Origin of the sequence: Legionella fallonii LLAP-10, assembly GCF_000953135.1 — a bacterium.
Taxonomy (GTDB): Bacteria; Pseudomonadota; Gammaproteobacteria; order Legionellales; family Legionellaceae; genus Legionella; species Legionella fallonii.
Genome location: NZ_LN614827.1, coordinates 1,044,044 through 1,966,789, shown reverse-complemented (window position 1 = coordinate 1,966,789; position 922,746 = coordinate 1,044,044). Strand labels below are relative to the sequence as shown.

The window sequence follows — 922,746 nt, the reverse complement described above, 5'->3', positions numbered from 1 at the left end:
ATAAAGATTGTGCTAAAGGATTCTCAAGCTTTTGTTGGATGGTACGTTTTAGTGGTCTTGCCCCATAAACAGGGTCAAATCCAGCTTCAGCCAAATAGTCCAATGCTTCTTTAGTTACATTAAGGTGAATGTCCTGTTGTTTTAACCGGTGATGTAGATAACCAATTTGTATCGCAGCAATTTTGGCAATTTGCTCTTTTGCTAATGGGTGGAATACCACTGTTTCATCGATTCGGTTGATGAATTCTGGCCTAAAATGTTGACTGACTAACTCCATTACCGCTTCTTTGATCTGATCATAGTTAAATTTACTACCGATCTCCTGAATTAGTTGAGAACCTAGATTAGATGTCATGACTATAACTGTATTGCGGAAATCTACAGTACGTCCTTGGCCATCGGTCAAACGCCCATCGTCCATTACTTGGAGGAGAATATTAAAGACATCGGTGTGAGCCTTCTCTACTTCGTCCAACAGAATGACTGAATAGGGTCTTCGTCTGACTGCTTCAGTGAGATAGCCACCTTCTTCATAACCAACATAACCTGGTGGGGCACCAATTAATCGAGCAACAGAATGTTTTTCCATAAATTCAGACATATCGATACGTATCATTGCCTCTTCAGTGTCAAAGAGGAAGGCAGCTAAAGCTTTACATAATTCAGTTTTACCCACCCCTGTAGGTCCAAGGAACAGAAAGGAGCCAATCGGACGATTAGGATCTGATAAACCGGCTCGCGAACGTCTTATGGCATTAGAAACAGCATCTACGGCTTCGTTTTGGCCAATGAGACGATTATGTAGTGCTTCTTCCATTTTGAGTAATTTTTCTTTTTCTCCTTCCATCATTTTAGATACTGGGATTCCAGTCCATTTGGAGACTATTTCGGCAACTTCATCCTCTGTTACCTTATTACGAACTAGTTTATTTTCTACAGCATCTGTTGATGAAACTTGAGCCAATCTTTTTTCAAGCTCAGGAATTCGTCCATATTGCAACTCAGACATACGACTTAAATCACCAGCTCTTCGTGCTGTCTCCATTTCTTGTTTTGCTTGCTCCAACGCCTCTTTAATTTGTGTTGAGCCTTGCATGGTCGCTTTTTCAGCTTTCCATACTTCTTCCAGATCAGAATAATTTTGCTCTAACTCATCAATCGTATGTTGCAAATCAATCAGTCGTTTTTTAGACGCTTCATCACTCTCTTTTTTTAGTGCTTCTCGTTCAATTTTTAATTGAATTAAGCGTCGCTCCAACTTATCCATGCTCTCAGGCTTAGAGTCAATTTCCATACGGATTAAACTGCCTGCTTCATCAATTAAATCAATAGCCTTATCTGGCAGCTGTCTATCACTAATGTAGCGGTGAGATAACGTGGCCGCGGCAACAATAGCTGGATCAGTGATTTCTACCCCGTGGTGTACTTCGTAGCGCTCCTTTAAGCCACGCAAGATAGCGATGGTATCCTCAACGCTCGGTTCATCAACCAGTACTTTTTGGAAGCGTCGTTCAAGAGCGGCATCTTTCTCAATATATTGTCTGTATTCATCTAAGGTTGTTGCTCCAATACAATGTAATTCGCCGCGTGCCAGAGCTGGTTTAAGCATATTGCCAGCATCCATTGCACCTTCAGCTTTACCTGCACCAACCATGGTATGAATTTCATCAATAAATAAAATAATTTGTCCTTCTTGTTTTGCTAAATCATTGAGGACAGCTTTTAAGCGTTCTTCAAACTCACCACGAAATTTTGCGCCGGCAATAAGAGCACCCATGTCTAAGGAAAGCAAGCGTTTATTTTTTAATCCTTCGGGCACTTCGCCATTGATAATTCTTTGAGCCAATCCTTCAACAATGGCTGTTTTACCGACTCCTGGTTCACCAATTAAAACGGGATTATTTTTAGTTCGCCTTTGTAATACCTGAATAGTGCGGCGAATTTCATCATCACGTCCAATCACCGGATCTAATTTGCCTTGTTCCGCACGTTCAGTTAAATCCAGAGTATATTTTTCTAATGCTTGTCTTTGTTCCTCTGCATTGGGATCGTTAACCGTTTCACCACCTCGTAATTCATCAATTGCTTTTTCAATGGCTTTAGCGTCTCCGCCTGCCTGCTTTAACATCCTAGCCAAAGAGCTATCTTCGCTAATGGCTGCCAGGATAAATAATTCACTGGAAATAAAATTATCTTTTCTTTGTTGAGAGAGTTTATCGGTAAGATTTAGTAGTCGATTGAGCGCATTAGAAATGTGAATATCACCACCGGTGCCAGAGACTTTGGGGAGTTTTTCTAGGGATTGATCGATAAGAGTTCTGAGCTGGGGAATATTTACTCCAGCCTTGCTGAGCAGAGGCCTACAGCTACCTCCTTGTTGATCTAATAACGCCTTCATTAAGTGCTCAGGCTCTATAAATCCATTATCTCTACCTAGGGCTAATGATTGGGCATCTGCGATTGCCATTTGAAATTTTGATGTCAGTTTATCCATTCTCATAGCTTGGCCTTATTAATAATTTAATTAGGGTATTAATTTTTGTCCTACTGCCGTAAAATGAGGGTTAATTTTTATATTTCAAGTGATCATTATGAATAACGGAACACCTGCTAATGATAATATGGACTCACAAGCCTTACTGAATCAGATCATTATTGATTACATCAAAGAACAAAAAAGAAAGCGTCGATGGCGCTGGATAATGCGAATTATTTTTTTGCTCCTCATTGCCTATGGTGTATTCCACTTATTAGTCTTAGGGGGTGAGGAGAATGGTGCAGGCTTGAAACCTCATGTAGGTTTAGTCGACCTTAATGGTGAAATTTTTGATACAAAGGGTGCCAATGCTGATGATTTCGCTCAAGGAATAGATGGCGCTTATAAAAATAAAGGGTTAAAGGCATTAATCATTCGTATTAATAGTCCTGGAGGTAGTCCTGTTCAAGCAGAATACATGTACAATACTCTTAAACATTATAAAGAGAAGCACCCTGATATAAAAACGTATGCGGTTTGTGTGGATTTGTGTGCTTCAGCTGCTTATTATGTAGCGGTAGCTGCTGATGAAATTTATGCTAGTCCCGCGAGTATGGTTGGCTCTATAGGGGTAGTTTATAGTGGATTTGGCTTTGTTGACGCGATGAATAAAATTGGCGTATCCCGAAGATTACAAACTGCAGGCACTAATAAAGCATTTTTAGATCCTTTTTCTCCTACAAATGATGCGCAAAAACAAAAACTGCAGGTCATGCTTGATCTAGTGCATCAACAGTTTATTAATAGAGTGAAAGACGGGCGGGGAAGTCGTTTGCATATAGATAATGATACTTTTTCAGGATTAATTTGGACTGGGGAGCAGGCTTTAACTCTTGGTTTAATTGATGGTTTTGCTAGTAGCGGACAATTAGCACGTGATCATATCAAAATTGACAGTGTAGTGGATTACACCCACAAACAAAATCTTTTTGATAGAGTGACTAAAAATCTAGGAACCGCTATGGCTGATGAATTGTCTTTTAAATTAGATGCCAGGTCCGGATTAAAATAATGGCTCAAAATTATTGCTGTATTTTTTATTCTATATGCCGCGCTTTCTGCGCGGTATTCACGACTGTACTTTTAGCATCAATAGGGTAGATAAGCCCGCCTATATTTTATATACCTGTCAGGCCCGTTTTCGATGCTTAAACACGGGCTATCTTAATGTTTTCTTAATAATTACGCTCTATACTTCCCATATTAATTTCATTTGAGTAACGCTATGCCTAATTATACCTTTGTATGTAGTGATGAAACGCTGAAAAAACTCCATCAATATCGCCTTGATCTGCTTTCCCACAAAGCGACCGCAGGTAAATATCTTGCGGATATACTGGCCAAAAAAGGCTTAAATACTTTAAATGATGAGCAATTTATTGAGTGTTTAATTCAAACAAAGCCAGATTGTATTTTTGCTGAGAGTACTTTATACCGCCAAGACCTAAATTGGAATGCTTTGGAAATTAGCTTATTAGGCGATTTAAGTTGTGTTATTCCTACTCAAGCCTATGATAATGGTACTTGGATTGCACCAACTGTTTATAAAGATCCCTTAGATGTCACTTTAATTTATGTACCTGGTCCTTTATTACGTTCTGATCATAAAAATAATGAAAAACCAGATCTAGACGAGGTTTGTCCTGAAGGCATTTTCAATTCTGAAGCATATTATCATATGTTGGAGCGACGTTTACTCCCTGGTTTATTGCACGCTAATGCGGCAGCTGTTCAGCAAGGGGAAGAGTTGTTTGTGACGCTTCCAGGCATTGGATGCGGCCAATTTTCTGGTAATTATAGTGGCATTATTCATGATGAATTTGCAAAGGCCTTACATCGCTTATTAACTGAACATGGTAGCCAATTAACACAAGTGAAGGCTGTTTGGTATGATAATTTCAATAAAGAGCCTGCTACCGATAATATTCATGGTATTGACTTTTTAACTCGCCCTTTAACCAAGGGCGGATTGCCACAATTGTGCTCTCCTAAACAATATGGCACTAAATATGCTCAATGCAAGCTAGTGAGTCTTGTTGCTTGGGATCATGTTTCTAAACCTGGTAATGACTATTGGGGAGGTGCTCGTAGAACTGATGATGGGGTGAAAGGGGCTGCAACAGGCACCATGCCTGCATTAACTGGAATGGAAGGTGTATATCAAGGCGATAGGATGGTTCCTAAAGAGGCACCTCATATGAACTGGTCTGATTATATCCAATCAAAAGGCGGAGTATTATTGACAGCAGTTGGGAATTTTAATCATTATCCTATCTCCGCACCTACCCAGAAAAAAGAACAGCTTTTGGATCTGCTGAAACAAAAGGACTTTGATCAGGCAATAGGAATGATTAAGGCTTATCCCTCTTTACTTAATGTAACATTTGAACAACATTATGGAGCTTCGCCACTCAGTATGGCTGCAATCGCTGGTGACTATAAAGCAGTTCATGAGTTAATCAAATTAAATGTTAATGTTAACCTTAAAGATGCTAAAAGCAACATTCCCTTATGCTGGGCAATACTTCAAGCCGGAAAAGCGAAAAAGGAAAATACAAATCATCCATTATTAGCTGAATACAAAAAAATAGCTTTAATGCTAATCCAAAACGGCTCCAACATGAGCAATAGAGATGGCTTTAATGCAACCCCCTTAGATTTGATCGACCAGATTATGCCCGAATGGAAACAAGAGCTATTACAAAAGCCACAAGAAGAGCCACTTGAGAAACCAGAAGATGAGGCTCTTAAAGAGCAACAGTACCAAAAACTGGCAAAAGAAAGAATATCCAGGATTGATCTGGCAATTGCGACTCTTGGAAGTAAAATTGGTCAAGCTGAGCAACATCATTTTTCAGAGGCCATTAACACGGCAACAAAATTGTTAGATGATTTACACGCTTTTCGCGATGAATATCACGATGCGCTTTTAAATGAACCTCGCGTTGATATGAAAATCGCAGGCAATCGATTTAATGACTCGTGTACACTCGCAATCACTAATGCAAAACAAGTGCTGGAAAGAGATTTAGGCTGGGGAGATTATCTCGGAAATCTGTTGAAAGCCTTGGTAAATGCAGTTGTTTGGGTATTTACTGTTGGGAATTCTAATGCATTCTTCCCTTATAAAAAGGCAGAGTCTCTTGAGGCTATTGAACAAGAAGAGCAAAATCTGAAGCAGAAACCATAAAATAACGAAGGTTGGACTCTTTGGTCCAACCTTCAGCACCGAAATTACAAGAAATCATCGATGGTGACGCGAAACGTACCACAAATATTTATTTTAATGCCGGTGAAATGGTTTGTAGTAATGATTTAAATACCTTAGGATTTCCCGCGACTATGTTGCCATGATTTAGAAAATCATCGCCTCCTTGAAAATCACTAATTAATCCACCTGCTTCTCTTATTAACAATGAGCCTGCTGCAATATCCCATGGACGAAGACCAAATTCCCATAGACCATCCAAACGACCGCTAGCGACATAGGCCAAATCAAGAGCTGCTGAGCCGGTTTTTCTCACTCCGGCACATTTACCAATTAATGCTTCGAAGGTAGGTAAATAGCGTTGAGTTAGGGCCGCATCTCTAAAAGAGAATCCTGTTCCTAAAAGAGCTGCATTTAACTGTGTCTGTTGGGAGACGCGAATTCTTCGGTCATTTAAACGAGCTCCTCGACCTCTGCTAGCCGCAAAGCATTCATGACGTAGAGGATCATACACAACTCCATGCTCAATTCTATTTTTAACTTTTAGAGCTATAGATACTGAGAAAAAAGGGAAGCCATGTAAATAATTAGAAGTACCATCTATAGGATCAATAATCCATACTGATTCTCCATCACCATCTTGAGAACCACTTTCTTCAGCAAGAATTCCATGCTCTGGGTATGCTTTACGAATACAGGCGATGATTGCTTGCTCCGCTTTAATATCTACTTCGCTGAAAAAGTCATTACCATTTTTAGCGGTGATTTGTAGCCTATCCACTTGCTCCATGTGACGTATAATTATCTCGCCTGCTTGCCGTGCGGCGTTTATTGCAATATTTAAAAGTGGTTCCATGGATATACTCTTTATTTACAAAACCAACGATTCTACCACATTCAAGACTTAGGAAAAACTCCGATCGCTAAAGCTTTGTCTAAAACATGACATTTTTTTATTCAGAGTGAAATCTAAGCAATAAATGCTATGATATAGTGACACATTGTATTCGATATAAGTTTTTTTATGAAATTAAGTTCCATTCGTATTGTTTTAATTGCTACCTCACACCCTGGTAATATTGGTTCAACCGCACGAGCGATGAAAACCATGGGATTAAACTCCCTCTATCTGGTGACTCCAAAGTCTTTTCCGGATTATAAAGCGAGGGAAATGGCTGCAGGGGCTGATGATGTTTTAGAACAGGCTGTAGTGACTGAGACATTAGATGAAGCCTTGGCTGGATGTCAGTTAATATTTGCAACGAGCGCAAGACCTCGCGGTCTATCTTTGCCGGGTTTAACCCCACCATCCTGTGCTGAATTCATCAACGAACAATCTGATACAACGCAAATAGCCATTGTATTTGGTCGAGAGCATGCTGGCCTTACCAATGAAGAACTACTAAAATGTCATTATCATATTCATATACCTAGTAACCCTGAATACAGCTCTCTGAACTTAGCTCAAGCAGTGCAAATTGTGGCGTACGAGCTGCGAATGAAATTATTATCACCTACGGCGGAAGTGGCTTTACGTAGTGATGAATATGCCACTGCAGATGAAATAGAGCAGTTTTATGAGCACTTAAAAGAAGTCTTTATTGACATTCAATTTTTAAAGGAATCCAATCCTCGTAGGTTAATGCAACGGGTCAGAAGATTATTTAATCGAGTCAATTTGGAAAAAATGGAAGTCAGTATTTTACGAGGGATGTTAAGCCAAGTACAAAAGTCCTTAGAGTGGGCAAGAAAAAGGGAAGGGAGTGATTAGGATGGACAAAAGGCCAATTTATTTTGATTACATGGCAACAACTCCGGTCGATCCGCGTGTTGTGGAGCAGATGATCAAATATTTAGGACCTGATGGTTGTTTTGGAAATCCTGCATCGACGACACATATTTATGGTAAAGAAGCGGCTATGGCGGTTGAACAGGCTCGAGGAGAAATTGCTGATTCAGTTAATGCGTCTATGCAAAATATAGTGTTTACTTCCGGAGCTACTGAAGCCGATAATTTGGCTATTTTAGGTGCTGCCCGTTTTTATAAAAATAAAGGGAAACATTTAATCACTATGAGTACCGAGCACAAAGCGGTGCTTGATAGTTTTCATCAGCTTGAAAAGGAAGGATTTGACGTTACTTATCTTGAGCCAGAATCAGATGGTTTATTAGATCTTCATCAATTGGAGCAGGCACTGCGTCAAGAGACTATTTTAGTTTCTATTATGCATGTTAATAATGAAATTGGTGTCATCCAGGATATAGTAGCCATAAGTGAGTTATTACGTAATAGAGGAATTATTTTTCATGTTGATGCCGCCCAAAGTGCGGGAAAACTCCCCATCGATTTGCATCAACTTTCTGTCGATCTCATGTCCTTTTCTGCCCATAAAAATTACGGACCTAAAGGTGTAGGCGCATTGTATGTTCGCCATAGACCACGAGTTCGCTTGCAAGCGCAAACTTTTGGAGGCGGGCATGAAGGCGGTTTGCGTTCAGGAACTTTAGCTACTCATCAAATTGTAGGGATGGGGACAGCATTTGTCCTTGCAGAAACAGCGCGTAAAGAAGAGCAGACGCGAATTTTAAACTATAGAAAACAATTATGGGATGGTATTAAACATTTGCCAGGTATACGTTTAAATGGGCATGAGCAGAATAGGCTTCCCGGTAATCTCAATTTAAGTTTTTCTGGTTTGGATGGCGATTCTTTACTTTTAGCCTTAAACGATTTAGCAATTTCAACAACTTCAGCCTGTTCCTCTGCCAGTGTTCAGCCTTCGTATGTATTAAAAGCTTTAGGATTGTCTGATGAATTAGCGCATAGCTCCATACGTTTATCCATAGGCCGCTTTACAACAGAAGAGCAAATTCAGCACGCTATTGCTATAATTGATACCCAAGTAAAACGATTGCATGAAATGTCACCACTATGATGTATAATGAAAGAGTAGAAGATTGTTTTTTTCTGCCTAGGCACGTTGGTATTCTTGATCTCAATGTACCACTGACGGTTCATTTTTCTAGTATCCAGAAAAATCAAAGTGTTACAAGAATAGACTTATATTTACAATGCACGGGAGATACACTGATTACTAAGGCCTGTTTTAAAGCGACAGGAAATCCTTACGTAATAGCAGCTCTAGAGTGGCTATGTCGGCAAATTGAAGGTAGAAAATTAGACTGTTTGAAAGAGATGAATTATCAGATATTAGTCAAAGAATTAGAAATACCACAGAACCAATATCCCATTGCTTTACAAGTCGAAGATGTTTATAAAGAAGTGTTTACCTTAATGAAAAAGAAACTTGAGGATTATAAATCATGAGTGTTGTAATGCACCATACTACTGAAAAACCGGGGATTAGCTTTAGCGAATCTGCAAAAAAACATATGGTTTCTTATCTCGCAAAAGATCCAGAACATACTGGCGTGCGTTTGTCTGTTAAGAAAACAGGATGTTCAGGGTTTTCCTATGTTGTTGATTATGTGAAAACTCCTTCAGAAGGGGATATGGTTCTGCCTCTCACCGATGAGTATGTGGTATGCATTGATAGAGCGAGTTATCCATTTCTTAAAGAGATGAATGTGGATTATGTAAAACAAGGATTTAATTCTAAGTTTGTCTTTAATAATCCCAATCAAACTGGTCAATGTGGATGCGGTGAAAGTTTTACGGTTGATTAATATTCTTGGTATTTAAGGCAAACAATATTGCTCATGTCGAGTGAAGGATTTATCGATTGGGTAGGGCGGAATACCTTTCTAAAGCGCTCTCCCTAACTTTAGTATCTATTTTTAATCAAATCCCTTTCGCGGGCGAGGGCTGGTATCCCCACAAAATTATAACTTTTCTCGAATTACCGTGGCTTGACCACGGTATCTCCACGTTGCATTATTAAATCACCTCTATTTCTTCAATGAAGTGGTTAAAAAGGAAATTTAATCGAGTGTATTTCTTGGGCTTAAACTAACAATTACCCCTCTTGTAGATACCGTGGTCAAGCCACAGTAATTCGATCTTTAATCAAAGTTTGTGGGGATACCTCAGAGGCGAGGGGATTTTTACTACCACTGACTTCTTATCTCCTTTCCATAGAATAAGAGAAAATTTTTTTACTTAATAAGTGCCTGATTTAAGGCTGGCTTAATATTCACTCGAATATAATATAGCCACAGAATATTGCTTTAAATTGTTATGATAGAACAGACTGCATTACACCAGATTGGTAATCATTTAAAAGGTCTTACGATTTTAATTGGTACTTATCTTATGTCTCTTACAATGAAAATAGGCACCTCTTTAGGTTTTTCTTTCTTGGGTGAAGAAAAACTAAGGGCGTTTGTCAGCAACATATCTCCTAGAGTTATCCTTAAAAAAATACAAAATACTTTTTACCATGGAATAAGCAAGTATTTTGTCAAAACCGGTGATGAGCAAGTCAATAGTACCAAAACCACCAAACATCATACTGCACTTAGAAAAAATCAGTTTATTGCAAAATTAGACTTCTTCAGAAGCTCCACTGATGAGGCGAGTTGCTTCGTTGTGCCGGTGCTCGGTGCCGCCTCTCTTTGCGCTTCATTCCCCTTTACAGGCTTTCGAAGAGGTTCATTTCTTTTGGCCAATAAAAACACAGTTCCGCTAGACATCAAGAACATTGTTACTCAATGTAATGACTTGATTAATTTACTACCATTTACTCCTAGTCTCAAAAAACAATACGTTCATTTTGTTGCAATAACTCAATATCCTAACAAACATCATTTATTACACTCAAATAATAAAGCCCACCAAAAGGAACAAAAGCAACTTATATGAATTAGTGAAACAAGTCGTGCTATGCTAAGGATGTGATGTATGACTCCCTGCAAAATATAGTTTTCTCTTTTCTTTCTTGTTTTATTTGTCCTATAATTTCTCATTTGGGTTATAATTAATCGTAAATGAGGTTTTTCCTTGCAAAGATGTTCTATTTAACAAGCTATTGATGCATTTTTTAATCTATTTAATAGTTCTGTTTTTGTTCGTCTCGTCTTTTTTTAAATAAAAATAAAATTTTAGATAAAAAATTTTAACTATTTGTTCAATTAATGCAATACAACAAAATATTTAAAAAAATCATACATTTATTTTTACAATCTCTACGATAATGATACAATAAATTTTCTTAATCTTCCCTTAATAAATGAATATCATTGAAACAATGTTTACACTCTTTGGAATATTTGATATTATATCGGACATGATGTTTGGTATGGATAATTGCTGAACCCAAAATATTTTTGTTAATTTTGTACTAGGAGATTAAAATGAGTGCAGTAATGCAAGAAGTGGCGCAAGGAAATGAAGCTCTTTCGCATCAAGTGATTAGTGCAGTTAAGGGGTATTTAACTACTGTTGGTAATAAAGACGCTAATTTGAACTTATATCAATTAATCGTTGAAGAAGTTGAAGCTCCTTTATTTCGTACAGTGATGGAATTAACTCGTTACAATCAGTCAAAAGCTGCTCGAGTTCTTGGTGTGAGCCGTGGTACATTGCGTACTAAATTAAAGCGTTATTTTGATGATGAATTTATCGGTACACGTGATTTCTAAGATAAAAAGTAATACTTTTCTAGAATTTTTCATCATTAATTCGACGTTATTTGTGATCTTTAGCTAGTGTTTTATCGTTATGAAATTTTAAGATGGCACATTTATAATGCATTGATCCAAAAACGTTTTGCTCTCTCAATCATATCGAATTAGTTTAGCTAGTCCTATGCTTTTGAGAGGGCAAAGCGCGCCAATCGCAATACAATTCCTACTATTTTAAAATTTAATGTTGATGAAGTACTCGTCACTCTGTTACTATTGATCACAGAGTCGGTTAGGCAATCGCTCTTTGTTCTTGAAGCAAAGAGAGGAAAGTCCGGGCTCCATAGGGCAAGGTGCCAGGTAACGCCTGGGGGGTGTGAGCCCACGGAAAGTGCCACAGAAAATATACCGCCTGTCTGCTCTTGTAGCAGTGGGTAAGGGTGAAATGGTGCGGTAAGAGCGCACCGCGCGATTGGTAACAGTCGTGGCAGGGAAAACCCCACCTGGAGCAAGACCAAATAGGAATCCATTTGATCGAAAGGTCATAATGTGCGGCCCGCACGGGATTCGGGTAGGTTGCTTGAGGCATGCGGTGACGCATGTCCCAGATGAATGATTGCTCACGACAGAACCCGGCTTATCGACCGACTCTTTTTTCTTTGTAAGCCTTAACACAGTAGGCCATGGCCGTCAGGTTAAGATGCCTTTATTTTTGATGTGCTGCTTCGATCCGTTCGGGCTGAGGAAGCGCGCTAACTCCGTTTCGAATCCTCCCTGCTCGTGTGTACTATTGTAGACTAATTTGATAAGTAGAGTGTTGGGTTAATCAGTAAGTAATACTGCAGAGTCCGGCTGTGTAAAAATCGACTATAATCTCTTCAGAGAACTGTATTTTTTAAGTACAGAAAGAGTATGGGGAGACATTATGTTGAAAATAGTACTGGTGATTGCTATTGCCGCTAGCTGCTTCCCTGCATTTGCTGTCGATAGCGGCCGCTATCGAATGGAGCAATGCATGAGAGATTGCCAGGATAACTCGCATTTATCAAATGTAAAAGACAAATACAATTATTGCTATGATCGTTGTTGGCGATAAGCTAACACCAAAGTCGGGCAACAAATTGCCCGACTTTATAAAAAAGGGTGATAGAGGAATATGCTTGTGGTAATGCTGGATATATGTGGGAGATTTGGGGAATGCCCTTAACTCAATGCACTGAAATCTCGGATTACGCTGTGCTAATCCAGGCTACAAAAGATTAAGGTAGTGTCATTAATTTGTAGCCCAGCCTAGTCAATTTACTCTTATTAAGAACAGAGATGTTTTCTTAGCAGCATAGTAATTTGCTCCGGATTTGCTTGTCCCTTGGTTTGTTTCATAATTTGTCCTACAAAAAATGCCAAAAGCTTTTCTTTTCCAGCTTTATACTCAGCTGCTTGTCCAGGATATTGTTGAATGACACTGACTACCATCTCCTCCAAGTCGACACTATTATCCATTTGCTGATAGCCTTCACGTTGAATAATGGCATCTACATCCTCTTCTCCACTCCACAGGAACGTGAAAATATTTTTAGCAATATTCGAAGAAATCACATTATCATGTAGCTTATCTAAAAGATTCGCCATGGTTTTTGCAGAAATGGGCAATACCGTATCAAAAGTTAATTGTTGTTCATTTAACGCCGCAGCATATTGTCCTTTCAACCAGTTAATAATCACTTTATCGGAAGCTTGGCTGCATTCCTTTATTTCTTTATAAAAATGATAAGCTGCTGGCGAAGATAAGATAAAATTAAAATCCTCGTCATTTAATGAGGGTATCTCTTTTAGTTTACGATGAATCTCTTCAGGCAAAGCTGGTAAATTATTCTTAATTTCTGCAATCTGCGCAGGTGTTACTTGAATGGGAAGCAAATCCGGATCAGGAAAATAACGATAGTCATTTTCATTTTCTTTGTCACGCATGGTATGTGTGGAGTCAGTATCAGGATTATAGAGCCGTGTTTCCTGAATAACGAGCTCACCGCGCTCTAATAAATCTTGATGCCGTGCTTGTTCAAAAGCTATTGCTTTTTCAATATAACGAAACGAGTTCAAATTCTTTAGTTCAGTTCGCGTACCCAAAACAGTTGAACCCTTGGGTTTTAATGATAAATTGACATCGCAGCGAAACGATCCCTCTTGCATATTACCGTCACAAATTCCTAAGAATCGTACTACTTGATGCAATGTTTTTAAGTATTTAATTGCTTCTTCAGTAGAATACAAACAGGGAGCTGTAACAATTTCAAGTAAAGGAGTACCTGCTCTATTTAAATCTATTCCTGTATATTCAAAATGCATTTCATGTAAGGACTTTCCTGCATCCTCCTCTAAGTGGGCACGTACTATTTCAACTTTTTTCTCACTGCCATCGTCTAGTGTTATTTTTAGTTGCCCATTACTGACTATAGGTCTTTGAAATTGGCTGATTTGATAACCTTTAGGTAAATCAGGATAAAAATAATTTTTTCGTTCAAACACCGAGAGATCATTGATATCTGCATGAATTGCGATACCCAATTGAATCGCCATAACAACTGCTTGCTGATTTAAGACGGGTAATACCCCAGGTAAGCCCGCATCGATAAAGCAGGTCTGTGAGTTTGGTGAAGCACCGTAGGCGGTTGATGCACCAGAAAAAAGTTTAGATTTTGTTTTTAATTGAGCATGAACCTCAAGACCAATGACAGTATCCCATTCCATAAATCACCTGTATTCGTTTGGACTGGCCAAATGCCAGCTGGTGTGTAATTGATAATGATGCGCTAGGTTAAGTAAATGACTTTCACTAAAATGTTTTCCCATTAATTGCAAACCTATAGGTAAATTATCATCAAACCCTGTGGGGATGGATAGTGCTGGCAAACCAGCCAGATTGGCAGCAACCGTAAATACATCAGCTAAATAATTTTGAATAGGATCTGCTATTTTTTCACCTAGTTTAAAGGCCGTAGTTGGTGTTGTAGGGCCTAGAATAACATCTACTGAATTGAGATGAGTAATTAACTCTGTTTGAATCAAACGTCTTATTTTTTGTGCTTGTATGTAGTACGCATCAAAATAGCCTGCTGATAAAACATGGGTTCCAGTAAGGATTCTGCGTTTGACTTCGATACCAAAACCTTCACTACGTGAATTGGTAATGAGCTCGATTAAATTTGATGTCTTAGAACTACGATGACCAAAACGTAATCCATCATAACGAGAAAGATTCGAAGAGGCTTCCGCACAGGCAACCACGTAATAACAAGGAACCCACAGTGGTTGGAGTTTTAATTCTATTTCAATAATCTCGGCGCCTAGATTCTTAAACACATTAACTGCAGCAAGTATAGCTTTTTGTATTGCATCATCTACTTGAGGTTGAAAGAAACAGGTAGGCAGGCCAATACGAAGTTTATTTAATGGCTTATTTAGTTCTGCATAATAATCAGGGATAGGGCGCTCCACTGACGTTGAATCTTGAGGATCAAAACCAGCTAATGCCTGAAGGATAACGGCAAGATCTTCGGCACTTCTTGCCATGGGGCCCGCCTGATCAAGACTCGAAGCAAACGCGACCATGCCGTAACGAGAAACGAGACCATAAGTTGGTTTAATACCACTGATACCACAAAATGCAGCGGGTTGGCGTATAGAGCCCCCAGTATCTGAACCTATGGAGAAGGGAATTAGTCGCGCTGCAACGGCTGCTGCGGAGCCACCTGAAGACCCGCCAGGGACGCGTTCTTTATCCCACGGGTTCTTTACCGCACCAAAATAACTATTTTCATTAGCAGAGCCCATGGCAAATTCATCCATATTGGTCTTGCCTAAAAGAATGGCTCCTTGCTCTTTCAATTTTTTGGTTAGGGTGGCTTCATAGGGGGACTGAAAATTGGCTAGCATTTTGGAAGCGCAAGTCGTTTTCATTTCCTTGGTACAAAATAAATCTTTAAGTGCCATAGGAATCCCTGTTAATACCTTACCTAATCCCTTTTTTAAATCCACGTCTGCTTGTTGGGCACGTACTAATGCACTTTCCTCATCAAGGCTGATAAAGGCATTAAGATCCTTATTGTCATGGATTTTACTAATATAATGCTTGGTTAATTCAACACTGGAGAGTTCGCCTTGTTGCAGGGCCTGAGATAATTGTTTCAGTGTAAGTTGTTCCATAATTATTTATCCGATTCTATGACTTTAGGCACTAAATATAAATCGTCATCAAACAACGGAGCCATTTCTTCAAGCTCACGAATGCATTCTTCTTCAGTGACGGCATCTATTCTTAATCGTTGATGTAAAGCAAAGGGATGGAAAAGAGGTGCTACATCGTGTGTATCGGCAGAACGTAATTGCTCTACAAAATCCATTATGGCACTGACATCTTGTGTTAATTGCGATGTAGTAGACGATTCGGTATCCAAATAAGCTAAACGGGCTATTTTTTCTAAGTCTTTTTGAGAAATAGTCATGGTGGCATCCCAACAGAAAGTGTTCCATTATATAGCGATCATGTTAAAAATGAAGTGCTTCTATGGTGGTCTTTGCATTATTTTATTAGAGAGCGTGAGGCGGGTCTCAAGAAAATTAGAGTCCTTCTTGCGCTAGAACTGTTTTACAGTAGAATGATGAACAATTATTAATAATTAAATAGAGTGTGTTATCTATGCTACAACAGTATAAAACGCAGGGCGGAGTTCATGTTGAATCGTCTCAAGAGTCTTTAGATTATCATCAAGGTATCAAGTTTCTTATCGAGAGTATTGATTCTCAAAGGGGCGCTATTTTTGCTTCTAGTTTTGAATATCCAGGCCGTTATACCTGTTGGGACTTAGGATTTTATAATCCGCCATTAGCTATTATTTGCAAACAAGATCTCATTAGCTTAGAGGCTTTAAATCAGCGCGGAGAAGTATTGTTAGCGTTTATTTATCCATTGTTAGCTAGCCAAAATAATCTAGAGCTATTGCTCCATACTAATGTGTTATGCCAGGTTAAAATGAAGCCCTCTCAACAGGTCTTTAGCGAGGAGGAGAGGAGTCAGCAGCCTTCAGTATTTAGTATTATTCGATTATTGCTTGCCTTTTTTAAATCAGAGGAAGACTCTCACTTAGGTTTGTATGGAGCCTTTGGCTTCGATCTAATTTATCAATTTGAACAGTTAGAACAGTGCAAAGAACGAGATCCGAAACAACGAGATATGGTTCTTTACCTACCTGATGAAATTTTTATTGTCAATCACCGTAAGGAAGAAGCTTACGTTAGACGCTATGATTTTCAGTACCAAGGAAAGTCGACTCAATCATTGGCAAGAGAAGGAGTTTATTTACCTTATCAAGCAATAAATCAGCCAGATAAAAGTGGCGATCATGAGTTAGGTGAATATGCCAATGTGGTTAATAAGGCCAAAGAACGTTTTGCTTGTGGTGATTTATTTGAAGTAGTGCCCAGCCAAACATTTTATAGTCATTATACAGAGCAGCCTTCTGCATTATTTAGCAAAATGCGCCGCATTAATCCTTCACCCTATGGCTTTTTTATTAATTTAGGTAATGAAGAGTATTTAATTGGTGCGTCGCCTGAAATGTATGTGCGAGTTCAAGGAAAAAGGGTAGAAACTTGCCCTATTTCAGGCACAATTAAGCGTGGTGACGATGCCATTGAAGATGCTTTAAATATTCAGGCCTTACTTGACTCTCCTAAAGAAGAGTCTGAATTGACTATGTGTACTGATGTTGATCGCAACGATAAGTCGAGAATTTGTGAGGCAGGCAGTGTTAAGGTAATAGGTCGACGTCAAATTGAGATGTATTCTCGATTGATTCATACTGTCGACCATGTGGAAGGTATTTTGCGAGATGGTTTTGACTCTGTAGATGCTTTTTTAACTCATATGTGGGTGGTTACTGTGACTGGGGCTCCTAAGCTCTGGGCCATGAATTTTATAGAGCAACATGAAAAGTCACCACGCAAATGGTATGCAGGAGCAGTGGGATGGTTTGGTTTCGATGGCAATTTGAATACGGGATTGGTGCTTAGAACCGTACGTATTGAAAAGGGCGTGGCTGAACTTCGTGTCGGAGCCACTTTGCTTTATGATTCCATTCCTGAGGCAGAAGAGCAAGAGACACGTCTCAAAGCATCTGCTTTTTTAGATATGTTGCAGAATGTGGAAATAAAAAACAAAAAAGAAACCGAAAGCTTGCCTTTAACGGGCAAAGGAAAACGTGTTTTGCTTATCGATCACCAAGATTCCTTTGTGCATACTTTGGCAAATTATATTCGTCAGACAGGAGCGGAAGTTAGCACTATACGTTTTGATAAGGCATTAAGTTATTTAAAAGAAAGCCATTATGATTTAGTCGTATTATCTCCCGGCCCAGGAAAACCCAGTGATTTTAAATTATCAGAAGCTATAGATGAAATTATCAATCGAGGTATCCCTTTATTTGGCGTATGTTTAGGACTCCAAGGTATTGTTGAGTATTTTGGTGGGGTGCTTGATGTGCTTAATTATCCAATGCATGGAAAAGCTTCAATAATGAAGATATCCGATTCAGATGGTCTTTTTTCCGGTTTGGGTGAAACATTTAGAGCGGGTCGATATCATTCGCTTTATGCCAGGTTAAAAACGGTTCCTAAAGAATTAACCGTTACGGCGATGAGTGAGGATGGTATTGTTATGGCAGTCTCTCATCAAAATTTACCAATACATGCTGTTCAGTTTCATCCCGAAACTATTTTGTCTTTACCGAATCAAGCCGGAATGAAAATCATCACCAATTTGATGGGAATGATAAAATGAGAAGTAAAACTCTGAAGTTGTACATTATTTCTGTATTTCTCGGGGTACTCACAGGTTTAATTGCTTCATTATTTCAGATAGCAATATTAAAGCTTAATGGAGGATTGTCTTTCTTATATGCCTTTGTCGATCAGCATAATTGGCCGACTGGTTTGTTGTCAGCTGTTATTTCTATGCTTATGGTTTTTATTGCCTGGTTTTCGGTGCAGTATATAGCACCTGAAGCGTCGGGAAGTGGCGTGCCTGAAATTGAAGGAACTTTATTACACGTGCGGCCTATCTTTTGGCGGCGGTTAATCCCAGTTAAATTTTTTTCAGGAATTTTATCTATATCTGCCAAAATGGTCGTGGGTAGGGAAGGACCTACTATACAAATGGGCGGTAATTTAGGCGCAATGTTGGGGGAGTTATTTAAACTGACCAGACATCGATGTGATACACTAATAGCGGCAGGTTCGGCAGCTGGTTTGGCCGCAGCATTTAATGCTCCATTAGCAGGGGTATTATTCGTTATGGAAGAAATGCGCAATCAGTTTAATTACTCATTTACCAATTTTAAAATGGTAGTGATTACTTGTGTGATGGCTACTATAACGCTCAATATTTGTATCGGTGCTCAGCCAGCTATTCAAATGCAACTGTTTGATTTACCCAGCTTAAGTTCACTTTGGTTGTTTCTTGTTTTTGGTATCATTGTAGGTTTTGTTGGGCTTGCATTTAATATAGGGTTAATGTGGACGTTGAGGCAATTAGATAAATTTAGCTCAAAGTTTAAATTATTCTACGTATTGCTAGTAGGATTATTGGTAGGGTATCTGGCACGATTATATCCGCCGACCGTTGGCGGCGGTTATGAAATTATTAATCAGGCGCTCAGCTTATCACCCAGTATTAGCATTTTATTTCTCTTACTCGTTATTCGCTTTTTTACTACATTGATGTGTTATTCAACAAGTGTTCCTGGGGGAATATTTGCTCCTATGTTGGCTTTAGGTACACTACTGGGCCTTGCCGCATTTCATCTATTTCATTGGATGACTCTGGATATGTCCATTCAACCAGGAATGTTTGCTATTGCAGGAATGGGGGCTTTATTTGCCGCTACAGTTCGCTCACCGATTACAGGGGTAATTTTAGTTGTTGAAATGACTCAAAATTATTCATTGATTTTACCTCTGATGATTACCTGTATTACGTCTACTACCGTGGTGCAATTAGCGAATAATAAACCTATATACACTCAATTATTGGAGCGGACTTTGAGATTAGAAAAGAAATCTTTGGTACAAGATTGATTGCTTATAATGCGAATGTTGATCCAATGTCAGTTAGTAAACGCAAGATTGGTCAAAATGACTCGAGCTATAATTATGCTATAGAAGATTGAAGAAGTATTAACAGCTTAGTTATTTCCTCAACAATTTCTTGACATGCTTTCTTGAATTGCTCAGGACTCCATAGAGTTTGCTCATTCAATGTTCCATTATTGATACATTCTATTTGGCAGGCTAAAGCAATTAATAAATGACAAAATTTAATTGTTCTAAATCGTGTTATTGCTTGTAACAAGGTGAGGTGTTTTGTTGTTGAACCAGTAATATCATCTCCGAATTGTCCCTCCAAGCCATTGAATTTATTTTTAAACCAATCCTCTAACGGTTGGCCGGTCATAATAAAACTATGGGACATTTGAAAACCGCCTAAAACTCGGGTATCTAGGTATTGCTGAATGTCGACACACTTGGTATTTCTTTTAATGTATTCCAGTGCTTCAGCAAATAGAGAGGTACATTTAAAAGTTCTGACCTGAATCGTAGCACGTAGTTCAATGAGTGTTTTGAGATGATTTTGATTGCTTATCGCGTCTTTTTTCGCCGCTCGTATTTCTCTATCAATTCGAGTGATGATTGTTTTTAATCGTGTGGAATTATTAGTTTCATCGATGCTGAGTATCTTCAATTGGGGGATGAGTTGTTTGCAGAAAGAGGGGGCTGTTCTATTGGTTAATAGATCTAAAAGAATTTTATTAAATAACTCTTGATCTATCGCATCGTAAAGCGCGGTTGCTTTTATATACAGATTCGCATGTTCTTCCTCTAGATGTTCTTCAAGCATTTTAAGCAACAGGGCATCAGTTTGTTTTTTATTAGATGGCTCTACCATGCCACCACCGGGCAGTAAGTAAAAACCAAAACGCTTTACAAAGCGGTATCTGCCTTGAGAATCAACGGATATTCTATCAACTGCTTCATTATGAAGCTTAGCACCCATTTGAATTTGGATAGGGTATAACTGATTTTTGGGAGGGGTATTAATGTTTAGTTCTCTTAAATGAAATAAATGAGTCTTACCATTGGCTTGCAGATATGCTTCTTGAGCTTCGCGAAATAATTGCCAAATACGAAGAGGTATTTCCTTTATTGAGCATTTTAGCCGCATTTGTGGTGTTATTGGGTGAAATTCAAAGTAATTGTTTAGTTCGGTAAATTCACCAGACATAGGCATTCGAGCAAAATCAATTAAAATATCAAAATATTCCTGGTGCTCCATTCTGCGTAAGGCATCAGCATAATTAATCAGGGTCGCTGCTTCGCATAATGTCTTATATTTTTTAATTAGTTCTTTATTTGGTGCTCCATCCGGAGATAGATTACGTATAGCAGAGATAATATTTAATAGTATCTTATTACGCTCTGTTATTGCTCCATTTTTGTAAGTAAGAAGTTGTTCTCCTAATAGAGAAAAGCTAAGAGGTTGGTCGGTTCCTTGGCTCGACAAATGTTCTCTTTTGGACATGATTACTCTCTCCTTCCCCCCTTAACCTGACGACTATGAGCTTTAGGCTCGACCTATTCTATCGTCACTTAAATATGAACCACAATTTTGCCAAAGAGCTCTCCTGACAGCATATACTCCTGAGCTTGTTCCATTTCTTCGAATTGATACTCTCTATCAATAATAGGAGTTATTTTTTTATCCGCGAGAATATTAAACCAATACTCATGAGCCAATTTCCAGAGCCTGCTTTTTTCTTCTAAGTTTTGCGGCCTAAGAACAAATCCTATAACCTGCAATCTTTTATGCATAAGTAAGGCTAGATCACACTCACCTGTACGTCCTTTAAGACAAGCAATTTGGATTAATTTACCTTGATGTTTAAGGAGACCAATGTGTCTATTAAAATAATCGCCACCAACAAAATCAAGGATCAAATCAACACTGTCTTTCTCTATTAAATCCTCGAAATTATTGGTTCTGTATTCTATGACTTGATCTGCACCTAGGGCATATGCTTTGTCTATTTTGTTTTCATTACCAACTGTGGTAATAACGGTTGCTTTAATATGTTTTGCCATTTGTATCGCTAAAGAAGCAATACCACTTCCTGCTCCATGGATTAGTAGGGTTTGTCCGGCTTGAAGATGGCCGAGATCGAAAATAGTGGCATACACTGTAGTTAGCGATTCTGGTAATGCTGCAGCAAGAGAATAATTCCAATTATCAGGAATGAGATGAGCGAGGGAGGCCTCAACAGAACAAAACTCTGCATAAGCACCGCTACCGACTAGGCCGTATACTTTATCTCCTGGTTTAAATTGTTTTACGTGGTTGCCAACAGCTACAACCTCTCCAGCGATTTCAAGACCCGGCACATTGGACTCCCCTTTAGGTGGTGGATATTTTCCTTGACGTTGCATTAAATCAGCGCGGTTTAGTGCCGTTGCTTTGACGCGTACTAGGATTTGCGTTTCAGTGTAATTGGGTGGGGGGCCTTCAACGATCTCTAAATGGCTTTGTACGCCTGGATTATTTATGTGTATATAACGCAAAATGTATCTCTCCTAATTATTATAATTACTCTTCTACGTTGTGGGATGCTTCCTTTCTCCAGCGCTTCCAATTAGCCTTAAGTTTTAGTTGATATGACATAACCCCACGTGTCACGGCTTTTCCTCGGCATTCAGGAGGAGATGGGGCCTCACCTTGAACTTACTTGATACCGCGGACAAGTCACGGCACGTAGGCTCTTGGTTGTCAACTAAAACTTAATAAAGGTTCATTGGAAGTTCCTGCCTCTGGATGACAATAATGCTTAAGAGGATAAAGAACACCCAACACAACCTGAAATTATACTTATTTATACTACATTAACGTTTATAGCGCTCGCATAATTATGATAAATCGCTATATAATCATCGTTTGAAGATAGTCTCGGTTGGCTAATGGCTAAATTTAATCATCAAAACCTTTATGCTTGGCTCTTTATAGCTCCACAACTCCTTATCACTATAGTTTTTTTTATTTGGCCTGCTTGCAGCGCGCTAAGACAGTCGTTTTTTTATGCAGATTCATTTGGATTGCATCAATATTTTGCCGGGCTGACTAATTTTTTTGATTTGTTTGCTGATCCTGCTTATGCAAAGGCAGTTTGGGTGACCTTTGTTATTGCCATTAGTGTTACTTTTCTTACTATGAGCATGGGACTCATGATGGCGTCTTTGGTAAGCAATAGAACCAAAAGCCAAACTATTTATAAATCATTATTAATTTGGCCTTATGCTATAGCTCCAGCTGTAGCAGCTATTTTGTGGCGTTTTTTGTGCCATCCAACTCTAGGTTGGTTAACTCAATTATTACATTCTTTAGGTATTCATTTTGATTATGTGAATAATGCAAAGCAAGCGATGTTGGTAATTATTTTAACAGCAAGTTGGCAACAGTTTAGTTATAATTTTTTATTTTATTTTGCTGCACTTAAAGCAGTACCTCAAAGTCTAGTTGATGCTGCGATTATGGATGGTGCTTCGTCCTGGAAACGATTTTGGCAAATTATTATGCCTTTATTATCACCTACGTCGTTTTTTCTCTTAATTATGAATTTAATTTATGGTTTTTTTGATACCTTCGGTATTATTCAAGTGATGACTCATGGTGGGCCAGGCAATAGCACTACTAATTTAATTTATAAAGTTTATGAAGATGGTTTTGTCGGAATGGATATAGGTAGTTCATCGGCACAATCAGTTTTATTAATGATAATAGTAGGAGTGATCTCCTTGTTACAATTTCGATATCTTGAAAAAAAGGTTCATTACGAATGAAACTATTAAATCGTTTGATATCTCATATTTTTTTAGTGTTATTTATTTTATTCATGATATTGCCCCTATATCTAGCTGTCGTGGCCGCAAGTAATGAAGGTGCAGCCATGATGCAATCGCAACTTCCTTTGTTCCCTGGACCTTCATTTTTTAAAAATATACACACCGTGTTAACCAAAGGATTATCGGTTACTGGTGGAGAGCCACTTACTTCTATGTTATTAAATAGTTTTGTGATGGCTGTTGCTATTGCTTTAGGTAAAATTATTCTTGCTTTAGGCTCTGCTTTTGCTATTGTCTATTTTGATTTTCCCTTTAAAAAAACATGTTTTGCATTAATATTTGCTACTATGATGTTGCCTGTTGAAGTAAGAATCGTTCCTACCTTTCAAGTCGTCGCTTCATTCGGCTTATTGAATTCATTTTCCGGATTAACCTTACCCTTATTAGCTTCAGCCACTGGGACTTTTTTATTTCGTCAATTTTTTAAGACTATTCCTACAGAATTAGTTGATGCAGCAAAATTAGATGGTGCAGGGCCAATCCGCTTTTTTTTCGATATAGTGTTACCTTTATCTAAAACTCAGATTTCTGCTTTATTTGTTATTCTGTTTGTTTATGGGTGGAATCAGTACTTATGGCCTTTAGTGATTACTACGGAAACTAAAATGGCAACTGTGGTCATGGGGATTCGTTATTTAGCTGGCGTAGCAGATCAAGTTCCTGAGTGGCATTATATTATGACTGTTGCATTAATCGCATTAATCCCTCCATGCATGGTGGTGATGCTGATGCAACGATGGTTTGAGAAAGGGTTAAAATAAACATGGCGACTGTTGATTTAATAGACGTTTCAAAACATATTGGTTCGACTACCGTTCTGAACAAAGTCAATGTCAGTATTAAAAAGGGTGAGTTCATGGTCGTTGTTGGCCCCTCCGGTTGCGGTAAATCTAGTTTGCTACGTCTTATTGCGGGGTTAGATGAAATAAGCTCAGGAACAATTCAGATTAATAATCAGTCGGTTAACAAAGTGCCCGCAGCAAAGAGAGATATGGCCATGGTCTTTCAGAGCTATGCTCTTTATCCTCATATGACCGTCTTTGATAATATGGCTTATGCATTGAAAATGAGACGTTTTAATAAAAAGGATATTCATCAGAGAGTAACTAATGCCGCTAAATTATTGCAATTAACTCCTTATTTAGACAGAAAACCGCAAGCACTTTCAGGGGGACAGAAACAAAGAGTAGCTATGGGTAGGGCAATAGTGCGCTCACCGTCAGTTTTTTTATTTGATGAGCCTTTGTCTAATTTGGATGCGAAATTACGAACAGAAATGCGTCATGAAATTAAAAGATTACATCAGCAATTGAATACAACCAGCGTCTATGTAACACATGATCAAACAGAGGCCATGACCATGGCTGAGCGTGTTTTAGTATTGAATCAAGGCGTTGTAGAGCAAATTGGGACGCCTCAGGATTTATATCAAAATCCAGAAACACTCTTTGTTGCGGGATTCACTGGACATTATCCAATTAATTTTATTTCAGCTACATTTGATAAGAGGACGAATAGCGTTCACTCTAATTTAGGCATTGAATATGTTGCTCCATATTGGACTGAAACTGTAGAGGATAATGCTCATTTAATTTTGGCTATTAGACCAGAGCATATTCAATTGTGTCCATCAAAACAAACTCAAAGTATTGCGCTTCATGTTGAGTTTGTTGATGATATGGGGGCTGATAAACTGATTCAGGCTAAATGCATTAAGAGTGATATACCTCTTAGTTTACGTATTTCAGCAGATCATTCTTTTGCAAATGAGACAATACATGTTGTACTGCCTAAATTAAAATTACATGTATTTCATCCCACAACAGGGAAACGTATTGGAGAATGGAGTGAGTAATAAAACAAAAAGTAAGTTAAAACCGATTGATGCGCCTGTCTATAGTTATTGGAAGGCACTGTATATGTCTTTTTACTCAACACGCTTGTATGTAGACGTAGGCAAGCGTTGGCGAGGCATAGGGTTGCTTTATTTGCTCTTATGTGTGGCTATTTTTTCAATTCCATTTTCTATAAGGGTGGCTATTAATTTAAATCAATCGTTTAATGAGCAAATTATTGAGCCATTGCTATTATTGCCCACTATTTATGTACAAAATGGGGAAATATCATTTGATAGGCCGATGCCTTATTTTGTAAAAAATAAAAAAAACCAAGTGGTTTTAGCGGTTGATAATACAGGAAAAGTAGCTAAATTTAGCCCAGAATATCCTTATATGAATATTCTTATCACTAAAAACACGGTTTACTTTAGAATTCCAACTCCTGAGTTATTTGCCTCGGCTACGCCGGATATAAATTCTGGAGTACCGTTGTCTCAAACTTTTGATAAAGGATCGAACTTTGCTTTTAATGGCAAAAAGATAGTCGAAGAAAACAGTATATATGGTTTGAAATATGCCTCGTTAGCGCTAATTTATCCTGTAATAGTGGCTATGTTTTATTCCATATTTATAGTGATGTTTTTAGTTCTGGCCTTTTTAGGACAAGTTTTTTCACGTATCTTTTTTTCTTTTCAAGTTTCGTTTAAGCAATCCTGCAGATTATTTATGGTGGCCACCACTCCTATGTTATTGGCCTTAATTCTAATACTTACAGCAGATGCCATATTCCCTGGCTTTGGCTTTATTCTTGTAATCATTATCGCTATCTACTTTAGTTTGGGTGTTTCATCCCTTAAAGCTGAAAGCAAACGAATGGTGCGACAATGAGAGAGCTAATCCATTTTGCTCATGGCAATGGATTCCCTGCTTTGTGTTATAAGCAGATGTTTAATTATTTAGAGAAACAATTTGATTATTGTTATATAGATAGGATCGGTCACGATCCTAAATATCCTGTAGGTGAAAATTGGCATAATCTGATTAGAGAAGTTATTGATAGTGTTAAAAAACAAGCACATCAACCGGTTATTGCTGTTGGACATTCTTTAGGTGGTGTTTTAAGCTTATTGGCTGCAATAGAAGAACCTACGCTATTTAAAAAAGTAATTATGCTCGATTCACCACTGATTGGACCTTTTAAATCCAATATGGTGAAATTGGCCAAATCTCTTGGAATTATAGATAGGGTTACTCCAGCCCATAGAACTAAAGAAAGACGAGAGTATTGGCAGAACCGCGAGCAATTGATTAGTTATTTAAGAACTAGAGATTTATTTAAGACATTCACTGATGGATGTTTGAATGATTACATTAAGTATGGTTTAGAGTATAAAGAGGATGGTTTTTATTTGCGCTTTGATAGACATATTGAATACCAAATCTATCGTACCATTCCTCATGTTATCCCCCAATATCAAGGGAAATTGGCAATACCTGCTGCATTGATATATGGTGATAAAAGTACTGTAGTGGACAGGATGGATGTGCGTTATATGAAAAACCATTTTAATATAAAATGTTTTAAAACTAAGGGAACGCATTTATTTCCAATGGAGTACCCGGAAACTGTTGCAAAACAGATAATAGCAGTCGTAGATACACTATAATAAAATAAATATTGGATTTTAATTTAGGCTAGTAAAAATAAGGAGAAAGCAGAGTGTTACACGCTATTTTAATACTTGCGACAGTATTGGCCGCAGGGATTTTGTTAACCAGACAAGCCTCTATTTCAGTATGGGCAATTAGTTTTTCGCTTTTTACTGCCTTAGTCATGAGATACGGTACCCCGGGATTTTTTACGGAACTACTGATATGGTCTGTAGAATTTATTTTGATTTTGAGTGCTATAAAACCACTTAGAAGAAAATTGCTATCCCAATATCTATTCAAAACAGTCAGCAAAGCGATGCCTGCAATGTCGTCAACGGAGCGTGAAGCATTGGAAGCTGGTACTGTTAGTTGGGAGGGGGATTTATTTAGCGGCGCTCCCAATTTTTCGTTGCTTAGAAGCGCACCAGTAGTTCATTTAACACCAGAGGAAACAGCATTTATAGAGGGGCCCGTCAATCAACTTTGTACCATGCTTGATGATTGGGATATTACTCATAACCGAACGGATTTACCGCCAGAAGTGTGGCAGTTTATTAAAGATAACCGTTTTTTAGGTATGATTATTCCTAAACGTTATGGTGGTCTGGAGTTTTCTGCTACAGCACAGATGTCTATTTTAGTCAGAATTTATGGCCGCTGTATTACTGCCGCAACGACTATATCAGTACCTAATTCTCTAGGCCCAGGGGAGTTATTGTTAAAATACGGTACTGAAGAACAAAAAAATTATTATTTACCTCGTTTGGCCGATGGTCGCGAAATTCCATGCTTTGCTTTAACAGGGCCTAATGCGGGATCTGATGCTGCTTCAATTCCAGATGAGGGGATCGTATGTAAACAAGAATTTAATGGACAACAGGTGCTTGGCATACGCTTAAATTGGAATAAACGTTATATTACCTTATGCCCTGTAGCTACAGTAATTGGTCTTGCTTTTAGAATGTTTGACCCTGACAATTTATTAGGTAAGGGCGAGGATATTGGTATTACCTGTGCGCTTATTCCTGCGACAACCCCTGGGGTGGTCAAAGGACGTCGACATTTCCCTTTAAATAGTGGCTTTTTAAATGGTCCAACTCAGGGTAAAGATGTATTCATCCCTATGGATTATTTGATTGGTGGCGTAGAGAAGGCCGGACATGGCTGGCGTATGTTAATGGAGTGCCTCAGTGCAGGTAGAGCTATTTCTTTACCTTCAAGCGCTAATGGTGGTGCTCAAGCGGTGGCGCTAGCATCAGGCGCTTATGCTCGTATTCGCAAGCAATTTAATCAATCTATAGGTAAATTTGAAGGAATAGAAGAGCCTTTAGCGCGAATTGCGGCAAATACATACATTATTGATGCGGCTTTAACCATGGCCGCAGCAGCGATAGATCATGGCGCTAAACCTTCAGTTGCTGGTGCAATATTAAAATATCATACCACTGAACGCGCTCGTCAGATTGGATGCGATGGCATGGATATTCATGGTGGTAAAGGGATTTGTCTTGGCCCTAATAATTACATTGGTAGGGGGTATCAAGGTGCGCCGATTGGTATTACTGTAGAGGGTGCTAACATCCTGACACGTAATCTAATTATTTTTGGTCAGGGCGCCATACGTTGTCATCCTTATGTATTCAAAGAGTTAGAAAGTGTACGCAACAATGATCTAAATGAATTTGATACAGTATTCTTTGGTCATGCAGGTTTTATTATCGCAAACTTCACTAAATCTTTGATCTTTGCATGGACTGATGCATTGATGACTAAAGCGCCTGTAAGTAGTGTTAAGCGATACTACCAGCTAGTTCATAAATACAGTACTAACCTAGCTTTTCTGGCTGATTTTTCTATGGCTATACTCGGTGGTGAGCTAAAGCGTCGAGAGAAATTATCAGCTCGCTTAGGTGATATGTTAAGTTGCTTGTATTTGACTTCAGCCGTACTGAAACGATTTTATGAAGACGGTGAACCAAAAGAAGACTTACCTCTAGTTCAATGGAGTTGCCAACAGTTGTTGCATGAATGTGAAACTGCCATGCAGGGTGTTATTATTAATTTTCCTGCACGCTGGGCACGAATCGCATTACGCCTCATTCTAAAACCTTTTGGTAATAGAAGAAATAAACCAAACGATAAGCTAGGTCATAAATTAGCAAGAATTCTAATTGAGCCTAATGACGCTCGAACCCGTTTAACTCGATTGGTGTATAAGGAAGCTCTTGATAATTGTCCTTTAGGTCGATTAGAAGAAGCATTTCACAAAATTTGCGCAGTGGAAGAGTTAGAGAAAAAAGTAATGAAAGCGGTAAAAGATCATGTATTAAAATCGCTTACTTTTCTTGATCAAATTACTGAAGCATTGCATTGTGGTCTTTTAACTGAGGCGGAAGCGAAACAATTAGAAGACGCTGAACTAGCAAGACAAGCAATCATTAAGGTAGACGATTTCGCTGATGAGGAATTACGTCGTCCTTCTATGGTTGGTGATCATAAAGTTAAAGCTAAAAAGCCTGCTAAAGATGATGTAGAAACAGAGATTGTTTAATTAAATAGGGCTGAATAGGTTGGGCCACGGCTCAACCTATGTTACTACCGCCTCTCGGACATATTGCATTTCCTTTAAAATTAAAACGCTATTGACAGCACTATCCTAATCTGTTAGCTTGAAAGAATAAACATAGGTGCCATTATGCTGTCTATCCGTCAACAAAGCGTTTTTTCCTTACAGACTTATTCTGTAAGTGCTGCTTTTCGACGATGTAACTATGTTTTATCTCCCTTATTTCAATTATTCAATACTCTTAATCTATTACTTAGTCTTAGTCGCCTGGCTTAGCGGCCATATCGTTTTGTAACGCTAAGTTAGGTCTTTAAAAAATACAAAACACATTTGTTTTTTTGTAATAGCTTCAGCTATATGCTGTTTTTTACCCAATTAGTGGAATTTAATCACATATTAGGCGAATTACCGGCGAAAGCCGGTATCCATTTAATGTTAACGATTGATGGATGCCGACTTTCGTCGGCAATTCGAAAATGGTCAAACTCGATGCATCAGTATGTGACCACTGGTTAGGAGCGTTTTGTTTAATATGAACAAAACACAGGCGCCCGCTGATAGGGGGCTGAGCACATCCGTTTTCTTAATTAAGATTATGATGGAGTAATAGTGAATATGAACAATAAAATCCATTTCAAAAATATTCAGAATAGTAATTTTTCACCCGTGGCAAATAAGAGTTATTCTAACTTTTTTAATGCCGCTAGACATTCACTTTCTTTATCAACTGTGCAACTAGTTCTTCTTAGTTTACTTCTTCTTTGCCTTAATTTGGGGCTACTTAGGGGATGACTAGGAACACACTGGTCTACTAAGGGCGCCCAAATCAGGCGCCCTTTTTTTTACATGAGATCTCCTGCTAGTAATGCAAGAGGTCGAGCAAAAAATAGGTGAATGAAATGAAACAAAATACGACAGATCAAATTATTATTTTGGACACTACCTTGAGAGATGGAGAACAAGCTCCTGGTGCGACCATGATGATTAACGAAAAAATAGAGATCGCCCAATCCCTTGATTATATGGGGATTGATGTTATAGAGGCAGGTTTTGCCGCAGCATCTCAAGGTGATTTTCAGTGCATTAAATCCATTAGTAAAGAGGTAAAAAATGCAGTCGTCAGTAGTTTGGCAAGAGCTAAACCAGTTGATATTGAGGCAGCCGGGGCAGCAATTAACTTGGCAGCTAGACCTAGAATTCATACCTTTATTTCAACTTCTGATATGCATTTGAAGCACCAATTTCGCATGACACAAGAAGACGCTTTACAAGCAATACGAGCATCAGTGGCCTTGGCGCGCAATTATTGTGATGACATCGAATGGTCAGCTATGGATGCTACACGCACTCCTTTAGATTTTTTGGCGCGTGCCATAGAAATAGCAATTAATGCTGGTGCAACAACCATTAATATTCCTGATACCGTAGGTTACACCACTCCCTATGAATATGCTTTTTTGATAAAAGCTGTGAAACAAAAAGTGCCTAATATAGATAAAGCTATTATTTCGGTGCATTGCCATAATGACTTGGGATTGGCCGTAGCCAACTCTTTGTCAGCCATTAATGCTGGGGCAAGACAAGTCGAGTGTACTATCAATGGCATAGGGGAACGTGCAGGTAATGCAGCATTGGAAGAAATTGTAATGGCTATTAAGACTAGGCCTGAACAATTTCCTTATACCGTCAATGTAAATCCCCAATATATCGCTGAAATTTCTAGTAAGGTCTCAATTGCAAGTGGCTTTATAGTGCAAAAAAATAAAGCTATAGTCGGAGCTAACGCATTTGCTCATGAGTCAGGTATTCATCAAGATGGAATGCTGAAATGTCGCGATACTTATGAAATTATTACTCCTGAATCCGTTGGTTTTCATTCCACCAAATTAAGCATGGGAAAACATTCGGGTCGTGCCGCATTTCGCAATAAATTAATCTCATTAAAGATTGATATTACAGAAGAGTCATTTGATGAATTATTTACTAATTTCAAACAATTAGGAGATATCCAAAAAGAGATAACGGATAAAGATATCATTGCTCTGGTTCAAGGAAAAACATCTCCCATTCAAATAAATAGTATTAAAGAAAATAGCGTCATTTGGATGGATGGACAATTTATTTCCTGGAGCAAAGCACAAGTTCCGGTATTAACTCATGCATTACACTATGCCAGTGCTGTCTTTGAAGGGGAGCGAGCCTATCAAGGAAAGGTGTTCAAATTGGATGAACATAATCAACGTTTGCACCATTCAGCACAACAATTGGGATTTACCATTCCTTATTCAGTAGATGAATTGAACGCGATTACCGCAGAGTTAGTTTTTAGAAATAATTTACAAGATGCCTACATTAGACCTATTGCTTGGTGTGGTGAAGAAACGATGAGTGTTGCTTCCCACTCCTGTAAAGTACATGTCGCTATAGTGGCTTGGCAATGGAGGTCTTATTTCTCTGATGATCAGATTATGAAAAAAGGATTAAAGCTGATGTGGGCCGATTGGATACGTCCTTCTCCTGCAACAGCGCCAGTCAGTGCTAAAGCCGCTGGATTATATATGATAGGTTCATTAAGCAAGAATAAAGCAGAACAATCAGGCTTTCATGATGCATTAATGTTGGACTATCGTGGTTATATCGCTGAATGCACGGGGGCTAATTTTTTCATGGTGAAAGATGGAGTGATTCATACTCCCATAGCCGATTGTTTCTTAAAGGGAATTACTCGGCAAACCATTATTGCATTGGCTCGAGAGCATCATATCCCTGTAATTGAACGCCATATTCAGCCTAATGAAGTCAATAATGCTGATGAGGTATTTATTACAGGAAGCGCCGTTGAGGTAGCACCTGTGTCACAGATCGGTACGCATTTTTTCAAAGTCGGTGCGATAACTCAAATCATTATAGAAGCTTATAACCGCCTGGTAAGAGAACCTGAGGAGGTATCTTGCTAGTTGTTTTTGAGGTGGTTTTCTAACGATAGAATTTAAAGAGGAAGTGATTATGCATACTTTATATGACAAAATTTGGGATACACATCAGGTTTATGAGCAAGAAGATGGGACTGCAATTATTTATATTGATAGACATCTAATTCATGAGGTCACCAGTCCTCAAGCCTTTGCAGGAATACAATATGCCAACAGAACTATTCGTCGTCCCAGCACTATTTTAGCCGTTAGTGATCATAATGTGCCCACTGTCAATCGACATATGGGAATAGTAGATCCCGAATCACAAATGCAAGTGTTAACGCTTGAGAAAAATTGTAATGAGCATCAAATTTCCTATGTTAATCTTAATGATAAACGACAAGGCATTGTTCATATTATTGGTCCCGAGCAAGGATTTACTTTACCAGGAACAACCATTGTTTGTGGAGATAGTCATACTTCAACTCATGGTGCCTTTGGTGCTTTGGCTTTTGGCATTGGAACTAGCGAAGTTGAGCATGTCTTTGCAACACAAACATTGATTCTAAAAAAATCTAAAAATTTACGAGTTCGTGTAGAAGGCGACCTTCCTTTTGGGGTAAGTGCTAAAGATATTATTTTAGCTCTTATTAAACAAATAGGGACTGCAGGTGGAACGGGCTATGTGATGGAATTTACTGGGTCGGCTATTAAAACTCTTTCAATGGAAGCAAGAATGACTTTGTGTAACATGTCCATTGAAGCGGGGGCTCGTTCCGGTTTAATTGCGCCTGATCAAGTAACCTTTGCTTATCTTTATGGCAAACCTTATGCCCCGAGAGGGGAGTCATGGCAGAAAGCAGTTTCCTATTGGTCTTCACTGTATAGTGATTCAGATGCTGTATTTGATAAAGAAATAACCATTGATGTCAATGATTTAAAACCTTATGTCACTTGGGGAACAAGTCCTGAAACCGCATTGCCCATTGATGAGTTTGTTCCTGATCCAAAGAGTGAGCCTGATCCTGTAAAGCGCAATAATTTAATGCGCGCCCTGGAGTATATGGGACTTACGCCAGGAATGTCTCTCCAGGAGATTAAAATAGACAAAGTATTTATCGGTTCTTGTACCAATGCTCGTATAGAGGATCTGCGCTATGTTGCTGAAGTAGTTCGTGGGCGTACAGTAGCACATGACGTCCATGCCATGATTGTTCCAGGTTCTGGGGTTGTTAAAGAGCAAGCGGAGCGAGAAGGTTTAGATAAATTGTTTATAGCCAGTGGTTTTGATTGGAGAGCGCCGGGATGTTCTATGTGTTTGGCCATGAATGCCGATAGATTAAAACCTGGGGAACGTTGTGCGTCAACTTCTAATCGAAATTTTGAAGGAAGGCAGGGGAGAGGAGGGCGTACTCATTTAATGAGCCCTGCAATGGCGGCTGCAGCAGCCATTACTGGAAAACTAACCGATGTAAGAATTTTGCTGCAATAAATTATGAGGGCAACTTAAGAAATAAATCAAACGGAGGTTGGATCCCTGGTCCATAGTCGCCTGGTTAAGGAAGACCTGACGGCCAAGGAACCTTGGCCCAACCTATATGATACTAGGAGAAGAGTATGAAAGCATTTAAAACAGTGACCGGTGTTATGGCTTATTTACCCATAGCCAATATAGATACCGATATGATCATACCCAAGCAATATCTTAAAACAATTACGCGCACTGGATTAGGAAACTATCTATTTGCAGAAATGCGCTACGATGAAGTCAATAATCCTAAAGCTGATTTCATTCTCAATCAGAATGACTATCAAAATACCAGAATTTTAGTAGCTGAAGAAAATTTTGGTTGTGGTTCAAGCCGAGAACATGCAGTTTGGTCTTTAGTTGACTTTGGAATTAACGTCGTCATTGCCCCGAGTTTTGCCGATATTTTTTATAATAATAGTTTTAAAAATGGATTGCTTCCTATTGTTTTAACCATGGAAGAAATTAGCCTACTTAAGGTACATACTGCAAAACTAGTTACAGTAAATTTAGAGTCGCAATTCATTAGTATGGACTCATTGGTATTTTCATTTTCCATTGACGCTTATAGAAAAGAGAGTCTGCTCCATGGATGGGATGAAATAGCTCAAACATTACTTTACGAAGATAAAATATCAACTTTTGAGGCAACACAAAAAATATATCAACCTTGGCTTTTCGAGTAAGGAGCTCATAATGCATAAAACAATTTTAATTTTACCTGGTGATGGTATCGGTCCGGAAGTGACTACTGAGGCGGAAAAAATAATTCAATGGTTCAACAAGAATACAGTACATCATTTTGAACTAGTTTATGGGCGTATAGGTGGCGCATCTATTGAGCACAAGGGGATTCCTTTAGATGATGAATGTCTTGCTCTAGCAAAAAAAGTAGACAGCATTTTACTAGGTGCTGTTGGTGGCCCACAGTGGGATAACATTGACAATCAATACAAACCGGAAAAAGGCTTACTGAAAATCCGTCAGGAATTAGGTCTTTTTGCTAATTTAAGACCTGTAACCTATTGTTCCGCTCTCGCTGAATCATCTCCTTTAAAAAGAGATTATATAGAGGAGCTGGATTTAATGATCATTAGGGAGCTAACAGGCGATCTTTATTTTGGTGAGCCACGTGGCATTACATCGACAGGTGATGACGAAATTGGCATTAATACGATGCGTTATACAAAAACAGAAATTGAGCGTATAGCGATAGTCGCTTTTGAGTTAGCAAAACAACGTAACAACCGAGTGTGTTCTGTTGATAAAGCGAATGTATTGGAAACTTCTTTATTATGGCGTAATACAGTACAACAGATTCGAGATCGTTTATATCCTGAAGTGAGTTTGTCTCATATGTACGTGGATAATGCGGCCATGCAATTGATTCGTCAACCCAAACAGTTTGATGTGATGTTAACGTCGAATTTATTCGGAGACATTTTGTCTGATGAAGCATCAATGCTAACCGGGTCATTGGGTATGTTGCCTTCGGCTTCTCTAGGTGTTCATCATTCATTGTATGAGCCTATACATGGTTCTGCACCAGATATTGCGGGTCAAAATAAAGCAAATCCCTTAGCAACTATATTAAGTGTTGCTATGATGTTTCAGTATTCCTTTAAGTTGAAGCAAGAGGCATGTCTGTTACAGGAGGCTGTAAATAACGTGTTACAGTGCGGATTTTATACCAAAGATATTATGATATCAGGCGGAACTTTAGTGTCTACAACAGAAATGGGCGATAAAGTTATCGAGCAACTGAATGCAATAAAAAAATCATAGCTTAATGAATGTAGTTGTTATGATTGAAGGGCCGAGGGTCGCAACCTGGGCTTCATTTATTAAATATTTTATGGGTAATAGGTTTTCCTCTATAGTACTTTATACTTGACCATGTCATACCATATTTTTTAATTATGGTTGTCTATTTTCAACCCTAACTTAGGTTAATTTATGTCTATCCTATCGCTGTATTATGATAAAAAAATTGATGCTAATTGTGCATTAGCAGTGGGCGATGAGCAATCGCTTTTTGAAGAAAACCTCCAACGTATCCTGATTGAAAGAATCAAATACCAGCAAAACAAGGACAAGCCAGGCATCCATATAAAGAGTAGTATGCGGTTTTTTGATATTAAAATTAGAACTTTTGAAGTGGAAGGGAGGGAGCCTGTGTCCAAACTTCCAGAACTCTTAGTCCTTCCACACTTATAAAGTCATGCGGTTAGAATCACTTTGAATAATGAAAGGATAGAATAGGTGACAAGAAAAAGTTGAGTTTAAGTTTTTTCTTAAGCTTCTTCTATCGCTTCATCAGGCATAGTAATGTTTAGTTCTAAAACAGCGCTATCTCCAGAACGCTCAAGGTTAACACTGACCTGATCACGAGTAATATTCACATACTTAGCAATAACGGCCAGAATTTCTTCTTGTAGCTTGGGTAAATAATCTGGAGTATTCCGTTGTGAGCGTTCATGAGAAATAATTATCTGCAAACGCTCTTTGGCAACAGATGCGGTAGAGTTTCTTCTACGCAAATAGTTAAATATACTCATATAGCCACTTCCTCCTTGTTTTTACCGAATAAGCGACGCAATATTCCTTTACGCTCGGTATTTATAAAACGCATAGGTCTTTCTTCGCCGAGAAAACGCGCGATAGCGTCTTGATAAGCAAGACCGGCATCACTGTTCTCATCAAGGATTACAGGTGTACCTGTGTTCGATGCTCTAAGAACTGATTTTGATTCTGGAATTACGCCAATTAAAGGAATGGCTAAAATTTCTTTAACATCATTTACTGAGAGCATTTCACCCCGTTCTACTCGCTCAGGATCATAACGCGTTAGCAATAAGTGCTCTTGGACTGGAGGGGCATTATCAATTGCCCTTTTGGTTTTGCTGGCCAAAATTCCTAAAATTCTGTCTGAATCACGCACTGATGATACTTCTGGGTTAGTAACAACTATTGCATGATCGGCGAAGTACATGGACATTAAAGCACCCATTTCAATACCTGCTGGAGAATCACAAATGATGAACGCAAAGTCTTTTGATAACTCATTGAGGACTTTTTCTACACCCTCTATAGTAAGCGCATCTTTATCGCGTGTTTGGGAGGCGGGTAGTATATAAAGGTTAGGAACACGCTTATCCTTAATCAACGCTTGATTGAGAGTCGCTTCACCGTTGATGACGTTGATAAAGTCATATACAACACGTCTTTCGCACCCCATAATGATATCTAGATTTCTTAATCCTATATCGAAATCTATCACAACGGTCTTATGTCCTAGTAGGGCAAGACCAGAAGAGATAGCCGCAGAAGAAGTAGTTTTTCCTACTCCACCTTTACCTGAAGTGATTACAATTATTTTAGCCAATGTTGCACCCTTCCCAACACAATATTTAACCAAGAGTTTACACGCTATTGCATCATTAATTCAAGCTGTCAAGTTCTTCAATTGAAATTAAACTTATATTAGCAAGTAAAATGTAATATTTATGAATTATATGTTTAACTTTTTCTATATTTATAGTATACTATTCGGTTAATTTAACCACTGGAGTCAGATGATAATGCCTCTTAATATTGTACAGCAATCATTGACCTTTGATGATGTATTGCTCGTGCCCGCCCACTCGCTTGTTCTTCCAAAAGATGTTTCATTACAAACCAAATTAACGCGAACAATCTCTCTGAATATGCCTTTACTTTCTGCTGCCATGGATACAGTAACTGAGGCGCGATTGGCTATTTCTTTAGCGCAAGAAGGCGGTATTGGTATTATTCATAAAAATATGAGTATTGAAGCTCAGGCTGAAGAGGTGAGACGAGTTAAAAAATTTGAAAGTGGTATGGTCAAAGATCCCATCGCTGTAACACCTGATGTTACTGTGGAAAAGCTGCTTGATGTCATGACACGTTATAATTTCTCAGGGGTTCCTGTTGTCGATGGCGAACATTTAGTGGGTATAGTAACAAGCCGTGATATTCGCTTTGAAACTAACATGAGTTTAACTGTTGCTGACGTAATGACGCCAAAAGAACGATTGGTTACAGTAAAAGAAGGGGCGAGTAGAGAGGAAGTACGAAGTCTATTGCATAAACATCGTATTGAAAAACTATTGGTTGTTAATAATTCGTTTGAATTACGTGGATTAATTACCGTTAAGGACATCCAAAAAGCAAAAGATAATCCTTATGCCTGTAAAGATGAGTCAGAGCAATTACGCGTAGGGGCTGCTGTTGGTGTTGGTGAGGGAACTGACGAACGAGTTGCCGCTCTAGTAGAGGCAGGTGTTGATGTGATTGTTGTTGATACTGCGCACGGTCACTCACAAGGCGTTTTAAATCGAGTGAAATGGATTAAGAAACAGTTCCCTGATGTTCAGGTAATTGGCGGCAATATTGCTACAGCAGCTGCTGCTCATGATTTATATGCGGCTGGGGCCGATGCGGTGAAAGTGGGCATAGGACCTGGTTCAATATGTACTACTCGCATTGTAACCGGTGTTGGTGTTCCTCAAATTAGCGCTATTGCAAATGTAGCAGCGGAATTAAAAGGAAAAATCCCAATCATTGCTGATGGCGGTATTCGTTTTTCAGGGGATGTGTGCAAAGCTTTAGCTGCTGGTGCAGATACAGTAATGCTAGGCGGCATGTTCGCAGGAACAGAGGAATCTCCTGGTGAAATTGAATTATATCAAGGACGTACTTATAAGAGTTATAGAGGAATGGGATCTATTGGTGCCATGTCTTTAGCTCAAGGTTCAAGTGATAGGTATTTTCAGGATGCATCTCAAGGATCTGAAAAATTAGTTCCTGAAGGAATAGAAGGCCGAGTTCCTTATAAGGGTCCAGTACAAACCATAGTCCATCAATTATTAGGTGGTTTGCGTTCTTGTATGGGATACACGGGCTGTTCTACAATCGATGAGTTGCATACAAAAACACAATTTGTGCAAGTGACTAATGCGGGTATGAGAGAATCACATGTTCATGATGTGAGTATTACCAAACAAGCACCTAATTATCAGGTGGACAATTAATAATGAATGATTTAAAACAACGCCCCATACTTATTCTCGATTTTGGTTCACAATACACCCAGCTCATCGCGCGTCGTATTCGCGGGTTAGGGGTTTATTGTGAGATTCATCCCTATAATGTGGAACATTCACAATTTGAGGCGCTTCATCCTTGTGGAGTGATTCTGTCTGGCGGACCCTCTACTGTAACTCATGACGCTAATCCTCGTGCTCCAGAATGGGTTTTTAATGCAGGAATACCTGTATTAGGTATCTGTTATGGTATGCAAACTATGGCAGTGCAATTAGGAGGAGAAGTGCAATCGTCCTCAGTAAAAGAATTTGGCTATGCTGAATTAAAATTGCAGGGTAAAAATAAGCTTTTTTCAGAAATTGAAGACAGACGCTCATCTGAAGGATTCTCTTTATTGGATGTATGGATGAGCCATGGTGACAAAGTGACACAAGTGCCTGCGGGTTTTAGTGTTATCAGTGAAACCCGCAATGCTCCTATTGCAGGAATGGCTGATGAAACTCGCCAGATGTATGGTCTGCAATTTCATCCTGAAGTGACTCATACTGCTCAGGGGATTAGTATTTTCCGTCGTTTTGTTGTTGATATTTGTAATGCTTCCACCGATTGGACTCCTGAACATATTATTGATGAGGCAATCAGCAAAATAAGACAACAAGTAGGAAGTGATAAAGTCTTGCTCGGTTTATCTGGGGGAGTGGATTCCTCTGTAGTCGCAGCTTTGCTACATAAAGCGATAGGAAAACAATTAATTTGTGTTTTTGTTGATACTGGCTTGTTGCGTTTAAACGAGGCCGATCAGGTAATGAATATGTTTGGCCAGCATATGGGAATTCATATTATTGCCGTAAATGCGGAACAACAATTTATGAAGGCTCTTAAGGGAGTTACATGCCCTGAAGAGAAGCGAAAAATTATTGGACGAACTTTTGTTGATGTCTTTGATAAGGAAGCCCATAAAATTTCTGGAGTAAGCTGGTTGGCCCAAGGGACCATTTATCCTGATGTGATAGAGTCTGCTGCCACAAGCACTAATGGGGTTTCTGCAGTTATTAAATCGCATCATAACGTAGGTGGTTTGCCAGAGGAGATGAAATTAAAATTATTGGAACCCATTCGCGAATTATTTAAAGATGAGGTAAGACAAGTTGGGCGGGAATTAGGACTACCTCATTCTATGGTTTATCGACATCCTTTCCCGGGGCCCGGTTTAGGTGTACGTATTCTGGGTGAAGTTAAAAAGGAATATGCCGATATTTTGAGGAAAGCTGATGCAATTTTTATTGAAGAATTGCACAATGCTGATTTGTATCAGAAGGTAAGCCAAGCATTTGCTGTATTTTTGCCGGTTAAAAGTGTTGGGGTCATGGGCGATGGACGTCGTTATGACTATGTTATTTGTCTTCGTGCAGTCGAGACGGTGGATTTTATGACCGCACATTGGTCTCAATTACCTTGGGATTTTCTTGCTAACGTCTCTAACCGAATTATCAATGAAGTGCATGGTGTATCTCGTGTTACTTATGATATTTCCGGTAAGCCACCTGCAACCATTGAATGGGAATGAGTGATCGTTATTGGATGCAACAAGCATATCAGCAGGCTGTCCTTGCGCAATCAGTAGGGGAAGTGCCTGTTGGTGCCGTATTAGTTAATCAAAACAATGAGCTTCTTGGTGTGGGTAGAAATACTCTACAAAATAGCCATGATCCTTCGGGGCATGCCGAAATTAATGCGATAAGGCAGGCCTCTCAAGCGATTAAAAATCATCGATTATTAGATACGACTCTGTATGTTACGCTTGAACCTTGCGCTATGTGTGCAGGGCTTATTGTTCATGCGCGTATCAAACGTTTAGTGTTTGCAACTCGGGATCTGAAAGCAGGTGCTGCCGGTTCAGTATTTAACTTACTACAAGGCCATCCTTTAAATCATAAAGTTGTTATCGATGAAGGGATTATGCAGCAGGAATGTTCTTTATTATTAACTGATTTTTTTAAAATGTGTCGATAGTAGTTAGGCGCGCTGGATTGACTTATTAAGTTGTTGATCCAAACTGCTCCAGTAACTGTAGGTCGGATCCGTTGCTTGACAAAGGTTGTTGAGTTAAGCAAGGGCTCATCGCTTGTCAGGTTAAGAGCGAAATATCGTTCAAAGTGCCTCTCCCTAGCCCTTACTGTCATTTAGTTAACGTCAGTTTTGTCAATTATCCCGTTGAGATTAAAAATGTCATGAGACGTGTTTGCCAAGATGTTGCAGCCCTGGATGCTCTATCAGTATTAAACCGTAGAGTTCGACAGTGCTTCGCTTAGTTTTTGACGTAAAATCTCTTTTTCCGTTGAATCTAGCGGTTTGTTTTCATGGTTGGTTACATAGAATGTATCCTCAGCACGTTCTCCTGCAGTTGCAATTTTGGCATTATGCAAATGGATACTTAGGTCGAGAAATACTCGACTTACTGTTGCTAAAAGGCCAGGCCTGTCACTAGCGATTAAAAACATACGGGTATGTTGGTGGAGTTCGTCCTCATTATAAGTAATCAGTGTTTTAACATTAAAATGAGCAAGGGCTCTAGATAGTCTTTTACGTGATACAGGGGGTAGATTGTTGTGGTTACCCAAATGAAAGCATAAGTCTTTTTGAATTTCGGCTGTGCGATGTTCGTCAAAAAAAGCCTGATTTTGTTCATCTAAAATAACATAGGCATCCAAGTCAAATTGATTATCACAGGTAATAATTGCTGCTTCTTGAATGGTAACATGATGATTGCTTAATACAGAGGTAGTAATAGTAAAACGCTCATCTCTGTGAGGCATATAAATAAAGACTTCTGTTCCACCTTGACTATGATGAGGCATGATCATAACTAAAGGAAATTGCTTGGTTGTTAAGATCGCTTTAGTGTGTCTTGCTATCACCTCAGGGGACTCATGAAGAAAATATTTCCCTTTGAATTGATCCCATAGTGTATTAATGGCATCGGGTGATGTACCTTCTGAAACTAAAATATTTAAAGCATGCTGTTTGCGAGAAGAAATAAGGGCTGTTTCATCCATTAATTTTTGCTCTTTTTGGAGCACGTGTTTTGCTGCATTGTATAATTCCTTCAGTAGGGAGTCTTTCCATGCATTCCATAAAGAAGGATTAGTACCACAGATGTCTGCCACAGTGAGCAAATAAAGATAATCCAAATATCGAGATTGTGGTAATAATTGGCAAAAGCGCTCTATGGTCTTGGGATCATAGATGTCTTGTCGCTGAGCTGTTTGAGACATTAATAGGTGATAGCGGACAAGCCATACTAATAACTCGGTATCTGCTTGTTCTATATGATGGCGTTGGGCGAATTGCTGAGCCTCAACAGCACCAAGTTCAGAATGGTCACCTCCGCGACCTTTAGCAATATCATGAAATAGGGCGCTTAAATATAAAATTTCTGGTTTATCCAGTGAATTTATTACTTTGGCGCATAAGGGAAATTGTTTCTCATAGTGTTTTTGTTTGAAACGAGCGATGTTGCGAATAACAAAAAGAGTATGCTGATCTACGGTATAGACATGAAATAAATCATATTGCATTTGTCCTGTAACTGCAGCAAAACAATCAAGATAATGCGCTAAAACTCCATAGCGATTCATTCTTTGTAGCGCTTCATAAGGGTCATAACCAGTTTTTAGAATATTCAGAAACGTTTCTGTTGCCTCTGGAGACGCTCTAAACCGTCTATTCATTAAATAGAGTGATTCTCTAATTAAACGAATGGTACTCGCTCTAACTCCATCAATATCGGGTCTTTGTGCTATCCATAGAAACAATTTAAGTAATGCTTGAGGATTGTGATTAAATATCCGTGCATTACGAATTTCGATATAGTTGTTGGATAGCTGAAATTCGTTATCCAAGGGAGTTAATTTTTGTTTTTGATGATGGACAATAGTTTCATCAAACCATTGTAAGAGCATTTCATTAAGCTCTCTATTGCGTTTGATGACTTTAAAATAGTCTTTCATAAATTGTTCAATGGCCAGAGAGTGTGACTCATCTTGATAACCAAAAACTTGTGCTAGTTTGACTTGATAATCAAAAGATAAGCGCTCTTCTGGTTTTTCAGCGAGCATATGCAAGGCAAAGCGCACCTTCCATAAAAAATGTTGGCAGTAAATTAACTCCTCATATTCTTTATCGGTGATAAATCCATAATTAATCCCATCCGCTAACTTTTTTACGTTAAAATGACGCTTGCTAATACTGAGCAATATATGTAAATCGCGTAGTCCCCCAGGCCCATATTTTACATTGGGCTCTAGGTTATAAGCGGTTTCTCCATATTTTGCATAACGATTTTTTTGCTCTTGTTGCTTGGCAAAAAAATATTCATGACTGGGCCACATATGTAACGGATGAGTTTGGTAGATTAACTCTTCCATTAGCGCGCCCCGGCCACATAATAAAAACATATCCATGATACTGGATATAACGCTTAGATCTTGAGAGGCTAGTGAGGCACAGGAGTGAACGGTTGTTATTTGGTGGCTTACTTCCAAACCTATATCCCAACAATCCTGAATAAAGTTTTGCGCTCGATTGAGGAGTGTTTTGGATGTTTTACCTGTATAGAGCAATAATAAATCGATGTCCGAATGGAGTTGTAATTCTCTACGCCCGTAACTCCCCAGGGCAAGAAGACAGAAATGTTCGCCCTGGCCGAGCCTATTTTTTTCAAATAAAGTAATTAAAACGTTATCAATAAAAACTGCTAATTTACGGGTAACAGCGCTAATATTTCCTTTTTGGCTAAATTCAGCGCATAAGGTTTCTTTAAATTGTTTGATGGTGCTTTTAAGAATATGGTTATCGTTCTTCATTGCGCAGAGTTAAAATTTCTACACCATCATCAGTAACCAAAAGGGTGTGTTCCCATTGGGCCGAAAGGCTATGGTCTTTAGTGACCACGGTCCAATTATCAGGTAGTAGCCGGGTATGGTGCTTACCAATATTCACCATCGGCTCTATGGTAAAGGTCATTCCTGGTTCCAGTTTCATTCCTGTGCCTGGTATACCATAATGCAGCACTTGTGGATCTTCGTGGAAAACTCGACCAATACCATGACCACAATAATCTCGCACTACGGAGCAGCGATTTTTTTCTGCATGTTGTTGAATGGCATGGCCAATATCACCTAATAAAGCACCAGGTTTGACCATATCAATACCAATGAATAAGCATTCATGGGCAACTTGGACTACATGTTTTGCTTTGATAGAAGGAGCACCAATAAAAAACATTTTACTAGTGTCTCCATGATATCCATCTTTAATGACCGTAATGTCAATATTAATGATATCGCCTTTTTTTAAGATCTTTTTTCCAGGAATTCCATGACATACTACATGATTTATTGAGGTACAAATGGATTTGGGGAAACCGTTGTAATTCAATGGGGCAGGAATCGCATTTTGATCATTGACAATATAATCATGGCAAAGGGTATTTAGTTCTTCGGTACTAATCCCTTCTTGTACATGTGGTCCTATCATTTCAAGGACTTCGGCGGCCAACCGGCCAGCTATACGCATTTTTTCAATTTCATCGGGTGTTTTAATTGTAACAGCCATAGGGTATCCCAAATATAATTAAAATTTATGAAAATCCTCAAGACTCTAGCTAAAAAATGAGGCTTAATTGTAACTTTTCAATAAGCTTAGCTGATATTAAGTTGAACCTACATCCTGAGAGCAAATCGCAGAAAATAGGCAACATTTTTACTATTGCTTAGTGAGATGCCACAATTAGTTGATCTAATTCATTGATAAAATATGCTTTTAGAACAGCTTTTAATTTTTTCATTAATTCTATTAATGTTAGCACATGCAATAGTAGAGCAACAGTGCTCTCAATATCAACTTTTTGTTAATCAATATATTTTGTTTTAATGAGTAATCATAATAGGCAAGACGATATTAAAAAAGAGCTTACTGTATTTATTATGATCAATGCCTTATAATAAGCACTTTTACCTTGGAATAAGTAACATGCCGAAGCAAACAAAACGAACTATTAAAATACCATCCAAATATGATGATTATGTAACAGAGTCTCTTAAAGAAAAAAGGAAAATAATGAGGGAGGAAAGATTGAGTAAGCATGGAGTAAATAAAGGGGGACTCGTATTTTTTTCGACACCTAGAAAGGAAAAAAATGGGGAGGATATTGAATCTCCTAACATTGAAAAGCAACTTTTAGCGGATCTTGGTATTGATAATATGAAGCCGGAAGAATACATCCCTAGTTTATTAGATCAACCTCAACTGGTTGCTGTGAAGCGTGTTAATTTACTGAAAAAACATAATGGCAGGGGATTATTTGCAAAAACCTTTATTCCTGCCGGAACTTGTCTAGGGCTTTATACCGGAACTGTCTTTGCTAATCAAAAAGAATTTGATGAATATTTTGAAAGTAATCCGCTAGCTGACGATAGTTATACAATGAAAGTTGGTAGTAAATTTGTTGATGCGGTAACACAAGGTAATTTTACCCGCTATGCTAATTTTTCTGATACTCAAGATAATGCTGAATTTAAGCGGGGGACTCTTCACGGTAGTGTAGTTACAAAAGTGGTTACAACCAAGGACATACAAGCAGGTAGTGCCATTCTAATTAATTATCGAGAATATCGTGAGGAAATTTCGCAAAAGTATTTCTTTTTGAATCCTGAAGATAGTGATATTTCAGCTGGTGAATTACACCAAAACTACTCCGACCATTACACGTTAATGACCATACTTATAGACATAAATGTGTTCAATCTTAGTGAAAAAGATAAATTATATGCTACTGAAGTTGGGCGGATTGTCCTTGAAAATGAATCTTTATCACAATTAGATGAAGAGAGGCTTGATATTTCTACGTTTGATCTTCCTTATCTTAAAAGAGGTGCGCTTGAGGAAATTTTAGACTTTGATGATGATAAGGCCGATGCTTTTACTCCATTAATGTACGCCTGTTACAATGGGCAATTTGATAACGTACAATGGTTGGTGAACCACAATGTTAACGTCAATAGACAGCAAAATCATTCGGGTAATTGCCCTTTATTTTTAGCCCTGGAGGGATATGCCCAAGCTAAAACAAACGAAAAAACCACCTACCTAAGAATATTGCAGTTCTTAATACGAAGTGGGGCAAATATATTGACGCATGATAGAGCAGACATGACTTTTGTGCATAAAGCGATTTCAGTTCTTTCGGATAAAGATTTCAAAGTTATTATGATGGTGATCATTAAAGGAGAGCCTAATATTTTAGCTGATTTATTTAGTTATCTTGATCAAGATAATTTTGATGTTATTTTGCGGTGTATAAAAAACGAAGAGATAGCTAAAGTTCGAATTTTACTAGATCTTTATCCTAATTATTTCCAGACTAATTTTAATAAAGTAAATCGACAGGCCAAAGAGACTGCATTCAATGAGTTTAAATTGGCAATTAGTGAGTTGCAGGATGACGTTAACGAAAGCCTTATTGAGGTGCTTAGCTGTAAAGAATACAAGGCACCGAAAAAACTTTTAGAAGAGTTGGTTTCTACTAATACGACAATGCAAGGTATGGATATTTAGCCAATTCTGTTGGGCTGCACTTTGCGTGTTTAGCCCAACTAATGTGTACTAAAAGAGCGGGAAAATGAAGGAGAATGATGAATAAAGATAAATGTAAATTTATTTGATATTTTTAGTGTGGTGAGATACAAATTGGGGGTAATTTATATTATTTAAGTATTAAGGACGAAACTTATTATGAGATGGTACCATTTTTTTAAAACCTTCCTATCCATGTTTTCAGTCTTATCGTTATTGACTACTTCTGCTCAGGCATCCGATAACAATACCACGGTCAATCAATTGGTTAATAAAACAGTTAAACCTTTTCTCGCCAATAATCAGATTCCTGGGGCAGCTATAGCTATTTATTATAATGGCCAGGACTATTATTTTAATTATGGAATTGCTGACAAAAGTAAAAATACTCCAGTTACCAAAGACACTATTTTCGAATTAGCTTCCATCACTAAAATTTTTGTTACTACTTTATTAGGAGTTGAGGTTCAAGCTGGAAAATTGAGTTTAACCGATCCCGTTGTGAAATATATCCCGCAACTGTCAAATACTAGAGGATTACCTATTGACCAAGTCCAGGTGGTGCATTTGGCAACTCACACAGCAAGTTTTTACAGACAATTGGAACAGTTTGGGATAAAAGCAGGAAATGTTAAAGGATTTTTTAATAAATTGAAAACTTGGCAGCCGAAAACACCGATAGGTAGCCATTATTTATACTCTAATGTTAGCTTTGGGTTGTTAGGATATGTTTTAGTAAATGCAACCAGCGAACCGTTAGCTAATCTCCTTAGAGAAAATATCACCCAGCCTTTGGCAATGAATAACACTTATTTTACTTTATCTCCGGATAAACTGTCACTTCAGGCCCAAGGCTATCGTCCGAACAATAATCCTGCTCCACATTATGTGCCTGCTAATTTTTTAGGAGGAGGGGCTTTACGTTCCTCTGCAGCAGATTTGTTGAAATTTATGAAAGCCAACTTAGGCATTAAAGTAGAGAATTCATCAACACAATTATTATCAGCAATGCAATTTGCTCAGCAACCCCATTTTATTGTGAAGCCTCAATTTGTTTTGGGATTAGGGTGGCAACGTATTAAACGTGGTCAACAATTATTGATCACTAAGAATGGGGCAAATATTGGATTTAGTACTTTTATTGGTTTTTCCCCATCGAAACAGCTTGGCGTAGTTGTTTTAACTAATAAAGCAAAAGGCAAAGCAGCAAAAGTGGGTAATCAGCTTTTAAATAAATTATCAAATCTTGATTAGTTACTTTTTCGCTCACAATCTATCAGTTGATTGTGAGCCAATAATCTTGATTTTACTGAGGGTAGTGCATCAATTCTGCTCAGAGCAAAAACTAGACCTCTTTCGAAACACTACTGTATCGAGTAAAGTGTGATGCGAAACGGAGCACAGAAGCGTTTCGAAAGAAGTCTGCTGAAAGTGCCATCATCGCGAGCCCTACGAAGCAATCTAACCTGATGCAAAGGTTTTAATCAAATTTATTTATTTTGCTCATAATTAAGGTGGAAAAATTTTTTTCTGTGCGAAAAAGTATCAATTTTAGGCTAGGCCTCTTAATATTTTGTTAATGATTATTTGATAAAGTATTGGCTGCTTTGGATTTTGAATAGGATACAATTAAAGATTTTATGCGTTACTTAATAATTAGTTTATGTCTATTTCATTCTGTATGTTATGCAACCATCGGGGATAGGATCTTAAAAAATTATCAATCCAAGTTTTTCACTTTACCCGTTGTGAAACAAGAGCATTTTGCTATAAGAATGTATGCCATTACAGGTAATGCAGAATACCTTAATCCTATTATTAATTATTTGTATTTAATGAGTGAACGCTATAAATACCTGAATGAGAATCTAAAAAACAATGCAGTTATAGAGAATGAAAATAAACGATTACTAACAGTTAATGAGCTTGATACAGATAAAACAAAAGAAAGAATAAGAAAGAGCTTAAAATATCCAAGAATTGCTTATTATCTGAATTTACTGATTTTAATTAATAAAATACATTCATATCATTTAGAAGATAGTCCTTTATTTCCTAATACTTCTAGAGTTATTAATTTCTTGAAAACTAAAGAGAATGATTTTAAAAACTATATTCTTGACGAGGAAAATATAAAGATTTACGGCGCACAACTCATCAATTATGTTTATTATCTCTACAATTTGGGGATAGTTGATTTAAGAGAGCCTTATACCAATCAATTTAAAAATGTTTTCCCAGACTCAGAAGATGAACGGTTAACTGACTTAGAATACTCCGCAAAAATTTATGGGATGACTCATTTTATTATCAGTGCCAGTCGTTTTTATCAAGGCAGACTGCGTTCTGATACTTTTGAGTGGATTACTACCTATTTGAAAAATCATATCAGCGAGATAATTGCGCGTACTGAGAATGATGTGATTGCAGAAGTTGGTGTGAGCCTTCTTTTAGTTAAAGATAGTGATCCAGCGACTATTAATACAATTAAAGCTTACCTAAATACTGTCTACAGCAGAACATATCGTATGATTCCTGATAAGAAAAATTCATTTGATTTGGATAAAGGGGAGCATCGCAATATTTTGACTATTATGCTTTTTAATTGGCCTGAAAAATTAACTAAGAATCCTGATGCCTTATTGCAGACAATGATTGATAAGAGTTTTCTTTTAAATGAAGAAGGCACCAAACTAACTTATGGTTTGCGTGTTCCGTATTAACAGTTCAAAAGGAGTTGTTTATTTTTTATTAGAGGTTATTTATGCACCAATTCTTCCTTGCTAGCGATTTACCTTCGCCATCTTCTAACGATAAATCAAAAACTTATCAAGTATTAACCAGTCACGGCGTACTAATTAAAGCGTCTGATTCTTATCATTATGCACGTACGGATGGACTCAGAACTTGTGTTGCTTTTGCTTTAATTAATCCACAGGACTCTACTGCTTTACTGGTTCATTTTATTACTCTTAAACAAGTGAAAAATGTTAAGTCATTAGTGAGCGGATTTATGGAGAATACATCATTGTGTGACAATGGACTGATTATGGTGATCGCCGGCGGACGTGAATTTTTTCAAGAATCTGTTGATATGTGTGATTTTTTAGTGAAGTACTCCCATGAGTTAAGTCAGCAAACCTCTATAAAATTACGTTTGATGGCACCTGTTGTTGCTGAAGAAAATGAAACTTTATCAGTAAATATTAATTTGAGTACCGGTGAAAGTATCATCACAATGACTCCTTCAGATATAGATACCGGTGAGTATAGGATTGATCCAATGGCGTCGGTCGTTTTAACAAATCTTATTCATCCAGAAAGAAAAGCAGAATGTAAACAATCTGCTTTTATGTGTGCTTAAATGTAATAAATTTAGGTATAATCATTGATACATTAACCACTGGAAAGACACATGCAAACTAAAAAAGAAAAATATTTTCCTGGTCCATTTTTTAATCCAAAAGGAAAAAAATTTGAGCCGATCTTACCAATTATTCAAGAAGAAGTTGAACCTGAACCAGAAGAGGAAGTACTGCCCAACGTACCATTGGGTGCTCCGATTTCTCCTTGTCGATAACTCATCTAACTGGTGATAAAAGTAAGTTTATCACCAACATCATTAGACCTCTTTCCAAACTTGCTGTTGCGGGAAATTGCTTCGTCAATACAGTGTTCTAATCGCGAGAACACTCCGGTTCCTCGCACTTCCCACGTCACAGCGATTTGGAGAGCCCTCGGCACTTCGTTCGCTTAGCGACCTCTCGAAGGGTTTTGGTACAGTACCTAGCCTAAAGCCTTCCTCATGCCGAACGGGGCAAGGTAAAGCTGAGTTCTTCATCCGAAACTGACGTTAAAATAAGAGGGGAAATCCGTTAGCTGCCAGGTTCTTACGTCACTCAATGGTTAATAAATGAACTATACTTATATTATGTCAAAGAGAAAATTAATAGTGAGGACGTTATGAATACTACAGGGAAAAAAAGTATAATACGGACTCTCGTATTTGCTTTATGTATCATGTTCAGCGCAGTAGCTGCAGCTCATGGCGGTTGGCATGGTGGTGGCGGCGGTTGGCATGGTGGCGGCGGTGGCTGGCATGGCGGTGGCTGGCATGGCGGTGGTTGGCACGGCGGTGGTTGGCATGGTGGCGGCTGGTATGGTGGCGCAGTCATTGTAGGAGCTCCATTGTATTACGGATATTATGGTGGATACGGTTGCCAAACAATAAGAGTATGTAATGCATACGGAAACTGCTGGTTGCAACAAAGTTGTTACTAATTACGAGCATCCATTGAGGTAATTAGTTGTAAGCTAAAATCAACTCTTTGTATCTTACAAAGAGTTGATGAGGTAGTGTTTCTTTTATTTAATTTAAAATCTGTTTCAATTCCTCTAAGATAATATTAATGCTATGTTGGTGTTTTTTGTAGCAATTCTTTATTGAGTTTTCATAACTTAGGGAGGGTAATTTGAGTCAAAAGAATACAAAGCCTTTTCAATGGGCAATTATTGGCGCTGGGCCCGCGGGAATTGCTGTTGTCGGGAAGTTATTAGATTATGGTATCTCTCCTAAAGATATTTTATGGATAGATCCTCATTTTAAGGTAGGCGATTTAGGCTTATATTGGCGTAATGTATCTAGTAATACCAGTGTAAAATACTTTAATGATTTTTTAAATACGGTATCTTCCTTCTCTTATAAAGAGGTTGCGGCGCAATTTACCTTAAATACTTTATCTGTAGATAAGACCTGTACTTTAAAATATATTGTTGAGCCATTGCAGTGGATTTCTGATCACTTGTCCCAAAAAGTTGAAATACAAAAAACAACCATTAATACAATGAGTTTATCTAATAGGGTATGGTCTTTACACTCTGACTCTCAATCGTTTGAAGCACAAAATGTAGTCCTAGCAACGGGCGCATCGCCTTCAAGCCTTAATTACCCGGGGGTTGATGTTATTCCTTTTGATATAGCTATAGATAAAGAAAAGTTAACTCACTTGGCTAATAAAAACGAGACTTATGCTGTGTTTGGTTCCTCTCATTCTGCGATTATCATTGTGCGTTATCTCGTGGAACTAGGCGTGAAAAAAGTAATTAATTTTTATCGTTCTCCCTGCCGTTATGCTATAGATATGGGGGATTGGATACTTTTTGATAACACAGGTCTTAAAGGGCAAACTGCCGAATGGGCGAGAGAAAATATAGACGGTGTTTTGCCTGCCAATCTAGTGCGCTACAATACAAGTCAGCCTAATATTTCACGTTATTTGCCCGAATGCGATAAGGTTATTTACGCAGTAGGGTTTGAGAAACGGCAAAATATGGTAATTGGCGATTATGAAACTGCAAAATATAATCCCCATGTTGGGATCATAGGGCCGGGTCTTTTTGGGCTTGGTATTGCCTATCCAGAAGAGAAAGCTGATCCCTTGGGGAGTGTTGAAATGCAAGTTGGCTTATGGAAGTTCATGGTTTACTTGAACAAAATAATGCCCGTTTGGTTTAAATATCATACTTGATTTATGCTGTGACTGTTTCATCATCCAGAGCGTAACTCCGTCTCGAAGCCTCGCATCAAAATTAGCAAGGTTTTTCGAGACTTCGGACAGATTTCGAGACAGTGCTAAAACACTTCCTCAGTCCGAGCGGTTTCGATGTAGGTGACATTCTTATCCGAAACGGACATTAAAGTTAGTACCCCAATGATGTAGGTTGAGTCGTAGCCCAACCTATCACTGGGCTTAGATGATGTACAAAACAAGAATATCTGTCGGATTTATTTTACTGCATTTCAAGTGTAACTATACCGCTCCTAAAAAATCCATTTTACCTATCTCTAAACCATTGTGACGCAAAATATCATAGGCCGTAGTCACATGAAAATAAAAATTGGGTAGAGCAAAATTAATAACATATTGCTGACCGCTCAAACGAATCTCACTACCGCGCATTTTTAGTGTAATCTCTCGTTCCTCACTACCATTAAGTTTTTCCTCTGGAATACTTTTTAAGAATTGCACTGTTTTAGCAATTCGTTCATGCAATTCAGCGAAAGAGGTTTCTGTATCTGCGTAAGAGGGTATCTCCACATCAGCCAAACGTGCGCCACATCCTTTAGCAGTATCTGTAGCAATTTGTACTTGACGAGCAAGTGCAAACATATCAGGAGCTAGACGTGCATTAATAAATACAGCCGGATCAATTTTTTTTGCTTCAGCATGATGTGATGCTTTAATGAGAATAGCAGACAAGTTATTTAACATACGGATAAACGCAGGAATAGTAGCTTGGTACATTGATAATGCCATGATTTATTTCCTTATTCTAAATTAAAACTCAAATTAAAAACCATTATGCGGCGGATATCACTTTACAATTAATAATCCCAAAAAGCAGTATTAATTTTAATTCTTAGGCTATTAACTGTTGCTTGTTATCTAAACTATATACTTCGTCAAAAAAATCTAATTTGTGCTGCACCGCAGAGGTAAAAATTTGCCTCATTTTTACCTGTATTACTGGCGTTGATTTATTTCCAAGTGTGTTTATTGTATTGGATAAGTGTTGCGTTACCCTAATAAAATCGGTGCTGGAGTAGGTTTTTATCCATTTTTGGTAGAGATTTGTGTGCAAATGAAGCTGATGTAGGTGCATTTTCCCCGACTCGTTATAAACTGCAAGTTAGCAACGAAGTCGAATGTGTTGCGATTCTAGAAGGGGATTATTTCCCTGCCAATAACTCCAGCACTACAATTTGAACCAATAGTTTCTAGGTTAAGACTATTTCGCTTTATTTCTTCGTCCCGCGGCTGGTTCATGGGGTGTGGGAAAACGTTTAATGATAATGCTCTCAATTCTTGTATGCTTCTGATTTATTTGCTAATAATGAGCAAAATAAAAATTAATTATTGTTTAACAAGGATAGTTGATGAAAAAAAATCTATTATGTGGTGCATTGGCCTTGACTACGGGTCTTGCTTATTCTAACCAGCTAATCACTACTAGTTCTCAAAGCGCGCATTTAACCTCAATTTTCTCTGTGCTAAAACAGGGGCATGTACTTGCTCAAGCAGGTGGTTATTGGAGCAACCAAGGAAAGACCCAGCACATCAATATTGAAGGATTAATCGGAGATGACTTTACCGTAACGCAACATAATGGTTCTAATGGTGTTGTGGGTCTAGGCTATTACATCGACAGCCAACGTTTCGAGCGTTTTCATTTAAGTTATGGCCTCAATGGTTTTTATCTTCCTAAGGCCTATGTTGCAGGCGATGTGGTTCAAGAGAGTTTATTTACGAATTTGTCTTATAGATATGATACAACAAATTATCCAGTCTATCTCGTTGCGAAATCTATCATTCCTTTACCCGAAAAACAGTCTGCGCTAACAGTGGATGTAGGTATTGGTCCTAATTGGATGCATACTGAAGGATTTGCTGAAAGTTCTTTAGATGGCGGTATCACTATTCCTGACAATGCGTTTGCAGGACGTACTACAACAACGTTTAGTGTCACTGTGGGGGCCGGCATTCAATTAGCTAATGTTTTTGGTAAAGCGCCTTTAGAATGTGGTTATCGCTTTTTTTATTTAGGTCAGGGGCGTTTCGATAGAAAGACGGAGCAACTTATTGATACCTTGCATACAGGCGATGCTTATGCCAATGCGGTATTATGTGCGGTACGCATTTGAGAGGTCAATAGTTTGGATTGCTGCTGATTATTCTACAGTACGTCGGTGTACCTTAAATGCTAATAGTACATTTTATGTATGCAATCCTACGCCATCATCTAGACTACGTATGGAATGGCTTTTGCAATAGGCAACAAAAAAGTAGAGGCTTTTGCTTATTCTCTTTGGCTTAATTTGATTGCTGTATTTCCTCTAATATGTTATAAATATCGCGCTTTTAAAATACACACACGTTCCGTCACATACGATAGGGTCCCTTGGGGTTTCGTATGGGGGATGTGGAGGCTTAACCCTGGAGATTAAAAATGAATGTAAGTATGCGTGAACTGCTTGAAGCAGGTGCTCATTTTGGCCATAGAACCCGATTCTGGAACCCAAAGATGGGTGAGTATATATTCGGTGCAAGAAACAAAATCCACATTATAAATCTTGAAAAAACGATGCCTATGTTGAATGACGTAGTAAACTACGTAGGTAGACTGGCTTCCAATAAAGCTAAAATATTATTTGTTGGTACTAAAAGAGCAGCTCAAGAAAGTATTCGTGAACATGCGAAACGTTGCGGTATGCCTTATGTTGATCATCGTTGGTTAGGTGGTATGTTGACCAACTATAAAACAGTCCGTCAATCTATATTCCGCTTAAAGGAATTAAAAGAAATGAAAGAAAAAGGGCTGTTTAACGACATGATCAAAAAAGAAGCGTTAATGCTGACCCGTGAACTTGAAAAATTAGAGCGCGGCTTAGGTGGGATTGAGCACATGGGTGGTTTGCCTGATGCTTTATTTGTTGTTGACGTTGGCTTTGAACATATTGCTGTTGAAGAAGCTCGTCGATTAAAAATCCCCGTTATTGGTGTTGTTGATACAAACAATAGCCCAGATAACATTGATTATGTTATTCCTGGTAACGACGACTCTATGAGAGCAGTAGATATTTATGTCCGCTGTGTCGCTGATGCAATTTTAGATGGCAAGAACAGTAATACTGTAGGTGGTATGTCGTCTGCTTCAGAATTCGTAGAAGTTAAAGATGCAGAAAAAACTGGGGAATAATTGATATTTGAATTAAGGGGGCGTTAATTTTAATTAGCCCCCTTTTTGCTATGTGGAGAACTGAAAAATGGCAACAATTAGTGCTGGATTAGTAATGCAACTTCGTGAGCGCACAGGCGCAGGCATGATGGAGTGTAAAAAATTTCTTATAGCAACTGACGGAGACATCGAAGCAGCGATTACTGAAATGCGTAAGGCTGGTCAGGCAAAAGCCGATAAAAAAGCCGATCGAGTTGCTGCCGAAGGAATTATCGTGATTGCTCGTTCTACCGACGGACATACTGCTGTTATGATTGAAATCAACAGTGAAACTGATTTCGTTGCTCGTGATGAGAACTTTACTGATTTTGCTAATAAAGTAGCTCAAGTTGCATTGAATACTTCTGTAACCGACATTACTGCTTTATCAAATCAAATATTGTCTGCTGGTACTTCTGTTGAGCAAGCAAGACAACAGCTAGTTGCTAAGATTGGTGAAAATATTAAACTACGCCGCATAGAGAGAATGCATACTGAGGGTGGAGTAATAGGTTATTACTTACATGGTTCTCGTATCGGTGTAATGGTTGGCTTAAAAAATGGCGATGAAGATCTGGCTAAAGATATAGCAATGCACATCGCTGCAAGCAAACCAGTGGTTGTTAGTCGTGATCAAGTACCGGCTGATGCAATTGAAAATGAGCGTGATATTTTCACTGCTCAAGCTAAAGAAAGTGGCAAGCCACAAGAAATTATCGACAAGATGATTGAAGGCCGAATCAATAAATTTATTGATGAAGTGAGCTTATTAGGACAACCTTATGTTAAAGATCCTAACATCAAAGTTGGTCAACTTTTAAAAGAGAAAAATGCTGAAGTTACTTCATTTGTTCGTTATGAAGTAGGTGAAGGCATTGAGAAAAAAGAAGACAACTTTGTTGAAGAAGTGATGGCTCAGGTTCGTAAATGATGAATGACAGTCATCCCCAATTAAAATATAAACGGATACTTCTTAAATTTAGTGGCGAAGCCCTAATGGGTAATTCACAATTTGGTATTGATCCCGCAGTGCTAGATACTCTGGCCTGCGAGATTGCTGAATTAATTAGCATGGGAGTGGAAGTTGGTCTAGTTCTCGGTGGTGGTAATTTATTTCGTGGCAAGGCTTTGTCAAAGGCTGGGTTAGGCCGAGTTACAGGTGATCACATGGGTATGTTGGCAACAGTGATGAATGCTCTTGCGATGAGAGATGCTTTAGAGCGTATTGATCTTCCAGCCCGTATTATGTCAGCTATTCCTATGTTAGGGGTTGTTGATTCTTATCATAGAAGAAAAGCAATTACTCATTTACGTACTGGCCATGTGGTACTTTTTGCTGCAGGGACTGGCAATCCTTTTTTTACTACGGATACTGCTGCTTGCCTGAGAGCTATAGAAATAGGCGCTGATGTTGTTTTAAAAGCAACAAAAGTTGATGGCGTGTATTCTGATGATCCCATGAAGAATCCTGACGCAATTCGTTATGATTATTTAACTTATAAAGAAGTGCTCACCAAGGGATTAGAGGTAATGGACTCTACTGCAATTTGTTTGTGCCAAGATCAAGGCATGCCACTACAAGTTTTTGATATGGCTGCCCCCAAGGCTTTAAAACGGATTGTACTTGGAGAACGAGTAGGAACTATTGTCGGAGCAAATCATGATCAATGAGATTAAGCAAGATTCTGAAAAGCGCATGAAAAAAACCATTGAAGCATTGCATACTGATATGACTAAAATTCGTACCGGTAGAGCCAATGTTGGTCTATTAGATCATGTACAGGTTGATTATTATGGAAATTCAACTCCATTGAACCAAGTTGCCAATATCACTGCCAGTGATTCACGGACTATTTTAGTAACTCCATGGGAAAAAGCAATGGTGGCTGCAGTAGAGAAAGCAATTTTGAACTCTGGTTTAGGTCTAAATCCAGCAACTGCAGGTAGTGCAATTAGAGTACCTATGCCTCCTTTAACTGAAGAACGAAGAAAGGAGCTAATCAAAGTAGTTCGTAATGAAGGAGAGCAAGGACGTGTATCCATTCGTAACATTCGAAGAGATGCAAATAGTCAGCTAAAAGATCTTGTTAAAGAAAAAGCAATTTCTGAAGATGATGAGCGCCGTGCGGTAGAAGTTATTCAAAAACTAACAGACAAGTACATTGCAGAAATAGATGCAATACTTGTAGAAAAAGAAAAAGATTTAATGGAAATATAAGTTTTTTTCTGTAGATCTTATTGCCATAAATAATTGTAAGTTGGGTCACGCGCCCAACCTACTATCTTTTAATATTTCCCAACGAACCCCCAGGAATCCATCCAGACAATCTTTTTAAATCGATGACAGGACTTTATTTCATTCATAAAGAACTCATGACTTCCATGGGTGGAAGCAATAATCACTACATTTGCACTTTTTTTAACGGGAATAACAATAGTATTTTTAAAATGCTTTTTAATGAGCTGATAAATAGGCCATTGCTCCTTATAGTTTGCTAAATTAATCGCTAGAAAGCCATCAGGAGTCAGTCTATTTTGGGCATGAATAAAAAATTCTTCGTGATTGCATTCAGCGGGAAAATTATTGGCGTCATACAAATCAATAATTAAATGTTTATATTGGGCTGTGCATTCCCGTACGTAATCGTTTGCATTTTGCTGAACTAAAGTAATGTCAGGGATGCTATCTAGCATAAAAAACTGTTTGGCAATATCGATAACCTCTTCACTATTATCAACCACGACAATGTGGTGCCCCGGATTTTCTGAGTTAAGCAATCGGGGAACACTGGCGCCTCCTAAGCCTAGTAAACAACCAGTACCAGGAAATTTACGTGCCATTAATGTCAGAACAGGGATATAGTATAGAACAGGTTTTTTCGGATTAGGCCTCCAAATTACCGTTTGTAGAGCGGTACTACCTAAAGTTAACCATCGATAAAAAAAATTTTGGTAGACTTTGTATCCTGATGGGGAGACATAAATACATCTACCAAATTTAGTTCTCCATCTCATCTATTGAGTCAACTCATTTTGAAATGGATAAATAGAACCTAATTTAAGTATCTGGGTTAATTCGTCAAGAGCTTGTAAACTTTCATTTATTAACGACGGATCAGCCAGATCACTAACATGTAATTTGCTGCGGTAGTGTTTTAAAATCCATTGGTCTATGCGATCTAAAAGGTGATCATCCACTAAAACACCTTGATGCATGGCTGACAGCTCTTTTTCATTTAAAGGAACACGCGATCTCAGACATGCTGGACCACCGCCATTACGCATGCTTTGTTTTAAATCAAGGTAATGTACTTCATTAATAGGATTACTGTGATCTGCTACAAGTATTTCTATACAGGTTTTTACCTTAAGATTATTTTGACATTCAGATGGAGCGATCAAAATCATGCCTTTGTGATTGGGCAAAGTAATGAGCTGAGAGTTAAATAAGTAAGTATCAACTGCATCTTTAATAGTCAAGTGCTCTTTAGACAGTTCGATTATAGTTAAAGGAAATTGCGCTTTTTCTCTTAGGGTATTTAGAATTTCTTTTTGATTAAGAAATGCTTCGGCATGTACGAGGAATACTGATTCATTAGCGACGGAAATAACATCATTATGAAACACTCCTTGATCAATTGCATCAGGATTTTGACAGGCAAAAATTACTTGCTCTGGATTGAGTCGATGATTTCGAGCTATTGCCTCAGAAGCCTCTTTAGTTTGTCTTGCTGGGTATATTTGGGGTTCGGGATAGGGATGAGCCGTTCTTAATGCTTTTTTTCCATAAACAAATAAATTGATTCCTTGATGAGCATGACTTTGACATAAACGATTGTGATTGGCGGCTCCTTCATCACTAGTGATCATTGATTTAGGTAAAGCAGCGTGGTGCGTAAAATAATCTTCATTAGAAAAAATAGAGCGTAGTAGTTGTTCAGAAAAAACAGATTCTTGATAGCGATGTAGATTACTCACCAAATTCGCTGCAGTAAAATGGACTTTCTTATCAACAGTATCTGCGCTGGCAGAGATGGTTGCTGCATTCGCAGTCCACATGCTTGAAGCAGAATAGCAGGCGCTAAGTAGTTCTGGAGCAGTTTTATAGGCTTTATTTATCTGTTCTGTTGGAGTCCCTTTAAAACCCAGTTGGTAGAGTAAATGGAGATTAGGTCGCTGGTGTGGAGGTAATATGCCTTGCTTCAGCCCCATAGAATGCAAATGGCGCATCTTTTCTACACCTTGTCTTGCTGCTGCTTGAGGATTTGAGAAACTTAATGCATTAGTTGTGGAAGCAACATTTCCAGAAGAAAGGCCGGCATAATGATGGGTTGAGCCTACTAAACCATCCATATTTAGTTCAAAAACATTCATTATATTATCCTCAAAGACAATAGACTCTCTATAATTATTCTAACGTTACGCCAGGTAGCAGTTGTGCTGGTGTGGATAAAAGAGGTTGCTCCATACTTGCAACAGGATAAGCACAATAATCTGCTGCGAAAAAAGCACTCGGCCTGTGATTGCCACTTAGACCAACTCCGCCGAAAGGAAGATTGCTTGCGGCGCCAGTAGTGGGTCTATTCCAATTAATTAATCCTGCACGTATCGATCGATAAAATTGATGATAGTGTTGCTCTTTATCGCTTAATAAGCCAGCAGATAATCCGTAGCGTGTTTGATTTGCCAGCCGAATGGCATCGTCAAAATGATCGTAGCGATAAACCTGAACAAAGGGCGCAAAAATTTCTTCATCAGGAGGATTTGTAACGGAAGTCATATCAATAATTCCTGGAGATAAAAGCCCTGTGTATTCAGTGAGCAGTTTCATGGAAAGAAGTGACTCTCCACCTAATGAAATTAGTTTTTTTTGAGCATGCAAATGCCTTAATGCTTGCACATGACTGATTACAGGTCCCATAAAAGGCTGGGGCTCAACATCAAAAGGACTTACTTTTATTTGAGTACATGCTTTTATAAAGCGTTGTAGAAACTCATCACCAAGATGCGTATTAGGAATAATGACTCGTCGGGCACAGGTACAACGTTGGCCCGATGTGATAAGCGTTGAAAGGATTGTGTGATATACTGCCGCATTAATGTCACTTATCTCATCAATAACTAGCGGATTATTTCCTCCCATTTCCAACGCAAGAATGACTTCTGGTCTTTGACTAAATTGTTGATGGATTCGCAATCCCGTTGGATAGCTTCCTGTAAAATAAACTCCTTGAATGTCCTGAGATAATAGAGCAGTTCCACAGGACGCATCGCCTTGTATGCAGTTGATAACTCCCTCAGGGATACCACTATCATGCCAGCATTGCATAATAAACTCAGCTACAGCAGGGGTTTGTTCACTAGGTTTATATAAAATGGTGTTACCAGCAAGCAGTGCAGGGACTATATGTCCATTACTTAAATGGGCTGGGAAATTAAACGCACCTAATACTGCAACAACACCTTGAGGTTTAAAGCGAAGACATGCATTTGCTTCTGGGGTAGTAGATTCTTTAGGCAAAGTCCTTTCGGCATAAGCTTGTATGGATAAACCAATTTTCCCAATAACAGCTGTTACTTCAGTTTGCGATTCCCATAAAGGCTTTCCCGTTTCCATAGAAATTAATCGAGCTAATTGATCACGATTTTTTTCTACTTGTTGGGCAAAAGACTTGGTGTATTGAGCTCTCTGCTCAAAATCTAATATTGACCATACTGTTAGCGCTTGGTGTGCTGATATACAAGCCATAGCAACTTCATTATCAGTAGCAATATTTCCTTGCCAAAGAAGTGTTCCATTGGCTGGATTAATGGATTCAAGGGTATTTCCTGTTCCCTTTATCCATAAGCCATTAATATATTGGCCTTTACTGTGCATGATTTGAAATTTAGACATCTCTTTTCCTCATTGGAATGAAGGTGTTTCGCTTATTTGTATTGGTGCAACACGAATACTGTTGCCAACTGTTACATTTAAAAGTGCGGCCGTTGACTTACTGATAATACAGCTATTGTCTTTAGGGCTAAATAAGGCGTAATCAATAGTTGCTCTAAAATCTAATTCAATATTAGCCAGTAAATATTTATGACTACTTACTTCATCGCTGAGACTTTTTACCACCATAAGACGGCTTAAATTAAGTGTTTTAATTTCTGAGAGAGGAGCTTCAATAGTAGGGCCGGCATCAAAAATATCGATATAGTTGTTATAGCGAAATCCTTCTCTTAGTAAAATAGTCATCGCCGGTACCGTTGAGTGATGAGGTTTGCCAATGACTGCCTGAGCCTCAGGGGAGAGCAGTTTGACATAGATAGGATTTCGCGGCATTAAGTCTGCGATAAATTGCTTATTAGTTGCTAAGGTAAGTCGGTCAGCCTCGGCAAATGGCATATGAAAAAAATGAAATCCAACATTATCCCAGAAAGGTGATTGCCCATACTCATCGGAAATGCCACGCATTTCAGCAATAATCGTAGATGCAAAACGCGCAGGATATTGTGCCATGAATAGAAAACGTGCTTTTGAAAGTAATAAACCATTATTGTTTTTTCTGTATTTGGGTTCAAGAAAAAGAGTACATATTTCAGAGCGTCCTTGATTGTCATTCACCAGACTTAATACTTCGTATTCGCTGCGTATATTCAAGGAATGACATATACGAGTACGTCTTGAAACTTTATAAGAGTAAAATGGGGCTTCATAACCTGTTTTAGCTTCTATGGCAGAAGTGCCCACTATTTTTTTGTTGCTTTGATCTTCTAAAACAAAAAGATAATATTCGTTAATCGGTTTAGTTACTGTTTTGTTATATGAATCGCAGGACCAGTGAAGACGTTTTTTGAGTAGTTCTTTATTTTTAGGAAGAGTGGTCATTCCAATCCCACTTTTCTCAGCAAGGTAGTATACCTCATCTAAATCAGATTCCCTGGCACTGCGAAAAAGCATCATTTCTTGAGATCCTCCAGGCCACCTTGGGCTAAGTCGACTAACAATAAGGCACTAAGAGCGGCGCGTTCAGATAAACTATCAAGCAATATATACTCTTCGGGACTATGTATATTTCCTCCTCTAACTCCCAGGGTATCCAGTACCGCTAGACCATGTTGCGCCAGATTATTGCCATCACAGCAGCCGCCACTGTCTTTCCAGTCGATATTTAAACCTAATTCTTTGCCTAAATGATGAATACGGTTGAAAAGACGCTCGGTTCCTGAGCAAACGCGCTTCACTGGCCTTCCAAAACCGCCATGTATACTTAAAGTATAATCTGCTCTCTTCAATTTATTGATAATTTTATCGAGTTGCTCTCTAACCCAAAATTCGTGTTCTGGTAGAGCGATTCTTACATCAAGTTGGGCAACTGCTCGATCAGGAACAACATTCAACGCTTCGCCACCAGAAATTTTTCCGACATTGATGGTGATGCCTTCACATTGTCCATTTAGAGCATGAATCTCTGTGATTGCTTCTGCTAAATAGCAGATAGCATTTCGGCCCTCATCAAATGCTCTACCTACATGTGCAGACTTGCCGGTTGCTATAAGCGTTAATTTACCGCTGCCTCGACGATTTTTGGCTAAAGTGCCTGCAGGAGTCATGGCTGGTTCATAAACTAACGCGACCTGGTAATTGGGGGCTAATTCGTTGAATAGTGCGCTAGAAGCTGGTGAACCAATTTCTTCTTCAGAATTAATTAAGACATCCCAACCTAGCTCCTCACTATAATTGCTTTGCTCAAAAGCTGACAGTGCGTGTAGCATAACAATTAATCCACCTTTCATGTCTGCGACACCAGGTCCATTGATGTGATTATCATTGATATAGGTTAGCTTTTGGAATGGATTGTTTGCAGCATAGACGGTATCCATATGACCACTTAATAAAATTCTTCGTTTTAAATGAGGGCGTTTTCTAATAAATAGTGCGTCACCAAAGTTTTGCACAGCGGGATTACCGCTGATACTCATTAAGGACAACGGTGTTAATTTTTTATTTTCTATAGTATCGGCTATTGGCTCGTAGGCGGAATGTAATGTTTTAGCCATTAAAGCCAATCCAGTTAAATTGGTAGTTCCTGAGTTAATATTACAAAACTGATGGAGTTGATCTACCATAACACTTTGATTCATCTTTATTGCAGCGATTAGTTCTTGATATGACTTCATCATGACTTTTAGCCTTAAAATTAAATTTTAACAATAGCTTAAATGAGGTAGTGCCGTCAAATTTGGAGTGGCTGGGCAATCTGTTGCTTGACCTACAATACTGTCATCCAGAGGCGCTTGCAACGAAGGATCTCCTAAATGGATCACAATGCGTTTTGCTGGAGATCCTTCGCTGCACTCTGGATGACCATAATCGTAATGTAACAAATGTGTTGAATGCTTAATTCAAGATGGTTGCTGCGCAGACTTCTTCAAGCACGTCTTCATCATCTAGTGAGAGTGAGTTTGTTTTTTCAGATAGAGGAGTTTTGTTATCTTTATCCAAAAATGAAGATCTTAACTGTCGTGGTTTAATTCCTTGGGCTTGCTCAAAGGTTTGTCTTAAAAGAAGCTCCGATTTTTGTAATTCCTCACTTAAACGCCCCCTAATGAGCTCATCATTTTTGATTTGTATCTCCAGATCCGGAATGGTGCTGGTTTGTAATGTAAGCAGATCCTGAGTGTTTTTGCTCATTTGGTTCTTATTATTTTCTATAGAGAGGTTATTGCTGTCCATTTCTGCCTGATCTGAATGAGCCTTATAAGCATAGACCGCAGTTAAAATGCCAATTATAAGAGTAGTCAAAAGTGAAAGTGCTGGCGGACTAGCAAACAGGGTAAATAATAAAATAGGTGTAGTAAACGCAGGAATAACTCCATTGATAACTAGAATAAGCGGAATGGTTAATAGAAGTGTCACTGCGAATAATGGTAGAGTAGGTGTTAAGAAGCGCTGGTATTCTTTTGTATTTTGCTCTAAGGATAGGGTAAGCTCCTCATTACGTTTAGCCAGTTGTTGATTAAAAGATGTTAAATTGGGATTATCTTGGCGTAAAGAGGTAATTCGCGCTTTGAGTTTATCTAATGTATTGCATTGGTCCTCAATCATATTGTTTTTCTTGTTTAGACTGCCTCTAATATTTGCTACTTCTTGTTCCTGTTGTAAATGTTGCTTGATTAATTTTAAGAGTCCTTTGAGTGCTTCAACCTCTGCAAGAGGACGAAGAAGGTGATCTACATGATGAGTTAACCGCTCAAAAAAAGAGAGATAATTAATTTTTTCTGTTTCTTTGATTAATTCTGCACATTTTATTTCCAGTGCTTTGTGTTGTCTTTGAATATTGTTTAATAATTGTTCCCAACGTTCATGTGATAAAGTATCTCGTAGTCCTTGCTTTGTAATGTTATATCCAATTCTTGCTTGTTCACGGTTATTTCTCTCGACTTGTGCTATTAATCGCTCTTTAGCTCGAATCTCTATTTCATTCATCATTTTGTGAGTATCATTTCTTTCGATTACAAGGGCTTGGATTTTAAACTGATGCTGTTCTATCTCTTTGTTGGCTTGTTCAATTAATGTTTTAGACTCGTCGCGTGAGACGAGAGTAGATTTTATGTTGTGCCTATGCTCATGTTGATGTTCGTGTTTGACTTCATGTTCATGATGATGCGTCTTATCTTGCCGAGATTCAACTTCAAGTAACCTGGCTAGCTGAATTTTAAGTAAAGATAACTCGTTTGCGTAGGTGTTCAATTGTGTCGTATTATCTTTCAATTTAGCGCTTAAATTTTCTTTTAATTCTTCATCCTTTAGTGCGACTGATTGATCTTGTCTTATTTGTTTTCTATCTTCATCAAGTTGTTTTTTATACGCTTCCTTTTCCAGGTTTTCTTTTACCTTCATTTGTTCTGAGCTTTTCGCCTGAGTCAAAATGCTAACTATTTGAGAATGAAGTTTAGGAATAGGGGACTTACTAAGGATTAATGTTTTTAATTCAGAAAAAGTTAATTCATTGCTTTGTATGTAGCTATTGACTTGTTCTGTTACAAATTCCTGCACGTTGTAGTCGGCTAAAGGCATAATCACTCCAGATTATTGTTTTAGATTGACTTCTTTAAAAGAACTCTAATGATGGTAGAGTAATTTAAGGAGTCAAGCAACGGGGGTACAAATATAGGTTGAAGAGAACTCAATAATATCCTCATTTAATTGAGCTCTTTGTGAGGCAAAAAATCCAGTTTTATATGTGGAAATACCACTGTTAATGAGCGATTTTGAGTAACCAAAAGAAGGAAGAAATAAAAGTATGCCTAAAAAAACTTTCGCTATACCAGCGATAATATGTAACATAGGATGATTGAGTTGTAGCTCTTCAGCCAGATTTTCATAGGCTTGAATTGTTGCTTGAGAAGGGGAATGAATGGTTAGCAATTGCGAGGTACGAGCGACTAACTCAAGTAATAACCTTTGTCCATTGATTTGAGCTTCGTGTTGCTCTTTTATCGCTTTTAAGAGTTTATTTCCTGTTTTTTGTAGCGCTAGGTTTTGTGGGGACAATGAATCAAGCTGCATTTGCAGTTGGTTAATTCGAATTTCAAGTAATTGGGGAACACGCGAGTGAGGGCAATTCATATCTCGCCAAAAAATTAACCATGATTTTTTATCATCAGTGATTAACGTTTCATAATTCGCATTAACATAGCTGTCTAGAGCATTCCAAATAATATTTCGATGAAAATTCATCCCTCGCCCTTTGACATGGGCAGCAGCCGCATCCAATGCTCTTTCAAATTCTTCTCTTTGTATTGGTTGCTGCAATTTAAAAGAATTCATTAAATTATAATAAGCGGAAGATAGCGCGCCTCGGTCTATGGCATCCTTACAAGAAAAATTGTAACCTCTAGGATTTAGGGTATTTATTATGTAATTAGTTAATTCAAATTTAGTAAAGTGTAGCCAAATAGCCTGTTTTTGTGCAGTTGATAAAGTATCAGATGGATTTACTCCATATTCTTTAAAGCTATTAGTTAGTAATTTTGAAAATATTATAAATTGCTCTTTATCGTTACCAAATAGTTGCTTTCTAATTTCTTTACTTATCCAAAAGTCAGCAATATCACTTTCATGTCCTTTGCCTTCCGCTACCTCAATGAGCTCTTTGAATACTGCAGTATAAGAAAGATGATCTTCAGTTTTATTATAATGAGATTCGTCCATCAGTGATTGATAGGCGGGAAGGGTAATGACTGCTATTTTTAGAGATGAATCATGCTCCAATTCATGTAGGGTTAACGATAAATTTCTTTCCTTTGAGCCAGCAATATCAAAATGACTTCTATCAAGACCTAAGTTATTAAAATAGATATAAGCTATAGATTGACTAGGAGAGCATTGGCGAGCGTTGATCAATAGCCAGCGTTTGAATAACGGACTGATACGTACGGCACCTTCATGTCGTTGAGCTTGTGTTCCAAACCGGTATTCAGTTGGATTTACATTTTCTCTGTAAGAGTAGTTTTTAAGAGAGGGGAGATTAGTCGCTAGCTGGGGTTTAAAATTGGCAGAAAATACAGAACCTATTCTGTTAAATACCTGACTTGTGGTATTGGGAGAGATTTTATTAATTAGTTGATCATTGTCTTCTAATTCATGCTCAATTCGTTTGCTGGTATCCACTTGTATTGGTCGAGTTTGTGAGCCAATTTGATTAATCCATTCAGTCTGTTCCAATATTCGACTATTATTGTGATAAATAATAAAAACTAAGTCGTCTAGCGCTTCGGTTTGCTCTGCGTTGGCACATGCGTACAGAAGATCCAGTTGGTCTTCTAAAGCACTAATAGCATTTGAATATAAATTACCATAGGGAAAACCTTCATTATATTCTTCGTCTAGTTGTGTTATTTGATCTAAAAAAGATTGGTTTAAATCGAGAATGTGCTGATTAATAAATGGTTTTAATTGAAGAAGATAGGCATGACAATTATGATTGTGCACCATGTCACTGGTCATTGTTAATTTTGGAGCTGTCCCATTACTCATAAGCACCAGCCTGGTTCAAATATTGATTACATTGTAGCAAAAAAACACGTTATTGAATAGTTTTTTATAACGATAAATTATTGTTATCGTACAATAAATACACTCATTCAACTCAAAGTAGCCTTGATGCAGCACAGAGTAATCACTGGTTAAAATATTTTTCGATAGGATCTCCTTGGCAAATGAGCCTGACATTCGGTTCATTTGATGTTTTAATCTATTGACAGATTGAGAGGGAAACCTTGATTACGCTGTGCTGCATCAAGGCTATTTTGAATTTTTTATTTTGTGTACTCTGTGCCAGACCGGACCCGATTAACCTGACGGTCATGGAATTCCGGTCAGACTTAAGGCTGATTAGATACTCATACTAGTGCTATTTTCTACTTCATCCAGCTTTTGCTCCGTATCATTAAGTAGATTTACTGTAGCTGTATTGCATTTTATTGGAGTCAGACTTTGAGTAAAGAGTGCTGCAATAGCATAACCCACTCCAAGTGTTCCAATGGCTAGTAAAAGATTAACTAATATTTCTTTAACTCCTCTATGTTCACCGAGTATGCCATGACGTTTATTTTGGATAACTCTGGATGAGTTTTCCTTAAATTGTTTCAGATTAATATCCTGATTTTTATATTGCTCAGCATATCCATTGAGAATATTAACTAATTGACATGCCGCTCCATAGGCATTACTTGCATCATCGCTAGAATCTTGTGGATATCGTGTGTGTAATTCATCACGCTTTCCCTCTAACTTTTTCAGCCACTTTGCATATTCATTCAGCTGCTGTTCTCGCTTTGCTTTTTCTTGAATAGCAGCTTCAATAGCTTTTTGATTTTGAGGCTCTTCTTCAGAGGATGGTCCACGTATTAAGATCTCTGTTTCAGAATCAATTTCTTCTGAAGAAGAAACAATGGTATCCACAGGAGTTTCTGCCACTACAGGCGTTTCTTTGGGTTCAGTCGATGAGACTACCTGCTCCACAGGAGTTTCTGCCATTATTGGTGTTTCTTTGGGTTCAGTCGATGAGACTACCTGCTCCACAGGAGTTTCTGCCACTACTGGTGTTTCTTTGGGTTCAGTCGATGAGACTACCTGATCCACAGGAGTTTCTGCCACTACTGGTGTTTCTTTGGGTTCAGTCGATGAGACTACCTGCTCCACAGGAGTTTCTGCCACTACTGGTGTTTCTTTGGGTTCAGTCGATGAGACTACCTGTTCCACAGGAGTTTCTGCCACTACTGGTGTTTCTTTGGATTCAGTCGATGTGGCTGTTTGTACCACAGGGGTTTCTGTCACTACTGGGGCTTCTTTTGGTTCAGTCGATGTGGCTGTTTGTACCACAGGGGTTTCTGTCACTACTGGAGCTTCTTTTGGTTCAGTCGATGTGGCTGTTTGTACCACAGGGGTTTCTGTCACTACTGGAGCTTCTTTTGGTTCAGTCGATGTGGCTGTTTGTAGCACAGGGGTTTCTGTCACTACTGGAGCTTCTTTTGGTTCAGTCGATGTGGCTGTTTGCTCCACAGGGGTTTCTGTCACTACAGGAGTTTCTTTTGGTTCAGTCGATGTGGCTGTTTGTAGCACAGGGGTTTCTGTCACTACTGGAGTTTCTTTTGGTTCAGTCGATGTGGCTGTTTGTAGCACAGGGGTTTCTGTCACTACTGGAGCTTCTTTTGGTTCAGTCGATGTGGCTGTTTGCTCCACAGGGGTTTCTGTCACTACTGGAGTTTCTTTTGGTTCAGTCGATGTGGCTGTTTGTAGCACAGGGGTTTCTGCCACTACTGGAGCTTCTTTTGGTTCAGTCGATGTGGCTGTTTGCTCCACAGGAGTTTCTACAACTTTTGGAGTCTCTTTGGGGGCTGTAGAAGTAACTCCATTTTCTTCAATTGGTTCTACAATTATTGCTGCTTTATCTTTTTCCGTAGAGTTGTGATGGTGATGATGTACTGTTATTGTTTTCTTAGATTCAGAGTCGTGGGATTTAGAGCGGTGATGATGCTTAGTAGATGTTGTTGGTTCTATATGAGAATCATCTATGCTAGTAGTTTTATGAGAGTGATGCTTTTTATGTTGTGCGCTTTCTTCATCGGTCTGGGATTTCTCTTCCTGGACTGATTGTTCCTGTTCATCGACTAACTCGTGAGTTGATTCCTGGTCTTCTTCTGGTTTTATTCCAAATTTCTGATTCAGGGTCATCATTAAATGTGCAATTTTACCTTGTAACGTAGCTAGTTTTGCTCGCGCATGTTCATGTTCTTGGGTGTATTGTAAAACAGAATCTGTTTTTGTATTGATTTTCTTATAGTCTGTAACTATTGGGATATAATCATCCGATTTTTTGCAGGATTTTAATTTTTTCCTAATGTGCTCAAGGGCGTCATAAGTCGCGTTAAAAGCGTCTTTATGAGTGTCATGTTCTTTATGCCTAAATATGTTTAACATAGTACTGCTCCTTGTAAATAAGATTCCTTATTAATGCGGTATTGAAGAAAAGCATTTGATAAGCCTCACTGCATTTATCTGTTCCTTAATTGATTCTGCAAATGAAATAATACTAGACTCAATAGCCGAAATCTTGTCCTAAATTAATTTGTATTTCAAGTCTTATTTCGTATTAAAAATTTAGGTAGACTAATTGTTTTGTAATTTCTTTCAGTTGGGGAATAATACGGGAGTGGATTGCTTCACTTTGTTCACAACGACAGCGGTTTTTTAGTAACCGCTAAAAAAACCAGAAAAAAATGTCATCTCAAACGAAGTGAGGGAGCTCCAAATTCATGACTGGAGAGCTCTCACTTCGTTCGAGATGACGTATTCTGCAAACGATTATAATAAGCTTTAATTACGCTGCCGCATCAATGCTTTTAAAGACAGTATCTACATCGGTGAACAGGGTAGGTTCATTGCCTTACCTACCTCTGAACTTGATGCCATTAAACGAAGGGAATCATTTTTTTAAAATCGGTGCCCTGCGATAAGGAGCATAAACGGGTTCCCATATATGGCTATGAATACAACGCTCTAATTGCTCATCGGACATGGGATCTGCCAGATTGCTTTTTACTGCTTCTTTGGCTACAGCAAGAGCGACTTGATAGGAAACTTCTCGCACAGTTTCCAGCGGTGGGAGTAGATTTGCTTGGGGATCTTTTTTAGCTGGTGAGCAGTTAGCAAGAGCTTGGGCTGCGGCCATAAACATTTTGTCGGTGACCATTTTGGCTTTGGTTGCAATCAAACCTAGGCCCATACCAGGAAAAATATATACATTATTAGTTTGATCGACCCTAAATGGTTTCCCATGTTTCATAATATTGCCAAAGGGGCTTCCTGTTCCTATTACTGCTCTATCATTAGTCCACTTCATTAAGCTCTCGGGAATTGCTTCACTGCGAGAAATAGGGTTGGATAAAGGCATAATGATTGGCTTATCGACATGCGATGCCATTTCTCTAATAAGCTCCTCAGTGAAAAGACCTGGTTGAGCAGATACTCCAAGTAATGCATTAGGATGTAAGTTTTTGATAACATCTTTTAAGCTGATCATCGAGCCATTTTCACATTTCCAGTTAGCAATAGCCGCTTTGTCTTTTAGTAGTTTCTCCTGGAAGGGGAGCAAGCCAGTCATGCCTTCAATTAATAAGCCGTTACGATCAATCATATAGATTTGTGACCGAGCTTTTTCTTCGGATGCTCCGTCTTCCATCATGGCATGAACGATGAGTTCTGCAATACCGCAACCTGCAGTACCTGCACCAACAATTACAATTTTTTGATCGCGTAATTCAATTCCTGTGACTTGTACCGCCGATAATAATGTACCTGTTGCAATTGCAGCAGTTCCTTGGACATCGTCATTAAAGGTGCACAACTGTCCTCTATATTTGTCTAAGAGTCGAGTGGCATTTTGCAATGCGAAATCTTCCCATTGTAATAGTATGTTAGGAAATCTTTTTTTAAGCGCTTGAACAAAGTTATCAACAAATTCATCATATTGCGCGTCACGTATGCGTTCATGTTTCCAGCCCATATAGAGCGGATCTTTGAGCAGTTCCGCATTGTTAGTTCCTGTATCAAGCAATACAGGTAACGTGGATGCTGGATGAATTCCGGCGCAAGCGCAATACAAAGCTAATTTTCCAATAGGAATGCCCATGCCTCCGGCTCCCTGATCTCCTAAGCCAAGAATGCGCTCACCATCAGAAACTACTATCACTTTAACTTGTTCAAATCGTGGGTTGGATAAAATAGTATCTATTTTATCGCGATTAGGATAAGCAATAAAAATACCTCGAGGACGTCTGTATATATGGCTGAAGTTTTGACATGCGGCTCCAACAACAGGAGTATAAACTATGGGCATTATCTCAACGATATGTTGTCTTATTAAGTTGTAAAACAAGGTTTCATTGGAGTCTTGTAAATCACGCATGTAGATGTATTTTTCCAGATCTGACGCTTTACCCTTAAATACTTCATAAGAGCGGTGACGTTGTTCATCAATGCTGCTTTCATAGGGAGGGAGTAATCCATGGAGATGAAAGTCTAGTCGCTCTTGTTCAGTAAAACCTGAACCTTTATTTAAAATAGGATTAGATAGGAGTGCAAAATCAGTTGTTTTAACCTCAAAATAAGGTTTTCCTTGCTCATCTATGCGCTGAATATAGTCCATGGTTATTATTCCCTATAAATTGATGCATTCAGATAGTAGTTATTATGGCTGATTTTTTTTGTTTTTGCAGGAACTTTCTAATGGTAATTCTGTGATTAGTAATACTATTCGATATAGTAGGTGGTGGCGTAGGTTCTATAGTCGTCATGTTAAGGAATAATTACAGGCTGGATTTCTGCTCCAACGAAGTAGAGAGTAAAACACGAGTGTTATGCTGGGCCAAGAGGCCTGCGGGCGCGTCAGCTTTTTTAATTGAGCGAATTTCTCATTATAAAAGGTGACGGTACCTCACAAACCTACATTACAAAAGCTAAAGATATTTCAATTTTTTATACCGATATGCCAACGTCAGAATTATGTTAGTTAGGCGCAACAAAAGTACTCGCTTTCGCTTTTTCAGCCAGGTCACTCACTGCTTCTGCAGTCGGAGATGGTTTGAAAAAATGATATGCGGAATAAGATAAAGTTGCTAAACCAAGTACAGAACTACTTCCAGCTACTGCTATAGCACTGGTGCAGCCTGCTAATAACCCAGTAAAAAATGCTCCAGGACCAGACCAAGATCCTAAGGCAAAACCAATACCAAAACCTATTAATGCCGCAATGACGGTTACTGCGGCACTAGTGGCAATTACAAGAATAGTGTTTAAAATCCCACTATGTCGACCATGCAGCAATTCGTCACTTTGTTGAACAAAGGAGTTAATAGCTCCCATTTTATCTGCTACTTGAATATCTAATAAACTAAACATCAGGTGAGTTGTTAGATCTCCTAGTGCCTTGCTTTTTGGGGCGTCCAAGTCTTTCGATTGATGATATAAATTATCTAAAGCTTGATACAATTCTGAGTTTGGATTAGAGAGATTTCTGGCATGCAGAATCCCGTTGATTTGGTTTTTTTCTTTATAAAATTTAATTTGTTCCTGAATGTATTTATTGTGACTCCAACTAATAAGGTAATCATACAGGTCGTCTAAACCTTCATTCACATGGCTTGATGTGGATATGATTTTCTTAAAAGGCACCTCTGCCAATTTTTGGCTTACAGTTTCTAATGCATTGGGTAGGGTTATATCATTTTTGGTTCCTACTAAAATAAGTTGGGCATTAGGGCTTCTTGTTTGTAGTTCATTAATATCAGATTTAATGCTAATAAGGGTTTCTTTAGTTATTTCCTGGGAGAGATCAATGCAATAAATACCCAAATCAACATTAGATAAAGCGACTGTGTTCATCGATTTATATCGATGGTCGCTAGGTGTATCCCATAAAGCAACGTGGATATTATCTATTCCGTTGTGATTAGGAACCTTTATTGTATTAAAATCCACACCTATTGTAGTTCGATATTCTTTACTGATTGGCAATCCACGCAATTTTTGACTCATTGTTGTTTTGCCTGTTTGCTCAACCCCCAATAAAACTACTTTAAATCGACTCATACTAATTCCATATTTCAAAAAGCGTCATTATACATCAACATGGCAATTATTCATTCATTTTATGATTTGTTAATGATAAGTAATTTTGAGTTTTTCGTTCAAAAGAGTATAAGATATGGTTTTTTATCAAAAATTAAGGCTCAGGTTGTGACTCTTGAAGACAGTATTAATGCTTGCCATCCTGAATGGACTGCATTAATCAAGATTGCTTTACAGCATATGCAACCTAATTATCTTAAAAAATTGTCAGAAGATAAGGATTGGTTACCTGGATTACATTATTTATTGGCGGCCTTTAGTTTGCCTCTTTCCCAGACGCACTATATTCTTTTAGGTGAGTCACCTTACCCGCGCAATGCATCTGCTAACGGTTATGCTTTTTGGGATAATGCAGTAGGTGAGCTCTGGAGTCCGAAAGGATTGAGTACGGCGGTTAATAAAGCGACTTCTTTGCGAAACTTTATTAAAATGTTGTTAGTCGCGCGAGGAGATTTACAAGCTGATGTAACACAACCTGCTATTGCGCGGCTCGATAAATCAACTTTAATCCATAGTGCAAAGCAACTTTTTGTAAAAATGATGGGGCAGGGTATTTTATTACTTAATGCTTCATTAGTTTATAGTAAAGGCAATGTTCCATATCATGCCCGATGTTGGAAACCTTTTATGAGTAGTCTTTTTGATCAACTGATGCTAATCAAGCCGTCGATACAGTTAATCTTGTTAGGTAACGTTGCGAAACAGGTTCCTTTGAATAAATTGAAGGTTGGGCTAGTCGCTGAGCATCCTTATAATGTAAGCTTCATTACTAACAAGCGCGTTATCGCATTCTTTAAACCCATGGATCTACTTGCATATGAAAAATATTGAATCAACTATTGATGCTCAGGAAGTATCTAAGTTTGCCCAGCATGCTCAAGAGTGGTGGGATACTGAAGGCCCCTTAAAGACCTTGCACGATATAAATAATACCCGTCTTGAATTTATTTCTAGTCAGATTAATTTAAAGGGTGCCACTGTGTTGGACGTAGGTTGTGGTGGAGGCATTTTATGTGAAGCCATGGCCAGGGCTGGGGCAATTGTTACTGGCATTGATGCGGAGCATGATGCAATTCAAGTTGCTCAAGAACACGCGAGAGAAAATCAACTGACTATTGATTATCAATGTTCTCCTATAGAAGAACTTGAAAGTAAAAAATTTAATGTTATTACATGCATGGAAATGCTGGAACATGTGCAAAATCCAGCGTTGGTTATAGAGCACTGCAAGCGATTACTCAAACCCAAAGGCATATTATTTTTATCAACCATTAATAGGACAATGAAGGCTTATGCGAGTGTGGTTATTGCCGCAGAATATATTTTAAATCTTTTACCAAGACAAACACACGATTATCAGAAGTTTATTAAACCCAGTGAATTAATTGCTATAGCCCGTTCGTTTAATTTGCATCTAATTGATATGAAAGGTATGAATTATAATCCTATCCTGAGAGCGGCATCATTAAGTTCTGATGTATCGGTTAATTATTTGCTAGCATTGAAGTAAAGGGAGCCAATGCAGTTTAAAAAATGGATACCGGCTTTTGCTGGTAATTCGTCTAATAGTCACTATGGCGAGCTCGACATGCACGGCATGGAAATGCTTTCTTTGCTGCTAAACGAATTTTGCAACGAAGGATCTTCTGATTATGGCACAATGCGTTTTGCAGGCGATCTTTCTCTACTCTCTCGATGACAGATACAGGCTGGAGTTGTGGCTCAGCCTCTCTTATCATCTGTCAGAATTACACTGGATTTTTCTTTTTAGCATAACGATCTTGGAAACGTTGATGGGCATACTTTGCTTGTTCAGGAGTAACCACATCTACCTCATTGCCATAGATGTCTACGCGTGCAACATCTGGTTTTTGGCAGCTCAGATAAGCAGGGGAGGCACTGTAGTAGCTTAACGCTTCTCTAAGAGATTTTTTACTAAACGGAGGTGAGTCTAAGCGTTCATAAAAATCGATGATATCATCAAATATTCCAATTTTAAGTGGCTTTATTTGATTACTTTTTTTAAAAAATGCACCAGGGAAATGTTCAATAAGCCAATCTATAATCTGAAGCTTATCTTTCTTAACGGCATTAATTTGTTGGTTCATAGTTATACTCTGAAACATTTTCTCGTAAATAAACTACCACATCTTATGGCATAATCAAGAGGCAAATTGTCTTAACTTTACTTAGACACAATGAAAAATGATTTTTGCAGATTTTACACTATCTATCCAAAGGATTATAGCAAATAGGTAAAGATAATTTTTAAATTTTTCTATTCTAGTGTTTTGTTGCTCTAAGAGTAGAGATATTCCTTTCTATGATAAGTAAATTAGAAAACAAAAAACCGTTTCGTCAAGACTGTTTTTTTATTATTTTTTTGTTATGATGACGAGCTACATGATTTTATTCACTGCTATTCCTTCTGTGGATATCCTTCTTTTTTTAGCACAGACCTTATTCTATATTCATAGTTCTTTTTTGTAACAAACCTTGCTCTATATGGCCTTGTAGTGTTTTACCTATTGTTATGCAGCTCATAACTTATCCCCACTTTCTGTGGATAACTCTGTGAATAGACACTGGTTATTCGCTAAAACCCTAGAGTTAGGGGGATGAATTCTCTTTTGACCGAGTGATATAAAAATTGAACTGGTTAACAGAGGTTTGGTTGAAGTATTACTGTTGTGATAAAGCGGCGGCTCATCCTTTCCCTTGGGTCCAGATGAGTCTTTAGTCCATTGCCTTGAGTAAACATCCACATCCTTGTGGCGGGTATCATCCTTGATACCAAGACAAAAGTCCTTTTAAGACATCCATTGTCCTTACTCTAAAATCAGTATAGCAAAGCTTAAAAAAGAACCTCTAGCGATTTTACTCTAAACTCAAGTAAGAAATTTCTTATAGTGACAACAGAGATAGCAGGATAATGATGATCGAGCGATAAACTCTACCGCAGCGGAAAATTGCTTTGTCGATACGGTGCTCGAATCCTCGCGTGACTTTCGTGTTCACTGTGGTTTCACTCCCCGAGTTTCCTTGCGCGAGTTTGGAACGAAGTCTAATAATTAAGATGCGGCCAAATGTTACAATAAGAGTGTGCTTTTTATAATAATGAGCTAGCATGAAAAGAGATTTTTGACTTTCAGAACCTTGCTTCAGTTACTTATTAGATCGCCTTGAATAAAGTATGATTAAGTGGCCAATTAAAGGTAAGGTGATCTTCTTAGAAGAGTTCTATCTCTATTTTTCTGTATTGTACTGTTCGGTTTATATTGGATTAGATTAAAGGACTAAAAATGAGAATAGCTATTATTGAACCAATAGGTATTAGCAGTGAAGAAATTAAGGCTGAATTATCAAATAATACCATTATTGAGTGTGATAGTCGTGGTTGGTCTGATGAGCAATTAATTAAACAGGTAAAAAATGTTGATATTATTGCTCTTACTAATAGGCCCTTATCTGCTGCAGTGATTAATGCTGCAACCGAATTGAAGTTCATTGCTGTTGCCTTTGCTGGAATTGATCATGTTGATAGAGAGGCTGTAAATCAGCGACACATTTTAGTGAAAAATGCCGCTGGCTATGCCAATACAGCAGTAGCAGAGCTAGTATTTGGGTTTATGATTTCTTTGGCACGTGATATTCCTGGTAATAATCAGAACATTAGACACCGAGCCGTGACTAATACGGGCCTTGAATTGAAGAATAAAACATTAGGTATTGTCGGCTTTGGCGCAATAGGAGCTGAGGTTAAACGACTTGCTAGTGCATTCCAAATGAATACTCTAATTTATGATCGTAGTGGTCAAGTGACATTGGATGATGTGTTTTCTCAATCAGATTTTGTAACGTTACATGTTCCTCTTGCTGATCAAACCAGAGGAATGGTTAATTTAAAACGTTTATCTCAAATGAAAAAATCTGCTTATCTAATTAATTGTGCCAGAGGACCTATAGTAGTTACTGAGGATTTACAATGTGCATTGGAACAAGGCCTGATTGCGGGTGCAGCCTTAGATGTGTTTGATGTAGAACCACCATTGCCAACTGATTATAGTCTTTGGGATGCCCCTAATCTTATTGCAACACCTCATATTGGGTTTAATACTCAGGAGGCACTTAGAACTAAAGGGCTATTAGCAGTTAAAAATATCAAAGAATTTCTTAAGATGAATGCCTAGAAGCGACATTACTATTTGGTGAAGCGCATCATGCATAGTGCGGTGCTGCCGACAACAAACTGCTCTACAAATAAATTCTTATCTGAAAAATCACCAGAGACGGAGTCGGGATGAATGAGAGTACCTGTAGCCTTATGATTACGCTGGTGCTACACCAAGGCTACTCCCTCACTAGTAAGCTTTAACTGGTGATACATAGCCTTGTGGTTTCAATGCTACAAGAGAACAATTAATTTTTTGTAGAATATTCTCAGCTGTATTTCCAATGATAAAGCCTGATATTCCTGTACGCGCAACGGTTCCCATCACAAGAATATCTATTTTTTGTTCATTAATAATGAAAGGAATCAGCTCAGTAGCTTCTCCTTTTTGATGATATATTTGAGGTTCTGCTTTTATATTTGCTTCATGAATTAATCCATGGAGTAATGCATAATGAGCATTACTTTCCTGCATCACCAAATCATCTAATTCATTTTTAGGAATATCAACAAAGACACTTTGACGCAGGAACTTTTCTAGAGGGAAATCCCAACAAGAAATAATGCTTAAATCCCCATGATAATGTAAAGCGAGCTCATGTGATAATTGCAAAAGTCTAAGAGCAAGATCATGCCTACCGTCTTCATTATCTTTAGGATCTATGGCTACTGCTATATGAATAGGTTTAGTGGAAACAAATGGGCGATGGAGATATAAAGCGCAAGGGCATTTACGCAATAGAGACATATCTAATGCTTTAAAGCCCTTTGTTTCTTCAGTATTCTCTGCTGCTTTGATGACCAGATCATAGGAATGACGAAGTACTTGTTGAATAATGCGAATATCTGGTGTACTTCCCCATTCAACATCTATTTGAACTACGACCTCATGTTTTTGTTTTAAAATTGTCTTAGCTGTCTCAATTGATTGATGCATTTTTTCTGTAAGAAAAGTTTCATAAGAACTTTGATATCCTTCAAGTCCATGGTTAAAAGGAGGGCATGTTATCAGTATATCTAACGTGGTTTTATTATTCGAAGCCAATCTTAGAGCGTGTTGTAGTGCCTCAATTTCATCGCTTATTCCATTGCTTACAAATAGAATTTTATCAAATTGTTTCATTTATTCCTCCATGAGTCGCTTCGATTGTCACTAAGTCACATCATTGATACTGAATTATGACTCATTTTAAAATAAGTGTAGCTTAATTTGCTTTACTTTTTTAATCCCATGGGAACAGCGTATTCATCCTGGTAGGGATAATAATCTTCTGATTTCTATCTAATGTGGTTCACTGATGACTAAAATAGTAATTTGTTGCTCTATTCCTTGTAAGAAATTTCTCAATTCATAGCAAGACTATGGTGTTTTTTTAACTTTTTTTGCCTATAAATAATTTTATCTAATTGTTTTATAATAACTTTTTATTTTTTCGTTATTTCTAAGGGGGCATCTAAGCTAGATATATTGCCTTGCACTTCTCGTTTTGAATTGCTAGATTTTAAGTACGGCTTGTATGGATATAAGTCAAGCAAAGGGATTTGTAATCAGAAGGATCTGATTTGTCAAGGATGATAAGTAAGAACGGGATGTTCTTATACGGATGACTGCGAAGAAGCCAGGGTACGCCCTGGCTTTTTATTTTATGCTACTAGATAGCCTGAATGAGATAAAAGCTTTTTATCTGGGAAATAAGCAAAAATTACAGAACCATTTTTAATGGTATTAATAATAGGCTTAGCCAGAGTTTGAGCTATAGCAGGACAGCCCCAAGACAAGCCAGCACGGCCAGCTCTTTTGATAAAATTAGGCTCTACATACCAAGCACCATGTATCACAACCCGTCTGTTGTAAGCATTAGTATTAAATCCTTTATCCAAACCTTTTAGATTTAAAGAATAACCTTTATGGCCTATATAGGTATCTTTAGTAACATAAGTTCCTAAACTAGATTGCTTACTGGACTCTATATTAGAAAAATGACTTGCCTTATTAACTCCAGAGTTTCTACCATGAGCAACATAAGTATTAAATAATAAGCGCTCATTACGAAGATCAAATACCCACATACGTTGTTTGTTAGAGGGTAAAGAATAATCAATTACAGTTAAAACTGGTTTTTTAACATCGTCTCTTTTGCTTGCATTCTTATAAGCGGTCAACGCTAATTTCAGTACATTTTTATTTAACTGAGGGGCTTTGCGACTCAAATGTTGTACTTGAGTGTTGATATCTGGCCCGGTCGATTTAGCAAAACTAGGAGTACTTGATGTAATGTTACTAGTCAATATGACGGTTGAGATTAGAGTAAATAGGGTATTCATACTGCTCCTTTCTTCTTGTTTAATTCACCGTTATTGGTCATCGAAACGTTGGTGATTATATTGACAAAAAATTTAATTGTAAAATAATAAGGACTATCCTTGCCCATCAGGAAAAAATATTAATCAATTCATAATGTTACTTTTTGTACCAAAAATGCTATTGTACATAAATTTACCCAATAGAATAATTATCTGTCTGTTTGCATGGAAAAAACATGACCATTTAGTATAAAATTAGATCTAATGGGGTTAAATTAGTTCGTATTTTTTGTCTTATAAAGCCGGATATTGCATTAATTCGCAGACAATATCAGTCATATAATGCACCAAAAATTCAGCTGATGCATTTCTTTTAACATGGTTCTACATTATGATCTTTTGCTGTTATTTTTTAGACTTCGGAGAATACTATGCTGGAAAAGCAGTCCATCAATTTACCAGAAGGTTTACGATCTGCTATTAACCAAGCTTATCGTGGAGATGAGCTTTCGTTGATTACTGACTTGTGTGAAAAAGCAGAACTTGGACAGCAGCAGATGGCTAATGTTAGAAGTAGTGCTACGAAGTTAGTTGAGGCTGTACGCACTGGGCGCAAAAAAAGCACTGGCATTGATTCGTTTTTAACTGAATACGCTTTATCAAGTGATGAAGGGATTGCCTTAATGTGTTTGGCTGAGGCTTTATTACGAGTTCCTGATAATGCCACTATAGATAACCTGATTAAAGATAAATTGGCCGGAGGGGATTGGAAATCTCATAAAGGACAAAGTGAATCTTTTTTTGTTAATGCTACCACTTGGGCATTGATGTTAACTGGTAAAGTACTAACTCCAGAGAAGGCGGAGAATACCTTGACCAAGTCTTTGATGAAGTTAGTGAGCAGGAGTAGTGAGGCTGTAGTGCGAACTGCTGTAGACAAAGCCATGCGTATCATGAGCAAACAGTTTGTTATGGGGCGTACCATCCACGAAGCTATCGCTCGGGCTAAAAAGAAAGAAGCCACAGGATATAGATATTCTTATGATATGTTAGGTGAGGCTGCTTTAACTGCAAAAGATGCAGATCGATATTTTGACGCTTATAAAGCAGCTATTGAATCTATTGGTCAAAAAGCAGATAAAAACTCTGATGTATATAAGCGTGCAGGAATTTCTATAAAATTATCCGCGTTACATCCACGTTACAATGAAAGCCAATACGACCGTGTCATGGTTGAATTACCTCCTAGACTATTAGCTTTAGCTCGTTTAGCTAAAGATTATGGTATTGCTTTAACTATCGATGCTGAAGAGTCCGAACGCCTTGATTTATCACTAGATCTTATTGAGAAAGTATTTAGCGATGACAGTTTAGAAGGGTGGAATGGTTTTGGTTTAGCCGTGCAGTCTTATCAAAAAAGAGCATTTTATGTTTTGGATTGGGTCGCTGCTTTAGCTAGGAAAAAACGACGAAGAATGATGGTTCGGTTGATTAAAGGAGCCTATTGGGATAGCGAAATCAAAAAAACACAAATGCAAGGTTTGGCAGAATATCCGGTATTTACACGCAAAGTGTTTACTGATGTTTCCTTTCAGGCTTGTGCAAAAAAAATCTTGACAATGACTGATGCGATATATCCGCAATTTGCAACCCATAATGCGTATTCAGTCGCAATGATTCTTAATATAGTTGGCGAGTATAAAGATTTTGAATTCCAATGTTTGCATGGCATGGGGAATGAGTTGTATGAACAAATTGTACCTAAAGAATGTCATGGCATTCCATGTCGAATTTATGCTCCTGTTGGTAGTCATGAAGATTTGTTACCTTATTTGGTAAGACGTTTGTTGGAAAACGGGGCAAATTCATCATTTGTTAATCGTATAGTCGATGACAATGCACCTATTAGTGATTTGGTTGAAGATCCGGTAACAAAAGCGCGATCTTTATTTAATAGTATGAATAAAAATATTCCCTTGCCTGATGCATTATTTTTACCCGCAAGAAAAAACTCTAAAGGATTTGATTTTAGTAATCGATATGACAGGGCGTTATTGCAACAAGAATTAGAAAAAATTAATTTAAATCAATGGAAATCAGGGCCCATAGTTGCAGGTAATTCTGTTTTTAATTCGACACATTCTGTCACATCACCACAGCAACCCAGCATGGTTGTGGGCTCATTACAAAATGCCACTTTAGATGATGTTGAAAAAGCGTTAGCGCAAGCAGAGTCAGCTTTCGCTCAATGGAGTCAAACTGCAGTAGAAGAGCGTGCTGCATGCCTTAACCGTTTTGCCGATTTGTTACAGGCTAATATGGCAGAGTTGATGGCTTTGGCTTGTCTAGAAGCAGGTAAAACTTGGAATGATGGTATTGCAGAAGTGCGAGAAGCCATCGACTTTTGCCGCTATTATGCCACCATGGCGCAACAATTGATGGGCAATCCTACTCGATTCACTGGGTATACAGGGGAATTAAACGAACTAAGTTTGCATCCTCGAGGTACTATATTATGTATTAGCCCATGGAATTTTCCTTTAGCTATTTTTACGGGACAAGTAGCTGCTGGCTTAGTTACTGGTAACTGCGTGATAGCAAAACCAGCAGAACAAACCCCACTTATAGCGGCTTATGCGGTGAAATTAATGCACCAAGCAGGTATCCCCGTTGGCGCGATTCAATTGCTTCCTGGCGCAGGTGAGGTCATCGGTGCAGCCCTAGTTGCTGATAAAAGAATCAAAGCGGTATTGTTTACTGGGTCTACTGATACAGCAAATCATATCAACAGTACTTTGGCTTCTCGTGGTGGAGAGATTATTCCCTTAATTGCCGAGACAGGTGGTCAAAATGCGATGATTGTGGATTCTTCCGCATTATTGGAGCAAGTAGTAGTCGATGCGGTTAACTCTGCTTTTGGTAGTGCAGGACAACGATGCTCGGCTCTTAGAGTGTTATTTGTACAAGAAGAGGTTTATCCAAGAACAGTAGAACTGCTCAAAGGTGCTATGGCTGAGCTGGTTATTGGTGACCCGCGTTGGTTGACCACCGATATTGGTCCGGTGATCGATCAAGAAGCATTATCTGTATTGGAAGCACATGTAGATAACATGAAAAAGCGCCATGAAATACTTTATCAGTGTCAGGTTGGTGAAGAAGTTGCTTCAGGTTATTTCATGCCACCAACAGCAATAGCTATAGACAGTATTGCTTCTTTGGAGAAAGAAGTATTTGGTCCGGTACTCCACGTAATTCAATTTAAAAGAAAAGGTCTTGATAAGGTTATAGAACAAATTAATCAGACTGGGTATGGATTAACTTTAGGAATTCATAGCCGGATTAACGAGACCGTAGAGTATATTAGAACACGGGTCCATGCTGGAAATTGCTATGTTAATCGCAATATGATTGGCGCGGTAGTTGGTTTACAGCCTTTTGGTGGAGAAGGGCTATCTGGCACAGGACCTAAAGCCGGCGGCCCTAATTATTTGGTTCGCTTATGCCATGAGCGTACTTATACCGTAGATACGACCGCAGCGGGTGGTAATGCCAGTTTAATGTCTTTGCCTGAAGAAATTTAGTTGGAGCAATAAATTATTTCTTGGTGGCTTTCTTTAGGTTGGGCCTACAAGGCCCACAGCCGCCAAGCTAAGAGCGTAATATCTTTCTAAGGCTATCTCTCCTTTGATTATTTGGTTTTAATCAAAATATCTCACGCGGGCGAGGGAGCGTTTCTTTCGTGCTATCTAAATATTGTCCTCTCCATCAAGATCTGAGGTATCCCCACCGAATTATAACTTCTCTCGAATTACCGTGGCTTGACCACGGTATCCACAGGTTGCATTATTAAATCACCTTTATTTCTTCAATTACCCCTCTTGTAGATACCGTGGTCAAGCCACGGTAATTCGATCTTTAATCAAAATTTGTGGGGATACGTCAGATCAATGGGGATACTTCAGATCAATACAGTTGCTGCAGTCATCCAGAGGAGCTTGCGACGAAAGATCTTCTGAATGTAGCACAATGCATTTTCGCTTCGCTCTGGATAACACAAGGGTTGGGGAGAGAGAACTTACCTGGCTTGACGGCTCTAGTACCGGACCTGATTCGGGGAGGGGTGCAAGACTAGCGGATTGATCTCAATAATCTATGTAGACGCTGTCTTTAAATACAGCGTCTACATTTATTTTATCATTCACATTCAATGCGATTGCAAAAGAAACAAACTTAATGCTTCTTTGCAAAGAGCCAAGGAATGAGCACAAAAAGAATTAAGCCGCCTATCAAAAATGCCTCAAAGAAAAAAACATTGCCTACAGGAATTTGTGATGGAGGCACAAAGCCAATAATCATTGCTATTAGACAACAAACAATACCTGTTCCTGAAACGATCCACATTACTATGTTGCCTCCTGGGATAATATATCCGCGAGGATGATCAGGTTTGCTGTATCTTAATTTTATTGCTGCGGCAAACATGATGACATAAACCAGTAAAGCCATTTGTGCGCTCAAATCGCTGAGTAACCAATAAGCGGCATTGATTGAGTCTTGCAAAATAAAAATAGAGCTTAAAATAGAAAAGATAATGGCTTGAGTAATAAGAATTGTTACTGGAGCCCCATATTGATTCACACGAGCAAATCGGGCTGGTAAAGAGCCATCTCGGGCGGATACTAACAAACCCTTAGTGGGGCCTATAATCCAAGCAGAAACCCCACTTAGGCCGCCAAGTATAATTAATACAGCAATGACTTGAGTCATCCACGGCAAATGATAAGAATTAAAAAATATGGCATAGGCATCAATAAGCCCAGACACTACACTCAAACTTTCATTAGGAACAACAAAAACGATAGCTAAAGAACCTAAAGAAAGAGTAGAAATAATGACCAGTGTCGAATAGAGCAGAGCCTTAGGATAATCCCTCTGGGGATTTTTCACTTCTTCAGCATGTACTGCCGACATTTCAACGCCAATTAAGCCAAATAATACCACTGCAAATAGTGATAAATTGCCAACAGAACTAAAATCCGGTAACCAGGAACTAGGGTAATCGACAGCCATTGGTTTACCTTGAAAACACCAAATGGCTCCTAAGAAAATAATAATGAGCATAGGCAAGACAGTACCAATTGAGGCTCCAATGATACTGACTATGCTTGAGACCTTCATTCCAAAGCAATTCAATAAAGTGAACAGCCAGAATAAGCTAAGAGTAGTCCCTAATAGATAAAATTTGTTATTAGATAACTTGGATGCGACGTCAGGGGCAATTAAATAGGCAAGCGTCGCTGCTATAAAAGCTAATATAGTCGGATACCATACGACGTTATATATCCATTGTAACCATATGGTAATAAATCCAGCGCGTTTGCCGAATGCTTCTCTAACCCAAACATAGATACCACCTGTATTAGGATAAGCAGTGGCTAACTCTGCTGCAACGAGCGCTACCGGGATAAAAAAAGTAATGGCCGCAACAATATAATAAGTTATTAATGGTAGGCCTAGTTTGGCGCTAATAGGTAATGTACGTAGGCTATCTACCGCAATTATGTTAATCATTACCAAAGAAAAAACGCTCAGAACTTTTTTTGAATGATTCATAATTGTTCCTTAATGGGAAAAATGAAGGAAGTTGAAAGAAATACGGAACGCATTATTAGTATCAATACTGAATATATAAGATATTAAAATTGATATAGATAACAAGGTGTATTTACTTGGGTTCGTTATAATTGAGTAACGGAAGACTGTATCATCCTAGTTTAAAAAAAACAATAATTTGGTTGTTGTTTCCTTCGGAGACTAGACAAAATAATGTTTACGTTTAGCGCTCCATCTTGCTGCGTACCTCAATCATAAAAGATAACACTGCGGTTCTGCGCCGCAGTGTTTAAGGAGAAGAAGGGAACATCGTAGCCCGTATTAGCGCAGTGTAATACGGGAATGTTCTAGCTCAGTGCATTGAAATCCCAGATTATGCTGCGCTAATCCAAGCTACAGAAGCTTAAAGCGGCGCTATTAAGCCAAAGACCCAACGAATTAGAGCATTATCTATGTTATGCACACAAATTACGTAAGACGTATTGCAAAATACCGCCATTTTTATAGTATTCCAATTCATCAGCAGTATCGATGCGGCATAGAACCTTAATTTCCTCTTTCTTTCCATTAGCTCTTTCTATGGTAACTGCAATCATTGCGCCAGGAGTTAGAGCGTCTGAAAGATCAATGCTAATTCGCTCATTACCTTCCAATGATAAAGTCTTACGAGTCATGCCATTACAGAATTGTAAAGGTAAAACTCCCATTCCAATTAGGTTGGAACGGTGAATGCGTTCAAAGCTTTCAGTAATAACTGCCTTGACTCCTAGTAAGTTAGTACCTTTTGCCGCCCAATCCCTTGATGAGCCAGTGCCATACTCTTTACCCGCAATGACTACTAATTCTTGCTTTTTCTCTTGATAAAGCATGGAGGCATCATAAATTGGCATAATTTCGCCAGTAGGGATATAGCGAGTGATACCACCCTCTTGTCCAGGAGTCATTTCATTGCGGATACGAATATTAGCAAAAGTACCGCGCATCATGATTTCATGATTACCGCGACGTGAACCGTAAGAGTTAAAATCTTTCTCACTGACTCCTTTGGATTTTAAATATAAGCCCGCAGGGGAGCTTGCCTTAATTGATCCAGCAGGAGAAATATGATCAGTGGTAATTGAGTCACCAAACAGGGCTAATATATAAGCATCCTTTATGGATTTAATTGGAGCAGGCTCTGCTTTTAGATTATCAAAGAATGGGGGATGCTGAATGTAAGTTGAATCCGCATTCCATTCGTAAGTTTTTCCAGTACTAGTTTTAATTGCTTGCCAATGAGCATCGCCTTTGAATACGTCAGCGTATTCTTTGCGGAACATGCCGCCGGTTACCTTAGCGACTTCTGCTGCAACTTCGGCATTAGAAGGCCAAATATCTTTTAGATAAACGTCATTTCCTTTATTGTCTTTACCTAATGGATCTTTGCTTAGATCCATACATGTTGTTCCGCTTAATGCATAAGCAACTACTAAAGGTGGAGAAGCAAGCCAGTTCGCTCTAACTTGCGGATGTACGCGTCCTTCAAAATTACGGTTACCAGAAAGAACCGCAGAGACAACTAAATCATTATCTGCAATGCTATGAGCAATGGCATCAGGCAGAGGGCCTGAGTTACCGATACAAGTAGTACAACCATAACCTACGAGGTTGAATCCCAATTGATCCAAATAAGTTTGTAAACCAGCATGTTTTAAATAATCAGTTACTACTTTTGAACCAGGAGCTAAAGAAGATTTAACCCAAGGTTTGCGTTGTAACCCTTTTTCAATCGCTTTTTTAGCAATTAACCCTGCAGCCATTAAAACACTTGGGTTCGAAGTGTTGGTGCAACTGGTAATTGCGGCGATAACGACATTGCCGTGTTTCATTTTAAAGTTTTGATTTTTTACTTCAAATTCATTGTTTTTTTCTGAATCTTTCCCTGTTTCTGTTAGAAAAGCATTAAATTCAACAGGCAAGGAACTTAAATTAACTTTATCTTGTGGTCTTTTAGGGCCTGCAAGAGAGGGTTCTACAGTACTTAAATCCAGTTGTAAGGTGTCAGTAAAAATAGGATCTTCATTTTCTTTGTCATACCACATACCTTGTTCTTTTGCATAAGTTTCAACTAATGCTATGGTATGTTGGTCACGACCTGTTAATTCAAGATAGCGAATAGTTTCTTTATCTATAGGGAAAAATCCACAGGTAGCACCATATTCTGGGGCCATATTGGAAATAGTTGCTCTATCAGCAAGAGGTAAGTCACTTAATCCTGGGCCATAAAACTCAACAAACTTACCAACAACGCCTTTTTTTCTAAGCATTTGAGTGACTGTTAGTACCAAGTCGGTTGCTGTAATGCCTTCTTTTAATTTTCCTGTTAATTTAAAGCCTATGACTTCTGGAATTAACATGGAAACAGGCTGCCCTAACATGGCAGCTTCGGCCTCGATCCCACCAACCCCCCAGCCTAGCACACCTAGGCCATTAACCATCGTGGTGTGAGAGTCTGTACCTACTAAGGTATCAGGATAAGCATATAAATGGCCTTCATCCTCACTGCTCCAGATTGTTTTAGCTAAGTATTCCAAGTTAACTTGGTGACATATTCCTGTACCCGGAGGAACTACCTGAAAGTTAGAGAATGCTTTTTGTCCCCAACGTAAGAATTCATAACGCTCATTATTACGCTCCATTTCAATTTCAGTGTTTATTTCAAGAGCGTCTTTAGTTCCAAACTTATCAACCATTACTGAGTGGTCTATTACTAAATCAACTGGAGATAAGGGAGAAATTTTATCGGGCTTACCTCCCATCTTTACTATAGCGGTACGCATAGCGGCTAGATCGACAACAGCGGGAACGCCAGTAAAGTCTTGCATCAACACTCGAGCGGGTCTAAACGCAATTTCATGTTGAGAGGTTTTAGCTTGTAACCAATCAGCAATCGCTTTGATATCTGTTGTTGTAACCGTGGTACCGTCTTCAAAACGAAGTAAATTTTCAAAAAGCACCTTTAACGAATAGGGAAGCCGGCTGATTCCTTTAAAATTTTTCTGTTCAGCTTCTTTCAAGCTGTAATAGTTATAGGTTTTACCATCAACATTTAATTGACGTTTGGTTGATAAACTGTCATGACCTACTTTCATAAAAGTACTCCAAAATCCAAAAACATAATCATAGCTTATATTTAGCAAATTATCATGAGTTCTTAGTGAATTAAGGAGGGGAAAATTAAGGACAACATACTAAACTAGGTTCTACAAAAATATCATCTATATCTGCTTCTTCAACGACTAGGTCAGGTTTTATTATTTGTGCGCCTATTTGAAACAATACTTTTTCTTCCTCTATCTTTTTTATAGTGTCGGGTGAGTTAGGAGTCAGTAGTGAATAGCAACTGGGAAATAATAAGATAACACCTACTGCAAGCATTATTGCTCCGATGGCGGGAGTGCAAATAAACACCATAATAGAACTTATTAGTAAACTAATACCCAGACTCATTGACGCTATTGCTAAATCATAGTCTAGTTCACTAGGTTTATTGGCGTCTGTGACTCCTACAGGATAATAAAAATTTTTATGATACTGACTGATAAAGTACATGGCGATTGATGGATATTGTAAACAGCGGAGTATGGTCTGAGCAAATCGATCATATTGTTCTAGTATTGATTCTTTTTCAGAGGAGCTAATTTCATTACTCAATAATTCGCCTTCAAAATCATTGATACGTTGCTGTAACAATAAAAGAAAATGTTTTGTCCTTGTTGGCTCAATGCTTTTCAATAAGTCTTTAGCTTGTTTTATTCTTTGCTCTATCGATGGCTTCGTTACTGTAGAAGAAAATAACAAACTCGGCATAATTTTATTCCCATATTAATTTTGTGGGCGCAAAGGCTAGCATTAGTTTTAAAAGCGCCATAGACTTTAAGTTCAGCTTTACGCTGAAGAAATATTTTTTAACAATCTTAAAGATTGGTATGGTTATTGCTTAAGGGAAATCAACTTACAAGGAGTATTGATATGCTTGATTTGACCCATTTTATTTTTAATTCTAATTCGTTTTTAGAATCATCCGTAACGACCCAAGAGCTTTCTGACTCAGAGCCCTCTGTAGAATTTAACAATGATCAAGATAACTCGGTTGATCCCTCTTCTTTTGTTTTGCTTTTTGCAGACATATTGGCAAATAATCCAGAAAAAAATGAGACTAAACCTAACGAATGTATTTCAGAATCAAATGCTCTTAACTTAAATACCCAAACTCAAGAAAATAAAGTAATCGGAACAGACGATGTTAAAGAAGAAGCCCGAAGAGCTGAACAAGACAAGCCGATAATTAATGTGGATATCACGACAACTCATGAGGATAAACAGTCTACTGGTTTTAAATTTCATTCAGATGAGATGCCGCTTTTACCCGATAATTCAAATGCAATCAAATTGAATACAGAACTCGAACAATTACCTTTAGGTGCCTTAGAAAATAACGTGGCTATAGCCTGGATCAATTCTGAAAACTTTCAACCACCATCACCTATTTCTTTTATTTCTTTAACGGAATCAATGGAGGCATTAGACACTTTAGCTCAGGATTTTTCGCCTGAGGTAGAGGAGTTTATCGAGGGAAGTGAGGAGTTAACTGAGCTAGTATTAAAAAAAGAAATGCCCCTTAATCATGAGCCGGTTAGCAACGAGCAAGCTGCTGATTCTTCCAGAGATAAATTATTTATTAATTCAACGGATGATTCATCTAACCTGTTACAGGCAGAGCTTCGTTCCAATCCCTTTTCGATTAAGCCAGAGATTAAACAAGAGCAAAAAATAGAAAACTTAACTCTGACAAATGCGCAAAATATTGCGCAGCCAGAGATAGATTTTGCTAATGAAAATCAGCCTTTAATTGACAATGCAGAAACTAAATCTCTTGACATTCCAATTGACATTAGTGATTCTCAATGGGTAGAAAAATTTTCTGAAAACATCGTTTGGTTAGGGCATCAAGGAATCAAAAGCGCTTTAATCAAAATACATCCGGAAGATTTAGGCCCTCTAGAAATTAGCATCAAAGTCGTAAAAGATTCAGCTTCAGTTAGTATACACAGTCATAATAGTCATGTATGTGATATTGTAGATCAGGCTTTACCTAGATTAAGAGAGATGATGGCTGAACAAGGATTAAATTTATCAGATGTTTATGTCGGTTCTGATGATGGTTCCCGCCAATTTTCTGAAAATAATCATGGTTCTGAGGAAGTAACAGCCGTGAACATTGAGGATGAAGTTCAAGCAGCTCCTTTAGCTAAAAAAACACGGGATGGATTAATAGATTACTTTGCATAGCAATATTACTTTTAATTTAATTGTTGAAAAGGGAGTTTACAACAATGTCTCGTTTTGCTTTTCGCAATTGGTTGTCTCAAGAAGGCAATCAATTATTTTGGCAACAGCCACTCGCTTCAGAAAAGATGGATAGCATCATTATCGACCATAAAATGCAGAAATCTATTGCGGGTAGTAATAAAAACCAAGCACTGTATTCGTATATAGAGAATTATATAGTCACTAGTTATGCTCAACTTATTGATTACAAATTAAGGGAGGTTTATCAAGGTTTGAGCTTAGATGAGTTTAAGGAACCCAGTGGTTTTGAGCGGAGAGAAAAAGCAAGTGCCATGCAACTTAATTATTTTCAATTAAGAGAACAACTCGAATTCTTTCTTAAAAACGACATTCAGCGGCACAGAGATAATCCAGATGCAGAACTAAATGCTTTTCGTCGCTGGATAGAAATCGCAAATATTCTCCTCAAACGCCATTGTTACGAAGGATTTATGCTGATTTCTGTTAATATGCAATTAATTGCCAGACCTGATTTAATTAATGGTCTACCACACTGTATTCGTGAAAACTATAATCAATTCTGTGAAATGAATAAACCAGATGGAAATCATAGAGCTTTAAGGCGATATATAAAATTACATCAGAATGAGGCCGATTTCTCCCCAATGATATTTAATTATCATGCCATTGCTATGTTAAATGAGTCCATAGAAGGTTTAAGAGGACAGGAGTTGCTTTTGAAGCATCAAAATAAGCAACTCGCTACTCAAATAAATAAAATAAAAAAAACTATTAAAGAGTCTTATGGAAAAGAGACGATAATACAAGAGCTACAAGAGCAACGAGTCGAAATTGCTAAGAACTTAAAAAAAATTAAGCTTGCTCTTGCTAGCCGGTTTCAACAGCGCGACGATTTATTAGTTGGAGTAGCAAAAGAGCAAAAACAACCATTGAAATCTTTGCCATCTCATGTCGACCAAACTTATCAACGGGTTAAGGATCGATTTGATAAACAAAAGGAGAATGACGACATGTTAGACTCTAATTCATCTTTGAAACGAAATGGTAGCTCTTCAAAGTTGTACAGCCATAAGTTATTACCTTCTTTATGGAAAAGAAAAGGCGTGACTGAAGATAATTATTGGGGGCTTATATTTACACCCAGCTGCCTAAAAAATAAATAAGGCTGGATTCAATCCAACCTTATTTATGGGTTAACAGTCTAGTCATAACAACGGCGAACGCAACGGACAACCCTACCATTCCAACGATTTATAAGACATTTTTGACGGCAGGCGTACCCAATGCGTATCCAGTGAGTCCAGTAGGCGCGGTGATAGTTTCTTGTCCTGTAATAAACATAGCCAGGGTAGTATTCTCCATAGCCTGGGTAATACGCACCATAGTAACTATGGTATCCCACGAAATACGCTAATTGTGTGCCAGGGGGAGATGATGCATTGTTTGCATGGACATAATTGCTGTAGAAGATACTAGTAAATAATAGAGCGCAAGCGAGAAATACGGGCATCAATTTATTATCTCTAACGGATATTCCTTCCATGATGCATTCCTTTTTTTCTTGTTGTATCACCCTCAGTATAGATGAGTTTTAACAAACCAGGGTTGAATTTGCCCTTACTGGTCTTTTTTGGTTCACTTTATCTTCATAGCCAATTGCTGCAAAATGAATGATTCTAGAGTAGGATGACTACCCTGATCCCATAAGCTCATAAGGCTTAAGAAATGAGTAATAAAATTATTTTAATCACTGGCTGCTCTAGTGGCATAGGTTTTGACACTGCTTTTGCTTTGCAGAAAAGAGGGCATAGGGTTATTGCTTCTTGCCGGAAAATGGCCGATGTGGAAAAGCTATCGTCTATGGGGGTTGAAACGCTTCTTTTAGATGTAAATGACTCTGCATCAATTCGAGAGGGATTTACTCAGTTTTTAAGCAGAACATCAGGACAACTGGATGTTTTGATTAATAATGCTGGTTATGGGCAAGCAGGGGCTTTAGAGGATATTTCGAGGAATACTCTACGCCAACAATTTGAAACTAATGTGTTTGGCTTGATGGAGTTGACTAATCTGGCCATCCCTGTAATGCGCCAACAAGGGCAGGGACGCATAATTAATATTAGTTCAGTATTAGGTTTAATTAGCATGCCTTTTCGTGGGGCATACAATGCGTCGAAATATGCTGTTGAAGGATTAAGCGATACATTAAGATTAGAATTGCATGCTGCTAATATTCCTGTGATTACAGTAGAACCTGGGCCTATAGAAAGTCGATTTAGAGATAATGTAGTTGATGGAACATTACAGAATATAGACATGGACAATAGTTTTTTTAAAAAACAATATCAAACCATGCTTTCTAGCTATAAGCAGGTAAAATCGGATTCAATATTCACTAAAAAACCAGAGGCAGTAATAAAGAAATTAATCCATGCGATAGAGGCTAAAAAACCCAAAGCCAAATATCCAGTCACATTTCCAACCTACTTATTTATTTTTTTAAAGAGAATTTTAACTACAAGACTGCTTGATAAGCTGTTGTTGCTAGCGTCTAAAAAAGAGTTATCTTAAATCATTCTCCTTGTTTTATCTCTTTTCTATATGATCCCCTTAAGTAGGGTAACTAATTGCCTTACCTAAGAGTCATCCAGAGGAGCTTGCGACGAAGGATCTCCCGCAAAGCGCGTTGTGCCATAATTAGTATAAGCCCCTCATGATGACCGGGCGCTCTTAGCTTAACGTCAGTTTCAGATAAGAGCTGTAGCCTGGGTGCAGCGTTAGCGTAACCCAGGTTCAGGAGCACCTTATTAGGTATGTAAAGAAGTTCTAATGTCATGTTTATCCTGCCACACTATTCCTGAGTTACGCTAAGGAGGTACCCAGGATTATGGGATTACTTTGAACCTGGTAGGTAACTCCCGATCTCAAAAACGCTGTACATTTTGCTTTCAGGTAGATACTATAATATTTATGAAAGAGCTATTTAAATACATCAACTACTTACTTCTATTAAGTATGGCTTTATTTATTATAAAGCCGGTACTAACATGCCCATTAGAACAAAAAATACAACATAAAACCCAGTACAGTGCAACTTCCAGCCCCTGTTCCACCAGAACAACTGTAGTGTCTGCTTGTTCTTCTTGGTTGTGTGCATTGACTGAAGAAGAATTGAATATAAGTGCTTTTTTATTTGTTTTTACAGGAATTCTTTTCTATCGCCTCATAACATCTAAATATAGTGATCCAATTTCATCCCTATTTAAACCGCCTATCCTCAATTAAATAATGTCTGCTTCATTTATCTGTCGTGCAGTAGCGAGCTAGAAGGTACTAAATGACTGCAGCTCTTAATAAAAACAGCATTAATGCTTCTCTATTTACGGCATTATTTTTTGTTATTTTCAAAAATTAGGATAAAAAAATGAAACAATCAATTTATTGGTTCAGCATTATATTACTATCATTAATTACTACGGTGGTTTGGTCATCAACCCCTGGTTTTGACAGCTCTAACCCAGATACGGTGATGAATTTTATTCAAGGGAATAGCGCTCTAGTGTATTTGAGTGCTTTTTTTGGTTTAGGATTATTATTGGCTTTTACTCCCTGTGTCTTACCCATGGTACCTATTTTATCGGGTATTATTGTGGGACAAGACTCTTTATCTACACTAAAGGCCTTTAAGTTATCCTTGAGTTACGTTATAGGCATGGCTATCACTTATGCAGGAGCAGGAATGCTTGCCGGATTAATGGGTAGCACTGTTCAAACTATGATGCAACGGCCGGTGGTAATTATACTATTTAGTATCATTTTTATTATTATGGCTTTGTCTATGTTTGGATTCTTTGAGTTAAGACTTCCTAATGGTATTGCAAATCGGTTTAATCGATTAGGTCAAGCCAATAGCAAACGGACTTATATTTCAATTGGCTTACTGGGAGTTGCATCAACTTTAGTCGTATCTCCCTGTGTCACCGCGCCCTTGATTGGCGTTTTAAGTTATATTGGACAAAATGGTCAGGTTTTAATGGGGGGGTTAATTTTATTTGTAATGGCCTTAGGAATGGGAGTTCCTTTACTTATTGTTGGATCTGGCTATGGCTCTATATTGCCTAAAACAGGTTTATGGATGATGAAAATCAAACACTTTTTTGGTTTGATGATGCTAGGAATAGCCATCTGGATGCTTTCAAGGGTCATTAATGAGACAGTAGTTAAAATTCTCTGGGCTGCATTATTAGTTATTGGGAGCATCAGTTTGGGAAGTTTAAAATCACCTAAAAACAAAAAAGGTCTAATCTTTCAAACCTTTGGGGTTTTCTCTATAGTTTATGGGGGTATTATTCTTTATAACTTAGCTATAGCTGTTACTCATCCGGTCCAACAAGGTAGTTTGGCAGAGAGTCAGTTTATAAAAGTAAATAAGCTCGGTGAGATTTATTACCAGTTGGAACAAGCTAAAAAAGAGCATAAAGTGGTTTTTATTGATTTTTCCGCAAACTGGTGTGGTGATTGTAGGGATATGGATACAAAAGTATTTAATCAATCTCCAATTGTACAAGCCATGTCTGGATTGGTTAATATTAAAGTGGATATTAGTGATAAAAATGATGAAGTGGATGCCATAAAAAAAGCGTTTGCAATTTATGGTACTCCAACGATGTTATTTTTTGATACTCAAGGAGCCCATGTTACTGAATTAGATGCCGTGGGATTTGTCCCTGAAGCATCTATGCTTCATTTATTTAATAAGGCACAGCAATTATCTTAAAATGTTTTCAAATAGCTAAACTGCTATTCCCGCTCCGGTGGGAATGGCAAACTAAACGAGTCGGCCACTAAAGGTCTAGGAGCCTATGTTTCTCGGTTAAGTTTTATGATCTATTAAGTAACTTTTGAAACAAAAAATAGACAATTAATTTTTTTTAAAAAAGAAGATATATTGCTATTTGTTTGCTAATATCTTAGTGGGTCAAGAAAAAAACATTTAACTATCAAGGAAGTATTACTATGAAAAAATCAACTTTAGCTGTAGCTGCGTTATTAACTGCTTTATCAACAGCTCCTGTAATGTCTGTAGCCTATGCTGCTGATGCTACTACTCCAGCTGCTGCAGGTTGCAAAGGTTGTTCTGGTTGCAAGGGCTGTTCTGGTTGCAAGGGATGTAAAGGTTGCAAAGGTTGCAAAGGTTGTTCTGGTTGCAGCGGCGAATAATAGTTCGTTTTGTATCCAACTCTAAGAGGTAGTGAAAACTACCTCTTTCTTTAATATAGTAAAATTATGACGACTAATTCGGAATTTACTCTCCCAAAATTGACCAGATGGCGTCAAAAAGTTTTTCTTGGGTATGCTAGTCAGGTTTTAGAAGCACAACAAAAAATGACTACCAGTAATGGTAAGAATATCCTTCATTATACTCTTAAAAGAAAGCATAGACATGAGAGAATGAGTCATTACCCTAAAGGTGATCGTATTGATCACAGTACGGGCTCACAGTATTTCTATCATTGTCATAGGGAGAATTATGACAATCATGAGCACGGTCATTTCCATTGCTTTATGAGATACAAGCATATACCCAAGCGTATTAAACCAACGGCCTTAGCTGATTGGGATAAATACATAGATAATCCCATGACTCATCTAGTGGCCATTGGAATGAACCAATTTGGGCAACCAATACGTTTATTTACTGTTAATCGTTGGGTTACGTCAGAAATTTTGTATGATGCAACTCATATGGATTATTTTCTTAAACGTTACAAAATGACTTTAATGGACGATCCTTATTGGCAAGTATTAGATAAGTGGGTTGAAGGAATGCTTCATTTATTTGCTCCTCAAATTTCATGGATCCATCAAGTACGTGAAAAACGCATACAAGAGCTTCAATCTTTAAATCCTAATTTTAATCCTTACGCTGATTATGATTTGGAAGAACTTTCAGAAATACCTATAGATATAAAAAAACAGGTTGAATGGATAATTAGTTAAGTGAGTGTTGGCAATTCATTAATTTGAACTTCTACGACAGAAAATCAGGATATTTCGGATAAGAAAGTAGCGTTGTCAACAAACCTGAGAAATAAGAGATTAATTCTCTTGCTTACTCAGTAGATTAGCTTATACAATAGCGCCATATTTTAGATCCTGTTAATGAAGTCGACTAAAAATGAACACTAGTTGTTATTTTTTACGAATCAATGGGCTCTTAGACTATAAATTGCGATAAAACGAACAGTAAACATGGCAGGAGGGCGTTATTTAGTCCTTCAAAGATTAATACCTTTATTTTAAGGGATCCATGCAAAAACCTACTGAAATTTTTGATTTTTCGTCTTTGTCTCGGGAAGAAATTGCCCAATTACTTCGCGACCATCATTTAAGCCTTTCTATCGATGAGGCATTAACCATACAGAATGAATTTCTAAAAAGACCACCCACTCTTGCTGAGTGTGTTTTATGGTCTATTCAGGGTTCTGAACATTGCTCTTATAAAAGCAGCCGCATTCATCTAAAACAATTTAATACTACCGGTCCGCACGTTATTCTTGGTGCCAAAGAGGATGCAGGTGTAGTCTCCGTGGCTCAAGACAACCAAGGCTATCGCTACGGAGTCATTGTGAGCCATGAGTCGCATAATCATCCTTCGCAAATTGTTCCCTATGAGGGAGCGGCAACAGGCGTTGGTGGTAACGTTAGGGATGTATGCTGTATGGGGGGAGAGGTTATTGCTTTAGCAGATAGTTTGCGCTTTGGTGATATTAATCGCTCCCACACTCATTGGATTCAGGAAGGGGTTGTTGCTGGCATAGCGGGCTATGGTAATCCTTTAGGGATACCTAATATAGCGGGTGATGTTTATTATGATAGTGCTTACAATGAAAATTGTTTGGTTACAGTAGTTACCTTAGGCATAGTCAGAGAAGATCATATTATTCACTCCTATGCTCCAGAAAATGCAAATGATTATGTTTTTATTCTTGTTGGAAAACCGACGGATAATAGTGGGTTTGGCGGAGCAAGTTTTGCCTCTACAACTTTAGAAGAGGATTCCAAAGAGAAAAATAAGGGGGCAGTACAAGAGCCTAACGCTTTTCTCCAAAGACACATTCTGAAAGCCAATTACGCTTTATTTAATTTACTGAAAGAAAGGAATTTGCTTGATCGAGTTGGGTTTAAGGATTTAGGTGCCGGTGGTGTTGCTTGCGCGAGCATTGAATTAGCTGAAGCAGGTGGAACTTATGGGGCTGAAATTGATTTAGAAAAAGTTCCTACAGGAATGGATGGGCTTTTGCCATCAGTCATACTGTGCTCTGAAACTCAAGAGCGATTTATGTGGGTGGTGCCACCTGATCTTGTAGATACTATTTTGGATCATTATAATCAAGTTTTTGCATTACCCCAGGTCTCACAAGGAGCCTGTGCCGCAGTAGTTGGTAAAATTCGTAATGATGGTTTGTATGTGGTGAATTATCAAGGAAAGGAACTAGTACGAGCTAAAGTGCCTGATGTAACGAAAGGAATAGTATATAGCCGGCCTTTTACTGCCAAGCAACAAAAAACTGAGGAACCCAAACTAACCGCTGTAACCGATTTCAATGATATTTTATTGCAGCTCTTAGCGCATGAAAATATAGCGTCCAGAGCCCCTATTTTTGAAACCTATGACAAGCAGGTTCAGGGGCGAACTCATCTAGAAGCCGGTTGGGCTGATGCGGGAGTGATGCAGCCTTTTAATGAAGATAAATATCCTGAAGAAATTCGCAAAACAGGTATTGCCTTATCCTTAGATCAGAATCCACGATACAACAAAATTGATGCCTATTGGGGCGCGGTAAATGCTGTTGTTGAGTCTGTTCGTAATGTCACAGCGGTGGGAGCTAATCCTATTGCGTTAACCGATTGCTTATGTTTCGGTAATCCAGAGCAGCCAGAGCAAATGGGAGAATTTGTTGATTCGGTGCGAGGAATAGTTGATGCTTGCGCTGCTATTCAGTTAAAAGAATATCCCGATGCAACATTGCCAGTCATTGCCGGTAATGTTTCTTTATATAATGAATCGGCCAAGGGTGCTATACCTCCCAGCCCCATGATTAGTTGCTTAGGTACCTTACCTAATGTTGATTATTCCGTTACTTTTGATATTAAAAAAGAGGGTAGTCTGCTCATTCTCATTGGCGAGCGCAAAGATGAATGTGGAGGCAGTGTTTTCTATCAACTATTTGGTGAATTGGGTTCTCATCTTCCCCAACCCGATCTAAAGGCTTTGAATAACGAAATTCAAGGTATAGCAGAAGCCATTCAGCGAGGTCTCATTTTAGCTGCGCATGATATCTCAGAAGGTGGGGTAGCTATCAGCTTAGCGGAAATGAGTTTTAAAAACTTCGTAGGAATGAATGTCGAGATCCCGGGTGATTTAACTACAGAGAAGCTTTTATTTGGTGAGAGTGGTGGTTTTATTCTTGAAGTGGATAGGGAGCATAGTTCTGCTTTGGATGCTTTATTAGCCCGGTATCAAATCTCCTATTGGACTATTGGATATACTACGAAACAGCCTATTTTGCAGATCAATTCAGTTATCAACCTGCCTATAAGCGAAGCCAAATATGCCTGGGAACATGGTCTAAGAGAGAGATTATTATAAAATGAGCACTATCAATTACAAAAACGCTGGTGTTGATATTGAGGCAGGTAATGAGGCCGTACGGCGTATTAAACGAACTGTGGAAAAAACTTTTTCCCCTCAAGTCTTAACCGGAATTGGTAGTTTTGGCGCAATGTATGATTTAAAGCCCTTAATGCAACAATACACTCATCCAGTGATGGTGCAAAGCATTGATGGCGTTGGCACTAAGATGATAGTCGCTAGAATGATGCAGAAATTTGATACTATAGGGATAGATTTAGTTAGTGCTACAACAAATGATATTATTGTTCTGGGAGCTAAACCGCTAACTCTTTTGGATTACATTGCTACGGATCGTTTGCAGCCGCAAAATATTGAAGAAATTATTATAGGCATGACTAAGGCCTGTCTTGAAAACAATATTTCCCTGGTAGGCGGTGAAACAGCCGAGATGCCTGATACCTATTTAGAAGGGGAACATGATTTAGTTGGCATTATTACTGGCGTCGTTGAAAAAGAGAATGCTGTTTTAGGTAGCGATATAGTACCTGGTGATGTGGTACTTGCCTTTCCTTCCAGTGGTTTGCATACTAATGGTTATTCGTTAGCAAGAAAATTATTTTTTAATATCGGTGGTTATACCGTTGATTCAAAAATTTCCGAACTAGAGCAGACTGTAGGGGAGGCCTTACTCGCGCCACATATTAATTATACTAATCCCGTCTTACATCTGCTTAATAGTAAAATGGTCATTAAAGGTATGGCTCATATTAGTGGCGGTGGAGTGTTAGAGAATATTCCTCGGATACTACCTTCGCATTGCTCTGTTGAAATACATAAAAATAAATGCCCGGTTTTACCTGTTTTTAATGTCCTGCGCGCCTTGGGGCATTTAGATGATCAGGAGATGTACCGTACTTTTAATATGGGAATAGGATTAGTTCTTATTGTATCGCCTGAGATTGTTCCTGAAATGCGTTTATTGCTGAAGCATTATTCTGATTTTCCTCTTTATGAAATTGGACGAATAATATCGGGTAAGCCTGAAGTGAGACTACTCTAATGAATATTGCTATTGTGCAATTCCCTGGCTCCAATTGTGAACGAGAAACCATTTTAGCCGTAAAACGTGCAGGAATGATTCCCGTTGAGTTTCTCTGGAATGAATCTCCCAGCAAATTACGAGAAATGGATGGATATATTATTGTTGGTGGATTTTCTTATGAAGATCGTTCTCGCGCGGGAATAATAGCAGCACTAGATCCTGTAATGCAGGAAATAAAAGCGCAAAGCGAATTGGGAAAACCAGTTTTGGGCATTTGTAATGGGGCGCAAATTTTAGTGGAAACGGGATTAGTGCCAGGCTTAAAGAATCACCAACTGGGAATGGCTCTTACTGAAAATAAACGTATCGTTGATGGAAAAATATTAGGTACTGGTTTTTACAACAGCTGGATTCACATGCGTTCTTGTAGCACTAATAAAAGTAATGCATTCACTCGACGCTTAAACCACGACTCAATACTATCAGTTCCTGCTGCTCATGCAGAAGGACGTTTTGTCATGCCAGTAACGTTATTAAAGGAAATTGAGCAAGAAGACTTGCATGTGTTCCAGTACTGCGATGAGCAGGGTACTATTATTGATAATTTTCCTATTAATCCCAATGGTTCGATGTTAAATATTGCAGCAGTAATGAATAAGTCTGGCAATGTGATGGCGATGATGCCTCACCCAGAACGAACCGGATCGGGGGATGCCATATTCCTTTCTATGAGAGACTATATAGAGGAAGCAAAGCCATTTACCCCGTCTGTATTATCCTATACACCGGAAATACTACCTAGAAAATTATACAAAAAAGAAGTGAACAAACATGAGTGTGTGGTTCAACTCATTATCACTGATAATTACGCATTAACCGTACAAAATACGTTACGACAATTAGGTATCCCGGTGCAGGTTGGTCGTATGGTTCATTGGCAAATAGATTGCCCATCGCCAAAGATTATTCAGCAGATCAAACAAACTGGGGTTTTATATAACGAGCGAAAAGAATACCTGGTCGATCCTCAAAGCATTGCTAATGCTTCATCTAAGGCTTATTTAGTAAGGCCAATGGACGATTTATTAGGACAACAAAAGAAACAAATGCTTGAGGATCATTTTGCAGTTAAAGGTGTGGAACAAATTCATCATGGTATTTTATGGATTTTCAAAAGTGAAAAAGCGACTCCGCTTGATGACTTAACTAAGGCCATATTAAATACTCATATTATTTTTAACCCTAACTCACATGTCTGCTATGAATATGAAAACTCCTAACTCAAAAGAAATAACAGCAGCGCTTCCTTATTGTTTAACAGAAACTGATTTTACCTTGGGTAAAAAATATAAAGGGAAGGTAAGAGATACCTATGATCTAGGTGATAAATTAATTTTGGTCACTACGGATAGACAAAGTGCTTTTGACCGCTTGCTTGCAGCGGTTCCTTATAAAGGGCAAGTATTGAATTTAACCTCCGTTTGGTGGTTTAATAATACACAGTCCATAGTACCTAATCACTTAATTGCTGTGCCTGATCCGAATGTAGTCATAGCGAAAAAATGTACTGTTTTCCCTATTGAGTTTGTTGTGCGAGGTTATATTTCAGGAACAACTAGTACCTCCTTATGGACTCAATATCAAAAAGGAGTACGCGAATATTGTGGTATGGCTTTTCCCGAAGGTTTGAGGAAAAATCAAAAATTAACAATACCGGTATTAACACCTACCACTAAAGAAGCTGAACATGATCGCCCCATTAGTCCCGAAGAAATTGTCGCAGAAGGATGGATGACTCAAGAAGATTGGGATGAGGCAAGCTCTTATGCGTTGCAATTATTTCAGCATGGAATGAAGGTTGCGGAACAACATGGTCTTATTTTAGTAGATACTAAGTACGAGTTTGGACGCGACGCAGAAGGGCGCATCGTTTTAGTCGATGAGATACATACTCCTGACTCAAGCCGCTACTGGATATCGAAAAGTTATCAAGAGCGTTTTGCTGAGGGTAAAGAGCCTGAAAATATAGATAAAGAGTTTTTGCGTTTGTGGTTTGTTGAGCACTGTGATCCATACAACGATAAGGTTTTGCCTCAGGCCCCTGACGAGTTAATTGTGACCTTATCATCGCGCTATATTCAGCTTTATGAAATGATTACTGGTCAACAGTTCCATTTTGAAGAAAATCCTGGCCCCACAAGTCAGAGAATTCTACGCAATATTCAACATTGGTTAGAATGCTATTGAGAGCCGTCTTGTTGAAATGAAGGTAGAGCCCTTGCTCCATAGTCAGGTTAAGAAAATGTTTCTTTAAAATGTAGGTTGGGCCGCGACCCAATCTACAACTGAATGAAAGCGAGTTAAGGACAATGGGACTTGTGATAGAGTATTAGCTAAATCCTCGATTGGATCTGGACTCATAGGTGTCAGGCTAAGGAGTAAAAGAGGTAGATTTCCCCCTCTCCCTAACCCTCTCCCTCGAGGGAGAGGGAATAAAAGGTGGAATAATATTCCAATGGCACGAAAAGTTCCCTCGCCCGCGCGAGGAGTTTAGTTTGGAAATAGATACTAAATCGCGGGAGAGGGTTAGGGAGAGGGTATTAAAACGGTCTTTATTTCTAAACTTGACGGACATGACTTTTGATTCAAAGACGAAAAATATTCGATGAGATCGTAATAAAGGAAGCTCTCAGAAAAAAGATTGAAGTATCTTGCGTAGAGAAAAAGCACTGACTTATTTATCTGAAAAAATTTTCCAGGGGTAGGATGTATGTGTGGTATTGTTGGAATTTACAGTCATGGTCCTGTTGCAACTGAACTTTATGACAGTTTGATTCATTTGCAGCATAGAGGTCAGGATGCCTGTGGTATTTTGACTGGGAACGACCGATTTTATCTGAAACATGGTTTAGGTTTGGTTCGTGAGTCGATTACCTCTGATGATATTGTTAAACTTCATGGTAATGTGGGAATAGCCCATGCTCGATATCCTACGGCGGGCGGATATAGTGAAACAGACATTCAGCCCCTATGGGTAGGTAGCCCTATAGGCATTGCTTTAGCTCATAATGGTAATTTAGTTAATTATACGGAATTAGCTAATGAACTTCGTGACAAACAACATAGACATTTAAATTCAACGCTGGATTCAGAGGCTTTGCTATTGCTTTTGGCCGATAATCTGGCAAAAGGCGCTTATCTTGATGAGGATGAAGAACAGTTTTTCGCATCATTGTGTCAGGGTGTTACTACTATATTTGAGCGAGTGCAGGGTTCTTATTCAGTTGTCAGTCTTGCGATTGGAAAAGGCTTAGTTGCCTTTAGGGATCCTCATGGTATTCGCCCTTTAGTTTGGGGGGAACGAGTTCGAGAGGATGGCACTAAAGACTATATATTTGCTTCTGAAACTACCCCTTTTTATGCTTTAGGATTTGAACCCAAAGGAGATTTACAAGCAGGAGAGGTTGCTTATGTAAGTCAAAATGGCCAATTACATAGGAAAGTGCTTAGTGCTAAAGAATTCACTCCGTGTATTTTTGAATATGTTTATTTTGCTAGACCAGATGCAACTCTTGATGACGTCAGTGTGTATAGGGCACGATTGCGTATGGGGCAAAATTTGGCCTTAAATTGGAAAGAAAAATATCCAGACATAATTCCAGATGTAGTTATTCCTGCACCGTCAACTGCCAACACAGCGGCCTTGGCTTTTGCCAATGAATTAGGCATAAGATATTCAGAAGGCCTATACAAAAATCCTTTTATTGGTCGTACCTTTATTATGCCCAATCAAGAATTGCGTTCCCGTCAGGTACGTTACAAGCTAACACCGCAAAAAACTGAAATTAATAAAAAGAAGGTATTAATTGTTGATGACAGCATCGTTCGTGGAACAACATCACGTGAAATTGTAAAAATGGTACGTGAATTTGGTGCAAAAGAGATTTATTTTGTTTCCACTTGCCCTCCAATTAAAAATCCGTGCTTCTATGGTATTGATATTCCTTCGCGTAAGAAATTAATTGCTGCTTATAAAACTGAAGAGGAGATTCGGCAATTTTTAGGCGTTGATAAACTATTGTATCAAACTGCAGAGGCTTTGGTTGAAGCAGTAACTCGTCGCGGAAAACACCATATGCAACAACCCTGCATGGCATGCATGGATGGTCGTTATATTTGCGGGAACATTAATGAGGAAAAAATAAAGTCCTTAGAGAAAAAAAGATTGAGTGAGAGTGCGTTGCAAACAGAATTGGGGGAGCTGTCTTAATGAATATTCTTATAGTGGGTTCTGGGGCACGAGAGCATGCCATAACTAAATCCTTGAGTCTTTCTAAACATACCCCCGATCTTTATTGTTGTGGTACTTCGCGTAATCCTGGTATAGAAGAGTTGAGCCAAGGCTATTGGGTTGGTGACATTACCGACATTGATCAAGTCGTTTTGCAGGCTAAACAATGGCACGTTGTGATGGCGATAATTGGCCCAGAAGCTCCATTGGAGCATGGCTTGGCAGATGCTCTAGATGCCTGTGGCATTGCCGTTATCGGCCCCAAAAAACAGCTAGCTCAAATAGAAGCAAGCAAGGGATTTGCTAGAAACTTAATGCAAAAATACCGTATTCCCGGCTTACCCAAATATAAAACATTTTCCAATATGGAGGGTATTGCTGAGTTTCTGCATGAGTTAGGTTCAGAATCTTATGTGGTTAAAGCTAATGGTTTAATGGCAGGAAAGGGGGTTAAAGTTGCTGGTGATCATTTGCATTCCTATAAGGACGCTCTAGATTATTGCAAAGAGATCTTTGCTCAAGGCCAATCTTTAGTTATTGAGGAAAAATTAATTGGCCAGGAATTTTCTTTTATGTGCTTCTCTGACGGGATCACTTTAGTCCCTATGCCCGTTATTCAAGATCATAAACGTGCTTATGTTGATGATAAGGGACCTAATACAGGGGGAATGGGTAGTTATTCTGCAGCAAATCATAGACTACCTTTCTTAGATGTATCCGATATAGAGCAAGCGTGGAATATCAATCAGTCGGTAATCAATGCATTAATGGCTGAAACCCGTGAAAAATATAAAGGCATACTTTATGGTGGATTTATTGCTACGGCTACAGGAGTCTATGTCATTGAATTTAATGCGCGCTTTGGTGATCCTGAGTCGCTTAATGTATTAAGTATCTTGGAGTCTGATTTTGTAGATTTATGTGTTTCTATAACCAATGGAACGTTGCTGGCTGATCAAGCAAAGTTTTCGCAAAAAGCAACGGTATGTAAATATGCAGTACCAGAGGGCTATCCTGATCATCCTTTGCGCCATGTCGAAATAGACATTCACCAAGTGCAGAATAAATCTTATCTTTATCTTGCTGCAGTGGATAATGATGAAGGTAAATTATATGCAACGGGTTCACGCACCGCCGCTTATGTTGGCGTGGCAGATACTATCAGTTTGGCCGAAGAAATAGCTGAGTGTGAAATGAATCATATCCAAGGCCCAGTGTTTCATAGGGAAGATATTGGTACCTCTGAGTTAATTAATAAGCGTATTGAATTCATGAAAAGGTTACGTGCATTATGATCCGTTTAGGAATATTAGGTTCAACACGTGGAACTAATATGCTCACTCTTATTGATAGAATTAATAAGAGGCATTTGTCAGCTAGCATTGAGGTTGTTATCAGTAATAAATCTCAGGCAATGATCTTGGAACGAGCAGTAGACTATGGCTTAAATGCTGAGTTTTTAAGTCCAGTTGGCTTAAGTCGCAGTGAGTATGATCAACAAATTAGCGAACGCTTGTTGCATTATCATGTCGATTTAGTCGTTTTAATTGGATATATGCGCATTCTATCACCTGAGTTTGTTACGGCATGGCACGATAAAGTTATTAACATACATCCTTCTTTATTGCCCGCCTTTGCCGGAAAAATGGATGTTGAGGTTCATCAAGCAGTCCTTGATTCCGGAGTTAAAGAAACAGGTTGTACCGTTCATTATGTAACCGAGCAGGTTGATGATGGACCTATATTATTACAAAAAAAGTGCCCCGTATTTTCTGGGGATACGGTTGAGTCTTTAAAGCAACGTGTACAAGAGTTAGAAGGGCTTGCTTTGGTTGAAGCCATTCAATCTCTAACATAGCAACTGCCCTTGCCATAGATAAAGATGAGCTTGGTTCTCTAGATAGAGTATCGTGGTGGTTTCGGCTAACCTGCAAAGAGCATCCGAAGAGAGCTGACCGGGGCTTTAAACTATTCATTTCAGTTTTCGGAAAGGAGAAGTCTTCGACTAATTGTTCTGATAGGTGTCTAACTACTTTAAGTTAGTAGATTATTTAATGTCAAATCCCCGCGGCATCGACAGCGGGGATTCGAAATAGGCAGCGGCCCAACAACACCTAGGAGCATGTTTTGCCCGCACAGCGAGCATTGAATTAAGCAAGAGACTCTATGTTGTCCTAAGGCCCAACCTACGCGAAAGAAGCTCTAGTTTTTTAATACAGAATTATCAATGACAGTTTTTGCTTGTTCCTCAAGATACTGAATTACTGCTTTTTTATATTCAGGATACTTATTACCTAAAAATCGAGCAGCGAGCAACGCGGCATTAATTGCTCCTGCCTTACCTACTGCAAGTGTTCCAACAGGAATTCCTGCTGGCATTTGCACGATGGAAAGTAGGGCATCAAGTCCATTCGTAAATGTTGATGAGGGCATAGGAACACCAAGCACCGGTAAACTGGTTTTTGCTGCCACGACACCTGGTAAGTGCGCTGCGCCACCTGCTGCAGCTATAAATACTTCAGCACCACGTTCTTCTGCTGATTTAATGTATTCAAATAATGCATCTGGAGTCCGGTGGGCGGATAACGCACGTGCTTCATTAGGAATATTTAATTTATCGAGCATGCGAGCTGTTTCCTCCATTATTACCCAATCCGATTTGGAACCCATGAGAATACTTACCTTAATATGAGACATGCTTAATATCCTTTAAAGTTTTTTAGGTATTCTACATGATGATGTTAATAAATCGAAGCAGTGTATTGGTTCTTTTATTAAGCAAGATGATTTATACTTTTTCTTTCGTGGATTACGGTCTCAACAGCAAAGTGGCATTCCTAAACGATAAGGAAAAATAATGAAGAAATTGGTCTTTAATTTAATATTAATTGGTTTGTTCGCGTTCTGTAGTACCTCTTATTCCGTTATTTCTCAAAAGAGATTTCCGAACGAAACATTCCAACAAGCTTTAAATCGTATTAAGGAACATAATGAAAAAAATAAAAAACGTACGTTTTATTTAAAAGATACTCCGGAAAGAACAAAAGTGCCTATCAGTCAAATAGATTTTTCCTCGGCACCAGAAGTTTCAACTCACGAGGAATTATTGCGTATGTTCTATTTAATTCGTGACAGTCGTTTTCTGTATTTGGAGGATAATCCAGATTTTTCTCGCCGTATTAGTTGGCTTTTTCCGGATGATGGATGTTTTGCTCGAGCTGCACTTGCCGGAATGAAATTAAATGAGAATCAATTAATTCGTCCTGCAAAAATTTTTACTTTTGGCAACTTAGCTGTACAAACACCATACTCCTCTGAGGGGGCAGTCTACTGGTGGTATCACGTTGCGGAAATTGTGCGCTATATGGATTCCTATTATGTTCTTGATCCTGCATTAGATAGCCATGAGCCTCTTCTGGTTGATGATTGGTTTCATATGATGGGGAAAGATCCTGATTTAGAGGGGGTGGTATGTAATGTTTATACTTATGGACCTTTTGATGACTGTTTAAAGGCGACCACAGACAGTGATAAGTCGGCTCAGTCCGATCAGCTTGTTTATTTGCAATATGAATGGGAGAGAATGGGGGAGTTAGGCTTTGATCCGGTTCTTGTCTTAGGAGAAAATCCTCCTTGGCTTTAAAGGTAAACTCCTCCTCCCCTAACTATCTCCATCAATGGAGAGGAGATAAGAGACCGAATGATATTCAGATAGCACGAAAAATCCTCTCGCCCGTGCGAGGAATTTTGATTGGAAATAGATAGCAAATCGCGGGAGAGGGTTAGGGAGGGGGACTAGAACGATATTTTGTTTTTAACATGACGACTAGGGTTACAACGGTCCAACTATATTGCTGACAAGAATCAACGCAATAACGGAGTTAATCGGAGTACTGCATATTCCCTCCCGATATAACTCCGTTAGCAGGCCTACTAAGGCGCGTTTGTTACAATTATTTCTGCAGCAGCACCTATCGCTTTAGTTGTAGGATCATACATTGCCTCAGCATAAGCAGGAGGAACTATATATTTTCCTGTATTTGTTGCTTTGATTTTATAAACAATTTCTTTAGTGGTGGAATCAATACTGCCAAAATAATTGACTCTATCTTCCCGAGCATCAGCGAAATCCATAGTATCTGCTTTCACTGAGTCAAGAACCACCTCGAAACCTCCGGGTAATAAATCCTCAATTGCGATATTAGTGAGATAACTATTATCTAAGGCACGTATTTGAATATGCACTTCGATTTCACTGCCTAAATTAGTTGCATGAATTGCATTACCTTTGGCATCTCTATATTCTCTATAAATCTCCATGCCTTGTTTTAATGGTGTTGTGGGAACTGTTTTATTGAAACCAGCTTGAATCAACTGATAAAAGAAGCTTTGTTTCTCCGGATTATTCAAGCTGATCTGTTTGACATCGGGAGTTACACTAATCTTTTGATAATTTACATTATCAGAAGGAATATTTTTCTCCTGATTATTATTCAGTAATTCAGTAATCGATAGAGGAGAGTGAGTTCCTGTCGTATCATTTTGCTGATAAGAACTTAATGCCAAACTCGTATAGCCGGACAAGATGGTATTAATCTCATTATTATTAATGGCGTGCACTAATTGCATCAATACCTTATCACCAACCTGAGCTAATAAATTAGGGAAATGTTTGGCGACAATATAAAGATATTGAGCATTAGCAATATTACTGTCGTAAAAATCAGTATCATAGGCTTGTTTATTTTGTGGCTGATAATAGCCAATTAATTGATTGGCATCATCAGAACTTTTTAGCAATTGATAGGAACCCGCGATATAGACCGAGGTAATATCTTTTTGCCAAGCTTTAGAGGTATCTTTTTGTAGATACAGTTGTAAATTAGCAAGATAGTTCGTTGTTACTATTTCATTTCGAGTCAAAATATAAATTGCATAAGCCTGAATCCTTGCCTCATCCAAATCAGACGCATTTTGGCTAGCAAGATTTTTCAAATAAGTAAGGCCATTAGAGAATAAGTCACTAGGAACATTAAATCCTTGCGCTCTTGCTTCTGTTAAAAAGTGCATTGCATAAACTGAGGCAAAGGAATTGCCATCATTTTGCCCCGCGCCTGGCCAATAACTAAAGCCGCCATTAGACATTTGCCTTTGGCTAAGCATTTGAATTGTGGCATTTACTTTCTCATTGATTTGACCGCTGTCTTTGGTAAACCAAGGTTGGCTATTCATTGCCAATAAAGGCAATGCCTTACTGGTTAATTGTTCTGTACATCCATAGGGATAATTATCCAAATAACGTTGTAAACCAAAGACCAAAATTAAAGGACTAGTAGATAGGGTTGCATCTACATTCCTATATTGAGGATAAAAGGTTTGTATAATATCCAATGATTTTTTAGCCTCTTGAGTTTGGCCACTGGTCACATTAGTGATAAATGGCATTGCAGGTCGAACGCTCAGAGTGGCATCCATTTTACTGGATTTATCACCTGCTTTGGCTGTAAATGTTACCTTGGCAGCACCTAATAACGATTTTGCTCGTAATTTAAAATGTACTGTTTGTTCGCGCCCTTCTTTAATTTCTAAAGTTTGAGTTTCGCTACCTATAAGTTCAATTTCTGGGGATGTGGTCAGATCGACCGTAACAGAGGTATGTTCTCCAGAGTCTTTAATGTTATTGGCCACGCTTGCTGATATTTCAAACTCATCCCCTGGGGCAACAAAAGTAGGAACGTTAGGATTGATAATAAAATTGCCACGAATTTCTGCAGCAGTATCTTTAGATCCCACTGAGTCAGTAGCTACGGCTACAGCCATCACCTTAATACTTCCATTAAAATAATCAGGAACTTGATAAACTAATTGTCGGCTTGTGTTATCTGTATCAATGATTCCAGACCAATAGACTACAGGTAAATCCGTTTTTCTTTTGAATGGGTTCAGACGACTGGCCATATCTTCTTCACCACCATCACCGCCAGCAGCCGATAACTCTCTATCTTGGATAAATTTAGGTAAAATTTGATCCACAGTTTGTTGAGTTAAAACTTCCAGAGCATGTTTTTGAAAAAAGAATGCGAGAGGATCGGGTGTGGTATAACGTGCTACTTGTAATATGCCTTCATCAACAGCGAAGACAATAATCTTCCCTGGTTTATCTGTTTTATAATCAATGGTAAACGGCTCTCCAGGACGAGCCACCTTTGGGGTTTTTAATTCTATTTTAATATCATGACTATCATGATTCACCGTGAAAGGCATTACACTGTAACTTAGAGGACTAATAAATAACTCAGGTGACTCCCAGTCTCGTATAAATGCTACGTTAACATATCCATTGCCTTGGAAATCGGCTGGTATAAGGATGGTTTGTACTGAGTTAGTCGTTGCGGTTTTAAACCATTGAGTTGCATAGACTTTATCTCTCTCAATGGTAATTAAGCCAGAACCAGTATAAGGAGCGGTGATTTGGATCTCTATGCTCTCATTTGCTTTATATTCAGCTTTATTAAGCTTAATAGCCAGCTCAGCATTTTTAGCTAAAGGTTGCTGACTTGCTCCAACAATACTAAATTTTAATTGACTCAGAACCGTATTATCTTTATCCAGAACTTTTAATGAGTAATCGCCAATTTGTTGTGTAGGCAGCTGATAGTTTGTTCCTGTCTCGGTAATCTCAAAGGGATTAGTGCTAACTACTGAGGATTGGATAATGGATTGGTATTGATAAGTACCATCAGCTTTTTTAACTAAAGTAGTGACTGGATGCAAGGATACAAGTTCAATCTTTAAGCCTTTAACCTCTTCTTTACTTAATTGAGGATTAATAGCGAGGTAATTAATTGTCCTTGCACTATGTTGCTTGATAAATGATAAATCACCATCAGGCTTATATCCTATAAAATAGGGGAGAGGGCTGATTAACGCTTTAGATTGAGTGGTAACACTGCGACCACCATCGGCCTCAAAACCTTCTGCAAAAAACGTTAACTGATAAGTTGCTTTTTCAAATCGCTCCAAATGCAGGTCAAACTCTGCTTCACCTTTATCATTCGTTCTGATATCTGTTAATGGTTCGGTAAATACTTTGGGCGGTTTTTTCGGATCCAAAAGAGGATCAACAAAAATATAATCTGGGTAGTTGGCAAATTTGATTTGCTGTGGTGTTAACATAATTTTGGCACTAATCTTCCGATTAGCTGCTGGCGCACCATATAAATTCCAAAGATTAACTTGCGCTTTTAAACCAGAGGGGGAAGTCCAGCCCTCTGATGGTTTAGGAAACAGATTAGAGGTGACTCGCATTCTATCTGGTTGAAACTCCGAAACACGAATACTAGTAGTACCTAAAAGATTCTGTGGATGATTGTCTTTTACTAAGAACAAATTCACCATATATTGACCCGTTGGAGAAGTACCATTGGTAGTAAAATCAAGCTCCATATAACCGGTGTCATTAAGGGTGATTTTTTGATCTTTTACCGTGGTTCCCCGAGGATCTATTATTGTTGCTTGTAATGGAAGTCCTGCTGGTTGAGGTTGGGCATAAGCTTGTTTTACTATCATTCCTATGTGCATGGTATCGCCAGGTCTATAGATACCTCGGTCAGAGAAAAGATAAGCGCTTAAACTTTGTAGTTCCTGATTGTTGGTGTAAATACCGCCAATATCGAACTTGGTGAAATTTAATTGTCGATTGTAGTTATTAAATGGAATAAAGGATACGTCATTATTGAGGCCTGCTAAATAAACAGAAGGTTCTCTATCTTCAACAAAATCTTTAAGGGTAGGGAAATTAGCGCGACCTTGGGCATCGGTGACACGAGATAAAATTGGCAAACCATTTTTACCAAGGACAGTCACTGTAGCATTTGCTACTGGGGTTCCTTGTGTGATTGACTCAACGAACACATCATGAGTGCCATCATTGTTATCTTTTACTAGCATACCTAAATCAGTAATCAGAATCAGGCGACTGGCCTTGACATCTAATGTCACTTTATTAGCCACATCCCACCCAGTGGCTTGTAATAAAAATAATCCTTGAGGACCCGCTGTATTGGCATCAACACTGAGATATCGACTGAGATCAAGAGCTGTATACTGTTGTTTGGTTAAATCTGAATTATCAAATTGTTGGATATCGGAAAATATTTGGCTGATATTTTGTTGGTTAAATGTAGGATTAATAAAGTAAGGGTTATTAAAATCGCCTTGAGTTTGAGTCACTAATTGATTGACATTGGTCGGTAATACCCGGGCAAAATCAAATTTAACTGCAGGTACTCCACGAACTAATACTGAAAGTTTTTTCTCACCACTTAGGGCCAGTAAGGAGCCTTTATGGAGAAAACTGATTTCCTTGGGAAATTCAGGTACAGCAATAATTGCAGCATAGTCATTATTTAAATTAAAACCACCAAAGCCTTGCATCCCTTTATCTACTTTAATGTATATATATCGAGGTGTTTGTGCAGCAAATTTAAAACTATGTAAGGTTGCGTAGTTTTGTTCAGTAGGAATCGCTTCTTTATTTAGAGGCGTTGCTAAGGAGAGCACTTTACTGGTCACTTCACCAGGATTTTGCCATTGATAATTAGATTTTGCTGCTTCAGCTGCCGTTGCTGGATAATCTTGCGGTAGCAAATAAGCATGAACTGACTTATTAAAATCTTTTTCATTTACACCTAGACTTGTTTCTACAGTAAGAACTTGTTCCGGCCTGTCTTTATCATTTCTGACAATTGATGCTGAAGACGAAAGCACTTTCATAAAATTACTAGCGTCAGGAATAAGCAAATTAACTTGCGCTTCTTTTTTAAGTTTCGCTGAATCTGTCGATGAAGAGATATTCTTATTAAGGTTTAAGACCAAATAGCGGGCTACGTCTTTAATTTTAATATTTTCAGAGTGTAAATAGGCAATACGATTATGGTGGTCATAAGTATAGGAAAACTTGACCGGTTCGGCATTAAGATCCATTTTTCCATTTTTAATGGCTTGGAACATTAAAGAAGTATTTTTTTCAAGAGAATCAGTATTGACTGGATAGTCGAACTGAATTGTCGCTACAGCTTGACGTACTTCGGAGTTAATCGGGTCTTGATAAAATTTAAACTCAGTGACTTTGGCTTTAAACGGATTAGTAAAAAATGAAAAGTCATAGTTTTTCAGATTTGCATTAGGAGTAAAAAAGTTTGGTGCAAAGTGAATCGTGTATTTTTGTCCTGCTTGCCAGTCTTCAGAAGGAACAAAAACGAGCTCACTATCATTATTCCAACTCCATTGACCCGCAATATTGGGGCTTATTTCTACTCCTTCTGTAACAGGCTTTCCTATTAAATTGATAGGAGCAACCGCCTGATTAATAAAACCATTTTTTTTAATCCCGAAATCAATCACAAGATTATTGGGTACTATGGGTTGATCATTGATGGTTAAGGGAGATAGTTCAGGAACAATAATGGATGCAGTAATATACTCTGGTTGAGGACGATGTTTATACCAGTAAACGCCATATACTGTTGCAAGAAAAAAAACAAAAATTAAGGAAGTCGTTCCCCAGAATAGTTTGGGACTATTCTTTGCTTTATGGTGTAAGTGAGTCATCCACGGAGGGCTATTCCAGTTCAGTTTTCCAAAGACAGCAGAAAATGCAGAGCAAAGCACATTCAAAACTGAAGCGAGTGGATTTTTATTCATGATTTATCCCATTTGAGATGATTGGTTATATCGGCGGTCAATTTTTTTTCAAATATGCAACATTTTAATGTAAATGATGTTAAATTTGAATATAATTTAACCCATTTTAATGCATCATGTCGATTATGAAAAAAATAATCAGGATAAGTAGCATAATCCTTGTTTTGTTCTTTGTCAGTGGATATTTGACATTATTTTTTTTACCCAAGCCTTTATTATTGGATAACGTTAATTTTTCTAAGGCTGTATATGATGAGCATCATCAATTATTAAGATTGACTTTAAGTAAAGACGAAAAATTCAGATTATTTACTCCTCTTTCTCATATCTCAAAACAATTAATAGATGCGACTTTATTACAAGAAGATCAGTATTTTCGCTGGCATTTTGGGGTTAATCCCTTCGCTATGTTTAAAGCTGGTTGGCAAACTTATGCCGTTAAATCACGTCGAGTGGGTGCCTCAACAATTACTATGCAATTAGCGCGTATTCGTTATGGCATCAACTCTAAAAAAGCATTGGGTAAATTATGGCAAATTATTAGAGCAGTACAAATTGAAATGCATTACAGCAAGGAGCAAATATTAGAAGCTTATTTAAATTTGGCGCCTTATGGCGGAAATATCGAGGGGGCAGGGGCTGCAAGTTTAATTTATTTTAATAAATCTAGTAATAAGTTGAGTTTACCAGAGGCGTTAACCTTAAGCATTATTCCGCAAAATCCCGGAAAAAGAACACCAAATAACACTAATCTAAAAACAATAAGAGACAAACTATTTGTGCGATGGCTTGACAAGCATCCCAATGATCAGAGCAAGAAGATGATGTTTGGCTTACCGTTAGTAATGCAAAATAGCCACAGTTTACCTTTTTATGCCCCACATTTTGTTAATGCGGTATTGAATGACGCTGCTGTATCGGTGCAGAGTGTTGATACAACCATAGATTATAGGACTCAGATGGTTGTCGAACGAATCACGCGCCATTATTTAGCGCGAAAAAAAGGGTTGGGTGTTTATAACGCTGCAGTTTTATTAGTTGATACCCGTGATATGGGGGTCAAAGCGTTAATGGGATCGGCTGATTTTTTCAATAAGAGTATAGGCGGACAAATTAATGGAGTGGATACAAAGCGCTCTCCGGGTTCGACTCTGAAACCGTTTATTTACGGATTGGCTCTCGATCAGGGATTAATGCATCCCAATACTGTTTTAAAAGACGTGCCTCATAGTTTTAACGGTTATAATCCAGAAAATTTTGATTATGATTTTATGGGGCCAGTTAAAGCAAAGGATGCTTTAGTGTTAAGTAGAAACATTCCCGCTATTGAGTTAGCAAGTCAATTGTCCAACCCAACGTTACATCAACTATTAGAAAAAGCGCAAGTCAGTCATTTACGCTCAGAATCCTATTATGGCTTATCTCTAAATTTAGGAGGGGGCGAGCTAACTATGCGCGAGTTAGCTAGCTTGTATGCGATGCTAGTTAATGATGGGGTTTGGTATTCTATTCAGTCAGTTAAAGGTAAAGCAAAAGAGAATGGGCGCCGCCTACTAAGTCCAGAAGCAAGTTTTTTAGTATTAGACATGCTGCAAAATACTCCAAGGACGGATTTAGCTTACAAATCCTTTTCCCAGTTGCCTGTTTCTTGGAAAACAGGAACTTCTTCCGGTTATCGCGATGCATGGACTATTGGTTCTTTTGGTCCCTATGTTTTGGCTGTATGGATAGGTAATTTTGATAATAAAGCCAATCCTTCGTTTATTGGTAAGGATATCGCTGCACCTTTATTTTTTGAATTAATCGATGCAATTAAACAAGAGAGAGGGCCCATCCCTCAGGTTAAAAAACAAATGGGGTTATTGAATCTTCGTAAAATAGAGGTATGCAAAGCATCGGGAATGCTGCCTACGCGTTATTGTCTCGACACCGAGTGGACTTGGTTTATTCCTGGAAAGTCTCCAATAAAAACAGATACCATTTTTAGAGAAGTAGCTATAAATAATAGGACGGGTTTACGTACTTGCCACATTGATGAAAATACTCGTTTTGAAATTTTTGAATTTTGGCCCTCTGATTTGTTAAAGGTTTTCAAACGGGCAGGTATTCAAAGGCATACACCACCATTTTTTGAGTCCGATTGTGCTTTAACAGGGAATACCGGTATTAATCCACAAATCACTTCACCGCAAGCGGGTATAAGTTACGTAGTGCGCGCTAACTCTCAACTTAATGACAAAATTCCATTAAGTGCTGTAACTGATGCAGGTATTGCGCATTTATATTGGTTTATTAATGAAGTCTTTATTGCAGAAACAAAGCCCGACAAGCCTTTTTTATGGAAGGCTAAACCAGGCAAATTTGTAGTGCGGGTCGTCGATGATCACGGCTTATCGGATGCACGCGACATTACTGTATTAATGGATAGTTAAACTTTGATATTTTATACCTCTGCCTGAGCTACTGGTGCTGTGTAAGGCTCTTTGGAGTACTCACTGGGTAACCATCCTGTAAGCATTACTCCATTATAGAGCAGCTGGGTCAATAAAACGCCCTGGCAGAGACCTGTATCATCGGTGGCACATGACTGAGCAGTAAAAAGCATAGTAATTGCTAATCCCAGTTGCGCTGCTGCAATACTACCTTGTAATACCTGTACCGCTTTCTCACCAATTTTTAAATCGCTGCGGAATAAAGAATAAATTGATAGACAGGTCTGAGCCACTTTAGTAGGAATAACAGCGACCGGGGTGAAGGTTGAAAGGGTCGTTCCGGCAATTTCTGTTGCGGCCATTGCTCGTTGTGTATTTCTTTGCCCTGTAGTGGAGGCAAAGGTTGAAGGAAAGGAAATTTTGGACCAGCATTGGGTGAAAAAGTTAGGCATTGCATTATCCTTAATATAATGGTAGTTAATGGGCTGAAGTACATCCAATGTCTTCAAGCCGGTTGTCATTTCTAGAGTCAGTGCATTCAGTTGTAAGCTAAGGAATATACCAACGCGTTTTATAATAATGTATGTAATTAATAAAAACAAAGGGTTAGTTTGTCAGGCTTTTCTATTCTATCATCCAGATCGAAGCACAGAAGCTCTCGACGAAGGCAGGGCAGTACTGGGAGATCGTCCACTGTAAGATTTCCTAATTGATTGGTCTGTGAGCAGTTAATGGTTGCAACTTAAGAAGGCGAATATTTTTTCGATAATTTACTTAATTTGCTGCGTCGTAAAATTTGCGGTTTTTCAAAAGAAGCCAATCTACTGACATAAATGGTGGCAATGAGTTGCACAATTCCCATAAGTGTAAATAAAACCTCAAAGGAACTGTAGGCTATAATGAAACCACCGCACAATAAGGCCACCCCTGTATAAATACTGGCCAACCCATTAGCTAACCCCCAAGTGAGCCCCTCATGCGTTTTATCTTCGCATCGTGCATAGAGCGCATACCAGGTCGTGGTCGATAAACCGCCGGAAATACCTAAACCAATTTGTAATAATGCTAATTGTTTTTTAGTGCTGACAAAAATATAGCAGAAGGTAAAAACCGTTTGGAGAGCGTAGCCAACAATCAAAAGTTTTTCTTTATAGATAAAATCAGAAATGTAACCTAAACCAATAACAACGATACCAACAGAGATTAAATAAAGAGCCCAAACCCAGGAAATATCTAAGGGAGATGATTGAAATTTTGCACAAAAAACGCCAAACAATGGTCCAAGCATTCCTTCAGAAAGATACCAAAGGTTGTTTGCAAATAATAAAGTCCGTTCTTTTTTATTAAACATTCTGTATAGGTTTTTAAATTAATTGAAACTTTGAACTAACATACAAGGTTAGTTATCATTTTTATATAGGTTAGGAATAATTAATTCAAGATATTTTTAACGCTAACTTTTTATCTTTGCAGTAAAATGCTAATCTAAATTTTTTATACTGCCGCCGTAAACAATGAATAGTATTCCTCCCAAGAGCAAGCGTATTTTATCTTTGGATGTATTCCGGGGATTAACTATTGTTTTAATGATTATAGTTAATAGCCAGGCGACACGTGCTCCTTATGCACTATTAGCGCATGCTGACTGGGACGGATGTACTTTAGCTGATGTGGTTTTTCCCTTTTTTTTATTTATTGTTGGGATCAGTAGCGTTATCAGTCTAAAAAATCAAGTACAGGTGAAATCCAAATCATCTTTGTATTCCGGCATAGTTCAACGCAGTCTAGTATTGTTTTGTGTAGGACTATTGTTGAACGCGATTCCTTATCACTTTGATATAGCAACTATTCGTATCTTTGGAATTTTACAACGCATCGCAATCTGTTATTTGATCTGCGCCATTATTTATTTGAACACTACTGTTAGAACACAAATTCTAATATTTTTAGTAATTATAATTGGTTATTGGTTTTTAATGACTCAGGTACCTGTTCCTGGACATGGGATTAATCAACTCACCATTGACGGAAGTTGGGCCACTTATCTCGACCGAATGCTATTGTCTCCTGCGCATTTATATACAAAGACATATGATCCTGAAGGTGGCTTTAGTACTATTCCCGCAATTGCCACCACTTTGGCAGGGGTATTGACCGGCCAACTGTTATTAACTTCTTTAAGTAATAAAAGTAAATGTTACATCATGGGACTTACAGGAGGTGTATTTTTATTTTTGGGATGGATTTGGGGATATAGTTTTCCCATTAATAAAAGTCTATGGACTAGCTCCTTTGTATTATGGACTGGGGGATATGCCTTAGTTGCTTTTGCTTTGTGTTTTTGGATCATTGATATTTTAGGGTATACCCGATGGGCTTTACCATTAAAAATCTTTGGTATGAACGCATTATTTGCTTTTATCTTTCACGTTCTTTTATTAAAAATTCAATCCATGTTTTCTTTTCCATTAAGAAATGGCACTTTGGATAACTCCCGATCTGCGATTGCTGATCATTTATTTGGTAGTTTCGGGCCTCAAAATGCGGCTTTGTTTTATTCACTCGCGTTTTTATTCTTAAACTTTCTAGTGGTAGCATTTTTATATAGGCGTAAATTATTTATTCGTATTTAGTGGCCGTTTATAGGATAATAGTCAACAGAGTGGTCATGTCTACATTTTATTTTTACCTAATAAAATATCTTTAAATAAAACAAAATCACCTAATAAACTATAAAACGGATGTTTAAATGTGGCGGGTTTATTTTTTTCAAAAATAAAATGACCAGCCCAAGCAAAACCATAACCAATGAAGGGCAAAAGTATTAACCAATAGAAATTGCCTGTCATCAGTGCTGTTAATAAGCATAAGCAAACGAGTAATGTTCCAACAAAATGTAAACGTTTGCACATTGGATTTTGATGTTGTGAGAGATAGAAGGGATAAAACTCCTTAAAATTTTTAAACTCTTTCATTATGATCTCGAATACTTAAAACTTGTCCCTTGCCTCTAATAGGTCTTTTAGTGGTTTAGGAAGTATAGAACGCATTTTTACAGTCATTCCTAGCTCATGCTTTTGCCATAATATCCCTAGATAAATTATAGCAAATCCTATTGCCGTCAATGTTACTGGGAATAAGTAGCTGTATTGAAATACATCAAATGCTAAATGACCTAAATAACAACAGGTTCCTAGTGCACCAAATAGTACAAAGACTTTTCTACTTAAAACGACTCCGATGAAAATCAAAATGAGGTTAATACACAGATAAATAAATTTAGAGACTTCACTATTGGAATGCTGCGCGGTAAGACCACCCCAAAATGCCATTACACCAAAAATATAAAGCCAAAAAGCGTAATCAGCCGAATTACTGGAGCGGATATCGACCCAAAATGCAATTAGCATAGTAATGATACCAAAATACATGGATACTAGAGAACCTAATTCAAAGCTGTATGAGCCGCCGGCAATCATGGAGGTGAGATCCATAGACATGTACCAAAGTGTTACAGCTATGGGCATGATCATAAAGGGGTAGCGATAGATCCATGCCATGATAACCCCTACAATCAAGGTACCAAACTCCATAAAAATCCAATGCCATTTTATATAAGTATGGTAATCGTGATATACAGTATCGTCTGGCCACCAGCCCATTCCCTTTTGTAATCCATAGATAGCTAATGGCGTCAGGACTATAACAAAGGTTGCACAAATACCTGCTGGAATTTTATAGCCTTTGTTGGCTAGTTGATGCGTTAAAGCAATGCCAAGAAGACCATAGGATATAGAAAGAAAAAAAATACCCCATCCCCCATATAGTTCCCATCCTAAATTCATAAATAAAGACATCGCACCTATGGCAATGAGACCGCCAAAATAATAAAGGACATTAGTTACACTAAAGCTAGGGCTTTGCTCTGGGAGATTGGATAGAAAATCAATCAAGTTATTCGCTTGTTCTTTAGTGATTATTTTGGCATCTACTGCTTTGCGTATCATATTGCCTGAAATGTGCATTATAGCTCCGCGTGAGATGAATGAGCGCTTAATATAAATTATAGCTAAGCTGTAATGCTCTAGAGGTAAATATGAACTATTTAGTTGGTTTAATTGGTTTCTTGTACTTTATTAGCGACACGCCGTTGATTCCAAACGGGAATTAAAGTGGTCATGATTAAGAAAAGAATACCAAAGAAAGAATAAGATAATTGCGACTCCAGCTGAAGAGAGGGAGGAGGAGTTAGACTGACGAGCAGTGAAATGCCAATCCCCATAAGTCCCAAGCTGGCAGGGATTAGAATTTTAACTTTATTATTTATTTGCTCGGAGAAAGTTACTTTGATGGCACTAATAAATAGCAACAAATACATAAGTAAATTAATTTGAGTTGCAGCATTTAGCATGATCCAATAGGAGGCATTAATCGATGGAATAATCAAAAATAAAGTGCTGATAACCGACACGCAAATTGCTTGGAGAATTAGCAGTTTTGCTGGGGCCTTATTTTCATTAAGTTCAGTCAACCCAGTATTTAAAAACCCTTCTCCTGCGGCAAAGCCCAAACCTTTAATAGGAGCAATCAACCAATTGTTGGCAGCGCCAATGCACCCTATAGCAATTAATCCATTAATAATAAAAGCCAAATGACCACAATGCATCTTAGTGAAAAACAGTTGAATCAGCTGAGGGATACTGCTGATAAAGCTTAATTGCTGAGGAGGGATGATCATGGCAATGATGATTGAACCAAATAACATGGATAAAAAAATTAAAACTACTGAAACAGCCATAGCTTTAGGGAATGCACCCTTTTTGCTTTCTTCCGCATGTACGGCCGCAAGTTCCATACCACAGAATGAAAGAATGATGGCGGTTAATGAAGTCCAAGAGTAGGGCGCAGCTTTAGGCAGTATATTATTTGTTCCTTGGGTCTGTGTAAGCCACCAATAAAGTCCCATGATCATAATGATGGCAAAAGGAACGAGCAATCCAGTAATAGAGCAAAAAGAATTAAAGCGGCTGGAAAGGTGAATCCCCTTCAAATTAATCCAGGTTAATCCCCAAATAAGACAAATAATAATAATAAAGAGTAGACTTTTATTTTCAACTAAAGCTGGCGAAATACTGTACAACAATGTTCCTGCAATGAAACTGAGCATGGTTGGATAAAGTAGTACATTTTGTATGCATTGGTACCAAATGGCCATAAAGGCTGATTGTTTACCAAGACCTTTTTTCACCCATCCATACACCCCTTGTTGAGACTGATTGGAAAACCAAGCCGAAATAATGGCGCATGGGAGTAAGAAAAAAAACAAAGCTAAAGTAAAGTAGTTAAATAATTGATTACCTGCTATCGCTGCTGCAGGTAAATTTCTAATACTATCTACTGAACAGACGGTGATTAAAGTAAGACTTAAAATGGATAATTGTTTTTTCATTAAAACCTCAGAGACAAACAACTTAAACCACCGTCAATTTTTCTGAACTCACTGACGTCTAATTCAATTATGGGGAAGCCATAACCAGCAATTGCTTTTTTTACTTTAGGATATCCTTGAGGTAGTAAAACAGTCCCATTAATCATAATGCAATTCGCAGCATAAGATTCTTCGGGTGTAACAATAATTTGTGTTAGGTGAGCAAGTGCTTGATGATTTACTAATTCACCGTTAACCAATAAATAGTCCTGCCCTAGATAACTTACCCCAGTTTTAAGATGCAGGAATTCTTTTAATTCGATAGTTGACGCGGTATAACCATATTGGCTTATAGCCTGAGTCATTTGTTGTGCTCCAACACGATTTGTCCTTGCTGATAAACCAATAAAGAAGTGGTTTTCTACTTGCAGTACATCACCAGCCTCCAATGTTCCTGGAGTGTCAATTTTAGCAATTTGCTCTTTGAAAAACAGTTGAATAGTGGGCTTGATTTGCTCTACCTCTCCTTGTCGAGAAGGCACCCCTGGTTTGGTTAAAAGCGCTAGTTGTTTAGTAAGCAAAGCAACATCCTCAACAAAACAAGAATCAGGATAAGCTTCAAGAGGAGGCAATACAGTAACTTCCAAGCCACATTGTGATAAAGCACTGATGTAGTTTTGATGTTGAATTAATGCTAACTCGTAATCTGGTTTACCCAAGGTTGTTGATGTAGTTAAACCATTGACTAAAGATGCAGAGGGAGTACGAACAATTGCATTTTGAAACATTAGCGTTCTCCAGGAACTTTTGAAAATCATCTTAGCATATTTTTTATTGGCGTAAACAGAGGGCTATGCTCACTTAAGTGGCTAGAGAGATGTTGTTTTCTGTAATTATTTATGACTAAGATTCTGTACATTTAATCTCATTATCATCTGTTTATTAATCATAGAGGGTGATAACATCAACGGCGATTGAGTAAATATTCATTAACTAAGGAAAGTGATTTATATGAATAAGGGAGTCAATTCATTCGTTTTTTTTGTCGCTCTAATAGCCGGATTTGGTGGTTTTTTATTTGGTTTTGATTCCAGTATTATCGCCGATGTAAAAGATCAGGTGATGACTCAATTATCTCTCTCCGAATGGCAATGGTCTCAAGTCGTTAGTATTAGTCTATTGGGTTGTATTCTTGGTATTCCTTTAAGTGGTTTTTTTGCTGATAAATTAAGTCGTCGTCATTTATTAAAAATGGTCGCTCTAGGCTTTATTTTGGGAACTGTGCTGTGTACTCTAAGTAACAATCTGGCTTTATTATTAGTTGGTCGATTCGTTATAGGTATTTGTATCGGAATTGCCTCTTATGTGGCGCCATTATTTATCGCAGAAATTGCTCCTCCTAACAAAAGAGGGGCCCTAGTTTTGATTAATGGTTTAACCATTACTTTTGGTCAAGCCATCGCTTATTTAATTGGTTATTTTATCCATGATTATTCTGCGCACAGTTGGCGTTTTTTATTCGCAATGGGTTGCGTACCGGCACTAATTTTATTTATGGGGATGTATTTTGTTCCTCATTCACCACGTTGGATAATGAAAAAATATGGTGCAGACGAGACTGTACGAACTTTAAAGCGTATTCGTCCTTATGGCTATAACATTCATAACGAAATGGATGAAATTCGCAGTAACTTAAATCAAACACAGCTAAATTATAAAGTATTATTCAAATCACCTATTATTTTTGTTTTGGGGGTCGGTGTTGCTTTGGGAGTGTTTCAGCAATTCTCAGGGATTAATGCAATCATGTACTATGGGCCAGTTATTTTCCAATCAGCAGGTTTTTATCCAGTTAAAAATGCGATTCTGGCAACTTTTTGGATGGGGACGATCAATTTTTTATTCACGGTGCTGACCTTATTTTATATTGACAAATTAGGACGGCGATTTTTACTGTTGAGTGGTTCTTTGCTTGCCGCTCTGAGTCTCTTTATGGCTGGTTTATTCTTTAATACGGCGTTACCCGGTCAAAAATTCTGGATATTGGGGACTTTATCGACCTATGTAATGGGTTATTGTATTAGTGTTGGATCTTTGTTCTGGGTTTTAATTTCTGAAATTTATCCTTTATCCGTGCGCGGGTTGGCTATGAGTATTGCTACCGTAGTACAGTGGGGCGCTAATTTTGTCGTTTCGCTCTCTTTCTTAGCTATTTACCAGAATTTGGGGCAAATGCTGACCTTCACTTTATTTGCTTCATTATGCTTGTTGGCATTTTTCTTCATTTATCATTTTGTACCAGAGACTACGGGCGTTTCTTTAGAACAAATAGAAAAAAATTTGATGATGGGAAAAAAGATGAAAGATATTGGTCAGCAGTTGTCCACTGCAACTACTATGTCAGACAACCCGTTTTTGGATCAACAACAAATAAAAACTAACAAATTGGAATTAGCGAGGGATTAAATAATATGAACAGCGCAAATCAACAGCGACGATGTCGTATAGGTATCATTGGAGCAGGGCGTATTGGTAAATTGCACGCGGAAAATATTAAATATCATTTACCACAATATGATTTATTGGCTATAGCCGATCCTTATCTAAATGAAGAATGGGCAGATAAATTATCTATTAACCACCAATACCATAATGCAGAAGAAGTGATTTTTAATCAGGATTTGGATGCTGTTCTTATTGCATCGCCGTCAACCTTACATTTAGAACAAATCAAAGCAATTAGTGACGCGGGTAAAGCCATATTTTGTGAGAAACCTATTGGTTTAGATGAGGAAGACATTTTAGCTGCATTAAAGACAGTTCAGGCAAATAACACTTTATTACAACTTGGTTTTAATCGTCGCTTTGATCCTAGTTTCGCTCATCTACAAAGACAAGTTCAAACCGGCGAAATAGGTGCTGTTCATATAGTGAAGATTACTTCACGTGATCCTGCCTGCCCCTCTAAGGAGTATTGTGCGACTTCAGGGGGGTTATTCATGGACATGACCATTCATGATTTCGACATGGCGCGTTTTTTAACTCAATCAGAAGTTGTTGAGGTGTTTGCTACAGGCTCCGTTCTAATTAATCCCGACTTTGAAGCATTACATGATATTGATACTGCAATAATACAACTGCGCTTTGCTAATGGAGCCTTAGGTGTTATAGATAACAGTCGTCAGGCTGTGTATGGCTATGATCAACGCATTGAGGTGTTTGGTAATGAAGGAATGTTAGTGGCAGCTAATCACTTAAAGCATTCGGTAACACGTTATTCTAATACGACTACAGAACAGGCTAACCCCGAATATTTTTTCCTTGAGCGTTATCAACAAGCTTTTGTAGCGGAGTTAGGTTCATTTTATGATGCATGGTTACACAATAAGCCTAGCCCTGTTTCTGGAAAAGATGGGTTACAAGCGCTACGAATAGCTCATGCAGCAAAACAATCTCTTACTACTAAATTACCTGTTTTTTTGAGTTGAGGAAGGCATGACTAATCCACTATTTTACTTTAATGCGAATCGACCTGTAGATCTGATATGCATGGGACGTGTTGCCGTAGATCTCTATTCAGAACAAGTTGGGTCCACATTAAGAGACACTAGGAGCTTTAAAAAATATTTAGGTGGATGTGCTGGTAATATTGCGGTGGGTGCCGCACGCCTTGGCTTGCAATGCATGATGTTTTCTTGTGTTGGACAGGATGAGATGGGGGCTTTTTTAAGAAATGAATTGGAAATTGAGGGAGTAAATACTAACTTACTGTACGAAAGCAAAAATCATTTAACTGGCTTAGTGTTATTGGGTATTAAGCCACCCAAAGAGTTTCCTTTAATGTTCTACCGTACTGATTGTGCGGACATGCAAATTAAGTCCCATCAAATTAATGGGGCAATATTGCAGCAAGCAAAAGCTATTTTAATTACAGGTACCGGTTTATCTACCGCAGACATGCTACAAACGACAGAGGAAGTAATTCCATTAGCAAGACAAGCTGAAACAACTGTCATTCTTGATTTGGATTATAGACCTGTTCTGTGGGGATTAACCGGACTTGGTGATGGAGAAACGCGTTATTGTCATAATCAGGAGGTGAGTAAAACCTATCAACGTATTTTACCACATTGCGATTTGATAGTGGGAACGGAAGAAGAGATTTGCATTGCGGGTGGCTATGATGAGCTGAATCAATCCTTAGCAAACATCAGGCGATTTACTCCGGCTCCTATAGTGATCAAACGAGGAGAAAAAGGAGCTGAGGTTAGTTTCATAAATAGAAAGAACCACATAAAAACCAAGGCTTTTCCTGTCGAAGTGCTCAATGTGCTAGGGGCGGGTGATGGATTTATGGCGGGTCTTTTATCAGCTCTTTTACGAGGGGAATCTTGGGAAGTCGCTACTACCTATGCAAATGCTAGTGGTGCTTTAGTGGTTACTCGTCATGGTTGCGCTCCAGCCATTCCCTATAAAGATGAATTAGACTATTTTATTAAGCACTTTGATGAACAGCCACAGCTATGGAAAAGTGCTTATTTAGAGCAATTACATCAAAAAAGAAGAGGAGATAGCTGCCAGCAATTGCTTATTAAAAACCTGCACGGTTTTGATAGCGGAGTTACTTCTATTGTAAGCATGGATAAGCTCTCATCTTGTAGTGGCATGAGTTTTAGTTCTGTAAAATTAGATGCAGGGCAAAGATACTCGTTTAATGAGGATTATGAGTTTGCTGCCTTACTAATGACGGGAAAAGTTGTATTTCATTATGCAAATCAAAGTCGGCAAGTACAACGATATGATTACTTTTCTCAAGCTCCTATAGTCCTGCATTGTCCTGTTGGGCAAAAAGCTTCGGTTGAGGCTACAACGGATTGTGAGATTCTGGTGATTGAAACAGTAAATGATACCCCATTTGCCCCTTTGCTATTTGATGAGTCTAATCTTTTAGAATTAGATAATCGTGGGAAAGATATTCTGGATGATACATCTTATCGTGTAGTGAGAACGGTGTTTGATAAACGTAACAGACCTGAGTCTAATTTAGTGGTTGGGGAGATCATTACTTTTCAGGGGGGATGGTCCAGTTATCCTTCTCATTACCACGAGCAACCAGAGATTTATCATTACAGGTTTTCGGAACCTCAAGGCTATGCCTTTGGTGAACAAGGCAAGGACGTTTTACGGATAGAGAATTATGACACGTATCAAATTGCTAGTGGGCAGAGCCATGCTCATTGTGCCGCTCCCGGATACGCGCTTTACACCCTCTGGTTCATACGTCATTTAAAAGATAATCCTTATATTACCCCTACGTTTATAAAGGAACATGAATGGACTAGAACGAAAAAAGCAAATAATCGAGTATGGAAGGAAAAACGATAATCATTTTGATCCATAGCCGTTAGGCTAAAGAATATGTGAGGTATATTTTCCCCTCTTCTTCGCAGGAGATGGTTAGGACATAGCCATTAAGTTCAGGGATTATTTAATACCGAATTACCGCGCGGTATCCATAACTGGAGCCACATCATGGATCCCGCGGTCGAGGCCGCGGGAATTCGAAATATCTTAGCTTAATGGCAGTGAGGGCGAGGGGATAAGAGGTGAAATAATACTCCGATGGCCCGGAAAGTCCCCCTCGCTCGAGTTAGGAGTTTTATTTGGACATCGATAATAGGGCGAGGGGATAATAAGTGGAATAATACTCCGATGGCACGGAAAGTCCCCTCGCCCGCGCAAGGAGTTTTGTTTGGAAATCGATACTAAATCGCGGGGGAGGGTTAGGGAGAGGGTATTAGAACAATATTTCATTTCATTCTGAACCTGATACCCCAGGAGCTCTGCACCAATATAAATCAATCATATTTAAGGATGATTTTAATGAAAATTAGACTAACTATGGCCCAAGCCCTACTGCGATTTTTAGCGAATCAATACGTAGTAATGGATGGTCAAGAGCATCAATTTATCAAGGGCGTATTTGGCATTTTTGGACATGGTAATGTAACAGGTTTAGGTGAAGCCCTTGAATACGATAACTACGGGCTAACTTATTACCAAGGGCATAATGAACAAGGAATGGCTCATGCAGCTACCGCTTATGCAAAACAAAAAAACAGATTAAGCATTTTCGCGTGCACTTCTTCTATAGGTCCAGGGGCGACCAACATGATTACTGCCGCCGCGACAGCAACAACGAATCGCATTCCTCTGCTTTTGTTACCCGGAGATATATTCAGTTGTCGCCAACCCGATCCTGTTTTACAGCAGCTAGAAACACCACATGATTATACTTTATCTGTTAATGACTGTTTTAAACCTGTTTGTAAATATTGGGATAGAATTAACAGACCAGAACAGTTAATGAGTGCCTGTATGAATGCAATGAGAGTTTTAACTGATCCTGTCGAAACGGGGGCTGTAACCTTATGTTTGCCGCAAGATGTCCAATCAGAAGCTTATGACTATGAGGATTCTTTTTTTGCAAAACGCTTGTGGCATATTGATAGAGAATCCGTCAGTGAGAGAGCCATTGATGAAGCAGCAGATCTCCTTCTTAGAGCACAAAAACCCTTAATTATCGCTGGTGGAGGGATTCATTATTCATTGGCTACCGATGTTTTATCACAATTTGTTGAACAGCATAAAATTCCCGTTGCAGAAACCCAGGCTGGAAAAAGTGCTTTACCGGCAAGTCATCCTATGAATGTAGGAGGGATAGGTGTTACAGGTTCTGAAGTGGCCAACTCCTTAGCGGCCCAAGCAGATGTCATTTTAGTGATTGGCTCACGTTTACAAGATTTTACTACAGCATCCAAATGGGGATTTAAAAATGAGTCCTGTCAAATAATTCATCTTAATGTCTCGCGTTTTGATGCACTGAAAATGAATGGTTTGATGCTGAAAGGGGATGCAAAATTAGGCTTAGAGCAATTGGGGAAAAAATTAGGAAATTATTCCTCTTCTAAAACCTACGAGCAATTAATGCAGCAGTATCAGGATGAATGGAAACTAGAGTTAAAACGTCTGGGATCTGTTATGCAGCATACAGAGAAAGGCTTATCTCAAATCAAAACTCTAGGTTTGCTCAATGATTTGGTGACAGAAAATGATGTAATTATCTGTGCAGCGGGTAGTTTACCTGGTGATTTGCATCGTATTTGGCAATCTAAAAAACCAAAAGATTACCATTTAGAATATGCCTACTCTTGTATGGGATACGAAGTAGCTGCTGGACTAGGGGTCCGGTTAGCTAAAGAAAACCATTCTGGCGAAGTCTATGTTTTAGTCGGTGATGGCAGTTTTATCATGATGCACTCTGAACTACTGACGAGTATTCAAGAACATAAAAAAATAACCATTATCATTTTTAATAATCATGGCTTTCAATGCATTAGAAACTTGCAGGAAAGTAACGGAAGTCAAGGTTTTGGCAATGAATTTCGTTATCGACAAGATAAAACTAACAGACTAACTGGCGATTATTTGCCCATAGACTTTTGTAAATATGCTGAAGGATTAGGCGCTAAAACTTTCTTTGTAGATTCTTATGATCAATTAGAAGGAACATTAGAGGTTGCTAGAAATGAAAAACAATCTTCAGTCATTGTGCTACCAGTATTGCCTAAGACTATGAGTAATGGTTACCAAACTTGGTGGCGTGTGGCAGTAGCAGAGGTATCTAACTCTGAAGAGGTTAACAATGCGCATCAGGCAATGAAACATCAATTAAAACAGGTTAGAGAATATTAGATTTTATTGTATTAAGGATTTATTTATGGATATCAAATTAGGTATAGCTCCCATCAACTGGTGTAATGACGATGATCCAGAGTTAGGTAAGGATATTAGCTTTGAACAATGTATTCGTGAAATGTCTATGGTGGGGTATCTAGGTACCGAATTGGGTAATAAATACCCTCGTGATGTCTCTGTTTTAAAAAAAGCATTAAATGATAGAGGTTTGCAGTTATCAAGCGCGTGGTTTAGTACATTTTTTACTGAGGCCGATCAGTATGAAAATACATTATCGCGATTTATGGAGCATTTAAGCTTTATGCGTGCCATGGGGGCATCGTTTATTAATATTTGTGAATGCGGACATGCTATTCAAGGAACTGAATTACCTATTTTAAGTCCACATAAGCCTGAGTTTAGTGAAGAGCAATGGCAGAAGCTTATTCAGGGATTACATATTATTGGTCGCATTGCATATGATTTTAACATGCGTCTTGTTTATCATTACCATGCTGGAACAGGGGTTTTTTATGAGCATGAAATCGATTTTTTAATGGAAAATACAAGTCCTCAGTTGCTTTCTTTATTGCTTGATACAGGACATGCTGCATTTGCGGGTATTGATTCACTCGCTTTAATTAATAAATACAGTAACCGTATTTTATACGTTCACTTAAAAGATATTCGTACAGAAATTTTAGATAGAGTTGCAAAAGAGCAAATGAATTTTATGGATGCTGTGCGAGCAGGGGTATTTACAGTGCCTAGTGATGGCGCTATTGATTTTGTTTCTATCATCAACACATTGCAAAAATATCAATACTCCGGTTGGATGATAGTTGAGGCAGAACAAGATCCGGCTAAGGCCCCACCTTTGGAATATGCCAAAAAGGCTTATGAGGCATTGTCGCAGTATTTGGGAGTATAGAATATTGGGCTAGTGCATGTAGCCCAATAATTTATAATTTACTGTACCCTCTTGGTTTCCGTGGTGTTGGTAACTCAATGATATCTGAATCATCTATCAGCAACTCATGATGCTCCTCTTCATAAGACAACAAGTGATCATCTATTTGTGCTAAGATATGTGTCATTGTTGTCGGGAGCCGTATATTTAACCTCTTGATCAATTCCTCTAAAAAAGCACCATGTTCTTCTGAAAATACAGGTTGTGCAAAATCATAGATATTTTTCCAGGTGCCCTTATCTGATATTTTTTGTTTTGGCAATCGTCCGCAGGCTAGCTCATAGAGAGTAGTTGCTAAAGTTTGGCATTGGAGTAATTCCAAATGGATGTTATTGTCATTGTACACTGTAGATTGATAATAAAATTGGCTGGTGTTTGTTTTATTACTTGCAACAATTGTCTGATGAGATTGAATTAATCCCTTGATATCACTAATAATAATATCATGTTCGTTGAGTAAAATATTGCTTGGTTTCAGATCGGTATACCAAATATGTTGCTCATTAATAAGAGTAAAAAAAGTAGCTAATTTTTTTGCATAGAGCAGAAGGGTTTTATTAAATTCTTCATCTGTAATTATTTCTTTTTCCTTTTGATCTCGTAGTTGTTCAAAGAGTGTTTGTAAATTACCCTCAGGGTAAAATTCGCTGTATTCCATATAAGTTATTTCATGCCCATCATCCTCTACTTTTTCCAGAAAATAGGGGTGGGGGATTTGTGGGATCATATCACTATAAAGCTCACGAATAACTCGCGGAGACTTATTGCTTGACTCTTCATTTTTATTCATTCTCAGAAATCGAATAATGAAACATTGCTCACCACTAACTACTTTTACGATAGGATTATTGCCACTTTCCAAGGCATGTACTGTGAGTTGTTCATCTGCTTCAAGTAGTTTTTCTTCTATTAACGCTCTAAAACTGTCTTTTCCATTATATTGCTCATAAATGCTGCCTAATTTTGTCGTTGCTGATAATTCACGCACACGAATACTCAATTCAATTCTTTTTTTTACGTGATCAACATCATTCTCGATAAACCACTGTTGAACTGTTGTAGAAAGATGTTTTTCACCTTGCAGTTTTTGGCGATAAGCGATTAATTTATTGACATGCACTAAAGCCTTTTCAGGATCTAATTGATTGTATTTATTTATTTTTTCAGCGTAATAATTTATTTTGTTGATCTGATTTCGTTTAGCACTTAAAAAGCCGCCACTTGATTTCATTATTGTAAGTATCATTCCTTAATTCCTCAATAAGTCCCTTGTGATTTAAATATAGACTAAATGATCAAAATTGGCTCGTTTTGGTTGTAAATAGATTTCCAAGAAGGGCTCTATAAAAATTAGGTACTCTGTAAATTTTGTTCTAATATAGAGAGGTAAATATTTTAATAAATCGGAGAATAGGGATGTCACAAAAGGATAAGATAGTTCAATCAGCTGTAGCAGCTTTTATTGCTCTAGCTGCTTCAAACGTAGCCTTGGCTGAAATAGCTCCAGATACTGCGGCCACTGAAAAGTGTTATGGGATAGTTAAAATGGGTATGAATGATTGTGCTACAGCTACAGCTTCATGCGCCGGCTCGTCTACCAAAGACAAGCAAAAAGACGCATTTCTTATTATGCCTAAGGGATTATGTGAAAAAATTGTTGGCGGTTCTTTAGAAGCAGGAAAATAAAGCAAAAATTCACTACGTATATTGATAATAAATCATGGTTGCAGGGGCAAAATACGTAAAAACACATCGTAATTTATGATGAATGTCGTGTGTTTTGTCTTTTTTTCATAAAATAAAGGGAATGAATATGAAACGCGTTCTATCAAGTTTAGTTACCGTACTCACAGCAATTTTTTCTTTTTCTGCTGTAAGCTATGCTGCTCCAGAAACTTTTACTTTAGATAACAAACATACTTATGTTCTATGGACTATTAAACATCTAGGATTTTCTACTCAAGCGGGTAAGTGGTATGCCAGTGGTCAATTAGTACTGGATAAAGATCACCCTGATCAAAGTAAAGTAAATGCGACTATCAAAATTGCTGATATCTCTACTGGCCTACCCGATCTGGATAAACACCTAAAAGGTAAATTATTTTTTGATAGTGATAAATTCCCTAGTGCTACTTTTGTCAGTAATAAAGTAGATGTTTTAGGCAAACACTCAGCAAAAGTACAAGGCATGCTAACTGTTCATGGTGTTACTCAACCTATAACTCTTGATGTGACCTTGAATAAGGTAGGAATTAGTCCGATTACCAATAAAAATACCGTTGGTTTTTCTGCATCAACAGTGATTAAGCGCTCTGATTTTGGAATTAAAACATTGTTACCTGAATTGGGCGATGATGTAATCATTCAAATCGGTGCTGAAGCATATCAAGATAAAAAATAGGATAAAGAATGCAAATAACAAATACTACCACGCATTTTGGTTTAGTAACTATTGTGCTGCATTGGTTGATTGCTTTTCTAATTATTGGCTTATTAGCACTGGGTTTATATATGGTGAATTTGCCTATTAATTTAGAAAAATTGAAGCTTTATGGATGGCATAAAGAGTACGGCCTTTTAGTACTTTTTTTGGCGATTTTTCGGCTTACTTGGCGTTTATGCAATCAAATGCCCGAGTTAGATTTACCATGGATTGAAAAAATTGCAGCACGGAGCATGCATTGGGCCTTTTATGGGTTTATGTTTGCTATGCCAATTAGTGGGTGGTTAATTACATCAGCAGCAGGTCTTCCTGCTTCATTTTTCGGGTTATTTACTTTACCCAATTTAGTAGCTGCTAATGAACAGCATCGTGTCTTTTTTGAATGGGTTCATGAGTGGCTAGGTTATGCACTAATTGCAGCTATAGCAATGCATACTGCAGCAGCATTAAAACACCATTTCATTAATAAGGATAATATATTACGGAGAATGATATCATGGAATTAATTAGATGTTATTTCCTTTTTCTATTGATGTTTCTAGGGTGTTCGATTACGAGCGCCAATACTCTTCCTGAATGGCAAATAAATCCTGAGCAAAGCGAGCTTTCATTTACTGCAACTCAAAATGAAGCTCCTTTTACAGGAATGTTTAAAAATTTTTCTGGAGAAATTTTTGTAGATCCTGCCAATTATAAAGCAAGTTCAATTCATATTGTGGTGGATATGACATCCCTGTCTGCATCTTATGCTGATTTAGTTACTACGCTACAAACTCCTGATTGGTTTGATAGTAAAATGTTTCCTAAAGCAGAGTTTAAAGCAACTAAATTTAATAAAACAGGTGATAAAACCTATGAAGCCATTGGCTCATTGACCATAAGAGATAAAACAGTGCCAGTGACTTTAACCTTTACTGCCGAAGAATCTCCTAAAGGCCATGCACTGGTTGATGGCCATACAACGATTAAGCGTACTATGTTTGGAGTAGGGCAAGGTGATTGGGCAAGTACTAATGAAATTAAAGATGACGTTGCTGTGCATTTTAAAATAGTTGCGATACGCAAAAACTAATCTATCTTTTGCTGACGCTCTTTAAATATGGCTGTGACGTTCACAACCTTATGTCATCCGTACTCTACCATAGATATTTCTTGATTATCATCAATTTCGACGTACCGCGGCTTGCCCGCGGTATTCACAAGCAATTCTACCTGTGGTTTTTACTCTTGATTCTTTAATTGATAATTTGGCATGTTAGCAGCCAATACTCTTTGGAGCCAAGTAAATAAAATAACAAAGGAATTTCTAGATAAGTAATGAAACATTGCCAATATCCCATAAATTGATTTGTCGCATTTAAAAAATAAAATAAATCCTGCCCCTAAAAGTATATAAATAATCGAATGGATTCTACCCGTTTTTATTGGGGAACCTAAAATTTTAGGCAATGCACGAATAACGCAATAGTAATAAGTCATTTGCAAATAGACTGCTGATGTGAAAAAGGCAAAATTTAGAGGCGATAATTGAGGAAAGGGCCTGTAATGTGAAAGAAAAATCATGCTTTGATCTAGTGTGATATACTTCGGGGCTAGTGCAAAAAATAAGCTAAGGCAAATACGTCAATAGGATTTACTCAAAAAATAATCTAGTTCTTTTTTCCTGCATTTTTCAGGGTAAGAAATCACCAAGGAGTTAGGTTATGGAGGAATACTAGGCAAACCAGCAATAGAAACGGATTTAAAATTAAGCTTATACAAAATAAAAATACGAGTAAGGCTAAAAATTAAATTAACGCTCCAATACAGTATACTTAAGAATATTAAAATTAATGTAAAGACTTCAATGAGGTACAGTTGGGAATCGGAGTAATTAAATTAATTGATTTAGAAATAGTCAAAATAAATAATAAAATCATAACGGTAGCAAATAAATTCGCCGGTATTTTTTTACTGGATTTTTACGAATATATCTGAACTCACAAACTATGTGTGGCAATCCAAAGAAACTAATAGAGAATAAATAGGAGGTCAGTGGGAAAATGGATGCTGTAACCATCAGAACAGTAATGGCTCTCTTGCTCACTATTTCTTTGGAGTTATTAGCCTATTGTTTTTTTATCAAAAGAAAAATACCTAAAAAAGAACGTTGGGTTTGGGTTGTATTTATTATAGGATTAAATTTATTTACTAATCCAATGGCTCACTTTTTTTATTATTTTTTATCCTCATATATCCTTTCTGGTTTTAGTTGGATTATTACCGAGTTTTTAGTGCTATTAATTGAAGCCTTGTTGATTCATCTTGTAATGAGAGTGACCATAAAGAACTCTATAATTTATTCGTTAATTTTAAATGGTACATCTATTGTGTTAGGAGAGTATGTATGGTGGGGTGTATATTTATTGTATTAAGTCTATTAAGTATCTTTTATTCATTGAGCAGTTACGCTGATCTGATCGTTGACCCCTGGAGTTCCCCTGGCTCTAGCAGTTTTCTAAGTGGGCCTGCCATTGTATTAGGGATTGTTATTATCGCTGGTATAATTATTCTATTATTAATTACCTATTACATGCGTAGAAAGTAGCTGTTTATCAGGGTATACAGCCTCCTGGCAAATAAATAGGAAATAATTATAGATGAGATATTTTACAAAGATTAATATTTTAAGGCAATTTAGTACTTGCAAAATGTCCACAAAATGAGCATAATGTACTTCAAAGAGCTATACTTTTCAAAGTATGGGAGTATAACATGCCAGCAAACGATAAATCAGAAACCCCTACATCTCAGTTATTTACTGAGACCCGTCTCTATTTACTTGAAGTATTAAAAAAACAACTTGATGAGCTATTGGCAGAGAAACTAAATTCGCAAAAAACTGGCGTACCCTTTGTTGATTTTCAAAATGATCCTCCCCAAGTCGGCGCAATTAAAAAAGTAATAAACGGTATCTATTATATTGAAGAGGCTTTGAAAAACTGGGAAAATCTAGGCGCTACTAATTTTGCGTATACAGGACCTAAAGCACTCTACCAAGTTTATAAAGCCCTATCCTTGTTTGATGATGCAAACCCTAATGTAAGAGAAGTTGTAATCCAAAATTATCATATCATTCAACCCTTGTATTCTATGGCCTATGATGAAATAAAAAAATCAGGGTGGATGGATAAATTTATTGAAATGGATAATACGGAGAAAGTCTCCGATGTTGTAGGAAAGGGCATTTCTTTACTCGGTTCAGATCTAAACAAATGGAATAATACCAATCCGCTTATTTCAACTTTTGATAAAATATCACAATTAATGCACGGCATGGCAACAGTTCAGGATAAGGCCACGACGGAACAAGATAAAACAAAACAAATGGAGTTAATTCGCTCATTATTAGATGATTTGGATAATAATGCATTTATTAATCAGTTATCAATTGCCGATTTTGAAGATGCTAAGGCTGTCAAGGATTTATTGAATTGGTTTAAAAATATTCAAGAAGATGGTTTTGATTTTACTAAAAAGTCTATTGAACAATATATTTCTTGGACTAATACCTATTTACCTAAATTAGTAGTATTGGCCGATCAATTAGAGCGACAAAATTATTTAAAACCTGGTTTATTGTCTAAAGATCTTTGTTCTAATGCCAATAGTTTGATGAAAGAAATGAATCAATTGCTTGATTCTGATAGTACTTATCAAATTACGCAGCGAAACGCTACAACGGATTCTTTGCTGCCCCTTAGAATGCAACAAATTGATGCCGCTCAGACAAAAAGTGTGAAAGTAATTATGGCTGCTGAGCAGCAGAAAATGGCTGTGGCCCATTTCTTTAAAATCATGCGTGCTTATCAAGGAAAATCATTTTCTGAAATTCTTGAGTCTGATCGGGTATTGTTAAGACAAGTTTATCCTAAAGTACAAATGATAATCGCTAATGCGGATTTGAGTCTTGAAAATGCATTTACTGAAGTTTTAAATACCAAGGGTCCAGAAACTCCAAATGAAAAGAGAGGATGGTGGGCGGCTGCGACCGGTTATGCGGCTAATTTTGCAAGTTATTATGGACTCATTGTCGCCAATTATGGTGTAAGCAGGTTATTAGCAGTGGAGAAAGTTGCTGATAACACTATTGCCTCTCAGATTAATTCTGAAAAATTCAAAATAATGATTGCAGAGAAATCTCGGGAAAAAATTCAATTAGCTCAAGAGACGGTTGTTTCTGAGGAACAAACTGCTAAAGAAAAACGACCTTCACTAGAGGCGCGCGTTGTAACACGGATTAATGAAATAACTCAAGGTTTAGCAGGACAAGTTCCAGAGAGAGAAATTATTCCCGATAAATTTACTCCTGTGCAAGCCGTTGATTTAACTAATTTGCGAGGAACTCTTACTTATATTCAAAGTCTGAAACTATCAACCAAAGTTCGTGAATCAAGAGAAGCTTTAGCTATATTAGTGACGCGTCATATAACTAAGGAAGAAAGTGGTTCTGTAAGTACACTCCAAGTTGTTATTAATAAAAGCTCTGAAGTCCATGGACAAATAAAAAAAGTTGAAGATGATTTAAAACAGTTAGAATGGTGGTTAGAGTATTTCGAGAATAGCAATTTTTGGTGGGGGCTAACGACTAATGTATATACTTACACCCAGTTAGGTTCGGCCGCTAGCGATTTAAAACAAAGCATAATGGCGCTTACTCCGGATGCACAAAAGATATTGGCACCTGTTTTGCAACAAATTACCGCTTTAAGTTCTGGTTTATCAAATAAAGATCAAACACCGCTTGATGTATCAGCTCTTGAGCGCTTAAAAGATGAAGTGATAGTTTTACCCAAGGAAAGTGCAAAAAAACAACAAGTTCAACAAAGCGCTAGTGTAGTAGAAGGGGCGAAAATAGGGGAAGTAGCAGAAACCCGTAAGACAACACCTGTAACAAGTCCGCTAATTCAAGAAAGTCAGCCCAAGTCTCCTCCAATAGATTATATTAAGAAAATTTCTGAGGCTAGAGAGGTATTATTAGCGAAATATAAATCAACTTTATCTGAACCTTTATCTCTCAGTTTACTGGAGAAACAAGAAAAAGGTGTCCCCTTTATTAATATAGATAATGATGCACCTCAGATTGCTGCAATAAAAAAAGTAATAAATAGCATGTATTATGCTGAGGCGGCAATAAAAATATGGCAACAGATTGATACAAGTACTACCTTTGGTAAAGCTGCTGCGGCCCATCAAGGTGTTGCTGCGTTATCACAACTTTACAAATCGATGCAATTGTTTACTGAGGTAACTCCCGAAGTACAAAATTTGATTCGTGAGAATTATGATTTAATTAAACCAGTAATAGACAGTGCGGAGACTATAATTGGTGATGGGCAATGGGCTGGCCAATTTAAAGGCATGGAATGGACTAAAACGATAGGGAGTGTTATTGGCCAAGTAGTGGCCTCAGTACAATCTTCTCCTGATGACAGAACGCAAACTGCTTCGTTAGTTAGTTTATTATCAGAATTACCTACTGTAATGAACAATATGGCTAATTTAGCGGGAGCTGATGCAGAGGTATCTGCAAGCAGCTTAAGAATCAGCCAAGAAAGAATAGATGCCATTAGTAATGTATTGGAGCTGCTTTTTGAAGAAAATAGCTCTTTATGGAACATATTCAAAGGTCCGCAAGCAATTCTAGGTCTTATAGAATTAAATAAAAAGTTTCAAAGTGAAGCTACGAATTTGCAAGAGGCAACTATAATAGCTTATCAACAATGGATTAAAGATCGTTATCCAGACTTGTTGGTCATGCTAGATGAAATAGAGACACGTTATTATCTGAAAGCTGGTACTTTATCTGGTCCTATAATTCTTGAAGTAGATAAGCTCAATGATAAATTAAATGAGACTATTGAATCCAAACCACCTACAAGTAAATTGGAACTAATTGCTCTTTCTTCTGATTTAGCTTCTATTAGGAAAATGAATCTTGATATCAAAAAGATAGATCATTGGAATGAGTCTTTTCAATATGAAAATCAAGAGACATCGGCACGAGAGTTTTTTGCAACACTACGAAAGTATGAAGATAAATTATTTTCAGACATTACTCTTGAAGATATAGTTATATTGCGGCAAAATTTCGCTCGCATTCAATTGGCAATGGCTAATAATAATTTAGATATAGCGAATGAATGTGTTACCTGGCTGGAGCAATTTGCAACGAGACCTCCTAAACAGCAAGCGGGAGTAAAGGTATCCATTGCACAAATATTAAAACAAGAGAGTACTGTACAGAGTTACATAGCTCAGAGATACAAAGCAGCAATGTTAAAAATTCAGGTGATTGATCATGCGGTGAATCACATAGAGTTCGCTGCAGGAGAATCGTTTAAATTTTCGTCAGAAGAGCCAGACGTTGATGCATTACGCCAAAATTATTTATTGGCTCAAGCAAATAAGCCTCAGATCAATCCTGGGGAGTTAGAGCGGATTACCCCGTCTTCTCTATATAACGTTAGGGGAAATTTAGCGTTTCTTCAAGAGTTAAAAATGTCCTCTACTGTGGCAGAGGTACGGGAAAAATTTAGTCAAACAACAAAAGATAAGTTTTCTAGATTGATTCAAGATTATTTGAAAAAAACAGAAGGACAAAAAGAACATATTATTCGAGAGGATGAGCCTACTGTTGTTCGTCAGATAAAGAGGGTAGAAAATGGATTGTATCATCTAGAAGAGGCACTCAAGCATTTCGAAAGCATCAATAAAAGCAACAGGCTTGTAGTGCAAGCAAGGGCTTTAGTTGAAATCCAACATCAAGCAGCCCAACTCAAGGACGTACTTGAAAAATTGACCCCGGAATTAAAAGAGCATTACGGTCCAATTGCAGTAAAAATGCTGGAATTTAGTAAAAAAGTTAGAAGCATTGATTACAATAAAAAAGATTTAGAAGATTTGGGTGTAGTTCTTCAAAGTACTAAGCAAGAACTATTAAAAAGAAAAACGCCTAGAAAAGTTGAAGCTGAACGTGTGTTTTTTGACTCTACCCCCCCTCAAGATGACCTTGCTAATCCTAATGAATCAGCAGCTGCAAAAGCGAGAAGACTTGGTGTTAAATATTTGCACTTAGCTTCACCAACACTAGAAGACTCAAGGAAATATCTGCGTGCTCGTTATCCTGGTGAGTTTGGAACACAGCCTGCCATTATTCGTAACTATACAAGAAGACAATTGAGTGATGAACAATTAATGAGTGAGGAAATCAATAAATTAACCGATGCCTTACGAGATCATTATGGTTTCAATTTAACAACTATTGGCGTTATTGTAGATGTCATTAATCAAATACAACGTGTGGGCTCTCAAACGTCAGAAGTAGTAGGGATGGTCAACCAATTAGTTACCAATGATTATGTCAAAATAAAAGAAAATGCCTATAAAGATATAATTACTAAATTATCACAGGAAGAAGATTATTTATGTTTAAAACCAGGAACATTAATTAATCCTGTAATGGGTGTAGTTAACCAACTATTCTTATCTGCTGCATTGGAATTAGATATGTCTTTTGATAAAAAACTATCTGTTCTAGACGAGAAAACATTTCTAAACATAGTCATTGCTGAAACAGAAAGAGAAATAAATGCCTTAAAAACGGAACAAGATCGAGAACCTGATAACAAGGAACGAGCATTTAAAATAAAAGTAAAAGAAGACAAGTTAGAATTTTTGGTAGGACAATTGGGATTATTTGCAGATAAAGATATTGATGCGACTAAAAGTGCTTTATTAGATATTCAGTTTGACGTCTATCTACGTGACCAGCTTAAAGCAACATCAATTAAAAAGCCCATACTTGATGAATATGAAAAAATTGTTAGAGAACATTACCGTGTTAATAAAAACAATTTCCTTGCCGTTAGTGAGTGCGCGAATGCTTTATATGATTCGATGCAGAATTTTGAAAAAGAATGTATCAGTGATTATTTAATTGTTTATGAAGCTTATCGTATGCTGCAAAAATTTGGTAATAAACTCCCTGCTCGGAATCAGGATTTAAAGGATTATATTACTGTAGTTAATAAAGAGCTTACCGATCATAGCCTGTCCATTGGTGAACGTGTATCTAAGGTACAATCATTGCCTAATGATAAAGAGTTTCTTGATAAATTAAGTGCAGCTGATGATGGAACTCGCTTCTATATATCGTTCATACAATTCTTAGTCAGGATTGCTTCAAGCATTATTGATAGTATCGTAACTGGAAAGAATATTGTTTATGTCTACAACCAAAAGAAAATCGAAGATTTAATGCAAAATATAGAAGATACTCTAAAGTCGCAAGAGGTAGTGACTGTAGAAAATAATGTTGCTGAGGTGATTGTGACTGATAAGGATGAGCGAGTTTCAGAGACCCTTGTTGCTAAAAAGCAAATTGATTCCAATGAAATAGATGTAGAACTTGATGATGAGAAGGAACCGCGTTCATTAGGGTTAAATAATTAATATCTTATTATCATAAAGAACCTACCCTCAATGAGAGTAGAAAGTATTGATACTGATTCCGTGCTCGTAGTTTAGTCTTTTCTTAATACTGCATTGTTATAATGTAGTTATATGGCGCTCGAAGAGACGCTTTTGCTATGCCTAAAGTCAAAAAAGTTATCGGTAATTATGTTGATGTGGTGGATGCCTAGGGGCATTCAAAATGCTTATTATGCACCGCAAACACTTCTAGCCTACAATGAGCAGATTGAAAAAGATCTTCCTCGAACGTCGTATGTCAGTTGTTTCTCAAATGAAAGATCATTATAGGGACACCTTTCATCTTACATAGGGTGGACTTTCATTATCATAAAAATTATTGTTTATCCTGGATATAGGTCGGCTAACCAGAATACAGTATTACATTGTCATTTAGACTCAGTTTCATTATTAATAGATAACTGATATGGTAGTTTGAAACAGAGAGGTATATTTATTGATTTTATAACTGAACAGAGGATTATAATGAAACTTACAAAGGGTGCATTGGCGTTCTTTCTATTTCTTAATTACCTAAGTCCTGCATCTGCTGAAACACAATATGAATTAAATAAAGCCGCTTGTGATCAGTTACAAAAGTCTGATAATTCATTGAATAAGGTGTATCAGCAAGTTATTGCTCGTTATAAAGATGATCAAACATTTATCAGTCAATTTACTACGGCACAAAAAAAATGGATTGCATTTCGTGATGCCTATGTGGCTTCAATGTATATTCCACAATATAAGGAATCCTATGGTTCTGTCTTGCCTATGTGTCAGTGTTATATGCTTGAACATATTACCCTTGATCGTATCAAGCAATTACAGGTATGGTTAGATGGAGTAGCTGAAGGCGATGTATGTGTTGGGAGTGTTAAGAGTTAAACCTTTTGCGTGATAGATTCTTTCTCATATCATCATAAAATAAGATTTATGATACATGAACACTCATTAAGACTTTATAGGAAATATAACATATAATTCATAACTATTAAGTCACAATTTTTAACAGTTTGTATTCTTGGTCTTTACTATGAGCCAGTTATTGGATTTATCACTAATTAAAAAAAATCGCGATTTTAGGCTTCTTTTTTTAGGGCAGTTCGTCTCTTTTATTGGCACTATGATAACTAGTGTTGCGCTTCCTTATCAAATATACCACTTAACTCAATCCACCTTAATGGTTGGTCTGCTAAGTCTTTTTCAGCTATTACCCTTGTTGATTACAGCACTCGTCGGAGGAGTATTTGCTGATCGCTATAATAAGCGTGCTTTATTAGTTATTAGCGAATTATTACTTGCTTTAAGTTGTTGTTTTTTAGTATTAAACTCATATTATCCTCATCCTAGTATACCGATTATTTTTATTGTTGCTGCTTTAATGTCAGCTATCACAGGTCTCCACAGACCTGCTTTTGACAGTGTTATTCAACAGATTGTCCAGCCTCAAGATTATAAAAGTGTTGGAGCATTAGCTAGTTTCAAATTTAGTTTTTGTATGATTATTGCCCCTGCAATAGCAGGAATTATCATTGCTCAATATGGAATCGTTATTACTTATCTTATTGATTTATTCACATTTCTTATTTCTTTGATTAATTTAATTTTGATGCATAGTATTCCTAAACCGGAGGTAAAAGAACACCCTTCTATTTTATCATCATTGAAACAAGGAGTTATGTTTGCTTTTAGTCGCCAGGAGTTAATCGGTAGTTATGTTGTAGACTTTACCGCTATGGTTTTTTCTATGCCTAATGCTCTGCTTCCCGCGATAGCTCAACATTTCGGTGGAGTGAAAACTCTGGGCTTACTCTATTCCGCACCAGCAGTGGGTATTCTTTGTATTTCATTAGTGAGTGGTTGGACTGCTAAAGTAAGTCATGATGGTAAAGCAATTGCTATTTCAGCCGGGTTATGGGGGGGCTCCATTATTGGATTTGGTTTATCTCACTCTCTTTGGATGGCACTATTTTTTCTCGCATTGTCAGGAGCCTTTGACGGCATTAGCGGTATTTTCCGCAGTACCTTATGGAACAACACGATACCTACCGATTATCGTGGCCGTTTAGCGGGCATAGAAATGATCAGCTATTTAAGTGGACCCAAATTGGGTGACACTAGGGCAGGGCTTATTGCGACAAGTTTTGGTCTTACTACTGCTCTGGTATCAGGAGGCGTTTTATGTATTATTGGCGTCACTCTTTCCTGTCTTATGCTCCCTAAATTTTGGCGTTATCAATCTAAACATTAGTAAACACTACAGTGGTTTAATGGTCGGGCAGCCAATTGCTCGACAAAACACTCTCTCTAAAAATTACCGAAATACGCTCCATCGAATGACACGTTATGCAAAGAATGTTTTACGAGTACTTGAAAAATGGCCATTTATCGTCCCATGATTTGTTTACTGTCCATCAATGATTAAGCACCTATTTTATTTATTGATTTTAAAAGGTTGAATTTGCTCTTCTTGTTTTTGAATTTGTTCTTCCTTTTTAGGGTCCTTCATTTTTTTTAATTCAGTTTTAACCTCATCTATATAGTTCTTCTTATTAAAAATATCTCTTTTATTTAAAGTAGGTTTTAGAGTCTCGCGTGATTGAGAATCAAATTCTGGATAATAGATATGTCTAAAAAAGGTTCTTGCAGTGGCTAATTTGTTTTTATCCTGAGCATAAGTATTATTAATAAAATTTTGGGATGTAGCACCAATAGATCTTAATTGAATATTTAGCATTTTATCCTGAAAATTATAAAAAGATTTTAAATTATGATAGTTATCTTTCTTAAGTTCGACGCGTAATAAATTCATCGTCTTCGTTATTTCTGGATCAAAAAAACCAGGTTTAGTCTCATGCTGGCATGCTCTATCGCACAATTCAGGGAAGTTTTTTGCCGACGCAATAAGAGTACACTCCTCTTTATTTATTTTATTAGCCGTCATGGCTTGTAACAGGGCTCTCCTTAATGCAAAAAAATCAGCCTCTTCACCGTTATAATGAGGTTGCTTAGGTTCATCAAATATACGCACTCCGCCAGAAATAGCTTTCAGTTTTTGATATTCTTCTGTATCTAAATCCTGGCGCGCCTCTTCAAGTATTGTTGGAGTCACTTCTAAACTATTCTTCCGACCTAATAAATCGACATCACGGATAAGAAAATAACTTTTTGCAGTTTTTGAATCGGTTACTCGAACGATATTTCCATCCATACGATAATCAGTAATAAACAAGCCATGAGCGTCAAAAAATTTATATAAATCTTGTTGTTCATTCTTTTGCGTGATATCAAATCCTTCATCAATCTTTACATCGTCACCATTAATAAAGGGCATATCTATTATATTTGAAGCCTCATAAAATTGTTCTGCTGTAGCCAGTGTCGAAAATTCTCCTTCATATATAGATTGATACATTTCATTAAATGTTTTTATTTTACGTGCAGCACCACCATATAAGTCTTTATTTTTTTCGGCTAATACTTTAAGAACGCGATATTCCCCATTTTCTCGTTGATAAAGATAGATTCCAGTGTTAAATCCACCGCCTTGCTTTTTATCTTGGTGATCTGTAATGGAGATTGCTTTAATTGAGTGTCCTGCAATATCTAAGGAGTCTGCTTTATTTAGCTTTTCTATTAATTTGGGGCTTGGGGTGCCAATGGCATGGAGTAACTCTGGGTTCATTTTCGTCCTTGGTTAATAAATATCCATTAGAGTAAGTATAGAACAGGGTGGGTGTATATCAATTTCGGTGACAGTTAATTTGAAGCCATTAGAATTTTAGCACTTTAATAAAAACATAATTATCATCTGCTATAATTTTAGTCAAATAAATAAGCTAATTGAGCTTAAAAATGAAACTAAGTGAATTAAATGAACTCTATATAACAGAAAAATATTTGTTTAAACAATCGAAAGATTATGTATTTGGAGGAAACAAAGACATTGAACTCCCTGAGGATATCACTGATTTTATAAGAAAGCTTAATAATAATGAGATAATTAGAAAAGAAGAGTTTCAGAGTTTCTCAGAAAGCTTATTACAACTTAATAAAGATGTCCAAGACTGTATCATTTTTCTACTTTATTACATGACCGACCCAGTGTTTGATATTCATTATAAAGATGACATTACAGAGGCAGTAAATAGTATTGAAAGTAGTCTGAATGCCAGACGTGAAATACCCCAAAGCTCGGGTGATGATGCTGAAAAATATATTAGATTAGTAAATTACTACTATCTCTTTTCTCATTATCGACCGAAAAGTAACGACTATTATGGTTATGCCTATCCAGGAACTAATTCTTGGGACACTAATGTACGGTACAATCTCCCTTTTGCTATTAATGCACTCCGATTAGTAGGAAAATTGCCTACAACTCCTGATTTCAATGGTATCGACTTAAGCAAACCTTATTTTCCTTTACACCTGCAAGTAGTAAAAAAGGAGAAAGTAACTATAAGAAAGGGCATTCCAGACAGCGAGAAATTTTATCCATACAAAATGGTAGCTAAACTCTTCAAAGGAAATACAGGAGATAATACTTTTTTGGCAACTAATGGTAAAAAGAAGATATTTATTCGTGGTGTCGAGGATTATGCCCCACATGCTGTTTTAGCTTCGAAAATTGCAAGCATCATTAGCCCAACCCATTTTTCTATAGAAAGGTTATTGAACAATCGCCTGGTAGGAGCAAGAGGGATTCCAGGTTACGCCCGCTCTGCAGCCGATGATGAAACTAGAGATGCTAGAAAGAAATACATAGATAAAAATAAACGAATATTTCCTGGAACAGGGATTATAGATGAAGTGACTAATTTTGTTGGTGAAAGCGATCCCAATATTGAAAACTATGGGTTCTCTTCTGAAGATATAGATAATAGTCATTTGTCCAAAATTGATTTTGATAGATGTGATGTTGATTCAGAAATCCCCAAAGAACTATATGAACGAAATATTTTAACTAAACCACGAAGAGGACTTTATCATGGGGCCACTCATGTACAAACTAATCCTGAATATATCAAGGAAAAATTATATGCTCGATTAAAGCTATCTATGCTCACCGAGCCTCTATTCAGTAAACTGGCTAATAAAGCCTTTGCCGCTGAAGATCATGAGCTCCAAAAGAAAGCCATCAAAGAACTCACCAATAGAAGTAATATTGCCTTGGAACTATTTTTTGAACATCCAGATGTAAAATCTTTTCTTACTCAAAATCCCTCAACTCTTAGCCAATGTTACAGTGAAATAACAAACTATATATCAACCCATTTTGTGGAACAGGATCGAGAGTTAATACAACACTCATTAGCTAAGCGTGTAGGTAATATTCACGAAGAAATAAAGAAAACGTTAGATATTAACTTACCTCTATCAATGGACAAAAAGAATAGCTTTGCTGAGCTTAATCCAAAAGATAAGGCAAGTGAGGAGCCACACCAAGAAGAAGCGCATAAAGAACAACAGCGTCTGCAAGAACAACAAGAAAAACAACGCCAAGAAGAAGCACGTAAAGAACAACAGCGTCTGCAAGAACAACAAGAAAAACAACGCCAAGAAGAGGCGCGTAAAGAACAACAGCGTCTGCAAGAACAACAAGAAAAACAACGCCAAGAAGAAGCACGTAAAGAACAACAGCGTCTGCAAGAACAACAAGAAAAGCAACGCCAAGAAGAGGCGCGTAAAGAACAACAGCGTCTGCAAGAACAACAAGAAAAACAACGCCAAGAAGAAGCGCGTAAAGAACAACAGCGTCTGCAAGAACAACAAGAAAAACAACGCCAAGAAGAAGCACGTAAAGAACAACAGCGTCTGCAAGAACAACAAGAAAAACAACGCCAAGAAGAAGCGCGTAAAGAACAACAGCGTCTGCAAGAACAACAAGAAAAACAACGCCAAGAAGAAGCACGTAAAGAACAACAGCGTCTGCAAGAACAACAAGAAAAACAACGCCAAGAAGAAGCACGTAAAGAACAACAGCGTCTGCAAGAACAACAAGAAAAACAACGCCAAGAAGAAGCGCGTAAAGAACAACAGCGTCTGCAAGAACAACAAGAAAAACAACGCCAAGAAGAAGCACGTAAAGAACAACAGCGTCTGCAAGAACAACAAGAAAAACAACGCCAAGAAGAAGCGCGTAAAGAACAACAGAGTCTGCAAGAACAACAAGAAAAACAACGCCAAGAAGAAGCACGTAAAGAACAACAGCGTCTGCAAGAACAACAAGAAAAACAACGCCAAGAAGAAGCACGTAAAGAACAACAGCGTCTGCAAGAACAACAAGAAAAACAACGCCAAGAAGAAGCACGTAAAGAACAACAGCGTCTGCAAGAACAACAAGAAAAGCAACGCCAAGAAGAGGCGCGTAAAGAACAACAGCGTCTGCAAGAACAACAAGAAAAACAACGCCAAGAAGAGGCGCGTAAAGAACAACAGCGTCTGCAAGAACAACAAGAAAAGCAACGCCAAGAAGAGGCGCGTAAAGAACAACAGCGTCTGCAAGAACAACAAGAAAAACAACGCCAAGAAGAAGCGCGTAAAGAACAACAGCGTCTGCAAGAACAACAAGAAAAACAACGCCAAGAAGAAGCACGTAAAGAACAACAGCGTCTGCAAGAACAACAAGAAAAACAACGCCAAGAAGAAGCACGTAAAGAACAACAGCGTCTGCAAGAACAACAAGAAAAGCAACGCCAAGAAGAGGCGCGTAAAGAACAACAGCGTCTGCAAGAACAACAAGAAAAGCAACGCCAAGAAGAGGCGCGTAAAGAACAACAGCGTCTGCAAGAACAACAAGAAAAACAACGCCAAGAAGAGGCGCGTAAAGAACAACAGCGTCTGCAAGAACAACAAGAAAAACAACGCCAAGAAGAAGCACGTAAAGAACAACAGCGTCTGCAAGAACAACAAGAAAAACAACGCCAAGAAGAGGCGCGTAAAGAACAACAGCGTCTGCAAGAACAACAAGAAAAGCAACGCCAAGAAGAAGCACGTAAAGAACAACAGCGTCTGCAAGAACAACAAGAAAAACAACGCCAAGAAGAAGCACGTATAGAGCAACGAAGCATGAAAGATCAGCTAAAAAAACAACGCCAAGTAGAAGCGTGCAAAGAACAACCTGATCCTGAGCAAACTATCTGTAATGAATATCATCGAGACTTTAATAAAGCAATTGACGTTCTAAAACAAAAAATGGAGGAGTTCAAAAGAGATCCTGATTTCGAAAAAAATCCGAAATTACAAGAAGCACACAAAGCCGCAAATAAACTTTATAATAAGCTTGAGCGAACAGGAAATAGCTATTTTACGAAAGAGCCAAGCCAAGAAGAATACGATAATTTCAAGCTATGCTGTAAAACTCACATAGATGAAGCCAGAAGTGTGCTGAATGAACATCGGGGTTGGAAAAAAATACTTATAAATGTCGTTGCTATAATAGTGACAGCCGGAATAGGATATGCCATTGCTGCTGGCATTAACATAGCTATGAATAAGGGGAAATTTACCTTTTTCGCAACCGATAGTTCTGAAAAACTTGATGTAATAGAGGAACATATAAAAAATAAAGTCGGAAAATAATCCCCGGCTCTACCCCAATTAAGGGGGCACTTTAATCGAATTAGTCTAAACTAAGTCCTTGATTTAGCGATCAAAAGGAGATTAAAGTGCCCGGATATAATCTTATCCTAAATTTACCTGGATTTTCTATAGTAAAAGTGAGTGGTTATCACCCATTAATATTAGATGTGGTGTATCAACGAAAAGCCCGTTGTTCCCATTGTAAAAGCAAAGAAGTAAGGAAGAAATCGAGCAAAATAAGAGAAGTTCACCACGAGTTAATCGGTCATAGAAGAACGTTAGTGCGATTTAAAGCCTATAAGTTGTATTGCAAAGTCTGTAAACGCTACGGGAATCAGCAATTTCCCGGAATAGCCAAACACCAAAGGTCCACTGAACGGTTACAAGGAGAGGTATTCCATAGCCATACTAAGGGCGTGTCTCAAAAAGACTTGGCGAGCTATTATAAAAAAGGGAAAGCGACCATAGAGCGTTGGTACCAACGTCGTTATCGTCTCGAACATCAAGAATTACTCAATAGACCTTGTCCACAAGTCTTAGGTATTGATGAGCATTTCTTTAGTAAAAAAGAGGGGTTTGCTACTACTTTATGTGACCTAAGGAAACATAAAATCTTTGATGTGGTTCTTGGGCGTAGTGAGCAGGACTTATCAACCTACTTAAATCAATTGCCCGGCAAAGAAAAAGTGAAGGTGATTTGTATGGATTTAAGCAGTACTTATCGGTCACTGGTAAAAAAGTACTTTCCTAATGCGCTTATAGTAGCTGATAGGTTTCATGTCATACGGCTCATGCAACACCAGTGCATGATGACTTATCGAGAGCTGTCTCATCAGGTCAAAAATAATCGAGGCATCCTCGCACTATTAAGAACAAGAGCAGACCGCCTCACTCCTGAGAAACAAAAGAAACGAGATGCCTTCTTGGCCCAAAATCCAGCCATAGAGGCTATTTATCAATTTCAACAACAACTTCATCAACTGTTAATGAACAAGTCTTTAAATCAAAAGAAGTGTCGCGAGGTAATACCTGTTTTTCTGGAGATGCTCAACGAGTTAAAGCAAAGTCCTTTCAAAGCCTTGTCTGCTCTAGGTAAAACGTTGATTACTTGGAAAGATGAAGTCGCTCGAATGTGGCGATTTACTAAATCGAATGGAATAACAGAAGGCTTTCATCGAAAGATGAAACTAATACAACGTAGAGCTTATGGCTTTAGGAATTTTGAAAATTATAGAGTGCGTGTTAAGGTGCTCTGCGGTTGATTGAAGCTGCCCCCTTAAATGGGAAAGAGCCATTGAAGCTGCCCCCTTAAATGGGAAAGAGCCTAATCCCCTTCCGCCTAGAGAATGGCGCGCCCGGAAGGATTCGAACCTCCGACCCTTTGGTTCGTAGCCAAATACTCTATCCAACTGAGCTACGGGCGCGTTGATTGGCGGAGAGAGAGGGATTCGAACCCTCGATGGGATTTCTCCCATACTCCCTTAGCAGGGGAGCGCCTTCGACCACTCGGCCATCTCTCCAATCAATGGTTGCGGAGTATAATCAGGTATTTCAGTGGCGTCAATAATCATTGGAAATTAAAGTGAAAAAAAAAATATAAATTGGCATTATTTGTTTTTTATGTTCTATATTAATGCATTTTATGGTTAAAATTTGATATAAACAGCTATGGTATCTCTAAAGAACCTTCCTCTTGTTATTCATAACTCAGCATCTTCCCCTTATCCTTGACATACCACCGCATAATTAATTGGATACCGTGGACAAACTTCGGTGCGCTGAGATGAATGACTAACAAAAAATTATGGTTAATTGGATGGTGATGCAAAGGCTCTTCCAAAGATAATTCAGTGTTACAGCAACGAAGATCCGCTTAAATATATCAAAAAAAATTAGGATGACAGTCGGGAAGATATTTTTAGATACAAATAAAATTTTCTCTATAAAACAGCCTTTTAAATTTCCAAATTTTGAATATTACTGCTAATCTTTGTCTTTATAAATTGACGCTAATATCTATAAAGCAGCTCAGTATAAGGAGGACTAATGAAACAGCAGTCAAATTTAAATGGTCGAGAGGTTTATGTAGTGGATGGAAATCGTACCCCATTCCTAAAAGCAAAAGGAATAGGGCCATTCACCGGCTCTGATTTGGCAGTGGCTGCTGGGTCGGCTTTGTTAAATCGACAACCGTTTTCTCCTACTGAATTGGATGAAGTAATTATTGGTTGCGCAATGCCCAGCCCTGATGAAGCAAATATAGCTCGTGTTGTTGCATTGAGATTAGGCTGCGGTGATAAAGTACCTGCCTTTACTGTAATGAGAAATTGTGCATCAGGAATGCAAGCTCTGGATAATGCTGCTATGCAAATTGCTAGTGGACGCAGCAATCTAGTTCTTGCAGGGGGAGCAGATGCCATGAGTCATGCTCCCTTGTTATTCAACCAAAAAATGGCTGGATGGCTTGCTAGTTGGTTTGCAGCCAAGAGCTTTGGACAAAAATTTGGACTAGTTACCCAATTTAGACCTTCATATTTGGCCCCTGTAATTGCTTTATTAAGAGGACTTACTGATCCTATCGTTGGTTTGAATATGGGGCAAACGGCTGAAAAAGTCGCTTATAAATTTAATATTACTCGCGCACAAATGGACGAGTTTGCTGTGCAAAGCCATTTGAAATTAGACGCTGCTTATAATGAACATAGGATGTCAGAGGTAACCCCCATTATTGATAGCAAAGGGCGAATTCATCCTCAAGATGATGGAATTCGTGTAGATTCAACAGTAGAAAAACTAGCGAAATTAAAACCTATTTTTGATAAAAAATATGGCATGGTGACTGCGGGAAATAGTTCTCAAGTTACTGATGGTGCCTGTTTATTGTTGCTTGCTAGTGCAGAAGCAGTTAAAAAACATGGCTTGCAAGTAATAGGGCGGATAGTCGATTCTCAATGGGCAGCTTTAGATCCTTCTCAAATGGGACTTGGGCCTGTTCATGCTGCTACACCTATTTTACAAAGACATAAGTTAAGACCCGAAGATATGGATTGTTGGGAAATCAATGAGGCTTTTGCCGCTCAAGTATTAGGCTGTGTTGCCGCATGGAGTGATGAGCATTATTGTAAAGAACAGTTGGGTCTAAAAGAAGCAATGGGGGCTCCATCATTAGACAAATTAAATCGTGATGGTGGTGCTGTAGCGGCAGGTCATCCAATTGGCGCTAGTGGAGCTCGTATTGTATTACATGTACTAAAATCATTAGAGCAAAGAAATGAATCACGAGGTATGGCTGCCATTTGTATTGGTGGAGGACAAGGTGGGGCTATGTATCTTGAACGAGTTACTGAGGTGAACGGACATGAATAATTATAAACATTGGGAATTACATCGTGATGAAGAAGGAATTCTATGGCTCGGAGTGAATAGAAAAGAGGCTAGTGTCAACACGATCAATGAAGAAGTACTCGATGAATTAAACAGTTTGCTTCATGAGATTTCTTCAGATAAAAATGCTATAGGTTTAATAATTTATTCACTGAAGGAAAAAGGATTTATTGCTGGTGCGGATGTTAATGCATTTTCCAAATTCGAAAATGCTGCTCAAGCAGTAGAGTTTTTGCAGAAAGGTCAAGCCGTGTTTGCTCGATTGCAGGGCTTATCCATTCCTAGTGTTGCAATGATCAATGGTTTTTGCATGGGGGGAGGTTGCGAGTTAGCCTTAGCTTGTACTTATAGAGTCGCTTCCGATGAAAAAGATACGCGTATCGGATTGCCGGAGATTATGCTTGGTATCCATCCAGGATGGGGTGGAACAGTCCGACTACCACAACTAATCGGTGGTTTTAAAGCATTATCTGAGGTTATTTTAACTGGTAGTGCACTTGCTGCAGGGAAAGCTAAAGCTTTGGGCATGGTGGATGAGGTAGTGCCTATTCGCCAGTTAAAAAGAGCTGCAATTTATTTCATCAAAAATAAACCACCAAAGCATGCCTCTTCATTTATTGAACGCTTAAGTAATAGTGCTTGGTTGCGAAAACCAATAGCTTATTTATTACGTTACAATGTCGCCAAGCGAGTTCGCAAAGAACATTATCCCGCTCCTTATGCAGTAATAGATCTATGGGAAAAAGAAGGTGCTGTAGGCGATAGAGCCTATCTAAAAGAAGCTGATTCTGTAGAGCAATTAGTATCAAATGGAGACACCTCTAAGAATCTTATCCGTGCTTTCTTTTTACGTGAGCGCCTCAAAGGTTTTGCCAAAGACAGCCAATTTAAATCGCAGCATGTACATGTTATTGGTGCGGGAGTTATGGGCGGAGATATTGCTGCCTGGTGTGCTTTGCGCGGTATTCATGTGACATTACAAGATCAATCATACGAGAAAATAGCGCCTGCTATTGGGCGAGCATATACTCTCTATAAGAAAAAATTGCGCAAACCTCGCTTAATACAGGCTGCAATGGATAATCTTGTTCCTGATCCAGAAGGTCAGGGAATCGCTCGTGCTGATGTGATTATTGAGGCGGTATTTGAAAATCTTGCTGTGAAGCAAGAGATTATGAAGACAGTAGAACGTCTTGCGAAGAAAAATGCAATAATTGCAACTAATACTTCAAGTATTCCTTTAGATGAAATCAGCGGTGTTATGACCAATCCTGAACGTCTTGTTGGAATTCACTTTTTTAATCCCGTTGCCAAGATGGATTTGGTTGAGATAGTAAGTAGCTCTTCAACTACTAAGAAAGTGCAGCAAAATGCTAGTGCTTTTGTCAATCAAATTGGCAAATTGCCATTACCAGTTAAATCCAGTCCCGGTTTCTTAGTTAATAGAGTGCTAATGCCTTACCTGATGGAGTGTGTTCAATTATTAGATGAGGGATATAGTGCGGAAACTATTGATGAAGCTGCATTACGATTTGGTATGTTCATGGGGCCTGTTGAATTGGCTGACACAGTTGGAATGGATGTTTGTCTTGCGGTTGCTGAGAATCTTACAGGGCACTTTGGTGGCACTGTTCCACAAAAATTACGTGATATGGTTCAAGCTGGCAAATTGGGGCGTAAAACCGGAGAGGGTTTTTACAAGTATAAAAATGGTAAGCCTATTAAAAAGCATCCGGATGCATCAATAGATCAAACAATAGCTGATCGATTAATTTTGCGTATGGTTAATGAGTCTGCAGCCTGCTTACGTGAAAAAGTAGTTGCGGATTCTGATTTACTTGATGCAGGTATGATTTTTGCCACTGGGTTTGCTCCTTTTAGAGGAGGCCCGATGAATTATGCAAATGATTTTGGCAAAGATAAATTAGAAACGCTTTTTAAAACTTTTGAATCTAAATATGGTGAGCGATTCAAAGTAGATGAAAGCTTATAATTTTAGCTATTAAAAATTTTTCTTCTCAACTGCTGTAGCCTGAGCGAAGGTCCGAAGGACGGACAAAATTTCATTTAGGCTACTACGTGTTACCGAATTCGAACGTGACTTTATCTTTGTAGTTATCAGCAACAACTCATTCTTTCAGAGAAAACTATGCTACTAAATCAAGTAAAAATTTGTTCAGTGATTTTGTATGTATTCCTGTTTCTAATTAATAATTATTCTCATGCTACCGTTTTAGTGCTGCCTGTAGCGGGCAATATAGTAGGAAAAGTAAAATATGCTCAGTCGGAAGTCGGCGAGAGCATTGATGAGGTAGGAAGACGTTTTGATATAGGCTACTATGAAATGGTGAGAGCAAATCTACAGGTAGATCCTATTCATCTTCTTGCTGCTGGTACTCGATTGATTATTCCGTCACAATTTATTCTGCCGGATGTTCCCAGAAAGGGTATCATAATTAATTTAGCGGAATATAGATTGTATTATTTTCCTGAAGATGAAAATGTAGTTATTACTTTTCCTGTTGGTATAGGGCGTGAAGGATGGAATACACCTTTAGGAAGAACCAAAATTACCTCAAAGGTAATTAACCCTGCATGGCGCCCTACTAAAAAGCTACTTGCTGCTGCAGAGGAAATAGGGGCTCCAATTCCAGACTTTTTCCCACCAGGCCCTAATAATCCTCTTGGAAAACACGTTTTACGGCTAGGATGGCCAACGTTTCTTATTCATGGGACTAATAGATCGGATGGCATAGGAGCTCGGGCTAGTGCTGGTTGCATTCGTATGCTCCCAGACGACATAGAATATTTATATAGTCTTGTTACAGTTGGAACACCTGTTAGGATCATTAATGAACCAGTAAAAATTGGCAGGGAGAATGAAGACATTTATATTCAAATGTATCCTCTATTGAAAGAACAAAAAAATGATAAGTTACAAACAATTATGACTAGGAAACTAGGGGCCGCAAATGTAAAAAATTGGGTAACTAGTAAGATAATTCAAAATGAATTGAAATATCCTTCTGGACTTGTTAAACAGATCAATAACTAGACGTATTTATTTCTGTTCAATCGTGGATCTTTTTATAAAATGGTAAAAGAGCATAGCTAATAGCGGTTACTATCAGAGCAGCGATAACATCTGTAACATAATGCCAGCCTAATAAAACGCAGGAGGCAATGAGTAAGAGATTGATAAATAATAGTAAGATACAAGGAATAGTCCACTCCTTTAACAAATATACGCACAACAATGCCCATATTGTGTGATATGACGGCAGCGCAATTAATCCACCTTCATTAGTCGTTGGGATTATATGGTGATGAATTTGATTAAACTTAAAACCAGTAGCAATTTGTTCTGGCATAAATAAAGAACTATCAATAACACTTGCCGGGGCGGTTGTGGGGAAAAAGTAGTAAAAGCTAAAGCCTATCAAAGTCGTAATCAGCATAAGGAAATAATACTCTTTAACGAGATAAAATCTTCCTGTAACAATAATAATTAATGGTAATAGGCTCATTTGATAGGGCAATGTATCATAAATCAACCCAAGTAGATTGCCAAAATTTGGATGCTTGTTGGTCCAGCTTAAAATAGGCAGTATCTCTATACCAAAATAACGCTCTATGGCCAGAATTTCTTTATCTATAGTAGGAAAAGGCGTTAGTTGTATTGCATTTGTTGCCAATGCAATTACTGACATAATGGTGAAAAAATAAATAAATTCAATACCGCAGCGACTAATTTTGCTTTTTTTTCCAAATAGTAATATCAGACCCAAGTTTACTAATACCAGGATACTTGTCAGCAACAACATGTGTTCAGGAAAAAAGTTGTTTCCAGGAAACTGATAAACAAAATAGTTTATTAGTAATACTATGAGTGATAAAAGTACTATTATGCCTGATAGAGAAGGCAAGCTACATAAATTAGACATTCGCATTTAGGTAAAGAGTTATTCTTCTGTGGTTAAAAGCTCTTTTTTCTTTATAGCATGAAAGATTTCTTCTCTATGCACATTAATAGATCTCGGCGCGTCGACTCCAAATTTAATATTCCCATGCTCTTGGGTTTTAAATGCTAGTATTTTCACTACAGTATCTGCAACATGAATTATTAAGGGTTCTTCAAAGCGAAGAGAAATTATATCCATTAAAAACCTCATTATTTTATAATAAGTTATATCAAAATCATGCAATATATCTAATGTTGACGGTAACCTAATTTAGCGACTTTTGCCACTAGTATAATGAATTAAATTTTTAAAAAGTAATTTATATATTAAATATTAATTAATATGAAAAATTTCCGTGGTTATTTTACATATAGGCCTTCCGATTAACTGAAGCAATTCATAGGGGTAAAGTAGAGAATTCTTAAATAAGTTAACGTTATTTTCAGATCGGAATACCACCTACGTCGGAACCGTTGTGCTAATTAGAATGAGCATTTATATCATAATAAGTCGAATTATGATTGAATGAATATAACAAATAAGTTACCATTGGCAGTTTTTTAAACCTTGCCTTACCACTTTTACGGTTGGAAGGCTTTATCCACAAGGAGAAATTGTGAGACATTATGAAATTATGTTTCTTGTTCACCCCGATCAAAGCGAACAAGTACCAGCAATGGTTGATCGCTATGAGGGGATTATCACCAAGCATCAAGGCTTGATACACCGTAGAGAAGATCTAGGGCGTCGTCAGCTGGCATATCCTATTAATGACGTACATAAAGCTCACTATATATTAATGAATGTTGAGTGCAACTTAGAAGCTCTGGAAGAAATTAAAAATGCATTCAAATTTAATGATGCAATTTTAAGATATTTAATTACTGTTCAGAAGCAGGCGATTACAGCAGAGTCTGTTTTACTGAAAAAAGAAAAAGAAACCAGAACCGCTTAAGGGAGCATTTATGTCAGCTTATTTCCGTAGAAAAAAAATGTGCCGCTTCAATGCAGAAGGTGGTAATGAGATTGATTACAAAGATATCAATTTATTAAAAAATTATATCTCTGAAACAGGTAAAATTGTACCTAGCCGTATTACAGGTACTCCAACACGTTTCCAACGAGAATTAGCAAAAGCAATTAAGCAAGCTCGATTTGTAGGCTTACTTCCTTATTGTGATAGCCATAGATAATAAATGATGCGTGCAGGCGATTTTATAATTAAACAAAGTAAAGCATTACTTGAAAATAAACAGCATGCCATTTTGTGTGCTGTTATTCTTTCAATGATCCCATTTGCGTCTTGGCTATCTGTTGCTTTAGTGATGTTGGTTACCTTAAGAAAGGGCGCTAAGCCTGGCTTTGAGGTGATGTTGCCTGCAGTAATCATGCATGCTGTTCCTTTGATCATGATGGTGCCATTAGAAATTGCCATAATGAACACTCTTTTCGCTTATTTACCTTCTTACCTAGCTGCGTTATCTTTACGTAAAACAGCAAGTTGGCAAATGGTATTTGGGGTGTTCTTCATCCAGGCTTTCATTGGGTTTACCATGATACAACTATTGGCTCCAGATTTTATTATGGAGCAGTTTAATCAATTCAAGAATCTATTGACTGAATATAAAGAGTACCAACGTCTCTTGGATAATAATTCCGATGGACTAAGTTCTTTTATTATGGCTCAATTATTTTTAGGGATCCAAATATTAAGTGTAATTGTTTCGGCGGTGATTTCGTTATTATTTGCCCGTTCAATACAATCTAAACTATTCATACCTGGTGGTTTTAGGGATGAGGTTTTAGCATTTCGTAGTGGTAGATTATCTTTTTTAGTTTTAATGGCGATTTCTATTGCATCTTATTATGAAATTGCATTAGCTATTAATTTATTACCATTAGTTTTGTGTTACTTCCTAATTTCAGGATTTAGTTTGGCTTATTATATTTTGGCTCGAAAAAATCAGATCAGAGTGGCTGTATTATTATTATTGTTAGTATTGTTTAAACCATCTTTTGTATTACTAGCCTACATTGTATTTGGCTCATTAGATAGTTTGTTTAATTTTAGATTATATCTCCCAGAAAGGGTGAGAGAATCAACTTAAGGGGTTATTAAGATGGAAGTAATCTTATTAGAAAAAGTACGTAATTTAGGTAACTTAGGTGATAAAGTAAATGTTAAATCTGGTTATGGTCGTAATTTTTTAATACCACAAAATAAAGCGGTTTTTGCTACACCTGAGAATGTAAAATTATTTGAACAACGACGTTCAGAACTTGAGAAAAAAGCACAACAGGGTCTGGCCTTAGCAGAACAACGTGCATCAAAGCTGAATGACACTACAGTCGTTATTAGTGCTATGGCTAGTGACGAAGGTAAACTATACGGTTCTGTTGGCATTAATGAAATTAAAGAAGCCTTAATTGCTAAAGAAATTGAAATCAGCAAACGAGAAATCGTTATGCCAGAGGGCCCATTACATTCAATTGGTAACTACGTAGTTGAAATACATGTTCACAGTGATGTAATAGCTAATCTGCAAATTGAAATTGTGGCAGCTAAGTAATTTTGAAGTGCCCGCAAAAATAGTCTTTTGCGGGTTTTTTTATTTATAGAGAACTTATTTCTTGCTCTAACCTTGATTCATACGTTTATTCAAAATAAATAAAATCAAATAAATCAATAGTAAACGAATCGCTTACCGTCATCGCCCCATTCAAAATATAAAAGCAGTCCTCATGCAAACAAAGGATGAGACTTTTTAATAAATGATATGTATAATATGAGCACAAATAATCATATGGGTGGACACTATGAGACGCAAAAACGATAAATCAGCTAATAATAAGCCTAAGAACAAAGGTACCACTAGACGTGAAGAAAACGTTTATGATAAATCATTAACGGATTTTGATAACCTTGGTAGAGATATTTCTAGGCATATTCAACCTACTCATAAAGATGCAGCTACTGTGCAAGACATGATTGCTCGTTATCGCAAACTCTCAAAGGCACTAGAAGATCATAAAAGCGAATTAGATTCTACTCAAGTCCAAAAACTCGTCGCAATACGAGCAAAGTATGAGAATACTATTGAAGGGATAAGAATACAGCTGCCTAGACTTGTCAAGGAGCAGATAGCACTTGACGAAAAAAATGCGAAAGGCCTTAAAGAACAGCGTGAAAGAGAAGCGAACGTAAAAGCTCAATGTGACGCATTAGTTCTGCAGCTAGCTAATATTGCCACGGAATATGTAAAGGCTCCTGTAGAAAACATGGAAGAGCTGCTAACACAGTATAATCAAGTAAAAAGTCAACTCCAGCACTCAGCATCTGACATCCCTGTGGGGGATAATGATAATGAGGGTAAAAGACTTTATACCGTTACAAGCTTAAAAGGTCCTGATAAAAAAGTTGAGTTTGGAACGGCATTTAAAGAACTTAGAGTTTTAGCTGAGGATCATCATACTGCAAGCGATAGAACGCGAAAGCAGCTACTAAGTGAGTTTCGCAAAAAGAAAACTGAAATTTATAAAGGGCTCAAACGAAATTTCGCTAAAGGTAGTGAGGAGTTTACTGATTTTCTAAGCAAAGTAACGACCTTAGATCAGGAAGTTAAAATAGATGATAAGAAAGCTGATGAGCTTAAATGGAAAAAAGAGATAGCGCTTCAGAAAATGCTCGAAAAAAATAGACGCAAAATGGAGGAAATAACTCAGTCCGCCGGCTTAGTAGGGGCTTTGTTGAGTATTGCGCCTAAAAATATTCAAGATGGACTGAACTATCTTGCTTCTAATCTAGACATCATCAATGCTCTTGAACATGATAAAGGCGTAAAACTTGCTTTAGGTGATGTCAGTCTGCAAGAAGGTTTTAAGCAAATTACTGATGGTGTAGTTGATGGAACAATTGCTACTGTAGGGAGTGGGGGATTAACTCAAGTCAATTCTTTATCAGCGGAAAAGCAACTTGCAGTTATTGATGCTGCAATTAAAGCATTGACTGCACAAGGAGCTTCTACTCCTGAAGCGAAAAAAGCAGTAGAAGCACTGCAGTTTATGCGTAGGACAGTTGTAGATATGCAGCGCCTAGCTAATAAGGAAGTGTCTCATATATCATTTGCTCTTCTATCACAGGATGGGAAAAGTGTTCTTGTAACACATCTAGGTGTATCGGATGCTCTAAATAATCCTGCAAGCTTGCTTCAAGTAGTAAATAGCCTTGGAGGAGTTGATTCAGGGAATATACATATAGTATTTTCTAATCCGCAGCAGGCGGCTCTTTTATCTATGTTAGCACAGCAAAACTTACCTAATGTTGTAGGAAATATGCGCGCTGCTTTAGAGCGAGCTAATACGACTGGTGCTTTAACACAAGGCTCTGCCGCCAATGCTTTAGTTCAAGTATTTAATGGTGCCTTGACCGAGATCAATGGAGGAGTTCTGCCTCAAGTTAATACTTTGGGGGGGATTATTGATTTGGTGCTGTTAGCTTCAGGAAATAATAATGCTATGGCTCAATTATTTGGAACTAATGTTCTAGTAATTCAAAAGCGCTTGGAGCTTATAAACGAACAATTTAAAAATCAAACTAATGTAGCGGTAACCTCTGAGCTAATGTTAACTCTTGTAGACGGTTTGGGGGCTATTCTGATGACTCTGAATCAGATCCCACAATTAAAGACTGGCCCAATCGCTGACTATTATAATAGTCATCTCAACCCTAATCGTTTCATAGGAGGAGGAACTGCTATTACTGTAGTTGATCAGTCTTTAACTAATAATCCAGAGGCATTAAGCTTGCTAGCTGGTGGTGATGTACAACAATTAGAAAACGGAGAGTCACTTGCTATTACACCTCCATTGGTTAGCGAGGACGAGCAACGCCTACAGAAACAAAAAGAAGAAGAGCAACGTCAAAAGCAGAAAGAAGAACAGCAACGCCAGCGTATTCAAAACTTGGCGAATAGCTTGGCAGTGCAAAAAGCAGAGTACATCAGCTTGTTACACGAACTTGGCATGGTCATTACTAAGTTGTACGATAAAGAAGAAGATGATGCAAGCTATAGTACAGTTACTAAAGTTGCTTTAGAATTGCATGATAAATTAGAAGATGCTTCAGTATTTTTTAGTAGACCAACGCCAGAAGGTTTCAGGGTGTTTGTAGAAGCCAATACTGCCAGTATTAAGGAAGCTATGGCTGAGTTTGAAAATCACCGTGGTTTATGGCATACAATTCCTCTTATCATCAGAGGCTTGTTAGGTGTTATTGCGGCGTTGATTGTAGTTCCTGCTCTAGCAGTAACTTTCGGTACAAAAGACGGCTATACCGGCACATTCTTTAGTACACCTACAACGCAATCAGCTAAAGAGTTGGCTGATATTCAGGCTACTCTTGCTAATATAGAAAAAGAAATAGAGGCTGAATTAGCCGCTCATCCTGGTTTTTTAATTGAGTCAGCAGTGGCCCCCAGATAGTTCAATCTTATCTAAAAAAGGCCTCTTAATGAGGCCTTTTTTATTATTATTTAATGTTATTTATAGTAATCGTTCATATGACCGACGACGCCCAGCATTGATGTCATTACGAGAACAGATAATGGTGTCATCTTAAGCATTTGTAGCTCCTTGGCTCATTACTGCATCATTGTCCATTCAACGGATCTCCAGCAACGTGTATTGTGCCGTAATCGAGAAAGCCTTTTCTGGATGATAACTCAAACACGTGAGCCGGATGCTTGTAGCAGGGAAGGGGACTCAAAGTTTCATCCTGGTGCAAGCAACCAGGATGAACAATTGTGATTAAGAGGGCCGGTTCGGAAGCTTGAGGAGCTCTCTAGCAAAGATTCATTCCTTCCATTTTATATTACAACCAAGACTTGGTTTCTGTTCTGGATCTACTGGTCTATTATTTAAAATACAATCTAGCGCATCGCGAATGAAGCGTCCGGAAACAGGTATATTATTCCCAGGCCTAGAGTCATCTAATTGGCCACGATATACTAAAGCGAGCTCCTTACTGAATATATAGAAATCAGGAGTACAAGCAGCATTATACGCTTTAGCAACTTCTTGAGTTTCATCATATAAGTAAGGAAATGGGTAATGCTCTTGTTTTGCCACAATACGCATGTTTTCTGGTGAGTCATCAGGATAGTTTTTTACATCATTAGAACTAATTGCTAAAAAACGAATTTTTTTAGGCATGTAATCATTCGCTAATTTAGTGATTTCACTGTTTACATGTTTAACGTATGGACAATGGTTGCAGATGAACATCAAAACAGTAGCAACATAATCAGCTGAGTCTTTTAACTTCACTCGACTACTCGTAACCACATCGGTTAATTCAAAATGAGGTGCTGTTGTACCTAAAGGAAGCATGTTTGATGCCGTTTTGCTCATATTTACTCCAATAAGGTTTAAAAAAATATTTTATATAAAGCCAACACAGCAAATATAGTATTTAAAATAGCCCAAATATAAGAAGGGTAACTTCCTTCATAGGCATTATGATAAGCATATATTGCAATCAATGAACTACCGGAAAAGAAAATCCATTGGTTCTCATAAGTAAATCCAATAGAATGAAGAGCAATTCCGATAATACCGGTTAACAGAAAGATACTGTTTTCTTTACCAATCATCAGATAAAAAATAAGCAACTGAAGACAAAGAAAAACAGGCAAAGCCATTTGCGTATAGCGGCCTACACCCAGGAGTATGGCTGAGTGCCCGGCTACAAGGATAATCTCTAATGCAATGAAATACAGTAACCTATAATGAATAGCAGTTATAAGTAATGCAAAAGAACCAAAAATATAGTACGTTTGTGGATAATCCTGTCCATACCCGTATAAAATAATCAGGGCACCTATAATTCCTAATGCTATATATTTATTAATTGAATCAATAATATTAGACACTGATCACCATTTTAAATAAATACCTTTGGCTACTGAATCTTGTATTATGTCGTACTGCGATTTATCAGTGGAAATCCAATAATTACCCATATTACTCAAAGCAAATTTCACTCGAGGATATTGGCATATCTCAAGTACATCACGGCAATCGACAAGGGACGTATTTTCATCAATATGCTTATAACATTTGAAATGTAAATTTTTTACATCTGAAGCAAACGCAGCCCAATTTAGTGGTGAAAGAGAGGCTTGGAGTGGTGGACTCATAAATGTGTCACCTATCTCATGACGCTCAAGCTCAACTTTACTATCAGATCTGTTTTGAATTAGATAGTAAGACTGTTGACCTGTTTCATTCAAAACCAGGTAATTCTGGTTATAACCAAAACCAGTCACCTCACAACCTCGAGGAAATGACGAGGGAGCTGCATTAACCGCATTGATTAATACAACAGATAAGAGTACTGATTTATTAATCTGATTAAATAAAGACATAATAACCTCAAGAAACGAAATTCGGGCACTATTTTAATCATAAAATATCTAAAGTCTATCCTAGAATGAAAAAATAGGGCGTCTTATTCTCTATTTGCAGTAATTTTGGCTTTAATTAAAGGAGAATATGTTCTATAAAAACTTAAAAATAAATACATTCCAATATAACCTAACGACAAACTAAGCCATAATTTATCGGTTTCGGGATAAAAAATTAATAAACAAGCAGAACTAACACCATAAATCAAAGAACAGCAATGCATGAGTATTTTTAATAATTTGGAGTCGGTGAGGTAGTCTAATCTAGAAGGATAAACGTACTTTACTGGAACAAAAATTAAAATACAAAATAAGGTTAACAGAAGAGCATTAAAATTCATCGATGTATGGAGTATGTACATATAAAATACAGCAATATTCCAATAGCAAGGAAAGCCTTTGAAAAAATGATCGGGAGTTTTTGCATCAGACTGACAAAATTGATAAGACGAAGTAATCGTGATTGCAGTAATAATAAATACCGAGTATTCAGAAGGTAGCATATCGGGTTTTACTAATAAGAAAAAACAAGGTGTAATTACATAGTTTACAAAATCAACAATGTTGTCTAATAAAGCGCCATCAATTTTTGGCAAAATATTTTTTATATGCACTAAACGAGCAAGGCTGCCATCAACAGCATCAATAAATACAGTGATAGCCATAAGCCATAGAGCAAAAGTATATTCGTGTTGGTATATTTTGTATAAAGTAAAAACACCAATACATGCTGCGCTAGCAGTAAACAGATGAACACCCCAAGCAGCAAGGTAATGAAGTGGATGAAAGTGTTGCTTAATTTGGCTCATTAATTATCCTAACGTTACTTAATCTTAACTCACGTTAATTACATTAACTATTAACTCATTGATTTATACCGCATGATGCGGCATAGAATATTAAAAATAGTATCAACAATCAAAAGTAAAGTGCAAGGAGAGTTCGTAACTTTAGTCAAAATACTGTGTTCTGTTTTATTTATCCTGGAAAAAATCCATTAAACAAGGTGCTAAATTATTGCGTGATGGTATAATTCCTGAAAATAAGGGGTTTTACTACCCTCACAATTTTATTAACTTATGAAACAATGTAATAAAATAATTTTTATTTCTACAACCACACAGGAAATGACTTGTTTCGAGAGCGATAATATAGTATCGACTTATCTCGTTTCCACGGCAAAAAATGGCGTAGGCGAAAAAAAGAATAGTGGGTGTACTCCCAGGGGCTGGCATAAAGTTCACGCTATAATTGGTCTACAGTTGCCTATGAATAGTGTATTGGTTAGTAGAGAATGGACTCGTGAAATATATACCGAGGAGCTGGCGGCTCAATATCCTGATAGAGATTGGATATTGACACGAATAGTTCAACTGGATGGTTTAGAACCTGGAAGAAACAAAGGCGGTGATGTGGATACTCTAGAACGATATATTTACATTCATGGCACCCCCGATACGATGAAGCTAGGAAAACCAGGCTCTCATGGTTGTATTCGCATGAATAATAAAGAAGTTATTGACTTGGGGGACTGGGTAACGCCAGAAACTTTAGTATACATTCAATAATCCTGGAAAAAATAATTCAAAGTACAGTGAGCATGATGCATGTGTTTAAGATAAATGCAGTATCTGGCCTAGTAGCTTTGAGCTGTTTTTTCCAGGATAATTATTAATAATAATTAATGCTGCAGAGCACAAACAAAACTGACGGGGTAAACTAATGTCCTATAAATTTGAAGAAGGTAAAGACGTTATAGTCAACAGCGTCGTAGATAAAATTAAACGTTCTATGGCTGGAGATCAATCCGAATTTTGCGCTGAATTTGCTAAGCAATTATATAGCACAGTCGCATTGGAAGATCTGGAGAGCTGGGATGTCGACGATCTTTATGGTGCAGTAGTTAATTTCTGGTCTTTGATGAACGAAAGAAAACCTCATGAAACAAAAATAAGAATTTATAATCCTGATTTTGAACGACATGGTTGGCAAACGACTCATACTGTTGTTGAACTGATATGTGATGACATGCCTTTTATTGTGGACTCCATGCGTATGGTAATCAATAGAATGGGATTGGCTTCGCATCTTATTATTCATATGGGTGGTATTAACGTAAGAAGAGATAAAAATGACCACATATGCGAGGTTTTGCCCAGAAGTAAAACTATTGATACTAATGGGGTAATGCAAGAAGCACCTATATTTATGGAAATAGACAGGCAAACTGATCCTAAAATTTTAGATAAATTGCATAGGAATTTTGAACGTGTTCTTGAGGATAATAGAGTCGTTTATGAAGATTGGGAAAAAATGCGGGCTGAAGTTAGGGAAGCAATTGTTCAGCTTGATAATGTGCCAAAGATAATCGAGCCCAATGAAGTAGATGAAACGAAAGCTTTTTTAAATTGGATTGAAGACCATCATTTTACTTTTTTAGGTATGCGCGATTATGAATTAGTTGCAAAAGGTAAAGAAACTATTTTACAAGCCATTCCTCACACTGGACTTGGAGTATTACGTGATGATTTAAGTAAATCGAGTGCGCGTAGTATTTCTGCTATGACTCCTGAAGCGCAAGAGCTAACTCTTTCTCCACGTATTCTGGTCATGTCCAAAACGAATACTTTAGCGAGTGTTCATAGAGATGCATACACCGATTATATTGGTATAAAACGTTTTAATGCCAAAGGCGAAGTTATAGGTGAAAGACGGCTTATTGGTTTATATACTTCAGCTGCTTATCACACTAATCCACGACATATTCCCTTTTTGCGACATAAAGTGGCATTAATAATGGAAAACTCTGGATTAAATCCCCGTAGTCATTCTGGTAAAGTTCTTCTTAATATTCTTGAAACTTTACCAAGAGATGACCTCATTCAAGGTTCAGAAGATGAGTTATTAGAAATATGCATGGGTATTTTCTACATGCAAGAAAGAAAACGCATTCGCCTATTTGCTCGTATGGATGTCTACAGACGTTTTATTTCTTGTCTTGTTTATGTGCCTAAGGACCGGTACAACACAGAATTAAGATACGCCATGCAGAAAATTCTGGCAGACAGTTTCAATGCCGAGGAAATTACTTTCTCAACGTTGTTCCCTGAGTCTGTATTGGCACGTATTCATTTTATTGTAAAAGTCGATCCGAAAAGTTGTCCTGATTATGACATTAAAGAAATTGAGAAAAAACTGATTGAGATAGGGCGCTCTTGGACCGATGATCTACAACATCATTTATATGATGCTTATGGTGAAGAACAAGCTAATGCACTTTTTGCACATTATCGTGATGCGTTCCCTGTATCCTACTGCGATAACTTTACCCCAAGAACAGCGGTTTACGATATCAAGCATATAGAAATGCTTACACCCGAACAATCATTGGGCATTAATTTTTACCGGCCTTTAGATGAATCCGTTAATAGCTTTAGATTGAAAGTATATCAACATGGAACAACCATCCCTTTATCTGATGTATTACCAATATTAGAAAATCTTGGACTAAGAGCCATCAGTGAGCGTCCTTATGTATTGAAATTTGAAGACGGTTCGGTAACTTGGATTAATGATTTTGCGATGCAATATACCAAAGACTTCGAGTTTCAACTGGATGAAATAAAAGAGCTCTTTCAAAATGCTTTTGCTGAGGTTTGGTTCGGAAAAGCTGAGAATGATGGCTTTAATCAGTTAGTATTAGCTGCCGGACTCGATTGGCGTCAAGTCGCTATATTACGTACGTATGCTAAGTATTTTAAACAAATTGGTTCTATTTTTAGCCAAGAATATATGGAAATGGCTTTAAATAATAATGTTGCTATCGCTAAAAAATTAGTAAAATTATTTGAAATACGCTGCAATCCTCAATATGTAGGTCATAACCGAGAACAGGCTTTTGATGTACTTTCTGTTGAAATACTAGCCGATCTTGATAATGTTTCAAATCTTGATGAAGATAAAATAATTAGACAATATGTACATGCTATTAGCGCTACATTGCGTACTAACTTTTATCAAGTAGATAAAGAAGGAAATCCTAAAGACTATATATCTATCAAATTAAGCAGTAAAAATATTCCTGGTGTTCCTAAACCTCACCCGATGTTTGAAATTTTTGTTTATTCACCACGTTTTGAAGGTGTTCATTTACGTTGTGGTAAAGTGGCGCGAGGAGGATTACGCTGGTCAGATAGACGAGAAGATTTTCGTACTGAAATTCTTGGCTTAATGAAAGCGCAGCAAGTGAAGAATTCTGTTATTGTGCCCAGTGGTGCTAAAGGTGGTTTTGTTCCTAAACATTTGCCTGTAAATGGTACTCGCGAAGAAATATTGGCGGAAGGAATTGCCTGCTACAAATTATTTATTCGCGCATTATTGGATATTACAGACAATTACAAAGAGGGAAGGATAGTCAAACCAGAGAATGTTATACCCTATGATGAAGATGATCCATACCTCGTTGTTGCTGCAGATAAAGGAACAGCTACGTTTTCAGATATTGCCAATTCAATCTCATTAGAATATGGATTCTGGCTGGGTGATGCATTTGCTTCTGGTGGTTCAGTAGGATATGACCATAAGAAAATGGGCATTACTGCTAAAGGAGCATGGGAGTCCGTAAAACGTCATTTCTATGAACTAAATATAGACATACAAAATGATGATTTTACTGTAGTAGGCATAGGTGATATGTCAGGGGATGTATTTGGTAATGGTATGCTGTTATCCAAGCACATCAAGCTAATTGGTGCTTTTAACCACGTTCATATCTTTGTCGATCCAAATCCAGATGCGGAGAAAAGCTTTAAAGAGAGAGAAAGGCTTTTTAATTTACCCAGATCCTCTTGGACTGATTATGATAAAAAACTGATCTCTAAAGGTGGCGGTGTGTTTAATCGCAGCGCAAAATCCATTCCTGTTAGCGCTGAGATGAAAAAAGTTTTTGGCTTGAAACAGGATAATATTGAGCCTAATGAGTTAATCAAAACCATCTTAAAAGCAAAAGTAGATTTATTGTGGAGTGGTGGAATTGGTACTTATGTAAAATCCAGCACAGAAAGTAATGCAAATGTTGGTGATAGAACCAATGACTCAACTCGTGTTAATGCGAAGCTGCTACGGTGTAAGGTGGTTGGAGAGGGCGGTAATTTAGGTTTAACTCAATTGGCACGTGTTGAATACACATTGCAAGGTGGCATGGTCTATACCGACTTCATTGATAATTCTGGCGGTGTTAACTGTTCTGACAAAGAAGTTAATATCAAGATTTTATTGGATACTATAGTTACTGCTGGCGATTTGACTCCAAAACAACGAAATGAGCTTTTGAGTGAAATGACTGATGAAGTAGCAAAATTGGTGCTCAGAGATAACTTTTTACAAACAAGAGCTATCAGTCTATCTGATTCACAAGCATTACGTTCGCTCGAGTTGCAAAGTCGTTATATTAATGAACTGGAGCGTTCAGGTAAGTTAGATAGAAATCTTGAGTTTTTACCTGATGATAAAGCTTTATTGGAACGTAAATTAAAAGGATACGGCTTAGGTCGTCCGGCAATTGCTGTATTGATGTGTTACAGCAAGACTATTTTGAAAGAGCAAATACTTGCATCAGACGTACCTGAAGAAAACTATATGAATCAGATACTGACTAGTGCTTTCCCAAAACCATTGCAAGAGCGTTTCAGTAAACAGATGCAGGATCATCCTTTAAGACGCGAAATCATTGCGACACGGTTAAGTAATATTATTGTCAATGAGATGGGCTTTACCTTTGTCTATAGGTTGCAGGATGAAACTGGAGCACCTGTTTCTGCTATTGTTAAAGCGTACATGATCGCACGAACAGTTCTTGATTTAGAATCAATCTGGAGGCAGATAGAAGAATTAGGAACAAAAATCAATGCACAATTGCAAGTTGATATGATGATGCTTTATGTTCGACTTTCAAGAAGGGTAACACGCTGGTTTTTACGTTCGCAACGAAGATCCTTGGATATAGGTCGTACGATACAGCTTTATTCCCAAGGGGTTGTGGAACTTAAAAAATGCATGCCGACTGTTTTTGGTGAAGAGGTTCGTGTTCACTTTGATGAACATTATCAAGAGCGTGTTGCGGCCGGAGTAACACCTACTTTAGCGCACGAATTAACGGTGACGCGTGCTTTATTTGCAGCACCTGATATCATTGAAATCGCTCATACATATGGACTAAAAGTTGCCAAGGTAGCTGAAGTTTATTATGGTATTGGTGAGTTCCTGGATCTGCCATGGATCAGAACACAGATCATTATTCATCCTACTGAAAATCATTGGGAATCCTTATCTAGAGAAGCATTACGTGATGATCTAGATTGGCAGCAACGTCAATTGACCGCGGGTATTTTAAGTGATAACGGTAAAAATAAAGATCTCATAACACGTTTAGAATCTTGGGGGACATATCATATAGCGTTAATTGAACGTTGGAGATACATATTAACTGATTTAAAAGCCAGCACTGTCTTAACCTATACAATGTTTTTTGTGGCAATTAGGGAGCTTCTGGATTTGACACAAACTACATTGCAGTCCCATTCAAAGCTAGAGGCAGTTGATTAAGCTTTGTCAAAAAGCCATGCCATTTTATAACTAAAATGGCATGGTCAGTCCTTAAAAATTAAAAAACTTATAAGTAAGCTCCAGAATCAGAGCATACTAAGATCCCTGGACCGTACAGTGTTATTTTCATTATGGAGTGTGAGCATGTCCAAGAAATCGGTAACAACCTATACATCATTAAGCAAGTTATTTCATTGGATTATCGCTTTAGCTGTACTCACTATGTTAATAGTAGGATTTTTCCTTGACAGCATCCCTGATGAATCTAAGGGAACTGCTTATATGCTGCATAAATCTACAGGTATCACCATTTTTTTTCTAATGATACTCCGTTTTATTTGGATGCGCGTTACAACAAAACCTGATTTACCTGACAGCATGAAGTTATGGGAAAAAATATTATCTCGCTTTGTGCAATATGGATTTTATCTTCTTCTTTTCATTATGCCTTTAAGTGGATGGATTATGTCTATCGCTGGAGGCAGGATGCCAGTATATTTCGATCTATTTAAAGCCCCATTACCTTGGGTTGGTGAGAATCAATCGTTATCCGGAATGATGGCTGAATATCATGAAGCAATTGCCTGGATCTTAATTGTATTTATAACATTGCATGTATTAGGTGCTTTAAAGCATCATTTTATTGATAAAGATAATATCTTAAAGCGTATGTTACCTAGTAAGGGTGATTAAATTTATGAGGATACTGAGCAATGGCTCTGTGTCGTGTTAGGCTAAGAAGCGAAGACCTATCTAATACTTTCTGCCTTCTCCCGAAAGATAGGAGGGGTAAGCTACCTTCCTTTGCTTCTTAACCTGAGGGCTTTAAAGCCCCAAAAGCCCAACCTAAAGCTTTTCTAAAGATATGGGCTGGCTTTGTCCCTCAAAACGCACCATTTGAGGTGCTTGTTTAAGAGTGCTGGCAGTAATCAAATAATTCTTATCCCCAAGTAAGGAATAATCTATCAATTCACCTAACTCTACATCTTCGTCAACTTTTAGCAGTTTTTGACCCGAATAAATAGCCTGTTCTGATTGAATTACATAGATATTAAGTTCATGCTTAATGGTTGCCTTATAATGAGTTCTGGCGATGATTTCCTGGCCTTTATAACAGCCTTTATCAAAACTAATATATTGTGTTTGATGTAAGCCTAAGCGGTGCGGTAAAAATAGACCTCGAGATTCAGGGTAGATCTCAAATTGTTGTGCATATAATCTTAATGTATGCCAAGTTAAGGAACCTAATAATTGATCTTGTTCCTTAAATGGCTTACAGAATTCCTCTTCAATTTCTGTTTTAATTATAAAAATATAAAAACCATTGCCTAAATGATAATAACAGTAGTTTGCTCTTTGCGCTTGAGCATATAAATTATTAGGCAAAAATGTTTTATCGGGGATCAAATCGTTATGATTTTGTAGATACAGTCCAAAAATCTTTAGCTTGTTGTTTCTTTGGATGGATACTCTTGATAATTGGGCTGTTTTATTTAAAGAGGTCTGGGTTGACTCCACCAAATCCATAGGCAAAATAAGTTTATAATTTCCCCATAAAATAATATCTAATAATGCTAAAATGCGACCTTTAAGATTACATTGTACTCCTTGGAGCATTTGTATATCTGATACTAAACGGACATCGCAAGTTAATTGCCCTTGGAGAAAATCTAAAGACTTATCACCAGTAACTTCAAGGACACTCAAATAAGATAAATCAAATAAGTAGTTCTTTTGTTTGTTAAATTTTAATTCATGCTCAACAGAACTAAACGTAGTTAGAACCCGTGAATTAATCGTATGCTCAAACATTTCTTTCATAATAAATATATGGTTTTCGTTTGGAGATGAGTAGTGTATCATTTGGGCATCTAAATTTTACTACTATTTTGTAATGTTTTCTTTAAAAGGTTCTTTCATTATTAAGAATCTTAAATATAAAAGTTATCTCATCGGTCGACTTAGCCCATTTTCGAATTACCGGCGAAAGCCGAGCTCATAGAAGATGTTGTATTTATGTGCGATCCGGAAGCATCATAATCCGATTTGACATTGAAAATTAAATTAAATAAAGAGAGAGTATTAATGTTAGATGCAAAAGAAAAAGCTAGGTTGTCCTGGCATTGCAGACGCGGAATGTTAGAGCTTGATCTTATTTTACAACGTTTCATGGAGCATGGTGGTATAGATAAGCTGACGGAACAAGAGCTCAAAAGTTTTAATCTACTATTAAGTTATACTGATCCTGAATTATTTTCCTGGCTAATGGGGCACGACGAGCCACAAGATGAAGAGTTAAGTACAATTGTTGCTATCATCCGAAATAACAATTAAACCTGGAAAATCAAAGGTTTATTTTCGTTTTGTTTTAGTGCTTTATTTATTTACAATTTTATTGCTATATCTTAGTTCTATTTATTTGCTCATTAAGATCGTACTATGCTGTTTGATACTCCTGCAATTTAGAATGGATTACACTAATCAGAGTCCATGTTCATCGATTCAAGAAATTAGATGGAATCAAACAGAATGGGTTTTAGTAAAAAAAAATGGTGCAATAGAACACTATGATGAAGTTTCAGTGTTGATTCATAATGCACTATTTCAACTGATTGAATTATCCCGTGGAAAAACAAAAAAAATAATTATTTTATTTAATGATCAAGTACCTAAGTCTCAATTACAACTCATTCATCTCAAAACAAGAGCTAAATAGTGTATAATAATACAATAAGATTAATTATAAATCTATATGTTCTTTTATTTGCCTATAAAATCTGAGCACTAAAGTCATAGACAATAACGGATGAAAGAGGATGTTATGGACATTCAAGCGTCTTACAGCGACGACCAATTGGTCAGGCTAGCACAAAATGGGAATAGCAAGGCATATAATATTCTGCTTGGTCGCTATCATCATAAAATTCAGCAAATCATATATTTTTATATTCATGAGCAGGCTAGTGTTAATGATTTGTCTCAGGAGGTTTTACTCAAGGTCTATCGCTATTTAGATTACTTCAAAGAAGAAAGCTCATTTTCAACGTGGTTATATAAAATTACTCAAAATACTATTAAAAATTATTTTAGAGCAGTTAATCTGAGATCAGATTCTGAAAAGCAATATGTTCATCAGCAGTATAACTCTATAGGGAATTCTCCAGAACATGCATTAATTAACATAGAGTTTGGCGAGCAAATAGAGTCGGCAATATCAAGACTTTCAGAAGAGTTGCGCATTTGTTATGGCATGTATCTATTTGAAGGATACAGTTATGAGGATATTGCTAAGAAAATGCATTGTCCTATAGGTACTGTACGGTCAAGAATATTTCGTGCCAGAAAACTATTAATTGGTTATATTGAACATTCTAAATAATTTTCATCGATATTGGTTGCCTGATATTATTCTATAATCGTCTAATTAAGAAAGAGTTGTAGGTTGAACCTTTTGATCTAACATACTTTATCCCCGTACTTATTGAGAAGTTACCCTAATAAGGAATAAATAATTGATTAAAAAGAATATTTTATTTTTGATGGTATTTCAAACTGTAGTTTTATTTTGTCCTGTTTTCGCGAGCTCTAGTACACAACAATCAGTAATTATTCAGGAACGAATGGATAATTTATCAAATTTTTTGAAAATTAATAAGTTAGTCGGCATGGAGGTGAATAAGGAATCATTACCAAAGCCCTATAATTTTTTACTTGTTCAGCCGTTAATGACCATAGGTATTGAGCAATACTATCAACGCACTCCTGAAATTAAGACTATTTATGCTGAACAAGATCATAAAAGTAATTGTTATTCCCGAGTTATTTATATGTTTATGAATAAGGAGAAAGTTAAATATCGGAAGGGGGGAATACAGAGTAAGTCGAATAATATCAACGTTGAGTTAGCTTTTATAACGATCAATTTTAATGAGTTATCAGAACAAGTAATTCGTAGTATTTTAGAGAATAAAACCCCATTTGGTAAAATACTAGTCAATAACAAAATAAAAACTTTTACTAAGGACAGAGCCTATTTTTCAGTAAAGTGTACTTCTGATTTGGCAAAAATACTTCATTGCAAAATTAATAAAAATATCTATGGTCGTATTAATACTTTGGTTAGAGAAGACAACAAAAACTGGGTGGCCCAAGTAATAGAAATTTTATCTGGTGTTACTTGTAGCGATACGCAATGTACGGTTTTACTATTGCCGTAGCGTGGTTGCATGAAGCTAAAGCTCATAACCATCAAGTTGAGGAAGAAAAAAGCTCAATCTAATCTCTCGCGCCAGTGATTTTCGGATAATGAAGTTAGTATCCTAGCCATCACCCCAATCCATTCCTGTTGGGGTGGCGCTTCGAGCTGAGGTATTTCCACAAATATTGATTAAAGATCGAATTACCGTGGCTTGACCACGGTATCTACAAGAGGGGTAATGGTTAGTTTAAGCCCAAGAAATACACTCGATTAAATTTCCTTTTTAACCACTTCATTGAAGAAATAGAGGTGATTTAATAATGCACCGTGTGGATGCCGTGGTCAAGCCACGGTAATTCGAGAGAAGATATAATTCTGTGGGGATACCTCGGGTCTCGAAGCATATACACAAGATTTTTGTCTTGGTGGATGCTTTGAGGCGGGTTCTCTCTTTCTTCAGCACGAACGGTTCCGATGTAAGAGACTTTCTTATCCGAAAATGACATTAAATTAATTGTTATCCAAAGGAGCTTGCGACGAAGGATCTCCTGAAGACGGCGTCGTTGCTTTAATCTATGACCGTCGATTCCTCTCAACAGCAGATATATTCGATAAATCACCAAAGAAAAAGCTGCGATTAAAAAAACATATGTTAAAATGCTTTCATTCGGGTAAACCTATAAAAACTATTATGCTGGAAAGTGATCGCTTAATCAGTAATCAAACTATTGTCTCTGAAGAAGCTATTGATCGGGCTATCAGACCTCTAAGTCTTGCGGAATATATAGGGCAAGAGACGGTTAGTTCACAAATGCAAATCTTCATTAATGCTGCTAAAAAAAGAAAGGATCCACTAGACCATGTTCTTGTTTTTGGCCCTCCAGGTTTAGGAAAAACTACTTTAGCTAATATCATTGCCCACGAAATGGGGGTAAACATTCGACAGACCTCTGGGCCTGTGATTGAGAGGGCCGGTGATATTGCTGCGATTTTAACTAATTTACAGCAAAATGATGTTTTATTTATTGATGAAATACATAGATTAAGTCCAGTAATAGAAGAAATTCTTTATCCTGCAATGGAAGACTATAAGCTCGATATTATGATAGGAGAGGGGCCTGCTGCTCGATCTATTAAATTGGAGCTTCCTCCATTTACCTTAATTGGAGCGACAACAAGGGCTGGCTTATTAACTTCTCCGCTAAGAGATCGATTTGGCATAGTACAGCGCTTGGAATATTATTCTGAAGATTCACTGACACAAATAGTCTCTCGATCTGCTCAACTACTTCATGTTCCTACAGAGCCAGAAGGTGCTAGAGAAATTGCCCGACGCTCTAGAGGTACACCACGAATTGCCAATCGCTTATTAAGACGAGTGAGAGATTATGCAGAAGTAAAAGGTCGTGGCATAATTACTATGGATATTGCGCAGAAAGCTTTAGTAATGCTGGATATAGATCAATTAGGTTTCGATTTAATGGATAGAAAGTTATTACTGGCAGTTATAGAACATTTTGGTGGCGGTCCTGTCGGTGTTGACAGTATTGCAGCCGCTATCGGAGAAGAAAAAGGTACAATAGAAGATGTTTTAGAGCCTTTTTTAATACAACAAGGATTCCTTATGCGCACACCTAGAGGTAGAATGGCGACTTCACGAGCTTATGAGCATTTTGGTTTAAACGTGATTGAATTGGAATAACTCATGAATTTTATGACCGCGCAGCAACATATAATTAGAGTTTATACAGAAGATGTCGATTTTATGGGAATTGTTTATCATGCTAATTATTTGCGTTATTTAGAAAGAGCGCGAGCAGAATTACTGAGAAATAATAATTGGACGTTAAGTGAACTAATAAAACGCGATGTTTTATTTGCGATTAGAGAGTTAACCATTAAATATCTTTATCCAGCAAAATTGGATGATGTGTTAACAATAGTAACGCAGATAAAAAATGTAAAAGCATGTAGTTTTATGTTTGAACAGATAGTGACCAATCAATTGGGGCTGACAGTGTGTGAGGCTCAAATTCAAGCAGTATGTGTTAATAGTGAGCTAAAGCCACAACAATTGCCTAATTTTGGCGGCTAATGAATGAACTATTATATATTTTGATAGTGGAGACAACGGTGAGTAATCAAGCAAATGTGTTGATGTATTTTATGCAAGCAGGTTTAGTAGTTAAATCAGTAATGATGCTACTGCTGATTGCGTCAATAGTGTCTTGGACTTTAATTTTTCAAAGAGCATGGTTTTTTAAGCGTAAGAAACAGTTAACGGACGCTTTTAATAGACGATTCTGGGACAGCGGGGACTTGAGCAAACTTTATGCCGATATTGATAGCAATGCAGAAGAGAAGCAGGGCATGGCTGCAATTTTCCATGCTGGCTTTAAGGAGTTTGTACGTGCAAGAAAACAAGGGAGCGTAAGTATTGAGCCTATTCAGCGTGTAATGCAAATTAGCCATGCTAAAGAGGCGGAGAAATTAGAACAACATTTACCTTTTTTTGCTTCAGTTGGCTCTATTTCACCTTATGTGGGTCTATTTGGTACAGTATGGGGTATAATGACCTCTTTTCAGGCATTAGGCCATGCTCAACAGGCAACTATAGCAATGGTGGCTCCTGGTATTTCTGAGGCATTAGTTGCAACTGCTTTAGGGTTATTTACAGCAATTCCTGCTGTTATCGCGTATAACCGGTATACCGCTCGTGCTAATGCATTATTAAATAGATTTGATTTGTTTCAAGAAGAGTTAATCTCTCTAATCGAGCAACAAACTTCTAGCGCTGCAAGAGGATGAAATCTAAATGATTAGACCAAAGGTTAAACGAGAAGCTCCCATTTCAGAAATTAATGTGGTGCCTTATATTGATGTTATGCTAGTTTTACTCGTTATTTTTATGATCACTGCACCGATGTTAACGCAAGGGGTAACTGTTGATTTGCCTAAGGCCGCAAGTCAAAATCTTCAACCTACAGATAGAGAGCCTATTATTGTTTCCGTGAATCAGCAGGGCACCTATTTTCTTAATATAAGTAGTACGCCTGCAGATCCCATAGAAGCTCAAGCTTTAGTGGTCCGGGTTGCTGCGGAACTTGAGTTAGCCAAGCAATCTGGCCAGAAATTAAATGTATTAGTAAAAGGAGATCAAGGCGTTGCTTACGGTAAGGTGGTGCAAGCTATGGCTTTACTGAAACAAGCAGGTGCTGAACAAGTTGGATTGTTAACTGATTCAGAACACGAAGCTGCAGAGGGGCAGGCATGATTAGTACACCCAGTTACCGAAAGGCCTTTTATTTTGCTTTAGGACTTCATTTATTTTTAGTAGTCATGCTTTTGACGGATAATTCAGCGAGCAAGCCTGTGCTTACTATGGAAGCCAAGAATAAGCCTGGTATGCAACAACCTATTGCGGCTACTCCGCAACAAGAAGTGGTTAAAGCCGTTAGTGTAGATAATAAAGAAGTCATGGAGACCGTTAATCGCTTAAAACAAGAAAGAGCACAAAAGCAAAGGGCAGAAATAAATAGACAACGGGAACTTGATCGCCAACTTCAATTGGCAAAGCAACAAAGAATTAAAGAGCAACAAAATATTGCTAAATTAAAGGAAGAAGCGAATAAAATTGCTATTGCCCGAAAAAAACAAGCTGAAGAAGAGAAAAAGCGTTTAAAACAGCTTGCAGAGCAAAAAGCACTAGAAGCCAAGCATATAGAGGAATTAAAAAAGCAAAAAGAAAAATTAGTAAAACAACAGGAGTTGGAAGCTAAAAAACTTGCGGAACTTAATAAGAAAAAGGCGGAAGAAAAAGTTAAAACCGAGAAACTTAGAGCAGAGCGAGAGCATGCCGAAAAAGTGAAGGCTGAAAAAGAAGCTGTCGAGCAAGCAAAAGCAGATAGAGAAAGAAAAAAACAACAAGAAGCAGCGGCTGCGCAGCAGGCGAGAGAAAATGCTGAAAATCAGGCACGAATGGCTGGTGAAGTTGATAAATATAAAGCACTTATTGTTAATGCAATAGGACAAAATTGGATTTTGCCTGAAAATGTGGACAGCAGTTTGTCGAGTCAATTCAGAATACGTTTGGCCCCAAATGGAGTAGTTTTAGAGGTCACTTTAACTCGTAGCAGTGGCGACCCGTTACTTGATAGATCAGCTCAAACCGCTATCAAAAAAGCATCACCACTTCCAGTGCCTACAGACGCGGAGACATTTAATTTGTTCCGTGATATTAGTTTAACCGTTCGTCCAGAACAAGTTAGGGGGTAACTCTCGTGATGAACCGATTTATTACATTATTTCTATTATTTTTTGTGAATCAGGTGTTTGCTCTTGATTTAGAGTTAACACAAGGTATTAACTCAGCCTTACCTATCGCAATTAATTCATTTGGTTCCGATGCAGGGGCTCAAGAGATTGCACATGTTATTGAAAATGATTTAACCCTGTCTGGCCAATTTAAAATTATTTCTGGTCCTGATAGTGCGAACGCTCAATCTCCTGTAAGCACTCTACGACAATTGGGGGCAGACAGCGTAGTCACCGGTAAGGTCAATAGAATAGGAAACCGCTATGAAGTGAGTTACAAATTGGCGGATGCGGTGGCGAATGGAAACACGCTCCTGACTAAAACTTACCAAATTAACTCTAATGAAATAAGAGCATTAGCTCATCATATTAGCGATGAAGTGTATCAAAAACTGACAGGAGAACGAGGTATATTTTCTACTCGTATCGCTTATATCTCAGTACAAAGAACCCCTCAAAGAACTCGTTATTCTTTAGAGGTGGCTGATGCAGATGGACACAATCCTCAAAGTTTACTTGTTTCTCCTGAACCCATTATGTCACCCTCATGGTCACCTAATGGTAAAGAAATTTCTTATGTTTCCTTTGAGAAGAAACGTGCTCAGATATTTACCGTTTCAGTTGAAAGTGGACAACGTCGTTTGATCACGAGTTTCCCTGGAATTAATGGTGCTCCTGCTTGGTCTCCTGATGGACGTCATTTAGCCGTTGTTCTCTCTAAGAGCGGTACTCCTAAAATTTATAATGTGGACATCACCAACGGTAGCATGAAGCAATTAACTTTTGGTGATGCAATTGATACAGAGCCTCGTTTTTCGCCTGATGGACAGAGTTTACTATTTACCTCTGGCAGAGGTGGTTCGCCACAAATTTATCGTTTGTCATTAGCTGACGGACAAATAACACGGTTAACTTTTGAGGGGAATTATAACGCTCGTGCTTCTTATACTCCCGATATGAAAAACATAATAATGCTGCATAGAGAGGACAGACAATTTAATATTGGTTTACAAAGTGTGAGTGGAGGGCCTGTTTCCAACTTAACGTTTTCTGGACGTGATGAATCGCCTTCTGTAGCACCTAATAGTCGTTTAGTGTTGTATGCTACTCATTATCAAGATAGAGGAGTATTGGGTATAGTATCTATCGATGGACGAATAAGAATTAGACTTCCTGCTCGAGAGGGTGATGTACAAGAGCCGGCATGGTCTCCATACCTAGGCTAATAATGATCCGTATCATTTATACTCTCATATTATTTTTCTTAGCATATAACAGCTATGCTTGGAACGCCCTGGGGCATCAATTGGTCGCTCAAATTGCTTACGATCATTTGACGCCTCAGGCTAAAAAAATGTGTGAGGACTATAACCATTATTTAGATTCATTTTCTCCTAGTCCCAATTTTGTTACTGCATCAGCATGGCTAGATCAAATACGTAGAAATGATGTTCATTGGTTTGATAATTTACACTACATTGATATCCCTTTTTCTAATGATCAAAGCAAACTTCCGCCATTGCAGGAAGTGAATGCTTTATGGGGAATTAAACAAGCCATTTTAGTTTTATCGTCAAACAAATCTAGCGCTTTTGATAAAGGAATAAGTTTGCGTATTCTTACGCATTTGATCGGGGATATTCATCAGCCGCTACATACAGTAACTAAAGTGTCGAAACGGTTACCTAAAGGAGATTTAGGTGGTAACTTATATTATCTTACCTCTAACTCTATAGGCGATAATTTGCATCAATATTGGGATAATGGAGCAGGAGTTCTTCTGGGGCAAAGCAAGAAATTTCAAGTGAGAAATAAAGCGCTACAGTTAGAACAGAAATGGTCGTGTGAGTTGGCAAATGCTCAAAAAAAACCACAACAGTGGATTAAAGAGTCTCATCAATTGGCTATAACTCAAGTTTATACCATCCCTTCTCATAAAGTTCCGAGTAAAAGATATCAGCTTAAAGCTCAAAATATCACTCAAAAACAAATTCTATTTGCTGGTTGTAGGTTGGCCAGAGTACTTAATAATATCGCAAGACAACAACATTATTCCTAATAAAATTAGAGCAAGGGCCTAATCTACAATCTTCCTTAAGACCATATTACATAAAAACAAATGAGCCTCTATGCAGCGTCAACGGTTAACTCATAAGTAGATTTAAGGTCTATGAAAGTTATTAGTAATGAAAGCATAAATTTGTATGAAAATAACTTTAAGTGTATAATAAATAGCTCTTATGCTTTAAGAGGTTTTCCAGTGAGTAATGATATAATTGAGCCAATACCAGGTTTTTTAGAAAAAGCTCAAAAATGGGTCATAGAGTATCCTGGATTTTTTAAACCTTATCAAAATGCTGAAGACGTTTTATTTACGCTTGCTAGTCCTGTTATTGCCCCAGTTGTATTTACTGTCACATCTTGTGAGTGTTTAGTTCTATCATTACTAGTTGAGCTACTCGCTATTCCTGTAGCGGTAATGGCTTCTTTGTTCGGCGCTATATTTAACAGCCCTGAATGGGGAACGGATGCTTTTGACACAATGACTTCTCTAGCTAAAGATATCTTTGTAGCAAGTGTGACTTATTTAGGTCTAGCTCTGATAAGCATAGTAGGCGCTCCTATAGGATTAGTAACTCGCACAGCTGCCTCGATCATTGACGGGGTAATTAAGCTTTTCAGCTGTGATGCTGAAGATATGCAAAGTCCCTCTATATCGCTTGAATTTTTTGGATAAAACCAATGTAAGCATAATAAATAGTGTAACGAAAAATCAATTCAGCTCTGATTTAAAGGAATACTTAACGCCACAATTTGAGACGAGTGTACCTAATGGCGGTCCAAAAGCAAAGTTGCTTTTGACTTCGGAATGCCCCCCAAGGCGATACAGAACGAAATCATCCACTCGCTGTTAGTACATACGAGTCCTTATTGAAAGGAAGAAATGAAGTTGAAAAAACAGATACTTCAACTTTGGAAGAGGAGAGTTTAATTAATCCTTTGACTTTGTAGCCTTGATACATCAAGGCTACTTTGGTTGTGCATTTCAGGGGATAAATTTTTATTCATTTAAAAATCCCGGTAGGGGATAGCCGGGATGAGTATAAAATTTTTTCCGTCAGGCTTTTTGTAATGCTTCCATTACTGCGCCTAAAAAGCGAGTTGCCTCACCGCCGGTTACTGCCCTATGATCAAAGCTAAGTGATAAAGGAAGCATGTTATGAACTTCAATTTTACCTTCGGGTGTTGCGACGGCTGCTTGATATAGTCTACCAACAGCTAAAATAGAGACCATTGGAGGGACAATAATTGGACTAGCAAAACGACCTGCAAACTTTCCAAAATTGGAGAGGGTAATGGTAGATCCTTTCAATTTATCGGCTGTAATTTCTCTATTGCTTACCGATGTTTTTAATTCGTTGATAATGTTACGAAGCTCAGTATCTGAATGTTTAGCCACATCATGAATAACAGGGACAAACAAACCCTCATCGTTATCCATTGCCAAACCAAGATGCACCTCTTTAAAACATTGGCGCGCACTATGCTTAGTATCAAACCAGGCGTTTAATGCAGGTTCCTTTTCCGTTGCGTGGATAATCGCTTTAATTAAGCGAACCGTAATATCAGTACCCGGTTTCCAGTTATTAATATCGGCTTCGTCAAAAATACTAACGGGCACTATTTCGGCATGAGAGTGAACCATACTGCTTAGCATTGCACGTCTAACACCGCGCAAAGGTTCATAACCCTCCGGGATTTGCGCATTTTTATCAGCATAGGTTTGAACATCATGGCGAGTAATTACCCCATGCTCTCCAGTGCCTTTTATGGCATTTAGATCAACGGTTAATTTTTTCGCTAATATTTTAACGGCAGGAGTTGTTCTGATTCGTTGTTTTTCTGAGCTTGCACTACCTATTATGAAATTATCTTCTGTAATATCAGTGCTTTCTTCTAGGTTACCAACTACTGTTCCTTTATCCGCCGGTTTTGCGTCGGTTGAAGCAAAGGCAACTAAAGGCTCACCTGTTTTTATTACATCGCCTGGTTTGCCAAATAATTTAGAGATGGTACCTGCTTGAGGGCAAGGAACATCAACAACTGCTTTAGCTGTTTCCATCGATACAAGAGGTTGATCCACTGCGACAGTGTCTCCCTCTTTTACAAACCACTCATGAATTTCAGCATCAGGTAATCCTTCACCTAGGTCAGGTAAGTTAAAAATATTCATTATTACTCCATTATGCTCATAACACTGTTTTTAATTCGTGCAACACTAGGAATGTATTGCTTTTCCAGCTGAAAATAGGGCATTACTGTGTCATAACCAGTAACTCGTTGTACTGGAGCCATTAGATCTGCCATAGCATGTTCCATGATTAAAGCGGATATTTCTGCCCCCACGCCACCTGTTTTTGCTCCTTCATGAATGATCACACACCGTCCAGTTTTTTCAACAGAACTGAGAATAGTTTCTATATCCAAGGGTTTTATAGTGGCGACATCAATTACTTCGCAAGAAACACCTTCATCACCTAGTTGTTTTGCTGCTTGCAGTGTTTCATGCATGCTGGCACCCCAACTAATTAGGGTTATGTCATCACCCTGCTGCAAAGTAAAGCATTTACCTAAGGGAAGGGCTTGCCCATCATCTGCTACCGGTTGTTTGACGAGACGATAAATTCGTTTGGGCTCAAGAAAAATCACTGGGTCAGGATTACGTATCGCCGCGAGAAGCAAGCCATAGGCTCTCTTCGGTGATGAAGGAATCACAACTTGTAATCCTGGTATATGGGCAAATAATGCTTCTGTACTTTCGGAATGATGTTCCGGCGCTCTAATACCACCGCCAAAAGGGGCACGAAAAACAATAGGGCAATGAAGTCGTCCACGAGTTCTATTTCTCATACGAGCTGCGTGGCAGATGATCTGATTCATGGCCGGATAGATAAACCCCATGAACTGAAACTCAGCTACGGGTTTTAAACCTTGAATTGACATGCCAATTGCTAAACCAGCAATCATAGATTCAGCTAATGGAGTATCGAATACTCTGTTTTCACCAAATCTATCTTGCAATCCAAGTGTTGCTCTAAAAACACCGCCATTTTTACCTACATCTTCACCAAAAACGACGACATTTTCATCTTGATTTAACTCATAAGCTAAAGCCTGAGTTACTGCTTCGATTAAAGTAATATCAGGCATTTCCAGCTTCCTCCATAGCTATTGCTCGTTGCTCCACTAAATACTCAGGTAACTCTGCATAGTGGTAATCAAAAATACTACTCACCGGTTGCGGTTTCTTGTTCAGATACTCTTCAACTGCCTCTTCAACTTTTTGTGAACACTCTATGACCAATTGTTCTTCATCGTGAGCGGTCCAGATTTTATTTTCAGTGAGGTAGTGTTTAAATCGCGCAATTGGTTCCTTTGGTCTCGCTGTGTCCACTTCTGCAGAGGGTTGATAGCGAGTTGCGTCATCAGCTGTAGTGTGATCGCATAAGCGATAAGTTATTGCCTCTATTAACGTAGGACCTTTTCCGTTGCGTGCTTTTTCAATAGCCTCACCGATGGTTTGTCTTGTTGCCAATATGTCATTACCATCGACTTGTATTCCAGAAAATCCAGCTGCTATTGCCTTTTGAGCAACGGTTTCAGTACCAGTTTGTTTGTCCCTTGGCACGGAAATAGCCCATTGATTATTATTGACAATAAAAACCACAGGTAATTTCCACGTACCAGCAACATTTATTGCTTCATAAAAATCACCTTCGGATGTGCCTCCCTCTCCAACACAAACTACAGCAACGCGTGGCTCATTTCTGTATTGAAATGCAAAAGCTACTCCTGTAGCGTGTAAACATTGGGATGCTATAGGTACGCAAATAGGTAGGTCTTCGGAGTTACAAGCAAACTGACTACCGCGCTCATCGCCTCCCCAGTAAGACAATATTTCAGACATTTTTACCCCACGCTGTATTTGGGCTGCGTAATCTCGATAATAGGGTACAAAAACATCTTCTGGGCGCATGGCATGGCCTATTGCTGTAGATATTGCTTCCTGACCATTGATGGGAGCATAAGTTCCCATTTTTCCCGTTCTTTGCAAAGCAATCGCTTTTTTATCAAAAGTACGGGTAAGTACCATTACTTTATATAATTCTTTTAATGCTAAATGATTTTCAGCAATTGCGGGTACTGCATTAACTAACTTACCTTCTTCATTTAGAAACTGGGTGTATGTAACATCAAATTGAGCAACTGTTGTCATTACATGGCTCCTTGTCAACAACATGTAGCCATAGAATACTCACAAATTCATTTAAAAACCAGCCTCAATGGACTGAAATTACAAGCAGATAAATGATGAGTGAAGTATTAGTAATTTTATAAGTTAGTGCATATAGGTTTCAGAGAAGCATTACGGTATGATTAATTCAAATTTAACTAAATCAATATTCTATAAAATAAGCTATTAACTGATGTCATTAAGTAATAAAGAATCAATTTCGTTGAGTTATCATCCATTTTTATATGAGTCTTATCAACAGCTGTCTCATTTGCCTGGTTTTGTTCTTCTTGAAAGTACAGATCGCGTTCGAGGGCGCTATGATATTTTAAGTGCATACCCTTACGACAGAATAACGATTAAAGAAAATGACTTTTCTCAATCTGAGCTATTAACTTATTTAAAAAAAAGAATTCCACTGAGTAAGTCAGAACTAGCTCTGCCTTTTCAAGGCGGAGCTATTGGCTATATTTCTTATGACTTAGGGGCGAGCCTATTAGGTATACGTGCAAATGCACAACCCACTTTGCGCGATTTGCCATTGCTTGATCTAGGTTTATATGATTGGGCTATTATCGTTGATCATTACTCTAAAAAAATCACCTTGTTTGCTGCGAACAATCATCCAGCCACAACCGATATTAAACAGGAGATAATAAGGCTTTGGTACGAAAGAACGTCAAAGAATCTTCGATTTACTGCTAAATCGACTTTTACGCCACTTATTTCTAAGGACTCTTATCAAGAGTCCTTTAGAGCAATACATCAAGCTTTAAAAGAGGGAAGAAGTTATCAAGTGAATTTCACTCAGCCCTTTCATGCTGAATATGAAGGAGATGCGTGGGAAATGTATAAAAAAGTGAGTGCTAAAAATCCGGTACCATTTGCAGCATTTTTGCGGACTGAGCAGGCTAATATTCTTAGTTTTTCCCCCGAACGCTTTATTGCTTATGATAAAGGTAGACTATTAACCTCTCCGATTAAAGGAACTATTGGTCGCTCCGGAAATCCCGTAGAGGATGAACAATTAAAGGATCAATTAGCTTCCTGTGCTAAAAATCGTGCTGAAAATGTGATGATAGTTGATTTGTTAAGAAATGATTTTGGTAAGATTTCTTATCCTGGTACAGTGACGGTTTCTAGTTTGTGTGAGATTCAAAGTTATAATTCTTTACATCATCTAGTCAGTGATATTGAGGCGCAATGCCTTGATTCTATTCATCCATTGGAAGCTTTTATTTCTTGCTTTCCTGGTGGCTCTATTACTGGAGCACCAAAGCTTGAATCCATGAGAGTCATCAATGAACTAGAAGATTATGCTCGTGGTATTTATTGTGGGAGTATAGGGTATTTTTCTCAGCATGGATGTTTTGATAGTAATATCGCGATACGAACAGTCACCGCTAAAGAGAATATTTTGCATTTAGCTGCTGGAGGTGGGATAGTTATTGACTCCGTCTGTGAAGATGAATATCGTGAATGTTATACTAAAATAACAGCGATTATTAATGGGATTAAATAAACCATCTGTAAGTGAAGCAATTAATTCGGCAGTTATGGTGTTGCACGAATTAGCTACTGACTCTTTAGTTTTAACAAAACGTAATAGCCAATTACGTCACCATCCTGGGGAAATATGTTTTCCAGGAGGCAAAAAGGACGTAAATGATAAAGATTTATATACTACTGCGTTGAGAGAGCTTTATGAGGAGTTAGGTATCACTGCTGATAGAGTTACATTAGTCAAAAAACTTCAGGTTGAACGTACTTTGCTTGGCGCAGTGATTCAGCCATGGCTAGCAAGTATTCAGTCAGTTAGGCCATATCATCAAAATTGCCAAGAAGTGACTTCTTTAATCTATATTCCGATGTCTTTAGTTATTGATCCTAACAACTATAGGGATTTAATGGTCAAACGCGATGGAATAGAGTTTACAAGTTGTGAATTTATTCCCCATGACGAACTGGTCTGGGGTGCTACGGCACGAATAATGAAGCAATTAATTGTTTAAATTGTACAAACGATTATTTATGTACCATGCTTTTATTATCGTGGGAGGTACTTTTTTCAGGAATAAGACACATGAAATTACTAGCATTTTTTGTTTCCTTAATTAGTTTCTCAATTTCTTACTCATATACTTTAACCATCGGGGCTTCAAAATATAATCCTCCGTTTGAGACGTGGGCAAATAAAGATGGCCATTATTATGCCTATGGGTATGATATAGACCTCATGAAAGAAATATGTAAAAGATTAAATGCAGAATGTAAATTTAAACCTTTTGATTTTGATGAGCTTTTTCCTGTATTGGAAGAGAAAAAAGTTGATTTGATTATTGCTTCTATAATTGTTACTAGTGAGAGAAAAGAGCGGTTTGCTTTTACTCTTCCCTACTTAGAAAGTAACGCACAATATATTACAAATTCCAATTCTTCTATTGATAAATTGACAGATATCCATGGTAAAAGAGTCGGTGCAAGAAAAGGAACCCCGTACGGTCAGCTTGCTAAAATTGTAAGCAAAGACAATGACATAATTTTTTTTAATAGTAGTGAAGACATGTTTATTGATTTACAAAATAATAAGCTAGATATGGCTGTTATGGATTATGAGGCTGCAAAACATTGGTGGGCTTCGAACCCAGGAGTATACAAACTAGTTGGGGGAAAGATACCTATAGGACAAGGTTATGCCATTATGTTTAATCGGGACGAAATAGAGTTAAAAAATAAAATAGATCGTATCATTCTACAGATGGAAGCCGATGGTACATTTGTAAAGATTTATTCTCAGTATTTTTAAAATATTACTTCAGCATGTCATTAAGGAAATTATCGATATTTATCTACGTAACGTGATTTGTTCGCGATACGTAGATAAATAAGAAAGGGTATTAACCTTAGCCAAAAACTCTTATGCTGTTGCTGTTGCTGTTGCTACGGAGCTTTCTTTTGTAGCATTATCCTTCAATGAACGGCGTAGGATTTTTCCAACATTAGTTTTGGGTAATTCATCAAAAAACTCTACGATTTTTGGAACCTTATACGCTGTTAAATGTTCCCTGCAATGAGCAATAATTTGTTCTGCAGTTAAATTAGGGTCTTTTTTAACAATACAGGCTTTAACGCGCTCACCGGATTCTTCGTCGGTAACGCCTACCACTCCGACCTCTAAAACACCAGGATGCATTCCTATAACTTGTTCTACTTCGTTGGGGTAAACGTTAAACCCTGATACCACTATCATATCTTTCTTTCTATCAACTAAATAGATAAAGCCTTCTTCATCCATTCTGGCTATGTCTCCAGTTCTTAAAAAGCCATCTTTAGTGAAAACTAAAGCAGTCTCGTCAGGACGTTTCCAATATCCTGCCATGACTTGCGGGCCTTTAATACATAGCTCGCCGCTAGTACCAATAGCTACTTCATTGCCGTCATCATCCCGTATGGAAGCATCGGTAGAGGATAAGGGTAAACCAATGCTGCCGTTATATGCCTCGAGATACATTGGATTGATAGTTGCAGCAGGACTAGTTTCTGTTAATCCATAGGCCTCTAAGACACGGCTTTTCGTCATTTCTCTCCAACGCAGAGAGACACTTTTTTGAAGGGCCATACCCCCAGACAAGGATAACTTTAATTTACTAAAATCAATTTCTTTAAATTTAGGGTGATTCAGTAAGGCATTATATAAAGTATTCACCCCAGTGAATGCAGTAAAACCAGTATTTTTTATTTCATCTATAAAATGCCCTATATCACGAGGATTCGTAATTAATATATTTTGGGCCCCAGCCTTTAAGAAAGTAAGACAATTCGCTGTTAGAGAAAAAATATGATACAAGGGAAGAGCAGTGACAATGATATCATGCTCATCTATACCAAGAGGCTCAATCCAAGAATAGGCTTGCAATACGTTTGCAACTAAATTGCCATGAGTTAGCATGGCGCCTTTCGCAACGCCTGTGGTACCTCCTGTATATTGTAAGAAGGCAATATCTTGATGAGACAGTTCTACTTGGTGTAATGGAGCCTGTTTTCCTTCAATAAGTGTATAGTTATAGGATACTGCATGGGGAATAGTGAAAGAGGGAATCATTTTTTTTATATGCTTCACTACGAAATTAACAATCATGCGTTTAAATCTTGGGAATAGATCGCCAATCTCAGTAACAATAACGTGTTTTATGGTGGGCATAGAAGGTAATGCTTTTTCAACAGTTTTTGCAAAATTTGCAAGGACAATGATCACCTCGGCACCAGCGTCATTTATTTGGTGGATTAATTCGTCAGTGGTATATAAAGGATTAGTATTAACGACAACATATCCTCCACGTAAAATACCAAAGATGCTTACAGGATATTGGAGCAAATTAGGCATCATTACTGCTACTCGAGCCCCTTTTTCCAATCCTAACTGTTGTAAATACGCAGCAAAGTTCCTAGTTAACTCGTCGAGTTTACTGTAAGTAATATTAGTGCCTAAATTTGTATAGGCAATTTTTTGAGCATAACGACTGCATGATTCTTTAAATAAGGAGATGAGGGATAAGTACTGACTAGGGTCGATTTCATGCGGTACACCATCTTGATATTGTTCAAACCATCTCTTATCCACTTTGTAATCCTTCTGTTATTGTTTCCCACATGTTAGTATAAACAAAAAAGTCGGTTATGGATATCATACAAATGAGTGAAAATATAACAAAAACTCAAGCATTTAAATTAAAAGGCAGGCTTTACACATTTACTGTTTTACAAGTATTGAGTGTTGATAAAGATATTTTTGCTCAACAATTTGCTGAAACAGTAGTTAAAGCACCTAAATTATTTGAAAGAACACCTGTGGTTTTTGATCTGTCATTCGTTAACCATCTGGAGTTTGATCTGCAAAATTTATGTCAAATCGCTCGTGATTATGGAATGATTCCTGTTGCTATTCAAGGTGGAAATGCATTACAAGCTACATTAGCTCAATGCCAAGGTTTAGCTGTATTACATGCCTCAACCTCACAGGACAAGCCTATAATTGAGCGTAGTGAAAATACTGCTGTTGAATCAACAAAAACCAAATTAATAACCGCTCACATTCGTTCGGGGCAGCAAGTAGTTGCTAAAGGTTCCGATTTGATTATAACCGCCTCCGTGAGTCATGGTGCAGAGTTATTATCGGATGGAAATATTCATGTTTATGGTGCATTAAGAGGTAGAGCCTTGGCGGGATTATCCGGCGATAAAGAGGCACGCATTTTTTGTCAATCACTTGAGGCAGAATTGGTTTCCATAGCAGGCATTTATAGCCTGAGTGATACAATTGAGCCAGTAAACGGTCCCTGTCAAATTTATTTAGCTGACGAGCATATTGTTATTGAGTCGTTATGATTGATGTTGTTTTTATTTCTGATTTGCATTTACATCCTAATGATGAGGGGATTAAGTTACGTTTTGATAACTTTATTGATTGGGCAAAAAACTCAGTAAAGACTGTCTATATTTTAGGTGATTTTTTTCATGTTTGGGCAGGAGACGACTCTATCAACGAATGGAGCATGGGGATAGCCAGGCAGCTGTATTCTTTAGTAACAGCGGGTATTTCTTTATTCTATATGGCGGGTAACAGAGACTTCTTGTTAGGCGATGTTTTTGCCAAACATGCAGGATGGACTGTTTTACCCGAGCCAACTATTATTACCTTAGGTAACGAAAAGGTAATGCTGGTTCATGGAGATAGGTATTGTATTAAAGATAAAGCTCACCAGCGATTTAGATTATTAACGCGCAATAGATTATTTACTTTTTTATTTCTAAGCTTACCTTTAAGCTATCGTGAGCGATTGGTTAATAAAGTTCGGACAATAAGTCAGAATGACCAAAGCAAAACTCTGGAAGAGATGGATGTGGTGGTAGATTCTGTTATCCATCATATGTCTAAACATCAGATAGTTACATTGATTCATGGGCATACCCATAAACCAGGCTTAACTAGCTATAACGTCTATCATCAAAAATTTAAGAGATATGTACTCAGTGATTGGGATGACAATCCAATGCTATTGTGTTATGATAATACAAAAGGGGTTTATTTTACCCAGAATTAATTGGAGTCTTATATGACTAGAGCTAAAGATACAGAAATGCAGAATAAGCTAAAGGAAATTCGCGAAAAAGAAGAATTGAATGCGGTTGAAGTATATAAACAAAAATTAGCTCAAGATCGAGCATCAGCCCGTGCTGCTGAGCTTGATGAATTGAGACGAAGTCTTGTTATCAGGCATGATGATAAAGGAAACCCTATTACTGCTTGGGATGATTGGATTGGGCATGTGGAGAAAGCTACGTCAGAAGCAGCTGCGGCCTATAATAGTGAATGGAAAATATCCATGTTGAATTTACTGAATACGCTTGGCATGATGGTTCAAGCGGTCGATGGTAAATTGGAAGAAAACCTTAGAATGCCATTAAAGCAGGCTGTAATCGATGGTCTAATTCTTGGCAAGATTAAAGATAGTTTTATTAAACCGCCTTCTGAAATTTCGTTACCGTCTTTAGAACATAATGTTACTTTCACTGATGATAATAAGCTAAAAATAGCTCCATTGATGCGTTCTGATCTCGTAGATAATAAAGATCTTTTAACTAAAGAGAGACAACAGCTCGAGGACGCTTTTGAGAAGGGAGTTGTAAAATGGTTAAAAGACAACGGTTATAAACCACATCCTACAGAAGAAAAACAATTTGTTCATGAGACAACAGGAAAACTTTTAGATAAAGCAGCATTTGTTGCATTGAAAAATGATCCCGATAACGGATTGCAAAATTTTCTTTCAGAAACAACAGACTTAAGCTTTACTCCCAGTCGCTAATTAACGATATCAGATTTGTCGGGCAACAAATTGTCCGACAAATATCTTTTACCATTCTTATGTTATAAACACCAGAGTGCTATTTCTAACTCTAATAGTTCTCAATATGTGTTACTTCATCAGGATGCGGCTCAGCATTGAGTACAGACATTGGCGGAACCCCACTATGGAAACGGAATACTGTATCAGTAGAGAGAATAAATTTATTTTCTATCGCTAATAAGTCCTTTATACGCTCTTCAATATCACCACCATAAAGATTGGCCAGATGTAGATAATTCTCAAAATGTCGTGCTTCAGAGCGAAGTAAAGTTCCATAGAATTTTGCTAATTCTGCATCCTCAAGATAGGGTATAATGGCATGAAAACGCTCACAAGATCGGGCTTCTATGATTGCTCCTATGATGAGCTGATCGCGCAAGCGCTCTTTGCCTGCTTTACTCGTTACTTTTTTATGCAGAGTTGTTGCGTAATCTGACGGTTGTAATGGTCCAAAAGAAATTCCTCTTTGTTGCATCAGATTGATTACTTTCTCAAAATGCAACAATTCTTCGCGCGCTAAAGGGGACATCACATCAATCAATTCGTTCCGTTCGGGATACTTACTCATAAAATTGATTGCAGTTGCTGCTGCTTTACGTTCACAATGAGCGTGATCCACTAATAGTAGAGGAATATGGGCTGCTGCATAATTTAGCCAGGATTCTGGAGTTTTAATTTGGAGAAATTTATATAATCTCTGTAAATCTTCGTCTAATCGTTTTACCATCAATAAAATACACTATAATTTCAAGTAAATTGTCTTATATCACAGACTTTAAAAAAATTAAATTGGATGCATAATGAACGAGAAAAAAACAGCGGATGAAATAAATCAATGGTTTTCAACTTATGGTGTGATTACATCTGAAAGAATATTAGGCACTTACCAAATTGTTTTACCTCAATCTGAACTTTTAGCTGCTGTTAAAAGTCCTTTTAGTTTTTATCATCAGCTAATACAAGTACCTTTAAAAAATGTTCTTAATGGGATAATACTGCAACAAGCAAATGACTATCATGTATATGCCCAAAAAATATTTATTGATTATTTACTGTCAGGTGAAAGTGGAAAACCACCCGAGGCTCAAGGGGCTCATACAAGAGAATCAATTGAGGAGGAACGAAAGCAGCTAGTTATTATAGGAGAGGAGTTTCATCAAAAACAGACAGCACATGATTCATTGATTGCAAATAGTCAGTCTGTTCTAATTAAAATAGCTAAAGAATGGAAAGTCATTATGGAGTCAGCGATTAGGCTTACCAGTACCACATTGAAAAATAATAATTTGGACATTAAGAGAAGCGTCATTAGACGGGCAGTGACTCATGCATTGGTTTTTTGCGATTTAACATCCCCACAGATTGAAAATGATAAATATGCTTTTGTAAACAAAATGAATCAAGTACTTCGCTTGAATTTATCGGAACAGCTAAAAGAGCAAATTGCCCATAATTTATCTGATTTAATTAATTTCACAATTAATTTTAATAGTAAGATCAGTAGTTTTTTTGAAAGAGCTGATGAGCTTACTCAAAATGCCTTGTCTTATCGTACTCTGTTTTATGAAGCAATTCTGCGCGTAACGGAGTTAATTAAGTTGCTACCGGAGTATAAGATTGATCCAATTCAGGATGAAGCCAATAGAGAATCTTTACATTTTGATAAAACTATAGGTGAAAAGCGTACTAAATAAACGGTTTAATGACTCTCTTTGTGAATTTATATTAGCCAGAAGCACATAATTTAATGTATAATAATGCGTTTTACACTAACCCCCATGGAGTAATAATGGCTAAAGAATTAACCTTATCAATTATTAAACCCGATGCAGTAGCTAAATCTGTTATCGGACAAATCTATGCTCGCTTTGAAAATGCTGGCTTGGATATAGTTGCTGCAAAAATGGCACATTTATCACGTGAACAAGCGGAAGACTTCTACGATATTCACAGAGCGCGTCCTTTCTTCAAAGATTTAGTTGAATTTATGATATCTGGTCCAGTAATGATTCAGGTATTAAAAGGTGAAAATGCTGTAGCTAAGAATAGAGAAATTATGGGGGCTACTAATCCTAAGGAAGCTGCTGCTGGAACAATACGCGCTGATTTTGCTGACAGTATCGATGCTAATGCAGTACATGGTTCTGATAGTCTTGAAAATGCTGCTCGTGAAATTGCATTTTTCTTTGAGCCACACGAAGTTTGCGATAGATAAATGAGTTTGGAGTGAGCATGTTAGAACAAAAAGTTAATCTATTGAATTATAATTATCAACAGTTGCGAGAGTTGTTGTCGTCTTGGGGGGAAAAGCCCTTTAGAGCACAGCAGTTAATTCAATGGATTCACCAAACCGGCTTACATGATTTCACTCAAATGACTAATCTCGGGAAGGCTTTAAGAGAAAAGCTTTCTCGATTGTCTTTTATTGGCGTACCTGAAATTGTAACTTGTCAAAAGTCAGCTGATGGTACCCATAAATGGCTATTGAAGTTAGAGTGCGGTAATTGCATAGAAACTGTTTTTATACCAGAGAAAAATCGCGGAACACTCTGTGTTTCATCGCAAGTAGGATGTGCCTTAAACTGTTCTTTTTGTTCTACAGCCAAACAAGGTTTTAATCGTAATTTGTCTACTGCGGAAATTATTGGTCAAGTATGGCTTGCGGTCAGAGAGCTATCCACTAATCAAGGGGCACATGATAAACGAGTAACTAATGTTGTCATGATGGGAATGGGAGAGCCTCTGCTTAATTTCGATAACGTGGTTTCTGCGATGAATATTATGATGGATGATTTTGCTTACGGATTATCCAAGCGTCGCGTTACTTTAAGTACTTCAGGCGTGTTGCCAGATTTGGAGCGCTTAAGAGAAGTGAGTCCTGTGGCTTTGGCGGTGTCACTGCATGCTCCTAATGACGAATTGCGCAATGAACTTGTTCCTATAAATAAAAAATATCCATTGAAACAATTAATGGCTCTTTGCAAGATTTATTTTAAAGATGAACCACGTAGAAAGGTTACTTTTGAATACGTCATGTTAAAGGATGTTAATGATCAACCTGAGCATGCATATCAGTTGATTAAATTACTTAAAAATGTACCAGCAAAAGTCAATTTAATTCCTTTTAATCCATTTCCTATGGCACAGTATGAGCGTTCGCCTCAAACAGCGATAGATGCTTTTAGAGATTTATTAATGAGTAATGGAATTAATACCATTACACGTAAAACGCGTGGCGATGATATTGATGCTGCTTGTGGCCAATTAGCTGGAGAGGTTAAAGACAGAACGAGCCGTTCGCAGCGATGGCAAAAGCTTCATTTCATGCCTAAAACACAGCAAGCAGATGATGTTGTTGCACTGTAACTGTTAACATAGGCGTGTCAGCTTAATGGAAAGGGATTTTGATTCTTTGTCTTAACACAGATAAGCTTTAATTAGTTAAGAAATGAGATGATAAATTATTTTTAATTTCTCAGTAAGCGGTTATAATGCGAAATCTTTTCTATCCTCAAGTGGTTATTGTGCATAAAGCTTTACGGTTCTTGATTATAATGACATGTTTATTCTTATTGGCTTGTCATCAAACTAAATCTACTCAAGTAGATACTGTGAAAAAGCCCGATCTCAAAAAAGCTGCTTTATTCAATGTGCAATTAGGCCTGGGGTATTTAAAGCAAGGGGATAGACCTCGGGCAAAAAAGAAATTACTTCTTGCGCTGGAACAAGAACCTAACTCCCCTGATGTGAATGCAGCAATGGCTTATTATAATGAGCAAACTAACGAGTTGGAAAAAGCTAAAAACTATTATTTAAAAGCAATTTCCTTATCTGGAAATGACGGAGCACAGCTTAATAATTACGGAACCTTTTTGTGCCGTCAGGGAGAGTATAAGAAAGCCGAGGGATATTTTTTAAAGGCAGTGAAAGATGAGCATTACATTCATACTGCAGGTGCTTATGAAAATGCCGGTCTTTGTGCGCAAGCCATTCCTGATCTTAATAAAGCGAAGCACTATTTTACAACGGCTCTGAATCAGGATCCGACTAGGAAGGTGTCACTTTATGAGCTGGCCAAGATTGAAAGTAAAGAAGGACATGATACTGAGGCACTTAATTTGATCCAAAAAAATCCGGAATTAGTGTTAAATGATAAGATTTTTTTAGCATTGGCCAAAGAGATTGCAGAAAAAGCAGGTAAATTTGACCTCGCTGCAGAGTATGAAAACAATTTTAACAAAATAGATCCGCATACTAATAATAGTGGAGTAAACAATGAATACAGCGCCAGTAATGGATGAAGTAAATAATATTGAGATTGATAATCCAGGAACACAACTTGCAAGTCTACGTCAACAAAAAGGTTATTCTATCGATTATGTTGCAAGCAAATTGCACTTGAGAGCTCGTATTATAGAATTAATCGAAAGTGGCGAATTCCACCTTTTACCAGAGCCTGTTTTTGTAAAAGGTTATCTCCGTGCATACTCCAAACTGTTGGGAGTATCTCCTGAGCCTTTCCTTGATGTGTTTAATACCCAATATTCATTTGAGAAAAAACCAGAAAGGGCTTTATGGCAGAGTAAACGCGAGTCCCATAAAGCAGAACATATTATCCGTTGGTTTACTTTATTGTTTGCAATAGGTGTGCTTGTAGCTGTTGGTATTTGGTGGCAAAAAAATAGAGACAGCCAGCCTGTTTATTCAGCTAAAAAAACCTTGACCGATTTATCTTTAAATCAACCAGCAACGACTGATCAGACAGGGACAGAGTTAAAATTAACAGATTTATCTAAAATGCAATCCTTATTAACTCCGACCGCCCAAATGTCCCCATTGGAGAAGCAAGGTGTCTGAACGAATTCAAGCAGTCCGTGGAATGAATGATGTGTTGCCTGATACGACTGCTATTTGGCGTTATGTGGAGCAAAAATTTGCTGATTGTCTTTCACGATATGGCTATCAGGAAATACGCTTTCCTCTAGTTGAAAGTACGCAATTATTCAAACGAACTATCGGTGAAGTGACCGACATAGTTGAAAAAGAAATGTATACTTTTAATGACCTAAATGGTGATAGTTTAACCTTGAGGCCTGAGGGAACTGCTGGCTGCGTTCGTGCTTGCTTGGAGCATGGTTTGCTGCATAATCAACAGCAAAAACTATGGTACATGGGGCCTATGTTCCGTCACGAGAGACCACAAAAGGGTCGATATAGGCAATTTACCCAATTTGGTGTCGAGGCTTTTGGTATAGCTGATTTCACTATAGAGCTTGAGTTAATATCAATTTGTCGTAGGTTGTGGATACAGTTGGGGTTTGCTAACCATGTTGAGTTGCAAATTAATACCCTTGGAGAATTAGTAGAGCGCCAACAATATAAACAAATCTTAGTTGAGTATTTACGCGATCATTACGAGCAACTTGATGAGGATAGCAAACGGCGATTAGAACGCAATCCTTTACGTATTCTTGACAGTAAAAATCCTGATTTAAAAGAATTAATTGCAAAAGCACCTAAGCTAATTGATATTTTAGAAGGAAGAAGCCGAGAGCATTTTCAGGCATTTTGCGATGGTTTGACCGCACTGCGGATACCTTATACTATTAATCCTTCGTTAGTCAGAGGACTAGATTATTACGGCCATACTGTATTTGAATGGGTAACCGATAAATTAGGCAGTCAAGCAACTGTATGTGCTGGAGGTAGGTACGATATATTGGTTGAGCAACTAGGTGGTGCGGCCACGTCTGCTGCAGGTTTTGCTCTTGGTATAGAGCGCATACTGCTTTTAATGGAAACATTAAACTCAGTTACATTACCTGAAAAGAACGAGTCTTTATTTATTATTGCTACTAATACTGATGCCATAGTCCAAGGATTAGCCTTAGCAGAATTAATTCGTGATGCATATCCAGCTATAGAAATAATAACCAATACGACAGGCGGTAGTTTTAAAAGTCAATTTAAAAAAGCAGACAAAAGTGGAGCTCGGTTAGCTTTAATTTTGGGTGAAAATGAAATTGCAAACCAAAGTGTGAGTATTAAAGATTTACGAAAGGATATGGAACAAATTACCATTGAGCAAAATAACATCAATCGGTTTTTGCAGGATTACTTAGAGTCAGTGTGAGGGCGTATTATGTCTGTATATATGACAGAAGAAGAGCAACTAGAAGTTATAAAAAAATGGTGGAAGCGTTATGGGAATATAGTCACAATCTTATTGTCACTGATACTCCTTTGTATCGCTGGGTATCGATACATGCATTGGCATCAGAACAAATTGACTCAACAAGCCTCTGTTACTTATGAAAATATGATGGTTGCTTTATCGAATCAAAATACTAAATCAGTGAGGGCTTATGCTAATGAATTGATTAAGGATTACGATAACTCTGTTTATGCGGATGTTGCTCATATGACTCTTGCAAAAATTTATGTATCTAAAAATAAATTAGATCAAGCAAGGGATGAGTTAACGCTTGTAGCAAATAAAAGTAGTATGGCTAGTTTAAAACAAATAGCCAAAATTCGTATAGCGCGCATATTAGTGGCGGGTAAATCTTATACAAATGCTTTAAATGAGTTGAGTGCCATCGATGATGAAACCTATTTACCAGTAGTTAATGAATTAAAAGGCGACATATATGGTGCAACAGGACAATATGAGCAAGCTATTGCAGCATATCGCTTAGCTATTGATGAGGTTAAAACTAATGGAATGGGTAATTTATTTTTAGAAATGAAAACAAATGAATTGGCAATGAGAACTCAATCTATGATTTCTGATAACAAAAAAAATGAATCGGCATAAATTGATGATAATAAGGTTTTAGGTTTATGAAAATTAGATTTTTGGTTTTAGCTCTGTCTGTCCTAACTCAAGGATGCTCCAAAGTTGATGATTATATGTTAGGTAAGGATAATACTCCTCAACCTAAAGAATTAAAGTCAATAGAATCGCAACTTAAAGTAGCGCAGAATTGGAGTGCTCCAGTAGGTAAGTCTCATAAAAGCAATGAGTATTTAAAATTAAAGCCTGCTGTGCGGGGTAGTATAATTTATACTGCGGATCCTAGCGGGCTAGTACAAGCTGTTAATAAAAGCGATGGTAAAATTCAATGGTCCACACAGTTGAAACATGGGGTTGTAAGTGGTCCCACTGTTGCTGAGGGATATATTGCCGTTGGTACTAATGCATCTACCGTGGTCTTGCTTAATCAAGCGAATGGTAATGTGCTGTGGCAAAATAAAGTTTCCAGTGAGGTTTTAGCACCTCCAGCATTATCGCATAAGAAAATAATTGCAAAAACTATAGATGGTAAAGTATTTGCGTTTGATACCGCTAGTGGTAAACAATTGTGGGTGGCTGAGCATGGCTCACCAAGTCTGGTTCTTAAAGCAAGCTCCTCACCAATTATTGTAGGTAATTTGGCACTTGTCGGATTCCCTGATGGAAAATTGGATGCGTTAGAATTAGATACTGGCCGCGTCGTTTGGCAGAGAAGTATTGCTTATGGTGCTGGGGCTAGCGATGTGGAGCGTTTGGTTGATATAGATTCTGATCCTATCGTAAAAGATAATGTAGCTTATTTAGCGAGCTATCAAGGATATATTGGTGCTTTATCGTTGAGTGATGGCCAATTCATTTGGAGAAAGCCAGGATCGGTATACAAAAACATGGTTCTCAGCGGTAATACCTTATATTTAACGGATAGTAATGATGTGGTTTGGTCTTTAGATAAACTTACTGGCAATGTTAATTGGAAGCAAACTGCATTAAAGGCAAGGGGGCTTACTGAACCAGTTCTTATTGGTAATGATTTGGTTGTCGGTGATAAGACAGGATATTTACACTTTATTGGATCGCAAACAGGGGAGTTGTTAGCTCGATCTCAATTATCAGGAGCAATCACGATTTCTCCTAGTGTAATAGGAAAGAAAGTATATGTATTAACTGATAATGGAATACTTAATCAATTGTCGGTGAGCTAATAATGATTCCTGTAATTGCCCTAGTTGGTCGTCCTAATGTAGGCAAATCAACTTTATTTAATCGACTTACTAAAACACAAGATGCCCTGGTTGCTGATTTTCCAGGGCTTACTCGTGATCGACAGTATGGTCAAGCTCAATATAATGATAAAGCATTTATCGTAGTAGATACTGGAGGTATTGGTGTAGATGACATCGCTGTTGATAGCTTAATGTCCAAGCAATCGACTATTGCTTTAAATGAAGCAGATGCAGTGCTTTTTATTGTTGATGGTCGCTCCGGTCTTACTGGAATTGATGAAAATATTGCAGATAATTTAAGAAAGCTAAATAAAAAAGTTCATCTGGTTGTGAATAAGACAGAAGGGCTGGATGATGATGTAGCTTGTTCTGATTTTCAGTCTTTAGGCATTTCTAATATTCATTCTATATCTTCTGCTCATGGGGATGGTATCAGCTCTTTATTAGAGCAGGTCTTAACGCCTTTTAGCGGTGAAGTTGAAAGTGTAAGCGATAATAATGTTATTAAAATTGCTTTCGCAGGACGCCCTAATGTTGGGAAATCAACACTAATTAATAGAATCTTAGGTGAAGAACGGGTTGTAGTATATGACATGCCCGGAACAACTCGAGATAGTATTGCCATACCCTTTGAGCGCGATAATCAATCTTATATTCTCATAGATACTGCTGGGGTACGAAGAAAGTCGCGTATTGATGAAAAAATTGAAAAATTTTCTGTAATTAAAACATTACAAGCAATTAAAGAATCTAATGTTTGTTTACAGCTACTTGATGCTAATGAAGGGATAACTGATCAAGACATGAACTTGCTTGGTTTTATTATTGAATCAGGTAAAGCTCTTGTTATTGCGGTTAATAAGTGGGATGGTTTGGATGAAGAGCATAAAGAGCAGATAAAAAGCGAATTATCAAGAAGATTACATTTTGCGAGTTTTGCAAAAATACGTTTTATATCTGCTTTACATGGTAGTGGTGTTGGTGGATTATTTAAAGATATTACTGAGGCGTATACTTCTGCAACACAATCTTTTTCTACTCCTCGACTAACACGATTATTGCAAGATATCAGTACAAAACATACTCCTCCTTGTGTGAATGGACGTCGTATCAAACTAAGATATGCTCATCTAGGTGGACATAATCCTCCTGTTCTTGTAATTCATGGCAATCAATTAAGTTCATTACCAGATAGTTATAAACGCTATCTAACTAATGAATTTATTAAACATCTGGGATTGGTTGGAACTCCTTTGAAAATTGAGTTTAGAGGAGGGGATAACCCATTTGCAGGGAAGAAAAATAAATTGTCACAAAGACAAGTCAATAAAAAAAGAAGATTGATGAAACGAGTTAAAAGCAAAAAGTGATTTTATCGATTTTGCCATTAAGTTAACATGAGTTTCGGATAAAATCGCAGGAAAATGTAGTCTGGGTGCGGCGCCGGCGCTGCGCCCAGACTACAAACTCTGTCTTATCCAAAACTCATGTTAACTTAATGTCAGAAGGATATTTCCTACTTAACTTGACGATTTTATGAATCGTGGCCTGACATTAAGTTGACCCAGTATAACTCAAACGCTTACCTGAACAAATGTAGACATAGAGCAATCAAGGTATTCATTCTCACGGCTTTTATATACTTTAAACTCTTAGTGTCAATACGTCGCAGGGTGCATGATTGATAACAGCATTCGCTGTACTGCCTAAAAAAGAATGTAATCCTGTTGATGCATGACTACCAACGATAATGAGCTGACAGCCTAACTCTTTAGCTTTATTAAAAATATGTTCTTTAACTGAGCCTATTTCTACGAATTGTCGTTCCGTTGGGACATTAAAATTTTCACTTATAAGAGATAAAACAGTTTGTGCATCATCTTTAGCTGGATTGGCTAACTCAGTAAAACCTAATCCTTGTGCGAGTTGAATGCTCGTTGGCAATTCAATGACATGTAAAAGGAAGAGCTTTGCATTCAATTGCTGTGCAATGGTGGATGCTTTTTGAGTGAGATGACTATGTTCATTGAGCAGATCGGTAGCATATAAAATGTTAGTGTACATAAAAAAATCCTTCTTAAATAAAATCATTAGGTTATAGTGTAGTAGATTCTTGGAGGGGAGTTAACTGAATATTGGGATTTATTTCTAAAAGAGGGGTCAAGACAAAATCTCTTGATAACATATGAGGGTGAGGGATACAGAGGTTGTGTGTGTTAATTTTTCTGCTTCCATAGAGAATAATATCAATATCTAACGTTCTTGGCCCCCAACGTCTTTTCCTGACGCGCCCTTGTTTTTTTTCGATTCTTTTACAACAGGTTAATAATAACTCAGGGGATAATGCAGTCACAATTTCAACTATAACATTACAAAAGTCTTGTTGGACTTGTAGGCCCCAAGCTTTGTTCCAATATAAACTTGAAACTTTAAGTACAGCGGTAGATCGTATATTTTTAATGGACTCGATTGCCTGCCGAATTTGACGCTCAGGAAACTTTTGATTAGAGCCTAGACTCAAATAACATAAATTCATTTTGCTACTTTAGGTTTTCTTCTGCGTCTAGCACGTGGCGGTGCTGGTGGTGTCACTTGAGCAATCATTTGAGCTTGGGTTATCTCATCTGCCTCTTGGAACGAAGTCCACCATTGAGCAATTTCCATTGACTCGTCACCTGATAATGCTCTTAGTGCCATAAAATCAAAGGCGGCTCTGAATCGAGGATGTTGTAGCAGATTGTATGCTCTTCCCCCTTGTCGCTTAACAAAACGATATTGTAATAGCCAGATTTCCCTAATCACTTGGGTATAGCGTTTAGGAATTGATATAATTTTGTTTTGCTCAGAGAGAATCAAGGACATTGCTTTTTCAATAGCAGGCAGAGGATCCAATCCTGAGCTTTGTAGTTTTTTAGAGAGTTCTAACATAGGGAACCATAATAACACCGCGAATAAAAATGCGGGCGTTACCGGTTTATTATCGCGAATTCTCGTGTCAGTATTTTCAAGCGCGATTCCTATTAGGGCATTTACAGGATATTCACTTTCTAATAATGCAGCTGTTTGTGGGCATAAATACTGGAATAAACCATATTGTATCAGAAGCCTGTGAACTGTTTCTGCTTCACCGCATTGATATAGTTTTGTTATTTCATCAAATAAACGTGAATTAGAAACATGGGTAATTAGGGAGCTAATTTGTGGAAACGGAGCTTCGGTTTCTGGTGCAAGTTTAAAATGCAGTTTAGCGCTAAATCGTACCGCGCGTAGCATACGGACGGGATCTTCTGTGTAGCGAGTTACTGGATCACCTATAATACGGATTAATTTTTGCTGAACATCCTTTACGCCACCGGTGAAATCAATTATTGAAGAATCATCGATATTGTAATAGAGAGAATTGATAGTAAAGTCACGTCGCCAAGCATCCTCATCCAGAGAGCCATATACATTATCTCTAACGAGCATACCGCGTTCATTCGTTTGTTGGCTTGAATCGACCGCATCATGACCACGAAAAGTAGCCACTTCAATAATTTCTCGATGAAATATAATATGAACCAGTTTAAAACGACGGCCTATAATTCTACCGTTACGAAATAAGCTTTTAATTTCTGTAGGCGTAGCATTTGTAGCAACATCAAAATCTTTAGGTGCTTTATGAAGCAATAAGTCACGAACACTCCCTCCAACAAGATAAGCCTGAAAGCCACCACTAATTAAACGATTTAGAACCTTGATGGCATTACTGCTAATGTCTGTTTTGGATATAGAATGTTTATTTCTAGGAATTATATAAGCTGAATCGACAGGACCTTTAGCCCCTCGGTTTTTTTTTAACAGCTTTTTGATGAATTTGATGATTATTGTATCTCTCATAAATATTGGAACAAATGTAATTATAACGAAGCAAATGATTAAAGTGAATCATTTACCTTTACAAATATTTTAGAGAGAATGCTCGTTTGAGATTTATGCCAGGATAATGCATGGATATTATTAATATAGTTTTAAGTTTAATTGCATTAATTATTCTTGAAATTGTTTTGGGGATAGATAATCTGGTTATTCTATCTATTCTGACTGAAAAACTACCTCAAGAGAAAAGAAAAAAAGCACGAAGATTAGGACTTACTTTTGCTTGGGTGACTCGATTGCTCTTATTAGGATCTGCTGTTTATATGGTTAAATTAATCAAGCCAATAGTAACCATTGGTAGTCTGAGTTTTTCGTTTCGCGATATATTCTTACTTTTAGGTGGTACGTTTTTAATATGGAAATCTACTGATGAGATTCATCAGGATATAATGAATGAACCATCAGTAACACCAATAGGACACAAAAAAGGCTCTTCAATTACTTTCAGCAAAGTTGTGACGCAGATTGCTTTGCTTGATATCATATTTTCTTTAGATAGTGTTCTAACTGCTGTTGGTTTAACTTCTGAGTTTTGGATAATGGCTGCTGCTATTACTTGTGCGATTCTTATTATGATCTATGCCAGTGAACCTGTTAGTGAGTTTATAAGTAAGCATCCGACTGTAAAAATGCTTGCCCTTAGCTATTTAATTCTGATTGGTACAATGCTAGTAGCTGATGGCTTTTCATTCCATGTACCAAGAGGTTATTTGTATTTTTCCATGGGGTTTTCGTTGGGGGTTGAGTCTTTGAATTTATACAGAAGTTCACGAAAGAAACGCAAGAATATATCAAGGAATTAATATGCTGTTTGTTAAATCGTTTCACATTATTGCGCTTGTCGCGTGGTTTGCAGGTTTATTCTATTTACCACGATTATTTGTATATCATGCAGATGCTAAAGATCATATTAGTCTTGAGCGATTCAAAGTAATGGAGCGTAGGCTTTATTACGGAATTACCTGGCCTGCAGCTGTAGTAACAACCTTATTAGGAGCTTGGCTCATTTGTTATAATCCTAGCTATTATTTAAAGGCTGCGTGGATGCATGCAAAATTAAGTTTAGTGTTTTTTGTATGCATTTATCATTTATTATGTGGTCATTATCTTAAATCTTTCGCTATTGATAAAAATGTTAAAAGTGCATTGTTTTTCCGCGTTTTTAATGAAGTAACTATATTTCTACTTATTGGGATAGTTATATTAGTTGTTGCGAAACCTTTTTAATGTTCCGTAACTTCTTCATATAGTTCGTAGCAACTATTAGTGGAGCTTGCGACGAAGGATCTCTGGATTATAGCGCAATGTGTTTTACAGGAGATCTTTCGTCGCGATCTAAAGATGATTATTCCATTTCAATCATATCGAAATCTTCTTTACTTGCGCCGCAGTCTGGGCAAAACCAATTTTCAGGCACATCAGCCCATAAGGTGCCTGGCTCAATTCCATCTTCAGGCCATCCTTCTGCTTCATCATATATAAAGCCGCAAATAACACAAATGTACTTTTTATATTCTTGCATAACTAAGACTCTGTTTTAAAAAAAGGGTAATTTATAGTTTGTGAGGCCTTATGTAAAGTTAAACTGTAATTAATGCACATTTTATATGAAAAAATAGTATTATTTTTTGCTAAATAAATTAAAGAATTGTACTATTGTCCCAACTGTTCTAGCTCTGTGTCGCCTTGAATGTAGCAAAGAATTTTCTAAAACAGGTTTCGTTACGTCGACGATGAGAACAATAATAATGATGGCTGTAATGTAAGGGATAAATTCAGTTGTAATTGTTCGATAATTGAATTTATTGATTAGTTATTATCTTAAAACTAGTGGATTTTTATGACTCGCTCTTCTGATTTATTTCATCAAGCTCAAGAATTAATACCCGGTGGTGTTAACTCTCCAGTACGTGCCTTTAAAGGTGTAGGTGGGAACCCTATCTTTTTTAAGAAAGGTAAAGGCGCCTATATCACTGATGTGGATGATAAAGAATACATCGATTACGTTGGTTCATGGGGTCCTTTAATTCTTGGACATTGCGATCCTGCGGTGATTTCTGCTGTTGACAAGGTTCTTCGTAGTGGTATGAGCTTTGGTGCACCAACAGAACTTGAAGTTCAATTAGCCAAAAAAATTAGCTCTTTAGTACCTTCTATTGAAAAAGTACGAATGGTGAATTCAGGCACAGAAGCAACCATGACAGCAATTAGACTTGCTCGTGGATTTACTAAGAGAAATAAATTTATTAAGTTCAATGGTTGTTATCATGGCCATAGTGATGGCTTATTGGTAAAAGCAGGTTCAGGTCTTCTGACCTTAGGAATACCATCGACTCCAGGAATACCTTCGAGTATCACGGAGCATACATTAACAGCAGATTTTAATGATTTAGATCAAGTAGTACAATTATTCAAAAAATATCCTGATGATATCGCTACCATTATTGTGGAACCTGTGGCTGGAAATATGGGATTTGTATTGCCTAAACCGGATTTCTTAAAGGGGCTGCGTGAATTATGTAATCAATATGGTGCATTATTAATTTTTGATGAGGTAATGACCGGATTTAGAGTTGCTCTTAGAGGAGCTCAAGGTCTCTATGACATTACTCCTGACATTACTACTTTAGGTAAGGTAATTGGTGGGGGAATGCCTGTCGGCGCTCTAGGTGGTAACGCTGAAATTATGTCTTTTTTAGCGCCTGAAGGGCCTGTCTACCAGGCGGGGACTCTTTCTGGAAATCCATTGGCTATGGCTGCGGGTTTGGCTACTTTAGAAGAAATAGAAAAGCCTGAATTTTTTACTGAATTAAGTAAAACAACTAACGCATTAACTCAGGCTTTATCCGCCGTGGCTGAAGCATTAAACATTCCACTTTTTACTGCTTCTTTAGGCGGAATGTTCGGTTTTTGTTTTACAGACAAAGAGTCTGTTACTAATTATGCAGATATTGCCTCTTCTGACGAGAGTTTATTTAAAAAATTCTATCATGGTATGTTGGGTGCAGGTGTCTATTTTGCTCCATCCATGTACGAAGCCGGATTTGTATCAAGTGCTCATAGCCAGACAGAAATTAATAAAACTGAAGAGGCTGCGGAAAAAGTTCTTTCTCAATTAAAATGAGGGGAAAGGGGGGGTAAAAATATCCTGTGGCGTCTTAAGTTTTCTCCATGTCACTTCTAGTGTAAGGGAGTAGGGCTCTCTGGATGATAAGAGGTGTTAGGGACCATGATATAAATAGCTATTTTTAGAATGAATAAATTAATCATAAAATGCTAGACAGTAATTTTTTCACATGTCATATTCAAATGAGAAATGTTCTGGCAAAGGAAGGCATGACATGTCGAAATTGAGTAGCAAAAAAATGTTTTGGTATTCAATGCCACAAGGGACTGTGGCGCTTTTTTTCATACAAGTAGTTGCTACATTAAGTTTTAGTGTTCTTTATTCAACTCTAGTGTTGTATATGAAGGGCAAATTAGGCTTACCTGTCAGTACGGCAAATAGCATTATGGGTGTATTTATAGCATTCAATTTTGCTTTGCATTTACTCGGAGGGTATTGGGGCGGTCGAATATTATCAAATCGAGCTTTGTTTTGTATTGGTATGATTGCCCAAGTCATAGGTTGCGTGCTGCTATCTGTGGGTCGTCTTACTTTTCTATACTATGGTCTAGCTGCTTTTTTAACTGGTTCTGGTCTAAATGTTACTTGTTTGAACTGCATGTTAACACAACGATTTGCGCCAGACGATCTACGACGAGAAACAGCATTCCTCTGGAATTACGCAGGGATGAATGTAGGTTTTTTTATAGGATTTACTTTGAGTGGGGTGTTCCAACTCACACAAAATTATCAGCGACTTTTTCTTATTAGTAGCTTAGGGAACTTGATCGCTTTAATTATTTGTCTTTATTGCTGGCATCAGCTGTCTGATAAAGATACTTCGTATTCTAGAAAAGAAAAGTTGTTACAAAAAAAAGCCACTTTTTGGGGAGTAGGATTCATTTTGCTACTCCCTTTTTTATTGAGTCAACTTTTACAATATGCTGATTGGGCTAATAAGTTAGTGGTACTCACTTCACTATTGATGCTTTCATTCATTTTGTTTATAGCGCGACAGCAACCTACACATGATGCAAAAAATAAAATTAATGCCTTCGCTGTATTGATGATTTTCGGTACTGTTTTTTGGATGTTATATCAAATAGGCCCAATGGGTTTAACTATTTTTATTGATCATAACATTAAAAGAGAATATGGAAATTGGATCATACCGCCCCAATGGTTTCAAAATATTAATACTCTGTCTATTGTAATTGGGGGGCCTTTACTAGGATTTTTATTAAATAGAATGCGAAAGAATGGCGTGGAAATTAATATTCCTTCACAGTTTGCCACAGCATTACTCTGTATTGGGGTGGCTTTCGTTATATTACCCATCGGTATAGCCTATGCCGATTCAGCGGGGATGGTCAATCCTGGCTGGATAGTATGTAGTTATGTTTTACAAAGCATAGGAGAGCTTTTAATATCCCCTATAGGTTATGCTATGATAGGCTTTCTTGCTCCCGCATCAATGCAGGGGGTAATGATGGGCATGTGGATGCTTAACACGGGTGTTGGTGCTACACTATCAAGTTATAGTTCTAATTTAATGATAACAGGACATGAGAATAGTTCTCCTTTGATAACTAATGCAGGCTATAGCCATGTTTTTTTAATACTAGGTTTATCAGCAATAGTAGCCTCTATGATTCTTTTTGTTTTGGTATCTAAGTTGAGAGCATTAATACAAGAAAAAAAAACGAGCCTGGTTAAAGAGTATAATTTAACCGCTCCAGAACGAGTCGCTTTATGTGAGTAACCCTTTTGTACCTATTAGAACGGCAGATCTTGAATGGCGTGGAGATCTGCCTTTTTCTGTTTTATATGATGATATCTATTTTTCTGCTGAAAGTGGAATTAAACAAGGCCGTCATGTTTTTATTGACGGTAATAATTTAATTCAGCGTTGGCAAGAACTGTCTACTACTGTACCTACCCAGTTTAACATCGGGGAAACAGGCTTTGGTACAGGCTTAAATTTTCTTCTGACCTGGCATTTATGGGAGCAATATGCTCCGTCGATGGCGACATTGCATTTTATTTCTTGTGAAAAGCATCCATTAACGATTGATGATTTAAAGAAGAGTCTTAGTTTTTGGCCAGAGCTTGCTGAGCATGCAAGGCAATTAATAGACAGCTATCCGGTATTAACTCCAGGCTATCATCATTTGTCCTTTTCTGACGGACGAGTTAATCTAACTTTAATGCTTGGTGAGGCCTTGGAGAGTTATGAGCAGCTACTTATTTGTGGCGAATCAATTTTAGAGTCTGAATTAAGAACAGCGTTTGTTGATGCCTGGTATTTAGATGGCTTTGCCCCTAAAAAAAATGAAAGTATGTGGTCTGAATCGTTGTTAAAAGTGATTGCTTTGCTCTCAAAAGAAGGAACAACTTTAGCTACCTATACTGCTGCAGCTTCAGTTAAAGCAATACTACGAAAGGTTGGTTTTACAGTAGGAAAAAAGAAAGGTTTTGCCCAAAAGCGACATATGGTCTGCGCCCGTTTTGAAAAAAATTCTTCATTAAAAATAAAAACACGCCATACTCCTTGGCATGTGTGCACCCCAATGAAACAGCAAAAAAAATCAGCAATTATTGTTGGTGCAGGTTTGGCTGGGGCATTTACTGCCCATTCCCTCGCTAAAAGAGGTTGGCAGGTAACTATTGTTGATGAATTAGATGCTGCAGGAAAAGGAGGCTCAGCAAATGTACAAGCCGTTTTATTTCCTAAATTATCTGCTTATAAATCTCCATTGACCCAATTAATGTTATTAGCTTTTGTTTATGCCAAGCAATTTTATAAAAATATATTAAATCAATTTAAGTTAGGTGAATTAAATGGAATATTATTACTTGCTTATAATGAGCAAGAAAAAAAAATACAGCAAAGTTTAGACAATTGGCTACTCAACTATCCTGAATTAGGCGAGTTAATTGATAAAGAAAGAGCCTCTGATTTAACGGGATTGTTATTGGATCACCCAGGACTGTTTATACCTCAGTCTGGATGGATTAATTCCCCTCTCTTGTGTCAGACTTTAATTGAGCAGCACAATATTTCTTTATTAACTGGCTGTACAGTAGACTCTCTTGCTTATGACACAAATCAATGGATAGTTCATGATAGGGCTGCTCCTGTACTTATTTTAGCTAACGGTCCTAGAGTAAATTCATTTAAAGAGACAGAACATCTACCTGTGAAAGCAATTCGAGGGCAAATGACAGCCATTTCCTCGACAATGAGCAGTAGTAAGTTGCAAATACCTATTTGTGCCGAAGGACATATACTCCCTAAATTCGATGGCGTTCATCATTTAGGGGCAACTTATGATCTTGGTATTTCGAGTTCTACAATAGATCCCCATGATGATGGAAAAAATCTTGTCAAGTTAAATCAAATTGCTGATGCAAGTATCTGGTCTAATCATATCGTAGGGCACTGGGCGGGTGTGCGCGCATCGACTCCTGATTATTTACCTTTAGTGGGACAGGTGCCGATAGAGGATGAGTTCACCGCCTTATTTGCTGGATTAGAAACTAATTCCAAACGATGGATAGCTAAAGCTGGATCTTATTACCCAGGACTTTATATTTGCGCAGGGTTTGGATCTCGCGGTTTAACCACTGTTCCTTTATGTGCTGAATGGTTAGCTACTGTCATCAATAATGAAATGAGTTGTTTACCACGAAATTTAGTACAAGCTTTATCTCCTGCTCGTTTTTTACGTCGTAATATAATGCGTGGATTTAAAGCGTAAACCTTTACGGTTGTAAAGTTGAAAAATAATTTGAGATGCGTTTCTCATTGAAGCATAATAATAATCCTTTTAGGATCAAGGAGTAGATGAAAATGGCACGTAGCATGGGCAAAATTTTTAGGGACACAATAAAGGAAAGTAAACCGCTACAAGTTTTGGGCACCATCAATGCCTATACTGCAATGCTTGCTGAATCTGCTGGTTGTAAAGCAATCTATTTATCTGGGGCAGGGGTTGCTAATGCTTCTTATGGTATCCCTGATCTTGGTATGACAAGTTTGCCAGAAGTATTGGAAGATGCTCGTAGAATCACTGAAGCCTGCTCTTTGCCTCTTTTAGTTGATGTGGATACTGGGTGGGGACATGCTTTTAATATTGCTAGAACCGTAAAACTTATGGAAAAAACAGGCGTTGCCGCTATCCATATTGAGGATCAGGTATTAGCAAAACGATGTGGGCATAGACCTAATAAGGCAGTTGTCTCAATGCATGAAATGGGGGACCGCATTAAAGCCGCTGTTGATGCTCGCCAAGATCCTGATTTTGTCATTATGGCAAGAACAGACGTTTATGCGATTGAAGGCATGGAGGCAGCGATAGAGAGAGCTTTATTATGTGTTGAACTTGGCGCTGATATGATTTTCCCTGAGGCCATGACTACGCTAGATGAATATCGATTATTTACCAAAAATGTTAATGTCCCTGTTTTAGCTAATATTACAGAGTTTGGTAAAACTCCCTTATTTACGCGTGAAGAACTCGCACAAGTAGATATTTCTTTAATTTTATATCCTTTAAGCGCTTTCAGAGCAATGTCTCAAGCCGCTTTAAATACCTATCAAACTATTATTCAAGAAGGTACGCAACGCTCTATGTTGGATAAGATGCAAACGCGTAACGAATTATATGAAGTGCTTGAATATCATCAATACGAAGAAAAACTAGACCAACTAATGGAGGAAGAGAATGAGTAGTAAAAGTGGAGGTTTAGCTGGTGTTATTGCGGGGCAATCTGCCATTGCTACTGTTGGACTAGCGGGTAAAGGGCTAAATTATAGAGGTTATTCCATACAGGATTTAGCTGAAAAAGCAAGCTTTGAAGAGGTGGCTTATTTGTTACATTATGACAAACTGCCAACACAAACAGAGCTTAATGAATACACCAAAAAATTAGTTAGTCTCAGAGAAATACCTGAAGATTTAAAAAAAGTTCTGAAGCTAACTCCCAAAAACACTCATCCTATGGATGTATTGAGGACGGGATGTTCTTTTTTAGGAACTCTTGAGCCAGAAACTAATTTTTCGCAGCAATATCAAATTGCTGATCGCTTGCTGGCATTATTCCCTGGAATGATGTGTTATTGGTATGCCTATCATTTTCACAATAAAGAAATAACAGGTTTGAGCGACGAACAAACGGTTGGCGGACATTTTCTTTCCTTATTACATGGAAAGAAACCAAGCCAATTAGAAGCTGACATGATGAACGTTTCGCTTATTCTTTATGCTGAACATGAATTTAATGCATCTACTTTCGCAGCTAGGGTTACTGCTGCAACACTGTCTGACTTTTATTCAGCTATAACAACTGCCATTGGTACATTACGCGGCCCTTTACATGGTGGTGCCAATGAAGCTGCTATGGAATTAATAGAGCGTTTTAAAACTCCAGATGACGCTGAAGCTGGATTAAAAAAAATGTTGGCTAATAAAGAAAAAATAATGGGATTTGGCCACCGAGTTTATACAACTAGTGATCCTCGCTCGCCTATTATTAAAGAGTGGTCTCATCGCCTGGGTGATGAGAAGGGAGATCTCCTTTTATATAATATTTCAGAACGCATAGAAAAAGTCATGTGGGATGAGAAAAAACTATTTCCAAATCTCGATTTTTATAGCGCTTCTGCTTATCATTATTGCGATATTCCTACTCATTTATTCACGCCAATTTTTGTAATGTCGCGCATCACGGGATGGTCTGCTCATGTGTTCGAGCAAAGAGCGAATAATAAATTAATAAGACCTATGGCTGAATATACAGGCCCTGATACCAGAGCATTTCCTGCAATTAAGACAAGAGGTTAATATGCACAGTTTTGTAGAAGATAATGTGAAACCTGATTACGATCAGGTTATTACAGATATTGCGGATTACGTACTTAATAAGAAAATAGATAGCGTTTTAGCTTATGAAACAGCTCGTTTATGTTTAATGGATACTTTGGGCTGCGGCATGTTAGCGCTTAATTTTCCTGAGTGTACGAAACTAATGGGACCCGTTGTTCCGGGCGCTACTTTGCCTGGAGGAGCACGCGTACCAGGAACTAATTATGAGTTGGATCCAGTTCAATCCGCATTTAATATCGGCGCCATGATTCGTTGGTTAGATTTTAATGATACTTGGTTGGCAGCAGAATGGGGACATCCTTCTGATAATTTAGGAGCTATATTAGCCGTTGCTGATTATCTGTGTAGGGATAATTGTGCTAAAGGACGTCCGCCCATTTTAATGCAAGATGTGTTGACGGCGATGATTAAAGCGCATGAAATTCAAGGGTGCTTAGCGCTTGAAAACAGTTTTAATCGTGTGGGTTTGGATCATGTTTTTTTAGTTAAAGTAGCAAGTGCTGCCGTTGCTGCATTGTTGTTTGGCGCTGACCGAGACATGATGTTACGCACCTTATCTCAGGTATTTGTAGATGGACAAAGCCTTAGAACTTATAGACACGCTCCCAATGCAGGCTCTAGAAAATCATGGGCAGCAGGAGATGCTACAGCCAGAGCGGTTCGCCTCGCTTTAATTGCTAAAACAGGTGAAATGGGATATCCCAGTGCATTAAGTGCGCCTGTTTGGGGATTCTATGATGTATTGTTTGGAAAAAAACCATTTAAATTTCAACGACCCTATGGTAGTTATGTAATGGAAAATGTTTTGTTCAAACTATCTTACCCTGCAGAGTTTCATGCACAAACTGCTGTTGAGTGCGCTGTAATTTTGCATCCTCAAGTTAACAAGCGATTTGATGATATTGCCAGAATCGAATTGATAACGCATGAGTCGGCTATACGTATCATTAGTAAGCAAGGTGCTTTACATAATCCTGCAGATAGGGATCATTGTTTACAGTATATGGTAGCCATAGGCTTATTATTTGGGGATTTGACAGCAGAGCATTATGAGAATGATATTGCTGCTGATCCCAGGATAGATATATTACGTAGTAAAATGCATGTTACTGAAAATGAGCGTTTTTCTCGCGAATATCATGATCCTGATAAGCGCTCTATAGCAAATAGCGTTAAGCTAGTATTCAAAGATGGTACTGAGAGTGAATTAGTCACTATTGAGTATCCAATAGGACATAAGCGCAGACGTGAAGAAGGCATTCCTGTTTTAATGTCTAAGTTTAAGAAAAATCTACAAACTAGATTCTCTAATGAGCGAGTGGAAAAAATCATAAAAACAATGAGTGATACCAATGCTCTTGCAGCGATGAAAGTTGATGATTTTATGGCTTTATGGGTAGTTTAGATTAATGCAGTTCAGGTTTCGTAGCCCGACAAAAGATATAGTTCCTCATTCTATAAAGTCGGGCAATTTGCTGCCCGATCTACGTGGCTACGGTGCTCGAATCCTCAAGTGACTTTCGTATACACCCCTCGTGCTTCTCCCTTGTTCCTCTCCACAGCGAGTTTGGAATGTTTAGACGAATTACCGGCGAAATCCGGTATCCATAGGATGTTGAACGATTGATTGATGCTGACTTTCGTCGGCAATTCGTAAATGACCAAAGTCGACACATCAGTAGGCGAGCAGTGTTAGTGTGTTTTCATTCAATGTGAGACCAAATTCGACTTTCCACCAGAATTCGAATATATCTCGTGATTGATTACGAATTTGATGAGCCATTATTCATCTATGAAATGAAAATTGCTACAATAGCGCTCCATATTATTTAAGATGATTATTATGTCAAAAGCACGGACCTCCACTATTTTGATTGGGCTATTATCAGCCTATTCATTATTGACCTTCGATCTTTATCAACCCTCATTACCTTACATAACGAGTTATTTTGATACAACACACAATTTAAGCCAATTGACTCTCAGTATTTATTTATTTGTATTTGGGGTAACGCAATTAATTTGGGGACCTTTGATTGATCATTTTGGGCGTCGTCGTTTACTTCCTGGCAGCCTCATATTAGCCGTGGTTTCCAGCATAATATGTATTTATGCCCCTAATATTACTGTATTAGTAATAGGGCGTGCGCTTCAAGGCTTTGCATTATGTTGTTCCAACTTAATCGCTTATTCTACTGCGCGTGATAGTGAAGATCCCATAGAACGAGCCAAGGTGCTGTCTTATATTTCAATGATTATTGCTGTTTCACCTATTCTTGCCCCTGTGCTTGGTTCTCTTATTTTTACTTATTGGGATTGGCAAGCTAATTTTGTCTTGATGGCGGGGATTGCTATTGTCCTTTGGCTTCAATCTCGAACCATGTTATTCGAGTCCCCTTTTTGGGTAGCACCAGAACGTTCTTTTAAGATAAAAGACGCATGGATCGCCTATAAAGAGATTTTACCTTCGCCTATTTTATGGTGTGCTTCCATGATTATGATGTTTAGCTTTGCTGCAGTAATGCTAAGTGTTATTAATTCTTCTTATTTGATAATAGATAGGCTTGGATTTTCTCCTTTAGGGTTCGGAATAATATTTACATTTAATGGACTAAATATTATTTTGGGTAACTATTTAGGTATTTGGCTTCGCGATCGATTAAGCATGACCCTCACTATTTATTTAGGTAATTGGTTTATAATAATTGGTGGCATTGCCATGCTTGCTACTATGACTCTTTATGGTTTTAGTCTTGCGGCTCTATCTTTTTCATTAGTTGCGAATTTAGGGATAAGCATTAGTGCACCACCAACTATGTCCTTAGTTTTAACTGATTTTAAAGAAAATACTGGAACGGCACTTGCCTTTATCAACACGGTCAGAATGTTTGGTTCATCTCTCTTGTCAATGCTTGCGGGCTATTGGTTGATGAGCAATCTCAATGCATTACCATTAGGTCTAATAGGTACTGGTCTTGGGGCATTATATTTTTCATGGCATTTTAAACGATTAACATCAGAACCTACTGACTCAGAATTTGATGGGGCAGAAGCTACTATATAGTTTGATCCCGGTTGCAAGCAACCGGGGTACATCTGTTATCCAGAGCGCAGCTAAGGATTGGATTTTCCTCTTTTCTTCCTTATATCTTTCTTTGTAATCCAGCTGCAGCGAGCACTTTTGTCGCTATTTCTTCAATGGAATACTTGGTTGAGTTGATATAGGGAATTTTTTCTCTTTGATACATCGTTTCAACTTCAGTTACTTCTAAACGACATTGTTCCGCGGAAGCATATTTACTGTTAGGCCTACGTTCAGAACGAATCTGTTGTAAACGCTGAGTATCTATAGTGAGTCCGAACAGTTTCTGTTTATAGGAACGAAGTACTTCCGGCAGCTTAAAACCCATGAGATCTTCTTCTGTGAAAGGATAATTTGCCGCTAAAATTCCATATTGCAATGCCATGTAAAGACAACTAGGTGTTTTACCGCAACGAGAAACTCCAATTAAAATAATATCTGCCTTCTCATAACCGCGTGTTTTTATCCCATCATCATGGGCTAAGGCAAAATCAACAGCTTCTATACGATGTGAATACGATTTGTCGTCCGCAACTCCGTGGGTTCGACCTACAGTGTAAGAGGATTTTTCAAGCAGCTCTGTTTCTAGAGGACCAATAAAGGTACTGAATAAATCAAAGACACATGCATTAGCTTTCTTGATATGCTGCCTGATTTCAGGATTGACCAATGTCATAAATACGAGAGGTCTGATTCCTTGCTCTTCAAAAGTTTGATTAATACGTAGAACGACAGTTTCTGCTTTTTGCACTGAATCAATGTAGGGGATGGTTTGTTTTTCAAATTCAATATTTTCAAATTGTGTGATTAGGCTATGGCCTAGTGTTTCAGCAGTAATACCAGTACCATCTGAAAGCATAAAAACATATCGTTTCATGGTTTACTTTTATTCAAATTAGTGAGCAATAGATTCATTGTAAACCAATTAATGTAAGTTCAACATAAAATAAGATTATTTTTAATAGTAGAGCTTGGAAAGAGGTCTATTGATGAGTATGAAACGTTTTTATTCTTGTAATAATGAAGATAATGATCGTAGAGTAACATAAGAGTATTTCTGGTTCTTATTTGTTGCTTATGAAACGACATCTGCGAGTGTACTTATTGGCCTTCATCTGCTATCTTTTATTTATCTCCTTGTTTTTTAAGATGAACTTATTTATGGAATGAATATTATGGAGCCTGATCGATATGAAAGTAATAACAAGTTGTATATTTTAGGAATTATTTGTCTAATCTCAGCTTTGTCGCTTTTTTTCTTTAGCTTGTATATTGCCCCTTTTTTAATTTGGCATTTAAATTATGAGGTTCCTGGCATTGTTACTATATTAGCTGCGAATTTTGAACAGCAATATAATATGAGTGAAGGCCAAGCGAATACCTTAGTATGGTTTATATTTTTTATACCTAGTTTAATTACAGGGTATATTGCCTATTATGTTTCGAATCGTATTGATAATCAGATTTATAAGGTAGGTGATGCGGGGAAAGAACAAGAAAGAAAAAACATCCCGCCACCAGTTACTAGAGACATTAGCGAGTCTGCAGGTTTAGCATTTAAAATTATATTTTTAATGGTTGCTATTGTAGCTATTATTCTTCTTTTACAACTACTCGTGCAGATATAGATACGATGGGAGTTTTCATGTTTAATATGACTAGATGGAAAATTAATAGGCTTATAAAAAAAATTAAAGCAATGCAAGCTAATCGTGTCCATAATCAGCCTGGAGATGAGGTTCTTAAAAGAGAAGTTTTGCACTATTTTGAATTAGCTGGCATCTATAAGAAGTTAATTCACAATAAAAAATACCCCTATGCAGAAGTTATGTTTATAGAGTGTTATAGAGCAGCGGCTAGTCTTGATGATTCTTCTGCGCATTTTCAGCTAGGGCAAATCTTTCTTGACGAGGCAAAATATCGGTTGAACTTGAATAAGGAAGGCATTTTTAATAGCGCGGAGAATCTCAACAGGTCGCAGAAGCTTTTTGAGGAAGCTTTAGTCCATTTATTAGCTGCTGAAAACTTAGGGCACATTGTTGCTAAAAGATTAAGAGGTCTTTGTTATATTAACGGATGGGGCGTTGTTGAGGATAAAAATGCAGGCTTTGAATTGGTAGTCTCCAGCATAGAGCAAGAAGGGAGTTGGGATAGGGTTCCTCAAATATTTGCAGCTATAGGTCTAAATAAGCCAGAGTTTTTTGCAGCCATTATGCAACGAAGAAAGGTCTAGATTATATAAAATGTGAGTGTTTTATATGAACCATCCTAAAGTAGGTATTGGGGTATTAATTTTTCAGGATACTAAAATATTGCTTGGGCAGCGAATAAAAAGCCATGGCCTTTCTACTTGGGGCCCCCCTGGTGGGCATTTGGAATATGGTGAGACTTTTGAAGAATGTGCCATACGCGAAACAAAGGAAGAAACGGGGTTAGTTATATCTAACCCAACAGTAATCGCGGTGACAAATGATGTATTTAAGGAAGAGCAGAAGCATTATGTTTCTATATTTTTACGGGCTAAATATCCTCAAGGCCAAATGGTAGAAAATTTAGAGCAAGATAAAGTCGCTTCATGGGAGTGGATTGATATTGATCTGCTTCCTGAAAATTTATTTTTACCTCTTAAAAATTTGTTGCAAGCAAAAGGAAGGGCTTTTTTTACTATGTCTTTCGATTCAGAGATGAACAGCATTACTGCTTCTTAAGAGTTACCTGCGAACCCTCTGTCATCCACCAGAGCGAAGAATTTCCTAAAGAAGGCATATATCATTTTTAAACTTACAAATGCCAAACCCTATGTAGCCTTGATGTAGTGCTGCAACAAGGCTACATAGATTATTTGGGGTAATTTCATCTAGGTGACTGATATCGATTATAATTACTCATTTAGCACCTTGCGCAATGCATTGAGATTAGCCTCCATTCTAAAAAATCGTTGCGGTTTGTCCAATAATCTCTGTAGCTGGGGTGCTATGGGTACTTTAACATGAATGATGGGTTCAATTATTTGATCAAATTTGCAAGGATCAGCCGTTGCAACGACAATCCATGGTTGTTTATCTAATTGATTTCTAGAGTAAAAAGCGGTTGCTGTATGGGGGCAGCTGATATAGCCGTATTGCTTATAAACATCACTTATAGTTTGGTTAATAATGCAATCATTAGCAGAAATGGATTGTACATTTTCTTTAAAAGAAGTAAATGAACTAAATAGGTGGTGTAATCGTTCTAAATTACTTGGATTACCTACATCCATGGCATTGGCTATAGTTTTTATGCTGGGGCGAGCTTGGTAAATACCACTATTTAAATAATCGGAAATCACTCGATTTGTATTAGTTGCTAAGACAATTGCTCTGATGGGAAATCCCATTGCTTTTGCCCAATAGGCTGCCGTTGCATTACCTAAGTTACCAGAAGGAATGATAAAGCCGGGTTTCTGCTGGTTATTTTTGTAAAACTGTAAGCTTGTATAAGCATAATAGGAAATTTGAGGTAATAATCTGCCTATATTAATGCTATTTGCGCTACTGAGTTCAGTGGATGATGAGCACAACGGATCTTGAAAAGCAGATTTAACCAGTTGTTGGCATTGATCAAAGTTTCCATTGACCGCAAAAGCAAAAATATTTTCTCTCCAACAGGTCATTTGCTGCTCCTGCTTCACTGAAACTTGACCTTCAGGGTAGAGAATAACCACTTTATAATTAGGTTTGCGATAAAATGCGCTTGCAACAGCGGAGCCCGTATCTCCTGATGTTGCTACCAGAATAGTTTTCTTTTTATTATTTGTGCCACTTAGGCATTCCGCTAAAAAAAGAGCACCGAAATCTTTAAAAGAACTGGTCGGGCCGTGAAAAAGCTCTAGTACAAAAGTGTTTTTATTGAGTTGTTTTAATGGAATAGGACTCTGAAAAGCTCGCTCGCAAATAGCCATTAAGGAATGCGCCAGCTCATCTGTTTTGAAGAAATCTTTTAATAAAACGTACGAAAATTCTGCGTAGGTCTTATTAGATAAAGCGAGAGGCTCGTCAATAATTGGCATCTGCTCGGGAAGAAACAAGCCCCCGTCGGAGGCTAATCCTTGCTGCATCGCTTCTGATAATGAAAGTGAATGTAAGTGATTGCGAGTACTTATATAGTTCATAAAATCTCCTCTACTACTCGAGCTCCATTTTTATTAATTGCTGATATCCAACAATCGGAATGGATGTTATTTTTTTGTAAACACAATTGCATGGCTTGGCTAATTTCTTTGGCCTTTACTGTTGTTCGAGCAAAAGCAAATAAGGATGGCCCAGATCCAGAAAAAGACATGCCTAGTGCTCCAGCTCGCATAGCAGATTCTTTAATTTCATAAAATTTAGGGACAAATTGCGCACGTTGAGCCTCAATAATTACATCATTCATCGCCTGTTTTAAGAGAGAATAATCTTGCTCATATAGTGCAGCTATGAATGAGGCAAGATAAGCGGATTGTTGCACATGACTTGCTAAGGATAGTTCTTTGTGCAGGGTTTTTCTTGCTTCACGGGTAGACACCTGCAGATGAGGATGGATTAACACACAATAGAGATCTGGAATAGGGAGATTAAGGATCTTCATTGGTTGCTGAGATTGAATTAATGTCAAACCACCAAAAAGGCAAGGAATGATATTATCAGCATGTGCTTCCCCACTGGCAACTTCCTCACCTAACAAGGCAAAGCGGGCTAAGTCGGAAAGAGGCAAAGGCAAGTATAAAAAGGCATTGCAGGCAACCAGGGCTGCGACTGCTGACGCCGCTGAGCCCCCCATGCCAGAGCACAATGGAATTCCTTTTTTGATATGGACAGAAAAACCATGTTCCAAATCTAAATCATGACAAAATTTCTGAAGAACCACCGATGCTGTATTTTTATCGCTAGTAAAAGGGAGTGACTGTTGTGAATCTATTGACTCTATAATTATTTTTTGATCATCACGTTTAGTCAATGTGACATAATCACCTATAGAATCAACTGCAAAACCCAAAATATCAAAGCCAACAGCAACGTTAGCACAGGTGGCTGGGGCAAATGCCTTAATGGATTGAATGGAATCTTTAATTTTTTTCATCAAAATGTCCTCTCTTTATAAGGCTGCCACTAGACGTAATAAATCAGAAAAAATGCCCGCAGCTGTAACTTCGGCGCCGGCTCCAGGTCCTTGAATAATCAGAGGGCGTGTACAATACCTTTTAGTGCGGAAAATAATCATATTATCGGTGCCTTCAAGTCTAGAAAAAGGATGTTCAGCAGGCAGATGTTCAATAGCAACTTTAAGAGTGCCATTTGTGTTGATAGTTCCTACGTAATGTAAACTCCGATTTTGTGAGCGTGCCTCTACTAACCAATGATTTATGGGGTGATCATAGGCTGGTAAACTAGCAATAAACTCCTCTACGGAACAGGTTTTTAATTCAGGAGGAACTAGGTCGTAGACGGCAACATCATCTAGAATCACTTCATGCCCCATTTCTCGCGCCAAGCAAACTAATTTGCGAGCTACATCCATACCGGAAAGATCTTCGCGCGGATCGGGTTCGGTAAAGCCAAGCTCTTTGGCCTCTTTTACTGCAACGGAAAAACTTTTACCTTTACCCATTTCATTAAAAATATAACTAAGAGTACCTGAGAAAATACCTGCTATTTCCTCAATGCGGTCTCCCGTTTTAATCAAATCTTGTAGTGTGCTAATTACTGGTAAACCAGCGCATACAGTCGCTTCGTAAAAATAATAATGATGATTTTTAGCCAGTGTTTGTAGCTTCTTATAATAGGTCAATTCACCGGCATTTGCGTGCTTATTAGGCGTAATAACATGTATTCCTTTTTCCATAAATCGCGGATAAAGCTGGGCAACCTGTTTGTTTGCAGTGCAGTCAATAATGACCGCATTAGGTATATTATTTGCAGTAATGTGTTGAACAAACTGTTCTAGATCAGATGGCACTGCTTGTTGAGCAAAGTGTTGTTGCCAATGGCTAAGATCAATTGCTTCATTGGAAAGCAACATTCTCTGACTATTCATAATGCCACGTACATCAAGGTTTATTTGATAAGTGCTGCATAATTGGGCTACGGCCTCATTCAATTGTTTTAATAAACTTTTGCCAACAGTACCAGGGCCAATTAGTCCTATGGATAGTGTTTTTCGTGATAGATAAAAGCTTGAGTGCACGGCTTGCATTGCTTTATCGGCATCGGTGTTTTTTATAATCAATGAGATATTGCGTTCGGATGAACCTTGTGAAATAGCTCGAATATTAATGTTTGCTTTCGCCAGAGCTGTGCTTAATTTACTTGTGATGCCAGGTGTTCCTACCATGTTATCTCCAACAATGGATAAAATAGAACACTCAGTATCTGCATAAATACTTTTAATATGTTTACGCTCAATATCTGAGAGCAAACGTTCTAATAATATTTCTTTTGATATAGTGACCAAGTGAGTTGGTACTGCAAAACAAAGAGAATGTTCTGAATTAGCTTGTGAGATAAAGAGAACGTGGATTTCATGGCGATATAGGATATCGAAGACACGAGATGCAATTCCAGAGGCGCTGATTAGTCCACTACCTTCTATATTAATTAAACCAATTGAGGTAATGCAACTTATTCCCTTAATCAATGCAACAGGAGATTTTGAATATTCTGAGATATAAGTCCCTTTTTGTTGAGGAGCAAAGCTGTTCTTTATGTAAAGCGGAATTTTTTGTTCTACAAGTGGAGCAATAGTCATAGGATGAAGCACCTTTGCACCAAAATAGGCTAATTCTAATGCTTCTTGATAAGTCAATGATTCAATAACAGTTGCTGAACGAACAAGATTCGGATCTGCTGTATAAATACCATCGACATCAGTCCATATAGTTAATGATTGGGCTTGGAATAAATTGGCAAAGATCGCTGCTGAAAAATCGCTACCATTACGCCCTAAAGTAGTTCTTTGTCCTTCTAATGTTGAGGCAATAAAGCCTGTAATAATTAATTGTTCAAAATCGACGTTTTTTAGATAGTTGTTTAAAGATGTTTTGCTTTTATGCCAATCAATAGCAATATTTCCTTCTTTTTCATAGACAAATAGAACTTTTGAAGCGTCTAAAAGCGCAACGTTCCTTTGTTGGCTAAGAAATTCTTTGAGAATCATTGCGGACCATAATTCACCATAGCCTAATAGAAGGTTTTGTGTTTGTTTGGAGTATTGGCCAGTTAGGTAGACGGCATATAAGATGTCCTGGATTTTAAAGAAATCATCCTGAATTATCCTGCTAATGCCGTTATTCTGATCATTTAAGGATAATTCATTGAGCAAGTCTAAATGTTTTTCTTTTAATTCATCCAGTATTTGCAGGTAGTTTAAACTGCTTTTCGCTTCATCCATTGTTGATTGTAATGCGGAAGTAACTCCTTGTATTGCCGAAGCCACGACGATCTCGTTTCCACTTAATAATGACTTAACTGCCATAAAACGTTCTGCATTGGCAAGACTGCTTCCTCCAAATTTATGAATGGAGTAGAAATGATTGTTGATCATGTTGAATCACCTAAATTTAGATAAAAATAGTGAGTACCAAGTGTTAAAAACACTAAGTAGTAAAATTTTTAGTTAATAGATAACTTAAAAATGAATTGCTTGAATTAAGCAGTGGTGGTCGAGGTCGAGGTAGCAGAAGAGAAGTTATTGTGGAACATAGCTAGTTTAAAATGAGACACCAAGGGTTGCAGTCGCTGCGGTTTATATAGAATACTCATATCTCTTCCTCCGAATTGATAATAAAACTCAATTTAACCTACCATTTTATGGTTTTTATGTCAATCATTATGTTTTAAAGAAAAGCATAATGATTTAGATATTTTGCATGCCGTGAGCAAGTCACGGCACGTAGGTGCTGGAGAATAATTGTATCACCATTTAGTTTTTATTTTGCGTTGAATTAAGTGAGGTGTCTTCTAGTGACTCATCAATTTTATCACCTAATTCTTGCGACTGAGTTTTTGCAAAGAAAAATGCTTGATTAAAAGATAGTTGTTTTTTATTAAGTGACGCATCAATAACATGTGCAGTTGCTTTAATAATTATGGCGATTAATCCTATCCCACTAAGAGCGAGTAATATATTGGCAACTATTGGTTTCCACTGTTCTCTATGTTGATGCATTACATCATCTTTATCATGTAGCGCCCCTTTAAAGTCAGCTTTAAATTGCTCAAATTGCTCTTGTGTTGGTGGGGTAGTGGATGATTTTAGCAGAAAATCCACTAATTTTTTATCGAGTTCTTTAGCAAGACTAATAGCCGTAGTTCCTTTGTCAGCGCCTATGCCTAAAAGTTTTTCTCCGTAATTCTCCATATTTTTTATGGCATTAAATAGCTTGGCAATTTCTGGTTTAGCTTTATATTGATCGATCGTATTCTGTTGTTCTTTGCACTGTTTTTCTTGCTCTAAACGTTGTTGCTTCTCTTTCTCTAATAAGCGCTGTTGTTCCAGCAGTTGTTTTTCTTTCTCTAGGCGTTGTTGTTTCTCTACTAATTCCGGTTGTTGTGTTATTTTCGATAAGGGTGTTGGAGTAATAATAATATTTTGAGGTGCATCATCCTTTGATGTACTTGATTGAGCTATTGGTTTATACGGATTGATAAATTTAAAACCTTCTCTTGAGAGTTGAATTATTTCATTGGGCTTATAAATATCGATAACGGGATTAGCATTAGGTGTGTCCACTTGTGTAGAAAAAACACGTATATCCGTTGGTGCCATACCAACTTCATTGGTAAATGTTAACTTCCCTTGCTCTATAGCACCTGTACCGAATCGATGCACTGGTTTAACACTGGCAATAATAGTAGTGCTGATCCCATGTTTAGCAAATTCTTTAGCCAACTTATGAGCAAAGCTGTTACCATTTTTTTGAGTATCCGCAGCCCCATAACAGATACTAAGTAGAATATTGATTTGATCGCCACTCTTTAATCCGGCTTCTAGTGCTGAGCTAACTATATCAATAGAGCCTCGCTCTCTTTGCTGCACAAATAGCATTTGATCTTTATTAAGATAATTTCCGGCTATCATATTGCCGTCAGGATTACCGTGTCCGGTGAGTACAAGCAATCCGTTATTTACTAAATGTCCTTCTAATACTTTATTCGCTTCAGCACGATTTCCTTCAGTCCTAACTACGACAAAAGGGGCGTGTAATGTTTGAGCTATTGCAAGTCCTGTATGGCCATCCCCACTTTTTTTTACAGAGGGATTGTCTCGAGCATATTCATCGACTTGTGTTGCATTTAATGCAATTACTTGTTGGTCTAAGCTTTGTATACTCATAACCGCGTTTTTTTGGGGCGGGTGTTGCTCTAATCGTGTTTTGAGTTGCTGCCACTTTAAAGTGGGTATATTGGCTACGTTGAGGTAGGCGCTCAATGTGCTAATTTCAGTCATAACCCCGTTCTCATAGTGACAAAATTTAAACTCTTCGTTCTCCGTTTTGGGGGGCACAATTAATAGATGAGAGTAAGTATCTCGATGTGGATCATATCTATCTAATGCAAAACATCCATCCACACTCGATTTACGAATAAGACAGGGGATTGATGGGGCTTTTTCTAAGTACTTTTGGCCATCAGTGCGATTGAAATCAAAATGAAAAACATCAGAAGGGATATCCAAACCTAAATTATTTATTGCATCAATTAATAACTCTTGATTTTTTTTTGTCATTTATTTCTCTCTCAATACTCTTTGATATATTTTATAGTAATATGAGTTGTATTGGTTCATTTTGTATGTAAAAAAATATAATAAATCTGAAAAGATATTCGTTAATATGGGTTTTTCCATCAATAAGTTGACTTTAGCCTAATTCGAATTGCCGACGAAAGTCAGCGTCCATCAATTGTTCAACATCAAATGGATACCGGCTTTCGCAGGCAATTCGAAAATGGTCAAAGTCGACTCAATAAGCAATCGGAGCTATCAGGAAAGTCAATTTATATTGATGGTGTTGAAAGTTCCAAAGAAATACATAATCCATCTGTAATAATAGAAATAAAATTTGCTATTTTTTTATTGTCACAATGAGTTAGCTTTTCTCTCATTTTTTTATTTTGTGCAGAATAAAATTCAGTGTGATTATTGTGTTCATAGCAATTAAGTAACCACTGAATATCTTTAGATGTTACAGGCGAGGAAAAAAGGGCGCTCAAGCGAGAAGGGGCTTTTAAAGTTTCGCCTTCCTCGGCTAACTGTGTGGCGACTTTTTTCCTTAATTGATTAAGGAGGCCCGGATTTGCTCTATTTTCTTGCAGAATTTTATACAAGGATATGGATTGATGGGGGTTCATTACTGCAATTAACCTGCTTTGTAAGTTTTTATCTAGAGTAATGAATAGAGTTAGGAATTTTTTGTCTCTTAACCAACACTCATCTTGAGCAACAATACATAGACGTAATAGATAAGCTCCAGTATCTTGCTTTAATTCATGTAAAAGGCTGAATTGTCTTAGCGCAGTAAAAAACTCAAGTAACGCATCTGGAGAGGGTCTATTGCTCTTGAGTTTTGCTCCCATTTGAAAAATAAATTGCTCGACTAGTCTACAAATTATAGGGGCTGGTTTAGGTGTAAAATGCTCAAATAAGCCTGTGGAACAAAAATCGATAGTACGTAATTGTTTGACTAATTCAGCACAAGTCATATCCTGGTGATTATTTCTGTACTCAAGGATTTTGGAGAGAGGGTTATGTGCCCCAAATAAACTGAATAACAATGGACTTAAGGCAAAAAAATCACTTTCTTCTGAATACCATCCATCTAATACTTCTAGGGCAAGATGTTCGGGTGTGCCTTGAGAGTCCTGTGCTCTTCCTACTATTGGTTTAGCATAATCAGGATCAAGGTAAAATGTATCAATTTTATATTTCTTTAGACCATCTACTTCTGTTTCCTTCACTCGAATTTTGACGTTTGTCCCTTTGACGTCACCATGCACAATAGAGTGACCACTGGTATTTCTATAATGATAATGATTGAGTCCAAGAATAAGTTGCCATGCAATGTCGGCCGCTTGAGCAAAGGTCAATAATTTTATTTTTGGGTTATCTTCGATATCAGGGAAGATATGGAATCCATCGATAAAGTCCATGATAAGGGCATCATGGCCATTAATCTCCAGAACTGCAATTTGAGAGGTATAAAATTGATAGGGGGATGGATGTTGATTCTTTTGATAAATTTTTATCGCTACAGGCTTGGATTCATCTATGTTGATTTCTTCTTTTTTGATACGTCTAGGCTTTAATTCTTCTTTATCTGTCTTTAATGTGCAAAGGTAACCCTTATAAACTGAGTTGCCTAATTCTTCTGAGTAATCGCTTGTGTAATAACAGATCGTTTCATCTTTTTGTTTTACTGGAAAAAGAATGTATGTCGTAGCTGGTGTGCTACCGTTCTCTTTATCTCCCATAGAGTCTAGCGCCTTATTTGAACGAAATGAGTCAGATTAACAAAACTGGATTTTATTATAACATTTTTTATCTAAAGGATATCTTTATGGGTTAAAAAAGCCCATTTTGTTTTATTTTGTCAAATACTATAATGAATATTGTCTCGTATTTAATACTTATATTAGCGTGATTATTTTACTCATCACAACATTGCTTTGCACTATTTTTACAAACTGCTTAATAGTTCCTTAATCTTAAAGGAATAAGGTTAAATTATAGAGATGTAGATCTGGTTGGATGCTAGCCTACTTTCTTTAACAAGCATCCGTATCATTAATCTATGTAAGGAAAATGATATGAAAACTATAAGCGATGTTAGTAAAACATTAAATGAAGACAAAAAACGTTTAGTAATTGAACGCTATCTTAGAGAAAAGTATAAAGAGCAATTTAATCCACTCTGGCTAAACACTACGGAAAATTATGCCAATCTTGCGGCAGCCATTGATTTTTTCCATCAACTCAACCTTGACCAAATCAACCTTGGAGCTATAGGTAGCGACAATATAGAAACTCAAAAAGATTATGCAGAGCAATTTAAAAGTCTAGTTACTTTGCTCGATAAGCTAGTTGTTTTTACTGGAGATAATCCACCGATAGCGACATCTTTTAAAGGTAAAGAAGCTATTTTAGAAAGCTTGAAGCTAAATCAAGCTATGGGCTCTCGTTCTTTGCGCGATATACATGCTCAAGTAAATAACCTTGGGGTAGCAGAGAAATTGTTAAATGAAGAATTAGGTCAAACAGAATGGTTAGGTGAAGTAGATTTAGAGCGTATGCTCATCAAGCTTGGTGTTAAAGACCGAACTCATATTACGCGATTAAACTCTGAAGATATCGGTATGATATTACATTTTGAGCGTATTAAGCATCATGGAGAGACTGAGCCGTATACTATTCCTCTATTACTTAATTGTGGCAGTAGCGGTTCTTTACGAAGCCAAGGCGCTCATTGGACTTATGCTACAGTCACTGTAAATCCTACTGCGAATTCAATTAGCATTGATTACCACGATTCAAGGCCTCTTAGTGAGGATGAAGAAGATATTTTAAGGGGTGCTATAGATTATACTGATGGGCAATATACGGCCTTTCCTGGATGTATAACAAAAGAGGTTAATGTTGAAACGGATGGGTTGCAAGATGATGGTTGGAGCTGTGGCTATAGAGCATTACGAGGTTTACTGGCTTCACCGCTGTTTCCAGTGGATGGTGGGGTAAACGCGGGACATGATTGGCTGAGATTAGTTAATACAAACATTGACTCTTATGAGCTGCGGAATTCTGTCTATCAAATTCTGCTTAGTGATTTGCACGTTGACGAAGACTACTTTATTGCAATGAATCTTGATAGAGAAATGTTAAAGGAGTCTTCTAAAGGATATGAGTTAGATAGCGAGTTTACACAACATTATCTAGAACTTTTAACGCAAGCTAAGAAAAAAAATGAGCTGATAACAACCGAGCTTTTTACAACAGAATATAATGAAATAATAAAACAATTATCAGGTAAAAAAATAGATACAGAACGACTAGATAGTTTAAAGCGATTGAATGAGGGAATGAAAGACGTACAAGGCAATAAGTCTTTGTCATCTGATGCAAAAATTATTGCACTCTTAGATGTTTTTGCTAATGAGTACGCGTTAATTCAAAATACTAGTGGCGGTTCAAATAGTGGGTTAGGTAAATTTATAAAAAGTTTCTGTGAAGAGCAATTTGGGGTAGAGTTAAGTAAGGACAAAAAATATCGTTTAAAATCAGATGGATTAATGATGCGTATTTTCAATGCTCAAAACAGTACCCTATCTAAAACAGTTGAAGAGGAAAGCTTGCTTCCACCCACTGTAAAAAAAGTTACACTAGAGCCCAAAAGAGTATCACAAAGTGCTCCCCTCGTAGAAAGGACAGTAACTGTAAAACCTAACGTATCTCCTTCTGTGGATAGCATTAGATCGGATGGAGTCGAATTGGGTACAAAAATGCTACGTAAGAAAAGCGCATTATCCCGAGTAGGAACTATGTTTGGGAATCAGCAATTTTGTTATGCTGAAAAACCTGGTGGAGTAGAACCAGGATTTAGAGCTGTAGACCTGAATGAAGAGTTTTTTATAGAGCTCGATAAAATTTTATCCGATGAAAATTTATTATTAGAAAGCACCCAATTTTCCACAGAAGATAAATCACCCTATGCTCGATTAAAAGTGGCTCTTGCCAAAGAAGATTTGCCTGGTAAGCAAAGAATATTTGCCAGATTTATCAACTTTCGTGCAGGAAGTCCACATGAAATAGGTAATTTAAATAACGGGATTACCTGGCTTTGCCAAGAGGTTAAAGGAGCTGTTGATAAAAATAAAAAATTAAGTGCTTGGATGTATAAGCTTGATTATGCTGAAGGAGAAAAAGATAGGCTCAAAGGTAATAAAGAGGCTCTTAGAGAGTTTGTTGGTACTCGCTTTGCAGGGATATTTAGCTCAAAAAATCAAAATCAAGAAGTAGCTTGGGTTCGTGGTCCAAAGGGTTTTCATGCTGTATTAGCTTGTGGCTGGAAACAAGGATTGGTGCCATTGAAAAATTTTCTTTACGGCGGTAATGAGCCTGATTACAGCGGTGTTTTGGTTGATGATAAAAGTGCTCCCAATAAATACTCTAAATACATTCCTGGATTAGGTAGAAACTTAATTCTTGGCGTTGCTATTGGTGACCGAGATGGTATGGGAAAAGAAGCCCAGAATAAAGGTATTGCTGATGGTGCATTTTATGGTTTTGATTATGGAAAAACTTATGATGGTGAAGGGGTATGCGCAACAGTTCAAGATGATTTTTCTTTTGAAGATAAGTATGCAAAATATCCCGCTGTGTTCAGAGGTTCTCAATTCTATGGATTAGCTCGTCATTATATGTACAGAAATTATAGCGTTTTCTATGATACTGATTTGTCTGAACGAATGTTTGGTCTTCATTTAATGAGGAAAATGATTACTGGAGAAAATCCGAGTGAAGATATAATCAAAAGTTATCCTGGTTTAAGGCATGAATTAAATCGTATTCAGGAGTCAACTCCATCACCTAAGGAACTATTGAATCAGTTGACTCAGATCAGAACCAATTGTAAAGATGGAAGCGCCGAACAACGATTGGTTGATACTTATATGATGCAGATTAGTTCGGGTAAATTGTCTCATTTTGATCGTTATTTTGCCCAGATCAAAATAGAGATCATAGAAGAGGCCATAAAAAATAATATGCCTTATTCTGACATCGACGAGTACATGACTTTTATTGATGGAATGTCTGTAACCGCAGCTAAAAATAATCAGGCAATTTTAAATGTTTTTGAGCAACGTGCATTATTGACAAGACAAGAAATCGATTTAATTGATAGATTGGAAAAAATTTACTCTCCTACTTCTGCGATGTCACCCGATGGAACCGTTTTTCTTAATACATTGCGCTTCGATCCTCTCAGCTCTCGAATACCATTTCAATTAAAAAGAGAACTTGACGGGACTTATACTTTAAGTACTAGTAAGTCTATGAATGCCCAACAATTAGGAGATGATTTTGAAATTGACTGGGTTCGAAAAGACGAAGGACTCAGTTGCAATGTCACTCCCAAACAGTTGATAAAAATAATGGATCTTGCTGAAACGAAATATCACGAAAAACGTAATGATTTGTTGGTAAAACCTACTTATTATTATGAAACCTTGCCCCGTATTATTTCATTAATGAATGAATATAATCCTTCTGAAGCATTCAATGTAGGTCTTGGCTTTGCATGGCTTAGTAATGGTAGTTTATCACTTAGAATCGTGCCTAAAACAGAGCAACAAGTAATCCTGATGCAGGAACTCTTTGGGAAGGTATCTACTATCAATGAAGCTGAAATAGTTGAAGTGCCTCCAGAAAGCCTTAACGAATTTAGATGTATGATAGAAGAAGCTTATGATGAAATGCTACAAATTCAATTGAAGGGTAAAACTAAAGAGGTTTCAACAGATCATCGTCATTCTGGGGTTGAACTTGAAATGACGTCAGTTCAAGGTAGCAAATGGGATGAGTTGCATAGAGAATGCAATGAGACAACCGCCATATCGATGTCGCAAATAATTGGAAAAGAGGCAAATAAACTAATTAAGCGATATGAAGGTTTAGTATCTGGAACAACTTTTACGCAAATAAAAGATGCTATTGGAGAAATATCTGATATTAACCTTATTCAAAAACTTCTTACCTATAATGATAAAACGTTAACTGATGTAGAAAACATTAACGCAATAGTTGAAGAGAGAATCGGGGATGTTAACGTTGTTGAAGAAGAATTAGTGGTTACTCATGATAATTCATCAACACAAACTGAGAAAGTTAATTCAAATCTAAGTTTATTGTAGATTTGATGTATGTAAATTAAGTTTAAATTAGTTGACACTAGATTCTTAAGTGGTCTACGTATATAGTCATCAAATTCGAAAATGACCAAAGTCGACAAACTAATATAACTTTAAATAGGGCAAAGCGTTATGGTTGATTTTAAAATAGGCGAGCAAGTATGGATCATCAATTTTGAAGTTGAGGATGATTTTTATTTGTTGTCCAAACAAACAATTACCGATCTTTTAGAAGAGCAGGTGGAGTGCGAAGATGAATTTAATACCTTCCATGTATCCTATGAAGATGTCTATAGATCAAAATCAGAAGCTTTAAATGTGATGATTAGTAAACTCCAAGAGCTAAGCGCCGAGTGTGAGGCAATTGGATAGTTACACTGGTGGGACTATCATTTAGCGACATAAAAAGCATTTCCATCCCTTTTATGTAGAACTCACTTTTAGACAAATTACCGGCGAAAGCCGGTATCTTGATGCTATTAAATATTTTATGGATGCCGACCTTCGTCGGCAATTTGAATGTGGCGGAAAATTGTTTCGTCGACAATGTTAATACCTTGATTATGCTGCGCTGCGGCAATGCCACACAAACAATCCAATATGGTGGCTCGTTGCCAACCTATAGTTGCGTTAGTCCTCCATCAACAAATAGTTCACAACCTGTAACATAAGACGATTCTGGGGCTAGAAGAAAAGCAACTACAGCAGCTACTTCATCGGGTGTACCAAAACGTTTCATCGGATTGGCTTGGGTGATATTCTCAATAAGTTGGGGAAGCATATCTGTTGGCATATCCTTTTCTTTATACCATAAAGGAGTTTCTATAGGCCCAGGGCTTACGGCGTTAACACGGATTTTTTTATCTACAAGAGTTGCTGCAAAAGTACGAGCCATAGATCTCACTGCAGCCTTTGTTGCGCTGTACACAGAGGAAATAGGGGAGCCACGGCTTCCAGCAACAGAGGCATTAAGCACAATAGATGCGCCGTCAGCCAAAAGGGGGATCGCTTTTTGCAATGTAAAAAAGACGCCTTTAACATTGATGTTCATTAATCTATCAAAGTCTTCTTCGGTAACGGCGTCAATTGGTTTCATAATGGCAATTCCTGCGTTAGCAAAAAGCCCATCAAGCGTACCAATTTCCCTTTTTATATATGAGTAGAGTGTATCAAGAGCGCTAAGATTGCTAGCATCAGAAACAACATAGCTCGATTTTTTACCGAGACTTTTGACAGCAGAGTGCAAATTGTTTTCATTACGTCCAGTAATAACAACATTACCTCCCTCATCAGTGATGCGTTTGGCTACAGAAAAACCGATTCCACTACTTCCACCGGTGATCAAAACAGTTTTATCAGTAAATCTCATCTCAGCTCTCCTAATAACAGTAGTTTAATTTTAATAACTTATCTTAAGTTATTGTTGGTTGCACTTAATTGCTCATCAGATAAAATTATAGAGTGAGTTGTCGATGTCGCTATTAGTTTCCCATCTTTTGTTTTAGCTTCGGCTCTCATGACAAGTAACGATTTTGATTTAGACACTAATTCCGCACGTACGTCTATGTATTCGTCCTTAGCGGTAAAGGGACGAATAAAGGTTGTACTTAATTCTATAGTAACGACTGGCCTAGAGGCCGCCATGTAAGACAGTGGTCCATAGGTATCATCAAAGACAGCACTTAAAAAACCACCATGAAAAGTACCTATAGGATTAATAAAGCGAGTATCAAACTTAAATCTGGCGGTAAGCATTTTTCCAAAATCAATATCGACGTAAGTTGTTCCCAGAGTTAGATTGGACTGAGGAGGCATTTCTAAAGAAATATTAGAAGAAGAGAATAATGCCGCCATTTCTCGCATATTTTTCATTACTTGTTCATGTACTGTCATTATGCCCCCATTCGTTTTAATAACATTGACGTATTAATGCCGCCAAATCCAAAACTATTATTCATTATAATGTTAGAGCGGAAATTAGCTTCTGCTTTACTCGGGGATCTGAAGAGAAACTCAGGGGATATATTATCGAGATTAAACGCCGGTGGTAAAAACTCTTTAACTAACATTAAAGAACAAAAAGCTGTTTCTATAGCGCCAGCAGCACCACAAGCATGGCCTGTAAGACTTTTAGTGCTTGATACTCGGGTTTCAGGCATTTGTTCCTCAAAGATACGCTCCATGGCTAAGGCTTCTACTTTATCTCCTAGCATAGTACTTGTTGCATGTGCATTAACATAATCAATTTGCGATACGTTAATTGCTGCATCACCAATTGCTTCTTTCATCGCAAGGTATGCTCCTTCACCATGAGGTTCTGGTTCTGTGATGTGGTAACCATCAGAAGCCAAGCCGAAACCAATAATTTCAGCATAGATTTTGGCATTACGCTTCATAGCAGAATCTAGTGATTCAAGAATAAATGTTGCGGCTCCTTCACCAAGAACAAAACCATCACGTTCTTGATCAAAGGGTCGGGAGGCTAAAGCAGGTTCTTCATTACGACGAGAAAGAGCGCGAGCTGCCGAGAAACCGCTAATGCTCAGTGGAGTAATAGGGGCTTCGGCACCACCTGCTATCCATATTTCACGACGGCCTGATTGAATTTCTCTGAACGCTTGCCCTATAGCTTGGGAGCCACTAGCACAAGCAGATGAAATGGCGTAATTGGCTCCTTTTGTACCATAACGAATGCTCACTTGACCACTGGCAAGATTTGCTAAGATAGAGGGGATTAAAAAAGGACTAACTCGTTTTGCTCCCGAACTCTCCATTGCTAATGTCGCCTCTTCGATGGTATAGAGGCCACCAAGACCAACGCCAATTGCCACACCAGCATCACGAAGCAGTTCTAAGGAAATACCTGAATCATTAACTGCTAGATCCGTAGCTGCTAAACACATATGGATAAATCTATCATTGCGACGAATTTCTTTGGGATCTAAAAAAAGTTCGGGTTTGAACTGAGTCGCTTCACCCGCGAATTTTACAGGAAGTTTCTCTGTATCAAAATGAGTAATTAATTTAACACCACTTGTTGATTCTCTAAGAGATTTTTCTATCTCATCAAGAGTTACCCCAATAGGGGTAATGGCACCAATACCGGTGATGACAACGCGTTTTTTAGAAAAATTCATTTTTGTTTCCTTTGTGAGGCTTCTGTTGTTGCAGTCATTAAAAAATCTAAAGTTTGTTGTTTTATTGCCCTTATTTGCTCTGGGACTCCTGAAATACGAGCACTTAATTGGGCTCCCAGTACAGCGGCAAGGACAAACTGTGTCAGTTCCGTACTGGATTTATCTATTCTAAAAACATCAGCTTTTTGTCCTTTTTCAATAATATTTATTAGCCACAAAAAACGTGACGTGTATAAACGAGTTAACGCCGACTGCATTCCTGGAGGCAAAGAATTTAAATCAGCACCAACTGCTGATAAGGGACATATTTTTCTTGAGTCTATCGAAAACTCATAGCACACTTCAAAAATCGCACCAATTTGTGCGTCTGGAGCAAAAATGTCGATTGTTTTCGCCCATTCCGCAAAAGATAAACGATGCTCTTCAATGAGACATACTCCTAGGTCTTCTTTTGATTTAAAATGAACGTAAAGACTTTGCTTTTTGATATGCAGAGTATCGGCCAGATGCTGAAAACTAAAGCCATTGTAGCCTACTTCTTGGAGCAGTTTTCTTGCTTCCTCTAAAGCACGCGTTTTTGTATTACCTAATCTCATCGCTGAGTTTCCTCTATGTTCCAATCCTGACATGGGGTAATTTTTTCCTGCCATATGGTAGGAATTATAGTGTTATAGTTTTTGTTTTGCAATAAAATGGATACCGGCTTTCGCCGGTAATTCGTCTAAAATGAGTTCGACATAAAGGGCTTGGAACTGTGTTTTATATGGCTAAAGGAACGTTATCACGTAAAGCGAGCCGCATTTATATGGGATCTACTTCTAAATAAAAGAGGCTCGGTATAAAGAATACGTTATTTTTTAAGAGCATTATTAACGGATTCCTCAAGATTACTCACTTTTTCTGCTGAATCCGTTTTCGCTGTAAATAGCATAAATTTCCCTGTCGCAAGATAGGAAATACCAACAGAACAAATCACGGCCAACAAATTAATAAGAACTTCTCCCACTTTCTTTAATTTCCAACCGCGGAATTTTTCTAATTCATCAAGATTGTTGTTTATTGCTATTTGGGAGTCATCTTTTAACTTTTGTTCGTTGATGGTTCCTTTTTCATATTGTTTCACAAGCTTATCAACCGCATTATAGATATTTTGTGCTGCTTGTTCTGCTTCAATATAACCGTCTTGTCTGAGTTCAGTGGTTTTAGATGCTAAAATTGCTAATTGCGCATTAATTTTCGCCACTTTTTCTTTATCAGCAACATTCTCTTTTTTACGAGTTTGCTCATTGTCTTGCTTATGACATTTTTCTTCGCCTCTAAGTTGTTTTTCTATACGCTCGTCTAAGGTTACTGTCGGTGAAAATGTGTAGACTGTGGCACTCTTCGCATGATTTGTATGTAATTTGTCACTAATGTGATTTGCCATTTCATCAGCACTGTCGGTATCGGATAATATGCCTGTAGCAGAATCATAGCTATAGTAAACATTTCCTCTTTTTGCTACAGAAATAGTATGTCCTTCCGTTCTAATAGTGATACCCTGTGAGTTTAATGCATTAATAACCGCGAGGAATTGCTCTCTTAACGGAGGTTTTTTTTCATTGGGTACTAGTTTTCTCAGTTGCTCTTCTGTGATTGTTTCCCAATCAATAGGTTTTGCATTTGGATGTCTAGATCTAATTGCTTGCTCAATAGCATCTACCGCCTCACCATTAAACATCATAAAAAGATCCACTGAGCCAACAGTTGCTCTATTTTGGAGCAAGTCTTTTATATCTATATTCTGAGCAGGGGCCGATAGCTCTCTACTAGTGGGTTGGGCAAATTGTTCTGAAAAGTATCGTTCATAGGCATCATCTTCCAAGACCCCCGCACCATCAACAGAATTAGAAAAATCCTTTCTGTAGTGGTTTTGAAAATCAATGTGTGCTTTCCTTATTCTTTCTTTCATATCGGTGTCATTTGTGGCACTAAAAACAGCACCAACGACTGCAATACTAATCAAAGTACATGCATTTACAGTTTGTGGATTAGATAGCTTGGTGTGTTGCATAGTTATAAGCCAAAGTGGTTTTAATTAAGTTTATTTTAAGTGAATATTATTAAGATAGTATTAAGAAACGTCATTATTTATTTTTAAATATGTTTATTTTTAATCACTTAATTAATTAGTTTTTATAACAGAAATCTTTAGACACGACAAAAAATTTTCATTAAGATAGGGCATCATTATGGACGAAAATTTTCTTTGGAGAGGCTAGGGTGCCTAAAAAATGATTATCCTTCCATACGCTCTAACAATTCCCACATTAACTATTGCTCAGTTAACTCACTTAATTTGATAAGAGTCCGTAGTCATTAATTAAGGATAAGATGTTCTAGTACACCTAGATAAGGAGAGCTAGATAGATGAAACATAATAAAGGATTTTTTTTTCCAATTATCAGTATTATTGTTGCATTGTTCGTTTTAAATCCATTATATGCGGCCTCTAACTTTAAGATCACACCATTAGCGGGGACGACTCTACCCACTGAGGTGCTTAAGGGTGGTTCGATTATGGCTTATTTCACTGTTACTAATTTAACTAATAGCACTCGTAATGGGTATGCTGTGGTTGGTTTACCTCAAACGGTATCACAGTCAACAAATGATGCAGTAGTGGCTAATTTATGCAGCAATCCTATTAATTTGTCAGCTAAGGCCAATTGCATTTTGAAGTTAGTTATCAATGGCCCAGTGAGTAGCAACTTTGCTATTTGTAATGGCATGAATTGTACCATTGCACCGACACTCAACGTTATAGTAAATAGTAAATCTTGTGATCCTATCTACGGTCCAATGACTTTGTTAAATGGGATTGAAGAAACAGTATTTAATTATCTAACAGATAGTTGTCCTGTTGTAACCGGTGGAGATTATGCTGATGTTCCAGTACGCCCATTTATTGGTGCCAATAATGGTGTATTATGGTTTGCTAGTAACTCTCAGGGATATTTCAAAACAGACGGGGTATCGGTGAGCCAGGGTGCGGCAGATATTCTTGCTCTAATGACTCGTGCGCGTGACAGCAATGGCCAGTGTATTACTTGGGTGGTTAGTCCGGGGCAAGGCAATGTTAATCCAATAGACGCGTACAATAATGAATTGTGGATGACCGTCCCTTATACCCCAGATGGACAAAATGTTTATTCACTAATTCATAATGAATATCACCCTCTTCCTGTTAATGTTAATAATGAATACGGAAATATCGTTGCTGCTAAATCATCAGATGGAGGGAATACCTTTCAGCTCATTCAGAGCTCGGCTAATTATAATATGCCTGTCATTGTTTCTCCTTATCCTTATCAAAATACTGCAGACAATAATAATATGACGGGTGTTGCTGGCATGTTTGCACAAAGCAATATAATAAAATGGGGTAATTATTATTATATTCTGGTCAATCAAGACCTGAGCATTTTAAATGCCAATGCGCCACCTGGAGGTGTTTGTATTTATCGTACTAATAATATAGCAGATCCTCGTTCATGGTTAGGATTTGATGGACTACAGTACAGTGTTCCATTAGTTCCTCGCTATCCTTCTCCTCCATTTGCTAATCCAGAGCAATATTTATGTCATGAAATTTTGCCAGTTTTTTATCGTTTTTCTTGGAGCTATAACGTAAAGCTCAATAAGTTTATTATTATAGGCATTGATACAAACTATCTTCAGGCTGATGGAAGCAGGGTAGAGGCTTTTATTTATACTTTAGCAGATCTTGATCCAATTACTGGTATTCTTACTCCCGCCACTAATACTGGCAATACGTATAAGGAGTACTTTATTAGACAAATTACTTGGTTGGATCAGTGGAGTACTCTACGTACTGTGTTGGGACAATCCTATCCCAGCTTATTGGATCCTACCAGTCAGCAAATTAGCAACAATTATGGCCCTCGTTTAGTAACTGATGATCATAGTTTCCAATACAGCAATTCTTCACCCTATATCTATTACACTTTATTGTTTCCTCAGAACGAGAATTTGGGTCGTAATCGAAATGTAGTACGACAAGCTCTAAAAGTAGAAAATTGCGTTCCTTAATCTGTTATATAATATAACCCTCAAATGCATTAAGTTTTTGAGGGGTTATTTTCTCCAATAATTGCAATCATAGGTTACAATTTAATATAAACGTATATTAAAAAATATAAGCCGAGTCCATTGAGTTAAGATTATAGAGTTTACGATAAAGAATAAATTGTCTGATTGATGAAAAGGGGATGGTTATGATGCAAACTACAGAAGTAATTTGGCACAATGGTGAGTTTATTCCCTGGGCAGACGCAAAAATTCACGTATTATCCCACACGTTACATTATGGTGGTGGAGCGTTTGAAGGGATTAGGTTTTACAAAGCACCAAAAGGTCCTGCAATTTTTCGTTTAAATGATCATGTTGAGCGTTTTTTCTATTCAATGGCGGTTTTAAAAATGAATCTTCCTTATTCTAAGGAAGAAGTAACGACAGCAATTACAGCAGTGGTTTCTAAAAATAAACTAGACTCAGGTTATATTCGTCCGCTTGCATTCTATGGTTACGGTAAAATGGGAGTTAATCCCGTAGGAAATCCTGTTGATTTGATTATTGCTTGTTGGCCATGGGGGGCTTATCATCCTCATGAAAGTATTGATGTCAAAACGAGCAGTTATATTCGTATACATCCCGAGTCAACAGTGGTTGATGCTAAGATTTGCGGCCATTATGTTAATAGTATATTAGCCTCCTTAGAACTACAGGGAACACATTACCATGAAGCGTTATTGCTAGATAGTAGTGGATATATTGCTGAAGGAGTTGGTGAAAATTTTTTTATGGTAAAAGACGGGGTAATTTATACTCCGACTTTAGGAAAGATTCTTTCAGGCATTACTCGTGATACAGTAATAAAATTAGCGCGTACCTTGAGTTTTAGTGTCATTGAAACGGATATTTCCCTTTATGATGCGTATCAAGCTGACGAAGCCTTTTTTACTGGTACCGCTGCAGAGATAACACCTATCCGCTCAATTAATGATAAGCGACTGGGTAAAAATGATGTCGGAACAGTCACTGCTGTGATAAAAAAAGGCTACATGGATTTAGTACAAGGACTGAGCGATGATGTAATGCATTATTTGACTTATGTATAGTAATACGAGCGTTCAGAATAGGTGGCCTTGATGCAGCGTTAGCGTAATCAAGGAATCTACTCTACACATCCAGAATGCCCGACAGTTACTGCTTAAAATGCTTCATAAAAATATTAATAATTTGTTTTTCCAAATAAGCTTTGGCCGTTAAAGAGCTTATTTCTACTAGTTTCTTTCCTATATTGCTAATCCTTCTTTCTTTAGCAATCATCCATCCGCATAGAAATGCAGGTATGAGTAACATAAGCCATATCATTTGATTATTAATTCTAGTTTTATGCCTTATCACTCGTTTTTGTTGATGTTGTAACACTTGCTCCAATTTCGCTATCTCTATTCGCAATTGGCGTCTTGAGTTTGTCATCTTTACTACTCTCTTTTGGGGATAGGTAGGCTCTTGTTTTTTCAAAACTCATATTGCTCAAATTGAAGGTAAGGTATTTGAGCAGGATAAAAAATAAAATGAGATTAACTAAAATAATAAATAAAGTAGCTTGAAGAAGGGTTTGTAAAAATAACATAGCTAAATAGCCGATTACCAGCATAGTAGATAGCCATAGCGTAATGAGTATAACAAATAGCATACATACATTAAGCAGCAAGGGATAAACACTTAGTCCAGCAAGCCTTGCTTCTAATTTAAAAATAGAAAATAGAGTTTTTAAAACTGATATTTTACTATTAACAAGCCCTTCAATGTGCTCAAAAAACTTTGTCATTTTTTCATTAGTTTAGCTAATAAAAAGCCTATACCGCCAGCTATTAATACAGAGGTTAATGGATTTTCTTCCACTTTTTTCAGTAGTTGGTCGGAGTGCTTTTTAACATTATTTTCTGCTTCATTAACTTTATTTAATCCTTCTTCATAGAGCTCATGAGCATATTGTTTACTTTCATGTAACAGATTGGCTGCGGCTTCAGCAACATGGGCTTTTTGTTTTTTATTTAAACTATCCATTTTAAAACTCCTTTAAAGTATTTGAACGAAGAGAAAGTATAAAATTTCTAATTTTTACATCTAGTTAAGCCACATTATCATGAAGCTAAACTAATTTTCTATATTTTTCTTATTCAACTTCTCGGTTATGTCCCTATTTTTATAAGTAGAACTCATATAATAGAGTTCTTTATAAAATATAGTTCCTAGGATAAAAAAATCAATTTTAATAGAGAGACTAACATTTGAGGCTTAGAACCATAATCGTAAATACCAATTAATAATAGCTTGTCCCCAAAACATAGAAGCTAGTCCTGCTATACAAAGAAATGGGCCAAATGGGATGGTCGTTTCCTTCGATTTATTATTTACACTTAGGTAGATTGAGCCAATAATAGCGCCGGTAATTGAAGAAAATAAAAGGATTAGAGGTAAATACTGCCAGCCAAACCAGGCACCAAATGCAGCGAATAATTTAAAATCGCCGTGCCCCATGCCTATTTTTCCGGTGATCAAGTAAAATAATTTAATAAAAAGCCAAAGGCTAATATAAGCAGCAACGGCGCTTAATACCGCGATAGGGAGCGTGGTAAATAGATTTTGAGTATTAGCAATAAGGCCTACCCAAAGCAAACTTAAAGTAAGATTATCTGGTAATAATTGATGATCTAAGTCAATAAAAATTAAACAGATTAATAACCAAATTCCTAGTAATGCAAAAGGAAGCTGTAAGGTCAATCCAAAGTGCCAACTGGCATACAATGACAATAATAAAGTTAATAGCTCAATTAAAGGATATCTAATAGAAATAGGGTGATGGCATTGATGACATCGTCCTCTCAAAAGTAAATAACTTACTAGCGGAATGTTCTGCCAGGCTCTAACTAAGCTTTTACAGTGAGGGCAAAATGATCTGGGGAAAAAAAGATTAATATTCGATTTGAGTTCTTCTTCTTTAATGGCGAATAATTCACAGCACTGCTGCTTCCATTCATTTTGTAACATAATAGGTAAACGATAGATAACTACGTTTAACAAGCTACCTACAGTCAATGACAATAGGGCAATGACTAAATAAATAAACCATGGGCTGGTTGCGATGAGCTCTTGTATCATTTGATGAGTATGCCTTTATAGGTTTGAGTTTCTTAGTCCATTAAATGGCTTGGCCAAGTTTGAATATAGGTAAATACATCGCAATAACCAATCCACCTACCAAAACACCTAATATTGACATAATTATTGGTTCTAATAAACTGCTTAGTGCATCTACAGCATTATCGACTTCTTCTTCATAAAAATCAGCCACTTTACCTAGCATCTTTTCTAGAGCGCCTGATTCTTCACCAATTGCGACCATTTGAACTACCATATTAGGAAATAAATGCGTATTTTCCATTGAAGTGTAGAGCTGTTGTCCTGTGGAGACCTCTTCTCTAATTCTTTCTGTAGCTTTGGCATAAATAATGTTTCCTGTAGCTCCTGATACTGATTTTAACGCCTCAACTAAAGGTAAGCCTGCAGCAAATGTAATGGATAACGTTCTACTAAAACGAGCAATAGCTGCTTTTTGTAATATGGTTCCGATGACAGGAAATTTTAATAATGACCTATCGAGGTTTTGAGCAAAATTCAATGAATGTTTTTTGGCATAAATAAAGGCATAAAGTGCCGCTCCTAATGAGCCAAATATGAGGTACCAATAAGCTTGGAAGAATTTTGACATATCGACTACGGCTTGGGTTAAGGCAGGTAAATCAGCCCCAAATCCTTTAAATAAAGACTCAAATTGCGGCACAACAAAGATAAGTAGGCCTGCTGTTACTATAAGAGCGACTACAAGCACCGCAATGGGGTAGGTCAGTGCTTTCTTGATTTTCTTTTTTATTGTTTCAATTTTTTCCTTATAGGTGGCAACTTTGTTCAACATGGTGTCAAGTGAGCCAGATTTTTCACCGGCATCAACAAGATTACAAAATAATTGATTAAAATAAGCGGGATGTTTTATTAACGACTCTGATAGCGTTAATCCAGTTTCAATATCTCGTTTAACTGTTTCTAGCAGATTTTTTAATTTATTGTTAGTTTGTCCTTTAGCTACAATATCAAAAGATTGTACCAATGGAATGCCAGATTCGATCATTGTGGCCAGTTGACGACTAAAAACAGTGATATCTCCGGACGTAATTTTCTTGTTTTTTCTGTCAAAAAAGGACTTTCTTTTTTTGATAACTTTATTAGCAATAATTCCTTGCTTACGTAAGTCAGCTTTTGCTATAGCAAGACTTCTAGCCTGAATATCTCCAGCTATTTTTTGGCCAGTTTTATTGACTCCCTCATAGTGAAAAGTTAAAACTAAATCTCTACTTTTGGCCATGAAATTATTCAACGGTTACCCGATTGACCTCCTCGATGGTTGTAATACCTATTTTCACTTTTTCTAATCCTGACTGGAATATTGTAAGCATCCCTTCAGATTGGGCAACTTTCAATATATCAAGAGAGTTCGCTCCTGACATGATTAACTGGCCAAGAGCTTTTGTCATGGGAAGTACTTCAAATAATCCTACGCGACCTCGGTAACCCCCCGTGCATTGGCTGCAGCCCACAGCTTTATATAATTTAATATCGGTTAAGTCTTTTTCATTAAATCCCAGCTCTATTAAGCCTGCATTGGTATAATCATCTCGTAGTTCTTTACAGTTATCACATAACTTTCTAGCGAGTCGTTGAGCGATGATTATAGTAACGGAACTGGCAATATTAAAAGTAGGTATTCCCATATTGACCAGCCGGTTTAATGTTTCTGCTGCACTATTGGTGTGTAGGGTCGATAGAACTAAGTGTCCTGTTTGAGCTGCTTTTACCGCAATTTCTGCCGTTTCAAAATCTCGTATTTCTCCAACCATGATGATATCGGGGTCTTGACGTAAAAAAGAACGCAATGCACCTGAGAAGGTTAATCCAGCTTTGGGGTTGATATTAACTTGATTTATTCCAGGTACTTTAATTTCCACTGGATCTTCTGCAGTGGAAATATTAACTTCTTTTGTATTGAGTATGTTTAATGCGGTATACAAGCTTACTGTTTTACCGCTACCAGTTGGGCCCGTGACTAGAATCATGCCTTGTGGCCGTTCAATTGCTTTAATAAAGTGTGCCTTTTGAATGAGGCTAAATCCTAGAGCTTCAATTCCTAATTTTGCAGAGCCTGGATCTAGAACCCTCATGACAACCTTTTCACCACCAGAAGTAGGACAGGTACTTACTCTAAAATCTATAGATCGTGTTTTAGAGATTTTCATTTTAAAACCACCGTCTTGGGGAATTCTTCGTTCCGAAATATCCAATTTTGACATTACCTTGATACGGGCAGTAATACGTGCGGATAGGCTGTGGGGAGGTGTTGCTACCTCACGCAAGATTCCGTCTTGTCTATACCGAATACGATAATCTTTTTCATAAGGCTCAAAATGAATATCCGATGCTCCTTGTTTTATCGCATCTAGCAAAATTTTATTAACGAATTTAACAATAGGGGCGTCGTCTGTAACTGATGTTTGAGTTTCAGTATCATGTTCCTCATCGTCAGGACTGATTTCGAAACCCTCTAACTCATTAGCCCCGTCACCTAATCCTGCAAGACTTTCGTTTTCTTTCTCAGATAATAATTGCTCTATAAATGCATGCAGCTTATCTGTTTCAACTACTATTGCATTGGTATTTAATCCAGTATGAAATTGTATTTCTTTTAAAGATGCCTGTTTGCTGGGATCATCGGTCGCTAAGTATAAATTATTTCCTCTAGTGAATAGCGGGATCATTGCATGACGACGAATCAATTTTTCATTGACTAGGGTTACAGGAATGCTGTCAATCTCTATGGAGGTAATATCGAGCAAGGGGACACCGAAGCTTTGAGCTGCGGTGAGGGCAATTTGTTCTGCTGATAATATGTTATTTTTAACTAAATATTGCAATAAGGGAGTTTTTTCTTCTGCGGCAAGTTTGCTATATTCTATAGCCTTTGTTTTATCCAAAAGCTTCTCAAGGACTAATAATTGTCCAATCCCTTGTAGTCTATGTTCATCCACTGCAATCATATATTTTAATCAAAATGTTTGTTATTTATAACTATAGTTTATATGTTTAATAATATTAATAATTTTTAGCTAAATTTTATTGTCTATGTAACTCATCATGGGATGATAAAAGGAGCGGGATAGTGACTTTTTAATGTATCTATATTTTAATTTTAGGGCTTGTTGACAATTCATCCCCACTGCTTATCTGTCGCTGCATTCTGATGATCGCATGCCATTTTGTCTATTCGCCATTATAGACATAAAATAATTTCATCTCGCTTCCTTGTTTTGACTTGTGTATTGGACTCAATACGATGATATCACTTAAGTTGCATTGAGCATATACATCATTTCCTAATTTAGGCACAGTGCGAATGCCCGGAGATCTCTCACTTCGTTCGAAATGACGTTTCCTGGATTTATTGAGAAATTACTAGACAGTCGGAATGAATTGAGAATAAAGAAAAATAAATTGTTTGGATACGAAACTCGTTGTATTGTAGTTTAATTGAGGATTAACTATTTGAAAAGGCATCATTTTGTTGATCGAGAAACAAATAAAGCAATATCGCGCATTAGATAAATGGTTTAGTTCACCGTTAGGTTTGTCTGTGGCTAATGAGTTTAGTGATCAATTAAAATCCGTTAGTGACTATTTAAATGGAGAAACGCTACTTCAATTAGGCCATTGTGGTGAAAACCCATGGTTAGAAGTACTTAATTTCAAACGGAAATGGATAGTTTCTCCCTTTGCTTTGGGAAATAAAGTGCATCTAGAGAGTGCTTTTAACCACATTCCTTTAAATAGAAATAGTTTAGATTGCGTATTAGCCCCATTAACTTTTGAACCTTTTGGCAATAGCTTTAGTTTAATAGATGAGATAGATAGAGTATTAAAGCCGATGGGCTTTATTGTGTTATTGAGTATAAACCCATGGAGTCTTTGGGGCGGCGCAATGAAATGCGGGTTATTGAGCTGTTATAGCGAGCGATATGTCAAATTGCGGACGCCGTTTAATATAAATAGGATTTTTTTACAAAGAGGTTATAGACAATGCTCATTAAATAACTTCTGCTATATTCCGCCGGTTAATAATAAGTCATTAATTAAGAGGCTTACTTTTTTTGAGGAGGTGGGAAAAATGTTGTGGCCGTTTCCCTCCGGATTTTATTGCTATATTGCTCAAAAATATGAGCATATAATGCCTTCATTAATTACAGAACCCGTGGAGTCGGTTGCTCCTTCTACTATCTTGGCTGAAATACCATAATGTTTTGTTTTACGTTATTTAAATAACAAAACATTCCTATTGAACCACACAATGAAGCCCAACTGTTTTTCTAGGTTGAATACTGCCCCTTTATTTTTGTATACTTCACTGTGCTTTATAAAAAGGTTTATTTAATGACTAAAAAAACATTATTTCGAATTACATTTGCCAATCAAGAGGCAATTTATGAGATATATGCGCGCTCTATTAAAGAAAGTGAGATTTTTGGTTTTTTAGAGGTTGAAGAGCTGGTGTTTGGTGAACAAACTGCGCTAGTTGTAGATCCTTCAGAAGAAAGACTTAAAATGGAATTTAACGGGGTGAAGCGTACTTTTATACCTGCACACTCAGTGTTTCGAATAGATGAAGTAGCAAAACAAGGCACAGCGAAAGTCAAGGATAACTTAGGCTACGGTAATAAAGTCAGCCCTTTTCCAGGAACAGGAAAAATAGAAAAATAATAGATTGATTATAAAACTTTTAGTCTCGCAGCTACATCTTATCAAAAGGTGTGGAATTTTATTTTAAAAATAATCTATGAGATTAGCATCACGTTTCAAGGAAAATTAAATGACTATCCCCGATAAAATAAAGGCAGTATATGATCAGTCTACTTGCCTATTTACCACTAATGAGGTGGAGGCCGCTTTAGATAGAATGGCTATTAAAATTCATGAGGAATTGCAGGATAAGAACCCTGTAATTATTTGTGTCATGATTGGTGGATTAGTCCCATTAGGTAATTTGTTACCACGCTTAGATTTCCCCTTAGAAGTAGATTATGTTCATGCTACTCGATATAGAGGTGATATTACTGGCGGGGAAATTTTATGGAAGGTTAAACCAACGACAAATTTGACTGATAGAACCGTCTTAGTAGTTGATGACATTCTAGATGGTGGTGTAACACTTGCGGCTATTATTGCTGAAATTAAAGCTATGGGGGCTGCGGAAGTATATAGTGCTGTATTAGTAGATAAATATAGAAAAAGAGTGCCTAATGGTCTCCAACAGGCTGATTTTGTCGGATTAGAGGTAGAAGACCATTACATCTTTGGTTATGGAATGGATTACAATGAATATTTGCGTAATGCCCCAGGAATTTTTGTTGTTCATCCCGATCATGAGTAGCAATTAAATTAAACTTTGTTCAGCTTAATGTTTGGATCTTGGCGGAATGTTAGATTTGAGCATAAGTTGAACGAAAAAACGTATTTTCATGCCTTTTATCTCGATCTTACGTTAGTTATTATTTTTAGACGAATTACTGGCGAAAGTCGATCTCTATTTAATTTTAAACATTTTATGGATGCAGGCCTTCGTCGGCAATTCGAAAATGGCCAAAGTTGACACATCCGTAAGTGAGCATTTTTCAGGACGTTTTTAGTTCAATATGGGACAAATATGTCTTCGGTGATATGAGGTGAACACTTAGACTTGCAAAATGCTCTATTTTTAGGGTGGAGCTATTACTGCGCACTTAACTTCAGCGATACGATATAAGGATATCATATGAAATTAGCACAATTAATCCATCAATTAGGATTTGGTTTAGGTGCCTGCTGTCTTATCACTGTGGCTCATGCGGGGACTCCTCTTTGGACATTTACTTCGGATACAAATTTTCCCCCCAATATATCAATAACTGCAGAACGAACTGCTGTAGTGAAATATGTTGTAACTAATCAATCAAAAAGAACACATACGTTGACCATGAGTCCTATTAAAGGTATTGAGCAAGTGACCCAAGGCGCTGGGAATTGCGGCAGCTCTTTTAGACTAGGATATAAACAATATTGTACTTTAACTTTGGTGGTTAGCGGATCTGGTTTACGGGGAAACGTGAAAGGAGGGCCTCAAGTCTGCTCTAATGGAAATGGCCTTCAGTGTTATCAACCAAGCGATACAGATATCTTGGATATTACCATAGCTAAGGCAACGATATTTTATGTCAATGGCAGCAAGTCTGCAAATGGTAATGGCAGTAGTTGGGGCAATGCATTTAATAATCTAGAATCCGCATTACAAGCAGCTGGAGCAACTCCAGGCCTTATTGAAATCTGGGTGGCGCAAGGGGTGTATAAACCCTCCCAAGTGTACTCACCGCAAGGAGTGATTGGAGGGGCGTATGGTATCAACACCCCTAAACTAGCAACATTTAATCTACCAAGTAATACCGCTATATATGGAGGATTTACTGGTACGGAAAATAATCGTGACCAAAGGAATGGACAATTACACCCTACTATTTTATGTGGTGATATGGCCTCTTCTTGTCTTGCCCCCTATGTTCCTAGTGGCAACAATAATCAAGTTTGGCATGTCCTTATGGCCGGAAGTGATGTTCCTCCTGGTGCGGGAGTCAAAAACGTGACTCTTGATAGCTTGATCATCAGAGGTGGCTATGCAAATGGACCTGATAGCGGCGTTCTAGGTCTTCATAATGTGCTCGAAAGTTTAAGCTATGAGCATGCTGCAGGTGGAGGGCTTTTGGCACGTTATGGCTCAACGCTTGCACTCAGTCAAACTGTCTTTGAACAAAATACAAGTGATGGAGCTAATGCTTTCGTGTCGGAGATTCTCAATGGAGAGTTTCTTGTTTTAGCCTCCGGAGGCGGGGCTATAGCGGCAATAGATACAGACACCTTAATTATGATAGATACGTCCATATTTATTAGTAATTCAGCACTATTTCCAGGAGGGAGTGGTGGTGCCTTAGAAAATTTGATTGATGCCGGTTATATTATTACCTCAAGTCAATTTGAGCAAAATATTGCATTTCGTAATGGTGGCGGGCTGCGTAGCAAAGATGGTGGAGATGTTATCATTGAATCAAGTAATTTTAATAGTAATGTTATCAATGGCCCTGTTCCAGATGCAAGTGGTGGTGCATTGGGTATTATTAATACCAATTTATCAGTATCTAACTCAAATTTTACGCAAAACTCTACCACTTTAACGGGTTTTGGTGGTGGCGCCATTTTCTTTCATACTCCTTTTGATGATGGAACGTCTTATTTTTTAACTATTTCGAACTCTCAATTCACTGGTAATGTTGGTGCTGCATTTGGCGGAGGTGGTGTGAATGTTTTTGGAATTCTTCCCAATACAGGAACACAAGCCACTATTAGCAATTCTACTTTTATCAGTAATACCGGTGGTGTTGGTGGAGCAATTTATTTAGATTCTATACCTACGAGTGTTAGCAACTCTACGTTTTCAAATAATAATGCTCAACTGGAAGGAGGGGCAATTTTTGCGTCTAATTATGGAAATGCAGTGTTTGCTTCTCCTTTAAGACCAACAGCACAAATTTTCGGTAGCAATTTTGCCAGTAATACCATTTCTGGAGTACCTGGTAACATCTCATCGCCTTTATCATTTTTTAATTCTGTGGCCATCTTCTTTAGTGGTGGTAGTTCTACAGTGACGACGATGGCTCCAGGAGGTGGTGCTATTGCAGTTGAGTTTTCTGGAAATGCGCAGATTTTCAATAATGTTTTTACAGAAAATACTGCACTAAGAACCCCTCCAGCTGAGGAGGACAGGGGCGGCGCTATTTTAGTGGGGGGCTCTGCAGGCACTCCAACTACAATGGATCTGGCTCAGGCCTGTGTTTCTGGAAATACTTACTCCAATAATCAAGCTGATATAGATAATAATCTTTCTATATACAATCCTGCAAACATACCTGGCGGTGTAACTGTTACCGCATGTACACCCTAATGTAGCGCGTCAATTAAAGTAGGCTGGGTCTATATTGGTCCAATGGTTATTGGGGTTACAACCCATAGCCGGCAGGTAAAGAAATTCTTGCTCATTAGAAGAACTGAATGAGTAATAAAATTTTGCTCAAGCTGTGAAGATACACTCTGTCTCGAAGCCTTTCTACGCCACCAAGACCAGCGCAAGTCTTCGAGACAGCACTAAAGCGCTTCCTCAGCACGAACGGTTCGAGAATGGACGAGGAAAACCCCTTAACCTGATGGCTATGGAATACTAAACTTTTTCAAAAGGGCATATTTTTATCTTATGCCCATATTTGGGGTTCTTCGTGGGAAAGTACGAAATTTCCCAGAGCATCCTTACAACCCTTCACCAGTCTGGTTTGTAGTCAATAAATCGATTTTTAACTAGTACCGTTTCCATTTAATTTTGCCCGATTAAGCTACCATAAGCCCTGCTCAATTTTTGCATGAGTTCTTGGTACTTTGGTGAGTTTTGAGGTGTTTGAGGTATTGCTTTAATGGTGCGCGATATTTCTCTTACTTTGGTAAATGTTTCAATAATGGCTAAAGTGGTTTCCGTTGCCTTTGGGCTTTTTAATATAGTAGCCAGCATATAAAGGCCTTTTTCAGTGAACGCCTTAGGTAAATTGGGTGAAAACTTTAGAGAAGTTAGGTGGTCGCAATTTGCGACTACCTCCTGTTTTTCTTGTTCAGTAAGTTCAACCAAATAACCTTCAGGAAATTTTCCTGGATTTCTGCTTACGGCTTCGTTAATTCTTTTAGTTTCTACGCCATATAACTGAGCGATATCACTATCAATAATGACATGTTTGTTTCTGATTTCGATTATTTTATCTTCTACGTCTAATTGACTGATGTTCATTATTAAATCCGGGGTTATAGCCTGATGCGCTATTATAAAGTGAGCTGAGTTATTATCCCAGAACAATTTAAGAGGGCAGAGGGTATTTATGGTGTTGGGCAGATATGATAATGTTTGGGGTAGATAACGTACCTTATTTATCATAAATAATGGATACAGTCCAAGATACGTATAAAATTTTATGGATCTATATAAAAGAAAAGTCATAAATTTGTGATGGATAATAATGATTAGTTACCTGCAGTGGTCTAATATGAGAGAGTACGCGTAAACAAAAAATATCAACTATTGATTGAAGAGATATGGTTTCTGATAAAATAAGGAACACGATATAATGAACACCGAAGATAAATTAAGCCACGCTTTACAATTGGCAGCTAATAATCCGGATAAGCGCAAAGATTTTTATAGTTGTTTATTAACATCAGACATCTATCTGATCAACCAGAATCCCGAGGTTAATGAGGGTCAGATAGACACATCCAATGGCGCTACCCTTTCGCTTATTTGCGTTAAAAATCAAAAAAATGAGGAATTGTTCCCTATTTTCTCCTCACCCGAATATCTTCTTCACTTTACTAAAAATGCCGCTACTTATGCCAGAATAAACATGCAGGATTTTTTAAATGCCATTAAATGCGCACCCTGCATATTAAATCCGGGTAGTGAATACAGTAAAGAATTTACAACGAAGGAGCTTGTAGCATTATTGGATGGAAGTTTATTTGACGGGATAAGAGAACATGTTGTTGCGGCAGGAACCAGGATATTTATTGGGCAACCCGCAGTTGAACCAACTCAATTGATAGAGCTGTTAAAAAATTGCTTTAGCCAATTTGAGAATGTTTTTGAGGGTTATATTGCGCAAATCATTGACGAAGGCGCCCCTGTTGGCCCACATCTCATCGTTGCTGTTAAAGGAAATGGAAACTTGAAGGAACTATTTCATAATGCATCCAACAGGATAAACAGTATATTACCTGCTGGCATGATTGTAGATTTTATTGATTTATCCCGGTCAGAACAGTTTTACAAGTACTTTTTGGAAATTGAGCCTTTTTATAGGGCCAGGGACTAAAGATCGTGCTGTGAAGTGCCAAAATCAGCCATTCTTTTGTTGCTTGATCCAAGCAAGTAGCTGGTTATGGGCTTGTGTCAAGGAAAAAAATTTTTGTCTATTGATTCATTCTATTTCATTAAGCAATATTGTAAAAACTGAGTGATTTTAATATGTTCTGAAATAACACAAGAAAAATCTCCTTTGATTATGATCTTATCTAATTGATTAGATTGATTTTATTTAAAAAAAGCATCAAAATAGGCCTTGAAATTACACTTCACAGCACGATCTAAAGAAAAATGACATCTCCTACTTTGTCCAATTCTTTCGATCAGTGGTCATGCATGATCATGGAAACAATTGACTCCAGCTATTAGCAAACAATTTCAAAAGAGTTTAATTAAGATGATTTTCGGAAGATGGGCATGCAAATATGTCAATATCGTCAATCTCAAAATCAATAAGCTTTTTAACCTGTTCAGGGAGTCGTTCATATTCATGGATCAATATGGTAAACCAGGAATCAACGTAGTTATCAAAAAGTCTATGATCAATGTGATTGCTAATTTCATCATCAAAAAATACAAGTGCTGACAAACATTGCCCATTAGATGCCTTTTCGAAAAAATCTACGGCAAATTTATTAAACAGTGTTTTCATATAATACGACCGAGGAATAGTTTAAAATTATTGCAATCTGCAAGAATAAAGCAATAAGATTGTAGAGTTTAAACAAACCACCGTATAATTGAACCATTCAATATTTGTATATATTTTTAATTTCATTATCACATCTCGGTTTAAAAAACTGTTTCATTTATATAATGTTTAATTTAGACTACATATAACCTTATATTGAACTAAATCCTCTATGTTAATTGGCTATGCTCGAATTTCAACCACCAACCAAAATTTAAATTTACAAATTGATGCTTTGAAGAAAGCTGGATGTGAGAAAATTTATCAAGATCAAATTAGTGGTTCTGCAATAAACCGACCGGCTTTGGATGAATTAATTCAGGATATTAGAAAAGATGACGTTTTAGTCATATGGAAATTAGATCGGCTAGGGCGATCTTTTAAAGATTTAATTACATTAGTAAATAATCTTCTGGAAAAAGGAGTGGGTCTTAAAAGTCTGAATGACCCGATAGATACAACCACTGCGCAAGGACGATTAATATTCAATATATTTGGTTCTCTTGCGGAATTTGAACGAGAACTGATAAGAGAGCGGACACTTGCAGGATTAGAAGCAGCAAGATTGCGAGGAAAAAAGGGAGGGCGTCCGGCTGGTCTATCAAAGTCTGCTCAAGGAAAGGCGCACTCATCAGAGTTACTTTACAAGGAAGGAAAGCTTAGTGTTGCTGAGATTTGCATGCAACTTGATTTAAGCAAAGCGACGTTTTACAAATATTTGAAATTGAGAGGTGTATCTATTTCTGCTGATAATTATAGAGCTAGGTATAAACCTCCAACAAGTATTATTATAGATAAAGATAAGTAATGACCATTTTGTATATATGGGAACTCGAACTTCAAAATCAAGACCAGTTCATTGATGTGATGAAGAGAAGAAAGGGCTTTTATTTCTTTTGTCACTCCAATAACGGATAAAGAGGGGTTCTAACAAAAGTATCTAAAGACCAATAATTATAATTTCAACAGAAACTTGGCGCTCGATAATTGAACGTTCCTAGAATATTAAGAATAAGATAAATCTACGGTTCTTAAATTGCTATTGATTAAATTTCAATCAGCCCCCTTTTTTAATAGAATCCAGGCCAGAAGTCAATTTATAGAAATGTTCATTTTCATTAAATTACAAGTTCAAATGGTTATTTGAAAATTTCAACTGAGGGTACAATCATTTTAAAAGCAGGCTCAACTCATTTACCAATAGATGATTTTATAGATGATATTTTACAGAAGGTAACATCTCATACTAATTTAGTAATAACAGCCGCACCTGGTGCTGGCAAGACAACTCGATTGCCTCCGGAATTGCTTTCTGTTGTAGCCGGGAAAATATTAGTGCTAGAACCTCGAAGAATGGCGTCGATTGCTGCTGCTCATCGTGTTGCAGAAGAAAATAATTGGCTAGTCGGTGAGGAGGTTGGTTATCAAGTCCGTTTTGTCAATAAAACATCGCATAAAACCAGATTAATTTACATGACGGAAGCTTTGCTGGCCCGACACATGATTTATCATCCTGAGTTAGAGGATGTAGACATTGTGATTCTAGACGAGTTTCATGAAAGATCCTTATACGTTGATTTAACACTAGGATTAATACGTGAATTACAAGAGTTAGGGCATCATATTAAAATTGTGGTCATGTCAGCGACACTCGAAGCAGAAAAAATTGCTGAATATTTGGGTAATTGTCCTGTCATTTCCGTGCCTGGAAAATTATTTGAGTTAACGGTACGTTATCAAAAATCAACCCAATTACTAACACCTCAATATCAATTTTATGAGCATTTATCTCAAGTCATCAAAGAAGCACAGCGACAGACTGATAAAGATATTTTAGTATTTTTACCGGGTACACGTGAAATTGAACGCGCTAAAGGAAACTTACTTGATTGGAAAGAAAGCAAAAAAATAGAAGTGATCACGCTGCATGGCAGTCTTCCTCTGGAAGCTCAGCGTATCGCATTACAAAAATCTTCAGCGCAAAGAATTATTCTTGCAACTAATATTGCTGAGTCTTCTGTTACTTTAGACGGTGTTGATACCGTCATAGATTCAGGTTTAGTAAAAATAATGAAACAAGATTTACGTACTGGATTTTCACGCCTGGAAATTTCGCGAATTAGCTTAGCGAGTGCCATTCAGCGTGCTGGTAGAGCTGCCCGACAATTTCCAGGTGTTTGTTACAGGATGTGGAATCAACATGATGAAAGTTCATTTGTGAAAACAAGTATTCCAGAAATTCTACGTTCAGATTTAAGCGATAGTTTGCTTTTTTTAGCTAATCAACATATCTCGAATTTTCAGAATTTTTCGTGGTTTGAAAGACCTCCCCGTGTCAACATTGAACGTGCGACCTTTAGCTTACAAGCGACAGGCGCTATCAAAAATAACAATGAATTAACCTCAATAGGTCGCCAGCTTTTGGACTTCCCATTACCTCTGCGTTTGGGGAGACTATTAATTGCAGGTATAGAAAATAATTGCATCGATCTGGCTGCAAAAATTGCAGCGTTATTACAAGAGCGCGATATTCTACGGAAAGAAATGACGAATCATTTTCAAGCAGATCATTTTGAATGTGATGTTGCAGCGCGATTAAAAATTTTGAATAAATTTCTAAAAGATGGTTCTTCACATGAAGGTCATTTCACAATTTTACAAACTGTCGCGCAAAGTTATCAGCAGATTCTAGATCTTGCTAAAAAATTAAAAAAAGCAGAGCCCCCTGCTTATCGTGAAGAAGATGAAGCTAGACAGTTACTCCTTATGTTATCTTTTGGTGATCGTTTGTGTCGACGTCGTAAGAACTCTGGTCGTGCATTAATGGTCGGTGGTCGTGGTGTAAAATTATCAGATCGAACGCTTGTGAAAAGGAGTGAATTTTTTATTGCATTGAATGGTTTTGAAGAAAGCGGCGAGGCTGAAACTTTGATTAATCAGGCGAGTGGGATAAATAAAGAATTTTTGTTCAAATACTTTTCCGACAACATAATACAGAAAAGAGACATCATTTTTGAAGCAGAAAAATCGCAATTTTATCAGCGGGAATTTAAAACACTTTGGGATTTACCTATAGAAGAACCGATTTTTTCGCTGGCAACCTCTGTACACGTTGCAGAAAAATTGCCTGATATATTAACTGACAATTGGGCGAGCACACTGAAGAAAAATGAAAATTTACATGAGTGGTATCAAAAGATTATATTTTTACGATTCCATAAGGCATTAATACCCCCTCATATACAAGATGAATTGGAAAGTCTTTTCGACGGAGATGCATTAAAAAAATCATTTTGCTTAACTGTATTTAGACAAGCATGTTTGGGTGAAAGTAAAATGACCTTCGTACTGCAAAAAAATTTAGTGTATTTTTTTGAACTAAATATATCTGAAACATTGCGTAGTATTTTACAAACCGAACTCCCAAATAAGTTAAAAGTTCCAAGTGGTAGCATGATATCCATTCATTATTCAACGGTTGAACATCCCTTTCTTAGAGTACGCATCCAAGAAGTGTTTGGATGGGAAGAAACGCCGAAAATATTATTTCAGAGTGTGTCAATTGTACTGCATTTATTAGGGCCGAATTTTCGTCCAGTGCAGGTAACAAGCGATCTAGAAAGCTTTTGGCAAAATGGTTATTCAGAAATCCGTAAAGAGTTACGGATACGTTATCCTAAACATCAATGGCCATTAAATCCTGCTGATGGCATTGCTCACGCGAAGGGATCGAGGCGAAAATAAAAGAAATCCAACGATGAATCTATGGTTGTTTGGAAACGGGATCACAGCAATGTGGTCTCGTTTCCAAACAATTTTTACGTCAGGGCGCAAGTTCCGGAGTGCGAGGCCTTTTATGAGCGCATCCCGGATGATCAAATCTTGATTGTCCGCGGAAATGTGTCTTTTCGTCTCTGTAGCAAGAGAGAAATCTGTAACATCCTAAGCCATACGAAGTCTTGCTATTATTTTTTATAACCACTTGTTATAGATCCTTTCATTTGATATTTAGTTTATCCTTTTGCAACAGAGCGCTATTAGTTGAGTTTGAATTTTACAAGTAGCTATTTATTAATAATAGCAAAACGATATTATATTAAACTCACATGTCCATTTGAGGTATATCTAACCTGATGTCAGTGGGCCCATAATTTATTGTTAGAATAGGATGGAAACTTGTATTTATTGACGCGTCAATTGGCAGGTCTTAGAATTTAACCTGATGGTTAAATAAAGTACTAAATATTTATTTGCTCACCATTTAACCATTTTTTTTACTAAGCAGGGAGGTATATGAGTAGCCGAGAAGGAGATAACTACACCCTTTTGATAGGATCGTTCGGTCCGAAAAACGATGGGTTTGTGAACGCCTAAAACGGATGTGCAAAAATTTAAAAATCACCGCGAAAACCAGTTCGAAAACTCTATACATTAATCAAAGTTCATTTTAATCTATTCTTTTAGCCTTTCTGAACTACAAGGGATAATAAATGAGAGTAGGATATGCCAGAGTATCAACACATGAACAAAATTTAGACTTACAATTGGATGAATTGAAAAAGGCAGGATGTGAGCAAATTTTTACGGATAAGATTAGTGGTTCTGTATCTGAACGACCTGGATTAGAGAAAGTTGAAAACTTCCTTAGAGAAGGAGATGTTTTGGTTGTCTGGCGATTAGACAGATTAGGTCGTTCTCTAAAGCACCTTATTTCTTATGTTAGTAAACTGGAGGAAAAAGGAATTGGTTTTCATAGCGTTACCGAAGCTATTAACACTGAAACACCTTCAGGTAAGTTTATGTTTCATGTGTTTGGAGCTTTGTCAGAGTTTGAACGCAACCTAATTAAGGAGCGTACTCTTGCTGGTCTTGAAGCCGCAAGAGCAAGAGGGCGCCAAGGAGGGCGGCCGCAAAAACTTAGTGATGAGCAAAAAGAGTTGGTTAAAACTTTATATGCCAATAAAAAACATTCAATACAATCAATTTGCAAGATGGTTGGAGTAGGAAAGACTGCACTATATAAATATATCAACCAATAACTACAAATTTTTTTTTCTGAAGTTATTGAATTTAAATTATTCATTAATTGTTTAGAGAAAATAATGAAATCCCGAGTCAGGTCAATGTTGGATAAATCTATATCTGGAATGCTTTCAGCCATTGAGATTTATAATAAGCCCGATTTTAAATATCGTGAGGAAATATTTTCTATTTTATGTATAAATAGTTGGGAATTGCTTTTAAAAGCAAAAATACTGCAGTTATCTAATAATAACGACTCCTCGCTTCATGTTTGGGAATATAGAACTCTAAAAAATGGTAGCAAAGCAAAGAAGAAAACAAAAAAGAGGAATCGATCTGGAAATCCAATGACGGTTAGTTTATTTGATGCATTCGATAAAATAACCTTTGAATATGGCCTAAAGATGCCAAAGGTAGTGAAGGATAATATTATTTCAATAATGGAAATACGAGATAATTCAACACATTTTATTAACAATGACATTAAGTTGAATGTGAAAATACAGGAGTATGGCACCGCTTCATTACAAAACTATTTACATTTAGTTGATGAGTGGTTTGGATGTGGGCTTGAGCAATATAATTTTTATCTAATGCCCGTATCATTTTTCAGGGATTTTGATTCAGCAACAGGTGAATCATTAAATAAATGTGGAGAAAAACTATTAAAATTTATAGAGAATCTTGAAAAGGAAAATGCAAATAGTGACACAACAAATTTTGATCTTACTTTAGCGATAGATGTAAAATTGCGGAAAGTAAAATCGAATGAACCAGGAGTTACTGCTCAACAAACTCATGAGCAAACCGCTCCTAAAGTATACCTATCTGATGAAGGAATATTAGATAAATACCCTTGGGATTATGACGTATTAACGACCCAATTATACAAAAGATATAGTAATTTTAAAATAAATGAACCTTTCCATGAGATCAAGAGAGGTTTAATAGATAATAAAAAATATTGCTATGAGAGACTCCTTAATCCATCTAAGCCCAATAGCGGACGCAAAATTTATTACAGCCCTAATATAGTAAAAGAATTCGATAAATATTATAAAAAACTTAAGTAATAATGACTCTACCCTTAAAAAATACATTTTATATTCCTATCCCAGCCTAGAATTTAAGATCAAGGATATATACTAAACTTAAAGCATCTGGTTCGCGTTTTAAAAGGAATTAGACGTGGAAAATGATATTATAAATATTATTAATAATCATTTGTTGGATGGTTTTGAAAAAGATTTTTTTGCAGAAGCAATAAAAAATTTAGAAAACAACAGTAGGTTAAGGTTGAGTAATTTTTTGTATGCAATTCGTGAATTGATAAGGGAAGTTCTTGCAAGAATGAGTCCCGACGAAAAAGTTTTAGGTTCTCAATGGTTTATTCCATATGATAAAGAGAATCCAAAAAAAATAACTAGAAAACAAAGAATGATGTATGCGATACATGGAGGTATAGATCCTGATTATGTTGAAGAGTCTTTATTAATTGATGCTCATGATATTATAAAAGATTTAATACAAAAAATTGATAAGTTAAGCAAATACACGCATATTACTGAAGAAATATTTTATGAGAATATGACAAAAAGTTTAAACGAGATTGTGCAAGATGAGCTGAGTATTTTTTCTGAGTTTCTTGCAGAGATCCAGAACTGTAAAGAAAGTGTTGTTCAGAAACTGAATGATAAATTATATGATCATGTTACCTCTGAGTTCCTTTCATCTACAGTCATTGATATTGATCACCTATCAACCCACCATTTTATTGAGGACATCTCAATTAATGACATTATTATCAAAGAAATTAATGTCGATACAATTTCAATTGAAGTAGAGGGATCGATTTATGTTCAACAGCAATATGGTTCTTCAATAGATTTAGAAAATGACAATGGTGCTATAATTTATAGCGACTTTCCATATGTATGTTACATATGTTTAGAAGCATTTCAACCTGATGAATTCAAAGTGCTGGACTCCTATTATAATGTAGATACTAAGGAATGGGAGGAGTGAACAAAGTTCAGTTTTTTTTATTTCAATACTACAGCCTCAACACACCTGCTCAATTAAAATTTATCTCAAAAAAATCTAAAATTAGATATTAAATCAGGAAAATCGTATTAAGCTTGTTATTCCTTTAATAGGATCTAAATTCAAGTCAAGCCGTAGGACATGTGGGCAAAGCTTAAATCACTCGCGTAAACAACACGTTGGCATGAGGTGTCTCGGGTCAGAGTGTAGTAAGGCACCCATCAGGCTGGAATATAAGTACATTTTGGTTTACTTAAATCATAGTGATCCTCTAAGAGTAAAAAATTGTCATTTATTTTATGAAGACGGGTGTAATTTCGTAAAACCTCTATATTTTGTTTATTTATTTCAATATTTCTTTTTAAGACGATAAAATGACGTTGATCAAGGGAATATGACTCGATTTTTGGGAATGTCCCATGCTCAATATAAAAAGAGCATGGCTCGGAAAAATAGGTAAATAATCCTTCCTGCCTTAGGGCACGTGGATTCGTTTTCAACTCACTTTTTTCAATGACTTGTACAGGAGAATTTTTTGCATCGATTTGTTTGAAACAACATATTGATAGCTGAGAAGTACCACTGCTTGGCGGTGCTTCAAATGACCTTATTGCGAAATGTAATGCGACAGGAATACTTAATGTCCAATCTAAGGCAGCTGAAGGGAATGAATAATGTTGAGGCCATGTTTCATCATAGCCAGTAATTTCTTGGGGAGGGATTGCTTTAGCGACAATGGTTCCCCCCAAGCTTATTCGTGTTAATATCTTGAGATAAAAATACTCGGCTAATTCGATAAAAGCTTGTTCAGTGGCTAAGTTTTTACTAGGCAATCTGGTTGCAATTTCTTGGTCGAGATTAGAGGAATAAATGGGGTTCAGCCCCTGATAATAGCGTGTTAAATAATAGTTATATTGCAATAAATAAAGTACATAACTTAATATTCTGTCTGTGATTATTGGGTTGGGTAGTACGCCACTTGACCATGGTTTTATCTTATTTAAGACTTCTCCTTGTTTCCAATGGCGAGTTAGTTCATTAGAAATTGGAAATTGGTTGGCTATCTTTTTTATATCTTGTTCTCTAAACGCTTGAGGCTGCAGGAAATAGGTTGACGATGAATGACCACGCAGTAGGAATTCTTGAGTCTTTAGTGACTCAAGTTCTTCTATTAACTTCATTGGGCAATTGATTGTTTTATTATCCATTATTAATATTTTTTTCCATTAAATGACCTATTTTAGTCGTGTAGAGCAAAAAATGGAATGAATTTTATTACGGGGAAAGTCAGGATACGGGTGCAAATGGATCACGTTGCTTTTAAAACAGGCTTATACACCTTATCAGACAAGGAATGCACCCTTTTTTTATAGAAATCAATAGGACTATATAGTTGAGACTTAGATTTTTTAAGTTTAATTTTTTTTGCAAACGGAGCCCATTGCATTAACTGAGGATATTTCTTTTAATTGTCCTACTGTAGAAGAGATTCAAGTTGCAAAACAAAAAGGTCAATTAATGTTCATAATGGGTATAAGGGATTGGTGTGAATCATAGTCATATAATACTCCAGTTAATTGGATGCTCATATTCAGACTTTAAGCAGGAAAGTGAACCCGAAATGAACAAATACTTGAAAACAGCTTTATTAGCCTCATAAATAGCAGCGTCCGCAAAACCCCCGTTTTCGATACATTTCAAAACTACGCCATTGACTTACATTGATGCGTGTAATATACTTATCTTATTAGAAGAAAAATAAGAAAAAGCATGATTTTTATTGAAACTCCAATTTTTACAGAGGATGTAAAAGAACTACTGCTTGATGAGGAGTATGCGGAATTTCAAAAATATCTTGCTGATAACCCTTTGGCGGGAGACGTAATTCAGCAAACTGGAGGATTACGAAAAGTTCGATGGTCATCTCAAGGCAAAGGGAAGCGAGGCGGTGTTAGAGTTATTTATTATTATGTAACTCCTGCTTCACAAATAAGACTGTTACTTATTTATAAAAAAGGTATTCAAGATGATCTGTCCGCAGATCAAAAGAAAATGTTACGACAATTAAACGAACGGTGGTAATCATGGATAAAAAATTATTTGAGCGATTATACGAAAGTATGACTCAGATGAACGAGATTATTGATGGTGAGCGTGTTCCTTCTCGAGAGTTTTTAGTTGACGCTGTTCATGTAAAAGAGATAAGAAAAAAAACTGGATTAACACAGGAAAAATTTTGCCATTTGATTGACGTTAATATTGGAACATTAAGAAACTGGGAGCAGGGGAGAAGAGAGCCAACAGGTCCAGCAAAAGCCTTGCTTCGTGCAATAAATAAAGATCCTGAACATGTATTAGCTGCATTAGCTAGCTAATAATTTTAGATGAAAATATAAGTTGATGGATAATTTATGAATAGGGTTTTACCAAAAGTTTCTTCAGGTGAATTTGATCTCTTATTAACAGAATCACTTTGCTTTAATCCTTTAGAGGGGTTAAAAATAAATATACCGACCTCTAACGAGAATACAGGTCTTCCTGGAAGAGATATTACTTTTGATTTTGTCTTTAAATATGACGGCAACCCTAGTAATAACGTAATAAATACCAGTTTAAAAAATAACCAAGTAGAGATATTGTTAAATAATTTTGGCAGCGCTCTTATTTCGGGAATATTAAATCCTTTAACATTTCAGTTTGGCAAAGTACCTATAAAACTTTATTTTTCCGGCATGCTTATAGAAGATCAGGCCAAAAACTTGAGAATGATCAATTTTACAGTTTCTATTTATCAAGGAAAAATTTAAATGAAAATAGGCGCTGGAAAAAAAGATGTTACACAATATAATCGCGCCAATGCTATGACGCCATTAAATTGGATGTGCGGTATATCTGAAACAATTCTTTTGCCAACAGCAACTATCAATTATTCAAATTGGTTGGGAATAGCATCTTTTATTACGTTTTTTTTAATACTGATTTTTTATGCTTATATGTATAATCATTTTGCTAAACAAGACCCTAATCGGTTACAGAGCGAGGAATTTAATTTAGAATCAAAAAGGATAGCGTTTGCTTATGACGAGCATAAAGGAATAGTCATGAAAAACTCTACTACCCTCATTGCTACCGCATTACCTCCTCAGGATTTAGAGGAAAAATAAAAAGATATTATTTATTAGGTCTGATTAATTGTTAAAGGGGTTCTTTGCGGGAAGGTACGAAATTTTCCAGCACGCCCATATAACCCTTTGCCAGTCTAGGCTGTAGCCAATAAATTGATTTTTACATTAGCTAATAAATTTTGTATAAGCCAATGTAAATTAGGGCATTTTTTGTCATCATACAATTCATAAATTCGAATCAGCTAACATGCTGTCATGCAATTAGGGATAATAAGGTACTTAACCACTTCCTGAGTATAGTTTTCTGTTCTTGTAATAGCTTCAACCCTAGAACCATCACCAATCGTATGTCAGCCCTGCTTGAATGCTCGTTGAATGAACAAAGCAACGAGATCTATACATTAATTAGTAATTCATACCTGATACGGTAGGGGTATGTATTAAATTTTTTAACTCTTTTGAATCTTGCAAACTTGTCCCATAATAGGCAAAGTTTTTTAATTTAATGAAATAATCATCATCTTTGATGGCCTCTCTAGCTTGCACAGGAACGAGATGTTTCAATTTAATTAATTCATTTTCAAATCGCTCACAATCTGTAATTACTTCTCCAGAAGCTAATTGCAGAGACACAATTTTTTTATACTTGTCACCAATATTGTCATCCCAAAAAACTGATACTAAATTTTCATTATTGAAATCTATAGGGAATAGTTTGCCAGCCGCAATAAATTTATTAGCTTTCCATCGTGAATAATTATCCTGCCATGCACCGTGTTCAAATGGCTTGATAACACTTCGTATTTCTTCCAGGGATTTCTTTTTTTCATCATCAATTACTAAATACCCATCGTTATCAAAATGTGCATACGAAATAAATTTAATGGGTGTTCTTCTTTCTAATTCAGCAACTGTTTTATCTAAATCACGACCAAGTGTTCTTAATATTAGGGTATAAGGCGTTGTATCTTTATTTGCTTCCAAATGATGAATTAATTTGATAAATGATGGAAAAATATCGTCATCTTGTTCATTTTGCTCAAATTTTTTCATTATCTCTTCATATTCTTTTTCAACTTCATTTAATATTTCAAGATGGTTATTAGATTTTAAAAATTCTATAAAATTAGTGTATTGCTCAATCTGTTCTACTTCATTACCTGGATATAAATGTTTTGTTACAAAATCTTTAAATGTCATCTTTTCAGTAGTGATAGTTGTATCCCAAACTGCAGAGTAATGCTCAGCAAGTAATGAGAGAGTGCCAGTCTTTTTATCACTGCCTTTTCGTGAACTAGTAACAATAATGGTATAATTAATATCAACGAATAACTCCAGGCATTTTCCTGGTTTAGATGCTTCTTTTCCCACTTCAAAAAAACCTAAAGAATTTAATGAATGGGATCTTTCATGTTTTCTTAGCATATGATGCCTATTGCTATCAGCTTGATTAATAAGTCAGCAATTATAACATGACTAGAGGAACTATTTGATGAAATGATTGAATTTTATTTACTGAATTTTCACACTCTATCCTACTCAAGTAGGCTAGTTTTAATACCACGTTTTTTGATGTAAGTATTAAGACCGATATGATTTGTATACCCTAAAAAAATTGCAATTTTTCTAACGGATAAACCCAACTCTAAAAGTTCGTTTATTTTATCGATATCCTTATCAAATTTGCTTTTTTGCACAGTGCCTTTAGGTTTACCTAATTTGATTCCCTGCGCCTTTTTATTCGCTAGTGCTTCTTTAGTTCTTAAACTAATAAGATCTCTCTCCAACTCAGCAAAGAGCGAAAATAAGGTGATCATGATTTTAGAATTCATATCATGTTGCTTCATATCCAGGTTTTGCTTTATGGAAATTACTCGCACCTGTTTTTTGATTAATTCATTAACTAATCCAATGACTTCCGCAGTGCTTCGGCCTAGCCGACTGAGCTCCGTGACAATTAGTGTGTCGGCATCATCCAATACTGATAGCATTTCATCAATACGGCGTTCTTTGCTGGTTTTCCTACTTGAGATGGTCATCTCAATAAAATCATCAACCTCAAGTTTATTTTTTTTGGCAAACTCAAAAATCTCAAGCTTTTGATTGTTCAAATCTTGTTTATCGGTTGATGTACGAATGTAAGCGATTGTTTTGGCCATAATTTACTCTAAAAATAGTCCGTTAATGTTTAACCTCAAATATCTAATTAAATTATACAGCTTACTACAAAGATATAAAGTGAAACATAACAACAAAATAGATGTATAATAACGTCCGTTTTATGCTATACAAAAGGTAGCTTGTGGCTCGACTAAAAATACTCTCAAGTGATGACTTTAATAAATTATATAAATTACCCTCGCTTGGCGACAATGACCGACCTTTTGTGTTTGAACTGGATGAAGAGGATAAAGCATACCTTGGCTCTTTCAACGACGTCCCCAAAAAGATTGACTACATTCTGCAAGTTAGTTTTTTTAGAATCACGCAATTTTTTTATAAGTTTACGTTCCAAGGAATTAGGCAGGACACCTGGTATGTTATCAAAACATTTTTTCCAACAGAGAAATTTCCAAAAACAAAAATCAGCAAGCGGCATCATTATGATAATCGCAATGCCATTTTAAAAAAATATGGGGCATCTCTTTATTCAAGCCAGCATAAGGATAAAGCGCTTCGCTATGCCAGGGAATTGGTAAAGCAACATGCTGTGCCAAAATACGTGTTCGATTCGCTACTGGAATACCTTCATCAGCATAAAATTGTCAGGCCATCCTATACAACATTGCAGGATATGGTATCTGAGGCACTGAACAATGAAAAAGACAGATTAACCAACAAGATCTATAACCTCATGGACAAGCCTTTTAGAGAACTATTAGCCCAGTTCCTGGAAAAAGATGAATTATTTTATCAATTGACGACATTAAAGAAAGACCAAAAGGATTTTACAACTGCGGAGATTAACGCCTCCATTAAAAAGCATCAATTTCTCTCATCGCTCTATCAAAAATCCATAGAAATAATCAACGAGCTGGATATTTCAGAACAAAATATAATGCACTATGCAGATCTTGCTGTGTACCACACCGTTTACGGTCTGCGCGCTATGAAACAAAAGAACTTATCTAGACTATATCTTATGTGCTATGCACATTATCGTTATTTGAAAATTAGTGATCATGTAATCAGCAGCTTTTCTCACAAAGTGAGTTTCTACACAGGCGAAGCCGAAGAATACCAAGCCGAAGCAATACTTAATGCCAAAGATGATGACAAAAACCATCGTGATACAGCCGCAGCTATTTTATCTCTGATAAACAATAAAAAAGTTGCTGACAACGCCATACGAACAAAAGCTTATGAGATTGTGCCACAGGAAAAATTTCAACAGTTCATACGAAAAATAAAAAAACCAAATTTCACACCTGAATTTTATCGCTGGGAATATTACAGCAAAACAGCATCTGCAATTAAGCTAAATACGCGCGCAGCATTTAAGGAACTGGATTTTCAAAGCAAACACAAGGAGTTACAAACAGCAATTGCATTTTTGAAAGAACACTATGCCAGTAATAAAGCATTCAGTTCTTATCCATTCAAAGACATTCCAGTCGAATTTATACCCAAGCTGTCGCGATGCCATGTTATTAAAAAAGTCAAAGTGGGCACAACTGGCAAAAAAACAAAGCACATTGATGCGGATAGATATGAGATAATGCTGTATCTTCAAATTGAAAAGGGCATAAAATCAGGATCAGCCACCGTTTATAATAGTTTATCGTACCGTGCCTTAAACGATGAACTGCATCCCAAACAAGACTGGGATAAAAACAAAAATTCAATCATTAAGCGCTTGGAAAACAAGCTGCTGGGAAGTGATATCAATGACCTTCTGAAAGATCTTGCCAACCGATTAGGTCCGCGATACAAAGAGGTCAATGATAAGATTGCCTCCGGTGAAAACAACAAAATCAAACTGAAGCATAATAAAAAAGGGGAGGCAATTCGTTGGACTTTACCTTATAAAAAGTCAGATGATGGTGTTAATAATCCTTTTTATGAAAACATGCCCCTAACCAGTATTGCTAAAATTATACAGTTTACGCATAACCAGACAGACTTCATGAAAAAATTCACCCATATATTGCCAACAGGCAGTAAAAAGCAAGTCGATGAGTCAGTATTGTCAGCCTGTCTGGTTGCCAAGGGCACTGGTATTGATATTGATAAAATGAAAGATATCAGCGATGTTAAAGAGCATGACCTAAAGTCAACTTATGCTGATTTTATTCGACACATGACTTTAACACAAGCAAGTGACGTGGTGATGAATCACTTGAAGAAACTGCCAATATTTGAAAAATATACTCTTGCTGACTACGGGATTCATGCAAGCATTGATGGTCAAAAGCTTGAGACAAAATTCAATTCAATTATGGCAAGATTTTCAACAAAATACTTCGGATTTGGTCAGGGGGTATCGGCTTACACATTATGCGCGAACTGGTTGCCTCTGTGCACAAAAATCATTGGTACAAACGAACATGAAAGCCATTATCTTTTCGACATGCTCAATAGCAACACAAGTGATATTGAAATCGCTGCCATATCTGGAGACATGCACAGTATAAATCGCGTGAATTTCATCATACTCTTTCTTTTTGGTTACCGCTTCATGCCACGATTTACTCAGTTGGATAAAAAGGCGGGAAATAACCTTGTCAGCTTTGATGATCCAAAGCGTTATGAAGGGCTGCTGGTCAAGCCGAGTAAGAAAGTAAATGTACGGTTAATCATTAAAGAATGGGATAATATTTTAAGAATCATGGCGACGCTGGGACTTAAAAAGAGCAGTCAAAGCACTATTGTAAAAAAATTATCGTCCTACCAATCAAATGATACGTTACGGGCATTGATTGAACTGGACCAGGTTATCATGACCCTGTACATGCTTGATTATATTGATGATGAAGGGATGCGTAAAACAGTGCATCGTTCTTTAAATCGGGGTGAGTCATACCACCAGCTCAGAGCAGCTATCGCAAGGATTAGCAGTAGGAAATTAACTGGAAAAACGGAGATTGAGTTAATCATTAATAATGAATGCGCACGTTTACTGTCCAATTGTATTATTTTTTACAATGCTTCCCTTCTGACTGGACTTTATGAACATTACAAACAGAACAACATGGAAGAAGAATGCTTGAAAATAATTCGATTTTCCCCTGTTGCATGGCAACATATTAACTTGATTGGAATTTATGAATTTTATAACAAGAAGGAATGCCTTAATTTACATGATGTTATAGAAAAATTAGTGACTAACAAAAAAATCGATTTATTGGCTACAGCCTAGACTGGTAAAGGGTTATATGGGGGCTTCGGGAAATTTCGTACCTTCCTGAAAAGAACCCCTATTTAGAAAAACTTAACGTGTTCACTGAAGACCAACATTAAGCCGTATATTTAGGTTTAGTAAATGGTTTTAATGAGATAGCGATGCGTTTATAAAGTTCTGGAAGCCATCTTGGTTGAGCAAATGTGGATGTTTCTGGTTTTTTGTTGCGCATATCATTGGGAGCAATGATAACCTGTATATTATCAAGACCAACGCGTCTAGCTAAAATAAAAAGCTGATCTATAGCAAGATCCCCAACAGCTAGACAGCCAACGGATAAGTCTTTTCCGTGAATAAAAATATTATTACCTAAATTCCTGCGTCCATCTATGGAACCTTTTTCTCGGTCAAAGTTATTCGGGTAATTTATCATCATTGATAAATGCATGCTGCTAAAGGGATTGAAGTTTACTAGTTTATATACACCCTCAGGGATTTGTTTGTCATTTTCACGTAATTTAGGTCCTAGACGTCCGCTAAAACCGGTCAAAGGGTAATTATGAATATGTTTCCACTGTTTCTTGGAGTTTTTCGCCCAGAGCTCTACCTTTCGTTCAGATTTGAAAGCAAGTAAGGCTATTTCTTTGGGGGGGTAACTAACTCCTGCTTTAGAAAAGAAAGAAATAAGCTGTGGCTCTACTTTTAAACCATAGCGTTGAATTGCACGCTCAATAGCCTGATCCCAATTAGGCTTAGGAGCCATGGCAAAACCATCAAGACAGAAAAGCACCAAAAATAATAAAATAAAACGCTTCATATTAAAATTACAATGGTAAATTTTTGACATAGTATCAAATAGTATCCTTAAGGACAATTTGTTATATAATTTCTAACTTTATCATCCTTTATGTTGTTGTAACAATAGTAGTTTTTTTAGTTGGCATTGGCATTGGTATTGGTAGTTGAGGACCACTGGAAGAACCCCCAAAATGTTCGTTCTTTAGGTCACAGTTGCTGAGGTGCATCTGAAATCGAAACTAGCTCTTGTGAACCACTTCAAATGAATAGCCATCTGGATCGCTGCGTAATAGCCAAGATAATACCCCAGTCGAGCCACGAGGCGAGATATTGTCCTTTGCGCCTGAAGCAATTGCAGCCTTGTTAGAAGGCATCTACCTCTTCATTGTTTTCTGCCATGAAGCCCCAGTGAATTGATTGCCAAATGCGATAACCTTTTGCTAAATTATACTATTGTTATCTTGAATAACACCTTCTTTTCCGAAGGTGATCCATTCAATAAAATCATAGGCTTTTTGCCGTTTCTATCTTTTTTGATTAATAGTTGTCAGAGAAAAGGTTCATCTTCGGCTAGCAGCTTATCTTTAATTAATATGAAACATTGTTTATTAGAGGGGCTGGCCGTTCTATTCACCCCAACCATCAGATAGAGATTGTAAATCAGAGTCTCAGAAATGTCCGAGGCTACCTAAGTCTAATTGGAGTGATTTCATTTTTTGGATCGTCTTGTTGAATGTGCTTTTTTGCCTGGCTTTTCGATTCTTGGAGTCTTTGCTTCATAGGGCTAGTCGGATGAATAGGGTGTTCTGCACTCTTATCCACTTGACCTTGATACAGCTTTTCTTGTTGTTGAATTTTATCTTCTTGTTTGGTGATCTTTCCATGGAGATTATGTACTTCTGTTTCATCTTTGTGAATGGCCTTTTTATAAACATCCGTCGACATCTCTTTTTCTTTTATTGATTGCTGCTTATTGACAATATCACCCTCCATTGTTTCGATGGAGCCTTGTTGTGTGCTTAAATGCATTCGTTGTTCTTCTATGGATAATTTTTTTCCTTCAACCTCAAACTTAGAATTACTGATAAGCTCTTTTTGGCGATTAATTTTTCCTTCAAGTTCTTTAATTCTAGAGCGACCTTGTTCTTCGTTTTCCTTAAGTTGCTCAATATGTTGTTCCGCTTTCGTTATTTTAGTGTCTAATTGCATAACTTTTACGGTTTGTTCTTTCAACCCTTGATTTATATCCTCTTTGGCTTTCTCATCAATACCTGCTTCTAAACGTTCTACTTTATCTTTTTGATTTTGAACAATTTGTTTTTGTAGTTCTATATGTTTTTCTAATTTATCGATTTCAGAGGTTAATTCCTCAATTTCTTTTGATTTTGGAGTGACGGGGCGACTATCTTCCATCGCATTTCTAGATGAACTAAATAAGGATTTGAAAAATGAAACAATTGAGGCGAGCACTTTGCTTATTCGCGATCTATTAACTTCTTTTTCTACAATTTCTTCTTGTATTTTTTTTAGCCCTGCTTTTTTAGATTCTAAAGCCCCTTTTTGTTCTTGAGCTTTATTAAGGTTATGTATTAACTCATCAAGAGCTGGCTTTTCTTTTTGTAGCTGAGTAAGGATATTCAATTTATTATTTTCTTTTTGATGATCAACCCTTAACTGTTCGAGAGTTGTTGTTTGAGTGTTAATTTCCTCTGTTATTGAAACAACTTCTTCTTTTTGTTGTTGTAACTCTTCTTCCAATTGATATAGATCGGATTTTTGACTTTCGAGAGTCGTATTCAGTTGATTAAATGATTCAATTTCTTGATTCAACTGTTCATCAATCTGTTTGGCGATCTCTTTCTCATGACTCAATGCGGTAGATAAAGCTTCTAATTGGTTCCGTTGAACAATCAATTCTGCCGTTATTTCGGCAAGTTTATGTGTATTTTTTCCTAAATCTTGTTCTACTCGTGCTAATTCAATTTTGAATTGTAGAAGCTTATTTTTTTCTTGTTCCAGGTTTTTTTTCTGCTGAACAAGTGACTCTTGAACCAGAAGAATTTCACTCTGTTGCCCTTTAATCGTGGTTCTTAATTCCTGTACGTGCTGTTTAATATCTTTTTCCGGAGTTTTTTTAGCTTTTTGTTGTAATTCTTGTTCTCTTTTTTTATGTTGATTATTTTCTTCAATTAATTTTTTGTTGGCTTCGCACTCTTTAATAATTTTTTTTATCAATTTAATCGTTAGATCTTCACGTACTCCTAATTTAGAAGAAAAAATACTTTTGTTCTTTTCATCGGACAGAAATTTATTTAAGGTGAGAATCAAGTCTTGACTATTTTTTACGTCCAGGATTAATTGATCTAATGCATCAATTTTCTTTTTTTTATTACCCGATTTTTGTTCTAGTTCATGTTTACGACGTTCCAGTCTTTCCTGCGCAAAATCCTTGAACACATCCGCCTCAACAACCGCGTTACCCTGGTCAAATGATTTGGTTATTTTTTTTACAAATGCTTCTTCAGTTTTATTTATATTCGCTCTACTATTACTCGCGGTATAGTTAGCGGCTAATGCTTTTGCTATATCAGGACAGAGCATTTTTGCACTATCTTTAATACCAAATGCCCCAACCGTGTTACCAGAAGCAGACTCATGAATTTTTAGCGTATTGAATAAATGAGAAAAAATCTTAATGAATCGCTCTCTTTTTTCAGGAGGATCATTGTATCCAGGAAGTTCATTATATACTGAATAATAAGTTAACATTGCATTATGATATAATTCCTCAAGTCCAGTACGATCTTTGCCACTTTTACAATTGGTACTGACTTTACCCCCTGACGCTTCAATAAGTATAGAAGTAAGCGCTGTTTTGAATGCTGCTTTATTACGATCTTTCAAGTCTGGTGCGTCTTTTAGCTCCTCCAACCGACGTAGGGCTTCATTCATTAACTTCATTTGAGGATGGTTACTATCAACCCCCGCAAGTTGAAGTTTACCCATCAGATCTCTTGAATAGTCCATCACGTTATCGGTGTATTTCCAATTAATAGTCTGAGCTTTACGGAAAATGTTAACGGCATCATTGCCAAAGACTATTTGATACTTATCTTTATATCGTGGATCATTTGCTAAATGTTCAATCGCTTCTTTTTGCGCTTTAATCATCTTGTCATCGGCTATCCCCAAGAAGGGACTTAGCAAGCTTTGGCTCGCGATCATGATTTTGCCTGGCAATTTTGCATCGGGACTTAATCCCCAATGATTTCTAAACTGTTCAGTGGCATCCTGTATCTGGTTTTCGATTAGTTGTTCAGCATTCTGAATAGTGAGCTTTTGTCTTTCCTTTTTCGGCACCTCTATGGGATTGAGCGTGGCATTTTTAGTGCTTTCGCTCTGTAATTGCCCATCGATAAAAAAATAATTCTTTCGGGCATTTTTCATCTCAAGCGCTTGTTGCATCGCGGAGGTACTATAAACTTCCTGAGCAAAATTCTTCCATCCATCAGGAGACTCTGTTGCGCGCTTAACTCGGTCTTGATACCAACGTTGTTCTTCAGGGTTTAATTTTTGAAACCATTCTGGTTTTTTAGAACTTATAATTTGAAGGTATTCTTTTTTTTGTGCCTCAGTTAATTGGGCATCCAGAGGAATATCCATTTGGACGATATTTTTATCATCCAAAGTACTTTCATTGATAATTATTCTTCCTGCATTCATCTCTGATAGAACATAGCGTTCATAGTTTTTGATGTTCTTAACTGCTTCATTATGATTTTTAAGTTGCGTATTATTATTTAATATGGTTCCCAATTTATTGATAAATTTATTGGTTTCATCATAGGCATCAATATTTAGTTTAGGGTCTTTGGCTTGTTCGATTGCTTCCTGGATTGACTCATTCACCAGCTGTTCTAATTGACTACGTATCGCTTTTAGTTGGTTTTTTCCTTTTACATGCTGAGTAGCGTAGGCTTCCAGTGTTGCAGCTAGGGCCACCTTTCTTAACAAAAGCGAATTGACGTTGACTTGATGTAGTTGCTCAGTGGACAAATTTATTTGTCCTTCTGCTTTGATATAAGTAACAGGTCTTATTGTGCCATTGATTTCAATAGATTGTTGCTTGCAGGTAAATGGTGGATGGGGATACTTTGCCAATTGTAAATGGTCAATCAGTTTTTTAAACGGCCCCTTTAGATTACCGTTATCATCTGCTTTTAAAAAAATTGTTGATTTAAGATCTGGATGACTGGAACCCCTTGATTTTATAAATTCTGATTGTGCTCTATTTAATACTTGTTCTGCGAAGGTAGGCATATGGCACCACGGACAAATTAAAACCACTATGACTAATTATAGTCCTATATAATTTAAAAGAACTGAATTTATTTGATGAGAAAAAAATTTATCGTCAGGCAAACGTCCACAGCTTATATTTTTAAATCATGTCTTGATGAGTTAACTGAGTAAAAAAAAATAAGGATTTATATTATTTGTTCTGTTACCCATATCACTTACCTCAAGAAATTAGGGATAAGTAACGGCAAAAGGTGTTAGGACTTGAAAACAGATTCGGCTGTGCTTGAATTATTTTGCAAATGGAACTCTCTTTGATCGTTCAAAAGTTTAACACACACCGGTGGGTTCAATAAAAGCCCATTTTAGTACTTTTATATATTTTCATATTTAAGTTCTGAAGTATTAAATGGTGAGAAAACATTGGAAGATGCGATTTTAAATGACATAGAGAAATTTTTATTAAATATGGGAAAGGACTTCACTTTCCAATAGCGACAAAAAGTAATTGAAATAGATGGTGATTTTATTGATGTTTCACAGAAAATTGCGTTGTATGGTTCCACAGGACCCGTGGTTGTGTTGCAATAAAATCAGGGCTAATTGATAAATGGCCTATGGACGGTATAAATCCATAAAAATTGGGGCATAAGTAAACGATAGTACCGTTGGTGGTTACTTTATAAAATATGTATTTATAATTACAGTAATCTGCTTTTTTAAGTAATGCTACTTGCATAATTGGAGTTCCATCCATTCGATTTTCAATGAAGTAAGCATTAATCCAGAGATTGGTAATAACTAATAAACAACCTATTGCAATAAATGATTGCATTAAGCTGCTTATGTATTTAAAAGCAATGCTATTGTTACTTAAGTGAGAAATGACTCGAATTAAAGCAATAAATAATGTAATTAAATTGAGAGTATAGATTGCAGCATTAGTATAGTTAAAATAACTTCCTAAAATTTGGCTACCTGAAGATTGATAATGAATAATCAGTGCAATAAGACTTAGCCATAACGAAGAAATAACATAGTAAATAGTATTTCTTTTTATTCCAATAATTAAGAAAACTAAAGCAATTAGTGGAAAGAGACAGTGGATAAATTTAGCTAAAATATACATTGATCCCATCCCTTAAAATAAAATGCTCTATTAGTTAATTTGAATTATATTTATATCAGCTAATTTATTATATGGCTAGAAGGCCCCATAAAATACCTCACCTAACAAATATCTAATGGTCAGTATCAGGATCTTTTATTAATAAAATTATTGGAGCAGTAGGGTATAGCATTGTGTTTACCATATTTTGAGGAAGCTCTATTCGTCTTAGAGTAAATTTATTTAAAGCAGGCATTAAATAAGTTAATGGGTTAGTTAATTGAGGTGGGTTTTCTTTTTGAATATTTTTCTTTTTATAATCACGTACATTCTGGTGTATCGTACCTATCCACAAAGGACTGTTTAATTCATTAATATGATAGTTTGATTCCCATATATCAAGTTCTAGAATTATGTTGGATTGAGCGTCCTGGAAAGTCATAATTAATTCAGGAGATTTATTTTCATATAATTGAGCTAATAATGGAAACTTAATCTCATTTGATTGAGTATTCATTCTCATGAGTAATTTAGTGAAAAAAGATTCACTATGTGTTTCCCAGCCATGTGCCTCCAGACTATTTTGCAGTAAATCTAGATCACCTACATACTGAACGTTTAAGAGACTAATTCGCTTACCAATGCGATTAAGATGGTATATCGGTAAAATGGGGGCTTGTTGGTTCCACCAGGTAACTTTTTTCAAGGTATATTCTTTGCAGTAGCGAGTATGATTATACGATAAAATTTTAAAGTTAATATAAGTGGATAAAGCCATAGAGAATATTATTGCAGTCAACAATGATACAAGAATAGTGGTTGGCTGAGTTATTTTTAAATGGCCAAAATGCGATTTTCTATAAATCAGGTAATGTATTAAACAAATACTAGCACCAGCAAAATAGGCTGCCAGAGTATCTGTAAGCCAAACATCTCCTAAATAAACCGCTCCAAGTCCACTTAATCCTAGGACGATCAATATAAAAGATCTAATACTTTTAGTCAGTAACGTATATGGATTATTAATGTAAAATAAAATAAATCCGTAAAAAGCGGTGGCCACTTCAATATTAGTTGCCGGAAACGAAGAACCAGCTAGAACAACTTGAATGTCTTGAGGTCTAGGACTATTGATTAGGTACGCTAATACCCAGGCCAGGCAGCTACTTGAAACTAATATACTAGTAAAATAAGCAATTACCTTAACATTTTTGTGGTAAAGAAACCAAACACAACAAAGGAGGTAAAGGCATACAATGGTAATGGTGCTAGTTAGTTGGGTGCAAACAATAAAAAATGCCTTTAATAAAGGAGCATGAAAACTTTGCGTAATTAAATGAAAAGGGTAATTAATGAAACTCAGCCATTGTATTTTAATACTAAAGATAGTGAGTATTATGAGAGAAACTAGACATAATAGATTCGTAATTAGGAGCGCGGCTGTTGGGTAGTGATTCTGTTCTTCGTCTGGTGTAATTGCATAATAGAGGCCAGATAATTTAGATCTGTTTTTGAGATTCAGCCAAGAGTGATGTAAATAATTGTTTAGGAACAAATTTATTTTATTAAATAACCACTTAAGAAGCAGGCCGATTAACCAAATAGCGGCGAGTGTAATTAATATAACAATGAATAAACGAGTAGCACTTTCAGTGGAAAGGCTGTGACTTGCTGCCCCAATTAAAACACCTGGCATGACATATAATAGCGCCCAGCCAATTGCCGATAAGATGTTAGCAATTAAAAAACGCCATTGTTTCATATGTAATATTCCTGCTATTACAGGAATAAGTGAGCGTAATGGGCCGATAAAACGTCCGATCAATACACTTTTACCGCCATGTCGGGCAAAGAAGTCTTTTCCATATGTTAACCACTGAGGATATTTTTTAAATGGCCAAACTTCGACTAATCGTTCACTATAAAAGAAGCCTAAGGCATAACTAAGACTATCACCACAAACAGCACCTAAGGTTGCTGCTAATAGTGTTAAATCAATACGCATAATCCCAGATCCTGCCAGTATACCAATAGCAGTCATAGTGACTGAGCCAGGAATGATGCTGCCTATTATGGCTAAGGATTCAGCCAAGGAAATAATAAATGTGATAAATAAAGACCATCTAGGGTTTGCTTGGAGCCAATCTGTGAGCGGTTGAATATAATCTACGAACAAATTCATCGTTTCTCGTTATTTAAAGTGATTTAAAAAAACTCGCTCAAAATGCTGGCTTACCTCCTCTAAACTAACAGTAGGTAGGAAATGGCTCATTTGAGTCATCTCCATTTTTGCAAAGCCACAAGGGTTAATTCCTAAAAAAGGAGTTAAATCCATGTCAACATTTAAGGCTATTCCATGATAAGTGCAACCATTTTTAACTCTAAGCCCAATAGAGGCTATTTTCTTTTCTTGTACATAAACTCCTGGGGCCCCACAACGAATATTAGATTCGATTTCATATTGTGCCAAAACAGAAATCAGTATCTTCTCTAATTGGCATACAAGAGTACGGATACCTAGGTTTCTACGACGGATATCCATTAATACATAAGCTACAAGCTGTCCTGGACCATGATAGGTTACTTGACCGCCACGATCAGATTGTACAACTTTAACAGAATTATGATTAAGAATATGCTCTGGCTTTCCAGCTTGGCCTTGGGTATAAACTGGATAATGTTGTAGAAGCCATAGTTCATCCGGAGTTACAACATCTCTATGTACGGTAAATTCTTTCATTTTTAACCATACCTCGTCGTAGTCTTGAATGCCTAAATAATGAATATTCATTACAAAACCATTTTGATATCTGGATGCTTGACTAAGGCTTGATAATAGGCATCTAGTATCTCCTGGTTTTCTGCATATACGGTCGTAGTAATCGCTAGAAAATTACTTTTTTGACTCAGTTTATGGGTGATATCTGCTTCCTTAAAGGTCGGGAAATGTTTGAGAGTAATTTCTCTTATTTCATAAATAAAAGTTTGAGAGTTAACCCCGATTATTTTTACCGGAAAATAGCATGGGAATTCTATTAGAGTAGTTCTAGTCATAATTTAACGTAATAGTTGATCATATAAGTTGTTAATCGTTCGCCAATACGTTCCAATTTTACCCTTATTAATAAAACAATCATTAATCATAGTAACAGGCATTATTTCTTTGGTAGTACTAGTGATCCAGACCTCTTTGGCTTTAAAAAGCTCTTCAGTGGTTACTTCAGTCTCATTAAACGTCCAATTTAAATCAGATATTAATTCAATAGCTATTTGCCGGGTAATCCCAGGTAAACATGAGTTATTTAAATGAGGCGTCTTAATTTCCTCATCTTGGGTGACTATAAATATGTTAGCAGTTCCACCTTCAGCTATTCTCCCATTGCGCGTTAAAATTGCCGTCTCAAATCCAGAAGAAACCGCCTCATCATTTAGTAAAATATTAGCAATTAATGATGTTGTTTTAATATCACATCTTGCCCAGCGAATATCCTCAATCAGTTTGGCTCTTATTCCTTTTTCTTTATCAGTTTCAGATGGAAAATGATTATGAATGGTAAATGCTACAACTGATGGCGTAATGGTCGATGGGATATCATGTTTTCGGTAACCTTGATTTCCGCGAGTTACATGAATATATATTTGTAAATCACCACCATTATTTTCAATTATAAGCCGTTGAATTAATTCATGCCAGTTATATTGAGGGATGTTAATTTTTGTTTTTTTCAAATTAGAATAGAGGCGTTCCAGGTGTCTTTTAACAAAAAAAGGCTGCCCGTTATACACAGGCATCACCTCATAAACCGCATCTCCAAATAGAAAACCGCGATCAAATATTGATATTTTTGCATCGGCGGCATCTAAATACTCACCATTTACGAACGCAATACTCATTCCTAAGAGCCAAACCAGCTTTTGAATGTTAAGCGAATTGAGTCCTTGGCTCTCGTAAAAAATCCACCAGATTCAACTGATTGCAGTGCATATAAAGGACGGGTAGCTACTACATTATCATCAAATTTTACTACCAACTCACCCACCTTATCGCCTTTATTTATAGGGGCTTGTAAATAAGAAGGAACGTTAGTTGAAATATTCAGTCTTTGGTATTGGCCTGCTGGAATCGTAATGAATTGATCATCAGTTAATCCAACAGTTACTTTGTCAACTGCACCTTTATACAGCTGCATTTCGGAGATGGATTGGCCTGATTTATATAATTGATGCGTTTCAAAGAATCTAAAACCGTAGTTTAGTAATTTTTCACTATCATCTGCACGAGATGAGTCATTAGGTTCTCCTAATACAACAGCTAATAAACGCATGTTGCCACGTTTTGCTGAGGAAACAAGACAAAAGCCTGCTTCAGCTGTGTGTCCAGTTTTCAATCCATCAACTTGGTTATCTCTCCATAATAAACGGTTTCTATTGGGTTGACGTATGCCATTATAAGTAAACCACTTTTGCTTATACCAGCTGTAGTATTGAGGAAAATCACTAATTAATGCTCTACCTAAGATAGCTAGGTCTTTAGCAGTTGTGTATAAATTAGGATCTGGTAAACCTGTACTGTCAGTAAAGTGGCTGTTTTTCATTCCTAAATTTTGTGCTTGCTGGTTCATGATGTCAGCGAAGGCGTTTTCAGTGCCTCCAACATGCTCAGCCATGGCAACACAAGCATCATTACCGGAGTCTACGATGATGCCTTTTAATAAATCTTCAACTAAAACTTGTTGGCCCTCTTTAATAAACATACGGGAACCACCAATTCTCCATGCATCACGACTAACTCTTACACTATCATCTAAATGTATCTGGCCTTGATGTAGTGCGTTAGATACAACATATAATGTCATCATCTTAGTCAAACTAGCAGGAGGTAAACGCTCTTCACTATTTTTTTCAGCAATAATTTTACCGCTATTTACATCGATAAGAATGTAGGCTTTGGCATTAAGGGCTGGTGCTGCAGGAGTCACTAAAGGTTTGTTAGTAACAGTAGGGGACGGTCTTTGCAAATCATTATTAGGCAATGAATCTTCTGCAGTCGAATTGGTAGATTGCACAAAAAGAGTGATAAAAAACAGTGTCGTTAATAAAAAAGAGGTAGCTCTGCTCATTTATTTACCTGAAGTAGTTACAAAATGGGGATATACTAGCATAACCAACTACTAGCGGCCAAATAGCATAGTAAAAATATTGTTTTTTTTTTCAAATTTTTGAATGTGTTAAAATTATTTGGGAGCAAAACTTCGAAAAACTTTTTTTTTTCAGGTATAGTTTAGGCACAAATAATAATTATATTTAAGAGCATATGAGAAAAACATTAATTGCCCTAAGTGTACTTATAGCTGGTTGTCAGGGTACAGGCACTAACAATTCTACTAATGAAACCAATTCAACTAACAAATATTCAGGACGAACAAAACACACTGATAGCAGAATATACAATAGATATAAAAATAAAGGGAATCGCTATACCATCCAACAAGACGGTGCTCCAACTAAAATGCACAACGTTAGCTTTAAAGAGCCTGTTCCCGCAAAAGAACCTTTAAGTCGATATGGTAATCCAACTGAATATAAAGTGGATGGCCGTACTTATGAGGTGATGAAAAGTTCCACAGGATATAAAACAAGAGGTATTGCGTCTTGGTACGGAACAAAGTTTCATAAGCAGCGGACATCAAGTGGTGAGCCGTATAATATGTACGTGATGTCTGCAGCCCATAAAACACTACCCCTACCCACTTATGTGAAAGTAAAAAACTTAGATAACGGACGCGAGGCGGTAGTTAAGGTCAATGACCGTGGGCCGTTTCATGCGGATAGAGTCATTGATTTATCTTATGCTGCCGCATTAAAGTTGGGAGTGTTTCCTCGGGGAACTGCTCGAGTTGAAATAGAAACTTTAGCTGGCCCTTCTGGCCAAGCGCATTATTATCTGCAAGCAGGGGCTTTTTCATCTGAAGTTTTAGCAAAACAGTTAAAAGATAAATTGGCTCGTGTTACTCCATCCCCTGTGTTTATTGAGCATTACAAACAGCATTATGTAGTCAGGGTAGGTCCATTTGCAGCTAAAAAAATGGCTGATGGTTTAAAATCACAATTAGCAAGAAATGGAGTGAGAGGTTCCTTTTCAGTTTTAATTTAGTCTGAGTTAGATGTAAAACTGACCATTTCACTATGGTTAGATAAATTTGAAAAGGAACTGCTAATATGTCACGAGACGTCTCCTTAAAAATTTTTTTATGTGGCGATGTTATGATTGGCAGAGGGATAGATCAAATATTATCTCATCCTGTTGAACCACAAATTTATGAATCATACGTTAAAGATGCAAGAGACTATGTTTCTCTTGCTGAAGAGGTTAATGAGAGTACTCCAAGATGGTGCGATGGGAAATATATTTTGGGGGCTACTAAAACTGAACCAGGAGTTTGGTTGCTTGACGATTTAAGTTCTAAGACGATTAAGAAAATAAAAAAAGATAGAGTCGTATAAGCAGCTAGGGGATTTTTGTATTATTAGCATTCATTGGGGGCTAACTGGGTGTATCAAATTCCTGCCCAGCATCAAGTATTTGCTCATGAATTAATTGATACAGGAATAGTTCATCTTATTCATGGCCATTCTTCGCATCATCCTATAGGAATCGAATTGTATAAAAACATTGAAAAAATCTACTGCTTTTTATACTCATTTTAAGTTAGAGAACAATATAATACAGGTTCGCGTGTAGATTTTTTAGAAAGCAATAAGCAGTTATTTGAATTATAAATGCTTCGTCTCTAAGTTTTCTTGTCAAGAAAGATGACTCAAACTTCCCTTCATAATTAATAGAACCTCTTAATTTAAGATATCGTATGAATTCTCTAATGAAACTTTCTTTGAATGAGTATGCAGGCGAGAATAACTTCTTATTTGTTAAAAAGTAAAAAGTTATTCTATAGAGTGATGATAACCTCTCATTTTATAGAATAATTAATAGCTAATTATTTAATTAATAGCTAAAATCTACTACTGTAACTTAAAGACTTATTGTTTAATCAACTAGTGAGGCAATTTAACGATGCATAATGGCTCTGTATTTTATATAATATTCTTAATATTCGCTGGAGCTGCTTTTCTATCTACACTAGTTTTATATACAAAACAATCCTTATTGGTCGCCTATATACTTTTGGGAGCTATTCTGGGTCCATGGGGGTTACAATTAGTTCCTAATATTACTATGGTGCAACAAATCGGAGATATAGGAATAGTTTTTTTGTTATTCTTATTAGGTTTGCACTTACAACCACAAAACTTAATCCATATGCTAAAAGAAGTCACATGGATTGCTATTATTAGTTCTGTATTTTTTGCGGTAATTGCTTTCCTTATTGGAAGGGCGTTTGGACTTACTGTAACCGAATCGTGGGTATTAGGGGCATCGATGATGTTTTCTAGTACCATTATTGGTTTAAAATTATTACCTACTACTATACTACATCACCAACATACAGGTGAGGTGATGATTAGTGTATTGTTAATGCAAGACGTTATCGCAATAATCATTCTCATTTTGATTAATGGGGCGAAACAAGGTGGAGCCTTATCTCTTAATGATTTACTTTTGGTTGGTATTGCATTGCCCGCATTATGTTTGTTTGCATTTGCATTTGAACGATATATCCTAATTAAATTATTAGCTCGATTTGATAGAACACAAGAGTATGTCTTCTTACTTTCCATAGGCTGGTGCTTGGGACTATCGGTATTGGCCCAGACCATGGGGTTGTCTGAAGATATCGGTGCTTTTGTTGCAGGGGTTGCTTTAGCATCTAGTCCGATTTCATTGTTTATTGCTGATAGTTTAAAGCCATTAAGAGATTTTTTCTTAGTTATGTTTTTCTTTTCAATTGGTGCAACATTTAATTTTGGATTTGCAGCTCAAGTTATTATTCCGGCAGTTATTCTTGCGGCTCTAATTTTAATCATTAAACCATTCCTATTTTATGTTCTTTTAGCTCGCGCAGGAGAAAAGAAGCTTGTGGCAAAAGAAGTTGGTATTCGTTTGGGGCAGGGTAGTGAGTTTTCCTTGCTGGTTGCCAGTATTGCCTTGAGTACCAATTTGATTTCAGATGTTGCTTCTAATCTGATTCAGGCTACAACAATATTAACTTTCATTGTTTCATCATATTTTGTGGTTTTAAAATACCCAACACCTATAGCCTTTTCCGATAAAATGCGTAAGGATTAACATAATGAAATTATTGGTTATAGTCTTATGTCTGCTTAGCGAACGATTTTTAATTCATGCTGCATCATATCAACGTTTTTATTGGTTTGGTGATTATTATTTATCAATAAAGAAAATACTTGATAAAAGTGATTTCTTTCGCAATCCCTGGATGAATTTTGCCGGAATCATTATTCCTATTCTTTTGGTTGTCTCTCTTATTTATTTTCTATTTAGCAGTATGTTTTTTGGTTTCGTGGGGTTTGTTTTTAGCATTGTTATTTTCTTATATTGTCTTGGACCACAAAATGCATTTTATCCTTTATCTGAATTAAACACAGAGACAAACAATGATACCGCAGTAGGGAATTATTTTACGCAAGTGAATAGCCAATTATTTTCTGTGATATTTTGGTATGTTGTCTTGGGGCCTATAGGTGCCTTGGCTTATAGATTGATCACTTTATGTGAGACTATTAATTTTGTTGACCAACAAGCAAAACAGCTTACAGACATTGTTGAATGGATTCCCGCACGTATTTCGGCACTACTTTATTTATTAGTTGGTAATTTCCAGAAAGGTTTTGTTTCTTTTACCAAGCTGTTTTTTGCTAAACCTGAATTCAATCATCAAATGCTAAGTGACTGTGGAAAACACGCGGTGCGTGCTAATGATGCAGATGAAATACCTCTACCTGTTGCGGAATGTCTAATAGAGCATGCAACTATAGTCCTTATGGTCTTTATTGCCTTATTTACATTAGCCTCTTGGATGTAACAATTGATGATCTTTTTAATTTATTACGGATTTAAATTATGAATTTGTTATTGCGTATAGCGTGCTGTATGATTTTGTTAGGTCTTTCTGGTTGCATAAAGCAAAAAATTATAGGTGACCCACAAACAATCAACTTATGCAAAACAATCTGTGTGCAGCATTTGGAATCATGCCAGCAAAATTGTACTAATAATTGTCGTATGTGTTCTTCTGCATCCAATTACACTTCTGCAAAGAATTTTTTTAAATACGTGCATGAAAAGCAAGTTCAAGGCGGATTTATTTCTCGTGGGTTGAATTCTTACCGTGATCCACTACAATGCCGCAAAGTAACTTGTAACTGTACATCGGATTACACCACTTGTATTCAAGGTTGTACGGGAGTAATTCAAAAACAATTACGATCTGTACCATATTGTACTTAATATTATAGAATGTCGGGGAACTTATTCATGGCAAATGAACCTAATGTTGATCTAGATCCAATTGAAACACGCGAGTGGCTGGATGCCCTGCAATCTGTATTTGCCACTGATGGTATTGAACGCGGAGCTTTTCTATTACAGCAACTCCTGAATAAAGCTAATGCTGAAGGAGTCAAATTATCAAGCTCAATAAATACACCTTATAGAAATACCATAAAACCATATGCAGAAAAGCAAATGCCTCCTGATGAAGGAATAGGTAAACGTATTAGTGCTTTGATTCGATGGAATGCAGTTGCTATGGTGCTTAGAGCAGGCAAATATGCGCCTGAGTTGGGCGGTCATATAGCATCTTATGCTTCCTCATCTACTTTATATGAAACAGGATTCAACTATTTCTTTAAAGGTCCGAACGGAGAGCATGGTGGCGACTTAGTTTATATTCAGGGGCATTCTTCGCCTGGTATTTATGCTCGTGCCTTTCTTGAAGGTCGATTAAGTGAAAACCAATTACAGCTGTTCCGACAAGAAGTAGAGGTGGATGGTCTATCGTCCTATCCTCATCCTTGGCTAATGCATGATTTTTGGCAATTTCCAACGGTCTCTATGGGCTTAGGTCCTTTGCAAGCAATCTACCAAGCGCGTTTTTTAAAGTATTTGGAAAATAGAGGGCTTATTGAAGCTGAGGGACGAAAAGTATGGGCGTTTCTTGGTGATGGAGAAATGGATGAGCCAGAATCCGTGGGCGCATTAAGTATTGCTGCTCGAGAAAAACTAGATAACCTTATTTTTGTTGTAAACTGTAATTTACAACGCTTAGATGGGCCTGTACGTGGTAATGGAAAAATTATACAAGAATTAGAGGGATTATTCCGTGGTGCTGGCTGGAATGTCATTAAAGTCATTTGGGGAGCCCGTTGGGATCCTTTGTTTGCTCAAGATAAAGACGGCTGGATGCAAAAACGCATGGAAGAATGTGTGGATGGAGATTATCAAGCGTATAAAGCCAACGATGGTTCTTATGTGAGACAACACTTCTTTAATCGCTATCCTGAATTACAGAAAATGGTTGAGAATCTTTCTGATGATGAAATATGGCGTCTTAATCGTGGTGGTCATGATCCACAAAAAGTATTTGCTGCTTATGCTCAAGCTGTTGAACATAAAGGAAGTCCGACCGTAATATTAGCAAAAACCATTAAAGGTTACGGAATGGGGGCTGCTGGTGAAGGACAAAATATCACTCATCAACAAAAGAAAATGACTATAGAGCAACTCAAAGCGTTTAGAGACCGCTTTAGTATCCCCGTCAGCGATGAAAAAATTGCTGAAGTTCCTTTTTATAAACCAGATGACAATAGCCCTGAGATTCAATACATTAAAAAACATAGAGAGGCTTTAGGTGGTTATCTACCAGCCAGATCTACTCAAGCAGAGCCATTAAAGATCCCTCCATTGGATGAGTTCTCTTCAGTTACCAAAGGGCTAGGCGATAGAGAAATATCAACCACTATGGCTTTTGTGCGTCTTCTTTCTATTTTGTTGAAAAACAAAGAAATTAGCTCGCGTATTGTTCCAATAGTGCCAGACGAATGTAGAACATTTGGTATGGAAGGTTTATTCCGTCAAATTGGTATTTATTCTCCTGTAGGCCAACTTTATACCCCAGTTGATCATGGCCAGGTCATGTATTATAGAGAAGCTAAAGACGGGCAGATATTAGAAGAGGGCATTAATGAGGCAGGAGCCTTTTGTTCGTGGATTGCTGCTGCAACTTCATATAGCTCCAATAAGCTCACGATGATCCCTTTCTATATTTATTATTCTATGTTCGGTTTTCAACGGATTGGCGATTTGGCATGGGCTGCTGGTGATATGCAGGCCAGAGGATTTTTGCTTGGAGGAACTGCTGGACGTACAACTTTGGCAGGTGAAGGGCTCCAGCATCAAGATGGTCATAGCCACCTCTATTCATCAACCATTCCCAACTGTGTTTCTTACGATCCTACCTATGCTTATGAGCTTGCTGTCATTATTCAGCATGGTTTATATCGCATGTATGAAAAAATGGATAATGTCTTTTATTACATTACCGTAATGAATGAAAACTACCTACATCCTGATATGCCTAAAGGAGTTGAGGAAGGCATTATCAAAGGGATGTATGTGTTGAAAGACGCTAAGAAAAAGTCAAAACAGCATGTTCAATTGATGGGATGTGGGACTATTCTTCGTGAAGTAATACAAGCAGCGGAAATGCTGGAAAAAGATTATTCAATTACTTCAGATATCTGGAGTGTAACCAGCTTTAATGAATTACGACGTGATGGTTTAGCCGCTGAACGCTATAATGCACTTCATCCAGAAAAGAAAGCAAAAGAAAGTTATGTTTCATCTCAATTGAAGGGACGTCAAGGTCCAGTAATTGCAGCAACTGATTACATGCGTATTTATGCGGATCAAATCCGTTCTTTTGTCCCTAATCGTTATGTTACGTTGGGTACTGACGGTTATGGTCGAAGCGATACACGCGAACGTCTCCGTCATTTCTTTGAGGTTGATGCAAAATTTATTGTTCTAGCAGCACTTAATGCATTGGTCGCTGAGGGAACTATAGATAAATCTAAGGTTGTTGATGCAATAAAACGTTATAACATTAACCCAGATAAATTAGATCCAGTAACTCATTAGTTAAATGATGATCTTAAAGTAAATAGAGATATTATTTAACTGGATGCTGAGGATAGATATGGCAAACGAAATAGAAATAAAAGTTCCTGATATAGGCGGCGCTACTCAGGTTGATGTAATTGAAGTTCTTATCAAGGTCGGAGACGAAATCTCCATCGATACTCCTTTAATTACTCTAGAGTCTGATAAGGCGAGTATGGAAATACCTTCTCCACAAGCAGGAAAAGTAAGCAAAATATTGGTAAAAGTGGGGGATAAGGTATCTGAGGGGGATGTTATCCTTTTGGTTCAGACAGAACAAGTTGCAGATACGTCGGAACCAGCATCTAAAGAAACTGATCAACCCCAAAAATCAGAAGCTCCTGCTGAGGCCGCAAAACCCGTAGAGCAAGCCGCTCAGTCACAATCCGTTGACGTATCAATACCGGATATTGGTGGAGCTACGGATGTTGATGTAATTGATGTTTTAGTTAAGCCGGGCATGCAAATAGAGAAAGATCAGGCTTTAATAACCTTAGAAGGTGATAAGGCTACTATGGACATTCCTTCACCTTATTCTGGTACCGTTAAAAAGCTGGGTATTAAGTTAGGCGATAAAGTGTCCCAGGGCACCCTTATCTTGACTATGGAAACTAGTGGCTCAGTAGAAAGTACGCCTGTTGTAGAAAAAAGTATTTCAGCTGCTAAATCAGAGCCAGTTGTAGAAGTAACTAAACCAACAGGTGTTGAGCTTTCCAGAGCGGAGCCAATTGCTTCAGACGCAATTGAGTATCAAGGAACTATTGCTGCTGGGCCTGCTGTTCGTCGTATAGCAAGAGAATTCGGTGTGGATCTGTCTTTGGTAAAAGGTAGTGGGCGTAAGTCACGAATTACTAAAGAGGATGTGCAGGCTTATGTTAAAGAGCGATTAAATGAGCGGCCTGCTGCAGGTAACTTTAGTTTGCCAGGTAACCCTGTGATTGATTTTAGTCGATTCGGTGATATTGAGACGAAGCCGCTAAATAAAATCAAAAAACTGACAGGTGCTAATGTTCATCGTTCTTGGATCACTATTCCTCACGTTACTCAGTTTGATGAGGCCGATATTACTGACTTGGAGGCATTTAGGAAGGCTGAGTCAGAAAACAGCAAAAGCACTGGCTATAAATTGACCATTCTTGCTTTTGTATGTCGTGTCGTGAGTAAGGCTCTCCAAGTTTATCCTCAATTTAATTCCTCTTTGGATGCTAGTGGAGAAAATCTAATTTATAAAAAATATTGCAATATTGGTATTGCAGTAGAAACACCTAATGGTTTGGTTGTTCCGGTAATTAAAAATGTGGAACACTTAAGTGTTGGTGACATTGCCCAAGAGATGACAAGACTAAGCAGTAAGGCAAGGGATAAGGGATTGATGCCAGCAGATATGTCTGGTGGTTGTTTTACAATCTCAAGCCTCGGCGGCATAGGCGGCACAGCATTTACTCCTATTGTAAATAGTCCCGAAGTTGCCATATTAGGATTATCTCGTTCAGCGATTAAACCTATCTACACAAACGGAGAATTTAAGCCGAGACTAATGTTGCCTCTTTCTTTATCTTATGATCATCGAGTGATTGATGGGGCTGAAGCAGCACGATTTGCGCGTTTTATTAGTGAAGCTTTGAGTGATATCCGAAGAATTTTGTTATGAGATTTAAGTAACGTTGCCGTGCAGCCCGTATTAGCGCCGCGTAATACGGGATTTTTTCTTCTTCTTATTAGTTGTGAATTTAAAGAAGTAATCTGGACTTGTTACTCACTATTATGTGGAACCTCGTATTCCGCGGCACTGATACGGGCTAAATTTGTTCCTGAATACTGAGCGTAGTTTTGACCTGCTGGTATTTTAATGATTTTGTAAAATAATATTTAAATGAGGCTTGAAATGGCTAAGAAAATTAAAACTGAAGTGGTGGTATTAGGTAGTGGGCCTGGTGGTTATACTGCTGCATTCAGAGCTGCAGATTTAGACAAAAAGGTAGTTTTGGTTGAGCGTTTCGATAATTTGGGTGGCGTTTGTTTAAATGTGGGATGTATTCCATCTAAAGCACTGTTACATATAGCCAAGGTAGTTGAAGAAGCTGAAGAGATGTCTGAGCAAGGCGTCAGTTTTGGTAAGCCTAAATTGGATAATAAAAAACTAGTAACTTGGAAAAATTCTGTAGTTTCTAAACTAACAGGTGGGCTAAAGGCTTTATCTAAGCAACGCAAAGTAGAAATTATTACTGGAACTGGAAAATTTTCCGGTACTCACCAAATAACTGTAGATACTAAAGAAGGTCCTGTAGAGGTTGAGTTTGATAACGCAATTATTGCGGTTGGTTCTGAGTCAATTAATTTGCCATTTATTCCTGAGGACAAACGTATATTCAGTTCAACAGGAGCTTTAGAGCTTGCTGATATTAAAGGTGATTTATTGGTTCTTGGCGGCGGTATTATTGGTTTAGAAATGGCAACGGTTTACTCTGCCTTAGGTGTAGATGTTACTGTAGTTGAGTTTATGGACCAACTTATTCCCGGTGCCGACACAGATCTAGTTAATATTCTGCAAAAACGTATGGCTAAGAAAGGAGTAAAATTCCTTTTGAAAACCAAAGTGACTGCGGTTGAAGCCAAAAAAGATGGAGTTTATGTGTCTATGGAAGGGCAGCATGCTACAGATAAGCCATTATGCTTCCAACAAGTTTTGGTTTCTGTCGGAAGAAGACCTAATGGCGGTGTTATCAATGCTGAAAAAGCTGGTGTAAAAGTTGATGAGCGAGGTTTTATTCCTGTTGACAAACAATTAAGAACTAACGTACCTCATATTTTTGCTATAGGTGATGTCATTGGACAACCTATGCTTGCTCATAAAGCAATACCTGAAGGCAAAGTGGCAGCAGAAGTCATTGCTGGTAAAAAACATTATTTTGAACCTAAGTGCATAGCGAGTGTCGCTTATACCGATCCTGAGTTGGCTTGGGTTGGTTTAACTGAAAAAGAGGCTAAAGAGAAAGGGGTTTCTTATGAGAAGGCTACATTCCCTTGGGCTGCAAGTGGCCGTGCTTTAAGTATGGGACGAGAAGAGGGAATGACTAAATTATTATTCTGTCCTGATACTAACCGTATACTCGGAGCAGGTATTGTTGGGGTTAATGCGGGTGATCTGATTGCTGAGACCGCTCTTGCTATTGAAATGTGTTGTGATGTAGAGGATATTGCTCTGACCATTCATCCTCATCCAACCTTATCTGAAACTATAGCTCAAGCAGCTGAAGCATTTGAAGGGACTATTACAGACCTTTATCTGCCTAAAAAGAAAAAGAAAGAGTAACTATTGTAGGCTGGGCTGTGGAGCCCAGCATTTCTTATAGACTCTATAGGAGCTGTGAATGATAGCCAGCATTCGTCGTATGAAAGAAACGGATATAGATAATGTCTATGCCATTGAAACTAGTGTTCATGTGGCTCCCTGGAGTAGAAACATATTAAGGGATTGTGTTTTAGTTGGGTATGATTGTCGAGTTCTTGAAATAACGGATGAGAACAGTGGTGCGGTGCTGGGTGGGTATATTATTGCTAGAGTATCCAATAATACTTGCCATGTATTAAACTTTTGTATTGCCAAGCAGTTACAATCAAAAGGATGGGGACGTAAATTATTGCAAACTTTTCTCGATTCACTTTCAGAGGTAGGCTCTGTAGTTCTCGAAGTAAGACCCAGTAATAGTACGGCTTTGCATCTTTATCAAACAATGGGTTTTGAACAACTCGAACTCAAGAAAGAATACTATAAAGACAGTCACGGCATTGAGGATGCAATTTTATTAAGAAAACAATTAGTTATTTAAATTTCTTCAATTCTTTCTACTGTGTAATGAGGAGTTCTGATACCCCGAACCCTCATGGTACATTCTCTGATCATGCCTTCGGTGTCTTCTTACATGGTCCTACCTGTTGATAGTTTGGAAAGAGACCAAATAGAAAAATTATTTCGTCAAGACTGTTTTTTTATTGTTTTTTTGTTATCATTACAAGCTGCGTGGTTCTATGCATTATTTTCCCCTTGTGGGTATCTTCTTATTTTCAATACAAAACCTAGTTTTATATGTTCTCTTGTTTTTCAATAACGCCTTGCTCTGTATGGTGTTTAACTTTTTTTTAATGTTAGATAACTTATCCCCATTTTCTGTGGATAACTCTGTGAATACACCCTGATTACTCACTGAATAGAGCTTTAGTCGTGTTGGTCGAACAACAAATTGTCCGACTTTAGGAATGCTGAATATGGCTAAGCATTACTATATAAGATAAGTCAGTTTTCGGATCGGTTTTTTTCGAGTAATTATGGGGAGATGTACCTAGATAATATATCGCGAGATTAGGCTTATATCGGTGATTTTATAGATAGGAGTTATTGTGGTGAGCTTTTGTTGGGCAATTTGTTGACTGACCTCCGTTTTATGGGCTTGGGAAGAGGGCTAATGATTCCTCTATTTTTTCTTGTCCCTTTAGTTTTGGCAAAAATAAACAATCATTTGTGGAGTTGCTCCTACATCAACAGGTAAAACGGCACCGAGATGCCGATGATAGGGATAATTTAGACTCATAATATAATGTTCTAATTAAGTAGCTATTTATTATACACTCATACATATAAAGTGTGGTTATTGTAGGTTTAATGATTGAACAAGTGGTGATCTTTGGAGTTTTGATGAAATCGTTCTGTAAAATGGTCAATTGTTAATAATTCCTTAATTTTAATCAAGTAGAATCGATATGTTAGGTTGCTAGTCGAACTATGACGGCAATATGTTATCCACAACATAACGGATAGCAGAGAACTTAAGCTTATTAATTAAGCCCTTTTGAAGAATAAAAAAACCAGGTTTTTCGATTGACTTGCAGATAGTGACTGCATACAATTGATCTTAATTTGTACTTAATGCCATTTCGAGGATCAACAAAGGGAGTTCGCGATTATAGTATAGGAAAATCTGTTGAATTGGCTTCAAGATAGTGGAGGCGTTTTATGCCTAAGAATATTGATCTTACCGTTTTTTCACAGTTGCTTGGTAGACAAATACAAGATAGTCGTATTGAGAATGATAACATCATTTTAGTTGACGCTGAGCGTGATGTTTCCGATAGACCTGTTCTCAATCCAAATTATTTTTTATTCATGTTAGGTACAGATACGGTTTATACTCATCTGCCAACAACAAATTTGGAAAAAGAAGCTGATCGTAAGAGCTATGAAAATGGCGAAACTCTGTCTTATACAGCTAGAGTTGTAGCAACAAAAATGGGTGAGCTGGAGCCTGACCTGACTGGCCAACCTTTATCATTTAGCACGCCTTCAGTTGATGTAGTTAATGGTCCCACAACACGAGGTACCGAAGTAGGGGAGCGTATTGCTCTAGGTCTTTTTCTTGTATTAAAAGCAATTGCAGAAGGCAAGGAAAATATTGTAATACCTGCACATAGTAGAGGCGCGGTAGAAACCATTTTAATGCTTCACGAGTTAGATAGAGTAAAAACAGAGCTGAAGCAAAATCCTAAAAAATCGTTATACACCATTCTTTTGGAATCCCCATGTTATTATACTAGAAATGCTGTTGCAAAATTCTTTAAAGATGTTAAAGAAGCTGACAATGTAAGAGCTAGTCTATCGGCACGGCTTTCTAATGCAAAAGTAAATGCTTTTCTTATGGATCCTGTTCCAGGAGGGCGCTATATGTTCATTCCTGGGATTGCTTGGCGAGATGATAGGTTTTTCCAAAAGCCGCCTAGTAATGCTGCTGAATTACTGATTTTTCGTGATGAACGATCACGTTGCTTTAAGCCTATTATTCCTAGTGGTTTGACGCCTATTGTTACTCCTGGGCATCATGGTACGGCGAGCGGAAATATTTACACTCAACAAATGTATCCTGTTGTTGTTGAAAAAGGGGCTAATGATACATCCACAGTACAACAATTAGCTGTAGGAAAATTGCTTAATTTTATCAATAAGCATACTGGATTATTCGATAGTCCAACAGAAGAAATCAATTTGGAACATCCTAAGCTAGACGCACTTACTAATCGCTTTTTAAATAAATCACAGGCGGAACGTTCTAAGCTGCTATTAGATTTATATCAACGTGTTCATGAAAATGATGCTGCTTATAAACTGCTCGCCAAAGGAGGCTATGCTTATTTGGGAACAGAATCCGCTAAAGCCGGGACACGATTAGTGCACTATGGGGCGCATAACTCTATGGGGTTAGATACTGTTGTCACGAGTTTGGATGGTCAGTTTGTCAATGCGGAACATGCTTCATTATACCTTCATGATCAAATGGAGTTTTCCCTGGATGATGACAAGGATGAGCTAGATACCTTAACTAGCAAATTTAGTGTGGTCTTGACTAAGTTATTCCAAGGATTTAAAGATGATAACGCAAAAATAAAAGCGCTACTTGAAGAGACGCCTCAAAGGAAAGTTACATTTCAAGCATTATTAGTCTTTGTTGATAGTATTAGCCAAAAATATCTCCGTAATCATTTATCCGAAGAAACTAAAACTAATCTATTAAGAGAAATTGATACAATATTTGGAATATTAGAAAGCTTTAAAACAGTTACTGCTGAGGATTCTATTAATGGGATAATCACTGAATGTGAAGAAATGCTACGTTTAGGGATACAGAAAACTGCTAACTCTCATTACAGTGCTTTATTAGATCAAACGGTTAAACTTGAGAAGGAGTCTGAGTATTTTCTAGCGCCAAATGAAGAGTTTGCTAGCGTATTTGACAGCTTTTTAAAAGCTATGGAGGCAAAATTAAGTGAGGAAAATGAGGTAACAGGCCTTTTACAAACTATATATGGTAAGTTATCCTCAGTTGATCCAGTGACTGTGAAGTCAGTGGGAAAAGCATTGCAGGATGAAGTTTTGGCTTTAAGTCTTAATGAGAATGAATCAGCCCCTAAGGCCATAGGAGTGCTTTCAGAGCTGGTCACTGATAAAACTTTAGCTTTAGATCGCTATTTAGATGCAGAAATACCCAATAAAGATGTCTTTTTTGCTGAACTCAACAGAGTTTATGATAATTTAGTTAGCCTAATTAACGGACATCTACACGTACAAAAGATTGTTGGAAAAGAAAAACTAGAATTTACTCCAAGAAAACTAGCGATACATCAAGAGGCAGTAATTAAATTAGCAGCTCAAATACTCTTAAAAAAGAAAATAGATCTGCATGATAAACCTGATAGCATGGATGTCGAGTTTTTCAAAAAAGTTAAGGCCCAAGCAATTGCTTTAGGTGCAGATAATCCTGATATCATCGATTTACAGCGTCTAATTTTAAAATTAGGCGAAGAAAAACAATTAGTGAAAATAGGGATAGAGCAGCTCGTAAAAGAACATCAAACTGAGATAGAAAAGTTACATCAAGTATTAGATGAAAAATTAGAACAAGAAAAAACGACACATGGAAAGGAAAAAGAACAACTTTCACTAACTATTGATCAATTACATAGTGACATAGAATCGTTAAATCGTACTAATGGAGAGAAACTTCGTCAGTTAGAAGTGCAGCTCGAAACAGCTGAAAGTAAAGTTAACGAATTACAAACTGAATTGCAGCAATTAGACGTAACGAGTAAGGAAGCGATTAACGAGTTGAGAAAAAATGCGGAGACTGCGGCTAGAGAGTATCGTGAAGAATTAGCACACCAACAACAAGCGGCGGAACGTACCCTTAATGAGACTACCCAACGCTTGACTTCTGAGAAAGAGGAACTGCAAGAGCAACTACGTTTAGCCCACGATGACCATCAGCAAGATAAAGAACAAGCTGGTGAAGCGATTAAAAAATTGCAAACTCAGTTGCAGCAATTAGACGTAACGAGTAAGGAAGCGATTAACGAGTTGAGAAAAAATGCGGAGACTGCGGCTAGAGAGTATCGTGAAGAATTAGCACACCAACAACAAGCGGCGGAACGTACCCTTAATGAGACTACCCAACGCTTGACTTCTGAGAAAGAGGAACTGCAAGAGCAACTACGTTTAGCCCACGATGACCATCAGCAAGATAAAGAACAAGCTGGTGAAGCGATTAAAGAGTTGCAAACTCAGTTGCAGCAATTAGACGTAACGAGTAAGGAAACGATTAACGAGTTGCGACAAAAAGCGGAGACTGCGGCTAGAGAGCACAGCGAAGAATTAGTACGTCAACAACACGCGGCGGAACGTACCCTTAATGAGGCTACCCAACGCTTTACTTTTGAGAAAGAGGAGTTGCAAAAACAACTACGTTTAGCCGAAGGTGAACACCAGCAAGATCAAGAAAAAGCGGATGAGGCGATTAAAGAGTTGCAAACTCAGTTGCAGCAATTAGACATAACGAGTAAGGAAGCGATTAACGAGTTACGACAAAAAGCGGAAACTGCGGCTAAAAAGTACAGCGAAGAATTAGCACACCAACAACAAGTGGCAGAAAGTACTCTTAATGAGGCTACCCAACGCTTTACTTTTGAGAAAGAGGAGTTGCAAAAGCAACTACGTTTAGCCGAAGGTGAACACCAGCAAGATCAAGAAAAAGCGGATGAGGCGATTAAAGAGTTGCAAACTCAGTTGCAGCAATTAGACGTAACGAGTAAGGAAGCGATTAACGAGTTACGACAAAAAGCGGAAACTGCGGCTAAAAAGTACAGCGAAGAATTAGCACACCAACAACAAGCGGCAGAAAGTACTCTTAATGAGGCTACCCAACGCTTTACTTTTGAGAAAGAGGAGTTGCAAAAGCAACTACGTTTAGCCGAAGGTGAACATCAGCAAGATCAAGAAAAAGCTGTTGAGGCGATTAAAGAATTGCAAACTCAGTTGCAGCAATTAGACGTAACAAGTAAGGAAACGATTAACGAGTTACGACAAAAAGCGGAGACTGCGGCCAAAAAGTACAGCGAAGAATTAGCACACCAACAACAAGTGGCAGAAAGTACTCTTAATGAGGCTACCCAACGCTTTACTTTTGAGAAAGAGGAGTTGCAAAAACAACTACGTTTAGCCGAAGGTGAACATCAGCAAGATCAAGAAAAAGCGGATGAGGCGATTAAAGAATTGCAAACTCAGTTACAGCAATTAGACGTGACGAGTAAGGAAGCGATTAACGAGTTACGACAAAAAGCGGAAACTGCAGCTAAAAAGTACAGCGAAGAATTAGCACACCAACAACAAGTGGCAGAAAGTATTCTTAATGAAGCGACCAAGCAGTTGACCACTGAGAAAGCCCAGCTACAAGACCGGTTGGAAAAGCAATTACTATTGGCTCAAGGTGCGCACCAGCAAGATCAGAAAAAAGCTGGTGAGGCGATTAAAGAGTTACGAACTCAATTGCAGCAATTAGACGTAACGAGCAAGGATACTATTCGTGAATTACAACAAAAAGCGGATACTGCAGCTCAAGAACACAGTGAAGAGTTAGCGCGTCAACAAAAAGTAGCTGAACGTGTTCTAAAAGAAACAATAGCACGGCTAACTAATGATAAAAATGGACTGGAGGTTCAATTAAACAAAAAGCTTGAGTTGTCAGGTAATGCGCACGAGCAGGACAAAGCACAATTTGAGCGCGAAATTAAGGGATTGCAACAGCAATTAGCTTCTTTAAAATCACATATCAGCCTGTTACAGGAGCAAACAGCTACTACCACTGCTGATGCTGGATCACAGCTCAAGATGTTACAAGCTGAACAGCAAAAGCAAGCTAAGTTGATAGCCGATCTACAGACTGAAAAGGAAAGAACTTGTTTTAACATTATTGCAGAGCAATTACTTCCTTTGACAAAAGAGTATGCAGCCTATCTAGAGCGTGAGGCGTTGAAGGTCAATCCTTCATTTACTCCAACAAACTATAAAACCCCTGCTTCTTTCACAGGGTTACCTGCAGATCAAGAAAAGTATGCTAAAGTAATAGCTAAATATTCGGTAGTACAAAATCTTTTAATAGACTTAACCGATAAGGATGCACATCCTCTACCTAGTGAGCGCATTACTTACTTTACAAAATCATTGAAAAAAGCAGACGTTGAGTTAAAACAGCATCGTGACGCTGAATGGATAAAGTATTTCAATGCCAGCATGGTAGCTCTTGTAGTGTGTACAGGTATTTTACCTGGCCTCTTGGTACTGTTGACGTATGCAGCTGTTAAAGGAAATCCATTTAGACTCTTTACTCAAAGTAAGGGTGAGCAATTTGTAGATAAAGTGGATTATTCTTTATCGGATTTGCATAAAGGAAAATCAATTGGATTCTTTACTCAGGTAGAAGATGGTTTATCTGAAGATAAGTTACTTGAAGATGAATTGTCCGCTTCGTCAAAAAAGGTACCTCCGGTAGCTTAGCACTACTAATCCCTTGAAAAAATCAGATGTTTAAAGCGGTAGATTTTAAGCATCTGATTAATCCTCAATAAATATTTTTTATCAAATCAATATTAGGTTTTTTGCTTATAGATAAGACTTCAGCTATGCTCAATACAGGGAAATTTATTATCTAAATCAAAGGAGTAGTGCGCTATGAGTTTTTCTATCGTAAAAAACGTATTGGCTGTATCCGCTGTGGGATTGCTCTCGCTATCTGCTACTGTACACGCTGCTGATGAGGATTTTCTGGGTGCATGTACAAATGCCTGGATGCAAAAAATTAATGACTCTGCTGAAAAAGTAGATTATAAAAATTTTGGAGAAAAATATTGTACTTGTGCATCCAATCAATTGAGAGATAAAAAAGATCTAACTCAAGACATGCTACAAAAAGCAATGCAATTATGTATGTCTAGAACGTTATTACATGACGCAATGGATTCTGTTGAGGAAGAAGTTGGTTTAAGCGAGGCAAAAGATACCGATGTAATGGAATATTGTGAAGACAGGTGGAAACTGATTTATCCTAAGCAAACAGATGATGATAAAAAAATAACCACAGCTTATTGTGAGTGTGCGAAACCTAAATTAATGGACTTGATTAAACAAGCTGATAATATGACAGACAAACAGTATGATGATGCTATAGATAGTGTCGCCGCTGCGTGTTCTGGTAATGTAAAACAGGAAACGCCACCAACCGCAAGTGGAACGACTAATTCATCAACTCCGGCTACCCCAACTAATTCAACTGCTCCAACAACCCCTGCAGATACGCACTAGGGTTCTGCTATAAAGTTATGCATACCTATGCATAACCGGAGCCACTTCATGTACCCCGTGGTCGATGCCGCGGGGATTCGAAATATCTTAACTTTATGAGTCGGGAGTCCGACCTTTAAAACTTGGTGCTATAGGGGACAGAGAGCATTGCTCAAGTTATTTTCTTGCATAAACAACAACTGAACAAATAACTAAAGACATTCCTATCAATTGTCCCATTGTTAATTGTTCACTAAGTATTATCCCTGCAAGTATTACCGTTGCTACAGGCATTATAGCAGTAGATAATGAAGCCATTACTCCATCTACTCTTTGGCAGCCATGATACCAAAATACATAAAATAATCCTGAGCTTAGACCAAGGATAAATACAATGCTCCATCCTTCCCTGCTTATCGCGACATCATGAGAAAAAAAGAAAGGCAAAGTAAATAATAATAAAATAGCATTAATGCCATTGAGGAGAGCGGATAACAGAAAAACAGGTAAGCGGATAGGATGAACTTTAGAAAAAACATAATAAGATGCTTCAGGTATCAGCGACAGAAGAACAATTGCATCACCAATGAATGAATGATTTAATCGAGGCCCATTGAGTTTCTCATAAGCAATAATCAGGAGTCCTAATGTGGCGATAATGACACAACCTGCTTTTTTACCTGATATTTTTTCACCTAGAATGATCCATGACATAATTGCAATCAAAGCCGGTAGGGCGCTGGTTATGATACCAGCTGCATTGGCATCGGTATAATGTAACCCAAGTAGCATGAAACAATTAAATAAAACCCCTGCGCTTAATGCTTGTGCCAGAATGTAAAACCAATCTTTTTTATTTAACTGAGCGAAATGATGAGCAATTGAACTTTTCTTTGCTGGGGTTAACCAATGTAATGGTAATAAAATTCCAGTTGCTACGGTAAAACGAATAGTAAGTAATATAATAATAGGCATGGTGGATAAAAGGAATTTTGAGGATACAATATTAATTGCTACCATGATTTGTGCCAGAATAAGAAATGATAATCCTTGTATGTAATAAAAATTTTTTTCGCTTTTCATGATGAAGAACATCCTTAAGTCAATTACATGTGTTCCTTAGTCTGATGCCTATGAGCCAAGGGTCCCATCGATTAATAACAGTATTGTATATTTAAATACACAGTTCAGAGGATTATTAATATATCAAAATATTTTTTGTTAGGTGTTATCCGAGGGAAGCAATTTCTTTGCCGTTAACGCCATCTCTCTCCATTCTGAGGGATACATCCCTAATACAGCGTGGAAACGACGGCTAAACGCAGGTACATTTTCATAACCAATGGCAAATGCAATAGAGGTAATAGTATGAGACGTCGTTGATAAGAGAAGTTTAGCGTGTTCCAGTTTCTTCTGGCGCCAATATTCGGCAAGTCCTGTACCCGTATTCTTTTTGAATCGACGTTGCAATTGACTAATACTTAAGTGGCAATGTTGTGCTAATTGTTCAAGATTTACTGATGTAGAAAAATGTAGATCAATCCAGTTTTTAGCTTTTAAGACCAACAAATCTTGATTTGATAATATAGGGTGCGATAATAGATTTAATAATAAACTATTAATTAACCTATGGGAGGATAAGTCATTGACTCCATGAAGCAAATAATAATGCGCAAATTGCAAAAATTGTTTGGTTACAGGAGTTAGTGTAATAAAAGAAGGCATATTAATAGCAGGGGAATCGGGTTGACTAAAATCAACTACCACAAATAAATTATCTTGACTTCCTGAGAAGCTATGACGTGTACCTGTGGCAACAAATGCAGCTTTTTCTGCATCAATAATACCTGCACTGGAGCCTATTTCAAGTTCCAAAACTCCTTTAACAGGGAGTACTAGCTGAGCATATTCATGACTGTGGCTTGTTTGTTCTGTATGATAGGAACGAAGTTCAATATGAGATGAAAACATTCATTGAGCCTTGGTCTGGTATAATCTCAAACCTATTATATAAGAAAATTAGCAAATTTCGACTAATAAAAAACTCTTAAACGTAAGCGCGGCGATTTTTCACTACGGTAGCGCTTGGCAAGAAGCCTATTGCTAATCATTTACCAAGCTGATATATAGGCAGTCGTCATCTAGATGAATGTTTAGAGCGGACAGTTTTTCGTTCAAGTAAATATGGTTCTTGAATAAAATAAATTTTAATTCTTTGCATGGAGTAATAATGAATTTAAAAGCACTCTGTTTTACTACTATGATGGCTTCTGCTGCACTGGCTCAGCCTCTTTATTCAGAACAAAATAATAGTTTAACTTTTAAAAACAAAAGAGGTTCTCTTTTAGAGTTAACTATTCAATCGGACAACCAAATTAGCGGTTATTTTACTACGGCTGTAGCCTCTAAATCATGTCCTGATGCTGTTGGAACAAAAAGACCTGTAACTGGTTATATAGTGGGTAATGCGTTAACGTTTAGTGTCGTTTATCCCATGTGCCAATCTGTTTTGAGTATTAGTGGCAATTTTACTAAAAACCAAAACAATATAGATACTATCTCTATCTTGACGCATCAAGCGGTAGATATCACTCATGAGGGACCAGGTGCTCGCTTCATTGGCCATGATACTTATAGAAAAGTTAGTTAATGGTTGAGCAGGTTAAGAGCGAAATATTTTTCTAAGGCCTTCTCTCGTGATTTAGTATCTATTTTAATCAATGTCCCTTTCGCGAGCGAGGAGATTTTTAGTGCTACAAAGTAGTATTTTTCTATTTCTTATCCCTTCCTAACCCTGAAGGGATAATTTTTCTTCATTTGCTCTTTTACTCAGATGACTATGGAGTAAAATACCCAAAAAAGAATTTAAACGCCTCTAAGCGCTCTACTGTCTTCAATATCTTCGTGAAGGTTTTCTTCGAGAACCTCTTCCGGCTTCGCTTGAGTTTCGGTTTTTATTTCAGAAAGGGCATTTTTAAAATCGCTGATGGATTTAGCTAGTCCTTTTTCTCTACCGTGATGAATCATCGCAGCGCTTGTAACACCTGCCGCAGCGACCCCGGCACCAGCGCTAACAGTCGCAGCTAAACCTGCAACGCCAACAGCAGCAAGTAACAAGCTACTACCAGCCGTTGGAATAGCGGCTAAAACTCCGGCGACTACCAAAACAGCACTGGCAAAAGTTAATAATCCAATACCTAATGCTTTCCAGCCGGATGAGCTCTTGCCTGAGACATGATGTGATAAGGCGGCTAGTCGTTTTGCATTTTCTTGTGATTGTTTTGGTTCATGCGCCTCCATTAAGCTTTTGTTCGTTGTTGCTAGCACTTGAGTTAAATCATTGAGGCTGGCTGAACTTAGTTCGCCGGGTTTATCCTTTGCAATGGATTGAACCTGTTTTAATACCTCTTTACCTTTTTCAATCAGTTGTTTTTCTTTATCATCTCTAGGTGCTTTTGCCAAATTAGCGGTAAATTTTTCTAAATGATCATTATATTCTGCTACTGCAAGACGACTTGGTTTCGTGAGGAAGGCAACATCGCCGATTTTATTTTGTTTGTTGGTTTTGGCGCTGCTAAGATAGAGTTCCTCTGTCGCTCTCGGGCTGAATGTAGTTTTACTATCAAAAAAGTTATTGGCAATAGAGTCCGTTTTCATACCGGGAGAACCATTGACATGATGCGTAGTTATTTCCGCAGCATTTCCTCCTTCCGCGCGCATGGACTCAATGTTGCTTTGGTCTAGTTCTTTATCATCATATCTCTTTTTCATCCATTCTTGAGTTGCTTTTTCTACTGCAGTGCCTGTTCTATCCTGGCCACTGGCACAATGGACGGTACTAATGGTATTGGCTGTGCAAGAAGCCGCTAACATGACCTTAGTTACACTTTCAAGTCTTGTCGCTTTTTGTAGTGGTGCAGAACCTGATGGTTGAGTTTCTTCGTTAAAATTTAATTCTGGTGCTACATCCAAAACTCGAAATGTTCCATCAGGATTAGTTGGAACATAGGATACATTATCCTTCTTATCTTGATTATTTCTGGTCGCTTGATAAACGTGATCAACAATAGTTGACTGATGCTCAAGTGGACTATCCGTATTCAGTGTAGTCACGTGGACATTCAACGATTCGGCGTCTTTTCCCATTTTCTTTGCTGCAGTGCGACGAACTTGCTCCAAATTTTCCCGCGTATGGGTTTGTAATACCTCACTTTTTTCTCCTTTGCCCACAAAAACAGGTGATCCCATTCGAGCTAACCAGAGTACATCCTCTTCTTTTTTAGCATTTAAAGCATCTACTGCTTCTGGAGACTCAAGTGTTGCCTCATCCTCAATTTCAATTAATTCATTTTTCACAATAAACGCATTTTTTGCACTGACTAAATGCGTTTTGCGTGCTTGGGCAGGCAATGCTCTATCATCTTGGGCGATCAAATCGGAAAATAAACTATCTGCTTCTTGAAATGCAATTTTTTGACGAGTGTGAGAATTGCTCTCATCCTTAAATGGATAAGGTGTTATTACTTTTAATTTGTTAAGTGTTTCTTTTTGCGCTTCTGTTTTTTCGGTAACTGGATATTGGGTTTCACGTTGAAGGATTTTTGCATCTTTGTCATAGGTTAAAGTGACCAGGGTGCGGGCAGGAGCGAGGGTACTGGATAAATTCCGGTAATGAAACAATAACTTTTCCGCGTCTTCTTCTTTTTCACAGCCTTGTGTTAAATTGGCCTCATGTAGTTTTTCGACTAAAAAAGTGTTGAACTCCTTTTCCTTTTGGTGAATTTGTTTATGCTTCTCTTCATCGGTACCTGGGCCTTGGGCAATCTTTAAAATTTCTGCACTTAATTCTCCAAAGCGATTTTTAAGGGCATCACGTATTTCTTTGCCTTTTTCTCCATGCTTCTTATCAATTGCATAATCAATGGGACGTAAACGAGATAAACAGCGTAATAAGGTATTATTAGCATCAATAACTGGTGCATCATGGGACATTCTTTTTTCAAGGGGGATAGCATGAGTTGCATCTCGAATCCACTCATTATCTTTATTTAAAGTCGAGACAATGCCGAATTGTGCATCATTTGTTTCACGCAATAAATCACTCATGGCTTCATATCCTATCTCACCATTTTGCAATTTTTCTTGAACTGTGTCAGGAGACAATCTATGTTCGTTTCCCTTTTGTGTAACCAAAACTTTAAAATGGCCACTGTGTTCTCTTGGCATAACAAACTCCTACGTTAACGACAGTTTCGGATCTCAGCCCATTCTTTCTCTGGAGGCGCTTTTTTTGCGCTGTCTCGAAGCATATACACAAGATTTTTGTCTTGGTGGATGTTCGGGATAGGATTACCCCTCCTCAGAAAGAACGGTTCCGAGGTAGGTGACATTTTTATCCGAAAATGACATTAGGTTAATGCACTCAATGAATTAACTTGTATATTTTGATTATAGTGAACTAACATTGAGTTTGTTGGATATTTTCCAAGTATAATTGTTAATTGGTTTTAAAATTAATCAACCTGGATTGATTAATTTTAAAGAATGTTTTTTATCTAGCCCTTTTTTTGCAATGTTTTTCACATCATTAGATGTTGCATTAGCGTAAATCCTTTCTAAACTATAAATCATCATTTTTTGTCTTGAGTCGTTGTACTGCTCCCAGTTAAGGAACGAGTTGCTTATATTTGCAGCTAATGTTGGATTTATTTTGTCTAAATTAATAATTGCATCTACTAGTAAAGCATATCCTTCACCTGATTCATTATGGAACCCATAGGGATTTTTAATAAATGTACCGAGTAGGGCATATACTTTGTTAGGATTGGATAGATCAAACGCTGGATGTTGCATTAATTGAGATACCTTCGTGACTATACCGTCCACATGCGCTGCTGCTTGAACTGTAAACCAGTAATTCATTGCATTGCTGTCTTTTTGCCAATATTGGTAAAACTCATTTAATAGTTCATCTATTTCACTGCAATTTAAAGCGCAAAGTAGGGTCAATGCAGAGATTGTTTCAGTCATATTTTTATCTAATGTCTCTCTAAATTGTAGACATAAATATTGAACAGTTTCTTCGGGAGCTGTATGTTGAGAATAAGAATAATACATTGATTTTAAACGACGATTACTAGCTTCTTTTATATTAAACAGGGAAAAATGAGATGGCTGTGTTTCAGAGTTTAGTTGTAACTCATTGAACAATTTGAGTAGATCTTCTTTTAACTCTTGAGCTAAGGCTTTCTCAATGTAGCGACGACCCTCAGCTATTTTTTTAAAATCAGGGGTTTTGATGGTAGTGATTAAAAACTCTTCTGATGGTAGCGTCATCAATTCTGCTAATATCCATTGATCTAATGACTCATCGGTTAATAAAGAGCGGTAGGTATTAAAAAGATGAGATGTCAAATGAATGACTTTGCCGGCACAATAGTCAGTAATCAATCGGATAATCAAAAGGGAGGCTGCCTCAACTCTATTATATTGATTAGGATCGCTTTTAATTAGTAGCAATAGGGATTCATTAGTATAGTTATAACTTAGATTAACTGGCGCAGAAAAGCTGCGTAGCAACGATGGGATAGGCTGTGATTGTATCTCATTAAAGCGAAACTCCATTTCAGGTTGATCTATCCATAGTGCAGTATCCGTTAATAGTTCTTTACCCGAATGATCCAGTAAGCCTATAACGCAAGGAATAGGGCGTCCAGTTGCTTTTTTTGTTTTAAATTTTAGAGTATATACTTTTGTATCTGGATTATACTCATCTACCACTGTTACTTCTGGGATCCCTGGATCAGTGAACCAAAATAGGAATGATTTCAAGTTCCTATTCGTAGCGACGCTTAAGAAATCAATAAATTCCTCAATGGTTATTGCTTTACCATCATGTTCTCGGAAAAATTGAGTCATTGCCTTATAGAAAACCCCTTGACCAACAGTAAGCATCATCATGCGAAAAATATCAGCACTTTTTTCATAAGCAGCTACAGTATATAGACTTCTTACAGCAGTATAGGAATTGGGCCTGGGAGCTCGATTATCAAGATTTTTTCCATCAAGAAGTCTTACTAAATCGGTGCCTAAAAGATCTTCGCGAAACATTGCCGCTCTAAAGGTTGTTAAACCTTCTTTAAAGGGTAAATTGAACCAATCTCGAATAGTCACCCGATTGCCTGACCAGTAATGGAAAAATTCATGGGCCACTACTTCAAGTATTCGTAAAAAGCCCAAATCGGTTTTACTTTCGGGGGTTGCTAAGAAATTTTCTGCATTAAATAGATTCAAACCCATAGTTTCTGAAGCACCGGATGCATACTGATCGACACAAGCGATCATATAACGTTCTAAATAACATTCCAGTCCACAGACTCTTTCATCCCAGAGCATCGCTTGTTGTAATACCTCTTTCGCAAAGCCACATTTTGGAGCTGCCTCAGGTGAAACATAAAACTCTATAATGGTACGTTTTTTTGTTGGTCCCTCATAATGGTCGACTAAGCGCTGTAATTTTCCTGCTACTAGTGCAAACAGATAACTTGGCTTGGGTACCTCATCATACCAAGTTACAGAATGCAGCTCATTTTTTAGTTCTTCGCGATGTTCAACTGTTCCATTAGAGAGTAATGTAGGGTACTCATTTTTGTTAGCAATAATTTTGGTTCTATACGTAGCTAGATTATCTGGTCTGTCATTACAATAGAACACGCGCCGTAATCCTTCTGTTTCTGCTTTTACTAGATAAACTCCCTCCGTTTTATAAAGTCCAAATAAGTCAGTACTCTCTCGGATTAGAGTAGTCGTTTTGATGATAAATGATTTGTTCGTGGGGATATTGGTTATTGTTAAAGAGTGGTCCGAGATCCTATAAGATTCCGCTGGCAAAGATTTTCCATCGAGATAAATACTGGTTAATGTCATTTGCTCTCCATCCAATATTAAATCAGCTGAATGAGAGTCCGCCTCTGGATTAGGAGTTATTGTTAGAGATGCGGTGGATTGAATTGGCTTTTTACTGAGATCTATTTCTAAATCTACATGGGTAACGTAATAGTTTAGAGGTTTGTATTCACTTAATTTATATACATCAGACTTGCTTTGTGTCATAACATTTTCCTGATTAAAATCAATAACCTATAAAAGGAACAATATAGGATTGATTAATGGATTTCAATTATTCCTTACTTACTTAAAGATCTTTGGGGAGGGCAGTATTGGTTCTATTACATTTAGACTTTGCATAATATAAATAACAATGAGCACTATCATAAAACAATTAAAAACGAGATTTACAAGAGCTTCTAAAGGAATAAATTGGTTAACGGCCAAAAGCAATATCAAAAGGAAAAGGGCCATTATTAAATGATTTAAGCGAATCATATAAGCTCTTTTTGTTACTGGATTTAGATATAGCTTAGTAATTTTTTTAGATAATATCAAAAATCATTATCGTCATGTTTATAGAATGGTGAGTAAGAGCTTTCTTTTAATAGAAAAATATGGATTAGAAGCTATACTCATTTATATCCTAATTTAATAGAGATCATGATGATTACTATGAACATACCTGGACTTGGCGACTTGAACTTAAATACCGCTATAATTGATTATAATGGTACATTGGCACTCGATGGAAAATTAATTGAAGGGTTGGAAGAACCGTTAAATGCCTTATCCGAATTCTTGGATATTCATATTGTTACAGGAGATGGGTTCGGCACTGCTAAAAGTGAGTTAGCTAATATTAATTGTAAACTCACGATTATCCCGGCAGAAGATCAAGGATTGTCAAAACAAAAATACTTGCATCAATTAAATCCTGATACAACAGTATCTATTGGTAATGGAAAAAATGACCAATACATTCTTAAAGAATCTGCTTTAGGTATCGCCATTATTGGGTCAGAGGGGATTGCTGTAGAAGCTCTATTGTCAGCAGATATTACCCTTCCGTCAATTCACTTAGCTTTGGAACTGTTCCATAATCCAAAACGCTTAAGAGCAAGTTTGAGAGAATAAGGGATGTCTTAAAGTTTTGATATAGGTTGGGCTCCAATGAGCCCAACTTGATAATACTAAAGTTATTTTCCAGAATGAGAACTCATTAGTTCGTTGATTAAGTTAGTAACTTCTGGACTACCTAATCCTGTCACATAGTCATAACCTTCTTGTGCACTACAGAAATAATCACAATCGCCATTGGAACCTGAGGTTACATCATTAAAGAAATGATTGTAATTACCAGTAGTAGGATGAGCTAATGTATAAAGCAGGGTATTTAGATTACCTCCGATGTTTCCATTTATTGCTGAGTTTGCAACAGCAACAAGAGCAGCCCATTGTGGTGCTCCGGCACTAGTTCCACCAACAACCTGCCAGCCAGTTCCACCATCTCCTGGAACAGAGCTATACACTGAAAATCCAGATTGAGGATCAGCATTATAAGCTACGTCTGGCACCCCACGCATATTGCTTGATTGCGGTATGGGTAATCCACTTTGATAAGCAGGCCAGGCTTCTACACTACTGACTCCGCCGCCACTGCCAGACCATGCAGTTTCTCCCTGATAATTGCCATAAGAATCAGTGGACAATGTTGTTCCACCTACAGCTAATACATAAGGAGAGGCAGCGGGATATATTGTACCTGCGCCGCTATCACCTGATGAGGCTGTAAAGGTTACTTTGGGATTATTAAATAATTTGTCGTAATCAGTTTGCTCAGAAAACTCACCCGCTCCCCAACTCATTGACACAACATTAGCTCCGCTTTGCACTGCAACTTGTACCGCTTGATATAAATCTTCCATGCTGTCTGAGGCCGCTTCAACAAGAATAATTTTAGCTTGAGGAGCCATAGCGTGAGCCCATTCAACATCAAGAGCGATTTCACCAGACCATCCTGCATCAGTTGGTGGCTTTTTTTTCTTTGCATATACTTTTTTGAAACAACCATTTTTGGTTGTACATGCAGGTAGACCAAATTGCTTATTAAATACAGCGAGATCCGCTTCAATACGCGGGTCATCAAACGCATCAACAATTGCTATTGTTTGTCCTTTACCTTGAGCAGAAATTGCACTAAAGCCGTAAGCGTTACTTACTTGATGAGGAGTGAGCCCTGAAGGTGCAAAATGAGGGGTATTGGGCTTGTAATGAATAGGGTGGTGAACAGCTCCAGGTGCTAACGGAATAGCTAGGGCATTTGTGCTCATCATTCCTATGGCTAAAGTGGTTAGAATTGGTTTAATGAGCGATGTAACTTTTTTCTTTTTCATGCTTACTCCTTTGTTAATTAATTCCCTGAAAAAATCAAAAATTACTTTGTGCTAAATATTCTATGGTCTACAACTAGATCACCTTGTGCGCTATGGTAACTTATTTTTAATAAATTACCATCTTTTTTGTTTTTTATTTATTTGATAATAAAGACTATTTAATGGCTATGTTGTTCAATATTGACTTGGTATGATGAGATAAAATAGTCTCAGTTTTTTTAATTTACACTTTGCTATTCAGAATGTTTGTTATTCCATTGTGTCATTTTCCTGATAGCAAAACCTGACGTATACAAAATGCTACCAGTCACAATGAGGCATAAAGTGCGAATGATACTTGGCGTTGAGGAAGCATCATAAATTAGAGCTTTTCCTGCGGCAAAACTTAAAACTATAAGTACTGATTTTGCCATTAAAATATCATTTCTTATAAAAGATATTCCAAGAACTAGCAGGGCATACAAAAGCCAAGATGAAGAGACCGCGAGTGAGCCATAGGGGGCCGTTAATTGATACAAACTCATAATACAAAGTAAGTGGGCTGTTGCTAAGAGAATATAACCATATTCATCTTTTTTTGCCAACTCGTGTCTATGTCTAAAAAAAGCAAACCAGATACTCAGAAAAGAGGCCCAAGAGACAATTGACCAGAACGGAGTGAAGCCTCTCATCAGATGACTCATCATATTCAGGTACTCTATTCCCAAGATTGCAGCTAAAGCAATCAAAGGAACAATTAAAGTTGAGTTCGCTCTTAATTTAATTTTGGTGCGAATAAAGCCATAGCTAAGAACTATAATAACAAAAAGCCAGGGCTTAATGGGGGCAGGCAATAATTCAAGATATATTGAATGGAAGAACACAACGGTTGCAAAAGTTAATACAACGATATAGCTATTAAATTTTTTATTGGGTTTCCATTTTTTTGCTGAAAGATAAAGCGCTGTGAGAAGAGCTGCTGAAGCTAACGACACCCAGGATGCAAGTGTGGGTTCAAGTCGGCTAATAAAATAATATTCCATTGAGTAAAAAATAAATAGTATGGGAAACAAGCTCCATGACTCTTTTTCTGTTAACTCTTGATGAGTGAGTTGTGTATGAAAATAAGTTCCTATTGAAAAAATAAGAAAAATTAAGGCCAGCGTAATCGCTATTAAACCGTCCTGATCTAGAGTTAAGCCAATCCAAGCCGTAATTGAAATTGCCAAATAGGCTGAAATTAAGGTTAAGGTTCTCGACTGTACCCAAATAGAAAGAGTCGCAAAGGTAAATGAACAAATAATAAAATAATAGAGAGAAAAAATGACATTACCATGAATGCTGGTAACTAAGGGGGCACTATAGGCGCCGATTGACGCAATAATGGCATAAATATCGTGTTTAAAGCGAATGTAAAACCATATAGATAGTCCTGAGATGATACTGGTTATGGCAATTAAGGTTTGAAAGTAAATCAACAGATAATATTGATAGGCAGCAAAGCAAGTAAGGTAAAGGATCGTGGCCCCGGCTGCGGGTAAGAAACTTGCGTATACTTTGTCTGCGCTGGAAATGAGAATCCCTGCGGTAAAAAGAGCTAATCCTAATAAAGTGGCAAGCCCAAGTTGTTTTTCGTGAGTTAGCCAGCCCGATACTATGGATAGTTTAATAATAAATGCCGCCGCTAAAATAAAACAGACGGACGCAACGATACCAAGCCAATTTCCAGACATGGGTTTAGGTGCTGGCTTATTCGCTATTTGTTTGAATGGTTCAGACGTCGCGGTTGGTTGTGGGGGGATATTCAAATAATTTTCAATAAAAGAAAGACGGGCCTCGATGGCTGCTAATCTTTTTGTTATAGGGGTTGAGTTCATCAATGCACTGATAGCAAATTAGGATAATAAATTCTACGATATTTTCATTCATTGCACGAGTTTATTATTTAATGATTTTGCATAAGGTCTATTCCGCGCGTACATCTAATGGCACTTTCACCCCGTTTCTGACGCCCATCGGCTTGACCTAAGGGCGCGTTGATATTAGAGCTCAGTATCCCGTGGACAAGCCACGGGACGTCGGTAAATACTTTAATATCTTGGACCATGTCCATGTGTATGCGAATCTGGATGTCCATGTGTATGCCCTGGCTGTGTTGTAGTGTGATAATGAAAGCCATTAGGATTATGGGCATAATACCCATGAGGATTAAATGGAGGGATAGGGGTAGGAGCATGTGTTACCACTGTTGTAGGTTGTTGAGTGGTAACAACAACTGTAGTACTTGTAGGCGGATGTCCGTGTGTATGAGTTTGGGGATGACTATGAGTATGTTGATTGGGGGTTCTACGCATAAAATTTATCCTTATTTTAAACCTAATGGTGGTAACTTTCCAAACCCGAAAATCCTTCGGGAGTTCCTTAATACTGTATTTAAATACAGCATTGGTTGAAGATTATAGTGCAGATAGTTTAGAGATGGAACTGTTAAATTGATAAATATATGTATTGGATAATTTATTGATCAGAGGCAGATGAGTTATCTTCTGAAGCACGAACGGTTCCGATCTTGGTGACTTCCTTATCCGAAACTGGCGTTAATATAACTTAAGAGATATGGAATCATTCTGAAAGAGTGCTGCTATAGCTTTAGTTCATGGTAACAAGAAATATCAAGGGTTTTGACGAAAGCGGAGTGGAACTGCTTAATCTTTGGGATTAAAAGCGATCCCTTTGGCCCAGTTGTTCGCATAATAGTATCAACCAAATAGTGGCATGGTAAAAATTAATTTGATTGAAATGCCACTACTTGGTTTCTGCCTATATTCTTGGCTTGGTATAAAGCATAATCAGCTTGTTTAATCATTTCTGCAGCACTTATCATTTCACGTAAAAAAGAAATTCCTACGCTAAATGTTACAGAAAATTCACTGTTATCTGCGGTAAAAACATATTGAGAAAATTGTACGCGTAAATTATTTGTTATTTTTGTGGCATCCTCACAGGTAGCGCCAGGTAATACTAATACGAATTCTTCTCCACCATAACGTCCAACAACGTCTTGATTACGTAATCGAGATAACAATACAGAGGACAATTTTTTAATTACTTCATCGCCAACTTGATGGCCATAGGTGTCATTGACTTTTTTGAAGTGGTCAATGTCAATGATGGCTATGGATAAAGGTAGATTAGCCAGTTGTGCACGGGCTAATTGTATTTCAAATTGTTTTAAGATACTGGAGTGATTCAATAATCCAGATAAGCTGTCCGTGCTCATATAATAATTTAGAATACTGGCGCGTTTTGAGCGAGAGCGTACAGCGGAAACCAGATGTTGGGGGGAAACTGGTTTAGTTAAAAAGTCATCTCCGCCTAAACTAATAGCAAATAATTTTTTATCTTTATCCTCTTCTGTTGAAAGAAAAATAATTGGTATTTTGGTGTAGTTAGATTCTTGGCGTAAGACCGCAGCTAATTCAAAACCTGTACATTCAGGCATATAAACATCCATGAGTAATAAATTGGGTTGAAATGAATCAAGTTCTTTTAATAGGCTCATAGGATTAGTAATCGCTTTGGCCGTCATTCCTGCCTGATTCAAGATCAGCGAATAATATTCACCCAGTGATTTAGAGTCATCTATGATTAAAATGCGATAGGGCTGCCCTGGTGATGCGCCGCATTTATGGTTGATTATTTGCGTTATCTGATAAATGTCTACTGGTTTTTGGAAGAAGGCATCGCAACCAGCTCGAATTGCTACTAAGCGCGGGGTAAGGTCTGCGTTAGGGAGAATGCAAAATAATTGAATGAGCGTGGATTGTTGATTTTGTAATTCTAATAAACTTTGAACTCCCTCCGAATCTAAGTATCTTGTATCAATAATCATAGCTGCAGGGATTTTTTCTTTTACTGCGAGTTGTAAGGTGAATATATCTTGAAAAGAAAAGGGACTGAAACCTGTTTGCTTTAAACTGTCTTTTAGTTGTTGAAGCAATACTTCGTCTTGCTCTACGATATAAATATACCTATTTTCAATTTGTTCAATAGACTGGGGTTGAAAAAGAAGCTCATTTTTTTGTTTTTCATGATGGGCTGTTATTTTAATTTGATTCAAATAATCGGAAATTAATTCTTTATCCTCGCTATTAATCAGTTCCTTGCTAATTATTGTCTTTAAAAAAATCTCCAACTGTCTTGCCGCCTTACTGAGATCCGGATAGCCATAAGTACCAGAAGAGCCGCACAAACTATGTACTTCTCGGTGAAAATTTTGAAATTGAATGAGATCCCAATGATTTTTTTGCTCCTCCCAAAACACTTCAATCTTATGAATTTTATCGGGAAGATTTTTACTATAAATCTTCATGAGATCATTGAGTTTTTTTTGAACTTTTTCATTCATAACTTTTTAACCACGCTTTTTGAATTGATTCAGCTAAAGTCATAGGATCGAAAGGTTTTCCTATGACGTCAATCGCTCCTATAGATTTATACTCCTCTAACTCGTTGGTTTGTATTTTTGCGGTCATAAAAATAGCAGGAATGGAGGAGTAAGTATCTGTTTTGCGTAGCTCTTTTAAGGTTGTTGGGCCATCCATTTCTGGCATCATAACATCAAGCAACAATAAATCGGGAACAAAGTTCTTAATTGTTTCGAGAACTTCATAGCCGTTTTTACAATATTTCACTGTAAACGATCCTATATCCTCCAATGCTATTTGAGCAATAGAACGAATATCTTCCTCATCTTCTGCATAGAGTATATTGTGCAATTGCTTGTGTTCCATATTCTCTCCTTAATTATAGAAGATGCATAATAGTATTGAGTAACATTTCATTAGTTGAAGTTGATTTCATGAGTGCCTGACTTATATATTTCGCATAGTCTTCATTAAATTTCATATCAGAAAATACTAATACAGGAGAATGGTATTGCGCCAGTAAAGGTAAAATTTCAATACCATTTCCATCAGGTAACATCAAATCTAAAATAAATAAATCAAATTTCTGCTGCGCCAGCATTTCTTTTGCTTGTTGTATGCTATTAACGGTCAATACATTGGCCTCATCTTCTAATAATGTTGCTACAACAATTTGTGTGTCTTCGTTATCTTCAATATGTAAAATATGAGGTAAATTTGTTTTATCATTCTCTTTTATTTTATGAATTGAGCCGAGAAGTTTATTAAAGTCTATGGGCTTATCAAGCCAATCGGCTACCAAAACAGCATCGCCATTGAGTAGATTTTTCCCCATTTCCGTAATCACTGAAATAACAATAATAGGCAAATCTTTGGTATTTGGGGTAGCGCGCAATTCTTTAATAAATGATATTCCATCCTGATCAGGTAGAATTAAATCTAGGAGCATTGCTTGATAGTGTTTCTCTGCTAAAAAAGATTTAGCTTCTCTGACAGAAGTAGCTACGTCTACGCTAAACTCAGCAGCTTCCAATAAAATTCTGAGGTATTCCGCTTGATCCAGATCGTCTTCGCAAAGCAGTAATTTTTTACCTGTTTCCTTCTGTACTGAGAGACGATTTTCAGTAGAAATAGTTTTTTCATAACAAATAGGGAGCTCGAAGTAGAACGTTGTTCCATTGTCTGGCGAGCTAGTAAAATTTAAAGTCCCATGTAGTTTTTCTATAATACTTTTACTGATATTTAATCCCAAACCGGTTCCCGCCTTACCACGAGCATCTGAAGAGTCGGCTTGAGAGAATTTTTGAAACATACGTGATTGAAACTCTTGAGGGATTCCTGGCCCACTATCAGAAACACTAACTCGTACAATAGAGTTTAATTCTTCAATTTTTAATCTCACCTGACCTCCTTTAGGTGAGAACTTACAAGCATTTGAAATTAAATTAGCGAGAACCTGCATTAATCGACTGGAATCAATATGAGCAATGATAGGGAGATTTGGTGGTGTAAACTCTACGGATACTCCATATTTGTCTGCATACATTTTATTAGCAGAAATTACTTCAGTAATTATAGGTATTAGATCATAATTATCTAATTGGAAGTCCATTTTTCCAGCTTCGATTTTATCTACATCAAGAATATCATTAATTAATAACAATAATCGTTCACAGTTATTATTGGCAATTTCTAAAAGATTTTTTGCTTTTTCAGGAAATTCACCCATGATTCCACTAACGAGCAACCCTAAAGATCCTTTAATTGAAGTTAATGGTGTTCTCAATTCATGGCTCACGATAGAAACGAATTCATGCTTCATTTTTTCGGTTTTTTTCAATTCAGTAATGTCGTGAATGACCGCTACCGCTCCAAGAATTTGTCCTTCAGAGTCAATTATTTTTTGTTCATCAATGATAACTTCTCTGACCATACTATTTTTAAATTCCATTATGAGCTCAGCACCATGAACTGGTTGTCCTTTTAAAGCACGAGTTAGAGGCCAATGTTCTTTTTTTATAAGTTGATGATCAGGAGTCGATAAAGTAAAAAACTCATCTAAATCATTAATAAAAAACTCACGATGGCTCAGATGAATATTTTTTTGCAGACGACCATTTAATAAAGTTATTCTTCCACTAGCATCACAGGCAATAATTCCATCTTCTAGATTGTCTAACATGGCTCTTAAAAAATTCTTTTCATTTTCTATTGCGGAAACCATTTTTTTATTACTGATTGATGCAATTAAAGCCATGCTAATAATAAGAAAAGCGATCCCTGCGATAAAAAAAGCGAGATAATTGGTTGGTATGGCTTGAGTGCTTACAGCCATAACATGAGACATACTTGGGGTGAATACTGCGGCAGCCATTCCTGTATAATGCATGCCACAAATAGCAAGCCCCATCAGTAACGCTGAAATTATCTTTAAATTAAACTGCTTTGTTTTTGTTCCTTTATTGCTTTCTAATGCTAAATAGATAGCTGCTTCTGCGGTGATGATCCCTATAAATATAGATAGAAAAAATAATCCAGGGGTGTAGTGAATATTAGTGTGGATTTTCATTCCTTCCATGCCCATATAGTGCATGGTTGCTATGGCTAACCCAATAATAAATCCACCTAGAATTAGTTGTGTTAAGGAGTAATTTTCATTTTGTAATAGGAATAAGGCGAAACCTGATGCAAATATTGCCATCAGTAGGGAGGCTATCGTCCAGAAAAACTCATACTCCATGGGCATGGGCATGACAAAAGCCAACATGCCTATGAAATGCATGGACCAAATTCCTGAACCCATAGTAAAAGCACCACCAGCAAACCAATAAAATCTAGCTTGTTTGCCTTGTTCTATTCGCAATTGTCCAACCAGATTAAGTGCAGCGTAAGAAGCCAAAGTAGCAACAACATAAGAAAGGCCAACCAGGAGTAGATCAAATTTGCCTTGAATTTGATCTGCAGGTAAAGCACCTAATTGAAACCAATCAGAAAGGTCTATCATCACAACATCCTTGTAATAGTATATTACCTATTATAGTACACCGATTTCATTAATTACTTTGATCTTTATACGCTTTTTTTTAATCTATACGTTAAATTTTGAGCTAAATGACGAGTTGATTTTCATCCGTTTTTTGTTCTTCGACAGGGGGGACTTCTTTAGGTGGTAATATATAGTTTGTAAGTGCAGAGACTGGTCGGTTAATCAAACTAAAAAAACTATAGCGATCATTAGTTGATACGCGCATGAGATAATCAATTAATCCTCCGAACACTATATACAATAGAGTGGATTTTGTTTGTACCATTGGATTTTCTTCTTCCATTAATAAATACATAAAAAAGACTAGAAGGCAGGCGTTAACGGTCGCAACGGATTTATAGGCTGACTGTTTCCATGGATTATATATTGAGTTTATTGCATCAGTTAACTTTACCTGGTATTCATCTTTATCGTAGTTCTCGTATCGTTCGGGGATATTTAATTCATCAAGCTTTTCTTTTAATTTTGTATCATAGGTAATCGATGTAATTGTTTGTTTAGTTATTGGGCTGATGAAATTATTACCTAAAAGCCATTTGCATAAGTCTTTAAGTTCATAACGTATTCCATCAGAGGCAAAAATAGGATGACGAATTGGTTGCTGGGTAATAGGGCAGCAAACTAAATCACTGTTCTCATATTGTTCTTCTTTCATTTGCATATGTATACCTTAAAGCATATCAATAGATAAATTAGTGCATTTAAAAATGCAGTTCTTCGGGATCTATAGAGCATAATGTTTCCCAAAGGGCAGGGGCTTCATCAACTACAGTTTTAATAGCTCGATTCAATCCGCCAAATAAACCATATCTATGGTTGGAACTCATATGGATACAGAAATCAGCTAGACCAGAAAGCAAGAGTGTTGATAGCAGTAAAGAAGGGGATATTTCTTCTTGGCCTTCGGTGATTGAGCATACAGTAATCAATGTAATTAATGCAGTGACGCTGGATTTATAAATGGATTGCTTCCATGGAATATACGGAGAGGCTAGTACTTTGGTGAGCTGTTTTAAATATTCTTGCTTATCATAATCAGGATATCGGTTTTGAATATCCGCTTGATCAATTTCTGTTTTTAACTTGAAATCATAGTGAATATAAGTGATTTTCTCTCCAGTCACAAAGCTGAGCAGTTCACCACTAACTAGTTGGTTTAAAAGTTCTATTAACTCATAATGGTAACCATCTGATGCTATAACCGGATGGCGAAATATTTTTTTTGAAATTGGGCAACAGTCGAAAGGAATTATTTCTTCTAATTGCACTGATGCCACTTCTATTGTGTTATCTATCACTACAAACCTAATTTATGATGAATTTTAAAGCGCACATTTTATGCTAAAAGTATATTAAAAGTAATTAATATTCGGTAAATATTTAAATATTACTCACTCTGATGTTTTGTTCTTCATTATCGCCCGAAGGAGGCTCGCTAGTTTTTCTTGCTGGTTGAATTATATTTAAGCTTTCTAGAAAATGGAGACTTCTCCTTCTTAGTGTACCTTTTCTTGCTGGTTTCTTCTCATTTTCTTGTTTGCTTTCTAGTATCTTTTCCTCTTCTTGCTCTTCATCGTTTTTCACTCGTTTTTCCATCTTGGTCAATTGAGATGAGAACAAACTGGCTTTAAGCTTGTCGGCCAGTTTTTTGGGGTAATAATATTCATTATTTATTTTTATTATTTCGTGAATAGTTTCTTGTAACTTATCAAATGATTGTGTCAACAGTTCACTGCGCGGAGAATTTAATTGTTTTGTATAGAAAAAAATTAATTTAGCGGCCAATTGTTGTGGTGGATGTAACTCCCCATTTAACATCACACTGGGTAAAATATTTTTAGATAAGTAGTTGATTTTTAATTCATCTAGTAATGAATCAAAGCTAGCCGCAGTATCAAGATTAATCACATGTGCTTTACTTGGCTGATGTCTATAAGACAAGCAATCCAGGTATTCTTCTCCAGGATCTTGATATTCCGTAATAAATATAGACAAATCGGTATGAAAATGAACTTTAGTAAAATTAATTAATAATTTCACTTCCATCAGCTTTTTTAAAACACACCCAAAGCTTTCGGCACGAAATAAAGTTTTGGCATTACCGTCATGGGCAAAGGTCATATTGGTAAGAAATTCTCCACAAAAGGGAAGGGCTGTCTTGCGGTTATGATAAACTTCTCGCATAAATAGAGCATGTTTTTCTTGGCTAGTTACTGTATCAAGTTCTTTAATTACTTTTTGCCCTATGGGATCTAGTGCTTCAAAAATAGGCTTTAACCGAGAAATGGGGGTTTTATTAAATACACTAGATAAAAGCATAGAGCTATTGAGATCGGGATAATTTTCACCATCTAATGGACAAATAGCCTCAGCTATTTCGCTTAAAAACTGTAAGGCATTTTGTATATTATCTTCCGGTTGAGTCAATATTTTTTCAGTAAAGTAAGTGCTTAATTTGTTCAATGCTTCAGTAAATAGACTAATGTGAGGTGATAAAGTTTGTTTGTTTGTTTTTAGCCAATTCGAGTCCGCGAACTCAGCTATAGATACTCGCTGATACAAGTAGATAGTTAGCATTCTCAGTTCGCTAGCTATGAGAGATACCTCATGAACTCTTTTTTTCTTAGTCTTACTTAAAGCATTATTAACTAGTTCATCAAATGATTGATTCATTCGAACAAAAGTGGGTTGATTTATCTGTCTGTTTAAAAAATGAAAATTTCTTAATAAAGGTTCTCTAGAGAGAGCCATGTTCAATTGAGTTGCTTTGTTTAAATAGGCATTAATTTGCTCTCCTAGCTTGCCTAAGCCATGATGTTCATCCACATTTAATTGGCAAATAAATCGTAATTGCATCTTTAATGTAGGAAATGGATTCACTTTATCATTAACATGATAGATTAGTAATTGTAATACAATAAAGTTAGCTACTAATTTCTGAGCTCTATCAAAATCCGGATACAATCGTCTTATACAAACCAATATTTCTAGATAAGAGTACGAAGGCAAAACTCCTAATGCACGTTGTGCGATAATTGCAAAATCAAATTCTCGCTTTGCATCAAAAGAAGATTGACATGCAGTTAATAACCATACGGTTTTTAAAGCTTTAGCCTGATATTTATAATCCTCATGAATTATTGGCTTACTTCGTGGCTCTGCGTCAACTGTTAAATTGTTATTAATAAGCATGAATACAAACATACTTAATATATTGTAATTTGAGTTTTGAATTTTAGTATAACGTTCTTGCACCGACCTATCTAAATGATTCAACGTCATTTCAATAATCTCAGCAATTTCAGGCGTGCATTCCAACGCTTCATCTAATAAACAAATTCTGTGGCATTCGTCGACAAATAATTCTTTTAATTCATGACAGTAGGGCGATTTTCTATCATCTTTTAATTTATCAGCAAGTTTTTTTAATATGCCTCTAAGCCTGAACCTATTTGAACGCTCTGCTTCATCATCTGACATTATTTCTTTTTGTTTTTCTTTGGGACTTTCTATTTTTTCACTTTCATCTGAACTATCTAATTCAGAAAGACTGCTTTCTGAAAACTTTAGCGGGCTATGTAGTAGTTCGCTCGTTTTAGGGGATGAAGAAGAATCAGAATGACTTCTAGAGGTTAATACAGGGAAATTCTCTCTTAAGTTATCTTTAGAACCCGGGCGAGTAAATCTACTCCGCAAATCTAGAGAGGATAAATTAATGTATAGTAAAATTTGTTTAAATTCACTTTTATCCTCTGCAAGATCCATCACAGTTTGTTCATTTTTATTTTTTATCATTCGGTCAATATGAGCACACCTTACGAGACATTTAGCTGCCCATAATTTTTGGCCTATAATAGCTTCATGTAATGCGGTATTACCTGATTCATTTACTCGATTGATAATCTCAGGAAGTTGTTCAAGAATTATATTTATTAAGTGGAGTTCTTCTTCTGTTCCTCGGTTTACTATGTAGTGTAATAATGTGTTTCCATGATGGTCACCTAATAATGCCGAGTCCTGCCAGTGCCTGGCTTTTAAAAGAGCATCAATAACGTTATATTTTTTATGAAGAAATAATAGATGGAATATGCTTCTATCAAAAAAATCGGCTCTACTAGCCAAAGAAGGGTTCGCTTTTAATATTTTGACTATCTTCTTTTCAATTTTCTGCTCATCTTGATCTGACGTAATTAAGGCACGTATTGTTTCTATTGTCATCCTGATACTTCCTATTTTAAATATTTGATCCTAGCTCTTTAAGCTCTAGTTTCTAATAAAACAATCCATCTTCTATTCTTTATTCTATAAGGTGATAGTTATGATAAAAAGTGACTAAAGAAAGCGCATTCTAGCACAACAAGATTTATTATTGAACATTTCCATGATTTTTATAGGGGACAAAATCATGAAATTAAATAAATATCAAGCTATTACTAGCTTGAAAAATGAGAGATTTTTAATCTAAAAGATCTAATGGAAGGGACGTTGTCTCACAAATAGTACGTAAAATAAAACTGGAGTGAACACTACCAACTCCATTAATACAGGTTAATTTGCCCAGTAAAAAGGATTGATATGCATTGAGATCAGGTACTATAACTTTCAATAAGTAATCTGCAGATTGCCCCGTAATTAAATAGCATTGAGTTACTTCGGGAAGAAAACGAATCGTTTCTTCAAATTGATTCATCACACTAGGCTGATGACTATTTAATCCTACTAAAACGATAACCGTTAGTTTGAGCCCTATCTTTTCTGGTTCAAGGAGAGCGACTTGCTTTTTTATATAACCTTGATCCTCTAATAGCTTAACACGACGGAGACAAGAAGAGGGGGATAAGGCGACTAGTTCAGCTAATTCTTGATTATTAATTTGGCAATTAGATTGCAAAATATCAAGTATTTTTTTATCAGTTCGGTCCATATTTATAGTAAATAGTTGCGAATATTACTTATATAATAGCATTATATTTCAAATTTATAATATATTGTGAAATAAAAAATCAAAAAAAGTATTTTTTGGCTATTGTTTGCAATATAATTTCATCGGGGATGAGGTAAAATGGTTGTCTGCCTATGATTTTTTCATGGTGCTTACAATAAAAGCTTGTTTGAGGATAAAGATGTCTAATTCACGAGTTCTTGCTTGGTTCGTATGGGTGATTGTGTCCATATTTTATGCATACCAATATATTCTAAGAGTAATGCCCAATATTATGCTTGATGATATTACCCTACAGTTTCACATTGATGCAGCGGTATTTGGACAATTTTCTGGCGTTTACTATATCGGCTATTCGTTAATGCATCTACCCATAGGTATCATGCTGGATCGTTTTGGTCCACGAAAAGTCATGACTGCTTGTATTTTACTAACAGTCATTGGTTTACTTCCTATTATCTTTGCTGAGCACTGGGTTTATCCGCTTGTGGGAAGAGCTTTGATTGGAATTGGTTCTTCAGCAGCAATTTTAGGAACCTTTAAAATAATACGCATGACCTTTAAGGAAAAACATTTTCCTCGTATGTTAAGTTTTTCTGTAATGATAGGGCTGATTGGGGCTGTTTATGGAGGAGGGCCTGTGAGCTATATGTGCGCTCATTTAGGCTATAAAATGGTTGTAGAAATCTTTGTCATTATAGGAATATTATTAGCTTGTATTACTTATTTTATCGTTCCTGATATTAAATCAACACAGCACGAGAGCGTTATTGCTAACATCAAAACAGTATTTACGAATAAGAAGGTAATTATGTTATGTCTTTTTTCAGGGTTGATGTTAGGGCCTCTGGAAGGCTTTTCTGATGTTTGGGGCTCTGGTTTTTTAAAGCAAGCTTACAGTTTGAGCTCAACAACCGCCAATTATCTTCCTTCAATGATTTATATAGGGATGTGTTTTGGTTCGCCTATTTTAAGTTTGATCGCAGAAAAAACAGGGTATTATCTGGGAACAATTATTGTCGCGGGGGCTGTTATGTTTCTAACCTTCGTAGCTCTTGTGGCCGGTGTATTAACCGTACCCAGTATTACAATAAGTTTCATTTTGGTTGGGATGTGTTGTTCCTACCAAATTCTGGCCATTTATAAAGTATCGACTTATATGCCAGAAAACCTTGCTGGCTTAACTACGGCTATTGCCAACATGATCATTATGATTTTTGGTTATGGTTTTCATTCTGCCATTGGATTTGTGATTAATTCCTATGGTGGAACCCATGTTACTCAAGCTTTTGTCTATGGTATTGGTGTTATTCCTGTGACATTGGCGGTAGGTATTATTGGCTTTCTTTTGGTGGCATACAAGGAAAAATACAATACATCAAATTCTGCATTTGTGGCAGGGTAGAGAGCTGGGAGCATTTTAACATCATGCTCAAAGCAATAGGCTTTCCCACGAAGGGGAAAACTATATCGATGTTCCCCACTCGCTGAATATGTGATGAGGGCACTGATCTATCGGGAGCCGGATGGGGTAGTTCCGCAAGTCTGGTTCTGAGGAGGATTCGGTCTGTTACCTCTCAATCATAAAATTGAGTTGTTGAAGTTTTTAAATCACACGGCTCCCGAGTGCCTCAGCGAGGGCTTTGTTCCCTTCATCGCCAATATTGTTAATTCCCAGGGAACGGGATGTCAGCGTTTCGTCATTTCGTTCGATTTTATTTAATATGTATTCATTCGAAGATACATTATACATTGTTCAATGCAGGTTTCATTATTAGTCTCAGATAGGATATTGCTTTTAAATAGATAATATTCTTTATAAAGTGAAGATCAAGAAGATACTCCACTTATCACCCATCTTGGTTAACAGCTCGCAGACGGCGACAGGCTCTTTGGAGCCACAGATATATGCCGGATCTAACTGCCTAGGTTTGTTTTCTTTTCGTGTTCGTAATAGAGTGTAATGTGACCTCTCCTATTATGGGTACACTCTATATATAATGTAAATATACATTAGTAAGCAACAGAATTTCAGTAAGCAATTAGAGGTTCGTGATGAAGAAAAAAAAGTATGCGGAATATGAAGCAGCAGAACCGTACTTCGAGCTGGTTCGAAGCGCGTTGGGCGACCTCGTTGATGGCGAGCACTTCTTCGATGTTGTCGCTGACAACATAGTTTACGAAGTCCTCTACGACCTGGGATGGCCTCGACGGATCGAGGGACGCGCCGACCTTATGAGTCAGTTTAGCGGCTATGGAGATTACATCAAACTCCAGTCTGCCGACCATTTGATTGCCCACAAGGCAGATAACGGTCGCACGGTCGTCATCGAGTACGAAGTTCACGGGACAGTCCTTGCGACCGGCGTAAAGTACAATAATCGGTTTTGCTCGATAATAAAAATCGAAAGCCGAAAAATCGCCCATTGGCGAGATTACATGGACTCCTTGGCCGCGTGGAGCGCCCTTAACAGCTGACGGAAATGACTAAACCTAGATCGGAGGATAATTCAATGCGTGCGATGACTCTAAAAAATTGCTGCGGCCTATCGTTGGTCACAATGGAAGGGAAAATTGCTGTCCTCTAAACGCAAAAATAATTATCGCTACACAACAGGAAAAGTCTGTGAAATTGAGAAATATCCGAGTAAAAAAACGGATAAGCTCAATATCGTACCATTAGTAAAAATGCCATCGATCTCTGCCTGCATCTTTTGACATGTACATTGCCATATCTGCTTTTTTCATTAGTTCAGCCGCATCAAGGCCATTATTTGGATAAATTGCTATTCCTATGCTGGCGGTAATTTGTAATTGCTGATCTTGAAGAGATAGGGGTTGTTTCACAATTTTGAGAAATTTATCTGCTAGAATAGCGGCATCCTGAGGCGATGAAATTTCAGTTAAAATGATGACAAACTCATCACCACCTGTACGAGCAATAGTGTCTTGACTACGTATGGTACAACATAATCGTGCACTCATTTCTTTAAGAAGTTTATCACCAGCATCATGTCCCAAGGTATCGTTGATATGCTTGAACTTATCCAAATCTACAAACATGAGAGCCATAAAACGATGATGATGCTTCGCGCTGGCAATTGCCTGGTTAAGCCTATCTAGTAGCAATTGTCTATTGGGAAGACCGGTGAGTATATCGTGATAAGCAAGTTGATAAATCTTTTCTCTGCTTATTATGCGCTCATTAATATCTTCAACCTGTATGATAAAATAAATGGGTTCCCCTGAAGTAGTATCGCGCAAAATAGAGCGTGTAACTTGTATCCATGATATCGTACCGTCTTTTCGGATTTGCCTTTTCTCAACATGGTAAGAACTACTCTTACCTTCTATTAGCTTGCGGGTATTTTCAAACTCAAGAACCAAATCGTCTGGGTAAGTAATTTTCTGAAAGGTTAGTTCCTCAAGCTCTTCTTTCTTGTATCCAGTAATTTCACAAAGAGCCCGGTTAACCAACAAAAATTGTCCATCAAGAGATTGGGTTGCCATGCCAATTGGGGCATGGTCCATAATATTGCGGAAACGCGCCTCACTTTCTAGCAGCTCACGCTCAGTCCGTTTTCGGTCTGTAATATTAAACATTGTCGTTCGATTCATTACATAACGCCCCCCAGACCCTTTATTTCCTGACGCGCTCATCAATATCGTAAAAGTTGAACCATCCCTGCGAGTTAACTCCATCTCTACATCATTGATAAATCCTTGTTCTTTGAATTGCGAGGTATTTTCTTGATAAATACGTCGGGAGGTGGGGGTTAGCAAATCAGAAAATTTCATTTTTCCGATAATTTCATCAGCCATGTATCCTAACCAATGCAACTCGGTATTATTTATTCGTGTAAAAAAATCATTGTCATCTAGTGAGTGATAGCCGCATGGCGCATTTGCATAAAGATCGGCAATTTCTTCCGTCGATTTTTGCAATTTTTCAGCAGTAGTTTTGCGTTCGGTAATGTTTTCCATCTGAGCAATGAAATATAAGGGGGTTCCTGTTAGTTGATTTCTCAACAAAGAACGTGTCACTTGTACCCAAATAACCTTGCCATCCTTACGGACATAACGCTTTTCTATTTGGTAGGAACTGGCTTTGCCTTCTAGCAGGTACTGCACTTTGGCAAAGTTAGCGGACAAGTCTTCTGGATAAGTAAGCTCTTGATAAGTGAGCTTTGTTAGTTCTTCTTGACTGTATCCTGTAATTTTACAGAAAGCGGAGTTGACTTGGAGAAAATGGCCATCGATTGATACAGTTGCTATTCCAATCGGAGCATTATCCACAATATTTTGAAAAAGTTCTTCGCTTTGATGTAAGGTTTTTTCAATCTGCTTACGCTCAGAAATATCTTCAACCTGAGCAATAAAATAGACCGGCATCCCTGTCGTAGAATCTCGCAAAAGTGAGCGTGTTACTTGTACCCAAATAGTCTTATCATCTTTTCGAATATAACGCTTTTCTAAGCAATAAGAATGTATTTTACCTTCCATGAGTTGTTGTACGTTGGCAGCATCAATAGTCATATCTTCTGCATAGGTGAGCTTTTTATAATTCATATCCTCAAGCTCTTCTTTCTCATAGCCCGTGATGTCACAGTAAGTCTGGTTTACTCTCAATAACTGACCATCAAGTGATATGATCACCACACCCACGGGCGCATTATCTATAACATTGCGGAAAAGATTTTCACTTTCTTGTAGCGCTTTTTCGGCCTGTTTACGAGAGGTAACATCCTCAATTTGAGCAATAAAGTAAAGGGGTTTTTCTGTGATGGAGCTTCTCAAAATAGAGCGTGTCACTTGCACCCAAATAATCTTATTATCTTTTCGGACATAGCGTTTCTCCAATCTATAAGATTTAACTTTACCGTCTAGTAACTGTTGCACATTGAAACCATCGATGGCGCAATCTTCACTATAGGTAAGCTGTTGATAATTTATTGTTTCAAGCTCATTTCTTTCGTATCCAGTTATTTCTATAAACGCTTGGTTTACCTGCATAAAATGGCCATCAATAGATAGAGTTGCAATTCCAACTGGAGCATTATCTACAATATTATTGTAAAGATCGGTGATTTCGTTCGAAAAATTAATTGGTTCCTTTGATATTTTCATTTACTTAGCAATCCTTTTCATATTAATCAATTCACCATTTCAACTACAAAGTATAGCAGTTGCCATTTTCAGAAGACAATGACAATAAAAACGTAGCATTAGGTCTAGTGTGTACGTCGGAACTGTTTACGGACAAGAATGATCAAGACTTTTTTATAAAGAGCAAATAAATGGCAAGTTAGAAGAGACAGGGGATGAGGAGCTATCTTAGGTGAGAAAATTAACAGATCGTCATGGATCTGGATGGTAGGGCAACAACGTCGGGCAATTGGCTGCCCGACCTGTGTTTTTTACGTTTATGCGCGCGCCATAACTCTTGGAATCGCTCTCGTCAGATCCAAATCTGAAACAGTTATTTTGGGTAACATTCCATGGCGTTTTGCAGGTTTTTCGCTCGAATCATCAAATAAGCCTAGACCATAGCTAGGAAGATGGGCATGATAATTTTGTAGTCTTTTTAAAATAGTATCTGCCAAGTTCTTACTGAGATATGATCCTGCTCCTTGTAGGCGTGGCTCAGGAGCTATACTGCGTTCACTTAAGGTGTTGAGGCATTTTGTAAGAAATTTCATTCCCTTTTTATATTCAGTGAGATCATTACCCCATACCATTTTATCTAACGCAGAATCATAAGAGCTGATTATTTCTGCAGCAACATCACTGGCTTGAAACAGACGCATGAGTTGTATCTGAGTTGGCATGCCGGCTTGATTCGGATCCTTCTTTAATTGAGCCATTATTTTTATTAATAAAAAACGCTCCTCTGGAGTAATAACTATTCCCGCAGGTGGAAGTAAATGCTCCATCTCATTGGAAAGATCATATTTTTCTAACACACCCTCCAATTGCTCCTGGAATGTAAAAGGCTTATAGCCTTTTTGTTTTTCTAATTCGGTAAGAGCTGTACTGAGTAAATTGGCATCAATCACATTGTGAGTATTTTGCACGAGGGGATCGGTGATTCCTTTTAAGACTAAATGATGTCCGTGACGAGCTGGATCTGGGCTGTCTTTGTATTTTACACCAGTAACCATCGTTTTTTCAGCATCTTTATTGTTATTGAGATTGAAAGACCTATTTTTTTTCTTTAAAAACGCACGTTGTTCAGGAGACTGCTGTTTTGCTTGTTGGGCTTGCGTTAAGGCATCGCTTGCTTCAAACAACAGCTTATCTCCACCTGCTTTAGGCAGTTTTTGACCTGAATTATCATAGGTAGTAGTTGGTGCAGTATAAACAGCAGCCAATTGATGATCAGAAATTTTTGCTTTTACATGCTCAGAATGATAATCATTCTGGGTATCTTCAAGTGCTTTACGCAGTGCGTGAAGAATTGTTTCATCAAGATGATATTTTTTAACAAAATCAGTGACTGCGTTAATAATTTCTGCACTGTATTTATTGATCGAAATGCCTTCATTTTCGAGAAACTCAACGCCATGCAGTACATTATTAACAATAACTTCTTCTAAGCTAGTGTAAGTATTGTTAGTAACAACACGACAGTCAGGTAAAGCGAGAGCTGCTTGAGAGACGGTACGGCCACCGTTCGAATGTCCCATCAAAACTAAATTTTTAGCATCAACACCTTTTTTCTCTAATAGAAATTGTGCCCCTGCTAAAATAATTTTCACCGGATCAGCAAAAGAGGTTGCTGGTTCGGCTAGATAATCAACGACTAAAAAATTATAGTGGCTTAGAGTAGCAATTTCTTTGGCTACAGATAACATATTTGTATATGAGGCTCCAGCTCCTCCCGCGAAAATAAGCCATTGATCTGTAGGAATCGGATTGACATATTCTATTGCTTGAACAACAGTTTTTTTATCAACACGTAGTTGATAATTGGCTATATCGTTAGGCGCGGAAAGCAAGGTGCTTTTAAGATTATTGGAAATTTGTTCTTCAGTTTCGGCGACAGTTGTAACTGCTTTCACACAGAGTTTTGTAATTAGCTTACTGATAAAACTGGGTTTAGCTGCTTCCTTATTGGTAGCATTTAACCGATTAAACAGTCTATTTGATACATCAATGGGAGCCTGTTCGCAACGGTAAATATGAGCTGGTTTAAATTCCATAGATGAAATTAACTCACGCATAGCCGCTAGGTTTGTTTTACAGGTGTTCAGCGTATCGCAAATAGCATAATCAGTCCCTAGAGTATATTCAATATGAGCAATACTTTTGTCAACTAATTGACAATACTCGAATAAAAGATTCCATAATGCTCGTTTTTCTGCTTCAGTTAATTGCTTGTGTACTGCGTGAAAATGTTCGCTAATATGCTGAATCGTATTTTTTGTTGCATAGGCAAAACAGCTCAAAGTATCGGTAAATTCATAGAGTTTGGCAGTAGAAGTAGTCATGAGAGAAGCATCTGCCTGTGGACGAATCTCTGCAGTTTGTCTTTTGAGTTTTGTTATTTGCTCATTTAATTGTTTTATTACAGACATAAATTATTACTCGTTTTTATTCGTTAATGGGCATCAGTTTTTACTCCATTAATTTAGGTAGGCATGTCATACTACTTACTATGAAAAGTTCCTTTATTTATGCGGTATGATAGCATAATAAACAGGTCTGTTAAATATGTAATCATTGGCCATTGTCGAATTGTCGGCGAAAGTCGACAACTCTATATCCTATTGTTCTTATATTAGAGTTTAAAATGATCGGGATCTGCGAGTAATTTGACCTTCACGGTCTTGTTAGGTCAAAATCAATTATTTCTCTTTTATATTTAAGGGAGATTTGCTTCCTATGAAAGTTTGTTTATTCTTACTTGCTTTAATGCATTGCGTCTTTGTCCAAGCGAAGCCCTTGATAGCCTTTGAACGCTCTGGAGCTATTTACACTGCCAACATGGATGGCAGTAAGGCTAGAAAAATCACGGTAGGTTATGTACCTGAAATTTCACCTGATGGAAAATATATTGCTTATAATGTGGTAAGCAAAGGCGATCGCTACCTGGCAATAATAGAACTTGTCTCCGGTCGAGTAACTCAATTGAATAATATACTCTCCAAAAACAATTTTAATCCAGTTTGGTCACCTGATAATAAGAAATTACTATTTAATACCTTTATAGACAATAATTGGCACCTGGCATTAATTAATTCTGATGGCAGTGATTATCGCCTCATAAAAAATACTGCAAATGAATTTAGTCCAGCTTGGGCGGCTGATGGTAAGTCTTTTTTTAGCCATGATCTTTATTCTATTTCATGGATGGATCTGGAAGGTAAGCTAATAAAAAAATGGAATCTGGAATCAATTATTCCGCACAGTGGTATGAGTAGTGCCTCTCGTATCCATGCATCTGCTGATGGAAAAGTGCTGATTATGGATGTTGATATGGATGAGAATATTTATAGAAAAAACTGGGATGGGCCTCCGACTGCTCTGTGGACTTTTGATATTGATTCAGAAAAGGCCACACGAATTACCTCAAAAGGTTTATTTGCATGGAGTCCGTTTTGGATCAACTCAAAAGAATTTATATTTCTGGAGCAAAATGCAAAAGAGAAAAAGCCAATGCTGTATCGTGGTTTCCTAACAAAACCTTTGGGGACTCTCTTATTAAATGACGTGCAAACTCCCAGTATTTCGCGAGATTAGATTTCTTTAACAATTTTTATATTAAAAAATAATAAAAAAACACCTCGTCAAGACTGTTTTTTTATTATTTTTTTGTTAGGATGTTAATTCGCTTATTTATAGGCATTCCTTTTTTTCCTGTGGATATTCTTTTATTTTCAATACGGTTACGATCTCGTTAAGTATACTTTTTTTTATAAACCTCTTTGTCCCATATGGTTTTATTACGTTTTCTTTAATGTGATACACACTGTAACTTATCCCCATTTTCTGTGGATAACTCTGTGAATACACCTTGGTTATTCGCTAAAATCCATAATCGAGGGGAATGACTTTCTTTTAACCTGCTGTTATAAAAAAGAATTGAAGTACCAAAACAACTTTCTTATTTTTAATGTCGACTTTGGTCATTTTCGAATTACCTACGAAAGCCGGTATCCATTTAGTTTTGCAAGAGTGATGGATGCCGACTTTCGTCGGCAATTCGAGTTTGGCGAGAAATTGTTATGTCGATTCGCATGTGACATTCGTGCACATCCCATTATGGACTCCATGCCTCCTCGTACGCTCTTCACCACAGCAAATTTGGAGCGAAGCCTATTTTTAGACGAATTACCGGCGAAAGCCGGTATCCATTTAGTTTTGCAAGAGTGATGGATGCCGACTTTCGTCGGCAATTCGATTGTGGCACAAAAACGTGTAAAACAAAAAGATCCTCTGGATAACCACGTTTTTTAACCTGATACTTAAGATTTAAAAGAGGACTTTCTTGAATCTTTTGTAAATGATTTTTTATTAGATTTACTGTATGTCGCTGTCGTATTCTTTTTACTAGGAAAACGTTTTTTAGGTATTGCCGTGATATTGGTTTGGGGGACATTGTGTTTGGGTTCAAAATCTTCGATTTCGATACGATTTAATTTGTGTTGAATGAGCTTTTCTATGGCTTGCAGTTGATTTATTTCATCTGCACAAACTAAAGAAATGGCAACTCCAGAGGCGCCGGCACGGCCGGTTCGACCAATACGATGGACATAATCTTCCGCAACTTGGGGTAAATCAAAGTTAACTACACAGGGTAATTGATCAATATCAATTCCTCGTGCGGCAATATCTGTAGCTACTAAAATGTGTAATTCCCCTGATTTAAACTCAGCCAAAGCTTTAGTTCGCTGCGATTGTGACTTATTGCCATGGATGGCCGCAGCATGAATTTGTGCTTCTGCCAATTGCTTAACTAATTTATTGGCCCCATGCTTCGTCTTTGAAAAGACTAAAGTTTGTCCCCATTTATTTTTATGAATTAAATGGCTGAGTAAAGCCGCCTTTTGACTTTTATCAACTGGATGAACGGTTTGTTTAATTTTAACTACCGTTGTGTTTCTAGGGGTAACATCAATTTCTACAGGTTGATTTAAAATAGTTTTTACTAGCTGGCGAATTTCATCCGTAAAGGTAGCTGAGAACATAAGATTTTGTCGATTTTTTGGTAACCGACTGATGATTCGCTTCATGTCATGGATGAAGCCCATATCCAACATTCTATCGGCTTCATCTAAAACCAAGGTGTCCACTTGATCGAATTGTATGGCGTTTTGCTGGTGCAAATCCAATAAACGTCCTGGTGTAGCAACTAAAAGCTCAACGCCAGAGCGTAATTTCATCATTTGAGGATTAACTTTTACTCCACCAAAGACTACTGCAGAGCGAAGTGATAGATGACGTCCATATTGTAGGATACTTTCATGTACTTGGCTGGCTAACTCACGTGTTGGCGTCAGAATAAGAACACGTGTTCTATTGTTTTTAGCCTGAGGTTGGGTACTTAGTTTTTGTAAAATGGGTAATACAAAGCTTGCAGTTTTACCGGTTCCTGTTTGTGCTGAAGCAAGGATGTCTTTACCAGATAATACTTTTGGAATAGCTTGAGTTTGAATAGGAGAGGGTTCTTTGTAGCCTAATTCGTTGATCGATTGCAGTAAAGGCTCAATTAAACCTAGGGAATTAAAACTCATGCTGTTTCCTTTATTTATTAGATAACGATGAAAGAGGAATAGGTATTGCCTTCATCTCTCAAAATGTTTATTTTCGAGGCAATTATAACATAAATGTTAGAGAGTACGTTAATCGTGGTCTTTCCTAGCTCGTCGTAGCGAGATAAAGAGGTCTAATATATGTCCGTCATCTGTGAGCTTGTTCTATTGCACATGTTATAAAATTCAATAAACTCTTTCGGAGCAAGCGGCTTAGCGAAAATATAACCTTGAATATAATCTACTTCATGTTCTCTTAGATAATCTAATTGAATGTTGGTTTCGACTCCTTCGGCGACTAATTTCAAATGTAACTCTTTGGCCATTTCTATAATATGCTTCGTTACGTTACTTGTAGCAGACCGTGTTCCAATGCTGTTTATAAATGACTTGTCTATCTTTAAGATATCCACTGTTAATTTTTGTAAATAAGACAGACCTGAATATCCTGTGCCGAAGTCATCTATAAGAATAAGATGTCCCTTGGCTCTGGCTGCATTTAAGGTCTTATTTGCTTTATCTATATCAACAAGGGCGCGTTCAGTTATTTCAATCCATAATTGATTTGGCGCAATAGATGACGAAGTAAATTTTTTTTCTAATGATTTAAGAATGTGTCCTGATTGAATGTCAGAAGATGCAACATTTATCGAGATATGTAGTGTTGGATTTTTTCTCAGAAAATCTTCCATTTCTTTAAAAACTATATTTATCACTTCATCAGTAATATTTGAAATCAAACCAATTTCTTCTGCATAGGGGATAAATAGATCGGGTTTAACCAGTTGTCCCTCATTATTCTGCCATCGAACTAGTGCCTCCGCCCCACAACACTCGCCATTTTGTATATTAACAATAGGTTGGTAATGAACAACAAACTCGTGATTGTCCAATGCTTTTTGTAATTCGGCTCGAAAAGATAATTTCTTGCGCGAAAAATAAATAACTAAAGCCATAATGAAAATAGCAGTCATGAACCCGAAAGGCAGGATAAATAACTGATTATTTTTAAAATGTTCATAAATTTTTCCTTTGGGTTCTGTTGCAATAAACAAAAATGGTCCGTATTGACTGATCGAAACAATATTTTCATTAATTATTAATATATTACTTTGTACTGGATTATTTTGTAATTGAATTTGTTCCTTATTATCTGTTGGCGGAGTACCTACGCTCAAATATTTTTTTTGCAAAATTTTATTGAGCAATACATAACTAGGAGCATTTTTTTCAGATATGACTCGTTCTTTATATATAATGGCTAGACTAGTCGTATCTGGCACCATAATATTGGTCAATATTTCAGGCATTACATAGATTTCATAATTACTGAATTTGCGTAATCCTATCATCTCGACAGAAAGCTCAGAGAATGGTCTTGTATTAAACACAAGCTCAAGGCCATCGGATAATATAACATCCGCTTTGGGTCTATGTATTTTTGAGGAAGTGCCATAGCTATTACATCGTTCGATGTTATTTTCAAAATATCCAATTAATTGATCTTCTAATCGCTGTAATGAAAGCTCCCTCATGCTTTTAATATGATTTTTTGAACAGATAGAATCAATTTGCAAATGCTCCAAAATGAATATCATATTGCGCACGCCGTTTAGAGTATCTTGTGCTCTCGACAACATACGGTGAGTGTATTCCATTAATATATTTTGTTCGTTTTTCAACGCATGACTCCATGCTAACCAAAATGCGAGCACCATTGGTAAAATGGCGCCGATAATAGCCAAAATAATTGCTATAGAAATGATGCGAATTCGCCTCATTTCGAATCTCCATGCATTTTCACATCGATTTCGATGGAATGGTTAGCTCTCGAACCAACTCAAACTTTATCATCAAAATATCTTAAGCTTATAAGCGATAAAGACATTTATCTAATTATGGATGGCTTATTATAGATATACAATTTCTGGAACAAGTCGAGGTGCTTATCTCGAACTGATATTAAATTAGGCTATGCTTAATCATAATACGGATGATCCATGGAGGAATAGCTGGTTCCATGAGACTTAGTTCTTTTGCAATCAGGAGATAAAGTTCCTGCTGATCTAAGAATGTTTATGGCCACAGTAGGAGTTGTTGTTGCAGCGATTCCCGAAGGATTACCTGTAACATTAACTCTAGCTATGGCTATTGGTGTTCAGCGTATGGCCATCCGTAGGCTTCCTGCTGTGGAAACCCTCGGCTCAGCTTCTTTTATTTGCTCCGATAAAACAGGAACTTTGACACGTAACGAAATGTTTGTACAAAATGTCTCTTTATTTAAGACAGAGCTAACGGTAGATAAGGTATCAAGTGATTGATACCTATTTCCTTATTAATATCAAGCTAAGATAGGTGGAGTTTTTTAAAATTTATTGATGTACTGAATTGTCTGAGAAATCTAATGATATATCAGAGGTTGTTTGCCTGTTTTTGTAAGCCCCCATAGCAAATAACCCTACTCCTGAAAGGGCTGTTGCAATTCCAATGCCCGCCACTACTAATCCTGCCACACCAAAAGTTGCAGCATTAAGCACAGTAAATGCGATAGCGACAGCGGCAATCCCTGCAGCACCAATAAAACCACTTAAAACCATCATACTAATTGACAAAGAATGTGTTTCTGCTGTTTGAGACGATTTAACATCAGAGTTTTTAGTAGATGAGTGTTTTGTAGAATTTTTATGAAGTTCATCGGCTGTCTCAGTATCTATAAGCTCCTTTTTACTGTTAAGCACTTGTTTATAAGCATCTCGCCTGGTAGTGAGCACTTTAAAAATATTATCTCTAACTTCTTGAGATAAATTAGGAATCTTCTTATTGAAAATAACTGAATGAAGAGCCTCATTGGATAATGTACTTACTCGATCCATTCCATCCATAACTTGTTTGGGAGAACTATATTGAAATATCTCAGTGTTTTTACCACGATCACCCCAGTAAAAAAATCCACTCTCTCTATTTAATAGTTTAGTTAAATTTGTTAAATATTGTTTAAACCCATACCCTGAGGAATCATATTCACCATAATTACAATACTCTGGATCAATTTTAACTAGCTGGCAGTATTTATCATATTCTAGTAATCCTACATTTTGTAAAGTGTTGCCCACGGCATCCCAATCTCCTAGAAAAGCAAATACTCCCACATTTTCATAAAGGCCAATAATTGGTTTATTTTGATTATTACTGGTATATTTTGCTAAAACATATTGCTTAGGAAAACTTTCCTTGTGCGTTTCTATATTAAAAGTGACTCTCTTAACCTCTGCATTTAACTCTCCTCCCATCCAAATCAATAAATCTTTGTACCCAGGCTCAATACGAGAGACTAAAATAGAATAATTACCTTTTTCATCTGGAAGAATATATGTTTTAGGAACTTTTACGCCACATAATTCCAACAGGTCATAACTTAGTTTTTCTAAAGCACAAGTTTCTTGAGAATTGAATTTTTTTAAAGCAAAATTTTTACTTTTATTAGATTTTGTTTCTTTAACAGTAACAATTGGGGTTGAATTACCGCCCACGAGTTGTTGCTCTGTATCTTTAAATCGCTCTCTCGGCAGAATTATATTTTTTTGGGGCATAATTTGTAAAACCATAAAAGTAATTATTCGCCTTATTATTGTATATTTATTTTCCAGAAACAACAATGCGCATATTATTAGCCTCATTTTCAAGGAAAACCCGATAATCTAACTCAAAAATACCAGCTATACGCTTTGCCAGCTCTTTTCCGATAGTACGCCTTCCATTTTCCATGGCAGCAGGATGTTTTTATTTGAATCAGGTTTTCGACGTCATTATACCGATCGTGAAATTAGAAAAATTCTTATGAGATATACTAGACTTGCAGGTATTGAGCGATCTATATCGCCTCACAAACTAAGACATTTTTTATTTACTTGGCTTAAGAAACAAAACATTGATGACGCCGTTATTCAACCCTACTCAGGACACGCTCAAGGGGTCTCTCTTGAAATATATTCAAAATTAAGCCCGGCTGATGCGCAAGATAAGTATAATGATGCTATTGGGAGTTTTCCGATTTTTGTGTCAGGGCGCAAGTTCCGGAGTGCTAGGGTATAATTATTGTCATTTCAAGATGGGGTATTTTATGTTTTCTAAATTAGATTTATTAAGCGGAGCTACACGTATAGCAAATAATCTTTTACCTAATAGTATAAAAGAATATCTTTTGAAAAAATTTTTTGAGCTAGGAAGTAACTCTTTTACTCCAGAGGAAAAAGAACAGCTTAAAGTAAGTGATCATGAAAAAGCGGAGATCAACGATTTATTAAATTCTCTATTAGGTAACTCAGATGCTCCTCCACTTGCTCAGCAAATAACGTCTTCTACAGAACCATTTCAACAACCTGGAGGTAAATTCTTTGATTCAAATGAAGGTGGACAAGAAAAGACTGAGCAAGAAAAAAGTAAACAAGATCTGGATGAAATTGAAGTTGTAAAACCTAATAGCTATTCTGGAGTATAATGTCACTTTTAAAAAGCGGACCACATTAAATGACAAACAGCAGCACAACCTTTTCACTCAGGGCAGTAAAAACTGTCGATTTGGACTCATTATTTTCCATGCTTGTGGAGCTGGTTAAATATGAAGGCATTTATGAACGATTCAAACTAACTAGAGATAGGCTTGAGGAGGAACTATTTGGTACTAACGCAGACTGGAACTGCTTAGTAGCTGTCGACATGGATGAGCATTTAATAGGCTTTTGTTTGTATACCTTTGCTAATATCAATAGGGCTTTCAATATAAGTCCTATGATCCAAATCGATGATTTATATGTGCATCCACAATATAGACGAGCAGGACTCGGCCAACTGTTGTTAAAAGAGATGGGCTCCATTGCTAGAGTAAACAATATAGGGAGGCTTAATGCCTGGTGTGTTAAGGATAATGATATTGGTCAGAATTTTTATCAGAAGATAGGTGCAGTAAAGAGAGACTTTATTGATATCTATTCAATTGATGTAAATGAACTGACTTAAATAGGTCATCAGATGTCGCATGACAGCCGTCAATGCAGAATAAATAATAGGAATAGTATAAATCACTTTAATCATCGATGATTATCTGTGCGTCGTTGCTACCTCCAGTAGCATCAGGGGCTGTCAGTTATTGAACAGTGATATTAAGTCAACATCAGGTAACTTTTTTGAGGCTTTTAAATAACACCTTAAATGCTTTTTCTATCTGACTCTCTTTGTGTTCTGCCGTGATAAAAATTCGCAAGCGCGCTAAATTCTCCGGCACAGCAGGATAAATTATTGGTTTTATATTAATTTGCTGTAAAAAACACTGATGCGAAAGAGATATACATCGTATGGAGTCGCCGATAATAATTGGTAAAACAGGAGTATGATCATTTAAACCAATATTGAAGCCATAATTTAAAGCAGTCTCTCTCGCGAAACGGCTTAATTGTTTGAGCTTTGCTACCCGCTCTGGTTCTTCTTTTAGTAAGCGAATGGCCGCTAAAGCAGCTCCGGCCATGGGTGGGGGCATTCCAACCGAATAAACAAAACCTGGACAAGTGTATTTTAAGTACTCAATTAGTTCTTTCTTTCCGGCAATATATCCTCCACAACTGGCAAAGGCTTTACTCAATGTACCCATCCATATATCAACTGCATTGGCATCAACGCCAAAATGCTCACGAATCCCGCCTCCTTTTTCTCCCAGAACACCAATCGAATGCGCCTCATCAACCATAAGCCAGGCTTGATGCTTTTGTTTAATTTTAATAAAGTTTGGTAAATTAGATATATCTCCATCCATGCTGTAAATTCCCTCAATTATTATGAGAGCTCTTTGATAATATTGTCGATTCTGTTGCAATAGCTTATCAAGGGTGTGCCAGTCATTATGAGGAAAGCTAATACGGGTTGCTCCGGAATAAATGGCGCCTAAAATTAAACTATTGTGAGCAAGTTCATCATAAATAATTAAATCTTGGGAACCGTATAAATGTGCAATAGTATTAACATTTGTCGCATGCCCGGTAGTAAAAACAATTGCGTCTTCAGTTCCGATTAATGAAGCTATTTCAGTTTCAAGCTCTGTATGGAGTACTTTCTCTCCAGAAACCAGGCGACTTGCCGATACAGAAGTTCCATATTGACGCATGACACGTACAGCCTGACTGATTACTTTCGGATGCGTGCTTAACCCTAAGTAATTGTAAGAAGTGAAATTGATTATTTTTTTCCCATTGATAATACAGGTATCTCTTGCTGCTCCCTCTTGCTTATCAAAAAAGATATTGACTAGGCGTTCCTTGGATTTTTTAAACTCTTGATACGGCTCATAGAGGGTAAAATCAGTTGGATCTCCTTTGCACTTAGTGTTTTCTATATTTTCTAGCCCATGAGCCTTCGCCTTTGGTACAGTTAGCACAGGATAAGCATTTTGAGACTCAATGTATTTTTTAATAATTTGAGCAGTTTCTTTAATATTTTCTTCATTTAAAATAAAATTTTCATCCAGTTCAATTAAAAATGTTTTTTGAATTTCAGCAAACATCTCTTGCATATGCACCGAGTCGAGGCCGTAGGTGTACAACGGTTTAATTGGATCAATGTGTTCAGGTTTTTGTTTCAAAATATTGGCAATTTGAGTGATTAACCAATGTTCTATATGAGCTAAAGAGATTGACTTAACATTTTTTTTAATATTCATCATATACCTACAGGATTCCATTTAAAAAGTACGGGTAATTGATTGTTTTCAATCATCAACTTAGTATGAGATCTTCTTAATTTTCCACTAGTTGTTTTTGGAATATTTTTGGGGAGGCAAAGTGAAATTTCATGTATCGGGATACCAAAATTCAAATTAACTTGCTCATAAATCTTTTGCGCAATTTCCGGAAATATTATTGAAGTGGCATTTTTTACCTCGGCAACTACAGTAACCTCTTCTTTATCATCACCGCTTATTGCATAAGCTACACTACACCCGGAGCGAATAGAGGGATGACTAGCCTCAACTACCAACTCTATATCTTGAGGGTAATAATTTTTTCCATTAATGATGATTAAATCTTTAATTCGTCCGGTAACGTATAAATTTCCATCTAAAATAAAGCCTAAATCACCTGTCCGTAAATAATAGGTATCAGGTTCACTAGTAAGAGAGGCCAAAAAAGACTCTTGAGTCTCATGTTCTTTATGCCAGTATCCTTTTGCAACGCTTGACCCATTGAGCCATATTTCACCAATTACACCTTCATCGCATATTTTTGCTGTAGGAAAATCTACAATAATCCGAGCGGGCATTTTAGGTTTTCCACAGCTAACTAATATTTTTGAGTCCTCCTTATGAGAGTTAACAACGACCTTATTTTTCTGCAGACTTTCTTTATCTACATAAAGATAATGAGGAGGTTCATTCGAACTGACTTTTTCTCCGCTCACATATACTGTTGACTCTGCCAAACCATAAATAGGATAGAAAGCAGTTTTTTTAAATCCAAAAGCAGCAAATTTTTTAGAAAAATTTTCCAGGGTATTATGTTGAATGGGCTCAGCTCCATTATATGCTACGCGCCAATGGTTTAAATTGAGTTCCGAATTCAGCTCCGCTTCATTAATCTTGTTTGTGCAAAGATCAAAGGCAAAATTGGGTCCTCCACTTATTGTTCCTTGAAATTCACTTATCGCCTTGAGCCATAAAAAGGGGGCTCGCAAAAAAACTACAGGGGACATCATCATCACTTGGTAATCACAATATACTGGGAATAATAAGCTACTAATTAATCCCATATCGTGGTAAGGAGGTAACCACGACACTAGACGCTCATCTGTAGTTTTTCCAATAGTTTGATGCACTAACTCCATATTAGCCAAGATATTTTCATGGCTGACCATGACGCCTTTAGGCATCGAGGTAGACCCAGAAGTATATTGCAGATAAGCGATATCCTCAGGTTTTTTATTAAATGCTTTCCAAGAACCTGAGAAATGTTTAATTTGATTGATATCAAGCCAAAAGAAATTTTTAAAATCCCACTCTAAGAGCTCTACGGTTTTGCTGGCAAATTGCTTCAACAATTTTTTCATCAAACGATTTTCTGCAATTCGTTTTACCATACCCAAGCGTTTTATGCTTGTAATGATAGTGGTATTGGAAAGAATAACAGTGGGTGTAGCATTTTCTATAATTGCCTGAATTTTTTCGATGGTATTTTTATTAAAAGGGGGGTAGGCAGGAACTGCGATTACTCCTGCATACAGGCAAGCCCAAAAAGCAACCAGATAGTCCATTCCCGGTGCGAAAATCATCAGAACACGATCACCAGGTGTGGTATGTTCTTGAATTAAAGCAGCAATGAACATTATTTTTTCTTCAAGTGAACCATAGCTATAAGCTACATTGTTTTCATGCAATCCTGTTTCCGAAAAGTAATACACATTTTTTTCAGGGATTTTTTGTACTCTTTCTTGGAATAATTCGACCATATTCCTAACTTGAACACTCATGTTAACCACCTTATTTAAATTTAAGGTAAAGACAAATGTGAAGGTGTTTTTTGCTTCCGCGAAAATTTCTTTATAAGTATAGTAAACATCAGGAGTTGTTCAAATTTTTTCCACAAAAAGACAATTGATTTATTTTAAAACATCAACCTTTTTCTTATCTTCGTAACATTGACTTGACGCAGACCATTTGAGAATACAGCAAAAGTAACTGCAGATTATCACCTTGAGATACTCAGTTCATTTATTGTCATAGGCTGGTGCAGACTGTGAATTGAGGGGGCTGTATTTACTTTGACAGCACAAAAAGCCTTAGGAAGTATTCTATAATTGCCTTCATGAGTAGATTTACATCCACACCTTAATTTAAATAAATTAAGGTGTGGATTGTTTTTGTACACATTTATGGCAATGGTTTAAAGCCCACCTGACCACATTGGCCATCGTAAAAATAGTTGTAAATGTACAAGGGACGGCGGCCAGTATTAACAAAGACCATGCCGGTTGCAGTACTGTTAATCCATTGTACGACAGTGGGGGCAGGGCTATGGCTTGGAGGGGAGCCATCAACCGCGCTAAAACTGTATTGCATCGCTGGTGTACTTAAAGCCCCCATTAAGATCGACATATCCACTCCTGCAGGCACCTCATCTTTTGAATTGTAGGTTCCAGTTGGCCATTGGGCTCTGGGCAAGTCAATGAACATCGAGTCAATTCCAACATCGAGAAGCGCTGTACCACAAAACTGATTGGGTTGCGAATGATGAGGAAAACTAAAGCAACCCGCTTGAGGATAAAAATCACCTGGCACATTGGGGTTAGGCGATAAGTTGACAACATTGTATTCATTACTACTGGTAATACCGAGAGTTAATCCTGTTACAGTCGTTGTATCGTTCGGAGTAAGGTAGTAACCTGGACTCAGATCAGTTCCATTTGTTGCATTGGTTAAATGAAGAAAAGCATTAGCTGTGGGTGAGTTAAACAAATCACCAGCAGTAGTACTGTTTCGATTAAAACCAACGCCCATGTAATGTAAATCTGGCGACGGAGGGTTTGAATAACAGGATCTGGTGGTTGGACCACTACAGTAAGCTTTATCAATCCCAAGAACCATTATTGGTATGGTCTGCACAAGACCATTGTCTATTTTTACTCTTACTGGCGCCAGGTAATAGTTTCCTGAATAAGTATTGCCGCTGCTGTCATAATATTTGACTCCGGGCGCACCAGGACCTATAACACTAACATTTTTTGGTAGTTCATGAACAGGAACAACTACGCCTAAAGAACCGGTGTCAATAGTATAAGAGGCTAGAGTTGTTGTTGGTGATGTTACACCGTAGCCTACATCCGCCATGATTTGTAAGGCATCAGGTAGCGTTTGTACTAGGGGAACCTGATAGCTCGTACTACCATAAGTACAAGATGGAGTATTTTGTTGCAGTACCTGGGTGACACCAAGTGCAGCACCATTATTACTGCTATCGCTAATCCATGCATTGATTGAAATATTATTGGGAAACGACTGGCCACTATAGGTAAACGTTACTGAGCCTGTGCTGGTTGTCGTTGAGATTGGCGAAATAACTCCATCTGGCGCACCATAAACATTCACATGAACTGGATTATTATTGCTGGGAATTAGTGGTTGTCCACGAGAATTACACATCGTCATATGGATTGTAAACTGTTGTGGAGCCGTAGGTGTGTTTCCGATGGGATTATTTACTTTCGTTACAGCTGGCGAAAAAGAAATTACATCGGCCTGGCATGTCGATGGCGTGAGTGAGAGTGTTGCTGCTTGCGTGTTACTTACTGAAAATAGACAATATCCATTATTAGTTAAGCTACAACCTGATAGTACATAACCAGGCGTATTTATTTTAATTCCAGCAAATGGATAGGTATGGTTGGGTATTGTTGTAAGTATGCTTAATGCTAAGGCCGACACATTATAATGTTGACAAGATAAAACACTTTTTCCATTTAAGCATAGGGTAAGGTTAATATTGGCTGGTGTTCCTGTAGCTGAGACATTAAAAAAAAGGTTTTTTGCAGCAAAAGTACTTTGGCAAACCACTAATAGCAGCGCCACACATAAATTTTTTAAATACGTTATCATAAATTAATCCATAGATTATGAGTTAGACGGTAATTGAGTTGCATCCTGTATATGAGCTGTTAAATGAAAAGGCTTGGAGTGTGATTACCAATAAAGGTAAAATAAACTTTTTTAAAGTTGGATATCCTATCATTACTTCCCTTATCTAGTTGATTTTATAAGATATTAAAATTTATTTGGAAATATCATCTTGTAGAAAACACTTGATTCTACAGATACTTTCATTAAGAAAACAAGAGTATTTCTTTCAAAGCAGTTTATTATTTCTTTGAATGAGAGAAGGGCAATAATTCATTTATGAGCTCAATAAACAATGCGCGCCAAGAGCGCGCATTTGCCATAAATAATATGGTGAAAATTAGCGAGGTTGTGGAGAGTTTTGGTCAAATTCGTCAAACTCATCAGGTTTTGCGCAGCATTCAGCTACAGTACTTACCATACCTCCCAATAAATCAACTGTATTAATGATTGGACTAAATAGGGCAGCAACAGCCAAACCAGCGGAAACCAACATGAATATTCCGGCCCCTTTCAGGCTTTCTAAGGTCTCTTCAAAATTGCCAGTGACAAAATTACCGATGGTAGCTAAAAAATGGGCTCCGATAGCTAAAGCGATAACAGCCGAGGCCATAGCTAATTGGGGTGTATCAGTAACAATTGATGTTGCTCTAACTGCAAAACTGGTAGTAGATTTGATAGGAGTAAAGAAAAATGAACGTATAGGCGCTCCATTATCGTTTACTAACGCAGAACTTATTGCTTTTGAAGTTGTGCCTGAAAGAATATCTGAAATAAAATTAAAATCTGCCATTGTTTTTCACCTAGTTTTTAGTTTATCGATGTGACCGCTATTATACCTCTAAATAGCTTAAGATTTTATTAACAAGTAGGTTTTGAGGGGAATTACTGTTACATACTCATGATGTTCTTGAGCGTAACACCGGGAATTCTGCTAGGCTTACTCAAGTAAGACCATATCGTTAATCATTATAATGCTTATAATGATCATGAAAAAAACTACACGCTATGTTTTTAACCGCTTCAGAGCTGCAGCTTGCTGCGTCTATTTTCATATAAGTCATTTTTTGGTATTTTTGAGATACCGAAATAACGGCACAAAATCAATATGAATAATTTCAATATAAAAAAATCACAATTAGATACGCCTTGTCTGATAATAGAGAAACAAACGCTAATATCTAATTTGGAGTTGATGCGTGCTCACGGTATTAAAAATAATGTCAGCATACGCCCTCATGTAAAAACCCATAAATGTACAGAATTAGCAAAGCTTCAAATTGAATACGACGCAATAGGTATTAGCGCAGCTAAAATTTCTGAGGCAGAAGGGCTTATTAATAAAGGAATCCGTAATGTTTTAATTACTTCGCCAATAGTAACTAAAGAAAAAATCAGAAGATTAATATCTTGCATACAGCAAGCGCCTGATACAATCATTGTTGTCGACAATGAACACAATCTAAATGATTTGAGTGAAGCAGCCAATGCTATTTCATTCAAAATTAATGTTTTAGTCGATATTGATCCCGGAATAGGTAGGACTGGAGTCAATCCGGATTTAGCGCTTGATTTTGCTTTAAAAACAAACAACTTTAACTCATTAAATCTCATGGGCATTCAGTGCTATGCAGGGAACCTTCAACATATCTCATCTTATAAAGAAAGAAAAAATTCATCTCTAAATATTTCGTCAAACTCATCAGGTTTTGCGCAGCATTCAGCTACAGTACTTACCATACCTCCCAATAAATCAACTGTATTAATGATTGGACTAAATAGGGCAGCAACAGCCAAACCAGCGGAAATCAACATGAATATTCCGGCCGCTTGCAGGCCTTCTAAGGTCTCTTCAAAATTGCCAGTGACAAAATTACCGATGGTAGCTAAAAAATGGGCTCCGATAGATAAAGCGATAACAGCCGAGGCCATAGCTAATTGGGGTGTATCAGTAACAATTGATGTTGCTCTAACTGCAAAACTGGTAGTAGATTTGATAGGAGTAAAGAAAAATGAACGTATAGGCGCTCCATTATAGTTTGTTAACGCAGAATTTATTGCTTTTGAAGTTGTGCCTGAAAGAATATCTGAAATAAAATTAAAATCTGCCATTGTTTTTCACCTAGTTTTTAGTTTATCGATGTGACCGTATACCTCTAAATAGCTTAAGATTTTATTAGCAAGTAGGTTTTGAGGAGAATTACTGTTACATACTCATGATGTTCTTGAGCGTAACACCGGGAATTCTGCTAGGCTTACTCAAGTAAGACCATATCGTTAATCATTATAATGCTTATAATGATCATGAAAAAAACTACACGCTATGTTTTTAACCGCTTCAGAGCTGCAGCTTGCTGCGTCTATTTTCATATAAGTCATTTTTTGGTATTTTTGAGATACCGAAATAACGGCACAAAATCAATATGAATAATTTCAATATAAAAAAATCACAATTAGATACGCCTTGTCTGATAATAGACAAACAAACGCTAATATCTAATTTGGAGTTGATGCGTGCCCACGGTATTAAAAATAATGTCAGCATACGCCCTCATGTAAAAACCCATAAATGTACAGAATTAGCAAAGCTTCAAATTGAATACGGCGCAATAGGTATTAGCGCAGCTAAAATTTCTGAGGCAGAAGAGCTTATTAATAAAGGAATCCGTAATGTTTTAATTACTTCGCCAATAGTAACTAAAGAAAAAATTAGAAGATTAATATCTTGCATACAGCAAGCGCCTGATACAATCATTGTTGTCGACAATGAACACAATCTAAATGATTTGAATGAAGCAGCCAATGCTATTTCATTCAAAATTAATGTTTTAGTCGATATTGATCCCGGAATAGGTAGGACTGGAGTCAATCCGGATTTAGCGCTTGATTTTGCTTTAAAAACAAACAACTTTAACTCATTAAATCTCATGGGCATTCAGTGCTATGCAGGGAACCTTCAACATATCTCATCTTATGAAGAAAGAAAAAATTCATCTCTAAATATAATGAGAAATGCCAGCAATATCGCACAAATTTTCAGAGAGCATGGCTTAAATTGTTCAATAGTAACAGGGGCAGGGACAGGAACTTATGATATCGATATCGAAGCCGGGGTTACAGAAATACAGCCTGGTTCATACACAGTCATGGATGTAGAATACTCTGTCATTGGATCCAAAGAAAATAGTCAATGCTTTCACACATTTAAACCAGCAATGACGCTTCTTACTACGGTGATTAGTTCTAATAGAAAAGAACATGTGACCGTTGATGCAGGCACAAAATCCATTTACGTCGATAAAAAACATCGTCCTCTAATTATTAGCCATAACGATTTGGAGTACGATTGGGGTGGTTTTGGGGATGAACACGGAAAAATTACTGCTTTAAATAATGCGTCGCTACCCACTAATGGGGAAATTTTAGAGCTTATCGTTCCTCATTGTGATCCAACAATTAATCTATTTGATAAATTCTATATAGTTGAAAATGATAAGGTTATTGATATATGGGATATCGATTTAAGAGGAAAATCTCAATAAGCCCAGATAGGTCGGGTAACCAATTGATCAATGGCGCTACCTTAAGTTTTTGTAACCTGGCTGAGCGCAGCGTAATCCGGGATTTCAGTGCACTGAGCTAGGCATTCCCGTATTATGCTGTACTCATCCGAGCTACGATTTTTCCTTCCTTTTCTTAAGGTAGTACAATTGCCCGACGATTACGAAACATAAATAAAGTCGAATTATTTCATTAGGCCTGTAGCAAAAGCTGTTTCAACAACGTTATTTGGCTCAAACATCGATTTAAAATGTTTAAAACTTTCAAGTCTGGACTCATCATTTTGATTACGCGAAAGCAAGTCTTGTCCATACTCTGCTATATCTTCAACAATTCGTTCGTGTCTGTAATAAGACAAAATTGTTTTATCGACATTTGTTTGATCATAACCTTCATAAAAATAGTGGATTTCATGAGGTTTATTCCATACACCACAAACGCCACCACCAATGAACATCAAATCACGCTCTTTTGGTGCTAGCATGGGCTCATCCCAATCAATAATGTAAATAGACTCCTCATTAACAACTAATACATTGCCCGCATGTATATCAGAATGACACAGAACGTATTTATCTAAATCCGGTTGAATTTTTTTAGATAGCTCTTCTGCGGAATCAACTAATTGACGAATTGAGTCGATATTTTGATTAAAAAAAGATTTGAAACCAGCAGTAATTTTATCATCTGAAGCATCAAGTTCAATTTTACTATAAAAAGACCTGACTATTTCACGCCATTTAGTTGAGTATATTTCTTTTCTTAGTTGTTGTTGAATTAAGGAGGGAACTGATGTTTCATGAATTTGTCTTAATACTTTTCCCAACTGTTCCCACTGTTTTTCGGTTAAATTTTGAGTAAAACCATTTGGCGCATGAATAAATGGATAAACTATTATTTTAAAGTGATCCCATTGCTGAAATAATTTTGCTTCGAGTGTGGGGATAGGAAAAATAATTTCATTTATTCCTGAGTCATGCAAAAGACGGATAATTGATAAATTAATTTCATTATGATAACCGTACTTTAACTTTACGAAATAAGAATTGGATTTTGAATCTGCTTTATATGCCAATGCATTCATATCAGCGCCACCAGGGATGAGTTGTGCTGCATGTATATCAATTCCATAATGCTTGTTCAAAAGCTCGATGATCTGTTGTTCTTGAATAAGTTTTTTTAGCATAAAAGTCAGTTATTGTTTGGAAACAGACAGCATGGTAAAGCAAATCATACAATCAGGATACTTTTAAGTTAATTCAACAGGCTTGTTTTTCCTGCATTCTGGTGTTTTCAAAAATCATTACCTTAATTATAAATTATAAATGCGAGCCACTAGGCATCATGTTGATTGCAAGAGATTTTTTGAGTTTTTTGGCATCATTATAGGAGAAAAAACCAAGATCTATATCTAACTTTCTTTTATGGTGATTATTATCTAGAAAGCAAAGCAGTTCCTCTTCTTCTACGATACAAGCCATATCATAAGGGGTAATACTGATTGTTTGTCTACTTACACTATGATGTTGCTTTATGAACTGCTCCATGTTGTTAACTATTCTTTCTGCGTATTCTTTTGTAGCAATTTTCTCTGAGCAATGAAGGGCTAGATCCCTAAGGTTTTCTGCTGTTATTTCACAGGTCGAATGCGCATTAACGCCTGCTTTAATTAATTGTTTTAATGCAGAAATACAACCATATTGAGCTGCTAAAAAAATAGGAGTTGCTCCATTATCTAACTGACAATTCAAATCTACTCCCAATTTGGCAAGTGTAGTAATGGCCTCACCATTATCCATTTGGGCGGCAATATGAAGAGGAGTAGCTCCATTATTGTCTATTAAGGAGGGATCTGCTCCAAGCTTAATAAGTGTAATAATAGCCTCTGTATTATTTCGTTTGGCAGCCATATGAAGAGGGGTAGCTCCGTTATAGTTTCCAAAATTAGGGTTTGCCCCCAAACTGGTAAGCATCTCAATAGCCTCTATATTATTGCGTTTGGCAGCCATATGAAGCGGAGTAGCTTCGTTATCATCAGTTATATTAGGATCTACCTTAAGATCGATAAGTGTCATTATTGCTGCGACATGATTTTCTTCAGCTGCGGCATGAAGTGGAGTAGTTCCCTCATCATCCCCTGAGCTAAGGTCTGCTCCAAGCTTAGCCAATTCAGAGATCGCAGGGCAGTGTCCATTCTTGGCTGCAATATGGACAGGTGTAGCTAGAGTAATGCAGTGTCCCTCATTTACATCGGCTCCGATCTGAGCAAGTAGGGATATAGATGCGACATCACCTTTCGTTGCGGCTAAATAGATTGGTGTATAGCCGGTATTTAACGCATTTATTTCAACGCCGTTATTGCTGAGGAATTCTATAGTTTCTAAATCTCCATGCTGCACAGCCAAGTAAATTAATGGATAATCGTTATAACTTTTGTCTATCCCAAGCCCATATTTAAGATATTCCTCTAGAACCCAGGTATGTTCATTTTGAGTTGCAATACAAGCTAAGTCATATTCATTAGACTCTCGCTTTAATATCTGCTCGGTTAATACCTGCTTTTCATCAAATTGATTAAGGGCTGCGGTTACTTCAGGTAATAACTTATTATCAGCGACAGTAAAAATCGAAGTATTAAAACCAATATATGGAATTGAGGGATCAACTACTAAACCATTCATTATTTCATCGGCCAGTAAATGTGTTTCCTCTTTAGAAAATGCTAAGGGGGGATATTGTTCGTTATCCATGAACCGCCACCCACTTCCTAGGGTATAGGTTACTGCAAGGCTATGATGAAATCCACCTATAAGAATTCCCCAGCATTCATTTGATGAGTTACTTGTAGCGCTATCCACTACATCGCCGAGTTTATCAAAATATTGCGTAATCTCTTCTTTTGTGTACATCCCTGGATGTGAATATATTTTACATAATCCACCCCGGGAACGCATTGTATCAGAAGTAGCAATATCTGAAATGGACTCAATGTCTGATTGAGAAAATAGCCTACCAAAAAGCGAGGTATAATCATTTGGAGATTGCTGCAATTCCATGTGATCAAAAAAAGCTTGAATATCCCGTAGCTTTTTATCTTCTTCTGTTAATTGATTTTCTTCTTTGTCTTGAGCCTCTTGAATTCGAGCAAGCAATGAATCACCATAGGAGTGAATTTCTTTCATGCGGTTTTCAAATAAGCTTTCTTCGCCAACTAGGCATGCTTCAAGCCATCGAATTGCAAATCCATGACAACTATCTTCTGGTAATCGGTAGCCTAAATCTTCTCTCAAAGAAATTAATAACGAATGATTATCTAACCACATATTGACGGGGGTACAGCTGAGGAAAGGTTGAAAAATTATAGCGGAAGTTCAAATTTAAGTCAATGTGTGGATTCGATTATCAGAACCTGACTTGGTTCTGTCGCAAAAAGCTAACGCTAAGAACAAACTAATAGTGACTTATCGCTGTTCAGTTGTTGGAATTAAAAAAGAATAAGTCAAGACTGTTTTTTTATAATTTTTTTGGATATGATAGCAATCCACATCAACTTATCCATCCGATTTATCCTTGTGGATATCATTCTAATTTTCGTCTAGCTCTCTTTTAAGTTTAAACTCCTGTTTTACAAAACCCCTTGTCCTATATGGATCGTTACAATTTACTTGACATTAAATAAACACACACTTATCCCCATTTTCTGTGGATAACTCTGTGAATACACACTGGTTATTCGCTAAAATCCAGCCGTTGGGAGATAAATTGAGGGTTGGCCGGGATTCTGACGAAAAGGTCCGTTTGATGTACTATTTTAATTCAATTTGTATTCAACCCTTAATTTGTCTCTATCCATGCTCAATGGAAATACACCATATCTATTAATATGCCCACCATGATAGGGGGATAGACCATTTCGCATATTTTCTGTAACCTCAAGATCTTCGGTTAATTTATTAATAACATTAATCACGTTTGCTACAACATGTAACATGACTGCGTTAGCAACACGTCGACCAAATTGGTATAGGCGTTAGAACCCCTTTCAATAAAATCTATTTGCATTTTATTGTTGGTTCATTTGCAAAATAATTCAAGCAGAGCCGAATCTGTTTTCAAGTCCTAACACTTACCAATAAAAATTGTGGTGGTTTACCCCTCTTTAATAAGGAACCATCAAGATCCATACAAAAACAAGAGAGAGCGAGATGAAAATATAAGTCACTTACTAGCAACGAATTAAATCAAATATTTAATGAGGTATGTGACTTTTCAGTAAAGAGATCAACTACCTTTATGAATTTATTTTCATCTGCTACTTCAGAAGCCATTTTGTTCGTATCATCAGTGAGGTTGGTATCAGCTCCATACTCAAGTAGAAGTTCCACAACATCTCTATGTCCTTGTGAGGCCGCAAGATGAAGCGGTGTTGAACCATTACGTGATCTAGAATTTAATAACAAGTCTCTGTTTTTTTCTAAGCAAATTTTAACAACATCTACGAATCCATTATATGCAGACCAATGCAATATATTTCTTTGGTGTTGCTTATCAACCACAATAGTCAAATCACGACCATACTCAATTGCTTCGTCAAGAAGGTATTCAAACCCTTCAATGCTAATGCCTTTAAAGGTTCCTTTTGCGTATGATAGTAATATATCATTTTGATAAGGATCAATATCATCTTCTGTATAATGCCTTGCATTGCGCTCATCGCTAGCATTTTGGTTATGTGGGAATGTTTCTATATTTTTTCTAAATTTAATGGATTTGTCATGCATTAATTGAATACGCTTCTCAAAATTATGCTCAGCCCCAAAGATTAATAATATTTTAGGATTATTTGTCAGTTGCGTAATTTCTTTTGCGAAATGCAGTGCATCGATTTCGCGGGGTTTATATACAAAATATGAACCTAAGTCAGCCTCAGCATTATAAAAATATTCTCTTTGTTTATTCTCATCAGCAGTTTTATAAAGATTGTCTATCACCCCTAAATAATATAGGATTATAGTGGCATTCTTTAGTGCAAGTATTTTTTTTTGTAAATGTGATAAATCATCATAATTTTTAGGAAAACCATCTGAAAAAATTCGCCTGATTTCAATCTGCTCGCTAGATATTCTATGCCATTTATTGAGATTTTCTGTTAGCCCCTCTTGTAATACAACATAATCTGGATGGGAAATAATAGTTTGTGCAACAACAAATTGAGAGTGAGCAATTTCTTCGAATCCCAATGGTTCATAGGTATCCGAGGACTTGAGGTCTTTAGCCATACGCTTAGTGATATGCTTTTGCTTTACATGCGTAATAAATATCTTATTAATTTTTTCTGATTTAAGTTTCATAATTACTCATTATTAAAGAAAGGTGCGTAAAATTATTTGTTATTGTGCATTAATTAATCAATTAAATCTAGCCTGTGTCGTTAATTTATTGGTAGTCGTATCTTTCTATTACAATTTTCAGAGGGGTAAGGGGGCTATCGCAAAAAATCAGAGTCAAGGTTAAACTTGTTACCATCAAAACCATCGGCCGGGATCCTAGTAAATAAGTGTCGTGTTCAATTTTTATGCTGCTAAAGATGGCTACCTAGCCTGGCGAGTTCGTTAAAATAATAGTATTTTGCTGAATTATCCTTCTGACCGAAGTTCGACCAATGCCAAGTCTTTTAGCGATTTCGGACTTGCTTAATCCAGATGCAAACAAATGATTTATATCAGCTTCAAAATGTTTTGTTGTTGAGGGTCGTCCATGTTTTTTTCCATTTTGTCTTGCATGAGCAATACCTGCTTTAACTCGTTCTCGCAAAATCTCTCGCTCAAACTCAGCAAATGTAGAGGCCTGTTATCTTTTGCTCCTGATCCAATTTCTGAAATTTCACTTTCAATACGCCATTCACGTGCCTGAGCATATTTTTTCATTGCTTCAATTTGCAGTTCTAACGTCTGTTGGTCATGCGTTGAAACTCTGGCATAAATTCCTGCTTTCATACCTGGCCAAAAACCCCCTGAAATTTGTCTATCCAAAACCCTTTAAGTATAAGGATCAAAAGTCTTGATTTTTGCATGGCCATAAACTACTGTTTTCGGCCGCTTATAAGATAGCCAAAAATTGATATGACTGCAATCCATGAGACAGCTTATCCTCGATTAAAACCTAATCCGAGCCCAGATGAGCTTGAAAAAAATTTCAAGCCAACCTATGACGAAATATTTTTAATGGAAGATAGTACCAAATCGTCATTGTCGGACGTTTATAAATTAGGATTCATCCTGACACTAAAATGTTTCCAATGCCTTGGCTATGTGGTTAACATTCAAAAAATACCAGAGGTCATTGTTAATTATATTAGTCAAGCAATGGGGATTCAAAAAATCCTTGATTTAAACGCCTATTCTCCTTCTGCGAAAAAACGGCATCGAAAGATCATTTTAAAATATCTTGATATCTCAGATGATAGAAAAAAGCAGCGGATATATTTAAAGGAGTGCGCGCTAAAATCAGCATCATTTAAAGAGAGTCTCGCCGATATTATTAACGATATGATTGAAACCCTAGTTAAGGAGCGCTTTGAGTTACCTGGGTTTAGTACATTAGAACGTTTAGCGAGAGCAGCTAGAGTTATTGTTAACACCAGGCTCTATGAGGAAATCACTGGTAATCTTGATGATAAATCTAAAATTCTTCTTGATAACTTATTTGATACATCACTTGCTCCTGATAAAGCAACAACTGGCTGGGATTTTTTAAAACAGGAGATGAAAAGCCCAACCACAAATAATGTTAAATCATTTGTCACTAATTTAGAACTGTTAAAAAAATGAAAGACTGATGCTCCTGCATTAACTCATGAGCTCCCAGCCCATCGACTCGAACAATTCGTAGATGAAGCGAGAGCCCTTGATAGCTCTGATATGAAAAATATTAAGCCAGAAAAACGATATGCATTAGCAGCAACGTTACTCCATTTTAAACTTGCTCAAGGATTAGATGATATCGCCACGGTTATGATTCGTTGGATGCGTAAAATGCGGCATGAGGCAAAGGTAGCTCTGGATGAATATACGCTGTCAAAGAAAACTGAGACTGATGGTTTGATTAATACTTTACTTGGACTTTTGCTTGCATCTAATAACCCAGGCACTCCTTCCGAGAGGCTGGCTGCTATTGAAAGCAGCTTACCCGAAGATAAAAATGGAATCATTTATCAATGTGAGAAGTATTTAGCTTATGCGAGTGATAACTACTTGCCTTTTATGTTAAAGCTTTATCAGAATAAACGTTACGTTCTTTTTCAGCTGCTTGAACAGATTAGCTTGCAATCAGCCTCAAAGGACAAGTCATTAGAATTGGCGGTTACTTTTATTATTAAAAATCGTCATAGTAAGCAAAAAACATTGTCAATCATCGCCCATGATTTTGATCAGTTAAGCTGGCTTAGTGAGAAATGGTTCAGTTTTGTTACAAGCCAAAAAAGACACGATGAAATTATGGAAGTAAATAAAAAGAATTTTGAATTGGCGGTATTCAATGCATTAGCTGATGAAATTAACTGTGCGGATATCTTCCTGCCGGGTGCCAACAATTATGATGATCCAAATAAACCACTTATTTCATGGGATGATTTTGATTCACAGCTCGAAGAGTATTGTAATTTAATTAAACAACCAAGTGAATCATCTGATTTTATTGCTGCACTCCAAATTCAACATTATGCAGCAGCAAAAAAAACAAATGATGGATTTTTGGCTAATGAATACCTAAGTATTGAAAACTGCGAACCTGTTTTAAAACGCGTCATCAATAAAAAAGAAGATAAGGCAATAACGTCTTTTGTTGAACAAGTTTCTACTCGATTGCCGCTGACAAATATTGTAGATGTGTTTATTGATATTGAACAATGGCTCAGTATCAGTAAAGACTTTAAACCATTGTCGGGTTTTGATTCTAAAATTAAAGACTATGATATGAGGTTTGTTGCCACTTCTTTTTCCTATGGGTGTAACGTAGGTCCAGTTCAAGCAGAGCGATGCTTACAAAAGTACAGTCGTAAACAAATTGCCTGGCTATTTAACCACCACATCACAGACTATAGGTTAAGTAGGGCAACTGAAAAAATAATTAATGCCTACAATCAATTTGATCTGCCAAAATCTTGGGGAACTGGTGAAACTGGATCTGTCGATGGTACTTATTGGAATGTCTACACAAACAATTTACTTGCTGAGCACCACATTCGTTATGGTCAATACGGTGGGATAGGTTATTACCATGTTTCGGATCAATATATTGCGCTGTTCAGCAATTTTATTCCCTGTGGAGTGTATGAGGCAACCTACATTTTTGATGGTATTATTGAAAATGAATCTGATATTCAACCTACTACAATCCATGGAGATACTGGTGCACAAAGCGAAGTGGTATTTGCTTTTGCTTACCTGCTCGCTATACAACTTATGCCGAGAATTAGAAATTTTAAGCATTTAAAATACTACAGGCCCATTATGAGTGATGGTGTTATATTTGAGCATATCGACAGTATTTTTACTAATGATAAGATTGATTGGGAATTGATAGAGGCGCATTATCACGACATGCTACGCGTCGTAATGTCCATTCGGAGTGGCAATATAAAAGCCTCAACAATTTTACGAAAATTATGCACTCAAAGCCGAAAAAATAAAATTTACCAGGCATTTCGCGAGTTGGGGCGTGTTGTTAGAACCATGTTTTTACTCAATTATATTAACGATATTGATTTAAGGCGTTTAATTCAGACCGCTACTTGTAAAAGTGAGGAATTTAACAATTTCATTGACTGGGTTTCCTTTGGCCGGGATGGAACAATTGAAGATAATTTGCGAGTTAACCAGAAAAAGACTATTAATTTTGGTCGACTTGTTGCGAATGCTGTCATGTTACATGTTGTGGCAAACATGACGAATGTTATTAATGAATTAACTGAAGAAGGTCTTGAGGTTACAGAAAATATGCGAAATGGTCTATCCCCTTATCATGGTGGGCATATTAATAGGTATGGTGTATTTCCATTGAGCATGGATAGAGACAAATTAATGGTTGAATACAAATTGAATTAAAATAGAACATCAAACGGACCTTTTCGTCAGAATCCCGGCCGACCCTCAAATTCTCTTTTAACCTAGTCTTATAAAAAATGAACGAAATTATTTATTTAAGTTTAATGAAGTAATTGATTGAAGGCTAGACTCCTCTGAGAAGCCTGAACTGTAACGTTTGCTCACCACCTAAACCCTAGGGTTCAAAGTCTTTGGTTGTTGGGATTTTTTTTAACTAGGTCAAGGGGTTGCTCAATAACCGTCATTAAGTTTATCCTCAAGCTATCCAGATAAAAAACTAATAAAATAGGTATGAAAGAGAAATACTTGGATACTCCACTAACTCCAGAACTCTATTGTTCCAATCTAAAATCAAGCCTTTCTTTTTATGTTGAAATACTTGAATTCAAAAATTCAATATCAGCGAGAAGAAGAGGGCTTTGCTATGCTTGAGTGTCAAGGCGCAAGAATCATGCTGGATGAAATAACTAGCGGAGCTAAAAGGATATGGATACCTGCTCCTATGGAGGCTCCTTTTGGCAGAGGGATCAATCTAGAAATTAAAACAACCCGCGTAGATGAACTATATAACCGCTGCAAGTATTTTGAAGCCAAAATTTTTCTACCTCTAGAAGATAAATGGTACCGCGCTGACTCAATGGAGATTGGAAACCGCCAATTTATAGTATTAGACCCAGATGGCTACATGCTGCGATTTGTACAAAATCTTGGTGAGCGGAAAATAATTATCTAAGAGTAGCAACTGTCTTGAATTAAAAATTTAAGACAGTTGATTCGCTTGCTATTCGTGTGGCGCTTTCAGAGGGTGACCCCATTTTGCTCGAGACTAGAAGGGTCGACTCGATTGAGTGCTGCCCCGATTGCTCTAATTCATTTTTAAGTGAGCAGTTAAATTTGATGCTTTATTATACAATTGAACCGCCTTTTGATACATTGCATCGAAAATTTCACTGCCTTCGCCGTAACAATAATAATCAATTGGTGATGTTTGCTTCCCTGTCACTAATTGTCTAACTAGATAAGCAAAAACTTCTGGGCGCATTACATTTTTTTGTGGTGCTGTTGTGGTTTTCGATGCACCAAATATCGAATTATAAACCCAGCTTGATGCGTTGTTTACTAAAGAAGTTGCACTATTAACTAAACTCTGGCCCATATCCTCTAAACCATTGATCCAGGGCGCTAAACGTGAGCGCCGTGCCTCGCTTAACAAAGGTCCTACCTGTTCTACTAAACGTTGGATAGATGGATCTGATGCCATTGAGCTATTGACAGATAATTGCTCACCCTTGGGAAAGCACCAATCAAACATGGCTTTAACATTTGCAAAATCATCACGGTATTGTTGGTTGATACCTCCACTTTGATGAATCGCGTGTACAACATAAGCCACACATGCCCAATCAGTTGGATAAAGGAATGAGGTTAAACTGAATAGCCGAGTTAAAAAGGCCCCAATGGAGGCTATGCCAATTTTATACCCCTGTATTCTTAGTTGTTTTAAATTTCTTTCGAATAGATCTAACTTGCTATCTAATAACTTTCTATGTTCTGAATTAGTAATAGAGAAACTCTGCTGCATTAAAGCGTTTTCTTCTTCTGTCAACAACATCGTACTGCCTCCTTTAGTCTGAACTATTATCCCTATTCGAAACCTAACACTAACCTAAGGAGATGACAAGAAAAAATGCAAACTAGTGTAGAGAAGGTGAGTACATGTCTGTCGGGAGATGCGCCAGACAGACGCTTGCTAAATAGAGTTTTAGATATTTAATTCACTCTGATTAAATGCATCGCCTAAGGAATACGTTTATCAACAGTTGGATGGCAAATTAATCTGCTATTAGAGCAATTGACTAAAATTACCTCAGAGTCAGATATATAGTTGTTTTTTTAAGACACAGGGTTGGATGATATTTAGAAAAGGTGTGGGTCGTGAATTTCAAGTTAATAAGCACTATCATTACAGCTCGGCTTCAGAAACCTTTACTTATTTGCTTTTGATCCTGTCATAACAAATTACTATCAACGTTTTGGGTGGAAGAAAATCGGTATTGATGAATTTAAATCACACACTGTAACGGTAATGGAAATGAGCACTATGTAGTAAAAAGGCGCTTGCACTTATGACTTGTAACCACCCGCCCTCTTTCTTCGTTAAGTCTGATTATCAAAATAATCAGACTTAATTGGATAATGCTCGTGATCGAGCATACTGATTACCTCTACTCTGATAGATTAAAAATACATGAACTTATACACAATTTGATATCCAATGAAAAAATCAATTTATTGGTAGTAAGGGATCATAAAAATGATACTCTATAGAGTATCCCTTTAATCCTGGCAGGAATATGAAAATGAAATTTATCAAGCAAGTTCATAAAAAACAAATGCTTGGTTTTGCTATAACAGGCATATTAAGTACATTAATAATGTTCGGCCTCTATGTCATGTTATATCATCTCATAAACTACCAATATGCATATTTAATAGCGTATACAATTTCAGTAATTGCTCTCTACTTTATGAACATGTTTGTATTTAAAGGGACGATGTCATTACATACTTTTTTAGAATTTCCCCTAATCTACTTATTGCAATATGTATTAGGTGCCGCTTCATTAGAGTTTATGGTACATCTAGGAATTTCAGTCACCTATGCACCATTGCTGGTCGTCATTGTTTTGTTGCCAGTCACTTTTTTATTAAATAGGATAGTATTTTCAAAACATTAAAGGATCTGTGGAAGAACCCTCAAAAGTGTTCAGTGGATTTGAACCATGCTCGCGATTCAACAATTATCTATGTTGAGCCAGGCGTTTCTCTACCATCAATTGAATATTATCACGAGCTTTTGGAGAGAAGTATTGGTAAATTTCTAAAAAATCTTTGCCATTTATAGAGATAAATTTGCAGGGCATTGTGGTAATAATGCTTGCTGTTCTTGGAATCGCTCGCAATATAGCGATTTCACCAAACACATCACCAGCCCCCAATCTACTGATGCGTACCGAACGGTTGGATGTGGTTTTAATTACATCCACACTCCCTTTGAGAATAGCATAAAGTCTATCAGCTATTTCACCTTGCTTAATCAAAATGACCCCAGTGTTAAACTCAACGATAAGACATTTACGGGCGAGCATGTTTTGTTCATGAATGCCAATGCCTGAAAAAATAGGGATTGTATTTATCATCCGGAGAATCTCCTCATGAGATGCTTGAGAATCCATATGCAACTGTCCTTGTTTTACGGAGTATTAATTCCATTATAGTTAAAATTGAGGATTCTGTTTAAAACCGGGTTCCATTTGTATATCAATACCTTCTTGATTATTAAAAGTTCTGATAACCAGCATGGTTCTCTCATAGAGGTAACTTATTTGTTCATGGCGCTTTATAAGCAATATAACACCCATCAAAATCACTGACTAAGGCTCCGTTGAAAAAATGAATCAACTAAAAAAATCTGAAGAGTAAATCTGAAATCAATTTTTCATTCCACAAAAGCTCTACGGATTTGACAAACAAAAAATTAAAATCTAGCATATCACTGTTTGTTAGATGGCGCGGGGTGTCGGAAAACCGGCTGAGAGTTACCCGTCGAACTTGAACTGAGTCATATCAGCGTAAGGACGCCTTCATAAGATCCATGTCATATTTTCTATGTGGCACGGTTCCCTTTTGCCATCTCCAATATTATTCACGCATTAATATAAGGAGTTATGAGCATGCCATCACCGAATTTTTTTTCAGTTCAGTTTATTGTACCAGAACGGACATTTCGTTTTTTGCCGGAAACGCCTTACTCTGATTTAAAGCCAATCGCTTGTTGTCTTGAGAGCTAACCATGCAAGCAGGTATTGTGGGCATGGGAATAATGGGACGCTTGCTGGCACTTGCATTGCATAATGCAGGCTGGAAAGTCACTCTTTTTGATCAAAACACAGGGGATATAAATTGTAGCTTAGCCGCCGCCGGGTTATTAACACCGTTTTCTGAATTAGATAAAGCAGATCAACTGATTTTTCATTTAGGTCAAGAATCCATTCGACAATGCTGGCCGCAAATTCTTGCACAATTACCAGAACAGATTTATTTTCAACAATCCGGAAGTCTGGTACTTAGTCATCCTAATGATCAAGCTGAATGGAGTCATTTTAGTCGGCGCATATCAAGTCAATTGGATCAGGGTGACTTTAACTTTCAACAATTATCTAATAAGACAGTGATTCAACTTGAGCCTGAGCTTTCTAAATTCGAGACAGCTTATTATTTCCCTGACGAAGCGCATATGGATTGTCAGTCGCTAATGCGCGTTCTTAAGATTTATTTAGAGGCTAAAGGCGTAAGATGCATCACGAATACACCTGTTTTATCACTTGAACCAAGGCTGATTATAACCGAATCAAAGTCGCATGAGTTCGATATGGTTTTTGATTGCCGAGGATTAGGTGCTCGCTCTGTTTTTACTGATTTACGATCTCTACGTGGTGAGTTAATATGGCTGCATTCTCCTGATGTTCAGTTGCAGCGCTCAATTCGTCTTTTACACCCTCGTTATAGTTTGTACATAGTCCCGCGCCCTGCCAATATTTATCTTATTGGCGCCAGTGAAATTGAAGCAGACGATCTTGATTCTATTTCAGTTCGTACAACATTAGAATTATTAACAGCAGCTTACTATGTCCATGCCGGTTTTTCTGATGCGCGCATCATAAAGACAGTTACCCAATGCCGCCCCACCCTATCAAGTCATTTACCAAGGATTAAATTCACGGATGGGCTCATCGCTATCAATGGACTCTATCGTCATGGTTATTTAATTGCCCCTGCTCTAGCGGAAGAAGTTCTTCGTGGCATAAAAACCAATTATCAACACGTTCGTTATCCAAAAATTTGGGAGAGTTAATTATGGTCAGCATTTATCTCAATGATACAGTGCAGCAGATTGAACCAACACAATCGTTACACGAATTATTAATACAAAACAATTACATCGAGCAGCATTTTGCAGTCGCGATAAATAATCGGCTGATCCCTCGTATGGCCTACAACATAACACTATTAAATCCAGGCGATCGCGTAGATATCATTGTGCCAATGCAAGGAGGTTAAGCATGTGGAATTTAGCCGGGAAAATGCTAAAAAGCCGTTTAATACTTGGAACAGCGTGTTATCCCTCATTAGAAGTCATGGAGAACGCTATTCGTGCCGCTGAGGTAGAAGTGATTACTTTATCAATAAAGCGCCAAGCACCACAAGGCATAGGCGGTGAGGTTTTTTGGCAAGCAGTAAAAAATTTAAGCTGTCATCTTTTGCCGAATACGGCAGGTTGTCGTGATGCAAAAACGGCGATTAGTACGGCTATGCTCTCAAGAGAGCTATTTGATACTTCATGGATTAAATTAGAGGTGATTGGGGATGAGTACAATCTTCAGCCCGATCCATTTGAGTTAATCAAAGCGGCCAAAATTTTAATTGATGAAGGATTTGACGTTTTTCCCTATTGCACAGACGATTTGGTCGTATGCCAAAAGTTGGTCGATATAGGGTGCAACATTTTAATGCCTTGGGCCGCTCCTATTGGTTCAGGCAAAGGATTGGTTAACTCATATGCTTTAGAAACGCTACGCCATCGACTTCCTAAAACGACGTTGATTGTTGATGCCGGCATTGGGAAACCCTCTCATGCTGTACAAGCCATGGAACTGGGATTTGATGCAGTGTTATTGAATACAGCGGTTGCTCTAGCAAATTTTCCTATCGATATGGCATCTGCTTTTCGTCATGCAGTCATCGCGGGTTTTGAAGCGTTTCAAGCAGGGATAATGCTTGAAAGAAACGTAGCACATCCCAGCACTTCATTAATTGATACCCCGTTTTGGCATCAAGATAATAAAGTATGAAAAAACCAATTGTATGGACAATTGCTAGCGTTGATCCTGCAGGACTTTCAGGAGTTCAAGTTGATTTAGAAACATTAAAAAATTTTAATGTAGACTCATGCTTCGCAGCTATTGAAGCAATATCTAGTGATCAGGTTGCTGCACAATATGATGCATTACAATATGCATTTAAACCCGATACTATTAAAATCGGGATGATTGGTACGTCATCTACTCATGAGAAAATCACTCATTTTTTGAAAGATTATCCAGGGTTTGTGGTCTTAGATCCAATACTCGCATTGTCTTCGAGAACTCCATTAATTTTTTCAAATGTACAGCAACATATAGAACGTCTAGTGAAGTTATTTCCGTACGTGGATATTGTTACACCCAATTTGATTGAAGCAGAAAAAATATTGAATCGCTCCCTTACTTCCTATCAAGATATCCAAGAAGGTGCTCACGCAATGTTAGCGCTGGGGGCCAAAAGCGTCTTACTCAAAGGAGGTCATGTAAAGGATGCCTTATTTAGCCAAGATTATTGGACTAATGGACATGAATCTTTTTGGCTCGCGAATCAACGGTTACCTAATAGAAATTATCGTGGGGTGGGATGTACTCTTTCTTCCGCTCTTGCGGCCTGTCTTGCGTTGGGTCACTCAATAAAGGATGCGATTGTTATTGCAAAAATGTATGTAACCCGTGGGATCCGGAAAGCGTTAAATATTGATCAACACACAGCAAAATTGTTTCATGGTGGCTGGCCTGAGGACGAAATCGATCTTCCTTATCTCTCACCCACCCCTTTATTGAAATTACCAGCCCCCTTTAAACAGTGCCAGATAGGATTATATCCCGTTGTTGATAGCAGTCATTGGTTAGAAAAGCTATTACCGGAAGGCGTGAAATGTATTCAATTACGAATAAAGAATATGCGTCAAGCACGCTTAGAAGAGGAGATAAAACGCAGTATTTTTTTAGCAAAAAAATACTGCGTCACACTGTTTATTAATGATTATTGGGAACTGGCTATTCGCTTTGGTGCTCAAGGCATTCATTTGGGCCAAGAGGATCTGCATGAAGCGGATATCGATAAAATTCGCCAGTCAGGATTACATTTAGGCGTGAGTACCCATTGCTATTATGAAGTGGCCACAGCACATGCCCTAAACCCATCGTACATTGCTTGTGGTCCTATTTATCCTACGACCAGCAAAGTTATGTCATTTCAACCGCAAGGAATAGATCAGCTTCAACGTTGGCGACGGACCCTCCATTATCCATTAGTTGCCATTGGCGGGATGACTTTTGAACGACTGCCTGAAATTTTAAAGGCAAGAGTTGACGGTGTTTCGCTCATCTCCGCTATTACAAAAGCAGATAATCCCCTCACGGCAACGCAACAATTTTTAACTCAAATGAAAGAGCTAAGAGATGGTTAATCACTCTCTTTCTGCAGATGAATTAAGCGGATCATGGGAAACTAAAGCATCTTAGTAATCCAGTCAGAGGATTTCAATCCATGAAAACGGCCTACGCGACTATTAAAAGAAGTGTTGTAAGCATGCTATCACTATTCACTAATGCCTTCAGGCCATATTTCAATCATGGATGTGTCTTCGATACAATTAACAGAATGAGAAGTTCCTGGCTGAATTTCGAACCATTCATGGCTTTGGTACAGTATTGGTAGGTTATCACCCATGCGAATTTCAAGAATACCGCTTACGATGTAGTTACAAACGGGTTTTTCGTGGGTATGGGGTTCAATGTAACTGCCTTTTGGAATCTCCGCAAAGGTAATAAATGCTTTATCACTAGTCATGTAAAAACTAAATTTTTCTAACTCCACTTTTTCCATCTGTTTAATCATTTTAGGAAACATTGCACCAGTCCTCTCTAATTCAGATTTAAAAATACCTGTGATGTTTTAAGTGGTTTTCAATACTAGTCGAAGAATGATTAAAGTTAAAGAAAGTTAAGTTTTGGGCGGATCTCAATCTGTACAAACCAAATTGTAGAGCCAACACAAACAGAATATTTTTTGCGTTCTTTTTGTTTTTATATGTTACAATTCTAGTATAATCAATAATATAGGGTAATTAATGTCTGATCCATTATCCATTACCGTTGCTGCTATAGTATCTTTTTCGGTACCAATTTATTTAATTTTTGAATCGCTCATCAGAGGAGAGCAAGAAAATCCTGTTCAAGAAAATCCTGTTCAAGAAAATCCTGTTCAAGAAAATCCTGTTCAAGAAAATCCTGTTCAAGAAAATCCTGTTCAAGAAAATCCTGTTCAAGAAAATCCTCTCGTAAAAATGCTTCATGCTACAGTATTACCTCCTGAGGTAGCGCCGTTGTCTGAGAAAGAATGTCACGCAATGCGTCGTGTAATTAATTCAGATAGCAGCTCTAAAATATTAAATAGGTTAAAAGGGCGTATGATGCAATATGAAGATTATGAAAAACGCTTGAGTCTGTTGAAGAGTGCCTTAGAGAGCAATACATCTTTGGAAGATGGTGATGAGTTAATACCTCACACGGATATTAATAATCCAGTACTTTTCTGTAAAGAATATTATTCAAATAAGCAATGGAAAGTTGCGCCTGCTAGTCCCAAAATTCTTGATAAGACAACACTTCTTTCAATGCTGGAATCGGGCACACATTACACAACTCGGGAAAGTTTGGAGAATCCACCTCGCTATAAAAAAAAGAAACCAACTCGCTTTAGATGGTATGATTATAACGGTCGCTCTTATGAATTGGAGCGAATGGCACAAAGTCTTCGAGATGATTTGTCAAATATTGTAGAAGCGGATACAAACAATAACTCCATAAGGCCCTTGACGTTAATATAGTCGTTCTGACTTGATCTGACGGTTGTTTGTTTAATATGCCCACCATGATTAGGGAGAAAGACCATTTAGAACCCATAGTAGGCGATGAAGAATTATACGCAATTATATCGAAGATAATCCGTCGCAAAAGTAAAGCGCTAAACCGATGAGTCTTTTTGTATTCATTTGATTCATTGAGATTTTTTTATTGACGATAAGATGATAAATAAATACAATACCGCCCTATCTTAGATGATGGTTCATACGTGTAAGTATGTCTTTTGAACGTGATGAAGATCCTGCTTTAAAATCTAACGAGTTAATTTTTTCTCTGGAAATTGCCAGACGACTTGAGGCGCAAGCTCGAATCCTCCCTCAAAAACTGGATAAGAATGGGTACATCTACCATGTTTATGCTGTTCTTGACGCCCTTAGTTCTTCTGTCAGCATGTTTAAATATCTTTTTGAAGTATATTTTTCTACTAATGACAGCAATTTAATGTATGAATTTCTTTCCTCTCCAGAAGGTATTGCTACTATTACCTCCGAAATGATTTTTTTGATTACATTTTCTTTTTTAGCGAGCCTCTTTGAGAATGAAGAAAGTGGCACAATTGAAAAAAATATAGCATTAGCTTGGCGTTATTTTCGCGAGATGATGAGCGGTCTTAGGAGCGCTTATAAAGGTTTGCGCAGTACGATACAAATCATCGGTCTATTAGTCGAGGGCATGGATCTTAAATACGCGATGATTCCTTGTGGATTAATATTGGGAGTTATAGCCGTTGCTAATCGATGGTGGCTCTTTGATATGCGTGAGAAACGCAAGGAAATGATAAAGAAGAATAATAAGTGTTTGTTTGATATTCTAGAGCTTCCTCATTTAGCCAAATCTGACAGCGAAGTTTTTTTATCACGCATCTCATTTCAAGATGACGAGGTACGTATTCATGCTTTTTTTTCCATGGGATTGAGTGGACTTATTGATGGTTTAAGTCTTTTTGTTGGCGTTTTAAGTTTGGCAATATTATCTTCACCTGCACTGCTCGCTATGACCATTATCAGCTGCATCTACGTTATAGCTTGCGCGATATCAAGGTTATATGAAGAGTATAATGATCAATTAGATCTACTAATCACCCAAAATCAATGTAAATTGGCACTTGTGACCAGGGAAATGCAAGTCAATTATGCAATATTGCTGTCTTTGCATAAAAAAATGGATAAGAGCTCTGAAGATTTAGCTGAGATAGAGCGTTTGAAAGCAGAGCTTCGAGTGTTAATTAAATCCTTTATAGAACTACATCAGTTAGTTAAAACACAAGTAACACATACCTATTTTACAGCGGCTTTATCAGGAGTAAGGTATGGTTTACTTACTTATGGGGTGCTGACCAGTTTCTTATTTACAACATCTACATTGTTTTTAGTGCCAGCTGCTATTTTTCCTCCAGCATTACTGATTGCTTCTATAGTAATGGGCTGCGTATTAATGATTGGATTTTTAGCCTATAGCGTAATAGCCCATTATCTTCACTTAAACAAGCAGAAAAATAATGAAGTACAACCTGATATACAATTAATGGATATGCAGAGGATTGTAGAGGATTGTGAAGAAGAGGACATTTTTTATGAGTCAATAAATGAGGGGTTGTTACTTGATCCCGCACCAAAATTCTTCTTTCAAGAATGGTCGGAGGTATTTCGCTCATTATTTACTGGTTTATCCAAGGGAAATAATGTGGCCAATTTTTTAGAGCATTTACTTCAGAAAGCTGATTCACAAGAACATGATTATGATGTTCCATTAATGAAATTATTCGAAATAAGCAGTATAGTATTATTTGGGATTACTTTAGCACTTAGGGCCTTAGCACGTGGATTTAAGGAAAAACCGCCAGTGCAAATTGATCTTGCCGCACAGACAAAGCCCATTAAAGCAGAGGCCCCTCCTCCGGGCGCGATGAAAACCGAGGAGCTCAGGGAATCATGCAAAATCATTCAACGACCCCTTGATTCCCCTCCGCCCTCTTCTCTATCACTTCAACGCTTTTTTAGAACGCCACAATACGAACCACCCGACTCATCAGATATCCAGCCCCAATTGAGAATGTAATTTTCGCTCAAAAAACATTTTTTATTTTATTTTCGTAGCCCATTAGAAATTGATTTCGCAAAACTCTTAAACGACTCAACTTTATTCTGCTCCTTTGGGTCATCATTTCGTACAAAAAAAACTTCCCGATTGGTTGTAAAATGAGATTGCTCAGGTATCACTTCTTTTCCAGCTGAATTAAGAAAAACAACTTTATTTATGGCTGTGAAAATAGGTTTCCAGGCCTTTTTTTGCTCCAAGGTCATTTTGTTGAATTCATCATTACTGATATAAAGTGTTTGCAAATGAGTTAATGAATCGTTTAGATTATTAATTTCCTTAACAGCTAATTGATCGATGGCATTATCACTAATATTTAAAGAGGTGATATTTTTAGGTAATTTTCTAATTACTTTAATTTTACCGCCTAAATTATTGTTGCTTATATCAAGATGCTCTAAGTTACCAGGAAAAGCCAAACACAGTGTTTGTAGTTCTTCTTCACTATTCCTATCCAATTTGTTGTAACTCATATTCAATGATTTTAAGCCTATAAGCACAGCAACAGCACTCCTGGTTTGCTCATTATCTTTATAACCTAAATTATTAGAATTCAGATCCAATGAAACGACTTGAGTTGAGGCAAAACCTTTTAATCCAATAGCCAGATCTTTTTGAACATCAAGGTCATTAAAGCTTAAATCCATATGAGTAGCGTGCTTGAATGATGAGAAAATAGATGCTGCGTCTTCTCCTGCTTTTTTACCTAAACCATTTCCACGTAAAGTTACAAATTTTATCTTGTCATTCAAGTTTTCGAATGCTGTTTGCGATTCGCTACTCGCTCTTATACCAAAATTATTCCATTTCATATCAAGATGCGTTGTGTTTTTGTTGATTCTGAAAATAGTACGAATTAACTCATCACCGCTTACATTAGTTAATCCAGAAAGAGTGGTTTCTTGGGTAAGTTCATTAAAATAAGGCATATTAAACTCCTCCATTAAGGTCATTTACAAATTTTAGGTAAGACGATAGGTATCAATAAGATAACAACATGATCACCAAATTGGTTTGATTTAGATCAAGAAATGATTCGTTTTTGTAAAAAAATGAAGTTCTATTTGTAGATATAACCCTCAAGAAACTCATGAAATCCTGACGCACCCCAAGATGAACTAAATTAGTTGCTCAGTTTGGTGAACTAGAGCAATAAAGGGAAGGAGCAGATAATAGCTTGAGTTACTGCCACAGATAAGTCATCAGCTCTTGTTGTGTGTCTGACAGCTCCTCGATGGTTTTCTCCAATGCACTAACTTCTTTGTCAGTTTTGCTGAAGAAAGAGTATGTTTTGGTAATGAACTGATAACCAGTACTCAGTAAAATTGGAGATATCCCCAAAAAACTCTTACCAAGAGGTATCATCATTAAAGAATGTTCCCCATCCGAATGCTGTTTCAACGGAGGGAACGCGGCAGCTGTTGCTGTATTACATTCTTGCTTAAACTGTGTCGGACTGCTAAAAAATGTGTGCTGATAGCTGTTAGTTATTTTTTCACACAGTTTTTTTGTTACATCCGCAGCGTCTTTTTTTCCTTGCAGACGTAACGCAGTTTCATTAACCTCCATTTTTTTTAAGTGCTCCTTAAAATTCTCTTTCAAAATATCCAGGGATTGCGTTTTTTTGACGAGCTTATCAGCAGCACTCGCTACTCTTTTCTTATAATCCTGCAACTCGGCGTTATTTTGAGGTACGGGAACCCGTCTTAAGTAGGCTGCAATATTATCAACCATAAAACTGTTTATTTCGACAAACATCTCATTGGGCATCTTGGTATTTAAATAAGGATACGTCGGATTTATTTCTGGCATCTTCGTAATTCGGGAAACTTCGTCCTCTATGATTTTTTTGATTTTTTGCATCAACTCACTGGATATTACCTTATCTTGCAAACTCTTGGGCAATGAATGAAAAATCCTCCATCTTTCTCGCTGATCATCTGCGAATATCGCGATCGCATCCACTTGGCATTTTTTTAATTCTTCAGAATCAATAAAAAGTGTCGAATTCACAAGAGTAATCGTTTTTATGTTACATCCCAAAAATGCGTTACAATGAATCTCCGTACGCCCGCCCTCGAAAATAACGTTTTCTATATTGGTGCATCCAGAAAAGGCACACTCACCAATATATTCAACCCTCTTGGAAAGGGTAACATTTGTTAGCAAATTGCTACATGTCATAAATACTTCGAAATATGAACCTATGCTTTTGACACTTTCTGGAACATCAAAAAAACCATCTTCTTTGATATCTTCAGGAAAAACCTTCGACAGAATCTTACCATCACGCAATAATATCATCTTTACACCTTGTCCCCCTATGGTTAAACAACAATAGGAGGTGGATTTACATTACAACAATTTGACTCTATTTTAATCTACTGACACTCTTTCAGTCAATGTCTAAGGGTTGTATCAACATAGTCATCTAATGAATGAAACACACGAATTATCAATAGAGCCGTAAAGAGAGGTTTTTATTTTTTTTGAGGTTTATCAATAAGCAAACCAACACAATATAAGCCAGTTAGAATCGTGATAGCACAACCTAATCCGGGCCATAATGAAAAATGTTCGCTCAATAAAATAAAATAAAGAGAACAAATAAAAAAAATAACAAATAAGCTCCCCGCTATCCATTTTGAGAGTTTGCTAATAGGTGGATCATAAGTAGCGATCTCTTTGATATCCTGCATTGAGACACTAGGGTTAGCAGCACTATTCCATTCAGGTGGTTTGTAGAAAATCTTGATTCTATTCAAAAAGCCTTTAGTGTTTAAAGCACGCTTAATTAATAGGCTATAGACTTGGGTAATCGTTTTTATAGGACACCAGCTGTTTAATGGATGCAACGTGCCATATATTGGTTTTTCGGTTTCCTCCTGATAGGTTCCAAACAGCCTATCCCAAATGATTAGGATAGCGCCATAGTTTTTATTGATGTATTTTTCATTAACTCCATGATGAACTCGATGATTCGAGGGCGTTGATATTAATTGCTCCAATATGCCAAGTTTACCAATATGTTCTGTATGAATCCAAAATTGATAATACAAAACAACAATACCAGACAGAGCAAATAAATCAGGAGGAACCCCTAGTAATGGCAAGGGAATATAAAAAACAAATCCCGGAAGCATATAAAAAGTTTCTTGCCTCAGGCTGGTTGTAAAATTAAAAGACTGGCTTTGATGATGGACTACATGAGCAGCCCATAATAGAGCAACCCGGTGGCTGGCTCGATGTAACCAATAATCACAAAAATCATAAAAAATTACCGCAGAGATAATGCCATACCATGTGTACCAAAAGTGGGTAATATGTAAATGGGGAGTTGATTGATAAATAATAATAAATATACCAAGAGTGAAGAACTGTCTAGATATCGCGTCAAAAAGCTGGGACAACAACCCCTGACTCAGAGAGCTAATGGAGTCATTTAATCGATAGTTATTTTTATTTTTAATTACTCCATACCCATACTCTAAGCCAATCAATATAAAAAAAATAAGAATGCCTATAAGTAAAATACCACCATCATTAGGCATTGAATAATAATCTGAATTTTTTACCAGCTTTTTTAAGGAAGAGACCACATCGCGTTGAACCTCTGAAAAACTTAATATCTGATTTATAAATTGACTATTAAGAATAGATAAAGATGATATCGAAACGAACATTTGAAATAATTGCATCATACAACACCTACTCGTGTATTAGGGATTGAATACTTATAATGGCACTACTAATGAATATCCTTTCTACATTATAGATGTATTATTTCGCTTATGAGACGCCAGAGTGAATCGAATGATTAGTTTCTTTAATTAAGAACTATAGGTCAGGATGTTTTACCACTAGCATTAGAAAAATCGCGTCCTATCATGAAAAAAATATTGTGGCAAGAAATTTATCAATTGAAACTGCACGTAATTACGAATAAAATATTATTTAAACAGAATATGATTGAAACGATATCTAGTAAAATGAGTGTTCCTAGTCAGCAAGAATTACTTTATCAATTAATGACAAGTGAAGAGCGTTATCAAAATTTTATGAATGCTACTTCAGACGCCATTTTTGTGCATAACTTAAAGGGACAAATCCTGGATGTTAATAATGTAGCATGCTCCTCTTTAGGTTATACTCGTCAAGAACTAATTAATTCATATGCTTGGGAAATAGAAATTGCCATTACTCAAGAAACAATTAAACAAAATACATTAAATCTCGCTAATGGACCAATTAATCTAGAAGGCATTCATAGAAGAAAAGATGGAACAACCTTTCCTGTTGATGTTAGATTAAGCATATTTCGTTCTATGGGTGAGCAATTCGTATTAGCTATCGTTAGAGATATATCAGAGCAGAAACGTGCGGAAACAACCATCAGAAAATTAACCAGCGCTTTAGATCAAAGTCCAGTACTAATTATAATTACTGATAAGGCAGGAACAATTGACTATGTAAATAAACGAGTTATTGAGAAAACAGGTTATGATTATCATGAAGTCGTAGGTCAAAGCTTGCCAATTTTACACTCAGAAAAAAACTACATGGAAAGTTATAAATCTATTTTGGAAGGAGTAACTGAGGGAAATGAATGGCGTGGAACATTGCAAATCAAAAGTAAAAGCGGCGAATATCTTCAGCTATCAGCAATTTTTTCGCCACTACTCGATGAAAATAATAAAGAAATCACTCATTATTTACACTCACTATTTAACTGTAGCATTTGATTTTTATTAATTAATGCTTCTTTATAAATATTATTACCTATAAATACTAGTAGAAGATCGATTTTATAAATACTGAGTTTCCCTTCCCTTTATTGCTCTAGCTCACCAAACTGAACCAACTAATTTAGTTCATCTTTTACCGAACTTGGTTAAAAGAAAGCGCATTAATCTAAGTGCAGGATTTTAGAGAGTAAGTCTCGTATATTCACAGAGTTATCCACAGAAAATGGGGATAAGTTGGAGCTTATTTGATGTCACGCAAAGTGTAACAATTCATATAGGACAAGGGGTTTTATAAAAAATAAACATAAAATCAGAAAGGCATCTGGAGGAAGATAGAAAGATATCCACAAGAAAGAATATGATGGATAAATTTATGTGGATTGGTATCATAACAAAAAAATTATAAAAAAACAGTCTTGACTTAAACTTTTTTTAACTTTAGTTGATGAACATCATCCTTATATTGAAGATGAACAAGAAAAAAACATAAACAATAGGTGGTACAAAAAAGAGGTTCACTTTAAAGAGAAGTGATGAAGGAGAAATTCTAGTGAAACATCGTGCTTGTGCACAGCTACAACACATTATGAACCATCTTAGCCCTTGTGAGACATCCTGTCTATTGAAGCTGTGCCAAACGATTACATTATAGAGTTATTACTAGAATTAATGTAAGGAGCGAGTTGCTCGTTACAATGTAAGATATTTCTTGTTTTTTGAAAATGTGACAACATCAATGCTATCAATTTGGGAGATGTGAGTTCACAGTCCCATTTGGCAACTGGCTAAATTGTTCACAAAGCACTCATCATTAATATGAGCTAAAAATTTTTATCCTCTCATATTTGCATTGCAAATTCACGCCATCATGCGCTCCCACTAGATACTGGAGCTAATTGATATCGTCAATAAATATTTTCAACATCTTTACCACACTTGGTTAAAAGAAGATTTATCTCTTTTGGAATAGGATTTTAGTAATTAACCATGGTGTATTCACAGAGTTATCCACAGAAAATGGGGATAAGTTTGTGTTTATCTAATGTCAATTAAATTGCAATAATCCATATAAAATAAGGAGTCTTCTAAAAAAGCTGTCTAAGCTCAAGATGGTATCTGAGGAAAAAGTATAAGGATATCCACAAGTAGTACTTTGATGGATAGATTTAAGCGGACAGTTATCATAACAAAAAAATTATAAAAAAACAGTCTTGACTTATATTTCTTTAATCTTTTAAAAAATTAACTGCTGTATATCACACTATATGGGTAATTCAGTATATAAAATTATTTGTCAAAATCGGTCAAACCCAGACCACTCCGTGAGCTGAGATAGAGGAACTTAACAAATCATAGTTTAACATGCCCAGAAAAGACTATTTTGTATTGCAACGATTAAACAGCAAGTTATGAAAAATTGAATTTCCCATAATCCCCTATCTTTTCTTTTTCTTCTTTTTCTGGCTGCTGTTTCTTTTCACCCTCTTTTTCTTTACCCTTGTTGCTTGTCAGTACAGAATTTTCATCGCGTTCTTTCCTTTTTCTTTGGTTTTCTGAAAAGAATAGATCAGGTGATTGGACCTCGAGTTTTCTTGATTTTGAGGGTTGGTAACTCTCAAGAATCTCTAGTAAATGATGCAAAGTAGGTCTTTGTGGCACATTCTCAAATTCGGCTAAATTTACAGCATAAAGAAATAGATCAACTAATTGCTCGACTAGGTTAGGTTCATAACCCATAGTCGTTGCAATATCGATAAAATCCTCTCGTGTATAGTCCTGTACTTCTTCTTCGGTAAAGCGTTTATGAACCGCATCAGAAAGAATATCACGTCCTATATAGCGAATAGAGTTTTGTGTTGCAAAAACAATAAATCCAGGCTTTTGAGCGCGATTTCCTTCCAAATCAGTACCCGACATAAATGAATTCAGCAGGTCCTCTATAAAAGGAAGAGTATTCAATTCATCAATTATCAGTGGAGTTCCCTCATGAAATGCTTTGGTGAATATACGAAGCATCTCATCATGATCGCTGCTTGTAATATGATAATAATGACGTTTTTGAGGATCGGTATCATCATTACCATCTACAAATCCCAAGTATTCTAATGCCTCAATGATTATTTTACTTTTACCGTTAGTCGTAGTGCCCTCTTGAAGTAGTCCTGAAATCCCATAGGCATTGACTGTCTTCATTGAGCTAATGCGTATCGCATCATAAATCAAGCGTAACGTATTTCTACGTGATGGAACTAATACGTAGTCATTGGATTTAAAATCAAGACGTTCACTTAAATACTGTTCACAAGCTTTTAAATGTTCTTGCTCTTCTGCACTCCAAATAGCTAGTCCTTCTCTGTCCTTTTGCTTGGTACAGCCATTTAACTCATCATTAATAGCTAAATCCATGATTTGTTTTATAGTAAATCGTTCATCTATATCGTGCTGTTGTGCATGAGCGATAAACCGCAAAACCATCATTTGCAAATTCCTTGGAGTTAATGGCGGTTTAGGGAATAACTTGTTAATGCGCCTGTATTCACCTAGCAAATGAGTCATAATTCGCTGATGAGTTTCATCACTTACATTAGGGGCATTAGGAAAGAGGCTTACAAAAACAGGTTTTAAAACATCTTCCAATAAATAATCATCGCGAAGATCTTTAGACTGCAACACATTTCCATGACGGGAAAAAAAATCATGCTGTCTTCTATGGGCATAATTGACAAAGTTACCTGCAAAAATAATTCTATGATTGGCGTCAATGGGGCAATATACACCATTTACTACAATATAAGGCTTATCATTAAATATGTTTTCGAAAATATCATAAGCACCATTTTCCTTTAAGTTAGCCTCATCAAGAAATAAAATCCCTCCCTCCTCAGTGAATTTCTTAATGTTTTCAAGACCAACATGCATCGTGAATGAACCACCTATATGACGCTCCATAAAATTTAGTAATTGTGTAAGAATCATTGTGCTTTTTGCGGTTCCGGACTCGCCCACAATAAAGGCATAATAAGAATAGGCTAAATGATCGCATAGCTTAGCCATCCTCTTGTCTTTTGACTTTTCAAATCCGCTGAATTTCCCGTTTTTTTGAGTAAAATATTTTCTGCTAATTTGTATTGCTTCGTCGGAATCCTTAAATATACGGAGCAAAGGCAGGAAGGGATTTGAATCTGGATGATGAAACAAATGCGTCATCATGGTTTTTAATTGGATATAAGTAAAATTAATTTTCGTCTTCTGTTGTATTTCTTTGCAAGCTTCCTTTAGTTGCTGAACTTCAGATTGATGCTCATGAAATACCTCCTTTAACTTATCCCAACGCTCCTCTTGCATGACGTCAAATCGTTCAGCACTAAAATATGGAAATGATTTTTTATCATCAGTAATAATAATTAACTCACCAGATAACTTCTGAAACTGTCCATTAATATAGAGGTAAGGATTTTCCGAAAACAAGGATTCTAGATGCTGTGCAAACTCTTTAGACATCCTTCCCTTTAAAATAACCCGTTTACCTTTTTCGTCACGTTCATTACTAAGAAGATTTTGTAAAATATAGCCGTAGCGCACACTAAATTTTAAGCTATCATCATCGGGGTAAAAAGATTCAAATAATTCACTGTACTTACTCGCTTCGGTGACATGATAAACCACATCCTCTTGTTCATGATCCATTTGATGTTCAAAAGTAAAATCAACATCATTGGTTAAAATAAGTCTTACTGCATTGTTCTGACGATTTTTTTCTTTCCCTTTTCCCTCCTTATTTAAGCTTTGTTGTGCTCTATCATGCATGGCATCAGGAATACAAATATCAGAAGGAACTATAAACTGTAGGCGCACATTATATTTTGTAGCTGTGTCTAAAAACTCAGCCCAGGAGTTTTTTGGGATATCCTCCGTAACCAAGATGGTCATATGACCATCTCGGCCACTCGCTTGAGCAAGCCAACCAGGCCTTTCCTGAAAAAGATGAGTACGAGGATCGCAATAATAAGTTTTAAAGAATAAATTCCAAGTCGTGTGATTGAGAGGATAATGCCAAAAGGAACTATTTTCTGCATGTAAAGAAGTAATGCTATAGCGTGCCTCAAATCCATAAGGAGCGTTATAATATTCTATGTAAAATGGTTGGGGTAAAAAATAGGATGCCCCATTGTGATATAGTCTTCCTGTATTACAAAGGTTGATTAAAAAATCTCTAAATGCTCTTAAATGAAAGGGAGCATTGTCAATGCATAAGCCTGGAGCTCCTGAGCTAATTGCTTCAATTAAAGGGCCTTGATCTAAAAACAAGTATTCACCGTCAATGTGCATCTCACCCTTCAACGTTTCTACTGCATTGACATTTTCATAAAGATGTACAGCAGAATCAAGACTAGTTAATGCATGTTCAGCATCATAAGGCCGTACACATAAATTATAGAGATCCCCTTCTGGGAATGACGGCATGGTTTCTACTAAATCTACTCGCCTATAGAGCTCACTTCCTATATTGGACAAAGACTCTTTATCTATAGCCATAACTAATCTTAAGCCCTGAGGAAGCGGATGAGTCCCTAAATGTCCTTCTGCCAGGCGAATAAACCATAAATAATGAGTACCAATATGACTCATATTAACGCAAAAAGCATCGTCTTTCGTACAAGAAGTAGCAAACTTGACTACTTGGCTTGGTATTTTTTTATATCCATCTCCAGTAATCATTACCGAAGAAGTAGAGTAACTGTCATAGCCGGATAGATAATAATATTGTTGTTGTCTTTTCAGACTTATATAGCGCGCAAGACGTGCATTAAATAATTCAAGTTGATGGCTGTCTTCACAAATAACCAGAATATTCCGCCGCTTATCACTTAACCCATCAGCTTTTTGCATTAGCCAACTCACATATTCATCAATAGTAAGTTTTTGCTCCTTTGGTAATCCTTGTTTTCTCCAGCTAATGAAAGGATTATTTTTACCAAGATCAGATTGCGACTCTAGTTTCTGCTGTTGGAGAACCTTGAGTGATACTTCCCTCGCTGGTTCAGACAATTCCATTTCTTCGTCTTCCTCCCTATAGGAAGGTTTTACCAAATTCAAATTCAATGGAAAACCGCCGGGATCCATATGATAAATAGTCCCGTTTATATTTGCCTCAAGGTACGTATGTATATCATTTACCCAAATAAGACACTCTCTCACTCCCAATAGTCTCATATCTAGATAAAGAGGGCTTGTTTTTAATTCACAGCGCCCTAGTTTCTGCCACTTGATTGCATTAATTAGCTCTATATCATTAGCGAATTCTCCCTGTAATTTCCCTGGTTTGAAGCCACTATCAGGAAGTGTCGGATGTCCATCATAAAAAGACAACAGTGCTCCCGCCCTCGCTAAAGGATCTAGACTCATTAATGTATCAACAGCATGCTGAGAATATTCATGACTTATGTATTCACCATCAGGAGAATACAATAAGGAGTGAATACATCTATCTATATGCTCAGTATATTCATTAAAATTTTTTTCAATTTTTGGTAATAGTTTAACGCTAAAAATATGGATAACAGAAACCGCCGCCTCTTCAGACGGTGCTTGTAATCGTATGTAAAATTTTTTTATTTCATCACTGAAGCCTATTTCCACCGGCGCATCAACTTGCAAATATCTTAAATCTTCATAGGGAGAGCAGGAAGTAAGCCCCCTCCATTTGTTATTTAGAACATAATGTCTTTCTGCTAGATAAAGGCGAGGATCATCGGCAGCCTCTTCTTCATATAATTCTTTTGCATTATCGATTAATTTATAACTGACATAGGATTTAATATCAGTAGGGATATACTCATTAATAGTAACCGAACCATTGTTAATTTCTGTAATTAAAAAAGGAGACTCTCGGTAATCGCGAGGATGAATATTAATCCCTCCTGGATGGGGAACAATGTATTCCATTACATCTCGAGGATCTTGAGAGGGTAATTCGGTATCTGTATCAAGTCTAAATGTTGGTGGTGGAACAGGTTGTATGGTGCGTCTAGGTGCCTTTTTTGTATGCGAAAAAAGCACTGAAATAATATTAGTACTTAAATGTTCCTTTTTACTAAATAGTTGAGGCAGCGGTGTCGAGTATTGACGCGCCGACTCCCTACTATTTAGTTCGCGCCCAGTACCAATCAGTTTCTGCAAATTCTTATTATTAAAATATAAATCCACTAAGTCATCTATGCTAATTCGAGTAAAATCAAGATTAACCTCAAGTAAATGGGTTGAGCTTATAGCCTTAACCATGTCAGGACTGATGATATATGGCTTTGAATGATCATCATTTATAGAAAAATCATACTCTATGTTAGCTACTTCTAACCGCGTAAATTTTTTCATTAATTTTTCTAGTATTTCCTGGGAAATATTCACCTTATTAATGGTGAAAGTCTCAAGCATAGCCAAGCAATCCCCTTCAAATAAAGACTGAGCACTATCTCCCAAAACAGTACTATTCATAATAGATAAATAATTTAATTGGGGAAATAACTGCAATAATTGGTCAAGATGAAAAGCATTTATTTGAGTTTCTTTTAGCTGTAGATGCTGTACATTAAAATTGTTGATGGATTCAGAGGGTAAACCATCAATAAAACTAACATTGGTAAGATTGAGCTTTCTTAATGAAGGAGCCCCCATAAGAAGTTGAGAGAAATCTCCCATTGTCATAGAGCATCCTGTTATATGCAAAGAGCTTAGAGCAGGAGATTGATATTCAAATGGTTGTAACGAACTTACATTTAACTTTAAGTGAACCAGCTTAGGGCAAGCATCAAGCAGTAATGAAAACTGCTCACCTGTCATTATTAAGCTTTTTCTTGTTATTTTTAGTGTTTCTAATTTCCCCAATAATTCTTTATTTTGAATAAGAATGTCGGCTGTTAAATTATTTTCTCCTGTAATTTTTAATTTTTGTACGTTTTGGTGATTCTTTAAAAATGAAATTAATTCGTCCTCAGAAGCAGTAGTATTTTTTATATTAAGATTACGTAGATTAATAAACTGAAAAACATTGACCGACACTGAACTAATATTATTCATTTCGAGGGTGTTTACCAAATGCATGTATGGCCGTAAATAAAATAATTCAGCACTCGATAGCTCATCATCATAAATGAGATGGATAGATTTTAAATTTTCCAGATCCTGAAAATGACGTAATTGGGCAATATTGGAGTCATGGTCATGTTGCAAATATCCATTAAGAATCCCGAATTTAATGGATTCAATAGCACTGTGTAGAATCTCTTCTTCTATGACTAATCCATCATCATGCGGTTCTCTGGCATGAATATTTTTTATAATAATCCTTTCAGGAAAAGCACGGACTAAAGTTGTAATAAATAATCCTGAACAATCTCTATCTGAACCCGCTTTCTCATAATCAGCAATAATAGTTTCTCTACCCAAAAAACTGACTATTAACAGATTAATTTTATCTTTTTTATCTCTTGAGTGTTCATTATTTACCAAATAGTCAAAAACATCGTTCATGTCGAGAGGAGTATGTTGAACAGTTTCTGCTTTCATGATGGAGATTAGCTCGCGCATTTTAAAATAATCTAAAATGACGTACTGCTTAGCAAGTAAAGGAACCTCTAATTGGGCTGCTGCCTCTGTTACTGTTCCAGCATCTATTACCTCAATATCACCTCTCTTGCTTATCAACTGACTTACTGAAGTAATCTGCTCTAATTTGCCGGTCCAAACATAAATAGCGAAACCTTCTTTAAACAAGTCACAGAGTAATAGCTTCATATCACCTGTCAGAACTTGATCTTTTTTAATTGACCAGTCTGTTATGATTAATGAGCACTTTTCAAGCGAACTTCCTAATGCATTTTTTCTCCTATGTTCTTCAAAACCAGCTAAGAACCGCTCTAAATCAATAGGATACGCAGGATCAGCCGTATAAGTCTCAACGATTCTATTTTTTTCATAGAAGAGCTTCATTTTTTGGAGCATTAGGAACGTCAACATCACTATCTCGTAATAGACAGACATTTGGACATTAATGTTAAGTTTACTACATTTCGCACTTATTATGTTATTACTGCATCATTAACGGCATCTTATGATATGGCTCTACACGTGGTCTTTGTGAATAATTTGGACTTCCTTGGGCAAAAATTCCTTCTGCTATGTGGTTTAATGTTCCTTATTTATCATTTTATTAACTCTAGTGTCGAATTCCAGAGAATAAGGGATTTAATTATTTCTTAATGAGTCTGTGTTATTCTTTAGCCAAGTTAGCATAATTGATACAATTTGTCCGTGAAAAGAAAAGCAGAAAAAATGAGAGTAATTTGGTCCGATGATGAACCGAGTACATTACAAAAATTTAACTACCTTAACCACAAATGGGAAGACTCTTTTTCTATAATGGTAAGCGATTTCGATAGGATTGTAGAGGAGCAGCAACAACAAAATAAAACTTCAACAGCACCACCTTTCAAAGAGCCCCTCCCTCAGCATCCAATTTTAGGGCAACAGCATTTTAAGCAACAACCACCTACAAAACGCAGTAAAATAGAAGAGCCTATCTCTAGCATCCCATCAGCGCCAAGCCAAGTATTTCCATTTACCCCAAGTGAAATAGCCAACCTATTCGCTACCCCAGACGAATTAATACAACCCCCTATATACTGGACTCCCCTACCTGCATCATCAACTGATACATTCCAGAAACCAGAACACCTAGCAGAATCAATGGAACAAGGTGAAGGATATTGGTGTGGAGACAAATATAATTCTGCTTTTGGAGGCTATCCTTTTCAAAAAATTTTCTCTGAGGTTATAGAGATAAGTGACGATGAGGAGACGGACCTTTTATCGCCATTAACAGATGAAAAATCTCTTGATGCTGCCGGAGAAAAAGAAGATGAGCAACCAAAAATAGCCACTAAAAGTACAGACAACGCCTCTGCTACAACAAAACATTCATTTTTTTCATCCAAGCAGAAAGGAAAAGAGAAGGTCAAAGACTGTCCTGAATATGAAGAAAAAATGAAACTAATGGAAGAACTGGGCATTGATAATATGACACCAGAGGATTATATCCCCACTGATTTAGATAAGCCCAATCTGGTTTATGTAGGTAAAGTAGATTTACTAAAAAATTTTGGCGGACGAGGCTTATTTGCTAAACAAGATATTCCTGCTAACACCTGTATTGGAGTCTATACTGGAGAGCGTTTTGCATCCAAAGAAGAATTTGACACCTACCTTAGTGAACATCCTGATAAAAATAATAACTATGCAATGAATGTGGGTAAAAAGGTTGTAGATGCGGCTGTTAAGGGAAATTTTACTCGTTATGCTAATTTTTCTGATAGCCAAGAAAATGCCTTTTATCAGTTAGATATTGTAAATGAAAAAACAGTAGTAACTATAATTACAAACAGAGCCATTAAAAAAGACGAGCAAATTCTTGTCAATTATAATGAATACAAACCTGAAATATCTGAGAGTTATTGTTTTTTAAATCCAGAAGATGGTTGTCACTCCGCACAAGAGTTACACTGTAATAATGGGCAACATTATAGTTTATTACCAATAGACTCCCCAATAGAGTTATTGAAACTTGAAAAAGATGAGTGTCTCTATGCAGCATCTATAGGCAAACTGGTTTTTGCAAATAAGCCTCTGCCGAAAAAAATAACCTGTCCAGTCGATCTTCTCTTTCTTAGAACAAATTCACAACATGACATTCTTGATTTTGATAAAGCGGATACATTTACTCCATTAATGCTCGCTTGCTATAAAGGGCAATTAGCTAATGTACAAACGCTCATGAAACATAAAGCGAATGTCAATCGTCAACAACACAGTACAGGAAACTGTCCGTTATTTTTTGCATTAGCAGGCTATGCTGAGCAAACAAGTGCTAGTAAAAAAGCACTTTATTTAAAGATACTAACTCATTTGATAGACCATGGAGCTAATATACTCACCCATGATAGACACGATATGACTTTTATCCATAAAGCGATTGCAACACTCTCAACTGAGGATTTTAAAAGTCTGGTATCTTTTTTACACAAAAAACACCGTAAAAACTTTACGCGTTCCTTTGATTATATCACTGTAGATGATTTCGATAATGTTTTATATTGTCTTAGTATTAAATCACTAGATAAGGCGGAGATTTTACTCAATCAGTATCCTAAGTCATTCAAAGAAAATTGTAACCGAAAGAATAAAGAGGAAACGATTTGGTACGTTGAGGCATTCCAAAAAATAATCCAAGATTATAATGAAAGCGAGAAAGAAATGCTTCTAGTGCTACTCAACAAGTATAATGCTCCAGCTGAATTAATCGATATGCTAAACGTCACGCAAACACGACAAAATAGCCCTATATTCTAATGGTATAAAGGCCATGTTACATTTCGGAAATAACGCCAGGTAATATAGAAAAATGCACCTCCTATAAACGCCAGTGCGATAAGCTGTGGTCACACAGTAACGCTATGGTATCAGTGATAAACTATATTACTGCTGACGCAGACATAGTTGCTGAAGATATTACAGATGCGGCTACAAAAGCACATCAAGCTCTTAATGAGCCTGAAATGATGGCAATATCCTTCCCTGAATCCAAGCAAGCTAGTACCTTCTATGCATGAGGAATTATATTTCAAGGATGAGGCCTCTCCTCATCCAACACAACTTATACTAAATAATACGCCATTTGTGTACGTGTGGGATTGAGATAGGCCATTACCTAATGTTTGTCCCATGGCGAGACCTAACTGGCTTTGTCCCCAATCCGCCAACTCATAACCTACACCTACTTGCCAACGTTCATTGAGTGCTTTTTGTACACCAACGCCTATAGTATAACTAAATGCAGTTTGTGTACGAGAGGCAAAGTTGGGATTAGTGATTGCTTCAAAAATAATTGGGGTATTAGTAAAATCATGGGCACGATTAAATCCAACTCCGATACTTCCGCTAATATAAGGCGATACTATATAGCCTACATCGGCAAGCAGCTTTCCTTTCAACGCTACATGAGTATGATTAATTTTATAAGAATAAATATAATTATTAAATTCAGGATCGGCATCATCCCAAATCTCGCCAGAAATTGCAGTATTAGTAGTAGCAGCCACTGCTAGACCAATTTGCCCTTGAAATTTAGCATTTATTCGGCGCTGCCAACCATAGAAAAATTCGCCATTAAATAGAGAGCTTGTACTGTTATCTGCCGTGTATGTTTTTTCAATTTCGGGAGCAAGGAAAAAGGTTTGAGTATCGCCCTTATCACTCCAAATAGGTCCCATGCTTAATGTCATAACTTGTGTCCAATCACTTGCTATGACGGATGGTCCCATTGCACCAGAAAATGCACTACTACATAAAAGAGAACTGAAAGCTCCTATAACTAACCTATTTGCATTCATGCATTATCCCTAAGTAATTTTCATTAAAATCAACTCATTCTATTTATAGCATGTAAAGATTCTATATTAAATTACTTAAAAAAAATAAGAGCAATTATTTCTTAATTATGGTTCAGTATTCAGTTTAAAGTATTATTTACTGTTACATTGAGCATTTATATTGCGCAATCGTCTGATTTAAAACATCTTTTTGCTCTTGCTCAGGCCCTCTCCACCTATAGACGCATTGGTACAAGAAAGTGATCTCATCAGCGACGAAGAACTACAACAGGCATCTATAACGATGCAACTGCAAATTAATATGCTTTGTATTTTTGAAGCAATAACCATCACTATGGCCAATGGCGAAAATTTTGCCCAAGATGTTTATGAGCACCTTAGCCAACGTAGTGGCACACCATATCCAGGCAATCCTATTGCTGATTTTTTCTTTGGAGTACCGTTCAACGCTTCTCTTTTTTAATAGCAGCGTCCAACCAGGTTTCTTGTAACCAAGCTATAATTATGTTTCATTATGCTCCGAATTGCTCAAGTTCTTTCATTGTCTGCTCATCAAGCTCTATAAGAGCCGCAGCGACATTTTCTTCAAGATGTTTTACACTTGATGTTCCTGGAATAGGCAATACAACAGGGGATTTTTTTAGTAGCCATGCTAAAGCTATTTGTGCAGGCCGTGCATGAAACTTATCCGATATACGCTTGAAAATAGACATTGATTCAGTAATATTACCTGCGGCTAACGGATACCAGGGAATAAAAGCAATATTTTCGCGCGTACAATATTCCAATACACGCTCAGAATTTCTTTCGAATAGATTATACTTGTTTTGAACTGAAGCTATAGCAGTCATTCGTCGTACCTCTTCAATTTCCATAACGCTGACCTCTGATAAACCAATGTGACGTATCTTTCCTTCTTTATGTAGATCAATGAGTACACCAATTTGATCGGCTATGGGAACTCGGGGATCAATACGATGTAATTGGTATAGATCGATTTGCTCTAACTTAAGACGACGAAGACTCGTTTCACAAGCAGAGCGTAAATACCCTGGGTTGCCATTAACTATCCATTGCTCAGGCCCGGGCCTCTCAAACCCTCCTTTAGTTGCTATAACAAGATTTTTTGGATAAGGATACAAGGCTTCAGCGATTAATTGCTCTGAAACTGCAGGACCATAAGAATCTGCTGTATCAATCATTGTTACACCTAGTTCCAGAGCACGATGAAGAACAGCGATAGCCTCTTTACGATCAGTTGGCTCACCCCAAACTCCTTTACCGGTAAGACGCATTGCCCCAAAACCTAATCTATAGACGTTTAAATCACCACCAATATTAAATGTACCGCTACGATGGGCTGGTTGTACCGCATGCTCAGCTGAGGTCATATATGCTCCCTATAATCATTTATCCATACAAAATAATATAAGTTCTTCTCACTCTTTGCATCAAGTCATGGGATTAATATATGAATATTAATACGATTTAGAGCTTCTATATATTGGGTACATGTATCAGATACATGTACCCAAAGGTTAAACTAAAGGAGGTGGAGGGCCTCTACGTCCAACTAACCCCATGACTAGGAATATTACAAACATGACTAAAAATAAAAAGAATAAAATTTTGGCGATGCCGGCCGCGGCTACGGCTATACCACCAAATCCAAATGCAGCTGCAATTATTGCAATAATAAAAAAGACTAATGCCCAGCTTAACATAATCTACACTCCTTAGTATGAATTATCCATTCATCATTGATTACGCCTACTATAAGTATAGTAAAGAACTTTTAATCCATCACTTCCATCAATTAAGTGGACTCGATCTATCTACTTTTTTTACTGATATGAAGGATTTTTTTAACTTCCGCGACAACAATCCCCTCGCGATCAATTATTTCCACGGTAAACTCCGGTTCAACCTTCTTAACTTGTTCTAACTCAGTACGTATTTTGTCAATTTGTTCTTGAGCAATAGTAAATTTTGCAAAAACAGTTCCTTTTGCTGGAACTTTATATCTAATGCTTGATGATTTATCCCAAACGATATAATTTTTACCGAGAATTTGCATTATCATCAACATATAAAAAGGATCAGTCATGGAATATAAAGAGCCGCCGAAATGAGTTCCCACGTAATTTTTATTCCAAAAGCGCAATTTCATTTGCACCTCAAGAAACATATAATCGGAACTGAAGTTTTTCACACTAATTCCAGCACCTAAAAAAGGAGGCCAATAACGCATCATTTTCAACAAAGTTGAAAACTTCATAAAATGCTCCTTGATAATAAATTACACAACTTAGAAGGGATAATAGTAATCATCTTAGTAATTTTAAAACCGCAAATCAAATATCCATCCTGATCAAATCGATGAAAATAGGGTTAAATTACAGAAACGGGGCAAATGCGAACTGAGACCCATGTTTTCTTATGGTTAAACATATTTATCTAAATGAAACTCAATATTTAATCAACAAAATTTTCGGTCAAAAAAACATATAATTCATTTCTAGAAAAGTACAGATAAAGAGCTCTTAAGCATTTACAAGGGATGATTGTCATACCCCTATTTGCATGTGATGATCGGTAATTGCCCATTTTATCTAAAGCGACTATGGAAATTCGAACAACTGAAGAACGAGACTGGCTAATCTTAAAAGAAACTCGACTTGCTGCACTTCTTGATACCCAGACGGCATTTGGTGTTAGTTACCAAGCAGCGATCACTAATAATGACGAACAGTGGAAACAACACGCATCGTCCGACACCCAACCAAAATTTTGGCTGGCCTTTAAGGATGATAAAGCAATAGGAATGATTGGTGCTGGTGTGGATCAAACAGATCGGTACAATTTGATCGCGATGTGGGTTGAACCAGAGTCACGTGAATTGGGTGTTGCAGGATGTTTAGTAAGTCTGATGCTAACAACAGAGGATTCAAACAGGTATTTCTAGATGTATCACCGGATAACTTGAGAGCCTCACGATTTTATAGGAAACATGGCTTCGTCTTTATTGATGAAGGCTTAATCACTAACATCAGCGATGTACTCAGTGAACTCAATCTCATTGATAAAAGCAATGACATTGATTCTTTAGCGAAACGAATCAGCTTCATGACGAAAACATCGTTGGTGCCTAGAGACGATGAGCACTATGAGGGGATGGAAATGACCACGCTGACCTCAAATGTTTCTGGATACCTAATGTAAGTGGTTTATTGACGGAGGGGCTGTATGGCCGATTATTACGCACAACTGGGGCTGACCCAGGATGCAAACGAAGAAGAGATTAAAAAAGCGTACCGTCGTCTGGTTTTGGCGACACATCCGGATAGAGTGCCAGGAAAAGAAGAAGAGTTCCTGCGCATTCAGGAGGCCTACGATACATTTTGGGAAATGATCAATTATGTAGATTACCGCCTATGCCGGAGACAAGAACGACTACATGCCATTTATCGTCGTAATCCCTCTGACGAAGTTAAAACGCAACTTCGCCTTATTGATTCGCATTTAACTAAAATTTGTACGGTTGTTCCCGTTATTTTGGGATGTGATAAACGCAAACGCTTGTACGATTTAGCCATGGGGTTTAATCACTCTGATGAAATGCTGGAAATTGAACGCCTCATTGGCGGAAAAGACGTTTTAATTCAACACATTAACCAACAAAAGACAATTAACAGCGCGGAAGGAATTTTTGCCTTGCGCGACGCCCACTGTTTGACCCCTGCCAATTTTAAGCAATTAACTTTAATTGACTCCGAAAGCGATTTGTTCTCCTTGTCCATGATATTAGATAGGTTATGGGAAGTTAGTTTACTCACTCAGGGCAATTTCGAGCGACTGATGCAGCAACACCAACACGCCTGCGCGATTCATAATGGAGTAGGCCGTTTGCAACTAGTAGGCATTCTCAATCAAAAATATTTTGAAATAGTGCTCCTGGCTGGGAAAAAAGCCAAGTCAGTAGGCTCAGCCATTGAATACTTATACGAGGTTGGCTTATTAAATGATGAAACGCTCCGCGTTGTGTCACAAAAAAATATGGTGCTCAATATTTGGCCGCCACTCTATGCCATGGAAAAGTCCGGGGAATTGAATGAAGAAACGTCGCGTTCTTTTTTATGGACTGGCCCTCCTGCGCTTCATTTACTGACCCATCGTCTTGACCAAATGATTGCTCATGGCGTTTATCTCATCAGCCAAGATGTTGAGAAAGGCAAAACCGCTCTTTTGCTGGGATTGGAACTTAAAAAAGATTTAAAAGCATTTTTTGAGCGCCCTCTTGAAGAGCAAAAAGAAAACCTAAGCCTTTTTAAAGAATCCTTTATGCATAAATTACATGCCAAAGATGACGAAATGGCGATTCATCGCGAGCAATGGAAAATCATTGTCGTCAATATTGCTATTGCTTTAACAGGAATAGGCTTAATTGCTTTGGGAATTCAATATGCTTTAAATAAGCGATGCTTTTTTGCACCTACTCAGCGAGAACAATTGATTGAAAATATAGCGCAAACTGAATGGTTGTCACCTGGTTGCTCCTGAAATCCATGGGAGGGATAAAAAAAAGTAACGCGCCTCTTCAAAACGAAATTACTGCTCGCAATCGCTACTTTTTTAGAACTGAATTATTGAATAATAAATGATGCGTTAATTAGAGAGTTCTTATGCTTGAATTTGAAGTTATGCCAACGAGTTATTACACCCTGATAATTGCGACAACTTCTGTGGTTATTTCTAAGCTTGCTTCTAGAAAACAACTAAAAAAATTTAATTAAGTACTGTCTGAATTAAAAACTGAATCGCAAAGGATGACACTTGAGATAAAAAAATGGCATAGACTACAAACCAAGAATAATGTCATCCCTAAGGCACAACATGATTAAAATTGATCACACGTTACTAAGTGAAGAGGCCTTGGAAAATTTAATTATTAATATCATTACTCGCCAAGGTATCGATTATGGGGAATATGAAATCGATATTCAGATTCTGCTCTAATATCAGTACTCTGCTCTTTCTTCTATCATTATAAGACATTTCTTACACCGATTAAGAACAAAGTCCCTAATGAGTTTTTTTATTCTTTGCTATACTGATTTCAGAGTAAAGACAATGGATGTCTTAAAAGGAGTTTTTCCTAGGTGTCATGGACGATGCCCGCCACAAGGATGTGGATGATTACTCTAAATCTGTGCGACAGAAGACTCATCTTCCCCTAACAAAGGATGAGTCTCTCTCCAAAAATTACTTCACTAAACCTAAAAACTTCGTTAGTTCATTTTTTACCGCACTTGTTTAAAAGAAAATTCATCCATCTAAGTACTGGATTCTATAGATTAACCCCTGTGTACTCACAGAGTTATCCACAGAAAATGGGGATAAGTAAGTGTTTATTTAATGTCAAGTAAATTGTAACTATCCATATAGGACAAGGGGTTTTATAAAAAAGAAGTTTAAAATCAAAAAACGAGCTGGGCGAAAGATAAAATGATATCCACAACAAAAAATGTGAGGGATATATTTGGGCGGATTGCTATAATAACAAAAAAATTATAAAAAAACAGTCTTGACTTGGATTTTTTTACTTCACTAGATGATCTACTGCTTTATATTCAGATCACCCTCTATGTTTTAAGAAACGAGGCTATTTCTCGACTCATCTAACGTTAGATTCTTTTTGTGTTGAATTAAAAATAGATCAAATCGAGAAATAGCCTGTTCTCTAGTCCTATAATATTCAAAATGCAGTGTGAAAAAAGCTTTCCATGGCTGCATTATCATAGCAGTTACCTGTCCCACTCATACTTACAATAATATTATTTTCCTTAAGTAGTTCTTGAAAATTTTTGCTGGTGTACCAGCATCCTTTATCAGAATGATGCATAAGACCCTGCTCTGGACGTCTATGAGGAATTGCTTGTTTTAATGAACTTATTACTAGTTCAGCGGTCATACGCTCACTCATTGCAAGTCCTACAATACGACGAGAAAATAAGTCCATTACTGCAGCAACATAGAGCCCCCCTTGGGCAATTGCTTTCATACTATCATCCAGTATCATGACTTCTGCGGCTAATAATCCGCGATTAATTTTATAATACAAAACCAGACTTTTATTTTTATTGAAGGAAAAAACGTTCTGATAGGAACAATTTAATTTCAATTTGATTTCTTTTTGTTAATTAATCTATAATTAATCTATAGAAACATGCCAGAGATTTTTATGTTTTTTGAAATAAAGAAAGATAAAAGTACAGTACGCTCTAATAACAGCTCGCAAAACAAACCCGGTACAGCAAAATATAAGACACTGGAAAAATTGGTTATGGAGGAAGGAACGGACCATGGATTTAACATGAGCGATTTGTCGCTACCATCCTCCCCAGATCTTTGCTTTGCCATATGCCGTAACAGTACATTTCGTTATAATGGCAACGAACAAATTTCAAGAAGCAATCCCAACTACTTAGACTTTGTTAATAAACCTCAGAACTTACCTAAAGAATGTCAGCTTAATATTCGTTATTTCGTTCGTAAAGGCTCGTCTTTGTGGACGGATGAAATTTGTAGTGCTTTAGAAGAGAAAGATCCCTTGATAATTTTAACTACTCTCAATCAAGTTTTAAGAGTTGCCGGTATAAATGAGCAGATATATGCAGGGATGGAAATATTTGATACGAATTTCAACAAAACTATTCCTACCGCATCTGATTTGTATAGACAAGTTCCACCTCGTTATAAAGATGGCATAACAATGTGCCTTGCATTCCAAGAAAATGCGAAAGAAGTATTAACAACCATTATAGGCTCTGCAAATACTAATTTAGAAACGTTAGCTTCAACATTGCAAAGTGTCGACGCCGAGTATACAAAAAAACCTACTATTTTTAATGCAACTACTCAAATCAAAAATAATTTCAACGATATTGATATTATCACTCCTCCTAAACATTCATAATTTTACAAGGTGCTACTCGAAGTAGTGAACAGCCTAAATTGGTATTTAGCAATTTAATCACCTATTCACCTGTTTCTGATCCGTAAAAATCTGATTTCTGTTCTTGTTTCAGTAATCCATTATGTCGTGCCAAGGCTTTGTTGCTTAACATCAGTAAAGCCCTCTTTAGCCCTACTCCTCAATGATTCGTACAGCAATTATTTCTATTAAGACACGCATTCCTGCTTGTGCAACAGATAATAAGCGTCCGTTTTTGGAAACCATAACATAATAGATGTGTTTAACCTAGGGGAAGTTCGCATTTACCCCGTTTCTGTAATTTAACCCCAAATAGTTCTTCTAGATAACCTTCTGATGAAGATTCTCTAGTCCCAGAGATACATTTCCCTTCCACTAATTACATCATTTCTTATATTGGAGAAGGTACCAAATTCAATAAGGACTCTTTAACTTCATCAACTAATTGTTCTGATTTAGTCTGAGAAAATAAACCAATTTTGTTGGTACAGGCATAATTTATCCCTACAGCAATGAGATAACCAACACCTAAAAGGCTAATTGCTGTTACAATTTCTGCTATTAACCACCAGATCCCCCTATGACTTTGTAATACAGGTTTAGCTGCATCGATTTCAGCCAGGCAGGCGTTCTTATAACCTTTTAATAGAACTAAATCATTTTCATTAGCAATGAGCTCGGCATTTATTTGCAGCTCCCTTACTAAATGATGCATTCTGTCTGCTGCATTTGAATACCCACGAGTTCTTAAATCAATTTCTTTTTCTTTTAGTTTAATCAATTGTTTTCTTATGCGGTCCAGAGGTTGCTTTAATCGTTCCTGATCAAAAAACGACCTATTTAATTGGTCTAACTTTTCGTAATATTGAAAGTTCATTTGAGAAAAGAGCCTAATTGATTCGTCTAAGGTCGGCCGCAAATTGGAATCAATACTTATCATCTGATTGAGATGATTTCTAATCTTATTCTGATCATCCATTGTTAGGACAAATTTAATTGTAGGAGTATTGAACAAATCATTGTTAGTTGATTTATTCTTTATATAATCTAAATCCTTATCTTTGGGGATATAATAATTAAGATAATAATCACCCCATAAATAACTTAAAACACGCCCTACCGAGTACACGTCAGATTTTATTGAATACCTTGGAAAAAGCACAAAAGACTCAGGAGGTCGATATGCTCTCGTGCCAACCTTACGGTAATCCTGCAGTCCTTGCTTCAAATTAAAACCAAAATCTATAACAGTAACTTTGGGTGGTGATTGATTGAGATCAACGATTAGATTTGATGGCTTTATATCTCTATGTACAAGTTTTTTTTCCTCTACTTGCTTTTTTATAGCATTTAAGAGGGCAAGAGTTAACTCAATGCGCTTTGCAACAGTAAATTGCGAAATATGTTCGAAAATTTCGCCTCGTTTTTTAGGGTGCAGTATTTTCTCTAAAGAAACCCCTTCGGCTTGATCCATTATCAAATAGCTCTTCGCTCCATTAGACCCTGCTATAAAAATTGGTGGCTTAGGATGTAAGTGTCCAGATAATAGTAATCCTTTATATTCCTGCTTCACCTCAATCACTTTATTTTTTTGGCTGTGATCTTGAATTTTTACTACCTTACACCCACCTGGTTTTACTTGCGCTGCTCCCGAAGTAAATTTAATGGTTCCAGTAATTGGATAGACCACGCCATAACCACCTTTCCCTATAGGTGATTGATTTGTGTCATAGACCTCAAATCGAGCGCCTTCTTGTCCTTGCTTTCTTTTACGTTTTAGCAGGGACTGAGTAAAGCTAAATTGATATTGGATAGAGCCATAAGTATATTCATAGTCTTTATAACCACTCCAAATGCCTTCAGCACCACCTTCGCTTAAAAAGGAATATAGGGCATTGTAATGTTCTGGATTAAACTTATGAATTTTTAAAGGATTGATAACGAGTTTAACTATTGTTGGCATGAAATCTTTATGATTTATTTACAAATTCTCAACGATTATACAGCAAAGGCTTATATTTGTTAATTTTGTTAAATATCGCTCATTCTTTGTAAAAGATGTAGTATAAAATGGAGTAAATATCTTAAGTAATGGATCCCAGGTTTTTATTTCAAGGAGAGAAGTATGGCCTTACTGATTAGAAAGGCCTTTGGCTTGTAGGATTGTTCCTTCCTTTCCCTGATTTTGCTATATCTGCCATATAGGGTAGTGACCCCATTCGTGTCAAAATTTACGGTTTTATAATCTACCAAGATCTTTTTTAATGTATTGCATACGTATATGAACCATCCCTTATTGCAAGCTAATTTTTTTAGAAGGTATAGATAAATAGTTGCAGTCGTATATTCGGCGTTCAAGCCAAGCTTGCGCCCTGATGTAAATCCGCACTCTATTTCCTAATTGGAGCCAAGGCTTCAAGAGCCGTGTTGCAAAACAGGTTTTAAAAGAGTTGGTTTTACCTATTAACCATCATCAAAAATTAACCAAAGCAAACTAAGAATTATATTTTATGTTAAATTAAGCACTTAATATTGGGTATTAAGCTGCTCCCATTTTTTGATTACAATCAAATTCATTTCCTGTTTTTAACAGTGACCATATAATGCGTGCATTTTTATTGGCTGTGAGTTCACCGATCCCAGGGATATTGAGAAGGCGGCGACATGAGTCATTTTTTTTGCAGATGTATTTTATTTTCTGGTCCATTCTCTTAATCCGTGCCTCTATAGCAATCAATTCGTCATAGAGCCCTCGCATTAACTCACGAGATGACGCGGTTAACTCATTTCCTTCATTATCAATAACATACAATAGAATATTTTTTACCTTTGCTGCTCCTTGAGGCATCGCAATACCATATTCTAAATTTAATCTCCTGATTTCATTTATTAAGGCTGTTCTGTTCTTGACTAATCGACTTCGTACTCGGTGTATCGATTGAATATCCTGTTGCTCCACTTGTTTCACCGGAACATAATGCATTGCAGGACGACTCGATGCTTCAACCATAGCTTCAGCATCATTGGCATCATTTTTATTTGTTTTAACAAAGGGCTTAACAAATTGAGGGCTAATTAACTTAACGATATGACCCTGACTCTGAAAAACTCGCGCCCAGTAATTTGAGCCACCACACGATTCCATGACTATCGTGCATTGGGACAAATTAGCAACGTATTCCGTTAATTGAGTTCGTTCAATGCGTTTTTTTAATATTTTTTTACCTTTTTTATCAGCACCATGAAGTTGAAAAATATTTTTAGCTATATCTATACCTAATACGTTAACATTCATTATGAACCTCCCATCCAGTTTCAAACAGTCAATTTGAATACTAAGCTGGTTACTATTAAATGCCAACTCAGTGGGTGGGATAGTTCATTACATTGGAGCCCTTAAAACAGAGTATATTTTACAATACATCACTGACAGGGACATTCGAGATAAAGTTCAACGCCAAATAAACAAGGGAGAACATCGCCATCAATTAGCACGCTGTATTTTTTTGCAAACCAAGGAAAATTTCAAGTTGGTGACTACGAAGAAATCATGAATAAAGCAAGCTGCTTAAGCCTCGTATCGAATGCTGTATTGTATTGGAATACGATGAAAATGACAGAAATTATTACCCAACTTAAAAACAACGGAGAAGTTATAAGTGATAAGACACTAACTCTTATATCACTTTTACCACATAAGCATTTGATTACAATGGGTACTTATTTTACCAATACTGCTATTGATCAATCGGAAATAGAGGATGTGGGAGAATTTACGGTTTTAGAGCAAATTTAGATCTCAAACCGTAAATTCTGACACGGATGGGGTCGCTACCCCACGAAAAAGACATAGTAAAAGCCAATCAACCTTAACCCCTTCCTCAATGGAAGAAGGTACTGTCCCATAGTTATCAGGTTTTAAATTTGTTTCCTTATTATTGTTTCTGTAAAACAGCTACGTAAATAAAAACCTCTCGGTAGGGTCTTTATTTTATTTCCCTCCTCATCATAGCCATAGCACAAAGATTTACCATTAGCCCCTTTAGGCCTGACTTGTAAATATACTCCGGCTTTAGCATCTATAGTCGCGAGTTGGCCAACGCTGATTTGCAATGTCAAATAATTCCAGTCCTCCGCAAGAACCTGCTCTTCATGGGGTTCAGGTGACCATAAAAAACCGCGGCCTATTCTCCTATGAAGATAAGGAATATCGGTATTTCCTTCAGTTGGAATCCATAAAATACGCTTTAATTTGGCATAACATTGCGACGATTTCCACTCTTCCTGATGAATAGTAAGCAAAGGAATTGAAGTAATAAAAGTCGACTCTGTCGGTTTGCCTGATTTAGCTATAGGAAGGGTTTTTAATTCTATTCCTAGATGTTGAAAATCGGGTACTGCTTTATTATTAGCATTAGCACCTAAAGCCAATTCAAGCGCTTGCCCTACCCAACCCTTCCTTTGGTTTGAATGTTCAGGAATAATCAATCCTAGCTCCATAGCCAATTGACCAAAGCTAAGTCCCTCGAGCATGTTACATCGCTCTATGAGTTCTTCTTCAGTCGTTGGTGGAGACATGTTTTTTAACTGGTAAATCACTATGTCCTTCTTTAATCTCAATAGAAATAGGCTCTATAGGAGGCCTAACTCCTGCTGCTTTAAACTGAGCGGTGATAGCAAATAGCACTTTTGATCTTATCTCAAAGCGGGTATGAATCTGAACATTAATGAAATAACGAGCCTCAAATTCAATTAATGCTTCATCAATTTTTTTCAGAAAAACTTGAGCCGGGGGATCGGGCTCTATTTCAGGAATGATAGCAAGAACATCCAAGATCAACTGTTGAATCATTACAGGATCATCCGCACGACTGACTTTGATTGGCACGACCGTTCTCACAATACTGTCTTGATGAGTCCAATTAGTAAATGGCTTATTAAAGGTTTCGGCATTCGGTATTAACACTTCCATATTATCCCAAGAAGAAACCCTCATAGTACGAATACCTATATGAGCTACTCGTCCCTCATGCTCGCCAATAGTAATTAGATCCCCTTCTCTCACAGGCCTTTCAATAAGAAGCATGATTCCACCGATTATATTGCTGGCAAAATCCCTTAAGCCAAAGCCCATACCGACGGCTAAACCGCCTAAGATCATGGACATGCCACTAAAATCAAGCCCAAGGACATGTAAGGTAATAAAAGCACCTAACATAATAATGGTATATTGAGTGAAAACGGACAAACTATTACGAATTCCAGCATCTTTAGCATTTTTAAATAACCAGCGATAACAAAATTCACGAGTCCATTTTGATGCCCAAACAAAACTAGCAAGAACAATGAAAAACTCTATGGTACTCATTACTGTAACGTGAAGACCGGGCAAATTCACAATGGTATATTGGGCCAGTTTTCCCAGGCTAGTCATCACAAGAGAATCAGAATGCCATCCATACAGTTGAAATAGAACTAAAATGCTTAATAAAAACAAAATAATACGCAATATTTTATCTATGGGTTTTAAAAACACTTCTATCCATAACCAACCATTACGCAGTGATGAAATCATCCATTCGGAGAACAACTCCAGAGCATCAAACACTAAGCCTCTAGTTAAGATGTAACCTACCAATACTAATAATAGATAGGCCTGATAACGACACATAGTCCAGGCTAAATTGACAAACCCCAATAAGCCGATAATCGCTGTTGTAAATAAAGTAATAGGAACCAGAATAACTAGCAAAGAAATTGCATTTTTAAAATACCGCTTTTTATATTTTAAAAAGGGTCTTAATAAATAAGGAATAACGTCTTTACTCTTCCAGGCTACTAAAGAAACAGCCAAGATAAACAACATGAATAATCGGTTAAAAATATCTTGTATCAATAAAGGCAAAGGAAATAAATGACTAAATACCATTAAGGCAGTAGTCCATCCTCCCAAAAGAAACAACCATTTTAAGCGATAATATAATTTAACATCTTTACCCGAAGAATCGGAAATTCGCTCAAGTAAACCAAGGCGTGCAATTAAAATTAATATTCTGAAAGTAAACCATACTGAGATTAAATTAAATAACAATTGATAATTAGCAAAAGAAATATTGGTAAAATATAAACTAGCCCACAGCATAGTAAATAAACAGAGATAAGGTATATTTCTCTGCAGCAGGGTCAAAGTTCCATCATAAAGGTAACCTGTTAATCTAGAACGTTCTTTATCATTGCTTAACGATTTTAAAAAGCGATTAAGTGTGAAGAAAACAACCACAGACAAAGAGAGAATCACCCATAAAATAGCCGCCGGAAGAGTATCCAGCCAGGTATAACTGTCATAAACTTTTAACGCCAAGGTTTTAACATATTTGTAAAATAAATTAGGAATTTCGATCAATTTATTAACAATAACTGGCAAATTCTCCATATTATATTCAGCAAGCGTCTGCCGAGAGGAGACTAGCTTTTTTAATTGATTTTGTGCGTCGTCTAATTGAAACAATACCGTTTGCTTTTGTTCTGTAATATCACTCAGTTGACTGTTTAATATTTTTTGCAAGGCATTAATAGATTTCTTTAAGTTGGTATCAACCGCCAACTTGGCTTCATTATTAAGGGTACTCGTCATCTGCTGTAGCGATTTTTCAATATTCGCGTACTGTTTAAGGCTCTCTCTGTAGGAGTCCAAGGCGAGTTGCAAGGTCTTCGTGTCTGTATTTTTTAGCAACAAAATCTTAGCTTTGATAATCATTTTCTGCAAATTCAGCGCATTAATGTTTTGATGGATCAAAGCAATATGCTGGTTATTGATCAATAGATTAACTTCATTGCTCAGTTGAAAATTAGAGTTATTGGTTACATGGTGTTTTTTATCATTATTATTGATATTACTCTGATACAGTTGGTTTAGTTCTTGATTTAATTTAGCTTTAGTTAGTTTTATCTGATCCAGCTTTTGTTCCAATTGATAATTCTTTTCCCAAAGCTCCAACTCTTTTATTTCATCCTTTAAAGCAACTTCAAGCTCTCTTGCCAAGGTTAAATTTTCATTAATTAATTCAATTGTTTTTTTATTTATAGTAAGCAACGTTTCAACTTTGGCCACCCGTTCCTGAATACTGATTTCAGCACTAGCAAGAGGCAACTGCTGCAAGTATTTTAACCGTTGATTCAGGGCGAGTTGTTGCTTATTTTGATTATCTAAGAATCCTTCTAAACTCTGAATTTTGGCATTTGTCATGGTTAACATTGACGAAATCTGCTGCATTTTCGAGTTATACTGTGCCTCGTTTTTGGGCTGGATATTCTGAGCAGAATTGTTTATAGCGATTGTTAAATGTGTTTTTTCTTGAGCCAGATATTCGATAAGCGTTGCTTTACTTTCTTTACTAGGTGTTGCATCAGCAAAGCTGCTCAACAAAGAAAGCAACAAGAAAAAAAATAAAGAGAAACGCCACCAATTTTTAAAATTAGTGGCGTTATCAATGGGCTTATTTTGTCGTAATATTTGGTGCAAGTCTAATTCCCAGTTCATTAAGTTGTGCTGTGCCAGTTGGTGACGGCGCATTAGTTAAGAGACAGGAGGCCGTCTGCGTTTTTGGAAAAGCAATAACATCTCGTATCGAGCTTGAATCAGTAAGAAGCATTGCCAATCTGTCTATACCTAAAGCAATTCCACCATGAGGAGGCGCACCATATTGTAATGCATCAAGAAGGAATCCAAATTTTTCTTGGGCTTCTTCCTCATTAATACCTATTAAGTCAAACACTGTTTGTTGTAATTCTGATTGATGAATACGAATAGAGCCCCCACCAATCTCATAACCATTGATCACTATATCATAAGCCTTGGCTAATGATTCAGTAGGCTTGGAGCGTAGTGCATCAGAAGATAAGTTTCGTGGCGAGGTAAATGGATGATGCATCGGTTGCAATTTCTCACTTTGATGATCCATCTCAAACATCGGCCAATCAACAACCCATAATAACTGCCATCCTTCATTGAGTAGTTTTCTGTCATGCCCCAGTTTAATTCTTAAGGCTCCCATTGACTCATTAACGATATACTCTTTGTCCGCCCCAAAGAAAATGACATCGCCTGATTGAGCATCAACACGATTCAAAATAGCTTCAATAGCATCTTCAGATAAGAATTTTAAAATAGGCGATTGCAATCCTGATAGACCAGCGGCACGATCATTGACCTTGATATAAGCGAGACCTTTTGCTCCATAAATACCAACAAATTGCCCATAACCATCGAGATCTTTTCTACTAAGATCACAGCCATTAGGTAATTTTAAGGCAACGACTCGCCCAGCAACATCATTTGCTGCACCAGAAAATACTTTGAAATCACACTCACTTACCAGATCAGCAACATCCACTAGCTCTAAAGGGTTACGTAAATCAGGTTTATCACTACCGTATCGTCTCATTGCCTCTGCATAAGACATGCGTGGTAATTTTTCAGGCAAATCGACATTAAGAATCTGCTTGAACACCACGTGTAACAAACCCTCTATAAGTCTCAGAATATCTTCTTCATCAATAAAGGCCATTTCAATATCAAGCTGAGTGAATTCAGGCTGTCTGTCAGCGCGTAAATCTTCATCTCGGAAACAACGTACAATTTGGTAATATTTATCAAAGCCAGATACCATCAACATCTGTTTAAATAATTGTGGCGATTGTGGTAATGCATAGAACTGCCCGGGATGCACACGAGAAGGCACTAAATAGTCTCGCGCTCCTTCAGGAGTGGCTTTGGTCAACATAGGCGTTTCTATGTCCAGGAAATCTTGTTGGTTCAGGTAATTACGAATACAACTAGTAAGTTTATGCCTTAATGTTAGTTTATTTTGCATTACGGTACGACGAAGATCGATGTAACGATATTTATAGCGTAAATCTTCGTTCACTACTTGGTGATCGTCGGGTAAAAATGGAGGAGTTGGAGACTGATTGAGAATTTCAAGCTTTGTGCCAACCACTTCTACACGGCCCGTAGCCATTTTCTCATTCACCATACCCTCGGGTCTTCCGCGCACAATTCCTGTAACACGAACCACAAATTCAGAGCGTAGTTTTTCAGCAATAGCGAATGTATCTTTATTTTCTGGCTCATAAACAACTTGTAATAGCCCAGATTTATCTCGAATATCTAAAAAAACCACACCACCATGATCGCGTCTATTATGTACCCAACCACATACAGTAATTTCCTTGTTTAAACTCGATTCATTCACTGCTGAACAGTAGTGTGTACGCATAAGACCACCTATTAATTTTTATTTTGTAGTTACTAATGGCATGCTAGCGTTGTTAGACTGCATGACACCTAAAGAGATAATAAACTTCAATGCCTCATCAATACTCATATTTAACTCAATGGCCTCTTGTTTAGGAACCATGAGAAGAAATCCAGATGTAGGATTAGGCGTTGTTGGTATAAACATAGAAATCATTTCATTATGAGTATGTTTATTAATTTCAGTATTTGCGCCGCCGGTCTGAAAACCAATGGTCCAAAGCCCCTTGCGAGGATACTCAATTAATAATACTTTACGAAATGCCTCACTATTGGTCGATAGAACCGTATGAATCACTTGTTTCACTGAATAATATATAGAGCGAACCAGGGGGATTCGTGACAAGACATACTCCCCCCAGTTAACAAGTCGTTGACCAAAAAAATTGGTGGCAAAAATACCCGTACTAACCAACAAAACCAAAGATAATATGACCCCTAAACCAGGAATATGTATTCCTATTAACTGCTCAGGTTGATAGGCCTTAGGTATTAAGGCAAGCGTGTTATCAAGCAAATCGATAATAAAACGAAGCACTACCATGGTTATCAGTATAGGTAACCATACTACAAGGCCAGCAAGTAGGTAACTTCGTACGGGCTTGAATTTCACTCAGCATCACCTTTAGTCGTTTTCTTTTCAGTACTTGCTGCCGGAGTCGCTTCCGTAGATGCCGTAGTACCTGAATCAGAACTAGCTCCCTCTTTTTTATTAGACGTATTTGTAGAGGACGTGCCTTTATTTTTAAAATCTGTGGCATACCAACCAGTCCCTTTAAGTTGAAAACCAGCTGCAGAAACTAATTTAACTACCGAATTATTAAAACATACTGGGCATTGTTTTACCGGTTCAGCCGTGACCTTTTGAATTAAATCAAAATGATGATGACAACTTGTACATTCATATTCATAAATTGGCATCGAAAATAACTCCATAAACTTCAAATAACATTAATTGAACATTTAATTATAGCTAACTAGCATAAAATGAACAACAGATGTTGCATTATATATGTGAAAGAATAGCTAGTTTTTTTCCCCAATTTTTAATTTTGCATAATATGCAAAAGTTCCCGCCCTGCTGCAAGCTTGCCAGAATACGGCGTAATACCCAGTAAAGGAACATGAAGCATTCTTTTTAAAGTTTCAATATTTTCTGCCAGGGCTAACATCTCAGAATTGAAACAATTTGCGATCCATCCGGCACAATTAATTTTATTAACCTTCAAAGCAGTTTCAGTCAGCAACGCATGATTAATGCAACCTAACTTCATTCCCACCACCAAAATAACGGGTATTTCGGTTTGTGTTAAAAAATCAATCCAGGTTTCCTTATCATTTAAAGGCACCATCAAACCACCAGCCCCTTCTATAAGTAAATTATCAATCCCTGTTATCTGTAAGTTCAAGCAATGATCGGCTATTTCACTAATAGATAGCTCTACCCCATCCTCTTTAGCGGCTATATGAGGAGATACCGGCGATTTAAATCGCCATGGATTAATTACATCAAGAGACAATCGGCTATTTTGTTGTAATTGTTGCGCATCAGCACTAACTAATTGCCCATCAATAAAAGAGCAGCCGCTTGCCACGGGTTTAATTGCAGCAGTATTAGCAAAAAAATTAACTAATTGAGATGTTACATAGGTTTTGCCACAATCAGTGTCAGTACCTGTAATAAAGTATCGTTTCATTTAATAAACTCTAAAATTTCTTTAATGAATAGTTCCGAATGCGATAAGAACGGCATATGAGCTGCTTTATTAAAAAGAACATACTTAAAGTCGGGATAATCCAGCTGCATCTTATGCATCGTTTTTACAGGCGTAATCGGATCCAATCGCCCAAACATATAACAGGTTGGTTGTAGCAAGTCTCTTATCTCTTCACGCAAATCCCATTCATCCAAAATACTTAGGCCAGACTCTAATCCATCCCGAGATGGGGGAGCACCCAAGGAAAATTGGATATTACTTTTATTGACTTGCAAAGCAATAAACTCATTTAGCGTTTTACTGATGTCTAGAGAAAGATTTTTATAAAAATGAGAAAAAACCTCTTTAGTAACTCCCGGCCAACTCTCCTCCGCAACAAAACGTGGGGACGAATTAATATTCAATAAATAGAGCACTCGCTTTGGTTCTTCTATCGCCAGCCTCGTAGCATAAAGTCCTCCCATAGACCAACCGGCTATTGCAAACTCTCTAGGCAGGAACTCTAATAAAAATCTTTTAAAAGTCGGCCAATCCATCATGTCAGTACGCCCAAAGCCAGGTAAATCGACTAAAACAAGCTCATAGTGGTTTTGTAGCTCTGGAATTAATGACAACCAAATTTGGTGATCAAATCCCCATCCATGAAAAAAGACTAAAGGCATCCCCTGGCCATAACGTTTAATGTGTACGTTCATAAATAGTATGCAATGTTTTAAAAAAATGATGGATTTGCTCTTCTTGATGATTATAGTTAAGAATAACCCTCAACCCTGTTGCTTTTATATTGACTGTAGGCGTCCTAATAGCAAAACAACTAAATCTTGCCTTTTTAAGCTCTTGTGCATAATGAAGGGCTAAATGAGGACATCCTAATTGCAACTGCTGAATAGGAGTAACAGAATCAGCCCATTGCAAAGGAGAGCTTGTGGTTTTTTCTCTGAATAAAACTACTAAGTGATTTAATTTTTCTCTTCGATTATCCGCATTAACTATCACGTCCAAAGTTTTTAATAGCCCATAACTTAGCGCAGGACTGACTGCTGTAGAATAAATTACAGAACGCCCCGCCTGTAATAAGGCCTGTATCCACTCTTGTTGCCCCGCGACAATCGCCCCTTGAGCAGCAAATGCTTTACCTAAAGGGATAACTCTTAAGGGGACGTCATGTTGTGTTAAACCATGAGAATAAACCGCTCCTCTGCCCTTTGATCCGAGAATACCAAAGGAATGTGCCTCATCAACCAATAGCGTCGTTTTATTGCTATGACATAATGCAGCAATAGCAGCTAAGGGCGCTGTCTGCCCACTCATACTAAAAATTCCTTCCGTGAGTACGACTGCTCCGGAAGCAACTGGGTTTAGTTTTTGTGCGAGATCCAACATATCATTATGTTGATATCGAGTATAGGATACCTGAGATAAAGCTAATCCATCATAAACAGAAGCATGAATACTTTTATCAACGACACAATGAGCTTTAATAGAACCTAATAATGCAGTAATTGCCAAATTCGCTGCGTAACCTGAGGAAAATAAAATGCACTCATCAACCTCTAATAGTTCAGCAAAGGCTCGCTCAACGGCTTGATGATTGGGGTGATAGCCGCTCAACAACATAGAGGCACCACTACCGCTAGGATAAGTGCTGTATCCCTGCCGATACGCCTCTGCAATGTCGTTATCCTGCGTTAACGACAAATAATCATTGCTATCAAAATGAATCAATGTCGAGTTCGTAGGTTCTGATAACTGCCTTACCCTCAACAGACCTTGTTGCCTTAGCTGCCCAGTATATTCTCGGATTTTCTCAAGCACGGTCATTTATACCATCTCGGTCAAGCCTAACTTGCTAAAAAGCACTTTATCTTTTTGCCGTTGAGGATTTTCTTCTGTCAATAATTTATCACCAATAAACACAGAATTTGCCCCAGCATAAAAGCATAAAGCCTGTAACTCATCACTCATTTCAGTACGACCCGCTGTAAGCCTAATAAAGCTTTTAGGCATAAGAATTCGTGCTGTAGCGATTGTTCTGACTAACTCGATCCCTTCCACCTGCGTTGAATTAGCAAGACGAGTACCCTCAACAGGAATCAATCGATTAATAGGAACACTTTCTGGGGGAGTGTCCATATTGGCAAGCGTCAATAAAAATTCGATACGATCTTCTCGTGTTTCTCCTAAACCTAAAATGCCACCACAACAGACATTAATTCCTGCTTCTCGCACCGTATTTAATGTATCAAGACGATCACTAAACTTACGTGTAGTCACCACTTTGTCGTAATAGGAAGGGGAGGTGTCTATATTATGATTGTAGAAATCCAAGCCAGCTTCTTTCAAACCCTCAGCTTGTTCTTTATTGAGCATCCCCAAAGTCATACAGGTTTCTAGGCCTAATGCTTTAACCCCTTCGATCATTTCCTTTAATTCAGGCATCGCTTTATCTGGTACACATCTCCAGGCAGCCCCCATGCAAAATCGCTTTGCTCCGCCATTTTTTGCTTCCTGAGCACTTTGTAACACGTCAGCAACAGACATCAGTTTTTCTTTTTCTACATGGGTCTTGAAGTGTCCGCTTTGGGAGCAATAACCACAATCCTCAGGACAGGCGCCCGTTTTAATGCTGAGTAAAGTCGCGAATTGCAATGAGTTTGGCTCGTGATGGTTTCTATGAGATAGGTGGGCTTGATGAAGTAAATCATTAAAAGATTGTTGATAAATTGCACTTACTTCAGCGATTGACCATTTTTTCTTAGCCTCAGACACAGTATTCCCCTTTTATTCATGATGTTGGACATGATAAAGTGGCGCACAAACTTGTCAACCAAATTTTAAATAAATGGTCAACGTAGAACAATTAATAGCAAGAGACTTAAAACATGTTTGGCATCCATGCTCCCAAATGAAAGACTTTGAGGCCTGTCCACCCTTAGTGATTGATCGTGCCCAAGGAAGTTATTTATATACTGATCGAGGCCCCTTAATTGATGCCATTTCGAGTTGGTGGTGCAAATCTTTAGGACATGGCCATCCTGCAGTTATTTCTGCTATTGAAAAACAATTAAAATCGTTTGAGCACGTCATTGGTGCCAATACAACACATCCTAATATGGTTGAATTAGCCGAGCAATTAACTCATATCACTAAAAAGCAACATGTTTTTTTTGCTAGTGATGGTGCAAGTGCTGTTGAAATTGCCATGAAACTGAGCATGCATGCAGCTCAATTGAAAGGCTATAAAAACAAAAACCAATTTATCGCACTAAAAAATGGGTATCATGGTGAAACATTAGGGACAATGGGGGTAAGCGACTTAGGAGTCTATAAAAAACCTTACGAAATTTTTAGTATTCCTTGTTACTTTATCGATAATATTCCTTATGTGAGTGGTGTTGATGATCCTCTATGGACGTGTTCTGACCATTATTGGGACACTGTAGTCAAGCAACTAGATGAAGTCAGCGAGCACGTTTGCGCGCTTATACTGGAGCCCATCATTCAAGGGGCTGGGGGCATGCTATGCTACAGTGCTGATTTCTTACAAAAGCTCTCTTCCTGGGCCAAATCTAAAGATATCTACCTGATTGCTGATGAAATAATGACGGGCTTGGGACGCACAGGACAATGGCTTGCCTGCGATCATGCCCATATAACACCCGACCTGATCTGTCTATCCAAAGGCATGACTTCCGGTTCTATCCCCTTAAGTTGTGTCATGGTGGATAATACTATTTTTGACTTGTTCTATGATGACTATCAAAAAGGCAACTCATTTTTACACTCTCATACGTATAGTGGTAACCCCTTAGCTGTTAGCGCGGCCCTAGCAACCATTAAAACGATGCATGAGGAACAAATTATCAGCCAAGCCCAACAGTTAGGAGATAACATGTTCAAATGGTTAACACAGGTTGCTGAGGCCACAGGTAAGTTGCACAATGTGCGTGGTATTGGTGCCCTGGTTGCAGCTGACTTGATGCCCATAGGCAATTACCGAATAGGAAATGAAGTATATCAACAAGCTCTAAAATATGGAGCATTGATAAGACCTATAGGCAGAACCTTATATTGGCTTCCGCCCCTGAATACAGATAAAGAAACTATTGGGAAATTAGCAGAAATAACACTAAACTCTATAAATGCAGCTTATACTAAAGCGCAAAAAAATGGACAAACTATTTCAAAAAATCTCGAGAATAATTTATAAACGGTTTACTTTTTTTTGGATGCTGGTTACGTTCCTCCTGCTTTTGCTCGCTCTCTATATTAATTGGCAGGTCAGTCTAGAAAAATCATACAAAGACATTTCGGATACAGCGAAACAGTTAGGGAATGATATGGATAGACTGATTGAAGATCTTTTTCAGGAGGTCTATACCCTTCCGGTATATGAAAAAAATATTTCTCAATGTAACGAAGGACTATACCCTCATTTAGAACATATCACCCTCAATTTTCCCCGTATTGCTGGCATCCTAGTAAGCGATAAGAACAAACTACTCTGTTCAACTATAGAAGATACTCAGGGATTAACTTTATCTCATAATAAAGCAAGAACCATTTTAGGGCCCTTCACCCTACCCATATTTGACCAACCGGTTTATTTGCTTCAACAAAAAATAGGTAATTATTATGTCGGTGTCCTAGTCCTTGCATCAATATTTAAAAATACCATTACGCCTACAGAAAAGACCCCAAGCATTATAGCGCTCTATGATTATCGTCAAAAAAATAATATTTTTAAAATAGAACGTGAAGATGGCAAATCAATCTGGTTCATTGACTATGATCGTGATGCCATCCCACTCTCAAACCCATGGGCAATGTTTGCGTTCAATAAATTATATAGTGTCGATGGAGTCAGCCTTGTTGTTTTTGTTAACGAAGAGACCATGTTTAATAATTTAGGATATAGAGAAATAGTCGTTAGTTTGATTATTTTTATTATTTCAGGTTTCCTCTATTTCATCATGCATGCTCTACTCTCTAAACGTTACTCATTAGTAGGCTCAATGAAGTTGGCAATTAAGAATAAAGAATTTTACCCTGCCTATCAGCCGCTCTTTGATCGAGAGGCGAACCAATATTCTGGTGTTGAAGTTCTATTACGATGGCAAAGTAATGAGAATAATGACGGAAACGAAGACAAAGTGATAATGCCAGACTTTTTTATCGTAGAGGCCGAAACTAATGGCTTAATAGTGCCGATTACCTTGCAAATTATAGAGCAATCCTTTATTGAAACACGAACTATCCTAAAGAAAAATCCCTCATTTCATCTTGGTTTTAATATTTCAGCCTGCCACTTTATTGATACTATGTTTTTTGAACAATTTGCTGTGTTAATGAAACAATATGCCATATCCCCGACTCAAATTATTCTTGAAATCACCGAGCGCGATTTATTGGATAAAAACAACAAAATATTTTTTAATAAGATGCGCCAATTACGTCAATCAGGATTTTCATTAGCAGTCGATGATTATGGCACGGGACATGCTAGTATTAGTTATCTACACCATTTTCCTTTCAACTATTTAAAAATTGATAAGTTATTTGTACAGGCTATAGGAACAAAAGCAATTACAGAATCGTTAAATGATGTCATTATTAATATGGCTAAGCGCTTGAATTTAATTATCATTGCAGAAGGTGTTGAAACAGAAGAACAAGTTAATTATCTAGCAATGAAAGAAGTACGATATTTGCAGGGTTGGTATTTTTCAAAAGCGTTATCCATTGAAAAATTAATTGACCTGTTAAAAGGGAGTAGAAATGAATCATCATATTAAATACTATGGATTATTATTGATGCTTGCATGCATTCAAGGATTTTCTGCGCCTATAGCAGAAAAAATTAACTTTTGGCAATGTACCACTCATGACAATGCTAACCAACAGTGGACTGCACGAAATATATACCAAAAAATGGCGCTCAATATTGCCTTTGCAGAATGCAAAAAAGGAAGTCAAACCCCTGCATCATGTAAAGCCTCAAAAGAGGATTGCGAAGAATTTAATCAAGGAATGAGTATAAAACCAGAATGGCGATGCACCGCATTAGATCAAACCGCCGAACCTTGGCAAAGTAATTTTTATAGACATCGTGATGATGCGGCTTTGGCTGCACAAGCTTATTGTAAGGAAAAAAGTGTGGTTCCTGATACTTGTTACATTAATTTGGTTACTTGCGTCAATCTTAATGCAAGGGAACAAATGTAATGGTATTTGCTGTTGGATTAACTGGTAATATAGCCAGTGGAAAAACTACCGCCGCCAAACTTTTTTCAAGTTTTGGTATTCAGGTTATCAATGCAGATCAGATATCCAAAGAATTAACTGTAAAAAATACACCTGCTTATAAACAAATCTTTGAACATTATGGTTCCGATGTTCTATTAGACAATGGAGAGCTCAACCGAAAACGTCTTAGGGAGATTATTTTTTCTCAGCCTAATGAACGCCAATGGTTAGAAAATTTATTACACCCACTAATTCGCACTCAAATAGAATATCTAGTTAGTTCATGTACCACCGCTTATTGCGTTGTTGAGATTCCATTATTACTGAAAAAAGAAAACTACCCTTATCTCAATAAAATAGTAGCAATTATCGCACCCCAAAATATGCAAATAGCACGCGTCATGGAACGTGATCAATGCTCTGATGCACAAGCTTTAGCCATCCTATCAACTCAACCAGATGATAATTCTCGTTTAAAAATTGCAGATGATGTGATCACTAATGACTCAGGACTGGATGCTTTACGACATAATCTAGAAAAACTACATCATAAATATCTTAATGAGAGCAGATCAAAATAAATTACGTACTGACACCATAGTCAGTTGACTAAAAGATAAAGATATCTTTTGTTTTCAATATCTTTTATGTTACCCTTAAGCCCCAGTTTATAACTTTTATACTTAAAAAGATTGAGTGCTAGAAATCAAAGTATGTTAGGGACGGCCAGATTTTATGTATGAAGATACAATTATTTTTCAACTAGCCACTCATTTTTTGTCACGAATTGCTCTACGCTTGGAATTTTTATTTAAAACAATTAATCAAGCATGTCATGAATCACATGAATTAATTCATCGTTTTGCTTTAAAGCATATTATTGAAATGATTGATGTTATAGAAAAGCCTGAGCTAAAAAGCCGATTTCTAAAAGAATTAATTCGCATAGAACATGTTTTAAAAAAAAGTAATCTTATAGAAAATAAAGCTCTGCTAGATAGTCTAATGACTCAAATTCACGCACTCAATCACACGCCAGGAGGATTTGGTAATTCAATACATGATGATGAGTTTTTAAAAACCTTAAGACAAATTCACCATCCAAATACCAAAGAATGTGAGTTTAACTCGCCTCATTTAGTATTATGGTTTGATTCAGCTCCGCTGATGAGACAAAAAACTATCACTCAATGGATGAAGTGCTTAATGGATTTAGAACAAACAGTAACAATTTATTTATCCCTTTTACGCGAATCAACTCAATATATACCAATTACGACTTATAATGGATTTTATCAACACAGCATTTCCCCAAAATCGGTGAATCACCTTATCTTATTAAAAATGGACAAGACTATGGGCATTACTCCAAAATTACAACTAGGGCACCATAGTGTAACGATTAGATTATATGAATTAGCTACGGCCCACGAGGTATGTGATAAAATTATTAATATGGAAATTGCTTTTTGTCAGATATAAATAGAATCGCTTATAAATGAAACTAATTACCTTAAATATATGGGGCGGCCATCTTAGAAATCCCCTATTAAAATTTATTCATGCCAATAGAGACGTAGATATCTTTTGTCTTCAAGAAGTCTATCATAATGCCCACAGAACCATAGCCAATAAAGATAAAGACAGAGAGCTAAGCCTTAATATTTTCACCGATTTACAAAAACTACTTCCAGAACACCACGCTATTTTTAAAGCCGCGGTTGAAAATGTTTATGGTATAGGAATGTTAATAAAAAATAACATTGATATTATTGGTGAAGGCGAGATTAATATCCATCGGAGACGACATTATCCAGGCATAGGCCTAAATCATGACAGAAATTTACAATGGATTGAATGTGAATTAAATAATAAGATTTATTCTATTCTTAATGTCCATGGCCTCTGGAATGGCCAAGGGAAAAAAGATACGCCCGAACGAATTGACCAATCCAACCGAATTCGTCAGTTTATGGACACAATTAATACACCCAAAATATTATGCGGAGATTTTAATTTAAGGCCAGAAACACAAAGCATGAGCATATTAGAGCGCGATATGAAAAACCTTATTAAAGATTATAAAATACGCTCAACTCGGACGCGCTTTTATTCGAAAGAAGAACAATTTGCTGATTATATACTTACCTCTCCAGAAATTATTGTTAACCAATTTGCGGTGATGTCCGCTGAGGTATCAGATCATTCCCCCCTGTTTATCGATTTTGACTAAGAACAAAGGCAAAACGTAGATTTTTACAAAAGTACTTTAAAATAAATAATGTGATTGAGTATCGTCCATCTTTTCAAGTAGAATTGCCACTAATTACATAGACGCAGGCTATGGTTACCATCATGAAAAAAACTCAGTCCTTCGCTCTTTTAGCAATGATAGCCTTAATGTACTCAACAATCTGTATGGAAACAGATATTTATGTTCCAGCTTTTCCGGATATGAAACTTTTTTTCTCAACCACAGCTGAGGCAATTCAAAAAACATTGAGCCTTAACTTTATGGGGATTTGCTTGGGAAGCCTGCTGTTTGGGCCTTTATCAGACTCATTTGGAAGGAAAAGAACATTACAATTAGGCTTAGTGGTCTTTACCCTTGCTAGTTGGTGTTGTCTTCTTGCTAATAACTTTAACTTATTTCTTTTCTGTCGATTCATTCAAGGCATAGGAGCTGCCGCACCTATGGTCATTTCTTTTGCTATGATTTTAGAGCAATACGAGCCGCAAAGAGTAGCTCAGTTATGTGGAGGCCTTAATCTTTTTATTACAGGGGTAATGGCTACAGCGCCTGTTATTGGTTCCTACTTAAATATCTATTTCGGATGGCAGGCGAATTTCTTTCTAATTGCCGTTTTAGCAACCTGCTCTCTTCTTGGGAGTTTATGGTTTATTCCTGAAACGCTACCACCTAAAAATCGCACATTATTTTCTTTAATTACAATAACCAAAAATTATGGCATTGTTTTGACCAGTTTTCGTTTTATGGCCTCATCCTTCATCTGCTATTTATCATTTTCAGGCTTTGTTGTTTTTATATCCAATCTCTCATTAATATTTATTGACTACCTTGGTGTATCGAAAACAAGCTATGGATTTTATCAAGCGTCTGCACCAGCTGCTTTTGCGGTGTTTTCTTTTCTCAGCATTTGGATCATTGGTTACTTGGGCACAGAAAAAACAAAAATTATCGGGCTAATCACCGCATCTATAGGGGCCATGTTCTTAATGCTTGCTGCGTCCACTGAACCGCAACCACTTTTAATTTGTGCGGCCATGATCATATTTTCAGCTGGAATCACACTAGCAGCACCTATCTACGGCACAGAATCGGCAAACGTCTACCCTGAAATGCGTGGCATTGCAACAGGAATGAGCAATGCTCTTCGCCACACCATTGTTGCGGGTATTGTCGGTATAGGAAGCTATTCTTTTAACGGCTCGATCAAACCTGTGGCGCTATTAATTATTAGCTCCATGGTTATTGTTGTATCATTAGCTTGGGCCTTGATTATTCAAGAAAAACGACCTTTAGTGCAGGCTGAATCAGGAAGCTAATTGATCATAAATAATTTATATAAGAGAATTCGTCTAATGGCGACAACTTAGGCTTTTATAGCTTAGCTCATGTTAGTGCAGGGTAATATGCGAATGTGGTCTAACCCGGGCTACACATCATTAAGTTGACACCACTAAATATTCGCCCGTTGGATTTAAGTGATAAGGATAATTAAACATGAGAAGCATTTCAGCAAGTGTAATAACAATACTTATTCAATCAATTATCTTAGCGATTGTGTTTATTGGATTTCTTCTTGATCCATTGCTCGGAGTATGGCTTGTTGGAATTTACTTTTTCATTATTGGCACATTTCTAATGTATCGATTTATAAAGAATATAAACTCGTCCACATAATCTTATTACCTGCATGAGTAACAACTTCAGTTAACGTAGGCCAAGGTCACCCGACAAAATATCTTCACCGTAACTCCTATCCAAAAATCACTAACATAGAACCAGTCCTATATCTCTGGCTGCTTTATTATAAAGTCGTGCAAAGCATGCGTAGCCTAGTGGCTTGCAACCAAGCAACCAAGCTACTACTTCTTCCCCATTGATCGCCCTGCTCGAATAAAAACGTGACTTAACGATTAAAACTCAGAGTATTGTCTATGTCTGTAAAGAGCGGAAGATAGTCCTCTATCACTATAGCATTAGAGGAAGCACCAAAGACCTTAGTACAAGGCTCTTCTTCCACTATTAACGTATTAACTTCTTCAAATTTGGATTGGGATAGCTCATAAGCTAAACCTATTTGTACATAGGACTGAGCAAATAGCGTTGCGCGGAAAAAGCCATCAACATCAAACATTGGTGTTGGTTCAGCGACGAGTTGTACCACATCCTTTCGCGCAGCGTGATTAGCAATCAATCTAATTAATCGAGTGCCGATTTTTTTATATTTATCGGTAAAAGGCTGATTAGCTTCTTCTGATTTAGGAGTGAAAGCACGACCAACAATATTCCACGGAGCAGTCAACATAGCCAATACATGGTAAGAGCTTTTTAAGATACCTTGTATTGTATCTGATATATTCCCACGCCGTAATTTCACACCAAATGCAATACCTTGTAATTCCCCATCATTATCTAAAATGAGAAAACAATCGGTCTTATTACGCTCCGATTTTAAGTGGGTCATCATGGCCTTAAATGTTTCGGTCCAAGCATAAATCAAAGTTTCATTTTTTCTATTATGTTCTTCTTTATATTTTTGTATGGTTTGCATCCACATCGCTAAAATTTCAATTAATTTTTCTTTTTTACTCGTATATTCTTCTGCAAGTACTATTTGTTCCTTCATGAAAACTCCTTTTCAATTTGTAATTCCATTTAAATTCCTTATTAATCGCTATGATTTTGTTGCATGAATTTCTTCAAAAAGTGGGATTACGACGATGTGATAAATAAAAATCAATAATATTTTCATGCTTCAAATGCTCTCTGCTCTTAACCTGAATATTAAGCAAATTGAATGCTTATTCCTGTGCCAATATAACGATCAAAGCCCCCCAATGTGCCGCTAATTCTATGCCCCACCTCTAAATCAATCGCTATATTTTTTCTAATCAAATAGAGTATTCCTGCATCAGAATTAAAGCCACTCCCTTCATGTGGTCCTGTTTTGCTCTGACCATAAATTTCTGCAAATAAGCTTATTTTGTTTGTGGACCAAGATAAGACAAGATCAGGATTGACAGTCCAATAACTATGTCCACCAGAGTCAATAGGTTGTGATTGTGAGCTGACACCTAGCATACCAGATAGATTAAACTCTGCTGTTAGATTATAACCAAAAAGACTATTAACTGTTGCCCCTGTTTTGCGACTACCAAAAGCTGCGCTGCCAGAAGGAAGAATGACAAATCCTTCCATAGATGTAACCCACTTTTCCCCTGTAGCAATTTCATGCTTAATACCTAATGAAGTTGCACTAAGACCATGGTGTGGAAAAATAGTTTGATGGATATAATTAGGCATTAAAACACTAAATTCAAACCGATTAGCAAGCCCAATGCGTAATAAAGCCTCCGGAAGATTTTGCTCAGTTCCTTGATTTAATAATTTCTGATATTGATAGCCTGTTTCTAATACAATCGCTTTGTAAGGAGCTACACAAACATTATCTTCAATAGTTGGTCTATCAATAAATAAAAGCAGATCATCATGAGCGCCACAAGGACTAGAAGAACTTATTGCTATAACAGAATGTATCAAAGTGAATATTAAGACGAGATAATACACGGGTCGTTTACATGCAAAATCCATTTAAATTACTCACATTTCAATCAATAAAGAGTCTTTAAAAGATACTCGCTCAATGTTCGTTACCATTATAAGTGAAAGCCCCTTCATAGCAAAGAATCTTCTACAAAACGCATTATGCCATACTCAAGAACCCCCTCGTCGCAAGCTCCTATGGATGACAGCGGCTTTCTTAACTTGTTGGTCGGGCAACAAATTACCCAATCCAATATCCTCGCCACAATTCATCTCAGAAAAATCACTCACATAGAAGCAATTATATTTCTCTTTCACCCAGATTAATCAATCTCAATCAGCTCTAGTCTGGGGATTAAGTCAAAAACTTTCTGATTCGCTTCGGGAAAATCGTCAGGATTTAAATTGTTTTTTTCTACCCATTTCATATTGAGCTGTCCTTCAAGGCAAGTAGGCTCACCAGAAAATTGAGTTACATGAAAAATAAGTAATTGCACTAATTTGTTAGGATACTGATGATTAATTTGACCAAGAAACTGGTATCGATGTATTTCAATACCCACCTCTTCTTTAATTTCCCTAATTAAAGCATGCTCAGCCAGCTCATTAGCTTCAAGTTTGCCACCAGGAAACTCCCAGTATCCCCCATGAGGAACATGAGAGGGACGCTGGGTAATCAGAATGCGCTGTTGATTATCAGTAATAATAGCAACAGCTACTTTCATGAAAGACTTCCATGACAGGATTTATATTTTTTGCCAGAACCACAAGGGCATGGATCATTACGACCTATTTTTTTTTCATGACGCTTATAGGTCGTGTGCTCTTGCTGTTGGTCATTCGCACCATATGGATCTTCATGATTTAAACTCATCTTATGAATTTGCTCTGCACGTCGTTGTTCTTCCACGGCATTAGCATCTTCTTCAGTTTGAACCTCCACAGACATCAACAGTTTAATAACATCATACTTTAAGTTATCCAACATCATGGTAAATAAAGTAAATGCTTCTTTTTTATACTCTTGTTTTGGATCTTTCTGTGCATATCCTCGCAAGTGAATGCCTTGGCGTAATTGATCCATAGAAGCTAAATGCTCACGCCATTGACTATCCAAAGTTTGTAAAATAACTGACTTTTCAAATTGAGACAGTACCGGTCTTCCTGCTCTTCTTACTTTTTCATCATAAAGTTCAAATGCTAAAGCGAGGATCTTTTCTTTGATCTGCTCAGGCTGAATATGATGATCTGCATCAATCCATTCTGGCACAGGTGCATTAATTTTAAATTCATCATGTAAAACATCACTTAATGCTTTAGCATCCCATTGATCTTCTAGACTTTGTGGAGGAATATAAGTGTCAACTAAGTTGTTTATTACTTCCTCTCTCATCATGGTAACTGCCTCTTCTGTATCCGACATTCCCATAATTGAGGCACGTTGAGTATAAATAACCTGTCGTTGATCATTAGCGACATTATCATAATCCAACAACTGCTTTCTGACGTCGAAGTGATAGCCTTCGAGCTTTCTCTGGGCATTTTCAATGGCTTTAGTAACCAGAGTATGCTCGATAGGCTCTCCAGGTTTCATCCCTAGACGCTTCATCATAGAAGCTACTCGCTCTGATGCAAAAATGCGCATTAGGTTATCTTCAAGAGATAAATAGAAACGGCTGCTTCCTGCATCACCTTGACGACCAGCTCGACCGCGTAACTGATTATCAATACGACGAGACTCATGTCGCTCAGAACCAATAATTCTTAAGCCACCAGCATTTAATACTTCATCATGACGTTTTTGCCATGTTTGTTTTACTGCTTCTTTTTCGGCATCAGTTGCAGTCTCAGCTAATTGAGCCAAATCTGCGGCTAAGCTACCACCTAGAACAATATCTGTTCCCCTTCCTGCCATATTAGTTGCAATAGTTACTGAACCAGGACGCCCTGCCTCAGCAATAATTTGTGCTTCTTTCTCATGGAATTTGGCATTAAGCACCTGATGCTTGATGTTCTCTTTCTTCAGTAGCTGACTTAAGAATTCCGATGCTTCAATAGATGCTGTACCAACGAGTACCGGTTGTTTACGTTCACTACATTCACGAATATCTTGGATGATAGCCTGGTATTTATCCGCCTGACTCAAATAAACCAAATCAGCCTCATCTTTTCTCATCATTGGTTTATTAGTTGGTATAACGACCACTTCTAAATTATAAATTTGTTGGAACTCATAAGCTTCTGTATCAGCAGTTCCGGTCATTCCAGATAATTTATTATACATTCTGAAAAAATTCTGGAATGTTATTGATGCTAGAGTTTGGTTTTCATTTTGAATGCTTACCCCTTCTTTAGCTTCAACCGCTTGGTGTAAACCTTCAGACCAACGTCTACCAGGCATAGTACGACCGGTATGCTCATCGACTATGACCACTTGATTGTCTTTAACGATATAGTCAATATCACGATGGAACATAGCATGTGCTTTCAGTGCTGCGTTAACATGATGCATTAGCATAATATTACTGGCGTGATATAAACTCTCGCCCGGATCCAGAAGTTTAGCTTCAGTAAGCAACTCCTCAATATGCGCATGACCAGCATCAGTTAAATGAGCCTGCTTTTGCTTCTCATCAATTGTATAGTCACCTTCACCACCCTCTTCTTCTTGTTTCGTCAATTGAGGAATTAGTTTGTTGATCTTGATATACAATTCGGAACTGTCCTCAGCTGCTCCAGAAATAATTAATGGCGTACGTGCTTCGTCGATTAAAATAGAATCGACTTCATCGACTACGGCAAAATTAAGCTCTCTTTGTACTTTGTCTTCAGGACTAAATGCCATATTGTCGCGCAAATAATCAAATCCATATTCATTATTTGTTCCATACACTATGTCAGCACTATAAGCGGCTTTTTTCTCAGCATGAGGCATATCAGGAAAAATAACGCCTACGGTCAATCCTAAAAACTCAAAAACAGGTTTCATCCATTGGCTATCTCGTTTCGCAAGATAATCATTCACTGTTACTATATGGACACCCCGGCCACTAATGGCATTAAGGTAAGCAGGTAAAGTAGCTACTAATGTTTTACCTTCCCCTGTGCGCATTTCAGCGATATTACCTTCATGCAATACCATACCGCCAATCAATTGCACATCAAAATGACGTAAGCCTAAAGTGCGTATAGATGCTTCTCTTACTGTTGCAAAGGCTTCAGCAAGCAATTCATCAAGACTTTCACCCTGAGCAAAACGTGCTTTAAAATGTTCGGTTTTTGCTGCCAATTCGGCGTCTGTTAACGCTTGCATTTGAGGTTCAAATGCATTGACGGCCATTACCGCCTTTTCCATACGCCGCAATGTACGCTCATTCCGGCTTCCAAACATCTTTTTAATCAACGTATTCAGCATGGCCTAGATATTCCTCTGGAGGTTCCAAATAACAAACTCATTAATGTACTCGAATTCAAGGTAAAATGCCACGAATACCTTAGGTTTGAATGATTTATCATACAAGTGACGCAGGCAAAAGCGAGTCATCACGAGTAGCTTTTGATTCTAAATCGAATAAATATGAGCTTAACTCATCAAATAAAGCAATATTTTTTGTCTGAACAATAAGCATTAGCTTTTTTTTCCACTGACTTGCGCCCGGTAAACCATGAACTAAATTAAACATAGGTTTAACTAATAGGCTCAGTGATACCCCTTTATTCAGATATTCATCTAATAAATATTCTTTATATCGTAACCATAATTGACTACGTGTTAGCGTGGTAGAATCAGGATAAAGAGCCTTATTAATTTCAGCAATTTTATAGGGATTATCACATGCCAACCGCCCCACCATTACACCATCCACATAATTTAAGTGATAATGAATTTCTTCGTTATTTAAAATATTGCCATTAATAACCATTGGTATATGAGGCATTTGTTGCTTCAACTTATAAACGAACTCATAGTTTACCGGTGGAATAGTCCTATTTTGTTTAGGATTTAAGCCATTTAACCAAGCTTTACGCGCATGAATAATAAGCTTGTCGCTCCCAGCATCCACTAAACGATGAGCAAAGGCACTAAAAAACTCAAAACTATCCTGATGGTCTATACCTATTCTTGTTTTAGCAGTAACAGGAATAGAGACGGCTTTTTTTATCGCTTTGATGCATTGGACAACCTGTTCTGGTTCGTTCATCAGACAAGCCCCGAAACGCCCCGCTTGAACTTTATCACTAGGACAACCCAGATTGAGATTTACTTCATCATATCCAGCCTGCTCTGCGACTTGGGCACATTCAGCCAAAGCATTAGGATCCGAGCCACCTAATTGAATTGCCAATGGATGCTCAACATGATGAAAAAATAATGCACGCCCCGGATTGTTTGCTATTGCTCCCGTTGTTTGCATTTCAGTATAGAGTAATGCATTAGGAGCAAGATATCGCATAAAGACACGAAAATGCACATAGGTCCAATCAATCATTGGAGCAATAGATAATTTTGATAGTAATGAATGAGACACAATGGTATTAAAACTAACACTAATGCAACTATTATACCCTATATACCTAGCGTATGTACAAAAATATACGTTTCTTATGTCCTGTGATATTTCATAGCCTGAGTGGAAGCAGTCCAGGTTTTACTTCGTTTCATCCAGGCTACAATTCCCAAAACTTATTACGGATTAATAACATTCATCGCTTGAATCAATAATTGCAACCGAGTTCTACCTTGGAAGAAATTAATATCTAACTTATAAGCCGCATGGATGTATTTAGCTCTATGATTGGGCCATGCTTTTAAATCAATGTTAAATGCAATTGCATCAACTTGTTCTCCTCCTTTGGAGGAAACTAAGGTCATTTTCAGATGATTTTGACCAACAAGCCGTTGATCCAGTATTTCAAAAACATTATCAAAAACAGGTTCGGCAAATTGTTGTCCCCAGGGGCCGGCCTGTTGAAGAAGCTGAGCAGTTTCCAAATTAAACTCCTCCGGTTGCAGTGGACCATCCGTCAGAATTTCCCCCTCACATTGCGATAACTCCAAATGCTTATTCACTTCAGCAACAAAGGCATTACGAAAATCATCAAGCGATTTAATATCAATACTTAAACCTGCAGCCATGGCATGGCCGCCAAACTTTGTAATTAATCCAGGATAATCTTTATCTACTGCAGCTAATACATCTCTGATATTTAAATCAGGGACAGAACGAGCGGATCCCTTCAACTCATGGCCATTGACTAAAGCAAATGCAATAACTGGTCTATGATATCGCTCTTTCATCCTTCCGGCTAAAATACCAATGACGCCCTGGTGCCAAGTTTTATCATAAAGACAAAGTGCGATGGGTAAGTGATCATTTTTATAATCTACATTAATATGCAGCTTATCTAAGGCATGCATCGCTTGTTCTTTCATTTCTGTTTCGATTTGTTTTCGTTCTTGATTTAACTCATCGAGCTGCTTACTGTAGTTTCTTGCTTGTTGCTTGTCTGTACTAATAAGACATTCTATTCCTAAAGCCATGTCATCTAATCGCCCTGCTGCATTTAATCGCGGGGCTACAGCAAATCCAAGATCAGATTCTCTTAAACGAGAACACTCTTTACCTGATATTTCAATCAGTGCTTTAATACCCTCACGACATAAACCTTGACGTATTCTCGCCATGCCTTGATTGACTAGAATCCTATTATTTTGATCCAGGCCCACGACATCTGCGACCGTCCCTAACGCAACCAAATCAAGAAAACTAGCCATATTAGGTTCGGGTATATCCATCTCCTCAAACCAATCGTTGTTGCTAAGATGCCTGCGCAAAGCAAGCATTACATAAAAAATAACACCAACGCCTGCTATAGATTTACTAGAAAATGGACAGTCTTGCTGATTGGGATTCACGATAGCACAGGCATTAGGTACTGTTTCTGCCGGCAAATGATGATCCGTAATCAATACGTCTATTCCCAATTGATTTGCGGTTTCAACCCCATCAAAACTAGCAATTCCATTATCAACGGTAATAATTAAGTGCGGTTGCCATTTACTTGCAACCTCGACTATAGCTGGAGTTAAACCATATCCAAATTCAAAACGATTAGGTACTAAATACTCAACAAATTGAGCCCCCATAGCTCGTAAAGCGGTGATGGCTACAGCAGTTGATGTTGCCCCATCAGCGTCAAAATCACCAATAATGAGAATACGCTGCTGAGCACGTAAGGCAATTTCCAATCGTGCGCACGCTTCATTAATCCCTTTGAGGGTATTGAAAGGAAGCAAGGTCTGTAATTGCTTATCTAGCTGAGACTCATCAGAAATACCTCTAGCTGCATAAATACGCTTTAATACATCAGGAGTATTAGGTAAATTCAAAGATACAGCAGGTAGTATACGTTGTTTAATAAGCATGAGTCAGGGCGCTCCAAAGACGAGTAAACCAGTTAAGCTCACCACTAGTGTAAGCAGTATTATTCCAATACCAGTGAGCAGATATTTTCTTTAGTTCTTCTTGATGTTGTTTACTCAAGATGTCCATATGGCTTACTAATAAAATAGAATATTGTTTTAGTGATACGGATGGGTGATAAAGGGTTACCTTGTCAGAGCAAACTTTAGCCATAGAAATCAATTGTTCATCAGCACAAACCGTTACTGCACTTTTACCAGATAAGGGAGCCCCACCCCACAACCACACTCCATTTATCACTGATTGAGCCGGTTGTGAAGCAAAAAACATCTGTCCTTCAGTAAAAAATTTTTGCCAATACATGCTGGAGTCTAATTGCTCTAATTCAGGCATCAAAGAACGGCTCAACAACTTGTGAACCGGCTTGGCCTTGATCATTGGTCTATTGGCGACGTGCAATAGCCAAGTTTCTGCATCGTAATAATGAAGCTTAATATCCTCATCTGCTAAATAATCAGCATACAGTTGAAACCAATATTTCGATGTTTCCTCATTAAGATGCAATTCTTTATTCGCCGCAACGATCATTGCATCATTATGAGTCGCTTGCCAACTGATAGGACTTAGAACCCACCATTTCTCCTCCAGTTGCAAAGAATGACTTAACATATCCGCTAAAGGAGGATCGAACGGGTCATGGCCGAGACATTGCAAAAAGTTTAGAGAGACCGTTCCCTCAGACATCAATGGTTTTGAATGTTCCGGAATGAAACTGCAATCCGAATTAATAACTACATCCATGCTAAATAGCCTTAAGCAAGCCGTCTCGCTTGAATAATGCTTTTAGATTTCTTAGTGCTTGGCGCATGCGATCTTTATTTTCTATGAGACCAAAGCGTACATAAGTATCTCCTTGCTGGCCAAAACCGATTCCTGGAGATACCGCAACTTGAGCCTCTTTTAATAAATACTTAGTAAACTCTAATGATCCCATAGAAGCATAATGGGACGGGATGGGAGCCCAAACAAACATAGTTGCTTTGGGTTTTGTTACTGTCCAACCAATCTCATTTAATCCATCACATAAAATATCGCGTCTTCGCTCATAGAGTTCTCTAATTTCTTTCACGCAATCATCTGAACCCTCTAAAGCGGTAATGGCTGCTACTTGTATGGGAGTGAATGTTCCATAATCCAAATAAGATTTAATTCGAGTAAGAGCAGCAACCAATTCCTCATTACCGCAGGCAAAACCTACACGCCAACCAGGCATATTGTAGGACTTGGACATAGAATAAGTTTCAATTGCAACATCGATAGCCCCGGGAACCTGCAATATAGAAGGAGCTTTATAGCCATCAAAAACAATGTCGGCATAGGCTAAATCGTGGATAATCCAGATTTGATGACGTTTTGCCAAATCCACAACTTTTTCGAAAAAGGAATACTCGACGCAATGAGTACTGGGATTAGCCGGAAAATTAATGACTAAAGCTTTAGGCTTGGGCCAGGTTTGAGTGATTGCCTCTTCAACTGCAGATAAAAACTGAGTTTCATCGATTAAAGGAACTTGTTTTACATTGGCTCCGGCAATAATAAAACCATAGGTATGAATAGGATAGGCTGGATCAGGAACCAAGACGGTATCTCCAGGACCACTGATAGCCAAAGCTAAATGAGCCAACCCTTCTTTTGAACCAATAGTTGCCAATATTTGGGTTTCACTATTTAAGTGAACGTCATAATTACGATGGTACCAACCGGCCATAGCCCGTCTCAGCCGAGGGATTCCTTTAGACATAGAATATCGATGGGTATCAGGTCGTTGAGCTACCTCTATTAATTTATTTACTATATGGGGGGGTGTTGGCTGATCAGGATTTCCCATTCCAAAATCAATGATATCTTCCCCACGCGCTCTCGCTTCAACTTTGAGTTGATTTATGGTGTTAAATACATAAGGGGGCAAGCGTTTGATGCGTGGAAATTGACTCATTATATTTACCTCTGTGATATACTCTGTTAACCACTATAATTTAATGAAATTTTTAAATCATGCATATCAATTTAGAAGCAGCAGAACGTCATGCAGTTCAGGCCTACAGTGATAAGAAGATTCAGATTAACTCCATTATTTACGAAAATAGTTTAATAGTTTCCCCAAAAGAAATCATTACCGATTTATCAATTAATAACATTGAAGACATTGATGCTCATTATCTTGACTTATTATTAAAATTTAATCCTGAACTTATCATTATTGGTCATAAAAATACAGGTAAATTTCCTCCTTTAGCAATAATTAGTGAATTATCACAGCATCGTATAGGCATTGAGTGCATGTCTGTTGGTGCGGCATGTCGTACTTATAATGTTTTACTCAGTGAGCATCGTATTGTTGTAGCTGGATTTATTTTGTAGATCATTATTAATGACGTAGCCGACACATAGGCCGGGCAACAACTTGCCCGACATTGCGCTCAACACCGATAGGGGAGCAGACATATTTGGCAGATTCCGGCGAGTTTTCAAAAAGGAGTTTTGACGTAGGCTAAAGTACACGTCGTGCTTCAAGCACATTAGGAATTTGCTCCAACTTCGTCAGCAAACGCGACAGACTACTTAATCCATCTATTTCAACAGTTAAATTAATATAGGCCATATTTTCATGCTTGTTGCTGCTCGTTTGTAATGAATAAACATGGGCTTTTTCATTAGATAATAACGAGGTAAGGTCCTTTAATAATTCAGTTCGGTCAAAGGCTTTTATTAACACATCCACAACATAATTTTCTCGTGTCGCACTGCCCCAATGTACTTGCAAAAAGCGCTGTTTTTGTTTTTCACTAGCATGAATAATGTTGGGGCAATCTCTTCTATGTATGGAAACTCCTCGGCCAACTGTAATATAACCCACCACTTCATCACCAGGAACCGGTTGGCAACATCTTGCCATGAAAGTAAGCAGATTCCCTACCCCCTCAACTTTTAAATCGCTACCCGTAACTTCTGGCTGTTTTTGTTGCTGTTTTACAAATTTTAATAGATTTTGTTCAGAGATCTCTGGAGGCGCAAGTTTATTAATTATTTGCCCTATTTTAACGTCGCCTCGACCTAAATTAGCATATAAATCGTCTAATCTCTTAAAATGCAACGATGCAGCAACATCATTTAATTTATCCGACTTAATGCCTAGTGATTTCAATTCCTTGTCTAGTAATTCGCGACCATCTTGAACGTTCTCATCATAATCTTGCATTTTAAACCAATGCAAAATTTTAGCCTTAGCTCTAGCAGTTTTTAAATAATTAAGATGGGGGTTGATCCAGTCACGAGAAGGTTTAATCTCTTTACCAGTTAATACCTCAACCTTATCACCAGTTTTTAATTGATAGGTTAAAGGCACTATAGCCCCGTTGATCTTAGCACCACGACATCGATGCCCCACATCACTATGGACATGATAAGCAAAATCAAGAGGAGTCACTCCTTGCTGCATATCTATTACATCCCCATCCGGAGTGAAAACATAGACTCTATCTTCAAGAAACTCCGTCGTAATGCTCTCAGCAACCCCTTTATTCGAGGCCATTTCTTGATGCCAAGCTAATACATCACGCAACCATTCAATTTTACGTTCATGGCTTTCTTTTTCTTGTACTCGACCTTCTTTATATTTCCAATGGGCAGCGACCCCCATTTCCGCCAAATCATGCATATGAAATGTTCTAATCTGTACCTCAAAAGCCCGACCCTCTGGACTTTCTACTGCTGTATGTAATGATTGATAACCATTAGGTTTAGGATTATTAATATAATCATCAAATTCAACAGGAATTTGCTTCCACATACTATGAACCATTCCTAATACTTCATAACATTGAACTTCTGTATCAACCAATACTCGCACAGCAGTAGCATCATATATTTCATCAAGAGAAACATTTTTACGCTGCATTTTTTTGTAAATACTATGAATGTGTTTAGAGCGCCCATAAACAGCAAAATGATGGGCCCCCATTGATTGAATTTTATGATTGAGTTGAGCAACTATATTGTTAACAAAACTATCCCTTTCCAATCGTTTGGCTTTAAGTCCTTTTGCTATAGCTTTATAATCATCAGGATGTAAATATCTAAAAGCTAAATCTTCCATTTCCCATTTAATAGCCCCAATTCCCAGCCTATTAGCAAGAGGAGCATAAATTTCCATCGCTTCAGTAGCAATTTGTTTGCGAGTTTCCTCAGGCAAATGTCCAGCCGTTCTCAGAATGCACAAACGTTCGGCAAGTTTGATTAAAACGACCCGTACATCATCCACCATAGCCAATAACATCTTTCTAATATTATCGATTTGATGTTTATTTTGTGGATATTTATTAAGCACCTGAAAATTATTCATGGCACTCATTTTTTCTATTCCTTTAACTAGCTTGGCAATATTATGGCCTAATTGCTCCTCCACATCATCGATAGACAAGCCGGCGTAATGGACGTTTTCGAAAATGATAGCAGCGGCTAAGGTTTCCTGATCAACCTCAAGATCTGCAAGCAAATCAGCCATTGCCAAACCTTGTTGTAAACAGGTTTGTCCTGTTTCCGTTGCATGTTCAAGCCCAGCTAATTGACTTAAGGTACAGGTATTACGAATGAGCTCAAGATTTTCCAGATAGCCTTTAGATCCAAGCTGATGTAGCCACATTCCTACATCAATACTACCGTCGGAAGATAATGGAATGGTATCTTTTACTCTGACCATGAATTTTATCCTTTTTCAAATAAAGCTATTGATTCAACATGAGCCGTATGAGGGAACATATCCATAACACCCGCACTTATCAAAACATAGCCTTTTTGATTTACTAATATATCTGCATCCCTGGCTAATGTTACTGGATTACAGGATACATATACAATCCTCTCAGGGTTAAGGGAGTCCATTTGCTTTACAATTTCCAAGGCGCCCGATCTAGGCGGATCTATTAATACTTTATTGAATGATTGTTTCACTAGATTATTAACTTCAGCTATATCATCCAAGTTGGCTGCATAGAAATCAACATTCGTCAGATGATTTGCTTGAGCATTCATGTAAGCCCGATCAACCATAGTTTTGCTGCCTTCAACGCCAACAACTTTAGAGCAAAATTGAGCCATAGGAAGCGAAAAATTACCCAACCCACAAAATAAGTCTAGCACTATATCAGAACTTTTTAAGTCCATTAATTGTAGTGCGCGATTAACCATTAGCCTATTTAGGTTAGCATTGACTTGAGTAAAGTCATTAGGGTGAAACTGAAAAGTTATATTATAGTCAGATAATTTATAAGTTAAATATTCACTTGCCTCTGGAGGATAAAAACAATAAACACTATCAGGACCCGCTGGTTGAAGAAATATTTTATACCGGCACTGCTCGGCAAATTGTTTGATTTTTAATTCGTCATTGGCCGTTAACGGATTTAAATTTCTAAAAATAAGTCCTATTTCCTCATCACCAGCAGCAACTTCAATTTGTGCAATACAATGTTTATCTTCCATTGCATCAATTAATTGCCTTAAAGGGATAATATCAGCATCTAATCTAGCATTTAAAACGGGACACTGGGTGATCTCTGTAATGTAGCGAGGGTTATTGCGCTCTCTAAAACCAACCATAGAAGCCTGTTTTTTCTCTACATAGCGCACACTTAAACGAGCTTTATTTCTATAATTCCAATGATTGCTAGCCAAGGGTGATAAAACTTCTTGTGGCTGTGTGTGGCCAAAGCGAGACAATAAGTCTAAAAGCTGTTCCTGTTTAAAATGAATTTGCTCTTTTTCACTTAAATGTTGCAAGGAACATCCCCCACACATTTCATAATGAGGACATTTAGGAGTAACTCGCAAAGGAGATGGGCTAATAACAGACAACAAGCGTCCCTCATCAAAATCTTTTTTTACCCTTGTATATTGAAACTCAACGGTTTCATCAGGTAGTGCTCCTTGAATAAAAGTAGCTTTACCATTGATACGTGCCACACCTTTACCATCATGGCTTAAATTAACAATTTGAGCCGAATGAGGGCTAGAATCTGGTCTTGATTTGACTCTTTTCATTAAATTATTCTCTAAAACTATCACGTTACATCAATAGACCTTTTCAGAAACTCTACTGATGGGGAAATTGCTTCGTCGCTTCAGTGCCCGAACCTGCGCGTACACTCCTATTCGGTGCATCATCTCACCTCGCACTTCATCCCCCTCAGTGAGTTTCTGAAAAGGTCTAACTTGGCGATTTTTGAGCAAATATCATCATGCACTCACTGAATTATGACTATTAATTCAACATTTTAATTAACGGAATGCACTATGGCGAAGAATATCACACGAACTTTGCTATTGTCATTTATGACAAAGCAAACGTCATGTCATGACGAATATTTTTTGAACTGTTGCTTCAGTTATATTATCCCCTTCCTCCGTAAATATAACATAATGCGGTATCCCATGAACATTCAACACGAACTGTCTTGTTAAAAGTTAAGCGTTGTAAGCTATTAATGGGACGCGTCGATAATACAGTATGAAGACTCGGCGTATTCTCCAGTACTTTTCCTAATTTAGTTAATAATGAAGGTGTAAAACAAGTAGCATTGATTACAACGATAGTTGCATTGGGTACAGGAGTTTCTAAAAAATCTCCTAAAAAAAATCCAAGCTTTCGCTCACCGTCATAGAACTCAGGCAAATCACATTGCAGCTTTTTAGCTGCATTTATAGCCTGTTGGTGCAATTCAGGCGAAAGTTCTATGCCATAAGAGGCTTTTACTGCGGTTTTTAGAAAAACATGTATTACAATTTTTCCAAGACCTGAACCATAATCAACAAAGACATCATCATCAGAACACTTGATTATTCGTAATAGTTTATCGATACTCGGTAGGAGAATTTCACCATAGGTTGTACAGATATTTTTATCTGAGCGGCGCTTCTCGAACGTAGTAGAATACAGAGTATTTAAGTAATGATAACATAGGGTATCAATGTCATTGATATTTAAGTTGGATAATGAAGAATTAGGGTCAACCATTTTCTCATTCACCTTTTTTTGTTTGTAGGAGGCTCTTCTTGACTCGAAGCAATTTAAATAAATGGCACAAAATGACGCTCCTTGTAAATCAACACTCTCAACAACTTCAGTCTACTCCTTCGTTAGAAAGTCAATTTAAAAAACTTGTTTTACAACGTCTACTCATCATAAATTGTTTTACCTTTTTGCTACAGTACAGTGGTTTAAAGCTAAGTACTTTATTGCCATTTCCAGCCCCACTATGGTATGCCACCGGGTCTGCTTGTGCACTCATTTTTTTACGTGGCTATAGTATATTACCAGGAATTTGGGTAGGTAGTTTTCTTGCATACACTCTTGAAAGCGCTATTTTTGTGACCGCAGTAGGTTGTGCCACTGTCTTCTCATTACAAGCAGTGCTTCTTAGAGCATTTCAATATCGTTTTCTTGCCCCAACATTGATTTTTTATCGATTGGCAATGTATTGCAAATTTGTTTTATTTACAACAATGTTAACAGGCCTAACTACTATTTTACTTATTTTTTTCTACTCTTTATCAATGCCAAATCAAGAGATCTCATATCAACAATTTTTGCAATGGTGGTTAGCCAATTTAAATGCCATTCTTATTTTTTCTTGTGCATTAGTTACCTGGGATAGCCATTTCCAGCTACCCCTTTCCATCAAAAAACTGAGCATAAAAGGGCTTAGTTTATATTCATTATTACTAGTCATTAGTTTTTTACTTACCCAAAACCATGCTCCTTTAGTTACAATTTTACTTGCCATAGCCAATCTCATAGTTACGATTATCATTAGCGTCTGTTACGGTTGGGTTGGCACTATGGCTGCTGTATTCTTTTCAGGATTCCTGCTTAGTTTTGCCGTATTTTTGAGAGCCCCTTTATTCGATACGAATCATATATCGATGGCTGTTTTTTTAATTCAACTACTTTTGCTTTCTGAAATAATTATTGGAGTAAGTATGGCACTCAAATGGAGCACCACTATAGACGAAAAGTAAAGAGGCCGTGTTCTTATCACATCAAGCATTTTTCACATAAATACACAAAATTTACATCGATATAGCATGAAAATTGTATTTATAAACAACAAATTGGTAGGGGCTATATTTCCATAAACTGTTTCTCTCGATTTTAATGCAGATAAATTCACCAGTCGGGACAAAAAAAAGCTAAATAATGTATAATGCTAAAAATTCGATAGATAAGGTTAAAGGTAACTGTATGATTAATATCACATCGACATTCACTGCTGACATACTCAGACCCTCTTTGCAGTCGATTTTAAAAAAGTTTTCTGAGCAAAAAATTCAGTTCTTTTACAACCAAACTTTTCAACAGATACTCTTACCGAATAGTGAATTTAACCAAAACGAAGAAGGTGTTAATGTCATTTTAGTCAGGCTATCCGACTTGTTTAACCCATTAAATGATTCGGCTCAAAGCCCGGAAGAATTATTGACAGCATTACACCGCTTTAATAGAACCAAACGTATTCCCCTATTAATCATCATCACACCTACAGAGGTTAAATCTCAAAACGATGAACAATTTTACACAAAAATTGAAAACCAGATCCAGCTAGAAAGCCATGCTTGGAAAAACACTCTGTTGGTGACCTCAAAAGAAATGTTAAAGGAATCTAATTTATCTCTTATATTTGATAATTTCACCGAAAAACATGGACACATTCCATATAGTCTAGATTTTTATAATTTGATGGGATTAACAATAGCAAGAAAATACTCCTTACTTTCAAGAAAGCCTAGCAAAGTTATTGTACTAGACTGCGACGGTACATTATGGAATGGAATAATAGAAGAAGATGGGATCAATGGCATTATCATTGATGAAGAATACGTTGCAATACAAGAGTTTATGATTGAACTTCATCATGCCGGATTCCTATTATGTCTTTGTAGTAAAAATAGCGAGTCCTCTGTTTTAAACGTGTTTAAGAACCATGAAGATATAGTGTTAGATCTTGAAAAGCATATTTGCGGTCATAGAATTAATTGGCAACCCAAATCAATTAATATTCAATCTTTAGCTCAAGAGCTGAATCTTGGTCTGGATAGTTTTATTTTTATAGATGATAACAACATAGAATGCGCCGAAGTTAAATCTACTATCCCCGAAGTATTTGTTATTGAATTGCCCAAAAGAAGTAACAGTGAAAAAAACTCTAACTTTAATAGATCACATTTTTTAAGAAATATCTGGGCTTTTGATTACCTTGAAAAAAGTAACGAAGATGAAAAAAGAACTGAATTTTATAAACAAAATAAATTACGTCATCAATTAAAAGAAAAAAGCTTTTCATATGAACAATTCATAAAAAATCTCAAAATTAAAACCTGCATTCGTGAGGCAACAACAAATGATTTACAAAGAGTAATCCAATTAAGTCAAAGAACCAACCAATTTAATTTATTACCCAACACCATATCCGCTGTCGAATTTGAACATAGTATCCATAATAAAAAGCCACATTGTTTAGTTATAGAGGTCTCAGATAAATACGGTGAATATGGATTAGTTGGTGTTGTAGCATATGATTTTCATAATAATGAACTTATTATTAATGGCTTCTTTTTAAGTTGCCGAATTTTAGGTCGAGGCATAGAATTCGAAATAATAAAGCATTTGGCAGATACTGCGTCACAAAATGGCATAAGCACGATAAAGTTACGATTCACGAAAACAGAAAAGAATATTCCTGCTATTAATTTTATTAAGCAATTAAATGGCCAGAATAATCAAGAGCCAATCGATCATATAATACTATCCATTGATTTTATTAAAGAAATTTCTCCTGAAATTTTTGAGCAAAAAAATCAAAGTACAATACAAAACAAAAAGGACTCTCATCAAACGAACATTTCGAATGGTTTTATGTTGGAAATTGCCAATGAGCATTTCCAAAAAAGCATGAACACTAAAGAGTCGAAACGGAATATCACCCAAGGTACCGATGCTCTTGAAATCAGCATATTAGAAATTCTGAAACAACATGATTTATGGACAAAAAAAACTGATATCTCATTTATTGATCTTGGTATTGACTCGCTTAAAAGTGTATTAATTGCTAGCGATATATACCAAAGATATCAGATAGAAATCACGCCTTTTGATTTATTAAAACCTAATTATACTATAGACAAATTCCTCAAGCTTTTATTAAAAGAAATTAAGCAAACAGAAATAAAAGCCCCTGCTTTAAATTTAATAGGATACGATACTATTCCACTATCATCTGCGCAAAAACGAATATGGTACGATGAAAAAATTTCTCCGGAAAGCAGAAAAAACAACATATTTGTCGCTTATGAAATCAAAGGCAATGTGAGTAAAGAACACTTAAAGAAGGCTTTTAAACAGCTAATGGCCCGCCATGATGCTTTACGATTTTCATTCTCAGAACAAGAGAATCAACCATTTATAATTTTAAATCCGTTAGAATCAATTGATTTCAAAATTGATATCTTTAAAAATTTAGCCAATCAGGATTTCGGAAATTATCTAAAGAAATTTAAGCACCAACATTTTGATCTTGGGGCCGCTCCTCTATTTCGAGTATCCTTAGCTCACATAGAAAAAGACAAGACCATTTTTCTATTTTGTATTCACCATATAATACATGATGGCTGGTCATTAAATATTTTGTTACATGATCTCAGCCAACTTTATAATACTCTTTCGAAAAATATTCCTTTATCTATAACAAACCAGTCCTCATTTCTAAATTTCATTTCTTGGCAAAGAGATAATATATCGGAAGAACTGTTAACGAAACAAAAGGATTTTTGGGTAAAACAACTAAATAAAATGCCTAAACTAGAGTTAATTTATGATAAGGCTAGAAAAGAAGGAACTGAAAAACAATTAAGCAAACGGATTAATTTTAAAATAAGTAATACTGTTACACGACAACTTAAAAAAATCTCTATTAATAATCAAGCCACTTTATACGATGTACTTATTACCGCTTTTGGATTATTTTTATCACACTACTCCAACCAAAATGATGTTAATTTTATAACTGCTGTATCAGGAAGGCACCACTCTCATGTGGCGCACGTTATAGGTTTTTTCGTTAATTTGCTTTTAATTAGATTACATCTGAATCCTGATGAAACATTTGATGCACTAATTAGGAAAAATAAAAAATTATTACACGACGTATTTGAAAACCAAGATTTTCCTTTCAATGAAATGGCGCAACTAACTGGAGAACAGGTCAACTCCAAAATTCATTCGTTTAGTCAAGCTGGTTTTATATTTCAAAGTTACCCCATTAATGAACTCGTAATTAACAATGAAGTATGTAAAAGAGTTTATTCAGACGATCATGCTGAATTAATTTATGACTCCTGCGATGAATGCAGATTCGGAAACCTAGTTTGTTATATGCAGGAATTTAATTCTGAATTACATGGAATATTTGAATACAATACATTACTGTTTAATAAAAACACCATTACACATATGATTTCAGCGTTTAAGACGCTTCTCAAAAATATAGCTGTCTATCAAGATCGCCCCGCTCTTAGTATTCCTCTGTTAACAGACACGCAAATAAATACTCTATTTTATAAATGGAATCCACCGATTATAAATGAACCAGAGCATGTAACCATTTTAAATTATTTTGCCGAACAAGTATCAGCCCACCCGAATAAAATAGCCGTAAAACATCATGAAAATACTTTAACCTATGAGCAACTAGACAAAATTTCTAATCAACTGGCTCATAAATTACAAAAAACAATGATCAGTCCAGAAATGCCTATCGGTATTTTTCTGGAAAAAGGCATTAATCGAATTATTGCTATTTTGGGTATATTAAAAGCCGGTGGATGCTATGTTCCTTTGGAAATTGATATACCTGCTGCTCGCATTAGCTACATTATTAATAATGCCAGTATATCAATCATTATCACTAGTAATGAACTTATCCCCAATATAGAGGAAATATCACCCTCTGTGACTAAAATATCTATTACTGATAATAGTATCCAGGCTGAATCAGATTCACCTGTAGATAATAATCAATTTAATCCTAATCAGTTAACTTATATTCTATATACTTCTGGCTCCACTGGAACCCCTAAAGGTGTAAGCGTTGAACAAGCAGGAATACTAAGATTAGTAAAAAACGCAAATTATATAAAAATAAAATCATCCGATAGAGTTGCTCAAACCTCTAGTTTTCTTTTTGATGCAGCCACTCTTGAAATATGGGGAGCCCTACTTAATGGTGCTACATTAGTACTTATTGATAAACAGACTCTTCTCGATGAGCACTTATTTTCATCTATATTAAAAAACGAAGAAATATCCATACTTTTTCTAACAACTCAACTATTTCACGCATATGCCTATACCGCACCTTATCTGTTTCAGCATCTTACTTATCTAGCTGTTGGCGGTGAAGCTGTACTGTCCGAGGCGATCGAACGAGTATTTCAACAGAAAAAAAGACCTCGCTATTTTATAAATGGATATGGACCAACAGAGAATACTACTTTTTCAACAACTTATGTGGTTAAAAATCAAAGAGATATAGTGAATCCTATACCTATTGGTCAACCGCTTACTGGTACCCAAGTGTATGTATTAGGTAAAGATATGAATCCAAAACCCATTGGTGCCCCTGGAAAATTATATTTAGGGGGAGTTGGGTTAGCTCGCGGATATATTAATCAGCCTCAATTAAATCAAGAAAAATTTATTACTCATCATAATAAAAGACTTTATGACACCGGTGATATTGTTACCTGGCAAACCAACGGGCATTTAAAATTTATCGGTAGAGAAGACAATCAAATTAAAATTAATGGATACCGCATTGAATTGAATGAGATTGAGGCTCAATTAGAAACTCATCATCTTGTTGAACAAGCAATAGTTCTTGTAAAAAATAAAGATCATCATCACCAACTATTTGCCTACGTATTATTACAAGAAGGAAACTCACTTACTGATATTAATTTGTATCATTATTTAAAAACCTTTTTACCTCACTATATGATCCCCAATTTTTATCACCAAATAGATACAGTTCCATTAACAGAAAATGGCAAAGCAGATAAAAAATTACTCGCCAAGATGGATTTGCATTACACAAGCTATACCGAATATGAGTCTGCTGCTAGTTTATTGCAGGAAAAATTAATATCTATATATGCTGAAATATTACGTATAAACCCCAAGAATATTAGTATTAATGCAGAATTTTTTGATATAGGCGGAAATTCTATTTCAGCACTGAATCTCATAAGTAGGATAAATGATCAATTTCATGTAAAAATCAATTTCTCTCTATTATATGAATACGCAACTGTTAAATTACTAAGTGAAAAAATCAGCCTTCTAATCAGTGAAGCACATTTTTCATCTACTGTTGATCATGCAAAACAGTATGAGAATGCACTTAAGATTATTAAAATTGGGAGCAATCATAAAACCCCTATCGTATTTATCCATCCAATAGGTGGTACTGGTTTTTGTTATCTTGATTTAATCAAACTACTACCCAATGATCAACCTTGCTATCTTATTCAAGATCCTAGCATCGATGCTAATCAAATTTTATTTGATGACATACATTCCATGGCAAAATATTATAATCACCTACTTTTAAAACAAATAAAAAATAGCAAGTTTATTCTCGCAGGATACTCTTTTGGTGGCATGCTCGCCCTAGAAATGACGGCCCAACTCGAAGAAAAAAAACTTGATGACTGCATTGATTTTATCATTTCCTTTGATACGTGGGTTGTATCAGATTTTATGGATATAAGTGCAAAAGAAGCACTGAAGGCAAGTATCATGAATCAATATGAACGAGTAGCAAAAGCACTATCCAATGAAAATATTGACCCAAAACCATGGATGGAGCTTTATTACTGCCGCTTGCAAGATTTAGGATTCGCTTATACTCCACCTAAAATTAAGAAAAGAATTATGTTATTTAAAGCGCAGCAACAAGCAGGCGAGTTTTCAGCCATGAATGATGCTACAAATTTCTTAAGTCTTCATTCAGCTAAAGAAATTGACGTTTATTTAACACCTGGGAACCATGATTCAATTCTCCAATTTCCCAATGTAAGGTATATTAGCGACACACTACACAATTATTTTGCGGATACTTTGAATGAGTTGGATTGCTAAAAAGATATTGAATTTTTTATTAAATAAAGCATTTAACAACTCTTCAATTCATGTTTTTTGGGTGAATAGCGAGGATGCATACTTAGGTTGCAATGAATCATACCGTAAGTTTCTTTGTTTGAAGAGCAAGTCTGATTTAATTGGTCAAACACAGCATTCATTTATTGAAAATTTAGGAATTCGTTTTTCTAATAAAAAAATGGACCCTGAAAATATTGGCTCATTTAATAGAACTTATTTCATTGCCCTCAATAAATCAGTAACCTTTCAAGTTGTTCAGATCTATTTTTGTGGCATTACCGTTTTCTTTGAAAAGGATTTATCTGATGATTATGAGTCTATTTTTTCCCTAACCGAAAAAATAGACTCTTTACAAAAAAATCAAAGAAAAACAGAGACTTATCTTGACAGTTTAATTCACCTCATCCCTGCGAATATCTATTGGAAAGACACACATAATGTTATTTTGGGTAGCAATTTATCGCATGCAAAATTGGCAGGATTCAATGATCCATCAGAAGTAATAGGCAAAACAGATTATGATTTTGTTTGGAAAGATCAAGCAGATAAAATCATTGAAACTGATCAAAAAATAATGAGTAGCCAAAAAGGAATTAAATTAGAAGAAACAGCTACTCTAGCCGATGGACAAGTCCATACCTTTCTTACCTCTAAAGAACCTTTACTTGACAAAGATAATAATGTCATAGGAACTATTGGTATTTCTACGGACATTACTTCCATAAAAAAAATGGAAGAAGAACTTCGAGCTTCCAAAATAGCCGCAGAAGCGGCTAATCAAGCTAAAACGGAATTTATTGCCAATATGAGTCACGATATTCGCACACCTCTCACGGGAGTTATTGGCATGTCCAAAATTATGGAAGATAAAACTAACGATGCAGAAGAAAAACAATATGCTCATTGGGTTAATGAAAGTGGCAAACAATTATTAAGCTTACTCAATGGGATATTGGACGTAATTTCCGCGGAAAATGTCAACGATAGTGATCTTTTAAATGAGACGTTTGATTTATATAGTTCCATTCAAGATATTGCGGAACTTGAATTACCAACAATCAAACTAAAAAATCTCGATCTAATAATTAATATCCCGGAAAAGGTTCCCCAGTATCTCGTGAGTGATCCTACTAAACTGCATAGAATCTTATTAAATCTAGTAGGCAACTCTATTAAATTTACCGAAAAAGGGTATATTGGTATTGACGTTGAGCTACTTGAACGTTTTGAGGACTCTGTTCGTCTACGATTTAGCGTCATTGATACCGGTATTGGTATTCCTGAAGAATTGCAATCAAAAGTATTTGATCGTTTTTTTAGAGTAAACCCTTCGTATAAAGGCGTATATAAAGGACATGGAATTGGACTACATATTGCTCAGTCTTATGTTGAGCTTTTAGGTGGGGAAATTAAATTAATTAGTCAAGTTAACCATGGAACCACTTTCTATTTTGATTTGTTATTAAAAATTGGCCTCGCAGAAAACATCAAATATGATGAACCTAACATTGTAAAAGGAATGGAAGAAAAAACGACAAACACCTCTTTAGATAATCAAATTCCCCTAAATCAACCAATAGTAATTAATCCAGAAGCTCCCTATCTATTATTAGTAGAAGATAGTCCTATCGCCCTTAAAATGTTGCAAATTGCCGCTAGCAATGTCGGTTGTCGTTATGAATCGGCTGAAAATGCGTTATTGGCTCTAGAGTTAATAAAAATTAAGGCCTTTGATTTAATTGTAACAGATGTTGGTTTACCAGGTATGTCAGGTAGAGAACTAACTAAGGCTATTCGTCAATGGGAAAAGCAGTCTAATAGAAAAAGAACACCTATAGTAGGATTAACGGCACATACTGTAGGTGCAGAGACTGAAAAATGCCTTCACGGGGGAATGGATAAGATACTGATCAAACCAGCCACATTCAAACTTATTCAGGGTATTGTTGAAGAGTTTATCAATCATAAAGAAAAGAATACTGCAAATGCAGCGACGATTGAACTCCTTAAAAAAACCGACTTACCACCTGATGAAGAATTATTAAATATCTCTCAGTTTCCCTTATTTGACTTAGAAAAGGGAATTAATATTTTAGGAAATAAAAAGTTATTATCCGATATGGTCACTCTAATGCTTCACCATGGTATTGATGAAGACAGAATAAAAATAGAACAGGCCTATGCCCAAAAAGATTGGAGTAAAATACAATCTCTAGCCCATAAAATGAAAGGAGGTGCAGCTTATTGTGGCATGATTCGATTCAAAATTGCTTGCGAATATTTAGAACGTTACCAAAAGAATGGACAGTCTAATTTACTGGAAGAGTTATATAAACAACTCATGGATGCTATTGATTTGACGAAAGAGCATATTAGTAATTGGCTTAAAAATCAATAAGTAATTAGAATAGATACTATTATATCCATAACGCCTATGCCCTCTTCAAGAGATCCATCATCGTAAACTCATCAGGATGACGAGATTTTTAAGGCTCCCAGACTTGTTACATTATTGCTGGTTGAGCTAATGCCGCACCTATAGATCGAACAACAAATTGCCCGACATTATGGTATCCATTAAGCAAGAAGCTCAGACTTGTAGATTGGGTTAGCGCAGCGCAACCCAACAATGACACGAAGCAATAATCAACTCTTAGGCAACGAAGCAAGAAAATCACTCACTTCTTTAGGAGTTAACTCATAAGTTTGACCACGAACTAAAAATCTTGGCATGGAAATCTTTCCATAACGGATTCTAATTAGGCGACTTACCTCAACACCTTGTGACTCCCAAATACGCCTCACTTCCCTATTTCGTCCCTCATTTAGAGTAACATGATACCAAGAATTGGTGCCTTCACCACCACGAAACTCTATATGAGTGAATTTGGCTGGGCCATCATCTAAAGTAACCCCTTTTTCTAAATTACGTAACGCCTCGGGGGTAACTTCACCATGAACCCTAACAGCATACTCTCTTTCAAGCTCGTATTTAGGATGCATCAACTGATTCGCTAATTCGCCGTTATTAGTAAAAATAAGTAAACCAGAAGTATTAAGATCCAAGCGTCCAACTTGTATCCAACGTCCTTGCCTTAAATGAGGCAGATTATCAAATACTGTTTTCTCATGTTTAGGATCATGGCGGCTTGATATTTCACCAACAGGCTTATGATAAAGCAAGACTCGTATGTTTTGCTTTACCTTCAATGGATTAGCTATTAATTTTCCTTTTACTGTGATTTTATCAAGAGGGCCTGCTGAGTCACCCAGTTTCGTGGGTTTACCATTAACCTGAACCCATCCATTTTCAATCCATCGTTCCATTTCACGACGAGAACCGAGTCCCGCCTGACTTAATATTTTTTGTAACCGTTCACTGCTCATTCAATAATACACTCTTCATTAGTTTGATGTGCATTATGCTGCACAGTCAATGTTTCTAGAACCTCTGGTAACGCAGGAAGTTCATTTAAATAATTTAAATTAAAATAATTTAAAAACTCTTTTGTTGTTGTATATACAGCCGGTTTACCTGGAACATCTTTATGGCCTGCAATGCGGATCCATTCACGCTCCATTAAAGTTTTTATAATTTGACTGTTAACTGCCACACCTCGTATTTCTTCAATATCAGCACGTGTCACAGGTTGCTTATAAGCAATTATGGCTAAAGTTTCAAGTAATGCACGTGAATATTTGGTCGGTTTTTCAATTTGCATACGAGATACCCAATAGCTGTATTCAGATTTAGTTTGCATTTGATAACCACTAGCAACATGAACTAATTCAAAAGCACGCGTTGAATAATCCTCTTTTAAACAGGCTATGACATGGTTTAACTCTTCAATAGTTGGCCTTCCCCTCTCATCAAAAATTTCTTGTATTTTTTCCAGAGTAATAGGCTCATTTGAGCTGAGTAAAAGCGCTTCAATGATATTTTTTAATTTATTCTCATCCATTTTAAGCCGCCTGCAAATGTATTGGCGAAAAAGGGTGCGTTTGGGTGATTATTAATAAAGATTGTCTTGCTAGCTCAAGAATAGCTAACAAAGAAACGACTAAACCCATTCGTCCCTCTTCAAGAGTGAATAACTGAGTAAATTCTATAACCTTATGTTGCTGCACTTGCAAAAGCACCTGACTCATTCGTTCGCGAACGGACATAATTTCCCGAGCAATCTGGTGATGTGCTAAATGCGCCTCCCTTTGCACTAAAGATTTCATAGCATCAATTAAATCAGCTAATTCAACTTCTGGATGAACTTTAATCGTTTCAAGTTCTGTAGGCATTACTTGAACGGCAAAGTTGTCTCGTTCTTTTCTTGGCAAGGCATCGATTAATTCAGCGGCTTGTTTTATTTGTTCGTAGGCCTGTAGTCGTCTTACCAGCGCCATACGTGGGTCTTCCTCTTCCGGCTCATCAGCATTAGCAGGGGTTGGCAGTAATAATCTGGATTTAATTTCAGCCAGCATAGCAGCCATCAATAAATAATCAGCAGCGAGTTCTAATCGACGACACTCCATCAACTGAATGTATTGCAGATACTGCTCAGTAATACTAACCATAGGAATATTAAGTATGTCTATATTCTGTTTACGAATTAGATAGAGCAGTAGATCAAGAGGACCACTGAATGAATCCAGCAGTACCTCTAAAGCATCAGGGGGGATAAACAAGTCATCAGGAACTTGAGTTAACTCTTTACCATCAACTATAGCCCGAATTTCAGGTTTATCCGACAACTCTGTACTCATCAATAATCCAAGCCCATCACTTCTCTGACCGTATTCAATGTTCTACTTGCCTCTTCTCGAGCAGCCTCACTCCCTTCGCTCACAATACGTTTCACAGATCCTAAATCAGCTTCGTACTCAGTAATAGATTCTTGGATAGGAGCTAATTCCTGTTTAATTGCATCGATCACAGGTCGTTTACAATCAATACAACCAATTCCCGCAGAGCGACACCCTGTCTGAACCCAATCCTTAACCTCAGTAGCAGAGTAAATTTTATGGAATTGCCAAACGGGACATTTTTCCGGCTCACCAGGATCTGTGCGTTTCACTCGCGCAGGATCAGTAGGCATAGTTAAAACTTTCTTTTCAACCTGCTCAGGAGTCTCTCTAAGCATAATGGTATTATTATACGACTTGGACATCTTTTGTCCATCAATTCCCGGCATTCTAGCTGTTTCAGTGAGTAAGGGATGTGGCTCTGGTAAAATTATTTTACCAGCACCTTCCAAATACCCCAACAAACGCTCTTTATCACCAATAGATAAATTAGACTGATCTTCTAAAAGGGCCCTCGCAGTCTCTATAGACTCGTGCACCCCATTTTCTTGGAATTGTCGTCGTAACTCGCTATAAATTTTTCCATTCTTTTTACCCATTTTTGCTATAGCTTCTTTAGCTAGCTCTTCAAAGTTCGCTTCTTTACCGTAAATATAATTAAAACGACGAGCAACTTCACGCGTTAACTCGATATGGGCGACTTGATCTTCACCAACAGGTACATAATCTGCGTGGTAAAGTAAAACATCGGCACTTTGTAATAAGGGATAGCCTAAAAAGCCATAAGTTGATAAATCTTTTTCTTTTAGCTTTTCTTGCTGATCCTTGTACGTAGGAACTCGCTCCAACCATCCTAAAGGAGTAATCATAGATAAAAGTAGATGTAACTCGGCATGCTCAGGAACCCAAGATTGTATAAAAATTGTAGATAGCCCTGGATTTACCCCACAAGCAAGCCAGTCAATGATCATATCCCAAAGGTTTTTTTCAATTGAGCTAGGATCTTCGTACTGAGTTGTTAAGCCATGCCAATCTGCCGCAAAAAAGAAGCAATCATATTGATGTTGTAATTTAATCCAGTTTTTTAATACACCATGATAATGCCCAAGATGTAACCTTCCACTGACACGCATTCCAGAAACAACTCGTTTATTGGAAGTAAATAATGATGACATCAATATCCTCTTTTAGTTGATAATTAAAACAATATGTTGTTCCTGAATTACCTAAAGGGTTCAGGATCCCCTTTTCCCTCTCTTAAAATCACTGGATAATCACCAGTTAAATCAATCACTGTGGTCGGCTCGTGGCCACTATTACCACCATCTATAATGAGATCTATTTGATTGCCTAAGAGATCTCTTATCGCTTCAGGTTCACTTAGTGGAGCACTTGCACCCGGAAGAATCAAAGTAGTACTCATCAAAGGAGCCTCTAAACATTCTAACAAGGATAGTGTTATTGTATTGTCCGGTATTCTAAGCCCCAACGTTCTTCTTTTAGGATGCAGCATTAATCGAGGTACTTCATGAGTAGCATTGAGAATAAAAGTATAGGCCCCAGGGGTAAATGCTTTTAATAATCTAAATATGGAATTCGATACTTTAGCATAAAGACCTAGTTGCGATAAATCGCGGCAGACTAAAGTCATATTATGGTTCTTATCAAGCTGTCTTAAACGTCTTATCCGTTCAAGTGCTGATTTATTTCCAAGCCCACACCCCAATGCATAACCAGAATCAGTTGGATAAACAATTAATCCACCTTCTTCAATAATAGAAACCGCTTTTCTCAATAAGCGAGCTTGAGGATTATCAGGATGTATTGCAAAAAACTGACTCATAAAGTCCCCTGTTAAATGTTCCAATTGTGCCAAATAGGTTGACAGTTTACTGGTAGTTGCTGCTGTCGTCCAAGATTTATGCGAGAAATTGTGTCACCATGAAAGTCTGAACCGGAAGAGGCCAATAAATTGAATCGTATACATGTTGCAGCCATTTCTTGTATTTGTGTCACTGTCACTTCCCCTGAAACGACCTCCATGCCGACACCTCCAGCCCCCTTAAAATCTTTGATTAACTCATGCAGTTTAGAACGCGTCAATCCGTACTTAAGTGGATGGGCTATAACGGCTTCGCCACCAGCCTCTATTATTCCCTTAACGGCTTCCTCTACAGTAATCCATGGAGTTGGAATATAGGCCACTTTGCCCCGCCCCAAAAACTGTTTAAAAGCAGATTTCATGTCTCGTGCCTTGCCTTCATTAATAAGAAGGTGAGCAAAATGCGGTCGTCCAATTCGTTTATGACCCGCAAGCACACAGGCTTTGTTATAAGCATCCTCCACACCCACTCGTTGCAGCAGATTAGCGACTTCTATTGCCCGATCAACCCTACTTCGATTCTGATGTTCAATTAATTCATTGAACTGAGATGTATGATTGATTTGATAGCCTAATATATGAATATCATATTTTTTCCACCGCGTACTCAATTCTATTCCATGGATAATTTTAATATCAGTACTTGCAGCCGCTTGATTTAGTGCAGTATAACCAGCCACAGTGTCATGATCAGTAAGAGACAAACACCTTACCCCATGCATTTGAGCTTTTTTTATCAATTCCTCAGGACTTAACATCCCATCAGAGAAGGTACTATGGCAATGAAGATCTATCATAAAAATGAATTACTCTAAAATCAAAAGATTATAACATGTATATCAACTAAATCAGCATTTCGTAATCAGTTTTATGAGTAATGTAGGCTCTAATGGCACTACCTTAAAGAAAAGAAGATACGTAATCCGTACTAGCGCGGTGTAATAGGGAAGATTTAGTTTTGGCCTGGGTGCAGCGTTAGCGTAACCCAAGATCAAGATTGACTTTATTGCACCATAGTTGGGTATACAAAGAATTTCTAATGCGGTGTTTCTCCTGATTTTTGCTCCCACACCGTTCCTGGGGTATGCTAACGCAGCATCCAATCTACATTGTCCCGCGCTCGTATCCCAAACTCGCGATTAACATTAATTAGATCGATTAAACTTGCAGAAGATATAGCTTTTGAACTATTCTTAAAGTATGGTTATTAAGTAGATTAAAAGACCCTTGAGTAGTACGCTGAACAGTAACATTATAAAATTACCACCTCTTAGTACGCAAGAAATTGCCAATCTTTGCGGAGTTTTACATAGTAATTTTAAATTTCTAGAAGAATATTTCAATTTAACCATAAAGCTTAAGCAGAACGTTGTTATTCTACACGGTCAGCGCGAAGAGCAATTTCATGAAGTAAGAAAAATACTTAACTTATTGTATCCTTTATCGAAGAGCCCCATAGATATACAAACAATTCGTGTTTTAATTAGTGAGGATTATCAAAGCGCAATGACTCATCATATAAAGTTATCTCGCAAAATAATTGCAGCCCGAAATAATAAACAAGCAGAGTTCCTTGATGCAATTGATCGTTGTGACATCACTTTTGCTGTTGGACCAGCTGGAACAGGTAAAACCTATCTTGCAGTATCTAAAGCCATAGAAAGTTTTGAAAAAGGAGAGGTACATAGACTTATTTTTGTTCGCCCCGCGGTTGAGGCTGGTGAAAAATTAGGATTCCTACCTGGAGATTTAGTCGAAAAAGTACTCCCTTATCTACGGCCAATATACGATGCCTTATATGAAATGATTGGTTTTAAAGAAACCCAAAAAATGATTCAGAGTGATATTATTGAAGTTTTACCTCTCGCCTTTATGCGTGGTCGCACTCTAAATGAATCATTTATCATATTGGATGAGGCTCAAAATACAACGATCATGCAAATGAAAATGTTTTTAACTCGAATGGGTTTCGGCTCTAAAACAGTCATAACTGGTGATATCACTCAAGTTGACTTACCCAAAGGAACTGATTCTGGACTTGCTCATGCGCTCGATTTATTTAAAAATATTCCAGAAATAAGCATTCATAAATTTACTAGTCGTGAAGTTGTAAGACATCCCTTAGTGTCTAAAATTGTCGACTGTTATGACCATGAATATAAAGAGAATAAAAAATGACATACCATATTGACCTCCAAAATGCCACTGATACCCCATTGCCTTTAGCTGATGGTGAATTAATCAGTCTGGCTGAGCTTGCGCTCAGGGATCATCAAGATGATGCTGAATTAACGATACGTTTAGTCAATTCTGACGAAATGATTTTTTTAAATCATACCTATAGAAAACAAAATAAACCGACTAATGTGCTTGCCTTCCCCAGTTCAGTACCTGAACATGTAGAACTTGAATACCCTCTATTAGGCGATATTATTATTTGTCCTGAAGTATTACTGGCTGAAAGCCAACAACTTAACAAATCACTTAAAGAACATTGGTCTCTAATAGTAATTCATGGAGTCCTGCATCTGTTAGGCTACGATCATATTAAAGAAGACGAAGCCTCTGTAATGCAATCACTTGAAATAAAACTTTTAAATGAGCTAGGTTATTCCAATCCCTATGACTTAGAGGTAAATGATCTTGAATAAAGAGGAAGAAGGTGGTTCGTGGTTTGTTCGACTGAAACAGTTTTTACAAGGTGAGCCACAAAATCAGGAAGAGCTTGTAAATCTATTAAGAGATGCACAAATCAGATCTCTAATTAGTTCTGAAACTTTGGCCATGATAGAAGGCGCCATTCACTTCTCGAAAATGCGGGCACGTGACATCATGCTGCCTAAAAATCAAATGGTTTGTCTCAATCAAGATGATGAATATAATGAAATCATTAAAGTTGTTACACGAACTGGACATTCACGCTTTCCTGTAACTGGTGAAAATTCAGATGAAATTATTGGCATACTACATGCCAAAGATTTATTAAACTCTCAAGTAGGAAATCCTGATTCTTTTGATTTGCTCGATACCTGCAGGCAAGTGACCTTTGTTCCTGAAAGCAAACGCCTAGACAGTTTGCTTAGCGAATTTCGTTGTAATCGCAATCATATGGCTATCGTTGTTGATGAATATGGAGAAGTTTCTGGTTTCATCACTATAGAAGATATTATTGAACAGATTATAGGCGATATTGAAGATGAGTTTGATATAGATGATGACGCCTATATCAAAACTCACCACGACCATCATTATATTATTAAAGCACATACACCTATTGAAGAATTTAATGAGCAGATGCATACTAATTTCAGCGATGATATCTACGATACAATTGGTGGTATTGTGATGAATAGCTTTGGATACCTACCAAAACGCGGTGAAACGATCACCATAGATAATCTAGAATTTAAAGTAATTAATGCCGATGCCCGCAGAATTAAATTATTAGAATGTATCGATAAACGACCTCAAAGCAACAGCTCAAAAACTAATATTGAAGGATAATTAATGAATAGCAATATTCTCATCGTTGATGATGACGCAGAGCTTACTGACTTGCTCACCCAATATTTGGAGCCCGAGGGATTTAATGTAGTATGTGTTCATGACGGCGAAAGTGGTATTAAAAAAGCATTAAACCAGGTGTTTGACGCGATTGTTCTTGACGTAATGTTGCCTAAATTAAATGGCTTCGAAGTCTTAAAAGCAATAAGAGAACACCTAGAAACTCCTGTTTTAATGTTAACCGCCCGAGGAGATGATATAGACAGAATCGTGGGATTAGAAATTGGTGCAGACGATTATTTGCCTAAACCATGTAATCCTCGTGAGCTAGTTGCTCGTTTAAGAGCTATTTTAAGACGGACTATGAAAATCCCCATATCGAGACCGGTTATTGAGCACCATGATATTGTTGTTGACTGCTCAAAACGCCATGTCACTATGGCAGGAAAATTTCTTGAATTAACTAATGCTGAGTTTAATATTTTAGAAATGTTAATTAAGTCACCAGGGCAAGCCTTTTCGAAAGAAGAACTAACAGAATACGCCCTAGGCAGAAAATATACTGCCTATGATAGAAGTATCGATGTCCACATTAGTAATTTGAGAAACAAATTAGGTGATAATCCAGAAGGAGAACCTATAGTAAAAACGGTTCGCGGATTTGGGTACATGTTTAATGCGTAGTTTGTATTGGAAAATATTCGTTTCGTTTTGGTTAGCCACCATACTGATTATTTTCACTACAGCCTGGGTTACGAGTCAAATTGCACAAAAATCATCTCAACCCGTGCGAGAACAAATGTTTATGGACAGCTATGCAAATGCGGCTGTCGCTACCTTTGAGTCAGGACAAAGGTCTGCTCTACTCAAATGGCTTAATCAAATAGGCCTATCCCGGCATATGTCCCTATGGTTGCTTTCAAGCAGCGGCGAAATTGTTGGTGCGCAAGATCCTCCGGAAAGCGTCAAAAAAGTTGCTGAAAATCTTATTAACGATCAGCTGAGTGAAGGGATCTTTACTGCAGGAAAATTAATAGTCAGCCATGAAATTTTATCCACATCAGGCAAATTTTATAGATTAGCCGCTGTAAGTGAAAAACCTATATCTTATTTTGTTCAAATTCCTTGGGCAGGACTTGCCATACGCCTAACTTTAGCGATTTTTATTAGTGGTCTTATTTGTTACTTACTCTCCATGTATTTAACCCAGCCACTCAGAACGTTAGGAATGGCAGCAAAATCCATAGCGACAGGAAAACTTTATACCCGTGTGGGGCATTTTAGAGGCCATAAAAAAGATGAAATTGCCGAATTAAGTAAAGATTTTGACCGCATGGCAGAACAATTAGAAGCATTAGTTCGCTCTAAAGAACGTTTATTACAAGATATTTCCCATGAGTTACGCTCCCCATTAGCACGTCTGAATATTGCTATTGAGTTAGGCAAAAAGAAAACCAATCATTTAGCTGACAATGAGTTTAATCGTATGGAGCTCGAAAGCTCTAGATTAAATGCTTTAATTAGTGAGATCTTAGATTTTGCCCGTTTGGATAAATCAACCACAGATCTTCAATTGGCTAAAACTAATATCCCTGAATTAATATCAGATATTATACATGACGCTAATTATGAATCAGGAGATCAGCTCAATCGTATTAGCACTGAAACAATAGAGCCCTGTCAGCTAATAGTCGATAAACGTTTAATTCATAGAGCCATTGAAAATATAGTACGTAATGCCCTGCACTATACTCCGGAACATCAACAAATCCATATATCCCTTCACCATAATGATGCTAAGGATAAAATCTATCTGGATGTTAAAGATAATGGTCCGGGAGTTCCCGAAGATCAATTAGAGAAAATATTTAACCCTTTTTACCGAGTGGATACGTCAAGAACGAAGAAAACCGGTGGTTATGGTCTAGGATTAGCCATAGCATCTAGAGCGATAACCTTACACCATGGGGAAATTATTGCTAAAAATGCAGAGGACGGAGGGCTATTAGTTCGCATTATTCTTCCTTTACGCTTATCTCCAAACAATGAAACGATAAACTAATTATTTTAAATAGTATCCGTTCATCATCCTCTACTTTACTCTAAATAGTCCAAAAGCCACTTTAAATTGCTAAAAAATAGAAATAGTTTTTTAAAGTTAGCATTTAAACCAATTTTCACTGGATTTTAGTCACAAATTCATGTAATATGTACAAAAAAATATCATGTTGAGGGCTCGGGTTTAATGAGTACAACATCAATCTTGGGTAAAGTTAGTTCATTTTTCTTTCTTTCTGGTTTCGTGTGTGGGAAAGCTCAGTACCTACCGTTCCCTCTTGCTGCCCCTATTTGTAATGGGATCTCGCTAATACTCTATATGATGGGGTATGGCGTATGGTTTATAAGCAGCCATTTCCATCCAGAGCATACTTATAATGAAGAAGAATGGTATGGTTTTGCACAATTTAAGGAGCAACACCTATTTGCAGCCATTCTTGGACTTATTGCAACGGTGTTAAGCATTGCAGGATTTTTTGCTCCTGTACTATTACTCCCCGCAGCTTGGCTATTTGTAGCCAGTAATTTAATGTGGGCCACTAGTGAATATCACAAACTAAACAATCCCCACCCTAAAGACGAAAATTACTCTCATAGTTATCAAGAGGCTTATTCGTCCTATGCTACCACGTTAGCAGCTATTAGCGTGGCAACAGCCCTTAGTGCTACCTTAATTTTCTTATTTCCTCCTCTGACCATTCCTATACTTGTAGTTTCAGCTATCACTATTGCAGGCCTAAGTATCCTTGTTGCTGAAATTTGGCTAAATTATACCTGTGACAATCATCCACCAACTCCTGTTCCATCGACTAGCCACGATCAAATGGTTAAGTCATTGGGGCCGAAAAATGAACTTGAAGAAATAAATTCCCCTCGCCCTTACCACGGTAAAGGCCCATTACATGCACATGAAGAACCTAAAACTTATCAATTAGAATTAGATGATGTGCCTCTTTCCAAACAACAGACTTGCTCAATGACTCTGTAATTAGTATATTCTTTCGGTTACTCAAGAGGCTGATAATGAATAATACAATTGCACAAATGATCAAAGAGGCATATAAGGCATTACCTAATGCTTATACACCCTATTCTCAATTTAAAGTTGCGTCGTGTATCTGTACAGACAAAGGTAACTTATATACTGGAGTTAATGTAGAAAATGGTTCTTATAGCTTAAGTATTTGTGCTGAGTCATCCGCCATCTGTCACATGATTGCTGCGGGAGAGCAGAAAATTAAAAGTATCGTCGTTGTAGCTCATAATAATTTATTATGCCCACCGTGTGGCGCATGCAGACAAAGAATTCATGAGTTCTCAACCGCTGATACGATGGTTTATTTATGCAATGAAAAGACAGTGTTCCAAAGCTTGTCTATTGATCAATTATTGCCTCTAGCTTTTGATTTTAACCCCTAATCGGATAATTATATGACTAATCCTATAACAAAAAACACTTATCCTTATTTAGCAGCAGATCATATTAAGAAGCTGCTCCCATCATTTAAACCAACTGTAGGAGTTGTTTTAGGTTCTGGACTAGGTAAGTTTGCTGAAGAGTTAGAGGACTCTGTCTCTATAGACTATGACCAACTACCAGGATTCCCCAAAGTTACTGTTGAAGGACACGGAGGAAAATTAATTCTTGGTTACTGTAACGGTGTAGGTGTAGTGTGTTTGCAAGGTCGAGCCCATACATACGAGGGCTTAGAAAATTATGAAGTTGTTAAAACCTATGTTAGAACATTGAAAGTTCTAGGTTGTAATTACTTTATCGCAACAAATGCATCAGGGTCTCTTAGAGAGGAAGTTGGTCCTGGCGAGTTAATGCTGATTACTGATCATATTAACTTGCAGCCAAGCAACCCACTGATTGGACCTAATGATGATGAATTTGGACCTAGATTTTATCCTCTAGATAATGCATATGACAAAACAATGCGCACAGAGCTATTAGCAACTGCTCAAAATAACGGAATCAGATTAAGCGAGGGTGTTTATATCTCTGTATTAGGTCCTCATTATGAAACTGCTGCAGAAATTAGAGCATTTAAAATATTAGGAGCAGACGCTGTAGGCATGTCTACTGTTCCAGAAGTATTGGTAGCTAACCACTGTGGAATGAACGTCGCGGTCATTGCCATGATAACTAATTACGCAACAGGCCTTGCTCAAACCAGTCATAGTCATGATGCAGTAGTTAAAATGGCATCCAGTGCAGCTGAAAAGCTTAACACCTTAATGAAACAATATATCATAGGGTTAGCGTGACTATAGAAACTCATTTAAATAGTGTTTTAGAGCATTTTCTTTTTACGAGAGTCAGCCTCTCGGAAATAACTGCTGATCAGTTGATCCGAACCATGGATTTGACTCTGTTAAAAGAAAATGCCACTGTCAATGAGTTACACCATCTCAAGAACTTAGCGCAGCTCCATCCGGTAGCTGCTGTTTGTATTTATACTTATTATTTAAACCAGTTTAAGCTAGAAAGTACTACAAACCTTGCAACAGTTATCAATTTTCCGACAGGAAATGCTTCTATAGAAGACTGCATTAATGAAATAAATACAGCGCGGGAGTTAGGTTTTAAGGAAATTGACTATGTCTTCCCTTATCAAATATATCTAAGAGAAAATAAAAAAGAAGCATTAAACCACGGCAGTATTATCGCTGAATATTGTAAGCAACATGGCCTTACTTTAAAGATAATTTTAGAAACTGGCGCTTTCCCAGAAATGCAAAGTATCTACCAATTATGTATAGAGCTCTTAAATTTTCACTGTGATTTCCTTAAAACATCAACAGGTAAAATCAATCAAGGTGCTTCACTACCCGCCCTAATTGCCATATTAAGTGCTATACAAGACTCTGGTAAAAAATGCGGCGTGAAGGTTTCTGGAGGAATAAAAACTCCAGAGCAAGCTAGAAACTTTGCTTATCTGGCGGAATTAATAATGCACAAAAAAATAAGTAAGGACTGGTTCCGAATTGGTGCAAGCAGTCTTTTAGAAGATCTAGTAGATAAACAGTCAATCAACTAATAATGTCTTAATAAAAAATGTGCATGATTTAGTGGAAGTCACCTTTTTATCACTATTAATTCTTCCCGATTATTGTGGTGATACAAAGAACCCAATAAATAAAAATGAATTAAACATTCAGAAAAACTCGGTTAAAATAACGAGATGCTTTTATAATAATTATCGGAGTTTTAATCACCATGAGAATAAAAACCGTATTTAAATCCACTCTAGTGTCTCTACTAGGACTTTTCTTAGTAGCTTGTAATAAAGATCTACCTCCCGGTGAATATGATGCCAATGAAATTGGTAAAATTAAAAAGGTAATCCCTGGCGTGATTATTTCTAAGCGAGCAGTTAATCTTCATAGACAAAACGCAGAGGGGACCAATCCTAATAGCAAAAACTTTATGGAAGGAGGATATAATCAAACTCACGGAGTTGAGTACGTTATTAAACTCAATTCAGGGGGTATTATTTCCGTTGTACAATCTGAAGATTTAAAGCTTAAAAACAAGCAAAAAATATTGGTAATCTATGGACGACATACTCGCGTTGTAGCCGATAATGGCAGCGATATTTATTAATCATGTAGCCGGCTGCAAGTAACGAATGGCACTTAACTTAAGGAATTCGCTACGCTCATGGTCTCCCGGATTGGCATCCGGGAAAGCTATAAGTAACGCGAATTCTTCTGTTTTTTTCTTATTAGTTACTTGCAACCAGCCACATTATAAAAGCCTTGACGACTTTTACATCAAAGCCGCTCCAACAGCAAACCACATCAATAATCCATAATAAATACTAACTGTAAAGGCTTTAAAACAATCCTCAGGCACTCTTTTACTGATTAACTTTTGTTGATAAATCAATATCAAAATAGCTGCGGCCCAAAAAACGTAAAATCCCAATTGAACTTTATTGATCAAAGCCCAACAGAACCATAAGCTATGAAGTACAAATAAAAGCATCCCAATAATTAATAGATCGTAATTAGCAAAATAAATAGCGGTAGATTTTACCCCTATTTTTAAATCATCTTCTTTATCCGTTATTGCATACATCGTGTCATAAGCGAGAATCCATAAGAAATTAATAACGAATAAAACGATAAAATTGCCATTTAATGCTGTTTCAGAAGCCACATAGGCCATAGGTATCCCCATTGAAAAAGAAAGCCCCAGAATCATTTGGGGCGCTTCTAAAAAGCGCTTACAAAAGGGATAAAGCAAGGTAGTCAATAATGCAACCACGGCTAAATAAAAACAGTTCACTGGCAAATTCAGCGCAATGACTAAGGCTCCGCTCCACAAAAGAAATAATAAGATAAATGCCTCTACTAATCCTACTTCCCCTGACGTAATAGGACGTAATTTTGTGCGCGTTACATGCTTATCAATATGTCTGTCAGCAATATCATTGACAACACATCCGGCAGCACGCATTAAGATAGTACCTAGTGCAAATAATAAAAATAATTTGAGCGAAGGAGCACCGTTATTGGCAACCCATAACGCCCATGCCGTCGGATACCAAAGCAAAAGAGTACCTGCAGGTTTATGTAACCGTAATAATCTCCAATATGCGCCCCACTTCAGCATGATAGACACTCTAATTCTGGTAACAGCAATTCAGCTAAATAAAAAGACTCTAAGTAATTTAAAGAATACTCCGCTAATCTTACCCAGATAATGCCATCAATATTGTTTAGATGTTTTTTAACCCAGTTAAATTCAATACATTGCTTATCTATTGGGTAATTAAGCATCGTCACCCGATGTACTTTAGAGTTATCAAAAATCAAATTTCTTATAGATTCTTTTTCAAGACGCTTAAAAAATTCGGGGTCGCTAAAATAACATTTTTTCGGAATTATTGTTCGAGCATACCAATAGTCGGTATGGTGATGTTTCATCATAATTTCGCGCTCAAAAATGAGTTCATCATCAATTTGCAGCAAATACCTATCCCACCACGTTGGTCGTGTCCACTGTTGTGAAATCACAGTTAATTGAGTGCTTCCCCTTGCTGCTTGGAGCTTATCCGTTAATGAATGACGACACTCTCGCCAATCGAGGAGAGAATGGGGATTTTGGGGTTCAGCTACAAATATGGGCTGATTATTAATAAACATAGATAATAGTTCACTAAACTCCTACATCATGGGATATTACAAAATTAGTAAGATGTGAACAAGGGTACTTCCGTCTTTGTGGTGGAAAATAAGTCTATTTTTAATCACGAATCCGATTTAACTTTTACTCTTCCAAGTCTATTTAACACAATGATCAAGTGCTCCTTGGTATAAGGATTAGATATCACAAATTTGCCATTACTCATGGTACTTATGGGATTATACGATAAAATAATTTTATTAAGTGAGTGCACGCCATTCCAGGTAATACTCCAGCGAGGATGATGCCACTCCCACTGATACAAAAGCTCCATTGCGTTCTTTTTACTATTATATTGCGTTAATTTCATCCCACTCGACCAATTGTGCGATTGATGATCAAAGGGAGTAAGATACACTGGGCTGCCTCGAGTAGCGGCTTGAATTTTTGCATATTGTATCGCAACTCGAATCTCATCGATTATAACTTGGCGTTCATGATTATATTTTAAAAAGGAAGCAGAAATAACACCCAATAAGGATAAGCCTGCAAAACAAATTAAAGCGATTAAGGTCTCAATTAATGTAAATCCCTTTATGTTCATAAAGCCACCTTATATTTTTAGTTCTGAGCATTTTTGCTACATTCAACATCGAGCCGAAGCTATTACCCTCTTATCTACTCCATGTGTTCAAAGAAATTTTAATTTGTATGTGTTGATTACAACATGTTACTTTAACGGGAATTCGGCATAAAAATGGTTTGTAACCTGGGTGCATTGTCCCGCGATCTTATCCGAAGCTCACATTAATTTAATAACAGTGTGCGAGCTATAATATTAATTTTTTAAGAACTTATTTGCAAATAGGCTCTAAGTCGAGTTAGAACTTGAAAAACTTCTCTTTTAGATAGAGGGTTATCCAACAAATACTCAAGAGCTAACCCTTGAAATATAGGGTAAGGCAAATTTAAATCGTTAACATTGGGTCCCAATGATAATAAAGCCTGAGGAGCTTTATCTAGCAATTTATTCTCTAACTCTTGTTCTCTAACCGCAACAACTAATACCTCATCTTGCGTTATATCAATATAATCCATCATTTGATTAAAAAGAGAACGCATCTTATCACTCAATTCTGTAGAAATAAGAACAATTATTGGGTGAGTACTCGTCTCATTGGGTTGATCTATTAAATTTGGAATGAGCTCTTTATTTACCCATGGAGTAATTCCTATTTGATTAAGGTAATAAAGAGTTAAATTACTATACATATCAAGATTGAGAGCAAAAAAAGAAGTATAACCTGAAACAAAATTTCAGTCAGCTTTTTCCGTATCGGCATAGCCTCTACCAGGAACGTCATTCTGTGCGCAGCGAGGGATCTCCTCGATGTGGCTCATGCAGATCCCTAGTCGTAAACTCATCCGAATGACCGAAAACTGCTTAAGTTAACGTCAGTTTCGGATACGGAACTCAGATTTTACTTTGCCTCGTTCGGCCTGATGAGGGCTAAAGCGACGCCGCAGGACGAATGGATCGTAATAGAGACTGGATCTAATACGCTTCTTATCCAAAAAGTTAATGACAGTGATGTTCGACCTCCATCGGCGAACACCCATATTCTGCTCACGCGGGAAAATCATTAATATGGAGGGGGGAGATAAATAGCCAGCTAAGTAATATCAGGTTTCACCAAGTTTTACTCCAATTAATTATAGACTAAAACTTAGACGTTCTTCCTCGACAGAGTCCTCGCTAAAATCATCATAATAAACTCCGTTCACTACCGTTTGCAGAGGCTCTTCTCTTTCACACAAACTAGCTAATAATTTAGGAATTAAAGCATGTTGATTGGTACTAAATAATTTTAATACCCTCAGACATTGGGGAATAGATAAATCCCATTTATCATAATATTCGGCTTTAAATAAATTAGCGCCACTGTACATTAAATGCCGAAAGTCTTGTAGCGCACGGTAGAGTTCCGCACTCGGATTTTCCTTAAGCTCTCTTATAAATTTAATAAAAATGTGAAGAACAATATTAGACTCATCCTTTATCTTCTCCAAGTGTTCTAAACATCGAAATGGGGATTGTAATGTTAATGAATGTCTCGCTACTTCCAGTGTCCTTTTATCGATGCTGCTTTTTACAAACTCAGAGGATATCTTAAGAAAAATTGGATATACAGATAATAAAACATTATGATTTTCCTCATTGATTTCAAATTGCTCCTGAGGAATATCATTACCAAAAAAGGTTACTGAATTAGATTCAGCTGCTACAACAGGTTTTGCACTGTCGGCAGCACCAGCGGCTGGTTTAAAATAAAGCTCTCTTAATTCTAAAGATTGTTTCATTAATGACGCTCTATTGGGTAATGAAGATTGAACAATTAAATTATTAACAATTTCAAACCAATGTTTATCACCTCTATAGCAACAATAAGACAATAAATCTCCTAGGGAATGAAATGTAGAATACATATATTCCTTATTTTCATAAGTTCCATTTTCATTCTTCTTATAGCGCACATCTAAATAACTTTTAGTAGTCTCGTATCCCTTTTGAATCACTTTATTTCTGACATCATCTTCTATAGTAAATGATGTGGTAGAAACATCATCAACGTTAACTACTAGCGATTGTGCCGCATATTTTCGTAATTTCATCCTATCTTGTTCCCAGCCACTAGCCGGATCACTAACTCCGGTTATAAGGCTGTATATCCAATTTAGAATGAAATTTTCTCTATAGACTTGTTCTAATCTATCTATAGTGAATCGTTCTGTACCATTATCAAACTGAACTGCTAAGACTTTTAGGTTGTTACCATATTCTGATTCTAATAACGTTGTATGATCATCCCCAAAAGCCTCTGTAGGGAAGTTGCTTAACACTCCTCCATCATTATGTTCTTCTCCATCAATAAATGTGCCTCTGTAAATAGGGGGTATACTTGCTGATATTTTAACGGCTTCACTGACCTCAAAGTTTGGCGATCTGGTTAATGAGAAGTAGCGCGTCTGCCTTGATTTCTTCTTGGTGGCGGTTACTATCAACTCCTCCCCTATGCCGCAATCCGGACACTGTTTTTTCAAATTATCCAACGTAGCAAAAGTAATCTTACCCTGAGGAAATGGGATATTATACTTAGCAACAATTTGTTTTACCTTGAGTGCAATCGCATAATCGAGAGAGGTCTTTAAAGCATGAGGATCAGATAAACCATTTCTATCTATATCAAAAAAAACTAAATGCTCTTGTTTAAAATGTTTAAATAAATCAGTAATTTCATCCGCAGAATAGCCTAAGTAACAAAACAAGGACATAATTGCCCCAGCGGAACTTCCAGCAAAATGTTCTAACCGTATATTGGCTTCGCAGAGTGCTCTCCAGACACCAACGTGGGCAAATATTTTACCTCCGCCACCACAAAAAACTGCATTATTGATATCAGGACGCTTTTCTTGGACAATAACTTCCTTGGTTATTTCACGTTCGTATATTTTAACAGTTTCATTTTCATACAATAGCTTAAGGCTATTATCTACAGATGCCCTCTTTTCAACTTTTTCCTCTGGATAAAAGAATGAAACAAACCACTGCCAAAGACTAAGATACCAGGGTTTGTAGTCTGCATATTTTTGCATTTGTCTGTAATTATACATTTCTGTATAGCGCGCATTGTAGTCCGCTATTACGATTGATTGAGGATGGGGACTTCTGCATACAGACTCAAAATTAAGATTTTTTAAGTTAACTCGAGTTAATTGCTCAACTAATTTATCTGTTATAAAAACTCTTTTGGCATTACCAAGAGGCTCTTTTTCTAAATCATCGGGAGCTTTATATTTAGTGCCTGAACGAGGGGCTAAAAATTGATTAAATCCAATTAAACTACCATGATTACCATGACAAACTTCAATACTAGTAAGTTGATAATTAAGAGATAAACTTAAATCGGTTATTTTCCAAAGTTCTGAAAACCTATTTTCGAACCAACTCAATAACCTTCCCCACCAGCTCAAAGCAACTTCAGCAGTAAACCCTCGATATTCATTAACATGAACACCATTAAAATAATCAGTTTCTTTTTCTGCTTGATGTGGCTCAAGAAGCCATTTTAGAAAAAGCTCTTTTTTCTCATCACTTAAACGAGTGTAATCAAACATCACTCGTTCTTCATCAAATAGATAATTAGCTAAAGAAATTTTATTATCAGGAGATTGTCCATTGACTCTAAAACGCCCTAAATATGCAGTAATAATTATTTTTTTTAAAAGATCTAGATTTTTAGGATATTTTGTGTCAGATTCTAGCAGCTGACTTATCACGTGCTGTGGGGTCATCGCTCAATCCTCAAAAAGTGTAGAGATTGTTGTATAACAATCTAAGTAAGAGGCAATCTTATTTAAATACTTATTTACTACATCAAATATAATTAACATAAAAACACCTAAAATAAAATAGGTTAAATATCATTCATACTATGCTATCCCTATTTCATTTAAAATTTCGGCAACAACGATTGCAGGATTTAAAGCCTGAGTGATGGGCCGCCCCACAACAAGATAATCACTCCCTTCATTAACAGCTTGTCGCGGAGTCATAACGCGTGATTGGTCGTCCTTTGAATTACTTGATAATCTTATTCCTGGCGTTATAGTTAAAAACTCAGTCCCACATATTTGCTTAATTGTTTTTACTTCGTGAGCTGAACTGACCACACCATCTAACCCAGCATCTCGAGCTAAAGACGCAAGATGCTTTACTTGTTTCTCAATAGAACAATTAATTCCTAAACCGGCTAATTCCTCTTCTTTAAAACTTGTTAAAACGGTTACAGCAATAAGCAATGGTTTGTGACTGCCATATTCTTTTATTGCTTCTTTTGCGGCCTTCATCATGGTAAGTCCGCCAAGTGCATGAACATTAATCATCCATACCCCCAACTCAGCGCAAGCTTTACATGCTTTTGCAACTGTATTAGGTATGTCATGAAACTTTAAATCGAGGAACACTTTGAACTGCCTATTGATTAGCGACTTAACAAAATTTGTTCCAAACAAGGTAAACATTTCACTACCCACTTTTAATGCACAATGAGTAGGATCCAGTTTATCAATTAGATTTAAAGCATCATCCTGATTATCAAAATCCAAAGCGACTATAAGCTTGGACGTCATTATAGCACAACCTCACCATTTCTGGTCACTATTAAAGCATTTTTTACAGCAGAAACAACTTTCATTTGCTCGTTTTCATCCAGATAAGGATGCATAGGCAAGCTGATAACGTGGTGGCTAGCTTTTTCCGCATGGGGGAAATCACCGGCTTTGTAATTTAAATAACTTAGTGCTTTTTGCTGATGCATGGCAACAGGATAATGTATTGCAGTTGGAATCCCCTCCGTTTGCATTGCTTTTTGAAACAAGTCTCGGCTCTCTACCTCAATCGTATATTGAGCATAGACACTTGTGTTATGTGGTAGAACATGAGGGGTTTTTACTACAGAAGAAAGCATTTGGTCATAACGTTTAGCCACTTGTTGACGCAATTGGATCTCTTCAGGAAATAGTTTCATTTTCTCAATTAATATAGCCGCTTGAATAGTATCCATTCTTCCATTGATACCAATTCGACTATGGCAGTAACGAGCATTTTGTCCATGTATTCTTATTTCAATTAACTTTTGTGCAATATCATCATCGTTAGTAAAGCAGGCACCTGAATCGCCATATCCCCCTAAGGGTTTAGAAGGGAAGAAACTTGTACAGCCTATAGTAGACAAGGCACAAGAATGTTTACCTTTATAGGTAGCACCAAAGCTTTGAGCCGCATCTTCAATAATAGGAATACCGTATTGATCAGCAATTGCATTAATTGCATCATGCTCAGCACATTGACCATATAATCCAACGGGTATAATTGCCTTTGTTTTCTTAGTAATTGCAGCTTCCAAGTGCTTGGGATCTAAATTATAAGTTAAAGGATCGATATCAACAAAAACAGGAACCGCATGACAAAGACTAATTACTTCAGCGGTTGCAAAAAAGCTAAAGGGACTTGTAATTACTTCATCGCCAGGTTGAATATCCAATGCCATCAGTGCCATTAGTAGTGCATCCGTACCACTAGCATTAACAATCGCGTGTTTAACACCTACAAAAGAGGCTAATTGCTGCTCAAGCGCTGCAATTTCAGGCCCCATGATATATTGACCATGATCCAAAACTTTTTTTATACTATTTAAGATATTATTTTCTATTAAAGAATATTGTTTTTTTAAATCAATAAAATGCATTTTAATCTCACTCTAATCGTAGTAGGTGTCCATCCCCCATTTCTACATCCCGCGCTTAGCCACGGGCTTAGGAATCCTCGCCATTATAAGATCCTGCGAACAAGTCGCGGGAAGCCTAAGGAGAGATAACCATTTACCTCTAGTCCCCTTCCAAACCATGAATAGGTTTCATTCTTCCCCATTGTTTACAACTTGGACAATGCCAATGTAAATGTTTACTACCAAAACCACAATGACCACATCTGTATATAGGTTTATTTTCTAAAAACTTACTAGTAATGTCATAAAGCATTTGCAGCTTTTCTCGAACCTTTCCATGAGCGGATTCTAGATGCCAATAAATTAAGCGATTTAACCCTTTAATTGAAGGATGTTTACTTAAATTATCCGCAACAAAATCTATAGCAACATCCATATCTTTAGTTTGACGTAAATACTCAGCAATAACGAAAATTATTGAAGCCCTTGGATGTTCAATCAAGGCATGTTCAAGATAATGAATGCAATCAGCCATTGAATCTAATTCTTTGTGACAAAAAACTAAAGGCTCAATAATTTCTGATAAAAACTCAGCATCTTGCTCTGGAACGCGTTTTAGCGAGCGAATGGCATGTTTATATCGCCCTTCTCTTATTTCTATATTAGCATTCATCAAACTGGCTCGGACAGATTGCGTATCGACATTCATTGCTTGTCTAATACAATAAATGGCTCTATCCAAAGCATTTATTTTAAGTGCCTGACTAGCCATTTCACAATAATAATGGGCTGCCTGATGATGAAGACTTGTATTTGTTGAAATTTCTAATTTTTTTATAATATCTAATGCCTTTTCCCAGGCTTTCTCTTGTTGATATATTGCTAATAATCCTTGTAAGCTGCTTGTTTCTTTGCTTCCACCTAATTCAACAACTTCTAAAAAAATGCGTTCGGCTCGATCGAATACTCCGGCTCCCATATAATCTTGGCCTAAAGCCATCAAAGCCTCTTTTCTTTGTAATAAGCTAAGTTGCGGTCTTGCAATTAAGTTTTGGTGAATACGAATAGCCCTATCTACTTCTCCTCGGCGTCTAAACAAACTACCTAACGCTAAATGTGTTTCTACCGTATCACTATCTACTTCTAGTAATTTTATAAATATGTCTACTGCTTTATCAGATTGTTCGTTTAATAAATAATTAAGTCCAACTACATATTCACGTGATAAACGATTACGTATATGCGAATCTTTATCTGAATTATTGCGATTTGCTATCCACCACCCTGACCAAGCAGCTGCAGGCAACAATAATGGCCATAAATCAATCATTTATTAATTTCCCTCTCTGCATATTGGGTTTCCTAATAATAAAAGAATTAGTGCTGATCCTGCAAAGGAATTGAGCGTAAATTTTTGATTTCTTTTTCCGTTAATCTTAATTGATTTTTTATTTTACGGTATTCAATTTTTAAACGCCAATAACGAGATATAAAAAGTAGAAATCCGATTAAAATGCCAACCCCCAGCATAATGGTCATAAGAACCGATATAGGCATGGATACTGTTTTAAAATAAAAGTTAACGTCCACGGACGAAGCATTTAAAGCTGCAAAACTAACGCCAATAATAATAAGCACTATATATATAACCAGCATTAATAGGCGCATTTAATATTCCTTATTATCTTTAAGCTAATGAAGCATCATATCATGATCTTTTATTAACTAAACAAAAAAAGCGTAGATCACTCTACGCTTTTTTAATTATTTGCTATAAAAAGACTATTCGCCTTCTTTACTTGCCATTTTTTCTTTTAGCAAATCACCAAGAGTAGTTGTTGATGAGCCTTCAGTTCTAGAGTATTTTTTGATCGCTTCAGCTTCATCTTGAGCATCTTTCGCTTTAACTGAAAGAGCTATTGATCGGCTCTTACGATCAACATTCATGATTTTAGCTTCAATCTCATCACCCTCTTTAACAAGAGTGGTAGCATCATCAACTCGTTCATCAGATAATTCACTAGCACGAATAGTACCAGTAACTTCATCTGATAATGCCACTGTAACGGACTTAGCATCAACGGCGATTACTTTACCTTTAACTATCGCACCTTTAGTGAACTGCTCAACAAAGCCTGTAAAATTATCTCCTTCAAGCTGTTTTAACCCTAAGGAAATACGCTCACGCTCAGGATCTATAGCTAGAATAACGGCTTCTAATTCTTGGCCTTTCTTGAATTGTTTTACAGCTTCTTCACCAGCAACAGTCCAGGAAATATCAGACAAGTGAACCAGTCCGTCTATTTCACCATCAAGACCGATGAATATTCCAAAATCAGTAATAGAACGAATCTTACCACTAACTTTTTGGCCTTTAGCATGGCTTGCAGCAAATTGTTGCCATGGATTGCCTACGCATTGCTTCATACCCAAAGAGATGCGACGTCTTTCTTCATCAATTTCGAGAACCATAACGTCAACAACATCACCCATAGATACGACTTTGCTTGGATGAACGTTTTTGTTAGTCCAATCCATCTCGGACATGTGTACTAAACCTTCTACGCCTTCTTCAATTTCTACGAAGCAGCCGTAATCAGTGATATTAGTTACTTTACCTTGTAATTTTTTGTTCAAAGGATATCTTTCAACTAAATCAATCCAAGGATCATTTCCTAATTGCTTCATACCGAGAGAAACACGGTTTCTTTCGCTATCAAAACTTAATACTTTTACTTTAACGTCTTGGCCAACTGATAATAGTTCGCTTGGATGTTTAACACGTTTCCAAGAAATATCAGTAATATGCAACAAGCCGTCGATGCCACCTAAATCGATAAATGCACCGTAATCGGTAAGGTTTTTAACAATACCATGTAGCTCTTGACCATCATGCAAGGACTCAAGTAATGCTTGTCTATCAGCACTGCTTTCTTCTTCCACAACTGCACGACGAGAAACAACGATGTTGTTTCTTTTCAGATCCATTTTGATTACTTTAAATTCTAATTCTTTACCTTCAAGGTAAGAAGGATCTCTTACAGGTCTTACGTCAACTAATGAGCCAGGTAAAAACGCGCGTATAGTACCAATTTCCACTGTAAAGCCGCCTTTGACTTTACCAGAAATAAGACCAGTAACTGTTTCATTGTTTTCATGACACTTGGATAATTTGCGCCATGCTTCCTGACGCTTTGCTTTTTCTCTTGAAAGCAGCGTTTCGCCGTGGCCATCTTCAACTGAATCTAATGCCACTTCGACAGTATCACCAATGCTAACTTCCAATGCGCCATCTTTGTCATAGAATTCTTCTACTGCAACAATACCTTCTGATTTTAGACCGGCATTTAAAGTGACATAGTCATCATCTATATCAATGACTTTAGCAGAAATAATGGCACCAGGATAAAATTGAGCACCGCTAATACTTTGCTCAAACAGTTCTTTGAAACTTTCAGACATGTTAGTAAACTCTTTAGTAAAAAAATGAAAGAATGAGTTCCACCCATCTTTCCCCCGTAATAGCTATGAACTTTTCAAGCGCTCATCCGTTAATTTTAATACAATATTAAGCACTTGTACAATTGATAGCCCAGTTGTATCAATCTGTACTGCATCTTCAGCAGGTTTTAATGGCGCATGTGTGCGTGCTATATCCCTTGCGTCACGTTTAGCCAGTTCTTCTACAACTTGCGCGAGGCTAACATTAATTTGTTTTTCTTTCAACTGTAAAAAACGTCTATTTGCTCTTTCCTCTTCACTTGCATAAAGGAAAACCTTCAAAATGGCATTGGGAAATACTACAGTACCCATATCACGCCCATCAGTGACTAGTCCAGGGAGTTTTGCAAATGCACGCTGCCGCTCTAATAAAGCAGCCCTTACTTCAGGAATTACAGCAATTTGTGATGCATCTTGTCCACATTGTTCTGTGCGAATTTGCTCATTTATAGATACATTATCCAATATTACACTGGACTCATTATTTCCCACAGACTCAAAACGAAGATCTAAAGTACGCGCTAAATGGGTTAATTTATCAGTTTCGTGAGTTTCTATATTATTTTTTCTTGCCGCATAAGCTAAAACACGGTAAATAGCACCACTATCAAGCATATTCCAATGAAGATGTTTCGCGAGCAGGAGACAGATAGTCCCCTTGCCTGTCCCACTTGGTCCATCCAAAGTAATAACGGGTACATTTCTGTCATGCATTATCAATTATTTCCTCTAGTCGAAAATGAAGTTTAGTTGCTGTAGATACAAAGGTAGGAAAAGATGTCGCTACATTAGCGCAGTTCTTGATGGTTATTGGTGTCTTGGATACAGCGCCAGCAATAGCAAAAGACATGGCAATACGATGATCCCCCCTGCTATCAACCACCCCTCCCTGCATGGTTCCTCCTTTAATAACCACTCCATCATCAAATCCTTCAGCCTCTATCCCAAGCGCAACAAGTCCGTCAACCATAGCCCCTATACGATCGCTCTCCTTTAGTCTCAACTCTTTCGCTCCTTTGAGCGTTGTTTGACCATGAGCACATGCTGCAGCGATAAAAATAATCGGAAACTCATCAATTGCTAAAGGCACCATAGCAGGAGATATATCAATTCCTTTTAGCGGAGAATAAGTAACGTGTAAATCAGCGACGGATTCTTCCCCCCACTGACGTTCATTGATCATTTCTATATTAGCACCCATTTCCCTTAATATATGAATAATGCCTGTACGTGTTGAGTTAATACCCACGTTACGTATTACAACATTAGCGCCAGGAATAATAGTTGCCGCGACAATAAAAAAAGCGGCTGAAGATAAATCACCGGGAACATTAATTGTAGTTCCGAAGCATTCGCTATCTGCATTAATTTCTATTGATTGCTCAGTCTGGTGTATGGGATAAGAAAATGTTTTTAACATCAATTCCGTATGATCACGACTCACACCTGTTTCTGTTATTTTGGTAGTCCCTTTTGCATAAAGGCCAGCTAATAAAATACATGATTTTACCTGGGCACTTGCTTCTGGCATTAGGTAACTGATTGCTTTTAGCTCCTTCCCACCTTTTATAATAATCGGAGGCTTCCCTTCATTGGTTATAATCTCTGCCCCCATTTGAATTAATGGTTTACTTATTCTCAACATAGGTCTTTTCAGCAAACTTTCATCGCCAGTCAACTGACTATCAAAAGGCTGTGCAGCAAGCAGTCCCGCAAGCAAACGCATACTTGTTCCTGAGTTTCCACAGTCAATAACGTGGTTTGGCTTTTTTAAGCCGTATTTACCTACTCCATGTATTATTACTTGCTGATTTGTAGGCCCCTCAATGACGACCCCCATTGATTGAAAAGCAGCAAGAGTGGCCATACAATCGTCTCCATCAAGAAAACCATTGATGACTGTAGTACCTTTTGCTAAAGAACCAAAGATGATGGAGCGATGAGAAATAGATTTATCACCAGGGACAGTAATCTCACCGGCTATAGAATGAACGGGACTACTCACGAAGTTAAGTATGCTCACTAACTATTTTCCTTCTCAAATTGAAACATAAAATGAATTAAGGAATCGACGCCAGCCATCGGCATCGCATTGTACAGACTGGCTCTAAGTCCCCCTACATAACGATGTCCTTTTAATGCATAAAGTCCTTGTTGCTCTGCCTGGGTAATGAATTTCTGCTCCAATTCTTGTTTTTTTAGTGAAAAACAGATATTAACTATAGAGCGCGCCTCTTTTTCCACAGTAGTTACATAAAAATCCGTTGAATCAAGATATTGATATAATTTTGCTGCTTTTAAACAATTCTGTTCAAATAATGCACTAACACCACCGCGCTCTTTAATCCAATTAAACATTTTCTCTGCTAAATAACAATTAAATACCGGGGATGTGGCATAAAGAGAATGGTTTTCTGCTTGAATTTTATAGTTCATCATGGTCGGAACAACTGGAGTGGGTAATTTTTCTAATAAATCATCACGAACAATGACAATAGTTAAACCCGCATTAGCAATATTTTTTTGAGCTCCAGCAAATATTAATCCATATTGCTTAATGTCTATAGGCTCACTCAGTAAGCAGGAAGTCATATCAGCGATCAAAGGAATACTGGCGATTTGAGGAACGTAGGGAAATCGAACCCCATTTACTGTTTCGTTAGGGGTATAATATATATACGCAGTCTCTTTTTTTATGTGTAAACTATCTGCTGTAGGTATGGATTTAAACCCATTTCCCTCACTACTCACAATACAGTATGCATTTTTAAGATGTTGCGCTTCCTGAAGGGCCATTTGAGACCATATGCCGGTAACAATGTAGCCAGCCTGCTCTTGTGGACTCAAGAAATTCATGGGAATCATAGCAAACTGCATTCGAGCGGCGCCGCCTAAAAACAACACCTGGTAATTCTCTGGTATATTCAATAACTCTCTTAGAGATTGTTCTGCATGCTCTAAAAGTTGGGTAAATTGCGGCGTTCTATGCCCTAGTTCAAGTATGGAAATACCATGGTCTTTCCAGTTCAAAAACTCTTCCTGAGCCTTTTGAAGAATAGGCTCAGGTAACATTGCTGGACCAGCACCAAAATTATAAATCTTGGTTTTCATCGTTATTTTCTTCAATTTCAGTTGAGTCCACATCATCAAAATCATCGGATTCATCAACTAAATCTTCAATTTTTTGCATACCGACAACGTGCTCACCAGAACTGACATTAATCAGACGCACTCCTTGGGTATTTCTTCCAATGACAGATAATTCATTTACTTTAAAGCGAACTAAAGTTCCTTTATCAGTAATAAGCATTGCTTCATCACTATCTGTAACTTGTACTGAGCGAACTACTTTTCCATTACGTTCAGTAACTTGAATAGAGATCACGCCCTGGCCGCCTCGTCCTGAAACACGATACTCATCAATATGAGTACGTTTTCCATAACCGTTTTCTGTCGCTGTGAGAATAGTACCTTCAGGATGAACCACAACAAGAGATATCACTGCTTGATCTTCTTCGATTCTAATCCCGCGAACACCTCGAGCAGTACGTCCCATTGGTCTTACTTTATTCTCATCAAAGCGAATTACTTTTCCTGCATCGGTAAATAACATGATATCTCTAGTACCATCAGTAATATCAACACCCACTAAGCTATCATCTTCATCCAAATCTACAGCGATAATTCCGTTAGATCGAGGTCTGCTAAAGGCTTCAAGGGATACTTTTTTAACAGTACCTTTCTTCGTTGCCATAAATACGTAATTTTCTTCTTTATATTCACGTACAGGAAGCATGGCTGTAATTTCTTCGTGCTCAGTCAATGGGAGAATATTAATAATAGGTTTGCCGCGCGAAATACGACTGGCCAAAGGCAATTGATATGCTTTTAACCAATACAGCTTGCCGTGGTTAGAGAAACAAAGCAACGTATCATGAGTACTTGCAATCACTAATCGCTCAACAAAATCTTCATCTTTTACGTTGGTTGCTGATTTACCTTTGCCACCGCGACGCTGCGCCTGATAGGCTGAAATAGGCTGGTACTTGACATAACCTTGATGTGATAAGGTTACCACTACATCTTCTTCAGTAATTAAATCTTCAATAGTTAAATCTTCTTGGGACGCAGTAATTTCAGTACGCCGCTCATCACCAAACTGAGTCTGTATTTCGACTAACTCATCACGAATCACTTGCATTAATCGTTCGGGAGAGGCAAGTATATCCAGCAATTCTTTTATTAGAAGTAATAACTCTTCGAATTCATTTAGAATTTTATCTTGCTCTAAGGCAGTTAACCGATGCAATCTCAACTCAAGAATTGCCTGGGCTTGTTCAGCAGATAACCTATATCCATCAACATTCAAGCCAAATTCGGTACCTAAATCATCCGGTCTAGAAGCATTGCTTCCAGCTTTTTCCAACATTGCTCTAACTAAGCCTGGCTCCCACGCTTTAGCAAGCAATGCTTCTTTTGCTTCTTGCGGTGTAGGCGATTGTTTAATCAGAGCAATCATCTCATCAATATTAGCTAAAGCAATCCCAAGCCCCTCTAATAAATGAGCCCGGCTTCTTGCCTTTTTCAATTCAAATATCGTTCTTCTAGTGACGACTTCACGTCTATGCTTAATAAAGTATTCTAAAATTTGTTTTAAATTGAGGGTACGTGGTTGCCCATCGACTAAAGCGACCATATTAATCCCAAACACATTTTGCATTTGAGTGTGTGCGTATAGATTATTTAAAACTACATCGGCAACTTCATTACGCTTTAATTCAATAACAACGCGCATACCCTGCTTATCAGATTCGTCTCTTAAACCCGATATTCCTTCAATTTTCTTGTCTCTAACTAATTCCGCAATACGTTCAACTAGGCGTGCTTTATTTACCTGGTAAGGTAGCTCATGAATAATGATGGCTTGACGCCCAGACGACTCGTCCGTTTCTATCTCCGTTTTAGCACGGATGACAACTCGCCCCTTCCCAGTACGATATCCTTGAATAATTCCTGCTCGACCATTAATAATAGCCGCTGTAGGAAAATCTGGTCCTGGAATAATTTCCATTATGTCATCAAGGCTCAGCTCAGGATCGTCGATCAAAGAAATACAGGCCTTAATAACTTCCGTTAGATTGTGTGGAGGAATATTCGTTGCCATTCCAACCGCAATTCCTGATGATCCATTGACTAATAAATTAGGTACTCTAGAAGGTAAAACGACAGGAGCAAACTCTGTCTCATCGTAGTTAGGGCTAAAATCAACGGTTTCTTTATCTAAATCAGCCAATAATGCATGGGCTAATTTAGACATTCGTACTTCGGTATATCGCATAGCAGCAGGCGCATCACCATCAACAGAACCAAAGTTTCCTTGGCCATCAACTAAGAGATAACGCATGGAAAAAGGTTGAGCCATACGAACTATTGTATCGTACACAGCCGTATCACCATGTGGGTGGTATTTACCGATGACATCCCCCACCACACGGGCAGATTTTTTATATGGTTTATTCCAGTCATTGTTCAGCTCACTCATGGCAAAAAGAACTCGCCTATGAACGGGCTTTAATCCATCACGAACATCCGGCAACGCCCTACCAACAATGACACTCATTGCATAATCCAGGTAGGATTGCTTTAGTTCGTCTTCTATGTTAACTGGTAAGACTTCTTTGGCTAAATAAACCATGATTTGGACGTATCCTTATTCGATGATTAAGATAAATTCAGCGTAAGAGGATACCATACAGACAGGTGTAATTGAATCATCAACACCAGGAATCTATTTAATCAGCAAAAATTCCCTATAAAACTCATCTTTAATTGAGGATAATTCTACTAAAATAATATATTTTCCTGTTCATCCATAAAATTCTCTACCATAATATAGTTAGTATCGGAAACATTGATTTTCTCAATCTATAAATCTAGAGAAATAGTTGAGTTCCAGCCGTTTTTCTAGATTTTATTCCAAACATTAATACTAACAATTAAAGAGTAAATTAATGTTTAAATTGACTGCGGGTAGCCATTTTTATATAGTTCCGCACAGTAAGATTACTATGAATGCTTATAGTATAAAAATAATCAGGAGACGCAATGACAAAAAAGACAGCTAAGCTAAGCATTGAAGGGCAAGAACCACTTGAACTACCAATCTATACTCCTACTTTAGGTAATGATGTAATTGATATTACCCAACTTGGAGCAAGCGGTGTCTTTACCTTTGATCAAGGTTTTTTATCAACAGCCTCCTGTGAGTCTAAAATCACCTATATTGATGGAGATAAAGGCGTTTTGTTATATAGAGGCTATCCTATAGAGCAACTCGCAGAGAAAAAAGACTTTCTTGATGTCAGTTACCTCCTGCTTAATGGTGAATTGCCTGATGAGGAAGAAAAGAAAGAGTTTGTTAATTTAATTAACAACCATACCATGGTACATCAACAAATGTATCAGTTCCTTAATGGATTCCGTCGTGATGCGCATCCAATGGCCATTATGGTAGGTATTGTTGGTGCTTTATCAGCATTCTATCATGACACCATGGATTTAAATAACGCACAAGATCGTTTTATTTCTGCAATTCGCTTAGTTGCCAAAATGCCTACTTTAGCCGCAATGAGTTATAAATACTCCACTGGCTTACCTTATATGTATCCACAAAATAAAATGACTTATGCGGAAAACTTTTTACATATGATGTTCGGAGTTCCCTCAGAGGATACTACTCCAGATCCAGTATTGGTCAGAGCCATGGACACCATCTTTATTCTGCATGCAGATCACGAACAAAATGCATCTACATCTACTGTTCGTCTCGCGGGTTCAACTGGCGCCAATCCATTTGCTTGTATTTCAGCTGGAATTGGAGCTTTATGGGGGCCTGCTCATGGTGGTGCGAATGAAGCATGTCTTAATATGCTAAAAGAAATTGGCGATGTCAGTCGTATAGGACATTATATAGAGAGAGCTAAGGATAAAAATGATCCTTTCCGTCTAATGGGCTTTGGACATCGTGTCTACAAGAGTTATGACCCAAGAGCAAAAGTCATGCGTCAAACTTGCTATGATGTTTTGGAAGCAGTCGGTGCAAAAGATGAACCCCTATTTAAGTTGGCCATGGAATTAGAACGTATCGCTCTTGAAGATGATTATTTTATTGAGAAAAAACTCTATCCTAACGTCGATTTTTATTCTGGTCTTACTTTAAGTGCTATAGGTATCCCAACGAACATGTTCACGGTTGTATTCGCCTTGGCTCGTACCGTGGGCTGGATGAGTCACTGGATGGAAATGGTCGCTAGTAAATCAAGAATAGGCAGACCACGTCAGCTTTATACTGGTGAAACTGAAAGGGACGTAAAATAATCCTTATGTAATGTAGGTTGGGTCAAAATGGCTCATAGCCATCAAAATGAGATAAATTTCCCTCTCCCCCTCAATGGAGGGGGAGAGGGAATAAAAGGTAGAATACTATATCAGAGAGCACGAGAAGTCCCCTCGCCCGCGTGAGAAATTTTAATTAGAATGCAATACTCACTATAATTTTGTTCCTACATCAGCGCCCTATTATATCTTCTATCATTATAAGAAATTTCTTGCACCTATTTAGAGCAAAGTCCCTTATTGTATTTTTTATCCTTTGCTATACTAATTTCAGAGTAAGGACAATGGATGTCTTAAAAGGACTTTAGTCTCGGTATCAAGGACGATGCCCGCCACAAGGATGTGGATGATTACTCAAGGCAATGGACTATGGACTCATCTGGAAAGATGAGTCTCTTCTTCTCCCTTATAAAATGATTTCATCATACTTAATAAACAATTTAGCTCTTTTTTATCGCACTTGGTTAATAGAAAGATTATCAAGCTAGGTCTAGGATTTTAGAGCTTACCCAAGGTGTATTCACAGAGTTATCCACAGAAAGTGGGGATAAGTTATGCTTTGTATAACATCCGATAAAGCGCTACAAAGCCATATAAGGCAAGATGTTTCACAAAAATAACCTATAAAGATGGAATGATGCTTGTATTATAAAAAGAAGGATATCCACAGAGAGGAAAAAAGGAATAATACCATTGCGGTCTGTCATCATAACAAAAAAATAATAAAAAAACAGTCTTGACTTGGATTTTTTTAATCTTCAATAAAATTGGAATTGAAAAATCATTATAGCACAGTGCGCTTTGCGAGAGCGCCTTCGCGAGCTGAGGTATCCCTCCAAATATTGATTAAAGATCAAATTACCGTGGCTTGACCACGGTATCTACAAGAGGGGTAATGGTTAGAAATAGACTCGATTAAATTTCATTTTTAACCACTTCATTGAAGAAATACAGATGGTTTAATAATGCAACGTGTGGATACCGTGGTCAAGCCACGGTAATTCGAGAGAAGTTATAATTTTGTGGGGATACCTCAGGTCTCGATGCTCTAGATGACAGAGCTTTACATAAACATCTTAAGACATTAAATGATGTAATGCATCTTTCCATCCTTTATATTCTTGTTCAACAATCTCGATTGATTTAGTTGGGTGAAACGCGCGCTCGGTATTGCATATATTTTTTAACTCGTCTAACGAATCATAAACTCCGTAACCAATTGCTGCTAAAATTGCAGCTCCTTTAGCAGTTGTTTCAATATCTGTGGGTTTTTCAATAGGAAGCTGACATTGATCAGATAAAAACTGAAGAAACCATTGATTCACAGCCATTCCTCCGTCAACTCTTAATAAAGCCAAATCCACATGACTGTCCTCTCTCATACAAGTAAGGATATCTCGAGTTTGATAACAAACTCCTTCTAGAGCTGCCCTTGCAAAATGAGCTCTACTTGTTGCTCTAGATAATCCAAAAAGGGAGGCTCCCGATACAGATAACCAATGCGGAGCTCCAAGTCCAGTGAAAGAGGAAACAAAATAAACTCCCTCATTGCACTCTAAACTTTGCGCCAAGGTCTCAGTTTCAGCAGAGCATGAAATTAACTTCATCTCATCACGAAGCCATTTAACTGTTGTACCAGCATGATAGATACTTCCTTCTAAACCATAAGCGAGCGTTTCTTTTATCTTATAAGCAACCGTAGTCAGAAGTTTATGCTGAGAATTCACTGGATTTGAACCTGTATTAAGTAATAAAAATCCCCCTGTCCCAAAAGTTGCTTTTACCATACCATTGTCAAAACAACCCTGACCAATCAGTGCTGCCTGTTGATCTCCTGCAACCCCTGTTATAGGAAGCTCAAAACCTAACCACTCTTTATCTATAAGGCCAAAATGTGCGTCACAAGAATAAACCTGGGGTAATGCCGATTCAGGAACATTAAATAGCCGCAATAAATCTTTATCCCATTGCTCGTTTTTAATGTTAAATAACATAGTCCTAGAAGCATTAGTAATATCCGTGGCGTGTTTACAACCTTTTGTTAATCGCCAAATTAAGAAACTATCAACTGTACCAAAAGCAAGGTCTCCCTTTGATGCTAGTTCTCTTGCCTCAGGTTGATTTTTCAATAGCCAGTTTAATTTACTTGCTGAGAAATAAGGGTCAAGAAGCAATCCCGTTTTTTCTTGAATTAAAGAGGAATACTCCATCAGAGAAAGACAATAACTCTCTGTACGTCTATCTTGCCACACTATAGCGGGCGAAAGACAATCCCCTGTTTTTTTATCCCAAATAATTGTAGTTTCTCTTTGATTGGTAATACCACACGATAGAATCTGGCTTCCATCAACTTGTAAGACCACATCGCGAATGGCAGTTAATGTTTTTTGCCATAACTCCTCAGGATCATGTTCAACCCATCCTGCGTGAGGATAGTATTGGGTGATGGGATATTGACTACTTGTAATCAACTCTCCTTGAAGAGTATATATCATAGCTCGAGTACTGCTTGTCCCTTGATCTATAGCCAATAAATAATTCATCGATAATAATCCTTTTAACCTATTTAATTTTTATATCCATCTTAAATGAATTAGAGGGCATTAATAATACACGGATAACATATCTCTAAAACACGCCATGAATGCAGCATCATATAACACGCCATAAAAAATATTGGATACAGTGTAATTCTTATTAGATATCAAGGAAATAGCGTGATTCTATAGAGTGGATACTCTATTATTATATTAGACTTCTTTCCAAACTCTACTGCTGTGGATAATTGCTTCGTCGATACGGTGCTCGAATCCTCATGTACTTGCTTGTACACTGCGGTTCTACACTCCGTGTCCTCTCGCTCTTTCCTCCCTGCAGCGTATTTGGAAAGAATTCTATTTATTCTATATCTTTTTTTGAGGAGCAAAATATGGAGCAAGTTTTTGATGTTGCAATTATTGGCGGCGGCATCAATGGTTGTGGTTGTGCCGCTGATGCAGCCTTACGAGGACTATCTGTAGTACTCTTCGAACAAGATGACCTAGCTTCCAAAACCTCCTCAAGTAGTACTAAATTAATTCATGGAGGATTAAGATACTTAGAAAACTATGAGTTTGCTTTGGTAAAAAAAGCGTTAGAAGAAAGACAAGTATTATTAAATCTAGCGCCGCATTTAGTACATCCTCAATCATTTATCTTGCCTTACCAAAAACACATGCGCCCGGCCTGGTTATTAAGATTGGGCTTATTTTTTTACGACCATTTAAGCCGAAAAAATCATTTGCCTAAATGTAAATCGATCAAGAGAACAAAAAAAAATAATTATTTCACCCCATTAATTGATCAAATAAAACGAGGATTCTTGTTTTATGATGCATCAACAGATGACGCTCGTTTAACGATTACTAACGCCCTACAGGCTAAAAATCACGGAGCGAGCATTCGTCCTAATTCTAAAGTGACACAGATTGAAGCGGGTAACAAAATTTGGCAGTTAACGATACAACCGAAGTCAGGAACACCCTATAAAATCAAGGCTAAATCTTTGATTAATGCAGCGGGGCCCTGGGTTGCTCCCATAGCGCAACTTACCCAAATAGCGGTGAACCGTGAAATAACCTTAGTAAAAGGAAGCCATATTATAGTTCCTCAACTCTATGAAGGGAAACATGCCTACTTTTTACAACATGACGATAAACGCGTAATATTTGTTATTCCTTACCACGGCTTTAGTATGATAGGAACTACCGATACATTATTCAACGAGTCCATCAATAGCCCCGTGCGAATTAGTGTAGAAGAAATAGATTATCTATTAAATTTAGTAAATACATATTTTAAATCGCAACTAAGTTCTAAAGACCTTATTTTTTCCTGGAGTGGAGTTAGACCTTTATTATCTAGCGAAGGAAAGGATTTAAAAGCCTTAAGCAGAGATTATAGTTATGAATTTAATATCACGCCCGCGCCCATTGTTACTATTTTTGGAGGAAAAATCACAACCTATCGCCAATTAGCTGAAGAAACTATTAATCAATTGGTCTCTATTTTCCCTCAAATGCAATCGTGTAAAACAAAGCGCACTCCTCTTCCTGGAGCTACTTTCGGCACAGTCAATTTTGAACAATATCTGATTTATGCGAGAAAAAAATATCATTGGCTTGATAAAGAACTACTTAATCGCTATCTATACAGCTATGGAAGTTGCACAGAACATTTTCTATCTAAATGTACCAGCATCGAATCCATGGGGAAAAGATACGGCACATCCCTCTATCAAGTTGAATTAGATTATTTAATCTCAGAGGAATGGGCCAGACATATTGAGGACATACTAGAGCGCAGGACTAAGCTTGGATTAGTTATAGATAGTTCTAGCAAAAAAGAACTAGAGAACTATCTAACCAATATTAATCATTGTCCTGCTGATCAATCTGAGTCCGTATGTCACTAACATCCACATCTAAGGCTTGCTGAGCAAGTTCCTTAAGAGTAGATTCAGGCATACTTCCAGCCTCAGAATAGATAACTATTCCCTCTTTAAATACCATTAAATGAGGAATAGAACGAATTTCAAAAAAATCAGCCAACGCCTGCTGCTCTTCTATATTGACTTTGACAAATCTAATAATGGGGAATTGATCTGCAACTTTTTCATAAACTGTCGCAAATTGCTTACAAGGCGCACACCACTCTGCCCAGAAATCAATAAAAACTATTTCATTTTCATTAATAAAAGATTCAAATGCATCACGCGTCAATGTTTGGCTTGGCATTCCTCTTCCCTTTCATCGAGTATGGTTACTATATCGTCAAAAACCTCGTCCACACTACCCATACCCGCAATACTATGGAATTGAGGTGCTCCATGTGTTCGATCTTTAGCCCAATTTTTGTAGTAGTTTATCAATGGTGACGTTTGATTATGATATACAGCAAGTCTCTTTCGCACCGTTTCTTCCTTATCATCTTCTCGCTGAATCAAAGGTTCACCAGTAACATCATCAATACCGGGAGTCTTAGGGGGATGATTCACTACATGGTAAACTCGCCCTGACGGTTGATGAATTCTACGCCCACTAATACGTCGGATAATTTCTTCATCATCTACTTTTATTTCTATAACGTGATCTAAAAATACACCCGCTTGTTTCAATGCATCAGCTTGAATCAGCGTTCTCGGAAAACCATCGAAGAGAAAACCATTCTTACAATCATCTTTCTGCAAACGCTCTTTAACTAAGCCAATAATAATGTCATCAGAAACTAAACCACCTGACTCCATAATTTTTTTTGCACTCAATCCTAATGGTGAGCCTTGAGCAATAGCAGCACGTAACATATCTCCGGTTGAGATTTGTGGGATCTTGTAACGTTCAATTAAACGCAACGCCTGGGTTCCTTTTCCAGCGCCTGGTCCGCCTAAAAGCATTAATCGCATCAACAACTCCTCTTCGAGAAACCTAAATATAATCTTTCAAGTATACTACGTCTTACTATAACCATGAATGTGATTTCATAGATTTTTTACACGAATTTAACTGCATGGCATAGATTTGCGATTTAGCGCTAACCTTACGAGCCACAGAAACTAACCACGGCTTCTTTAAATAGGTTTTACGCTGATACCCACCTATCCCTTCATGATAGGCTAAATATAGGGAATAGGTATCGGTTCTTGCAATTCTTGCTTTTTTATTCGCTTCGTTAGCATACCAGCCAATAAAATCAACACCATCACCAAAATCATCGCGAGACGACCAGATCCAACCATGGGTACGTTTGTATTGAGCCCAGGTAGAACGTAAAGCTTGAGTATAACCATAAGCAGTTGACTGTCTTTTCCACGGGATTATTCCCAATAATTTCTTATGTGGGGGACGAGCACGGGCATCAAACTTAGACTCTTGATGAATAATAGCCATTTGTACAGGCACCGGCACTCTCCAACGTCTTTCAACGTCTTTAGCATCACGATGCCACTTAGGATATTGTTTAAATATAGTACATATATTATTAACATCAGATGGAGGCTTACTAACACAAGCCGTTAAAGAAAAAATCAAAAATAATAAAGCATATAGTCTAAAGTTCATGATTTTAATATATAAATTATTGATAGAGTGAATCGATAGCTCAATAGGCTAAAAAAATCCATAGTAACAAATTTATAATCTACAATCTATGTCATTTATACCACTTCATAATATTTGTAATAAAAGAGCAAACGGCAAAGATTGGCTTTTAGCCAATCCCTATGAATTTTGCCTCGATCTTCTGATTACTGGAAACAATAGGCTGTTGCTACTATCCACACCATGCTAGAATTCGACAGAATAATAACAAGCCCTCCTATTTTGTATGACCATACTTGTATTTGATATAGAAACCATTCCCGATATAACAACGGGCCGCAAATTATATAATTTAGATAATTTGTCAGATGAAGATACAGCCCTAGCTATGTTTGCTTTGAGAAAAGCTAAGGTAGGTAACGATTTTCTTCCTCATCACTTACAAAAAATATGTGCCATCTCTGTTGTGATGAGCTCAGGCTCACACGTTAAAGTTTGGTCATTAGGCGATGAACATTCTAATGAGCAAGAACTTATAAAGCGTTTTTTTTCTGGAATTGATAAACATACTCCCACATTAGTAAGCTGGAACGGCTCCGGATTTGACCTACCGGTTTTACATTACCGTTCGTTATTACACGGCATTACTGCCCCTACTTATTGGGAAGCTGGAGAAAATGAGCAAAGCTTTCGCTGGAATAACTATTTAAGTCGTTTTCATTATAGACATATTGATTTAATGGATATCATTGCGGGCTATCAGAATAGAGCGTTTGCGCCACTTGATGAAATTTCTTCAATGCTTGGCTTTCCAGGAAAAATGGGGATGAGCGGCTCTAAGGTTTGGGAGCAATATAAAGCAGGAGAACTTAAAAGTATTAGAGATTACTGTGAAACTGATGTGCTCAACACCTATTGCGTGTATTTACGCTTTGAGTTAATACGAGGCGTCATTAATATGGAAGAATATCATCTTGCCATAGCACAACTAAAAAACTACTTAAGCACCGAAGCGGATAAAGAGCATCTACAAGAGTTTTTAAAGCAAATGCCCTAAGTAAGATTACTCACCACCTCAGACGCTGACCAAACTCAACAAAGTTCTCTATTTCCGCTCATGACTGATTGTGGTTGTTTATCGTTAGTTTCCTGAAGAAACTCTGAACGATTTTGAAAAAAGAACGAGTCTTTTTGTTCACTAAGCGGCCTTGATTTTGATTTTTCATCCTTAGATTGAGTTTCCATGCTATCTGATAGTTGTTCAAACAACATAGAAAATTCGTTGAGATAAGAGGTATGATTACCTCTTGTTGCAAGCTCAAGAGCTGTCTGTCCTATTTTATTGGGCAGAGCAATATTAATTGCTGGGACATTTTTATAAATAATAGTTAATAATTCAACATCCCCTCTTTGAGCTGATGCATGTAAAAGAGCCTCATAGAAAATATTTTTTAAATGATTATAAAAATTATGATTTTTTCGCAAATAATCGCCAACAACAGCCCAAGCTGTATGCATTTCATTCCAATCCGTTTGCAAAATTTCTTCGCGCCGGCTTGCATCATCCAAACGCATATTTTTATTTAAAAAGTAATTACTGAAATATTGTTTTAATTGAAGAGATGCATGAGGCAAACTTTCTAAACCGATATGATATAAAGCGTGCATAGCAGATTCAAATGTATATTTATTATCAGATTGTAGAAAAGGAAGCTTATTGTGTGATAGAGCTTTTTCAAGCGTATTATCACCACATACTCCGACGATAGAATCCGCGAGATGATATAACTTATTGTAATCGCCATCCTCTAAACAAAATCCGGCTAAAATTCTAACCGTTTTTTTAACAGTTGGAGAAAAGCCAAAACGTATGATACGTATTGCGCCATTAACATTAACCTCTACATTAATTTCTACATTATCAAAATTATATTTTTGAAAGCCATCCTTAATTAATACAGACTCAAGCTTTGGCACTACAAATTGATCTTCCCTATTTTTCATTGAGGAGAAGAAGTAATTATCTAATTCTCCAACATCGTGCATATAACATAATTTAGGATCAAAAATAGGATTACTATTAATGTGAAAAAGAATATCTTTACCTGAATTTTTTTCATGCTCAAGACAGTATAAAATAAATTTTATAATACTGCTTTCCTCTTGTAGATAAGCAGTTATTATTTGGGTTCTATTAATAAAATCAGTCAGCTCTTCTTTTTCGATTAACTGAGAGCTCTCTTTTTTAAGTAAGGTTCGTACATAGCATTGATCAGTAAAAGTTAATAATGCCTCTTCTTTAGAAATTTTTAAGGGAGAGTGTAGCTTAATACCATACCTTAACGCTCCTTTCCCTAATGATTCCGCAATTCCCATCCATCTATCGTTGATATTTTTTTCATTTGTAACTTTATCCCTCTCGTCAAAATCTCTTGGAAACGGATGAAAGGAAGCAGTAGTACGCAATCCGGCGTGTTCTGAAATATTGACAATAGGAATGTCGGGATAGCAATACCTTAAGAGAGTGTCCTTCTGATATTTAGTAGTTGCAGTAGAAATCTGAATAATAATTAATGCGTTTTTTAAATTACGTTGTAACTCAACTTCGCTTGCTACAAACTCAGAGAATTGCTGATTCAGCTCCTCTAAGGAAGGATGTTTTTTTTCCATAGTAAATATGAACGTCTTTAAATCCATATTTAAATTATTTAAGCGCTTTTTTACAGACTCCTCAAGGTTAGAAAGGCATAAAACTAAAGGAATAACCTCAATTCCAGATTGCAATGCTAAAGGATAAATTTCTTTTGTTATATCGAGCAAATGCTGAAAATCACCAATACCATCATAATGAATGTAATTAACTAAAATAACAGTTGCCATAAAAGTATTTATTAATATGATGTGATATAAGTATATCTATTTGTTCATTTAGGCGGTGTTTTTTCTGAATTTCATAAAAAGAATAGATTTTCTTATCCACCATCAATTATTTTCGCATGATCCTGGCCAAACCTCAAATAGAAACTCCAGACATGGCTACTCAGCTAGCTTTACTGAAATCCTGAGGTGGTAACAACCTATTAAACTGGTAAGTTCAAAAAAGTGGCAATTATTGCTTTCATTCATAAGCCATTAATCTTCTTTTTAAGACAGTTGCTATCCTGGCTGCTGTCACCATAAACCTGCAACGCGATGCTTTCTAAAGTATCCCCAGGCTGAACTGTATAAGAACCAAGATTGTCTTGCGGCACATCAGGCACCCAGCTCTCGCTTCCACCATTTAAAAATCCATTGATGCTCTGCTCACTCGTTGGACGACGCCATGAATACTCAGCCGCAGGCCCTGCTTTTCGCTGCGTGCCCGTACGCATAAATCATCCATAAACCGTTAATTGTTGATTGCCCTCTTGATCTACGTGTAAATCACCTATCGTTTTTCCTGCAACACTCAAATAACTGGTTTGAGCATCCTTGTCCTGTTGAGCATTAACTTGAGTTAATAACTGCATCGTATTCATATCATTTAAAATATTTGTAATAATTCATTTGTCAGATTTCATATATTGGCTAAAGAAATTACTTCTGATTTCTCTTCAAAATTTTTTCCCTCTAAGTACTTAACGTATAGAGTGTTATTGATAAATTTTGCTTCTATAATAGAACTGTACAAAGTAGCCGTCGGTGACCAGTTTCTTTTTATGCTATATAAAGGTTTTTTTAATTTACCAAACATATTATAAGCCACTAAATGATTACTTTCTGCAACAACCACTATCTCATTTTTTATATCTACGGCAACTACAAACTCAAAAGAATTGGAAATACCAAATTTTGAATCAAAGAAAATAGTGTAATTACATGGCGATCCACAACTAAAAAAAAGCTGACTAAACTTTTATTCAACGCTTTAATTGAAGGAGATACAGTGTTTTGCAACAAACGTATTTTGTTCGTATTTTTTCCTTAAGATAAATATCACATAAATCATTATTGCATTCCTCCCAAATATATCCTGAGTTATCTGGAAGAAAAAATTTATTTATCTTCGCTGAAAATGCATTATTTAAAAAACACCCATTAAAATAGATAGCAATATAATTGCCAATCTAGTTCTTTTTGTATTTATAAAATGCAAAATCATCTTTTCCTACTCCAGTTGGGTAAACTCTCCTAAGTTCATCCCATCTCCAATTTAGGACTAACTTATATTCCTTTGACCTCGATGATAAGATCTTTTGTGCTTTAGGACTATAATATAAAACGGCTCCATTTGTTGTATCTTTAGTTATACCTAAATAGACTGGAGCTACTCCATTCACACTGCTGTCATTGTCTCGATTTAAAAATCCTTTGATGGTCTGGATGCCCTTAGCCCGTTGCCAGGCGTATTGACTGGTTGATTCTACCTGTTTCGCGCAATTGGCCATTCTCATCATAAAGCCTGCGACTCCTGCCGCTACTCGTGCCTCCCGCATCATTGATTTGCATCGCATCATCAACACTTTGCAAATAATTATCCCAAAGCTCGTGACTGTAATGATGTTTTAGCGTATAACCCGAGTTTTTCCTTTGCCCCGTGGCGTGAAGCTCCATGTCCGTCAAATTACCCGCAGCATCATAAGCATGATGAGTGAGATTACCGCGAGTATCACGATGCGTCACCTGATTGCCAGGGTATCATACCAAAATGCCGTTTATTCGTCGGCACCATTTTTTTGAGTAACTGCCCAGCGTCATCGTAGTTATATTACTGACGGGTTTTAAGCGCATCCACTGCGAATAATCGATTCGAACTGTTGGGTAAAGGAGTCTTTCCCTAATGTTGAAAGGAAAAAAGAAAGGCCTATCTCATATGTACTTACAGGCCAAGCGTTTTTTCCCCTTCTTGGATTGCCATATTGCCGATGCCCCTACGGTAAGTGGGCAAGAGTCGCCTCTAAACTAGGAGGTATGCGCTTCGAGGACAAATACGCCCCTTCGTTACGATTAGCCTCCATTTTTACAAGTAGACGGAGAGGCCGCTTTACTCATATCAACGTTCATTATATGTTTCGCTTTATTTTCCCAGCCAACATTAATTCGCATATCATCCTCCTCATCAACTAATGCATAAGGAAAAAAAGAGTTTGCTTTTAAAGTATCAAAATATACTTTATGAAAATCCGCTTCACCAGGTGCCCTGGGATCTGGTGAATATTTAAATTTTGCATAAAATGTTGGACACGTTCCATCTTTAGAATAGCTTACTTTATATAAGGAAATACCATATTTTTTAAAAACTAATAAAACAGGATGATTCCAATTTTCATATCGTTCAACCAAAATTTTCTTTGCTGCATTAGATGTATCTAATACTATAAATAGCATGATTAAAATAATGGCTTTTAATTTAATAACCATAATAATTCCTTGCAAATTCAATAGCTTTTTTCATAGTCGGTCCTTTCATCACTTGAATTAAGGAGTCAGCATAATGAGGATTATTCCCTGCATATTTGGCTCTTTGCAAAGCAAACGCCTCTTTTTCAGCATTACCTTTTATACCCGGCTTAAATAATTCAGCATATCTTTTATTACTTCTTAAAAACTCTACTCTATCTTGTACACTCTCCTCTATACTTTTATATACTCGGAAGCTACTCGGTTCAAAGTACTTCGTACCATCATCACGATACTCTAAAGCACCATCTAGTCTCTTAACAGGTCCTTTCCACCGAGTATCTCCTTTCTTAATATTAAACATATTGTTTGTACCAGGCAGAACGTTTGCTCCCCAGCCAGTTTCTTGTGCCCCTTGAGCCAACATAAGTTCTAAAGACAGACCAGATTTTTGTGAGGCAGCATGTACCAATGGGTATAACTCCACAATATATCGAATTTTGGGATCTATTTTATCTAAACTTAATTCATGAGATAATCCGACTTTAATTTCCTCATAAAAATGCTCTATTTTATTTATTTTTGAAAACATAAAATCATTCAATCGAATTGCAGAATCCTCAACAAACTGCCCCATCCCATGCTCTTTAGAATTCCAATACACTTGACTCTCAAAACCAAGCTTGTGAACTCCATCATTGCTAGACTTAAACAAATCCGAATCCAAGGGCAAGCGTTCATAATTCCCTAAACTGCGTGTTTGCTGATTAGTAAGATGGGGTTGAGCAGATTCATATCCCTCGCTACCACTTAACTTCCGCGCATCATAACTATCTTGCTCTTCCTGCTCCAGCGCTAAGGCGGCGGCTCGTTGATGGGCTAGGATTTCTTGATGGAATCGTTCATAAGTACCTTCAGGTATAGAAGAATAAGCGCCTTCTTCAGTGGGGATAGGACAATACTCATCCATCTCGTCGATTTCTTTTAGTTTTAATCGTGCTAAATCTTTGCCTGTGATTTGCGACTGTTCTAATTCGCTCCTTTTATCCGTTATTGCAGAGCCAATTGCAGCCCCTAAATTATCTTGAAGCACATCCAATGCATTGAGTTGGCTGCCGGCAACCGCGATGTTTAATCCCGCGTTGGTTAAAGCCCTTAATTCAGAGGTCAACATGCCTGTGTTGTGGTCTAGGCCTCTTAGGGTTTTATCCAGTTTGCTTCCTAGGGCTCCGCCCATTAGACCCGCGGTGACACCAGATACGGCGAGTTGTTCCCAGTCGAAGTGTTGGTGTTTTTGCAGCGAAAGGCTAATGCTCTGGCTTAACGCGTTTTGCTCCATTAGTTGCGCAGCGCTGGAAATGCTAAAGGCTTTCGATACAGATAGTTCATCCATAGTGTTAGTGAACTGTTGATATACTTTGCTGCCATTTAATCCTCGTAACAAACCACTGGAGGCTGCAGTCGCAAGACCGGTAATCAACGCGCCTTTAAGAGAAATGCCCTCTTGCAGCTCCATCGCTTTCGCAACCCCTTGGCTTGCTATATTGCCAATGAACCGCAGTAAAACCAGCTCCGAGCGTTGCACCTAAACTATGCATTAAACTACCGCCAAGAACCTCCATCCCCGTCCAGATTGCACTGCTAGATGCCGCTAGTCCAGCACTTTTATCAATTATCTTATCTTTTTACTTCATATCTATCTCTTAAAACTTTATATTGGGTCATTGGAAATTTGATATATTCCCGTACATCAGCAACGGTCAAAGCTATAGCTCCATATAAAGCTTTATAAACATCATCATCCAGAACATATTTATCTCCCTGCCATATAAATACTAAAGGAAAAGTATAATTTACAGCATTTTGTTTATCGCAAGCACCAATAATAGTGACATCGCGTTTTTTTCCTCCATGCATAGGGTAAAATGAAACAGCATGTATAGTGCATATGCTACTCCAAAGGTTATTCTTAGGTTTAGGAAACTCATAAATTTTATCTGGGTTATTCATTTTATAATAACCATACCATAAAGAATCACCCGTATTACCATCACCATGAACATCAGTTCCAGGAGCAGGGTTAGTTATGTAAAATGCAAAAAAACAAGCCTTTTCTTTATCTACTGTAAAAGAATAGACTGTACTTTTAACTACTTTATAACCTCTTATCTTTGACAAGCACTTATTTATATCTGCAGGAGCAGATGTTACATATACTAATGTTATAATTATCAATAACAACTTTTTCACTATTACTCCCAAAATCTAAAATTGTAATATTTTTATATATCGATTGTAGGATTCTGCTCGTCTATCAATATGAAGGGCTCCAGAGTTAATCTTGGTAACAGCCGCTATAAAATTTTCATCCAACACTTTTCCTCCCGGGTGTATTGTAATGTGCGAGCCTAACGAATCAGCCCTCTTGCTTAAACCTCTCCAATTCCAATAAATAACTGCGGCTTTAACATCGTGATATGGCTTCGTAGCTAGATCAGGGTTATTAATAAAATCACTACCGCCAACCCTCATATAGTTCTCTCTACCCGAATAGTGAAATAATCCACGCCCTCGAAACAAATAGCCATCCCGACTATTCACATCACCATTACCATTTATACCAGCATAAATAGTATTAGCGAAAAGCTCTCCATTACCTAATGCTTTAATTTCTGCATTAGACATACCTTTTAACTTAGTAGGAAACGTAGTCCTAGCATATTCAGGATCTGTATAGGTAAAATTATTTTCTACAAACGTGGTCATGCCTCCCGTTTCTTCATTCACTGTAGCGAAGAAATAAGCTAGCCTTTTGGGTGTGTTGATGCCACCAGCGGATAATTGCGCATTAAATTCAGGTAAGTATGAGTCTATTACCCCTTTCTTTGCGCGAGGAAACATTAACCTAAGTTGTTCTTTTGTAATGATTTCACTCCGTTTAGAAAGCAGAGCACCGGCACCAATTTTAAACTCAGATGAGTCGCTACTTGGAGTATTATTAATAAATCCTAATAATTTAGAACCATACACTCCGTCATAATTATCTAAATTTATATTGCCTCCCCTAGCACGCTGAGATTCATATCCCTCGCTACCACTTAACTTCCGCGCATCATAACTATCTTGCTCTTCCTGCTCCAGCGCTAAGGCGGCGGCTCGTTGATGGGCTAGGATTTCTTGATGGAATCGTTCATAAGTACCTTCAGGTATAGGAGAATAAGCGCCCTCTTCGGTGGGGATAGGGCAATACTCATCCATCTCATCGATTTCTTTTAGTTTTAATCGTGCTAAATCTTTGTCTGTGATTTGCGATTGTTCTAATTCGCTCCTTTTATCCGTTATTGCAGAGCCAATTGCGTCGCCTAAATTATCTTGAAGCACGTCCAATGCATTGAGTTGGCTGCCGGCAACCGCGCTGTTTAATCCCGCGTTGGTTAAAGCCCTTAATTCAGAGCTCAGCATGCCGGTGTTGTGGTCTAGGCCTCTTAGGGTTTTATCCAGTTTGCTTCCTAGGGCTCCTCCCATAAGCCCCGCGGTGACACCAGATACGGCGAGTTGTTCCCAGTCGAAGTGTTGGTGTTTTTGCAGCGAAAGGCTAATGCTCTGGCTTAACGCGTTTTGCTCCATTAGTTGCGCCGCGCTGGAAATGCTAAAGGCTTTCGATACAGATAATTCATCCATAGTATTAGTGAACTGTTGATATACTTTGCTGCCATTTAATCCTCGTAACAAACCACTGGAGGCTGCAGTCGCAAGACCGGTAATCAACGCGCCTTTAAGAGAGATGCTCTCTTGCAGCTCCATCGCTTTCGCAACCCCTTGGCTTGCTATATTACCAATGAACCCCGCAGTAAAACCGGCTCCGAGCGTTGCACCTAAACTATGCATTAAACTACCGCCAAGAACCTCCATCCCCGTGGCAAATAAGCCGCTACTGGTGGCGCCAACACCCGCTAAAGCACCCATAATACCCGCAGTCATCACCGTCGCCACGACAGAAACAACGGCTACAACAATCTTGGAAAATAAACTATGCTTTTTCGGTAATGGCGGTGGGGTTGGGGCTAAGGGGGCTATTACTGTAGCACTGGTATCTCCTATCATTTGGTTGGCATTGAGTACCTTATGCGTTGCCTGGGTATGGTGTTGCCCTACTGCAGCTGCAGGAATAGTCAGACGTTGACCAATATGCAGTTGGTCGCTGCGGCCTGCTTGGGCGTTTTTATCACTAATGCCATTCGCACCCGCTAATAAATACCACAGGCTGCTGTCGCCATAAAGCTGTAAGGCGATGCTTTCTAATGTATCACCCGCCTGAATGGTGTAAGACCCGATATTATCTTGCGGCGCATCAGGAGCTACTCCATTCACACTGCTGTCATTGTCTCGATTTAAAAATCCTTTGATGGTCTGGATGCCCTTAGCACGTTGCCAGGCGTATTGACTGGTTGATTCTGCCTGTTTCGCGGTACCCGTGGGCGTAAAACCACCATACACCGTCAACCGCGAACTGCCTAAGAGGTCTTTATGTAAATCACCGATGGTCTTACCGCCAATGCTTAAATAATTAGTGCGGCCATCCTTATCTTCTCGTATTTTAAGACCATCCAGGGAGCTATTGATGTAATGAATCGTATTCACTCCTTGGTCATCAATGGTATCGCGCAATTGGCCATTCTCATCATAAAGCCTGCGACTCCTGCCGCTACTCGTGCCTCCCGCATCATTGATTTGCATCGCATCATCAACACTTTGCAAATAATTATCCCAAAGCTCGTGACTGTAATGATGTTTTAGCGTATAACCCGAGTTTTTCCTTTGCCCCGTGACGTGAAGCTCCATGTCCGTCAAATTACCCGCAGCATCATAGATATATTGACTGCGCGAGAGTTCGTTACCGCCGCGCCCTTCTTCCGTTCTTTGCGTCTCTAATACCCCATTGCGGAACGACATGATGTTATTCTGCGCTAAATGACCGCGTGCATCAAAACTACGCTCTAAAACTACCCGACCGGCTTTATCATAATGCTTGGACTGTAGATTAATGCCGTTTTGTTGAATCAACTCCAGTTGATTCTCTTCGTTGTAGACATAATCATACTTCTGTAACACCCCTTTTTCGTATTTACTCGACTTCTTAATATTCCCTGCAGCATCATAAGTCGAGGCACTGCCTTGGCTACTGGTTATCCTGATGTGACCATCAACTAATTGCCCTTTATTGACGACCATCCTATCGTTTTCATCGTACAGATAATAATCATCACTAAAAAGCCACTGGTTATTCGTCGCGTTGTAATTAGTACTCACACGCGTATGACGTATATTACCTACCCCATCATACTCATAATCAATAGCCAGAAGACTACGGTCTTTGTTAGGAAAACGATTGTCTGTGTCTTCTGGATTGCGTCGTCTCACCTGCACTAAACGACCTAAAGCATCGTATTGATATTGGTCAACTTCGCTAAACCAGTGATCTTTACGACTGGATTCTTTGCCAATCAATTGGTCTTCAGCATCATACTGAAAACTCACCGACTCATTGTGTCCTTCATCAACATACTGTCTTAATTGACCGTCTCCATTGTAGTTGTATTTGATGTTTTTTCCTGTCGTCGATTGCTCTTTAATCACTAAACCATTTCTATTGTATTGATACGTCGATGTATGCTCACCTAAATCGGTATGTTGCACCAATTGCCCTTGCTCATTATAAAGCCATGACTGACTGTGCCCTAAGGCATTGGTTTCTTTAGTTTTATGACCTGCATCATCATACTCATAAAAAGTGAGGTAACCGCGGGTATCACGACGCGTCACCTGATTGCCCAGGGCATCATACAAAAATGCTGTTTCTTCTTCGGCTCCATTTTTTTGTTTGAGTAACTGCCCTGCTTCATCATAATCATACTGCTGACGGGTTTTAGGTGCATCCACCGCAACTAATCGATTCGCCGCGTCGTACGTGTAACGGGTGACTCCTCCCAACTCATTGGTGAACTGAGCTAATTGTCCGAGTAAATTGTACTTTTTGCTACGTTGATTGCCTTGGGCATCTCGCTCCTCAATCACATGCCCCATCGCATCGTATTCTTTGCGAACAGTATGTCCATTGGCATCAATCATCGCTAGTGAACGACCGAGTTCATCATAGGCATAGTGATTCACAGGCCTTAGGATACGGCCAATGCCCTGCTCATCCACGACCTGAACTTCTGGCAACTCCTGTTTAATGACCTGGTTAAAGGCATTGTATTCATAACGCGTTTCATAGCCCAATGCATTGATAGAACGCAACATATTGCCCCAGCGGTCTACCGTTTGTGATTGATGAGCATACGTTAAAGACCTGTCACCAACTCCGACAGTCCACTCTTTGCTCTGCCCCACCAAGCGTCCCAGTAAATCATAGACATTATTTTGGCGCTGTAGGTCATAACGCCAATGGTCTTCGTCATATCCTATCTTCGACTCAAAAATATCTTCTGATAAATCCGCTCCTAAATCACCGTATTGACCAGTATAATTATTAGTCGAGGTCACTACTTGAGTGACATGGTCCATTAAATCGTATACATAAATTTGATAAAACCCTTGGGTATTAGAACGCCATACTCGACCTAAAGTATCATACTCAACATGAGTGGCGTACTGCCCATTAATCCCTTTAGCAATCACCTCGCCAAAAAGATTATATTTGGCATCTTCAGTGCGCATGATGCCTGTGTTTTTAAACGTAGCCGTTTGCAACAAACGCTTTTCGCTATCGTAGGTGTAGCGTTTGTCTTGAATTAGTACGCTACCATCGACTTGTTTTAATGACCGCCAACTGCGTGCCAGATTACCATTGGCATCATAGCTGTAATAAACCTGTTGGTTTAAGCCATCGCTCTCCGCAATGACCTGTCCTTGCGCATCATATTCTTGTCGAGTGATTAGATCGAGATTAGATGCTCCATTTAAAATAAAGTGCTGTTCGTCAGCGGCGAGAGCCCCTTGCGCCCATTGTCTCGTTTCTGACAAACGTCCTAATGCATCGTAAGAATAAGTCGTTGCAGCGCGCCCCTCTCGTGTTTGCGGCGCTACTTTGGCGATTAACTGACCTAATTCATCGTAATAACAATAGGAGGTATGGCCCTGTGCATCAGTGCTCTTTGTCATATGACCTAAAGCATCATAACTATAGGTGGTCGTTACATCTTGGGTGATGCTTTCATAGTTGTTCGTCCCTGATTTTAAACGCTCAAAACGAACTTGCTTTAAGGTTTTACTGGTCATTTGTCCTAAAGCATCATAGCTATAAGTCACAGTGCGGTCTTTATCGCTGATTACAGCAGGGCTATAATGCTCCGTATTCCACTGTTTGGTCGCTGTTGCATACTCGGTCATGCTGTCGACCTCACCAAAACCATTGATTTGATAAGTCGTTACATAGCCTTGCGCATCAATAACCGCCGTTTGATGTCCGTCTTTATCGTAATAGGTATAGGTATCAGCCCATTCACTTTGATTTACTCGAGTCGATGATTTAATGACGTCGCCAAAAGCGTTATAGGTATAGCGCGTCGTTGGTTTCAGATTTGCATCGTATTGGCCAGTCTTGGGATCGTAATTTCGAATAGGGTTACGACTTGTCTCAATGACTTGGTTATCTAAATTGTAGACGGTGTATTGGTGACGGTCGTATTGGTTTGGTCGTAATGCTTTAGCAACTGCCTTACTGGTGTACTCAAACTGGGGACCTCGTTTCAACGCAGTAGCGTAAAGCGTTTTTTCAATCAAGCGTCCCAGGGCATCATACTTGTATGCAGTGACACCACCTTGAGTATCAACACTGTACTCCAATAACCCTTGATGATCGAATACTTGGTGCTTCCAATTACCGACTTTATCGCTAGTCGCAATCACCTCGCCAAAAGCATTGTATTGAATTTCTTCTGCTACAGTCTGAGTGACTTCCTGCCTTTGAGCGGAGGCTGTAGCACTGGCACAATTGAACCTCACCTCAGGATAAATGGTTTTAACGAGACGATTGGTGTTATCAAATTCATAAAATAACGTTTGTTTGAGTCCTTCAGCATCACGCACCACCGCAATTAAATTGCCGAAACTGTCATAACGATTGCGGGTGATAATGGAGCGCTGCTCCTGTCCCCTGGCAGTGCTTACTTTAACAAGGGGGGAGCGTGTTTCAATCAGTTGATTACTTTCATCATAAAGATAGCTCCAAAGCGTCTGATTGGCTTCGATTTTACTTAATACATTGCCTTCAGCATCATAAGTGTACTGCGTTACCGCATGCAGTGCATTGTCTTGGTTTACTAATCGACCTGCAGCATCGTATTTATATCCTGTTATTTTAGCGCGTTGTTCTTGAGCGTTAAGTGCCTTTTGCATTCCTTCTGCCGTGTAAAAGGATAAATGCAGTGGTAAAGCATGGGTTAACTCTGCGATGACATTGCCCACCCCATCATAGCGGCGCTCCAACACGCGCCCTTCACTACTGATGCGGTATAATTCTTGGCCTGCAGTATCATAAACAAAGTGGTTGGTTCTATCGTGAACACTTTTAACTAAATGCTGAACGTCAAGAACCCCTGCATCGTGAAAGACAGTGCGCGTCGCATAAACTGTACTAGCAATCATATGACCTAATTGATCGTACTCGTAAGATTTGGCAATGCCTTCGGCACTTAACTCGAGAGTCATGCGCCCGGCTTTATCGTAGCCATAACGGGTGGTTTGATCAAGTTGTGGATTGGTTTTTAACGCGTTCACCACGTCTTCCACAGCCCAATCTCTGGTATTGCTCAAATGGATTGGTATCGCATATTGGGTAGTCCGTACTAATTGGCCGCTCTTGTCATACAGAGACTCCTTGACCCGCTTATCATTACCCCATTGAAAACGCAGTTTATTTAAACCATCATAGACAAACCATTGTTCTCGTGCTCCTTCAGTTGATGGTAAATCTCTCTCTCCCTTCTTTAACTTCTCTAATGAAACGGTATGAGCATACTGGCGAACTAATATTAAGTTGCCATTACCATCATAACGATAAGTAGTGGGATAACCTAAGGCATCATACACAGCAGTTAATTGACCTAACAAGTTAAACGTACGAAATTGATAGTGATCATGAGTTGGATCATCTTGCAAAATAGACCGTACACTTTGTTCATCATAATGGGATAATGGGATAATGGGTTTTGCATAGATTATCGTCTGAATTTCATTACCATTAATATCATAAACATGTTCGGTAACTATCCCGCGCGGATTAATTTGATAACGACAGCGATTATTGACGTCATAAATAAAGTGAGTGCTGTGTTGATTGGCATCAATCTGAGTAATGAGGTTATCATTGGCATCATACTCATAGCTTGTTCTAAGCCTTAACCCATCAGGGTCGATAATCGTTGCAATTCGTCTCCCTAAATGATCCCATTCATAAGCAACGACTTTATTGGCTCCATGAGCGTTTATCTCAGTCTGACGAATTAATAATCCCCTGTCATCATAAATAAAGCGAGTCACTAAATTTAATCCTTGAGGATCAACACCGGATTGCAGTAAATGACCTTGATTGTCATAAACAAATTGCTTGATGCACCCATTAGCTTCAATAACTTGCAATTGCCTCCCTATGCCATCGTATTGGTAAGAGGTTCTTAATTGTAATCCATCGGGATCGACTGTTTTTGTTAGAGTATGTCCTGCTGCATCATAACTATAAGCAATCAGTTGACCATCAGACTCATCTTGCCATAAAAGATTGCCAGACTCATCGTAGTGGTATTGTGTCCATGCCTGTTCTGGAGAGTCTTTGCGTAAGAGCTGTCCTTTTTCATCGTAATGAAAATCAGTAGTGTATCCCTTGGCATCAGTCACTGACACCTTATCGCCAAAGGCATTAAACTGGGTACTCATTTTAGCATTATTTTCAAAATGAGTGACTACCAGAGTATTATTTTGATCGTTATAACTAAAGCTTTTTATACCCATAGTATGAGTAAAATCAGTCTCATATAATACTCGACCAAAAGCATCATAACTCATTTTTTTAAACTGGTTGCTGGCATTAAAAATTATAATCTGCTCGCCTCGCTTATTCAGCATAAAACTAGTTGCATTCAAACGCCCATCCACTTTTTTAGTCACCCCACCAAAGGCATCATAATCTATGGCATTCTTTCTCGCGATTCCATCAGCATCTGCAATGCTTTGGGCTAATAATCCTCGTTGATTATAGATAAAGGATGTCGTTGTTTGCTGTTGTGCGCCAATTTTTTGCGTGCTGGACTCCAGTTCACCAAAAGCATTATAACGATGAGTCAATAATCCGGAGCTTCCACTATATCGCGCAATGACCTGCCCTAAGGTGTTGTATTCAAAATGAGTGAACTCATCAAAGTTATCATCGGCTAGAACTTGCAATCGTCTTGCTAATTCTTCGGTACTTAAGCCTCTAACCTTCGTTTTTAAGTACGCACTGTAGGTTCTGGTAAAATCCACCTGGCCAAAGTGATTATAATTCGTTTCGGTAACTGCGCCGTCTGCATTAACGGTATAGCGCAATGCTCTTGCTTCATCATAAAAATAAGAGGTGGTTTGATTTAGGGCATTCGTTTTAGTCAACAGCAGCCCTGAATGGTCATACTCAAAACGAGTACTGTGTTGTTGCCAAATTAACTCGATTTGTTCCGGAGAGAGAGTGCTCTGTTGCTGGATGAGCGCGGCCCCTAGTTCATCAAGACTTTGAATGACTCGTCCTAAGGCATCATAGCGATAACGTTGTTGTCGCGTCGCATGAGTGCGCTCATCCATTATTGTTTTAGTAGTTAATTGCCCTAACTCATCATAAACGTAGGTCGTGACTAAGCCACCTTGTGTTTTTTCCTCAATTAATAATCCTAAATCATTGTATTGATACGCGGTACGATGATCATTGGTTTGAGTCTTAGGTCTAATTTGCTCTAGAGTGGTTGTTTCATTAATAGGAGTTGTTTTCGCTACGGCCTGTTCATAAGCGCATTGCTCTTGCAATAAACCACGGGCATCATAACGGTATTCGGTTAAATAGCGCTCGCCATCAATATCCGCCATTTTAAGTCCACGACCATCATAAATGCTATAAAGATGAATGTCCTTATTATTATTTAATACCGGTTTATCTTTAGACCAATCGCCACAGTAAGACTCGATCACTTTATTAAAATAACGGCAGGTTTCAATAATATGCCCTAGGCGGTCATACACATAAGATGTAGCAAAACCGTCTCCGTTAACTTGTGCTTCTAATCTGCCTAAGACATCGTAGTAATAATAAATAGTTCTATCCTTAACATCAGTTACCAATTGAATGGAATTCATCGTCAGCAACTGCTCTGGATTAAAAGCACTTAGGCGTTTGGCATAAGCCTTAGTACTAATCACCTGACCTTGAGCATTGTATTGATAGGCGATAACCGCGCCTTGCGCATCGATGCGATAAGCCACTTGATTATATTGGTTATAGACTATTTGACTTACGCGATCGCCAATGCTTTTTTGTGCTTTGATGGCGCTAAAGGCGGGAATTTGCTCTAACCAGCCTGAAGTCACCACCGAGTGCTCGTACTCACGGGTTTGTATTACAAATCCTTCCTCATTATAAAGATACTCAATCAGATGGCTGCGAGTATCTACTTGTGCCTGCACGCGCCCTTGCTCATCATAAAAGGTATAAGTGGTGAGTCCATCAACTCCTGTTTGCGCAATCAAACGCCCTGCTGCATCGTATCGATAGGTTGTCGTGCCATAGGCATGGCTGTTGTCCAAACGGGTGACAGCAAGCAATAAACCGCTACGGTCATAAAGACGAATGGTTTGTAACCCATTAGCATCCGTTTGGATAATGCGTTGATGCGCGTCATCATATTCAATGCGTTGGCTATGTTGCTGATTGTCTATCGTCTGAATGAGTCGCCCTAAATCATCATAAATGTAGTGGGTGATGCTCCAACCACCGTCTATAGGAACACTTTTTTCCACTAACCGTCCCGCTGCATCAAAACGACTTCGTGTGCTGAGTGCACCTAACATTATGCCCTGTCCTGTGGCATCTACTTGTCCATAATGAAGTTCTTCTATAAGCTGTCCACGCCAATCATAACGGTAATCAATCAAACTCACCTCTTGCGGATTTTGCTTGGCTCCCCATGCTTGTAGTGCATCCTTGCTCACTAACTCATCAAAAGACAAGGCACTTAAATCGTAACCGGTGCGTAAATAACAACGCGTACTAGTAAGTTGTCCTTCCTCATCATAACGTCGTTCAGTCACTGTTCCATCGGAGGCGATGGTAAATAGCAGATGACCGCGTTCATCATAGATATAGCGGGTCGTTTGAGGATGAATGGGATGATGAGCACCATCAAAATGCTGATAACGCGTCTCAGCAACTAAGCGATGCTCGGAATCATACATTCGTTGAGTCACTTGGCCGGTGGGCTCTTCAATATAGATGCAATCCCCCGCATCATTGTAGCGAAACCACCATACTTGATTGCCCTGAACTATGGAACTTAATTGGGTTCCCTCGTAATAATAACGCATACGGTACTGCTCTGGACCATCGATGCCGGTTAATCTATTGTGATCATCATAGTAATAGATCCAGGACTCACCTAAGCCATCAGTCACTGTTGTTTTTCCTGATTGATAATCATAAGTACTGATGCGTCCTTCCCCATCAATCAGCTTTTGAACTCGTCCTTGAGCGTCATAGTCTATATGCAGTTTGGTGCCATCAGACTGTCTTATCTCGCTAATGCTATTGGAATCTCCGGCATAATCATAAGCAATCCAAAATGTTTTACCTTGACCTAAATCGCGACTGACATGGCGCAAACGTTGCTGCTCATCGTATTCATAATGAAGATGATGAATCACTACCCCCTCGCTGGTGGTTGTCACGTCCTGTAATAAACCCTGGTGAAAAGACCAGATGACTTGTTGTTTGCCATTACGATCAACGATAGAAGACAGGTGGTTATTCTCATAATGAAAGGAAATGCTATGTCCATCACGATCGCAAATCTCAACCAACTGTCCGTCTTGTGAATAGTGGCAGGCTGTCTTTTGTTCTCCCTCTCTATAAATCCAGACATTTTGATTAAAGCTAAGGAGTGCAGTGCCCCCCTCCTGAGGAAGGTACGCATTTTTCGTCGCATCAAAAAGAAATACACTGCGATGCCCGTCTTCACCAATACGTGTTACCGAGGAGCCTATTGCATTGATTTCACCAACTATCTCCAAACGAGATTGCCAATTAAAACACCAGGATGATGCCCCTTCGCCTCGCGAATTGTAGGTTTGAAATAAATCCAGGCCAAAACCGATGTCAGCTAAAAATCCATCGGATTGACGCAGCACTAGATTCCCATTAGCTGCATTAACATACACAGACTCCCCTCCTTGGCCTAATGCGGCAACTCCCTTAGGTCCGTAAGCGCCTAGACCTATAGAGGAACCTTGTAATCCTAATCCATCACCAGTGAAAATCTGTGTCATCATACGTCCTTAATGCGGTGTTTAACGTTCTGTTAGTTTGTCTCAATCAATTCATTACTGTCAGATCTAAAGAATAAACTTCCGATACCCCTCCAGGAGTATTTTTTATTACTACCTTTATCCTGATGTCTTCATTAAGTTCACCAGGGATTCTCTCTGCAATTAACTTATTATTTTCTATTCGTAACCAAGTAGGAGGTACGAAATCTTCAGCATATTTAATTTCATATGGCACTTCCTCATACTCTGGAAAAACATCTCTATTCGCTGCAAAGTCATAATAAAAAAATTGATCGGGATAAATCATAGGCATTACAGGGTTCGCAGCCTTAAAGCGAGGTTTTTTATCGGGATCAAAATCAATTTGAAAAGGAATTTTTATTGGATCTGAACTGCCCCCAATGGAAGTACTAGCACGCAAGGTGAGTTGAAATAACTGTCCAACGGCCTCTAGGGGAACAACACCTTCTAATACAGTAGGATTGGAAGATGAAATACTGAGCCATGATGCAGCTGGCTCTACTTTATCCAAGACCACTTTAAGAGAGGAATTATGGGCTGGATCTTTAACGTAATCTGCTAGATTTTCATAGATGTTAGTACCAGCGGCCTGTTCTAATTTGAATGCATTAATCTCTGGTTTCTTTGTTAGATCGTAGGCTATGGGAATTCTAACTTTCAAAGGGTCGGAATCCCCACCAGTATTGGAGCTGGCAACAAGGAGAACATCGACCTCCTGCCCCGCTGCATCTGGCGGTACATCGCCAACTAAAAGAGTAGCATCGTCGTGAGCGATGCGTAACCATTTAGGATTACAACTATTGGATTCGATACGAAAAGACACCTGATTAGTGACCCAATATCCAGGCCGAAGTTCTACCAGTTCCATAAGGTTCATAGAGTATTTCTGTTCGGGCAACGCACTGACCATGGAATAATGAGGTTTAAATCTTGGCTTGTCTTGAATATTAGCCTGCACTTTAATAAGTAAGTTCTGAGCTGCAGTTGCCCCATTAGCATTATGAACGGAAACGCTGAATTGGTAAGTACCCATGCGTTTCGGTGTTCCCACTATAGAAAAACTGGCGGGGTCGAAACGTAATCCATCTTGTTCAATGGGATGAACCACTGCTTGAGCTGGGACTCCTGCCATCTGATTTTCATCATAGTAGTTCACTGCCGATTTAAGAGGATAAACAAAGGGCTGATTGGCAGTAGCATTCTGCTCTGGGATATTTAACATAGACAAATGATGAGGAATGACAGTAACCTGAAATGGTCGGGAAGAAAATGGATTATTCCATTGATAATGATGTGGCCATTTACCATGTTCACCCCAGAGACTATAAGTTAATACCCCTGATATAACCCGCCCCATTACATTACCAGGTATTACGAGCCTCATATGACAAATACCCGCCCCCACTGCCCATCATCATAAGGGACATAAGGGCAATGCTTTGAGACAGACTGTAAACTACCTCCTGGAGGAACCGACCACAATTTATATCCCTGAAGAGCAAAATACTGTAAATCAACAGGCACAACCAGTGTTTCACCATAAAAAACTGTGGGTGGTACGCTGCCCAAATATATTGCAGCACTGGGATAATGAAAGCCAAAAGAAGAACAACAAAAAAATGACAAACAAAGTAAGATTAATTTTTTCACAATATCATCCTTTTAAAAGGATGGAAATAGTGAAAACTTGGTGTTTTACTAAAAAAAGACATTAGGTTTTCCGTTAGTTTTGATTGTTGGCACTTACTTAATTTTTTCATGAGACTACTCCTTAGTTTTCATGCGGCACTTCCAAGCCGATTGCGATAGTAAACAAAGGAGTGAAACACGTCAATTAGAAAGAAAAAAATATTTTATCTTCATAAAGATATGCTGGCACTAGAGTTATTTTTTGTTCAATTACATTTGTTAAAAATCAACTTTTTTATAATGATTGATTTAAATAACTAGTTATAACGTTTGAAACTTTAGAATAACTTATTTTGATTTATGGTTTCCAATGATCAAAAAGCTCTAGAACGAGAAAATAATGGGGTATCAGCTTCTTCTTGAATAAGAGTCGTGGCCTCTTTATATTCTTGGCTTTGTAGATAAGCTACCGTTTTTTTGAAAGACAAATCCCCGTTTGCCTGATAAACCTCTAAATCTACTGCATCAGCTTTATTGGCCTGTTGTGTCCAGTACCATAAAGTAATCCACCACTCTACAATTGGTTTATACACTTCAACCCAGGCCAATACTGGCTTCGTAACGTGTTCTGCACCAAAATAGAAAGTTAAAAATTGTAGTTGTTGCTCTGAAGATAAATCAGCTTCAACGATAAAATAAACCAAGTCTCTGACAAAATCGTTGTTTTTCGAATACTCCCAATCACTCATATACATTCTTTCTGCAACAACTTTATCTTTTTTCTCTATGCGCGATAACATAAAATTAAACGGAGTCGTATCATTATGACAAGGGCTTAGATTGATATCATAACAGCCAAAAAGTTCTTTTAACTGCTCCATCTGATTTTCTATAAAAGCTACATCGCTAGGTAACTGAAACTCCATACTTTTTAAGGCATTTAACAACTTCTCACTAGGCTCAAAGATACCCATGTCATTGTCAAATAAACTGGAGGAATGCAATCTACGCATTAAACCTGCAATTGTTACTAATATGTCCATCCTTGCATAGGCCTCTTTATCAAGAGGTATCACGCCTTCAATAAAGCGTGTTAACTGTAAACCATCTTCCGGATCAAAAAAATCAATAGGCACATTAAGGTCTAATTCTACTGCCTGACGTGCATTACGTGCCTCATCTGCCCTACATATAAACGCAGAGGAACCTTTGCCTGGCACTCGCAACACGCCTTTATATTTCATACCTCGTGTCTCAAGTATGAAATTAAGGTTAGTCATACCTCCAGATAATATTTTTAATTTTATTACATCAAGACCTACCCCCTTAAGAAAAGGGATACGATGAATAGTAGGTAATAGATCTATGTATTTTCTAGTAAGAGCGGTGTATTTATTCCAATCTTTACTTACGCATGCAGCAGATCCAAAACTTCTTGGATCTAATAGGCTAAGTATGTAGGTTACTACGTCTTCATCTACTTCAGGGTTTTTACTGCCAAAAAAGCTTAATGTCATAATGTATTATCCTGATTGGAATTCGGCTCTGTACTTAAGATAGTCAATCTTGTGCCTTATCTATCGAAAAATTCATAAAAAACAGTATATACTATAATAACTTTTTTATGATTTTAACTATTCAAGGTTAATGTAATGTCTGAACCACTTATCTCCATCCCGCGCAGACAGGCCTTGATATTTGCTTGCTTCCTCGTTTTATATGAGTTTCTAACCTATATTGCCAATGACATGATCATGCCCGGCATGATTAGTGTCGTAAAATCGTTTAATGCACCGGAAACAATTGTTGCCACGTCTCTTACTGTCTATATTCTTGGTGGCGCCAGTTTACAATTAATATTGGGCCCAATATCGGATTCCTATGGTAGAAGACCTTTAATGCTCATAGGAGCCTGCCTCTTTTTTGTATTTACTATATTAATCGCCTGCTCTCACTCCATGAATCAGTTCTTAATTGCCCGCTTTTTTCAAGGCATGGGCTTATGTTTTATTGGTGTGGTAGGTTACGCTACCATCCAAGAAATGTTTGATGAAATGGGAGCTGTTCGTTTGATTGCTATTATGGCCAATGCCGCCATATTAGCTCCCTTACTTGGCCCTCTTCTGGGGGCCATAGTTATCCATTACACTTCATGGCGTTTCATATTTGTTATGATTGCCATTTTAGCTCTCGTAGCATTTTGGGGCTTATGGAAATTCATGCCCGAACCCTTAGGGCAAGTAAAAAAAGATGGACAAATAATACCGAAAATACCCTTCTCAGCAAAATCAGTATTCTTAAATTATAAGAGGCTCGGTACTCACTTAACCTTTTGTTTTAGTACTATCGCTATAGGATTAGTCGGGCTTCCATGTATTGTCTGGATTGCTCTGGCTCCTGTAATTCTTATCGCCGAAGCTAAATTAACGGTTATTCAATATGGACTATGGCAACTGCCTATATTTGGAGCAACTATAATTGGCAATTGGTTTTTGCATCGATTGACCTACAAACATGAGATTAAACAGATCATTTTTCTAGGATGTATCATTATGAGCATCGGAGTTATTTTAGTTGCTCTCCTACCCTATTTTTACGGTAATAATTATCTGCTACTAATTCCAGGTATTATTATTTATTTCTTTGCTCTAAGTATTATCAATGCACCTTTAAACCGATTTTGTTTATTTATTACTCCAGTAAGTAAAGGCACAGCTTCTGCATTAATAAGTTTAAGTGTCATGGTTATTGGCGCTACGGGAATAGAAATAGCAAGTGCCTTTTATCATGAGCACATTAATCTATACCTTGGCATTTTTTGCATGGCAGTAGGTGCGCTCTTTTTATTATTTATCAGCCTTGCTTTTGTATCGAAAAAAGAACAAAAAAAAACTATTGAAACATCCTAACTTTATTCCTAATCCAATGTTTTCCTAAAAAGAACAATACTTAAGCTAATAATAAATATCATAAATAGGATAATCGGCCATATATCCGGCCAAAGAATATCAACAAAAAGTGTATTATATTGGGGGATGATTTCAAACATGTAACCCCGAATAAAGAATATATCATTTCAGACACAGAGTTATCCGAGATAAAAACTGTTATCAAAGGTACTAACTATCAAGAAGATTTCATAAAACTTAATGAAGAATTAAAATCTTACCAATGCCTTCTTCCTAATGCTATTAAACATAGTATGAGTTTCTGTGAGCAAGACGGTACTCGAGTTCTGGCTATTGGGTTTGATCCTGATTTTGGCAGTATGGATATCTTTTCCTTTGTGGAAGTAAGTAAAATAAAACCACTGAAACTCAATAAATATTCTAAACTTATTAATGCTAATTAAAATGTCATTTAAATCAGGAAGAATTAATGAAAATTCTTATGTGCGAACCCAAACATTATAATGTCAGCTACGAAATTAACCCTTGGATGAATAAAGAAATACCGGTAGATAAGAGTAAAGCGTTATCCCAATGGGTACAATTTAAAGACACTCTTCATTTCTGTAACATTGATACTCAGCTCATTCAACCAGTTGAAGGCTTACCTGACTTAGTTTTTACAGCTAACGCGGCTCTTATGATTAATAAGAAAGCGTATTTAAGTAATTTTCGCTACGATGAAAGAAAAAAAGAAGCCCATTACAATAAGTTATGGTTTATAGAACATAATATCCCTGTCGATGAGAGTGCTTTAGACAGTAATTATTATTTTGAGGGCGAAGGTGATGCGCTTTTTGCAGGATCTCATATGCTATTTGTTGGTCATGGTTTTCGTTCAGAAAAAGCTTATTTTCATCACATACAACAGATTTTAAACCTAGATGTTATCTATTGCGAACTGGTTAATCCTTATTTCTACCACCTCGACACCTGTTTTTGCCCATTAGATGAAAATACAGCTTTATGGTGGCCCCAAGCATTTTCTGAGTCAACTCAAACTGCAATTAGAAATGCTATTGACGTTATTAGTGTTTCGGAAGATGAGGCAAAGCAATTCTGCTGTAACGCTGTAGTTTCCAACAAGAATATTATCATTCCTTCGGGATGCAATGAGGTTAAAAAACAGTTAGAAAGTATGGGTTTTAAGGTCTTTTGTTGTGATATGAGTGAGTATATTAAGGCTGGCGGAGCCTGTAAATGCTTGACTCTAATACTGGAATAGATAATTGATTAAAAAACGTACATTGGAGCAAAATGCCCCAACGTACAACTGTTCATTCCATCGTTATTATGCTGCGCTCTGGATAATATGAACCTGACGACTTGGATGCGATTCTTTAAGTAAGAAAGCCGCAATAAGTAAGCTTCCCAGAAAACATAAAGGCATGACTAATAACGCAGTCTGATAGCTTGAAATGCTATAAACATGCACCCCATTAACTAAACGAGATGAATCTAAATGTTGCAAGATGTAGCCTACTAGAGGTTGAAAAATTGCACCACCAATTAGAACTGACAAATTATTAAAACCAGAGGCAGTACCAACCAACTCCGGAGGATTATTTTCTTTAACTACAGCAAAACTCACTGTTTGACCGCCGGCTCCAAGACCTAAGACAAATAGAATGACGTATGCCCATCCCAAAGTTAAATGTGGCGAATAGAGTAAAATTAACGTAGCTGTTAAACCTAATATAGCACTAATGATTAAAGCACTACGCCTACTTTCAATTTTATCACTAACCCAGCCCAATAAAGGACTACCCACCCCGATACCAAGCCAGATCATACTGCATAGACCTGATGCAGCGACCACACTTACATGAAACTTTTCTTGCAAGAAAGGAACGCCCCAAAGAGCGGCAAATACCGCTATAGGCGTCCAAATAGCAAAAGCATATCCACCGATGATCCAAGTATGTGCGTGTCGACAAACAGCAACAAGCCTTTTCCATTCCTCTCTAAGGTAATGCTTAGGTATCGCTTGGTTTTGCTGATGAGGGTAATCACGTATATAAAGCCAAAAAAATACGGCTAGAATAAAGCCAACTCCGGCCAAGATAAAACTCGCGCTACGCCATCCTACACAATCAATGAGCGCAGCCAGTGGCATCTCTCCAAACATGGCACCGACAGAACTCATTAGTTGAGCAACCCCAGCAAGAATAGCGAAATAATGAGGAGGAAACCAACGAGAAATAAGGACTAATACACCGATAAATGAAAAAGCAGAACCTATCCCTATTAAAAACCTGCCAAGAGATGCTGTAAGAACACTGTCCGTTGAAGCAAAGAATGCAGAACCAAAAGCACATAAAATAATAGCAAAAGTCATTAACTTGCGAGGACCATATCGGTCATATAAGACTCCTGCAGGTAATTGAGCGGGGGCATAAGCATAAAAATAAAATGCGGAAATAAAACCAAATCCCTCACCAGTAACGCCAAAAGTTTTCATCATAGACTCAGCCATAACGCTTGGCGCCACTTGTAATACAAACTCATATAAATAAAAAGACGCTGCCAAGAAAAAAATAACATAAGCAGCAGTAAGATTATTCTCAGACGAATTCCATGTGTTTTTTGTATAATGTTCGTTCAATTTAAAATCACTCAAATAAGAATCACTCATTAAATCCCATGCTGATTTACTTTGTCAATAGACCTTTTGCATAACTATCAGATTTTATTATTGGATATATTGCCCCCAAAATAGCAGCCCCTTTTGCTCCTGTAATTGTCGTTAAATTCACAGGGATTTGATTTATTGTTTGCGCAGCTAGCCAAGCAAACATCATAGCCTCTAAATAATCTGGGCTCACACCAATATCCGCTACACTTTTTACAGCGATGCCTGGAAGTAACTCGATTAAGAGCTTACGTAAATAAAGATTATGAGTACCACCACCACATAAATATAAATGTTTTATATTATCTTTTTTTAAGAGTGTCGCTGCTATAGAGTGAGCGGTTAAAGCCGCCAAAGTAGCTTGAACATCAACTGGATTATATTCTTCATCTATATAGCTTTCTAACCATGATAGAGAAAAATATTCTTTACCAATGCTTTTAGGCGGGGGTAGTCCTAAATAAGAATCTGACAGTAGCCGATCTAATAATGAACTGATTATTTTACCTTGGCTAGCCCATGAGCCATCTGCATCAAAAGCCACGCCTTGATGCTTATTAATCCACGCATCCATTAAACAGTTACCTGGACCTATGTCCCAACCCTTGGTCTGTTGCCCTGGGGAAATAAAAGTAACATTAGCGATTCCACCGATGTTCAATACAGCAACATCAGTGTTCAAGTGGTTAAATAACTTCTGATGGTACAACGGAGCAAAAGGTGCCCCCTGCCCTCCATTAACCAAATCTCTTGTTCTAAAGTCAGCAACAACGGTAATACCTGTACGTGATGAAATAGTATGGCCGCAACCTAACTGTAAAGTATAAGGGATAGCAACTTGAGTATCATGGCAAATTGTCTGTCCGTGACTACCTATAGCGATGATATCTCTCGGAGACTTTTTTGCTTCACGAAGTAAATCAATTGTTGCCTCGGCAAACTCTTGTCCTATAAGAGTATTTAACTGGCAAATTGCCGCAAGGCTTAAATTATTCCCTTCTATTACATCCTCAATACGTTTTTTTGTGTCATCACTATATTTTTTTGTGATTCCACAATGCAAGTTATTTGTAGGGATATCGACCAATGCAGCGTCTATGCCATCCATGCTAGTGCCAGACATTAATCCTATGTATAAAGCCATTGCTTACTCTTTAAGATAAATAACCTTATGATACTAAATCTTATGAGTCAGGCAAAGTCAATACATTTAACACTATTCTTGCTGACATAGGATGTTCTAAATAAAGGTTTTTTATTGATGTAACTTAAAACAATTATAAAAATTTTGCGTAGTAATTTCGGCAATTTCCTCATACCTCATTCCACGTAACTCTGCTATAGCTTCAGCCACATACTTCACTAAGGCAGGATGATTTTGTTTTCCACGAAAAGGTACTGGAGCAAGATAAGGTGAGTCCGTTTCAATTAGTATTTTATCCAATGGAATATGTCTCGCGACCTCTTGTAACATTGTAGCATTTTTAAAAGTCACGATGCCTGAAAAAGAAATATAAAAATTAAGGTCTATAGCCCTTAAAGCAATATCCAAATTTTCAGCAAAGCAATGCATTACTCCACCAATTTGCTGAGCATTTTCTTGTGCCATTAGCAATAAAGTGTCTTCAGCAGCCTGACGCGTATGAATAATTAATGGCTTTGAAGTAGTTAGTGCTGCTTTTATATGCTCTCTAAATCGAGAACGTTGTTCTTCTTGAGCTTCCTCGGTATGAGTTCTATAGTAATCAAGTCCTGTTTCGCCTATGGCAATACACGCTGGATTTGTAGCCAAGTCACATAACATAGCGGCGGTAACTGGATACTCCATCTCACTATTAGGATGTACTCCAACAGAAATGCTGATATTAGGATAACTCGCTGCTAATTGCTCTAATTGAGGATAATCGCTCAACTCGACACAAACGCATAAAAAATGCTGAACACCATTTTCTTTTGCTTTGAATAATACTTGAGACATATCATTATTAAATTCGGCTAAATCTAAAAAATTTAAATGGCAGTGTGAATCAACTATCATTGGAGTCCTCAATTCTGATCCTATAGAGTATCTGTTAGCTGCGTGGATTTTAACATTCCAGCCAAATAAGTCTCTATTTTATTACATAAATATCGACTATTCTCACCTATGAATTGAACACCTATTCCCGGTGGCTTATTTCCCTGTGCCCCCTTCGGAGTAATCCATATTACTTTCGCGCGAACCAGATAAGGCTCATGTTCGTTAATTAATTTAAGTGATAGCTCCACTCCTGTTCCTAAAGGACAAACATGATTGGTTCTTAAAAAAAGACCGCCGCCTTTGATAAAGGGCATGTAAGATAGATATAAGCAGGCTTCACTACTAAATGAACAATTGATTAATTGTGCTTGCTCATCCATAAACTCTCCGTGTACATAAATTAGAGGCTCAATGCAAACAATAAATCCTCTAAGGCCAAGATATGATTTACATTAATATTATGGCTTATTTTTCTTAACAATGTATTTATTATGTCAATTTGTTTAAAAATCACCATGGGATTTAATAAAGAAGCTAACTGATTTAGTTGATGAATAGCAGGCCCTTTGGTTACTGAAATGCTAAAAAACATTTGCTGTAGTTGCGAATATACTAAATATAAAAACCATAGCAAAGCACTCAATTCAAATTGACTCCATTGTGATGCCAAAACACAAGGATGCTCTCTTCGTTCTATTACAGCGATTAATCCATCCAAAATTGATTGCGATTGATTTATAATCAATGCTCTTTCAGACTCTGCCGGGTATTGTTCGCCTAACATCAAAAGGTTATTACTGTATTCATCTGAAGATGAGGAAAAAGTGATGATCTGACAACGACTTAAAATTGTAGGAAGCATTGTGCCTAATTGTTGAGCAATTAAAATGAATAGCGTATGTCTCGTAGGCTCTTCTAGAATTTTTAATAACGCATTTGCCGCAGCAATATTCATTCTGTCTGCAGCTTCAATAACTATTAATTTATAATTCGTTCTTTGCGGTGTTAAATAAGCGGAACTTTGTAGTTCTCTTATTTGATCAATTTTAATGACACCACCATTTTTTTCAGGCTTGATCCATTGTATATCAGGATGCTCCATGCGATGAATCATTTTGCACTCAACACATTGATAGCAAGGTCTATTTATTGCCTCTTTACACGAGATTAATTGCATTACGTTAATAGTGAATTCAGACAATGCACAATGTAAAGGACCAACAAATAACATAGCCTGAGCAATGCGTTTCTGGTTCAAAGCCGATTGAATTTGCTGCCACTGAGTGGGATGGTTTATCATGCATCCTGCTCTATAAATTGGGTTAAAATGTTTTGAATAGCCTGTCTTACATCGTGTAAAGAACGACTAGCATCAACAATAAAAATCTCTGGATCAGCATTAACATACTGCATATAAGCATCATGCACTCTATGAAAAAAATCTATAGATTGTTGTTCAATTCTATCAAATGCCCCTCTTAATTTGGCTCGCTCCATACCCAATTCAGGAGTAATATCCAAATACAAAGTAAGATCTGGCTTAATCCCGCGAAGACAAAAATCAGATAAACTTTGGATCATGTTCCTATCCAATCCGCGACCACCACCTTGATAAGCTCTGGTAGATAGCTCAAATCGATCTGCTATTACCCAATGGCCTTGTTGTAAAGCGGGCTTAATTACTTGCTCTATAAGTTGGATTCGTGCTGTATAAAGCAATAGCAACTCACTTCTATCATCTAAAATACCACCGTACTCGGGATTTTTTATGATGGCTCTTAATTGTTCGCCTATGTTTGTTCCACCAGGTTCTCGAGTAGTAATTGTTTTAATATTAAGTTGAGAGAGGAAATCAATAACTACGTTTACAGCAGTAGATTTTCCAGCACCTTCCAAACCTTCAATTACTATTAATTTCCCAGTTAAAGATGACATTAAAAATTCCTATGCATATATTGATCAATAGCCTGTCTTTGTTGACTATATGTTTCAGAAAATTGATGAGTTCCATCCCCTTTAGCAACAAAATATAAATAATTGGATAATTGAGGATGAGCGGCGGCATCTATAGCCTCTTTGCCAACCATAGCAATAGGTGTAGGAGGAAGTCCTCTATTAAGATAAGAATTATAAGGGGAGTTCACTTGCATGTCATTATGAGATAATTTACCTTTATATTCACTTCCCAAAGCATAGATTACAGTAGGATCCATTTGTAATGGCATTTTTTTCTTTAATCTATTGACCATCACTCCAGAAATTAGCTTTCTCTCTTGAGGGACTGCTGTTTCTTTTTCAATTATGGAAGCGGCAATCAATAACTCATATGGAGTCTGATAAGGTAAGTCGGGGGCTCTATTAGCCCATGCACTATCTAAATAATTGACTAAATTACGATGAGCATGCTCCAAAAGTGTCTTACTACTACTTCCTCCATTATATTGATAGGTATCTGCCAATAAGAGCCCTTCTGCACTAGAGTACTTATCTTGAATTGCTAACCAGTCTTCAGGAGAATATTTTAAATAATTTGCCTTCATTAAATCGTCGGATATCTTCTGTTGAGTGGTTCCCTCAATGATGACAAATTTTTGTGTTAAGACATCGCCAGTGGCTACCCGATGAAGCAATTGCATTGCCGTTTCACCAGGATTAATTTGATATACTCCTGCTTTTAAATGCTGAGCCATCCCTGAAAAACGAATCATCAGTTTAAAAAAATTGGGAGAGTCGATTAGGTGTTGATCTTTTAGAAGCTGTGCAAATTTAGATGCTGATGTTGATGCATCAACATTAATGATTATTGGAACATTGTTCTTGGATATAAGAGGAGATATGGCTAAATTATAAATATTCCACCCTAGAATAAGAAAAGACATAAAAAACGCTATAAAAATATAAATAATCAGTTTTTTATGTCTTGGGTGTTTCATTTAAATCCGTTTAAATAGCAAACTACCATTTGTTCCACCAAAACCCAATGAATTACTTAAGACGTAATTAATACTTCTTTTTTGGGGTTTATGAGCAACATAATTCAAGTCACAACCTTCATCAGGGTTGTCTAAATTAATTGTGGGAGGAGCGATTTGCTCTCTTAGCGCTAAAACACTGAAGATGGCTTCTACAGCGCCAGCTGCTCCTAATAAGTGCCCGGTCATTGATTTTGTAGAGCTAACTGCTAAGTCATAAGCATGCTCTTGGAAAATACGCTTGATAGCCTTAGTTTCATTCAGATCATTAAGTTCTGTTGAAGTCCCATGCGCATTAATATAATCTACTTGGTTAGGAGCTATACCTGCATCATGAATAGCCGCTTCCATGGAGCGAGCAGCACCATCAGCATCTTCATCAGGTGCGGTAATATGATAAGCATCTCCTGACATACCAAAACCGACTAATTCCGCATAAATTTTAGCACCGCGGGCTTTTGCATGCTCGTATTCTTCTAAAACCAGAATACCGGCTCCCTCACCCATAACAAATCCATCTCTGTCTTTATCCCAAGGTCTTGATGCTTTTTGAGGTTCATCATTGCGCTTAGAAAGAGAACGTACTGCAGAAAAACCTGCTAAGCATAAAGGTGTTGTGGTCATTTCAGAACCACCACAAACCATAACATCCGCATCACCATAGGCAATTATACGGCCAGCAAGTCCAATATTATGAGTGCCAGTTGTACATGCGGTTACAACCGATATATTGGGCCCTTTAAGATTGTGTTTAATAGAAATTTGCCCAGCAACCATATTAATTATGCCTGCTGGAATAAAAAAAGGAGAAACCTTACGTGGGCCTCCTGCAACCAGTCTGTCCTGGTTATTAGTAATAGTCTGAATACCGCCTATACCAGCGCCAACAGCAACACCAGTACGACGAGACAAAGCCTCATTCATTATTAAACCTGAATCAAGCATCGCCTCTTCTGCGGCGGCAATTCCATACTGAGTAAATACATCCATTTTTCGAGCATCTTTGATGGGCACGTAATTCTCAATGTTAAAATTCTTGACCTTAGCCCAAATCTTAGTAGTGTATTCAGTAGTATCAAAATCCTCTACCAGTCCGACCCCACTAACTCCAGCCAATATGTTTTGCCAAGTTTCCTGTACATTAAGACCGACTGGAGTAAGCATCCCCATACCGGTAATTACTACACGCCGTTTGTTCAATGAAAGCTCCTCGAAAAAATTAGGCTTCTTCTTTATTCATATTTGATTCAATGTAATCAATAGCTTCTTGAATCGTTGTTATTTTCTCTGCTTTTTCATCAGGAATTTCTGTTTCAAATTCTTCTTCAAGAGCCATTACTAATTCTACAGTATCAAGGGAATCAGCACCCAAATCGTCAACAAATGACGCATCGTTTTTTAATTCCTCTTCTTTAACACCTAATTGTTCAACAACAATTTTACGAACACGATCTTCAACTGTACTCATAACTTAATTTTCCTCTTCGGTTGATAGAAATAATTTTTAAAATACTGATGGGTAGTTTATTCAATTATACAGATAACGCAAGTGCATTTAATCCATATACATACCGCCATTGACATGAATTGTTTCACCTGTAATATATTTAGCTCGGTCTGATGCTAAAAAAACTACCGCGGCAGCCACATCTTCAGCCATCCCTAATTTACGTAAAGGAATCCTTTTTAACATTTCCTCTTTAACCATATCCGGTAATGCCGCAGTCATGTCCGTATCAATAAAACCAGGAGCAACAACATTAACAGTAATTCCTCTGCTGCCGATTTCCTGAGCCAATGATTTGGAAAAGCCAATGACTCCTGCTTTTGCCGCAGTATAGTTAACCTGGCCTGAATTTCCACTCGCACCCACTACGGAACCTATAGAAATAATTCGTCCCCAGCGCGCTTTAAACATAGGCTTTAAGCATGCTTTTGACATTCTATAGATAGAGTTCAAATTGGTTTCAATGACTTTATACCACTCGTCATCGTCCATACGTAATAACAAATTATCTGATGTAATACCTGCATTATTAACAAGTATAGATGGACTGTGATCGCTTTCAGAAAAAAAAGCCATTAAGTTGTCCACTTGCTCTGCATTAGTTACATCAAGCACCATTCCTTTACCAGCTAACTTTTCTTTTTCAAAAAAAGAATTAATTAAATCAGCACCTTGGTTTGTTGTTGCCGTTCCATAAACAAAAGCACCTGCTTTAGCCATTTCTAATGCAATAGCCTGGCCTATTCCGCGACTTGCTCCGGTGACTAATGCAATTTTACCTTCTAAATTTATCATTAAAGCTCCTCTTAAGCTGGAGTATGTAGTTGCTCTAAGACCTGATCCAAACTAATTGTGTCATAAATACTAATAGTATTTAAACTTCTATCTATTCTCTTGACGAGCCCATTGAGCACTTTACCTGGACCACATTCAACAATAAGTTCTATCCCTTGATTTTTGAATAATTGAATGGTTTCAACCCAGCGTACAGGACTGTATAACTGTTCTTTAAGCTTAGTCCTAATATGTTGCGCAGAATGATAAATACTTAAATCAACATTACTAATGACATCAATAGAGGGGTTTTTAAACTCAACCCGTGCGAGATCATCAGCAAATAACTCTGCCGCATCAGAGAGCAAAGAACAATGACAAGGAACACTTACTGGTATTATTTTTGCCAGTCTAGCACCCTCTTCGTCCGCCAAAGCAATGACTCGTTCTACTGCCGGAGTATGACCTGCAACAACCACCTGACCAATTGCGTTATAATTTGCGGGAGAAACACGCTCATTGGGTTGGCTCGCCTGCTGACAAAGAGCTTCTACTTGCTCATCAGTTAGTCCTACTATGGCGGCCATTGCGCCAAGTCCCAATGGAATAGCTTGTTGCATCAATTGACCACGTTTAGCGACCAAACGCACCGCATCGGTTAAAGACATTGAGCCAGCGCATACTAAGGCAGCATATTCGCCCAAACTATGTCCAGCCATAATTAAAGGTAACGACAGACCTTGTTGTATTAATAACTTATATATTGCAACATCAGCAGTTAGCATAGCTACTTGCGTGTGTTCTGTTTGATTGAGCTTTTCCTTAGGCCCATTCTGAATCAACTGCCAAAGATTATATCCTACTGCGTCAGACGCTTCAGCAAAAAAATCAGTTATAATTGGATATTGCGGCATAAAATCAGACAACATGCCTACAGATTGAGATCCTTGTCCAGGAAATACAAATGCTGTGTTTACCATAAAAGAAAAACCCTTTTAAATTAAATAGTTAGTAACGGATAACCATTGCGCCCCAAGTCATTCCACCACCGAATGATTCAATTAATAACAACTCATCTCTTTTTATCTGATTGTTTTTAATAGAATAATCAAGTGCTAATGGTATGGAGGCAGCAGAGGTATTTCCTTGATTACCAATAGTAACTATGACTTGCGACATAGGAAGTGATAATTTCTTTGCAATAGCTTGAATAATACGAATATTTGCTTGGTGTGGAATTAACCAATTAATGTCGGATTTTTTTAATTTACTGACTTCTAAAACCTCATCTACAACATCACCCATGATATTGACGGCGAGTTTAAATACTTCATTCCCACGCATAGTTACAGTGGTAACTTCATTATCAAAAGAACCATTACGCAGCGTTAGTAACATGTCTGCATCAAAAGCAGAATGAAGAACGCTCCCCATAATTCCTTGCCTTTCGCTGGCACTTAAAATAACCGCTCCGGCTCCGTCACCAAATAAAACGCACGTAGCGCGATCTGTCCAATCAACAGTGCGAGACATTCTTTCACTACCAATAACTAAGACATTTTTTGCCATCCCGGTACCAATATATTGTCTTGCAATATCCATAGCATAGACAAAACCACTGCACGCAGCTCCAATATCAAAAGCAGGGATAGGCTTTTTAATTTTTAATGCATGTTGTACATGACATGCTACACTTGGAAAAAAATAATCAGGAGAGCAAGTAGCTACCACAATAAGATCAATATCATCTGCACTAAACCCTGAAGATTCAAGTGCTTGTTCAGCAGCTCTAGACGCCATAAAGGATGTTGTTTCATGCTCATCAGCTACACTACGGCTACTAATTCCTGTTCGAGAAATTATCCATTCATTATCGGTATCAAGCGTTTTTTCAAGCTCAGTATTAGTAATTTGCCTTTTAGGAGAATAACTCCCTGTGCCACTGATAATAGCATTCTTCATAACAGCAGTCCCTGATTTATAAAATCGTTTATTTGATCACGTACTAAATCTACAACATTATTCTTTGCTTCAAGAATTGCCTGTTCAATAGCGAACTCAAAACCTCTCTCATCAGCACCGCCATGGCTTTTAACAACAATACCATTTAAACCAAGCATGCTAGCACCATTATATCGCGATGGATCTAAGCGTTTTTTTAAGTTTCTTAAAGCAGGTAAGGCTAGAAATCCAGAAATCTTTGTTAACCAATTTTTGTTAAATGACTCTTTAAGTACATCTAACATTAGCCGGGCGATCCCTTCACTTGCTTTTAATGCAACATTTCCAACAAAACCATCACAAACGACTAAATCGACATCACCTGAATAAAAATGGTTACCTTCAACATAACCGACGTAATTCATCACAGAGCATTCTGCAAGCATATGAGCAGTCCGTTTGACCTGATCATTTCCTTTTATTTCCTCAACACCTATATTCAATAAAGCAATTTTAGGTTTAGGTTTATGTTCAATAGCCTGAATCAATGCAGATCCCATTACAGCGAACTGAAATAAATGTTCGGCACACGAATCAACATTTGCCCCTAAATCAATAACCCAAGTCTTGCCTTTCATTGTAGGTAATTCAGAAACTATGGCGGGCCTATCTATACCTGGTAATGTTTTTAATACATAACGAGCGGTAGCCATTAAAGCGCCTGTATTGCCAGCACTAACACAAGCCTGTGCTTTCCCCTCTTTCACCAAGCTGATCGCCACTCGCATAGAAGAATCTTTTTTATTACGTAATGCGTGCGATGGCAATTCATCCATAGTCACGACTTCAGAAGCATGAACTATAGATAACTGTTTCGAAGACTGGGCTCCGTACTTTTGTAAAAAAGCACTAACCTTATCTTGTACTCCGACTAGTATAATATTTAGATCAGGATTTTTTTTAGCTGCACGAACACAGGCAGGAATCACAACGCTGAGTCCGTGATCCCCACCCATTGCATCTACAGCAATGGTGATATTGTTCAAGAAAGATTACTCTTCGTCTTCGTAAGCAGTATCAGCGTCAATAATTTTCTCGCCACGATAATAACCGTCTTCTGTCATATGATGACGGCGATGAGTTTCACCAGTGGTCTGATCAACTGAAAGAGTTGGCAAACCTAATTTGTCGTGTGAACGACGCATGTCACGACGTGAACGTGACTTTTTATTTTGTTGTACAGCCATTGTATTACTCCTAAACAATTTGCATTCATAAAGCGGGAATTTTACCGATATTTTGGTTTCAATCCAAGTGTTAATTACACAAATTATCAATAAGGTTCATCTTTTTGAGTTAAAATTTGATTTATTTCACTATCACAATCATTATTATTAGGGTGAAATTGCGGTGCATATAGATGTAGCTCATCAGTAATTAAGTCATTTAAATCAACATGCCAATTGGATGAAACGATGCATTCATACAGTTCCAATACTTGTTCTGCCCGTTCATCACTTCGACAAACAGCTATTGTTGTTTCATTATCATAAGAAAAATGAAATTCCTGCATACAACGCTGACAAATAGCATTTAAATCACCTACCACCTTTAAATGGAGCAAGTAAAAATCATCTTCTACTTCTACATGGTAAGTAACATTTAGTTGACAGGGAGAAATTAGAAAGCTAGGCAAACGGTCGTCTATTCTTATTATTTTAGTTTGCTGCCCCTGTTTCGCTATTTCTGGCAAATGAAGCATAAAATCCCCTAAAGAAATCAACTATTATCTAAGGAATTGCCAAAATTATCAAATTAATTAATAGATTACCCTTGACCATGAAGTTGTAATACATAAAAAACTATGCTAATGATCATCAGTTAAGTGGATGGCTGTATTCCACAGACAAGCAGTATCATTTTAAACTTATTATAAAATGGAAAGGAATGAAACATGGAATTAATTAGTAAAAATATAAAAAGCTGTGGAACTAGCCGGCATCGATTTTTACGCTCCACTTTGACAATCGCTTTATTAGGCCTGGCTGGGGCTGTTTATTCTTATACTGCTGTTTCCAGCGGACAATTAGTGATAATAAACGGCTTAGGTAATGACGCATCAACAGGAGCTACAGGAAGTACTGCTTCTAGTGTTTCTGTAGTCGTTTCAGATTCTACCGGTCCATGCTCAACAACAGCACTGGTTGCCTATAATGGAACAGTAGTAGTCAAATGGGCAAGCTCAGCTACTCACAGTGCTACCTCTTGTACTGGTATTACTTCAGTAGCAGTAACGCCAATTAAAACAACCGTTGGTTCCGTCTCAACAATCGTATATGACTCAGTAAGTACCACTACCGTTCCCGCTGCAACTGCTACGGCAGCCATTACTTATACCCCACCAACCACTGCTTATGCGAACTTAGCATTGATCATTACTGGGGCTGGAGTTCCTGCATCAGCAGTTACTGCCAGTGCTACTGTATGGGGTGTGGGCGCTGCCTCTGCACCAGTATTTGATACAGGTAACGGTGGGTTGACTACTGTAGGAGTTCCTGGTGGTATTGGTGCTGCAGGTCTCAAGGCAGAAACCATGATGCGACACCATGCAATTATTCCTATGAGAGAAGAAGGCTAAATAATTTAATATGATGCGTTCTTAATATTTCAAGGAAGATGAAACTTTTGAAATATCATCGCATTGAAGTATATAAAAAGTGATGATAAAGCTTATCAAGAGTGGGCAAAATATCTCGTTGATAAACAGTATCATTTAAAACCTATTACTAAAAGGAAAGGAATGAAATATGGAATTAATTAGTAAGAGTATGAAGAGTGGTGACAAACATCGATTTTTACGCCCCGCTCTAACAATCGCTTTATTAGGTCTGGCTGGAGCTGTTTATTCATATACAGCCGTATCTAGTGGACAATTGGTAATAGTCAACGGCTTAGCTAATCCATCTACAACTGGTTCTATAGGAAACACCGCTTCCAGTATTTCAGTGGTCGTTTCAGATTCTAGTGGCCCATGCTCAACAACTGCTCTTGTTGCCTATAATGGAACAGTGGTAGTCAAATGGGCAAGTTCTGCAACTCACAGTGCGACGTCGTGTACTGGCATTACCTCAGTAGCAGTAACGCCAATTAAAACAACTGTTGGGGGCATATCAACAATCGTATATGACTCAGTAAGCACTACTACTGTCCCGGCTACAACCGCTACAGCAGCCATTACTTATACCCCACCAACAACAGCTTATGCTAACTTAGCATTAATCGTTACTGGAGCAGGAGTTCCTGCATCAGCTGTTACTGCTAGTGCTACTGTATGGGGCGTGGGCGCTGCCTCTGCACCAGTATTTAATGCCGGCAATGGTGCATTAGCCACTGTAGGTGTTCCTGGTGGCTCTGGTGCTGCAGGTTTCAAAGCTGAAAAAATTATGAGACGTTATGCAGTTACACCGATAAGAGCAGACGCTTAATCACTGTTAAAATTATTGAGCATCAATAGATGCCATATCATAAATTCCGGTTTAGTCTCGTACTAACACCGGAATTTTTTTGCTTTATAAAAAGTATTTCCTAGTTAATTAATCGCTTACTCATTGGTATTGTGAGTTGCAAGTCGGACAACAAATTGCCCAGCATTGCTGTACTTGACCTGGCGGCCATGGGGCAAAATGCCCCAACTTACTATGTAACTGTCGTTAAATGTGCACATGCCATATCAAAATCTGTAAGTTTTTTGCGAGTATCCGTTCTAAAAAAACTACAGCTGCAGAGATGGGTATAAAGAAAGCGAGAAATACTATTGTTGTGACAATCAATTAGATCACTATTTTCTTCACTATTGAGAATATTATGAATTTCTTTAGCAAAGGAAGAAGCTAATTGCTTACGTTCATCGGATGTTTTATTTAAGAAACTATATGTTTTCTTGACTAAGCTAAGGGTTAATTCTAATGTGCTTTCTGCCTTTAAACTACGCTGCTCTGTTTTGTCGGGTTCGTCCATCAGTGCAATACTTTTTTCTTGCATCACTATCAAGGTGTCATATAAGGTAAAATAATTTTTTGCGATTTGAGGTTCTGTTTGAGAAATGCTAACCGTTTTACTATAAATTTCTTGCGTCAGCTTCTTTAATTGTTCTAATGGTGCCTCATCAGGTAATAGAGAGCTGACTTCTTGAGATTGCCCCTGACTTTGTTGTGATGTTGATGGAGGCAGAGAGTCTGATAAATTACCAGTCCCTGATCCAGCATGAACGGGTTGCTCTTTTTGCTCCGTACTATTCTTTTGTTTTATTACAGGCGGTGAAATGCTTTTCTTCTCAATAGTATTCGTTTCTTTAAAATAACGCCCTAATACAGACTCTACGACCTCAAGCATTTCATAAGCTACAGATTGAGTAGTTTCCTGATTAATTGCTTTTTTCGCCTTTTTACGACAACTTTTAACCGCCGCACCTAATCGCTCAACACCAACAGCAACTGAATCAAGTAAACTTCTAACTTCGTTAGGAAATTGTTCCTTTCTCGCTGCCTGCATCTTATCTTTATTCTTTTCCTGTAACGCAATAAAATCATCAATACACGTTTGCATATCGGCTTGAATTAAAGTGCATAATTTGGCCATAGCGCTAAAAATTTTATGGAAATGCCGCGGATTTTTAACATAAATTTCACCAAGCTCTTTGATACTTTTAGACAAATGAATACATACATATTGCAAAGAAATCACATCATCAATTAATTTTGCAAAATTCGCTACGATTCGACTACGCTCAACTAACAATGCTTCATCGTGAACAACATGGAATTTTTTATCAGATGGTTTGTAGACCGTACTGATAAAATTATCGCTGTCTTTAAAAACCTTGGCGATAAGTTGCAATTGTTTTTTTATTTCCTCATTTAATTTTTTAACTTCTTTTTCTGAGTTACCAATTGTTCTATTAGCTAAATAGTCTTCAGCTTTTTTTAAGAAGTTAAAAAAATCTTCATAAATTGGAGCTTTTTCATTTTTTTGACCCGTCTCAATACTTAATGAACTTAGATAATACAACGATAAATTTTTTAACCATCCTTTAAATACAGACTCAGGCACCTCAATTTGATGATCAGCAACAAGTTCAATCCCCCATACTTCTTTGCGGATGTAATGTTTCCGTAATATTCCATCAATAATTTCAGCATGATTAACAGTGGCAGCAAGATCAGTGTCACTTTTATTAGCAATCATTTTTACGAAAGTCCTGATCAGTAGATCACTATGCTGCACGCAATGATCTCTGAGCGCAGAAACAGTTTCTTCTAAAGATAAAACTTCTTTATGCTTTTCTAGTTTTTGTTTCGCTTCTAACAAATTAGCATAAACTTCTTTAAGGCGATCAAAATGCTGACTATGCTCCGCTCTTCCGAGTGAAGCATATTCATTGATAAACTCAGTAAGAGCCCCTAAATAAGCAATGTCGTACTCATAACCCAAAAAATTTAAACATTTGCTATCAATCATGTGTAACAAATAAGAGAGTACTCTGATGGTAACCTCATCAGACTCCTCATCCTCACTTTTTGCGCGAAGAAAATAATACTCTTTTAACTTTCTTAGTGCTGCTCGAATCGACTCTCTGTAACTGACTAAAGCTACATCGCCACCGCTAGGTAGTAACTTTCCTATATCCTTAACTTCTGCCAAAGTATAATGCAGCGACTCGTATTTGTTTTCTTTATTTAATTGGAATACAGGTGGAAAGCCATCGATAGAACCATAAAATGGAACGGTTATCTGTTTTAATCGCTCGGTATAAAGTTGATTAATTTCTTCGATTTTTTTCTTATGCTTTTTTTCTTCAAATTTTTTATATTCTTTATAAGTAAAGACCGCTGCCGCAACAGCAAGAATGGCCCCACCAACCACCAAGCCTGGAATAGAGGTTGTTCCTGCACTGGCCAAAAGACTCAATGCACTAGGACTGCCAAGTTTTACGATATCATCCATATTCATCTCCTTATGAATTAGGTCGCTTGCATCACAGCTGCTTCATTAGACTTCATTCGAAACTCTACTGTATCGAACGAAGTCTATTTGATTTTTACCACAAGATGCTCATTCCATTTCCATAGTAGGCATAAAGTAGTTAGATATTCTAGTATGGAGAGAAAATATAAATAATCCACCCTGACAATAACAACGCCCTCCATCTTTGTCTTCTTTTATGAGATAATAAGTAATTTTATCCTGTGAGCCACCCAATAAAACGTTTATGGCTCTTGGTATATAGCATCTTATATAAAGCGCGGTAGTATTATTTATGAAAGCTAAAGTCATTGTTGGTATGTCTGGTGGGGTTGACTCATCCGTTGCAGCCTGGTTGTTAAAAGAACAAGGTTACCAGGTTGAGGGATTATTTATGAAAAACTGGGAACAGGATGATAACAGTGGATTTTGCCCCGCAGCCCAAGATCTAGCTGATGCACAAGCAGTGTGCAATCAATTACGTATTCCTCTGCATAAAATTAACTTTTCTGAACAATATTGGGATAAAGTATTTGCTCATTTTTTAAGTGAATACGAAAAAGGTCGAACACCTAATCCCGATGTTTTGTGCAACAAAGAAATAAAATTCAATGCTTTTTTAAATCATGCATTAACACTAGGAGCCGATTATATAGCCACCGGACATTATGCCAAAAATAAGACCTCAGGTACTATTGGCTATTTATATAAAGCTAAAGATAGAGATAAAGATCAAACTTATTTTCTACATGCAGTAGCTCCAGAGGCCTTGGGAAAAACTTTATTTCCAATTGGTGACTATACTAAACCCCAAATTAGAGAGTTTGCCAAAGATCTTGGCTTAGTAACTCATGCCAAAAAAGACTCTACTGGGATTTGTTTTATTGGTGAAAAGCGTTTTAAATCCTTTTTAAATGAATTTATTCTTGCTAAACCTGGCGATATTAAAAATATGGATGGTGAGGTTTTAGGCAAACATGATGGTTTAATGTTCTATACTCTCGGACAACGTCAAGGATTAGGTATAGGTGGCTTACATAATGCTACTGACGAACCATGGTATGTAGTAGATAAGGAAGTAGCAACAAATACCCTATACGTTGCTCAAGGCACTCATCACCCCATGCTGTATTCACAAGGTTTAATTTGTGGGCCAATACATTGGCTTGCAGAGTGTCAAGATAATTTACCTTTAACTTGTTATGCTAAAACAAGGTACAGACAGGTAGAACAAGCATGTATGATTTCGCCTGAGGATAACGGACAACATTATGTGATGTTCTCAAATCCACAAAGAGCAGTAACACCGGGGCAATATGTGGTTTTTTATGACAAGAACCAATGTTTAGGTGGCGCAACGATTGAACAAATCATTAGGTAATTTGATATAATTAAAAAGAAACCCTCTCTAAATAGGGTTCTACATAAATTGGAGTTAAATATGGCTGCTATTGACGTATCCCCTGCTACTACTGATATCACCTTTTCAATAAGTGCTGCCGATAAAGTAGCAGAACTAATTAAAGAAGAAGATAATTTTAATTTAAACTTGCGTGTGTTTATCACAGGCGGCGGTTGTTCTGGTTTTCAGTATGGTTTTAGCTTCGATGAACAAGTTAATGAAGATGATACTGTAGTAGAACAACATTGTTCCGATGGTGATACTACTGTCAAACTGCTTGTTGATTCTATGAGTTATCAATATTTACATGATGCTGAAATTGATTATGTTCAAGGAATCCAAGGTGAGCAATTCATTATTCGTAATCCCAATGCTAAAACAACCTGTGGATGTGGTTCATCATTTAGCATGGATGATGAAGACGATCTATAAATAGATCGCTAGCATAATCAGCTCAAAGACGCGGTAATCTAGAGCTCTAATAAAAAACACACTATAGAAATCCTTTTATAGCGTGTTTTTAGGGCTTACGGCGCTGCTACATAATCTTTAATTAATAAGATTGAATCACTACCTTAGTTCCAATTTTAACAAAATTGTGACTAAGCCACGCTGCATCACTGGGAGATACTCTTATACACCCATGGCTAGCGTTATAATGAGGTAGCTCATAAGAGCCATGAATCGCATAATTTTTGCTAAAGAACATACAATAAGGCATTGGAGATCCACCACGCCCGACAGGGAAACGACTGGACTTGCAGCCAGGCCCCCCTTTTGAAAATACATGATAGACACCAGATGGTGTTTTACAACCACGATGAATGTCTGGACAATATCGTCTCCCTCCAGAGGCTCTTCCGGTTCGTACAACCTTGCCATTAGCATTAACTGCTTTCCAAGATAAAGTATTGGGATTAAAGATAAATGTATTTCCCGCAGCAAAGCTAGTAGTACTCAAGAACACAGTAGAAAACAATAATATGAAAAAACGAATCAAGAATTTAAAGCAAGAATTGGACTGTTCCATAATTATTCCTAATTTGATTCCATCTCACTCTGATTTTAGTTTAATTATTAAACAAATCAAATTATTTAAGCACACCAATACGGTTTAATGCGCATTTTTCAGTCAATTATTCAATAAAATCAAAATATAATTAGTCGGACTAAAGGCAATTTCAAATATTATGATCTACTATTTAATTGAGACCTAAAAATAAGGATAATTCATCATGTCAAGGAAATTTCTTATAGCAACAACCATTGCGGTAAGTAGTTCTTTTATTCCTTTTATTTCTAATGCAGATGATACTGCTACTAAAAGTGCTCCAAGTACCTCCAGTTCATCAGGCGAAATGTCAAAGGACAGCTGGCTAAACTCAATGACACCTATGTTGCCTGATTTAATCTGTAAAGGGTTTATGCAGGACACTGATTTAAAAAAACGCTTTGATGAAATTAAGATGACTTATGAAAAATGTGTGTCTTTAATCCCAGGAAGTGCAAAAAAATGTCAGGATCAGATTTATGCAAGTATACCTGACAAAATAAATAGCGAAACTGCCGGAACATGGGGCAAGACCCTTGGGGAATGTATAGGCAAAGATTTTGCTGAAAAATATTTAATTCCAAAATAAGGTAGTTTCGACATAAATGGTATAGATATACCATTTATGTCACAAAAATACTTATTATCTCATCAAAACTCATTCACACTAGAGCCGCATGTACTATGGATGAATAGTGGCGTCAACTTAAGGATTTTGATGCAACAGGTCTTAGCGTAACCTTGCTTTGGTCATCCTGAGCGCCGGAGAAGGATCTCCCGCAAAGCACATTGTGCCACAGTCAGAAGATCCTTCGTCGTAAACTCCTCAGGATGACAGGCACGACTAATTCCTACGGTGATGATTAATCATCCCAATGGTTAAGCCCTGATTTCTTAACCAAGAAGTTTACAAAATCTTGATGTAGATCTAACTCATTTTGGTTTGCACTTAGTACAATGGGATTTATTAAATGAAGTTTCGCTACCTCTTGAACTTTTACTTTAGAATGAGTCGATGTGGATTCAACTTCAGTAAATAAACTACTTTGACCACCAGTCATTGCTAAATAGACAAAAGCAAGAATCTCGGCATCAAGTAACGCCCCATGCAATTGTCTATTAGAATTATCTATATCATATCGCTTACATAAAGCATCTAGGCTATTACGTTGCCCAGGGTGTTTTTCTCGTGCAAGAACAAGTGTATCCAAAATATCACAGTAGTCTTCTAATTTTTTCTTCCATTTAACATGATTTAACTCAGAATTTAGAAAACCGACGTCGAATGGAGCATTATGGATAATTAATTCAGCGCCACCGATAAATTGGAGGAATTCCGAAACAATATTTTCAAATAAAGGCTTATCTTGTAAAAACTCAGTACTAATACCATGTACGCGAAAAGCACCCTCATCGACCTCTCGTTGAGGATTTATGTAAACGTGATAATGTTTTCCCGTTACTTTTCTATCGATTAACTCAACGCATCCGATTTCAATGATTCTATGGCCATGCTCAGGCCCTATGCCTGTGGTTTCTGTATCTAAAACAATTTGTCGTTTCATTATCTAGCTCAATTTATGTTAATTCGTTAATACCTTGATTTGCTAAAGCATCGACCAAATCGTTTTCAACATGGCCAGAATGACCTTTTACCCAATGCCATTTGATTTTGTGTGTGGAAGCTAGGTTTTCGAGTAGCTTCCAAAGATCCGCATTTTTTACAGGTTCTTTTTTGCTATTAATCCAGCCATTTTTTTTCCAGGCATGCAACCACTCCATCATACCTTTTTTTAAATATTGTGAGTCAGTATATAAATCTACCTCACAGGGACGAGTTAAAGCTTCAAGTCCCTTTATTGCAGCCATTAATTCCATACGATTATTAGTAGTATGAGACTCTCCACCATGTAAGGTTTTTTCTTTGCCATTATAACGCAATAATACGCCCCAACCACCTGGTCCGGGATTTCCTTTACAGGCACCATCAGTATAAATTTCTACGATCATATAAATAGTTCTATTAAAAATTAACGTTCATTCTTTTTTCTAATTTTAAGCCCGCCTACCAGTGCTAAAAACTTATTCATCAAAATTCCATAAGGAGGATAAAATAAAGGAAAGGTTGCAAATCGACTTTGTATGAATACTGGCTTTAATTTTGAAAAAGTATCAAATCCTTCTTGCCCATGATATTGCCCCATACCACTCATTCCAACACCACCAAAGGGCAAATCATCGACGGCCACATGAATTAATGTGTCATTAATAGTCAAAGCGCCAGAAAGTGTTTGCGTTTTAATATAACTGATCTCTTGAGAATTTTCACCCAAATAATATAAGGCTAAAGGATTAGGAAAAGAATTAATATAATCTATCGCCTCATGAAATGACTTATAACTGAGCACAGGTAGAATAGGTCCAAAAATTTCTTCCTGCATTACTTTCATTTCTTTGGTAACGTCAAATAATATAAAAACAGGAATTTTTCTACTAAGTGGATCTAACTCACCCACCTGGATAAGATGAGCGCCTTTATCTCTTGCATCTTGGACTAAATCTAATAGACGTTGTTTGTGATGCTCAGAAATAATTGAGCAATAATGATTGTTATTCATTAAGTCAGGATAATGCAGATGCATTAATTTTTTGAACTCCTCCTCCACTTTCGCTTGCCATCCATCAGGAATAAGCAAGTAATCGGGAGCAATGCAGGTTTGTCCTGCATTAAATAATTTCCCCATAACTAATCGGTTAAAATACTTTGGATTCATTGATTCTGATAATAGCGCAGGAGACTTCCCCCCCAGCTCCAAAGTCACGGGAGTGAGATTTTTGCTCGCCTCCCTCATTACTGACTTCCCTACTTCTATAGAGCCAGTAAACAATAAATGCCCAAATGGCAAGGCAGAAAACTCTTTTGCAACATCAACATCCCCTTCAACAATTCGTATAAAAGTTTCAAGGCCTAATGAATGTACGATTGTGCGTAGTGTATTAGCAATGTTAGGGGACAATTCAGACATTTTTATCATCACTCTATTTCCAGCAGCTAAAGCATAGACTGCTGGCACAAGAGCCAAATACAGCGGGTAATTCCAAGGCACCATGACGCCAATAACACCCAAAGGCTGAGGAATAACATACGCTCGAGCAGGAGCAAACATCCATGATACATTTCGTACTCTGTTCTTCATCCATCTCTTTAGTTTTTTAATACAAAAATCGATTGCTTTAATCGTAGGAAAGATTTCCAAAAAAAATGTTTCTTCTTCTGCTCGATAAGAAAAATCTTTGCTAATTGCCTCAGCTAGACTATGAGCATCATTTTGTAATCCTGATTTGATGGCTATTAATATTTTTTTTCTCTCGATTAGAGAGGGATAAGGATTAGTTTTATATTCACTTTGTAATGCTTTGAATTGTGCATTTAAGTCCATTATTTATCCTTACTTTTCAAATCGGTAATTGTGCGTCTATAAGAATTTATAACATCAATTATCCCCTGGAGGGATAAGAGGAAATGTCCTCACTCCACCTTAAACCTGACGACTATAAGTAAAGCCCCATAGCCGTCAAGCTACGGGGTAAAGACCCAACCGGCTTATTAAATTAATCTTATTCCCTGAAAACACCCATCGCAAATTTACCATCAAAAACCCCCTGCTTAACAATTAACAAGTCAGGAGCAAAATATCTATCGCTATCATAGGGAGGAACATCGCGACGGATTTGGCTATAAATTTCCTGCAGTTGGCTCGATGTTTTTAAAGGTTTATGAAATTCTAACCCCTGGCTTGCAGCAAGCAATTCTATAGCTAAAATGGTTGCAGTATTGTCATTCATCTCATGAAGACGTCGAGCGGCACTTGTTGCCATTGACACATGATCTTCTTGATTCGCAGAGGTAGGCAAACTATCTACCGAGTGAGGGTGAGCCAAGGCCTTATTATCACTTGCACAAGATGCAGCTGTCACATGAGCTATCATAAAACCTGAATTCAATCCACCTTCTTTCACTAAGAATGCAGGAAGCCCACTAAAATTCTTATCAATCAATAAAGCAATACGTCGTTCAGCGTTAGCCCCCATTTCTGCAATCGCTAAGGCAAGATTATCCGCTGCCATGGCTATAATTTCACCGTGAAAATTTCCTCCGGATAAAACATCCCCCTGTTCGGCAAAAACTAAAGGATTATCAGAGATAGCATTAGCTTCAACTTGAAGAGTATCGCTTACAAATTGAATTTGGTGCAAAACAGCCCCCATAATTTGCGGCTGACATCTTAATGAGTAGGGATCTTGTACACGCGTACAATGCCGGTGTGATTCTCTGATCTCACTTCCGGAGAGCAGCTCTCTATACATAGTAGCAACATCACACTGGGTTTGATGACCTCTTGCTTGATGAATTCGTGGATCAAAGGGAACATCACTGCCACACGCCGCATCAACTGATAGCGCGCCAGCAATAACCGCCGTTTCAAATAAAATCTCTGTAGTAAATAAAGCGTTAAGCGCTATAGCGGTGGACACTTGCAGTCCGTTAAGGAGAGCTAAACCTTCTTTTGCCTCTAGTTCTATAGGCTCCAATCCCGCTATTTTTAAGCCATCGATAGCACTCAGAATCTGCCCTTGATATCGCACTTCCCCCTCACCTAGTAATGGCAAAGACATATGAGCTAGAGGAACAAGATCGCCGGATGCACCAACAGAACCTTTAGCCGGAATACAAGGATATATCTTATGATTATATAAGCGAAGCAAGGCATCAATCAGTTCAAGTCTTACCCCTGAATAGCCTTGTGCTAAATTATTAATTTTAAGCAATAAAATAAGAGAAACGATTTCATCAGGAAGCAACTCTCCTGTTCCACAAGCATGAGATAAAACGATATTACGTTGTAACTGCTTTAAATGCTCTGATGAAATAGTTTGATTTGCCAAAGAACCAAATCCCGTGTTAATTCCATAAACAATTTTGTTATCATGAATTACCTTTTTTACTATTTGATGCGAAGCCTCTATCAAACCTAAAGAATTTGGAGATAATGAACAGGGTAACTGTTGATTTATGATTCGCTTGATAGAGTGTAAGGTTAACTGCCCCGGTTCAAGAATAAAATGCTCAGACATTGACACACTCCTCTTGAGACTCCATAGGTAACCATAATGAATTATCTCTAGCACATTGTTTAGCTAGCGTATAACCAGCATCAGCATGACGCATTACGCCAGTAGCAGGATCATTATGTAAAACCCGGGCTAACCGAACAGCAGCCTTTTCGCTACCATCAGCAACAATAACTACACCAGCATGCTGAGAAAAGCCCATTCCTACGCCACCACCATGATGAATGCTCACCCAGGTTGCACCGCTAGCACAATTTAGTAATGCATTAAGCAATGGCCAATCGGAAACAGCATCACTTCCATCCAACATTCCTTCTGTCTCGCGATTAGGGCTGGCTACGGAGCCTGAATCCAAATGATCACGTCCAATGACAATAGGAGCTTTAACTAGTTTATTTTTTACCATTTCATTAAATGCTAAAGCCAAACGCGCTCTATCTTTTAGACCCACCCAGCAAATTCGCGCCGGCAATCCTTGAAAAGAAATTTTTTCACGCGCCATATCTAACCAATGATGTAAATGCTTATTATCAGGGATTAACTTTTTAACCATCTCATCGGTAGCATAGATATCCTCTGGATCTCCTGATAAAGCTACCCATCTAAACGGCCCAATACCTTCACAGAATAAAGGACGTATATACGCAGGTACAAATCCCTCGAAATCAAAAGCATTCTTTTCTCCTGCCTCAAATGCCATTTGTCTTATGTTATTGCCATAATCAAAAACAGGAATACCCTTCTTTTGAAACTCCAGCATAGCATGTACCTGGATTGCCATAGATTTTTTTGCCATCTCAACCACTTTTTCAGGAGACTTCTTTCTCTTAAGAGCAGCTTCCTCTAATGACCATCCTATAGGAAGGTATCCATTAAGAGGATCATGTGCGCTGGTTTGATCAGTGACCAATGCGGGATTAGCGCCTCTTTGTACTAATTGTGGAAAAATTTCTGCCGCGTTGCCTAGAATGGCCACCGATAAGGGTTGCTTTTTCTGACACGATTCATTAATCCAAGATAAAGCCTCATCTAGATCCGTTGTATATTTATCCAAGTATTTGGTTTTAAGGCGTTTTTCAATACGAGAAAGATCACATTCGACAGCAAGTACGCTAGCCCCCGCCATTGTTGCCGCTAAAGTTTGCGCACCACCCATGCCGCCTAAGCCACCCGTTAAAATCCAACGCCCCGATAAATCACCGTTATAATGTTTTTTGGCTGCTGCTACAAAAGTTTCGTAAGTACCCTGAACAATTCCTTGGGAGCCAATATAGATCCAACTCCCTGCTGTCATCTGACCATACATCATGAGGCCTTTTTTATCTAAGTCATTAAAGTGCTCCCAAGTTGCCCAGCGGGGAACTAAATTAGAATTAGCAATTAATACTCTTGGTGCATCTTCATGAGTGGTAAAAACCCCTACAGGTTTACCTGACTGAATCAACAGCGTTTGATCATTATTGAGATTTTTCAGTACTTGAACAATAGCATCGAAACAGTCCCAGTTTCGAGCAGCTTTACCCAATCCTCCATAAACAATTAATTCATCAGGATTTTCAGCAACATCGGGATCTAAATTGTTACACAACATTCTTAAAGCTGCCTCAGTTAACCAGCTCTTTGCTTGCTTTTCTGTACCTCTATGTGCCCTAATTTTATGTTTATTATTTTCTTTATCCATCAAGATAGCTCCCTAGCATTACAAAACTTAATAGACTTCTTCGGAAACTCGCTCCAGAGAGAGAAGAAGTTTAATGCATCATACACTAGAGTAATTACCACGGGAATGCACCATTAGGATGATAAAAAAATTTTAAATTTCAGTTAGGTTAACCACCATTAAGGAGATATAAAAATCAGGCCATTTCAATTAATGGCTCCCCTGTTTTTCCTGTGATATACTTAAAAAAATGAATCTGAACCACTCTTAATCAACAGCATACTCTTACATTATGGAAAAACACCCTAAGTCACTAAGTATCTTTTTTGCCACGGAAATGTGGGAACGCTATGGTTTTTATGTTGTTCAATCTTTATTAGCGCTCTATTTAGCATTGCATTTCAAATGGCCTGACAAACAAATCTATGCTTTAGTTGGCTCGTTTACTGCACTCACTTACCTTTCTCCTCTGGTTGGTGGTTGGATTGCAGACAAATTGATAGGACAAAAAAGAGCTATTTTGTTAGGAGCAGTTGTTCTTTTTATTAGTTATTGCCTCTTGTCTCTTGTAGACAGCAATTTTGCTCTTACTTCCTCACTTGCCGGTATCGCTGTTGGTACAGGATTATTAAAACCGAATATTTCCTCGCTACTAGGCAATGAATACCTTTCAGGATCGGCGCGTCGCGAAAGTGGATTTACCATATTTTACATGGGAATTACCACGGGCATTATCTTGGGTACCACTTTGCCTAGCCAATTAAGTGAGCATTTTGGATGGGCTTCTTCCTTTTATAGTGCAGCCCTAGGCATGGTTATAGCTTTTGCAGTATTTTTATTTGGAATGATCAAATTTAAAATAAAGGATTATAATCCTTTTGTTTTTGAATATAAAAAAATCTTTCTTGCTTTTGGACTAATGGCCTTACTTTGGACTCTTTCCTTTTATGTATTGAGTTTACCCCAATTAGCCAATCTGGTCTTCGGCTTAGTGGTACTATTTTCTGCTAGCTATGTTTTATACTCTGTCAATAAAGAAGGTGCTAATCAATCTCGACAAACACTAGTTATTGGCTTGTTATGCATCATTTCCGTTATGTTCTGGTCATTTTACTTTCAGATGTTTATGTCTTTGACTCTTTTTATTTCTCGAGTCGTGCAGCCAACATTCCTTGGTATCCAATTTCCACCACCTTATTACATTACAATACAAAGTATAGGTATGTTAGTTATTGGCTTTATTCTGTCACGTAAATACCCAAGGCAAACTCTAATTGAACGCGGCTTAAGTACTGGAAAGAAGTTTCTACTGGCTATGTTATTTATCACCATTGCTTATGGAATTATCGCTTTGGTAAGCGCCGTTGTTAGCAAAACTGTTTTAATTTCGCCGTTACTCATTATTCCAGCCTATCTTCTGATTTCACTGGCCGAATTGCTTTTATCTCCTGTTGGTTTATCAGCTATTACTATTCTTGCGGATAAAAATAAAGTAAGCACCATGATGGGAATCTTTTTTGTATCCTTAGGCATAGGAGGCTTTTTGTCAGGGAAATTAGCAGCATTAACCGCTATTCCACCTGGAGAAACCGATCTGAGTATTTTAAAAACTCTTTATGCCAGTGCGTTCTCTCAGCAACTAGGAATTCTTTTCATTGCTACACTGATATGTCTAGTTCTATTTGCAGTAATTAAATTTTTATTAACAAAAGTACAGGTTGTTGAAGAATAGAATTTAAATTATATAGATAAAAGATTATTGCGATATATGAGCCCAAAATATAATTAGCTCTTTTTATATAAAGCAATTACTGATATCATTTGCCGCTTTTTGATAGAAGATTACTTTATTTATGCTAGAACAAAACACAATGTTAAACAAACTTCTTAACTCATTAGAAGACATGCAAGCTATAGACGTCAAAGTGCTTGATGTCCGTCAACAGACAACAATCACCGATTATATGGTTATTGCCTCTGGACGCGCATCACGACATGTGAAAGCTATTGCTGAAAAAGCGATGGAAGACATGAAGCACGCGGGGTTGCCTCCATTAAGCTCTACTGGCATAGATAATGGAGATTGGGCATTGATAGACTTTGGTGACTTTATATTGCATGTCATGCAAGCAGAAAGTAGACAATTCTATAATCTTGAAGGCTTATGGGAAGAACACCCCAAAGTTTAAACAACCTATGTTGAAAATTACAGTAATTACTTTGGGCAATAAAATGCCTGATTGGGTAACCAAAGGTTCTAATGATTATGCCAAGCGTTTTAATGATGGCATTCAATTAAAAATCATCGAAATTCCTTTGATTCGCCGCAGTAAATCATCAGATCTAAATCGCATTTTAGAAAAGGAATCCGCTTTAATAAAAGAAGCACTGCCTAGTGGGGCTCGACTTATTGCCTTAGAGATAGAGGGTAAATCCTTTAGTAGCGAAGAACTGGCTCATAAAATAACCCAACTACAACAAATCTCCAGTCATTTTTGTTTTCTAATAGGTGGTCCTGAAGGGCTATCCTCCGAAATTGTTAATCTCTGCGATGAGCGCTGGTCCTTATCAAAACTTACCCTACCTCATCCTCTTGTACGCATTATTTTGCTGGAAACCTTATACAGAGCCTGGTCGATTATTAATAATCACCCCTATCATAAATAGTTTAAATTGTTATTAGGTCATAAGAACCCTGCCAACTCGCAAGATCGTGTCGACAAGGACTGTATGCCAAAAGGCTTTCGCAAACCTTCGAAGCGCATGGATGGCTTTATGCGTGTTTGTGGAAGCCTTCTGGCAGATAAACCTTGCTGACACTAAATTTTTTAGGCAAGAATTTCTAATAACTGACAATGATATTGGTAAAAAAAATTATTTTAGGGTACTATTCATCTCTTTGTTACGTCATCTAAAATGATTATTGTATGCAATGCGCCTAAATCAATCTTTCAATAATTATCGTTCAGAATCACAGAATCAACGTTTTAGGCTCAATCTTCTTGTAGCTATACTTATTATTTTATCTCTCATTTTAGTTCTCAGATTAGCGTTTTTGCAGATATCAGAATTCAAACGATATCAGACTCTATCTTTAAAAAACCAGATGAGTATTATTCCTATAGCACCACCTAGAGGGGTTATTCTCGATAGAAATGGAGTCTTGCTCGCGGAAAATATCCCGGTGTATGTCTTGGAGATCATTCCAGAGCATGTGAAGGATATCAAAACTACTTTAGCTAAATTACAAGAATTGATTCCTTCCATTACTGATGACGATATAGACAACTTTAAGCGTGTTCGTTCACAAAATCGCTCTTTTGTACCTATTCCTATAAAATTAAAACTAAGCCAAGAAGAAGTCGCTATTTTTGCTATTAACCAGTATCGCTTTCCTGGAGTTAGCATCAAAGCTAGGCTAATGCGCCATTATCCTTTAGGCGAAATGACCGCTCATGTATTAGGTTATGTTGGCAGAATTAATATACAAGAACTAAAAAATGTAGACCCCACCAACTATCGCGGCACCAATTTCATTGGTAAAGCTGGAGTAGAAAAATACTATGAAGATATTCTGCATGGTAAAGTAGGCTATCAAATGGTAGAAACTGATGTCAGTGGCCGTACACTTAGAGTAGTCAATAAAATTAATCCTCGTTCAGGTGCAAAACTGTATTTAAGCATAGATACCCGATTGCAAAAAGCAGCTTATGATGCTTTAAAAGATAAACGTGGGGCGGTTGTGGTCATTAACTCACATAATGGAGAGATTTTAGCTATGGTAAGCTCTCCAAGTTTCGATCCTAATATTTTCGTTGGTGGAGTTAGCTCTAAAGATTACAAAATTTTATCTAATGCGCTGCAAAGACCACTTTTTAACAGAGCAGTAAGAGGCGTCTACCCACCTGCATCTACTATCAAACCTTTTGTTGGTTTAGCCGGATTGGATAAAGGCTTTGTCACGATAGATACCGCAATTTATGATCCAGGTAAATTTAAATTACCTACGTCCAGCCATCTCTTTAGAGATTGGAAAAAAACAGGTCATGGAATGATTAATTTTAAACGGGCAATTACGGTGTCTTGCGATACTTATTTTTATCAATTAGGCCATAAAATGGGAATTTCTAACATTGAAGACATGTTAGTAAAATTTGGTTTAGGCCAATTAAGCCATATAGATCTTTATGAGGAGGCTAATGGTATAGTACCTAGCTCTCGCTGGAAAAGACAAGCTAAAGGCGTTTCCTGGTATCCAGGAGATACTTTAATCACCTCTATAGGTCAAGGTTTTATGCTCGCAACCCCATTGCAAATGGCTAATGCTACTGCTTCATTAAGTCAGCGTGGGCAACGCTTTAGACCCCATTTATTAAGTAAGACCGTCAATAGTGATAATGAGGAAATTGAAGAATATAAGCCTGTAGAAGAATACCCTGTCTATCTAAAAGATGAAGACAACTGGGATATAGTTGCTGATGCTATGCATAACGTATTAACGAGTAATGAAGGTACTGGTTATAGATTTGGTCGCAATCCCCCCTACCCAGTTGCAGGTAAAACTGGTACAGCTCAAGTGCATAGTGGTAGACAATATGAAAAAGCAAAATATGAAGACATACCGGAAGCTCTTCGTGATAATTCGCTATTTATTGCATTTACACCGGTAAAAAAACCAGAAATAGCTATTGCGGTTGTTGTTGAAAATGATGTAAGTGCTTCAACAGTGGCACGCAAAGTTCTAGATGCTTATTATCAACTTTATCCAATGAAAATACCCAATGAATAGAAGACATACTAAACCAGTTTATCGTTTTACAGCAAAATCCCTGCATGTAGATCTTCCTCTATTGGGATTATTACTTATTTTGATCACCTTTGGCCTTCTCATTTTATACAGTGCTTCAAATGCCAACATGGGAATGATATTACGACAGTCGATGAGGTTGGTTATTGCAACATTTATTATGCTTATCTTGGGTTTTATCCCCCCACATAAATATAAAATTTGGACTCCTTGGATATACGGTATAGGCTTAACATTGCTAATTGCAGTAATGTTAATGGGTAAAATCGGTAAAGGGGCGCAACGCTGGCTAGAACTTGGTTTATTTCGCTTTCAACCATCGGAAATAATGAAACTCGCCGTTCCCATGATGGCAGCCTGGTTTTTTGACCGCCAAGCCCGCCCCAGCAGCCTTAAATCAATTTGTATGGCAGGATTAATTATCTTTATTCCCGCCCTATTGATTGCGAAACAACCTGATTTAGGCACAGCAATCATGGTGAGTGCGGCAGGGTTATGTGTCGTATTTTTAGCAGGTATCCGTTTTAAAGTCATTCTATTAATCTTGATTCTCTTGGGCTCATCCGTTCCAGTGGTTTGGCATCTAATGCATGATTATCAAAAGCAAAGGGTATATACCTTACTTGATCCAGAGCAAGATCCGCTTGGTTCTGGTTATCATATCATTCAGTCAAAAATCGCCATAGGTTCTGGCGGATTGATCGGTAAAGGATGGCAACAAGGAAGTCAATCCCATTTAAATTTTTTACCTGAACATGCAACTGATTTTATTTTTGCGGTTAGTGGAGAGGAATTTGGCTTTGCAGGCGGCTTTGCCATCATTGCACTTATAGTATTAATCTCTCTAAGGAGTTTAAATATAGCCAGCAATGCACAGACGACCTTTACTCGTCTTCTTGCAGCGAGCTTAGCCATGTCATTTTTCCTATCAGGTTTTGTTAACATTGGCATGGTTATGGGGATTATTCCTGTTGTTGGTATTCCATTACCCTTGGTCAGCTATGGCGGTACAGCCATGGTTACTTTTTTAGCCAGTTTCGGCATTTTAATGTCCATAAGCTCTCACAGGATCTTGTTTAATAGTCTCCGTTAATAGTACGCAGAGATTCAGACACGTGGCCTGGTTGCTTGCAACCAGGCCAGCACTTTGCATAAAACGCAAACAAACTATATCTTAGTCGCAAAAGAAGAACACTTACAGTAAAGCAGCTACTGGAGCATAACTTCGTCTATGAATAGGGCAAGGGCCAAGACGCACTAGTGCCTCTCTATGTTCTACAGTAGGATAGCCCTTGTGACCTGCAAACCCATATCCTGGGTAAATTTTATCGAACTCATCCATTTCCTCATCCCGAAGAACTTTTGCTAATATGGATGCGGCACTTATTGCAGGAACTAAACTATCTCCTTTGACTATAGCCTCACAAGGCATACTTAGTTTTGGAACATGTAAACCATCGATTTTCACAGCATCAGGCTTTATAAGTAGCGAGTCAACTGCTCGTTTCATTGCCAAAAGTGTTGCATGATGAATATTTAATTGATCAATTTCCTCTACTTCAGCCCGACCATATGCGTAAGCTAATGCTTCTTCCTTAATTCGCAAAGAAAGTAGCTTGCGATTTTTGGCACTTAACTTTTTAGAATCACAAATTCCAGCAATTGGCTCTTTTAAAATAACTGCGGCGGTAACGACAGCGCCAGCTAAAGGCCCTCGCCCTACCTCATCGACTCCAGCGATTAGAATTAAATTGTCACATGCCATCTCATATTTCCATACTAAAAATTAGTTGCTGTATTTTACTAAAAATGATGAAAAAGGCACGCTCTTTAAATAGACCACATTTATGCAAATAAAATTTACAAAGTACTATACAATAATCCCCATATAAAATTGATTTATCATTTAAGAAATGCGATCATGCGTACAAATTATTATCAAATGATGTCTATGAATAAAATTCGATGTGCAGTAATTGGTATCGGCTATTTAGGTCGATTTCACGCCCAAAAATACCAACTAATTCCTAACGCCGAGTTAGTTGCAGTTTGTGATGTTAACCCTGAACTATGTGAAGCAGTATCTCAGGAGCTAAAAGTCCCTGCCTACCTAGATTACCAGGACTTATTCGGTAAGGTTGATGCAGTGAGCATTGCAGCAACTACCAATAAGCATTACCAAATCGCAAAGGCGTGTCTGGAACAAGGCATACATGTGCTCATTGAAAAACCTATTACGGAAACAACAGCTCAAGCAGAAGAACTAATTCAATTAGCTAAAAAACATAATGCTAAATTGCAAGTAGGACATCTAGAGCGATTTAATGCAGCACATCTAGCATTAGAATCTCATTTAGACTCCCCGTTATTTATTGAATCAGAGCGTCTTGCCCCATTTAATCCCCGAGGAACAGATGTTAATGTTATATTGGATCTTATGATTCATGACATAGATATTATTCAAAATATGGTTAAAAGCCCTATCCTCTCTATAGAAGCGCAAGGAACACCGGTACTGACTAAAGCAATTGATATAGCAAACGCACGGATTACCTTTGCCAACCGCTGCGTTGCTAATGTAACTGCCAGCCGAATCAGTTTTAAAACCGAGCGCAAAACGAGAATATTTCAAAGCAACTCGTATATTTCTATCGATTACCATAATAAGCAATTGGCCATCTTTAAAAAGAGTGATGAAGAAATGTTTCCCGGGATCCCCGCAATTACAAGAGACCAAAAAGAATTTGATAAAGGTGATGCCTTATTGGAAGAGATAAAAGCCTTTTTGCAATGCATAGAAAATGATACAACTCCTCTTGTTACTGGTGAAGAAGGAAAATATGCTTTAGAAACTGCAGAAAAAATTACTTCACTAATCAACAATAATCTCACTGAGCATTATGCATAAAGCTAAAAAAATAGTCATTATAGCTGGTGAAGAGTCAGGTGATATTCATGCCGCAGCTCTTATTAAACAGCTAAAAACACGCTTTCATGATATAGAAATTAGCGGCATTGGTGGCAAACACATGCAAGATGCTGGCGCCACCTTAGTCTATAATCTTGCACGCTATGGTGTCACTGGACTTACTGAAGTCGTTCGTTTTTTGAGGATACTTCGTAAGGCTTTTTTAGCAATTAAAAACCATTTAAAGACAGAAAAACCCGACTTACTTATTTTAGTTGATTATCCAGGATTTAACTTAAGGCTTGCAAAGTATGCTAAAAGAAAGTTGGGTATTAAAATTATTTATTACATCAGCCCACAAATATGGGCATGGAAAGGAAATCGCATCCATTTGATCAAAGAATGCGTTGATAAAATGGCGGTGATCTTGCCTTTTGAAAAGAAGATCTACGAAAAAGCTGGGGTTCCAGTCAGTTTCGTCGGCCATCCTCTAGTGGAAAAAATACCCTCTACGGTCAATTTATTGACTGCTAGAGAGAAGCTACATCTTCCTTCACAGAAGATGATTATTGCTCTATTACCTGGCAGTCGTAATAATGAAATCGAAAAGCATATGCCTATTCTGCAAGAAACAGCTGTATTATTGAATAAGCAATTGCCAGACATTCACTTTGTTCTTCCCATTGCAGGAACTATTAATGATCAGAAGATAAAAGCCTACTTTTCCAATGAAAATTTGTCTATCACCTATAGTCAAGGTAATGCCATTGATTGTATGACAGCAGCAGATTTTGTCATTGTCGCCTCAGGAACAGCATCGCTAGAATGTGCCCTACTAGAAAAACCCATGTGCATTATTTACAAGTCGTCCACTCTCACGTACATAGTGGCCATGTGGCTTATAAGAGTAAGGTTTTTAGGATTATGCAATCTTTTAGCTAATAAAATGATAGTCCCAGAATTTTTACAATATGATTGTAATGCCATTGAATTATCTCAATTTATTTTAAATTTTCATCATGATTCAAGTCAGCCACAAAAAATGATTAGCCAATTGACCAGTATCAAGGAATCATTATCAACAAATGAAGCAGACTGCACCCTATTTGATCTAATAGAGGCTGAGTTGTCCTAAATAACCGCATGTTTTTCATTATAAAATATAGATAATCATTTAGCCTTCATGTACAATTAATCTTGCTTTCATTTATAAGTGTAAGCAATTGGACTGTATGAGTTAATTAATAATAAGGAAGTTAAGATGAATGTCATTGAAACGCAAGCTACTGCTCAATCCGTTAAACAAGAACAAGGTTTACAGGATTTAGTATACAGTTTGGTAACTCGTTTTCTCGCTGAAAATAAATCCAAAAGTATTGATGATCTTTATGACATGATTTTGTCTGAAGTGGAGCCTCCTTTACTGCAAGCCGTAATGGAAAAACGTCGTGGAAATCAATTACAGGCTGCCAAGATGCTCGGTATTAGTCGTGGAACAATAAGAAAGAAACTACAAAAATATTTCGGTACTAAATACTTTCGTTTAACTGATGAATAAGTTAAACCTTATAAAAAAGGCTCGGCTATCGAGCCTTTTTTTTGCATACACGATCTTATCGATTCATGTAAATCATATCATCACAACCATCTCTCCTAAAGAACCGTTGTAGGTCAGGCACCAAATTGTCCGGCGTTGTTGTCCGCTAAAAAGCTTTAGTGCAAGTATTGCTCCTCTCTCGATGCTTAAAATGTAAAGAATGTTAGGAAATTGAAAACAATATGTACCAATTATATAAACAATGTTAAAAACCGGGCTTTTAAAACTATTTTCCTAGGAGAAGGATATATGAAGCCTACTATTTTCTTTACAGATCCAGCTAAAGATGGTGATGATTTACTAGCCACCGTTCACCTGATATTACAAGCCAAAGCCGCCGGCGTCATTGCCCCTGATACACCAATCAAACTAGTTACTACCGATGAAATCCGTTGCAATGAGAAAGGCGAGCAGGATCCGCGAGGAAAATATGGTTTACGTGCACTGTATCTCAACATGCACTTAGAGAAAATACGTCAACAATTAGCATTACCCAATAATGTGTTCCCTGAAATTATTCCTGGCCCTTTAAGCACTTATTACACATACAACCAGGAAAAGGGAAAGTACTACAATAGCGCATCCGAAAGTGATGCATTTTACGCAAATGAAGAAGTAGAACTCTACTATAGTACCCAAAAAGTACCAGAATCCTGCTCATTAAATCTTAAAAAGCCTAACGCTTGGATTAAATTAATAAAAGATATGGCTCCAGATGGCGCAACATTAATAAGTATTGCTGCATTTAATGGTGTTAGCGATTTTATAGCCCAGGTTAAAAAGAAAGATCGCTCTAAATTTAGTTTACTAGCAATGGGATATAATGCCCCCTACTCTAATAATGATGAATATACAGCGAAAGTAAGAAGTCCTAATACTTTACCCTATAATGCTCGTAGCACAACTCCCCAAAAAGCAGTGCATTCAATCAATGCCATGATGACAGTTGATGATAGCCTGCATGTAGTATCAGGAACTACTCGTTTGCTTCCCAAATATGACCAAAGCTCATGGCTCTCCAGCTTCATGGAAATTATGGCACGCGCCTATCTATTATTGTCCGCAAGCTATTCTACAAACTTGTTATCTGGAGCAGTTAATTTCATCAAGAGCTCAAAATATAAAGCATTTTGGCCTCACGATGTTGTACCTTCGTTGATGATGGTTATAGCTCAAGGCAATTGGGAAAGTCTAGGTTTACCTCCACTAAAAAAAGAAATGCTATTTGCACAAATAGAAAAAGTACCCGCGTCACAACTGCATATGCGAATGGTCAATGATACTGGGGTATTAATCGATTCAACCATTCCGCATGAAGAAAACGATAAGACTATAGGCGCTGACTCTCAATTTTTTACTTATGGTAAAGAATTAGATGTTGTATTTTTCACTTCACTCTTACATTTCATTGCACTACAAGCGCTGCCAAATGAAGAAAAAGAGGCAAAAAAAAATCTCCTAATGTGCTACAAGACCATTTTGGAATTAAAAAGCCGTTTGTATCATTTAAAGCAAAACCAAGAGACTAGTAAAATAGAGAGTACCAATTTAGAGCAACAAATTAAGTCGGCTTGGGCTACTGCTTGTTTTAGCGAATTACAACAACAGTTATCCCTGATAGCACAAGGCAATCCAAGCAATGATGCACAATACGTTCTTGGTTCGCACTCCACTTCATTCGGATTAGCTAAATTGACCGCAGAACAAGCGAAATCACTGAGCGCCTTGATAGCATCGATACTTGAATGGACTAATGCAAAAGATATAAATAAAGCATTACTTGATGAAAATTTACTGAAATGGATCAACGCAATTTCAGAATACATGTTAGTTACTAAAAAACCACTAACTGAAGCCACACTTACTGATCTTCGTACAGCCTTAGACAAAATACCTCAGCCAGCAACTCTTGCGCCATTGACAGCAGCATTATTTTATAGGTTACGAGAACAACTCATGCCTTCTGACAATGCTGTCAATTTACTAAAACAAAAAGGCAACCTTGGACTGGAGTTCAAAAGAACTGGTAACAGTTTAATTTATGCTGAATTAAGTCTTGGTGGTAATTTATCCATTCCATTTCCTAAAGGAGTTAGTGGTATATCAGAAGGCTATAGAAACCTTTTAACATTAAAAAATCATTCAGAAACCAATAAACTTGCGTTTAGACTTCATTTGGCCATCCATGATGCAGGTAAAGGTGATGTCATTAAAAATGATGTAAAACTAAATCATGATGGAACGTATTTTGTACGTCTTCCTGATAATACTTATTATCAATTAAATGCCGGGCAAATAAAATTAAGCGATGAAATGCAACTTCAAGCTGCTGCAGAACCCGTAGATCATGATGCCGCATTAGATATATACAGCTTTGTAGGCAGCAAGATCCAGAAATGCTCTCCAACTGAATTTTTGATATGGGGGCAAACTGCGCCAGAACATGTAGATAAAGAAGCTATTCGCATTTGTGATGAGCTTATTCCATTATGTAATGAAATGAATATAGCTCAAGTTATTCAGGGTGAAATACCCTTTGATGGTATTAAAAAAGGATTGGATCTATTTTTTGCAGCATACAAAAAAGATCCTAAAATGGCAGAGTTAGTATTTGCCCACCATTGTTTTGATATTTATGGTGCAGCGCCATTAGACTCATTTGAAAGCATTAGCGCAGGACAACCAGAAGTCCAATTAAAGATAGAGTTATTGTATAAGACCCTCTTATCCGTAGCGCAAGATAAAGAAAATCTTGAGCCTAGTAAGACAGCATTCCAACTTTATCGTCAGCGATTAGCTAAAGCGGTTCCAGAAATACTTCATACAGAAGAGAATACTGAGAAGGCACAAAGAGTTATTGCAATTACTCGTGTTGCTCAGATGTTACGTTGTCATTTATTCAAGGTAAAAACTGACGCAAACAGCGTGCAGAAGTCAATTGCTGATGATGGTGAATATGAGCAAAGAACAAAGCTTTTTGTTGCAAGTGTTAATGAAGCATTTAATCAACTTGCGGCAGAAGAACAACAACAATTAGTTGAAGTTCTCAACCGTAATGATAGTACAGAAGGCAAACCAGCAATAATGGTGATGTATGGCCCCAAATTGCTATTAACAGCAGTTACTGGTACTGAATTTGCTCCTAAAGACCCAGAGGAGCAAGCAGTAATAGTAGATCGCCTAATCCCAATACTTAAGCTTTATGTAAAATTATACAACTTACAAGCCTTGGGCTCGTCTCAATACAGTGCAATAGAAATTGGAGAGTTAGCACAGATTCTTGAACGAACCTTTACTTATTACAAAGAAGCCAATAAAGAACAGAAAGAAGACTTTACTAATTTCTTATTGATGTTACAAAAAATAAGTAAAGAGCAAAAAAACAATAAAGTTAAAGAGTTTCTTGAAAAGCTACCTTCACTTGCTGAAATGAAAAATAAATCAGCACAAGAACAATTGCTATGTATTCAAGAAGCATTAAAAGCAGTTAACGTTGCCTTGGATTTCCCTACGACCCATGCCGAAGTGAAATCAGAAGTAAAACAAGAGTTAGAACCTCATCAGGATATTTTGAAAAAAATACGTGATAACAAAAATGTTCTTACTAAATACGCGCTACAAGAACTTTTAATAAAAGAAGTGCAACAAGTAAGTTTAACACTTAACCAATACGTTGAATTGTATGATGGCACTAAAGGCATTGAGGAATTAAATACTCACACAAACCCTTCTTGGGACCGTTTTTTTGGCATTCACAACACCGCTTCGTGGAGTAATACATTAAAAACGATAAGAGAGAATGCTCTAAATAAGCTATTGAAACAATTGGATGAAATGAATAACGATGAAGAAAAATTAGCGCTATTAGAGGATGCGAAGAAATTACCTCTATTCTGTGAACACCGTAATAATTTCATTATACAAGGCGCTTGGGGTAGAACTCATAGTGTAAAACTCATAGAAGAAAAAGAGGATGAAATTCGACAGCATTCTTTAAGTTTGTCGTAATAACAAGCCAACATCTACGCTCCCGTATTACGCTATGCTAATACGGGTTACGTATAAAAGCTTAAGTTCATTCACGGGGTATACTTGAATTTAGGTGGGAAACCACTTCTGGAATGCCGCGCACAACTGTCGCGGCACGTAGGGAAATAAAAAACAGAATATAATTCAGTCTAAAGGATCTATCAGTAAATCACGAGGAAACTAGTAATTTGTTTACTCGATTAACAAAATCTGCTGGATTATCCAATTGACCGCCCTCTGCTAGAACCGCTTGTTCAAATAGCATGGTAACCCATAATTCAAATTGAGTATCATCCTGAATATCATGTAGGCGTTTTATTAATACATGTTCAGGATTAATTTCAAATATAGGCTTACTTACCGGTACTTGCTGTCCTGCTGCTTGCAAAATGCGTTGCATTTCTAGCCCCATATCTTGCTCATCAGCAATAATACATGCGGGAGAATCGGTCAATCTATTAGTGATTAATACATCTTTCACACGCTCATTAAGTACTGTTTTAATATGATTGATTAAAGGCTCTAAAGTTTTTTCTTTTTCCTTAATTTCCTCTGTAGGCTCATCTCCTAACTCAATTTTTCCTTTAGAAATAGATTGCAGTTTTTTACCTGCAAACTCATTCATATAACCTACTAACCACTCATCAACTTTGTCGCTAAGTAATAATACTTCTATACCCTTTTTATTAAAGATTTCTAAATGAGGGCTATGTTTGGCTGCATTATAACTAGAAGCAGTGATGTAATATATTTTATCTTGTCCCTCTTTCATCCGACCTACATATTCTTCCAGGGTCACTTCCTGCTTATCTGAGCCATTCACGGTAGTAGCAAAACGAAGCAATTTAGCTATTGTTTCTTTATTAGCAAAGTCTTCAATAGGGCCTTCTTTAAGTACCAATCCAAATTCATTCCAAAATTTTTGATAATTTTCTTTATCATTAGTGCTCATTTTTTCCAGCATCGATAATACACGCTTAGTACAAGCTGAGCGTATGCTTTCTACTTGTTTATTATCTTGTAAGATTTCGCGTGATACATTGAGCGGTAAATCACTGGCATCAACAATACCTTTAACAAAGCGTAGATATCTTGGTAAAAATTGAGTTGCATCATCCATAATAAAGACACGTTTTACATAGAGTTTCAAACCATGCTTTACTTCCTGTTGCCACATATCATAGGGAGCATGAGAAGGAATATACAATAAAGTAACGTACTCATGTTTCCCTTCAACATGGTTATGTGACCAAGTAAGAGGATCGAGATAATCGTGAGAAATATGCTTATAAAGTAATTTATAATCTTCATCACTAATATCAGATTTTTGCATAGTCCATAATGCAGTTGCCTTATTTACTGTCTCGAATTCATCTAATTGTTTACCCTCTTCTGATTTCTTTTTCATCACTATGGGCCAACAAATATGATCTGAATATTTACTGATAATGCTACGAATACGCCAATCACTTAAAAACTCGTCATCACCTTCTTTTATGTGCAAGGTAATTTCTGTACCACGAGTGCTTTTTGTTTCATTACCAATAGTAAATTCACCGGAACCGTTAGACTCCCAAACAATTCCCTCTTCAGGCTTCAATCCAGCACGGCGACTTTTTACTGTTACTTTATCTGCGACAATAAATGCAGAATAAAAACCAACACCAAATTGACCAATAAGTTGTGAATCTTTAGCATTTTCGCCTGATAATTGACTGATAAATTCTTTAGTTCCAGATTTTGCAATAGTACCCAAGTTTTCTACCGCTTCATCCCAACTCATTCCAATACCATTATCGGAAATGGTAATCGTTTTAAGTTTTTCATTACTTTGGATAGTAATTTTCAAATCAGAATCATTTTCGAAAAGAGAGCCATTTGATAAAGCTAAAAAACGCAACTTATCTAAGGCATCCGAGGCATTGGAAATTAACTCTCTTAAGAAAATTTCTTTATTGCTATAAAGAGAATGCACTACTAAATGAAGCATTTGCTTTACTTCAGTTTGAAAACCCATTGTTTGTTGCTTATTAGCCATTAACTAATCTCCTGTTATACGTTTAGATCTCTAGCCCTATTTGCAGATTTTTTTTGAGTGTTACGTTGTTAGAGTTTCAGTCGTATTAATTTACTTGTAGGTAAACCTTACTCCACGAAACACGTACGTCTTGCACTCGAAAAAAAACAGCTCATTACACTAGCGATCTATTTTTCTACTTTCAAATTTATTTAAAACATATGAGGTTCCTTTATTGAATTTCAAGGGGGTAAAAAGGAATAAATTCAAGAATCTTAAACGTTATGAGAAAAAACTGTTCGCGAATCAGACTCTATAACCTCTATATTATCCAACGAACTTTTTACTTGACTTGGTAATAAAGAAAAAAAGGTTATCCGACTACATAATGAGTGAGGATAATATAGGTAATACTCTAGTCGTATGTATAATGACGAGGTTGGTTTTGGGACCACCAAACTTACCTCACGTCATCCCCTTGATCACAGGTCAATAGCCTATATAATCCTAGTTACAAATTCAAATCAATGATTGGGTGAAAGCTCAACCATTGCTAGGCTAAAGGATACCAATGTTTCGATCAATCTTAATAATTGCGCTAATGACTTTTAGCATTATCACTCAAGCAGCCCTGCCTGTTGATCCAATCCAGCACTGTTTAGATGTTAGAAGACTCGCGGACTTTACCACAAGACAGAAAATGGCCGCCAAAGAGCCCGGGGTATTACGCTTTAAATTCCATAAAATTTCACCTAAAGAATTACCGTTAGATAACGCTACGGGCAATATGGATGAAGTTATCAAGGCATTAAATAATCAGATTGAAAACTGTAATAAGAGCCGTGGTGAATTCCAGACAGTGACTATTGCTGGCCATAAATTCAAACGTCAAGAATGGTGCCTTAATACCAACAAAAAAATGCTCGCTCTCGCAAAAGCTGCCCATGGCAGTTTTCAAAAATATTTATCAAGCATCAAAGTCGAATTTGATTGGTATAAAAGCGATGGCTGGCCTGAAAATCATTCAGGATTTAGAAAAGGTGAGTTTCAATTTACGGCCTATTATGCGCCAGCGGCTGTTGAAGCTCGCACCAAAAATGAAGGATCATTTTTATATCCAATCTATAGTAACCCAGGGGTTGTAAATGTAGCCTCGGAATGCAAAAAACTTAATTTGAAATCACCTCTTTGCGGTGTTGACCCACTTACCAAAATGGCAAGAGGATTTTGTATGAAAAATGCTAATGGCACATACTCTGTAGTCCCAGACCGAGATGAAATTGATCGTGGAGCTTTAGATCCCAAATATGTAATTGGCTATGTTAAAGATGCTAATGACCCAGCTTTTTTAATGCTTGAGGGCTCAGGTTCATTAATCCTTGATGGCAAATTATTTCATATCAATTACGATGGCGCTAACGGCAGGCCACGCACCATGCTTGGTCGCATAGTCCAATGCGCACAGGACCCAACCTGTGGTGGTAATCTTGATAACATTGAACGTTGTGCTAAAGATCCTAAATGTCATGATGAAGCAAAGTTACGCTGTAACGTGTCTAAAGCAATTAGACAAAGCGCTGCGTCAGAAAAACTAATTCGTCGATATCTAGATAACCCTCTTAACCGCCCTAAAGCTGCCAACTTGCGCAATCGTGATCAAAGTTATGTGTTTTTTGCGAAAGAAGACGGAGGGCCATATGGTTCAGAAAATATTTCTCTAACGCCACATGCTTCATGCGCAACAGATCACAAGGTAATTCCTATTGGAATGAATATTATTTATAACTGCAAAAAGTCTACTTCATGGTGTGTGGCCCAAGACGCAGGTGGTGCCATTATGGGGGCTCATATTGACATCTATAAAGGTGAAGGTGACCAAGCTGGAGTAGAAGCAAATGAGATAAATCACACTGGCTCATTATTTGTGGCACTGCCAAAACGTAAATAAATCCATTGGTCGGGCAATTAGTTGCCCAATGGTGCTACCTTAAGAAAAGGAAGAAAAAATCGTAGCCCGTATTAGTGCAGCATAATACGGGAATACCCTAGCTCAGTGCACTGAAATCCCGGATTACGCTGCGCTCATCCAGGCTACAAAAACTTAAGGTAGCGCCATTGGGCAACTAATTGCCCGACCAATGTGTAACCTAGACCTTTTACATATCGAATTGTTCAAAAAAATTATGCTTTCTAGTGACTGTTCTAATAGGCATAAATTACAAGTCGAAGCCGGCCATGGTTAAGGTCCCGCCAGAATGAATAATCAGCACGTTACCTTGTAAATGATTTACTGTAATGTAACTTCGAGTTTCATGAAACAACTTGGCCGCATAAATAGGGTCCGCTAAAATTCCCTCTTCTCTTGCCAATCGCTTGATTTCCTTTTTTATAGTTTGATTCACGGAACCAAAAGACTTTGCTGTGCTAGGATAAAAGCAACTATAATTTCCAGGATTCATCCCAATCCAATGCTTCAGTTTATCTTCAAATGTACTTTTATCATCTGCCAACAAAAGAACATAAACCATAGATTGATGATTAAATAAAGTTAGTCCTTTGATCAGTCCAGCAGCAGAAAAACCCGTTCCAGCATCAACAAATATATGCTGAAAATTACAGCCTAAGGTCTGTTCATTACGCATTATATCTGCAGCAAGACTCATTGCCCCATCTAATGCCTCTGGTACACTGGCCCCTTCGCTCAAAATAAATCCGGGCTCTTTTAAACGACTTAAATAATTAAAGGCTATCTCTTCAACGTTAGACCATTCTTCTCTATTGACCCAAATGATTTCTTGCTCATTTAAAAAAAGAAGACTCAATCTAAAATTGCCTTGAATCTCTAAGCTTCTTGGTCTGATTAAAAATGCAGTAACTTGTAAGTTAAACTCGCGCGCCATTTGTAACGCAGCAAGTAAATTATTTGATTGTGGACCTGCAATAATTAACAAATGACGAATACCTTTTTGTATTAGTGCGGGCATAAGGCTGGCATATTTCCGCATCTTAGATCCACTAATACCACAGCCTAACTCATCATCTCTTTTCGCATAACAGATCACTCCTTCATTGGGAAAATGATTGAGTTTATGGACACGACTAGACAAATTCCACATTGGCTTCCTTCACTTTTTAACTCATTAGCCTCTAATAAAATTCAATTGGTTGTCTGTGGAAGACTCTATACTGAGTTGATAATCAAGTTCATTAAATTCTTTAAGTTGTTCCAAGTTATCAATCCGATTTTGCATAATAAATTTTGCCATCACCCCTCTTGCCTTTTTAGCCAGAATACCAATCATTTTAATTTCATTATTTTTGCGTTCATAGAAATTAATGGTAATCACGGGATATTTAATTTTCTTCAAATCAACAACTTTGAAATATTCAGTAGATGCCAGATTAATAAGTAAAGGATTGTCATGTAGTTCTAACTGTTGATTTAAGAGTTTCGTCACTGGTTCAGACCAAAAAGCATAAAGACTATTGCCGTAAGGATTAGTTAAACGCACACCCATCTCAAGTCTGTAAGGCTGAATCATATCAAGAGGTTTTAAAAAACCATATAAACCAGATAAAATTCCTAAATGAGACTGAGCATATTCAATGTCACCAGAAGTCCAACTAGCAGCTTGTAATCCCTGATAGACATCTCCTTGAAAGAGCAATAAAGCAGGATAAGAATGAGTATCATCATTTTCTTTCATAGAAAATTGCTGATATCTATCATAGTTCAAATTCGCTAATTCTTTAGATAAATTCATTAAATCAGCAATTTGCTCCGCAGATTTAGACTTCATAATCTTAGCTAACTTTATAGTTTTTTTTATTAATAAAGGATGTGATACATCACTTGAGTAAGGTTGAAAATTAGTTAATAATTTTTTTGCTGGAGATAACAAAGTTAACATAAAAAGTGCACCTAAATTAGCGTTAAGTTCGATATAAAAAGAGATAATACCCTACTATAGTTTAGTGTCCTGCGTTATGCCCCATTCCCACACGTGGTTGCTGCATATAGATCGTAATAGTGTCACTCGTTATAAGCACTTTACCATTAGCATTGACCACTTGGATGGCAATAGTATGAGAGCCCCTATACATGCCATTGAGTTCAAAAACTGTATTGGGTTGCGGATCACCGAGTGGTGATCCGTCATAGATCAATTGTAATTTATCACCATCAGCTAACTGTGGTTCCACCTCAACAGAAACAACAGTGTATCCTTGAGGATTACGAATTGTTGCTTGATTTGACGGTTCTCTAATCGCTACTTTAGTGTAAGAGTGCCCATTATCATCGATATTATCATGAGTGGCAGGAGCAATTTCCTGCTTAGGCGTTGGTGTTGGGGGTGAATAAGTTTGTGAATCAGGGATATCTATTTTTTCTGCGCCTTGATGAGGAGTATCACTAAAATGAACAACTCCTTGACTGTCAGTCCAAGTGTAAACTTGCGCAGAAGAAGCACAAGATACCACTAAGAAAAAAATACCCCATAAAAACTTATCCATTACCCCAATCCCTTATCCTTATAGGCTGTAATATAACTCAAATTCAAAAGGATGAGTCAAGCTTCTGATTTTTGTTATTTCCTCTTCTTTCATTCTAATGTAATTATTAATAAAGTCTCTAGTGAATACATCACCTTGTAGCAAGAACTCATGATCATTTTGTAAGTGGATCATTGCTTGCTCTAAAGAAGAACATACAGTTGGTACATCTACAAGTTCTTCAGGTGGTAAATCATAAAGATCTTTATCCATAGGTTGTCCAGGATGGATTTTCTTCTGAATACCATCGAGCCCTGCCATCATCATTGCTGAAAAAGCAAGATAGGGATTAGCTGTCGGATCAGGGAAACGTACTTCTATACGGCGAGCTTTAGGATTACTGACATGAGGAATGCGAATTGCAGCCGATCTATTACGTGCTGAATAAGCTAAAAGTACAGGGGCTTCAAATCCAGGAACAAGACGCTTGTAACTATTAGTTGATGGGTTAGTAAATGCATTTAAAGCTCGAGCATGCTTTATTATTCCACCAATATAATACAGGGCGGTTTCAGAAAGACCAGCATATTGATCTCCCGCGAACAAATTCACCCCATTTTTTGTTAAAGATTGGTGGCAATGCATTCCACTTCCATTATCACCGACTAAAGGTTTCGGCATAAACGTAGCGGTTTTTCCATAGTTATGTACCACATTATGAACAACATATTTTAAGATTTGCAGCTCATCTGCTTTTTTCGTTAAGCTATTAAACCGGGTAGCGACCTCACATTGATTGGCTGTAGCCACCTCATGGTGATGCGCTTCCACTACCATGTCCAATGACTCCAGCGTTAAACAAATTGCAGAACGAATATCATGTGAAGAATCTACTGGAGGAACAGGGAAATACCCACCCTTTATAGAGGGTCTATGACCAATATTACCACCTTCTATTTCTTTGCCAGAAAACCAATGAGCTTCTTCGGAATCTATTTTATAAAAGGAGCCGCTAATACCTGTTTCCCACTGAACATTATCGAATATGAAAAACTCTGGCTCTGGACCAAAATTAGCGCCATCGGCTATACCTGTTGACTGTAAATAAGCTTCAGCACGTAATGCTAAGGAACGGGGGCAACGGTCATATCCAAGCATGGTTTGCGGATCCACAACGTTGCAACGAATGAATAAAGTGTTGTCTTGAAAGAAAGGATCTAATTTTACTGTCTCTAGTTCAGGTACTAAGGCCAAATCAGACTGATGAATTTTCTGCCATCCTTTAAATGATGAACCATCTATCATTTTGCCATTTTCAAAAAAATCATCATCTACTGCAGATACAGGAATAGTGTAATGTTGTTCTTTGCCACGTATGTCGGTAAATTTTAAATCGATAAACTTGGCATCATGTTCCTTTATCGCCTCAAGCACTACATTTTTATTCATTGTTTTAGTCTCCAGGATAGTTCGGCTGTAAGTTTACCTTAAGTGACTTATTAAACCCAATAGATTACACTCTATAGTTTTCAACTATTGTAAAATAATATGGGCGCGTACCAATATCAAGCGCTAAAGAAAAATGGCAGTGCCAGTAAAGGGGTTATCGAAGCGGATTCGGAACGCCAAGCACGCCAATTATTGCGTGAACAGGGATTAATACCCACTCAAATACAAACGCTAACACAGCAACGCGCAGCGAATACTAAAAGTAAAATCTCAGCCGCAGACCTGGCATTGCTGACCAGGCAACTAGCCACCTTACTTGCAGCAGGTATCCCTGTGGAAGAATCATTACGAGGAGTTAGTGAGCAAACTGAAAAAGATAAGGTAAGAGAACTTATTATTGGAATTCGAGCCAAAGTACTTGAAGGTTATGGTCTAGCACAAGCTATGTCCCATTACCCTAATGCATTCCCAGAACTATATCGAGCTACCGTAGGTGCAGGAGAGCAAACTGGCCGTTTAGATTTAGTTTTAGAAAAACTAGCTGATTATACAGAAAATCAACAAACTACGCGGCAAAAGGTACAGCAGGCATTGATTTATCCGTTACTCATGATCATTGTTTCTACGGCAATTATCAGTTTTCTACTGACTTTTGTTGTTCCTAAAATTATTGAAGTATTTACCAGTAGTGGTCAAACACTACCAGAAATGACGCTCATGCTCATTTCAATAAGCCAATTTATTAAGAATTATGGCCTTTACACCGTACTTGCTATTATTTTGGCTATTACGGCGTTTAAGAAAAGTTTGAATAACATAAAAATTAAAACAGCGTGGCATAAACTAATTCTTAAATTGCCTATAGTGTCTTATTTGGTAAAAACTATTAATGTCGCACGCTACATACACACTTTTGGTATTCTCTTTGCTGCCGGGGTTAGTGTACTGGAAACCATGCGTGTTTCAGCGAGTCTTATTACTAATGTTGTTATGCGGCAAGCTTTTGATACGGCAACTTTAAGAGTGAGGGAAGGAAGTGGTATACATGAAGCATTAAAAGAAACACGATACATTAGCCCTATGGCCATACATTTGATTGCCAGCGGTGAAAAAAGTGGTCAACTATCCAATATGATGGAACGTGCCGCTAGCCATCTTGATAATGAGGTTAAACGATTAATTGATACCTCATTGACTTTATTAGAGCCACTAGTGATTTTACTTATGGGAGCTGTTGTTTTATTTATAGTTTTAGCTACATTATTACCTATATTTTCAATGGAACAATTGGTAACCTAAACACGCTATGAAAATAATTCATAGCGATGTTATTTTATGACTTTATTAGGAATGTAACGTCAATAGACCTGATTTTTGTTTTTTAGTATACTAAACATCCTATATGTGTTATTATTGCCCAATCGGATTTAAGAGGAACAACGATGAATAGACAAAAAGGTTTTTCATTAATTGAAATTATGGTTGTAGTCGTAATATTAGGTATTTTAGCATCTATAGTAGTACCTAAAATTATGGGCCGCCCTGATGAAGCACGTAAGGTAAAAGCAAAACAAGACGTCCTGGCCATTCAAAATGCACTTGATTTATATAAACTGGATAATGGTACTTATCCCAGTACTGATCAAGGCTTACTGGCTTTAGTTGAAAAACCATCAAATAATTCAACAGCTGCTAATTGGAAGCAATATCTTAAATCTGTTCCTAAAGATCCTTGGGGAAGAGACTACCTTTATTTAAATCCAGGACAGCATGGAGATGTTGATGTATTCACCTTAGGTGCTGAAGGACAACCTGGTGGAACAGGCATTAATGCAGAAATTGGTAACTGGGATGAACACGCATAAGGGCTTTACCTTAATTGAAATTCTAATTGTCATTGTTATTATAGGCATTACCATTGGTTTTGCCTTAATTGCTTTTGGGGATTTTGGCGAGAGTAAGCGTATTTTATTTTCTGCTGAGCAACTCGCCAGCACCCTTAAACTAGCACAACAACAAGCCATTTTAGAAACGAGCACTCTGGGTCTTCGTATAGACAATAACAGCTATCAAATTTTGAAATTTCAAAACTCATCAACTTGGGCTCCTTTGCCCAATAAAGGAATTTTTAAAATTACCTACTTTCCTAAAAATACAGTAATTACGCTTAAAACCAGTAATAAAAGCTCACCTGGCTATCCTTCTATAATTATCAATTCTTCGGGTGATATGACCCCTTTTACCTTAGGATTTGGTACCAATAAGGAAACAATAATGACATTGCTTATTGGTAACCATAATGGCAGTTTGACATTTTCTTCTGCAAAACCCAAATGAAACTTAATAATTTAACTCCCAAAGAAACCGGATTTACTTTGGTTGAAGTGCTATTAGCTTTAGCAGTTATTGCTATTGCATTAACCGCATTATTAAAAGCTACAGCCCAAAATATAGAAAATACACAAAGGATCAAAGAAAAAACCATAGGCCACATGGTTGCGATGCAAGGAGTGTCAATGATTCAATTAAATCTTATTCAAGTAAACTCTAGCCAAGAATCAACACAGGCTACCACTATGCTTGGAGAAAAATGGTATTGGAGAGCGAAAATAAGTAAAACCCCATTCAAGAACATTCAACAAATTACTATATCAATTAGCTTGAAACAAGCAGGACCTTTCCGTGAAGAATTAACTGCGTTTAGGTACTTATTATAATGAGAGATAATCAAGGATTCACTCTAATTGAAATTTTAATTGCACTCACTGTCTTTGCAATATTAGCAACGATTACCTCATCATCTTTATATTACGCATTTGATACACGTACTAGAGTAACGATTCAGGCCGAAAAATTAAATACCTTACAATTAGCAGTCAGCTTAATTCAACAAGATACTTCACAAGCAGTTGAACGTGCTATACGGGGCAATGAAATGCGTCTATTTCCAGTTTTTGTAGGACAGTCACAATATTTAGAGTTTACTCGAGATGGTGATATCAATCCTCAAAGCATTGAAAAACGAAGCGCTCTAAAACGTATTGCTCTACTATGCAAAGATAGAGCACTCCTACGTAGAACTTGGCCTACTCTTGATTCCACCAACAAAAATATTTATGAAGATAAAGTATTACTTGATGGCGTCACTGAATGTCATTTCAATTATTTGAATCAAAGCTCGCAACTACTCCCAGAATGGCGTGAACAAGCTGTAAATCAAAACCAAATTAAGGAACCACTCCCTCAAGCAATACAAATCAATCTTACCCTAAAAGAATGGGGTGAAATGAACTTACTCTTTGTTATCCCCGAGGCTCTTTATGCGCCCATTTAAAATGAAACAAACTGGCAGCGCCCTTCTTACCGCACTGTTCATCATGACATTAGTTGCAATCGTTGCAACAGCTATGAGTACGCGATTGCAGCAAGATATATATAGGACTCGTTTAGTTGTTACCCATGACAAACTTTATTTCGCCTCCCAGGTTGTAACCTTTTGGGCATTTGATCAATTAAATGATAAAGCACAGAAGTTTTCTAAGGCCAATCAACAGGGATTAGTAGCTCAATACCCCAAGAATATGGGAGAAATTGTCAATAATATTAAAGTAAGTGGTAGTCTTTATGATCTACAAGGCCGCTTTAATTTGAATAATTTAGTTGACAAAAAATCCATGGGCATGTTTATCAGTCTTCTAAGCAACACAACTACAAAGTTAAATAATGAAGACCGACTTAATTTGATGCTTGCGGTAAAAGATTGGGTATCACCTTATGATCTTGCCCGAGGAAAAGACAGCTACACTGACTACTACCTGTCGCAAAAACCGCCTTATTACCCTAGCCATCAATTAATGACTAGTGCAACAGAGCTTAGATTGGTAAAAGATGTCAATGCCTCTTTATTTCAATCACTAGAACCTTTTATTACAGCATTACCAGAGGCAACACCAATAAATATCAACACAGCCTCTAAAAAAGTACTTATGTCCCTAGGTAATGGACTTAATGAAGAGCAAGTTAATGAAATAATTATGGCGAGAGGTGAGGAAGGAATAAAAAACCTTAAAGATATTAGTGAGTTGATGAAAAAAATTAATTTATCTAGTGAGCAAATTACTATAGAAAGCAAATACTTTCTCTGCGTAACCTACGCAAGTAGCGATGAGTTTAAGTTAGCTGTTTATACTTTGCTAAAACGAGGACAAGACAAACAAGCACGAATAACCGTCAGTATCGTAAGAGAAAGCATTAGTGGATAACTAGTCATCATTTTGAGCTTTACTTTCTAAAGGCCCCATTTCTTTAATTATTTTATCAGCTTCTTTTTTATCCTGTTCAGACAATTTAGCGCTTAAAACTTTAAGTTCTTTTACTGCTTCTTCATTCTTATTTTCAGCGGCAATTTTCAACCATACATATGCTTTTACTAAACTCTTAGGTACTCCCAGCCCAGCGAGATACATGTATCCTAGTTTTGCCTGTCCTTCAGGATTGCCTTGAGCAGCAGACTTATTGAACCAATAGGCTGCTTGTTGATAATCCTTATCAACACCGATACCCGTTAGCAGTAATTGGCCTATCTGCGTTTGGGCTTCTGGTTGCCCCTTCTCCGCCGCAGCTTGATACCAATAGGCAGCTTTTTGGGGATCAGCATCGACACCGTATCCTTTCAGATAATAATAAGCCAAATAAGTTTCAGCATTCACATGTCCTTGATTTGCGGCTTGAGAAAACCAATAAAAGGCAGCTTTATCATCTGCCGGCACTCCGCCTTGCTGACCGGTATATAATAGACCTAGACTATATTCCCCTTTATCGTCACCTTGCTCAGCAGCTTTCTGATACCACACCAAAGCCTTACTCACATCTTTAGGTGTGCCTTTACCCGTCATATATTGAAATGCTAAATTAACTTGGGCTTTGCTATAACCCTGCTCAGCTGCTTTTTTAAACCAAATAAAAGAATTTGTATCACTTTCTGCTACGCCATCTCCAGTAGCATACATTAAGCCTACATTTCTTTGTGCAATAGCATTACCCTGCTCTGCAGATTTCATATACCACTTAAATGCTTCTGGATAATTTTGTTTTACACCTTTACCAGAATCATATAAAAAACCAAGACTTAATTGAGATAAAGCATAGTTTTTTTCAGCAGATTTTAAATACCAATTTTTTGCTTGCTCATAATTTTCAGGCACGCCATATCCATATTGATACATTCGCCCTAATAGATACATCGCCTCTTCATTGCCATCCTTTGCTGCCTGCATCAAATGAGGGTAAGCAGTGTTGTAATCACCATTTTCATAGGCAGAAAAACCAACTAACTCATCAGCAAAAACCGAGCTAATGACAAAAAATAATAGTGCCGAAATGAAAACGCGCATGCCCACTCCAATTCTAATATCCTTATCTAAAGAGTAGAATATGGAACCAACAAAGCAAGTTATTGAACAAGTTTATGAATAAAAATTATAGCGTTGCTTCTCTTAGCAGGAGCAAATTGCGGTAAATGAACCATTGTCGTAACCGTCTTGAATTAAGTTTTACCGAGTAATTTATTACCTGACCTATGCCGTCATCCAAAGGATGATGTGCCACGTTCTCGATGACCGTATTGCAGGGCGGACAATTTGTTGTCCGACCTGCAACGTATAAGGAATTAACTTCTTATAATGCTTCAAATACAGCAGCAGCTCCCATGCCAGTACCTATACACATGGTGACCATTCCATAACGACCGTTAATACGCTTTAATCCATGCAATAAAGTTGCCGTTCTTATCGTTCCGGTTGCTCCTAAAGGATGTCCCAAAGCAATAGCACCACCTAGAGGATTGACCTTGTCTCTAGGTAACTCTAGCTCCTTAATTACAGCCAAAGCTTGCGCAGCAAATGCTTCATTTAACTCAATCCAGTCTAATTGATCCATGCGGATGCCTGCGCGCTTTAGTGCAACAGGAATGGCTTTAATCGGCCCTATTCCCATAATTCCTGGAGGAACGCCAGCAACAGCAAAGCTCAATAAACGTCCCATAGGCTTTAAATTATATTGTTTTAAAGCTTGTTCACTTGCCAATAATGCAATACCAGCCCCATCACTAGTTTGTGAGCTATTCCCTGCTGTTACAGTTCCTCGTGCAGCAAAAACAGGTTTTAATCGAGAGATAACGTCGTAAGAGGTATCAGCTCTAGGACCTTCATCATCACTAATTAATTTTTTCTTTACATGCACGGAAGAGTTTTCTAAGTCAGCTTCTCTTATGGTGATTTCCACGGGACTAATTTCTGCTTTAAAATATCCATTTTTCTGAGCTGATACAGCTTTTTTATGGCTCTCGGCAGCAAACTCGTCTTGTTGCTCACGGGTAATTTCCCAACGCTTGGCAACATTTTCAGCTGTAATCCCCATACCATAGGCTATAGCAACATGCTCATTATTAAATATGCCTGGATTAGCGGTGTATTTATTACCACCTAAAGGAACCATGGACATACTTTCAACACCACCACCTAATGCTAAATGAATATCTCCACTGCTTATAGTTGCCGCAGCAGTAGCTATACTCTGCACTCCAGAAGAACAAAATCTGTTAATAGTCATTGCTGGAACACCTTGAGGTAATCCACCTAATAGAGACGCAATTCGAGCTACGTTCATTCCTTGTTCTGCTTCAGGCATAGCGCAACCAATGACTACATCTCCTATTTCCTGCCAATCAACAGACTGGTTTCTATGAGTTAAATTTTTAATAGTATGTGCTAATAAATCATCGGGTAATGTATTCTTAAAAATACCCCTGGGTGCTTTACCAACAGGAGTTCGTAATACATCAACTACATAAACATTAGTCATCTCTCAATCTCCTCGCTTAATTGCGCAGTGGTTTGCCAGTCTCTAACAAATAGCTGATTCGTGCTTGAGTTTGGGGGGTTGATGCAAGCGTAACAAATGCTTGCCTTTCCTGTTTCAACATCCACTCTTCATCAACCAAGGTACCTTGATTCAGATCTCCACCACAAAGTACGGCCGCCAACTCATTTGCCAAGGTATAATCATATTGTGAAATGAATCCACCTTCTAACCAATTGACTAACCCAGCTTGCAAACGTGCATGCCCTTCTATTCCAGCAACTCTAAATTTTTTCCGTAGAGGAGGAAGATAGTTAGCTGCTTGCATTGCATTGATTTTAGCTAAAGCGACATACAAAACTTCATCGGCGTTCATTAAAACGGTATCTGAATTACGTAAATACCCCATTTGCATTGCATCTATAGCACTTCCGGCAACTTGAGCGGTAGCAATTTGCTGAAAATAAGGCTGAATAAATGCCATTAATTCAGCTTGTTGAGCATGACCTGCGGCCCTCATCGCCATTTCAGTGCAGCCGCCTCCAGCAGGAATAACCCCTACCCCAAGCTCAACTAAGCCTGGATATGATTCAAACGCAGAAACCACAGTGTCACAATGCATCATTAATTCACAACCACCTCCAAGTGCTCGACCACGTAAAGCGGCGACTGTAGGAATAAAGCTATATTTTAAACGCATAGCGACTTGTTGAAATTGAGCTATCATTTCTTCTAAGGCTTGCATTTTATTTTCTTGAATTAATTTAGAAACACCGCGTAAATCAGCTCCAGAACTAAAATTAGAGGCATCGTGTTGATAAATAATTAATCCTTTAAATTGCTTTTCTGCTAATGTTAAAGCTTCCTCTAATCCATCAAGGACTGGCTGACCTATAGTATTCGCTTTACTGTTAAAGCTAACTACAGCGACATCATCCTTCAGATGCCACAGACGAACACCTTCGTTTTCATAAACTACAGAGGTAGGATACGCTGATTCTTTTATCACTCTATCAGAAAAAAACTGGCGCTGATAAACAGGCAACTTGCTTCGTGCTTGATATTGATTTAGCTGAGGTGAGTATGCTCCCTCTTCGGTGTAAAACGCTTTAGTTTCGGCAAGCCAATCAGGTAATTTAGCATTGCTTAATGCAGTCTTTGATTCAATGGACTGGCTAATAAATTGAGTTACTTGATGCAGATCTGCTAATTGCCAGGTTTCAAAAGGCCCTTGCATCCAGCCAAACCCCCAACGAATTGCTAAATCAACATCTCTTACATTATCAGCGATAGTTTCTAGATGAAAAGCGCAGTAATGGAATAAGTCTTTGAAGCAAGCAGCGATAAACTGAGCTTGTTTATTAGTAGAAGTAAACAAATTTTTCATGCGAACTGCAGGATCTTTTATCCCCATAATTTCTTTCAGTTCGTCACTCACCTCTGATTTCGAAGGGCGATAATCTCCTGTTTTAATATCATAAACTTCAATAACTTTGCCATTTTTCCTGTAAATTCCTTGTCCAGTTTTTTGTCCTAAATGCCCTTCTTTTATTAGCGAAGTCAACCATTCAGGTAGGTTGAAGCTACTATGCCATGGATCTTCTTGTAATTGCTGTTGCATAGTATGAACCACATGTTGCATGGTATCTAATCCAACAACATCCATAGTACGAAAAGTTGCAGATTTTGGTCTGCCAAGCAAAGGTCCAGTGAGCGCATCGACCTCATCCAACCCCATACCCATCGCCAAAGTATGGTGCAACGTAGTCAACAATGAAAATACGCCTATGCGATTTGCAATAAAATTGGGCGTATCCTTAGCTCGAACTACCCCTTTTCCTAAATGACTAGTTAACCAAGTTTCCAAATTATCCAATAAGGCTTTAGAAGTAGTTTTAGCAGGAATTAATTCAGCAAGATGCATATAGCGAGGAGGATTAAAAAAATGGACTCCACAAAATTGCTCTCTATGCTGGGCTGGTAATACATCACATAAAGAGTTAATGCTAAGACCCGAAGTGTTACTTACTAAAATTGATTTTTCAGATAAGTAAGGTGAAATACGTTTATATAAATCCTCTTTCCAGTCTAAACGCTCAGCTATTGCTTCAATAATCAAATCACATGAAGAAAGATCAGCAAGATCTTGCTCGTAATTTCGCGCTTTGAGCAACGCGCCTGTTTGTGCGCTTGCTAAAGGAGCTGGTTTCAATTTACCTAAATTCGCTATAGCTTTATCAATTAAGCCATTAGTGGGACCGTCTTTAGTTGCCAAATCAAATAAGAGGGTCTCTATTCCAGCATTGACACAGTGTGCAGCAATTTGAGCCCCCATCACTCCTGCACCGAGAACCGCAACTTTCTTTATAAAAAAAGATTCCTGCATGTTTGTATCCTCTTTTTTGTCATGAAAATAATTAAATCCAATTTATCTTAACCACTAGGTACTAAATAAATCCTTATTTTGAACACGATACATCATTCATGCCAGGCGGGATCCATAATCGTCAAGCTAAGAGTGAAATATCATTCTAAGGCCCTCTCCCTCCCCCTCGCGCGGGCGCGGAGACTTGTCGCTCCATCTGAATATTATTCTACTTCTTATTCCCTCTCCATCGTGGGGGAGGGCTAGGGAGAAGGGGAATTTGCCTCATTTATTCCGTAGCTTGACGGCTATGGGTCAAGACCCAACAATTATAAACACTAGATTGACGGCGAGGGCAAAGTCCCTGGCCGCTAAAGCATTTATTTAAGATAGTGAAAAACGAATACCCTGAGCTAAAGGCAGCTCATTTCCCCAATTGATTGTATTCGTTTGACGCCGCATATAAGCTTTCCATGAATCCGAACCCGACTCACGACCACCTCCGGTCTCTTTTTCACCACCAAATGCCCCACCAATTTCAGCTCCTGATGTGCCAATATTAATATTGGCAATACCACAATCACTTCCCCACGCACTTAAAAAAAGCTCTGCATTTTTTAAACTTTGAGTAAACAATGCGGAAGACAAACCTTGAGGCACACTATTTTGTAACTCAATAGCATCATCTAAGGATTTATAGGACATAACATAGAGAATAGGTGCAAAAGTTTCTTCCTGGACTATCTCCCAGTGATTTTGTACCTCAGTAACTAGTGTTGGTTGAACAAATGAACCAGGCTGTTTTAGTACGTCGCCACCAAAAACAATCTGACCTCCAGACTCTTTAATTCTGGTGATGGCTTTTTTAAATTGTTCTACTGCATCTTGATCAATCAATGGCCCCATTAAATTTCGACTGTCTAGAGGATCCCCTATAGTTATTTGTTCATAGGCATGCTGCAATCTTTTAACTACATCAAGATACTTAGACTCGTGAACAAACAATCGACGGGTTGTAGTACAACGTTGACCTGCTGTACCAACGGCACCGAATACTACTGCAGGGATAGCCAAATTAAGATCTGCACTTTCATCAAGAACAATCGCATTATTTCCACCTAATTCTAAAATGGTTTTTCCAAGCCTAGCAGCAACTTTAACTGCGACTTGTTTACCTGCGGCAGTAGAGCCTGTAAAAGAAATAAGCGGGATACGTGGATCATTAACTAAAGCATCAACGACATCGTGAGAGCTAGGAATAATGAGACTAAAGATCTCTGGGCAGTTATTTTGTTTTAACACTTGATTGCATATGTGCTGCACTGCCACTGCACAAAGAGGGGTTTTTGCAGAAGGTTTCCATAGAGTAACATTCCCACATATAGCTGCTAAAAATGCATTCCACGCCCATACCGCTACAGGAAAGTTAAAAGCAGAGATAACACCGACGATTCCATAAGGATGCCATTGCTCGTACATCCTATGATTTGGCCGTTCTGAATGCATTGAATTACCATATAGCATACGCGACTGGCCAACAGCGAAATCAGCAATATCAATCATTTCCTGTACTTCACCATCACCCTCTTGCTTTGATTTCCCCATTTCCAGTGAAACAAGACTACCAAGACTGTCTTTATGCTCTCTCAGTGCTTGACCAATTTGTCTTATGATTTCACCCCGTTTAGGAGCAGGCACTTTTCTCCACTCTTCTGCTGCTTTTTGTGCCCGACTCATAACTCGTTGATAATCGTCCATGGAACAAGCAGCAATTTCCGCTAGCTTTTCTCCATTTGCAGGACTAAAAGAGACTATATTCAAACCATGATGTTCACTATGCCATCCGTGTGCACTAAATGCTCCTGGATTGATAGGTTCAATTCTAAGTTTCTTTAATAACTCCATGAAATACCTCCCTAAGCGTAGTATTGGCCAAAACGATTTTCTAATACTCGAGACAATTGGAAACTTTCTTGTAAAATCAATCCTTTATACTCATTTTCTTGCCCTAATACTAAATCCACTACGGCACAAATACCGGACGCAGTACTCACTTGTATCGCTGACCACTCCAAACCACGAATGACCTCAGGATAAACTTTTTTCACGTAGCTTTTTTCAGTTAACTCACCGCGCTTAATACCTTCAACGGTAACATAAACAATGACAATATCTTGATAAGTTTTAGGGATAGCGTTTTCAAGAATTCTCTTTAGGGTACCTCTGTCTTCATTTAAGCGTAAGTCATTCATTAATAATCGCATTTTTTCACAATGACCGGGGTAACGCATAGTTTTATAATTCATAGTCTGGACTTTACCAGCATACAACTCACCCAAACTACCAAGTCCACCTGAAGTATTGAATGCTTCATATTCGCAACCATCTATCTGTATGGCCTCTAACCCTTCAAGCGGAGCCATCATCACCGATTTTCCAGATTCAATACCAAAACAAGGGTTACCATATTCGTTAATCACTCCATCAGTAGACCAGGTTAACGAGTATTGAAGTGCGTTATTCGCGCGTTGTGGTAAAGCGCCAACTCGTAGTTTCGCATGAAAACATTGCTCAAACTCTTGCATTAAGCTATTAGCCGCAATACTGATAAATCCAGGAGCTAAACCACATTGAGGTACAAAGGCCGTATCTGCGTTTAAGGCAATAGCTTTAACAGCCTCAGTAACAGAGGTATCTTCGGTTAAATCAAAATAGTGTGCTTTCGCAGCTTTCGCAGCTTGAGCAACATAAGTATTTAAAAAATAAGGTAAACTAGAAATAACTGCAATAATGTTATGCTTTGTCATGTAAGCTTGCGTCGCCTGCTGATCTTTGACATCCAACGCAACTGTCTTAATTTCAGGCAATGCCGCTAGTAATCTTTTTACATCCGATCCATTAAATTCAACATCTGCCAGATGAACCTGATAGGATCCACTATCCGCTAATAAACAAGCAATTAAACTACCTATCTTCCCAGCACCAGTAATCATTACATTATACATACAATCAATCCCTCTCTGTTGTAAAACGTGATAATCGTACACAAAATATTAAGCATTGGATAGAGATAATTAGACCAAGCTCACATAAAAGATATAATATTCTTAAATTTATCTCATAAAAAAATAGTATTATTTTTCATGAACTTTTTATGCACATTGCGCTTGCTGCTGTGATATTTGAAACGATGCTCTTGTCCTTATATCATAATAACATCTATAATTCCTGGTCCGAGTCTTGTACTCATTTATTTTGACCACTTTAATCGATTGATCACACCATGAAGCAAGCTGCTTTGACTAACTCTGTACTCTTTGATGCGATCATTAGATCCAAGTGTGTATTGTATTTTTTCATTTTTATCGTAGGCTTATTAGCCCCTCTTGGTTTTGCCCCATTTCATATGCCCGGCATTACCATTTTGAGTTTGGCATTCCTGTATTCATCGTTATTAAATAGCCCAACAAAGCAAGGAGCTATTCTAGGTTTTATTTATGGGATAGGTTATTTTGGATCAGGAGTCTCTTGGGTTATTGTTAGTATTCATGACTATGGTCAACTCAATTACGTTTTATCTGCATTAGCAACCCTTCTTTTTATACTCTATTTAGCCCTATTTCCTGCTTTAGTTACTTATATTTTTAAATTGCTAGAACCAAGACATAATAAATTATTGAGTATTCTTCTGTTTAGTAGTCTATGGTGTCTTAGTGAATTTATGAGGGCTAACTTATTTAGTGGTTTTCCCTGGCTATTAATTGGTACAACTCAAATAGATACCCCCCTACGTTACCTTGCACCACTTATAGGGATATATGGCTTAAGTGTATTTTGCGCATTTTCTGCTGCTCTACTAACTATTGCCATTCGCGAAAACTCGGCGAAACGCTACTATTATCTTATCTTGTTTATCCTCATTATTATTACTCCGTCCCTTGGCAAAAACATTCAATGGACGAAGGTAAAGAATGAACCTATTAGTATTGGTGTTATTCAAGCTAACTTATCCATGCGTGATAAATGGGATGATGCATTATTCTGGAGTTTATTAAAATATTATGGCCACGCCATTGATAAATTATTAGGAAAACAATTAATCATTTTGCCTGAATCAGCTATTCCTCTACCATCTAATTATCTAGACGAATATCTCCTGAAGCTACATCAAAAAGCACTAAAAGCTAAAAGTGCCCTAATGCTAGGAATATTACAGCCTACCAACAATAGCGAGACGAATTACTATAATTCTATTATTAGTCTGGGACATGCTAAAGGAAAACATCTAAAGCACCAATTAGTCCCGTTTGGAGAATATATACCAGCCCCATTCGTCTCAATCAATCGATGGTTAAACTTACCTGAGCCCAATATCCTGCCTGGAAAAACTAAACAAAAGTTAATTAACGTAGCCAATTACCCTATTGCCAGTCTAATTTGTTATGAAATTGCTTACCCTAATTTATTAAGATTACAAATGCCTATAGCCGAATGGATAGTGTCAATTAGCGATAATGGTTGGTTCGGACGCTCCTTAGCCAGCTATCAACAATTACAAATGGCGCAGATGCTCTCTTTAATGACGGGAAGATTTCAGATTGTTGTAAATAACGATGGCCTATCTTCTGTTATCAATAGTGATGGCGATATAGTTAATGGTTTACCTCCTTTTAGCTCTGGCATATTAGAGAGCACTATCTTTCCTGCAGAAGGGACAACACCGTGGATAGTTTGCTATGACTATCCTTCGATAATTTTTTGCTCATTGTTGGTTATTTTTATTCTATTTTTGCAGTTTAGACGATTTCCAAAGAATTATTCTATTGCTGGCGAGGACAAGAGGGAGTATTCTAGCGCTTCACCGTCACTTGATTAATTGGACTATGGATAATATCTATAAACCTGAAGAAATTGAAGAACAAGCCCAGCAATATTGGCATAAGAAACAATCATTTAATGTTACTGAAGATTTAAACAAAGAAAAATTTTATTGTTTGTCTATGTTCCCCTACCCTAGTGGTACTCTGCATATGGGGCACGTGCGCAACTATACCCTTGGCGATGTTATCTCTCGCTATCAACGTGCATTAGGTAAAAATGTTCTGCAACCCATTGGTTGGGATGCTTTTGGCTTACCAGCTGAGAACGCAGCGATTAAAAATGGCATACCACCAGCCGAGTGGACTAAAAAAAACATAGCTGCAATGAAAGAGCAATTTTTACGTCTAGGTAATGCTTACGACTGGAAAAGAGAAATCACAACATGTGATCCTGAATATTATCGTTGGGAACAGTGGTTTTTTATACGCTTATTTGAAAAAGGACTAGTTTACAAAAAAAATGCGGTCGTTAATTGGGATCCGGTAGATCAAACTGTTCTTGCAAATGAACAAGTCGTTGACGGCAGAGGATGGCGTTCTGGAGCACTAGTTGAGCGCAAAGAAATTTCTCAATGGTTTATTAAGATAACCGCCTATGCTGATGAATTACTCACTTCATTAGACTCTCTTGATGAGTGGCCAGCACAAGTCAAACAAATGCAGCGTAACTGGATTGGTAAATCAATTGGTACCGAGATCAGTTTTACTGTAAATAATTATCCTAAACGTCTAAAAGTTTATACTACACGACCAGATACTTTAATGGGAGCTACCTATATAGCGATAGCTACCGATCATCCGATAGCTAAAGAAGCAGCAGCAAATAACCCTGAAGTTAAAGCATTCATTGACAGTTGTCAGGGAACAAAAATGGCCGAGGCAGAACTCGCTACAATGGAAAAACGTGGTATAGCAACGGGAATGACAGCTATCCATCCTATAACGGGTAAAGAGTTGCCTATATGGACTGCTAATTTTGTACTCATGCACTACGGTTCTGGTGCAGTGATGTCAGTGCCGGCACACGATCAAAGAGATTGGGAGTTTGCCCAGAAGTACAATCTTCCGATGATAGAAGTAATTAAACCAGAGCATGATCAAAATCACGATTTTACACAATCTGCTTATACTGACGAAGGTTTGTTAATTAACTCCGAACAATTTAATAATTTGCATTCATCACAGGCAACTCAAGCTATTACTCAATATCTTGAAGAACATGAAGCAGGCAAAGCGACGATAAATTATCGCATCCGTGATTGGGGAGTGTCACGGCAACGTTATTGGGGAGCACCTATCCCTATGATTCTATGTGAACAATGTGGAGTTGTTCCTGTTCCAGAAGATGAATTACCTGTAGTTCTACCTGAAAATGTACAATTTACAGGATCTGGTTCACCACTGGCGCAATGTAAAGAATTTATTAATGTCTCTTGCCCCAAGTGCGGGCAAGATGCAACAAGAGAAACAGATACTTTTGATACTTTTATTGAGTCTTCTTGGTATTACGCTCGTTTTTCCTGTAAAGGGCAAGAAAATGCGATGCTCGATGATAGAGCAAAATATTGGACCCCTGTTGACCAATACATAGGTGGAATAGAACATGCTGTAATGCATTTACTTTATGCGCGTTTTTTCCATAAATTAATGAGAGATGAAGGATTACTCAATTCTGACGAACCATTTAAAGCTCTACTGACCCAAGGAATGGTGTTAAAAGATGGGCATAAAATGTCTAAGTCACTTGGCAATGTGGTTGATCCCAATCATTTAATTAGCACTTATGGGGCAGACACAGCTCGTTTATTTGTCATGTTTGCCGCACCTCCCGAGCAATCATTAGAATGGTCTGATGCCGCCGTAGAGGGTGCGCACCGTTTCCTCAAACGTATATGGGCATTTGCCCACCAACATATCAATATGCTTGTTGATATCAATGACATTATTTTGAGCGGCAACGGGCACATTAATTGGCAAAACACAGAAAGCAGACTAAAAAAATCACGACACGTTGTTCATCAAATTCTTGCCCAGGCAACCAATGATTATGATAGAAATCAGTTCAATACAGTGGTTTCTGGATGCATGAAACTGTTTAATGAGATGACAAGCTACTCCATTGAAACAGAAGATGATAAATTCTTTATACATTCTTGTATGAGTATTTTATTGAGATTATTAGCCCCTATTACTCCACATATATGCCATTCTTTGTGGCAAAATCTAGGTTTTGAAAAAGCGATTATTGACGCTCCTTGGCCCAGAGTTGATAAAGGTGCTCTCAAAACAGATGAAGTCAATTATGTGGTGCAGGTTAATGGCAAATTAAGAGCTCAGTTCACAGCAAGTGTTGATGCAACAGAAGAAGTGTTGATTGAAACAGCCAAACAACATGTTCATGAGTATCTCGCAGAAAAGACATTAAAAAAAGCTATAGTTGTTGCTCATAGACAATTAATTAATTTGGTCATTGCTTAAGAATGTTTATTAAGTTTTTTTCCAAACTCAGCTGCAGTGCAACAGCGCTTCGCTGCAGCGTATTCGGAAAGAGCTCTGTTCCACTCGTTTTAGCTTTACTCTTATCAGCTTGCGGTTTTCATTTACGCGGCCTTATCGATGTTCCAGAATGGCTAAATAATGTATCGATTATTTCAAAGGATGGAAATAAAGAACTAATTTCCATATTAAAATCTCAATTAGAAGGTTATAAAATAAGAGTTAACCCCGATCCTGCTTTTGCTAAATACTGGCTCATTATTAGCAATGTTAATGTCCATCAGCAAGTAGTTAGTATTGGTGCAAGTACCAATCCACGACAATATCAACTTATTTTGACTCTAGTATTTACACTACAAACATCAAGGGGACAAGTAATAAAACCCCCACAGTATATTTCAGTAAGTCGTCAACTTACTGTCAATAGTGATCGCATTCTTGGCTCCAATGACGAGGAGACTATTTTAGTTAATGAAATGAAAAAAGAAGCGGTACTTCAAATAATTAATCGCCTAAGTCGAAAATAACCATGCAAATTAAGCAGTCAATGCTGGTACAGCAATTACAAAAAAAAATTGCCCCACTTTATGTCTTAATTGGCCAAGAATATTATCTTCTGGAAGAAAGCTTAACGATAATAAAATCAAGCATAAAAAAAACTTATGAATGTGATGAAAAAATTTTTTCTCTTCAATCTTCCGAGGAGTGGACAAATATTACGGAAGAAGCCAGCAACTACTCTCTATTCTCAGAGGCATCTTTGCTAAATATATTTTATGATAAGAAAACAATTGATGCTACTGGCAAGAAAGTCATAACGGAATACCTACGCGCCATGAATTCGCATTGCTTTGCAATTATCCGCGCACCAAATATTCCAATAAAGCAAATACAATGGTTATGTAATCACGAGAATGCCGTGGTTGTTGTTGCTTATCCGTTACAAACGGATGCAATGAAAAGTTGGATTAAAAATCAATTCAAAAAAAACGCCCTAAAATTTGATCATCAAGTACCTGATTTAATTTATAATTATACTCAAGGTAATATGTTAGCTTGTGCCCAAGTTATAGAAAAAATTACGTTAACTCATGCAGCAAACAGTCAAATTAACGCACACGATGCATTAGAGCACTTATCCGATCAATGTGTTTATACTCTTTTTGAATTAACAGATGCCTGTTTATTAGGCCACAGTAATAAAGCAATTCATATCTTAAGACAAGCTGCTGAGGATAAAACAGAGGCGATCTTGGTTTTATGGGTATTAACTCAAGAAGTAAGATTACTATTGCAATTACTTTTTCACGTACAGCAAAATATTGATTTTAAAACTGCTTGCAGCCAATTAAAGATATGGCCTCAACGCATGGCCTTTTATCAGTCGTCAATTAAACGATTAACATCTTCTTTTTTAGAGCAATTATTGCAGCAGTGTAAGCTTATAGACGAACAAATTAAATCCAATTTAAATACCCAAGTCTGGAACTCTTTGGAGAAATTGTCACTATCTCTATGTTTAGGTGAAGTATGCATACTATAGCTATTTTTGGAGGAACATTTGATCCTGTGCATTATGGACACATACAGACCAGCCTATCGATCCAGTCTCATTTTAGTTTTGATTCCTATTTTTTTCTTCCTTGTAAAACTCCAACACTAAAGCCACCCACCCTTGCTAATAATCAACAAAGAATTGAGATGCTTCAATTGGCAATTCAACCTTACCCTCAATTTAAACTGGATTTACGAGAAATTAAGCGCGACTCACCTTCTTATATGGTGGAAACTCTATCGAGTTTTAGAGCAGAAAATAAAGATGCCTCAATCACTTTGATTTTAGGATTTGATGCTTTTTTATCATTAACTCAATGGCATCAATGGGAAAAAATAATTCAATTAGCAAATCTGTTAATTATCAATAGAAAACTATTTGCCACCATCCCTGTAGCGAAACCTATAAGAGAATTATTAATAAAGCATGAAACTAAAATTAAAGACGCCCTTCAGACACAGAAAGCAGGCGCCATTCATTTGTTTGACGCCGGAAATTATGAAATATCATCTACTGATATTCGCAGAGCACTCAGTACAAATAAACAAGCAGAAACCATGCTCCCTAAAGAAGTTTATCAATACATTAAACAACAGGGATTGTATCAATAACATTTTCAGTTTTATCCACTGCCTTCATTTGCTTTATAAACTCAGGTAGATGAGCATAAAGCAAGTCAACGACCGGATCAAAACGTGCATATAGCATCGAATCTTTGGAATATTGTTGATAAGGCAAGGAGGTCATTCGAACTGCTAACATAATAAGAGCAATAATAAAAACCCCGCGAATAAAACCAAAAAGCATACCTAAAGTTTTATCTGTACCACTTAAACCGGCACGTTTTAAAATAAAACTCAATAAAGCATTAACTACGCCACCAACAAGCAACGTAGCAAATAGAATGATAATAAATCCTACTGCAGTACGAGCGGACGCTTCTTTAATATAAGAGGATAACCACGGATCCAAACTCTGACTGTAATTAAAAGCTAACCATATAGCCAATACCCACACACACAAGGCTACAAGCTCTTTTACGAAGCCTCTAAATAAACCAGTTAATACAGACAAACCAATAACAGCAATAATCGCTATATCAATCCATTGCAATTGCATAATTAACTAACTCCAGTATTTACGACAAAACCGTTTAATTGCATTGCGCTAGCTAATTGAGTTTTTAGTCTCAAAACATCTGTTTTACGTGGTGAGTGCCCTACATATACCTTATAAACAGCGTTGCCTTGTCCAGTAGGAATTTTAACAAAATTTGCTTTATACCCTTTTACACGTAATTTATTAATTAAAGCTTGGGCATTAGCTAATTGAGAAAAAGAGGCTAATTGAACTGCATATATATCTTTTTTGGTTACTGTCTTTTTATTGACTCTAGCTATTTGCTTATTAACTACAGGACGAGATATCTTTGTAGGCTGCTTAGAAGACGGTCTAACGATCGTAGCAACTTTTATAGGCTGTTTAGCAGGCATAGATTGTGCAATAGATTGAACTCTTGCAGTTTTAATTATTTTTTTTGCAGTATGATTGGCCGCTTCATTTAAAGCAAGATGAACAGGCTCAGCCTTAATTTCCGATTCAACAGCTTTAGCTATTTCCTCAGCTTGCTTGTCTTTAAAAGTCGCAGAGCGAACAGGTTCTGCTTTTACCATTTCAGTTAGCTGCCGTCCTTCAGGCACGGGTTGAATTTCAACCTTAGCTACTTTAATTGTTTTAAACATTTCTTTTTCATCACTTAATACCACATCAGGAGCGATAGGCTTTTGCGGCAACTTGATATTGACACTCATATTATGGTCAAGACTCTGACTCGATTTTTTCATCATTGCAGGTGCAAAAATTGCCCCCAAAGAAATAATAACAGCTAATCCAATTAAGCGGTGTTTCAGTTTCTCATCCATTTCCAGTTTCATAAAATCCCCTTTTGCTCCAAGATGTTATGTTGGGCAGTCAATACATGACCTACCGTAAAAAATGACCCATAAACCACAATTAAGTCTCCAGCCACAGCATGATCTAAAGCGGCTTGAAAAGCAATAAAAGGATTAGTATAACAGATGTCCACAAATATTTCTGCATCTACAAATCGAGCAAGTAATAGCTCAGCACTAGAAGCGCGTTTATTATCCAATTCAGCTGGGTACCATAGATCGACACAATCCCTTAATGGAACAATTAGACCTAAAATATCCTTATCTTTTAAAGCAGAAAAAACAGCGTGTACACGACCTCCTCCCTCTATTTTTTTGATAGCCTCAGCCAGTAATCTCGCTGATTGCGCATTATGGGCGACATCATATAAAATGCTGATGATATCTTGTTGATATTGTAATCTACCCGGAAGACACACTCTATCTAAAGCGACGTAAAAATGTTCTTCAGCTAATGGAAGATCTTGTTGTAATAAGATAGAGGCCATTATCGCTGCTGACGCAGATTTTAATTGTATTCGTGGTTTAGGCAATTTCTTTATATTTCTTGACCCGCTGCAAAACTCCCACTCATCGCCGTGCTCCCGAACAGAAAAATCTGATCCAAAAAAATAGCTTGGAGCAGCTAACGCGCGTGCCCTATTAATAATACTGAGTGGTGGATTATTATCTGCATAAATAAATGGCTTACCTTGGCGTAAGATCCCTGCTTTTTCTTTGCCAATAGCCTCAAGCGTATCACCTAAAAAATGCTGATGATCAAAGTCTATAGTAGTGATAATTGATAAATCTGCATTAATGATATTAGTTGCATCCAAACGCCCTCCTAACCCCACCTCAAGAATAATGATGTCTAAATTTTGCTGTTTAAAATACAACAATGCAGCAAGAGTAGTCATTTCAAAATAAGTAAGAGGAGTTTGCTCTCGAGCCTCTTCAATAAAAGAAAAGGCTTGACATAAATCCTCATCGGAAATGGGATTTAGATTGACACGAATGCGCTCATTAAAATGGATTAAATGAGGAGAGGTATAAGTACCTACTTTGTATCCCGCAGTATGATAAATCATTTCTAAAGCACTAACGGTTGATCCTTTACCATTAGTGCCTGCAACGGTAATTACTTTACATTCAGGGACGTGAACATTGATTTTTTTCGCAACTTCGAATATTCGCTCTAGCCCCAATTGGACTTCCTGAGCATGTCGATGTTCTAGATCGGTTAGCCATTGATTTAGGCTCCATTTAGTCCATGCTTTTTGCAAAAAAACTCTCCGTACCCTGATGGGTTAACTTAGATATTAACTCAGAGATTGTAGAACGAAGAAATTTACGTTCAACTATCATATCAATATGACCGTGCTCTAATAAAAACTCACTACGCTGAAATCCTTCAGGTAAGGTCTGGCGTACTGTTTGCTCAATTACTCGTGGACCAGCGAAACCAATCAATGCATTGGGTTCAGCGATAATGACATCACCAAGACTAGCAAAACTAGCGGAAACGCCTCCCATAGTAGGATCGGTTAAGACAACAATAAAAGGAAGGCCTGTTTCAGCAAACTTAGCAAGAGCTGCGGAGGTTTTGGCCATTTGCATCAAAGAAAACAATCCCTCTTGCATCCGGGCACCGCCACTAGCAGTAAAACAAACGTAGGGCCGATTTTCTGCTACAGCCACATTGACCGCACGTACAAACTTTTCGCCTACAGTAGCTCCCATGGAACCACCCATGAAATTGAATTCAAATGCACCGGCAATAATCGGTTGTTGAGACAAAGTTCCCTTAACCACAATTAAAGCTTCTTTTTCTCCAGTCGCTTTCTGTGCTTGTGATATTCTGTCTTTATATTTTTTCGAATCTCTAAATTTTAATCTATCTTGAGGCTCTAAATTTGCTGCGATTTCTTCTTGACCACCTTCATCAAGAAATTGAGCTATTCTGACACGAGCAGATATGCGATGATGAAAATTGCATGATGGACAAACCATTAAATTTTTTGTTAATTCAGTGCTATAAAGAACCTCATTACACCCTAAACACTTAACCCACAACCCCTCAGGCACGCCTTTTTTCTGTGAGGTTTCTGTCCTTATTCTTGATGGTAATAGTTTTTTAAACCAGCTCATAAATTAGAACCTATATGTAAAATCGGTTTATAGTATACACCGAAATAAATATATTCATAATATCTCTATTCTATAGATAAACCAGAGTAATTTATTTAAAGCATTTCACTGTAGTTTAAAGTACAACAAAGAATGACAATCAAATGCACACTTAGCTAAAAATAGGCCAATTAAATGCATAAACCAGCATAATCGCGGCATTTTAATCCATACTGCACTTTTATATAACACAATGATTCTACTAATCAATTTTTATCTTTTTTTCAAAAAAAACGCTTAAAGCCCTAAAGTTTTTTTCCACTTTTCCGATAACTTCATTGGGTAGGGTAAATTCATTCAAAAAGAATTTACCTAGCTTAATGTCCCAAACCAGGGATTCAGGTCTGAGGAGACTAAAATCATGTCACAAGTAATAAATACAAACGTTACTTCGCTTATTGCACAGCGTAACTTAAATGGATCAGCGAGCGCGATGCAAACCTCGATACAGCGTTTATCATCTGGCTTAAGAATTAATAGTGCTCAAGATGATGCTGCGGGTTTGTCTATTTCAGAACGAATGACGGCACAAATTCGAGGTATGAACCAAGCGGTTAGAAATGCTAATGATGGTATTTCTCTCGCCCAAGTTGCTGAAGGAGCGATGCAAGAAACGACCAACATCCTGCAACGTATGCGTGAACTTGCAGTGCAATCAGCAAATGCCACAAATAACTCAAGCGATAGACAATCTATCCAAGATGAAATTGGCCAGCTACAAAATGAACTAGATCGAGTTGCTTTTGATACACAATTTAACGATCAAAGAATTCTAGATGGCTCTTTCACTAATGCTAGTTTCCAAGTAGGAGCTAACGCCAACCAAACAATTACCTTTAGTATTGGCAACGTTCAATCCTCTGCTATCGGTGGAATCGCGTCTCAAACAGGTACTCAGGTAAGTGCCCTCGCAACAACAGACCTTACTATCGCAGTAGGAAACGGTGCAACAGTGTCAATTGACAGTTCAGCTAGTTATGCTGGTGCAGCCAATGGACAAGATGCAACTTCCGCTTATGCTAAAGCCGCGGCCATCAATGAGGCTGGAATTACCGGGCTATCTGTTACCGCGTCTACAGAAGGTACTCAAGCTGTTGGAACTATTGGTCATGGTGGCGCAACAGATACTTATAATTTAACGCTTAATGGAGTTGAAGTATTCAATGGCCAGTCAGTTACCAATGGTCTTAGTAATGTTGCATTAAGAGATGCTATTAACACAGTTTCTACTCAAACTGGTGTTGTCGCTTCTCTCGATGGAGGCAGTATCACATTAACGGCGGCTGATGGACGAAACATCAGTGTTTCTGAAAGTGGGACTAACTTTGTATCTGGTACAGATGGTATTTCTATAACAGGAGGTGCCTTTGACCCAGCCACAACCCCACTCCGCGGCCAACTAACACTAAGTGCTACAGAATCTATAGCTATAGGTGGGACTGTGGCTAATGATGGTCTCAGTTCATTCATTGCTAAAGACTCGCTTGGTATCAATTCAATTGATGTGAGTACAGCCGCTGGAGCACAAACCGCTATCCAACGAATTGACTCAGCAATTGACAGTGTTGACTCAAGTCGAGCTGCAATCGGTGCTATAGAAAACCGCCTCGATTTTACTATATCTAACCTACAAAACGTATCAGACAACTTATCCGCTGCTCGAAGTCAAATTCAAGACGCTGATTATGCTGCTGAAACAGCAAATTTAACTAAAAACCAAATCCTACAACAGGCAGGAACAGCGATGCTGGCTCAAGCAAACAGCTTGCCACAATCTGTTCTTTCCTTACTAGGTCATTAGTAAGTAACAAACACAGTGCAGCAACTACTGCACTGTGTTTCATTTATATCCTATTATATTGTAGGATATAAAAGGAGTAAGAATGGATATAAAACCTCTACAATCTGTTAATACCATGATTCCAGCTGATTCATTGAAATTGGCTAATGAGACTATTGAGAATAGAGATAGAAGCAATCTGCCTGATAATTATGCCGATGCAGAAACCAAGCATACTTTGGATAACGCCACGGGATTACTTCAAACCATTGTTACTGATAAACTGTCCGATAAAGTAATTCGGAAAATGCCGTCTGATGAATATTTACGTTTACTAAGCTTGCTAGATAATATTATTAATGGTTCTATAGATAAGCACGTTTAATGAAATAAACTATTTTTTTAATATAACAATACCGCCGTTAACAAAATTCAGGCTTATGAAGAATGACTCTCAAACAAATCTCATAAGTCTTAGTCACATAGATAAGGGACACTATGGGTTTATCATCTCCAGGCATTGGCTCAGGTCTTGATGTTAAAGCTATTGTTGAGGCTTTAGTAAAAGCCGACATTACACCAGCTCAATCAAAACATGACAAGAAACTAGAAAGCGTTAATACAGAGCTATCCGCGGTGGGACAGCTAAAAAGTTCATTATCTAGCCTACAAGAAACCCTACATACCTTATCCGACATCGATAAATTCTATACAAAAAAATTTACATTAAGTGAACAAGGATATCTCACTGCAACGCTTACTAATGATGCAATAAAAGGAACTTATCAAATTGCAGTCCAAAATCTAGCACAACAGCAAACACTGGCAACCGGATATTTTGCTAACGATGCTATGAGCATTGGTTCTTATGGAACGATGACCATCAATTTCGGCACTTACAGTTCAGATAACAGTACATTTACTCCCAATCAAGATGCCACATCACTTACAATTAATATCTCAGAAGATAATAATAGTCTTAGTGCTGTTTGTGATGCTATTAATAACTCAAACTCAGGCGTTATAGCCACCGTAGTAGATGACAGTCAGGGAGCAAGATTAACTTTAAGCTCCAAGGAAACCGGCGAAGCCTATTCCATGCAAATTAGCGGAGATATAACCGCATTAAATTATGACCCAACAACTGGGGTTAACTCTTTAACTCAAACTATGGCTGCTCAAAATAGTACAATCCTTCTTAATGGATTAACCATAAGTCAAAATAGCAATCAGCTAGAAAATGTTATTAATGGGGTAACCCTTAATTTAACGGGAGCTACGGAAGGCAGTACGATTTCCATGACTATTGACGATAATCAGGATCAATTAACTAACCTGATTAACGAGTTTGTCAAAAAATATAATGACACGATTACTTTTTTAACTAATTTAACGGGATATAACCGTGAAACGGAACAAAGGGGCGTATTCCAAGGCGATCCGCAATTTAGAAAATTAAAACTCAATTTAACTCGGTGGGCTACCGCTCCGTTAAATAATGGTAATAAGTCCATTCAATCACTGGCTGATCTGGGAATTAAAACAAATAAACAGGGGCTGCTTGAAATCAACCAAGACATGTTTAAGCAAGCCTTATCAAAAAATTACAATGAAATTGGAGCATTATTTGCTAAAACGGCTACTGCAACTGATAGTGCGATTAGTGTCCAAGCCGTAGGTAATAAAGTACCAGCAGGAACCTATGCTATTGATCTAACAGAGTTTGCCCCTGGGGTGAGCATGTCAGGAACTATAGGTCCCTATGCCGCAACGTCAGGTGATGGTCAGACGTTACACGGTAGTGATGTACTTGCATCTTTAACCTTAGATGTAGCGGGTGGCTCATCTGGTCTTCGAGGAAATATCATTGTTACTGATGGGATAGCTGTTTTATTGGATCAGTTAATAGATTCATATATGGATAGTAAAAAAGGAGATTTAACGCAAAGAAATACATCATTAGATAAAGAGGTAGATAAATTAACCAAAACGCAAGAAAAAATTGATATGCGTAAAGAACAAGTTGAAAAAAGATATTTGCGTCAGTTCCAAGCACTAGATCTGTTGATTAGTGACTTACAATCAGTGAGTAGTGCTCTTACCCAACTAATGGACACCTTACCAAAGTTAAAAGTAAAATAATAAGAGATTAATTTTATGAAAAATCCATACAAAAATGTTCTAAATCAATATAAATCAATAGAATTACAAACTCGCGTTGACACGGCGTCACCTCATGAACTGATTGACTTACTGCTACAAGGAGCAAGAACCCATATCGCTACAGCCCAAGGTAACATTCAACGCAAACAAATAAAAGAAAAAGGGGAGCATATAGGTAAAGCATTGAGCATTATTGAGGGATTAAAATCAAGCCTCAATCACGAAGACGGTGGAGAAATTGCATCGAATTTATTGAAGTTATATGACTACATTCAGACCCTACTGCTAAAAGCCAACTTAAAAAATGACGAAAACCTATTAGCTGAGTCTAATTTATTATTAGCTCAAGTTCATCAAGCCTGGCAATCTATCGGTTCGACACAAGGCCAAACAGAGACAAACTCAAAATAGTAGAAAGATATTAAAATGCCAAATCACATCTAGCTTTGATGTAGCATCAAAGCTAGACAGGTTACTTAGACCTGACCTACTGATTAAGCTATCGCCATTACATGAACACTTAATAGTGTCAACTTAAGAGAAAATTGTAACTTGGATGGAGCAAAGCGTAATCCAAGATCAAGGATCGCATCAGGTTATGCCCCTGGGTTACGGCTGTACCTTCACCCAGGCAACATCTCTTAAATTGACACGACAGGAGCCCTTACGAAATTTCTCTCGGGGTAGCTTGATATGACTAATTACAATAGCGTTGCATTATAAGTGTAAAGTTATTTTTTAACTTGCCGCTAATTAAGATACAACGAACCTCAATTGAAATCATTATGAAAAAATTTATGATATCAATAATTATTTTGTTGTATTTCATGTTAGCAAACTCTTTAAGCTTTGCTTATAAAAGATTTGGTGAAACATTATGTGATACAACAGATTATTTTTGCATGAAAATTAAACAAGGCGAGTCCTGGGATAGTCTTTTTCCTAATGTTGAAGAACGGGACATTGTCAAACGGGTTAACCGCATGAATATCAGTTTGCGCCAAGGAATGACTATAGCCGTGCCTAAAAACATTGACCGCATCACCATTTACGATGTCTCTCCTTTTCCTCGATATATAGAATCAAGCGGTGAAAAAACAATTTACGTCAGTCAAAAAAAATTAGCATGGGGAGCCTATGATGAAGATGGTGAACTACTCTGGTGGGGGCCAATTTCATCGGGGATAGGGAAATGTAATGTTACTGGCGGTTGCGGTACACCAACAGGCTCATTTCGCGTTATAAGAAAACAAGATATTGATTGTGTTTCTACAGTATTCCCACGAAGATCTAATGGTGAAAGTGGCGGTGCACTAATGCCATACTGTATGCATTTTTTCAGAGGATATGCACTACATGGTAGCTATGAAGTTCCTGGCTATAGGGCAAGTCACGGCTGTGTTAGGATGTTTATTGAAGACGCACGTTGGCTTAATGAAGAGTTTGTTGATGTTCCCGGCGGCGGGATGAGGGGAACTAGAGTGGTCGTTGATTCAGCAGATGATCCCAATGATCAATAAACTTCCCGCGGCTCTTGTTGCTAGTAGCTATTTGTGTCGTCTAATACATGGGTTACTCCCCTTCTATAATCCTCTTTCGCTGGTAACAAGTTTTTAAACAGTTCTAGTGATTCTAAAAACACACTAAATGGACGAACAGTGTTCTATTTTATCTAGTGAAATTTCTATCTTTGTATGCTAACGTATAAAACGACTTTGTGACTAAAAAAAAGCATTATTGTTCAAGGAGAATTTATAATAATGGCTCATTATAATATGCAGGCTGAATCTATAGAAAAATCAGGCATAAAATCATTTTTACCCTGGATGGTATGGGGCTTAGGCTGCTTATTTTATTTTTATGAATGTCTCTTACAGGTATCCCCCAGCGTAATGAGCAATGAGCTAATGAAAGATTTCGCGGTGACTAGCCAAACATTAGGTATTTTATCAGGAATCTATTTTTATTCCTATGCAGCAATGCAATTACCAGGCGGCGTAATGATGGATTATTTTGGACCGCATAGACTACTTACCGTAGCAACATTGGTTTGTGCTGTGAGCACTATAGCCTTTGGTCTTACTAATAGTTTTTTCATGGCATGTACGGCAAGGCTGATGATAGGTTTTGGCTCTGCTTTTGCAGCGGTTGGAACGATGAAACTCGCAGCCAATTGGTTTCCACCACAACGTTTTGCCTTATTAACTGGTCTAATGGTTACTATAGGAATGATGGGGGCCATTGGAGGTGAAGCACCATTAGCCATGCTTATTGATGAATTTGGTTGGCGTCACAGTATGACCATTATGGGATGTCTCGGTATTGTTTTAGCTGCTTTAATTATATTGATTGCAAGAGACACACCCAAAAATTACAATCCGAATATTCACCATCACTCCATTGAAGAAGAGCATTTACTTCCGAGTCTGATGACATTAATAAAAAATAAACAATTATGGTTGGTGGCCTTATATGGAGGCCTAATGTATATGGCAACCCCCGTCTTTTGTGGGCTTTGGGGGGTTCCTTTCTTAATGAATAAAATGCAGATTGCCAAATCCACAGCAGCTAATTATGTCTCTCTAGTATTTATAGGTTGGGCTATTGCTAGTCCATTATGGGGAATTTTTTCTAATCGAATTGGTTTGCGTAAACCCCCTATGTATATAGGCTGCGTAGGGGCTTTAATTTGCTCCACTCTCTTTATCTTTGCACCAATAACCTCCTCTTTTTACATGGAATTTCTTCTATTTATCTTTGGAGTTTTTTCTGCTGGCTTTTTACCAGCCTTTACTGTAGCTAAAGAGTTATGCAACAGAAAGTATGTTGCTACTGGATTAAGTTTTATGAACATGATGAATATGGTTGGTATTGCATTAGCACAGCCTCTAATTGGTTATATTCTTGATAAAATGTGGACAGGCGAAATGGCTGGGTCAGTCAGGATGTATCCTTTGTCAGCCTACCATACGGCCTTGTCGATTCTTCCTATTGGTATGCTTATTGCGTTACTTATATTGCCAAGAATCAAAGAAACCTATTGCCAAAGTGCTCATGAATGAAATAATACTGGCAATTATTCCCTCACTCTGTCTTTTAAAGTGCAATGATGGATCTCCTGAATAAATCTTTGTGCTACAATAGACACCTTTCGCAACTTGCGGCATGGAAGCAAGTAATCAGAGGAATGGAGTAAGTAATTACTAATACCGCTTTAATAAAGTAGAACTAATATGGCTAAAAAATTATATATTAAAACAAATGGCTGCCAAATGAACGAATACGATTCATCAAAAATGGCGGAAGTATTATACGAATCACATGGCTTAGTTAAAACAGATCAAGTAGATGAAGCAGATGTAATACTACTTAATACATGTTCCATCCGAGAAAAAGCACAGGAAAAAGTATTTTCACAGCTGGGCCAATGGCGAGAATATAAAGCTAAAAATCCTCATGTTGTCATAGGTGTAGGTGGTTGTGTTGCTAGCCAAGAAGGGGCAGAAATCATTAAAAGAGCTCCTTTTGTCGATGTAGTGTTTGGTCCTCAAACCCTACACCGGCTTCCTGCTTTACTTAATGAGCGAATGGAAAAGAAAAAACCTGTTGTTGATATCAGTTTTCCTGAAATAGAAAAATTTGACCACTTGCCAGCTCCCCGTGCCGAAGGACCAACCGCGTTTGTTTCTATCATGGAAGGCTGCAGCAAATATTGTAGTTTCTGTGTTGTTCCTTACACTAGAGGAGAGGAAATCAGTCGGCCATTTGATGATGTCTTAGCAGAGTGCTATCAACTGGCAATACAGGGTGTACGAGAAATTAATTTGCTTGGCCAAAACGTTAATGATTATCGCGGTTCAATGGAAAATGGTGATATAGCTGATCTGGCGTTATTAATCCACTACATCGCAGCTATAGATGGAATAGGCAGAATTCGCTTTACTACCTCCCATCCCCTAGCTTTCTCAGACAATTTAATTAATGCCTTTGCAGAAGTTCCCGAACTGGCAAATCATTTACACTTACCAGTACAAAGTGGTTCAGATCGAATATTAGGCTTGATGAAGCGAGGTTATACTGCTTTAGAATTTAAATCCAAAATCAGAAAACTACGAAAAGTACGGCCAGATATTCGTCTTTCAACTGATATTATTGTAGGTTTCCCTGGCGAAACAGATAAAGATTTCCAGGATACTATGGATCTAGTACATGAAATTGGCTTCGATACCTCATTCAGTTTCATTTACAGCCCAAGACCCGGAACGCCTGCAGCTAATCTTCCAGATGAAACGCCTATAGAGGTAAAAAAACAAAGACTACAAATTCTTCAAAACAGGCTATTGTTACAAGCATCTCGTTATAGTCAATCAATGGTGGGTAGTACTCAGCGAATATTGGTCACTGGTTTATCTAAAAAAGATAGCCAACAATTAGCAGGTCGTACTGAATGTAATCGCGTGGTCAATTTTGATGGCCCCGAACATTTAATAGGACAATTTGTTACTATCCAAATCAGTGATGCGCTCCCTAACTCATTAAGAGGCCGACTCATTGAAACTGAGACGCAAACAGCCTAAATGATAGAGCATCTAAAAAAACAAATAACCATTCCGCGCGAGTATCACAGTCAACGTGTAGATAGTGTGCTCGCCCAATTGTTGCCGGAATATTCGCGCTCGCAAATTAGTAATTGGATCAAAACGGGATCTGTTACCTTAAACCATAAGCCTTGTAAGCCCAAAGATAAAACTATGGACGGCGATTTAATTGAAATTAACGTTAATTTCATAAAAGCCGAAACGGATTTTAATTTGTGTGAACCAGAGGACATCCCTCTTCAGATCATTTATGAAGATGAGCAACTACTAGTACTGAATAAACCCGCTGATTTGGTAGTACACCCCGGTGCTGGAAATAGAAATCATACGTTGGTTAATGCGCTTCTCCACCATGCGCCAGTTTTACATAATCTACCACGAGCAGGTATTGTTCACCGCCTGGATAAGGATACTACGGGCTTACTGATAGTTGCCAAATCTCTTACAGCACACACATCATTAATACGGCAGATGCAAGCACGTGAAATTCAACGTCATTACATTACCTTGGTGCAAGGACATATTATTTCTGGAGGAACCATCGATACGGGCTTTGGCAGACATTCCAGAAACCGATTGAAAATGACAGTTACCGAGCAAGGTCGACAAGCGATAACTCACTATACAGTAAATAAACAATATCACGATTTTACTTTATTAGATGTCGCCCTTATGACTGGTCGTACGCATCAAATCAGAGTGCATTTGGCTTACATCAATCATCCTGTCGTAGGTGATCAACTCTATGGTGGGCGCATGCGATTTCCCACTAATGCAGATGAACATTTAAAAACAGTACTGCAGCAATTTAAAAGACAAGCCTTACACGCTCGCTTTATTGCATTTTATCATCCAGAAACCGATGAACAATTGACATTTGAGGCTCCTTTGCCTGATGATTTTAAGTTGCTACTTAACACCCTGGATCAACACTATGAATACTAAATTAGCGAATTGGCCAGCTCCCCCAAATATAACAGCACTGAGTACTACTCGTTGTTCTGGATTTAGTCAGCCTCCTTATGATTTTAATAATCTCGGTTTGCATGTTGGAGATAATGAAAAACAAGTACTGCAAAATAGGCAACAATTAAGAGAGTTTTTGCATCTTCCTGCCGAACCCATATGGTTAGAACAAACCCATAGTACGACTTGTATTATTGCTGAAAGAGAGTCCAGCCGCGATGCAGACGCGGCAATCAGTCATTCTTATTCACACCCTCTTGTTATCCTTACTGCTGATTGTCTGCCTATTATGTTGTGTAATGTGCAGGGAAATGAAATCGCTGCTGTTCATGCTGGTTGGAAAGGATTATTTAACGGTATCGTGGAAAACACTATTCATAAAATGAACAGCCCACCGTCTGATCTTTTAGCATGGATAGGGCCATCAATCTGTCAACAGTGCTATGAAGTGGGTGAAGAAGTATACTTGGCGTTTACTACCAAATACCCACAAAGTAAAATCGCTTTTGAGCCAAAAAACTCAAAATGGTTAGCTAATTTGCCAAAAATTGCTGAAATAGTCCTTAACTCACAAGGCATTGAGTCTGTCTTCCAGTCAGGTTTTTGTACTTTTGAGTTAAAAAATGAGTTCTATTCCTATCGTCGTGAGCCACAAACAGGTAGAATAGGCACTTTAATATGGTTTAATGATCAACCTCGGGATTAATAACTATGATAACTCGCATAAAATTACTCATTACTATCTTGCTCCTATCGATAGTTCCTTTTGCCTATTCGGCGGAACCGCCTAATATGCCCAGTATGGCTCCTGTATTAAAAAACATAATGCCAGCAATTGTTAACGTAGCTGTTCAAGGCTACTTACCTAACGATGTAACGCCACCTGGGAGTGCTGGAAATGATGAGGAGAATCAACCCAACAACAGACCACCACAATCCAGAATGCCGGAAAAAGGCCGTAAGTTTGAAAGCATAGGTTCAGGAGTGATCATAGACCCTAACAATGGCGTCATTATTACTAATGATCACGTAATACGAAATGCTTCGTTAATCACCGTAACCCTACAAGATGGTAGACGTTTAAAAGCACGTCTGATTGGCGGAGATAGTGAAACAGATCTAGCTGTACTTAAAATTGATGCCAAAAATCTAAAGTCTCTTGTCATTGGTGACTCAGACAAGCTAGAAGTTGGTGATTTCGTCGTAGCCATTGGAAATCCATTTGGCTTAAATAGTTTTGGTAACAGCCAATCAGCTACCTTCGGCATAGTCAGTGCGTTAAAACGAAGTGATTTAAATATTGAAGGGGTCGAAAACTTTATTCAAACTGATGCGGCAATTAATCCAGGGAACTCTGGTGGTGCTTTAGTTAACGCAAAAGGAGAATTGATTGGTATTAACACTGCAATTCTTTCCCCCTATGGAGGTAACGTAGGAATTGGTTTTGCTATTCCTATTAACATGGTTAAAGATGTAGCACAACAAATCATAAAGTTTGGTTCTATCCATAGAGGATTGATGGGCATATTTGTTCAGCATCTCACTCCTGAGTTGGCTCAAGCTATGGGATATCCTGAGGATTTCCAAGGCGCTCTAGTATCACAGGTAAATCCTAATTCGCCAGCAGAACTTGCTGGTTTAAAAGCTGGAGATATTATTACTCAAATTAACGATACTAAAATAACTCAAGCTACTCAGGTAAAAACAACGATTAGTCTATTAAGAGTTGGATCTACGGTTAAAATAATAGTTGAGCGTGATAACAAACCTTTAACGTTAAGTGCTGTAGTTACTGATATTAAATCTCATGAGCAAAAATTACAGTCCAATAACCCATTCCTTTATGGATTGGCTTTAAGAGCTTTTGAACAAGAATCTCCTCCTCATGGTAATGTGATAGGTGTTCAAGTTGTAGGCGCTTCAGAAAACAGTGCTGGATGGCGTGCAGGTATAAGGCCTGGTGATATAATAATCTCGGCTAACAAAAAACCGGTTACCGATGTTAAGTCTCTACAAACTATCGCCCAAGAGAAAAAGAAAGAGTTACTAGTCCAAGTACTTCGTGGTCCTGGATCAATGTATCTATTAGTTATCTAATTTATCTCAATCTTCCCACGAATTGATTATTCGTGGGAAGATTAATTCCCTCTTACACTATTTGCAAAACTACTACAGACTTCTTTGGGGTGACTTTTGTGTACACTCCAGTTATGCACTCCATTCCTCCTCACCCTTCACTCGATACAGCGAGTTGACCGTTTTATGGATCTTGTGGACTAGCCACGGGACGTAGACGTATAAATATCGTACGACCTTAAGCATTGAGAATGCATCAAGCCCAAAGGCCCAACCTACCCTACCTGAGGGACCTTGCGACGAAGGAGCTCCTGAATGTAGCATAATACGTCTTGCAGAAGATCCCTCACTGCGCTATGGATGACCGTAATAGTAAAAGTAACAACTATTGGATGCGGTTCAAGACAGTTGCTACCTCTTAAATTGATATCATTAAATGTTGACACCTATTAAAATTATGTGGTAAGAGCAGCCTCTTTTTTTAGTTACATATTGCCTTTGCTTTTCAAGTTGCTTCGATAATTCAAACTCTGTTTCGAATAGGGAAGAGCAAGCTCCCGCTTCTCCGCGGTCCGTTTTGCGGAGGAGATGCGTTTTTTGCGTCGTCTCGAAGCATGGGCACAAGATTTTTGTCTTGGTGGACGTTTCGAGACAATGTTTCCCCCTCATCGGCACAAACGGTTCTGAAGCAATTGAAGTTCTTATTCGAAACCGGCGTTAATCTACTGCAGCAACAGACGAGGCAGTAAGAATATTATGCTTAGATTAATGAGTAAAAAAACCCTCAAAAGGTCAATATAAATACAATTGGTAATTAAATATAAGTCATCCACATAAAAAAACCAAAAAAAGTTTATAACTTACTTGACATCCATCGCCGAAAACGACAAAATCTCGCGTCTCATGGCTATGTAGCTCAGCCGGTTAGAGCGCGGCACTCATAATGCTGAGGTCGGTGGTTCGAGTCCACCCATAGCCACCATCCTTTCAAAATAAAATCCTAAAAAATCCTCTACTTAGTTATCAAAAAAGCTATGGTTACAGGCCATTTTTAGTTATCATGTTAGCTCCTATGACTTTTCGGTTTTTCAATGCGCTCGATAGTAGTTTTATTTTTGATTCTGCTTTTGTCTTCATGGACTTATGCTAATGATATAAACATTTCTACCGTAACCAAAAATGGTAACACTCTTTTTTATCTTCAAGCCGGGGGGTTTAATTTAGAAAAAGATGCCAAGCTTCGCCAAAAAGAATTAGCGAAACTGGTAACGCAAGAAGTAGAAATAAAAAATCTTGCTGATAAAAGCCTTTATCTCGTTCAAATTGGGCCTATTAATGATTATAATACGGCAAGAGCGCTAAAAGATAAGTTATCGCAAAAAGGGAATACTCAACCAATTCCAGCGATTATAGAGCCAAAGTCATCCTTAAATGTAAATCAAACACCTAAAGCCTCGGAGCAGACAACCACCCTACCAGCTAACAGTAAATTATGGAATTTAAGAAACGCTGATATTCGTGCAGTAATAACAGAAGTATCTCGAGTTACTGGCAAGAATTTTGTTATTGATCCTAGAGTTCAGGGGAAAATTTCAATAGTCTCTACTAGCCCCCTATCCAATAATGAACTCTATCAGGTTTTTCTCTCGGTGCTCCAAGTATCTGGATATGCAGCTATTCCTAATGGTCACATCATCAAAATTATTCCTAATATTGATGCTAAAACCCAATCACCCGATCTAATCAATGAACTTCAAAATCCTCCTAGAGGCGACGACATGATGGTTGCGGTAGTACCAGTACACTATGTTCCGTCAGAACAACTAGTGCCTGTTCTTAGACCATTGATGCCTCAATGGAGTAGTGTCTCAGCCTATGCTCCTTCTAATATGCTTATTTTATCAGGGCGTGCTAATAACATTAAAAGTTTGGCAAATATTATTAAGCAAGTAGATAGTTCCTCTTCCAACGGCATAGATATGGTTCCTTTAAAACATGCTTTAGCCATGGATATCGCCAATACGCTAAAAGATCTAGTTAAAGCACAGCCAGGGATGGGTAATAGAGCGCAGATAACTATAGCGGCAGATGACCGCTCCAATGCTATCTTAGTGAGCGGAAGTAAAACTGATAGAATCAGATTGCGCATGTTAATATTAAGGTTAGATCGGGAAAGCTCGTCAGGACTTAATAGCAATACGCAGGTGGTCTATTTGAACTACTTAAGAGCGGAAGATTTAGTTCCCATTCTAGCTGGCATAGCCCAAGCTAATTTTAGTGGTAATGTAGGGACAACCATTGGGACTATTACAAGACCCGTATTGGATAGCACTAATCCTGCATCAAGCATTGCTAATGGCAGTTCATCTGACGGACAAAATATGCCATCCAGTACTCCCCCTCCCCCATCACCAACAAATCCATCGGCTGCTACAGGGAATACTACCTCAGCAAATACACAAAATGAAGGAACAACTAAGCCAACAGTGCAAATTATTGCCGAACCTAATACCAACTCAATTATTATCAATGCGCCAGCCTCCATAATTCGTATATTAAAAAACGTGATTCATCAACTAGATATCAAACCTGCACAGATATTAATTGAAGCACTAGTTGCAGAAGTGAATCAGGTTGATGTTAATAATCTTGGTATAGAATGGGGCTCAGATTCGCAAACAGGAAATCCCAGAGATTTTAGACCAGGTTTTGCTATTATTAACTCCAGAACTAGTACCAGTGATTTGCAAGCTCAGATTTATGCCCTAGCGCGGCAAAATAAAGCGAATATTTTGTCTACGCCTTCTGTAGTCGTATTGGATAATCGCCAAGCCAAAATATTAGTTGGTAGACAGGTTTCAGTAGCCTCAACAAGCTATCCCAATAATGCGGGGGGCACAACTACAGCCAGTCCTTTTACTACCTTTAACCGTGTTAACGTCGCCTTACACCTCTATGTAAGGCCACAAATTACCCGTGGTCAAGGAATTCAAATGCAAATAGACCAAGGAAATGATACGTTAGATCCTACGAGTGCATTGGATAACACCACAAATCCAACGTTTAGAATTAGTAGCATCGTGACCTCAGTACATGTAGAAAGTACTGATATAATTGTATTAGGTGGTTTGATCCAAGATAGTTTGGGCAATGACGATAATAGATTACCTGTTTTGGGAGGGATACCTGGTGTAGGCCGATTATTCCAACATAATATTCGCACTAGAGATAAGAGAGTGTTAATGGTATTTATTAAGCCTATTATTCTACGTAATGAGCGTGATAACTTACAGGTAACCGGTTCTAAATATAACGATGTACGTCAATATCAATTGGATTGGTTACGTTCTCAGGAAATTTATGAGCAAAATAATAATGAAACTGTATTGCCTCCATGGACGCAAGTACCTTTACCCAGACCATTTACTCGACCACCGACTACAGCATCGCAAATGACTAAATGAGGTCTGTTGTGGACAATGAAGAGAAATTACATCGATTGCCTTATAGTTTCGCAAAAAATAATGGGGTTGTCGTAGGAGAGATGAAAGAGGATCAAATCCTTATTTATCATTTATCAAATACATCCCTACAAGCTCTTGCGGAAGTGCAACGTTTATTACAGTCTAAGCTCAGCTTACAGAAGGTTGATGAAACTACGTTTCAACAACATCTGGCACATGTTTATCAGTCAAAATCATCAATACTCGATGCGGCAGAAGGAATGGAAGAAGATATGGATCTTTCTCTATTAGCTAGCCAACTACCGGTAAGTGAAGACTTATTAGAAAATCAAGATGATGCCCCTATTATAAGATTACTAAATGCCCTTTTTACCCAGGCAATCAAACAAAAAGCCTCAGATATTCATATTGAGACCTATGAGGATAAGGTGTTGGTACGTAATCGCATTGATGGTGTACTTCATGAAGTATTAGAAATTCAACGAGCTATAGCTCCTTTAGTCATTTCTCGAGTCAAGGTTATGGCTAAACTGGACATCGCAGAAAAGCGCATACCACAAGATGGCCGAATTTCATTAAGAATTGGTGGGCATAATATTGATGTGCGTGTATCCACACTACCATCAAATCATGGGGAAAGGGTTGTATTAAGGATATTAGACAAACAAGCAGCTCAGTTAGATTTAGGTCTTTTAGGTATGCCTCAATCAACATTAAAAACCATAAGAAAAATGATAGAAGAGCCCCATGGAATTATTCTTGTTACAGGACCAACTGGATCAGGTAAAACGACCTCATTATATGCCATGCTCACTGAACTAAATGAAGTAACACGGAATATTTTAACTATAGAAGATCCCATAGAATATGATCTAGAAGGGATAGGACAAACACAAGTTAATACAAAAGTTCAAATGACTTTTGCTAAAGGATTAAGAGCCATTTTAAGACAAGATCCTGATGTAGTAATGATTGGCGAAATTCGTGATTTAGAAACAGCTGAAATTGCTGTTCAAGCCAGTTTGACAGGACATTTAGTATTATCCACGCTACACACTAATAGCGCTCTCGGTGCATTGACGCGTTTGAGAGATATGGGTGTTGAATCATTTCTCATGTCATCTAGTATTGTGGGTCTTATTGCCCAACGTTTAGTTAGGAGACTCTGCCCCCATTGTAAAACACCTCATCAGTTAAGAGCTGATGAAAAGGAATTAATGGGGCTTAGTGATGATACTGATATATCACAAGTATACGAACCCAAAGGTTGTGATTTATGTAATCACTTAGGATATAGAGGAAGAACTGGCATTTATGAATTAATTACTATTGATGATACTTTAAGAGGAATGATTCATAGAAATGAAAATATGCAAACTCTAGAAAGTTATCTAAGACCAGAAACCCCTAGTATTCGTGACGATGGGTTTAAGCGCGTGCTTGCTGGAGATACTTCTTTGGCAGAAATTCTTCGTGTTACATCTCAAAATTAAATGGTAAATTTATAGTAGTCTGGTTGCTTGCAACCAGACTCAAATCTTGGAGTATGTATTCAGCTAATGGCGTTGACCTAAACTTGTATAGTGTATGTAGCCCAGGTTACGACTTCGTCTAATCCGGGCCCACACATCCATCAGTTAACGCCATTGGAGTGCTCTTAATCCGATACTCTGCGCCAAAAAGTACCCTTTTCCCCATCTTCTAACTCGATACCTAGACTCAGTAATTCAGCTCTAATCTGATCTGCTCTTGCCCAATTTCGATCTGCCCTAGCCTGGATTCGTTCTTCTACTAATCTATCTATAGCCGCTTTATCATCGTCTGCAAATCCAGATTGCAAAAAGGATAGCGGCTCTTCTTGTAAAAACCCCATCACACCAGCCAGGTATTTTAAAGTTTTAGCTAAAGTAGGAGAATTTTGTTTATTCACTTCATGACTTAATTGAAATAACACAGACAAGGCCACGGGTGTATTAAAGTCGTCATTCATAGCCTGATTAAATTGCTCTAGCCAATGAGCATCAAGTTCTCCATCAGCAGCAGCGGGAGTCTCTTTAATCGTTTGATACAGTCTGGTAATCCCTTTTTTCGCATTTAATAAATTATCTGTAGTGTAATTTAATGGGCTACGATAATGACTACTCAAAAGAAAATAACGGACTACTTCAGGATGATGTTCTTTTAATACATCAGCTATAGTAAAAAAATTACCTGTTGATTTGGCCATTTTTTCATTATTGACTTGTAGCATCCCCACATGCATCCAATAATTAGCGAAGGTCTTTCCTGTAGCCGCCTCACTCTGAGCTATTTCATTTTCATGATGAGGAAACTGTAAGTCCAAACCACCGCCATGAATATCAAATTGCTCTCCTAGTTCATGCAAAGCCATAGCAGAACATTCTATATGCCAGCCAGGACGCCCTTCCCCCCAAGGAGATGGCCAACTAGGTTCATTTTCTTTTGCTTTTTTCCATAATACAAAATCAAGAGGAGAACGTTTTTCTTTCACTATCTCAACTCGAGCGCCAGAAACTAATCCCTCAAGATCTTTATGAGATAGTTTGCCGTAGTCAGCAAACGAATCAACTTGATAACACACATCACCATTATCGCTTACATAAGCATTACCTTTATCTAATAAGCGCTTGATTAAATTAATAATAGATTCTATATGTCCTGTAGCGCGCGGCTCTATATCGGGCGGTAAAATATTTAAAGCACGAGTATCTTCATACATTGCTTCTATATATTGAGCAGTTAATTGCTCAATAGAGATACCTCGTTCGTTAGCTCTGGCAATGATTTTGTCGTCTATATCAGTAATATTCCTGACATAAGTAACATCGAATCCCTGAGAACGAAAAAAGCGCACTATCACATCAAAGGCGACCATTGAACGAGCATGACCAAGGTGGCATCGATCATAAACGGTGATTCCACAGACATACATACCAATTTTCCCGGGTTTAAGGGTAATAAATGGCTCTTTTGTTCTCGTTAAAGAATTATATAAATGTAACATGTCTGCTCCTTAACTCATTTTGCCCCAAGTGTCTTTTAAATCCACTACTCGATGAAATGCTTTCACCTGACCATCTTCTGTTTTATTAACACAGTAATATCCCAGACGCTCAAATTGAAATACCTCGCCCTCGGGATGATGGGTCAAAGAAGGCTCACAATAAGCTTGTATCGTTTGTAATGAATCATAATTTAGAAACTGTAAGAAATCATCTTCACGTGCCGGATTTGGATCATTGAATAATCTATCATATTGATAAATAGTTACAGGAAATGTATGAGCACAAGAAACCCAGTGAATCACACCTTTAACTTTGCGATCTTCCGGATTTTTCCCTAAAGTGTTTTCATCATAAGTACAACGCAATTCAATAATTTTTCCTTGAGCATCTTTGATGACCTCATGACATTTAATTACATAGGCATGGCGCAAACGTACTTCGGCTCCAGGCGATAAGCGGAAATATTTTTTTGGCGGGTCTTCCATAAAGTCAGAGCGCTCAATAAATAGCTCTCGTCCAAAAGGAATAACTCTAGTTGCTGATTCCGGATCTTGAGCATGGAAACTTGCTTTTAACTCTTCGACTTTACCTTCTGGATAATTTTCCAACACAATTTTTATAGGATCCATAACACATAAGGCACGTTTTGCTGTTTTATTTAATTCAGCACGTACACACTCTTCGAAAATGGACATATCAATTACTGAATCACTACGAGATATACCAATTACTTCACAAAACTGGCGAATAGCTGCAGGTGGATATCCCCTTTTACGCATACCACGTAAAGTAGGTAATCGTGGATCATCCCATCCTGTTACAATTTTTTTCTCAACCAGCTCTCTCAGTTTCCGTTTACTCGTTACGGTATGCGATAGATTCAATCTAGCAAACTCTGTTTGCACTGGTCTGGCAGGCAAGGGCAAATTATCGACTAACCAATCATATAAAGGTCTATGATCTTGGAACTCTAAGGTGCACAATGAATGAGTAATTTTTTCCAAAGCATCCGATATAGGATGAGCATAATCATACATGGGATAAATGCACCAAGCATCGCCAGTGCGTTGATGATGCGCATGACGTATGCGATATAAGACTGGGTCACGCATATTGACGTTACCAGATTTCATATCTATTTTTGCACGTAACACATGTGTCCCGTCAGCAAACTCGCCTGCTTTCATTCTACTAAATAAATCTAAACTCTCTTCAATAGGTCTATTTCTATAGGGACTCTCTCTTCCTGGCTCTTGTAACGTTCCTCTATAAGCTCGGATTTCTTCCATAGACAAGCTATCAACATAAGCCATGTCTCTTTTAATTAGCAGCACGGCTAAATCATAGAGCTCCTGATAATAATCAGAAGAATGAGTCATGTCACACCACTCAAAGCCTAACCAACGAACATCGTCAATAATAGCTTTAACATATTCATCTTCTTCTTTAATCGGGTTGGTATCATCAAATCGTAAATAGCAAATACCACCGAATTCTTCAGCTAATCCAAAATTCAAACAAATAGATTTGGCGTGACCTACATGTAAATACCCATTGGGTTCGGGTGGAAACCGAGTAACTATTGATTGGTGTTTACCGCTAGCCAAATCATCAGTGATCAACTGTCTTATAAAGTGAGCTCGTTTTTCAATTATCTCTGTCATTGTGCTTTTCCATTATTGTCTATTGCATGACGCATAGAGCTCATCAAAGAAGCCCCTGCTTGCACTATATTTTTATTAGATTCGTAAGCTTGTATTAAATCTGTTATTAACGCCGCACCAACAATTACTCCATCAGAAAAATGAGATACTTGTGCAGCCATTTCTGGTGTTTTAATCCCAAAGCCAACCATCAGCGGCAGCTTAGTCTGTGCCTTGCGTGTTTGATATTGCTCTTGTAGGGCAGCAATATTAAGAGCATCGGAACCAGTGACCCCTTTTAACGAAACATAGTACAAATACCCGCGGGCAAATTGATTAATTAACGCCATACGCTCATCTGAAGTAGTCGGTGAACAAAGAAAAATACTGTATAAATCGTGTTTTTTCCAAATATTAGCCACTTCCTCACATTCTTCTGGAGGCAAATCCACTAAAATAGTTCCATCGACTCCTGACTCGACTGCATGTCTAGCAAAAGAGTCATAGCCATACTGTTCTATTGGATTTAAATACCCCATAATCACCACAGGAGTATCATTATCTTTTTCACGAAAGACTTTCACCATATTAAGAACATCTTGGCAACGAATGGAATGAGCCAGTGCCCTCTCCATTGCATGCTGAATCACAGGCCCTTCTGCCATGGGATCAGAAAAAGGAATGCCTAATTCTAAAATATCGGCCCCCCCTTCTACCAATCCATGCATTAACTCTACTGTTCTATCAGGATGCGGATCCCCTGCTGTAATATAGGGGCTTAGCATTTTCTTTCCGCTTGCTTTAAGCTGCGCCAACTTTTGATCAATTCGATTCATACGTTATCCGGATAAATATCAAAATAAATTATTAAACAGTAATACCATCAATAGCTGCAACAGTATGTATGTCTTTATCACCGCGACCCGATAAATTAACGATAATGTTTTGGTTCGGAGACATCGTTTTTGCTAGCTTCATAGCATAGGCCACAGCATGACTTGACTCAAGAGCCGGTATAATCCCTTCTACTCGCGTTAATAAGCGAAATGCATTTAATGCTTCATCATCATTAATTGCTTGATAAACAACGCGCCCCGTATCTTTTAAATAAGAATGTTCCGGGCCAACACCAGGATAATCCAAGCCTGCAGATATTGAATGAGTATCCTTAATTTGGCCAAACTCATCACATAATAAATAAGTTCGATTACCGTGTAATACGCCGGGTTTACCCGCTATCAGTGATGCCGCATGCTCACCGGTTTCCAAACCCTTACCACCAGCCTCAACACCATAAATAGCAACCGAAGAGTCATTCAAGAATGGATAAAATAAACCTATGGCATTTGAGCCGCCACCAACACAAGCAACTAAAGCATCTGGTAGTTGGCCCGCTTTTTCAAGAAATTGCTCTCTAGCTTCTATACCTATCACCGCTTGGAAATCTCTAACCATTTGAGGATAAGGATGAGGTCCTGCCACTGTTCCTATAATATAAAAGGTATCATCAACATGACCTACCCAATCACGCATTGCCTCATTTAAAGCATCTTTAAGTGTTTTTGAACCAGAAGTGACAGGAACAACCTCTGCCCCTAATAATTTCATACGATAAACATTACTGGATTGACGTTTAATATCCTCAGACCCCATATAAACAACGCACTCAAAACCAAATTTTGCAGCTACTGTTGCCGACGCTACGCCATGTTGTCCGGCGCCTGTTTCAGCAATGATTCGAGTTTTCCCCATACGCTTGGCCAATAGAGCCTGTCCAACAGTATTATTGATTTTATGAGCGCCCGTATGATTTAAATCTTCACGCTTAAGATAGATTTGAGCACCACCTATTTCCCGACTTAACCGGGCTGCATGGTACAAAGGACTAGGACGCCCTACATAATCCTTTAGCTCCATGCGTAATTCAGCTAAAAACTCAGGATCTTTACGGTATTTGACATAGGCATTTTCTAATTGCTGCAAAGGATGAATTAATGTATCTGCAACAAATATTCCACCATATGGACCAAAATGACCATGTTCATCAGGAAGTTCTTTCTTATTCATTGTATGCCCCATAATACCTTAATAAATTGACTCATTTTTAAATGATCTTTTATGCCTGGTTCTGACTCTACCCCACTAGAAACATCCACTGCATAAGGATTCATTTTAATTGCATCGAGCACATTAAATTGATTAAGACCCCCAGCCAAAATGTAAGGCTTAGGTAAGTCTGGCGGAATAATATTCCAATCAAAAGTTAACCCTGTCCCGCCTCGATTGGTTACCGAAGGTGTATCCAGAAGTAACGCACTGGCTTTTGAATATCGCTCCATTTCTTGTTTTATTTGGTCAGCTGTTTGTGGTTGTATTGCTTTAATAAACGGTTTGCCGAATTGTTGGCAAAATTCTGGTGATTCATCACCATGAAATTGTAATAATTGTATCGGTAATTTTTTCAGTATTTGCTCGACCAACTTCATTTCTGGGTTTACCAATACAGCTACTGCAGACACAAAAGGCGGGATGTTATCCAATAAAGGCCTAGCAGTTTCTATAGTAACATTGCGAGGGCTTTTAGGATAAAAGATCAAACCAATGGCGTCAACGCCCAGACTTATTGCATGGGCTACATCTTCGGCACGTGTCATACCACACATTTTGACTCGAGTACGAGATGAGTTCAATTACTTCTCCCAGAGAAACAAAGGGCCTGGACTATTCTGTAAAACACCAAAAATCTGAGGATAATTTACTTGTACTAAATAGAGACCATATGGAGGTGCCGTTTCCGCACCTAACTTTCTATCTTTAGCATTCAATACATCGTTTACCCAAGAAGCAGAATGTTTTCCAGAACCCACAGAAATTAAGACCCCAGCGATATTTCTTACCATATGATGCAAAAAAGCATTTGCAGTAATATCTATAACCACTAAATCCCCTGAGCGCGAAACCTTTATTTCATGTACATTACGCATTGGGGTTTTAGATTGACACTCAACTGAGCGAAAGGAGGTAAAGTCGTTTTCTCCTAACAGGCTTTGTGCTCCTTGATGCATGACACGATGATCTAATTGACGATACTGCCAACTGACATTGCTGCGAAGTAAAGCAGGTCTAATTGCCCCATTATAAATTATATAACGATATCTTCTGCTTGTTGCAGAATAACGAGCATGGAACTCTTCAGGCATCTCTTTTCCCCATTTGACACAGACGTCTTTAGGTAAAAAGGAGTTTGCTCCATGTATCCAAGCACGTATGGTACGTTCTTTGTCACAATCAAAATGGATAATCTGATTCGTAGCATGAACACCGGTGTCGGTTCTTCCTGCACAAACCACTGAAATAGTACTATCAGCTACTTTCGACAAAGCATGCTCAACAGCATGTTGGACAGTATGCAAGCCCGTTTGTGCTTGCCAGCCATGATATCGACTTCCATCGTATTCAACCACTAAGGCAATACGCATTCAATATTCCTGATAAAAAGGGTCAATTTATAATACCCTATTTGTTTTGTCTATACCTAGATTAACCTAAATTAACGAGAGCTGGCGTAAAAGATGGAGTGAATAATACTCAGGCACACAATAGACCTCTGTCCAAACTCGGCGTGGAGGATCAGTTGCGAGGAGACCTGGGGCGCAGAACCGGGGTGTACACGAAAGTTACATGAGGATTCAAGCACCGTATCGACGAAGCAAGTCGTCTCTGTAGCAAGTTGGGAAAAAGGCCTAATAACTAATTTATTTCTCTTTTATTTGATTTAATAGACGTAGGGCCTCTGTTTTTTGTTTTTCACTACCATGTTCTAACACCTCATCTAAAGAAGCTTTTGCTGACTCTAAATCATCCATACTGATATAAGTGTTAGCCAATGCCAATAAAGTATCCAATGCCGCTTTGCTTTTTAAAGGACTTGCTGTTTTAGAGTTGCCTATTTCTGATGTTTCTTTAATATTGGAATGAAGGTCTTTGTCTACCTTATCCTCATCTTTGTCAACACTGTTTTCTCTATTAGAATCAGCAAAAAACGCAGCAAGCTCTGGATCTACATCAATAGTGTTATGTTCTAGTACGATTTCTTCTTTCTCATTAGCGTTAGCAGGCTCATCAAGTACAAAATCACGTGCAAACTCAACTTTTTCCGAAGATGGATTATTCTCGCTTTCAACAGTTTGCTGAGAATCAGCTTGTTGATTTCCCTCGCCCTTATCTTCCTCTATGGATACAGTAGGTACAAAATCTATTCCATTATCACTTTCTTCAGTGTTTTCTGGTTTGCTTATCTCTTGTTCTCTTTGCTTAGTAAGAATTTGATGCAACCCTGGCTCAAACTCCAACATTTCATTAGTTGAAGATTCCTCGTGTTTCTGTTTTTGCTCGTTGCGCTTTAATTTTTCAGGTTCATCCATTTCAGCTATTGAGTTAACATCTTCCAATGAATGTTGGATTTGAGTTGCCTCATTATCAGTTTCTTTGTTAAGACTAGACTCAAACTCTAAAAGAGGTTCTTCTTTGGGCTCCTCTTTTTTTATTACCTCGGCATCACCTAAATCCCCTTTTACATTATCTATAGTAAGCTCTGTTTGTTTTTTCACTGACTGAACGTCCACGATTTCAGTAGGTTCAAGAGATGACTCTGACTGAGCGGTTATTTCTGTTTTAGAGTCCATAGCGTTTGTTCCTACTGACAAGGTTATATGTTCCTCACCAGCAGACGGAGACCCTATTCTCTCTTCAATAAGAGAGGGATTTTTTTCAATTTCTGCAGCAGGTTTATCAAGCTTCTTATACGCCGAATCAGTTAACGCTTCCGCTGCTTTAGCTGTAATATCTATTGTCCGAGTCACCGCTTCTTGTATAGAAACTTCTGCGGCTTTTACTGGTTCTGAAGTCACTTCAGGAGTGACTCTTTTAGGTACAATTGGTTCACTAGATAAAAAGGGTTGTTCCTTAGTTTCTTTTTCTCGAAGTTTGAAATACCAATAAGCGAATCCCCCTCCTCCGGCAGCCACAACTAATAGAAGCACTAATGTCCAAAAACTCGATGACTGATTATCTGCTATAGGAGAACTTACCTGGCCACTGACAGCCAGACGTTGTTTCATCAGCGTTTGCATTTGTGTTCTAATCGCTTTCATTTCTTTATCACGCTGAGTCAATTGTTTTTGCAAATTTTTATTTTGATCCTGAAGCAAATGAAGCTGTTCCATTAGTAAGGCATTGGACTCTCGTACAGATTCAACAGCCGCCGAGGTAATAGAAAGTTCCGTTTTCATAATAGAATTTTGATCTAAATGCTGCGCACTATTATTTTGTGCTGGCTGTGCTTGATTCACATTACTTGTAGAGTTAACACCCGTTGAAGGTATTAGTTGAGGCATAATATTTTGATTAGGCATAATGGCCTGAATTGTAAACTTAGGTATGGTTGGAATTTCCGTGCTTTTTGCTTTTGAGTCACTCTGAATTTGTGGTACAGGATTAGTGACTTGTCCATGTGTATATGGCGGTGAAAGCACATGATTTATAGGTGTTTTTTCATTCCATGCTTTATCATGAGCCATTACTTCTGCTGTAGCTAGTTCTGCAGGTACTTTTGCAATTTCATTAGTGGCGGGAATGGTCAAACGAACTCCTACTTTCAATCCGTTTAAGTTACCCTCCGTAAATGCATTAGGATTTACACCAACGATGGCAAGTACAACTTGAGGCAAAATAACTTCAGAAGCCTTATATCTTTGAGCAATTTGCCAAACATTTTCGTTAGCAATGGTTGGTCCATAGGTGGTTTGTTTCTTACTATCCTTGAGCGATACAGGGTTATGTTGCACTTCAGTGATAATTGCTTTCTCTATAACTCCAGGCTCGGATTTATGGCCTATGCTTTTTTTATAGTAAGTAGGACTACTGTGAGCTCTGGTTGAAACTAATTGATAGCCCGGAGGATCTAGCAATACAGTATATGCTTTATAGAGCTGTCCTCCAGGCCAAGTTAAATCAACGACTAACTCCATATAGGGTTCACTCATACGCTCACGAGACTGAACCTTAATAACAAACTTGCCCTTAACGTTTTTTTCGATATTAAAATGCAATAAAGATAAGACAGCAACTCGCTCTAAACCTAGTTGTTGAAAATTATCAGGATCAGCTACCGCAACTTTGATACCTACTACAGGTGAACTGCCCACATCTAATAATTCAATTTCGGCTAAAAAAGGCTGATCGAGAGATGACTTAACTGTCATTTCTCCTAGGCCAATAGCATTAACAGCCATTGGAAAAAGTAATGCCAATAGCGCAGCATTTAAGACAGTTTTTTTCAATCAAAACTCCACGCACACTGTATGACAGAGTGATAAATATCTATAAAAATTAACATTAACTAATGGCCTATTCAAGAAATCCACTTAATAATAGATTATAATCATCTAGTTATGATTAATTATCAGCCAATACAACCTGTATTAAATCAGGCATCCTCCTTGTCACCATTAAATTTTTCGTGATAAGTCTCCGCATCATTTTGTGCTATGCTTTTGTTATCGCTTTTTGTATTAAGATTCCTTGTAACAAAGGTAGTTTTGGTCCGGGATCTGTATATCGCTTGTTATCCTATACCCTAAAAAGAATCTAATACCACTAAAAAGGCTGTTCTATGGAAAGATTCTATGGATATATAGTTTGGCTTATTGTCACTTTATTTGTCGTCTATGCTTTCTGTTTAAATACCGCTGCAGCTGTTTTTGCTGATACTGTAAAAGCAACTCTTGGTGTTAATAGCTTCAGTATCTCTATGGCTATGAGTGCTTTCATTTTTAGTTTTGCCTGTATGCAAATACCTGCAGGATACTTGCTGGATAAATTTAATCCACGACTAATAGTTAGCATTGGTATCTTGTTGCTTGCTTTAGGAAACATACTTACTTCTTTTGCTCATACCCTTACTTTATTTACCCTATCTAACATCGTGCAAGGCAGCGGTGCCTCATTTGCATTTGTTTCCGCAGCTGTTTTAATATCACAATGGTTTTCTGAATTAAAATTTCCAATATTATTTGGCTTTACTCAAACCGTCTCTTGTATTTTATCCGGTATTATTCATTATTATTTCTCTATTGAATTAAGTACTTATACTTGGAACGAGATTTATCGTTCATTGTCCTTATTTGGTTTTGCATTATTTTTATTATCTCTACTCACCGTAAAATCACCCTCTTATTATAAGCCTGAGGCAAATATCTCATTAAAAAACTCACTTTCAATTGTCCTAAAAAATAAACAAATACTCTTATGCTCGGCCGCTGCAGCCATGTCTTTTGGAGTGCTTTTAGCCTACGCCGGTCTTTGGTATCTCAAAATTCAATCGTACTATTTGGTTGCAAATATCCAAGCTGTTGTTATAAGCGGTATGATTTTTGTGGGAATTGGCATTGGCACACCTTTTTTAGGTTGGTTATCCAATAGAGTAAAATCAAGAGTCATGGTAATTCATATAACCTTGTGCTTAGGTACTATGGCATTAATTTTAGGCATATACCTCCCCCACTTTGGTTCTCAAGACCTTATATTAGTTCAAATTATTTCCTTTTTAATTGGTTTTTTCCTTTCAGGTTCCATGCTGTTTTATACCGTAATCAGCGAATTATCAACGAATGCAACACGAGGAGTTGCCATTAGTGTCTTAAATACAGCTGTTTTTTTATTTAATACATTGATGATGTTTCTTCCCTATCTCTTCTTAACCTCTTTATCTAAAGAGTTTTTTACTTATTTATGGACATTACCATTTTTCATCTTAATTGCCATATTGTTACTTTACTTTATTAAAGAGAGTTTTTTAGTTGGAGAAGAGCGTAGACCGGGCAACAAGTTGCCCGACAAACCCGTCTAACTATAGGCACAAGTGAATGAGGAGAAGAAGTATTGAAGCTGAGCAAGCTTACAACGCCGCATAAAGTTTAGTGGATAGCGCCGGAGCTAAAAAAGTACTGGAATATGCCCAGTCCTGAGATATTTTACCAGGAAAATATCGCTATGAATGCTTGAAATGATACTCTGTAGAGTACAAAAAAGCCGGGCAATTTGTTGCCCGACTAATCATACTCCAACCGCATCAACAGATTAGACTTTTCCCTTCTTAGCTAGGAACAGAACGTTCCTCTTCAAGGAAAGTGACTTTTCCTGTTTTTATATCATGCACTCCAGCAACAATTCCTACTTGTTTGTTTTTAACTAAATCTCTAAGAATAGGGCTTCTCTCCTGAATTTCTCTTACAACGTGTAGTGCATTTGCTTTGGCTATTGAATCTACAAGTTTCGGATCAGCACAATTTTTAGAGTGTTCCTCTTTCATAGTGCTTTGTACTACGGGTTGGATTTTATCTAAAACATCAGTTAAATGTCCTAATTTAACGTCATTGCATGCTCCAGCAACTGCTCCACATGAAGTATGGGCTAGTACTACTATCAAGCGAGAACCAGCAGCCTTGGTAGCAAACTCCATACTCCCAAGAATATCGTCATTAAGTACGTTTCCAGCAACACGTAAAGTAAATAAATCAGCTAAACCCTGGTCAAAAAATAACTCAGGGACACTACGAGAATCCATACAATTAAGTACAACGGCAAATGGATATTGACCGTAAGAAGAAAGGTGAGCTTGTTTTAAATAATCTCGAGTTTTCTGGGTGTTAGTCAAAAAGCGTTGGTTTCCATCCTTTAATCGCTGCAACGCTTGTTTAGGTGACATTTGTTGTTGTTTTGTTTGGCTCATCGTCTTCCCAAGTACGGATAATTCGGGCTCCGCAGCGTGAGTGATGCCGCTAAAAAAACAGAGACTGCTCGTCAAAAAAACTATATTTTTTAATATGGAACGGTACATTAATAAACTCCTTATATAAATTCAATATTCCTGAAATAGGATAATAACTTGACTTAGGATAAGTTCCTAATATTTTTTTCATTAACTCAATTCCCTATCTTGCTCTATTGGATTGCATAATTCATAATGGCCACCTCGATTTTTTAGGGAACACTATGTCAGCATCATTACTAGATGGAAAGCGTGTAGCATCTCTTCGTCGAAATGAATTAAAACTGCGATTACAACATTATGTCGCCCAAGGAAATCAGGCCCCTGGTTTAGCTGTTGTTCTTATCGGTAATGATCCTGCATCTGCTATTTATGTCAATAATAAAAGAAAAGCATGTGAAGAAGTGGGTATCAAATCACACTCTTATGATTTGCCTGAAGAAACAAGCCAAAATGAGCTGCTTGAGCTTATTGATAAATTAAATAGCTCCGATGAAATTGATGGTATTCTCATTCAACTCCCTTTACCCAAACATATTAATGAAACAGTAGTTATTGAGCACATTAAGCCAGAAAAAGACGTCGATGGGTTTCATCCTTATAATCTGGGTAGACTCGCGCAAAGAAATCCTCTTCTGCGCCCGTGCACTCCTCTTGGCATCATGAACTTATTGCGACACTACAATTTGGAAGTAAAAAGAAAACATGCGGTTGTCATTGGGGCATCAAATATTGTTGGTCGTCCTATGAGTTTGGAATTATTGCTTGCTGGAGCAACGGTCACCGTATGCCATAAATTTACCCAAGATCTACAAAAATACATAACAATAGCTGACTTTATTATAATAGCTACCGGAGTAAAGGACTTAATCAATACTGAATGGCTCAATAAATCACAAGTACTTATTGACGTAGGCATGCACCGCTTACCCGATGGCAGTCTCAGAGGCGATGTTGATTTTTCAAAGGCAGTTGATAAAGTATCTTGGATCACACCAGTGCCTGGTGGCGTTGGTCCTATGACGATAGTTACTTTGCTTGAAAATACTGTGATGGCTAAGCTTGGGGCCGCTTACAACTCTCTCGCTTGAACTAAGTGAGTCGAGTCGCAAACGCATTCCCCTTTTGGGATAAACTTATTTATCAAGCTCATCCCAATTAAACTCACCGCCTAACTCATCAAAATCATCCTTAAATTCATCTTTTAAACGTTTACGTTCAAGTCGTTCTTCAAGCATTCGCTTTATCCTTTTCTTTTTGGGTAAATCCTCAATCTCTTCATCGTAATTATAATCAGAGAAAGATTGATGATCATGATCCTCATGTAAACTCATGCTACTCCCCTTTTATTTTGATCTATTTTTGAAATTATAGAGTATATTTTAAGTATTCTGCAACTTATAGAAACAAACTATTCATCTTATATAGAATGATAGGGAACAGACTTACTATTCTGGTATAATAGTAAAAATTCCCTAATAAAATTATTGTCTATGCTTAGTTATCAACACGGTTATCACGCCGGCAATTTTGCTGATGTAATTAAACACATCTCGTTAACTCGACTTCTTGCTTATCTAACACAAAAAGATAAGCCATTATTCTATCTAGAAACTCATTCCGGAAAGGGGCTGTACCATCTCAAAGACAGGCAAGCAGAAAAAACAGGGGAATATAAAGAGGGCATTCAACCTATTTGGGATAATAGAAACTCTTTACCAACAATTTTCAAAGAGTATATACACGCTATAAAACGGTTAAATGAGACTGGCTTTCTTAATTTTTATCCTGGTTCCCCTTATCTCGCGCTGCAAGCACTACGTCCGCAAGATCGAGCTTATTTTTGCGAGCTTCATCCAGCAGAGTTTGAGGCTCTTGCCCACATACCGCGATTTAATAAAAAAGCCCATTTAAGTAATACAGATGGCATAGCAGCTCTTAATGCGTTATTACCTCCTCCAGAAAAACGAGGTTTAATTTTTATTGATCCTTCTTTTGAAATCAAAGAAGAATACAAACAAATCCCACTTGCTATTAAACGTTCATTTACTCGGTTTGCTACCGGTGTTTACTGTCTTTGGTACCCAGTAGTTAACAAAAAATTAACTGAGCAGTTGATTCGCGGCATGAAAGAGATAAAGGCTAATAATGCAGTAAGAGTTGAATTTAATTTAACTCTAGCTCCTAAAGATGGTATGACAGGGTGTGGCTTATGGATTATCAATCCACCCTATACTTTTGCTGCAGAAATTAAAACAGTATTAGATACTCTGAGAACCTACTTTAATCCTGGTATTTCTTCTTATATAGTAGAAACACACCCGATGATCGAGAAATAAAAAATGACTGTTTATCCAATACCCGCTTTTTTAGATAACTATATCTGGGCTATAGTTGATGACAAGAAAGGGGTATTTGATTGTGTAGATCCTGGGGAGGCAGAACCAGTATTTGAATTTGCTAAAGCGCATCATTTGAAATTACGCTCTATTTTATTAACTCATCATCATAGTGATCACATTGGTGGTGTTGGCCATTTAATAAAGGCCTACCCTAATTGTATTGTCTACGGTCCTTTTGATGACAGAATCCCATATATAACCAACCATGTGAGGGAAAATGATATCATCCAAGTAGGTGAGTCTTCTTATACCGTTTTATTTAATCCAGGTCACACTTCAACGCATATCAGTTATTATGAACCAAAGCAAAAAAGTCTATTTTGTGGCGACACGCTATTTTCAGCGGGATGTGGTCGTGTATTCGATGGCACTATGGACGAATTACATCAATCCATGTTGCTATTCAAAAAACTCCCGGAAGATACCAAAATTTTCTGTGCTCATGAATATACGCAACAAAATCTAAGATTTGCACAAACAATAGAACCCCAGAACTCTGATATTAGTAATCACCTACAACAACTGAAAAAAGTCCCTTCGAGTTGTTCCTTGCCCTCTACTTTGGCTTTGGAATTATCAATAAATCCCTTTTTGCGTACTGACATTAGCGACGTAATCAATTATGCCTTACAGCATGGGGCATCCTCTTCTTCATCAAAAGATGTATTTGCTACGCTTAGAACGCAAAAGAATAATTTTAAATAACGTGTGAGTTCGACATAAATGAACGTTATCCCGTATCAATAAAGACTTGTTCGATAGCCAAGGGATAGGTAAAAGTTAGATCCTTATCATTCGTTAGCAATCAAGTAGGTTTATTAGTTCGCTGACTTTTAGTAAACTGGTCGGCTAGTTCCTTGCAGCGGTAATACCATTGAAATTTAAGTTATTCATAATAAAGTCTTTTTTATTTTGCATCTTAATATTCATTGGCACATCTAATCATGCGTTCGCTCGTAATGTACCCAATATATGGGATGTATTACGCAGTGAATTTAAACTAAATCACGAACTATCACGCCCTGAAGTCCGAGAACAAATTCGCTGGTTAGCTGCTCATCCTGGTTATATACAAAAAGTATGTAACCAATCAGAACCGTATATCTACCACATTGTTGCTGAAATAAGAAAACGAAAATTGCCCGGGGAACTGGCTCTCCTCCCCATGATAGAAAGTGCTTTTAACCCATTTGCCTATTCTAGAGTGGGAGCTGCGGGTTTATGGCAGTTCATGCCAGAAACAGGCACTGCCTACGGTCTTAAACAAGATTGGTGGTTTGATGGAAGACGCAGTATCAATCAATCAACCGATGCCGCATTAAATTATCTCTTTTATCTTAACAAGTTTTTTAATGGGAGCTGGATATTTGCCATTGCAGCTTATGACGCTGGTGAAGGGACTATTTCTCGCGCTATTAAGGCTCTCAACAGACGCTCGGTTGATTTTTGGAGCCTCCCTGTACCCAGTGAAACCAAAATTTATGTACCTCGTTTATTAGCTCTATCTGAAATTATAAATAATCCAGGGCTCTATAAAATATCGCTGCCTTACATTCCCTATCGTCCCTATTTTGAGGAAGTCAATGTTGGTAGTCAGATTGATTTGAGTCATGCTGCAAAACTGGCCGGTATCAGCTATAAAGAGTTAATTAAGTTAAATCCAGGATTCAATCGCTGGGCCACCGCTCCATACGAACCCTTTCGCCTCTTAATTCCTGCAGAAAAAGTAGGACGATTTATTCTTAATCTAGCCAATGTCCCTGAAGAAAAACGTGTAAGTTGGAGAAAACATCAAGTCAGACCAGGAGATAATCTGGATAATATTGCAGCTCGATACCATACTACTGTTAATTTGGTTAAAAAACTTAATCAATTAAAAGCGAATACCGTCATACCCAATCAACCTCTCTTAATACCGACTAGTAAAAATGCTGTTGTAGAAGTTAGAAAAGAAAGCTCCCCTCTTTTACCGACCATTCGTCCATTATTAGCACCAAGTAATAGGCGCATTATTCATATTGTACAAAACAATGACTCTTTTGAAAAAATCCAACGTCTTTATGGGGTCTCTGGAAGAGCCATCCTCAGTTGGAATAACCTACCTGATGCTAAATTATTGCGTCCAGGGCAGCAACTCATTATATGGAGAAAAGTAAGGCAACCTGTTGAATATACTATTCGGCGTGGAGACCGCCTGGATACTATTGCTAAGCTTTATCAAACTCAAGTTGAGGCAATTCTCCGCTTAAATCCGGGATTGAATAAAAATCAACCTCTCATTCTAGGACAAAAAATATTGGTAGGATAACGGACGTTAAGTCGAATCATCATGATTTATTTTATTATAACGCTATGAAGCCTGGAGGTGTGTGTAAAAAATTGTGTTATACTCAATATAACTTCTTAATAAATTAGATAATATGAAATTACTGTTTGATTTTTTTCCTATTCTTTTATTTTTTATAATATTTAAGATCTACGGGATTTATACTGCCACAGCAATTGCGATGATTGCTTCATTAAGCCAAGTCATATTCTACAGATTAAAATTCCAACGTTATGAGAAAATGCATGTGATCAGTCTCATTATAATCATGGTTCTTGGAGGAGCGACTCTCTTTTTTCATAACCCATGGTTTATAAAATGGAAACCAACCGGAATTTATTGGCTTTCCGCCTTAGTATTCCTAAGCTCTAGCTTTATCGGTAGTAAACCACTGATTCAAAAAATGATGGAAGCCAATGTGAATTTAACTTCCAAAATATGGCACCGACTTAATACCGCCTGGTCTGTTTTTTTTATAGTAATGGGGGCACTAAATCTTTATGTAGCCTATCATTATGATACAGATGCTTGGGTTAATTTCAAACTATTTGGTGGTGTTGGTTTTACTTTACTTTTTGTTCTAATACAGGCTTTTTATCTAACAAAACATATGGAAGAGAAAGGACTGGAAAAACAGCAATAAAAATATCGTCATTTATAATGATAATATGATAGATTTCTTTAATGAACTTATTGCGACAAAGGAAATGTAAGGAGAACTGGACGCGGAATCACAGTGCATGCTCGAATAAAAAACGATTTGAGCCCTGTATCGATAAAACAATTTTCCGCTGTAGTAACGTTTCAGATAAGCCTAATAAAGTAGGAGCCACGATGAGATTATTACTTGTTGAAGACGATGAACTACTCGGCGATGCTGTCAAAACAGGACTAACCCAATTTGGTTATATTGTTGACTGGCTAAAAGATGGAGAAGCAGCGCGAGCTGCCTTAAAGTCTGAATCATTTGAGTTAATTATCCTAGATTTAGGTTTACCTAAACTATCAGGATTAGTTTTATTGCAACACATCCGACAGGAAGGAAATGCCACGCCTGTTATCATTTTAACTGCTAGAGAATCTATAGAAGATAGAGTAAAAGGCTTAGATAGTGGTGCAGACGACTATCTGATAAAACCTTTTGACTTAAATGAATTGAGTGCGCGCATTAGAGCTCTAGTAAGACGCTCTCAAGGTCGAGCAGATTCTGTTCTTCAATACAAAAATATTACTCTGGATCCCGCTGCCCATTCAGTATTTGTTGACGATGTTCTGATCAATGTTCCACGTCGAGAGTTTGCTCTTTTACAAAAACTACTCGAAAATAGTGGCCAAGTATTGTCTCGTGAACAACTCATGCAAAGCATTTATGGTTGGGAAGAGGATGTCGATAGCAACGCTCTAGAAGTCCATATTCATAATTTACGAAAAAAACTCAATGCAAATTTTATTCGTACCATTAGAGGCGTCGGTTATATGGCAGAGAAAAATGATGGTGTAACTGTATCGTGAAGTCGTCTATCAGAAAATTTTTATTAATTAATCTTTTACTAGCGATAACCATTACCACCACCCTAACAGCTATAGGTAATTACTATCTAGATCAAAAAGATATTCAAGATCATTTAGATACCTTAATGGCTATTTCTGCCTTATCTTATCAAGCATTATTGGGTGACGATCTACATCAAAGACCACTTACAAAAATTCAAGATGCTTTGGAAACTATCCCCCAAAAAATTGAAGCCTATTATCAAAAAAAATACTTGAATGATGAACCCCCAGAAAATTATTTGGATAAATTTAATTTTCAAGTATGGACGAATGGAGGAAAATTATTATTACACTCCTCTACGGCACCTAAAATCCCATTAACAGCAGAGATAGATGGCTTTAGCGATAAAAAAATTTCCGATCAAAATTGGCGTGTATTCACTACATATAATGAAAAGGCAGGTATTCGTACTGTCTTAGCAGAACGCTATGACACGCGCAACGAATTGGGGCATCGTATTGCTCAAGATGATTTATACATCATGCTGCTGACTTTCCCATTATCTGGCTTATTAATCTGGATTATTATTGGTCGAGGGCTAGATAGTTTGGACAAAGTTGCTCAGGAGGTGGCCAACAGAGCGCCCAGCCACCTTGAGCCAGTGGACTTACAGGAAGTCCCCGAGGAAATTAAGCCCGTTATCGATGAACTAAATAAATTATTTTTTAGACTTAAAGAAGGCTTCGAGCGTGAAAAACGGTTTGCAGCAGATGCAGCACATGAGCTCAGAACTCCCCTTGCAGCGCTAAAAACCCAGGCGCAAGTAGCACTTTACTCCAATGACATCGAAGAAAAAAATCAGGCGCTCCAAAAGTTAATTGCTAGTGTCAACCGTAGCACCCATGTGGTTCAGCAATTATTAACCATGAGTAAACTTGTTCCTGAAGCATCGAGTATCAATGAAGAGGATGAAGTCAATTTAAGTAAATTAACGCGAGAAACCCTCGCTATGCTTGCTCCTTCTGCAGTAGAAAAACAAATTGAGCTTGAATTCGAAAATGATGAAAATACACCAAAGATCAAAGGTAATCCCACAGCTTTAAGTATTTTAATTCGTAACCTGGTTGATAATGCTATTCGCTATTGTCTTGAAAATGGTCGAGTGATTGTTCGTCTAACTCGTCATGCGAACCAGGAGATCATGCTCGAAGTCGGTGATAACGGTCCAGGAATACCCCCCGAACTACAAGCACGAGTTTTTGAGCGATTTTTTAGAGTCCTTGGTAATAAAAGTCCCGGTTCAGGGCTTGGACTTGCGATTGTACAACAAATTTGTGAGTTACACGGAGGTCGAGTCATGCTGGATTCTCAAAAAATTGGTACCGGCCTTATAGTCAGAGTGTTCCTTCCTGTAAAAGGAAAAAGGTAATAACTACTTAATTGGTGTATTTAATTTCTCTTTAGTCAAATTCATATACTCTTTAATAGTTAATATCCCCTTCTCATTAAAGTGCTCCCAATTTTTCTCAATAATTTTTATTAACTGAACTTTATTCACATATTGTGCCAGCGTAATTAATAACTGACCGCCATAAACTGAGCTATTAGTTGCTTCAATAAAAGTCTCCGTAGTTAGCGTCTTATCTTGTCGAAAAAGACTTTTAACCGCACTATGAACAGAGACTACATCATATAAAGCACTATATGCATTAGCAAAAGTACTGTGTTTTTCTTTAATTTCTCTTAATTGAATATTTAACTGTTTTAATGTTAATGAAGGGCCAGTTTCTTCCGACAACAATGGATATTGTTCAACGGTACTAAAGAGCTGTTGTTCTTCGGTATTTAACCTAAAATTACCCTTCCTTACTTTATCTATTATTCGATTTTTCTGTGAGATGATTCCTTTCTCTATAAACTTAATATCAAAACTCAGTTTTTTCCTAATTCGACTCTCTTGCTCTGGTAGTTCTTTATTCAACTTATTAACTATACTCTTTAATTTTGCTACCTTCTCGTTAACGAAACCCATGGGCTCTTCTTCTTTAGTATTCGATTCCAATAGGACTTCATCAAATTGTAATTTGATTACATCGACTCCCTCTAAATCTAAATGTATTTGAGTTAATTTGCTTTCAATATCCCTATAAATATTATCAAACTCTTTCTGTATGCCGGTAATCTGCTCCTCAACCTTTTGTATTGCCTGTTGTTGCGCTAAATCAAGCTGTGCTTGTTGCCGTTGAATGGTTGTAATTGCTTCATCGAGTTTTTCAGTTAAAGCCTCTAACTTATCTTTATCACTTTGACACAACTGTATTGCTTTATGTAATCTGGATATGCTGTCTTGCTGATCATCTAGATCGATGTATTGTTTATCTCCTAGCTCTTTGACTTGTTTCTCTACCGCGTCAATAAGACTCTTTAACGAAGAATCATTGTGGAGAAGCTGTATTTCAGGACTATTAAGTATTTTTTTTGCATGAGCTATAGATAAATTTTTATGTATAAACGCTTTCTTATAGTCTTGCTCGATAGACTCCAACACATGAATTTTATCTTTTACTTTTTCGCTATATTGAGTGTATTGGTGTTGGTATTCGTTTAATTGTTCTATTCCATATTGATAAGATACTAACTCATCTTCTGTGGTGCTTGCTTCATTAAGCTTTTTTTCTATTTGTTTCATTAATACTGTATATTCCATTCGATGGTGCTTCAATTGATTTAAAGCACTCACTAAATCGGGATCATCGGCGATAAGAGAAGAAACAGAATATTGCGCTAACTCGATGTCTTGTTGCAAATTTTCACAAAGTTGTACATAAATTCTTTGCTGTGCGGCAACATCATTATCTACTTGAGCTATTTTAACTAATTGAAGGGCTGTACTAATTTGATTTTTTAACTTGCCAAAATCCTGGCTAAACTCACTTAATCCCAATTCAAGATACTTATACTGTTGCTGAGCATTCAGTATCCTTTTTTTTCTTTTAACTCTTTTATCTGTCTCTACTGCATCTATGGGGTCATTAATTTGTGGGGGAAGAGGTGGGGGATCCTCAGAAGGTAACTGTCTAATTAAAGTAATATAGTTTCCTACATAGTTTTTTATTTTTTCTACTTCGCTCTCTATCTTAGTAAGAGCCTTATTATCTAGAACTGGTTGATTTCCATGATTTTTATATTCTTTCTCAAATAGAGCGATCTCTTCTATAATACCTTCTGCTTTTTTTCGTAATTCACTCTTTTTCATATCTTATTCCTCATTGACAGAGGCAAAATAGATGGAAACTTCCGGTCAAAAAATTCAGTCAAAATGAACCATCATAGCTAATGATATTTAATTCTATTATAGAAGAATATAAGGGGCGAAACATAGCTAAACAATAACTTATCTTAATGATAAAATTTGTAATGCTTCCCGAATTAATTGCTCACAGCTTTTCATTCCATCATCAATTTTGTTTACTGTTTTTGAAGCTTCTTGAGGTTTATAGCCTAAAGCCTCCAATGCACTGATTGCCTCATCTTGACTACGCATTTTGCTTGTAGATTTAGAGGTCAACTCAGAAGGAATTGAGTTAAATTGTTTTATACTATCACGCATTTCAACAACAAGTCGCTCGGCTGTTTTTTTACCAATCCCAGGCAGTTTGGTTAATAAAGCTGCATTTTCCTGCTGAATGCATTGAATAAATTCATTGGGAGAAATACTGGAAAGAATAGCCATTGCAAGTTTAGGGCCAACGCCATTTACTTTAATTAACGCTCTAAATAATGATCGCTCTTCTTTTTCTAAGAAACCATAAAGCAATAGTGCATCTTCACGGACTACTGTATGAATATGCAATCCAACTGGCTTATTTTGTCCATCCATTTGAAAAAAAGTATTAAGTGAGGTTTCGACATCATAGCCCACTCCATTGACATCAATGACTAATTTTCCTGGTTGATGCTTATCAACAATTTGCCCATTTAACCAACCAATCATCGTATTCGTCTCCTTCGACTGAAACCCCTCGTACCGGATAATGCGGATAAGCCATTACGCATGTGACTATGACAAATTGCTATAGCCAATGCGTCTGCAGCATCTTTTTGGGGCGCTTTATTTAGCATAAGCAAATGAACAACCATATGACTGACTTGTTCTTTATCTGCTGCCCCATATCCTACAACAGCTTGTTTAATGGCTCGTGCTGAATATTCATTGATCTTAATGCGATGTGAGGCAGCAGCAACCATAGCAACGCCTCGAGCATGACCTAATTTTAGGGCAGAACTAGGATTCTGATGCATAAATACTTGTTCAATAGCCACTTCGGTAGGAGAGTGACGATCCATCAACTGACATATACCGTCATAAATTTGCAACAATTTATGACTTAATTCACCTTCCGGAGAGGTACGAATACATCCACTATCAATATATTCGATAGTACGATTAGTTTCTTTAATTAAACCGTACCCTGTAATCCTAGATCCTGGATCTATCCCTAAAATAATAGTCATTAATTCATTGATTCTAAAAACTGCTCAGAAAATTCAGCATTACTATAAACTTCCTGGACATCATCAAGATCTTCTAGCATGTCTATTAATTTAATTAAAGATTCAGCCGATTCATCATCAATGGGCACCTGGGTAAGGGCACGCATAGTTAAATGAGATTGTTCTATTTCTAAACCTGCATCATGTAGTGCATTAAGGACGCTATGATATGCCTCAACTGGTGTTATCACCTCTATTTGTCCGTCATCAACTGAAACGTCCGAGGCTCCTGCTTCAATAGCAACCTCCATAACCTGATCTTCAGATTGGCCTGGCCCCATTAAAATCTCACCTTGATTAGAAAAAAGATAAGATACAGAACCATCAGTGCCTAAGTTCCCACCATGCTTTGTAAAAGCATGACGTACCTCCGAAACTGTCCGATTTTTATTGTCAGAAAGACAATCAACCAATACAGCGATGCCTCCGGGACCATATCCTTCATAGCGCATAACAACCATTTCATTGCCATCTAGCCCACCAACACCACGCTTCACTGCATTATCTATAGTGTCACGTTTCATATTAGCATTTAGCGCTTTTTTTACCGCGTCTCTTAGACGAGGATTTGAAGATTCATCGCCTCCACCCATGCGTGCAGCAACAGTTATTTCACGAATTAATTTAGTAAATATTTTTCCGCGTTTAGCATCTTGCACACCTTTACGAAATTTAATATTAGCCCATTTACTATGCCCAGCCATCTCTCCACCTCTAACCAAAATTTAATTGTCAGTACTCATGTTTCTTCTCCATCATCCTATACGCAGCAAAGGATCGTTCCTTAACATAGGACACATCCATTACACTTGGACAACAGCTAATGATACGATTTACACACAGCATCCCAGACAAGATAGACTTACTTTAATCTCACAAAAAGATACATATCCGGGACATAAATTACATTGTTATCTATTAGATTATACATTGCTCCATGATGAAAAAGAACGCCTAATCAATGAATCACTCTCGACATATTGAACTTTTTTAGACTATTCTAGCCTGATCGGTGAAAAACTCTCAAGGAGACCTAGAATGTATCTGCAAGGATTTGGTAATTATCATCATAGCGAGGCCGTTAAAGGAGCGCTCCCTTCAAATCAAAATTCACCACAACAATGCAATTTGGGGCTATATGCTGAACAACTGAGTGGCAGTGCATTTACGCGCCCCAGATATAATAACCTCCGTAGCTGGCTTTATAGAGTTCTTCCTACTGTTGCGCAAGGAGCTTATTATCCTTACGAAAAAGCAATCATTAATCCTTGTGCTAAACAGCAGTCACCTAACCCTTTGCGTTGGTCCCCCCTGGATACTAGCGCTCAACTAAATTGCGATTTCATTGATGGACTTTTCCATATTGCCGGAAGTTATTTAATTAATGCTTTTCTTTACTACTGTAATCAATCCATGAATGACAAGTACTTCGCTAATAATGATGGTGAAATGCTTTTTGTTCCCTATGAAGGTGAAATAAATTTACATACTGAATTTGGTTGTATAAATTTATGTCCAAAGATGATTGCCGTTATTCCTAGAGGTGTTAAATTCAAGGTAGAAGTTATAACTAAAGAGGCGAGAGGCTATCTTTGTGAAAATGGAGGTAATCCACTGACTCTCCCTCAATTGGGTGTCATAGGTGCTAATGGTTTAGCTAATCCCCGCCATTTTCGATATCCTGTTGCCGCTTTTGAGCACGATAAAAAAGAGACTACCATAATTTGTAAACATCAAAATCATTTATGGTACGCTTCCTGTAGTCACTCCCCGCTAAACGTAGTAGCTTGGCATGGCAATTATGCTCCCTATTGTTATGACCTTAGTTTATTTAATACCCTTAATACAGTCAGTTATGATCATCCAGATCCCTCTATATTTACTGTATTAACATCAGAAAGTGACACCCCAGGAGTTGCTCATCTAGATTTTGTTATTTTCCCTCCTCGCTGGATGGTAGCTGAGCATACGTTTAGACCCCCCTATTTTCATCGCAATATCATGAGCGAATTAATGGGGCTTATTTATGGTGAGTACGATGCAAAGAAAAATGGTTTTTTAAAAGGTGGAGTCAGCATCCATAACCGTATGACACCTCATGGCCCCGACTTGGCTTCTTATCAGGTAGCATCAACTAAAGAATTAAAACCAGAATTTAATGACTCACTAGCCTTTATGTTTGAAACAAAAGAGATATGGCTGATTACTGAACAAGCGAAAGCTCATCCCAGTTTACAAGCAGATTACATCAATTGTTGGCAAGGATTTAAAGCACAGTTTAATGGAAATACGTAATGGCGTAGAAAACCCATAGCCGTCGTTTTTGATAAAGTTCTCTTCGGGTTGAGAAAGCGGTAAAGCGTTTCCTCAACTCGAATGGAACGAGGATAGACAGGAACACCTTAGCTTGACGGCTATGGGCTCCTGGTCCAACCTACTTGATAATTTTAGAACAAATCTTCCTGAGTCAAACCTACTCGCTCTAACAAAGCTCTTAAGGTTTTTAATGCCTCAACTTGAATTTGTCGAACTCGTTCTCGAGTCAGATCAATTTCTTTACCAACATCTTCCAAAGTCGCCTTTTCAAAGCCTCTTAACCCAAATCTTCTGGCAATAACCTGTTGTTGATTTTCAGTTAATTTATCTAAGAGCGACTCGATGTGTAAGCGCAGATTCTCATTAGTCAATAACTCAGCTGGATTAACACTATTTTCATCAGCTATAGTATCTAATAATGACTTGGTTTCATCGTATCCTATAGGGGTATCTACAGAAGTCACCTTATCATTTAATCCCAACAGTTTTTGCACGTCCTCCAGAGGTTTATCAACCATATCGGCAATTTCTTCTGGCGAAGGCTCATGATCTAATTTTTGAGTTAATTGTCTTGCTGCTCGCAAATAGACATTAAGTTCTTTCACTACATGAATTGGTAAACGAATAGTTCTCGTTTGATTCATGATCGCGCGTTCTATAGTTTGTCTAATCCACCAAGTAGCATAAGTTGAAAATCTAAATCCTCGCTTAGGATCAAATTTTTCAACAGACTTCATTAGGCCCAAATTTCCCTCTTCAATTAAATCTAGTAAGGGCAATCCACGATTAAGATAACGACGAGAAATTTTAACAACAAGACGCAAATTTGATTCAATCATTTTCTTGCGCGCAGCAATATCTCCCTGTAACGCAAGAGTTGCATAATGCACCTCCTCTTCAGCACTAAGCAGAGGCGAAAAGCCTATTTCGCTGAGATAAAGCTGAGTGGCATCCATAATCTTGGCAGCATGTTTACCACGCTGGAACGATGGAAAAGCAAGATCATCGGAAAAATCAGGAAGCTCCTCCGATCCGTCATCTCCCGTTTTTGCCACCTCTAAATCAATATCATCATCCATTAAAAGCGAACTGTCATCAGGCTCGGTCCATTCATCGTCCTTAATGTCCGGCTCTTTAATTGATTCATCATCCTCTTTCATTGCTTCACCTATAATGTTTAGACAGGTTTCGAAATCGTTACATGCTTTTAAACTGTCTATTGTTGCTATAATTATAAATTATATGTCAACCTTTTTGTAGATAATTCAATGGATTGACCGGTGTTCCTGCTTTTCTAATTTCAAAATGAACGCCCCAATACTTACGATCAATCATTCCCGCTATGGCAATAACTTGTCCTGCTTTAACTCTTTGTCCTTCTGCAACTAAATTTCTGGCATTATGTCCATATGCCGTCAAATATTCATTATTATGTTTAATAATAATTAAATTGCCATATCCCGCTAAGCCACTTCCTGCATAAGCAACAACCCCTCCTGAAGAGGCACGAACCCTCTCACCTTTTTTACAAGCAATATTTATGCCTTTTTTACCTTGAGTAGGAATAAAAGTAGTTGTTACATGTCCACTTACGGGCCATAACCATCCAGAAGCCGAACGAACATTATGCGCTGGAGAATAAATGACTCTTTGCGATGCTCTTGGTTTAGGCTGAGAATAACGGCGAGCAGATATCGGTCTGGTAGTGATTGCCCGACGTCTAATCCCTTGTAGGCTCAACACCTGACCGACTCTTAAAGAATAAGGAGGTCTCAAACGGTTCACTCGAGCCAAGCTGCGATAATCAGTATCATAACGAAATGCTATAGCAAAAAGAGTTTCTCCACGACGGACTGTATGTGTTTTTTGATATCTGGAATAAGGTTGCCATTTTAATTCACTTACAGGGGCTAACGCATGCCTGGTTCCGCAACCGGCAAGAATTAGTATAAGGAAGAGGCAAAAACAGTTTTTGCATAGTGTCAACATTATCTTAGTCTCGTATACATCACTTATTATTCTACAGTGAAAATTAATTACTGCATCTGTCGAATGTTGACTCCATCAAATCACTGCAGTCAACATACTAGGGCCTACCTATCGAGTGTTAGAGTTTATCTCTTTAAGGTCATAGTTCCTCATGTAATAGATCAATTCCATCTAACAAATTCGATAACTGATCAAACATTTTGTAATGGGTCATATCCAGATGTAAGGGCGTTATAGATACATAACCTGAATTAACTGCATAAAAATCCGTTCCAGCTCCAGCATCGGCCTCCATTCCTGGTGGCCCAATCCAAAATATAGGCCTACCTCTAGGATCAGATTCTTTAATGATTGGCTCTGAACTATGACGAGTACCAAGCCTAGTCACCTGAAAGCCCTTTATTTGTTCTATAGGTAAATTAGGAACGTTCACGTTTAATATAGTTTGTGAAGGTAATCGGTTGGTACTTAGTTTCATTACCAGCTGTTTAGCAATAATTGCCGCTGTTTCATAATGCATGATTGCATCACCTACCATTGAAATAGCTATGGCTGGTAATCCTAAATAACGACCTTCCATCGCCGCAGCGACAGTTCCGGAGTAAAGCACATCGTCGCCTAGATTCACTCCATCATTGATACCCGAAACCACTATATCGGCTACAGGTTCTAAAAATCCAGTCAAGGCCAGATGGACACAATCAGTTGGTGTTCCCTCAACGCTATAATAGCCATTTTCTAATTTTCTAACGCTCAAGGGGCGCGTCAAGGTAAGTGAGTTACTAGCACCACTTCTATTTCTATCTGGAGCAACTACCTCAATATCAGCGATAGTAGATAACTCATTTGCCAGAATTTTAATTCCTGGTGCTAAAACACCATCGTCATTACTAATTAATATTCTCATTGATTAACTCTCAGGTGATTCCAGCCATTTTACAACAGCCAAATAGTCTGCTAAATCACGTTGATTTTGGGCTAACGATATTTTCAATTCCTGATTGTTACTATTCTTTTTTAATTCCGTATGCTGGTTAGCAATAGTTTGTTGCAAATTCAGAATTTTGTTGCCAAAAGCCTGAGGACTTGCTTGTAATTCATAAGCTAAACTATTCATACGCTTCCCCACCTGCTCTATTTGTTGACAAGTTAAGCCTTGAGGCACTTGATCAGGACATTCTTTCAATGCTTTTTGCAATTCTTTAGGGTGAGACTGATAATAATGCTCATTTTTTGTGTTACAAGAAGTTAATCCAAGAGCTATTAAAATGATCACCAAGTACTTATTCATACACAACCTCTTGATGTAGACTACAAAAAACCGATATTATCACCAGTCTGCAAGTAACGCTATCTTATGAGAAAACCCCATGCTTGATTTTAAATTAATTCGCGATCCTCAAACCGGCGAACTGTATATAGAAACATCACTTTGTGGAAAACCACTACTGACGACCCCTCAATTAAATAAAGGGACCGCGTTTACTCATGAAGAAAGAAAGGATTTCGGCTTATTAGGAAAACTTCCTCATCGTGTTGAAAGCCTAGATGAACAAGTAAAACGCGCTTACTTGCAATATTCCAGCTATACCACTCGATTGAAACAAAATATTTATCTCAACAACCTGCACGATAAAAATCAAATCCTTTTTTATAAGCTCCTTAGTCGTCATTTAGCTGAAATGTTACCAACTATTTATACACCTATAGTGGGCACAGCAGTAAAACGATTCAGTCATGAATACAGGCAACCCAGAGGCTTATATATTGCTCATTCAGATAAAAATTTGATAGAGGAAATCATTAATAATCGTTCTAATCCAGAGATAGATCTGATTGTAGTTACTGATGGCGAAGGCGTTCTGGGTATTGGAGATCAAGGCATAGGTGGTATGGATATCCCTGTAGCAAAATTAATGGTCTATAGTTTATGTGGCGGTATTGACCCAACAAGAACCTTACCAGTGTTTCTTGATGTAGGTACTAATAACCAAGATTTATTAAATGATCCCATGTATTTAGGTTGTAGACACCCCCGCATTAATAATATGGATTACGATGATTTCATCTCGACTTTTGTTAATGAAATTCATAAACAATTCCCTAATGCATTTTTACATTGGGAAGATTTTGGTCGTGGAAATGCTCGTCGTATTCTCGATCAATTTCAAAATCAGTTATGTACCTTTAATGACGACATACAAGGTACCGGTGCAGTTACTCTTGCAGCCTTACTTGCTGCTTGTGAGGTAACGGGTGTAAAACTACAAGATCATCGAATAGTTGTTTTTGGTGCAGGATCTGCTGGCACAGGAATCAGTGATCAAATTATAGATGCTATGGTCAAAGATGGATTAAGTATTGAAGAGGCCCGCAAAAGATTCTGGCTAATTGACCGACAAGGCTTGCTACTCAACAGTGATATGGATCTTACTGATGCACAAAAACATTATGGCCGTACTCCTAAGGAAATTGAGTCTTGGACAATCAACGAGAAAAAATATCCTTCTTTAACTGATACAGTAAGACACGTTAGACCAACGATTCTTATTGGTTGTTCGGCACAAACAGGGGCTTTCTCCCAAGATATTATTGAAACAATGGCAACAACCTGTGAGCGCCCTATTATCTTCCCATTATCAAATCCCGATGAGAAATGTGAAGCACAGCCATCAGATATATTAGCGTGGAGCCACGGAAAGGCTCTTATTGCGACAGGTACTGCCTTTCCAGCAGTAGAATACCACAATCGTTTACTACAAATAGCTCAATGTAATAATGCTCTAGTATTTCCTGGTATAGGATTAGGAGTATTAGCGGTTAATGCATCCAGACTAACTAAAGAAATGATATTGGCTGCCGCAGAAACCCTTGCTAAATTTGCTCCAAGTAAAAAAGACAGTTTCTTACCTCTGTTACCGTCACTAGATGACGCACAAACGGTTGCCAAACAAATAGCTGTGGCAGTAGCGCAATGTGCCATTGGCTCAGGACATGCACAAAAGAATCAGGATGAGGATATAGAAAAAGTAGTGGATGACATGTTCTGGGAGCCACGATATTTACCTTTTAAAAAGGTTAGTACTTAATCGTTGTTATAATCATGGTTGTCAGGTTAAAGAAATAATTATAGATGAGCGCTTTTTGCTCATAGAATCGCTAAAAATCTTAATGTTGGGTCAAAATGACCCAACCTACATTTATTCAACCAAAGGCCTTGATTCGACAAAATAGCGCATCAAGGCTACAACTACTTAGGTGTCTTTGCAAAATTCACAGTAACATTCTTAATCGTGGCAGTATCAGGCTCCCAAGAGCGAGCATATTTAAATACCAAATTTGTTTTATCGGGGTAGCTTTTTCCTTTATTCAAAGTAAAAGTAAAAAACATTTGACCTCCGGCCCCTATTAAATTAGTTTGCGGTTTTTGATACTGGCTGCCGCTCAAAGTTAATAACTTTTTATCATACTCAATGACACTCCATTGAAAGCCAGTAGTAGGATTTGCTGCCAGTTTTACAACAAAACTGCCTTTATCAGGATTAACGATCATCGATAAGGTATCATTTGCATTGGCTATCATGGAAAATCCTAAAAGGATACACCCTAAGAAAATATTCATAATCATCCTCATTGATACTATGTTACTGTTGTTTAAACTAACATCCTGTACACTTGACTTCAACTTTCGAAGCAAAATTCACGTTAAATTCACACCAGTTCGAGATGAGGAAGTGAAAATCACTATTTCTCAGCACGAACGGTTCTGGGATAATTAAGTTTATTATCCCGAACTGATGTTACACTATAGATCATGGATTACGACTTGCTTTTATATGTTTTAATACCCCAGCATCAAAAATCAATTCATATTGAAACTCTCCAGGTGATTTTTGATAATACCATTTGCTGATAGAGCTTTTTATAGCACCAATTCGGTTTCCTTGATCATTATATTGCGGTATCGCTTCATCATAATCTTTCTTATAGAGAGGTTCACCGCATTTAGAAAGCACGTCAAAATCACTATCACCTTCTTGTACTAATTGATTCCCACAGCGCATGGCCTCGGCAGTAGATACAATAAAAATTGAACTCAATAACACCAATATATAATTTCGGATACTCATGAAGCACATCTCCTCCTATGAACCACGCTATACTTTGTTCTCTAATAAAATGCTATTTTAAAATTAATCATGAACCTTACCCAATAAACAATGAATAGGCCAACGAATCATCCGCCCCTCCTGCTCATCTCCCCAAAAGGATTGTAATTCACTATAAATTAATTCAATTGGATTGCGCTGTTGACGCGCTTGATATTCTTTTACAGCAGACCACGTAGATAAATAACCGATAAGTTCATTAAAGGTTATTTTTTTATCAATGAACCATTGCGGTGTGCTTATTTTATGAAATGGGAAAGGAATAGTTTGATATTGCTCATCAATGTAAAACCGTTCCCTAGGCCAAAATTCAGCACCTAAAATATCATAATAAAGTTTTTTAATTACCTTATCCAAATCAGTGCCAAAAAAGCCCAAGCTATAACACCAAGCAGCAATATAGCCACCAGTCTTACTCACTCGTTTGACTTCCTGATAAAATTCGGGAAATTTAAACCAATGTAAAGCCTGGGCGACCGTCACTAGGCTTATGGTATCTGCTTGAATTGGAGTATGTTCTGCGGGAGCACAAATATAATCTATATTTGGAGCTTTATTCGCTACATCTAACTGCTTCTGGTTAATATCCGTTGCAATAACTTTAGAAAATCGTGTTGCCAACTCTTTTGCTGCTTGACCATTTCCCGTACCACAATCCCATATGGACGCATCAGGAGCCACAAGTTGTGCAAAATAATCAAATAATTCCTGAGGATAATCAGGTCTACACAGTAAATATTGATCTGATTGCTGATTAAAGTGCTTAATATATTCTCTACTCACTTCATTCATCCCATCCCTCTTTATCTGATTCAGGTAAGAAGCCACCCACTTGAGCGTCCCACATCGATTTATACAAGCCATTTTTGGCAACTAATTCATCGTGAGTACCATCTTCAACGATTTTCCCTTTCTCAAAAACCAATATTCTGTCCATATGCAATAAGGTTGATAATCTATGGGCAATCACTATAGTCGTTTTATTTTCCATTAAGTGCCATAGTGAATTCTGGATAGTCTCTTCAGTCAACGAATCAAGTTGTGACGTGGCTTCATCCAAAATAAGCAATTTTGACTTTTTTAATAGGGCACGGGCTATAGCAATACGTTGTCTTTGACCCCCTGATAATTTAACCCCTCTCTCACCAACCATAGTATCGTAACCTTCGGGTAATAAAGAAATAAATTCATCACAACACGCGTGTTTTGCCGCCCAATGGATCTCTTCATCGGTCGCTTGTAAATTACCGTAGCGAATATTTTCCATTAAAGTCCTATGAAATAAAGAGGTATCTTGAGGAATCATACTAATAGCCTCACGAAGAGAGTCTTGGGTTACTTGACTAATATTTTGACCATCGATAAGAATGCGCCCTGATTCAACATCAAAAAATCGTAAGATGAGATGAATGAAAGTTGATTTTCCACTCCCGGAAAAGCCCACTAGCCCCACGCGCTGTTGGGGATAGATAATAACTGATTTATTTTCAAATACTTTCTTTCCTTTATTATAGTGAAATGTTACGTTGTGAAACTCTATCTTAGCGTCCTTAACTTCCAACGATTTTGCATCCGGAATATCTTGAACACCGATTGGGACACTCAGCAACGCTATAGCTTGTCTCGCTATACCTATTTCTCGAAATAGTTCGGCCATGGCATGACATAAGTACCAAATTTGAGACATAATGACAAAAGATACATTGAATATAAAAACCAAATCCCCTGTGGTTATTAGCTGGCGTTGCCAAAAAATAACGAGCAAATAAACCATAATAAACAACATGATCGTTACAGGAATATCCAAATACAGACGGAAGATATTCATGTAAATAGTTAATTTCTTATTACTTTGTGCTTCTTTATTTTGGCTTCGCCAAATGTAAGCCAATTCATCTCTACCACGAGCAAAAAGTTTTACTGCATTTGCATTACTTAAACTATCAACAATTTTCCCACTCAGCTCACTTTTGTCTTCGGCATTTTCTATAGAATATTGATCTACCTTTTTTGACAATTTATAACTAATTAAAAGCTGAAGTACGATCCAAGTCGCCAAAACAATGGCAAACCAATAATTAATCGTACACATTAAGATTAATGCGACGATAATTGAAGAAAAAGCAGCAACCGCATACCAAGTAATAATCATAAAGATAGAATCTAAAGCACGCGGTAAATCATTTAGCTTATTTGCCAAGGTTCCAGCCATTTCATTAGAAAAATACTGATATGATTGTTTCGTCAAATAATCAAAAATTGACATACGAACATCGGCTTGAAACCTAGGGAAGACATAACCTTGCCACCAATTTTGTAAGCGAATGATGAGCAACATTCCAACCCAGGCACCCCCGCCTAACCATAAAGCTGGAGCAAGAAGAGAAAAAACATTTTGTCCTTTAGAATAAGTGGCTAAAGCATCAACAATCATTTTTAATGAGTAGGGAATTACGTTATTTTCCAATACCATAACAGTCGGGGCTAATAAGAAAAAGAAGAATGCCAAACGCTGTTTTTTAATAAAGTGCCAGAAAAAGCGCCCTATTGTTTTGGGTAATTGTTGTGAATTTTGTTGTTCAGTATCCATAGAGATTACCTACTATTATTAGTATCAACTCACAAAGAACATGATAATTTGTTTCTTAAATTTTTTCGCGCTTAAGTAAAAATAATCTTCTTGAAGTATAGTTAACTTCTTTAAAAAAGTAACTTCTCAGTAACCTTGAGAAAAAATGTCATTCAGAACGACGTGCGAGATGACCTTTCCCGTATTTATTGAGAAGTTACTTAAAACATCCATCCCCCATTAAATAATTCAATATATTCTTGATATTAGATCATAGAAAGGCGATTATTTTGTTTTTTGCAATTTGTAAGTAGGAGAACTTGTGGAACAAGAAACCATGGAATTTGATGTTATCATTGTTGGAGCAGGTCCAGCCGGTCTGTCTGCGGCGATCAAATTAAAACAATTGGCCTTAGCTTCCCAACGAGAAATTACTATATGCATCCTGGAAAAAGGCGCTCAGGTAGGTGCTCATATTCTTTCAGGTGCAGTTCTTGAGCCACGCAGCTTACAGGAGCTCTTACCCGATACATGGCAAGACGCCCCATTAGATACGCCAGTCACTAATGATTTATTTTATTATCTCACTTCAAAAAAAGCCTTTAAATTACCTACCCCAAAACCCATGCATAATCAGGGTAATTACATTATCAGTTTGGGTGAACTTTGCATGTTTCTTGCAGAACAGGCGGAGGCTCTTGGATGTGAAATTTATCCTGGTTTTGCTGCAACAGAAATCCTTTATAACGATAAAAACCAGGTTATAGGAGTTGCTACCGGTGACGTAGGAATAGATAAAAATAATCAAAAAACACATAACTTTCAGCCAGGCATGCATCTCTTAGCAAAACAAACATTTTTTGCTGAAGGATGCCGAGGACAATTAAGCCAAGTGCTTATGTCTCGTTATCATCTTAGAGACAAAGTACAGCCACAAACCTACGGATTGGGAGTTAAAGAAATATGGCAAGTTGAAGAATCTAAGCATAAACCAGGCACAGTGATCCATACGGTGGGTTGGCCCATGGATCAAGCAACTTATGGCGGCTCGTTCATTTATCATCTATCGAAACAACGCGTCGCTGTTGGTTTTGTGGTTGGTTTAGACTATAAAAATCCCTGGTTAAGCCCCTTCGAAGAGTTTCAACGTTTCAAAAACCACCCTATTATAAAATCCGTTTTAACTGGTGGTGAAAGGCTTAGCTATGGTGCACGCGCACTTAATGAGGGAGGATGGCAATCACTACCTAAATTAACCTTTCCTGGAGGAGCGCTAATAGGCGATTCAGCTGGTTTTCTTAATGTTCCCAAAATCAAAGGGATACACATGGCCATGCAATCAGGTATGCTTGCCGCACAAGCTTATTTTGAACAACTAAATCAAGAGAATACGGCTCAATTTGAGCTAAGCAGTTATCCGGAGAAAGTAAAACACTCTTGGTTAGGTAATGAACTTCGCAGTGTACGTAATATCAGACCAGGGTTTAAATATGGATTAATTCCAGGTTTAATTAATGCTGCTTTTGAAACTTATATTACTCATGGGCACTCACCGTGGACATTAAGTAACCATTCTGATCATACGAGTCTTATTCCAGCAGAAAAAGCTAAAAAGATAAATTATCCCAAACCTGATGCTGTACTTACTTTCGATAGATTATCCTCTGTTTTTTTATCCAACACCTATCATGAAGAAAATCAGCCCTGCCATCTGAAACTAAAAAAACCTAAATTGGCTATAGAGGTCAATTTAGCGACTTATGCTTCTCCGGAGAGTCGATATTGCCCCGCAGGAGTCTATGAAATAGTGGAAGATGAAAAAGGACCAAGATTGCAAATTAATGCACAAAACTGCATTCATTGTAAAACCTGTGATATTAAAGACCCTCGACAAAACATCGTATGGCACGCTCCCGAGGGCGGAGGTGGACCAAATTATACTCGAATGTAGTTGTACCTGTATTATGTGATACAAAGTAAAGCCGCCCTTTCCTTTTGCAAAGGGCGATTATCCTCAAAATGAACCTATCCTGAATTTATATCCCCAAAAAACACAGAATCCCCATCTTTTTTTTAAAATGCGCTACAATTAAATATTGGTCAACTTTTAACCATAAAAGTCGTTAGTCAACTTTTCCATTTCATTTCTGGAGTAATAATGCTTGATCTTGAATTATTAGCAGTGCGAGAAATGGGTGTCAATGGAATGTCAGTATGCTTAAAACCCAAAATCCCTGTGGTAATTACCCCGGGATTAGTCAACGAAATCAGACAATTACAAAATTCTTTAGCAGATAAATATTTATCGAATGTTCTAAATGATTATTTTTATATTGTTTGGTTTTTAGAAGACAGACGTGGTTTAGGCTGCCGTGGGCTGGATTTTAATTTTATTGTTAATTGTATTAAAAAAAATCACGAGACTAAACTAGAAAGCTACATTAGTGGAATATTCGATTTGTTATTCCTTAATCGAGTAGGTTTAGGCTTCCCTATTATTAACTGTTCTATCGTCAATCGAGCATTGACCGGACTTTCAAAGGAGTTTTTCTTTCTTAATAAAATTTGTTTTATTCGCAATAATGCCGCACCAGACATTCAAAAAATTAATATTTTTAATGAGTTATCCCCTTTTCTCTTAGGAAAGGAGCTTTATGAAAATAATCATTATTTTTATTTCCATGCGCTGCAATTGGATAGAATGAGATTGCTTATTGAAGATATTGATTATGAAGTCCCGACGGTAGAAGAGGTCAATCAAATTAAAAATCACTTTGAGTCGATGAAAAAAGCAACCATGAAGGGAATTTATGATATTGCAGAAAGAAATATTAAAGTTCTGGAGCGCATGGCAAAAGGTGATTTAAAATTGTGTCCACAAGAAAGTTAACTTTCTAAATTTTTGTCTCAATAGAAGCAAGAAATCCTCACTTTTAAATGAGGATAACTCTAGTATTTCATTGTTATTTATCAACGATAAAGGTAAACTTGCGCTGGTATATGTCCCGGTGGCACAGCTGGATAGCGCAGCCCCCTCCTAAGGGGCAGGTCGGAGGTTCGAATCCTCTCCGGGACGCCAATAAAATCAATAAGTTACGTAAAAATAGAAACTAAAATTCATTGCGCGCCATTACAATCTTATGCTTTTCCTCTATACTTATATTCATAATCCTAATTTATTTAGGTACATTAGCCTTTTTACCATAACTGCATTTTAAGAGAATTAGCCGCTCATTTCTGTCAATATACTTTACCGCTGGAGAAATAAAGCTAGGATCAATCGGTATTAAAATAAATGATGGAGTAAGAAAAAATGAATCCCGTGAACGTATCCGATTTTAGGAATCTAGCAAAAAGGACTCTTGCTGCTGAAATTTTTGATTTTATTGATGGTGGGTCTTGTGATGAAATTACCAAACTGGATAATAAAAGAGCTTTTGATTCCATACGTTTAAGGCCGTTCTGTCTACGTGATGTGTCCAAAATAGATACATCCATTAAGTTACCTTGGATAAACTCATCGGCTCCAATTTTAATAGCACCGATGGCTTTTCATCAATTAGTACATCCCCAGGGAGAATCAGGAACGGCTAAAGCAGCTAAAACTTGTGGAATTCCCTTAATAGTGAGCAGTATGTCCAATCAATCGCTTGAGGAAATTGCCTCACAATCACAGAACCCTCAACTCTTATTGCAAACATATATTTTTAAAAACAGAACGTTAACCGAGGAACTAGTTTATCGCGCTGAAAAGGCTGGCTATAAGTCTATTGTGGTAACTGTAGGTACACCTATAACTGGTAAAAGAGATAGAGATATTAGAAATCAATTTATACTACCGCCTCAATGTACCACAGGAAATTTTTCAAGCAGAGTAAATGATAACCTTATTTATCAATTCACTGCAGAAGAATTTGATGCCTCCTTGACATGGAAAGACATTGAATGGATACAATCAATAACAACTCTTCCAATCGTCCTGAAGGGAATTCTAAATCCCCAAGACGCTGAAACTGCCTGTCAATTAAATATTGCTGGCATTGTCGTTTCAAATCATGGAGGACGCCAATTGGATACATCTGAAGCTACCATTAATGTATTACCAGATATTATTGCAACAGTCGCTGGCCGTACTCCTGTACTTATTGATGGAGCCATTGAACGAGGTACTGACATTTTAAAAGCAATCGCATTGGGTGCAGATGCTGTTCTGATAGGAAGACCTACTCTCTGGTCATTGGCAGTAAATGGAGAGCAAGGAGTTGAATCCATGTTAACTCTGTTAAAAGATGAATTTGAAATAGCGATGAAACTATCTGGTTTGTCTACGATTCAGGCAATCAAAGATACAGGGAAAGAACTTATTAATGGTATCTAATAAAAATATGAATAAGAGCGCTCGACCAGATCATCAATTAGGATTATATAGTCCTGGATTAGACGAGAAAAGTGAGGCAGTAATTAGTGCTCATTTTATGCATCAAATCAATCAGGATTTAAATTTAAAAACCTATAGTGCAGTGGATTTTTCTCAAAAAGCATTGCTCATGGACATTGAAGCAATTAGAGACCATTTAATTCCTACTATTTTAGAAGCATCTCATCATTTTATTTTAAAACGCATATCCGCAGCAAAGACCAGAGCAGGAAAAAACTTTAAAAAGTACGGTTTAGCTAAAATAACTCAAATAAGTACCGCGGAAATTATTACAGAGGTATTGTTTGATAGACAGTTTTTGAAAGGTCCCAAATCAAATTGCTCACGCTTGATTTTATCAAAAAAAATCAGGTCACTTATTGAAAAAAATCAGCCCATAAAAATGACGATTCCAGCATTACCTTATAAATCATCCTCTCCTCTAAAAACCAGAGGAGTTATGCCTGATTTATCAGAAATAAATTTTTTGCTTAGTCTGGCTGAAATAGCTCATACCATCGATCTCATATACCAAGAAACCAATATACTCTCTCAAGAATCCCTGGCTAAATTTACCGTAGTTTCTGATGGAAGTAGATTCAATTCTTTTCTTAATGAACCAATAAAATCCATCAAAACCTATCAAGATCGATTAAAGGAGTGGATTGATCAATTAAATATCTCAAATTATGTTGAAATTATTGACTATCAATGGCTCATGGACAATTTTTTGCCGAAAGATCTATACCGGAACAAAATAGAACTCAGGGAGCAAGCCCGTAGCCAATATAGTAAGCTAATGCTCCCGCTTTTTAATCCAGATCACATTGAGCAAACTATTAATAAAGCAATTGAGTTGGATCCCGAACCTGAGTCCTCTAATCCCGAGGGTAGATTTATTCCTTTATTTAAATCATTAATTTATATTATTCGCTATAAAACCCTTTGGAATTATACCCAGTTGCATGGAAAACAATACGATGATCTCTATATAGAACTTACCCGGCATATTTTTGAACCATATACCCATCTCATTGATAGCGATTTGCAGCAAATAGCACTATTTATAAAAAAACCACAATACCACTCCAAACCAGACCCTTCCACAATATTAGAATACCTCCGACAAAGCATGTTATGGGAAGCCTGGAACGCGACTATAAATTATATTTCAGAAATCAAAAGTGACAGGGATTTACCAAGCGAACCTATAGCAACTTGTTTGCCCAATTATATCCGATGGACTATTCATGCGAAAATGGGACAATTGGCTATCCTGACTACTACAGTATCAGGTGATCCTGTGCAGGCCTGGCATGGGGTTGGCGTATTCAAATTAACTAAGAATCATAAAATAAAAATTTATACATTACCCACTCTATTATTAGAAGGAAACAATGCTACTCCAGTTATCATTAATAATGGAAAAAACAATAGGAGGTTCAAACAACAACCTTTATTTTATGTATATCCAGACATTAAGTTTAAGGATAGTGGAGATTTACTGGATAAAATAAAAAAAAATATAACCCGCAGCAGAAAGATGTAGTCTTTATAGTTCCAAATCAATTGATTAATGTCTTCAGCTTTTTAGATATCAGGTTTTCAATGGATTACTTGAATAGTTCAAAAACGACTAAGCAGAATAACAATAATAGCGTTAAAGATTTAATATAAACCGAAATACGGCTTCGAATACAAAGATGATAAAGATAAGAAAAGGGATGACGATAAATTAACTGCCACATAATTTTATTTACTACATTCGCTTTTACTCCTTGATTAGGAATTTCATGAAGTGTAGCATCGGCCCAAAAATTTGCTTCAATAATAATCCATTGATCAGATCTAAATGGGACATTAATATCTTCACATAGTAAGTCAAAACCAACATAGTTCAAACCGATAGCTCTGGCTGCTTCACAGACACGTTTTGCATTGAGGGGATGAATTTTCTTGCCCTGAGATAAAATATTCCCTCCTCTGCCCGTGTTAACTGTATGGCATAGTTTAATTTTGGTACCATCGGGAATGATACTTTGTAGGGTTAAACCTTGTTCTTCCAAACAATTTTTATATTCTAAATCATATTTTAAAGGGGAAATGGTCAGTTCCCGACTTAAACGAATTCGTTCTTTATTTTTTATTTTAATCAATTCTTCAATAGTATGCCTCCCATCCCCAATAACATATGCGCTCGTGCGCAATATCACTCCTATCACTCGATTATTTAAAACCAATATGCGATATTCTTTTAAATTAGAATGAAACTCTTCAATTTGAACGAATTTATGAGTCTTAAAAATAAAATTTAAATAATCAGAAAGACTGTCCATATTCTTAATATTACACAATACATCTTTTCCTCGAGCTGTATCCATCATGGGTTTTGCTACCAAGGGGAAACGTAAGGGAGTAATTAATTCACTTAGCGATTTTTCTTGCCAAGTTTTCTTGTCAAAGGCACATGCTTTGGGAACAGGAAAACCAGAACGATGCAATAATTTATTCAATAAATATTTGTTTTTCGCAATATAAATACTAGCTCCATAATTAAGGGGAGAAATAGACAATAAAAAATAATAAGGCTTGGGACCGAGCTCAATTTTCAGAGCATCAATTTTAGGTAAATAAGTACAAGGCAAATGCATTGCTTGGGCACAGTGATAAAGTAATTTAATATTTCGGTCCATTATCACTATCTCGTGTCAGATTAAAATAAATGAGTTTTAATCGATGTAACAAATAAGCAACAGGATGACGATAGATTATTTGTTTCAGTATTTTTTTGCTAACGTTTACTGCTTTTCCACTTTTCGGTGACTCATGAATTGTGATATCAGATGGAGAGTTAACACCTAAAATAAACCAATTAGATTTTGTAAATGGTTTATTTATATCTTCACAAAGGATCTCGAGGCTAACCAAGTCTAAACCAGTAATCTTTGCAGTCTTACGTATAAGAAATGCATTTTTTTTATTAATTCTCCGTCCTAAAGCATGTGTATATCCCATGAGAGTGGGAGTTATTGCATTCCTGATTTTCGCTATTTGATTTTTTTTTAGGATCTTGTCTGGAGTGATGTCCTGTTCCTTAAGGCAGTTTATATAATCCTCGCAGTTGTCTCCTAATAACTTAGAATAGTGATTTTTTGACATGTTATACTGAAGCATTATCAATTGCGCCATAGAGTTGACTCCGTCCCCTATAACAGTTGGCTTCCTGCGCTCAACCACACTAAGAATACGTCCATTTAACAATAAAACTTGGTATTCCTTTAATCCAGTATGATATTCCTCTATAAGCATAAATTTATGTTTTTTAAACATAAATTTTAGATAATTCGACAAGCCCTCAATTTCTTTAATATTGCATAAAACATCCTCACCTTTGTGGGAACCTAACATGGGTTTTGCAACCAAAGGAAATTGCATGCCTTGTACTAATCCAGTTAACGAAGTCTTTAGGAAATCAGCTCTACTAAGTGATATGCCCTTAGGAACAGGAATGTTCTCATCTTGAAAAAGCGACCTGATAAAATACTTATTATTAGAAATAAAAATACTGGATGCATTGTTCATCTGGGTGATATCACGAAGTAAAAAATAATTTTTATTACCCAGATGAACGTTTAATCCCTTGACTTCATCTATATAAATTATAGGTAATTTTAAAGATAATGCACTTTCATAATAAGCATTGATAGTTTTATTCAAGCTAACTCCTTTTTACAACGCTGTTATTTATGCCCGTTTGATTATTACTTCATTCCGGAAAACCATATAATTAAATATAGTTGATTTAATAATAGATGCAGCATCAATATCTTTCCTTAAAAGTAATTGTTCTAATAGTAAGTACTCAATTCGAAATGTTTGACTTATTCGATTTCAAATGCTTATTTTATATAAAGAATGTATTTTATAACCAAGTTATTTAATTATTGAACGAATATTGGATTTGAGTGCAGAGTTCATGAAAACTCGACCAATCTGTTCTTGTGATGAATGAGGTGCGAGCTATGATGATTTTTAAGAAGAGGAATAAAATGCTATCTACTCATGAACTATGCCTCAAACATACTCAAGATATGGTGAAAAAATATACAGACGCGCGCGAGCCTTTATTCTGGTCTAAAGACATGCTTCAAGAAATGCGTAATAAAAAGCTTAGAGATTTATTGCGATATGCAAAAGCAAACTCCCCATGGTACCAAAAAATGTTGGCCGATATTGATGTGAATCATTTCACTGAAGATCAGTTACATGAAATTCCGGCCATGAATAAAATGACATTAATGAAGCACTGGGATGAAGTCGTTACGGATAGAAGGTTGTCCTTGGATATGGTAGAAAATCATATAGAAAAAATGAAAAACAATGGAGATACCCTCTATTTACTTAACTCTTATCATGCCCTAGCTACCAGCGGAACCAGCGGTAAACGTTGTATCTATGTTTATAACTGGGATGAATGGATTAAATTTTACTTGTTTACTATTCGATACAGTTCTCGGACTAACCGCCAACCGGTTTTCTCAGAGTTTCAAAATAGAAAATGGAAAAATGCAATGATTGTCATTTCGAATGCTGTATATGCAATGTATTCTTTTGCACAAACATTTAAAACAACTCTATTTGATCAATTTTACATCCCTGTCACATTACCCACTGATAAAATTGTTGAGAAACTAAATTACTTACAACCTGATTCGTTAACAGGTACTCCTACAACAATATCCAGATTATGCCATGAACCTCATATTAGAAACCTTCATATCAGACCTAAACGCATCCTTCTTTCAGGTGAACCCTTATTCCCATTGCTACGGAAGATGATTAAAACCACTTGGCCTGATGTACACATCAGTAATTTATATGCCTCCAGTGAGGGATTATTTGGGGTTAGCTGTGGAGCTAACCCAGAAACCCATGCAATGCATCTCAATGATGATGAATGCATTATTCAACCCGTTGATGAAAGAGGACAGCCGATAAATAAAGGAGTTATTCCCCATAAAATGTATTTAACTAACCTCTATTTATATACTTTGCCCTTAATTCGTTATGAATATAATGATCAATTGGAGTTATTGGAAAAAAAATGTGTGTGTGGAGTAGCGCATCAATTATTTGCAGAGCCAGTGGGCCGACCTGAATATAATTTTATGTATCCCGGGGATGTATTTGTACATCATCTTGTTTTTGTAACTCCATTATTGCTTGAAAAAAACATTCAAGAATATCAGGTAATACAAACAGAACGAGGTGTGGATATTAAAATATTATCAACTGGTTTTATTAATAAAAATCAATTAGGAACCACTATTCGTGATAATTTGAAAGCCTTAGGTTTAATTGATCCTGAAGTGACTTTTTCAGAAGTAACGCAATTTGAATATACTCCGGCGGGTAAATTACATAGATTTATAAAAAATAAGGCCTATACCGATAAAATTTGAGCGGCATCTCAATACCCCCGCTATCCACGAAAGTCGTTCAGTATAGCGATGAGCACGCAATGCAGCGAAACGAGGAGGAAGAAATGCCGTGACTAACGAATCAGCGCCATTTAATCCTTCAAATGTCCAACGAAATTGGTGTTTTTCGGGTCTTTACGATACTCTAATTCCTGCTATTCTACGGGTAATACCTTTTTAAAAGAATTTTTAGCTCTATCAACCACTATAAGGGATAAGAAAAACAAAGCAGATCTTTTAATGCGATAAAAATTTATGGCTCTAAAGCTGTAGTCAATTTTTGTAGTTACTTAATGGTTCTGGGTGTGATTTGCGTGATAATTTATTAAAACTGAAATTGAGAAAGTATAGAGCCGTCAATTTTTTAACCAATATTGATTTTCAAGATGAACGCATTCCTACTGTGCAAGACTGTATTCAAAATAATTAACCTGTTCTATTCGATGTTATCAGTGAAACAAGTTCCGGCGGTCCCCTAATAGACAAAGTCTTTAGGATCTCTCCTTGATTCCCACGCTTTTTATTTATATGAGCCAGAATTTTATCAATAACACTTTTATCTTTGATACAAGCAATAATTCGAACATTACCCTGACAGTGCTGACAAATTGTAATATCAATGTTAAATACTCGCTTTAGCCGCTCGGCCCATGACATACGATAGCGTTGATTCGGGTTTATGGTTGTAGCCGATGATTCTTCGACACTTGATTTATTATAACCGGTTACTGCTTTACGATGTTTACTATTGGGCGCAAACACGCCATGAAATCGAGTCAGGTTCATCCAAGGTCTAGGAACCAATGAGGCTAGTCTTGCTATAAAATCAAGGGGTTCAAAAACAACATGCGTGGTGCCATTTTTATAAGGGTTCTTTAACTCATAAATCACTTTACCTGTCTCTGATAAACGCAATCTTTTTAATGAAACAGCTGGTCTTGTGATGTAGCGACATAATCGCTCTATCTTTTGTTTCTGATATGGTTTTGCGCTCACACCGGCATGAAGAGAGAAGCCACTTTCTTTGGCCAATGTCTTGTTTTGTGTAATCTCTTCTAATTGCGCTGGTACCGTCTGAAGTGTATAGACTTTCTTTCCTTTATTTTTGCCAACAGCCACTCGATAAGTAATTGAACTGCCAATTAAATCATTGATAACGTCTTCATCATCATAATCAAAGGTTAAATAGCTTTGCTCTGCATCACAACATAATAAACCTCGTTTTTCTAGCAATCGCCCCAGCCGTTCACAGATGCGATGCAATACCATCTGCATCTCCTCAAACGTGGGTTTGTTTATAGCATGAAATTCAACTAAGTCTCCAGCCTCATCCAACCCATAAGCCCCATCTAAAAAAAGCATATGGAAATGAATATTTAAATTCAGCGCACTACCAAATCGTTGAATTAAAGTAACCGCCCACAAGAAAGTTAACTTTCTAAATTTTTGTCTCAATAGAAGCAAGAAATCCTCACTTTTAAATGAGGATAACTCTAGTATTTCATTGTTATTTATCAACGATAAAGGTAAACTTGCGCTGGTATATGTCCCGGTGGCACAGCTGGATAGCGCAGCCCCCTCCTAAGGGGCAGGTCGCATGTTCAAATCCTGCCGGGGACGCCAATGTAATCAATGAGTTACGAGCTTACAATTTGGTGAACTCTAACCCCAAGTGCGACAATCATTTTTCTACTTCTGCGAAACATCCTACTTTAAGGACGAATGAAAATAATATTAGTTATGGAAATCAACAAATAAAAGCGAAGCTGGAAAAGCAAAGTGTAGGTGAAATGATCGTTCATTTTTTTAAGGAGTTATTTGGAATAAAATCTGTAGAGAATAAATGGAGACCAGATTATAAAGAAAAAGATCCTGTTGCCAGGGAACCCCCAGAAATTAAAGATAAGCATGAAACTCCCTCATTTAAAATGTAGCTAATCTACGCAAGCTATTTACCGTCTTGTAATGATGATAATTAATTCTTAAACCCATCGCAGTTGCTGTTTTTTTCTTCCTTATCGATTATATTGTGCTGCCCACTCATGGTGTTAGCATCATCCTATGATCTAATGAGCTGCATAGCAGGAAGTTATTTTACCTTTATCTGCTCTTGAGATAAGATGCGTATCAATTCAAAATCGAAGAGACTGTGCTCATGAATCTTTTATGAGTTACATTCATAAAAAAGTAAGTGTTCATGGGGTATGAAATTTATTAAAAGTACATACCCCGAGAACACTTGCCAAAAAAATCTTCTGTGGATAATGAGACAAAGAGAATAGGTGTATAAACCCTAGTAATTGATAGACATGCACAATGCATAGAACAGCTTTTAAGGGATTAAAAAGATGGTTGCTCGCTATAAAATTTTTAAGCTAACACGATTCGTAGCCTTTATTCTAACCATTTTTTTACCAGGGTGCGCTTCCCTAGGCCCAAGAACCATCCCCCATGACCGTCAAAACTATAACGATACGGTTTTAGCTACTGAGAACAAACAGATTCTGCTTAACTTGGTACGTATTCATTATTTGGAACCACCGCTGTTTATTAAGATTGGGAGTATTACTGCTTCGTATGCGTGGAATTCTAATCTGGGAGTAAATCAAAATTACTCAAAAACCACGAATAATTTCAAAGACATCTCTATAACCCGTGCTCTTGGGTTCACATACGATGCAGGTTATACCGATACACCGACTATTAGCTATGTACCGCTTACTGACCGAGAGTTTACTAATGCAATTTTAGCCCCTATCAATTTAAAAGAGGCTTCGCTACTGATCTCGAATAACAGTAAAGAATTTATGCGCTTATCCAGATTATTGATTCAAAGTGTGGGCAATATCAGCAATGCTGCTGCTGCCACCAGTGCTGATGTCGAATGGGTGCCGGATTATACAAAATTTTATCGGGTTATGTCCCTCTTAAATCAATTGGGTCGACAAAATGGCTATGAATTACTTACTGGTAATCAGCAAAATGAATTTAAAATCATTATTCGGATTTATCCAAAATTTATTAATTCCGCACCTGCCAGAGAGTTTAAGCGAATAATGAATGTGCCCTTAGACAGTCGGGAGATTATTTTTACCCAAAATTCGCTTCATCCAGGAAAAAATGAGGTAAGAACTGCAACCCGTTCCATCTTGGGCGTAATGACCTTTTTATCGCATGCAGTCGTTTCTCCCCCTGAAGATCTGCGTAGAGGCTATTTACATCAAACTTTTTATAACAATGGCAAGCCGTTTGACTGGAATAAGATACTTAATGGATTGATGAGAATTAATTATAGTGATACTTTTCCTCCTGATGCCTATGTATATATCAGAAGTCATGGTCATTGGTTTTATATAGATAATAAAGATTTATCATCAAAGATAACCTTTACCATATTGGCCGAATTAATCCAACTTTCCTCAGGACATGAAAGTACTGAGGATACCCAACCTATTTTAACTATTCCGGTAAAATAAGCAAAAGCTTGCGTGTCTCTAACAGACACGCAAGCTTCCATTAGGAGCGCATAATGCACTATCTATTACGGCTAATATCACCTTGCCGAGAGGTACTTTTAGTCTTTTCGATTAGCTTTTCCTGGTCAGGCCTTCCATTATCATTCAAAATCTTCCGATTAGAAGAGAACCGAATGAGCCAATAAGCCGCGGTATTTTCTTGGGAAAATTGAGCATGTTGGGCTTCATGATATAAATAATAAATATCCGCTTCTCTATCGGCAACCGTGATTACCATCGTATCAGGAGCTTGTAAAGCGACTTCATTTGCTTTTCGGTAAGCCTTTAACCATCGATAGCTTTCCTTTTCTGCCAAAGGAGTTTTATGGTTATCTCGACTTTTTTCTCGAGCAGTTCGATGACGTACCCTTTCTCTTGCTCAATGATAAGTATCTAAAACACCTAAACATAGTCGTTCAGGTGTAACTGCTAAAATGGGATTACGAATTATTGTAAATAAAAACAGCAGCTAATACTTATGGGTAATGATGTGATAAAGTGGGGCAAGATCATGTTATTCTAAGTCAACAAATTTCGACAGAACCACTTTTATATCTTAGAGCCTCGATTTGCTTTACACGCCTCATATCCACTAGAAGCATTCTCTGCTGCCTCTTTATTAACTTGAGCCACTTGTCTGCCGGTTTTTCTATCTAAAAAATCTCCAATATAATCTCCAAGTTCTTGCGGAAATATAGGTTTAAAAAATCCCATTGCTGCTCTCTTAGTATAAGCCTTTTGTTCAAAACTAATGGCTTGAACTTCTTTTAATGCTTCTTCTACTGTTCCTTTTTTAAAAATTTCATGGTGTGGAAAAAAGTTAGCTAAATAAGCTAAGTCCGTAGTCTTAGTTACTAATCGTTGAAAATTGTCAGGCAAAATTACTAATTGAAATATTTCTGCTTTATTCTCAGGAAAACGAGAAGCTAAGTAAAATACGTCGGAAGTAAAATTTATTTTGTCAAATTTTTCTAACACTTCTATCCAATTATTGCCCAAAGAGGCTAATTGCAACACATAATCCATGGAAATTAAATTCTTGCTAAAATTAGCATTTTTCCTCATAAATAAAGTTACTAAAAAAAGACTCTGGTGTAGTGAATCCGGTTTTGTCGCAGAAAATTTCAGACTCTGATATTGATACTATCAATCGGCAGCTGGCGCTCCTTTTTATGATGGGTGGTCTGTTCCTTCAGATTACTGTAAGGCAAATCAAATATCTCAACAACATCGTGGAGCAAGATCATCGATTCATCAAAAAAATTACCAAACCCATGAAAGAATTCAAGGCATTCCATTCAACACAAGCTACTCTCGCTGGCATAGAACTTCACCACATGCTCCGAAAAGGACAACATCTTCAAGCAGAAAATCAGTCCATCTTTCATCAGTTTTATTGACTCGCAGCTTAAGCTCGTCCGTAATTCCTCCCTTTTGCGACTAAATTTTTTACGCGACAAAACCTGATTTTTTCATGTGCAAAATTCAAGCTATTACCACCTGAATTTAATAACGGCGACTAACAATAAAAATGATTAGTTCTCGTAACTCTTCGCAATCAAATTCAAAATACTTAAGATATTCCATTGCCTTATCAAGATATCGCGATTCATATAGTTTTGCTTTTTCCATTCCGATAAGAGAAGGGTATATTGGTTTATTATTAATTAAATCGATAGCACTTGTTTTACCGAGTGCTTTTGAATCACATTCGATACCAATAATATCGTCATGAATTTGATATGTGATACCAATGATATTACCAAGCTCATTGAGCGTATTAAGAAAAAGAGGATCATCATAATTTGCAGCAAGTGCTGCAAGTTGCATTGATGCGGCTAATAAGCAGCCTGTTTTCAATTGATACATTGTATCTAATTCACTTAATGTTATTTCTTGATTTATGCTTTTCAAGTCTAATTCTTCACCTGCAGCTAATCCGTAAGAACCAATAGCTTTAGCTAATACATAAATCATCTTTAATTTATTTTCTGGCTTAATATCGTTTTGATGATCTTGAAAAGCAAGCAACTCAAAAGCAAGACTTTGTAAGGCATCTCCAGCAAGAATTGCTGTAGCTGAACCAAAAGCTTTATGGCATGTTGGAATACCGCGTCGTAAATCATCATTATCTAAATCAGGTAAATCATCATGGATCAGTGTAAAAGCATGGATTATTTCAATACTGCAAGCGACCTTATCCAGGACTGTCGCTCCATCAGCACCTAAAGCATCCCCTAACGCATAAACAAAACTCGCGCGCAATCGTTTTCCACCATTAAGAACAGAATAACACATCGCTTCATGCAGTAGTTGAGGAGCATCTTGCTTATTAGGTAAATACAACGTTAACGCATTGTTTACTCTAGTCTGGCACTGTTTTATATATTCTAAAATATTCATAAAACCTCCTATACCAATTAAGATTATAGGAGAAAATAAATATAATTGTGCCGTTGTACGATCGTTTTTTAAGTATCCAATCTGAACTGATAAGGATCATATTCAAGTGATGAGAGTAATAATAACAGTTCTCTGTTAAATGAGCCTGACATACACAACCATTTTTACCAGATAAGAAATTTAAGCATGAATATGATTTCGAATTACTTTAAAAGTAATAGTTTCTGTTAAGATAACCTTATTGATTTCTAATACTTTTTAAGGATGAATATGAGTGAGAAAATAATTTTAATCACGGGTTGTTCCAGTGGTATAGGTTTCGATACCGTTTTTGCTCTACAAAAAAGAGGACATAGAGTTATTGCTTCTTGCCGACAAATGGCTGACGTAGAAAAACTTTCGGCCATGGGGGTTGAAACGCTTCTTTTGGATGTAAGTGATTCAATATCTATTCAGAGAGCATTTGCTCAATGTTTAAGTATGACATCGGGACGATTGGATGTATTAATTAATAATGCAGGTTATGGTCAAGCAGGAGCTTTAGAGGACATCTCACGCGACACATTACGTGAGCAATTTGAAACTAATGTATTTGGACTAATGGAATTAACTAATCTGGCTATCCCGATAATGCGTCAGCAAGGGCAAGGACGTATTATTAACTTTAGCTCTTTATTAGGCATTATCAGCATTCCTTTTCGTGGAGTATATAATGCTTCAAAATATGCGGTTGAGGGATTGAGTGACACCTTAAGATTGGAGTTACACGCAGCCAATATACCAGTGATTACTATAGAACCAGGGCCTATAAAAAGTCGATTTAGAGATAATGCGATCAACAGAGTATTAAACAATTTTGATGCTAGCAATAGTTATTTTAAAAGCCAGTATGAGGCCATGCTTTCCAGTCATAAGCAAGTAAAATCGGACTTATTTTTTACTAAAAAAATTTTCACTCAACAAACAGATGTAGTAATAAAAAAACTAATCCATGCCATAGAGGCCAAAAAGCCTAAGGCTAAATATCCTGTAACTCTCCCAGCTTATTTATTTATATTTTTAAAGCGTATTTTAACTACAAAAATGCTTGATAAATTATTACTGGCAGTGTCAAAGAAAGAGTTGTCATAGGTTAGAAAGAGAGAAACAGATAAAACTCTTGGGTACTATAATTAAAGTACAGTGGCGCATTAGACAAATGTCAAACTTATGCCAGTTAAATTATTTCTCTTTCCTAAGTAATTCATATTCAGCAGCAGTAAGTTTTTGTCTTTGACGAAAGAGCTTCTCTACCTCAGGTACCCAATATGAATTATCTACTTTTGACATTGCTGTGAGTGTTAATAATTCTGCTCCATATCCAGAACCATAAGAAAATGCAGATAATTTTTGTCCTTGTTTTAATTGGCTAAGAGCTTTTGTGACGGATATCCACAGACTCGCGGTATAGCAATTACCGCTTAATTGATTCCATATCATGGTTGGTTCAACCTTTTCTTTAAAGTAATGTTCTATTTTTTCGTTGCTCCATCCCTGATGCTGAAAAAAATGAACAACTGCTTTTTTAACCATTTTAGGAAAAGGAACATGAAAACAATGGGCATGAAACTCATGCTCTACAGCGTTTATACCAATATCTTGAATTAAGAGATTAAAGCAATTAAGCACGGCCTCTTTGTAGCACTCGAGACTAAATTCGCCATCAACTTCAGGATATTTCTTGTCAATAGGTCGCCAAAAATCAAAAACTGGTTTGCTCCAAGGATAAGACCGAACATCAATTGCAGCAATCTGAGGATTTTCATCAATAATAAATGCCACAGCTCCTGCTCCTTGTGTTGGTTCAGCATTACTAGAGGGCTCATAAAGAGAGATATCAGCAGCAATCACTAAAGCTGCCTTTTTACCACCAGCACCAGAAAGTTTCCATTCTACAGCTTGTTTAATAGCTAAAGTTCCGCCGTAGCAAGCATGTTTCACTTCATAAGAGCGAATCATGCCACTTAAATTAAGTTGCTCAGCAACCCAAGCACTTAGAGGACGGCTCATATCTAAGCCGCTTTCTGTGCCTACTACAATCATTCCTATATCGTCAAGCGTTTTATCCCAATGAGATAAAGCCATTTGAGCGGCCCCAACAGCTAAGCTAATAATATTTTCATGTTTGGAACATAATGAAAACTCTCTACATGCTAGACCCAAAGTAAATTTTTCCGGTGCAATTCCGCGTAATATTGCTAATTCCTCGACATTCATTGCTAGAGAAGGAAAGTGTAACCCCACGGCGCTAATACCTATATTCTTTTCAGACATATAGCCTCCTCAGAAGATTAAACCACTCCTTGGCTATTATGAAATTAATAGATTTAAATTTAGACACTTACTTTCAGAGCATAGACTCTCAATAAGACTTTCTCTTGAACTTGTTGCATAAAAGCAAATCTTCACCTATGTCATCATTGACGCAAAGCAACCTTTATTTTCCAAAATTTTGTTGACGCTCAGAAAATGAGGCAAATGCTTTCAATAGCTCCTGCTCATTAAAATCTGGCCATAATATAGGAGTATAATAAATTTCTGAATAAGCAATTTGCCATAATAAAAAATTACTGACTCGCATTTCGCCACCTGTTCTAATAACTAACTCTGGATCTGGCGCTCCTTGAGTTGCCAGATATTTTGCAAAATACTTCTCATCCAGATTTTCAATATTCAATTGATTATTAATCGCTTGCTTAACAATTTGCTTAGTTGCATTAAGGATATCCCATTTTCCACCATAGTCTAAAGCAATGAATAGCGTCAAACGCGAATTTTGTTCTGTTTTTTGCTCAACTTCATCCACCATCTTTAGTAGCTTCTCATTCAGTTTTTCTTTAGAACCAATCAAGCGTATTTTGATACCTTTATTATGAAAACGTTCTACATGATGAGATAAATAGGAAATTATAAATTTAACAAGATGCGATGATTGTTTTTTTTGGGTTCTTTGCCAATTTTCTGTGCTGAATGCAAATAAAGTAAGATATTGAATATTTAAATCCATACACAAACAAAGTATCTTCCATGCTATTTTGGCACCAATAATGTACCCAGTAATTGCAGGTAGAAACCGATTTTTCGCCCAACGCCGATTTCCATCCATAATAACCGCAAGGTGCGAGGGGTATTTCATCATCAGGTTCCTCCTAATTTTTAGATATTTCCATAAAAAGGGCAAACTCTTTACTTTTTAAAGCCATACTTAAGACTTGAGATAACCAAGGAGTAAATTCTCGAGGAAATTTTGCTAATTTTCTTTTCAGATGCTGAATATCTATCCAACAATAATCATTAACCTCTTGGGGATCAGGATTAATACTTTGCTCAATCCAAGGACCAATCAAGACATGATCAATTTCATGTTCATACATATTATTGTCCAATTTGGCAAAATACTGAAATATACCAACCTCAATCAGAGGTACTCTTATTCCCATTTCCATTGATAACCTATCAGACGCTTCTTGAGGTAAACTGAGAGAGTCGAGAGGATGGCTACAACACGTATTCGTCCACAAGCCTCCTCCGTGATATTTGCTATTCGCACGTTGTTGGAGGAGTAACTGTAGGGTATCTTGGTTTTTGCGAAATACAAGTATAGAGAAGGCTCGATGAAGTTTTCCTTCTCGATGAGCTAATAGTTTTTCCATCGTCCCGATACAATTGTCTTGCGCATCTACCAAAATAACATGGGTTCTCTGGTCATTTAATGTGCTATCAGACATCACTATTACCCCATTCGTAGTCTTCTTCTTTGGCTCGTATTACGGAAATTGCTTCTCGAGCATCACTCTCAGAAATTTTTCTCTGAGTAGCCAACCGCTTCTCCAAAAATTGGCGAATGAATGGGAGTTCTTCTTCTCTGGCACCAGCGGCAATAGCAAGATTACTTATATGAAGGCGCATATGGCCTTTAGTAATTCCTTCAGAAACTAATGCTTTTAGCGCACCCAAGTTTTGAACCAGTCCTACTGCGGCAATGATTCTAGATAATTCAGATGCTGCTTGAACTTTCATTATTCTCAAACAAATTTGCGAAATAGGATGTAGTTTGGTTACTCCTCCAACAATCCCAACTTGAATCGGTGCTTCTAGAATACCATGAAGATCTTTTCCTTCTCTTTGCCATGTGGTAATGGCGGTGTAGGAACCTGATCGTGCAGCATAAGCATGAATACCTGCTTCAACCGCACGCCAGTCGTTTCCTGTAGCAATCAAGACAGGATCAATTCCATTCATTACCCCTTTATTATTGGTTGCTGCGCGATAAGGATCTAGTTGGGCAAATAAGGAAGCTTCTGATATTTTCTCACCTAATTCAGGATCGATATTAGTAACAACAACTTCGGCTCTAGTAATTTTAGTGTCTGTTAAATTTGATAAAATACATAATCCTACTTTTTCTTGAGTTAACTGTTCAATATCTGGTTTTATGAACTCACAAGCTTGATTAATGATATTAGCCCCCATGGCGTCTTTGCAGTCAATAAAAAAGTGAATAACGACCATAAAATGGCCATCACTACGTTCTATCTTACGCACAAGCAAATCTTTTGCCCCCCCTCCTCTAGAGACTAAACTCATAAGGATGTTGGCATTGACCTTATCTATTAATTCTTTTTTATGTTCGTAAATGATTTGTGACACTAAATCAAAATCTTTTACTTTGGGAATTTGGATTTGTCCTATTCCACACATACCAACCTGCTTTGTAGTTAAACAACCCTCTTGGTAAATCCATTTTGCTGTTTTGCTGGCTGTGGCAATAACAGAACTCTCTTCGATCACCATTGGAATCACATAAGGTTTATTATCAATAACGAAATTAAAGGCCAACCCAAGAGGTAAGGGAAAGCAGCCTACAGCATTTTCAATTAGCGATGAGGCTAAATGGTGGCTTAGAGATGTTTTTTTTCGTAGTAACTTAAGATCCTCTAAAGTACAAAAACCTAGTTTAACTAAAATTTCTTGTTGCTCATTGTCAGATAATTTGTAAAATTGTACGGGAAATAACTCTAGATAATCTATAAAAGCCATAAATACACCTTAGTAAGACATACGTCTATCAACTGGATATGGCGCAACAAGCAACAATATGATCAAATAAGTGCCATATAATAACTATCTACACCATTTAAGGACCTTATGCAAGGAATATGGTGTTTTTTTTATTAATTACCGCCACATATATGCTATTAACGCTGCAACTTGCAAACTAATCATAGAAATCTGAAGATAACTAAGGTATTTTTTTACTGCTGGCTTGTTTGTCTGATTGTTAAATAGGCGCCATTGCAAATAAAGAGAATATGAGCCCGCTAAAAAGGCGAAAATGATGGAACTATAATTTAAACTATGGGTCACGCTATAAACGCCAACTATTGCAATCAGCAAAGATAAAATAACGGCACTGCTAGTAATAAAAAAAGTCCAATTTACTCCCAAGACAATAGGAATAGTCTTTCGCCCACTAAGTTTGTCCCCTTTTACATCTCGTACATCATTTAATGGCGAAATTGCCCAGGAAATCAAAAACGCTAAAGCTAAGAAAGGCCAAGATTGAAATGTGAAATTATTCGCTGTGGCTACCCCCACAAGCGCTGCTAATACAGAGGCAACAGCAGTAGCCAAGGTTTTTATCAAGAAATAACTCTTAAGATGCACCCTAGGATGTGAGTACGTTACTGCCAGTAACAAACTAAATAATCCAATGAAGAGATTGTAAATACTAAGATAAATCCCTAAGAGTAATGCGCTGCAAAGGCAAAAAATAGAAATGACTAGTATGGTGCGGTATAAAGTGACATCATAGGTAAGACTGGTCACCTCATTATTCATACTGTCTTCATGAAAATCATTTAAATCATTGTATAAGTAAGTTCCAAGTCCAGCAAGATAAACGGTTAATACCACTAAAATACCAGCCGATATCTTATAATTTGTTCCAGCCATAGCCAGGTAAGCTAATAAGGCAAAAATAGGACGATAGATTACTACTGTACGAGACTTTATCAATCTAAGCACGGTCTTAATAAAATAAGTTATGGAGAAACCATGGTCATGGTTCTTAAATTTCATATAAACCTCCAAAGCGTACCATTAAATCCTCTTTATTTATTGCTCGATATGCAAACACCTCCGCCAAATTGTGACCCGACTTGCTTGTTTACCGTTTCATACCTTTGCGACTTCCAGTTCATGTTTGCATAATATGTGTGAATAAAGTTCCTTATTGAGATAAGGACAATCGGTATAGTTTAATAGGAAAATTGACGGGAGGAGATTCTGCCCATAAGCTTAGAACATGACCGCCAAAACCTGCACCTATTATTTTACAGGCTAATGCATGCTGTTTTAATAGCTCGATGTGGTCATGTAATTGAGGAGAAATTAAATCCCACTCATAAAAGCATTCATTTCCCATTGTTAACCCTCGCGCTAGAATATCTAGACTTGCATCATTTTTATTCTCTAAGGCATTATTAATCAAAATCACTGCTTGTAACATCTTGTCGTAGATAGCCTCCGCTTTAGCAGGATTCTCTTTTTTTAACTCCAGAACTTTTTTAACACAGGGCCCACTAAAACTGGTCTCATCAGAAGAAGAAATATAAAGAAGAGGTTGCCATGAAATACTCATTTCAATTATTTCACTATTAGAATAATACTTTATTATGTTTTTAGCCGTTACCCCAGCAATATCTACACCACTACTTCGTTTATGAAACATGTCTTCTAGTTGTCGCGCAAATTGAAATAGTTCAGAACGAGATAATAGTCCTTGATAGATAAGCCATTCCGTAATTGCAACACATAATGCTGCTGAAAAGCCTATCCCGCCACATGGAATGATGGTTGATTTAATATTAAAAAAACCTGTAATTTTATTATGATCTTTTTGTAATAACTCATATGCTTTACAAATTGCTGGCCATAATATAATGCCCAACGAATTGTTACCTTCAGCAGAAATAGTATATTTTGTCTTTATTGTATGAGGCTCATAGCTCAAAGTTAAATGATACCTATGAAGTGGAGCAACAATAGCATACCCTCGCTCAAGAATAAGATGCTCACCAGCCAAGATGCATTTTGCTGGTACTTTAACTTTGAAAGTCATATCATTCTCCATTATCAAGTTGATAATTTTAAGTACATATAAATTAAAGTATAGACAGATGTAACCGATTTACTGCAAATACTCGATTAATATGCATAAGCGACAGGCATCCCGAAGGGAATTCGTATTTTAGACTAATCCACTTACTTAACGGATTGCTTTTTGATGGAGGCTACGGTATTCATCAGGTCGCATTCGCGGGACTCGATGAATACCGGCTTTCGTCGGTAATTCGTAATTCTTTCGAAAATGGCCAAACTCGACGCGAGTCGATAGAGAATCAGATTAGAGCTAAAATCAATCAACCCTTAGGATTGGTTATGACCTTAAAAATCACCATCCCTGACATTATTTGGCCAACAAGCGCAAGGAAGGCAATTATCACTCAAAAAGAACTCAAGGATGATGTTCGGATATATAATGATTTTGCCTAAATAGAATATATTGCTGGGATCGATTGCAGCTACTATATTACAGGACACGGAATTGGGCAGGAGAAGATAGTAGAGTTAGTGTTACAATATTTAACTAAGTATCGCTTGCCTGAACCACCCCGGATTGCAGATAAAATGTCATAAATTAAACCCGCGGCACAAATGCATGAAAATGAACAAAAAGTTAACTTAGATCTTGTTCTCTCACATCACCGTTTATGAATGGTAATATCTTTTTCTATTGTGTCGGCTTTATTACAAGTAGCTTTTGACTAAAACTACATTACAACCACCCTCCGCCAGATAAAATACTTGTAATCTGGTACCTCATGTCATATCCAGCTCCGTATTAACTTGCTGCGCGTTCAGCAACTTTTCACTTTAGGTATAAAAACACATTAATTCGATTGGAAAAAATAAAGATCATGAACCATAATTTTCATATAAGCAATTAAATAGTAGAGCAAATAATGCACCCCCAAAAAAAAATATATGCTAAAGAAATTTACCAATTAGTAGCAATAATTTGCAAGCAAATGAGCGATGAGCATAATTCAGAAATGCAATCTGTGCTTAATATTTCAAATAAAGACACATATGACATTATAAATAAAATTATGATTGCACTGCCTGATAGCTATTTCTACAACGCAAACAAGAGCATGCTTTATGACATGCTAGCTTTTATTAGTAAGAATCTGATCCTTTTTCAAATACAGGAAAATATTGAAGAGGACGATTATGCTTATCACCTTATTGATTTTATAAACAGTTTATCCATATCGATAGCAACGAGATATTACCAATAAACTGAAAATTAGGTATTTAGAGGATTTTATCATGCCTATGACATTAGAAGCTTTACATCAAGAAACAGGTATAGCAGAACAAGCATTAATTAACATGCGAAATATGCACAAGTTGATAAATACACCTGATACGGAATTGGAACCCCAGCAACGAGCAGATATACAAACGATGATGGAAGGTATGATTGGTGACATGAGCATGAATCGGCAATTAGATATCTTAGCACCGATGTCAGGCTCAGATACGGGGATTGGTTCGTTGGTTGTCACTGCTCTGAAAGATATATCGTATAGAACTCGCAATTTAAAAAAAATTGAACCTGAACTTGATAAGATTTGGGAAAATTTTGAGGCAGCAAAAGACAAAGGGAAAATTTTAGCTGATAATGAAAAAATTACACTAAAACAATACGGAATGTTACATGATTTAGCTACTTTAAATAAAACCCTAGAAGGATATAATGAAAAGGGATTAATCAAGGGAAATGAAAAATTAGAGAAGCTCTATGCTCAAACACAACGTGCTGCCACAATGATTAGCCATTTAGATAAAACTTTCAACCAAACTTTCACTATGCCAATTGGTGCCGTGGTATTTGATGATACAAAGAAGAAATCTGAAATATATGGCAAAACATTAGGTTTTTTTGAACGAATTATTGCTTTTTTTGTCACAAAATTCGGACATGCCTCAAAAGGGATCGCTGTTGAGAACAAGGAAGGTAAGATAGAAAACAAAGTTTCTCATATAAATCCTGGTTATCAGCAAGATAAGTACAATTTACGTAGTTATCTTTATAGTGACGTGTACCAGATTAAAATTGAAAATTTAATTGACAATGATACAAAAAAACTTTTACAACAACACTTAGGAGATAAGTGGCTTGAACATGTCCAACAAAAGTTTGGTGACATAGAAAGACAAATTCATGACCAAAATCGAGAGGGTCATATGCATATTACAGCAGAAGGAGGTAAAGGGCGATTTGCTCAGATTGCCACTGCACCATTGCAAGGCGGACATAAAAATATTTTGATGAAAGATCATAGTAATACCGATATTCGAGATGATATTTTTGGCCGAGGCAAATGGGAAGCAGAAGGTAGAAGAGAACAAAGTAAAGTACTTTGTTCTGAGTTTGTTGGTCAAACAATTATCGCATCAGTGCAAGAATTAAATGATGTACTCAAGAAGGAACTGCAAGAAAAAGGGGTACAAGACATTCCTCATCCTATCGTTAAAAGTCCTATAAGTGAAAAAGAAAAACTTCATTTGTTAACACCGGAGAGATTGCTCAGCTCCATGGAGGAAAGAGGTGCAGTGGTGAAAGTAGACGCACCGAAGGAAATAAGCAATTTTGTAGCTATAGATAAAACTAAAGATTTGAGAAGTCAAATGAAACAAATGAAAACTTCAGAAGTTCAAGAAGTTGTTGAGGAAGAACAACAAAGCGTTCTAAAAGTATAGGAGATAAACTTATATTTTAAAAATAATACAGCCTGCTGTATTTGTGTTATAATAATCTATTTGCAAACAATTATGGATTAGTATTTGGAGATTGATAATGTGGAGTAAACTATTTAAGCAAAATAATTCAGCAAAAAATATATTGGTCTTAGGTGAGACTGGTTGTGGTAAACGCTCTTTTATTTTACATTATAAAGATGGGATCATACCTAATGGAACAGAGCTCCCAGAATTTCACTCATTAACCTACAAGAAAAAATTAAATAAAGAAGGAGAACAAATCTCCTTGATATTCACCTTAAACAGAACAGGTGAGAGAATGATTCCATCAATGTCTAAAGAAGTAAAATATGATCTCATTCTTATATTAAGTGACTTATCTTCAGAAAATGCTAAAAAAGATCTTGACTTTTATAAAGATTACGCAAAAATACATTTTCCGGATGTAAAAACCATTCCAATTGGAACAAAGCAGGATCAAAAACTTGAATCTAATGTATTTGATGGATTAATCAATACATCAGCTAAAACAAATAGTGGATTTGATGCGTTTGAAGAGCAACTACTGGAAAGTCTCCATGTGACGGCTCATAAAAAAGGACTTGATTTAAAATAAAAAAGAGTGCTTCAAATTCATACTCTCCTCCGTTTTATTATAGCATTTATAAATGCCTATGTAGGTTGGACAATTTGTTGCCCAGCCTTGTATCTTAAAAATCTTATATAATCTCTTTGTTTTTATTATTTTAGCTAAGTAATAAAAATGGAAACTGATAGCTCGCCCCTCCATTAACTAACTCGTACAGTTGCCTGAGACTCGTGATCCCGTATCTACAAGGCTGAGAACTACAGCAATACCTATTATGACAAATGAAGAAAAGAAAAACTATACTCGTATTGATCTTTCGAAGCTGATTTTAGATATCCATATCCGTTCTATCCATCAACAATGATAAAAAAGGATTGAGCAACTGCTGAAGCAGCTCAAAACATTATCTGATGTGTCTATAGTAATGGAAGCGACAAACTGGTTTCTTCTAAACTAAAAGCAGGAAGTTTCGCTGTATCAGTAGTTAATCCTGACAAATTAGAGATTTTGCCAAAGCGTTAGGTAAGTTTGCTAAAACAGATAAGATTGACGCTAAGATTATCGCCTTGTTTGCACAAAAGATTCAACCAAAATCCGATGTTACTGTTGAATTTAGATTGGTACATACTGCGTTAATAAAATAAGTGAACTTTCCAACAGTAGATTGAGGTTAATTCACATGATTTAGTTTGATCCAAAAGACATGAAGAGGAAAACGCTAGAGTACACGTAAAAAAGAGGGTAAAAGAAATAGCGAGTTTTTATTTTTATCATTGTTCTTAATCCTTTAATATTAATATATAGTAGGTTATCTTTCCTGATTAATTGTTTACAAAGGCCAAGCGTTAATTAATATAAAACTTTTTATGTAAAAAAACATACAGATATCGTGTTAAATGCCACGCGAACCACTGTAACACAAAGAAACAAGATGATGTAAAATAGTGTAGTTCGGACGATTTGTTGCCCAAATTTATCGATTGATGAAGTCACGAAGTTGATAGGCAATTATCTGGATTTAATTGAGAGGACAGAATGATTAATCAATATGAGCATGGTAATACGAATAGCAAATCAGTAACTATTTTAAATGACATTAGATATACCTTATCCAGCCCCGTGGATCACATGATTTTTCAGAAACTGGCAGCCTACCCCTCTTATTTAAAAATGATGTGGGAATGCTATAAGCCATTAGTACAAAGCAAGTATTTTGAACAATGCGCCAATATTTTACGTGTTAGAGCAGAAGTTATAATGAATCAGTTGATACCACCCACAACACTCAGCGCGCCTCAAGATATGTTTAATGCCCTTGTCCCCTTTCACCTGATTAATCCCAAACTTCTATTAATTACTTCTAGTTTAAGATGGAGTATTCAAGGTAAAAAAAGGAAAAATAATTTATCTGAAGAATCAAAAAAATCATTGCTGAATCACTTAGTTACCTCAATTGAAAGAAAACCAAGACCTATCATCGACTTATCTAAATCAGATAAACAAATCCAATCCCTAATAGAAGATATTCGTACAACGTTACAAATAGAGGTTGTCAGCCTTGATTATCTTCTGTTAGCTGAATGGCCGGATATTTTTCAACAGCTGTGGGGCTTATTGAAATCAGTCATATCGCAACAAACTTATCTCCAGCTATTGGAAGATCTACAACATGTAGCTGATGATTTTTCTGTTAATTTTCCTTTAGATGTTGATTTAACGCCTGATTTTCTCAATGAACATAATATATCGATTATAGAAATTGAAGAAATTCATAAAAAACTAGATATTTTTTATGAAGCATTTCCTAAATTGATTGCCAATGTTTCTTTCTTTATATTGTGGTTACAAAAAGCCACTGTAGATCAAACAACAAATTGTCCATAACCATCAGGTTAGAGAGTGCCATAGACTAATAAATTAAGGAAAATTAAACGATTATGCGTGAGTCTCATAACATCAACAAAAAATCCGATCAAAAAAGCAACCGCTTGAAAAGTATCAATACTCGCTGGCCTACATGGCTTGCTTTGATTGTTGTTGCTCTGCTTTATGAAGCGTTGCCCAAAATATTTTATTGGGGGCCACGAGGCTTACTCATTGGCCTAGTGACCATACTATTAATCCCATTAATCATCACCCAATGGCGTAATGATCATAGAGTCAATCGCATTCTGGCTTTGGCCATTAACATCCTTATTACCATTTATACAATAATTTCTGTAATTCGATTGGTTCTTGCTACCTTCCAAGGACAAATTGGCCCCAATCATTTGCTAGTTTCTTCGATAATTTTATGGACGACCAATATTCTTGTTTTCGCACTGTGGTACTGGAGTTTAGATGCTGGTGGTCCCGTGCAACGTGAGTTAAAAGAAAGCGCAGGCTCAACCGCCTTTTTATTCCCACAAATTCAAATTTCATTAACAGAAACGGCAAACATACCCTCATCGATAAAAAACTGGGTGCCCAATTTTGTGGATTATCTATTTCTCGCTTTTAATACCACAACTGCCTTTTCACCAACCGACACCCCCGTATTAACACGTTGGGCAAAATGTATGTGCATGATCCAAACAATTATTTCATTAACAATTATTTTAATGCTTGCTGCTCGGGCTATTAATACTCTCAATTCAGGATCAAATTATTTTGTTTCATAGCAATGATTAATTTGAAATTTGTTCAAAAACAGTAGGTTATTTTATATTTTTATTGCTATCACTTAAGAGCTCAGATTAAGATACAAAACAAAATAATATCCGAAAATGGACTTGAAGATGAAACAACTAGTAAAAACGTCTTTATTACAATTTTTTACTACTGTAGTTGCTGTTCTGTTAAGTATTATGAGCTATGCGGGTAAACCTCTATGGACCTTTAATCCCGACCCCTATTATCCACCTACTGTATCAATAACCACAGTGGGAACTGCAACAATAAAATATAAAATAACTAATAACTCTCGCAAAACACACACATTAGCTATGCAGAAAATCCAAGGGATTACTCCTCAGAGCATCTCACCTGGAGACTGCTCTAATCCATTTATTTTAACTTATGAACAATCATGTACGCTTAATTTGCTTGTGGATGGCAAAGCATTAACAGGTAACGTTAGCGGCGGCCCCATAGTGTGCCAACAAGGTGGCCTGAGCCAATGTTATCAACCTGATGCGAATAGTATTTTAAATATAACTCGTATCCCCGTAGCACAATATCTCATTACGCCAACGGCAGATGTGGACGGAACCATCAAGCCCAACACGCCACAAACAGTTATTGCAGGAAGTAATTTGACTTTTACAGCCACTCCTAGTGCCGGTTATCAAGTAGATCAATGGATCGTTGATGATGGTGTTGCCCAGAAAGGCGGCACAACATTGACTTTATCAAACATTGAGACTAATCATACTGTAGAAGTAACCTTTGCACGAATTGGAACGATATATGCAGGAACATTAAGCGGTTTGGTATATTTTTCCACTGATAATGGCTTAACTTGGACTCTTACAACGACCCCATCACCTGGTAATACAGTAAATAGCGTCTTTTCAACGCCAAACACCTTATATGTAGGCAGTGCAGATGGCAAAGTCTATTACTCCACAGATAATGGTACGCTTTGGAGTTCCACGAACTCAATTCCCGGCGCAACACCAGTAAATAGTGTATTTGTTACAACGACGAGTAATACTACAACAATTTATGTTGGTACCTCTGATGGGACTGTTTATTCTTCCACTGATGGAGGAACTATTTGGAATAGCACCTCAACTCATCCCAGTTCAAGTGCAGTGAATAGTATTTTCATTACACCGTCTAATACCATTTACTTAGGAAGCCAGGATGGCAATGTCTATTTCTCAGAAAATAATGGAATGAACTGGCATCAAATTACCGGTCCAGAAGCGAGTATTCCTGTACCAATACAAAATGTTTTTGCTACTAACAGTCAACTCTATGTCAATACAAGACAAACTTCGTCTAACAACACCTTACCCAATGGAACGATAGACTTTGAATACGCCTATTTTAGCAATAGTCTCACTGACGCCAATCCAACATGGACTCTTTTCTCACAAATTAGCTATACCTTGTTTGTGAATTCAGATGCAAGTGTTATCCATGCGGGTACACAAGGTGGCTATGTATATTCATTAACAACAGGGGATGAATTGGGATTCATCACATATAGTCCAATTACTAGTTTATTTTTTCTAGGGTAATATAGGGAGATCATTCATGTTGAAACTAAAAAAAGTAGCATTGCTTTTATTACCATATAGTTTAGTGGCAATGACCTCCTATGCCAGCCAGCCAAAGAGCTTATTGAGTGTGTCAAATCCGGGGTTGAGCTTGCTCAGCCAAGCAACGTTAATTAAGCCTGTTGACCCGAAAACCAAAATATCCTTTACTGCCTGGTTAAAATTACGTAATAAAAAAGATTTAGACCAACTCGTTCAGGATGTTTATGATCCTAACAACTCTCTATATCACCAATTCTTAACCCCCACTCTTTATGAAGAAAAATTTGCACCAAGCAAGGATGCAGAGGAAGCGGTGCAGCACTTTTTTATTTCTTATGGCATGCACGCAACAATAGTAAATCACAGTGTTCGTATCACTGGCTCTGTAGAACAAATTGAGCATGTACTTCATGTGCAAATGAACCATTATCGATATCAAGATAAAAGAGTATATGCCAATTCTAGTGCACCTCAATTAAATCCTGAAATAGCCCAATATATTTCTGAAATAACCGGTCTTAGTACTATTCCTCAGTTTCACTCGAACATAGATAGTGCTAAGCACTCTGATGCCACACAGCATGAATTAAATTTTGTTTGGAATGCTTTTGTGCCCTCAGCCATTCCTACAGATATTTCATTGCAAGGCTTCTCAGGAGCCAACTTACAGAAGACTTATGGCTTGGGCAATATTCCTTCTATTAATGGCGTCCATCTCGATGGATCAGGACAAACATTAGTGATTGTTGATAACTGCGGTACTAATGGACCAGCACAAATTTTAAGTGATGCAAACCAGTATTTTAATGCTAACGGCATAAAACCTTTTGTTACCTCTGGACCAACAAAGAATTTTGCGATTATCAATCCAGATGGTTCTCCATTTACAAAGTGCCCAGGAGCATCCTCCTTTAGTAGAGAGGTCGCGCTAGATGTAGAATCTTCTCACACTCTTGCTCCGGGAGATAACACGGTTTTGGTATTAGGAGCTTCCGATCAAAAAAGTACCTTAATTGATGTCATTAATGCTCTGATTAGCAATAATTTTACTATCGGTGGTTTTTCTAATGCCTATGTTATTTCTAATAGTTGGAGTGGCCCCGAAACTAGCATAGATACAGCTCTAGAGGCAGCATTACAAGTGGCAGCGGCGGCTGGCATAAGTGTTGATTTCTCTTCTGGTGATTGCGGTGATAATACTTATAGCACGGAAAAAAAATGTACAGGAACTTGGCCGTCATCTCCTGCAGTTGATTACCCGTCCAGTTCCCCCTTTGTTACCGCAGTGGGGGCAACTGCCGTATTTGTAGATCCCAAATATCGTTATGCATTTGAAACAGTTTGGGGAACGGTAAGATCCGTGCATGGAACCTTGTCTTATGATGGAGGTACTAGTGGAGGTATTAGTCAGCTCTATGGACCAGTCTCTTGGCAAAGTTCCATTAGTAATTTCACGGCCGGCGGGTATGGAGTCATTAGTCATTTCGGAAGCCGCCGCGCATTACCGGATATATCTATGTTAGGAGATCCTAATACCGGGTTGCTAATTATTGCAGAAGGCAAGCAAGTACAAGACGGTGGTACCAGTTTGGCCTGCCCGTTATTTTCAGCAACCTTAGTGTTAGTAAATCAAGCACGTAGTTTACTCAATAAAGGAACCCCTATTGGCCAAGCAGCGCCTTATTTATATCAAAAAAATCAGGAACTACTCGCCAATAGAGCAATTAATCTTATTATTCCGCCGGCTATTATCATCAGTGGAGCCACTCCCCCACCATCCACAACAATACATAATACCCCTGCCCCTGCATCGGCGTTTACCATTAATAATGTGACCCTGGGATGGGATTCATCGCTTACCCTTGAGCCTGAAAGTCAATTTTGGAATGATGGAGTAGGTGTTGGCTCTCCCAATATTCCCAATTTTGTTATGACAATGGCTAATATGTAAAATTACTAGAGCATATCCTCTAGATCCTCCTGAAGAACATACCTTATCGGCGAATTGCTTCTCCGATAAGGTGCTCGAATACGTGCCCCAGCTCCGTGCTTTTTTGTGCCACATCGAAGCATATGCACACTATTTATGTCTTGGTAGACGCTTGGCCCCCAAAATCTTTTTGCGAGAATATCAACATCCTGCTTCTTAGAAAGATAGTTCGCTTTTCGTTGTGCTAATACGGACTACGAATAGTACGATTGTTGGTTTTCCCATTATGGCCATCCATAAACTGATTCGTCTTAACCATTTAGATTATTGCTGCTTGGCCTTAGTCCTTTTAGCTCGGGAAACATTATGTGACTGAACAAAATCATTAATTTCCGGAATAATTGCTTTACGAAATTTATTACCATTAAATAATCCGTAATGCCCCACGCCTTTCGCCAAGAGATATTTTTTCATGTTATCAGGAAGATTTTTACACAAATTTAATACCGATTTTGTTTGTCCAATACCGGTAATATCATCCCGCTCACCCTCAATAATTAAAAGAGAAGTATTTTTTATATCATGTAACCGTATGTCCTTTCCTTTTGATTTATATCGACCTTTGACAAGCAGTTGCTCTTGAAATACGGTGTTGATTGTTTGCATATAAAATTCAGCAGTCAAATCCATTGTTGAAAAATACTCAAGATAAAATTGAATTGTTTTTAACGCCGCCTCTCGTTTATCTTCAGCATAGTCATCAATCGCCTTTTTAAGAGACTCTATATGCTTTTGCATATTCATACTCATAAAGCCTGATAATTGCATAAATCCTGGATAAACAAGTCGCATTGCGCCAAGAAAACGAGCAGGAACCATGGTAATAACATTTTGCTGAAACCAATCATCTCCTCTAGAAACGGCCAGTTCATTGACTGCTGTAGGTGATTGCCTAGTATCCACTGGGCCGCCCAACAATATGGCACATTGAGGTATTTTAGGATCATTCTCGCTAGACATTAATGCCAAAGCAGCCAACACCGGCACTGTAGGCTGGCATACGGCCATAACATTAAGCTCGGGTCCTAATTGCTGAAAATAGGAAATAACATATTCAGTGAAATTATTTAAATCAAATCCCCCTTCGGCCAAGGGAACATCGCGAGCATTTTTCCAGTCAGTAATATAAACATCATAGTGAGGTAACAAAGCAGTAACTGTATCGCGTAGTAACGTAGCATAGTGACCTGACATAGGCGCCACCACTAACATTTTAGGAAAAGCATGTTTCTCTATTCCTCTTTTTCTAAAGTGCAGCAAATTGCAAAAGCTTTTTCTATCAACGATTTCCTCGTCAACATCGTAATAATCATCTCCTAATCTCACATCAGTAATATTAAACTTGGGTTTTTCATAGATATTAGTAATCATATGATGTACATAAAAATATCCTGTAAGCCATCTATAGTGCTTAACCCCTGATTGCATAAAAATCTTCACCATTTCATTTTGTAAATCAGATAGATAAGGAACATTAATTGGTAAATTCATGGTATCAGAGATACGTTTATTACGTTTTGACAAAGTAAGACAGTAATCGGAATAAGGCTGTAACATCTCCATACCCCAATCATACCAGTTGTAGAGGGAACGATTATCTAATGGATTGTTTAACATAATAATTCCTTTATCACTATGCGGGTATGTTTGCATTCGTTAATTATAGTCTAAATAAAAATCAAAGTGATTTAAGTGCAATAAAGGCCAAAAGGGTGACTATACTGAATTTTAGAATTAAATTAATTTGAACGGAGTAGTAACAAATCGTAGCCTAGTTACTTGAGACTAAGAGCTACACTCGTCTCAATTGCAAGCAACCAGCTACAAAACACATAATATTTCGTTAATTTTTCGCTGATATACTAAACTATATAAAGATGTATATATAGGTGTCCTATGCCAAGAGAATTAAAAAGAAAATCATATGAAATTGTCAAAAACAAAGATGACCAATATGAACTTCTAGGTTGCCCAGTAAAAGGTTTTGTAGCCAGTGGTGGCGGAGCCAAAGGTATTTATTACGCAGCACTAGTTCAAGAAATGGAAAAACGAGGCATACTAAAGGATCTTAGTCATGTTAGTGGTGCTTCAGCAGGTGCAATGACAGTCAGTCTATTAGCAGTTGGAATGAATGCTACAGATTTCACCAACTTAGTTTCTAATTTAGACATTACAAAACTTTTAGATAACCAAGGTACCTTTCGCTTGCGTGCTCGTGGTGATCGATTCCGTAATATCATGGAAGTAATTTATGCACTGCAAATCAAAGAGCATCTAAAAGGTGTTGAACCACCAGCAAAAGATCCAGAAAGAGAACAATATTTTGTACTTAAACAAAAAATCCAAATAGTAGATACTATTTTGAAAAAAGCAGGGGTAAAAATTAACTCTGTAGATGATATTATCAAACTATCAGGAAATGCTACGGCATTAGACAAACTCGATAAAGCCTTTGCAAAATCGCCTAAAATTTGGAAGCTCAAAAGAACTGGTGAAGAAGTAAATCCTAGAATAACGTTCAATGATTTGGAAAATTTAAGAGCGGTTTTACCTGAAGAAAAAAAACATCTTATCAAAAACCTCTCTGTGGTTACCACGAATCAATTTACCAAAAGGAAGCAAGTTCACAACGTCAATAATGGCGGAGGGGATTCTATTTCACAAATAGTCCGTCAATCTGCTGCTCACCCATTATTATTTACTCCAACTCTTAATGCAGAGGGACATAGTGTTGCTGATGGTGGCATTTTAGATAACATGCCATCGGATATTCTCCTTGAGCAAGGTTTGAATCATGAGCAAATCTTATGCGCAAAAATTGAAGCTGACTCTTCCTTTAAAGTTCGCCTTCAAAAAGCAAAACAGCATGCCCCCATTACTCGATCAGCTTTTGATCGAGTTGTCGATGGTGTAGCTAGAATAGCGCTTGGAGGAAGTTTAATTAAAGGGCGCGCAGAAGTGCTCAACCGCGAAAAAGTATATTATCATCTAGATAATATGATTTATCTCAATTCAGGAACAATTACAGCAACAACCACTTCACTCACTCAGGAACAAAGAAAAAGTGCTATAGAGGATGGTTCTAGGCAATGTAAAGAATTTTTTGAATCAAGAATTAAAGTATTCGATAATCCTTTAATACCAATGCTCTATTTAGGTAAAGACAAATTAGACGAAACATTAATAAGCGATAAAGAGGATTCCAAAGAGCTGTTTCATGCTGCAAGCTATGCACAAATGATATTTTTCTTGCAAGCAGAAATAGCTAACAATGCCCTTAATGGGAAGTTCCAAGATCTACCAGCTAATATTGCACAAATACATGATGTATTAGTAAAAGATGCCAAACTAGATGAAGCACAAACAGAGCATGCAATGGCCCTTATTCTAAAGCAAATTAATTATCAGTGCGAAGGAAAACTTGAGGCTCATCTCCTTGAAGAAATCCAAATAGAACAAGACGCACAAAAAGTTGGTTGGTTCACCCAATTATTAAATTATCTTTATACACCAATCGAAGCGATTATTAATTTCTTTTGCTGCTGCTCAGCACCAGATAAAGAAAAACCAACTCCTGAACAAGAAGAAGTACAACAAGAAGTTAATGCTGCGACTCCAGAGGAAATTTATACTGCTCGTAGGATTCACAGTATGTTTTCTGCACAAACAAGAGCTACGACACCTGTAAAACCTACAGAATTAACCTCAGATGAAGGATTAACCCAAAATGACGAGGAGAACCCAAGACTAGACACCGCACCCAAGATGATGTGAGTTCAGTCCATTGGCTCCTAAGCTTTAGGTTAGAAAACCTGGGCTCAGGAGCTTGTGACGAATGGGCTCAACATAGAGCGCAATGCGCTTCGCTGGAGAGTCGTCGCTGCACTCTAAATGACAGTTGCAACTATTCTTATACTATTACCTTAGAATTCTTTACTACATATAGTTAAATACAGATAATCCTTGTATTCTCACAAAACTCTGCTGAGCAGCCTGTAGATTGACTAATTGCAAATTATATTCAGTAGCAACAGCCACTGGATCAATTTCTTGTAGTTTTTTTAGTGTATCCTTACTTAACAAAATTAAATTGCTGTTAAGATCATCAGCAAAAGTCAACTGATTTAATCGAGCGCCTACATCTGATTCATAGTCTAAAATATTAGTAATCGCACTATCCAATTCAGCAAGTAATTGATTATTGTCAGTATAAGTAGCCGCCTTTGCGACTGCTGTATCAAAGGGTTGATTCAAATTGGTGATCATATTTTGTATGGTTGCAAAAACTGATTGATTTTTCGAAGGAGTAATGGAAAATGTATCTCCAGCTAGAGGTGCGCCGTTAACCGTCATCTCCATGCCATTAAATGTAACCGCCATCCCTTCTTGGTACACCGGAGCATCGTCAGGCAAGCCTGACGCCGGGATAACATTGCCACTGGTAGCACCACTCACCATAACGACAAGGTTTCCTTGGGAGTTCAAAGCAAAACTCATGGTATAGTTATCCGGCACATAAACGCTTGGATTGACTATTGAGCCCGAACTGACCGAGGCAGTCCCAGCATTAGGTGTGCTCGGCGAAGAAACAGCGAAAGTGCCATTACCGCTGGCCACTCGCATAAAAATATTGTCACCAGTATCATTAATAGCTATTTGTAAATTACCACTAACTGCCTGATAACGTTGTGTACTATCACCATTATATACGTATTGTCCACTGGAGTTTAATGTGAATGGTTGTGTTGCTGCTTGACCACCACTAAACATATAACCACCGCTAATATCTTTAGAATTAGCGTAGTCCTGTATTTGATTTAATAAATTGCTCACCTCAACAGCTAAAGATTTACGATCCTCCGCTGAGAGGGATGAATCTCCTGCCTGAACTTGTATTTCTCTTAATCGCTGCAATGCACTCACCGTGCTAGATAATACGTCATCTTCTAAACTTAAAGCGCTTACCGCGTTTTGCCTATTCTTTTGTAATACTTCTGTGGTGCTAATCCGTTGATTCATCAATTCAATTTGAGCAGTTGCAATAGGATCATCTTCTGGTGACTCAACTCTCAAATTACTTGCGAGCCGCTCTTGTAAATTAGATACTCTTTCTTGCTGAATTAATAAACTGCTTAATCCACGTTCATAAATTTGATTCGTTGAAATACGCATTTATCACCTCATGATATCGAATAATACATTCATAATTTGCCCAGCAATCGCCATTAACTTCCCTGCAGCTTCATAAGCCTGTTCAAATTTTATTAGATTAGCGGCTTCTTCATCTAAATTTACTCCACTAATACTGCTTTGATAATCTACTGCTTGCTTAAACAATACATTAGAAGCCTCGTAACTACTTTTTGCCAATTTGGTTTGGCCCCCCACATCAACGAGTAGATCAGAATATCTATCCATCATACTCTCAGTCCCACTCATAAAATATTTATTGTCTTGAATTCCTGCCAATAATAAACCGTTACGGTTATCACCAATACCACCCGCATTATAGTCTGCTGTAAATTGATCACCCGTCTTGGGTATACCTGACAAAATCACTGAATAGGATGGGTTAACCGAATCAGGTATCTGAACTGTATTTTGAGTATTAGGCGTAAAAGTCAATGGACCTGTTGTTGTATTGTGAGTCAAATCAACAACATTAAACTCAGTATCTGAAATAAATTGAATGCTGTATTGATTGGTTACGGCTGATGTGTTGAAAATAGTTCCCAATGCAATCTGCCCTGTACCAGTATTACTTAACGGAGCGGAAGTAACTACTGGGGAAGCTAAAGCAATTTGCTGTGATTCGGTAATCTGTAAAGCAAAGTCACGTGCTGCTCCTCGAGTTGGGGTCAGCATATAATTATCATTAGTTGCAAGCGCCGTAACATCATTAACAGAAATAGTCATGCCATCAAGCACTATCTGTCCACCTGGAGGTGATGGAGGGTTATTAGTCCATGTAAGCGTTGTTGATGTGCCGTCTGATTCACGTATTAAGCGTACTTGATTTAAAGCCACATCGCTAACAACTAATTGATAATCGCTCAACTTAGTCTGAGATATATCTGAAATAGCTACTGACAATACTCCAGTCCCCGTATTAGTCGTCTCGGGAGTAGCTCGCTTTAATTGTTCAGTTGCTGAATTGTAATCCGTAAAAAAATTCTGTCCGAGTTGATTATTAGCGTCCATACCTAATTGATGCTGTGCATTAAAAGCAAGCGATAACCCGATAGCCATTTGACCTATCATTTGACTTGCCTGACCTAATATATTCTTTTCATAAGAGAGCAAGCCACCAACCTGTCCGGAGTTTAACTCCTCTGTGATATCTAAGATCCCTGCCCCATTTCCTAATAAAACCTTGGTTCCTTGCAAATTTGATTGATCAGTTGAAATACTCAAATTACGCTGTTGGGTTCCAGCAACCAACATTTCTCCGCTAGCAATAGCAACATTTATTGTTCCATCACCTTGATCAAAAGTAGAAATGTCTACAAATCCAGCAAGCTGCTTTAATAGTTCATCGCGCTGATCAAGTAATTCGGGAGAATTTGGCGAACTCATCAATTGTTGGTTTGCTGCTGCAATGCCCTGAGTGATTTGGTTGATTTGAGTAGCTGCCTGTGAAATTTGAGCTGTAGAATTATTTTGGTATTCATCTAGGTTTGTTTGCATGAAAGTAAACTGTTGCACCAATAATTGGCCTTGTTTGAATGCAACATCACGAGATGCTCCTGAGTCAGGAGTATTATTGAGCTGGCCTAAAGAGTCGAAGAAGGACTGTAATGAAGTAGAAATACTAGAACCATCCTGGGAAAGTAATTTATCAATTTGCGATGCTTGCAAATAAAAAGCCTCATACTGTGATTTAAAACTTTGCGTATTTCTCACTTGATAGTTGGCAAACTGGTCTGCATTGCGATAAATGGATGAGGTACCCACTCCTGTTCCAAAATATGATCCTGCAAAAAATTGAGAGGGGGCGGGAGTAAAATCAATACTTTGCCTCGAATAACCTCTAGTTTTAGCATTTGAGATATTATTTGCGGTCACAGCCAAAGCGTTCTGAAAAGCATTTAATCCTGAATTGGCTATACTCAATATGGACATATTTGTTCACTCCCTAAACCAATATAATAATGGACCTCTTGTATAGAGATCTATTTAGTCTTTTAAATGATCAGATTTGCTCTGCTATCCCACATCGTTGCATTGCCCGATTCAAATCATCTCCATGATAAATAGCTAAAATCTTATTGCTGTATTTAGGATCTGTAGCATATCCTGCTTTGTGTAACTCATTGACAAAAAGCTCAGGATTCCCTGCATTGGCTACAGCCCCTTGATAGCGCTCATTATTCATAATTAAAGAAACATAATCGTTAAAACTCTGCTCTACTGATGAATATTTTCTAAATGACTCTGTCTTATTAATCGGTGTGTCAGCTATATATTCTGTTGTCTTAACTGCAACCGATTCAAAATCTTTGTTATTACCTGTTTTAATATTAAATAAGTTATTACTACTGGATCCATCGCTATCTTTGGCTACAAATTTCCCCCACCCAGTTTCCAAAGCTGCTTGAGCGATTAAGATCTTAGGATCAAGTCCGATGACAGAAGCAGCTTCTTTTGCTTTAGGCCAAATTGCTTTAACAAAATTATCAATTCCTTCAGCCTCTCCTGATGAAGTATTCCCTGAGGTATTCACAGGGGCATTCGCGGCAAGGGGCTGTTTCAAAGACGTCGTATTTTTGACGTCGTTGGATGGCATCATTTCGAGTGGCTGAGATACGTTATTCTCTACGCTATTTTTCAATTGCTTAGTCATCATGGCCGCTAAACCTATCCCATGAGGTGAATTAGCAATATTACTCGCATATTGGCCATCCAACATTTCCTGAAAGGTTGCCTGTTTTTGGCTACTAAAAGGACTGGAATCATCAAGAAAATGCTGCCCCATTCTCATACTTTTAAGCATTGACTGTAGAAAAATCCCTTCAAATTGCTTTGCAACTTCAGGCAATGCCTGTTTCTGATTCAACTTTGCCTGGACTTTTAGATCATTTAAACCTTTAAAATCACTAGTAGCAATCCCTTGTAACTCCATATTGATCACCTTTATATGACTATTAATGTCGCATTTAATGCACCAGCTTGTTGCAGCGCCTCAAGTATCGCTATCACATCAGCTGGGGTTGCTCCAACAGCGTTAATCCCTCTTACTATATCTTTCAAGGTTGTTCCTTTGGGCAGAACAAATGCATGATTATTTTTTTGATCGATATTAACCTGAGACTGCTGAGTTTGAACTGTTCTTCCTCTTGCAAAAGCATTAGGCTGGCTAATTACCGGAGTTTCAGTGATGCTCACGACCAGGTTACCGTGCGATACTGCTGCTGATTTCACAATCACATTACTTGAAATCACAATAGTTCCAGTTCTGGCATTAATAATAATTTTGGCCATGGGTTCACCAGGCTTAAACTCTATATTTTCAAGAACTGATACATAATCTACCCGTTGATCTAATTTTTTAGGGGCGGTGACGACGATAGAGGTTGCATCCATAGCCCTTGCAGTTCCAGGCCCCATTAGTTCATTGATCGCATCAGTCATGCGTTTGGCAGTAGTAAAATCGGGACTGTGAAGATTATAAGTAAGCGATTTGGAAAAATAGAATGGATTGGGAATGTCTGCTTCCACGGTCGCTCCATTAGGAATTCGACCACCACTGGGAACGTTCACAGTAACACTGGAACCATCAGATCCCGAGGCACTAATCCCGGATACAATCACATTTCCTTGAGCCATGGCATAAACTCGCCCATCCGCTCCTTTAAGTGGAGTCATCAACAATGTACCACCTAACAAGCTCTTAGAATCACCCACGGATGAAATGTTAATATCGAGGGTTTGTCCTTTTTTCATAAAAGTAGATAAGTTGGAAGTGACCATTACCGCAGCAATATTTTTGGCGTTTAATTTAATTCCAGGTGGGATATTAATGCCCAATTGAGTCAACATATTGGCAAAACTGTCTTCGGTGAATCGAGTACCCGATTTATCACCAGTCCCATTCAACCCCACCACCAAACCATAGCCAACCAACTGGTTAGTACGAACCCCTGCTAAAGTAGCGACGTCTTTGATTCGTTCAGCAAAAACCTGAGTCATCATCAAATAAAGTGATAATAATACTGTAATTAGCTTTCGTCGCTGCATTACGTTCCTTGTCCAAATTATTCTTAAAAAACCTTTATTAGGTTGGGAATATGGGGCCCCACAAAATTCGTGCTATCCAACCTTGGGCATTAGTATTATTAAATTGACCAGTACCACCATAAGAAATCCTGGCATTAGCTACTCGATCAGAAGTAATTGAATTATCAGCCTTAATATCCTGCGGTCTAACAATACCTGATAATTGAATAAATTCTTTTCCTTGATTGATTCTTACCCATTTTTCCCCTTGAACAACCATACTGCCATTAGGAAGAACTTTAGCTACTGTAACTGAAATACTACCCGTCAACTGATTATTTTGTAAGGCTTGGCCTCGTCCTGTAAATTGACGCTGATTATTTAAGTCAAAGTCCATGGTGTAGCCACCGCCTAAATGAATAGGTCGTCCCAAAAAGAGTTTGTTTGTAACTTGCTCCTGATCATTTTTCTTTTGTATGGTAGAGGCATTTTTCTGTGCATTGGTATTTTCTATTAAAATTACGGTTAATACGTCACCAGGATGACGCGCTCTCGGTGTTTCGAAAAGCGGTAAAGCAGTCTCGCTACTATAAATTGCTCCGCTGACATGACGCAGCTGTTTAGGATCTGGTGAGTCCGGATAAGTTGGTGCATAATCAGGATCTTTACCTGGAGCAGGTGGATTAATGGTTTCACACCCGCTCAATAAAATTCCAGTTAAAATAAGTACAGCACAATCAGATAATTTCATGCATATAATCCGTTACAGTGCTTGATTTAGATATTGCAACATACTATCAACAGTTTGAATTCCTTTGGCTGTGATTTCATAACTTCTTTGTGCTTGAATCATGTTCACTAATTCTTCAACCACGTTGACATTTGAAGCTTCTAAGTTACCTTGTAATAAAGTGCCCAAACCTGAATTGCCTGGATTATCGGTCAAAGGATTACCACTAGCTTGCGTTTCTGTATATAAATTCTGCCCTATAGGTTGTAAGCCTGCTGGATTAATAAAACTAGTCAACTGGATGTTTCCAAGAGTTGTGGGTGCAGTATTTCCTGCCACGGTTACACTTACTGTTCCATCATTACCTATAGTAACATTTTGAGTTTCTGCTGGAATAGTGAGCGTTGGCTGAATTAAATAGCCATTACTCGTTACTATCTGCCCTTGGCTATTTAATTTTAGATTGCCATCTCGTGTATAAGCCAAAGTCCCATCAGGCATCACCACGGTCATAAATCCGGCACCTTGAATAGCCACATCCAGTGCATTTTGAGTATTCTGCATGTCGCCTTGGGCAAATATTTTTTCTGTGGCAACCATATGTACCCCAGTTCCCATATTGATACCCGTTGGGATCTGAGTATTTTGCGTGGATTGAGCACCAGCCTGACGTATATTTTGATAAATTAAATCTTCAAATATAGCCCTACCTTTTTTAAAACCAGTAGTATTAACGTTAGCCAAGTTGTTTGCAATGTTTGCAATAGTTTTATCTTGAGCTTCCAAGCCAGATTTACTAACCCATAATGCTGGTTCCATTAAAGCCTCCTGCTATAATAAGCTTTTTCTATCTATAATTTTTATACGACTACTCGTGCAATAGTTGTGCCAATTTTTGCGAATTATCATCTACCGTTGATAAAATTTTCATTTGCGCTTCATATTCTCGCCCTACACTTATCATTTCAACCATTTGTTCTATGGCCTTAACGTTACTGCCTTCAACAGCGCCATTCACTAATTTAACTGATGCATCAGCCACAGGAGTAGCTGCTCCTTGTTTCAGTTGCAACATACCTTCTTCATTTTTTACTAGGTTATTTTTATCAAGGGTTACTAGCTTAATTCTATCTAAAACAGCTAAAGAATTACTATCTCCTTCCATAGGAATAATAGAAATAGTTCCATCGCTTCCAATTTCAACCGATTTAGCAGGAGGGATGGAAATAGGTCCGCCATCCCCGAGAACGGCCTTACCAGAAGCAGTAATCAATTGACCGTTAGTATTCACCTGGAAGCTCCCTCCCCGCGCATACACTTGTCGACCTTGACTGTCTTTCAAGGCGATCCAACCCTCGCCGCTAACGGCCACGTCTAAATCACGGCCGGTAGTAACTAAACCACCGGGAGTTAAATCAATACCATTAGGGGCCTGAACATTAAACGATTGATTATCTGCCTCATTCGTCCCATTCGCATTTAAATACATGGTTTGAGCTTGGTATAAATCTGCTTTAAATCCAGGGGTATTTACGTTCGCCAAATTATTGGCGATTATTGCCTGCTTATTAAAATCGCCTTTGCTCCCACTCGCTGCATTATACAAAATAGGATCCATAATTTACCTCCTAACGTATATTGATGATTGTTTGTGTCACTGCATCACCAGTACGTATAGTCTGGGCATTCGCCTGGAAATTACGTTGTTCTGTTATTAAATCAACGAGTTCATTAGTAATATTGACATTGGATTGTTCAAGACTTCCAGAAACAATTGAACCTAGACTACTGGAACCCGCAGTGCTAACTAAGGCTTGTCCCGAAGCCGTCGTTTGAGCCCAAGAAGTATTTCCTATATTTTGCAAACCAGCTATATCAGCAAAATTAGCTAATTGTATTTGTCCCATAGCCATAGATTGGCCATTAGTATAGCGTCCAAATATAATTCCTGTATCACCTATAGTCAGACCTGCCAGACTACCTGTGGTATAGCCATCATTATTTACGGACTGAACAGCAAATGGACTACCAAATTGAGTACTTTCTGATAAATCAACATTAAAGCTTAATGGATTAGCCCCGTTATTAAGAGTCATTGTTAAAGGAATTAAATGATTAGCTAAAGTAGTGTCTGTGGTATCCTGGACGCCAGCAAAAGAACCATCTGGATTAAAATTTACCCTATATAAGTTATTGGTGTTTTGCAGTCCACCATTTGCGGGAACATTTTGGTTATCAATCTGAAATGCAACATACCATTGATCTTGAGTGCCTGGAGGAGAAGCGGCATTCGGAGCACCAGCGACTGCATTAGGGTCTGCCTTTATAAAATACATGCTTAAGACGTGAGAATTCCCTAAACTGTCATAAATAGTGGATGAAGTGGTGTTGTTATAAGTATCACTAACTGGGGTAGCCCCTCCAGTCCAATCAACCGCAGTAGGTGTGCTCCCTGCATTTAAATTTAAACCGGTGGTCACTAAAGAGGTGGTTTTAGGTATTATATTCGCTGTATTTATTTGTAAGTCACCCGCCACGTTGGTAATGTTTCCATTATTATCAGCAAGCAAACCGACTAATTTTTGATTATTTGCATTTACTATATAATTCTGGTTATTTAAACCAAATTGACCAGAACGAGTATAAGCCTTAGCCCCACCATCATCTAAGATAAAAAATCCGGAGCCATTAATTGCAAGATCTAAAGTATTATTTGTTCCGTAAAGGTCCCCATTGGCAAATGACTGACTGACTCGCGAAAGGGATACACCGCCGCCTATTGCATTTGCACTCGCTCCATAAGCATTAGTATTATAGATATCAGCAAACTCAGCTCGCGAACCTTTAAAACCCACTGTTGCCGCATTAGCAATATTATTACCGGTTACATCGAGAGCACTACTTGCTGCTTGAATCCCACTCAGCGCTGTATTAAAAGACATATTAGCCTCCTGCTTGTAATTTTTTAGTATTCCCTTTTCTAGGGTATTGATAACATACTTTACACGGTGATCTGTCTTACTTGATCTAATGGTATTGAACCAACTCCAGCTACATTAAGTTTTAACCCTTCTCCATTTTGCCCCAAACTAACGCTATCCACATTAGCTGAAGTCATTGTATTTAATGACACCTCTTTCCCGCCATAAATACCACGAACAGCAATTTTATAATTACCAGCAGCAACGCGTTGATTATTTTGTCCCATACCATCCCAGCTAAACTGGAAAAAACCAGGTTGTGGTTGACCCAATGGAATATTTTTGATCAACTCACCTGACTCAGAGTATACAGACGCAGTTAAATTATTAAGACCAGCGGGCATATCAATAGCTGCTTTTACATCCCCTTCTGTACCTAAACTAAGATGGTTACTATTCACTAAAACTTTACGCCCTACCAAAGCCGAGGCTTGTAGTGCTTGATTAGACTGTAACGATGTAGCCATCTGTTGTAAAGACTCTTGCATTTTCGTAACCCCATCATTAGTACTGAACTGTGCAAGTTGAGATAGGAATTCGCCATTAGCTTGCGGTTGCATGGGATCTTGATTTTTTATTTGTGCCACCATCAGACGAAGAAAATCTTTTTGACCTAGACTATTTTTGGAAACCGGCTGAGGCTGGTTCAAACCTAAATCTGCTGCAGTATTGGAACTATTAACTGAATTTGTAGTCATCCCTTTCCCCTTACTCACCTAATTGTAATGTCCGTTGCATTAATTGTTTTGTTGTATTTAGTAATTCAATGTTCATTTGGTAGGATCTTGAAGCCGAAATCACATTGGCCATTTCTTCAACATAATTGATATTTGTCGTATAAACAAAACCTTTGTCATCGGCAATAGGATTATTAGGTTCATAACGTTTAGAGGGCTCAATGTCACTCTGATACATCCCCTTAACCTGAACTCCGGCTTTTATCTGATCGCCCATCCATTGATTTTGCGATTCCTGAACAGTTTGAAAGACGGGGTATTTGGGCTGATACACCTCTTCTGGTGTGCTAGCAGTCACATTAGAGTTGCTCATATTTTGCACGCTAGTGCTTAAACGTACTGTTTCAGCACTCATTGCAGAACCAGCGATATCAAAAACTGTATTTAATGACACGATTACTCTCCCTTCAATGCAGTCATCATGGATTTAATTTTATTATCCAAAAAGCTCAAACTGGCCTGATAATTTAGCGAATTTCGCGCAAACTCCATCGTTTCCATGTCCTTATCTACGGTATTACCGTCTAATGTTGCTTGAGAAGTTACCCTGTATTTTAAATTGGCGCTAAAATCAGCATTAGTATTGATATGATTAGCCGTTGTTGTTTTAATTTGCTGCGCACCTCCCTGCATGCTAGCAGTCAAATATTCATTAAAATCAACATCCATTGCTTTATAATTGGGGGTATTAACGTTAGCCAAGTTATTAGCTAATTGCGATGCTCGCTTATCCCTTGCCATCAAGGCTTTAGCATGAATCCCTAAATAAGTATCTAGATTAAGGGCCATAAACACTCCTGTTTTCAATTCGCATTAACAATGCAAACATTGTGCCAACATCAAAAGAATGAGAAAATAATTCAGAAACTAACTAGAGTCTGTTAACATTTTACTAGCTTAAACTAAAATGATAACAGACCCTACAAATAAATGTAGGTGTCTCATGACAGCAAACTCTAAAGTACTCCCAACCAATGCAATTGAGCAAATAAAATCATACCTGTTACAATTACAAAATACCATTTGCTCTACTCTTGAAACCTTAGATAATAAAGCAACTTTTATTGAAGACGCATGGCAACGCCCTAGTGGGGGTGGAGGTATTACGCGTGTGCTTACTCAAGGTGGAGTCTTTGAAAAAGCTGGCGTCAATTTTTCTCATGTATCAGGTGAGCAGCTTCCTGCTTCAGCCTCAGCTCATAGGCCTGAGTTAGCTGGTAGAAATTTCAGCGCCCTTGGCGTCTCTTTGGTTATCCATCCGGATAATCCATACATTCCAACGTCTCACGCTAATGTACGATTTTTCCTTGCAGAAAAAGAAGGGGCGGATCCTGTTTGGTGGTTTGGAGGAGGTTTTGATTTAACCCCCTATTATGGTTTTGAAGAGGACTGTCAACATTGGCATCAAACAGCCTCTCAAGCCTGTCAACCTTTTGGCGAAGAAATTTATCCTAAATTCAAACAATGGTGCGATGATTATTTTTTCATTAAACACAGGAATGAAGCTCGTGGTGTTGGCGGATTATTTTTTGATGATTATAACGACATTAGCTTCGAACATAGTTTTGCACTAATGAGAAGTATAGGAGATCATTTTTTAAAGGCCTATGCTCCTATAGTAGAATGTCGCAAGGGACATCCTTTTGGTCAAAAAGAAAAAGTATTTCAAAATTACAGACGTGGACGTTATGTTGAATTTAATTTAGTTTACGATCGCGGTACGTTATTTGGTTTGCAATCAGGAGGAAGAACCGAATCAATTTTGATGTCTCTTCCCCCAGAAGTATGTTGGGAATACAACTGGACTCCTGAAGAGTATAGTCCTGAAGCAAAGCTTTATACTGATTTTCTTCCAGCACGTAACTGGCTATCCATTGAAAAATAAGCCTAGGTCGTACAATTTGTCGCCCGACCTAGGCTGTCATTCAGAGGAGCTTGCGACGACGGATCTCCTGAAAGTGGCACAATGCGTTTGACTGGAGATCCTTCGCTGCGCTCTGGATGACAGTAAGTAGATTAAGTCTTACCCTGACTAATTAATCGTTTCATCACTCTCATTTATAGCATTCTTTTTCTGCTGTAAACTAATCCATAAGCAAACAGCAGTAATCATATTTAACAGGCTCAATATTAAAAATACATGAGGAATAGAGATTTTAAGCTTTAATAGCAACATCACAAAGACCGTGCCCAATACCATAAATAATGAATTATAAATGTTATTAGCTGCTATAGTTCGAGCTCTCGTTTCAGGAGTGCTAGCAACCTGCAAATAAGCATAGAGAGGCACAACAAATATGCCTGCACTTATCGCCAACATGAGCAAATCAAAGGAAATTCGCCAATGAGTAGAATAAGTAAAAAACGATGATAAAGTTAAAAGAGGCTCTTTGGCTTCAATAATTGGAGAGGCCCAATACAAATCAAAGGCAAAACAAGTAAATGCTAACATCGCCCAAGGTACAATAGATAATGTAATACGCCCTTGTAAAATACGACTTATCAATAGTGAACCCAACGCAATACCTATAGAAAATAAAGCAAGAAATAAGGCAAAAACAGAGGTATTGGCGCCTAAAATGTAATGAGTATAATCCGGTAACTTCGTTAGCAAAACGGCTCCAATAAGCCAAAACCAAGAAATAGTTAAAATAGCCAGTAAAGCTCCCTGCTCATTTTTAGCTTGCTTCAACATCCGAATAGTAGCTCGCCATAGATGGAAATCTACTTTTAAGTTTGGCACAACCGAAGGAGCATTAGGAATAAACCAACTGGAAATTAATCCGGAACATGCCACAATGACGGTCATAAAAATTGCAGCTAAAGGTGTCGAGTTTGTTGTACCTATGGCTAAAGTACCTAATGTGGTACCCAGTAAAATCGCCAAAAAAGTACTAGCCTCAATGAGTCCTGTTGCTCCAAGCAAATCTTCTCTAGGTAAATGATCAGGCAGAATGGCATATTTTATTGGACCAAAAAAAGCAGAATGTACTCCCATGCCTGTCAAAGTAACCATCATGAAAAAAATATTGCCATAATAAAAAGCAAAACTACCAATAAGCATTAACAATACTTCTAACACTTTGACCAATCGTGTCATTAGGGCTTTATCATATTTGTCAGCTAACTGCCCTGCAGTGGCAGAAAAAAGAAAGAACGGCAGTATGAATAAAGCACCCGCCATAGCTTGGTACAATTCTGACTGTGCTTGTGAATGACTTAAATGATAACTAATCATAGTCAGCATCGCTAACTTGAACGCATTATCATTAAAAGCGCCAAAAAATTGAGTAAGAAACAGAGGCAAAAATCGCCTTCTTTTCAAAAGATAAACAAGGTCTGAACCCATTAAGCACTCCATCAAACTAGATGCCTGTTGATATTGATCTTATTTGGACTTTTCTCTGTCTATAAAATAACGTCAGTTCGGGATAGGAAACTCAATTCCCCCAGAACCGGTGAGAAGCAAAGATTTTCACTTCCTTATCCCGAAATAGTAAAGCAAAATGAAGTATCAGCAGCCAAAGAACAATGCAAAAAGGCTAAGAATATTGATATCAGACTGTAAAGTAAATAAAAAAACGTGAATACAACATCCACAATTCTTATTTCTATAATAATCTGCTCAGTGCTTTCTGTATCTCATGAGTATCGCCACCATAAAAATGAGTGTCTAGCAAACATAATTGAAATTGCTTGGGCAATAATTCTTTTTTAATAATCCTAAACCCATTTTTTACGTAAAAACGCTGGGCCGCATCTAAAACGCCAACAGTGCCTAGAAATAGCTCTTCAAAGCCATGTTTTAAACTACTTTTAACCAAATGATGCATTAATTGTTGGGCTACACCTAGTCCTCTATATTCAGATATGACAAAAAACTTTTTCACTTCAGCTTGTTTTTCATTCAGTTTTTTTAATCCTATACATCCGATAATGGCTCCTTTATCATCTGTAGCATACCAAAAATTACAGGTTCTGTGATAATAGTACTCCTCTTCCGCCTTAAGAATAGGTGCATTGATTTCCGGAGTAATCGGCAGATTAAATTCTTGGACTTGAATGTGCTCTATCATAGATATAATTTGCTTACGTAATGTACGAGAGGAAGATAATCTTAATATTTTAACCTGATCACGGATTTGACGACCTTTCTCTAAAGCATTGGCATATTTTTCTATTGAATTGATTAATTGAGTCCTTTCTTCCAAGGTTAAAAAATGAAATGCCCTTTTTATTTTGTTATTAGAATAGTCATCGATATAATCAATTTTCTCTCGCCCCTTATCAGTGATATTCAAAAATCGTTCACGCTTATCCAGTCCTTCTCTTGTGGTCACTAATCCATCTTTAATTAAAGTAAATACGATGCGTGACGCCGTGGGTAATGAAATTAAAAGTAATTGACTTAGTTTGGAAACAGTCAGATCGGGTTCTTTATTAATTTCTATTAAGGTATGCCAATAAGAAGGTTGTTCTTTTGCTTCCATTTTATTTAACTGCAACATCCCTAACTCTCTTACCAATTTTCGCGAGTAATGCCTTAATAAATCGATGGAATCATTGTTCATTATCAATCTCATAATTATAAAATTAGTTTCACTATTTATATATTTTACATAAACAACCAAAATAAAGCACATTATTTAATTGCTTAAAAATTATTTTTTTATTAAACTAGTTTCAAATTTACTATATTTTTATTAAAACAAATGAAAACCATACTGTACTATTTAAAAAATCCTGGACTTACTGAGTATGCTGCCCAATATCAAAATCACGGTATCGACGAATTAGGCGCGTATATAACACTAGATAGCACTATTTTTTACCCACAAGGTGGTGGGCAACCAGCTGATCAAGGAACAATGATAATTAACGATCAAATCATTGAAATTCATCATGTGCGTACGATTAATAATGAAGTACGTCATTATACGAAACAGCCATATTCGTTTAATTACGGAGAAACCGTATTTAGTAAGATTGACACTAGTAAAAGGTGGTTGCATACCCGTCTCCATACCGCCGGACATTTGCTCAGTAATATCATGGAAAAAATCCATCCTGAATGGATGGCCATAAAAGGTCATCACTTTCCTGGAGAGGCTTATGTTGAATTTAAATCGAAGCAATCAACAAATGCTATAGATCTGGAAGAATTAAATCAGAAGATAAATCATATAATCAAGAGCGCCCCCTCTCTTGATACATTATTTATTTCAGGAAAGGAGTTGCAACAATATTGCCCTAATCTTCCCTACGCCATACCCGAAGAGGAACAAATTCGCCTTATTAAAATTGGTGACCATCCCTTTCAACCTTGTGGAGGAACCCATGTAAGTCAATTAAATGAATTAAAGGAAGTGCAATTAATTAAAGCAAAAATCAAGCAAGATAGATTAAAAATAAGTTATCATCTTGCATAAAATATTCTTTTGTAGACTATAACGTCATTCTCAACTTTTCACGGATTGATCAACCACTCAAATTGAAGTAGAAAGTTGCTGTTTTTTGCTAATTAGGTTGCGCACTGAATACACAAACTCCGTTCTGGTAATTTGAGTGGTTAACTACCAAAGCGTGCATTCTCTCATTTTTTAATCTGAAACTAGCAGTTAAAGGCGCGATGTTTTATATTATAAAGCAACCAAATAAAGCGCAACATCATGAAACTACCCCTTAAAGAACCGCTCTTTGGCAAATACCTATACATCAGTGAAGACAACATCATACACGTCTTGATGCCTGTAGTCAGCGGCACATCGATTGGTCTCGACAACACCTGTAAGGCGGTGTTGTCCTTACAAGAATTTTTTGGCAAGGGCAGCAATTCAAACCAAAAGGCCACACTTAAAGGGGAGTTATTGAAGTATAAGGGGGCCTTAGAAAATGACCTCAGCCTCTTGAATAAAGACGCTCTTTTAACCAAACAAAAACAAGAACGACTGACTCAGATTAATGCCTATTTAAAGGTTATCACGGCACTTGAACATCACAAAGAACTAGAGTGTTTAAACCAAGGCTTCCCCAGTTACCCAAGACCCCTGGAAGAGCTCATGCAAAATAGAGAAACCTCCAATCTCTACAGCATGGTGTTACGCCCCACAGAAGAAGATGGATATCTTCGTTCGGAAGCTGCAAACCCCATATTCAGTGTTGCGCACAAGAGCGTTGCACGAGACATTAAGGAGTCAGTATCCCCACTGCAACAAGCGCTCATTAAGGCATACAAGCCCTTAACCTATAAAGCTCGGGATTTAAAATCTCAAGTGATTGAGACGGCTCTAGCCCCATTAAAGCCTCTTGAACTGCCTGTTGATTTTAAAAAGTTAAGAGCCATCCTGCAAAAAACGGTACAAGACCTACTCAACGTATCTATTGATTTCACCAAAACCAAACAAGATGCCGCACTTGAACAAAAAGACATCGATGAGGCCATGCTTTTTGATGTCGAGACAACACCCAAAGAGTACATAGACGCTTTATTAGCATATTGTGCTCCCGATTTATTCAAAACCGTTCTTGAATCCCCCTTTAACTCCTTAACCCAAGCAGAAGATTGGTCTATCGCCACCCAATTTCTATTAGGCATCACGAACATCTATTGTGTCTCCCAAGACAAAGTCAGCAAGGACACCAATTTTGGAAAGATTCTAGACAATAATCCTGAATTGAACAAAGACCTTGCGCAAACACTTGCAAAAGCGCAAAAAGCTCACAAACGCATTGAAAAAACGCTACTATCCTGGATAAACGAACATGCCAAAGAGTTGATGCTTAAAAAAAACGTCACCCAAGAAGAGGTTAAACTCATTACCGAACGTTTTACAGTACTTTACGCACAAATCAAAGACTCACCTCATTTCGATGAATTTTTCATATGTGACAGCCAAAAGAAAGGTGATTTTGTCATCCATCAAGGGTCTATTGGGACGAGTTTTGCTCAGTTTGCATGCTCTGACTTATTTGAGTTAAGCAAAGAATTGATAGAGCCCTTGCAAAAAGCACGCAAAGAGGCAAGAAAGTTAAATACTGAAATCCCGCATAAAAGCCCAATAGTTCAAGGTGAAGTCGACATCGATACAAAGAGCATGAATAGCACCGAGTTACAAGCCTTGTATGAACGAATCAATACCTACGATTCAAAAATTAAAGAACAACTGAACGCTGAATTAAAAAAAGAACGACCCGATTTCAAACCCCAAATAGACGCCAAGCAATTCTTACAACATGTGGCTTATGGTGAACAAAACGAAGCAGAAGACTTACTCAAAAAAGATAATGAATTCGCGCAAGAACTGCTCACAGCCAGCGACATTCCTTTTACCGATTACTCAGGAAGAACCTTCACCTGTACTGCTTATGAATACGCTTATTGGGCCAAAGACGCCCACATGTGTCGCATGCTGGAACAGTACATGGATGATAATACCAAAAAAGAACTATTAAACCGAGTCGAACGGATGGAAGAGCCTATAGGAGAAGAGCTTTTCAAAAAGCCCAGAGGATTGCTCTATACCCAAAAGGGGAACAAATATCGAAGTGACCATTTTGATTTAACTCCATTGAAGCAGGCATTAAAGACTTATATTGAGGCATACGATAACAATGAAGATTCGGAGACCCTGGAGGCACTTTGGATAAAGGTGGGTTTATCTCAAAGAGACGTGCCGGCTCATATTGCACATGAATATTGTCACCCCAAGCGGTCCTTTGATGATGTATCCCAAAACCCGTCTCTATTGGATGCATCTAAGTCCTCGAACCTGGAACGGAGTCTTAAGTTTTATAATTGGGTGACTAATGTCAATGATTTTTGGTTTACTCCTAATTCTTATTCTGTTGATTCTGGTTTGGGTTTTTCTTTTGCTATATTGCGGGGGCTCGTGCAGTGGTGGGGGGGGGTGGCGAGCCGGGCCTGGGTGTGCGGGGGGGCAGTGGGCGATTCGGTCGCGGATTGATTTATTGGCTATAGAAGCCATTGATAAAGCGAGAACTGTAAACCTCGAGCAGTCTCTAAAAAATCTGGCGTCATCATCAATCCAACAGACCCAGCACGTTCACTGTAATTAATCAATAACAACGCGGCCGCAATGGCGGCTATTTTGGTGTCATAACAACAACGAATTGCGAGCATCTTCAGGGATTGATTTACAAACTGCTGTACGTTCTAATATGAAAGGCAACCGAGGAGACTACTTTCTTCAATGGTTAACTTCTACCAAACGTCCAGTTGAAATAGTCATCGGTCAATTAACAGACCGGTTCCAGATTGAAAAAATAAGGGCTCGTAAACTTTGGTATTTAACCAATCGCATTACCAGAAAGGTGTTGGCGCATACTGTTTGTGCCTTTATTAACAAAAAAAGGGTAACCCAATTTGAATTATTGGTCAAACCATAAAAAGTTAAGAATGACGTGACTATAGGTTTTTTATGTCTAATGCATCCCAGTTCGTTAGTTTGCTACCGCTTCTCACTTTATTTTTTATATCGCTGATTAGTCCAGGTCCTGACTTTGCTATCACAGTTAAAAATAGCCTTGTCTATTCACGACGCAGCGGCATTCTAACCGCTTTTGGTATTGCGTCAGGATGCTTATTTCATATTAGTTATACCATTCTTGGCCTCGCATTATTAATCACGAAAACCCCTTTACTACTGCAAATAATTCAATATTTAGGCGCAGGTTATCTTTTTTATATAGGATACAAAAGTCTTAGAGCTAAAAGTCATTTAAATAAAATTGGTGGGGCACACGCTAAAGTAGATCTAAAACCGATGAAGGCATTCTCTATAGGTTTATTTACTAATCTCCTTAATCCTAAATTGATGCTTTTTTGCATCAGTTTGTTTTCAGTACTTATTCCTAAAGATATTTCACCTGCCAATAAACTTCTTTTAGCGTTAATCCTGTTTACAGAAACCCTTCTTTGGTTCTCCTTTGTTGCCTTTTCTCTTTCTGGAAAAAAAATGCGTGCTCAATTTGAAGCAATTAGTCATTGGATAGAACGCATTACGGGCATAATCTTAATTGCTTTGGCTCTAAAACTATTATTAAGCAATCTGGTTATTTAGAATTAATAAATTAGACGGCTATGAAGTAACTTCTCAATAACCCCGGGTAAATAGACTTATATAGACTTATTGATAAGTTACATAAGACTGTGTAACAAATTGATTTTTAACTCAAACTCAAGTATTTTCTTATCCGAATTTATGGAAAAACTCAACAATTAGGAATAGACATGAGAGCAAAAATCGATCCGCATTCTTACTCTGAACCGGAAAAAGTAAACATTACTCATCTTGATTTAACATTGAATCCAGATTTTAAAAATAAAACGATACAAGGAGTGGTGGAAATGACACTCCATTGGCATGACCTAGAATGTCACACCCTGACACTTGATACAAAAAAACTGAACATTCAACGAGTTGAAATAAGCTCTTCAGATGAAAGTTGGGTTAGCACCGATTTTAGACTCGAGGATGAAGATAAAATATTAGGTTCGGCTTTACACATCAATGCTAATGCAAAAAATAAAAAAGTTAGAATCACCTATGAAACAAGTTCAACGGCAGATGGGCTACAATGGTTAGATCCTAGCCAAACCGCTACCAAAAAATACCCCTATCTTTACTCTCACTCGGAACCAATTAACGCTCGCTCATGGATGCCAGTACAAGATACTCCTGAAGTTCGTCAAACTTACACTGCACGTATCAATACACCTAAAGAATTGCGCGCTGTTATGAGCGCTGAAAATAACCCCGATCATGTTTTAAATGGTGAATTTGAATTTAATATGAACCAACCCATTCCAACCTATTTAATCGCTTTTGCGGTTGGTAATATTCAGGCAAAAAAAATTGGACCACGTTCAGCTGTATTTGCAGAACCTGACTTAGTAGATAAAACAGCAAAAGAATTTGAAGATACTGAACAAATGATCCAGGTAACCGAAGGGTTATATGGTCAATATCCTTGGGGAAATTATGACGTTTTAGTCATGCCTCCATCGTTCCCAATGGGAGGAATGGAAAATCCCTTATTAACATTCGCAACCCCAACATTAATTGCAGGGGATAAAAGCTTAGTGGGTGTGATTGCTCATGAGCTGGCTCATTCTTGGTCAGGAAATTTAGTCACGAATGCAAGATGGGATGACGTTTGGCTGAATGAAGGATTTACGACCTACGTACAAAATCGAATCGTTGAAGCAGTTTATGGTAAAGAACAAGCTGATCTAGAATTTATGGTTAGCGTGAATGAACTTTATGAGGAACTTGATACGTTAGAAGAGCAAGATCAGCATTTGGTACTTAATCTTGATGCTCGTGATCCGCATGATGGTTTTAGCGGAATTGCCTACACGAAAGGAGCTTGGTTTTTAAAGACTCTTGAAGAACAATTTGGTCGTGATCAATTTGATGATTTTCTAAAAAAATACTTTCATAATTTTGCATTTAAAAGCATTACTACTACTGATTTTATAGCCTTCGCTCAAACTCATCTCCTTGAGCTTTATCCTCAAAAATATTCCATGGAAGAAATTAATCAATGGTTACATCAGCCTGGAATTCCTAAGGATGCAGTCAAGATTAAAGCGAAACGATGTGAGATAAATGATGTAGTTCGTGAACAATGGCTAAATGGAACAATATCTGCAAATCAATTAAATGCTCAAAGTTGGTCAAGCAATGAATGGCAATATTTTCTGAATAAACTTCCTTCGAATCTCAAGCATGAACAAATAAAAGAACTGGATGAATGTTATCACTTAACCGGTATGAGTAATCATGTAGTTGCAGCGCAGTGGTACAAGATTACTATTGATGGCCGGTATAGCGAAGCAAATATAGAGATTAAGAACTATCTATTAAATATTGGTAGACGTTATTTAATTGTCCCCTTATATCAAAGGTTATTAAAAACAGAGGACGGAAAACAATTTGCTCAAGAAATATATAAAGAGGCAAGAACAATTTATCATTCGGTAACAAGAGAAACCATCGATAAAAAATTTAAGGAAACAGGAGTGGAACTAAATTTTTTTACTCAAACTCCTAGCCAAGCTATGGAGAATACCACCTTAAACAGATATAGACATTTTAATGCAGGTCTAAAAACGGCAGATAATGCTGAAGTAATTGCAGATAAGTTACCAACCTTTACAACTAATTAAAACGTATCCATTCACTGGATGTATTAATGTAAGCGTAGATCGGACAACAAATTGCCTGATCTACCCCTGTTCATTTCTGATGAAAAACAAGCTTTAGTCTGACGACGATGAATTCACTAGGCTCAATCAATCACAAATAACGTTGAATAGTATATAAAACATGCTTAGCAAATGGACTATCATGATCTAATTTAGGATGAAGAAAATCTCCATTCAAGTCTCTAGTCATGCCAATCCGTTCCATTACTCTTCTTGATCTCAGATTATCCGGTACAGTAAATGCAACGACCTCTTCTAATTTTAAGGATTTAAAAGCATATTCAAGTGCTCTTTTCGCTCCTTCAGTGGCATAACCCTTTCCCCAAAACGGTGTGGCCAAGCGCCAACCAATTTCGACACAGGGGGTAAAATGAGCCTCCCATATAGGACTATTTAATCCAATAAAGCCAATAAAATTTTTACTATTCTTTTCTTCTGCCGCCCATAAGGTAAATGCTTTATCTGCAAGTTGACTATTCATTCTATTGATAAATGAAGTCACCATGTCCATAGACCAAAGACCAGGAAAAAACTCCATCACCGTTGGATCTTGGCCCATTACAAAAAAGGCCCCAATATCTTCATCTTTCCAGGCTCTTAAAAGAAGCCTCTCTGTTTCTAAAGTCATCATGGTAGATAAATCGTTCCTTTTAAATAAAGATGGCAGGAGCCATATAATAAAACTCGGTTTCCTTTGATCTCACAAAGCAACTCACCTTGACGACGGCCACCTTGGCGAGCTTTAATGCTCGGTGTTCCAAGACGATCACACCAGTAAGGAGCAATAACACAAGGTTGCTTTAAATTTAAAGCTTGTAGTTGGGGTGACCATTCAATCTTATGATAAGGTAAAGCGGGAAAATCCATCACCAAACCATTATCTGTTTTTTTAACAATCAACTCACCACTAAGACTATTAAATATTATTTCCGGCTTATTATACTGTAATTGCTCAAAAATAATAAAAGCACCTGCTAAAGTTGCATGACCACAAAGAGCAACCTCCTCGTTAGGAGTAAACCAGCGGATACGAAATCCATTGTCCTCAGCAACAATGAATAGAATGTTAAATAATTTAAAAAGTTAAATAGAGGGTAAGTCACTTCTCAATAAGCACGGTAAACGTCCTCTCGAACGTTCTATACCGAAGCCCCAAGACAGCGCTTCGCGCCCCTCACCTCGAACGATCCAAACATAGGCTGAACAAATGCATATTCCTGTTCAAATCTTGTGAGGATCTCTCAGGACTTGTTCGCAGCATCCATGAGGCAATTGTATACACGCTCCAATACACTTTAATCAATTTAATTAAATAATTTACTTTTAAGATATTTGTCAATATGATTGAATCAGCTACAAAATCGATATTTTATTTAAATATGATGTGCATTATTAACCCATTTGTGGAGCAACTGCCTTGATTTATGATGTATACTCTTTTGACTTCGACGGTTGTTTAGCCAATTTACCGTTTCTTGCGAATAAAGACAAAAATATTATTGCCGCTAATGGAGAATTGCTGGATATAATTAGGCTCTCACCAAATAAAAAAATAATTATCATCAACTCTAACCGACAAGCCCCCCGAGATGATCTAGGAAACTCCAATGCGGATGAACGAGGTTCTTGTTATCCTGCCATTAAAAGTATCGCTGATCACCTTAATGGAATATTCGATGATTTCTTATTAGCAGACATATATAACGATCTTCCATCAGGTACAGCGCTAGCACAAGCCTTACGATACATTGATAAAAATAATAAAGATTATATAAAACTTGATAGCTCAGATTTTAATTCACTTTATAACTGGATCCATGATGAAAGCAAGCTCACTACAGTTTATGCGCAAATGCACAAACTGGCATTGGAACACCCTAAGGATGAGTTTAATTTTTATTTTATGGACGATAGGAGAGATATTCTAGATGAGTTACACGCTTATTTTTTAAAACATCCCCAAATGATCCCCTTCAATGTAACTTTTCATGCAAAACAGTATAGAGGTACAGTGGATAAAGACGGTCACAAAATTGATCCCCTCATAGTTGATTATTCTCCAATTAAAGGAACAAGAGCTAAAGCAGATAAACATTATAGGCAGACTGTTAAAACCATGGCGGCAGTCACTATAGAGGAAATGGTCAAACAAGATATAGATATAGTCTCTAGTAAAGCGACAAGGCCGATCACTACTTACGCCCAGGCCCAACAGTGTAATTTTGATATGTCCCCTATAAAATGTGCTAGGTATTATCAACCTGGCGCGCGCCCTGCTTATCCACCTGAGGCTCTCTCTAGCAAAAAGGAAAAACAGCTTAATATAAAAAAAATGCCTCCCTCTAAATCTAAAAAAGAGCGAAAAGAAAAAACGACATATCAACAGGCGGAACCTAGTAGTTCGTCCTCTAAAGCATCAATACCAACTCCAACTTTAGTGTCAACTTCAAGTTGGATATCGCCCCCAACCACTAAATCACGCATCTCCAAAGAAGCGCGAGAATCAAAAATAGCATCTCAACGAGCAGAACCAAGTAGCTTAGTTCCCGAAGCATCAATCCCGTTACCAACATTGACATCAACTCCGACTCTGACATCGACACCGACGTTGGTGCCCACTTCAACTCCAGCACCAAACTCAGCGACACAAAAAAATACATTTATATTCTTTCGTGGAAAAAAAGCAGATGGCGAAGGTAAAATTGACGGAGTACTAGGTCGCCATAAAAGCATCACCGTTGATGCGAGCAGTAGTCACAGCGAAGAAGGTGATACAACTGTATTTAGTATGGAAGAAAAGAACATAGAAGCCGAACAATCAAATACCAATAGTTCAACGAATAATAAATTAACGTTATGATAAAAAGTTGTAATTATTCAGATTAGGACGTTTACTTAAGGGCTTGATTACGCTGCATCAAGTCCACATTTGATTTGACATTCTATGAACTATATTGCCGGATCAAGGATCCAATCCACTTATTAATAAGTGGCCACCTTAAGCAAACGCCTACAGAAACACAGAATAAAAAAAGAGCTTAGCACTATTGAGAAACCTAAGCTCTATTATCATAGATTTTATCAATGAAATTATTCTGTTTGTGTTTCAGCAGCAACAACAACTTCTTGTGCCTTGAACCCTTTGGGTCCTTTATCAAGCACAAAAGTTACAGGATCATTTTCATGAAGGGTTTTAAAACCTTCTCCTTGGATGTCTTTGTAATGTACAAAAATATCATCGCCGTGTTGATTAATAATAAATCCAAATCCTTTTTTTTCATTAAACCATTTAACATGGCCTGTTTCTCTTTGCGACATTAGCTATCCCCTTTGTCTTAAGCTTTTTACATTAGACCTCTTCGGAAACTCTAATTAGGGAGCGAAATGCATCGTCGATATCCCCTCATGTACTTGCGAGTACACTCCGGTTCTGCCACCCTGTTTCCTCACACTTCATCCCCTTCAGCGAGTTTCAGAAGAGGTCTATTCTTCTCGTTATTTATAGTGATTAGTTGTTTATTTTAGAACGCTCACATAAAGACTTAAAAAACCCACTTACTTAAAAGCCTTATGCGCTATAATAAACACTTCTCCATGCACGACCGATCACGCACATTGTGATTAGCATAACAGTTTTTTATTGATTGTTAAGGATTTTTTGCAAAATACCTACTTGTTTTGTGTAATTTATTATTTTAGGAATCAAGAATGAATCATACCAAATCATCTTTTATAAAATTAGCTCTAGATAGCCAAGTTTTAAAATTTGGAGAGTTTACTTTAAAGTCTGGGCGCATCAGTCCCTATTTTTTTAATGCTGGTTTATTTTATGAGGGAAATGCATTACGACAATTAGGTCAATTTTATGCACAAACGCTGTTAGATAATAAAGTTGAGTTTGAACACTTGTTTGGTCCGGCATATAAAGGGCTACCATTAGCAACAACTACGGCAGTAGCTCTTGCTGAACACGGCAAAAATACTACGGTAACCTTTAACCGCAAAGAGATTAAAGACCATGGTGAAGGCGGTCAATTGATTGGTGCCCCTTTATCAGGAAAAACCGTAATAATCGATGATGTGATTACTGCGGGTACTGCATTTAGAGAGGCACAAAGCCTAATAAAAGCGCACGGAGGAATACTTACTACCGTCGTTATTGCTCTAGATCGCTGTGAACGCGGCCAAACAGAGAAATCAACACTTACAGAAATTAGAAATCAAGGAATCAATGTCTATTCCATTATTACTTTGGTCGACTTAATCGACTATTTAAAAAATAACAAAGAACATGAACAAGTAAAAAAATTAGAAGCATATCAAGCACAATATGGGGCTTAGGGCCAAGAAAAGAAAAATTGGATTTTAATAAACAATCATTAACCGTAGCAACTGCCTTGAAATACATCTAATAGTTACTATTTTTGCTTTGATATTCTGGACAATTACTTGTAGGTTGGATCATTTTGACTCAACCTACTTTTACTGTTAGTCAATTATGAATACCGTGGTCATCCAGAGGTGCTTGCGACAGAGTGTATCCTGAATGGCACAAGTACTTTGCAGGAGCTTCTTCGCTGCGCCCTGGATGACAGGGCTTTACACAGTTATTTATTATACTCTTCCCTAAGTTCTAACCATATTGCATTGAGTACAGCAAAACTGCATGCTAATCCAGTGCCTAATATCCAAGAAAAATACCACATACCGCCTCCTTAATAAGCAGTGCCTTCATTGTCTTTAACCGTCTTCTCAGTAACTTTGCCCCGCAATACTCTATAAACCCAAGCAGTATATGCAAGAACTATAGGTAGAAAAATTGCTACCGCAATCAACATAATGATTAAAGTTAACTGACTTGATGAGCTATCCCAAACAATCAAACTGTGTTTTGGATTAGTTGAAGAAGGAAGTATAAAAGGAAACATACTTACTCCAACAGTCGCAATTAAATTACCAATACCCAACGCGCTTAACGTAAAAGCTATTTTTGGTAAACGAGCAACTATTATTGCCAATAACACACTGATAATACTAATGATTGGTACGGCTAAGGTAATAGGATAAGATTTGTAATTGTTAAACCAAGCGCCTAATTGAGCCACCGCATCTTTATACAATGGATTAGATGGACCATCATGAGCCACGGAACTAGTTAAGACATATCCATCCACACCCGAATAAATCCAAAAGCCACAAGCAATAAATAAGATAACTACTAAAAGAGCACTAATTCGCGCACAACTTCTAGCCCTTTGCTGCAACTCCCCTTCGGTTTTTACCTGAATAAAAAATGCGCCATGCATAGCAAGCATTAGCACAGACACTAAACCACAGCATACAGCAAAAGGATTTAATAATTGCAGAAAAGTCCCTGTGTAAAATGGTCTTAAACTCTCATCTATATAAAAAGGAACCCCCTGTAACACATTTCCTATTGCTACACCAAAAATTAAAGCGGGAACAAAACCACCAATAAATAATGCCCAGTCCCAAGCACATCGCCAAGTTGGATTTTCTACTTTTGACCTGTATTTAAATCCCACCGGTCTTAAAATTAATGCTAAGAGTACAATAAGCATCGCTAAATAAAAGCCAGAGAAAGACATAGCATACAACATCGGCCAGGCAGCAAAAATAGCCCCTCCTCCTAAGATGAACCATACCTGATTTCCTTCCCAAGTTGGACCTATGCTATTAATCAGTACTCGTCTTTCTATATCGGATTTTGCTATCCAGGGTAGCCACATTGCAACCCCTAAATCAAAACCGTCCATTATTGCAAATCCAATTAATAAGACACCAATTAAGACCCACCAAATCACTCTTAAAGTTTCATAATCTAAAGGCATTAGAGTCTCTCCTAAAATTAATTGTGCATTCCGTCAGGCCCAAGGCGGATATACTTCACCATCAAGTAAAGCTCTACAACAGCAAGGGTACTATAAAACAGGACGAACCCAGCTAAAGAAATCATTACTTGCCCAGAGGATAGTGATGAGCTCCCCATGAACGTCGGTAAAACTCCCTGAACAACCCATGGCTGGCGACCATATTCGGCAACCACCCAGCCTAACTCCGCTGCCACCCAAGGAAGAGGCAATGAATAAAAAGCGATTCGATGAAACCAACGCGAAGTGTGCAATTTATGCCGAACAGAAAGATAAAAACCTGTCGCAAACAATAAAATAAAATACAAGCCGCAAGCTACCATAATTCTAAAAGAAAAGAACATAGGCACTACTTTAGGCTTTAAATCTTGAGCTGCTTGGTTAATTTGCTCTTCCGTTGCATCAGTCACATTCTCTGTATATTTCTTGAGTAATAAACCATAACCAAGAACATTACTATGTTGCTCTAATACTGCCTTAGCTTGCTCATTCTTTGGGTCTTTTTGCAAGGTTTTCAACGCACCGTAAGCAATCATCCCCTCTTTAATTTTTTCTTTTCCCTCATCAATCAATTCCGCAATACCCTGCAAAGGGGTATTAAATGAGCGCGTCGCAATAATACCTAATACAAAAGGCACATCTATTGCGTAGCGTGTCGTCATTGTTTTTTCATCAGGAATACCAAATATAGTTAAGCCAGCGGGCGCTTTCTCTGTATGCCACATGGATTCCATAACAGCGAGCTTCATTTTTTGGTTCTCATTAGCCACATAACCACTTTCATCTCCCAATACAACCACTGAAAGTGCTGAAGCCAAACCAAAAGAAACTGCGACCGTCATAGAGCGCTTAGCAATTGCTGTATTTCTTCCGCGCAACAGAAAATACGCACTAATAGACAGAACGAACATAGCACCAGTAACATAACCGGCACTGATAGTATGCACAAACTTTGCCTGCGCTACCGGGTTAAACATTAAATCATAGAAACTACTGACTTCCATACGCATCGTTTGGAAATTAAACTTGGCCCCTACGGGGTTTTGCATCCATCCATTAGCAATCAAAATCCATAGCGCGGATAAATTAGTACCTAAAGCTAAAAGACAGGTGCACACCAAATGCTGCAGCTTAGATAATTTATCCCAACCAAAAAAGAATAACCCCACAAAGGTAGCCTCAAGGAAAAAAGCCATTATTCCTTCTATCGCTAATGGCGCTCCAAAGATATCCCCTACATAGTGGGAGTAATAAGCCCAGTTGGTTCCAAACTCGAACTCCATAGTCAGTCCGGTAGCAACTCCTAGGACAAAGTTAATGCCAAACAATACCCCCCAATACTTCACCATTTGGCGCCATATATCGCGTCCCGTCATTACATAGACAGTTTCCATAATGGCAAGTAATACCGATAGCCCTAAGGTTAAAGGTACGAATAAAAAATGATACAGTGCGGTTAACGCAAACTGTAACCTAGATAGATCAACCACTTCACTAACAGGTATCATCAAGTCACCTCTTATTATTGTTTTGGGAAATTTCTGGTTGTTGATTCTTTCCTAACAACCATTCCTGATTGCTAGATAAAACTGGATGCATCCCTCTAACACAAACCCACCACAGTAAAAACAACAAGATTATTTTTATAGTAATAGTTAGCGTTATATCTCGAGTAAAAGGTTTCATAATCGTCACCCATTAAGAGTTTCTATCTGGAAAATCCAGTATCAGTAAAAGATAAGCTAAAAATCTTACGCAAATTTGTCAGATATGATGGATGATATCTGAGAGAGCAAAGAATGCCTCATCATTCGTGTTGGCAAAAGGTTTTAGGCTTAACTCTTACTACCTCTATCGCAAAAAAGAAGACATCTTTCATCCTGTGTACTACTTTATCCGATTTAGCACTTTAACTCAAAATATTTCAACAAATATATTGACAATAATAAAGATAATCATTATCATTCAAATTATGTTACAACGTGTTAATACATTAATATGAAATCACATTCTAATATAAAACATTCTGCTTTACCTGATTTAATGCGCGCCATTAGTTTGCTTAACAATGAAGAAGAGGCGCTAAACTTCTTCACGGACCTGTGTACTCCTGCAGAGCTGGAGTCCATGGCAGATAGATGGCAAGTGATACCTCTGCTAAGACAAGGTATTCCTTACCGCACTATTCATGACCAAACAGGAGTAAGTGTTACAACGATTACCCGTGTTGCCCGCTGCCTAAGCTTCGGTACCGGTGGATATAATCTTATTGCAGATAGGATGGAAAAATGATGAAAGAACGTTTACGTTTAGCCTTACAAAAAAAGGGGCGTTTATCAGAAGAATCATTAAGCCTTTTACAACGCTGTGGTTTAAAATTCCGCATAAAACCTAATGCTCTACTAACCCATGTAGATAATTTCCCTATAGACTTACTTTTTGTCCGTGATGATGATATTCCCACTTTAGTCTTTGATAATTTATGTGATGGCGGCATAGTTGGAGAAAACGTTTTATTGGAAGCATCGCTTGCTAAACCACAAAAACAATACAATAAAATGTTGGCATTGGGGACTTGTACCTGTCGGCTATCTATAGCAGTTCCAGAGTCCTTTGATTATCAAGGGCCAGGTAGCCTCGACGGTAAGCGCATTGCAACCAGTTATCCTTATTTACTCAATCAATATTTAAAAGAAAGAAAAATTTGCGCCGACAGCCTTATTTTATCAGGCTCTGTTGAAGTAGCACCACGTATGGGCATGGCAGATGCTATTTGTGATTTAGTATCTAGCGGTCAAACTTTGGAAGATAACAAGTTAATTGAAGTAGATACCATTTTACAAAGTCAAGCTGTATTTATTCAAACTCAGAAACAATTTACTCCTGCACAACAAGAACTATTTGACATGCTTACCCGACGAATTCAAGCAGTACAACAAGCTCAGGAAAGAAAATACATAGTATTCCATGCCCCTAAATCGGCTCTAGAAGGAATTGCAGAGAACTTACCAGGCGCAGAAGCACCAACCATACTTCCCTTACCGGGTAATCCCAATAAAGTGGCAGTGCATGTTGTTTCCAGTGAACGAGTATTTTGGAACACACTAGAAACCATTCAAGGTTTAGGCGCCAGTTCTATTTTGGTTTTACCAATAGAAAAGATGTTGGAGTAAGTATTATGTTATGCATTAAAAATTGGCTCTCACTCTCTTTAATAGAAAAAAAACAATGTTTATCTCGTCCTTTTCAAACTAGATCGACTCAAGAAAGCGTATCGGCTATTATCAACAAGGTAAGAAATTGGGGCGATAAAGCCTTATATGAATTGACACAACAATTTGACCAAGCACAACTCGATACCCTTCAAGTACCTCTACAAAAAATACAAAATGCAACAATTAATCCGCAATCGTTGACGGCAATAAATCAAGCCATAGAAACTATTACCAGGTATCACCAAGCTTTGTTACCAAAAAATACTCAGGTTACTACAGCTACTGGTATTGATATTCTCAATACCTACAGACCTATTCAACGAGTTGGTTTATATGTGCCCGGGGGAAATAGAACTCCTCTAGTATCTTCTTTATTAATGCAAACTATCCCCGCACGTGTTGCTGGATGCCCAATAAAAGTGCTTTGTACTCCTCCGGATAGTAGTGGAGAAATTAATGAGCATTTACTCGTTGCCGCACGCTTGAGTGGTATAGAGACCATATATACTATAGGTGGAGCGCAGGCCGTTGCGGCAATGGCTTATGGAACCGAAACGGTGTCCAAAGTCGATAAAATATTTGGTCCAGGCAATAGTTATGTCACCGAAGCAAAAACTCAAGTGGCCAGTGATCCTTACGGCGCCGCCATAGACATGCCAGCAGGCCCGTCTGAGGTAATGGTACTGACTGACAGTAAAGCACGCCCTGATTTTGCTGCTGCAGATTTATTAGCACAAGCAGAACACGGCGCAGATTCCCAAGTATTATTAGTCTGTGACAGCCTCGACTATGCTCAGCAGGTGAACCAACAATTAATGCTGCAATTAACTAACTTATCTAGACAAGAGCTGATAAAAAAATCATTGCTGCACAGCATGATCATTGTTTGTCCCGATGCGAAGGAACAAATCAATATAGTTAACTCTTATGCTCCTGAACACTTAATTATCAATAAAGAAGATGCTTCTTCTTGGGTAAATCAAATATCGGCTGTTGGTACCATATTCCTTGGCCCTTGGGCGGCAGAGACCATGGGCGATTATGTTACGGGAAGTAATCACGTATTACCTACTAACGGTTTTGCACGGAATCACAACGGCCTAAGTACTACGGATTTCTTAACACGGTTCAGTGTGCAATCAATTAGTAAAGAAGGAATTTGTAACCTAGGGCCTGCAGCTGTCACTTTAGCGCAGATTGAAGGTTTAGATGCCCACGCCAATGCAATACAAATCAGACTAAATAGCTTGGAGGTTTAAATGTCCATACTCAACCTGATACGTCCAGAATTATTAAATAGCCCTAATTATGTTCCTGGTGGGAATAATGCACAATATCGATTGCATGCTAATGAACTACCATGGTCACCAATAGAGACAAAACCTATTGATATCAATTTTTATCCGGCTATAGCGCTACAAGAGGAAGTACAAGAGCAATTAGCAGCTCGTTACCAGGTGCGAAGCGATCAATTAGTGCTCACTAGAGGTAGTGATGACGGCATTGATTTAGTCACTCGCTTATTTTTAACCGCGGGCCAAGATGCCTTCATGCAATTCCCGCCTACCTTTCCTATGTATGCATTTTATGTTCGTTTACAGCAAGGAGAGCTTATCCAATGCCTACTCGATCCAGCGAATAATTTTAATTTATCTCTAGAAAATATAAACAACAGCTGGAAGCCCAACTGCAAAATTATTATGTTTTGTAGCCCCAATAACCCTACTGCAAATCTTATTGATTTAGATCTGGTTGCAACAGTATGTGAGCGATATAAAAATCAATCTCTTGTCGTGGTTGATGAGGCGTATATTGAATTTGCTAATGCAAAAAGCGCCACCACGTTAATTAATCAATTTGAAAACCTAGTCGTATTACGCACCATGTCTAAAGCGTCAGGTTTGGCTGGCTTACGCCTAGGAAGTATTATTGCCCAATCCCATGTCGTACAGGCATTTAAAAAAATTATTGCCCCTTTTACCCTATCCAGTGTGGTTATTGAGTTAGCGCGAAATGCTCTAATGAGAGACGACTGGTTTTCAGACGTTATTAAAACCATTCAGACTTCACGAGAATGGCTCATCAGTGAATTACAAAAAAGTCGCTTTATTGAAAAAGTGTACCCCACTGAAGCTAACTTTATTTTGATTAGAACATCATACACTAAAGAACTAACCGCTTTGCTTGCTCATGAAGGCATTGCTATTAGAGATTTCCCTGCTGACTCACCATTACATGACCATTTAAGAATTACTGTTGGGAGTGAAATGCAGAATCAATTACTTATAGCGACACTGTCTTCTTTCTTGTCAGAAAATAGGGGAAAAACAAAGGGGAATATTAACAATTATTAAAAACTATTTCCTTAAATTGGTACAATTAAGAAAGCAGTTACTTTTAAACACTAAGATTTCAGGATTTTAAAATGCAGAAAGTTTTATTTATTGACCGTGACGGTACATTAGTAGAAGAACCATTTGATTTTCAAGTAGACTCTTTAGATAAAATCAAACTAACATCAGGGGTAATTCCTGCCTTATTACAATTAAAAAAAGCCAATTTCAAATTCATTATGGTGACGAACCAAAATGGAATAGGCACACCTAGTTTTCCCGAAGAGGATTTTGCCATTTGCCATGATTTTATTCTCGACCTGTTTACTTCTCAGGGAATAATATTTGATGAAATTTTTATCTGTCCTCACATGCCAGAAGATAATTGCTCTTGCCGCAAACCTAAAACAGGATTATTGGATCAATGGATAAAACAAAATACCTTTGATCGAAAGGCTTCCGGAGTTATAGGCGATAGGGAAACTGACAGGGAGTTAGCCGATAATTTAGGAATTCGATTTCTACCGGTTTCTACAGAACACTCTTGGAATGATATTGCCATCGCACTACTGAATAATCAGCGTAAAGCTGAAATCAACAGAATCACTAAAGAAACTGAGATTAAATTAACGTTAACATTGGATAGTGATCAAACCGCTACTATCCGTACTCCTCTACCCTTTTTGAACCACATGCTAGAACAGGTGGCAAAACATGGCGGTTTTAATTTAGAACTAAATGCTTCCGGTGATATAGAAGTTGACGATCACCATTTAGTAGAAGACACGGCAATTGCCCTTGGAGAAGCGCTCAAACAAGCTTTAGGTGATAAATGGGGTATCAACCGTTATGGCTTCACTCTACCGATGGATGAGTCCCTTGCCTCAATCGCTATAGATGTAAGCGGCCGCAGTTATTGTGATTTTAAAGCACCATTTACCCGAGAATTCGTTGGCGGTATGGCAACAGAAATGGTGCCTCATTTCTTTCAATCGCTAGCAAGTGCTCTTGGCGCCACCATTCACCTTAATGTTACAGGAAGCAATCACCATCACATGGTTGAGTCTTGTTTTAAATCATTAGGCAGAGCTTTACGTCAAGCATGCACAAAAACGAGCGAATCTCTACCATCCACGAAGGGGTTACTATGATTGCTGTAATTGATATCAGTGGGAACAATTTGACCTCTCTGGGTAATGCTCTGAAGAGTTTAGATTATAGCTATATATTAACTCACGATGCGAAAGAAATAGCCAAAGCCAGCCATGTTATTTTGCCCGGTGTAGGAGCTGCGACTTATGGCATGCAAGCTCTACGTGAACACGGCTTGGATAAACTATTAGGCAACTTGACTCAGCCCATATTAGGGATTTGCCTTGGAATGCAATTATTACTCGAATACAGCGAGGAAGGTGGGGTTGATTGTTTAGGCTTAATTCCAGGAGCAGCGAGGCTACTCCCTAAAAAGGAATATTATCCAGTGCCTCACATGGGATGGAATCAATTAAAATGGTGCAAAAACACCCCTTTACAACAGCGATTAGACTCGGCAGATTACGTTTATTTTGTGCATAGTTATGCCTTAGACAAGAACCAGTATACTGTGGCTAGCTGTGATTACAGCGATGAGTTTTCAGCAATAATTAACAAAGATAATATTTTTGGCATGCAATTCCATCCAGAAAAATCAGCAGAAACAGGTCTAATTTTGCTTAATAACTTTTTGTCTTTGGAGTCCACCTTATGTTAATTATTCCCGCAATTGATTTACAGTCAGGCACCTGTGTGCGCCTGAAACAAGGCCAATTCGATAAAGTCACTCAGTTTGATATTCCCCCTATTGAACGAGCAGCTTATTTTGCTCAGATAGGAGCCCAACGTCTTCATATAGTCGACTTAGATGGTGCTCGAGCAGGAGCCATGCAACAATTGCCATTGATTAGCGCAATGCAAAAAGCCGGAATTACAGTTCAAGCAGGCGGAGGAATAAGAACACTCGAACAAGCACAACAATGCATTAATGCAGGTATTTCTAAACTGGTCATTGGCAGTATTGCGATTTCCAATCCAGATGAAACGCAAAAAATCATTGAAGCAATTAGACCAGAATATATTATCTTGGCCCTAGATATTCGTATGGAAGGCAATGTTCCCGTTCCTGCTATTAATGGATGGCAAACAAAGAGTAACAGCAATTTGTGGGAAGTGGTTGCTTATTATCAAGAGATGGGGATCAGTGAAATACTTTGTACTGATATAGCTTGTGATGGCATGATGGCCGGACCTAATTTTAATTTGTACCAGCAAGCCGTCAAACATTTTCCACAGATATTCTGGCAAGCTTCCGGCGGCATACGCTCAGCAGAAGACATAGCGACTCTTGATAAGCTTGGCGTTGCCGCGGCTATTTTAGGATTAACTTTATATACGGGGCATTTTGATTTATCTCAATGCTTAGCTGAATATACGGGATAAATATATAAGGTCCATGGGCGTCAAGTTAAGGAAGAAATGAGGTAAATCGCCCTTCGTCGGTGTAATCGTTTCGTTTTATAGAAGAATTATGTTACGAACAGAACTATTTGTCGGACTTGAACCTCCGAACCACAGAAAGTAGAGGTATTAAATAATGTTAACTAAACGAATTATTCCCTGTCTTGATGTGCGCGATAATCAAGTGGTTAAAGGTGTAAAATTCCGTAATCATAGAATCATCGGAGATATCCTACCCTTGGCGGCCCATTACTCTGCGTCTGGAGCTGACGAGTTAGTTTTTTATGATATTACAGCAAGTAGTGATAATCGCTCTGTATGTCCCGATTGGGTCAATCAAGTTGCTGCTACTATTAATATTCCATTCACTGTTGCTGGCGGAATCCGCACCTTTGAACAAGCTAAATCGATACTAAATGCAGGCGCAGATAAAATTTCCATTAACAGTCCGGCACTGGAGAATCCTTCATTAATTAATGAACTAAGTGATTGTTTTGGAAGTCAATGTGTAGTCATAGGAATCGACAGCCAATGGGTCAATGATGATTATTATGTCTATCAGTATACAGGAAGTGAAAGTACAAGTATGAATTCCAAACGCAAAACGCGTGATTGGCTGCAAGAAGTGCAAGATAGAGGTGCGGGGGAAATAGTACTTAATTGCATGCAATCAGATGGCGTACGCTCAGGTTACGACATTAAACAATTACAAGAAATGCGTTCCCTATGCCAGGTTCCCTTAATTGCATCAGGTGGAGCTGGAAAAATTGATGATTTTATTAATGTTTTTCTTCAATCTAGCGTCAATGGAGCTTTGGCAGCGAGTGTTTTTCATGACAAAATACTCACTATAAAAGAAATTAAATTAGCCCTTAAAGAACAAAAAATAGAGGTACGATTATGAGTGATTTAGAAATTAATACCCTTGACTGGCACAAAATGAATGGATTGCTTCCCGCCATAATCCAAAATGCAGAAAATGGCAAAGTACTCATGTTAGGCTATATGAATCAAGAGTCATTAATTGCCACCTTAACTTCTGGTCAATTAACTATGTATAGCCGCAGTAGAAAAAGACTATGGCGAAAAGGCGAGTCTTCTGGTAATAGCATGGCCGTACTGCATATCAGTACGGATTGTGATAATGATAGCCTTTTAATTCAAGTGATACCCAAGGGGCCAGCCTGCCATTTAGGATATAATAGCTGTTATCAGCCTCCTTTTAATAGCACACTTGGTTTTCTTGATGGATTAATTGAACTAATCAATGAGCGCGCTGAAACTAATAGTGAAAACAGTTACACAGCAAAACTATTAGAATCAGGCATTCACCGATGCGCACAAAAAGTGGGTGAAGAAGCCATAGAAACAGTCATTGCGGCAACAAATCAAAATAAAGAAGAGTTAGTTAATGAAAGTGCTGATTTGGTATTCCATTTATTAGTGTTGTTAAAAGCCTGTGAATTGAGTTTTTATGATGTATTACAGTGCTTACAAGAACGAGATAGATCAGTTCATACCTAAAAAGCCTGGGCATCCAGAGGATGCTTGCGATGAAGGATCTCCTGAATGTGGCACAATGCCACTATGCGCTTGGCAGGAGATCCTTCGCCGCGTTCTGGATGACAGCCCCCGATGGCGCAAAAAAATAAGATAGGTTGGATCATTTTGTAGAGGCGGCCACCTTTTCTTCCTCTAACTCTAGCAGATGCCACTCCCGCAAGAGAGCGATCTTCTCGCTTTCCTGATGCAAGGTCTTTATAAATTAGTTCCTCGTGAACTCCGGCTGCCAATAAAGAATCGTACTGTAACCATCCATTTTTGATACCCGCATGTATCCCACCAGCATTTTTTCTCCATTCATCGAGTCACACAAACGACCATTAAAATTGCTCATAATTTTATCTTAGAAGATAATTTATTTATATGAGATGTCAAAGATCAGTACTTATCATAACCTACTAGCTTATCGATACGGCAAGGTGCTGTGGACTTACGTGAAGACATTTCCAGCTGTATCCACTCATCGACCATACCATCATTATGTCTTACCGCAAGCTTACCCCCTCAATTTGCTTGTAACCACCTTGCAGCCGCGTCTGCGGTGTCTTCCGGTTTCGTATTGAAGGCAATCGCCGCAGTAGGTGCAGCCTTATGTACCAGGTTAATCACCTTTTCAAACATCACTAAGCCTTTAGGTGGTAGTCGCATGCCAGCACCAATCACCACACAATCATAGTTTGTCGATGTAAGTTGCTTCTCCAATGTTGAGCAGCCCCTTTCGTCAGGTGTGATCATACATTCATCCGCTTGCCATCCATGTTCTTCCAATTTGCTAATCCCAATTGTAATCCCAATATGGATTTTCTCTGCATTAAAGCCAGGAGGTAAAGCGGGGTCAGAGAAATCCACTGTTTCCGGTTTCTGGCCGACAAATAATACACGTTTCATGTGATTCTCTCCTTGAGTGGTATGCTTTAACTTTCTGTACCTAAATAATGCACCATAATTGTATCAAGTTAATATCTTTTGTCGGAGTTGATTATTATGATGTCCTCAGATTTCACTGTTAATATCCTCTTCTCTTTTAATATTAAAATAATTTATACGTTATTGGTACAACAACTACCCCAGATTATTACTCAGTATGTGGATTGTATTGGACCGGTAGCGATTTAAAGCTGCATTTTCATGATTATTATATGAGCAGTTCTCTTGAGTTTCCAAAAGATGTTGAAGATCAGCAAATGAAGGAATTTGCCCAAATTCTTACTCAAAAAGGTCTCAAATGCAAAATTGAGAAGCCCTATGATGATGGTCACATATCCTCAGGATATAAATTAACCATAGAAATGAAAAAAGTAGCATTAGAGGAGTGGTTAATGACTCGACAAAATAATAGCTCAGAATTACGTTTTTGATTTCAATTTTTTTGAAGCAATCATTTATGGCTCAGATGATATTCACCACTTTGATAGTCTCTCTTAATGGTGCTTGGACGCTTGCCATAGAATGTTGATTGAGACTGGGAAACTCTACTATCGCATAACTCTCCCAACGATTTTTCATAGGACTGGATTTGTTCCTGGATTGCCTGCTCCGCTTCATATAAATAACCATTAATCGACGTATCTATTTTTGCTACTAGAAGCAAATCATCTTTTTTTTCATAGGCTGAATATAAAATAAGGGGTTCCACAGAGTTGTCTAATAAGAGATTTAACATTTCAGAAACATTATTATTAGGCTGCCACTCATCCTTTCTGTAACAATTAATAGCATTCTTATTTGCATCCCATTCATAAAGGTTGGTTACATTGATAATAGAGATAGTACTATTATCGTCTATTAATCTTTGCTTTAACTGTCTAACTTGCTCTAAATCAAACATGTTGATACTTAAAGGAACGATTTCCAACTGTTCCGCGGCATTTCTACATTGTAAAAAACGTTGCTCTGAAGACAGAAAGAATTCTTTTCCTAAATCGTTAGATCGCCCAAGTAATTTTTTAAAGCCTAATGCCCCCCAGTCGCCACGTCTCTCATCCGCTGTCAGCATGTGATAGGTATACACTCCAAAATTTTTCTTGTATTCACTCTTAAATTGCTCTCTATCTTCACTATTACAAAGAAGTTCAATCATACATTGGTTATGCTCAATTACTGGATAATTCATATCAATAAGTATGATAGCATCACATAAACCGTTCAGCTCAGGCAGCATGGATGTAACCGAGCCTTCGCCTATGATTACAGCAATCCGTTTTTTATTAGTCGACTGCGATTTTTGAAGACGTAAACATTCGATAATTTTATCGACTTTCTTCTCATTGGAAAGAATATACATAACTTAATAGATTATCCGCGTTAAATGTGATTAATTGTGCATTATATATTAAAATTAAGCAGATCATAATAAAGTCTAGGGCAATATATGCAGATTGACTTTTCAACCAATCAAATGAAAATGTAGTAAGGCTCCCCTTTATATAGTTTGTTTATTTCTCTTATTTGTCTTAATCTGTATAGTTGAAAGCCATTTTAAATGAGGTGACATTATTCTTGCACCAGGGGGTTTTAAAGTTATGTGAGGTATAATCTCTTATTATAATAAAGGAATTTATGACTCGGATGAAATCACAATCAATAGTCAAGTGCACTTATAAGCTCTGTTCAATCTTGCTATTTATCCTTCCAACTGCGTTATATGCAGATCCTAAAATCAACAACTTGATAAAAAAACCAATGGTGGAGCCTGTACTCAAGTCGTACATAGAACCTTATGATAGCATGATTTGCAAAATACCTTCGATTCCTGATTTGAAGTCGCATAAAACCATTGCTGATGATTCAGTATCCATAATTCCCCAGATAAAGAATGTCATTCCTAACAAACGGCCCACTGACATTTTTGCTATGTTAAAAAACCACCCCAGCCATTTCAACGCCCCTATCACCCAAAGCAATATACGCAGTGCAGTTTTATGGAATCAGCAGGTACTCAATAAGCCAAACTCTAGACAATGGATGGATCAAATTCATCTGTTTAAATATCACTACCAAAAACAATTTGAACGTGATAACAGACAAAGATTCAATAATTACGAGCAGTACTGGAAAAATGGTCATTACCATAATCAGTACGGCCTTTGGCACAAATGGGGATTTTATGGCGGCTTCTGGTATCCAACGCGACCTTTTTTTGCCATAGAAAATTATTTCACTTATCCAACAGTACAATGGTTGTTCGTGGACGACTCTGTTGCTCCAGGGTATTTCAAAAGCTATTATTCCGAGAAAATGCTTCCTCCAGATTGTTTAAAAGCGTTTACTTATAAGAATATCTACTTTCCCAGCGATACATTACGTGACTTGCTTGTTGAAGCAAGTGCATTTCCTCAAAATGTACGTTGTAATTTCCGCTTAGCACTTATTAATATAACCGCTCAATTAAAGAAAACTATCGATGAACAGTTTTTCATCCTCTTCACTTTTAAGCATAATGACATTGTTATCAATCATTACCAAAATTTGCAAAACAAAGCGATTGTCGTGGCTGGATTCATTAATCAAGGTAAAATTAAAGTGGCATTTGAAGCATTAATGGATCTAAAAAATCCCAATCAGAGTATTATTTTTATACCTGAGTCCTCAAAACCTACAGACAAACAATTACAACAACTATACCAATTAACCAACCGTATTAGAGTACTTGGCGGAAATCCTTTTACAGCATCTCAAGAACCTTCATTGAACAATTATAATCCTGTGAATCTTGAATAGACCTCTTCCATCACTAGCAGATTTTGCATGAGAGCAAGGCATAACTGTTTCGAGGGGCGGAGTTTACAAGCGAGTAAATAAGCACCTGAGAAACACTTATAATGCAGCAATTAAATTATATTCTTCGAAGACTTTTTGTATAAAATTCAGAATGGTACTAGCATCTATGCGTAATTGACCTAGTTAAAAGAAACCCCAACCACCAAAGACTTTGAACCCTAGGGTTTAGGTGGTGAGCAAACGTTACAGTTCAGGCTTCTCACAGTTAACGTGATATAGCTCAACGCTGCAACAGAACACTCTCCTTTAAATGCTTATCGGTTCAAACATCTTATGTTGCTTGGGTTATTATAAGTATAGCACTTGAAACACATAGTAGTTACTTTTAGTAACTATTTCTTACTGTTATCTGACATAGAGAAAACTCTCATTTAAACGATTTAATTTAAATAGCGTTTTTTACCTACTTCCCTTCTCCGAATTTTTAGTTCCAAAACCAACCGACTGATATTTTTCCATATTGGCCAACTACCGCACCCGCCCACAACGATGCATAAAGGCTACAACAGCTGCGACAAGATGAGCTTCTTGTCGCATTGGCTCTCATTCATTTTTGAATGGTAATGCTTTTAATAATCACAGGTGTTATCGGCTTATCTAGTGGGTCTGTAGCTACATTGCTAATCTTATCAGCTACTTCTTGTCCTGAAATTACTTGGCCAAAAACATTGTAATCGCCTTGTAAGTTAGGTGTGGGGGCTACGGTAATAAAAAACTGGCTACCGTTAGTGTTTGGTCCAGCGTTAGCCATCGCCAATACACCAGGTTTGCTAAAACTCGCATTAGTGTTCTCATTAGCAAATTGATATCCTGGACCTCCCGTCCCTGTTCCAAGAGGGTCCCCGCCTTGAATCATAAACCCACTTATCACACGATGAAAAATCAAGCCATTATAGAAAGGGCGCTTAACTATTTCACTAGTCTTTGGATCTTTAAATTCTTTTGTTCCAGTTGCTAAGCCCACAAAATTTGCAACGGTATTAGGCGCATCCTTTGTGAATAATTTACAGGTTATGATGCCTTCAGATGTGTTGATAATTGCAGTCTCTGCATGTGGGGTCGTGGTACCTAGTGTCAACAATAAACTGGCTAATAAAGGGATAATTTTCTTCATGTTAAATTCTCCGAGGTTACTCTAATGTTCCCGATGGTCCGAGGCAGTATAGCAGCAAGTCTAGGCTGGGTGAAATGAAGTGTACTTCTGAACTTGGTAGTTTTTGAATGAGCACTTTGAGACAAGCCCCTGGATCAGGCCTAATGTCCCCGCCCTTCACAAACCATCACCAGCAGGAACCATATCTGGATTTTGGTAATTTAAGATCTACAATATCGCCCATAAAAAACGCATATATATCAAAAATACTCAAGTAAAAAATGTCATAAAAGAGTCACTACTCGTGAGGACTCCATAGGTCACATGAATCATAATTAAGGGATTATAGATCTTCGATTGTCTCTGGTAATTTTACATCGCCTGATAAATTAATATTACCATCCTTTTTTTGGAAATATACTCAAGACTTTATGACTGCAACAGAGAGATAGAGAGTTATATAGGTACGATATTGTTTGAGTGAACTAATGATATATCTGAGGTTGTATTCTTGTTTTTGTGTGCACCCGTAGCAAATAGCCCCACTCCTGAAAGGACTGCTGCGACTCCAATACCAGCCACTACTAATCCTGCAATACCAAAAGTTGCAGCATTAAGCACAGTAAATGCAATAGCGACTGCGGCAATTCCTGCAGCTGCAATAAAACCACCTAAAACCATCATACTAATATTACTTATTGAAGAAGAGTTTTCTTCTTGCATTTGAGATGATTGAACCGCAGAACTTTTACGAAGTTCATCTTCAATATTAGATAGCTTTTGTCCTATAATTTTTCCGAACAAGTCGTTACGAGCTCCGGTATTTGCAACTTCTTTGATAATGGAGACTTGGTCTATAATATCCTCATTCCATGGGGACTGTTCATGTCCTATTGAAATCAAGGTAGGTAGCAAGTCATCTTTCTTGATTTTATTTATTTCTGCGAGAAGTTTCTTTATATGCTCCTCTTTATTAGGACAAGATACATCATACACAATGACAAATTGAGTGGTAGCATCCGGCTCCGGTAGGATTGATAGATTTGATAGATATCCAATAATGTCCTCTAAGCCCTCTTCCCTGAAGCCAGAAGTTGATTGCCAACTATAGGTACCGTCTTGGATACTTTTTTCCAAAGTTTCGTCCACATGATACAGTTTAAAATCTTTAGATTCTGCATCAATCATTATACCAATTACGTTAATACTTTTTTTAGTCATCAGTGCATCTTATTTACAGATCATATTCAGCTGGTGAATTATAGCACAATTAATTAAATATGTGAACATGTGCATTGCGCTTCGAGTTGCCTCATAAGTAATATTACCAAAAGAAAAAATAATAAGGGATTAAGCAAAATCTGATTTAACTTAAATAACTCTAATTTTATTAGCCTCACAAACAAAGAAAATCCAATATAAAGAAAAACGTCATCATGCTAAAGGATCTGAAAGAGGGGTGTGACAATCATTGGAATTAAAAGTTACTCTAAGCCTAAATACACAAAAACATTGTTTAAATGTACATCAATTTGAAATTTATTTTCCCTAAAGTATTTTAGACCAGGTACATTATTCAATTTTAAAAGCGTTTATTTTACAATAAGATATACAGCTAGGGTATCTTTTAATTCCAATGATTGGGCCAAAGACTGAGGCCCAACTTATGTTTGATAAACAATAATTAATAAATCAAAGACTGCTTCATCTTAACGATGCGCTTATATGCTTCATTAATTCTTTGCTCTGGAATTTCTCCTGAACGAACTTTTTTCTCAATGATATCAACTAGCTCTTTAGGATCTTGCAGTTTATCTACCAATTGATTGCCAAAGATCAACATATCTACACCCGCATTAATAGACAAAGTTAAGGCTGTTTCTAATCCATAATAATCAGCTATAGCTTTCATTTGCATATCATCTGTAATAACAACCCCGTCAAACTGCAAATCATGGCGCAGTAAACCATTAATGATGCTTGACGACAAAGTAGCAGGTACTCCTGTAATGTCTAATTTTCTATTAACAATATGAGCAACCATAACCATATGACAATGCTTGGGTTGAGAGAATAATTGCAAAAACGGAATAAGTTCTTGTTCGCTCCAAGTATCTGTCACATCGACAAAACCTAAATGAGAATCAGCAACAGAGCTGCCATGACCCGGAAAATGCTTATAAGCACATTCAATTTGATTCACTAAAAATTGATGTGAATAGAGTTGTGCATATTGTGTTACCACTTCGGGATCAGGTGAAAAACTACGCTCTAGATTGCCAATAATAGGATTTTCCGGATTGACATCAACATCTAAATTGGGGAAAAAATCTAAATTAAATCCTGTCGAGTGCAGAGTTTGAGCCATAAGCCTTGCAGAATCATTAGCATCATCTAGAGACGTTTTACCTATTATCTTAGGGGATTGAATTTCCGGGAAGCCATACCGCTGATGCAACCGGTTCACTTGCCCACCTTCATAATCGACGGAAATTAATAGAGGTAAATTAGGTCTATGACGTGATTCGTTAGCCTCTTGAGTAATACGTTGTAATTGTTGATTCAACAACTTTACCTGCAGAGGACTCTCAATATTTTTATCAAAAGTTTGCGATTGCATGTTAAAATCGAACAGAATAACTCCACCAATATTCTCTTGATTTATTGACACAGTAATTGGAGAGTTTTTATCAATACTTTTTCCATGAAAACCAATAATTAACATCTGACCAATTTTATCTCTTAAGCTAGGTTCTGCAGCATAAAAAGAGATAGAAAACATCCATAAGAAAAGTAAAAAAACGAGGCGCTTAATATTCAATGTATTTCTCTCTAGTTTGAGACAGGACTTACTTAACATGTCCTGTTTGTATGATACAATTTTTAAGCTGCTCATTATACTAACAAACACCATAATAATCAAATATTGAACATATTGACACTTATATATCCTTTCCCTTTTATAATGGTTGCCAGTTAACCAGATAGATCTCCTCCTTTTAAGATTGTACGATATTTATAGGGCTACGCCCCGCAAACAAGTCGCGCGACGTAGGAAAAAAGTAAAGCTTCTTAACTTAATCTCCGGGGCTCCCCTTAAATCAAATTGTTGATTGAGCAGAGACCGCCTTTTCGCATACCTTTTGTAATGCCGTTAAAAGTTGCTTTAATGCAGGAACATGCTGAACATCTAAGTGATATTCTTTAGCCATTTTGACTGGATCAGTGAAGCTTAACCAGACTTGGCCAGAACTATCCTGCGTAGCCATAATTCGTAAAGGCAGATCTAAAGCAAAAGCAGGGTTTTCCTGCATTAAAACAGTCCCTTTGGCTGGATTGCCAATGATAATAACCTCTGTATCCAAAAGCGTTTGTTTTGCCTTCTTGGCTTCAGCGGCATGATCAACATGAGCAAAACAGGTACCCCCCATGCCATGAACTATACTCTTAACGCGCTCAATAGTTTTTTGAACCGAATAGGGACTTTGAATGGTTTCAGACCAAGAAGCGCTTCCTTGCGGTATACCCAATTGGGGATCAAAAGCTGCAGCAATTTTGCGTGCTAAAACATCCAAATCCGGCAAGCTACCTTTATTGGCTAGTAAAGTAACACAGACCAATTCATTGGGTGCTGTAAAGCGACTTAAAAAGGCAGAATAACCTGGAATCATGCCTTTTATATGCATTAGTCCTTTATGCCCTGGAAATAACCACCCCACATTACCAGGAATGACCTTACCGTCTATCATAGGAGAATTATATAAAAAGCTTCGATTTTCAGGATCCTTAACTAAAATTCCTCCGGCCAAGCCTATATCCCATATGCTAATATCCTCTGCACTGGCAACAATACCGCTATTAGCATAAGAAGAACTCCAAGACATTGAAGAAACCTTTTCAAAACTGCTTCCCGTTTGTTCGTATCCCGTAGCGGGTTCTGTAGGATCAATAAGCTGAGAAAATTGTAGAAATTTACTGTGTTTAAAGGGGCTAGAACCATTTTCTATTTCATTAGAAATAGATTGTGTCGTATTTACAAAAAATGTATTTCGCAAACCAACTCGTTCAATCTGATTTTTCATCACATAGTCTTGATAACTCATGCCACTCGCTTTTTCTATAATCCATCCCAATAAATAAGGATTAGTTGCGCTAGTTTGCATTTGTGTACCAGGTTTAAATAATAACTCTTTGTCCTTGATTAAATTTAATAACTCATCCGCTTGATATTGAGCAGCATAATTAAAGGAAGCACTTTCCGAATAATCAGGGATACCAGAGCTATGGATCATTAGCTCTTTTACTGTAATAGCATGCCAACTCTCGGGTATGATGGGCAGATAATCTTTAATAAAATCATCTAATTGCAGTTTTCCTTCCTCTTGCAGTTGCATTATTGCTACCGCAGTATAAGCATTAGTTAGCTGACCTATATTAAAAACAGTACGAGTACTAACTAAGCGTTTTGTCTCCAAATCTGCAAAGCCATATCCTACAATGCGTGTAATATAAGGTGCTTGCACTATGCATAGCATCATGCCAGGTACATTATTCTCTTCCATATATTGAATCACCAAATCATCGACTGATTGACCTTGATACACTGTGTGGAAATCACCACGCCCTAAATGGGGTATAGAGTTCATAATGCCTCCAATTATTATCTCGTCTTTATATCTTGGAATAATGTTCAGAACATCAACTAGTTATTGAATCAGATTAGTGATTTGATTTAAGTGTAGTTGACCTATAAATAAAAATGCTTTTTATAGAAAATTTATTATTTATTAAAGATCTATCATATTAGATACAGGTTGGGTTGACAGATTAAGAAACCATCGCGGGTTGAGCGAGGAGTCCATAGCTATCAAGCTAAAGAGGAGATGAGGTAAATTTCCCCTTTCCCTCGATGGAGAGGGAATACAGAGGCAGAATAATATTCCGATGGCACGAAAAATTCCCTCGCCCGCGAAAGAGATTTTGATTAGCGTAAAATACTCAATCGCGGGAGAGGGCTAGGGAGAGGGCCTTAGTAAGGATATTTCGCTCTTAGCCTGACTGCTATGGACTAATAATCCGATCTGTATCTAAACTACCGCCAGTAAAATCGCCGTCAGATAATTTCCCTCTGGAAATGACGCTAGAGTAGGATGACAACTGGCTGGTCCGTAGACACCTAATATTCGAGCTTGTTTCCCAACAGCCACCGCCTGCGCACTTACCAAAGAACAAAAATCGGCTGATGAAAGTGCTGAAGAACAATTACACGTCATTAATAAAGAACCAGATTTCATCTGTTTAAACACTTCTCTGTGTAAGAAGCGGTAATAATTTTTGGCACGCTGTAAATGTTTTTGCGAGGGGACTAATTTGGGCGGATCTAAAATGACTACATCGTATTCCCCTGCTTTTACTAAATAATCTCGAGCATCAGCCTCGATAAATTCTATATTGACTAGATTATTTAACGCCGCATTATTTTTTCCTTGAGCGATAGCCTGTTCCGAACTATCAACGGCCGTAACTTGTAATGCTCCTGCTTTGGCAGCATGGAGAGCAAAACCGCCCGTATAAGTATAAAGATCCAAAACCTTTTTACCTTTAGAAAATTCAGCCATGCGTATGTGATTTTCTCTTTGATCAAGGAATAGACCTGTTTTTTGTGCCGAAGCAAATTCCACTTGATAAGTCACCCCTCCTTCCAAAACTTGAGTGGCACCGTGTGTCTCACGAATGTCTATTTCGCTCCAACCGTCTTGTGCTAAAGGTTTGTTTTGGGCCATCCATATTATTTGATCATTGGAAAATAGTTCGCGTAAGGCTTCAGTAATTAGTTTTTTGTTTAATTCCACCCAATAGGCGGAGCTAGAAACAACGCAAAATTGGTTAAATCTATCTATAGTTAATCCAGACAAACCATCAGCTTCACTATTAAATAATCTATATGCAGTAGTTTTTTCATTTGGCAGTAATAAGCAGTCCCTTACTTTTTTCGCCTGTAGTAATCGATGCCTTATCAATGACTTATAATCATTGTTCTCTATAAATTCATTTGCAAGTGCTAATACCCTAACTCGATACAGCGAATACTCATTATATGCTCCAACACCTATAAGCTCTCCTTCGTTAGAATGTATGTCAACTAAATGCCCTGTGACAGGTTTCCCACTATAGCGAGCAATGGCTTTAGGAAAAATCCAAGGATGGCCTCGTAAAACTGTATTTTGTTTTGCTGCAAGTAAAATAACTTTCGCTTTCATTTTCTATTTCCCAAAAACTAAAAGTCGGCTAATCTACACTATCAAACGATAGTGTAGCAATGGGGACGAGGATAAAGATGCAACAACTAACAAAAAAAATAGCCATTTTTCTTTTTATATTCGCTCTAAACTCCTTGGGATATGCAGGCCCCTGGTTTACCGGCCCCATACTAGCTCCAGCAGGCCATACCGTTGCGAAAGGCCATACCAACTTTGAAATTTATGGATTAGATGTATTTGGCTATGGTCAATATAACGGTTCTGGGAAAGTTGTTCGTTCCCCAGTATTTAAAACTTTCGTGACCAACCCTATATTAACTCATGGTTTTACCGATTGGTTAGATGTTCAGATTGCCCTACCCTATAACTTCAACGCTACCCGAGGAGTTAACTATAATAGGATATCAGACATCGCTACAGCAATAGGCGTTCAATTAATGGAGCAAAAAGGCTCTCCTTATAAAGCAGATGTACGTATTTTATTTCAAGAGGTTTTTCCTACGGGTAAATTTGATAGCCTTAATCCTTTGCTCCTTGGTACAGACTCCACAGGATTAGGTAGTTATCAGTCGCAAATTGGTTTAAACCTGCAATATCTAAGAGAAATATTTGTCGGTCATTACTTACGGACTCGTCTTATTGTTTCTCATCTTTATACAAGCCCAGTAACTATCAATGGACTCAGCAGTTACGGTGGTGCAGTAAATACCCAAGGTAAAATTGATGGAGTTCATGAAAATGATGCAGATTTAGCCTTTGAATATACCTTAACTCAAAGTTGGGTTGCGGTAATGGAAGGAACGCTGTCCAGTGGGGGCGTAACCCGATTCAGAGGATTCGCAGGCACTACGGCTAGCGGCCTACCTGCCAGCGTTGGCAGCGGTTCATTCAATGAAACAGCTTTAGCACCTGCCTTAGAATATAACTTCAATGCCAATGTAGGTCTTATTGGTGGTGTTTGGTTTCCAGTCGCTGGAAAAAATACCGGTTATTTCAGAACTTATGTGCTTGCATTAAACGCCTATTGGTAATTGATAACGAGTTAAAATACGATGGAAAAAAATAAATCATCCTATGGCCTGACCCTTGGTGCATTAGGAATAGTATTCGGTGATATTGGTACTAGCCCGTTATATGCTTTAAAAGTAACCCTGGATAATCTTTCAATCAATCAAGCCAATGTTTTAGGAGTTTTATCACTAATTTTTTGGTCCTTACTCATTATTATTTCGTTTAAGTACCTAATGGTTATTTTCAAGGCCGATAATGAGGGGGAAGGCGGAATTCTTGCTCTCCTCGCCTTAATGAAGCATAAAAGTACAGCTTATGAGCCCTTATTTTATATAGTCGCTATATTTGGAGCAGGACTTTTATTAGGCGATGGTATGCTGACCCCCGCCATTTCAGTAATCAGTGCCGTAGAAGGGATTAGCACTCTCTCAACTTCATTTACCCCTTATGTTCTGCCCACGGCATGCATCATCTTTATATTGTTATTTTTGCTTCAATCTAAAGGTACAGCAAGCATAGGTTATCTTTTCGGCCCATTAATCCTGATCTGGTTTTGTACCATAGCAGTTCTTGGTTTAATGCAAATAGCTAACGATCCTATAGTGCTTAAAGCGATAAACCCTTATTATGCCTTTGCCTTTCTTAAGGATGCTGGTTTTCGTGGTTATTTCTTATTAGGTGGTATTTTCCTTGTTGTAACCGGGGGAGAAGCTCTTTTTGCTGATATAGGACACTTTGGCAAAACGCCAATAAGAACCAGTTGGTTTACCTTAGTTCTTCCTTGTCTAATAATGAACTATTTTGGTCAGGGAGCAAATTTATTAAAGCATCCTGAGGCCATTGATAATCCATTTTATATGATTGCTCCTAGTTGGTTTTATTTACCTTTAATTGTTTTAGCAACTATAGCCACTGTTATTGCGTCACAAGCGGTAATTTCCGCTACATTCTCTTTAACAAAACAAGCAGTGTTACTTAGCTTATGCCCGAGAATACCAATCATTCAAACATCCAGACTCTACTCAGGACAAATTTATGTTCCTCAAATTAATGTAATTCTATTTATAGGAACCCTATTCCTGTCCCTATTTTTCAAAACATCCGATAACTTGGCCCATGCTTACGGGATAGCCGTTAATGTTTACATGTTGCTTGTAGATGCGATGGTTGCCTATGCGGCAATATCTATTTGGCTTTGGTCAAAATTTAAAACTGCAATGATATTTGGTTTATTCCTTATTATAGATTGCGCCTTTCTAGGAGCTAACTCCCATAAGTTTTTAACTGGGGGATGGGTGCCTGTTACTTTTGCCTTATTTATAGCGTTCATTATGTATACATGGAAATATGGGCTGGAGTATTTAAGGAAAAACTTCTACCTAAATAAAGATGACATCTACAAGATATTGAAACAACTACAATATAAAAGTTTAAATCAGCTTCCAGGGGTTACAGCCATTTTCATCACCGATGTGTATGACAAAAGTGGTGGTAGCTTTCTTCATTTTCTCAAACTGAGCCGCTCTGTCCCTGAAAATGTGCTTATTGTTGATTATATAGTAGATAATATTCCTCACGTTCACTACAGCCAGCGTTACGAAATATCATGCTTAGATGAACGCGTCTGCAAATTAACTATCCACTATGGATTTATGGAAACTATTTCTATACCAAGAGCGATAGAAAGAGCCAGCAATAAAAAACTCTTGCCTTTTAAATTAAATATCAATCAAGCAACCTATATGGTTGAAATACCCAATGTGATGGCATCAAAATCAAAAAAATCTTTGGGATTCTACTGGCAAGAAAAAATATTCGCCTTTTTAATGCGTAATTACTCCGCTAACCTGAACATTGAATTTTATCAGTTACCTTATAATAGAACTATAGCTATAGGTACCTATTGTATTTTGTAGCCCAGATAGACGAAGTCGTAATCCGGGATTGAGACTATTCCCGGATTACGCTGCGCTAATGTGGACTACGTTGAAATATGATCGCAATGACAACAAAAAACACTTTGCTCAGCACAAAATTTAAAAAGTTTTCCCTCCCAAACCATAGTAAATATCCGGGGTATAAGTTTCTTTCTGTTCTTTTACTCTATTTATTTCCTGCAAGGCTTGTTCTTTAAGAGGACCATAATTAAGTCCCACCCACCTACTTTGCATTGCTTCTCCCATGCTCAAAATATGGGCTCTAGAGAAACTTGAATTTTCTATAATATCACCGACAAGCATAAATTTTTTATCTTCAGAGCATTTAGGTTTATCGGCAATATCACAAGAGACATTGATATTTAATCCAGAGTTTTCTCTCGTACATTTAATAGCACAAATGATAGATTGGGGAGGAACTTTAAACGCTATGGCTTCGTAGGCATATAATGGCCAACCAGCATAAGCCCCAAGATTATCCACTTTGTGGTCAAAAAAACCACAAACGTTTCTGGCCTGTACCGTCTGAAAACTATGTAAATCAATAACAGTATCGAGAGCATCGGTTGGCGTGTTAGCCGTTTTCGATAATCTTACCGCCCCGTTTCCCTGCCCCAAATATTCAACTTGAGTAGGCTCTGGCAGCGCAATGGCATAAATATAAGAATCCTCTGTATTTAATGGAAATATGGGGGCACTTTCCAATTTGGTAGTCATACAAATACAAACTACTGGATCAGCATCAATTGCTTGATTATCAAGTCCATAATCATTGATGTATCCTCTGCTTTTAATCGCTTCTTTCCACCACAGTTCTTGAAACTGATTTAATTTAGGAGTAAAACCTTCCTTAAAGATCTGCTCTGGTGGTCGAGTATCTGAACGATAGTAAATTTTTCCAGCTACCATTTTATTTCTCCTTGGCTTCCTTACCTCATTCAACTGTACAAAAAATACATTAAGGAAATATTAAGTCTATTAGAGAAATTTTTTAAATTCCTTACACAGCCAAAATCATTTCATGATAACATTTCTAAATTTACCCAAAGGATAAAACATGTGGTTTAATAACGCGCTTATATATCAATATCAATTGGACGAGTCCTGTGATTTAAATGCTTCTTTAGCTGAAGAAATACTGAAGCCTTGTCCTCCTCATGCTCGTTTTATATACGGCTGGCTTCCTGCTTACGCTGGTGAAATGATCCATGAAGTTGCTGGTGGTTCACTCATTTGCATGGGGAAAGAAGAACGTATACTTCCTCGTGGCGTCATTAATAAAATGCTCGCAGAGAGAATTCAAATGATTGAAACTCAGCATGGGCGTATGGTAAAACGGGCAGAAAAAAACCAAATCGCAGAAGATCTGGAGTTTGAACTATTGCCAAAATCCTTTTGCGTCCAAAAAAGATTGCCAGCCCTTTTGGATACTGTAAGTAAACGCTTAATCATTAATACCTCTAGTAATACTCAAGCGGCTCAACTCACGGCTCTTTTAAGAAAATCAGTATCGGGTATTAATATTGAACCATTAACCCATACGGAAAATCTTGCAATTCGGTTTGCGGAATGGATACATTCACCAGAAACACTCCCAGCTGATTTCCAATTAGCGTCTGAATGCCTGCTTTTCTCCCTTGATGATGAGAAAAAACGAGTTTTATGTAAGGGCTATGAGTTACCTGCAGAAGAAATTTTAACGCTTTTATCCCAAGGAATGGCCACTGCTGAAATTTCAATTATCTGGAAAGAGCGTATCCAATTTACCTTAACTCACGATTTCATTTTTAAAAAATTAAAAAGCCTAGATTTTTTAATTGATGAATTTAATGAGGTAAAAGAGCTTGATGAAGAGTATCTACGAGCAGATGCTGCATTAACCTTATTATCAGGTGAATTACGAGAACTCACTAATGATTTATTAGCAACCTTGTCAACAAGCAATAAAAACACTGACTCACCCCTGGAAGAAACAACTCAAGAAGAGTGCTTAATCTAATAGTAATCCGGGAATTTGATGGCAAGAAACCTGGGTTTCGCTATGCGGCAACCCAGGCTACGAGAAACGGAACGTTTACGGCGTATTTATTACGCCGCAGGAGCTGCCTGGTGAATACTTTCTTCTATTTCATCAATCTTTAAAGAACTGTCCGTAGAAAAGAAAGTAAATTTCCCATTAACTACGTAATCAATTCCAGCAGCTATGGCATACCCCACTCCCCCAGTAACCACTATAGCCAGGATATTGAGTAGTATTTTCGTCCATCCGCGATGCTGATCTAATATTTCCCTGGCCGTTTTTATTTCCGTTTTACAGGTGGACTGAAAATGCTCATAAGATCCCTGAGTCTGTGGATTAGAAAAATAGAGGGTGCCTGCCTTATTTAATGCAGCATATAAATGTGCGGCAGCTGCATAGGCATCAATAAACTCCGGTTTTCCTAAAAAATAAGTCATTTTTTGTTGAAGTAGTTCGACTCGTTCATTAAATTTCAGCTCCAATGTGCTGTGGATTCTTTTATGAGAATCAATTACGTCTTGCTGATTATATTCAGACGATAAAGAAGTTAGGATACCTAGATGATGATAAACTTCTTTAACTTGTTCTTGAGACAAACGAAAACCAATCTTAAGCAAATCATCTAAAGTAGAAACATGAGCAAAAATTTCTTGTTTAAACTGATTATAAAACCGCGTTATTTCCCCAGGAGATAGCCAAAGAAATAAATCCTCAATATCATTTGCTGATTGAATCAAAGCAGGAACATTTTTTTCTAATCCATTAACAATGACCGTGCGAAGCCCGGGTTCCTTAATGACGCTTAATAAATTGCAGTAATCACGCACCGTAGAGGCTACAAGCGCCCCTATTTGCTCTAAATGCTCATAGAGTTCTTTTGCTTCGCTCTGCGACAAACGAAAACCAACAGCACTAAAATCCTTTAAAGTAGAAACATGAGCAAAAATCTCTTGTTTAAACTGATTATAAAACCGTGTTCTTTCTCCGGAGGATAACCAAAGAAATAAAGCCTCAATATCATTTGCTGATTGAATCAAAGTAGGAACGTTTTTTTCTAGTCCATTAACAATGACCGTGCGAAGCTCAGGTTCCTTAATGACACTTAATAAATTGCAATAATCACGCACCGTAGAGGCTACAAGTGCCCCTATTCGCTCTAAATGCTCATAGAGCTCTTTTGCTTCGCTCTGCGACAAACGAAAACCAACAGCACTAAAATCCCTTAAAGTAGAAACATGAGCAAAAATCTCTTGTTTAAACTGATTATAAAACTGAGTTCTTTCTCCAGGAGATAACCAAAGAAATAAATCCTCAATATCCTTTGCTGATTTGATTAAAGTAGGAAAATTAACAGTTAATTCAGTTAAAGTTTCTTCACGAAAGCTAGCTTCGTTAAGGCGTAACAACTTTATATGATTTTCTAATGATTTTGGCATTTTTTTCCAACGGTTATAAAATATTGATTCTATATTTTCAATTAAATACAAGTCAAAATTTTACCACAAAAGACTTATTTTAATCAATTAAAGGATTGGTAGAGCGCAAAATAAATGCTAATCGGCTAGCAATAAATACACTGACACATCAGTGAAAAAGACAATACAAACTGATTATAAAACGGGATTATTTGCGCATGAGATAATCCAAAAAACGAATCATTTAAACCCTTGCTGACGTGATTAGAGTAGAAAAATTAGCCGCTAATTCAATGAAAATTTTTTACGGAAGGAAGGTAGGTTGGGCGCATGGCTCAACCTACTTACTCAATTTTATTAACTCATTGAGTCAATTTTGGCATTTTAGAAGTATGGTAGGTAGACTGATACACCGTCATTGCATCAGACGCAGCACTCTTAAGACCTAAAGCCATATTAGCGTGATACATAATAGTTAATGCTTTTTGCGCACTAGGAGCCTGAGGATAATTCTTAACTAAATAGCCTGCTCTCTCAATAGCGGCAACGTACATTTTGCGTTTATAGTAAAACGCGGATACATTCAGCTCATGCTGGGCAAACATATTGCGCAAATAAATCATACGTTGCAATGCATTAGCCTTATATTTGCTGTCTGGGAATTTTTGAACTAATACAGAAAAATCGTTATAGGCTTGAGTTTGCGTTCCAGGATCACGCCATGATTCGTCCATAGGCAACATCTTTGCAAAAACACCACGTGTTTGTTGGAAGTTTGCCAACCCTTTCATGTAATACGCGTAATCAACATTTTTAGCTCTTGGGTAAAGATGAATAAAACGCTCTGCACTTGCTGCAGCTGATGGATAGTCTTCGCCTTTATAGTAAGCATAAATTAATTCCATTTGTGAATTTTCAGTGTAGTCACTGAAGGGATACATGGTTTCAATAGCTTCTAAACGCTTTGCGGCGGTAGCATACTCTTCTTTTCTTAACGATTTTTGTGCCTCAGTATAGAGCTGTTTTGCTGTCATTCCTTTAAATGGATTATTATCCTCTTTATCTTTATTCCAGAGGGAACAAGCAGACAAAGCAATAATAGAGCTAACTAGGAATAACATCTGAATTCGTTTCATAAACCCACACCTATTAATATATCTGTTGCATTCCGCAACAGGAACGCGAAAATAGCGGTCATTATACCTATGACTCTATAATTTGCGAACATTCTTGAGCTTATTCTTAAAATAATTATGGTTGGTGCTCACAAGAAAGAGCCTTCGCCTCGCTTGTTCAAACTCAAAGTAGTTCAAATAACTACGCAAAAAGCATTCACTGCTAACATCAGCGTTGTGAAAGGGTAATTTTTTGCTATACTCAAAATATAGCCTAACATCCAGATCTGCAGAATAAAAAATGAGTATTATCCGCCACTTATTAATCTTTTTCCTTGTTACAATTACTACAGTCCATGCAGAGGAAGTGCCTTTAAATGTTGGTATAACACACTTTCTTCCCCCTTATGTGATGCAAGGCGCACATAACGAAAGTTACGGCTTTGATATAGAAATGATGGACAGCCTATGCAAAATCATGAAACGTCATTGCGTATTTCATACCATGCAATTTGACCAATTAATACCCGCAGTAACCGATAGAAAAATAGATGTCGCTGTAAGTTTCCTTACTATTACTCAAGAACGGATTCAATTAGTTAATTTCAGTATTCCCTATTTGTTGAGTCATTCTCGCTTTTTGTCAAAACACCCGCCTACAGAAGGATTAGAACCTTTTAATGTGAATTTGTTAAATGGTAAAAAAATTGGAGTAGTCTCAGGCACGATTTTTTATGATCACATTAAGGCCATGAATATAGAGAGTCCTAAAATTAAGCTGTATCCCACAAATACCAGTCTCATCGAGGCATTAAACTCTGATGAAGTAGAGTTTGTCTTAGTAAACCAGCAAGCAGCCCTTTATTGGGAAGCAAATTCATCAGGAGCATTGCATCCCATAGGCTCCCCTTATATCTATGGGTATGGCGTAGGAATTGCGGTCAATAAAAACAATCCTGTTTTATTATCAGAAATAAATAAAGCATTACTTGAGTATCAAAATAGTGATGATTTTAAACATAATTACGATAAATTTATTCGACAGTTTTAAAATTAGTTCACTTTAATACCAATTGTCTTTAAATTAAATTGAATACACCAAAAAGTTAAAAAACTATTTGCAAAAAAACAGGCATTAAGTTAGTATTCTGCCTGTCGGAGAGGTGGCAGAGCGGTCGAATGCGGCGGTCTTGAAAACCGTTGAAGGGCAACCTTCCCAGGGTTCGAATCCCTGCCTCTCCGCCAAGTAACTCATTCAAATCATCTTCAATTAAATAGTTTAACTTCCTGATAACACTTACCTTACATATCAATGCCAGGATCGTCGACTTAATTGTTCTATAAATTATTCAAGAATCCTATGTATTTTTGTAGTCCTTTTATTCTTATGAGTTCACTGCTCGGACTTGTACGGCAGAGCTGTTACCCTGCCTGATTGATATAGAGGAGGAGAGTTGATAGAAGTATATAAGCCTAAGTTATAAGCATTGGTTGTTTGCAGGAGGGGTACCCGTTTTATCAAAAACCATTTCAGTCAAAGCCTTACTGAATTGTTCTCGTATGCCTCTTTTAGTCTCAGATGTTAAAAAAGTGATCGTATTATAAATACTCTGATAACCCTCATGCTCATCACTAAAGGACTGATTACAAAATCCATTGACTTCCCTCAATTGCCTTACAATGAATGATATGGTGGGATCATGAGGCAAAGGTAAGCTTTTACGAAAGCCGTCCTCTAACTCCTCTTCACTTGCATAAGTGGCCTTAAGAAGTAAAGCATCAAAGGTTTCTAACCGCTTTTGTCTTTCTCCTAAATCAAGCGTTTGTTTAGTGATTGCAGCCCTGATGCTATCAATAAATTGCTTTTTTCCTTCAATGTATCTGTCAATAATACCTTGATATCCTCGTTCACCTTTCATAAAACTCATTTTTAATTTCTCCTACTTTATTCAACTTCTAAAAGGAATATCGATTAAATCTTTAGCCCTACTCGGCTTCAATTGAACATAATTTTCAGCCATCTAAAATTTTAAGACCAATTACGGCATAGGATTGACGCTCACTTCATCAGCGGGTAGAACCTCAGCCATTTTGTCGTCAAGATATTGCGAAACAACCTCATCAATATCACTACTATGTAATAAACATTCTTCTAGCGTAGCAGTAAGCGATCCGTTTTTTCCATATAATATCATCATCTTTAATAATTGCTTGTCAGAACTATTTTCTTCAAATTTATTTTTCACTTGGGCTGGATCAAGAATGTCCATAACAATACTACCATTATCGCTTCTAATAACCATGCAAGGTTTATTATCCTCTCCATTTACTACAATTTTAAATCCACGTCCCATAACAGCAAATAATGAATCAATCTGATATACAGGATCTCTCATTTTATTCATAAATAAACTATCGGTACCTCTTGCTTCACTATTTAAACGCCCCTTGTTGAAGAAAGAAGCAATATTCACTAAGGAGCCTTTTTCATGGCTAATCGTTAAGGTTTTTTCCCCATTCGTGGTGTCTACGGTGGCAATAAGTGGCGGATTTTCCCCTTTAGGAATATTGGTATTATAAAGTTTAATTGTTACGTTGCTCGGACAATATGCTATCAAATTGATGCTGGCTGTTTTATGGGAATCCAGTAGGCTTTTTGTATTGACATGCCGCCCTTTATCTGCAGAACCAGCATCCTCTTGCATGGCTCGATTGTAGCACCGTTTAACTACTTCAGCTACATCATCAAGACAGGCACAAACTAAGATGGAATTTTTATTTTTTTCAACTAATTCTTTGTGAGAGGATTTATAAGTCACGCCATCCACAATGACATTAGGCCTTTCCACTGTTCTATTTTTCATACGTTCTTCAACAATTTCACTGACTAAATAAGCGCTATCTTGGGTACGAATAAATACTTGCTCCGTTTCTTTTTGTTCAAAATCCTTGGTATAGGGCTTACATATTCCGCGATAGTCATCAGTTGCAAGAGAAACGTATTTAGCTTTGTCCTTTTCAGAAACATATTGACGTGATATAGTGCTTTTTCCACTCGCAGCTGGACCTAAAAAAACCAAATCAGCATTATCTTCCAATTTGAAAACAGGCTTTTTGGAAAGATTAGTCCTCGCAACTAAATTATCCATCTGACTATCAAGAAACTCTGACATGAGCTGATTAGACATTTTTTTGATAACCTTGTTTTTTTCTACCTCCAGACAAGCTGCAAATTTATATTGATAGTCTACACTGCCCTCATCAATGGTTGAGTACAGTTTCTTCATTTTTTCTTGTGCCTTTTTAGCACACTCTTCATAAGCCTCTGTGTTATCTAATGGGTTTAACTTACTTCGAATTTCACGCCATTTGGTTGTCAGTTGCTCAAAAGATAAGGTAGCTTGAATGCCCAAATCACTGCATACCATTTGAGCACGTTCATTAACCTGCTCAACGTCAATCTCATAGTCAGTTATCAATCGTGCAGCGACATGTAACAAGAATGCGGTCTCTAATGTTGGCACAAGTACATCAGTTAACCAGCCCTCCTGAGCAACTTCAGCGTTGTTTAAATTTATTTGGACATCGCCTTCCATGAAACCAGGTTGTAATATCCGGTTAAATTCTTCTTGTAATTGTCTTTCTTTATGACTCCACTGTGTAAACTCTTTCAAAGTTAAGACATGTCTCATATTGTAATGAGCAACTGCCGCCTCTCTTTCTTTTTGCAAGTCAATTCCACCACTAGGAAATGGAGCGTCTGAGAACTGCAAATTGATCAGTGGCTCTGTAACAAGTCTAGTTTCAGCTCGTAGGGACTGCATCGCCAGTTTTTTATTGCCATTATCAGTAACACGCTCTATTCTAATCGAGCCTAGCTGAGTCTCAGGTGCTTTAGGCTTAACATCTGACTTAGTTTGATGGGTGCGAAGAATATCAATAAGTGGTTTGCGCTCATGCAAATGGCTAGTCGGGATGCTTTTCTGTCCGCTTGGGCTCGGTAACTGGATATTTTTTTTATGTTTCATATCTGGATCATGCTGCTGATTATAAAAATCAACACAAGCACTAATTACCTCGCGAGAGAAATCACTAACTCCTTCTATTTCCCCACTTAAATTCCCTGGGATTACATCAAGGATAACGTTGTCTTTATCATAAAGAACTGTCATTACATAATCGCTAGGTGAGACATTAGTGTAAGCCATTTCACTTAGTTTGTTTTTACCGAATGGATCAAGAAATGCCTGCGTATGAAATGCCTCCTTACCACGCAAAATATACATAATTTTAACGTTCTTTTGCCCACCAAAATCGAGCGCAATATCAAATTTGTCAGTTACTGAGCGAGTTCCATCAACCCCAGTAGCAGCAATAAGCGTTGCAGCAGCTCCTGAGCGAACTTCGTGCTTACGAAGATTATTTTCCTGGCCAACCAATAAATGGCTATCCGCAGAATATTCACCTTGGCGCGTGAATTTCTTAGCAAATTGCTTGGTATCTAGTAATGAATCGGTAAAGCTCCCTCCTCTAAACCCCAGGGGAGCTTGTTGTGTATTTAAACCATCATTTTCATAGCCACGGATAGTATGATAATGGTGAATATTGTCCTTAAGATGTGTCGTTATTATAGATTTCAATTGACCTCTTAAAGCAACTTCAGGACTTATCACTTGGCTGTTTTCATCGGTCAAGAAGCCTTTCTCTTCTTTCTTTTTGCTATCTCTTACTTCGACATAAGTTCTGTCAGTAACAAATGCATTAACCAGATCGAGCAAATTCACTCTTAAAGTCATGGAGGAAGCTTGTTTGTGCGGAATAAACCGAATCATTTTTTCACTGGTAGAATTAAATACGAGCTGTTTAACAAATTTTTCGAAATTACCCGCACTGGTCGGATAAACTACACCAGGCTGTTGAATAGGAGTAATATCAAAGAAATGTTTAAGTTTTTTTAAACTAACTTTTAGGCTATCTATTTTCTTATCAAGATCAGCATCACGAGAATTGGGATCATTATCTAAAGATGAAACTATTTGGATTATTTCCTTCATTAAAGTTGCGGCAACATCAATTTCTTGTTGAAAGTTTTCATCGATCTCAGGATACTCTTTGAGTTGACTGACATATTGATCCATTTCACTAAAAGCGCGTTGACAAGCTCCTTCAACTAACAGATCTTTAAATTTATCCAAATTTCCCTGTTCTTTAAGCCACTGATAAAGAGTAAATTTATACCCTTCATCTCTCACCATATCCATAGCAGGAAGATAAGACAAAAACAAATCATGGTTAATATTTCCTGAAAGATAACTCAGTCCCTTACTCCTAAGTGCTTCGGTTGAGTTAAGAGCAAGGTCTCCCGTGTGCCCTCTCTTTGCTGTTATTGCTAAAATAGAGGGCAAATGTTCTTGGATTTGTTCCTGAGCATTAGTTTCATCGATTTGAAAATCTAACTGGTTGAGAGGAATGCTATCCTTAATGGTATCTCCTGAAGGAGAAACAACCGTATAAATTAACTTACTGCCATTCTCTAACTGCACATATAAAGTATTCTTTTGTGGCGATCCAATAGGCTCTTTATAGACAGCAGTAAAACTTACCGCTTTCAAAAACGTATTCAAGGATGCCCGATCGATATTTTGAGGCGCGGTTACCTGTTCAAGAGTCGGACGATTTTTATTGTATTCATAGGCAACTCTATCTGTAAAAGATCGAAGAAATTTATTAAATAAAGAATTATCGGCCAAATAATTTATAAATTGATTATAATCATCGGTTTTTTTGATTTTGGTAAAATTTGGATAGTTCTTACTTAATTTTTTCTCTTGTAATAATAATTCAATAAACACTTTATCAAATTGATCAACAGTATTAATTCCAGACTCTTTTAACAAATCAATGGTTAATTTTTCCGACTTATTATTACTTATCTTTAATGCTAATTTTTTTGTGAATAGCGCGTAATCAGGATTATTGTTCAGGGTGTCAATCACTGATTGCAGGATGCATTTATTATACTCATCTTCGCCAATTTGATTGATAATTTCCTGCCTTATATTAACGCCTTTGTTATCAGAATCTTGTAAAATAACCAGTGCGACTTCTGGAGCAATATTATCCCATTGATAAGTTATTCCCCCTCTTACTTCTTGGTAAGAGTTGCTAGTTGCTGAAAGCTCCACTGCCTGCCTAGTTGTCCTATGATATTCATATCGAGGTAAATCATTACCGGTTATCGTACCAAAATTCACCCTGCCTTTAGTATACAATTTAGCCATACTCTTCTCACAAATCGCAATAATTGAGCTTATTATTTATTAAAGCACAAGGACATTAAGAAATTGTTAAGTAGAACTTAAGGCTTTATTAAGAACACGATGACGCGTTTGATTTACTCATTCAAGTTGAACATGACGTAAGGTGGTTTAGGAAGGGGCTCTCTCCCTAACCCTTGCTAGAAATTGATTATTTGATTCAAATCAAAGTTCTTTATGCAGGCGAAAAATAGAGAGCCTTAGATAGTTATAGCCTGTAAATTGGAGCCAGCCAGCTTACATTTATTAATTCATTTCACCTGCTTTTTTAAACACGGCATCTATTTCTTTCAAAGATTCTAATAATTGCTTCATTTTAGCTAAGGGCCAGCTGTTAGGACCATCACTTAAGGCTTTATCAGGATCAGGATGAGTTTCCATAAATAATCCTGAAATTCCTGCTGCTACCGCGGCTCTGGCCAGCACAGGAATAAATTCTCTCTGCCCACCCGAAACACCATTATTGCCTCCAGGCAATTGCACTGAATGGGTAGCATCGTAAACAACAGGACATTCCGTGTCGCGCATAATCGCCAACGAACGCATATCAGAGACCAAGTTGTTGTAACCAAAGCTGACGCCTCGCTCACAAGCCATAATCTGTTGATTACCTTCGGCCTTAGCTTTAGCAATCACATGTTTCATTTCCCAAGGAGCTAAAAATTGACCTTTTTTAATGTTCACTGGCTTATTCATGGCAGCAACTTTTTGTATAAAATTAGTTTGTCTGCACAAAAAAGCTGGAGTTTGTAATACATCAACAACAGTAGATAATTCCAGTAAAGGAGTATCTTCATGTACGTCTGTTAATACGGGGACGCCAACTTGAGCTTTGACTTTTTCAAGAATCAATAATCCCTTTTCAAAACCTGGGCCTCTATAGCTGGTAAGGGAGGAACGATTAGCTTTATCAAAAGACGATTTATAAATAAAAGGAATATTGAGCTGAGAACATATTTCTTTTAAGTATCCAGCCGTCTCTAGTGCTAACTCTTCACTTTCAATAACACAAGGACCAGCTATTAAAAATAAGGGCTTATCTAGCCCAACTTCAAATCCACATAAGTTCATGCTTATTCCTTTTCTTGATGTTTTTTGCGTGCAGCAAGTACAAACTGTTTAAAGAGAGGATGGCTTTCTCTAGGATTAGAAGTAAACTCAGGATGAAATTGACATGCTAAAAACCATGGATGATCAGCTAATTCCACCATTTCAACTAAAGCCCCATCGGCGGAACGACCAGCAATGACTAATCCGTGTTGAACCAACTCTTCAATGTAAATATTATTCACTTCGTAGCGATGACGATGACGCTCAATAATTTGCGGTTTTCCATACACTTCGCGTGCCAGAGTATTTTCTTCCAATTGACATAATTGTGCACCTAATCTCATAGTTCCGCCGAGATCAGTATGCTCATCACGCAGTTGTTTGCTACCATCAGCATCCATCCATTCGCTAATTAAACCCAAGACAGGATGATTAGTCTCTTTATTAAACTCGGTAGAGTTAGCGTCCATCCAGCCTACTACATTTCTGGCAAATTCAATTACTGCTGTTTGCATACCTAAACAAATTCCTAAGAAAGGTACTTTCTTCTCACGAGCATATTGTATTGCTTGAATTTTACCCTCAACGCCGCGCTCTCCAAAACCGCCAGGAACAAGAATCGCATCCATTCCATCAAGCAATGAAGCGCCATGTTTTTCTATCAACTCGGCGTCCATGTACACTATTTCAACTTTAGTCTGGGTATGAATTCCAGCATGAAGCAATGCTTCGTTAATTGATTTATAAGCATCATTTAACTCGGTGTACTTTCCTACCATGGCAATCTTAACTGTCATAGTTTGTACTGCTTTCATATCAATAACGCGTTGCCATTCACTAAGATCAGCTGGTTTTACATTCAGAGCCAATTTTTTTACCACAATTTCATCTAATCCTTGTTGATGTAACATTATCGGTATTTGATAAATACAAGATGCATCCTCTAGAGAAATAACCCCCTCTTTTTCAACATTAGTAAACAAAGCAATTTTTGCTCTATCTGATAAAGATAAAGGTTGTTCTGAACGACAAATTAATACATCAGGTTGAATGCCAATAGAGCGTAACTCTTTAACTGAATGCTGGGTCGGTTTTGTTTTCGTTTCACCAGAAGTCGCGATATAAGGCACTAATGTTAAATGAATAAACAAAGCTCGTTGCGCCCCAAGTTCTATGCGCATTTGTCTAATGGCTTCAAGAAAGGGTAATGACTCTATATCACCTACTGTTCCACCAATTTCAACCATGGTGACATCAAATCCATCAGCCCCTAATTTAATGCATCTTTTGATTTCATTGGTAATATGAGGAATAACCTGAACGGTTCCCCCTAAATAATCCCCTCTTCTTTCTTTTTTAATAACATTTTCATAAATTTTTCCAGAGGTGAAATTATTACGTTTTGTCATAGTCGTATTAACAAAACGCTCGTAATGTCCCAAATCCAGATCAGTTTCAGCGCCATCATGGGTGACAAAAACTTCGCCATGCTGAAATGGACTCATAGTACCGGGGTCTACGTTAATATATGGATCGAGTTTGATTAAAGTAACACTAAGGCCGCGGGCCTCAAGAATGGCCGCGAGAGAAGCAGCAGCAATGCCCTTTCCTAAAGAAGACACTACACCGCCAGTAATAAAAATATAATTTGTCATTTTTGACCCCGTTCAAAACCGCATTCACCAAATTGGCGCTAAATTAAATTTGCATATAAACGGGATTTAATTCTATCAAAGTGCAGATATAAATGACAGAAATTTAGTAAATAAATTCGTAATCTATGTAAATTAAGAATGGACTTGATATATATAGCACCAAATAATTAATAAAAAGAGACAACTAAAGTAGCTTGGCAATATCTCAATAATCCAGGGGGGAAAATGTCATCCCGAATGAAAGGAGATTAGCACTGTGCCTGAATTTGGAGATCCCTCACTTCGTTCGGGATGACATTTTTCCCCCTGGATTATTGAGATATTACGTAGATCGGGCCTGGGACTCAATGGTGCTACCTTAAGTTTTTGTAGCCTGGATGAGCGCAGCGTAATCCGGGATTTCAGTGCACTGAGCCAGGGTATTCCCGTATTATGCTGCGCTAATACGGGCTACGATTTTTTCTTCCTTTTATTAAGGTAGTGCCATTGGGCCTGGGACTCAACCGACTATTCACAACGACGATATAGGTCCATACTTCTGCTTATCGCAATTGCTGCTGTATTGAATGCATCATCACAGCACAATCCGCCATATCCCTTCCTTTATGCCCGTGTTTACCACCTAATCTATCCCAAGCCTGCTCCTCATCTTCAGTAGTGAGTACACCAAAAATAACAGGAATATTAAAATCCAGCATCACTCGTTGGCAACCTTGGCTTACTTGTTCACAGACATAATCGTAATGGCTAGTCTCACCACGAATAACAGCACCTAAAGCAATAATGGAATGTACTAGACCTTTTTTAGCCAACAGTTGAACTACAAAAGGAATCTCAACTGCTCCTGGTACTTCTACTAAGGTAATGTCATTTGCATTAAATCCCAACTCAGCAAGACGGCTCAATGCCCCCTCTTTTAACGCATTAGTAATAGAGCGGTTAAAAGTACTCACTACCAATGCGATGGGAAATGTATTATTAGATTCAGTGACCACTGCTTTAATTTCTTTCATATTCATCCTTATGAGTCACCGCACTCCCTTTTACCATCCAGAGCAGACAGCGAAAACTCTTCGCTGCGTTCTGAATGGCAGAGAGGGCAGCTTCCCTAATCAATTGATAGTAAATGTCCTAATTTTTCTTTTTTGGTTTTTAAATAATCTCGATTTTCATTAGTCGGGTTTATTTCTAAAGAAACTCGCTCGGTGACAGTAACTCCATATTGCTCTACGGCTGCAATTTTTAAAGGATTATTAGTCATTAATCTTATTGCTTCTATACCTAAATATTTAAGTATTTGAAAGGCAATGGCGTAATCTCTGTCATCCGCAGGAAGTCCTAACTTAAGATTGGCCTCAACAGTATCTAGCCCTTGGTTCTGCAACGCATAAGCCTTTAATTTATTCGCTAGACCAATTCCTCTGCCTTCTTGACGCAGATAAATCAACACCCCACCCTCAGCAGCAATTAAATTTAAAGATTGCTCTAATTGCTCACCGCAATCACATTTGCAAGAGCCAAATACATCCCCCGTAATACATTCAGAGTGAATACGAACTAAAGGCACTTGATTACCAAATAAGGGTGGCTTAACCAAAACGAAATGCTCAAATGAATCTAAATCGTTTTCAAATACGGTCATCTCGAAAATGCCCTTATTCTGTAGAGGAATAGATGTAGTTGCAGCAGCATGGATTAACGTTTCATGACGAATACGATACTCAATCAAGTCCTTAATCGTAACCATAGGAATTTGATGTTTTTGAGAAAATACGGCTAACTCATCACGCCGACTCATAGTGCCGTCTTCATTAATGATTTCACAAATTACTGCAGCAGGTATTAGTCCTGCCAATCGAACTAAATCAACGCTCCCCTCTGTTTGTCCAGTTCGCTCTAAAACCCCGTTTTTCCTTGCGCGCAAAGGAAAAACATGTCCGGGGGAAATAACATCTGAAGGTTGACTCTCTGGAGCGATAGCCACTTTAATGGTATGAGCTCTATCATGGGCTGAAATTCCAGTTGATACCCCAGAGGCAGCCTCTATTGAAACCGTAAAAGCAGTACCATAAGGTGATTTATTATTTCGCGCCATCATAGGAAGTTGCATTTTATCTATCAATTCATTAGCCATTGGCAAACAAATCAATCCACAACCAAAACGAGACATGAAGTTAACTGCCTCAGGGGTGGTATGTTCGGCAGCCAGTACCAAATCCCCTTCATTTTCCCTATCTTCATCATCTATTAAGATAATCATCTTGCCGGCTTTAAGTGTTTCCACCGCTTCTTCTATAGTGGCTAATGAATAGTTCATAGCTCTACCTCACAGTTCAATTTCCCGAAGATTTGAAGCTGATGAGCTACAATACGGGTTAAATAATCAAATTCTATATTCACGCGTTGACCAACCGCTAAGCCCCCTAGATTTGTATGCAACAAAGTATGAGGAACTAGCATAAATTGTATTTTCTGATCCACTACAGCATTAATGGTTAAACTAACCCCCTCCACGGTAATGCTCCCCTTGGGGATTAAATAAAGCATGGCATCGGGATTAAAACCCGTTAATTCCATTGCAATAAATTCATCTATAGAGTGAATAGAGTGTACCAACGCCGTAGTATCTACATGACCACTAACATAATGCCCACCAAAACGAGTCGCTGCTTGCATGGCTCGTTCGAGATTAACAAAACTATCTGGTCTCAACTGAGCAAGTGTAGTTAAATTAAGTGTTTCAGGTGATACATCAAAATTTAACTTACCTTCCTCAGAGGGTAATAAAGTCAAACATACTCCATTAACTGCAATACTTTCACCTATTTGAACCTCTGCAAAAGGTGATTCAATAATTAGTCTATGGGAACAACTCTGAGCAACGTTGGATATAACCTTGCTTTTTTTCTCAATTAATCCTGTAAACACTAATCCTCCTGCCAATCGAGACATGCTATCATATTATCCCCCATAATATTCCATGAAATTGTATGTGCTCGATCAAATAACCCATTTTTTTGGTAGGCTGAAATCGCTTTTTCTCCTAAGTTTATGGGAACTATATATAAATAAGTTCTATGAACTAATCCTTGTTGATGTAAGGAGCTAAACAATGCACCGCCAGCCTCAACCCAAACATCATGATACCCTAACTGTCCAAGATGACTGATGATAGAATCTAAATCCATTGCTCCATTGTTTAAAGGCATAGAATAAAAACTACTGTTAGGATACGAAACATTCTTATGCTCATAATGGTATATATGACAATGGCGCGCTGTTGAAAAAATCCTTGCCCCAGCATTTAATTTTAAATGAGTGTCAATAATAGCGACGGGTTTTGCTTGTTCTGTACCTTTGATTCTGACATTCATTTTAGGGTCATCTAACTGAACTGTCCGGGCAGTAGTTAAAATCACATCGCTAATGGCTCTCTGCTCATGGGTAAATTGAGAACATAATGAATTAGATAAAATAAGGCGCCCTCCATCAGCCTGTCCTATACGGCCATCTAAAGACTGTGCCAATTTTACAGTCACTCGGGGTTTACGCGTTTTGATCCAATAAGCATAGCTTTTATAAAAGGCATTAATCGGCTCTAAAGGAAGATGGGTGACTTTTATTCCTTTTTCGCGTAACTTAACAGAGGAATTATTTTGAGCAACTAGAGGGTTAGGATCCATATAAGCAAAAACCACCTCGTCAACCCCATATTGGATGATAGCATCCACACAAGGTGGCGTTTTTCCCCAATGATTACAAGGTTCGAGGGTAATATATAAACTAACCCCTGGCATTTTAGGGGGAATTTGTGCTAACAATAATTGTTCTGCATGTGGAGTACCCGCGCCTTTATGATAGGACTGTGCTATAATATGGCCATTTTGCACAGCAACGGCGCCAACGCTAGGATTAGGCGCGCAAAGGCCTCGACCAAGTTTGGCTTGTTCAAACGCCGCGAGCAGAAACTTTTCGTGCATCAATTAATCACCTTTAAACAGTGCACGAATGATAACAAATTATTCAATTTTTGAGTAGTGTAATGATTAAATTGAACATAAAATTTAGCTTTAACCCTATAATTTCCAAATTAAAATCTTGGCTTTTACCATTAATTTTATCTATTTGGATGGTTCCCTGCTTTTCTGAAGGGTTATCTCCTTACTCAACAGATGAACTAGAGCAATTGGAAAAAGAGTTTATCCAGCTTATTAATCAATCAGACAGCGTAGAGCGCAATCCTTTGGCCAGTCAGTTTATTAATAATATAGGACAGAAACTTGCGCATGCTGGTCATATAAAATCTCCCTTCTTTTTTATAGTAAAATCCAGAGAAATCAATGCTTTCGCCGGTCCTGGAGGATATATTGGTATTAATACGCAACTTATTTTAACGACCAGTAATGAGAATGAGCTTGCTTCAGTAATGGCTCACGAGATAGCGCACGTTCGCCTACATCATCTCTATAGTATGCTAGAGCATCAAAAACAAATGCGCATTCCCATGCTCGCCTCCTTGCTCGCCTCTGCTGCTCTAGGTGTATTGAATCCTACAGTAGGAATGAGTGCAATGATGGCCTCGCTTTCTGGATTTTCCCAAGACAATATTAATTTTACTCGCTCTAAGGAAAAAGAGGCAGATAGAATTGGTATTGATATGTTGAACAAAGCAGGATTTAATCCGCGCGGAATGGCGGCTTTTTTCAAAAAAATGCAAGAAAATTCACGTTACTATTATACAGCCAACGTACCCGCGATATTGCGAACTCACCCCTTAGATGCTGAGCGTATCGCTGAAGCAGAAAATCGTATTTCTCGATTATCTAAGAAACAATATATAGACTCGCTGGATTATTCCTTGTTTAAAGAAATAATCAGAGTTTCAGTCGCTCGCGAAGATAACTCCATTATTGAGTATTATGAACACCAATGTAATAAACAGAATAATGCGATTGCCTGCCGATATGGTCTTGCCCTTGCTTTATTAAATAAGAATAACTTCTCAAGAGCAGTGGAGCTACTAAAACCGTTAGTTAATGAAAATAAAGAGAATCTTTATTTTCAAATTGCTATGGCCCAAGCAGAAACAGGAATGTCGCAACATCAAGCCGCCATTTCTCGTCTTTCTGAACTAAACAAAAGTTATCCAGAAAATTATGCAGTGCTTATGGCATACAGTGATGCATTGCTTGCAGCGAATCAAGCAACAAAAGCAACCAGTGTGTTATTAAAAGGCAGTAGAATATATAAGCAGGATTTACCGCTTTGCAGAGCTCTAGCTCGTGCACAAGCTGAATCACATCAAAAAAGCTATGCCTATTTTACTCAATCTCATTGTTTATTGCTTGAAGGGCAAAAAAGAGCCGCTATAGCTCAACTCAAAGTAGCTCTAGACTTGGCAAAACACGATGAGTATTTAAAAGCACGGATTTTAGCCAAAATTGATGAAATCAAATTCCTGGTAAATAATTAGAGGGCCTAGATCCAACCAACAATTACAGATAAACCCCGAGGCTGAGGCAAAATAGCCATCTCACCTAGGCCCAAAAGCATGCTCTTCTTCTGGGTTTAATGGATTATGTGCTTTTGGTTTTTTTGTTGTTCCCCCGCCTAAAAAAGCAGCGGCAGATCGCCTCTTACTAGAATTAGCTTTTTGAGATAAACCATCTTCAGACAGTTCTTCCCCATCCACAGACATAGGTTCTACAGAGGAACAAGCCCAAGGTATAGGAGCGGCTGGTCTTGGTATAGGAGAATTAGGCCTAGATATAAGGTTATGCCGATCTTGCTCTGCAAAAAATGAAGGTGAAGACACGCGTGGAACTATTTTGGGTTGTAACCTATGTTGTTCAAGCAACATAACAATATCGTTATGTCCCATAATTTCGGCTATATCTCTAGGAAACAGAATAAGCTTATTAGGCTTATCGCCCGCAGCGACTCTTTCAGCAATTTTATGTTCCGCCCTAGTAAGAACATCTTGCTCACATTTCTTTAGCCCGTATAAAAGATCGGTTTTGCTTATATGTATTGATTGATATACTTCTTCCCTGTCTATTAACTGCTCAATAATTGAATATTGTCCTGTTTTAGCGGCAATAAAGGCCACCGTTTCTCCCACACCATTTTCCTCCGTCAAATCGGCACCAAGTTGCATTAGCACACTAAGTGAGTGCACATTGCCCTCTCGCGCAGCAATATGAATAGAAGAGTTTGCTAGAAGATCAGAGTAATCAAGAATTGCTGAATGCTTATTAAGTGCCAAAAGTATCGAAGGAGAACGAGCGTATTGTGCCGCATAGAAAACTAAATCAGGGCTTATTGGGCATGTTAACAGGTCTAGAAGGTCTTGAAGTAAACAGAGGTTATCGCAATTAATAGCACTAAGAAGAAATTTTTCTATAGATTGGGAAGACAGATTCATAACCGAAATCGCTTCTTTCTTAGGATTGACGCCTATTTCTATCAGTTTACAGAGCATTTTAATGTCCTGCTTTTTAGCAGCAATCCGCCAAACTTCATCCCCTCGCTCCATGATATGGCTTAAATCAACTCCAAGACTTTGTAATGTATTAAGTACACCAACCTGTCCACTGACTATGGCAATATAGACGGGTGTATCTCCTTGATGATTAGGAGTAGTTAAATCAGCTCCGTAGACTTTTAGCCACTTTAATACTTTACAATGTCCTTTTTGAGCGGCAATAAACGCAGGAGTTTGCCCTTCTTCATTAGGAATATTAAAATCTGCTTTTAGTGCATGAAGTGTTCTAATAGAGTCCGATCTACCATATTCAGCAGCAGTATAAAAAGGGGTAGCTCCGGTGCTTCCTGTTTTATTTAAATCGATTTTAAGCGTCTTCAGTTCCCTAAGTATTTGAAGATTACCACTTTTTGCAGCAAGACAAGCAGGAGTCAGTCCCTTAGCATTAGGTTTGTTCAAATCGACGCCCAGCTCGTGTAAGGCTCTAAGCATTAGGATATTATTGGTGTACACAGCCATACATGCCGGCGTGTCGCCCTGTTGATTATACTCATCTAAACTATAGCCAAGGTCTTTGAGCTTTTGTAGTACATCCTTCTTATTTACAGTGATTGCTATATGAACTGGGGCACTACCCGCATAAACATGCGGAGCAGAAAAAAGCTGTCCTCTGGTCGCGCTTATATTTAAATTAGCACCTAGTTGATGAAGTGCATCGAGAACATCAAGTTTACCTTTTATAACAGCAATACAAGCAGGAGTGAGTCCAGAATCATCTGCCACATTTAAATTAATACCCAAGTGTGCTAATGTATGCAGTACTTGAGTATGCCCTAAAGCTGCCACAATATGAACTGGCGCACGACCTTGATAATCAAGACATTCATTTGATCCATAAAAAAGCACCCTTCTGCTTAAATCAGCTCCAAGACGATGCAATGCAATCAGAGCATCAGAATTATTTTTTATAGCGGCAATACATGCTGGTGTTAATCCAAAATGATTTTCTCCATCTAAATTAACTCCAAGGGCACCTAGCGTATCAAGTACCTCAATACAACCTAGCTCTGTAGCAATATGAGCAGGCGCATTACCTTGACACCAATGAATATGGCATATTTTTTGATTTAAATTAGCGCCATGCTGCTGCAATGTGGTAAGTACTTCTGTAGAAGTATGAACAACGGCAGCTAAAAGTAGACTTTCCCACCACACGAATGTAGGTTCATGGTATAAAAAACAATTAACGAAATTTACATTATTATTTGTAGCTGCACGCATTAAAAAATTATATTGTTGATCTTTTGATAATTTAGTTACTAAAAAATCCAGAATTTCAGCAGAACATTGATATCCAGAATTAAAAACGTAACATGCAAGAGCCCGCTGTTGTGCTTCAATTTCTGGGCAAGGGAAAGCCACATTAATTTTTCTAGACAAATATTCTACAAATTCTATAGATAACTCGGGTCTTTCCAGCAATCCATAAAAACAATAATTCCGAATATGAGTCATTTCTTCCTTGGGTTCCGTTGAACTATACAATTCAAGCAAAGAAACTGTAGGGATTTGTTTTATTATGCGCCATACATCAGGTACTGGCATATTAGGATTTTGTAGTAGTATTTTCGAAAGATATGTTGAATCTTTATCTTTTAAAAGCGCAAAGGTACCATTGCTCGCATCAATAATATGTTCGCCATTATTCAGTAATTTTTTATCTTCTATCGTTATCTGTGTCTCAGAAATATATCCTGCCTTTTCTAAATAATCAGCAATTACAGCAGCTATCAATATTTCCCAGCCTTCCTTGGGAACATAGGTTGGAACATCATCTATATCTTCATCAGTATAGAGGAGCTGATAATGTTCAAAACCAGGTTTTTTTTCTCCCAAACACTGAAAAAAATCACTTAATGTTTCGAACTCAGATAATTGCGTTATATTGACTGGTAATAATGTTGGCAAAAATTGAGGAAGTACTCGTACAAGAGCAGCAACATCCAATTGTTCCTTGACTACGACCTGTCGAAATTCATGTAATAATTCAGGGGGAAAATCTGGGGCAAATAGATCCTTCTGCTCAGATAAACCATAATCACTGGCTACATAGTTAAAGAGAGCGTTAGCATAATGAACTTCATTACCTTCGTACTCAACTAATCCCCTTGTACCGAGAAAATCTTTTGCCAGTGAAAATAATAGACTGCGTTTTGCAAGATGTACTGCATCGGATAAAGAGGTTTTTTGGGATAAATATCCTAATGCATGCTCTAAATTAGCGTTAGCTCCGCTATAACATAAAGTTACTGTAAGATCATTTAACGCCGCTTTATCAGCCTGCTCATGTCCAGATAAAATGGTTGGTAAAGAGCGCTCCAGGGTAGTTTTTGCAGAACGCAAAGTAATTAAAATGTCAGGTTTTGCCGACTCAATAGTTAATTTGTTAACGTTCGCTTTATATTTTGAAAATAGATCCAATTTTTCAGGATTTAACTCTTCGATGTAGGTTAATAATGCCAACAATTGTCGTTTACAAGTTTCAAAATCTTTCTCTGGAATATCAGGCGACTCAGAATCGAGCTCTGGAAAAATATGGGGCTCTTCTTTATAAATTTCTTTTAATTGCACATTTAATTTATTCAACTCTTCCTCATTCATTTCTTTCATGAGGTTTTGAAAAAACAATTGATTTAAAATAGGCATCTAACAAACTCACTAAGCTTATATAAAATTGTCGCGACAAGTTTAACACAAACAAAACAAAAAAAATCAAAATAAAGGCAGAATGTCAATTTTAAAGGCAAAAGTACAAATATAGACTTAATACTAAAATTAGTCTATATTTAGACTAATGGCATATATTAGGAAAAAGATATGATTCCAATTAAATCATCACCTAAGGTCGACAATGGGCAGATCCAAACAGCCTTCAAGGTTGTTTTAAATATTTTTGACAAATGGCAATGTACTACTGAAGAGGCTCTGACCTTGCTAGGGCTTAAACGCTCAACCTGGTTTAAATACAAAAGCTCACCAGAAAAAGCATCTTTTAGTCATGATCTTATTGAGCGTATCTCTTATATTTTAAATATTCATGCTGCTTTACGAATTTTATTTTCAAAACCTGAGTCTGTCTATAGATGGGTTAGAAAGCCTAATAGGGCTCCCTTTTATAACGGCCGTTCGGCCATGGATATTATGATGCAAGGACGAGTTGTTGACCTTTGGGCTATTGCCAGTAGACTTAACGCAGAGCGAGGCGGAAAATCGTGATGCAACCTATAGATTCACTCGGTAAAAAAAATTTTACTAGAAAACGTTGTTATCGCATTATCCCCTCTCAATTTCCCCCTATTCATTTATTTGAAGACGTTGCTAATGAAAATGAATTCGAAGCATTATATTCGGTGCAAATGCTAACAAATCCTAGAATTCAAGATGAAATAGGTTTTTTGAATTTAGTTCCCCAAGAGCAACGGATATACGCTGTCCCCGGATGTGGTTATGTTATGGCGGCCTTTACACACATTAATCCTGATGGAAGCCGATTTTCTAATGGAGATTATGGTGTTTATTATGCTGCGGATTCAATATCAACAGCAATTGCTGAAACTATTTACCATAAAGAGCGATTTTTATCTTACACTAGCGAACCCGCACAAGAACTTGATATGCGAAGTTTAATAGCTGAGTTTAGTGCCGAATTATTTGATTTAACTATTTTAGATAAAGAAACTAATCCTGTTTATTCACTTGTAGATTATAAGGCAAGTCAAAATTTAGGTGCTCAAATTAAAGAACACCAAGGAAACGGGCTAGTATACCATTCTGTACGCGCTGAAGGAGAAAATTTTGCCTTATTTAAGCCTAATATAATCCATCACTGCAATCAGGGAGCTCATTTCAGCTATGTTTGGAATGGAAGGGAAATAACCGATGTCTATAAGAAGGTAATGAGTGAATACAGTTAAGTTAAAATACACCTTTGTATCATGGTTTGGAGGTCGTCAGCTTTCGCCAAGACCATTCATCATTTTTGCCTACGTCTCGCGAATTGTCCTCGAGATCCTACAATTGTAGTAACTGTCTTAAATGTTTAATTCAAGATAGTTACTACATTAAAAATAATTATTGAGCTTATTATCTTACAGAAACTTCTTTCCACCAGCTTGTTTTGGTCTCAGCAACCCAATCAGCATTTCTGAGGCTTTTAACAAAAGTTGCAGTTTCTTCTGGAGTAGAATGTTTAGGATCTAGTTTAATGCACCAATCCCAATCACCAGAAGTAGACCATAGGCTTTGAACCCCATTCATTTTGGCAATTGCAGCAGAATCAGACCAAGCATTTTTTGTTTTTATAAATACAACACTATTCCATGAGTTCATTATAACTTTCCTTAGTGATTAAATGATTAAAGTTTGCTCCAAAGCATACTCCGGAGCGTCTTATAACATTAGACCAAGGTTTAGTAAATTTCAATTTTTTTTTCAAGAGAAATATTACAATGTATTCACCCTACATTTTACTTAACGTCATTGGCCGCTGTTCCTGTACTTGTTGACTACTTTGTGCATTGCTGCTTAATGCTTTTTCCAATGATTCCCTTACATCGTTAGAAACCTTAGAAGGTTTTTTTAAATACTCTTTAGCTAAATTATTTAAATCAGCATCTTGGGGATTGTTCTTTAATGCTTCAGTTAACTGTTTCACTTTATCAGTACGCATATCCTTAGTGAACTTTTTAAAATCTTTTTTAACAGAATCTAAATCATCCTGTCCAAGCTTATCAACGGGAACCCCTTTTTCTTTTGCTTTTTGACATACGAGAATACCATGAATATTAGATCGTGTATTTGCAATAGAACAGTTATCGTATTTTTGATCTTTTTGTTGAATAGTATGAACAGGAGGCTTACCACCAGTAACATCACGGATCTGGCCCATAATATCTCTATGAGAAGCCCCATTTGAATGGCCATTCATAGCTGAATTAATGAATTTTGCATCGATTTTACTTAAATCATCAACACGATAAATTTGAGTACCCTCTTCACCTGGCTTTTTACCAAGTCCCCTGTTAGTAAAAACCAGATAACCTGATTTAGAATTTGGTCCATCAGGGACAACCGATAACCCCATAGCATGACCTTCAAAACTAATGGGAATAGTAGTCGTCTTCCCTTGTTTAATTCTATCAGCTATTTCTTGACCTGCTTGAGGATCTCTTGTTGCCGTACTATAAGAAAATCCAGCAGCTTTATTTGAAAACTTATAAGCATCCGCTATTTCCTGAAATCCTTTATCTGCGGGGAAACCACTCATTGCATATTTATTAACAGAATCCGTCATGAGTTGGTAGGTGGGACCAATATGGCCGAACTGAGAATAGGTACCATCCTTACTGGTCATTTCTATCCCTAGAACCAAGCCATAATCTTTAACAGGATGCAGTGCATCTTCTTTAGCATATTGAGGGGTAAAGCCAAAATCTTTTGCAGCCTTACTATCTAAGGCAACATCAAAAGCAGCACGTTCAATAGGACCAGGAATTGCTCCATAATCAATCAATCGTTGGGCTAATCCAAAATCTTGTTGTTGAAATGCTTGTTGTAAGGGACTTTGTCCATCAGGATTTCGTACAACATTTATCGCTTGTTGTAAATTAGAGAAGCCACATTTCTGAGCCTCACGCTCTAGCTCCGCTCTTAAAGTATCTTGTTGCTGTTTCTCTCCCAAAAGCCTCATCAACATGGAAAAGAAAAGATTCTGGTCTGCAGTTATTTTATCAGTGATTTGTTTAATTAATAATGCTTTTTGCTCATCGCCTTTTTTCTGGATTTCCTTTAAATTACTATCATTTGCCTGAGAGCGTATATCTCCAAATAGCTTAAAAGGGGCTTGCACATCATCAGAAGAACTAGACATAATTCACCACAATAATTTATTACTCTAATGTAATAATAATAGTAACACACAATTTTATCCAATCAGCGGGTAAATATTAGCTGATTACTCAAAATTAACACTATTTAAATAATGTGAGTGATCAACAACTTTTAGTCGAGGCCTAATTTTTTTAACCTATATCTTAAGGTTCTAAAACTCACCCCTAATAATCGAGCTGCGGCAGTTCTATTCCATTTGGTTTTCTTGAGCGCATCAAGAATTAATTCTTTTTCCTGATCCAATAGGAACCCTGTCAAGCCAGCCGAGGTGGATGAAGAAACAATGGGGGGCATCGTGGCTATTTGAGGTATATACAAGTCTTTTACCTCAATGACATCTCCCTCACACATTGCCATAGCGCGTTCTAGAATATTTTCTAACTCTCGGACATTGCCAGGGAAATGATAGTTTTGCAACACATCCAAGCACTCAGGCCGCAGAGTAACGGAATGTTTCTTTTGGTTTTTAGTCAGTTTTTTTATGATTGTCGAAGCTAAAGAAGGAATGTCAGATAATCTTTCTGATAAAGTAGGGACACGTAATTCGATTACATTAACACGATAATATAAATCTTGTCTAAATCTACCAGCGCTTATTTCCTCCAATAAATTCTTGTGACTTGCGCTTAAAATTCGCACATCAACTGGAATCTCGTATAATTCACCGATAGGCTTAATTGCTTTTTCCTGAATCGCGCGGAGTAATTTAACCTGCATTGCTAAGGGAAGTTCAGCTATTTCATCAAGAAATAAAGTACCGCCATGTGCCGCAACAAATAAACCTGATTTATCGGCTATTGCTCCTGTAAAACTTCCTTTTTTATGGCCAAAAAATTCAGATTCCATCAATTCTGCAGGAATAGCCCCACAATTGACCGGTATAAAAGGTTTATCCATTCTTGGGCCATGGGCATGGATCAATTGAGCAACTAGCTCCTTACCCACCCCGGAATCTCCTTGAATAAAAACTGGGGCTTGATTACGAGCAAGTTTTTGAATATTTTCTCTCAACTGTTGCATGACTAGACTATCGCCAACAAGTAATCCATCGTGTTCTTCTTGAGTAACATTCTTCATCGCTAAAGCAGTTTTAACGAGCTCTTTTAACATGACTAAATCAATAGGTTTAGACACATAATCAAAAGCGCCTGCTTTTAGAGTATTAACGGCCCCCTCCACATTGCCATAGGCAGTGATTACTGCTACAGGAAGTTGCGGCTTAAACTTCTGGATAAACTTGACAATTTCTATACCATCGCCATCGGGTAAACGCATGTCGGTTAAAACAAGAGAGTAGTTATTTTGTTTAATGCGGTCTAAACCTTGCTTGAAATCAACAGCAGTATCACAAGACACCCCCATGCGCGATAAAGTCAGCATGAATAATTCACGAATATCAGGTTCATCGTCTATAACGAGCACATTACTTCTAGTCATATTAATACTTCATCCATAGAATTTAAGGTAATAGCAAAACAACTCCCCTTACTGGAATCAATCAAATTTAACCTCGCTTGATTAATTTCACATAAATCTCTAGCAAGAAACAATCCCATTCCTGTTCCGCTTCTTAATGTCGTAAAAAAAGGCTCAAAGATATTATCTCTATTTTCAACAGGAATACCCTGACCAAAATCGCTGACAGTGACTATTGTCTTATAGGTTGTTGATTTAACAGTAACTATTATACGAGCATTTCCCTCTTCATCTCGGCCGTGCTGCATTGCATTATCACATAATATAACTAAGATTTGCTCTAACTGACTTTTATCAAAAACGACTGATAATTTCTTGTCTTCAGGTAATTTAATAATAAAATCACAATGATTATTATGACAAAAGTCTTGTTTAAATTGCTCTAAAAAAGAGTACATCTCATTAACCTGTGGCTGCGATTGTTGGCGTCTAGTAAGCTGTAATACGTTCTTAATAACTCCGTTCATCCGTTCACAATTATTGATAATTAATTGTTTTAATCTAATATCTTCTTGATTCAAGCCCTTTTCATCACCAAGCAATTGAGCGGCATGTGCAATAGCACCTAAAGGATTACGTAATTCATGGGCAATACTTGCAGAAAAACGCCCTAATGAAGCCAATTTAAGTTGTTGTGCTTGCTGAGCTATATTAGTCATATCCTCAACAAGAATGAGTACTGCAGGATTATTAGCTATTGCGGTAGAAAAAAAATGCACTCGAAGATAAAGCGCTTCAATAACAGTTTGAACAACACGTTCATTTTGCTTGAACTTAATCAAAAAATTATCAAATTTTTCTACTAATAAAGGAGATAACTGATTTAAATTTATAAGCACTTTATTATTACTCATATTAAATAATGCCCGTGCTGCGGAATTAATTAGTTTAATCTGCTTGGCCTCATCTACGTAAATAATGCCTGAATGCAGTTGCTCCACGATGTACTCATTAATTCTTTGCATTTCAGCCAACTCATCACTTCTATGTTGGGCCAAAACCTCAGAAGCCCTTATCCTGTTAGAAAGATACCAAGCAGTTAATGCGGTGCCGAAAAAACCGGCGCCATAAATTCCACTGTAATAAAAAGTGATTAAATCTTTTTGATGATTCAGGAAAAATTGTAAGGTATTCCCACATAGAAGCAGAAAACTAGCTAAGGCCGCAAAAAATATTGCCAGCCGCCCAGGAACTAAAATACTCAATGCAGCAATAGTGACATTTAATAAAATACCATACCCGGCCTGCATGTTGCCGATAATAATCAACATAGAGGAAATGGCTATGACATCTATAGTTCCAGATAACAATACTTGTTTAACAAAATTAAGGACTTGGAAATAACCCAAATAAAGAAAAAGTAAGGTAAAAATAAAATAAACAAAAAGAATGGAAAAAAATAGAAGAGAATGCGGTTTATAGATATAGCTATAACTATAAAAATAAATACCTAAAAATAAAAAAACGCTTAAAATCCGATAAAAATCATAAACTAAAAGCATTCGCCATTGTCTGTTTTCTGGGTTTTTTATCTGGAAACGAGGCATAGAACTAGTCCATTAGTTTTTATTCTTTACTTTTGTATAATAATAGCAAAAACCCTACCTTCCGTATTAATACCTCCATAATTTATAAGCCATCCATAGCTTACTGGCATCAGAAGACCCCGTTTCTTTAGCTTTGCCTATCCAATATTTAGCTTTTGCTAAATCTTTAGGTACTCCTTTACCTTCGGCATACATTAATCCAAGATTGATTTCACCTACGTCAAGATTTTGATCAGCCGCTTTATTAAACCAATAAACCGCTTTTTTATAATCCTTTTTTACCCCATCGCCATCCAAATACATAACACCTAAATTATTTTGCGCTAAAGGAAGGCCTTGTTCTGCTGCTATCTGAAATAAATCTACAGCTTGTTTGCTGTCCTTTTTAGCCCCCAAGCCATTCATATACATTACCCCAAGATTGTATTTACCCCACATAGACCCTTGATCGGCAGCCTTCTTGTACCAAAAAAAAGCTTTTTTATTATCTTTTTCAACACCCGCGCCATTCATATAAATCAAACCAAGGCTATTTTGCGCATCAGCAAACCCTTTATCTGCCGCTTTTTGAAACCACTTCAGCGACCGCGTATAATCTTTAAACTCGCCATCCTTGGAATAGAGAATGCCTAAATTGTTTGCAGCCATCATATACCCTTGATCAGCTGCTTTTTGATACCAGTAAATAGCCTGTTTCAAACTTTTCTCGGCTCCCATTCCTCGCTCAAATAAAAAGCCAAGATTATTTTGTGCCTTTACGTTTCCCTGTTCCGCTGCTTTTTCGAACCAATATTTTGCTTTTTTATAATCTTTAATTGGATCATCACTACTTAAATACAAAACACCTAGGTTAGTCTGCGCTAAATCTGAACCTTGTTCCGCTGCTTTGGTGTACCAAGAAATAGCTTCTTTTATATTTTTATTAACGAGATCACCTCGTTCATAAAGAACACCTAAATTATTTGCAGCATCTAGATCACCTTGCTCCGCAGATTTTTTGTACCAGTAAATAGATTGATTCATATCTTTGGTAACACCGCCGCCAATCATGTACATCACAGCTACATTATATTGTCCTTCTGCACTCCCCTTTTCTGCTGCCTTTTTGTACCAAAGAAAAGCTTGTTTCATGTCTTTGGGCACCCCCGTTCCATGTTCATATAAAACACCCATATTATTCAGACTTATACCTAATCCTTGAGCTGCTGCTTTTTTTATCCAAAAAACGGCCTTGTTGTAATCTTGAGGTACGCCATTACCTTTTAAATATAATAAACCGAGATTATTTTGCGCATCGGGGTTTCCTTGATCAGCCGATTTCTGGTACCAATAAAAAGCTTTTTTCAGATCATGCTCAACACCATTTCCTTTTTCATAATTAATGCCTAATTCAAGCTGCGATTCAGCATCTCCTTGTTCTGCTTTATCTTGAATATTGGCTTCTGCTTGAGAGGTTCTACCGTTATCAACATCCATGGCAACAAGGGGTGTTGTAAAAAGAAATACAGATAGAGCAAGTGCAATGATTCTACTCATAAGACCTCCCAACATGTATTGTTCAATTATAGCACAACAGGTTCTCCCCCAATTCGTTTATGCTTCTTTTTCGCCCAACATCTTTTGTTGGATAGGAGACCGGGTATAAGAAGTAATCACATCATGATGTGAGCAATTAAGGGCATCAACCTAAGAGATAACAGCGACGAAAAGTACTATATTTTATATAGATAGACTGGCTTTATACAAAGTATAAATAAGGAAGAATAGTAGTATAAGGAGTTAAATATGTTAAATATTGATACAGAAACAATATCGGACCTTCTTGATAAGGCACGACAATTTCAAGCCAAAGAGGAAGTCAGTTTTCCTGAAGTTACGGAAGACATGGACTCTCTCTATGTTTTAGCTGATTATCAAAATGATCCTGTCTATGAAGAAACAGTAGACTTTATTGATAATTTACGCCCTGATCAACAAGCAACCTTAGTGGCATTAATGTATTTAGGGCGCGGCGATTATAGCGAAAAGGAATGGAATGAGGCTTTTGATTTCGCTCAAGATGAATTAACAGAACATACAGGAGAATACTTATTATCCACCCCAACAGTAGCCGATGATATTGAGCGTGGATTAAATATATTAGGAATTTCTTGTCATGAATAGTAACTTAAGTAATTCAAGTTTAAACTATCATAAACCGTCCAATATGAATTATGAAAATAATTAAACTATACCTTTTTGCTATTTTATTCTTGATAAACCCTCTTCTATTTGTTGAAGCTAATAACATGAAAATCAATGAACCATCGACAAAAATACAACTTCCTAAGGGAGCATTTTGGACAAAAAATCATTGGCAAGACAGCAATGGTTTAGCTGAAATAGAGCCGGTTCATTGGCGAAGTACTGGGGATGCGGCCAAAATGTTACGTTTGCAGCATATGAAAATAAATCGCTATGGAATGGATACCTTATTCATTTCTGGTAGTGCCGCACCTTCTTTAGGAAGTATGATATGGTTGAAAAAACAGATAGGTTCCAAACATCCCGTTGTTCTTATTGACCTACGACAGGAAACTCATCTTTATCTTAACAACTTACCTATTAGTTTGTTCTATAAAAGAGATGAAATAAATTGGGGAAAATCTCCTAAAGAAATCAATGAATCCGAGCAAAAATGGACTCACTATTTGACCCAATCCGGGATCGTACAGATTAATAAACTAGGCAAACCACAAGAGGGAATTAAGGTTCCAATAGACCCAGTAACAATAGCGGTGAAAGAAATTGACAGTGAACAAAAAACAGCCCAAAAGGCGAATACAGGCTACTTTAGGATAGAGGTGCCAGATTATCATCCACCCGCACCTGATCAAGTCGACCAATTCTTAATAATTATTAAAAATCTACCAGCTAATGCCTGGCTGCATTTCCACTGTGCAGCAGGGAATGGGAGAACAACCACATTCATGGTCATGCGCGATATATTATCTAATTCACAACATCTCAGTTTAGAAGATATTATCACACGCCAAGCAGCTCTAGGCGGAATTAATTTATTTGGAGAATCCCCTTCTCTTACCGCACAACCATGGAAAAAAGAATATCACCAAGCGAGAACAAGTTTTATCAAGTTATTTTATACTTATGTGCACTCAAGGGCTCATCTGAATCAAAGCTTCTCCTCTTGGATAATCAAACAACCGAATAGTCCATACAAACAGCTACTAAATACCAGTGCTTATTATCACCAAACTATTTTCTCTGCAAAATAAGCTATTAGCCCCATAGTATGCTAAATTTTATAAAAGGATAGTACTAATTTGTTTCAAACATTTTTAGTGAAGTAGGTATAAACAATGGACGATTCATTTACCTTTAATGAAGTAGCATTAAAAAGAATACCTCAATTCTTAGTCTTGATTATCATTTTATTGCTCGGACTCCCCTACCTCGGCCTCCATTCTGGAATGGACTTTAGCTCCATAACCAATAAATTGAATCAAGGACTGCATTCGCAACTTGTAGAATCACAAGTCCGTGGCTATTTTAGGCAAATTTTATTACAATGGTCTGGCTTCTCTCTTGCTGCAATTACTGTTTTACTGGCCTTTACTCAATATCGATTAAGTAATGATAAAATTGCATTAATCATTGGTTTATCTGTATTATTTTCAGGCTCTCTTGAGGCCCTTAACATTTTAGTTATTGATGGCATATCACTGCCATATATTGAAAAAAATAACCTGGACGCATTACTTTGGATTTTTTCAAATAGCATTAGTGGGTTAATATTAATAGTAGGATTAACTCTCTTACTCCATAGCAATGATGAAGAAAATTTAAATTTATCTACTTTTATTCTACTCGCAACCTTTTTAGTATTGATAGCGATTACTCTGATTTATTATGCTGCCACAGTCATAAAATTACCTACAATGTGGTTTAAGGATGCTTATTTTTCTAGACCTTATGAATTGGTTTCTATAGGCATTTATCTATCATTAATTCTTTTTATTTACCCCAAAACATATAAAACGTATCCATACATTTTAACAGATTGTATTTTTTATATAGCGATTACCCAAATAGTCATGTCAATTTATTTAATGATGCTATCCAATGCTCCATACGACAGTGCTTATAATATCGCTTATTTTCTTAAGATCATCACTTATTTACTCCCTTGTACCTGTCTTATTATTCACTATGTAATCTCTTATTCCTCTGTACTCAATGCGCAAAAAAGATTAAAAACAAAACAAAGAGAATTAAAATACATCGCCTCCCATGATTCCCTGACTAATTTATTCAACAGACGGGAATTCGAAAATTTACTTGATAAATCCATTGCAAATGCCATGCGAAGCGGTGGTTCACTCGCATTATTACTCATTGACTTGGACAACTTTAAAACCACTAATGATACTTTTGGCCATATTCATGGCGATGAATTACTAAAGCAATTTTCAAATCGTCTGATTTTGATCACCAGAAAAGGAGATCTGCTATCGCGAGTAGGCGGTGATGAATTTACCTTAATCGCCACCAACTTACATTCGCCCTCTTCAGCTCGTCAACTTGCTGAGCGAATATTAAATGAACTCAATAGTCCTTATCCTATTAGCGGCAAATTAATTACTGTTACTGCAAGTATTGGCATAGCGATTTTTCCTGGTGATGGAGATACAACTGATGATCTGCTAAAAAAAGCTGACTTAGCGATGTATAAAGCTAAAAATTGTGGCAAAAATACCTATCAATTTTACACAGAACAACTAAGTTATGCCCAACATCGTGAATCTGAAGTAGAAACACATTTACGTAAAGCATTACAAAATGATGAGTTTGAATTACACTATCAACCAAAATTTAACCTTATTAATCAAGAAATTATTGGTGCAGAAATTCTATTGCGTTGGCATAATGAAGTTTTAGGATCAATATCACCCAATGAATTCATCCCCATTGCCGAAAGCACAGGACTAATTATCGATATGGGACACTGGGTTTTACGCAAAGCCTGTGAACAAGTCATGAAATGGGATAATCTCTATGATCATATGCTGCCCTTCTCTATTAATATTTCCCCTATTCAGCTAGTCCATAATCAATTTCTCACTATTTTAGAAACCACGCTGCACGATTATAAATATCCAATGGAGTATTTAGAGCTAGAAATCACCGAGAGTCTATTAATGACTAATAATGAAGAAATAAATATAGTGCTTAACCAGATCTCTGAATTAGGTATAAAACTGTCGTTGGACGACTTTGGTAAAGGATATTCCTCATTAAATAGATTAAAAACACTCCCTATTGATATCCTAAAAATTGATAAAGAATTTATTAGTGACATTCATAATGAAAAAGACAAGGTCATCATTATTGATATTATTATCAAATTAGCTAACGAACTGGGTATGGAGATTGTCGCAGAAGGAATTGAAACCGTACAACAACTCAACTATTTAATCGCAAAAAAATGTTATATCGGTCAAGGATTTCTCATGAGTAAACCTGTATCCGCAGAGGAGTTTGCTAAACTAGCCTACTGCAACTTAACGCCTGAACGAAAGAAGATGATTAGTTCATCTAAGTAATGGTAATCGTTCGGAATGACATGAGAGGTTGTGAACGATTAATAGCACCAACTTAAGCATATGTAGCCCGGATTTCCTGGAATCGGGGCTACCGCTGCGCTAATACGAGCAACGTATAAAAGCTTAAATTGATATCATTAGGTGAACAGTTACCAATAACGGCCGTCGTACAATAACACGGCCATTAACAGTTTGTAACTCTAATCCCTGAAGTTTTCGTACTGTAAAGGCAACTCTATATCCGATTTTTTTAATAAGGCGATAATCTCTTGAAGATCGTCACGCTTTTTACCTGTGACGCGTATTTTATCCCCTTGAATAGAGGCCTGCACTTTAGCCTTGGTTTCTTTAATATACTTTATTATTTCTTTAGCTGCGGGCTGATCAATTCCCTGCTTAAACGTCATATTCAATGAATAGAATTTTCCGCTGTGTACTGGTTCATCTTCTATCTCGATCCCCGAAGTACTCACATTACGTTTAGTACAATGATTACGGAATAAATCTTCTAACTGCCTTACTTGGAAATCAGATTCAGAGCGTAAAGTAACGGTAAGCTCTTTTAGCTCTATCGTCGCTTCAACCCCTCTAAAATCAAAACGAGTACCAACTTCACGCACAGCATTATCTACAGCATTACGTAATTCAACTTCATTCGTTTCAGAAACTATATCAAAAGATGGCATGACTAACCCATTAAAATCAAAAAATATAATGTAACAAAAAAGGATGTTCTGTGGAAGAACCGTTTAAGAAGTAGGATTCCAAGAAATCCTTGATTTTTCATGCGAAAATTTCTGAATCAATATTCATACTATTGCATCTTGAGATAAAGAATGTTATCAAATTTATTGGTTCAAAAATAACCGAATTGATTGGAGATATCATTAATAGACGGTTATTAAATCTACTATTGCGGAATAATATTTCTATGATGATTCATTTTTCTCAAGGAGCGAGAAATAATGGTAAAAGAAAAAGGGGAACAAAAAGTTACATACAAGCCCATACCTCACAGGAACCGTTTTTGGTTTCATTCGGAGAATTGTTATACTCAGGATGAGTTGGCATTTCGCGAATGGGTTTTAAAAATCAGGACAAATTCGGGTATTGATCAGAGCTATTTAACCAATCCGAGCTCCTGGTTTGCTGAAGATCAACAGGCTTTAATCAATATTAACGAAAACTCGTGGATCCACTCCGATGCTTACAAAACTCGTCATATATTAACAAGAGATGATTTTCATGTTCAGCCTGTAGACAGTCAACGCCTTCAATGGCCAGCATTATATGAGCTAATGCAAGCTGTAGGCGATTATCTTTTATTAAGAAATAGTAATTTGCCAGCAGAGCATTTAAATCAACCCATAAACTACATTTTTCTTGATGTTAATTTTATTTTAAAACAGCTAAGTCAAAACCCTAACATTGCTCAAGTGAAGGAACAGCTGGAGTTAGTGACTCGATATGTACGTACTATTGAGAAAAACATTCCACCAACTGTTGGTTCAGATCGCTTATTTATGGCTAATTTTCGCAGAACTATAGACGATAAAATAGGACCACAATTGAGCCATCAGATTGAAACGCAACTACTCAAAGATAAGTTTAGTGAGCTCTCAAAAGACATAAGAAAATTATCAAGTGAGCGTAATAGAATCCTTCATTTTGCATTAAACATCAACCCAGTCAATCCACACTCTTATGATTTTTCAGTTCCAGCACTTGATGCTCCGACCAACCACCCCACTTTAGCTGCGCGAGATTGCGGTAGCGGTAGTAAAGAAATCAGTACCGACCTTGCATCTGTCTTGCATTTAACAGTAGAACAGCTAAAAAACTGTCCTAATTTTAAATTAATTTCAATGGATGAAAAGATCTTAGAACATTATGCTAAAGCTATCTCTGATCTGAATGAATTGGATCGATTTCAAAAAGTGATTCATCAAATTATGGATTTATTAGGTCAAGCTGGTGAGGTTTATACTGTCTATCAATTTAAAGAGCAAATGGTAACGCTATTAAGTCAGATTGAAGGTTTTATCGATAATTCGTCACAATATATAGAGGTTATTATCAATGCGAATACCCAAGAGTATCATAAAGCAATAGAAGATGAACAAAGTTTATCATATTGGCAAACCTGGCTCTCATCAGAACAAGAAAAATTAAAAACTTTCATTAAAAATCAAGATACTTTAGCGCAATTCCCATCCACTACCGCCGACCTAGCCAAAACAAATAAAGCCCTAAAAGGACAAGTGAATGAGATGATACGTCATTTAAATCAACTTAATACCAAAACAAACAGCTTCGATAATCTTGCCGGACAAGCGCAACAATTAAATAAACTCATGCTATCCATGCATCAATGGATTAAAATTCAGCATGAAACTAAAGGGCTGCAAGCACCACAGCCACCCAAACTGCTTGAACTACCATCCTCAAAAAAACGCCCAATAGTAAAAACGGCCCCCGCAGCTATTTATTCCGCTGAAGAGCACTATATCCCCGCAAGTTCCAACGCTTTATTTAACTCCACTCCCACTCCACCAAGTATTTGTCCTCCTAATAGCACTGAGTGTCAAGCAAGAACAATAGAGCCGGCCTCTACTGGAACTAATATTGCCTATTTAGGACTAATTGCCCTAATCCCTATAGGTGTACTGCTCTTATACTTATTACTTCGTTGTAATAAGAAAAATACTGAAGAAGTCATAGTCAATAACATAGTCAATAACGCTGAAAAAAAATTTGAGGATCTAAAAATTGAATTTGAGGATTTACTGGCTAGAACCCGAGGATTAGAAGACTATGATAATGAGGATTTTGCGGACGCAACGGAACTCTTGCTCCAACAATATGACGAATTACAAAAAAAGGCCTCTAAGGATAGATATCATGTTGTCCAATTAAAAAGTTTATGTCTAGATTTGGAATATCTTTATGAGGAGCTGGCTAGTCTATCACCTGTAAGAAGGAATTCTTGTCAGTAATCATTCACAGAGTATGTTTTTTCTTCCAAGTAGACTCGTAGGCGTTAGGTTAGAAAACCGTTGTCGCTGAGAGGCTTGCGACGAAGGATTTCTTAAAAGTAATAACGTAGGTTGGGATCCCTGGCTCTTGCTTAACTCAAGAACTTATGCAGAGTAAGGCACCAACCTACAATTACTCTTTGTAATCATCCTTTAAATAAGTTGAACCTGTCTATCAGAACTATCTTGATCTTCCAGCTTCCGTGCCTTTTTGATACTTTTGATCAAGGCTTCTTTTGCTTCACCTATTTCACCACTCAAATTATCTTTGCTAGTGAAAAAATCATATTGAAGTCCAGCTTCAGGATTAGTTTTAATAAACTGCTCAAGAAATTGAATGTTGAGTAGCTTATCTTTTTCAGTGAGTAGCTCAGACTTGTCTTCTATTCCTAAAGCCTCATGCAAATTAAATTTTAATCTATCAAATCCTTTCGTTTGAAATTCTTTAGACTGCAATAACAAGCAGTAACCTCCAACAATAGTATATACTGCTGTATCTGAACTTCCTTTTTTCATATCAGTTAAAAAACTTTCATGATCAAACTCAAAAGATTCTAATTTTTTTTTGATATGTGGTGTGTATAGTAAATCTAGAATTCGCTCTCTTGCTGACTCGTCCTTAATATGTGTCGTGATATGTGCTTCTATAATCTCTAAATCAAGCGAATCAAACTTAGCATGCTCCTTGACTAAAAGTTTATGCCATACATCCAATGCAAGGGTTATCTTCGTCTGTTGTGAAATTACTTCCGCTGCTAAAGATTTTATAAACTTAATCGCCTTAAGTTGTTTTAAAACCGGAGCCGCGCGTCCCTTATAGTGAAGGATCATTTCACTCAAATGCTTTTGAAAATTTACATCTTTATTTAAATGAGCATATTTTTTATATCTAGGTACATCCGTCTCAACCTCTAACAACATGTTATCGCGGAATGCTTCTAAAGCAATGACTATCGTAGCATCATCCATGACCGCCAGATCTTTTTCTTTGAATTCCTGAGTAGAAAGACTCCCTGCCTCCTTAGTGGGAACTTCAGGAAATTTTAAAGCAGCTCTTATAGCCATAAATAGCCTACTGCTACCAACATACCACCACCATATACGTACGGTATTATTATAATCATCATATTCCTGCATCACTCTAAAATAGCGATGAAGTAACGCCCCCACTAAAAACCAAGTAGCTTTCTGATTATCCTCTTTATTATCTTTATTGACGTGCCTGAGCTCATTGACTAACTGATTAAACACTTCCCGGGCTGTATCTCTACCTGTTCCACAATCAAGTACCCCCTGAGCTCTTGTAATCCACCACTCTAGACTCGTTTGTTTTTTAGCAGAAGATGGTTCATTATCCTCTGGTGGATTAATTAAATAACGCTTTAATTGAATGTCAAGCTGACGTTCTAATTTATCAGTCTTTGCTGCTAATACATCTAATGCAGGTGGGGTAAAAGTCATAGTTCCTCCTTTACTAAGACGGATTACTCATCCCTATAGTGCGCATTACTCCTATGCAAACACCACTCCATGACGAGCTTTCCGTAACTTTATCCTTACGTATTTTATGGATATCCAACTGGATAGTCGCACCCAACTGTTTACTTAAATCGGCATAGAGAGATATGCGCCTATTTTCATAGACATAAGAACAGAACTGACTTAAAGCCTCCAAGCTTGCATCTGCTACTCTAGCATCCATATCGGCAAGAGATTCTATCCCTAAATCTTTTTGAAATAACTCAATTAATGGCTTATTCATGTAATAAGTCATTGTGGAACTGTAATTGGACCACTTCAGTAAATATATACCTACAAGTATTCGAGCTTTAAAATCGATAAACTCTTCATGACTAATAAAAGAACTCTCAGGAATTTTTTCAATATAATTCTTTAGGGCTTCATCGTCAGATTGTTCTAAACTTTGGGCCAAAAGGCTGATAGTGGATGCATCATCTATTGCACTATTATTAGGAACTAAAGCTGAAAAAAAACTCATACAGCTTTGTTTACTCATAAAATGCTGGGTTACTTTTGTAGATAATTTTTTTGCATCTTGCAGAAAATTGGTAAACTCTAGCATGGCATCCCCCCCCGCAAAGTTCACCCGCAATAAACTGCAGCGAGTAATCAGTCCTTAAATCTTAAAAAGTAATTGCTCACTGTTTTTAGATTGAAAATTAAGGCCTTTTATTTTTTATATCAACCTATAAAACATATTGCAACTATTAATTTAACTATTTGCTCAACTAATATTTCAAGTTACCAATTTTATCTCTTTCTCATATATCAAGTTATTAATTCAACCACGTTGTGAGCAAATAAAGATCATTTTATATTATATTTTAATAATCTGTATTTCCTATCTCGAAATTAAACTATAGAATAGGAAGCCTCATTTATCGAGTAGCGCTGTTTTAGATTCTGCCAAAGTAGAATTGAAAATGAGTACGTCATTCTAATTCTTAGTGGTCCTAATGGCTAAAATCATTCTAATCTAGAAAAGAGCATTTACTTGCTGAAACAAATTAAGGAAAGCTACTACGGCAATAAATGGGATAGATATTCTGGCACAGGATGTACTGTAGCAAAAAAGCAGCATCAATAAATTATCAATTGCTATAATTAAGGAGAGATAAATTGAGAAAAAAAATAAGACTGTTCTTTTTAGCAAATATTTGTTCATTAGCAGCTTGGAACGCATACTCAGCGGTAGATATGACCATAGTAAATACTTCCGATCGCGCAGCTGAAGTTGCCATTGGACATCACCTCTGTGAAGAGACCTCTACTTGCAACATCACTCCAGGAAAGTCCATATACATTACTCCAGAACTACTACAAAAAATGTGTTCTGACACCCCTACGAATTGTGATATTACTTTTGGAGTAGAAGGGATTCAAACCACAATAGCAACCTGTAAATACAACATACAAGAAGGCATACAATACCTTGCTCGCTCTCGTTGGTTAGAATACACAGCCCGTGATTTATCACATACAGTGGTAGAAGTATTTAAAAGAGACAAAAATAGCTAATGCAAGTAGGGCCTCTGGCCCTACAAATAGCACGTCAAAAAAATCATTAACGATTCAATATCAAAATTATAAGAAATCTCTTACATATCTAAGAGAAATCACTACCATGACTCTTTTAAAATATTTGCTATGCTTAAATTACGAGGAAGGACAATGGATGTCATAAAAGGAATTTCATTAGGTATCAAGGACGATACCAAACCACAAGGATGTGGTTTCGCTTTCCTCGCCCCAGTTACCCGATAATCCTCTTTATTGTCACAAGGTTAAAATATTCCCATCGTCTTCAGTAACACCACGCAAAGTCTTATCATTCTTTTTGGGGGCTTCAACAAAAAAACTATGAGGATTCAATTCTTCCTCTCTCTTTTGACTTTTATCAACTTCAGTATTTTTTACATCTTTAGTATTATCATCATCTGTCGCATCTGACTCAATAGTTGTAGAGCATGGCGCAACAGTATTTTGAGAAGGGATAGTCAAGTTAGATTTTAACCCTACAATCATTGTAGAAACCGTTGACATCACAGACAACTCTAATTTATCAATCGAATTCGGGCTCCAAGTTGATTGCAATTTTATTAATAATTCCAAAGATTTTTGTGGATTTGAGTTTCTATAGCTAATCGCTAAAATAAAATCTATAAATAATTGATTAGATATTAATTTTTTCAGCTCTCCTGCAATTTCTTCATGAGAGTATTGTATTTTACCAGGATAGTTTAGAAGTCCAGAACTTGGGAAATCTTGTCGCAACTCTTCTATTAAATAAATAAAATCTTTAATAATTTTTCCTTGGATGATCTCTGCTTCACTCATATGAGCTAAGAAATATGAATCACATACTGTTTCTTGAAATTTATTAAAAAGATAAGGTAAAGCTTCACTAGCCCACAGCGCATTATCACTTGGATCTTTACTATCGAAAGTAACATACATATTTCCCATGAGTCGTTCTTTGGCAATTTCCTCGTCAAATAATTTAGAAAATTTAGCAAGTACTGATTCTTTTAATCCCCTTATAGAGGCCTGAGCCACTGTAAGATTAATACCTGGATCAACCTGATGATATTTATCAGCAACGTGAGTTTCTGCTTTTATTCTTGATTGTTTGTATTTTTTGCTAGCCCATATATCGTATACCGTAGAATCAACTAATACATAGCTATTTTCCACATGTGCATCTTTAGTTGGATAACTGCGAAGCTGAACCAGTTTTTTTTGTGCCAAAGATAAGTCACTCAAAATTAACTCAAGATATAATGCGGCGGAAAGTTCCCCACAATTTCCAGCCCCAGTATGGGAAACACAGGCGTCCATAATATAAACGTAAAATAATGGATTAAACTCACCTTTCGCATTACGAAAGGTGTTATACACCCGCATCGCTATATTACGGTAATAGCCATTCAAGCCGCCAGTGGGATTAGTTCCATGATTCGAAGCCCCAAGGTAGTGTCTTTTATTGACTGTTTCAATCGCTAATTCTACAGTTTTTGATAATTGACCTGATTTTGATTCTGATTTTAATTGCATAGTTACATCCAATGAACAAGTGTTTCTTAAAAAGAACCAATTGTATTAAAATAACCACAATAGATCAAATGAAATATTTTATGGCTTAAAATCAAACAATTCCGTTACGGAGAGATAAGAGCTAAAAAGATCAGAGTTGAAAATATTATTTATTGTTTAACAAATTTAGAACCTATGCTGTTCTAAAGCATTTTGTTTTGAAAAAAACTTAGACCTCTTTCCAAACTTGCTGTGGTGCGAGGAGACACGGAGCGCAGAAAGGGAAGTTAGTGTCTGGCATCTCCCCAGTCCTCTCGTGCTGAGGAGGCGCTTTTTTGCGCCACATCGAAGCATAAGCACAAGATTATTATCTTGATGGATGCTTCGAGACGGGATTACCCCCTCAACACGAACGGTTTCGAGGTAGGTGACTTTCTTATCCAAAACTGACGTTATTTTAAGGAAGAAGAAGTTTCAGTGTGTTTTCGATATAACTATTGTTTTCCTAACGACGTTGTTATTAGATGCGCTAAGATTCTTTACTTTCAGCTGTTGATAATTTTCATTTGCCCCATGCTCCGTAGAATAAATAGGCTGAGCCGAGGGCTCATAGCCATCAGGCTAAGGAAGAAATGAGGTAAAATGTCTCAACGACAATCAAGCAAAGCGTTTATCAATTGAATGGATTAATTGCTGATGAATTCCATTAAACCCTCTATTACTCATTACTAAAACGGCATCCCCCTCTCTTACATTCTTTGTCACTTCGGCAACAATTTCATCATGGTTATTACAGACTTTATAAGGGCATGTCCATTGAGACAGAGTCTCTTGTAAATTAAAATCTTTAGGATCCAATATGTAAGCACCATCTACTGGCGCAAGAGCATGGGCCATTTCTCCAGCATGAACTCCTGTACGCATGGTATAAGAAGCAAACTCCATTACTGCAAAAATACGTTGATGTCTTTTACTTCTTCTTAACGCATCTACTGTTTTTGTAATTGCAGTGGGATGATGAGCAAAGTCATCATATACAGTAATTCCATGCTTATCGGACTTAACTTCCAAACGTCGTTTCACAGGAGTAAAATGTTCTAAGGCTTTCGCTGCAACTTCAGGATTAACTCCCGCATTAAAACTAGCAGCAATAGCCGCTAAAGCATTTTCTATATTAAAACGTCCTATTAAAGACCAGTGAACTTGAGCTACCTCTTTGCCTAAATACATTACCTTAAAAGACGAACCACTTTCATCAAGCAACTCAGCTGACCATTGAGCATCACCTGATAAAGTAGTCTCTTGTATTTGACAGTATTCTCCCCAAGATAAAACTTCATTTAAAGCCTTATCATCTCGTGGTTTAATTGCCACCCCACTATGAGGTATAGTGCGTAATAAATAATGAAATTGTTGTTGAATAGCTGCTAAATCGGCGTATATATCAGCATGATCAAATTCTAAATTATTCAACACAGCAATTTGCGGACAATAGTGCATAAACTTAGGACGTTTATCAAAAAATGCACTGTCGTATTCATCTGCCTCAATAACAAACCACTCTCCTTTTCCAAGGAAAGAACTGGTATTGAAATCTGTTGCTACACCGCCAATTAAAAAACCAGGATTTAGGCCAGCTTGATCTAAAATCCATGCAATCATAGAAGTTGTGGTGGTCTTGCCATGAGTACCTGCCACCGCAATCACCTTGTATTTGGACAATATATGTTCAGCAAGCCATTGAGGCCCTGATACATAATTTTTTTTACCTGATTCCAGTACCGCCTCTAATACAGGCATGCCTCTTTTAATTGCGTTACCAATAATAACCAAATCGGCTTGTAGAGCTAAAGTTGCATCCTCATATCCCTCTGTCCAGGATATTCCTTTCGCTCTCAATAAGTCACTAATAGGTGGATAACAATTCGCGTCACTTCCAGTAACCTTATATCCAGCATCACGAGCAAGTAATGCGAGTGCGCTCATAAATGTTCCGCTTAATCCTAATATATGTAAATGCATCATAATGTCATCGCCAAAAAGAAACCGTTAGAATATTGATAGCAAGTAAACCAAAAGCAGCCAAGACAGATTGAATTGCTGAAGTACTTAACGCTAATTTATAAATATGCGCAGTAATTACAAATTGCCAGACTGATAAGCCTAAAGTAATAAACAAATATATCACACCAATAAATAAAAGGATCGGATTTTTTAAATTAGCATGAGATAAATAAGGATCAAGTAATAATAAGGGGCTAGCCAGTATGTGAATGATTACACGAGTACAAAATAAACAGGTTAATGTTTGCACCAACCGCGGTTGAACACCTCTGAAATATAAGATTACATTGGTGTATACGATATAAGAAAAAATTAAACTAACTGCCGCCATAAAGGCAGTCATAAAATCTTCTGCGAATACTCTATCTGAAAATCGCCACTGTGTGATAAGCACAAAAGCCAATAATATAGCGCTAGCCCCAAGAAGCACATAAGAGTGAGGTGCTCTTTCGGGGCTTTCTTTTAATAAGCAAATTCGCCAATAGTAGAAAAATAATAGCTTCATCATATTAAAATCAATTTTTAATGATTTTTCCTCACTATAGTAAGCTGCTGAACAATCGGCTCCTTCCATGGTCCAGAAATTTTATAACTGTAAGCACTAATCTTTTGCATGCTTTGATTAATAATTTTATTGGCAACCCAAGCTGCAAATCCGACTATAGGCCCTCCGGCAATAGTCGCCACTATAGGCAGGCTAGCAGTAATATGAGGAGAAATTCGTAAATTCACATCATACATTCTCCTGACTAAATCTAGCTCTCCCTTCATACTGGCATAGGCGACTGGACCATCAATATAACTATCTTGTGTACTCATAATGCCTTTTTTAACACTAAAATTGCCCTTAAAAATGTCAAAACTATATCCTTGATGAGAAAGATCACTAAAGTCTAGTTTTAATCGTCTTGGAATAGTTTGCAAACTCAAAACACTTAATAATTTACCTAAACCAAGTTTTTCTTCTGTTTCAGGACTAAGATGAGTGATTCGGCCATCCTTGAGTTGTAAGTACATTTCTCCATCTAAAGAAGCCAGAGAAAAATCATATATTGTACCATTCCAACCGCCCTGAAACTCTAAATCACCTTTCTGTGCATATACCGCTGGGGTGATATGCCAGCGCTCAAGACTCTTTGCCAAATCTTTTAGGTGAAGTTTTAGTACTGTTTTAGTGAGATTACTTTTTCCTTTCTGATTCCACTCTCCCTCTACGTTAAACTGATAAACAGGAGACTCAATCCGGCAATAATCTATTACCCATCGTGCAGGTGTAGAACGACTTTTTAAAGTCATATCACCTATTTGTATGTCTCCTATAGACAAATTATCAATACGTAAATTGAGATTTGGTATTTGTCCTGGGCTTACTTTTGTTGTTAATTCATTGTCCTCTATTGAATTATCAATTTTGGCCAAATGTAAACGTCTAATAAAACCACTAAGAGTATCTGTACTCTTATTATAGGTTAAATCAGCCGCAATATTTTTCTGCTCTATATTGAAAGACCACTCTTTATTAGCAAGAAGTTTCCCTTTGATTGCGAGCTGGTTAAATTGTTGTTTTAAAAAAGTTAATTTACGTAAGGTTACGTTGACTGCTCGTAATTTCTTTAATAATATGCCTTTGCTTTGTTCTGTTGAAAATCTATCAATAACTTTTTTCCATTCGCGCAAATCAAACCCGTCCAAAGAACCTACAATAGCAAGCCCTGGTTTATTTTGATTTAATGCTTGTGCACTACCGAGCCGTAATTGGCCTGATTGGAGCTCAAAAACTCCCTTATTATCCTGAAGTATCAAATCAGCACTCAGTCTACTGTTATAGTTAGCCCTTAAGCGAAATGCATTCTTGCTACTAAAATCCAAGCTCACGTCTAAAGGAGCTGATGCATCTCGAGTTTTTCCCAGAGGAGCTGGCAAGTTAACCACTAAACCTTTTAAAGAACTCTGTAGGCTCATGCTGTTCAAATCTTTAGGATCATCAGATAATTTAAAAAGAGCATTGATAGAAAACATCCCTTTAAGTACTGATAAAATAGGCAGATCAAATCGACTTTTTAAGGATTCAATGGTGCATTCACCATCAACTGCTATAGTAGTTACAGGCTGAGGTTTTTGAACGGATTGTATTTTTATATTTAATGGATAACCAAATGCGGTTGCTGCCAAAGTACTATGAGTTACCCCATGCTCATCAAAAGATAAATTACCCGAAACATCTTCTAGAGGAAATTTCTTCAGTTCATGTTTTACGATAATCGTATTATCTTTAAAAGTCAGAATACCCTTGGCTAAATTATCGTCATTTTCTGGATATAAAGGAATTTCTAACCGTAGATTTAATGCAAGCAACCCTTGTATAGACAGCATTTTTAAAGCATTTAATTTATCTCTCAAAGGCGACACCAGAACATAATTCAGCATTTTTTGTGCGGAACCATGCATTACCCCGTGAATTAACAAACTCTCTTTATCGTGTCCTATATCGTCAATACGTAGACTCATTTGTTTCACAGGAACACCTTGGAAATCAGCATTGACTATATCTACATCAAAATTGCGATTTCTCACTCTAATGTAACCTTCTATGTCCTTAATTAGAGGCCATTTGGAGTTAATGTATATATCTGCGCCACTGGCATGACTAGTTATGGAAAACTCACCATTTTTATTATCAAAGGGAAAATCTTGGGCCAAGCCATCGATAACCATTTTACCGCTAATTGTCTCTATCCGCTTCACGTCCTCTTTTAACCAGTTATACAACTTGATTTTCATGTGCTCTTTGGGAAGGAGAGGTACCAATTGTTGTAAATTTTTTGCTGAGAACTCAGTAATTAAATGAACATGGCCTACAGATTGAGCAGTTACCTGATCCATAGTCCCTTGGGTACTAATCGTTAATTCTGGCTTACTTAATACAAACCGTTCGATACTAACCCGTAAACCATTACTTAATTCTTTCCAGTCAAATGAGCCATTAAGCAAAGTAAGATTCTGGGCGGGATACCCTTTTAAAGCAACAGAGGTATTTTCTGAGTCTAGTTCCAATCGCCCCTCTTCCGGTTGCCAATTTAAAACACCAGACAAATTATCTATTTGAGGAATACTATCACGCGCATTCCATCCTAATTGATCAAAGCGAGTCAAAATATAACTTGGTTGACTCTCTTTAATGAACAGTTGGGTATCACTTAAAACACCATGAGGTTTGAGTTGTGCTATGTTTTGAATCAATGCTGGCCAACTCATTGTTTGCGCCAATAAAGACTCTATGATTATCGATTTTACAAAGAGTTGATAAGCATGTTGTGTTTTATCAAACTTAATTGACAATTGATTTTCAGGCCAAGAAACTCCCCCCGCCCTTAATTTAATATGATCTGCCAGCAACGACCATCCATTATTATCAGGCTTCCAAGATAAATTGGCATAAAGATTCTGAATAACTTGACTGTTTTTATTATGAAGTAAACGCCAAGCTAGGCGCTTAAATTTTACCTGAGCTTGAACTGAAGACACAGCCCCTTTGTTTAAATCAACCCATAACGAGATACTTCCTTTCCCTCCCTCTATTCGCTCTGCAGTTTTAGGAAAAACGCTTTGCCATTGAGCAGGAATTACATCTTTCGCTGAAAAATAAAATTTTCCTTGAGTGTTATTAAGTCGATAAGGATCAAAACTGAGATGGCCTAATAATTGAAAATAAGTGCTATTTGTTTGTTCAAGTTTTGCATCTCCCCGTATTTTATAATTTCCACTTTTATTCACCACGGATATATTCAGAGCACTCACTGGGATCAAACCACCGTCACCAAAATGAAAGAATACAGAAACATGCTTGATCACTAATCGCTCTTGTTGCGACAACCACACAAGAAGCTGCTGTGTTTTTTCCGGAGTCATATCACTGTCTTTTATGGTATTGGTAGAAATTCCATCAATACTCCAATGATTGTCTTTTTCTCTTATTGTTAAATGCAGATCATCAATATAAAGAATACCTGGCTGGATTCGCCAACTCCAAAGTGATTTAAATAAGTTAATCCCTATAAGAAGCTTATCCACATGAAGTGATTGCTTTGCTCCCTCGTTAAGGGTTATTTGCTGTAATTTGAGCACTGGTTGAAACCAATACCATCCTGTCTCCATAGTCTGGATAGTAACCGGTTGCCCCAGAATTTGAGATAAATGGAACTCTACCTCACCTTTATATTGTTTTGCCCAAGGTGTTAGCGAGCGAAATATACTGGAAAAAACAGCCAAACTAATAATGATAATGGCTGTTGTTACCCAGACTTTTTTTAAGATACTATTCACCTTCACCAAGATTTTTCGATTGCTCATTCATATTTTTACTATACCATTGCTTTTGCGCATACTCATCAATTTCTTTCTGTTCCATACGCTGTAATTTAATTTGCTCGCTTTTTATAACTCGTTCTATCAACTTAGCAACCCCCTCTTCGGAGGCTTTTGCTTGATTATAATTGATTTCAGCTTTAGATCGAGCTTTAGCAAGTTGCGCTAAATGACCATTTAATTGAACTAAAGCGGTATCCAAATGATTAATAAAATCAATGCGGTTACGTAAACGTCCAACCATGCTTCCTTGATTGCCTAAAGCTTCCAATTGCTTTAAATAATCCTGTCTGTAACCAACCAATTGCTCATGCCGTAATTTATTTTGATTAAATTGCTCTTTTGTCTTCATTAACTCCATATAAGCCTGTTGCGTTATATCCTGTTTCATTTGCAGCAATTGTCTTAGTCTATCTAATCGTTGACTCATCCATTAGCTCCCATAAAAGTAGAGACTAACTGAGATAATTGCTTTATGCTGTCTTCATGATTCACTTGTTCATTCATTCCTTGTACGAGATATTCTCTAATTTTATCTTTAGCTAATATCGCTTTATCTAAAGCAGGGTCGCTTCCTCTAGCATAAGCGCCTAATAAAATTAAATCTTTACTTTTTTCATAAAGCGATAAATATTTTTTAAATGACAACATCGCTTTTATCTGCGATTCTGGCACTATAGATTGCATCACGCGACTGATTGACGCCTCTATATCAATTGCCGGAAATTGGCCTTCTTCCGCAAGAGATCGGCTTAAAACAATATGGCCATCTAAAATGGCACGTGCAGCATCCGCTATTGGATCTTGTAGATCGTCTCCCTCTGTCAAAACAGTATAAAATGCGGTAATAGAGCCACTACCAGGTTTTCCATTACCCGCCCTTTCAACTAATTTGGGAAGCTTGGCAAACACAGAGGGCGGATAACCTTTAGTAGCAGGAGCCTCGCCAATAGACAAAGCAATTTCTCGTTGCGCCTGGGCAAAACGAGTCAATGAATCCATTAACAACAGGACATGCTTCCCCTGATCACGGAAATATTCTGCAATGCTGGTGGCAACTTTTGCACCATGCAAACGCATTAAAGGACTCTCATCAGCAGGAGCAGCAACAATGACTGCGCGCTTTAGCCCCTCCTCTCCCAAATTATTTTCTATAAATTCTTTTACTTCACGTCCTCGCTCACCAATTAAACCAACGACAACCACGTCAGCTGCAGTGAAACGCGTCATCATACCAAGCAAAACAGACTTACCAACTCCACTACCCGCAAATAATCCTATACGCTGACCGCGGCCGATGGTTAATAAGCCATTTATAGCCCTTACTCCAACATCTAAATAGGTATCGATCGCAGCACGTTTTAAAGGATTAATTGTTGATGCTATAAGTGGATAAGATTCTACCAACTCTATCGTTGGCCCTTCATCGATAATAGCTCCAGAGCCATTAACTACCCGCCCCAATAATTGTGGACCGACGCCAACTTGAGCCACTCGTCCTGTTGGAACAATTAACATTCCAGGGGCAATGCCTTGAATACTATTTAGAGACATCAGGTAAACACTATCATTGCTAAAGCCAACCACTTCCGCTTCAATAGAATGGAATTCATTGATATCAACGAAACAACGTGCACCTACAGGTTGATTAAATCCTTTTGCTTCTAAGGTAAGGCCAATGGCTCTGCTTATTTTGCCACAGTGCAATAGTCCATAATGACAATTTTCTCTAACTTCACTCAAAACTTGATAAAGATGTGACTTATAAACACTCATTACTTTTACTTCCCTGGTTGCTGAGGTGTTATAAGAACATCTTTATTAATGTATTTAGCAAACAAGGTAGCAAATCGAGTCTGCATTCGTCCATCTAACTCAGTGTTTTCGGCCTTTAAATAAAAATCTCCCCTACTTAACGAAGGATCTGCGACTAAAGCTTGATGTAAGCCTGGCACTTCTTTTTCATCAAATTGGGTTTTAATCCAGTCCATATCAGCAGGATGCATGGCAAATACTTTGTTGCCTTGTAATGAAGGTAACTCACCCTTAATTTCATTAATTAATGAACATAATTTATCAGGATGGACTGATAATTCAACTCCAATACAGTGTTGACATAATCCAACTATGGTCTGAATCATTTCTTGAGTAAGTTCCTCATCAATGAGTTGCACTGGTTTTAGCATCAGCCCAATCCATTTCATCAACTCGGTTTTTTGAGCATTAATTTCTGCTTGTCCTTGTAGTAATCCCTCAGCATAACCTTGCTCACGCGCTTCTTGTCGTAACCTTTCACGTTCTTTAAGCAATTCTTCTTCGAGATTAATTTCGGGTTCAGGCTCTTCCTCCTTAGTAGTTTGGTATTGCCAAACACTAAACTCGCTTTTTTTCACTTCTTTATTGTAAGGTTCAAATTCATGTGACATTTTGTTTCCATTACCCTCTGTAGCTATTATCCCTACCAGCCTTTAAATCATTTCATCTCCGCCCTTGGCCCCTAAGGCTATCTTACCTTCTTCAGCAAGACTTCTGGCAATAGCTAAAATATCTCTTTGAGCACGCTCTACGTCACTCACTTTAACTGGTCCTTGCACCTCTATATCATCCCGCAGTAAATCGGCTGCTCTTTTAGACATATTGGCAAATATTTTTTCTTTTGTTGTTTCTGTTGTACCTTTTAAAGCAAGCTTAAGTTGTTCAGAGGTTACATCACGCAATAAAGTCTGGACGCTTCTATCATCCATATCAGTGATGTTCTCAAACACAAACATTTTATCGCGAATTTTATCGCTAAGCTCTTCATCCCAATCTTTAATTTTATCCAGAACCTCTTCTTCCATTGCGCCATCAAGAAAGTTAATGACATCTGCAACGCTCTTAATGCCCCCAACTGAAGCCGTTTTACCAACTTGTTGCCCACTGAGTTGTTTTTCAATAACTAGCCCTAACTGCGTAATAGCTTCTGGTTTTACAGTATCTATGTTACACATTCGTAATAATACTTCGGCTCGTTTTTCGGCACCAAAATAACTCACCACCTCGGCCGCTTGTTCGCTATCCAGATGAATTAATATAGTTGCTATAATCTGAGGGTGCTCATTACGGATTACATCGGCAATGAGGCGACCATCCAACCATTTTAAACGATTAAGTCCGCTGTCTTTATCCGAAACCAAGATCCTATCGATAAAGGGTATGGCTTTTTCTTCCCCTAGAGCCTCTATAAGTATGGTACGTAGATAGTGTTCCGTATCAACTGTTAAACTAGTTTGATCATCAATTGCACTGATAAAATCGACCAATACGGTCTGCATTTTGACCTTGCTCACAGAACTTAAGGTCGACATAGCCATACCTACTTTCTGTACTTGTCTCGGCTCTAGGTGTTTCAATACCTCAGCAGCGTTTTTTTCACCCATGCTCAATAGCAAAATGGCTGCGCGTTCTATTCCGTCCATTTTATCCTCGATCAACCCATGTTTTAACTACTTGCGCTACCCTTTTAGGTTCTTTATCAACTACTTGACGCAATAGACTTAATTGAGACTCGTAATCGTGAACATCTTTAAGAGATATCGTTGTCCCATCATAAGTTAATTCTTTTGGTGACTGTTCTTCATCAGCTAGCTCTTCCTCTTTATCAGAGGCGAGACTTTTCAGCATTGGTCTTAATACACCAAATATTATCGCCAGGACAAATAAAGCACCGCCAACCTGCTTAATTATTGACCAAAAACTATCTTTTTGCCAGAAACGCTCCTCCGGTAAAGCTTGTATAGGATCTGGTTTGACAAAGCTGCTATTAATCACATTTAAACTATCCCCTCGTTTTGCATCTAATCCTATAGCATCAGAAATCAAAAGCTTTAACTGATCAATTTCTTTGGCGGTGAGCGGTTTTACTTCTAACTTCTTCGTTTTTGGATCCATTACCGGTTTGTTATCAACGATTACAGCAACGGATAAGCGCTTAATGGTGCCCGGTTGATTTTTCGTATGACTTACAGTCTTGTCTAACTCAAAGTTCTTAGTGCTTTGAGTACGATAATCCTGGGCCTGACTTTGTTCAGAAGTAGATTGTTGAGTCGGTTGCGCATTTTTCTGTGCTGCATTCTTAGGTTGTAGATTTTTACTTACCAGATTGGGATTCGGCTGCGGGGTATTAGTTAAGGACCCAGGAACACCACTAGCATTATTTGTTGCATTACGTTTTTCCTCCATGGTCTGTTCACTACGCAAGGAAGGCAGTTCTGGATTAAACATTTCTTGGGTTTGCTCATAACTTGTGAAATCAATATCAGCAGAAACCTTCGCTCTTACTCGGCCATAACCTAAAATAGGTGTTAAAATATCCTGTATTTTTTGTGAGTATTGGCGCTCCAAAGTTTGTCTATAATCAAGAAAACGCTCCGTATCAGAAAATAAAGTTTGCCCCCCGCCCTCATTAAGTAACTGTCCATCCTGGTCAACCACAGTCACTCTACTGGCACTTAAATTGGGGATACTGGACGCCACTAAATTAATAATTGCCGCGATGGTCTGCTTTTTAAGCTCTAAACCAGAATACACATCAATAAATACTGAGGCACTGGGTGCTTGTGCATCCCTGACAAAGGCAGATTCTCTTGGAATGGCAAGATGAACACGAGCCGCTTTAATATCATTAAATTTACTGATAGTACGAGCTAACTCCAATTCCAACGCTTGTTTATAACGAGCATTCTCCATGAATTGGCTAGTATTGAAGGCATTATTGTTGGCAAATAGTTCTTCTGTACCACTCGACTCGCGCGGTAACCCTTCTGCCGCAAGTTTTAAACGCGCACTTTGCAAGCTATCACTAGGAACCATTAAAATGCCGCTATTCTTATCAATCTTAAACGCTATGCCATTACGCTCCAGCACCGCGATTATTTCCGTAGATTCACGTGGATTCATTTGGCTAAATAAGGGAGCGTAGCTGGGATCTCGAGACCATAATACGACGGCCAAGCCAATAGCAACACTTGCTGCCAGCCCAACCAACAAACCTACTTGTCGGGGTATCGATAAGCTTGCAAATTTTGCTGCTGCTGTTGAAGCATTATCAGCCAGTGACATCATCCACTCCTGTATTATGAACTTATACAAAACAAGCTATGCTCCTCAGCTAGCGTCGTTTCTCATAAGTCTTATATCTTATAATCCATCAATAGACTTCTTGCATAACCAATAGATTTATCATGGATGCAAGGCATAAGTGTTTCGATGAGAGGTCTATTATACCGGCATATTCATAATATCTTGATACGCTTGCACTAATTTATTTCTTACTCTTAGCGTAGCTTCAAATCCTAAATTAGATTTTTGTCCTGCGATCATCACTTCTCCCAAACTCACATTGGGATCGCCCATTTCAAAACGCGCTTTTAATGCATCGGAGGTTTGGGTCAGATCATTAACTTGATTTAATGTCTGCTGTAAAACAGAGCCAAAAGAGACCTGATTTTCTCCCGCCTCAACCTTGGAGCCTTCTGCCTGAGCAGACATAGTACGTATTTGATTGAGTAAATTTATTGTGTTAATTTCGCTCATATTATTATCCTTCTTACATCCTGCATCTACCTAAGATATTCTGTAATACCATGACTATAGTGATGGTTTTTAAACAACATATCCTTCCTCGCGCATTTTAGCTAATTTATATCTTAAGGTCCTTTCACTTACGCCTAACAAAGCAGCTACTTGTTGCCTATTTCCTTCATGTTCTTGTAAGGTCTTTTCTATCAATTCAAACTCGTGAATTTGTAAATTTTTACTGCCTGTTGCGGAAGCCGCTTCGGGAGCTATTGATGTCAGTGATAATTGTAAATGTTCTGCCTCAATAATTCCCTGATTTTGCAATACTAAAGCTCTTTGAACCACATTATCAAGCTCTCGAGCATTACCGGGCCAAGAGTAAGACAACATTAATTTCTGTGCGGCGGGACTGATTACCGGCACAATAGGTTGTTTATGCTGACAATGTTTACGAATTAAGTAGTTAACTAAAGGAATAATATCGCTTTTTCTCTCTCTTAGAGGATGCCACTGTAAGGGAAAAACATTCAATCTATAAAATAGATCCTCCCTGAAACGACCAGCCTGCACCTCATCTTTTAACTGTCTGTTTGTGGTAGCTAAAATACGAACATCCAGATTGATTATCTTATTAGAGCCAATCCGCTCCACTTCTTTTTCTTGTAGCACTCTCAATAATTTGGCTTGCAAACTCAAAGGCATCTCACTGACCTCATCTAAAAGCAAGGTTCCTCCTTGAGCCTGTTCAAATTTACCCGGTGTGGATTTATAAGCACCGGTAAAAGAGCCTTTTTCATAGCCAAATAAAGTTGCCTCTAACATTTGCTCAGGAATAGCCGCGCAATTAATGGCAATAAATGGTTGTTTTTTTCGTGGTGAATGATCATGAATAAAATGTGCCAAGACTTCCTTACCCGTCCCACTTTCACCACTAATCATAACCCCCACATCAGATTGAGCAACCTTTAGCGCCATAGTTAATAAAGCCTGGCTTTTGGGATCTTGGGCAATGGGATCATCGCTATGTTCAATTTCAACTTTAAGGTATTGATTGATTTTTTCAGTTAGAACCTGGGCACTAAATGGTTTTTGCAAATAATCTACAGCACCGTGCCGTATCGCCGTTACTGCATCTTCAACAGAACCATAGGCTGTCATTAAAATAACGGGTAAACCTGGACGTTTCTTTTGAATTTCACTTAATAGTTGATTACCATCTAACTTATCCATACGAATATCAGATAAAACTACAGCAGGATGGTGCAGATCAAGGAGAGCTAATGCCTCTTTGCCGTCTTTGGCAGTAATATAGGTATGGCCAGCAATAGTCATCGTTTCAGCCAGCGCTTCTCGTAATACTGGGTCGTCTTCAACAATTAAAACATGGCTCATAGGAGATCCCTTCTCTTTTGTAATTATCGTATGCCTTTATTTTCACCAGGTAAATAAATATTTATCTGTGTACCTAAGCCTTCAGCAGATTCTAACTGTACACTTCCACCATGTGCCTGAACTACAGCAAAAACGACGGCTAAACCTAAACCCGTGCCTTGAGCTTTGGTTGTATAAAATGGTGAAAATGCTTGCGCTTTTACCTCTTCAGACATACCTTTACCATTATCCTCTACTGATATTTGTATACCTGAATCATCTATAGATGCAAGAGTTAAATTGATTTCTGTTGCCTCAGATTGCAATGCATTAATGATGAGGTTTAAAACTGCTCCAATTAATGACTCCCCATGAATGGAGGATTCTCGTGTTTTAAGTAGATTATTCACTTTGAATTGAGCACAATAAGCGTCCACATAAGGATGAGCACGTTGTATTAACTCAGAACACCAAGCGTTCATATGAACATATTGCGGCTCTATAGATGTGCCCCTAGCAAATAACAACAAATCATGAATCTGTTGTTCAATGCTTGCATGACACTCTTGTAACCTTATAATCCAATTATGCATTCGTTCGTTTAAATCAGGAAGATTATTTAAATGTTCCGTGTACAAAATTGCAGAAGATAAAGGCGTTCTGATTTGATGAGCTAATTGTGCGGTCATAGTACCAATAGCAACCAAGCGCTTCTCATTTTCCTTTGCTCTTTCATAATCTCTGGTTGCTGTAATGTCCGCTAGAGTAATTAAAAGGCCTGGTAAGCTGTCTAAAGAAGAAATAGCCACATGGACACGACGACCATCCGCCAATGATACCTCATGCCCATCATCATCTCGTGGCACAAAAGCTCTTTGAATAACATCCAACCAAAGAGAGCTAATTAAACCATAGCCAAGCATAGCTTCTGCAGCAGGATTTAACCAAACAATACGGCCTCGAGCATTCAAGATTACCAAAGCATTAGGTAAGCTGGATAAAATATCCCATTCGGATAATTCTATCTGGGGTTTTACCGCACATGTTTGATAAGTGGAATAATGCATAAATACGTTTTTTTTTGCCTACATATATTGACTCTAACAAACTTTGAGTCAAATGAAAATGTGATTAAAATCAGTTGATTAAATTGAATAATAAATGTTCCTTTTGTTATTCTTCCATTACTGTATCAAATAAATATGTTTTTATGCTTTTAGGCTTAAGGCATCATGCCTCTCGAAGGAGGCACAGTACCACAATCAGGAACTCCTTCGCTGCGATCTGGATGACAAGATCGGGCAATTGGTTGCCCGGCCTACAGATTGACTGAAGCTCCCTTCTATTTCTTCGCTTCCTCATCCAACTTTCTTAAAAAAGCAAGCTTCTCTGCAATTTTTGTTTCTAAACCGCGTGACACGGGCTGATACCAGCCTGGGGTTGAAAGACCTTCGGGAAAATACTGTTCACCGGCTGAATAACCATAGGGTTCATCATGAGCGTAACGATACTCATGTCCATAACCTAGTTTTTTCATTAAATGGGTAGGAGCATTGCGCAGATGAATTGGCACCTCCCTTGATTTATCTTTTTTTACAAAATCCATGGCTTGATTAAATGCTTTGTAGCCCGCATTACTTTTGGCCGCGACGGCAAGATAAATTACCGCTTGGGCTAAGGCTAATTCTCCCTCTGGAGAGCCTAGTCGCTCATAAGTTACTGCCGCTTCATTTGCAATTTGCATTCCGCGTGGATCTGCTAATCCTATATCTTCCCAAGACATTCTAATAATACGCCGAGCTAAATAATGAGGATCTACGCCTCCATCCAACATACGGCATAACCAATAAAGGGCGGCATCAGGATCAGAACCGCGTACAGATTTGTGTAAAGCGGAAATTTGATCGTAAAAATGTTCCCCCCCTTTATCAAATCTCCTGGCATTGGGAGCTAATGCATTATTAACTAATTCTTTATTCACCTGAGTAGTTTTTAATGCGGAGCAGGCTGATTTAATCTGCTCTAATAAATTGAGTAATCGTCTGGCATCACCGTCAGCACAAGCAATAATGAGTTCTAAAGCTTCATCTTCAAATTGCAGCTCAGATAATGCCGTTGAATGGGCCCTTTGGAATAATTGTCTTAACTCTTCATCAGTTAAAGATTTTAAAACATAGACTTGAGCGCGAGATAATAATGCAGAATTCACTTCAAATGAAGGATTTTCAGTGGTAGCTCCAATGAAAGTAACAAGACCAGATTCAGTATAAGGCAACAAAGCATCTTGCTGTGCTTTATTAAAACGATGAATTTCATCGATAAATAATATAGTCTGTCGTCCATGAGCCAAATTATCCTGTGCGACATTCATGGCCGCACGTATATCTTTTACTCCGGAAAAAACGGCAGATAAGGCTATCCACTCACAATCAAAAGCATTAGCGGTTAATTTAGCAATAGTAGTTTTACCAACTCCCGGAGGCCCCCAAAGTATCATGGAATGCAGTTTACGACTGGCAAAGCTCAGTTGTAATGGCTTCCCTTCTCCTAACAAATGGCGTTGGCCTATCACCTCATTGAGATGTTTAGGCCTTAACAGTTCAGCTAAAGGAGAGTTTGGCTCTGTTTTAAATAAACTCATTGCTTGACTACATCTACTCCTTTAGGTGGCTTAAATTGAAATAGTTTAGCAGCCAACTTAGGATTAGACTTGATTTGACTTAATTTAACCAAAGTCACTTGCCCTAATTGATCATGCAACTCCAAGCCAGTTAATTCGTCCGCGGTAAATATTAATTTAATTCGTTGGAAATTTGCCTTAGCTGATTTTGATTTCAGATCAAAAGTAATTGTTTTCCCTTCACTTTTTTCAGCAACATCAAAATCTCTGGTTACGGTGTCATCATAGCCACTTAAAAATAAAGCAGCTGTCCCACCTAGACCTTTTTCTTGTTTTTTAACGGTAACTTGCTCTAAATCAACATCATAAACCCACATCTTTTGTCCATCGGCCACCACCAATTGCTCCATAGGTGACTTAGTTTGCCATCGAAAACGCCCCGGTCTTTCTAAAGCCATTGTTCCAGAGGAACGGGATATCTCTCTTTTTTTTGCTTTCACTACTTGATTAAAATCAGCCGTCATAGAACGAATAGCATTCAATTTCATTTGCAAAAGATCAGCAGGAGTCTGACTAAATACACCACCAGAAAATGCCAAAAGTAAACCCAAAAGTATTTTTTTCATCTTTATTCCTCAGTTACTGAATTCACTAAAACATCACGATAACCGCCTTCTAAAGGCCCAACAATACCAGTTCGTTCCATTTCTTCAACCATTCTTGCAGCACGGTTATAACCAATTTTTAAACGTCTTTGTACGGAAGAAATACTTGCTTTACGTGTTTGAATCACAAACTCCACGGCTTGGTCATAAAGAGGATCATCTTCTTCTGCAGTAGATTGGCCGTCTTCATCACCGCCCCCCTCAGAACCCTCACCAGGCATTCTCAAAATATCCTCTATATAATCTGGTTCACCTCTTGCTCGCCAATCATCGGCGATTCGATGCACCTCTTTATCATCAACAAATGCACCATGAACACGTAAAGGAGCTCCGCTACCTGGCGCCAAATACAACATATCACCGTGTCCAAGCAATTGCTCTGCTCCTTGCTGATCCAAAATGGTGCGTGAATCAATTTTTGACGATACTTGAAACGAAATCCGAGTCGGAATATTAGACTTAATAAGACCAGTTAATACATCAACAGAAGGTCTTTGTGTTGCCAGTATCAGATGGATTCCTGCTGCTCTAGCTTTTTGAGCGATACGAGCAATCAATTGCTCTACTTTCTTGCCCACGACCATCATCATGTCGGCAAGCTCATCAATCATGACGACAATGAAAGGCAATGTCTGTAATTCAGGAGGTGTCTCATCCATAGAATCTACTGGCTTCCACAAGGGATTTACTAAAGGCTCTCCATTAGCAATGGCTTCAGCCACCTTAGCATTATAGCCTGCTAAATTTCTTACTCCTAAAGACGCCATTAAGCGGTATCTTCGCTCCATTTCCTCTACACACCAACGCAAGGCACTAGCGGCTTCCTTCATATCAGTAACAACTGGCGTCAATAAATGAGGAATGCCATCATATACTGACAACTCGAGCATTTTAGGATCAACCATAATCAGACGAACCTGCTCAGGAGTTGCTTTAAAGAGGATACTGAGAATCATGGCATTAATACCTACTGATTTACCTGAGCCAGTAGTACCAGCAACCAATAAATGAGGCATTTTAGCCAAATCAACAATCATTGGATGACCGCTAATATCCACCCCCAAGGCCAGGGCTAAGGGAGAATGAGCTTGTTGATACACATCAGCGGATAAAACATCCGATAGACGAACAATCTGACGGGTGTTATTAGGTAACTCAAGTCCAACTACCGTTTTACCAGGAATCACTTCAACAACACGAACAGAGATAACCGACAGAGAACGAGCCAAATCCTTAGCTAGTGCGGTTAATTTGCTCACTTTAACTCCCGCTGCTAATTGCAGTTCGAAGCGAGTGACTACTGGTCCCGGATGAACAGCCACCACGTCAGCCTGAATACCGAAATCTAATAAATGTTGCTCTACTTCACGAGAAACATTCTCTAATTCCTGGTGAGAATAACCTCCCATTGGCTTACCTGGTTCTCCTTTATCCAATAAATTTAAGCCTGGTAAAACACCAGAAATAGCACCTGAAGTATTGATTTTAGGAGCGCGAATCTCTTTAAATTCTTTGGCTGGTTTAGCAGTTTCAATTTTTTCTTCACGTGGAGCAATTTCACGAGGTACAATTTCACTAGGTGCAATTAGAATAGGAGTTGCTTTTTCCTTATCCTTCTCTATTCCCTTCTCTTTTTCCTTGTCTTTGCCTAATTTAAATAGTCTTGGAGCTGATTTTTCAGGTTTTTCATCTGGCACTGCATCTGCAATAACTACTGGCGTTGTTTCACGAGATTTATAATGTTCTATTCCTGCATTACTTAAGCGCAAGATTTTTCTCGACGTAGCATAAACTGTATTAATAGACCATAAAGTATAAAAACCAACCAACTCAATAAATCTCACCCAAGATAAACCGGTGAGCCAAGTGATGCCCACTAAAAGCATGGCAAATAAAAGTAAGGTAGCCCCATGTATGTTAAGCATCTGATACCAACCACCACCTACAGCCTGTCCTATAATACCTCCAGCACTGTGAATTGAATCCAATGATTTGATTTGTGATTCCAAGCTTAATAAACCACATCCCCCTGCGGTCATCAGGATAAAGCCAACGCTCCGTAGCATGAGGACAGTCCTATCAATAGTTTTTACTGAGCGAAAATCGTTCAATACTGCCCATGCAATGTAAACAACAGCGATTGGCAATAAATAAGCAAAATAGCCAAATGTAAAATAGAGTGCATCAGCAAGATAAGCGCCTACCTGTCCTCCAGAATTAGCAATTGTCGCGCCACTATGTGAAGCATGAGACCAGCCTGGATCACTTAATTGATAGGTAAATAAAGATAAAAGCACAAATAATGCGCCCGCCAAAATGAGGATGAAACTACCCTCACTCAACCGTTTAATAATGAAATGCGGCATGGTTTTTTTGGGAGTGCCAGCCTGTTTTCCCGTCTGTTGTTTTGCCATAGGTATTTTAATATGTTCGTTTTTGTCATACTATTCGCCATCTTAACACAAAATATAAGGAAGGCAGAGACGATGAACACAAGCAATCACCACCGCCTCATTATACTTGGTTCCGGCCCTGCAGGTTACACCGCCGCGGTCTATGCCGCAAGAGCTGATCTTAATCCAGTTATAATTACTGGCATGCAACCCGGTGGTCAATTAACGACAACAACTGACGTGGATAACTGGCCAGGGGATATTGAAGGCTTACAAGGCCCTGCACTGATGGAGCGTATGCAAAAACACGCAGAGCGTTTTGATACTCAAATTATTTTTGATCATATTGTAAAAGTTAATCTGGAGCAAAAACCATTTGTACTCCAAGGAGATAGTATTACTTATACTTGTGATGCATTAATTATAGCTACCGGAGCTTCCGCGCGTTATTTAGGTTTAGAATCTGAATCAGCCTATCAAGGTAGAGGAGTTTCGGCCTGTGCTACTTGCGATGGCTTCTTTTACCGCAACAAGAATGTATGTGTTATTGGCGGCGGAAATACGGCCGTTGAAGAAGCACTGTACTTGTCTAATCTTGCAGCAACAGTCACTTTAATCCATAGACGAGATAGTTTACGTGCAGAGAAAATCCTGCAAGACAAACTTTTTGCAAAAGCCCAAAATGGCAACATTAGATTAATCTGGAACTCTACTCTTGAGGAAGTCTTAGGTGATGGTAAAAAAGTTACTGGTGCAACAATCCGTAATTTAATTGATGACTCTAAAGAAGATTTGAATGTAGACGGGGTATTTATTGCGATAGGACATAATCCAAATACAGAAATATTTAAAGAACAGCTAAACATGAGAGATGGTTATATCACTATCAAATCAGGTCTCGATGGCCAAGCCACAAGCACCTCTATTCCGGGTGTATTTGCCTGTGGCGATGTAGCAGATCATGTGTATAGACAAGCAGTGACTTCTGCTGGTTTTGGATGTATGGCCGCTCTTGATGCTGAAGAGTATCTCGATTCGATTAAATAGTTCCTGCTGACAGTTAGTTCCCGACTTCCCTACGTGCCGCGACTTGTTCGCGGCATCCTAAAGCAACCAGAAATAGAGCAATTGAAGCGAATCTTGATGCTACAGCTACACAAAGTAGTACCTTCCAGAGCGCGATTACTATCTATGATTCCATATCGATTGAACATAACATGAGTATTAAGTTCCAAAACAATCAACATGGACACTGGAATGCTCAAGTATCTGTTGACGATATAGTTTTAACTACAGGCTCATTAATATTCAATGCAGCAGGAATCCTCAGTAAACAAGAGGGCTTTCGTCATATTCAATGGCCAGCGGCCTATCAGCTTTTGATATTACTCGAAATGGTGAAATTAGTTTACTATACACTAATGGACAATCTAAGCTATTGAAAGACTACATCGCTGTAGCTTTGTTTACTAACCCAAGTTATTTGGAATTTGTCGCTGACCATTTATATAGTCCTACCGATAAATCTGGGCTGCCAATGATTCATCGTGTCAATAGCCAAAACATTATATTGAGATGAGTCCTTACTATTGGTGAGAGATGAACAGGTTATCCTTATTTTTTATAGTCTGGCTCGCTAATAAGTGGATCAAAAAAACGAAATTAGTCCATTTAAGTAGTCAGCATATCCTCTATTAGCTCTAACCACTAATCATTCATTGCCTTAGTGGCTTCTACCCAAAGGAAAAGCTTGATAGTAACTACTAATAGTAGTACTCCAAATAGGATTAGACATATCAGGCCAATTACTTCTATCAAAGCTAGGGGAATGTATTAGTTTTTCTTTATCAATGGTAAGACTCAAAGTATCTTTTAATGCATTGTAAGAAAAGGTAGACCAAGGCAAAGCAAATAATTTATCATCCATATCGGTCGATAAAACAACATAAGCAATTCGCCCCTCTACTTTATCTAGCATCAATGCTTCAATTTTGCCTAAATGTTCTCCTTGATGATTGTGGACCGCTGTTTTAATAATATCTTCGGTATTAATAATATATCGTCTCATGATTCGCTCCTATGAATAGAAATATTTTCTAAATTTATTTATGAATAAACCGTTTAATTATCATAGAAAATATAAAGGCAACCCTTGCCCATGAAAACTCAAACATTAATGCATCATTAAAAATAGTTTTTGAATCTAACTAGAATGTAACTTATTGAAAAATCCTTTTTAATTGATGTGTTTTAATTATAGACAATGCATGTATTTATTTCAAAACATTAGCGGCCCTTAAATTCCATGAGCATTGGAGTTCTGCCGCAGCACATTTCATTGAGGGGAGCCAGGCTGCGCGCTCTTCTTAATAATGAAACTGGATTGCTTGCTATACCTCGTAAATAATACCCTCAAAATTCCGTACTGATACACTGTCACTCCATTAATGCTTTCCAAGTCATAAATAATTCCTCGCAACTAGTTTTTGATGAAATTTCCGATAAACTAGAAGTAAGAGAGATCTCAAAATGAAAAAATGCTATACAGACCCTTGCCGCGGTTAAAATCAGTGATAATTATCTCAACTTGTATCTATGCAAGCCAATATAAACGTGTTAATTCGCTGGAAAGTTACTTTCGCCGTTTTCAAAGATATCGTATTTTGCCATCATTAATAAATGAGATACTCAAATAAAATTAAATGATACTAAGCCTGGCATCATGGACACCTTAAGTCAGGCTATAAAGAGCAGCATTGTTTATTCATTCATTGGCCAATAAATTAGTCATTCCCTAGCTATCAGCTATCAAGGAGAACAGATCATGACAGGGATATTAAGTAGCGTTAGCGCTATAGTTCTTGCGCAGCCCGGATCACAAATTGCGGAAGCGGTACTCGTTGTGGGGGCTGCAGCAGCGGTAGGAGGTTTTATCGTTGGAAAAGCAATTGTGCAAATTACCCATAAAGAATGGAAAGCCTATAAAGAAAAGCAGCATAAAGAAAAAATAGAGGCAGTCAACAAGATACATAAGCAAACGCTTTGTAACCTTACTATTTCCAACGGCACCCCGATTCCGGCATTACCACAAATTTTCCAATTTAAAGAAGATAATAAGACCGTCGAATCGTTACACTATAATCAAGACGAACTAGATGATATTGGCGTCGTACCTCCAGAGGCTCCTTTAGAACTTACTCCTTATTGGCAATATATTTTGGATGCTATATTAAAGCTCAAAGCCTATTATAATGACTTAGCGGATAAAGACGATATTACTGCTGGTGTTTTGTCCTATTTATTAAATATCCTCCAAAACAGATGTCTTAGTTTTGCTGGTTATGAATATGATATTACCTATCTACATGCTCTCATTAGCTTCGTTAATAACTATGCATCTATGGAAAATACTGAGCATAGCCAACATTTCAGTCGACTAATGGACGTATATACACCTCTAAAATATGCGGTTCAGGAACTAGAAAAACATAAAGAATCAATGTCATTCAAGGATATGGTGGAAGAGGCGCGTAATGCCTGTCTTGATACCAATAATCAGTTAATCCGGTTAATGGTCCGAATCATTATGCCTGAAAAATACGACCACTTGATTGATACCGTAACCCACACTGAATTAAAACAGGACATAATACGTAAAAAATATGTTGATAAAGAAAAATGGGGCATTATATTTAAGAGCAAACCAGAAATTGATTTACCCAACTCGATTTTTCATGATTGGATCATGGGATTGTCGCACTATTTCCTAGAAGCACAAAATCCTAGCGACATCATTAAGGGCCAGCCTATTATTCGCCCGAATGAGTTATTTGCATTCATTAATTGGGCTCGAGAGGTAAAGGCTCACCCCCTGCCGGAAAAAACTAATAACCCTCGTTATCAAGAAGAGAAAAAACAGTACGACAAGGATAGAAAAAAATTACATGAAACCTTAAACCTAATCTACAAAGTGTTCACCCATGCTCCTTGCTTTGTTAACAGTAAACTTAGTAGCTCTAAAAAGAAAGACGAGTTTGTTGTAGTCAAAGAAGAGAATGAGTTGCTCATCGCTGTAGAGTTCATTGCTCAATTTGGCCATTTAATTCATGGAATTATTTCTCTACAGGGTCTTTGCACCGAGCTATCTAAAAGTATCCAAGAATTAGGTCTAGATTTTTTTGATAATCAACAAAATTTTGACCGCATGCTCACGGCTTTCAACGAGCTCAAGGCTATTATTCAAGCCGATCTGAACAACATGGAAGAAAAAATGCTGGCAATCGATAAAGCGAACAAAAATGTCATGCGCATTGCTTATAAAATAGAATTGCAAAATCAAATGGAAAAAGCATTAAAAGCAGTAAGATCCAGGTTACTCTACCTTGCTGATAAGGTAACGCACTATAAAAATAAGTATCCCAAAACCCAAGAGGAATCCATTCAAGAAATACTTTCTGCCGCAGATTTTTTTTCTAGAATATATAAAGAATCCCCTTCATTACCAACAAAATCAACTACTGACTCTACCATTCCTCTGCCTGAGCAAAAAACTAATCAACAAATACCGGCTACGAATCCAGTCCATTATTCAACAGAGAATGCGGTAATGGAAGTTCCTACCCTGGAAGAAATGAAGACCAAATTAAATGAGATCAACAACGAACTGCTTGCGGAAGTTACTAAAATTAATGACAGTAGAGAGAAAGACCCGCAAGAACAAAAATATGAAACAATTTGTAATTCACTAAAGGATTTACAAATGAAATCCATAGAAATGTCAGAGGAAATTGAGAAGCAGGTACAGGCACAGAAAGAACCCGATCCTGATCGCGTTGATAAAGCACAAAAACTTTACAAATTTACCCTATCTATATATGAGTCAACGATCGCATTCCTGGCTCAGATACCTGAGGAGCGAGCCAAGCAGGTGGATAGCTTTATCGAAAAAATGCACAAGCAATTAAACAGTCGCGAAAATAATGCATTTATTGACCGACATTATAATGGATTTTCTAAATGGATTCAGGATAATTTTGGGTTCTTTCCTACCGCAACACGGAAAAAAATAACTGCTCTAGAGTATGCTTGTGAAAATTTGCGTCCCTAGCTATTGCAAATGATACCATCAACTTTATTTAAAATTTCCGGACAGTTTTTAGCCATGCTTCCAAGGAAAGCCCCCTCAGTTGCAAGAAAAAAGGGGCTTAACTCAGTCGTCATTAGAAGCACGGGGACATGATTATAGATCCATTGTTCCGAATCCAATTGATATTAATGGATCACAACATTGTGGATGGGATAATAAATAGCTTAGTGTACACTAGGGTCTGTTGACAATTCACCGCCCGCCTACGTGCCGCGGCTTGTCCGCGGCATCCAGTAGATGGTCGAATTAAAATATATGTTTTTGTTAATACATTAATTAATAAGAGCAAACTCATAATATACCGGTTCTGACGCCAAGTATAAAACGAGTTTGCAATGCATAGACTAATGCTCAAAGATGAGCTATGGTTCAAGCTGAGGGAGATCATGCTACAGCATGGAATTTATGACAAGCCTAATCTTCGTATAATAGTTGAGGCGATGTTGTATCGTATGCGTGAGGGCTGTCCTTGGCGAGACCTACCGACAGATTTGGGATGCTGGAATTCAATTTATCAACAATTTAATCGATGGTCATCTAAGAATAAATTAATGGATATTTTTAAAACGTTTGTACAAGGGCCGGATTTAGAATGGAGCTTTATTGATGGCAGTATTGTCAAAGCTCACCAACATAGTGCAGGTCTACCCCATAAAGAATAACAAGGCATTGGTATATCGGTTGCAGGGAATACAACAAAAATTCATATGGCGGTTGATGCTCACGGATTACCTATTGATTTTCAAATAACAGGTGGTGAAGTGCATGAGTTGTATATTGAAGCAGCTCGCCGTGAAAAACGTTTCAAAAATTGGCCAAGACAATGGAAGTTAAATCTAATCGAAAAGCTTAATCCCGAATGGCGTGATCTTTATGAAGAAATTGGCCAATGATTGAGATCTTCTGGATGCCGCGGACAAGCCGCGGCACGTAGGCGGGCGGTGAATTGTCAACAGACCCTAATCATACTATTAAGTTTGAAAAGGAGATGGAGAACTATTTTTTACTACGGCTTCTTCAGCTGCCGAAGGTTCTACCTCCTCATGTCTAACATTGTCTAAAGCTTTTCGAACTCGTTGAGTTAAATCCTGAGCGGAATCTAACTCAGTCCCTTCTTGTGTTTCATGTGCAAAAAAACCGCCTGTATTTAAATAGGAGCTTATATTTTTAAAGGTAGTTTGCTGTGCGGGAACCTCAGCTGAGTGCCGTAACACGTCAATGCCAATGGATGCTGTTTGGCGGATAAATTCTGTTGATTGATTGCAATGTTGACTTAACAAATAAGATATTTGCGATACATTATGCTCATTATTGCCGAGCATCCCTTCTGCTCTTGCTGCAATTTCATTTACAACCATATCTCCAGGAGCTCGTATAATAACTCGCACCATCATATTAAATAGGGTATTGCACATTCTACTTAGAGCATGTAAAACACGAGTCACGTCTTTAATAATTTTTTGCCCTAACTCCTGCCAAGGTTTTAGAGACCAAGTTAGAGGACTCAAAAAGCAACGAACAATCAATGGGATATAGTCTGTAATAATAATTAATGTTCGGTTTAAAGAGGTTTTTTTTGTAGGAGGATACAAAAAAGCAGATATTCCTTTTATAAAGTCCCTTTTATTTTTAATATCATTAAATAGCTCTTCTAGCATCATCAGCAATGCACGTTTTTCTCGATGGGATAAATACTGGAGCGAATCTTTCTGATTTACCAGAATTTGAAAGAATTCTATTTGTAACAAGAGTTTTTTACTTAAATTTAATTGATTGAGATTACTATTTAATGCCTCCTGGTGAGGTTCGCAGTCCATGGAATTTATACCTAACGGTTGATTAATACCCATTGTATTTTCAAGCATTTCTATTACTAGAAAGTATTGAACTGCATCATTGTTGGCTATTTGGGTAATTACATTGAGAATAGACTGAGGAACTGCATTTTTTAATAGAGAAAGTAGTTGCGTATATATTTGTGTCACCAACGGTAATGCAGCTGGAGCCATCATGGATAACATTGCGCCAAGTTGCATTAAGAGAATTAAATTTGTTTTAAAGGGATGTTTAGCTAAGGAATAAGTAATTCCTTCATCTATACTTGTTTTCATTTTATCAGAGATGAAGTTTAATAAATCTGTCCATTCACCAGCACTTAGATGGTAAGGTACATTTGCTATTTTATCGCTTGTTATAAATATGGAATCAGCATTTTCGGAATTACTTTGTTGCACAATGCTCTTTTCTTGTTCTTCAAACGGAGCTAGTAGTTGTAGGGTTTTTTCGTGAATATTGTTAAGAGAGGATTTTGTTTCCGATAAAATTATTTGGCACTGGTCAGTTCGATCCACTTTTTTAAATTTTATTTTTGCATCTAACAGAATATCATAAAACCCTATAACCAAGTGGGAAGCGATATCCAAACAAGTTCGTCCGACATCCTTTAACAAATTAATTGCTAATAAAGCCAATTGGCGCCCTTTTGTTGTACCAAAACTTGTACTCTTAAATGAGCATGAATCAAAAATTTCTTTAATTAATGACGTAGTATTATTTTGAAGCTTATACGGAAAAAGAAAAGTACTTAACGAAGGAATTTTTACCAAATCAAATGTGAACAGAGCAGTGAATAAAGCAACAGGTAAATCGATAATTAAACTTGTTAGGAAATATGCGGATCCTCGAACCAATCTGCTAAGTAAGTTCAATATCGAAAAATTCTTCCAGGTGGTTCTTTGTTGATTGAAAGCAAAATCATTTAATGGGATCCCGTTTAATAGATATTCTCCATCTTTATACTGAATACCATATCCTGATATTTCATTAATGGTATAAATGACCTGTTTTGCCTTTTCCTCATCTAGATCAGAAAAATCAATAGCTAAATTATCGATAATATCTTCGAAATTCCCCTGATGAGATGCCAAAATTGGATTATGCGGATCCGCCTCGTAACTTTGAATCGCTTGCAGCGCATTTTCGCAAGCAACATGTAGCTCTCCTCGAAAAAAGGATTTTGCTTGACGACTATATACAAGGTTCTGATTAAACTCTTGTATTTTTGTAATAATTGCCATCCCCATGTTTTTTACTTGGGTATGAATTGAATTAGGGCCAGTAGGCTTTAAAAGGATTTCAACTTCTTGAGGTGATGCATTTTTAATTTTTCCTGAGATTATTTGTAAATTTTTCTCTAATTCTTCATATAGTGTTTCCATTTTATGAAATACATTTTTATCATAGACCAATAACGAACTTAATGTATTACGATGAATGATTTTGTATTTAATTAATTTTCTTCTTGCCTCATTTATTTTTACTTGAAGCTCAATTTTCTGCTGCTCGTGCTGATATTCATCCAGGGTATTTGTCATGCACTCTATAGGTTCTAAGACCGTTAATAAATCTTGAGAAAAATCCAGCAAGGAAATTTTTTCTTTATAAAGAGAGGTGACTTCATGAGTTTCATAGGCACGCGTTAAAACTATTTGACGGTATTCGCCTAATTTAATTATTGCTTGTGAAATTGGAGTTTCTGCAGGAAGTAATCCATGTTGTTTGAGTTTTTCGATAGTATCTTTTCTAGTATGATAGATAAGTGTTTTAAATTTTCCGTTTTTTTCTATAATATGAACTGCTTCAGTGGCGGAGGTCTTGATTTCCTTTTTAGAATAATAATCAAACTCATCTGAATAAATTTTTCCTGGTATTTTAGAAATCTTAGGAGTAACTAGCGTAACTGCTTTTCCTAGTTTAAATTGTTCTAGTTGTTTTTTCTTTCGTATTTTAGCTACATTTTTTTCATAACTCATGAGTTTAAACCTGGTAATATAAAACAATCATATTATACAATATTTATACATAACGATCATCAATTAAATATCGGCCTACTGTGTACGTCGGAACTGTTTTCGGTCAATAGGTTAGTGGATTATCAGCGAGAAACGATCTAAATATAGGCATTATGTGGCGAAAATTAACTTCCTCTCTTGCGCCAAATAATTAGAATCTATATGTCTAAACATTTAAGCCAGAATACCAGGGTTTAGGGACAGAAATGACAACTACATCATGCAAATGGGAACTAATCTTGACCGAAAACAGTTCCGACGTACACAGTAGGCCAAATAGGGGAAATCGACACAAAAACATCGTCTATGTATGTCAATCCAACAATCGCTTAGTTCAAATAACATCAACTACCACTGAGACACGCTTTAAGACTCCGCGGGCATGCCGCGGAGCGTATACAAAACTTTGGACCTCACTTATGCAGCAGCGGCAGATGCACTAGTAAACGTTTTTTCTTCTTGTTCCTCTTCACTAAGTGCAGAAACAGGGGTATTGGGTGGCGATTTTGGTGCTAAGAAACCATTTCTGTTTAACCCTTTGAACATAGTCTCTTTGCTTGCTGGCTCTTGCCAATGAAGTAAAGAAACAGGTTCTGCCTCTGGCACTGGCTGTACTCCAGTCTCGACAACGGGTGGTTGAGGAATAGGTTTTCTTCCGGGATTAAGGAGAGCCTCTTCAAATTCTATGCGTCGCAACTCGCCTTCAGTAAGTGGCTGTAGCTGCCCTTCATAAAAATAAGAAAACACACGCAGCATTATCACTAAAATAAACGCCATAAACGAATTAGTTAATTCGGTATAACCATGTCTAGTCGGTGAACGATAAGTTTCTTGAAACTCAGAAGGAGCAAGGATTCGTATTTTACTTAAATTAGTACGGTAATAAATTTTATTGTCATCCCCTAAGAGAAATAGTGGCTGCGGTTGACGATAATTCACATCAATATCTGGCAGCTTTTCTAACCCCCCATACTTTGCTTGCTTAGGTATATCATGGCCTAGAAATACATTATGAAGATCTTGCATAGACTCTTGCATGCCAGCAATACAAGCCAGCCTATTATAATAGTTTTTAGCACTATTAAAATCCCCGTCACCACCAGCTTCAACTGGGGGATCAGTAATATCAGGGGTAGGATCGTAAGGTTTTTTAGTATAAACGGTTACCCTATTTAATTCATCGTGCACACTATTAACTAAAATACCGCCCAATAGCCCAAAACGTGCAGGCAACTCTTCTCGCAAATCCCCGACTAAGGCTCCATGACCCGCGGCATAGTGATCGGAATAATAATGAAAACAAAACAGCTCCATTCCCAAAGCTAATGCTTGATATCTGTAAACCAGGTCTTGTAGTTTATCTTTTGAGAGTTCATTAGATTGCTTAAGAGTCGCAATCAGTGTATTAAACTCCTCATTATTAGAAGTATAATGCTCATCTTCAATCAGACGTTTTAATTCGTAAGACATACGCGCATATTTAAGCGCAATAGAATGCCCTAAGATATAAACCCGTACTGACCATGGTGTAAAATGCGATAGATTTCTATTGAGGATCTCGCCGTAATTTTTAACACGTAAGGCAAACATTAATTGCTGAACATAACCGTTTAAGGTAGAAGAGAAGGGAATATAGTTAGCCCCATTAATTGCATAAATAGTATCTATTTCACTTTTTTGGACGCTAGGATTGGCTAATTTCAGATAAGACTCAATTAATTTTTGCATCTCACTTTCTGTGATGGGCTCATTAATTAAATACTCCCCAAGGTTCTCACAAGAATAGTCGGTTTCATAACTCTGTCGATTATGGGTAAAATCATGTTTGCTAGGTAGATCTAGCTTTAAATCTGTTTCTCCTCCGCCAAAATAATCACCGGACATACCAACAACCTCACCTGCGGATAGAATTAAATCAATATGTTGAGGAAGGCCATTTTCTGCTATGCCTTGCAAGTTCAGATGCATAGTACCTTGCTCATCAAAACTTATATAGGGATTACCTTTTAATTCGTCCCATCCAATAAAACGTAAGGCATTGCCTAGTTCGGTATGTTCTTGTGTATCCATAATGAAACTCCTTTTTCTTTTTTATTATCTTAAAAACTCATACTCTACTAACGTGCCTCATGCACTAGACTTCTTTCGAAACTCGCCATATCGGAGAATTGCCTCGTTGATACAGCGAGTTTCGAAAAACGTCTAATATAATAGACCTCTCCATAGCGAGCTAGGAAAGAGGTCTATTCTTATTTTCTATACGATTGAAATGTGCGGTCTTCAAATGACAAAAGGGACAATTTTATACGGAACTAATTCGCAGTATTTAGTCCAATATTGACCATATTTATTGGCACATCGCTTGTCATCACGAAATGCTCGATCTAATAAAAGAACGGTCAAGAAACAAACATAAAAATAAGGAGAGAAATTCTCAAAAAGCGCCGGAAGAGACCAAAAGAATGCGCCAGCTATCTCTGGTACATAATGAAAATGTCGAGCAACACCCCACCAACCAGAAGCAAGCAATAGACTTTGTTTGCTCTCGCCATCACTAGTTTTATAATGAGCTAACACAGTAACAGGTTTCTTACCCCAGACAGTACACTGACCATTAGAGGCTCTAGTTGTAAGGCGCTGTGCATCAGCCCAATAGTTAATAAGGATACTTGCAACACCAAGAACAAAGATTGCTACAGCCCATCCCACACTTAATTGAATGGGATGAAGAACCAGATACATGCTAGGTGAAGTATAAACACAGGGAACCCAAACCATACATCCCCAGCAAATGTAAAAACCAGCTCTATCATGCATAATATCTAATGAACGCAAATAGCCCTTTTCCCAAATAAAGAACTTGCCAACATATAAAAGCTGTAAGGCAACGGAAATCAACATGGAATTAGCCAAACCACCTAGTTCCGCTTGTTTTGCAGCATAAGACAGAAGAAAAAGTCCCCAACTCATCATACCAAAACGACAAGTGATAAATTTCTTAAGACTCCAACCCCATATTTGTGGATAAAGCTCTGTCCCCCAATAATAATCAAACAATATATTATTAGTGGTTCCTGAATCGGTGGTTGATGGGAAAAACCGCCCTTTCACATACAAAAAAGCGCAAAATATCAAACTGGATAGGTTCAGGGCACCTAAAATAGCCCCTAAATTATCGTACAAAATAGTCGCGGGGAATAAATTCAGACCAAAAGATGCGACGCAAAATACCACCATAGTAGTAATAAAGGCCAAAGCACCATTTTCTTTATAAACAGGAACATTACCTTGAGGAGTAATAGGGCCATTAAACATCTTCCCTGGTAATAAACGCATTATGGCCAATTGAAATATAGTAAAATAGAAAATAACCTTCCACGCAGTAGCAGAACCCCAAAAAACAGGTGCCCATACTTTATAGATAGTCTGCGCAACACCTTGTTCCAACAATAAATTCCACAAAGCTAACAAAGATCCGTTAAGTTCTGTGTTGGTATACCACATCAGCATGACAAAAACAGGACAAACAAGAATGAGAAATAAAGGACCAAAAAGATTTCTTATAGTTAAATACATCAATGCTTCCTTACACGGTTATAAAAAATAACTAAATAAATACCATAGAGTTTTACACTCTATGGAGTCAAGACAAAAATGATTTTTTCTCCGAATATTATTAGTAGCAACTATACTCTAATCTGCCCATCCCCTCGAATCAGCCATTTATAACTGGTTAAGGCTTCTAGCCCCATAGGACCGCGAGCATGTAACTTTTGCGTACTAATACCAATTTCAGCTCCCATACCAAACTGTCCGCCATCGGTAAACGCTGTTGAAGCATTCACATAAACAGCAGCAGCATCAACATGGTCAAGAAAATAGTCCACTACATCCTGGTCTGCAGCGATAATAGCCTCACTATGCCCTGAAGTATGCTGTCGGATATGGGCAACTGCTTCCTCTACAGATGAAACTGTTTTTATAGCCATCTTATAAGATAAGAACTCATGGCCAAAATCACCTGGTTTTGCTTGGTGAAGAAGTTTTTCTGGATAAAAAGAATCCAGTGCTTTATAACTTAAATCATCTGCGAATAGTTCCACATTGTTTTGAATAAGCAACTCAACCAAATAATATAAATTAAGCAAGCTTCTCTCATCGATGATTAAGGTATCTAATGCGTTGCAAACACTTACTCTTCTTGTTTTAGCATTGTTTATAATAAAGCGTCCTTTTTCCACATCACCGCTGACATGAAAATAAGTATGTACTATCCCTGCCCCCGTTTCTATAACAGGAATTTTTGCGTGCTCACGTACAAATTGAATTAATGATTGGCTGCCTCTCGGGATGCAGACATCAACCAAATTCATTGCATTCAACAGACGATTTGTTGCCTCGCGTTCAGGCGGTAATAAATAAGCCAAATGGGTATCAAGACCATGCTCTCGCAGACTTCGATGAATGAGAGACACTAAAAATTGATTACTATGATGCGCTTCTTTACCTCCTTTTAAAACACAAGCATTACCTGATTTAAAACATAAAGCAAAAACATCTATGGTCACATTCGGTCGGGATTCATAAATTACCGCAACCACACCAAGTGGTACCGATATTTTTTCAATTTTTAAGCCATTAGGTTGTACTCGTTCCTCAAGGTTAACGCCTAAAGGATCAGGCAACGCAGCAACTAATTCCAGATCATTCGCTATAGCGTGAATTCGCTCTTTTGATAGAAGCAGCCTATCATACATAGGATCCTCTTTGGCCATTAAAGCCAAATCTTTTTTATTCTCTTCTATGATTTGAGAACACGCTTTTCGTAGCTGATCCGCCAAGTGTAATAAAACATCAACTCGTTTGCTATTGTCCAACAGCCTTAAGTGATAACTGGCCTCTTTCACCGCTTTTAAGTGATTGATCATATCGTCCACGAGAAAAAATACTCCTAAAAAATGTGTAAGTGATCATAATGGATGAATGCAGGTTGGTCTTTCTGGCCTAAACATTCATTTAATTTATTGGCATCGTATTTAGCAATACCTATACCTATTTTCTCACCAGAAACTGATTGTATCTCGACTAAATCACCTTTTTTAAAATAACCACTACTCTGTACTATACCCACAGGCAATATACTAATAATGCGTTTATTTTCTTTTAAAATATCCAATAGTCCCTGATTTATTGTCACTGCTCCTGTTTGCTTACTATTATTATAAGCTATCCATCTTTTAATACTGGATTTTTTCTTGCTCGGTAGAATGATAGTCCCCAATTGTTCTTGATTCATGATACGGGTAATCACCGAAGGAACATCAATACTAGCAATATGAGTAGTGATTCCTAATCCTGACATTTTTCGAGCAGTTGCTAATTTACTACTCATCCCACCACGACCATGAGTACTTTTGACCGCAGATACTTCTGGCCATCCTTGCTCAGAATCAATCACAGAAATAATTTCAGAACCCGGTTCGTCAGGATGTGCGGAATAAACACCATGAACATTACTTAAAATAATTAATTTCTCAACATTCATTTGTGCTGCAATAAGACCAGCTAATTCATCGTTATCGGTAAACATGAGTTCTTCAATGGCAACACTATCATTTTCATTAATGATAGGGACAATATTTTTTTGCTTTAAAATCTCTCGTAGTAAACGTGCAATATTCAAATAATGCTTTCTCGTTTGAAAATCTTGCTTCGTTAATAATAGTTGAGAAACAAGTATCTGATGGTCTTTAAACAAAGTAGTATAAAGACGCATTAACTCATGCTGCCCTAAGGATGCTAAAAGCTGTTTTTCCCCAGTAGAATGGCCATACTGACGTCCAAGCATCTGATTTGCCACTTTTCTACCGGAACTAACAGCGCCTGAACTCACCAGAACGACTTGATGTCCTGCTTTTTGTAACTGCACTATTTGCTCTACTAAATGCAACATTACTGATTCAAAAGGACTACCATCATGAGACAAAATGCTTTGAGTGCCAACTTTTACAACAATGTTCATTAAATTGACCTGCCTTTAAATTTAAAAGAGTGCTACTTTTCTTTTCTCAGAAATTTATTATGGCGCAGTTATTGTTTCCAAAACAAGCCCTGTGTTTAAAGACTGTTAACTATCTCATGGGGATATTCTAAAGGAATGCTGACAAAAAGACGGTGTAACATCGTTGCATCCTCTTTAATCAAATGAGGTTGATTACACACAACATAATTTTTTCCATGCTCAACAAATCCTAAAGCAGTCAAAATACTACCAAATTGAGAATGAGAAGACGCTAAAGAGTTCAGCTCAATTTGCGTCCCCCCCTTCTGTTATTCCTCCCCAGAATTAACAAAACAGTTAACCCAGGAACAAAGCTGGCTGAATTATTTACTCACGGTAATAGTCCTCAAAGACCCTAGGCTAAAAAAACAATTAGAACAATTAGGCATAATGGGGTCAGAAACATTAAAAGCGGAGCACGTGGAGCTATTAATAAGTCATGCTATAAAAAATTAAAGCAACGAACCCAACACTACTTTTGACAATACGTTCCTGCCTCAATTAATAAAGGATGTAGTCAATGAAAGCTTATTTATTCCTTTATTAGGTTTTGATGCCACTGCTACCTACATACTCATTCAACTCATTTTCCCGATATCCCTCTGTCTAACGTGGAACAAGCTCATTTAGGCAAGAAATCAATCAATGCTAAAGATATTTTTCCAGAACGATGGAGTCCTAAAACCGCTTTAGGTATTATTTATAATTCTGATTTTTTTGCAGAAGAACCTCACTCCTCTCGTCCTGGAGCTCTTGAAAAACAAGGAGAACTCCTAAGCTTTAAAACAGGAGCAAGACTCTGTGCTGGTCTAAGAATTGCGATGACCGAAGTATTGTCACTGTTTCGCTTATTGGCAACCTACGAATTTCAACTTACTGTCGAAGAGCAGTTGGAGTTACGCTTTAATTATGCCCCCCCTGAAAAGAAATGGAGGCTTAGGATTACATTAGCCCCTCATCAAACGTAGCCCGCTTGCTCGCAACAGGGAAGGATGAAGCAACTCAAAATTCGAACCTGCCTACAATATTTTCTCAAGAAGGACAAGAAATATATCAGCCAAACGGATTAAAATTCTTCGAAGAATCGACTGTATCTACTTCGGAGCGAGTCACGGAAGCTAGTTACATAGGTGGCCCATAGAATAATTGTCGTTCATATGTCAGGTTAAGAAACAATATCCTTCTAAGGCCCTCTCCCTAACCCTCTCCCGCGATTGAGTATTGTGCTCTAATCAAAATCCCTTTCGCGGGCGAGGGGACTTTTCGTGCCATTCTGAATATTATTCTGCCTCGCTATCCATTGAGGGCGAGAGAATGAAAAATAGAATAGCTTTCTTCGGAAACTCTACTCCAGAGAAAATTGCTTCATCGATGCGATGCTCGAATCTTCCTATGCCTTCCGCCCGTACCCCGCATCTCCTCACACTTTAGCGTTTCTAAAGAAATCTAATAAACTCAGAGGCACTAAAAATCCCCTCGCCCGCACCCCGCATCTCCTCACACTTTAGCGTTTCTAAAGAAATCCAATAAACTCAGCGGCACTAAAAATCCCCTCGCCCACGAAAGGAGTTTTGATTGAAAATAGAGGCTAAATCGCCGGGGGCTTTTCGTGCCATTCTGAATATTATTCTGCCTCGCTATCCATTGAGGGCGAGAGAATGAAAAATAGAATAGCTTTCTTCGGAAACTCTACTCCAGAGAAAATTGCTTCATCGATGCGATGCTCGAATCTTCCTGTGCCCGCACCCCGCATCTCCTCACACTTTAGCATTTCTAAAGAAATCCAATAAACTCAGCGGCACTAAAAATCCCCTCGCCCACGAAAGGAGTTTTGATTGAAAATAGAGGCTAAATCGCCGGGGGCTTTTCGTGCCATTCTGAATATTATTCTGCCTCGCTATCCATTGAGGGCGAGAGAATGAAAAATAGAATAGCTTTCTTCGGAAACTCTACTCCAGAGAAAATTGCTTCATCGATGCGATGCTCGAATCTTCCTGTGCCCGCACCCCGCATCTCCTCACACTTTAGCATTTCTAAAGAAATCCAATAAACTCAGCGGCACTAAAAATCCCCTCGCCCACGAAAGGAGTTTTGATTGAAAATAGAGGCTAAATCGCGGGAGAGGGTTAGGGAGAGGGCCTTAGAAGGATATTGTTTCTTAGCCTTATGGGTGTGATTCAAACCAGACCTTGTATCATCCAGAACGCAGCGAAGCCCCCCTGTAAAACATATTACGCCACATTCAGGAGATCCTTTGTCGCGAGTCTTGAGTTAAGTATTCAAGACAGCTGCTACTGTTATAGAGAAAACTTTTGTCGAGCAACAAATTGACCGGCCTACCTTAGATCAATCAACAAAACTATTTACCAACGCTCACTAATTGGTATTCTCTTTAAATACTCATCAATTCTGCGTTGAGTTGCCGGTGAAATATCTGAGGGTAATTGATTTAAAGGAAACCATTGCTGTTCTGCAATTTCAGGTGAGGTCACTGTTTCTTGAATACAATCATGGGCAATGTAAAAAACAACATAATCGTCACGTTTTTCATTTCTACTGTAATACACGGAAAATAATTCTGGCGGGGCAAGTAAGGTTACTCCAACCTCTTCTTTTAATTCTCTTTCTATAGCCTGGCGTGGGGTTTCTCCTGTATCCACTCCTCCGCCAACAGTATACCACCCAGGCTGATAAGTATGTTTAACCAGCAAAACGTGTTCATCCTTGATGAGAAGAGCTCTGGCTCCTACAGTTCTTTTTGCCAAAAGGGAAAAAACTATATTTTTAAAAACATGATAAAGTCTCACTACTAACTCCAATAAGCTTTGCTGATATTCAGAATAATTTGAAAAAAGAAAAACGCAATAAAGAATACTCTTTATTGCGTTTTTTAATAAGAACTCGATTATCTGTGGTGTCCACCACGTCCGCCGCCATGCCAACCACCACCATGCCAGCCACCGCCGTGCCAACCACCACCGCGCCAAGCACTTCCTCGCCATGCGGTATTATGCCACGCATTGCCATGCCAACGGTTCCAATTATTATAGCGATAACCTCGGCCATAATAACCACCATACCAATTATTATTCCAACCGACATAACCAGGATAATAACCTGAAGAATATACATAACTGCTGCTATATCCTGGGGAATAATATGTATCTGCAGTACAACTTGATAAACCGACTGCACCTGAAGCTACAACTAATGAGAGCATTATTTTTTTCATATTAGCATCCCAGCTGATTAAACTCACTTAAAGTGTAAGACAAGATTTAAAAATATACAAACTGATCTTTTATGATATAAATAGAGCCAATAAAAAACAATTAGAGCCTGTATGCTAAAGAAAGGGAAAAGAGCTAAATTAAAGCCCTTAATTATTTTTTTTAAGGAGTATTCCAGAAGGTATAAATACTAGAAGTATCATTTTCTTTTTCAGATGTCGAAGGAAGAAAAAAACTTGGGTAATAATTTTCCCTCGAATAAAGATTGCTATTCTCAACTCCGCTTGTAACTGTTAAGTCAAATTTGCGTTTCATCTGTATCTGCCTTGTAGTAAGATTATTAAATAAGAATCAATTATTGTACGAAAAGATTATTTTTAACCAAATACAACAGTGAATTTACTCACTAGCTCACAAAAACATATAACTCATTGAATTTTATATAAATTTTTTATAGACCAACATATGCTTTGATTGAATTAAAACAAATTGTCACTCATACTACTTATATTGTTTCCATTATTAAGAAAGACTAAGAGGGTAAATTTGGATTACGGCGATCAATATGCTTTCCCTGACCCAGAAACTAGTGATAAACAAGGTTTATTAGCTATTGGCGGTGATTTATCGCCTCGACGAATTTTACAAGCTTATTCTCAAGGTATTTTCCCCTGGTATGAGCCTGGCTGCCCCATTTTATGGTGGTCTCCTAATCCAAGACTCATCTTACTACCTAACGAATTTAAAGTGTCGCGTAGTTTAAAAAAGTCACTTAAGAAAGCTTACAAATTCACAATAGATACCGCTTTTGAGCAAGTAATTACTTCTTGTGCTACGCATTCTGATCGTCTGAATAAAACCTGGATCACTACTGAAATGATGGCGGCTTACACCAATTTACACCACATAGGTTATGCCCACTCATTTGAGATTTGGGACGAAACCCATTTAATCGGTGGATTGTACGGCATTAGCCTAGGCAATGCTTTTTTTGGTGAATCTATGTTTCATATAGCCACCGATGCATCTAAGATGGCTTTATATTATCTATGTCAAACCCTAAAGCAATGGAATTTTGATTTTATTGATTGTCAATTACCCACTCCTCATTTACTTAGCTTAGGCGCAAAAATTATCTCACGAAAAGAATTTCTTCATCTATTAAATCTGGCATTAGAAAGTCCTAATAAAGCAGGTAAATGGAAGGCATAGCAAAAGCTCTCCTACTCTTAATGAAACAAAAAAATCGCAACGAAGCCAAATGGTTTATAATTAACCCTAAAGGGTTATTGTGAATCAAAGGAATTGGTATGATTGAACGCCTTTATAAAAAAATAAATGAGGTATTGATCCCCCTGCGCTCCAGCATGCTCTTTATTTTTATTTCTCTTTTTGTCACAACAACCTTATTAATCATTCTTGTAACAGCATTACGCTATACTGAAGCCTTATCAAACATAGCACATCAACGCATGAGAAATGCCTCTCTAATAGTATTAAATAGATTGCACGCAAACATCGCACCAGCCCAAATACATTGCACATTCATTGCGCATCTTATCGAGCAAGACTTTATTTACGCACATGAAGCCCAAATTGCTCCTTTAATTATGGACATAGTCAAAATATTACCTTTAGTAAATGGGGCTTATTGGGGAAACCAAGATGGTGATTTTATTTACGCCAAAAGAGAGTTAGATGGCAGCATTACTTCAGAGTTCTATCGACGTAGCCAGAATCCAGCCACACGAACCATTATTAACCGTGATATTCACGGCAAGATCATAAGAAAATATTTATCAAGCAATTTAAGTTACGATCATCGTGGACGCCCCTGGTATGTTCTAGCACAAAAAGAAAAGAAAACCTCTTGGAGCGATGTATATCTATTTGAAGATCCTCCCATTAAAGGGATAACCGTGAGCTCTCCTGTATTTAAAAACGGGGTCTTTTGGGGGGCCGTTGGTATTGATATCAACTTAAGCGAACTGTCGCAGTTTGTTAAAAGTCAAAAAATAACTCCAAACAGTTACTTATTTATTGTGAATAAAGAAGAAAAATTCATTGCTTATCCTAATCTCCCCTCTTTTACTAATTTGGCAACTACTAATGGAGTATTTAATAAAACCGATGTTAGTCCAAACTCATTAATTGATCAGACACTAAAAAAATACCAACAATTAGGGGGAGAAAGAAAAAGGGTCACATTTTCTTACTCCTATGACAACCAAGTTTATATGGTAACTTATGTACCTAGTAAAATTTTTGCTGCTTATGGCTGGCTTGTTGGTGTTGTAGCGCTGCAAACAGATTTCATTAGTAATCTAAAAAAAATGCATCTAATCACCATTTATATTAGCCTGACCATCCTAATGTTGGGAATATTTCTGGTATCTGGCTTAGTGAGTCATATTGTAAAACCACTTAAAACCTTAGTAGCAGAAACAGAGAATATTAAGCAATTTAATCTAGACAATAAAATTGCGATCACTTCTAAAATAAAAGAAGTGATTCAATTAAAAAACGCAGTAGATTCAATGAAGTTGGGATTGAAATTATTCCAAAAATATATACCTAAAGTTCTCGTAAAACAGCTCATTGCATCAGGCGAAGATATAAGAACCGGAGGTGTTAGAAAAAATCTAACCATCCTCTTTTCAGATATTCAACACTTCACCACCATAGCTGAAAAAATAGAGCCTAATTTATTAATGGCGCAGATGGGAGAATACTTTGAAGAGTTGACGCGAGTCATTATCGATGAACAAGGAACAATTGATAAATATATTGGCGATTCTATTATGGCCTTTTGGGGGGCGCCCTTACCTAATGCCCATCCTTGTCATCGAGCTGCAAAAGCAGCTCTTCGATGCCAAAAAAAATTAGATACACTAAATGAAATGTGGCTACAAAAAGGAGGTAAGGCCTTTATCACTCGCATAGGCATCCATATGGGTGATGCCATTGTGGGTAATCTGGGCTCATCCGAGCGTCTAAATTATACCGCCATAGGTGATGCTATCAATGTCGCTAGTCGACTGGAAAGTATTAATAAAAACTACCAAACTAGAATTATTGTAAGTGACATTGTTTACGAACAAATCAAAGATAAATTTGCGTTAAGAATGATAGACCATGTTGTAGTCAAAGGCAGAACTCAAAGTTGTTACATTTATGAACTGCTAACGGATGATATCAAAAATCTCGAATTTGATCTTAATGCATATAACTCTTTCTTTGAACAAGGCTTTTTAGCTTATAAACAGCAATCCTGGGATGAGGCTATAGTGCATTTTAAGAAATGTGTGGAAATTTATCCTTCAGATACGATAGCTCCTATCTTCATTGGACGCTGCCAACAGTTTAAATCTACTCCCCCCAAAGCAGACTGGGATGGTATTATGGAGTAATTATTTGGGAATGAAGACTAATACTGATATATTTGAAAGTTAATGAATTTAGGGAGAAATAAAATGAAGCAACATTCCTTACGGTTTCTAGCATTAGTAGAGGAATCTAGAAAACACATTAAAGAAATAACACCACAAGAACTGAAAGAGAAAATGAACAACAAAGAACAATTCTCTTTAATTGATGTGCGTGAGGATCATGAATGGACCAAAGGACACATCCCTACAGCCATACATCTAGGTAAGGGAATTATTGAACGAGATATTGAAAACATGATTCCTGAAATGAATGCACCAATTGTTGTATATTGCAGCGGTGGTTTTCGTTGCGCTCTAGTGGCTAATACGCTGCAACAAATGGGATACACTCAAGTTTCATCTTTAGACACCGGATTACAAGGCTGGTTTGATGCAGGTTACGATATAACAAGACAGGATTAGACTGCTCAATAATAATGCCAACTTAATCCGAGTTGTAGCCTGGGTGCTGCACCCAGCTACATTGTCTCGCGATCTTATCCGAAACTCACGTTAACTTAATGGCAGTACCCATAAGAAAGAGGCAATATGAAGCAGAAACCCCGATGACACGAAAAGTCCCTTCCCCCACGCAAAGAATTTTGATTAAAATCAAATAGAAAGGTCAGGCAATTTTTTTACAAATGAAGATGAAAGTCCTCATCAACCCCAGCAATATCATAAATATGAATTGGATAATCAAATCCCTTTGCCTTGACTTGCAAATGCCCATTAATCGCTATATTTTGGCTATTTTCCAAATAAGTTGCTTCAGAAATCAAGACTTGTCCCCCAAGACTAAGATCTTGAATACGAGAAGCTAAATTAACTGAAGAACCTATCGCACTATATTGCATGCGCTTTTTAGATCCAAGATTCCCCACTACAGCCGGCCCAGTATTAATGCCTACTCCCATCATCAACTGTGGCAAGCCTTTTTTTTGATTCGCTTTATTTAATTTTCTGAGAGTTAATTGCATGTCTACTGCGCAAGCTATGGCTCTTAATGAATCATCTGGTGTTGAATAAGGTGCTCCAAAAATTACCATGATAGCATCGCCAATAAACGAAGCTATCGTACCTTTATATTTCTCTACAACCCCAACCATTTTAGTAAAATAGATATTAAGTAGACTCATCAATTCTTCAGGGTGAAGAGAATCAGATAAAGGGGTAAAATTTCTTAGGTCGCTAAACATAGTAGTGACTTTTTGCTCTGTTCCCCCAAGCTTTTGTTGCTTTTGTGAATCAAGAATCGAAGAAACAACATCATCAGACATATAATAACTAAACACTTTACGAATAAAATTATTACGTAACTCTAGTTGTTTTTTAATTTTTCTTAATAGCAGATTCGCTTCCCTAAAAGTCAATTGCTCTTCAATTAAAGCAGCTAACTCCTTTAAGAGCTTTAGTTGTTCAGGCCTCAACTCAACAGGATTATGATCGGCCACGCAAAAAGTACCTACATTATATCCCTGTTTATTGGCTAAAGGGACTCCAGCATAAAATCGCAAATAAGGTGCATTATGTACATAGGGACTATCCGCAAAACGTTTATCTTGAAGTAAGTCAGGAATAACAAGAGGATCGGTACGCTGAATAGTGATATTACAAAATGCTAGTTTTCGTGGAATCTCTTTTGCCCCTAATCCAAATTGCGACTTAATCCACTGCCTTTCCTCATCTAAAAAAGAAATAAAACTTATAGGAACTTGCAGTAAATCAGTTGCAAGATCCACAAATTTATCAAATTGGGCTTCCGGTGGAGTATCTAAAATGTGCAGTTCCTCCAATGCAGCAAGTCGCCCGACTTCATCATTTAGGATATGTTTGCTCATTATATTCTCTTTAATTAATTTCTCTTATTATTAGAAAGATTGGAACTATTTCGTTCAGGCTCACCTTGACAGACTTTTATTTGATATCATAAAAAGAGTTAAAATTTATCTATGTCCTACATAAATACTAGACTATTTCTATTGATTATCTAATGGATAGCAACTCCTTTAGACCGGGCAACAAATTGCCCAATGGCGCTACCTTAAGAAAAGGAAGAAAAAATCGTAGCCCGTATTAGTGCAGCATAATACGGGAATACCCTAGCTCAGTGCACTGAAATCCCGGATTACGCTGCGCTCATCCAGGCTACAAAAACTTAAGGTAGCGCCATTGGGCAACATATTGCCCGACAAAATTTCGTTCGCCTTTCTGATAAAGTAATCTAGGTTGAGAGCGTTTTGACCTAATACTATCTTGACCCGATGCATCGGATAATTCCGAACGAAGCGAGACAAATCAACGAACAATTAACAGTGACATTTACTATAAATTCTGGTATCAAGACTACACATGGCATAAATAATCTTTTTAAGGAAAGCAGCAATGGGAAAATCTCAGTTTAATACCATTAAGTCATACGCTTTCCCCATCATTTTAATTTCTTCTATTCTGCTTGGAGGCTTAGCAGGCTATTGGTTTGATCGAGAAGTACTGATTTTAAAACCACTTGGAGACATCTTTCTTAACCTAATTTTTACGGCAATAGTCCCTCTCATTTTTTTTAGTGTATCATCAGCCATTGCACAGGTTGGTTCTTTAAAAAAGCTGGGTAAAATTGCTTTATCTATGACAATTGTCTTTCTATTTACTGGTATTATCGCTGCGCTTTTTTCCCTAGCTACTGTAATTTTTTTTCCTCCTGGAGAAGGCATCGCCTTACATTTGACCATGCCTGCGAAGGCTTCTGATATCAATTTATCCAGTCAAATCGTGGGCATTTTTACTGTCTCTGATTTTTCAAAATTATTATCACATGAACATATTTTAGCCTTAATAGTATTTTCCATTCTCATAGGGCTTGCGGTAACTAGTTCTGGTGAAAAGGGAAAAATGTTCTCCTCCTTTCTACACGCAGGAGAAGAAATATTTATGCGTGTTTTTTCTCTAATTATGTATTATGCCCCCATAGGTTTTTTTGCTTATTTTGCTGTTTTAGTTACTGATCTTGGACCTCAACTAATAGAAAGTTATATACGAGTTTTCATTATCTATTATGTCTCTTCACTGATTTATTTCGTACTTGCTTTCTCATGGTACGCTTATTTAGCAGCGGGAACCCTAGGAATAAAACTATTCTGGAGTAATATTTTTCTCCCGATGATTACTTCTATTGCAACCTGTAGTAGCGCGGCAAGTATTCCAGCAAATTTATCTGCTACCAGTAAAATGCAAGTCCCCTCAGAAATTTATGAAACAGCCATACCACTCGGCTCCATCATTCATAAAGATGGATCGGTCATTGGCGGAATGTTTAAGATTGCATTCTTGTTTGGTATTTTTCATATGGACTTTACTGGCACATCGGTGTTGCTAACAGCACTGGGTGTTTCCTTATTAGTAGGCACTGTCATGGGGGCAATCCCCAGCGGAGGTATGTTAGGTGAGCTACTCATATTGACCGTTTATGGATTTCCGCCCTCCTCTTTAATTGCTATAGCAGCTATTAGTATTATTATTGACCCCCTCGCCACCATGATTAATGTCACTGGCAACAGCGTCAGTAATATGTTGATTGCTCGCTTAGTTGAAGGAAAAAAATGGTCCAGAACACAAAATAATAAAGAAAAAGTGATTCTTGAACTAAATGAATAGCAAGCGTGGATTGCCATTTACTTTATTTTAGTGCACTATTTCAACTTTATAAATTTGATACATCATTGAGAGACCTATGGCAAAAGAAGATCATATTGAAATGACTGGTACCGTTATAGATACATTACCCAATACCATGTTTCGTGTTGAATTGGAAAATGGACATGTAGTTACCGCCCACATTTCTGGTCGCATGCGTAAAAATTACATTAGAATTCTAACTGGCGATAAAGTTAAAGTTGAATTAACACCTTATGACTTATCAAAAGGCCGCATTATCTTTCGCGATAAGAACTAGTTTTTCTATTACTCAGCTCATAATACAACGCGGTTAGTAATTCGGGTTCTTTGCCTGAAGGATTGACTCGTCTAATTGTCGTTCCCGCGAAGGCGGAAACCTATTCATTAATTTAGCAATATGCCTCAATTATGGATGGTTCCCCGCCTAGCGCAGAAGTAGCCTTTCATCTATTAAAAAGTAATTTCATCAAAAAACTGTTCAAATAAAACCACGAGTTAATCAAATTTAATCCTTTATGAAAGAGAACCAGCAAGCTCAGCTTATATGGAACTCCAAGGAAAATGTGTAAAACATGTTGCACAAAAATCACGACCAATGTTAATATTATAAACAAATAATTACCTACAGCTATCCTTAAGGTCAATAAATGCGACATTCTCTTTCCCAATACCTCATCAAGAGGCCAGTAGGATTTAGAATTACCCCTTTGTTCTTCCATCCATTCTCCTCGTGTAGTTCTATGAACCACGTAGTAGGGGAAGGGTAACCAAAGGGCAAGTACTTTTCTTCCCTAAAAAATTCTCTATAAAAACCTCTTTATATATTAAATAGTGGTTATCATGGTTTTGGCCTATTTATGCCAATTTATCCATTTTGATCTTTTTAATTACTCCAAATTCTTTGGATTTTAATTTATTGGAAATTTTGTTATGAAAAGAAAACTTGATAAAACATCTCAAAAAAATTTTGAGCTTGCTGAACTAAGCATAAAAAATGGATCTGTTGATGGATTTCAACAATGGATAAAAAACAATGATCCCGAACAAACAAATAGAAACGGTAAAACAATAGTTAATGTTCTCATCGAAGACTATATATTTAAAGTCAAAAATCGCGCTGAATTAGTTAGTCTATATGAGATGCTCGAACTTCTAAAACATACTCAAAGCTTTCAAAATCTTCCCTCAAAAACCTTATATATTTTGAGAATATTGTGCCCTCAACTATTACTGTTAGGATTCCTGCTAAAAGATAAAAATGGACATTACCTAGATAAAGATCCACGGATTAATAAAGAAAATCCGGCACAATTTGCCCGTGATGTTTATAATGCAAATCTTCAAGAATTTCATATTTCCTCCTTACAAAGATTGACCCTTCCCACTTTAACGCAGGAACAATGGCAAGAACGATTATATGGTGAAGAAGATTTTATTCTTAGCTATTCAAAGGATTGGCATGTTAGGGAAAAAAGAAGTATTAAAATAGGTGAGGCTCTGATTACCTACCAATATGGTGGAAAAGGAAGTCTTGAAGTCATTATTGAGCGAATAGATCGTAGCAATAAGTCAACCCAAATTATTTTTGAATCTGAAAAAATGAGACGAGAAAATACAGCATTTCCTTTTGAAGCGTACATCCCCTTTCATATGGAAGATGAAGGAAGTATGACCGGAGTTGGAGGATTTAGACCTAAAAATTATCCTGAAACCATTAGATTACTCAATGAGCACTGGGAAGTAAGAAATAAGATTGCAGCGATGGCATGGCCTCATAAAAATATGAAAGCCCAGTGGAACGATTTGACTTCCGCACTAAAGGCACTTTCAGACACCATTACAGAAGAAAAAGAAAAGAATGCTCGCCGAACAACAAATAAAACATCGGAAAATACTGAAAAAAAAGCCATAAAACATGTTACAAAAGCGGAGAAAAAAAGACAAAAAGTCTGCGATGCTAAAATAATTGAACTGGATGCGGCTCTTAAAGAAGGAATGGAGCAGTTTGAGAAAATGGCAACAAACTACTCTCAACAAGATAAGCTTTACTCACGAAACGCTTTAGATGCCCTTGAAAAGAAATACAGCAAAGATCCAGAGCTACTATGGAAAATCGCCCTAATATCACAAAAGCTTGGGGCAGATTATGAACCAAAACATTTATTCAAAGTATTAATACGCATTGTTAATGACTTGAATCAAAAAGCAGAAAATAATCAAGAAAAAATATTAGCATTCCTTTGCAATTATATTGATTTTGTTAAAGAAAAAGATGAGCCAAAAGATTATTTTGTTCAATATGTGATTAGAACAATATCTAGAATGAAGACTCCGGAAAACCGAGAAATAATTATTGACTTTTATATACTATTGAAAGATCTCATGAGTTTTACATCCGATGAATCTTTTGAAATTGACGATCAGCTGTTTAAATGGCAACTTCGACATGCCTTGGTTATTAATAAGTCTCTTGAATTAATCAACTCCATTATTGCAAAAACCACTGATTTTTTAGAAGCACACAAATCTCAGCGTGGTCAAGATGCTAATTCGCAACCCGAATATGTTTACCGTATGAGAGCAGAAACATTGCAAATTGTTGTTGACATCCTTCAACGCTCAATTAATAAAGATAATGTGATGCAAATCTACGCATTCTATAAGCAGTTTAGCCAACCTTCTGTTTTATTCCAAAGCAGTACTATTAAGAATAGTCTAAAGAATGTATGTGAAGAACTAGAACAGTCTCCATGTTATAGAGAAGTAAATAACATTGCTCCACTCCCCATTTTTATTACTAAACCCTGGCAGCAAGAAACACTTGAGCAACGTAAAAACTTGACCAAGAAATCCGAAGGTATCGTTAAACCATATCAAAAGGAAATAGAAGCAGTCCGTTCTGAGTTAAATAAATTTGCAATAAAAATTAATAGCTTAAAAGAAAAAAATGAGAACCCTAAAGTCATTACTATTGCTGAAAATTTGTATGATGAACTAAACAATACCGTTAGACTTTATGAAATAGTCCAACAAAATGAGCCTGAGGCTGGAAATCAGACTAAAGCATTATTTAGAAAACAATGCAGCAAATCAATAAATGATGCCAAATCATTATTAGACAAAGAACAAGGATGGGGGGATTATTTGACCAATCTCTTAAAATCTCTTGTTAATGCGATTATCTCCGCTACCAATACAATTTCAGGATCAAGCTTTACATTATTTGCTCTAGCAAAAGCTCCTATGCATTCTGAAATTGAAATCGTAGAAGAAGTAATTGCAGACGATAGTATGTCGCTTGTAAATTAATTTGACTGAAGTGGCAAGAACTCTTGTCACATAATAGCGTCAGTAGCCCGGTTTGCTTGCAACCGGGCTACAATTTAAGACGACAAATTATCTTCGGCATAGGTTCCATCTGAAAAGTTACCTGCATAGACTCAATAGATCTCTTACCCTATGCTATATTGTTGCCCGACCCTGTATCTTAAATTGCCACTATTAGGTGAACGGTTATCACTTTATTTACCAGCAATCATCATTTTTTCAATTAAAATAGATCCACAACGAGTTGCAATGTTAGGATTTAGATCATCACCAACTGCAAGAATCATCCTAAACATATCCTTTAAATTACTTGCAATGGTAATTTCATCCACTGGATACTGAATAACACCATTTTCTACCCAATAGCCACTAGCTCCGCGAGAATAATCTCCGGTAATCCCATTAACTCCTTGCCCCATCAATTCAGTCACTAATAGGCCGGTACCCATCAGTTGTAGTAATTCGGTTACGTCCCCAGCGGTAGGATCAACAGTCAGATTATGAACACCATCACCATTGGCTGTGGTTTTTAACCCCATTTTACGAGCGGAGTAACTACCAAGAACATATTGCATTACCCGTCCTTGCTCTACAAAAACGTTATTCCGTGTAGATACTCCCTCCGCATCAAATGGAGAACTTCCTAATGCCCCTTTTAAGTGGGGCTGTTCATAAATACGAATGTATTCAGGAAAAATCTGTTTTCCAACAGAGTCGAGTAAAAAAGAGTTTTTCCTATATAAATTAGAACCACTAATAGCACCAATGAAACTGGACAATAAGCTACTGGAAACCCGGTTAGAAAAAATGACAGGAGCCTCCTGGGTTTTAATCTGCTGCGCATGCAAACGACTAACTGCTTTATCCACTGCATTTTGCGCTATCGTATGGACACCAACTAAATTTTGAGCGTCCCTAACGGTGGTATAATCGTAGTCTCGTTGCATTTCATCGCCCTCTTTTGCAATAAGGGAGCAACTCATGCTATGTCGTGTACTACGAATAAAACCCTCTCCTCCATAAGTATTCGCGTATGCATGATGAGATTCATAAGAAGACACACTGACGCCATCTGAATTAGCAATACGTTTATCCAACGATAAGGCGTGTGATTCACATTGCAACGCCATTTCTATAGCCTCTTGAGGAGTAATATTCCAAGGATGGTATAAATCCAGATCAGGATGATTTTTTGTCATCAGCTCTTTATCAGCCAACCCAAAACAAGGATCTTCAGCACTCACTCGAGCGATATCGCATGCTGCTCGCACTAATAACTCCAAGGCAGCTGGCGAAGTATCTGTACTACTAGCACTTCCTTTTCGTTGCCCTATATATATGGTCAGGCCAACACCCTTGTCTTCGCTAAAAGCAACTGTTTCTACTTGCCCCATACGAACATCGACAGAAAAACCTCTATCGTTATTCACTGCAACTGCGGCATTTGTAGCCCCCTCTTTTTTTGCTAGTTCAAGCACATCATTCATTAATCGAGTTAATTCTGTTGTTGACTTATGTACTTCACTATTGTTATGTTGCGTTTTAATTTGCATAAAGGATTCCGTGGTGTTGAATGATGTTAAGGATACAATAACATGTCTTCGCAAACCAATAGGCTTCTTATTAAATTTGCTGTAGCGAGAAAAAAAAGAGGAATTATGACGCTCAGAACAAGAGTGTACGCATCTGTACATGAGGACTCGAGCGCCTTAGCGACAACGCAATCGTCCTCTACAACAATTTGTCGCAAAGGGCTTAATCGTCTCCTTTCCAAATTTGTTGCAAAACAGCAAGTTCTAAAAGGCTATGTAGTGAGTTCAGTTTTATTCGCTGCTAGCCTGCTGTTTTCTTTTAATGCAACTGCTGGTGAATGGCGGGAATTAACCTCCGGCATTGAATATCAAGATCTTGAGGGAGGAATTTTAAGCCCCTGGTCGCATATTCATGCCTTTCGCATTGATCTTAATAAAAACAGAATTGCTTTAGTTACAGCAAAAAACCTTGCGTTAAAAAATGCATCTGCAGATCAATTTGCAGAACATTCTAAAGCCTTACTTAGTATCAATGGTGGTTTTTTTGATCCTGAATTTAAACCACTAGGACTCAGAATCAACAATAAAAAATTAGAAAACCCACTAAAACGTATTAGTTGGTGGGGGATTTTCTACATAAAAGACAACAAACCCTACATTTCCAATGTCCATCGTTTTACCCACGATGATGACATAGAATTTGCCATTCAAAGTGGCCCTAGGTTGCTAATTAAAGGAAAAATCCCTTCTCTAAAACCCGGCATAGCAGATAGATCCGCTTTAGGAATTACAAAAGATGGAAAAGTCATTATTTTAGTGTCTACCAATTCAGCAATGACTACCCATGAGCTGGCTAAAAGGTTAAAATCACCCCCGCTTTCTTGTGTGGATGCAATTAATTTAGATGGAGGGAGCTCCAGTCAATTGTTTGCTCATATTAATTCATTCCACCTTAATGTGCATGGTTTTTCCAATGTCAGTGATGCCATAATCGTCAAGAAAATATAAAAATTTTATAAAAAAATATAAGTTATATGAAAATAAACGGTTATATGATTTTAAAAACAACTTATTATCTTTAACTCACAACTTATCCACAATATATTCCCAAATTACTCTCTTGCTTAATGAGCAAAAACACATTATCTTGTTATTCCTGTCTTTTAAAAACCCTATATATTGATTTTTTTGGTATTCTTGAACTAAACTTAATATAACAGTTGGTGAGTTGGTTTTGGCTGTTAAACATCTATTTCTGGAGGAAAAATGTCCGAAATTCTTGAGCCGGTAACAGAGGTTCCACAAATAAGTGAACTGGAATTAAATGCTAATGCACCTGGTTTGCTTAAAACGATAAAACGTAATGGAAAAGTAGTAAATTACGATGCTAGCAAAATTAAAGTAGCGATTACTAAAGCATTTATAGCTGATGAAGGAGGTACAGCTCCTACTTCTGATCGAATTTATAAACAAATTGAAGAAGTAACCCAGCAAATAACCCAAGTCTTTAAACGTAGACTACCCAGTGGCGGCGCTATTCATATTGAAGATATTCAAGACCAAGTAGAATTAGCCCTTATGCGTGGTGGTCATTATAAAGTAGCCCGCGCTTATGTGCTTTATAGAGAAGAACATCGCAAAGCACGACAACATCAAGTGCAACAACCTACTGATAACAAAAATCTGTTAATTACTATGCCTAATGGCGAATTAGTGCCACTAGATATGGAACGTGTAACAACTATAGTGACTGAATCATGCCGTAATTTAGAACACGTCTCAGCAGAACCCGTGATTAAAGATGCATTACGTAACCTTTATAATCAGGCAAAATTCGAAGACGTACACAAAGCATTGATTATGTCTGCTCGTACGTTAGTCGAAAAAGAACCTAATTATACCTATGTTAGTGCTCGTTTATTATTAGACACCCTACGTATGGAAGCCCTGTCTAAATTAAACATTAAAGCCGATGCAACTTTTGATGAAATGAGTGCCTTATACCCCACTTATTTCAAGTCTTACATAGGTCATGGTATAGCCCAAGGCATGCTTGACGCCAAAATGGCTGATTTCGATTTGGCTAAGCTGGGTAAGGCATTATTGCCTGAGCGTGATATGAAATTCACCTATTTAAGTCTGCAAACGCTCTATGATCGTTATTTCATCCATGATCGTGGCGTACGTTATGAACTACCCCAAGCCTTTTTCATGCGCGTTGCGATGGGGCTGGCTATACGTGAAAAGAATAAAGATGACAAGGCAATTGAATTCTATACCTTACTGTCTTCTTTTGACTATATGTCCTCAACTCCTACCTTATTCAATTCAGGTACAGTAAGACCTCAATTATCCAGTTGCTATTTAACGACAGTGCCCGATCATTTAGATGGCATTTATAGTGCAATTAAAGATAATGCCCTACTTTCTAAATTTGCTGGTGGCCTAGGTAATGATTGGACTCCTGTACGTGCTATGGGAGCTCATATCAAAGGAACCAACGGTAAATCTCAAGGGGTAGTACCATTCCTTAATGTTGCTGATGCAACTGCAGTAGCTGTAAACCAAGGTGGAAAACGCAAAGGCGCTGTATGTGCCTACCTAGAATGTTGGCATAGAGATGTGGAAGAATTCCTAGAATTAAGAAAAAATACAGGTGATGACAGACGACGTACTCATGATATGAATACCGCTCTGTGGGTACCCGATTTATTTATGATGCGTGTGCATGAAGATCAAGACTGGACTTTATTTTCTCCAGATGAAGTACCAGAATTACATGATCAATACGGTAAAGCTTTTGAAAAGCTGTATCTGGACTATGAAGAAAAAGCACGTCAAGGCATCATTACCAATGTTAAAACTGTTTCCGCAATCAAGCTATGGCGTAGAATGTTATCCATGTTGTTCGAAACAGGACATCCTTGGATTACATTTAAAGATCCATGTAACCTCCGTTCACCACAACAACATATTGGTGTAATACATAGTTCTAACTTATGCACAGAGATTACTTTAAACACTTCTGAAGAAGAAATTGCGGTATGTAATTTGGGTAGTGTTAACCTTCCAGCACACATTAAAAATGGTCAGCTGGATAAAGAAAAGTTAAGGCGTACTATCTTCACGGCTATCCGCATGTTAGATAACGTGATCGATATTAACTATTATTCAGTGCCACAAGCACGGAACTCTAACTTGAAACACAGACCTATTGGCTTGGGTTTAATGGGCTTTCAAGATGCACTATATGAATTAAAAATTGATTACGCTTCTCAAGAAGCCATTGAGTTTGCTGACTCCTCTATGGAATTAATCAGTTATTATGCAATTGAAGCATCTTGTGATCTGGCTAAAGAGCGCGGTAGTTACTCCACTTACGAAGGCTCTTTATGGAGCAAAGGGATTCTGCCCATTGACTCAATTAATTTACTGCAACAGGCACGAGACCAATATTTAGACCAAGATCGCTCACAACGTCTAGATTGGGAAACATTAAGAATTAAAGTTCGTACTCAAGGTATGCGCAATTCTAATGTCATGGCGATTGCTCCCACTGCAACTATCTCTAATATTTGCGGTGTTGCACAATCAATTGAACCTACTTATCAAAACTTGTATGTAAAATCCAATTTATCAGGTGAGTTCACTGTAGTGAATCCTTATTTGGTTGCTGAATTAAAAGCGCTTAATCTCTGGGATGAAGTAATGGTGAATGACTTAAAATACTTTAACGGTAGTGTACAGCCAATTAGCCGGGTTCCTGAAGAATTGAAAAAACGTTATGCCACTTCTTTTGAAATTGATCCCATGTGGCTAGTAGAAGCAGCATCTCGTCGCCAAAAATGGATAGACCAAGCCCAGTCGCTTAATATATACATGGCTCAGCCATCAGGTAAGAAACTGGATCAACTGTATACACATGCATGGATACGCGGATTAAAAACCACTTATTACCTTCGTAGTTTAGGTGCTAGTAATGCAGAGAAATCAACAGTTACTGATGGTGCGTTGAACGCCGTCAAACTGATAGAGGAAGCTCCCAAGGTATGTTCTATTCTTGATCCAGACTGCGAAGCTTGCCAATAATTAGGAGAAATTTAATGTCGCTTAATAATTTACATGAAGCTGTTGCGCCCCGAACTCTGGGCGCAACAGGACTAGAAATTCCCGAAATGGGAGCTGCACGGATACAAGTAGATCAGAAACAAATAATCAATTGCCGTGCTGATTTAAACCAATTAGTTCCATTTAAATACAAATGGGCTTGGGATAAATATTTAACTGCTTGTGCTAACCATTGGATGCCTAATGAAATCAACATGAGTGCCGATGTCGCATTATGGAAAGATCCTTATGGATTGACTGAAGATGAACGCTTAATAATTAAACGTAATTTAGGCTTTTTCTCTACAGCGGACTCATTGGTTGCTAATAACTTAGTTCTTGCTGTTTATAAACACATTACCAATCCGGAGTGCAGACAATATTTATTGCGTCAAGCGTTTGAAGAAGCACTTCATACCCATGCTTATCAATACATTATTGAAAGTCTAGGGCTTGATGAAGCAGAAGTATTTAACATGTATAGAGAAATACCTTCTGTAGCTACAAAGGCAGCTTGGGCATTACCTTTCACTCAAAGTTTAGGAGATGAGAGTTTCCACACAGGGACTACTGAAAACGATCAGCGCCTATTACGTGATTTGATTGCTTTTTATGTCATATTTGAAGGTATCTTTTTCTACGTTGGCTTTACTCAGATCCTATCTATGGGACGTCGTAATAAAATGGTAGGTACATCAGAGCAGTTCCAATACATTTTACGTGATGAATCCATGCATATGAATTTTGGTATTGATGTGATCAACCAAATTAAAATTGAAAGTCCTCATTTATGGACACCTGAGTTTAAAGAAGAAATAATTCAGCTTGTTAGAGACGGGGTGGCATTAGAGTACCAATATGCTAAAGACACTATGCCACATGGTATATTGGGAATGAATGCAGAAATGTTTGAAGAATATTTACATTTCATTGCAAATCGTCGCCTCAGCCAAATTGGTTTAAGTGAACAATATCCAGGCGCGGAAAATCCCTTCCCATGGATGAGTGAAATGATGGATCTCAAAAAAGAGAAAAACTTCTTTGAAACCCGAGTTATTGAGTATCAAGCAGGTGGTACTTTAAGCTGGGACGATGAGGATTAAAAGTATTCTTTAAATCTCTCCTTTGTTGAACCAGGAGCCCAACCTACAATTACTCCTTAACTTGGCAGCATGTCATTAAGTAGGTTGGATCTAGACCCAACAAAAGAGATAGGTCGGGCAACCAATTGCCCGACAAAACCATCTAGTCCTAACTCCCATTCGAAAAATCACAATCCAATGTCTAATCAATCGATAGCGTACCAAAGAAAAGGACGCTATGAATATGGTGAATTTGATAAAAAATTGTTATCCATACAAAGCCATACTTCTCTTTGGTGTTGAACATGTTTACATTTAACACATTAATTCCAAATTAAATTTTACAATTTTGATAAAAAAGTTATGACTTTTGACATGAATAAGTTAAAATCCGAATCGCGTAGAGAGGAACTTGTTAATTATGTCCTAATTATAAACAAATTCCAATCCTCTCCGCCATCCTGAATACAGCTAAGGAGCTCTAGAATAAGGGTTTATGCTAAAGGGAGTGAGTAGTTGATGATGTCGACTTAAGATTGTGCTTGATGAGGAACTTATTTCAGGGCCCCTGGGTTACGCTACGCTGCGCCCAGGCTACAAACAGGATCATAAGTTGAGTATTAGGCGAGTAGTTACGATTAAAGTCTACATTCAATAAAAATTGAATTATGCAGAAATACAATTTTTTAACCAGTAAAATAGATGGGGTAACCAATGAAAACGAAAACCGATAAAACAGAAGATACTGGAACAAATTACTATTTTATATTCGGGTGCTTAGGAGCATTAACTGCAGCAGCTCTACTCACGGCGGGAACCATAGCCGCTATAGCGAGCAAAGCCGCCGCAACAGCCTTAACAGCCCAGGCAGCTTTTGCTCTAGCAGCAACAGCAACAGCAGCAACCCCTCTACTTCCTATTCTTGCCCCTATTTTTGGTGCATTATTCCTCATCGGTGCTATTTGTGCATTACCTTTCCTATTTTCCTGTGGAGCGAACAGTACCTATACAACGGTCACTACACCTGGCTACCGCTCAGGTTGGGGTTCTTATCCGATATTTACACCTGTTGTTACCACCGATGGATATAACCATCACCACCATCACTATGATAGTGGTATTGGTGGCAACCATTATCATGGACATAATGATAACGGTCATGTTCATGGACATAGTGACGCTCATGTAGGGGGACACTCCCATTTTCACGGACATAGATAACCATACAGAAGCCTGGTTGGTGCATTAACACCAATCAGGTTCTATTGCTCGCCTCTATTGGCTTAAATAAATAAAAATAGCCTTTAATGGATGGCCCCTCCACAGACCAATTCGTATTTTCAGCATTAAATATTATGACCTCAGTTATTGTATAGAAGGCACTTCTAGTTCCAAACTAACATTTAATATTTTCTTAATATTTATGCTATACACTGAGTCGCATTGCGTTGACTAAGGAGCCATTATAATGAAACTTCTAGAGATATTAGGGATTCAAAAAACTAAATTCGCCACTGACGGAGAGTTGTTAAATGATATCAAAAAAGCCTATAAAAAGTTGGCTCCCAAATATCATCCAGATACAAATGGTGGCGATGAAAAGTTAACAGAAAAATTTAAAATGATATCAACGATATACCAAGTATTGACAGATCTTAAATATCGTCAATATTACATATCTAATTACCCTCAGATTGACGTTCATTTTAATGAAGATCAATTTGATGATTTTTTAAAAAAATACATTAAAGAGCAAATAGTAGATGTAAGTAAAACAAACGCCAACGTAGCACAACAAATTTATTCAGCACTCTTTATAAACTTTTCTTATAACCTTTTGGGATTAGATAACGTCCAAAAAGCCATAGATTCAATCAAGTTACCGTCTACTGGTAATCCTTTTTATCAATATACCGGTTCTTTGTCTCAAGAAGCGAAAGACCGCTGTCTCGCATTCTTTGAAGGACAACAGGAGGACATTATTACGGTAATCAAAAGGGCTAGATTAGTATTTGCGCAACAAAATATTCAGCCTAATCAGAAAGGATTGATGATTATTTCTACATTAATGGATCAATTATCACAGAATAATCACAGTGGAGTCCCTAAAGAACTATTTGCCGATGTAGATGACGCGAAACACCAAAACTATATCGTTGCTTATTATGATGTATTAAATCAAAATAAAAACTGGATTGAATTTTTATATCAAAGAGCTCATGACGTAATTTCACAACAACATTTTTCAGACACTCAGCAGGGTTTAGTAGCCATTAATAGCCTAATCAATGAAATAAATGAAGGTAATTATGGAAGCATACCCCCTTCATTATTTCAAAATATTACCGAAGAAAACTCAAAATTATCAGTGACCGGTGCTTATTTAGATTGCTTAAATCAGCGTAAAAATTATATTGAATTTCTTTATCAAACAGTCCATCACGTAATTTCACAACAAAATTTTCCATGCACTCAGCAGGGTTTAGTTATCATTAATAGCCAAATCAATCAAATAAATGTAGGTGATTATGGAAGCATCCCCCCCTCATTATTCGAAGAACACTCAAAATCATCAGTGATCGGTGCTTATTTAGATTGCTTAAATCAGCATAAGAATTATATTGAAGCTCTTTTTCAAAAGGCTCTAGATGTAATTAACCAACAGAATTTTCAATGCGATAGGCAAAGTTTGGCAATTATTACTCATCTAATACCTAAATTGTCATCGGGTAATTATAGCAATGTTCCTCGACAACTGATGGAAGATCTAGATGAAAACCAGAGAAGAGATGTAACTTTTGCTTATTTAGATATCTTAAATCAGTATAAGAATTATATTGAGTTCACTTATCAAAGAGCTCAGGGAGTAATTTATTACCAGAATTTTCAATGTAATCAACAAGGTTTAGAAGCTATTACCAATCTAGTCATTCAATTATCGCAGAAGGATTACAGCTGTGTTCCTGAAGCATTATTTAACAATATAAATGAAGACCAGAAAGAGAACATAATTTTTGCTTATTATGATCTTCTGAATCAGCATAAAAATGAGCTCGAACAGCAACATTTAGAAGAACAGCTCAAAGCACAACTCGAACAACAACGCCTGGCGGAAGAACAGAGTAAAGCTCAAGAAGAAAAACAACGACTCGCTGATGAACAACGCAAAGCTCAAGAAGAAAAACAACGACTCGCTGATGAACAACGCAAAGCTCAAGAAGAAAAACAACGACTCGCTGATGAGCAACGCAAAGCTCAAGAAGAAAAACAACGACTCGCTGATGAACAACGCAAAGCTCAAGAAGAAAAACAACGACTCGCTGATGAGCAACGCAAAGCTCAAGAAGAAAAACAACGACTCGCTGATGAGCAACGCAAAGCTCAAGAAGAAAAACAACGACTCGCTGATGAGCAACGCAAAGCTCAAGAAGAAAAACAACGACTCGCTGATGAGCAACGCAAAGCTCAAGAAGAAAAACAACGACTCGCTGATGAGCAACGCAAAGCTCAAGAAAAACAACGCCCCTCTGAAGAGCAACGCAAAGCTCAAGAAGAAAAGCAACGAATCGCTGAAGAGCAACGCAAAGCTCAAAAAGAAAAGCAACGAATCGCTGATGAGCAGAACAAAGCTCAAGAAGAAAAGCAACGAATCGATGATGAGCAGCGCCGAGCTAAACTCGAACAGCAACGCGTGCAGACTCGCCAAAACATTATAAGCTCAGAAAAGCAAAGAATTAATAAGATCCTTGGTGATCTAACACAAGAAATTGGTGGTATCGATCAACATCACTTTAAAGAAGCTCAAAATGCTGCTGAGTGTCTATTAATTGCATTAGAAGATGCCAAGATCAGCTACCTCGCTAGTCTTAATAATCTAGATATGAATATTGATGAAGCCGCTAAAGACTTTAAACTCGCCTGTCAAACCGCAATCGAAGAAACAAGACCTGTGCTTGAAAGAGATTTAGGTTGGGGTACTTATCTAACCAATCTATTAAAAACAATTGCTAATGTAATCATCCAAGTGGTTTCCTTTGGGCAAGCGAGTAACTTCTTTAAACAAGAACGAGCTGAATCAATAAAATTGGTTGAAGAAGTAGATCGCCAATTATTCACTTTGTGATAAAACCGTATATTGTCTTATCACAAGCAAACAGCACGACACGTAATAGCTCAGCTATTACGGTTGGGCTCTTGGGTTTGATGGAGCGACTGTTTTTATTCGTCACGCCCACTAAATCGCCCTTTCTCCACCACAACAAATTTGAAACAAGGCCTTTTTTAGATGAATTACCGGCGAAAGCCGGTATCCATAGGATGCTGAAAGATTGATGGATGCCGGCTTTGTCGGCAATTCGAATCTAGCTAAACTCGACGAGCGTTTCGCTTAACATCCGCAAAATATAGCTCCTCATAAACGGTTAAGATCCATTAGCCTGACTGCTACGAGTATCAATGAAACCTTTAAGACCATTATGAAACACTCACAATCTACAAACAGCTGCATCCAACTCAACAACGGGCACATCAACAACCATATTGCGTTGTTCGAACTTAGCAATAACTAACTTAGCTGCATCAAGTATTTGCTCTACATCACTTTTTTCTGACCAAAAATTTTGGAATACCAAAGGATATTTTTCTAATAAATCGGCTTTATCTATTTTTGTATGACTCTCTAAAGCCCGCTCTATTACCGAAAGACAGTCTACCTTTTGGCGAGTTTTATCAGTCTGCGGCACAGAAGGATTATCTAAAACAGCTATCTTCCGTATAATGACTTGATGAAGATATTCTTTCCCCTTCTCCTTTGTCATCTCTCTTACCGCAGCACTATAATCAGGGCGAGTAAATAATCTATGATGCTGTGCTTCATTATTGACATTGCTATCTAATGTACTCACTAACTCAGGGGCATTAGCTACTTCAGCTTGAGGTAGTGTTGACTCTGGCTTTCCTAAAAAAAGTAATCCTTTTATAAACAGTTTCCAATTATGAGGAATAACTCTCCAAGCAATATCCAGGAGAGTAAAAGCTACAGCAGTCAAAGCAAAAACAGAGCCTAATGCTGGAGCAACCGCAGGGAAAAGCATTACAAAAGTAACAGCCCCAATCACGGCAGTTAACAATCCCATCATAAATAGGTTATTTAAAGCAGCCTGCACATAATGCATGCGTTGAGCAGATCCGGACAATGACTCATAAGCCCTATAAAGATTAAGACCAAACATCACCGATTGATGCATGAATGCTAACGCAGAACTACCAAAGAAAAACCACGGCCCCGCTACAAAGGTAAAATCATAGATTGCGGCTAATGCAGCACCATAAAGTGAAATACTAGCTAATATCGCGCAGCCTACAGAAGTGATAAAGTTAAACCACTGATCAAAATTCTTATTGCTTGCTTTGGCTAAGTGATAACCATTGATTATAGCCGTTATCGTCATTAATATTCCGATAAATGGCAGCATGGTATAAAGTATGGGAGAAGCACTAAGTGCCGAAAAAAGTTGAGAATCAGACATTAAACCAAATAATACCGTATCCTGTACTTCCTTAGTATACAAAGCAAGCTTTTGAATCAGACGAACTAACATAAATCACCTAGTAAAATTATTTAGGAGTTGCAACGAATTAGAGTCTCTGGCATCAATCGTTTTTACCTAAGTCCTATTGTTTATCCAGAGATCAGATTAAGGAACAAAGACCTATCTAATACCTTATCCCTAGCCCTCACTGCCATTAAGTTAAGATATTTCGAATCCTCACGGGCGAGGCGAGTTTTCGTGTCAGTGCAGTATTATTCCACTTATAATGCCTTCTCCACATTGGAGAATAATGAAACAAATGCAAATTAAAAGTAGGCTGAGCCATTGGTTCATGACTGTGAGGTTAAGAGACTTTCCATACGCTCCATCGATCCGTTCGGGCTGAGGAAGCGCTTTAGCGCTGTCTCGAAGCCTGTCCGAAGTCTCGAAAGGCCTTGCCAATTCTGATACGAGGCTTCGAGGCGGAGTTTCGCTCCGCCTCAGCCCGAACGGCTCATAATTATCCCATAAGGAATAATTGCTTCTTAACAACGTCCTCTGAGCACCGCACTCTTAATTTAATAATCGTAATAAGCCCTATTATTGTCTTAATTGTGGGAACAAAATTACATCACGAATAGATTGTGAATTAGTAAACAACATCACTAATCTATCAATACCTATTCCCTCACCAGCTGTTGGAGGTAATCCATATTCCAATGCCTCGATATAGTCACTATCAAAATGCATAGCCTCCATATCTCCAGCATCCTTTTCGGCTACTTGTTTATAAAAACGCTCCGCCTGATCTTCGGCATCATTCAACTCAGAGAAACCGTTGGCAATTTCACGCCCTGCGATAAAAAATTCAAATCTATCAGTAACTTCAGGATTTGAATCACTTCGTCTTGCTAAAGGAGAAATTTCCGTCGGATATTCTGTAATAAATGTAGGTTGGAATAATTGATGCTCTACTGTTTCTTCAAAAATAGTCATCTGTAATTTACCCAAGCCATCTGTTATTTGATAAGGCAATTTTAAATTGTCCAACAAGGCTTTACATTCCTCTGCTGTCTCCAATTGCTGAGCACTAATTTGAGGATGGTATTTTAATATCGCTTCTTTAACGCTCATTTGCATAAAAGGTTTATTAAAATCAATAAATTGGCCTTGGTATTCTACTTCTCTAGTACCTAAAACCGCATCGCATAAATGGCGTAATAACTGTTCTGTAAAAACGATTAAATCTTTATAGTCAGCATAAGCCTGGTAGAATTCAATCATAGTAAATTCAGGGTTATGCCGCGTAGAAATTCCCTCATTACGGAAATTACGATTAATCTCATAGACGCGTTCAAAACCACCAACTACCAAGCGTTTCAAATAAAGCTCTGGAGCGATACGCAAATAAAGTGTCATATCCAGTGTATTATGATGCGTAATGAAAGGACGTGCTACAGCTCCTCCTGGAATGGGGTGCATCATGGGGGTTTCTACTTCTAGATAATGATTTTTGTCCATGAATTGTCTTACAGCCTGAATCAGACGAGAGCGTACTAAAAAGGTCTGTCTGCTTTCTTCATTAGCAATCAAATCAACATAGCGTTTGCGATATTTCATTTCTTGATCGGCCAAACCATGGAACTTATCAGGCAAGGGTCTTAACGATTTCGTTAATAATTCAACGTGTTCGGCATTTACAGTCAACTCACCAGTATTCGTTTTAAAGAGTTCCCCTTTAACACCAACGATATCGCCTAAATCCCAATGCTTAAATTGCTCATATACTTCAGGAAGATCATTGGCACGAATATAAACCTGCATACGCCCAGAGACATCTTGGATATGGAAGAAACTGGCCTTACCCATAATACGCCTTAGAACGATACGTCCCGCAACAGCGACCTTCACTTGTTGCTGAGCTAAAGTCTCTTTTTCAATATCAGCATATTGTTCCATTAATTTGTCAGCTAAATGTTCGCGACGAAATTGATTGGGAAAATTAAAACCGTCAGTACGTAATTCGGCTAATTTCTGTTTGCGAATATGGTATACTTCACTTTCATCTAAATGTTCTTCAGTCATGCTGTCCTACTCCTGCCTTTAAACTGGCTTCAATAAATTGATCTAATGCGCCATCTAATACCGCCTGGGTATTACTCGTTTCAACTCCAGTGCGCAAATCTTTAATACGTGATTGATCTAAAACATAAGAGCGAATTTGCGATCCCCATCCTATGTCTGATTTAGATGCTTCCAAAGCTTGCTGCTCTGCATTTTTCTTCTGCATTTCCAATTCATATAACTTGGCTCGCAGTTGCTTCATTGCTTGATCTTTGTTCTTATGCTGGCTTCTATCATTCTGACATTGAACTACTATACCACTAGGCTCATGGGTTATACGCACAGCAGAATCAGTTCTGTTAACGTGCTGTCCTCCTGCACCAGATGCCCTATAGGTATCGATACGCAAATCAGCTGGATTGATTTCTATTTCTATATCATCATCCACTTCAGGCGAAACAAACACAGCTGCAAAAGAAGTATGGCGTCTATTGCCTGAATCAAAAGGAGATTTTCGTACTAAACGATGAACCCCTGTCTCGGTACGCAACCATCCAAAAGCATATTCACCGGTGAAGTGAATAGTAGCACTTTTAATCCCTGCGACTTCACCAGGAGAGCATTCAATCAACTCTGTGGTAAAACCATGCTGCTCTCCCCAACGCAGATACATTCGTAGAATCATCTCAGCCCAATCTTGAGCTTCAGTTCCACCTGAACCGGATTGAATATCAAGGTAAGCACTACAATCATCCATTTTGCCAGAAAACATGCGACGAAACTCTAATCCAGCAACTTGTCCCTCGACAGAGTTTAATTCTTCGCCAACATCAGCGATCGTCTGCTCGTCATTTTCTTCTTTAGCAAGTTCAAAAAGCTCTGTTAAATCAATAATGGATTGATGCAATTGCGTCAAAGTAACCACTATTGCTTCGAGTTGAGTGCGCTCACGCCCCAAGGCTTGTGCTTGCTCAGGATTATCCCAAATAGTCGATGATTCTAATTCACGGGTGACTTCTTCCAGGCGCTCACTTTTCCCTTCAAAGTCAAAGATACCCCCTAAGGGATTCAATACGCTGCCCTAAGTCAATTAAATTAAGATTTATCTGATTCACTTCTAACATGAATGTCTCTTACCAAAATAATACAAAAATAAGGATAGGATTTTACAGTGAAAGTCTCTTTCTAGCTATAGTAAATAATTTGTTATCGCTAAATACAAGACAAATTGAATATCTATATTTATAAAGTGAAACATAGGGGAAGAATAATTATGTCAATGTCGGGCAACAAATTACCCTACATTGCTGCGCGTTAAAGCGCATTATTTCGATTTAGGCTAAGGCGCGGCTTCTACGAAGATAAGAGGCAAAGCCACTAGAGCGAGTACAATTAGACTGTATAAATAATTATACTTTTAAAGCAGATCGATACGCTTGCAAATTCATTAACAACTCGGCTTCTGCATTAGATAAGTGGCAACTGGAAATAATTTCATCTCTATCGCCCCCCATTTCCAATATCCTCAATGCATGCTGATAGCCGCCATCATTATCACGTTTATTTTCTAAATCCTGTAGTTGATTATCCATACTAATTAACTGCGCATTAATTTCTCTTAATTGTTTGGCAAATAATAAATCAGCGCTAACGAGGATTGGATGATCTTTTACAATCTGCGCCATAGATTGTTCTAATGAGTTCATATTTTCTCGTAAAACAATTAATTGTTTTCTATGACTTAATAAAAAACTGCCTATGCATAAAAAAATAATGACATTAAAGAACAGAACGATATTTATCATTTATTTTCCTTTTTAACCGGATCTTGTTGGTTTGTTGCTGCTTTAGGAACTACTATTGGGTCTACTGCTGGACCTACATTGAACATCACATTATGTGGCTGGCCCATTTCAGGATTAGTCAATCTATCAACCCCCCTATTTTTAGCAATAATTATATCTACCCGTCGATTCTGGCTTCGTCCTTCTTCAGTCGAGTTATCTGCAATAGGGTACTGATCTCCATATCCAGTCACTAAAAGGCGATCATTAGAGATTCCATAACTGTTTAAAATACGAGCAACAGTAGCTGCTCGGGTTGCTGATAACTCCCAATTCGATGGAAATTGAGGGGTTTCTATAGGTACATCATCTGTATAACCCTCAACCACAATAGGATAAGGAAGATCTTTTACTTTAGCAGCAAGTTGCATTAGTTTCACCAATGCTTCGGGGGTTAAATCAGCCGTTCCGTTGGCAAACATAGAACCGGCTTTAATATCCATCTCGATCCAACCTTCTTGCCGGCTAATTTTAAAATCACCACTCTCTAGTTCAGACAGTGACTTATTTAGATCATCAAGACCATCTCTATACTTACCACTGGTCTTTTTATCGTTGGGACCATCAGCTTTTTTATCAGTTGATTCAGTCGCTTTATTTTGATCTTTTTTATTAAATGCTGATTTCATTCCATCTGAAAGTGAACGGTATTTAGATACGTTAACCGAAGAAATAGCATACATCACCACGAAAAAGGCAAATAGAAGGGTAATAAAATCCGCATAGGATACAACCCATCGGTGACTATCAATATGCTCTTCTTGTTTATTGCGTCTTGATCTCATGTTTTTTATGCTGGCCAAAGTTGTTCAATTTCAGTTGTAGCATATTAGGACTTTCACCTCCGGCTATAGCCACCAGTCCTTCTACAAGCATTTCATCAAAATGTACCTTGCGGGCGATACAACTTTTTAACTTACTCGCCACAGGCAAGAATATAAGATTAGCTAAACCCACACCATAAATGGTAGCCACAAACGCTACAGCAATACCTAACCCCAAACTTCCAGGATCGGCTAAATTCCTCATTACTTGAATCAATCCTAAAACAGCGCCCAAAATTCCTATGGTAGGACTATATCCCCCCATGCTTTCAAAAACTTGCGCAGCACGTAAATCTTGAGATTCATCATGATCTATCTCTGACTCCAAAACTTGTCTAATAGTTATCTTATCTACACCAAGAACCAATAACTCAAGACCTTTATTTACTATAGGATTTTTTTCTACCTCTAAATGATCTTCCAAAGAAAGCAATCCTAATTGGCGTGCTTTTCGAGCTAATTCAATTAACAAATTTCTGTATTCATCAAAACCAATTCGAGGAGGTCTGAGAATCCAGGGTAAAATTCTAAACGCTCTCAAAAAGGTGTGCATAGGCGTTTGTACCATTACTGCGCCCAAAGTCCCACCCAAAACAATGAGTAAAGCCGCCTCATTGAGGAGGGAGTGTATATTTCCCCCCTCAATCATTTGTCCCATGATAATAGCAAGAAAACCAGTTAATAAACCTATAAGTGTTAGTGCATCCATTGTTATTTATTTATTCCAATAACCGTGATTTGATACGGTGGGTTGCTTGACTAAGAATTTGCGAAATTCGAGACTCACTGACTTCTAAAACCTCTCCAATTTCTTTCAAATTCAAATCCTGTTCATAATATAAGGACAATACAACACGTTCCTTATGAGGTAATCCCCCGATGACATCCGTTAAGCGACTCATTAAGTCACTGTGTAGCGCATTGACATGAGGCTCAGTCGACTCCCCTCCTCCTTCTGCATACAAAAGATCATCTGTTACCCCCAAGTCATCAAAACCATATAAATGACTGCTGGCAGAATCCTGCAGCATTTCATGGTATTCATTCAAAGGAATATCCAACTCTTCGGCTACTTCATAGTCCTTAGCTTCACGCCCTAATCGGTGCTCCACCTGTTTTACAGCCTCAGAAATCATTCTCGAATTACGATAAACTGATCGAGGTACCCAATCATTACGTCTTACTTCATCAAGCATATGCCCTCGGATACGAATTCCAGCATAAGTCTCAAATGAAGCCCCCTTAGACGAATCATAATGTCTTGCAGCTTCCAATAAACCAAGCATCCCAGCCTGTATTAAATCATCAAGTTGAACACTTTGTGGTAAACGTCCAAGCAAATGATGAGCAATACGCTTAACTAATATAGCATGTCCCTTTACCAGTGTTTCCTGGGTTTGTTGATTTACCTTGCTGTATGCAGCTAAAGCATCCACGACACTCTCCTTACAAGAACAGCACAAGATAATTGATAATTAATAAAATATACAGTCAACCTAATTACACCTATTTTAATTATAGTGAACAATTTAAAAATCACCTGATACTAATCGTTCTAAAAAGAAACTCGTGTTACCACCTAATAATGATTTAAATGGCCAATTGCTAACATTTTCTGCTAAATCCCTTAATGCTGCTGTGGCATCAGATTCAGGGTAGGCCATTAATACCGGTTTTTGTTTCTTTACCGCTTTATGCACATGCTCATCAAAAGGAATCGCTCCTAAATAGTCTAGATGAACATCAAGAAATTGTTCGGAAACTCTAAGTAATTTATTAAATAAATCGCGTCCATCCTTTAAATTTCTAACCATATTGGCCAAAATATGGAAATGAGTCCATTCATAGCGCTTACTCATTACTTTAATTAAAGCATAAGCATCGGTTAATGAAGTAGGTTCATCGCAAACAACCACAATTAATTCTTGAGATGATCGGGTAAAGCTTAATACTGTATCGGAAATTCCCGCCGCAGTATCAATAATCATATAATCCAAATCATCCGTTAACTCATTAAAAGCATCAATTAACCCCGCATGCTCTGCTTGAGTGAGTTGAGTCATAAACTCAGTACCAGAAGCGGCTGGAATGACCCTAATCCCATTAGGCCCTTGTAAAATAATATCGCTTAAATGACAAACTCCTTGAATTACATGGGATAAATTATATTTTGTATGTAGTCCTAACATAATATCAATATTAGCTAATCCCAAATCGGCATCCAATAGCATCACACTTTTATTGAGCTGAGCTAAAGCAACGGCTAAATTAACTGAGACATTACTTTTGCCAACCCCTCCTTTACCTGCTGTGACTGCTATGACCTTAACAGGCTTAGTCCGCGACAAATTCCTAAGACCAGAAGCCTGATCTTTAATGCTTTTGTTGATTTTAGACATAATACTCCCTCCCAACACGCCCTTGTCCCCCGCTACTTTCGTGTTCAGCTTGGAACAATTGAAGTTCTTGCTGAGCAAATAACTCAACAAGTTGGTGACGCGTGGCCATCTTGATGTCTTCTGGTACGCGTTGACCATGTGTTAAATAACTTACCCCTAAACCAGATTCAATAACGGCACTGAGTACGCCGCCTACTGCTAAGGACTCATCCAATTTGGTAATGATGCATTGATCGACCGAATGATTGGTTTGGTATCGTCTAATGGCATCAATAAGAACCTGATAGTGGCTGGTTGCAGGTAAAACTAATACCTTAGCAATAGATTGTAGATAAGTGCCTAAAACGTGCATTTGTTGGATGACTCGCTCATCAGCTGGATTCATGCCCGCGGTATCAATCAAGATTAATTTTTTATCACTTAATTGACGTAACACCCGAGCCAAAGAAACTTCATCCTGGGCAACACAGACCTTTACCCCTAATATTTTTCCGTAAAGAACTAATTGCTCCTGCGCTGCTATCCTATAGGTATCCATGGTGACTAAACCCAATTTGTCAGCGCCAAATCTTAAGGAAAAGCGCGCCGCAATTTTGGCGAGCGTTGTCGTTTTTCCAACACCTGTGGGCCCAACAAAAGCATAAATACCACCTTCTTCTATTCTGCGGGTATCACGAATAGGCAATAGTTCTGAAATATGGGCTAATATGGCCTGCCAAGCTCGTTGCTGGTTTAAATTGGGATTGACTGTACGCGCCCAAACTGCCGCAGTAGTATGGCTGACCCCAAGGTACAGGAGTTTTTGTAGCAATACAGTATGCAAAGGCTCACTACCACCAACATTGCCCCTTAATTGCGCCTCAAGCATGCCTCTTAGCGTTTGAATTTCTTGACGCATATCATCAATAGGAGTCTGTGGAGGATATTTTTCAGCCTGAGTTGGAGGCTCAGCAGTGGCAATGGCAGCTTGAGTTGATAAAATTGATTCATCAAAATCAATAGCCGCAACGACTTCAACCCCACCCTCTACATGATGACTAGACAAAATGACTGCGTCAGGGCCAAAAGTTGCCTTAATTTGTTGCATGGCGCTTCGGGTATCCGCTGCGACAAAGCGTTTTAATTTCATAAAGCCTCCTGCCATTTATACTCGTAACGAGTGTGACTATCCCACAGTACCAATTATTCTTATTTGTTTATTATCAGGAATTTCCTGATAGGACAAAACATGGAAGTCACTGGATATATTACGCACAAATCGTGCCAAAACAGACCTTATTCCAGGTTGTACTACTAAAACAGTGCTTTCTTGTTTGGATTGCTGTTGTGCAGCAAACTGTGCCAAGGAGTTTTGAATCTTATCTGCCATACCCGGCTCAAAACTGACGCCCCCTGCACCACTATTATGAATAGTATTCTGCAATAATTGTTCCAACTCTGGTTTTAAAGTGATAATTGGTAATTCTTCGTTTAACCCACTGATTTTTTGAGTGATTAATCTTGATAAAGAGATGCGAACCTGACTAATTAAAAATTCGACATCTTTAGATTTTGGCGCGTTCTCCGCCAAAGTTTCGACTATAGTTCTAATATCCGTCAAAGGAATATGTTCTATTAATAAGCCCTGTAATATCTTACTAACCATTCCTAGCGTAAGTCCGTCAGGTACCAGTTCTTTTACCAATTTTGGAGAACTCACCGCCAGCTTATCTAAAAGTTGCTGAGTTTCTTCATATCCCAATAACTGCTGACTATTGAGATCCAATATTTGACTTAAATGAGTTGCCACTACCGTAGAAGCATCAACTACCGTATACCCTAGGGTATGTGCTTGTTCTTTTTGATTTTCATTAATCCAAACAGCCTCCATGCCAAAAGCAGGATCTTTACCCGCTATTCCTTCAAGAGTGCCAAAAACCTGTCCCGCATTAATCGCCAGCCATTTGTCTGGATGTATTGCTGCTTCCCCCATAATGACACCCGCTAAACTAATCCTATAGTGATTCGGTTTGAGATCCAAATTATCCCGAATGTGGACAGAAGGAATTAAGAATCCTAATTCTTGAGATATTTTCTTCCGCACCCCCTTAATACGCGACAATAAAACACCTCCCTGCGCACTGTCGACCAAAGGAATTAACCTATAACCAACCTCGAGGCTAATCACATCGACTGGGTTTACATCATCCCAAGAGAGCTCTGCTGCGGCCGGATCTTTAAGTTGGGTAATTTGTTCACTTTCTTTATTACTTTCTTGTTCATTCTTAATTTTGGATTGTCTAATGAATAAATAAGCTATTCCGGCTAAACCTGCTGATAACAATATAAACGCAATATGAGGCATACCTGGAATAACACCAATCAATCCCACAATGGCTGAAGCAATAATTAATGAGCGAGGATTGGAAAAAATCTGCGAGACCATTTCTTTTCCCATATTCTGAGGGCTGGATACTCGCGTCACAATAATGGCAGCTGCAGTGGATAAAACTAAGGATGGAACCTGAGCCACTAAGCCATCGCCTATAGTTAATAAAATATAATTATGCAGTGCATCCGCCAAACTCATCCCGTGTTGCAGGATACCTATAATTAATCCACCAACTATATTGATAACCAGTACTAATATCCCCGCTACAGCATCACCACGGACGAATTTACTAGCACCATCCATGGAGCCATAAAAATCGGCCTCTTTAGCTACATCTGTACGACGTTTTATGGCTTGCTCTTGATTAATTAGACCCGCATTAAGATCCGCATCAATAGCCATCTGTTTTCCGGGTAAGGAATCCAGGGTAAATCGGGCACTAACTTCTGATACCCTTCCAGCACCCTTAGTAACCACTACGAAATTAATCACCACCAAAATAATAAACACGACTAATCCAACGGTGTAGTTTCCACCAATGACCACTTCGCCAAATGATTTGATTACCTGTCCTGCTGCATCAGTACCATTATGCCCATTCAGTAGAACAACACGCGTAGAAGCAACGTTTAAAGAGAGCCTTAATAAAGTAGCAATTAAAATAACAGTAGGAAACACAGCAAAATCCAGCGGCCTTTCGCTATAGATAACAGCCAATAAAACCACCAGAGATAAAGCTATATTAAAGGTGAAAAATATATCCAATAAAAAAGGAGGCAAAGGCAGCATCATCATACTAAGCATAATAATTAGCATTAGCGGAGTGCCTAATCCTTGACGTATCCAGTAATTTAAATAATGCAAAGCGGCTGTCATTTAGTGTCTTCCTCTTCTTCACGTGCTAAATCTGGTGGGATAGGCACGCTTTGTAAGATTTCAGGTTTATGGTCATAACGCTGTTTATCGCGCAATTGAAGGACGTAGGCTAATACTTGAGCCACAGCGATATATAATCCTCTTGGTATTTCAGCGTTTAATTTAGTAGAGAAATAAATTGCTCTGGCTAAGGGAGGAACAGAAATAATAGGCACATTATGATTCTTAGCTTCCTTACTGATTTGAAAAGCAATCAAATCCTTACCTTTGGCCACTACGACTGGAGCACGATGTCCTTTTTGTTGATAACTAATGGCGACAGCATAATGAGTGGGGTTGGTTAACACTACACTGGCTTTAGGAATTTCATTCATCATACGCCGTTTTGCTATCTCATGTTGTGCTCTGCGAATAGCACTTTTTACCTCTGGTTTTCCTTCTGTTTCTTTATATTCATCTCTTAGTTCTTGCTTAGTCATCTTTATTGCCTTGTTGTGCTCATAAAGTTGAAAAGGGACATCCACCGCAGCGATTAAAATTAAGCTTGCCGAAATAAAGAGAAAGGACTTAACAATAATAAATCCCCCATTAATGATCGCTGTTTCTAAAGGTGCATTACTTAAGGCTAATAAAGAAGGAACCTGGGCTTTAAGAACCACGATAGCAATGCCTGCTACAAGAATAAATTTAAAAAAGGATTTAAACATTTCAACAAATCCTTTTAAAGAAACCATGCGCTTAAACCCTTTTAATGGATTTAACCGCGACATTTTAGGTTGCAGCGACTGACTACTAAACACCCAGCCCCCCATAAGCAAGGGCGCTCCCAAAGACAAGAAAAAAATCACTGCTAATATGGGCCAAAGGGCTAAAATCCCTGATTTTGCTAAAAGATACAAGCGTGGGAAAACCGCTGATGGAGTAATAAGTATTCGCGTATCAAACTCAAAGGATTGGCGCATCATATCGGCCAAATGCAAAGAAAGCTGTTTACCGAAAATGAGAAAGCCAACGGCGGTAAATAATAAAATTACCGTCGCATTAAAATCTTTGGAACGTGCAACCTGCCCTTTTTCTCGCGACTCTTTGAGTCGCTTGGCCGAGGGCTGTTCGGTTTTATCTTCTGCCTGATCTTCCTCTGACATTAACGTAACATCCCTTTAATAAAATGCATTCCCTGTTCAATACTGCTAGCTATTTCTGCTCCCATACCCGGCAAATCTATTTTGATAACGATTATGGCCATTAATAGAGTAATGGGAAAACCTAAAGAAAAAATATTCAACTGCGGTGCCACACGCGCCATTATTCCAAACGAGAAACTAACAATAAGTAACGATAATATGGCCGGAATTGAAATTAATACGGCTTCTTTAAACATCCACCCTGAAAACATTAGTACGTGCCACACCATGGTATTATCTATTGCTCCCTTACCTATAGGCATCATACTAAAACTATTGATTAGCGCATCCAACAAAGTTAAATGGCCATTCAATGCTAAAAAACTTAGAGTAGTCATCATCAAATATAACTGACTGACTAATGGAACACTGGCTTTACTGGCAGGATCGACCATCACCGCAAAACCCAAACCTGCTTGCATGGAAATAATTTGTCCACCTAAGACAAAAACTTGAAACACTAGTTGTAGTGCGAAGCCCATCAACATCCCCAGCAATAACTCTTGTATGATATAAACCAAATACAGGCCATTAAAATTCAAAAACGAGAGTTGCGAGGAGATAAAAGGAGAACAAACCCAACCTAAGGCAAGAACAAAGATAACCTTGATACGAGAAGGAATAAAATTCGAAGAAAACACTGGCACTGTCAGCATCAAACCGCTAATACGCACCAAGGGCCAAACGACCTGGCTCAAAGTGCTTATTATTGTCTGATAATCGACATTCATTTCTAGTTCCTAACCTATCATATAAGGGATATTGGTAATTAAAGAATCAGTATAATTAACTAAAGTCTTTAATAGCCAAGGACCGGCAAATACTAATACTAAAAAAGTAACAAACAATTTAGGTATAAAACTTAAGCTAGACTCATTGATTTGAGTTGCTGCTTGAAACATTGCCACAATTAAACCAACCACTAAACCGGGTACAGTAAGCACAGCTAACAGTAATAAAATGACGTTCACACATCCGCTAAACAAAAAACCTATAGATTCAGGGTTCATAATCGCTCCTAGGCCATGGCAAAACTTGAGGCAAGTGATCCCAAGACTAATGTCCAGCCATCCACCATCACAAACAGCATAATTTTAAAAGGCAAAGAAATAATTAAAGGAGATAACATCATCATTCCCATTGCCATCAAAACACTAGAAACTACCAGATCAATAACTAAAAAAGGTAAAAATAGAATAAATCCAATTTGGAATGCTGTTTTCAATTCGCTAGTAATGAATGCTGGAATGAGTACGCTCATAGGTACTTCAGCTAGAGCAGCTGAGTTATCTTTAGCAAATTGCTTAAACAATGATAAATCATTTTTTCGCGTTTGATTCAACATAAACTGTCGTAACGGAATTTGAGCATTCGATAAGGCTTGAGGGAAGCTCATTTTGTCAGCCATATAAGGTTGTATTGCCGTATCATTAATTTTGTTAAAGACGGGAGACATGACAAAATAAGTCATAAATAAAGCAATACCAATCAGGATTTGATTAGTAGGCGTTTGTGCCATGCCAATAGCCTGACGTAAAATTGACAATACGATGATAATTCGAGTGAATGCGGTTACTGCCATCAGTAATCCAGGCAAAACGCTCAGGGCGGTCATAAAAATTAGAATTTGCAAATTAACACTATAAGACTGCGTACCATTTGCACCTGGTTGTACCGTCACAGCAGGTAATGACAAAGGATCAGCCTGAACAGTTAAAGGCAATAAAATAAGCAAGAGGATAGACGCGATTTTGGAGAGCAGTTTTATGTTCTTAAAGTCCATCTTATTTTTTTCCTACTGCAGATTTGAGAAGCTCAGCAAAGGTAGTTTTATTTTCTGCGTCAAATCCTGCGGGCAATTGCTCGCCGAAATCATGCAGGGTATTTACGGTACTTGCTCCAACCCCAACCAATAAATAACGCTCACCTACTTTTAATAGGATTATTTTTTCTTTAGCGCCTAAAGTCATACTTGCTATGGATTGAAAGCCTTTGGAGGTACTTAATTTAACGACATTTAAGCGTTTTACTATCCAAGACAAACAAACAATGACCAATAGAACCATCAGTAAACCGGTAATAAGTCGCAACAACTCATTACGGCTAATCAGATTGGCTCCATCCGTAGGCAATGCCAAAGCCCATCGACTCATGAATAAAAAAAATAATGAAATAATAAAACGCACTTTAATCATGATCTGAGTCGCTTAATCCTCTCAGCTTTACTCACTATATCCGTTAATCTCACGCCAAATTTATCGTTAACTACAACGACCTCACCATGAGCCACTAAAGTACCATTAACTAAAACATCAAGTGGATCTCCGGTCAGGCGATCGAGTGCAACGATACCGCCCTGATTGAGCTGTAATAAATTACGAATCGTCATTTTAGTGCGACCAATTTCTACTGTTACCGATACTGGTATGTCCAATATCAATTCCATTTTCTCGGAATCAGCATCTTGTGCTAAAGCATTGGCTTGAGGTTTGGTCGGATCAAGCGCCGATTCTTTTGATTGAGTCATCCATATCCCCTAATAACTTATTGTTTTTATTATTTTAAGTGCTCTTTTTTCATTGGCGCTCCCCATAGTTGCGGTAAAACTAGGGGTGCCTTCAATATCTAAGGTAACTACTTCACTCATTTCCAAAGGTATAAAATCATTAACCTGCCATGACATCACACTCCCCAAAGTACTTGAGGCTTGTGCCATAGCCGAACTAATGGTGAGTTCAACGTCCATTAACTCTTCTTTTAGAGACTTAATCCAGTTAGGATCAATTTCGTCATCAGGACGAGAAGCCCCTAACTCTAATTGTTGCTTAATAGGTTCAAGCATAGAATAAGGCAGTATGATGTAAAATGAGCCTTTTTCTTTACCAAAATCCAAAGTAAATCGCCCAACAAGCAACATTTCATCCGGCTCGGCTATATTCACTAGCTGAGGGTTGGTTTCTTCATTGACCTTCATCAGGTCAAGTTTCATAATAGGTTCCCAGGCATGTATTAAATTGGCCGCAAACTTCTTATACACCGCCTCCATAACTCGCAACTCTGTTGCTGTAAAGTCAGTTTTATCTTTTTGTGCATAAAATTGGCTACTACCACCAAAATAATAATCCACTAAATCATAAACAAATACGTTATCAAACAATATGATGCCTTTACCACGCAAAGGCTTAAACTTATAAATGTTCATTAGGCTAGGATTAGGTAATCCACTCATAAACTCCCTATGTTTCACAATTAAGAGTGGATCTTGTTTGATTTCAAAATCTTTTGCTGTGAGTTGGTAGACATCAGAAGCAAAATAGCGTATTGCTCTATCATAAATTTTATCTAATACGGGTAATTGACCCTTGACTATGCGTTTCTGGCTAGTAAAGTTGAGCGTCTTGACTCCAGCTTCTGGGCCTTTGGTTGAAGTATCATCTAGAGCCTCTGACTCCTGATCAGATGAGTCGACTAATTGTTCTGATTGCTCCTCATTCAATTCTTCACTAGCGTCTTGCTCGCCAGAATCCCCTTCAGTGAGATCATCTACTGATTCGAGCAGAGCATCTATCTCTTCCTGTGACAACACATCTTTTTCAGCCATAAGCAGTCCATTCGCCTCTGACACCATTAATCCAATTCATCTTGAGATTTAGAGTTCAATTAATAGTGAAAATTAGCTTATAAAATAAATAATCATACCCAATAGTCTTTCTAAGCAAATATCATGCCACATTAAAAATATAGTGATAAATCAATAGCATGCTTCATATTCAGCATTCTAATTTGACATATTAAAAATGACTATGTCAACGAGTTGACGAAAATATTAGAAGTTAGGGCGTATTAATAATAATGTCGCGCTCAACAAAATATTTTAAAAGCGTAATACAGACTATATCTGATGTCATAATGCCTAACTTTATAACACAGATAACAGAGGAGGAGATCTGCAAAAAAATCTATTATCAAACCGATCTATTCATTAGCTTGTTGTTGGCATTTTTCTTTAGCCATTTTTCGACAGTTATCCTGACAATCTATCTGGTCTGAATTCAAACAAACAGAATTAATACAGGTTTGACTATTTTCAGTAAAACACCTCATTGCATCAAATTTTTGACTACCAATCACGTCTTGAGGAATGTCTGCAGCATAGAGTGAAAATGAGAGCACACTAAAAAGAATGATGCTTAATCGTCTCATGATATAATTCCTTTTAAATGATGAAATTACCTAAAGTATAGCTATCCTTTTATTATTTAAGGTTATTTAATTAAGAAATAAATCATGAGACACTCAAAAATCTCTTTTTCCTTGATAAGAAGCCAGCATGCGCAGCAAAAAAATAGTACTATCTAATTTTAGCCGCTCCTTATATAGCGAATCGTTCTGTTTGCGTCCTGACAATGAAAAACAACTCATTGAATGCATAGCTGACAATAAACAGGAGCGCCTACTTGCTCGTGGTGCCGGACTCAGTTATAACGATAGTTGTCTCAATAACAATGGACTTGTGATTGACACAACACGTCTGAATCATTTGATTAGTTTTAATCAAGACTCAGGAATTGCAGTATGCCAAGCACATGCTCCGTTTAAGGATTTGTTTCTACTAGATCCTCAATTTATACCTCCTGTGATACCAGGAACAGTACATGCCACTGTTGCAGGAGGAATAGCTCATGACGTCCACGGTAAAAACAATCCCCACGAAGGAAGTTTTGGCCGTCATATACTTTGGTTTGAATTACTCATTAACGATAAAAAAATACGATGCAGTCGTGAAGAACATTCCGATTTATTTTATGCAACTATTGCGGGTTTGGGTTTAACCGGTGTTATTACTCAAGTTGCTATTCGCTTAAAAAAAGCCTCACGCTATGTACAAGTAGAAAACCGTTCCTTTAATTCTTTTAAAACCTTAATGGGGCAAATGTCAGCCGATAATCCAACCTATGATTATCAAGTTGCGTGGGTTGACTTACTTAACGAAGAACAAAACTCCATATTATCATTAGCCAATCATTGTACTGCCGTTTCTCGACCTCCCAAGAAGACAACAAGCACTCATAAAGTACCCAAAATCCCCTTCGGTTTAATAAAATCATGGAATATGAAGTTATTTAATAAGATCTATGCAACGAGTAAAAAGCCTAAAGAACTATTAAGTCTTGAGGAATTTAATAACCCCCTAGATAAAATAGCTCACTGGAACAGGCTCTATGGTCCTAAGGGTTTAATTCAGTTTCAAGCAGTATTTGACCAAGATAATGCATGCAATACTTTAGAGCAGTTAATCCATTTAATTCAGTGTAATAAAGCAACTCCAACCCTCGCAGTGCTCAAATTATTTAGCCAGGCTGGAGAAGGAATACTTTCTTTTTGTAAACCCGGTTTTACTATAGCTATAGATTTCATTCATAACACTGCAGCCAAACAGGCAATTAAGGCAATGAATCAACTCATTAGTGAGATGAACGGACGTATTTATTTAGCTAAAGATTTGTTATTAACTCCAGAGCAATATAAAAAAACATACACAAATCATGAGTATTTTTCACAAATACTCGCTCACCACCAATGTGCAATGCGGTCTGATCTTGCGAAGCGATTAGGAATAATATAATGACACAAAGAACCTGGGTTATCTTAGGAGCAACTTCTATCATTGCAGAAGAATTTGCGCATCTTGCAGCAACATCAGGACATTCATTACGTTTGGTTGGGCGAGACAAAGAACAATTGGCTATTATCGCCCAAGACATACAACTACGTTTTCAGGTTTCTTGCGATTATGTGGTAACAAAAATGCATGACGTTACAACTCAATTAGCTATGATCTTAAAACAATGCGATAGCGAATTAGACTTATTGATTGCCCATAGTGATTTTACAGAAAATAATGCATTAACCCCCTCCACTATTACTCAACTCATAGAAACAAATATCCTTAGCACCACCCTATTAATCCATAGCTATTTAAATTCGACGCAAAAACAACATAACCTTCTTTACTTAAGCTCAGTAGCCGCGTGCCGTGGACGCGCTAAAAATAGTCTTTATGGTGCCAGCAAAGCAGCAATAGAAGTCTATCTCCAAGGATTACAACAAGGGGCAACAATAAATCAGCATATAACAATAGTTCGTTTGGGATTCATTGATACAAAACAAACCTATGGCTTGCCAGGAATTTTTTATGCGGCCTCTCCCAAAGACTGCGCCAAAGCGTGTTGGAAGGCAATCAATGGAGGAAAGCGGTTGCTCTACTACCCAGCATTTTGGCGAGTAATAATGTACCTGATTGCCAGAATGCCTTTTTTTATTTACAAAAAATCGGGAAAAATATAAATAATCATTGCCGACCAGATAACAGTGAAAAATAAAAAATCGTTCTAAAATTCACATTTAAGTATAAAATAAGCATTTCATGATGTATAATTAATCAAAATCATTAACCCCAGAACTCACACTATTTAAATTAATAAATCAGCGTTAACTCAGGATTCGAATGAAAGAACTAATTTTAAAAAAAATACTCAGGCAGCACGGCTTTAAACAAGAAGACATCGAGTTGGCCCAAGATAAAGTGAAAATCAAAATTAAAGATGTTAATGCACTAGAACTCAAAGAAGAAGGTGCCCCCGTTCCAGGTAAACGAGATTACAATTACCATAATTACATCTATCCCGAAGGATTAATTGCTACTATAGAACAAATTAGAATAACTTTTTATCCAGCGACTCATCGTTTCTCTGGACGGCCTAATACTATCGAAATTCCATCCGCCATGTATAAAGAATCTGCGGAAACAGCTAATGTAATTCATGGTACTCAGCACAACATAACAAGAAATCCCGAACAAGTAATAATCACTATAGACTATTCTCAAGGCAGAGGCACTACCCCAGCGGATGAAATGATTAATCAACTTATATTTGATCTGCAGCCAAGAATAGCCAACTCAACGGATATTAAAGAAAATATTAATTATATTAGTGATCTAGGACGCATCGCTCCACTTATAGGACTCGGCCTACAAAAAGAAATAAAAGATCTTTTGCTTGGACAGAAGAAAGCAAGTAGTTTATTACAACTCAAAGATAGAATAGTCGATTCAGCAGACAAGGTAACAATCCGCACTATAGAACTTGATAGAGAGATCTTTAATCGCTATATAGAAAAACTAATACGAGAAGAAGGCTATTTAGTGCAGCTCGTCCGTAATCACTTAAATTTAGATCAAAAAAACTGGGTTTTAGCGGATCAAAACTTGCTAAATAATTATCTTAATATCAAAGATGCCAATGCAGAGAAATTAAATTTAGCATTACAGAATAAAAAAGAGCCTCTATTCATCAGTACGACTACAGGAAGCCATGCATTTGCCATAAAAGTTGACTTTGCCAGAAAGACCCTATTTTTAGCGAATCCTGGAGAAGATAAACGTAATTGCGAACAAATTATTGAGCAATTAAAACAAATGACTGGGTGCACTAATGTAGTACAAGTCATCACTAAAAAACTAATCCGCGAAGAAGATATTTCTTTTAATGATGTATGCACTGCAGACTCTCTTGCTCTTGCTCAGATGATGATAGAGCAAGACCATCTTGAGGAAGGTTGTTTAAACAACGCACCGTTAAAAACTGGTGTATTCGTTAGAAAAGCCTTAGAGGATAATGCAACTCCTGTAGAACGTCAGTCTAAAAAAACCATTGAAAAACCTATAGTGACTCTTTTGAATGTCCCTCCTGTCGAAAATCATTCAGAACGTATTGAACCAGAAAAAGGTGAGCTAACGCAGAGCAGTGAACCTAACTCGTCACCATATACTTTTAACATGCATCTACTGAGTGGTTTTATAACAGCTTTAGGCATTGCTGCCGTAGCTGTTGCCTTTACTGTATTGAATGCAACAACCTTTGGCATTAGCGGATTAGTAGTAGCTGGAATTGGTATCGCAGCAATCCTTGGCGGTGTCGGTCTTTTTGCCAGTACCTTTAAAAAGAACGAACAACCATCCCAGACCGATTCATTAACCCCACAATGTTGATAAACAAAGATGTCGTCGCCCATATTAGCGCAGCGAAATACGGGCAACGGCCACAATGCTGAAACATTGTGACTCAATAAAACGTACATAACCAGGCACTCATTTTTTATTCATGTTCTTTAGCATCGACTAATTTCCCCCTCTCGATATAGCTCATTCTCCACACCACAAATTGACTGTTAAATGGATTCTTAGTACAATTGGAAATCACATGCTCTCATCCTCTGACAATGATGAATGGAGAACTAGTTATCACTTGGTTTTAATGATTAAAAGGATAATCGTGAAACAAATGAGCTTTTGTTGAGTAATTTAAATACAAACAATGACTCAAGAGTTCACTTTAATCTCAGCCATGTTGTTTGTTCTCGCTGATTTTTTTGTTTTATAACCTCGATAAACCAAGTGAAATACTATGCCAAAAACATCAAATAATTTTACCCTATTACGTGGATTAGGCGCCCCATCAGGAACTCCAAAAGATCGACAAAAAAGAAAAAAACATAAAACAAATTCTGGTTATGAGCTACATAAACCGCTCAACAGTCCTCATGGGAATTTATCGCGTTCAACAAGTCTAGCCGATCACAAAACTCCAGCCTTTTCTGCCGCAGGCTATATTCTTTCACCGCAGCTTTCTAAATTTTCCGAGATATCTTCCTCGGATAGCAATAGCGGTCGGGGTAAAAAGGAACACCTGCATTTTACAGCAAGGCTTCCCGCTGAAGAAGCAAAAGAACAATTAACCCAACTGGCAGAACAGGGCCCTCAACGTATTACTTATACTTATCGAGGCTATGGGAAGTTTTATAAACAAGAGAGAGCTCTGGAGCACTCTGAAACACTTTATGACATTGCTCAAGAAGATATAACGGGAGTTTATTTTTTTCCTGAACCTAATTTTTATAATATGGATACTCTCGATACTGAGGACGCAAAAGAAGACGATGGTAAAAATTTGTACTCAGAAGATTTGCTTTTGTACCACGCCTCTTTATTACAAGCAGTTTACCTGCAACAGGAATTTGAAATAAAATCAGGAAAGTCTATTGATATTTATCAATATTCCCCCAAAGATTCCTCCTTATTCGTCAAGAAAAAACAATTGACTCATGAGGAACTTCTCAAATTATGGGAAGAAATTGTAGAACATAGCCTAGAAAAGTTAGAAAAGAAAAATCCCCTGCTGCTAGCCACATTAACCGTAGAAGAGATTAAAACTATCTCCGTATATGGGACACTCTCCAATCGCCTCACCAATAAAATTTTATCTGTAGATATTTACTATCCTGACGAATTAAAAAATCAAATTAATAGCCTATGTCAGAAGAAATTAGTAGATAGATTAAACCGATTAAAAAATGACCCTGCGATAAAAAAAGCTTATGAGGACAAGTACCTACAATTTAATCAACTGCCAGAAGTACAGAAAGAACGGCATTTTATCGAGATAATGAGATATAAAAAGCTTTTCAACATTCCACTACAAGAAAAAGAATTTACCTATTTAATCGACAGGATTATCTCAGTTTTTGATAAACAAAAGATCCGCGAGGCGGATAATGATCTCCTCAAAAAAATATTGGAGCACCAAAATTTAAGGATAGCGGCTCTGAAAATAATTTATAAATTGTATAAAAACAACGCCAGTGACCCAAATATCGAATCGATGTTATCTAAACATCTGTTATCGTTAATGCAGGAAAAATCTGATCAAGTACATCAGATTGTTTCAGTATGCAAGCTTGCTCAAAAACTCCATAGATCAGATGAAGAAATTTCATCTTACGTTAATAATATGTGGAACTATACTCAACGTGATATTACCTACGAGAGCATAGAAGACTTGTTATCCCTTTTAAAGTGGCGAACTGAAAAAATTACTTTTTTAGATTTTTATATAAACCTAATGAAAGAAAAAGAATATAACAACATCCCCGAATACGCAGTTCTTATTAACCAGGTGAAACAAGACATAGTACGAACAAACCCTAGCTTCCAATTCAATGCAACTCAGATTGCAACTATTAATCGTGTATACCAATCTTACCTTCATCATCTTGAGAGGGAGAGCGGATTCACTTACATAAAAATGCTTATTTCTCTTTATTCGCATAAAAACAAGGAATTGGGTCCCATGCCAAGTGAAGTACTCGAAGCATTGTTCACCCGTGGTATAGATTTAGCGCTACAACACCCCAAATTGTTACCATGGTACAAAGATAAAATAATAAAAGCTGATCCGTATTTTCCTCCCAACATCCCTGATCTTCTAGATAAGGCTATAAATACAATGCGAGTAGCCTCTCCGGAGAAATTTACTAGCGAGGATGTAGAGACTCACTTGAATACGTTACGACAAATTTTTCAACCCCAAAAGGTTAACGTTGCCAATAATATTACCGACTATGGAGCGCAAGCATTAATTTTTGCTGACAACAAATTCCTTAGTAAAAAATATACAGAAGAGCGCGCGGGAACTTATTTTCCAATTCTCTATAAGCAGAATGGTAATACAATAAGCGGCCTTACCTCTCATTATGATTGCTACAATGGGGATGAAGCCGCCGTATATCGCTCTAATCATGGGCTTTGCCATACTGCAAGGACCCAGTTTTTGGTTAGAATGGTCGTCGATTTTAATTTAAAATACGCCGCTCCAGATATCCAAAACCATATTATGGCGCAACTTGATAGCCAAGGTGAATCATTCATTGCTAAATTACAAATCGCTATGGCTTTTTATGTATCTGGCCGAGAAAGTGAAAGCGGATTTGGCACAGAAGAATACGATCGTTATCGTAAACAATCAGCGCAAAACTTTAAAGATTATGTCCATGAAAAGAACCTCATCCCGACTTTATTTCAAAATGAAGCAGAATTAGAAACATTTGCCTCTTGTTTGGAACATTCTTATCTTACAGATGATCCCGAGCAACTCATCAAACTGTCAGCCGAACAAAAGGCATTAAAAGTGTTAATGTACGGCGCTCATTGTGCTGACCTATCTCGTATTTGGACACCAAATAAAATCGAAAATAATACTATTTTTGATTTGATGAAAGCTGTACCTCTAAAAGATAATCAAGAGGCCAGACATGCTGCTTTGCTGATTTTTAATGAAGCCGCTAAACTATGTAAAACGATGGGAGACTCTGTTGCTACAGTATACGATGAGAGTAAGAAAATATGCGTTCGTCCAGAAATTAGCTATGACAATTCCTATAATACCCATTTTCCCAAATCAGATCTTGCCACATTCTTTCATTATTCAACAAATCCACTGGAATGTATTCAATTATTAAATAAGCAAAAAACCGAACTGCTTAAAAGCCATGCTACAGAGGAACAAGCACTAGTGGATACGCCATCAATAGAGACTGATTTAATACAAAAACAGAATAAGGCAAAGAAAACAAAATATAACAAGCACATAGTGGTTCTTGAAATTCTGGCTGATTTTAAGAGAAAAATTGATACTATAGGAATGGAGTTCCCAAAGACGAAACAAATTGCAGAGAATTTATTAGAAGAGCTGAACGATTTATCTCTACAACAAATGGAAAACAATAAGCCACTTACCGTGGAAATAAAAGACACAATTAACAATAAAATTCAAAATGCATTACCTTATTTTGCAAACGACCTAAGCTGGACTGATTATTTAATTAATCTGGGAAAAAGTCTCATTAATGCATTAATTTTCATTGGCTCTTTAGGTACTAAACCTGGATTTTTTTCCTTGAAAAAATCGGAAAGTGAGCTGGCCGCTACTGATTTACAAGAGCAATACAACGATCGTGTTTTCCCTGAGTTGAAAATCTGAAAATAAGGAAAATGCGGTTCTAGGTCGGGCAATTTGTTGCCCAACTTTGTCTCTTCCATATTACGCTACTACAGGGCTGAATTCCGCGCATAAAGCGCGGAAGGTAAGGTAGAGAGTAAGACCTGTTTCCAACTGGCCTTAGCTCTATACAATGCAGACAAATCGGTTTTTGATTTCTTTACTTCCTGCTGAAAAGTAAATAATTCACGTAATTTTTGATAATAAACCCCTAAAGGCACAGGATAATCGGGAAAAGAAAGGCGTGCCAGGCGTATTGCGTCCATGAAACTACTCGAATTATGCTTATAAAGTGTTTCCTCTTGGCTAGAAACCTTGCAGAACTCTTCATCCTTCAGAGTCAGGGCTTTTTCTTTTTCCGCACCAAACAATAAAGTTTGTCCATCCTCAAGCAATACCGTGTTACCCGCTCTATTACTTTTTACTGCAAAATCATCAAAAGCACCATGATTAAAAATATTGCAATCCTGGTAAATCTCAACAAATGAACAGCCTTGATGTTCGTGAGCCTTTTTCAACACAGAAGCTAAATGATTAGGGTCTTTATCCACTGCACGGGCAACAAAACTGGCCCCCGATGCTAAAGCAATTGTTAATGGATTAACAGGCTCATTAGTTACTCCTTTGGGGGACGTTTTAGTCACTTGCCCCTTTTGAGAGGTCGGAGAAAATTGACCTTTGGTTAAACCATAAACCTGATTATTAAAGAGCAAAATATTGACATTAACATTGCGTCTTAAAAGGTGAACCAAATGATTTGTGCCAATACTTAAAGCATCGCCATCCCCTGTAATAATCCAGACGCATAAATCATCACGCATTGCTTTTAGACCAGTGGCAACAGCAGTAGCCCTACCATGAATAGTATGAAATCCATAAGTATTCATATAATAAGGTAATCTACCAGCACAACCTATACCAGAGACAAATACATGTTGCTCCGGAGGTAACCCAAGATCGGGTAACATCTTTTGCAAGGCAGCCAAAATTGCATAATCGCCACAACCAGGACACCAACGAACCTCATTAGCATTGGTAAAGTCTTCACGCTTGTATGTGTTGTTCATAATCTGCTTCCATTTTAATGGCATTAACTAGATGGGTTACGCCGAAGGGCTGACCATTACATTGACTAATAGAACGAGCATCGACTAAATAGTTCGAGCGGATAAGCTGGCATAACTGCCCCGTATTCAACTCGGCAACCAAAACGGTATCATAAGATTTTATAATGGCCGCCAAATCATCCGGTAAGGGATTGAGGTGGCGCAAGTGTATGTAGGCAACGTGTAGCCCGTCATCTAAACATTGCAAAACAGCTGATTTTAAACTGCCATAAGTACTTCCCCAGCCAACGACTAAAACGGAAGCTTTGGCGTTTCCTTCAATAACTATTTTTGCATATTCACGCGCAATACCTTTGACTTTTTGCGCACGTAAATCAACCATTTTTTGATGATTCTCAGCATCATAACTGACGCGCCCTTCTTCACCTTGTTTTTCTAACCCACCTAATTGATGGATAAATCCAGGAGTGCCTGGAGTATTCCAACTGCGAGTTAAAAACTCATCTCGCTGAAAAGGCTTTGGAAAGCGATTATATTGAATATCAGGTAAAGAAAGTGACTCAACTTCAGGTATTTTCCAAGGTTCAGCAGCATTAGCCAAATAAGAATCAAGTAAAACAATGACAGGAGTCATATATTTTATCGCTAGATGAAACGCCTCTATCACGGTATTGAAACAGTCTGCAGGAGATTGCGCTGCGATAACAGGTAAAGGAGCCTCACCATGACGCCCGTATAAAGCCTGTCTTAAATCACTTTGGCTAGTCTTGGTTGGTAATCCGGTTGATGCTCCTGCTCGCTGAACATCAATAAGAACCAAAGGCAGCTCAGCGACTACTGCAAGCCCTAAGCCCTCACTTTTTAAATCAAGGCCTGGGCCTGACGTACAAGTTAAAGCCAAACGCCCACCATAAGCAGCTCCGATGCAAGAGCAAATTGCAGCAATTTCATCTTCAGCTTGCAATAATTGCACACCAAAATCAGACAAACGCACACACTCATGCAATATGGCCGATGCTGGAGTAATAGGATAACCAGACACCAACATTGGAGTTCGAGTATGAGTACTCAAAGTAGCAAGCGCTAATCCAACGGCCTCTACTCCTGTTATTTGCCTGTACTCTCCAGTCTGCCTGTTAGCCTCACCCAACATATAATCACGTCGGGATAACTCCAAAGTCATTGCATAATTGTAACCTGCCAATAAAGCCAATTCATTGGCCTTCGCGACGGCTTCATTATTTTTAAATTTTTTAGCGATAAACTGCTGACAGGCTTCTGTTGATAAATCAAACAACCATAATACCAAACCTAAAACATAAAAATTCTTCGTTTTAGTCGCTTGCGGTTTAGTCAGCTCGATCGACTCCACTGCCTGCAGGGTTTGACTAATCAAAGGCAAGGCCACCACATGATAATGTTCGGCACAATTATCTAAAAAACTGCGTTCCATTCCTGCTTTTTGCCAATCTTTATCTTGATAACTATCTTCATTAATGATGAGTAAGCCACCCTCATTGAGATGCTGTAAAGAATTTTTTAAGGCCGCTGGATTTAAGGCAACTAAAACATCAAGAGATTCCCCTGCGGTGAAAATAGCGTGCTCAGCCATAGCAAGTTGAAAACCGGAAACTCCGGCAACCGTACCTGCAGGCGCTCTTATTTCGGCAGGAAAATCAGGCAATGTACGCACATCACGACCGGTAAGTGCCGCACTAATAGTTAATTGCTCACCTACTAGCTGAACTCCATCGCCGGAATCTCCAGTAATACGAATAACAATCACGTCAGTTGTTGACATAAAGTCTCGCTTCTTGCATTAATTGGCGCATGTGTTTTACGGCCTCTTTAAAACCACAAAATAAGGCGCGGGCAACAATGGCATGGCCTATGTTAAGTTCCAATAACTCTTTAATCGCCGCAATAGGTTTCACATTATGGTAATTCAATCCATGTCCTGCATTCACTATAAGATTGAGGCTTGCTGCATAACTCGCTGCCCGTTTGATCCTATCCAATTCATGGTTTTGTTGTTCTACGCTGGTTGCATCAGCATAACATCCAGTATGCAATTCGATTACCGGAGCCCCTATTTCTGCAGCTGCTTTAATCTGATCCAAGTCGGGATCAATAAACAAAGACACTTCACTACCTATTTTCTGCAAACGTCGTACTGCATGCTCTACCGACTTTTGGTGAGTGATAATATCCAGCCCACCCTCTGTAGTTAATTCTTCCCGTTTTTCAGGAACTAAACAAGTATGCTCAGGCAAAATTTCCTCCGCGAAATCCAACATCGCGTCGGTAATCGCTAATTCAAGATTCATGCGCGTTTGTAATACTTGCTTAATCAAACGAACATCACGTGCCTGTATATGACGTAAATCCTCACGCATATGTAAGGTAATACCATCAGCACCCGCCTCTTCGGCATCCATAGCAGCCTGGACTGGATCGGGATAACGTGTCCCTCTTGCCTGGCGTACGGTTGCTACGTGATCAATATTAACACCTAACAATAATTCTCTGTTCATTCAGCACCATAGAAATATAAAAAAGGAATTATTAGCTCATTAAGAGTTCAAATATCCGTGGAAAAATAGTTATAAGAAGAGAAGTATAATAGATATCGACCAAGGCTTCATCCCCTATGTATAAAAGAAAGTGGCCACAGATCCCTTTGTTAGACTTATTAGGATCTATATAAATTTCTGGCCTGAATTTCCCGTCCTCCTAACAGATGATCAATAGCCTGTCGCATAATGTGTTTTGCTGATTTAAGCAAAGCCTCTTCGCTTAAGTTATCTTCACTTAAAGCCAACAAATGCTCGCCAAGAATACCTTTATTGGCAGAAATAAATCCTTCCCCAGCTATAAAATGATAATAATGATCAGAAATAATCAATTCCCCGGTTCTGGCTTCTTGAGTAAAGGAAAAAGAATAACCACAACTTTTTAGAAGTACCCACTCAAAACGACGCAACAAAGATTCCACAGTGAAGCGATCTAAATTCAATGCCAAGCCATTTAAAGTAGTTAAATAGGCATTAAATAACTCCTCATCAGGGTTGGCAGGACTCAAGGTATAATAAAGAAGTTCATTAACATATAAGCCCGAAAAAAGAGAAACTCCTTCAAGAGGCAACATAGCGGCTATGCCTTCAATTTTTTGGGCATAATAACGATTATAACGTTCGTCAACACTAACCCATAAAGGCGTAAATGCCTGCAAAAGAGATTGTTTTTTAGGGGTGCGCCCACCTTTGCAAAGACATTGAATTAATCCCAACTCACGTGTAAAAAAACTCACCCTGGCACTGGTATCGCCAGACCATTGTTTATGGATTACCCAAGCCTGTACAGACTTAGAAGTCATAACCTAATTGTTTTATGATGCGTTCGTCATCCGCCCAGCCTGATTTCACTTTGCACCAACATTGGAGAAAAACTTTGGTATCTAGTAATTTTTCCATATCCAAACGAGCCTCTGTCGCCATCTCTTTTAATTTTTGTCCTTTATCGCCAATAACCATGCGCTTATGGCTGTCTTTTTCCACCCAAATTAATGCATGAATACGAGCAAGAGTTCCTTCGTATTTAAACGACTCTATTTCCACTGTAACTGAATAAGGTAACTCCTGGCCACAAAAACGAAAAATTTTTTCACGCAATAATTCAGCACATAAAAATTTAATCGGTCTATCCGTCAATTGATCATCCGGGAATAGATGAGGCCCCTCTGGTAAATAATTAAGTAGCTTTTTTTGTAGTTCATCCACTTGTACCCCAGTCCTTGCAGACACCGGAATAATTGCGGCAAATTCATGCCTTTGGCTAAGTTCTTCTATCCACGGAAGTAATTGCGCTTTATCTGCTATCTTATCTACTTTATTGACCACTAAAACACAAGGAACTTTTGTCTTTTTAATTAAGTTTAAAACGTATTCATCCTCTTCTTGCCAATGAGTTCCATCCACTAAAAAAGCAACGACATCCACATCACGTAACACACTAATCGCTGTTTTATTCATCACGCGATTCATCGCTTTTTTATTCTCTTGATGAATACCAGGGGTATCAACATAAACAAACTGATGATCCCCTTCAGTGCGTATCCCTAAAATACTATGCCGGGTTGTTTGTGGTTTTCTAGAAGTAATACTTAATTTTTGTTCCAAAATACGATTAAGTAACGTTGATTTCCCTACATTAGGCCGACCAACCAAAGCAATGTATCCGCAATAACTAACCATTAAAATTGATTCCTGTTTATTTTTAGCACATTTTACCAGTCAGGCCTCAAAACTTCCAGCGATTAATCGATTTGTAGCTTTGAGGCTTACCTCTTACGACTCCTATTACCCAAGGAAAATAAAAATAAATTTAGCACATCGCTACTTGCTATCCTACCTAAAAATCCAGTACTCTGACTCTATAGTATAAAGACAAAGTATGGTTTTTATGCCCAATTTTCAAACTACGGATGGCCAAACTCAGGTTATTATTCCTCTACAAATTAAGCCTTTTAGCCATAAAGCAATGCCTACCATAACAGGAAATGCACTTAGCGATGAAGCTGGGACAGTACTGTATGGACTGTATAATATGGAATATCTCCTGCCAGGAGAAGACCGATTACGTTTAATAGCAAATCATAATCAAAAAACCGTACAATTAATGCTATTTACTCATAATCCTGAATTATTAAAGTCGTTACCCGGTGGACGACCCTCATCACTTGTAGCCGATACCATTAGTCGGATTCATCGCTACAGAATTAAATCAGAAAGCTATAAAAAACCACTTACTCATGCGCAACAAGAAAAACTTCGCCTAGCCAATGAATGCATTAGTTCGCTTATGCCTCTTTTAAAACAAGAAAGACATTTAGATAGCCAAGATCATGCGGGACATGAAGAGTTAAGAAGAGAGGTCATTTTTATCATTGAGCATTGTAGAGATGGCAACCGAATGTTAGCTAACGATCCTTTAGTTTCGGAGGGCTCATTAGGTTATTTACTCTACGATGCACGTCAAGCCGCACAACATTACCAATTTAATCGTGTTTATGCTATTTCACGACAAGATCAACTGGATTTCACTAAAATAAAGAATAGACCTCTTCGAAAACTCGCTGAAGAGGATGAAGAGCAAGAAGCGACAAAACCATTCGCCACCTCAATAGAGTTTCCGATGAGGTCTAGCCAAGAACCACCTTGTTTTATCTGGGATAGTGAAATCCATATTGGCCATGCAAGTGATGATCTTGATGATGCCTTAAGGGTAATTTGTCATCACTATAATCTGGTGCCAGCATCTAATTTAAATGATATTCCAGCCAGTAGATTAGCAAAAGTAGAGGCGTTTTTTCGCAAATTATGGCGTGATGGCCAAGACTGGATAGAATACCTATCGTTTAGTACCAAGCCTGAACACAAAACAGAAGTATCTTATCGCTCTCATGGTATATCCATTACTAAAATAACTCCTTATTACAAGTTGCAAGGACTGGCACAAAAGGGCTATGACAGTTTAGATCAACTTATTTGCAACCTGACTGGAAATACTTTAGAACCCAAAAGTGCAAAGACACTTAAAGAAGCACAACATATATTAGGTCAATTACCTAATGACCATTGGATAATACTAGCAGAAACACAACAAATTCTCTTACGACAGCAAGATAAACTAATAACAATTAATTATTTCATTAAAGAAAACAAATTTTACCCTCTTCCTAGCGGCCAAGACTTGTATGTATTGAGCCAAGTCAGCAAGAAGCATCTTTATTGGCCTGAACGTCTAAGCTTAAAAATGAATGCTTTTATTTCACGTATTCCAAGCTTTTTCAATAACTTCTTTAAACGCTTAAGTCATTTTATAGTTCATGATTTGCATGAAGAGTTTTTTACTCATGTCCATGCAACTCACACTCAAAATACGCAAGATCATGATACTAACCCGCACATAAAGACACAAAAAGAAATGAGACACTCGTTACACGAAGCCCTGGAAAACAATGGATTATTAAACAATGGACAAACGCTTGAAGAATTTATTAAAGAACAAATTAATAGTAGCCCCTATGTGATTGCCAAAGCAAATCATCCACCGAGTCCTCCTGCTTATGAGAACCCTTTACATCGGTTTTTAGGAGTCATTCGCCATTTAGCCTCTTTTTTTATAGATACCGGCGAGCGTGACCCTATAGTAGGCACTCTGGCTATGGCCGCCTATGTTTACGGGGCTGGAGCCATTATTGCTCCTGATAAATTAGCTGAAATTTTAACAAAACTGCATTTAAGTGGACTAATTGCAGGAATTGAGCCCACGCAAAAACTAGCACACTGGATGAGTCATGGCACAAGAGCAGAAGCTATTTCTGCCTCTGCGACTTACTGGCAAGCTTCTGTTGCTAGTGGCAATCTGGACAAGTTTTTTGTTAATGCAATAAATATTCTCAAAGAGGATCCCGCTGAAGTAGCAATTATTGCAGCACTAGCGCTGAGCCTTGGATATGGTATTACTAAAGCAGTACCTTCATTGCAACAAGAAATAGGCGATTTTCCTTATACCACTTATGCGGCTCTAGGAGGAAAAGGTGGGGCGGCTCTATATGATACTATCATGCACCCTGGAGAGGATTGGCTATTAGGAACATGTAAATGGTTTTTTAAGAACATTATCAATATAGCTAAATTAGTGATCGCTCCCTTTGTTGAAGGCTATTATTACGGCTACGAAGATGGTTTTATACGTGGCTGGGCGAAAAGTTTCTTATTAGCCAAACAACTAGGAAAACAACTCTTTGCCGCCAGTATGGATTTAGCACTTGCTGTGCTCACCATTCCCCTACTGGAACTCAGCGCACTTCTAATTCATACGCCTTTTCGAGGAATTACTAACTTTTTCCGCAAATTATTATCTACTCTTGGTAATATTAAGTCGTTGGGACAGCTCTTTATTAGTTTTGCAGAAAGGCCCTCTCTAAATAACTATCTTGCAGATTTTAGGTTATCCCTAATATACGGCTTTACTTCACCATTTGGATATTTTTCTGATAATGTATTTTTAAATGCGGCAATGAACAGTATCCGTCTCGTTTTCATACCGCCGCTACAATTAATCAAAAATATTATCATCCTACCATTACTTGATTTACTCTCACTGACTTTTCGCCTTAGTCTATCCATTATCAATCCAGCAAGCCGCGTTATTGCCTATTTGCTAGGAAGCGCTCTCTATGCTGGGGGGGATCTTTGGGATAATTCAATAGGTATTTTATTTTCTTCTAGTGCTACGGGTCTTACTCTAGTTTGTGACTGGCTGGATAATTTGGCAGGAGAAGTAAAACAGCATCTATTGTCCTTTATAGAGATTATTCGTGGGCAATTATACTACTGGGCATTTCATCAAGAAGATGCACAGGTGCATTCCACAGAAGATAAACTAGAGTATTTCACCAAGGAACCAAGACGTTTTGAATTAATCCCTCATTCTGAAAGCCACTGTTTATTGCATCAATTACTCGATGAAGAAAACAATAGCTTTTCTGAAAACATTGACACACCACCTCCTGTGACTCATTACGAAAAGCTTTTCAAAGAAGCAGCACCAGTACTTCGGATGGAAACAAATCAAGAAACCTATACGATGCAAATGTAAAAAGGTATTTCACGTAATAGCTAGCAAAGTGCTCTTACCGTATGTCAAAAATCCTGCTCTAAATTACTTCAATAGACCTCTTCGGAAACTTTACTGATAGGTCTAATACATTCGCCATAAGCTATTTTGTGAGATATTATAAAAATAACAACACAAGAAATGAAGAAAGGATGGTAAAATAATAAAAATCATGCCAACTGATGCTTAATTGATCAATATTGTGTATAATTATGTTAACTGCGGCTAAAAGGATCATATTTATGGCTAATAAAGAATCATCTACTGAATTGACTTCGTTAAGAAAATCTGCTGTTTCATTATCTGATAATGCTCAAAAAATAGCCGATCCTAAAAAAGCTCAACATGAAAAAGAAATGAAAACAAAATCCCCATTAGATAAATGGGCCGATTTGATATACAAAAACATTGACAAAGAAGTTAAAGCAGAAAAATCGGCGACTCCCAAAGACCTCCCATCTACTAAAGGGGAGCTATCTTCAACCCCCAAGGAACAGTCACCAACAATTACCCTCAGCCGTTTTGGTATAAAAAGCCCCAAAGATGTAGCGATTTTTCTGCGCTCACCAGCAGGAGACAGTCTCATATCTGAAATAGGTATGAAAATGGCTGAAGAAAGATCTCTTGAGGAGTATCATCAACTGGAACTGCGCGAACAACAGATGTTAATGAAGCGAATGCAAGCGGCATTTTTCCATTGGTATCTTGAGAAAAAAGCACATGCACACGACAAGCAAAAAGAAATTGTTCTAGAACAAAATAAAAAAGCGATAAAAGACAGTGCAAAAACCTCAACGCCACCTGCAGCTGCAACAAAAGCATCAAATGTGGCTCAAAGAGCAGGACTAATGCAATCTATCAATGATTACGAACAAGCACTACAAAACAACAAAGAGAAAGAAAAGGCACTAATAAAAGAACGAGAAGGCCTGGATGAAAAGTTAGATAAATTAAATGCTGAAGGTGAGCTAATTACCTTCAAATATAATGTATACGACGCGCAATTAGCTGATTTTGAGTCTGTGTTAGGAGAGTTTGAGAAATTAATAGACACAGATCCTAAGGCAGCGCATGCTCATATTCAGCCACATTTAGATAATATTAGAAACAAAATGGATGAGTACCTTCTCCACGTAGAAGATTTAATAAAAGATAATCAGGACGAAGAAGCATCCATACTGATGAAGATGCATACCGCATTAGGCTTAAAGATAGCAAGCCATCATGATATGGTTGCAGTCAAAAATAAAGATAAATATTATGTGGGTGCCGATGGAAAGGAAGTAGATTCATTTAAAGAAGCTCATTATGTTCTTAATACACATAAAAATACTAACGATGAGGCGTTAAAAGCAATAGCTCCTGAGTTGAGGCGAGAAAGAATTCATAAAGATGAAAATAAGAATTATTATCTCTTAAAACCAGGACAAACCTGGGATTCAATTAAAGATAATATTGCTGAGAAAGCTGAAGCGCATAAAAGATTTAAACACCGAGAGCCAGAGCTAATGATAGTGAAGAATCTGGTTCACCATAATAAAAAATTAGAAACTGAAGTTCACAAAGAGCAAGTGGAAGATGTTCAAGGACAAATTAAAACGAATGAAAAAGAAAAGCAGTTAGCCAATAATCAAAAAAACATAATTGAATCTTCGCTAGCGCGCGACAAACAAATGCTGCAACAACTTGATAGTACCGATGCAAATACCCTTAACACAACATCGCCAACACTAACGCCTAGACCTACCGTTACAGGAGGCCCCTCGGCTCCTCAACCAAGTAAAGCGTCCGCAGCACATGTTTATAAAGAAAAAATAGATCTTGTTAAGCAGATGTCTAAAGTGACACCGGAGCAATTGTTAAACCTTGCAGATCAAGCCCCTGGTGTTCAAAGAGTACCGGCTCGAAATTTCTTAATGTCTGAAATAGAGAGAAGAAATTTACCACGTACTGCGCCTATACCTTACCAAACCATGCAGTTTTTACTTAAAAACTTAGAGCGATTTGGTGTGGATGCAACAAAACCATCAGTAACTAATATCAAAAACCCAACAGAAATTCGTAAGGAAACAGAGCAGGTTCAAGAAGCACGAACAGCTCCTACCCCCTTTTCGATCAAACCCCCCGGGTTTTAATGCTATTGCTCTACATATAGCATAAAAAGATTAGAAACCTGGGTAAAGCCCAGGTTTTTTTCTTTAGACTCTTACCCGAAATCTCATTAAAACTTATCTCTGAACATCTCCTGCATAGGTTCCATCACACACAGAATGTCGATATGAATGCTCGAAATAAGCTCCTTACACAGGAAACAACGGCCCGATAATTGCTTGCCCGACATAATGAGCTAGAAAACAATCTGGAGCCCCTCTAATGGCTTTATGTAAGTGAGAGACGTTTTCCCCCACTTATCTTACACAGGACAAAGATCCTACTAAAAAATTTAGATATTTTGTCGAACAATTAGTTGTCCGAGCTACAATGATAGCAGTAACAAAGTTACAATTAACCTGCAGATTAAAATGGGATCTTACCCTGCTTTTAGCGCCAAGATACTTGCGATTTTAAGGTAACTCTTCTAACATTGAAGATCATTGCGGCAATCACGGAATTACACCATGATCATAGATAAGTTTTTAGGCAATCAATCAGTAATTGTATCACTTGATGTTGATAACTTCTTGTTTCAACGGCTAGAGCAAGTGATCGATGCCGGTTTTTCATTGATTGAAATCAATTCTACCGAGCAAAAACTATTGTCTAAAATCATGAATCAGTACCCTTCTATTAAGATAGGTGCAGGAAGCATTATAGATACTCAACAATTAGAAAATTGTTATAAAGCAGGAGTTCATTTCGCCGCAAGCCCAGGATTTCTCCCAGAAATAGCCCAAACAGCTAATGTTTACTCCATGAATTATATACCTGGGGTTGCTACTATATCTGAAGCTATGGCTGCTATGAGCCTTGGATACCAACAGGTACGCCCTTTCCCAGCTCATCTGGCCTTTTGTACAGTACTGAATAAGTGTTTTCCTAATTTAAGTTTATTTCCCGCTGAAATTGAATGGGAAGAAGCGGAGCATTTTCTTAATTTACCAGCTGTTGCAGCGGTTAGCATTCATAATCCTGATAAGAAACAGCTCGCTGCCTTATCGTCAGGGATGTTGGTTTAAACAATTAGTATGTGCTCAGCCGCTGGTCGGATTGGAGCACGGATTGTGAGAAAACCTTTCTAGGCAAGCACCGCATAGATCCGTATCGACTTTGGATCTTTACGAATTGCCGATGAAAATCGACGTCCATCAATCGTTCAACACCCCATGGATACCGGCTTTCGCCGGTAATTCGTCTAAAATAGGCCTAGGTCCAAACTCGCTGTGCTGAGGAACGTGCGAAGAGGAGCGGAAGCGGAAGTAGCACAAAAGTCACATGAGGATTTGAGCATGGATTGTGAGAAAACTTTTCTAAGCAAGCACCGCATAGATCCGTATCGACTTTGGATCTTTACGAATTGCCGATGAAAATCGACGTCCATCAATCGTTCAACATCCTATGGATACCGGCTTTCGCCGGTAATTCGTCTAAAATAGGCCTAGGTCCAAACTCGCTGTGCTGAGGAACGTGCGAAGAGGAGCGGAAACGAAAGTAGCACAAAAGTCACATGAGGATTTGAGCACGGATTGTGAGAAAACTTTTCTAAGCAAGCACCGCATAGATCCGTATCGACTTTGGATCTTTACGAATTGCCGATGAAAATCGACGTCCATCAATCGTTCAACACCCTATGGATACCGGCTTTCGCCGGTAATTCGTCTAAAATAGGCCTAGGTCCAAACTCGCTGTACTGAGGAACGTGCGAAGAGGAGCGGAAGCGGAAGTAGCACAAAAGTCACATGAGGATTTGAGCAGCAAGTAGGTTGGGTCATGACCCAACCTACTTGCTAAGTTGATGCCATTAACTCCCTTCTGACTTCTCTTCTGGTTCAAGAGGAACAATTAACCACATGAAAAGATAAACAAAAAGCGCAGAGCCTCCGGCAAGAAAGAAAAGCACAAAAATTAAACGTATCCAGACTGGATCTACTTTAAAATAATTGGCTAAACCACCACAAATTCCCGCGATTTTGCGTTCTTTTCTAGCACGCCATAATTTTCTGTATGGTATGTTTGAATTTTCCATCGGTACTCCATCGATACTTAACTACTATGGGCCAAATCTACAAGCATGAAAAATCATTCTCTCTTAAGCAATAAATCTAAAACCAAAAATGCAGCGCCGACACAAATAGCGCTATCTGCAAGATTAAAAGTGGCAAAATGATGGTTTTTATAATAAACATCAACAAAGTCAACTACATATCCATCAAATCCTCTATCAATCAAATTGCCAACAGCCCCTCCCAAAATAAGACTGATGCCCGCAGATTGGAGTCGATCTTGATTAGGAGTACGATATAACCAAATTATTAATATAATACTGACAATCAGACTAAATCCGGCAAAAAACCAGCGGTGCCAATCACCAGCACCACTTAAAAAACTAAACGCAGCCCCAGTATTATAAGCCAGGGTAATATTTAACATAGGAATCACAGGCATTGGTTTATAAGGTGTTAATGCAATCGCAACCCAGTATTTGCTTACTTGATCAACAATTACTATGAGTAAGCTAAATAAAAACCAATACCCTTTCTTCATATAAAATGCCTCTCTTCGTCCTGTCCACTAATATTGCCAACACAACGTAAACATAACTCTGGATGCTCCTTATTCTGTCCAACATCTGAACGTCTATGCCAACAACGAGCGCACTTCTCGAAAGTACTTGCTGCTACGGCAATAGATACCCCATATTCAGTTGCAGTCAATTCTTTAGGAGCAAGATTCATAGGATGAACAACAGCACCAGAAGTCATCAATAAAAAGCGCAACTCCTCTCCCAAGCGAGTCAATTTCGGTAGTGCCTTAGAATCTGCATACAAAGTTACTTCTGCTGCTAAGGCTGAACCAATGACACCTTTTTGTCTTGTTTCCTCTAAAGCTTTATTCACTTCATCACGGATTAAATGTAACTCATCCCAATTGCCCATATCCACTGCATCGACTAATGGCCACTCCTCATACCAATGCTCAATAAAGATAGACTCGCCTTTATTTCCTGGTATTGATTGCCATATTTCTTCTGCAGTAAACGACAATATAGGGGCTAACCATAGAGTAAATGCCCGAACTATATGATACATAGCCGTTTGACAAGAGCGTCTGGCTTTGCTTTGTTTCGCTGTAGTGTATTGCCTGTCTTTAACCAGATCCAGATAAAAACTCCCCATATCTACAGCACAGAAATTATGAATTTTTTGATAGATCACATGGAACTGATATTGTTCATAAGCAGCGATAATTTCATTTTGCAGCATCTGACAACGTTTTAGGGCCCATCTATCCAATTCCAACATATCATTTACTGAAACGCTATCACGCTCAGGCTCAAAATCAAATAAGTTAGCTAATAAAAAGCGGGCTGTATTACGAATTCTTCTGTAAGCATCTGCATTCCGTTTAATGATTTCTTCAGAAATGCTGACCTCGTGGCGATAATCAGTAGAAGCCACCCATAACCTTAATATATCTGCCCCATGTTGTGCGATTAATTTATCCAAGGCAACATAGTTACCTTTAGATTTAGAAAGTTTTTTACCTTCAGCATCTACAGTATAACCATGAGTCAATACCGTTTTATAAGGCGCAACCCCATACATGGCTACTGATGTAGTTAAAGAAGAGTTGAACCATCCTCTATGTTGATCCGAACCTTCAAAATAAACATCAGCAGGGAATTCTAAATCTTTATTATGTTTCAACACGCAATAATGCGTAACCCCTGAATCAAGCCAAACATCCATAGTATCGGTAATTTTGTCATATACCGCGGCGTCTTCGCCTATCAATTCAGCAGCATCTAGCTCAAACCAAGCATCTATCCCTGATTGTTCAATAATTAAAGCGACTTTTTCTATAATTTCTAAAGTGTTTGGATGAAGCTCTCTAGTCGTATTATGGACAAACAAAGGCATAGGGGTGCCCCAAGCCCTCTGTCTTGAAATACACCAATCAGGTCTACTCTCAACCATCCCACCAATCCGTGCTTTACCCCAGTCAGGAACCCAATTCACCTTATCAATCTCAGATAAAATGGCTTGCCTTAAGTTATTTTTCTCCATGGAAATAAACCACTGTGGTGTAGCAAGAAATATCATGGGAGACTTATGTCGCCAGCAATGAGGATAACTATGTCTAATAGTTTCTTTCGCTAACAATGCCCCACCTTCTGCTAAAACCTCCATAACCGGCTCATTAGCTTTCAAAACAGAAAGACCAGCAAACAACGGTACATCATCAGCAAAACAACCATTAGCTTTAACCGGATTGATTAACGGCAAGTTATACGATTTCCCTACCATATAGTCATCTGGTCCGTGTGCAGGAGCAGTATGAACATTTCCTGTTCCTGAATCAGTAGTTACATGCTCACCAAGAACTACAGGGACTTGACGCTTATAAAATGGATGTTTTAATTTTAAATGTTCAAAAACTTTTCCTTGCGCTTTAGCGCACGACTTATAATTACTTATTCCGTAGCGCTCCATAGCTGATTCTACTAAATCAGTGGCCAATATAAGATAACCATTGCCAGCATCAATTAAAGAATATTCGATTTCAGGATGCAAACATACGGCTTCATTAGCAGGTAAAGTCCAGGGAGTTGTGGTCCAGATAGGAAGAGCTAAAGGCTTAACCTCTACATCTATTTTAAAACGCTTGATAAACTCTTCTGGCTCTGCCGCTACAAAAGCAACATCGATAGAAGGTGAGGTTTTTTCCTCATAATCTACTTCTGCCTCAGCTAATGCAGAACCACAGTCTATACACCAATGTACGGGTTTAAATCCCTGCTGTAAGTGACCATTTTTAATCATTAGACCTAAAGCACGAACTATATTAGCTTCATACTTAAAATCCATAGTGACATAAGGATTAAACCAATCACCTAGAATACCAAGACGCTGAAACTCTTCTCTTTGGATATCAATTTGACTCGCAGCATACTCCCGACATTTAACCCGGAACTCTCTTGCTGATACTTTAGCTCCCGCCTTACCAATCTTTTTTTCTACATTAAGTTCTATAGGCAAACCATGACAATCCCAACCTGGGACAAAAGGAGCATCGTAACCGCTAAAAGATTTAGATTTAATAATGATATCTTTAAGGATTTTATTTAACGCATGCCCACAATGTAAGTGTCCATTAGCGTATGGAGGACCGTCATGCAATATAAATTTTTTACTTCCAGCTCTGGCCCTGCGTATCTGTTCATAGACTCCTTTTGCCTGCCAGTTAGCAAGCATTTCTGGTTCACGCATTGCTAAACTTGCTTTCATTGGAAAGGAAGTATTAGGAAGATTTAAAGTATCTTTATATTCAGCCATAGGTGTTTACCTGCAAATCGTTAAGTCTTGACGGGCTCATAAAACCCCAATAGTAAAGTGTACTACACTTCTGGGTTTAAAAATGCTTTTGCCGCCACAATATCATTATGAATCTGAGTAATCAAAGCATCCACTGATGTGAATTTAACCTCATCACGCAATTTGTGCAAGAAAAACACTTGCAACAACTCGCCATAAATTGAATCATCAAAATCAAACAAATGGATTTCTAAAATATTTTTAGTGCCATCTACAGTAGGGCGTTTACCTATATTTGCTACTCCTTGAACTACATTGGCTCCTCTATGTACTTCAACTACAAAAACGCCCTGAAGAGGTAATGATATACGATGAAGACTAAGGTTTGCTGTAGGAATACCCCATTGCCTACCTCGACCATCCCCTCTTATTACACGACCGCATATACTATAAAGTCGGCCTAAAAATTCAGCTGCCAATTCTATATTCCCCTGTTGTAGGGATGTCCTAATTTTTGTGGAACTTACTCTTTCCTCTTTAATACAATAATCTTGGTAAGTTTGTACTTCACATCCATGTTTCATTCCAAAATTCTGTAATAAGGCGACATCCCCTTCCCGATTTTTCCCAAATTGAAAATCTCTGCCAACAAGAAGATACTTCACCTTCATTACAGAAAATAAGTATCTTTGAACAAAATCAGAGGCTGTCGTTTGAGCAAAAGCTTTATCAAATTTAATGCAATAAACATAGTCAATGCGACATTGTTTTAGTATGTCTAATTTTTCTCTTAGACTGGAAAGTCTTGCAGGAGCCCGCTCTTTTTGAAAATACTCTCTAGGTTGTGGTTCAAACAAAATCAATACACAAGGTAAATTCATTTGATTTGCTTTATCTTTTAAAGATCTTATAAGCCGTTGATGTCCTAAATGAACACCATCAAAGTTACCAATAGTAGCTACCACACCTTTATCAAACTCAGCAAAATGCTGCACACCGCGTAACAATTTCATTCAGTAATTCGATTATTGATATCAAAGACATAGAGTATACTGGTTTTCTTGCTTCTTGAGAAATAGGGACTTAATAAAGGAGGAGTCGTTAATTTAACTTTTAATGTTGGACTATTCAGACATTCTGCAGCTTTTGTGTTAATTAACTAGACTATTACTCTTATTACAATCTTAGCTGCATTAGCTGCAATTCAAAAAGAAATGGAAGCAATTGGAAGCAAAATTAACAGAAAATCCTGAAAAAGTTGTTGTATTAAGTGAATAAGCGCATGACTCAGTAATGAAATTCATATCAAGCGGTAAAGACGAACAGCTAAGGTAATGATTTTATAAGTGCTATAATCAATCTTTAGCTCGCAGTAAGAGGATATATAAAAAGACGTCTTATATCCTGTCCCTCACATCGTCATCCTTTACTAAGCTCAAGATGACGATGGGAAAAAAGAATTATGATACAATTAATAACTACTGATGAACCACTTTAGGTCGAACAATTAACACATCACATTCAGCATGGTGCAAAATCGAGTTTGCAGTAGAACCTAATAATAAGGCAATACCATGTTTTCCATGACTACCAGTCACTATTAAATCAATTTTATGCTCTTGGGCTACTCTTAATATTTCATTTTTAGTAGAGCCAAACTCAATAAATCGATGTTTCTCATCCACACCTAATTTCTCAGCTAAATCATTTAATTCTTTTTCCGCTTGTTCGCGAATAGATAATTCAACTTCAGCAAAACCAGCAAATCCTGGATAAGCATAGGCAGGAATCGGCTCAACAACATGAACCAATATTAAATCGGCACCATTTTCATCGGCTATTTTCTTTGCCTTATGAGCCGCAGAAATTCCAACTTCATCAAAATCAGTGGCAAATAACACCCGCTTATACATCATTTTCCCCTTATTATTCTTCCCTAAGTTAAGATTAGCAGATTTAAGTTTAATTTCCCAGAAACTAAATTATTTACCCTATATTTGACAGGCCAGATACTGGTCTAATCCATGGCTTTAATTTGGCTAAATGAGCCGGTAATTCTTTAGCCGTAAGTTGTGCTTTATTTCTGCTTTCATAATCACCAATAGTCAATATGTACCATTTTCCTTTAGCATTGGTAAAATGTCTAATCTTTGTTTTATCTGCCAAATTATGATTTTTTCTAAAAAGATGTATATCACTGATTCTATGACTTGCAACGATTTGAATAGTATAACGTCCGGCGGCTAAGTTACCAGTAGGCTTTTGAGCTAGGCTAACAACAGGCTTTTTAACCTCTTGCTCGGGCTCTGGCATTTTAATTGAAACAAGCGTTGACTCTAGAACCTCCTGCGTTTCTAACGCAATAGGCTGTTCTTCTGGTGTTTTGATTTTAATAGTAGGAATGACTACAACTTTATCAACAAGAGCCACGGTATTGATATTTCCTTCAGAATCATCTAAACCCTCTAATATTTGTTTTTTAGGTAAAGCATAATGCACTAATTGCCGAGTCGAAGAATCTTGCCATGACGCAATGTAGCTATCTAATTGCACAGGGTGTTTTATTGGCTCTTGTTTCACAAGCTCTGAATGTTGAAATGAAGCAGAAGCTTGAAGCAGATCTGAAATAGAATGATTGTTATCTATTCTATCATAATAGAAATAAGTGCCGCCCATCATAAAAGCGGCAATAACCGCTAGGCTAACTCTCTTTAATATTAAAGTTTTATTCTGTTTTTTCTGGGTAGAACATTTAAATATAAATGACTCCAGATTATTATTGATTTTTGCTAAATGACCTTTAGTTTGTTGATAAAACTGTTTAAGTTGTGAGTCGGTAAGCGGCTTATTAATCAGATGCGCTGCCATAGCGCGCTGTAATATATAGGTCCTTGTTTCACTCTCATTCAAAGGCCCTACTTCTATAGTATGAATTAAGTTATTAAATTGCTCTGCAGCTAAACTATTAAGAGTTGCCACTACAGAATAATCCGAAACAAGGCAAAGATGAAAAAAGCCAAAACTGTCCTGATTTTTAATAGCTAACATTGCTTCTTTAATCAAAGATTCAGGTAAATTTTGCGCATCATCAATAAGAAGCAATACATGCGCTTTACGTTCATTAACTTGCGCTACTATTGATGCGAAATTAGTTTGAGCATCATTAATTAAATGTAATTGAGTAGCAATATTATTAATAATTGTTTCTCTATCACATGGAGGTTGAATCGTCATTGAGACTGATTTTATTTGCGGATCTAAATTATTCTGCAATAAAGTACTAAAAGAAGTTTTCCCGCCGCTTTTCTCAGATAAAATAGTAATTAATACATTATTAAAAAGAATCAAATGATTAATAAAATCTATTTTGGTAAGCCAGGAGCTTGGTTTAAACAATGTTCGTGGTTGATTGGCAGCGGATACGTCAAGCTGGATCTTTCCTTCTTTCATTCTTATTCTCCTTCGACCACTGTAATGAGAGTATTATGCAAACAGTCTTCTGATACCTTGTCATCAAGATAACAATCGCCTGGCTTTTTAATCACTACAAAGCGTAAACAATTATTTTTTATTTTTTTATCTAAACTCATTAAATCGCGTAATTTTTCTAAATCGATAAACGAGGGAATTTTATGTGGTAATCCGGCATAGCGCAACATAAACTCTATTTGCTCAACAACCTGCATCTCAACCAGGCCCTTATTGAAAGACAAAACAGCAGCGCAATACAATCCAATAGCAACCGCCTCGCCATGCAACCAATGCTCATAATGGGTATAAGCTTCTAGGGCGTGGGCAAAGGTATGGCCGAGGTTTAATAAGGCACGTTGTCCCGTTTCTTTTTCATCAGCTTCAACAAATTTCGCCTTAATATAGCAACATTGAGTGATCAAACTGGCTAATTGAGGACTTTGTACTGTTAGTCCCTCTTTTAGTGCTTGAAAAAGTTGATTAAAAAAATCACCGCCAGCCAGTAAACCATACTTTATCATTTCGGCTAACCCTGATCTAAACTCTCTTTCTGGCAAAGTATTTAATGTGTTTAAATCAATGAGAACAGCACGAGGTTGATAAAAACTACCTATCATATTTTTGCCTAAAGCGTGATTAATCGCAGTTTTTCCACCAACTGATGCATCTATTTGCGCTAACAGGGTAGTGGGTATTTGCACAAAAGGAATGCCTCTTTGATACGTAGAAGCGGCAAAGCCAGCTAAATCGCCTATCACTCCTCCTCCAAGCGCAATAAGAGTAGAGTCTCTATGATGCTTGTTTTGAATTAATGCATCATAAATGGCAAATAAATTATCTTTATTTTTATATTCTTCACCATCAGGTAAAACCACTACATCACACTGAATCGCTGAAAAAACGGATTGCACATGTTTCAAATATAATGGTGCAATGGTTTCGTTGGTGACTATAAGAACTTGTTGTGATGCCACAAAACTTTGCAACAGCCCGAAATTATCCAAACCATTTCGACAAATAATTATAGGGTATTGATATCCAAGTAAAGAGACATCAACTTGTTCATAAACCTCAAATTTCGCCATAAATATATTTTATTATGTTATTAGCAACAGCTTTTACCGTTAATTTATCGGTTTCAAAGCTTACATCAGCCAACTCATCATAAAAAGGCTCTCGCTCGTCTCTCAATAATTCTAATCGCCCTTCCAGATCTTCTGTCTGTAATAAGGGACGTTTGGTATCGCGCTTGGTTCTTTCAAATTGTTGCTGTAATGAAGTTTTTAGGTAAATTACTGTTCCCCTACCTGCAAGGGCATTTCTGTTTTCAGGAGTAATAACCACACCGCCGCCTGTAGCTAAAACAATATTTGTCTTTTGAGTTAATTCATCAATAACTTTCTGCTCACGACGTCTAAACCCCTCTTCACCTTCTATATCAAAAATCCATGATATATCAGCACCAGCACGCTCTTCTATGACTTCATCCGAATCAAAGAATTCTAACTTGAGCTCCTTTGCCAAAGCACGGCCTATAGTACTTTTTCCAGCACCCATGGGACCAATGAGAAAAATATTTCGTACTTTAACTATGCTCATTTTTTCTTACATACCTCTTAAACTATAGTGTCATAAGTGATCAATTCATTATAACAATAAATTAGATAAACGTCTTAGTTGATTTATGATATTTAATAAAAACCAACAGTTCAGATAAAGTAGAGCATCATCTGAAATCGAGAATTCATATTATTTAGCTTATTTAGAGAAACTATTCTATCACAAACTAAATTTTCGCTACATTCTACAACGGATAGGCTCTAAAACCCATCAAATTATTTACATAACTCATCTCAAAATTGCTTCATTACTTGTATACCTCCTTCTCTCTTCCTTCAATAGTCGTGATTGATAAAGAATTGGTTATAATCTTTGGCGTAATAAAAATCAACAGCTCATCATTTTTTAATCCAATTTGCGTATTTCTAAATAAAACACCTACTACAGGCAGTTGCCCAAAGAAAGGTATTCTATTAATTGATTTGGTCTTATCTTGAGTATAGATCCCTCCAAGCACTATAGTCTGACCATTATTCACTAAAACATTTGTTTGAATTTCCTTAGTCAAAATAGCAGGAACCCCATTAAAAGTCTGGGGAGACGCTGTATCCTGATTAATCTGCAAATCCATTAATATTTTACTATCGGGTGTAATTTGCGGCGTTACTTTTAAACTAAGTACGGCCTTTTTAAATGCTACTGCAGTTGCCCCGCTAGATGTCGCTTCTTGATACGGAATTTCCTGCCCTGATTCAATTACAGCAGATTGCTGGTTAATCGTAATAAGTCGCGGACTAGAGATTAATTCAGCGCGTCCTTCACTTTCTAAGGCGGAAAGTTCCAAATCAAGTAATATATTATCATTTATTTTAGCTAAGGCTAGACCAACAGTAGCAGGGGTAACCAAATTTGCTGGAGCCGCTACCAGATCCAAGTTTAACCTATCAGTAAATGGAGTTACGTTAGCTGGCGTAACTCCTTGCTGCATCTGGTTAGCTCCAGCTAAGGTTCCACTCAAAGCGGATGGTTTGGAAATACCCCATCGTATTCCTATATCCTGACTAAAATCTTTAGATACTTCTACTATACGAGCCTCAATGAGTACTTGTTTTACTGGAACATCTAATTGTTTTACTAACTCCCTTACTTCTTCTATTTTTGTTGCAGTATCTTGAATCCAAACAGTATTCGTTCTAACGTCGACACTGATTTTACCTCGTTCAGATAAAAGTGAGTTCTGCTTGTCTTTGATTAAAATAGCCAAATCCGCTGCCTTAGCATAATTAATTTGTATCAGATCAGAACGAATAGGCTCTAATCTTGCAATAATCTGCTGACTTTTTAATTTAGACTCCTCCATTTTATCAAGGTTCGCTTTGGTATCAACCAACATCACGTTGCCAGTTTTACGCTTATCCAAACCTTGTGTTGTCAAGATAATATCTAAAGCCTGATCCCATGGAATATCATTTAATCTTAAAGTAATGTCTCCTTTAATTTTATCGCTAACGACTATATTAATCCCAGTAAAATCAGCCAGTAATTGCAATACAGCACGAATACTAATATTTTGGAAATTCAATGAAATTCGCTTACCTGTAAACACCTGTTTTTTCATTTTTTCTTGTTGAATTTCTTCTGCTGTCAAAGGAAAAATATCAACCATAAATTGTTTATTCACTTGATAAACAAAATGACCATAAACTCCTTTATTGACCACAGTCATACGTACATTTTTCCCCTCTTGCTGAAAAGTAACAACTTGTACAGGGCTATGGAAATCAGCGACATCAAAACGCTTCATCAACCTAGGAGGAATTTTGGTATTTAAAAAATTAACGATCACCTCTTTGCCCGATTGAGTTACATCGATAGGAATACTAGTGTCTGATACATCAATGAGAACTCGTCCCCCTTGCTTTTCTATCCCACGAAAATCTATATGATTGATCTCATGTTTAGCATTAACGACCTGATTTGTTATAAAAACCTTTTTGGTAGGTGCAAATAGCTCATTACTTTTACCATTTAAAATGAGACTGTAAATAGTCCCTGCCACACTTCCAGAGTATGAAACTGTACGTTGCAAGTCTAGCATCACTCGAATCCTGTCCCCCACAGCCACTATATTATAAGTATTTAAAGAACCTAGTTTGACTTCTTTCGTTTTCTCATTTAGAGGTAATTGAATATCTGCATTGATAAAATCTAATATTAACCGAGGCGGCTGTTGCGTAATAAAGCTTGCTGGCAATTGCTTTAAAACCTTAGAAAACTCAAAATCAATACGTACTTTCTCTTCTGGCAAAGGAATAATTTTTACTGACCTAAGTGAATTATCTTTAGAAAATGCCACACCTAAACTAGCACTCATTATAATCAAAATAGCAATTAACCGTCTCAACCTATACTCCTACTTATCCGTTCCGGTATACAACTTAATTGTGGTGATGTGCTTCTCCCACGTCCCTGAATTTTTTACAGTTTCCTCTAATTTAAGAGCATCATTTTTAATTAAAACAACACGACCATAATTTTGTCCCATATATTGTCCCACTCGAATACGATTTATTTGCAAATCAGGTCGTTTTATTAATGCCCATATCGCACGTCCCTCCTTCAGTGTACCTACAAATTTCAAGGAATCTAATGGAAATGCTTCTAAAGGCTGCTTGACTCTCTTCTGATCTGGCGCCAATAAATCAGCTCTCTTTTTTTGATCAATAGGCTTAAATGGATTACGTCGATTGTCATTTTCAGGAAATTTAAATATGGGTAAAGGAGCAAATTGAGGGATAGGCTCAATTTTCATAGGAGGCCTGGCCTTCACGTCATTAATGTATTTCACCAAATCGCTGTTATCATCAGCGCAGCTACTCAGTAATGATGAAAAAAGAACTGTTAATAAAACATGAAAAGGTAATAGTTTCATTGGGCGCGATATCTATATATTTTAGCAGTGAGACTCATCACTAATTCATCTTCTGAAACGATTTTGTGATCCTTAGAAGATACCCCTTCGATACTAAATTCATGCAAAGTGACAATACGATTCATTTCAGCAACGCGACTCATAAACCGCGCTAACTGCATGTAATTTCCTTCCACCGTAATTTTAATAGGTAGCTCGATGTAAAAATCATGCTGAACCTCGGGTTGTGGAGCAAATAATTCAAATTTTAATCCTGAAGCAACCCCTGTCTTAGAGATTTCTTCCAGTAACCCAGGCATTTCATTTTTTGCTGGTAATTGCCTTAACATTGCCCCAAATCGCTCATTCATTAATTGCAGTTGATTGCGATATGCCTGTAAATTAGAGGCTTGATGTTGCTTGGATTCAAACTCAGATTTCAATGTGGTTTCTTTCGTTTGTAACGTTGCATATTGTTCAAAGTTAGACTTCACTATAAGGAAATAGCCTAGACCAATAATTAAAATACTAATCCCCAAAATAACCCCAATTTTGACGGGCATAGGCCATTGGCCAATATTATCGAGTGTTAATTCATTAAGGTTAATTGAGTTCATAATTTATTATCAGCCTAATATTTTGCTTTAAGTACAAAACTTAACTTAAATTCATTATTTGCAGGCTGTTGCGTCTCTTCCATTTTTTTGATTTCTGTTAGCCCAGGATTTTGAATCCAAGCATTATTTTCTATGTTTCTCATTAAAATAGAAATATTGGTATTAGATTCAGTGTATCCCCAAAGGGTTACTATATCATTCTTTCTTTCCAATTTAGTGGCATAAACTCCAGGAGGTAAAACTTTAATTAACTCATCAAATAGATGAACCATTAAAGTTCTAGTCGATTGCAAATTCTGAACTATGGACATTCTAGAAATTAATGATTGTCTGGTTTGTTTTAATGTCTTAATTTCTTTTAGCTCATCATCTAAAATCTTAATTTCTTTCTGTAATATTGTATTACGGTTTGTTTGATCACTTACAAGATCGGAAGCATAATAATTCATAAGAAATACTATGAAGCCAGAAATTAGTGCCCCTATAGCTAACAGAACAATAAAATACTTTTTTTCTTGTTCTCTTTGTTGTTCACGCCACGGAAGAAGGTTGATATGTGTCATTTTCTCACTCTATATTTCTTAGAGCTAATCCACAAGCCACCATCAATGCAGGAGCATCATTCTTTATAGCCTCAAGATTAATCGTTTTGTTCATAGACATGCGAGCCAAAGGGTTGGCAACAGTAGTCATAACTCCTAATTGCTCTTGAATTAAAGTATCTAACCCATACTGTCTTGCCCCACCTCCTGCCAATAAAATGTGATCAACAAAACCATGTTGACTTGTTGAATAGAAAAATTGCAAAGTGCGCTTAATCTGTAACAAGAGCATTTCTTTATACGGTGTTAGTACTTCGGAATCATAATCATTAGGTAGCGTTCCTTGTTCTTTTGCCTCCATTGCTTGTTCTGGAGTCATTTTATAGTGTTCGGCAATGGCCTCGATCAGCTGCATACCGCCAAACTTTTCCTCTCTAGAAAAGATTAACTTCATGCCATCAAGAACAAACAAATGACAAAACCGCATTCCAATATCGACAATAGCGACTATTTTATCCTGTCCGCTTGCTGGTAAGTCCTTTGCTAGCTGCAGAGCGGCTCGTTCTACCGCATAAGACTCTACGTCAATAATGGTAGCAGTCAAACCAGCAAGAGCAGCAACCTCAGCCCTACGATGAACATTTTCTGCTCTTGACGCGACTATTAACACATCTAACATGGCTGAGTTTTTAGCAGAATGCCCCAGAATCTCAAAATCAAGGTTAATTTCATCTATAGGATAGGGAATATATTTATCTGCTTCAATAATAACAAGTTCTTCCATTTCTTGATCATTGAGACCATCATTAATCTGCACTACTTTATTAATGACCACAGAATCAGGAACTGCTAATGCCGCATTCTTAGAAGTTAATCGTGATTTTAAGAGTACTTTCTTGATACAATTGGCAACGGCTTCAGTATCTTTAATCAAATTGCCGTCGAGAGCAAAAGGGGGCAAGTTTTCACGCCCGTAACCATCGACGCATAGCGCTTCTCCAGAACCAGAAATTTCTAAGATTTTCACCGCGGATGAACTGATGTCTATTCCCAAAACTGAATGATGTTGGGGTCTAAAGAGTTTGAGCACTTACATTAATCTCCCTATGTCCTCTGAGCAGCACTCGTAATGGCTACAAAAATAAAACTTAGACGCAGTTATTACGGTAAAATAGTAACGTAACCCATTAAAAATTGGAACCTTTTTCAAATAATAGGGATCTATTCAAAAGATAGGTCGTATTAACCATTCCCTTCTGCCAAAGTACCTCCACTTGCTCGTGACATTCATGCATATAAATGATTGAAAAATTAATTATTTTTCTCTTGCATTATAGAAAATAACATGATAGGTTCAAAAGAACATAAAATACACATTAAATCACCTAAATGACCAACTCGCCTTATTTCAACATAATTAAATTTATGCCTTCTCAGGTGGTGGGTCTTTTTATTTCTTCTATTATTGTCCTCATTTTCGAGCCTATTGCCTAGTGGGATTATTGTCTGCGCCTGCTAGGCGTGGATGTACCCGCAGAACTATTAAAACACTTAATCAATAGTTTTTAAGGATGGCTTATGAAAGAAAAAACAGAACAACCCAAGCTGTATGCCTGGCAACAAATAGCGCAACTCCCTTTTGTACAAGGCCCGCTCTTAGGTGCAAGCGTTATGGCAGCAGTTACTCCCCTGCTCAATTGGACCAATCATGTAATGAATGATAAACCTATGGTATGGCGTAATGCGATGGCAGGAGCAACTGAATACGCAAGCTCTGCAGTTCCCTCTTACGCTACGGTTTTTTTCATCAAACGATTGTTACAGCCTAGTTCAGGTCAAACCTCATCCTTTTATGATTTTGCAACCTCATTTACTGCAGGAGCTTTCTCTGGTTTGGCAAACACGCCTTTTGATGCCGTAGCGCAGAACAAACAATTTGCAAAATTACCCTCATCAAAAAAAACCCGAGAAATGATGATAAAACATCATGGTTATGCTTCTTTGTTTAAAGGGGGAACCGCAACAATGCTCCGTGAGGGGGCTTGGTCTACCATCTATTTAACGGCAATCCCTATACTTGCTTCCTACTTTAGTGAGCGAGGACTAAAAAGAGAGCACGCTGAAGGATTAGCGTTAATATTAACCGCAGGTTCTTATGGCATGCTGAGTACTCCATTGAATCAATTACGTTCGAAAAAACAGCTAGGACTTACTGAACCGACTCCAATAAAAAGTTATATCCAACATGCCAAAGATATTTGGAATCAAAAGCCAACGACGAGTGTTTTGCAGCGTTTTTCATTTTATTTTAAAGGCGCTCTTCCTCGAACGGTAACAACGACTATTGCTGGCGGCTTATTAGTAGAAGGACAAGAACTATATAACACTTTTGTTAAACCATCTTCTACACCAAAGGTTTAGAGCGTATTGACCATTCACGTCTACCATCAACGTGCTACGACTTATTCGCGGCATCCATTCTGATAAAGTCGGGCAAAAAATTGCCCGACAAAACCTAATTCAAGGTAATTATACCAAACCTTGATGTAGCTCCATTTGCTTCCCACGAAAAAACAAGCATTAAAGTCTTGCCCCTTTAATGAAAACATTATAATTTAATTTTGTAGACATAGTCTGTCTTTTCAATACCTTCTTAATTTCTGGTAAATCATATAAAAAACAAATAACAAATTGTACGTTTTTTCTTAATTATGTACTTAGTCAGAAACACTTGCACTCCATAAAAACATTTAATATAGTGAAATAGCAATTTGTAATGGATTTTTTCATTTTGAATTTTCACTTTCAGGGTTAAAAGGAGTTTTACATGACAAGATTGGAAGATTTAATATATTCACTTGCAGCACTTATAGTCACCTACCACGATACTCAAGGCACCAATGTATTAGTTACTGAGACTATACCTCAAGCTCGATTAAACAAATCTCGTGGAATAGCAACACTAATAATGAAAGCTGAAGAGCCCTCATATGATAAACGCCTTACCGAGCTAATTAAAGAATGCACTGATACCTATCGTCTGCGTAGACCGCTCCTCTTTTATATCCTGCATCAAATTAAGTTCCTTAACTTAATGCAAAGCCAACAAAAATCATTTGGTGATAGTCAATTGATAAAATATAAAGAACAAATCAAAAACATGCTAAGCGATTTCCAACAATTGATAATTACAGGTAAAAGTAAAACCCTCAACGTAAGATATTGTGAACTTACTCCTGAAGGTACAAATACTCCGCCTAAAGAGGTTTCACTACCCGGTTTAAAAAATGACGCTTATTACGGCCCTTCCTTATGTAACTCAGGTGAGCTTCTAAAAGATGAAGTATTGTTGAGACTAAATGTTACTGTCCATACTTCTCAGGAAGAAATCGCTGCTTTAGCTGAAGATCTGTGCACTGGACATGAGAATGCTTTATCAGTTCCAGAACTTAGAGCAACAAATGTAAAACTCCAAGAACAAATAACCGGACTGGAAACAACAATTAAAGAAGACCTGAAACCAAAGATTGAGCAGGCTAATGCCACAATAAGAGAACAAGCCCAAACTATTGAGTCATTGACTGATCAACTAAGACAAACCGAATCTAAACCAATAGAACCAAGTAGAACAGCAGAAACTTTAGCACTAAAGTTAGAAGAAGCTGAAGCACGGATAAGAGCCTTAGAAAAAACTGCTAGTGAGAATGAAGAGACTATCCAAAAACAAAAAGTAACAATAACTCGACTCGAAAAACAAAACGGCAACAAGCCATTAACTACATTTGGCACATACGGCCCTTTCTTCAGTGCAATGTATGCTCAAAGATTGTTGACGCAAAAACAAGAAATTACACAAGAAGCAACCGTAGCAAGATCACCAACAATAGGTATAGAATGAGGTACCCACGTTTCATTGATCTGTTCTATATAATAGATCAATGAAACATACAATCTCTCCCTCATATGCAGCCTTTTTCCCTACAAAACTCGCAATATTGTACAAAATCACTGTATAATGTTGCACTATTCATATTCAACAGTAATTAAACTCTATGAAAAAAATGGCATACTTCTGGCGTAAGGGTCTTTGGGCGCTGATGAGCCTAGTTTTTCTTTTATTAGTAGCCGGTAGTCTTTTATACCTTTATCTTGAAAGCCAACTACCCAATGTAGACTCACTGAAAACAGTGCAGTTACAAGTACCTCTACAGATCTTTAGTAAAGAAGGCTTATTAATTCAAGAATATGGCGAGAAAAAACGTATTCCGGTGACCTATGATGAAATCCCACAAACATTAATTCATGCCTTAATTGCCACCGAAGATCAACGATTTTTTGAGCACCCCGGCGTTGATATCATGGGTCTAGGACGTGCCACGGTACGTATGCTCAAAACAGGTACCAAATCTCAAGGTGGCAGTACTATCACCATGCAAGTGGCTCGTAACTTCTTCTTAAGCAGGAAAAAGACTTTCTTACGTAAATTCAATGAAATCATGCTGGCTATTAAAATAGACAGGGAATTAAGTAAAGAAAAAATCTTAGAGCTTTATTTAAACCGAATTTATTTAGGTAACCGCGCCTACGGTGTTGGTGCTGCAGCGATGGTTTATTTTGGAAAGCCACTTAAAGAGCTCAATATAGCAGAGCTTGCTATGATAGCAGGTCTTCCTCAAGCTCCTTCAACGCAAAACCCAATTGCCAACCCCCTGGCGGCTAAAAAACGCCGTGACCATGTATTGGAGCGCTTATTAGAAGAACATTACATCAATGAAGAGCAGTATCAAAATGCGATTAATCAACCCATTACTGCAAAATATCATGGAACCAATATTGAAGTACGAGCTCCTTATGTAGCTGAAATGATACGTCAATCTTTATACGATAATTTTGGCCCTGATGCGTATACCAAAGGCTATAAAGTCTATACAACCATCGATGGCAAACTACAAAATATCGCGAATCAAGTAGTAGAAAAAAATCTAATAGCCTACGATCACCGCCATGGCTATAGAGGCCCAATTGCCAATATTGGCGAAAAAGACAGCCAGTCTCCTAAAACTAGACAAAAGCACCTTGCACAATACCCTGAACTAAATACCTTAGTTCCTGCAGTTATTATCGATGTAAGGGAAAAGGAAGCTACAGCAGCCCTGCAGAATGGCCATACCATTATCATCCCCTGGGAAGGTTTATCATGGGCGAGACCAGCTCTCAAAAATGGCTGGGTAGGAAAATCTCCACGTAAAGCACAACAAGTTGTTGCACTTGGAGACATAGTCTATGTTCACTCAACCGATAGCAAATGGCAATTGGCTCAAATTCCAGAAGCCGAATCAGCTATGGTTGCTCTTAATCCTAAAAATGGCGCTATAGAAGTTCTAGTTGGCGGATTCAACTTCCAAAAAAGTAAATTTAACCGAGCAACTCAATCGAGCAGGCAGCCCGGCTCTAGCTTTAAACCTTTTGTTTATGCGGCCGCTTTAAATAATGGTTATAATTTGGCCACATTAATTAATGATGCGCCTATCGTTGTTGATGATCCCAGCCAACCTAATCTATGGCGCCCCCATAATGTGAACCTCAAATTTAACGGCCCTACCCGTTTAAAACAAGCTCTAGTTCAATCTAAAAACCTAGTATCTATTAGAATTCTTGATGACATAGGTATAGATTACACTATAGATTTCTTAACTCGCTTTGGATTTAATAAAAAAGCGCTCCCTAAAGGTTTATCTTTAGCTCTAGGCACCATGTCGGTAAGTCCTCTGGATCTTACTGCTGCTTATGCTGTCTTTGCCAACGGCGGCTTTAAAATAGAACCTTATCTCATCGATCATATTACTGATACTGATGGTAAAGTTCTCCTACAAGCAAAACCAACAGTGGTGTGCAATCCTTGTGATAACAACAAGGTCGATGCGTCTACAACAGCGCCGCGCGTCATCCCAGAAGATATCACCTTTCTAATGAACTCTGCATTGAAAGATGTTATCCAACATGGTACAGCACGTGCAGCAAGGGTGCTTAATCGTCAGGACATTGCAGGTAAAACAGGAACAACCAATGATCAAGTAGATGCTTGGTTCGCTGGTTTTACTCCGGATATAGTGGTAACAGCATGGGTAGGATTTGATAATCCTAAATCGCTACATGAATATGCGGCTGGACTTGCATTACCTCTATGGATAGATTTCATGAAAGAAGCATTGAAAGGTAAACCAGAAAAAGAAGTCAAACAACCTGACAATGTTGTCGCTGTTCGTATTGATCCAGTTAGTGGATTGCTTGCTAAGCCAAACCAAGAAAATGGAATCATTGAGTATTTCCGCGATAAAGAGGTGCCAGCAGAGCAAGACCCGGCCCCTATTTATAATGCTACGAATGATCCTCAACAACAGCAGCAACAACAACCATTCATAGAAGAAAATTTATTTTAAATTTCTAAAATAACCCGTAATTCAGCTAAGCATTACGGGTTATTTTGCATTGATATTGGTCTTATTACTCCTAGCATTCCGCCCCACCCGTGTCATTCCGCCCCACCCGTGTCATTCCGAGCCCACCCGTGTCATTCCGAGCCCACCCGTGTCATTCCGAGCCCACCCGTGTCATTCCGAGCCCACCCGTGTCATTCCGAGCCCACCATGTCATTCCGAGCGTAGCGAGGAATCTCCCCAAATATGGAACGATCTTGACAAAAATATTACAACTGAGCGATGCCGAATACCGACAACCAGAAAATAAATAAAGACTGGCAAGTAGTTTTTTGGTAGCATACCTGCGATTTATTAGGAAATAAATAAACACCATAAAGTCCAATATTGTCGCGAGAATATCTATGAGCAAGGAATACTATATTTATCTTTTAACTAATACACATCACACAGTACTCTACACTGGAGTAACCAATAATTTAGTACGTCGTATCTATGAGCATAAGAACAAGGCACAGTTAGGATTTACCCAGAAATATAATGTAAATCAATTAGTCTATTATGAGATTTGTTCCGATATTGTGGTTGCTATTACAAGAGAGAAACAAATTAAAGCGTGGACACGAAAGAAGAAAGAAGATCTGATCGCCACGTTGAATCCTGAATGGGCTGATTTATATCGGTCTATATGTTAGAGATCGTTCCACATTGGGGAGATTCCTCGCTACGCTCGGAATGACACGGGTGGGCTCGGAATGACATGGTGGGCTCGGAATGACACGGGTGGGCTCGGAATGACATGGTAGGCTCGGAATGACATGGTAGGCTCGGAATGACACGGGTGGGCTCGGAATGACATGGTAGGCTCGGAATGACACGGGTGGGCTCGGAATGACATGGGTGGGCTCGGAATGACAAAGGAGAACCGGGTATAACAAAGAGGGCTCGGTGTAATAAGAGAAAGCTTTGAATAACACAGAAGCGTTCTTCCCTATTAAAATGTGCTTTGAGAGCGTGATAAGATCACTATCCCGTACAATCCGCTTACTGTACGGGATAAAAGAAAACTACCTACCCGCTAACGCTATATTGGCAGGAAAATACTCATAATCTAAATCTCTAGCAACTGCTTCATAAGTCACTTTACCTTGATGAATATTCAAACCATTAAGCAGATGATGATCATCTAACAAGGCTAATTTAGTCCCTTTAGTAACAATATTTAAAACAAAAGGTAAGGTAGCATTGTTTAACGCAAACGTTGAGGTTCTTGGCACGGCGCCAGGCATATTCGCTACGCAATAGTGCACTACATTATCAACTACATAAGTTGGCTCTTCATGTGTCGTTGCACGACTGGTTTCGAAGCAACCGCCTTGATCGATAGCCACATCAACCAGTACGGATCCTGGGCGCATTGATTTGAGCATTGCCCTAGATACTAATTTAGGAGAAGCTGCACCCGGTACTAATACTGCACCAATCACTAAGTCAGCACTGGCCACATAGTGTTCTATTGCATCTGCCGTAGAATAAACGGTATTTAATTTAGAACCAAACTGGAAGTCTAATTCATTTAAACGTTGCAATGAACGATCAAGTACGACGACTCGCGCTTCCATACCCATAGCCATACGAACAGCATTAGTTCCAACTACCCCTCCACCAATAACAACTACAGTAGCAGCGGCAACACCGGGTACTCCACCTAAAAGAACACCGCTCCCACCCTGAGCCATTTCCAAACAATGAGCTCCTGCTTGGATAGACATACGGCCCGCAACTTGAGACATGGGGGTTAATAACGGTAGACCACCATCAGTTTGAGTTACAGTTTCGTAAGCAATAGCGGTTACACCAGACTCTTTTAACATACGAGCTTGTTGAGGATCTGGAGCCAAATGCAAGTAAGTGAATAAAGTTTGCCCCTCGCGTAATCGTTTGCATTCTATAGGTTGAGGTTCTTTTACTTTTACAATTAATTCGGCCCTGTCAAAAACCTCATCAGCAGTATCTACAATTTCAGCACCAGCATGACGATAATCATCATCAGAGATACCAATGCCTAAACCAGCTCCCTTTTCTACAAGAACAGAACTACCAGATCTAATGATTTCTCTAACGCTTGAAGGAACAAGGCCAACACGATTTTCTTGTGGTTTTATTTCTTTTGGAACGCCTACTAACATAACAACTCCCTTTTAACGGTTCTTTAACGGTTCTTAGCGGTTCTTTAACTGCTCTATTAATTGTGGAATTAATTCAAATAAATCACCTACCAACCCATAATTCGCTATTTGAAAAATAGGCGCATCTTCATCTTTATTAATTGCAACTATAACCTTAGAATCTTTCATTCCGGCTAGATGCTGCACGGCTCCGGAAATACCTACAGCTATATAAAGTAAAGGAGCAACAACTTTTCCAGTTTGCCCAACTTGATAATCATTGGGTACAAATCCCGCATCTACCGCAGCACGGGAAGCCCCTACTGCAGCTCCTAAAACATCAGCTAAGTCTTCAATTAATTTAAATTTTTCTGCACTTTGTAAACCTCTTCCACCAGATACTACTATTTTGGCAGAACCCAAATCAGGTCTTTCTGATTTGCTTAATTCATGCTTAATAAACTGACTGCCCTTGGTTTGAAACTCCTTATCGATATTTTCTATGCAGCAACTATCCTGACTTCCAGTCACTGGGTTAAACGCGGTAGTCCTGACAGTAACTACTTTTACAGCATCTAAAACCCGTACCGTTTCTATAGCATTACCGGCATAAATAGGGTGTTCAAAAGTATTATGGTCAATGATCTTACTTACATCGGAAATCTGTGCTACATCCAATAAGGCCGCTATTCTAGGTAAAATGCTCTTACCATAAGTACTAGAGGCAGCCAAAATGGCATTAAAGGAACTAGCAAAAGAAGCAACTAACTCGCTGACTTGCTCAGGTAATTGGTGTTCGTAGCAGGGTTTATCTACACACAAAACGGCATGGACGCCTGAAAGAGTAGCAACTTGTGCTGCGACGTCCTTACATTGATGCCCCACCACCAGTAAGGTCGGTTGGTTATCAAATTCCAAAGCGGCTGTTAGAGTATTGCGTGTTGCCGGATGCATCTCTTTATTATCATGTTCAACAAGTACTAGAGTGCTCATAATATCTCCTTATCAAAGCACTTTGGCTTCATGTTGTAATTTATCCAGCAATGCAGCTACAGAATCAACCTTTATCCCTCCACTACGAGTTGCAGGAGCATTAACTTTCAAAATCTCAACATGCTGTTTAAGTGATAGCCCCAATGATTCCAGCTCAAGTACATCTAAAACCTTCTTTTTGGCTTTCATAATGTTAGGAAGACTAGCATAGCGTGGTTCATTCAAACGTAAATCCGTACTGACTACTGCAGGCAATGCAACTTGTACTGTCTCCAAGCCGCCATCAATTTCTCTAGTGACCTCTAGAGATTCCCCGCTTGGATTAATTTTAGACGCATAGGTCGCTTGAGGCCAGTTTAGTAAGGCAGCCAACATCTGTGGTGTCTGATTATTATCACCATCGATAGTTTGTTTGCCCATGAGAACTAATGAAGGCTTTTCGTCCTCAACGATCTTTTTAAGAACTTTGGCTATATTAAGGCTTTCCAAGCTTTTTTCTGTACGAACCAAAATAGCCCTGTCCGCACCTAAAGCTAAAGCATGTCTTAACGTTTCCTGAGAGCTGTCGCCCCCAATACTGACTGCGATAACTTCGCTTGCCCAGTTTTTCTCACGCAAACGTAAGGCTTCTTCTATGGCTATCTCATCAAAAGGATTCATAGCCATTTTAATGTTTTGTGTTTCAACTCCTGTATTATCCGATTTAACACGAATTTTGACATATGGGTCTACTACACGCTTCGCTGCCACGAGTATTTTCATGCTTCCTCACTGGAATATCAAAACAGTCCGCATCTTGCCAGAGATATGGGTGTAAATTCAAGAGGTTGTTTCTATTTATACCAACATAGATAGGATCTCTTCGATTCACTTGTATCAGCTAGCCTCCATTGTTCATGCCATTATAAACAACTAACTGCATGGAAGTAGGATCTCTCCCACTCAATAAGGTAATTACTTGCTCAGCAGTATCTATCGCCTTTGCCGTATTCCCTCCCTCAGTATAAACCTCTTTATTCTTTTTTAACTCAGTTAATTCTTTCTGCGCTATAGCTAGTTTCTCTTCAGTAGATTCAGACCCGGCATCTAAAACTCTCATCTTAAATAGAAAGGAATCTACACTTAATCCTTTTGCCCATCCCAGACGCCAGTATCTTAAAAATTGTTGTTCATTTAGCCCCTTATAGGCCTCAAGAGGAGCTGCAATGACTTTCAATTCTGGAGTTTTAAATTGTATTCCTTCACTTAAATGTTGACCTGCTAAGATTAAATCCCTACATAAATTTTCTGTGGGGCTTTCATCATCTTTAGAGATGTCAGGCAATAGCGGCTTAAAAATGGAAGAACCTATCCCTAACCCTGCATCAAGACATTGATGAGAAATCCAAAATGTCATTTCTAATAAACGAACTATTAGGGTGGTAGTTGCTGTAGCAGTGATGACACTAATTTCCTGTAATGCGTGACCCAAATGTCGTATCTCTTTTGTATCACTGCGTTCTAAATATTGCCCACCCTTTAGCATCAGAAAATAAAGAGTATAAAGAGCAAATAACTCTTGAGCAAAAATTATGGCGCCGTAACTAGCAAAAATCATGGGCATGAAAGTGAGTAATGTTCTTATTCCTGTGGGTTTAATCCTCCCCACCTCATCAAAAAAGTAACTAGACTCATCAAGTAATCCAATCAAGCTGTCACAAAAACTACGGCTAGTATAGGTTCCAGCTTTACTTTTTAAATTTTCTAGCCATTTGCGACAATCTTCCCTGCTATTTATATCCTCAAAGCTAATTTCTTTAAATTTCAGGGGATTGGCCAATTTATCATAACAAGTTGCTAACGATTTAAAGCATATTCCATCATTACTCCCTTCCGATAAATTATTTTCGAGCCACGTTACCGTGGGCAAAAATAAATGGCTTCTATCAGGATGGAAATATAATGTTAACCGTTTATAGTTATTTTTCAGCTGTTCTTTACCAGCACCGTCAGCTAATAGCTGTTGATTAAAAAATTTGGCTAAATCCGCATCTAATCTTAAAAGTGCTGGCTTATCTAATTGCGACACATAACCTTTTTTGTCGGCATCATACTTAGCATAGATTTTTACTAGCGTTTCTAACTCTTTTTCCGTAGTCATAAAATTACTCCCTTAATTAAATTGACTAGGGTCTAACAATAGACCTTACTTATAGATAAATCATTTTATCCAAGCCTTACTCAAATATTGATTCCTTTTAATATATTGAGTAAATAGTCCAACTACTAGCATACTTAGATAAAAAGCAGTCATCACATCACTTAAATAGTGATGGTACAACAATACTCTAGTAAGAATTACAAAAAATGCCAAAGTGAGATAAGCATAAAAGTACTTTGGAAATAAGACCCCTAACCCAGCAGCCAACCCCACTATAGTGGTAGTATGACCAGATGGTAGAGACCAATATAAAGCTTTAGTTTTAAATCCATAAAAACCAAAAGCTTGTATCGAAAACCATAATTCAGGACGAGCACGACCTAAAATTACTTTGATAACCAGGCAAACCAAATTAGGAATAACAATGCAACCCAGCATGTACCAGGCTTTAGCTTCATAGACATCATTAGGACGTACATAACGAAAATATAAAACACTCAAAGTAAAGAGTACAACGTAGATAGGCACTTTTCCAAACTCAGTAAGATACTGAAGCACATGCATATGAGTTCTTAAATCTAATTGGTGAAAATAAATGGCCAGAGGCTTATCTAAAAATAAATACGCCAAAACAACCAGGATAAAATATATAGCGATACACCAAGGATTTCTCATTGAATTAGACATTTTTTCACATTGAGTCATTTTGTTCCTTTACTTTTTCTTTTTGCTAATCGTTTATCATATAAGATGCCTGCGATTTAGCCAATACTCAACTTTTATTCTTCCCTCAATTACCATCCTTTAATCGATTTATTTTTTAACAATTTGTCCTTTCCTAAGCGGACTTAAGTTGTTGACTTTGGCCCTATTCGAATTGCCGACGAAAGTCGGTATCCATCAATCATTTCACATCAAATGGATACCTGCTTTCGCCGGTAATTCGTCTAGGAGTGGGCCTCGCTCCAAACTCTCAGTGGTAGGGATAGTGGAGAAGGCATGGAGCGAAGCAAGTCGGTTTGGTCATGCCCCATAGCCGTCAAGCTAAGGAAGAAATGAGGTAAATCCCCCTCTCCCCCGATAAAGAGGGGATAGGAAGTAGAATAATATTCAGATGGCACGAAAAGTCCCCTCGCCCGCGCGATGAATTTTGATTACAACCCAACACTCAATCGCGGGAGAGGGTTAGGGAGAGGGCCTTAGAAGGATATTTCGTTCGTAGCTTGACGGCTATGGGTAGCGACTAAACCTACGGTTCCTTGAGGATTTGAGCACTGTATTGACAATGCAATTTCCCGCTACCTTCGAATTGCCGACGGAAGTCGGCATCCATCAATCGTTTAGCATCAAATGGATACTGGCTTTTTCTGGTAATTCGAAAATGGCCAAATTCGGCTTAATTTGAGGTGATCAACAAAAGAACATCAATTGACCACTAAACAAATAATAAAATCCATAAGATCAAAAAATACTCATTTTTTTTAAAACGACTATACTTCAAGAAGTGCAGTAGTAAATTACATTTAAGGCATTGAATGATGGATACCATTCAATTAAAACCCGACGAACACCTGGAAGTGATATTACGAGATCCAACTAGTATTGTATCTAAAGAGCGTGCATTATCTGAATCAACCTACCCTTTGCTTGCAGCTTATTATCAATGGATCAGGAAAATAAATGGAATCCATACAAAATTGGACACCATCATTGATAATGAACAGATACTTGGAGAATTTATCTTCTTATGTGAGCATAACCTATTATTCTTCCTTACTGTTACTGGACGTTTTGATGTAATTAAGGAGCTTTTTTTACCACATAAATTAACAGCAAGAGAACGATATTTGATTCATTTAATTCAAAGAGAACACGCTCAGGCACATCGTCAACAAGATATATCCTCTATAAAAGCCCCAAAACAAGTGAGTGAAAAAGAAACCCCTCACCATTTAGATGATTGGAAGAAATACGCCAATGGCTTATCTAATATGGATTTCTATTATTATTACACTCAAGAAATAAAACGTATCTCCTGTGAATATAATCTCAAACAAATACAGGTGCTGTCTCAAGCCTACAATGCCAGACAAACAAGATTACTCCAAGCAATTGATATAATGAGATCAGATGACACTATCAGCGAAGAAGTAAAACTTGAAGCAGAAAGACTGTACAAGAAATACAGCGAGATAATTAGCGATTTTCCTGATTATAACTCTATAGGAATAAACCCACAAAATCTCTCCTTGCATGTTATAGAACAAGACTATCATCGCATGCGAAAACATTATGATGATTCAGAAGAAATACATGATTTTTTAGAAAAAAACAGCCGTGATAACGCTCGACTAAAAGTGTTGTTAAGAGAAGAGAGAAGACAAAGTAAGAGCACTAAAGAGCAATTAAAGGCCAATGAAAAAGAATACAAGGAAGAAATCAAGGTACTCACTTCGCATTTGAAAAAAGTAAGTGAGGCCGCTCTTGGTGATATAGATAAAAATTTGCACCACATCATTCATTTTATTAATAAATGTCCCCAAAATAATTTGAACTCCGAACAACAAAAGGCATTAAAGGAGTCGGTTAATCAATTAAAGGAATATAGAGATAAATTCAAAAAAACTAAAAATTTTGACGAAACTCAAGATTTATTAAAAGAATGCTCTGGAAAATTACAAATAATCAAAGATATACTCAAACCTAACCTTCCCCAGAACGCTTTAAAAGTTCTTGTAAAAGAAATTCAATTGTTCAATGAAGGGATTATTGAGCGCAGAGAGCCTCTACCAGAAGAACAATTGGTATCAGAAGAACAGTTAATGTTAGATCTCCCATCTGCTCCTGTGATTCAAGAAAAAATAGATTCTGAAACCCAATCAGCAAGTAGTGAGACTGAAGATAGCAATAAAGATGGGCTTGAATCACAATTTAAGGAATCAGCTGTTGCTATAGAACAAGCACTACATAATATCACTCTGTTTAAATCAGAACTGCAAATAATACGCGGAGAAAATGAGCTAATAGAACTCTCGGAAGAAGAACAACAAAGTTATAAAATTGAAATCAATAAATTACTAAAAGACGTACAGCTGAGTAAAGAAAATGATTCTATTGCCCCTGACGATTTACCGAAAATCGAAAAGACAGAAGAACTAATAAAGAAAGTTAAAACTATAGGTTTTGATCGGGTCAATATCAATCTTTTAAAATCACTTTACGATCAAGTAGATAGCTTAAGTAATCAATATGAACGCTTGGAGAAATCAAAAGATAAACTCAGTGATTTAATAGATAACTTAACGGATAACTTACAGAAAAATGTTCAAATTTAATCTATACTGATCTAAATTTGTAAAATGCATTTTATCTTTGGGCTTGTTTTTGATAATATGGACATCAATTATTTTGTTATGGAAAAGGAGAATTAAATGTCACTTTGGCAAGCTATGTCTGATAAGAATTATGGAGTTGTTCAGGAGTTAATCAAAAAAAAACCTACTTTAGTTAATGCGACCCAGGAGCGCACAGGCTCATCTCTTTTAATGGTGGCTCTTAACCTCAAAGAAAAACCCCTAGAATTGATACGTTTTATTATAACTCACAAAAACTTTGATCTTTTCTATATGAATCCCGAAACAGAAGAAACTAATATGGCGGCTATTCTATCGGAAGGACGTCTAGATATTTTAAAAATGGCTAAAAATCATCCTGATTTTCTAATTAAAAACGATAAACTTCTCTATCAAACTGTAAATGCACAATTTAATATGGCAAAACGGGCTTTTGAGAACAATAATAGAAAGGACCCGCAAAGTGCCGCCACTGCACGCAATCGAACGAAGATGAACTCTTTGAAGGAAATGGCCGATTACTTATGTGATCTAACTATTCGCCATGCTATTGCTACTGATGATACAACAATTCTAGAGCAATTAGAAAAACTTGACGTAGATCTCACTTCTAAGTTACTTGATGGCACAAATCCCCAAGATCTACTGACAGAGAAAAATTCTAAGATAGATGCTGCCAAGTTTCAAAGTTTTGAAAGCCTTTTAGCTGAAATGTCTAGTTCTCAGAGTTCTGAAGTCCCAGGACGTCGTGCTGAGACGATGAAAGAACAGAGGCGGCTTGAAGAATCAGCAAAAGCACTCACAGCAATTCATCAACAAAAACAAACTAAAATCATGAGAGATGCCGTAGAAAAGAAAACCCAAGTTGTAGCAAAAGTAAACTCTCCACACTCACATTAAGAGTAGTCAGCGTAGCCTTGATGCAGAACAACGTAATCAAGGTTACTCAGACTAAGCCCCCATTAAGATATTTCGAATCCCTGCGGCTTCAACCGCGGGCACCATGATGTGGCTCCAGTTATGGATACCGCGGTCGAGGCCGCGGTAATTCGGCATTATTAACTTAATGACAGTGAGGCTAAGGCTCTCTCCCGCTATTTAATAGCTATTCCCCCTTTCACGGGCAAGTTTTTTTCGTGCTTACGAAATATTATTCCACTTTTTATCCTCTCACCGTTGAGGAGTTCCCTTAACTCATTACCGTAATTAACATTAGAACTCTTGCATAACCTATATATTTTGCTTTAATACAAGGCGTAAGCATTTCGAGGAGCAGAGAGCCAGAGTGTACACAAAAAATGAGGATTATAGCATCACATCGACGAGGCAATTCTCCCCCTCAGTAGATTTTGGCAAGAGGTCTACCATAAAAAGAAGGTATTTACTTGTTATTAGCGAGCAGTATTCGCTAGAATTAGAACATACTTTCTCAAGCTAGAAGAATTGATGCCTGAATTCACCATAATCCAACAAGTTTGCATATGGATCATCCCTGTTTTATTAGCCATTACCTTGCATGAAGCAGCCCATGCATTTGTGGCCAATCAATGTGGAGATACAACAGCGCGGATGATGGGGCGTTTAAGTTTAAATCCCATCCGTCATATTGATCCTATAGGCACTGTAATTTTACCTTTGGTTGCAGGTTTTTTAACAAATTTTAGCTTTGTTATCGGTTATGCTAAACCGGTTCCTATCAGTTGGGGGAAATTACGAAATCCTAAAAGAGATATGATCCTGGTTACTTTGGCAGGCCCCTGTTCCAATTTTTTGATGGCTTTTCTCTGGGCTGCGGGTTTGAAAATTGCAACGATGCTTCATCCGGAATCGTCAATGGCAGCGCTTTTTCTTTTATTTACATCTAGAGCAGGGATGATTATTAATTTAGTCCTGGCCTTTTTAAATTTAATCCCCATTCCGCCACTAGATGGAAGCAAAGTCGTTATCAGCCTTTTACCAATCAAGCAATCGATACAATATGAAAAGATAGAGCCTTATGGCTTTCTCATTCTAGTAATTTTAATTTTTACAGGAGTCCTGGGAACCATTTTAACACCATTGGTTAATGGCGGAATTGGTTTGCTAGCGATGATTTATCATCTATGAAAATTCTTGCTGATGCCAGCTTACCAGGTTTAGATATTGCTTTTCCTAAACCGTTTATTTTAAGTCTCTATTCTAATGAGCAAGAACTTTGCTCTATGCTTGATGGACAAGATATTCTTTTGTGTCGTTCAACATTAAAGGTCAATCAAGAGCTATTAAAAGAACATCATCTAAAATGTGTAGCCACTGCCACTAGTGGTACGGATCATCTTGACCATTTTTTTTTAAGATCGCAAAACATCCCCATTATTGATGCAAAAGGCTCTAACGCGTCCTCTGTCGCTGATTATGTTATAGCTAGTCTTGCTTATCTGGATCAACAACATCTAATCACTAGCAAGCATGTGGGCATTATTGGTATGGGGGAAGTAGGTAAGAGAGTATATGCGCGATTGAAGGCAGCTAACTTTCATATTCAACCGTACGATCCACCTAGAGAACAATGGGATCAGCAATTTAAAAGTTGTGAATTGGAACAATTACTTGCAATGGATATTTTATGCATTCATGCTGAGTTACATAATATTGCCCCCTACCCTAGCTTAAATCTACTGAATAAAGATTTTCTTGATCAACTTAAACCTGGCTGTATCATTATCAATGCCGCCCGCGGCGGGATTGTTAATGAAGAAGCTTTGCTCAAAACACAGCAAAATTTGATCTATTGCACCGATGTTTTCCTTAACGAACCCTCTATAGATAAACGCATTGTAGAAAAGGCAACCTTATGCACTCCCCATATAGCAGGACACAGTCTAGAAGCAAAATGGACAGCAGTAGCAGTGGTAAGCGAAAAATTACATGAATTGATTGGGCTTCCTGTACCTCAATTTGATTTGCCCCCCCAAGATCTTCAGATTACATTAAATCAGACTCAATCCTGGCAAGAGCTTATATTATCTCTGTATAACCCATTTGCAGAAACCTCCTACTTAAAACAGGCCCATAGCAAAGAAGAAGCGTTTTTGAAACTGCGTAAACAACATCAAAAGCGCCATGATTTTTCTCTTTATTCTGATTTGATTACAGATAGAAATATAAAGTCATTGATGGGTGCGTAAAACGTAAGTCGGGCAATTTGTTGTCCGACCCGCTATTTACCCAATAGCGTCGACGGTGAACACTACTTTTGCATTAATTTTCTTACCACATCCTGATCAGAAAAAGCATGTTTTATTGTACCGATTTGTTGATACGCCTCATGCCCTTTCCCAGCAATCAGAATAATATCTTCTTTGCTGGCCTTATTTAGCGCGTGAGCAATAGCGTCCTCTCTATTCACTAATTTTACAACATCAACTGAGTTAGCTATGCCATCCGCAATCTCATTGACAATGCTTTCAGGATTTTCACTACGAGGATTATCACTGGTAATAACTACTTTATCGGCATGGAGACTAGCTGCTTTTCCCATAATTGGTCTTTTCGTTTTATCTCTATCACCGCCGCAGCCAAAAACCACCCATAAATGGCCTTTTTTTAACTGATTGAGGGTCACTAAAACATTTTCCAATGCATCAGGAGTATGCGCATAATCAACAAGAACGTAAGGTGAATTAGTTACTATCTCCATACGACCAGGCGCTGCTTTTAATTGAGCCATAACTTCAATTACTTTATCCGCAGGATACCCACTAGCCATTAAACTAGTAAATATGGCCAGGCTATTATAAATATTAAATTCACCTAGCGCCTTAATGTGTACTTGATGATTGCCCCAAGGTGAACGTACTTCTATATCTGTTCCATTGATATCTATACGCCAATTAATTGCTTTAACATCACATTCTTGGTGCATACCATAAGTTATTTTTTTAGCGAGGGGGTTAACCGCTTCACTCATTAATTGTTGGTAGTGGTCATCTTGATTGATAATTGCCCACTCTAAGGATGGAGTTGCAAATAATAATGCTTTAGCGGCCCCATACGCCTCCATGGTATGGTGATAATCCAAATGATCTAAGGTTAAATTAGTAAATATAGCCTGTTTAAACTCAATAGCATCAACTCTATGTTGACTTAAAGCATGAGAAGAGACCTCCATGCAGACTTGCTTTATAGCCTGTTGTTTGTATTGATGTAACAGTTTCTGTAAACACAAAGCATCTGGGGTGGTATTGTCTAAAGGCTTTAATTGATTGACATCCCCCTGGCCTATAGTACCTATATAAGCCGCTCCCTGCCCAAGGAGATGATGTGCTTGAGCTAATTGATACGCTATTGTTGTTTTCCCGTTAGTACCGGTCACGCCTGTTACAGTTAGGGATTGGCTAGGATTGTCATAAAATCGTTTAGCAATGTCTGCTAATTGTTCTGCCAAATGGGGTATGGCAACACAAGGTACCGATGAAGGCAAAATACAGCTAGGAGGAAAATTATCAGGCTCATAAGCTACTGCCGCAGCCCCCAAGGACACTGCTTTTTCTATGAATAAACGCCCATCTGCAGCAGCTCCTGGATAAGCAATAAATAAATCTCCTGGTTTAATCTGGCGACTATCATTTTTTACATCAGTAATAACACAATCAAAAACTTCTTGTTTTATCCAGGGTTTTAATAATTGAGTTAGTTTCACCTATTGATACTCCCCATTTTAAATTAATTTTCTGCCTTACTAGATCCTGTAAACAAGCCCTATCTTAATTCACCGTAAGTCCATAGCCTCAACTAGCAACCTCATCCGTGGGAACATTAAATAGACGCAATGCTCCTCCCATCACCTTAGCAAACAAGGGAGCAGCAACAGCTGCTGCATAATATCCTTTACGAGAAGGCTCATGAATAATCACAATCACTGCAAATTTTGGATTCGAAACCGGAGCAATTCCCATAAAACTGGAGGTATACCTTCTGTCTTTATAACCATCTTTTCCAGCAACTCGAGCTGTTCCTGTTTTTCCGGCTACTCTATATCCTGGCACTCTTGCTGAACGCCCAGTACCGTCTTTGCTTAAAACAGCTTCCATCATCAGCAACACCTGCTCCGCGGTCTTAGCTTGTATTACCTGTACCCCTGGAGAGGGTTTATCATTGTGCAGTAAAGTAACAGGTATTAATCTTCCTTTATTAGCAAAGACCAAACTTGCTTTCGCTAATTGTAACGCTGTTGCTGATAAACCATAACCAAATCCTAAGGTAGCCAAAACGAAAGGATTCGCATCTTTAGCTTTTACAATGCCGCCTTCACTTTCCCCAGGATAGGTACTTTCAGTGCTTTGCCCAAACCCACACTTTTGCAATAAACCTATTAATTGTTCTGGAGGACTGGCCAAAACCATTTTGGTAACGCCCACGTTACTTGAATGTTGCAATACTCCTGTTACATCCAAAACGCCATAATTATGAATATCCCTTACCACACGCCCATGAACACTCATCCAACTGGGATTGGTATCTATTATTGTATCTGGAGTAAATAATCCTGTTTCTAAAGCACTAGCAATACTAAAAGGCTTAATTACTGAACCTGGTTCAAAAGTATCAGTTAGCGCAAGGTTTCTATAGGTTTCTCTATTATAGTGTCCACGGGAATTAGGATTGAAAGAAGGCGCGTTGGCGATAGCTAAAATTTCCCCGCTTTCAGTATCTACCACAACTACTGACCCTGATTTTGCCCCAAACTCATCAACAGTTTTCAGCAATTCACTATAAGCTAAATATTGCAATCTTCTATCAATACTTAATGCTAACTCATGTCCAGGGCGAGGCTCTTTAATAACACCAAGTTCCTCAATAATTCGCCCCATACGATCTTTCACTACTCTTTTTTTACCCACAACCCCCATTAGCCAATCCTGATATGCTAACTCCATTCCTTCTAGGCCCCGATCATCTACATTGGTGAATCCTATCACCTGGGAGATACTGTCTGAGTCGGGATAGTAACGTTTAAATTCTTTTTGAAAATAAATACCTGGGACTTTCAATGCCTTAATTTGCTTAGAAAGAATCGGTGGCAGCTGTCTTTGTAAATAAAGAAACTCACGATTTTCCGCATCAACTATTTTTCTGCTTAATTCTTTAGGAGACAACTTTAAATATTTAGCCAACTGCATGAATTGTGGCTCATCAGGAGAAAATTCTTTAGGATTTACCCACACGGACTCAACCGGAGTACTCACTGCCAAGGGAGTACCATTTCTGTCGGTAATCATTCCTCTATAAGCTGGAATATCAATGACTCTCAAGCTTCTAGCGTTACCTTGACCTTGTAAGAATTTTCTATGTAAAACGGTGAGATCCACCATGCGCCATATTAAAATGACTAGAAGTAAGGAAAAAAAAGCAGCTACAGTTATAAGCCTGGCATAGTGGCGTGATTGTTTCATAAATTACTACTCAAAAAATAATGTCTTCAAGCACAAAATTAATCCTTATGTGCCGCAATTTATTAAACATCGTTTAATTCCAGATTTTAACCATTTTTTTAAAGAGGCACAAAACCATTATCACTGACAATAAAATAAAGTAACCCAGGGCAGTATTTTAACAAATACCGGTCTAGATTTCTTTATTTGCACTCATGGTGACGGATTTTTTACCCTATTCTATTAAAATGATCCGAGTCTGATTAATAGATTTCTTTCGAAAAGTTCAGTGTACCTGAAGCCTTTAAATTTTTCGAGAGCATTTCCCTTTATATTTTCAATGCTAGTTATTGTTCTATTAACTTATGTTCCCTGATTTCAGAACTTACTGAATAAAATTAGAGAAACAATAGCTAACAGGAAACTAATTTAAATTCTACTATAAATGTAATACATTCTTGTCCTTATAAAGAACAAATTTTAAAGAGTAATGTTTGTTCGACGACATCAAGGATATTCGCAACCTTTTGCGTCGAACGTACATTAATTGAATTGAGCATGTAATAAATAAGTATTCTTTGACGTAGGAAATGTCATTTTCAATTTTTCAATTGCTAATTCTTCAACCCTTGCCGGAGTTGCCAGACTCGCTTGCTCTAACAGCAATTGTCCCCACTGTAATTGTAAAAAATGCGATTGTTGCTCTTCTTGCTCTACTTGAGCAAAAACAGACCTATAAGTATTAGTACTATAGATAACAGCAAATCCACTTATTAATACTGAAATTAACAATATCATCAAGAAATAGAATGATTTTGACATATGCATATTTGCCAATTGCCCATTAAATAAATTGCCTTGGTTAATTACCCTAGCTGCAGCGTTCATGCTAATTTCTCTCCTATTCTCAACACAGCACTTCGAGCCCTGACATTGTTATTTATTTCATCTTGTTGTGGCATAACAGCTTTACCTATTCTCTTAAAATTGGTTTTAATTTGTTCATAACGCAAAGGAACCTCTGCTGGTGGCCGTGTTCCTTGTTCTTTATTCCGCATGAATTGCTTGACTATTCGGTCCTCAAGGGAATGAAAACTAATGACTGCCAAGCGACCGCCAGGAGCTAAAATTTCTATGCATTGCTCTAAACAACTAGTCAAATCATTTAGTTCTTGATTCACATAGATACGAATAGCCTGGAAAACGCGAGTTGCAGGATGCTTGTGTTTTTCCCATTTGGGATTTGCTTCTTTAACTATTTCTGCTAACTGCAATGTGGTAGTAATTGGCACTTCGTCTCTTGCTTTGGCAATAGCTCTTGCTATTCTTCCGGCAAATCGCTCTTCACCATATAATCTAAATACAGAGGCCATCTCATCAATTTCAGCTTCATTCACAAATTGCGCGGCACTTATAGATTGCGTTGTATCCATGCGCATATCTAAGGGTCCCTGTTGCATGAAGCTAAATCCTCTTTCTGGATTATCCAACTGAGGAGAGGACACCCCTAAATCAAGCAAAACTCCATCAACCAACCCCAAAACTTGCGCTTCAGATGCAAAATTTCTGATATTTGCGAAAGAACCGTGAAATATATGAAATCGCTTATCTGATCCAAAATGCTCTTTAGCATATTCAATAGCGTCTACATCTTTATCGATGGCGAATAACTTTCCTTTGTCATCTAAATGGCGCAAAATTTCCCGGCTATGCCCACCCCGACCAAAAGTTCCGTCGAAATAGACGCCGTCGGGCTTAATAGCTAAACCGTTAATTGACTCTTGCAGTAATACTGATTGATGCATTGCCATTCAAGTTTCCATTACAAAGAAAACGTTTTCATTTCATCAGGTAACCCATCAGTTTGAGAGGCCACTTCAACTAGCCATTGTTCACGTTTGGATTCCCAAAGATCCTTATTCCACACTTCAAATTTATTACCTTGCCCAATCATCACTACATCTTTTTCCAGTTGCGCATAATTTCTTAAAACAGTGGGTACAAGCACCCGACCATTACTATCAACTTCTACATCTGTAGCGTGACCAATTAGTAAACGCTGAATTCTTCGTGCAGCAGCGTTAAAACTAGGCAATTTTTGCAAATTATTCTCAATAATTTGCCATTCTGCTGCGGTATAAAGCAATAAACATGTTTCATCCGTATCGATGGTAATGACCACAGGAATCTTATCCTCCGCCCCCAACGCACTTCTGTAACGCGTTGGAATAGCCAAGCGTCCTTTAGTGTCAATGGTGATGGTATTTATTCCCCTAAACATGTTTTTTTTTGCGGGGGATTAGCTCCTCCACAATTCTCCACTTTTTTATTATTTTAACCCACTTTTATACACTATAGAAACACATTTCTCCATTCGTCAATATAAAAATCCACTTTTTGGGTAATTTATTCATAAAGTAAAATGAATTTAAAATGAATCAGCTCTGTTTTTTATCAGTTAAATTATTTATTAAGCACGCGCAAGATAGAAAGCGGTTAATGATGTTAATTTAGGATTTTGTAACGTGAGTTGGATATGTGTGTAAGTCGGACAATAAATTGTCCGACTTACACCTGTCATCCAGAACGTAGCAAGAAGAGGAGTATTACGAAAAAACAAAAAAATAAAGCGTAGAGTAGATTATGTTGATCAAGTTCTTATTGTGATTAGGTATTCATTAATGCAGCTAAACGAATACCTTGAAGAACCAAATCAGGAACTAAATGATCATAAATACCTTGTCTATCAAATAAAGAAGCAAACCCGCCTGTAGCTAAAACTAAAGCATTACTTTCATTGAATGACTCTTTATTGATGCGATGAATTAATTCACGGCAAGCTCCCAAAACTCCGTAATAGACTCCGGATTGAATGCTTTCAACAGTAGATCGTCCTACTGCATTTTCTATTTTTATAATTTCCACTGAAGGTAATTTGGCTGTATTTTTAGACAAAGCATCCACAGACAATCGGACACCTGGTAAAATAGCTCCACCTAGATAGACTTTTTGTGCAGTAATAACACAAAAAGTAGTTGCTGTTCCAAAATCAATAACAATGGTATTTTGATTAGGATAACTATGTGTAGCGGCAATTGCATTTGCAATTCTATCGGCCCCCACCTCTACAGGATTACGGTATTTAATATTCAATCCAGTCTTAACACCCGCCTGTAATAAAAAAGGCTCTAAAGAAAAATACTTAACACAGGCAGAACGCAAAGAATAATCTAATTGAGGTACTACGGAACAAATGCCAATTTTGGTGATTTTCTCTGGAGAGCAATTATTTTCACGCAACACACTTTTTAAAAAAATACCCAATTCGTCAGAGGTGCTCACATTAGAAGTATGACGAAAACGTAGTTTTATTTCATCTCCATCGAAAACGCCGCCATATATATGAGAATTGCCAACATCAATGCAAAGAATCATTATTTGGTTCTACCCTTGAAAAAAACATGATAGTAAAATGGGATGTTATTATTATCAAGTCCCTTGAAATTTCATCTGTGCCTTCCAGAAGGTTTGATGGAAGTTTTGCTCGGTTTTTTGATCCATCATGAAGTGGTTTATATAAAACCTATGATAATAAAAAAGCCCTGCATTATGCAGGGCGAGTCGTGGAGAAGCAGCTATTATTAAGAATTACTATTTAGTTTAGTATGGTTTCACTACAACTGAAGTACCTATATCAATAAAATTCTCGTTAAGCCATTTTGCTGCACTGGGAAGAACCCGGATACAACCATGGCTTGCATTATAGTTAGGCACTTCATAAGCTGCGTGTATTGAATATCCACCATGGAAGTGCATGCAGTAAGGCATTTTTGCTCCGCCATGTGTTTCAACGGGATAAAGACTGGATTTACAATCCTCCCCTTTCTTCGAATACACCTTGAAGCTACCTGTGACGGTACGACAGCCTCGGCCTGTGTCTTCACAGAAATCCTTTCCTCCGGAGGCACTGCCTGTCTTCACCCTATTACCTTCCGAATCGTATGCGGCCCAGGCAGTAGCTTTAGGATCGAATACGAAGACTTTCCTTCCCGTTGGTTCTCTTTTTGCAGGGAAGTAACTAGACCCCTTATGATCTGCGGCCATACTCATGGTGTAATGAGTATATCCAGCATCGTCAACTACGGCGGTTGATCTGTCCATAGAAGCACAGGAAGCCACCAAGGAACAAACAGGAACTAACATGAGTTTTGTTTTCACTTTAATTTCTCCCTCTTTTTTTTACTGTATCGGGAGATTTTTGAATAGGTTTAGGCTTTTTTATAAATTTTTTTTACTTTTTGTATTTTTTGTGGTCTTTAAGTTCATTTAATAGGACTTTTTTGTCCTCTTTTGGTACAATTTCTAATATGGTTAAAAGTAGCTGATCATCGGTACATTCAAAGCATCCCCCTCTAGGCGGCATGGCATTGAATCCTTCATTAGTGTGCTCAAAAAGAACGTTAATTCCTTGTTTTACTCTTAAGGACCAATCACTTTCCATACCAATTCTAGGTGCACCTAATGGAATAAGAGGTTTGGCAGCATGGCAGTTAGCACAAAAATGATTATATATTTGTTCCCCCTCATTCTTACTGCCGCTAATGGTTTTTAGAAACTCCTGAGGATGATGGCTTTCAGCAAAAGCAGGGGAAAGAAACATGAATAAAATCAATTTATAGAGGTCAAAACGCTCTGTCATGTTATACTCCTAAAGTTGGCGCAATATTTGCATGGAATTCTGACTGTAAACAAAGGGGATTGTTGTGAAGAAGAGCATACTAAGTGTTTTCTTATTTTTTGCAAGTATTAGCTTATATGCTGAAGAGGCTCAATCTCTTGAACTTCTAAGAAATAAAATAGAACAATATGTTCTTAACGAGCTAACTAATTATACTGAAGGAAAAATTGAGGTTTCCGCTGATAAGATTGATTCTCGCCTAACGCTCAAAGCCTGCGATGACAATAAATTGACAATTTTTAATCCGTATCAAACTCCTTTATTAAATAGTAGTACTATGGCAATAAAATGTACTGAAGCAGAGAATCACTGGACCATTTACGCCCCCATCAAAATTACCGTTTTCAAAACCGTATTAGTATCAAAAAACACGCTTGTTAAAGGAAAAGTAGTACGAGATGATGATATATATCCAACTGAAATGGATACACAAAAATTAAAGCAAGGATATTTTACGGATAAAAGTCAGCTAGTAGGCTTAGTATGCAAACATGATATTGCCGCAGATAATCCTTTTACTCCTTATAATATTGAATTAGCGAAACTAATTCATAAAGGTGAAGAAGTTATTATAGTTGCCAATCATGATAATTTAACAGTAAGTATGGCGGGAATTGCTCTTAATGAAGGGGCTTTAGGTGATACAGTTAAAGTAAAAAACCTTAGTTCAAAAAAAGTTATAGAAGCCCAAGTTACAGGGGAAAAAAACGTGAAGGTCATCATATAAGGAATGAATTTTACCTTAAGTACAGCATTAAATTTAAAAAGTTTAAAAATTTGCCGAAAACTACTAAAGAAATTTTAAAAGGAGCCGATAAGCATGCTAAATGTGATTGAGGACAAATTCATGGTTAATCAAATAAATGACGCAACAGGAATGAAATCAATTGATACAGACAATCGTCTGAAGGCTAAGCAACAAGAAAGCAAAGAGCCTATAGCAGATAATCGTTCCTTTATGGATACAGTATCTATTAGTAACACGTCAAAACAATTAGAAGCGTTAAAAGCCTCTCTTCAGGACGTCCCTGAAATTAATGAAGCTCGCGTTTTATATTTTAAAGCAGAGCTGCAAAGCGGAAACTATCAAATCAATAATGATAGAATTGCGAGAAATATGTTAAACCCTGTCGAAATAGCTTAATTTTAGGATTATTTAATGAACAATAAGATAAAGGACTTAGCGAGCCGTTTAGAGCAAGAAATTAACTGGGTAGAGCAACTTAATCTTCTATTATCTGAAGAAAAAATGGCTCTAACTACCCGTCAATTCGATGCGCTAGAAGAGTTAGCGAATAAAAAACAAGCTTTATCCGATAAAATTGAAGAAAGTGCGAAGCAACGTGTTGCGCTCACTAAGAAAAACAACCAAGACACAGGAGATGTAGCGTCTTTAAAAGAATTTCTTAAAAGCTGCACCTCGGAGGAAAATACTCAAATAAGCACACTCAACAATAAACTTGCAGAAGTACTAACTATTTGCCAAGACTTAAACAATGTAAATGGACAAGTGATTGTCAGTAATATTCATACCCGTCAGCAAATTGTTAAAGCCCTCTCAGGAAATACCAACGAAGCCGTTAGTGTTTACACAGCTACCGGTAATTTACAATCCACCCCAGAACACAATCACCATCAAGAAGCATAAAGAGCAATGTAATATAGTCAATCCGGATACAGCGTCATGAAACATAAGTGTTCACGCTGTACCACCGGAAAGCCACATTTACCCCACATTGAACGAGTACCATGAACCTGGGTTATAACAGTCCAAGGACCTCCATCCAGGCTACAATACTATGTACGACACAACGACCAAAAAAGCGAATCAGCAAAGCGCCATTCGCAAAAAAACACCCACCAAGACCATGAGCGGTCAGATTTGAGTGCAGGTTGAGAGAACGGCCCAGCAAAAAAAGCGGAGTGTACAGCAGGTACATGAGTATTTTTTTGCTGGGCCGTTCTCTCAAGATGCGCCAAATATGCCCGCTCACTGCATACGAAGAGCGCCGTCGAGACGAACCACAGCCCCATTCATCATCCCATTTTCAATAATCAACTTCGCCATCAATGCAAATTCTTCTGGTTTACCCAATCTCTTTGGAAAAGTAATAGTTGAGGCAAGATTATCTTGAACTTCTTGAGGCATATTTAAAAGTAATGGCGTGGCAAATAATCCTGGAGCAATAGTATTCACCCTTATTGCAAATCGTGCTAACTCTCGAGCGGCCGGTAAAGTCATTGAAACAATGCCTCCTTTAGAAGCACTATATGCAGCCTGTCCAATTTGCCCTTCAAATGCCGCAATAGAAGCTGTATTAATGATAACACCACGCTCTTGTGATTTGGCGTCAATTTCTAATCCTGACATAGCATGTGCCACAATACGCATTACGTTAAAAGTGCCAATTAAATTAACTTCTATTACTTGTTTAAAGTCAGATAACGGCATGGCCCCTTCTTTCCCCACGATTCGCTTGGCAGGAGCTATCCCTGCACAATTAATACAAACCCTAGGAGTACCAACTTGTGCTATCGTTTCTTTCATAGCTTGCTCGACAGATGCTTCACTAGTGACATCACAGTTTAAAGCTAAATCTGCCTTGCTAGCAGTATCTTTTTGCCTATCCCAGATAACAACTTTCATCCCATGTTGTTGTAGGTATTCAGCGCAGGCTTTACCCATGCCTGAGGCACCGCCAGTAACTAAAGCAATTTGATTATCTAAATTCATTCATACTCTCCATGACTTAATTTCTTATGAAGCAAACTATTGTAAAAACTCTTTGCTTAAGGCTTTAAACTCAGGGGTTCCAGCGTGCCTTAACCATTCAAAAAAGATCATTTCTGCGGTGATTAGTTGAATACCTTCTTGCTTCATACGTTTTAGAGCATACTTGCAATCGTTGTTATTCCTACTACTCACTGCATCAGCAACGACATAAACATCAAAGCCCAAGCTCTTCATTTCCATGGCAGTCTGCAATACACAAACATGTGCCTCAATCCCTATGACTATTAATTGATTTTTATTTAACTCACGCAAACGGCGAGCGTAATCAGGTTGTTGCATGCAAGAAAAATGAACTTTTTCAATGCATTGCTCTTGATCAAAATAAGTGCGCAGTTGTTCTACTGTTGGACCAAGACCTTTGGGATATTGTTCACTTACTAAAACCGGAACATCCATCCTCTGTGCTAATTTTAAAAGCCATTCACAGCGAGCAATAAATGCATCATAGTTCCAAACTGCAGGAGCTAACTTTTCTTGCACATCAACAAGTAGTAAAACGGAATCTTCTTTATTAAGTAACATCCTTATCCTCCTAATGAACTAGACTTCTGTCGAAACTCACGTGGCTAGGACATGAGGATTTGAACATCGCATCGACGACGCAAGTGACTTCAGCACTAGAGTTTCGAAAGAAGTCTACTATAAATGACGAGTTCACATAGTATAATATCAGTGATTTAAAGAAAACGGGGTTGGAGTTTTTATCTTATAACTCCAACCCCGCTTTAGAAGGTAACGTAGGCTATGCTTAGCTCAACCTATCATTATTATAGGGCAGCGATGTCGATAGTTCTCATCTTAACATCCATCTGCTTATTGCCCCTTTGTATTGAAAGGGTGATCTCTTGCCCTACTTTAATTTCAGTAAGTAAGTTATATAAAGCATCGTAACTTGCTACCGGATTAGCATTCACGGCTACTATTATATCGCCGAGAACAACACGCCCCCATGAGTCTCTATATGTCCCCTTCAACTTCATTTGAGCGGCTGGAGTATTCGGTAAAACATCAGCAATGAGAATGCCTTTTTTTACACCTAATTTTTGAGCTATGTGTGGCTCAACTCGTTGGATACCAATTCCTGATAAAACGACTCGACCATGCCTAATAATTTGTGAGACAACTCGTTCAATATCATCAGCAGGAACAGCAAAACCAATTCCAGCAGAAGAACCTGAGCGAGAATAAATCACAGTATTCAAACCAATTAATTGCCCAGCACTATTTAATAAAGGTCCACCTGAATTACCTGGATTAATTGGTGTATCAGTCTGAATCATATTACGAATTGTTACACCACCTATTCCTGGAACCTTTCTACCTAATGCAGAGATCACTCCTTTTGATAAGCTATGATCCAAACCGAAGGGATTACCAATAGCAATCGCTTTTTGACCAACCACTAAATCGTTTAAATGAACAATTTCAAAAGGTTTATACGTTTTTAAATAAGCCAACGCCTGTGGTGACCTAATTTCTAAAACAGCAATATCTTTGCGTGGTTCTATGCCGATTACTTTTGCAGGAACCGTCATTTTACCAAGGCTAACTGCTAAATCATCTGCGCCCTTGATAACATGAAAATTAGTGACTATATGACCTTTGTCGTCCCAGATAATCCCTGAACCAGCACCGTCTGGGATTTGTTTTTTAACTAGCGAATGACGGCTATTTACCGTTGCTAAACGATGCACATAAACTACTTTAGGAGAAGATTTCTGAAACACTTCTATAGTATTACGTTCATCAGGAAGAAGAGCATTTAAATCTACAGCAAATCCCGAGGTTGCCAAAGTTAAACACAAAATAAAAGAGATAAGTCCTAAACTACGTTTTTTCTTCATCGTCATACTCCATACCAGCAATACCAGGATCTTAATAGAAGCAACCTGGTACGTTCTTAACTTACCGTAACTATTCATTTCATGGTGTCAATTTAAATAATTGAGCACTTGAAGCCTGATTATTTGCAGACCGGATGAAATTTTAAATAACTCTCTCCCCGATTGCAAACCAACGCAAGTCGAGCTACAGAAACTTCAGTTAGAACCATTATACGAACAGTTACACTTATTAATTACTCATTGCGACATTTGGTAATATGTAATTATATTTTTATCCATCAAACATTAATTACCTCTTCAAATACAGGAATCAATTATAAATCTGAATTTTCCTCATCACATTTATATAGACTACGATTATTACTCCCTATTACAGCTACTGGATTAAACAGAACATACGTAAAATGCGCCATGCTAAAAAGACGTCATTTTTTGTAAGTCAGTTTAAAGTCATCAATTTTTTGCAATTCCTTCTAAAAAAAGAAAAACAGACTTTTAAAAAATGCCCACATGACTTTAGAATATTGTGGGCAGCGCAGTGTAATATAGATTGCCATATATGTCATCAATTAACCAAAAGAATAATTTTTAGGCAATCAATAACTTTGAATCACTTTCAGTATCAGAATCATCATTATCTTCTTCTTTAGATTCTTCAGGACTTTTATCAGACTCATCGATATCTATAATTTCATCATCTTTTTTGGGAGGTTCAGCTGGAGGATCATTGATTTCGTCCTCCATTTTTTCTACCTCATCTCTAGCGTCCTTTTCCATTTGTGTTTTATCGTAACCAATACCAGTAGAAATATTAAAATACTGCAATAAAAACTGTATTGGTGCCCAAATCATACTCTTAAAAGTAGATGTTCCAGCCTCAATACTTTGTTTCGCAACATGTTCGCTATTATCAATATGACGGAGATAAACCTTCTCTAAAAGACCAGAATGTTGTTTGTAAATAAAATCTAAACTGGCATTCCGCGATTTTTCTTGTTGTAACAAATACTCCTGTAAATCATCGCTTGTATCCCATAAAGAGGTTCTTCTTTGTTGCAACTGCTGCAACTCATTATCATAAAATTTAATTTCCTCATCGATTTCTAATTTTAATCGATCGCAAGCTGCCTTACGTTGACTAGAAGGAGAACCATCTACTATCGCCTCCGACTCTTTAATAGAAATTTGCGCATAACGCTCTACTAATTGTGCTTTTTTATGCAGAATATCCTCTATTTTAGTGTCTAGATACATAATGGCATCTTTGTTGGCTCCCAGCACTTTATAATGCGAGTCAAAGCGTTTATTGCTTTGCATTTGCTCGCGCATTTTTTCTAGCTCAGCTGCCTCTTGAGTTAGTGCTTTTCTTTGTGCTTCATCATTAGCATTTTTATCTCTACTCAACATCATCATTCTAATGAATGCAGCTATAGTCACTATTGCTCCAAATGAAGCGGCACAAATAAGCGCTATACTTAGTGGATCCATAGTAAGCTCCTTATCAATACAGCTGAATTAATTGAGTATGTATTTCAATAGCAAAATACTGGCTAAATGATTGAAATGAATTAACTGTAGGCCAGCTACTCGTTTGGTTTGACATGCGACTCATGGCTGTTTCAAAAATGGGCTTATAATATTGTTTTACAAAGGTTTTTATTTCTTTTATGTTGGGAAAATTTTTTACTAGTACCGTCGCATTTTCCATTATATGAGAAAGGGTTATTTCCTGTGCTATATCTTCTACCCCTTCTTCCTGCTCTGCCTGATCTTTTATCCATTTTAGTAATAAGGAACGAGGTTTAATTACGAGTAATTGCTTGCCGTCTTCTATAGAGGGTTCCATTAAAATGATATGCGAATGTAATTCGAATCTAAAACAGCACAGAAAATCTAAAAAGCTGTTTTCTATTTCGTTACGTGCATCATCCCCCAGCCATCGACAGATCTCATGACGAAACATGGGTGAAAAATTTTTTTCTATTTCGTCAACCGTTGCCTCAATTGACTCATACTTTTTAATAACGTATGCCGTACAATCTGTTTGCAACGAATTAAAACTAGGTAAATTTTTTTCAGGTAACTGAGAGGCAAGAAACGCTAAAAAGACGGTAGTGGGTCTTAATACCACTATCTCGGATGGCCCTTGATGCATATGACGATCTCCTTGTTAAACAACTCATCCTGAGTTCCTTTAAAAGTGTATTTACACACCAAATCCTAAAAAGGAAAACAACATCATATATTTATTCATGCTTAAACTAGACTTCTTTCGAAATGCTACTGTAAAAATAAAATAAAACCATACCTACATATCCAGTCTAGTTGGCCAATATAATAGTTTCAATAGAAATGCAATGTTTTTAGTTTTTCTACATAATTAAAATATGAGCAACTTCATTGGTTCAACAATTTATGACTACTCCCCAGGAGAATACGTATAATTGCTCTAGGTATATCTTGACAGAAAATCCTTTATCTATATGCTTCCTTTTTTATCTCAAGATTCTATCTTATGAAACTGTTAGGAAAACTGGCACTGACTATAGTCGCCCTATTATTCATTACCTCAATAACTCTATGGATACTCGCAAAAAATATTAATCCTGAAACGGTAAAAAAATTAGTTAACAACCAAATTACCATCCTTACCCACAAAAAAAGTCATGTAGATGGGGCCATTTCTTGGCAATTATTTCCTAGGCCTGGACTTAAATTTAATAAGATTATAATCGGTGATGAGCAGTTAAATGAAGAATACTCATTATCAATAGATACTATGCTCTTAAACTTGAAAATCACTCCTTTATTAAGGGGAAAATATGTTTTCAGTGAGGTGAGTATTGATGGACTAACAACCTCAGTGAATCTCGATGCAGCTCAAACATCTAAATCCCCAGACAATTCCGCTTCTAGTAAGAGTAACCCAACTAACTACGGGGAACAATTTGCTATTGAACGTTTATTAGTCAGTCGTGGTCAAATTACTATTCATAAAAATAATCATGCTACCGTATTTAAAAATTTACAAATCGGTATGGATCAATTTAATTTACAAAATTCCCCTTTTACATTGCAAATCAAAGCAAAGCTTAGTGAGTTCGCTGCAAATCCTTTGATAACAGCAACCATCAATTTTAAAGGCCGACTAAGCCTAACACCAGCCATATTGAGCCAATTCCCCAATGGAATTAATCAATCGACATCAGAGGGACAACTACTTCTACAAAATGTTTCCTTAAATCAATTTGTTATTAAAAAAGTTAGTGCCACTATTAAAACTAATAAACAAAGTATTCAGTTTAATCCCTTCACTTTATCTCTTTATGATGGTGAGTCTATAGGCACTATGGATTACTCTTATGCAACACAACAACTTTCGTTAAATCAGACAGCAACTAATTTAAATGGGAAACAAATTATGGCTGTCTTATTTGGTCACGACATACTTAGTGGTGCTCTTGATTACTCCATTCACGCAACCATCCCTGTCGAAAAAACAAGTATTACCAATATCTCCGGAAAAGGAAGTCTTGCTATTAAAAACGGAGAAATTTATAACATCAACTTGGAGCAGCTGCTCAACAGTCTCAAAGAAAAATTGGCTAATTTAGTTCCTGATAAGTCATTTGATCTTGGTAAAATTCAGCAACAACTGACTGATTGGGATAGCAGCAAATTCACTCACGGGAATACAACATTTAAATTGGCAAGCATGCAATACCAATTTAATAATGGAATATTGTCCAGTGATTCTATTTTATTGCAAACCGATAAATTACAAGTAAAAGGTCAAGGCTCGTTAAATTTGTCTACTGAGGAATTGAGCTCTAAGCTTCAAGCTAGTGTAAACAATACCAATAATGATCCCCTCATGCAAAAAATTCAACAAGCATTAGGCGGATACCTTCCTCTGATAATATCTGGTACTTTAGAACAACCTAAGATTTTGCCAGACTTTAAGCAAATTACTCCACTATTGGGTCTATTGATTAAAACTAATGTAGAGAAACCTGTAAATGAAATTAGAAATAGACTAAAAGGGTTATTCCATTGACAGATAAACAGTTATTAGAACAGTTTAGTGCCCCGCTATTAGCTTGGTTCGATGTACATGGACGCAAGGATTTACCCTGGCAATTTCCTCGCAGCCCTTATCAGGTTTGGGTTTCAGAGATTATGTTGCAACAAACCCAAGTACAAACGGTTATTCCTTATTTCGCTCGTTTTATGCAACAGTTTCCTACGCTAAATGATTTAGCTGAGGCTAAAGAAGACGATGTACTAGCTCTCTGGTCTGGACTAGGCTATTACAGTAGAGCCAGAAATCTGCATCACTGCGCCAAGATTATAAAAGAACACTACCAAAGTTCCTTTCCTACAGACCTAAAATCGCTAATTGAATTACCCGGAATAGGTCAATCAACAGCAGCGGCTATTTTATCTCAAGCTTTTAATAAGCCCGAGGCAATTTTGGATGGTAATGTAAAAAGGGTATTATCTCGTTTTTTTCTCGTAAAAGGATGGCCTGAGCAAGCTCAAGTCAAAAAAACTCTTTGGGAACTAGCTTATTCATGCATGCCAGAATACCGTTGCGCTGATTATACGCAAGCCATTATGGATCTGGGAGCTACCTGCTGTACAACTAAAAATCCCAATTGCATCTCCTGTCCGTTACAAGATAGCTGTCAAGCTTTTAAAAATAAAGAACAGCACCTATACCCTGAAAGAAAAATAAAAAAAACAGTCCCCGTTCAACAGCAACAGTTCTTAGTGCTCAATAGCGATCAAGGACTAATTTATCTTGAAAAGAGACCACCTTCGGGCTTATGGGGGGGATTATGGTGTTTTCCTAGTATTGATAAAGAAGATTGCCCTATTGATTTTATTCAACGCGAATATGATTTTAAAGGTGAAACACCCGAACCAATCATTGCTTTTAAACATCGATTTAGCCATTTTCATCTTGAAATCAATGCGCTTAGTATAAAGATTAGAATATTAGGCAAGCAGATCAAGGAATCTAAAGGGCAATGGTTCACCAAAGAACAGTTAACTTCTTTAGGCCTTGCTAAACCTACGAGTTTGATATTGTCTAAGCTGTAGTTGGGATAGCTTTTAATTTATCTTGCCTATATATTAGAAATCATTCCCGTATTATTATCCTAGAAAGAGCAATTTAATCCTTAAATCACATGTAGGAATAAACTTTTTTCTAAGATTATCTTTTTATAACCTATATTGAGCTACTCTATGAATAGTATCGTAATCTTAATCCTGAGCTTTATTGCTCTATTATGGGCCGCGAACCATATAGTTACTGGTGCTTCGGGTTTGGTTGCGCGTCTTCATCTTTCGCCATTTACTATTGGTTTAACAATTATTGCCCTAGGTACTACTATCCCTGAGTTAATAATATTCACCCTATCCTATTTAAAAAATAGAAATCATTTTATTATAGGAAATGCTATAGGGGCGAATATTGCCAATATTGGGTTGATCTTAGGTATCTCAATTCTGCTCAAACCGGCAAGTCTTAATTACAATGCCCTAAAAAAAACGTACCCTATAATCATTATCACCATGCTTTTTGTTTATAGCCTTATTCTTGATGGTTTTTTAGGCAAAATAGATGGTTGTTTGTTTCTAATTGCTTGTGTTGCCCTCATTATTTTATTTATTTATTTATCAAGTCGTAATCACCCTCAAGATCATTTTTTAAATAACTTTAAATCTGCTGTTATTTCCAGTCGATCTTTAAAATTAAATAGTCTCAGCCTTATTTTAGGACTGCTCATAATTCCTATAAGCAATAAATATTTAATTCTTAGTATTGCAGAGCTAGCTAAAAAAGTGGGGATGAATGAATACATCACAGGGTGTACTATCATTGCTATGAGTGCCACACTACCCAGTTTGATTACTGCGATCACAGCTGCTCTTAAGGCAGAAGAAGACATCGCTGCTGGAACCATCCTAGGCTCCAATATTTATAGTCTTTTATTAATTCTGGCATTTCCCACTATCATAATCCCGGCAAAAATAAGTACTACCGTATTGTGGCGAGACATTCCTGTAATGATTTCTTTAACAATATTGCTAATTTTCTTAAATTATCAGTATAAAAAGAAGCTCTCATTCTGGCATGGGGGTATATTACTTATAGTTTATTGTAGTTATGTTATTTCTTTAGTGATTAAAGCTCATAATTAACATAGGCTGGCCCTTGGGCTCAACCTATTATCTAACCGGAGGGGCCTTCCCTAAAATTTTAACCGCGTCCATGGCATCAGGTTGGCCTAGTCTTGCGGCCATGTGAATCCAAAACCAAGCTTTATCCCTATCTTCTACCACTCCCTGCCCATAGTAATACATATAACCAACAGCATATTGAGCATCTCGCTGTCCCTTTTCCGCTAGAGGCTTCAAACGAATAAACGCACTTCTGTAATCTTGTAATCTAAAGCTTTCTATACCTTGGTGTAAGCTTAGTGCCCCTGTAGCACAGGCAAACAACATGGGAATAAAAATAATGATTGTTATTAAACTAAATATACGACGCTTCATGCTCTCTTTATTCCTCTTTTAAAGGCTCTGCCGCAGGTTCAAAGATTAAATCATTTTTAGGTAAACTTAAACTTTCTAGCGCACCATTTCGTTCAACCAAAATTCCATGAGCCATAATGCGTTTAATTACAGCTCCACCGGGGATTTTATCCCCTATTCTATAAGTATTTTCTTCGCCTCCAGAAGCACGAATGATAACTTGTGACTCTTTAGATACATCGCCTAGTAAAATTCCCACTAAAGTAACATTAAGCATAGATTTTTTCACATTTCCCTCATTAAGGTCATTAGGGACATAAACCCCGAAAAGAGATGAGTTCAAAATATAATTAGAGGTATCTTCTTTTGTTTTATTTCCAGAAAGTGTATTCGCCCCAGGAGCAATAGAAGTAACCCCAACAGGAAAGACAAGCTTACTATATTCGAAAACAATCAATAAAGAAAAAAGGGAAATAAAACCAATAACTATCCATTTTGCATATTTAGATGAAACCAAATAATGAATATCAAATTTCATGTACTAAAAACCCTTATTAACCTAATGTGAGCCCGGCATACAAGGAGTATCTTAAACTCACCGAATGTCGTCAGCTTGAATTCATGTAGCCTGGTTACAAGCAACCAGGCTACAATTATGCTACAAATTAATAGATACTCATCCTAACACATAATATCTAACAAGGTATAAACCTAACACGAAATGGATTTAAAATCATTTGCTAAGGATTACTCATGAATAAAGAACCAATTCAGCCCCATATCCAATTAGCGATCATGTCCCGTGATTATGTAATTTCAAGGGCTATTCATGCTATTGCTCATTTAGGTATTGCCGACTACATGTCAGATCGCCCGATAGATGTCCATGAATTGGCTCATTTAACGTCAACCGTTCCAGAGTTGTTAGATAGGATACTAACCTTTCTGTCTGCTTATGGTCTTTTTATCAAAGAAGGAAATTCTTATGCCCTAACCTCATTATCCGCCCCGTTAAGGCAGGATCATCCTAATTCAATGCAAGATATATTAAGTATGGTTGATGAATCATGGTGGCAAGCATTTGCCCAATTGGAAACAACGCTTAAAACAGGAGAAACTGCATTCAAAGTACAACATGGTTTGGAGTTCTTTGATTTTCTCAATCAGAATCCAGAAAAGAAAATACGATTTCAAAAAGGAATTAGCAAATTATCTGCTCTTGATGATAAGGCGATTACCCAAGGATATAATTTTGACCAATTCAAAACCCTTACCGATATTGGGGCGGGACATAAAGAATTATCGCAGGCAATTAAAGAACAATGCCCCTCCATCTCTATTCATTTATTTAACCTCGTTGAACACATTAACAAATATCCTTCAGATGATTATTGGTTATCCCTTCCTAAAACCGAATCCTATCTTTTTAAAGGAATATTGCATGATTTTGATGATGAAAAAATAGTAAGAGTTCTTATCGATTGTTACCAACATATGTCTCAGCATTCTTCCTTAATTATTGCCGAGCAGGTTATTCCAGAACATGATTTACCTCATACGAATAAAACTATGGATATAGTGATGATGGTATTGCTGGGCGGCAGACAACGAAAGCTGGATGATTGGCGTGAATTAATCGAGTCTACAGGCTTTAAGCTAAAAAATACCTACCCAACTAAAGGCATCTACACTGTTATGGAGTTTTTGAAAGATTATACATAAAATATGAAAATACATAGAACTTCATCCTCATGTTAATGTCTCTGGATTAGTTGGCATTTTTATCCCGCACAAAAAAACTCTCTATTACCCTCTCAGAACAAAAACTGAAGGTGTCCTCGTTATAAGTCTTAGGGAATCAATCTGGTTTGAGCTAAAAACAAAGATTTGCACTAGATTGCTTCGCTTCATGCGTAAAGACGGCAAAAAATGTTGTCCTGTACAGAATTTATTATCTTTGCTTAACGTTTACTTAACGTATTCTTAATTTTAACAAGCTATAATGTAAATAATTTTATCCTAATCTTAATTGAGGCATCTATCTAATGGCAAACTTTAATGTCCGCTTTGATCAAGCGTTAAATGTATCTGGTGCATTTGATAACTGTTTCTTTCATACCTATTTACTTCATCTTTTTGCCAATGACTTAGATTTGCCAGAGGATTTATTTACTTTTAAATCCATACTAGGTGACAAAGGTCCGGCAGCGGAATTGCAAAAACGGTTTCCTGATATCGATTCTTTATCAATATTTGCAGAATATGCCCAACGACAATCCCCTGAGCGTCCCCCTGTTTCCCCAAACTTTATTTTTGAAAAAACATTAGTTCTTGGCTTCTTAATGCGTGAATGGTTCGCGACAACCATGGCTCAGAATCTTACAATAGCTAACTCTCTTGAAGCTGAGACTATAGAGCAATTTAAAAACTATAAAGAATTCCGTGCATTCATGGAAAAAGATCAGTTATTAAGCGGTGCTGAAGGTGTTTTATACGCGGCAAATGAACAATTCCTAGAATACTTTTGTGCACGTCCAAAGGAAGGGGCTTTAACTGCTCACGAGAAGCGATTTGAACAATATTTTACTGATGCACAAGGGAATGTAACTCAAGCTTTAAAAAATTTTTGGCAAGACAAAGGATACCAAAACTATTGCCAACTTATTGCACAACCAAGCACCAAACTTTCCTACGCTGACCTGGGACCAGTAATAGAAATATTGAAACAACCCCTTACTATATATGATGCCACCAATCGCGCAACAAAGATAAAAGAAATTGCAGGAAATGAAGACACTCCAGAGATGGAAACTAAACTCAATGTATTAGAAGGCCATTATTATCTACTTAGAACAGAACAAACCGCACCTCTTTTAGGCGAATATGAAAGTAGCTTAAAACAATATACGAAGGAAAGAGCAGAAGTACTAGAAGTTGAAGGTAATAAATTGAAAGCGGCTAACGCTAAGTCATCTCTATTCGTTGCTGCTATCTGTCCTCCAGGCCAGATGGACCAACCGCCATTTAATTTATTACTGAAAAAAGTAGATGAGGTGAATCACTTTGTGCAATTTCATAAACAGGAAGAAGCACAGCAAAAAAAAGCATTACTCAAAGAAACATATCTCAAGATGGTTGGACAAGATGGGCTTGCAATTCAATCCATTGAGAATAGCTATATCATTAGCAATACCGCAGACTATGTAGAAATTTTGCGGGCAGCAATAAAGCAAAATCCACAGGCATTGCAACATGCTTCTTCCCAGCAAGTCTATGCCATACTAAGTCATAAAGGACTCTACATTCCTATCCTTTCTGAAGCAGTAAAACAAAATCCCTTAGCAATTCAGTGGGTTAATCGCGCTTTTGTCAACAATCATCCGGAAGAATATGAAAAGATCGCTATTGCAGCAGTACAACAAAGCAGCGAAGCACTTTTCTATGTTCATCACGATTATGCAGATGCCCATTTCAAAGAATATAAGAATATAGCTCTTATTGCAGTACGGCATCATGGTTTGTCACTAAAAAATATCAGGGACAGAATATTTGAATACAAGAGACCAGAGGATTACCAACTATATAAAGAGCTAGTTCTAAGCGCGATGCAAAGCAATCCCGAGGCACGCCAATATATTAATTGGGAATATCTCAAAAATGCCCCTGTTGCAGTCCGTGCGGCTATAATTGAAACTGTAGTGAAGCACGATGGTCTTCTTTTAGAGAAGGTATCCAATTTAGACTATCAATATTTAAACGGTGTGGGGCTATTTGCCCGTATAGCGTATGACGCAGTACAGCAAAATGGTTTAGCACTTCAGTTTGTTACAGGAACCCCCTTAAGAAATCAAGCGGAAATTTATGAGAAGATATGTACTGCTGCAGTAAAGCAAAACGGCGAAGCACTTAGCTTCGTTCATCGTGATTATATTGAAGATCACATTCCTGCCTATCAACAAATAGTTTATAACTCGGTGCAAAGCAATGGTTTAGCACTTCGTTCTATCAACGAAAACATGTACAAGGCCCAGGAACCAAAGGATTATGAGCTGTATAAAAACATCGTTTTAACCGCTATGAGAAATCATCCAGAGGCACACCAACATATTAATTGGGAATACCTCAAAAAGGCACCAGTTGCAGTGTGCGCCGAAATAGCTCAAATAGTAGAAAAAAAACAAGAGTTACCTCCTTCTGTTATTAAAGAACTAAAAGAAATACAACAGCGCATCCAACACGAAAAACAAAGTGTGAAAGCTCAAGAAGAAAAGCAACGGCTCGCTGTTGAGCAACGCAAAGCTCAAGAAGAAAAGCAACGGCTCGCTGATGAACAACGCAAAGCTCAAGAAGAAAAGCAACGGCTCGCTGATGAGCAACGCAAAGCTCAAGAAGAAAAGCAACGGCTCGCTGATGAGCAACGCAAAGCTCAAGAAGAAAAACAACGGCTCGCTGATGAACAACGCAAAGCTCAAGAAGAAAAGCAACGGCTCGCTGATGAACAACGCAAAGCTCAAGAAGAAAAACAACGACTCGCTGATGAACAACGCAAAGCTCAAGAAGAAAAGCAACGGCTCGCTGATGAGCAACGCAAAGCTCAAGAAGAAAAACAACGACTCGCTGATGAACAACGCAAAGCTCAAGAAGAAAAGCAACGGCTCGCTGATGAACAACGCAAAACTCAAGAAGAAAAACAACGACTCGCTGATGAGCAACGCAAAGCTCAAGAAGAAAAACAACGGCTCGCTGATGAGCAACGCAAGACTCAAGAAAAACAACGCCCCTCTGAAGAGGAGAACAAAGCTCAAAAAGAAAAACAACGACTCGCTGATGAACAACGCAAAGCTCAAGAAGAAAAACAGCGACTCGCTGATGAACAACGCAAAGCTCAAGAAAAACAACGACTCGCTGAGGAGCAACGCAAAGCTCAAGAAGAAAAACAACGACTCGCTGAGGAGCAACGCAAAGCTCAAGAAGAAAAACAACGACTCGCTGATGAGCAACGCAAAGCTCAAGAAAAACAACGACTCGCTGATGAACAGCGCAAAGCTCAAGAAAAACAACGTGAAGAAGAAGAGCCTCATCGCAATGAAAAAGAGCAAGCTGGCAAGCCAACTGAGCCTAATCATTATCATGAGGAATTCAATAAAGCTATTCATGTGCTAAAGGACAAAATGGATGAGTTCCAAAAGGAACCAGATTTTGCAACAGATCAGAAGTTACAAGATGCTTATGGCGCTGCAAATGCGCTTTATGCCGCCTTAGAAGACCAAGGAAATGAATTTTTCACAAAAGAACCCAGTCCTGCGAGCTACAAAAACTTCAAAGATAATTGTAAAAGACATGTGCAGGAGGCTAGGGAAGTACTAGATCAGCATAGAGGATGGGGAAGAATATTGCTAAATGTTTTTGCTATGATAATCACTGCAGGTATAGGGTATGCTATCGCGGCTGGTGTCAACATCGCTGTGAACAAAGGTAAATTCACCTTCTTCGCTACAGACAGTTCTGAAAAACTTTCTACAATTGAAGATTACATAGAGAATAAAGCGAATAAAGCGGCTCCTGCTGCCTAAAAAAGCACTGTCTCGAAGAGTTGATCAAAGCCTTCGAGACAGTGCCTCGCACTTCCTCAGGCCGAACGAATCTAAGAAATACCTAGACTCCATCGCAGGAGAAGGTTAGGAAGAGAGCCTCAGAAGGATATTTCTTCCTTACCCTAACAGCTATAGACAATTTGTTGCCAACCTAGAAGTAAGAAAAAATTAATTGTATTAGGATTGATGCAACATAGAACTAAAAATTCCTTTCGGATCGAATTCTTTTTTCAAATTTATCCAGGAGTTATATTGTTCACCAAAATGGTTGATCCAATAATTTGCAGATAATTTCTGACCTAAAAACCCTGATAAATAACGCTTACCTCCACTGGAAATAAAACATTCATCAAGAGTTTGTATTGCCTGCATACAACTCTCTTTAAGAAAACCCGGTATGCCAGGATTTAAAATCATAAAAGAATAGACTGACTCCCCCTCAGGAAACATTAAAAATCCACCACTCTCTCTTGCCATAGGAACTACATGAACAATATTGGCATAATGAATGGGTAATTGGTGTAATAAATCATTGAGGTACTTCTTTAAAACCGTTGCGGTTATAAAACATTCATACCAGGGATGAAATAAATCCCATTGTCCCAGCATTTTCATTACATCAAATCGTGAGTTATGCCTTAGGAAATAGGATAAAATATCTTCCTCTTGTGAATGAATTATCTGCCAAGGTTTTAAACCCTTAATAACATCATTTAACGCAGGAGCAATCTGCTCATGCTCTACAGAAAAATGTAATCCATAAAGCCATTGTGCTATAGGCACTCTTTTGCCTTCTTTTAATTTTGCTCCCTGCACTGATGGCGAGCAAAATAACTCCATATAGTCTGCCCTACTTTTTACTTTTTCTATATCCTCAAACCATTGATCTTGTGACGAATAAACCAAGAAAAAAGTAGCTACTTGAGTTTGTACAGGCCTTAATTGGATACAGGCTTTGGTAATGACAGCAAAACGTCCTTGGCCTGACAAGCAGGCATGAAATAGCGGTGAATCATTTTTAACAATATGTTTATTTCCTAATCCATCAATCACTTCCAAGGCTGCTACATGGGCATTAATTGCTCCATATTTAAATGAGGAGGATCCCACACCTCCAGCAGACAGTACTCCCGCTACCGATAAATTACAATTATAAGGCAGTACAAATGGAGCTTTGTGTTGTTGTAACGATACGTTAAGTAAGTCAGACCAAGTAGTATTGGCTTCAACCCAAATGGTGTTTTCTTCTAAATCCAAAGGTTTGTTAAAATTCCGCATGGATAAAGTTAATCCACCAGGCAAAGGCAATGCTTGTCCGCCTTGGCTTAATCCATTGCCACGAATCGTTATCGGTAGGCTATGTTGATGAGCAAATGCAATTAGTGATTGTAGAGAGCTTAGCTGCTGAGGAAGGCATACCGCCGATGGAGGAGAGTGAATTAATTTACCAAAATCTTGACTAAAAAAAGCAAGCGTTTGTTCATCACTGAACAACGCTTGCCCTGTGTCCTTTTTATGCTGCTTGATTACTACTGAATTCCACTGGTTGAGTGACGACATGTTGATTCCTTTCTTTAGCTTGTTCTAATCGTTTAGTACATGCAATAACTAGTCCATCTAGCATCTTATTGAATGCTGCATAACATCTATCTACCATTTTTAATCCTTCACGACGTGTATTGATTGGTAGTCTTCTTGCGAAGATATTTCGTTCCATTTCTTCTTCGAATAGAGCGTGTGCCAACTCTACTTCTAAGTGAGAACTAGAGAAGTATTTAAGATTTTTATCTTCCCCAGTTTTCCTCACTTGCTGGACTACCTTTTCAAAGAACACATGTCCTGATGATTCTATCGTTAACAGTAAAGCAACATTTAAAATTTCTTCATCCAATTGATACATTTCTGCCATTATTGTGTAGGCAGCATCCCGAATTAATTGAGAGTCTTTACAGTATAGCCAAGCTACATCATCTCGGCCACAAGATGGATCTTGACTAAATTGACTCATGTATTTTTTATCGCTCAAAAACCATTTTTCATGACCTGCATCTTCTAATCTATGGTGACGAGCAACTTTCTTAAGATAAGGATCATTAACTCTTTCTTCATTAATACGGAGTATATCTTGGAATGTCATAGCCCAAAAAGTTAGTTCAGGAACAAAATAGCTAATTTCTTCAAGGCTATTTAGTTGTTCTAATAAACTAAAAAAAGGATGGCTCATAAACTCGCTTTGTTTTGAATCTATATAAGTTTGAATAGTTTTCATGATGACTGACTCCAAGGAAAATATTTATTGACAATTTAATCCTTGCAGCTGACGTGCCAACTTTTTTACCTTTTTTATCAAATAAAGACCTATAAATTACTGTTTTTTCCTTTTCCCCACGATAAATCCCCAGGTAGCGACAAAAAAATGCCCCTGTTTCTAATGCATCTGACAATTTTTTGACCAAAAAATATTCTTTAAAATGAACAAATTATTTTTTCCTAAAAAATATTTGCCAATTTTTTGTCATAATTAATCATTAATTTATCGACTTCCAGCCAATTTACCTCACTTACTTCATTTATGGAATGACAAATTTCATTTAAAAATGTCGCCTGTAACTCCCCTACTGCCATAGCCTGAGCATAGGGAGTATTAGTAAACATCACTAATACATGTTTTGATGCATAACGATCAGGATAACGATGCATTAGTTCACGTTCAATTTGTTTTTGCAGTAAAAACTTAGGACTTCGGATATCGGAATGGATTTCGTGGTAATTGTCCATAGACATTTTTGCTACAGCATCAGTGTTGATCTTTCGTTGTCCATAGAAAACGGGCATTACTTTAGACCAATCATCTTTAAATTGATTTAATAGCTCATCAAGAATACGACAATCCTCAAAGGCACTATTCATTCCTTGTCCAAAAAAGGGAATAATTCCGTGCGCGGCATCCCCAATTAATAAACATTCATCTTTATAATACCAAGGGGTACATTTTATAGTACTCATATGACCTGTAGGATTTTCAAAAAACTCTCGAACCAACTGAGGCATTACCTTATAAGCGTCAGGAAACTCCTTACTAAAGAAAGCGATTAAACGCTCTTCATTATCTAAGGTGGCAAAACTATTATCCCCTTCATTAGACAAAAATAAAGAACCAGTAATTGAATCGTCAGGATTAGGGTTACCAAGCAACATAAAAGAATCTCGTGGCCAAAGATGGAGATGTTCTCGAGCCATACCTACTGTATGATTTTTACTTATTGATAATTCTTTATAGCCATGAGATAAAAAATCTCGAGTTGCCTCAACTAGACCAACCTCTTTTAAGGCATCTCTCAAATAAGAATGAGCCCCATCAGCTCCTATTAATCGTTGGTAAGTATGTTCAATAGATTCTCCGTCCTCAATTTGAAACCGGATTTTTTTATTAAAAAAATCAATATGTTGCAATTTCATTTCAAAATGTAAATGAATATTTTCGTATTGTTCCGCTTTATTAAGTAATAATGCATTGAGATCGGTGCGTGAAATAGCATTAATATACTCATTTTGATGTCGACCAAAAGGTTGATATTGCACATCTCCATTAAGTTGATGTATTGCCCGTGCACGCATTGGAACCATGATTTTATTGACTTCATCCATTAAATTCATTGCTTGTAAGCCGGTAATTCCTCTGCAAGAAAGAGCCAAATTAATAGAGCGCCCATAATCAACCGGACTATTACGTATGTCAGCTCTTGACTCAAATAGCTCAACCACATAGCCACGTCTAGCCAAATATAAGGAGCAAAGAGTTCCAGCTAAACCGCCACCAATAATAGTAATTTTTTGCATTATTCCTCCTTAAATTAGGATCTTTGTACGTTATGTCTTCTCCCTAATCCTTACTTTAAAGTAAGTTTGGTCTTGACCCAAAATAGGACTCTTGTTTAAATCAACATATTCTTTGTTGGGCCAAAACCCAACCTACAATTCCCCGTTTACTCCATAGCTCAAAGTCTATGCCTGTCATCAACAAAACCCATTAGATGAGCACAATACTTAACCTCGACCTTAGCACATGATGCTTAGGGGGCACATTACTACATTCAAGACTATAGGCCATGAACAGTTACGATCATGTTCCATTACGTAAACACTTACTATTATCCATATATATCCCTTGGTTTTTTACCAAAAAATAAAATAGTGCAACTGTATAAAGTAACGCCATTTCAATGCGCTAACAATTACACGTTATTACTTATTTAAAGCCCTGCAAGAATTGTACCGGATTTATGAGTTCATTAGATAAATGATGAATTGTTTTGTGCCTGAGTCTATTGGCAAGATTAGAATAAGACCTTGATTACGCTTGTGGTACATCAAGGCTACATTTGCTTCAAAGATTTTTCTTGAGAACTCAGACGGTAATAGCTTAGCCATTAATTCTTAATTTTTGCATCATGAAGGCCGCGTATAAATTCATAAATTTTATCAGCGGTTTCTGGTGCTTTATAATAATACCCTTGAGCAAAATCACAGCCATGAGCAGTAATAAAATCTCGCTGAAATTCGTTTTCTATTCCTTCTGCCAGTACCTCTATATTCAGGCTATGCCCTAAATTAATAATGGCTTTAGCAATGGCCGCATCATTTTGGTTCGTAGCCATTTCACTAATAAAAGAACGATCAATTTTTAATTTATCTACCGGAAACTGCTTCAAGTAAGACAAGCTTGAATACCCTGTTCCAAAATCATCAATGACTAACTTAATACCCATATCTTTTAATGCATACATGGTTTCAACAACGTGTTCAATGTCCTCAATTAACAAACTCTCAGTCAACTCAAGCTCTAAATGCTTGGACTGAAGACCTGTACTTTTCAAAATTTCCGCCACCAAATCAGGTAGGTTAGTTTGACGAAATTGGCGTCCAGATATATTGACCGCAACACTTAAATTTTTAAGCCCTTGCTTTTGCCAACTTTTAAGCTGTGTACAAGCTTCTCTTAGTACCCATTCCCCTATATCAAGAATCAACCCGTTTTCTTCAGCCATAGGAATAAAATTTACTGGGCTTACCATACCTAAATTTTTACTATTCCAACGTAATAAAGCTTCAAACCCTACTACTTTAGAACGCTTCAAATCAATTAAGGGCTGATATACCAAATACAACTCATGATTTTTTAACGCATCTCTTAAAGCGGTATCCAACTGCATATGATTGATAACCCTTCGATTCATCTCAGGTTCGAAAACTCTATAGGTATTTCGTCCGTTATCTTTTGCATGATACATAGATAAATCAGCGCTTTTCATTAAGGACTCATAATCTTGTCCGTCACGCGGATAAAAACTGATGCCAAGACTAGCTGTAATTTTTAGGCTATGCTGATCAATTTGGATCGGTCTTGCTATTGCATGTAACAAATCTTGAGCCATGGTTTCCGCTTGCTTCATCTCATCAAGATTAGAAAGCAAAATAACAAACTCATCTCCCCCTAATCGGGCTACGGTGTCAAAATCATCAGTAGCAATTAACAAACGATTAGCAATAAATTGTAATAATTTATCACCCATATTATGACCTAAGGTATCATTGGTCATTTTAAAACGATCTAAGTCCAAAAATAAAAATGCTAATATTGTATTTTTCTTTTTTGCTTGCAAAATAGCTTGTTCCACCCGGTCCATTAACAAGACCCGATTGGGTAGATTGGTCAGAGAATCATAAGTGGCCTGCATTATGAGTTGATTTTCCATATCCCGACGTTGGGTTATGTCATTTAAAATACATACATAATGTTTCACATGGCCTAAAAGATCTTTTACAGGAGCCACGCTGATTTCGCACCAAAATACTTCGCCATTTCTGCGAATATTTTCCATCTCAACGGTTTCTTCTCGTAGCTCTCTTATAGCCAGTTGGATTCTCTTATTATTCACTTCATCAACATCTATTCCTTGTAAAGTATGTAAGCTCTTTCCTAGAGCTTGCATTTCAGGATAACCAGTCGTCCTTTCAAAAGCTTTATTAACATAAATCACTTTATTTTCATTTTTAGAAATATCAATGATTGCTATTCCATGGGTACTGGCTTCAATAGCTCGCTCACGAATACGCAGCTCGTCTAAAGCCATACGCTTTTGGGTTACATCACGGAAACTATAGACTCGTCCTACTATTTGATTACCGACACGTTGTGGTTGAGTAAAACGTTCATAAATACGACCGTCTTTAAAAGTTAGCTCAGGTAACTCACCTTGCCATTCGGGATTTTGATAAAGGTATTGCACATCAGAAATCAATGATTGGGGATCGGTTAATTGCTCTAAAATATAATCAAAACTAATGCTTTCTTTTCCAGATTCCATCATATAAGAAGGAATACGCCACATTTCAACAAATTTCTGATTCCAATCAACAACGGCTCCTTGGCCGTTAACCATCATAATTCCATCAGCAGTTGATTCTAGAGTAGCGCGCAATATAGATAGAGACTTTTCCAGCTCGGTATTCTTTTTAACAATTTCATCCGTTTTGATTGAAATATTATCAGTCAACGGTCTATTTTGAGTACGTTTAAATTCGGGTTGATTATGATACCACTGCTCAAGCAAAACAGATAACTCGGGATGTGTTCCAACGATTCCTAACACTTCTCCAATGTCTGTCAAAGAGGGGTCTTTGCCCCTCTTTTTGATCAATTCTGCGGCAGAGGCAACTTTTTCATAATCGATTTCTTGCCTACGCATGCATCCCTCACTAGAATATCTTACTAAGTATTTATCGGCTGTCCTTTATTTAACTTTAGAACATAATAAACTAAATGTATAATAGTGCGCCTAGTATAATGCAATTGTTTATCCGCTGCAGTACTTAAATCACAAAAAAGGAATGGAAGAGAATGAAAAAAAGTCATTTTGATACTCGCGCAATTCACGCAGGCCAAGAACCATGTCCTAGTACAGGAGCAGTTATGACTCCGATTTATGCTACTTCTACCTATAAACAAAAAGCTCCAGGAGAGCATCTAGGTTATGAATATTCTCGCACTCAAAATCCCACTCGATCCGCTTATGAGGCATGTATTGCCAGTTTAGAATCAGGACAAAAAGGCTTTGCTTTTGCCTCAGGAATGGCCGCAATTAATACAGTAATTGACTTATTAGATGCAGGCGATCATGTAATAGCAATGGATGATCTCTATGGAGGGACTTTTAGATTATTTGATAAAGTAAAAACCCGTACTTCCAATTTATCCTTTTCCTTTGTCGATATGTCTAATCTGAACAATATTGAGGCTGCCATCACCCCGAAAACTCGCTTAATTTGGTTAGAAACTCCGTCAAATCCCATGTTAAAACTAGCTAATTTACGTGAAATCGCGGCACTCGCTAAAAAGCATAAGCTCATTACCGTTGTTGACAATACTTTTGCTACACCATGGATTCAACGTCCAATAGAAGTAGGATTCGACATAGTGATTCATTCTGCAACAAAATACCTAAATGGCCATTCAGATGTGATCAGTGGTGTCGTTGTAGTGGGTGATAATCCCTCTCTGGCAGAAAAGATCGGTTTTTTACAAAATTCCTGTGGAGGTGTCGCCGGGCCATTTGATAGTTTCCTAGTACTAAGAAGTTTAAAAACGCTATCTATCCGAATGCAACGCCATTGTGAAAACGCCGAAGAACTAGCTAATTGGCTAAGTACCAAGGCGCAAGTGAAAAAAGTTATTTATCCTGGATTAAAAAGCCACCCACAACATGCATTAGCTCAAGAACAAATGCATGGCTTTGGCGGAATGATTTCCATGGTAATCGATGGAGGTCTTGAGACTGCCAAGCGATTTCTATCACGATGCGAATTATTTACTCTTGCAGAAAGCCTTGGCGGCGTTGAAAGTTTAATTGAACATCCCGCGATTATGACTCACGCCTCTATTCCCCCTAAAAAACGTCAGGAGTTAGGAATTGAAGACGGCTTTATTCGACTTTCAGTAGGAATAGAGCATATCAGTGATTTACAAGCTGATTTAGAATATGCCCTATCATAGGGCATGCTGATTATTTGACTTAGCATTAATTTTTTTGGAGCAGTTACCGATGCAAAAAACTAGAAAACGTGGAGGACAAATATACGCTATTATTGCTGTACTAATCCTTATCATAACAACCACCCTTTGCTTTATTCCGATTTTGTTTATGGGAGTATTGAAATTATTCCCCAATAAAAAATGGCAAAGACTATGTACTCGTTGTGTCGATGGCATCTCTATGGTTTGGTGTGATATTAACAATCTTTATGTAGATAAAGTACAAAAACTTCATTTGGAAATTGCAGGATTAGACAATCTAAGAAGAAAAGATTGGTATTTAGTAGTAGCCAATCACCAAAGTTGGCTTGATATAGTCATTTTGCATCGCTTATTCAACCGTAAAATTCCTGTTTTAAAATTCTTTATTAAAGATCAATTAAAATGGGTGCCACTTCTTGGTTTTTCCTGGTGGGCTATGGGTTGTCCTTTTATGAAGCGATACAGTAAAGAGTACTTAGCAAGAAAACCTCATAAACAAGGCAAAGATTTAATTTCAACACGCAAGGCAGTAGAAGCGTTTAAGAAAACCCCAGCCTCCATAATGAATTTTATTGAGGGAACTCGATTTACCACCTCAAAAAAAGAAAAGCAAAACTCACCTTATGATCATTTGTTAAAGCCTAAGGCTGGTGGAATCAGTTTTATTATTAGTTCCATGGGTCAACAAATTACTAGCTTATTAGATGTAACCATTATTTATCCAGATGCGCATCATTCATTATGGGATTTTCTCTGCAAACGAGTCAAATCAGTAAAAATAAATATTAGACTGCTACCCATCCCACCAAAATTTACTTCAGGAACACTGCTTAGTGATGATCAAATACAAAATGATTTTAAAGATTGGCTCAATCAGCAATGGGCAGTAAAGGATAAATTGATTGCTTCATTAAAATAACATGGTAAATGCCACTTCCCGTGACTTGTTTGCGGGATCTAATTAGGAACATACATATGAATTCACTACAAACTATTATTGAAGAAGCTTTTGAGCAACGCCAAAATTTATCAATGAATACAGTGAAACCTGAACTAATAGCTGCTATTGAAGAAGTACTTTCTTGTTTAAACAACGGACAATTTCGTGTTGCCGAAAAAATAAACGATCAATGGATAGTTCATCAATGGATCAAAAAAGCGGTTCTTCTCTCTTTTAAACTATTCCCCAATCAAATAATTAATTCTGAATTTTGTCAGTTTTATGACAAAGTACCTCTTAAATACAACGGATATACTGATGAGCAATTCCAACAATCCGGCGTCAGAGTTGTACCTCATGCCATAGTGCGTCGAGGAGCTTATATAGCAAAAAATACAGTACTAATGCCCTCTTACGTCAACATTGGTGCTTATATAGATGAGGGCGTAATGGTTGATACTTGGGCCACTGTTGGTTCGTGTGCCCAAATAGGAAAAAACGTGCATTTATCTGGTGGCGTTGGCATAGGTGGTGTTCTAGAACCCCTACAAGCCAATCCTACTATTATCGAAGATAATTGTTTTATTGGGGCGCGTTCTGAAGTTGTTGAAGGCGTCATTGTTGAGCGAAACTCCGTACTATCTATGGGCGTATATCTAGGTCAAAGTACCAAAATATACAATAGACTAACGGGGACAATAACTTATGGCCGAATTCCTGCTGGTTCTGTGGTAGTTGCAGGTAGCTTACCAAGTGAAGATGGGAGTCACAGTTTATATTGCGCTGTAATCGTAAAACAAGTTGATGAAAAAACCCGAGCTAAAGTAAGCATCAACGAGTTGCTTAGAGGCAATTAATATGACTGACTTAAGAGTACTGTTAAATAACCTGATAAGTTTCCAATCAATTACTCCGCAAGATGCTGGTTGTCAGGAATTCATGATGCAATTCCTCAAGCAACTAGGCTTTAACTGTCAAGTAATGAATAAAAATACTGTTTCTAACTTTTTTGCCTGCTATGGTGATACTGGCCCTTTATTAGTCTTTGCGGGGCATACAGATGTTGTGCCAATTGGCGACAGAACAAAGTGGCATACAGAGCCCTTCACTCTAGAAGAAAAAGACGGTCTATTCTACGGGCGTGGTGTGGCAGATATGAAAGGAAGTCTGGCCTGTATGTTACTCATGGCAGAACGATTTCTCGCTACATATCCCTCTTTTCAAGGACGCATAGGATTTCTTATCACCAGTGGAGAAGAAGGTGATGATTTTGAATACGGAACTCCCTATGCCATGCAAGAATTACAACGCCAGGGAATTTCCATTAATTATTGTATAGTAGGTGAACCATCGAGTACTAATCATGTAGGAGATGTCATTAAAATAGGTAGACGTGGTTCTTTAAGTGCCAAGCTCAGCCTTCATGGGAAGCAAGGACACGTGGCTTACCCTCATTTAGCAGATAATCCAATCCACAAAGCAAGTCCAGCTTTAGCTGCTTTGACGTCTACTGAGTGGGATCAAGGTAATGCTCATTTCCCTCCAACATCAATGCAAATTACCTACCTGCATTCAGGGGGATTTGCAGGCAATATAATTCCGGGGGATTTAGAGCTTCATTTAAATTTCAGATTTTCTACTGAACAAACAGAGAATTCTCTAAAAGAGAAAGTAATCCAAATTTTTCATGAACACCATCTTAATCCAACTATAGAATGGCGTTTAAATGGCGAACCCTTCCTCACTGATAAAGGCCTACTACTTGAAAGTTGTAAAGAAGCTATTGCGGCATTTACAAAAAAAGAAGTTGAACTATCTACTAATGGAGGAACCTCTGATGGTCGCTTCATAGCACCTTATGGTGTTGAAGTAATAGAACTAGGCCCAGTTAATGCAACTATTCATCAAGTCAATGAATGTGTATCAGTTAAAGATTTGGAGCTATTAGAAAAGATGTACTTTTCTATTTGTGAGAAAGTACTTCTGTAAAAGATAGATGTCAAGTTAAGGAGTAAGGGTCTTTCTAAGGCCCTCTCCCGCGATTTAGTATTTATTTTTAATCAAAATTCCTTTCGCGGGTGCGGGTTAAGGTGAGGGCCTTAGAAGGTAGTTCAGAGAACTACCCTAATTCAGCCTCTAATAAAGAAGTCTTCTTGGATTTTATCTGAACCGTCTCTGCAGCAACGGCTTTCTCATTTACAATTTTAGTAACACAAGCATCAGACCAAACGTTTAAAGCCGTTTCCAACATATCTATTAAACCGTAAAAAGGTAATATAACGCCCATTAAGGTAATAGGAACATTCATACTGGATAGTAGGCTAACGCTTAGAAAAAAGCATCCCATGGGCACGCCAGCGTTACCTATAGCAGCTATGGTAGCAATAAAAATCCATAACCCCATGGTTGCAAAAGACACGGGCAAGCCATGATTTTGCATCAGATAGATTACAGTGGCAAAAATAAAGGCGGCACAACCATTCATATTGATACTGGTGCATAAAGGTAAAACAAAACGGCTAATCTGAGGGTTAACTTGTAAATTATTTTCTACAGTGCTCATGGTGACGGGTAAGGTCCCTACGGAGGATTTAGAAAAAAATGCTACGGACAATGCTGGTATCATTGCTTTCATTGTTTTGAATGGTTTAATTCCATTCATTTTTAACCATAATGGCAATATTACAAACCCTTGCAATACATTGGCCATGACAACAATAAGCAAGTACTCCCCTATTCCCTTAATATCCATACCAGACCGTAATTGAACAACGGTGGAAGTAATAAAACCAAATAATCCTAAGGGTATTAAAGTGATAATCCAGCGCGTCATCACTAAAAACATGCCGTGAGCTCCACGGAAAAACCGTGTAATTGTTTCTCGTGGCTCCTCATCAGGAATCTGACGAACAGAAAAACCTATGACAATACTGAGTAACAATACCCCCATAACCTGTTGATCTAAGAAAGGTGATAATAAATTGGTGGGTATAATATTAGTTAAATAATTTAAATACCCTAAATTACTCATCGATTTTGCAGCATTGGCATCCAAATTAACTTGAACGGTGCTAGGATGAATTAATATATAAAGAAAGCAACTAACTGCTGCCGCAATAACCGTGGTTGCAAAAGTATACTTAATTGTTCTCTGCCAAATACTCTTCATCAAGCCATCAGTTTTATAATTGGCTAAGGTCACAATAATAGATAAGGAAATAATAGGTAAACTAATGCATTTAAATATTTTGATAAATAAATCAGAAACCAGTAATCCTACGTCCTTTAAAAAAGCAATATCAGACATCCCACTTGCAATACCTAGGCCTATCATTAAGGCATAAATTATGGGGGTACTAAAAATGAATTTTTTCTTCGCTTGATGATGTGCTGCACACATGACTAAATCCTTAAAAATAAATGAGATAAAAATTAAAAAGAAAAATAAGAAATATAGCTAGCAGCAACAACAACGTGACGTTGTGAAGGAATTGAAGAAAGAGCAGGTAAGACGTAACGAATGAATTGACATAAAAAGCATTACCCATGTTCAAAAAATAATCATTTCGCATCTATTCTACCATACCAAAGAAACGCGTCAAGTCCTTAATACATAAAAATACACTGTTGCATAGGGCAAGTCATCCAGCGGATGATTACCTTGTAATCGTGAGTGCAGCAGAGGATCTCCAAAATGAGGAACATGCGCTTCGTTAGAGATCATTCGCTGCGCTCAGGATGACAGGACATAGCTCCGAGCGACAGGATCTATACTTCAGTCTGATAATAGAATCAAAGGTTAGTAATAATGTTATGCTAAAGCAGTACAATTAATTTGTTGTTTTAAACGCACTATTCTTCTATAGGCATCATCTATTCGTTGTTGATCAATGTGTTTATGTAATACTAATTGTTCAATACAATCAACTACCTCTGGTGCCGTAATAGAACCTAACTGGTTAGCGAATATTACCATATCAGCCCCAGCATTAATCGTTAAGCAAAGAGATTCTTCTAAAGAATAATGACTTGAAATAGCCTGCATTTGCAAATCATCGCTAATGATCACACCACCATAACCTATATTTTCGCGCAACAATCCCGTTAATATTTCGTGAGACAAAGTAGCGGGTACTCCTTTACTATCTAAATGTCTATTAATAACATGAGCTGTCATCACCATAACCGGTTTGGTAGCATCATTAAGTAAACGGCGATAAGGGACTAACTCATTGGCATTAAAAGTATCAGTGACATCAACAAAACCCTCATGAGTATCCCCTACTGCACTGCCGTGGCCTGGAAAATGCTTATAAGAACACGCTATCCCATAACGACTAAAAACATCGACAAACTGAGCTGCAACACGCGCAACCACTTCCGGATCATTTGAAAAGCTACGTTTTAATTTACCAATAATGCCTTGCTCATTATTCAAATCTAAATCGACTACGGGAGCAAAATTCAAATTAAAACCTAACTCTTGCAAGGTAATAGCCATTTGACCAAGCTCTTCCTCTAAGGCCGTACTAGATAAATGAGCTAACTCCACCGCAGTCAACGTGGACATGCATTCTTCAATTTTAGCTAATCTATCAACAGCTCCCCCTTCATAATCAATAGCAACAAATAAAGGTAATCCATTGCTATTTGAAGAGTTTGTTGCAGAATAGTGATTAAGCTGTCTTATCAATTGCTTAATTTGTGATTGATTCTTTAAATTTTTACCATACAAACCAGTAGAAACGTCTTTATCAAATAATAAGACACCACCTAATCCATCATTGGACAACCATTGAGCAATAGGACTATGCTCGTTAATCTCACAGCCATGAAAACCCATAATTAACATTTGTCCAATTTTATTTCTTAAGGTTATCAACTTGATTGCTCCACCATAGATCATGCTAGGCATCATACACAAAGAAAAAAAGTAACGCCATTTGTTATTGCGATTTTATTACGGCTGGTTTAATTTCTGGAATAACAGAAAAATCACAATGACAATTGCCATCCGCTTTAGGAGGAAGTGGCACTTCTGCAAAGTCAGCAGGGAAACAAACGGGAATATTCCATGCACTATCACCAGGATTGATTGCTCCGGGAAGTGACCAATCTCTAAGAGCGCGATAACGTTTACCCTCATCATTTTTCCAAAACACTGGACTAAATTGCGCAATATAAATTAAGCTTTCTGCAGGAGTACAATCAAAAGATTTCCTAACCCACGGGGTTCCAGCTGGAACGGTGACTGTTAATATTTTTTTTGTCGTGGCAGGATCAATTACATCAACGGACACATTATATTGAGTCCAACAGCTATCCTTAGCTAATGTATAATAGCAGGTAAAAGACCATGTAGGGCCAGAACAAATTAAACTAAGGGATAAAATTAACGTCCTTATCAGCATAATCATACCGCATTTAAAATAAATTGGCTTACTGATAAGTATATACAATCTCAAAATAAAGTATATTAAAGCGGTAGTACTTAATGACATCAAACGTCAACATCCCTTTCAACGCTTGATTATTGAAGGAATTAACAGCAACCAAAAGTTAAAGAAGGATAACCATCCTCCAGCTCAGGATCAGGATCAATCGCCTTAGCTAATGCGGTAAGGCCAAAACCAAGAGCCAATACTCCTGCTGCAACCCCCCAACCTATCAATATACCAAGCCCTACACCAGGAACCCCAAGGGCAAAAGATAAAACAACAGCAACGGCTGAAGTAATTGGTGAAGCGATAAGTAATGGTACGGGATCGATATGACCTCGAGAAAACATAGAGCCCAACACAAACCCTGTTAAAAAATGATTGTGATGCTTTTCAGCGGCAGCAAGGAGAACTATATCAATAGCTACAGTACCCACAGCTGCCATAACTAGGAGTCCAAAACCACCACCATATTTTAAACCAGTACCAATGATAAAACTAAAATCAGATATTCCTTTTTGAATTGCATGCTGTACTGACATAATATCTTCCCAATAAAGTGCTAAAAAGTGCTAAAATACACCAATAAAAGTACTAAATCAATATTTTTAACTCATTTTCTGTACAAATTATGCAAAAAACAAGTACTTTTTGACCCTATGTAATCACTCTAATGAATGTTACCTTTTTAATTTTCATTAAATTCAACATATCTAAGTTCTATTCTCCTTACTGGCATTGAATTTGCTCAGAAGGAATTCTTGTAATTATCTTGCTTTTATTTGCATAGAAGTATAAGCTTTGCCTCAAGGAGAGATGGCCGAGCGGTCGAAGGCGCACGCCTGGAAAGTGTGTATACGGCAACGTATCGAGGGTTCGAATCCCTCTCTCTCCGCCAAAAAGAAAGTCCCTGCTAAAATACGAAGAATAAACCAATAGAAATAGGGATGAACAATGAGAATGAAATTACAATTAGGTATAATAGGAATTTTATTATCAATTAATGTATTTGCTGATGGTTATTATCCCGAACCCACTTCTCTGGATCAACCCTGGTCTGTAACAGCTAGTGTTGGAAGAGGCAAATACCAACAGAATCCCTCTTATTATAGAGAAAATAGCCCCACTACCGGCCGTCTGGCTCTAGAAAATGAACTATTGCTTACAGGTGATATCGCTTTAGGTTTAGAACTTGGATTGCAAAGTGGTAGTCATTTCCATATGCAAATTCCTTTTGAAACGTTGAAAGTTTTAGAATGGCTTCCCGTTCAAACTACATTGAACCCTATGCTTGATTTATTAATTACAGCAAAAAGTGATCCTTTATGGGGAAGTGCTTTTTTTGCCCAGTTAAAAGGTGGTGTAATTTATAGAAAATGGCGAATTCAACAAGCTGCAATAAATGATTTAACACTATTTTCAGGGGAAATCCAAGCTGGCTTTGGTTACCCTATAACCGCACTCGCAAGCTTAAATTTGTTATATCAAGGAGTGTTTGGTAACGAACCTAATTTACGAGTGAATACTTCTAATAAAACTGCACATATTTCCAATATTCCTTCTTTGCATGGCATATTACTAGGCTTTTCCGTTAATCTTTAGATTGATCTCCATTTTCTGTAGCCTTGACGTAGTCAAGGTTCGCATTATTCACCTAAATTAAACGTTGATTATACTGTGCTGCATCAAGACAACATTTGCTTTTCATTCAATGTGCTTCAGATTTCTTTCCACATTACTAACAATGCCGTGCGTTAAAATGTTTATAATAACAGTTTTCGAAAAGCTTTTCATCTCCTTCACTAAAAGCTCTATAAGCTTTACTAGACCTCTGAAAATCAGTTTCTTTTCGTTTAGTAGCAAAAAATGGCAATGACTTAGCCAATTGATCCGCACGTTCAGCCGCTAGGGTATGAGAAAATTTACTGTTTAATAGTAAAGTATTTGCTATTTGCAACATTAATGACTTTTCAATCATAGCCCATTCTTTACTTGTTTTAACAATTTTACCGTCCTCATTACTTCCTTGCCATCGAGAAGTTTGATTGTTTATTCTAAGATAATTGAATTTGTCAGATAACAAGTAACGATATAAATCAATTAAAATATCAATATCATTACATTGAGCAATAAATTGAATAATTTCCTCTGCTGTAGTAGTTTCCTCCTGGGTCAAACATTTATTTAATTCCTTCCTACTGTGTTTGTACCTCTTGCAAAATGCATGTAAAAAAGATTCTTTTTCTGTAACATCCAATAAATCATAATCCATTAAAATAATTAATATTTTTTCAAGATCGCCATAATTGATAATTTGAGAAAACTTTAAGAGAAACAGAGAGTACTTATGGGATTTAATTACTCATCCCCGATCAAACGCTATATAACGCCTAGTTATTTTTATATAATTCTGTTCTACCTTCCATATAAGTCTATAATTTATAGAACATCCATCAATTTAATTACTATTTAACAGGGATCAACTTAAAAAGAATGCATTCAAGGGAGTATTTTTATGAAAGAAAAACATTTTGCTTATAAAATAACCCACGATTCTTCAGGACTAGTTTGTACTTATTCTGAAATAGAAGAAGACAAGATGCTGGATTTACTAAAGGAAATCCAAAACAATTATTCTGAAGGAATATTTTGGATTTTTAAACAATTTGATGTTCAGCCTAAAGAACCACTATGCATTATAGATTGCACTACAAAAAGGATTTACTATCACTATTCAGGTGATGTTGAAGATCTTAAAGATACTATTAATAAATTGACTCATTAAGTCAGTCAGAGTTTGTAGCCTGGGCGTAGCACCAGTGTACCCCAGGAGCAGGATTAACTTTATTGCACCTTATTAGGTATATATGTCTCGCCAATGAATTTTCGGTACATCCTAACAAAGCGAAGACAGTTCCTGGAAAAGCAAATGGCGCATTAAACGTAGAAACCTATGAGTAAAACAATTTTGTACAATCAGTACTACGACAAATTTGCAGATTTTATACAAAAAGTAATGATGCTTTTTGAAAACATCAACCAATATGATGATAAATTTGTCATATTATTAACACGCAACTTTCAGCTTAGTGATTCTGTGTAAACCGAAAACTGATGGGTAATAGAGTATATTTTAATGGAATCAAAAAAATTGACACCACTTATAAAACTATATACTTGGCCTAGCGCAATAATGTTCAAACTCTGTTTTCCTGTATTTTTTGTGAGAAATCACACCTACATTAGAACAGTGTTAGTCCCCTTAATACGATGGCACAATACTTATCCTCTAACTGTAAATAATCTTGAAGAATTAGCTGCTGAAAGGAGAGTATATATAACATTTTCTAATGTATTGATTAACTATCTTAACCAGTGGCATACGCCTTTTTTAGTTAGAAATTATAATAAATGGCTTGCACCTCCAACCTCAGGAAATTGGGTAGTGAAACAATATCCAGTAAAATCTTGTGGTCAACGTGTTTATTTATACACATTGGTCGATCGGGATAATAAAATTATTGATTTTATAGCTTTAGATAGTAATGATGAGTCTATCGCACGTTCTTTTTTCAATAAGTCTGTAAATTCTGAAGGTGTTCCGGTTCAAATTGAAGCTTATCTTTCCACGTTAAGATCAAACCCTCGTAAACAGTGGGCCGCAGTACTCTCTGATGAATAACATATGGATTTGAAACATTAGAACACAGAAATATCTGCAGGCTGATACGATTTTTTGAGATTAGATAATGTGAAATACTACAAAAATAGTCTGATTACAGCCTATTTAGAAACATCTAAAATTGAACTGCTATTTCTTCCTATCTATTCACCGAATTTGAACTTAATTGAGCAATTGTGGAAGTTTATGTATAAAAACCGAAAACTGATTAATAATGGGTTTACAAAGAATTTCTAATGCTGTTTTTATCCTGACTTTTTGCTACCTCACCTTTTCTGGCTTACGCTAGCGCTGCCCCCAAGCGAGATTGTTCGCGATCGTATCAAAAATTCACTTTAACTTATTGTTTATAACAATACTTTCTGAAAACAGTCAAAATTAACTTAGGAAAATTTTCTCATCATATAAACCCAAATAAGACATGTGGAGTAAATATTAGCATGGGAATCTTGATCTATTACCATCCCCACACTGGGATCCAATTAAAAAAACAAACAGACCTATTTTTTACCCAAAAGACACCATATTACTCTGTTTGAAAATTATTAATTCTGCCATGATCTAGACAAATGACTGTTTTTTAGTAACCATTCAGTTCAATTTTTTTCTCATAATTAAAGAGGCTAATAATGGAACTAAAAAAAATTAAAGCAGTAATTACTGTAGTTGCTCTTATGCTAAGTCTATTTCAATCATCTTATGCTGAAACCTCCCCTAGAAAAACAATCAGTGACACAGCCATCCAAAACGCTATTTTAGTTCACATCAATGAATACAGAAAACAACATGGTTTACCCCCACTGGCCATGGACAATCGAATAATAAAAGAGGCCAAAAATCACTCGATAGATATGGCCAATCATACTATGTCATTTGGACATAAATACTTCAAAAGACGAATTGATAGACTACATGATCAAATCAAAAACTCTGGTGCTGCTGCCGAAAATGTTGCCTATAACTATAAAGATGCACAAGACGTAGTAAAGAATTGGGTACGTAGTCCAGGCCATAGAAGAAATATTGAAGGAAATTATAACCTGACAGGTATTGGAATTGCACGTGACAGCAAAGGTAAAATTTATTTTACGCAAATCTTTTTAAAAACAGGTAATAGTGGATACACGGCTCGCAGACCAGCATTCAATCTATTTAATAAGTCAATTTTTAGAAGAAGCGTGTAACAGTCATGGTCGGGCAACCAATTGCCCGACAAAACAAAACTCCCATCTGAAAAATCACCGGAAGATGCCTAATCACTCAATATTTTACTCAGGTAAATGTCGCTATGAATACTCGAGCAATTCTGCTCTCTGTGTCTCCTCGCACTTCCTGCACCATAGTAGAGTAAGGAAAGAGGTCTAAGCAAAGAACAATCATTTTTAAACTACTTGAAAAACCTATAACAATCATAAGTATTTAAAGCGCTCGCATATAAATTAACGATATTTTTGCAAAATTTATTGTACAAAAAGTGGAATTAATAGACTAAGTAACCTAATATTCATTCATAGACAGTATACATTGTTCAGCCAACATTCAGCTTTTGGAAGCCAGATTGAGAGTGTGGTGTGCAAGCTTAGTTGAGCTAAGAAGCCTAAAGCGCTCCAGAGGAATCCCCTTGAACATTAGGACTGTACTCAATCTTGCTGTCTAAAGAAAGTTAACATATGGGCGTATTTTATACGCCCATTTTATGCTCATTTTAGCAATAGATCTCTTGCAAAACCGGCATCTTTTGTTCTAGTACCAGACGTCAGTGTTTCCAGGAGCGAAGCGCAGAACCGTGGTGTACACGCAAGAGCACCGTATCGACGAAACAATTTCCCGCAGCAGTAGAGTTTGGAACGAAGTCTATTGAAGTAATATGAATATTTTGTGCGAGTTTTTAACAAAACATAATGCGTTTTGCGTAAGTCCTGGCAAATTATCCTAAATTACAATAGGATAACTGATATAAAGTAAGTAAAAAGGACTTTCTCATGCTAATTGCAACTCTACTAGAAACGGGTCATGAAACACGCGTGGCAATTACTCCTAATTCAGCCAAGCATTATATTAAATTAGGATTTGAAGTTGCTATAGAAAAAAATGCCGGCGTGGCTTCAGGTTTTTCTGATAAAGAATATGAACAAGTAGGCGTTCAGATTATAGGTGGTAAAAAAACCTTACTGAAGCAAACCAATGTTCTTCTTTGCATCAACGAACCAAATCCACAAGACCTAGGCGGTTTGCCCAAAAATTCATTAATTATAGGTCATATAGATAATGATCCTAAAAGCCCTCTCATTGAGTGGTGTAAAGAACAGCAGATTAATTTGTTTTCAATGACTCTTATTCCGCGTATCAGCCGTGCACAAAGTATGGATAGCTTATCTTCTCAGGCTAACCTAGCTGGTTATAGAGCGGTACTGGAAGCAGTCAATAAATTTCATAGAGCAGTTCCCATGATGATGACTGCGGCAGGAATGATTCAGCCGGCCAAAGTATTGATTCTCGGTGCAGGTGTAGCCGGTCTTCAAGCGATTGCAACCGCTAAGCGTTTAGGGGCTGTAGTCTATGCCTTTGATGTGCGAAGAGCAGCTAAAGAACAAATAGAAAGCTTAGGAGCTGAGTTCGTCGAAGTTGATGAAGGTCAAGACAGCGAAACCAAAGGAGGTTATGCCTCAGAAACTAGCGACGAATATAAAAAATTACAGGCAGAATTAATAGATAAATACGCAAAAATGTCTGACATAGTCATCTCCACCGCGCTCATACCTGGTCGTCAAGCCCCTATATTGCTCTATAAAAAAACAGTAGAACAAATGAAACCAGGTTCAATAATAGTCGATTTAGCAACGTCACGTGGAGGAAATTGTGAAGTAAGCGTGCGCGATGAAATCATTAAACATGACGATATCACTATAATAGGATTAAGTAATTTAGCTGGCTTAGTTCCAGCAACAGCTAGCGATCTTTATGCTAATAATCTAGTGCATTTAATTAATTTATTAGCAGGTAAAGCTCCTGAAATAACGTTTAATCCTGAAGATGAAGTTATTCAACAGGCCCTTCTGTGCCATGAAGGACATTATTTGCCATTTCAACCAGCAAAGGAGTTAAAAAATGCATGAAATGAATACATTAGGTAATCCTTATATTGCCATATTAACTATTTTTGTTTTGGCTTGCTTTGTAGGATATTACGTGGTGTGGAAAGTAACACCTGCTTTGCATACTCCTTTAATGTCTGTGACTAATGCCATATCTAGTATCATTATCTTAGGTGCATTAATTGCCGCAGGCCATCAATTATTAGGTACTATTACCTGGTTGGGAGGAATAGCAATATTTCTTACATCTATTAACATTTTTGGTGGATTTGTTGTCACTCAACGCATGCTTCGTATGTATAAAAAATAATAATTTAGGTTAAAGGATGGAGCCTTCCATGAATTCAATTGTTCCACTATTTTATTTGCTTGCAGCTATCTGTTTTATCTTAGCTTTAAAAGGTTTAGCCAGCCCAGCAACCTCAAGAAGAGGTAATATGCTGGGTATCCTCGGTATGATTCTTGCCGTTGGCTCTACCTTAATGATGCCTACTACACACCACCACGTCCTTCTCATCGGGCTAATAATTGCTGGGGGCATTGTTGGAACATTTATCGCCCTAAAGATTAATATGACAGCTATTCCGCAACTGGTAGCGGCCTTCCATTCTCTCGTAGGTATGGCAGCGGTCCTGGTCGCATTTTGTGCTTTTCTATCTCCAGATTCCTTTCATATTGGCTCTCCTGGCAACATAGAAAAAGCAAGCCTGGTTGAAATGAGCCTAGGGTTAATTATTGGTGCTATCACATTTTCAGGCTCTGTAATCGCCTTTTTGAAATTACAAGGCATCATGTCAGGAATACCTGTAAAATTTCCAGGTCAAGGACTAGTTAATATTGTAATAGGCTTGGCTATATTGGCTTTATTTTGCTTGTTTTTGACGTACCAAACATTAACCATCATTTTAGGTTTGGCTGGATTATCTTTCTTAATTGGCGTTTTACTGATTATCCCTATTGGCGGTGCCGATATGCCCGTAGTCATATCCATGCTTAACTCATATTCTGGATGGGCAGCAGCAGGTATAGGATTTACTCTCAGCAATCATCTATTAGTTATCACTGGTGCCTTGGTGGGATCTAGCGGGGCTATCTTAAGCTATATTATGTGCGTAGGTATGAACCGATCTATTTTCAATGTTATCTTCGGCGGGATCAGTTCATCTGCAAGTAGCACCCATGCTAGTTCGGGCAATGAATCACGAAACGTTAGGCAAGGAAATGGCGAGGATGCAGCCTTCCTTCTCAGTAATGCTAAAGATGTGATCATAGTTCCTGGTTATGGTATGGCAGTAGCTCATGCACAACACGCGGTCAAAGAATTAGTTGATGCTTTAGAAGCACGCTCTATAAAAGTTCGATTTGCCATCCATCCCGTTGCAGGAAGAATGCCTGGGCATATGAACGTATTACTTGCTGAAGCAAATATTCCTTATGATAGAGTTTTTGAGCAAAGTGAAATTAATAGAGATTTTGCAACCTGTGATGTGGCTTTTGTTATTGGAGCCAACGATATTACTAATCCAGCAGCCAAAACCGATCCAGGATCACCTATTTATGGTATGCCAGTGTTAGAGGTTGAAAAAGCTAAAACTGTTTTATTTGTTAAACGAGGTATGTCACCTGGCTATGCTGGAGTTGAAAATGCTCTGTTTTATCATGACAATACCTACATGCTTTTTGGAGATGCCAAAGTAATGACGGAATCAATTGCTAAGGCATTAGAAACGCTTTAGCTGTCGGAAGCAAATAGTCGAGTAGCCTTGGATACAGCGCAGCATAATCAAGGCTACCTTTGTACCCAGTTATTTCAAATGAGGAACTACAATATCGTGGATAATGTGCTAATACCCTCGTAGTTTAATCAAGCTGTTATTGCCTGTAAATTTGCCAAACAAACAAAATAAATGTATC

The 922,746-nt window shown here is 37.5% G+C and carries 747 protein-coding genes, 7 tRNA genes, 1 other RNA gene, 12 pseudogenes and 1 riboswitch (1 of these 768 running past the window's edge); of the genes and pseudogenes, 370 read left to right on the top strand and 397 right to left on the bottom strand.

Annotation, left to right across the window (positions count from 1 at the left end):
- Window positions 1–2,500, bottom strand: partial view of an ATP-dependent chaperone ClpB gene (clpB, locus tag LFA_RS07990; RefSeq protein WP_045095728.1) — the 5' portion only. 77 nt of this gene lie to the left of the window's left edge; the window shows 2,500 of its 2,577 coding nt (coding positions 1–2,500); the start codon lies at window positions 2,498–2,500; its stop codon lies off the left edge, out of view.
- Between the two features lie 91 nt (window positions 2,501–2,591).
- Here clpB and LFA_RS07985 point away from each other — a divergent pair, with 91 nt between their 5' ends.
- Together LFA_RS07985 and LFA_RS18840 are read left to right on the top strand one after the other, a co-directional pair.
- Window positions 2,592–3,548, top strand: coding sequence for a S49 family peptidase (locus tag LFA_RS07985; RefSeq protein ID WP_045095727.1), 957 nt, complete (start codon window positions 2,592–2,594; stop codon window positions 3,546–3,548).
- A 213-nt stretch (window positions 3,549–3,761) separates the two neighbouring features.
- Entirely contained in the window at window positions 3,762–5,726 is a 1,965-nt protein-coding gene (locus tag LFA_RS18840) for an ankyrin repeat domain-containing protein (RefSeq protein WP_052673897.1), read from the top strand.
- A gap of 88 nt (window positions 5,727–5,814) precedes the next feature.
- Here LFA_RS18840 and LFA_RS07975 read toward each other — a convergent pair whose 3' ends face one another.
- Window positions 5,815–6,600, bottom strand: coding sequence for an inositol monophosphatase family protein (locus LFA_RS07975; protein ID WP_045095726.1), 786 nt, complete (start codon window positions 6,598–6,600; stop codon window positions 5,815–5,817).
- Window positions 6,601–6,768: 168 nt separating this feature from the next.
- On the opposite strand from LFA_RS07975, the gene trmJ reads away from it, so the two are divergent.
- The 8 genes from trmJ (at window position 6,769) to LFA_RS19820 (ending at window position 12,423) form a co-directional block, all read left to right on the top strand.
- The gene (gene trmJ / locus LFA_RS07970) at window positions 6,769–7,515 is read left to right on the top strand and encodes a tRNA (cytosine(32)/uridine(32)-2'-O)-methyltransferase TrmJ (protein WP_045095725.1); all 747 of its coding nucleotides are present in this window, start codon (window positions 6,769–6,771) and stop codon (window positions 7,513–7,515) included.
- A gap of 1 nt (window position 7,516) precedes the next feature.
- A complete protein-coding gene (locus LFA_RS07965; protein WP_045095724.1) occupies window positions 7,517–8,680 on the top strand; it encodes an IscS subfamily cysteine desulfurase in 1,164 nt (387 codons plus the stop codon).
- Window positions 8,677–9,072, top strand: coding sequence for an iron-sulfur cluster assembly scaffold protein (locus LFA_RS07960; RefSeq protein WP_052673896.1), 396 nt, complete (start codon window positions 8,677–8,679; stop codon window positions 9,070–9,072). The genes LFA_RS07965 and LFA_RS07960 overlap by 4 nt, the downstream gene beginning before the upstream one ends.
- Complete coding sequence (locus LFA_RS07955) at window positions 9,069–9,431, top strand: HesB/IscA family protein (protein WP_045095723.1); 363 nt, start codon at window positions 9,069–9,071, stop codon at window positions 9,429–9,431. The genes LFA_RS07960 and LFA_RS07955 overlap by 4 nt, the downstream gene beginning before the upstream one ends.
- A 511-nt stretch (window positions 9,432–9,942) precedes the next feature.
- Window positions 9,943–10,566 carry a hypothetical protein gene (locus tag LFA_RS07950; RefSeq protein WP_045095722.1) on the top strand — a complete coding sequence of 208 codons (624 nt, stop codon included), beginning with the start codon at window positions 9,943–9,945 and terminating at the stop codon, window positions 10,564–10,566.
- A gap of 491 nt (window positions 10,567–11,057) precedes the next feature.
- Entirely contained in the window at window positions 11,058–11,345 is a 288-nt protein-coding gene (locus tag LFA_RS07945) for a helix-turn-helix domain-containing protein (protein WP_045095721.1), read from the top strand.
- A gap of 266 nt (window positions 11,346–11,611) precedes the next feature.
- Window positions 11,612–11,983, top strand: an RNA gene (gene rnpB, locus LFA_RS19095) — RNase P RNA component class A.
- Window positions 11,984–12,252: 269 nt separating this feature from the next.
- Entirely contained in the window at window positions 12,253–12,423 is a 171-nt protein-coding gene (locus LFA_RS19820; RefSeq protein ID WP_157010318.1) for a hypothetical protein, read from the top strand.
- Between the two features lie 212 nt (window positions 12,424–12,635).
- Here LFA_RS19820 and gatB read toward each other — a convergent pair whose 3' ends face one another.
- Genes gatB through gatC form a run of 3 tightly spaced genes read right to left on the bottom strand, consistent with a single transcriptional unit; the run spans window position 12,636 to window position 15,829 of the window.
- A complete protein-coding gene (gene gatB / locus LFA_RS07940; protein WP_045095720.1) occupies window positions 12,636–14,075 on the bottom strand; it encodes an Asp-tRNA(Asn)/Glu-tRNA(Gln) amidotransferase subunit GatB in 1,440 nt (479 codons plus the stop codon).
- Between the two features lie 3 nt (window positions 14,076–14,078).
- Window positions 14,079–15,530, bottom strand: coding sequence for an Asp-tRNA(Asn)/Glu-tRNA(Gln) amidotransferase subunit GatA (gatA, locus tag LFA_RS07935; RefSeq protein WP_045095719.1), 1,452 nt, complete (start codon window positions 15,528–15,530; stop codon window positions 14,079–14,081).
- A 2-nt stretch (window positions 15,531–15,532) separates the two neighbouring features.
- Entirely contained in the window at window positions 15,533–15,829 is a 297-nt protein-coding gene (gatC, locus tag LFA_RS07930; RefSeq protein ID WP_045095718.1) for an Asp-tRNA(Asn)/Glu-tRNA(Gln) amidotransferase subunit GatC, read from the bottom strand.
- Window positions 15,830–16,023: 194 nt separating this feature from the next.
- Here gatC and LFA_RS07925 point away from each other — a divergent pair, with 194 nt between their 5' ends.
- Together LFA_RS07925 and clcA are read left to right on the top strand one after the other, a co-directional pair.
- A complete protein-coding gene (locus tag LFA_RS07925) occupies window positions 16,024–18,162 on the top strand; it encodes an anthranilate synthase component I (RefSeq protein WP_045095717.1) in 2,139 nt (712 codons plus the stop codon).
- Window positions 18,159–19,457 carry a H(+)/Cl(-) exchange transporter ClcA gene (gene clcA, locus LFA_RS07920; protein WP_045095716.1) on the top strand — a complete coding sequence of 433 codons (1,299 nt, stop codon included), beginning with the start codon at window positions 18,159–18,161 and terminating at the stop codon, window positions 19,455–19,457. Before LFA_RS07925 ends, clcA begins: the two co-directional genes overlap by 4 nt.
- Before the next feature lie 73 nt (window positions 19,458–19,530).
- Here the strand turns inward: clcA and LFA_RS07915 are convergent, their stop codons facing one another.
- The gene (locus LFA_RS07915) at window positions 19,531–20,958 is read right to left on the bottom strand and encodes a hypothetical protein (RefSeq protein ID WP_045095715.1); all 1,428 of its coding nucleotides are present in this window, start codon (window positions 20,956–20,958) and stop codon (window positions 19,531–19,533) included.
- Window positions 20,959–21,026: 68 nt separating this feature from the next.
- Entirely contained in the window at window positions 21,027–21,992 is a 966-nt protein-coding gene (locus LFA_RS07910) for an NAD(P)H-quinone oxidoreductase (protein ID WP_045095714.1), read from the bottom strand.
- Window positions 21,993–22,385: 393 nt separating this feature from the next.
- Between LFA_RS07910 and LFA_RS07905 the strand changes: the two genes are divergently transcribed.
- The 11 genes from LFA_RS07905 (at window position 22,386) to LFA_RS07855 (ending at window position 36,044) form a co-directional block, all read left to right on the top strand.
- Complete coding sequence (locus LFA_RS07905) at window positions 22,386–23,264, top strand: ABC transporter permease subunit (protein ID WP_045095713.1); 879 nt, start codon at window positions 22,386–22,388, stop codon at window positions 23,262–23,264.
- Window positions 23,261–24,088, top strand: a complete 828-nt coding sequence (gene ugpE, locus LFA_RS07900) for a sn-glycerol-3-phosphate ABC transporter permease UgpE (protein ID WP_045095712.1) — start codon at window positions 23,261–23,263, stop codon at window positions 24,086–24,088. Before LFA_RS07905 ends, ugpE begins: the two co-directional genes overlap by 4 nt.
- Window positions 24,089–24,090: 2 nt before the next feature.
- Window positions 24,091–25,182: an ABC transporter ATP-binding protein gene (locus LFA_RS07895; protein WP_045095711.1), complete on the top strand. Its 1,092-nt coding sequence runs from the start codon at window positions 24,091–24,093 to the stop codon at window positions 25,180–25,182.
- Window positions 25,133–26,053: a DUF1189 family protein gene (locus tag LFA_RS07890; protein ID WP_045095710.1), complete on the top strand. Its 921-nt coding sequence runs from the start codon at window positions 25,133–25,135 to the stop codon at window positions 26,051–26,053. The genes LFA_RS07895 and LFA_RS07890 overlap by 50 nt, the downstream gene beginning before the upstream one ends.
- A complete protein-coding gene (locus LFA_RS07885; protein WP_045095709.1) occupies window positions 26,050–26,832 on the top strand; it encodes an alpha/beta fold hydrolase in 783 nt (260 codons plus the stop codon). The genes LFA_RS07890 and LFA_RS07885 overlap by 4 nt, the downstream gene beginning before the upstream one ends.
- A 53-nt stretch (window positions 26,833–26,885) precedes the next feature.
- Window positions 26,886–29,369, top strand: coding sequence for an acyl-CoA dehydrogenase (locus LFA_RS07880; protein ID WP_045095708.1), 2,484 nt, complete (start codon window positions 26,886–26,888; stop codon window positions 29,367–29,369).
- 914 nt (window positions 29,370–30,283) lie between these two features.
- Complete coding sequence (locus tag LFA_RS19440) at window positions 30,284–32,341, top strand: 2-isopropylmalate synthase (protein ID WP_045095707.1); 2,058 nt, start codon at window positions 30,284–30,286, stop codon at window positions 32,339–32,341.
- Between the two features lie 49 nt (window positions 32,342–32,390).
- Window positions 32,391–33,791, top strand: a complete 1,401-nt coding sequence (gene leuC / locus LFA_RS07870) for a 3-isopropylmalate dehydratase large subunit (RefSeq protein WP_045095706.1) — start codon at window positions 32,391–32,393, stop codon at window positions 33,789–33,791.
- Between the two features lie 125 nt (window positions 33,792–33,916).
- Window positions 33,917–34,513: a 3-isopropylmalate dehydratase small subunit gene (gene leuD / locus LFA_RS07865; protein ID WP_045095705.1), complete on the top strand. Its 597-nt coding sequence runs from the start codon at window positions 33,917–33,919 to the stop codon at window positions 34,511–34,513.
- A 10-nt stretch (window positions 34,514–34,523) separates the two neighbouring features.
- Window positions 34,524–35,612 carry a 3-isopropylmalate dehydrogenase gene (gene leuB, locus LFA_RS07860; RefSeq protein WP_197541206.1) on the top strand — a complete coding sequence of 363 codons (1,089 nt, stop codon included), beginning with the start codon at window positions 34,524–34,526 and terminating at the stop codon, window positions 35,610–35,612.
- Window positions 35,613–35,783: 171 nt separating this feature from the next.
- A complete protein-coding gene (locus tag LFA_RS07855) occupies window positions 35,784–36,044 on the top strand; it encodes a hypothetical protein (protein WP_045095704.1) in 261 nt (86 codons plus the stop codon).
- A gap of 77 nt (window positions 36,045–36,121) precedes the next feature.
- Here LFA_RS07855 and minE read toward each other — a convergent pair whose 3' ends face one another.
- Both minE and minD read right to left on the bottom strand, forming a co-directional pair.
- Entirely contained in the window at window positions 36,122–36,385 is a 264-nt protein-coding gene (gene minE / locus LFA_RS07850) for a cell division topological specificity factor MinE (protein WP_045095703.1), read from the bottom strand.
- Entirely contained in the window at window positions 36,382–37,212 is an 831-nt protein-coding gene (gene minD / locus LFA_RS07845; RefSeq protein WP_045095702.1) for a septum site-determining protein MinD, read from the bottom strand. Before minD ends, minE begins: the two co-directional genes overlap by 4 nt.
- 196 nt (window positions 37,213–37,408) lie before the next feature.
- Here minD and guaB point away from each other — a divergent pair, with 196 nt between their 5' ends.
- The 3 genes from guaB to tadA are packed head-to-tail and all read left to right on the top strand — an operon-like array spanning window position 37,409 to window position 40,907.
- Window positions 37,409–38,881, top strand: a complete 1,473-nt coding sequence (guaB, locus tag LFA_RS07840; protein WP_045095701.1) for an IMP dehydrogenase — start codon at window positions 37,409–37,411, stop codon at window positions 38,879–38,881.
- 2 nt (window positions 38,882–38,883) lie between these two features.
- Window positions 38,884–40,461 (top strand): glutamine-hydrolyzing GMP synthase, encoded by a 1,578-nt coding sequence (gene guaA / locus LFA_RS07835; protein ID WP_045095700.1) that lies wholly within the window; start codon window positions 38,884–38,886, stop codon window positions 40,459–40,461.
- A complete protein-coding gene (tadA, locus tag LFA_RS07830; protein WP_045095699.1) occupies window positions 40,458–40,907 on the top strand; it encodes a tRNA adenosine(34) deaminase TadA in 450 nt (149 codons plus the stop codon). The genes guaA and tadA overlap by 4 nt, the downstream gene beginning before the upstream one ends.
- Before the next feature lie 266 nt (window positions 40,908–41,173).
- Here tadA and glnD read toward each other — a convergent pair whose 3' ends face one another.
- Window positions 41,174–43,759 carry a [protein-PII] uridylyltransferase gene (gene glnD / locus LFA_RS07825; protein WP_045095698.1) on the bottom strand — a complete coding sequence of 862 codons (2,586 nt, stop codon included), beginning with the start codon at window positions 43,757–43,759 and terminating at the stop codon, window positions 41,174–41,176.
- The gene (gene map / locus LFA_RS07820; protein WP_045095697.1) at window positions 43,746–44,510 is read right to left on the bottom strand and encodes a type I methionyl aminopeptidase; all 765 of its coding nucleotides are present in this window, start codon (window positions 44,508–44,510) and stop codon (window positions 43,746–43,748) included. The genes glnD and map overlap by 14 nt, the downstream gene beginning before the upstream one ends.
- Before the next feature lie 519 nt (window positions 44,511–45,029).
- Between map and ankI (LFA_RS07815) the strand changes: the two genes are divergently transcribed.
- From ankI (LFA_RS07815) to LFA_RS07790, 7 genes are all read left to right on the top strand, one after another.
- Window positions 45,030–46,511, top strand: a complete 1,482-nt coding sequence (ankI, locus tag LFA_RS07815; protein WP_172653468.1) for a Dot/Icm T4SS effector AnkI/LegAS4 — start codon at window positions 45,030–45,032, stop codon at window positions 46,509–46,511.
- 177 nt (window positions 46,512–46,688) lie between these two features.
- A complete protein-coding gene (locus LFA_RS07810) occupies window positions 46,689–47,783 on the top strand; it encodes a serine hydrolase (RefSeq protein WP_052673894.1) in 1,095 nt (364 codons plus the stop codon).
- Window positions 47,784–48,169: 386 nt separating this feature from the next.
- Window positions 48,170–49,252: a DUF3541 domain-containing protein gene (locus LFA_RS07805; RefSeq protein ID WP_045095695.1), complete on the top strand. Its 1,083-nt coding sequence runs from the start codon at window positions 48,170–48,172 to the stop codon at window positions 49,250–49,252.
- Between the two features lie 41 nt (window positions 49,253–49,293).
- Window positions 49,294–49,893, top strand: a complete 600-nt coding sequence (locus LFA_RS07800) for a hypothetical protein (protein WP_045095694.1) — start codon at window positions 49,294–49,296, stop codon at window positions 49,891–49,893.
- Window positions 49,894–49,944: 51 nt separating this feature from the next.
- Window positions 49,945–50,109: a hypothetical protein gene (locus LFA_RS19815; protein ID WP_157010316.1), complete on the top strand. Its 165-nt coding sequence runs from the start codon at window positions 49,945–49,947 to the stop codon at window positions 50,107–50,109.
- A gap of 383 nt (window positions 50,110–50,492) precedes the next feature.
- Window positions 50,493–50,810: a hypothetical protein gene (locus LFA_RS07795; protein WP_045095693.1), complete on the top strand. Its 318-nt coding sequence runs from the start codon at window positions 50,493–50,495 to the stop codon at window positions 50,808–50,810.
- A 191-nt stretch (window positions 50,811–51,001) separates the two neighbouring features.
- Window positions 51,002–52,057 carry an FAD-dependent oxidoreductase gene (locus tag LFA_RS07790; RefSeq protein ID WP_045095692.1) on the top strand — a complete coding sequence of 352 codons (1,056 nt, stop codon included), beginning with the start codon at window positions 51,002–51,004 and terminating at the stop codon, window positions 52,055–52,057.
- A 282-nt stretch (window positions 52,058–52,339) separates the two neighbouring features.
- Here LFA_RS07790 and LFA_RS07785 read toward each other — a convergent pair whose 3' ends face one another.
- Together LFA_RS07785 and LFA_RS19435 are read right to left on the bottom strand one after the other, a co-directional pair.
- A complete protein-coding gene (locus tag LFA_RS07785; protein ID WP_045095691.1) occupies window positions 52,340–52,846 on the bottom strand; it encodes a DUF1993 domain-containing protein in 507 nt (168 codons plus the stop codon).
- A 103-nt stretch (window positions 52,847–52,949) separates the two neighbouring features.
- A pseudogene (locus LFA_RS19435) lies at window positions 52,950–53,201 on the bottom strand (thiaminase II/PqqC family protein); the annotation flags it as partial.
- Window positions 53,202–53,466: 265 nt separating this feature from the next.
- Here LFA_RS19435 and LFA_RS07780 point away from each other — a divergent pair.
- From LFA_RS07780 to frr, 5 genes are all read left to right on the top strand, one after another.
- Window positions 53,467–54,231: a hypothetical protein gene (locus LFA_RS07780; RefSeq protein ID WP_052673893.1), complete on the top strand. Its 765-nt coding sequence runs from the start codon at window positions 53,467–53,469 to the stop codon at window positions 54,229–54,231.
- Between the two features lie 305 nt (window positions 54,232–54,536).
- Complete coding sequence (gene rpsB, locus LFA_RS07770; protein ID WP_045095689.1) at window positions 54,537–55,286, top strand: 30S ribosomal protein S2; 750 nt, start codon at window positions 54,537–54,539, stop codon at window positions 55,284–55,286.
- Between the two features lie 67 nt (window positions 55,287–55,353).
- Complete coding sequence (tsf, locus tag LFA_RS07765; RefSeq protein ID WP_045095688.1) at window positions 55,354–56,235, top strand: translation elongation factor Ts; 882 nt, start codon at window positions 55,354–55,356, stop codon at window positions 56,233–56,235.
- Complete coding sequence (gene pyrH / locus LFA_RS07760; RefSeq protein ID WP_045095687.1) at window positions 56,232–56,975, top strand: UMP kinase; 744 nt, start codon at window positions 56,232–56,234, stop codon at window positions 56,973–56,975. Before tsf ends, pyrH begins: the two co-directional genes overlap by 4 nt.
- Window positions 56,965–57,522 carry a ribosome recycling factor gene (gene frr / locus LFA_RS07755; RefSeq protein WP_045095686.1) on the top strand — a complete coding sequence of 186 codons (558 nt, stop codon included), beginning with the start codon at window positions 56,965–56,967 and terminating at the stop codon, window positions 57,520–57,522. The genes pyrH and frr overlap by 11 nt, the downstream gene beginning before the upstream one ends.
- A 68-nt stretch (window positions 57,523–57,590) precedes the next feature.
- Here the strand turns inward: frr and LFA_RS07750 are convergent, their stop codons facing one another.
- The 10 genes from LFA_RS07750 to LFA_RS18830 form a co-directional block, all read right to left on the bottom strand.
- On the bottom strand, window positions 57,591–58,319 hold the full coding sequence (locus tag LFA_RS07750) for a spermidine synthase (RefSeq protein WP_045095685.1): 729 nt from the start codon (window positions 58,317–58,319) through the stop codon (window positions 57,591–57,593).
- Window positions 58,320–59,678, bottom strand: a complete 1,359-nt coding sequence (gene astB, locus LFA_RS07745) for an N-succinylarginine dihydrolase (RefSeq protein ID WP_045095684.1) — start codon at window positions 59,676–59,678, stop codon at window positions 58,320–58,322. It abuts the gene before it with no gap.
- Window positions 59,679–59,712: 34 nt separating this feature from the next.
- Window positions 59,713–61,200: a succinylglutamate-semialdehyde dehydrogenase gene (gene astD, locus LFA_RS07740; RefSeq protein ID WP_045095683.1), complete on the bottom strand. Its 1,488-nt coding sequence runs from the start codon at window positions 61,198–61,200 to the stop codon at window positions 59,713–59,715.
- 9 nt (window positions 61,201–61,209) lie between these two features.
- The gene (gene astA, locus LFA_RS07735; protein WP_045095682.1) at window positions 61,210–62,253 is read right to left on the bottom strand and encodes an arginine N-succinyltransferase; all 1,044 of its coding nucleotides are present in this window, start codon (window positions 62,251–62,253) and stop codon (window positions 61,210–61,212) included.
- Window positions 62,250–63,473: a hydrolase gene (locus LFA_RS07730; RefSeq protein WP_084602139.1), complete on the bottom strand. Its 1,224-nt coding sequence runs from the start codon at window positions 63,471–63,473 to the stop codon at window positions 62,250–62,252. The genes astA and LFA_RS07730 overlap by 4 nt, the downstream gene beginning before the upstream one ends.
- 217 nt (window positions 63,474–63,690) lie before the next feature.
- Complete coding sequence (gene legC3, locus LFA_RS07720) at window positions 63,691–65,370, bottom strand: Dot/Icm T4SS effector LegC3/PpeA (RefSeq protein ID WP_052673892.1); 1,680 nt, start codon at window positions 65,368–65,370, stop codon at window positions 63,691–63,693.
- Between the two features lie 72 nt (window positions 65,371–65,442).
- Window positions 65,443–67,332, bottom strand: coding sequence for a hypothetical protein (locus tag LFA_RS07715; protein WP_084602138.1), 1,890 nt, complete (start codon window positions 67,330–67,332; stop codon window positions 65,443–65,445).
- 357 nt (window positions 67,333–67,689) lie between these two features.
- Window positions 67,690–69,777 (bottom strand): ribonuclease E domain-containing protein, encoded by a 2,088-nt coding sequence (locus tag LFA_RS07710; RefSeq protein WP_045095679.1) that lies wholly within the window; start codon window positions 69,775–69,777, stop codon window positions 67,690–67,692.
- A gap of 505 nt (window positions 69,778–70,282) precedes the next feature.
- On the bottom strand, window positions 70,283–72,004 hold the full coding sequence (locus LFA_RS07705) for an NAD-dependent malic enzyme (protein ID WP_045095678.1): 1,722 nt from the start codon (window positions 72,002–72,004) through the stop codon (window positions 70,283–70,285).
- A gap of 359 nt (window positions 72,005–72,363) precedes the next feature.
- A complete protein-coding gene (locus LFA_RS18830) occupies window positions 72,364–73,446 on the bottom strand; it encodes a Rab family GTPase (RefSeq protein WP_052673891.1) in 1,083 nt (360 codons plus the stop codon).
- Between the two features lie 72 nt (window positions 73,447–73,518).
- Between LFA_RS18830 and LFA_RS07695 the strand changes: the two genes are divergently transcribed.
- The 3 genes from LFA_RS07695 to LFA_RS07685 are packed head-to-tail and all read left to right on the top strand — an operon-like array spanning window position 73,519 to window position 75,184.
- The gene (locus tag LFA_RS07695; RefSeq protein ID WP_045097480.1) at window positions 73,519–74,316 is read left to right on the top strand and encodes a uracil-DNA glycosylase family protein; all 798 of its coding nucleotides are present in this window, start codon (window positions 73,519–73,521) and stop codon (window positions 74,314–74,316) included.
- A complete protein-coding gene (gene ubiG, locus LFA_RS07690; RefSeq protein ID WP_045095677.1) occupies window positions 74,303–74,995 on the top strand; it encodes a bifunctional 2-polyprenyl-6-hydroxyphenol methylase/3-demethylubiquinol 3-O-methyltransferase UbiG in 693 nt (230 codons plus the stop codon). Before LFA_RS07695 ends, ubiG begins: the two co-directional genes overlap by 14 nt.
- 9 nt (window positions 74,996–75,004) lie before the next feature.
- A complete protein-coding gene (locus LFA_RS07685; protein ID WP_045095676.1) occupies window positions 75,005–75,184 on the top strand; it encodes a hypothetical protein in 180 nt (59 codons plus the stop codon).
- A gap of 49 nt (window positions 75,185–75,233) precedes the next feature.
- Here LFA_RS07685 and LFA_RS07680 read toward each other — a convergent pair whose 3' ends face one another.
- Window positions 75,234–75,593 (bottom strand): ProQ/FINO family protein, encoded by a 360-nt coding sequence (locus LFA_RS07680; RefSeq protein WP_045095675.1) that lies wholly within the window; start codon window positions 75,591–75,593, stop codon window positions 75,234–75,236.
- A 1,194-nt stretch (window positions 75,594–76,787) separates the two neighbouring features.
- On the opposite strand from LFA_RS07680, the gene LFA_RS07675 reads away from it, so the two are divergent.
- Entirely contained in the window at window positions 76,788–77,675 is an 888-nt protein-coding gene (locus LFA_RS07675) for an NAD(P)-dependent oxidoreductase (RefSeq protein WP_045095674.1), read from the top strand.
- 171 nt (window positions 77,676–77,846) lie between these two features.
- Here LFA_RS07675 and LFA_RS07670 read toward each other — a convergent pair whose 3' ends face one another.
- Together LFA_RS07670 and LFA_RS07665 are read right to left on the bottom strand one after the other, a co-directional pair.
- Window positions 77,847–78,779 (bottom strand): universal stress protein, encoded by a 933-nt coding sequence (locus tag LFA_RS07670; protein WP_045095673.1) that lies wholly within the window; start codon window positions 78,777–78,779, stop codon window positions 77,847–77,849.
- 521 nt (window positions 78,780–79,300) lie between these two features.
- On the bottom strand, window positions 79,301–79,981 hold the full coding sequence (locus LFA_RS07665; protein ID WP_045095672.1) for a murein L,D-transpeptidase catalytic domain family protein: 681 nt from the start codon (window positions 79,979–79,981) through the stop codon (window positions 79,301–79,303).
- Window positions 79,982–80,391: 410 nt separating this feature from the next.
- Here LFA_RS07665 and putA point away from each other — a divergent pair, with 410 nt between their 5' ends.
- On the top strand, window positions 80,392–83,541 hold the full coding sequence (gene putA, locus LFA_RS07660; protein ID WP_045095671.1) for a bifunctional proline dehydrogenase/L-glutamate gamma-semialdehyde dehydrogenase PutA: 3,150 nt from the start codon (window positions 80,392–80,394) through the stop codon (window positions 83,539–83,541).
- 649 nt (window positions 83,542–84,190) lie between these two features.
- On the opposite strand, the gene LFA_RS07655 is transcribed toward putA, so the two are convergent.
- From LFA_RS07655 to LFA_RS07645, 3 genes are all read right to left on the bottom strand, one after another.
- Complete coding sequence (locus LFA_RS07655) at window positions 84,191–85,573, bottom strand: amino acid permease (protein ID WP_045095670.1); 1,383 nt, start codon at window positions 85,571–85,573, stop codon at window positions 84,191–84,193.
- 455 nt (window positions 85,574–86,028) lie between these two features.
- Entirely contained in the window at window positions 86,029–88,704 is a 2,676-nt protein-coding gene (gene acnA / locus LFA_RS07650; RefSeq protein WP_045095669.1) for an aconitate hydratase AcnA, read from the bottom strand.
- Between the two features lie 85 nt (window positions 88,705–88,789).
- The gene (locus LFA_RS07645) at window positions 88,790–89,422 is read right to left on the bottom strand and encodes a lpg1689 family Dot/Icm T4SS effector (protein WP_045095668.1); all 633 of its coding nucleotides are present in this window, start codon (window positions 89,420–89,422) and stop codon (window positions 88,790–88,792) included.
- Window positions 89,423–89,584: 162 nt separating this feature from the next.
- Between LFA_RS07645 and LFA_RS07640 the strand changes: the two genes are divergently transcribed.
- Window positions 89,585–90,904, top strand: a complete 1,320-nt coding sequence (locus LFA_RS07640) for a flagellar hook-length control protein FliK (protein ID WP_045095667.1) — start codon at window positions 89,585–89,587, stop codon at window positions 90,902–90,904.
- A gap of 44 nt (window positions 90,905–90,948) precedes the next feature.
- Window positions 90,949–92,088 (top strand): hypothetical protein, encoded by a 1,140-nt coding sequence (locus LFA_RS07635; protein ID WP_045095666.1) that lies wholly within the window; start codon window positions 90,949–90,951, stop codon window positions 92,086–92,088.
- Window positions 92,089–92,176: 88 nt separating this feature from the next.
- Here the strand turns inward: LFA_RS07635 and LFA_RS20485 are convergent, their stop codons facing one another.
- On the bottom strand, window positions 92,177–92,308 hold the full coding sequence (locus LFA_RS20485; RefSeq protein WP_269447743.1) for a hypothetical protein: 132 nt from the start codon (window positions 92,306–92,308) through the stop codon (window positions 92,177–92,179).
- A 342-nt stretch (window positions 92,309–92,650) separates the two neighbouring features.
- Here LFA_RS20485 and LFA_RS07630 point away from each other — a divergent pair, with 342 nt between their 5' ends.
- From LFA_RS07630 to purN, 11 genes are all read left to right on the top strand, one after another.
- Entirely contained in the window at window positions 92,651–93,496 is an 846-nt protein-coding gene (locus LFA_RS07630) for an SDR family NAD(P)-dependent oxidoreductase (protein WP_045095665.1), read from the top strand.
- 853 nt (window positions 93,497–94,349) lie between these two features.
- Window positions 94,350–95,702, top strand: coding sequence for a protein-disulfide reductase DsbD (dsbD, locus tag LFA_RS07620; RefSeq protein ID WP_045095663.1), 1,353 nt, complete (start codon window positions 94,350–94,352; stop codon window positions 95,700–95,702).
- 239 nt (window positions 95,703–95,941) lie between these two features.
- A complete protein-coding gene (locus LFA_RS07615; RefSeq protein ID WP_045095662.1) occupies window positions 95,942–96,145 on the top strand; it encodes a hypothetical protein in 204 nt (67 codons plus the stop codon).
- Window positions 96,146–96,211: 66 nt separating this feature from the next.
- Entirely contained in the window at window positions 96,212–96,925 is a 714-nt protein-coding gene (locus LFA_RS07610) for a DUF6969 family protein (protein ID WP_045095661.1), read from the top strand.
- A gap of 310 nt (window positions 96,926–97,235) precedes the next feature.
- A complete protein-coding gene (gene purL / locus LFA_RS07605; protein WP_045095660.1) occupies window positions 97,236–99,578 on the top strand; it encodes a phosphoribosylformylglycinamidine synthase subunit PurL in 2,343 nt (780 codons plus the stop codon).
- A gap of 1 nt (window position 99,579) precedes the next feature.
- On the top strand, window positions 99,580–100,623 hold the full coding sequence (purM, locus tag LFA_RS07600; RefSeq protein ID WP_045095659.1) for a phosphoribosylformylglycinamidine cyclo-ligase: 1,044 nt from the start codon (window positions 99,580–99,582) through the stop codon (window positions 100,621–100,623).
- A complete protein-coding gene (purQ, locus tag LFA_RS07595) occupies window positions 100,623–101,885 on the top strand; it encodes a phosphoribosylformylglycinamidine synthase I (RefSeq protein ID WP_045095658.1) in 1,263 nt (420 codons plus the stop codon). The genes purM and purQ overlap by 1 nt, the downstream gene beginning before the upstream one ends.
- Window positions 101,866–102,852: a phosphoribosylaminoimidazolesuccinocarboxamide synthase gene (locus LFA_RS07590; protein ID WP_045095657.1), complete on the top strand. Its 987-nt coding sequence runs from the start codon at window positions 101,866–101,868 to the stop codon at window positions 102,850–102,852. The genes purQ and LFA_RS07590 overlap by 20 nt, the downstream gene beginning before the upstream one ends.
- A 523-nt stretch (window positions 102,853–103,375) precedes the next feature.
- Window positions 103,376–104,875, top strand: a complete 1,500-nt coding sequence (gene purF, locus LFA_RS07585; RefSeq protein WP_045095656.1) for an amidophosphoribosyltransferase — start codon at window positions 103,376–103,378, stop codon at window positions 104,873–104,875.
- Window positions 104,875–106,191, top strand: a complete 1,317-nt coding sequence (purD, locus tag LFA_RS07580; RefSeq protein ID WP_045095655.1) for a phosphoribosylamine--glycine ligase — start codon at window positions 104,875–104,877, stop codon at window positions 106,189–106,191. Before purF ends, purD begins: the two co-directional genes overlap by 1 nt.
- A complete protein-coding gene (purN, locus tag LFA_RS07575; protein WP_045095654.1) occupies window positions 106,188–106,754 on the top strand; it encodes a phosphoribosylglycinamide formyltransferase in 567 nt (188 codons plus the stop codon). The genes purD and purN overlap by 4 nt, the downstream gene beginning before the upstream one ends.
- A 344-nt stretch (window positions 106,755–107,098) precedes the next feature.
- Here purN and purE read toward each other — a convergent pair whose 3' ends face one another.
- The gene (gene purE, locus LFA_RS07570; RefSeq protein WP_045095653.1) at window positions 107,099–107,593 is read right to left on the bottom strand and encodes a 5-(carboxyamino)imidazole ribonucleotide mutase; all 495 of its coding nucleotides are present in this window, start codon (window positions 107,591–107,593) and stop codon (window positions 107,099–107,101) included.
- 160 nt (window positions 107,594–107,753) lie between these two features.
- Here purE and LFA_RS07565 point away from each other — a divergent pair, with 160 nt between their 5' ends.
- The gene (locus LFA_RS07565; protein ID WP_045095652.1) at window positions 107,754–108,539 is read left to right on the top strand and encodes a protein-glutamine glutaminase family protein; all 786 of its coding nucleotides are present in this window, start codon (window positions 107,754–107,756) and stop codon (window positions 108,537–108,539) included.
- Window positions 108,540–108,829: 290 nt separating this feature from the next.
- Here the strand turns inward: LFA_RS07565 and LFA_RS07560 are convergent, their stop codons facing one another.
- Window positions 108,830–114,601: an alpha-2-macroglobulin gene (locus LFA_RS07560; protein WP_045095651.1), complete on the bottom strand. Its 5,772-nt coding sequence runs from the start codon at window positions 114,599–114,601 to the stop codon at window positions 108,830–108,832.
- Window positions 114,602–114,726: 125 nt separating this feature from the next.
- Between LFA_RS07560 and pbpC the strand changes: the two genes are divergently transcribed.
- Window positions 114,727–117,033 carry a penicillin-binding protein 1C gene (gene pbpC, locus LFA_RS07555; protein ID WP_045095650.1) on the top strand — a complete coding sequence of 769 codons (2,307 nt, stop codon included), beginning with the start codon at window positions 114,727–114,729 and terminating at the stop codon, window positions 117,031–117,033.
- An 11-nt stretch (window positions 117,034–117,044) separates the two neighbouring features.
- Here the strand turns inward: pbpC and LFA_RS07550 are convergent, their stop codons facing one another.
- Both LFA_RS07550 and LFA_RS07545 read right to left on the bottom strand, forming a co-directional pair.
- The gene (locus LFA_RS07550; protein ID WP_045095649.1) at window positions 117,045–117,485 is read right to left on the bottom strand and encodes a hypothetical protein; all 441 of its coding nucleotides are present in this window, start codon (window positions 117,483–117,485) and stop codon (window positions 117,045–117,047) included.
- Window positions 117,486–117,775: 290 nt separating this feature from the next.
- Window positions 117,776–118,384 (bottom strand): MFS transporter, encoded by a 609-nt coding sequence (locus LFA_RS07545; protein WP_045095648.1) that lies wholly within the window; start codon window positions 118,382–118,384, stop codon window positions 117,776–117,778.
- Window positions 118,385–118,547: 163 nt separating this feature from the next.
- Between LFA_RS07545 and LFA_RS07540 the strand changes: the two genes are divergently transcribed.
- On the top strand, window positions 118,548–119,666 hold the full coding sequence (locus tag LFA_RS07540; protein ID WP_045095647.1) for an acyltransferase family protein: 1,119 nt from the start codon (window positions 118,548–118,550) through the stop codon (window positions 119,664–119,666).
- 39 nt (window positions 119,667–119,705) lie between these two features.
- Here the strand turns inward: LFA_RS07540 and LFA_RS07535 are convergent, their stop codons facing one another.
- The 4 genes from LFA_RS07535 to LFA_RS07520 form a co-directional block, all read right to left on the bottom strand.
- A complete protein-coding gene (locus tag LFA_RS07535) occupies window positions 119,706–120,008 on the bottom strand; it encodes a DUF962 domain-containing protein (protein ID WP_045095646.1) in 303 nt (100 codons plus the stop codon).
- Between the two features lie 15 nt (window positions 120,009–120,023).
- Entirely contained in the window at window positions 120,024–121,058 is a 1,035-nt protein-coding gene (locus LFA_RS07530; protein WP_045095645.1) for a hypothetical protein, read from the bottom strand.
- 89 nt (window positions 121,059–121,147) lie between these two features.
- Complete coding sequence (locus LFA_RS07525; RefSeq protein ID WP_045095644.1) at window positions 121,148–122,482, bottom strand: APC family permease; 1,335 nt, start codon at window positions 122,480–122,482, stop codon at window positions 121,148–121,150.
- Window positions 122,482–123,249, bottom strand: coding sequence for a dimethylarginine dimethylaminohydrolase family protein (locus tag LFA_RS07520; protein WP_045095643.1), 768 nt, complete (start codon window positions 123,247–123,249; stop codon window positions 122,482–122,484). The genes LFA_RS07525 and LFA_RS07520 overlap by 1 nt, the downstream gene beginning before the upstream one ends.
- Window positions 123,250–123,472: 223 nt before the next feature.
- On the opposite strand from LFA_RS07520, the gene LFA_RS07515 reads away from it, so the two are divergent.
- From LFA_RS07515 to iolE, 5 genes are all read left to right on the top strand, one after another.
- Complete coding sequence (locus LFA_RS07515) at window positions 123,473–124,927, top strand: sugar porter family MFS transporter (RefSeq protein ID WP_084602136.1); 1,455 nt, start codon at window positions 123,473–123,475, stop codon at window positions 124,925–124,927.
- A 5-nt stretch (window positions 124,928–124,932) separates the two neighbouring features.
- Window positions 124,933–125,949, top strand: a complete 1,017-nt coding sequence (iolG, locus tag LFA_RS07510) for an inositol 2-dehydrogenase (protein ID WP_045095642.1) — start codon at window positions 124,933–124,935, stop codon at window positions 125,947–125,949.
- A 7-nt stretch (window positions 125,950–125,956) separates the two neighbouring features.
- On the top strand, window positions 125,957–127,846 hold the full coding sequence (gene iolC / locus LFA_RS07505; RefSeq protein WP_045095641.1) for a 5-dehydro-2-deoxygluconokinase: 1,890 nt from the start codon (window positions 125,957–125,959) through the stop codon (window positions 127,844–127,846).
- Window positions 127,847–128,344: 498 nt separating this feature from the next.
- Window positions 128,345–130,216 (top strand): 3D-(3,5/4)-trihydroxycyclohexane-1,2-dione acylhydrolase (decyclizing), encoded by a 1,872-nt coding sequence (gene iolD, locus LFA_RS07500; RefSeq protein WP_045095640.1) that lies wholly within the window; start codon window positions 128,345–128,347, stop codon window positions 130,214–130,216.
- A gap of 25 nt (window positions 130,217–130,241) precedes the next feature.
- Window positions 130,242–131,129 carry a myo-inosose-2 dehydratase gene (iolE, locus tag LFA_RS07495; protein WP_045095639.1) on the top strand — a complete coding sequence of 296 codons (888 nt, stop codon included), beginning with the start codon at window positions 130,242–130,244 and terminating at the stop codon, window positions 131,127–131,129.
- A 31-nt stretch (window positions 131,130–131,160) separates the two neighbouring features.
- Here iolE and LFA_RS07490 read toward each other — a convergent pair whose 3' ends face one another.
- Complete coding sequence (locus tag LFA_RS07490; RefSeq protein ID WP_084602135.1) at window positions 131,161–132,414, bottom strand: protein kinase family protein; 1,254 nt, start codon at window positions 132,412–132,414, stop codon at window positions 131,161–131,163.
- Window positions 132,415–132,584: 170 nt separating this feature from the next.
- Between LFA_RS07490 and LFA_RS07485 the strand changes: the two genes are divergently transcribed.
- From LFA_RS07485 to LFA_RS07440, 8 genes are all read left to right on the top strand, one after another.
- The gene (locus tag LFA_RS07485; RefSeq protein WP_045095637.1) at window positions 132,585–132,854 is read left to right on the top strand and encodes a BufA1 family periplasmic bufferin-type metallophore; all 270 of its coding nucleotides are present in this window, start codon (window positions 132,585–132,587) and stop codon (window positions 132,852–132,854) included.
- Window positions 132,855–132,981: 127 nt separating this feature from the next.
- Window positions 132,982–133,569, top strand: coding sequence for a YceI family protein (locus LFA_RS07480; RefSeq protein WP_045095636.1), 588 nt, complete (start codon window positions 132,982–132,984; stop codon window positions 133,567–133,569).
- A gap of 8 nt (window positions 133,570–133,577) precedes the next feature.
- The gene (locus tag LFA_RS07475; protein ID WP_045095635.1) at window positions 133,578–134,117 is read left to right on the top strand and encodes a cytochrome b; all 540 of its coding nucleotides are present in this window, start codon (window positions 133,578–133,580) and stop codon (window positions 134,115–134,117) included.
- Window positions 134,108–134,683 carry a YceI family protein gene (locus LFA_RS07470; RefSeq protein WP_045095634.1) on the top strand — a complete coding sequence of 192 codons (576 nt, stop codon included), beginning with the start codon at window positions 134,108–134,110 and terminating at the stop codon, window positions 134,681–134,683. Before LFA_RS07475 ends, LFA_RS07470 begins: the two co-directional genes overlap by 10 nt.
- A 970-nt stretch (window positions 134,684–135,653) precedes the next feature.
- Window positions 135,654–136,025, top strand: coding sequence for a hypothetical protein (locus tag LFA_RS07460; RefSeq protein WP_045095632.1), 372 nt, complete (start codon window positions 135,654–135,656; stop codon window positions 136,023–136,025).
- Between the two features lie 340 nt (window positions 136,026–136,365).
- Window positions 136,366–142,104, top strand: a complete 5,739-nt coding sequence (locus tag LFA_RS07450; RefSeq protein WP_052673890.1) for a hypothetical protein — start codon at window positions 136,366–136,368, stop codon at window positions 142,102–142,104.
- 504 nt (window positions 142,105–142,608) lie between these two features.
- Window positions 142,609–143,010, top strand: coding sequence for a lysozyme inhibitor LprI family protein (locus LFA_RS07445; protein WP_045095630.1), 402 nt, complete (start codon window positions 142,609–142,611; stop codon window positions 143,008–143,010).
- 148 nt (window positions 143,011–143,158) lie between these two features.
- Window positions 143,159–144,376, top strand: coding sequence for an MFS transporter (locus tag LFA_RS07440; protein ID WP_045095629.1), 1,218 nt, complete (start codon window positions 143,159–143,161; stop codon window positions 144,374–144,376).
- A gap of 183 nt (window positions 144,377–144,559) precedes the next feature.
- Here the strand turns inward: LFA_RS07440 and LFA_RS07435 are convergent, their stop codons facing one another.
- The gene (locus LFA_RS07435) at window positions 144,560–145,810 is read right to left on the bottom strand and encodes a hypothetical protein (protein ID WP_045095628.1); all 1,251 of its coding nucleotides are present in this window, start codon (window positions 145,808–145,810) and stop codon (window positions 144,560–144,562) included.
- 170 nt (window positions 145,811–145,980) lie between these two features.
- Here LFA_RS07435 and LFA_RS18825 point away from each other — a divergent pair, with 170 nt between their 5' ends.
- Window positions 145,981–149,709 carry a hypothetical protein gene (locus tag LFA_RS18825; RefSeq protein ID WP_052673889.1) on the top strand — a complete coding sequence of 1,243 codons (3,729 nt, stop codon included), beginning with the start codon at window positions 145,981–145,983 and terminating at the stop codon, window positions 149,707–149,709.
- Between the two features lie 86 nt (window positions 149,710–149,795).
- On the top strand, window positions 149,796–150,971 hold the full coding sequence (locus LFA_RS07425; RefSeq protein WP_045095627.1) for an ISL3 family transposase: 1,176 nt from the start codon (window positions 149,796–149,798) through the stop codon (window positions 150,969–150,971).
- 85 nt (window positions 150,972–151,056) lie between these two features.
- On the opposite strand, the gene LFA_RS07420 is transcribed toward LFA_RS07425, so the two are convergent.
- Together LFA_RS07420 and LFA_RS07415 are read right to left on the bottom strand one after the other, a co-directional pair.
- Window positions 151,057–151,133: transfer RNA gene (locus LFA_RS07420), tRNA-Arg, on the bottom strand.
- Window positions 151,134–151,139: 6 nt separating this feature from the next.
- A tRNA-Ser gene (locus LFA_RS07415) sits at window positions 151,140–151,229 on the bottom strand.
- Between the two features lie 526 nt (window positions 151,230–151,755).
- On the opposite strand from LFA_RS07415, the gene LFA_RS07410 reads away from it, so the two are divergent.
- From LFA_RS07410 to LFA_RS07400, 3 genes are all read left to right on the top strand, one after another.
- Entirely contained in the window at window positions 151,756–153,075 is a 1,320-nt protein-coding gene (locus tag LFA_RS07410) for an acetyl-CoA C-acetyltransferase (RefSeq protein WP_045095626.1), read from the top strand.
- Window positions 153,068–155,086, top strand: coding sequence for a 3-hydroxyacyl-CoA dehydrogenase NAD-binding domain-containing protein (locus LFA_RS07405; RefSeq protein ID WP_045095625.1), 2,019 nt, complete (start codon window positions 153,068–153,070; stop codon window positions 155,084–155,086). Before LFA_RS07410 ends, LFA_RS07405 begins: the two co-directional genes overlap by 8 nt.
- Before the next feature lie 156 nt (window positions 155,087–155,242).
- Window positions 155,243–156,148 carry a L,D-transpeptidase family protein gene (locus LFA_RS07400; RefSeq protein ID WP_045095624.1) on the top strand — a complete coding sequence of 302 codons (906 nt, stop codon included), beginning with the start codon at window positions 155,243–155,245 and terminating at the stop codon, window positions 156,146–156,148.
- Between the two features lie 16 nt (window positions 156,149–156,164).
- Here LFA_RS07400 and LFA_RS07395 read toward each other — a convergent pair whose 3' ends face one another.
- Window positions 156,165–157,037: a phosphatase PAP2 family protein gene (locus LFA_RS07395; protein ID WP_407927629.1), complete on the bottom strand. Its 873-nt coding sequence runs from the start codon at window positions 157,035–157,037 to the stop codon at window positions 156,165–156,167.
- A gap of 18 nt (window positions 157,038–157,055) precedes the next feature.
- Window positions 157,056–157,253, bottom strand: coding sequence for a carbon storage regulator (locus LFA_RS07390; RefSeq protein ID WP_045095622.1), 198 nt, complete (start codon window positions 157,251–157,253; stop codon window positions 157,056–157,058).
- A 418-nt stretch (window positions 157,254–157,671) separates the two neighbouring features.
- On the opposite strand from LFA_RS07390, the gene rpsF reads away from it, so the two are divergent.
- The 5 genes from rpsF (at window position 157,672) to LFA_RS07365 (ending at window position 162,536) form a co-directional block, all read left to right on the top strand.
- Entirely contained in the window at window positions 157,672–158,010 is a 339-nt protein-coding gene (rpsF, locus tag LFA_RS07385) for a 30S ribosomal protein S6 (RefSeq protein ID WP_045095621.1), read from the top strand.
- Window positions 158,011–158,020: 10 nt separating this feature from the next.
- Window positions 158,021–158,248, top strand: a complete 228-nt coding sequence (rpsR, locus tag LFA_RS07380) for a 30S ribosomal protein S18 (protein ID WP_045095620.1) — start codon at window positions 158,021–158,023, stop codon at window positions 158,246–158,248.
- 3 nt (window positions 158,249–158,251) lie between these two features.
- Entirely contained in the window at window positions 158,252–159,163 is a 912-nt protein-coding gene (locus LFA_RS07375; RefSeq protein WP_157010312.1) for a hypothetical protein, read from the top strand.
- 12 nt (window positions 159,164–159,175) lie between these two features.
- A complete protein-coding gene (rplI, locus tag LFA_RS07370; protein ID WP_045095619.1) occupies window positions 159,176–159,625 on the top strand; it encodes a 50S ribosomal protein L9 in 450 nt (149 codons plus the stop codon).
- Window positions 159,626–159,872: 247 nt separating this feature from the next.
- Window positions 159,873–162,536: a hypothetical protein gene (locus LFA_RS07365; RefSeq protein ID WP_045095618.1), complete on the top strand. Its 2,664-nt coding sequence runs from the start codon at window positions 159,873–159,875 to the stop codon at window positions 162,534–162,536.
- 369 nt (window positions 162,537–162,905) lie between these two features.
- On the opposite strand, the gene LFA_RS07360 is transcribed toward LFA_RS07365, so the two are convergent.
- The 4 genes from LFA_RS07360 to pcsA all read right to left on the bottom strand — a co-directional run bounded on the left by LFA_RS07360 (window position 162,906) and on the right by pcsA (window position 165,327).
- Window positions 162,906–163,463, bottom strand: coding sequence for a thioredoxin family protein (locus LFA_RS07360; protein ID WP_045095617.1), 558 nt, complete (start codon window positions 163,461–163,463; stop codon window positions 162,906–162,908).
- Between the two features lie 17 nt (window positions 163,464–163,480).
- Window positions 163,481–163,975 carry a hypothetical protein gene (locus LFA_RS07355; RefSeq protein ID WP_407927637.1) on the bottom strand — a complete coding sequence of 165 codons (495 nt, stop codon included), beginning with the start codon at window positions 163,973–163,975 and terminating at the stop codon, window positions 163,481–163,483.
- Between the two features lie 12 nt (window positions 163,976–163,987).
- Window positions 163,988–164,479 (bottom strand): hypothetical protein, encoded by a 492-nt coding sequence (locus LFA_RS07350; protein WP_045095616.1) that lies wholly within the window; start codon window positions 164,477–164,479, stop codon window positions 163,988–163,990.
- Window positions 164,480–164,562: 83 nt separating this feature from the next.
- A complete protein-coding gene (pcsA, locus tag LFA_RS07345) occupies window positions 164,563–165,327 on the bottom strand; it encodes a phosphatidylcholine synthase (RefSeq protein ID WP_045095615.1) in 765 nt (254 codons plus the stop codon).
- Window positions 165,328–165,597: 270 nt separating this feature from the next.
- Here pcsA and LFA_RS07340 point away from each other — a divergent pair, with 270 nt between their 5' ends.
- The 3 genes from LFA_RS07340 to LFA_RS07330 all read left to right on the top strand — a co-directional run bounded on the left by LFA_RS07340 (window position 165,598) and on the right by LFA_RS07330 (window position 171,814).
- Window positions 165,598–166,086, top strand: a complete 489-nt coding sequence (locus LFA_RS07340) for a L,D-transpeptidase (RefSeq protein ID WP_045095614.1) — start codon at window positions 165,598–165,600, stop codon at window positions 166,084–166,086.
- Window positions 166,087–166,240: 154 nt separating this feature from the next.
- Window positions 166,241–171,121: an NAD-glutamate dehydrogenase gene (locus LFA_RS07335; protein ID WP_045095613.1), complete on the top strand. Its 4,881-nt coding sequence runs from the start codon at window positions 166,241–166,243 to the stop codon at window positions 171,119–171,121.
- Window positions 171,122–171,265: 144 nt separating this feature from the next.
- Window positions 171,266–171,814, top strand: coding sequence for a cytochrome b (locus LFA_RS07330; RefSeq protein ID WP_045095612.1), 549 nt, complete (start codon window positions 171,266–171,268; stop codon window positions 171,812–171,814).
- A 153-nt stretch (window positions 171,815–171,967) separates the two neighbouring features.
- Here LFA_RS07330 and ygfZ read toward each other — a convergent pair whose 3' ends face one another.
- A complete protein-coding gene (gene ygfZ / locus LFA_RS07325) occupies window positions 171,968–172,942 on the bottom strand; it encodes a CAF17-like 4Fe-4S cluster assembly/insertion protein YgfZ (RefSeq protein ID WP_045095611.1) in 975 nt (324 codons plus the stop codon).
- A gap of 264 nt (window positions 172,943–173,206) precedes the next feature.
- On the opposite strand from ygfZ, the gene LFA_RS07320 reads away from it, so the two are divergent.
- The 12 genes from LFA_RS07320 to LFA_RS07265 all read left to right on the top strand — a co-directional run bounded on the left by LFA_RS07320 (window position 173,207) and on the right by LFA_RS07265 (window position 182,370).
- Window positions 173,207–173,455 (top strand): FAD assembly factor SdhE, encoded by a 249-nt coding sequence (locus LFA_RS07320; protein ID WP_045095610.1) that lies wholly within the window; start codon window positions 173,207–173,209, stop codon window positions 173,453–173,455.
- A 133-nt stretch (window positions 173,456–173,588) separates the two neighbouring features.
- Window positions 173,589–173,837, top strand: a complete 249-nt coding sequence (locus LFA_RS19425; protein WP_052673888.1) for a hypothetical protein — start codon at window positions 173,589–173,591, stop codon at window positions 173,835–173,837.
- A gap of 105 nt (window positions 173,838–173,942) precedes the next feature.
- Window positions 173,943–174,500, top strand: a complete 558-nt coding sequence (locus LFA_RS07310; protein WP_045095608.1) for a sigma-70 family RNA polymerase sigma factor — start codon at window positions 173,943–173,945, stop codon at window positions 174,498–174,500.
- Window positions 174,501–174,633: 133 nt separating this feature from the next.
- Window positions 174,634–175,338, top strand: a complete 705-nt coding sequence (locus tag LFA_RS07305; RefSeq protein ID WP_052673887.1) for a hypothetical protein — start codon at window positions 174,634–174,636, stop codon at window positions 175,336–175,338.
- A gap of 672 nt (window positions 175,339–176,010) precedes the next feature.
- Window positions 176,011–177,021: a Holliday junction branch migration DNA helicase RuvB gene (gene ruvB, locus LFA_RS07300; protein WP_045097473.1), complete on the top strand. Its 1,011-nt coding sequence runs from the start codon at window positions 176,011–176,013 to the stop codon at window positions 177,019–177,021.
- Between the two features lie 3 nt (window positions 177,022–177,024).
- Complete coding sequence (locus LFA_RS07295; protein WP_045095607.1) at window positions 177,025–177,414, top strand: YbgC/FadM family acyl-CoA thioesterase; 390 nt, start codon at window positions 177,025–177,027, stop codon at window positions 177,412–177,414.
- Between the two features lie 38 nt (window positions 177,415–177,452).
- On the top strand, window positions 177,453–178,127 hold the full coding sequence (gene tolQ, locus LFA_RS07290; RefSeq protein WP_045097472.1) for a protein TolQ: 675 nt from the start codon (window positions 177,453–177,455) through the stop codon (window positions 178,125–178,127).
- Window positions 178,128–178,134: 7 nt separating this feature from the next.
- Window positions 178,135–178,593, top strand: coding sequence for a protein TolR (gene tolR / locus LFA_RS07285; protein ID WP_045095606.1), 459 nt, complete (start codon window positions 178,135–178,137; stop codon window positions 178,591–178,593).
- Window positions 178,590–179,594, top strand: a complete 1,005-nt coding sequence (gene tolA, locus LFA_RS07280; RefSeq protein ID WP_045095605.1) for a cell envelope integrity protein TolA — start codon at window positions 178,590–178,592, stop codon at window positions 179,592–179,594. Before tolR ends, tolA begins: the two co-directional genes overlap by 4 nt.
- 5 nt (window positions 179,595–179,599) lie before the next feature.
- Window positions 179,600–180,859, top strand: a complete 1,260-nt coding sequence (gene tolB, locus LFA_RS07275) for a Tol-Pal system beta propeller repeat protein TolB (protein WP_045095604.1) — start codon at window positions 179,600–179,602, stop codon at window positions 180,857–180,859.
- Window positions 180,860–180,861: 2 nt separating this feature from the next.
- On the top strand, window positions 180,862–181,692 hold the full coding sequence (locus LFA_RS07270; RefSeq protein ID WP_045095603.1) for a S1/P1 nuclease: 831 nt from the start codon (window positions 180,862–180,864) through the stop codon (window positions 181,690–181,692).
- Window positions 181,693–181,893: 201 nt separating this feature from the next.
- Window positions 181,894–182,370 carry a hypothetical protein gene (locus tag LFA_RS07265; RefSeq protein WP_157010310.1) on the top strand — a complete coding sequence of 159 codons (477 nt, stop codon included), beginning with the start codon at window positions 181,894–181,896 and terminating at the stop codon, window positions 182,368–182,370.
- 381 nt (window positions 182,371–182,751) lie between these two features.
- Here LFA_RS07265 and LFA_RS07260 read toward each other — a convergent pair whose 3' ends face one another.
- The 3 genes from LFA_RS07260 to pdhA are packed head-to-tail and all read right to left on the bottom strand — an operon-like array spanning window position 182,752 to window position 185,910.
- Entirely contained in the window at window positions 182,752–183,867 is a 1,116-nt protein-coding gene (locus LFA_RS07260) for a dihydrolipoamide acetyltransferase family protein (protein WP_045095601.1), read from the bottom strand.
- 2 nt (window positions 183,868–183,869) lie between these two features.
- On the bottom strand, window positions 183,870–184,844 hold the full coding sequence (locus LFA_RS07255; protein ID WP_045095600.1) for an alpha-ketoacid dehydrogenase subunit beta: 975 nt from the start codon (window positions 184,842–184,844) through the stop codon (window positions 183,870–183,872).
- Window positions 184,837–185,910, bottom strand: a complete 1,074-nt coding sequence (gene pdhA, locus LFA_RS07250) for a pyruvate dehydrogenase (acetyl-transferring) E1 component subunit alpha (RefSeq protein WP_045095599.1) — start codon at window positions 185,908–185,910, stop codon at window positions 184,837–184,839. The genes LFA_RS07255 and pdhA overlap by 8 nt, the downstream gene beginning before the upstream one ends.
- Before the next feature lie 211 nt (window positions 185,911–186,121).
- Here pdhA and pabB point away from each other — a divergent pair, with 211 nt between their 5' ends.
- From pabB to LFA_RS07235, 3 genes are all read left to right on the top strand, one after another.
- The gene (pabB, locus tag LFA_RS07245; protein ID WP_045095598.1) at window positions 186,122–187,450 is read left to right on the top strand and encodes an aminodeoxychorismate synthase component I; all 1,329 of its coding nucleotides are present in this window, start codon (window positions 186,122–186,124) and stop codon (window positions 187,448–187,450) included.
- Window positions 187,437–187,940 carry an NUDIX hydrolase gene (locus LFA_RS07240; protein ID WP_045095597.1) on the top strand — a complete coding sequence of 168 codons (504 nt, stop codon included), beginning with the start codon at window positions 187,437–187,439 and terminating at the stop codon, window positions 187,938–187,940. Before pabB ends, LFA_RS07240 begins: the two co-directional genes overlap by 14 nt.
- 71 nt (window positions 187,941–188,011) lie before the next feature.
- The gene (locus tag LFA_RS07235; RefSeq protein WP_045095596.1) at window positions 188,012–188,734 is read left to right on the top strand and encodes a transporter substrate-binding domain-containing protein; all 723 of its coding nucleotides are present in this window, start codon (window positions 188,012–188,014) and stop codon (window positions 188,732–188,734) included.
- A gap of 111 nt (window positions 188,735–188,845) precedes the next feature.
- On the opposite strand, the gene LFA_RS07230 is transcribed toward LFA_RS07235, so the two are convergent.
- Window positions 188,846–190,549 carry an AMP-binding protein gene (locus tag LFA_RS07230; RefSeq protein ID WP_045095595.1) on the bottom strand — a complete coding sequence of 568 codons (1,704 nt, stop codon included), beginning with the start codon at window positions 190,547–190,549 and terminating at the stop codon, window positions 188,846–188,848.
- 71 nt (window positions 190,550–190,620) lie between these two features.
- Here LFA_RS07230 and minC point away from each other — a divergent pair, with 71 nt between their 5' ends.
- From minC to LFA_RS07215, 3 genes are read left to right on the top strand one after another with little or no spacing between them, the layout of a single operon-like run.
- Complete coding sequence (minC, locus tag LFA_RS07225; protein ID WP_045095594.1) at window positions 190,621–191,313, top strand: septum site-determining protein MinC; 693 nt, start codon at window positions 190,621–190,623, stop codon at window positions 191,311–191,313.
- Entirely contained in the window at window positions 191,310–192,029 is a 720-nt protein-coding gene (locus LFA_RS07220; RefSeq protein ID WP_045095593.1) for a UDP-2,3-diacylglucosamine diphosphatase, read from the top strand. Before minC ends, LFA_RS07220 begins: the two co-directional genes overlap by 4 nt.
- Window positions 192,030–192,041: 12 nt before the next feature.
- The gene (locus tag LFA_RS07215; protein ID WP_045095592.1) at window positions 192,042–192,794 is read left to right on the top strand and encodes a hypothetical protein; all 753 of its coding nucleotides are present in this window, start codon (window positions 192,042–192,044) and stop codon (window positions 192,792–192,794) included.
- Window positions 192,795–192,885: 91 nt separating this feature from the next.
- Here the strand turns inward: LFA_RS07215 and miaE are convergent, their stop codons facing one another.
- A complete protein-coding gene (gene miaE, locus LFA_RS07210) occupies window positions 192,886–193,563 on the bottom strand; it encodes a tRNA-(ms[2]io[6]A)-hydroxylase (protein ID WP_045095591.1) in 678 nt (225 codons plus the stop codon).
- Window positions 193,564–193,636: 73 nt separating this feature from the next.
- Here miaE and LFA_RS07205 point away from each other — a divergent pair, with 73 nt between their 5' ends.
- The 9 genes from LFA_RS07205 to der all read left to right on the top strand — a co-directional run bounded on the left by LFA_RS07205 (window position 193,637) and on the right by der (window position 202,225).
- Window positions 193,637–194,530: a hypothetical protein gene (locus LFA_RS07205; protein ID WP_045095590.1), complete on the top strand. Its 894-nt coding sequence runs from the start codon at window positions 193,637–193,639 to the stop codon at window positions 194,528–194,530.
- Between the two features lie 95 nt (window positions 194,531–194,625).
- Window positions 194,626–195,051, top strand: coding sequence for a nucleoside-diphosphate kinase (ndk, locus tag LFA_RS07200; RefSeq protein ID WP_045095589.1), 426 nt, complete (start codon window positions 194,626–194,628; stop codon window positions 195,049–195,051).
- A 17-nt stretch (window positions 195,052–195,068) separates the two neighbouring features.
- Window positions 195,069–196,202: a 23S rRNA (adenine(2503)-C(2))-methyltransferase RlmN gene (gene rlmN, locus LFA_RS07195; protein ID WP_045095588.1), complete on the top strand. Its 1,134-nt coding sequence runs from the start codon at window positions 195,069–195,071 to the stop codon at window positions 196,200–196,202.
- A 158-nt stretch (window positions 196,203–196,360) separates the two neighbouring features.
- Entirely contained in the window at window positions 196,361–197,137 is a 777-nt protein-coding gene (gene pilW, locus LFA_RS07190) for a type IV pilus biogenesis/stability protein PilW (protein WP_172653493.1), read from the top strand.
- Window positions 197,112–197,693, top strand: a complete 582-nt coding sequence (locus tag LFA_RS07185; protein WP_045095586.1) for a helix-turn-helix domain-containing protein — start codon at window positions 197,112–197,114, stop codon at window positions 197,691–197,693. The genes pilW and LFA_RS07185 overlap by 26 nt, the downstream gene beginning before the upstream one ends.
- Window positions 197,686–198,969 carry a histidine--tRNA ligase gene (gene hisS, locus LFA_RS07180; protein WP_045095585.1) on the top strand — a complete coding sequence of 428 codons (1,284 nt, stop codon included), beginning with the start codon at window positions 197,686–197,688 and terminating at the stop codon, window positions 198,967–198,969. Before LFA_RS07185 ends, hisS begins: the two co-directional genes overlap by 8 nt.
- Before the next feature lie 9 nt (window positions 198,970–198,978).
- Window positions 198,979–199,653: a YfgM family protein gene (locus LFA_RS07175; RefSeq protein ID WP_045095584.1), complete on the top strand. Its 675-nt coding sequence runs from the start codon at window positions 198,979–198,981 to the stop codon at window positions 199,651–199,653.
- Window positions 199,654–199,679: 26 nt separating this feature from the next.
- Window positions 199,680–200,834, top strand: a complete 1,155-nt coding sequence (bamB, locus tag LFA_RS07170; protein WP_045095583.1) for an outer membrane protein assembly factor BamB — start codon at window positions 199,680–199,682, stop codon at window positions 200,832–200,834.
- Between the two features lie 2 nt (window positions 200,835–200,836).
- Entirely contained in the window at window positions 200,837–202,225 is a 1,389-nt protein-coding gene (gene der, locus LFA_RS07165; protein ID WP_045095582.1) for a ribosome biogenesis GTPase Der, read from the top strand.
- A 274-nt stretch (window positions 202,226–202,499) separates the two neighbouring features.
- Here der and LFA_RS07160 read toward each other — a convergent pair whose 3' ends face one another.
- Genes LFA_RS07160 through pcnB form a run of 3 tightly spaced genes read right to left on the bottom strand, consistent with a single transcriptional unit; the run spans window position 202,500 to window position 204,734 of the window.
- Window positions 202,500–202,919, bottom strand: a complete 420-nt coding sequence (locus tag LFA_RS07160) for a universal stress protein (RefSeq protein WP_045095581.1) — start codon at window positions 202,917–202,919, stop codon at window positions 202,500–202,502.
- A 31-nt stretch (window positions 202,920–202,950) separates the two neighbouring features.
- Window positions 202,951–203,391 carry a 2-amino-4-hydroxy-6-hydroxymethyldihydropteridine diphosphokinase gene (folK, locus tag LFA_RS07155; protein ID WP_045095580.1) on the bottom strand — a complete coding sequence of 147 codons (441 nt, stop codon included), beginning with the start codon at window positions 203,389–203,391 and terminating at the stop codon, window positions 202,951–202,953.
- The gene (gene pcnB / locus LFA_RS07150; protein ID WP_045095579.1) at window positions 203,388–204,734 is read right to left on the bottom strand and encodes a polynucleotide adenylyltransferase PcnB; all 1,347 of its coding nucleotides are present in this window, start codon (window positions 204,732–204,734) and stop codon (window positions 203,388–203,390) included. The genes folK and pcnB overlap by 4 nt, the downstream gene beginning before the upstream one ends.
- A 110-nt stretch (window positions 204,735–204,844) precedes the next feature.
- Here pcnB and LFA_RS07145 point away from each other — a divergent pair, with 110 nt between their 5' ends.
- Both LFA_RS07145 and LFA_RS07140 read left to right on the top strand, forming a co-directional pair.
- Window positions 204,845–205,576, top strand: a complete 732-nt coding sequence (locus tag LFA_RS07145) for a TerC family protein (RefSeq protein WP_045095578.1) — start codon at window positions 204,845–204,847, stop codon at window positions 205,574–205,576.
- Between the two features lies 1 nt (window position 205,577).
- Window positions 205,578–206,000, top strand: a complete 423-nt coding sequence (locus tag LFA_RS07140; protein ID WP_045095577.1) for a CopD family protein — start codon at window positions 205,578–205,580, stop codon at window positions 205,998–206,000.
- Window positions 206,001–206,118: 118 nt separating this feature from the next.
- Here LFA_RS07140 and LFA_RS07135 read toward each other — a convergent pair whose 3' ends face one another.
- Window positions 206,119–206,295 carry a rubredoxin gene (locus LFA_RS07135; protein ID WP_045095576.1) on the bottom strand — a complete coding sequence of 59 codons (177 nt, stop codon included), beginning with the start codon at window positions 206,293–206,295 and terminating at the stop codon, window positions 206,119–206,121.
- 318 nt (window positions 206,296–206,613) lie between these two features.
- Between LFA_RS07135 and hemL the strand changes: the two genes are divergently transcribed.
- From hemL to LFA_RS07100, 7 genes are all read left to right on the top strand, one after another.
- On the top strand, window positions 206,614–207,897 hold the full coding sequence (gene hemL, locus LFA_RS07130) for a glutamate-1-semialdehyde 2,1-aminomutase (RefSeq protein ID WP_045095575.1): 1,284 nt from the start codon (window positions 206,614–206,616) through the stop codon (window positions 207,895–207,897).
- A 256-nt stretch (window positions 207,898–208,153) separates the two neighbouring features.
- Window positions 208,154–209,641, top strand: coding sequence for a peptide MFS transporter (locus tag LFA_RS07125; RefSeq protein ID WP_407927636.1), 1,488 nt, complete (start codon window positions 208,154–208,156; stop codon window positions 209,639–209,641).
- Entirely contained in the window at window positions 209,634–211,640 is a 2,007-nt protein-coding gene (mnmC, locus tag LFA_RS07120) for a bifunctional tRNA (5-methylaminomethyl-2-thiouridine)(34)-methyltransferase MnmD/FAD-dependent 5-carboxymethylaminomethyl-2-thiouridine(34) oxidoreductase MnmC (RefSeq protein ID WP_045095573.1), read from the top strand. Before LFA_RS07125 ends, mnmC begins: the two co-directional genes overlap by 8 nt.
- 92 nt (window positions 211,641–211,732) lie before the next feature.
- The gene (gene prpB / locus LFA_RS07115) at window positions 211,733–212,614 is read left to right on the top strand and encodes a methylisocitrate lyase (protein ID WP_045095572.1); all 882 of its coding nucleotides are present in this window, start codon (window positions 211,733–211,735) and stop codon (window positions 212,612–212,614) included.
- Window positions 212,607–213,725 (top strand): bifunctional 2-methylcitrate synthase/citrate synthase, encoded by a 1,119-nt coding sequence (gene prpC, locus LFA_RS07110; RefSeq protein WP_045095571.1) that lies wholly within the window; start codon window positions 212,607–212,609, stop codon window positions 213,723–213,725. The genes prpB and prpC overlap by 8 nt, the downstream gene beginning before the upstream one ends.
- 1 nt (window position 213,726) lies before the next feature.
- Window positions 213,727–215,172 carry a bifunctional 2-methylcitrate dehydratase/aconitate hydratase gene (locus tag LFA_RS07105; RefSeq protein ID WP_045095570.1) on the top strand — a complete coding sequence of 482 codons (1,446 nt, stop codon included), beginning with the start codon at window positions 213,727–213,729 and terminating at the stop codon, window positions 215,170–215,172.
- Window positions 215,173–215,610: 438 nt separating this feature from the next.
- The gene (locus LFA_RS07100; protein ID WP_045095569.1) at window positions 215,611–216,831 is read left to right on the top strand and encodes a multidrug effflux MFS transporter; all 1,221 of its coding nucleotides are present in this window, start codon (window positions 215,611–215,613) and stop codon (window positions 216,829–216,831) included.
- Window positions 216,832–216,910: 79 nt separating this feature from the next.
- Here LFA_RS07100 and ppsR read toward each other — a convergent pair whose 3' ends face one another.
- Window positions 216,911–217,726 (bottom strand): posphoenolpyruvate synthetase regulatory kinase/phosphorylase PpsR, encoded by an 816-nt coding sequence (gene ppsR, locus LFA_RS07095; RefSeq protein ID WP_045095568.1) that lies wholly within the window; start codon window positions 217,724–217,726, stop codon window positions 216,911–216,913.
- A 298-nt stretch (window positions 217,727–218,024) separates the two neighbouring features.
- Here ppsR and LFA_RS07090 point away from each other — a divergent pair, with 298 nt between their 5' ends.
- Genes LFA_RS07090 through LFA_RS07080 form a run of 3 tightly spaced genes read left to right on the top strand, consistent with a single transcriptional unit; the run spans window position 218,025 to window position 219,557 of the window.
- Window positions 218,025–218,477: a hypothetical protein gene (locus tag LFA_RS07090; RefSeq protein WP_045095567.1), complete on the top strand. Its 453-nt coding sequence runs from the start codon at window positions 218,025–218,027 to the stop codon at window positions 218,475–218,477.
- A gap of 17 nt (window positions 218,478–218,494) precedes the next feature.
- Window positions 218,495–219,082, top strand: a complete 588-nt coding sequence (locus tag LFA_RS07085; RefSeq protein ID WP_045095566.1) for an SEL1-like repeat protein — start codon at window positions 218,495–218,497, stop codon at window positions 219,080–219,082.
- Between the two features lie 25 nt (window positions 219,083–219,107).
- A complete protein-coding gene (locus LFA_RS07080) occupies window positions 219,108–219,557 on the top strand; it encodes a nucleotide triphosphate diphosphatase NUDT15 (protein ID WP_045095565.1) in 450 nt (149 codons plus the stop codon).
- A 173-nt stretch (window positions 219,558–219,730) separates the two neighbouring features.
- Here the strand turns inward: LFA_RS07080 and thrC are convergent, their stop codons facing one another.
- From thrC to LFA_RS07055, 5 genes are all read right to left on the bottom strand, one after another.
- A complete protein-coding gene (gene thrC, locus LFA_RS07075) occupies window positions 219,731–220,999 on the bottom strand; it encodes a threonine synthase (protein ID WP_045095564.1) in 1,269 nt (422 codons plus the stop codon).
- Complete coding sequence (locus LFA_RS07070) at window positions 220,996–221,949, bottom strand: homoserine kinase (RefSeq protein WP_045095563.1); 954 nt, start codon at window positions 221,947–221,949, stop codon at window positions 220,996–220,998. Before LFA_RS07070 ends, thrC begins: the two co-directional genes overlap by 4 nt.
- Before the next feature lie 15 nt (window positions 221,950–221,964).
- Entirely contained in the window at window positions 221,965–224,409 is a 2,445-nt protein-coding gene (gene thrA / locus LFA_RS07065; RefSeq protein WP_045095562.1) for a bifunctional aspartate kinase/homoserine dehydrogenase I, read from the bottom strand.
- Between the two features lie 378 nt (window positions 224,410–224,787).
- Window positions 224,788–226,593 carry a hypothetical protein gene (locus LFA_RS07060; protein ID WP_045095561.1) on the bottom strand — a complete coding sequence of 602 codons (1,806 nt, stop codon included), beginning with the start codon at window positions 226,591–226,593 and terminating at the stop codon, window positions 224,788–224,790.
- A 269-nt stretch (window positions 226,594–226,862) separates the two neighbouring features.
- Window positions 226,863–228,335 (bottom strand): protein kinase domain-containing protein, encoded by a 1,473-nt coding sequence (locus LFA_RS07055; RefSeq protein ID WP_045095560.1) that lies wholly within the window; start codon window positions 228,333–228,335, stop codon window positions 226,863–226,865.
- A 336-nt stretch (window positions 228,336–228,671) separates the two neighbouring features.
- Here LFA_RS07055 and LFA_RS07050 point away from each other — a divergent pair, with 336 nt between their 5' ends.
- Window positions 228,672–232,769, top strand: a complete 4,098-nt coding sequence (locus tag LFA_RS07050; protein ID WP_045095559.1) for a hypothetical protein — start codon at window positions 228,672–228,674, stop codon at window positions 232,767–232,769.
- A 129-nt stretch (window positions 232,770–232,898) separates the two neighbouring features.
- Window positions 232,899–233,138: a hypothetical protein gene (locus LFA_RS07045; RefSeq protein WP_045095558.1), complete on the top strand. Its 240-nt coding sequence runs from the start codon at window positions 232,899–232,901 to the stop codon at window positions 233,136–233,138.
- 247 nt (window positions 233,139–233,385) lie between these two features.
- On the opposite strand, the gene LFA_RS07040 is transcribed toward LFA_RS07045, so the two are convergent.
- The 5 genes from LFA_RS07040 to LFA_RS07020 all read right to left on the bottom strand — a co-directional run bounded on the left by LFA_RS07040 (window position 233,386) and on the right by LFA_RS07020 (window position 237,956).
- On the bottom strand, window positions 233,386–234,135 hold the full coding sequence (locus LFA_RS07040) for an SDR family oxidoreductase (RefSeq protein ID WP_045095557.1): 750 nt from the start codon (window positions 234,133–234,135) through the stop codon (window positions 233,386–233,388).
- A 38-nt stretch (window positions 234,136–234,173) separates the two neighbouring features.
- Window positions 234,174–234,659, bottom strand: coding sequence for a PaaI family thioesterase (locus LFA_RS07035; protein ID WP_045095556.1), 486 nt, complete (start codon window positions 234,657–234,659; stop codon window positions 234,174–234,176).
- Window positions 234,659–235,903, bottom strand: coding sequence for a beta-ketoacyl-ACP synthase II (gene fabF, locus LFA_RS07030; RefSeq protein ID WP_045095555.1), 1,245 nt, complete (start codon window positions 235,901–235,903; stop codon window positions 234,659–234,661). The genes LFA_RS07035 and fabF (LFA_RS07030) overlap by 1 nt, the downstream gene beginning before the upstream one ends.
- On the bottom strand, window positions 235,900–236,532 hold the full coding sequence (locus LFA_RS07025; protein WP_045095554.1) for a TetR/AcrR family transcriptional regulator: 633 nt from the start codon (window positions 236,530–236,532) through the stop codon (window positions 235,900–235,902). Before LFA_RS07025 ends, fabF (LFA_RS07030) begins: the two co-directional genes overlap by 4 nt.
- Before the next feature lie 221 nt (window positions 236,533–236,753).
- Window positions 236,754–237,956, bottom strand: coding sequence for a hypothetical protein (locus LFA_RS07020; protein ID WP_045095553.1), 1,203 nt, complete (start codon window positions 237,954–237,956; stop codon window positions 236,754–236,756).
- 356 nt (window positions 237,957–238,312) lie between these two features.
- On the opposite strand from LFA_RS07020, the gene LFA_RS07015 reads away from it, so the two are divergent.
- Window positions 238,313–239,995: a hypothetical protein gene (locus LFA_RS07015; RefSeq protein ID WP_045095552.1), complete on the top strand. Its 1,683-nt coding sequence runs from the start codon at window positions 238,313–238,315 to the stop codon at window positions 239,993–239,995.
- A 185-nt stretch (window positions 239,996–240,180) separates the two neighbouring features.
- Window positions 240,181–241,083, top strand: coding sequence for a branched-chain amino acid transaminase (locus tag LFA_RS07010; protein ID WP_084602133.1), 903 nt, complete (start codon window positions 240,181–240,183; stop codon window positions 241,081–241,083).
- Window positions 241,084–241,168: 85 nt separating this feature from the next.
- Here the strand turns inward: LFA_RS07010 and LFA_RS07005 are convergent, their stop codons facing one another.
- The 6 genes from LFA_RS07005 to pilB form a co-directional block, all read right to left on the bottom strand.
- Complete coding sequence (locus LFA_RS07005; protein ID WP_157010307.1) at window positions 241,169–241,327, bottom strand: hypothetical protein; 159 nt, start codon at window positions 241,325–241,327, stop codon at window positions 241,169–241,171.
- Window positions 241,328–241,358: 31 nt separating this feature from the next.
- The gene (locus tag LFA_RS07000; protein WP_065814366.1) at window positions 241,359–241,802 is read right to left on the bottom strand and encodes a hypothetical protein; all 444 of its coding nucleotides are present in this window, start codon (window positions 241,800–241,802) and stop codon (window positions 241,359–241,361) included.
- Complete coding sequence (locus LFA_RS06995; protein ID WP_045095549.1) at window positions 241,799–242,041, bottom strand: hypothetical protein; 243 nt, start codon at window positions 242,039–242,041, stop codon at window positions 241,799–241,801. The genes LFA_RS07000 and LFA_RS06995 overlap by 4 nt, the downstream gene beginning before the upstream one ends.
- 231 nt (window positions 242,042–242,272) lie before the next feature.
- Window positions 242,273–243,136, bottom strand: a complete 864-nt coding sequence (locus tag LFA_RS06990) for a prepilin peptidase (protein WP_045095548.1) — start codon at window positions 243,134–243,136, stop codon at window positions 242,273–242,275.
- Window positions 243,137–243,176: 40 nt separating this feature from the next.
- Window positions 243,177–244,397, bottom strand: coding sequence for a type II secretion system F family protein (locus LFA_RS06985; protein ID WP_045095547.1), 1,221 nt, complete (start codon window positions 244,395–244,397; stop codon window positions 243,177–243,179).
- Window positions 244,398–244,401: 4 nt separating this feature from the next.
- Entirely contained in the window at window positions 244,402–246,123 is a 1,722-nt protein-coding gene (gene pilB / locus LFA_RS06980; RefSeq protein ID WP_045095546.1) for a type IV-A pilus assembly ATPase PilB, read from the bottom strand.
- 521 nt (window positions 246,124–246,644) lie between these two features.
- Here pilB and LFA_RS06975 point away from each other — a divergent pair.
- The 4 genes from LFA_RS06975 (at window position 246,645) to LFA_RS06955 (ending at window position 251,102) form a co-directional block, all read left to right on the top strand.
- The gene (locus tag LFA_RS06975; RefSeq protein ID WP_045095545.1) at window positions 246,645–247,376 is read left to right on the top strand and encodes a methyltransferase domain-containing protein; all 732 of its coding nucleotides are present in this window, start codon (window positions 246,645–246,647) and stop codon (window positions 247,374–247,376) included.
- 134 nt (window positions 247,377–247,510) lie between these two features.
- On the top strand, window positions 247,511–247,837 hold the full coding sequence (locus tag LFA_RS06970) for a DUF1820 family protein (RefSeq protein ID WP_045095544.1): 327 nt from the start codon (window positions 247,511–247,513) through the stop codon (window positions 247,835–247,837).
- Window positions 247,838–247,946: 109 nt separating this feature from the next.
- Window positions 247,947–248,507, top strand: a complete 561-nt coding sequence (locus LFA_RS06965; RefSeq protein WP_045095543.1) for a hypoxanthine-guanine phosphoribosyltransferase — start codon at window positions 247,947–247,949, stop codon at window positions 248,505–248,507.
- A gap of 381 nt (window positions 248,508–248,888) precedes the next feature.
- Window positions 248,889–251,102: an autotransporter outer membrane beta-barrel domain-containing protein gene (locus tag LFA_RS06955; protein WP_157010306.1), complete on the top strand. Its 2,214-nt coding sequence runs from the start codon at window positions 248,889–248,891 to the stop codon at window positions 251,100–251,102.
- 423 nt (window positions 251,103–251,525) lie between these two features.
- Here LFA_RS06955 and LFA_RS19420 read toward each other — a convergent pair whose 3' ends face one another.
- Complete coding sequence (locus tag LFA_RS19420; RefSeq protein WP_045095541.1) at window positions 251,526–251,987, bottom strand: ORF6N domain-containing protein; 462 nt, start codon at window positions 251,985–251,987, stop codon at window positions 251,526–251,528.
- A gap of 334 nt (window positions 251,988–252,321) precedes the next feature.
- Between LFA_RS19420 and LFA_RS06945 the strand changes: the two genes are divergently transcribed.
- Window positions 252,322–253,065, top strand: a complete 744-nt coding sequence (locus LFA_RS06945) for an enhanced serine sensitivity protein SseB (RefSeq protein WP_045095540.1) — start codon at window positions 252,322–252,324, stop codon at window positions 253,063–253,065.
- A 378-nt stretch (window positions 253,066–253,443) separates the two neighbouring features.
- Here LFA_RS06945 and LFA_RS06940 read toward each other — a convergent pair whose 3' ends face one another.
- Window positions 253,444–253,707: a hypothetical protein gene (locus LFA_RS06940; RefSeq protein WP_045095539.1), complete on the bottom strand. Its 264-nt coding sequence runs from the start codon at window positions 253,705–253,707 to the stop codon at window positions 253,444–253,446.
- 211 nt (window positions 253,708–253,918) lie between these two features.
- Between LFA_RS06940 and LFA_RS06935 the strand changes: the two genes are divergently transcribed.
- From LFA_RS06935 to LFA_RS06915, 5 genes are all read left to right on the top strand, one after another.
- Window positions 253,919–254,554, top strand: coding sequence for a recombinase family protein (locus LFA_RS06935; RefSeq protein WP_045095538.1), 636 nt, complete (start codon window positions 253,919–253,921; stop codon window positions 254,552–254,554).
- A 335-nt stretch (window positions 254,555–254,889) separates the two neighbouring features.
- Window positions 254,890–257,490, top strand: a complete 2,601-nt coding sequence (hrpB, locus tag LFA_RS06930; RefSeq protein WP_045095537.1) for an ATP-dependent helicase HrpB — start codon at window positions 254,890–254,892, stop codon at window positions 257,488–257,490.
- A 746-nt stretch (window positions 257,491–258,236) separates the two neighbouring features.
- Entirely contained in the window at window positions 258,237–258,785 is a 549-nt protein-coding gene (locus LFA_RS06925; protein WP_045095536.1) for a recombinase family protein, read from the top strand.
- Between the two features lie 84 nt (window positions 258,786–258,869).
- Window positions 258,870–259,841: a DUF3644 domain-containing protein gene (locus tag LFA_RS06920; protein ID WP_197541205.1), complete on the top strand. Its 972-nt coding sequence runs from the start codon at window positions 258,870–258,872 to the stop codon at window positions 259,839–259,841.
- Window positions 259,842–259,956: 115 nt separating this feature from the next.
- A complete protein-coding gene (locus LFA_RS06915) occupies window positions 259,957–260,793 on the top strand; it encodes a pPIWI-associating nuclease domain-containing protein (RefSeq protein ID WP_045095534.1) in 837 nt (278 codons plus the stop codon).
- Window positions 260,794–261,032: 239 nt separating this feature from the next.
- Here the strand turns inward: LFA_RS06915 and LFA_RS06910 are convergent, their stop codons facing one another.
- Window positions 261,033–262,019 (bottom strand): FRG domain-containing protein, encoded by a 987-nt coding sequence (locus tag LFA_RS06910; RefSeq protein WP_045095533.1) that lies wholly within the window; start codon window positions 262,017–262,019, stop codon window positions 261,033–261,035.
- Between the two features lie 562 nt (window positions 262,020–262,581).
- Here LFA_RS06910 and LFA_RS06905 point away from each other — a divergent pair.
- From LFA_RS06905 to LFA_RS06890, 4 genes are read left to right on the top strand one after another with little or no spacing between them, the layout of a single operon-like run.
- On the top strand, window positions 262,582–262,893 hold the full coding sequence (locus tag LFA_RS06905; RefSeq protein ID WP_045095532.1) for a hypothetical protein: 312 nt from the start codon (window positions 262,582–262,584) through the stop codon (window positions 262,891–262,893).
- A 2-nt stretch (window positions 262,894–262,895) separates the two neighbouring features.
- Window positions 262,896–263,186: a helix-turn-helix domain-containing protein gene (locus LFA_RS06900; RefSeq protein ID WP_045095531.1), complete on the top strand. Its 291-nt coding sequence runs from the start codon at window positions 262,896–262,898 to the stop codon at window positions 263,184–263,186.
- A 36-nt stretch (window positions 263,187–263,222) separates the two neighbouring features.
- Window positions 263,223–263,618, top strand: coding sequence for a DUF6864 domain-containing function (locus tag LFA_RS06895; protein ID WP_045095530.1), 396 nt, complete (start codon window positions 263,223–263,225; stop codon window positions 263,616–263,618).
- Complete coding sequence (locus LFA_RS06890; protein ID WP_045095529.1) at window positions 263,619–263,975, top strand: hypothetical protein; 357 nt, start codon at window positions 263,619–263,621, stop codon at window positions 263,973–263,975. It abuts the gene before it with no gap.
- Window positions 263,976–264,341: 366 nt separating this feature from the next.
- Here the strand turns inward: LFA_RS06890 and LFA_RS06885 are convergent, their stop codons facing one another.
- Both LFA_RS06885 and LFA_RS06880 read right to left on the bottom strand, forming a co-directional pair.
- Complete coding sequence (locus tag LFA_RS06885; RefSeq protein WP_045095528.1) at window positions 264,342–265,361, bottom strand: hypothetical protein; 1,020 nt, start codon at window positions 265,359–265,361, stop codon at window positions 264,342–264,344.
- Between the two features lie 110 nt (window positions 265,362–265,471).
- Window positions 265,472–266,095: a recombinase family protein gene (locus LFA_RS06880; protein ID WP_045095527.1), complete on the bottom strand. Its 624-nt coding sequence runs from the start codon at window positions 266,093–266,095 to the stop codon at window positions 265,472–265,474.
- Window positions 266,096–266,238: 143 nt separating this feature from the next.
- Here LFA_RS06880 and LFA_RS06875 point away from each other — a divergent pair, with 143 nt between their 5' ends.
- Window positions 266,239–269,295 (top strand): Tn3 family transposase, encoded by a 3,057-nt coding sequence (locus LFA_RS06875; RefSeq protein WP_045095526.1) that lies wholly within the window; start codon window positions 266,239–266,241, stop codon window positions 269,293–269,295.
- A 97-nt stretch (window positions 269,296–269,392) separates the two neighbouring features.
- On the opposite strand, the gene LFA_RS06870 is transcribed toward LFA_RS06875, so the two are convergent.
- From LFA_RS06870 to LFA_RS06830, 8 genes are all read right to left on the bottom strand, one after another.
- Window positions 269,393–270,094 (bottom strand): L,D-transpeptidase family protein, encoded by a 702-nt coding sequence (locus LFA_RS06870; RefSeq protein ID WP_157010421.1) that lies wholly within the window; start codon window positions 270,092–270,094, stop codon window positions 269,393–269,395.
- Between the two features lie 665 nt (window positions 270,095–270,759).
- Window positions 270,760–274,395 carry a hypothetical protein gene (locus LFA_RS06860; protein WP_045095525.1) on the bottom strand — a complete coding sequence of 1,212 codons (3,636 nt, stop codon included), beginning with the start codon at window positions 274,393–274,395 and terminating at the stop codon, window positions 270,760–270,762.
- A gap of 505 nt (window positions 274,396–274,900) precedes the next feature.
- Window positions 274,901–275,503: a hypothetical protein gene (locus LFA_RS06855; protein ID WP_045095524.1), complete on the bottom strand. Its 603-nt coding sequence runs from the start codon at window positions 275,501–275,503 to the stop codon at window positions 274,901–274,903.
- Between the two features lie 112 nt (window positions 275,504–275,615).
- Window positions 275,616–277,664 (bottom strand): bifunctional DedA family/phosphatase PAP2 family protein, encoded by a 2,049-nt coding sequence (locus tag LFA_RS06850; RefSeq protein ID WP_045095523.1) that lies wholly within the window; start codon window positions 277,662–277,664, stop codon window positions 275,616–275,618.
- A gap of 9 nt (window positions 277,665–277,673) precedes the next feature.
- Entirely contained in the window at window positions 277,674–278,273 is a 600-nt protein-coding gene (lipB, locus tag LFA_RS06845; protein ID WP_045095522.1) for a lipoyl(octanoyl) transferase LipB, read from the bottom strand.
- Window positions 278,273–278,536: a YbeD family protein gene (locus LFA_RS06840; RefSeq protein ID WP_045095521.1), complete on the bottom strand. Its 264-nt coding sequence runs from the start codon at window positions 278,534–278,536 to the stop codon at window positions 278,273–278,275. The genes lipB and LFA_RS06840 overlap by 1 nt, the downstream gene beginning before the upstream one ends.
- 3 nt (window positions 278,537–278,539) lie before the next feature.
- Window positions 278,540–279,376 (bottom strand): D-amino acid aminotransferase, encoded by an 837-nt coding sequence (locus LFA_RS06835; RefSeq protein WP_045095520.1) that lies wholly within the window; start codon window positions 279,374–279,376, stop codon window positions 278,540–278,542.
- Between the two features lie 2 nt (window positions 279,377–279,378).
- Complete coding sequence (locus tag LFA_RS06830; protein WP_045095519.1) at window positions 279,379–280,602, bottom strand: D-alanyl-D-alanine carboxypeptidase family protein; 1,224 nt, start codon at window positions 280,600–280,602, stop codon at window positions 279,379–279,381.
- Between the two features lie 194 nt (window positions 280,603–280,796).
- Here LFA_RS06830 and LFA_RS06825 point away from each other — a divergent pair, with 194 nt between their 5' ends.
- The 11 genes from LFA_RS06825 to LFA_RS06775 all read left to right on the top strand — a co-directional run bounded on the left by LFA_RS06825 (window position 280,797) and on the right by LFA_RS06775 (window position 298,797).
- The gene (locus tag LFA_RS06825; RefSeq protein WP_045095518.1) at window positions 280,797–281,636 is read left to right on the top strand and encodes a septal ring lytic transglycosylase RlpA family protein; all 840 of its coding nucleotides are present in this window, start codon (window positions 280,797–280,799) and stop codon (window positions 281,634–281,636) included.
- A 65-nt stretch (window positions 281,637–281,701) separates the two neighbouring features.
- A complete protein-coding gene (locus LFA_RS20305) occupies window positions 281,702–281,986 on the top strand; it encodes a hypothetical protein (RefSeq protein ID WP_045095517.1) in 285 nt (94 codons plus the stop codon).
- A gap of 33 nt (window positions 281,987–282,019) precedes the next feature.
- Window positions 282,020–282,190 carry a CapA family protein gene (locus tag LFA_RS20300; RefSeq protein WP_331709338.1) on the top strand — a complete coding sequence of 57 codons (171 nt, stop codon included), beginning with the start codon at window positions 282,020–282,022 and terminating at the stop codon, window positions 282,188–282,190.
- A 364-nt stretch (window positions 282,191–282,554) separates the two neighbouring features.
- Window positions 282,555–283,727 carry a cation:proton antiporter gene (locus LFA_RS06815; protein WP_045095516.1) on the top strand — a complete coding sequence of 391 codons (1,173 nt, stop codon included), beginning with the start codon at window positions 282,555–282,557 and terminating at the stop codon, window positions 283,725–283,727.
- Window positions 283,728–283,731: 4 nt separating this feature from the next.
- A complete protein-coding gene (locus tag LFA_RS06810) occupies window positions 283,732–284,484 on the top strand; it encodes a regulatory signaling modulator protein AmpE (RefSeq protein WP_045095515.1) in 753 nt (250 codons plus the stop codon).
- Window positions 284,485–284,936: 452 nt separating this feature from the next.
- Window positions 284,937–287,600: a pyruvate dehydrogenase (acetyl-transferring), homodimeric type gene (aceE, locus tag LFA_RS06805; RefSeq protein WP_045095514.1), complete on the top strand. Its 2,664-nt coding sequence runs from the start codon at window positions 284,937–284,939 to the stop codon at window positions 287,598–287,600.
- Between the two features lie 58 nt (window positions 287,601–287,658).
- Window positions 287,659–289,272, top strand: a complete 1,614-nt coding sequence (aceF, locus tag LFA_RS06800) for a dihydrolipoyllysine-residue acetyltransferase (RefSeq protein WP_045095513.1) — start codon at window positions 287,659–287,661, stop codon at window positions 289,270–289,272.
- Between the two features lie 234 nt (window positions 289,273–289,506).
- The gene (gene lpdA, locus LFA_RS06795; RefSeq protein WP_045095512.1) at window positions 289,507–290,934 is read left to right on the top strand and encodes a dihydrolipoyl dehydrogenase; all 1,428 of its coding nucleotides are present in this window, start codon (window positions 289,507–289,509) and stop codon (window positions 290,932–290,934) included.
- A gap of 58 nt (window positions 290,935–290,992) precedes the next feature.
- The gene (rimI, locus tag LFA_RS06790) at window positions 290,993–291,451 is read left to right on the top strand and encodes a ribosomal protein S18-alanine N-acetyltransferase (RefSeq protein ID WP_045095511.1); all 459 of its coding nucleotides are present in this window, start codon (window positions 290,993–290,995) and stop codon (window positions 291,449–291,451) included.
- 1,181 nt (window positions 291,452–292,632) lie between these two features.
- On the top strand, window positions 292,633–297,993 hold the full coding sequence (locus tag LFA_RS06780; RefSeq protein WP_045095509.1) for a coiled-coil domain-containing protein: 5,361 nt from the start codon (window positions 292,633–292,635) through the stop codon (window positions 297,991–297,993).
- A gap of 174 nt (window positions 297,994–298,167) precedes the next feature.
- A complete protein-coding gene (locus LFA_RS06775) occupies window positions 298,168–298,797 on the top strand; it encodes a hypothetical protein (protein ID WP_045095508.1) in 630 nt (209 codons plus the stop codon).
- 156 nt (window positions 298,798–298,953) lie between these two features.
- On the opposite strand, the gene LFA_RS06770 is transcribed toward LFA_RS06775, so the two are convergent.
- Window positions 298,954–299,859: a DMT family transporter gene (locus LFA_RS06770; protein ID WP_052673886.1), complete on the bottom strand. Its 906-nt coding sequence runs from the start codon at window positions 299,857–299,859 to the stop codon at window positions 298,954–298,956.
- Window positions 299,860–299,997: 138 nt separating this feature from the next.
- Window positions 299,998–300,747 carry an AraC family transcriptional regulator gene (locus tag LFA_RS06765; protein ID WP_045095506.1) on the bottom strand — a complete coding sequence of 250 codons (750 nt, stop codon included), beginning with the start codon at window positions 300,745–300,747 and terminating at the stop codon, window positions 299,998–300,000.
- 259 nt (window positions 300,748–301,006) lie between these two features.
- Here LFA_RS06765 and LFA_RS06760 point away from each other — a divergent pair, with 259 nt between their 5' ends.
- Window positions 301,007–301,426: an avidin/streptavidin family protein gene (locus LFA_RS06760; protein ID WP_045095505.1), complete on the top strand. Its 420-nt coding sequence runs from the start codon at window positions 301,007–301,009 to the stop codon at window positions 301,424–301,426.
- A gap of 215 nt (window positions 301,427–301,641) precedes the next feature.
- Here LFA_RS06760 and LFA_RS20150 read toward each other — a convergent pair whose 3' ends face one another.
- Together LFA_RS20150 and pepN are read right to left on the bottom strand one after the other, a co-directional pair.
- Entirely contained in the window at window positions 301,642–304,002 is a 2,361-nt protein-coding gene (locus tag LFA_RS20150; RefSeq protein ID WP_065814365.1) for a hypothetical protein, read from the bottom strand.
- A 291-nt stretch (window positions 304,003–304,293) separates the two neighbouring features.
- Window positions 304,294–306,888, bottom strand: coding sequence for an aminopeptidase N (pepN, locus tag LFA_RS06745; protein ID WP_065814364.1), 2,595 nt, complete (start codon window positions 306,886–306,888; stop codon window positions 304,294–304,296).
- A gap of 438 nt (window positions 306,889–307,326) precedes the next feature.
- On the opposite strand from pepN, the gene LFA_RS06735 reads away from it, so the two are divergent.
- Entirely contained in the window at window positions 307,327–307,800 is a 474-nt protein-coding gene (locus LFA_RS06735) for an HAD family hydrolase (RefSeq protein WP_157010303.1), read from the top strand.
- A 62-nt stretch (window positions 307,801–307,862) separates the two neighbouring features.
- Here the strand turns inward: LFA_RS06735 and LFA_RS06730 are convergent, their stop codons facing one another.
- The 10 genes from LFA_RS06730 to LFA_RS06685 all read right to left on the bottom strand — a co-directional run bounded on the left by LFA_RS06730 (window position 307,863) and on the right by LFA_RS06685 (window position 321,435).
- The gene (locus LFA_RS06730) at window positions 307,863–309,059 is read right to left on the bottom strand and encodes a S53 family peptidase (protein ID WP_045095502.1); all 1,197 of its coding nucleotides are present in this window, start codon (window positions 309,057–309,059) and stop codon (window positions 307,863–307,865) included.
- A gap of 233 nt (window positions 309,060–309,292) precedes the next feature.
- Complete coding sequence (locus tag LFA_RS06725; protein WP_045095501.1) at window positions 309,293–310,915, bottom strand: DUF2339 domain-containing protein; 1,623 nt, start codon at window positions 310,913–310,915, stop codon at window positions 309,293–309,295.
- Between the two features lie 213 nt (window positions 310,916–311,128).
- Window positions 311,129–311,392: a hypothetical protein gene (locus tag LFA_RS06720; RefSeq protein WP_045095500.1), complete on the bottom strand. Its 264-nt coding sequence runs from the start codon at window positions 311,390–311,392 to the stop codon at window positions 311,129–311,131.
- A 431-nt stretch (window positions 311,393–311,823) separates the two neighbouring features.
- Window positions 311,824–313,446: a diguanylate cyclase gene (locus tag LFA_RS06715; RefSeq protein ID WP_045095499.1), complete on the bottom strand. Its 1,623-nt coding sequence runs from the start codon at window positions 313,444–313,446 to the stop codon at window positions 311,824–311,826.
- Window positions 313,439–313,831 (bottom strand): response regulator, encoded by a 393-nt coding sequence (locus LFA_RS06710; protein WP_045095498.1) that lies wholly within the window; start codon window positions 313,829–313,831, stop codon window positions 313,439–313,441. Before LFA_RS06710 ends, LFA_RS06715 begins: the two co-directional genes overlap by 8 nt.
- Before the next feature lie 13 nt (window positions 313,832–313,844).
- Window positions 313,845–316,469, bottom strand: coding sequence for an MHYT domain-containing protein (locus LFA_RS06705; protein ID WP_045095497.1), 2,625 nt, complete (start codon window positions 316,467–316,469; stop codon window positions 313,845–313,847).
- A 103-nt stretch (window positions 316,470–316,572) separates the two neighbouring features.
- Entirely contained in the window at window positions 316,573–317,172 is a 600-nt protein-coding gene (locus LFA_RS06700; protein ID WP_045095496.1) for a U-box domain-containing protein, read from the bottom strand.
- A 40-nt stretch (window positions 317,173–317,212) separates the two neighbouring features.
- Complete coding sequence (locus LFA_RS06695; RefSeq protein WP_045095495.1) at window positions 317,213–317,809, bottom strand: RING finger protein; 597 nt, start codon at window positions 317,807–317,809, stop codon at window positions 317,213–317,215.
- Between the two features lie 82 nt (window positions 317,810–317,891).
- Window positions 317,892–320,729, bottom strand: a complete 2,838-nt coding sequence (locus LFA_RS06690; RefSeq protein ID WP_052673885.1) for a RasGEF domain-containing protein — start codon at window positions 320,727–320,729, stop codon at window positions 317,892–317,894.
- A 238-nt stretch (window positions 320,730–320,967) separates the two neighbouring features.
- Window positions 320,968–321,435 carry an Lrp/AsnC family transcriptional regulator gene (locus LFA_RS06685; RefSeq protein ID WP_045095494.1) on the bottom strand — a complete coding sequence of 156 codons (468 nt, stop codon included), beginning with the start codon at window positions 321,433–321,435 and terminating at the stop codon, window positions 320,968–320,970.
- Between the two features lie 199 nt (window positions 321,436–321,634).
- Between LFA_RS06685 and LFA_RS06680 the strand changes: the two genes are divergently transcribed.
- On the top strand, window positions 321,635–322,858 hold the full coding sequence (locus LFA_RS06680; protein WP_045095493.1) for an MFS transporter: 1,224 nt from the start codon (window positions 321,635–321,637) through the stop codon (window positions 322,856–322,858).
- Window positions 322,859–323,508: 650 nt separating this feature from the next.
- A complete protein-coding gene (locus tag LFA_RS06675) occupies window positions 323,509–323,931 on the top strand; it encodes a nuclear transport factor 2 family protein (RefSeq protein ID WP_045095492.1) in 423 nt (140 codons plus the stop codon).
- 201 nt (window positions 323,932–324,132) lie between these two features.
- Here the strand turns inward: LFA_RS06675 and LFA_RS18810 are convergent, their stop codons facing one another.
- Both LFA_RS18810 and LFA_RS06665 read right to left on the bottom strand, forming a co-directional pair.
- Window positions 324,133–326,580: a PAS domain S-box protein gene (locus LFA_RS18810; RefSeq protein ID WP_052673884.1), complete on the bottom strand. Its 2,448-nt coding sequence runs from the start codon at window positions 326,578–326,580 to the stop codon at window positions 324,133–324,135.
- 296 nt (window positions 326,581–326,876) lie between these two features.
- Window positions 326,877–329,030 (bottom strand): alpha/beta hydrolase family protein, encoded by a 2,154-nt coding sequence (locus LFA_RS06665; protein WP_045095491.1) that lies wholly within the window; start codon window positions 329,028–329,030, stop codon window positions 326,877–326,879.
- A gap of 307 nt (window positions 329,031–329,337) precedes the next feature.
- Here LFA_RS06665 and LFA_RS06660 point away from each other — a divergent pair, with 307 nt between their 5' ends.
- Window positions 329,338–330,195: a TolB family protein gene (locus LFA_RS06660; protein WP_045095490.1), complete on the top strand. Its 858-nt coding sequence runs from the start codon at window positions 329,338–329,340 to the stop codon at window positions 330,193–330,195.
- Window positions 330,196–330,920: 725 nt separating this feature from the next.
- On the opposite strand, the gene LFA_RS06650 is transcribed toward LFA_RS06660, so the two are convergent.
- Both LFA_RS06650 and LFA_RS06645 read right to left on the bottom strand, forming a co-directional pair.
- Entirely contained in the window at window positions 330,921–332,189 is a 1,269-nt protein-coding gene (locus LFA_RS06650) for a DEAD/DEAH box helicase (protein WP_045095488.1), read from the bottom strand.
- Window positions 332,190–332,341: 152 nt separating this feature from the next.
- Window positions 332,342–333,988, bottom strand: coding sequence for an EAL domain-containing protein (locus LFA_RS06645; RefSeq protein WP_045095487.1), 1,647 nt, complete (start codon window positions 333,986–333,988; stop codon window positions 332,342–332,344).
- Window positions 333,989–334,279: 291 nt separating this feature from the next.
- On the opposite strand from LFA_RS06645, the pseudogene LFA_RS06640 reads away from it, so the two are divergent.
- Window positions 334,280–334,510, top strand: a pseudogene (locus tag LFA_RS06640) (HAD-IC family P-type ATPase); the annotation flags it as partial.
- A 69-nt stretch (window positions 334,511–334,579) separates the two neighbouring features.
- Here LFA_RS06640 and LFA_RS06635 read toward each other — a convergent pair.
- Window positions 334,580–335,797 (bottom strand): hypothetical protein, encoded by a 1,218-nt coding sequence (locus LFA_RS06635; RefSeq protein WP_172653465.1) that lies wholly within the window; start codon window positions 335,795–335,797, stop codon window positions 334,580–334,582.
- A gap of 166 nt (window positions 335,798–335,963) precedes the next feature.
- Between LFA_RS06635 and LFA_RS06630 the strand changes: the two genes are divergently transcribed.
- The 3 genes from LFA_RS06630 to LFA_RS06620 are packed head-to-tail and all read left to right on the top strand — an operon-like array spanning window position 335,964 to window position 337,223.
- Complete coding sequence (locus LFA_RS06630; RefSeq protein WP_331709342.1) at window positions 335,964–336,299, top strand: tyrosine-type recombinase/integrase; 336 nt, start codon at window positions 335,964–335,966, stop codon at window positions 336,297–336,299.
- Between the two features lie 28 nt (window positions 336,300–336,327).
- A complete protein-coding gene (locus tag LFA_RS06625; RefSeq protein ID WP_045095483.1) occupies window positions 336,328–336,705 on the top strand; it encodes a hypothetical protein in 378 nt (125 codons plus the stop codon).
- A gap of 29 nt (window positions 336,706–336,734) precedes the next feature.
- Entirely contained in the window at window positions 336,735–337,223 is a 489-nt protein-coding gene (locus tag LFA_RS06620; protein WP_045095482.1) for a GNAT family N-acetyltransferase, read from the top strand.
- 154 nt (window positions 337,224–337,377) lie between these two features.
- Here LFA_RS06620 and LFA_RS06615 read toward each other — a convergent pair whose 3' ends face one another.
- From LFA_RS06615 to LFA_RS06600, 4 genes are all read right to left on the bottom strand, one after another.
- Window positions 337,378–338,916 (bottom strand): aminotransferase class I/II-fold pyridoxal phosphate-dependent enzyme, encoded by a 1,539-nt coding sequence (locus tag LFA_RS06615; RefSeq protein WP_045095481.1) that lies wholly within the window; start codon window positions 338,914–338,916, stop codon window positions 337,378–337,380.
- Window positions 338,913–340,715 (bottom strand): fatty acyl-AMP ligase, encoded by a 1,803-nt coding sequence (locus tag LFA_RS06610; protein ID WP_045095480.1) that lies wholly within the window; start codon window positions 340,713–340,715, stop codon window positions 338,913–338,915. The genes LFA_RS06615 and LFA_RS06610 overlap by 4 nt, the downstream gene beginning before the upstream one ends.
- A 400-nt stretch (window positions 340,716–341,115) precedes the next feature.
- Window positions 341,116–342,837, bottom strand: a complete 1,722-nt coding sequence (locus tag LFA_RS06605; RefSeq protein ID WP_045095479.1) for a hypothetical protein — start codon at window positions 342,835–342,837, stop codon at window positions 341,116–341,118.
- Between the two features lie 358 nt (window positions 342,838–343,195).
- Window positions 343,196–343,648 carry a hypothetical protein gene (locus tag LFA_RS06600; RefSeq protein WP_045095478.1) on the bottom strand — a complete coding sequence of 151 codons (453 nt, stop codon included), beginning with the start codon at window positions 343,646–343,648 and terminating at the stop codon, window positions 343,196–343,198.
- Between the two features lie 315 nt (window positions 343,649–343,963).
- Here LFA_RS06600 and LFA_RS18805 point away from each other — a divergent pair, with 315 nt between their 5' ends.
- Complete coding sequence (locus LFA_RS18805) at window positions 343,964–344,893, top strand: alanine racemase (protein ID WP_052673883.1); 930 nt, start codon at window positions 343,964–343,966, stop codon at window positions 344,891–344,893.
- A gap of 385 nt (window positions 344,894–345,278) precedes the next feature.
- Window positions 345,279–346,397, top strand: coding sequence for a DSD1 family PLP-dependent enzyme (locus LFA_RS06590; RefSeq protein WP_045095477.1), 1,119 nt, complete (start codon window positions 345,279–345,281; stop codon window positions 346,395–346,397).
- A 203-nt stretch (window positions 346,398–346,600) separates the two neighbouring features.
- Here the strand turns inward: LFA_RS06590 and aph(9)-Ia are convergent, their stop codons facing one another.
- The 6 genes from aph(9)-Ia to LFA_RS06570 all read right to left on the bottom strand — a co-directional run bounded on the left by aph(9)-Ia (window position 346,601) and on the right by LFA_RS06570 (window position 352,412).
- Window positions 346,601–347,602 (bottom strand): aminoglycoside O-phosphotransferase APH(9)-Ia, encoded by a 1,002-nt coding sequence (aph(9)-Ia, locus tag LFA_RS06585; protein ID WP_045095476.1) that lies wholly within the window; start codon window positions 347,600–347,602, stop codon window positions 346,601–346,603.
- 133 nt (window positions 347,603–347,735) lie between these two features.
- Window positions 347,736–349,739 (bottom strand): ankyrin repeat domain-containing protein, encoded by a 2,004-nt coding sequence (locus tag LFA_RS06580; RefSeq protein WP_045095475.1) that lies wholly within the window; start codon window positions 349,737–349,739, stop codon window positions 347,736–347,738.
- 488 nt (window positions 349,740–350,227) lie between these two features.
- A complete protein-coding gene (locus LFA_RS19800; protein WP_172653464.1) occupies window positions 350,228–350,386 on the bottom strand; it encodes a hypothetical protein in 159 nt (52 codons plus the stop codon).
- Window positions 350,387–350,657: 271 nt separating this feature from the next.
- Window positions 350,658–351,767 carry an ankyrin repeat domain-containing protein gene (locus LFA_RS06575; protein WP_045095474.1) on the bottom strand — a complete coding sequence of 370 codons (1,110 nt, stop codon included), beginning with the start codon at window positions 351,765–351,767 and terminating at the stop codon, window positions 350,658–350,660.
- A gap of 244 nt (window positions 351,768–352,011) precedes the next feature.
- Complete coding sequence (locus tag LFA_RS20295) at window positions 352,012–352,230, bottom strand: helix-turn-helix domain-containing protein (protein ID WP_231865912.1); 219 nt, start codon at window positions 352,228–352,230, stop codon at window positions 352,012–352,014.
- Window positions 352,134–352,412, bottom strand: coding sequence for a recombinase family protein (locus LFA_RS06570; protein WP_045095473.1), 279 nt, complete (start codon window positions 352,410–352,412; stop codon window positions 352,134–352,136). Before LFA_RS06570 ends, LFA_RS20295 begins: the two co-directional genes overlap by 97 nt.
- Before the next feature lie 126 nt (window positions 352,413–352,538).
- On the opposite strand from LFA_RS06570, the gene LFA_RS19400 reads away from it, so the two are divergent.
- The 3 genes and pseudogenes from LFA_RS19400 (at window position 352,539) to LFA_RS06560 (ending at window position 356,253) form a co-directional block, all read left to right on the top strand.
- Window positions 352,539–353,246 carry a DUF4158 domain-containing protein gene (locus LFA_RS19400; RefSeq protein ID WP_052673882.1) on the top strand — a complete coding sequence of 236 codons (708 nt, stop codon included), beginning with the start codon at window positions 352,539–352,541 and terminating at the stop codon, window positions 353,244–353,246.
- 27 nt (window positions 353,247–353,273) lie between these two features.
- Window positions 353,274–355,520: pseudogene (locus LFA_RS06565) on the top strand (transposase); the annotation flags it as partial.
- Between the two features lie 379 nt (window positions 355,521–355,899).
- Window positions 355,900–356,253, top strand: coding sequence for a VOC family protein (locus tag LFA_RS06560; protein WP_197541204.1), 354 nt, complete (start codon window positions 355,900–355,902; stop codon window positions 356,251–356,253).
- A gap of 132 nt (window positions 356,254–356,385) precedes the next feature.
- Here the strand turns inward: LFA_RS06560 and LFA_RS06555 are convergent, their stop codons facing one another.
- Entirely contained in the window at window positions 356,386–357,132 is a 747-nt protein-coding gene (locus tag LFA_RS06555; protein ID WP_045095472.1) for a hypothetical protein, read from the bottom strand.
- Window positions 357,133–357,489: 357 nt separating this feature from the next.
- Here LFA_RS06555 and LFA_RS20290 point away from each other — a divergent pair.
- Window positions 357,490–357,627: pseudogene (locus LFA_RS20290) on the top strand (GNAT family N-acetyltransferase); the annotation flags it as partial.
- Window positions 357,628–357,874: 247 nt separating this feature from the next.
- A complete protein-coding gene (locus tag LFA_RS06550; protein ID WP_084602131.1) occupies window positions 357,875–358,258 on the top strand; it encodes a GtrA family protein in 384 nt (127 codons plus the stop codon).
- A gap of 63 nt (window positions 358,259–358,321) precedes the next feature.
- On the opposite strand, the gene LFA_RS06545 is transcribed toward LFA_RS06550, so the two are convergent.
- A complete protein-coding gene (locus LFA_RS06545; RefSeq protein ID WP_231865911.1) occupies window positions 358,322–358,720 on the bottom strand; it encodes a cyclic nucleotide-binding domain-containing protein in 399 nt (132 codons plus the stop codon).
- Between the two features lie 363 nt (window positions 358,721–359,083).
- A riboswitch (TPP riboswitch) is annotated at window positions 359,084–359,176 on the top strand.
- A 197-nt stretch (window positions 359,177–359,373) separates the two neighbouring features.
- Here LFA_RS06545 and LFA_RS06540 point away from each other — a divergent pair.
- The 5 genes and pseudogenes from LFA_RS06540 to LFA_RS19795 all read left to right on the top strand — a co-directional run.
- Window positions 359,374–360,435 (top strand): FAD-dependent oxidoreductase, encoded by a 1,062-nt coding sequence (locus tag LFA_RS06540; RefSeq protein WP_045095469.1) that lies wholly within the window; start codon window positions 359,374–359,376, stop codon window positions 360,433–360,435.
- Window positions 360,436–360,437: 2 nt separating this feature from the next.
- Window positions 360,438–360,641: a sulfur carrier protein ThiS gene (gene thiS / locus LFA_RS06535; protein WP_045095468.1), complete on the top strand. Its 204-nt coding sequence runs from the start codon at window positions 360,438–360,440 to the stop codon at window positions 360,639–360,641.
- 2 nt (window positions 360,642–360,643) lie between these two features.
- Window positions 360,644–361,432: a thiazole synthase gene (locus tag LFA_RS06530; RefSeq protein ID WP_045095467.1), complete on the top strand. Its 789-nt coding sequence runs from the start codon at window positions 360,644–360,646 to the stop codon at window positions 361,430–361,432.
- The gene (thiE, locus tag LFA_RS06525; protein WP_052673880.1) at window positions 361,429–362,856 is read left to right on the top strand and encodes a thiamine phosphate synthase; all 1,428 of its coding nucleotides are present in this window, start codon (window positions 361,429–361,431) and stop codon (window positions 362,854–362,856) included. The genes LFA_RS06530 and thiE overlap by 4 nt, the downstream gene beginning before the upstream one ends.
- Window positions 362,857–362,882: 26 nt before the next feature.
- A pseudogene (locus LFA_RS19795) lies at window positions 362,883–362,963 on the top strand (IS6 family transposase); the annotation flags it as partial.
- A gap of 24 nt (window positions 362,964–362,987) precedes the next feature.
- Here LFA_RS19795 and LFA_RS06520 read toward each other — a convergent pair.
- Window positions 362,988–363,299: a cupin domain-containing protein gene (locus tag LFA_RS06520; protein WP_045095466.1), complete on the bottom strand. Its 312-nt coding sequence runs from the start codon at window positions 363,297–363,299 to the stop codon at window positions 362,988–362,990.
- A 220-nt stretch (window positions 363,300–363,519) separates the two neighbouring features.
- On the opposite strand from LFA_RS06520, the gene LFA_RS06515 reads away from it, so the two are divergent.
- A complete protein-coding gene (locus tag LFA_RS06515) occupies window positions 363,520–364,278 on the top strand; it encodes a hypothetical protein (RefSeq protein ID WP_045095465.1) in 759 nt (252 codons plus the stop codon).
- A gap of 253 nt (window positions 364,279–364,531) precedes the next feature.
- Complete coding sequence (locus LFA_RS06510) at window positions 364,532–366,373, top strand: hypothetical protein (protein WP_052673879.1); 1,842 nt, start codon at window positions 364,532–364,534, stop codon at window positions 366,371–366,373.
- A gap of 26 nt (window positions 366,374–366,399) precedes the next feature.
- Here the strand turns inward: LFA_RS06510 and LFA_RS06505 are convergent, their stop codons facing one another.
- From LFA_RS06505 to LFA_RS06495, 3 genes are all read right to left on the bottom strand, one after another.
- On the bottom strand, window positions 366,400–367,341 hold the full coding sequence (locus LFA_RS06505; protein ID WP_045095464.1) for a leucine-rich repeat domain-containing protein: 942 nt from the start codon (window positions 367,339–367,341) through the stop codon (window positions 366,400–366,402).
- A gap of 253 nt (window positions 367,342–367,594) precedes the next feature.
- Complete coding sequence (locus LFA_RS06500) at window positions 367,595–368,716, bottom strand: leucine-rich repeat domain-containing protein (protein ID WP_045095463.1); 1,122 nt, start codon at window positions 368,714–368,716, stop codon at window positions 367,595–367,597.
- 176 nt (window positions 368,717–368,892) lie between these two features.
- On the bottom strand, window positions 368,893–370,113 hold the full coding sequence (locus LFA_RS06495) for a sterol desaturase family protein (RefSeq protein WP_084602130.1): 1,221 nt from the start codon (window positions 370,111–370,113) through the stop codon (window positions 368,893–368,895).
- A 186-nt stretch (window positions 370,114–370,299) separates the two neighbouring features.
- On the opposite strand from LFA_RS06495, the gene LFA_RS06490 reads away from it, so the two are divergent.
- Entirely contained in the window at window positions 370,300–371,154 is an 855-nt protein-coding gene (locus LFA_RS06490; protein ID WP_045095462.1) for a PAS domain-containing protein, read from the top strand.
- Between the two features lie 1,410 nt (window positions 371,155–372,564).
- Here the strand turns inward: LFA_RS06490 and LFA_RS06485 are convergent.
- Window positions 372,565–379,173, bottom strand: coding sequence for a hypothetical protein (locus LFA_RS06485; protein ID WP_045095461.1), 6,609 nt, complete (start codon window positions 379,171–379,173; stop codon window positions 372,565–372,567).
- A gap of 315 nt (window positions 379,174–379,488) precedes the next feature.
- On the opposite strand from LFA_RS06485, the gene ankI (LFA_RS06480) reads away from it, so the two are divergent.
- Both ankI (LFA_RS06480) and LFA_RS19790 read left to right on the top strand, forming a co-directional pair.
- Entirely contained in the window at window positions 379,489–381,561 is a 2,073-nt protein-coding gene (gene ankI / locus LFA_RS06480) for a Dot/Icm T4SS effector AnkI/LegAS4 (protein ID WP_052673878.1), read from the top strand.
- A 113-nt stretch (window positions 381,562–381,674) separates the two neighbouring features.
- Window positions 381,675–381,821: a hypothetical protein gene (locus LFA_RS19790; protein ID WP_157010299.1), complete on the top strand. Its 147-nt coding sequence runs from the start codon at window positions 381,675–381,677 to the stop codon at window positions 381,819–381,821.
- Between the two features lie 30 nt (window positions 381,822–381,851).
- Here LFA_RS19790 and LFA_RS06475 read toward each other — a convergent pair whose 3' ends face one another.
- A complete protein-coding gene (locus LFA_RS06475) occupies window positions 381,852–382,601 on the bottom strand; it encodes an outer membrane protein (protein WP_045095460.1) in 750 nt (249 codons plus the stop codon).
- 196 nt (window positions 382,602–382,797) lie between these two features.
- On the opposite strand from LFA_RS06475, the gene LFA_RS06470 reads away from it, so the two are divergent.
- On the top strand, window positions 382,798–383,064 hold the full coding sequence (locus LFA_RS06470) for a hypothetical protein (RefSeq protein WP_157010298.1): 267 nt from the start codon (window positions 382,798–382,800) through the stop codon (window positions 383,062–383,064).
- A gap of 49 nt (window positions 383,065–383,113) precedes the next feature.
- Here LFA_RS06470 and LFA_RS06465 read toward each other — a convergent pair whose 3' ends face one another.
- The 3 genes from LFA_RS06465 to LFA_RS06455 all read right to left on the bottom strand — a co-directional run bounded on the left by LFA_RS06465 (window position 383,114) and on the right by LFA_RS06455 (window position 384,879).
- Window positions 383,114–383,992: an aldo/keto reductase gene (locus LFA_RS06465; protein ID WP_045095458.1), complete on the bottom strand. Its 879-nt coding sequence runs from the start codon at window positions 383,990–383,992 to the stop codon at window positions 383,114–383,116.
- A gap of 147 nt (window positions 383,993–384,139) precedes the next feature.
- Entirely contained in the window at window positions 384,140–384,325 is a 186-nt protein-coding gene (locus LFA_RS06460; RefSeq protein ID WP_045095457.1) for a DUF1328 family protein, read from the bottom strand.
- A 107-nt stretch (window positions 384,326–384,432) separates the two neighbouring features.
- Entirely contained in the window at window positions 384,433–384,879 is a 447-nt protein-coding gene (locus LFA_RS06455) for a YiiD C-terminal domain-containing protein (protein WP_045095456.1), read from the bottom strand.
- 321 nt (window positions 384,880–385,200) lie between these two features.
- Between LFA_RS06455 and LFA_RS20145 the strand changes: the two genes are divergently transcribed.
- The 4 genes from LFA_RS20145 to LFA_RS19395 all read left to right on the top strand — a co-directional run bounded on the left by LFA_RS20145 (window position 385,201) and on the right by LFA_RS19395 (window position 387,617).
- Window positions 385,201–385,566 carry a GNAT family N-acetyltransferase gene (locus tag LFA_RS20145; RefSeq protein ID WP_197541203.1) on the top strand — a complete coding sequence of 122 codons (366 nt, stop codon included), beginning with the start codon at window positions 385,201–385,203 and terminating at the stop codon, window positions 385,564–385,566.
- The gene (locus tag LFA_RS20140) at window positions 385,515–385,823 is read left to right on the top strand and encodes a GNAT family N-acetyltransferase (protein WP_197541202.1); all 309 of its coding nucleotides are present in this window, start codon (window positions 385,515–385,517) and stop codon (window positions 385,821–385,823) included. The genes LFA_RS20145 and LFA_RS20140 overlap by 52 nt, the downstream gene beginning before the upstream one ends.
- A 24-nt stretch (window positions 385,824–385,847) precedes the next feature.
- Window positions 385,848–387,161 (top strand): J domain-containing protein, encoded by a 1,314-nt coding sequence (locus tag LFA_RS06445; RefSeq protein WP_045095455.1) that lies wholly within the window; start codon window positions 385,848–385,850, stop codon window positions 387,159–387,161.
- Window positions 387,162–387,494: 333 nt separating this feature from the next.
- Window positions 387,495–387,617, top strand: coding sequence for a YheU family protein (locus LFA_RS19395; protein ID WP_157010297.1), 123 nt, complete (start codon window positions 387,495–387,497; stop codon window positions 387,615–387,617).
- A gap of 739 nt (window positions 387,618–388,356) precedes the next feature.
- On the opposite strand, the gene LFA_RS06435 is transcribed toward LFA_RS19395, so the two are convergent.
- Window positions 388,357–388,782, bottom strand: a complete 426-nt coding sequence (locus LFA_RS06435; protein ID WP_052673876.1) for a DDE-type integrase/transposase/recombinase — start codon at window positions 388,780–388,782, stop codon at window positions 388,357–388,359.
- A gap of 60 nt (window positions 388,783–388,842) precedes the next feature.
- Here LFA_RS06435 and LFA_RS06430 point away from each other — a divergent pair, with 60 nt between their 5' ends.
- Entirely contained in the window at window positions 388,843–389,577 is a 735-nt protein-coding gene (locus LFA_RS06430; RefSeq protein ID WP_045095454.1) for a hypothetical protein, read from the top strand.
- A 409-nt stretch (window positions 389,578–389,986) separates the two neighbouring features.
- Here the strand turns inward: LFA_RS06430 and legK1 are convergent, their stop codons facing one another.
- The gene (legK1, locus tag LFA_RS06425) at window positions 389,987–391,558 is read right to left on the bottom strand and encodes a Dot/Icm T4SS effector kinase LegK1 (RefSeq protein ID WP_045095453.1); all 1,572 of its coding nucleotides are present in this window, start codon (window positions 391,556–391,558) and stop codon (window positions 389,987–389,989) included.
- A 576-nt stretch (window positions 391,559–392,134) separates the two neighbouring features.
- A complete protein-coding gene (locus LFA_RS06420) occupies window positions 392,135–392,890 on the bottom strand; it encodes an IS110 family RNA-guided transposase (RefSeq protein ID WP_052673875.1) in 756 nt (251 codons plus the stop codon).
- A 70-nt stretch (window positions 392,891–392,960) separates the two neighbouring features.
- Between LFA_RS06420 and LFA_RS19785 the strand changes: the two are divergent.
- Window positions 392,961–393,391: pseudogene (locus LFA_RS19785) on the top strand (Tn3 family transposase).
- Window positions 393,392–393,513: 122 nt separating this feature from the next.
- Here the strand turns inward: LFA_RS19785 and mutH are convergent.
- From mutH to bioB, 9 genes are all read right to left on the bottom strand, one after another.
- Window positions 393,514–394,194, bottom strand: a complete 681-nt coding sequence (mutH, locus tag LFA_RS06410; RefSeq protein WP_045095452.1) for a DNA mismatch repair endonuclease MutH — start codon at window positions 394,192–394,194, stop codon at window positions 393,514–393,516.
- Window positions 394,154–397,117: a mechanosensitive ion channel domain-containing protein gene (locus LFA_RS06405; protein WP_045097456.1), complete on the bottom strand. Its 2,964-nt coding sequence runs from the start codon at window positions 397,115–397,117 to the stop codon at window positions 394,154–394,156. The genes mutH and LFA_RS06405 overlap by 41 nt, the downstream gene beginning before the upstream one ends.
- Window positions 397,092–398,873 carry an aspartate--tRNA ligase gene (gene aspS / locus LFA_RS06400; RefSeq protein ID WP_045095451.1) on the bottom strand — a complete coding sequence of 594 codons (1,782 nt, stop codon included), beginning with the start codon at window positions 398,871–398,873 and terminating at the stop codon, window positions 397,092–397,094. The genes LFA_RS06405 and aspS overlap by 26 nt, the downstream gene beginning before the upstream one ends.
- A gap of 18 nt (window positions 398,874–398,891) precedes the next feature.
- Window positions 398,892–399,455, bottom strand: a complete 564-nt coding sequence (locus LFA_RS06395) for a DUF502 domain-containing protein (RefSeq protein ID WP_407927635.1) — start codon at window positions 399,453–399,455, stop codon at window positions 398,892–398,894.
- A gap of 65 nt (window positions 399,456–399,520) precedes the next feature.
- A complete protein-coding gene (locus LFA_RS06390) occupies window positions 399,521–399,832 on the bottom strand; it encodes an FmdB family zinc ribbon protein (protein ID WP_045095449.1) in 312 nt (103 codons plus the stop codon).
- A 125-nt stretch (window positions 399,833–399,957) separates the two neighbouring features.
- Window positions 399,958–400,608 (bottom strand): dethiobiotin synthase, encoded by a 651-nt coding sequence (gene bioD / locus LFA_RS06385; protein ID WP_045095448.1) that lies wholly within the window; start codon window positions 400,606–400,608, stop codon window positions 399,958–399,960.
- Window positions 400,605–401,324, bottom strand: a complete 720-nt coding sequence (locus LFA_RS06380; RefSeq protein ID WP_045095447.1) for an alpha/beta fold hydrolase — start codon at window positions 401,322–401,324, stop codon at window positions 400,605–400,607. Before LFA_RS06380 ends, bioD begins: the two co-directional genes overlap by 4 nt.
- Window positions 401,308–402,450 carry an aminotransferase class I/II-fold pyridoxal phosphate-dependent enzyme gene (locus LFA_RS06375; protein WP_045095446.1) on the bottom strand — a complete coding sequence of 381 codons (1,143 nt, stop codon included), beginning with the start codon at window positions 402,448–402,450 and terminating at the stop codon, window positions 401,308–401,310. Before LFA_RS06375 ends, LFA_RS06380 begins: the two co-directional genes overlap by 17 nt.
- On the bottom strand, window positions 402,451–403,398 hold the full coding sequence (gene bioB / locus LFA_RS06370) for a biotin synthase BioB (protein WP_045095445.1): 948 nt from the start codon (window positions 403,396–403,398) through the stop codon (window positions 402,451–402,453).
- A 73-nt stretch (window positions 403,399–403,471) separates the two neighbouring features.
- On the opposite strand from bioB, the gene bioA reads away from it, so the two are divergent.
- The 7 genes from bioA (at window position 403,472) to LFA_RS06335 (ending at window position 410,442) form a co-directional block, all read left to right on the top strand.
- Window positions 403,472–404,839 carry an adenosylmethionine--8-amino-7-oxononanoate transaminase gene (gene bioA, locus LFA_RS06365; RefSeq protein ID WP_045095444.1) on the top strand — a complete coding sequence of 456 codons (1,368 nt, stop codon included), beginning with the start codon at window positions 403,472–403,474 and terminating at the stop codon, window positions 404,837–404,839.
- A complete protein-coding gene (locus LFA_RS06360) occupies window positions 404,799–406,424 on the top strand; it encodes an EAL domain-containing protein (protein WP_045095443.1) in 1,626 nt (541 codons plus the stop codon). The genes bioA and LFA_RS06360 overlap by 41 nt, the downstream gene beginning before the upstream one ends.
- Window positions 406,408–406,854 carry a hypothetical protein gene (locus LFA_RS06355; RefSeq protein ID WP_045095442.1) on the top strand — a complete coding sequence of 149 codons (447 nt, stop codon included), beginning with the start codon at window positions 406,408–406,410 and terminating at the stop codon, window positions 406,852–406,854. The genes LFA_RS06360 and LFA_RS06355 overlap by 17 nt, the downstream gene beginning before the upstream one ends.
- Complete coding sequence (coaE, locus tag LFA_RS06350; RefSeq protein WP_045095441.1) at window positions 406,854–407,456, top strand: dephospho-CoA kinase; 603 nt, start codon at window positions 406,854–406,856, stop codon at window positions 407,454–407,456. Before LFA_RS06355 ends, coaE begins: the two co-directional genes overlap by 1 nt.
- 154 nt (window positions 407,457–407,610) lie before the next feature.
- Window positions 407,611–408,357 carry a cell division protein ZapD gene (zapD, locus tag LFA_RS06345; RefSeq protein WP_045095440.1) on the top strand — a complete coding sequence of 249 codons (747 nt, stop codon included), beginning with the start codon at window positions 407,611–407,613 and terminating at the stop codon, window positions 408,355–408,357.
- A gap of 16 nt (window positions 408,358–408,373) precedes the next feature.
- A complete protein-coding gene (locus LFA_RS06340; protein WP_045095439.1) occupies window positions 408,374–409,108 on the top strand; it encodes an endonuclease/exonuclease/phosphatase family protein in 735 nt (244 codons plus the stop codon).
- Between the two features lie 122 nt (window positions 409,109–409,230).
- Window positions 409,231–410,442, top strand: a complete 1,212-nt coding sequence (locus tag LFA_RS06335; protein WP_045095438.1) for a multidrug effflux MFS transporter — start codon at window positions 409,231–409,233, stop codon at window positions 410,440–410,442.
- 587 nt (window positions 410,443–411,029) lie between these two features.
- Here LFA_RS06335 and LFA_RS06325 read toward each other — a convergent pair.
- From LFA_RS06325 to alaC, 8 genes are all read right to left on the bottom strand, one after another.
- Entirely contained in the window at window positions 411,030–411,749 is a 720-nt protein-coding gene (locus LFA_RS06325; RefSeq protein WP_045095436.1) for a hypothetical protein, read from the bottom strand.
- Window positions 411,750–411,907: 158 nt separating this feature from the next.
- On the bottom strand, window positions 411,908–412,714 hold the full coding sequence (locus tag LFA_RS06320; protein WP_052673873.1) for a transporter: 807 nt from the start codon (window positions 412,712–412,714) through the stop codon (window positions 411,908–411,910).
- 275 nt (window positions 412,715–412,989) lie between these two features.
- Window positions 412,990–413,391, bottom strand: a complete 402-nt coding sequence (mutT, locus tag LFA_RS06315) for an 8-oxo-dGTP diphosphatase MutT (protein ID WP_045095435.1) — start codon at window positions 413,389–413,391, stop codon at window positions 412,990–412,992.
- Entirely contained in the window at window positions 413,388–416,081 is a 2,694-nt protein-coding gene (gene secA / locus LFA_RS06310) for a preprotein translocase subunit SecA (RefSeq protein WP_045095434.1), read from the bottom strand. Before secA ends, mutT begins: the two co-directional genes overlap by 4 nt.
- A 97-nt stretch (window positions 416,082–416,178) precedes the next feature.
- A complete protein-coding gene (gene dusA / locus LFA_RS06305; protein ID WP_084602125.1) occupies window positions 416,179–417,195 on the bottom strand; it encodes a tRNA dihydrouridine(20/20a) synthase DusA in 1,017 nt (338 codons plus the stop codon).
- 158 nt (window positions 417,196–417,353) lie between these two features.
- Window positions 417,354–419,093: a single-stranded-DNA-specific exonuclease RecJ gene (gene recJ / locus LFA_RS06300; protein WP_045095433.1), complete on the bottom strand. Its 1,740-nt coding sequence runs from the start codon at window positions 419,091–419,093 to the stop codon at window positions 417,354–417,356.
- The gene (locus LFA_RS06295; RefSeq protein WP_045095432.1) at window positions 419,083–419,892 is read right to left on the bottom strand and encodes a hypothetical protein; all 810 of its coding nucleotides are present in this window, start codon (window positions 419,890–419,892) and stop codon (window positions 419,083–419,085) included. The genes recJ and LFA_RS06295 overlap by 11 nt, the downstream gene beginning before the upstream one ends.
- A gap of 1 nt (window position 419,893) precedes the next feature.
- On the bottom strand, window positions 419,894–421,087 hold the full coding sequence (gene alaC / locus LFA_RS06290) for an alanine transaminase (RefSeq protein ID WP_045095431.1): 1,194 nt from the start codon (window positions 421,085–421,087) through the stop codon (window positions 419,894–419,896).
- 59 nt (window positions 421,088–421,146) lie between these two features.
- On the opposite strand from alaC, the gene LFA_RS06285 reads away from it, so the two are divergent.
- Window positions 421,147–421,512 (top strand): Mth938-like domain-containing protein, encoded by a 366-nt coding sequence (locus LFA_RS06285; protein ID WP_045095430.1) that lies wholly within the window; start codon window positions 421,147–421,149, stop codon window positions 421,510–421,512.
- A gap of 130 nt (window positions 421,513–421,642) precedes the next feature.
- On the opposite strand, the gene relA is transcribed toward LFA_RS06285, so the two are convergent.
- The 3 genes from relA to LFA_RS18790 form a co-directional block, all read right to left on the bottom strand.
- Complete coding sequence (gene relA, locus LFA_RS06280; RefSeq protein WP_045095429.1) at window positions 421,643–423,850, bottom strand: GTP diphosphokinase; 2,208 nt, start codon at window positions 423,848–423,850, stop codon at window positions 421,643–421,645.
- A 5-nt stretch (window positions 423,851–423,855) separates the two neighbouring features.
- Window positions 423,856–425,190: a 23S rRNA (uracil(1939)-C(5))-methyltransferase RlmD gene (gene rlmD / locus LFA_RS06275; RefSeq protein ID WP_045095428.1), complete on the bottom strand. Its 1,335-nt coding sequence runs from the start codon at window positions 425,188–425,190 to the stop codon at window positions 423,856–423,858.
- A 349-nt stretch (window positions 425,191–425,539) separates the two neighbouring features.
- Entirely contained in the window at window positions 425,540–426,163 is a 624-nt protein-coding gene (locus LFA_RS18790; RefSeq protein ID WP_052673872.1) for a class I SAM-dependent methyltransferase, read from the bottom strand.
- 38 nt (window positions 426,164–426,201) lie between these two features.
- Between LFA_RS18790 and LFA_RS06265 the strand changes: the two genes are divergently transcribed.
- The 3 genes from LFA_RS06265 (at window position 426,202) to LFA_RS06255 (ending at window position 435,761) form a co-directional block, all read left to right on the top strand.
- On the top strand, window positions 426,202–427,167 hold the full coding sequence (locus LFA_RS06265; RefSeq protein WP_045095427.1) for an MASE1 domain-containing protein: 966 nt from the start codon (window positions 426,202–426,204) through the stop codon (window positions 427,165–427,167).
- A gap of 223 nt (window positions 427,168–427,390) precedes the next feature.
- Complete coding sequence (locus LFA_RS06260; RefSeq protein ID WP_045095426.1) at window positions 427,391–433,342, top strand: non-ribosomal peptide synthetase; 5,952 nt, start codon at window positions 427,391–427,393, stop codon at window positions 433,340–433,342.
- Window positions 433,326–435,761, top strand: coding sequence for a PAS domain-containing sensor histidine kinase (locus LFA_RS06255; protein ID WP_052673871.1), 2,436 nt, complete (start codon window positions 433,326–433,328; stop codon window positions 435,759–435,761). The genes LFA_RS06260 and LFA_RS06255 overlap by 17 nt, the downstream gene beginning before the upstream one ends.
- Window positions 435,762–436,009: 248 nt before the next feature.
- Here LFA_RS06255 and rluB read toward each other — a convergent pair whose 3' ends face one another.
- Genes rluB through LFA_RS06225 form a run of 6 tightly spaced genes read right to left on the bottom strand, consistent with a single transcriptional unit; the run spans window position 436,010 to window position 440,839 of the window.
- The gene (gene rluB, locus LFA_RS06250; RefSeq protein ID WP_045095425.1) at window positions 436,010–436,750 is read right to left on the bottom strand and encodes a 23S rRNA pseudouridine(2605) synthase RluB; all 741 of its coding nucleotides are present in this window, start codon (window positions 436,748–436,750) and stop codon (window positions 436,010–436,012) included.
- Window positions 436,747–437,325, bottom strand: a complete 579-nt coding sequence (gene scpB, locus LFA_RS06245) for an SMC-Scp complex subunit ScpB (RefSeq protein ID WP_045095424.1) — start codon at window positions 437,323–437,325, stop codon at window positions 436,747–436,749. Before scpB ends, rluB begins: the two co-directional genes overlap by 4 nt.
- Window position 437,326: 1 nt before the next feature.
- Complete coding sequence (locus LFA_RS06240; RefSeq protein ID WP_045095423.1) at window positions 437,327–438,121, bottom strand: segregation and condensation protein A; 795 nt, start codon at window positions 438,119–438,121, stop codon at window positions 437,327–437,329.
- The gene (locus tag LFA_RS06235) at window positions 438,121–439,335 is read right to left on the bottom strand and encodes a tryptophan--tRNA ligase (protein ID WP_045095422.1); all 1,215 of its coding nucleotides are present in this window, start codon (window positions 439,333–439,335) and stop codon (window positions 438,121–438,123) included. The genes LFA_RS06240 and LFA_RS06235 overlap by 1 nt, the downstream gene beginning before the upstream one ends.
- 47 nt (window positions 439,336–439,382) lie before the next feature.
- Window positions 439,383–440,003: an L-threonylcarbamoyladenylate synthase gene (locus LFA_RS06230; RefSeq protein ID WP_045095421.1), complete on the bottom strand. Its 621-nt coding sequence runs from the start codon at window positions 440,001–440,003 to the stop codon at window positions 439,383–439,385.
- A gap of 11 nt (window positions 440,004–440,014) precedes the next feature.
- Window positions 440,015–440,839: a PHP domain-containing protein gene (locus LFA_RS06225; protein ID WP_045095420.1), complete on the bottom strand. Its 825-nt coding sequence runs from the start codon at window positions 440,837–440,839 to the stop codon at window positions 440,015–440,017.
- 430 nt (window positions 440,840–441,269) lie between these two features.
- Here LFA_RS06225 and LFA_RS06220 point away from each other — a divergent pair, with 430 nt between their 5' ends.
- From LFA_RS06220 to LFA_RS06175, 10 genes are all read left to right on the top strand, one after another.
- Window positions 441,270–442,220, top strand: a complete 951-nt coding sequence (locus tag LFA_RS06220; protein WP_045095419.1) for a PhoH family protein — start codon at window positions 441,270–441,272, stop codon at window positions 442,218–442,220.
- Entirely contained in the window at window positions 442,217–442,693 is a 477-nt protein-coding gene (gene ybeY / locus LFA_RS06215) for an rRNA maturation RNase YbeY (RefSeq protein WP_045095418.1), read from the top strand. Before LFA_RS06220 ends, ybeY begins: the two co-directional genes overlap by 4 nt.
- Entirely contained in the window at window positions 442,680–443,546 is an 867-nt protein-coding gene (locus tag LFA_RS06210; protein ID WP_157010295.1) for an HlyC/CorC family transporter, read from the top strand. Before ybeY ends, LFA_RS06210 begins: the two co-directional genes overlap by 14 nt.
- Window positions 443,547–443,549: 3 nt before the next feature.
- Window positions 443,550–444,230 (top strand): two-component system response regulator CpxR, encoded by a 681-nt coding sequence (gene cpxR, locus LFA_RS06205; RefSeq protein WP_045095417.1) that lies wholly within the window; start codon window positions 443,550–443,552, stop codon window positions 444,228–444,230.
- A complete protein-coding gene (gene cpxA / locus LFA_RS06200; protein ID WP_045095416.1) occupies window positions 444,223–445,608 on the top strand; it encodes a two-component system sensor histidine kinase CpxA in 1,386 nt (461 codons plus the stop codon). The genes cpxR and cpxA overlap by 8 nt, the downstream gene beginning before the upstream one ends.
- 183 nt (window positions 445,609–445,791) lie before the next feature.
- A complete protein-coding gene (locus LFA_RS06195) occupies window positions 445,792–446,592 on the top strand; it encodes a YbaN family protein (RefSeq protein WP_045095415.1) in 801 nt (266 codons plus the stop codon).
- 35 nt (window positions 446,593–446,627) lie between these two features.
- A complete protein-coding gene (gene cdd / locus LFA_RS06190) occupies window positions 446,628–447,023 on the top strand; it encodes a cytidine deaminase (protein WP_045095414.1) in 396 nt (131 codons plus the stop codon).
- A gap of 12 nt (window positions 447,024–447,035) precedes the next feature.
- On the top strand, window positions 447,036–447,875 hold the full coding sequence (locus tag LFA_RS06185) for a purine-nucleoside phosphorylase (protein ID WP_045095413.1): 840 nt from the start codon (window positions 447,036–447,038) through the stop codon (window positions 447,873–447,875).
- Window positions 447,872–448,648, top strand: a complete 777-nt coding sequence (gene deoC, locus LFA_RS06180) for a 2-deoxyribose-5-phosphate aldolase (RefSeq protein WP_045095412.1) — start codon at window positions 447,872–447,874, stop codon at window positions 448,646–448,648. The genes LFA_RS06185 and deoC overlap by 4 nt, the downstream gene beginning before the upstream one ends.
- A gap of 179 nt (window positions 448,649–448,827) precedes the next feature.
- Complete coding sequence (locus LFA_RS06175; protein ID WP_045095411.1) at window positions 448,828–449,214, top strand: hypothetical protein; 387 nt, start codon at window positions 448,828–448,830, stop codon at window positions 449,212–449,214.
- A 165-nt stretch (window positions 449,215–449,379) separates the two neighbouring features.
- Here the strand turns inward: LFA_RS06175 and LFA_RS06170 are convergent, their stop codons facing one another.
- The 14 genes from LFA_RS06170 to gyrA all read right to left on the bottom strand — a co-directional run bounded on the left by LFA_RS06170 (window position 449,380) and on the right by gyrA (window position 466,224).
- Complete coding sequence (locus LFA_RS06170; RefSeq protein ID WP_045095410.1) at window positions 449,380–450,228, bottom strand: 4-hydroxybenzoate octaprenyltransferase; 849 nt, start codon at window positions 450,226–450,228, stop codon at window positions 449,380–449,382.
- A complete protein-coding gene (locus LFA_RS06165; protein WP_045095409.1) occupies window positions 450,222–450,761 on the bottom strand; it encodes a chorismate--pyruvate lyase family protein in 540 nt (179 codons plus the stop codon). Before LFA_RS06165 ends, LFA_RS06170 begins: the two co-directional genes overlap by 7 nt.
- A gap of 104 nt (window positions 450,762–450,865) precedes the next feature.
- The gene (locus tag LFA_RS06160) at window positions 450,866–451,345 is read right to left on the bottom strand and encodes a GspH/FimT family pseudopilin (protein WP_045095408.1); all 480 of its coding nucleotides are present in this window, start codon (window positions 451,343–451,345) and stop codon (window positions 450,866–450,868) included.
- Between the two features lie 242 nt (window positions 451,346–451,587).
- Entirely contained in the window at window positions 451,588–452,013 is a 426-nt protein-coding gene (locus LFA_RS06155) for a DNA polymerase III subunit psi (RefSeq protein ID WP_045095407.1), read from the bottom strand.
- Between the two features lie 441 nt (window positions 452,014–452,454).
- Window positions 452,455–455,094 carry a Dot/Icm T4SS effector VpdC gene (gene vpdC, locus LFA_RS06150; RefSeq protein ID WP_045095406.1) on the bottom strand — a complete coding sequence of 880 codons (2,640 nt, stop codon included), beginning with the start codon at window positions 455,092–455,094 and terminating at the stop codon, window positions 452,455–452,457.
- Window positions 455,095–455,232: 138 nt separating this feature from the next.
- Window positions 455,233–455,931 carry an orotidine-5'-phosphate decarboxylase gene (gene pyrF / locus LFA_RS06145; protein ID WP_045095405.1) on the bottom strand — a complete coding sequence of 233 codons (699 nt, stop codon included), beginning with the start codon at window positions 455,929–455,931 and terminating at the stop codon, window positions 455,233–455,235.
- Entirely contained in the window at window positions 455,931–457,049 is a 1,119-nt protein-coding gene (locus tag LFA_RS06140; protein ID WP_045095404.1) for a DegT/DnrJ/EryC1/StrS family aminotransferase, read from the bottom strand. The genes pyrF and LFA_RS06140 overlap by 1 nt, the downstream gene beginning before the upstream one ends.
- Window positions 457,050–457,188: 139 nt before the next feature.
- Window positions 457,189–458,358, bottom strand: a complete 1,170-nt coding sequence (gene lapB / locus LFA_RS06135) for a lipopolysaccharide assembly protein LapB (protein WP_045095403.1) — start codon at window positions 458,356–458,358, stop codon at window positions 457,189–457,191.
- A 47-nt stretch (window positions 458,359–458,405) separates the two neighbouring features.
- The gene (locus LFA_RS06130; RefSeq protein ID WP_045095402.1) at window positions 458,406–458,696 is read right to left on the bottom strand and encodes a lipopolysaccharide assembly protein LapA domain-containing protein; all 291 of its coding nucleotides are present in this window, start codon (window positions 458,694–458,696) and stop codon (window positions 458,406–458,408) included.
- Between the two features lie 114 nt (window positions 458,697–458,810).
- Window positions 458,811–460,490: a 30S ribosomal protein S1 gene (gene rpsA, locus LFA_RS06125; protein ID WP_045095401.1), complete on the bottom strand. Its 1,680-nt coding sequence runs from the start codon at window positions 460,488–460,490 to the stop codon at window positions 458,811–458,813.
- Between the two features lie 63 nt (window positions 460,491–460,553).
- Window positions 460,554–461,243 (bottom strand): (d)CMP kinase, encoded by a 690-nt coding sequence (gene cmk, locus LFA_RS06120; protein WP_045095400.1) that lies wholly within the window; start codon window positions 461,241–461,243, stop codon window positions 460,554–460,556.
- Complete coding sequence (aroA, locus tag LFA_RS06115; RefSeq protein ID WP_157010418.1) at window positions 461,236–462,546, bottom strand: 3-phosphoshikimate 1-carboxyvinyltransferase; 1,311 nt, start codon at window positions 462,544–462,546, stop codon at window positions 461,236–461,238. Before aroA ends, cmk begins: the two co-directional genes overlap by 8 nt.
- Window positions 462,547–462,551: 5 nt before the next feature.
- Window positions 462,552–463,640: a 3-phosphoserine/phosphohydroxythreonine transaminase gene (gene serC, locus LFA_RS06110; RefSeq protein WP_045095398.1), complete on the bottom strand. Its 1,089-nt coding sequence runs from the start codon at window positions 463,638–463,640 to the stop codon at window positions 462,552–462,554.
- Window positions 463,621–466,224, bottom strand: coding sequence for a DNA gyrase subunit A (gene gyrA, locus LFA_RS06105; RefSeq protein ID WP_045095397.1), 2,604 nt, complete (start codon window positions 466,222–466,224; stop codon window positions 463,621–463,623). Before gyrA ends, serC begins: the two co-directional genes overlap by 20 nt.
- 410 nt (window positions 466,225–466,634) lie before the next feature.
- On the opposite strand from gyrA, the gene gltA reads away from it, so the two are divergent.
- Entirely contained in the window at window positions 466,635–467,906 is a 1,272-nt protein-coding gene (gltA, locus tag LFA_RS06100; protein WP_045095396.1) for a citrate synthase, read from the top strand.
- Window positions 467,907–469,000: 1,094 nt separating this feature from the next.
- Here gltA and glpK read toward each other — a convergent pair.
- Entirely contained in the window at window positions 469,001–470,467 is a 1,467-nt protein-coding gene (gene glpK / locus LFA_RS06095) for a glycerol kinase GlpK (RefSeq protein ID WP_045095395.1), read from the bottom strand.
- Window positions 470,468–470,853: 386 nt separating this feature from the next.
- Here glpK and glpD point away from each other — a divergent pair, with 386 nt between their 5' ends.
- Window positions 470,854–472,377 carry a glycerol-3-phosphate dehydrogenase gene (gene glpD, locus LFA_RS06090; RefSeq protein ID WP_045095394.1) on the top strand — a complete coding sequence of 508 codons (1,524 nt, stop codon included), beginning with the start codon at window positions 470,854–470,856 and terminating at the stop codon, window positions 472,375–472,377.
- On the opposite strand, the gene LFA_RS06085 is transcribed toward glpD, so the two are convergent.
- From LFA_RS06085 to LFA_RS06075, 3 genes are read right to left on the bottom strand one after another with little or no spacing between them, the layout of a single operon-like run.
- Entirely contained in the window at window positions 472,334–472,699 is a 366-nt protein-coding gene (locus LFA_RS06085) for a thioredoxin family protein (protein ID WP_045095393.1), read from the bottom strand. The two genes, glpD and LFA_RS06085, sit on opposite strands and share 44 nt — an antisense overlap.
- Entirely contained in the window at window positions 472,681–473,364 is a 684-nt protein-coding gene (gene adk / locus LFA_RS06080; RefSeq protein ID WP_045095392.1) for an adenylate kinase, read from the bottom strand. The genes LFA_RS06085 and adk overlap by 19 nt, the downstream gene beginning before the upstream one ends.
- Before the next feature lie 55 nt (window positions 473,365–473,419).
- Complete coding sequence (locus tag LFA_RS06075) at window positions 473,420–474,019, bottom strand: transglycosylase SLT domain-containing protein (RefSeq protein ID WP_045095391.1); 600 nt, start codon at window positions 474,017–474,019, stop codon at window positions 473,420–473,422.
- Between the two features lie 265 nt (window positions 474,020–474,284).
- Between LFA_RS06075 and LFA_RS06070 the strand changes: the two genes are divergently transcribed.
- Window positions 474,285–475,055: a 3'-5' exonuclease gene (locus LFA_RS06070; RefSeq protein WP_045095390.1), complete on the top strand. Its 771-nt coding sequence runs from the start codon at window positions 474,285–474,287 to the stop codon at window positions 475,053–475,055.
- A 35-nt stretch (window positions 475,056–475,090) separates the two neighbouring features.
- On the opposite strand, the gene LFA_RS06065 is transcribed toward LFA_RS06070, so the two are convergent.
- From LFA_RS06065 to LFA_RS19780, 5 genes are all read right to left on the bottom strand, one after another.
- Window positions 475,091–476,878: a hypothetical protein gene (locus LFA_RS06065; RefSeq protein ID WP_045095389.1), complete on the bottom strand. Its 1,788-nt coding sequence runs from the start codon at window positions 476,876–476,878 to the stop codon at window positions 475,091–475,093.
- A gap of 242 nt (window positions 476,879–477,120) precedes the next feature.
- Entirely contained in the window at window positions 477,121–477,369 is a 249-nt protein-coding gene (locus LFA_RS06060; RefSeq protein WP_045095388.1) for a LysM peptidoglycan-binding domain-containing protein, read from the bottom strand.
- Between the two features lie 3 nt (window positions 477,370–477,372).
- Window positions 477,373–477,507, bottom strand: a complete 135-nt coding sequence (locus LFA_RS20480) for a hypothetical protein (RefSeq protein WP_269447742.1) — start codon at window positions 477,505–477,507, stop codon at window positions 477,373–477,375.
- 47 nt (window positions 477,508–477,554) lie between these two features.
- Window positions 477,555–477,770: a hypothetical protein gene (locus LFA_RS06055; RefSeq protein WP_045095387.1), complete on the bottom strand. Its 216-nt coding sequence runs from the start codon at window positions 477,768–477,770 to the stop codon at window positions 477,555–477,557.
- Window positions 477,771–478,366: 596 nt separating this feature from the next.
- Window positions 478,367–478,660, bottom strand: a complete 294-nt coding sequence (locus tag LFA_RS19780; protein WP_157010293.1) for a hypothetical protein — start codon at window positions 478,658–478,660, stop codon at window positions 478,367–478,369.
- Between the two features lie 157 nt (window positions 478,661–478,817).
- Between LFA_RS19780 and LFA_RS20475 the strand changes: the two genes are divergently transcribed.
- Complete coding sequence (locus LFA_RS20475) at window positions 478,818–478,943, top strand: hypothetical protein (RefSeq protein WP_269447741.1); 126 nt, start codon at window positions 478,818–478,820, stop codon at window positions 478,941–478,943.
- 41 nt (window positions 478,944–478,984) lie between these two features.
- On the opposite strand, the gene LFA_RS06045 is transcribed toward LFA_RS20475, so the two are convergent.
- The 7 genes from LFA_RS06045 to LFA_RS06015 form a co-directional block, all read right to left on the bottom strand.
- Window positions 478,985–479,398 carry a hypothetical protein gene (locus tag LFA_RS06045; protein WP_045095385.1) on the bottom strand — a complete coding sequence of 138 codons (414 nt, stop codon included), beginning with the start codon at window positions 479,396–479,398 and terminating at the stop codon, window positions 478,985–478,987.
- On the bottom strand, window positions 479,388–480,962 hold the full coding sequence (locus LFA_RS18785; protein ID WP_052673869.1) for a glycoside hydrolase family 73 protein: 1,575 nt from the start codon (window positions 480,960–480,962) through the stop codon (window positions 479,388–479,390). Before LFA_RS18785 ends, LFA_RS06045 begins: the two co-directional genes overlap by 11 nt.
- 92 nt (window positions 480,963–481,054) lie before the next feature.
- The gene (locus LFA_RS06035; RefSeq protein WP_045095384.1) at window positions 481,055–481,627 is read right to left on the bottom strand and encodes a hypothetical protein; all 573 of its coding nucleotides are present in this window, start codon (window positions 481,625–481,627) and stop codon (window positions 481,055–481,057) included.
- Window positions 481,628–481,642: 15 nt separating this feature from the next.
- Window positions 481,643–492,940 (bottom strand): LysM peptidoglycan-binding domain-containing protein, encoded by an 11,298-nt coding sequence (locus tag LFA_RS06030; protein WP_084602122.1) that lies wholly within the window; start codon window positions 492,938–492,940, stop codon window positions 481,643–481,645.
- A 43-nt stretch (window positions 492,941–492,983) separates the two neighbouring features.
- Complete coding sequence (locus tag LFA_RS06025; RefSeq protein WP_045095382.1) at window positions 492,984–494,342, bottom strand: Ig domain-containing protein; 1,359 nt, start codon at window positions 494,340–494,342, stop codon at window positions 492,984–492,986.
- Window positions 494,339–494,608 (bottom strand): hypothetical protein, encoded by a 270-nt coding sequence (locus tag LFA_RS06020; RefSeq protein WP_045095381.1) that lies wholly within the window; start codon window positions 494,606–494,608, stop codon window positions 494,339–494,341. The genes LFA_RS06025 and LFA_RS06020 overlap by 4 nt, the downstream gene beginning before the upstream one ends.
- Before the next feature lie 353 nt (window positions 494,609–494,961).
- Entirely contained in the window at window positions 494,962–496,104 is a 1,143-nt protein-coding gene (locus LFA_RS06015) for a phosphotransferase (RefSeq protein ID WP_045095380.1), read from the bottom strand.
- A 135-nt stretch (window positions 496,105–496,239) separates the two neighbouring features.
- Here LFA_RS06015 and LFA_RS06010 point away from each other — a divergent pair, with 135 nt between their 5' ends.
- The 3 genes from LFA_RS06010 to LFA_RS06000 all read left to right on the top strand — a co-directional run bounded on the left by LFA_RS06010 (window position 496,240) and on the right by LFA_RS06000 (window position 498,760).
- Entirely contained in the window at window positions 496,240–497,496 is a 1,257-nt protein-coding gene (locus tag LFA_RS06010; protein WP_045095379.1) for an MFS transporter, read from the top strand.
- Window positions 497,497–497,615: 119 nt separating this feature from the next.
- On the top strand, window positions 497,616–497,939 hold the full coding sequence (locus tag LFA_RS19775; protein WP_045095378.1) for a hypothetical protein: 324 nt from the start codon (window positions 497,616–497,618) through the stop codon (window positions 497,937–497,939).
- Window positions 497,940–497,965: 26 nt separating this feature from the next.
- Window positions 497,966–498,760 carry a dimethylarginine dimethylaminohydrolase family protein gene (locus tag LFA_RS06000; RefSeq protein WP_045095377.1) on the top strand — a complete coding sequence of 265 codons (795 nt, stop codon included), beginning with the start codon at window positions 497,966–497,968 and terminating at the stop codon, window positions 498,758–498,760.
- A gap of 66 nt (window positions 498,761–498,826) precedes the next feature.
- Here LFA_RS06000 and LFA_RS05995 read toward each other — a convergent pair whose 3' ends face one another.
- The 15 genes from LFA_RS05995 to LFA_RS05925 form a co-directional block, all read right to left on the bottom strand.
- Entirely contained in the window at window positions 498,827–500,140 is a 1,314-nt protein-coding gene (locus tag LFA_RS05995; RefSeq protein ID WP_456237226.1) for an MFS transporter, read from the bottom strand.
- Between the two features lie 46 nt (window positions 500,141–500,186).
- A complete protein-coding gene (locus LFA_RS05990) occupies window positions 500,187–501,311 on the bottom strand; it encodes an anhydro-N-acetylmuramic acid kinase (protein WP_045095375.1) in 1,125 nt (374 codons plus the stop codon).
- Window positions 501,312–501,422: 111 nt separating this feature from the next.
- On the bottom strand, window positions 501,423–502,205 hold the full coding sequence (locus LFA_RS05985; protein ID WP_045095374.1) for a TatD family hydrolase: 783 nt from the start codon (window positions 502,203–502,205) through the stop codon (window positions 501,423–501,425).
- A 20-nt stretch (window positions 502,206–502,225) separates the two neighbouring features.
- Entirely contained in the window at window positions 502,226–502,567 is a 342-nt protein-coding gene (locus LFA_RS05980) for a PilZ domain-containing protein (protein WP_045095373.1), read from the bottom strand.
- 20 nt (window positions 502,568–502,587) lie between these two features.
- Complete coding sequence (locus LFA_RS05975) at window positions 502,588–503,487, bottom strand: DNA polymerase III subunit delta' (RefSeq protein ID WP_045095372.1); 900 nt, start codon at window positions 503,485–503,487, stop codon at window positions 502,588–502,590.
- Window positions 503,484–504,122, bottom strand: coding sequence for a dTMP kinase (gene tmk / locus LFA_RS05970; RefSeq protein WP_045095371.1), 639 nt, complete (start codon window positions 504,120–504,122; stop codon window positions 503,484–503,486). The genes LFA_RS05975 and tmk overlap by 4 nt, the downstream gene beginning before the upstream one ends.
- Window positions 504,122–505,120, bottom strand: coding sequence for an endolytic transglycosylase MltG (mltG, locus tag LFA_RS05965; RefSeq protein WP_045095370.1), 999 nt, complete (start codon window positions 505,118–505,120; stop codon window positions 504,122–504,124). Before mltG ends, tmk begins: the two co-directional genes overlap by 1 nt.
- Entirely contained in the window at window positions 505,121–506,359 is a 1,239-nt protein-coding gene (gene fabF / locus LFA_RS05960; RefSeq protein ID WP_045095369.1) for a beta-ketoacyl-ACP synthase II, read from the bottom strand. It lies immediately after the preceding gene.
- A 19-nt stretch (window positions 506,360–506,378) separates the two neighbouring features.
- Complete coding sequence (gene acpP, locus LFA_RS05955; RefSeq protein ID WP_045095368.1) at window positions 506,379–506,627, bottom strand: acyl carrier protein; 249 nt, start codon at window positions 506,625–506,627, stop codon at window positions 506,379–506,381.
- A gap of 87 nt (window positions 506,628–506,714) precedes the next feature.
- A complete protein-coding gene (fabG, locus tag LFA_RS05950; RefSeq protein WP_045095367.1) occupies window positions 506,715–507,461 on the bottom strand; it encodes a 3-oxoacyl-ACP reductase FabG in 747 nt (248 codons plus the stop codon).
- Between the two features lie 11 nt (window positions 507,462–507,472).
- On the bottom strand, window positions 507,473–508,420 hold the full coding sequence (gene fabD, locus LFA_RS05945) for an ACP S-malonyltransferase (protein WP_045095366.1): 948 nt from the start codon (window positions 508,418–508,420) through the stop codon (window positions 507,473–507,475).
- Between the two features lie 28 nt (window positions 508,421–508,448).
- Window positions 508,449–509,402 carry a beta-ketoacyl-ACP synthase III gene (locus LFA_RS05940; RefSeq protein ID WP_045095365.1) on the bottom strand — a complete coding sequence of 318 codons (954 nt, stop codon included), beginning with the start codon at window positions 509,400–509,402 and terminating at the stop codon, window positions 508,449–508,451.
- On the bottom strand, window positions 509,399–510,427 hold the full coding sequence (plsX, locus tag LFA_RS05935) for a phosphate acyltransferase PlsX (RefSeq protein ID WP_045095364.1): 1,029 nt from the start codon (window positions 510,425–510,427) through the stop codon (window positions 509,399–509,401). The genes LFA_RS05940 and plsX overlap by 4 nt, the downstream gene beginning before the upstream one ends.
- Window positions 510,428–510,433: 6 nt before the next feature.
- Window positions 510,434–510,628 carry a 50S ribosomal protein L32 gene (gene rpmF / locus LFA_RS05930; RefSeq protein ID WP_045095363.1) on the bottom strand — a complete coding sequence of 65 codons (195 nt, stop codon included), beginning with the start codon at window positions 510,626–510,628 and terminating at the stop codon, window positions 510,434–510,436.
- Between the two features lie 86 nt (window positions 510,629–510,714).
- On the bottom strand, window positions 510,715–511,143 hold the full coding sequence (locus LFA_RS05925) for a YceD family protein (RefSeq protein WP_045095362.1): 429 nt from the start codon (window positions 511,141–511,143) through the stop codon (window positions 510,715–510,717).
- Between the two features lie 192 nt (window positions 511,144–511,335).
- On the opposite strand from LFA_RS05925, the gene LFA_RS05920 reads away from it, so the two are divergent.
- Window positions 511,336–512,019 (top strand): hypothetical protein, encoded by a 684-nt coding sequence (locus tag LFA_RS05920; protein WP_045095361.1) that lies wholly within the window; start codon window positions 511,336–511,338, stop codon window positions 512,017–512,019.
- 169 nt (window positions 512,020–512,188) lie between these two features.
- A complete protein-coding gene (locus LFA_RS05915) occupies window positions 512,189–512,866 on the top strand; it encodes a hypothetical protein (RefSeq protein ID WP_231865910.1) in 678 nt (225 codons plus the stop codon).
- Between the two features lie 211 nt (window positions 512,867–513,077).
- Here the strand turns inward: LFA_RS05915 and LFA_RS05910 are convergent, their stop codons facing one another.
- Window positions 513,078–515,384: a DUF4194 domain-containing protein gene (locus LFA_RS05910; RefSeq protein ID WP_045095360.1), complete on the bottom strand. Its 2,307-nt coding sequence runs from the start codon at window positions 515,382–515,384 to the stop codon at window positions 513,078–513,080.
- Between the two features lie 313 nt (window positions 515,385–515,697).
- Between LFA_RS05910 and mnmA the strand changes: the two genes are divergently transcribed.
- Together mnmA and erpA are read left to right on the top strand one after the other, a co-directional pair.
- Window positions 515,698–516,783 carry a tRNA 2-thiouridine(34) synthase MnmA gene (gene mnmA, locus LFA_RS05900; RefSeq protein WP_045095358.1) on the top strand — a complete coding sequence of 362 codons (1,086 nt, stop codon included), beginning with the start codon at window positions 515,698–515,700 and terminating at the stop codon, window positions 516,781–516,783.
- A gap of 60 nt (window positions 516,784–516,843) precedes the next feature.
- Complete coding sequence (gene erpA, locus LFA_RS05895) at window positions 516,844–517,236, top strand: iron-sulfur cluster insertion protein ErpA (protein WP_045095357.1); 393 nt, start codon at window positions 516,844–516,846, stop codon at window positions 517,234–517,236.
- A gap of 121 nt (window positions 517,237–517,357) precedes the next feature.
- Here erpA and LFA_RS05890 read toward each other — a convergent pair whose 3' ends face one another.
- Window positions 517,358–517,834: a L,D-transpeptidase gene (locus LFA_RS05890; protein WP_045095356.1), complete on the bottom strand. Its 477-nt coding sequence runs from the start codon at window positions 517,832–517,834 to the stop codon at window positions 517,358–517,360.
- Window positions 517,835–518,039: 205 nt separating this feature from the next.
- Between LFA_RS05890 and LFA_RS05885 the strand changes: the two genes are divergently transcribed.
- Window positions 518,040–518,444 (top strand): hypothetical protein, encoded by a 405-nt coding sequence (locus tag LFA_RS05885; protein ID WP_045095355.1) that lies wholly within the window; start codon window positions 518,040–518,042, stop codon window positions 518,442–518,444.
- Between the two features lie 274 nt (window positions 518,445–518,718).
- Here LFA_RS05885 and dnaQ read toward each other — a convergent pair whose 3' ends face one another.
- From dnaQ to hutU, 5 genes are all read right to left on the bottom strand, one after another.
- Window positions 518,719–519,420 (bottom strand): DNA polymerase III subunit epsilon, encoded by a 702-nt coding sequence (gene dnaQ, locus LFA_RS05880; RefSeq protein WP_045095354.1) that lies wholly within the window; start codon window positions 519,418–519,420, stop codon window positions 518,719–518,721.
- A 13-nt stretch (window positions 519,421–519,433) separates the two neighbouring features.
- Window positions 519,434–519,865: a ribonuclease HI gene (rnhA, locus tag LFA_RS05875; RefSeq protein ID WP_045095353.1), complete on the bottom strand. Its 432-nt coding sequence runs from the start codon at window positions 519,863–519,865 to the stop codon at window positions 519,434–519,436.
- Between the two features lie 20 nt (window positions 519,866–519,885).
- The gene (locus tag LFA_RS05870; protein ID WP_045095352.1) at window positions 519,886–521,295 is read right to left on the bottom strand and encodes a coniferyl aldehyde dehydrogenase; all 1,410 of its coding nucleotides are present in this window, start codon (window positions 521,293–521,295) and stop codon (window positions 519,886–519,888) included.
- Window positions 521,296–521,473: 178 nt separating this feature from the next.
- Window positions 521,474–522,991, bottom strand: coding sequence for a histidine ammonia-lyase (gene hutH, locus LFA_RS05865; RefSeq protein ID WP_045095351.1), 1,518 nt, complete (start codon window positions 522,989–522,991; stop codon window positions 521,474–521,476).
- Window positions 522,984–524,669 carry a urocanate hydratase gene (hutU, locus tag LFA_RS05860; protein ID WP_045095350.1) on the bottom strand — a complete coding sequence of 562 codons (1,686 nt, stop codon included), beginning with the start codon at window positions 524,667–524,669 and terminating at the stop codon, window positions 522,984–522,986. Before hutU ends, hutH begins: the two co-directional genes overlap by 8 nt.
- Window positions 524,670–524,940: 271 nt before the next feature.
- On the opposite strand from hutU, the gene LFA_RS05855 reads away from it, so the two are divergent.
- The 5 genes from LFA_RS05855 to rodA all read left to right on the top strand — a co-directional run bounded on the left by LFA_RS05855 (window position 524,941) and on the right by rodA (window position 530,548).
- Complete coding sequence (locus LFA_RS05855; protein WP_045095349.1) at window positions 524,941–526,380, top strand: peptide MFS transporter; 1,440 nt, start codon at window positions 524,941–524,943, stop codon at window positions 526,378–526,380.
- A gap of 121 nt (window positions 526,381–526,501) precedes the next feature.
- Window positions 526,502–526,837, top strand: coding sequence for a ribosome silencing factor (gene rsfS, locus LFA_RS05850; protein WP_045095348.1), 336 nt, complete (start codon window positions 526,502–526,504; stop codon window positions 526,835–526,837).
- 7 nt (window positions 526,838–526,844) lie between these two features.
- Window positions 526,845–527,315 carry a 23S rRNA (pseudouridine(1915)-N(3))-methyltransferase RlmH gene (gene rlmH, locus LFA_RS05845; protein WP_045095347.1) on the top strand — a complete coding sequence of 157 codons (471 nt, stop codon included), beginning with the start codon at window positions 526,845–526,847 and terminating at the stop codon, window positions 527,313–527,315.
- 265 nt (window positions 527,316–527,580) lie between these two features.
- Complete coding sequence (gene mrdA / locus LFA_RS05840; protein WP_045095346.1) at window positions 527,581–529,437, top strand: penicillin-binding protein 2; 1,857 nt, start codon at window positions 527,581–527,583, stop codon at window positions 529,435–529,437.
- Window positions 529,430–530,548, top strand: a complete 1,119-nt coding sequence (gene rodA, locus LFA_RS05835) for a rod shape-determining protein RodA (protein WP_045095345.1) — start codon at window positions 529,430–529,432, stop codon at window positions 530,546–530,548. The genes mrdA and rodA overlap by 8 nt, the downstream gene beginning before the upstream one ends.
- Before the next feature lie 102 nt (window positions 530,549–530,650).
- On the opposite strand, the gene rnhB is transcribed toward rodA, so the two are convergent.
- Window positions 530,651–531,220, bottom strand: a complete 570-nt coding sequence (gene rnhB / locus LFA_RS05830) for a ribonuclease HII (protein WP_045095344.1) — start codon at window positions 531,218–531,220, stop codon at window positions 530,651–530,653.
- A gap of 186 nt (window positions 531,221–531,406) precedes the next feature.
- On the opposite strand from rnhB, the gene LFA_RS05825 reads away from it, so the two are divergent.
- The 4 genes from LFA_RS05825 (at window position 531,407) to LFA_RS05810 (ending at window position 537,968) form a co-directional block, all read left to right on the top strand.
- Window positions 531,407–532,363, top strand: coding sequence for a Gfo/Idh/MocA family protein (locus tag LFA_RS05825; protein WP_045097448.1), 957 nt, complete (start codon window positions 531,407–531,409; stop codon window positions 532,361–532,363).
- Window positions 532,356–533,498: a lipid-A-disaccharide synthase gene (gene lpxB / locus LFA_RS05820; RefSeq protein ID WP_045095343.1), complete on the top strand. Its 1,143-nt coding sequence runs from the start codon at window positions 532,356–532,358 to the stop codon at window positions 533,496–533,498. Before LFA_RS05825 ends, lpxB begins: the two co-directional genes overlap by 8 nt.
- A 126-nt stretch (window positions 533,499–533,624) precedes the next feature.
- Window positions 533,625–533,921, top strand: a complete 297-nt coding sequence (locus tag LFA_RS05815; protein WP_045095342.1) for a helix-turn-helix domain-containing protein — start codon at window positions 533,625–533,627, stop codon at window positions 533,919–533,921.
- Window positions 533,922–534,209: 288 nt separating this feature from the next.
- Entirely contained in the window at window positions 534,210–537,968 is a 3,759-nt protein-coding gene (locus LFA_RS05810) for a hypothetical protein (RefSeq protein WP_052673868.1), read from the top strand.
- A 190-nt stretch (window positions 537,969–538,158) separates the two neighbouring features.
- Here the strand turns inward: LFA_RS05810 and htpG are convergent, their stop codons facing one another.
- Window positions 538,159–540,027 carry a molecular chaperone HtpG gene (gene htpG, locus LFA_RS05805; protein WP_045095341.1) on the bottom strand — a complete coding sequence of 623 codons (1,869 nt, stop codon included), beginning with the start codon at window positions 540,025–540,027 and terminating at the stop codon, window positions 538,159–538,161.
- 550 nt (window positions 540,028–540,577) lie between these two features.
- On the opposite strand from htpG, the gene LFA_RS05800 reads away from it, so the two are divergent.
- Complete coding sequence (locus tag LFA_RS05800; protein ID WP_045095340.1) at window positions 540,578–541,954, top strand: MltA domain-containing protein; 1,377 nt, start codon at window positions 540,578–540,580, stop codon at window positions 541,952–541,954.
- 268 nt (window positions 541,955–542,222) lie between these two features.
- Here the strand turns inward: LFA_RS05800 and LFA_RS05795 are convergent, their stop codons facing one another.
- From LFA_RS05795 to glnA, 4 genes are all read right to left on the bottom strand, one after another.
- A complete protein-coding gene (locus LFA_RS05795) occupies window positions 542,223–543,122 on the bottom strand; it encodes a pyridoxal-phosphate dependent enzyme (protein ID WP_045095339.1) in 900 nt (299 codons plus the stop codon).
- A 24-nt stretch (window positions 543,123–543,146) separates the two neighbouring features.
- Window positions 543,147–543,917, bottom strand: a complete 771-nt coding sequence (gene yaaA / locus LFA_RS05790; protein ID WP_045095338.1) for a peroxide stress protein YaaA — start codon at window positions 543,915–543,917, stop codon at window positions 543,147–543,149.
- Window positions 543,918–543,978: 61 nt separating this feature from the next.
- Complete coding sequence (locus LFA_RS05785; protein WP_045095337.1) at window positions 543,979–544,521, bottom strand: DUF4124 domain-containing protein; 543 nt, start codon at window positions 544,519–544,521, stop codon at window positions 543,979–543,981.
- 18 nt (window positions 544,522–544,539) lie between these two features.
- The gene (gene glnA, locus LFA_RS05780) at window positions 544,540–545,949 is read right to left on the bottom strand and encodes a type I glutamate--ammonia ligase (protein WP_045095336.1); all 1,410 of its coding nucleotides are present in this window, start codon (window positions 545,947–545,949) and stop codon (window positions 544,540–544,542) included.
- A gap of 99 nt (window positions 545,950–546,048) precedes the next feature.
- Here glnA and lspF point away from each other — a divergent pair, with 99 nt between their 5' ends.
- The 6 genes from lspF (at window position 546,049) to gspK (ending at window position 550,211) form a co-directional block, all read left to right on the top strand.
- The gene (lspF, locus tag LFA_RS05775; protein WP_045095335.1) at window positions 546,049–547,248 is read left to right on the top strand and encodes a GspF family T2SS innner membrane protein variant LspF; all 1,200 of its coding nucleotides are present in this window, start codon (window positions 546,049–546,051) and stop codon (window positions 547,246–547,248) included.
- 143 nt (window positions 547,249–547,391) lie between these two features.
- Complete coding sequence (lspG, locus tag LFA_RS05770) at window positions 547,392–547,814, top strand: GspG family T2SS major pseudopilin variant LspG (protein WP_045095334.1); 423 nt, start codon at window positions 547,392–547,394, stop codon at window positions 547,812–547,814.
- Window positions 547,801–548,286: a GspH family T2SS minor pseudopilin variant LspH gene (gene lspH, locus LFA_RS05765; RefSeq protein ID WP_045095333.1), complete on the top strand. Its 486-nt coding sequence runs from the start codon at window positions 547,801–547,803 to the stop codon at window positions 548,284–548,286. Before lspG ends, lspH begins: the two co-directional genes overlap by 14 nt.
- Entirely contained in the window at window positions 548,283–548,666 is a 384-nt protein-coding gene (lspI, locus tag LFA_RS05760) for a GspI family T2SS minor pseudopilin variant LspI (RefSeq protein WP_045095332.1), read from the top strand. The genes lspH and lspI overlap by 4 nt, the downstream gene beginning before the upstream one ends.
- Window positions 548,666–549,283, top strand: coding sequence for a GspJ family T2SS minor pseudopilin variant LspJ (gene lspJ / locus LFA_RS05755; protein ID WP_045095331.1), 618 nt, complete (start codon window positions 548,666–548,668; stop codon window positions 549,281–549,283). Before lspI ends, lspJ begins: the two co-directional genes overlap by 1 nt.
- The gene (gene gspK, locus LFA_RS05750) at window positions 549,270–550,211 is read left to right on the top strand and encodes a type II secretion system minor pseudopilin GspK (protein ID WP_045095330.1); all 942 of its coding nucleotides are present in this window, start codon (window positions 549,270–549,272) and stop codon (window positions 550,209–550,211) included. The genes lspJ and gspK overlap by 14 nt, the downstream gene beginning before the upstream one ends.
- Here gspK and LFA_RS05745 read toward each other — a convergent pair whose 3' ends face one another.
- From LFA_RS05745 to LFA_RS05725, 5 genes are all read right to left on the bottom strand, one after another.
- Window positions 550,212–551,342, bottom strand: coding sequence for a tetratricopeptide repeat protein (locus LFA_RS05745; RefSeq protein ID WP_045095329.1), 1,131 nt, complete (start codon window positions 551,340–551,342; stop codon window positions 550,212–550,214).
- 283 nt (window positions 551,343–551,625) lie between these two features.
- Window positions 551,626–552,810 (bottom strand): acetyl-CoA C-acyltransferase, encoded by a 1,185-nt coding sequence (locus LFA_RS05740; protein ID WP_045095328.1) that lies wholly within the window; start codon window positions 552,808–552,810, stop codon window positions 551,626–551,628.
- A 16-nt stretch (window positions 552,811–552,826) separates the two neighbouring features.
- Window positions 552,827–555,193, bottom strand: coding sequence for a 3-hydroxyacyl-CoA dehydrogenase/enoyl-CoA hydratase family protein (locus tag LFA_RS05735; protein ID WP_045095327.1), 2,367 nt, complete (start codon window positions 555,191–555,193; stop codon window positions 552,827–552,829).
- A gap of 363 nt (window positions 555,194–555,556) precedes the next feature.
- Complete coding sequence (amaB, locus tag LFA_RS05730) at window positions 555,557–557,077, bottom strand: L-piperidine-6-carboxylate dehydrogenase (RefSeq protein ID WP_045095326.1); 1,521 nt, start codon at window positions 557,075–557,077, stop codon at window positions 555,557–555,559.
- Window positions 557,078–557,088: 11 nt separating this feature from the next.
- Window positions 557,089–558,177 (bottom strand): saccharopine dehydrogenase family protein, encoded by a 1,089-nt coding sequence (locus LFA_RS05725; RefSeq protein WP_045095325.1) that lies wholly within the window; start codon window positions 558,175–558,177, stop codon window positions 557,089–557,091.
- A 278-nt stretch (window positions 558,178–558,455) separates the two neighbouring features.
- Here LFA_RS05725 and lnt point away from each other — a divergent pair, with 278 nt between their 5' ends.
- Genes lnt through nadD form a run of 5 tightly spaced genes read left to right on the top strand, consistent with a single transcriptional unit; the run spans window position 558,456 to window position 564,714 of the window.
- On the top strand, window positions 558,456–560,048 hold the full coding sequence (gene lnt, locus LFA_RS05720; RefSeq protein ID WP_045095324.1) for an apolipoprotein N-acyltransferase: 1,593 nt from the start codon (window positions 558,456–558,458) through the stop codon (window positions 560,046–560,048).
- Window positions 560,049–560,055: 7 nt separating this feature from the next.
- Window positions 560,056–562,530: a leucine--tRNA ligase gene (gene leuS, locus LFA_RS05715; protein ID WP_045097446.1), complete on the top strand. Its 2,475-nt coding sequence runs from the start codon at window positions 560,056–560,058 to the stop codon at window positions 562,528–562,530.
- A gap of 2 nt (window positions 562,531–562,532) precedes the next feature.
- Window positions 562,533–563,075 carry an LPS-assembly lipoprotein LptE gene (locus tag LFA_RS05710; RefSeq protein WP_052673867.1) on the top strand — a complete coding sequence of 181 codons (543 nt, stop codon included), beginning with the start codon at window positions 562,533–562,535 and terminating at the stop codon, window positions 563,073–563,075.
- Window positions 563,076–563,077: 2 nt separating this feature from the next.
- Window positions 563,078–564,091, top strand: a complete 1,014-nt coding sequence (gene holA, locus LFA_RS05705) for a DNA polymerase III subunit delta (RefSeq protein ID WP_045095323.1) — start codon at window positions 563,078–563,080, stop codon at window positions 564,089–564,091.
- A complete protein-coding gene (gene nadD / locus LFA_RS05700) occupies window positions 564,079–564,714 on the top strand; it encodes a nicotinate-nucleotide adenylyltransferase (RefSeq protein WP_045095322.1) in 636 nt (211 codons plus the stop codon). Before holA ends, nadD begins: the two co-directional genes overlap by 13 nt.
- Here nadD and LFA_RS05695 read toward each other — a convergent pair.
- The 4 genes from LFA_RS05695 to accD are packed head-to-tail and all read right to left on the bottom strand — an operon-like array spanning window position 564,689 to window position 568,185.
- The gene (locus tag LFA_RS05695; protein WP_045095321.1) at window positions 564,689–565,222 is read right to left on the bottom strand and encodes a CvpA family protein; all 534 of its coding nucleotides are present in this window, start codon (window positions 565,220–565,222) and stop codon (window positions 564,689–564,691) included. The two genes, nadD and LFA_RS05695, sit on opposite strands and share 26 nt — an antisense overlap.
- Window positions 565,223–565,224: 2 nt before the next feature.
- On the bottom strand, window positions 565,225–566,037 hold the full coding sequence (locus LFA_RS05690) for an SPOR domain-containing protein (protein WP_045095320.1): 813 nt from the start codon (window positions 566,035–566,037) through the stop codon (window positions 565,225–565,227).
- Window positions 566,034–567,320: a bifunctional tetrahydrofolate synthase/dihydrofolate synthase gene (gene folC / locus LFA_RS05685; protein ID WP_045095319.1), complete on the bottom strand. Its 1,287-nt coding sequence runs from the start codon at window positions 567,318–567,320 to the stop codon at window positions 566,034–566,036. Before folC ends, LFA_RS05690 begins: the two co-directional genes overlap by 4 nt.
- Window positions 567,301–568,185 carry an acetyl-CoA carboxylase, carboxyltransferase subunit beta gene (accD, locus tag LFA_RS05680; RefSeq protein WP_045095318.1) on the bottom strand — a complete coding sequence of 295 codons (885 nt, stop codon included), beginning with the start codon at window positions 568,183–568,185 and terminating at the stop codon, window positions 567,301–567,303. The genes folC and accD overlap by 20 nt, the downstream gene beginning before the upstream one ends.
- A 400-nt stretch (window positions 568,186–568,585) precedes the next feature.
- Here accD and LFA_RS05675 point away from each other — a divergent pair, with 400 nt between their 5' ends.
- The 13 genes from LFA_RS05675 to lspE all read left to right on the top strand — a co-directional run bounded on the left by LFA_RS05675 (window position 568,586) and on the right by lspE (window position 584,764).
- Window positions 568,586–570,025, top strand: a complete 1,440-nt coding sequence (locus LFA_RS05675) for a flagellin N-terminal helical domain-containing protein (RefSeq protein WP_045095317.1) — start codon at window positions 568,586–568,588, stop codon at window positions 570,023–570,025.
- 82 nt (window positions 570,026–570,107) lie between these two features.
- Window positions 570,108–570,389, top strand: coding sequence for a hypothetical protein (locus tag LFA_RS05670; RefSeq protein WP_045095316.1), 282 nt, complete (start codon window positions 570,108–570,110; stop codon window positions 570,387–570,389).
- 113 nt (window positions 570,390–570,502) lie between these two features.
- A complete protein-coding gene (gene fliD, locus LFA_RS05665; RefSeq protein ID WP_045095315.1) occupies window positions 570,503–572,146 on the top strand; it encodes a flagellar filament capping protein FliD in 1,644 nt (547 codons plus the stop codon).
- A 15-nt stretch (window positions 572,147–572,161) separates the two neighbouring features.
- Window positions 572,162–572,578, top strand: a complete 417-nt coding sequence (gene fliS / locus LFA_RS05660; protein ID WP_045095314.1) for a flagellar export chaperone FliS — start codon at window positions 572,162–572,164, stop codon at window positions 572,576–572,578.
- A 386-nt stretch (window positions 572,579–572,964) separates the two neighbouring features.
- Window positions 572,965–573,687: a L,D-transpeptidase gene (locus LFA_RS05655; protein ID WP_407927634.1), complete on the top strand. Its 723-nt coding sequence runs from the start codon at window positions 572,965–572,967 to the stop codon at window positions 573,685–573,687.
- 240 nt (window positions 573,688–573,927) lie between these two features.
- The gene (locus tag LFA_RS05650) at window positions 573,928–575,229 is read left to right on the top strand and encodes an MFS transporter (RefSeq protein WP_045095312.1); all 1,302 of its coding nucleotides are present in this window, start codon (window positions 573,928–573,930) and stop codon (window positions 575,227–575,229) included.
- A gap of 171 nt (window positions 575,230–575,400) precedes the next feature.
- Window positions 575,401–576,744: a tRNA (N6-isopentenyl adenosine(37)-C2)-methylthiotransferase MiaB gene (gene miaB / locus LFA_RS05645; protein WP_045095311.1), complete on the top strand. Its 1,344-nt coding sequence runs from the start codon at window positions 575,401–575,403 to the stop codon at window positions 576,742–576,744.
- Window positions 576,745–577,710: a 23S rRNA pseudouridine(1911/1915/1917) synthase RluD gene (gene rluD, locus LFA_RS05640; protein WP_045095310.1), complete on the top strand. Its 966-nt coding sequence runs from the start codon at window positions 576,745–576,747 to the stop codon at window positions 577,708–577,710. It begins immediately after the preceding gene.
- Complete coding sequence (gene pgeF / locus LFA_RS05635) at window positions 577,700–578,437, top strand: peptidoglycan editing factor PgeF (protein WP_045095309.1); 738 nt, start codon at window positions 577,700–577,702, stop codon at window positions 578,435–578,437. The genes rluD and pgeF overlap by 11 nt, the downstream gene beginning before the upstream one ends.
- A 5-nt stretch (window positions 578,438–578,442) precedes the next feature.
- Entirely contained in the window at window positions 578,443–579,828 is a 1,386-nt protein-coding gene (locus tag LFA_RS05630) for a Do family serine endopeptidase (protein WP_045095308.1), read from the top strand.
- 884 nt (window positions 579,829–580,712) lie between these two features.
- Window positions 580,713–580,789: transfer RNA gene (locus LFA_RS05625), tRNA-Met, on the top strand.
- A gap of 109 nt (window positions 580,790–580,898) precedes the next feature.
- A complete protein-coding gene (gene lspD, locus LFA_RS05620; RefSeq protein ID WP_045095307.1) occupies window positions 580,899–583,271 on the top strand; it encodes a GspD family T2SS secretin variant LspD in 2,373 nt (790 codons plus the stop codon).
- Window positions 583,272–583,279: 8 nt separating this feature from the next.
- A complete protein-coding gene (lspE, locus tag LFA_RS05615; RefSeq protein WP_045095306.1) occupies window positions 583,280–584,764 on the top strand; it encodes a GspE family T2SS ATPase variant LspE in 1,485 nt (494 codons plus the stop codon).
- Window positions 584,765–584,928: 164 nt separating this feature from the next.
- Here the strand turns inward: lspE and cysS are convergent, their stop codons facing one another.
- The 7 genes from cysS to LFA_RS05580 form a co-directional block, all read right to left on the bottom strand.
- Window positions 584,929–586,296: a cysteine--tRNA ligase gene (gene cysS, locus LFA_RS05610; RefSeq protein WP_045095305.1), complete on the bottom strand. Its 1,368-nt coding sequence runs from the start codon at window positions 586,294–586,296 to the stop codon at window positions 584,929–584,931.
- 9 nt (window positions 586,297–586,305) lie between these two features.
- The gene (locus LFA_RS05605) at window positions 586,306–587,961 is read right to left on the bottom strand and encodes a glutamine--tRNA ligase/YqeY domain fusion protein (RefSeq protein WP_045095304.1); all 1,656 of its coding nucleotides are present in this window, start codon (window positions 587,959–587,961) and stop codon (window positions 586,306–586,308) included.
- Window positions 587,958–588,776 carry a tryptophan synthase subunit alpha gene (gene trpA, locus LFA_RS05600; RefSeq protein ID WP_045095303.1) on the bottom strand — a complete coding sequence of 273 codons (819 nt, stop codon included), beginning with the start codon at window positions 588,774–588,776 and terminating at the stop codon, window positions 587,958–587,960. The genes LFA_RS05605 and trpA overlap by 4 nt, the downstream gene beginning before the upstream one ends.
- Window positions 588,777–588,807: 31 nt before the next feature.
- A complete protein-coding gene (trpB, locus tag LFA_RS05595) occupies window positions 588,808–590,007 on the bottom strand; it encodes a tryptophan synthase subunit beta (RefSeq protein WP_045095302.1) in 1,200 nt (399 codons plus the stop codon).
- Window positions 590,004–590,630 carry a phosphoribosylanthranilate isomerase gene (locus LFA_RS05590; RefSeq protein WP_045095301.1) on the bottom strand — a complete coding sequence of 209 codons (627 nt, stop codon included), beginning with the start codon at window positions 590,628–590,630 and terminating at the stop codon, window positions 590,004–590,006. The genes trpB and LFA_RS05590 overlap by 4 nt, the downstream gene beginning before the upstream one ends.
- Window positions 590,631–591,419, bottom strand: a complete 789-nt coding sequence (gene truA, locus LFA_RS05585; protein ID WP_045095300.1) for a tRNA pseudouridine(38-40) synthase TruA — start codon at window positions 591,417–591,419, stop codon at window positions 590,631–590,633.
- Window positions 591,420–591,695: 276 nt separating this feature from the next.
- A complete protein-coding gene (locus LFA_RS05580; protein ID WP_045095299.1) occupies window positions 591,696–594,281 on the bottom strand; it encodes a FimV/HubP family polar landmark protein in 2,586 nt (861 codons plus the stop codon).
- Window positions 594,282–594,613: 332 nt separating this feature from the next.
- Between LFA_RS05580 and LFA_RS05575 the strand changes: the two genes are divergently transcribed.
- Complete coding sequence (locus LFA_RS05575) at window positions 594,614–595,849, top strand: MFS transporter (RefSeq protein WP_045095298.1); 1,236 nt, start codon at window positions 594,614–594,616, stop codon at window positions 595,847–595,849.
- Window positions 595,850–596,095: 246 nt separating this feature from the next.
- Here the strand turns inward: LFA_RS05575 and LFA_RS05570 are convergent, their stop codons facing one another.
- Window positions 596,096–596,839, bottom strand: a complete 744-nt coding sequence (locus tag LFA_RS05570; RefSeq protein WP_045095297.1) for a carbonic anhydrase family protein — start codon at window positions 596,837–596,839, stop codon at window positions 596,096–596,098.
- Window positions 596,840–596,994: 155 nt separating this feature from the next.
- Here LFA_RS05570 and folD point away from each other — a divergent pair, with 155 nt between their 5' ends.
- Window positions 596,995–597,861 (top strand): bifunctional methylenetetrahydrofolate dehydrogenase/methenyltetrahydrofolate cyclohydrolase FolD, encoded by an 867-nt coding sequence (folD, locus tag LFA_RS05565; protein WP_045095296.1) that lies wholly within the window; start codon window positions 596,995–596,997, stop codon window positions 597,859–597,861.
- A gap of 45 nt (window positions 597,862–597,906) precedes the next feature.
- On the opposite strand, the gene LFA_RS05560 is transcribed toward folD, so the two are convergent.
- On the bottom strand, window positions 597,907–598,104 hold the full coding sequence (locus LFA_RS05560) for a PA3496 family putative envelope integrity protein (RefSeq protein ID WP_045095295.1): 198 nt from the start codon (window positions 598,102–598,104) through the stop codon (window positions 597,907–597,909).
- Window positions 598,105–598,263: 159 nt separating this feature from the next.
- Between LFA_RS05560 and LFA_RS05555 the strand changes: the two genes are divergently transcribed.
- The 6 genes from LFA_RS05555 (at window position 598,264) to LFA_RS05530 (ending at window position 604,422) form a co-directional block, all read left to right on the top strand.
- Entirely contained in the window at window positions 598,264–599,109 is an 846-nt protein-coding gene (locus tag LFA_RS05555) for a 23S rRNA (adenine(2030)-N(6))-methyltransferase RlmJ (RefSeq protein WP_045095294.1), read from the top strand.
- A gap of 3 nt (window positions 599,110–599,112) precedes the next feature.
- On the top strand, window positions 599,113–599,877 hold the full coding sequence (gloB, locus tag LFA_RS05550) for a hydroxyacylglutathione hydrolase (protein WP_045095293.1): 765 nt from the start codon (window positions 599,113–599,115) through the stop codon (window positions 599,875–599,877).
- Window positions 599,878–600,046: 169 nt separating this feature from the next.
- Window positions 600,047–601,480, top strand: coding sequence for a lytic transglycosylase (locus LFA_RS05545; protein WP_045095292.1), 1,434 nt, complete (start codon window positions 600,047–600,049; stop codon window positions 601,478–601,480).
- Between the two features lie 112 nt (window positions 601,481–601,592).
- Entirely contained in the window at window positions 601,593–602,141 is a 549-nt protein-coding gene (locus LFA_RS05540; RefSeq protein WP_045095291.1) for a septation protein A, read from the top strand.
- Window positions 602,142–602,332: 191 nt separating this feature from the next.
- Entirely contained in the window at window positions 602,333–603,010 is a 678-nt protein-coding gene (locus LFA_RS05535; protein ID WP_045095290.1) for a response regulator, read from the top strand.
- On the top strand, window positions 603,007–604,422 hold the full coding sequence (locus LFA_RS05530; RefSeq protein ID WP_045095289.1) for an ATP-binding protein: 1,416 nt from the start codon (window positions 603,007–603,009) through the stop codon (window positions 604,420–604,422). Before LFA_RS05535 ends, LFA_RS05530 begins: the two co-directional genes overlap by 4 nt.
- 3 nt (window positions 604,423–604,425) lie before the next feature.
- Here the strand turns inward: LFA_RS05530 and LFA_RS05525 are convergent, their stop codons facing one another.
- The 4 genes from LFA_RS05525 to LFA_RS05510 all read right to left on the bottom strand — a co-directional run bounded on the left by LFA_RS05525 (window position 604,426) and on the right by LFA_RS05510 (window position 608,251).
- The gene (locus LFA_RS05525; protein ID WP_045095288.1) at window positions 604,426–606,249 is read right to left on the bottom strand and encodes a coiled-coil domain-containing protein; all 1,824 of its coding nucleotides are present in this window, start codon (window positions 606,247–606,249) and stop codon (window positions 604,426–604,428) included.
- A gap of 138 nt (window positions 606,250–606,387) precedes the next feature.
- The gene (gene ruvA, locus LFA_RS05520) at window positions 606,388–606,987 is read right to left on the bottom strand and encodes a Holliday junction branch migration protein RuvA (RefSeq protein WP_045095287.1); all 600 of its coding nucleotides are present in this window, start codon (window positions 606,985–606,987) and stop codon (window positions 606,388–606,390) included.
- Window positions 606,984–607,508, bottom strand: a complete 525-nt coding sequence (gene ruvC, locus LFA_RS05515; protein ID WP_045095286.1) for a crossover junction endodeoxyribonuclease RuvC — start codon at window positions 607,506–607,508, stop codon at window positions 606,984–606,986. The genes ruvA and ruvC overlap by 4 nt, the downstream gene beginning before the upstream one ends.
- Complete coding sequence (locus LFA_RS05510; RefSeq protein ID WP_045095285.1) at window positions 607,508–608,251, bottom strand: YebC/PmpR family DNA-binding transcriptional regulator; 744 nt, start codon at window positions 608,249–608,251, stop codon at window positions 607,508–607,510. The genes ruvC and LFA_RS05510 overlap by 1 nt, the downstream gene beginning before the upstream one ends.
- Window positions 608,252–608,585: 334 nt before the next feature.
- Here LFA_RS05510 and hmgA point away from each other — a divergent pair, with 334 nt between their 5' ends.
- Window positions 608,586–609,842, top strand: coding sequence for a homogentisate 1,2-dioxygenase (gene hmgA / locus LFA_RS05505; protein ID WP_045095284.1), 1,257 nt, complete (start codon window positions 608,586–608,588; stop codon window positions 609,840–609,842).
- Window positions 609,843–609,994: 152 nt separating this feature from the next.
- On the opposite strand, the gene rpoS is transcribed toward hmgA, so the two are convergent.
- The 4 genes from rpoS to LFA_RS05485 form a co-directional block, all read right to left on the bottom strand.
- Window positions 609,995–611,023, bottom strand: a complete 1,029-nt coding sequence (gene rpoS / locus LFA_RS05500; protein WP_045095283.1) for an RNA polymerase sigma factor RpoS — start codon at window positions 611,021–611,023, stop codon at window positions 609,995–609,997.
- 85 nt (window positions 611,024–611,108) lie between these two features.
- Window positions 611,109–611,852: a peptidoglycan DD-metalloendopeptidase family protein gene (locus LFA_RS05495; RefSeq protein ID WP_045095282.1), complete on the bottom strand. Its 744-nt coding sequence runs from the start codon at window positions 611,850–611,852 to the stop codon at window positions 611,109–611,111.
- Between the two features lie 139 nt (window positions 611,853–611,991).
- The gene (gene surE, locus LFA_RS05490) at window positions 611,992–612,759 is read right to left on the bottom strand and encodes a 5'/3'-nucleotidase SurE (protein WP_045095281.1); all 768 of its coding nucleotides are present in this window, start codon (window positions 612,757–612,759) and stop codon (window positions 611,992–611,994) included.
- 3 nt (window positions 612,760–612,762) lie between these two features.
- Entirely contained in the window at window positions 612,763–613,143 is a 381-nt protein-coding gene (locus tag LFA_RS05485) for a lipoprotein (protein ID WP_045095280.1), read from the bottom strand.
- Between the two features lie 79 nt (window positions 613,144–613,222).
- Between LFA_RS05485 and LFA_RS05480 the strand changes: the two genes are divergently transcribed.
- On the top strand, window positions 613,223–614,941 hold the full coding sequence (locus tag LFA_RS05480) for an NAD-dependent malic enzyme (protein WP_045095279.1): 1,719 nt from the start codon (window positions 613,223–613,225) through the stop codon (window positions 614,939–614,941).
- A gap of 161 nt (window positions 614,942–615,102) precedes the next feature.
- Here LFA_RS05480 and LFA_RS05475 read toward each other — a convergent pair whose 3' ends face one another.
- The 4 genes from LFA_RS05475 to LFA_RS05460 all read right to left on the bottom strand — a co-directional run bounded on the left by LFA_RS05475 (window position 615,103) and on the right by LFA_RS05460 (window position 618,611).
- Complete coding sequence (locus LFA_RS05475; RefSeq protein WP_045095278.1) at window positions 615,103–615,474, bottom strand: protease inhibitor I42 family protein; 372 nt, start codon at window positions 615,472–615,474, stop codon at window positions 615,103–615,105.
- A 190-nt stretch (window positions 615,475–615,664) separates the two neighbouring features.
- Window positions 615,665–615,982 carry a DUF2845 domain-containing protein gene (locus LFA_RS05470; protein WP_045095277.1) on the bottom strand — a complete coding sequence of 106 codons (318 nt, stop codon included), beginning with the start codon at window positions 615,980–615,982 and terminating at the stop codon, window positions 615,665–615,667.
- Between the two features lie 63 nt (window positions 615,983–616,045).
- Window positions 616,046–616,813 carry a class I SAM-dependent methyltransferase gene (locus tag LFA_RS05465; protein WP_045095276.1) on the bottom strand — a complete coding sequence of 256 codons (768 nt, stop codon included), beginning with the start codon at window positions 616,811–616,813 and terminating at the stop codon, window positions 616,046–616,048.
- A complete protein-coding gene (locus LFA_RS05460) occupies window positions 616,806–618,611 on the bottom strand; it encodes an ABC transporter ATP-binding protein (protein WP_052673866.1) in 1,806 nt (601 codons plus the stop codon). Before LFA_RS05460 ends, LFA_RS05465 begins: the two co-directional genes overlap by 8 nt.
- Window positions 618,612–618,912: 301 nt before the next feature.
- On the opposite strand from LFA_RS05460, the gene LFA_RS05455 reads away from it, so the two are divergent.
- The 5 genes from LFA_RS05455 to LFA_RS05435 all read left to right on the top strand — a co-directional run bounded on the left by LFA_RS05455 (window position 618,913) and on the right by LFA_RS05435 (window position 624,556).
- Window positions 618,913–620,541, top strand: coding sequence for an electron transfer flavoprotein-ubiquinone oxidoreductase (locus tag LFA_RS05455; RefSeq protein ID WP_045095275.1), 1,629 nt, complete (start codon window positions 618,913–618,915; stop codon window positions 620,539–620,541).
- Window positions 620,542–620,748: 207 nt separating this feature from the next.
- Entirely contained in the window at window positions 620,749–621,480 is a 732-nt protein-coding gene (locus LFA_RS05450) for a hypothetical protein (RefSeq protein WP_045095274.1), read from the top strand.
- Window positions 621,481–621,592: 112 nt separating this feature from the next.
- Window positions 621,593–621,669, top strand: a tRNA-Arg gene (locus LFA_RS05445).
- A 234-nt stretch (window positions 621,670–621,903) separates the two neighbouring features.
- Entirely contained in the window at window positions 621,904–622,968 is a 1,065-nt protein-coding gene (locus LFA_RS05440; RefSeq protein ID WP_045095273.1) for an alpha-hydroxy acid oxidase, read from the top strand.
- Window positions 622,958–624,556: an L-tyrosine/L-tryptophan isonitrile synthase family protein gene (locus tag LFA_RS05435; protein WP_231865909.1), complete on the top strand. Its 1,599-nt coding sequence runs from the start codon at window positions 622,958–622,960 to the stop codon at window positions 624,554–624,556. The genes LFA_RS05440 and LFA_RS05435 overlap by 11 nt, the downstream gene beginning before the upstream one ends.
- A 64-nt stretch (window positions 624,557–624,620) precedes the next feature.
- Here LFA_RS05435 and LFA_RS05430 read toward each other — a convergent pair whose 3' ends face one another.
- Complete coding sequence (locus tag LFA_RS05430; RefSeq protein ID WP_084602120.1) at window positions 624,621–625,700, bottom strand: hypothetical protein; 1,080 nt, start codon at window positions 625,698–625,700, stop codon at window positions 624,621–624,623.
- On the bottom strand, window positions 625,684–626,724 hold the full coding sequence (locus LFA_RS05425; protein WP_045095272.1) for a hypothetical protein: 1,041 nt from the start codon (window positions 626,722–626,724) through the stop codon (window positions 625,684–625,686). Before LFA_RS05425 ends, LFA_RS05430 begins: the two co-directional genes overlap by 17 nt.
- Window positions 626,725–627,029: 305 nt before the next feature.
- Between LFA_RS05425 and LFA_RS05420 the strand changes: the two genes are divergently transcribed.
- On the top strand, window positions 627,030–628,469 hold the full coding sequence (locus LFA_RS05420) for a phenylacetate--CoA ligase family protein (protein WP_045095271.1): 1,440 nt from the start codon (window positions 627,030–627,032) through the stop codon (window positions 628,467–628,469).
- Between the two features lie 444 nt (window positions 628,470–628,913).
- Here the strand turns inward: LFA_RS05420 and LFA_RS05415 are convergent, their stop codons facing one another.
- Entirely contained in the window at window positions 628,914–629,942 is a 1,029-nt protein-coding gene (locus LFA_RS05415) for a transposase (RefSeq protein WP_172653462.1), read from the bottom strand.
- A gap of 91 nt (window positions 629,943–630,033) precedes the next feature.
- Between LFA_RS05415 and LFA_RS05410 the strand changes: the two genes are divergently transcribed.
- The 3 genes from LFA_RS05410 to LFA_RS18780 all read left to right on the top strand — a co-directional run bounded on the left by LFA_RS05410 (window position 630,034) and on the right by LFA_RS18780 (window position 631,963).
- Window positions 630,034–630,110, top strand: a tRNA-Arg gene (locus LFA_RS05410).
- 32 nt (window positions 630,111–630,142) lie between these two features.
- Window positions 630,143–630,421 (top strand): hypothetical protein, encoded by a 279-nt coding sequence (locus LFA_RS19200; protein WP_065814362.1) that lies wholly within the window; start codon window positions 630,143–630,145, stop codon window positions 630,419–630,421.
- Between the two features lie 414 nt (window positions 630,422–630,835).
- Window positions 630,836–631,963, top strand: coding sequence for a hypothetical protein (locus tag LFA_RS18780; protein ID WP_052673864.1), 1,128 nt, complete (start codon window positions 630,836–630,838; stop codon window positions 631,961–631,963).
- Between the two features lie 58 nt (window positions 631,964–632,021).
- Here the strand turns inward: LFA_RS18780 and LFA_RS05395 are convergent, their stop codons facing one another.
- Both LFA_RS05395 and LFA_RS05390 read right to left on the bottom strand, forming a co-directional pair.
- A complete protein-coding gene (locus tag LFA_RS05395) occupies window positions 632,022–632,318 on the bottom strand; it encodes a hypothetical protein (protein ID WP_045095269.1) in 297 nt (98 codons plus the stop codon).
- 233 nt (window positions 632,319–632,551) lie between these two features.
- Entirely contained in the window at window positions 632,552–633,067 is a 516-nt protein-coding gene (locus tag LFA_RS05390) for a hypothetical protein (RefSeq protein WP_157010291.1), read from the bottom strand.
- A 68-nt stretch (window positions 633,068–633,135) separates the two neighbouring features.
- On the opposite strand from LFA_RS05390, the pseudogene LFA_RS05385 reads away from it, so the two are divergent.
- Window positions 633,136–633,402: pseudogene (locus tag LFA_RS05385) on the top strand (DDE-type integrase/transposase/recombinase); the annotation flags it as partial.
- Between the two features lie 106 nt (window positions 633,403–633,508).
- Here LFA_RS05385 and LFA_RS05380 read toward each other — a convergent pair.
- Entirely contained in the window at window positions 633,509–634,405 is an 897-nt protein-coding gene (locus tag LFA_RS05380) for a polyprenyl synthetase family protein (protein WP_045095267.1), read from the bottom strand.
- A gap of 264 nt (window positions 634,406–634,669) precedes the next feature.
- Between LFA_RS05380 and LFA_RS05375 the strand changes: the two genes are divergently transcribed.
- Window positions 634,670–635,536 carry an SDR family NAD(P)-dependent oxidoreductase gene (locus LFA_RS05375; protein ID WP_172653461.1) on the top strand — a complete coding sequence of 289 codons (867 nt, stop codon included), beginning with the start codon at window positions 634,670–634,672 and terminating at the stop codon, window positions 635,534–635,536.
- 90 nt (window positions 635,537–635,626) lie between these two features.
- On the opposite strand, the gene LFA_RS05370 is transcribed toward LFA_RS05375, so the two are convergent.
- From LFA_RS05370 to LFA_RS05345, 6 genes are all read right to left on the bottom strand, one after another.
- Window positions 635,627–636,718 carry a hydroxymethylglutaryl-CoA synthase family protein gene (locus LFA_RS05370; protein WP_045095265.1) on the bottom strand — a complete coding sequence of 364 codons (1,092 nt, stop codon included), beginning with the start codon at window positions 636,716–636,718 and terminating at the stop codon, window positions 635,627–635,629.
- 163 nt (window positions 636,719–636,881) lie between these two features.
- A complete protein-coding gene (uppS, locus tag LFA_RS05365) occupies window positions 636,882–637,583 on the bottom strand; it encodes a polyprenyl diphosphate synthase (protein ID WP_045095264.1) in 702 nt (233 codons plus the stop codon).
- A gap of 10 nt (window positions 637,584–637,593) precedes the next feature.
- On the bottom strand, window positions 637,594–638,172 hold the full coding sequence (gene idi / locus LFA_RS05360) for an isopentenyl-diphosphate Delta-isomerase (RefSeq protein ID WP_045095263.1): 579 nt from the start codon (window positions 638,170–638,172) through the stop codon (window positions 637,594–637,596).
- On the bottom strand, window positions 638,165–639,484 hold the full coding sequence (locus LFA_RS05355; RefSeq protein WP_045095262.1) for a hydroxymethylglutaryl-CoA reductase, degradative: 1,320 nt from the start codon (window positions 639,482–639,484) through the stop codon (window positions 638,165–638,167). The genes idi and LFA_RS05355 overlap by 8 nt, the downstream gene beginning before the upstream one ends.
- Before the next feature lie 138 nt (window positions 639,485–639,622).
- The gene (locus LFA_RS05350) at window positions 639,623–640,525 is read right to left on the bottom strand and encodes a UbiA family prenyltransferase (RefSeq protein WP_045095261.1); all 903 of its coding nucleotides are present in this window, start codon (window positions 640,523–640,525) and stop codon (window positions 639,623–639,625) included.
- A gap of 151 nt (window positions 640,526–640,676) precedes the next feature.
- Window positions 640,677–641,567: a mevalonate kinase family protein gene (locus tag LFA_RS05345; RefSeq protein WP_045095260.1), complete on the bottom strand. Its 891-nt coding sequence runs from the start codon at window positions 641,565–641,567 to the stop codon at window positions 640,677–640,679.
- A 434-nt stretch (window positions 641,568–642,001) separates the two neighbouring features.
- Between LFA_RS05345 and LFA_RS20595 the strand changes: the two genes are divergently transcribed.
- From LFA_RS20595 to LFA_RS05300, 9 genes and pseudogenes are all read left to right on the top strand, one after another.
- The gene (locus tag LFA_RS20595) at window positions 642,002–642,145 is read left to right on the top strand and encodes an endonuclease V (RefSeq protein WP_157010417.1); all 144 of its coding nucleotides are present in this window, start codon (window positions 642,002–642,004) and stop codon (window positions 642,143–642,145) included.
- Window positions 642,146–642,471: 326 nt separating this feature from the next.
- On the top strand, window positions 642,472–642,810 hold the full coding sequence (locus LFA_RS05335) for a hypothetical protein (RefSeq protein ID WP_045095258.1): 339 nt from the start codon (window positions 642,472–642,474) through the stop codon (window positions 642,808–642,810).
- Between the two features lie 31 nt (window positions 642,811–642,841).
- Window positions 642,842–644,278 carry a hypothetical protein gene (locus LFA_RS05330; RefSeq protein WP_045095257.1) on the top strand — a complete coding sequence of 479 codons (1,437 nt, stop codon included), beginning with the start codon at window positions 642,842–642,844 and terminating at the stop codon, window positions 644,276–644,278.
- A gap of 97 nt (window positions 644,279–644,375) precedes the next feature.
- Window positions 644,376–644,894: a GTPase domain-containing protein gene (locus LFA_RS05325; RefSeq protein WP_045095256.1), complete on the top strand. Its 519-nt coding sequence runs from the start codon at window positions 644,376–644,378 to the stop codon at window positions 644,892–644,894.
- 447 nt (window positions 644,895–645,341) lie between these two features.
- A pseudogene (locus LFA_RS20285) lies at window positions 645,342–645,460 on the top strand (IS110 family transposase); the annotation flags it as partial.
- Window positions 645,461–645,902: 442 nt separating this feature from the next.
- Window positions 645,903–646,751 (top strand): halocarboxylic acid dehydrogenase DehI family protein, encoded by an 849-nt coding sequence (locus LFA_RS05315; RefSeq protein WP_045095254.1) that lies wholly within the window; start codon window positions 645,903–645,905, stop codon window positions 646,749–646,751.
- 53 nt (window positions 646,752–646,804) lie between these two features.
- Window positions 646,805–647,527: a hypothetical protein gene (locus LFA_RS05310; RefSeq protein ID WP_052673863.1), complete on the top strand. Its 723-nt coding sequence runs from the start codon at window positions 646,805–646,807 to the stop codon at window positions 647,525–647,527.
- A 117-nt stretch (window positions 647,528–647,644) separates the two neighbouring features.
- Entirely contained in the window at window positions 647,645–649,093 is a 1,449-nt protein-coding gene (locus LFA_RS05305) for an InlB B-repeat-containing protein (protein WP_052673862.1), read from the top strand.
- 16 nt (window positions 649,094–649,109) lie between these two features.
- The gene (locus tag LFA_RS05300) at window positions 649,110–651,065 is read left to right on the top strand and encodes a S53 family peptidase (protein ID WP_045095252.1); all 1,956 of its coding nucleotides are present in this window, start codon (window positions 649,110–649,112) and stop codon (window positions 651,063–651,065) included.
- 303 nt (window positions 651,066–651,368) lie between these two features.
- On the opposite strand, the gene phaZ is transcribed toward LFA_RS05300, so the two are convergent.
- Window positions 651,369–652,721, bottom strand: coding sequence for a polyhydroxyalkanoate depolymerase (phaZ, locus tag LFA_RS05295; RefSeq protein WP_045095251.1), 1,353 nt, complete (start codon window positions 652,719–652,721; stop codon window positions 651,369–651,371).
- A gap of 279 nt (window positions 652,722–653,000) precedes the next feature.
- Between phaZ and LFA_RS05290 the strand changes: the two genes are divergently transcribed.
- Window positions 653,001–654,878, top strand: a complete 1,878-nt coding sequence (locus LFA_RS05290) for a patatin-like phospholipase family protein (protein WP_045095250.1) — start codon at window positions 653,001–653,003, stop codon at window positions 654,876–654,878.
- Between the two features lie 162 nt (window positions 654,879–655,040).
- On the opposite strand, the gene flgL is transcribed toward LFA_RS05290, so the two are convergent.
- From flgL to flgB, 11 genes are all read right to left on the bottom strand, one after another.
- Window positions 655,041–656,276 carry a flagellar hook-associated protein FlgL gene (flgL, locus tag LFA_RS05285; RefSeq protein WP_045095249.1) on the bottom strand — a complete coding sequence of 412 codons (1,236 nt, stop codon included), beginning with the start codon at window positions 656,274–656,276 and terminating at the stop codon, window positions 655,041–655,043.
- Window positions 656,277–656,279: 3 nt separating this feature from the next.
- Window positions 656,280–658,226 (bottom strand): flagellar hook-associated protein FlgK, encoded by a 1,947-nt coding sequence (gene flgK / locus LFA_RS05280; RefSeq protein ID WP_045095248.1) that lies wholly within the window; start codon window positions 658,224–658,226, stop codon window positions 656,280–656,282.
- 70 nt (window positions 658,227–658,296) lie between these two features.
- A complete protein-coding gene (flgJ, locus tag LFA_RS05275) occupies window positions 658,297–659,226 on the bottom strand; it encodes a flagellar assembly peptidoglycan hydrolase FlgJ (RefSeq protein WP_045095247.1) in 930 nt (309 codons plus the stop codon).
- A gap of 11 nt (window positions 659,227–659,237) precedes the next feature.
- Window positions 659,238–660,341, bottom strand: a complete 1,104-nt coding sequence (locus tag LFA_RS05270; RefSeq protein ID WP_045095246.1) for a flagellar basal body P-ring protein FlgI — start codon at window positions 660,339–660,341, stop codon at window positions 659,238–659,240.
- 37 nt (window positions 660,342–660,378) lie between these two features.
- Complete coding sequence (locus LFA_RS05265) at window positions 660,379–661,071, bottom strand: flagellar basal body L-ring protein FlgH (protein WP_045095245.1); 693 nt, start codon at window positions 661,069–661,071, stop codon at window positions 660,379–660,381.
- Window positions 661,072–661,083: 12 nt separating this feature from the next.
- Entirely contained in the window at window positions 661,084–661,869 is a 786-nt protein-coding gene (flgG, locus tag LFA_RS05260; RefSeq protein WP_045095244.1) for a flagellar basal-body rod protein FlgG, read from the bottom strand.
- Window positions 661,870–661,918: 49 nt separating this feature from the next.
- Window positions 661,919–662,668: a flagellar basal-body rod protein FlgF gene (gene flgF / locus LFA_RS05255; protein ID WP_045095243.1), complete on the bottom strand. Its 750-nt coding sequence runs from the start codon at window positions 662,666–662,668 to the stop codon at window positions 661,919–661,921.
- 10 nt (window positions 662,669–662,678) lie between these two features.
- Window positions 662,679–663,992, bottom strand: a complete 1,314-nt coding sequence (gene flgE, locus LFA_RS05250; RefSeq protein WP_045095242.1) for a flagellar hook protein FlgE — start codon at window positions 663,990–663,992, stop codon at window positions 662,679–662,681.
- A gap of 59 nt (window positions 663,993–664,051) precedes the next feature.
- Entirely contained in the window at window positions 664,052–664,729 is a 678-nt protein-coding gene (locus LFA_RS05245) for a flagellar hook assembly protein FlgD (protein WP_045095241.1), read from the bottom strand.
- 10 nt (window positions 664,730–664,739) lie between these two features.
- Window positions 664,740–665,162 (bottom strand): flagellar basal body rod protein FlgC, encoded by a 423-nt coding sequence (flgC, locus tag LFA_RS05240; protein WP_045095240.1) that lies wholly within the window; start codon window positions 665,160–665,162, stop codon window positions 664,740–664,742.
- A 2-nt stretch (window positions 665,163–665,164) separates the two neighbouring features.
- Window positions 665,165–665,557 carry a flagellar basal body rod protein FlgB gene (gene flgB / locus LFA_RS05235; RefSeq protein ID WP_045095239.1) on the bottom strand — a complete coding sequence of 131 codons (393 nt, stop codon included), beginning with the start codon at window positions 665,555–665,557 and terminating at the stop codon, window positions 665,165–665,167.
- 154 nt (window positions 665,558–665,711) lie between these two features.
- Here flgB and hemF point away from each other — a divergent pair, with 154 nt between their 5' ends.
- Complete coding sequence (gene hemF, locus LFA_RS05230) at window positions 665,712–666,653, top strand: oxygen-dependent coproporphyrinogen oxidase (RefSeq protein ID WP_045095238.1); 942 nt, start codon at window positions 665,712–665,714, stop codon at window positions 666,651–666,653.
- Between the two features lie 147 nt (window positions 666,654–666,800).
- Here hemF and LFA_RS05225 read toward each other — a convergent pair whose 3' ends face one another.
- Window positions 666,801–668,117, bottom strand: a complete 1,317-nt coding sequence (locus LFA_RS05225) for an MFS transporter (RefSeq protein ID WP_045095237.1) — start codon at window positions 668,115–668,117, stop codon at window positions 666,801–666,803.
- A gap of 262 nt (window positions 668,118–668,379) precedes the next feature.
- The gene (locus LFA_RS05220) at window positions 668,380–669,339 is read right to left on the bottom strand and encodes a bifunctional helix-turn-helix transcriptional regulator/GNAT family N-acetyltransferase (protein ID WP_045095236.1); all 960 of its coding nucleotides are present in this window, start codon (window positions 669,337–669,339) and stop codon (window positions 668,380–668,382) included.
- 141 nt (window positions 669,340–669,480) lie between these two features.
- Here LFA_RS05220 and LFA_RS05215 point away from each other — a divergent pair, with 141 nt between their 5' ends.
- The 5 genes and pseudogenes from LFA_RS05215 (at window position 669,481) to LFA_RS05195 (ending at window position 675,959) form a co-directional block, all read left to right on the top strand.
- Window positions 669,481–670,197, top strand: a complete 717-nt coding sequence (locus LFA_RS05215) for an alanine--tRNA ligase-related protein (RefSeq protein WP_045095235.1) — start codon at window positions 669,481–669,483, stop codon at window positions 670,195–670,197.
- Between the two features lie 240 nt (window positions 670,198–670,437).
- Window positions 670,438–672,732, top strand: coding sequence for a SidC (locus LFA_RS05210; RefSeq protein WP_231865908.1), 2,295 nt, complete (start codon window positions 670,438–670,440; stop codon window positions 672,730–672,732).
- Window positions 672,733–672,892: 160 nt separating this feature from the next.
- Window positions 672,893–673,174, top strand: a pseudogene (locus tag LFA_RS20700) (IS982 family transposase); the annotation flags it as partial.
- 32 nt (window positions 673,175–673,206) lie between these two features.
- Window positions 673,207–673,848: a LysE family transporter gene (locus LFA_RS05200; protein WP_045095233.1), complete on the top strand. Its 642-nt coding sequence runs from the start codon at window positions 673,207–673,209 to the stop codon at window positions 673,846–673,848.
- A 170-nt stretch (window positions 673,849–674,018) separates the two neighbouring features.
- Entirely contained in the window at window positions 674,019–675,959 is a 1,941-nt protein-coding gene (locus LFA_RS05195) for a M1 family metallopeptidase (RefSeq protein WP_052673861.1), read from the top strand.
- A 130-nt stretch (window positions 675,960–676,089) separates the two neighbouring features.
- Here the strand turns inward: LFA_RS05195 and LFA_RS05190 are convergent, their stop codons facing one another.
- Window positions 676,090–676,629 (bottom strand): GNAT family N-acetyltransferase, encoded by a 540-nt coding sequence (locus LFA_RS05190; protein ID WP_084602118.1) that lies wholly within the window; start codon window positions 676,627–676,629, stop codon window positions 676,090–676,092.
- Window positions 676,626–677,057: pseudogene (locus LFA_RS20470) on the bottom strand (PhzF family phenazine biosynthesis protein); the annotation flags it as partial. The gene LFA_RS05190 and the pseudogene LFA_RS20470, both read right to left, overlap by 4 nt.
- A 358-nt stretch (window positions 677,058–677,415) precedes the next feature.
- On the opposite strand from LFA_RS20470, the gene LFA_RS18770 reads away from it, so the two are divergent.
- A complete protein-coding gene (locus LFA_RS18770) occupies window positions 677,416–678,858 on the top strand; it encodes a hypothetical protein (RefSeq protein WP_052673859.1) in 1,443 nt (480 codons plus the stop codon).
- Window positions 678,859–679,088: 230 nt separating this feature from the next.
- Here LFA_RS18770 and LFA_RS05175 read toward each other — a convergent pair whose 3' ends face one another.
- On the bottom strand, window positions 679,089–679,316 hold the full coding sequence (locus LFA_RS05175; RefSeq protein WP_045095232.1) for a cold-shock protein: 228 nt from the start codon (window positions 679,314–679,316) through the stop codon (window positions 679,089–679,091).
- 390 nt (window positions 679,317–679,706) lie between these two features.
- Here LFA_RS05175 and pyrE point away from each other — a divergent pair, with 390 nt between their 5' ends.
- Entirely contained in the window at window positions 679,707–680,339 is a 633-nt protein-coding gene (gene pyrE, locus LFA_RS05170) for an orotate phosphoribosyltransferase (RefSeq protein WP_045095231.1), read from the top strand.
- A gap of 266 nt (window positions 680,340–680,605) precedes the next feature.
- Here the strand turns inward: pyrE and cydX are convergent, their stop codons facing one another.
- The 4 genes from cydX to cydP are packed head-to-tail and all read right to left on the bottom strand — an operon-like array spanning window position 680,606 to window position 683,575.
- Window positions 680,606–680,704 (bottom strand): cytochrome bd-I oxidase subunit CydX, encoded by a 99-nt coding sequence (cydX, locus tag LFA_RS19195; RefSeq protein WP_045095230.1) that lies wholly within the window; start codon window positions 680,702–680,704, stop codon window positions 680,606–680,608.
- Window positions 680,705–680,713: 9 nt separating this feature from the next.
- On the bottom strand, window positions 680,714–681,850 hold the full coding sequence (cydB, locus tag LFA_RS05160) for a cytochrome d ubiquinol oxidase subunit II (protein ID WP_045095229.1): 1,137 nt from the start codon (window positions 681,848–681,850) through the stop codon (window positions 680,714–680,716).
- A gap of 17 nt (window positions 681,851–681,867) precedes the next feature.
- Entirely contained in the window at window positions 681,868–683,397 is a 1,530-nt protein-coding gene (locus LFA_RS05155; RefSeq protein WP_045095228.1) for a cytochrome ubiquinol oxidase subunit I, read from the bottom strand.
- 4 nt (window positions 683,398–683,401) lie between these two features.
- Window positions 683,402–683,575, bottom strand: a complete 174-nt coding sequence (gene cydP / locus LFA_RS20040; protein WP_172653460.1) for a cytochrome oxidase putative small subunit CydP — start codon at window positions 683,573–683,575, stop codon at window positions 683,402–683,404.
- Between the two features lie 312 nt (window positions 683,576–683,887).
- Between cydP and LFA_RS05145 the strand changes: the two genes are divergently transcribed.
- The 9 genes from LFA_RS05145 to hisIE all read left to right on the top strand — a co-directional run bounded on the left by LFA_RS05145 (window position 683,888) and on the right by hisIE (window position 691,454).
- Window positions 683,888–684,181, top strand: a complete 294-nt coding sequence (locus tag LFA_RS05145) for a YerC/YecD family TrpR-related protein (RefSeq protein WP_045095226.1) — start codon at window positions 683,888–683,890, stop codon at window positions 684,179–684,181.
- Window positions 684,181–685,062: an ATP phosphoribosyltransferase gene (gene hisG / locus LFA_RS05140; RefSeq protein WP_084602229.1), complete on the top strand. Its 882-nt coding sequence runs from the start codon at window positions 684,181–684,183 to the stop codon at window positions 685,060–685,062. The genes LFA_RS05145 and hisG overlap by 1 nt, the downstream gene beginning before the upstream one ends.
- Before the next feature lie 5 nt (window positions 685,063–685,067).
- On the top strand, window positions 685,068–686,363 hold the full coding sequence (gene hisD / locus LFA_RS05135; protein WP_045095224.1) for a histidinol dehydrogenase: 1,296 nt from the start codon (window positions 685,068–685,070) through the stop codon (window positions 686,361–686,363).
- Window positions 686,364–687,458, top strand: a complete 1,095-nt coding sequence (gene hisC, locus LFA_RS05130) for a histidinol-phosphate transaminase (RefSeq protein WP_045095223.1) — start codon at window positions 686,364–686,366, stop codon at window positions 687,456–687,458.
- Between the two features lie 71 nt (window positions 687,459–687,529).
- Window positions 687,530–688,588 (top strand): bifunctional histidinol-phosphatase/imidazoleglycerol-phosphate dehydratase HisB, encoded by a 1,059-nt coding sequence (gene hisB / locus LFA_RS05125; RefSeq protein WP_045095222.1) that lies wholly within the window; start codon window positions 687,530–687,532, stop codon window positions 688,586–688,588.
- Window positions 688,585–689,187 (top strand): imidazole glycerol phosphate synthase subunit HisH, encoded by a 603-nt coding sequence (gene hisH, locus LFA_RS05120; protein ID WP_045095221.1) that lies wholly within the window; start codon window positions 688,585–688,587, stop codon window positions 689,185–689,187. The genes hisB and hisH overlap by 4 nt, the downstream gene beginning before the upstream one ends.
- Window positions 689,181–689,912, top strand: coding sequence for a 1-(5-phosphoribosyl)-5-[(5-phosphoribosylamino)methylideneamino] imidazole-4-carboxamide isomerase (locus LFA_RS05115; protein WP_045095220.1), 732 nt, complete (start codon window positions 689,181–689,183; stop codon window positions 689,910–689,912). Before hisH ends, LFA_RS05115 begins: the two co-directional genes overlap by 7 nt.
- Window positions 689,913–690,066: 154 nt before the next feature.
- Entirely contained in the window at window positions 690,067–690,834 is a 768-nt protein-coding gene (hisF, locus tag LFA_RS05110; RefSeq protein ID WP_045095219.1) for an imidazole glycerol phosphate synthase subunit HisF, read from the top strand.
- Window positions 690,831–691,454 carry a bifunctional phosphoribosyl-AMP cyclohydrolase/phosphoribosyl-ATP diphosphatase HisIE gene (gene hisIE / locus LFA_RS05105; RefSeq protein ID WP_045095218.1) on the top strand — a complete coding sequence of 208 codons (624 nt, stop codon included), beginning with the start codon at window positions 690,831–690,833 and terminating at the stop codon, window positions 691,452–691,454. Before hisF ends, hisIE begins: the two co-directional genes overlap by 4 nt.
- Here the strand turns inward: hisIE and LFA_RS20135 are convergent.
- Window positions 691,451–691,723 carry a hypothetical protein gene (locus tag LFA_RS20135; RefSeq protein WP_045095217.1) on the bottom strand — a complete coding sequence of 91 codons (273 nt, stop codon included), beginning with the start codon at window positions 691,721–691,723 and terminating at the stop codon, window positions 691,451–691,453. The two genes, hisIE and LFA_RS20135, sit on opposite strands and share 4 nt — an antisense overlap.
- A 274-nt stretch (window positions 691,724–691,997) precedes the next feature.
- On the bottom strand, window positions 691,998–692,381 hold the full coding sequence (locus tag LFA_RS05095) for a hypothetical protein (protein ID WP_045095216.1): 384 nt from the start codon (window positions 692,379–692,381) through the stop codon (window positions 691,998–692,000).
- Between the two features lie 251 nt (window positions 692,382–692,632).
- Between LFA_RS05095 and LFA_RS05090 the strand changes: the two genes are divergently transcribed.
- A complete protein-coding gene (locus tag LFA_RS05090; RefSeq protein WP_045095215.1) occupies window positions 692,633–692,851 on the top strand; it encodes a hypothetical protein in 219 nt (72 codons plus the stop codon).
- 20 nt (window positions 692,852–692,871) lie between these two features.
- Here the strand turns inward: LFA_RS05090 and LFA_RS05085 are convergent, their stop codons facing one another.
- Window positions 692,872–693,777, bottom strand: coding sequence for a hypothetical protein (locus tag LFA_RS05085; protein WP_045095214.1), 906 nt, complete (start codon window positions 693,775–693,777; stop codon window positions 692,872–692,874).
- 284 nt (window positions 693,778–694,061) lie between these two features.
- Between LFA_RS05085 and LFA_RS05080 the strand changes: the two genes are divergently transcribed.
- The gene (locus LFA_RS05080; RefSeq protein WP_045095213.1) at window positions 694,062–695,213 is read left to right on the top strand and encodes a hypothetical protein; all 1,152 of its coding nucleotides are present in this window, start codon (window positions 694,062–694,064) and stop codon (window positions 695,211–695,213) included.
- A gap of 607 nt (window positions 695,214–695,820) precedes the next feature.
- Here LFA_RS05080 and LFA_RS05075 read toward each other — a convergent pair.
- From LFA_RS05075 to LFA_RS05055, 5 genes are all read right to left on the bottom strand, one after another.
- Complete coding sequence (locus LFA_RS05075; RefSeq protein WP_045095212.1) at window positions 695,821–696,387, bottom strand: peptidylprolyl isomerase; 567 nt, start codon at window positions 696,385–696,387, stop codon at window positions 695,821–695,823.
- Window positions 696,388–696,822: 435 nt separating this feature from the next.
- Entirely contained in the window at window positions 696,823–697,587 is a 765-nt protein-coding gene (locus LFA_RS05070; protein ID WP_045095211.1) for a hypothetical protein, read from the bottom strand.
- Between the two features lie 463 nt (window positions 697,588–698,050).
- On the bottom strand, window positions 698,051–699,148 hold the full coding sequence (locus tag LFA_RS05065) for a glycoside hydrolase family 3 protein (RefSeq protein ID WP_045097433.1): 1,098 nt from the start codon (window positions 699,146–699,148) through the stop codon (window positions 698,051–698,053).
- 319 nt (window positions 699,149–699,467) lie between these two features.
- The gene (locus LFA_RS05060) at window positions 699,468–701,012 is read right to left on the bottom strand and encodes a serine hydrolase (RefSeq protein ID WP_045095210.1); all 1,545 of its coding nucleotides are present in this window, start codon (window positions 701,010–701,012) and stop codon (window positions 699,468–699,470) included.
- A gap of 441 nt (window positions 701,013–701,453) precedes the next feature.
- Window positions 701,454–702,626, bottom strand: a complete 1,173-nt coding sequence (locus LFA_RS05055; protein WP_045095209.1) for a class I SAM-dependent rRNA methyltransferase — start codon at window positions 702,624–702,626, stop codon at window positions 701,454–701,456.
- 77 nt (window positions 702,627–702,703) lie between these two features.
- Between LFA_RS05055 and LFA_RS05050 the strand changes: the two genes are divergently transcribed.
- Together LFA_RS05050 and LFA_RS05045 are read left to right on the top strand one after the other, a co-directional pair.
- Window positions 702,704–703,657, top strand: coding sequence for a hypothetical protein (locus LFA_RS05050; protein WP_045095208.1), 954 nt, complete (start codon window positions 702,704–702,706; stop codon window positions 703,655–703,657).
- A gap of 21 nt (window positions 703,658–703,678) precedes the next feature.
- Window positions 703,679–705,553, top strand: a complete 1,875-nt coding sequence (locus tag LFA_RS05045; RefSeq protein ID WP_045095207.1) for a potassium transporter Kup — start codon at window positions 703,679–703,681, stop codon at window positions 705,551–705,553.
- 120 nt (window positions 705,554–705,673) lie between these two features.
- On the opposite strand, the gene LFA_RS05040 is transcribed toward LFA_RS05045, so the two are convergent.
- Window positions 705,674–706,483 (bottom strand): hypothetical protein, encoded by an 810-nt coding sequence (locus tag LFA_RS05040; protein ID WP_045095206.1) that lies wholly within the window; start codon window positions 706,481–706,483, stop codon window positions 705,674–705,676.
- Between the two features lie 148 nt (window positions 706,484–706,631).
- On the opposite strand from LFA_RS05040, the gene LFA_RS05035 reads away from it, so the two are divergent.
- Window positions 706,632–707,573, top strand: a complete 942-nt coding sequence (locus tag LFA_RS05035; protein WP_045095205.1) for a recombination-associated protein RdgC — start codon at window positions 706,632–706,634, stop codon at window positions 707,571–707,573.
- An 89-nt stretch (window positions 707,574–707,662) separates the two neighbouring features.
- On the opposite strand, the gene LFA_RS18765 is transcribed toward LFA_RS05035, so the two are convergent.
- Together LFA_RS18765 and LFA_RS05025 are read right to left on the bottom strand one after the other, a co-directional pair.
- Window positions 707,663–709,030, bottom strand: a complete 1,368-nt coding sequence (locus LFA_RS18765) for a hypothetical protein (protein WP_052673858.1) — start codon at window positions 709,028–709,030, stop codon at window positions 707,663–707,665.
- 341 nt (window positions 709,031–709,371) lie between these two features.
- A complete protein-coding gene (locus tag LFA_RS05025; RefSeq protein WP_045095204.1) occupies window positions 709,372–710,145 on the bottom strand; it encodes an outer membrane protein assembly factor BamD in 774 nt (257 codons plus the stop codon).
- Window positions 710,146–710,425: 280 nt separating this feature from the next.
- On the opposite strand from LFA_RS05025, the gene LFA_RS05020 reads away from it, so the two are divergent.
- Window positions 710,426–711,175 carry a transporter substrate-binding domain-containing protein gene (locus LFA_RS05020; protein ID WP_045095203.1) on the top strand — a complete coding sequence of 250 codons (750 nt, stop codon included), beginning with the start codon at window positions 710,426–710,428 and terminating at the stop codon, window positions 711,173–711,175.
- A 106-nt stretch (window positions 711,176–711,281) separates the two neighbouring features.
- A tRNA-Ser gene (locus tag LFA_RS05015) sits at window positions 711,282–711,369 on the top strand.
- A gap of 233 nt (window positions 711,370–711,602) precedes the next feature.
- Here LFA_RS05015 and LFA_RS05010 read toward each other — a convergent pair.
- From LFA_RS05010 to ribD, 8 genes are all read right to left on the bottom strand, one after another.
- Entirely contained in the window at window positions 711,603–712,052 is a 450-nt protein-coding gene (locus LFA_RS05010) for a hypothetical protein (RefSeq protein WP_052673857.1), read from the bottom strand.
- A 111-nt stretch (window positions 712,053–712,163) separates the two neighbouring features.
- Window positions 712,164–716,405 (bottom strand): zeta toxin family protein, encoded by a 4,242-nt coding sequence (locus tag LFA_RS05005; RefSeq protein ID WP_045095202.1) that lies wholly within the window; start codon window positions 716,403–716,405, stop codon window positions 712,164–712,166.
- A 282-nt stretch (window positions 716,406–716,687) separates the two neighbouring features.
- Window positions 716,688–717,512, bottom strand: coding sequence for a 3-deoxy-8-phosphooctulonate synthase (gene kdsA / locus LFA_RS05000; protein ID WP_045095201.1), 825 nt, complete (start codon window positions 717,510–717,512; stop codon window positions 716,688–716,690).
- A 2-nt stretch (window positions 717,513–717,514) separates the two neighbouring features.
- Window positions 717,515–719,146, bottom strand: a complete 1,632-nt coding sequence (locus LFA_RS04995) for a CTP synthase (RefSeq protein ID WP_045095200.1) — start codon at window positions 719,144–719,146, stop codon at window positions 717,515–717,517.
- A 542-nt stretch (window positions 719,147–719,688) separates the two neighbouring features.
- Window positions 719,689–720,159 carry a 6,7-dimethyl-8-ribityllumazine synthase gene (gene ribH, locus LFA_RS04990; protein WP_045095199.1) on the bottom strand — a complete coding sequence of 157 codons (471 nt, stop codon included), beginning with the start codon at window positions 720,157–720,159 and terminating at the stop codon, window positions 719,689–719,691.
- A gap of 95 nt (window positions 720,160–720,254) precedes the next feature.
- Window positions 720,255–721,463, bottom strand: a complete 1,209-nt coding sequence (locus LFA_RS04985) for a bifunctional 3,4-dihydroxy-2-butanone-4-phosphate synthase/GTP cyclohydrolase II (protein WP_045095198.1) — start codon at window positions 721,461–721,463, stop codon at window positions 720,255–720,257.
- Window positions 721,460–722,074: a riboflavin synthase gene (locus LFA_RS04980; RefSeq protein WP_045095197.1), complete on the bottom strand. Its 615-nt coding sequence runs from the start codon at window positions 722,072–722,074 to the stop codon at window positions 721,460–721,462. Before LFA_RS04980 ends, LFA_RS04985 begins: the two co-directional genes overlap by 4 nt.
- Window positions 722,074–723,126, bottom strand: coding sequence for a bifunctional diaminohydroxyphosphoribosylaminopyrimidine deaminase/5-amino-6-(5-phosphoribosylamino)uracil reductase RibD (gene ribD, locus LFA_RS04975; RefSeq protein ID WP_045095196.1), 1,053 nt, complete (start codon window positions 723,124–723,126; stop codon window positions 722,074–722,076). The genes LFA_RS04980 and ribD overlap by 1 nt, the downstream gene beginning before the upstream one ends.
- Window positions 723,127–723,188: 62 nt before the next feature.
- Here ribD and LFA_RS04970 point away from each other — a divergent pair, with 62 nt between their 5' ends.
- Entirely contained in the window at window positions 723,189–724,619 is a 1,431-nt protein-coding gene (locus LFA_RS04970) for a M48 family metalloprotease (RefSeq protein WP_045095195.1), read from the top strand.
- Between the two features lie 60 nt (window positions 724,620–724,679).
- Here the strand turns inward: LFA_RS04970 and LFA_RS04965 are convergent, their stop codons facing one another.
- Window positions 724,680–728,336 carry an ankyrin repeat domain-containing protein gene (locus LFA_RS04965; RefSeq protein WP_045095194.1) on the bottom strand — a complete coding sequence of 1,219 codons (3,657 nt, stop codon included), beginning with the start codon at window positions 728,334–728,336 and terminating at the stop codon, window positions 724,680–724,682.
- A 171-nt stretch (window positions 728,337–728,507) separates the two neighbouring features.
- Between LFA_RS04965 and LFA_RS04960 the strand changes: the two genes are divergently transcribed.
- Window positions 728,508–728,906 carry an MbcA/ParS/Xre antitoxin family protein gene (locus LFA_RS04960; RefSeq protein WP_045095193.1) on the top strand — a complete coding sequence of 133 codons (399 nt, stop codon included), beginning with the start codon at window positions 728,508–728,510 and terminating at the stop codon, window positions 728,904–728,906.
- The gene (locus LFA_RS04955; protein WP_045095192.1) at window positions 728,906–729,604 is read left to right on the top strand and encodes an RES family NAD+ phosphorylase; all 699 of its coding nucleotides are present in this window, start codon (window positions 728,906–728,908) and stop codon (window positions 729,602–729,604) included. The genes LFA_RS04960 and LFA_RS04955 overlap by 1 nt, the downstream gene beginning before the upstream one ends.
- A 169-nt stretch (window positions 729,605–729,773) precedes the next feature.
- On the opposite strand, the gene LFA_RS04950 is transcribed toward LFA_RS04955, so the two are convergent.
- The 5 genes from LFA_RS04950 to LFA_RS04930 all read right to left on the bottom strand — a co-directional run bounded on the left by LFA_RS04950 (window position 729,774) and on the right by LFA_RS04930 (window position 736,138).
- On the bottom strand, window positions 729,774–730,019 hold the full coding sequence (locus LFA_RS04950) for a hypothetical protein (protein WP_045095191.1): 246 nt from the start codon (window positions 730,017–730,019) through the stop codon (window positions 729,774–729,776).
- A 130-nt stretch (window positions 730,020–730,149) separates the two neighbouring features.
- Entirely contained in the window at window positions 730,150–731,559 is a 1,410-nt protein-coding gene (gene ankD / locus LFA_RS04945; RefSeq protein ID WP_045095190.1) for a Dot/Icm T4SS effector AnkD/LegA15, read from the bottom strand.
- Window positions 731,560–731,690: 131 nt separating this feature from the next.
- Entirely contained in the window at window positions 731,691–733,016 is a 1,326-nt protein-coding gene (locus tag LFA_RS04940) for a sigma-54-dependent transcriptional regulator (protein ID WP_045095189.1), read from the bottom strand.
- Window positions 733,013–734,602, bottom strand: coding sequence for a sensor histidine kinase (locus tag LFA_RS04935; RefSeq protein WP_045095188.1), 1,590 nt, complete (start codon window positions 734,600–734,602; stop codon window positions 733,013–733,015). The genes LFA_RS04940 and LFA_RS04935 overlap by 4 nt, the downstream gene beginning before the upstream one ends.
- A 66-nt stretch (window positions 734,603–734,668) precedes the next feature.
- Window positions 734,669–736,138 carry an SEL1-like repeat protein gene (locus LFA_RS04930; protein WP_045095187.1) on the bottom strand — a complete coding sequence of 490 codons (1,470 nt, stop codon included), beginning with the start codon at window positions 736,136–736,138 and terminating at the stop codon, window positions 734,669–734,671.
- A 249-nt stretch (window positions 736,139–736,387) separates the two neighbouring features.
- Here LFA_RS04930 and LFA_RS04925 point away from each other — a divergent pair, with 249 nt between their 5' ends.
- The 3 genes from LFA_RS04925 (at window position 736,388) to LFA_RS04915 (ending at window position 740,205) form a co-directional block, all read left to right on the top strand.
- On the top strand, window positions 736,388–736,765 hold the full coding sequence (locus LFA_RS04925; protein ID WP_045095186.1) for a DUF3775 domain-containing protein: 378 nt from the start codon (window positions 736,388–736,390) through the stop codon (window positions 736,763–736,765).
- Window positions 736,766–736,890: 125 nt separating this feature from the next.
- Complete coding sequence (locus LFA_RS04920) at window positions 736,891–737,877, top strand: phosphatase domain-containing putative toxin (protein WP_172653459.1); 987 nt, start codon at window positions 736,891–736,893, stop codon at window positions 737,875–737,877.
- An 84-nt stretch (window positions 737,878–737,961) separates the two neighbouring features.
- Window positions 737,962–740,205: a putative bifunctional diguanylate cyclase/phosphodiesterase gene (locus tag LFA_RS04915; RefSeq protein WP_045095184.1), complete on the top strand. Its 2,244-nt coding sequence runs from the start codon at window positions 737,962–737,964 to the stop codon at window positions 740,203–740,205.
- 200 nt (window positions 740,206–740,405) lie between these two features.
- Here the strand turns inward: LFA_RS04915 and LFA_RS04910 are convergent, their stop codons facing one another.
- Window positions 740,406–740,891 carry a YajQ family cyclic di-GMP-binding protein gene (locus LFA_RS04910; RefSeq protein ID WP_045095183.1) on the bottom strand — a complete coding sequence of 162 codons (486 nt, stop codon included), beginning with the start codon at window positions 740,889–740,891 and terminating at the stop codon, window positions 740,406–740,408.
- A 279-nt stretch (window positions 740,892–741,170) separates the two neighbouring features.
- On the opposite strand from LFA_RS04910, the gene LFA_RS04905 reads away from it, so the two are divergent.
- Window positions 741,171–743,201, top strand: a complete 2,031-nt coding sequence (locus tag LFA_RS04905) for a hypothetical protein (RefSeq protein WP_045095182.1) — start codon at window positions 741,171–741,173, stop codon at window positions 743,199–743,201.
- Window positions 743,202–743,393: 192 nt separating this feature from the next.
- On the opposite strand, the gene LFA_RS04900 is transcribed toward LFA_RS04905, so the two are convergent.
- The gene (locus tag LFA_RS04900; protein ID WP_045095181.1) at window positions 743,394–744,701 is read right to left on the bottom strand and encodes a hypothetical protein; all 1,308 of its coding nucleotides are present in this window, start codon (window positions 744,699–744,701) and stop codon (window positions 743,394–743,396) included.
- 13 nt (window positions 744,702–744,714) lie between these two features.
- Complete coding sequence (locus LFA_RS04895; protein WP_045097430.1) at window positions 744,715–745,323, bottom strand: hypothetical protein; 609 nt, start codon at window positions 745,321–745,323, stop codon at window positions 744,715–744,717.
- A 557-nt stretch (window positions 745,324–745,880) separates the two neighbouring features.
- Here LFA_RS04895 and LFA_RS04890 point away from each other — a divergent pair.
- Window positions 745,881–746,279 (top strand): hypothetical protein, encoded by a 399-nt coding sequence (locus tag LFA_RS04890; RefSeq protein ID WP_045095180.1) that lies wholly within the window; start codon window positions 745,881–745,883, stop codon window positions 746,277–746,279.
- A 258-nt stretch (window positions 746,280–746,537) separates the two neighbouring features.
- Here the strand turns inward: LFA_RS04890 and LFA_RS04885 are convergent, their stop codons facing one another.
- The 15 genes from LFA_RS04885 to LFA_RS04815 form a co-directional block, all read right to left on the bottom strand.
- Entirely contained in the window at window positions 746,538–747,815 is a 1,278-nt protein-coding gene (locus LFA_RS04885; protein WP_045095179.1) for a hypothetical protein, read from the bottom strand.
- A 636-nt stretch (window positions 747,816–748,451) separates the two neighbouring features.
- Entirely contained in the window at window positions 748,452–749,822 is a 1,371-nt protein-coding gene (gene mpl, locus LFA_RS04880) for a UDP-N-acetylmuramate:L-alanyl-gamma-D-glutamyl-meso-diaminopimelate ligase (protein WP_157010287.1), read from the bottom strand.
- A gap of 1 nt (window position 749,823) precedes the next feature.
- Complete coding sequence (locus LFA_RS04875; protein WP_045095178.1) at window positions 749,824–750,366, bottom strand: hypothetical protein; 543 nt, start codon at window positions 750,364–750,366, stop codon at window positions 749,824–749,826.
- A 14-nt stretch (window positions 750,367–750,380) separates the two neighbouring features.
- On the bottom strand, window positions 750,381–754,208 hold the full coding sequence (locus LFA_RS04870) for a YhdP family protein (protein WP_045095177.1): 3,828 nt from the start codon (window positions 754,206–754,208) through the stop codon (window positions 750,381–750,383).
- A complete protein-coding gene (gene fliJ, locus LFA_RS04865; protein WP_045095176.1) occupies window positions 754,174–754,653 on the bottom strand; it encodes a flagellar export protein FliJ in 480 nt (159 codons plus the stop codon). The genes LFA_RS04870 and fliJ overlap by 35 nt, the downstream gene beginning before the upstream one ends.
- Complete coding sequence (gene fliI, locus LFA_RS04860; RefSeq protein WP_045095175.1) at window positions 754,650–755,999, bottom strand: flagellar protein export ATPase FliI; 1,350 nt, start codon at window positions 755,997–755,999, stop codon at window positions 754,650–754,652. The genes fliJ and fliI overlap by 4 nt, the downstream gene beginning before the upstream one ends.
- 5 nt (window positions 756,000–756,004) lie before the next feature.
- A complete protein-coding gene (locus LFA_RS04855; RefSeq protein ID WP_045095174.1) occupies window positions 756,005–756,649 on the bottom strand; it encodes a flagellar assembly protein FliH in 645 nt (214 codons plus the stop codon).
- Window positions 756,650–756,691: 42 nt separating this feature from the next.
- A complete protein-coding gene (gene fliG, locus LFA_RS04850; protein WP_045095173.1) occupies window positions 756,692–757,681 on the bottom strand; it encodes a flagellar motor switch protein FliG in 990 nt (329 codons plus the stop codon).
- A gap of 1 nt (window position 757,682) precedes the next feature.
- Window positions 757,683–759,323: a flagellar basal-body MS-ring/collar protein FliF gene (fliF, locus tag LFA_RS04845; protein ID WP_045095172.1), complete on the bottom strand. Its 1,641-nt coding sequence runs from the start codon at window positions 759,321–759,323 to the stop codon at window positions 757,683–757,685.
- Between the two features lie 159 nt (window positions 759,324–759,482).
- A complete protein-coding gene (gene fliE / locus LFA_RS04840) occupies window positions 759,483–759,797 on the bottom strand; it encodes a flagellar hook-basal body complex protein FliE (protein ID WP_045095171.1) in 315 nt (104 codons plus the stop codon).
- 69 nt (window positions 759,798–759,866) lie between these two features.
- Window positions 759,867–761,174 (bottom strand): sigma-54-dependent transcriptional regulator, encoded by a 1,308-nt coding sequence (locus LFA_RS04835; RefSeq protein WP_045095170.1) that lies wholly within the window; start codon window positions 761,172–761,174, stop codon window positions 759,867–759,869.
- Window positions 761,175–761,197: 23 nt separating this feature from the next.
- A complete protein-coding gene (locus LFA_RS04830) occupies window positions 761,198–762,220 on the bottom strand; it encodes a sensor histidine kinase (protein WP_045095169.1) in 1,023 nt (340 codons plus the stop codon).
- A gap of 275 nt (window positions 762,221–762,495) precedes the next feature.
- Complete coding sequence (locus tag LFA_RS04825) at window positions 762,496–763,794, bottom strand: replication-associated recombination protein A (protein WP_045095168.1); 1,299 nt, start codon at window positions 763,792–763,794, stop codon at window positions 762,496–762,498.
- Window positions 763,791–764,399 carry an outer membrane lipoprotein chaperone LolA gene (gene lolA, locus LFA_RS04820; RefSeq protein ID WP_045095167.1) on the bottom strand — a complete coding sequence of 203 codons (609 nt, stop codon included), beginning with the start codon at window positions 764,397–764,399 and terminating at the stop codon, window positions 763,791–763,793. Before lolA ends, LFA_RS04825 begins: the two co-directional genes overlap by 4 nt.
- Window positions 764,400–764,401: 2 nt before the next feature.
- The gene (locus LFA_RS04815; RefSeq protein ID WP_045095166.1) at window positions 764,402–766,852 is read right to left on the bottom strand and encodes a DNA translocase FtsK; all 2,451 of its coding nucleotides are present in this window, start codon (window positions 766,850–766,852) and stop codon (window positions 764,402–764,404) included.
- Window positions 766,853–766,924: 72 nt separating this feature from the next.
- Here LFA_RS04815 and trxB point away from each other — a divergent pair, with 72 nt between their 5' ends.
- Together trxB and LFA_RS04805 are read left to right on the top strand one after the other, a co-directional pair.
- Window positions 766,925–767,878 (top strand): thioredoxin-disulfide reductase, encoded by a 954-nt coding sequence (trxB, locus tag LFA_RS04810; RefSeq protein WP_045095165.1) that lies wholly within the window; start codon window positions 766,925–766,927, stop codon window positions 767,876–767,878.
- 80 nt (window positions 767,879–767,958) lie between these two features.
- Window positions 767,959–768,273, top strand: a complete 315-nt coding sequence (locus tag LFA_RS04805) for a flagellar basal body FlgE domain-containing protein (protein ID WP_084602116.1) — start codon at window positions 767,959–767,961, stop codon at window positions 768,271–768,273.
- A gap of 281 nt (window positions 768,274–768,554) precedes the next feature.
- On the opposite strand, the gene LFA_RS04800 is transcribed toward LFA_RS04805, so the two are convergent.
- On the bottom strand, window positions 768,555–768,899 hold the full coding sequence (locus LFA_RS04800) for a PRC-barrel domain-containing protein (RefSeq protein WP_045095163.1): 345 nt from the start codon (window positions 768,897–768,899) through the stop codon (window positions 768,555–768,557).
- A 756-nt stretch (window positions 768,900–769,655) separates the two neighbouring features.
- Between LFA_RS04800 and LFA_RS04795 the strand changes: the two genes are divergently transcribed.
- From LFA_RS04795 to LFA_RS20035, 3 genes and pseudogenes are all read left to right on the top strand, one after another.
- Window positions 769,656–771,938: a hypothetical protein gene (locus LFA_RS04795; protein ID WP_045095162.1), complete on the top strand. Its 2,283-nt coding sequence runs from the start codon at window positions 769,656–769,658 to the stop codon at window positions 771,936–771,938.
- Between the two features lie 374 nt (window positions 771,939–772,312).
- Window positions 772,313–772,747, top strand: a pseudogene (locus LFA_RS04790) (IS5 family transposase); the annotation flags it as partial.
- Window positions 772,736–772,870: pseudogene (locus tag LFA_RS20035) on the top strand (GIY-YIG nuclease family protein); the annotation flags it as partial. The pseudogenes LFA_RS04790 and LFA_RS20035, both read left to right, overlap by 12 nt.
- Before the next feature lie 78 nt (window positions 772,871–772,948).
- Here LFA_RS20035 and LFA_RS04780 read toward each other — a convergent pair.
- The 6 genes from LFA_RS04780 to LFA_RS19760 form a co-directional block, all read right to left on the bottom strand.
- Window positions 772,949–775,789 carry a hypothetical protein gene (locus LFA_RS04780; RefSeq protein ID WP_045095161.1) on the bottom strand — a complete coding sequence of 947 codons (2,841 nt, stop codon included), beginning with the start codon at window positions 775,787–775,789 and terminating at the stop codon, window positions 772,949–772,951.
- 456 nt (window positions 775,790–776,245) lie between these two features.
- Window positions 776,246–777,898, bottom strand: a complete 1,653-nt coding sequence (locus LFA_RS04775) for a hypothetical protein (RefSeq protein WP_045095160.1) — start codon at window positions 777,896–777,898, stop codon at window positions 776,246–776,248.
- 210 nt (window positions 777,899–778,108) lie between these two features.
- Window positions 778,109–779,404, bottom strand: coding sequence for a phosphatidylethanolamine N-methyltransferase family domain-containing protein (locus LFA_RS04770; protein ID WP_045095159.1), 1,296 nt, complete (start codon window positions 779,402–779,404; stop codon window positions 778,109–778,111).
- Between the two features lie 110 nt (window positions 779,405–779,514).
- A complete protein-coding gene (locus LFA_RS04765) occupies window positions 779,515–780,756 on the bottom strand; it encodes a glutamate-5-semialdehyde dehydrogenase (RefSeq protein ID WP_045095158.1) in 1,242 nt (413 codons plus the stop codon).
- A 23-nt stretch (window positions 780,757–780,779) separates the two neighbouring features.
- Window positions 780,780–781,850, bottom strand: a complete 1,071-nt coding sequence (gene proB / locus LFA_RS04760; RefSeq protein ID WP_045095157.1) for a glutamate 5-kinase — start codon at window positions 781,848–781,850, stop codon at window positions 780,780–780,782.
- 95 nt (window positions 781,851–781,945) lie between these two features.
- Window positions 781,946–782,092 carry a hypothetical protein gene (locus LFA_RS19760; RefSeq protein WP_157010285.1) on the bottom strand — a complete coding sequence of 49 codons (147 nt, stop codon included), beginning with the start codon at window positions 782,090–782,092 and terminating at the stop codon, window positions 781,946–781,948.
- A gap of 408 nt (window positions 782,093–782,500) precedes the next feature.
- Between LFA_RS19760 and LFA_RS04755 the strand changes: the two genes are divergently transcribed.
- Window positions 782,501–782,857, top strand: coding sequence for a hypothetical protein (locus LFA_RS04755; protein ID WP_045095156.1), 357 nt, complete (start codon window positions 782,501–782,503; stop codon window positions 782,855–782,857).
- A gap of 1,395 nt (window positions 782,858–784,252) precedes the next feature.
- On the opposite strand, the gene LFA_RS04750 is transcribed toward LFA_RS04755, so the two are convergent.
- Both LFA_RS04750 and LFA_RS04745 read right to left on the bottom strand, forming a co-directional pair.
- Window positions 784,253–784,696 (bottom strand): NUDIX domain-containing protein, encoded by a 444-nt coding sequence (locus LFA_RS04750; protein ID WP_045095155.1) that lies wholly within the window; start codon window positions 784,694–784,696, stop codon window positions 784,253–784,255.
- Window positions 784,697–784,794: 98 nt separating this feature from the next.
- A complete protein-coding gene (locus LFA_RS04745; RefSeq protein ID WP_045095154.1) occupies window positions 784,795–785,121 on the bottom strand; it encodes a hypothetical protein in 327 nt (108 codons plus the stop codon).
- A gap of 544 nt (window positions 785,122–785,665) precedes the next feature.
- Between LFA_RS04745 and aat the strand changes: the two genes are divergently transcribed.
- The 3 genes from aat to LFA_RS04730 all read left to right on the top strand — a co-directional run bounded on the left by aat (window position 785,666) and on the right by LFA_RS04730 (window position 788,970).
- On the top strand, window positions 785,666–786,331 hold the full coding sequence (gene aat, locus LFA_RS04740) for a leucyl/phenylalanyl-tRNA--protein transferase (protein ID WP_045095153.1): 666 nt from the start codon (window positions 785,666–785,668) through the stop codon (window positions 786,329–786,331).
- A 98-nt stretch (window positions 786,332–786,429) separates the two neighbouring features.
- Window positions 786,430–788,529: an adenylate/guanylate cyclase domain-containing protein gene (locus LFA_RS04735; RefSeq protein ID WP_045095152.1), complete on the top strand. Its 2,100-nt coding sequence runs from the start codon at window positions 786,430–786,432 to the stop codon at window positions 788,527–788,529.
- Between the two features lie 63 nt (window positions 788,530–788,592).
- A complete protein-coding gene (locus tag LFA_RS04730) occupies window positions 788,593–788,970 on the top strand; it encodes a rhodanese-like domain-containing protein (protein WP_045095151.1) in 378 nt (125 codons plus the stop codon).
- 215 nt (window positions 788,971–789,185) lie between these two features.
- On the opposite strand, the gene LFA_RS04725 is transcribed toward LFA_RS04730, so the two are convergent.
- Complete coding sequence (locus LFA_RS04725) at window positions 789,186–790,388, bottom strand: adenylate/guanylate cyclase domain-containing protein (protein ID WP_045095150.1); 1,203 nt, start codon at window positions 790,386–790,388, stop codon at window positions 789,186–789,188.
- 544 nt (window positions 790,389–790,932) lie between these two features.
- On the opposite strand from LFA_RS04725, the gene LFA_RS04720 reads away from it, so the two are divergent.
- From LFA_RS04720 to LFA_RS04705, 3 genes are all read left to right on the top strand, one after another.
- On the top strand, window positions 790,933–792,201 hold the full coding sequence (locus LFA_RS04720) for a dicarboxylate/amino acid:cation symporter (RefSeq protein ID WP_045095149.1): 1,269 nt from the start codon (window positions 790,933–790,935) through the stop codon (window positions 792,199–792,201).
- A gap of 76 nt (window positions 792,202–792,277) precedes the next feature.
- Entirely contained in the window at window positions 792,278–792,499 is a 222-nt protein-coding gene (infA, locus tag LFA_RS04715) for a translation initiation factor IF-1 (RefSeq protein WP_045095148.1), read from the top strand.
- Window positions 792,500–793,152: 653 nt separating this feature from the next.
- Window positions 793,153–795,531: a hypothetical protein gene (locus tag LFA_RS04705; protein WP_045095146.1), complete on the top strand. Its 2,379-nt coding sequence runs from the start codon at window positions 793,153–793,155 to the stop codon at window positions 795,529–795,531.
- Window positions 795,532–795,743: 212 nt separating this feature from the next.
- On the opposite strand, the gene pmbA is transcribed toward LFA_RS04705, so the two are convergent.
- Window positions 795,744–797,102 (bottom strand): metalloprotease PmbA, encoded by a 1,359-nt coding sequence (gene pmbA / locus LFA_RS04700; RefSeq protein ID WP_045095145.1) that lies wholly within the window; start codon window positions 797,100–797,102, stop codon window positions 795,744–795,746.
- A 42-nt stretch (window positions 797,103–797,144) separates the two neighbouring features.
- On the opposite strand from pmbA, the gene LFA_RS04695 reads away from it, so the two are divergent.
- From LFA_RS04695 to LFA_RS20130, 5 genes are all read left to right on the top strand, one after another.
- A complete protein-coding gene (locus LFA_RS04695) occupies window positions 797,145–798,089 on the top strand; it encodes a phosphodiester glycosidase family protein (protein ID WP_231865906.1) in 945 nt (314 codons plus the stop codon).
- Window positions 798,090–798,347: 258 nt separating this feature from the next.
- The gene (locus LFA_RS04690; protein WP_045095144.1) at window positions 798,348–801,170 is read left to right on the top strand and encodes a ribonucleoside-diphosphate reductase subunit alpha; all 2,823 of its coding nucleotides are present in this window, start codon (window positions 798,348–798,350) and stop codon (window positions 801,168–801,170) included.
- Between the two features lie 14 nt (window positions 801,171–801,184).
- Window positions 801,185–802,291 (top strand): ribonucleotide-diphosphate reductase subunit beta, encoded by a 1,107-nt coding sequence (locus LFA_RS04685; protein ID WP_045095143.1) that lies wholly within the window; start codon window positions 801,185–801,187, stop codon window positions 802,289–802,291.
- Window positions 802,292–802,984: 693 nt separating this feature from the next.
- Window positions 802,985–803,491 (top strand): hypothetical protein, encoded by a 507-nt coding sequence (locus LFA_RS04680; RefSeq protein WP_045095142.1) that lies wholly within the window; start codon window positions 802,985–802,987, stop codon window positions 803,489–803,491.
- A gap of 247 nt (window positions 803,492–803,738) precedes the next feature.
- The gene (locus LFA_RS20130; RefSeq protein ID WP_052673855.1) at window positions 803,739–806,393 is read left to right on the top strand and encodes a J domain-containing protein; all 2,655 of its coding nucleotides are present in this window, start codon (window positions 803,739–803,741) and stop codon (window positions 806,391–806,393) included.
- 361 nt (window positions 806,394–806,754) lie between these two features.
- On the opposite strand, the gene LFA_RS04670 is transcribed toward LFA_RS20130, so the two are convergent.
- The 18 genes from LFA_RS04670 to LFA_RS04585 form a co-directional block, all read right to left on the bottom strand.
- Window positions 806,755–807,870, bottom strand: coding sequence for a hypothetical protein (locus tag LFA_RS04670; protein WP_045095141.1), 1,116 nt, complete (start codon window positions 807,868–807,870; stop codon window positions 806,755–806,757).
- A 531-nt stretch (window positions 807,871–808,401) separates the two neighbouring features.
- The gene (gene lysS, locus LFA_RS04665; RefSeq protein ID WP_045095140.1) at window positions 808,402–809,886 is read right to left on the bottom strand and encodes a lysine--tRNA ligase; all 1,485 of its coding nucleotides are present in this window, start codon (window positions 809,884–809,886) and stop codon (window positions 808,402–808,404) included.
- Window positions 809,879–810,989, bottom strand: a protein-coding gene (gene prfB / locus LFA_RS04660) for a peptide chain release factor 2 (protein WP_157010283.1) whose coding sequence is annotated in 2 segments (ribosomal slippage) — window positions 809,879–810,913 and window positions 810,915–810,989 — 1,110 coding nt in all. Because the reading frame shifts where the segments join, the coding sequence is not laid out codon by codon here. Before prfB ends, lysS begins: the two co-directional genes overlap by 8 nt.
- A gap of 285 nt (window positions 810,990–811,274) precedes the next feature.
- Complete coding sequence (locus tag LFA_RS04655) at window positions 811,275–811,670, bottom strand: DUF2802 domain-containing protein (protein ID WP_045095139.1); 396 nt, start codon at window positions 811,668–811,670, stop codon at window positions 811,275–811,277.
- Entirely contained in the window at window positions 811,667–812,494 is an 828-nt protein-coding gene (locus LFA_RS04650; protein ID WP_045095138.1) for a flagellar motor protein MotB, read from the bottom strand. Before LFA_RS04650 ends, LFA_RS04655 begins: the two co-directional genes overlap by 4 nt.
- Complete coding sequence (locus LFA_RS04645) at window positions 812,475–813,242, bottom strand: flagellar motor protein (RefSeq protein WP_045095137.1); 768 nt, start codon at window positions 813,240–813,242, stop codon at window positions 812,475–812,477. The genes LFA_RS04650 and LFA_RS04645 overlap by 20 nt, the downstream gene beginning before the upstream one ends.
- A 10-nt stretch (window positions 813,243–813,252) precedes the next feature.
- Window positions 813,253–813,969: an RNA polymerase sigma factor FliA gene (locus LFA_RS04640; protein WP_045095136.1), complete on the bottom strand. Its 717-nt coding sequence runs from the start codon at window positions 813,967–813,969 to the stop codon at window positions 813,253–813,255.
- 93 nt (window positions 813,970–814,062) lie between these two features.
- The gene (locus tag LFA_RS04635; protein WP_045095135.1) at window positions 814,063–814,932 is read right to left on the bottom strand and encodes a MinD/ParA family protein; all 870 of its coding nucleotides are present in this window, start codon (window positions 814,930–814,932) and stop codon (window positions 814,063–814,065) included.
- Window positions 814,925–816,061, bottom strand: coding sequence for a flagellar biosynthesis protein FlhF (gene flhF, locus LFA_RS04630; protein ID WP_045095134.1), 1,137 nt, complete (start codon window positions 816,059–816,061; stop codon window positions 814,925–814,927). The genes LFA_RS04635 and flhF overlap by 8 nt, the downstream gene beginning before the upstream one ends.
- A gap of 36 nt (window positions 816,062–816,097) precedes the next feature.
- A complete protein-coding gene (gene flhA, locus LFA_RS04625) occupies window positions 816,098–818,179 on the bottom strand; it encodes a flagellar biosynthesis protein FlhA (protein ID WP_045095133.1) in 2,082 nt (693 codons plus the stop codon).
- A complete protein-coding gene (flhB, locus tag LFA_RS04620; RefSeq protein ID WP_045095132.1) occupies window positions 818,176–819,324 on the bottom strand; it encodes a flagellar biosynthesis protein FlhB in 1,149 nt (382 codons plus the stop codon). Before flhB ends, flhA begins: the two co-directional genes overlap by 4 nt.
- The gene (fliR, locus tag LFA_RS04615) at window positions 819,324–820,094 is read right to left on the bottom strand and encodes a flagellar biosynthetic protein FliR (RefSeq protein ID WP_045095131.1); all 771 of its coding nucleotides are present in this window, start codon (window positions 820,092–820,094) and stop codon (window positions 819,324–819,326) included. The genes flhB and fliR overlap by 1 nt, the downstream gene beginning before the upstream one ends.
- A gap of 9 nt (window positions 820,095–820,103) precedes the next feature.
- Window positions 820,104–820,373 carry a flagellar biosynthesis protein FliQ gene (fliQ, locus tag LFA_RS04610; protein ID WP_045095130.1) on the bottom strand — a complete coding sequence of 90 codons (270 nt, stop codon included), beginning with the start codon at window positions 820,371–820,373 and terminating at the stop codon, window positions 820,104–820,106.
- A gap of 8 nt (window positions 820,374–820,381) precedes the next feature.
- Window positions 820,382–821,146 (bottom strand): flagellar type III secretion system pore protein FliP, encoded by a 765-nt coding sequence (fliP, locus tag LFA_RS04605; RefSeq protein ID WP_045095129.1) that lies wholly within the window; start codon window positions 821,144–821,146, stop codon window positions 820,382–820,384.
- A gap of 1 nt (window position 821,147) precedes the next feature.
- The gene (gene fliO, locus LFA_RS04600) at window positions 821,148–821,516 is read right to left on the bottom strand and encodes a flagellar biosynthetic protein FliO (RefSeq protein WP_045097424.1); all 369 of its coding nucleotides are present in this window, start codon (window positions 821,514–821,516) and stop codon (window positions 821,148–821,150) included.
- 38 nt (window positions 821,517–821,554) lie between these two features.
- On the bottom strand, window positions 821,555–821,890 hold the full coding sequence (gene fliN, locus LFA_RS04595) for a flagellar motor switch protein FliN (protein ID WP_045095128.1): 336 nt from the start codon (window positions 821,888–821,890) through the stop codon (window positions 821,555–821,557).
- A 9-nt stretch (window positions 821,891–821,899) separates the two neighbouring features.
- Complete coding sequence (fliM, locus tag LFA_RS04590) at window positions 821,900–822,964, bottom strand: flagellar motor switch protein FliM (RefSeq protein WP_045097423.1); 1,065 nt, start codon at window positions 822,962–822,964, stop codon at window positions 821,900–821,902.
- 374 nt (window positions 822,965–823,338) lie between these two features.
- Window positions 823,339–823,566, bottom strand: coding sequence for a hypothetical protein (locus LFA_RS04585; protein ID WP_045095127.1), 228 nt, complete (start codon window positions 823,564–823,566; stop codon window positions 823,339–823,341).
- Between the two features lie 127 nt (window positions 823,567–823,693).
- On the opposite strand from LFA_RS04585, the gene LFA_RS04580 reads away from it, so the two are divergent.
- From LFA_RS04580 to LFA_RS04565, 4 genes are all read left to right on the top strand, one after another.
- Window positions 823,694–824,989, top strand: a complete 1,296-nt coding sequence (locus LFA_RS04580) for an FAD-binding oxidoreductase (protein ID WP_045095126.1) — start codon at window positions 823,694–823,696, stop codon at window positions 824,987–824,989.
- The gene (locus LFA_RS04575; protein WP_045095125.1) at window positions 824,989–825,711 is read left to right on the top strand and encodes an SDR family NAD(P)-dependent oxidoreductase; all 723 of its coding nucleotides are present in this window, start codon (window positions 824,989–824,991) and stop codon (window positions 825,709–825,711) included. Before LFA_RS04580 ends, LFA_RS04575 begins: the two co-directional genes overlap by 1 nt.
- Before the next feature lie 160 nt (window positions 825,712–825,871).
- Window positions 825,872–827,416 carry a hypothetical protein gene (locus tag LFA_RS04570; protein WP_045095124.1) on the top strand — a complete coding sequence of 515 codons (1,545 nt, stop codon included), beginning with the start codon at window positions 825,872–825,874 and terminating at the stop codon, window positions 827,414–827,416.
- A 415-nt stretch (window positions 827,417–827,831) separates the two neighbouring features.
- The gene (locus tag LFA_RS04565; protein WP_045095123.1) at window positions 827,832–831,242 is read left to right on the top strand and encodes a SidE phosphodiesterase domain-containing protein; all 3,411 of its coding nucleotides are present in this window, start codon (window positions 827,832–827,834) and stop codon (window positions 831,240–831,242) included.
- A 68-nt stretch (window positions 831,243–831,310) separates the two neighbouring features.
- On the opposite strand, the gene LFA_RS04560 is transcribed toward LFA_RS04565, so the two are convergent.
- The 5 genes from LFA_RS04560 to era form a co-directional block, all read right to left on the bottom strand.
- Window positions 831,311–832,327 (bottom strand): 2-oxoacid:ferredoxin oxidoreductase subunit beta, encoded by a 1,017-nt coding sequence (locus LFA_RS04560; RefSeq protein ID WP_045095122.1) that lies wholly within the window; start codon window positions 832,325–832,327, stop codon window positions 831,311–831,313.
- Window positions 832,305–834,128, bottom strand: a complete 1,824-nt coding sequence (locus LFA_RS04555) for a 2-oxoacid:acceptor oxidoreductase subunit alpha (protein WP_045095121.1) — start codon at window positions 834,126–834,128, stop codon at window positions 832,305–832,307. The genes LFA_RS04560 and LFA_RS04555 overlap by 23 nt, the downstream gene beginning before the upstream one ends.
- A complete protein-coding gene (gene pdxJ / locus LFA_RS04550; protein WP_045095120.1) occupies window positions 834,115–834,861 on the bottom strand; it encodes a pyridoxine 5'-phosphate synthase in 747 nt (248 codons plus the stop codon). Before pdxJ ends, LFA_RS04555 begins: the two co-directional genes overlap by 14 nt.
- A gap of 158 nt (window positions 834,862–835,019) precedes the next feature.
- The gene (gene recO / locus LFA_RS04545; RefSeq protein WP_045095119.1) at window positions 835,020–835,703 is read right to left on the bottom strand and encodes a DNA repair protein RecO; all 684 of its coding nucleotides are present in this window, start codon (window positions 835,701–835,703) and stop codon (window positions 835,020–835,022) included.
- The gene (gene era / locus LFA_RS04540; RefSeq protein WP_045095118.1) at window positions 835,693–836,580 is read right to left on the bottom strand and encodes a GTPase Era; all 888 of its coding nucleotides are present in this window, start codon (window positions 836,578–836,580) and stop codon (window positions 835,693–835,695) included. The genes recO and era overlap by 11 nt, the downstream gene beginning before the upstream one ends.
- A gap of 208 nt (window positions 836,581–836,788) precedes the next feature.
- On the opposite strand from era, the gene LFA_RS04535 reads away from it, so the two are divergent.
- From LFA_RS04535 to LFA_RS04525, 3 genes are all read left to right on the top strand, one after another.
- On the top strand, window positions 836,789–839,992 hold the full coding sequence (locus tag LFA_RS04535) for a hypothetical protein (protein WP_045097422.1): 3,204 nt from the start codon (window positions 836,789–836,791) through the stop codon (window positions 839,990–839,992).
- 260 nt (window positions 839,993–840,252) lie between these two features.
- Window positions 840,253–842,145, top strand: coding sequence for a hypothetical protein (locus LFA_RS04530; protein WP_045095117.1), 1,893 nt, complete (start codon window positions 840,253–840,255; stop codon window positions 842,143–842,145).
- A gap of 483 nt (window positions 842,146–842,628) precedes the next feature.
- Window positions 842,629–843,186 carry a bifunctional 4-hydroxy-2-oxoglutarate aldolase/2-dehydro-3-deoxy-phosphogluconate aldolase gene (locus LFA_RS04525; RefSeq protein ID WP_045095116.1) on the top strand — a complete coding sequence of 186 codons (558 nt, stop codon included), beginning with the start codon at window positions 842,629–842,631 and terminating at the stop codon, window positions 843,184–843,186.
- Between the two features lie 782 nt (window positions 843,187–843,968).
- Here LFA_RS04525 and LFA_RS04520 read toward each other — a convergent pair.
- From LFA_RS04520 to pilM, 13 genes are all read right to left on the bottom strand, one after another.
- Window positions 843,969–844,193 carry a PspC domain-containing protein gene (locus tag LFA_RS04520; RefSeq protein ID WP_045095115.1) on the bottom strand — a complete coding sequence of 75 codons (225 nt, stop codon included), beginning with the start codon at window positions 844,191–844,193 and terminating at the stop codon, window positions 843,969–843,971.
- Between the two features lie 53 nt (window positions 844,194–844,246).
- A complete protein-coding gene (gene lspA, locus LFA_RS04515) occupies window positions 844,247–844,711 on the bottom strand; it encodes a signal peptidase II (RefSeq protein ID WP_045095114.1) in 465 nt (154 codons plus the stop codon).
- On the bottom strand, window positions 844,708–847,503 hold the full coding sequence (gene ileS / locus LFA_RS04510) for an isoleucine--tRNA ligase (protein ID WP_045095113.1): 2,796 nt from the start codon (window positions 847,501–847,503) through the stop codon (window positions 844,708–844,710). Before ileS ends, lspA begins: the two co-directional genes overlap by 4 nt.
- 62 nt (window positions 847,504–847,565) lie before the next feature.
- Window positions 847,566–848,495: a bifunctional riboflavin kinase/FAD synthetase gene (gene ribF / locus LFA_RS04505; RefSeq protein ID WP_045095112.1), complete on the bottom strand. Its 930-nt coding sequence runs from the start codon at window positions 848,493–848,495 to the stop codon at window positions 847,566–847,568.
- 465 nt (window positions 848,496–848,960) lie between these two features.
- Window positions 848,961–849,395 (bottom strand): universal stress protein, encoded by a 435-nt coding sequence (locus LFA_RS04500; RefSeq protein WP_045095111.1) that lies wholly within the window; start codon window positions 849,393–849,395, stop codon window positions 848,961–848,963.
- A 73-nt stretch (window positions 849,396–849,468) separates the two neighbouring features.
- A complete protein-coding gene (locus LFA_RS04495) occupies window positions 849,469–850,932 on the bottom strand; it encodes an SPOR domain-containing protein (protein WP_045095110.1) in 1,464 nt (487 codons plus the stop codon).
- A 2-nt stretch (window positions 850,933–850,934) separates the two neighbouring features.
- Entirely contained in the window at window positions 850,935–852,038 is a 1,104-nt protein-coding gene (gene aroB / locus LFA_RS04490) for a 3-dehydroquinate synthase (RefSeq protein ID WP_045095109.1), read from the bottom strand.
- Entirely contained in the window at window positions 852,025–852,552 is a 528-nt protein-coding gene (gene aroK, locus LFA_RS04485) for a shikimate kinase AroK (protein ID WP_045095108.1), read from the bottom strand. Before aroK ends, aroB begins: the two co-directional genes overlap by 14 nt.
- Window positions 852,553–852,820: 268 nt before the next feature.
- Window positions 852,821–854,917: a type IV pilus secretin PilQ gene (gene pilQ, locus LFA_RS04480; protein ID WP_045095107.1), complete on the bottom strand. Its 2,097-nt coding sequence runs from the start codon at window positions 854,915–854,917 to the stop codon at window positions 852,821–852,823.
- A gap of 9 nt (window positions 854,918–854,926) precedes the next feature.
- Complete coding sequence (locus LFA_RS04475) at window positions 854,927–855,445, bottom strand: pilus assembly protein PilP (RefSeq protein WP_045095106.1); 519 nt, start codon at window positions 855,443–855,445, stop codon at window positions 854,927–854,929.
- On the bottom strand, window positions 855,442–856,041 hold the full coding sequence (locus tag LFA_RS04470; RefSeq protein ID WP_045095105.1) for a type IV pilus inner membrane component PilO: 600 nt from the start codon (window positions 856,039–856,041) through the stop codon (window positions 855,442–855,444). The genes LFA_RS04475 and LFA_RS04470 overlap by 4 nt, the downstream gene beginning before the upstream one ends.
- Window positions 856,042–856,055: 14 nt before the next feature.
- The gene (locus LFA_RS04465; protein ID WP_045095104.1) at window positions 856,056–856,604 is read right to left on the bottom strand and encodes a PilN domain-containing protein; all 549 of its coding nucleotides are present in this window, start codon (window positions 856,602–856,604) and stop codon (window positions 856,056–856,058) included.
- 4 nt (window positions 856,605–856,608) lie between these two features.
- Window positions 856,609–857,673 (bottom strand): type IV pilus assembly protein PilM, encoded by a 1,065-nt coding sequence (pilM, locus tag LFA_RS04460; RefSeq protein WP_045095103.1) that lies wholly within the window; start codon window positions 857,671–857,673, stop codon window positions 856,609–856,611.
- Between the two features lie 488 nt (window positions 857,674–858,161).
- On the opposite strand from pilM, the gene LFA_RS04455 reads away from it, so the two are divergent.
- The 4 genes from LFA_RS04455 (at window position 858,162) to LFA_RS04440 (ending at window position 863,715) form a co-directional block, all read left to right on the top strand.
- Complete coding sequence (locus LFA_RS04455; protein ID WP_045095102.1) at window positions 858,162–859,004, top strand: MC/SLC25 family protein; 843 nt, start codon at window positions 858,162–858,164, stop codon at window positions 859,002–859,004.
- Window positions 859,005–859,410: 406 nt separating this feature from the next.
- On the top strand, window positions 859,411–860,481 hold the full coding sequence (locus LFA_RS04450) for a hypothetical protein (protein WP_052673854.1): 1,071 nt from the start codon (window positions 859,411–859,413) through the stop codon (window positions 860,479–860,481).
- Between the two features lie 154 nt (window positions 860,482–860,635).
- The gene (locus LFA_RS04445) at window positions 860,636–863,023 is read left to right on the top strand and encodes a penicillin-binding protein 1A (RefSeq protein ID WP_045095101.1); all 2,388 of its coding nucleotides are present in this window, start codon (window positions 860,636–860,638) and stop codon (window positions 863,021–863,023) included.
- 401 nt (window positions 863,024–863,424) lie between these two features.
- On the top strand, window positions 863,425–863,715 hold the full coding sequence (locus LFA_RS04440) for a GIY-YIG nuclease family protein (protein WP_065814359.1): 291 nt from the start codon (window positions 863,425–863,427) through the stop codon (window positions 863,713–863,715).
- A gap of 372 nt (window positions 863,716–864,087) precedes the next feature.
- Here LFA_RS04440 and ald read toward each other — a convergent pair whose 3' ends face one another.
- The 5 genes from ald to LFA_RS04415 form a co-directional block, all read right to left on the bottom strand.
- The gene (gene ald / locus LFA_RS04435) at window positions 864,088–865,209 is read right to left on the bottom strand and encodes an alanine dehydrogenase (protein ID WP_045095099.1); all 1,122 of its coding nucleotides are present in this window, start codon (window positions 865,207–865,209) and stop codon (window positions 864,088–864,090) included.
- A 33-nt stretch (window positions 865,210–865,242) separates the two neighbouring features.
- A complete protein-coding gene (locus LFA_RS04430) occupies window positions 865,243–866,181 on the bottom strand; it encodes an electron transfer flavoprotein subunit alpha/FixB family protein (protein WP_045095098.1) in 939 nt (312 codons plus the stop codon).
- A gap of 12 nt (window positions 866,182–866,193) precedes the next feature.
- A complete protein-coding gene (locus LFA_RS04425) occupies window positions 866,194–866,943 on the bottom strand; it encodes an electron transfer flavoprotein subunit beta/FixA family protein (RefSeq protein ID WP_045095097.1) in 750 nt (249 codons plus the stop codon).
- 118 nt (window positions 866,944–867,061) lie between these two features.
- Window positions 867,062–868,321: a hypothetical protein gene (locus LFA_RS04420; RefSeq protein ID WP_045095096.1), complete on the bottom strand. Its 1,260-nt coding sequence runs from the start codon at window positions 868,319–868,321 to the stop codon at window positions 867,062–867,064.
- Between the two features lie 60 nt (window positions 868,322–868,381).
- Window positions 868,382–869,026, bottom strand: coding sequence for a phosphatase PAP2 family protein (locus LFA_RS04415; RefSeq protein ID WP_045095095.1), 645 nt, complete (start codon window positions 869,024–869,026; stop codon window positions 868,382–868,384).
- Window positions 869,027–869,856: 830 nt separating this feature from the next.
- Here LFA_RS04415 and LFA_RS18755 point away from each other — a divergent pair.
- The 4 genes from LFA_RS18755 (at window position 869,857) to LFA_RS04395 (ending at window position 874,841) form a co-directional block, all read left to right on the top strand.
- Window positions 869,857–871,656: a coiled-coil domain-containing protein gene (locus tag LFA_RS18755; RefSeq protein ID WP_157010280.1), complete on the top strand. Its 1,800-nt coding sequence runs from the start codon at window positions 869,857–869,859 to the stop codon at window positions 871,654–871,656.
- Between the two features lie 96 nt (window positions 871,657–871,752).
- Window positions 871,753–872,574, top strand: coding sequence for a hypothetical protein (locus LFA_RS04405; RefSeq protein ID WP_045095094.1), 822 nt, complete (start codon window positions 871,753–871,755; stop codon window positions 872,572–872,574).
- A gap of 546 nt (window positions 872,575–873,120) precedes the next feature.
- Window positions 873,121–873,780: a site-2 protease family protein gene (locus LFA_RS04400; protein WP_045095093.1), complete on the top strand. Its 660-nt coding sequence runs from the start codon at window positions 873,121–873,123 to the stop codon at window positions 873,778–873,780.
- Window positions 873,777–874,841, top strand: coding sequence for a 4-phosphoerythronate dehydrogenase (locus tag LFA_RS04395; RefSeq protein WP_045095092.1), 1,065 nt, complete (start codon window positions 873,777–873,779; stop codon window positions 874,839–874,841). The genes LFA_RS04400 and LFA_RS04395 overlap by 4 nt, the downstream gene beginning before the upstream one ends.
- 62 nt (window positions 874,842–874,903) lie before the next feature.
- Here LFA_RS04395 and LFA_RS04390 read toward each other — a convergent pair whose 3' ends face one another.
- The 8 genes from LFA_RS04390 to LFA_RS04355 all read right to left on the bottom strand — a co-directional run bounded on the left by LFA_RS04390 (window position 874,904) and on the right by LFA_RS04355 (window position 882,786).
- A complete protein-coding gene (locus LFA_RS04390; RefSeq protein ID WP_045095091.1) occupies window positions 874,904–876,355 on the bottom strand; it encodes a UDP-N-acetylmuramoyl-L-alanyl-D-glutamate--2,6-diaminopimelate ligase in 1,452 nt (483 codons plus the stop codon).
- An 88-nt stretch (window positions 876,356–876,443) separates the two neighbouring features.
- On the bottom strand, window positions 876,444–878,108 hold the full coding sequence (locus LFA_RS04385) for a peptidoglycan D,D-transpeptidase FtsI family protein (RefSeq protein ID WP_045095090.1): 1,665 nt from the start codon (window positions 878,106–878,108) through the stop codon (window positions 876,444–876,446).
- 522 nt (window positions 878,109–878,630) lie between these two features.
- Window positions 878,631–878,975 (bottom strand): cell division protein FtsL, encoded by a 345-nt coding sequence (gene ftsL, locus LFA_RS04380; protein WP_045095089.1) that lies wholly within the window; start codon window positions 878,973–878,975, stop codon window positions 878,631–878,633.
- Complete coding sequence (rsmH, locus tag LFA_RS04375) at window positions 878,972–879,898, bottom strand: 16S rRNA (cytosine(1402)-N(4))-methyltransferase RsmH (RefSeq protein ID WP_045095088.1); 927 nt, start codon at window positions 879,896–879,898, stop codon at window positions 878,972–878,974. Before rsmH ends, ftsL begins: the two co-directional genes overlap by 4 nt.
- Window positions 879,899–879,909: 11 nt before the next feature.
- On the bottom strand, window positions 879,910–880,368 hold the full coding sequence (gene mraZ, locus LFA_RS04370; RefSeq protein ID WP_045095087.1) for a division/cell wall cluster transcriptional repressor MraZ: 459 nt from the start codon (window positions 880,366–880,368) through the stop codon (window positions 879,910–879,912).
- Between the two features lie 386 nt (window positions 880,369–880,754).
- The gene (locus tag LFA_RS04365; protein ID WP_045095086.1) at window positions 880,755–881,522 is read right to left on the bottom strand and encodes a type III pantothenate kinase; all 768 of its coding nucleotides are present in this window, start codon (window positions 881,520–881,522) and stop codon (window positions 880,755–880,757) included.
- Window positions 881,523–881,747: 225 nt separating this feature from the next.
- Entirely contained in the window at window positions 881,748–882,290 is a 543-nt protein-coding gene (locus LFA_RS04360) for a L,D-transpeptidase (protein WP_407927632.1), read from the bottom strand.
- A gap of 88 nt (window positions 882,291–882,378) precedes the next feature.
- A complete protein-coding gene (locus tag LFA_RS04355; protein ID WP_045095084.1) occupies window positions 882,379–882,786 on the bottom strand; it encodes a c-type cytochrome in 408 nt (135 codons plus the stop codon).
- 64 nt (window positions 882,787–882,850) lie between these two features.
- Here LFA_RS04355 and flgA point away from each other — a divergent pair, with 64 nt between their 5' ends.
- The 3 genes from flgA (at window position 882,851) to LFA_RS04340 (ending at window position 884,473) form a co-directional block, all read left to right on the top strand.
- Window positions 882,851–883,552 (top strand): flagellar basal body P-ring formation chaperone FlgA, encoded by a 702-nt coding sequence (gene flgA / locus LFA_RS04350; protein WP_045095083.1) that lies wholly within the window; start codon window positions 882,851–882,853, stop codon window positions 883,550–883,552.
- 93 nt (window positions 883,553–883,645) lie between these two features.
- Window positions 883,646–883,969 carry a flagellar biosynthesis anti-sigma factor FlgM gene (gene flgM / locus LFA_RS04345; protein WP_157010279.1) on the top strand — a complete coding sequence of 108 codons (324 nt, stop codon included), beginning with the start codon at window positions 883,646–883,648 and terminating at the stop codon, window positions 883,967–883,969.
- 15 nt (window positions 883,970–883,984) lie between these two features.
- Window positions 883,985–884,473 (top strand): flagella synthesis protein FlgN, encoded by a 489-nt coding sequence (locus tag LFA_RS04340; protein ID WP_045095082.1) that lies wholly within the window; start codon window positions 883,985–883,987, stop codon window positions 884,471–884,473.
- Between the two features lie 342 nt (window positions 884,474–884,815).
- Here LFA_RS04340 and LFA_RS04335 read toward each other — a convergent pair whose 3' ends face one another.
- The 5 genes from LFA_RS04335 to LFA_RS04315 all read right to left on the bottom strand — a co-directional run bounded on the left by LFA_RS04335 (window position 884,816) and on the right by LFA_RS04315 (window position 889,618).
- Entirely contained in the window at window positions 884,816–885,559 is a 744-nt protein-coding gene (locus LFA_RS04335) for an SDR family NAD(P)-dependent oxidoreductase (protein ID WP_045095081.1), read from the bottom strand.
- A gap of 36 nt (window positions 885,560–885,595) precedes the next feature.
- Window positions 885,596–886,141, bottom strand: a complete 546-nt coding sequence (locus tag LFA_RS04330; protein WP_045095080.1) for a hydrolase — start codon at window positions 886,139–886,141, stop codon at window positions 885,596–885,598.
- Window positions 886,142–886,386: 245 nt separating this feature from the next.
- Window positions 886,387–887,463, bottom strand: a complete 1,077-nt coding sequence (locus LFA_RS04325) for a S1C family serine protease (RefSeq protein WP_045095079.1) — start codon at window positions 887,461–887,463, stop codon at window positions 886,387–886,389.
- 588 nt (window positions 887,464–888,051) lie between these two features.
- Window positions 888,052–888,951: a LapA family protein gene (locus LFA_RS04320; RefSeq protein ID WP_045095078.1), complete on the bottom strand. Its 900-nt coding sequence runs from the start codon at window positions 888,949–888,951 to the stop codon at window positions 888,052–888,054.
- 13 nt (window positions 888,952–888,964) lie between these two features.
- The gene (locus LFA_RS04315) at window positions 888,965–889,618 is read right to left on the bottom strand and encodes a hypothetical protein (RefSeq protein WP_045095077.1); all 654 of its coding nucleotides are present in this window, start codon (window positions 889,616–889,618) and stop codon (window positions 888,965–888,967) included.
- Between the two features lie 360 nt (window positions 889,619–889,978).
- On the opposite strand from LFA_RS04315, the gene LFA_RS04310 reads away from it, so the two are divergent.
- The 3 genes from LFA_RS04310 (at window position 889,979) to LFA_RS04300 (ending at window position 893,676) form a co-directional block, all read left to right on the top strand.
- A complete protein-coding gene (locus tag LFA_RS04310; protein WP_045095076.1) occupies window positions 889,979–891,520 on the top strand; it encodes an AsmA family protein in 1,542 nt (513 codons plus the stop codon).
- Window positions 891,517–892,569: an A/G-specific adenine glycosylase gene (gene mutY, locus LFA_RS04305; protein WP_045095075.1), complete on the top strand. Its 1,053-nt coding sequence runs from the start codon at window positions 891,517–891,519 to the stop codon at window positions 892,567–892,569. The genes LFA_RS04310 and mutY overlap by 4 nt, the downstream gene beginning before the upstream one ends.
- A 147-nt stretch (window positions 892,570–892,716) precedes the next feature.
- Window positions 892,717–893,676 carry a sodium:calcium antiporter gene (locus tag LFA_RS04300; RefSeq protein WP_045095074.1) on the top strand — a complete coding sequence of 320 codons (960 nt, stop codon included), beginning with the start codon at window positions 892,717–892,719 and terminating at the stop codon, window positions 893,674–893,676.
- A gap of 27 nt (window positions 893,677–893,703) precedes the next feature.
- Here the strand turns inward: LFA_RS04300 and LFA_RS04295 are convergent, their stop codons facing one another.
- Window positions 893,704–894,030 (bottom strand): tetratricopeptide repeat protein, encoded by a 327-nt coding sequence (locus LFA_RS04295; protein ID WP_045095073.1) that lies wholly within the window; start codon window positions 894,028–894,030, stop codon window positions 893,704–893,706.
- A 7-nt stretch (window positions 894,031–894,037) separates the two neighbouring features.
- Window positions 894,038–894,547, bottom strand: coding sequence for a type II secretion system protein N (locus LFA_RS04290; RefSeq protein WP_045095072.1), 510 nt, complete (start codon window positions 894,545–894,547; stop codon window positions 894,038–894,040).
- A 215-nt stretch (window positions 894,548–894,762) separates the two neighbouring features.
- On the opposite strand from LFA_RS04290, the gene LFA_RS04285 reads away from it, so the two are divergent.
- Entirely contained in the window at window positions 894,763–895,731 is a 969-nt protein-coding gene (locus LFA_RS04285) for a methyltransferase (RefSeq protein WP_045095071.1), read from the top strand.
- 323 nt (window positions 895,732–896,054) lie between these two features.
- Window positions 896,055–899,582 (top strand): Dot/Icm T4SS effector Ceg23, encoded by a 3,528-nt coding sequence (gene ceg23 / locus LFA_RS19750; protein ID WP_052673852.1) that lies wholly within the window; start codon window positions 896,055–896,057, stop codon window positions 899,580–899,582.
- A 198-nt stretch (window positions 899,583–899,780) separates the two neighbouring features.
- On the opposite strand, the gene LFA_RS04275 is transcribed toward ceg23, so the two are convergent.
- From LFA_RS04275 to LFA_RS04260, 4 genes are all read right to left on the bottom strand, one after another.
- Window positions 899,781–901,163 (bottom strand): FAD-binding oxidoreductase, encoded by a 1,383-nt coding sequence (locus LFA_RS04275; RefSeq protein ID WP_045095070.1) that lies wholly within the window; start codon window positions 901,161–901,163, stop codon window positions 899,781–899,783.
- The gene (locus tag LFA_RS04270) at window positions 901,117–901,872 is read right to left on the bottom strand and encodes a hypothetical protein (RefSeq protein WP_045095069.1); all 756 of its coding nucleotides are present in this window, start codon (window positions 901,870–901,872) and stop codon (window positions 901,117–901,119) included. Before LFA_RS04270 ends, LFA_RS04275 begins: the two co-directional genes overlap by 47 nt.
- Before the next feature lie 221 nt (window positions 901,873–902,093).
- On the bottom strand, window positions 902,094–903,443 hold the full coding sequence (locus tag LFA_RS04265; protein WP_045095068.1) for an FAD-dependent oxidoreductase: 1,350 nt from the start codon (window positions 903,441–903,443) through the stop codon (window positions 902,094–902,096).
- Between the two features lie 590 nt (window positions 903,444–904,033).
- Window positions 904,034–906,352, bottom strand: a complete 2,319-nt coding sequence (locus LFA_RS04260; protein WP_045095067.1) for an EAL domain-containing protein — start codon at window positions 906,350–906,352, stop codon at window positions 904,034–904,036.
- A 152-nt stretch (window positions 906,353–906,504) separates the two neighbouring features.
- Here LFA_RS04260 and LFA_RS04255 point away from each other — a divergent pair, with 152 nt between their 5' ends.
- Genes LFA_RS04255 through dapE form a run of 4 tightly spaced genes read left to right on the top strand, consistent with a single transcriptional unit; the run spans window position 906,505 to window position 910,606 of the window.
- Window positions 906,505–907,656, top strand: a complete 1,152-nt coding sequence (locus LFA_RS04255) for a trans-sulfuration enzyme family protein (RefSeq protein WP_045095066.1) — start codon at window positions 906,505–906,507, stop codon at window positions 907,654–907,656.
- A 49-nt stretch (window positions 907,657–907,705) separates the two neighbouring features.
- Entirely contained in the window at window positions 907,706–908,596 is an 891-nt protein-coding gene (locus LFA_RS04250) for an acyltransferase (RefSeq protein ID WP_045095065.1), read from the top strand.
- Window positions 908,597–908,652: 56 nt separating this feature from the next.
- Complete coding sequence (gene dapD / locus LFA_RS04245) at window positions 908,653–909,474, top strand: 2,3,4,5-tetrahydropyridine-2,6-dicarboxylate N-succinyltransferase (protein ID WP_045095064.1); 822 nt, start codon at window positions 908,653–908,655, stop codon at window positions 909,472–909,474.
- 1 nt (window position 909,475) lies between these two features.
- A complete protein-coding gene (gene dapE / locus LFA_RS04240) occupies window positions 909,476–910,606 on the top strand; it encodes a succinyl-diaminopimelate desuccinylase (RefSeq protein WP_045095063.1) in 1,131 nt (376 codons plus the stop codon).
- 130 nt (window positions 910,607–910,736) lie between these two features.
- Here dapE and LFA_RS04235 read toward each other — a convergent pair whose 3' ends face one another.
- From LFA_RS04235 to LFA_RS04220, 4 genes are all read right to left on the bottom strand, one after another.
- Window positions 910,737–912,017, bottom strand: coding sequence for a dicarboxylate/amino acid:cation symporter (locus LFA_RS04235; protein WP_045095062.1), 1,281 nt, complete (start codon window positions 912,015–912,017; stop codon window positions 910,737–910,739).
- Between the two features lie 411 nt (window positions 912,018–912,428).
- On the bottom strand, window positions 912,429–913,499 hold the full coding sequence (locus tag LFA_RS04230; protein WP_045097417.1) for a glycoside hydrolase family 3 protein: 1,071 nt from the start codon (window positions 913,497–913,499) through the stop codon (window positions 912,429–912,431).
- Window positions 913,500–913,563: 64 nt separating this feature from the next.
- Window positions 913,564–914,028: a hypothetical protein gene (locus LFA_RS04225; protein ID WP_045097416.1), complete on the bottom strand. Its 465-nt coding sequence runs from the start codon at window positions 914,026–914,028 to the stop codon at window positions 913,564–913,566.
- Between the two features lie 131 nt (window positions 914,029–914,159).
- The gene (locus tag LFA_RS04220; protein WP_045095061.1) at window positions 914,160–914,597 is read right to left on the bottom strand and encodes a hypothetical protein; all 438 of its coding nucleotides are present in this window, start codon (window positions 914,595–914,597) and stop codon (window positions 914,160–914,162) included.
- Between the two features lie 268 nt (window positions 914,598–914,865).
- Between LFA_RS04220 and LFA_RS04215 the strand changes: the two genes are divergently transcribed.
- Window positions 914,866–914,953: transfer RNA gene (locus LFA_RS04215), tRNA-Ser, on the top strand.
- A gap of 56 nt (window positions 914,954–915,009) precedes the next feature.
- On the top strand, window positions 915,010–915,657 hold the full coding sequence (locus LFA_RS04210) for a hypothetical protein (RefSeq protein ID WP_045095060.1): 648 nt from the start codon (window positions 915,010–915,012) through the stop codon (window positions 915,655–915,657).
- A 136-nt stretch (window positions 915,658–915,793) separates the two neighbouring features.
- Here the strand turns inward: LFA_RS04210 and LFA_RS04205 are convergent, their stop codons facing one another.
- On the bottom strand, window positions 915,794–916,327 hold the full coding sequence (locus LFA_RS04205; RefSeq protein ID WP_045095059.1) for a hypothetical protein: 534 nt from the start codon (window positions 916,325–916,327) through the stop codon (window positions 915,794–915,796).
- Between the two features lie 243 nt (window positions 916,328–916,570).
- On the opposite strand from LFA_RS04205, the gene LFA_RS04200 reads away from it, so the two are divergent.
- The 7 genes from LFA_RS04200 to LFA_RS04175 all read left to right on the top strand — a co-directional run bounded on the left by LFA_RS04200 (window position 916,571) and on the right by LFA_RS04175 (window position 922,568).
- Window positions 916,571–916,840, top strand: coding sequence for a hypothetical protein (locus LFA_RS04200; protein ID WP_045095058.1), 270 nt, complete (start codon window positions 916,571–916,573; stop codon window positions 916,838–916,840).
- Between the two features lie 366 nt (window positions 916,841–917,206).
- The gene (locus LFA_RS04195) at window positions 917,207–917,737 is read left to right on the top strand and encodes an IS6 family transposase (RefSeq protein ID WP_231865905.1); all 531 of its coding nucleotides are present in this window, start codon (window positions 917,207–917,209) and stop codon (window positions 917,735–917,737) included.
- Window positions 917,738–917,791: 54 nt separating this feature from the next.
- Complete coding sequence (locus tag LFA_RS20265; RefSeq protein WP_084602112.1) at window positions 917,792–917,974, top strand: transposase; 183 nt, start codon at window positions 917,792–917,794, stop codon at window positions 917,972–917,974.
- 392 nt (window positions 917,975–918,366) lie between these two features.
- Window positions 918,367–918,921, top strand: coding sequence for a CAP domain-containing protein (locus LFA_RS04190; RefSeq protein WP_045095056.1), 555 nt, complete (start codon window positions 918,367–918,369; stop codon window positions 918,919–918,921).
- Window positions 918,922–919,719: 798 nt separating this feature from the next.
- Window positions 919,720–920,853: a Re/Si-specific NAD(P)(+) transhydrogenase subunit alpha gene (locus LFA_RS04185; RefSeq protein WP_045095055.1), complete on the top strand. Its 1,134-nt coding sequence runs from the start codon at window positions 919,720–919,722 to the stop codon at window positions 920,851–920,853.
- Window positions 920,846–921,142 carry a proton-translocating transhydrogenase family protein gene (locus tag LFA_RS04180; protein ID WP_045095054.1) on the top strand — a complete coding sequence of 99 codons (297 nt, stop codon included), beginning with the start codon at window positions 920,846–920,848 and terminating at the stop codon, window positions 921,140–921,142. The genes LFA_RS04185 and LFA_RS04180 overlap by 8 nt, the downstream gene beginning before the upstream one ends.
- 28 nt (window positions 921,143–921,170) lie before the next feature.
- Window positions 921,171–922,568 carry an NAD(P)(+) transhydrogenase (Re/Si-specific) subunit beta gene (locus LFA_RS04175; RefSeq protein ID WP_045095053.1) on the top strand — a complete coding sequence of 466 codons (1,398 nt, stop codon included), beginning with the start codon at window positions 921,171–921,173 and terminating at the stop codon, window positions 922,566–922,568.
- Window positions 922,569–922,746 lie beyond the last annotated feature (178 nt).

Coding starts and splice junctions, on each gene's coding strand:
- LFA_RS07950 (WP_045095722.1), top strand. CDS start 9,943: ATGATAGAACAGACTGCATTACACCAGATTGGTAATCATTTAAAAGGT.
- LFA_RS07535 (WP_045095646.1), bottom strand. CDS start 120,008: ATGAAAGAGTTTAAAAATTTTAAGGAGTTTTATCCCTTCTATCTCTCA.
- LFA_RS05655 (WP_407927634.1), top strand. CDS start 572,965: ATGATATCAATAATTATTTTGTTGTATTTCATGTTAGCAAACTCTTTA.
- pdhA (WP_045095599.1), bottom strand. CDS start 185,910: ATGACAACAGTTGCTCAATTTGATGTTACATACACCCAGTTTCTAAAT.
- LFA_RS06685 (WP_045095494.1), bottom strand. CDS start 321,435: ATGGACCGAACTGATAAAAAAATACTTGATATTTTGCAATCTAATTGC.
- LFA_RS20130 (WP_052673855.1), top strand. CDS start 803,739: ATGAAACTTCTAGAGATATTAGGGATTCAAAAAACTAAATTCGCCACT.
- LFA_RS05145 (WP_045095226.1), top strand. CDS start 683,888: ATGAAATCACATTCTAATATAAAACATTCTGCTTTACCTGATTTAATG.
- LFA_RS06225 (WP_045095420.1), bottom strand. CDS start 440,839: ATGATAGATCTTCATTGCCATAGTACCTTCTCTGATGGGATGTTAAGT.
- LFA_RS04440 (WP_065814359.1), top strand. CDS start 863,425: ATGAGCAAGGAATACTATATTTATCTTTTAACTAATACACATCACACA.
- LFA_RS05440 (WP_045095273.1), top strand. CDS start 621,904: ATGAATCCCGTGAACGTATCCGATTTTAGGAATCTAGCAAAAAGGACT.
- LFA_RS07080 (WP_045095565.1), top strand. CDS start 219,108: ATGAACCATCCTAAAGTAGGTATTGGGGTATTAATTTTTCAGGATACT.
- LFA_RS20140 (WP_197541202.1), top strand. CDS start 385,515: ATGTTTAGTAAGTCTGATGCTAACAACAGAGGATTCAAACAGGTATTT.
- pyrH (WP_045095687.1), top strand. CDS start 56,232: ATGATGAATGACAGTCATCCCCAATTAAAATATAAACGGATACTTCTT.
- rsmH (WP_045095088.1), bottom strand. CDS start 879,898: ATGGCAATGCATCAATCAGTATTACTGCAAGAGTCAATTAACGGTTTA.
- LFA_RS07450 (WP_052673890.1), top strand. CDS start 136,366: ATGCCAGCAAACGATAAATCAGAAACCCCTACATCTCAGTTATTTACT.
- LFA_RS06985 (WP_045095547.1), bottom strand. CDS start 244,397: ATGGCCAAAAGTAGAGATTTAGTTTTAACTTTTCACTATGAGGGAGTC.
- LFA_RS06780 (WP_045095509.1), top strand. CDS start 292,633: ATGCCTAAGAATATTGATCTTACCGTTTTTTCACAGTTGCTTGGTAGA.
- mltG (WP_045095370.1), bottom strand. CDS start 505,120: ATGAAACACCCAAGACATAAAAAACTGATTATTTATATTTTTATAGCG.
- minE (WP_045095703.1), bottom strand. CDS start 36,385: ATGAGTATATTTAACTATTTGCGTAGAAGAAACTCTACCGCATCTGTT.
- LFA_RS05605 (WP_045095304.1), bottom strand. CDS start 587,961: ATGACAGAGATAATTGAAAAACGAGCTCACTTTATAAGACAGTTGATC.
- LFA_RS05915 (WP_231865910.1), top strand. CDS start 512,189: ATGGAATTAATTAGTAAGAGTATGAAGAGTGGTGACAAACATCGATTT.
- ileS (WP_045095113.1), bottom strand. CDS start 847,503: ATGGCTGAATATAAAGATACTTTAAATCTTCCTAATACTTCCTTTCCA.
- LFA_RS06710 (WP_045095498.1), bottom strand. CDS start 313,831: ATGGAACACAAGCAATTGCACAATATACTCTATGCAGAAGATGAGGAA.
- LFA_RS06850 (WP_045095523.1), bottom strand. CDS start 277,664: ATGAATTTGTTCGTAGATTATATTCAACCGCTCACAGATTGGCTCCAA.
- LFA_RS05695 (WP_045095321.1), bottom strand. CDS start 565,222: ATGCAATTGCAATGGATTGATATAGCGATTATTGCTGTTATTGGTTTG.
- LFA_RS04855 (WP_045095174.1), bottom strand. CDS start 756,649: ATGTCACATGAATTTGAACCTTACAATAAAGAAGTGAAAAAAAGCGAG.
- LFA_RS04275 (WP_045095070.1), bottom strand. CDS start 901,163: ATGTCGTCACTCAACCAGTGGAATTCAGTAGTAATCAAGCAGCATAAA.
- LFA_RS07540 (WP_045095647.1), top strand. CDS start 118,548: ATGAATAGTATTCCTCCCAAGAGCAAGCGTATTTTATCTTTGGATGTA.
- dapE (WP_045095063.1), top strand. CDS start 909,476: ATGACTGACTTAAGAGTACTGTTAAATAACCTGATAAGTTTCCAATCA.
- LFA_RS05540 (WP_045095291.1), top strand. CDS start 601,593: ATGAAATTACTGTTTGATTTTTTTCCTATTCTTTTATTTTTTATAATA.
- LFA_RS05045 (WP_045095207.1), top strand. CDS start 703,679: ATGGAAAAAAATAAATCATCCTATGGCCTGACCCTTGGTGCATTAGGA.
- LFA_RS06325 (WP_045095436.1), bottom strand. CDS start 411,749: ATGAAGGAACAAATAGTACTTGCAGAAGAATATACGAGTAAAAAAGAA.
- trxB (WP_045095165.1), top strand. CDS start 766,925: ATGAACACAAGCAATCACCACCGCCTCATTATACTTGGTTCCGGCCCT.
- uppS (WP_045095264.1), bottom strand. CDS start 637,583: ATGATGAAATACCCCTCGCACCTTGCGGTTATTATGGATGGAAATCGG.
- LFA_RS07630 (WP_045095665.1), top strand. CDS start 92,651: ATGAGTAATAAAATTATTTTAATCACTGGCTGCTCTAGTGGCATAGGT.
- LFA_RS06170 (WP_045095410.1), bottom strand. CDS start 450,228: ATGCTGAAGTGGGGCGCATATTGGAGATTATTACGGTTACATAAACCT.
- LFA_RS06715 (WP_045095499.1), bottom strand. CDS start 313,446: ATGAATGAAAAAGTTCAAAAAAAACTCAATGATCTCATGAAGATTTAT.
- LFA_RS07145 (WP_045095578.1), top strand. CDS start 204,845: ATGGATATTATTAATATAGTTTTAAGTTTAATTGCATTAATTATTCTT.
- LFA_RS06075 (WP_045095391.1), bottom strand. CDS start 474,019: ATGAACTTTAGACTATATGCTTTATTATTTTTGATTTTTTCTTTAACG.
- LFA_RS07565 (WP_045095652.1), top strand. CDS start 107,754: ATGAAGAAATTGGTCTTTAATTTAATATTAATTGGTTTGTTCGCGTTC.
- cydB (WP_045095229.1), bottom strand. CDS start 681,850: ATGCCTTTAGATTATGAAACTTTAAGAGTGATTTGGTGGGTCTTAATT.
- LFA_RS06970 (WP_045095544.1), top strand. CDS start 247,511: ATGACTAAAAAAACATTATTTCGAATTACATTTGCCAATCAAGAGGCA.
- fabG (WP_045095367.1), bottom strand. CDS start 507,461: ATGATAAATTTAGAAGGTAAAATTGCATTAGTCACCGGAGCAAGTCGC.
- purL (WP_045095660.1), top strand. CDS start 97,236: ATGCAAAAACCTACTGAAATTTTTGATTTTTCGTCTTTGTCTCGGGAA.
- relA (WP_045095429.1), bottom strand. CDS start 423,850: ATGGTCAGAGTAAAAGATACCATTCCATTATCTTCCGACGGTAGTATT.
- vpdC (WP_045095406.1), bottom strand. CDS start 455,094: ATGACCCCACAGCACGTGATAAGTCAGCTGCTAGAATCTGACACAAAA.
- LFA_RS07805 (WP_045095695.1), top strand. CDS start 48,170: ATGCGTTACTTAATAATTAGTTTATGTCTATTTCATTCTGTATGTTAT.
- lpdA (WP_045095512.1), top strand. CDS start 289,507: ATGGCTAAGAAAATTAAAACTGAAGTGGTGGTATTAGGTAGTGGGCCT.
- proB (WP_045095157.1), bottom strand. CDS start 781,850: ATGAACATTGTTGTAAAAGTTGGCACTCAAAGCATTTTGTCTCATGAT.
- guaB (WP_045095701.1), top strand. CDS start 37,409: ATGCCTCTTAATATTGTACAGCAATCATTGACCTTTGATGATGTATTG.
- fliD (WP_045095315.1), top strand. CDS start 570,503: ATGGGTTTATCATCTCCAGGCATTGGCTCAGGTCTTGATGTTAAAGCT.
- zapD (WP_045095440.1), top strand. CDS start 407,611: ATGTATGAAGATACAATTATTTTTCAACTAGCCACTCATTTTTTGTCA.
- LFA_RS04650 (WP_045095138.1), bottom strand. CDS start 812,494: ATGAGATCAAGACGCAATAAACAAGAAGAGCATATTGATAGTCACCGA.
- LFA_RS06465 (WP_045095458.1), bottom strand. CDS start 383,992: ATGACCTCAGCTGAGCATGCGGTACAACCAGCCCATCGTAGCGGTACA.
- thiE (WP_052673880.1), top strand. CDS start 361,429: ATGAAAAAACCAATTGTATGGACAATTGCTAGCGTTGATCCTGCAGGA.
- LFA_RS07975 (WP_045095726.1), bottom strand. CDS start 6,600: ATGGAACCACTTTTAAATATTGCAATAAACGCCGCACGGCAAGCAGGC.
- pilB (WP_045095546.1), bottom strand. CDS start 246,123: ATGATTGCAGTGGATGAACATAGACTACAAGGGATTGGACAATTATTA.
- ribD (WP_045095196.1), bottom strand. CDS start 723,126: ATGCACGAAAAGTTTCTGCTCGCGGCGTTTGAACAAGCCAAACTTGGT.
- LFA_RS06165 (WP_045095409.1), bottom strand. CDS start 450,761: ATGTTTATTAATAATCAGCCCATATTTGTAGCTGAACCCCAAAATCCC.
- LFA_RS07185 (WP_045095586.1), top strand. CDS start 197,112: ATGAATACAGCGCCAGTAATGGATGAAGTAAATAATATTGAGATTGAT.
- LFA_RS04580 (WP_045095126.1), top strand. CDS start 823,694: ATGCGCAGCAAAAAAATAGTACTATCTAATTTTAGCCGCTCCTTATAT.
- ugpE (WP_045095712.1), top strand. CDS start 23,261: ATGAAACTATTAAATCGTTTGATATCTCATATTTTTTTAGTGTTATTT.
- LFA_RS04420 (WP_045095096.1), bottom strand. CDS start 868,321: ATGACTACGGAAAAAGAGTTAGAAACGCTAGTAAAAATCTATGCTAAG.
- LFA_RS06490 (WP_045095462.1), top strand. CDS start 370,300: ATGAAAAAAATATTGTGGCAAGAAATTTATCAATTGAAACTGCACGTA.
- LFA_RS07365 (WP_045095618.1), top strand. CDS start 159,873: ATGAGACGCAAAAACGATAAATCAGCTAATAATAAGCCTAAGAACAAA.
- LFA_RS04415 (WP_045095095.1), bottom strand. CDS start 869,026: ATGACTCAATGTGAAAAAATGTCTAATTCAATGAGAAATCCTTGGTGT.
- LFA_RS06430 (WP_045095454.1), top strand. CDS start 388,843: ATGTTTTTTGAAATAAAGAAAGATAAAAGTACAGTACGCTCTAATAAC.
- rluD (WP_045095310.1), top strand. CDS start 576,745: ATGATAGAGCATCTAAAAAAACAAATAACCATTCCGCGCGAGTATCAC.
- LFA_RS06320 (WP_052673873.1), bottom strand. CDS start 412,714: ATGGATTTTGCATGTAAACGACCCGTGTATTATCTCGTCTTAATATTC.
- LFA_RS05430 (WP_084602120.1), bottom strand. CDS start 625,700: ATGGACCGAAATATTAAATTACTTTATCACTGTGCCCAAGCAATGCAT.
- minC (WP_045095594.1), top strand. CDS start 190,621: ATGAGTGAAAATATAACAAAAACTCAAGCATTTAAATTAAAAGGCAGG.
- LFA_RS04655 (WP_045095139.1), bottom strand. CDS start 811,670: ATGATAAATATCGTTCTGTTCTTTAATGTCATTATTTTTTTATGCATA.
- fliS (WP_045095314.1), top strand. CDS start 572,162: ATGAAAAATCCATACAAAAATGTTCTAAATCAATATAAATCAATAGAA.
- LFA_RS04930 (WP_045095187.1), bottom strand. CDS start 736,138: ATGAGTAGAATCATTGCACTTGCTCTATCTGTATTTCTTTTTACAACA.
- LFA_RS04235 (WP_045095062.1), bottom strand. CDS start 912,017: ATGTGTGCAGCACATCATCAAGCGAAGAAAAAATTCATTTTTAGTACC.
- guaA (WP_045095700.1), top strand. CDS start 38,884: ATGAATGATTTAAAACAACGCCCCATACTTATTCTCGATTTTGGTTCA.
- astB (WP_045095684.1), bottom strand. CDS start 59,678: ATGAATGTTTTTGAACTAAATATGGATGGTTTAGTAGGCTCAACCCAT.
- LFA_RS06515 (WP_045095465.1), top strand. CDS start 363,520: ATGTCTGATCCATTATCCATTACCGTTGCTGCTATAGTATCTTTTTCG.
- LFA_RS06390 (WP_045095449.1), bottom strand. CDS start 399,832: ATGCCAATTTATGAATATGAATGTACAAGTTGTCATCATCATTTTGAT.
- yaaA (WP_045095338.1), bottom strand. CDS start 543,917: ATGTTAACTTTGTTATCTCCAGCAAAAAAATTATTAACTAATTTTCAA.
- LFA_RS05975 (WP_045095372.1), bottom strand. CDS start 503,487: ATGATAAACCATCCCACTCAGTGGCAGCAAATTCAATCGGCTTTGAAC.
- LFA_RS05475 (WP_045095278.1), bottom strand. CDS start 615,474: ATGAATATTTTCTTAGGGTGTATCCTTTTAGGATTTTCCATGATAGCC.
- LFA_RS07665 (WP_045095672.1), bottom strand. CDS start 79,981: ATGAATACCCTATTTACTCTAATCTCAACCGTCATATTGACTAGTAAC.
- LFA_RS07475 (WP_045095635.1), top strand. CDS start 133,578: ATGCAAATAACAAATACTACCACGCATTTTGGTTTAGTAACTATTGTG.
- LFA_RS06610 (WP_045095480.1), bottom strand. CDS start 340,715: ATGAGTGTTCAAGTTAGGAATATGGTCGAATTATTCCAAGAAAGAGTA.
- LFA_RS06030 (WP_084602122.1), bottom strand. CDS start 492,940: ATGATGACACAGATTTTCACTGGTGATGGATTAGGATTACAAGGTTCC.
- LFA_RS06070 (WP_045095390.1), top strand. CDS start 474,285: ATGACCATACTTGTATTTGATATAGAAACCATTCCCGATATAACAACG.
- LFA_RS04915 (WP_045095184.1), top strand. CDS start 737,962: ATGGACGATTCATTTACCTTTAATGAAGTAGCATTAAAAAGAATACCT.
- LFA_RS04570 (WP_045095124.1), top strand. CDS start 825,872: ATGAAAGAACTAATTTTAAAAAAAATACTCAGGCAGCACGGCTTTAAA.
- fliF (WP_045095172.1), bottom strand. CDS start 759,323: ATGTCACTGGCTGATAATGCTTCAACAGCAGCAGCAAAATTTGCAAGC.
- LFA_RS06645 (WP_045095487.1), bottom strand. CDS start 333,988: ATGAGGCGAATTCGCATCATTTCTATAGCAATTATTTTGGCTATTATC.
- LFA_RS07710 (WP_045095679.1), bottom strand. CDS start 69,777: ATGTTAAACATATTTAGGCATAAAGAACATGACACTCATAAAGACGCT.
- LFA_RS05020 (WP_045095203.1), top strand. CDS start 710,426: ATGAGTATTATCCGCCACTTATTAATCTTTTTCCTTGTTACAATTACT.
- LFA_RS06990 (WP_045095548.1), bottom strand. CDS start 243,136: ATGATACAAGAGCTCATCGCAACCAGCCCATGGTTTATTTATTTAGTC.
- LFA_RS07795 (WP_045095693.1), top strand. CDS start 50,493: ATGAATACTACAGGGAAAAAAAGTATAATACGGACTCTCGTATTTGCT.
- lipB (WP_045095522.1), bottom strand. CDS start 278,273: ATGAATATTCATTATTTAGGCATTCAAGACTACGACGAGGTATGGTTA.
- ribF (WP_045095112.1), bottom strand. CDS start 848,495: ATGAAATTGTTACGCGGTGTGCAGCATTTTGCTGAGTTTGATAAAGGT.
- LFA_RS04310 (WP_045095076.1), top strand. CDS start 889,979: ATGAAACTGTTAGGAAAACTGGCACTGACTATAGTCGCCCTATTATTC.
- pdxJ (WP_045095120.1), bottom strand. CDS start 834,861: ATGAACAGAGAATTATTGTTAGGTGTTAATATTGATCACGTAGCAACC.
- rpmF (WP_045095363.1), bottom strand. CDS start 510,628: ATGGCTGTACAACAAAATAAAAAGTCACGTTCACGTCGTGACATGCGT.
- LFA_RS07945 (WP_045095721.1), top strand. CDS start 11,058: ATGAGTGCAGTAATGCAAGAAGTGGCGCAAGGAAATGAAGCTCTTTCG.
- LFA_RS05035 (WP_045095205.1), top strand. CDS start 706,632: ATGTGGTTTAATAACGCGCTTATATATCAATATCAATTGGACGAGTCC.
- LFA_RS06700 (WP_045095496.1), bottom strand. CDS start 317,172: ATGCAAATGAAAGAAGAACAATATGAGAACAGTGATTTAGTTTGCTGC.
- LFA_RS04685 (WP_045095143.1), top strand. CDS start 801,185: ATGTCGCTTAATAATTTACATGAAGCTGTTGCGCCCCGAACTCTGGGC.
- rpsB (WP_045095689.1), top strand. CDS start 54,537: ATGAATGTAAGTATGCGTGAACTGCTTGAAGCAGGTGCTCATTTTGGC.
- LFA_RS06240 (WP_045095423.1), bottom strand. CDS start 438,121: ATGAGTACAGAGTTGTCGGATAAACCTGAAATTCGGGCTATAGTTGAT.
- LFA_RS04255 (WP_045095066.1), top strand. CDS start 906,505: ATGAAAAAAAGTCATTTTGATACTCGCGCAATTCACGCAGGCCAAGAA.
- leuC (WP_045095706.1), top strand. CDS start 32,391: ATGCATACTTTATATGACAAAATTTGGGATACACATCAGGTTTATGAG.
- LFA_RS07800 (WP_045095694.1), top strand. CDS start 49,294: ATGCACCAATTCTTCCTTGCTAGCGATTTACCTTCGCCATCTTCTAAC.
- LFA_RS07410 (WP_045095626.1), top strand. CDS start 151,756: ATGAAACAGCAGTCAAATTTAAATGGTCGAGAGGTTTATGTAGTGGAT.
- dapD (WP_045095064.1), top strand. CDS start 908,653: ATGAATTCACTACAAACTATTATTGAAGAAGCTTTTGAGCAACGCCAA.
- thiS (WP_045095468.1), top strand. CDS start 360,438: ATGGTCAGCATTTATCTCAATGATACAGTGCAGCAGATTGAACCAACA.
- LFA_RS06065 (WP_045095389.1), bottom strand. CDS start 476,878: ATGGCAACTGTTATTTTAGTTAATTACATTCATTATGATGGTATTGGT.
- LFA_RS04425 (WP_045095097.1), bottom strand. CDS start 866,943: ATGAAAATACTCGTGGCAGCGAAGCGTGTAGTAGACCCATATGTCAAA.
- LFA_RS07140 (WP_045095577.1), top strand. CDS start 205,578: ATGCTGTTTGTTAAATCGTTTCACATTATTGCGCTTGTCGCGTGGTTT.
- era (WP_045095118.1), bottom strand. CDS start 836,580: ATGGTTAGTTATTGCGGATACATTGCTTTGGTTGGTCGGCCTAATGTA.
- LFA_RS05080 (WP_045095213.1), top strand. CDS start 694,062: ATGAAATCACAATCAATAGTCAAGTGCACTTATAAGCTCTGTTCAATC.
- LFA_RS05465 (WP_045095276.1), bottom strand. CDS start 616,813: ATGAATGAAGTGAGTAGAGAATATATTAAGCACTTTAATCAGCAATCA.
- LFA_RS05560 (WP_045095295.1), bottom strand. CDS start 598,104: ATGAGTTTACATGAGGATCATGATCATCAATCTTTCTCTGATTATAAT.
- purE (WP_045095653.1), bottom strand. CDS start 107,593: ATGTCTCATATTAAGGTAAGTATTCTCATGGGTTCCAAATCGGATTGG.
- LFA_RS04260 (WP_045095067.1), bottom strand. CDS start 906,352: ATGCGTAGGCAAGAAATCGATTATGAAAAAGTTGCCTCTGCCGCAGAA.
- LFA_RS07025 (WP_045095554.1), bottom strand. CDS start 236,532: ATGTCAGGATTGGAACATAGAGGAAACTCAGCGATGAGATTAGGTAAT.
- LFA_RS04950 (WP_045095191.1), bottom strand. CDS start 730,019: ATGAACTCATGGAATAGTGTTGTATTTATAAAAACAAAAAATGCTTGG.
- LFA_RS06295 (WP_045095432.1), bottom strand. CDS start 419,892: ATGGATGTAGTTATTAATTCGGATTGCAGTTTCATTCCGGAACATTCA.
- LFA_RS07330 (WP_045095612.1), top strand. CDS start 171,266: ATGTCCAAGAAATCGGTAACAACCTATACATCATTAAGCAAGTTATTT.
- lpxB (WP_045095343.1), top strand. CDS start 532,356: ATGCATAAAGCTAAAAAAATAGTCATTATAGCTGGTGAAGAGTCAGGT.
- LFA_RS06025 (WP_045095382.1), bottom strand. CDS start 494,342: ATGAGGCTCGTAATACCTGGTAATGTAATGGGGCGGGTTATATCAGGG.
- hisD (WP_045095224.1), top strand. CDS start 685,068: ATGTTATGCATTAAAAATTGGCTCTCACTCTCTTTAATAGAAAAAAAA.
- LFA_RS18765 (WP_052673858.1), bottom strand. CDS start 709,030: ATGCCAAAATCATTAGAAAATCATATAAAGTTGTTACGCCTTAACGAA.
- lspD (WP_045095307.1), top strand. CDS start 580,899: ATGCGCTCGATAGTAGTTTTATTTTTGATTCTGCTTTTGTCTTCATGG.
- LFA_RS05075 (WP_045095212.1), bottom strand. CDS start 696,387: ATGAAGAAAATTATCCCTTTATTAGCCAGTTTATTGTTGACACTAGGT.
- LFA_RS07955 (WP_045095723.1), top strand. CDS start 9,069: ATGAGTGTTGTAATGCACCATACTACTGAAAAACCGGGGATTAGCTTT.
- LFA_RS07885 (WP_045095709.1), top strand. CDS start 26,050: ATGAGAGAGCTAATCCATTTTGCTCATGGCAATGGATTCCCTGCTTTG.
- LFA_RS04300 (WP_045095074.1), top strand. CDS start 892,717: ATGAATAGTATCGTAATCTTAATCCTGAGCTTTATTGCTCTATTATGG.
- LFA_RS04365 (WP_045095086.1), bottom strand. CDS start 881,522: ATGATTCTTTGCATTGATGTTGGCAATTCTCATATATATGGCGGCGTT.
- LFA_RS05325 (WP_045095256.1), top strand. CDS start 644,376: ATGTGGAGTAAACTATTTAAGCAAAATAATTCAGCAAAAAATATATTG.
- LFA_RS07135 (WP_045095576.1), bottom strand. CDS start 206,295: ATGCAAGAATATAAAAAGTACATTTGTGTTATTTGCGGCTTTATATAT.
- LFA_RS07890 (WP_045095710.1), top strand. CDS start 25,133: ATGTATTTCATCCCACAACAGGGAAACGTATTGGAGAATGGAGTGAGT.
- LFA_RS05225 (WP_045095237.1), bottom strand. CDS start 668,117: ATGGGTTCAGACCTTGTTTATCTTTTGAAAAGAAGGCGATTTTTGCCT.
- ubiG (WP_045095677.1), top strand. CDS start 74,303: ATGAAAAATATTGAATCAACTATTGATGCTCAGGAAGTATCTAAGTTT.
- LFA_RS06335 (WP_045095438.1), top strand. CDS start 409,231: ATGAAAAAAACTCAGTCCTTCGCTCTTTTAGCAATGATAGCCTTAATG.
- LFA_RS18840 (WP_052673897.1), top strand. CDS start 3,762: ATGCCTAATTATACCTTTGTATGTAGTGATGAAACGCTGAAAAAACTC.
- LFA_RS05190 (WP_084602118.1), bottom strand. CDS start 676,629: ATGATGACTTTAGAAACAGAGAGGCTTCTTTTAAGAGCCTGGAAAGAT.
- LFA_RS06445 (WP_045095455.1), top strand. CDS start 385,848: ATGGCCGATTATTACGCACAACTGGGGCTGACCCAGGATGCAAACGAA.
- flhA (WP_045095133.1), bottom strand. CDS start 818,179: ATGACAGCCGCTTTGCATTATTTAAATTACTGGATACGTCAAGGATTA.
- LFA_RS05375 (WP_172653461.1), top strand. CDS start 634,670: ATGAATATGAGTGAGAAAATAATTTTAATCACGGGTTGTTCCAGTGGT.
- LFA_RS05245 (WP_045095241.1), bottom strand. CDS start 664,729: ATGACTACAAATTCAGTTAATAGTTCCAATACTGCAGCAGATTTAGGT.
- LFA_RS05450 (WP_045095274.1), top strand. CDS start 620,749: ATGCTTGATCTTGAATTATTAGCAGTGCGAGAAATGGGTGTCAATGGA.
- htpG (WP_045095341.1), bottom strand. CDS start 540,027: ATGGCTAATAAGCAACAAACAATGGGTTTTCAAACTGAAGTAAAGCAA.
- LFA_RS06935 (WP_045095538.1), top strand. CDS start 253,919: ATGTTAATTGGCTATGCTCGAATTTCAACCACCAACCAAAATTTAAAT.
- LFA_RS07445 (WP_045095630.1), top strand. CDS start 142,609: ATGAAACTTACAAAGGGTGCATTGGCGTTCTTTCTATTTCTTAATTAC.
- LFA_RS07310 (WP_045095608.1), top strand. CDS start 173,943: ATGGACATTCAAGCGTCTTACAGCGACGACCAATTGGTCAGGCTAGCA.
- LFA_RS04400 (WP_045095093.1), top strand. CDS start 873,121: ATGCCTGAATTCACCATAATCCAACAAGTTTGCATATGGATCATCCCT.
- LFA_RS05005 (WP_045095202.1), bottom strand. CDS start 716,405: ATGGCTAAATTGTATACTAAAGGCAGGGTGAATTTTGGTACGATAACC.
- LFA_RS04800 (WP_045095163.1), bottom strand. CDS start 768,899: ATGAGACGATATATTATTAATACCGAAGATATTATTAAAACAGCGGTC.
- LFA_RS06725 (WP_045095501.1), bottom strand. CDS start 310,915: ATGAACTCAACCCCTATAACAAAAAGATTAGCAGCCATCGAGGCCCGT.
- LFA_RS05670 (WP_045095316.1), top strand. CDS start 570,108: ATGGATATAAAACCTCTACAATCTGTTAATACCATGATTCCAGCTGAT.
- LFA_RS05355 (WP_045095262.1), bottom strand. CDS start 639,484: ATGGCTTTTATAGATTATCTAGAGTTATTTCCCGTACAATTTTACAAA.
- flhF (WP_045095134.1), bottom strand. CDS start 816,061: ATGAAATTAAAACGCTTTGTCGCAGCGGATACCCGAAGCGCCATGCAA.
- LFA_RS07255 (WP_045095600.1), bottom strand. CDS start 184,844: ATGCCTGATATTACTTTAATCGAAGCAGTAACTCAGGCTTTAGCTTAT.
- bamB (WP_045095583.1), top strand. CDS start 199,680: ATGAAAATTAGATTTTTGGTTTTAGCTCTGTCTGTCCTAACTCAAGGA.
- LFA_RS05270 (WP_045095246.1), bottom strand. CDS start 660,341: ATGCAGCGACGAAAGCTAATTACAGTATTATTATCACTTTATTTGATG.
- LFA_RS04815 (WP_045095166.1), bottom strand. CDS start 766,852: ATGGCAAAACAACAGACGGGAAAACAGGCTGGCACTCCCAAAAAAACC.
- LFA_RS07405 (WP_045095625.1), top strand. CDS start 153,068: ATGAATAATTATAAACATTGGGAATTACATCGTGATGAAGAAGGAATT.
- adk (WP_045095392.1), bottom strand. CDS start 473,364: ATGCGATTAATGCTTTTAGGCGGACCAGGCGCTGGAAAAGGAACCCAG.
- LFA_RS05220 (WP_045095236.1), bottom strand. CDS start 669,339: ATGAACAATGATTCCATCGATTTATTAAGGCATTACTCGCGAAAATTG.
- LFA_RS05525 (WP_045095288.1), bottom strand. CDS start 606,249: ATGAAAAAGAGTGAATTACGAAAAAAAGCAGAAGGTATTATAGAAGAG.
- LFA_RS06775 (WP_045095508.1), top strand. CDS start 298,168: ATGAGTTTTTCTATCGTAAAAAACGTATTGGCTGTATCCGCTGTGGGA.
- LFA_RS04795 (WP_045095162.1), top strand. CDS start 769,656: ATGACAGGGATATTAAGTAGCGTTAGCGCTATAGTTCTTGCGCAGCCC.
- rlmH (WP_045095347.1), top strand. CDS start 526,845: ATGTTGAAAATTACAGTAATTACTTTGGGCAATAAAATGCCTGATTGG.
- folD (WP_045095296.1), top strand. CDS start 596,995: ATGTCAGCATCATTACTAGATGGAAAGCGTGTAGCATCTCTTCGTCGA.
- aroK (WP_045095108.1), bottom strand. CDS start 852,552: ATGAGCATAGTTAAAGTACGAAATATTTTTCTCATTGGTCCCATGGGT.
- LFA_RS07460 (WP_045095632.1), top strand. CDS start 135,654: ATGGATGCTGTAACCATCAGAACAGTAATGGCTCTCTTGCTCACTATT.
- hemF (WP_045095238.1), top strand. CDS start 665,712: ATGACAGCAAACTCTAAAGTACTCCCAACCAATGCAATTGAGCAAATA.
- legC3 (WP_052673892.1), bottom strand. CDS start 65,370: ATGCCTTTAGCCGACTACAACGTGCAGGAATTTGTAACAGAACAAGTC.
- rplI (WP_045095619.1), top strand. CDS start 159,176: ATGGAAGTAATCTTATTAGAAAAAGTACGTAATTTAGGTAACTTAGGT.
- iolC (WP_045095641.1), top strand. CDS start 125,957: ATGACTAATCCACTATTTTACTTTAATGCGAATCGACCTGTAGATCTG.
- fliJ (WP_045095176.1), bottom strand. CDS start 754,653: ATGAGTCAACGATTAGATAGACTAAGACAATTGCTGCAAATGAAACAG.
- fliR (WP_045095131.1), bottom strand. CDS start 820,094: ATGAATGTCGATTATCAGACAATAATAAGCACTTTGAGCCAGGTCGTT.
- flgK (WP_045095248.1), bottom strand. CDS start 658,226: ATGTCCATATTGAGTATAGCCAATTCAGGATTAAATGCTTTTCAGAAC.
- LFA_RS05980 (WP_045095373.1), bottom strand. CDS start 502,567: ATGGATGAGCAAGCACAATTAATCAATTGTTCATTTAGTAGTGAAGCC.
- putA (WP_045095671.1), top strand. CDS start 80,392: ATGCTGGAAAAGCAGTCCATCAATTTACCAGAAGGTTTACGATCTGCT.
- holA (WP_045095323.1), top strand. CDS start 563,078: ATGCAAATTAAGCAGTCAATGCTGGTACAGCAATTACAAAAAAAAATT.
- ankD (WP_045095190.1), bottom strand. CDS start 731,559: ATGTCTAGTTCTTCTGATGATGTGCAAGCCCCTTTTAAGCTATTTGGA.
- LFA_RS07440 (WP_045095629.1), top strand. CDS start 143,159: ATGAGCCAGTTATTGGATTTATCACTAATTAAAAAAAATCGCGATTTT.
- LFA_RS07640 (WP_045095667.1), top strand. CDS start 89,585: ATGCTTGATTTGACCCATTTTATTTTTAATTCTAATTCGTTTTTAGAA.
- LFA_RS04250 (WP_045095065.1), top strand. CDS start 907,706: ATGCAAAAAACTAGAAAACGTGGAGGACAAATATACGCTATTATTGCT.
- LFA_RS19440 (WP_045095707.1), top strand. CDS start 30,284: ATGAAACAAAATACGACAGATCAAATTATTATTTTGGACACTACCTTG.
- LFA_RS07215 (WP_045095592.1), top strand. CDS start 192,042: ATGACTAGAGCTAAAGATACAGAAATGCAGAATAAGCTAAAGGAAATT.
- LFA_RS06420 (WP_052673875.1), bottom strand. CDS start 392,890: ATGAATGTTAACGTATTAGGTATAGATATAGCTAAAAATATTTTTCAA.
- glnA (WP_045095336.1), bottom strand. CDS start 545,949: ATGAATAAAAATGTAGTGCTTGAGGCGATAAAGGAACATGATGCCAAG.
- LFA_RS06920 (WP_197541205.1), top strand. CDS start 258,870: ATGTTGGATAAATCTATATCTGGAATGCTTTCAGCCATTGAGATTTAT.
- LFA_RS04955 (WP_045095192.1), top strand. CDS start 728,906: ATGCAACCTATAGATTCACTCGGTAAAAAAAATTTTACTAGAAAACGT.
- rlmD (WP_045095428.1), bottom strand. CDS start 425,190: ATGAAAAGAGTCAAATCAAGACCAGATTCTAGCCCTCATTCGGCTCAA.
- pbpC (WP_045095650.1), top strand. CDS start 114,727: ATGAAAAAAATAATCAGGATAAGTAGCATAATCCTTGTTTTGTTCTTT.
- LFA_RS04315 (WP_045095077.1), bottom strand. CDS start 889,618: ATGCATCAAGGGCCATCCGAGATAGTGGTATTAAGACCCACTACCGTC.
- LFA_RS07680 (WP_045095675.1), bottom strand. CDS start 75,593: ATGAACCAACAAATTAATGCCGTTAAGAAAGATAAGCTTCAGATTATA.
- LFA_RS05990 (WP_045095375.1), bottom strand. CDS start 501,311: ATGGCTTTATACATAGGATTAATGTCTGGCACTAGCATGGATGGCATA.
- LFA_RS06635 (WP_172653465.1), bottom strand. CDS start 335,797: ATGCCCCAAAAAAATATAATTCTGCCGAGAGAGCGATTTAAAGATACA.
- LFA_RS04330 (WP_045095080.1), bottom strand. CDS start 886,141: ATGTTACTTAATAAAGAAGATTCCGTTTTACTACTTGTTGATGTGCAA.
- LFA_RS07615 (WP_045095662.1), top strand. CDS start 95,942: ATGAAAAAATCAACTTTAGCTGTAGCTGCGTTATTAACTGCTTTATCA.
- fliN (WP_045095128.1), bottom strand. CDS start 821,890: ATGACTCAATCAAAAGAATCGGCGCTTGATCCGACCAAACCTCAAGCC.
- LFA_RS05070 (WP_045095211.1), bottom strand. CDS start 697,587: ATGACTAAAAAAAGTATTAACGTAATTGGTATAATGATTGATGCAGAA.
- hisF (WP_045095219.1), top strand. CDS start 690,067: ATGTTAACTAAACGAATTATTCCCTGTCTTGATGTGCGCGATAATCAA.
- LFA_RS06620 (WP_045095482.1), top strand. CDS start 336,735: ATGACAAACAGCAGCACAACCTTTTCACTCAGGGCAGTAAAAACTGTC.
- leuD (WP_045095705.1), top strand. CDS start 33,917: ATGAAAGCATTTAAAACAGTGACCGGTGTTATGGCTTATTTACCCATA.
- LFA_RS05485 (WP_045095280.1), bottom strand. CDS start 613,143: ATGAATAAGTACTTGGTGATCATTTTAATAGCTCTTGGATTAACTTCT.
- LFA_RS19815 (WP_157010316.1), top strand. CDS start 49,945: ATGCAAACTAAAAAAGAAAAATATTTTCCTGGTCCATTTTTTAATCCA.
- LFA_RS06890 (WP_045095529.1), top strand. CDS start 263,619: ATGAAAATAGGCGCTGGAAAAAAAGATGTTACACAATATAATCGCGCC.
- rnhA (WP_045095353.1), bottom strand. CDS start 519,865: ATGATCGTAGAAATTTATACTGATGGTGCCTGTAAAGGAAATCCCGGA.
- LFA_RS04405 (WP_045095094.1), top strand. CDS start 871,753: ATGTCACTTTGGCAAGCTATGTCTGATAAGAATTATGGAGTTGTTCAG.
- LFA_RS06355 (WP_045095442.1), top strand. CDS start 406,408: ATGAATCATCATATTAAATACTATGGATTATTATTGATGCTTGCATGC.
- flgJ (WP_045095247.1), bottom strand. CDS start 659,226: ATGGAGTTACAAGGGATTGCTACTAGTGATTTTAAAGGTTTAAATGAT.
- LFA_RS06010 (WP_045095379.1), top strand. CDS start 496,240: ATGTCTGAACCACTTATCTCCATCCCGCGCAGACAGGCCTTGATATTT.
- LFA_RS05055 (WP_045095209.1), bottom strand. CDS start 702,626: ATGAAAGCGAAAGTTATTTTACTTGCAGCAAAACAAAATACAGTTTTA.
- LFA_RS07960 (WP_052673896.1), top strand. CDS start 8,677: ATGATGTATAATGAAAGAGTAGAAGATTGTTTTTTTCTGCCTAGGCAC.
- ppsR (WP_045095568.1), bottom strand. CDS start 217,726: ATGAAACGATATGTTTTTATGCTTTCAGATGGTACTGGTATTACTGCT.
- scpB (WP_045095424.1), bottom strand. CDS start 437,325: ATGGATGAGAATAAATTAAAAAATATCATTGAAGCGCTTTTACTCAGC.
- prpB (WP_045095572.1), top strand. CDS start 211,733: ATGGCACGTAGCATGGGCAAAATTTTTAGGGACACAATAAAGGAAAGT.
- LFA_RS07395 (WP_407927629.1), bottom strand. CDS start 157,037: ATGTCTAATTTATGTAGCTTGCCTTCTCTATCAGGCATAATAGTACTT.
- LFA_RS06760 (WP_045095505.1), top strand. CDS start 301,007: ATGAATTTAAAAGCACTCTGTTTTACTACTATGATGGCTTCTGCTGCA.
- trpA (WP_045095303.1), bottom strand. CDS start 588,776: ATGAATCGAATTGATCAAAAGTTGGCGCAGCTTAAAGCAAGCGGAAAG.
- LFA_RS05330 (WP_045095257.1), top strand. CDS start 642,842: ATGCCTATGACATTAGAAGCTTTACATCAAGAAACAGGTATAGCAGAA.
- LFA_RS06680 (WP_045095493.1), top strand. CDS start 321,635: ATGTCTAATTCACGAGTTCTTGCTTGGTTCGTATGGGTGATTGTGTCC.
- LFA_RS05345 (WP_045095260.1), bottom strand. CDS start 641,567: ATGACTTTCAAAGTTAAAGTACCAGCAAAATGCATCTTGGCTGGTGAG.
- LFA_RS05675 (WP_045095317.1), top strand. CDS start 568,586: ATGTCACAAGTAATAAATACAAACGTTACTTCGCTTATTGCACAGCGT.
- LFA_RS06575 (WP_045095474.1), bottom strand. CDS start 351,767: ATGAAACTTAAATCAGAAAAAATTAATAAGATATTTATTACGCATGTA.
- LFA_RS18805 (WP_052673883.1), top strand. CDS start 343,964: ATGAATAATTTCAATATAAAAAAATCACAATTAGATACGCCTTGTCTG.
- LFA_RS04885 (WP_045095179.1), bottom strand. CDS start 747,815: ATGCAATTAAAATCAGAATCAAAATCAGGTCAATTATCAAAAACTGTA.
- LFA_RS06660 (WP_045095490.1), top strand. CDS start 329,338: ATGAAAGTTTGTTTATTCTTACTTGCTTTAATGCATTGCGTCTTTGTC.
- LFA_RS05725 (WP_045095325.1), bottom strand. CDS start 558,177: ATGTATAATGTAATGATTACTGGTGCTGGGAAGATAGGTAGTTTAATT.
- LFA_RS06045 (WP_045095385.1), bottom strand. CDS start 479,398: ATGGTTATTAAATTAAAAGCCATTATTTTAATCATGCTATTTATAGTA.
- folK (WP_045095580.1), bottom strand. CDS start 203,391: ATGAATTTATGTTATTTGAGTCTAGGCTCTAATCAAAAGTTTCCTGAG.
- LFA_RS07360 (WP_045095617.1), bottom strand. CDS start 163,463: ATGAGCAAAACGGCATCAAACATGCTTCCTTTAGGTACAACAGCACCT.
- LFA_RS04585 (WP_045095127.1), bottom strand. CDS start 823,566: ATGAGACGATTAAGCATCATTCTTTTTAGTGTGCTCTCATTTTCACTC.
- LFA_RS07730 (WP_084602139.1), bottom strand. CDS start 63,473: ATGATGAAGTCATATCAAGAACTAATCGCTGCAATAAAGATGAATCAA.
- LFA_RS07545 (WP_045095648.1), bottom strand. CDS start 118,384: ATGTTTAATAAAAAAGAACGGACTTTATTATTTGCAAACAACCTTTGG.
- LFA_RS06825 (WP_045095518.1), top strand. CDS start 280,797: ATGAGAAAAACATTAATTGCCCTAAGTGTACTTATAGCTGGTTGTCAG.
- LFA_RS05555 (WP_045095294.1), top strand. CDS start 598,264: ATGCTTAGTTATCAACACGGTTATCACGCCGGCAATTTTGCTGATGTA.
- amaB (WP_045095326.1), bottom strand. CDS start 557,077: ATGGAGTTATTAAAGAAACTTAGAATTGAACCTATCAATCCAGGAGCA.
- fliO (WP_045097424.1), bottom strand. CDS start 821,516: ATGAGTCGATGGGCTTTGGCATTGCCTACGGATGGAGCCAATCTGATT.
- LFA_RS06925 (WP_045095536.1), top strand. CDS start 258,237: ATGAGAGTAGGATATGCCAGAGTATCAACACATGAACAAAATTTAGAC.
- LFA_RS04430 (WP_045095098.1), bottom strand. CDS start 866,181: ATGAGCACTCTAGTACTTGTTGAACATGATAATAAAGAGATGCATCCG.
- surE (WP_045095281.1), bottom strand. CDS start 612,759: ATGAGAATATTAATTAGTAATGACGATGGTGTTTTAGCACCAGGAATT.
- LFA_RS06615 (WP_045095481.1), bottom strand. CDS start 338,916: ATGATGAATATTAAAAAAAATGTTAAGTCAATCTCTTTAGCTCATATA.
- map (WP_045095697.1), bottom strand. CDS start 44,510: ATGGCTGTTACAATTAAAACACCCGATGAAATTGAAAAAATGCGTATA.
- LFA_RS06965 (WP_045095543.1), top strand. CDS start 247,947: ATGACTATCCCCGATAAAATAAAGGCAGTATATGATCAGTCTACTTGC.
- LFA_RS05800 (WP_045095340.1), top strand. CDS start 540,578: ATGTTTCGATCAATCTTAATAATTGCGCTAATGACTTTTAGCATTATC.
- miaB (WP_045095311.1), top strand. CDS start 575,401: ATGGCTAAAAAATTATATATTAAAACAAATGGCTGCCAAATGAACGAA.
- aroB (WP_045095109.1), bottom strand. CDS start 852,038: ATGGCGAAATTTGAGGTTTATGAACAAGTTGATGTCTCTTTACTTGGA.
- LFA_RS05335 (WP_045095258.1), top strand. CDS start 642,472: ATGCACCCCCAAAAAAAAATATATGCTAAAGAAATTTACCAATTAGTA.
- bioD (WP_045095448.1), bottom strand. CDS start 400,608: ATGAAACGATACTTTATTACAGGTACTGACACTGATTGTGGCAAAACC.
- LFA_RS06380 (WP_045095447.1), bottom strand. CDS start 401,324: ATGAACGTACACATTAAACGTTATGGCCAGGGGATGCCTTTAGTCTTT.
- LFA_RS07400 (WP_045095624.1), top strand. CDS start 155,243: ATGCTACTAAATCAAGTAAAAATTTGTTCAGTGATTTTGTATGTATTC.
- LFA_RS06550 (WP_084602131.1), top strand. CDS start 357,875: ATGAAAATGAAATTTATCAAGCAAGTTCATAAAAAACAAATGCTTGGT.
- trmJ (WP_045095725.1), top strand. CDS start 6,769: ATGAAATTAAGTTCCATTCGTATTGTTTTAATTGCTACCTCACACCCT.
- LFA_RS07240 (WP_045095597.1), top strand. CDS start 187,437: ATGGGATTAAATAAACCATCTGTAAGTGAAGCAATTAATTCGGCAGTT.
- kdsA (WP_045095201.1), bottom strand. CDS start 717,512: ATGAACTTATGTGGATTTGAAGTTGGGCTAGATAAGCCCTTATTTTTA.
- LFA_RS07220 (WP_045095593.1), top strand. CDS start 191,310: ATGATTGATGTTGTTTTTATTTCTGATTTGCATTTACATCCTAATGAT.
- LFA_RS05095 (WP_045095216.1), bottom strand. CDS start 692,381: ATGAAACGTGTATTATTTGTCGGCCAGAAACCGGAAACAGTGGATTTC.
- lspH (WP_045095333.1), top strand. CDS start 547,801: ATGAACACGCATAAGGGCTTTACCTTAATTGAAATTCTAATTGTCATT.
- LFA_RS07685 (WP_045095676.1), top strand. CDS start 75,005: ATGCAGTTTAAAAAATGGATACCGGCTTTTGCTGGTAATTCGTCTAAT.
- ribH (WP_045095199.1), bottom strand. CDS start 720,159: ATGAAAGAAATTAAAGCAGTGGTCACTGAATCTAATAATACATTTCCC.
- LFA_RS06880 (WP_045095527.1), bottom strand. CDS start 266,095: ATGGCCAAAACAATCGCTTACATTCGTACATCAACCGATAAACAAGAT.
- flgL (WP_045095249.1), bottom strand. CDS start 656,276: ATGCGTATTTCAACGAATCAAATTTATGAACGTGGATTAAGCAGTTTA.
- LFA_RS05115 (WP_045095220.1), top strand. CDS start 689,181: ATGTTAATTATTCCCGCAATTGATTTACAGTCAGGCACCTGTGTGCGC.
- pcsA (WP_045095615.1), bottom strand. CDS start 165,327: ATGAGCCAAATTAAGCAACACTTTCATCCACTTCATTACCTTGCTGCT.
- LFA_RS04870 (WP_045095177.1), bottom strand. CDS start 754,208: ATGAGCAATCGAAAAATCTTGGTGAAGGTGAATAGTATCTTAAAAAAA.
- LFA_RS04320 (WP_045095078.1), bottom strand. CDS start 888,951: ATGGATCCACTAAGTATAGCGCTTATTTGTGCCGCTTCATTTGGAGCA.
- LFA_RS05060 (WP_045095210.1), bottom strand. CDS start 701,012: ATGAACTCTATACCCCATTTAGGGCGTGGTGATTTCCACACAGTGTAT.
- LFA_RS05745 (WP_045095329.1), bottom strand. CDS start 551,342: ATGCGCGTTTTCATTTCGGCACTATTATTTTTTGTCATTAGCTCGGTT.
- purQ (WP_045095658.1), top strand. CDS start 100,623: ATGAATATTGCTATTGTGCAATTCCCTGGCTCCAATTGTGAACGAGAA.
- pepN (WP_065814364.1), bottom strand. CDS start 306,888: ATGACACAAAGCAAGTCTGATGTATATAAATTAAGTGAATACAAACCT.
- rluB (WP_045095425.1), bottom strand. CDS start 436,750: ATGAGCAGTGAACGGTTACAAAAAATATTAAGTCAGGCGGGACTCGGT.
- LFA_RS04555 (WP_045095121.1), bottom strand. CDS start 834,128: ATGTCAACAACTGACGTGATTGTTATTCGTATTACTGGAGATTCCGGC.
- LFA_RS04900 (WP_045095181.1), bottom strand. CDS start 744,701: ATGACTTTTACCCCACCTGCATTAGATGTATTAGCAGCAAAGACTGAT.
- LFA_RS05870 (WP_045095352.1), bottom strand. CDS start 521,295: ATGGACTTAAATGCACAATTCAAAGCATTACAAAGTGAATATAAAACT.
- hisIE (WP_045095218.1), top strand. CDS start 690,831: ATGAGTGATTTAGAAATTAATACCCTTGACTGGCACAAAATGAATGGA.
- frr (WP_045095686.1), top strand. CDS start 56,965: ATGATCAATGAGATTAAGCAAGATTCTGAAAAGCGCATGAAAAAAACC.
- LFA_RS06530 (WP_045095467.1), top strand. CDS start 360,644: ATGTGGAATTTAGCCGGGAAAATGCTAAAAAGCCGTTTAATACTTGGA.
- erpA (WP_045095357.1), top strand. CDS start 516,844: ATGGCTGCTATTGACGTATCCCCTGCTACTACTGATATCACCTTTTCA.
- LFA_RS05810 (WP_052673868.1), top strand. CDS start 534,210: ATGAAGCCTACTATTTTCTTTACAGATCCAGCTAAAGATGGTGATGAT.
- truA (WP_045095300.1), bottom strand. CDS start 591,419: ATGCGTATTGCCTTAGTGGTTGAATACGATGGAAGTCGATATCATGGC.
- LFA_RS05155 (WP_045095228.1), bottom strand. CDS start 683,397: ATGATACCTGTTAGTGAAGTGGTTGATCTATCTAGGTTACAGTTTGCG.
- LFA_RS04470 (WP_045095105.1), bottom strand. CDS start 856,041: ATGAACTCAATTAACCTTAATGAATTAACACTCGATAATATTGGCCAA.
- rnhB (WP_045095344.1), bottom strand. CDS start 531,220: ATGGCATGTGACAATTTAATTCTAATCGCTGGAGTCGATGAGGTAGGG.
- LFA_RS07270 (WP_045095603.1), top strand. CDS start 180,862: ATGATCCGTATCATTTATACTCTCATATTATTTTTCTTAGCATATAAC.
- mnmA (WP_045095358.1), top strand. CDS start 515,698: ATGAAAGCTAAAGTCATTGTTGGTATGTCTGGTGGGGTTGACTCATCC.
- LFA_RS05630 (WP_045095308.1), top strand. CDS start 578,443: ATGATAACTCGCATAAAATTACTCATTACTATCTTGCTCCTATCGATA.
- LFA_RS19420 (WP_045095541.1), bottom strand. CDS start 251,987: ATGAACATCAGTCAATTAGACGTAGAAGATAAAATAATCGAAATCAGA.
- LFA_RS04670 (WP_045095141.1), bottom strand. CDS start 807,870: ATGTTAGTTCGTCTGATTCAAAAGCTTGCTTTGTATACTAAGGAAGTA.
- fliM (WP_045097423.1), bottom strand. CDS start 822,964: ATGGCTGAAAAAGATGTGTTGTCACAGGAAGAGATAGATGCTCTGCTC.
- LFA_RS04905 (WP_045095182.1), top strand. CDS start 741,171: ATGGTAAAAGAAAAAGGGGAACAAAAAGTTACATACAAGCCCATACCT.
- flgG (WP_045095244.1), bottom strand. CDS start 661,869: ATGGAACCAGCATTATGGGTTAGTAAATCTGGCTTGGAAGCTCAAGAT.
- LFA_RS04180 (WP_045095054.1), top strand. CDS start 920,846: ATGCATGAAATGAATACATTAGGTAATCCTTATATTGCCATATTAACT.
- LFA_RS07610 (WP_045095661.1), top strand. CDS start 96,212: ATGACGACTAATTCGGAATTTACTCTCCCAAAATTGACCAGATGGCGT.
- LFA_RS05925 (WP_045095362.1), bottom strand. CDS start 511,143: ATGCTTCATTTGCCAGAAATAGCGAAACAGGGGCAGCAAACTAAAATA.
- aceF (WP_045095513.1), top strand. CDS start 287,659: ATGGCAAACGAAATAGAAATAAAAGTTCCTGATATAGGCGGCGCTACT.
- lspG (WP_045095334.1), top strand. CDS start 547,392: ATGAATAGACAAAAAGGTTTTTCATTAATTGAAATTATGGTTGTAGTC.
- LFA_RS06995 (WP_045095549.1), bottom strand. CDS start 242,041: ATGGATAGTTTAAATAAAAAACAAAAAGCCCATGTTGCTGAAGCCGCA.
- idi (WP_045095263.1), bottom strand. CDS start 638,172: ATGTCTGATAGCACATTAAATGACCAGAGAACCCATGTTATTTTGGTA.
- LFA_RS05435 (WP_231865909.1), top strand. CDS start 622,958: ATGGTATCTAATAAAAATATGAATAAGAGCGCTCGACCAGATCATCAA.
- LFA_RS05300 (WP_045095252.1), top strand. CDS start 649,110: ATGTTGAAACTAAAAAAAGTAGCATTGCTTTTATTACCATATAGTTTA.
- LFA_RS06900 (WP_045095531.1), top strand. CDS start 262,896: ATGGATAAAAAATTATTTGAGCGATTATACGAAAGTATGACTCAGATG.
- fabF (WP_045095555.1), bottom strand. CDS start 235,903: ATGAATTTTTCTAAAAAACGCGTTGTCATCACCGGTATTGGTGCCATT.
- LFA_RS18825 (WP_052673889.1), top strand. CDS start 145,981: ATGAAACTAAGTGAATTAAATGAACTCTATATAACAGAAAAATATTTG.
- ygfZ (WP_045095611.1), bottom strand. CDS start 172,942: ATGAAAGAAATGTTTGAGCATACGATTAATTCACGGGTTCTAACTACG.
- LFA_RS06085 (WP_045095393.1), bottom strand. CDS start 472,699: ATGCCAAGCCAAACATTGACGCGTGATGCATTTGAATCTTTTATTAAT.
- mraZ (WP_045095087.1), bottom strand. CDS start 880,368: ATGTTTAGGGGAATAAATACCATCACCATTGACACTAAAGGACGCTTG.
- LFA_RS05010 (WP_052673857.1), bottom strand. CDS start 712,052: ATGAGTTTTATGAAAGGTGAACGAGGATATCAAGGTATTATTGACAGA.
- LFA_RS07525 (WP_045095644.1), bottom strand. CDS start 122,482: ATGAAAAAACAATTATCCATTTTAAGTCTTACTTTAATCACCGTCTGT.
- LFA_RS05940 (WP_045095365.1), bottom strand. CDS start 509,402: ATGAAGAATGCTATTATCAGTGGCACAGGGAGTTATTCTCCTAAAAGG.
- LFA_RS06395 (WP_407927635.1), bottom strand. CDS start 399,455: ATGGTAGTGCTTCGTTTTATTATCGATTTGCTTGATAACACGCTTGCC.
- LFA_RS05380 (WP_045095267.1), bottom strand. CDS start 634,405: ATGAATATTTTAGAATATATAAAACAGTGCCAGACTAGAGTAAACAAT.
- LFA_RS07810 (WP_052673894.1), top strand. CDS start 46,689: ATGAGATGGTACCATTTTTTTAAAACCTTCCTATCCATGTTTTCAGTC.
- LFA_RS07090 (WP_045095567.1), top strand. CDS start 218,025: ATGGAGCCTGATCGATATGAAAGTAATAACAAGTTGTATATTTTAGGA.
- LFA_RS04925 (WP_045095186.1), top strand. CDS start 736,388: ATGTTAAATATTGATACAGAAACAATATCGGACCTTCTTGATAAGGCA.
- LFA_RS07515 (WP_084602136.1), top strand. CDS start 123,473: ATGAATAAGGGAGTCAATTCATTCGTTTTTTTTGTCGCTCTAATAGCC.
- LFA_RS07050 (WP_045095559.1), top strand. CDS start 228,672: ATGAAAACTATAAGCGATGTTAGTAAAACATTAAATGAAGACAAAAAA.
- LFA_RS05370 (WP_045095265.1), bottom strand. CDS start 636,718: ATGTCTGAAAAGAATATAGGTATTAGCGCCGTGGGGTTACACTTTCCT.
- LFA_RS05050 (WP_045095208.1), top strand. CDS start 702,704: ATGCAACAACTAACAAAAAAAATAGCCATTTTTCTTTTTATATTCGCT.
- LFA_RS06195 (WP_045095415.1), top strand. CDS start 445,792: ATGAGTACAACATCAATCTTGGGTAAAGTTAGTTCATTTTTCTTTCTT.
- dsbD (WP_045095663.1), top strand. CDS start 94,350: ATGAAACAATCAATTTATTGGTTCAGCATTATATTACTATCATTAATT.
- ybeY (WP_045095418.1), top strand. CDS start 442,217: ATGACATACCATATTGACCTCCAAAATGCCACTGATACCCCATTGCCT.
- LFA_RS07695 (WP_045097480.1), top strand. CDS start 73,519: ATGATAAGTAATTTTGAGTTTTTCGTTCAAAAGAGTATAAGATATGGT.
- secA (WP_045095434.1), bottom strand. CDS start 416,081: ATGCTGAATACGTTGATTAAAAAGATGTTTGGAAGCCGGAATGAGCGT.
- LFA_RS06895 (WP_045095530.1), top strand. CDS start 263,223: ATGAATAGGGTTTTACCAAAAGTTTCTTCAGGTGAATTTGATCTCTTA.
- LFA_RS05040 (WP_045095206.1), bottom strand. CDS start 706,483: ATGGTAGCTGGAAAAATTTACTATCGTTCAGATACTCGACCACCAGAG.
- LFA_RS05210 (WP_231865908.1), top strand. CDS start 670,438: ATGAAACTACCCCTTAAAGAACCGCTCTTTGGCAAATACCTATACATC.
- LFA_RS05690 (WP_045095320.1), bottom strand. CDS start 566,037: ATGAAACTGGAAATGGATGAGAAACTGAAACACCGCTTAATTGGATTA.
- LFA_RS05090 (WP_045095215.1), top strand. CDS start 692,633: ATGAGCAGTTCTCTTGAGTTTCCAAAAGATGTTGAAGATCAGCAAATG.
- LFA_RS04725 (WP_045095150.1), bottom strand. CDS start 790,388: ATGAGCAAACATATCCTAAATGATGAAGTCGGGCGACTTGCTGCATTG.
- hmgA (WP_045095284.1), top strand. CDS start 608,586: ATGTATCTGCAAGGATTTGGTAATTATCATCATAGCGAGGCCGTTAAA.
- phaZ (WP_045095251.1), bottom strand. CDS start 652,721: ATGTTAAACAATCCATTAGATAATCGTTCCCTCTACAACTGGTATGAT.
- LFA_RS06520 (WP_045095466.1), bottom strand. CDS start 363,299: ATGTTTCCTAAAATGATTAAACAGATGGAAAAAGTGGAGTTAGAAAAA.
- LFA_RS07045 (WP_045095558.1), top strand. CDS start 232,899: ATGGTTGATTTTAAAATAGGCGAGCAAGTATGGATCATCAATTTTGAA.
- rpsA (WP_045095401.1), bottom strand. CDS start 460,490: ATGTCTGAAAGTTTCAAAGAACTGTTTGAGCAAAGTATTAGCGGTGCT.
- mrdA (WP_045095346.1), top strand. CDS start 527,581: ATGCGCCTAAATCAATCTTTCAATAATTATCGTTCAGAATCACAGAAT.
- LFA_RS04765 (WP_045095158.1), bottom strand. CDS start 780,756: ATGATCAATCACTTAAAAGCGGTGAAAGAGGCCAGTTATCACTTAAGG.
- LFA_RS06570 (WP_045095473.1), bottom strand. CDS start 352,412: ATGAAAGCAGGAATTTATGCCAGAGTTTCAACGCATGACCAACAGACG.
- LFA_RS04290 (WP_045095072.1), bottom strand. CDS start 894,547: ATGAAATTTGATATTCATTATTTGGTTTCATCTAAATATGCAAAATGG.
- LFA_RS07335 (WP_045095613.1), top strand. CDS start 166,241: ATGTCCTATAAATTTGAAGAAGGTAAAGACGTTATAGTCAACAGCGTC.
- infA (WP_045095148.1), top strand. CDS start 792,278: ATGGCAAAAGAAGATCATATTGAAATGACTGGTACCGTTATAGATACA.
- LFA_RS20475 (WP_269447741.1), top strand. CDS start 478,818: ATGTTGAAAGGAAAAAAGAAAGGCCTATCTCATATGTACTTACAGGCC.
- glnD (WP_045095698.1), bottom strand. CDS start 43,759: ATGAAGAACGATAACCATATTCTTAAAAGCACCATCAAACAATTTAAA.
- fliI (WP_045095175.1), bottom strand. CDS start 755,999: ATGAGTGTTTATAAGTCACATCTTTATCAAGTTTTGAGTGAAGTTAGA.
- fabD (WP_045095366.1), bottom strand. CDS start 508,420: ATGGTAAACACAGCATTTGTATTTCCTGGACAAGGATCTCAATCTGTA.
- LFA_RS07035 (WP_045095556.1), bottom strand. CDS start 234,659: ATGACAGTACATGAACAAGTAATGAAAAATATGCGAGAAATGGCGGCA.
- LFA_RS04205 (WP_045095059.1), bottom strand. CDS start 916,327: ATGGATTATGATTTATTGGATGTTACAGAAAAAGAATCTTTTTTACAT.
- hisH (WP_045095221.1), top strand. CDS start 688,585: ATGATTGCTGTAATTGATATCAGTGGGAACAATTTGACCTCTCTGGGT.
- serC (WP_045095398.1), bottom strand. CDS start 463,640: ATGAAAACCAAGATTTATAATTTTGGTGCTGGTCCAGCAATGTTACCT.
- LFA_RS07175 (WP_045095584.1), top strand. CDS start 198,979: ATGTCTGTATATATGACAGAAGAAGAGCAACTAGAAGTTATAAAAAAA.
- tolA (WP_045095605.1), top strand. CDS start 178,590: ATGATTAGTACACCCAGTTACCGAAAGGCCTTTTATTTTGCTTTAGGA.
- LFA_RS04940 (WP_045095189.1), bottom strand. CDS start 733,016: ATGACTAGAAGTAATGTGCTCGTTATAGACGATGAACCTGATATTCGT.
- LFA_RS04475 (WP_045095106.1), bottom strand. CDS start 855,445: ATGAAACTATTACCTTTTCATGTTTTATTAACAGTTCTTTTTTCATCA.
- LFA_RS05815 (WP_045095342.1), top strand. CDS start 533,625: ATGAATGTCATTGAAACGCAAGCTACTGCTCAATCCGTTAAACAAGAA.
- LFA_RS04965 (WP_045095194.1), bottom strand. CDS start 728,336: ATGCCTATTTTAAATCAATTGTTTTTTCAAAACCTCATGAAAGAAATG.
- lnt (WP_045095324.1), top strand. CDS start 558,456: ATGAAGCAAGCTGCTTTGACTAACTCTGTACTCTTTGATGCGATCATT.
- hisG (WP_084602229.1), top strand. CDS start 684,181: ATGAAAGAACGTTTACGTTTAGCCTTACAAAAAAAGGGGCGTTTATCA.
- LFA_RS06545 (WP_231865911.1), bottom strand. CDS start 358,720: ATGATAAATACAATCCCTATTTTTTCAGGCATTGGCATTCATGAACAA.
- LFA_RS06625 (WP_045095483.1), top strand. CDS start 336,328: ATGTTTTCTAAATTAGATTTATTAAGCGGAGCTACACGTATAGCAAAT.
- hutH (WP_045095351.1), bottom strand. CDS start 522,991: ATGTCTGAGCATTTTATTCTTGAACCGGGGCAGTTAACCTTACACTCT.
- thrA (WP_045095562.1), bottom strand. CDS start 224,409: ATGATCAACAATCATTTCTACTCCATTCATAAATTTGGAGGAAGCAGT.
- LFA_RS07705 (WP_045095678.1), bottom strand. CDS start 72,004: ATGGACTATATTCAGCGCATAGATGAGCAAGGAAAACCTTATTTTGAG.
- alaC (WP_045095431.1), bottom strand. CDS start 421,087: ATGAGTCAATTTCCACGCATCAAACGCTTGCCCCCTTATGTATTTAAC.
- LFA_RS18810 (WP_052673884.1), bottom strand. CDS start 326,580: ATGAAAATATCAAAGGAACCAATTAATTTTTCGAACGAAATCACCGAT.
- LFA_RS20480 (WP_269447742.1), bottom strand. CDS start 477,507: ATGCAGTTATTAACTCAAGTTAATGCTCAACAGGACAAGGATGCTCAA.
- LFA_RS04690 (WP_045095144.1), top strand. CDS start 798,348: ATGTCCGAAATTCTTGAGCCGGTAACAGAGGTTCCACAAATAAGTGAA.
- LFA_RS07965 (WP_045095724.1), top strand. CDS start 7,517: ATGGACAAAAGGCCAATTTATTTTGATTACATGGCAACAACTCCGGTC.
- gatB (WP_045095720.1), bottom strand. CDS start 14,075: ATGGAATGGGATACTGTCATTGGTCTTGAGGTTCATGCTCAATTAAAA.
- LFA_RS07550 (WP_045095649.1), bottom strand. CDS start 117,485: ATGCCTAACTTTTTCACCCAATGCTGGTCCAAAATTTCCTTTCCTTCA.
- LFA_RS07010 (WP_084602133.1), top strand. CDS start 240,181: ATGATGCAAACTACAGAAGTAATTTGGCACAATGGTGAGTTTATTCCC.
- LFA_RS06285 (WP_045095430.1), top strand. CDS start 421,147: ATGCATATCAATTTAGAAGCAGCAGAACGTCATGCAGTTCAGGCCTAC.
- LFA_RS06855 (WP_045095524.1), bottom strand. CDS start 275,503: ATGTATATTTTAGCTAAATTTATCCACTGTCTCTTTCCACTAATTGCT.
- miaE (WP_045095591.1), bottom strand. CDS start 193,563: ATGGTAAAACGATTAGACGAAGATTTACAGAGATTATATAAATTTCTC.
- LFA_RS05420 (WP_045095271.1), top strand. CDS start 627,030: ATGATGATTTTTAAGAAGAGGAATAAAATGCTATCTACTCATGAACTA.
- LFA_RS07350 (WP_045095616.1), bottom strand. CDS start 164,479: ATGTCTTTATTTAATCAGATTAATAAATCAGTACTCTTATCTGTTGTA.
- LFA_RS06505 (WP_045095464.1), bottom strand. CDS start 367,341: ATGCCTTATTTTAATGAACTTACCCAAGAAACCACTCTTTCTGGATTA.
- LFA_RS04265 (WP_045095068.1), bottom strand. CDS start 903,443: ATGCAAAAAATTACTATTATTGGTGGCGGTTTAGCTGGAACTCTTTGC.
- LFA_RS19820 (WP_157010318.1), top strand. CDS start 12,253: ATGTTGAAAATAGTACTGGTGATTGCTATTGCCGCTAGCTGCTTCCCT.
- LFA_RS04525 (WP_045095116.1), top strand. CDS start 842,629: ATGATCATAGATAAGTTTTTAGGCAATCAATCAGTAATTGTATCACTT.
- LFA_RS04825 (WP_045095168.1), bottom strand. CDS start 763,794: ATGAGTTTATTTAAAACAGAGCCAAACTCTCCTTTAGCTGAACTGTTA.
- LFA_RS07340 (WP_045095614.1), top strand. CDS start 165,598: ATGAAACAATGTAATAAAATAATTTTTATTTCTACAACCACACAGGAA.
- LFA_RS04535 (WP_045097422.1), top strand. CDS start 836,789: ATGCCCAATTTTCAAACTACGGATGGCCAAACTCAGGTTATTATTCCT.
- LFA_RS04200 (WP_045095058.1), top strand. CDS start 916,571: ATGAAAGAAAAACATTTTGCTTATAAAATAACCCACGATTCTTCAGGA.
- LFA_RS07205 (WP_045095590.1), top strand. CDS start 193,637: ATGAACGAGAAAAAAACAGCGGATGAAATAAATCAATGGTTTTCAACT.
- der (WP_045095582.1), top strand. CDS start 200,837: ATGATTCCTGTAATTGCCCTAGTTGGTCGTCCTAATGTAGGCAAATCA.
- fliG (WP_045095173.1), bottom strand. CDS start 757,681: ATGGACGGAATAGAACGCGCAGCCATTTTGCTATTGAGCATGGGTGAA.
- LFA_RS06580 (WP_045095475.1), bottom strand. CDS start 349,739: ATGTGGTTAGATAATCATTCGTTATTAATTTCTTTGAGAGAAGATTTA.
- LFA_RS20485 (WP_269447743.1), bottom strand. CDS start 92,308: ATGGTGCGTATTACCCAGGCTATGGAGAATACTACCCTGGCTATGTTT.
- leuS (WP_045097446.1), top strand. CDS start 560,056: ATGGATAATATCTATAAACCTGAAGAAATTGAAGAACAAGCCCAGCAA.
- LFA_RS06945 (WP_045095540.1), top strand. CDS start 252,322: ATGAACACCGAAGATAAATTAAGCCACGCTTTACAATTGGCAGCTAAT.
- LFA_RS05025 (WP_045095204.1), bottom strand. CDS start 710,145: ATGAAACGAATTCAGATGTTATTCCTAGTTAGCTCTATTATTGCTTTG.
- tmk (WP_045095371.1), bottom strand. CDS start 504,122: ATGTCATCTTTAACTGGGAAATTAATAGTAATTGAAGGTTTGGAAGGT.
- LFA_RS04995 (WP_045095200.1), bottom strand. CDS start 719,146: ATGACAAATTATATTTTTATTACTGGCGGTGTAGTGTCTTCTTTAGGA.
- flgE (WP_045095242.1), bottom strand. CDS start 663,992: ATGTCTTTTAATACAGCGCTGAGTGGGATTCAAGCAGCAAGTAGTGCT.
- iolG (WP_045095642.1), top strand. CDS start 124,933: ATGAACAGCGCAAATCAACAGCGACGATGTCGTATAGGTATCATTGGA.
- LFA_RS07070 (WP_045095563.1), bottom strand. CDS start 221,949: ATGAAAAAAATTAAAGATTCCATTCAATCCATTAAGGCATTTGCCCCA.
- cdd (WP_045095414.1), top strand. CDS start 446,628: ATGAATAATACAATTGCACAAATGATCAAAGAGGCATATAAGGCATTA.
- LFA_RS07375 (WP_157010312.1), top strand. CDS start 158,252: ATGATGCGTGCAGGCGATTTTATAATTAAACAAAGTAAAGCATTACTT.
- LFA_RS05195 (WP_052673861.1), top strand. CDS start 674,019: ATGAGAGCAAAAATCGATCCGCATTCTTACTCTGAACCGGAAAAAGTA.
- LFA_RS06555 (WP_045095472.1), bottom strand. CDS start 357,132: ATGTTGTTGACAGAAGAAGAAAACGCTTTAATGCAGCAGAGTTTCTCT.
- LFA_RS06235 (WP_045095422.1), bottom strand. CDS start 439,335: ATGTCATCATTATTTACTTCCAATAAACGAGTTGTTTCTGGAATGCGT.
- LFA_RS05290 (WP_045095250.1), top strand. CDS start 653,001: ATGCCAAGAGAATTAAAAAGAAAATCATATGAAATTGTCAAAAACAAA.
- LFA_RS04190 (WP_045095056.1), top strand. CDS start 918,367: ATGGAACTAAAAAAAATTAAAGCAGTAATTACTGTAGTTGCTCTTATG.
- LFA_RS06705 (WP_045095497.1), bottom strand. CDS start 316,469: ATGATAGACCTTTCTGATTGGTTTCAATTAGGTGCTTTACCTGCAGAT.
- LFA_RS05650 (WP_045095312.1), top strand. CDS start 573,928: ATGGCTCATTATAATATGCAGGCTGAATCTATAGAAAAATCAGGCATA.
- LFA_RS05305 (WP_052673862.1), top strand. CDS start 647,645: ATGAAACAACTAGTAAAAACGTCTTTATTACAATTTTTTACTACTGTA.
- LFA_RS06500 (WP_045095463.1), bottom strand. CDS start 368,716: ATGATATTATTGCGTGATGGTAAGATTCTGTCGAAGGTTTTTCCTGAA.
- ceg23 (WP_052673852.1), top strand. CDS start 896,055: ATGGCAAACTTTAATGTCCGCTTTGATCAAGCGTTAAATGTATCTGGT.
- LFA_RS05575 (WP_045095298.1), top strand. CDS start 594,614: ATGGAAAGATTCTATGGATATATAGTTTGGCTTATTGTCACTTTATTT.
- cmk (WP_045095400.1), bottom strand. CDS start 461,243: ATGCATGACAGAAATGTACCCGTTATTACTTTGGATGGACCAAGTGGG.
- LFA_RS04185 (WP_045095055.1), top strand. CDS start 919,720: ATGCTAATTGCAACTCTACTAGAAACGGGTCATGAAACACGCGTGGCA.
- coaE (WP_045095441.1), top strand. CDS start 406,854: ATGGTATTTGCTGTTGGATTAACTGGTAATATAGCCAGTGGAAAAACT.
- LFA_RS04985 (WP_045095198.1), bottom strand. CDS start 721,463: ATGAACTATTCATTAGCCACTATAGAAGAAGCGGTGGAAACACTTAAA.
- LFA_RS04705 (WP_045095146.1), top strand. CDS start 793,153: ATGAAAAGAAAACTTGATAAAACATCTCAAAAAAATTTTGAGCTTGCT.
- LFA_RS05495 (WP_045095282.1), bottom strand. CDS start 611,852: ATGTTGACACTATGCAAAAACTGTTTTTGCCTCTTCCTTATACTAATT.
- LFA_RS04830 (WP_045095169.1), bottom strand. CDS start 762,220: ATGCATTATTCCACTTATCAAACATGTGCGGTAAAACCCCAGATAGAA.
- LFA_RS06720 (WP_045095500.1), bottom strand. CDS start 311,392: ATGCGTAGAACCCCCAATCAACATACTCATAGTCATCCCCAAACTCAT.
- LFA_RS04960 (WP_045095193.1), top strand. CDS start 728,508: ATGATTCCAATTAAATCATCACCTAAGGTCGACAATGGGCAGATCCAA.
- LFA_RS04210 (WP_045095060.1), top strand. CDS start 915,010: ATGAGAATGAAATTACAATTAGGTATAATAGGAATTTTATTATCAATT.
- purM (WP_045095659.1), top strand. CDS start 99,580: ATGAGCACTATCAATTACAAAAACGCTGGTGTTGATATTGAGGCAGGT.
- acpP (WP_045095368.1), bottom strand. CDS start 506,627: ATGAGTACAGTTGAAGATCGTGTTCGTAAAATTGTTGTTGAACAATTA.
- leuB (WP_197541206.1), top strand. CDS start 34,524: ATGCATAAAACAATTTTAATTTTACCTGGTGATGGTATCGGTCCGGAA.
- LFA_RS04500 (WP_045095111.1), bottom strand. CDS start 849,395: ATGTATAAGCGGGTGTTATTTGCCACTGATTTTGATGAAGTTGGAATT.
- ruvA (WP_045095287.1), bottom strand. CDS start 606,987: ATGATTGGTTGGTTAAATGGGCAAATTGTTGATAAGCATCAACCAGGA.
- ruvB (WP_045097473.1), top strand. CDS start 176,011: ATGCTGGAAAGTGATCGCTTAATCAGTAATCAAACTATTGTCTCTGAA.
- pyrF (WP_045095405.1), bottom strand. CDS start 455,931: ATGACGTCCAAGCTTATAGTCGCTTTGGATTTTGATAATCAGGATGAT.
- LFA_RS05350 (WP_045095261.1), bottom strand. CDS start 640,525: ATGAAATTTAAGAACCATGACCATGGTTTCTCCATAACTTATTTTATT.
- LFA_RS06455 (WP_045095456.1), bottom strand. CDS start 384,879: ATGAAGTTTTCAACTTTGTTGAAAATGATGCGTTATTGGCCTCCTTTT.
- LFA_RS07560 (WP_045095651.1), bottom strand. CDS start 114,601: ATGAATAAAAATCCACTCGCTTCAGTTTTGAATGTGCTTTGCTCTGCA.
- LFA_RS04730 (WP_045095151.1), top strand. CDS start 788,593: ATGAAGCAACATTCCTTACGGTTTCTAGCATTAGTAGAGGAATCTAGA.
- LFA_RS04895 (WP_045097430.1), bottom strand. CDS start 745,323: ATGCTAGAGTTTACCAATTTTCTGCAAGATGCAAAAAAATTATCTACA.
- LFA_RS06665 (WP_045095491.1), bottom strand. CDS start 329,030: ATGTCTGTAATAAAACAATTAAATGAGCAAATAACAAAACTCAAAAGA.
- LFA_RS04225 (WP_045097416.1), bottom strand. CDS start 914,028: ATGCTGATAAGGACGTTAATTTTATCCCTTAGTTTAATTTGTTCTGGC.
- LFA_RS04495 (WP_045095110.1), bottom strand. CDS start 850,932: ATGAAAGAAGGAAAGATCCAGCTTGACGTATCCGCTGCCAATCAACCA.
- lspA (WP_045095114.1), bottom strand. CDS start 844,711: ATGAAGAAAGGGTATTGGTTTTTATTTAGCTTACTCATAGTAATTGTT.
- LFA_RS04645 (WP_045095137.1), bottom strand. CDS start 813,242: ATGGATGCACTAACACTTATAGGTTTATTAACTGGTTTTCTTGCTATT.
- LFA_RS04695 (WP_231865906.1), top strand. CDS start 797,145: ATGTCTTCGCAAACCAATAGGCTTCTTATTAAATTTGCTGTAGCGAGA.
- LFA_RS07715 (WP_084602138.1), bottom strand. CDS start 67,332: ATGAGTAATGGGACAGCTCCAAAATTAACAATGACCAGTGACATGGTG.
- LFA_RS05310 (WP_052673863.1), top strand. CDS start 646,805: ATGCGTGAGTCTCATAACATCAACAAAAAATCCGATCAAAAAAGCAAC.
- LFA_RS07005 (WP_157010307.1), bottom strand. CDS start 241,327: ATGTTACTCATACCTGCATTTCTATGCGGATGGATGATTGCTAAAGAA.
- LFA_RS04635 (WP_045095135.1), bottom strand. CDS start 814,932: ATGTCTAAAATCAACAAAAGCATTAAAGATCAGGCTTCTGGTCTTAGG.
- LFA_RS05510 (WP_045095285.1), bottom strand. CDS start 608,251: ATGGCTGGGCATAGTAAATGGGCTAATATTAAATTTCGTAAAGGTGTG.
- LFA_RS05175 (WP_045095232.1), bottom strand. CDS start 679,316: ATGTCGCAAAGAGAAACAGGCCATGTTAAATGGTTTAATGAAAAAAAA.
- mutT (WP_045095435.1), bottom strand. CDS start 413,391: ATGAAAGTAGCTGTTGCTATTATTACTGATAATCAACAGCGCATTCTG.
- LFA_RS07105 (WP_045095570.1), top strand. CDS start 213,727: ATGCACAGTTTTGTAGAAGATAATGTGAAACCTGATTACGATCAGGTT.
- iolE (WP_045095639.1), top strand. CDS start 130,242: ATGGATATCAAATTAGGTATAGCTCCCATCAACTGGTGTAATGACGAT.
- accD (WP_045095318.1), bottom strand. CDS start 568,185: ATGAGCTGGTTTAAAAAACTATTACCATCAAGAATAAGGACAGAAACC.
- LFA_RS07470 (WP_045095634.1), top strand. CDS start 134,108: ATGGAATTAATTAGATGTTATTTCCTTTTTCTATTGATGTTTCTAGGG.
- LFA_RS07675 (WP_045095674.1), top strand. CDS start 76,788: ATGAGAATAGCTATTATTGAACCAATAGGTATTAGCAGTGAAGAAATT.
- LFA_RS04285 (WP_045095071.1), top strand. CDS start 894,763: ATGAATAAAGAACCAATTCAGCCCCATATCCAATTAGCGATCATGTCC.
- LFA_RS07000 (WP_065814366.1), bottom strand. CDS start 241,802: ATGACAAAGTTTTTTGAGCACATTGAAGGGCTTGTTAATAGTAAAATA.
- LFA_RS07855 (WP_045095704.1), top strand. CDS start 35,784: ATGTCTATCCTATCGCTGTATTATGATAAAAAAATTGATGCTAATTGT.
- LFA_RS07905 (WP_045095713.1), top strand. CDS start 22,386: ATGGCTAAATTTAATCATCAAAACCTTTATGCTTGGCTCTTTATAGCT.
- lspI (WP_045095332.1), top strand. CDS start 548,283: ATGAAACTTAATAATTTAACTCCCAAAGAAACCGGATTTACTTTGGTT.
- LFA_RS04680 (WP_045095142.1), top strand. CDS start 802,985: ATGAAAACGAAAACCGATAAAACAGAAGATACTGGAACAAATTACTAT.
- cydX (WP_045095230.1), bottom strand. CDS start 680,704: ATGTGGTATTTTTCTTGGATATTAGGCACTGGATTAGCATGCAGTTTT.
- LFA_RS04520 (WP_045095115.1), bottom strand. CDS start 844,193: ATGGAAAATTCAAACATACCATACAGAAAATTATGGCGTGCTAGAAAA.
- LFA_RS06155 (WP_045095407.1), bottom strand. CDS start 452,013: ATGTATAGTAATTTAACTCTTTATTACCTTAATCAAATAGGAATTACT.
- LFA_RS05825 (WP_045097448.1), top strand. CDS start 531,407: ATGAATAAAATTCGATGTGCAGTAATTGGTATCGGCTATTTAGGTCGA.
- cydP (WP_172653460.1), bottom strand. CDS start 683,575: ATGAAACCTTTTACTCGAGATATAACGCTAACTATTACTATAAAAATA.
- gatC (WP_045095718.1), bottom strand. CDS start 15,829: ATGACTATTTCTCAAAAAGACTTAGAAAAAATAGCCCGTTTAGCTTAT.
- LFA_RS05460 (WP_052673866.1), bottom strand. CDS start 618,611: ATGGATACTGAACAACAAAATTCACAACAATTACCCAAAACAATAGGG.
- LFA_RS06905 (WP_045095532.1), top strand. CDS start 262,582: ATGATTTTTATTGAAACTCCAATTTTTACAGAGGATGTAAAAGAACTA.
- LFA_RS07655 (WP_045095670.1), bottom strand. CDS start 85,573: ATGAATCATTCAAAAAAAGTTCTGAGCGTTTTTTCTTTGGTAATGATT.
- rsfS (WP_045095348.1), top strand. CDS start 526,502: ATGCTAGAACAAAACACAATGTTAAACAAACTTCTTAACTCATTAGAA.
- LFA_RS05215 (WP_045095235.1), top strand. CDS start 669,481: ATGAAAACCATACTGTACTATTTAAAAAATCCTGGACTTACTGAGTAT.
- acnA (WP_045095669.1), bottom strand. CDS start 88,704: ATGAAAGTAGGTCATGACAGTTTATCAACCAAACGTCAATTAAATGTT.
- LFA_RS06130 (WP_045095402.1), bottom strand. CDS start 458,696: ATGCGCCTATTAATGCTGGTTATATATATAGTGCTTATTATTATTGGC.
- ankI (WP_052673878.1), top strand. CDS start 379,489: ATGAGAGTAATTTGGTCCGATGATGAACCGAGTACATTACAAAAATTT.
- LFA_RS06830 (WP_045095519.1), bottom strand. CDS start 280,602: ATGAGCAGAGCTACCTCTTTTTTATTAACGACACTGTTTTTTATCACT.
- flgF (WP_045095243.1), bottom strand. CDS start 662,668: ATGGATCCTATTTTGTATAATGCAGCGAGTGGGAGCAAAGGCGATTTT.
- purF (WP_045095656.1), top strand. CDS start 103,376: ATGTGTGGTATTGTTGGAATTTACAGTCATGGTCCTGTTGCAACTGAA.
- LFA_RS06955 (WP_157010306.1), top strand. CDS start 248,889: ATGAAATTAGCACAATTAATCCATCAATTAGGATTTGGTTTAGGTGCC.
- rodA (WP_045095345.1), top strand. CDS start 529,430: ATGAATAGAAGACATACTAAACCAGTTTATCGTTTTACAGCAAAATCC.
- LFA_RS04775 (WP_045095160.1), bottom strand. CDS start 777,898: ATGGATACACAAGAACATACCGAACTAGGCAATGCCTTACGTTTTATT.
- tadA (WP_045095699.1), top strand. CDS start 40,458: ATGAGTGATCGTTATTGGATGCAACAAGCATATCAGCAGGCTGTCCTT.
- LFA_RS06230 (WP_045095421.1), bottom strand. CDS start 440,003: ATGAGTCAGTTTTTTGCAATACATCCTGATAATCCTCAAGCTCGCTTA.
- pgeF (WP_045095309.1), top strand. CDS start 577,700: ATGAATACTAAATTAGCGAATTGGCCAGCTCCCCCAAATATAACAGCA.
- LFA_RS04270 (WP_045095069.1), bottom strand. CDS start 901,872: ATGAAAACTATTCAAACTTATATAGATTCAAAACAAAGCGAGTTTATG.
- gyrA (WP_045095397.1), bottom strand. CDS start 466,224: ATGGTTTATTTAGCCAAAGAAGTCTTACCAGTTAACATAGAAGACGAA.
- LFA_RS07895 (WP_045095711.1), top strand. CDS start 24,091: ATGGCGACTGTTGATTTAATAGACGTTTCAAAACATATTGGTTCGACT.
- LFA_RS06060 (WP_045095388.1), bottom strand. CDS start 477,369: ATGCGTACGGGCACGCAGCGAAAAGCAGGGCCTGCGGCTGAGTATTCA.
- LFA_RS05920 (WP_045095361.1), top strand. CDS start 511,336: ATGGAATTAATTAGTAAAAATATAAAAAGCTGTGGAACTAGCCGGCAT.
- LFA_RS06690 (WP_052673885.1), bottom strand. CDS start 320,729: ATGACAATAGAAACAATACGTGCCTTAATTACGTCAGATCAAGATGAG.
- glpK (WP_045095395.1), bottom strand. CDS start 470,467: ATGAATTATTTATTGGCTATAGATCAAGGGACAAGCAGTACTCGAGCT.
- LFA_RS05065 (WP_045097433.1), bottom strand. CDS start 699,148: ATGTTTTCTATCTCTTTTTATGCTGCAGAACCTAGCTTAAGAGATAAA.
- LFA_RS04745 (WP_045095154.1), bottom strand. CDS start 785,121: ATGAAAAAAATAATGCTCTCATTAGTTGTAGCTTCAGGTGCAGTCGGT.
- LFA_RS06840 (WP_045095521.1), bottom strand. CDS start 278,536: ATGACTAGAACTACTCTAATAGAATTCCCATGCTATTTTCCGGTAAAA.
- LFA_RS05570 (WP_045095297.1), bottom strand. CDS start 596,839: ATGTACCGTTCCATATTAAAAAATATAGTTTTTTTGACGAGCAGTCTC.
- LFA_RS06495 (WP_084602130.1), bottom strand. CDS start 370,113: ATGATGCAATTATTTCAAATGTTCGTTTCGATATCATCTTTATCTATT.
- LFA_RS05855 (WP_045095349.1), top strand. CDS start 524,941: ATGGAAAAACACCCTAAGTCACTAAGTATCTTTTTTGCCACGGAAATG.
- LFA_RS07295 (WP_045095607.1), top strand. CDS start 177,025: ATGAATTTTATGACCGCGCAGCAACATATAATTAGAGTTTATACAGAA.
- rimI (WP_045095511.1), top strand. CDS start 290,993: ATGATAGCCAGCATTCGTCGTATGAAAGAAACGGATATAGATAATGTC.
- LFA_RS05910 (WP_045095360.1), bottom strand. CDS start 515,384: ATGGATGATATCGTAAAACTTGGCAGTCCTAGTGCATTGAGTCTTTTG.
- hisC (WP_045095223.1), top strand. CDS start 686,364: ATGTCCATACTCAACCTGATACGTCCAGAATTATTAAATAGCCCTAAT.
- ruvC (WP_045095286.1), bottom strand. CDS start 607,508: ATGACTATTATTTTAGGGATAGATCCAGGATCTAGGATTACAGGGTAC.
- LFA_RS06140 (WP_045095404.1), bottom strand. CDS start 457,049: ATGCATTTTATTGATTTAAAAAAACAATATTCTTTAATAGAAAATAAT.
- lapB (WP_045095403.1), bottom strand. CDS start 458,358: ATGATTGATTTATGGCCATTATTGTTGCCTGCAGCTGCTTGGTCAGGG.
- LFA_RS06815 (WP_045095516.1), top strand. CDS start 282,555: ATGCATAATGGCTCTGTATTTTATATAATATTCTTAATATTCGCTGGA.
- LFA_RS06460 (WP_045095457.1), bottom strand. CDS start 384,325: ATGTTAAGCTGGGCATTAGTCTTTTTTATTATTGCAATAATTGCAGCT.
- LFA_RS06475 (WP_045095460.1), bottom strand. CDS start 382,601: ATGAATGCAAATAGGTTAGTTATAGGAGCTTTCAGTTCTCTTTTATGT.
- glpD (WP_045095394.1), top strand. CDS start 470,854: ATGGAGCAAGTTTTTGATGTTGCAATTATTGGCGGCGGCATCAATGGT.
- recO (WP_045095119.1), bottom strand. CDS start 835,703: ATGACTTCTAAGTCTGTACAGGCTTGGGTAATCCATAAACAATGGTCT.
- ald (WP_045095099.1), bottom strand. CDS start 865,209: ATGTTAGTAGGCGTTCCAAAAGAAATAAAACCACAAGAAAATCGTGTT.
- LFA_RS07100 (WP_045095569.1), top strand. CDS start 215,611: ATGTCAAAAGCACGGACCTCCACTATTTTGATTGGGCTATTATCAGCC.
- ftsL (WP_045095089.1), bottom strand. CDS start 878,975: ATGAACGCTGCAGCTAGGGTAATTAACCAAGGCAATTTATTTAATGGG.
- LFA_RS20305 (WP_045095517.1), top strand. CDS start 281,702: ATGTCACGAGACGTCTCCTTAAAAATTTTTTTATGTGGCGATGTTATG.
- LFA_RS06340 (WP_045095439.1), top strand. CDS start 408,374: ATGAAACTAATTACCTTAAATATATGGGGCGGCCATCTTAGAAATCCC.
- thrC (WP_045095564.1), bottom strand. CDS start 220,999: ATGAACTATATAAGTACTCGCAATCACTTACATTCACTTTCATTATCA.
- fliQ (WP_045095130.1), bottom strand. CDS start 820,373: ATGAACCCTGAATCTATAGGTTTTTTGTTTAGCGGATGTGTGAACGTC.
- LFA_RS07015 (WP_045095552.1), top strand. CDS start 238,313: ATGAAACATAATAAAGGATTTTTTTTTCCAATTATCAGTATTATTGTT.
- LFA_RS04355 (WP_045095084.1), bottom strand. CDS start 882,786: ATGACAGAGCGTTTTGACCTCTATAAATTGATTTTATTCATGTTTCTT.
- LFA_RS07590 (WP_045095657.1), top strand. CDS start 101,866: ATGAATATGAAAACTCCTAACTCAAAAGAAATAACAGCAGCGCTTCCT.
- LFA_RS05740 (WP_045095328.1), bottom strand. CDS start 552,810: ATGACTAATGTTTATGTAGTTGATGTATTACGAACTCCTGTTGGTAAA.
- cpxA (WP_045095416.1), top strand. CDS start 444,223: ATGCGTAGTTTGTATTGGAAAATATTCGTTTCGTTTTGGTTAGCCACC.
- LFA_RS06835 (WP_045095520.1), bottom strand. CDS start 279,376: ATGAGTATTGCGTTCGTAAATGGTGAGTATTTAGATGCCGCCGATGCA.
- LFA_RS05315 (WP_045095254.1), top strand. CDS start 645,903: ATGATTAATCAATATGAGCATGGTAATACGAATAGCAAATCAGTAACT.
- LFA_RS06735 (WP_157010303.1), top strand. CDS start 307,327: ATGATGATTACTATGAACATACCTGGACTTGGCGACTTGAACTTAAAT.
- LFA_RS06185 (WP_045095413.1), top strand. CDS start 447,036: ATGACTAATCCTATAACAAAAAACACTTATCCTTATTTAGCAGCAGAT.
- LFA_RS04575 (WP_045095125.1), top strand. CDS start 824,989: ATGACACAAAGAACCTGGGTTATCTTAGGAGCAACTTCTATCATTGCA.
- LFA_RS04450 (WP_052673854.1), top strand. CDS start 859,411: ATGACAAGATTGGAAGATTTAATATATTCACTTGCAGCACTTATAGTC.
- LFA_RS05985 (WP_045095374.1), bottom strand. CDS start 502,205: ATGATAGTTGATTCACACTGCCATTTAAATTTTTTAGATTTAGCCGAA.
- LFA_RS06015 (WP_045095380.1), bottom strand. CDS start 496,104: ATGACATTAAGCTTTTTTGGCAGTAAAAACCCTGAAGTAGATGAAGAC.
- LFA_RS07235 (WP_045095596.1), top strand. CDS start 188,012: ATGAAATTACTAGCATTTTTTGTTTCCTTAATTAGTTTCTCAATTTCT.
- ndk (WP_045095589.1), top strand. CDS start 194,626: ATGGCTAAAGAATTAACCTTATCAATTATTAAACCCGATGCAGTAGCT.
- LFA_RS06360 (WP_045095443.1), top strand. CDS start 404,799: ATGGACAAACTATTTCAAAAAATCTCGAGAATAATTTATAAACGGTTT.
- trpB (WP_045095302.1), bottom strand. CDS start 590,007: ATGAATAAGAAAGAACTTCCTGATGAACATGGTCATTTTGGTCCATAT.
- cpxR (WP_045095417.1), top strand. CDS start 443,550: ATGAATAGCAATATTCTCATCGTTGATGATGACGCAGAGCTTACTGAC.
- LFA_RS07520 (WP_045095643.1), bottom strand. CDS start 123,249: ATGTTTCAAAATGCAATTGTTCGTACTCCCTCTGCATCTTTAGTCAAT.
- LFA_RS07160 (WP_045095581.1), bottom strand. CDS start 202,919: ATGTACACTAACATTTTATATGCTACCGATCTGCTCAATGAACATAGT.
- LFA_RS06255 (WP_052673871.1), top strand. CDS start 433,326: ATGAGTTGGATTGCTAAAAAGATATTGAATTTTTTATTAAATAAAGCA.
- LFA_RS04395 (WP_045095092.1), top strand. CDS start 873,777: ATGAAAATTCTTGCTGATGCCAGCTTACCAGGTTTAGATATTGCTTTT.
- LFA_RS07020 (WP_045095553.1), bottom strand. CDS start 237,956: ATGCAACACACCAAGCTATCTAATCCACAAACTGTAAATGCATGTACT.
- lspJ (WP_045095331.1), top strand. CDS start 548,666: ATGAGAGATAATCAAGGATTCACTCTAATTGAAATTTTAATTGCACTC.
- LFA_RS04325 (WP_045095079.1), bottom strand. CDS start 887,463: ATGAAGAAAAAACGTAGTTTAGGACTTATCTCTTTTATTTTGTGTTTA.
- LFA_RS04530 (WP_045095117.1), top strand. CDS start 840,253: ATGGCTAATAAAGAATCATCTACTGAATTGACTTCGTTAAGAAAATCT.
- LFA_RS06175 (WP_045095411.1), top strand. CDS start 448,828: ATGAGAATAAAAACCGTATTTAAATCCACTCTAGTGTCTCTACTAGGA.
- LFA_RS07490 (WP_084602135.1), bottom strand. CDS start 132,414: ATGATACTTACAATAATGAAATCAAGTGGCGGCTTTTTAAGTGCTAAA.
- LFA_RS04920 (WP_172653459.1), top strand. CDS start 736,891: ATGAAAATCAATGAACCATCGACAAAAATACAACTTCCTAAGGGAGCA.
- LFA_RS06860 (WP_045095525.1), bottom strand. CDS start 274,395: ATGCCTACCTTCGCAGAACAAGTATTAAATAGAGCACAATCAGAATTT.
- LFA_RS05885 (WP_045095355.1), top strand. CDS start 518,040: ATGTCAAGGAAATTTCTTATAGCAACAACCATTGCGGTAAGTAGTTCT.
- flgB (WP_045095239.1), bottom strand. CDS start 665,557: ATGGCCCTTAATCTAGATACTTATTTAGGGATTCATGCTAAAGCCTTG.
- LFA_RS06650 (WP_045095488.1), bottom strand. CDS start 332,189: ATGAGTTTTAATTCCCTAGGTTTAATTGAGCCTTTACTGCAATCGATC.
- LFA_RS05265 (WP_045095245.1), bottom strand. CDS start 661,071: ATGAAATTATCTGATTGTGCTGTACTTATTTTAACTGGAATTTTATTG.
- LFA_RS05390 (WP_157010291.1), bottom strand. CDS start 633,067: ATGAGGAAAAATGCTAATTTTAGCAAGAATTTAATTTCCATGGATTAT.
- LFA_RS04565 (WP_045095123.1), top strand. CDS start 827,832: ATGCCAAAAACATCAAATAATTTTACCCTATTACGTGGATTAGGCGCC.
- LFA_RS06675 (WP_045095492.1), top strand. CDS start 323,509: ATGAAGAAAAAAAAGTATGCGGAATATGAAGCAGCAGAACCGTACTTC.
- LFA_RS06605 (WP_045095479.1), bottom strand. CDS start 342,837: ATGATAACGTATTTAAAAAATTTATGTGTGGCGCTGCTATTAGTGGTT.
- LFA_RS07055 (WP_045095560.1), bottom strand. CDS start 228,335: ATGGGAGATAAAGAGAACGGTAGCACACCAGCTACGACATACATTCTT.
- flhB (WP_045095132.1), bottom strand. CDS start 819,324: ATGTCAGAGGAAGATCAGGCAGAAGATAAAACCGAACAGCCCTCGGCC.
- LFA_RS06770 (WP_052673886.1), bottom strand. CDS start 299,859: ATGAAAAGCGAAAAAAATTTTTATTACATACAAGGATTATCATTTCTT.
- LFA_RS04220 (WP_045095061.1), bottom strand. CDS start 914,597: ATGTCAGTACAGCATGCAATTCAAAAAGGAATATCTGATTTTAGTTTT.
- LFA_RS06375 (WP_045095446.1), bottom strand. CDS start 402,450: ATGACCGTGCTTGAGAAAATCCGAGAATATACTGGGCAGCTAAGGCAA.
- lspF (WP_045095335.1), top strand. CDS start 546,049: ATGGGCGCGTACCAATATCAAGCGCTAAAGAAAAATGGCAGTGCCAGT.
- LFA_RS07785 (WP_045095691.1), bottom strand. CDS start 52,846: ATGGCATTATCAATGTACCAAGCTACTATTCCTGCGTTTATCCGTATG.
- LFA_RS19395 (WP_157010297.1), top strand. CDS start 387,495: ATGATTAAAATTGATCACACGTTACTAAGTGAAGAGGCCTTGGAAAAT.
- LFA_RS06870 (WP_157010421.1), bottom strand. CDS start 270,094: ATGAAGCGTTTTATTTTATTATTTTTGGTGCTTTTCTGTCTTGATGGT.
- LFA_RS07060 (WP_045095561.1), bottom strand. CDS start 226,593: ATGACAAAAAAAAATCAAGAGTTATTAATTGATGCAATAAATAATTTA.
- LFA_RS05200 (WP_045095233.1), top strand. CDS start 673,207: ATGTCTAATGCATCCCAGTTCGTTAGTTTGCTACCGCTTCTCACTTTA.
- LFA_RS04335 (WP_045095081.1), bottom strand. CDS start 885,559: ATGAATTTAGATAATCAAATTGCTTTAGTTACTGGCGGTGCCTCAGGC.
- LFA_RS05470 (WP_045095277.1), bottom strand. CDS start 615,982: ATGAGTATCCGAAATTATATATTGGTGTTATTGAGTTCAATTTTTATT.
- LFA_RS04455 (WP_045095102.1), top strand. CDS start 858,162: ATGAAAGAAAAAACAGAACAACCCAAGCTGTATGCCTGGCAACAAATA.
- LFA_RS06885 (WP_045095528.1), bottom strand. CDS start 265,361: ATGCTAAGAAAACATGAAAGATCCCATTCATTAAATTCTTTAGGTTTT.
- LFA_RS06600 (WP_045095478.1), bottom strand. CDS start 343,648: ATGGCAGATTTTAATTTTATTTCAGATATTCTTTCAGGCACAACTTCA.
- gloB (WP_045095293.1), top strand. CDS start 599,113: ATGACTGTTTATCCAATACCCGCTTTTTTAGATAACTATATCTGGGCT.
- purN (WP_045095654.1), top strand. CDS start 106,188: ATGATCCGTTTAGGAATATTAGGTTCAACACGTGGAACTAATATGCTC.
- LFA_RS06910 (WP_045095533.1), bottom strand. CDS start 262,019: ATGGATAATAAAACAATCAATTGCCCAATGAAGTTAATAGAAGAACTT.
- LFA_RS05735 (WP_045095327.1), bottom strand. CDS start 555,193: ATGCAGGAATCTTTTTTTATAAAGAAAGTTGCGGTTCTCGGTGCAGGA.
- rpoS (WP_045095283.1), bottom strand. CDS start 611,023: ATGAAAGAGGATGATGAATCAATTAAAGAGCCGGACATTAAGGACGAT.
- LFA_RS04735 (WP_045095152.1), top strand. CDS start 786,430: ATGATTGAACGCCTTTATAAAAAAATAAATGAGGTATTGATCCCCCTG.
- prpC (WP_045095571.1), top strand. CDS start 212,607: ATGAGTAGTAAAAGTGGAGGTTTAGCTGGTGTTATTGCGGGGCAATCT.
- clcA (WP_045095716.1), top strand. CDS start 18,159: ATGAGAAGTAAAACTCTGAAGTTGTACATTATTTCTGTATTTCTCGGG.
- LFA_RS04970 (WP_045095195.1), top strand. CDS start 723,189: ATGATTAAATTGAACATAAAATTTAGCTTTAACCCTATAATTTCCAAA.
- LFA_RS07040 (WP_045095557.1), bottom strand. CDS start 234,135: ATGAGATTTACTGATAAAACTGTTTTGATCACCGGTGGAAGTAGTGGA.
- LFA_RS07320 (WP_045095610.1), top strand. CDS start 173,207: ATGTTAGATGCAAAAGAAAAAGCTAGGTTGTCCTGGCATTGCAGACGC.
- recJ (WP_045095433.1), bottom strand. CDS start 419,093: ATGCTTATTAAACAACGTATACTACCTGCTGTATCTTTGAATTTACCT.
- aceE (WP_045095514.1), top strand. CDS start 284,937: ATGGCAAATGAACCTAATGTTGATCTAGATCCAATTGAAACACGCGAG.
- LFA_RS06590 (WP_045095477.1), top strand. CDS start 345,279: ATGAATAATTTCAATATAAAAAAATCACAATTAGATACGCCTTGTCTG.
- LFA_RS04560 (WP_045095122.1), bottom strand. CDS start 832,327: ATGAACAACACATACAAGCGTGAAGACTTTACCAATGCTAATGAGGTT.
- fliP (WP_045095129.1), bottom strand. CDS start 821,146: ATGGACTTTAAGAACATAAAACTGCTCTCCAAAATCGCGTCTATCCTC.
- astD (WP_045095683.1), bottom strand. CDS start 61,200: ATGTCTAAATTTCAAATCATGCACAGTAAAGGCCAATATATTAATGGC.
- LFA_RS19425 (WP_052673888.1), top strand. CDS start 173,589: ATGGATTACACTAATCAGAGTCCATGTTCATCGATTCAAGAAATTAGA.
- hisB (WP_045095222.1), top strand. CDS start 687,530: ATGCAGAAAGTTTTATTTATTGACCGTGACGGTACATTAGTAGAAGAA.
- LFA_RS07750 (WP_045095685.1), bottom strand. CDS start 58,319: ATGAGATGGAGAACTAAATTTGGTAGATGTATTTATGTCTCCCCATCA.
- LFA_RS07485 (WP_045095637.1), top strand. CDS start 132,585: ATGTCACAAAAGGATAAGATAGTTCAATCAGCTGTAGCAGCTTTTATT.
- LFA_RS05785 (WP_045095337.1), bottom strand. CDS start 544,521: ATGGATAAGTTTTTATGGGGTATTTTTTTCTTAGTGGTATCTTGTGCT.
- LFA_RS06940 (WP_045095539.1), bottom strand. CDS start 253,707: ATGAAAACACTGTTTAATAAATTTGCCGTAGATTTTTTCGAAAAGGCA.
- LFA_RS05535 (WP_045095290.1), top strand. CDS start 602,333: ATGAGATTATTACTTGTTGAAGACGATGAACTACTCGGCGATGCTGTC.
- hemL (WP_045095575.1), top strand. CDS start 206,614: ATGACTCGCTCTTCTGATTTATTTCATCAAGCTCAAGAATTAATACCC.
- flgM (WP_157010279.1), top strand. CDS start 883,646: ATGCTAAATGTGATTGAGGACAAATTCATGGTTAATCAAATAAATGAC.
- LFA_RS04445 (WP_045095101.1), top strand. CDS start 860,636: ATGAAAAAAATGGCATACTTCTGGCGTAAGGGTCTTTGGGCGCTGATG.
- pcnB (WP_045095579.1), bottom strand. CDS start 204,734: ATGAGAGATACAATAATCATCAAATTCATCAAAAAGCTGTTAAAAAAA.
- rlmN (WP_045095588.1), top strand. CDS start 195,069: ATGTTAGAACAAAAAGTTAATCTATTGAATTATAATTATCAACAGTTG.
- LFA_RS06810 (WP_045095515.1), top strand. CDS start 283,732: ATGAAATTATTGGTTATAGTCTTATGTCTGCTTAGCGAACGATTTTTA.
- LFA_RS05795 (WP_045095339.1), bottom strand. CDS start 543,122: ATGTGGAATTTGTCTAGTCGTGTCCATAAACTCAATCATTTTCCCAAT.
- nadD (WP_045095322.1), top strand. CDS start 564,079: ATGCATACTATAGCTATTTTTGGAGGAACATTTGATCCTGTGCATTAT.
- LFA_RS06540 (WP_045095469.1), top strand. CDS start 359,374: ATGCAAGCAGGTATTGTGGGCATGGGAATAATGGGACGCTTGCTGGCA.
- LFA_RS05085 (WP_045095214.1), bottom strand. CDS start 693,777: ATGTATATTCTTTCCAATGAGAAGAAAGTCGATAAAATTATCGAATGT.
- LFA_RS05890 (WP_045095356.1), bottom strand. CDS start 517,834: ATGGAACAGTCCAATTCTTGCTTTAAATTCTTGATTCGTTTTTTCATA.
- rpsR (WP_045095620.1), top strand. CDS start 158,021: ATGTCAGCTTATTTCCGTAGAAAAAAAATGTGCCGCTTCAATGCAGAA.
- lolA (WP_045095167.1), bottom strand. CDS start 764,399: ATGAAAAAAATACTTTTGGGTTTACTTTTGGCATTTTCTGGTGGTGTA.
- pabB (WP_045095598.1), top strand. CDS start 186,122: ATGTCATTAAGTAATAAAGAATCAATTTCGTTGAGTTATCATCCATTT.
- bioA (WP_045095444.1), top strand. CDS start 403,472: ATGGTCAACGTAGAACAATTAATAGCAAGAGACTTAAAACATGTTTGG.
- LFA_RS04295 (WP_045095073.1), bottom strand. CDS start 894,030: ATGAAGCGTCGTATATTTAGTTTAATAACAATCATTATTTTTATTCCC.
- LFA_RS06160 (WP_045095408.1), bottom strand. CDS start 451,345: ATGAACATAAAGGGATTTACATTAATTGAGACCTTAATCGCTTTAATT.
- LFA_RS04835 (WP_045095170.1), bottom strand. CDS start 761,174: ATGAGCCATGTTTTAATTGTTGAAGACGACCCAGTATTACGAGAAGCG.
- iolD (WP_045095640.1), top strand. CDS start 128,345: ATGAAAATTAGACTAACTATGGCCCAAGCCCTACTGCGATTTTTAGCG.
- astA (WP_045095682.1), bottom strand. CDS start 62,253: ATGATGCTTTTTCGCAGTGCCAGGGAATCTGATTTAGATGAGGTATAC.
- LFA_RS07480 (WP_045095636.1), top strand. CDS start 132,982: ATGAAACGCGTTCTATCAAGTTTAGTTACCGTACTCACAGCAATTTTT.
- LFA_RS04875 (WP_045095178.1), bottom strand. CDS start 750,366: ATGATGAAGCTATTATTTTTCTACTATTGGCGAATTTGCTTATTAAAA.
- gltA (WP_045095396.1), top strand. CDS start 466,635: ATGACAAAAAAGACAGCTAAGCTAAGCATTGAAGGGCAAGAACCACTT.
- LFA_RS18830 (WP_052673891.1), bottom strand. CDS start 73,446: ATGAGTCGATTTAAAGTAGTTTTATTGGGGGTTGAGCAAACAGGCAAA.
- LFA_RS04175 (WP_045095053.1), top strand. CDS start 921,171: ATGAATTCAATTGTTCCACTATTTTATTTGCTTGCAGCTATCTGTTTT.
- LFA_RS07780 (WP_052673893.1), top strand. CDS start 53,467: ATGAAAAAAAATCTATTATGTGGTGCATTGGCCTTGACTACGGGTCTT.
- LFA_RS06730 (WP_045095502.1), bottom strand. CDS start 309,059: ATGAAAAAGAAAAAAGTTACATCGCTCATTAAACCAATTCTAACCACT.
- legK1 (WP_045095453.1), bottom strand. CDS start 391,558: ATGCCAACAATAGTTAAACTCGTTATCAATCCTTTAAAAATTCATAAG.
- LFA_RS04360 (WP_407927632.1), bottom strand. CDS start 882,290: ATGTTAGTTCCTGTTTGTTCCTTGGTGGCTTCCTGTGCTTCTATGGAC.
- LFA_RS07390 (WP_045095622.1), bottom strand. CDS start 157,253: ATGGATATAATTTCTCTTCGCTTTGAAGAACCCTTAATAATTCATGTT.
- LFA_RS07435 (WP_045095628.1), bottom strand. CDS start 145,810: ATGAACCCAGAGTTACTCCATGCCATTGGCACCCCAAGCCCCAAATTA.
- cysS (WP_045095305.1), bottom strand. CDS start 586,296: ATGTTACATTTATATAATTCTTTAACGAGAACAAAAGAGCCATTTATT.
- LFA_RS05710 (WP_052673867.1), top strand. CDS start 562,533: ATGTTTATTAAGTTTTTTTCCAAACTCAGCTGCAGTGCAACAGCGCTT.
- LFA_RS04780 (WP_045095161.1), bottom strand. CDS start 775,789: ATGAGTTATGAAAAAAATGTAGCTAAAATACGAAAGAAAAAACAACTA.
- LFA_RS07925 (WP_045095717.1), top strand. CDS start 16,024: ATGCTACAACAGTATAAAACGCAGGGCGGAGTTCATGTTGAATCGTCT.
- LFA_RS04340 (WP_045095082.1), top strand. CDS start 883,985: ATGAACAATAAGATAAAGGACTTAGCGAGCCGTTTAGAGCAAGAAATT.
- lysS (WP_045095140.1), bottom strand. CDS start 809,886: ATGACTGAAGAACATTTAGATGAAAGTGAAGTATACCATATTCGCAAA.
- LFA_RS04385 (WP_045095090.1), bottom strand. CDS start 878,108: ATGAAACAATCACGCCACTATGCCAGGCTTATAACTGTAGCTGCTTTT.
- tolR (WP_045095606.1), top strand. CDS start 178,135: ATGATTAGACCAAAGGTTAAACGAGAAGCTCCCATTTCAGAAATTAAT.
- LFA_RS07260 (WP_045095601.1), bottom strand. CDS start 183,867: ATGAATATTTTTAACTTACCTGACCTAGGTGAAGGATTACCTGATGCT.
- LFA_RS07125 (WP_407927636.1), top strand. CDS start 208,154: ATGCCACAAGGGACTGTGGCGCTTTTTTTCATACAAGTAGTTGCTACA.
- pmbA (WP_045095145.1), bottom strand. CDS start 797,102: ATGCAAATTAAAACGCAACATAACAATAGTGAAGTACATAAGTCAACA.
- LFA_RS04720 (WP_045095149.1), top strand. CDS start 790,933: ATGGGAAAATCTCAGTTTAATACCATTAAGTCATACGCTTTCCCCATC.
- LFA_RS18755 (WP_157010280.1), top strand. CDS start 869,857: ATGATGGATACCATTCAATTAAAACCCGACGAACACCTGGAAGTGATA.
- LFA_RS19400 (WP_052673882.1), top strand. CDS start 352,539: ATGACTGCAATCCATGAGACAGCTTATCCTCGATTAAAACCTAATCCG.
- hutU (WP_045095350.1), bottom strand. CDS start 524,669: ATGGATAAAGAAAATAATAAACATAAAATTAGGGCACATAGAGGTACA.
- LFA_RS04935 (WP_045095188.1), bottom strand. CDS start 734,602: ATGCCTCGTTTCCAGATAAAAAACCCAGAAAACAGACAATGGCGAATG.
- LFA_RS07635 (WP_045095666.1), top strand. CDS start 90,949: ATGTCTCGTTTTGCTTTTCGCAATTGGTTGTCTCAAGAAGGCAATCAA.
- tsf (WP_045095688.1), top strand. CDS start 55,354: ATGGCAACAATTAGTGCTGGATTAGTAATGCAACTTCGTGAGCGCACA.
- LFA_RS05480 (WP_045095279.1), top strand. CDS start 613,223: ATGCTTGATTTTAAATTAATTCGCGATCCTCAAACCGGCGAACTGTAT.
- LFA_RS07645 (WP_045095668.1), bottom strand. CDS start 89,422: ATGCCGAGTTTGTTATTTTCTTCTACAGTAACGAAGCCATCGATAGAG.
- LFA_RS18790 (WP_052673872.1), bottom strand. CDS start 426,163: ATGGTTGACCCTAATTCTTCATTATCCAACTTAAATATCAATGACATT.
- gspK (WP_045095330.1), top strand. CDS start 549,270: ATGCGCCCATTTAAAATGAAACAAACTGGCAGCGCCCTTCTTACCGCA.
- LFA_RS20150 (WP_065814365.1), bottom strand. CDS start 304,002: ATGCCAAGAGAACACAGTGGCCATTTTAAAGTTTTGGTTACACAAAAG.
- LFA_RS18780 (WP_052673864.1), top strand. CDS start 630,836: ATGGTTGCTCGCTATAAAATTTTTAAGCTAACACGATTCGTAGCCTTT.
- LFA_RS07915 (WP_045095715.1), bottom strand. CDS start 20,958: ATGTCCAAAAGAGAACATTTGTCGAGCCAAGGAACCGACCAACCTCTT.
- gatA (WP_045095719.1), bottom strand. CDS start 15,530: ATGGAACAACTTACACTGAAACAATTATCTCAGGCCCTGCAACAAGGC.
- LFA_RS06000 (WP_045095377.1), top strand. CDS start 497,966: ATGAAAATTCTTATGTGCGAACCCAAACATTATAATGTCAGCTACGAA.
- aspS (WP_045095451.1), bottom strand. CDS start 398,873: ATGCGTACACACTACTGTTCAGCAGTGAATGAATCGAGTTTAAACAAG.
- purD (WP_045095655.1), top strand. CDS start 104,875: ATGAATATTCTTATAGTGGGTTCTGGGGCACGAGAGCATGCCATAACT.
- LFA_RS06765 (WP_045095506.1), bottom strand. CDS start 300,747: ATGTTTTCATCTCATATTGAACTTCGTTCCTATCATACAGAACAAACA.
- LFA_RS06510 (WP_052673879.1), top strand. CDS start 364,532: ATGTCTTTTGAACGTGATGAAGATCCTGCTTTAAAATCTAACGAGTTA.
- pyrE (WP_045095231.1), top strand. CDS start 679,707: ATGAATCATACCAAATCATCTTTTATAAAATTAGCTCTAGATAGCCAA.
- LFA_RS07085 (WP_045095566.1), top strand. CDS start 218,495: ATGTTTAATATGACTAGATGGAAAATTAATAGGCTTATAAAAAAAATT.
- dnaQ (WP_045095354.1), bottom strand. CDS start 519,420: ATGAAACGACAAATTGTTTTAGATACAGAAACCACAGGCATAGGGCCT.
- LFA_RS07530 (WP_045095645.1), bottom strand. CDS start 121,058: ATGCACATTTCAGGCAATATGATACGCAAAGCAGTAGATGCCAAAATA.
- LFA_RS04770 (WP_045095159.1), bottom strand. CDS start 779,404: ATGTATTTAACTATAAGAAATCTTTTTGGTCCTTTATTTCTCATTCTT.
- fliE (WP_045095171.1), bottom strand. CDS start 759,797: ATGAGCGAAATTAACACAATAAATTTACTCAATCAAATACGTACTATG.
- LFA_RS06260 (WP_045095426.1), top strand. CDS start 427,391: ATGATTAATATCACATCGACATTCACTGCTGACATACTCAGACCCTCT.
- LFA_RS07985 (WP_045095727.1), top strand. CDS start 2,592: ATGAATAACGGAACACCTGCTAATGATAATATGGACTCACAAGCCTTA.
- LFA_RS06485 (WP_045095461.1), bottom strand. CDS start 379,173: ATGTTGACGTTCCTAATGCTCCAAAAAATGAAGCTCTTCTATGAAAAA.
- LFA_RS04910 (WP_045095183.1), bottom strand. CDS start 740,891: ATGCCATCTTTTGATATAGTTTCTGAAACGAATGAAGTTGAATTACGT.
- LFA_RS06210 (WP_157010295.1), top strand. CDS start 442,680: ATGATCTTGAATAAAGAGGAAGAAGGTGGTTCGTGGTTTGTTCGACTG.
- LFA_RS04465 (WP_045095104.1), bottom strand. CDS start 856,604: ATGACACATATCAACCTTCTTCCGTGGCGTGAACAACAAAGAGAACAA.
- LFA_RS07670 (WP_045095673.1), bottom strand. CDS start 78,779: ATGAAACAATTTGATAAAATTCTATTTGTAAGCAATGGAATAAGCGAT.